This is a genomic window from Enterobacter sp. Crenshaw (genome assembly GCF_024734705.1).
Classification (GTDB): domain Bacteria; phylum Pseudomonadota; class Gammaproteobacteria; order Enterobacterales; family Enterobacteriaceae; genus Enterobacter; species Enterobacter asburiae_B.
In genome coordinates this window covers 1,887,319-2,799,897 of sequence record NZ_CP102932.1, presented here as the reverse complement: position 1 = coordinate 2,799,897, position 912,579 = coordinate 1,887,319, and the positions used below count along the sequence as shown (strand labels likewise).

Genomic DNA, 912,579 nt, shown 5'->3' with positions numbered 1-912,579 from the left:
ACGGGCTACCGTAGTAGTGCGGAATAATCTCTTCGATCCACGGCTTATCCGCCACCATCGATTCGGTAATGCGATGGATAGCCATCGCCTGAGGGCTGATGGGGCGATCGGGACGCACCAGATGGCTCATGGGGTTGACGATTTTACCATCAACCACGTCGACAGAGGCCACTTCCACTATTCCGCCCTGAAGATCGCAAGTTTCGGTATCGATGACGCGCAGCATTGAAAACTCCTGAGCTTAAAACGCCTAGCCTAAAGGAATGATATCGCCTTGCCAACCCTCTCCGCCGAGCGTGCCGGTCACCAGAAGCTCGCCCTTATCCGCGCGCACGATCAGCTGGCCTTTTTCATCCCACAGCGCGCTGCCGCCGCAGGCGTTCGCCATCAGCACCGCAATGGCATATTTATGCGCGAAGCGCTGCAGGTTACTGATGGACTGCCGCCAGCGATTATCCCCCACCGACTGGCAGCTGGTAACAAGCGTTGCCCGGGGATCGAGATTGGGCGAATCGGGATGTGCATCAAGGATGGTAAGGTGTTTATCCCCCGGCACGAGGCTGGCACCGCGCCCTTGCGGATAGCGCAAAATGCGATGGCGAGCGGGCGATAACAGCACAAGGCCTTTCTGGCGCTGGCCATTCTGTTCCAGGGGGAGCCCGGCAATAACGGTAATCTGATGTAGATGTGCCGCGTTGAGCAGCGGCTCCAGCTGCGCGTCATCGGGCGGGGGAGGTAACGTCGGCGAGCCAGAGCCCGTTAATGAGAGTTCAGGGAAAACCAGCAGATCGCACCGCTGCCGTGCTGCTTCGGCGATGAAGCGCAGGTGGTGCTTAACATGGTCATCTACAGTCTGATGCAGCCCGCCATACTGGGCTGCCGCTATATTCCAATGTGACATCGTGACTTCCTTATACACTGAGTCGCAGAGATTTAAGAATACACCTAAAATAATCAGGGTTTTCTTATCCTGCCAGATTCCGCGTAAGGAAATGTAACGACTCGTTAAGCTTATTTAACTTTAGGCTCGTACGGTAAACGGGAGAGGTTGACCGAGGCGAGGCGGTGGGCGATGAGTCTTTCGCGAAACCAGTCGCGCAGATGGGCGGGCTGTTCCCGTTCCACGACTTCAGCCACGACGGGCATGTTGTAACGCTCTTTGAACGCGACGCCAGCGGCAGCGAGATCGACATTCACTTTATCCATCTCGTCCTGCGGAAGGGCGGCCAGATTGATCTTCATTACCTTCTCCTTTTTATGCGGCGGCAACGTTACCGCGATTGCACGACGATGACAAGCGGAGGCAGGATGATCCTCGACTCGTTTATTATACAGCGTTATTCTTTAGCATACAGACATAACAAAAAGGAATGATAGGATGGGTTTCTCCGCTTCCCGCGCGGTCTGCGCACTGGTTTTTGTGGCCTCGACAATGATGACGCCTTCCGTGCTGGCACATGCACATCTTAAACAGCAGATCCCGGCAGCAGACAGCGTGGTGACCGCACCGCAGGCACTTACGCTGAATTTTTCAGAAGGTATCGAACCTGGATTTAGCGGTGTAGTGGTAACGGATGCGCAAAAGCAGATCGTCAAAACGGGAACCGCTACGCGCGACGAAAAGAACAAAGCTCAGCTTACCGTGCCGCTGGAAAAAACGCTGGCATCAGGGACTTACCAGGTGGACTGGCATGTGGTCTCCGTGGACGGCCATAAAACCAAAGGCAGCTATCACTTTAGCGTGAAATAGCATGCTGGCGCTGTGTTATATCGGGCTACGCTTTATCCATTTCGGGGCGCTGATGCTGGTGTTTGGCAATGCGCTTTACAGCGTCTGGTTTGCGCCTTCCTCTCTCCACCGTCTGATGTCCCGGCGATTCCAGTCGCAGCAGAAAGTGGCGGCCTTAGTGAGCCTTGCGGCAGCGGTCCTGATGTTTATGCTGCAGGGCGGGTTGATGGGCAGCGGCTGGGGAGATGTGTTTGCGCCACAGATCTGGTTCAGCGTGATGGGAACCCGGTTTGGCGGTGTCTGGCTGTGGCAAATAATCCTCGCTGCGCTGACGGTCGGTGCGGCATGGCTTGCGCCGCTGAAAGGTTCGCGGCTGCTGCTGCTCGCAATGGGCCAGCTTATCCTGCTGGCTGGGGTAGGGCATGCGGCGATGAACGACGGTCCGACGGGGGCGCTGCAGCGTCTTAATTATGCTTTTCACCTGATATGTGCCGCCACCTGGCTTGGCGGATTACTGCCCCTGCTGTTCTGTATGCGTCTGGCGAAAGGGCACTGGCAGAATGCCGCCATCTTTACCATGATGCGCTTCTCGCGCGTGGGGCATTACGCCGTTGCGGGCGTCCTGCTCTCCGGGGTGATAAATGCGCTCATGATACTGGGCCTCGATATTCCCTGGCAGGCTGGCTACGTGCGGTTTTTGTTGTTCAAATGTGCGCTGGTGGCGTTGATGGTGGTAATTGCGCTGGCAAATCGGTATTTTCTGGTGCCACGGTTTCGTCCGGAGAGCGGGCGAGCACAACAGATTTTTATCAGGATGACACAGGCAGAAGTGGTGCTGGGAGCGCTGGTGCTGGCAACGGTCAGTCTGTTCGCCACCTGGGAACCCTTCTGACAAGGTTAAATATCATATGAAAAAGACAGTACTTTCTCTCTTATTGCTGGCCTGTACGGGGAGCGCGCTTGCCGCACCGCAGGTTATCACCGTGAGTCGTTTTGAAGTGGGTAAGGACAAATGGGCGTTCAATCGCGAAGAGGTGATGCTGACCTGCCGTCCAGGCCATGCGCTGTATGCGATCAACCCGAGTACGCTGGTGCAATACCCGCTGAATGATACCGCAGAGCAGCAGGTAGCCAGCGGCAAGAGCAGCGGCCAGCCGATTAGCATTATTCAGATCGATGACCCGGCGCATCCGGGACAAAAAATGAGTCTGGCGCCGTTTATCGAGCGCGCCGACAAGCTCTGCTAACGTTCGGGTTTCCAATAAAAAACCGCAGATGCTAGCGAAAGCACTGCGGTTTTTCACTTTTAATGATGCTCTGGCGCTTTTTTTCCGACCGCTTTTGCTGTGGACTGGAAAACCTGGCGTCGTCATCTATTCTTAAAAGGCAAGGCGACTTAGCCTGCATTAATGCCAACTTTTAGCGCACGGCTCTCTCCCAAGAGCCATTTCCCTGGACCGAATACAGGAATCGTATTCGGTCTCTTTTTATCTGTATGTTTTTCAAAGCATTGTTCGGTGTTGACTCTAAATCACCCGAAACTTTCTCGAACATTCCATATCCTGTCTAAACCATAACATACTCAGGACCGCGTGCGTCCAGGGTTTTTTGGGATCTTTGTTAAAATTTTGTGGCCGAGCGACCGCTGAGCAAACGCCTTCTGGCGAGCAAAATGGCAGCCCTAAGCTAAATAATGAACGCGCTGAATTTGTCTTTGTGGCGGACAATGTACTCCGGGAAGTTTTCAACCGTTAGCTCTTGCTTGATTAACGTCCTGTCCCGACCCCAGATATCTTCCGCATTTTTAATGACCTTCATGATGTGTTCCGGGTTGTTAAACTCAGGAAGATCGTATTCAGTATGGGATATGGTCGACATTTTTTCTGAGATGCGCTCGGGTGTCATCACCCACGAGAAGTGCCAGCCACCATTGTCAATAATGCTGTTGTTAATCTTGAACCAGTTCCACTTTAGCCAGGACCAGTTTTTAACGCTTCGGGCGCGTTTAAGATTCCTGAATGATTCAGGCTCGCCGCCAAAGAAACTAACAAGATTTTTATATTGTGTGGCTCGCGGTAATTTACATTTTCTTGGCGTGTTGTCAGTATTAAAAACCTGCAGGTTAAACTGATAATTATAGAAATTCTGATAAATAGTGGTGCAGAGCTTTTTGGGATTTATCGATGCTACCACCTGTGGTGAAAATATCTCATCGACATCGGAAACTAAAATCAAATCATCATCGTTGGCATGCGTCAAACCCTGCATGATGGCATTCCTCTGCGCGGCTTCATTTGCCCACGCATCCACCATCATTCCCTCTGGCAGACCCGGAATCACCTCCCGAGCCGGGTGTGATTCTTCAGCGGCTTTCGTAATCGGTTCTTTATCATGAACAACGTAGATAATTTTATCTTTAAACTGGCTGTATTTATTAATGTCAAAATGCAGCGGCCTCTTTTTACCGGTAAAGGTATGGGTTGACTCAACGATAACGAAGCGATCGACAACGTCCGCGAGCGTGTTCAGCCTGATTTCGAGAAGCATATCTTCATCGTAATATAAGAAGCAGTCATAGATCATTACCGAAGTCCCTCATTTTTGCGCCCGCATTGCGCTTTTCCCAACGCATTCGCCGGTTTCATTTCGCGCAATGCTAACTGAGCGCCCTCGCCCTGTGCAATAGTGGGCTGCTTTATCATTCTTTTTTAAACGGAATGCATCCGCTATGCAGTGAGCGAAGACGCCAGCCAGGCTTAAAAGTGGGACTTAACGGACGCCTCTATTTCATCGAGCAGTTCAAAGCGACGGCGGTATTCGGCGCGTTTTTTACTGGCAATTTCTTCAAGGGATTTACGCTCCATCTGCAGCGGCAGTTGCCAGCAGAAGCTTGAAAGTTTTTTACCGTCCAGAGATGCCCAAAATTCATCGTAGCTGGCATGGAAATGGCGGCCTTTGCTCAGGCGATATCGCAACGCGCGGAAAACGTGCCCCTCGTCGCTGACGGCAAAAATCGCCCGGACAGATGACTGTGCAGCCAGCTGAAAAAGAACTTCCATTAACACGCGCTTAGGGAACAGGCCGTGACAGGCGCGGGTGGCCTGCTTAATGACGTCTCGCGATACGCAGCGACGGGGTCCCTGAAGCCCGCCAATGACCATCACTTGCTGACCGTTACTGCGCGCGACGCTAAAGGTCAGGCTGGCCAGCAGCGTATCTTCGTTGTCGCGTAGCCACAGCGTGCTTTCGCCTTCGCGCTCGGCTTTCCCGGCAGAGGAGGCATTGACCGTATAGGTTACACCGTCTTTGGCATGGAACTGCACAACGGTTTGCTCCTGCGGGCTGCTCAGGGCCTGAGCGAGACCGCACTCTTTCAGGCTATCAATCCAGTTGTAGTGGTTGACGATAGCGTCGGCGCGATCGTTAGCCGTCAGGCCGCGCATCAGATACTGTCGGTGGGTCTTGCTGGGCAACGTAATTTGAGAGGCCAGCAGCCTGTCGAAATCGTCGCGACCCGAAAGGGCTTCCAGCATGCGATGGGTAGAAGACCAGAACAGAAGCGAGCGTAAAAGGAACTTCAGGCGATATTCGCGTTTGCGCCAGATTGGACCCGGCACGCGTTTGCCGTTCACCAGCTCGGAAATAATGTTTGTGCGATGCGGATAGAAAACATCGTTATGCAGGTGCGTATTAGACACGTGAAGACCCCTCTTTTTTATACCCTTATTCTAAAGAGCCAATAAAAAGGGATTAATAGTGCGAGGATCTTTATTTCTGTTTGGTTTACCGTTTGTTTCACTTCGTGACGACCGCGCCTGTCTGTTGCCTTTTCTGCGGCGGCTATACTGTTTAAAGGAGGTTCTATGTATCAGCGAATTGAAGGTGGGATGTGGCGTCACGTCTGGGTTGTCAGCGATATACACGGTTGTTACCAATGGCTTATGGATGAGCTTAAACGCCGTCATTTTAACCCATATGAGGATTTACTTATTTCAGTCGGGGATGTGATCGATCGTGGCCCTGATAGCGTTAAATGCCTGCAGTTAATTCATGAAAAATGGTTTCGTGCCGTGCGGGGAAACCATGAGCAAATGGCTCTCGACAGTCTGGATAATAACGATTTTTCTCTCTGGACGATGAATGGTGGAATATGGTTTTCGCATCTTGAAGGCGACCAGCAACAGCTTGCCCTGTCGTTGCTCGACGCCTGTCGCGATTTACCGCATATCATCGAGATAACCTGTGCGAACGGTCTGAATGTGATTGCCCATGCGGATTATCCGGCCGCGGAATACCGATGGCAAAAACCGGTCAGTGCCCAGCGCGTCTTATGGAACCGCGACAGGCTGATGGGATTTATGGTGGGCAAAGGGGAGGGCATCAGTGGCGCGGATCATTTCTGGTTTGGGCATACGCCCCTCGACAGAAGATACGATTTTAATAATCTTCACTACATTGATACGGGTGCTGTTTTCGACGGTTACTTTACGCTGGCGCAGCTGCAGTAATAAATAACCCGCCTTCGGGCGGGTTCTCTTTAGGTCAGGCAAGACGCATGACCCAGGCATCGGTTTTACTATCGTAATGCTCACGGTAAAGGACAGAATGTTCGCCATCAAGTATTGCCGGGACGCTGGTGTCTGCATCCCATGCATCGAGCTGCATGCACAAATCCGGGTCGGATTTGCAGGGAATACTTAACGTTCGATCGCCTTGTGCTTCGCCGCGCAGCTCTGCGTCGTCGATCTCAAAAGCGCCAATACGCACGCTGGTTTTCGTCATAGTGCTCTCCGGGTCGGTTGTCAAAATCTGGTATGACCAGTGCGATCACCCATTTTTGATCGTAGACAAGGAGAGCAAAATCGCCAGTAAAAAAATGCGCTTTTTTTCAGGCTGTGCGATCGTTACCGGTAAACAGACGGCCGTCCCGAACCAGCTCGCGCGGATAGCTGTTTTTCAGCCTTGAGCCGACCTTTTTTGCCAGCCCCAGCGGATATCCCTGATACGTCACTATCACTTCATCGCCTGATGGCGTGCTGTCCGGATAGACATCGCGGCCACGGTACCACTCTTCGGCTTCCTGATGCGTCAGGGCAAAGGTATTCTCGCGTCCGGCAAGGGCGATAACGGCCTCATGCTGCCAGCGATACCCTTTATTATGCACTTCCGCCAGGCGGATCCCGATTCGCGAAAAACGGACCTTTCCGATAAGCGGCTCGATCTGTGCCGGGAACAGCCATATCTCTTTATCACGCATCCAGGGGTGCAGGCTCTCATCCCAGACCAGCCCAACCTTTTTGGCGGCGGCTTCAAGCTGTGCTGCATCGCGGCCTTTAAGAGGGGAAAACGGGAAGTTGCCGACCTTGAATTTAGGTGTGGGCAGGGGAGCAACTGCCTGCGTTTTACGCAAACGCGCCACAAAAAAACCTTCGCAGTCGTAAATCTGCGGGAACACGTGAAGGAAACCCTCCGGCGTGACCGCCTCCTGTGCCGAGGCGAACAGGCCGTTAAGCGGCAGGAACTCAACTGCCTCCGGGTAGTTCGCTTTCAGCCACAGGCAGACGTCTTCGTTTTCATCGCGGTTTAAGGTGCACGTTGAATAGACCAGCGTGCCGCCAGGGCGCAACGCGTGAAATGCGCTGTCGATCAGCTCGCGCTGCGTGGCGGCGATCTCAAGGTTGCTCTCAACTGACCAGTTTTTTAACGCGTCGGGATCTTTACGCACCACCCCTTCGCCGGAGCAGGGCGCGTCCAGCAGAATGGCATCGAAGGCTTCCGGTAAAGCGGCGCCAAACACGCGTCCGTCGAAGTGCGTCAGGGCAACATTATGAATACCGCAGCGGCTGATGTTGGCATGCAGCACCTTCACGCGGCTGGCGGAAAACTCGTTGGCGAGGATCGCCCCGTGGTTACCCATTCGGGCGGCAATTTGCGTGGTTTTTGAGCCAGGAGCGGCGGCAACATCCATCACGCGTTCAGGCGCATTACCATCGGCGAACAGGGCGGCCACCGGCAGCATCGAGCTGGCTTCCTGAATATAGAACAGGCCGCTCAGATGTTCAGCGGTACTGCCCAGCGGCAGCGAGGCTTCGTCATCGCGTTCGATCCAGAACCCCTCGGCGCACCACGGGACCGGCGTAAGCTGCCAGCCGTACGGCGAGACCAGCGCCAGAAAATCCTCGACGCTGATTTTCAGCGTGTTGACGCGAATACTTCGGCGTAACGGACGCTGGCAGGCGGCGATAAAATCATCTAACGACAGGTGAGAAGGAAGCGCCTCGCGCATCTGCGCCAGGAATTGTTCAGGAAGAAATACGGAGTTTTGAGCCACGGGCACACCACAGGGAAAAGTTCAGGTGCGCAGTGTAACATAAAGGCTCCGGTGCGTTGACACCGGAGCCTTTCAGATTAACGCGGCAGGGCGGTTCCCCATTCGCGCCACTCTTTCGGTTCGCTTTCGAGCAGCAGGAAGTGTTTACCCGGCTGCGCTTTCGGCGCCAGCGGCGTGCCCGGCGGCGTGGCAAACGCGATACCGCCGCGAATGAACTGGTTGAAGGTGCCGGTTTTCACCACGCCTCCCGTCAGGCCAAAGTCCAGCGAATAGCCTGATGCCAGCCAGAATACCGAGTTATTACGGACCAGGTGCTGGTAGCGTTCGCTGATGCGTAACGCCACCATTACGCGGTCGGAGAGCGTACCGAGCGTCAGGCCCGTGACCGTACCCACTTCAATGCCGCGGAACAGTACCGGCGTGCCGATGCTCAGCGAGCCCGCTTCCGGCACTTCCACCACGATGCTCAGGCCGCCAAGGTAGCGCGAGTCGGTGATCGTGGCTTCCTGCAGTTCGAAATCACGACGGGCATTGCCCTGGCCCGGCTCAACGTTGATGTACGGCTGCAAAATGGTGTCGAGATGCTCAACGCCCGCGGCCGAGATCTGCGGCGTCACCACCGAGAAGCGCGAACCCGTCCGGGCGAAGGTCTGCACATATTCCGGGTACAGCACGGCGGTGGCCTGCACCTCGTTGCGCGAGGTAATCAGCGTCAGCTTCTGGATTTGTCCAATATCAATGCCCAGATAGCGGATTGGCATGCCTTCCGCCAGCTTGCCGGCATCAAACGCGTGCAGGGTAATCTGTCCACCCACGGCACGCGCGGCGGTTTCGGACGGGAAGAGAATACGCTTATCGCCTTTACGCAGATTCGCCCCCGCGCCGCTGAGATTATCGAAGCTTATCGCGCCGCGCAGCGCGCGTGAGAGCGGGGAGGCCTGCACGGTCAGCCCGTTACCGTTAAGCTGAACTTTCGCGCCGCCTTCGGCCCAGAAGACGCTGTTTGGCGTCAGCAGCTTGCGGTACTCCGGCTTGATATGCAGTTCGATATCAAACGCGTCCGCACGCGGGCGAACGGCGATCACTTCCCCAACTTCAAACTTGCGATACAGCACCACGGATCCTGCCTGTACGTCCGGCAGTGTCTCGGCGCTTAATGTCAGCGTGGTGGTAGGGAGATCGCTCAGGCTGTTTTCAACCGCTTTCTCCAGGTTGGCATACAGCGGATAGCTGTCGCGAACGGGGCCTTTAGCGCCAGGCAGAATGCGGATGCCCCCGTTAACCCATTCGCTGGCGCTGGCGCCGAGGAATTCCACGCCGTCCAGTCCCACCTTCACATCGACGCGACTGTTCACCACGAATTTGCTGTCGCCGTGCACCAGGTCGCTGTACTGCGGATCGATGGCGACCGAGAAGGTCACGCCATTCGCGGAGAGCTTACGCTCCAGCACCTGGCCGACCTGCACGCCGTGTAAAATTAACGGCTGGCCGGCTTCGATTCCGTAACTTTCTGGCGCATTCAGCGTGACGGTTACTACGCCCGGCTTTTGCAGCAGGGATTTATCCGCCGGGGCAATCACGAAGCTATTGCTGGGCTCACCTTCACCGGGGATGAGCTCAAACGTATTGCCGGTCAACAGCGTGCTGAGGCTGGCATCGTTCAGGGAGAGCTTTGGACTGCGCATTTCGATACGCGTTTTCTCGCGCAGGAGGTCGACCACGCTCGGATCGACAGTCATTTCTCCTCTGACCGAGCCGCCCGGGTTGAGCGTCATTTTGGTGAGCTGACCAACCTGCAACCCCTGATACATCAGCGGCGTTGAACCCGCTTTTAGCCCCTTAGCATCGGGCAGAGCGAGTTTGACGATCACGCCGCGCTGGCTGTGCGCCAGATCTGCGTACAATCCAAATGAGTCATCCGCGGTGGCAGGGCTTGAGTTTTCCGGGGAGTCAAAAGCAATGGCACCATTCACCAGCGCGGCCAGACTCTCCAGCTTCACTTTCGCACCGCTCAGGCTGAGGTCCGCATCCACGCCGGAGACGTTCCAGAAGCGGCTGCCTTTTTTCACCAGATTGGTGAAGCGACGCTCGATCAGCACGTCGATGGTGACGCCCTGTTTATTCGGGTTGATCGCGTAATCGTACACGCGGCCAACCGGGATTTTGCGGAAATAGACCAGCGAACCGCTGTTCAGAGAACCGAGATCCGGCGCCTGCAGATGAATCATTAAATCGCCGTTGTTGAGGCGGTACTTGGGCTGTGTATCCAGGGCAACAAAGTGATCCTGCGGCTCTCCTTTACCCGGCATCATGCCGATATAGTTACCGCCCACGAGCGCATCCAGCCCTGACACGCCCGCCAGAGACGCTTTTGGCGTGACCAGCCAGAACTGCGTTTCGCTGCGCAGGGCATCCTGCATGTCAGATTTAATACTGACCCGCACCTGAATCTTGTTCAGCCCTTTTCCAAGGGAGATGTCCTGAACCGTACCCACTTCAACCCCCTGGAAGCGAACGGGCGTTCGCCCGGCGACGATGCCGTCGGCGGTCTGGAAATCAATGGTGACGGTACTCCCGCGATCTTCATAGCTCGTCCAGATCAGCCAGCCTGCAATCATCAGAGCGATGACGGGCAGCAACCAGAATGGCGAAATGCGGCGTTTTGTTTTAATTCTCGCTTCAGTCGGCGAAGCGGGGGTTTCCTGACTCATGTGCATCCCAAAGTAAGCGGCTATCCAGCCATTCCACAGCAAGAATAGTCAATATCACCGCAGAGCCGAAATAAAAAGCCGCGGGTCCCATTGTAAAAGCAAGTAGCTGGTCGCGATTGATGAGCGACATCATCAGCGAAATCACGAACAGATCTAACATTGACCAGCGGCCAATCCAGGTGACGAACCGCAGCAGCAGAATGCGGGTCCGTAAGCCTTGTTCACATTTAAAGTGAATGCTGATGAGCAGGGTAAACATCACCACCACTTTGGTAAAGGGAACCAGGATACTGGCAATAAAAACGATCGCCGCCACCCCGACGTTGCTGTGCGCAAGGGAGATAATCCCGGAGAGGATAGTATCCTCCTGACGCCCGCCATTCACGTAAATGATGGAAATCGGCAGCATATTGGCTGGGATCAGAAACACCAGGGAGGCGATCAGCGCGGCCCAGCATTTTTGCAGGCTGTTGTTGCGCCGCAGTCTCAACGGAATGTGACAACGCGGGCAGCGCCCACGCGCGTCGGGCAAGCCGGTATAGTGGCATCCCAGACAGACGCGCAGATTTTCATCAGGACGCGTGGCGGGGCGCTGAGGGTAAAATCGCTCCCAGAGCTGTTCAACGTTCAGGTGGATCAGCGTCAGGATGCTCAGCAATACCAGGCTGATGAAAGCAAAAAGTCCGATGCCGGGCTGCAAAAAGGCGTAGTCCTGCACCTTTATTGACGCAACGCCCACGCCCACCAGATAAATATCCAGCATCACCCACTCTTTGAGCTTATCCAGCATCAGCAGAACCGGGCGAAGGTTCATGCCGAGAATATTACCAAACCACAGATAGGCAATGGCGGCGACCAGCACCAGCGGCGCACCAACGGTGCAGAAAAGCACCATGGCAGCGGTGATGGGATCGCCCTGACGGGTCATCTGCCAGATACCCTGCAGCACGTTGGCGTCAATGCGTACGCCAAGCAGGTAGAGTTTCAGCAGCGGTTCGCTCCAGGCGAAGGGCATCAGCAGCAGCATGGTGACGGCCATGGCGGCGAGGCGGGTGAGCGACCAGTCGCGGCCGTCGCGAATTTTGGCGTCGCAGCGGGGACAAAAGGCACTTTGGTGCGATTTCATCTTCGGCAACATAAAAAGCGTATCGCACTGGGGGCAACGCTGATAATGTGCACGTGGCAAAGCTTCGCTCACCGTATGGACAGTTATCTTTCTTGTCGGCGTAATTTTGGTTGTTTTTAAGGCCATCAGCTGCGCACAAATAAGTATTGTTGAAAGTTATAATAACTCATGAACGGATTCATCTTGAGCATGAGCGCATTTAATGCTTATTTTAATAGGCTATGCGGTAAATTTGTAAGACAACTAAGTGATTGAATAATGAACAAAACAGAATTCTACGCGGATCTGAACCGCGATTTTAAGGCATTGATGGCGGGTGAGACCAGCTTCTTAGCCACTCTGGCAAATACTAGCGCATTGCTGTTTGAACGTCTCTCTGACGTGAACTGGGCCGGCTTTTACCTCCTGGAAGGTGAAACGCTGGTGCTCGGCCCGTTCCAGGGCAAACTGGCCTGCGTGCGTATTCCGGTAGGGCGTGGCGTATGCGGCACGGCAGTGGCCGAAAATCAGGTCCAGCGTGTGGAAGACGTTCATGCGTTTGACGGGCACATTGCCTGTGATGCCGCCAGTAATTCTGAAATCGTTCTGCCGCTGGTAGTCAAAAATCAGATTATTGGCGTTCTGGATATCGACAGTACGGTCTTCAGTCGCTTTACAATCGAGGACGAACAGGGGCTGCGCGAGCTGGTGGCGAATCTGGAAAACGTACTCGCTGCAACCGATTATCAAAAATTCTTTGCGAGCGTCGCAGGATAATCAACGGATAACGTAGCATTTACTGATAGCGTCATTATAATGACGCCTGTTCATGCCTGCGCTTGTTGGCAACGTCCGTTGTAATCAGGAAATTTCATGGAAAATCAACCTAAGTTGAATAGCAGTAAAGAAGTTATCGCATTTCTGGCCGAGCGTTTCCCGCAGTGCTTCAGCGCGGAAGGTGAAGCTCGTCCCCTGAAAGTCGGTATTTTTCAGGATCTGGTGGCGCGTGTTGAAGGGGAAATGAACCTCAGCAAAACTCAGCTGCGTTCCGCCTTACGTCTTTATACTTCGAGCTGGCGCTACCTGTACGGTATCAAAGCTGGCGCGACCCGCGTGGATCTCGACGGCAACCCGTGTGGTGAGCTGGACGAGCAGCACGTTGAGCACGCGCGTAAGCAGCTTGAAGAAGCCAAAGCACGCGTTCAGGCACAACGTGCAGAACAGCAGGCGAAAAAACGCGAAGCCGCAGCGGCAAACGGCCAGGAAGAAGCGCCTCGTCGTGAGCGTAAACCACGCCCTGCGCCGCGCCGTCACGATAATAACGATCGCAAACCGCGTGCAGACAAACCAGCAGCAAAAGCCCCGCGTGCCCCTCGTGAAGAGCCGCGCCATACGCCGGTTTCTGACATTAACGCCCTGAGCGTAGGTCAGGCGCTGAAGGTAAAAGCGGGTAACAATGCTATGGACGCCACCGTACTGGAAATCACCAAAGATGGCGTTCGTGTACAGCTGACTTCTGGTATGTCAATGATTGTACGCGCAGAACACTTGTTGTTCTGAAACGGAGGCCAAGCCTGGCATGAACACTTTTTTTAAGCTCACCGCGCTGGCGGGCCTGTTTGCCATAACAGGTCACGCTTTTGCAGTGGACGATATTACGCGTGTTGATCAAATTCCGGTTCTCAAGGAAGAGACGCAGCACGCGACGGTGAGCGAGCGCGTGACCTCACGTTTTACCCGCTCGCACTATCGTCAGTTCGATCTCGATCAGGCCTTTTCGGCCAAAATCTTTGACCGCTATCTGAACTTGCTGGATTACAGCCATAACGTTTTGCTCGCCAGCGATGTCGAGCAGTTCGCTAAGCGCAAATCCGAGGTGGGTGACGAGTTGCGTTCTGGCAAGCTGGATCTGTTCTACGATCTCTACAACCTGTCGCAAAAGCGCCGCTTTGAACGCTATCAGTACGCGCTGAAAGTGCTGGAACGTCCGATGGACTTCACCGGTACTGACACCTTTAATCTGGATCGCAGTAAAGCACCCTGGCCGAAAGATGAAGCCGAGTTGAATGCGCTGTGGGACGGTAAAGTTAAATACGACGAACTGAGTCTTAAGCTGACCGGCAAAGACGAAAAAGAGATCCGTGACACGCTGACGCGTCGTTACAAATTCGCCATTCGTCGTCTGGCGCAGACCAACAGTGAGGATGTTTTCTCACTCGCGATGACCGCCTTTGCGCACGAAATCGATCCGCACACCAACTATCTCTCTCCACGCAACACCGAACAGTTCAATACCGAGATGAGCCTGTCTCTGGAAGGTATCGGCGCGGTGCTGCAGATGGATGATGATTACACGGTGATCAATTCCATGGTCGCGGGTGGCCCGGCATCCAAAAGCAAAGCGATTAGCGTAGGCGATCGCATTGTGGGTGTAGGACAAACAGGCCAGAACATGGTCGACGTCATCGGCTGGCGTCTCGATGACGTGGTTGCGCTGATCAAAGGTCCGAAAGGCAGCAAGGTTCGTCTGGAAATTCTGCCTGCCGGTAAAGGCACCAAAACCCGTATCGTTACCCTGACCCGCGAGCGTATCCGTCTGGAAGACCGCGCGGTGAAAATGTCGGTGAAAACCGTGGGTAAAGAGAAGGTGGGTGTTCTGGATATTCCTGGCTTCTACGTGGGCCTGACTGACGATGTGAAGGTTCAGCTGCAGAAGCTTGAAAAGCAGAACGTCAGCAGCATTATCATCGACCTGCGCAGTAACGGCGGCGGGGCGCTGACGGAAGCGGTTTCACTCTCCGGTCTGTTCATTCCATCTGGTCCGGTGGTTCAGGTGCGCGATAACAACGGTAAAGTGCGTGAAGATGCCGACAACGACGGTGTGGTCTACTACAAAGGCCCGCTGGTGGTCCTGGTTGACCGCTTCAGTGCTTCCGCGTCTGAAATCTTTGCCGCTGCAATGCAGGACTATGGCCGCGCGCTGATCGTCGGTGAGCCAACCTTCGGGAAAGGCACCGTTCAGCAGTATCGCTCTCTGAATCGTATTTACGATCAGATGCTGCGTCCGGAATGGCCTGCGCTGGGCTCGGTTCAGTACACCATTCAGAAATTCTACCGCGTGAACGGCGGCAGTACGCAGCGTAAGGGCGTAACGCCGGACATCATGATGCCGACAGGCACGGAAGAGACCGAAACCGGCGAGAAGTTTGAAGATAACGCCTTGCCGTGGGACAGCATCAATGCCGCGACCTACGTGAAAGCGGGTGATATGACGCAATTTGGCCCTGAACTGCTGAAAGCGCATAACGACCGCATCGCGAAAGATCCGGAGTTCCAGTACATCATGAAGGACATTGCACGATTCAATGCCCTGAAAGATAAGCGTAATATCGTTTCTCTGAACTACGCACAGCGTGAGAAAGAGAACAACGAAGACGATGCAACCCGCTTGGCGCGTATCAACGATCGCTTCAAGCGCGAAGGCAAGCCTCTGCTCAAGAAACTGGACGATCTGCCAAAAGATTACCAGGAGCCGGATCCGTATCTGGACGAGACTGTGCATATCGCTCTCGACCTGGCGAATCAGGAAAAAGAGAAACCTGCCGTACAGCCCGCTCCGGCAAAATAACCTCCCAACAGGCACAAGAAATTGTGCCTGTTTCTTTTTGTTCTTCATCCTTCCGTCAGCCAGATTTCCAATTGTGTAAAGTTGTGTCTTTCTGGTGACTTACGCCCGCTGGATGCTTGAAAATAGCCGCAATACCCATACGATGTGGGTAATCGCATAGTGCGTTTTGTTAAACTGAGGTAAAAAGAAAATTATGATGCGAATCGCGCTCTTCCTGCTCACCAACCTGGCGGTCATGGTGGTTTTCGGGCTCGTGCTAAGCCTGACAGGAATTCAGTCGAGCAGCGTTCAGGGTCTGTTGATTATGGCGCTGCTGTTTGGTTTTGGTGGCTCGTTCATCTCCCTGCTGATGTCGAAGTGGATGGCACTGAAATCGGTGGGTGGTGAGGTTATTGAACAGCCGCGTAACGATATGGAACAGTGGCTGATGAATACGGTGGCTCAGCAATCCCGTCAGGCCGGGATCGCCATGCCGCAGGTGGCGATTTACCATGCCCCGGACATCAACGCTTTCGCGACGGGCGCCCGTCGCGATGCGTCACTGGTTGCCGTCAGCACCGGATTGCTGCAGAACATGAGCCGTGACGAAGCCGAAGCGGTTATTGCCCACGAAATCAGCCATATCGCCAACGGTGACATGGTGACCATGACCCTGATTCAGGGCGTGGTGAACACCTTTGTGATCTTCATCTCCCGTATTCTGGCGCAGATCGCGGCAGGCTTTATGGGCGGCAACCGTGACGAAGGTGAAGAGAGCAACGGCAACCCGCTGATCTACTTCGCCGTTTCGATGGTTCTGGAACTGGTATTCGGTATTCTGGCCAGCATCATCACCATGTGGTTCTCCCGCCACCGTGAATTCCACGCGGATGCCGGCTCGGCGAAGCTGGTTGGTCGTGAGAAGATGATTGCCGCGCTGCAGCGTCTGAAAACCAGCTACGAGCCGCAGGAAGCGAACAGCATGATGGCCTTCTGCATTAACGGTAAATCCAAATCGCTCAGCGAGCTGTTTATGTCTCACCCGCCGCTGGATAAACGTATCGAAGCGCTGCGCAGTGGGGAATACCTGAAGTAACGCTAAGAACCCTAATAAGCCGGGCAGGAGAACACTCCGCCCGGCTTTTTTTATGCCTGAACTTTGGGCTGGGTCACCCGCAGGCCGCTGACGACCGCCGCGAGGGAAGCAAGGGCTCCCGCGGTGAGAAGCGCAACGTGGTTGCCGTTTTGTCCGACGAGGTTAAACATCAGGGCGACCAGCGCTGCGCCGCTGCTTTGTCCCAGAAGGCGCGCGGTCCCCAGCATGCCGCTGGCACCACCGCTGCGATGGCGCGGCGCGGAGGTGATAATGGTGTGATTGTTAGGGGACTGGAACAGGCCAAACCCTGCGCCGCACAGGATCATGCGCCAGATGATGTCCAGATCGGTTGGCGAGGACGGTAGCAGAGCCAGCGCGAAAAGGCCTGTCGCCATCACCGCAAGCCCCAATGCTCCCAGTAAACCGGCATGGACGCGTTCAATTAAGTAACCTGCCAGCGGAGCCATCACCATGGTCGCCAGCGGCCAGGGGGTTAACAGCAGGCCGGTCTCCACTTCTGAACGGCCGACCACGCTCTGCAGAAAGAAGGGCAGAGAAACCAGGGCCAGCATTTGGGCGCAGAACGAGCAGACTGACGTGCAAATAGAGAGGGAAAAGAGGGGAATACGCAGCAGATCGACCGGCAGCAAAGGCACGGGGAGAGTGAGCTGGCGGCGAACAAAGAAGAAGCCGATCGCCAGCAGGGCGATGAGCTCCGCGCCGGTAAGCATCAGGGACTGTCCCTGCGCAAAGCCGCTCAGCGCCGTAATCAGCAGGCCAAAGGTCAGGGCATTCATCACCGCACTCGCCACATCGAAGCGCGGCATGGTGCTTTTGGGACCGTTAGCGGGAAGAAAGCGCAGGGCAAAGAAGATGGCGACAATGCCCAGCGGCACGTTAATAGCAAACAGCCATTGCCATGACGCAACGGAAAGGATCGCCGCCGCTATGGTTGGCCCGGCGGCGGAAGAGACGGCGACAATAAACGAGTTTATCCCCATGCCTCGCCCCAGATGACGCTGCGGGTAAATTAAGCGGATCAACGCCGTGTTTACGCTCATGAGCGCCGCGCCGCCAAAACCCTGCGCAATGCGGGCAAGCGTCAGGGTATGCAGTGAATCTGAAAGGGCGCATAGCAAGGACGTGAAGGTGAAAACCACCAGACCGCACTGATACACCCGACGGTAACCGAACATATCGCCCAGGAAAGAGAACGAGAGCAGGGAAACCACAATCGCAATCTGATAGGCGTTAACGATCCATATCGAACTGGCGGGAGAGGCATGCAGGTCGCTGGCGATGGTTGGCAGGGCAACGTTCGCGATTGCGCCGTCAAGGACGGCTATTGAGATACCAATAATGATGGTCGCTATAGCGCCATACCGCTGGGGTAAAGGCAGGCCATCGGAAAGGGTCTTTTCCATTAGGATTAAAAAAGCTCAGCGTGAAATTATTCTCAGGGTAACTATTTTAGCATTGTTACAGCCGCGATATGTCGCAGATTTGTAACGAAGTAAACGCGGATTGATTGCAGGTGACATGACGGGAACTTATAATAAAAACCGGTTCTGATTTTTATAAAACACTCTCTATGAGGTGGTAAATGGCTATTGCGGATTTGGATAAACAGCCAGATTCTGTTTCTTCCGTGCTGAAGGTTTTTGGCATCTTACAGGCGCTGGGGGAAGAGCGTGAAATAGGTATTACAGAGTTGTCGCAGCGCGTGATGATGTCTAAAAGCACCGTATATCGCTTTTTGCAAACCATGAAGTCGCTGGGCTACGTAGCCCAGGAAGGTGAATCTGAAAAATACTCTCTGACGCTGAAGCTGTTTGAGCTGGGCGCCCGTGCGCTACAAAATGTTGACCTGATCCGCAGCGCTGATATCCAGATGCGTGAGATCTCTCGCCTGACCAAAGAGACCATCCATCTCGGCGCGCTGGATGAAGACAGCATTGTTTACATCCATAAAATCGACTCCATGTACAATCTGCGCATGTATTCGCGCATTGGTCGTCGCAACCCGCTCTACAGTACCGCGATTGGTAAGGTTCTGCTGGCGTGGCGCGATCGTGAAGAAGTGAAGCAGATCCTCGAAGGCGTGGAATACAAGCAAAGTACTTCCCGAACCATTACCAGCACGGACGCGCTGTTAACGGTGCTCGATCGCGTACGCGAACAGGGCTATGGCGAAGATAACGAAGAGCAGGAAGAGGGGCTTCGCTGCATCGGCGTTCCGGTATTTGACCGCTTTGGGGTTGTGATCGCGGGCTTGAGTATCTCCTTCCCGACCTTACGCTTCTCCGAAGAGCGCCTGCATGAATATGTGGCTATTCTGCACACTGCCGCACGTAAGATTTCTGAACAGATGGGTTACCACGACTACCCGTTTTAACCTCTGCTCGTATAAAAAAAACGCCGCTCTGTTGCGGCGTTTTTTTTGCCAGACATTTCACCGGCCGATTAGCCATTATCAATCACGACGGATGTCTTACGCAGGACCGGACAGTGGGTCAAGCCAACGATCCCGCTGTCCGTATGAAGATACTGCGCAGTGCTCACGCCCTGTGCTGTTAAATATTTACATTGAATCCCTAACCCGGCTGCGTTCTCGGTGCTTCCCACGAGCACACCGTAACCTGTGAGCAGAAGGCCAATCCAGACGATGGCCAGCGCAATAATTGTTCGAATGATGAAGCGCATCATTAACCTCTTTTGTCGTTGTTATCATAAAGCTAGCGTAAACGGTTTACACGATGAAACAAGTGCAGGATTCTGAAAAAAAGCGCGATGGCGGTACAGTTAGTCCTTGTTTAAGATAAGCGTGATAACCTCGTTACATCAGGTTTTTAGACGGAGTGTGGAGTGAAAAAAATACGCTGGGTAATTCTGATTATCGTGCTGATAGCGTGCGTGGTGTTATGGACGCAGACGATCAATGTGATGTGCGATCAGGATGTACAGTTTTTTAGCGGCGTTTGCGCAATCAATAAGTTTATTCCGTGGTAATACGCATTTTTTCTCAAGGTGATTTCCTTCCTTCGCGCCAGTGGTAAAATAGACGTTTTTATTGAGGTGGTGAAATGGGTGAGTTACTGAATTCAGGGCTGCTGAATATGGCATCCCTGTTGATTTCTTTGGTTGTTCTGCTTGTGGGCCTGGTCATCTGGTTTTTCGTGAACCGCGCCAGTTCCCGTACTAACGAGCAGATTGAACTGCTGGAAGCGCTGCTCGATCAGCAAAAACGTCAGAATGCGCTGCTGCGCCGTCTGTGTGAGGCTAACGAACCGGAAGAGAAAGACGCGCCGAAAGACGCGGTCGCTGAAGATAACAAAGACGAAGACGACTTTATCCGCCTGGTGGCTGAGCGTTAATCTTTTGTCCGGGAGGTGGCTGTGGTCTGGAAAAATCCCTGGTATGACCCCTCCCTGAAACATCACACTCCGAACGGTTTTCGTAATACCGATCCTGTCGGACATCAACCCGGCGACCTTGACCGTTGGCGCAAAGCGCGTAAAGAGGCCGGTTTACCGAAGCCACCCGCGCTGGGTTATGAAGACTTTATCCAACAGTGGTGGCAACCGGTTGAGCTTACGCAACCTCATGAAGATGGGGTATGGTGGCTGGGACACGCCAGCGTGATGCTGCAGCTGGACGGCAATATCATCCTTACTGATCCGGTTTTTTCACGGCGCGCTTCTCCACTCCCTTTCCTGGGACCACAGCGCAAAACGCCTCCCGCTCTGTCAGTCGATCAACTCCATCAGCTTGATGCGGTCGTCATCTCCCATAATCATTACGATCATCTTGATGACGCGACCATTCGCCGTATTCTCAAACGCTTCCCCGAGGTCAGTTTTTTTGTTCCGCTGGGCCTGGCCGCCTGGTTTCGCCGCCGGGGGGGAAAACGCGTGGTTGAGCTCGACTGGTGGCAGAGCTTCACCTGGCAGGGGATGACGCTAACCGCCGTACCGGCACAGCACTGGAGTATGCGCACGCCATGGAACCGCAATCGCTCATTATGGTGCGGCTGGGTTATGGAAGGTCGACATCATCGTTTCTGGTTCAGCGGAGATACGGGGTATTCGCCTGAACTGCTATTGATACCTGAACGCCTTGGCCATATCGATGCTGCCGCGTTACCAATAGGTGCCTATGCTCCACGATGGTTCATGGCTGTCCATCATATGGATCCGCAATCTGCGGTGGCATTGTGGCAGCAGCTGGGCTGCCCTCTGGCGTTTCCCATTCACTGGGGCGTGTTTGAACTGGCAGATGAAGCCCTTGATGAACCTGTGCGGGAGTTAACTGACGCGCTAGATAATTTAGCACCAGTTAATCATTCTTTCAGGATACTGAAAGTTGGTGAATATTTATCCTTATAAACGAAGCGATAACGTAGTGCATATATTCTGTCTGTAAACGCGTTCAGGAATGTTTTATTTTTATCGAAACGTTTTGCTTGCCTTCTTTTGATGCAGAGTCATAAAAATTTCATTATTTTGGTGCATAACACTGTTTATTAGTTGGTGCATTTTAATACAGGTCGGCGCGGGTTATTAACAGTGTTTTTTCTCTGAAACAATTTGGTCGCGTTACAATGATTTAAGCATAAGTTTTCACAAATTGTTCTAACTCAATCAGGACGTAAGATTTCTTTTCCCGTTTGCTGGACGCTTCGTAATCATTGAGCTATGTTAAAAAAGTCTTAGATTACAGCGCTTGTGAAAGCAACGCTGGGTCTTTGTTACGCAGCAGAGCTGTCTGTAAGTGATGCGCATAATTGTGCAAAACCTGACAGGCACTGTTCGAATTTGTGCGGCGGATCGAGACATGTTTAAAAATGGCTTGCCATATTAAACATAGTGTGTGATAACACGTTTTGGGTCAAACGAGGTACAGTTCTGTTTATGTGTGGCATTTTCAGTAAAGAAGTCCTGAGTAAACACGTTGTCGTTGAATACCGCTTCTCTGCCGAACCTTATATTAGTGCCTCATGCAGTAATGTCTCAGTTTTATCTCAGTTAATGCCTGCGGGCTAAGAAAACACTCTAAGGAATTTTGCAAAATGGCAAAGATTAAAGGTCAAGTTAAGTGGTTCAACGAGTCTAAAGGTTTTGGTTTCATTACTCCTGCTGACGGCAGCAAAGACGTGTTCGTACACTTCTCTGCAATCCAGGGTAACGGCTTCAAAACTCTGGCTGAAGGCCAGAACGTTGAGTTCGAAATTCAGGATGGCCAGAAAGGCCCAGCTGCAGTTAACGTAACTGCTATCTGATCGAACCGCTGCTGACTGAAGCGCTTAGCACTTCAATCTCAGACATAAAGCCTCGCATAACGCGGGGCTTTTTTATGTTCCTTATCTTTCAAAATATTACCATTCGCGGTCTTGTTAGTAACTTGTTGCAAAGCTGCGAGGTTAGTAGCACTGTTTTGCCACCTTAACCCCATCTTTTCCCGTTAAATCAGGGCGTTGTTTAACAGTCCTGGGGTTCAGGTGAAGAAGAAAATGATAACGACCGCTGGCAATTTCACGCCGGCGCGTTTTGTGCTGCTCTGTTTAGCTATTTTTTGTAGTCTGGCTTTTTTGCTGGGCCGCGTTGCCTGGCTGCAAATCATCAAGCCTGACAACCTGGTGAAGCAGGAAGATATGCGATCCCTCCGCCAGCTGGCGATTGATGCGCCGCGGGGCATGATAATGGATCGTGAAGGTCGCCCCCTGGCGGTGAGCGTGCCCGTCCGGGCCGTCTGGGCCGACCCTAAAACGGTGCTGGCAAAAGGGGGCGTTGGCATTGACGAACGCTGGCAGGCGTTGGCAAATGCGCTGCATCTCTCCCTGGGCACACTTTCGGCGCGAATCAACGCCAACCCGCAGGGGCGTTTTATTTATCTTGCCCGTCAGGTCGATCCTGCTCAGGCGAAGTGGATCGATAAGCTGAATCTGCCCGGCATCAATTTACGCGATGAATCCCGCCGTTTTTATCCTGCCGGCCATGTGGCAGCGAACCTGATTGGCTTCACCAATATTGACGGGCAGGGCATTGAAGGCGTGGAAAAAAGCTTTAACGCGCAGCTGACCGGCAAGCCGGGTGTGCGGCAGGTAAGGGAAGACCGATACGGTCGCGTGGTTGAAAACCTGACGGAAGTGGCGCCTGCACCGGCGCATAACATCCAGTTAAGTATCGACGAGCGGCTGCAAACCATCACCGAAGATGCGCTCGATAATGCCGTGGCCTGGAACAAGGCCGAGTCTGGTGCATCGGTGCTAATTAATATCCCAACCGGGGAAATACTCGCCATGGCGAGCTATCCGGATTTCAACCCCAATAATCGGGAAGGCGCGACGATAAACGATTTCCGCAATCGCGCCATCAGCGATACGTTCGAGCCCGGTTCGACGGTCAAGCCGCTGGTGCTGATGACGGCCCTGCAGCAGGGCCTGGTCCAGCCGGACAGCGTGATTGACACTCACCCGTATACCCTTGACAGGCATCGTATCCGCGACGTGGGCTATTATCCTGAACTGACGATGACCGGGATCCTGCAAAAATCGAGCGACACCGGCGTGTCACGACTCTCCCTGGCAATGCCTGTCCAGCATCTTATTGATACCTATCGCAACTTTGGATTTGGCACGAATACGGGGCTTGGCTTAACGGGCGAGAGCGCGGGGCTGTTGCCAAATCGTAAATACTGGAGCCAGCTCGATCGTGCGACCTTTGCCTTCGGCTACGGGCTGATGGTGACGCCGCTCCAGCTGGCGCACGTCTACGCCACGATCGGCGGCTTCGGGCTTGAGCGACCTCTCTCGATTACGCGTATCGATCCACCCGTTATCGGGCACCGCGTCATGCCGGAAGAGATCGCGCACGAAGTGGAGCACATGATGGAGAGCGTTGCGCTGCCCGGCGGCGGGGGCGTTAAGGCCGCCGTTCGCGATTACCGGGTGGCGGTGAAAACCGGTACGGCGAAGAAAATTGACGACAGCGGGAAGTACGTCGATAAATACGTTGCGTATACGGCCGGCGTTGCGCCCGCCAGCGATCCGCGCTTTGCCCTGGTGGTGGTGATTAACGATCCGCAAAATGGTGCCTATTACGGCGGTGCCGTTTCCGCACCTGTCTTCAGCGAGATTATGGGCAACGTGCTGCGTCTGGAGAATGTGAAACCTGACGGGTTACCGGCGGGTTCCGATCACCTTATCGTTATGCGTTAACCGGGCGTTTATAACCAGGGCGAATAGCGGTACACTTCGCCCTTTGATTATGCTCCGGAGTCACCATGTCCTTCAGCTGTCCTCTTTGCCACGCCCCCCTGATGCATTCAGATAAAAGCTATACCTGTCCGCAGGGGCATCAGTTTGATATGGCAAAAGAAGGCTACGTGAATCTTCTGCCGGTGCAGCATAAGCGCTCCCGCGATCCAGGCGACAGTGCAGAGATGATGCAGGCGCGTCGTGCGTTTCTGGATGTCGGGCACTATCTGCCGCTGCGGGAGACTGTCGCGCAGATGCTGAATGACATCCTGCCGGGTTCAGCCACCGCCATGCTCGATATCGGCTGCGGGGAAGGGTACTACACCGCACGCTTTGCCCAGATCGCACGTGAGAAGGGCGCGTTGACATTCGGTCTGGACGTGTCGAAAGTGGCCATTCGCGCGGCGGCAAAGCGTTACGCTGACGTGACGTTCTGCGTGGCATCCAGCCACCGGCTGCCGTTTGACGATGCCAGCATGGATGCGGTTATCCGCATTTACGCGCCCTGCAAGGCGGAAGAGCTGTCTCGCGTGGTGAAACCGGGCGGATGGGTAGTCACCGTAACGCCGGGCCCGCGTCATCTGATGGAGCTGAAAGGGCTGATCTACGACGAAGTGCGTCTGCATGCCCCTCATTCTGAACAGCTGTCCGGTTTTACCCTTAAGCAGGAGCAAACCGTGGCGTATGAAATGACGCTGAAAGGCGAAGAGGCCACCGCGCTGCTGCAGATGACGCCGTTCGCATGGCGGGCAAAACCGGAAGTATGGGAAGCGCTAGCTACACACTCTACATTTGACTGCCAGACGGATTTCAGTATCCACGTCTGGCAGCGCGAAGATTAACCTGCGAAGTGTGCCCAGAGGATCTGGGCACCAATGCCAATCAGCACAATTCCACCCAGGATCTCGGCGCGTTTACCCAGCAGCGGGCCGATAAACCGTCCAACCATCATGCCCAGCGTGGACATAATCAGCGTTGCGCAGCCGATGGCCAGCGCGGTGGCGATAATATTGACCTGCAGGAATGCCAGACCGACACCGACGGCCATCGCATCAAGGCTGGTGGCAATCGCCGTGGTGACCAGCAGCCAGAACCCGTGACGGTGCTGCGGCTCTTCGTCTTCATCATCACCGCCGCGAAAACCTTCTATCACCATTCGGCCACCGAGAAACACCAGCAGTACGAAGGCAATCCAGTGGTTCCACTCCAGCACGAACTGGCTGGCGAGCATGCCAAGACCCCAGCCGATAAGCGGCGTCAGCGTTTCGATAGCGCCAAAAATGAGGCCGGTACGCAGGGCTTCTGAGAACTTAGGTTTGTGGAGCGTGGCGCCTTTTCCGATGGAAGCCGCAAAAGCGTCCATGGACATGCCAAAAGCGAGGAGGATCGTAGCGGAGATATTCATAACAGCGTCCAGACCGGGGATATCCATATGACACATCACTGCCCCCAGTGAACAGCAGTTGATGTATCTATGGTCTCGCCTGATCGCACCGCACATAAGATGTGCTGTCAGCGATCCGTACGCGCCACGTTTTTCAACGAGTATGTTGACACGTACATTTCCTGCGAGCAGGAAATCGGCTACTCCCCAACGACGGGCGCAACCTTAACATATTTTGAGAATATAAAACAACAATGGAGAAGCATTATTTAAAATACTTGTTGATAACGATTTTCATTTGTCTTTAAGCGTGAAATTATCGTTAAAAAATAGAGAGCAAATTAACGAAAAGGATATAGCTTAGGCTATATTTCTTGCACAAGATAAACACAGAATATAGCCATTGCTATATATTCAAATCATTGAGTTTTAAGAAGTAAGTTGTATATTTTTTCCAAGTCGTCAATATTCTTCACCCGAATAAGCAGGCGGCGTTGTTCTAATTGCATCACCAGCACACCGTCTTCGGATAAATTCATCTCTTTAATACGGTTATATTCTATCCACACATTGGCGAAGAAAAATCCGCGGGATTTAAAAATGATTTTCGGCGTGCGGATCCAGAACAGATAAACCGCCATTAATGCCAGCGCACATAATAACCATGTGGTTAATATTGCACCATGGCTAGTGACGTTATTGTAAATAAGAATAATGATGAGACCTGCGAAGATAAACGCATCCACGCGCCCGCGTCGCAGAAGGGGAAGGGAGAGCAGCGTCTCGCCGTGGCGGCGTGGCATGATGAACTCGTCATAGATCGCGTAAGCCAGAAGGGCAGCAATAAATAAAACCAGTACGATGTCCGTGACAGTCATTCATCCTCCAGATAAAAAAACCGGGGGCAAGCCCCCGGCCTATAGCATTGAAACTTACAGACCCAGCAGGCCGACAGCGTAGCCCGCGATACCGATGACGAAGAAGCCAACGATAATCCACAGCGGGTTCACTTTCTTACGCAGCAGCCACATGCAGGCGAAGGTCAACAGCAGCGGTACCAGGCCCGGCATCAGCTGGTCCAGAATCGTCTGCACGGTGGTGACGCGCGTCTGACCATCCTGACCGGTGATGGTCGATACCACCAGCGGGATGTTCACGTGCGTCCACTTGTTAACCAGCGCCCCCATGACAAACAGGCCGAGGATTGACGCCCCCTCAGTCAGTTTCTGCAGGAAGCCGCCGCCCATGTCCTTAACGATGTCCACCCCTTTACGGTAGCCGTAGGCCACACCGTAGTAACGGGTCAGCAGGCGCACGGCGTTGAACAGGATGAAGAACAGCAGCGGGCCAAGCAGGCTGCCGCTCATCGCGATACCGGCACCCAGCGCCGCGAAGACCGGACGCACGGTACCCCAGAAGATTGGGTCACCGACACCGGCCAGCGGACCCATCAGGCCGACTTTGATACCGTTGATAGCACCGTCGTCAATCTCTGCGCCGTTCGCACGCTGTTCTTCCATCGCCAGCGTTACGCCCAGAACCGGAGCCGCTACGTAAGGATGGGTGTTAAAGAATTCCAGGTGACGCTTGATCGCCTGACGGCGTGCTTCGTTGTTTTCCGGGTACAGGCGCTTGATCGCCGGCACCATGGAGAAGCAGAAGCCCAGCGCCTGCATACGTTCGAAGTTCCATGAACCCTGAAACAGGTTAGAACGGATGAACACGCCACGAATATCACCCGGAGTGAGTTTTTTCTCGGTGGTAGTTTTTGTCATATCAACCATTTCGCTCACCTGCTAGTCCAGTTCGTTATCGAGATCGTTGTTACCAGCAGCCTGCGCTGGGGCACCCGCGACGCGGTTATATTTCGGGCTGAGCTGGATGTAGAGAATCGCCATTACCGCACCAATCACACCCAGTGCAACCAGGTTGAAGTTGGTGAAGGCAGCGGTCACGAAGCCGAGGTAGAAGAACGGCATCAGATAGCCTGCGCGCATCATGTTGATGACCATCGCATAACCGACGACCACGATCATGCCGCCCGCGATGTTCAGACCGCCGGTGACCACTTCTGGAATGGCGTTCAGCATGCTCTGCACTTCACTGGTACCAACAGAGATCGCCACGATAACCGCCGGGATCGCGATACGCATCGCCTGCAGGAACAGGGATGAAACGTGGATCCACGACAGTGCCGTGAGGTTGCCGTTTTCGGCCGCCTTATCCGCCGCGTGCTGGAAGGCAACGGTGATAGTACGAACGATGATGGTCAGAACCTGGCCTGCTGCAGCCAGCGGTATCGCCAGGGCGATACCGGCACCAATACTCTGGTGACCAGCAATAACCAGAACGGTCGAAATGATAGAGGCCAGCGCCGCATCGGGCGCAACCGCCGCGCCGATGTTCATCCAGCCCAGGGCGATCATTTCCAGGGTACCACCGATGATGATACCGGTTTTCATGTCACCCAGAACGGCCCCAATCAGCGTACAGGCCACCAGAGGGCGGTGGAACTGAAATTCATCAAGTACGGATTCCATACCCGCAATACATGCGACGACGAACACCAGCACAATCTGAAGAGTGGTAATCTCCATTGCACTTCTCCTATTACATAAGCTTTATATGAGAACCGGCGCGGGCTTATTTCCCAACTTTGCCGATCAAATCCATCATTTTCAGTTTTTGATCCGTAGAAACCTTACGGGCTTCCAGTTCAATACCGCGCGCATTCAGCTTGTTGAATGCCTCGATATCTTTCGCATCGACTGAAATGGCGTTGTTGACCTGCGTTTTGCCCTGACGGAATGCCATACCACCAATGTTCACGGAGGTGATTTTCACGCCGCCTTCAACAATGCGCTCAACGTCTGTCGGGTTAGTGAACAGGAGCATCACGCGTTCACCCGCGTATTTCGGGTTGTTGTAAACGCGGATCATCTTGGCGACATCCACGACGTGCGCGGTAACGCCAGGAGGAGCAACCTGAGTCAGAAGGGTTTTACGAACGGTATCGGCGGCAACTTCGTCGCTGACCACGATAATGCGTCGAACGTTGGTCTCTTTGGTCCAGCGCGTGGCCACCTGGCCGTGGATTAAGCGGTCATCAATACGCGCAAGGCCAATGACCATGTAATCGTTCGGACCCATCGGTTTTGCCGGTGCTGCCGCTTTTGGTGCCGCTGCAGGTGCAGGGGCAGGTTTTTCAACCGGCTGCGCCTTCAGAGCTTTTACCCCTTCGCGACCGGTTTCAACGGCCAGCGCCACCAGCTCATCGAACGCCGGATTGTCGTCGCGAGCCATGAAGGTTTCCACCAGCATGGGAATATTCACCCCGGCGACTACTTCATAGTGCTCTTTATCGACGACAATGCGGCTGGCGGCATTGAACGGGCTGCCGCCCCATGTATCAACGAGAAACAGCACGCCTTTGCTGGTATCCAGCTTTGCGAGTTGAGCGTTGTACTTCTCTATCAGCGTCTCGGCGTTTTCACCGGGAACGAAATCGATCCAGCCGACGTTTTCCTGCTCGCCCAACAGCATCTCTGCCGTTTTGAGTAGCTGCTCAGCAGCCCAACCATGTGTGCCTATGACAATAGCAATGGTCACTTGCTACCTCCTTTTATTATCATTAATACGTCTGCCAGGCAGTCGTACTGAGAATCGTATTGGCGAACCGAATCGATTCAGATAAGGGTTAGAGTTCAAAAAAACTAAGACTTCCGCGAATTATTTTAGATAGTGAAAAAATAATTTATGTGATGAAGATCCGTAATTTAGCCACGGGTTACAGATTTATCTGTAGCGTAAAGCCGCTGTGTTACAGAACTTTGCAAAGGAACGTAAATCTTTGCTAAAAACACAGTGTCTCTGATATGTTTAGCCTCCGTTTAATCGTTCAGGAGTATAGGGTTACAGCCCACTATATGGACCGTCACCGACGTCAGTCATCAACCAGGCCATTTCGCGCCTTATTCACCGGCGATCCTCGCCACGTATCGACTCTGTTTACCTCTGTTTTGCCCACGTTGAGTGGGGCACCGTTTCGTCATTCCTTTAGCAGGAGCTTGTCATGGAATTCTTAATGGACCCGTCAATCTGGGTGGGATTGCTCACGCTGGTGGTGCTGGAGATTGTTCTCGGCATTGATAACCTGGTGTTTATCGCCATCCTTGCGGACAAACTGCCGCCAAAACAGCGTGATAAAGCGCGTCTGATTGGTCTCTCACTGGCGCTGGTTATGCGACTGGGGCTGCTCTCCGTCATCTCCTGGATGGTCACGTTGACCAAACCGCTGTTCTCCGTCATGGATTACACCTTCTCCGGGCGTGATTTAATCATGCTGATCGGGGGGATATTCCTGCTTTTCAAAGCGACGACGGAGCTACACGAGCGGCTGGAAAACCGTCAACACGATGATGGGCACGGTAAAGGCTATGCCAGCTTCTGGGTGGTGGTGCTGCAGATTGTGGTGCTTGATGCGGTCTTCTCGCTGGATGCGGTGATCACGGCGGTCGGCATGGTGAATCATCTGCCGGTAATGATGGCGGCTGTCGTTATTGCGATGGCGGTCATGCTGCTGGCCTCGAAGCCGCTGACGCGCTTCGTCAACCAGCATCCGACGGTGGTCGTGCTGTGTCTGAGCTTCCTGCTGATGATTGGTCTGAGCCTGGTGGCGGAAGGTTTTGGCTTCCATATTCCGAAAGGCTACCTGTACGCCGCGATTGGCTTCTCGATTCTGATCGAGCTGTTCAACCAGATTGCGCGCCGTAACTTTATTAAGCAGCAGTCGAATCAGCCGCTGCGCGCCCGTACCGCAGACGCGATTCTGCGCCTGATGGGCGGTCGTCGTCAGGTGAACGTCCAGTCTGATTCCGAAAACCATAACCCGGTTCCGGTCCCGGAAGGGGCGTTTGTGGAACAAGAGCGCTACATGATTAACGGCGTGCTCTCCCTGGCCTCCCGTTCGCTGCGCGGCATCATGACGCCGCGCGGGGAGATCAGCTGGGTTGATGCAAACCTGAGCGTCGATGAAATTCGCCAGCAGCTGCTCTCTTCTCCGCACAGCCTGTTCCCGGTGTGTCGCGGAGAGCTGGATGAGATCATCGGCGTCGTGCGGGCAAAAGAGATGCTGGTGGCCCTGGAAGAGGGCGTGAACGTGGAAGCCGTTGCTGCCGCGTCGCCTGCGATTGTCGTGCCGGAAACGCTGGATCCTATCAACCTGCTCGGGGTGCTGCGCCGCGCTCGCGGTAGCTTTGTTATCGTCACCAACGAGTTTGGCGTGGTGCAGGGGCTGGTCACGCCGCTGGACGTGCTTGAAGCGATTGCCGGTGAATTCCCGGATGCCGACGAAACGCCTGAGATCGTTGCCGACGGTGAAGGCTGGCTGGTTAAAGGTACCACCGACCTGCACGCGCTCTCGCACACGCTGGGGCTGGAAAACGTGATCAACGATGAAGAAGACATCGCGACCGTTGCCGGTCTGGTGATCGCCGTTAACGGGCAAATCCCGCGCGTCGGCGATGTGATCGAGCTGGCGCCGCTGCACATTACGATCGTTGAAGCCAACGACTATCGCGTTGATATGGTTCGCATTGTTAAAGAACAATCAGCCCACGACGAAGATGAGTAAGCCGGCTTAGCGCAGCGGCATTAAGGGCACGATGTGCCCGTTATGATGCGCTGGCGGGGATGAACTTCCCGCCAGCCACTTCGGAAAATCCCGTAGCGGCATGGGCCGCGCATAGAAAAACCCCTGCAGGACAGGCACGCCATGGCGGCGCAAGTAGCGCGCCTGCTCCTCCGTCTCGACCCCTTCAGCAACCAGTTCGATATTCAGCCGCTGACCCAGCGCAATAATCATATCCGTCACCGTCGAGTTCACGGCGTCGGTACCGATGGCGGTGGTAAACGACTGGTCGATTTTCAGCACGTCCGGGTGAAGCTTTTCAAGCCAGGAGAGGGAGCTGTTCCCGGTACCAAAATCGTCGATGGCGAGCTTCACCCCTTTGCGATGCAGTTCGCGCACGATGCGATAATCCGCATCCAGCAGCGCATCCCGTTCCGTGAGTTCAATCACCAGCTGCTGGCGCGGACCGGCGCTGAACCAGAGGCGGTTCAGGTCCTGTATCAATGCCGCGTGACGAAAATGGCTGGCGGCGACGTTAATACCAATGTGAAAACCGGCGCTGGAAGGGAAGTAGCCTATCTGGCGCACCGTTTCGGCGATGACATAGCGGGTCAGGGGGACAATCTGGTTATGTTCTTCTGCCAGAGGGATAAACACCTCCGGGGTGATCCAACCCTGACGTGGGTTATTCCAGCGCAGCAGGATCTCCACGCCGGTGCACGCCTGGGTACGGGCATTCACCAGCGGCTGGCAGAAAAGCTCAAATTCCCGCGCCGCAATGCCCATATCGATCTCCCACGTAAAGCTCATCCGGTTTGCCGTTGCCAGCCAGGCGAGATAGCCCAGCAGCAGGCTGAGCATGAGTCCAAGCGGCAGCTGGGCTGGCAGGCTTTTTAAGGCTAACTCTCCAGGGCCTGGCCCGCTGACCGTAATGGTAAAAGGATTTCGGGTTGACGATTGCTGGAAAAGAGAGCCCTCTTCATCAAACGTCAGGCTGTCGCTGACGCGTTGTCCATAGCGCAGAAAGCGATCGCCTACGGTCAGCGCCACGTCATTGATGAGCGGGCGCTGGGGCTCGAGGATCATTTTGGCGATCAGATCGATATTGATGATTTCGATAACGCCAGCTTCACCATCCTGTGAGACGGGATACCACTGGATCAATATCGGGCTACCCTTAAGCAGCCACTGGTCGCTCGATAAAATCAGCTTCGCCGTGCTGGCTGGGAGTTCTTTCAGGAAGTCGCGAACGGGCACGTTGCGGCTCCCGAAAATACTTGAGCAATACAGGATACCCTCGTTAATCAGGGCGATGGAGCGTACCGTCTGCAAAATGGCGGCCTGCTTTCGCAGCGCCAGGTGCGCCTGCGGGCAGGGCTGCCCTACCAGGGGCTGCAGCACGCTGCGGCGGTTCTCTAAAGAAAGCAGGACGTTATCAAGGGCGCGTACGGTGTGGCTGGTAAAATCGAGGATCCGCTGTTGGTTAACATTGCGCTGTGAAATGAAGCGAATGCCTAACGTCAGGATGAGCGTGAGGAGCGCAACCGTGACACAGACGATAACGCGTTTTCGGCGATAGTTTTTAATGATCGTTTGTGCAGTTTGCATGAACGGTCGCCTGATAAGCCACCAGCCACAAAAGCCGGACGCAACAGTAAAAGTGTAGTGGGGAAAGCAGAAGGAGACGAGAAAGAAGAGGGAAATTCGCCCATCCGTTGCAGATGGGCGAAAGGCAGTATTAGTCGCACTGCACCTTAATGGCCAGGCCACCGCGGGACGTCTCGCGGTATTTCGCGTTCATGTCCTTGCCGGTTTCGTACATGGTTTCAATCACCTTATCCAGCGATACGCGAGGTTCGCTGGTACGGCGCATCGCCATACGTGAGGCGTTGATGGCTTTCACCGAGGCAATCGCGTTACGCTCGATGCACGGCACCTGCACCTGGCCCGCGACCGGGTCACAGGTCAGACCGAGGTTATGTTCCATACCGATTTCCGCCGCCACGCAAACCTGCTCAGGGCTTGCGCCCAGCAGCTCTGCCAGACCTGCCGCCGCCATGGAGCAGGCAACGCCCACTTCACCCTGACAGCCCACTTCCGCACCGGAGATGGAGGCGTTCATTTTGTACAGCGCACCGATGGCACCTGCCGCAAGGAAATAGCGGATGTAGATGTCCGGCGTCACGGGTTCAATAAAGTGATCGTAATACGCCAGCACTGCCGGAACGATACCGCAGGCGCCGTTGGTTGGCGCCGTCACGACGCGTCCACCTGCGGCGTTCTCTTCGTTAACCGCCAGGGCAAACATGTTTACCCAGTCGACCACGTTCATCGGGTCGTTGGAGAACTTGTCCGTGGTCACCAGCATACGGCGCAGGGCAGAGGCACGACGCGGTACGCGCAGTGGACCCGGCAGAACGCCTTCGGTGTTCATCCCGCGGTCGATACAGGCGCGCATGGTTTGCCAGACGTTCGCAAAATAGTCTTCAATCTCTTTTTTGCTGTGCAGGGCCAGTTCGTTCTGCATCACCATGCCGGACAGTGAAAGACCGGTCTCTTTGCAGTAGCCCAGCATCTCGGTAGCCGATTTGAACGGGTACGGTACGCTGACGTCGCCGACGCTGTCTTTGCCAAAATGCTCTTCATCCACGATGAAGCCACCGCCGATGGAGTAGTACGTTTTGCTGTAAATCTCTTTTTCACCGCTGTAAGCGTGAATGGTCATGCCGTTTTCATGCAGCGGCAGGTTGTCGCTACGGAAACGCATGCCGTCATCCTGCGGGAAATCGACTTCCTGCTGGCCGTTTGCCAGCAGCAGGCGGCCGCGTGTTTCCACGTCGCGGATGAATGCCGGGATGGCATCAATATCTACGGTATCCGGCATATTGCCTGCCAGACCCATAATAATGGCGATATCGGTGTGGTGGCCTTTACCCGTTAATGACAGCGAGCCGTAAACATCCACGGCGACACGGGTAACGCTTTCCAGTAATCCTTTTTCGACCAGATCATCGACGAACTGTTTACCGGCCTTCATCGGGCCAACAGTATGGGAAGACGAAGGGCCAATTCCCACTTTGAACATGTCGAATATACTAATCACTTTCACACTCCTGACAGGGTTACCGGGGTTCCAGTAACGATGTTATAACTGCGCATAGTGTAAGAGGGAACACCGACCTCGGCTTAACTATTCACATGAATTAAACTAATGGTTAACGATGGGTTTTGCTAATAGCGCGACGCGGATCGCAAACCTGCGAAAAAGGGTGGAATGTAAAGTATAGTCAAGGTTTCAGGCCGATTTGCAGCGCCAGTTCGCGAATGATGCCCGCCGTCATGCCCCAGACAAAATAATGCTGATACCAGGACAACCAGACCCGATGGTCATGCCCGCGACGATGGATATCCAGCGGATGATAACGGCTTAGCCGAAGCGCCTCTTCAAGCGGCATTTCAAACACCGCGGACACCTCATCGACGCTGGCGTGATACTGCAGGCCGGGCGGGATAATGCCCACCACCGGCGTGACCTGAAAACCGGTGACGCTGTCGACGGGCGGCAGCACGCCGATAACCTCCACCGCCTCCGGCGGAATGGCCACCTCTTCCTGCGCTTCACGAAGCGCGGCGGCAATCAGCGAGGCGTCGGAGCTGTCTACCGCGCCACCCGGAAAGGCGACCTGACCCGCGTGCTTGCGTAAATGGGGAGAACGCTGGGTGAGCAGCAGGCCCGGCTGCGCGCGACGCACGACCGGGATCAGCACGGCCGCCTGACGCTGGTTCAGCGCTTCGCGGTTGACCTGCGGTCGTAATAGCTGAAAGCGAGATAAAAAATCGTCCAGCGTCAGGTTCTCTTTTTCCACCCGTGATTACTCCAGTTGTTTCAGGATACGGTTAACTTTATCAAAGGTTTCCTGATATTCCGCATCGACCTGGCTATCGGCAACAATGCCGCCTCCGGCCGAGCAGTAAAGGTTTCCGTCGCAGGCCGTCAGCGTGCGAATGGTAATGCTGGTATCCATGGTGCCGCACAGACTGATATAGCCGATGCTGCCGCACCAGGCGTTGCGGCGGTGCGGCTCCAGCTCATCAATGATCTCCATCGCCCGTACCTTTGGCGCGCCGGTGATGGAGCCGCCCGGAAACGCCGCGCGCAGAAGATCGCAGGCGGTGCGAGAGGCAGGGAGACGCGCGGTAATGGTGCTGACCAGATGATGCACCGCCGGGAAAGGCTCGACGATAAACAGTTCCGGCACGCGCACGCTGCCCGGTTCAGCGACGCGGCCAATGTCGTTACGCATCAGATCGACAATCATCAGGTTCTCGGCGCGGTCTTTCGGCGAGGCGGCGAGTTTTTCCGCCTGCTGGCGATCGGCGTCGGGAGCGGCAAGACGCGGCAGAGTGCCTTTAATCGGACGGGTTTGAATCATGCCCTCAGCCAGATGAATAAAGCGCTCGGGTGACAGGCTGAGTATGGCCCCCCGTTCCAGACGGACAAACGCGCTGAACGGGGCCTTATTGCTGGCATTAAGACGGGTAAACGCCTGCCACTCGTCTCCACGGTATGTCGCCTGGAAGCGCTGGGCGAGGTTAACCTGGTAGCAGTCACCGCTTTGCAGATACGCCTGAACGCGCGCGAATTTTTCGGCGTACTCCGCCGCGCTCATATTTGAGCGCCAGCCGGAGGTCAACGTAAACGTCTGTGCCGGTGCAGGCTGTTGCGCCTCAAGCCACGCCAGACGCGCCTGCACGTCATGATGGCTCAGCAGGGAAACCGTTTTTTTCTGGTGATCGACTATTAACGCCCAGTCATACAGCCCCACGGCCATGTCTGGCAGGGAAATATCAGCCTGCGCATGCTCCGGCAGCGTTTCGAAACGGCGACCCAGATCGTAACCAAACAGGCCCAGCGCGCCGCCCTGGAAAGGGAGGTCCGGGTTCGGCGCGGCAGATAAGCCCAGCGCGTTAATGGCTTGCTGCAGCTGCTTCAGGGGATCGTCCGTTAACGACAGGTCATCGGTTGTTAGCGTCTTTAGCGGATCGGCCACCAGAATATCGAAGCGGCTATAGGGATGGTCCGCATGGCCGGAATGCAGCAGCATCGCAAACGGAAGATGGCTCAGGCGGGCAAACCAGAATTCAGCGGCGTCTGCACGCCAGGGCAAGGTAATAACAGTGGGGAAGCGCATGTTCATGTGTGGCATACTACCGGGCAGCGTGAAATAATTAGCGCGAATAATTTAGCAGGAGTTGACGATGTTTGCAGGTTTACCTTCTCTGAGCCATGAACAGCAGCAGAAAGCGGTTGAGCGAATTCAGGAACTGATGTCCCAGGGGATGAGCAGCGGACAGGCGATTACGGTTGTCGCAGAGGAGATTCGCGCCAGTCATTCCGGCGAGCGGATCGTGGCGCGTTTCGAAGATGAAGATCCAGAAGAATAATCGGGCTTACACCGCCGCGATAATCTTAATCTCTACCTTATATTCCGGCTTCATCAGCGTGGCCTGTACGGTGCAGCGTACAGGCGCGTGACCCGCCACCACCCATGCATCCCAGGCTTTGTTCATCGCCGCGAAATCCTCTTTGTTTGCCAGGAAAATCGTCGCATCCAGAATGCGGGATTTGTCGCTGCCCTGTTTTTCCAGCACCGCGTCAATCTGTGCCAGGGTGTTAGCCGTCTGCTCGAACGCATCCGCATCCAGGTTAGCCGGTACGCCGGTGTAGTAGAGCGTCTGGTTATGGATCACCACATCAGACCAGCGGGCTTCGGCATCAATGCGCACAATTGTCATAAACGTTTCCTCGTTATTTTTCGTCGTCAGGCGGCAAGACTGCCATATTGTTCTCGTGTCGTCACTATTTGGGGTGGCACAGGAGAGGATGGGCTGACATAATCCCTGTGCAAAAATACAGTGAGAGAGCACCGTGGCAGACGATTTTTCCCCTGAAGGTCAATTAGCGCAGGCTATTCCCGGCTTCAAGCCCCGTGAGCCTCAGCGCCAGATGGCGCACGCCGTTGCACGCGCCATCGATAAGGCTCAGCCGCTGGTGGTCGAAGCCGGAACCGGTACGGGTAAAACGTATGCTTACCTTGCTCCGGCGCTGCGCGCGAAAAAGAAGGTGATTATTTCCACCGGTTCGAAGGCGCTGCAGGATCAGCTCTACAGTCGCGATTTGCCCACGGTGGCGAAAGCGCTGAAATACAAGGGGCGTCTGGCCCTGCTGAAGGGACGCTCCAACTATCTCTGCCTGGAACGTCTTGAGCAGCAGGCGCTGGCGGGCGGCGACCTGCCGGTACAAACCCTCAGCGACGTTATTATCCTTCGCGCCTGGGCGAACCAGACCGAAGAGGGGGATATCAGCACCTGCGCGAGCGTGCCGGAAGATTCCCCGGCCTGGCCGCTGGTGACCAGTACCAACGACAACTGCCTCGGCAGCGACTGTCCGCTTTATAAAGACTGCTTTGTGGTGAAAGCGCGCAAAACGGCGATGGACGCGGACGTGGTGGTGGTGAACCACCATCTGTTCCTCGCGGATATGGTCGTGAAGGACAGCGGTTTTGGCGAGCTGATCCCGGAGGCGGACGTGATGATCTTCGACGAAGCCCATCAGCTTCCGGACATTGCCAGCCAGTACTTCGGCCAGTCGCTTTCCAGCCGCCAGCTGCAGGATCTGGCGAAAGATTTCACCATCGCTTACCGGACCGAACTCAAAGATACCCAGCAGCTGCAGAAGTGCGCCGACCGTCTGGCGCAAAGCGCGCAGGATTTCCGCTTACAGCTTGGTGAGCCGGGCTATCGCGGTAACCTGCGCGAGCTGCTGGCGGACAAAAACATCCAGCGCGCGCTGTTGCTGCTCGATGATGCCCTCGAACTCTGCTACGACGTGGCAAAACTGTCGCTTGGCCGTTCCGCGCTGCTGGACGCGGCCTTCGAACGCGCCACGCTCTATCGCGGGCGACTCAAACGGCTGAAAGAGATTAACCAGCCGGGGTTCAGCTACTGGTATGAGTGCACCTCGCGGCATTTCACCCTGGCGCTCACGCCGCTGACGGTAGCGGATAAGTTTAAAGAGGTGATGGCGCAAAAACCGGGAAGCTGGATCTTCACCTCGGCAACCCTGTCGGTGAATGACGATCTGCATCACTTCACGGAACGTCTTGGCATTGAGGATGCGGAATCGCTGCTCCTGCCCAGCCCGTTCGATTACGAAAAACAGGCGCTGCTCTGCGTGCCTCGTAATCTGCCGCTGCCGAACCAGCCGGGGGCGGCGCGCCACCTGGCCGCGATGTTAAAACCGATGATCGAGGCCAACAACGGCCGCTGCTTTATGCTCTGTACCTCTCACGCCATGATGCGTGATCTAGCCGAGCAGTTCCGCGCCACCATGACGCTGCCGGTGCTGCTGCAAGGTGAAACCAGTAAAGGCCAGCTGTTACAGCAGTTTGTCAGCGCCGGAAATGCCCTGCTGGTAGCAACCAGCAGCTTCTGGGAAGGGGTGGACGTGCGCGGCGATACGCTCTCGCTGGTAATTATTGATAAGCTGCCGTTTACCTCTCCGGACGACCCGCTGCTGAAGGCGCGCATGGAAGACTGCCGTCTGCGCGGGGGCGATCCGTTTGACGAGGTACAGCTGCCGGACGCGGTGATTACCCTCAAGCAGGGGGTAGGGCGATTGATCCGCGACGTTACCGATCGCGGGGTGCTGGTCATTTGCGATAACCGGCTGGTGATGCGCCCTTACGGGGCGACCTTCCTCGCCAGCCTGCCGCCCGCGCCGCGGACGCGGGACATAAAACGCGCGGTGCGTTTCCTGGCAAACCCAACGGCGGAGTAATTTACCCCGGAGTGTGCTAAGATGCGCGCCATTTTGTGACTGACCCTTGCGAGAGCGCGACGACTGATGCGAATTCTGGCTATTGATACCGCGACAGAGGCTTGCTCTGTCGCTCTGTTGAACGACGGTGCTGTTTCTGCTCATTTCGAAGAGTGCCCACGGGAACACACCCAACGCATTCTGCCCCTGGTAAAAGCCATTTTAACCCAGGGCAACACCTCCTTAACCGACCTCGACGCGCTGGCCTTTGGCCGTGGCCCCGGCAGCTTTACGGGCGTACGTATCGGGATTGGCATTGCGCAGGGGCTGGCGCTGGGCGCCGAACTGCCGATGATCGGCGTCTCTACCCTCGCCACTATGGCGCAGGGCGCATGGCGCATGACCGGGGCAACGCGCGTGCTGGCCGCGATTGATGCCCGCATGGGCGAAGTTTACTGGGCCGAATACACCCGCGACGAGCACGGCGTGTGGCACGGCGAAGAGACGGAAGCCGTGCTCAAGCCGGAAGCGGTCACTGAGCGGCTGCAACAGCTCTCCGGTGAGTGGGCAACCGTCGGCACCGGCTGGCCGGCGTGGCCAGACATGGCAAACGACACCGGGGTGACGCTGGTGGACGGCAACATGCTGCTGCCGGCTGCGGAAGATATGCTTCCGATTGCCTGCCAGCTGCTCGCGGCAGGAAAAACCGTTGCCGTTGAACACGCGGAGCCGGTTTATTTGCGAAACACCGTTGCGTGGAAGAAACTTCCGGGCCGCGAGTGAATCTCAGTAACAGGAACTGAGAAAAAGGAGTCGCATCATGGCGGTTCAGACTAAAGTAGTACGCCTTATTATGGCAGGCGCGGTTGCCATAGCACTGAGCGGATGCGTTTCCGTTCCTGATGCGATTAAGGGCAGCAGCCCGACGCCACAGCAGGATCTGGTTCGGGTGATGAATGCGCCTGAGCTGTACGTCGGCCAGGAAGCGCGCTTTGGCGGTAAGGTCATCGACGTACAAAACCAGCAGGGGAAAACCCGCCTGGAGATCGCGACCGTTCCGCTGGACAGCGGCGCGCGGCCGGTACTGGGTGAGGCCTCTCGCGGGCGTATCTATGCGGACGTCAGCGGTTTCCTCGATCCGGTCGATTTTCGCGGACAGCTGGTGACCGTCGTCGGGCCGATTACCGGCGCCGTGCAGGGCAAAATCGGCAGCACGCCGTATAAATTTATGACTATGCAGGTCAACGGGTATAAACGCTGGCGGCTGGCACAGCAGGTGATCATGCCGCCTCAGCCGATGGATCCGTGGATGTGGGGTCCACATCCTTATCGTTACGGCTACCCGGGCTGGGGCTGGTATAACCCGGGTCCTGCACAGGTTCAGACGATCGTTACTGAGTAACTTACTGTTATTGTTAGAAAAGAGACAGCGGCTCAGCCGCTGTCTCTGTTTTTTTACGGATAAAACGAAAAAAAAGAGTGACGCGCTTCGCAACCTTAAATCTGAACAATTAATAAACTGGTACGCTGAGTTAATATAATGTTAACAAACTGTTTATTATCGGGGTTGTGATGACGACGAACACTCATTTCAGAGGTGATGCATTGAAGAAGGTTTGGCTTAACCGTTATCCCGCAGATGTTCCTGCTGAGATCAATCCTGACCGTTATCAATCCCTGGTGGAATTATTTGAACACTCGGTAAGGCGCTACGCGGACCAGCCCGCATTCGTGAATATGGGCGAGGTCATGACGTTCCGTAAGCTTGAGGAGCGTAGCCGCGCGTTTGCGGCGTATCTGCAGGAAGGGCTGGGGCTGCAAAAAGGGGACCGCGTCGCGCTGATGATGCCGAACCTGCTGCAATACCCGGTGGCGTTGTTCGGTATCCTGCGAGCCGGGATGATTGTCGTCAACGTTAACCCCTTGTATACCCCGCGCGAGCTGGAGCATCAGCTGAACGACAGCGGCGCGGCCGCGATTGTCATTGTGTCCAACTTCGCCCATACGCTGGAAAAAGTGGTCGACAAAACCCAGGTTAAACACGTCATCCTGACGCGCATGGGGGATCAACTCTCGACCGCCAAAGGCACGCTGGTTAACTTTGTCGTTAAATACGTCAAGCGCCTGGTGCCAAAATACCACCTGCCGGACGCCATCTCCTTCCGCCGCGCGCTGCATGCGGGCTACCGTATGCAGTATGTGAAACCCGAAGTGGTGGCGGAAGATCTTGCGTTTCTGCAATACACGGGCGGGACCACCGGCGTCGCCAAAGGGGCCATGCTTACCCACCGCAATATGCTGGCAAACCTTGAACAGGTGAACGCCACCTACGGGCCGCTTCTGCATCCGGGCAAAGAAGTGGTGATCACCGCGCTTCCGCTGTATCACATCTTTGCGCTGACCATGAACTGCCTGCTGTTTATTGAACTGGGTGGTCAGAACATCCTCATCACCAACCCGCGCGATATCCCGGGCCTGGTGAAAGAGCTGGCGAAATACCCGTTCACCGCCATGACGGGGGTGAACACCCTGTTTAACGCGCTGCTTAATAACAAAGAGTTCCAGCAGCTGGATTTCTCCACGCTGCATCTCTCTGCGGGCGGCGGCATGCCGGTTCAACAGGCGGTCGCCGAGCGCTGGGTGAAGCTCACCGGTCAGTATTTGCTGGAAGGCTATGGGCTGACGGAATGTGCTCCGCTGGTCAGCGTGAACCCACACGATATCGACTATCACAGTGGAAGCATTGGTCTGCCGGTTCCTTCCACCGAGGCCAAACTGGTCGATGATAACGATAACGAAGTCGCGCCGGGCGAGCCGGGTGAGCTTTGCGTCAGAGGTCCGCAGGTGATGCTGGGTTACTGGCAGCGTCCCGATGCGACCGACGAAATCATCAAAGACGGCTGGCTGCACACCGGTGATATTGCGGTAATGGATGAAGAGGGCTTCCTGCGCATCGTCGATCGCAAGAAAGACATGATCCTGGTCTCCGGCTTCAACGTCTATCCGAATGAGATCGAAGACGTGGTTATGCAGCACAGCGGCGTACTCGAGGTGGCGGCGGTCGGCGTCCCTTCCGGCAGCAGCGGTGAAGCGGTTAAAATATTTGTGGTCAAGAAAGATCCTTCCCTGACGGAGGAGGCGCTGGTAACGTTTTGCCGTCGTCAGCTGACGGGCTACAAGGTGCCGAAGCTGGTTGAATTCCGCGATGAGCTGCCGAAATCCAACGTCGGAAAGATATTACGACGAGAATTACGTGACGAAGCCCGTGGCAAAGTAGACAATAAGGCCTGAGCTTCACGCTAATCGCCCAGACGCCGGTTAAGCCGGCGTTTTTTATGGGCGCAAACAAAAGAGAACCCGTTTTGAATTACCAGATGATCACGACCAACGACGAGCTGGCTTCGCTGTGCGAAGTGACGCGCGACTTTCCTGCCATTGCCCTGGATACCGAGTTTGTCCGTACCCGGACCTATTATCCGCAGCTGGGTTTGATTCAGATGTACGACGGTAAACACGTGTCGCTGATTGACCCTCTCGGCATTACCGACTGGACGCCGATGCGTAACCTGCTGCTCGATACCGCCGTGACGAAATACCTGCACGCAGGCAGTGAGGATCTGGAAGTCTTTCTGAACACCTTTGGCATCATGCCCCAGCCGCTGATTGACACGCAGATCCTCGCGGCATTCAGCAATCGTCCGCTCTCATGGGGCTTTGCTGCCATGGTGGAGGAGTATACGGGCCTGACGCTGGATAAAAGTGAATCCCGTACCGATTGGCTGGCGCGCCCGCTTACCGAGCGTCAGCTGGAGTATGCGGCGGCAGACGTGTTTTACCTGCTGCCGATTGCCGGACAGCTGATGAAAGAGGCAGAAGCCTCCGGCTGGCTCGCTGCTGCGCTGGACGAATGCCGTATGACCCAGCAGCGTCGTCAGGAAGTGGTTGACCCGAAAGAGGCCTGGCGCGATATCAGCAACGCCTGGCAGCTGCGCACGCGTCAGCTGGCATGCCTGCAGCTGCTGGCAGACTGGCGCTTGCGTAAAGCGCGGGAGCGCGATCTGGCCGTTAACTTTGTGGTTCGCGAAGAGCATCTCTGGGCAGTCGCGCGCTATATGCCTGGCAGCCTGGGCGAGCTGGACAGCATTGGGCTTTCGGGCAGCGAGATCCGCTTCCACGGTAAAACCCTGCTGGCGCTGGTCGCCAAAGCGCAGGAGCTGCCGGAAGATGCGCTGCCGGAACCGCTGCTGAACCTGATGGACATGCCGGGCTATCGCAAAGCGTTTAAGGATATCAAAGCGCTGGTGCAGGCGGTTGCAACGGAAAGCAAGCTGAGTGCGGAACTGCTCGCCTCACGTCGTCAGATTAACCAGCTGCTGAACTGGCACTGGAAGCTGAAGCCGCAGAATGGCGTGCCGGAGATGATGGCGGGATGGCGCGGGGAATTGATGGCCGATCGCCTGAATACGCTGCTGGACGGTTACCCGCGATAAAAAAAATATGCCGGGCGATATACCCGGCATATTTCCCCGGTGGCGCTGCGCTTACCGGGGCGGCGAAAACACAAACCTACGGACGCGACTCTTCCGCTTCCGGGAGCGTAACGTTCAGCTCCAGAATCGAAATATCCCCGTCTTTTTGTTCCAGCTGCACCGTGACCATCTCCGGGTCAATCTGCACATACTTACAGATCACTTCCAGGATGTCCTTACGCAGCTGCGGCAGGTAGTGAGGCTCGGCGTCGCTACGACGACGCTCCGCAACGATAATTTGCAGACGTTCTTTTGCGATGTTGGCGGTGTTCTTTTTCCGCGAGAGAAAAAAGTCCAGTAATGCCATAACTTATCCTCCGAACAGGCGTTTGAGGAAACCTTTCTTCTCTTCTTCAATGAAGCGGAAAGGACGTTCTTCTCCCAGCAGACGGTCAACGGTATCGGCGTAAGCTTTACCTGCATCTGCCAATGTATCAAGGATCACTGGCTCGCCCTGGTTAGAGGCGCGTAACACGGACTGATCTTCCGGGATAACGCCCACCAGCTTAATGCGCAGGATCTCCAGCACGTCTTCCATGCTCAGCATGTCACCTTTGTTCACACGGCCCGGATTGTAGCGGGTGAGCAGCAGGTGTTCTTTAATCGGGTCTTCGCCATTTTCCGCACGACGGGATTTAGAGGCGAGGATGCCCAGAATGCGGTCTGAGTCACGCACGGATGAAACTTCAGGGTTGGTGGTGATGATCGCTTCATCAGCGAAGTAGAGCGCCATCAGGGCACCGGTTTCGATGCCCGCAGGGGAGTCGCAGACAATGAAGTCGAAATCCATTTTTTTCAGATCGTCGAGCACCTTTTCCACGCCCTCACGGGTCAGGGCGTCTTTGTCACGCGTCTGAGAAGCCGGGAGAATGTAGAGGTTCTCGGTGCGCTTGTCTTTGATCATCGCCTGGTTAAGCGTGGCATCGCCCTGAATGACGTTTACGAAGTCATACACGACGCGACGCTCACATCCCATGATGAGGTCGAGGTTACGCAGACCGATATCGAAGTCGATAACGATGGTTTTCTTTCCCTTCTGGGCCAAACCAGTAGCGATGGCCGCGCTGGAGGTGGTCTTGCCAACGCCTCCTTTACCCGAAGTAACAACAATAATGCGTGCCATAGAAATTCCTTGTTAAAAAGGGATCAATTCAACGGTTGAACGGTCAACGCGTCGTCTGCCAGAAGCAGGCGAGCCGCTTTGCCATAAAATTCGGCTGGGATCTTGTCGCTCAGCCAATATTCACCTGCGATGGACACCAGTTCCGCCGTCAGGTGAGTACAAAATATTTGCGCATCTCGATCGCCACTTGCACCTGCGAGCGCACGTCCACGCATCATACCGTATACGTGAATATTGCCATCTGCAATCAGCTCAGCGCCAGCACTGACGTGGCTTGTAACAATCAGATCACAGTTTGGTGCATAAATGCGCTGACCGGAACGAACCGGCACATCAATCATTCGCGTTTTTGTGACGGTAGTAACGTTTTGCACCGCAGGAGGGGGCGTTTGCACGGCAACGGGTGCCGCTCGCGAGGCTTTTTCTTTGCCCTCATTCAGAAGGGGCAGCCCCGCACGCTCAATTTCCGCTTTCAGCTCAGTATCTTTGCAGCCGCTGATGCCCACGATACGCAGTCCGGTCGAGGAGACGGCCTGCTGGAGAAGCTTCCAGTTAACCGGAGCCTCAAGACCGCTGACGTTGATAACAACAGGGGCGTGCTTCAGAAAGGCGGGAGCCTGGGCGATTTTGTCTTCTAACGCCTGACGAATAACCTCGGGTTTTGCATCATGCAAATGTACCACTGATAAGGTGAAGCTACTGCCTTTAAGCTCGATGGGCGTGTTTGACATCCTGGCCTTACTCAATTTGCTATTAACCGCAACCACTCGCTGCGATATTCCGAAGAGTATCAGGCATGTTATAGTCAGGAGTATATTGAGGCAAGCAACCACCCATTAATTCAGAGTAAAAACATGTTTTGTGTGATCTACAGAAGTACAAGCCGTGACCAGACCTATCTCTATGTCGAAAAGAAAGACGATTTTTCACGCGTGCCTGAAGAATTAATGAAGAACTTTGGCCGACCACAGCTGGCGATGCTGCTGCCGCTCGATGGTCGTAAGAAACTGATTAATGCCGATCTGGATAAAGTGAAAACGGCCTTAGCCGAGCAAGGCTATTATTTACAGCTTCCACCGCCACCCGAGAATTTATTAAAACAGCATCTTGAGGCGAACGGTAAAAAATAGTCTCAACTGTTTTTGGGCACAACACATCAACCGTTTAGGGGTCGACCATGTATCAACATCATAACTGGCAAGGTGCATTACTGGATTATCCCGTCAGCAAAGTGGTTTGCGTGGGCAGCAACTACGCAAAACATATTCAGGAGATGGGCAGCGCGACGCCAGAAGAACCGGTCCTGTTTATTAAGCCTGAAACGGCGCTGTGCGATATCCGACAGCCGCTGGCGCTGCCGCAGGGGCTGGGCTCGGTGCATCACGAAGTTGAACTTGCCGTGCTGATCGGCGCGACGCTGCGCCAGGCCTCAGAAGAACATGTTAAAAAAGCGATTGCCGGATACGGCGTGGCGCTGGATCTGACCCTGCGTGACGTTCAAGGCAAAATGAAGAAAGCAGGGCAGCCGTGGGAAAAAGCCAAAGGGTTTGATAATTCCTGCCCGATTTCGGCGTTTGTGCCGGTGAGCGAATTTACCGGCGATCCGCAGGACACGCCGCTCAGCCTCAAGGTTAACGGTGAGATCCGCCAGCAGGGCACCACGGCAGACATGATCCATAAGATTGTGCCGCTGATCGCCTACATGAGCCGCTTCTTTACCCTGAAGCCGGGCGATGTGATCCTGACCGGAACCCCAGAAGGCGTTGGCCCGCTACTCAGCGGTGACGAGCTTGAGGTCGGTTTCAACGGCCTGTCGCTGAAAACCCGCGTGCTGTAACCCCATCTTGCCGCCTGAAGAGGGCGGCAAAACTTGCAACAACGTGCCAGACTCGTTATAAGGTGCGCTTTCTTTTGACGTGTGGACATCCTGATGAACGACATCCCTTTCTGGCAAAGCAAAACTCTCGACGACATGACTGACGCGGAATGGGAATCATTGTGCGACGGCTGCGGGCAGTGCTGCCTGCACAAGCTGATGGATGAAGATACGGACGAAATCTACTTCACCAACGTTGCCTGCAAGCAGTTAAACATTAAAACCTGCCAGTGCCGCAACTATGAGCGCCGGTTTGAATTTGAGCCTGACTGCATCAAGTTAACCCGGGATAATCTGCCGACGTTTGAATGGCTGCCGCATACCTGCGCGTATCGCCTGCTGGCGGAAGGGAAAGGTCTGCCTGACTGGCATCCGCTGTTAACCGGTTCAAAAGCGGCGATGCACGGTGAACGTATCTCTGTGCGCCACATTGCGGTGAAAGAGTCCGAGGTGCAGGACTGGGAAGATCACATCATGAACCACCCGACGCGTTGAGATTAAAAAACCCGCCGAGGCGGGTTTTTTTGTGCTTGTGCGGCCTGATGCCCTCACCCCAACCCTCGTCCACGGGAGAGGGCGCAAACGCAAAACGGCAACCTTGGTTGCCGTTTTGCGTTTACCTTCCGAACAAATCGCGTTTCTTCGGTTTGAAAGGCTGGGCAATCAGCACCAGCAGCGCCACGACGAAGTAGGCGGCAAAAATGCCCACCAGCCACTGCGGCATCTCCAGCGTCAGGAATTCCCACTGGCGAACGGAGCAGTCACCGGATGCGACAAACACCTGCGGCAGCCATTTGTCCAGCGGCAGCCAGCTCGGGAAGCGGGCGGCAAAATCACAGGTCATAAACGGTGACGGATGCAATTGCATCATGGTGTGCTGCCAGGAGAGTTCAATTCCTTTCCAGGCGCTGTAGATCCAGATGGCAATACCGGCATAGCGAAGCGGCGATTTTGGGGCAATCGCACCCACCAGGCCCGCACCCATAATGCCGAACAGCGCGCTGCGTTCGTAAATACACAGTACGCAAGGTTTCAGTCCCATTACATGCTGGAACCACAGCGCGACCATTTCCAGCGCAAAGGCGGTCAGGGCCATTAACAACCACGCTCCGCGACCGCGGGAGCACTGGTTTAAAAATCTCAACATAATCATTTCCCTGGAACATGCTTAGAAAGCGCAGTGTAAACGAATTCGTTTTTCGCGCCACCTGTACCTGGCGAAATAAAACGTAATTGGATGTTTATCGTGCGAAAAGGCAAACGGGCAGCGAACTGCCCGAGATGCATAGTTTACTGCGCCGCAAGTATACCCGCTTGTACCAGCCATTGCGTACAGGGAATGAGGGTAATTTTGACGCAAAGCAATCCGACGATCGTGAGCACCAGCGTATAGGGCAGCGCCATCCATACCATCCTGCCATAAGAAAGACGTATGAGCGGCGCGAGGGCGGAGGTCAGCAGGAACAGGAAGGCGGCCTGGCCATTTGGCGTCGCTACCGACGGCAGGTTGGTACCGGTGTTGATCGCCACGGCCAGCAGCTCAAACTGTCCGGCGCTGATAACGCCTTGCTCCATGGCCGCTTTGGCCTCGTTGATGTAGACCGTCCCGACGAAGACGTTATCTGAGATCGACGAGAGCAGGCCGTTAAACAGGTAAAACAGCGAGAGCTGAGCATCCGGTGATGCCTGTAATACAAAGGCAATAATCGGCGCGAACAGGTGCTGGTCGATAATCACCGCCACGACGGCAAAGAACACCGCCAGCAGTGCGGTAAACGGCAGGGCTTCGGTAAACGCCTTGCCGATGGCATGTTCGTCCGTCACGCCGGTAAAGGTGGTGGCGAGAATAATGACTGACAGGCCAATCAGCCCCACTTCGGCAAGATGGAACGCCAGCGCCGCGATAAGCCAGACGCCGATGATCCCCTGAGCAATCAGTCGTAGCGTCTCCTGGCGCGTCCGCTGGCTTCGGTTCTGCACATCGAATTTATGCAGCTCCTGACGAACCGGCTCCGGGAGCTGCGCCCCGTAGCCGAAGAGGCGAAACTTCTCCACCAGCAGACAGGTCGCCAGCCCGCAGATCAGCACCGGTACGCTCACCGGGGCCATTCTCAGGAAGAAATCACCGAAGTGCCAGCCCGCCGCTTTGGCAATGATCAGGTTTTGCGGCTCGCCCACCATGGTCATCACGCCGCCCAGGGCGGTACCGACGCCGGCATGCATCATCAGGCTGCGCAGAAACGCGCGGAACTGTTCCAGCACGTCACGGTTATGCGCCTCGACGTGGCTGTCATCCTGCAGGTCCTCATTTGGGCGAGAGGAGGCCACGCGGTGATAAATTCCGTAAAACCCAACCGCGACGCTGATCACCACCGCGACGACCGTCAGCGCATCAAGGAAGGCCGACAGGAAGGCGGCGGCAAGGCAAAACGCCAGCGAGAGGAACATTTTCGACGGAATGCTGAGCAGCAGGCGCGTGAAGATGAACAGCAGCAGCTGTTTCATAAAGTAGATACCCGCCACCATAAAGATCAGCAGCAGAAGCACTTCGAGATTAGACGCCAGCTCTGCTTTGACATGCCCGGCGCTGGTCATACCGATGACGACGGCTTCAAACGCCAGCAATCCGCCCGGCAGAAGGGGATAACATTTCAGCGCCATGGCCAGGGTGAAGATAAACTCCGCCACCAGCAGCCAGCCGGCGATAAAGGGATTCACGCTAAAAATGATGGGATTAACGACCAGGAAAACCAGCAGTATCAGCTTATACCAGTCAGGAGACTGACCTAAAAAATTGCGCCATAGCGCGCGCCCAAAAGAAATTTCCACAACAGACGTCCTTCCCGTCAAGTAAGACAAAACATCAGTATACGCAAAAATCGCGGCCTGGAGGCGGATAAGGCTGCATTGTAAATTTCACAAAAATGAAACGGCGATCCCTCTTTTCTCTCTTTGCCGCGCTACCTGCCACTGCGTGCCTCTGGTATGATGAGTCCAATTTGCTAAAGCTGTGTAATGGAAATCTCACTATGGTCATTAAGGCGCAGAGCCCGGCGGGTTTCGCGGAAGAGTACATCATTGAAAGCATCTGGAATAATCGTTTCCCTGCGGGGTCCATTCTTCCGGCTGAACGCGAACTCTCTGAACTGATTGGCGTCACTCGCACCACGCTGCGTGAAGTGCTTCAGCGGCTGGCGCGCGATGGCTGGTTGACGATCCAGCACGGTAAGCCTACGAAAGTGAACAACTTCTGGGAAACGTCCGGGCTGAACATTCTTGAAACGCTGGCGCGTCTTGACCATGAAAGCGTGCCGCAGCTCATTGATAATCTGCTCTCCGTTCGCACCAACATCGCGACGATCTTTATTCGTACCGCTTTCCGTCAGCATCCGGAAGACGCCCTTGCGGTGCTGGCCAGCGCGAACGAGGTGGAAGATCACGCCGATGCTTTTGCCACCCTCGATTACAACGTGTTCCGCGGCCTGGCGTTTGCCTCCGGCAACCCGGTGTATGGCCTGATCCTCAACGGTATGAAAGGGCTTTACACCCGCATTGGCCGCCACTACTTTGCCAATCCGGAAGCGCGTAGCCTGGCGCTGGGCTTCTACCACAAGCTGAGCAAGCTCTGTACCGAAGGTCTGCACGATCAGGTTTATGAGACGGTGCGCCGCTACGGTCACGATTCCGGTGAAATCTGGCACCGTATGCAGAAAACGCTGCCGGGTGATTTAGCGATTCAGACCCGCTAAAAGAAAAAACCTCTCATACGAGAGGTTTTTTTTCGCCCGGTGGCGCTTCGCTTACCGGGCCTACAAAACCCGTAGGCCGGGTAAGGCATAGCCGCCACCCGGCAAAAAAACACTACAGCGTATTCAACCGCGCCGGGCAACGTTCCAGCAGCTCGACGCTCCCGTCTTCATTCTGCTGCTCCAGCTGCACGTCAAAGCCCCACAGGCGATGAACGTGCTTCAGCACCTCTTTGCGCCCTTTATCCAGCGGCGCGCGATTGTGGGGGATATAGCGCAGCGTCAGAGAGCGGTCGCCGCGCAAATCGACGTTCCATACCTGAATATTCGGCTCAAGGTTGCTCAGGTTGTACTGGGAAGAGAGGCGAGAGCGGATCTCACGGTATCCCTCTTCGTTGTGGATTGCGGAGATCTCCAGATAGTTGTTGCGGTCGTCGTCCAGCACGGTGAAGAAGCGGAAATCACGCATGATCTTCGGCGACATAAACTGGCTGATGAAGCTCTCATCCTTAAAGTCGCGCATCGCAAAGTGCAGCGTTTCCAGCCAGTCAGAACCGGCGATATCCGGGAACCAGTACTTGTCTTCTTCCGTCGGCGACTGGCAGATGCGCTTGATGTCCTGGAACATGGCGAAGCCAAGCGCATACGGGTTAATCCCACTGTACCACGGGCTGTTGTAGGGCGGCTGGAACACCACGTTGGTATGGCTGTGGAGGAATTCCATCATGAACCGCTCGGTCACTTTTCCCTCGTCGTACAGATGGTTAAGAATGGTGTAGTGCCAGAAGGTCGCCCAGCCTTCGTTCATCACCTGCGTCTGCTTTTGCGGATAAAAATACTGGCTCACCTTGCGCACGATGCGCAGGATCTCACGCTGCCACGGCTCCAGCAGCGGGGCGTTCTTCTCCATAAAATAGAGCAGGTTTTCCTGCGGCTCGGACGGATAGCGACGCGCTTCGGCGATCGTTTTTTCCTCCTCACGCTTCGGCAGGGTTCGCCACAGCATGTTCACCTGGCTTTGCAGGTACTCTTCGCGGCTCTTCTGCCGGGCTTTCTCCTCCTGCAGGGAGATTTTCTGCGGACGTTTGTAGCGGTCCACGCCGTAGTTCATCAGCGCGTGGCAGGAGTCGAGCAGTTTTTCCACTTCGTCCACGCCGTAGCGCTCTTCGCAGTCGGTAATGTATTTACGGGCGAAGATCAGGTAATCGACGATGGAGCTGGCGTCCGTCCAGCTGCGGAACAGGTAGTTATTCTTGAAAAAGGAGTTGTGCCCGTAGCAGGCGTGCGCCATCACCAGCGCCTGCATGGTAATGGTGTTCTCTTCCATTAAATAGGCAATACACGGATTGGAGTTAATCACAATCTCATACGCCAGCCCCTGCTGGCCGTGCTTATATAGCCGCTCCGTTTCAATAAATTTTTTGCCAAACGACCAGTGCGGATAGTTAATCGGCATCCCGACGCTGGAGTAGGCGTCCATCATCTGTTCGGACGTAATGACTTCAATCTGATGGGGATAGGTATCCAGACGATACAGCTTTGCGACCCGGTCGATTTCGGCGAGGTAAACATCCAGCAGCTCGAAGGTCCAGTCGGGTCCATCGCTCAGACGTGTGTTGTCCTTGTTCAGGGAATCAATAGTAGCCATTAGCGCGCCCTCGTTGTGGGTGCTCTCTCTGTCTGGAGAGCCTCCTTTCAAGCATAGATCAACGTGTTAAAAAGCGTGCTGGGGCAGAAATTTTTTCTTTGCGATTTCGCGTTTTTGATACGGCAAAAAAACGGTATGCCTCAGCATATTATGCTGGTTAAAAATAACGCGCAGCAGGAGATCCCAAATTAGCACTATCCCCTGATGCTGGGGGATGTGTGAGGTAAGTCACCATAAAAAAGTCGTATGTTGAATAATATTTTCAACTAGGTTATCAATCTGTAATTAGAAGATTGTTCTTTTGCACATAATGGAGTGGCTATGCGTGTTGTCATACTGGGAAGTGGTGTCGTTGGGGTAACCAGCGCCTGGTATTTAAGTCAGGCGGGACATGACGTAACCGTTATCGATCGTGAATCCGGTCCCGCGCTTGAAACCAGCGCGGCGAACGCCGGGCAAATCTCTCCGGGGTATGCGGCGCCGTGGGCTGCGCCGGGCGTTCCGCTGAAAGCGATTAAATGGATGTTCCAGCGCCATGCGCCGCTGGCCATTAGCCTTGACGGCACGCAGTTCCAGCTGAAGTGGATGTGGCAGATGCTGCGCAACTGCGACACCCGCCACTACATGGAGAACAAAGGGCGTATGGTGCGCCTGGCGGAATACAGCCGCGACTGTCTGAAAGCGCTGCGCGCGTCGACGGGGATTGAGTACGAAGGCCGCCAGGGCGGGACGCTGCAGCTGTTCCGCACCGAGCAACAGTACGAGAATGCCACCCGCGATATCGCCGTGCTGGAAGATGCCGGCGTACCGTACCAGCTGCTGGAAGCCAGCCAGCTTGGTCAGGTTGAACCGGCGCTGGCGGAAGTGGCGCATAAGCTTACGGGCGGCCTGCGCCTGCCGAATGACGAAACCGGCGACTGCCAGCTCTTTACGCAACGTCTGGCGCAAATGTGCGAGCAGGCGGGGGTGAAGTTCCGCTTCAACACCTCCGTCGACAAGCTGCTGTCGGAAGGGGAAAAAATTTACGGCGTGAAGTGCGGCGACGAGGTGATCAAAGCCGATGCCTACGTGATGGCGTTTGGTTCGTACTCCACCGCCATGCTGAAAGGCATTCTCGACATTCCGGTTTATCCGCTGAAGGGCTACTCGCTGACCATCCCGGTGAAAGAAGAGAGCGGCGCCCCGGTGTCGACCATTCTGGACGAAACCTACAAAATCGCCATTACCCGCTTCGACAACCGCATTCGCGTGGGCGGCATGGCGGAGATTGTCGGCTTCAACACCGAACTGCTGCAGCCGCGTCGTGAAACGCTGGAGATGGTCGTGGGCGATCTCTTCCCGCGCGGCGGTTTTGTTGAGCAGGCGACGTTCTGGACCGGCCTGCGTCCGATGACCCCGGACGGCACGCCGATCGTAGGCCGCACGCCGTTCAAAAACCTGTGGACCAATACCGGACACGGCACGCTCGGCTGGACGATGGCCTGCGGATCGGGCCAGCTGCTGAGCGACCTGATTTCCGGGCGCACGCCGGCAATTCCGTTTGACGATTTAAGCGCCGCGCGCTATCAATCGGGGTTTACGCCTTCGCGTCCACAGCACCTGCACGGCGCGCATAGCTAAGGAGTTGTCATGTCCCGTCCTGTTCTGGCCCAGCTGAACCTGCAGGCCCTGAAGGATAATCTGCAAATTGTTCGTCGGGCGGCTCCGGGGTCGCGCGTCTGGTCGGTGGTGAAAGCGAATGCCTACGGCCACGGTATCGACCGTATCTGGAGCGCGCTGAGCGCGACCGACGGTTTTGCGCTCCTGAATCTGGAAGAGGCCATTCTGCTGCGCGAGCGCGGCTGGAAAGGGCCGATTCTACTGCTGGAAGGCTTCTTCCATGCGGACGATCTGCCGCTGCTGGATAAGTACCGGCTGACCACCAGCGTGCACAGCAACTGGCAGATTAAGGCGATCCAGGATGCGAAGCTCCATGCTCCGCTGGATATCTATCTCAAGGTGAACAGCGGCATGAACCGCCTGGGCTTCCAGCCTGAGCGGGTGCATACGGTCTGGCAGCAGCTGCGCGCCATGAAAAACGTGGGCGAAATGACGCTGATGGCGCATTTTGCCGACGCGGAAAAACCTGACGGTATTGCCGATGCCATGGTCCGCATTGAGCAGGCGGCTGAAGGGCTGGATTGCCCGCGCTCGCTGTCGAACTCGGCGGCCACGCTGTGGCATCCCGAGGCGCACTATAACTGGGTGCGTCCGGGGATCGTTCTGTACGGTGCGTCTCCCTCTGGCGAGTGGCAGGATATCGCCAACAGCGGCCTGAAGCCGGTCATGACCCTGCGCAGTGAAATCATTGGCGTGCAGACGCTGAAGGCCGGGGACACGGTGGGCTACGGCAGCCGCTACCGGGCAAAGGGCGAGCAGCGGATTGGCATCGTGGCGGGCGGTTATGCCGACGGCTACCCGCGCATCGCGCCGACCGGCACGCCGGTCTGGGTCGATGGGGTCCGCACGGGAACAGTGGGCACCGTATCTATGGATATGCTGGCCGTTGACCTGACGCCATGCCCGCAGGCGGGCATTGGCTCACCCGTCGAGCTGTGGGGTAACGAAATCAAAATTGATGACGTGGCTGCCGCGGCGGGCACGGTGGGGTATGAATTGATGTGCGCGCTGGCACCAAGAGTACCGGTTGTGACGGTGTAACTTATTTTCGCCGGGTGGCGGTTTCGCCTTACCCGGCCTACAAAACCCTCGAACGCAGGCCGGGTAAGCGTTAGCGCCACCCGGCAAAAAAACTACTCCGCTTCCTCTTCCATCGGCCTTAAACCGACTTTCCGCACCGCGTTATCTTCTTTTTCGGCAACGGTCCAGATCATCCCGGCAAACTCTACCTGATCCCCCACGACCGGGGCAGCGCCAAGCCGCTGCTGGATGATTTCGCCCAGCGTTTGCGGGTTATCACCGTCTTCAGCACCTTCATCCAGACCGTAAATCAGCGCCACATCCGCAAATTTAGCGCTGGCTTCCAGAATAAAATCGCCGAAGAAGCGCTGGTCCAGGGCCACCGGAGGCGACTGGCTGAACAGCTTGCCCAGCGCGGGCAGGTCGCGCTCACGACCTATAACGCAGAGAATATCCCCCTCGCGCAGGCGGGTGCTGCCGGTAGGGTGCAGCAGGACATTATCGCGGAACAGGGCGGCAATGCGCGTTTCGGTCGGCATGTGCAAATCGCGCAGCGAGGCTCCCACGCACCATTTGTCGGCGCTCAGCTGATAGACAAACTGTTCCCACGGGTTCTCCGGATGAATATCGAGCCCCACGCGGGAGACCGGCCAGCCCACGGGCGGGACCACCACTTTGGCTTTTTTCGCCGCCCACCCGAGCGAGGTTCCCTGGAACAGCAGGGAAATGAGCACCACGAAGAACGCCACGTTAAAGAACAGCCGCGCGTTATCCAGACCGGCCATCATCGGGAACACCGCAAGGATAATCGGCACCGCGCCGCGCAGGCCCACCCAGCTGATAAAGACCCGCTCGCGCAGGTTGAAGCCGCGAAACGGCAGTAGGCCGGCAAACACCGACAGCGGACGGGCGAAGAAGATCATCCACGCGGACAGCAGCAGCGCCGGAACGGCGATCGGCAGCAGGTCCGATGGCGTAACCAGCAGGCCCAGAACCAGGAACATGCCGATTTGCGCCAGCCACGCCAGACCGTCGAAGTTCTGCAAAATGGCATGGCGGTTGCGAATAGGGCGGTTGCCCATCAGGAACCCGCAGAGATAGACCGCGAGAATACCGCTGCCGTCCACTGCGGTGGTGACGGCAAAAATAAGAATGCCGCCGCTCAGCGCCAGCAGGGGGTAAAGCCCCGCGGGCAGCGAGATGCGGTTGATCGTCTGCTGTAAGAGGTATCCCCCCGCCAGGCCGATGACAATCCCCAGGCCGAACTGCTGCAGGATATGTAACGCAAACATCCAGCTCAGCCCGCTTTCATGCTGCTGAATCATCTCGATAAGCGTAATGGTGAGAAATACCGCCATCGGATCGTTACTGCCGGATTCAATCTCAAGCGTGGAGCCGACGCGTTCGTTAAGCCCTTTTCCGCCGAGCAGGGAAAACACCGCTGCCGCATCGGTTGAGCCCACGATGGCGCCAATCAGCAAACCTTCCATGATATTGAGATGGAAAAGCCACGCGGCCATCATTCCGGTGAGGCCAGAGGTAATCAACACGCCGACCGTGGCGAGCGACAGCGCAGGCCCTAAGGCCACGCGGAAGGAGCTTGCCTGGGTGCGCATCCCGCCGTCCAGCAGGATCACCGCCAGCGCGAGGTTACTCACCATGTAGGCGAAGGGGTAGTTATCGAATGGGATACCGCCAATGCCATCAATGCCGGCCAGCATGCCGATGGCGAGGAAAATGACAAGAATAGGTATGCCGAGACGCGATGAAAATGAACTTAATAAAATACTGCTGGTTACAAGGACGGAACCCAAAATGAAAAGGCTGATTATCGCTGCGGCATCCAATGTTCTCTTACTCCCACCTCAATGTTAACGCTGTTACTAAAACCCTAACATATTAACAACGGCAACAGCGTTTTATTAAGGGGGTATAACGGCTTTTTTATGCCTTTATGACAGGATGACCGCTGATGGTCAGCCGGCTGCCGGAATCATTGTGGAGCAGGGTGGCGTGTGCCCCCAGCGCCAGGGTCACGGTTTGCTGCTCGTGGCCGAAATCGAGACCGGTGATGACCGGAATATCCAGCCGCGAGCGAACGAAGTCGACCATGGTCTCCAGGGAGTAACCCGCGTCATAGTCATTCGGAGCAAAGCCGCTGAAGCTGCCCAGCACAACCGCGGACTGGCGTTCAAGAATACCGGCATGATAAAGCTGCAAGAGCATGCGTTCGACGCGGAACGGATGTTCGTTGATATCTTCCAGCACCAGAATGCCGTCCTCGATTTGCGGCATCCACGGCGTGCCGATGAGCGAGACCAGCATCGCCAGGTTGCCGCCCCAGAGCTGACCTTCACATTCCCAGTGCGGTCCATTGCCTTGCCACTCCACGCTGTAGGTGGGGTTACGCAGCGCGCGCCAGAAATGTTCCACGGTAAACGCATCCAGCTCCGGTGCGCCGAAGTTGCCGGCCAGCATCGGACCGCTGAAGGTGATGACGTTATGCAGGGCCAGCAGCCCAAGCTGGATGACGGTGAAATCGCTGTGGCCGCAGATCAGCAGCGGATCCTGCTGCTGGCGCAGCGCCAGCCCCTGCCAGTCAATGCTCTCCAGCAGCCGGCTCGCACCATATCCGCCGCGCACCGCAAGCACAATTCGGTTTGCGCCCGTCAGGTTCACCAGGCTATTGATATCATTCAGCCTCTGCGCTTCGGTACCGGCAAAACGCTGCTGGCGGCGGGGGATAATCGTCTGATTTTCTACCTGATGGCCAGATTCCAGCAAACGCTGAACGCCCCGCTGCGCCGCGTCCTGGTTAATGCAGTAGCCCGACGGCGCGATGAGATGAAACTGAGACATGGCAATTCCTTGCTGAATGAGAAACTAATTGTCTATATCATGCCGCTTATACGCTGCCTGCTTCAAGAGGCGGCGCACCGCGATGACCGGCTATAAGGATAGATGACGTGAAATTGAGATGGTTTGCTTTTTTGATTGTGTTGCTTGCTGGCTGTAGTTCAAAACATGATTATCAAAACCCGCCCTGGAACCCGGAAGTGCCGGTGAAACGGGCCATGCAGTGGATGCCGATCAGTGAGCAAGCCGGGAAGGCCTGGGGCGTCAGCCCGCGTCTCATCACGGCGATCATTGCGGTGGAGTCCGGCGGTAATCCCACGCTTGTCAGCAAATCTAACGCGGTGGGGCTGATGCAGCTTAAAGCGTCAACGGCGGGGAGAGAGGTTTACCGCTACATGGGGTGGAACGGCCAGCCGTCGACCAGCGAGCTGAAAAACCCGGAACGTAACATTTCAATGGGCACGGCCTACCTGAGCATCATGGAGCATGGCGTGCTGAAGGGGATTAAGGATCCAGAGGTGATGCAGTACGCGCTGGTGGTGTCTTACGTTAACGGTGCCGGCGCGTTGCTCAGAACCTTCTCCTCTGACCGCAAAGAGGCGATAGAAGAGATTAACGGCATGGACAAAGACGAATTCTTTGAACATGTGGCGAAAAATCACCCGGCACCACAGGCGCCTCGTTATATCTGGAAAGTACAGAAAGCGATGGATGCCATGTAATGCCGCAGACGGGCGGCGGTCACGCTGCCCGATTTCTTCACAGGACCTTATTTGCGCGTTCCCGCGCCTCTCGCTCCAGGGAATAGATAATACGCTGAAGCTCACGCTCCGCGCCGGGCCCGACGTTCAGGAAACGGAAGCTCAGACGCGGCGTGGTAATGGTTTCATTTTTGCTGTCCACGACGGTGCGGTCGCTGATGGCAATCAGCTGTGCATCGAAATAAAAGCGACCCCAGCCCCCCATATCCAGTTCGATTTGCGTAAACCGCATGCCCTCTACCAGCCCGTCCGGTTTCGGCGTGTCCATCAGCGCGCCCATGCCGCCCAGCGACAGATCGAAGAGGCGGAAGCGGATCTCTTTTTTGTCCGGCATTTTGGCCTTACAAAAATAGGCGGGGTGAAGCGGGGCGCTGATGCGGAAATATTCACGACGCTGAACAAACCAGAGATTGGTCGGAAGCGGGGTAACAAAAGCCGGCAGTCCCTGATATTCGCTCAGTTCCAGCCGCGACAGGACAAACTCCACTTTGGCGCCCTGCGTTTCGGCCATCACCGCGATATTCTCCGCTTTCAGCGCCGCGCGGTTTTCATACTCCTGACTGCCTAAATCAATCACCAGCCGATCCTGCGAGGCGTCAAGGATCTTGCTGATGAACTGATTATTCGACCAGCTGATGCGCAGCGGCACTTCACCTTTTTGCAGGTCGCGTAATACCCCTAATACAGCCAGCGGATTTTGCTTGAGGAACTGCTCACTGTAATGACTCACGCCGGATGGCTCCTTGATTGATGACAGACTGTCTTAGCGTTATCGGCAATCTGCAATGAAACTTAATACAAACCGGTGAGTTTTTTTTGCCTGTTTAACCAAAGATAAGTCGGTGAGATGAAAATGGTTTTCCGGCGATGACCTATACTTAAGTTAGCTGTGCAGAAGGTTTTCTGCGCACGCGTTAAACCTGCAAGAGGGCATCGCTATGGGTATCATCGCCTGGATTATCTTTGGTCTTATTGCTGGCGCTATCGCTAAACTGATCATGCCGGGAAATGATGGCGGCGGCTTTATTTTGACCTGTGTACTCGGGGTCGTTGGTGCGGTTGTGGGCGGCTGGCTGGCGACGATGTTTGGCTTTGGAGGCAACATAAGTGGTTTCGACCTGCACAGTTTTCTGGTCGCTGTCGTGGGTGCCATTGTGGTGCTGGGCATATTCAGGTTACTGCGACGAGCATAAATTGACGTAAACGGCTCTCTGCGGAGGGCCGTTTTTTTTGCCTGAGTATTGATTTGTTAATCTAAATGATAATAATTGTCGTTCCGTATTGCATCTAACAACAAGACGACATTATGAATACCTCACGTTTTACGCTTTGCGCTCTGGCAGGGGCCGTCACGCTGGCATTGCAGGTCCCGGCGTTCGCCGAAGAATCCACCATCGTCGTCACGGGCTCAGAGCAGGGCGGCGCGCTGCCTGCCTGGACGAACAGCGCCACGAAATCGGCCGTTGCCGAAAGTAAAACGCCGCAGGTCATCACGACCCTCTCTGCGCCGGAAATTGAAAAGCGTCACGCGAATTCGGTGAATGAAATCCTGCGCTATGCCCCGGGCGTCTCAACCGAGGTGCGGGGGAATACCTCCTACATGAGCGAATATAAAATTCGTGGCTTTACCGTTGACCAGGAGTTTTATAACGGGCTGCAGCTGCCCTATAACGTCACCGGCAATACCAAAGCGCGCATCGATCCGCTGCTGATCGACAGCGTTGATATCCTGAAAGGCCCCTCATCGGTCCTTTACGGCGGCGGTTCGCCGGGCGGGCTGGTGAATATTCAAAGTAAAAAACCGCAGCGGGAAGCCCGAACCGAAATCGGCGTTAACACCGGAAACCGTAATCTGAAAGAGGGCTATCTCGATTCAACCGGGCAGATTGCCGACAGCGACTGGAACTACCGTCTGCTGGGCAAAGCCACGGAAAACGACGATCAGCCGCACACTACCCGGTATGAAAACTACCTGGTTGCGCCGTCCGTCACCTGGCAGCCCGACAGCAAAACCCGCCTCACCCTGGACGCGCTGGCGCAAAACACCCCGAGCCTGACGCCGTCTAATCCGCTGCCGCTCGCCTACCTGCGCTCGAAATATGCGGGCAAGCGCGATTACGCCGGAGATGAGTGGAGCGGGTTTAAGCAGCGTCAGTGGATGCTGGGCTACAGCTTTGAACATGAATTTGACAGCGGCTGGGGCTTTAATCAGAAAGCGCGCTATTTCGATGTCGATACCCACCAGCGCAGCGTCTACGCGACAGGGACGGGAAGCGAGGCGTATCAGCTCAACCGCTTTGCCTACACCACCGATGAAGACCTTAAGAGCTTCAACATCGACAACCAGGTGACCAAAACCGTTGCCCTTGGCGACTGGAAACACCACCTGCTGGCCGGGTTTGACTATCAGAAGCTGAACTCCCATTTCCATTATCGCTACGCGTCGGCGACGCCGGGCATCGATATGCGGCATCCTGACTATTCGCAGGTCCAGGAAAGCGCGCTGGGGCTCTATACCGCCCAGAAAAACCGTCTCAGCTACCAGCAAAACGGCTATTACTTACAGGATCAGGTAGAGTTTGGCGGCCTCAACCTGCTGGGCAGCCTGCGCTACGACGATTACCGCTCCGTTACCACCAACTACCTGCAAAACGGTGATAAAGCCTGGGTATCGCAGGATCGCGTCACCAAACGCCTGGGCGCGCTTTACGCCTTCGATAACGGGATTTCGCCGTTTATCAGCTATTCAGAAGGTTTCGCGCCGGTGTCACCGCAGGGTACGCTCGTGGCGAAAGACGTCAAACCGACTACCAGCAAGCAGGTGGAAGGCGGGGTGAAATATCTGCTGGCCGACTACGCCACCACCTTTACCGCCTCGGTGTTTAACATCCGGCAGAAAAATGTCGTCACCTCCGATCCGGGCTTCCTGAACTATCGTCAGACCGGGGAAGTGGAATCCAAAGGGGCAGAGCTCTCCGCCATCAGCCGTCCGACGGACAACCTGACGCTGATTGCCAACTATGCGTACACCCACGCGATCAACCGGGAAGATGACAAATACAAAGGCAAACGTCCAACGCAGGTACCGGAAAATGCCTTCAACCTCTGGGGGGATTACACCTTTGACAACACGCCGCTGAAAGGACTGATGCTGGGAGCGGGCGCACGCTACACCGGGCCGATGGAAATCTCTCCGGCAAACGATGCGGGTAAACTGGGCGGCACCACGCAGTACGATCTGGCGGCTTCCTACCGGATGGGCGAAATCCTGCCCTCTCTGGCAGGGCTAACGCTTAAGGCCAGCGCGCAGAACATCACCAATAAAGAGACGCTGACCTGCTACGACACGACCAACTGCTGGATTGGGCGTGACAGGACGTATCAGTTAGGGGCGAGTTATAGTTTCTGACGATCGTTTCCCTTTCCCGGTGCTGAGGGATCTCCAGTAAATTTTTAACCAGAAGCGATTCTGTTTTTTAAAGTGAAACGATTTATTCGCAGCGACGCCATGGTCCGGCTGTAAATCGCTGAGGCGTTTCCTGAAGGCCGGGGCGAGGCGCATGGATGCGCCGAGAGGGCGGGCTTTACAGGGACGTTACCTCCGCCCGTCCCCGATAAGCCGGAAGGAATAAGACGAAGGCACCGCGAAGCGGCGATTTACCGCCGGGAGCCCGGGTAGCCAGGGTGGTGGCGATTGAGCCACCCTGGCACGTTCACAGGTCATGTCGTTAAAGAGTAGCAAGGAACATAAAGTGAACGGAATGACCACCGCAGCCGTATGTTCCCCTCACCCTAACCCTCTCCCCAAAGGGGCGAGGGGATTGTTGGCTACTCGCATTAATTTGTGAGGATTAGAGCCAGCACGCGCAGGCCGGGTAAGGCGCAGCCGCCACCCGGCAATACCCTTACTGCGCCGCAGCTTTCACCGGCGCAGCTTCCTCATTCGCCGCAGGCTGATTCTCCGGCACGCTGTCGCACGGTTTTGCTTTCGGACAGACCCGATCCAGCATTTTCAGCGTCACGCCGTTGCTCCAGCCGAAGCCGTCCTGCAGCGGATACTCACCGCCGCCGCCGCCCGTACCGGTTGTCGACACGTCATACTTCTCGACCAGTTTCTTTTCCCTGTCGTAAGTATGCTGAACGTTCTTCAGGAAGCGCCAGGTCACGTCCATAGAGACCTTCTCCTGTCCGTAATTCTGCAGCCCTTCCGCGGCCACCCACTGCAGCGGGGCCCAGCCGTTTGGCGCATCCCACTGCTGGCCGCTATTGACGGTGGTGGTCGCAATACCGCCCGGCTTCAACAGGCGCGACGAGGTTGCCGCGGCGACTTTATCGGCCCGATCCTGCGCGGCCGCCTTCACGTAAAGCGGGAACAGGGCTGCCGCCGTGAGCTGATTGCGTACCTTCTTGCTCTTGAGATCGTAATCCGCGTACCAGCCCTCTTTATCATTCCACAGGTGGCTCTCAATGGCTTTCTGACGCGCCGTTGCCAGCGCCTCGTATTTACTTGCGCTGGCGGCGTCGCCACTCTCCTGGCTTGCCCGCGCCAGCAGTTTTTCCATCTTGAACATCAGGGCGTTCAGGTCCACGGGGACAATGCTGGTGGTTCGGATGGTGCCGAGCTTTTGCGGATCGTCCATCCAGCGCGAGCTAAAGTCCCAGCCCGAGGCCGCAGCGGAACGCAAATCACGGTAGATCTCGGTCGCAGGCCGGTTAGGGTTACTTTTGGCGGTATTCACGTCGTCAAGCCAGGACTCCGGGCGCGGGGTATCGCGGTCGTCCCAGTAGCGGTTGAGGATAGCGCCGTCGTCCAGCTTCACCACGCGTTTGTTAGCCTGCCCCGGCTGAAGGGCGTCGACGCCGTCCATCCAGTAGGCATACTCTTTCTCCATCTGCGGGCGGTACTTCTTCAGCGCATCGCTGTCGTGGGTTGCCAGCAGCTCCACCATCATTGAGAAAAACGGCGGCTGGGAACGGCTCAGGTAATAGCTGCGGTTGCCGTTGGGAATGTGGCCGAAGGTATCAATCTCATACGCAAAGTTATCCACCATGTCGCTGATTTTGTCCCAGTGTTCGCTCTCGGCCAGGCCCAGCATGGTGAAATAGCTGTCCCAGTAGTAGACTTCGCGGAAACGGCCGCCGGGCACAACGTAAGGTTTGGGTAACGGCAGAAGGGAATCCCATTTGTTGCTGGCTTTATCCGTGGTGCGCGTCAGCACGGGCCAGAGATCGTCGATGTGCTCACGTAAACTTTGTCCAGCAGGCGGAACATATTTTTCCCCTTCCGCAGGGAGCGTAAAGTTCATCTCGACAAAGTGGCGTAAGTCAAAGCTGGACTGCGCGTGCTGCATCCGGTAATCCGCCAGAATCATCAGCGGGTCGCTTTTGGGAACGGCATCAGCAAAGGTTTTCTGATCGGGAAACAGTTTGGCGCTTTGCACATCGTTAAACAGCGGGCCCAGCAAAATATCGGGTGAGGCTGTCTGGGCTGCGGGGCTATCGTCGGCATAACCGCAAGTCGTTACGCCGAGCAGCGCGCCTCCTAACGCAAGGGGTAAGAACGCGGGGCGTAGTGTACGAGGTCTTATCATCAGTTCGTCTCCTGTCTTCACTAAACAGCGTGGCCGCTGTTGTCAATCACCTGAAAACCTTAGACGAATATTGCCCGCTTCGCGTTAATAATTGCCTGCCCGTCAGACCTCTTCCGGCGTCTGGCTGGCTTCCCGCAGCGTGCCCGGCGCATGTCCAATGATGCGCTTAAACGCCCGGCTAAATGCCGCCAGAGAGCCGTACCCCAGCCGCAGCGCGACGGTTTCAATCGGCTGATTTTCGTGGCGAATGTACTGGATGGCCAGGCGCATCCTCAGCTCGCTGAGATATTTTGCCGGGGTAGTTCCCGTCGCGGCCAGAAACCGTTCGGCGAACACGGAACGGGACGTGCCCGCTTCTTTTGCCAGATCCGCCACGCTCCAGTTCAGGCCGGGCTGCTGGTGCATGGCGTAAATGGCACGGCTCAGGCGCGGGTCGCGCAGAACCTGCACCCAGCCGGTGGCTTTACCACACCCGCCTTCAACCCAGCCGCGCACGATTAACGCCGCCACCACGTCGGCCAGACGCGCAAGGATCCCGGCGTACCCGGCCTGACGCGACACAGATTCCCGCTCCATCGCCGCCAGCAGCGGGTGGATCTCCGGCCAGGTGGACATCAGCCGGCTGACCATCATCACTTCCGGCATCGCCTTGATCAGCGGCTGCATCCCGCCCAGCTCAAAATCCATGCACCCGCTAAAGATGATGGTGTTCTCGCTTTCCGGGCAGGGCTCGCAGGTGATGGCACACACCGAGCTGCAGATAGGCTCGCTGGGAAAGTCGCTGACCGGGGTAATGGTGGCCCGCTCGTCGGAGAGCAGGGCATGGGAATTACCGCCTGGAATAAAGAGGGCGTCTCCGCTGCTCAGCTGAAAGGCCGCACCGCTCTCCATTCGCAGCAGGGCGCTACCGTGGCTCACAAAATGAAACTGCGCTTTGCCGGGCGCCTGATGGAAGGCGACGCCAAACGGCGCGCTGGCCTGGATCCGCCGGTATTTCACACCTGACAGACGCATGCCGCGTAAAAGTTCGCTGATCAGATCGGGTGACTGTACGGTCATGGCGCAACTCCGGACGAATAATCAATAAGTGGAGATTATATGTCATAGATCGTCCAGGGTGAACCTTCTATGCTTTTGCGACAGTTGTCACATTTTTATAACGGGAGAAAAACAGATGAATTCATGTGTCGCGGCGAGCGAGGCGGTAGCGCCTCCAAAACCCGCCTGGCGGGCCGTCTATTCACTGGGGCTGGGGGTGTTTGGTTTGATTACGGCAGAATTTCTGCCCGCCAGTTTGTTAACGCCGATGGCCGCGAGCCTGGGCGTGAGTGAAGGAATGGCCGGGCAGGCCGTCACCGCCACCGCGCTGGTGGCGCTGGTAACCGGACTGCTGATTACGCCGGCGACCAAAAGCATCGACCGCCGCTGGGTGCTGATGTTTTTCTCGGTGCTGCAAATTATCTCCAGCCTGCTGGTGGCCTTTGCGCCCAACCTGCACGTCCTGCTGATGGGGCGCCTGCTGCTGGGGATAGCCATCGGCGGATTCTGGGCGATGTCGACGGCGACCACGATGCGCCTGGTTCCGGCGGATAAAGTACCGAAGGCGCTGGCGGTGATCTTCTCCAGCGTATCGATAGCCACGGTGGTCGCGGCGCCGCTCGGCAGCTATCTGGGCAGCCTGATCGGCTGGCGCAACGTCTTTGTTCTCTGCATTCTGCCGAGCATGCTGGCTCTGCTGTGGCAGCTCTGGGTCCTGCCGACCATGAAGCCGGAGAGCAGCGGCAGCCTGAGTACGCTGTTCCGCGTGCTGCGTCGTCCGGGGATGATCGGCGGCATGCTGGCGACCATCCTGATTTTCAGCGGCCATTTCGCCTTCTTTACCTACCTGCGCCCGTTCCTGGAAACGGTGGGGCAGGCGAGCGTGGAGACCATTTCGCTGATCCTGCTGGGCTTTGGGCTGGCCAACTTTGTCGGCACCTCGGTTGCCGGGCATCTGCTGGCGCGTAATCTGCGCCTGACGCTGGCGCTGGTGCCGTTCGCGATGGGCGTTCTCGCGCTCACCATGGTGGCGTTTGGTCATCTGGCGATGCTGGACGGGTTCCTGGTCGCGCTGTGGGGCTTTGCATTTGGTCTGGTTCCGGTGGGCTGGTCAACCTGGCTTGCCACTACCGTTCCGGATGAAGCCGAAAGTGCAGGCGGGCTGCTGGTGGCCTCAATTCAGCTGGCGATAAGTGCCGGTGCGGCCGGGGGCGGCGCGGTATTTGACCTCAACGGCGCCAGCGGTGTATTCGCGGGCAGCGGTTTCCTGCTGGTGATGGCGATGGTGATTGTGTTTATGGGAGTAAAGGTGAAGGCGGAGTGAATTATTTGCCGGGTAAGCGCATGCGCCACCCGGCATCACGGTAAGACTTACAGCCCTTTCTTATCCATCCACACCGCCAGATCCACCAGACGGTTTGAGAAGCCCCACTCGTTGTCATACCACGCCAGGATCTTCACCATGTTCCCGCCAATCACCAGCGTGGAAAGCCCGTCGATAATCGAGGAGCGTGGGTCGCCCTGGTAATCGCTGGAGACCAGCGGTTCATCGCTATAGCCCAGAATGCCTTTCAGAGGCCCGCTGGCGGCCGCGTTGCGGAACGCGTCATTCACCTCTTCGGCGGTTACGTTACGGCTCAGCGTTACCGTTAAATCCACAATCGACACCACCGGCACCGGCACGCGCAGGGAGTACCCGGTCAGTTTGCCGTCCAGAGAGGGGATCACTTTCCCCAGCGCTTTTGCCGCGCCGCTGGAGTAAGGCACAATCGACAGCGCCGCCGCGCGCGCGCCGCGCAGATCTTTCTCCGGCTGATCGTGCAGCGCCTGGCTGTTGGTGTAGGCGTGCGTGGTATTCATCAGGCCATGCTCAATCCCGAACTGCTGATGCAGAACCTGAGCGGCCGGCGCCAGGCCGTTCGTGGTGCAGCTCCCGTTACTCACCACCGCGTGACGGGCGGGATCGTACTGCTCGTGATTAACCCCCATCACAATCGTCAGGTCGTCGTTCTTCCCGGGGGCGGAAATGATGACGCGCTTGGCGCCGCCGTGAGTGATATGCACCGCCGCTTTTTCCCGCTCGGTAAAGAAGCCGGTGGCCTCAATCACCACGTCAACGCCGACGTCACGCCACGGGATATTCGCCGGATCGCGTTCGCTAAATACGGCGATCCGCTGCCCGTCTACCTGCAGCGCGCCGTCTGCCGCTTCAACCGGGGCGGGAAGCTTGCCCAGAAGGGAATCATGTTTCAGCAGGTGGGCGAGGGTTTTACTGTCCGTCAGATCGTTAATGGCCACAATCTGCAGATCCGGGTTACCCAGCGCCGCGCGCAGGAAATTACGTCCGATACGGCCGAAACCGTTAATACCGACCTTAACCATGGTGCACTCCTTATCTCTGTTGTCTGGAGTCACTGTAGGCGTCGGGCCGGTTGGCGTAAACGACAAAAAAGGATCAGATTACGCCATCTTGCGGCAGTGGAAGCGCTGGCGGTACTCGCCGGGCGTGAGGTGAAGCTGTTTCTCAAAGATGCGGCGCAGGTTAATGCTGGTGCCAAACCCGCTTTGCTCGGCAACGCGCTCTAGGGAGTCATGGGTCTGCTCAAGCAGCTGGCGGGCCGCGGCCAGACGCGCTTCGGTCACGTAGCGGGCCGGAGAAACTCCCGCGTCGCGGGTAAACACGCGGGTGAAATTACGCGGGCTCATCGCCGCTTTCTCGGCCAGATTTTCCACGCACAGGTCGGCGGTGAGGTTCTGCAGGATCCAGGTTTGCAGTTCGCTTATCGGGCCCGATGTGCCGGGCTGCTGCAGGCTGTAACGGCTGAACTGCAGCTGGCCGCCGGGACGGCGCAGGTACATCACCATATCCTGCGCCACGTCGCGGGCGAGGGTAAATCCGTAATCGTCTTCCACCAGCGCCAGGGTCAGATCGAACCCGGAACTCACGCCGCCGGAGGTCCAGATGGGGCCATCCTGAATATACAGCGGACCGCCTTCGACGTGGATAGCCGGATACTGGGCTTGCATCGTCTCCAGCAGCCGCCAGTGGGTGGTCGCGCGACGACCGTCCAGCAGGCCGGTCTGGGCCAGCAGCATCGCGCCGCCGCAGATAGAGGCTACCCGCCGGGCGTGCGGCGCAGCGAGGTGCAGCCAGTCCACCACCGCCGTGCTCTCCTGCTCGTTCATGCCGCGTCCGGTGATGATAATCGTGTCCAGCGGTTCACGCGGGTCCAGCTCCGGCAGGCGATAGTCCGCCAGCAGATTCAGGCCGGACTGGCCGTGGATCACCTGGTGAGGCTGCGTGGTGGCGATGATAATCCGGTAGCGGGGCTGCGCAAGACCTTCCGGATGCAGCCGGTTGGCCTGCATCAGAATGTCGGCGATACCGGCGGCTTCAAACAGCATGCCGCCGTCGGGAACAATAATCAGGATCTTCTTCATGTCCTGAAAAGTACCTTTATCACAGAATAAGTCAAGCAGCGCGTGCGCCCCACGTTTCTGGCAAAGCAATGCGATTTAAGTTGTTTGTTATTTCAGGCGTTATCCCCGATCGTCAAAGAATTATCTCTGGCGAAACGGCGTCTGAAGGAATGAGTCAACGAAGCTCCCTCTATTTACATCCGCAACAACGCGAACAAATCCGCCATCTTGCATCGGGTTTTTTATGGCGCAGCGAACTGCCCACGTGGCTGTTGATTATCACGATTTATGCAGGCTGGTTTGCCACGCTGGCGTTCTGGCAAACGCTCGGCCTGCTGCCCGCCACGTTGCTGCTGATCGGGTTTACCGCCTGGTATATGTCCCTGCAGCATGAGCTGATCCACGGGCACCCCACGCGTTTTGCCTGGCTCAACCAGCTGTTCGGCACGCTCCCGCTGGCGGTCTGGTATCCGTATGGCCTGTACCGGGACTCCCATCTCGCCCATCATCGGCACCATAGCCTGACCCATCCGGTGGATGATCCGGAGTCGTACTATTTTACCGACGAGAGCTGGGCGCGCTTTTCCCCCTGGCAGAAACGTATGATTCGGGCGCGGAATACCTTCGCCGGGCGGCTGATGCTGGCGCCGCTGCTGGATATCCTTCAGACGCTGGGCAGCGCTGCGGCGGCGTTTCGTCACCTTCAGCCGCGGGCAATGTCAATGTGGCTGGTTCACGTTTTGCTGCTGGTGGCGCTCTTCGCCTGGATGACGCGTACCGGTTTTTCACCCGTCTGGTTTGTGCTGGCCGTCAGCTATCCGGCGCTGGCGCTGACCAAGGTCCGATCGTTTTTCGAACATCGCGCGGCGGACGACCCGCTGGCGCGCTCCGTCATTAACGAGGCCGGGTTATTCTGGCGGGTACTGTTTTTGAATCTCAACTACCATTCAGTGCATCACGATCTGCCGGGCGTTCCCTGGTACGGGCTGAAGGCCATCTACCAGCAAAACCGGGAGGCGTACCAGCAGCGAAACCACGGTTTTCTCGTCAGGGGCTACGGTGAATGGCTGCGTCAGTTCTGGGCCAGACCTGTCGACGTCACGGTTCACCCCGCAAAACAACAGGGGGAAGGGTATGAGTAACCTGCTGGCGTTTCCCATGTATGCCGTGGATCGCGCCGACACCCGCACGCTCTGGCTGGCGGTAAAGGGGCTGCTGGCCGCGCGCGGTGTGTCCGTCGATCGCGATCCCGGCTGGCCGGAGTCTGACCTGCTGAGGCACTGGCAACAGCCTGCGCTTATCCTCAGCCAGACCTGCGGTTATCCGCTGGTCACGCAGCTCCCGGACGTGCAGGTGGTCGGCTGTTTTCACTACGCGGCACCGGGCTGCGAAGGGATCCAGTACCGCAGCTTTCTGACGGTACGCGAGGAGGATCGGCATCTCACGCTGGCGGATTTTCGCGGACGTCGGGCGGTCTGTAACTCCCCGGATTCTCAGTCCGGCTACAATGCGCTGCGAAAAATGGTGGCTCCCCTTGCGAGCGGCGGTCCCTTTTTCGCGCAAACGTCCTTCAGCGGCAGCCATCGCCAGTCGCTGATAGATGTGAAACGCGGGGCAGGGGATATTGCGGCCATCGACTGCGTGACCTGGGCACTGCTGCAGCGCCATGAGCCGGAACGGCTTGCGGGGCTGGCGGTCATTGACCGCACACCGCTGACGCCCGGACTGCCGCTGATTACCTCGCCTAACACCTCACCTGAAACGCTTAACGCTATTCGCGATGCGCTTCACGAGCTGGTGGATGCGCCGGAATACCGGGAGGTGCGCGACGCGGCGCTGATCGACGGTTTTAGCGTGGTGACGCGCGAGGCCTACGCCTCATTGTCCGCGTGATAAATCTCCTGCGCGTCGGTAAAGCAGCGCAGCGCCAGCGAGGAGACGGGCTTCTGCCTGCGCATAATCAGGCCGACGGGAGCCTCAATGTTCGCGTCGGCGATGGGGACAATCCTGAAGTTGCCGTTCAGTGCCTCCAGCCCGTTGTTCAGCGGCATCACGGCGCAGCACACGCCGCTCTGAACCGCCTGAATGATCTGGAACGTTGAGTCGCTTTCGAAAACGGACGTGGGTTCGATGCCTGCAGATTTAAAGCTGGCCTCCATATGCGCCCGGTAGTGCATCCCTTTAGTCAGGAACCCCAGCGGAAAATCCGTCAGGTCGTGCCACGTCAGCGCTGCCTGGCCGAGCTGGAAATGGCGGACGTCGTGCAGCAGGCCCATCTTCGTTTTTGGCAGCTGGATAATGTCAAACAGGCTGGTGTCGATGCTGTTGAGGTAGCAAATTCCCAGCTCAAGCTGATTGCGGCTGACGCCGTCGGCGATCTGCGCTGAGGACATGGAATAGAGGCTGTAGGTCAGCTCCGGGTATTTTTGCGTTAGCTGGCGAATAAAGATCATCGGATCCACGCTCGCCAGCGGCACCATCCCCAGACGTAATTCGCCCACCACCTGGCCTTTGCACAGCGCGGCCTCCGCCTGTAGCCCGTCATGCGCGGCAAGCAGGGCGCGGGCCCACGCGAGGATGCGTTCCCCCTCCGGCGTAAACCCTTCAAAGCGCTGCCCGCGCACGATCAGCACCAGCCCCAGCTCCTCTTCCAGGCTGCGGATGCGCATGGAGAGGGTCGGCTGGGTGACGTTGCACTGCGAGGCCGCTTTACCAAAGTGCCGGGTCTCGTCGAGTGCGATTAAATATTTTAACTGTTTAATATCCATCATTATCTCTGCGCGAGCAGCCTTACAGCATGCGGATCTCTTTCGAGCGCAGGGTGATGCGAACCGGAACGGATTTATACGACGGCGTACCGCTGTCCTTATCCAGATAATCAAGCGGTACCAGCACGTTGGCCTCCGGGTAATAGGCGCCGACGGTGCCCGGCGCGATGCTGTACGCCACCACGGTAATGTCCTTCAGACGCTGGACGCTGCCGGGGAGGGCGGTTTCGATATCCACGCGGTCGCCGTGTTCCAGGCCTGACTGCGCCATATCGTCTTCGTTCATAAACAGCACGTCGCGGCGGCCAAACACGCCGCGGTAGCGGTCGTCCAGCGCGTAAATGGTGGTGTTGTACTGGTCGTGGCTGCGCAGCGTGATTAACCGCAGAACATGCTCACCTTCGCCGCTGACGTTCTCGTGAACGCCGTCGAACACCGAGAACATCGCTTTTCCCGTCGCCGTTGGCCAGATGCGTTGCGTCGGCGGCAGCGGCATACGGAAGCCCCCGGGAACGCGGATCCGCGCGTTGTAGTTCTCAAAGCCCGGAATGGTCTGCTCGATCAGATCGCGGATCCGGTCGTAATCTTCTACCAGCGTCAGCCAGTCCACGCGGGTTTCCGGCAGCGTGGCTTTCGCCATGCCGGCGACGATAGCCGGCTCCGAACGGAGCAACGGCGAGGCGGGCTTCAGCTTGCCGGACGAGGCATGCACCATCGACATGGAGTCTTCGACGGTAATGGACTGACGGCCTGTGGCCTGGAGATCCAGCTCGGTGCGGCCGAGGCACGGAAAGATAAAGGTCTCTTTGCCCACCAGCAGATGGGTACGGTTGAGCTTGGTGCCGACGTGCACGCTCAAATCCAGGTTACCCATCGCCGGAAAACCCCGCTCGTGATCGGGCATCGCGACGGCAAAATTACCCCCGAGGCAGATGAGCGCCTTCGCGCGGCCGTCGATCATCGCCTGCGTGGCCTGCACCGCATCGTGGCCGTGGTGAGACGGCGGCTCAAAGCCGAAAACGTCCTTCAGACGGTTCAGGAAGGCCGGGGTAGGCTTCTCGCTGATCCCGACGGTGCGGTTCCCCTGAACGTTAGAGTGGCCGCGCAGGGGGCAGATACCCGCGCCGGGCTTGCCGATATTCCCGCGCAGCAGCAGCAGGTCGGCAATCAGTCGGACGTTCGCCGTGCCTTTATTGTGCTGGGTAATGCCCATCCCGTAGGTAATGATGGTGGCATTTGATTTCGCATAGGCGTCGGCTACCTTTTTGAGCGCCGTCCGGCTCAGGCCCGACTCGCGCTCGATCTCGTCCCAGCGGGTTTGCGCGATATCGGCGGCGAAGTCCTCAATGCCCTGGGTGTGTTCGGCAATAAACGCGTGGTCGAGCACGTCACCGCGTTCGGCCTCCATTTCCAGCAGATGTTTGGCAATGCCTTTCAGCGCGGCGGCATCGCCCCCGGCCTTCACCTGGAAATAGGTCGAGGCGATATCCGTTGAGCCGTAGGTTGCCATTTCAATCACGCTTTGCGGGTCGGCGAAACGTTCGAGGGCGCGCTCGCGCAGCGGGTTAAAGACGATAATCGGCACGTTGCGACGGGCCAGCTCGTGGAGCGTCCCCATCATTCGCGGATGGTTGGTGCCGGGGTTGTGGCCGATGGAGATCACCAGCTCGGTCTTATCGAAGTCGTCCAGCGAGACGGTGCCTTTCCCGATGCCAATCGAACGCGGCAAACCGACGCTGGTGGCCTCGTGGCACATATTCGAGCAGTCGGGGAAGTTATTGGTGCCGTATTCGCGAGCGAACAGCTGGAACAGATACGCCGCTTCGTTAGAGGCGCGTCCGGAGGTATAGAACTCGACCTGGTCCGGTTCGAGCCCGCGCAATACTTCGCCGATGCGTTGAAACGCCTCGTCCCAGTCGACGGGCCGGAAGGTATCGCTTGCCCGGTCATAGCGCAGGGGATGCGTCAGTCGACCGTAGCCTTCCAGCTCAAAGTCCGATTTTGCCAGCAGCGAGGAGACGCTGTTTTCGGCCAGAAACGCGGGGGTAACGCGTTTGCTGGTCGCTTCCCAGGTCACGGCTTTGGCGCCGTTCTCGCAGAACTGGAACGTCGACTTGTGTTCTTTATCGGGCCACGCGCAGCCCGGGCAGTCGAAACCGTCAGGCTGGTTGGTGCGCAGCAGCGTGGCGGGAGCATCCAGGGTATCCATTTGGGTACGTACCGCGATGGCCGTCGCTTTTAACGCGCCCCAGCCTCCGGCAGGACCGTCATAGTGTCTGATACCCGGCACCGAGCGTCTTTTCTTATTCATACCCACTCCTGATTTCTTCGGTCACACAACGTCTGAACCCATAAAAACGCTGCAAAGGACAATAAGTGAAAGCAATGACGACCGGATGGCTATGCGCATGCGGTGTAGAAAAATGCTTTATCTTAAATTCGTTTTATTACAGCGATTTATCAGATCTGATGTTTAAATATTTAAAGAAATTATAACGAAATTTTATCATTTTAATAATAAATCTTATCTATCATACGGTAGGCAAGATAGATGAGGCGAGCAGGAGAGGATGTAGCAACAATAAAATTTCGAATGAAGGCTGCGGGCGGCAGCAATAAACACGCGTCGCAGCTGGCGGACCATTGCGAGCATTTTTTGGCGGCGATAATGTCAGGATGGTTAACTCAGGCTTAATGATTAAAGGATAAAATTCAGGCCTGGTTGGGTAATTGTCGCAACGCGAAATATAAAGTTATTTTGAGGCGTAAAATTAACGTCGTGCAACATAAGTGAAATAGTCACATTCACGTTAACACGTGCATTCAATATTAAAGTTACCCTGATAGTGCAACAAATAATTCATCTTTCATATATTCTGCTGACCTCACCAATACGCGAATTCTACTAATTATGGTAGTGGCGATAATAGCCGTATTGCGTTAATGAAAGTGGTTCTCTTTTGTGTTTTTAGTATATAAAACATATGCTTGCAATGTTATGTGGCTAAGAAATAAAAGGGCGTAGGTCATATCGGGTTTTTTCATAGGATTAATCCTATAATTTTCCGACTGCTTCATTTAACAACAGTTACGTACCGGTAAATATTGAATTGAGACGAAGCTCATGTAAACTTGTTTACCGTTTGTCAAAATATGTCAGGAAGACACTGGGCCTTATTCTGAAGGGCTCGTGCGGTAGCTATGCCCTTAAAATAGTAACGCCCCGAAAATATCCTGGCTATTTTAACAATAGCACCTAAGTCAAACTTCACTCCCTTATCTTCATCATCGAAATATCGCTACGGAAAAGCATATGAAAATGCGCGTACTGTTTTCACTTCTGTTTGTAATGGCGGTGGCGGGCTGTAAAGCGCCGCAGAAACCTGTGATCAACGACGATACGATCGAGACCAGCCAGGTCAACGGCGTGACCTTAACCCACCGTCACGCTGTGACGCCGCCTGCGGAGTTCAACCCGGTCAACGAACCGTATCGCGCCATGTATCCAGCCTCCCTGATGAGCCGTCCTGACTTCGGCGGCAAAGTTATCCGCACTCTCGACACCGGAAAAACGTACGTGGTGCTGGGTCAGGTTGAACATTACTGGATGGCGCTTGCCGATGAAGGCAACGATCAGCTGATTGGTTACGTCCCGATGCGCGCCGTGATCAAGGCCGACCTGTACGACGCCGCCGTGCGTAAACAGGCCATTCGTCCGAAGGCGCGTAAAAAAGCGACCTGTGTCGACGTCGATGGCAACAGCAAAGCCTGCAAAGACAGCGCTAACGGTACCTGGATCCTGAACTAAACGGCTTGCATGAGCGCATTTTTATGAATAATAAAAATTTTCATAAGCTGTGGTTATTCTTTTACGCGGTGATTTTCGCCCTGGTCAGTGGTTGTACGTCGTCTTCACACAGCGACCCCTCCCGCTACAATCTGCAGTTTCAGGCTCATCCACAAATCAACGAATCTGCGCCGCTTAAGGTCCGGGTGTTGTTGCTGAAATCCGATGCGGATTTCATGTCCAGCGACTTCTACTCCCTGCAGAACAACGCGTCAGCCACGCTAGGCGCGAATCTGCTGAACAGCGACGTGTTCTTCCTGATGCCGGGACAGCTGTCCAAAACCCTCAGCGGGCAAAGCTCTCCGGAGGCCCGCTACATCGGCGTGATGGCGGAGTATCAGGTGCTGGATGGCAAAAAATGGCGCGTTTCACTCCCTCTGCCTGTGCCTGGCGAAAATCATATCTACCAGTTCTGGAAATGGTCCGCGGATGAACTTCAGGCCAACGTTTTTCTCGACGTGAACGGCATTCGGGTCATCAGCCAGTAACGCGCTTCAACACAGGAAACACATCATCATGACGAAAGCAGAAAAGGTCGTCTGGACCGAAGGCATGTTCCTGCGTCCACACCATTTTCAGCGGACTGAAAGCTATCTGCTCAACCATGTTCGTGAATGGGGCGCGCTACAGCGGTCATATCTCTGGGGCTTTCTTGACGTGGAACTGGATGAAGCGATGCTTCGTCAGGGATGCATTGCCCTGAGCTACTGCAGTGGCTTGCTGCCGGATGGCACCTTTTTCCAGGTACGTAACGGGCGCAACGGTCCTGTACCGCTGAAAATTCCTGACAATCTCACCAACGAAAAGGTGGTGCTCGCGCTGCCGGTTCGTCGTGGCGAGAGAGAAGAGGTGATTTTTAGCGAAGAGCCGGCCTCGCTGGCGCGCTTCATCGCTTTCGAGCAAGAGGTGGAAGACGACAACGCCATGTCGGTGGGGGATGCCACCGTCCAGTTTGGCCGCCTGCGTCTGACCCTGATGCTGGAAAAAGACCTCACGGCGGAATGGACCGCTATCGGCGTGGCGTTTGTGACGGAGAAACGTAACGATAACCACGTGCGGCTCGATAACAGCTACATCCCGCCGATGCTCAACGCCAACAACAGCCCGCAGATCTACAGCATGATCAACGATCTGCACGGTCTGCTGGTCCAGCGCAGCCAGCAAATTGGTGGTCGTCTGCGCCAGCCTGGCCGCTTTAACACCTCCGAACTGATTGAGTTCACGCTGCTGTCGCTGGTTAACCGTCATCTGGGCGAGGTTTCTCATTTAAAAACCCTCCCGCTGCTGCATCCGGAAACGCTCTGGCGCAGCTGGCTGCCGTTTGCGACCGAGCTCGCCACCTGGACGTCGCAGCGTACCGCCGAAAGCGTGCTGCCGATTTACGATCATGACGATCTGGCTAACTGCTTCAGCAAACTGATGCTGATGCTGCGTCAGGGGCTGTCGCTGGTGATGGAAGACCACGCGATTCAGCTGCCGCTTAACGAACGCTCTCACGGCCTGAACATCGCCACGGTGCCTGAAACCAGCATGGTGCGCGAGTTCGGCTTCGTGCTGGCGGTAAAAGCCAATGTGCCAGGCGAACACCTGCAAACCCATTTCCCGGCGCAGATGAAGGTCGCGCCGGTCTCGAAAATCCGCGATCTGGTTCAGCTCCAGCTGCCGGGCATTATGCTGCGCGCCATGCCGGTCGCGCCGCCGCAGATCCCGTGGCATGCCGGCTACAGCTACTTTGAACTGGAGAAGGGCAGCGAGCTGTGGCACGAGATGGATAAGTCCGGCGCATTCGCCCTGCATCTTGCAGGGGAGTTCCCGGGGCTGGATATGGAGTTTTGGGCCATCCGTAGCCCGACAGAATAATAAAGCGAGCGCTTAATATGCAGGAACGACAGGACACCGGCAGTGATGCCGCGTTTACCGGAGCCAGTAGCAACAATCAGCTGGTGGCGGCCGCCAATCCGCTGCTCAACGCGATTCCGCAGATCCGTCATTCGGTCTCCCATGACGATCAGGTGGCGTTACGCCAGCGTCTGATCGATGAGATTCGCCGTTTCGAAGTCCGCTGTCAGCAGGCGGGGCTGCCCTACGAAGTGATCGTCGGGGCGCGTTACTGCCTGTGTACGGCGCTCGATGAGGCCGCCGCGCTCACCCCCTGGGGCAGCAGCGGCGTCTGGTCAAGCAACGGTCTGCTGGTGACGTTCCACAACGAAACCTGGGGCGGCGAGAAGTTCTTCCAGCTGCTGGCGCGCCTGTCGCAGAACCCGCGCGAGCATATCCTGCTGCTGGAGATGATCAACTACTGCCTGCTGCTGGGCTTCGAAGGACGCTATCGGGTGCTGGATAATGGCCGCACGCAGCTTGAAACCATCAAGCAGCGGCTGTGGCAGATGATCCGCGGCGTGCGCGGCAGCTATCCGCCGCCGCTTTCTCCCCATCCGGAAGATCGTCCGGTGCTGCGCAAGCTCTGGCGGCCGATGGTTCCCCTGTGGGCCTGCGTGGCGCTGGCCGGGTTTATCGCCTGCCTGTTTTATATCGTGCTTAACTGGCGCCTTGGCGATAACACCAACCCGGTGCTGGCGAAGATTTATCAGTCCCAGCTGCCGGAAACCACTATTCAGCAGCCGGCCCGTCAGCTTCCGGCGGTGCTGAACCTGCGCGGCTTCCTGAAGCCTGAAATCGAGGCGGGCCTGGTCGCGGTGAAAGACGAAGCGGATCGCAGCGTCGTGATCCTGAAGGGCGACGGGCTGTTTGCCTCTGCCTCTACCGTCGTGCGTGACCGCTATGAACCGGTCATCAACCGCATTGCGCAGGCGATGAATAACGTCAGCGGCAAAATTCTGGTGGTGGGCTACAGCGACAACGTGCCGATCCGCAGCGCGCGCTTTGCCTCTAACTATGAACTCTCTCTGGAACGCGCCCGCTCGGTACAGAAAATGCTGCAGGGAAGCCTCTCTCAGCCTGGCCGCGTGAAAGCGGAAGGGCGGGGCGAGATTAACCCGGTGGCGCCGAACACGACGCCTGAAAACCGCGCCCGTAACCGCCGTGTGGAAATTACTCTGCTGGTGTCGCCTGAAAACACTCAGGCTGAGCTGAACGGATTGCCGCAAGGAAACTAAGGATGCTGACTACACTTCTTTCCATCTTGACCAACCGCATTCTGTGGAGCTTCCTCGGCGTAACGGCGCTTGCGGCGGTGATCTGGATGATTGGTCCCCTGTTGTCCATCGTGGACACCCGACCGCTCGAGTCTGAGCAGAACCGCATTATCAGCATTGCCGTGGTCTATCTGCTCTGGGCGCAGGGCCACATTCTGCCGCGCCTGTACAACGCCTGGCTGAACCGCAAGCTGATGGACAAGCTCAAAGAGAACACCGCCAGCCCGGAAGCGGCGGATCCGCAGAAGCGGCTGAACAGCGAGGAGCAGATCCTCGCCAGCCGCTTTGATGAAGCCGCGCAGATGCTGAAAAAAGCCCACTTCAGCAAAGCGGGCCAGGGCGCCCAGTGGACGCAGCGCTTCAGCACGCAATATCTCTATCAGCTGCCGTGGTACGTCATTATTGGCGCGCCGGGATCCGGTAAAACCACGGCGCTGGTTAACTCCGGGCTGCAGTTCCCGCTGGCCGATCGCTTCGGTAAAACCGCGCTGCGGGGCATTGGCGGCACGCGTAACTGCGACTGGTGGTTTACCAATGAAGCGGTGCTGCTGGACACGGCGGGCCGCTACACCACCCAGGAGAGCGAGCAGGTGCAGGATGCCGGCGAATGGCTGGAGTTCATGGGGTTACTTCGCAAGTATCGCCGCCGCCAGCCGATCAACGGCGTTATCATCACCATCAGCATTTCTGACCTGCTCACCCAGTCCGCCGAGGCGTCCCGCCAGCAGGCGGTGAACCTGCGCCAGCGTCTGTCCGAGCTGCATGAACAGCTGGGTATTCGCTTCCCGGTGTATGTGATGGTGACCAAGGCCGACCTGCTTAAAGGCTTCCGCGCCTGGTTTGCCGACTACGACAAAGCGCAGCGCGACCAGATCTGGGGCTTTACGCTGCCGTGGGAGCAAACCAAACACGCCGATTACGACCTGATGGGCAACTTCCAGCAGGAGTTTTCTCTGCTCCAGCAGCGCCTTGATGCCGGGCTGCCGGAAACCATGCTGAAAGAGCATGACGCGAAAACCCGCGCTGAAGCGTATCTCTTCCCGCAGGAGTTCGCCGCGCTGCGTCCGCTGCTGGCGGACTACCTGAGCACGGTCTTCGCCCGCTCCAACTTCGAAACCGAGTTCTCCCCGCGCGGGATCTACTTCGCCAGCGGGACGCAGGAAGGCATGCCGTTCGACCGCGTGATGGGCGAACTGAACCGCGCGCTGTCGCTGCCGGAAGGGGGAGAGGCGGATAACTGGGATTCGGTCAGCAAAGAAGCGCCGATCCCGGGGGCAAAAGGTCAGAGTTTCTTCATTAAGAACCTGCTGCAAAACGTCATCTTCCAGGAAGCCGGGATCGCGGGCGAAAACCGCTGGTGGGAGCTGCGCAACCGGGCGGTGATCTGGTCCGGCTACGCGGCGCTGCTGGCCCTGTTGGTCATCCTCGGCGGTCTGTGGCTGACCAGTTATGCCAAAAACAAGGCCTATCTGGAAGAGGTGGATGCGAAGGTGCCGCTGCTGGACCAGCAGAGCAAAGCGCTGCAGAACCAGACCCAGCGTGACCTGTTCGATCTGCTGCCGCTGCTGAACGGTCTGGTTGACCTGCCGAAAAGCGACGCGTTTGATGTAAACGATCCGCCCCTATCCCGCCGTATGGGGCTCTACCGCGGAGATGACGTCAGCGATGCCTCGCAGTCTCTGTACCAGAAAGCGCTGGATCAGATGCTGTTGCCTGCCGTCGCTATGCACATCACCACCTGGCTGCGCAACGACAACGGCAGCGACGTGGAATACAGCTATGAAGCGCTGAAAGCCTATCAGATGCTGTATCAGCCGAAGCACTACGACGGTAAATTCCTGCATTCGTGGGTGATGCTCAACCTGCAGCGTAATCTGCCGCAGAACGTCACGAAGGCGCAGCTGCAGCAGCTTGAATGGCACCTGACGCAGCTGCTGGAACCGAAAATCCAGGCCTCGCCGTACGCGCAGGATGAATCTCTGGTGGCCCGCGAAAGAGCGATGATCAATCAGCAGCCGCTCTCCACGCGCGTATACGGTCGTCTCAAACGCCTGCTGGAGCATGATGACAACCTCAAGCCGGTCTCCCTTTCCGACCTGGGCGGACCGCAGAGCGAGCTGGTGTTTTCACGCAAAAGCGGCAAGCCGGTGAGCGAAGGCGTGCCGGGTCTGTATACGCCGGACGGCTACTGGAAAAGCTTTAACGGCCAGATTGACAGCGTCACCACCGCCCTGCATGAAGACGACGCCTGGGTGCTGGGGGCCGCGACGGCGCAGGAAGATAAACAGCAGATCGATAACGCCGTGCGCCAGCTCTACATGCGCGATTTTATCGCGAACTGGGATCGCTTCCTCGCCGACATTCAGCTCAATAACAGCGCCGATCTCTCCCAGCGCATCAACACCGCGCGCCTGCTCTCCGGCGCAAACTCGCCTCTGCGCCGTCTGGTGCAGAACCTGAGCCAGGTCCTGACGCTGTCACGCAATGCGCCAGCGCCGGAAGATGCGGATAAAGCGCAGGCGCAGAGCAACCGCGCCACCCGCACGCTGGAAGCGCTGTTCAGCAACAATGACGCTGCGCCGACCCAGGCCGCCGTGGTCACCCAGGCGCCGGAACAGCTGGTCACCGACCACTACGCGCCGATGATTGAGCTGGCGCAGCCGCTGGAAAAGGGCGGGAAGACCATCGTGTTTGATGATTTTCTCAAGCAGGTGGATGAGCTCTATCGCTACCTGACCGCCGTCCAGGACGCGGCCAACAGCGGTATGCCGGCACCGGGCGGCGAGGCGATCAGCCGCCTGCAGGCCAGCGCCGGTCGCCTGCCGGGCGGGCTGCAAACCATGTTCAGCAATATGGCGGTGGGCGCCAGCAGCGATACCCAGCGCCGCGACCTCGAAAACGTGCGGAAGCGGATTAACGTTGAGGTGGGCGGATTCTGCCGTCAGGCAATCGCCGGCCGTTACCCGCTGGTGCACAGCGCCAGCACCGAGGTCACCCCTGACGATCTCGCGCGCATGTTTGCGCCGGGAACCGGGCTGATGGACGCTTTCTTCCGCGACAATCTGACCAATAAAGTGGATACCACCCAGGCAAACTGGCGCTTTATGCCGGGCATCGACGGGAAAACGCTGCCGGGAAGTGAAGGGCTGCTGAGACCGTTCCAGCAGGCCCAGTCGATTCGCGACGCCTTCTTTGCTAATGGCGCCACGACGCCGTCCTTCAAGGTGACGGTTCGCACCGTGCGAATGGATAACTCCATTCTGAACCTGACGCTGGACGTCGACGGCCAGCTGCTGCGCTACAGCCACGGTCCGCAGGCCGTACAGATCATGAACTGGCCGGGGCCTGGCGGCACTAACCAGGTACGCATGCAGCTGGGGCTGGCGAACGGCAGCACGGCGACGCTGGTCACCAACGGTGCCTGGGCGCTCAACCGCTTCTTCGATAAAGCGAGCACCAGCCCGGGCGCGGGTAGCCTGAGCCGTCAGGCTACCTTCAACGTCGACGGACATCAGGTCACGCTGGAGTTTGCGCCAAACAGCATTCGTAACCCGTTCCAGCTTCCCCGTTTCTCATGCCCATAACCGCAAGGACAGCCGTATGACGAATACCCCTGCGATGAACCGCTACAGCTGGTATGGCAAATTACCCAGCGCCGGAGATTTTTTGCAGCGTCGCTTTCCTGACACTTTACAGCGCCAGTGGTCACACTGGTTCCAGGTCGGCCTGCTGGCCTGGCAGCAGGAAGAGCAGCGCAGCGGCGAGCGCCAGTTTCACAAAGCGCCAGTCTGGAATTTTGTGGTGCCGCCTATGCTTGGCAGCCAGATGATCCAGATGGGCTGTCTGCTGCCCGGCCGCGACAGCGTTGGCCGACAGTACCCGGTTTGCCTGCAGCTGAGCTTCGCCCCGTCAGAGTGGTCGACCAGCCTGCTCAGCCAGGCCGAAAGCTGGTACCAGCAGATTGGGCGCCTGGGGCTGCACGCGGTGCGCAACAGTTTTTCCGCCTCGCAGCTGGATGAGATGCTGATGACCATTCCGGCGCCGCAGCCCGTCGAGCCGCAAAAGCGTTCCGACATCCTTGATGTGATTGGCTATGACGAGGACGGGCAGAGCACGCTGGGCTGGCCTCAGGCGGCCGAGTGTTTTGATCCGCTGCGTCAGACCAGCTACTGGTGGACCAATCGCTGCGACGGCTACCCGCTGTACACCCACGTGCACAGCGGTAACTTTACCGGGCAGCTTTTCACCCTGCTGTTCGACCCGGCAGGGGGCGCCCGTCCGGGGCGTCACGGTCTCTATCCGCCCATGTTTGAATAAGCAGGGATCTCATGAATATCGAAGAATTTCTCGCGCCAATCAGTCCCGAAAAAACCTGCGGCGAAAACCTGGAGTACGACGCCGACTTCCAGATCATGAATCAGGCAAGTCTTGGGAAAGCGGAACAGCAGTTTGGCGACACCATTATCCCGGCAGAGCCCGCTGACTGGAACACGGTGGAAAAATACGCCACCAGCCTGCTGACCCGCACCAAAGATCTTCGCGTACTGCTGGCGTTAACCCATGCCTGGACGCGCCGCCGCGGGCTGGCGGGCTACGCGGACGGATTATTGCTGGTGCAGGAGGCGATCGCCCGTTACTGGGAGACGCTCTATCCGCTGCTGGAAGAGTATGGCGAAATCGATCCGTTCTATCGCATTAACGCCCTGGCAGGGCTGAGCGATAAATCCGACCTCACCGTCGCCGTGCGAAACGCCTCGCTTCTGCGTTCAAACGGCGATGAAATTTCGCTCCGGGATGCCCAGGCCCTGCTGGACGGCAGCAAGACGGAATGTCCGGACTATCCCGGCGGCCGTCCACGGCTGATTGACGAGCTGGCCCGCGGCGACCAGCCGGGAACCGCAGCAGTTATCGTCATTAACGAACGTCTGCTGGCGATTCGCGAGCTTCTCACCGGGCATCTCGGTGAAAGCGGCGTGCCCGAGATGGAACAGCTGCTGAAAACCGTCGGGCTGGTCGCCAGCGCGTGTCAGGTAACCGACATCAGCAAGCTGCTGCCGAACCGTGAGGCGCAGGCAGAACCCCAGGCCGAGCAGCAGTCGACGGCAGCGCAGCCCGTTCAGCCGGTCGCCGACTGGCGAAGCGTGCAGATCACCAGCCGCGCCGACGCGCAGCTGATGCTGGAAAAAGCGAAGCAGTATTTTGCGCAGTACGAACCGAGCCACCCCGCACCGCTGATGATTGAACGGGTGCAGCGGCTGTCAGAACTTAACTTTATGGACATTATTCGCGACCTGGCGCCAGACGGCGTTAACCAACTTGAAAACATCTTTGGGCGCCGCGAATAACGCGTCCAGGCATTATGACGACAGGCATGGAGCCTGCCGTTTCACCTTCACCGCGCATCTTTGATGGAGAACATCATGGCAATGAGTAACAGTGGGCAGAAATTCATCGCACGTAACCGTGCCCCCCGCGTGCAGATCGAGTACGACGTAGAGATCTACGGTGCAGAACGTAAAATTCAGCTGCCGTTTGTGATGGGCGTCATGGCCGATCTGGTCGGCAAACCGGTTGAAAATCTGCCGGCCGTCGACGAGCGTAAATTCCTCGAAATCGACATCGACAACTTTGACGAACGCATGAAGGCGCTGAAGCCGCGCGTGGCGTTCCAGGTGGATAACACCCTGACCGGCGAAGGCAAGCTCAACGTGGATCTGACCTTCGACAGCATGGACGACTTCCTGCCGGATGCGGTGGCCCGCAAGGTCGAGCCGCTGAACAAGCTGCTGGAAGCGCGTACCCAGCTCTCCAACCTGCTGACCTATATGGACGGCAAAAACGGTGCGGAAGAGCTGATCGCTAAAATTCTGCAGGATCCGACGCTGCTCAAATCCCTGAGCCAGTTGCCGAAAAATGACGAAAGCGCGAAAGGTAGCGAGGAATAATCGATGAGCAACCAGACTCAACAACACGAGCAGCATGCGGGTCAGGCGTTCAGCCAGGATGAGTTCAGCGCGCTGCTGAACAAAGAGTTCCGCCCGAAAACCGATCAGGCCCGTTCAGCCGTCGAAAGCGCGGTCAAAACCCTGGCGCAGCAGGCGCTGGAAAATACCGTCACTTTCTCCAACGACACCTACCGCACCATTCAGAACCTGATCGCCGGTATCGACGAGCAGCTGTCGCAGCAGGTAAACCAGATCATTCACCACGAAGAGTTTCAGAAGCTGGAGAGCGCCTGGCGCGGTCTGAGCTACCTGGTGAACAACACTGAAACTGACGAGATGCTGAAGATCCGCTTTATGAGCATCTCCAAGCAGGAGCTGGGCCGCACCCTGAAGCGCTTCAAGGGCGTGGGCTGGGACCAGAGCCCGATCTTCAAGAAAATCTACGAGCAGGAGTACGGTCAGTTCGGCGGCGAGCCGTTTGGCTGCATCGTGGGCGACTACTACTTCGACCACAGCCCTCAGGACGTTGAGCTGCTGGGCGAAATGGCGCGCATCGGCTCTGCGGCGCACTGTCCGTTTATCACCGGTACCGCGCCGGGCGTGATGCAGATGGAGTCCTGGCAGGAGCTGGCTAACCCGCGCGACCTGACCAAGATCTTCCAGAACACCGAATACGCGGCCTGGCGTTCGCTGCGTGAATCCGAAGATGCCCGCTATCTGGGCCTGGTGATGCCGCGCTTCCTGTCGCGCCTGCCGTACGGTATTCGCACCAACCCGGTCGACAGCTTTGACTTTGAAGAGCAGACCGACGGCGCGAACCACAACAGCTACTCCTGGGCGAACGCCGCGTATGCGATGGCCGCCAACATCAACCGCTCCTTCAAAGAGTACGGCTGGTGCACCTCGATTCGCGGCGTGGAGTCCGGCGGGGCGGTGGAAAACCTGCCGTGCCATACCTTCCCGAGCGATGACGGCGGCGTGGACATGAAGTGCCCAACCGAGATCGCCATCAGCGATCGTCGTGAAGCTGAGCTGGCGAAAAACGGCTTTATGCCGCTGGTTCACCGCAAAAACTCTGACTTTGCCGCCTTCATCGGTGCGCAGTCGCTGCAGAAACCGGCCGAGTACCACGACCCGGATGCCACCGCCAACGCGCGTCTGGCCTCTCGTCTGCCGTACCTGTTCGCCTGCTGCCGCTTTGCGCACTACCTGAAGTGCATCGTGCGCGACAAAATCGGCTCCTTCCGCGAGCGCGAAGAGATGGAGCGCTGGCTGAACGACTGGGTCATGAACTACGTCGACGGTGACCCGGCGAACTCCTCTCAGGAGACCAAGTCCCGTAAACCGCTGGCGGCTGCGGAAGTGCAGGTGCAGGAGATTGAAGACAACCCGGGCTACTACGCCGCGAAGTTCTTCCTGCGTCCACACTACCAGCTGGAAGGTCTGACCGTTTCCCTGCGTCTGGTATCTAAACTGCCGTCGCTGAAGACGAAAGACGCGTGATGAGTGTAGCCGGCCCATTGGGCCGGCTACTTTTCGGTCAATACGAGATAGCTAATGAATTTGACAGTGAAAGCGTTGATACGAAAATTCATCAGCTATTTAGCCATTTATACGTTGCTAATAATTTCATTCATGCTGTTTGTGACGGTATCCGGCTACTATCTGTTTATCTTTGACTGGCCGGCAGAAGTCCCGCGAATTGCAATGCATGGATTCTTATGCACTGGACTTAATGCATTAGCGATAGGGATATACGTTGTCGCAGAAAAATGGAAAGAGAAAAGTTAGTATTTTACGCGGACTGATGCGCTGTGGGTCTTATGGCAAAGGATATAAGGTGAAACGTTTATGTTTTTTCCTCGTATTTATGACTTTTTATGTGTATTCCGGAAATAACTATCCTGATTTTTATCAGCAGCAAACATACCGGCAGGTTTTAAAAGATTTTGTTCTGGCGCGCTGCCTGGCGCAGGTAGCAGATAAAGGCAGCCAGTTTTCTGCTGATGCTGCCCGCAGTGCGAGTGCATTCATTGAGTGGATTCCTTTTGATGCTGAAAATGGCACTGAGAAAATGGATGCGCTCATTGGAAAATACAAAGATCACATTAACGGCTTTCATGCCGAACGAAAGCCCGATGTAAAAGGCGTTACGTTAAATTGCCTGCGTCTTTATCATAGTGACGAACTTAACAAGCTGGTACCTCAATTAATTATCGGAAATCCTGATCGCACCTGGATTCAGGATAACCCGCAGTAGTAAAAGACTTCACATTCTTTCCGTTCATTCAGGGGGAATGTAAGACTGTCAAATGACACGGGTCATTTGATGTGAGGCAGAGGTAAAATATGGACGGTTTTATTCAGCCCCATGCTTTCCTGTTTGCCATATAAGTGCTTTTTCGAAAGCAATATTGTTCATCCACGAAGAGTAGATATTATGGCTATTGATATGTTTCTGAAGGTCGAGGGTGTTACGGGCGAATCTAAAGATTCTAACCACACCGGCTGGACTGATATTACCTCCTTCTCCTGGGGCGCTTCCCAGCCAGGTAATATGAGCGTTGGCGGTGGCGGCGGTGCCGGTAAAGTTAACTTCAACGACCTGCACGTTAACGCGCTGATCGACAAATCCACCACCGCTATCCTGAAACACTGCGCCAGCGGCAAACACCTGACCAAAGTTGAGCTGTCCGTCTGTAAAGCCGGCGGCCAGCAGGTGGAATACTCCCGCATCACGCTGGAAGATGTGCTGGTCACCTCTGTTCAGTACACCGGTGCTGACAACGGCGATACCGTTGGTGTGACCTATGCATTCCAGGCTGCGAAAGTGAAACAGCAGTACTGGGAGCAGACCACGTCTGGTGGTAAAGGTGCTGAAAGCAGCGCTGGCTGGAACATCAAAGAAAACAAAGAAGCGTAATTGCGTATGTGGCCGGGGAGTTTTCCCCGGTCATTATGATTGCTTCACTATTCGGCGCGTATTTGCGATGGAAAGAGCGTTAACGGTTATACCCATTGTATTATCATGTAGCGCCTGCATATCCCACCCTGCTCAGTTTCAGAGTTTAACTGTTAAGGTGGAAAAAAATGCACCCTGTTTTGGCGTTTCGAATGACACTGAACCAGGTGAGGTTGTGCTAGTTTATGAACCCTCGATATCTCGACGTGCAGGTAACGAATGGGAAAGCATCTTCTCTCCAGGAGCATTTCCTTCCAGCCGCTTTTTGAAATCTGAAGAGTGCCTACGCTGGGATAAAGTAGACTGGCAGTCAGGGGAGTATGATGTGGTATTAGAATCGAGAAATCATAATACTATTGTTCGATATGCTACTCGCTTTATTCTCAGTATAAATTCCAGAGGCGAATTATCGCTGGTTAGAATAGAATAGGAGCGTTTTCAAATGTTGATGTTTTTAAGAAAGTGTCAACCTTTGGATATTAATTCAACTCCGTTTTTATTTAAATGGGTATGCTTATTTGTGAGCGTTTTTGTAAAAATCAAAGGGAATGAATATGGCTAGCCAATCATTAGTTAATCCGGGATATTGTATTGTTCAGCAACCCGGAACCCTGGATTTCCAGACAAGGCTTTTATTCAACGATCCAAATAGTGATGCTGCACGTTATTTCATGCAGGTTAATAGTGATGTGCAGTGGTCAAAACCTGGGCAGATGTTGATTCTTGGTGCACCGGGAAGTAATAATTCTGTGCAGCTTAAGCAATTACAGCTCGCTAAAAAGAAAGTCAACGGTGCTCTGGCCGATCTTAATTCTGGTGAAGCGAATTTCTTTAATCAACATTTTAGTACCATAGCTGCAGTTACTAATTTTATGGATAAGTCCCTTGGTGTCGTTGCTGATGCAGGTGAAAAATATTTTAGTGAAATAGAAAAAAAACTTAAATCCATTGAATTGGCTTACCAGAATCAGTACAGAGCACAAGGGACATTGATAAGCCAACAGTTTTTTGTTGAACGTCAGCGCCTCTTTTCTGAGTTGGATGGTTTATTAAACAAATTGTCCCGACTGACCTTAAAGATGAAGCCCTATAACGAATTGAAGCATGCATTAGGCTTGTCAAGCAGATCCATTGTACATGAATGGAGTACAGCCGGGGTCGCCTCTATTCGTGGTTATTCAACTTATATCGATAATGCCTCTAAGGCCGCTCGTTTTCTTAAAGCGGGAGGGTGGCTTGCAATAGGTTTTGCAGGTGCAAATACCACTAATGAAGTTTACAATGCCTGCACCGTAGGACGAGAGCAGAGTTGTTCTAAAGTCGCTGTGAAAAAATACAGCAGCTTTGGTGCAAGCCTGGCAGGGGGTATTTACGGTGGTAAATACGGAGCAATGGCAGGTGCTGGTGTATGCGTTGCGCTTGGTGTTGCGACGGGGGGCGTAGGACTGCTCGCCTGCTCTATTGTTGGGGCTGCTGCAGGTGGATACGTTGGTGGCGAGATAGCGGGCGGAGCGACTGAGTATATGATGGATAAAATATGGTGAATATAGAGAATTTATCATTATTTCTTATCGTGGTTTTATTGCTGGTTGTTGTAATTATGGATTTGTTCAGTTCTCGTTATTTCAAAAAACACGAGGCTGATTATAATCGGTTACTTTCAGACTATCGGCGCAAGGGATATGATCTGGATCTTGTAACCAACTATGCTTCTTTTTTTGGTTCGCTGGCCAATTATCAAAAAATAATCTGGTTTGTTCGCCTTTATAAAGGCGTTGAAATGAAATTCACGCGTGAAAGGCTTGTTCAGGAAGATGCTTATAAATATGTACAGTCGTTACCTGAAGAAAGAATTGGTTGGATGCTAAAATTACATCGCCGTTATAAGTTACAGGCGTTAATATTCACTCTATGGCTCATTGTTGGATTATATTTTATCACCTTCATTAAATAGTTTTGATATTCAATTTCTCAAACGCCGCCGTTCTCGCCCCGAGAGCGGCAGCGTTTGAGCGCTAATCATACCAGCAGGAATACGCCATGCGATTCACGATTATTTCTACGAAACCCGGTCATCAGCCGCCGCAAAGCAGCTGTGATTTTTACGCCCCGGGCGGCACCATTGGGCGCGGTACGGATAACAATCTGGTGTTGCCGGATAATGACCGCACCATCTCTCGTCTGCAGGCCATTGTTCACGTTGACGCCCAGGGCGAATGCCGCGTGACCAACCGTGGCAGCGTCACCCGCGTGGTATTAAATGACATTCCGCTGGAGCGAGGGCGTCAGGTTGAGCTGCAGGATGGCGACATTCTCGGTATTGATGACTACCGTATCGAAGTGACCGAACTGATCCACGATACGCAACCCGTAAGCCGTATGGCGGCCAGTATGCATCAGCAGGCGCGTCCGGCAGCCGCGTCCGCGCCCGCTGCGCAACCGAAGCCGGCGAGTGCCGCACCGCGCGGGAAGGCCGAGCCAACCGCCGTGCCAACGGAGATCTGGGATAGCCTGATGCAGGAGTTCTCCATCTCCGACAGCATCTCCAGCAACCGTACAAAACCGCAGCCTGCTGCATCGCACGATCCGTTCTCCCAGCCTGCGGCCCCGGAGCGTAACGCGGAAGATCCGCTGGCGATGTTTAACGACAGCGATCCAAAGCTCGAGCGTAAGAATGTCGACCCGGACACGCTGTTCAGCGACGAAGCGTTGTTCAAAAAAGAGAGTATTTTTGACGACGTCACCCCGTCAACGCTGGTGCCGCCGGGCGAGAATAGCCCCGTGAAGCCAGAAGACGAGGCGACGGATGAGCTCGATCCGCTGGCCCTGTTTGGCGGTAAGGCCAGCGCGCCAGCCGCGCGTAATGACGACCCGCTCGGGCTGATGGGCGGCGCGCCATTGACCCATCCGGATGACATTATTGCCGAAAAGCCTGCGCCAGTGCCGGAACCCGAGCAGGAAGAGGACGTGCTGGCCGATTCTCCGCTGTTCGCCCCTGAGCCGCAGGAAGAACCGCGTGCTGAAGAAGAGCCCGCGCGGCCGGATTACGCGGGCTTCACCATGCCAACGCCGCAGGCCGTTGCGCGCAGCAGCGCTCAGGCACCGAAGGGCCGTCTGCGCATTGACCCGGTCAATAACGCCGCCGCCCCAAGCGCTACGGCGAACAGCGGTGAGAAGGGCGAAGTGCTGCAGGGCGAGCTGCTGGAGGCGCTGCTGGAAGGCATGGGCCTGAGCGAAATGCAGCCCGTCCCGCAGTTTGATCGTGAAAATATGCGTCAGCTCGGGCAGATCCTCGGCATGTTCTCTCAGGGAACCGTGGCGCTGCTCTCCTCGCGCTCCATCCTCAAGCGGGGCGTGAAGGCCGATATGACCATGGTTTTGGACGATGCCAACAACCCGTTCAAGCTGCTGCCGACCGGCAAAACCGTGCTGATCCAGATGTTCGGCACCCCGATGCCGGGCTTTATGCCGCCGACCAAATCCGTGCGCGACGCGCTGATCGACCTGCAGGCGCACCAGCTGGGCATGATCTCCGGTATCCGCGCCATCATTGCCGCGATGCTGCAGTCCTTTAACCCGGAACAGCTGGAAGAGCAGGCGAAGCAGAACGGGATGACCTCTCGTCTGGCGCTGCCGGGCAGCCGCAAAGCTGCCCTGTGGGACTATTTTGTGCGCAGCTATGGCGAAACGGCTGGCGAGATTGAGGATGATTTCCACACCCTGTTCGGCGAGGCTTTCCTTCATGCGTACGACATGGAGGTGAATCAGTACAAAGACTCACAGAGCGGATCGGAAGACAAATGAATATCGCAACGGCTTCTCTCTCCCGCCAGGGGACGCGCGCCAGCAACCAGGATCAGACGGGAGAAACCATAGGGGAACGTTCAGCCTGCTTTGTCGTCTGCGACGGCATCGCGGGCCTGCCGGGCGGTGAGGTGGCTGCAGAGCTGGCCCGCAACAGCATTATCTCCCGCTTCGATGGCGACAAACATCTTAATGCGCAGCATATCCGCGACTACGTGCAGACGGCTAACCGCACCATCCTCAGCGAACAGCAGGCCGTTCAGGACTATCGTCGGATGGGCACGACGCTGGTCAGCCTGTTCATTGACCGTGATTACGGCCTGGCCTACTGGGCGCACGCCGGAGACAGCCGCCTGTACCTGTTTCGCCGGGGATGGCTGTGGCATGTGACCACCGACCACAGCCTGGTGCAGCAGATGAAAGACGCCGGGCACCAGACCGACAACCTGAACAGCAACCTGCTCTATCTGGCGCTGGGAATTGAAAACGGCGGGCCGGAAGCGAGCTACAGCGACGTGGTGCAGGTTGAAGACGGCGATGCATTCTTACTCTGCACCGACGGGTTCTGGCACGGCGTTAGCGAAGAGCAAATGAAGCAGTCGCTGCATATGGTCAATACGCCGCAGGAGTGGCTGACCTTAATGAACCAAATCATTCAAAAGAATGGCGAACAGGAGGGGAATGCTCAGGATAACTATACTGCCCTGGCGGTATGGATGGGCAACCCTCAGGACACCACTTTGCTGCACACCCTCTCTGACGCAGCACAATTTCTTCCCTGCGGAACTGATTAGACACACAAGGAACGATATGAAACTTTGGCTATCGGGTTTGGCACTTCTGGCGGTCACCTCCACCGCGCAGGCTGAGAATTTCCGCATCGTGCAGTCGCCTGCGCAGAAGCTGGATATCTGGATCGACAACATTAAAGACAACACGCCGCAGAGCTGGTGTAAGCCTGAGGTGGCGCTGCGCATTGTGGCGAACGGCAAGAAGGACGTCTCCGTGCTGGAGAACTTTGTGCCGCGTCTTGGCTCCCTGCTGGAACACCAGTGCAGCAAATTGAATAAGCTTAGCTGGACGCTAAACGATCCGGCGGGTACCACGCTGGCGCAGGGCACGGCAGGCAAAGCGCAGGACTGGGCGCTGGTGGTGAAACAGGACCAGGCCGCGCCTGCTGCGACCGTCACCGCAACCCCGGCCAGCGGCGCGCTGCTGCCGCCGGACCAGAACGTGGCTTCCCGCACCGTCGCGGCTGACCGCACGCCGTGGCAGGAATTCACCCTGCAGGACGGCTGTCACCTGCGCACCTTCTGGGAAGGGGGCGCTTCCGCTCCGGCGCTCTTTATTCCGGATTCTGACACCACCCGCTGCGGTAACGGCAGCTGGCTGAGCGGACACACCGTGGTTTCACAGTCCCGCAACGGCGGACAGAAAGAGATGGCGGTGACGTATATCCACGGCTTCCCGGTGACGGGTCTGAATCAAAGCGCCGATCCTGAAAACGCGCTGATCACCTCCGTCAACAAAGAGCGCATGGTGTTCAGCACCCCAAACAGCGACCAGAGCTGGATGATCCTGCCTTACGATAGCGCCCTGAACAGCTGGAAAAGCAACGGCACCGTAGCGGTGGAGATTTCCCGTGAAATCGCCAGCGACGATGCAAAACTGCAGGCGCGTATTGCGGCGGTGAAAAAAACCTGGAGCGCCTGGGTCGCACCCGGCACGCCGTTGAATATCGTCCTGATTGACACCCTGCGTCCTCAGCTGCGCGATCCGGCCGTCGGCGCATGGCGCGCGGCGAATTAAGGAGTGGCTATGAATACGCTCTATCAACACCTGGCGGGCGAGTCGCTCAGCGACGCGCTGGCGCGCCTTGAAGCTGAAATCAAAGCCCGTCCGGCGGATGCCGACCTCCGCGCCGCGTTCGTGCAGTTTTTAACCCTCAGCGGCAACTGGACGCGCGCGCTGACCCAGCTGAAAAGCTGGCTGGCGCTGAAGCCTCAGGCGAAGCCCACCGTCACGCTGCTGGAGCAATCCATTCAGGGCGAGCTGCAGCGCGCGCAGGTGATGGCGGGACAGGCGCGTCCGGCCATGCCAGAAACCCAGTGGCCGTGGCTGACGACCCTGGCCGCGGCGCTGAGCGAGGAGGGCGAGCGCGCCCGGGCGCTGCGTCTTGACGGCCTCGATCGGGCTGAAGCCATCCCCGGCCAGATTATCCTCGAAAACGAGGAGACGCAGGCGTTTGACTGGCTGATGGACGGCGACGCCCGTCTCGGCCCGGTCTGCGAAACCATCGTGAACGGCCGCTATTTCTGGCTGCCGTTTAGCGCTATCGCGGAGATCCGTTTCCAGGCACCCGCCAGCGTGACCGATCTGGTCTGGCGTCACGCGCTGGTGCGCCTGACCGACGGTACGGAGCAGGTGTGTCAGATCCCGGCGCGTTACCCGTTTGCTGCCGATGCCACTGATGCGGTCAGGCTGGGCCGCACCACCGAATGGCAGCCGCTCGACGAAGACGGCACTCTTTACGAAGGCAGGGGCCAGAAGGCCTGGCTGAGCGAGCAAAGCGAATACCCGCTGCTGTCCTTAAGCCTCGTGACGCTTGCGACGGATGGAGCCGATGAGTAATCCCGCTGGCGAAGGCGATCTGCTGCGCAGCGGCTGGCAAGCCCGCAGCAAGCAGGAGAAGGTGGGGGCGCGCGACAAAATGCAGCCCTCGCTGCTGGATCGTCTCACCGATAATGAGCCGGAAAAAAAGCGCGAGTCGGCCAACAGCAATCTGATCACCCACGCCGCCCTGCGCCGCAACGTCCTGCGCGATCTGCAGTGGCTGTTTAACACCATCAACCACGATGCCTCCGGCGATTTGAGCGCCTTGCCGCACGTGAAGCGCTCGGTGGTCAACTTCGGCGTCGCGCCGCTGGCCGGGAAAAGAATGTCGGATATCGAATGGCACGACATTCAGCGCAAGCTCACCGAGGCCATCATCAATTTTGAGCCGCGCATTTTACCGCAGGGGTTGCAGGTCCGCTGCGTGTCGGATACCTCCTCGCTGGATCTGCACAACGTGCTCTCCATCGAGATCAAAGGGCGTCTGTGGTGTGTGCCGTACCCGCTGGAGTTTCTGTTTCGTACCGATGTCGATCTGGAAAACGGCCATTTTGAACTGAAAGATGCGGGGTAATCATGGAAAGTAAACTGCTCGAATATTACAACCGCGAGCTGGCCTACCTGCGCGAAATGGGGGCCGAGTTTGCCGAACGCTATCCTAAGGTCGCCGGACGGCTGGGCATGCGCGGCATCGAAGTGGCGGACCCGTATACCGAACGTCTGATGGAGGGCTTCGCCTTCCTGACCTCCCGCGTGCAGATGAAAATGGACGCGGAGTTTCCGCGCTTCTCCCAGCGTCTGCTGGAGATGATTGCGCCTAACTATCTTGCGCCCACGCCGTCGATGGCGATCGCGGAGATTGAGCCCGACAGCAGCCGGGGCGACCTGAGCAAGGGCTTCATTGTGCCGCGCGGTACCATGATGGACAGCCTGGCGCTAAAAAAAACCGGCGTGACCTGCAGCTATACCACGGCGCACGAGGTCAACCTGCTGCCGCTGAAAATCGACAAGGTCGAGCTGGGCGGCGTGCCCGCCGATCTGCCGCTGGCGCAGCTGGGGCTGAGCCAGCGTGGGATCGGCAGCGCCTTGCGGATCCGCATCGCCTGCGACGGCCCGCAAAACCTCAGGCACCTGGATTTCGACCGTCTGGAATTTTTCCTCGGCGGCCCGGACATTGAAGCGCTGAAGCTGCTGGAGCTGGTGATGGAGCATCACGCCGGGATCGTCTGCCAGACGGTCAGCCCGCAGCCGCAGCGACAGCTGCTGGCGTCGGACGCGCTGCGCCAGGAAGGCTTTGAGCCTGACCAGGCCCTGCTTCCGGACGATCTGCGCAACTTTGATGGCTATCGCCTGCTGCAGGAGTATTTCGCCTTTCCGGCCCGTTTCCGCTTCATTAGCCTGAGCGGTCTGGGCAAGCTAATCGAGCGCTGTGAAGGCGAAAAAGCCTTCGACATCTTCATTCTGCTGGATAAGTCGGATGAACAGCTGGAGCGCGTGGTTGATGCCAGCCATCTGGCGCTGCACTGTACGCCGGTCATCAACCTGTTCCCAAAGGTCGCGGCGCGTCAGAAGCTGAATGAAGGCCAGCATGAATACCATCTGGTGGTCGATAATATCCGTCCGCTGGATTATGAAATTTACGCGGTCAAAAAAATCTATGGCAGCGCGGACGGCCAGCGCGATGACCAGACGTTTCGTCCATTCTGGAGCACCTGGAGCGGCGATGCGGGCAACTACGGGGCCTATTTTTCCCTGCGCCGCGAACAGCGCGTGCTGTCCGAGCACGCCCTGCGCTACGGCACGCGCACCGGCTATATCGGCTCGGAGGTGTTTGTTTCGCTGGTGGATGAACAGCACGCGCCGTGGCAGGAAAACCTGCGCTATATCTCTGCCGAGGTGCTCTGCACCAGCCGCGACCTGCCGCTGATGCTGCAGCAGGAGCTCGGGCAGTTCATTATGGCCGACTCCATGCCGGTGAAATCCCTCACCCTGCGTAAAGGCCCGACGCCGCCGCGTCCGGCGCTGGCGGAAGGGTTCAGCACCTGGCGGCTCATCAGCCAGCTGCAGATGAACTACCTCAGCCTGATGGACAGCGAAAACGAAGACGGCGCGGCCGCGCTGCGCCAGCTGTTAGGGCTGTACGCCAACCTGGCAGAAACGCCCGTTGCGCGCCAGGTGGAGGGGGTACGCCACTGCGTGCTGGAGCCGGTTCACCGCCGCGTGCCTGAACCCGGCCCGGTCGTTTTCGCCCGCGGGATCGGCATCACCCTGACGGTCGATGAGCGTGCCTTTTCCGGCGCCAGTCCGTGGCTTTTTGGCAGCGTGATGGAACGTCTCTTTGCCCGACTGGTGTCCATCAACAGCTTTACGGAGTTCACCCTGAAAAGTCAGCAGCGCGGCGAGATTGGCTACTGGGCGCCGCGCATGGGTAAAAGGGCGCTGATATGAGTGACGCTGCCACTGCACCGCTGCGCGTGCATCGCCTGACCCGGCTGCCGGACGCGTTCTGGCAAGGGGTTCGCGAGACGCCCTGGCGCTACGATCTGTTTCAGCTGTTAAGGCGCATTGATGCCCAGGGCGGCGAACGCTACCCGCTGGGACGCGCGCCGTTGCCGAAATTTGAGCCGCTGCGCATCGGCCAGCAGCCGTCGATGAGTTTTGCACCGTCGACCCTGGCTCAGGTCCGCCAGCGGGAGGAAAGCGGGCTGCACGAGGTGTCTATCCTCAGTTTCGGCCTGTTTGGCCCGAACGGCCCGCTGCCGGTCCATATGACCGAATACGCCCGCGAGCGAATTTATCATCATCAGGACACCAGCCTCAGCGCGTTTGCCGACCTGTTCCATCATCGCCTGGCGCTGCTGTTTTACCGCGCCTGGGCGGATGCGCAGCCCACCGTCTCCCTCGATCGCGCTGATAACAGGCGCTTTGAGGGCTACCTGGCGTCGCTGATTGGCATGGGCCAGCCGGGGCAGATGAACAAAGGCAGCCTGAGCTCGCATGCCCGCTTTACCCACGCCGGGCACCTGACCCGTCACGGACGGGATCCGGAGGGGCTGGAGAAGATCCTGCGCAGCTATTTTAACGCGCCGGTTAAGCTGGTCAGCAACGTGCCGCAGTGGATGCCGCTTTCCACGCGCGAGCAGGCGCAGCTGGGAGCAGGACGCCGCATGCCGCGCATGGGGGAATCCGCCTTTCTCGGCGTTGCCGTCCGCGACGTGCAGCATAAGTTTCGCATCGAAATTGGCCCGCTGAGCGCGGAGGAGTACAACCGTTTTCTGCCGGGTGAAGCTTGGGTAACCGAGCTGCGCGACTGGGTGCGTCAGTACGCCGGGGTGGAGTTTGAATGGGAAACGCGGGTGATCCTGCGTGAAGACGCGGTGCAGGGCACCACGCTCGGCAGCAATGGGCGATTAGGCTATAACACCTGGCTGGGCCTTCAGCCGCAGCCTGTCCCGCGTGGCGATCTGGTGTATCGCGCAGAGCGGTAATCCTTCCGTATACCGAATCATTGTTAATGGAAACTAACATGTCAGAAATTAGCCGTGCCGTGCTTTTCGGCAAACTGGATACGCTGTTATTTACCTCTCTGGAAAGCGCCACTGCGTTCTGCAAGCTGCGCGGCAACCCGTACGTTGAGCTGGTGCACTGGCTGCATCAGCTGATGCAGCAGCAGGATGGCGATCTGCAGCAGGTCATCCGCCACTTTGCCCTTGATGAACAGCAGCTGACGCGCGATATCGTGGCCGCGCTGGATGTCCTTCCGCGCGGGGCGAGTTCCGTTTCCGATCTCTCCGAACACATTGACAGCGCCGTGGAGCGCGCCTGGGTCTTCGGCTCGCTGAAGTTTGGCGTCAGCCGTATTCGCGGCGGCCATTTGCTGATCGGCATGCTTAAAACCTGGAACCTGGCCAACGTGCTGAAAAGCATTTCGTCGCAGTTCACCCGCCTTAACGTCGAGGTGCTGATTGAGCAGTTCGACGCGATTTGCGCCAACAGCAAAGAGACGCAGCAGGCCGCTGCCGCCGCAGACGCACCGGCGGGTACGGTACCGGCGGCGCAGGGGACGCTGGCCCAGTACGGCCAGGATCTGACCGCCCGCGCCCGCGAAGGGAAGATTGACCCGGTTGTCGGGCGCGACGAAGAGATCCGCCAGATGGTGGATATCCTGATGCGTCGCCGCCAGAACAACCCGCTGCTGACCGGGGAAGCCGGGGTCGGGAAAACGGCGGTGGTGGAAGGGCTGGCGCTGCGTATCGCCGACGGCGACGTCCCGGAGCCGCTGCAAAATATTCAGCTGTGGCTGCTGGATATCGGCATGCTGCAGGCAGGCGCAGGCATGAAAGGCGAGTTCGAGGCCCGTCTGCAGGCGCTCATTAACGAAGTCCAGTCCAGCGCCACGCCAATCATTCTGTTTATCGATGAGATCCACACCCTGATTGGCGCAGGCGGCCAGCAGGGGACCGGCGATGCGGCGAACCTGCTGAAGCCCGCGCTGGCGCGCGGACAGCTGCGCACCATCGGCGCCACCACCTGGGCGGAATACAAAAAATACATCGAGAAAGACCCGGCGCTGACCCGTCGTTTCCAGACGGTGCAGGTGCACGAGCCGGACGAAGCGAAAGCCATTCTGATGCTGCGCAGCACCGTGTCGCCGCTGGAGACGCACCACCAGGTGCTGCTGCTCGACGAAGCGGTCAGCGCGGCGGTGAAGCTGTCGCATCGTTACATCCCGGCGCGTCAGCTGCCGGATAAAGCCGTTGCGCTGCTCGACACCGCCTGCGCCCGCGTTGCGGTCAGCCAGAGCGCGCCGCCTGCGCAGCTGGAAGACTGCCTGCGCAACCTTGCCGCGCTGGACGTGGAGATTGAGATTGCTGAGCGCGAAGCGCGCGTGGGAGCCGGCGACGCCGAGCGCGTAACCGCTTTACTCGCCGAACGCGACGCGTATGAGACAAAACGCGAAGCCCTGGCCCGGCGCTGGGAAGAAGAACGCAGCCTGGTGCAGGAGATTATCCGCCTGCGGGCGGCGCTGTTCGCGGCGGGCGATGACGATAGCGCCGAGCTGCGCGGCCAGCTGGCGGAACAGCAGCAGGCGCTGAACGCCCTGCAGGGTGATGAACCGCTGCTGTTTGCGGCGGTGGATGAAAACGTGGTTGCCGCGGTGGTCTCTGACTGGACCGGGATCCCGCTGGGCCGGATGGTGAAAAACGAGATCGACGCGGTGCTCAACCTCGCCGACACGCTTAACCAGCGCGTTATCGGCCAGCGTCACGGCCTGGATCTTATTGCCCGCCGCGTGAAAACCTCGCGGGCGAAGCTGGACGATCCCAACAAACCGGTGGGCGTCTTTATGCTGTGCGGCCCGTCCGGGGTCGGTAAAACCGAAACCGCGCTGGCGCTCGCGGAATCCCTCTACGGCGGCGAGCAGAACGTTATCACCATCAACATGAGTGAGTTCCAGGAAGCGCACACCGTTTCCACCTTAAAAGGTGCGCCTCCGGGGTACGTAGGGTATGGTGAAGGCGGCGTGTTGACCGAGGCCGTGCGCCGCCGCCCGTACAGCGTGGTGCTGCTGGACGAAATTGAAAAAGCGCACCCGGACGTCCACGAGATCTTCTTCCAGGTCTTTGATAAAGGCTGGATGGAAGACGGCGAGGGGCGCCACATCGATTTCCGTAACACCATCATTATTCTGACCTCCAACGTCGGCACCGACCTGATTAGCGCCATGTGCGCCGATCCGGAGCTGATGCCGGAGCCTGACGCGTTAAGCGGCGCCCTGCGCCAGCCGCTGCTGGAGGTCTTCCCACCGGCGCTGCTGGGCCGCCTGCTGGTGGTGCCGTACTACCCGCTCAGCGACGAGATGCTGGGGCAGATTGTTCGCCTGCAGCTCAAGCGCATTCAGCGTCGTCTGGAAGAGAATCACAGCATTATTTCTGTGTTTGACGACAGCGTAGTGGAACAGATTGTTCAGCGCTGTACCGAGGTGGAGTCCGGCGGTCGCATGGTGGATGCTATTCTGACCAACACCTTGCTGCCTCAGATGAGCCAGATCTTACTTACCGCCAGCCGCAGCGACGAGCAGTACCGACGTCTGCACGTCACCTGCGAGCAGGGCGAGTTTCACTGTCAGTTTGCCGCGTAATAATCATCAAGAGAACTGTAAAAGATGACGGATAATGATAACAATCGGACTGTCCCAAACGCGCTCCCGGTCGGGTACCGCTTCAACGAGTTTGAAATCAAAGAGGTGATCGGCGGCGGCGGTTTTGGCATCGTCTATCGCGCGTGGGATCACCAGCTCGAACGCACTATCGCTATCAAAGAATTTATGCCTTCCTCACTCGCCGTGCGCGGCGACGACATGACCCTTGTGCTGCGCAGCGAGCGTTTTGGCAAAGCGTTTTCCGCAGGCCTGAACAGCTTTATTCAGGAGGCGCGTCTGCTGGCGCGCTTTAACCACCCGAACCTGCTGCACGTCCTGCGTTTCTGGGTGCAAAACGACACGGCCTACATGGGGACGCTGTTTTACAGCGGGACCACGCTTTCGCGCCTGCGCGAAGAAAAGCCGGAGCTGATCAACGAGGCCTGGATCCGCCGCACGCTGCCGATGCTGTTCGGTGCGATCAAGACCATCCACAACGAAGGCTATCTGCACCGCGACATCTCGCTGGATAACATTCAGATCCAGGATAACGGCCTGCCGGTGCTGCTTGATTTCGGCTCCGCGCGCCGCACCATCGGTAACCTTTCCGACGAAACGGAAACCATGCTGCGCCCGGGCTTTGCGCCGATCGAGCAGTACACCGACGATAACGAAAGCGAGCAGGGTCCGTGGACGGATATTTACGCCCTCGGCGCGGTGCTGCGTACCCTGATTGTGGGTTCTCCGCCGCCGGTCAGCGTGGTGCGCTCGATTCAGGATACCTGCAAACCGCTGGTGGAAATCATGCCGCAGGGCTATTCCATTCCGCTGCTGCAGGCCATCGACCGCGCGCTGGCGCTGCACATGGAGGACCGTCCGCAGTCCATCGACGAGTTCGCCGCGCTGATAGAGATGCCGGTCGCAGGGATCAACGACGTGCTGACGGCGAAAAAGCCCGGCACGATGCTGGTTCCGGTCGAAGACGAAAAACCGGCTTCGCTGCTCGACTGGCGCCGCTACAAGATCCCTGGCATGGTTGCCGCAGGCGTGCTGGTGGGCGTTGTCGCCGGGGCGATGCTGTTCAGCGGCGGTAACGATGCTCCCGAGCAGGCTGCACAGGCACCGGCAGAGACGCGTTCGACTGAGACCGCCGCAAACGCGCCGGACGTGAAGCCGGAAACGGCGAAGGTTAACGAGCAGGCGACGGCCCAGCAGACTCCGCCGCCTGTGGAGAGCCCGGTTGCGCTGGTCTATATCCGCATCCTCGACGGCGAAACGCTGAAAGTGAACGGCGAGCCAAAAGCGCTGCGTCCGGCGACCAACGGCTATGCATCGCTCAAGCTGCCGGCCGGTGAGGTGAAGATTGAACTGCAGGGCAACGGAAGAACGCGTGGCCAGACGCTGGATATCACCAAGCCGGGCACCTGGCTGGTGAACCCTTAGAATTACGCTCAGTCACAGATGCGAACCTCTTTTCTGAATCGCATAAGCTAGATGGAATAAAGATTATGCTCAACCGAATTACCGTTCAGCTCCCGGTGGAGGGGCTTCTGTTCTGGAAACTGACGGGCCGCGAGGCGATGTCCGAGTCGTTCGCGCTGACGCTGACCGTGCTCGGCACGGACGCGCGCATTGACCGCAGCAAGCTGCTGGGCCAGCCGGTCACGGTGACCATCCCGACGCAGAACCTGCTGACGTCCCGCTATGTTAACGGCAAAATTACCCGCGTGGCGGTCAGCGCCGTCGAGCTGACGGGCACCCGCTATGCGGTGTACCAGCTGACGGTTGAGCCGGACCTGTGGCCGATGAAGCGCGACCGTAACCTGCGTATCTTCCAGGGGCAGACGGTGCCGCAGATTGTGAAAACCCTGCTGGGCGAGCATCAGGTTAACGTTGAGGATAAACTCACCGGCAGCTACCGGGTGTGGGACTACTGCGTGCAGTATCAGGAGTCGAGCCTGGACTTCATCAGCCGCCTGATGGAGCTGGAGGGGATTGCCTATCACTTCAGCCACGAGGCGGACAAACACACCCTGGTGCTCACCGACGCCGCCACGCAGCATCAGCCGTTCAGCGGTTATGAGGTCATTCCTTACCACCAGACGCCGTCCGGCGGCAGTACGGACGAAGAGGGCATCAGCCAGTGGGCGCTGGAGGACAGCGTGACGCCGGGGATTTACAGCCTCGACGACTATGACTTCCGCAAGCCGAACGCGTGGCTGTTCCAGGCCCAGCAGAACCCGGCGTCGCCGAAGCCGGGCAGCATCGACGTGTACGACTGGCCGGGTCGCTTTGTGGACAAAGGCCACGGGGAGTTCTATGCCCGCATCCGTCAGGAACGCTGGCAGGTTGAACATCAGCAGATTCAGGCCACCGCCACGGCGGCGGGGATTGTGCCGGGCCACACCTTCACGTTAACCAACGCGCCGTTCTTCAGCGACAACGGCGAGTATCTGGTGACGGCGGCGGGTTACCACTTCGAAGAGAACCGCTACGCGAGCGGCGAGGGTGAAACCATTCACCGCACCGATTTTACGGTCATCCCGTCGGCGGTGGTGTACCGTCCGGCGCAGACCACGGCGTGGCCGCGCACCTACGGCCCGCAGACCGCGAAAGTGGTGGGGCCGAAGGGCGAGAGTATCTGGACGGACAAATACGGCCGCGTGAAGGTGAAGTTCCACTGGGACCGCCTGGCGAAAGGCGATGACACCAGCTCCTGCTGGGTGCGCGTGTCGAGCGCGTGGGCGGGCCAGGGCTACGGCGGGGTGCAGATCCCGCGCGTCGGCGACGAGGTGGTGGTGGACTTTATCAACGGCGATCCGGACCGTCCGATTATTACCGGTCGCGTGTACAACGACGCGAGCATGCCGCCGTGGGCGCTGCCTGCCGCCGCGACGCAGATGGGCTTTATGAGCCGCACGAAAGACGGTTCAGTCGACAATGCCAACGCCCTGCGGTTTGAGGATAAAGCGGGCGCAGAGCAGGTGTGGATCCAGGCCGAGCGCAACATGGACACTAGCGTTAAGAACGATGAAACGCACAGCGTCGGCGGGGCGCGCAGCCATTACGTGAAGAAAAACGAGCTGCACCGCGTGGAAGCGAACCAAACCCAGGCCGTGAAAGGCGGAACCGAGATCCTGACGGGGAAAGGCAAGCTGGATGCGGCGGTGGAGCAGTATGTGATTGCTTCCGGGACGAAGCTGCGGCTGGTCTCCGGTGAGAGCGCCATTGAGCTGAACGCTAACGGCAAGATTAACCTGATCGGCAAAGAGTTTAACTTCTTCGTGGAAGGGGATGGGTATATCACCACGGGCGGTAAGCTGCATCTGAATACCTCTGGCACCAAGCCGGGCACAACGGCACCAGGATCGGGGCATAAAGGGGATATTGATGCGGCGGTGCAGGCGTATTTCTCTCCGGATCAGGCTAAAAAATCTGCCGGTGCGGGAGTTGCCGGAGGATCGGGTAAAGCGGCACCTGCGCAAAACAATTCTGCTGCTACAACGGGCACAGACAAAACCAGTGAATATAATTATTCGTTGCAGGACATGGTGGATAAGCAAAAGAATTTAAAGGCTAAACCTCAAAAGTGGACGCGACGCGGTTTTGTTAACGCCTCTGAAGATGATATTAAGAAATATGCAAACCCGGATAATTACAATACTGGAACTGATAAATATCAGTTCCTTGATCTCTCATCTTCATCAGGTGTTTCTGAAACTGATATGGCTTCCTTCCTGAAAGGTAAAGGCGTACTTGAAGGTCAAGAAAAAACATATCTTGATGCAGCAAAGAAATACAATGTCAGTGAAGTTTACCTGGCCTCACATTCTGCTCTCGAAACAGGTAACGGAGCGAGTGAACTGGCGAAAGGTGTCGAGGTCAATGGTGTAAAAGTTTATAATATGTACGGTATTGGCGCTTTAGATGGCAATGCTGTTAAAACAGGATCCAATTACGCATATAAAATGGGATGGACTTCGCCAGAGAAAGCGATAGATGGTGGTGCGAAATGGATTTCCGAAAAATACATCAATAATGCGGATTATGCCCAAAACAATCTTTATAAGATGCGATGGAACCCAGCTTCGCCAGGAACACATCAGTATGCAACTGATGTTAACTGGGCTGTAGCCCAAACATCAAACATGAAGAAAATGTTTGATAATTTCCCTGGGGCAAACCTATCATATGATATTCCAAAGTTTAAGTAATGGATCAACTTATGAGTAAGAAAATTCTGAGTGTTTTATGTTCGGTTCTGGTGCTCTGCAGCTTGAACAGTAATGCCACGACTGCTCAAATCAATAAAAAAGTTGAAAATTCATCCCATAATCTTTTAGCAAACCCCGACTTTTCTGTACAAATAAACAAACAGTCTGTCGCATTGGGCGACAGGTGGACTAATGACGTTGCACGTAAATTTGAGTTGCCGATTGACGGCCATTTTGTCGGGGAAGTTCCTTTTGACGGAATAAATTATAAATTCTTCCAGCATCAAAAGTCTGGGTTAGAAATATTCACTTCCAATCTTTGGTGGGATAAAGCCGAGAGAAGTGTTGATGATTATATTGTGTCGCAGATTACGCTAACTGCTGCGGATGGCAAAACAGCCCGAGGGATCCATATTGGTTCAACAATAAATGAACTGAATAACGCTTATGGTAGTGGCCAGGTTGAAAATGATTCCGGGGAGCAGTGGATTTCCTATGAATTGGGTAAGAAATTGCTCTCTTTTGAGGTTAAAGACAGTAAGGTTGTGAAAATAACCATGAATTACGAAAATGGTTCTTCAGAGTGATTTATGACCAAAAAATATCTGGCAGCTGTATTGTGCGCGGCTTTATTGGCTGGAGTGGTTGAAGCGTCATCGGCGCTTGAATTATCGCAATACAATAAGCTCGATACGGTTAGCCGCATCGTTAACGACAGAGAAGTAACAGACAGTCTCAGGACGTTGCTTGGAAATCATTACCAGACCTTTATTGATAACTTTGATGTCTTCGGTGAACCGCATACCACCGCAGGTGGCGGATTGTTTGTTGAAGGCTGGCTAAAAGATCTCTATCTGGAGAACGCGTCAGCGCTGGTTATCGATCCTGACGGCAAAATCTTTGCGGCCTGGGTGGTTCCGGAGTCGGACGTTATACAATATCGGTCATCTGATAATAGCCCGGTTATAAATGCCGATATTCAGCAGTGGGCTGCCAGATTCAATGCGATGCATTTTGCAACGAACAACTAATCAAGATTATGCACCTGCGAAATTGGCTGTCAGCAAAGGCAGCCAGGTTTTAGTCGAACAGTCAGGACAATGGCGTAAATAATAAAACAGCCAGCCAGAGGGCCAGCATGGATTGGCCTTTTTGTTTTTCACAATATTAATCATCCCGAGTTCACTTATGAAATACACCCTCCAGGAAGGTTCGTTTTCCCTTTTTCCTGCTGCCTGGCAGGATAACAGCATGAACATTATTCGCGATGACGAAAGCGGGCTGTCCGTGGTGGTCAGCCGCGGCGTTATCCCCGATGGCAGCGACTATGAACAAGAGTTCCACCGCCAGTGGGATGTGCTGCGTCCTCAGATGGGCGAAATTGCCCAGAGCGAATTCCGGAAGGTAAAAGTCGGGCCTGACGGAAAAATTAACGGGCTGGAAGTTGAAACCACCTTTGACCGTAACGGGCAGCGCCTGTGGCAAAAACAGCTGGCCGTGCAGACGCCGGGCAAACCGGTATTGATGATTTTTACCCTCTCGGCACTCAGGGCATTCACCGAAGAGGACGAGGTGCGCTGGAGCGCGCTTAAGCAGAGTCTGACGCTAAACGACAACCGGAATGTGTAAGGCATGAGCGATAACAAGGCGGCCCGTAAGGGCGACGAGATTATTCACTCCAGCATTTTTGCTGACATCACCAGCATTGTGGCGGAGGGTGCCGCCTATGCGGTGATCGGCGCGGCGGTAGGCGCAGCTGCAACCGTCGCGGCGCCATTGCTGGGCGCAGGGGCGGCCGCAGCGGGCGTGGCGGCAATTGGATCCAGCTGTCTGTTAAGCGGAATTATCGGTGGCGTGCTGGCGAACGTCGCGGGGATCACCGACGATATCAGCAACGCCGCGGAGGGGTTAGGTAATGCGCTTTTCCCGCCGTCGCCCGCGGGTAAAATCACTACCGGTTCCAGTAACGTTCTCACCAACGCAATCCCCGCCGCGCGCGCGGCAGGCACGCTGACGCCCGCCGATACACCGTCTCCTGAGCCGCAGTCGCCGGGCAGCTTTGCCGATTACGCGGGCATGCTGCTTTCCGCTGCCGGTCAGTTTGGCAGCGAAATGTGGCAGCCGAGCGTGGCCTCTGCCGCCGCGGGAACCTCGCCGCTGGAAGAAGATAAGGTGGCGTGCGAAAAGCACTCCGGGCCGCAGTATCTGGCGGAAGGCTCTAAAAGCGTCTTCATCAACGGGCAGCCCGCGGTGCGTGCCAAAGATCGTACCACATGCGAAGGCACCGTTTCCGACGACGTCTCCCCGAACGTAATCATCGGCGGGGACACGCTCACGGTTCGCGATATCAAAAGCGGTAAAACGCCGGGTCTGGCGCTGGGGATGATTGCACTCTCCCTGCTGCGCGGGCGTCCGGGTAAGATCCTGAAAAACATGCCCTGCGCGCTGGCGGCGGCCGGCGGCGGGATGCTGGCCGATATGGCGGTGAATGCCGTGTTTGGCTCCTCGCACCCGGTTCACGCCGCCACCGGCGTGAAGGTGCTGAATGACGACGACGAGCTCGATTTCTCGCTGCCGGGGCGCTTTCCGCTTCGCTGGCAGCGCAGCTATAACAGCCTGACCACCCGGGAAGGGCTGTTCGGTCTGGGCTGGGCAACCACCTTTGACAGCTATCTGGCGCTGGAAGACAACAACGCCACCTGGTTCGACGAAACCGGGCGCGAGCTGAGCTTCGAGCTGCCGCCTGTCGACCGCGCGTTTTACAGCATCAGCGAAGGCATCATTATCCGCCGCAATGAGAGCGGCGACGTGGCGATTGCCGACGATGACGGCGCGGTGTGGCGTCTGTATAAACCGACCCGGGCGAATCCATCTATCCTGCGTCTGGCCTCCCTCAGCGACGAATACGGCAACGCGCTGCTGACGGAGTGGGACGAGCACGGCAGGCTGGTCGGCCTTCACGACGAGCCGCGGGCGATAGACGTCACCCTGCGCTATGACGATGAACGTTTCCCGCAGCGTGTTACCGCTGCCAGCCATTTTGACGGCAGCCAGACATGGCCGCTGATGCAGTGGGGCTACGACGCGCGCGGCCAGCTGGCGAGCGCGACGGATGCCTCCGGCGTGGTGACGCGTGAGTACCGCTATAACGAGCACGGGCTGATGGTCTGGCACCGGATGCCGGGCGGTCTGGAGAGCGAATACCGCTGGAAAAAATTCGATCACTGGCGCGTGGTGGAAAACCGCACCAGCACCGGCGACGGCTGCCGCTTTAGCTACGATTTAGCCGTCGGGCTGACGACCGTCGAGCACTACGACGGCCAGACGCGCCGCCACTACTGGAACGCGCAGAATCTGATTGTCCGCTACGTTGACGAGCGCGGTGAAAACTGGCGCTACGAGTGGAACGAGAACGAGCTTCTGACGCGACGCATCGATCCGCTCGGCAATGCCGTTACCTTCGTCTACGACGAAATGGGCAACCGGGTTCAGGAGATCGACGCCGACGGTAATACCCGCACCACCGCCTGGCTGGAGCACCGCGCGCTTCCTGCGGCCATTATCGAAGCCGACGGCAGCGCCACCCGGTTCTGGTACGACGAACATCACGGGCTTAAGCGCGTGGTGGACCCGATGGGGCAGACCACGCAGCTACGCCGGGACGAGTTCGGCCAGGTCGTTGAAGAGGTCGATGCCGCCGGAAACAGCCGCTACCAGGAGTACAATGAGGCCGGGCAGATCGTTCTTTCGACGGACTGTTCCGGGCGTATTACCCGCTACCGCTATCACCCGCTGGGCTGGCTGGTGGCCGAGACTGGCGCCGACGGGGAAGAGACGCGATATCGCTACGACGCCGCAGGGCGTCCGGTGCAGCTCGATCGCCCGGAAGGCTGGACGGAATCGCTCAAATGGAACGAACGCGGCCTGCCGGTGAAGCATGCGGGCGCCGACGGTAAAGAGAGTGAGTTCAGATACGATGAGGCAGGACGCTTAACCGCAACGCGTAATACCCAGGGTGAAGAGGTCCGTCGCCGCTGGGACAGCCGCGGGCGTCTGATTGCCCTGGAAAACGAAAACGGCGAAGCGTATCAGTTCCGCTGGGGCGCGGATTCGCTGCTGCTGGAAGAGGTAGGGCTCGATGGCGTGGCCTCGCAGTATCGCTACGATGCCTGCGGACGCACGCTAGCGCGCACGTTTGCCGCCGGTCATCCTGAGGCCATCACCCACGCCTTCGCCTGGAGCGCGAGCGGCCAGCTGGTCGCCCGCACCACGCCGGAGGGGCAGACACGCTATCACTACACGCCGTCCGGGCTGTTAAGCCGGATTGGGCTGCATCCTGCGCTTGCAGCCGACGCGTGGACCACCGCGGCAGAGCAGGAGCTGGCCTTTGAGTATGACGCGCTCGGTCGCGTGACGCGCGAGGCGGGCGAGCACGGCGAGCTGGCGTGGGAGTATGACGCGCTGGGCAACCGCACCTCCGTCACGCTGCCCGATGGTCGCGAGCTGAAGCAGTTTTACTACGGCAGCGGGCATCTGTTGAGCATTGCTCTCGATAAGCTGTCGGTCTCCGACTTTACCCGCGACGAACTCCACCGGGAGACCAGCCGCACTCAGGGGCTGCTGACCACCCGCAGCGAATACGATCGTCTTGGGCGACTGCATCGCCGGGACGTCTTTACCGGCAATGCGCAGCGCCCGTCGCCGCGCCGCTGGTCCCGCCGCTGGGATTACGACTACCGCAATAACCTGGTGCGGGAAGAGCGGGACGATAACCCGTTCAGCTGGTATCGCTGGCAGTACGACAGCGCCGGGCGTCTGCTCGTTCAGGACGGGACGCTGCCCGGACAGGAGCAGTGGCGCTGGGATGCAGCCGGTAACCCGCTCGAAGGTTCCGCTGAGAAGATCACGCACAACCGCCTGACGCAGCTGAACGGCATTCGCTGGCGTTATGACATCCACGGCCGCACCGTGGAAAAAGATAACGGCCAGACCCGCTGGCACTACCGCTACGACGGTGAGCATCGCCTGACGGAGGTCATCAGCCAGCCGCGGGACCGCAACAAACCGCAGACACAGGTAAGCTTCCGCTACGATCCGCTCGGGCGACGCATCAGCAAAACGCGACGCCAGATACTGGGCGGAAAGCCAACCGGCAAGCCGGTCACGACCCGGTTTGTCTGGGAAGGGTTCCGCCTGCTGCAGGAGGTGCACGGGGATGTGCCGCTCACCTACGTCTACAGCGATCAGGACAGCTACGATCCGCTGGCGCGTATTGACGGCGTGGATGCACCGGAGATTTTCTGGTTCCACTGCCAGCCCAACGGCACACCGGAGCGGATGACGGATATCGAAGGGCAGGTGCGCTGGGAAGGAGTGAACAGCGCCTGGGGCAAGCTGCTGCGGGAAAGCGAGACGCAGGTATCAGGATATTCTCAGAACCTGCGCATGCAGGGGCAATACCTGGACCGTGAGACAGGGCTGCACTACAATCTGTTCCGGTATTACGACCCGGACTGCGGGCGGTTTACGCAGCAGGACCCGATAGGGCTGGCGGGGGGGATAAACCTTTACCAGTATGCGCCGAATGCGCTGGGTTGGGTGGATCCGTGGGGGTTGGCATTAAAGGGAGTTGACTTTACAGGAAGCCCAGATCTTTTCCCTACCAATGGAACGAAACAGAATATTGTATCTATTACAATGCAAGGAACTCGAGATAGAGATTTCACCGAGGCTTTCAAGGCAGCCGGTATTTCTAAAAGCGAAGCAACCGGATATACATGGCATCATGTCGATGACTTTGACCCAGCCACAGGAAGGACAACAATGCAATTAGTAAAAACTTCTGCGCATGAAGCTACTTTCCCACATAAAGGCTCAGTCTCACAATTCGAGAAATATTTTGGCGTAAAATATGGTTCCCAAGAAGCCATTGCTGTTTCTCATTCTAAAGGCTGGTTGAAGGGGCGTGTCCCGAAAAAATTGCGTGCAAACTGTCACCAGTGAGGTATAAATCTATGAATCATTTCAGTAACTGTGAAAAAAAGATTGGACGTGCAGATATTGCTAAAACGGAAGAGAAATTATCTATTACTCTTCCGGATGATTTCGTTTCACATTATCTGCAATTTAATGGTGGCATCCCGGAGAAAAGTTGGTGGGACGGTGATGAAGATTTTGAGCCAATAGAGGTGGCTGCGTTTAAGCCATTTGTATATAATAGTCAGACAAATAATGCCCTTGGATCTTTAATTGACGGTTGCTATATCAGCATGGTGGATAGGGAAGTGATTCCTAAAAACCTGCTTCCTTTCGCAAATGATTGGGGAGGCAATTTCTTCTGCCTGGATTTAGATAATTACTCAATTGTATATTTTGCTACAGATTCTTTTGATGAGGATTTGACTATGCAAGAGAATCACACAAAACTTCAAAGATATCTGACAAATTCATTTGCTAACTTTGTTAACGGATTAGTAGCAGAAGAGGATCTTTCTTAAAGAATACTTAAGAATTTAATCGATTTATTTAATTCGATTGCTGTTATTTTGCTATTCATATTGTTAATAAAACTCTGTGACACAAGTCATAGGGTTTTATTATAAAACACCATGGCGCTTGGTGGTATGAACATCCCTAGGATCCCAGGTGAAATAAATTATATTAAAACATGAAAATATTCCAGTTAGCAACATATATTAAATAATATTAATTGACTTGTTAATCTTGGTATGACAACGGCACTCACTCGTGTTATCTAGGCTCAGTCTCTTAGCTTATTTATAAAATGGCTGAAAACTTATGAATGTGAGAGCACCAACCTGGAAGCAATTAATGAAATAACGGGTTATCTCGCAAAAAAAGAGACTAACAAATATCAATGCTGGAAATCTTTAGTCAAAGAACCTAAGAAAGTTGTGTAGAATAATATTATCCCAAAAATAACCTTCCCGGAGTCTGAGGAAGGCTCAATGACTGAGAACTTAAAATGGAACCTTGTGAATTACTTGCTTGAAGATGCGTATAGTAATTTTCTTCAAGAGCCATTCTTTTTTGACGGATTAATTAATGTTTATGAAGCTGGGCATATGCCCTGTGGGTGGTCAGGTACTTGGCCAGCGGGTAAACTCGTTATCTATTGATAGATCACGCGCAAAAAAAATCCACGCCAAAGCGTGGATTTTTTTCATTCAAAACAACTCAAACGTTAAACAAGAAGTTCATCACATCGCCATCTTTAACGATGTAGTCTTTCCCTTCCGCACGCATCTTGCCTGCTTCTTTCGCGCCTTGCTCACCCTTGTAGGTGATAAAGTCTTCAAACGCGATAGTCTGCGCACGAATAAAGCCTTTCTCGAAGTCGGTGTGGATCTTACCGGCAGCCTGAGGCGCGGTCGCACCTACAGGGATCGTCCACGCACGCACTTCTTTCACGCCAGCGGTGAAGTAGGTCTGCAGGTTCAGCAGCTCATAGCCTGCGCGAATTACGCGGTTCAGGCCCGGCTCTTCCAGACCCAGCTCGGCCATGAATTCTTCACGGTCAGCGTCGTCCAGCTCGGCGATGTCGGATTCAACGGCAGCGCAAACCGCCACAACCACAGAACCTTCAGCCGCTGCGATTTCACGCACTTTGTCGAGGTACGGGTTGTTCTCAAAACCGTCTTCGTTAACGTTGGCGATGTACATGGTTGGCTTCAGGGTCAGGAAGCTCAGGTATTTGATCGCCGCTTTGTCTTCTTCAGTCAGGTTTTTCAGCGCGCGCAGCATGCCCGCATTTTCAAGCTGTGGCAGACATTTTTCCAGCGCAGCCAGTTCCGCTTTCGCGTCCTTGTCGCCGCCTTTGGCTTTCTTCTGCACGCGGTGAATAGCGCGTTCGCAGGTGTCGAGGTCAGAGAGCGCTAGCTCGGTGTTGATGACGTCGATGTCGTCAGCCGGATCCACTTTGTTGTTAACGTGGATGATGTTGTCGTTCTCGAAGCAGCGCACAACGTGGCCGATCGCTTCGGTTTCACGAATGTTGGTCAGGAACTGGTTACCCAGACCTTCACCTTTGGACGCGCCTTTTACCAGGCCCGCGATGTCCACGAATTCCATGGTGGTTGGCAGAATGCGCTGCGGCTTAACGATTTCCGCGAGCTGGTCCAGACGCGGGTCCGGCATTGGCACAACGCCGGTGTTAGGTTCGATGGTACAGAACGGGAAGTTCGCCGCTTCGATACCCGCTTTGGTAAGCGCGTTAAACAGGGTGGATTTGCCCACGTTTGGCAGACCGACGATACCGCATTTGAATCCCATTTCTAAATCACCTTAATATCTTGATAATCAATCCGTTAACGATAACCGATTGATGAAAAGTAAATAACTACGCCTATTATACACGTAACCCGCATGACGCGCGGTAAAAAAGCCGAATCGGGCGGATTATTGCGCTTTGAAAGCGTGTAAGCGGTTTGTCGCTTTGGTTAACCCATCTTTCAGCCAGATTTCAGTGCAGCGCGCCGCTTCGTCTACCGCCTCGTCAATCAGTTTCTGCTCAGAAACCGGGGGCTTACCGAGTACGAAACCGACAACTTTGTTTTTATCGCCCGGATGGCCGATTCCAACGCGCAAACGGTGGAAATTCGGGTTATTGCCCAGCTTGCTGATGATGTCTTTGAGGCCGTTGTGGCCGCCGTGCCCGCCGCCCAGCTTGAATTTTGCCACGCCGGGCGGGAGATCCAGCTCATCGTGTGCGACCAGGATTTCATCCGGATTGATGCGATAAAACGTTGCCATTGCCGCCACAGCTTTACCACTCAGGTTCATAAAGGTGGTGGGCACCAGTAAACGAACATCCGCGCCAGCAAGGTTGATACGTGAGGTATACCCGAAGAATTTAGGTTCTTCACGCAGGGGAGCACGTAACCGCTCGGCCAGCAGATCGACGTACCATGCCCCAGCGTTGTGGCGGGTGGCCGCATACTCTGCGCCGGGGTTGGCGAGGCCGACAATCAGTTTAATCGTCACGATTCAATTCCTAATGGGTTCCAGATCTGGCGCGTAGTTTACTGTCTGTCGTGCCGCTTGACAAAATTCTGCGATCTTCCCAGCGAAATACGAATAATTTCTGATTTGAACCATTAGAATTTCAAGCTGTTCAAAGTGTTATTTGTAAACTTTTGTTTGGGACTTATCTGTAATTGTGATCATTCACGCAACTCATAAAAGGGGCGTTGTCTATACTTTACACACAAGGATTAGGGGCTTTTCCCCTGACAACCCAAAGTTCCGGAGGTGACACATGAAACGCAAAAACGCTTCGTTACTCGGTAACGTACTGATGGGATTGGGGCTGTTCGTGATGGTAGCTGGCGTGGGTTATTCCATTTTAAACCAGTTACCTCAGATTGACCTCCCGCAATACTTCGCGCACGGCGCGATATTGAGCATCTTCGTTGGTGCGGTATTGTGGCTTGCAGGGGCGCGCGTGAGCGGCCATGAGGAAGTCTGCGATAAATACTGGTGGGTGCGCCACTACGACAAACGCTGTCGTCGCGATCAGCATAAGCACAGCTAGTGCTACGATAAAGAACGCCGAAACGGCTCCCGCGGGAGTCGTTTTTTTTGCATCAAGGGTTGACCCTCACGTAACGTAAGGCTCCAGAGTGGCGCCACTGGCAAAGAAAAAGGAGCAATTATGTTGATTCAGGTGGGTGAACTGGCGAAACGCGCCGGGATCACCGTGCGGACATTGCACCACTATGAGCAAACAGGGTTGTTGCTGCCTTCTGCCAGAAGCGCGGCAGGTTACCGGCTTTACAACCTGGCGGATGTCCAGCGTCTGCATATGATCCAGGCGCTGGCAAAAGCGGGGCTGGAACTTGCTGAAATCAGGGATTTCCTGGAACAGGAGTCGCTGTCGTTAACCGAGTTACTCGATGCGCAAATCACGATGCTGGATAAACAGCTGCGCAGCATACATACGCTGCGCGACCGGCTGGTGGAGCTGCGAACCGGGCTTCTCGACGATGCGACGCCGGATCTGGAATCCTGGCTACAGACTCTGGAGTTAATGAATATGTACGATCGCTGGTTTAGCAAAGAAGAGTTACAGCAGCTGCCGTTTGCGGTGCAGAAGGATGCGCTGACGGCTATCTGGTCAGGGCTGGTTGCAGAGGCCAACACGCTGCTGGAGCACCATATACCCGCTACTGACGCCCGGGCGATGGATCTGGCGACGCGCTGGATGGAGCGCCTTGAGCAGGACACGGCGGGCAAGCCGGAGTTTCTCACCCGGCTGAACGAGATGCACAGCGTTGAACCGCAGATGCAGGCGCAGACCGGCATCACGCCGGAGATGACGGATTACATCACGCGCGCGTTTGCTGAGTCTAAGCTCTGCATATGGGAGAAGTATCTCACTGCCGAAGAGATGGCCTTTACCCGGGCACACTACTTTGACCGCATGATGGAGTGGCCGCCGCTGGTGGCAAAACTGCATCAGGCGCAGCGGGAAAATATCGATCCTGCCTGTGAGGAGGCGCAAAAGCTGGCTGAAAACTGGCTGGCATTGTTCCAGTCTTACGCGGGCAAGAACCCGGAAACTCAGCAAAAGTTTCGTACTGCCATGCAGCAGGAGCCGCACCTGATGAAAGGAACCTGGATGACGCCTGCCGTGCTTGCATGGCTCCAGCAGGCGATCGGGGTGATGATGCAGAGACGTTTCTCTGCATCAGGTAACTCACAGATCCGCTAACGCGGCTTCACGGTTAGGGTAGAAGGAGAGTCGGCCAGGGATCGGCTGTACACCCGCGCGCGCCATGGTGCGCAGCGGCTGAAACTCCAGGTTACTCACCCGCAGCTCGCAGCCTTCCGGCAGACGTTTCACAAAGCGCTGGAAGGCATCCAGGCCGCCTGCATCCAGCACCGGTACGGCATCCCATTTCAGCACCACAACCCGTTTGCCCGCGATGCGGGACTCCAGATCGCTGAACAGACCTTCCGCCGCGGCGAAGAACAGCGGGCCAATCACGCGCAGCACCAGCACATCGTCAGGCACCTCGACGTTAACCGGAGAAAGGCGCGTCATCTGCGCGATACGGCGCATAAACAGCAGGGAAGCCAGCACGATCCCGACGCTGATGGCGATAACCATATCGAACAGCACGGTCAGCGACATGCATATCAGCATCACGATGATGTCGTCTTTCGGCGCGCGACGAAGCAGGTTCACCACCTTGTGCGCCTCGCTCATGTTCCAGGCCACCATCAGCAGCAGGGCGGCCATGGCGGAAAGCGGTAGCCAGGAGAGCAGCGGGGCGAGGATCAGCAGGGCGAGGATCACCAGCACGGAGTGGATAACCGCCGAAACCGGTGAGGTTGCCCCCGCGCGCACGTTGGCCGCAGAACGGGCGATGGCTGCCGTTGCGGTAATACCGCCGAAGAACGGCGCGACGAGGTTGCCTAATCCCTGACCGACCAGTTCGCTGTTGGCTTTGTGCTTGGTGCCGGTCATCCCGTCCAGAACGACGGCACAGAGCAGGGATTCAATCGCCCCCAGCATTGCCATAGAGAACGCGGCGGGAAGCAGGGCTCGCAGGGAATCCCAGCTTAGGGTGAAGCTGGAGCCGGGCATGTCCCACGGCAGCACCAGCTGCGGTAGCAGTTGCGGAATGCCGCTACCCTGTGAACCGTCCGCCAGAACATAGTGGAACTGCGAGCCGATAGTCGCGACGTGACCACCGAACATATTGACGAGGGCCATTACCGCGCAGCCCAGCAGCAGCGCGGGCAGATGGCCCGGCAGACGAATACCGAGGCGAGGCCACACGATCAGCGTGCCCAGCGTCACAATCCCGATGGCGGCGTCGCCCAGGTTGGCTGTCGGCAGCGCCATAAACAGCGCCCCCACTTTTTGCAGGTAGTGCTCCGGTACGTGGGGCATCTGCAGGCCGAGGAAATCTTTGATCTGCATGGTTCCGATGGTAATACCAATCCCCGAGGTAAACCCCAGCGTCACGGAAAGGGGAATATATTCAATCAGGCGACCAAAGCGGGCCAGCCCAAACAGAATCAAAAAGACGCCGGACATCAGGGTGGCGACCAGCAGGCCTGCCAGACCAAACTGCTGCGAAACCGGGTAGAGGATCACCACGAAGGCGGCGGTCGGGCCGGAGACGCTGAAGCGCGAGCCGCCCGTCAGGGCAATGACGATCCCGGCAACGGCCGAGGTGTACAGACCGTACTGCGGCGCAACGCCGCTGCCAATTGCCAGCGCCATCGCCAGCGGGATGGCGATAATGCCGACGGTGATCCCGGCAATCAGGTCACGGACAAAGCGTGACGAGGTGTACTTCTCTTTCCAGCAGGCGTCGATGAGGGCGCGAAAGGGCAGAACATGTGAGGAGGCTACGTTTTTCACAATTATCTATCATCCGTATGCGCATCATCTGTCATGTGAATGGCAGGTGAAGGAGGCATTAATCATACAAATAAAACCCGGAGACAAAAAAACCCGCCGCAGCGGGTTTTTCGGCCGTGTTCGATTAGTGTTCGAACATTGCTGAGATGGATTCTTCGTTGCTGATACGACGAATCGCTTCGGCCAGCATCCCGGACAGGGTCAACGTACGCACGTTTGGCAGTGCTTTGATCTCGTCGCTCAGTGGGATGGTATCGCATACCACCACTTCGTCAATGACGGAGTTGCGCAGGTTGTTTACCGCGTTACCGGAGAAGATCGGGTGAGTCGCGTAAGCGAATACGCGCTTGGCACCACGCTCTTTCAGCGCTTCAGCTGCTTTACACAGCGTACCGCCGGTATCGATCATGTCGTCAACCAGCACGCAGTCACGGCCAGCAACGTCACCGATGATGTGCATCACCTGAGAAACGTTAGCGCGCGGACGGCGTTTGTCGATGATCGCCATGTCGGTATCGTTCAGCAGCTTAGCGATAGCGCGGGCACGTACCACGCCGCCGATGTCCGGGGAAACCACGATTGGGTTATCCAGGTTCAGCTGCAGCATGTCTTCCAGCAGGATTGGGCTGCCGAATACGTTATCAACCGGAACGTCGAAGAAGCCCTGGATCTGCTCTGCGTGCAGATCAACGGTCAGAACGCGGTCAACGCCGACGCTGGACAGGAAGTCAGCAACAACTTTAGCGGTGATTGGTACACGCGCGGAACGGACGCGACGGTCCTGACGGGCATAGCCGAAGTAAGGGATTACAGCAGTGATACGGCCTGCTGAAGCGCGACGCAGGGCGTCGACCATAACAACCAATTCCATCAGGTTGTCGTTTGTTGGAGCACAGGTGGACTGGATGATGAAAATATCACCACCGCGTACATTTTCGTTAATTTGTACGCTGACTTCGCCGTCGCTAAAGCGACCTACGGCGGCGTCGCCGAGGGAAGTGTACAGGCGGTTGGCAATACGTTGTGCTAGTTCCGGGGTGGCGTTACCAGCAAAAAGCTTCATATCAGGCACGAGAAGAACCTCAGGCATGCGTCCAGTGGTGGATAGCGTTCGCCGCAAACTGTGCGGGCCAGGCGAAGGCTATCCAGGCGGTGTATTAAAGAGCGCGATGCAACGTCTGGAACAGGGTGACGTTGTCACCGAAACTCAGTCTGCGCCAGAATGGTCTGCTGTAGGGGGGAGGTGTTCATCCCGCGTGCTACAAAACCATGCAGCCAAACCGGCGCTTGCTCAAGCACCTGACGAGCGGCGGATTCGGTGTCAAATTCAGCAAAGACACAGGCTCCTGTACCAGTCAGGCGCGACGGCGCGTATTCTAACAGCCAGGAAAGCACCGCATCAACCTCGCGAAAACGTTTTCTTGCGATATCCTCGCAATCGTTGCTGAATTCACAATTTAATAACGTTTCTATTGACCGAACCGGGGTATTCCTTTTCAGGTCAGGATCTTTAAAGATGACCGGCGTCGGAATGCTCACGCCAGGATGGGCAACCAGATACCACTTCTCCGGCGGTTCAGCCGGGGAGAGGATCTCACCCACGCCTTCAGCAAAGGCAGCATGACCGCGCACAAACACCGGGACATCCGCCCCCAGCGTCAGGCCCAGGGCTGCCAGTTCGTCCTTCGACAGCCCGCAGCCCCAGAGGTGGTTCAGCGCAACCAGCACGGTGGCGGCGTTGGATGAGCCGCCGCCCAGACCGCCGCCCATCGGCAGGCGTTTCTCGATACGGATATCCGCACCGCTTCCCGCAGGCAGACGGCCCGATTCCGCCGCGGCTTTCATCAGCAGACGCGCGGCGCGCACGATTAGGTTGTCCTCATGCGCCACGCCGTCGACCGGCGTTAGCAGGCAAATCTGCCCGTCCTGGCGCAGTTCAATAGAGATCGTGTCGCCATAGTCAATAAACTGAAACAGCGTCTGCAGGGTGTGATAACCGTCAGCACGCTGGCCGGTGATGTATAAAAACAGGTTCAGCTTTGCCGGAGAGGGCCAGTGGGTCATCATTTAACGATCCAGTTGTCCATTTTCAGCTTGATACGCTGGCTGCCCTGGGTCAGCTCCATGTTTGATGGCAGCGACGGTTTACTCTTGCTGTCATAGGCGCTGTACACCACTTTCCAGGTTTTGCCGTTCTGGGTGTAGTTCATCTGGCTCAGACGGTACTGGTCGTCAAGGGTGTAGTCAGTTGCCTCACCCGGCAGGCCAAGGATCCACTGGCGCAGGCTGTTGAGCGGGATAGGCATCCCGGTCAGCTTGCCAATCATCTCTTCGGCATCGGTTGCGGTATAGTGCTGGCCTTTGTTATCGGTGATCTGCGCTTCACCCGGTTTCGCGATAAGCTCCAGCTCGGTGCTGCCCAGCGGGTTCAGCAGCAGCAGGCGGTAGTTGTCCTGCCCCGTCTGCTGCCAGAAGAAGCGGGCATAAACCTTTTGTTCGTCAGAGAGATAAGCGAAAGCGCCGCGGGTCTGGTACTGGTTCAAATTACGGACGTCCTGCTGGTGCTGACGCCACTGCGGTGAATCAGGGCTTTTGCCCGGGCCTTTTGGTTGGGTGACGGTACAGGCGGTCAGAACCAGTGCTGCCAGCGGCAGCAGGCGAATCAGTCGGGTCATAATGAGGACAAATCCTTGAGATACGTTGCAGTTATAACTGTTAATGCTAGCGTCGAAGGGGGCTACCGTCTACGTTCAAATTATCTCAAAGGGTTGTGTAACCTATTACTCCGAAAGGGGGCAGTACCTTTTATTGATCTCGCGCATCCTGTATGATGCGTTCTGCTAACCTTATTAACGCTGGTACTACTCCCGCTCAACATGACCCTATTAGCACTCGGCATCAACCACAAAACGGCTCCGGTTTCGCTGCGAGAACGCGTGACGTTTTCGCCGGATACGCTTGACCTGGCGCTGGACAGCCTGCTTGCACAGCCTATGGTGCAGGGTGGCGTGGTGCTCTCGACGTGCAACCGTACCGAGCTGTATTTAAGCGTGGAAGAGCAGGACAACCTGCACGAAGCGCTGATCCGCTGGCTATGCGACTACCACAATCTCAATGAAGACGAGCTGCGCAACAGCCTGTACTGGCATCAGGACAACGATGCCGTCAGCCATCTGATGCGCGTCGCCAGCGGGCTGGATTCGCTGGTGCTGGGCGAGCCGCAAATTCTGGGTCAGGTGAAAAAAGCCTTTGCGGATTCGCAAAAAGGGCATCTGAAGGCCAGCGAGCTGGAGCGCATGTTCCAGAAGTCGTTCTCCGTGGCGAAGCGTGTGCGAACCGAAACCGACATTGGTGCCAGTGCGGTTTCTGTTGCTTTCGCGGCCTGCACCCTTGCACGCCAAATCTTTGAATCCCTTTCTACCGTCACCGTGATGCTGGTGGGGGCGGGCGAAACCATCGAACTTGTGGCGCGCCATCTTCGCGAGCATAAAGTGAAAAAGATGATTATCGCCAACCGCACCCGCGAACGCGCGCAGGTGCTGGCGGATGAAGTGGGGGCAGAGGTGGTTGCCCTGAGCGACATCGATGAACGCCTGAAAGAGGCGGACATTATTATCAGCTCTACCGCCAGCCCGCTGCCGATTATCGGAAAAGGGATGGTGGAGCGTGCACTGAAGTCCCGCCGTAATCAGCCGATGCTGCTGGTGGATATCGCCGTCCCGCGCGATGTTGAGCCGGAAGTGGGCAAGCTGCCTAACGCCTATCTCTACAGCGTGGATGACCTGCAAAGCATCATTTCGCACAACCTTGCCCAGCGTAAAGCGGCGGCGGTTCAGGCGGAAACCATCGTTGAGCAGGAAACCAGTGAGTTTATGGCCTGGCTGCGCGCGCAAAGCGTCAGCGAGACCATCCGCGAGTACCGCGGGCAGGCGGAGCAGGTGCGTGATGACCTGACTGCCAAAGCGTTAGCAGCCCTTGAACAGGGCGGCGACGCAAATGCGATTATGCAGGATCTGGCGTGGAAACTGACCAACCGCCTGATCCATGCACCAACCAAATCTCTTCAGCAGGCTGCCCGTGACGGGGATGATGAACGCCTGACTATTCTGCGCAACAGCCTCGGGCTGGAATAGCGCCCTATACCCATTTTCTAAGACAAGGTGCACTTACGCCTATGAAGCCTTCTATCGTCGCTAAACTGGAAGCTCTGCACGAGCGCCATGAAGAAGTACAGGCGCTGCTCGGGGATGCCGGGACCATTGCGGACCAGGAACGTTTTCGCGCGCTCTCGCGTGAATACGCGCAGTTAAGTGATGTTTCTAAATGCTTTACCGACTGGCGACAGGTTCAGGAAGATATCGAAACCGCGCAGATGATGCTCGACGATCCTGAAATGCGCGAGATGGCGCAGGAAGAGTTGCAGGATGCGAAAGCGCGTTCTGAAGAGATGGAGCAGCAGCTTCAGGTGCTTCTGCTGCCGAAAGATCCGGACGACGAGCGTAACGCGTTTGTGGAAGTGCGCGCCGGTACCGGCGGTGACGAAGCGGCGCTGTTTGCCGGGGATCTGTTCCGCATGTACAGCCGCTACGCCGAATCGCGTCGCTGGCGCGTGGAGATCATGAGCGCCAACGAAGGCGAACATGGTGGCTACAAAGAGGTTATCGCCAAGATCAGCGGCGACGGCGTGTACGGTCGTCTCAAGTTTGAATCCGGCGGTCACCGCGTGCAGCGCGTGCCGGCCACCGAATCTCAGGGCCGCATTCACACCTCCGCCTGTACGGTTGCGGTGATGCCGGAGCTGCCGGAAGCTGAACTACCGGACATCAATCCTGCAGACCTGCGTATTGATACGTTCCGCTCCTCTGGCGCGGGCGGTCAGCACGTTAACACCACCGATTCCGCCATCCGTATTACCCACCTGCCGACAGGCATCGTCGTTGAATGTCAGGACGAGCGTTCGCAGCACAAAAACAAAGCCAAAGCGTTGTCCGTGCTGGGCGCGCGTATCCACGCTGCCGAAATGGCGAAACGCCAGCAGGCGGAAGCGTCTACGCGCCGTAACCTGCTGGGCAGCGGCGATCGCAGCGACCGTAACCGCACCTATAACTTCCCGCAGGGGCGCGTAACCGATCACCGCATCAACCTGACGCTGTACCGTCTGGACGAGGTAATGGAAGGGAAGCTGGATATGCTGATTGAGCCTATCGTGCAGGAATACCAGGCCGACCAGCTGGCGGCGCTGTCCGAGCAGGAATAATGGATTTTCAGCGCTGGTTACGTGAGGCGGCCGGTGAGCTTTCAGAAAGCGAAAGCCCGAAACGCGACGCCGAGATTTTGCTTGAGCACGTGACGGGTAAAGCCCGCACGTATCTGCTGGCTTTTGGCGAAACCGAACTGACCGCGGAACAGGAAGCGCAGCTCGGCGCGCTGCTTGCCCGCCGTAAAACCGGCGAGCCGGTGGCGCATTTGGTCGGTGAGCGTGAGTTCTGGTCGTTGCCGCTGTACGTCTCGGCGGCGACGCTGATCCCGCGTCCGGACACCGAGTGTCTGGTGGAGCAGGCTCTGGCGCGTTTACCTGCGGCGGCCTGCAGCATTCTCGATCTCGGTACCGGCACCGGGGCTATCGCGCTGGCGCTGGCCACCGAACGGCCCGACTGCGCGGTGACGGCGGTGGATGTGATGACCGACGCGGTGGCGCTGGCGCAGCGTAACGTGGAACGTCTCGGGCTTCGCAACGTGACGGTGCTGCAAAGCAGCTGGTTTGCCGCGCTGGAGAATCGCTCATTTGCGATGATTGTCAGCAATCCTCCCTATATCGACGAATATGACCCGCACCTTGCGCAGGGAGACGTGCGCTTCGAACCGCTTACGGCGCTCGTGGCCGCCAACGCGGGATTAGCCGATCTCGAACACATTGTGACAATGTCACGGAAGCATTTACTTCCCGGCGGCTGGCTGCTGGTGGAGCATGGCTGGACGCAGGGAGAAGCCGTTCGGGCACTGTTTACGCAAGCTGGCTACGCCGCTGTCGAAACCTGCCGCGACTATGGCGGCAACGAACGCCTGACGCTGGGGCAGTGGCTATGAGCCTGTTTACCGTGCTCATTACTGTCCACCTCATTTCCGTTGCGCTGACCATCAGCTTTTTCATCGTCCGTTACTGGTGGCGCTACAGCAACAATCCGCTGATGGATGCCCGCTGGGTGCGTATCGCACCGCACTGCATCGACACGCTATTGCTCCTTTCCGGTGCCGGGCTCATGTGGAAGACCGGCTATCTGCCATTTACTGATAAAGGTGCATGGCTGACTGAAAAGCTGTTTGGCGTTATCATCTACATCGTTTTGGGTTTTATCGCGCTTGGGCGTCGTCGTCCGCGCAGCCAGCAGGTCGGGTTTATCGCCTTTCTGCTGGGTCTGGTGGTGCTGTACATCATCATTAAACTCGCCACCACAAGAATACCGTTACTGGGGTAAGTCATGAGGTCCTTAGCCGATTTCGAATTTAATAAAGTGCCGCTTTGCGATGGCATGATCCTGATTTCTGAGATGATTCGCGACGATTTTACGTCGCAGTTTGTCTACGATGAGCTGGAGAATCTGGTCAGCCTGGCGCGTGAAGAGATTAATCAGGCTCGCCCGCAAGACTGGCAATTAGAGAAGCTGCTGGAGCTTTTCTACGGCGAATGGGGTTTCTGCGACACGCGGGGCGTGTATCGCCTGTCTGACGCGTTATGGCTGGACCAGGTCTTAAAAAATCGTCAGGGCAGCGCCGTGGCGCTGGGCTCTATTTTGCTGTGGGTCGCGCACCGTCTGGATATTCCGCTGGTCCCGGTCATTTTCCCGACGCAGATGATCCTGCGTGCTGAGTGGCTGGACGGCGAAATGTGGCTCATTAATCCTTTCAACGGCGACACGCTGGATGAACATACGCTGGACGTGTGGCTGAAAGGCAATATCAGCCCGGTGGCTGAGCTCTTCAACGAAGATCTCGACGAGGCGGATAACGCAGAAGTGATCCGCAAGCTGCTGGATACGCTGAAGTCTGCGTTAATGGAAGAGCGTCAGATGGAGCTGGCGTTGCGCGCCAGTGAAGTACTGCTGCAGTTCAACCCGGAAGACCCGTACGAAATTCGCGATCGTGGGCTGATCTACGCGCAGCTCGACTGTGAGCACGTGGCGCTGAATGATTTGAATTATTTCGTTGAGCAGTGTCCGGAAGATCCCATTAGCGAAATGATTCGTGCGCAGATCAACGCGATCTCGCACAAACAAATTACACTGCATTAATCTTAATTCCGATTCACACCTGAATAAGGCGATCCTATGAAACAAAAAGTGGTTAGCATTGGTGATATCAAGGTAGCAAACGACCTGCCGTTCGTACTGTTTGGCGGCATGAACGTGCTGGAATCCCGCGATCTCGCCATGCGTATCTGCGAACACTACGTGACCGTGACCCAGAAGCTGGGCATCCCGTACGTGTTTAAGGCCTCTTTTGACAAAGCCAACCGCTCCTCTATCAACTCTTACCGTGGCCCGGGCCTGGAAGAGGGAATGAAAATTTTCCAGGAGCTGAAGCAGACCTTTGGCGTGAAAGTGATCACCGACGTGCATGAAGCCTCACAGGCGCAGCCGGTGGCAGACGTGGTGGACGTGATTCAGCTCCCGGCGTTCCTCGCTCGCCAGACTGACCTGGTTGCGGCGATGGCGAAAACCGGCGCCGTTATCAACGTGAAGAAACCACAGTTCGTCAGCCCTGGTCAGATGGGTAATATCGTCGATAAGTTTATCGAAGGCGGAAACGACAAGGTGATCCTGTGCGACCGCGGCGCAAACTTCGGCTACGACAACCTGGTCGTGGATATGCTGGGCTTCAGCGTGATGAAGAACGTCTCCGGTCAGTCTCCGGTGATTTTCGACGTGACGCACGCTCTGCAGTGCCGCGACCCGTTTGGCGCCGCGTCCGGCGGCCGTCGCGCTCAGGTGACCGAGCTGGCGCGCGCCGGCATGGCGACCGGCCTGGCCGGCCTGTTCATTGAAGCGCACCCGGATCCGGCTAACGCGAAATGCGACGGCCCATCCGCGCTGCCGCTGGACAAGCTGGAGCCGTTCCTGAAGCAGATCAAAGCGATTGACGATCTGGTGAAGAGCTTCGACGAGCTGGATACCAGCAACTAATAAAAAAACCCGCTTCGGCGGGTTTTTTGTTCTCCCTCTCCCTGTGGGAGAGGGTTGGGGTGAGGGCATCAGCCCGCACCGGATAAAATTATGCAAATATCGTCATCAGATACGCAATAAACAAGGCCATATGCGCCGCGCCGTTCAGCACGTTGGTACGCCCGGTTGAGAACGAAATCTGGCACAGCAGCAACGAGGCGACCATCACAATCATCTCCGGCGCGCCCAGCGCAAACTGCAGCTCGTTGCCCGTCATAAAGGCAATCAGCGTCACCACCGGTACGGTAAGTGAAATCGTCGCCAGTACGGAGCCGAAGAACAGGTTCATTGCGCGCTGTACCTGATTATTCAACACCGCTTTCAGCGCGCCCAGCCCTTCAGGGGACAGGATCAGCAGCGCCACCAGGAAGCCGGTAAACGCCACCGGCGCGTTCAGCTCGGTTAACAGCGTCTCCAGCGGGTTAGCGTTCATCTTGGTGACGGCAATCACCGCAATCAGATGCACGATCAGCCAAACCGTATGCCACGCGCTGCTGTGGGCCGACGGCTTGCCGTGGTGCGGGTCATCATCGTCGCCGTCGTCTTCATGCTCGTACACAAAAAGACTCTGGTGCGTTTTGGTCTGAATCAACAGAAACACGCCGTACATGGCGGCGGAAATCAGTGCGACCAGCAGCGCCTGCCCGGTGGAAAAGTTTGCACCCGGCAGCGCCATCGGGAAGACCAGCACGATAATCGCCAGCGGGAAGAGGGCGATAAGATACTGTTTAATGCCGAACAGGTTCATATACTGGGTCGCAAATTTGCGCCCGCCCAGCAGCAGAGAGAAGCCTACCAGGCCGCCCGTTACAATCATAATGATCGAATAGAGCGTGTCGCGCATCAGCGTCGGCGCGGCATCGCCGGTCGCCATAAGCGCGGAAATCAGGCTGACTTCGAGAATAACAACGGAAAGGCTGAGAATTAACGATCCGTACGGCTCGCCCAGACGGTGGGCCAGGACGTCCGCATGGCGAACAACGCTAAATGCGCTGGTTAAGATGCCGACCAGGGCAAGAATATTGATACCAACCACCACTGGCAGTGACTGACTGCTTCCCCAGAAGAGCAGCACAGCCAGTGCCAGAACCGGGAAAATGAGTGACGTCTCCTTGTGGCGGGTCTTTACCGCCTCGTGTGTTGCTGTCATGTGCTTCTCCATCAATGCAGGTGCTTGTAATTATAGATAGATTTTTGAGGTCATTAAATTAACAGATCTCTATTAAATACCCTTTATTTTTTACTTAATTTTACCCTTTGTCATTATTTTCATTGATGATGGGTATAATTCGAGCTCTTTATTGATTACTCATTAAATAACAAGTAATTAAAAATGTAATTTATTCATAAATTATGGCCGGGTGGCACCATGGCGTATCGTCGTCCACACTTATCTCTTTAACCAAAAGAGAGGTTAGTGATGCCCTATAAAGCGAAACGCGAATTACCGGATAACGTGCAAAACGTGCTGCCTGCGCACGCGCAGGATATCTACAAAGAGGCGTTCAACAGCGCCTGGGAACAGTACAAAGATAAGGACGATCGCCGGGATGATGCCAGCCGTGAAGAGACGGCCCACAAAGTCGCCTGGGCCGCAGTAAAACATGAATATGAGAAAGGAGACGACGATAAATGGCATAAAAAGAAATAGCCGTGAAATGATTCGCTGCCTTCATTTTGACTTTTCAGGCGGTTGAACTTCCGTTGTATTGCAACTGGTCCGCTAATTGCTTATCGTTATTCGACTGCTGGCAAAATGACCAGCATAGAATGCCGGGAAGGCGAATTACAGATGTCGCAAGGAAGCATGCAGTGGCGGAGGTGGAAAGTGTTAACGCGTGATTTCTTAATGAAGGCAGATTGTAAGACGGCATTTGGTGCTATTGAGGAATCGCTTCTCTGGTCAGCTGAACAACGTGCGGCGTCACTCGCTGCCACGCTTGCCTGCCGCCCGGATGATGGCCCGGTATGGATTTTTGGCTACGGCTCCCTGATGTGGAACCCGGCTCTGGAATTTGTCGAATCGGCAACGGGAACGCTGCCTGGCTGGCATCGCGCATTTTGCCTGCGCCTGACGGCCGGACGCGGCAGCGCGTGCCAGCCCGGGCGCATGCTTGCACTGAAAGAGGGCGGACGCACCACGGGCGTGGCGTATCGCCTGCCGGATGCCACGCTGGAAGAGGAGCTCACGCTGCTCTGGAAGCGCGAGATGATCACCGGCTGCTATATGCCGAGCTGGTGCAAGCTGGAACTGGACGACGGACGCACCGTCAATGCGCTGGTGTTTATTATGGACCCGCGCCATCCGCTGTATGAAGCGGATACCCGCACGCAGGTGATTGCCCCGTTGATTGCCGCCGCCAGCGGGCCTCTGGGCACCAACGCGCAGTATCTGTTCTCCCTCGATCAGGAGCTGACCCGCCTCGGCATGAAAGACGATTGTCTGAATGAGCTGGTGGTGAAGGTGAAGGCGCTGCTGGAAGGGAACCCGCTCAACAGCACGCTGCGACCGGGTTTTGCCTGACAATACGCCCGACTTGCCGGGCGTTTAAACTTATGCTGCCACGTAGCTGACGGAATGCTCCAGCGACTGGCTGTGGCTATCGATCAGCACATCCCACGTGCCGGTATACGGCACGGTAAGCCAGGCCTTATCGTCCTGTACGGTGAGAATATCCGCCTGGGACTGTTTTTGTGCTTTCGAACTCATCAGATGAATACGACAGCGTTCTGAGCAACGCACCACTACCGTATCCCCGCCAAACAGTTTCAAACTTGTTTTTACCAGTGCCATTTTTTACCCCGTAGTCTTAAACAACGCTCTCCCTGCTGCCATATCCGAGCGTGATGTTGTTCACAATTCACTCATGGCATAACACCAAAGGGGAGGGGGCGGGATGCTGATTTTGATCAAAAAATGGCATAACGATTAAACAAAAATGACAAAATTCCTCAAAATTTACGCTGGCGCGCGTTTTACCCGCTAAACGCGCGCCGGAAGAAGATTAAATGCGGAAATGCCCGGCTGTTTCAGCAAGGTCGCCCGCCTGGCTCTGCAGGGCACCCGCGGCAGCGGCGGATTCCACCACCAGTTCGGCGTTCTGCTGAACCATTCTGTCGAGATGGGTCACCGCGTGGTTGATCTCATGAATCCCTTTCATCTGCTCGCTGGTGGCGATGGAGATTTCGCGCATGATGCCAGAGACGCTGCCGATGCTGGAGCGGATCTCATCCATGCTTTCCCCCGCCAGATGCACGTAGCGGGAGCCGGTTGCCACGCTGTCGGTGGTGGAATCAATCAGCGATTTGATCTCTTTCGCCGCCTGAGCGCTACGGCTCGCCAGGTTACGCACTTCGCCTGCTACGACGGCAAACCCGCGCCCCTGCTCACCCGCACGCGCCGCCTCGACGGAGGCGTTCAGCGCCAGAATGTTGGTCTGGAAAGCAATGCCGTCAATCACGCTGGTGATATCGCCAATTTTTGCCGATGCGACTTCAATGGACTGCATGGTGCTGATCGCCTGCGATACCACCTCGCCGCCGCGCGCCGCGGCCGCTGATGCCTTGCTCGCCTGATCGTTCGCTTCTGCCGCCGATTCGTTCGACTGCGTCACGGAGGCGGTGATCTGCTCCACGGCGCTGGCCGTCTCGCGCAGGCTGGATGCCGCCTGCTCGGTACGTCCGGAGAGATCCTGGTTACCTGCGGCAATCTCCTGCGCCGCGTTTTTCACCGATTCGCTGGCGTCACGGAGCTGCACCATCACTACCGACAGCTTATCGCTGAAGGCGTTAAAGGCCTGGGCAATCTGCGCGACCTCATCCTCGCCGTTATCCGGCAGGCGCTGGGACAGATCGTTAGTGCCGTTAGCAATGTTGTGCATCGCGTCGCGAATGTCGGACAAACGCTTGAGCAGGCGGGCAATCAGGAAATGCACAATCGCCGCGCTCAGGAGTGCGAGGATCACCAGCGAAATCCCCGAGGCTTTAAGCAGGGAACGCATGCCGGAAGTGGCGTCACCGCTGTCGAGCGCGACGACTAAGAGCCAGTTTGTGCCCGGCACGGCTGTCGCCACGAAGGTTTTTTCAGCGTCGTTTAGCGTTCCGTCGACGGGGTTACCGCTTTTCAGCGCAGCAAAATCAATGCCCTTGATCGTCTCACCAAACGGTTTCAGCGTGAGGGCAGGATCGTTAGCGGCAATCACGCTGCCGTCGCTGTTCAGAAGCAACCCGCTGCTGGCCGGGGTTGGATGGATCCCGCGCACGTTAGCCACCACGCTGTCCATCGCCACATCGCCCGCTACGACCGCTTTGAGCGTGCCATTTTCTTTCACCGGCACGGCGAAGGTAACCACCAGCTTACCGGTCCCCGCGTCAACGTAGGGCGCGGTGACAACCGGACCGTCCGTGCTGACCACCTGCTGATACCACGGGCGAATGGTCGGGTCATAGTCCGCCGGAACGCCCGCCGGTTCAGAGAATTTCGCCGTTTTGCTGGCGTAGCCAACATAGACGTTGGTGAATCCACCCGCCTGCGCAAGCTGTTTAAACACCGGAACCGGGTCGTCATTCAGCGCAACGGTCTGCGCGGAGGCGATCACCGTCATCTTGCTTTTTACCCAGTCGGCAATCGCCATGTTATGGCTGGCGCTGGTGCTGGTCAGGATATCGCGCTGGGACTGCTGGTTATCCTGGCGCGTGACCTGGAAGTTAATGACGGTATTAAGGAGAAGGGCGACGACCAGACAGCCTGCCGTCGCCGCGATGATGCGTGCACGAATCGATCTGAACATAAGTGAAATACCTGCTGTGTTGTTTCCATGCCTATCGGCAACCCCGCAGGTAAACTTGATGCTGAAACCGCGTCCATAAGAAAATAATATTTTTACGGGTTTATTATTAAAAAGTTAATACTTTATCGGCGGACAGCGTCCACTCGGCCAGCTCAACCAGCGTACCAATCTCTACGCCATCAATCAGCGGCAGACCGGTAATGCCGCGGCCGTCGGTGCAGGTCTTGCACAGCTTCACCGGCACGTTTTGCGCGGTGAGGATCTCCAGCATCTGCTGAATGTTATAGCCTTCTGCCGGTTTTTGACCCTTCAGCCCCGCGGTGACCGCGTCCGACATTAAAAAGAGTCGTAACGCCAGGTCGCTCTCTTTTTCACGCAGCGCAATCGCCAGGCGCAGGCTGTTAAAAAGGGATTCGCTGCCGTAAGCCGCACCGTTGGCGACGATCACAATCTTCTGCATGTTGACTCCTGTTCTTATAAAGGCACGAATATTGCTTAGCTTTCCCGAGTTTCGCTGTTCTGGAGAGTAAGCATGACATTAATGGCTGGCATTTCGCCAGGCGCTGGCGAATGGCTCGAGCGCGCAAGAATGATGCGCCGGGAGCAGCTCAGCAAGCTGGCACAGCTTGGCGTGCTTGTGCACGGCATTAGCCAACTGGTGCATATGTTACAGTGCGAGCGTGGGGCGTCCAACGTCTGGCTCTGCTCACAGGGTAAGCTCTACGCCCCCGAATGCAAAGCCAGCCGGGCGCTGGTGGATGAAAACCTCGCTGCACTTTATGACATTCTTGAAAAACAGTCGCCGATCCCGGGAAGTACCGTCTGTGAACGTATCGGCGGCGCGCTTCAGTGCCTTGATATGCTTCCCGCGCTGCGCGACGGTGTTATTCAGCAAACGGTAACGGCGCCGCAGGCGATGGAACACTACTCCCGCATGCTCCGCCATCTGCTCAGTATCGTGCCGCAGCTCAATGACAGCATTGACGATCCGCAAATCGCCGGGCGTTTTGTTGCCCTTTATAGCCTGATGCAGGGGAAAGAGCTGGCGGGACAGGAACGGGCCCTGGGGGCGATTGGCTTCACGCAGGGCTTTTTCGATGATGTGACTCGCCAGAGGCTGGTTGACCGCATCGACGGGCAGCAGGCCTGCTTTGAAATTTTTCTCTCACACAGCTCCGCTGACGTCCAGACCACCTTTTCTCTCCACTGCCAGCCCGATCGTGAAACGGAGCAACTCCGGCGCGTAGCCTGTACTCGCCAGCCTGCCGCGGATGATGGCCTTACCGCTCTGGCCTGGTTTGCTCTGCAAACCGCGCGCCTTGAGCATCTGCGCACGCTGGAGGAGACGCTCATCGCCGATCTGATGACGGCGGTGGACGAGCGTATTTACCGTAACGATGAGTACGTGCCTCCCGCCGATGAGCAGGACGACCCGCTGATACAGTATCCGGAAAAACCGTTGCTCACCCTGGTGCGCCAGCAGGCACGCGAGATAGAACAGCTCTCGCGCCAGCTAGCATCGCTGCGCGATACGCTTGAAGAGCGCAAAGTCATTGATAAAGCGAAAAGCGTGCTGATGACCCACCAGAATATGAGTGAGGAACAGGCCTGGACGGCGCTGCGCAAAATGGCGATGGACAAAAACCAAAGGATGGTGGATATCGCCCGCGCGCTGCTAATGGTGAAGAATTTATGGCAGGTAACACCAAAGGAGTAGCTGCACGGTCAGCGGGCATTTTGTGCCTGATTAAGGTGCGTGCAGGCGAGGGGAGTTCGGTTAGCGCCCCGGAAACTGCGGGTTAAAACCTGGCATTCACTTTGCATTATCGGATTAACCATTTTTGACGATGCGCCAACGGCGGCGCATGCGTCTTCGGGATAAAGGCGTCCACTGGTGCTTCGGCATCGTGGGCGCTTTTTTTTGGTTTTTTTTCAGGAGTGGTTGGTCATGGCGGATTTGTCGAGACGGCGTTTTTTGCAGGCCAGCGTGCTGGCGAGTGGCGCAATGCTGTTACCGGGTATCATGCAGGCCGCATGGGCGGCAGGCTCGGATAAACCGGAGCAGGAAACGGTGCGCATCGGGTTTATCCCGCTGACCGACTGCGCCCCGGTGGTTATCGCGGCGCTGAAAGGCTTTGATAAAAAATACGGTATTACCATCGTGCCCACCAAAGAGGCGAGCTGGGCGGCTGTGCGCGACAAGCTGGTGGCGGGCGAACTCGATGCCGCGCACATTCTCTACGGCCTGCTGTACGGCCTGGAGCTGGGCATCGCCGGCAAGCCGCAGCAGATGGCGAACCTGATGACGCTCAATCAGAACGGCCAGGCGATTACGCTTTCCAGCGATCTGGCTGAGAAGGGCGTACGAGACCTTGACGGGCTGAAAAAGCTCATTGGGCAGCAGGCGCCCGGCACCTACACCTTCGCGCACACCTTCCCGACCGGGACGCACGCCATGTGGCTCTACTACTGGCTGGCCAGCGCGGGCATTAACCCCTTTGACGACGTGCGCACGGTGGTGGTGCCGCCGCCGCAGATGGTGATGAACATGCGCATTGGCAACATGGTTGGCTTTTGCGTCGGCGAGCCGTGGAACGCCCGGGCAATCAACGACCGCATCGGTTTTACCGCCGCCACGTCGCAGTCTATCTGGGCCGATCATCCGGAAAAAATCCTCGGTACGCGCCGCGACTGGGTGGCGAAAAACCCGCACACCGCGCGGGCGCTGGTGAGCGCGGTACTGGAGGCGGCGCGCTGGATCGAAGCCTCCCCGGAAAACAAACGCGAGACCGCGCAGATCCTCTCCCGCCGGGCGTGGCTCAACTGCAAAGAACAGTATCTCACCGGACGCATGCTCGGCGAGTACGACAACGGCCTGGGCCAGCGCTGGCAGGACGCGCACCCGATCCGCTTCTTCAACGAGGGGGCCGTCAGCTACCCGTATCTCTCCGACGGCATGTGGTTCATAACCCAGTTCCGCCGCTGGGGCTTGCTCAAATCCGCGCCGGACTACGCGGGCATCGCGCAGCGCATTAACCAGACCGCGGTCTGGCAGGATGCCGCCACGGCGGTGGGGGGCATCAGCACACCGACTTCACCATTACGCAGCAGCACATTGATGGACGGCACCGTCTGGAACGGTACCGACCCGGAAGGATACGCCAGCCGTTTCGCCATTCACCGTAAAGAGGCCTGATTATGCAGCATCTGCAAAAGACGAATTCACACGAGACGCCGGAGAGTGGGGAGGTGATTGTCCTGCCTCCGGTGCAGGTTCGCCGCCGTACGCCGACGTTTGCGCGTCGGATTAACGCGATCCTCCAGCGCATCATCCCGGCGTTTCTCGGTCTGGGACTGCTGGTGGTGCTCTGGCAGCTGGCGGCGATTAACAGCAAAGGTTTCCCGACGCCGCTCAGCACGCTCGATTCCGCCATCACCCTGTTTGCCGATCCGTTTTATCGCGACGGGCCTAACGATATGGGCATCGGCTGGAACGTGCTCGCCTCATTACAGCGCGTGGCGGTGGGCTTTGGCCTGGCCGCGCTCGCCGGGATCCCGCTCGGCTTCCTGATTGGTCGCTTCACCTTTTTCTCTCGCATGTTCGGCCCGCTGATCGCGCTGTTACGCCCGGTTAGCCCGCTGGCCTGGCTGCCCATCGGCCTGCTGCTGTTCCAGAAAGCGGAACCCGCGTCGAGCTGGACCATTTTCATCTGCTCCATCTGGCCGATGGTGATCAACACCGCCGAAGGCGTACGCCGCATTCCGCAGGACTACCTCAACGTGGCCCGGGTGCTGCAGCTTTCCGAGTGGACCATCATGCGCCGCATTCTCTTCCCGGCGGTGCTGCCCGCGGTGCTGACCGGGGTGCGTCTCTCCATCGGCATCGCCTGGCTGGTGATCGTCGCCGCCGAGATGCTCACCGGAGGTTTAGGGATCGGCTTCTGGATCTGGAATGAGTGGAACAACCTCAACGTTGAAAACATTCTCATCGCCATCGTCATCATTGGCGTGGTCGGGCTGCTGCTGGAGCAGGGGCTGATGCTGATCGCCCGTCGCTTTAGCTGGCAGGAAAAATAAGGAGCGAACATGAAACCATTAATTCAGGTCCAGGCCGTGAGCCAGCGTTTTTCCACCGCCAGCGGCGAGTTTCTGGCGCTGCAAAACGTCTCTTTTGATATCCACGAGGGCGAAACCGTCAGCCTGATCGGGCACTCCGGCTGCGGCAAATCGACGCTGCTGAACCTCATCGCCGGTATTACCCTGCCGACGGAAGGCGGGCTGATCTGCGACAACCGTGAAATCGCCGGGCCGGGTCCGGAACGTGCGGTGGTCTTCCAGAACCATTCGCTGCTGCCGTGGCTCACCTGCTTCGACAACGTGGCCCTGGCGGTCGATCACGTGTTTCGCCACAGCATGAGCAAGGCGGAGCGCAGGGAGTGGATCGAGCACAACCTCGACCGCGTGCAGATGGGGCACGCCCTGCATAAGCGACCGGGGGAGATCTCCGGCGGCATGAAGCAGCGCGTCGGTATTGCCCGCGCGCTGGCGATGAAGCCGAAAGTCCTGCTGATGGATGAACCCTTCGGCGCCCTCGATGCGCTGACGCGCGCGCATCTGCAGGACTCGGTGATGCAGATCCAGCAGGCGCTGAACACCACCATCGTGCTCATTACCCACGACGTGGACGAGGCGGTGCTGCTCTCCGATCGCGTGCTGATGATGACCAACGGCCCGGCGGCCACCGTCGGGGAGATCCTGCGCGTGGACCTGCCGCGCCCGCGCAACCGGGTGCAGCTGGCCGACGACAGCCGCTATCACCACATGCGCCAGCAGATCCTCCATTTCCTCTATGAAAAGCAGCCGAAAGCGGCGTAACGAGGGGTTTTGATGCGACTGGTCATTATCGGAAATGGCATGGCGGCCACGCGGCTGATTGCCTCGCTCACCGGGCGTGCTGCCGGTCGTTTCGCTATCACCGTCATCGGTGACGAGCCGGAGCATGCCTATAACCGCATCCAGCTTTCGCCGGTGCTGGGCGGTGAAAAGCAGGCTGCAGACATCTGTTTGCAGGATGACGACTGGTACCAGTCGCGCGGCGTGACGGTGCTGCGGGGTGAAAAGGCGATCGCCGTGAACGTGGACGCGCGGGAAATGCAAACCACCGCCCGCACGCTGGGCTGGGATGCGCTGGTGTTTGCCACCGGATCAACGCCCTTTATTCCGCCAATCCCCGGCTGCGATGCGCCGCATGTGTTCACGTTCCGCACCCTGGAGGATACGCGGGCCATTCGGACGATCGCCGGTCCGGCGGTGGTGCTGGGCGGCGGCGTGCTCGGGGTTGAGACGGCGGCAGCGCTGGCGCGCTCAGGTGACAACGTCATGCTGGTTCATCGCGGTCCGTGGCTGATGGAGCAGCAGCTGGATCGGCAGGCGGGAATGCTGCTGGAAGAGACGCTAGCGGCGCGGGGCGTGCGCTGTGAGCTCGCCTCGGGCATCGCAGCGGTGAGCGGGAATAGCGTGACGCTGCTCAACGGGCGCCGCGTCGTCGCCGCTCGCGTGGTGCTGGCGACCGGCGTGCAGCCCAGCGTCGCGCTGGCGCAGGCCAGCGGCATTCGCTGCGCGCGCGGCATCGTGGTGGATCACCAGATGCAAACCTCCGAACCGAACGTCTACGCCATTGGCGAGTGCTGCGAAATTGACGGGCAGACGTTTGGCCTGGTCGCCCCCTGCCTGGCGCAGGCGGAAATCCTGGCCGCGCGGCTGGCCGGGGACGCTACCGCGCCGTTTACCCTGACCGACAGCGGGATGCGTCTCAAGGTGACGGGCGTGGAGCTGTTCAGCCTCGGCCGTGCGGCGGAGCAGGAGGGCGACGTGGTCTGGAGCGCATGGGATCCGCTGACCCGTCACTATCGTCGTTTATTGATCCATCAGGGGGCGCTGGCTGGCGCGCTGCTGATGGGCGACTGCCGCAGCGCGGCAACGTTTACCGATTTACTGGCAACGGCCACGCCCGCCCACGCGGACTGGCTGTTCGATCGTTTCACTACGCAACCGCAGGTTGCAGGACAGAATGCTATGACAAAACCTACTCTGGTGGTGGTTGGGCACGGTATGGTCGGCCATCATTTCCTCGAAGACTGCATTAAGCGCAATCTGCATCAGCAGTATCAGATCGTCGTCTTTGGCGAGGAGCGCTATGCCGCCTACGACCGCGTGCATTTGTCGGAATATTTTGGCGGCCGCAGCGCGGCGTCGCTCTCGCTGGTGGAGGGGGATTTCTTTGCCGACAGCGGCATTGAGCTGCGCCTGTCGCAGCAGATCGTCGGCATCGACCGCGACGCGCGCGTGGTGCGTACCGCCAGCGGGCATGAGACCCACTGGGACAAGCTGGTGCTGGCGACCGGCTCATACCCGTTCGTTCCGCCCGTGCCGGGCAACGATTTGCCGGGCTGTTTTGTCTACCGCACCCTTGACGACCTGGACAACATTGCTGCACATGCGGCGGGCTCGCGCCGCGGCGTGGTGATTGGCGGCGGCCTGCTCGGACTGGAGGCGGCGAATGCCCTGAAGCAGCTCGGGCTGGAAACCCACGTGGTGGAGTTTGCGCCCAACCTGATGGCGGTCCAGCTCGACAACGACGGCGCGGCGATGCTGCGCAAGAAAATCGAGGCGCTGGGCGTCTGCGTTCACACCAGTAAAGCCACGACGGAGATCGCCACCGCGGACGGCGGGCTGGTGCTGCGCTTTGCCGATGGCGAACAGCTGGAAACGGACATGGTGGTCTTTTCGGCGGGCATCCGTCCGCAGGACGCGCTGGCGCGCAGCAGCGGGCTGGCTATCGGCGAACGCGGCGGGATCTGCATTGACGACGGCTGCCAGACCTCCGATCCGGACGTGCTGGCCATCGGCGAATGCGCCCTGTGGGAGGGGAAAATCTTCGGTCTGGTCGCGCCCGGCTATCAGATGGCGCGCGTGGCCGCCGCCGCGCTGGCGGGAGAGGATAAAACCTTCACCGGCGCGGATATGAGCACTAAGCTCAAGCTGCTCGGCGTGGACGTGGCCTCGTTCGGCGACGCCCACGGGCGCACCCCGGGGGCGCTGAGCTACCAGTGGACGCACGGCCCGCAGCAAATCTACAAGAAAATCGTGGTCAGTCACGACGGCAAAACGCTGCTCGGCGGCGTGCTGGTGGGAGATGCCAGCGAATACGCCACGCTGGTGCAGATGATGCTTAACGACATCAGCCTGCCGAAAGAGCCGGAAACGCTCATTTTACCCGCGTCGTCAGGCAGCGCGCCAAAAGCGCTCGGCGTGGCGGCGCTGCCGGAAAGCGCGCAGATCTGTTCGTGTCATAACGTCAGTAAAGGCGATATTTGCCGGGCGGTGAGCGCGGGCGCGGCGGATATTGGCGCCGTTAAGCAGTGCACCAAAGCGGCGACCGGCTGCGGGGGATGTAGCGCGCTGGTGAAGCAGGTGATGGAGTTCCAGCTTGCGGAGCAGGGCGTGGAGGTGAAAAAGGACATCTGCGAGCACTTCCCGTACTCGCGCCAGGAGATTTACCACCTCGTGCGCGTCAACCATATCCGCACCTTTGACCAGCTTATCAGCCGCTACGGACAGGGGCACGGATGCGAGATCTGCAAGCCGCTGGTGGGATCGGTGCTCGCCTCCTGCTGGAACGAGTATCTGCTGAAACCGGCGCACCTGCCGCTGCAGGATACCAACGACCGCTACTTCGCCAACATCCAAAAGGACGGCACATACTCCATCGTGCCGCGCATGCCCGCAGGGGAAGTGACCGCCGACGGGCTGATTGCCATCGGGCAGATTGCGAAACGCTACAGCCTGTACAGCAAAATTACCGGCGGTCAGCGTATCGACCTGTTTGGGGCCACCCTCGAACAGCTGCCGGCGATCTGGCAGGCGCTGGTGGAGGCCGGGTTTGAAACCGGACACGCCTACGGGAAATCCCTGCGCACGGTGAAATCCTGCGTCGGCTCGACCTGGTGCCGCTACGGCGTGCAGGACTCCACCGGCCTCGCGGTCCGGCTGGAGCACCGCTACAAGGGCCTGCGCGCGCCGCACAAAATCAAAATGGCGGTCTCAGGCTGCACCCGCGAGTGCGCGGAGGCGCAGAGCAAAGACGTAGGGGTGATTGCCACCGATAAGGGCTGGAACCTCTATCTGTGCGGCAACGGCGGGATGAAGCCGCGCCACGCGGATCTCTTCGCCAGCGATCTGGACGACGAAACGCTGATCCGCACCGTCGACCGTTTCCTGATGTTTTACATCCGCACGGCGGATCGCCTGCAGCGCACCAGCACCTGGATGGACAACCTGGAAGGCGGCCTCGACTATCTGCGGGAGGTGATCCTCACCGACAGCCTCGGCATCGCCCACGAGCTGGAGCAGGAGATGGCCCGGGTGGTGGAAGCCTACCAGTGCGAATGGCAAACCACGCTCAGCGATCCCAGCCGCCTGGCGCTGTTCCGCACGACGGTGAACCAGACTGCGCCGGATGAAAGCAAGCGCTGGCAGGAAATTTGCGGCATCGACGATATCCCCGAGCAGGCGGGCATCGGCGCGCGGCTTGGACGTAAGCCGATTGCGCTCTTCCGCTTTGGTAAAACCGTTTACGCCCTCGACGATCGGGAGCCGGGCGGCGATGCGAACGTGCTTTCACGCGGCATTCTTGGCGATGCGGCGGGCGAGCCGGTGGTGATTTCACCGCTCTACAAGCAGCGCATTCGCCTGCGCGACGGCTGTCAGGTAGAGAACGGCGAACCCGCGGTGCGCGCCTGGCCGGTGAAAATTGAAAACGGCAAGGTGTGGGTTGGCAGCGACGCCCTGGTAATGCGTGCGGAGGCCTCATGACGGAAACCCGGACAACGTGCCCCTACTGCGGGGTGGGCTGCGGCGTGATCGTCCGCGTGCAAGGTGAAGCGGTCAGCGTTCGGGGAGATGAAACCCATCCTGCGAACCTGGGTCGCCTGTGCGTGAAAGGATCGGCTCTGGGGGAGACCACGGGCTTACAGGGGCGGCTTTTGCGCCCGGTCGTTGACGGCCTTGAGGTGGACTGGGCGCAGGCGCTGAACGCGGCAGGGGAGCGCCTGCGGGAGATTATCGATAAATGGGGGCCGCAGGCGGTGGCGTTTTACGCCTCCGGCCAGCTGTTGACCGAGGATTACTATGCCGCCAACAAGCTGATGAAAGGATTTATCGGCGCGGCAAACATCGATACCAACTCCCGGCTCTGTATGTCCTCGGCGGTGGTGGGCTACAAGCGCGCCTTTGGCGAAGACGTGGTGCCGTGCGGCTACGAGGATATGGAAAACAGCGATCTGGTGGTGCTGGCTGGCTCGAACGCTGCCTGGACGCATCCGGTGCTCTACCAGCGGCTGGTGCAGGCGAAGCACGACAACCCGCGGATGAAGGTGGTGGTGATCGATCCCCGCAGAACCGCCACCTGTGATATTGCCGATCTGCATCTGGCGCTCGCCCCCGGCAGCGACGCCGGGCTGTTTGTCGGTCTGCTTAATGTGATTCAGGGAACGGATGAGTGGCCCGTTGAGCGCGTGGCGGCGTTTTGCGGCCTCTCGCCGCAGGATATAGGCACCTTTTATGACTGGTTTATGACGGCGCCCCGGGCCATCACGCTCTACACCATGGGGATCAACCAGTCCGCCAGCGGCAGCGACAAGTGTAACGCCATCATTAACGTTCATCTTGCCAGCGGGAAGTTCAACCGTCCGGGCTGCGGCCCGTTTTCGCTGACCGGACAGCCAAACGCGATGGGGGGAAGGGAAGTGGGCGGGCTGGCGAACCAGCTGGCGGCGCACATGAACTTTGAGCCGGACGATCTCTCGCGGGTGGCGCGTTTCTGGGGAACGGAACGGCTGGCGCAAACCCCGGGCCTGATGGCGGTGGAGCTGTTTGACGCCATTGCCCGCGGCGAGGTGAAGGCGGTGTGGATCATGGGCACTAACCCCGCCGTGTCGCTTCCGGACAGCCACGCGGTGTGTCAGGCGCTGGCGAACTGCCCGCTGGTGATGGTTTCTGAGGTGATGAAGGATACCGATACCAGCCGGTTCGCCCATATCCGTTTTCCGGCGCTGGGCTGGGGGGAGAAGGACGGGACGGTGACAAACTCGGAACGCCGCATTTCGCGCCAGCGCGCGTTTCTGCCCGCGCCGGGCGAAGCGAAGCCGGACTGGTGGATCGTCGCGCAGATGGCGAAACGGCTGGGCTACGGCGAGGCCTTTGCCTGGCAACATCCGCACGAGATTTTTTGCGAACATGCGGCGCTGACGGCCTTTGAAAATGACGGCGCGCGGGCATTGAATCTTCATGAACTGGCTGCGCTAACCCGTGAGGAGTGGGATCAGCTTGAGCCTTATCAGTGGCCGACGGGGAGTTTTCCGCGCCGAAACATCGTTCCCGTTATCCCTCTGTCGCACGGCGCGACGGTCAGCGCCTTATACCCGCTGATTCTCAACTCGGGGCGCATCCGCGATCAGTGGCATACCATGACCCGAACGGGATACGTGGCGAGGCTGATGCAGCATATCGCCGAACCGTTTGTTGAGGTTGGCCCGGCAGACGCCGTTCGTTTTTCCCTGTGCGACGGCCAGCTGGCGCGCATCAGCTCGCCGCGCGGCGTGATGGTGGCAAGAGTGCGAATCAGCGACGGGATACGGGAAGGCGAGGCGTTTGCCCCGATGCACTGGAACGCTGGGTTTGCCCGCCAGGGAAAGGTGAATGCGCTGGTGGAAGGGCGCTGCGATCCGGTTTCGGGCCAGCCAGAGAGTAAACAAACCGCCGTCAGGATCCTGCCCTGGCAGCCCGCCTGGCAGGGGGAACTCTATGCCCGGGAATGGCCGGAAATGCCCTCTTCGGCTTACTGGTGGCGCAAAGCCTCACGCCTGACGGTAGCGGGCGATCAACCGCTGCTGCCGTGGGTAATGGAATACGTCAGCGACCGGGGCTGGCAGCTGCAGGTTGCGCAAACCGGTGAACGCAGCAGCGTGCTGGCCTGGCATGAAGGCCAGCTGATGCTGGGCTTCTGGGAGGGCTCCGCGTTACCGGCGCTGGCGCATGCGGTGATTGAAGCCGCTTTTCAATCCCCACCCGTGCTTCTCGCAGAACGCCACGCCTTGTTGAACGGACAGAGCGTCGGGAAGGCGGCGGATCCGGGACGCATCATCTGCAGCTGTTTCAGCGTCGGGGAGAATGCGATACGGGAGGCGATCGTCGGCGGGTGTGATTCCGTCACCGCGCTGGGGGCGACGCTGCGCTGCGGTACGAACTGTGGCTCCTGCGTGCCGGAGCTGAAAGGGCTGTTTCAGGATAATCCTGAAATGTCCGTCAGGACTGCATTTCAAGGCTTATCGCGTTAACATAATAAGAGTTTGTTCATTAACACAGGTTCTTATTTACGACGTTGATGGCTGTATCGTCCCGCATTCGTTTGCTGTTATTACTCTCCCTTGTTACGGTCGGAGCCGTTCACGGTGCGCCGAATTCCTTTATGCATCAGGCGCAAAATCCCTTTGATAATAACGGGGATAGTTTGCCCGACCTCGGCATGGCGGCGCCAACGGGCGAGGGGGAAAAACACCTGGCCGAAATGGCGAAAGCCTTCGGTGAAGCCAGCATGACCGACAACGGTCTGACAACGGGCGAGCAGGCGCGGCAGTTTGCGTTTGGCCAGGTGCGCGACGCGGTGAGCGGCGAAGTGAACCAGCAGATTGAGTCCTGGCTTTCGCCCTGGGGGAACGCCAGCGTGAACTTGCTGGTGGATAACGACGGCAAATTTAACGGCAGCAGCGGGAGCTGGTTTATCCCCTGGAACGATAACAACCGTTACCTGAGCTGGAGCCAGCTTGGCCTGACCCAGCAGACGGATGGCCTGGTCAGTAACGCCGGTATAGGCCAGCGCTGGGTCGCCGGGAAATGGCTGCTGGGTTACAACACGTTTTACGATAACCTGCTGGACGAAAACCTGCAGCGTGCCGGGCTGGGCGCGGAAGCGTGGGGGGAAAATCTGCGCCTGTCAGCCAACTATTATCAGCCCTTTGCTGGCTGGCGCGATCGCTCCGACGTCCAGGAGCAGCGCATGGCGCGCGGCTATGACGTCACCGCTAAAGCCTGGCTGCCGTGGTTCCATCATCTGAATACCAGCGTGAGCTTCGAGCAATACTTCGGCGATAACGTCGATCTCTTCAACAGCGGAACGGGCTATCACAATCCGGTGGCGGTGAATCTGGGGCTTAACTATACCCCCGTGCCGCTGGTCACCCTGACCGCCGCGCACAAGCAGGGCGAAAGTGGCGCGAGCCAGAATAACCTCGGGCTGAAGCTCAACTATCGCTTTGGCGTGCCGCTGGTGAAGCAGCTTTCCGCCGGTGAAGTCGCCGCCACGCGTTCCCTGCGCGGAAGCCGCTACGACTCGCCGGAGCGCAATAGCCTGCCGGTGATGGAGTTCCGCCAGCGTAAAACGCTGTCCGTCTGGCTTGCGACGCCGCCGTGGGATCTCAAAGGGGGCGAGACCGTTATGCTGAAGCTTCAGGTTCGCAGCGCGCACGGCATTCGTGAGATCCACTGGCAGGGGGATACGCAGGCGCTGAGCCTGACGTCGCCGTCCAAAAGCAACAGCAGCGACGGCTGGAGTGTAATTATGCCTGCCTGGGATGACAGTGAAGGGGCGACAAACCGCTGGCACCTGTCGGCGGTAGTGGAAGATGAGAAAGGCCAGCGCGTCTCGTCCAATGAGATCGTGCTGACCGTCGTGCAGCCGCTGGTCGCATTGCCGGACAACGACCCGCGCTGGAAGCTTCTGCCGGAGGAGTAATCCTTAAAAAATGCGTTCCTGATGCACCCACACCGCGGCTTCAACGCGGGATTTGAGCTTCATTTTCTTCAGCATATGCTTCACGTGCACTTTGACCGTGCTTTCGGTAATGTCCAGGCGGCGGGCGATCATTTTGTTCGGCAGCCCCTGGGCAATGAGTTTGAGAATATCGCGCTCGCGCGGGGTTAACTGGCTGACGTCGCGGTCAGAGGTGGCGCGATTGGCGCGCAGGCTGGCGGCCAGGACCGGCGTTAAGGCTTCGCTGAGAACCATCTCGCCCGCCGCGGCCTGCTGCAGCGCCTTAAGCAAGTCTTCCGGCTCCATATCTTTGAGCAGATAACCATCCGCCCCGCGCTTCAGCGCCGTGACCACATCCTCTTCATGATTCGACACGCTAAAGACGACGATGCGCCCGGAAAGCGATTTTTCCCGCAGCTTGTCGAGAGTTTCCAGACCGTTCATGCCGGGCATATTCAGATCCAGCAGGATCAGATCGGGATCGAGGGATTCGGCAAGCTCAATGCCCTGTTCACCGTTGCTGGCTTCGCCAACCACGGTGATATCGGGCGCCATGCTGACCAGCTGTTTCACGCCAGTACGCAGCATCGGATGGTCGTCGATCAACAGGATGGATGCCGGTTCCTGATTAGTCATGGGTTTCTCCTTGAGCAGTTGTAAGCGGTTTCTCGGGAATAAAGGTGACGACAACTTCCGTGCCACCCGTCTCTCTCCGGCGAACCTGGCAATCACCGCGCAGGCTTTGGGCGCGGTCTCGCATAATAATTAAACCATAGTGGTTAGTGCGTTCGGCATTTTCCGGCACGCCGCGGCCGTTGTCGTGAACCGTGAGCTTCACCTGATTATTGTGCTGGCTGACGGTGACCGTTACCGCCGTCGCGCCGGAATGCTTAAGCACGTTGCTCAGCGCTTCACGGGCGATTTGCAGTACATGTATGGCCTGGTGGGAGGGGACAAACCGCGGCGGCAGCTGGTAGTCCAGCTTCACCGGGAACCCCAGTCGGGCGCTAAATTCGTGACAGCTGGCCTCCAGCGCCGGGCGCAGACCCGGCTCGGTCAGCTGCAGACGGAAGGTAGTCAGCAGCTCGCGAAGCTGTATCCAGGAGGTGTTCAGCTCGTTGCGGATCTGGCTGAGCAGCTGCTTGTTGCTTTCGGGCATCTCCGCATCCTGCATCTGCAGGCAGCTCACCTGCATTTTCATACAGGAGAGCGACTGGGCGATAGAGTCGTGAAGCTCGCGGGCGATGGTCGCGCGCTCTTCCATGACGATCAGCTGCTGCTGCTTTTCCTGATGTCTGTCGAGCGCCAGCGTGGCCGTTAGCTGTTCGACCAGCGTATCGACCAGCTGCTGCTGGTCGTGGCTCAGGTGACGCCCGGCTGGCAGCGTTGCCAGCAGAATACCGTACTGGGTGTGGCTGTCGGTCAGGCGCCACTTCAGGGTGGTGCCGCCGGACGTCAGCGGCGGCAGGCCGCGAGGGCAAAGATGGCAACCTTTGTCATCGCAGGACATATCGGACTGGCAGGTAAATTCCTGATGGTTATCTTCGTCTTCCACGTCGTAGACGCGCAGCTCAAGGTCGTGAAGCAGGGTCAGATTTTGCAGGCCGTTCAGCACCGGAGAGAGGCGTTCGCATAGCGGCACCTGCATGTGCAGACGACGGTTGGCCTGCCACAGGAAGGAGAGGATCTCGTTTTTCTGCTCCAGTCCGGCCGTTTTTTCCTGAACGCGCTGTTCCAGCACCGCGTAGCTCTCGGAGAGTTCTGCCGACATGGTGTTGAGCGCCTGGCCGAGCATGGCCATCTCGTTGCGCCCGCTGATGTGCGTGCGCTGGGTAAAATCGCGTGCGGTCACCGCGCGGGCCATTGCCAGCAGCTGTTTCCACGGGTTCAGCAGCCGCGCACGAAGCCAGACGATGGTGAAGATCAGCAGCAGCCCCATAAACAGCGCCATGGCGCGGTGCACCATCACCACCCGGTCGATGCGTAATTCTGTGGTTTGGTCGAAAGAGGAGACCAGCGCATCGATACGTGAGACGAACCCCGCCACGTCCTGCGCAACGGTTTCGGTGCTGCGCGCCTGTTTCAGCCCGGGCTCCAGCTGGGTGTGCCAGTAGCCCTGAAGGGCTTTAAGCTGATATTGCTGACCGGCGCGGATGGCGGCGTTTTCCAGTTCGGGGCTGAAGACCGTGTGCTCCATTTCATCAATCAGGGGCCGATCGTCCAGCGTCAGGGGAACCGACGCCAGCAGGCGATAACTCTGCATGCGTAGCGAGCCTGCCTCGTTGATGGCATGCGCATTACCCTGTACGCCCTGTACCAGCCAGCCGGAGATCGCCATGCCGGTCACGCCGATGGCGGTGGACAGCAAAACAATCAGAGCGAGCTGATTCACGAGCGTCAGCGGAGATAAACATCTTTTTAACATAGAGGTGGCGTGCTCCTGACGTGGCCTGCTTGCAGGAATGGCGCTATTCTGGTGCATACCCTGGAGTATACCCATACCAATAAAGGATTACCCCTAAATTGCCAACGGAGTAGGGGGAAGGAGGTGGGGGTAGCCAGGAACCGTCAGTGCCGTGAAAAACCACGTCTTTTTTACCGAATTAGCCTACTCACTAAGGGTGAGGCCTTATTTTACGCCGCAAATCCTCCCACTTTTCCTTTGATTTATATCAACTTACCGCCGCCCTAAAGCCCTAATGTTTGCAGCATCATTCGAGAATCAGAGGTGTCTATGAGTCACTCATCCGCTCCCGAAAGGGAAAATGGTGCCGTTATTACAGACTGGCGTCCAGAGGATCCGGCGTTCTGGCAACAGCGCGGCCATCGTGTAGCCAGCCGGAATCTATGGATTTCCGTGCCGTGTTTGTTATTAGCGTTTTGCGTATGGATGTTGTTTAGCGCGGTGGCGGTCAATCTGCCGAAAGTTGGGTTTACGTTTACGACCGATCAGCTGTTTATGCTGACCGCGCTGCCGTCGCTGTCAGGCGCGCTGCTGCGTGTGCCTTACGCGTTTATGGTGCCGGTGTTTGGTGGTCGTCGCTGGACGGCGTTCAGTACGGGTATCATGATCGTCCCCTGCGTCTGGCTTGGCTTCGCAGTGCAGGATACCTCTACGCCGTTCAGCGTATTCGTGATTATTTCCCTGCTGTGCGGTTTTGCGGGTGCGAACTTCGCCTCCAGCATGGCGAACATCAGCTTCTTCTTCCCGAAAGCGAAGCAGGGCGGTGCGCTGGGCATTAACGGCGGCCTGGGGAATATGGGCGTCAGCGTGATGCAGTTGATTGCCCCGCTGGCGATCTCTGTTTCTATTTTCGCGGCCTTTGGCGGCGGTGGCGTTGAGCAGGCGGATGGTTCTTCCCTCTATCTGCAGAACGCCGCCTGGATCTGGGTACCTTTCCTGGTGGTCTTCACCCTCGCAGCCTGGTTCTTTATGAATGACCTGTCCGCGTCGAAGGCGTCGCTGAGCGAACAGCTGCCGGTGCTGAAGCGTGGACACCTCTGGGTGATGGCGCTGCTGTATCTGGCCACCTTCGGTTCGTTTATCGGCTTCTCTGCGGGCTTCGCGATGCTGTCGAAAACGCAGTTCCCGGAGATTCAGATCCTGCACTTTGCCTTCTTCGGGCCGTTTATCGGTGCCCTGGCGCGTTCGCTGGGCGGCATGGTCTCTGACCGTCTCGGCGGTACCCGCGTGACGCTGGTGAACTTCGTCGTGATGGCGGTCTTCTGCGCGCTGCTGTTTCTCACTCTGCCCGTCGACGGGCAGGGCGGTAACTTCATCGCCTTCTTCGGCGTGTTTATGGTGCTGTTCCTGACGGCCGGTCTGGGGAGTGCCTCTACCTTCCAGATGATCTCCGTGATCTTCCGTAAGCTGACGATGGATCGGGTGAAGGCGCAGGGCGGGAGCGAAGAGCAGGCCATGCGCGAAGCGGCGACGGATACGGCCGCGGCGCTGGGCTTTATCTCTGCCATCGGCGCGATTGGCGGCTTCTTTATCCCGAAAGCGTTCGGTATCTCTCTGGACCTGACCGGCTCACCGGCCGGTGCCATGAAAGTCTTCCTCGTCTTCTATATCGCCTGCGTTGTGATTACGTGGCTGGTATATGGCCGAAATACCAAGAAAAATAAGTAAGTGTGATTATCCGTTTACGCGGCCTTCGGGCCGCGTTTTTTTTGCCAACATAATAGTTACAACATACTTACGGCTTTTACGGCAGACGCCTGCGGTGACACTGTGATCGCCATCGCTTTGCAGGTGGCTCTACCCCTTAATACCTGAGATGTTAAATGTTGACTGGCTTTTTGTACGATAAAATAAAAATAACTCTATATTTCATGATGATATGAAATTTTTGAAGATACCGCTTTGGTGGTATTTGGTGTAACCCCTCGCCTGAAAGTCCCTCCTCGTCTTGATCGTTATCAATTCTCCCCCTCTTTCAGGGCGTTACCTTCGCTGCAAATCAGCAATGTCGATTTAGAGAGCCACAGGCTCCACACAGGAGATACCCGATGAGCAAATTTTTGGACCGGTTTCGCTACTTCAAACAGAAGGGTGAAACTTTTGCCGATGGGCACGGCCAGGTTCTGGATACCAACCGGGACTGGGAAGACGGTTACCGCCAGCGCTGGCAGCATGACAAAGTCGTCCGTTCGACCCACGGCGTGAACTGTACCGGTTCATGCAGCTGGAAGATTTTCGTTAAAAACGGTCTGGTGACCTGGGAAATGCAGCAGACCGACTATCCGCGCACCCGCCCGGATATGCCAAACCACGAACCGCGCGGCTGCCCGCGTGGTGCCAGCTACTCCTGGTATCTCTACAGCGCCAACCGTCTGAAATACCCGCTGATGCGCAAGCGCCTGATGAAAATGTGGCGTGAGGCGAAAGTACAGCACAGCGATCCGGTGGATGCCTGGGCGTCCATCATCGAAGACGCTGACAAAGCAAAAAGCTTCAAGCAGGCTCGCGGTCGCGGCGGTTTCGTTCGCTCCTCGTGGAAAGAGGTAAACGAGCTGATTGCCGCCTCCAACGTCTACACCGTCAAAACCTACGGTCCTGACCGCGTGGCGGGCTTCTCGCCAATTCCGGCGATGTCGATGGTCTCTTACGCCTCCGGCGCGCGCTATCTGTCGCTGATCGGCGGTACCTGCCTGAGCTTCTACGACTGGTACTGCGACCTGCCGCCTGCGTCTCCGCAGACCTGGGGCGAGCAGACCGACGTGCCGGAGTCCGCGGACTGGTACAACTCCAGCTACATCATCGCCTGGGGCTCTAACGTTCCTCAGACCCGTACGCCGGACGCGCACTTCTTTACCGAAGTCCGTTACAAAGGCACCAAAACCGTGGCGGTCACCCCTGACTACGCGGAAATCGCCAAGCTTTGCGATCTGTGGCTGGCGCCGAAACAGGGTACCGACGCGGCGATGGCGATGGCGATGGGCCACGTCATGCTGCGTGAATTCCATCTTGATAAGCCAAGCCAGTACTTCACCGACTACGTTCGCCGCTACACCGACATGCCGATGCTGGTCATGCTGGAAGAGCGTGAGGGCTACTATGCCGCGGGCCGCACGCTGCGCGCAGCCGATCTGGTGGATTCGCTGGGCCAGGAAAACAACCCTGAGTGGAAAACCGTTGCGTATAACAGCAACGGCGAGCTGGTGGCGCCAAACGGCTCTATCGGCTTCCGCTGGGGCGAGAAGGGCAAGTGGAACCTTGAGCAACGCAACGGCACCACCGGCGAAGAGACGGAGCTGCGCCTGAGCATGCTGGGCAGCCAGGACGAGATCGCCGAGGTCGGGTTCCCGTACTTCGGCGGTGAAGGTTCAGAGCACTTCAACAAGGTTGAACTGAAAAACGTTCTGATGCACAAACTGCCGGTTAAGCGCCTGCAGCTGGCCGACGGTTCTACCGCGCTGGTCACCACCGTTTATGACCTGACCATGGCGAACTACGGTCTGGAGCGCGGTTTGGGCGATGAAAACTGCGCAACCGGCTATGACGACGTGAAGGCCTACACCCCGGCCTGGGCGGAACAGATTACCGGCGTGCCTCGCGCGCACATTACCCGTATCGCACGTGAGTTCGCTGAAAACGCGGACAAAACGCACGGTCGTTCGATGATCATCGTCGGCGCGGGTCTGAACCACTGGTATCACCTCGATATGAACTATCGCGGTCTGATCAACATGCTGATCTTCTGCGGCTGCGTCGGTCAGAGCGGCGGCGGCTGGGCACACTACGTCGGCCAGGAAAAACTGCGTCCGCAGACCGGCTGGCAGCCGCTGGCGTTTGCCCTCGACTGGCAGCGTCCGGCACGCCATATGAACAGTACCTCCTACTTCTATAACCACTCCAGCCAGTGGCGCTACGAAACGGTCACCGCACAGGAGCTGCTGTCGCCGATGGCGGATAAATCCCGCTACAGCGGCCACCTGATCGACTTCAACGTGCGTGCTGAACGCATGGGCTGGCTGCCGTCGGCGCCGCAGCTGGGCACTAACCCGCTGCGCATTGCGGAAGCGGCGAAGCAGGCGGGCATGTCACCGGTGGATTACACCGTGAAATCCCTGAAGGATGGCTCTATCCGCTTTGCGGCAGAACAGCCGGAGAACGGTAAAAACCACCCGCGCAACCTGTTCATCTGGCGCTCCAACCTGCTGGGCTCGTCCGGTAAAGGCCACGAGTACATGCTGAAATACCTGCTCGGTACCGAAAACGGTATCCAGGGGAAAGATCTCGGCAAGCAGGGCGGCGTGAAGCCGGAGGAGGTGGAGTGGAAAGATAACGGTCTCGACGGCAAGCTGGATCTGGTGGTGACGCTCGACTTCCGTCTGTCCAGCACCTGTCTGTACTCCGACATCGTGCTGCCAACCGCCACCTGGTACGAAAAAGACGACATGAATACCTCGGATATGCATCCGTTTATTCATCCGCTGTCTGCGGCCGTTGACCCGGCGTGGGAATCGAAAAGCGACTGGGATATCTACAAAGACATCGCGAAGAAATTCTCCGAAGTCTGCGTAGGGCACCTCGGCAAAGAGACCGACGTGGTGACGCTGCCAATCCAGCACGACTCGGCCGCCGAACTGGCGCAGCCGCTGGACGTGAAGGACTGGAAAAAAGGTGAATGTGACCTGATCCCGGGCGTAACCGCGCCGCACATTATTCCGGTTGAACGCGACTACCCGGCAACCTACGAGCGCTTTACCTCTATCGGCCCGCTGATGGAGAAAATCGGTAATGGCGGGAAGGGGATCGCCTGGAACACCCAGAGCGAAATGGATCTGCTGCGCAAGCTCAACTACACCAAAGCGGACGGCCCGGCGAAAGGCCAGCCCATGCTGAACACGGCGATTGATGCAGCAGAGATGATCCTGACCCTGGCCCCGGAAACCAACGGCCACGTCGCCGTCAAAGCCTGGGCGGCGCTGAGCGAGTTCACCGGTCGCGACCATACGCACCTGGCGACGAATAAAGAGGAAGAGAAAATCCGCTTCCGCGATATTCAGGCGCAGCCGCGCAAGATTATCTCCAGCCCGACCTGGTCTGGCCTGGAGGATGAGCACGTGTCCTATAACGCGGGCTACACCAACGTTCACGAGCTGATCCCATGGCGCACCCTGTCCGGTCGTCAGTCGCTGTATCAGGATCACCAGTGGATGCGCGATTTCGGTGAAAGCCTGCTGGTTTACCGTCCGCCAATCGACACCCGCTCCGTGAAAGCGGTAATGGGCGCGAAATCGAACGGTAACCCAGAGAAGGCGCTGAACTTCCTGACGCCACACCAGAAGTGGGGCATTCACTCCACCTACAGCGACAACCTCCTGATGCTGACCCTGTCTCGCGGCGGTCCGATTGTCTGGATGAGCGAAACGGACGCCAAAGATCTGGGTATCGAAGATAACGACTGGATCGAAGTGTTCAACAGCAACGGTGCCCTGACGGCGCGTGCGGTGGTGAGCCAGCGCGTACCGGCCGGGATGACCATGATGTACCACGCGCAGGAACGTATCGTTAACCTGCCGGGGTCAGAAATTACCGAGCAGCGCGGCGGGATCCACAACTCCGTGACCCGCATTACGCCGAAGCCGACCCACATGATCGGTGGCTATGCGCAGCTGGCCTACGGCTTTAACTACTACGGCACCGTAGGATCGAACCGCGATGAGTTCGTGGTGGTACGTAAGATGAAGAATATTAACTGGTTAGACGGCGAAGGTAATGACCAGGTACAGGAGAGCGTAAAATGAAAATTCGTTCACAAGTCGGCATGGTGCTGAATCTGGATAAATGCATTGGCTGTCATACCTGCTCGGTCACCTGTAAAAACGTCTGGACCAGCCGCGAAGGTATGGAGTACGCCTGGTTCAACAACGTGGAAAGCAAGCCGGGCACCGGCTTCCCGACCGACTGGGAAAACCAGGAGAAGTGGAAGGGCGGCTGGATCCGTAAAATCAACGGCAAGCTGCAGCCGCGCATGGGTAACCGCGCGATGCTGCTGGGTAAAATCTTCGCTAACCCGCACCTGCCGGGCATCGACGATTACTACGAGCCGTTTGACTACGACTACCAGAACCTGCACAACGCGCCGGAAAGCAAACACCAGCCGATCGCCCGTCCGCGCTCGCTGATCACCGGTCAGCGCATGGACAAGATCACCAGCGGTCCAAACTGGGAGGAGATTCTGGGCGGCGAGTTCGAGAAGCGCGCCAAAGACCAGAACTTCGAGAACATGCAGAAGGCGATGTACGGCCAGTTTGAAAATACCTTCATGATGTATCTGCCGCGCCTGTGCGAGCACTGCCTCAACCCGGCGTGCGTGGCGACCTGCCCGAGCGGCGCTATCTACAAGCGTGAAGAAGATGGCATCGTGCTGATCGACCAGGACAAGTGCCGCGGCTGGCGTATGTGCATCACCGGCTGCCCGTACAAAAAAATCTACTTCAACTGGAAGAGCGGTAAATCTGAGAAGTGCATCTTCTGCTACCCGCGTATCGAAGCCGGAATGCCGACCGTCTGCTCTGAAAGCTGCGTAGGCCGTATTCGCTACCTCGGCGTGCTGCTGTATGACGCGGACGCGATTGAAAACGCCGCGAGCACCGAGCACGAGAAAGATCTGTATCAGCGTCAGCTGGACGTGTTCCTCGATCCGAACGATCCGAAGGTGATTGAGCAGGCGCTGAAAGACGGCGTGCCGCAGAGCGTGATTGACGCGGCGCAGCAGTCACCGGTGTACAAAATGGCGATGGACTGGAAGCTGGCCCTGCCGCTGCATCCGGAATACCGCACCCTGCCGATGGTCTGGTACGTGCCGCCGCTGTCGCCGATTCAGTCTGCCGCTGACGCGGGCGAACTGGGCAGCAACGGCATCCTGCCGGACGTGGAAAGCCTGCGTATTCCGGTTCAGTACCTGGCGAACCTGTTGACCGCAGGGGATACCCAGCCGGTACTGCTCGCGCTGAAACGTATGCTGGCGATGCGTCACTTCAAACGCGCGGAAACCGTAGACGGCGTGATCGATACCCGCGCGCTGGAAGAGGTTGGTCTGACCGAAGCGCAGGCGCAGGAGATGTACCGCTATCTGGCGATTGCCAACTACGAAGACCGTTTCGTGGTGCCGAGCAGCCACCGCGAGCTGGCTCGTGAAGCCTTCCCGGAAAAAAATGGCTGTGGCTTTACCTTTGGCGACGGTTGCCACGGGTCAGACAGCAAATTCAACCTGTTCAACAGCCGTCGCATCGATGCCATGGATGTGACCAGCAAAACGGAGCCGCACCAATGATTGAACTCGTCATTGTTTCGCGTCTGCTCGAGTACCCGGATGCTGCGCTTGCGCAGCATCAGCAGGAACTCTTTGATGCACTCGCGTCATCTGAAAACCTGGATAAAGACGATGCCCAGCGGCTTGGCGTTTTCCTCCGCGATCTGTTAGCGCGCGATCTCCTGGACGCGCAGGCGGACTACAGCCAGCTGTTTGACCGTGGTCGTGCGACCTCGCTGCTGCTGTTTGAACACGTTCACGGTGAGTCACGTGACCGCGGTCAGGCGATGGTGGACCTGATGGCCCAGTACGAACAGCATGGCCTGCAGCTCGATAGCCGCGAGCTGCCGGATCATCTGCCGCTGTATCTGGAGTACCTGGCGCAGCTGCCGAAAGAAGAGGCGCTGGGCGGTCTGCAGGATATCGCGCCGATCCTGGCGCTGCTCGGTGCGCGTCTTCAGCAGCGCGAGAGCCGCTATGCTGTTCTGTTCGATCTGCTGGTGAAGCTGGCCAACGCCGCGGTCGACAGTGAAAAAGTGGCGGAGAAAATCGCGGATGAAGCCCGCGACGATACCCCACAGGCGCTGGATGCGGTCTGGGAAGAAGAGCAGGTGAAATTCTTTGCTGACCAGAACTGCGGCGAGTCTGAAATCTCCGCTCACCAGCGTCGCTTTGCCGGCGCGGTTGCCCCGCAATATTTGAATATCTCTAACGGAGGACGGCACTAATGCACTTCCTGAATATGTTCTTCTTCGACATTTACCCGTATATCGCGGGCACCGTGTTCCTGGTGGGAAGCTGGCTGCGTTACGACTACGGCCAGTACACCTGGCGTGCGGCCTCCAGCCAGATGCTGGATCGTAAAGGGATGCATGTGGGCTCTAACCTGTTCCACATCGGTATTCTGGGGATTTTTGCCGGTCACTTCCTCGGGATGCTGACGCCGCACTGGATGTATGAAGCGTGGCTACCGATCGAGGTGAAGCAGAAGATGGCGATGATCGCCGGCGGTGCCTGCGGCGTGATGACTCTGGTGGGTGGCCTGCTGCTGCTGAAACGCCGTCTGTTCAGCCCGCGCGTGCGTGCGACCACGACCGCAGCGGATATTCTGATCCTCTCCCTGCTGATGGTGCAGTGCGCGCTGGGCCTGCTGACCATTCCGTTCTCGGCGCAGCATATGGACGGGAGCGAAATGATGAAGCTGGTCGGCTGGGCGCAGTCCGTGGTGACCTTCCACGGCGGAGCCTCCGCGCACCTGGACGGCGTAGCGTTTATCTTCCGCGTTCACCTGGTGCTGGGGATGACGCTGTTTGTGCTGTTCCCGTTCTCACGTCTGGTGCATATCTGGAGCGCGCCGGTGGAGTACCTGACGCGCAAATACCAGATTGTGCGTGCCCGTCGCTAATTCGCCGTTTTGATACCAACCCCGCACTCGCGGGGTTTTTTTTCGCCCCAGCCCAGATTATTACCCGCGGCAGCAAACAGGATTAGCGCGCCGCCCGCCAGCTGCGTCAGGTTCAGCGAGTGTCCGAACACCAGATTATCGACAACGATCGCCACCACCGGATAGATAAACGACAGGGAGCCGGTAATGGGCGTAGGCAGCTTCTGGATCGCGCTGTAGAGCAGCTGGTACATAATGCCGGTATGGACGATGCCCAGCGTCAGCAGGATCGCCCAGGGGAAATCACCGGAAAATGACGGCATGCTGGCAAACGGCAAAAGCATCACGACGCCCGTCAGCACCTGGATAAAGGCAATATGCTGCGGCGCAACGGATCTGAGCTTGCGGGCAATAATGGCCGTGACCGCATAGAAGAAAGCCGCGGCCATCGCCAGGCCAATTCCGGCGAGCCATTCACTGCCGTGCGCGCCGGTCAGCTCGCTGGAGAGCAAGATCACCACGCCGCCGAAGGCGAGGAACAGCCAGCCCCATTTCACCAGGCTAACGCGCTCACCTAAAAACATCCCCATTAAGACCAGCATAAACGGCTGGGTGTTATAGACCACGGTAGAAAGACCAATCGAGATCCGTTCATAGGCCGCGAAGAGCAGCAGCCAGTTCACCACGAGCGCTACGCCGCCGAGAATGGCCAGCAGCAGCGTGGTGCGGGTGAGGGGACTGAAGGGCTTTTGACTTGCCCGGATAAAAATAAAAAGCGCTATTGCCCCGATAAGACAGCGCCAGAACACCACTTCCGTCACCGGCAGACCGCTGAGTAAAACAAACGCACCGATAGAGCCGGAAATTAACATCGCCAGGCTCATTTGCCAGACGCCTTTATGGAAATCACGCATCATCCACCTCCTGATTGTATGACGCTATTGTCGAAAATCGCTGTCGGGTTTTACAGGGATGAGATAAGGTGAAATGCAGTGATGACTTTTTAAAATTAGGTGAAAACGATGGAATACCTTCTCGATGATATCGACCGTCAAATTTTAGCCTGTCTGGTCGAAGATGCGCGCATGTCTTTGAAGGTGCTCAGCGGACGCATCGGTCTGACTTCCCCCAGCACGGCAGAACGCCTGAAGAGGCTGGAAGAGCGCGGTGTGATTCAGGGGTATGGCGCACGGGTGAATCTGGCGGCGCTGGGGTATACGCTGCAGGCGCTGGTGCGCGTGCGGCCTTTGCCGGGGCTGTTGCATAAGGTTGATAAATACATTCAGGCGATGCCGGAGTGTATCGAGAGCGACAAAGTCACAGGGGAAGATTGCTTTGTAATTAGACTGGTGGTGCGATCGATAGAGCAGCTGGATGAGTTGCTGGACGGCCTGGCGGAGCATGCCCAGTGCAATACGTCGATTGTGAAGAGTTCGCCGGTGAAGCGTCGTTTGCCGCCGATGTAGGCTTCTGGCTTCTGTCGCCAGGTGGCGGCTGCGCCTGCGAAGGCTTCCCCGTTACGGAAATGCATGATGCCTGGTGCAAAAAGGAGGTTTGGAGTTATTTGAAAGTGATGGTGGTGGGGGAAGGATTACTCGGCGCGTTGCGCCTCGCCCTTCGGGTCGTTGCCTGCGGCAACGCTTTCTCGCTACGCTCGAATCGAACCTTAGTCGAAGCTTCTCATCCTTCCCCGTTACGGAAATACATGATGCCTGGTGCAAAAAGGAGGTTTGGAGTTATTTGAAAGTGATGGTGGTGGGGGAAGGATTACTCGGCGCGTTGCGCCTCGCCCTTCGGGTCGTTGCCTGCGGCAACGCTTTCTCGCTACGCTCGAATCGAACCTTAGTCGAAGCTTCTCATCCTTCCCCGTTACGGAAATGCATGATTCCTGGTGCAAAAAGGAGGTTTGGAGTTATTTGAAAGTGATGGTGGTGGGGGAAGGATTCGAACCTTCGAAGTCGATGACGGCAGATTTACAGTCTGCTCCCTTTGGCCGCTCGGGAACCCCACCAGGGGTAATTCAAATTTTGATGTCGTGCTGAGAGATGGTGGTGGGGGAAGGATTCGAACCTTCGAAGTCGATGACGGCAGATTTACAGTCTGCTCCCTTTGGCCGCTCGGGAACCCCACCACGGGGTAATGCTTTTTACTGGCCTGCTTCCTGCTGGAAGCGGGGCGCATCATATCAAATGAGGCGCCCCTGTAAAGCATTCCTTTAGGTAAATGAAGCTGTTTGCCTGCTTTTTATCCGTAAAGGCGCAAAGCTAATCAATTCATTTTCTGAAAGATTAAAGAATGATGGTTCTGTTGCCGTAGACAAAGACACGCTGCGCCAGCACCTGATACAGCGCACGACTGAGCACGTTCTTCTCAACGTCACGCCCTGCACGCATCATGTCCTCGGCCGTGTAGGTGTGGTCCACGTGAATCACGTCCTGCATGATGATTGGACCTTCGTCCAGGTTGTCATTCACATAGTGCGCGGTCGCACCGATGATCTTCACGCCGCGCTCGTAGGCCTGGTGGTAGGGACGCGCACCAATAAAGGCCGGCAGGAACGAGTGGTGAATGTTGATGATCTTGTTCGGGAAACGCGCCACGAAGGATGGCGTTAACACGCGCATGTATTTCGCCAGCACCACGTAGTCCGGGTTATGCGCTTCAATGGCCTGCGCCATCAGATCGTCGTGTTCTTCACGGGTATGGCCTTCGTGGCTCACCAGCTCGAACGGAATATCAAAACGCTCGACCAGCGTGCGCAGCGTCTCATGGTTGCCAATAACGGCAGCTATTTCCACGTCCAGACCGCCGTAGTTTGCTTTCATCAGCAGGTCGCCAAGACAGTGTGCTTCTTTGGTCACCAGGATCACGATGCGGCGTCGACCGGCTGGGGTCAGCTCGCGCACGGAACCTTCCGGAAGCGCGCTGTCGAGATCGGCAAGCAGGGTGGTGTCGTTGAAAATACCTTCGAGTTCGGTACGCATAAAGAAGCGGCCGGTACGGTGGTCAACGAACTCGTTGTTCTGCACGATATTCAGTTCATGTTTGTAGCAAATGTTGGTAATTCGTGCGATCAGTCCTTTTTGATCGGGACAGATGGTGCGCAGAACTTTACGTTGTAATGATTGCATCGCCGGGAAATCCTGTTTGTATTTGCGAAGTCTGGGTTGTCAGGCATTACTGCCCGCAACACTTTTTAAATTTTTTACCTGAACCACACGGGCAGGGATCGTTACGACCAAACTGTGGGCGCGTTCCGTCAATATAATACCACTGCCCGCTTTCCTTTAAGAACCGGGAACGCTCGATAATGGCACCTGGTTTATTATTCTCGGTAAAACGAGCAACAAAGCTGACGTAACCTTCATCCACATGACTGCCCGTTGAGGATTCATAGACGGTGAGGCCGAGCCACTGCGTGTTCGCGAAGCCGGCTTCGATGTCTTGTCTGAATTCGGCAGCATGGCAGGAGGGATGCCAGGTTTTAATCAGGTAGTCTGCGTCTTTGATCACAAAAGCGGTGTAACGTGAACGCATGAGGTGTGACGGGTCTGGTGCAACCTGATCGCCAGACAGATATCGCTGGCAACATAGGCTATACTCCAGAGCGCTACCACAAGGGCAGAGTTGAGACACGATTCTCTTCCTGGAACAAATAATAAAGGCGTAAAACGCTTCGGGTAGCACTATGTTAACTGAGCTGTTGCGTTGACGCTATGTCAGGAATCCAGGGGAAGTAAAACAGGGCTAATGAGAAAGGTTAAAATTGGACTGGCGCTGGGCTCAGGTGCAGCCCGGGGATGGTCACACATCGGCGTGATTAATGCCTTAAACAAGATGGGCATTAACGTAGATATTGTCGCAGGTTGTTCAATAGGATCGCTTGTCGGCTCCGCCTACGCGTGCGGGAAGCTTCCGGAACTCGAGACCTGGGTGCGTTCCTTCAGTTACTGGGACGTCCTGCGTCTGATGGACCTCTCGTGGCAGCGTGGTGGGCTGTTGCGCGGCGAACGCGTCTTTAACCAGTTCCGCCAGGTTATGCCTCTCGAAGACTTCACTGATTGTCAGATGCCCTTTGGCGCCGTCGCGACGAACCTCAGCACGGGACGCGAACTCTGGCTAACCGAAGGGGATATCCATCTTGCCGTGCGCGCCTCCTGCAGCATGCCGGGGCTTATGGCGCCTGTCCCACACAACGGTTACTGGCTTGTCGACGGTGGCGTTGTAAACCCGGTTCCCATCTCTCTGACCCGTGCAATGGGGGCGGATATCGTGATTGCCGTCGACCTGCAGCACGACGCCCACCTGATGCAACAGGACCTCATGCCGGTCAATCTCCAGAGCGAAGATGCCGAGGGCGAGAAACTGGCCTGGCATGAGCGCCTGCGCGGTAGAATCGGGCGTATGGCCGCGCGACGCTCGGTTGCCGCGCCGACGGCGATAGAAATCATGACCACGTCAATCCAGGTACTGGAGAATCGCCTTAAGCGCAATCGTATGGCAGGCGATCCGCCAGATATTCTTATTCAGCCTTACTGTCCGCAAATCTCTACTCTTGATTTCCATCGGGCTGAGGCCGCCATCGCAGCGGGCTCGTTAGCCGTCGAAAAGAAAATGGACGAATTGTTGCCTTTTGTGCAAACAGCACGTTAAGCACCTTTTTTTGACTACTTCAGCAAAATCTGACAGGCGATAGTGCCGATCGCATGCCACTATTTAGTTACTGTCAGCCAGGGGAGGAACCATGACGCAGCCATTGGCCGGAAAACACATTTTGATTGTTGAAGACGAGCCCGTTTTCCGATCGCTACTGGATTCGTGGTTATCCTCGCTGGGAGCAATCACTTCACTGGCTGAAGATGGTATCGACGCCCTGGAAAAAATGATCAGCATTACGCCCGATTTAATGATTTGCGACATTGAGATGCCGCGCATGAATGGGCTGAAGCTGGTTGAACATCTGCGTAACGAAGGCAACCAGACGCCGATTCTGGTGATCTCTGCCACAGAGAATATGGCGGATATCGCCAAAGCATTGCGACTCGGTGTCCAGGATATTCTGCTTAAACCGGTCAAGGATCTGAACCGGCTGCGAGAAACGGTCTTAGCGTGCCTTTATCCGAATATGTTTAATTCCCGGGTAGAGGAAGAGGAGCGTCTTTTCCAGGACTGGGATGCCCTGGTGAGTGATCCTCCTGCTGCGGCGAAACTGTTGCAAGAACTTCAGCCGCCCGTACAGCAAACTATTTCACACTGCCGCGTAAATTATCGCCAGCTGGTGGCGGCTGACCAGCCGGGACTGGTACTGGATATCGCACCATTATCTGATTCCGACCTTGCGTTTTATTCTCTGGATGTCACCCGTGCGGGGGATAATGGCGTATTAGCCGCGTTACTTCTTCGCGCGCTTTTTAATGGTTTGCTGCAGGAACAGTTATCGCATCAGGGACAACGGCTGCCGGAGTTAGGCAGTTTGCTCAAACAGGTAAACCAGCTTTTTCGCCAGGCTAATTTGCCTGGACAGTTCCCGCTGCTGGTCGGCTATTACCACAGCGGTTTAAAGAATCTGATCCTCGTTTCAGCAGGTCTCAACGCTTCACTGAATACCGGTGAACATCATATTCAGGTGAGTAACGGTGTTCCGCTTGGGACATTGGGTACGGCGTATCTGAATCAAATTAGCCACCGCTGTTCCTCCTGGCAGTGCCAAATTTGGGGCACCGGGGGACGGCTACGCTTAATGTTGTCCACGGAATAAGCAATTGGATCTTAATTTTAAGATTGCTTTACCTGTGTTTTACGGGGAGTGCTACTATCGCTGCCCAGATTCATGCGTATTTGTCCTAATTGATCGGCAACGCGTTCTTTTCAGACCCGGACTGCGGGGCGAGGCTGATATACTCAACGCGTTATTTATTGCATAAAAGTTCAAAACTTGAACAGCTCAGGAGAATTTGAATGGCTGCCCTAAATTCGAAAGTCAGAAAGGCCGTCATCCCGGTAGCGGGATTGGGGACCAGGATGTTACCAGCAACTAAGGCAATTCCTAAAGAGATGCTGCCTCTGGTTGATAAGCCATTAATCCAGTATGTCGTTAATGAATGTATCGCAGCCGGCATCACTGAAATTGTGCTGGTTACGCATTCATCAAAAAACTCTATCGAAAACCATTTCGATACAAGCTTTGAACTTGAAGCCATGCTGGAAAAACGTGTTAAGCGTCAGCTGTTAGAAGAAGTTCAGTCTATTTGCCCGCCACACGTTACCATTATGCAGGTTCGTCAGGGCCTGGCTAAAGGTTTGGGCCACGCTGTGATGTGTGCACATCCTGTTGTAGGTGATGAGCCTGTAGCGGTAATTCTGCCTGACGTAATTCTGGACGAATACGAATCCGATCTTTCTCAGGATAACCTGGCAGAGATGATCAAACGTTTCGACGAAACCGGTAGCAGCCAGATTATGGTTGAGCCTGTTGAAGACGTGACGGCATACGGCGTGGTTGACTGCAAAGGCGTTAACCTTGAGCCGGGCGAAAGCGTGCCAATGGTTGGCGTGGTAGAGAAGCCTAAAGCCGACGTAGCGCCTTCAAACCTGGCTGTTGTAGGTCGCTATGTTCTGAGCGCTGAAATCTGGCCTCTGCTGGCGAAAACGCCTCCAGGAGCGGGTGATGAGATTCAGCTGACGGATGCCATTGATATGCTGATCGAGAAAGAGACCGTTGAGGCTTACCATATGAAAGGTAAGAGCCATGACTGTGGTAATAAGCTTGGTTATATGCAGGCGTTCGTTGAATATGGTATTCGCCACAATACTCTTGGTGAAGAATTTAAAACCTGGCTCAAAGAGAGCGTAGGTATTAAGAAATAAGCCACGGTTAGATATGTCCGAAACCGGTGAGGCGCTGCCCACCGGTTTTTTTATGCCCTAAACACTTCCAAAACCTGTCTCAAAGTACAGTTATTAAAATTGCCAAATAATGCTTTATGACAGAGTGTAAGGGGATGTTTGCGACAAATTTAGGTTAAAAAAAATCCCGCATTACGCGGGATTTTTCTGAATACGGCTGGATTAATCCTTGATCAGGAAGTCGTCCAGCTGTTTACCTTGTTCGTCCATGGCTTTCTTGATAACAGCAGGAGTGCGGCCCTGGCCAGTCCAGGTTTTAGTTTCGCCGTTCTCATCAACGTAGCTATATTTAGCAGGACGAGCAGCACGCTTGGCTTTAGTACCGGTTTTAGCTGCAGCCATGCTGTTCAGCAATTCATTTGGATCGATACCATCAGCAATCAGCATTTCACGATATTGCTGCAGTTTACGAGTACGTTCTTCGATTTCAGCGGCAGCTGCGCTTTCTTCTTCACGACGTTCATTAACTACAACTTCTAATTTTTCCAGCATTTCTTCAAGCGTTTCGAGGGTGCATTCTCTTGCCTGCGCACGAAGAGTACGGATGTTGTTCAGAATTTTAAGTGCTTCGCTCATTGTAGTAATCTCAAACTTATAATGGGGGGTGGTTTGTTGACCTAATAATAGAGCCATAAATTCAGTTGTGCAATAGCCAGGAATGTAAGGAATTCAAAAAATACTAAATAATGCCGCTATTATTAATTACGCTAACTTAAATTTCATCACCCAACAGTCTCGTTTGTTATCAGCTAACCCGGCTGGACCCGGTCGATTGCCTCTTTTTTTTGTGACATTTACCGCAGGAATTATAGTTGCGGCGGAGAAATATCAGCCTTTTGTATTAGTTCCCCACCGTGATGTTAAGACTGAAATAGTTAATAAATAGTGAATTTTAATGAACGGCGATTCCACTATAAAATGCAGTGTTATGTTTGGCTAAACATATAACATATTGGCCAGGCTGAAGGAGTTTACTTCATGTTTTAGCGGGTTATTTTCATGAAAAGAAGGTTGTGAACTCCGCGCTGAAACGCTTCCTCTGTGTGCTACATCGCTGATGACCAGACAAATTATGGTACAATGAATCATCGGGAATATTACACATTGATTAGGGTTTTACGGCCAATGGCACAACTTTATTTCTACTATTCGGCAATGAATGCTGGGAAATCCACCGCGTTGCTGCAATCCTCGTACAATTACCAGGAGCGCGGGATGCGTACCGTTGTTTATACGGCTGAAATTGACGATCGCTTTGGCGCAGGGAAGGTGAGCTCCAGAATAGGGCTCTCGTCGCCTGCCAGACTGTTTAACCCTAAAACCGATCTATATGAGGACATTCGTACAGAACATGCTTTGCAGCCCATTCACTGTGTTCTGGTAGATGAGAGCCAGTTTCTGACGCGTGAACAGGTTCATGCCCTTTCAGAGGTGGTCGATGAGCTCGATATTCCCGTGCTGTGTTACGGCCTGCGTACGGATTTCCGCGGTGAGCTCTTTGCCGGTAGCCAGTATTTGCTTGCCTGGTCGGATAAGCTTGTCGAATTGAAAACAATCTGCTTCTGCGGTCGAAAAGCCAGCATGGTGCTTCGTCTTGACCAGGCCGGGAAACCTTATGCAGATGGCGAGCAGGTGGTTATAGGCGGTAATGAACGCTATGTTTCAGTCTGTCGTAAGCATTATAAAGAAGCGTTGTCTGTAGGCTCGCTGACGGCGATTCAACACGACAACAGGAAATAACGCCAGCCTTGTTATACAGACATAAAAAAACCCGCCATAAAGGCGGGTTTTTTCTTCTGCTTTCAATTAAGCGCTTTTCTTCGCTTTCTTGTCAGCTTTGATGACAGGAACTTCTGTTTTCACAGCGGCAACGTCACCTTCTTTGAACTCACGACCGTAGAAGGTATCCAGCAGAATCTGTTTCAGCTCGGAGATCAGTGGGTAGCGCGGGTTGGCACCGGTACACTGGTCATCGAATGCATCTTCAGACAGCTTATCTACGTGAGCGAGGAAGTCAGCTTCCTGAACGCCTGCTTCACGGATAGATTTTGGAATACCCAGCTCAGCTTTCAGGCTTTCCAGCCATGCCAGCAGTTTCTCAATCTTCGCAGCAGTGCGGTCACCCGGTGCGCTCAGACCAAGGTGGTCTGCGATTTCAGCGTAACGACGGCGCGCTTGCGGACGGTCGTACTGGCTGAAAGCAGTCTGCTTGGTTGGGTTGTCGTTAGCGTTATAACGGATAACGTTGCTGATCAACAGGGCGTTCGCCAGACCGTGAGGAATGTGGAACTGAGAACCCAGCTTGTGCGCCATAGAGTGGCAAACACCCAGGAAGGCGTTCGCAAACGCGATACCGGCGATGGTTGCTGCACTGTGAACGCGTTCACGTGCTACTGGGTTTTTAGACCCTTCGTTGTAGGACGCTGGCAGGTTTTCCTTCAGCAGTTTCAGCGCCTGCAGAGCCTGACCGTCAGAGAACTCAGATGCCAGCACAGAAACGTAAGCTTCCAGGGCGTGAGTTACCGCATCCAGACCACCGAACGCACAGAGTGATTTCGGCATCTCCATGACCAGGTTCGCATCAACGATAGCCATGTCTGGGGTCAGTGCATAGTCAGCCAGTGGGTATTTCTGACCTGTTGCATCGTCCGTTACTACTGCGAATGGTGTCACTTCTGAACCGGTACCGGAAGTGGTGGTTACTGCGATCATTTTCGCTTTTACGCCCATTTTCGGGAACTTGTAGATACGTTTACGGATGTCCATAAAGCGCAGCGCCAGTTCTTCGAAGTGGGTTTCAGGATGCTCGTACATGACCCACATGATTTTCGCGGCGTCCATTGGGGAACCGCCACCCAGTGCGATAATCACATCTGGTTTGAAGGAGTTAGCCAGCTCAGCACCTTTACGCACCACGCTCAGGGTAGGGTCAGCTTCAACTTCAAAGAACACTTCAGTTTCAACGCCAGCCGCTTTCAGTACAGAGGTGATCTGGTCAGCGTAGCCGTTGTTGAACAGGAAACGGTCAGTCACGATGAGCGCACGTTTGTGGCCATCAGTAATCACTTCATCCAGCGCGATTGGCAGAGAGCCACGGCGGAAGTAGATAGATTTCGGAAGTTTGTGCCACAACATGTTTTCAGCTCGCTTAGCAACGGTTTTCTTGTTGATCAGGTGTTTTGGACCAACGTTTTCAGAGATGGAGTTACCACCCCAGGAACCACAACCCAGAGTCAGGGAAGGTGCGAGTTTAAAGTTGTACAGGTCACCGATACCACCCTGAGAAGCAGGGGTGTTAATCAGGATACGTGCAGTTTTCATCATCTGACCGAAGTGAGCAACGCGTTCTGGCTGGTTGTCCTGGTCGGTGTACAGACAAGACGTGTGACCGATACCGCCCATGGCAACCAGTTTCTCGGCTTTCTCTACCGCATCTTCGAAATCTTTCGCACGGTACATGGCAAGCGTTGGAGACAGTTTTTCATGTGCGAACGGCTCGCTTTCGTCGACAACTTTCACTTCACCGATCAGGATTTTGGTTGTTGCCGGAACGGTAAAGCCTGCGAGTTCAGCAATTTTGTAAGCCGGCTGACCCACGATAGCAGCGTTCAACGCGCCATTTTTCAGAATAATGTCCTGAACTGCTTTCAGCTCTTTGCCCTGCAGCAGGTAGCCGCCGTGGCTGGCGAAACGTTCACGAACAGCGTCGTACACGGAATCGACAACAACAACAGACTGTTCAGATGCACAGATCACGCCGTTATCGAAGGTTTTAGACATCAGTACAGACGCAACGGCACGTTTGATGTCAGCAGTTTCGTCGATAACAACAGGGGTGTTACCGGCGCCCACACCGATCGCTGGTTTACCGGAGCTGTATGCGGCTTTAACCATGCCAGGACCACCGGTCGCCAGGATCAGGTTAATGTCCGGGTGATGCATCAGCGCATTGGAGAGCTCAACAGAAGGTTGGTCGATCCAGCCGATCAGATCTTTTGGTGCGCCAGCAGCGATCGCCGCCTGCAGGACGATATCCGCAGCTTTGTTGGTCGCGTCTTTCGCACGTGGGTGTGGAGAGAAGATGATTGCGTTACGGGTCTTCAGGCTAATCAGTGATTTGAAGATAGCCGTAGACGTTGGGTTAGTTGTCGGAACAATACCGCAGATGATGCCGATAGGTTCAGCGATGGTGATGGTACCGAAGGTGTCGTCTTCGGACAGCACGCCACAGGTTTTCTCATCTTTATAGGCGTTGTAGATATACTCGGAAGCAAAGTGGTTTTTGATCACTTTATCTTCCACGATACCCATGCCGGATTCGGCAACGGCCATTTTAGCGAGAGGGATTCGAGCATCTGCAGCAGCCAGTGCGGCCGCGCGGAAGATTTTATCAACCTGTTCTTGGGTGAAATTGGCATATTCACGCTGGGCTTTTTTAACGCGCTCGACGAGGGCGTTCAGTTCAGCGATATTAGTAACAGCCATAATGCTCTCCTGATAATGTTTAAACTCTTTTAGTAAACCAGCGCTCGATACGTCACACAGTATAGACAGAGCCGATACGACTTGCGTAACACAAAGTAAAACAAAGAGTTACTTTCTGCGTCAGCACACTAATTTACTAAAAGAGCCTTACCTTAGCATCATCCCTTTTTGTCAGGCGATCTCCCTGGGGGCGTAACCAAGATTACTCACTTCTGAGTACGGAAATCATGATCTGCGTCAATTTTCCCCCAAGCTGATACCTTTCAGCAGGGTTATTTCGTTGAGATTTTTCAAGTGTTAAATAATTACGTAAGTAATGGAAGCGGCGCTGCCATTGATTATACATATATTTAACATCCTGAAATGATAACGTTTTGCCGCAGATTTCGAGTGAAGTATGCTAATAAAAAGGGTATCTTCAGCGCGATTTCTCATGACAAAGTGTCAGTCCCGGGCATGTGTATAAGCGGAGCAAAACGTGATCCAAACGCTCTTTGATTTTCCAACGTATTTTAAATTTTTTATTGGTTTGTTTGCCCTGGTCAACCCGGTGGGGATCATTCCTGTCTTCATTAGTATGACGAGTTATCAGACGGCGGTGGCCAGGAATAAGACCAACCTCACCGCTAACCTGTCAGTAGCTATCATATTGCTCACCTCCCTTTTCCTGGGTGACGCCATTCTCCAGCTCTTCGGGATTTCGATTGACTCGTTCCGCATAGCGGGTGGGATCCTGGTCGTGACCATCGCGATGTCCATGATCAGCGGTAAGCTGGGCGAGGATAAACAGAACAAGCAGGAGAAGTCAGAAACAGCTATCCGCGAAAGTATTGGCGTGGTGCCGCTGGCCTTACCGCTCATGGCTGGCCCTGGCGCCATCAGTTCAACCATTGTCTGGGGCACGCGTTACCATAGCCTGATGCACCTGATTGGCTTTTCCGTTGCCATTGCGCTTTTCGCACTCTGCTGTTGGGGAGTATTCCGCATGGCGCCCTGGCTGGTGCGCCTGCTGGGGCAGACGGGCATTAACGTCATAACGCGTATTATGGGGCTGCTGTTGATGGCGTTAGGGATAGAATTCATCGTTACAGGAATTAAAAGCATTTTCCCCGGTTTGCTGCACTGATATTTCGTATGAAAGAACGGAGCCACGGCTCCGTTTTTTTACGTCATTATCAGTAAATCCTATAACTAAAGTTGAAATGCTCACATATCATAATAAATTCTACTAATAATGTTCATTGCTTGTATTTCAATGAGTTATTAATTCCCGCCAAACCCGCCTGCGCAGAAAACCTTCGATCGATCTGTTATTTTACTCACATGATACTCTGGGGCTTGCTGAGAGATAACCGAAATGATATTAGTAAATTCAACATTCCCCTAGATGAATGTGCTAAATAATAACCAGTTGTTAAATTTTTGTACAAAATCACTCGATGATAGCGCAGCGACGCGCGTGTAGAGAAAATTTTCTCTATCTTATTGAATATCATAATTTTTAAGTGGTATTCGATGTCCGGCAGGGCTGCCCTCAACGATGCGGTACTCACCGTAAAAGAGAATTGCTTAACAAATTTGCAAAATGTATTGGCGCGCGTTTACGCCATTTGATACTTTCCGGCCTAATATTTTGCAGCATAAAACAAGCAGATGAGAATTATTTTCATATAGTTCTCTTCTCAGATATCCAGTGCAGGTCTCAAACAGGGGAGGCCTGTAAAGAATCGACGCAAGACGGCCATACGAGCGGTCAGTAATAAAAAAGTCGGTGATAGCAAGCAGTAAAAGAAGAACCTGACAGCAGCAAAAAAAACTCCTGCGCTGTACAGGCCCCAAAAGGGGATTACACAGCTGGCGAAGGCCAGTCATTATAATGAGTGGAGTACCAACACAATGTCCATCATCACAAAAAAAAATCTGGTAGCGGCGGGGATTTTAACTGCGCTAATCGCGGGCAACGCTGCAATGGCTGCGGACGTTCCTGCAGGTGTTCAACTGGCGGAGAAACAGACGCTGGTGCGTAACAACGGTGCGGAAGTTCAGTCTCTTGACCCGCACAAAATTGAAGGTGTTCCTGAGTCTAACGTTAACCGCGACCTGTTCGAAGGCCTGCTGGTGACAGACGTAGACGGCCACCCGGCGCCGGGTGTTGCAGAAAAATGGGAAAACAAAGATTTCAAAGTCTGGACCTTCCATCTGCGTAAAGATGCGAAATGGTCCGACGGTACACCGGTCACGGCCGAAGATTTCGTTTATAGCTGGCAGCGTCTGGCGAATCCAACCACCGCCTCTCCGTATGCGAGCTACCTGCAATATGGCCACATCGCCAATATTGATGACATCATCGCGGGCAAAAAACCTGTTACCGACCTGGGCGTAAAAGCGATCGATGCCAATACCTTTGAAGTGACGTTGAGCGAACCTGTTCCGTACTTCTATAAGCTGCTGGTTCACCCGTCCGTCTCCCCGGTACCAAAATCCGCCGTGGAAAAATTTGGTGAGAAATGGACGCAGCCTGCCAATATCGTGACCAACGGTGCCTATAAGCTGAAAGACTGGGTGGTCAACGAACGTATGGTGCTTGACCGTAACCCGCAGTATTGGGATAACGCGAAAACCGTTATTGACCAGGTGACCTACCTGCCAATTTCGTCCGAAGTGACTGACGTTAACCGCTATCGCAGCGGTGAAATCGACATGACCTATAACAACATGCCGATTGAACTGTTCCAGAAACTGAAAAAAGAGATCCCTAAAGAAGTTCACGTCGATCCGTACCTGTGCACCTATTACTATGAAATCAACAACCAGAAAGCACCGTTTACCGACGTACGTGTTCGTACCGCGCTGAAGCTGGCACTGGATCGCGATATCATCGTGAACAAAGTGAAAAACCAGGGCGATCTGCCGGCGTACAGCTATACCCCTCCATACACCGATGGCGCAAAACTGACCGAGCCAGAGTGGTTCAAACAGACTCAGGAACAGCGTAACGCAGAAGCGAAGAAACTGCTGGCCGAAGCGGGCTACACCGCAGATAAGCCGCTGACCTTCAGCCTGCTGTACAACACTTCCGATCTGCACAAAAAACTGGCTATCGCCGTTGCCTCAATCTGGAAAAAGAACCTGGGCGCGAACGTGAAGCTGGAGAACCAGGAGTGGAAAACCTTCCTCGACAGCCGTCATCAGGGCACCTTTGATGTGGCTCGTGCTGGCTGGTGTGCGGACTATAACGAACCGACCTCCTTCCTGAACACCATGCTGAGCGACAGCTCGAACAACACCGCTCACTATAAGAGCCCGGCGTTCGACAAGCTGATTGGCGACACGCTGAAAACCACTGACGAAGCACAGCGTAAAGAGCTGTACTCTCAGGCCGAGCAGCAGCTGGATAAAGATTCCGCGATCGTTCCGGTTTACTACTACGTTAACGCCCGTCTGGTGAAACCGTGGGTAGGTGGGTATACCGGTAAAGACCCGATGGATAATATCTACGTTAAAAACTTGTATATTATCAAGCATTAATGGCAATGAGTGGGGCGGGCGTGCTCGCCCCACGGTGTCTAACCAACGTCACATAATATAGGCACACGCCAGAAGGTACGGGCAATGTTGAAATTTATCCTACGTCGCTGTCTTGAAGCGATTCCAACGCTATTTATTCTCATCACGATTTCCTTCTTCATGATGCGCCTTGCGCCGGGAAGTCCATTTACCGGTGAGCGTACGCTGCCGCCTGAAGTCATGGCGAATATCGAAGCGAAATACCACTTGAACGATCCTATCTCCACCCAGTACTTCAATTACCTGAAGCAGCTGGCCCACGGCGATTTTGGACCGTCATTTAAATATAAAGACTATTCCGTTAACGACCTGGTCGCGTCCAGCTTCCCGGTTTCGGCTAAGTTGGGTGCTGCGGCATTCATTCTGGCCATCGTTTTCGGGGTCACCGCGGGCGTTATCGCCGCGCTCAGACAAAATACCAAATGGGATTATGCCGTAATGGGGGTGGCAATGACCGGGGTAGTGATACCCAGCTTCGTTGTCGCGCCATTACTGGTGATGATATTTGCCATCACGCTGAAGTGGCTGCCTGGCGGCGGCTGGAACGGCGGGGCATTGAAGTTCATGATTTTGCCGATGGTGGCATTATCTCTGGCGTACATCGCCAGCATCGCGCGTATCACCCGTGGTTCAATGATCGAAGTGCTGCACTCGAACTTCATTCGTACCGCGCGCGCTAAAGGGCTGCCGATGCGTCGGATTATCTTCCGCCACGCGCTCAAACCGGCGCTGTTGCCCGTGCTCTCCTACATGGGACCGGCATTCGTCGGGATCATCACCGGCTCTATGGTTATCGAAACAATTTACGGCCTGCCTGGCATTGGTCAGCTGTTCGTTAACGGCGCGCTCAACCGCGACTATTCGCTGGTGCTGAGCCTGACCATTCTCGTCGGTGCGCTGACCATTCTCTTTAACGCTATCGTCGATGTGCTGTATGCCGTCATCGATCCGAAAATTCGTTACTAACGCTGGAGCACGCCATGATGTTGAGTAAGAAAAACAGCGAGGCGCTGGAAAACTTCAGTGAAAAACTGGAAGTAGAAGGTCGTAGCCTCTGGCAGGACGCGCGCCGTCGCTTTATGCACAACCGTGCAGCGGTTGCCAGTCTGGTTGTTCTGGTGATCATCGCGCTGTTTGTGACCCTGGCGCCGATGCTGTCGCAATTTACCTATTTCGACACCGACTGGGGCATGATGTCCAGCGCGCCGGATATGGAATCAGGCCACTATTTTGGCACGGACTCCTCGGGACGCGATCTGCTGGTGCGTGTCGCTATCGGTGGCCGTATCTCGCTGATGGTCGGTATTGCTGCCGCGCTGGTGGCGGTGATCGTGGGTACGCTCTACGGTTCACTTTCCGGCTACCTCGGCGGCAAAATAGACTCGGTAATGATGCGTCTGCTGGAAATCCTGAACTCCTTCCCGTTCATGTTCTTCGTCATCCTGCTGGTGACCTTCTTCGGCCAAAATATCCTGCTGATCTTCGTGGCTATCGGGATGGTTTCCTGGCTGGATATGGCGCGTATTGTTCGCGGCCAGACGCTGAGCCTCAAACGCAAAGAGTTTATCGAAGCCGCGCAGGTAGGCGGCGTATCTACCGGGAATATCGTGGTTCGCCATATCGTTCCTAACGTGCTGGGCGTGGTGGTGGTTTATGCCTCACTACTGGTACCAAGCATGATCCTGTTTGAATCTTTCCTGAGCTTCCTGGGTCTGGGTACACAAGAGCCACTGAGCAGCTGGGGCGCGCTGCTGAGCGATGGCGCAAACTCGATGGAAGTTTCACCGTGGCTGCTGCTTTATCCGGCGGGTTTCCTGGTCGTTACCCTGTTTTGTTTTAACTTTATCGGCGATGGCCTGCGTGATGCCCTCGACCCGAAAGACCGTTAAGGAGCGCCGTCATGACAATTATTGAAACGGCCACTGCGCCACAGGCGCAACAGCAGAATAACCTTCTGCTGGATGTGAAAGATCTCCGCGTGACCTTTAAAACGCCGGACGGGGATGTTACCGCCGTCAACGATCTCAACTTCAACCTGCGCGCGGGTGAAACGCTGGGGATCGTGGGGGAATCCGGTTCCGGAAAATCGCAGACCGCTTTTGCGCTGATGGGCCTGCTGGCTGCTAACGGCGTGATTGGCGGCTCCGCTAAATTCAACGGTCGCGAAATCCTCAACCTGCCGGAACACGAGCTGAACAAGCTGCGCGCTGAGCAGATCTCGATGATTTTCCAGGATCCCATGACCTCGCTGAATCCGTATATGCGCGTAGGCGAGCAGCTGATGGAAGTCCTGATGCTGCACAAAGGCCTGGGCAAAGCGGAGGCCTTTGAAGAGTCGGTCAAAATGCTGGATGCGGTGAAAATGCCGGAAGCGCGCAAGCGTATGCGCATGTTCCCGCACGAGTTTTCTGGCGGTATGCGTCAGCGCGTGATGATTGCGATGGCGCTGCTGTGCCGGCCAAAGCTGCTGATTGCCGATGAACCTACCACCGCGCTGGACGTTACCGTTCAGGCGCAGATCATGACCCTGTTGAACGAGCTGAAGCGTGAGTTCAACACGGCGATTATCATGATCACTCACGACCTGGGCGTAGTGGCGGGCATCTGTGACAAAGTCCTGGTGATGTACGCCGGTCGTACCATGGAATACGGCAAAGCGCGCGATGTCTTCTATCAGCCAGCCCATCCGTACTCGATTGGTCTGTTGAACGCGGTGCCGCGTCTTGATGCGGAAGGGGAATCTCTGCTCACCATTCCGGGCAATCCGCCTAACCTGCTGCGACTGCCGAAAGGCTGTCCGTTCCAGCCGCGCTGCCCGCACGCGATGGAAATCTGCAACAGCGCTCCGCCGCTGGAAGAGTTTGCACCAGGCCGTCTGCGCGCCTGCTTTAAGCCGCAGGAGGAGCTGGTATGAACGCATTAGATGAAAAACGCAACGTGCTGCTCGAAATCGCCGATCTTAAAGTGCATTTCGACATCAAAGACGGCAAACAGTGGTTCTGGCAGCCGCCGAAGACCCTGAAAGCGGTGGACGGCGTCACGCTGCGCCTGTACGAAGGGGAAACCCTGGGCGTTGTGGGAGAGTCCGGCTGCGGTAAATCGACCTTTGCGCGAGCCATCATCGGTCTGGTCAAAGCCACCGACGGAAAAGTGGCCTGGCTGGGTAAAGATCTGCTGGGCATGAAACCCGACGAGTGGCGCGAGGTGCGCAGCGATATCCAGATGATTTTCCAGGATCCGCTGGCATCATTAAACCCGCGCATGACTATCGGTGAGATTATTGCCGAGCCGCTGCGTACCTATCATCCGAAGATGTCTCGTCAGGAAGTGCGCGACCGCGTGAAGGCGATGATGATGAAAGTCGGCCTGTTGCCAAACCTCATCAACCGCTATCCGCATGAGTTCTCCGGCGGTCAGTGCCAGCGTATTGGTATTGCCCGTGCGCTGATCCTCGAACCGAAGCTGATTATCTGCGATGAGCCGGTTTCCGCGCTGGATGTCTCCATTCAGGCGCAGGTGGTTAACCTGCTGCAGAAGCTGCAGCGCGAAATGGGGCTGTCGCTGATCTTCATCGCGCATGACCTGGCCGTGGTGAAACACATTTCTGACCGCGTGCTGGTGATGTATCTGGGGCATGCCGTGGAGCTGGGCACCTATGACGAGGTGTACCACAATCCATTGCACCCTTACACCAGAGCGCTAATGTCCGCGGTGCCGATCCCCGATCCCGATCTGGAAAAGAATAAAACGATCCAGCTTCTGGAAGGGGAATTACCCTCACCGATTAACCCACCGTCAGGCTGCGTCTTCCGCACGCGCTGCCCGATGGCCGGGCCGGAATGTGCTAAAACGCGACCGGTTCTGGAAGGCAGTTTCCGACATGCGGTTTCCTGCCTGAAAGTAGACCCGTTATAATCGCAAGGGCTGACATCATGTCAGCCCTTATTTTTTGCGAGGTAACTGTGTCGCGTTTATTCACGTCAGCCCGTCGGCGGCTATATCATTTTTTATTCGATCCTGAAACGGTTTCCGGGCGACGCTTTGAAGGTCTGTGCGGTTTATTTGCGCTCCTCAGCGTGGTAGTCATCTTTATTGAATCGGGTGCCGGGACGCAATATCACCTGACGTTTGACGAATGGCATATTTTTGTCTGGCTTGAGCTGGCGATTACCCTGGTTTTTACCGCTGAATATCTCCTCCGGGTAATAGCCTGGCCCAATCCGGCCAGATATGTTTTCAGCTTCTGGGGATTTATTGATTTAGCCACCATCCTGCCGCTCTATGTCATGTGGCTGTGGCCGGAGATCAGCCTAAGTTATGTCTTTGCCTGGCGCGCGATGCGCGTGATTCGGGTATTACGTATTCTGAAATTGCTGCGTTTTATGCCGTCATTACGCGTGTTCTGGAGTGCGATCGTCAGCGCCCGGCATCAGCTTATTTTGTTCTACTCGTTTATTGCCATCGTCATGATTGTTTTTGGCGCGCTGATGTATTTAATAGAAGGGCCTAAATATGGTTTTACGACGCTCAATGCGTCGGTTTACTGGGCCATTGTGACCGTCACGACCGTGGGCTACGGTGATATCACGCCCCATACGCCACTGGGTCGCATTGTGGCGTCCGTGCTGATTTTGATTGGCTATTCGGTGATTGCGATCCCGACGGGACTTATTACCACACATATGAGCAGCGCCTTCCAGAACCGCAAGCAGCAGCGCAAGTGTCCTCATTGCCAGCAGGGTGAACATGAACACAGCGCGCGGTTTTGTTACCGCTGCGGCAGTGAATTGCCGGAGTAAATAAAAAAGGCTGCAATCGCAGCCTTTTTTATTATTCGCGCCAGAGGATATGGCACAGCTTGTGGTCTTTCTCGCGACAGAGCAGGACGCGCGCGAAAATATCGTTAATTTCGCCGCCGTCTTCATCGGCCAGCCCAATCACCACTTCGGCAAAGAAGTCTGGATTCAGGTCGAAATCCACATGCTCAGCCCAGTCTTCTGAAGGGTCGAACAATTCAGCGCCGCCACGCTCTTCGAACTGCAGATTGAAGAGGATCACGTCTGCGGGATCGAGATTATCAACCGCCAGTTCGAGAAAAATGTCATAGGCCTGCTCGAGCGTTTCGTCTTCGGTCAGGCGATTGTTCAGATCCATTTCCATGATGACTACCTGTTTAACATCGTTGGGCACGTTTTACAGCAACGGACTAAAGAAGTAAAACAGTCGTTCGGCAATTCTCTGCCACATCGGACGTTTTACCCACAGTCTGGCATCCAGCAGCCGCGAGCGGGAGATATAATCATCCTGCACCGCTGCGAGGTCGCCGCCAAAGCCGGCATCATCAATGACCAGCGTGATTTCAAAGTTAAGCCACAGGCTGCGCATATCCAGGTTGACCGTTCCCACCAGGCTCAGCTCACCGTCGACAAGAACGCTCTTGGTGTGGAGCAATCCGCCTTCAAACTGGTAAATTTTTACCCCTGCGGCCAGCAGTTCGCTAAAGAATGCCCGGCTGGCCCAGCCCACCAGTAGGGAGTCATTTTTGCGTGGCAAAATGATGCTCACATCGACACCGCGCTGCGCGGCGGTACAGATCGCGTGCAGGAGGTCGTCGCTGGGGACAAAGTAGGGCGTCGTCATGATCAGATATTCACGCGCCGAGTAGGTTGCCGTCAGCAGCGCCTGATGGATTAAGTCCTCCGGGAAGCCCGGCCCGGAAGCAATGGTATGAATGGTGTGACCGCTGGCCTCTTCAAACGGCATAATATTGCCGTCCGGCGGTGGCGGCAGGATACGCTTGCCGGTTTCTATTTCCCAGTCGCAGGAATAAACGATGCCCATCGAGGTGGCAATCGGCCCCTCCATTCGCGCCATCAAATCAACCCATTGACCTACGCCCGAGTCCTGTTTGAAGAAGCGCGGGTCAACCATATTCATGCTGCCGGTGTAGGCAATATAGTTATCGATCATGATCATTTTGCGATGCTGACGGAGATCCATCCTGCGCAGAAACACGCGCAGGAGATTTACCTTCAGCGCTTCAACCACTTCGATCCCGGCATTACGCATCATGCCCGCCCACGGGCTACGGAAAAATGCCACGCTACCCGCGGAGTCAAGCATCAGGCGGCAATGAATGCCGCGCCGCGCGGCGGCCATCAGCGACTCAGCGACCTGGTCAGCCATCCCGCCGGGCTGCCAGATATAAAAAACCATCTCGATATTATGACGAGCCAGCTGAATATCGCGGATTAACGCCTGCATGACGTCGTCGGACGAGGTCAGCAGCTGCAGTTGATTGCCCTTAACGCCGCCAATCCCCTGACGGCGCTCACACAGCTTAAACAGTGAGGAGGCGACGCTGCTGTTCTCCTCGGCAAAAATATGTTTGCAGGCTTTAAGGTCGTTCAGCCACTTCGCGGTGGAGGGCCACATAGCGCGGGCCCGCTCGGCGCGGCGTTTACCCAGATGAAGCTCACCGAACGAGAGATAGGCAATAATTCCCACCAGCGGGAGGATATAAATGATCAGAAGCCAGGCCATGGCAGAGGGTACGGCTCTGCGCTTCATCAGGATGCGTAATGTCACACCCGCGATTAACAGCCAGTATCCCAAAATGACCAGCCAACTCACCACGGTGTAGAAGGTTGTCATAGGTAAAAAAATCCTTTTGAAAGCGTATTGTTATGAGTGTACGCATCAGGATTCATCTGGCAAATAAAAACGCCAGGTAAAAGCGCTGGTTTGCTGCCGGGTTGGGTTTATAATGGCGACTCTGTAAGTTAAAGAGTTGTAGACATGAAGCGCAGTAGAACAGAAGTAGGGCGCTGGCGCATGTTGCGACAGGTGAGTCGTCGCAAGGCTCGTTGGCTGGAAGCACAATCCCGCCGCAATATGCGTATTCACGCCATCAGAAAATGTGGATTGACCAGGCACCGCAATGCGTTGCTGTTCGCAGTCCAGGATATCTGAAACCATGAGGGCACCGTAACGGGTGCCCGCTGATTTTATAGCGTCTGATTTTTTAGGAATAGCGTATTTGCAGCGATATTCCTGTTGTGTTTAGCAAAAGGAGGGAGAAGTGTTTGCGGAGTTTGGCGTACTGAATTTCTGGACGTATGTTGTCGGCGCGTTTTTTATCGTGCTGGTGCCAGGGCCGAATACCCTGTTTGTGCTCAAAACCGGGATCGGTCACGGCGTTAAAAAAGGGTATCTTGCCGCCACTGGCGTGTTTATCGGCGATGCGGTGCTGATGTTTCTGGCCTGGGCGGGCGTCGCGGCATTAATCCAGACTACGCCGGTACTGTTTAATATCGTGCGCTATCTCGGGGCTTTCTATCTGCTCTGGCTGGGCGGCAAAATGCTCTGGTCAGTGGTGAACCGTCAGAAAAACGCGCATGAGAGCGGCCCCGAACCGGCCAGTATGATCATGAAACGTTCGCTGGTATTAAGCCTGACCAATCCCAAAGCGATTCTGTTCTACGTATCGTTCTTCGTTCAGTTCATTGACGTGAATGCGCAGAGCACCGGCACTTCTTTCCTGATCCTCGCGACGACGCTGGAGTTGATAAGCTTCATGTATATGAGCTTCCTGATCTTCTCAGGCGCGTTTGTCACGCGTTATCTGAAAACGAAGAAGAAACTGGCAAAGCTGGGGAACGGGCTGATAGGGCTGCTGTTTGTCGGGTTTGCGGCGAGGCTGGCGTCGCTGCATTGATGGTTTGAAAGGCTCCTGAGGGAGCCTTTTTTATGTCTGGCGTAGCTGGAAAGCCGCGCCAGACAAGGCTTCACGTTTTACTACTAGCAGCCAAAAGCCATAAAAAGCGGCTAGGGTGTGGACACATTGTGGACACTCTTATCACCATTAGAACCCTTCAGCGGGTTAAGCAAAATGGCGTCCTGCAGGTACTGAGGAGCGAAGTGCGCATAGACCATTGTCTGCGCAATTTTCGTATGACCTAAGATCCTCTGCAGTGTGATGATATTGCCCCCGTTAATCATAAAGTGCGTGGCGAAAGAGTGTCGTAGTGCATGTGTTGCTTGCCCCGCCGGTAAGTCGGGCTTAACTTCTTTGAGGATTCGCCTGAATTCAGCATAACTGGCATCAGGAAACAGAAAGCCTCGTGCTTTGCCGACTACGTAAGCCGCAACGTCATCAGAGATCGGGACCGTGCGCGGTGTGTTGGTTTTCGTCTTAACGAAAGACACCCGGTTATGAATCACGTTCTCCGCTTTCAGCCTTGCAGCCTCACCCCATCTTGCCCCGGTACTCAGACACAAGACGGCAATTTTACGATTATCTCCTGATAGCGCTGCCAGTAAGGCGTCAATTTCCTCAAGAGTGAGATAGCCCGTTTCGGCAGTCTGCTCTTTCAGTTTTTTGAACCCCCTAAACGGATGCTCGCCGTTATACATTTCTGACTCAATCAGGGTAGTAAACATTCCACCTAATGTAATCAGGTCGCGGTTGATGGTAGTTGGCTTAATACCTTCAGCCCGGCGTTGAGCACAATATTGCGTTATCAGGCTCTTGGTGATCTGGAAAGCGCATGGGTTACCGGTCATCGTTTCGAAACGCTCAATTTTCCTGAGATACGATTGACCGTGTTCCTCGTGTTTACCTTTCAGCTTCCACCATAACTCTTTCAGTTCTGACAGTTGGCGTTTGTCCGTGGGTTTTGAAAGCCATTCCTTTGAGTGATGGTTATATTGAGTATGCTTTTCAAAAGCCATCGCCTCGCTTTTCTTGTCGAACTTCCGACGGATGCGTTTTCCGTTACGCCCAGCCGGTCTAATGTCCACTTCATATCGACCATCATCGAGCTTTTTAACAGACATAAAGCCTCCCGATGATGTTACTGCGTACTTCAATTTCCTGATTTAGATAACAAAAATTCACTGTGCATTTTCTGCACAAATAAGCCCCGTAGATGGTTAGCCAGTTTTCTGGTCTGAGTGGGGTGACGTTGTTGTCTGCTGCCCAAAGTGCGCGAGAGCCGGTGCAATTTGCCCAGCTTCAGGTGTTATTTGATCGGCCATGAACCACAACGTGTACTTTGTGAACCGTGGGTGTTGCAGGATTTTCATGATTTGCTCAACTCCGGGCTTTTTGTCTCCGGACTCATAACCAGCAAGAGAGCTATAGGCTATGCCTGTTAACTCACTGAATTGCCTCTTGTTTAATCTCTCTGATTCTCTAATCAGCTTTATCTTCTCAAATACCGGGGTTGACATAGTTACTCCTATGGAAGAATATTGCCCCTATTGGGATGTTTTACTCTTATTGGGTTATCTAGTGAGAGCAATTAAAGCCCATTAAGAGCAATTAATCACACTAAAGGAGAATCGTAGCAGATGAACAACCAGCTTGTAAGTAGAACAGATGCGGTTCCATACCAGGAATTCGCGCGCCTTATTGGTAAAACACCTGCAGCCGTTAAAGGCATGATTGAAAAGGGCAAGCTGCCTGTAGTCGAGATGACAGATCCGCAGTCAACGAGTGGGCGCGCAGGGGAATATTGGGTTTATCTGCCTGCCTGGAACAAGGGTATGAAGATGGCATATGACAGCCGCCCGAAGGAAATTCGTGATGGTTGGCTGATGTGGCTCGGATTAGGGGAGCGAGTATGAATAGTGAACCTCGCTGTATTGCACAGTTGCTTCGAAGAGAAAGTCCTAAACCTACCAACTTCACTATCACTCACGGTCGTGGACGTAAGGGCATCATCATCCGAACCCGAAAGCCGGGTGTTATCGAGAAGCTTCGTCGCCTGGTCAAAAAGAGAGGACTGTGGTTATGACGGTAATGACACTGGACGTGATCCAGAAACAACCAACAGCGCTTCGCGGTCTGGTCTGCAAGTATCTGGCTCAGCCTCGCTGGCAGGACACTTGCGATTTTTACAATCAGATGATGGAACGGGAGCGTCTTACGGTTTGTTTCCACGCTCAATTAAAACAGCGTCACTCTGTCATGCGCTTAGAGGAAATGACCGAAGCCGATCGTGAGCGTCTTGTTTGTGCGCTTGATGAATTGAGAAATGCATTCACCCGGTATCGTCAACTTGGCACGTCAAAAGCAACTTTCATCAGCCGCCTGACCGTCAGCCAAAGGCGTTCATTGTTTCTTCATGCTGGACTGACAGAGCAGGAATTTATGATGCCGCACTGGCGTTTGAATGAAGAGGGCTGTTATTGGCGCGACAAACTTTTCCGCGCGCTGCGAGAGCTGTTTAGCCTTTTTGAGTACGCACCAACCATTTTAACCTCGGTAAAACCTGAGCAGTATTTACATTAATTAATCTGGATTCGATTTATTACGCGCCTTACAGCGTGGGGACTCCTTTTGTCCGGAGATAGGCAAATGCAAAAGCAAAATACAGCGCAGCGGGAGATGTATTCGGCACTTCTGGCGCAGGCAGTAAGCGAGGCACAGCGCGACGCGGCGACCCGTTTCTCTTCTCAGTTTGACGGGCTTATCGCGCACATCAGTAAGTCAGAACTTAATCGCACCGAGATTATCGAGTTATTAGGTCAGGAGTCGGAAAAGTTACACAACGCAATTTTCGGTAGAGCTGGCTAACCACTGTTAACAGGAAGCAAAAAATGAGTATACACATCGAGATTAATAACCAATACGTCATCACCAGTGACCGCTATCAATTCATTTTGCAGGAAAAAAAGACCGCTACATCCGGGAAGAATGAAGGTAAGGAATGGCTGGACGTTGTGGGTTACTACCCAACTATCCCTAAGCTTATCTCAGGCCTGGTATTGCATGATCTTTTGACCAGCGATCTTACTAGCTTCACAGCTCTGGAAGCTCGGATTGAACGCATGGGGAAGCAATGTCTGGACGCCTTTAAATAGTATGTCCATCGAATCTCGGGGGCGTATTGCCCCCTCGCCACCACCACCATTTTTGAAGGGCGCCAGTGATTCATTCGTTGGTGCTTATCCCTGGAATAACGTCACCAAAGAGGCCATTGGCCGCGACAGACCCCTTACACGTGCCGAACTCCGTCAGGTGCAAGGTGTTTTAAACCGGATTGACCGTCTGCCGTTTTTCCTGCAAACGCTGTTTACATCGCGTTATAACTTCATCCGCCGTAAAAAGAGCCCTTTAGGTGGGCTGTATTTCCTTAAAAACACGTTTGAGCGCAAGCTGCTGCCACGTCTTGAGCGTGTTAATGAGCTGTGTGGGATGAATGAAATCGCCTCGATTGGGTTTCTGTCCGAGCGCGACCAGTATGCGCGCTTACCAGATATGAATGACAAAGAGCTCAGGAAATTTGCGGTCAGAATTGCCTCTCAGCTCTGGAGCAAATATGAGGAGTTAAGCGACGCATGGGCGGAGGCTCACGGCGGGAAAGAAACACTTTTCACCGATAAAGCTCAGTCGCACCTATACGGGCAAGTGGCCGGTATTGCTCGCGCATTTAACATCACCCCGATGTACTGGAAAAAATACCGTAAGGGTCAGATGACGATCCGCATGGCATTTTCCGCTATTTCACGACTGATAAAAGACGAGTGGTGGATTAATCAGCTTAAGGCGCAGAGGATGCGCTGGCGCGAGGCGCTGCTCATCGCTGCCGGTGAGGTCAACAAAGACCGTTCACCTTACGCAAGCAAAATGGCGATCCGCAATGTTCACTCGCGCCGCCTGGCTAATCTCGAATACCTGAAATCCTGTGAACTGGAAAACAAAGTCACCGGCGAACGTATCGACCTCATCAGTAAGGTCATGGGGAGTATTTCTAACCCTGAAATACGCCGCATGGAGCTGATGAACACCATCGCCGGGATTGAGCGCTACGCGACCAGCGTTGGTGACGTGGGGATGTTTATCACGCTGACCACGCCATCGAAGTATCACCCGACCCGTCAGGTTGGCAGAGGTGAAAGCAAAACGGTGCAGCTCAATCATGGCTGGAACGATACCGCGTTCACGCCCAAAGACGGCCAGCGCTATCTCTGCCGAATCTGGAGCCTGATGCGCACCGCTTTTAAAGATAACGATTTAGAGGTTTACGGGATGCGTGTTGTTGAACCGCACCACGACGGCACGCCACACTGGCACATGATGCTGTTTTGCAAACCCGGTCAGCGTAAAGCCATTAACGAAATTATGCGTCGTTATGCCCTCAAAGAGGACGGACACGAAAAGGGCGCGGCAAAACAGCGCTTTGAGTCACGCCATCTTAATCAGGGCGGAGCGGCGGGTTATATCGCTAAATACATTGCAAAAAACATCGACGGTTACGCACTTGACGGCCAGCTCGATCACGATACCGGCAAGCCTCTGAAAGATACGGCCGCAGCCGTCACCGCATGGGCGTCTACATGGCGCATCCCGCAGTTTAAACCGATTGGCCTCCCGACGATGGGCGCTTACCGCGAACTGCGCAAGCTGCCGCGTGGGGTAAGTATCGCCAGCGAGTTTGACGACAGGGTAGAGGCCGCGCGAGCTGCTGCAGATGAGGGTGATTTTGAGCGGTACATCATCGCGCAGGGTGGGGCAAACATGCCGCGTGATGCTCAGGCCGTAAGGGTTGCCCGTAAGGTGACGGATGAGGTTAATGAGTACGAGGAAGATATCGAGAGGGTGGTCGGTATTTATGCCCCTCATCTCGGGGCGCACCGGGTCCATGTAACCCGTACAGCCGAATGGCGAATCGTTCCAAAGGTTTTGGCCGTTGAGCCTTTGACCTTAAAAAGCGGCTCTGCCGCGCCTCGGAGTCCTGTCAATAACTGTGGAAAGCTCACCGACGGTGGTGATCCAGTTATGACACCCTCACCGTCTGAGCAAGCCGCAGCGGTGTTAAATCTGATTGAATGCGGGGTTATCAGCTGGAATGAGTCGGACGCTATGAAGGTACTTAACGCCGCGTTAAAAGCTGGTGCATCTCGCAAAAATCGTCAGCAAAGAAACGCAACGCCCCTTAAAGCTGCAGAACAAGCGCCATCAGTCCGGATGACCAAAGCAGAACGCGAGCGCATACCAAAAATTCGTTTAGATTTGGCTCAGGAGGGTATTACCCCGGAACGTTGGGAGCTGGATGTGCTGGCGCGCGAGGGGACGGTGTTTTATGGCGACAAAAAAATTAGATATGTGGCTGCTGAAGAGTGGCCGGGTTTCACATCCTTAGATGTGTGACGCAGCGTAATGTCAGATAGCCATACAAATTGCCCCTGAATTGATAAACTAAATCACTTTTCGAAACTGTCTTTGGCGAACTGCAGGGGTGTTATGAGAATTTACCTTGATCACAATATACTGGATGCTCTCAGCAAGAATCGTATGACATTGCAGGTTCCAAACGATACGGTTTGGGTTTATTCGAATGAAAATTTTAATGAAATCAAACGTTCGAAAAACATGCGATTTTTAGATGTGTTGGCAAATCTTAAGGCAAGAATGTTAGAGCTCGAATTTGATAAGAATTTTATGCTTACCGAGAGAGCATTCCTCTATGAATTTCGTGATCCTCATGAGCTTTACAGCCAATGGCTTGATCATATCAATGAAGTGCCCATCGACGATGTTGTCCAGTTACAAATGCAGTTCTTAGCTCGATTAGCGGGGGCTAATAATCAGGATGAAATGCTATTGCATCCTGTGAGATTAAGGGAATTCCTTTATTCTCTGTTATCACCACATGACCTAATGACGAGTGATATCGAATCTCGTATAGATCAAGTGGTTAAAGATATTGAGGTGCTCACTACAGGGCAATTGCTTGAAATACAGCATTTAGATCACTCAAGAACCAGCATTGGTATTGGTAGGGGCAGGGTTGGTAACCTATCAGTTGATGATAATCCTTTAAAGTTAATATGGGGGGTTGTGCGAAATAAATATCCCGGAATGACAATTGAACAGTTTTATGGCTTTGAACCTATCGATAAACAAGGCTATGAAAAATGGCCTCGATATTTAGGGGTTGTAGGGTGTCATACCGTACTTAATTTCTTAGGGTTTCATCCTGATAAGGGTCTTAACAGTATTAAAAAATTACCGGGGATATTGAGCGATGCCAATCATACGGCAATGGCTACCTATTGCGATGCAGTTATGAGTCAAGATCAACGGTTTTGTGCAAAAGCTCGAGCAATTTATCAGTATTTAGAACTCGATATAGAAGTCATAGAGGCAATACCGAATGTTAATTGATATCGTATCAGCAATAAGTAATTAGTAAAAATCACTGATGCATGCAACATATGCATGAGTTTGCATTCGTTTTTAAATTAAGATTTTGCCAGCGAGCGCCAGTACTGGCGCGGCTCGGGGCTCCTGATGCACCTGCATTAAAAGCGACCCGTTAAGCGGGCAGGCGAGGTGGGGATAGCACTGCGCGCCAGATGTGGTGACAGGATTTATTTTGGGCGTCTGTGCGCGTCGTGGTGGCGCGCTGAGTGATGAGGTCGAATCGTGAGGCTGTGGCGGGATTGCGTGGCGTGTGCGGCGTCTGGTGAGCTCTGAGGATGTGCCGCCCGGAGGCGGCATTTTATGCGGGTCTACTCGGTCTCGATGTTGTAATCCTTAAAGCGGATCACCTCCATCCCGAGCCAGTCGTTTATCTCTTTGAAGCGCTCCTGCAGCGGCGTCAGCTCGTTGCGGACAAACACCTTTGCCACCTTCTCGATATCCCCCATTGAGCCGATATTTTCAGGCTTACCGCCCATGAGCTGAAAAGGCACGCGGTGCGCGTCGAGCAGGTCAGCGGCGCTCACCTTCTTGATGTTAAAAAAATCATCCTTAGTGGCGACTTCACTCAACGGCACGATCTTAATGCCGTCCGGTTTCCCGTTCGGGGCGTAGAAAAACAGGTTTTTAAAATTCCCGAGCCCTTTCGAGTCACGCATCGCGGAGCGCAGCGCCTCAACGTCGGTGCTGCTCTGCGCCGCGTCGGTTACGTACATGATGTAACCCGCGTGCGCGCCGTTCTGGTAATACTTGCGACGAAACAGCGTGGCGGACTCATTCAGCCAGGCGGAATTGAGCGCGCTCAGGTATTCCGGCATCCCGTAGAGCTCCTGATTGATATCAGGCTCAAGCAGGTGAAACACCGAACCGGGGGCGAACTGGTGCGGATGGGTAAAGCTCGACACGTACCAGTAAACGCCATCCTCGACACCACGGCGGGTGTATTTAGCCGGGGAGGTTTCCAGTTTAAAGAGCTGGCCGGTCACGCTCATGCGCTTTTCGAGATAGCCATTTGCAAACACCAGATAATCAAGCACGAGGCGGCTGAAGTCCTGACGCGACAGCAGCGGGTGCGGGATAAAGGTGCTGGACAGAATGTTGCGCTTTACGTAAATCGGGGAGCTGTGGTGTACGGCGGCGCGCAGGCTTTTCGCCAGCCCCGAGAAGTTGACCGGCGGCTCGTACCATTTGCCGTTGTTGATGCACTCGACATAGTCGAGGATATCGCGGCGATCCAGAACGGGCGACGGCTCACCAAAGGTGAATGCCTCCATTTTCTGCGGCGCGCTGGCGGTCATATTGGTCTGTTTCGGCTGTTTCTTTTGGCGTTTTTTCATCTTAGTTAATATCCAGAATTGAACTTGATTGCATTCCGCTACCGGCGGAAAGCGGCTCGTTTAACAGCGCGTGCATGGTCGCCCACGCGATATCCGCGTGGCTGGCTTCCTCGCTGCGGCTGGCTTCGTAGGTGGCGCTGCGGCCACTGCTGGTCATGGTTTTGCGGATTGCCATAAATGACTGCGTGATGTCGGTCGCCCCGGCGTCATATTCCAGACACCCGCGCCTGATGGTGTCTTTCGCTTTCAGCACCATTGCGGTTTTCATTTCCGGCGTGTAGCGGATGGCGCGCGCCGCCGGGAAGAATGAGCGCACGAGCTGGTAAACACCCTGGCCGATGCCGGTCGCATCGATGCCGATATAGTCGACGGTGTATTTCTCGGTCAGCGCCCGGATGGCCTCGGCCTGTGCGGCAAAGTCCATGCCTTTCCACTGGTGACGCTCAAGGATGCGGAACCTGCCACCGGCAACCAGCGGCGGAGCCAGTACCGCGCACCCGGCGCTGTCGCCGGTGTGTGACGGGTCATAGCCAATCCAGACCGGGCGCCAGTTAAACGGACGGTCGGCGAACGGCTCGAAGTCCTCCCATTCTTCCATCGCATCGACCATGCAGCGCTGCAGCTCCTCGAACGGGAATACCGATGCCTTGTCGTCGACGAACTCGCACATAAACAGGTTACGGAAGTCATCCGCGCTGTTTTCTTGCCTGAGCTGGTCGAGGTTAAACAGGGTGCAGCCACCGGCGAGCGCGTCCTCAATGGTGACAATCTGCCGCCACTGGCCGTCTCCGCACAGCACGCCACCGGCGAGCGCCTGATGACTGATATCGATGTCGACACGTTCGCCGCGGTTGCTGCGGCCACGGTTAAACAGCTCGCCTGACCAGAACGGGTAAGCGCCGTGCGCCAGCGTCGACGGGGTCGAAAAATAGGTGGTGCGCAGGTGTGACTGCGAGGCCATGCCCGAGGCGACTTTGCGCAGCTTCTGGAAGTTGGGGATCCAGAAAATTTCGTCGACGTAAAGGTCACCGTTGTGGCTCTGCGCGGTGTTGGAATTGGTCCCGAGAAAAATAAGCTCAGCGCCATTGTTGCCGATGACGATCGGGTCGCCTGACAGGTCGACGTCAACCAGACGGGCAAAGGCGATGATGTACTTACGGAACACGTAAGCCTGCGTTTTACTGGCCGACAAAAATATCTGGTTTTGCCCGGTCTTAAGCGCGCGCAGGAGGGACTCGCGCGCAAAATAGAACGTCGCGCCAATCTGTCGCGATTTCAGGATGTGGCGGATACGGTGCTCTAACCCCGCTTTATGCCAGCGGAGCTGATAGTCAAACGACTGGTCGAAGAAAATCTCTTCCAGTTTTTCTATGGCCTCCTCGCTGAAATAGTTTCGTTTCGGCTTTTTGCGATCCCCTTTGTTACGGCTGGCGATATTGGGGTTTAAATCCACCTCGTTTCCGGTCTGGCCGTAGCGGTTAATGCGCGCGAGCCGCTCCATCTGGCGCGACAAAAAATCCGCGACTTTGAAGTCATGCGCGGTCAGGTCTGGCTTAGCGTAGAGCTGGATAAGCCGCGCCTCTAATGTTGATTCCACGCGGTTAATCGGCGCGGTTTCTTCCCATCCATCCCGCTGTTTCCAGCTCTGCACGGTCGGGCGCTTGAGCTGCAGCATGTTGCAGATTTGCGGCACGGCGAACCCCTGCCAGTACAACAGCCGCGCCTGTCGTCGCGGGTCATTTAACAGAGAAAGGTCAGTTGAAATGGTCATGCTTGCCTCGTTTTTGGTATGACGTGGCAAGGCTAAGGAAATGGGGAACTATTCGCGCTAAGTGCCTGTTGTGTCAGATCTAATCAGATCGTAAGCGGTGGCTGATACGGGTCAGAGTCGGGAAACTAAACCCGACCCGAAAACCCAACATCAGGACACCTGAACAATGGCAAAGAAAGTTTCTAAATGGTTTCGCATCGGCGTCGAGGGTGACACCTGCGATGGCCGCGTCATCAGCGGCGATGACATTCAGGATATGGCCGACACGTTCGACCCCCGCGTCTACGGCTGCCGCATTAACCTCGAACATATCCGGGGGCTGATGCCTGACAGTCCGTTTAAACGCTATGGCGATGTAACCGAGCTTAAGGCGGAGATTATCAGTGATGACTCTGTCCTCAACGGCAAAAAGGCGCTGTTTGCCAAAATTGCCCCGCTTGACGAGCTGGTCAGCATGGTGCGTGCCGGGCAGAAGGTTTACACCTCCATGGAGATCCGCCCGAACTTCTCGAACAGCGGCAAGTGCTACCTCATCGGGCTGGCCGTCACCGATGACCCGGCAAGCCTCGGCACGGAATACCTCGAATTCTGCAGCCGCGCCGCGCAGAACCCGCTCGCCGGTAAAAAAGACCAGCCGGACGACGTTTTCTCTGTGGCCTCGCTGGCTGCGCTGGAGTTTGAGGACGTTCCCGACACCATGTTCAACAACCTGACCGATAAGGTTAAAGCCATTTTTGGCCGTAAGCAGGCCAGCGATGACGCCCGTTTCGCCGATGTGCATGAGGCGGTGACCACCGTTACCGAGCAGGTACAAACCAATCTCAACGCCACCGACCAGCGCGTCACCGAGCTGGAGACCGCTTTTGCGCTGCTTAAGCAGGACGTGAGCAGCAAAGTCGATGAAAACGCGCAGGCGTTTACTTCCCTGAAAAGCTCCCTCGATAACACCGAAAGCCAGAGCCAGCCGCGCCGCGAGCTTTCAAAAGGCGGTACGGGCGACGAGCTGCTGACCAACTGCTGATAACGCGCCGGGCGCGTTGCCCGGCCTGAACCCTTTTACCCGAACAGGAAAAACCATGCGTAAAGATACCCGTTTCAAATTTAATGCCTACCTGTCCCGCGTCGCGGAGCTGAACGGTATTTCCACCGATGACGTGGCGAAGAAATTCACCGTCGAGCCGTCGGTCACGCAAACCCTGATGACCACCCTGCAGATGTCATCCGCGTTTCTGACCAAAATCAACATCGTGCCGGTTGACGAGCTGAAAGGCGAAAAAGTCGGCGTCGGCGTTAACGGTACGATTGCGAGCACCGCCGACACCGCCGGTGATGATGAGCGTAAGACCGCTGACTTTACCGCGCTGGAGTCCAATAAATACGAGTGCGACCAGATTAACTTTGACTTCCATATCCGCTACAAACAGCTCGACCTGTGGGCGCGATTCCAGGACTTCCAGACCCGTATCCGTGACGCCATCATCAAACGTCAGTCCCTCGATTTCATCATGGCCGGTTTCAACGGCATCGAGCGCGCGGCGACCTCCGACCGCAAAAAGAATCCGATGCTGCAGGACGTGGCGACCGGATGGCTGCAGAAGTACCGCAATGAAGCGCCAGCGCGCGTGATGTCCAAAATCACCGACGAAGACGGCTCGGTTATTTCCAATGTGATCCGCGTGGGTAAGAACGGCGACTATGCGAACCTCGACGCGCTGGTCATGGATGCCACCGGCAACCTGATTGACGAGATTTATCAGGATGACCCGGAGCTGGTTGTCATCACTGGCCGTAAGCTGATGGCGGATAAATATTTCCCGATCGTCAACAAAGAGCAGGCAAACACCGAGTCGCTGGCCGCTGACATCATCATCAGCCAGAAGCGAATCGGCAACCTGCCAGCCGTGCGCGTGCCTTACTTCCCGGCAGATGCGCTGATGGTGACGCGTCTCGACAACCTGTCTGTCTACTTCATGGATGACGCGCACCGCCGCAGCATTATCGAAAACCCGAAGAAAGACCGCATCGAAAACTACGAGTCAATGAATGTTGACTATGTGGTCGAGGCTTACGCCGCCGGTTGCCTGATTGAAAACATCAAGCTCGGTGACTTCACCGCACCTGCAGCATCGGAAAGCGGAGAGTAAGCCATGACGAGTCCCGCAGCCCGTCACATGATGCGGGTCTCGGCCTCTGAAACTGCGCAGCGGGCTGCCGTCCCGCTGCGCAATGCAACTGCCTATGAGCAGATGCTCGTTAAGCTGGCCGCAGACAACCGCACACTCAAACAAATCAACTCCAAAGAGCGCAAAGCCGCGAAAAAGCGCGAGCTGTTGCCGTTCTACCTGCCGTGGGTCGCTGGCGTCCTCGAAAACGGCAAAGGCGCACAGGATGACATCGTCATGACGGTGATGCTCTGGCGTCTCGATGCTGACGATATCGCCGGGGCGCTGGAAATTGCCCGTTACGCCATGACCTACGGCCTCACCATGCCGGTCGGTCGCCGTCCGACGCCGTGCCTGCTGGCCGAAGAAGTGGCACTGGCCGCGCAGCGCCTGCTAACGGCAAAACAGCCGGTCAATCTGGCGAATCTGCTCGACACTATCGCGCTGACTGAACGCGCGGATATGCCCGATATCGTGCGCGCGAAGCTTCACAAAATCACCGGCTACGTGCTGCGTGATGCGGAGCAACTGCCGGAGGCACTGGCGCACCTGCAGCGTGCGATCCAGTTAGAAAGCACTATCGGGGTGAAAAAGGATATCGAGCAGTTAGAGCGCCAGCTCAGGCCAAAACCCGAACCGGCACCGAAAACGACTAAACCGCGCACGCCCAAGCCTGCCGCCAAACCAGCGGCACGGCGCGGGCGTCCACCAAAGGCGGCAAAAGCCGCAGGTTAACCGAGCGCTCCCCGAGCCGGGCGGCACGCCGGTCAATGCGGGTATTTATTGCCCTGACTGCGACCGGCGTCCACCGCCCACCCATTACCCGAGGTTGTCATGACGACGCTGATTATTGAGCCAAAAAAAGAGCCGCAGGATGTGCCGGGCGTGGTGATACCGCCGCCGGGCGTGAGCGAGCCGGTAATCAAAAACACCCCGTTTTTTCCTGACGTTGATCCAAAGCGCGTGCGCGAGGAAATGCGTTTAGAGCAGACCGTTTCCCCCGTTCGCCTGCGCCGGGCGATTAAGACCGCAATTGCGGAGACTAACGCGGAGCTGAGCGACTGGCGCGAAAGTCAGCTCGATGCCGGTTACGCCACGCTGGCGGATGTCCCGACCGACAAGCTCGACGGCGAGAGCGTGCGCGTTTTCCACTACTTCAACGCCGTGTGCTCGATGACGACGGCCACGCTTTATGAGCGTTTTCGCGGCGTTGATGCGACCGCCAAAGGCGACAAAAAGGCCGACAGCATCGACAGCACTATCGATGAGATGTGGCGGGATATGCGCTGGTCTGTGGCGCGCATCCAGGACAAAGCGCGCTGCATTGTGGGGCAAATCTGATGAAAGCCTACGCGCTGCAGGGCGACACCCTCGACGCGATTTGCGCCCGGTATTACGGGCGCACTGAGGGCGTGGTCGAAACGGTTTTAGAGGCAAATCCCGGCCTGTCCGAGCTCGGTGTGATCCTGCCGCACGGCACGGCAATTGAGCTGCCCGAGACCGAGAGCGCGGCCAGAACCGAAACGGTGAATCTATGGGACTGAGTATGGAAAAAATCACCACGTTTATCGCCTACTGGCTGGCCGTGGGGCTGGCGTATATCGGGGCAATGTCCCCCGAAAAGATGGCGCTATACGTGGGTGGTGGATGCGCCATTTTTACCGCGCTGACGAACTACTGGTTTAAGCGCAAGACGTACCTCTATCTGACATCGCTCGGACTCGATAAAGGGGCTATTCGTGAAATCAATCGTTAAAAAATGCAGTGTGGCCGCCGTGCTGGCGCTGGCAGCGCTGATGCCTGACTTTCGTCTGCTTAACACCTCGCCCGGGGGGCTGGCGCTGATTGCCGACCTCGAAGGCTGTCGCCTGACGCCTTACCAGTGCAGCGCGGGAGTGTGGACGTCGGGCATCGGCCACACTGCAGGCGTCGTGCCGAAAGGGGAAATCACCGAACGTCAGGCGGCGGAGAACCTCGTCGCGGATGTGCTGAACGTCGAGAAACGTCTGGCCGTATGCGCGCCGGTGAAAATGCCGCAGCACGTTTACGACGCGCTGGTCAGCTTCTCTTTCAACGTGGGAACCGGCGCGGCCTGCCGGTCGACGCTGGTCTCGTTTATTAAGCGCCAGCAATGGCCGCAGGCGTGCGACCAGCTCACCCGCTGGGTTTACGTGAATGGCGAAGTTAACAAAGGGCTGGAAAACCGCCGCGCACGCGAGCGTGCCTACTGCCTCAGGGGGATTCAATGAAAGTGATGTTGTTTTTACTGGCCGCGCTGATTGCTGTTGTGCTCTGGCAGCGTCATGAAAACGGCAACCTGACGCGCTCGTTTGAACGGGCAAACAGGGTCGCTACCGAACAAAAAACCGCGATCGGAATGCTGAAAAATCAGCTTTCCGTTTCGCAGGGAATTGCCAGGCGAAATGAAACCGCGCAGGTCAGTCTACGCGGCGAACTGCTGGCCGCCGGTGCAATGGCCGTGCGACGTGAAGAAACCATTACGAGGCTGATAAATGAGAATGAAACCTTACGCCGCTGGTATAGCGCTGAGCTGCCTGATGTTGTGCGTCGGCTGCACACCCGCGCCGCCTGCGCCTCCGCCGGTCATTGTTTACAGCGCCTGCCCGAAGGTGAGCTATTGCCCGATGCCGGGAAGCGATCCGGCCACTAATGGCGACCTGAGCGCCGACATTCGCAGGCTTGAGCACGCGCTCGCCGCCTGCGCGCTGCAGGTTGAAACTATCAAAGACTGTCAGGATAAACTTGATGAAGAAAGCACGCAGCCTGCGCGAAGCGCTGATTAAAGCCGTTCCGCAGCTTGAAACGAACCCCGAAATGATGCGCATCTTTGCCGATGAGGGCAATATCGATGCACGTCTCGCGGCCTCGCTGTCCCATGAGAAAATTTACACGCTGAATGTGATCGTGTGTGACTTTGTCGGCGACCCTGACCTGATTTTCGTGCCGGTGGCCGCATGGCTCAGGGAAAACCAGCCGGATATCTGCACGCTCGATGACGGCCGCAAAAAGGGCTACCGTTTCCAGATGGATTTGAACGACGGGGACAGTGTCGATATCAGCATCAGCCTGCAGCTCACCGAGCGCACCATTATCAGGGAGGAAAACGGCGCGCTGCATGTGAGCTATGCCCCTGAGCCGCCGCTGCCGGAACCCGTTACCCCACCAAAAGCGCTCTATCTTGACGGAGAGCTGGCGAGTAAATGGGATGAGTGAATTTAAGCCCTTTGACGACAGGCTCAACGGTCTGATTGCTGCTCTGTCACCGGCATCCCGTCGGAAGCTGGCCGGGGAGATAGCAAAGGAGCTGCGCAAGTCCCAACAGCAACGTATCAAGCTGCAGAAAGCCCCTGACGGCTCACCCTATCAGGCGCGAAAGCGTCAGCCGCTCAGGGCAAAAAACGGGCGGATTAAACGGGCGATGTTCCAGAAGCTCCGCACAAGCCGCTACATGAAAGCCACTGGCCGCGAAAACAGCGCCGTGGTGGAATTCACCGGTAAAGTGCAGCGCATTGCGCGCGTCCATCAGTACGGCCTTAAAGATCGGCCAAATGCGCATACTAAGGACGTACAATACGCCGAACGCCGACTAATTGGTTTAAGTCAAAATGATAGGCAGTTAATGGAAAGGTTGATTGTAGAATATATCAAGTGAAGTTAGTGTGGCTTGGTAAATGTGGCTCATGAAAAATTAATGCTCATGACATAATTGAGGTTGCAATGGGGTGGTCTTATTCTTTCATTTGAATAAGACCTTTATTTTTTATATTTATTGGTTGTCTTTTATCGACTTGTATCTATGTTGATAGTCTCTCTCAGCAGCATCCAAAATTCGCTCGATGACAGATACATGCCATACCCTTCCTAAATCTGATTCACTATTTACTCGGCCGCTATAAATTCCAAGAAATTCCCACTTTGGTGCGCCGGATATGACTGGGCTAATTTCATTACCATTAATTGTTCTATATCCTCCAGAGCGATACGCCACTACTGGTGAACCTGACTGGCCCTGTCTTGCTCTGCAGTCAATTAAAAACACGGGGTTGTCTTTTGTCATCAAAAGTAATTCTTGAGCCATAAATCCTGTAGCCCATACAGGGAATTTTCCAAAGCTGCTAATGCCAAACGGGAAACCTATCACACTTACTGTATCTGAGGGGCCAACATATAAGTTATCTCGGTCTAGGGTGGTTTTCATGTAATAAGCTAATTTATTGACGTCACTTCCCCAGTTTAGATTTAAAGCAACAACGTCTGCTTTTGCTCCTAGGAGTGGATCTTCTATCCAGAAAGGTTCGCCATTGTCTCTATATAATGGCAATTTAACTTTATGCCATTCTCCAATTGAACCGCCTTTGTGGAAATAAATTACAATGTTATTGGGCGTGGCACATAATCGGCTAAGACATTCATTTGTGTCTTGATTTCTACCAGTAACGTTATGTCTGTTAGTAATCAAGGCACAGTGAGATTGGGTATCATTTGCTGCCAAAAAAGCTGTGCCTGAGCTAAGTTTTTGTTCATCAAAGAACATCTCGATAAACAGGGATTTCATTGTCAATATTTCTAATAAACTATTGACCCCAGATTCAGCTTTTAGTCTCTTTATGTAAGACACATAATCGATTGATTTCATAAAAATCCTTATTGAATTTCAATTTGTTATTTGGAATTTGTTGGGGTGGCTTTGTTAAATCATCAGTATTTAAAAAGGAATGTCGTCCCATTCAGTTTCTTGCTCGATGTTTCCAGTTGTAAGTTTTTCAACATTGAATTTTTGTAACATTGAATTTAAGTGGTTGAGGAATTCTGTTGAGTCAATTAGTCTTTTATTTTTGGAAACTTGTTGTTTGAGATTTTCTAAAATTTCAACAGGTATTGCTGTAAGGTTGTTGAAAATTTCTATTTTTTCAATTGCATCCTTGGCTGTAATTGCATTCGAGAGCGAGCCAGAAAGTGCAAGGAGGATTTTATTCCTCGTTCTGGGGGATTTTACTAAGGTATTGAAGATGGCTTCTGCAACTTCTCCCGTTTTTTTTCCTTGAGATTGAATGCCTTGGTACTTTCCTATAAAACCATATGGGTCAAGTCCTCTCCTTACTGGTATTATTAAAACATCGCGCCCGACTGCAACCCCGACTTCTTGGTCGCACCATTTACTTTCAGAAAATCCTGGCATCAAGATAGCAACTAAAGCATCCATAGTCTTTAATGCTGCTTCAATTTCGCTTTGCCACTCTCTGGTGGGTTCAATATCTTCATGTGCTACAAAACTACTTATGGCATATTTACGCAGTGCAGATTGGAGATGTGAGGTTTGAACTTTAAATGATGCTAGATGGCTTAAAAATAATTTAAAATAGCCCTGCTGCCAAAAACTTACATTAATATCTTTAATTTCAGTGGTGCTTGCTTCCCCAAGAATGCCAAGTTCATTGGCAATAATGGAAAGCTTGTTTTCGTTAACATTAGCAAGCATATCTTTTGCATAGCTTCTTTTACTGTTATTTGGGTAGTTTTTCTGAATGGGGACCCCATGCCCCTTGAAGTAAATGTCAATATCAGAAAAAGTCATCCTTGATTGTAATTCTGCACCAATTTTTTCTAATAATTCTATTTTTTGTAGAACATTCATTATGGTTTCCTTTGACTACGCACTGTTTCTTTAATGTAGGATTAGTTGAAGTGTGAATCAATAGCAAACGCAACTTTTGGAATTAAATCTTAGCTTGCACAGTTCTTTGCTACTTATAGTTAAGTATGTAAACCATAAGACCAATAGCCAGACTCGACGGAATTGTTGTTTCGTCTCTCATCAAACCTGCCTCAATTGCTGCTGACCTCGTCCGGCGGCATCCTTTCCCCATGAATAATCTTAATTCTCTGCAGGAAATCGCACGCGCGATCCGCAACCTTATCCGCACCGGCATCGTGACCGACGTCGATCACGACGAGGGGCTTTGTCGTGTCCAGACCGGCGGCATGGAAACCACCTGGCTGAACTGGCTTACCAGTCGCGCCGGTGGCTCGCGCGTATGGTGGGCTCCATCCGTTGGCGAGCAGGTGCTTTTACTTGCGATCGGCGGCGAACTCGATACGGCCTTTGTTCTGCCCGGCATTTTCTCTGATGACCATCCCGCGCCGTCTGCCTCTCCTGATGCGCTTCATGTGTCCTTTCCTGACGGGGCGGTTATCGAGTACGAGCCCGAAAGCGGTGCGCTCACCGTGTCAGGCATCAAAACCGCTGACATCACGGCGTCGGATTCCATTACGGCCACCGTGCCGGTGGTGCTGGTGAAAGCGTCGAGCCGCATCACGCTCGATACGCCGGAGGTGGTTTGTACCAATAAACTGACGACCGGCACGCTCGAAGTGAAGAAAGGCGGGACTATGTCCGGGAACATCGAGCACACCGGCGGGACATTGACCTCAAACGGTGTGCAAGTGGATAACCACGACCACGGCGGCGTCGAACGGGGCGGAAGCTGGACGGAGGGCATCAAATGACGGTGCGTTATCTGGGAATGAGCAGCCGGACCGGCCTCAGTATCTCTGAGGTTGAGCATATCCGGCAAAGCGTGCGCGACATTCTGGTCACGCCGGTTGGCTCGCGCGTCATGCGTCGTGAATACGGCTCGCTCCTGTCGCAGATGATTGACCAGCCGCAGACCCCGGCGCTGCGCCTGCAGATTATGGCCGCGTGCTATTCCGCGATCCAGAAGTGGGAGCCACGCGTAGACCTCTCGACCATTACCTTTGAACGGTCGGAGACCGACGGCGGGATGTATGTCGACATCACCGGCACCCGCTCGACCGGCGGCCAGCCATTTTCCATTACCATTCCACTGAGCTAAATCACTATGGCAACCGTTGACCTGAATCAGTTACCCGTTCCCGATGTGGTGGAAGAACTGGACTTTGAAACCATTCTTGCCGAACGCATTGCGACGCTAATTTCGCTTTATCCCGAAAATCAGCAGGAGGCTATCGCCCGGACGCTGGCACTTGAGTCAGAGCCGATTGTGAAACTGCTGCAGGAAAACGCCTACCGGGAAGTTATCTGGCGTCAGCGTGTGAACGAAGCCGCGCAGGCGGTAACGCTGGCCTATTCAACCGGTCACGACCTCGACGTCGTGGCAGGGAACAATAATACAGTACGCCTGACCATTACCCCTGCAGACGAAACCACCATACCGCCAACGCCTGTCGTTATGGAATCAGATGCTGACCTGCGACTGCGCACACAACAAGCTTTTGAAGCATTAAGCGTGGCGGGTCCGGTTGGCGCCTATGAGTATCACGGTCGAAGCGCTGACGGACGGGTCGCCGACGTGTCGGTCGAAAGCCCGTCGCCCGCCTGCGTGACGATTACCGTGTTATCGCGTGAGGGTGACGGCACCGCGAGTCCTGAGTTACTGGCAATCGTTGAAAAAGCACTGAACGCCGAAGATGTGCGACCGGTGGCTGACCGGGTGACCGTCCAGTCGGCGGAGATTGTGCCGTACCAGATTGACGCGACGATCTACGTTTATCCTGGACCCGAGTCTGAGCCCATCAGGCAGGCATCGGAGCAGATGCTTCAGAGCTATATCAGCGCGCAGCACCGCCTCGGGCGTGATATCCGACTGTCAGCCATTTATGCGACGCTGCATGTTGAGGGGGTGCAGCGTGTCGAACTGGCATCACCGCAGGCCGACATTGTGCTGAGTAAGTCGCAGGCGTCGAACTGTACCGAGTACCAGATAACTGTCGGGGGCTCGGATGAGTGACCGGCTGTTACCCGTTGGCTCATCGCCTCTGGAGGTTGCCGCCGCTGCCGCGCTCGCTGACATTGAGCGCGTGCCGGTACCGCTGCGCACTCTGTGGAACTGGCGCACCTGCCCGGTAAACCTGCTGCCGTATCTGGCGTGGGCGCTATCGGTCGACCGGTGGGATGAGAAGTGGTCGGAGGCGACAAAGCGCAGCGTCTGCGCGTCGTCGTTTTTCGTCCATCAACACAAAGGCACCATCAGCGCATTGCGTCGGGTGGTCGAGCCGCTCGGCTTTCTGATTGAGGTGCGCGAGTGGTGGCAGCTCAATGAGGCGCCAGGCACCTTCCGCCTCGTTGTCGGCGTGCTTGACAGTGGCATCACTGACGAAATGTATCAGGAGCTCGAGCGCCTGATTGAAGACGCCAAACCGGCAAGCCGCCACCTGACGGGGCTTGCTATCAGCCTGAGTGCGACCGGTGAGCTGTATGTCGGCGCGGGATGCTACGACGGCGACGCGCTCACCGTTTACCCCTACACCGCCGAGGAAATTGTCGTCGGTGGTGAATATTACCCGGCCTCGGCCATCCATTTGATTGATAACCTGAGAGTGAACGCATGACCGCAAAATATTTTGCCATTCTGACCCATCAGGGCGCGGCGCGGCTGGCGAACGCGGCGGCACTCGGTACCAGACTAAACCTGACGCAGATGGCCGTCGGCGATGCGAATGGTACTTTGCCGACCCCTGACCCGTCGCAGACAAAACTCATTAATCAGAAGCGCATCGCGCGGCTGAACCTGCTGAACGTTGACCCGGCCAATACCAGCCAGATTATCGCGGAACAGATTATTCCCGAGAATGAAGGCGGTTTCTGGATCCGCGAGATTGGCCTCTACGATGATGAGGGGATTCTTATTGCCGTGGCAAACTGCCCGGAGACCTACAAGCCGCAACTTCAGGAGGGAAGCGGCCGCACGCAGACCATTCGCATGATTCTGATTGTGTCGAGCACGTCGGCCATCACCCTGAAAATCGACCCGTCGGTGGTGCTGGCAACGCGGCAGTATGTCGACGATAAGGTTATCGAGGTGAAAGCCTATGCCGCTAGTCTGCTGGCCGCACACCTCGACGCTGCTGACCCGCATCCGCAATACCTTAAAACGGCGGATATTGATAAATATATTCCGGTCGGTTTTCCGCTGCCGTGGCCGCAGGCAACACCGCCTGAGGGCTGGCTTAAATGCAACGGTGCTGTTTTTGACAAGGCGAAATATCCAAAGCTGGCTGTCGCTTATCCATCCGGTAAATTGCCTGACTTGCGCAGTGAGTTTTTGCGAGGGTGGGATGACGGGCGCGGGATAGATAATGGACGAGCGCTATTATCCGCTCAGGTCGGCTCTGGAGTTGGGATGTTCCTCGGTGGTCATTCAGATGGGACCGCATATATCCCATTGACTGATTTCGACAGCGTTGTCGACAACAGCCCGTCATGGTCACATGTAAATACCGCAGGGCTGATTTCTTCAATTGGCGGACAAAGGTCATCATTTGGAGCTCGCCCACGCAACATCGCATTTAACTACATAGTGAGGGCGGCATAATGGCGAAAGCAACACTGAATAAACAGGGCATTACCACAAAAGCCGGTGACATGACGGTTTACAACTACGATGGTGAGACTCGCGAATATCTGGCGTCCTCTGTCGAGTTTCTGGCCGTGGGCGTGGGTATTCCTGCTAATTCCTGCACAGATGCACCGGTCGAAAAAAAGGAGGGTTTCGCGGTGTGCCGCGCGGCCAGCCTTGACGGGTGGGAGTATGTCGCAGACCACCGCGGTGAGACGGTTTATGACACGGAAACCGGTCAGCCAGTCAACATTACCGCGCCCGGTGACTATGCCGTCGGTGTAACTACGATTGCACCGTCGACCACCTATGACCGCTGGAACGGTAGCGAATGGGTCACGGATAAGAACGCGCAGAAAAGCGGTCAGGTTAAGGAGGCAGAACAGAAAAAATCCACTCTGCTGACAGAGACGCAAAGCGCTATCAGCCTTTGGCAAACCGAGCTGCAGCTCGGCATTATCAGCGACGATGACAAGGCCAGCCTGATTATATGGATGAAATACATTCAGGCGCTGAACGCGATCGACACCTCTGCGGCACCGGATATTGAATGGCCGGAAAGACCAGAATAAACGAAGCCCTCCACCCGGAGGGCTTTTTTGTATGTTGTGTTATTCCTACACCAACGGCATTGCATCGCGCCTGCGCGACACACAACAGAAAATAGTCGCACCCCTTAACCACGGAGTTAAACAGATGGGCGACTATCATCACGGCGTCGAGGTCATCGAGATTAATGATGGCACGCGCACCATTTCCACCGTCTCGACGGCCATCATCGGCATGGTCTGCACGGCCAGCGATGCTGACGACAAGACGTTTCCCCTTAATGAGCCGGTGCTGATTACCAGTGTGCAAACGGCTATCGGTAAAGCCGGTAAAAAAGGCACGCTGTCAAAATCCCTGCAGGCCATCGCCGACCAGTGCAAGCCGGTCATTGTGGTGGTGCGCGTTCCCGAAGGTATCGAAGACCCGGAAGACCCGGAAGCGGCGCAGAAAGAAACCATTTCCAACATCATCGGCACGACCGACGAAAACGGCAAATACACCGGGCTGAAAGCGCTGTTAACGGCGAAAACCGTCACCGGCGTTAAGCCGCGCATTCTCGGCGTGCCGGGGCTGGATACGCAGGAAGTGGCGACCGCGCTGGCGTCGACCTGCCAGAGCCTGCGCGCGTTCGGCTATGTGAGCGCGTGGGGCTGCAAGACCATTTCCGACGCCATCAAATACCGTGAGAACTTCAGCCAGCGCGAGCTGATGGTCATTCACCCTGATTTTCTGGCATGGGACACCACGGCGAACGAAACCGACATTGCCTGGGCGACCGCCCGCGCGCTCGGCCTTCGCGCCAGAATCGACCAGGAAACCGGCTGGCACAAAACGCTGTCCAACGTCGGCGTGAATGGCGTCACCGGCGTCAGTGCCTCGGTCTCATGGGATTTGCAGGAGCAGGCCACCGACGCCAACCTGCTGAATCAGGCCGGGGTGACAACGCTCATCCGCAACGACGGCTTTAAGTTCTGGGGTAACCGCACCTGCTCGGACGATCCGTTATTCGTGTTTGAAAACTACACCCGCACGGCGCAGGTGCTGGCCGACACGATGGCAGAGGCGCACGCGTGGGCGATGGATAAGCCCGTTTCCGCAACGCTCATCCGCGACATCGTCGCCGGTATCAATGCCAAATTCCGCGAGCTGAAAAACAACGGCTATATCGTTGACGGCTCCTGCTGGTACGACCCGGAGTCAAACAGCGTGGAAACCCTGAAAGCCGGGAAGCTGTATATCGATTACGACTACACCCCCGTCCCGCCGCTGGAAAATCTGACCCTGCGCCAGCGCATCACCGATACCTATCTGGCAGACCTGTCAGACTCGGTCAACAGCTAAGGAACTCAGAGCATGGCGTTACCACGCAAACTGAAATACCTGAATATGTTTAACGACGGGCTCAGCTACATGGGTGTCGTTGAATCCGTCACCCTGCCAAAGCTGACCCGCAAGCTTGAGAAATATCGCGGCGGCGGGATGCCGGGCTCGGTGTCGGTTGACCTCGGACTCGACGACGACGCGCTGTCGCTTGAGTGGACGCTGGGCGGCCTGCCTGACGTCGCGCTGTGGGCGCAGTACGCGTCACCGGGTGCCGACAGCGTGCCGCTGCGCTTCACCGGCTCATTCCAGCGCGATGACACCGGCGAAATTTCTGCCGTTGAGGTGGTCATGCGTGGCCGTCACAAGGAGTACGACGGCGGCGAAAACAAACAGGGCGAAAGCGGCACGACAAAAATCGCGACCGAGTGCTCGTACTACCAGCTCACGATCGACGGCAAAGAGGTCATCGAGATTGACGTCGTCAACATGGTGATGAAAGTCGACGGCGTCGACCGTCTCGCTGAGCACCGCCGGGCGATTGGCCTGTAACCCGTTTACCGGTCAGCCAGGCTGGCCGGTCTCCTACTCACATTCAAAGAGAGCAACATCATGGAAAACATCAACGAAACCGCCACCGAAACCGAAAACCCAAACATTGTGATCCTCGATAATCCAATCATGCGCGGTGAGCAAAAAATCGAACAGGTGACCGTGTCCAAACCCAACGCCGGAACCCTGCGCGGTGTGAGTCTGGCCTCGCTGGCAAACTCTGACGTCGATGCGCTGATTAAGGTGCTGCCGCGCATGACGTACCCGGCGCTGACCGAGCCCGAGGTCATGCGTCTGGAAGCGTCAGACCTGATTTTGCTCGCAGGTAAGGTGGTTGGTTTTTTGTCGCCATCTTCGGCTCGCTGACCTTCCCGGATAACCTTTCGGTCGATGACCTGATGGCGGATATCGCGGTGATATTTCACTGGCCGCCATCAGAGCTGAATTCTCTGAGCGTGACCGAGCTCATCACATGGCGCGAAAAGGCGCTGCAGCGAAGCGGACACCAACATGAGCAATAACGTCAGACTTGAGGTACTGCTGAACGCAGTCGACCGGGCAAGCCGACCGCTTAAAGCTATCCAGACTGCCAGCAAGACCCTTGCCGGCGATATCCGCACTTCTCAAAACAGCCTGCGCGATCTGAATGCGCAGGCTGGCCGAATTGACGGATTCAGGAAAGCGAGCGCACAGCTTGCCGTGACCGGCCAGTCGCTTAACAAGGCCAAACAGGAAGCCGCCGCGCTGGCTATCCAGTTTAAAAACACGCAGAACCCGACTACCGCGCAGGCGCGCGCGATGGAGGCAGCGAAGAAATCCGCCGCTGACCTGCAGCTCAAATACAACAGCCTCAGGCAGTCGGTGCAGCGCCAGCGCACCGAGCTCGCGCAGGCCGGAATTAATACCCGCACCCTCTCGGCGGATGAGCGCCGACTAAAAACCAGCATCAGTGAGACGACCGCGAAGCTCAACCGGCAGCGTGAGGCACTGGCTCGGGTCAGTCAACAGCAGGCGCGACTGAGTCGGGTAAAAGAGCGTTATCAGGCCGGTAAATCCCTTGCCGGAGGCGCAGCAGCGGCAGGCGCGGCGGGCGTCGGAATCGCCACGGCGGGAACGATGGCCGGAGTCAAATTACTCACGCCCGGTTATGACTTTGCACAGAAAAACTCTGAGCTGCAGGCCGTGCTCGGGGTCGAAAAACAGTCACCCGAAATGGAGGCGCTGCGCAAACAGGCGCGCCAGCTCGGGGACAATACTGCAGCGTCTGCAGATGATGCGGCGAGCGCGCAGATTATCATTGCGAAAAGCGGCGGGGATGCTGCAGCGATTCAGGCGGCGACGCCGGTCACGCTGAATATGGCGCTGTCTAACCGTCGCTCGATGGAAGAAAACGCCGCGCTGCTGACGGGTATGAAATCCGCGTTTCAGATGTCAAACGACCAGATCGCACACATCGGCGACGTGCTGTCGATGACGATGAACAAAACGGCCGCTGACTTTGACGGACTGAGCGACGCCCTGACGTATGCTGCGCCGGTGGCAAAAAATGCCGGGGTCAGTATTGAGCAGACCGCCGCAATGGTCGGCGCGCTCCATGATGCCAAAATCACCGGCTCGATGGCGGGGACGGGCAGCCGTGCCGTCCTGAGTCGCCTGCAGGCTCCGACCGGTAAGGCATACGAGGCCATCAAAGAACTCGGCGTTAAAACGTCTGACAGCAAGGGCAACACGCGCCCGATATTTGCCATTCTGAAAGAAATGCAGCGCAGTTTTGAGAAAAACAATCTCGGAACAAGCCAGCGCGGCGAGTACATGAAAACCATTTTCGGTGAGGAGGCCAGCTCGGCGGCGGCGGTACTGATGACCGCGGCCTCAAGCGGCAAACTCGACCAGCTCACGGCGGCGTTTAAAGCCTCGGACGGGAAAACCGCTGAGCTGGTCAAAATTATGCAGGACAACCTCGGCGGCGACTTCAAAGAATTCCAGTCAGCCTATGAGGCCGTCGGTACTGACCTGTTTGACCAGCAGGAGGGCTCACTGCGTGAGCTCACTAAAACCGCCACGAAATATGTTTTAAAGCTCGATGGCTGGATCACTAATAACAAAACACTTGCGTCAACCATCGGGTTAATTGCAGGTGGTGGGCTGGCGCTGATTGGCGTGCTGGGCGGGATTGGCCTGATAGCGTGGCCGGTGGTAACGGGTTTCAACGTGATTATGGCCGCTGCCGGTGTTCTCGGTGCAAATCTGGCCGCAATGGGGGCGGCCATTGTCTCTGTGCTCGGGGCGCTTACCTGGCCGATTGTGGCTATTGGCGTTGCCATCATCGCCGGTGCGCTGCTCATCCGCAAATACTGGGAGCCAATAAGCGCATTTTTCTCAGGCGTAATGGAGGGGTTAAAGCAGGCTTTTGCCCCTGTAGTGGAACTATTCAAACCGTTAAAGCCGGTTTTTGACTGGCTGGGTGACAAACTTAAAGCGGCGTGGCAGTGGTTTAAAGACCTGATCGCACCGGTTAAGTCGACGCAGGAGACGCTCGACAGCTGCAAAAATGCGGGTGTGATGTTCGGTAAGATGCTGGCCGAAGCGCTGATGTTACCGCTCAAAAGCTTTAATACATTGCGTACCGGCGTTAACTGGCTGCTGGAAAAGCTCGGGGTTATCAATAAAGAATCGAGCGACCTGGACCAGAAGGCCGCAAAAGCCAGTGCCGCCACCGACTCGCAAAAGGGGTCTTATATTCCGGCCACCTCTGCATATGGTGGCTATCAGGCATATCAGCCAGTAACGGCTCCCACCGGAAAGACTTACGTCGACCAGAGCAAGCCCGAATATAACATTAACCTGAATGGTGGTATCGCGCCGGGCAGCGACCTTGACCGCCAGCTCCGCGAGGCTGTCGATAAATTCGACAGGGAAAACCGTGCGCGTCAGCGCTCAAGTATGCGCCATGACTGAGGGGGATAAAGCATGTTAATGGTTTTAGGTTTATTTGTGTTTGAGCGCCGCACGCTGGCCTATCAGTCCATGCAGTATTCGAAGGATTACCGCTGGGCGTCAAACGACCGTATCGGCAAGCCACCGGCTTACCAGTATCTCGGGGAAGGGGAAACCACGCGCACGCTGTCGGGCGTGCTCTATCCAGAAATTACCGGCGGACGTCTGTCACTGACCGCCATCGAGCTGATGGCAGACGAGGGGCGAGCGTGGCCGCTGATTGACGGAACGGGCATGATTCACGGCATGTATGTCATCGACAAAGTGACGCACACGCACACCGAGTTATTCAGCGACGGGGCTGCGAGAAAAATCGAGTTTAGCCTTTCGCTTAAGCGGGTCGATAAATCGCTGGCGGCCATTTATGGCGACCTGAAAACGCAGGCCGACAATCTGGTCACGTCTGCCGGTGACTGGCTGGGAGGGCTGGCAGGATGATTACAGGTATGGATATTCAGGCCGGGGCGAAGATAGCCCCGGCGTTTATGCTCAAGCTGGATAACGAGGATATCACGCAGGATTTTAGTGACCGCCTTATCAGCCTGACCATGACCGACAATCGCGGATTCGAGGCCGACCAGCTCGATATCGAGCTCGATGACACTGACGGCCAGATAGCTTTGCCACCGCGCGGCGCAACGTTGACGCTGTGGTTAGGCTGGCAGGATTCCGCGCTGATAAAAAAAGGGATGTTCACGGTCGACGAAATCGAGCACAGGGGCGCACCTGATACGCTGACCATCCGGGGGCGCAGCGCCGATTTTCGCGGGACGCTGAACTCGCGCCGGGAACAGTCATGGCATGACACCACGCTCGGGCAAATTGTGGAGACGATTGCGGCACGCAATAAGCTGACGGCCAGCGTGGCCGACACGCTGAAAGCCGTCGCCGTGCCTCACATTGACCAGTCGCAGGAATCCGACGCGGTGTTTCTTTCCCGCCTGGCTGACCGGAACGGAGCGTCGGTTTCGGTAAAAGCGGGGAAACTGTTATTCCTGAAAGCGGGGAGCGGTAAGACGGCCAGCGGAAAGCCCATTCCGCAGATGACGCTTGAGCGCGGGGACGGCGATCGTCATCAGTTTGCCATTGCTGACCGGGAAGCCTACACCGGCGTGACGGCAAAGTGGCTGCACACCAAAGACCCAAAGCCGCAAAAGCAAAAGGTGAAGCTCAAGAGAAAGCCCAAAGAGAAGCACCTCCGCGCACTGCAGCACCCGAAAGCGACCAACGCCCCGGCAAAGGCCAAAGCCAAAAAAGAGCAGGAAGCGCGCGAGGGTGAGTATATGGCCGGTGAGGCTGACAACGTGCTGGAGCTGACGACCATTTACGCGACAAAGGCGCAGGCCATGCGCGCCGCTCAGGCTAAGTGGGACAAGCTGCAGCGAGGTGTCGCGGAGTTTTCAATCTCGCTGGCTATTGGCCGCGCCGATTTATTTCCTGAAACGCCAATTGCGGTGAAAGGCTTTAAGCGCGTCATAGACGAGCAGGCTTGGATAATCAGCCGGGTGGTGCATAACCTCAACAGCAACGGCTACACGACGGGCTTAGAGCTTGAGGTTAAGGTTTCGGATGTGGGGTACGAAAGCGAAGAATTAACGCAGTGATTTGTTTTTATGTATTTGTTATATAAGGATAAAGTGAGTAAAATTAGCGCATCGGAAATTAAATGAGGTGCTCGCCATGTTTCACTGCCCAAAATGCCATTTTGCCGCTCACGCCCGCACAAGTCGCTATTTTACCGACACGACCAAAGAGCGGTATCACCAGTGCACAAACATCAACTGCAGCGCGACGTTTGTGACCACCGAAACGGTCGAGCGCTTTATCGTATCGCCGGGGGTAGTAGTACCAGCGGCACCGCACCCGACATCATCAGGCCAGCAACAAATGCACTGGCAGTGACCAAAAGAAAGCCCCGCAAATGCGGGGCTTTTTGTATGCTGACTACTTAAAAAGCCGCGTATGTGAAAGCATGATCCCTTTTGCTTTTACTTCTGCTTCTTTCCCCATTTCATTACAGGTATCGAGCGGGTTTTCCATCACATAACCCTGTGTTTTATGCTTGTTTAGAATGTGCAGCTCTTTGACAGTCTTAATGTAATTAGCCGGAGCATCCTTAGTCCAGATAGCCATGCAGGCACCTGCGCTGATAATTGCATCGTATACAGTAGGGGTGATCTGATTCTCGTTTAATACCACCGTTAAAGTGTCGCCACTTTTTGAGACCTCAATCGGCTGCCACGGCTTAAGCGATTTTTTGAGAGTGGCGATGTCATTTGCCTGCGAGATAAAGGACGTAAGGACGAGGGAGAGTAGGAGTGTAGTTTTCAGAAGTTTCAAAATAATTTCCTTATTAAACAAATGCTTGAAATTAATTGTGTCATTCAAATACTAAAAAAGTAAAGCCCCGCACATGGCAGGGCTTTTTCACGATGTGGTCAATGTGTGGCCGTGACCAGAAATAAATCCTTTTATTTCAGTGCGTTAATTCAAAAAAAAATAAGCCCGCGTAAGAGATACTTTGCTCGCGGCTATGGAAAACCTTAAAATTAAGTAGGCGGCTGCATTGAATGTCATTGATTATAAGGTTTTTTTTCGTGTTTGACGTGATTTTGTAACTTTGTGTTTCATTTATTTGCATTTAAGGATTATTCTTAAGGAAATTTTTAAGGATAAATCACATGACGCTACCAAATGAGATAGATTTTTTGTTACGAGTTGAGTCTGGTAAGAGTTTGGTCGATATGAACTACGCCCTCGACACCATGAAAGGTTTTTCTTCGACTATTAGTGCTGTTTCTGAGGGGGCATTATCAGAACCTGAGGAATTTAAATCTAAAAGTAGTATTGCAGACGATATACGTACCGAGTTGTTAGAGGGTTTTTTAGGTTCGTATGTACAAAAATTTCGCTTGAAAATTAATGACCCTGTCAAAGAATTGAAGCTCAAGAGAATGAGTAATTCTGTATTAGCAGAGTTGATTACATATTATGTAAATGAGGTGCTTTACGCAAAACAACCTGAACTTTCAAAAAAAGCGGATAAGCATATAAAAAAACTTGAGCCTATCGAAAGCAAAATAATTACAAGAATATCTTCTTGGGTAGAAGATATGCATACGCTTTCAATAAGGAAAGACTATTCAGTAAAGTTGTATCGATTGACCGATGCGAAGAAATTTGTTTTATTCGAAGTCAATAAAACAACGTATGGAAATGCTTTTGAATTGACCGAGGATGCTGATATAACAGAAATTGAAGCTGTAATATCACGATTTAATATTTTTACGGGTAATGGAAGATTATTAGTTAATGGGGACAATTCGACAATTCCATTCGGCTTTGCTGGTGCGTATAGTAAAGTAAAAGGTGCTGATAAGCAGAAGATTTCTCGAAACCTGTCAGCAAACACAGCAGTCGCTGATGAAGAACGGGTAAACATAACACTATCGGTAAAACCTAAAAGAAATAAGTCAAATGAAATAGTGAAATATGTGGTGTATGAGGTTGAACCTTCATGAAACGGGGGTTTTGGCTGTACATAATCTTTGTTACTGCAGGTAGTATACTGCTGTTGATTTCGTCATATGTAGGATGGTTCTTTGTTCATTTAAGTAGAAGTCTTTCACCAAGTGGTGAGCAATGGGGGCAGTTTGGGGATTTCTTTGGTGGAGTGCTGAATCCCATCCTTAGTTTCATCACTATTTGTATTTTAATAAAAACTTCAATTTATCAGGAAAAACACAATTCACTTTTGGAGCAAAGAGAAAGAATTAAAAGATTTGAAGATCGATTCTACGGCATGATTGGACAGGTTAAGAATAATTTTGATAAATTAACGATTAACCTGAATGGTGAAGAGAAAATAGACGGAAAAAAAATCCTAAAAGTCATGGAGGATGCAATATTTTCAAATAACCAAACCGAATTTATGAATACTAATGGTTTCAAGGAGAATATATTCCCCGTGGTAAGGCAGTTTTATCTTCTTTTGAAGATGTTAGAAACTGAATATGCAAGGGGCGATATTAGTGATGAGTCCATTTTAGAGTATAATCTATGGTTAATAAACTCCACAGATTATGATATATTGAGGTTTGTAATTTTAAGTTCTTATTATTATGATACTATACAAGCTTCTAAATTTATTGTCGGAAACAAAAGGTTTATTGATGAGGTTAAGAGGTTGGGATTCGAAAAATATATCGAAGCAATCATTAAGTATAAATCTATGTAAAGTTAAAGCTTGTTATGCTCATGCATGTTCCTCCAAATGACAAGTCATTTATACAATATTTACTATATTATATTGTTAATTTTATTGAGTATAAGCGTGACTAAGCAATTTGGTAGCCGCTTAAATAATTCCAAAATAAAAGCCCCTAAATTTAGGGGCTCAAGTTTTGATGTGGTCAATATGTGGACATTTCCTGAAATAAATCCTTTTATTTCATTATGTTGAAGCGTTTGAAAAAGCTCCTGAGGGAGCCTTTTTTATTATGTTTGACAACCCCTCACTATTTAGTTGTATAGTGCAACTAAATGATGAGGGCACAACATGCACAGCGAAACCCCGGTAGTCAGTGTTATTCGACGTTCCTCGCGCCTTATGGTGCGAGAGTTAGGTTTTATGGCCTCGACCCTGGCCTCAACGAATTACTCACCGTCGGCCGTCCATACCCTGGTCGAAATAGCCCTACGCAAAGAGATGACGGCGAGTCAGCTGGTGCAGCTGCTGGGCCTGGATAAATCCAGCGTCAGCCGGATGCTGGCTCGCCTGATTGCCGCGGGCGAACTCGAGGAAGTGACTTCACCTGAAGATGCGAGAGCGAAGAGCCTCAGGCTGACCGCGAAAGGTCATGAGACGGTCAGTAAAATTAATACCTTTAGCAACGAGCGCGTGGTCTCAGCAATAAAGAGTCTTGCTCCTGTCCAGCAGCAGACCATCTCTGAAGGACTCTCCCTTTATGCCAACGCGCTGCTGGCGTGCCGTGAGACGGGCAGCGACAAGCGCCCCGACGAACTCACGATAGTTAAGGGGTATATTTCCGGCATGATTGGTCGTGTCGCGGAGATGCACGGGGTTTATTACGCGCGCGAGCACCATTTTGGCCGCTTTTTTGAGGCTAAAGTGGCTACGGGAGTTGCGGAATTTAGTGACCGCCTGGATAAGCCATGCAACCAGATCTGGCTGGCGGTGATGAACGGCAGGATAGTGGGGTCAGTGGCGATAGACGGCGAGGATTTAGCGCCGGGTGAAGCGCATCTTCGCTGGTTTATTCTCGACGATGGCTGCCGGGGACACGGGGTGGGGAAAAAACTGCTGACCGATGCGATGCGCTTTTGCGACAGCGCTGGTTTCTCTGCTGTGCATCTCTGGACATTCAATAAGCTGACCGCCGCACGGCGTTTATACGAATCGTTTGGATTTACGCTCGTCAAGGAGTGGGAGGGCGATCAGTGGGGAACCCTTATAACGGAGCAGCAGTTTACCCGGCGCAGAGACGCGTAACCTCTACTATAAAAAAGGCTCCTTTCGGAGCCGCTTTGGTATCAGAACACTTTCTTATACGGTCGAACCGTTACTTTCGCATATACACCTGCGGCAACATACGGATCTGCGTCAGCCCATGCCTGAGCGCTTTCCTGAGATTCAAACTCAGCAATCACTGTGGAACCGGCAAAACCGGCGGCGCCAGGATCGTTGCTGTCTACTGCAGGCATTGGGCCGGCGGTCAGTAAACGGCCTTCATCCTGGAGCAGCTGCAAACGTGCCAGATGCGCAGGGCGCACAGACTGGCGTTTTTCGAGCGAATCAGCAACATCTTCAGAGTAAATCACGTAAAACACGGCGAAGCTCCTTAACCGGTAAAAGTGTCAGTTACGTTATGTGAAAGGGCAAACGACTGCAATGTAAAATAAAAACAATGTTAATACCCTGATCTGAATGCGCCTTTTTTGGCCTCTCATGCGCTAAAGTTGCGCCAGAACAAAGTGTCTTATTGAATATGATTGCTATTTGCATTTAAAATCAGTGTTCGGTTTTTTAACGTTGATGATTATGACTTCGATGACCCTTGATTTACCTCGCCGCTTCCCCTGGCCGACGCTGCTTTCTGTCGTGATTCACGGTGCTGTTGTGGCGGGTTTGCTGTATACCTCGGTTCATCAGGTTATTGAAATGCCCGCGCCCGCGCAGCCGATTTCGGTGACGATGGTATCGCCAGCGGATCTCGAACCGCCGCAGGCTGCACCTCAGCCACCGCAGCCGGTGGCTGAACCTGAGCCAGAGCCCGAGCCTGTTCCGCCGCCACCGAAGGAAGCGCCGGTGGTGATCCACAAGCCTGAACCGAAGCCAAAACCTAAGCCGAAGCCAAAACCGGTGAAGAAGGTCGAGGAGCGTCCGAAACGCGAGGAACGTCCGGTTGAACCGCGTGCGACCCAGACGGTCGAGAATGCGGCGCCTTCGCGTCCGGTGATGAATAACACCGCAACCGCGCCTAAGCCGACAGTCAGTGCCCCTGCGGGCCCGCGCGCGCTGAGTCGCAACCAGCCTCAGTATCCGGCGCGGGCGCAGGCCTTACGTATTGAAGGCCGCGTACGGGTTAAATTTGACGTCACTGCCGATGGCCGCGTGGATAACGTGGAAATCTTGTCCGCTCAGCCTTCCAATATGTTTGAGCGCGAAGTGAAATCGGCGATGCGCAGATGGCGCTATGAAGCCGGAAAACCGGGCAGCGGACTGATTGTGAATATTGTTTTCCGCCTGAACGGCGGGGCGCAGATGGAATAAAAAAAGCCTCCTGATGGAGGCTTTTTTTTTGCCTGTCAATCAGGCCTGCGGAAGTTGACGAGGTTTTCCCTCGCTATCCACTGCAACATAAATAAACAGCGCTTCAGTGGCCTTATAACGCTGTCCAATGGGTTCAGAAGAGACTTTCTTAACCCATACTTCGATGTTGATTGAAATAGAGGTGTTGCCGCGTTTGACGCAGCGCGCGTAGCAGCAAACCACATCTCCCACCGCAACCGGGCGCAGGAAGGTCATGCCGTCCACTCGCACAGTCACCACGCGCCCGTGGGCAATCTCTTTTGCCAGAATTGCGCCGCCCATATCCATCTGCGACATCAGCCAGCCGCCAAAAATATCGCCATTGGCATTTGTGTCAGCGGGCATTGCCAGTGTGCGTAAAACCAGTTCGCCCTGCGGGGCGTTAGTTGTTGTCATTGTTTTAACTCGTAACGGAAGACTTCAGGCGGGATGCTACTATGATTTCACAGCGGAGAGAATAGACCAGAACGCCTGTCATAGACGTTCTGGTCAGTCATTAATCAGTGCTTGTCGTCCTGAGGCATGTGGCGATAGATGTATACGCCGCTTAACAGCGTGAAGATAAGCGTCAGCGCGGTCAGGCCGAAGACCTTAAAGTTGACCCAGATATTCTGCGGCAGCCAGAAGGCGATATAGATGTTGGCGAGACCACAGAGAATAAAGAAGACCGCCCAGGCGATATTCAGACGGGACCAGACTTCCTGAGGCAGCGTCAGCTCTTTGCCCAGCATGCGCTGGATCAGCGGCTTTTTCATGACCCACTGGCTAATTAACAATGCGCCCGCAAACAGCGCGTAAATAACGGTCACTTTCCACTTAATAAATTCATCATTGTGGAAGAACAGCGTAAGCCCGCCGAATACGGCGACCAGGACGAACGTTATCAGCGCCATCTTTTCGACTTTGCGATAGCGCACCCAGCTGTAGATGAGTACAACAGCGGTCGCAACGATCAGCGCAGTAGTCGCGGCATAAATATCGTACAGCTTATAAAAAGCAAAAAAGACCACGAGCGGTAAAAAATCAAGAAACTGCTTCATTCTGTGATTCCATCTTCTGAGCGGGGCGGGAGGCAGCGATGCCACCCGCCTCAGGATTACTGACGAATTAACATATACAGGCGGAACAGATAGACCAGCAGTACCGCTGAAATCAGATTGCTCAGCGTATTCGCCACTACCGCGCCAACGTTCGGCGTTAATACCGCAAAATTCGGTGCAAACAACAGCAGGAGCGTTTTGGCGAGCAGCCAGCCGATCACGGCGGGAGCCACCAGACGCATATTAGCCCATGCCAGTCTGATGCTGCTGCGCATCGCGGTAAAAATCCCCATTTTATCCTGCACCACCATCACAGGCGCAAATGAGAGCACGATAGCCAGTAATACGCCCGGCACCACGACCAGCATAATCCCCATTTGCACCAGCATGGTGGTTAAAAAGATCAGAATAAACAGCTTAGGTAAGACTGGCGCACTCGCACCAATCGCCCGTAAGGCGCTGACCCGGTGACCCGCCGATACCAGCTGAATCATCAGCAAAACGCCGCCCGCCAGAACCGCATTACCAATCAGGCCTGAGAACGTGGATGCGGCAGACGCCCGCAGCAGAATTTGCTGCTGCTCCGGCGTCATGTTTTGCACCAGTTCAAACAGCCCCACGCTTCCGGCAAGGTGGTCACCCTGGCTCAGGCTGGCAATCTGTTCTTCACTCGGTGAGAAGGCATGGCCCAGCACCACCGTGATAAAGGCACATAGCAACGCGATCAGTAAAAAGGTTATGAACTGATTGCGGAAAAAGTTTCCCGTGTCACGGTAGACAGACTTCGCCGTGATAGACATGCACTCTCCTTGAGTATTGCAGGTGTTAATTAGCCGGCAATTGTACACCGGATGCACCTGCTGTGGCAGCATCAAGGCTTGTATGGAAAAGCATATCTTTGTAAAGCGGCGGTAATCCAACGCGCGCCCGGGCGCGATTACAGGCTTCGTTGACCTGCCCATCTTCCCCCGACATGGCAAATTCCCGGCACGGGCTGGGCCGATCCTCATAAATGGAACATCGGGTAGAGACCCCTGGCTCACCCTGTAGCGCGACGCAGCGGGCCTGCTTTTGGTTTGTGCCGCTCATGCAGCGCAGAAAGGGCGTTAACGGCTCAGTAAGATGAACCGGAACGGTACCGCCGCCATCGCTGGCTTCGGCCCAGTAGAAAGAGACTCGAAAATACGCACAACAGGCTCCGCACGTCATGCACGGGTTGATATCACTCATGGCACACCTGCAAAAGAAGAACGCATCAAATCAACTTGTTAGAGCGATAAATTATCCAGCCGTCAGAGGAAGAGCAAGAGGGGGAAAAGGGAAAATTTTGTAACCGTGAAATGCCAAAAATTGACATGGAAACAACTTATCGCTTTTGGATGTGTAACAAAAAATTAATCCAGATCAATGAATGTTAAGTTACTGGTTTTAATGTGATCTGTAGCAGATCACTTATTACTCATTTGTGAGTATATTCTCATCCGCGATTAAAACCACAACGATGGAGCGGATATGAAAAAATTAGCGGTGGCAGCCCTTGTATTAAGCAGTCTCTCTGGCGGCGCGTATGCGCATGAAGCAGGCGAATTCTTTATTCGTGCCGGTTCGGCTACGGTTCGCCCGACTGAAGGATCGGATAACGTGCTGGGTATGGGCGGTTTTAACGTCAGTAATAACACCCAGTTAGGGTTAACGTTCACCTATATGGCGACGGAAAACGTTGGTGTTGAGCTTCTGGCTGCAACGCCGTTCCGTCATCGCGTGGGCCTGGGCGCAACCGGTGATATCGCTACGGTTCACCATTTACCGCCAACGCTGATGGCGCAATGGTACTTTGGCGATGCCAGCAGCAAGGTGCGTCCTTATATTGGCGCCGGTGTGAACTACACCACCTTCTTTGACGAGAAGTTTAACGATACCGGTAAAGAGGCCGGTCTGACTGACCTCAGCCTGAAAGATTCATGGGGTATGGCGGGACAGGTCGGTCTGGACTATCTGATTAACCGCGACTGGCTGATTAACGCCTCGGTCTGGTACATGGATATTGATACGGACGTACGCTTCAAGGCGGGCGGTCAGCAGCAAAGTATCAATACTCGCCTGGATCCGTGGGTGTTTATGTTCTCTGCGGGTTATCGTTTCTGATCGCCCGTCAAACTGGCCACAGGGTGGCCAGTTTGCTTTGCTCACTTCAAAACGACGGATAAACCGGCCGCTCATCAAGCTTTACGCAGTGCCTAAGGATCTTTTCCCCATCGTATAAATAGCTGAAAGCGTCGCTGGACAGGGAATGGAAAAGAATATCGCCGTTGGCAAACGGGATAATTTCGGTATCTCCCGCACGTTTATGTCCCGCACCGGTTTCAAAATGACCTTGCCATCGTTCCTGGGTATGGTCATATACGTGCAGAATGATCTCGACAAGTCCTCTTTGCGGACAATTAAGGCGCAGGAAGGTAGAAGAGAAATTCAGGGACAGCGCATGGAAGGGAATCAATAAGGCGAAAACCAGTAAAGCTCGTAAATACATCAAACCGCGAAAACCTCCTTCAAAAGGGAAATGAGATTTTACTTAAGTCAAAAATTGCGTTTTTGCCGTGGATCAAGATGTCCTATAATTCAATAGGATAAAGGCCCCTTACGAGGCCCTTAGCGATCACTTCTGAATCAAATACCGAATGGTCGGGCCATCCTGCTGGATATCCAGCACCGTGTAGCCGTGGTTTTTCGCATCCAGCGGAATGTTGTTGATGGACTGCGGACAGTCGCTGACCACTTCCAGAATTTCCCCTTTTTTGAGCTGCGGTAGGGCTTCAAGCGTGGCAACAGCCGGATAAGGGCAGGGTTCACCAACCATATCCAGACGGTAATCGGGCACGATCTCTTTCATGCAGCATTCTCCTGGGTTTCTGTTTTAACACTCGCGCGACGGAAGAAGCGTTTCTCCTGCGCGACAACCAGTAAAAAAGCGACCAGCAGCAGGGCGTAGGTGACCAGCAGGCCGCCGAGAGGGCCGAAGGTGCTCAGCAGATTGACCTTGTCCCAGCTCGTGGCAAGCGCCGGGGACAGATCGTCCCAGAAGTACGCCAGGATCGTCGAGCCGATAACATTTCCCAGGCCCACCCACCAGTAATGCACCTGACCTTCAACGGCGCGGTACATCCAGCCGGTTTCACACCCGCCAGCCAGCACAATCCCGAAGCCAAACAGCAGGCCGCCAATCACCGCGTTAGGGCCAGCCCACATGATTTTCGGTTCAACGCCCAGCTGAACATAGCTGAAGATACCGATGGCGCTGACCGCCATCCCGGCGATAATCGCCTTTGCCATCATCGTGCGGCCGGTGATCCACATATCGCGAAACGCGGAGGTAAAGCAGATCTGCGCGCGTTCAATGAGCAGACCAAAACCCACGCCGAACAGCATCGCCAGGCCGAGTTTGGGCTGATTCATCGCAGTGCAAAGCGCCCAGGCGACCATAGCCAAAAAGACCAGCATACCGAGGCGGAAACGGCGACGCGCCTGGTCCGGCTTCTGGGTTAACGGAGACGCTGCGCTGACTTTTGTCATTTTCACCGGAATGCGGAACAGCGGCAGCAGGGTAAATTTGGCACCGAAGTAAGAGCCGATGGCCGTGGCGACAGCAAAGAACCAGGCGTGAAGCGAAAACTGAGGAATACCCGTAAAGAAAGCGGCCAGGTTACAGCCCATCGCCAGACGGGCGCCAAACCCGGCAATGATACCGCCGACTACCGCCTGCATTATGCGAATACGGCTTTTGGGCATCCGCAACTTAACGTTGTTTGCCCACAGCGCCGCCGCGAAACAGCCACCGAACATGCCGACGATCATCATCCCGTCGATGCGGGTTAGCGGTGTGCCATCCAGATGGATGAGTTTAAAGTAACCCCACTCTTCGGTATGCACGCCAGCGAGCTGTAGCAATTGACCACCCCAGCGGGTGAACTCGCCGGTCACGGCCCAGAAGGTGCCGGTGATGCCGAAATAGTAGGTAGAGAGAATGCCTGCCGCGATAACGGCCGGAACAGGTGACCAGAACTTAACCAGGTAAGCCTGTTTAAAGGATTGCCATGACATGAATAAGCCTCTGAACTCAGAAGGATTAAAGATAAAAAAGAGTCCAGATCATACGCTTGCACGCCAGAATGGAAAGCCATTCACGCCGAAAATATCGACGGGATCAATTTTGAGGTAATCCGTTGTAGAAGGTGGGGAAGGAAGGGGAACCGTCTGGCAGGAAGCCAGACGGTAGAGAGGTTATGCTTTACGCGTCGCCGCTTTCATTGCGGTCACAAACGCTTTCAGCTCGGCCAGCATCTGCTCTGGCTTGTCCACGTTCTTCTCGATGATCTTCACAATCGCGGAGCCGGAGATGGCACCTGCCGCCTTCGCGTCAATCGCTGCGGTGACCTGATCCGGGGAGGAAATCCCGAATCCCTGCAGCGGAGGCGCGGCATGATACTCGGCCAGCTTCTCCACCAGATGATGCAGAGGCAACGCCGCTTTATTCTCGGCACCGGTCACGCCAGCGCGGGAGAGCAGGTAGGTATACCCGCGTCCGTAAGAGGCAATCTGGCGCAGCAGGGCGTCATCGGCGTTCGGCGGGCAGATGAAAATCGGGGCGACGTTATGGCGCATGGCCGCCTGACGGAATGGCGCAGATTCCTCGACCGGTACGTCTGCCACCAGAACGGAGTCGACGCCCACGCGTGCGCACTCGGCGTAAAACTCATCGATACCGCGGTTGAACACCAGGTTGGCGTACATCAGCAGGCCGATCGGAATGGTCGGGTGCTTCTGGCGAATCGCCGCCAGCATCTCGAAGCACTGGGTCGGCGTCACACCGGAGGCGAATGCGCGCAGCGTCGCGTTCTGGATTGTCGGGCCATCCGCCAGCGGATCGGAGAACGGAATACCCAGCTCCAGCGCGTCAGCACCGGCTTCAATCAGGGTGTCGATAATCTTCAGCGACTGTTCCGGGCCCGGATCGCCCAGGGTGACGAAGGGAACGAACGCGCCTTCCTGGCGGGATTTCAGCTCTGCAAATACGTTATCGTAGCGTTCCATCAGATTTCCCCTCGTGCTTTCAGAATATCGTGAACGGTGAAGATATCTTTGTCACCGCGTCCGGAAAGGTTCACCACCAGCAGCTGCTCTTTTTCCGGGTTTTCTTTCATCATTTTCAGCGCGTGCGCCAGCGCGTGCGAAGACTCCAGCGCCGGGATGATCCCTTCGCTGCGGCACAGCGTTTTAAAGGCTTCCAGCGCTTCGTCATCGGTAATGGAGACATAGTCCGCGCGGCCGGTGCTGTTCAGATACGCATGCTGCGGCCCGACGGACGGGAAGTCGAGGCCGGCAGAAATAGAGTAAGACTCTTCAATCTGGCCCTCATCGGTTTGCATCATCGGGGATTTCATCCCGAAGTAGATCCCCACGCGGCCATGCTTCAGCGGCGCGCCGTGTTCACCCGATTCAATGCCGTGCCCGGCAGGCTCGACGCCAATCAGGCCGACGCTGGTGTCGTCGATAAAGTCTGCGAACATGCCGATGGCGTTAGATCCGCCGCCAACGCAGGCGATCACCGCATCCGGCAGGCGACCCTCTTTATCGAGGATCTGCGCTTTGGTCTCTTCACCGATCATGCGCTGGAATTCGCGCACGATAGTCGGGAACGGGTGCGGGCCCGCCGCGGTACCGAGCATATAGTGCGCGGTTTCATAGCTGCCAGACCAGTCGCGAAGCGCTTCGTTACAGGCATCCTTCAGCGTCGCGGAGCCGCTGTGCACCGGGATCACTTCCGCTCCCATCAGACGCATACGGAAGACGTTCGGAGACTGACGCTCAACGTCTTTCGCTCCCATATAGATGCGGCATTTCAGGCCGAGCAGGGCGCTGGCAAGCGCAGAGGCCACGCCGTGCTGGCCCGCACCGGTTTCGGCGATGATTTCGGTTTTGCCCATACGCTTCGCGAGCAGCGCCTGGCCCAGCACCTGGTTAGTTTTATGCGCGCCGCCGTGCAGCAGGTCTTCACGCTTCAGATACAGCGTGGTTTTGGTGCCTTCCGTCAGGTTGCGGCATTTGGTCAGCGCGGTCGGACGACCGGCGTAATTTTTCAGCAGGTCGGTAAATTCAGCCTGAAACGCCGGATCTTTCTGCGCGCTGACAAACGCTTCTTCCAGCTGGCGCAGCGCGGGCATCAGGATTTGCGGGACGTACATCCCGCCGAACTCACCAAAATACGGGTTAAGTAATGTCGTCATCTTCTCTTCCTTAATATGCACGCAGAGTTTTAAAAACCGAGGCCAGCTTGCTGGCATCTTTGATACCCGGTTGGGACTCTACGCCTGAATTGAAATCGAGGCCTGCGCAGCCGGTTTTAGCGGCTTCTACGCAGTTATCCGGGCTTAATCCGCCCGCCAGCAGGACGTTGTCCAGTTTCTCGCCGTTCAGCAGCGACCAGTCAAAACGCTGGCCGGTACCGCCCTGGCCGTTATCGAGGACGTATTTATCCACGTGGTTCAGGTTACGCGAGGGCAAAGTATCGCCTACGCTTTGCGCTTTCCAGATTTGCACCTGTGGTGCCAGCGCGGCGCGCAGGGCATCGATGTAGCTCTGGTCTTCATCGCCGTGGAGCTGCACCGCGCTGAGGGATAACGCGTCGGCTTTTGCCGCAACGTCTGCAATATCTGCATTGCGGAAAACGCCCACGTAGCTGAGCGGAGCCGCTGCGATGACCTTACGCGCCTGCTCTTCACTGACCGCGCGAGGAGATGAATCCACAAAGATCAGCCCGCCATAAATCGCCCCGGCTTCATACGCGGCCTGGGCATCCTGTTCGCGGGTTAAGCCGCAGACTTTGTTTTCACCCAGCAGCACGCGACGTACCGCCGCATTGAGATCGTCATGTTCCATCATGGCGGAGCCAATCAGGAATCCGTTGGCGAAGTGGCTCAGCTCGCGCACCTGGGCGTAGCTGTTAATGCCGGATTCGCTGATCACCGTAACGCCAGACCCCAGACGCGGCGCCAGCTGGCGGGTACGGTTAAGGTCAATGGACAGGTCACGCAGATCGCGGTTGTTAATGCCGACCACTTTGGCTTCCAGCGCAATCGCGCGCTCCAGCTCCTCTTCGTTGCTCACTTCGGTCAGTACGCCCATGTTCAGGCTGTGCGCCACGGCGGAAAGCTGGCGATACTGCTCGTCGTCGAGCACTGAGAGCATCAGCAGGCAGGCGTCGGCCTGGTAAAAACGCGCCAGCCAGATCTGATACGGGTCGATAATAAAGTCTTTGCACAGGATCGGCTGCGGCGCGATGCCGCTGACGATCGGCAGAAAATCGAAGCTGCCCTGAAAATATTTCTCATCCGTCAGCACGGAGATGGCTGAAGCATGATGCTTATAAATGCCGGCAATACGCGCCGGGTCGAAATCGTCACGAATAACGCCTTTGGACGGGGACGCTTTTTTGCACTCAAGAATAAACGCGGTGCGCGTACCCCGCAGGGCGTCATAGAAACGACGGCTGCTCGGGACGACGTCATTCTGGAAACTGGCAAGCGGCTGCTGTTGCTTGCGGGCTTCCACCCAGATGGCCTTATCGGCAACGATTTTCGCTAAAACGGTCTGCATTCTTTACCCTCTTGCCGCAAGTGCGGTAACGCGATCGTAAGCTGCACCGGAGCGCAGTACATCCAGAACTTTTTGAACGTTGGCCTTCAGGTCTTCCTCACCGTGCAAACGCATCAGCATGGCGACGTTGGCAGCAACGGCGGCCTCATGGGCAACCTCTCCTTTACCTTGTAATAAGCGCGTGAGAATGTCACGGTTTTCTTCCGGCGTACCGCCTGCCAGCGCTTCCTGATGGTATGGCGCGAGGCCGAAGTCGGCAGCGTCCAGCTGATAGCTCAGGATTTCGCCGTCGCGCAGTTCGGCCACCAGCGTTGGCGCATGAAGAGAAACCTCATCCATACCGCCGCTGTGCACCACGGCGGCACGCTGATAACCCAGCACGCGCAGCGTCTCGGCAATCGGCAGAACCAGCTCAGGGCTGTAAACGCCAATCAGCGCCAGCGGCGGATGAGCCGGGTTGATCAGCGGGCCGAGCACGTTAAACAGCGTGCGGGTTTTGAGCTGCTGACGAACCGGCATCGCGTGGCGGAAACCGGTGTGGTACTTCGGCGCAAACAGGAAGCAGACGCCCAGGTCATCCAGCGCTTCACGGGAACGCTCGGCGTTCATATCGAGGTTAATACCGAATGCGGCGAGCAGATCGGAAGAACCTGACCGGCTGGAAACGCTGCGGTTACCGTGCTTCGCGACCTTCAAACCACACGCCGCCGCCACGAAGGCGCTGGCGGTGGAGATATTGATGCTGTTACTGCCGTCACCGCCGGTACCGACGATATCCGCAAACGGATAGTCCGGGCGCGGGAACGGGGCGGCATTTTCCAGCAGTGCCGTGGCGGCACCGGCAATCTCCTGCGGGCTTTCGCCGCGCACCTTCATGCTCACCAGCGCGGCTGCAAGCTGCTCAGGCTTCAGCTCGCCGCGAACCACGGCGGAGAAGAGCTGATGGCTCTCCTGCTGGCTCAGGGTCTGCGCCTGATACAGTTTTTCCAGAATCGGCTGCAGGGTATTGGTCTGCTCCAGCTTCTGTAACGCCCAGTCCAGCGTCTGCTCCAGCAGGCGGGCGCCGTGGGAGGTCAGGATCGATTCCGGGTGGAACTGCAGGCCGCAGACGCGGTCCGCATCGTGGCGCACCGCCATCACCATGCCTTCAAACGAGGCGTTGATCGTCAGCCCGGCGGGAATATTGCTGCCAACCAGCGAGTGATAGCGCGCGACCGGGAGCGGGTTCGGCAGCCCGGCAAACATCGCCTGGCCGTCATGTTCAATGCTGGACGCTTTACCGTGCAGGATCTCACCCGCCTGGCCAACGTAGCCGCCGTAGGCTTCAACAATCGCCTGATGGCCGAGGCAGATGCCGACGATCGGCAGTTTGCCGCGCATACGGGTCAGCAGCTCCGGCATACAGCCCGCTTCGCTCGGCGCGCCTGGCCCCGGGGAGAGCATCAGCACCGGGTTTTGCATGGTGGCCAGACGGTCAATCAGGGTCTGCGCCGGAACGTGGTTGCGGTAGATAACGACGTTGTGGCCATTCGCACGAAGCTGATCTGCCAGGTTATAGGTAAAAGAATCGATATTATCGAGCAGCAGAATGTCAGCCATCAGAAAATCTCCTGTGCATGGTGTGCGGTAGCAATGGCGCGAAGGACCGCACGGGCTTTACTGCGCGTTTCGTCAGCTTCAGACTGCGGAACAGAATCAAGAACAATCCCGGCACCCGCCTGAACGGTGGCAATACCGTCTTCAACGTAGGCGGAGCGGATTACGATGCAGGTATCGAGATCGCCGTGGGCGGTGAAGTAACCCACCGCGCCGCCGTAGCTGCCGCGACGGCGTCCTTCGGCGGCGGCAATCAGCTGCATGGCGCGTACTTTCGGCGCGCCGCTCAGAGTGCCCATGTTCATACAGGCGCGGTAGGCGTGCAGCACGTCGAGGTCATGGCGCAGCTCGCCGACCACGCGGGAGACCAGGTGCATCACGAACGAATAGCGGTCGACTTTGGTCAGGTCCGCCACGTAGCGGCTGCCTGGGGTGCAAATGCGTGCCAGATCGTTACGCGCCAGGTCAACCAGCATCAGGTGCTCGGAGAGTTCTTTGTGGTCGGTACGCATCTCCAGTTCGATGCGGCTGTCCAGATCGCGGTCCAGGGAGCCATCGGCGCGACGTCCGCGCGGACGGGTACCGGCAATCGGGTAGATCTCAATCTGACGGCTGGTGGCGTCGTATTTCAGCGAGCTTTCCGGCGAGGCGCCGAACAGCGTGAATTCGTTGTCCTGCATGAAGAACATGTACGGGCTTGGGTTACTCTTTTTCAGCACGTCGTAGGCTGCGAGCGGCGACGGGCAGGGCAGCGAGAAGCGACGGGACGGCACGACCTGGAAAATTTCCCCGGCGCGAATCGCTTTTTGCATCTGGCGAACCACGGCGCCGTACTGATCGTCAGTCTGGTTAACGTCGCAGGTCATTTTCTCCACGCGCTGCACCGGCAGCGCGGGCGGTGCTTCCGTCATCTGCTGCTGCAGCTGAGCGATGCGGTGTTCGAGACGGTTTTTCTCAGCGGCAGACGGCGTAAACAGGCTTGCCTGGATGCGGGTGTATTGCTTCTGGTGGTCGATCACCAGCAAAGTTTCAGCCAGATAGAAGCAATAGTCCGGGCAGCGATTACCCTGCTCGGTTTCCGGCAAATCTTCAAAACCGGCAACCAGGTCGTAAGCAAACAGCCCGCCGAAGAACATCGCTTCACGCTCGTCTTCCGGCACGGTGACCAGATTCTGCAGCAGGCGGAAGGCATCGAAAACGGACAGGGAGCAGAGGCGCGCGTCTTCGTCCAGCAGCTGGCTCACCGGCGGGAAATGCAGAATGCGCATTTCTGGATGATGTTCGTTTTCAATGCCTGAAGGCAGGGCGGCATCCAGCAGCGGCAGCAGCGATGCGCCATTGTCTGATAATGCCTTGATGGTGACGGTGTCACCTAAAGCGGTAATGCGCAGCGCGCTATCGACCAGCAGCAGGCTTTTGAGATCGTCCTTGCTGTCGATATCCGCCGATTCCAGCAGCAGCGTTGCCGGACGTGCCCCGCACACCTGATGAAACAGCGCGGTCGGGTTGTGGCGATAGGCCGCCTCGCAGGTCAGCAGTTCGAGATGAGGTTTGGCTGTTTGCATGTTGTTGTTCTCATATTTTGTTCAAAAAAAAGCCCGCTGGGTAGCGGGCGGGTATCTGTTTGCATTTCGCAGACGCGTGACACTGCCCGAAGATCAGGAAGTGCGCCACCAGCCGTGCAGAGTGAAATGTGCTGTCATTTTCAGATACCTTTCTCGTGTGAACTTGCGTACTAGTTAACTAGTTCAATGGCGAGTTGTCAACCCTTGATTTCAGAATTTCGCGTTAAGTCGGTATCATGGTGTTTTCGGATGTCTCCAACCTGTTATGGGAAGTGCTTTGAGCGATACCACCTACGCCATTATTTATGATTTACACAGCCATACTCAGGCCTCTGATGGCCTGCTGACACCCGAAGCCCTGGTTCATCGCGCCGTTGAAATGCGTGTCGGCACGCTGGCGATAACCGATCACGATACGACAGATGCCATTCCGGCGGCGCGCGCCGAGATCGCCCGCAGCGGGCTGGCGCTGAATCTGGTGTCCGGCGTCGAGATCTCGACCGTCTGGGAAAACCATGAGATTCATATTGTTGGCCTGAATATCGATATAGACCATCCGGCACTTACGGCATTTTTGCAAGAACAAAAAACGCGCCGCAACCAGCGCGCAGAGATGATCGGCGAGCGTCTGGAAAAGGCGCATATTCCGGGCGCGCTGGAAGGCGCGCAAAAGATGGCGAACGGCGGGGCGGTCACCCGCGGTCATTTCGCCCGTTTTCTGGTCGACGCGGGCAAAGCGACGACCATGGCGGACGTCTTTAAAAAGTATCTGGCGCGCGGTAAAACCGGATACGTTCCGCCACAGTGGTGTACAATAAAACAAGCTATTGATGTGATTCATCATTCTGGCGGTAAGGCCGTGCTGGCCCATCCTGGGCGGTATAATCTTTCTGCTAAATGGCTGAAAAGGCTGCTGGCACACTTTGCCGAATGCGGTGGCGAGGCGATGGAAGTCGCCCAGTGTCAGCAGGCGCCCAACGAGCGCGCGCAGCTCGCGACCTATGCCCGCCAGTTCGGCCTGCTTGGGTCACAGGGCTCTGATTTCCATCAGCCCTGCGCGTGGATCGAACTGGGGCGCAAGCTCTGGTTGCCCGCTGGCGTTGAGCCGGTCTGGCAGCTCTGGGAACAGCCGCAGCAAATTGAAGAGAGGGAAGTATGAGTCAGTTTTTCTATATCCATCCGGATAACCCGCAGCCACGTCTGATCAACCAGGCCGTGGAGATCGTCCGCAAAGGCGGCGTGATTGTCTACCCGACCGATTCAGGCTACGCGCTGGGCTGTAAAATTGAAGATAAAGGGGCAATGGAACGCATTTGCCGTATTCGCCAGCTGCCGGACGGCCATAACTTTACCCTGATGTGCCGCGATCTCTCTGAGCTGTCGACCTATGCGTATGTTGATAACGTGGCGTTTCGCCTGATTAAGAACAACACGCCGGGCAACTACACCTTCATCCTGAAGGGCACGAAGGAAGTACCGCGTCGTCTGCTGCAGGAGAAACGCAAAACCATCGGCATGCGCGTGCCGTCGAACCCGATTGCGCAGGCGCTGCTGGAAACCCTCGGCGAACCGATGCTTTCTACCTCGCTGATGCTGCCCGGAAGCGAGTTTACCGAGTCCGACCCGGAAGAGATCAAAGATCGTCTGGAGAAGGTGGTCGAGCTGATTATTCACGGCGGCTATCTCGGCCAGCAGCCGACCACCGTGGTCGACTTAACCGAAGAAGCACCGGAAGTGATTCGTGAAGGCGTGGGTGACGTAAAGCCTTTCTTGTAAAGGTATAAGCAGATATACTACGCGGCCATCAAAGCAGGGCTCAGCCCTCTTTTGACCTGATTCGACGCCTGTGAAGGCGACACCTGAGGAAGCTCAATGAGCGAGAAGTTACAGAAAGTGCTGGCGCGTGCCGGCCACGGTTCACGCCGTGAAATCGAAGCCATTATTGAAGCGGGCCGCGTGAGTGTGGACGGTAAAATCGCCACGCTGGGTGACCGCGTAGAAATCGTACCGGGGCTGAAGATCCGCATCGACGGTCATCTTATCTCCGTTAAAGAGTCCGCTGAACAGATCTGCCGCGTGCTGGCTTACTACAAGCCGGAAGGCGAGCTGTGCACCCGCAACGACCCGGAAGGTCGTCCGACGGTGTTTGACCGTCTGCCTAAACTGCGTGGCGCTCGCTGGATTGCCGTCGGCCGTCTGGACGTGAACACCTGCGGTCTGCTGCTGTTTACCACCGATGGTGAACTGGCAAACCGTCTGATGCACCCAAGCCGTGAAGTGGAACGTGAATACGCGGTGCGCGTATTTGGCCAGGTTGACGAAAATAAACTGCGCGATCTGTCGCGTGGCGTTCAGCTGGAAGACGGTCCTGCGGCGTTCAAAACCATCAAGTTTACCGGTGGGGAAGGCATTAACCAGTGGTACAACGTGACCCTGACCGAAGGCCGTAACCGCGAAGTTCGTCGTCTCTGGGAAGCGGTAGGCGTGCAGGTTAGCCGCCTGATCCGCGTCCGTTACGGCGACATTCTGCTGCCGAAAGGTCTGCCGCGCGGTGGGTATACCGAACTGGATCTGACCCAAACCAACTACCTGCGCGAGCTGGTCGGCCTGACGCCGGAAACCACCTCAAAAGTGGCGGTGGAAAAAGATCGTCGTCGCATGAAGGCGAATCAGATCCGTCGCGCGGTGAAGCGACACAGCCAGGTGAGCAGCAGCCGCCGTTCCGGCAGCCGTAACAACAACGGTTAATATAAAAGCCCGGTCAACGAACCGGGCTTTTTTCTTTAGTAATCAATTCCAATTTGCGCTTTGATGCCTGCATCAAACGCATGTTTGACCGGACGCAGCTCGCTGACGGTATCGGCCATCTCCAGAATATCCCGATGACATCCGCGCCCCGTGACGATAACCGTCTGGTGTACAGGACGATTCTTCAGCGCATCCAGCACGGCTTCCAGCGGCAGGTAGTCGTAGGCGACCATATAGGTGATCTCATCCAGCAGAACCATATTTAGCGAGGGATCGGCCAGCATTCTCTTTGCATGCTCCCAGACGGCGAGACAGGCTGCAGTATCCGTTTCCCGGTTCTGGGTATCCCACGTAAACCCGGTCGCCATCACCTGAAACTCAACGCCGTGAGGCTCAAGCAAATTCCGCTCACCGTTGGGCCATTCGCCTTTGATAAACTGGATCACGCCCACTTTTTGACCGTGTCCAACGGCGCGTGTCGCCGTGCCGAATGCGGCGGTGGTTTTCCCTTTTCCGTTGCCGGTAAAAACGATGACGATCCCACGTTCGTCCTGGGCTGCCGCGACGCGCGCATCGACCTGTTCTTTCAGACGCTGCTGGCGCTGCTGATGACGTTCTTCACTCATTGCGAAATTCCTGGTTTACGTCCCGGCTGGGCGTCAAAGGTCAACCCGGTTTTGCGGCGGCTGTCGTCGCCCATCAGCCAAAGATAGAGCGGCATAATGTCTGCCGGGGTTTTCAGCTTCTGCGGATCTTCGCTCGGGAACGCGCTGGCGCGCATTTTGGTGCGCGTACCGCCCGGGTTAATGCAGTTTACGCGCAGATGGCGGTTCTGGTACTCCTCCGCCAGCACCTGCATCATGCCTTCGGTCGCGAATTTTGAAACGGCATAGGCTCCCCAGTTTGCGCGTCCTTCACGGCCAACGCTGGACGAGGTAAAGACCAGTGACCCGGACTCGGATTTGAGTAATAAAGGAAGCAATGCCTGTGTGAGGTAAAACGTGCCGTTGACGTTGACCTGCATCACCTGCTGCCAGATATCTGGATCCTGTTCATCCATCGGACGCACTTCACCTAGCAAACCGGCGTTATGCAGCACGCCGTCGAGTCTCGGATAGTGAGCGCTGATGCGCTGGGCTAATTCATGGCACACCGCGGGCGTGCAGGTCAGTAAATCGAGCGTATACCACGGGGCCGGCGTGCCGCACACAGCCTCAATCTCCTGAGCGACGTTTTTCAGTTTTTCTTCGTTGCGCCCGATCAAAATGACGTGCGCGCCATATTCGGCGTATGTCAGGGCTGCCTCGCGGCCAATCCCGTCGCTGGCACCGGTGACAAGAATAATCCGGTTGTGCAGCAGATTTTTTTGCGGTTGATAATGCACGGTGACTCCTCAGGCGACCGGTGACGCAATGGCGCCTTTATGATGACTTTTCGGCTTTATGCCCGAATTAGCCTAATAATTCAATCAGTCTACAGGACGCATTACTGTAAAATTAACAATTTGCAAATATTTAAACTCCAGTCCGGGGATTCCTGAAGGCGGCTCGCAGAGGTAATGTCACGAGCGAGACGCATGGGCAGGGCTGTTGTACACTGCCGTGAAAGATTCGTGGTTAAATCAAGGTGGAACGCGTGGAATTACTTTCTCAATATGGGTTGTTTTTGGCTAAAATCGCGACGGTGGTGGTTGCCATTGCGGTGGTTGCCGTTCTGATTGCCAACCTGACGCAGCGCAAGCGTCAGCGTGGGGAGTTACGCATCACCCGCCTGAGCGAGCAGTATAAAGAGATGCAGGAAGAGATGTCTCTGGCGCTGCTTGATAGTCATCAACAGAAACTCTGGCAGAAAGCGCAGAAGAAAAAGCATAAACAGGAAGCCAAAGCGGCAAAGGCAAAAGCAAAGCTCAATGCGCCGCAGGATAAGGCCACGCCGCGCGTCTATGTGCTCGATTTTAAAGGCAGTATGGATGCGCATGAAGTGTCTTCTCTGCGGGAAGAAGTGACTGCCGTTCTGGCCGTGGCGACACCGCAGGATCAGGTTGTCGTGCGTCTTGAAAGCCCGGGCGGGGTCGTTCACGGTTACGGACTGGCCGCCTCACAGCTGCAGCGCCTGCGTGAAAAACAGATCCCGCTGACCGTTGCCGTGGATAAAGTGGCCGCGAGCGGTGGCTACATGATGGCCTGCGTGGCGGACAAAATTGTTGCCGCGCCGTTCTCCATTATTGGCTCGATCGGCGTGGTCGCGCAAATTCCGAACTTTAACCGCTTCCTGAAAAATAAAGAGATTGATATCGAACTTCACACGGCGGGTCAGTACAAACGTACCCTGACGCTGCTGGGGGAAAACACGGAAGAAGGGCGTCAAAAATTCCGCGAAGATCTCAACGAAACGCATCATCTCTTTAAAGATTTCGTACACCGTATGCGCCCAACGCTCGATATTGAACAGGTCGCGACGGGCGAGCACTGGTACGGCGTCCAGGCGCAGGAGAAAGGGCTGGTGGATGAAGTCGGAACCAGCGACGATCTGCTGCTCAATCTGATGGAAGGCCGGGAACTGGTGGGCGTGCGCTTTACCCAGCGTAAGCGACTCCTTGACCGCTTTACCAACAGTGCGGCAGAAAGCGCGGACCGTCTGCTGCTGCGCTGGCTACAGCGCGGACAAAAACCGCTGCTGTAAACAAAAACGCGAGGCATATGCCTCGCGTTTTGCATTAATCGACCAGGTGATATTTCTCTGAAAGCGTATGCGCCAGGTATTTGAACATGTTAAAAACGGCGGTGCTTTTCGGGGTCGGTAAACCCTGTTCGTCAAGGAAGTATTCGCCGCTGAAAATCAGCACGCCATTACGCTGCTCTACGCCGGTGGCTTCAATGCCCGCCAGCGTATCTTCATGGTCACGGATAAGCTTGTTTGCTTCGATAAGCAGAGAGGCTCGGTCAATAGGTTGGGTCGTATTCTGCATAATCCACTCCTTAAACAGTGACAATAGTCTACGCCGAGGGCGCTTTGGGGGCAAATTTTCCCTGTAATGTGAGGGGATAAGGTGCAGGGTCCCGGCTGGCGGGATCTGCTTTTGCATGCTAATAAAGTTGCGTAACGAATTTTATCAGGTAGAGTGTGCGCTTTCGTCATTCTGGCAACAGAATTGCTTGACATTCAACCGGGAATTCGTCACGAATTACACGAGATGTGAGAAAAATACCCGAAAACTCAATCACCTGGGCGTCTTCTCATTAACGTCCGGTAAGTCAAAGGGGTTGATATCTCCTGACGCAGTCGCAATATCATTGGCTCGTCGTCAGCGGAAGGGAAATCAACGTGCGGCGTATTCCTGGAAGAATTAAATTAGGTAAAGGTGAATATGGGTAAAGCTCTCGTCATCGTTGAGTCCCCGGCAAAAGCCAAAACGATCAATAAGTATCTGGGTAATGACTACGTGGTTAAGTCCAGCGTCGGTCATATCCGCGATTTGCCGACCAGTGGCTCAGCCAGCAAAAAGAGCGCAGACTCTACCTCCACCAAAGGGGCTAAAAAGCCTAAAAAGGATGAACGTAGCGCGCTTGTCAACCGCATGGGTGTTAACCCATGGCATAACTGGGATGCACAATATGAAGTGCTGCCCGGGAAAGAAAAAGTCGTTAACGAGCTGAAGCAGCTTGCTGAAAAAGCAGACCACATCTATCTCGCAACCGACCTTGACCGCGAAGGGGAAGCCATTGCGTGGCACCTGCGGGAAGTGATCGGTGGTGATGACAAACGCTACAGCCGTGTAGTGTTTAACGAAATTACGAAGAATGCGATTCGTCAGGCGTTTGAGAAGCCGGGCGAACTGAATATTGACCGCGTAAACGCACAGCAGGCTCGTCGCTTTATGGACCGCGTTGTGGGCTACATGGTCTCTCCACTGCTGTGGAAGAAGATTGCCCGTGGCCTGTCCGCAGGGCGTGTGCAATCCGTCGCCGTACGTCTGGTCGTTGAGCGTGAGCGCGAAATTAAAGCCTTCGTGCCGGAAGAGTTCTGGGAAGTCGATGCCAATGTGACCACGCCGGGCGGTGACGCTCTGCCGCTGCAGGTGAGCCATCACAACGACAAGCCTTTCCGTCCAGAAAACCGCGACCAGACCATGGCCGCCGTAGCGCTGCTGGAAAAAGCACGCTATCAGGTGCTGGAACGTGAAGACAAACCGACCAGCAGCAAGCCGGGGGCACCGTTTATTACCTCCACGCTGCAACAGGCTGCAAGCACGCGTCTGGGTTATGGCGTGAAGAAGACCATGATGATGGCGCAGCGCCTGTATGAAGCGGGCTACATCACCTACATGCGTACCGACTCAACCAACCTGAGTCAGGACGCGGTCAGCATGGTGCGCGGCTACATCAGTGACAATTTCGGTAAGAAATACCTGCCGGAAAGCGCTAACCAGTTCGCCAGCAAAGAGAACTCTCAGGAAGCACACGAAGCGATTCGTCCTTCTGACGTCTCGGTGTTAGCGGAATCGCTGAAAGATATGGAAGCCGACGCGCAGAAGCTGTATCAGCTGATCTGGCGCCAGTTCGTGGCGTGCCAGATGACGCCAGCGCAGTACGACTCCACCACGCTGACCGTTGGTGCGGGTGAGTTCCGTCTCAAAGCGCGCGGTCGTATCCTGCGTTTCGACGGCTGGACGAAGGTGATGCCAGCGCTGCGTAAAGGTGATGAAGACCGAACGCTGCCGGCGGTAAATAAAGGGGATGAGCTCTCGCTGGTTGACCTCGTGCCAGCCCAGCACTTCACCAAGCCGCCTGCGCGCTTCAGTGAAGCGTCCCTGGTGAAAGAGCTGGAAAAACGCGGTATTGGTCGTCCGTCGACCTACGCGTCCATCATCTCGACGATCCAGGACCGTGGCTACGTACGCGTTGAAAACCGACGTTTCTATGCGGAAAAAATGGGTGAGATCGTCACTGACCGTCTGGAAGCAAACTTCCGCGAGTTGATGAACTACGATTTCACCGCGCAAATGGAAGACAGCCTCGACCAGGTTGCCAGCCATCAGGCGGAATGGAAAAAGGTACTCGACAGCTTCTTCAGCGACTTTACCGACCAGCTTGAAAAAGCGGAGAAAGACCCTGAAGAGGGCGGCATGCTGCCTAACCAGATGGTGCTGACCAGCATCGACTGTCCAACCTGCGGCCGCAAGATGGGGATCCGCACCGCAACCACGGGCGTATTCCTTGGCTGCTCCGGCTATGCGCTGTCACCAAAAGAGCGCTGCAAAACCACCATCAACCTGGTGCCTGAGAACGAAGTTCTCAACGTGCTGGAGGGTGACGATGCGGAAACTAACGCTCTGCGTGCCAAACGCCGCTGCAAGAAATGCGGCACGGCAATGGACAGCTACCTGATCGATCCAAAACGTAAGCTGCACGTCTGCGGTAATAACCCAACGTGTGACGGGTATGAGATCGAAGAGGGCGAGTTCCGCATTAAAGGCTATGACGGCCCGATTGTGGAATGCGAGAAGTGCGGCTCTGAAATGCACCTGAAAATGGGGCGTTTCGGTAAGTACATGGCCTGTACCAACGACGAGTGTAAAAACACGCGCAAAATTCTGCGTAACGGCGAAGTGGCTCCTCCGAAGGAAGATCCGGTTCCGCTGCCAGAACTGCCGTGCGAGAAATCCGACGCGTACTTCGTGCTGCGTGATGGTGCCGCAGGTGTCTTCCTGGCCGCCAACACCTTCCCGAAATCGCGTGAAACGCGCGCGCCGCTGGTGGAAGAGTTGTATCGCTTCCGCGATCGTCTGCCTGAGAAACTGCGTTATCTGGCCGATGCGCCACAGCAGGATCCGGAAGGCAACAAAACCGTGGTACGGTTTAGCCGTAAAACTAAGCAGCAGTATGTTGCGGCCGAGAAAGAGGGTAAAGCGACCGGATGGTCAGCCTTCTTTGTCGATGGCAAATGGGTTGAAGGCAAGAAATAATCTTCACTTACCGTAACTTACCTGTAAAAGGGCCGGATTTCCGGCCCTTTTTTATTGCCTTGTTATTATTTTTTGTTCCGTACTATACAGTCAGGCTATAAATGATATAGTGGTTATAGTTAACCTGTTTCTTATTATTAAATCGTCTTAAGCGATTGACCGCATGCGCTAAATCGGATGGTCTGGCATGAAATTACAGCAGCTTCGTTATATCGTTGAGGTGGTGAATCATAACCTTAACGTCTCTTCTACCGCCGAGGGGTTGTATACCTCGCAACCGGGCATCAGCAAACAAGTTCGTATGCTGGAGGACGAGTTAGGTATCCAGATATTTGCCCGCAGCGGTAAGCATCTCACCCAGGTGACGCCTGCGGGGCAGGAAATCATCCGCATTGCGCGGGAAGTCCTCTCTAAAGTCGATGCGATTAAGTCTGTGGCGGGGGAACACACCTGGCCGGATAAAGGTTCGCTGTATATTGCCACGACGCATACCCAGGCGCGCTATGCGCTACCCGGCGTTATCAAAGGCTTTATCGAGCGTTATCCTCGCGTCTCTTTGCATATGCACCAGGGCTCGCCAACGCAAATTGCTGAAGCCGTTTCCAAGGGGAATGCAGATTTTGCCATCGCCACCGAAGCGCTTCACCTGTATGACGATCTGGTGATGCTTCCATGCTATCACTGGAACCGTTCTATCGTGGTGACCCCCGATCACCCCCTGGCGGGTAAAGGGTCGGTCACTATCGAAGAGCTGGCGCAATATCCGCTGGTAACGTATACGTTTGGCTTTACCGGACGGTCCGAGCTTGATACGGCCTTTAACCGGGCAGGGTTAACGCCGCGCATTGTCTTTACCGCGACGGACGCCGACGTGATTAAAACCTATGTGCGGCTTGGTCTGGGGGTGGGCGTTATTGCCAGCATGGCGGTGGATCCGGAGTCAGACCCTGACCTGGTGCGTCTTGATGCGCATGATGTTTTCAGTCATAGCACCACAAAGATTGGCTTCCGTCGCAGCACCTTCCTGCGCAGCTATATGTATGATTTTATTCAGCGCTTTGCCCCTCATTTAACGCGTGACGTGGTTGATACCGCCGTTGCATTACGCTCAAATGAAGATATTGAAGAGATGTTTAAAGACATCAAACTCCCCGAAAAATAATCACACCCGGTATCTTTCCCTTAGGGAAAGATACCGAAATAACGCCTCAAAGCTAAATTAGAATTATCATCATCTGCGTATCCCCTGTCATATAATGTCATTATCCATTTAATCCGTATGGTTATAATGTCGTGAATTGGCGACAAAAGTAGAAAATAATTTACGCCTTCGCAAATTTTTCTTTTCAATTATTTATTTCTGGTCAAAAGATTGAATATTTCATACCTTCCGGTGCGTAAATTCACTGGCTTTTCGGCTAAAGTTTCTTTAGGATTTATCTCAACAGATGATTAATTGTACCAATTGTTTGGTCCTAAATGATAAGCGATGTCGATTGTATGAGGTTAGCAATGCCTTCAGGAAGTGAAGAACCGCAAAGGGATCCTGCGCTCAAGCGTAAAGCCTGGCTGGCGGTCTTTCTCGTCTCTACCCTGTTTTGGGTGGTGGTTGCTCTCCTGGCCTGGAAATATTGGGGTTAAATATGGCAGTGACGGTACGTACAGAAACGGTAAAACAGATGTGTCAGCATCGTGACAATGGCCACAGAGGGCGTAAAGCACCTGCGACTGTTGTACCCGCGTCCTGGAAACTGACGCCGCAGCAGCAAGCGTTTATTGATGTGTTCGCAGAAGACGAACCCAAAAAACAATAATTTAGTTAATTGCGTAATGATGCAAATAGTCTGAATATCGACTCTGCACTTTCGTACTCTTTAATAAATACACATCAGCAATATAGCACTGAGGACTTACCTCGGAACTTTTAATAAATAATGCCTGGTGTCCCTATGATGAATAACATGACGTCTCACAAATACTGGTCATGGATCGGCGTTTTTACCGTGTCGATTCTGTTCTGGAGTCAGCTCATCTGGTTGGCCCTCCACTAAATTGTAAAACCTCGCTACGGCGGGGTTTTTTGTTTTTCCTTTCTGGACCAATCCTAAATTTATCAATTTGGGTTGTTATCAAAACGTTACGACATCTTTGTGTTATCTTTAATTACGGCCCTGATGATTGTCGGGGCATCTCTGTGATTAAGGAGGAGCTTATGTCGTTAACCCTACGCGAAGCCAGTAAGGATACGTTACAGGCAGAAAATAAAACCTGGCATTACTACAGCCTGCCTCTGGCTGCCAGAACGCTTGGGGACATTTCGCGTTTACCCAAGTCATTGAAAGTTTTACTGGAAAATCTATTGCGCTGGCAGGACGGAGACTCTGTCACCCTCGATGATATCCAGGCGCTGGCAGGGTGGCTGGAAAATGCCCATGCCGACAGAGAAATCGCCTACCGCCCGGCCAGGGTGCTGATGCAGGACTTTACCGGTGTTCCTGCCGTCGTTGATTTAGCCGCGATGCGCGAGGCCGTTAAGCGTCTCGGCGGAGATACGGCAAAAGTGAATCCGCTTTCCCCCGTTGACCTCGTCATTGACCACTCCGTAACCGTTGACCGCTTTGGTGATGACGACGCCTTTGGCGAGAACGTGCGTCTGGAGATGGAGCGCAACCACGAGCGCTACGTATTCCTGAAGTGGGGGCAGCAGGCGTTCAGCCGGTTTAGCGTGGTCCCGCCGGGTACCGGTATTTGTCACCAGGTTAACCTTGAATATCTGGGTAAAGCCGTCTGGAGTGAATTGCAGGATAAAGAGTGGGTCGCCTATCCGGACACGCTGGTGGGCACGGACTCCCATACCACCATGATCAACGGTCTGGGCGTGCTGGGCTGGGGCGTCGGGGGTATCGAAGCGGAAGCGGCCATGCTCGGCCAGCCGGTGTCCATGCTTATCCCTGACGTGGTGGGCTTCAAGCTCACCGGCAAGCTGTCTGAAGGCATTACCGCCACCGATCTGGTGCTCACCGTCACCCAGATGCTGCGTAAGCATGGTGTGGTGGGCAAGTTTGTAGAATTCTACGGGGATGGTCTGGATTCGCTGCCGCTGGCCGACCGCGCCACCATTGCCAATATGGCGCCGGAATACGGTGCAACCTGCGGCTTTTTCCCCATCGATGACGTCACGCTGGAATACATGCGCCTTAGCGGGCGCAGCGAAGAGCAGGTCGCGCTGGTGGAGGCCTATACCAAAGCGCAGGGCATGTGGCGAAACCCGGGCGATGAACCGGTCTTCACCAGCACGCTTGAACTCGATATGGGAAGCGTTGAGGCGAGCCTCGCCGGCCCTAAACGTCCGCAGGATCGGGTTGCGCTGAGTGACGTGCCAAAAGCCTTTGCCGCCAGCAATGCCCTGGAAGTGAACGTGGCGCAGAAAGATCACCGTCCGGTCGACTATGTTCTGAACGGACATCAGTATCAGCTCCCGGATGGCGCGGTTGTGATTGCGGCCATTACCTCCTGCACCAACACCTCGAACCCCAGCGTATTAATGGCGGCCGGTCTGCTGGCGAAAAAGGCGGTAGAGCTTGGGCTAAAACCTCAGCCATGGGTCAAGGCCTCGCTGGCACCGGGTTCCAAAGTGGTATCGGATTACCTGGCGCAGGCCAAACTGACGCCGTACCTTGACGAACTGGGCTTTAACCTCGTGGGCTACGGCTGTACGACCTGTATTGGTAACTCCGGCCCACTGCCTGAACCCATTGAAACGGCGATCAAGCAGGGTGACCTGACGGTAGGCGCGGTCCTGTCCGGTAACCGAAACTTTGAAGGGCGTATTCACCCGCTGGTGAAAACCAACTGGCTCGCCTCACCGCCGCTGGTCGTGGCGTATGCCCTTGCAGGGAACATGAATATCAACCTGGCGACCGATCCGATTGGTCACGATCGCAAGAACGATCCTGTCTACCTGAAAGATATCTGGCCATCTTCGCGTGAAATCGCGCTGGCCGTTGAAAAGGTCTCAACCGAGATGTTCCGCAAAGAGTATGCGGAGGTCTTTGAAGGCACGCCGGAGTGGAAAACCATCAACGTCGTGGGCTCAGATACCTACGACTGGCAGGATGACTCGACCTATATTCGTCTGTCGCCGTTCTTTGATGAGATGCTGGCCGAGCCGGCACCGCTTAAGGATATCCACGGCGCGCGCATACTGGCGATGCTGGGAGATTCCGTCACGACCGACCATATCTCTCCGGCGGGGAGTATCAAAGCCGATAGCCCGGCAGGCCGTTATCTGCAGAGCCGGGGCGTCGAACGCCGCGATTTTAACTCCTACGGTTCGCGTCGCGGCAATCATGAAGTCATGATGCGCGGAACGTTTGCCAACATCCGCATTCGTAACGAAATGGTCCCGGGCGTGGAAGGGGGCATGACGCGCCATCTGCCGGGGACGGAAGTGGTTTCGATTTATGATGCGGCGGTCAAATATCAACAGGAAGGTACGCCGCTGGCGGTGATCGCCGGGAAAGAGTACGGTTCCGGCTCCAGCCGCGACTGGGCGGCGAAAGGTCCGCGCCTGCTTGGCGTTCGCGTGGTCATCGCCGAATCGTTCGAACGTATTCACCGCTCGAATCTGATTGGTATGGGGATCCTGCCGCTTGAGTTTCCGCAGGGCGTGACGCGTAAAACGCTGGGACTGACCGGGGAAGAGCAGATCGAGATTAGCGGTCTGCAAAACCTGCAGCCGGGTAAAACGGTGCCGGTGAAGTTAACGCGGGCAGACGGGAAAATCGAGGTGCTGGATTGCCGGTGCCGTATTGATACGGCAACCGAGCTGACCTATTACCAGAACGACGGCATTTTACATTATGTGATTCGTAAGATGCTGGACTGATGAAACGAGCCCGGCACCCGTGCCGGGCTTTTTAGCCTCACTCTTTCAGCAGATGGCCCATTTTGGCGGCTTTGGTATCCAGGTAGTGGGCGTTTTTCGGGTTTCGGCCGACAATCAGCGGTACGCGCTCGACGATGTTGATCCCCGCTTCGGTCAGGATCTCCACTTTTTTCGGATTATTGGTCAGCAGGCGAACTTCGTCCACGCCCAGCAGCTTGAACATATCGGCGCACAAGGTGAAGTCGCGTTCGTCAGCGGCAAAGCCAAGCTGATGGTTTGCTTCAACCGTATCGTAGCCCTGGTCCTGAAGCGCGTAAGCGCGGATTTTATTCAGCAGACCAATATTACGACCTTCCTGACGGTGATAAAGCAGCACACCGCGACCTTCTTCTGCAATATGAGACAGGGCGGCTTCCAACTGGAAACCACAATCACAGCGCAGGCTGAACAGCGCGTCGCCGGTAAGACACTCTGAATGGACGCGGGACAGAACCGGCGTCTGCCCTGAAATGTCACCATAAACCAGCGCGACATGATCCTGTCCGGTTGCCAGTTCTTCAAAACCCACCATCAGGAAATCGCCCCATGGGGTTGGCAGTTTGGCTTCTGCCACACGTTTAAGCTGCATGTGATTCTCCAGAGTAGGCTGACACGTTTCGTGCCTTTGCCCTGTTTTGCTTTCTGTATCAGTTCATTTTGCCACAAGCTCAGCAGGTTCGCCTAATGGACACCATGCTATATGAACGTTAAACGCACGATCCGACATATCCACCCGGATGATTAATTTCAGTTATGATTGTGACGCTTAGCGAAAAAGGAGAAGACATGCTTTCAATCGCCAGACGTACGGCAGCAGGTGCGGCCATTTTACTGATTATGCCTCTGGCCGTATGGCTTTCAGGCTGGATGTGGCAGCCCGGGCATAATGCCACGTGGCTGAAAACGTTATACTGGATAACGGAAACGGTCACCCAGCCGTGGGGGATTATTACCCACGTACTCCTCTGCGCCTGGTTTCTGTGGTGCCTGCGCTTTCGTCTGCGCGCGGCGCTGATGCTCTTTGCGATCCTCGGGGGCGCTATCCTTGTCGGTCAGGGCGTGAAGTCCTGGGTTAAAGATCGCGTTCAGGAGCCGCGTCCTTTTGTCGTCTGGCTGGAAAAAACGCATCATGTTCCGGTAGATGAGTTCTACAATTTAAAGCGTAAAGATCGCGGCGCGCTGGTGAAAGAACAGCTTGCGGAACAGCAGGATATCCCGAAATTCTTGCGTAAACACTGGCAGAAAGAGACCGGGTTCGCGTTTCCTTCCGGCCACACCATGTTTGCGGCCAGCTGGGCGTTGCTGGGAGTTGGGCTGCTTTGGCCAAGGCGTCGAACGATCACTATCGTGATTTTACTGATCTGGGCGACCGGGGTTATGGGAAGCCGCCTGCTGCTGGGGATGCACTGGCCGCGGGACCTGGTCGTCGCCACGCTCATCTCATGGCTGCTGATTATGATGGCGACCTGGCTCACTGAACGATTCTGCGGCCCGCTAACGCCACCGCCAGAAGAGAAAGAAGAAATAGCCGAAAGGGACCAGACAGACGCCTGACGGTTGATATTCCGTATTTTGCCCATAGATCCATGACCTGCGCGACACTTTTTCCGTTTCGCGCTCGTCGCTAAAATGGTAGTTTATAAGGCTGATTGCGGTGAATTGAACACACTTTATTCGCTTGAACCACATAACGGGAAGTAATGTGAAATATTTACTCATTTTCTTACTGGTATTGGCGATTTTTGTCATTTCAGTCACGTTGGGTGCACAAAACGATCAGCAGGTGACGTTTAACTATCTGCTGGCTCAGGGTGAGTATCGCGTCTCGAGCCTGCTGGCGGTCTTATTTGCTGCCGGCTTTGCCATTGGCTGGCTGGTTTGCGGTCTGTTCTGGCTGAAAGTCCGTGTTTCTCTTGCGCGCGCTGAACGTAAAATTAAGCGACTCGAAAATAACATTGCCCCTGCGTCTGACATTCCGGAAAGCTCTGGTGTGCCGGTCGTGAAGGAATAATCGACTATGCTGGAGTTGTTGTTTCTGCTTTTGCCTGTAGCCGCAGCCTATGGCTGGTATATGGGCCGCAGAAGTGCGCAACAAACAAAACAGGATGAGGCCAACCGGCTCTCCCGCGACTACGTTGCGGGGGTGAACTTCCTCCTGAGCAATCAGCAGGACAAAGCGGTAGATCTGTTCCTCGATATGCTGAAAGAGGATACGGGGACGGTTGAAGCGCATCTCACCCTGGGCAACCTGTTCCGCTCGCGCGGCGAGGTCGATCGCGCCATTCGTATTCACCAGACTCTGATGGAAAGCGCCTCGCTGACCTACGATCAACGTCTCCTTGCGGTGCAACAGCTGGGGCGGGATTACATGGCCGCGGGGTTGTACGATCGCGCTGAAGATATGTTCGCGCAGCTGGTGGATGAAACAGATTTTCGCATCGGGGCATTGCAGCAACTCCTGCAGATTTATCAGGCCACCAGCGACTGGCAGAAAGCCATTGATACCGCTGAACGCCTGGTGAAGCTGGGTAAAGATAAGCAGCGCGTTGAGATCGCCCATTTCTACTGTGAGCTTGCGCTTCAGCAGATGGGCAACGACGACATGGATAAAGCCATGGCGCTGCTGAAGAAAGGCGCCGCGGCGGACCGCAACAGCGCGCGCATCTCCATCATGATGGGGCGCGTCTTTATGGCGAATGGCGACTACGCCAAAGCCGTTGAAAGCCTGCTGCGGGTTATCGACCAGGACAAAGAGCTGGTCAGTGAAACGCTGGAAATGCTGCAAACCTGCTATCAACAGCTCGACAAGCAGGAAGAGTGGGTAGCTTTCCTGCGTCGCTGCGTGGAAGAAAATACCGGCGCCACCGCTGAACTGATGCTCTCTGACGTTGTTGAGCAGTATGAGGGAAGCGACACCGCGCAGGTTTATATTACGCGTCAGCTGCAGCGTCATCCGACCATGCGGGTATTCCACAAGCTGATGGATTACCATCTGAACGACGCTGAAGAAGGGCGCGCCAAAGAGAGCCTGATGGTGCTGCGCGACATGGTTGGCGAACAGGTGCGCAGCAAGCCGCGCTATCGTTGCCAGAAGTGTGGTTTTACCGCGTATACGCTCTACTGGCACTGTCCTTCCTGCCGCGCCTGGTCCACCATCAAGCCAATCCGCGGCCTGGACGGGCAGTAATTTTTTAAAACGCCGCATTTTAGTTACAACATACTAATGGTTTTTCCCGTATCCTGAACTCCGTGCGGTTTGCCGGCCTGGCAGGCGCGTAAATGGATCCTGTCAATTTGCGGCGTCGGCAGGTAGAATGCTGGCCGTTTATCTGTTCCGCGCCGCTGCGCGCCCATAGACGAAAAGGGCTGGTCATGACGTCTGTTACATCCTCCACTTCCCGCGTAATTACGGATTCTCCTGTTGTTGTTGCGCTCGATTACAATAAGCGTGACGCTGCACTGGCGTTTGTCGACGGCATCGACCCTCGCGACTGCCGTCTGAAAGTTGGCAAAGAGATGTTCACGCTGTTTGGACCGCAAATCGTTCGCGATCTGCAGCAGCGCGGCTTTGACGTTTTCCTCGATCTGAAATTCCACGATATCCCGAATACCACGGCGCACGCGGTTGCCGCAGCCGCAGAGCTGGGCGTATGGATGGTCAACGTCCACGCATCGGGTGGGGCAAGAATGATGACGGCCGCCCGTGAGGCGCTCCTGCCGTTCGGTAAAGATGCACCGTTGCTGATTGCGGTCACCGTACTGACCAGTATGGACGAAAACGATCTACGCGACCTGGGCGTGACGTTGTCACCCGCCGAGCATGCCGAACGTCTCGCGCGTCTGACGCAGCATTGCGGCCTGGATGGCGTTGTTTGTTCCGCGCAGGAAGCGGTACGTTTCAAATCAGCGCTGGGCCAGGATTTTAAACTGGTTACGCCCGGTATTCGTCCTGCAGGCAGCGAAGTGGGCGATCAGCGCCGTATTATGACGCCTGAGCAGGCGCTGGCTGCTGGCGTTGACTATATGGTCATCGGGCGTCCGGTGACGCAGTCTGCCAACCCGGCTGAGACGCTTAAGGCTATCAACGCATCGCTGAAAAAGGGGGCCTAATGACCGATTCCAACAGCCGTCTGGTCTATTCAACCGATAGCGGGCGTATAGACGAGCCGAAAGCGAAAGTGGAACGTCCAAAGGGGGACGGCATCGTTCGGATCCAGCGCCAGACCAGTGGACGAAAAGGGAAAGGGGTTTGCCTAATCTCCGGCATTGACCTGGATGATGCTGAACTGGCAAAGCTGGCGGCCGAGTTGAAAAAGAAATGTGGCTGCGGCGGCGCCGTGAAAGACGGCATTATTGAAATCCAGGGAGATAAGCGTGATTTAATAAAATCTCTGCTGGAAGCCAAAGGTATGAAAGTCAAACTGGCAGGCGGTTAGAATAAATGAGCCACGGCAAATGCCGTGGCTCGTGTTATATACGTGCGTATGTCAGACCTGAAATGCGTTCAAATATCGCAATACCGGGGAAGGCTTAGATAATAATTATTTGCCAACCTGGTGACCGATAATACCACCGACAGCAGCGCCACCTAATGTACCCAGCGTACTACCATCCGTTAATACTGCACCACCGAGAGCACCGGCACCGGCACCAATAGCGGTGTTACGGTCACGTTTAGACCAGTTAGAGCACGCGCTCAGGGACATTGCTACAGTGATTGCCAGAACAGCGGCGGCTAATTTTTTGCTGGTTAAGGTCATAATACTTTCTCCTGAATTATCGATTCACGGAAAGATGTACACGTTAAGTATAGACGAATCGAATACTTAATTCTGTTCTCCGTGAAAGCTGGTCGCGCAGGCGTTACGTAATCACGCAGGTGATAGTCACTTCCTGTTATATCGCTAACATTAATTTTACGACTTTAATGCAGGTTAAACAGGTAAAAACTCTTAAAGAAGTACCAGGAATCATCTCAGAGAAAGAAGGGCGTATGCGCCCGAAATTCGGGCGCGGAGAGGACTCAGGCGGTCGTTTTAATAATATTGACGATCAGCCCGTCATCTTCCAGTTTATTACGGTGCGCATCGCTCAACCGTTCATCGGTAATCACGCGGCTAAAGCGTGAAACCGGGCCCATTGTATAAGGGTGAACGGCGCCAAATTTAGAGCTGTCGGTCAGCACAATGGCTTCACACTCTTTTTCCAGCACGGCATTCACCACGTCAGAGCGCATCATATCCCGGCCGGTAAAACCTGTCTCCGGTTGCCAGCCGTCAATCCCGATAAAGGCCTTGCTGAAATGTACCTGCTGGACATACTGACGGGTCAGCGGGCCTACCATGCTTTCACTTTTTTTCTGGTAAATACCGCCGAGCAGAATCACCTCACAGCGCGTCTCTTTGAGCAAGTGCGCGATATAGCTGCTGACGGTGATGATGGTAACGTCTTTTTGATCGGCAAGCGTGCGCGCCAGAAGGGCATTGCTGCTGCCGTTTTCAATAAAGACGGTCTCGCCGTTGTTCACCAGGGACGCGGCAAATTCCGCCAGTTCACGTTTGAGCGCGTAGTTATTCATCATGCGCGTCTCAACGTCGTCACTGTCCAGCGGGACAGCATATCCGTGCGCGCGACGCAGGTAGCTCTGTTTTTCCAGCAGATTAAGATCCTGGCGGATGGTGACTTCAGACACGCCAGTGGTTTTAGCGAGGTCGACTACGCTTACGCGTCCCTGATCGATGACCATCTGCAAAATGAGTTGTTGTCGGGAATTCATAGCATCCATTTAATAAAGCGAAACGAGGTCGGAGACGGTGGGATTAAACTTCCCACGGCGCTTTTGGCTGTCTGTTTTCTGGCGCATTGTCAGCACCATTCTGAGCAAGAAGTTCAGACTTCAGGATCTCGAGATTACGGATAGCAGAGTGATAATCGCCCGCCACCAGGATATCCAGCACGGTATCAATTCGTTGTGCTACAGCTTGTGCGTCAATAGTCGACATAATCTCACCCCAGGCGCGAAAAGTTAATATTTTCAATGATGCAGAAATTAGGTTCAAAAGAGAAGGGAAAAAATGCAATAACTAAATTACATAAACGTAAGTGATAAATTTATTCCCCCTCATGCAGCAGGCTTAATGACTGGATTAGTCTAAAACTGCGCGCAAGGCGCTTTTTTATAAGAGGAATTAGACTATGACAGTTATCAATCAGCCTACCTGCACACTGTTTACCGATACTGAACGGTTCACTCAGCTGTCAGGGTATTACGAGGCGGAGCGTCACACGGTCTGGATGATGCTGCGGGCTCAGCCACGTCCTTGCTTTAACCATGCGTTAATAGAGGAGATCATGAACTTTTCATGGCTGGTTCGCCAGTCTGGGTTTGCGGTTGATTTTTGGGTAACCGGATCGCTGGTTCCCGAGATGTACAATACGGGCGGTGATTTACAGTTCTTCGTCGAGTGCATTCAGAACGGACGTCGGGAAGCGTTACGGGCGTACGCTCGCGCCTGCGTTGATTGCGTCCATGCGGCCTCACGGGGGTTTGATACGGGAGCCATCACTCTGGCAATGGTAGAAGGCAGTGCGTTAGGGGGCGGGTTTGAGGCCGCTCTGGCGCACCATTTCGTCCTGGCTCAGCGCGATGCCCGTTTAGGTTTTCCGGAGATAGCCTTCAACCTGTTTCCGGGTATGGGTGGATATTCCCTCGTTGCACGCCGTGCAGGCATGAAGCTGGCGGAGGAACTTATCTACAAAGGGGAATCCCATACGGCTGAATGGTACGAGCAGCACGGGCTGGTGGATGTCCTGTTTGAACCGGGACAAAGCTATGTCTCTACCCGAACCTTCATCGACACGCTGCGGCCAAAACTGAATGGCGTAAGGGCGATGCTGCGCGCCCGTACGCGCGTTCTGCAATTGCCTCGCAGTGAACTGATGGACATCACGGAAGACTGGGTTGATGCCGCTTTCTGCCTGGAGCCGAAAGATATCGCCTACATGGAGCGTCTGGTCACGCTGCAAAACCGCCATCACGCGGCGGGCCTGCGTAAAGCCAGTTAACGTTGATTTCGCGCTTGATATCGTTTTAGCCATCGCTCGAATGCGGCAGCGGGCATCGGCTTAGCAAACAGAAAACCCTGCCGTTCGTTGACGCCGTTCTTGGTCAGAAAGGCGTCTTCTTTTGCATTCTCCACACCCTCGGCAATCACCTGCAGATTTAACGCCTGCGCCACCGCGACGATAGCGCGCACCAGCGACTGGGAAATAGACTGCTTATGAATATCCCTGACGAAAGATTGATCGAGCTTAATGGCGTCGATAGGGAAGCGGGCCAGCTGAGAAAGGGAAGAGTAGCCGGTGCCAAAATCATCCAGATGAATTTGCGCCCCGAGTCGGCTGAACTGCTGGATCACGGACAGCGCCAGCTCTTCATTTTCGATAAGACAGCTTTCGGTCAACTCAACGTCGACCGGGCAGTATTCAAAATTCAGATCCTTCAGCGCCTGCTTTAAGTCGCTGAAGATGGTCTGGTCGGCCAGCTGGCGTGCAGAGACGTTCACCGCCACGCGCAGGTTTATTCCCTTATCGCGCCATTTTGCCACCTGGCGAACCACATCGAGCATCACCCAGCGGCCCAGCGGCACAATCAACCCCGACTCCTCGGCATAAGAGATAAACTCCAGCGGCGGGATCAGGCCGCGTTCTGGCGATTGCCAGCGGACCAGCGCTTCAAGGCTTCTGACTTCTCCGCGCCAGGTTATTTTCGGCTGATAGTGGATCAGAAGCTGATCGTTATCCAGCGCCTTGCGCAGGTTGGTATCCAGCCAGAGATACTCAAACACGCGCTGGTTCATCTCGGGTGAGAAGACGCAGAACTTGCCCCGGCCGTTCTCTTTGGCGGTGTACATGGCGGTATCGGCGTTGCGAATAACGCTTTCCCGGTCGTTTCCGTGCTGCGGGGCGAGGGCAATACCCAGAGAGCAGCCGGTATAAATCTCAATCAGACCGATTCGGAACGGCTGGCGCAGACGGGTTAAAATGCGCGACGCCATCGCCTCCAGAGAGCCCTGAGAGGTATTGGTGGCCATGACGATAAACTCATCGCCGCCAAGACGCGCCAGCACCTGTTCCTCGTCCAGACAGCTCAAAATGGCGAGGGCGACAGCCTGCAACAGCTGATCGCCAAACATATGCCCGTAAGCGTCGTTGACCTTTTTAAAGTTATCCAGATCGAGATACACCACGCCCACCTGCGTGTCGCCGCGGTTATCGATGGCGTCAGAAATCAGATCGTGGATCGCATTGCGGTTTGGCAGGCCGGTGATGGTATCGGTATTGGCCAGCACGCGCAGCCGCTCCTGAGCGCGGCGCTCCTCGGTAATATCTGTCCCGGAACAGATAAGGAAAATTTCATTTTTACCGCTGCCGCTGTGCACGAATTTGTTTCTGAACAGAAACAGGCGCTGCCCTTTACGCGTTTTGATCCAGCGTTCGACTTCGTAGGAACTGCCGTTGCGAAAAAAACCGGTAATATTGCGCTTTGAGGCTGCCGCTTCGCTGCGGCTCATAAACAGCTTAAATACGTTCTGACCAATGACTTCTTGCTCTTTCAGGCCGGTGTACTCTTCGCTAAGCCGGTTAAAACGCTGAATATTGCCGTGCTGATCGAGAATAACAATGACGGAGTTGGCCTCTGAGACAACCTGTTCCGCGAAAGAGAGCCCCTGAGCCAGATCGCGCGCCACGGAGGGCGTATCGTTCCAGGCGGAAGCGGTGCCTGCCCACTCGTTGCGGGTAATTTTACGGCCCACAAGATGAACCGGGACATCTTCTCCGTACAGGGAGAGCGACATGGAAATACTGGAGGTAATAACGGTTAAATGACGGATGAGATCGGCCTGTTCATCGTCCAGCGCCACGACCTGAGTGACATCGGCATTTTCGCTGGTGGAGAGGTGCAGAGCGTTGCTGTCGGCTGACAGGCGCCACCACGGGCTGTGAGTCCCCATGTAGCGAAACAGCAAATTCTGCTCCAGATCGTCCATCATGTTTTCTCCCGCAGCTGTTCATTAGCGCACAAATTATTCATTTGCTGTCGACTTTTCCGTTGAGAAACAGCGGCAAAACCGAAGTGAACCTGTTGTTTTTCCCTGCTTTCTTATAATAAAACGAGTCAGGTTAAAAAGGATACTGAGCGTATAGAAATTCACGTAACCGAATATAACAACACTCTTTTACTGTAGATAATTATGGCGGTTTTGGGCGAAGGGATGCTGAAAATAGTAAGGAAAAATAATGATTTTGTGGCGGGGATAAAAAGAAAAATTGTCGGCCCTTCCGGAAAGGAAATGGCCGACAATTGAACCGGTTATCAGGCGACAGGGCGCGCGATAATACTGCGGGTTTCCATGCGAACTTCGGCGATAGTAACGTCAATCACGTCGGTGACTTTGTAAACTGTTTCACCTTTAATTTGCACGGTACCGTTTTCCTGGCTACAGACCATTTCGTCACGAACCGCGTGCAGGAACGGCGCAGGAATAAACGCGACAGCACCGTTATCGACCAGACGGACGCGCATGCCCCCGCGGCTGATATCGATGATCTCTGCGGCGAAACGGGTGTCCGTACCGGCTTTATCCTGCAGGAAGCGTGCGTACAGCCAGTCACCAACGTCACGCTCGGCCATGCGGTTCAGACGGCGACGATCGGCCATCTGCAGCGTGGTGTCCTCCTGAGGACGGGCAATGGTTTCACCTTTGATAATCGCTTTCAGCAGGCGGTGGTTAACCATATCGCCATACTTACGGATCGGCGATGTCCAGGTGGCGTAAGCTTCGAGGCCAAGACCAAAGTGCGGGCCAGGTTCGGTGCTGATTTCAGCGAAGGACTGGAAGCGACGAATGCGGCTGTCCAGGAAACCCGACGGCTGCGCGTCCAGCTCGCGGCGAAGCTTGCAGAAGCCCGGCAGCGTCAGCACTTCTTCAGGATCAACGTGCACATCGTGAGTCTTCAGCAGGGCCGCCAGCGCTTCGGTATTCGCCGGATCAAACCCGGTGTGGACGTTGTAAATGCCAAAGCCCAGCCTGTCGCGAAGCACGCGTGCGGCGCAGATGTTGGCGGAAATCATCGCCTCTTCAACGATGCGGTTCGCAATGCGTCGCGGTTCGGCCACGATGTCCAGCACTTCGCCTTTCTCGCCCAGAACAAAGCGATAATCCGGGCGGTCTTTGAACACCAGCGCGTGGGTTTTACGCCACTCGCCGCGGTTCAGGCAGATGCGATGCAGCAGACGGATTTGCGCGGCAATGGCGTCTGATTCAGGTTTCCAGCTACCGGTATTTTCAAGCCAGTCGGAGACGTTATCGTAGGCCAGCTTGGCTTTCGATTCGATGGTAGCGGCAAAGAACTCGATATCGTCTTCAATCGCGCCATCTGCGGCGATAGTCATGCGGCAGGCAAGGACCGGGCGCACTTCATTTGGACGCAGCGAGCAGAGATCGTCTGACAATTCGCGCGGCAGCATCGGAATATTGAAGCCCGGCAGGTAGTTGGTGAAGGCACGGATTTTCGCCGCGTCATCCAGCTTGCTGCCTTCGGCAATCCAGGCGGTTGGATCGGCAATGGCGACGGTCAGATGGAGTTTGCCATCGGCGCCTTCTTCAGCGTACAGCGCATCATCCATATCTTCCGTGCTGGCGCTGTCGATGGTGACAAACTCCAGTGCGGTGAGATCGCGGCGCGTCAGACCTTCGTCCTGCATCTCGGTCGCTACGCCGTTCGGCGCTTCTTTTTCAAGATTGTGGCGTGCCAGCGTGACCCACCATGGCACGAAATGGTCGGCGCCAAAGGTGATGAACTGGGTCAGCTCAGCATAAAAACCGCGATCGCCTTTCAGAGGATGACGGCGCATTTCTGCTACGGCCCAGTCACCTTCTTTAAAATCATGCTCAACGCCACGGGCGGCGCGGCAGGGAATGGCATCTTTCAGCAGGGGATGATCCGGCACGATAGCAAGACGATCGTCTTTTCTCTGCACCTTGCCCACAAAACGGGTCAGGAACGGTTCGATCAGTTCTTCCGGCTCGGCAGACTCGCGGTCCTTCTCGGTATGAATGACGGCCATGACGCGATCGCCATGCATCACTTTCTTCATCTGCGGAGGCGGAATGAAGTAGCTTTTCTGCGCGTCAACCTCAAGGAAGCCAAAGCCCTTTTCCGTGGCTTTTACGACCCCTTCTGCACGCGGCGTCTGGGAATGCAGTTGCTGTTTAAGCTGCGCTAGCAGCGGGTTGTCCTGAAACATAATGTTCTATTTTCGTAGCCATTGAGCGGCTGACAGTTTTACGCGATTCTCACTGTCTCAGCAAGCGCTCTTTGGGTAATTAGTATGGTTATTCCTCTTTACCAAACGCGACTTTCAGACGATTGAGCCAGCCATCAAACGCGCTCCGGGTAAGCAGCGTGATGGCATGTTCGCCGGGGAGTCCCTGATCCGTGAGCGGGGTAAACTGCGCGGCGCTGAAGCGGTCCGGAGAGCGCGTCAGCAGTTCGACCGCCGCCGAAAGTGCGGGGGACGTCAGCGGGATCGCTTCGCGGGTGTTTAACAGGATTTCTCCGGTCAGGTCGAGCAGCGAAGGCTCATGGCAAAGGACCGGCGTCAGCGCCTCCAGCGCGGGTTCTGCCTGCCAGCGGGACAGCGACTCAAGCTGATGCGCACTCGCATAGCGCAGCTCGACGACGGGCAACAGCGGCACCCAGGCGGCGTGGCTCGCGGGCAGCGTGTGCGGCTGAATATGATGGCCTGGCAACCAGCGAACGGGGTGTCCTAACAGGGCCTGAAAAACCGCGACCACGCGCGCCTGAAAACCGATAAAGCCGATAATCTGGTTAATCACCACAATGTCATATATTGACAGGCCAACCTCATCAAGCTGGTTCTGCGCTTTATCATCAATCACATCAGGAGAGCTGGCGAGCTGGCGGGCATACTGCGTAATTTGCGCCAGACGTCGGTTGCTTTCACGCGAGGAGTCGGGGCCGGGAAGCGGGGCGAGGAGGGCGGCGTAATGGTTACAGAGCCGCTGAACGCCACAGGCCTGGGCGACCGTTAGCGCGGTGCTGAGCCGATCGTAGGCGCTGAGCGTATGCAGGCGGTTCACGGGAATCGAGAGCGGAAACAGCTGGTGGCACAAGGCTCTGGCAGGGGTAAGCCAGCCAGAACAGGCGGCGACAATCTCATCAGGCAGGGCTAAATCGAGCAAAAAACGATCGTCGACGTTAGCGGCTTCGGGCACCAGAGGCAGAACATCTGTCTGCGCGTGGTTCGACTGGGTCTCGTGATACCAGTGGCCTTTGCCGGAAAAACGGCGTTGTTCCATGTGCGTTCCTTGATCTCAAAATGGCGATCAATATCCTGGCGTAAGGCAGATAAAGGGAAAAATATTGTTAGGTGATAACAAATAGCAGAACGGAATAACGAAGGGGTGGTGCGGGGGGAAAACTCTCTTCCCGTGCGGGAAGAGAGTCACAGCTTATTTAATTTCCAGCTCGTTCATTGCAGCGATGTTGAAGCCGCCGTCAACGTGAACCACTTCACCGGAGATACCAGCGGAAAGGTCAGAGCACAGGAATGCTGCAGAGTTACCCACATCTTCAATGGTAACGGTACGACGAATTGGGGTAACCGCTTCGCAGTGTGCCAGCATTTTACGGAAATCTTTAATACCGGAAGCTGCCAGGGTGCGGATAGGACCTGCAGAGATGGCGTTAACGCGCACGCCTTCAGGACCCATTGCGTTCGCCATGTAGCGTACGTTGGCTTCCAGAGAGGCTTTCGCCAGGCCCATAACGTTGTAGTTAGGGATAGCACGCTCAGCGCCCAGATAGGACAGGGTCAGCAGGGCTGCGCCCGGGTTCAGCATCGCGCGGCAGGATTTCGCCATCGCAACGAAGCTGTAGGAGCTGATGTCGTGAGCGATTTTGAAGCCATCACGGGTAACCGCGTTCACGTAGTCGCCGTCCAGCTGGTCGCCAGGAGCGAAGCCAATGGAGTGAACGAAACCGTCGAATTTCGGCCATGCTTTTGCCAGTTCAGCAAACATGCCGTCGATGCTTTCGTCTTGTGCAACGTCACATTCCAGAACAATGCTGGAACCCAGCTGCGCGGCAAACTCTTCAACACGGCCTTTCAGCTTGTCGTTCTGGTAGGTGAACGCCAGCTCAGCGCCTTCGCGATGCATTGCCTGTGCGATGCCGTATGCGATGGACAGTTTGCTGGCAACGCCAGTCACCAGAATGCGCTTACCGGAAAGAAAACCCATAGCTTTAATCCTTATATTCATTGCTAATTTTGCCTTGTAATTCATAGCGTTACAGGCAGTATTTCAAAATCATTCGAAATTAGCTCGAAATTATAGCCCACTCACAGCCCCTTGTGTCACGATATTTCTCGCTGTTCTCCGTAGACGCCTGTCCCGAAGAATGCGCCGCGGACTCGCGGGGGCTCAAAATTTCAGCATTCGTCCAGTATATCACCCGGCAACAGGTTCACCTCATCCAACCAGCGAGGAAGCGCGATCCCGCGAGGGTATTCACGCTTTCCTGAGGTTGTCGATGAAGCGCGCGATGACGATAAAGAAAACCGGTACGAAGAAAATGGCGAGAAGCGTACCGCTAATCATGCCGCCAAATACGCCGGTACCGATGGCATGCTGCGTACTGTCGCTCGCACCACGGGCCAGCATCAACGGAACAACCCCTAAGGTGAAGGCTAACGACGTCATCAGAATAGGGCGCAGACGCTGGCCGGCGGCATGAATGGTTGCCGCCAGCAGGGGCTGCCCCTGGCGATGGAGTTGCCTCGCAAATTCAACAATCAGAATGGCGTTCTTGGCCGACAGGCCGATAAGCGTAATCAGGCCGACCTTGAAGAAAACGTCATTCGTCATCCCGGCAACTGACACCCCGATCACCGCGCCAATAAGACCCAGCGGAACGACCAGCATGACCGCAAATGGAATAGACCAGCTCTCATACAGGGCGGCCAGCACCATAAACACGACCAGTATCGACAGGACGATAAGGCCCGGAAGCTGAGATTCCGATTTTCTCTCCTGCAATGAACTGCCGGCCCACTCGCCAGCCATGCCCTGAGGCAGACTCCTGGACACGTCCTCCATAACCTTCATTGCGGTGCCGCTGGACTCTCCCGGCGCCGCATTTCCGGTAATGCGAATAGCCGAATATCCCTGATAACGCGTCAACTGCTGGGGCGCAACGTGCCAGGAAAGCGTGGCAAACGTCGATACCGGCACCATCTGTCCCATCCGGTTTTTCACTGATAATATCAGTATCTGCTCAGGCTGCATTCGGTAGGGCGCATCGGCCTGAATGATCACCTGCTGAACGCGGCCGTTGTTCGTATAGTCGTTGACGTAATTTGAGCCCAGGGTGACGGAGAGCGTCTGGTTGATTTCATCAAATGAGACGCCCATTGCTTCCGCCTTTTCTCTGTCCACCTGGAGCGCAAGGCTTGTTCCTTCCGGCAGACCGTCTATATACACGTCACTCAGTTCAGGACGCTGATTGGCCTGCAGGACCAGAGCGTCGGCAGCGCGCTTTAACGCCTCGTAGCCCAGTCCCGCTCTGTCCTGCACGTACCAGGTGAAGCCCGACGAGGTGCCCATATCCGAAATGGCCGGCGGGAGCAGGCTCATCGTGACGGCATCAGAGACGTTCGCCATGCTGGCCTGTATATGGTCGGCTTCACCCTGAGCCGTCGAACCCTGCCGATTTTTCCAGTCCTTCAGCGTGGTGAAGGCCATAGCCGAGTTTGGTCCTGAACCTGAAAATCCAAACCCCAGGATCATAATGTTGCTTTCAATATCCGGCCGGGCCGCGATTTCCTCTTCAAATTTTTTAACCACGTTGAGGGTACGCTGCATCGTGGCATCAGAAGGCAGCTGGATTGAGGACATAAAGTAGCCCTGATCTTCATCCGGCAGAAAGGACGACGGTAACGAAGACAATCCCAGAAACAGCGCAGCACAAAGCGCAGCGTACAGGAGCAGCATACGCCCGGTTCGCTTCAGAACGGCACCCAGCCCGGCTTCGTAACTGGCGGTGAGCGAACGAAAGCGCGCGTTAAACCCGACCGCGAACCTTCCGCCTCTCTTTCCTGGCTTATGCGGCTTGAGTAACGTTGCGCACAGGGCAGGCGTCAGCGTCAGGGCAAGAAACGCGGACAGCAGTATGGAAACCGCCATGGAAATACAAAATTGTCGGTAGATAATCCCGACGGATCCTTCCGCAAATCCCATGGGGATAAAGACGGCGGTCAGCACCAGCGTGATGCCAATAATCGCCGGGGTGATTTCCTGCATGGCTTGCCGCGTGGCGTCACGCGGGGACAGGCTTTTTTCCTCCATCAGTCGTTCAACGTTCTCCACGACCACGATGGCATCATCAACGATAATCCCTATCGCCAGCACCATGCCGAACATCGTCAGAATATTGATGGAGTAGCCGCTCAATAGCATCACCGTGAAGGTGCCAAGAAGCGCGACGGGAGCAACAATCGCCGGGATAAGCGTACAGCGTATCTTGTGCAGAAACAGCAGCATAACCAGGAAGACGAGGACCATCGCTTCCACAAATGTCTGAACAACCTTCATGATAGAAAGTTTCACGAACGGCGCGGTGTCGAAGGGGATCGTAAACGCCATTCCTTCGGGTAACACCCGGGAAAGCTCGTCGATGCGCGCCCGTACGCCGGAAGCCGTGCTCATCGCATTCGCGCCAGGCGAGAGCTGGATTGCCGCCGCCGTTGCGGGCACGCCATTTTCACGGATACCAAAAGCGTAGCTTTGCAGGCCAGATTCAATCCGCGCAATGTCGGACAATTTCAGGCGGGCACCGGATGCGTCAGATTTCAGGGTGATATTCCTGAACGCCTCTACCGAGGAGAGCTGTCCCTTCACGGTGATGGGATACGTCACCCCTTGTCCTGCAGAGGCTGGCTCATCTCCCGTTTTGCCGGGCGAAACCAGGGCATTTTGCTGGCCAACGGCGGTAAGAACATCGCTCACCGAAAGCCCGTAGCCGTGGAGCTTCATGGGATCCAGCCAGATGCGCAGCGCTTTTTCACCGCCAAACAGCTGAACTTTCCCTACGCCGGGCACGCGACGAAGCTCGTCACTGACGTTTCTGGCAAAATAGTCGCTTAAATCGGCTTCCTCAAATTGACCCGTCGCGGACTTCAGCCCCACCATCATTAAAAAGCCAGAGTTAGCGGCCTCGACGTTGATGCCGTTTTGCCTTACCGCCTGAGGCAGACGAGGCTCGACGATCTTAATCTGATTCTGCAGATCCATCTGCGCCAGCTTGATGTCCGTGCCCGGTTTAAAGGTGACGGTAATCGATGCCGAACCGGTTGTGTCACTGGATGATTCAAAGTAGAGCAAATTATCTACGCCGGAGATTTCGCGCTCGATTAACGATACCACCGACGTGTTCATGATATCGGGGCTGGCCCCCGGGTAACTGACGGAAATAATGATTCCAGGCGGCGCCACCGCCGGATACTGCGCAACCGGTAAACGGGGAATAGACAGGAGCCCTGCCAGGACGATAAAAAGCGCCACTACCCAGGCGAAAACGGGGCGTTCAATAAAAAAATGCGGCATTAAATTAACGACCGGTTACGTGAATTTCATCATCAGTGGATACGCGCTTGCCGATATCCCTGAGCTGCGAAAATTTCTCAAGAAGCTGCGGCGCGTCATCGAGGCTCGTCGCGAACATCCACATGTAGGTCATCACCGAGTAAATATGTCCGGCGGTGATGCCGGTTGAGCGCGTCATCCAGACGATGGTCAGCGTAAAAAGCGCGGCAACAAGCACGCCGACCCACAAATAACCCCACGCCTCGCGGTCAGATAATGCGATACGCAAACGCGCCAGCGTGGAGTAATGGCGGTAAAGGGTAGCCGTGCCCGCCTTATGAACATAATCCACTTCTTTTTCCAGCCGATTATTCAGGCGCATGAACAGCCATTCATTTTTACGGGCATATCCTGAGACAAATCCGAGCAGGATAAATACAATCGCAAAGCACATGACGCCGGCCCAAAATTCAATAAACAGCAACATGATTGCGGCACCAAAAAGTGAGCTCAGCGAGGTAATAAGCAGGGGAAGGTGCATTTCAAAGAAATCCACATATTCGCGCGAGAGCGTTACCCTGGCGGCGATCGCCGAATGGTTAAGCTGGTATTTGCGCTGTGCCAGGACGACGGAAACCGCGAGTCCGGCATAAATACGTGCAAACGTGCGCGTATCTACGCTCCGTCTGGCCGCACCGATGAACCACATGCAAAGCACCATCAGGCCATACAGCGCGGCGTTAAGCGTTTCACCGGCGAGGATGGCATTTATCGCGATGCCAGCCAGAACGGGATAAAGTAAAAACGTCACGTTTTCGGCCACCACCAGGAAAAAAGTGACAACCAGTTTTTTCCGGTGCCGTATCGCGAGTTTTTTTAGCGAGTGCATCACTCCGGCAGGTTCAGAAGAACGAAGATTATTACGGTTCATCATTATGGATAAGTTTTATCAGATTCTTAGGTGAGTTATTTTTGTGCAAAATAGCGTGAGGGAGAGTCTACCGCGCACCTGTTTAGCGGAAATGGGCGGTTTGTGGAGGCTATGTGGAGCAACGGCTCAAATCATTCTCATAATAAGGTACAGCGGGGCTCCACCAAAAAAAATGATCAAATAACATTCGTAGTAAAAGATCAGATCCTCGATATCGGGCATCGCGTTTAACAGCACGGTGAACGTAATAATGAGATAAACAAAAATCACCAACAGCCAGAAGGCGACGACGAGTAGCTCAGTCAACGCGCCGGCTTTATTCTGGACTATCAGAGAGACAACCGACAATGCGATGCAACTATAAATGATGGGTGAAGAGAGCAGCGTAGAGGCGACTTTTTCATCCATTTTGTGTACCAGCATCAGCCAGATATAAAGTAATCCCCAGGACAGCAGCAGGAACAGGGAATATAAGCCCAGTTTTTTAGGAGAGAAATATTTAGAAAGTTCCATGTTCATTATTTCAGCCAACTTCATAAAGTCTTTAAGTAACAGGGATAATGTGCAACGCTAAATGTAAAATGAGTTTTGTCTCAATAGCGATTTTGAACGGGCATTGTCGAGTCATTATTGACGGAATGTGTAGGCTGTATGGAGAAATAACCGGGCAGGTAAATCAGCCGGGAAATTTTCTTAGCTACGGCACTTTTTCCCGTAGGCTGTGTCTTATTGTGCTAAAGATATCTGATAGCGAGCTCAAAGGGATTTCACCCGCGGAGATAAAATGCACAAAAATACGCTGATCCTTGTTGTTGAAGATGAAGACGAAATTGCCGATATACTGATGAGCTACCTGGATCGTTCGGGAATGAAAACGCTCCGAGCCAGGCAGGGCGAACAGGCCATAGCGCTCAATCGCCTCCATAAACCGGATCTCATATTGTTGGACATTCACCTGCCCGTATGTGACGGCTGGAGCGTACTTACCACGCTTCGTCAGGAAAGCGCAGTCCCCGTCATCATGGTTTCCGCTCTCGATCAGGATGTCGATAAGCTCATGGGGCTGAGGCTGGGCGCGGATGATTACGTGATCAAACCCTTCAACCCTTCTGAAGTTGTCGCCCGGGTTGAGGCGGTGCTGCGCAGGACAAAACCCGCGCTTCAGCAGGCGGGTTCCCAGCCGCTCAGAACGCCATTTATTACGGTCTATCCGGATGACTTCTACGTAGAAGTCACCGTGGGCGCAGAGGTTGTCTCCCCGGTATTAACGACGACCGAATTTAAATTGCTCACATACCTTGTGAGATATCCGCGAAAGGTCTGCTCCCGCGAAGAGCTACTCAACGCGTGTCTGCCGGAAGGGGATACGCTCGACAGAACGGTCGACAGCCACATGAGCAAGTTGCGTAAAAAACTGGAGCTTGCCGGCCTCTATGGTGTTCCCGAGAGCATCAGAGGCATGGGCTACCGGCTTGGGGAAAAGAAATGAACAAAGAGTCTGTTCTGAGCCGTCAGATCTTAACGTATATGCTGTTGCTGACGTTTACGATCATTGCCATCGCCATACTCGGCTCCTGGTTTTTTTACTCCTTTATTCTGGATCACCTCCCGGGCGGCCCTGCTGCGGGCGATGACGAGCAGATGACGATGTGGGACTGGGTATGGATTGGGACCGCGACTACGATCAGTATGATTATTGCCCTCTTTTTCACGGTCAAACTGTCATCGCGGATCCTCACCCCGCTAAACGCGGTAGCGTCCAGCCTGAAAAAGATTTCTCAGGGCGATCTGGACGCCCGGGCATTCTGCGCCAGTTCCCGGCTGGGTGAGATCAATCACCTGGTGACGGATTTCAATGAAATGGCGGAAAAACTACAGACGCTGGATATTCAGAGGAAATCCTGGAATGCCGCTATTGCGCATGAGCTGAGAACCCCTGTCACGATCTTACGCGGACGGCTTCAGGGGTTGGTTGACGGCGTTTTTACCCCGGATCCGGTGCTGTTTAATAATCTTCTCAAACAGACGGAAGGGTTAACCCGCCTGATTGAAGATCTCCGGGTTATCAGTTCGGATGGCGGGGCGGGATACACGTTATGCCAGTCAAGAACGGATCTAAAAGGGACAATACAGAACGCACTCGATACGTTCATGCCCGAGTTCAGCCGTAAGGCTTTTACCGTCAATACAGACCTGAGGGAGCAGCAGTGCGTATTCGATCCATTGCGCATCAATCAGTGTTTGACCGTTTTATTTGATAATGCCTTACACTATTCAACCTCGCGCACGCTCATCGTGAAAAATGGCGTTTCTGATAAAGGCAATTTTATCCTTATTCAGGACGGGGGACCGGGCATCCCCAGAGAGTTTCATGATTTCCTGTTTCAGCCCTTTCAGCGCGATAATGGCGCCAGACATGTGAACCCGGAAGGCTGTGGTTTGGGCTTGTCGGTGGTAAAAGCCATCATGCTGGCTCATGGTGGCGATGTTACCTATACCTTATCGACGCAAAACCACTCGATATTTAAACTCACCTGGCCCGACTCGTGAGCTTCAGCGGCAGGTCAAATGTGCCTGCCGGCGACAAATGCCATATTTTTCCTAACTTAGCATCCCATTCCTGCGGGGTTATCGTCAGCTTACCGCGTCTCGGGCTTAAGGTTATTTCGCTGAAATAGATTTCATCTTTTTTTAGCATAAGGTCAATGCGGCAGTAGTCAATTCCATGCGCCAGCTCCTGGGAGGCCAACAGTGCCTGGCGGAACAAAAGCGGTTCGCCAGGCGTTGCTGAAGTATTCGGATATTCCATCCGGAAGGGTTGTAAGTTCCACTGCCTGTCATAAACGTTGATAAACCCTTTGCCGTTATCATCCGTAAAATCCGCTTCTACATAGTGGGCAACGCCGTGAAAACAATGGATCCTCAGCATTTCGGGCGTTGTGTTCCTGTCAGCATCGTCGAAGAGATCGACAAACGGCTCGCAAAGTATACTCGGCGTAATGTTTTTGTACTGCCATTCACGCGTGGTGTAGTAAAGATTTTTCTTTAACGCGAGGCTCAGCTTTTTACACGCTTCTTTTTCATTAAATTGCGTTTTATTTGTACATATTATTGTGCTGCCGCTGTCATGGTTGCACTTAAGGACGAATTTGTCAGGAAGAACTGAAAAATCAATCTGCGACGGCTTGGTGTAAACGCCAATTAATGGCACCGTTTTCACGCGCGTTGTTCTGGAGGAAACGTATGCCCGAACGGCGAGTTTATCGGCAAGCATCGTGTAGAAGTTATTATGGTCATACACCAGGCGATGACATATTTTTTCACTCAACGTCGTGGGCGAGTTAATGTCAGGGGTTTCCCCGGTTGTTTTCTTAAGCCTCACGGTATGAAAATGAAGGTCCGTCATTAAAAATGAGCGGCATTTTCTGATGAGATACTCTGTGTATTTTAAAACGTAAGTGGCGGTGTTCATTTCTTCTCCTCCGTAATGTCCGGATATTCTGGAGAAGAACTGTTGATTGATATTGCTTAAAATATGGAGCAGGGATGGAGACGAAAAATTAAAGGATTAAATAGCGCACGCAGGCTATTTAATCCTTAATTTAGTGGGGCAATTTGTGTTGAGCGTCGCGCTTAGCGGTCCTTTCTCCACGCATCGGCGGTCAATGCTTCACCAAAATGACCGGCAATCAGCCGTTTTGTCAGCTCATGAAGCGGAGAGGCCATCACATCCGCCGTGCTGCCGCGCTCGACCACTTCGCCCTGGTGCATGACCATCACCTGATCGCTGATGTGCTTCATCATTCCCAGATGTTGTGTGACGTAGATATACGAGATCCCCTGTTTTTCCTGCAATTCCAGCATCAGGTTAATCAGCTGCGAGCGCATCGACATATCCAGCGAGGCAAGCGCTTCATCCGCAATGATCACTTTTGGCCGCAAAATCAGTGCACGCGCCAGTCCCAGGCGCTGTTTCTGGCCGGGGGCCAGCATATGCGGGTAGTAGCTTTCGTGATCCGGCAACAGCCCAACCATACGCAGGGTTTCAAATACGCGCTTACGGCGCGCCTCTGGCTCCAGGTCGGTGTTCAGACGCAGCGGAAAATCGAGGATCTGCGAAATGCGCTGGCGCGGGTTTAGCGAGGTAGACGGATCCTGGAAGATCATGCGGATGCGCTGGCTGCGGAAAGAGTAATCCCCGAACGTCAGAGGATGATCGTCAATCAACACTTCGCCTGCAGTGGGTTCAACCATGCCGGCGAGCATTTTCGCCAGGGTGGATTTCCCGGAACCGTTCTCGCCAATGATCGCCAGGGTCTGTTTTTCACGCAGCGTAAAGCTCAGCGGCTTCACCGCGTCGACAGTTTGACGATGAAACAGCCCCGTGCGGTAGCGAAAGGTCTTACTCAGGTTGCGGACTTCCAGTAAGGTTTCGACCATTTCACTCTCTCTCCATGTTCAGCGGGAAATGACAGGCGTACAGATGATTTTTGGCCCCGGTCAGGCGCGGCGTCTCGATACATTTACGCTGAGCATAGGGGCACCGCGGCCCCAGACGACAGCCTATCGGCAGGGATTCCAGCAGCGGAATCGCCCCCGGCAGGGTATTCAGGCGGCTTTTATGCGGCATCGCGCTGCCAAAATCCGGAATGGCGCGGATAAGCGCCTGCGTATACGGATGATGCGGCGCGCCGATCAGATCTTCACTCGGCGCGGTTTCGACCGTTTGCCCGCAGTACATGACGTCAATTTTATCCGCCCATTTGCTGAGCATTTGCAGGTCATGGCTGATCAGCAAAATGGTGGTGTTGTTATTCTGGTTGAGACGCGACAGCAGGCGGAAAATTTGCGCCTGCGTGGTGGGTTCCATCGCGTTGGTGGGCTCATCCGCAATCAGCAAACGCGGCTGATTTGCCAGCGCGATGGCAATCATCACTTTCTGACATTCTCCGTCGGTCAGCTCATAGGGGAAGCTGCGCATCGCATCTTTGTGATCTTTAATCCCAACGCGGTGTAAAAGCTCGATGGCGCGGCGCTTGCGCCAGCCAACGCGTTGCCACCAGCGGCCTTTATAGGTCCAGCCGGGAATGTTCTGCATGAGCTGTTTACCCACGCGTTCGGACGGGTCGAGACAGGACTGCGGCTCCTGGAAAATCATCGAGACGTTATGCCCGACAAGCTTACGCCGCTCGCGGGGGGAGAGGCGCAGCAGATCGATATCGTCAAAACGCATACGGTCTGCCGTCACGCGCCAGTTGTCTTTCGCCACGCCGCAGATAGCCTTGGCAATCAGGCTTTTTCCCGAGCCGGATTCCCCCACCAGCCCGCGTATTTCACCCTCTGCAAGGGTGATGCTGATGCGATCGACGGCTTTAACCCAGCCTTCACCGGTTTTGAATTCGATGGTGAGGTTGCGAATATCAAGAAGCGGCATTATTGCACCCCCGCGTTAATTGCACGGCGAATACCGTCGCCCAGCAGGTTGATAAGCAGCACGCTCACCATAATGGCCGCACCCGGCAGCATGACCGTCCAGGGTGCCACGTAGATCAACTCCAGCGCGTCGCCGAGCATCGCACCCCATTCGGGCGACGGCAGCTGTGCACCGAGGTCGAGAAAGCCGAGCGCCGCGATGTCCAGGATCGCCATCGACAGGGCGCGGGTGATCTCAGTGACCAGCCCGGCGGCGATGTTGGGCAGTACGGCAAACCACAGAATGTTGAAGGTCGTCGCGCCGTCCAGACGCGCGGCAACGACGTACTCTTTTTCCAGCTCATCATGCACCATGCTGTAAACCGAGCGCACGATGCGGGGCAGGATAGCCAGCCAGACGGCGAACATGGCATGCGACAGGTGCGGACCTGCAAAGGCAACAACAATGATTGCCAGCAGCAGGGATGGAATCGACAGCAGCGTATCCAGAATGTGGTTAAGGACCGCCGAACGCAGGCCATGGGTGGATCCCGCAAAAATACCGAGCGCCAGCCCGCAGATCGTAGCCGCGAGCGTCACCACAAATGCGCCGCCCACCGTCGGGGCTGCACCGCTCAACAGGCGGCTCAACACGTCACGTCCGAGGTCGTCCGTTCCCAGGAAGAAAGAGACTTCACCGTAGCGCGACCAGGACGGCGGCAGCAGCTGATAGCCAAGGAACTGCTGGTCGATGCCGTACGGCGCAAACCACGAGCCAAAGACGCAAAGCAACACCAGGCCGGCGCAGCCGTAAAGGCCGATCATCGCCGTGGTGTCACCATAGAATTTACGCCACACGGTACGCAGCACGCCGGGCGTGCGCTTTTCACTGTATACGCTATCGTAAGGCATACCATTCCTTATGCTTCAATGGGTTAGCCATGGCACCCAGAATATCGGACAACACGTTAACAATAATCACCAGCGAACCAATCACCATCACGCCCGCAGAAATAGCGGCGTAGTCCTGCTGGCGGATGGCGTTAATCAGCCATCGCCCCAGGCCTGGCCAGCTAAAGACCATCTCGGTAATCATCGCCAGCGTCAGCATGGTGGAAAACTGTAATCCCAGACGCGGAATAACCGGCGGCAGCGCGTTGTGCAGGACGTTGCGGCGCAGTATGGTCAGGCGGGACAACCCGCGCGTGGCCGCGGCTTTGACGTAGTTCTGGTCAAACACCTCGATAGTGCTCAGGCGCATCAGGCGGATCACTTCGGTTGTTGGCGCAACCGCCAGCGTCAGCACCGGCAATACCATATGGCGCACGGCGCTAACGATCATCTCATGGCGCCACACCGAATCGGACAGCCACGCGTCAATGATGGCAAAACCCGTCACCGTTTTAACCGTATAGAGCAGGTCAAAGCGACCTGAAACCGGCAGCCAGCCCATCGTCAGCGAGAAGAACAGCGTCAGCAGCAGCGCCAGCCAGAATACCGGGATGGAGAAGCCGAACAGGGCGAGGGCGCTGATAAACTTATCCTGCCATTTATTGCGATAGATCCCGGCCAGCATGCCCACGGGAATGCCGACCATCAGGGCAAAGCCGAAGGCCAGAATACACAGCTCCATCGTGGCCGGGAAAACCTCTTTCAGCTGCTGGGAAATCAGCTGTCCGTTAATGCTGGACACGCCGAAATCCCAGTGCAACAGCCCGTTAAACCAGAACAGCCAGGCATCCCACAGCGACGACCCCTGGAGCGGGGCGTGGGGCGTGAAATAGCTCAGGCTGAAGCCGACAAAGTTCAGGAAAAAGAGCGTCACCAGCAGCAAAAGGAGCCGACGTAAGGTAAAAATAATCATGGTTTTTTCACCTCTTGTTCTTTTTCACGCGACACGCCGGCGAACGAGGCGTTGCCGAACGGACTCAGCACCAGGCCTTTAATATCGTAACGATAGGCCTGAAGACGCAGGGAAGAGGCCAGCGGCAGCACCGGCAGTTCCTGGGCAAGGATCTTCTGCGCTTCATCATAGGCGTCGATGCGTGAGGCCAGCTGCTGGGAAGCCAGCGCTTTTTGCAGCACGGCGTCAAACTCCCGGTTACACCAGTGGGCGTAGTTGGTCTGCGAATTTATCGCCGCACAGCTCAGGAGCGGCCGGAAGAAACTGTCCGGATCGTTACTGTCGGTCGCCCAGCCGGTCAGGGTTAAATCATGATTCATGTCCATCAGGCGCGCCTCCTGGAAACGGCCCTCAACCGGTACGATGATCACTTTGACGCCCACCTGCGCCATATCTGCCTGCAGCAGTTCGGCGGTCTTGAGCGGGCTCGGGTTCCACGCCTGGGAGCTGGTTGGCACCCAAAGCTGCAGCGTGAGGTTTTCCGCCCCCAGCGCCTTCAGCTGTTCACGCGCTTTTGCCGGATTGTATTCCGTAATTTTAGCTTCACCGTCATAGGCCCACGAGGCGCGCGGTAAAATTGAGGCGGCGGTTTCCGCCGTGCCGTAGTAGATCGACTGCATCAAACGCTGGTTGTTAATCGCCAGCGCCAGAGCGTGACGTACGGCAGGGTTATTCAACGGGGGCTTATCCGTGTTAAAGGCCAGATAAGCGATATTCATGCCGGGGCGTAACGTCAGGCGCAGGCGCGGATCGTCACGCAAAATGGTGAGCTGGCTGGCCGCGGGCCAGGCGAGCACGTCGCACTCCCCGGTGAGCAGTTTTGACAGACGTCCCGTTCCACCTGAACCGAGATCGACCACCACCTGCGGCATCAGCGGGGTGCCGCGCCAGAAATGCTCATGACGCTGCAGACGAATATATTGTCCGGCGCGGTATTCAGCGAGCTGGAACGGACCGGTGCCGACCGGCTGACGATCGAGCAACTCCTGACGATCTTTTTTCGTCAGGTTCGCCGCGTATTCAGCGGACATGACTGACGCATAGTGGGTCGCCAGATGCCAGAGGAAGGAGGCATCCGGGCGCGTCAGCGTAAATTCAACCGTCCGGTTGTCCAGCTTGCGCACGCTCTTGACGGTATCAGCAAACTGCAGGCTGTCGAAATAGGGGAAATTATCCCCGTTAACGTTATGCCACGGGTGGTTGCGGTTAAAGATGCGCTGGAAGGTAAAGACCACGTCATCTGCGTTCAGCCTGCGCGTGGGGGTAAACCACGGCGTGCGCTGAAACGCGACGTCATCGCGCAGGTGAAAACGGTAGGTTGCGCCGTTATCCAGCACTTCCCAGCTTTCCGCCAGCTCAGGCACCAGACGGTAGGTGTATGGGTCAACATCAAGCAGACGGTCGTAAAGCTGCGCGGCCAGGGTATCCACGATCAGGCCGCTGCCCGCTTTTTGCGGGTTGAAGGTATCCACCTGGCCGCTTACGCAATAGACAAAGCCGCTGTCACGAATGTCAGGCTGGGGAGTTTGCCCGGGCGCGGCAAAGGCCAGGCTGCTAAACAGACCGAGTGCTAAAAAGGACGATAAAACCAGACGCATAATTTTTAAGGTTTTTAGGTTCGATCTGCAAAGTGTATCGCACTTACGCCTGCTTCGTAAAAATGTCTGCAGGTAAGTGCTGATATTGTCAGCGCATTTGATGCTTTTTGAGCAATGCCCTTAACTGATGGTAGGTCAGACCCAGCAGTTCAGCCGCCCGTTTCTGGTTATATTTTGCCGTCTTCAGGCTTTGCTCCAGCAGCTGTTTCTCCTGATCGTTCTGGAACTGGCGTAAATCAAGGGGGAGAGTAGGGAGATCGCCTGAAGGCGCTGGTGCGGACAGTGGCGCTGCGCTGCGCTGAAAAGGATCGATAATGATGTTGTCCAGCTCCGTCTCGCTGCTGCCGTGACGATAGACGGAGCGCTCCACGACGTTTTTCAGTTCGCGGATATTTCCCGGCCAGTGGTAAGCCAGCAGCGTCTCCTGCGCATAATCGCTGAAGCCGGGGAACAGCGGCAGTCCGAGCTCGCGGCACATCTGAATCGCAAACTGGTCTGCCAGCAGCATGATGTCGCTTCTGCGCTCGCGCAGGGGTGGAAGCTGAACGACGTCAAAGGCCAGGCGGTCAAGCAGGTCGGCACGGAATTTCTCCTCCGCCACCATCTCCGGCAGGTTGGCGTTCGTGGCGCACACCAGGCGTACGTTAACCTGCAGCGGCTGGCTGCCGCCGACGCGCTCCAGCTCGCCGTACTCAATCACGCGCAGCAGTTTTTCCTGCACCAGCATGGGCGCGGTGGCCAGCTCATCCAGAAACAGCGTACCGCCGTCGGCGCGCTCAAAGCGTCCGGGATGGCGTTTCTGGGCACCGGTAAACGCCCCCGCTTCATGGCCGAAGAGCTCGGTGTCGAGCAGGTTTTCATTCAGCGCCGCGCAGTTAAGGGAAATGAAGGGGCCATCCCAGCGCCCGGAGAGGTAATGCAGACGGTTGGCTATCAGCTCTTTCCCCGTTCCGCGTTCACCGACGATCAGCACCGGTTTATTGAGCGGCGCCAGGCGAGAGACCTGTTCCAGCACTTCGAGAAAGCTGTTTGCTTCGCCGAGTAAATTGTCTTTGTAACCGGGCATGATGAAATTAACCACTCCTTAGCGATATTCACCAGGGAAGAATAGTCCGTTGCTGCGCAAAAATCAATCAGGCTCTGTAAAATCAATAAGATAAAAACCTGGCATGATGTTTGTATTATCCGTACAGCAGGGCATAGCCCGATAACAGAACTATGAGGATTTGATTATGGGTATTTTTTCTCGTTTTGCCGACATCGTGAACGCCAACATCAACTCACTGCTTGAGAAAGCGGAAGATCCGCAGAAGCTGGTACGTCTGATGATTCAGGAGATGGAAGACACGCTGGTTGAAGTGCGTTCAACCTCTGCCCGCGCGCTGGCGGAGAAAAAACAGCTTACGCGTCGTATTGATCAGGCAACCGCTCAGCTGAACGAATGGCAGGAAAAAGCGGAGCTGGCGCTGCGTAAAGACAAAGAGGATCTGGCCCGTGCGGCGCTGATCGAAAAACAGAAGCTGGCTGATATGGTCGCGACGCTCGAGCATGAAGTCACGCTGGTGGACGACACGCTCACCCGTATGAAGAAAGAGATTGGTGAGCTTGAAAACAAACTGAGCGAAACCCGCGCGCGTCAGCAGGCGCTGACCCTGCGTCACCAGGCGGCAAGCTCTTCCCGCGACGTGCGTCGTCAGCTGGACAGCGGTAAGCTTGATGAAGCGATGGCGCGTTTTGAATCGTTTGAACGTCGTATCGACCACATGGAAGCGGAAGCCGAAAGCCACGGCATCGGCAAGCAGAAGTCGCTGGATCAACAGTTCGCCGATCTGAAGGCTGATGATGAAATCAGCGAGCAGCTGGCGGCACTTAAAGCCAAAATGAAGCAAGACAACCAATAATAATTCCTGCGGCACCTGAGCGTGCCGCCTCATAAGACAAGGAGTACACATGAGCGCGCTTTTTCTGGCCATTCCCCTGACAATTTTCGTGCTGTTCGTTTTGCCGATTTGGCTATGGCTGCACTACAGCAACCGTTCTTCTCGGGGCGAACTCTCCCAGAGTGAACAACAGCGTCTGGTACAGCTCTCCGACGAGGCGAACAAAATGCGCGAACGCATTCAGGCGCTGGAAGCCATCCTGGATGCTGAGCATCCAAACTGGAGGGACCGTTAATGTCTGGACTGAATCTGAACAAAAAGCTGTGGCGTATTCCACAGCAGGGCATGGTGCGCGGCGTTTGTGCCGGGCTGGCTCACTATCTTGATGTCCCGGTCAAGCTGGTCCGCGTGGTCGCGGTGCTATCGATCTTCTTTGGCCTGGCGTTTATTACCCTGGTGGCATACATCGTCCTGTCGTTTGTTCTTGACCCGATGCCGGAAGGAGAACTGGCTGCGGAGGGAGCCCCGACCAGCAGCGATCTTCTCAATGCCGTTGATGAGCAACTCGCCGCCGGTGAGAAGCGGCTACGGGAAATGGAACGCTATGTCACATCGGATACCTTTACGCTGAGAAGTCGCTTTCGTCAGCTTTAAGAGAGAGATGAGATGAAACAACACTGGCAACAGGCCGGTCAGAAGGTAAAACCCGGCCTGAAAATCGCAGGTAAACTGGTCCTGCTGACCGCGTTACGGTTCGGCCCGGCAGGCGTGGCGGGTTGGGCGATCAAATCCGTTGCCCGCAAGCCGGTCAGAATGGTGCTGGCCGTGGCGCTCGAACCACTGCTGCAAAAGGTGGCAAAACGGCTTTCTCGCCGTTACTTATCCCAATAATTCCTGCTGGCGTTAGCCCTTTCCCTGACGGGGGAGGGACTGGCGACGGTTAACCGCATTTCCTCTTTTCCCGGTTCTTTCTTTGCGGCAGCTCACAATATTGCGCTGAGCTGCTTTGCAATCACCTTTTTCTCCTTTCTGGTCCGTTGACAGATATTTTTCATGGGAGTAGATTGCCACTCCGTGGGACCGCTACCATGGAAAATGAAATGAATACAAAAATTAAAGAACTCATTAATCTTGTTTACGGGGAAACGTTTTCTGATGCCCATCTTAATGTGCTGCTGGAAAATATTGGAAATGCCGCTTCTGTTATTACGGAAAAACGTAAAACGGGTTGGGATGAAAAAGACGTTGTCCTGATTACCTATGCCGATCAGTTTTCAGCGAAAGGGGAGAAGGCGCTACCGGTGTTTACACGTTTTTATAACAGGTGGCTTTCTCGTTCTTTTTCTCATGTTCATCTCTTGCCTTTTTATCCATGGTCTTCGGACGACGGTTTTTCTGTTATCGATTATCACGAGGTTGCACCGGAAACCGGAACGTGGCGAGACGTTGCTGAATTAAAACAGTCAGCCAGTTTAATGTTCGATTTCGTATGCAACCATATGTCAGCCAAAAGCAAATGGTTCGCTAATTACCTGAAGCAAATGCCAGGATATGAAGATTTCTTTATTTCTGTCGATCCTGAAACAGACTTATCCGCGGTGACGCGTCCGCGTGCCTTACCGCTTCTTACACCTTTCACGCTGCATGACGGCAGCGTGCGACACCTGTGGACCACCTTCAGCGAGGACCAGGTCGATCTCAATTTCGCCTCTCCGCAGGTGCTGATCGCGATGGTCGACGTGCTGCTGCATTACCTGATTGAAGGGGCGCGATACATTCGTCTGGATGCGGTGGGATTCATGTGGAAAATACCCGGAACAAACTGCATCCACCTTGAGCAAACCCACCAGCTCATCCAGCTTTTCCGCGCGATTACCGAGGCTGTCGCCCCTGGAACGGTGATTATTACCGAGACGAACGTTCCGCATAAAGATAACGTTGCTTACTTCGGTGACGGCGAAAATGAAGCGCAGATGGTTTATCAGTTCTCTTTGCCCCCGCTGGTGCTGCATGCGGTGCATTCTCAGGACGTCGGGACGCTGAGCCAGTGGGCAGCGTCGCTGACGTTGCCTTCCACGAAAACCACCTGGTTTAACTTCCTGGCCTCGCATGACGGGATTGGTCTGAATCCGTTACGCGGAATTTTACCCGAGTCGGAAATCCTCACGCTTGTGGAAAAACTTCAGGCTGAAGGGGCGTTGGTTAACTGGAAAAATAACCCGGATGGTACACGCAGTCCTTATGAAATTAATGTGACCTATCTGGATGCTTTAAGTACGCGTGACAGTCTTGATAGCCAACGGATTGCCCGGTTTAATCTGGCGCATGCCGTCCTTTTAAGCTTCCCCGGCGTGCCTGCGGTTTATATCCAGAGCATTCTCGGTTCCTGTAATGATTATGCAGGTGTTGAACGCCTGGGATATAACCGTGCGATTAATCGTGAGAAATACACGGCAGGAAAAATTGATGGCCTGCTTGAAGATAAAAATAGCCTGCGCTCTCAGGTCTATCTCTCGTTAAGCCAGTTAATCGCACTGCGTCGGGCGGAGAAAGCATTCCATCCTGACAGTGAAGCTTATTTCAGTGCGTCAGGTAAACATGTTTTAAAAATCGTTCGCGTGGCGGGTTGTGGTGAGAAAGTAACGGCGCTGTTTAATTTCAGTGACGGCATTCAAACGGTGGAATCCGATATTCATTCCGGAACGGAGTTGATTTCCGGGAAAGATATTACAGATAAAACGCTGACCCTATATCCATGGCAGGTGTTGTGGATTAAAGAAAACTAAAAAGGACCTTAAAAATGAAAATGCCCAGAATTGTGCTGATTTCAGCACTGGTTTCGTGCGCCTTGTTATCAGGATGCAAGGACGACAAAAAGTCTGCTGTCACCATTGAGTTTATGCACTCGTCAGTCGAGCAGGAGCGCCAGGCGGTTATCACGAAGCTTATCGAAAAGTTCGAGAAAGAGAACCCCGGCATCACGGTGAAACAGGTGCCGGTCGAAGAGGATGCCTACAACACCAAGGTTATTACGCTCGCCAGAACGGGCGCGCTGCCAGAGGTGATTGAAGTCAGCCATGACTACGCGAAAGTCATGGACAAGGAACAGCTGCTGGATCGCAAAGCTATCGGCGAAGCCATTAAAGCGGTAGGCGAGGACACCTTCTATGACGGCATCTTGCGTGTTGTTCGTACGGAAGACGGTTCTGCCTGGACGGGTGTGCCAGTCAGCGCCTGGCTATCCGGCGTCTGGTATCACAAAGATGCGCTGGCTGCGGCGGGTATCCAGGAGCCGCATAACTGGGCGCAGCTGCTGAAAGCCAGCCAGAGCCTTAACGACCCGGCCAAAAAACATTACGGCATTGCACTGCCCACCGCGGAAAGCGTGATGACGGAGCAGGCATTCTCCCAGTTTGCGCTTTCTGGCGGCGCGAACGTTTTTGATGCCAAAGGGAACGTTAACATCGATACCCCTGAAATGGCAAAAGCCCTGGCGTTTTATAAAGATCTGGCCGCGACCACCATGCCGGGTTCAAACGACGTCATGGAGATCAAAGATGCCTTCATGAACGGTTCTGCGCCGATGGCGGTTTACTCCACCTACATCCTTCCGGCGGTATTCCAGGACGGAAACCCTGCCAACCTGGGCTTCGTCGTCCCAACAGAAACCTCTTCTGCCGTTTACGGCATGGTCACGTCGCTGACGATTACCACCGGTCAAACCGAAGATGAGACCCAGGCGGCTGAAAAGTTTGTGACCTGGATGGAGCAGGCTCAAAACGCAACCGACTGGGTCATGATGTCGCCCGGCGCGGCACTGCCGGTGAACAAGCTGGTGGTGGGCACCGATACCTGGAAAAACAACGATGTGATTAAAGCGTTTGGGCAATTGCCTTACGAACTGATTGCGCAGTTCCCTAATGTGCAGGTGTTTGGCGCCGTGGGCGACAAAAACTTCACTCGCATGGGCGACGTTACCGGGTCCGGCATCATCAGTTCCATGGTGCATAACGTCACGGTGGGGAAAAAAGATCTCAGCAACACGCTTAGTGACAGCCAGAAGCGTTTGACCGATCTGATTTCACAACGATAGGAGCGCTCTGCGGAAGGAAATTATGAAGACGTTGTTTTCTGGTCGTTCAGATATGCCTTTCGCCATGCTGCTGTTGGCCCCCAGCCTGATTTTGCTGGGGGGCCTGGTGGCCTGGCCAATGATTTCCAATATTGAAATCAGTTTCTTACGTCTGCCGCTTAACCCGCGCATTAGCGCTGTGTTTGTCGGGCTGGATAATTACATTCGCATTCTCAGTGATGCAGCATTCTGGCACTCGCTGTGGATGACGTTCTGGTACACCGCACTGGTGGTGATCGGCAGCACGGGGTTGGGGCTGGCGGTGGCGATCTTCTTTAACCGTGAATTCCGTCTGCGGAAAACGGCACGTTCACTGGTGATTTTGTCCTACGTCACCCCGTCCATTTCGCTGGTTTTTGCATGGAAATACATGTTCAACAACGGCTACGGCATTGTGAACTATCTGGGCGTTGACCTGCTGCATCTGTATGACCAGGCGCCGCTGTGGTTCGACAATCCTGGCAGCAGCTTTGTACTGGTGGTGCTGTTCGCCATCTGGCGCTACTTCCCGTACGCGTTCATTTCGTTCCTCGCGATTTTGCAGACCATTGATAAGTCGCTGTATGAAGCGGCGGAAATGGACGGCGCGAATGCCTGGCAGCGTTTCCGAATCGTTACGCTGCCCGCGATTATGCCGGTGCTGGCAACGGTGGTGACGCTCCGCACTATCTGGATGTTCTACATGTTTGCGGATGTCTACCTGTTGACGACCAAGGTCGATATTTTGGGCGTCTACCTCTACAAAACCGCATTCGCTTTCAATGATTTGGGTAAGGCTGCGGCGATCTCCGTCGTGCTGTTCGTGATCATCTTCGCGGTGATTCTGCTGACCAGAAAAAGGGTAAACCTCAATGGCAACAAATAAACGCGTACTGAGCCGTATTGGTTTTTATCTCGGGCTGGCGGTGTTTCTGGTCATCACGCTGTTCCCGTTCTTCGTGATGCTGATGACGTCGTTTAAGAGTGCGAAAGAGGCGATATCGCTTAACCCGACCATTTTGCCGCAGGCGTGGACGCTACAGCATTACGTCGACATCTTTAACCCTCTGATTTTCCCGTTCGTGGACTATTTCAAAAACAGCATGGTGGTGTCGCTGACCTCCTCGGTGATTGCCGTATTTCTCGGCACGCTGGGGGCTTACGCCTTGTCCAAACTGCGTTTTAAGGGCCGCACGACGATCAATGCGAGTTTCTACACCGTCTACATGTTCTCCGGAATATTGCTGGTGGTGCCGCTGTTCAAAATCATCACTGCTCTTGGGATCTACGACACCGAGCTGGCGCTGATTATCACCATGGTGACCCAAACGTTACCGACAGCGGTGTTCATGCTGCGCAGCTATTTCGACACCATCCCGGACGAAATCGAAGAAGCCGCGATGATGGACGGCCTGAACCGCCTGCAAATCATCTTTCGCATCACCGTGCCGCTGGCGATTTCCGGGCTTGTATCGGTGTTTGTCTACTGCTTCATGGTGGCGTGGAACGACTATCTGTTTGCGTCCATTTTCCTGTCCAGCGCCAGCCATTTCACCTTGCCGGTCGGGCTGAACACGCTCTTTAGCACGCCAGATTATATCTGGGGTCGCATGATGGCGGCATCGCTGGTGACGGCGCTTCCGGTGGTCATCATGTACGCCCTGTCTGAACGTTTTATTAAAAGTGGTTTGACCGCCGGTGGCGTGAAGGGCTGAGGCGGCCAATTTTAACAAGGAGTCAGTCATGAAAAAATTAGTTGCGACAGCGCCTCGTGTAGCGGCGCTGGTGGAATATGAAGATCGTCCGGTTGCCGTCCATGAAGTGAAAATTCGCGCCCGCTTTGGCGCGCCGAAACACGGTACCGAAGTGGTGGATTTCCGCGCGGCAAGCCCGTTTATTGACGAAGAGTTCAACGCGGAGTGGCAGATGTTTACCCCGCGCGAAGAGGGTACGGCCCGCGGGATCGAATTCGGTAAGTTCCAGCTGGGCAATATGATTGTTGGCGAGATTATCGAATGCGGTGCTGACGTCACGGAATACCAGATCGGCGACAGCGTCTGCTGCTACGCACCGCTGCAGGAAACGGTGATCGTTAACGCGGTGAATAACTATAAGCTGCGCAAAATGCCGCAGGGCGCCTCCTGGAAAAACGCCGTTTGCTACGATCCGGCGCAGTTCGCCATGAGCGGCGTGCGTGATGCCAACGTTCGCGTGGGCGACTTTGTTGTCGTGGTCGGTCTGGGAGCCATTGGGCAAATTGCGATCCAGCTGGCCAAAAAAGCCGGTGCGTCAATCGTCATCGGCGTCGACCCTATCGAACACCGCTGTGAGATTGCCCGCCGTCATGGGGCTGACCACTGTCTGAACCCAATAGGCACCGATGTCGGTCTGGAAATCAAGAAGCTGACCGGGAAGCAGGGCGCGGACGTGATCATCGAAACCAGCGGCTTTGCAGATGCGCTGCAGTCCGCGCTGCGCGGGCTCGCCTATGGCGGCACTATCTCCTACGTAGCCTTCGCGAAACCGTTCGCGGAAGGCTTTAACCTCGGCCGCGAAGCGCATTTCAATAACGCGAAGATTGTCTTCTCCCGCGCCTGCAGCGAACCCAACCCGGATTACCCGCGCTGGAACCGTAAACGTATTGAAGAGACCTGCTGGGAACTGCTGATGAACGGCTATCTAAATTGTGAAGATCTCATCGACCCGGTCGTCACCTTCACCACCAGCCCGGAAAGCTACATGAAGTATGTCGATCAGCACCCGGAACTGAGCATCAAAATGGGCGTCACTTTTTAAGCTAAGGAAAGCAAAACATGAAAATCGCGACACAAAATCAGGCCTTTTTCCCGGTCAATATCAAGGAGAAATTCGAGTACATCAAAGCGATGGGTTTTGATGGCTACGAAATTGACGGCAAGCTGCTGGTGGAAAACCTCGCCGAGGTAAAAGCGGCGATTAAAGCCACCGGTCTGCCGGTGACGACGGCCTGCGGCGGATACGATGGCTGGATAGGCGACTTCATCGAAGAACGTCGTCTGAACGGGTTAAAGCAGATTGAACGTATCCTGGAAGCGCTGGCTGAAGTGGGCGGCAAGGGCATAATCGTGCCTGCTGCCTGGGGAATGTTTACCTTCCGCCTGCCGCCAATGACCTCCCCACGCAGCCTGGACGGTGACCGCAAAGCCGTAAGCGCCTCCCTGCGCTGGCTGGATGAGGTAGCGGCGCGCACCGGAACAACCGTCTACCTGGAGCCGCTGAACCGCTATCAGGATCACATGATCAACACCCTGGCTGATGCGCGTCGCTATATCGAAGAGAACGGCCTGAAGCACGTGCAGATCATCGGCGATTTCTATCATATGAACATCGAAGAAGACTCGCTGACGGATGCGCTGCATCAGCACCGCGATCTGCTGGGCCATGTGCACATCGCAGATAACCACCGCTACCAGCCGGGCAGCGGCAGCCTCGATTTTGCCAGCCTATTCGATCGGCTGCGTGCGGATAACTACCGGGGTTACGTGGTGTATGAATGCCGTGTTCGCGCCGAGGATCCGGCTCAGGCATACCGGGACTCGCTCACTTACTTGCGTAAATGCTAAGGATGACGAGCGTGATGAGTGCTTCTACACCTTCGCCTCTGCGCGTCGCCATCATTGGTGCCGGACAGGTCGCGGATAAAGTGCATGCCTCGTATTACGCCACGCGCAGTGATGTTCAGATGGTGGCTGTCATGGACAGCCATCCTGAACAGGCTCGGGCGTTTGCGGAACGTCATGGTATTTCCTCGGCATGGCAGGATGCGCGAGAGATGCTCGAGGCGGTTAAGCCGGATGTGGTGAGCGTCTGTTCGCCTAACCGGTTCCATTTCGGGCACGTCATGGCAGCGCTGGAAGCAGGCTGCCACGTGATGTGTGAAAAACCGCCTGCTATGACGCCGCAGGAGGCCGATCGGATGCGCATGGCCGCGCGCAAGGCGGGAAAAGTGCTGGCGTATGATTTTCACCATCGTTTTGCTCTCGATACGCAACTGCTGCGTGAAGCTGTGATAAAGGGGGAACTGGGCGAAATTTATTACACTACGGCGCAGGCGCTACGCCGCTGCGGGGTTCCCGGCTGGGGCGTCTTTACCAACAAAACGCTTCAGGGCGGTGGGCCGCTGATTGATATCGGCATCCATATGCTCGATGCCGCGATGTACGTGCTGGGGTTCCCGGCGGTAAAAAAGGTGACGGCACACAGCTTCCAGAGGCTGGGAAATCGTAAAAGCAGCGGCCAGTTTGGCGAGTGGGATCCCACGCAGTTTACCGTTGAAGATGCCCTGTTTGGCACCATTGAATTTTGCAACGGCGGCATTCTGCGTCTGGACACGTCGTTTGCGCTCAATATCCGTGAACAATCCATCATGAACGTCGCATTCTGCGGCGAAAAGGCTGGCGCCATGCTGTTCCCGGCGCACATCTACAACGACGAAGCCGGTACTTTAGTCACCCTCACGCAGCGTGAAGAGGCTGACGATCGGCGTCATATGCGCAGTATGGATGCCTTCGTACGGCATGTGCAGGGAGAACCCGTCATGATCGCTGATGCGGAGCAGGGGCTGGTTATCCAGCAGCTCGTCGCCGCGCTGTATGAATCAGCAGAAACAGGGGAAAGCGTGACGTTATGCTAAACGTGTCTGTATTAACCGACCCGGGCTTTTGTCCACACAGCCTGAATAAATACGCCTCCATCATGGCCTGCGGTAATGGCTACATGGGGATCCGCGCTGCGCACGAAGAAGATTACACCCAGCAAACCAGAGGCATGTATCTTGCGGGCCTCTATCATCGTGCTGGTCGCAACGAGACCACTGAGCTGATCAATCTGCCGGATATCATCGGTATCGATGTTGAGCTGGATGGCGTCAATTTCACGCTCCTGTCAGGCGAAATCCTCGAGTGGCAGCGCGAGCTGGCGTTTGCTAATGGCGAGCTTCGTCGCTGCGTCGTCTGGCGCTCGCCTGACGGGAAACGCTATCGTCTGGAGAGCCGTCGTTTTGTGTCGCTAGACCAGTTGCCCTTAGTGGCCATGCAGCTTTCGATTACACCGCTCGATGCCGCCACGCAGGCCGTGCTGCAAACCGGCATTGACGCAACGCAAACGAACAGCGGCAGACAGCATCTGGATGAAATGTCGGTCAGAGTGTTCGACCAGCAATATATGCAGGGCGTGTATGAAACGCAGGACCGCGCGTCTGAGATTGTTGTTTCAGCGTATTGTCAGCTCTCCGCGAAGAGCGACAGCTGTTTCACCGCCAAAAATCGTCGTCTCAGCGTTCATCATTCGCTGACGATTGCTAAGGGTGACACTGTCACGCTTGAAAAAATCGTCTGGGTGGCACATCGCAGTGATAAAGCACTGTCGCAGGCCTCGTTCGCCCGAAACGCGCTGGCCGATCTTAAGGTCTGTGCGGCAAGAGGCTACGACGCGTTGCTTGAGAGTTCGGCGTGTGCCTGGCAAGAGGTCTGGCGTAACGCTCGGGTGGAGGTGGACTCTACGGAACATCAGGATCAGATGGCGCTGGATTACGCCGTCTGGCATTTGACGACCATGACGCCAGCCCATGATGAGCGAAGCAGTATCGCCGCCAAAGGGCTGACGGGTGAGGGGTATAAAGGCCACGTCTTCTGGGATACCGAAATTTTCCTGCTGCCTTTCCATCTCTTCACCCGGCCCCAAATCGCCCGTAGCCTGCTGCGCTATCGTTGGCTCAACCTGGCCGGGGCGCGGGAAAAAGCCCGTCGCAACGGCTGGCCCGGCGCGTTGTTCCCATGGGAAAGCGCCGCCAGCGGGCTGGAAGAGACGCCGGAGTTCGCGGCTATCAACATCCGAACCGGTACGCGTCAGAAGGTGGCCTCCGCGCTGGCGGAACACCACATCGTGGCGGACATTGCCTGGGCCGTCGTCGCTTACTGGCAGGCGACGCACGATGATGCCTTTATGCGAAACGAAGGCCTGACGCTGCTGATGGAAACCGCCGCGTTCTGGATGGGCCGCGCGACGGAAATTAATGGTCGTCTCGAAATCCATGACGTTATCGGACCGGACGAATACACCGAGCATGTGAACAACAACGCGTATACCAACTATCTGGCCTGGCACAACGTCGCCTGCGCTCGCCAGTTTATGGCGATGTTTGGGCGCGAGGATGAAGGTTTTACGCAGAAAGCGACACGGTTCCTGACGTGCTTATGGCTGCCGGAGGCCAATTCAGACGGTGTGATCCCGCAGGATGATACCTTCATGGTCAAACCGGCCATTGATCTCAGCCGCTACAAAGCCAAAGCGGGTAAGCAGACCATTCTGCTCGATTATTCCCGCGCGGAAGTCAACGACATGCAGATCCTTAAGCAGGCTGATGTGGTGATGCTTACCTACCTGTTGCCGGAGCGGTTTACCCCGCAGCAGTGTGCCGCCAATCTGGCGTTCTATGAGCCCCGCACGATCCATGACTCTTCGCTGAGCAAGGCCATTCACGGCATTGTGACTGCCCGCTGTGGTGACGTCGAAGGTGCCTACGCCTTCTGGCGCGATGGCGTCGCCATCGATCTTGGGGACGACCCGCACAGCTGCGATGACGGAATTCACGCCGCTGCGACCGGCGCTATCTGGTCCGGCGTCATTCAGGGCTTTGCCGGTATGCAGATAGTGGATGGGGAGCTGCATCTTTCGCCCAGGTTGCCGGCCCACTGGCGAAGACTGGCATTCCCGCTGCGATGGCGGAATGCAACGCTGCACTTCACCTGTGAAAACGAGGTGTTAACCATTGAAGCTTCGGCACCTTCCATGCTGACGCTGTGGGGCAAGACGCTACACGTATCGGGGCGGACAGTTTGCGCTTATAAGGATTTTCTTGCACCTGTTAATGGGACCGCTACCACGGAGAGGCGCCATGACGCTTAAGGCGGTTGTATTCGATCTGGACGGTGTAATCACCGATACCGCACACCTCCATTTTCTGGCCTGGCGTGCAGTGGCGGATGAAATCGGCATCACCTTCGACGAAGTATTTAACGAACAGCTGAAGGGCATTAGCCGCATGGATTCCCTGCAGCGCATCCTGAAGCATGGCGGGAAAGAGGGAATGTTCAGCCATGAGCAGTGCCTCGCGCTGGCGACGAAAAAGAACGCGCTCTATGTCCAGTCTCTGGCGTCGCTGACGGAGGATTCACTGCTTCCGGGTATTCGCGACGTGCTGGCGGATATCCGTGCGGCGAAGGTCAAAATTGGGCTCGCCTCCGTATCCCTGAATGCCCCGGGGATCCTGCACGCGCTGGGCATTCATCAGGCCTTCGATTTTTGCGCCGATGCTTCCCGTATTCGCCGCTCAAAGCCAGACCCGGAGATCTTCCTTGCTGCCTGTGCAGGCCTGAATGTGCGTCCTGACGAGGCTATAGGTATCGAAGATGCACCTGCAGGCGTTGAGGCGATCAACGCGGCGGGAATGCTATCGGTTGGGATTGGATCTGGCCTGAACCATGCGGGTTTACAACTTCATTCAACGCGGGAACTGACCTGGAAATGCCTGACCGAGTTTTGGGCATCCCGGACGTATTGATAAGGAATTAACAATGGCTCAACTGTCCCTGAAACACATTCAGAAAATCTATGATAACCAGGTCCACGTGGTTAAGGATTTCAGTCTCGAAATCGAAGACAAGGAGTTCATCGTCTTCGTCGGGCCTTCGGGCTGCGGTAAATCCACGACGCTGCGCATGATTGCCGGTCTGGAGGAGATCAGCGCGGGTGAACTGATTATTGACGGGGTGTGCATGAATGACGTGCCCGCCAAGTCACGCGATATCGCGATGGTGTTCCAGAACTATGCGCTTTATCCGCATATGACGGTCTACGACAACATGGCGTTCGGCCTCAAGATGCAAAAAATTGCGCCTGTGGTTATCGACGAGCGCGTTAACTGGGCGGCACAGATCCTCGGATTACGCGAGTACCTCAAGCGTAAACCGGGCGCGCTGTCCGGCGGTCAGCGACAGCGCGTGGCGTTGGGCAGGGCGATCGTGCGCGAAGCGGGTGTGTTCCTGATGGATGAACCGCTTTCCAACCTTGATGCCAAGCTTCGCGTACAGATGCGCGCTGAAATCAGCAAGCTGCACCAGAAGCTCAACACCACGATGATTTACGTGACCCACGACCAGACGGAAGCCATGACGATGGCGACCCGCATCGTGATCTTAAAAGACGGCATTATTCAGCAGGTCGGCGCTCCGAAGCAGGTATACAACGAACCGGCAAATATGTTTGTTGCTGGGTTTATTGGATCGCCAGCCATGAACTTTATTCGCGGTGCTATCGACGATCGCTATTTCGTCACGGAAACGCTGCGTCTGGCGATCCCGGAAGACAAGCTCGCTTCACTGAATGCCGCAGGGTATCAGCGCAAAGCGGTGGTATTTGGGATCCGCCCGGAAGATATTCTCACTTTGCAGAGCAGTGGTAATAATATCGCGGCGAAAGTCAGCGTAGCCGAACTGACCGGCGCGGAATTCATGCTTTACGCCACCGTTGGCGGTCATGAGCTGGTGGTTCGCGCTGGCGCGGCGAATGATTATGCCGCAGGGGATAATATCAATATCCAGTTCGATATGAATAAGTGCCATTTCTTCGACGCTGAAACCGAAGCGGCTATTAGATAAGAAAGGTGTTCGCCGGAAATGCAAATTTCCGGTTTTTTTGTTTGTTACTTATAAAGGGAAAATTAAATGAGTACTCTACTAAGAAGTGCTGCGCTCGTTCTGTGCGCAGGAGTTAGCTGTGCACAAGCATCAGAAGCAGCTAAACAGTGGGAATTTAATATTGGCGCAATGTATGAAATCGAAAACGTCGAGGGGCAGGGCGACGATAAAGATGGATTATATGAACCTTCCTTGTGGTTTAATGCAACCTGGGATGCGTGGACTATTTCGCTGGCGATGTATCAGGAGGGGCCGGTTGATTACAGCAGTATGACCCGTGGAACCTATTTCGATCGTCCTGAATTTCAATTACGCTATCGCTTTATCGGAACCGATAATTTCACCTTCGGTCTGACCGGCGGTTTCCGTAATTATGGTTATCACTTTAAAGATGAGCACGGTGCCAAAGACGGCAGCGCTAATATGCAGCGCTACAAAGTTCAGCCTGACTGGGATATTAAATTAACCGACGACTGGCGTTTTGGCGGCTGGTTTGCCATGTATCAGTTTGCGAACGATCTGCAAAAAACCGGCTATGCTGACAGCCGCGTTGAAACCGAAACGGGCTTTACCTGGACCATTAACGAAACCTTTGCTGCTAAAGTGAATTATTATTTAGAGCGCGGCTTCAATATGGACAGTTCCCGTAATAACGGCGAGTTTTCTACTCAGGAAATTCGTGCCTATCTGCCCATTTCGTTAGGCCAGACCACCTTAACGCCTTATACCCGTCTGGGGCTCGATCGCTGGTCGAACTGGGACTGGCAGGACGATCCTGAGCGTGAAGGACACGATTTCAACCGACTCGGTCTCCTCTACGCTTACGATTTCAATAATGGTTTATCCATGACGCTGGAATACGCCTATGAGTGGGAAAACCACGATGAAGGCGAGAGCGACCGCTTCCACTATGCGGGGGTTGGCGTAAACTACGCGTTCTGACCGACTGCACGCCAGGGGCACTTCGCCCCTGGTTTTAGCGAAGGGAAGCAGCCAACAAAAAGTGGGTATCAACCAGCACTTTTTGCGGGGCGGGATGACCCGCAATACGCCTGAAAAGAAGATCGCAGCTCTCTTCCCCCAGTTTTCGGGTGGGGATATCATAGCCGCCAGGCGAGGGAGTTAAAATGAGAGACAGCATCGGGTCACTGTATCCGGCTATCACCACCTGCTCCGGGATCATCAGGTTCAACTCATCCGCCGCGCGATAGAGGCTAAGTAACTTCATGCTGTCGGTAGCGAATACCGCATCAGGCGGCGTGGGTGAAGACAACAATTCCAGCGCTGCCGTAAGCGCACTCTCATGGGTATAACCGCCATCCCTGATCCAGTCCGGGTTAAGGGCAATATGGTGCTTTTCCAGACTGGCTTTATAGCCCGCAAGGCGATCGATCGAAACATGATAATCAAGCGGGGCATGCAGACAGGCAATTTTACGGCGTCCGTTTTTAATAAAGGTTTCGGTCAGCGTGGCGCTGTCATGGAAATTATCCGTGTCGACGGAATAGATATTTTGATACTCACCTTCCACTTTACCGATAACCACTACCGGTACGCCATACGCATCCAGCGTGGTGAAAAAGGATTCATTTGCCGGTGAGCTCAGCATAATGATCCCTTTGATCATCTTCTGTTTTATTTTACTCACGCATTTCAGCAAATCATCTTCGCTGCTTTTTGACGTTTGTAAAATAACGTCAAATCCTTCTTCTTCCGCTTTTGCCGTAATGGCATGCAGGACATCGGAAAAAAAAGGATTACCGGCAGTGGTTTTGGTTGAACGAGTCGAAATAACCATAATGGCATCGAAGCCTGAAGAGGTCAGGGCGCGGGCCAGTTTGTTGGGCTGATAATTTAATTCGTCAATCGCCTTCAGCACTTTTTCACGCGCTTCGGGAGAAATATTCGTTTGTTTATTCAGAACGCGGGAAACGGTTGATTTCGATACGCCCGCAACCCGTGCGATATCATAGATGGTGGGTGACATACACCTTACTCACTCCGGAATGACAGCAATACCGTTCATCTTACTGGAGAGAAAACGGCAATAGCAATAAATAAGAATTGATAATCAACGATCTGCCCCCATTTATTGTATTCTGAAGCCATGCATTCAAGGCTTCCAGGCAACGAAGGACGGCGATGAAGCGACTTAAAAACGAAATCAATTCACTGGTGAACCGCGGCGTTGACCGTCATCTGCGTCTGGCCGTGACGGGGCTGAGCCGCAGCGGTAAGACGGCGTTTATCACCGCGATGGTGAACCAGCTCCTGAACCTGCACGCCGGGGCGCGTCTGCCGCTGCTCAGCGCGGTGCGGGAAGAACGCCTGCTGGGCGTGAAGCGCGTTCCTCAGCGTGATTTTGGGATTCCACGTTTTACCTATGACGAAGGGCTGGCGCAGCTCTATGGCGATCCGCCCATGTGGCCGACGCCGACGCGAGGGGTGAGTGAAATTCGCCTCGCGCTCCGCTTTCGCTCCAATGAATCCCTGATGCGCCACTTCAAGGATACTTCTACGCTGTACCTTGAAATCGTCGATTACCCCGGTGAATGGTTGCTCGACCTGCCGATGCTGGCGCAGGATTACCTCAGCTGGTCCCGCCAGATGACGGGCTTGTTACAGGGGCAGCGCGCCGGGTGGTCGGCCAAATGGCGACAGCTGTGCGAAGGCCTGGACCCGCTTGCGCCGGCCGATGAAAACCGTCTGGCGGCCATTGCCGAATCCTGGACGGCGTATCTGCACCAGTGCAAACAGGAAGGGTTGCACTTCATTCAGCCGGGTCGCTTTGTCCTGCCGGGTGATTTAGCGGGCGCGCCTGCGCTTCAGTTCTTCCCCTGGCCGGACGTGGATGGGGTGGGCGAGTCGAAGCTGGCGCAGGCCGACAGGCACACTAACGCCGGGATGCTGCGCGAGCGTTACAATTATTACTGTGAAAAAGTGGTCAAGGGATTCTATAAAAACCATTTCTTGCGATTTGACCGTCAGATTGTGCTGGTGGATTGTCTGCAGCCGCTCAACAGCGGGCCGCAGGCCTTCAACGATATGCGCCTGGCGCTGACGCAGCTGATGCAAAGTTTTCACTACGGGCAGCGGACGCTGTTTCGCCGTCTGTTCTCACCGGTGATCGATAAACTGCTCTTTGCGGCCACCAAGGCCGATCACGTCACGGTCGACCAGCATGCCAATATGGTATCGCTGCTGCAGCAGCTGGTGCAGGACGCCTGGCAAAACGCCGCCTTCGAAGGGATCGGCATGGATTGCCTTGGGCTTGCGTCCGTGCAGGCAACGCAAAGCGGGCTGATTGATCTTAACGGCGAGAAAATACCGGCATTACGCGGGAACCGGCTCAGCGACGGTGAACCGCTTACCGTCTATCCGGGCGAAGTGCCTGCGCGGCTGCCGGGTCAGGCCTTCTGGCAGAATCAGGGTTTCCAGTTTGAAGCCTTCCGCCCGCAGGCAATGAGCGTCGATAGGCCATTACCACACATCCGTCTGGATGCGGCGCTGGAGTTTTTGATTGGAGATAAATTGCGATGACGGAACCGTTAAAACCGCGCATAGACTTTACCGGAACGCTTGAGCAGGATCCTCAGGAGGCGTTCAAAACCGCGCAGACGTTCAGCGGCACGCAGGCTGATAACTTTGCTCCGGCCCTGACAGAGGAGCCCGGCGTCGAGGAAGGTCCGGCAGAGGCGGTTGTGGAAGCCGCCCTGCGTCCAAAACGCAGCCTGTGGCGCAGGATGGTCACCGCCGGTCTGGCGCTGTTTGGCGTAAGCGTGGTTGGGCAGGGCGTGCAGTGGACGATGAATGCCTGGCAAACTCAGGACTGGGTCGCGCTGGGCGGATGTGCCGCGGGCGCGCTGATTGTAGGGGCGGGTATCGGGTCGGTTGCCACCGAGTGGCGGCGGCTCTGGCGTTTGCGCCAGCGAGCACACGAGCGTGATGAAGCGCGGGATCTGCTCCACAGTCACGGCACCGGCAAAGGCCGCGCGTTCTGTGAAAAGCTGGCCAGCCAGGCCGGAATCGATCAGTCGCATCCGGCGCTTCAGCGCTGGTATGCCGCCATCCATGAAACCCAGAATGACCGGGAAGTGGTGACGCTCTATTCCCATATAGTTCAGCCGGTGCTGGATGCCCAGGCGCGACGCGAGATCAGCCGCTCTGCGGCGGAATCCACCCTGATGATTGCCGTCAGCCCGCTGGCGCTGGTCGATATGGCCTTTATCGCCTGGCGTAACCTGCGCCTGATCAACCGTATCGCGAACCTTTACGGCATAGAGCTGGGTTACTACAGTCGACTCCGGCTGTTCAAGCTGGTCCTGCTCAATATCGCGTTTGCCGGGGCGAGTGAACTGGTGCGCGAAGTCGGAATGGACTGGATGTCGCAGGATCTGGCGGCGCGTCTTTCCGCTCGTGCCGCCCAGGGTATCGGCGCGGGATTATTGACCGCGCGTTTGGGGATTAAAGCGATGGAAGTCTGCCGTCCGCTGCCGTGGATTGATGGCGATAAGCCCCGGCTGGGGGATTTCAGGCGCGAGCTGATCGGCCAGCTTAAAGAGACGCTCAATAAAAAACCGGCTCCGTGAGGTTTTGTTCACTTATCGTGCTGGCTGTCAATATTTGTTGACAGCCATCTTCCCGATCACCGTGTTCTGGCATATCATTTTACTGTTATTGGCTTAAAACGGTGAATTTCCCATGCGTCTTGAAGTCTTCTGTGAAGACCGTCTCGGTCTGACCCGCGAGTTACTCGATCTTCTTGTTTTACGTAGCATTGATTTACGTGGCATTGAGATCGATCCTGTCGGGCGAATTTACCTCAATTTTGCCGAAATTGAATTTAATACCTTCAGCAGCCTGATGGCGGAAATCCGCCGTATCGCTGGCGTTACGGATGTACGCACCATTCCCTGGATGCCCTCTGAGCGTGAGCATCTGGCGCTGAGCGCGCTGCTGGAAGCGATGCCTGAGCCGTTCCTCTCCCTGGATTTGAAAAGCAAAGTTGAGCGCGTTAACCACGCGAGCTGCCAGCTTTTCGCGCAGAGCCAGGAGAAGCTCAGCAATCATAACGCCGCGCAGCTGATCCCCGGCTTTAACTTCCAGCGCTGGCTGGACAGCAATCCGCAGAACACGCTTAGCGAGCATGTGGTGATTAACGGGCAAAATTTCCTGATGGAGATCACGCCGGTCTATCTGAAAGGGGAAGGGAATACCCGCGTGTTGACCGGGGCGGTGATTATGCTGCGCTCAACGTTACGCATGGGGCGCCAGCTGCAAAACCTCTCCAGTCAGGATGTCGGCGCGTTCAGCCAGATTATTGCCGTCAGCCCGAAAATGCGTCATGTGGTTGACCAGGCGCGCAAGCTCGCAAGCCTGACCGCGCCGCTGCTGATTACCGGGGATACCGGCACCGGGAAAGACCTGCTGGCTCACGCCGTGCATCTGGCGAGCCCGCGTGCGGCTAAGCCTTATCTGGCACTTAACTGCGCCTCTATTCCGGAAGATGCCGTTGAAAGCGAGCTGTTTGGTCACGCGCCGGAAGGCAAGAAAGGGTTCTTCGAGCAGGCTAACGGTGGCTCCGTGCTGCTGGACGAAATCGGCGAAATGTCGCCGCGCATGCAGGCTAAGCTTCTGCGTTTCCTGAACGACGGAACCTTCCGCCGCGTCGGTGAGGATCACGAAGTGCATGTGGACGTGCGCGTCATTTGCGCCACCCAGAAAAACCTGGTGGAACTGGTGCAAAAGGGGATCTTCCGCGAAGATCTCTATTACCGTCTCAACGTCCTGACGCTGAATATTCCCCCGCTTCGCGATTGCCCGCAGGACATCATGCCGCTCACGGAGCTGTTCGTCGCCCGCTTTGCCGACGAGCAGGGGGTGCCGCGTCCGAAGCTGTCTGCCGATCTCGGCACGGTGCTCATGCGCTACGGCTGGCCGGGCAACATTCGCCAGCTTAAAAACGCCGTTTATCGTGCGCTGACCCAGCTGGAAGGCTATGAACTGCGTCCGCAGGATATTCTGTTGCCTGATTACGACGCGGGGACGGTATCGGTCGGCGAAGAGGCGATGGAAGGTTCGCTGGACGATATCACCAGCCGTTTTGAGCGTTCAGTGCTGACGCAGCTGTACCGCAGCTATCCCAGCACCCGCAAGCTGGCAAAACGCCTTGGCGTCTCGCATACCGCGATCGCGAACAAGCTGCGTGAGTATGGGTTGAATCATAAGAAAGGCGACGAATAACAAAAAGCCTCTGTAAAGAGGCTTTTTACTTTATGGTTATTCCTTCGCCATAGGCGTGTTAACGATGTCTGTTTTTGTCTCTCCCTGAATCGATGCAATCCTGTTTTCGACCTCTTTCACCTGCTGCGGGCTGTGCAGCAGGGTATAGGTCAGGTCAAACTGCGCGCTGGCACCGGGCTGCAGCTGCTTAACCCGCTTCTGCTCGCGTTCAATCGTAACGGGGTAGGCGTAGCTGGTGCCTGGCTCAATGCCCGTGACGTAGCCCTGCTTCAGCGTGTCGGTGTTCTTCCATAAGGTCAGCACGGGCAGCTGGCGGGTATCAAACTGGATTGACGCGCCTTTATCTCCGGCTTTATTGACCACCGCCGCAAGCGTTTCGTGGTTATTGTCCGCGAGCGGTTTAATGTTAAAGACCATCTCATCAAAGCCTTTTGTCGGCCCGGCATAGGTTTGCCAGTCGTTAACGCCCGCCTTGGCGTAGTCATTGAACGGGCTCACGCTCGCCGCCGGCGCAAGGAAGCGGGCGCCTTCTTCGAGGATCGGCGTGCCGAAGTTGCTGTGATAGATGATTTGGTAATCATGAGGGTAATCCGCATGGTTGGTCAGAACATCATGCAGACTGAACTGGTTGGTTCCGGGAACGTAGCGCAGTTCGGTCATGGTTTGCAGATCCGATTTTTTAAACGTGCTCTCTTTGATCAAACCCCGAACGCGGATCTCATGCGGGGCGGCATCGGCGATTTCAACCTCGACCTGCGAAACGGGGGTATTACCGGCCCTGCCGTGCAGGGTGTAAATTTGCCCGTCAGCGGTGACCGGATGTCCTGTCCACTCATAGCCACAGCGCACCATCATCTCGTTGAAACCATCCAGCCAGCCGAGACCGTTGCGGCTCTCAAGATTGATATATGCCGGATTAACGACCTCTTTAACGGGCGAATTCCACCCCAGTCGGGTACCAAAGCCTTCTACATGCAGAAGGTTCATCCCGCGGGTCGGGCTCAGGGTAATTGTCAGGCCGTCTTTACTGCTGATTATGATGACTTTGCTGCCTTCCTGTTTACCACCGTGCAAGACTTTTTGCTCAATGCTGAACGTTTGGTCTTTAACTTTCAGCTCATCACTGGAAATCTTCCAGTTTCCTTTCTCTACGCTGCTTTCAGCGCTTGTCAGCACCCAGGTTTTGGCCGCTGCATGGCCAGAAATCAGTACCGCAAGGAGCGTAAAAGCGAATTTAATTTTCATATTTTATCCTTTTTGCTGAAACGATTATTTTCTTTCGTAAGCAAATCTAATGTTTAGGCAAAAAGGGAAATGTGATGTGCTTCACTGCGGTCGAAAATAGAGAATTTTAACGATTATTATGCGTTATTGATCACGTTAATGTTACGCGTCGACGTTTTTATTGCATGACTAATGTGATTTGTGAGCATTTATGCTTTAACGATTCAGCTTTATTATAATAAAAAACCCCGCCGCGGCGAGGTTGAGAATAAGTTGTATAGAATGCTAAGTACTTATTATGCTTTCAGCACGTCCAGCGCGGCAGTGTAATCCGGCTCGGTGGTGATTTCGTTAACCAGTTCGCTGAAGACAACGGTGTCGTTTTCATCCAGAACCAGTACGGCACGTGCCGCCAGACCTTTCAGTGGGCCTTCCGCGATGCTGACGCCGTATTTCTCGAGGAAATCTGCGCTGCGCAGGGTGGAGAGGGTGATAACGTTGCTCAGGCCTTCAGCACCGCAGAAACGGGACTGGGCAAACGGCAGGTCAGCGGAAATGCACAGCACAACGGTGTTGTCCATTTCAGTCGCCAGCTGGTTGAATTTACGCACGGACGCGGCACAAACGCCGGTATCAATGCTTGGGAAAATGTTCAGTACTTTGCGTTTACCCGCAAACTGAGCCAGTGTGACGTCAGACAGATCTTTAGCCACCAGAGTAAAAGCCTGCGCTTTGCTGCCAGCCTGCGGAATGGAACCTGCAACAGCAACCGGGTTGCCCTGGAAATGAACGAGTTGTGACATAGATATCTTCCTGTTTACATATAGTTAACGTCGGGGCTAGTGTATGCCATCAGCGGATAACACGGCAAACCAAATTTTTCGCCTTTCCGGGCCGCAAGGAGTCAGTGATGAGAAGCGTTAAGGTCTATGAAGAAGCCTGGCCATTGCATACCCCGTTTGTGATCTCCCGCGGCAGTCGAAGTGAAGCCAGCGTGGTCGTGGTTGAAATTGAAGAAGAGGGGGTTAAAGGCGTTGGGGAATGTACGCCTTACCCGCGCTATGGAGAAAGTCCTGCGTCGGTGATGGCGCATATCATGACCCTGGTGCCTGACCTGCAAAAAGGGCTCACGCGCGAGGCGTTACAGCAGCGTTTACCCGCCGGGGCTGCGCGCAACGCCATCGACTGTGCGCTCTGGAGCCTTGAGGCCGCCAGGCAGCAACAATCGCTGACGTCCTTGCTGGGGGTATCGCTGCCGGAGTCCGTCGTGACGGCGCAAACGGTCGTGATTGGTGAGCCGGAGCAGATGGCTGCCAGCGCAAAAGCGCTCTATGACGCAGGGGCCACGCTGTTAAAAGTGAAGCTCGACGATCGCCTGATCAGCGAGCGGATGGTCGCCATTCGCTCGGCGGTTCCCTCGGCCACGCTGATTGTTGACGCCAACGAGTCGTGGCATCCCGAGGGGCTTGCCGCGCGATGCCAGCTGCTGGCTGACCTGGGCGTGGCGATGCTGGAACAGCCTCTGCCAGCGAAGGATGATGCGGCGCTGAAGAATTTTATCCATCCGCTGCCCGTCTGTGCGGATGAAAGCTGTCATACCCGCGAGAATTTGAGCGCGCTTAAGGGCAGCTATGAGATGGTCAATATCAAGCTCGACAAGACCGGCGGGCTGACAGAAGCGCTGGCCCTGGCGGCGGAAGCGCAGGCGCAGGGCTTTTCCCTGATGCTGGGATGCATGCTCTGCACATCCCGGGCGATCGGCGCGGCGCTACCGCTGGTCAATCAGATCCGTTTCGCCGATCTGGATGGCCCGACGTGGCTGGCGGTCGACGTTTCACCGGCGCTTAATTTTACCAGCGGCGTGCTTCATCTTTGAGGCTGCCAGCGCAGTAGCTCCATCATCGCGTTTAAGTATTTTTCGCTGGCTTCGTCGGAGGAAATCCGCGGGAATTCAGCGGTGATGCAGGGCAGGCTCAAATCGGCGCACCAGCTTCCGAACGATCCGGGTGTTTCATAGCCCACGCTGGTGACGAGCGGCAGGGCGAAAGCCTGCGCCAGCCACGCGCCCAGTTCGGAGTGACGCGGATCTTCAATGCAGGCCAGCGGATCGTGGAAGGAGACAACCCAGGCGGGGTGGATCTTATGGATAAGCTGGCACAGCGCCTGCGTTTCCGGCTCCGAGCCGGGCTTGTCTCCCGTCAGCAGCACCACGTCCCGCTCCTCGGCGGAGCTGTTCCAGCGATAAACCGTTTCTCCGGCGCGCCAGTTTGCCGCCGGGAAATTACGGTTCAGGTCAACGCCCCTCGCATTCGCCCGTAATCCAAGCTGACAGCCGTCCGGATTGACGGCAAGAATCACGTGGTGACGGCGCAATGAAGGCGTCAGCGTCCGCAGCGCGCAGGAAAGCGTGACGATGGACGAGTTCTCATCTCCGTGCGTGCCGGCAATGATCAAACCGCTGCTGCGATCGGCATCGGGCGCCGGGAACCAGATCAGCGATGCGCCTAAAAATGAGCGGCCATATTGCTCAGCGCCCGGCGGAAAGGCCCCACGCTCCGCTCGTGGTCGGGTGATTGCCATACGAAATCCTGATAAAGAAGTCTCTACTGGCAGTGTTGTGCAAAACCCGCTGTTAATCAAATAGTTTCCGTAACGCTTGAGAATTGCCTTAAATCACTATTCAGGCGTAAGGTATTTGCATTTCTCTGTTTCGAAACAAATAATTACGCATCTGCTTGTTACCTGAATTCATCAAAGGGGATCTTATGAAGCATCCTGTTTCGCGTCTCTGCGCTGCACTGTACCTGTGCGGACTCTCTACACTCTCGTACGCTGCTGATGTGCCTCAGGGCACGGTACTGGCGCAAAAACAGGAGCTGGTCAGGCATATTAAAGACGAGCCGGCTTCGCTCGATCCGGCAAAAGCGGTGGGATTACCCGAGATTCAGGTGATTCGCGATCTTTTCGAAGGGCTGGTGAATCAGAACGAGAAAGGGGAACTGACCCCCGGCGTGGCGACGCGCTGGCAGAGCAACGATAACCGTATCTGGACGTTTACCCTGCGCGATAACGCGAAATGGTCTGACGGTACGCCCGTTACCGCGCAGGATTTTGTCTACAGCTGGCAGCGTCTGGTTGACCCGAAAACCACCTCTCCGTTTGCCTGGTTTGCGGCGCTGGCAGGCATCAACAACGCGCAGGCCATTATCGATGGCAAAGCGGCGCCAGATACCCTGGGCGTGACGGCGGTGGATGCCAGAACCTTACGCGTCCAGCTGGACAAACCGCTTCCCTGGTTTAGCAACCTGACGGCGAACTTTGCCTTCTATCCGGTGCAAAAAGCGAACGTTGAAAGCGGGAAAGAGTGGACGCGTCCGGGCGCCCTGGTGGGTAACGGCGCGTACGTCCTGAACGACCGGGTGGTGAATGAAAAACTGGTTGTCGTGCCGAATACGCACTACTGGGACAACGCGAAAACTGTCCTGCAAAAAGTGACCTTCATTCCGATTAATCAGGAATCGTCCGCCACTAAGCGCTATCTGGCGGGGGATATTGATATCACCGAATCGTTCCCGAAAAACATGTATCAGAAGCTCCTGAAGGACATTCCGGGACAGGTGTATACGCCGCCTCAGCTCGGGACATATTACTATGCGTTTAACACGCAAAAGGGCCCGACGGCCGATGCCCGGGTGCGTCTTGCGCTGAGCATGACTATCGATCGCCGCATTATGGCGGAAAAGGTATTAGGTACAGGCGAGAAGCCGGCCTGGCATTTCACCCCTGACGTGACGGCGGGCTTCACCCCTGAGCCTTCACCGTTCGAGCAGATGTCCCAGCAGGAGCTGAACGCTCAGGCGAAAACCTTGCTCCAGGCCGCAGGTTACGGCCCGCAGCGTCCGCTGAAGTTGACCCTTCTGTACAACACCTCGGAAAACCATCAGAAAATCGCCATTGCGGTGGCGTCCATGTGGAAGAAAAATCTCGGTGTGGACGTCAAACTGCAAAACCAGGAGTGGAAAACCTATATCGACAGCCGTAATACCGGCAATTTTGATGTGATCCGCGCGTCATGGGTAGGCGATTACAATGAGCCGTCGACCTTCCTGTCCCTGCTGACCTCCACCCACAGCGGCAATATCTCGCGTTTCAATGAGCCGGCCTACGATAAAATTATCCACCAGGCGACGCTGGAAACCACGGCGAAAGCGCGGAATACGGACTACAACATGGCGGAGAAAATCCTCATGGAGAAAGCGCCCATCGCGCCCATTTACCAGTACACCAATGGTCGCCTGATTAAGCCCTGGGTGAAAGGCTACCCCATCAATAACCCGGAAGACGTGGCGTATAGCCGGACGATGTTTATCGAGAAGCACTGATGTTTTATGAGGCCTGGCGCATTACTCGCGCCAGGTCTGCAAAACGCGGTACCGCTTCATTCGCTATGCGTGGCCCGATGCCGGGTCTCTGTTATTCTAACAGCGCATTAAACTTCGCCAGCCACTGCGGATGCGCGGGCCAGGCGGGAGCCGTCACCAGGTTACCGTCTACATGGGCCTGATCGATGCCGATAGCGGCGTAGTGTCCGCCGCTGAGACGGACTTCAGGCGCGCAGGCCGGGTAGGCGCTACAGGTTCGTCCTTTCAGAATCCCCGCGGCAGCAAGCAGCTGTGGTCCGTGGCACACTGCGGCAATCGGCTTACGCGCGGCGTCAAATGCCTGTACCAGCTTTAAGACGTCCTCATTTAACCGCAGATACTCGGGGGCTCTCCCGCCGGGGATGAGCAGCGCGTCGTAGTCCTGCTCCTTTACGGCTGAAAAATCGGCGTTGAGGGTAAAGCGGTGACCGGGCTTTTCGCTGTAGGTCTGAGCGCCGTCAAAGTCATGGATTGCCGTCATGATGTAATCGCCCTTCGGTTTGTCGGGGCAGACCGCATCCACCTGATGACCAATCATCTGCAACGCCTGAAAAGGCACCATGGTTTCGTAATCTTCGGCGTAATCGCCAACCAGCATCAGGATCTTCTTGCTCATCTTTCCTCACCTCTATCAATAAAGATGATTAAGATATAGCCTGGCGTGGCTGAATTGCCGGAAATAAAAAAGCCCGTCAGAGCACGGGCAACATAAGCAAATGAATAAGTGATTCGTTATCAACGTTGTTGGAGGATAACGCCGCGTATTTTACGCGGCTGTAAGGGAAGCAGATACCTGACATATTCGGTAGGTGAAACAAGCGATTAAACGTGCGTTACGGTGCGTCGAAGGTCGGGTAAAGGCTATTTTCCAGAAACTCGACGAGATACCAGATCTCACCGCTAAAAATAAACCAGAAGCCAAATATAATAAGGAGTAAAATAATTAAGGTGAGTATTATTTCTGTTTTTCCCATTGCGGCTTTTACCCACCTGACGCTAATTGTTTCGAGGTGGGCATTGTAGCGGGGCTTTTCCGGATACTCCAGTTTCATGCCGCAAGGACTTTATTGCGTCCGTCATTTTTAGCGCGATACAGCGCATCGTCCACACGCTTAAACAGCTCGTCAATACTCTCTCCCTGATTGTGCCGCGCTACGCCGATGCTGACGGTAAACCGCGGCAAGCCTGGAATCGTAATGCGGGCAACGGCTGCACGGACTGACTCGGCAATCTGCATCGCAGTGTCGAGAGAGGTGCGCGGCAGCAGGATAACGAACTCTTCGCCACCCCAGCGGAACACCATATCGCCCTCCCGACTACAGGCTTCCAGCGTCCGGGAAAGGGCGATAAGTACCTCATCGCCTTTCAGATGGCCGAACAGGTCATTAATGTTTTTGAAATGGTCGGTATCCACCAGCAGCAGGCTAAATTGCTGCTGCGCTGGAAGTTTATTCAGATTGCTTTGATCGGTAATCGCGTAGAACTGGCGCCGGTTGAGTAACCCCGTCATGGAGTCACGTAACGCCGCATGTTCCAACTCCTGCTCCAGCCTTTTTTGCTCGGTGATATCGTGGATGATGCACAGCATCAGCTTGTCACCGTAGATCTCAATGGGCCCGGCATACGTCTGAACGTGGCGGGTGGATCCATCGGCAAGGCGGTGAACAAAATTGAGCGGCTTGTGACCACCGGGCAGCGCGGCAATCGCAGTCATAATGGGCATCACATCTCGCCCCAGCGTATTAATTTCCCAGGTATGCTTACTGCACATGTCATCATGTGAATAACCATAAAAATTGAGTGCGGCCAGATTTGCATCGACGATTTGGCCGTCGCGGGCCGGATCGATTAACAGCATCGGGGCGCTGTTGGTCAGAAAAAAGCGCGCATAAAAACCCTGTTTTTTCCGCCGGTAGGTAGCGGAACGGCTGGCCTTCAATCCTGAGAGTATTTGTTGGGAGATGCCCTCGAAAACAATCACATCGCCCCAGGGCGCGTAGTGGGCAAGCGAGAGGCGACAGCTTAACGGCGTATCCTGTCCATCCCGGCTTGTTGTCCAGATTTCGACGATCTCCTGCTCTGTTTTCAGTTCAGATACATACATCGACAGGACGGTTTGCGCACTGGCTGAATAGATCCCTTTGCGCAGGTCATCGAGCGTTTTATCCCCCATGATCTGCGTTGCGGCCACATTCGCAAAAATGATCTTTTCCAACACGGGTGAAACGAGCCACACGGGTGTTTTAATTACATTCAACGCATCAAAACAAGGTTGCGACATAGGCGTTTCCTGTTCATCGACAACATGTGCCTGACAATCATGACAGAATTGACTCGCGTGTACTCCCTTGAAACATACTCCACTTAACCCCGTCAGGCATGATTTTTTTGAGAAATAAATGCGGGGTCCGTTTGAATTTTATTAATGGGTATAATCTGTTTGTCTGAGTTTATCTGCAGCAGTAGCCACGGTACCTGTTCGGCAGGTAAGGGGCGGGAGAAAAGATATCCCTGCAGGTAATCGCAGCCGAGTCGGGTGAGAACCGCCTGCTGTTCTTCCGTCTCGATCCCTTCTGCCACCACATTCATCTCCATGGTCCGGGCGATACTGATAATGGTTTCAACCAGCTTGTAGCTTTTTTCATTTTCCAGCATCGACGTGACAAAGCTTCTGTCGATCTTGAGCTCTTTTGCTGGCAGCACGCTCAGCATCAGAAGGTTGGAATAGCCCGTCCCAAAATCATCAATCGAGACAACGATCCCCGCGTGATTAAACGCATTGAGCAACTCAATGCTGCGGTCCAGATTTTTAAGCGCGGTGCTTTCCGTTACCTCCAGAATCAGCCGGGACGGAGACAAGTTATATTTTTCCAGCATCGACGAGACGATCTGGAAAATATCAGGCTGTTCAAACTGGATGGGGGATAGGTTGAGAGACAGCGTCCACTGGCTGAAGCCTTGCTCAGTCCAGAAATGAAGCTGTCGGCATGCCGCTTCAATGGCCCAGTTACCTACCGGAATAATTAAGCCCGTTTGTTCCAGGGAAGGGATAAACAGATTAGGCAGCACAACCCCTTGCTCAGGATGCCGCCAGCGCAGAAGGGCTTCAAAACCGTGAATGGTTTTCTCTCCCGCATGCCAGGTTGGCTGGTACCACAGTTCAAACTGATCGCGCTCAAGCGCCTGAGAAAGCTCCTGCAGGAAACCGGGTTTCGCCGGGATCGCTGTTGACATCTCGGTCCGGTAAATCGCCCAGCCGTTGCGGCCATCTTCCTTGACGCGATGTAGGGCTGCATCCGCCTTTAGCTTCAGCTCGTGCAGCGTTTCGCCGTCCTGAGGATAGAGGCTGACGCCCGCGCTGATCGTCGTGCTTAACGTATGTCCGCAGACGGACAGAGGGCGTCGCACGTCTTCAAGCAGCGCGGTGACCAGGGCGTTGAGTCTGTCGTCGTCACATTCCGGCACCAGCAGGATAAAGGCGTCGCCTCCCAGCCTTGCCAGGGTCATCTCGCGCGTGAGCCGGGCCGTGATGCGCTGCGCGACCGTGATCAATACCTCATCACCGACGCTGTGACCCCACGTATCGTTAACGCGTTTGAAGTGATCGACGTTCAGGAAAATAACCGCAAATGGCTTCTTGCTCAGCAGCGCGCTGCGCAGACAATCCTGCATGCGGAGATCCATCTGGTGGCGGTTTGCGAGCCCGGTGAGCGCGTCAAAACGCGCCTGTAGCTCAAGCTGGCGGTTGAGCTGATGCAGATTATCCGTCAGCCGGTTGGTGCGCCGGTGGGAATCGATCAGTGAAATGATTAACATCACGCCGAGCAGGCAGAGCGTGGTGACCGAAACCCAGATGGATAACCCCAGCTCGCCGATCCCGCCCGGGAGGGTATGCGCCATTTCCTGAAACTGCGCGGCACTCATGCCGGTATAGTGCATCGCACAAATGGCGGCACCCATGATGAAGGCCGCGAGAATGCGATTGATAAAGACGCCTTTGTGTTTATCCCGCAGGCGGAAAGCCAGCCACAGCGCCGTGCCGGAGGCAACAACCGCAATAACCACGGACAACCCCACGAGGCGGCGATCCCAGATGATGCTGCCATCCAGCATCAGGGCCGCCATTCCGATGTAGTGCATCGACACCACGCCAGCGCTCAGGATTGCCGTGGCAAAGATCAGTCGAAAGGGAGAAAGTTTTTTGCCCGCGACGGCAATATTAAGTGCCGTGGCTGATGCAACCACCGCGACGCCCAGTGACGCAAGGGTTAACCAGAGGTCGTAGCTCATCATCATGGGCATTTGCATCGACAGCATGCCTATAAAGTGCATCGACCAAATGCCAATGCCCAGCGTGACCCCACCGGCAATGCGCCAGAACAGGGCAGCCTTTCGGCTGGAGAGGGGGATCTTTCCGGCGCTGTCCAGCGCCACAAAGGAGGCGATAAACGCCACCAGATAAGAGATAGCGATTAACACAGGGTCCCACGATATATTGAGCATTATGCAATCCCACGCCTGAGAGGGTTACCGATTTCGCCTGCCGGATACATCTTTATCGGGCAACGAACATGCGCATTCAAACCATATTAGTTATTTATCGTGAAAAATGACCAGTCATATTAATACTCTAAAACTTATTAAGAATATAAAATATATTCTCTCGTTAATATATTAAGCATTGCTAAACAAGAACGAATAACAGTAGCAAAGCTCCTTAAATATGAGGGCGATCGTGTCGTCTCACCGCGGGCGATACTATCGCTTAACATGGCGGGAGACCAGTATCACAGCATGCTGAGCAGAACATTTTCACTAATACGCTCTTTTTATCTGACTTAACGTAAATCTCAGGATGCTAACGGCGAAACAAAAAACAAGCGTCGTTTGCGATGAAAAACTTCCGGGCCAATGCTATAAGTCTAAGTGCCGACCAAAATATAAATCGTGGGTATTATCATGCTAAAAAATATTAGTGTAAGGACCTTTATTATCGGGTTCCTTTTCTCTCTTTTTTTGGTGAGTGCAGGTGTCGTTGTTCTATTTTCCAGCAATACATCTCTCTTTATTTCGCTTAATGTCATCAATTTCGTTGCGCTATTTTTGCTCTGGGTCTATATGACGAAATATCTTGTGACGCCGATCAATACGGTGAAGAGAAGTATTGAGGAGGTGACCGCAGGTAACCTTGGCGTATCTATCCCTGAATTCGGCAATAACTGCGCGGGCCGGCTCATCCCCGGCATTAACAGCCTTTCAGGCAATATTGCGACGCTGGTGCGTGAGATCAGGGCGTCATCGCAAACCGCCATGACCTTATCGGATCAACTTTCGGCACGTAGCGCTCAGCTATCGGTGAAAACCGAGCAGCAGTCAGCGTCTTTGGTGCAAACCGCAGCCAGCATGGAGCAAATGGCCGCGAGCACCAAAAACAATGCCGATAACACCCGCCTGGCGAGCGAGCAGGCAAATGTGGCGACGTTACAGGCGCGCAAGGGCGGCGAGCTGATGGGGCAGGTCGCCAGCAATATGCAGTCCATTACCGAATGCGCGCAGCAGATGACGGAGATTATTTCGCTCATTGACGGCATTGCATTCCAGACAAATATCCTGGCGCTCAACGCGGCCGTGGAGGCGGCAAGGGCGGGCGATCATGGCAAGGGTTTTTCTGTCGTCGCGGAAGAGGTAAGAAACCTGGCACACCGCAGCGCGGAGGCCGCGAAGAATATCAAAACGCTGATTGAAGTCACCAGCAGTAACGTCACGCAGGGAGCCAGCGTTGTGTCACAGGCAGAGAAAAACATGCATGAAATCGTGACCGGCTCGGGAAATGTAAGCCGCTTAATGGACGACATTTCCGCGTCAACCTCAGAGCAGGAGAAAGGCATTTCTCAGATTACCCTGGCGCTATCGGAGCTGGAGCGGGTCACACAAAGTAACGTGGCAATGGCAGAGGAACTCAACGGTTCGTCTGATGTACTGCGTAATCAGGTGATTGAGCTGCAAACCCGGACGCGTAATTTCAGGCTCGATCAGTCATCCTTATCCTCATCACCTGGCGGTTCGCCATCCTTCCTCCAGCGGCCAGAGCACTCTCTCTGACAGCACCTCAAAGCCTGGCATGCCAGGCTTTTTTCATGCCTCCGCCTGGTATGTACAATTCCTGAGCGATTTCAGCGCGATGGGATACATAGTTGTTGCTTAACCCCTGATGAAAGCTAGACTGACACCGAAGAGCTAAAAAGGCGGAGGCGCTGTGGAAAGCATTAAAGGATCTGAACTAAACGTTCCAGACGCAGTTTTTGCGTGGGTGCTGGATGGTCGCGGCGGTGCGCGACCGCTGGAAGATAATGATGTGATCGATAGTGCGCATCCCTGCTGGCTACATCTGAACTACACCCATCCGGACAGCGCTGACTGGCTGGCCTCGACGCCGCTCTTGCCCAATAACGTGCGCGATGCGCTGGCGGGTGAAAGCCTGCGGCCCCGCGTGAGCCGAATGGGTGACGGGACGCTGATCACCCTGCGCTGCATTAACGGCAGCACGGATGAACGCCCGGATCAGCTGGTTGCGATGCGTGTCTACATGGACGACGGGCTCATTGTGTCGACCCGCCAGCGAAAAGTTCTGGCGCTGGACGATATCGTCAACGATCTGAAAGAGGGCACCGGGCCGGTCGACTGCGGCAGCTGGCTGGTGGACGTCTGCGACGCCCTTACCGATCATGCGAGTGAATTTATTGAAGAGCTGCACGACAAAATCATCGACCTGGAAGATAACCTGCTCGATCAGCAGATCCCGCCGCGCGGTTTTCTGGCCTTATTGCGTAAGCAGTTGATTGTGATGCGCCGCTACATGACGCCGCAGCGCGACGTGTATGCGCGTCTTGCCAGCGAAAGGCTCACCTGGATGAATGACGATCAGCGACGCAGAATGCAGGATATTGCCGACAGGCTGGGGCGCGGGCTGGACGAGATTGATTCCTGTATTGCCAGAACGGCGGTGATGGCGGACGAAATCGCGCAGGTGATGCAGGAGTCGCTGTCGAGAAGAACCTATACGATGTCCCTGATGGCGATGGTGTTTTTACCCAGCACGTTTCTTACCGGGCTGTTTGGCGTGAATCTGGGTGGAATTCCGGGTGGCGCCTATCGCTACGGCTTTACCGCCTTTTGCGTGATGTTAGTTGTTTTGATTGGTGGTGTTGCATGGTGGTTGCATCGTAGTAAATGGCTGTAAATTTACGCTTTTTTCAGCTTTTCACGGGATCAAAACGCTCTTTTAATTGAGCGAAGTCAATAAACATCTACCCCGTAAGGTGCAATATTACTCCCGCAGGTGAATGCAACGTCAAGCGATGGGCGTTGCGCTCCATATTGTCTTACTTCCTTTTTTGAATTACTGCATAGCACAATTGATTCGTACGACGCCGACTTCATAGTCGGCTTTTTTTTGCCTCCTGATTCTCAGCGTCTACCCTAAAAGGGACGACAGCAAATTCTGGAGGGAATGATGAGCATCCTGAACGCTCTGCTACTGCAACAATCGCGTCAATCCGATCCCGTCCCCACCGATCCGGTGCCAATGCCCGATCCCATCCCGCGTCCGCAGCCGATGCCCGACCCGCCGCCAGATCAAGAACCGATTAAATTGTCGCATCGAATCGCGAGATCTGCGAGGATACGCGCCATCTGACCGCAAAGATGACCACGAGAGACTACTGTGACCGCTTTTTCTACCCTGAATGTTCTGCCCGCCGCCCAACTCGATAACCTCAACGAGTTGGGTTACCTCACGATGACGCCTGTTCAGGCGGCCGCGTTGCCCGCCATCCTCGAGGGCCGTGACGTGCGCGTGCAGGCGAAAACGGGCAGCGGGAAAACGGCGGCATTTGGCCTTGGCCTGTTGCAGCATATCGATGCGGCGCTTTTTCAGACCCAGTCTCTGGTGCTGTGCCCGACCCGCGAACTGGCAGACCAGGTCGCGGGGGAACTGCGTCGCCTGGCGCGTTTCCTGCCAAACACCAAGATTTTAACCCTCTGCGGCGGACAGCCGTTCGGCGCGCAGCGTGATTCACTTCAGCATGCGCCGCACATTATTGTCGCAACGCCCGGCCGCCTGCTGGATCACCTGCAAAAAGGCACCGTCTCGCTGGATGCGTTACAAACGCTGGTGATGGATGAGGCAGACAGGATGCTGGATATGGGCTTCAGCGATGCAATTGACGAGGTGATCCGTTTCGCCCCGGCCGATCGTCAGACGCTGCTGTTCTCCGCGACCTGGCCGGAGGCCATCGCCGCCATCAGCGGGCGCGTGCAGAAAAATCCGCTCACCATTGAAATCGACAGCGTAGATGCGCTGCCCGCTATCGAGCAGCAGTTCTTTGAAACCTCACAGCAGGGGAAAATTTCGCTCCTGCAGAAATTGCTTAGCCAGCATCAGCCTGCGTCCTGCGTGGTGTTCTGTAATACCAAAAAAGACTGTCAGTCGGTCTGTGATGCCCTGAATGCCGCCGGCCAGAGCGCATTGTCTCTGCATGGCGATCTGGAGCAGCGCGATCGCGATCAGACGCTGGTCCGCTTCGCTAACGGCAGCGCCCGCGTTCTTGTTGCAACCGACGTCGCTGCGCGCGGTCTGGATATTAAATCCCTTGAGCTGGTGGTGAACTTTGAGCTGGCGTGGGATCCTGAAGTGCACGTGCACCGTATTGGCCGTACCGCGCGCGCGGGAAACAGCGGTCTGGCGATCAGCTTCTGCGCACCGGAAGAGGCGCAGCGCGCCAATATTCTCTCTGAGATGCTGCAGATTAAGCTGAACTGGATGAATGCACCGGCCAGCGCCAGCATTGTGCCGCTGGAGGCTGAAATGGCGACGCTGTGCATTGATGGCGGTAAAAAAGCCAAGATGCGTCCAGGTGACGTATTAGGGGCGCTGACCGGGGATGTGGGTCTGGACGGGGCGGATATCGGCAAGATTGCGGTCCATCCGGCGCATGTCTACGTAGCGGTTCGCCAGGCGGTTGCCCATAAGGCATGGAAGCAGCTGCAAAACGGGAAAATTAAGGGTAAAACCTGTCGCGTACGTCTGCTGAAATAAAGAATGAAGCGTCTCAGAAGGTGTTTCTGAGACGCTAATCGCTTACTTCACTTCAAGCACGTTGAGACGCAGCTCTTCAAACTGATTGTCATCTTCTTCCGGCTGCCAGCCCGCTGGCTGCATGGGAATATCTTCCCGATCAAACGCCAGGTCCCCGCCGTTCACAACTTCTGACTCGTGGTTGATGCCTTTAAAGTCGAACAGCTCCACATCCGCGAGATGGGAAGGGACGACGTTCTGCATCGCGCTGAACATGGTTTCGATACGCCCTGGATAACGCTTATCCCAGTCGCGCAGCATGTCTCCAATCACCTGACGTTGCAGGTTCGGCTGAGAGCCGCACAGGTTACATGGAATGATCGGGAAACCTTTAGCCTGAGAAAAACGCTCAATGTCTTTTTCGCGGCAGTAGGCGAGAGGGCGGATCACAATGTGCTTGCCGTCATCGCTCATCAGCTTAGGCGGCATGCCTTTCATCTTGCCGCCGTAGAACATATTGAGGAACAGCGTTTGCAGGATATCGTCGCGGTGATGGCCCAGCGCAATTTTGGTCGCGCCCAGCTCCGTCGCGGTACGATACAGAATGCCGCGGCGCAGACGAGAGCAGAGTGAGCAGGTGGTTTTCCCCTCCGGGATTTTCTCTTTCACAATGCCGTAGGTGTTTTCTTCGACGATTTTGTACTCAACGCCCAGCTTCTCGAGGTATTCCGGCAGAATGTGCTCCGGGAAGCCCGGCTGTTTCTGATCAAGGTTGACCGCCACCAGGGAAAATTTCACCGGTGCGCTTTGCTGAAGATTACGCAGGATCTCCAGCATGGTATAGCTGTCTTTACCCCCTGACAGGCAAACCATGATGCGGTCACCTTCTTCAATCATGTTGAAGTCTGCAATGGCTTCGCCCACGTTACGGCGCAGTCGCTTTTGCAGTTTATTCAGGTTGTATTGCTCTTTTTTGTTAATTTCTTGATTCTGTTGCATTTAGTACTACCTTCGGAGCCAGCAGGGGCAAACATTGTATGCCGCGTATGGTACGGATTCCGGCGGCGAATACCAGCACGTTTTACAGCTGCGTTAAATCTGGAGCCCTATAATGATTCACATCATGCAGGCTTAAGGGTAATGGCTAGTGATGCCGGGGTGATGCGTTATATCGACAAGGGTAGCTTTAAAAAGCCTGACAAACCTGGGAGGGCATCAGAAGGGTGCAGGCTCGCTGGGATAAGTATCACTTTTATCTCAGCTTACAGCACCTCAACCAAATCAAATTCTTCCGCGATCAGTTCCATATCTTCAGAAAAATGGCCTTCGCGGAAGAAAAATCGCTGATGCTCTTTCTGCCAGTATTCAAGGCTTAAATCGCCTTCACCCTCTTTGCGAGCGAATTCTTCATTTACATCGCAAAAACGCACCAGCCGCATTGAAACCAGCCGGATCACACAGACCGGGACATTCTGGCCATCAAGAATTATGTTGTAGCTCCCCATCCGCGGAGCAGACACATCCTGCGCGTACGAGGCAAAAGATCCGCAGGTGGCCGTTTTGATTCCTTTTTTAATAAGGTCCGCAAGCACGCTCGCCATTTCCGGGCCGTCACCCATTTGCCAGGCCACTGCGCCTGGGTACTTCATTTTTAATTCTTCAACCTGAACCATTCAAATCCCTTCTTAACTCTTAACCAAAAGAATCGGAATAGCGGTTTTAGCATAAACCCCCTCGACTGTAGAAGCATAGTCGCCTTTCCTTGCATTTTTAGTTCAGGTGGGAAGGAAAACAAAGCGTTGCGCGTATTGCCCTGGTAAATATATCCTTACGAGGTTATCTGTGTGGTGAATCTGCTGTCTGCAGCCAGGCGCGTGGCTTTGAATATCAGTAACGAGTCACCTGGATGCAACCAGCACCACGCTTTTTCTTAAAATTTTATCCCATTGGAAGGGTTTAACGTGTTCAAGCTTATTTCATCTCTACTGGCAATTTTCCAGCTGTCAGGCTGTAGCTCCGATCTGGTTCTCAGTCCACCTAAGCAACCCGAATACAAGTCAATGCCTGAAATAACCCAGTCTGTGACGCCAACGCAACAGCGTGCCATCATGGCCGGCGAGCGGCCAGACTGGTCAGAAAGAACCCCGATCAATACAATAAAGCGATATTAATAGACACTTATCCACCAGGGCTGCCGTTCGGCGGCCTTTTGTTTCCCCTGAATCTGGTTTACGAGAACTTTTCTGACGCCTGGCATTTATTACGTTATCGACCATGCTTAAGACAATGACAATTCAATCACTTCAGCATCGTTGAAGCGGCTACTTCATTTAAATCGAGAACCCTAAATGCGCCATGCATCTATCCCCGTAGCTGCAGCCACGACAATGTTTTTGCTCGGCGTTTTTATCATCAATTTACAGGTCTGGTATTCTGCACGGGCTGATAGCCTGGCAGAGGCGCACTACGTCGTGCGGAACATGAATGTTATTCTTAAAGAAGCTCGTCATGCGACTGAGATGGCAAAGCAACTTGCCGAGAATGAGTGTGATGCTGAAGGGCAATATCGGCTGGGCACCGAGGCGGCATTACAGCCTCACCTGAGAACGATCGTTATTCTGAAAAATGATGCGGTCTGGTGCTCCTCGTTACCGGGAAACCGCGTATTGTTGGTCAACAGCTCAGTGCTGCCTGAGTCATCATTGCTCCTCGTCCCTTCGGCCAGTACCGTCAACGGTCTTCCGGTTCTCTTATACCAGACAATTCACGCCGGAAGCCGAATCATCGTTAGCATCAGCGATAGCCATATCCGGGATGCGCTGGATATGCCATTAAATGGCGTAGAATATTCCCTGAGAGTAGGCAATAGCCTTTTAGGTCTGACAGGCGATGTGACGGCGGCAGACCCTACGAAGAAAGAGGTATTAACGGTAAAAGCCTCTAATTATCCTTTCTCGGTACAATTCAACTCTCCACCTCTTTTTAGTCTTAAGAGATTATTCAATCGAGCCGGAGGCGTGGTGTTATTCCTGCTGATAATATCGTCTCTCTCTGCTTATATTCTTCAACGCTATATTTCTAAGGATGTTTCACCCGAAGAGTCACTGCGCATCGCCATTTACAGAAATGAAATTATTCCGTATTACCAACCCGTTGTGAGCGGCAAAGAGGGAACCTTGCGGGGTGTGGAGGTGCTGGCCAGATGGAAACATCCTCAATCAGGGTTTATTTCTCCCGCATCCTTCATTCCTCTTGCTGAGAAATCCGGTTTAATTATTCCTTTGACTCAAAGCTTAATGAGGCAAGTTGCAATACACATGAATGCTATTGCGACATTGCTGCCAGAAGGCTTTCACGTAGGGATTAACTTCAGCGCTTCTCATATCGTTGCGCCCACCTTTGTTGAAGAGTGTCTCCACTACAAGCGCAGCTTCACTCAACAGGATCTCAACCTCGTCGTTGAGGTGACGGAGCGTGAACCACTCGACATTGATGAACATCTCGTTAATACATTGAATGAGTTACATAGCAACGGATTTGCCATTGCGCTGGATGACTTTGGTACGGGTTATTCCTGTCTGTCCTATCTGCAGGATCTGCATATTGACTACATTAAAATCGACCAGAGCTTTGTTGCCAGGGTTAATGCGAATGAGGACTCAACGCGAATCCTTGATTCGGTACTGGAGTTGGCCAAAAAACTCTCAATTAGCATCGTGGCGGAAGGCGTTGAAACAGAAGAGCAACTTGATTACCTCACACGCAATCATATCCGGTTTTTACAGGGTTTTTTCTTTTACAAACCTCTTCCTTTCATGGAACTGGTTAAAGTTCTCTTGTCGAAGCCAAAAGTTAAGATCAGGGTGGAATAATGTTTATTCGGTTGTTTCTGGGGAAATAAAGAGGGGGGACATCATCCCCCAAAAATGCAGACCATTATTGTTTTAACCACGGTAATATTTTGTTATGCATTGACCGGATGGTCAAATTAATTGTTTTCAACATTCTCTTTGGGATTCTTAAGCAAATGGGTGATTTGGAATATTAGCTGCCTAACGTTTAATTTGACTTTAATCAAAATTGTCGCATCCTCTTAAGATTGATGGATGCAATGATTATTGTTTTGTTAAAACAATGCGCTTACGCTGTGTTTTCGACGTAAGTTGCTTCAGGTTAATTTTTTAAGAAAAAAATGCTAGCGGCCATAGCATAATGAAATAATGCTTACTTATTACCGTAGTTTAAATATTAACCAGTAAAGGCCGGGGCGCAGTTTGCATTTAGAATAGCTGTCTCATTCTGAGATTTTCGTCAGTTAGCGTATAATGCGTCATCCAAAACCGCTAAACACTCCGTGACTCGTGCTATGACCCTTAATCGCTTTTGTTATTTACTCCTGATTATCGCTGCGATCGGCAGCCTTCTTGCTACCCATCCTCTGGTCATGTGGTTTCTGGCGATCAACGTGATGACGTTGGTCATGTATGGCGCCGATAAAATGGCGGCGCGGAAGGGGATGCGCAGGGTTCCGGAAGCGACATTGCTGGTATTTGGCGTGACAGGTGGCTGGCCTGGCGCCATTGTGGGCCAACAACTCTTTCGCCATAAAACCCAAAAGCAGCCCTTTAAAAGCTACTTTTTCATCAGCGTCGTCGTCAGCATCGCCATGATGGCTGCGGTTTACCATTTTTCTTCTTATTCTCTTTTATGAGCGTTGGCTGGGACTGCTGACGGTAAGGCATATCTTTAGTTCATTCCTCCGTCACTGCCAATAGTAGTAGGACTATTCTTAAGTGGTTGCTGTTTTTTGCACAATCTGAATAATACGTGCAACAACACGGACGACAACATCCCATGAAAATAGAATCTCTTATCCTGGCAGTGCTGGTGCTCTTTTCTGCGCCTTCCTGGTCTGCTTTTCAGGAGCGGGAATATAATACCTGGTATATAAAAAATGCGGTTCTTTATGATATGACACAGACCTCGGAAGGTTTCCCGGTCATGGTGAGTGTCTCCCAGCCAGGAAGAAAATCCGCTAATTTACTGGTGTCCTATATTACTGAAGGCCGTTGCGGTGAGAAAAACCTGCCGCTAAATGTGAATGGTAAAGTACTGCCCGCCAAATATTATTGTGTTCAGGTAGGACAAAACAGAATTGAACATTTTTCAGTGGTTGATGCGGACAGCGTCAATAGCATGGTGACGCATTTAAAATCCGATTTCACGATCCTCCTGCAAAACGATATCAAGATTTGGGCTGCAAACATCAAAACGCCAAAGTTTGGACTGACGCCGAGATTTTAAATATGAAATGTCATTTCTCATGGCAGGCATTTTTCTCATCAAAGCAATTAATTACACAATAATAGTGTCACTATGTTACTAATCAAAATAAAGAGTAAGTGGCCCTGTTTTTTTACATATTTAAAGAGATTGTATGCTAAACGGTACGAAACCTCATAAATAATCCTTTCTGACGTTATGGATAAAGCTCATTACCAGACTTACGCTTGCTAGCGGCGTTTTAGTTGTTCAACACATCTTTACTGGTAAGGAGCAGAAAATGTCGCAACGTAATAGTCTGGATTTACTAAGCCGTAAAGAAGGAATGTGTCTGTTAGAGCAAAGCATGGGTTTTGTCTGGCAGGCAGCGCTTCGGGCGGTCGCGGTCTTAGGCGTCGCAGATCGTCTGGTTGAAGGAAAAAAATCCGTCAAACAACTGGCGAAAGAGTTGAATGTCGACGCTGAATATCTTCATCGAATCATGCGCTTAGTGTCTTCTCGTGGAGTTTTCAACGAATTATCCGAAGCTGAATACAGTCTTAGCCATTCAGCACAATTCCTCTGTTCTGAGCATGAATTTTCCTTGCGTGCGGCGGTGCTCATGCTGACTGACCAAACATTCTGGCAGCCAGCGGCTAAAATGGATGAGATATTGCAAGGTAAATCTGTTTTTAATGAATTGTTTGGTAAGCCTTTTTACGACTACTGGCAGCATGACGATAGGGGATCTGAAAGCAACGTTTTTCATGCCGGTATGGCCTCTATGTCATCCGTAGAGAATGAGGTCATTGCAGATAGCTATTCGTTCCCTCAAAACGCTGTCGTTGCCGATATCGCCGGTGGGTTGGGTAACTTATTGCTGACCGTTTTACGTCGAAATCCGACCTTAACGGGGATCCTTTTCGATCAAAAAGACGTGCTTGAGCGAAATCGACTGCACCTGTTAAAGGATAATCGTCGATGGGAGACCATTGAGGGCAGCTTTTTTGAAGCCTGTCCTGTAGCGGACATTTACCTGCTTAAATACATTTTGATGGACTGGCCTGATGAGAAGGCCATTCAGATCCTTCAATGCTGCAGAACGGCTATGAAAGAAAACGCCCGACTATTAATTTTTGAGCCGCTTATTAAAAAAGAAAATAATGAGCTGGGACGATTTGAAATTGACCTTCTTCTGTTAACAAGCTTTGATGGCGGACGTACACGAACAGAGTCTGAGTATCAGCACTTGTTTGAGCAGACCAATCTGAAGTTGAACAAAATAATAGACACCCGTTCGTATCTGTCGATTTTAGAAGTCGTACCTGTCTGAACTGTTTAAATAACATTCACAGAGCATGCGTCCCGCATTCCGTTTTACCGTATTCCTGCTACGCTTGTTTGTTGTACCAGGAGCATGAATATGAAAAACAAAGATGAACAAACCGGATTAGTGGGGCTGGCGATTGGGGCCGCCGTTATTGGACTGGTTTCAGCGCAGAAACCGATCCATCGCAACAGCATTGTTGATGAACTGGTCAGGCTCGGCAGGCAAAAAGGCGATGGCGTAGAAGATGAGGTTTTCGTTAAGGCCGCCGAGCTGGTGAGAAAAGGGGTATAGCTCATGGCTGAAAGACGAAACGCGAAGTGCCATTGCGGCGCGGTGGCGTTCACCGTTGAGCTCACTAATGGTCTGAATACCGCGCGGCGCTGCAGCTGTTCCTTTTGTCGCATGCGGGGCGCGGTCGTCGTCTCTGCGCCGCTGTCAGGCATTAAGGTAACCAAAGGTGAAGATAAGCTCACCGAGTACCGCTTTAACACGGGAACGGCACGGCATTTCTTCTGCTCGGTGTGCGGGATTTACACGTTCCATCAGCGGCGTTCTAACCCAAACGAATATGGCGTTAATGTCGCCTGTTTTGAAAACGTTTCACCTTTTGATTTTCCAGAGGTGAAGGTGATGGACGGCGTTAACCATCCCATGGATGGGGAAAGTGGGGTATTTGGTTATCTCTCTTTTCGCGAGAAAGGGGAAAAGGAGGCATGATTGCCGCCTGGCCACTCTTTTACTCCTCCGGCTATAGTAGGCAGTGGGTAACTGAAACAGGAGAAACTATGCTCTGTGTTGAAAAAGACGATCCGCGTGAGGCCCCTGAATCAGGTGATAAAAAGCCTCAACCTGTGAAAAAATAACGCGACATACGCGTTTACCCGCCACCGGCACCGCTGGTGGCTTTTTATTTCCAGGGACAATAGTTAACTGCCATCCAGATGGTTTAATAGCGCGCCGAGATGCCCGACGATATCACCAAAATCAAAAATTAACGCCATCCACAGCAATGCTAAAAGGGTAAGTAAGGCAAGGGATACACGACCAAACAACGCTGTTATCCTTAGTGACGAAAGGGCTATCACCGCAGTTTAACCAGCTTACTTTCAACTTTCCCTCAACCAACCCCTTTCTTAAACTGTCTTTTGTGACGAACTTCAAAAAACAAGTGAGCCCGCATGATTATGCGGGCTCTGACAATCAGAACTGGTAAACCAGGCCTAACGCTACAACATCATCGGTGCTGATGCCGTTGTCTTTGTAGAAGTTGTCGTCTTCATCCAGCAGGTTGATTTTGTAATCAACGTAGGTGGACATGTTTTTGTTGAAGTAATAGGTGACCCCTACGTCAGCGTATTTAACCAGATCCTGGTCGCCCTGGCCGTTGCCCAGATCCTTACCTTTCGACTGCAGGTAGGAAAGGGACGGACGCAGGCCGAAGTCGAACTGGTACTGCGCGGTCACTTCGAAGTTCTGGGTTTTGTTCGCCACGGCGTCGGTATTATCACCATATGGGGTCATATTGCGGGTTTCAGAATACATTGCCGCCAGATAGATGTTATTGGCGTCATACTTCAGGCCCGCCGTCCAGGCATCCGCTTTGTCTCCACCCGCAGTGGTATTCATGACCTGCTCGTTGGTGCGGTCAGAAGAGGTATACGCGGCCCCCGCAGTAATCCCCATGCCGAAGTCATAGGTAGTAGAAATACCGAAGCCGTCACCGTTCTCGTGACGCGTGTCGCGACCGTTGTTGGTGCCTTCCTGGTTGTTGCTGGCGTCTTCATTTTTGCCCTGATACTGCAGCGCAAAGTTCAGGCCCTGCACCAGACCGTAGAAGTCGGTGTTACGGTAGGTTGCCACGCCGTTTGCGCGGCCGGTCATGAAGTTGTCGGCTTTGGTGTAGGAGTCGCCACCGAACTCAGGCAGCATATCGGTCCAGCCTTCCACGTCGTACAGGACACCGTAGTTACGACCGTAATCGAAGGAGCCGTAGTCACCCACTTTTACACCGGCGAAGGCCAGACGCGTCCAGGACTGATTATCAGACCCTTCCGTGTTATTGGCCTGAATGTTGTATTCCCACTGCGCATAGCCGGTCATCGTGTTGTTAATCTGGGTTTCACCCTTGAAACCCAGACGCATATAGGTTTGATCGCCGTCAGCACCTTTGTTATCTGAAAAGTAGTGCAGACCATCTACTTTTCCGTACAGATCTAATTTGTTACCGTCTTTATTATAAATTTCTGCTGCTTGAGCAGAACCAGCTATTAACAGAGCCGGAATCATCAGAGCCAGTACTTTTCTTTGCATTGTGATATTCCTTTGCAGTTGTTTTTATTTAATTACCTGTTGAACTTTCAGAATGAGAAAGTTGTCTCATGCTAAATCACTCCTGTGTAAGAGTAATAAAATATAATTGTTACGAACTAAGTAAAATCTAAACCGAATAAATCGGCGGAAATGATCATTGGTTTGATGAATGATTTAAAAGTAACTATATTAAATTGAAATTATTAATCAGGCGTTAATTAAGGTAATCTGCCCGGCGTTATATGCCTGTAAGATGATTCATCCATAATTAACGTGAATGCTATTAAGGAAACTAAATAGATATTCAATGATTATCTGGATTCGCCCGGTGTGAATACGCCGGGCTTTTTTTTATGGCAAAAAAATGCCCGGACAAGCCGGGCAGGGGAACTAGTCGCTGGTTGGTTTTTCGGCTTTACCCGCCATCTGCGCCAGGAAGTCATAGCGTTTTTGCAGGTCAGCAGCGGCATCTTTCCAGAGCTGTTCGGCCACTTCCGGCTGCTGGGCGTTAAGGCGACGGAATCGCTGTTCCTGCATTAACGTCTCGGCCAGGGCATCCGACGGCGGACGCGAATCCAGCGCCAGCGGTAATTTACCCTCGTCTGCACGACGCGGGTCGAACCGGTACAGCGGCCAGAAGCCGGTCGCGGTCAGCTGACGCATCTGGTCATGGCTGAGGGCCAGATCGTAGCCATGCTCTTCGCAAGGGCTGTAGGCAATGATCAGCGACGGGCCAGGATACGCTTCCGCTTCCTGAATCGCTTTCACCGTCTGGTTAAGTTGGGCACCCAGCGAGATTTGCGCGACGTAAACGTGACCGTACATCATCATGCTCACGCCGAGATCTTTGCGCGCCTTGCGTTTACCGTGTTCGCCGAATTTCGTTACCGCGCCTAACGGTGTCGCTTTCGACGCCTGGCCGCCGGTATTGGAATAACACTGCGTATCCAGAACCAGGATGTTGACGTTCTCGGTCAGGCTCAACACGTGATCCAGCCCGCCAAAGCCGATATCGTAAGCCCAGCCGTCACCGCCAATCAGCCAGATTGATTTTTCGACCAGAGCGTCAGCGTCGGTCAGCAGCTGTTCAGCCCCCGCAACGCCCTGAAGCGCGCGGCGCAGCTCAGCAACCTGCTCACGACGTTCTTCTGGCGTCGCGTCCGCATGAAGCGCGTCATTGAGCTCTGCGGGGATCTGCCCGGCAAACTGCTCCAGCAGGCGCATCACGCGCGCGCGGTGCTGGTCGACGGTCAGGCGGAAGCCCAGGCCGAATTCGGCGTTGTCCTCGAATAGCGAGTTTGCCCACGCCGGACCGCGCCCATTCGCGTCGGTGGTGTACGGCGTAGAAGGCAAATTGCCCCCGTAGATGGATGAACAGCCGGTTGCGTTGGCAATCAACATCCGGTCACCGTACAGCTGGGTAAGCAGCTTGATATACGGCGTTTCACCGCAGCCGGAGCAGGCGCCAGAGTACTCAAACAGCGGCGTAATCAGCTGTGAGGTACGAATATCAATACGTTCCAGTTTGCTGCGATCGATTTCCGGAAGATTCAGGAAGAAGTCATAGTTGACCTTCTCCTCTTCAACGTGCTCCAGACGCGACATCATATTGATGGCTTTGATCTCCGGATCCTGCCTGTCTTTCGCCGGACAGACCTCGACGCACAGGTTACAGCCGGTGCAATCTTCCGGCGCGACCTGCAGAACGTACTTCTGTCCGCGCATATCGCGAGATTTCACATCCAGCGAATGCAGGCTGGCAGGCGCGGCTTCCATCTCTTCCGGTGAAACCACTTTGGCACGAATAGCAGAGTGCGGGCAGGCCGCAACGCAGTGGTTGCACTGGGTACACAGCTCTTCTTTCCAGATGGGGATCGCTTCGGCAATGTTACGTTTTTCCCAGCGCGTGGTGCCCATCGGCCAGGTGCCATCCGGCGGTAGCGCGGAGACGGGCAGGGCATCGCCCAGGCCGGCCAGCATCGCCGCCGTCACGGTCTTAACGAAATCGGGCGCCGCATCGGACACCACCGGAGGGCGGTTCGGGCTTGCGGCATTCACCGGCTGCAGCGGTACCTCAAACAGCGATTCGCGTGCCAGCGCCAGCGCCTGCCAGTTTCGTTCGACCAGCTCCTGGCCCTTACTGCTGTAGCTTTTGGCAATCGCACCCTGCAGTTCCACCAGCGCGCTGTCGCCCGGCAGAATATTGGTCAGGTGGAAGAAGGCCATCTGCATAACAGTATTAATACGCGCAGCCAGGCCACATTCGCGGGCAATTTTCGCGGCGTTGACCACGTAGAAACGGGCTTTTTTCTGGTTCAGCACCGCCTGAACTTCCTGCGGCAGCCGCGCCCAGACTTCGTCCGCGCTGTACGGCGTATTGAGGAGGAAAATGCCGCCGGGCTTGAGGCGCTCGGCCATCTGGTATTTATCGATAAACTGCAGCTGGTGGCAGCCAACAAAATCAGCCTGAGAAATAAGATACGCAGAGCGGATGGGCTGTTCGCTCACGCGCAGGTGGGAAACGGTCAGGCCGCCTGCTTTTTTGGAGTCGTAGACGAAGTACCCCTGGGCGTACCACGGCGTGGAGTTGCCGATAATTTTGATGTTGTTTTTTGTCGCGGAGACGCTGCCGTCGCTGCCCAGACCATAGAACAGCGCCTCAAGTTTGGCGGTCGAGGGCAGGGTGTTTTCCGGCAATGACAGGGAAAGGTTCGTCACATCATCATAAATGCCGACGGTAAAGCGCGGTTTGGGTTTCGCTTCGCTTAACTCGTTGAATACCGCCAGCACGCAGTCCGGCCCAAACTCTTTGGAGGACAAGCCATAGCGACCCCCGATTACGCGCGGCAGCGTTTCACGTTCGCCCTGATTAAAGGCTTCTGCCAGGGCGGTCATCACGTCCAGATAGAGCGGTTCCGCCTGCGCGCCCGGCTCTTTGGTACGATCGAGCACCGCCACAGCGCGGGCGCTTTCAGGCAGAGCTGAGAGCAGATGTTTGGCCGAGAACGGGCGATAGAGACGCACCTTAAGCACGCCAACTTTTTCGCCGCGCGTCAGCAGCTCGTCAACCACCTCTTCACAGGTCCCAATGGCTGAGCCCATCAGCACGATCACCCGTTCCGCCTGCGGATGTCCGTAGTACTCAAACGGTTTGTACTCCCGGCCGGTTGCGGCGGCAAAGTCATTCATTGCCTGCTCAACATGATCGTAAACCGCGTTGTACCAGGGGTTCGTGGCCTCGCGGGACTGGAAATAGGTATCCGGGTTCGCCGATGTCCCGCGAATAACCGGGTGTTCAGGATTAAGAGCCCGGGCGCGATGCGCGTCGATTTCCGCCTGCGGCAGCAGATTCAGAATAGTATCGTCGGCCAGCGGGACGATTTTATTAATTTCGTGAGAGGTGCGGAAACCATCAAAGAAGTGAATAAACGGCACGCGGCTTTTAAGCGTGGCGATATGCGAAATTAAGGCAAAGTCCTGCGCTTCCTGAACGCTGCTGGCGCACAGCATCGCGCAGCCGGTCTGGCGCACGGCCATCACGTCAGAGTGATCGCCAAAGATAGAGAGCGCGTGGGTAGCAACGGTACGCGCGGCAACGTGCAGAACGAAGGGCGTCAGCTGACCGGCGAGTTTGTAAAGCGTAGGGATCATTAACAGCAATCCCTGTGAGGAGGTAAACGACGTGGAAAGCGCGCCGGTCTGAAGCGCGCCGTGAACCGTGGCAATCGCACCGGCTTCAGACTGCATTTCAACCACTCTCGGGACATCGCCCCAGACGTTTTTTAACCCGTTACCCGCCCAGGCATCCGCCTGCTCGGCCATGGTAGAACTTGGCGTAATCGGGTAGATGGCGATAACTTCACTGGTGCGAAACGCGACTGAGGCAACTGCACCATTACCGTCAATAGTTTGCATAGGACAACACCCTTACATTGCGCAAAAAATAGGGGTCTGTATTACGGCAACAAACCCTGAATATTATCTGTGTATTCTAGCAAACGGGGGATTTTACGATTTTCGCTTTTGTGTCCTTGGTATTCCTGCCATCAATGAGTAGATCAAACTTTTGGCGAAAAAATTGCGAGAAATTGTTTCTGAAGCGCATAAATACGCACTTCCGCTCTCGACGACACGGGATGTGATGCCTATTATGCATAGGTTTCGCATTATTCATGGGGGAGAGAGCATGCGTTCAGCATTTTGGGTAGGGTGTGCCGCGTTATTGTTGTCGGCATGTAGCAGTGAGCCAGTCCAGCAGGCAACGGCAGCCCACGTGGCGCCGGGAATGAAAGCGGCAATGTCCAGTTCAGGTCAGGCCAACTGCGCTATGATTGGCGGTTCGCTGTCTGTCGCCCGCCAGCTTGATGGTTCAGCTATTGGGATGTGCGCCTTGCCAAACGGCAAACGCTGTAGCGAACAGTCGCTTGCCGTTGGAAGCTGCGGTAACTACTGATTATTCTACACGCTTAAACATCAGCGTTTTATCGGCTGTTGCCAGCGTTAACTGGTCCTCAGTCAGGTCGACCTGCGCCCCTTTGCGCAGCATGTCGCCGATGGTCTGATCCAGCTCATTCAGCTGCGGCTCAGTACAGAGCTTGCGCGTCATGGCCAGCGTTTTAACCTTAAGCTCACCTTCGGACAATTTCCCCTGTCCGTTGAAGCGGTTACACATCTGGCCAGAAATGCTGATGTTATTAACCAGGCTGATATCTGGCAGCGCGCTAAAACCGATCTCAGGTTGCGTTGTCGCGGTCTTCACGGCCTTACCGTTTACGTTTTCCAGCACAAAGCGGTGGTTTTTAAGTTGCTCCGGCTGTACGGAGGCTTTACCCGGATTAACACACCCGGTAAGGACAAGACTAATAACGCTTAACGCAATGAGCTTTTTCAATTTTCTTCTCAAACTATAAATACCGTGAATCTTTTTCCAGTGTAACGATACTCTGCCGTGCGTTAATGGGGTTTATCTGAAAGTGCGGAGGGAAGTACCGGGCAACGCAGCGGTTGCCCGGAATAACGTTAATGAGATTTAAATCCTGCCGCCGTCATCAGCATGCGGAAGAGCATACTGACAGCAGCCAGCGCCAGTACGCTGCCGCCCCAGATAATGGCCAGCCACAGCAATCTTTTCCAGACCGGTTGTTGCATCAGTGATAACCCTCCCCATGCTGAACTTTGCCGCGAAACACGTAGTAGCTCCAGAAGGTGTAGACCAGAATAACGGGAATGATCAACAGCGCGCCCACCAGCATAAAGCCCTGGCTTTGCGTCGGGGCGGCGGCCTGCCACAGGGTGATCGAAGGTGGAATAATATGCGGCCAGATGCTGATCCCAAGCCCGCTAAAGCCGAGGAATATCAGCCCCAGCGTCAGAATAAACGGACGGCTATGGCTGGCGGGATTATTCAGGCAGCGCCACTGGGACAGGCTAAAGATCACCACCAGAGCAGGGACAGGCAGCAGATAAAACAGATTCGGTAGCGTAAACCAGCGCGCAGCGATGGCCGGTTGCGCCAGCGGCGTCCAGAGGCTGATCGCCGCAATAAACGCCAGAAGGACGATTAACAGCGTTTTCGACACCTCACGCATCCGCTCCTGCAGCGCGTCTTCGCTTTTCATCACCAGCCAGGTAGAGCCTAACAGCGCATAAGCCACCACCAGCCCCGCGCCGCAAAACAGGTTAAACGCGGTAAACCAGTCAAAGGGGCCGCCGGTATAGGCCCGGCCGGTGACGGTAAAGCCGTTAATGACGGCGCCTACCGTCACGCCCTGGGTGAACGTTGCCAGAATTGAACCGCCAATAAACGCCTTATCCCAGAAGGGGCGGTGGGCCGGCGTGGCTTTAAAGCGAAACTCAAATGCCACCCCGCGGAAAATAAGTCCGATCAGCATTAATGTTAGCGGAATGGTCAGGGCATCAACGATCACCGCATAGGCCAGCGGGAATGCGCCGAACAGGGCGGCACCGCCAAGCACCAGCCAGGTTTCGTTTCCGTCCCAGACCGGCGCGACGCTGTTGACCATCACGTCGCGATCGTCGGCGTTCTGCGTGGCCGGGAACAGAATGCCAATCCCCAGATCAAAACCGTCCATCACGATATACATCAGCGTGGCGAAGACGATAATCACAAACCAGATAATGGAAAGATCGATACCCATTATGGCTGCTCCTTATGTTCAGTTGTGACGGCAGAAAGCGGGCGCGCCGGACGTCCGTCGGACTCGGTAGCGAAAGTTTCATGCGGCTGCGGGCCTTTTCGGATGAGGCGCACCATATAGCTGTAACCCACGCCGAATACCGAGGTATAGACGACGAAGAAGGCCAGCAGGCTCACGCTCATATGCAGATCACCGTGGGCAGACACCGCATCCTTCGTTCGCTGGAGTCCGTAGACCACCCACGGCTGGCGGCCCACTTCGGTGGTGATCCACCCGGCCAGGATGGCAATCAGCCCGGTTGGCCCCATCAGCAGCGCAAACCACAGGAAAGGGCGCGACGAATACACGCGTTTTTTGTAGCGCAGCCAGAGTGCCATCACCCCGAGCAGCAGCATCAGCATGCCCAGGCCCGCCATGATGCGGAATGACCAGAACACGATGGTGGAATTCGGACGGTCTTCCTTCGGGAACTCTTTGAGGGCCGGAACCTGTTTATCCAGGCTGTGCGTCAGGATAAGACTCCCCAGCGCCGGGATCTCCAGCCCAAAGCGGGTGCGCTCCTGCTCCATATCCGGCCAGCCAAACAGCAGCAGCGGGGTAGGCTCACCCGGCGGATTTTCCCAGTGGCCTTCAATGGCGGCAATCTTGGCGGGCTGGTGCTTTAAGGTGTTCAGACCGTGCATATCGCCAACCATGGCCTGGATGGGGGCGACAATCAGCGTCATCCACAGCGCCATCGAAAACATTGCCCGTATGGCAGGGGTATTATTGCCGCGCAGTAGATGCCATGCCGCGGATGCGGCCACAAACAGGGCGCTGCTCAGGAATGCGGCTATCGACATATGCAGCAGGCGGTAAGGGAAGGAGGGGTTAAACACCACGGCGAACCAGTCCACCGGCACGACCTGACCGTTGACGATCTCATAGCCCTGCGGGGTCTGCATCCAGCTGTTCGACGAGAGGATCCAGAAGGTAGAAATAATAGTGCCCAACGCCACCATGCAGGTGGCGAAGAAGTGCAGACCCGGCCCGACTTTGTTCCAGCCGAACAGCATCACGCCGAGGAACCCGGCTTCGAGGAAGAAGGCGGTCAGCACTTCATAGGTCAGCAGCGGGCCGGTAATGCTGCCCGCAAACTGTGAAAATCCGCTCCAGTTGGTGCCGAACTGGTAGGCCATCACCAGCCCGGAGACCACGCCCATGCCAAAGTTGACGGCAAAAATCTTCGACCAGAAATGGTACAGCGAGCGCCAGACCGGATTTTTGGTTTTCAGCCACAGTCCTTCGAGTACGGCAAGATAGCTTGCCAGGCCGATGGTGATCGCCGGGAAAATAATGTGAAAGGATACGGTAAAGGCAAACTGTATCCGTGCAAGGTGAAAAGCATCTAAACCAAACATGCACAGCCTCAATGTCAAACGGTGTGCTGTTATGGTATAGGGGCAAGGTTCGGACTATCAGACGCAGAAAAGTGATTTTTAACCATAACAGTTGGCTTAAAACTCATGCTTTAGCCATCTGATATACCTCGCCTGAGGAATAAAAATCGTCTTTTTATGAATTTTACGCATAAAACTGCTTGCCTTGTCGTCTGCGCCGTGCGTTAATGACCCTCTGGTTTTGAGTCCAAATAAATATCTGACGTAGTTTTATAAAGCAGTTCTCATCACGTTGTGCCTCTCCGCAGCCTCTCTTGGGTCTTTATCTACTTTCCGATTCGTTTTGTTTAAAACCATTATTGCCCAATCGGCCCATTAGTAATTTACGTTTTTACGTTCACAGGAGAATCCTATGACTTCTTATATTCATTTCCGCTGCCCATGCTGTCATGGCTCGCAGTACCGTACCTCAGTCTTTGATATGTCTGAGAAAAACCCACTCGGCGCGAAATGCATCTTTTGCAAATCGTCGATGATTACGCTCGATCACCTGGCCGCCGCGCGTCAGGCGCAAAGCCACGTTACCGAGTACCGTAAGTAATTCGTTTCCCGAACCATAACAGTTAGCTAAATCTTCTCTTTTTCTCCTGCTGATATACACTGTCGGTCACAAGGAGAATTTGATGAAAAAATACCAGCGTCTGGCGCAACAAATTATCTCGCAGATTGAGCTTGGCGTATGGCTGCCGGGCGATAAGCTGCCTTCGCTGCGAGAGCAGGTGGCGAGCAGCGGCATGAGTTTTATGACCGTTGGCCACGCGTATCAGATGCTGGAAAGTCAGGGGCGCATTGTCGCCAGACCGCAGTCGGGCTATTACGTTGCCTCGCGCCCGACCGCACATCAGCCTGCTCCACCTGCCCAGGTGATGCGTGACGAAGTGGTGGATATTAATACCTACATCTTCGACGTCTTACAGGCCAGCCGCGACCCGTCCGTTGTTCCTTTTGCCTCCGCGTTTCCCGATCCCCGACTTTTCCCGCTGCAGCAGCTCAACCGCTCGCTGGCGAACGTCAGCAAAACCGCGACGGCGATGAGCGTGATTGAGAACCTGCCGCCGGGTAACGTCGATCTCCGCCACGCCATTGCCCGTCGCTACGCGCAGCAGGGGATGAACATCTCCCCGGAAGAGATTGTGATCACCGCAGGCGCGCTTGAAGCGCTCAATCTCAGCCTGCAGGCGGTAACCGAGCCGGGCGACTGGGTGATAGTCGAAAACCCGTGTTTCTACGGCGCGCTGCAGGCGCTGGAACGCCTGAAGCTCAAAGCGTTGTCGATTGCGACGGATGTCCGCGAGGGGATTGATCTGAATGCCCTTGAACAGGCGCTGAAGGAGTACCCGGTTAAAGCCTGCTGGATCATGACCAACAGTCAGAACCCGCTTGGCTTCACGCTGAGCGCGGAGAAAAAAGCGCAGCTTGTCGCGCTGTTAACGCAGCACAACGTCCCCCTGATTGAAGACGATGTCTACAGCGAACTCTATTTTGGCCGCGAAAAGCCGCTCCCGGCGAAAGCATGGGATCGCCAGGACATGACGCTTCACTGCTCGTCCTTTTCAAAATGCCTGGTGGCCGGTTTTCGCATCGGCTGGGTTGCGGCAGGAAAACACGCGAGACGCATTCAGCAGCTGCAGCTGATGAGCACGCTCTCCACCAGCTCACCCGTGCAGCTGGCGCTGGTGGATTACCTGGCGACGAAACGCTACGACGCCCATCTGCGCCGGCTGCGGCGTACCCTCGCCGAGCGAAAGCAGCAGGCCTGGCAGTCTCTTTTGCGCCATATGCCTGCCGGCGTCAAAATTCACCATAACGACAGCGGCTACTTTTTGTGGCTGGAGCTTCCGGCGCAGCTGGATGCAGGGCTGCTCAGCGAAAAAGCCTTAACGCACCACATCAGCATTGCGCCCGGAAAGATGTTTTCCACCTCCGACGCGTGGACACCGTTCTTCCGGTTTAATACCTCCTGGGCCTGGGGAGAGCGAGAAGAGCAGGCGGTCATTCAGTTAGGAAAATTAATTAGCGCGATGCTGGAATAAACTTTTCTCCGTAATTTAAATAATCAATTCTTATCCTGATGACGGCACGGCGAATATTTCGCGGTGCCCGGTCATAGGAAATCTGCATACCGTCTCTCGCGGCTAACTCCTTGTCTATAATCCAGTTAACGGGGAATGCGCCCTCGGTCACACCTTGATGAAATTTCCTGAAGCCGTACGGTGCGGCGCATTTGCGCGGTCTACGTTTAATAAGGGAGATATTTTTACGGCACGGCTGCCGCTAAATTTCATTGCGACAGGAGTAACTCTTATGAGCAAACATTTTGCCCGCAGCAGCCTGTGCGCGCTCGGCATGACTATCATGACAGCGCAAGCCGCAGAACCACCAAAGGCCATCGGCGACGGGGAAGGTCGGCTGGATATTATCGCCTGGCCGGGATACATCGAACGCGGACAGACGGATAAAAATTATGACTGGGTCACCCAGTTTGAAAAAGAGACCGGGTGTGCAGTCAACGTCAAGACGGCGGCCACGTCGGATGAAATGGTCAGCCTGATGGCGAAAGGGGGCTATGACCTGGTCACCGCCTCGGGTGACGCCTCCCTGCGCCTGATCATGGGGAAACGCGTTCAGCCCATTAACCCCGACCTCATCCCCAACTGGAAAACGCTCGACGCGCGGATTGTAAAAGGGGAATGGTTTAACGTCGGCGGGAAAGTCTACGGCACGCCGTATCAGTGGGGGCCAAACCTGCTGATGTACAACACCAAAACCTTCCCGACGCCGCCGGACAGCTGGAGCGTGGTCTTTACCAAACAGGATCTGCCGGACGGTAAAACCAATCAGGGACGCGTGCAGGCGTATGACGGCCCGATTTATATCGCCGATGCCGCGCTGTTCGTCAAAGCCACTCAACCGCAGCTGGGTATCAAAGACCCGTACCAGCTCACCGAAAAACAGTATGCCGCCGTGCTCAAGGTGCTTCGCGACCAGCACGCGCTGATCCACCGTTACTGGCATGACACCACCGTTCAGATGAGCGACTTTAAAAATGAAGGCGTCGTGGCCTCCAGCGCCTGGCCGTATCAGGCGAATGCGCTGAAGGCTGAGAACCAGCCCGTTGCCACCGTCTTCCCGAAAGAGGGGGTGACCGGCTGGGCGGATACCACCATGCTGCACGCGCAGGCAAAACACCCGATGTGCGCCTACAAATGGATGAACTGGTCGCTGACGCCGAAAGTTCAGGGCGATCTGGCGGCCTGGTTTGGCTCCCTGCCCGTGGTTGCAGAAGGGTGTAAGGCCAGCACGCTGCTGGGTGATAAAGGCTGCGAAACAAACGGTTATAACGAGTTCGACAAAATCATGTTCTGGAAAACCCCCATCGCAGAAGGCGGCAAATTTGTCCCTTACAGCCGCTGGACGCAGGATTACATCGCCATCATGGGCGGTCGTTAATTGCCCGGGAGCAGAACATGACGTACGCGGTAGAGTTTAACAACGTTTCCCGTCTGTACGGCGACGTACGGGCGGTGGATGGGGTCACCATTGCTATTCGTGACGGAGAGTTTTTCTCCATGCTGGGGCCTTCGGGCTCCGGCAAAACCACCTGCCTGCGTCTGATCGCGGGTTTTGAACAGCTGTCAGGCGGCACGATTTCTATCTTCGGCAAAGAGGCGAGCGAACTGCCTCCCTGGGAGCGGGATGTGAACACCGTCTTTCAGGACTACGCGCTGTTCCCGCATATGTCGATTCTCGACAATGTTGCCTACGGGCTGATGGTCAAAGGCATCGACAGGAAAAAACGCCATGCGCAGGCCCGTGATGCCCTGGAAAAAGTGGGCCTGAGCTTTGCCGTTGCCCGCAAACCCTCGCAACTTTCCGGCGGCCAGCGGCAGCGTGTCGCCATCGCCCGGGCGCTGGTCAATGAGCCGCGCGTCCTGCTGCTGGATGAGCCCTTAGGTGCGCTCGATCTCAAACTGCGTGAACAGATGCAGTTCGAGCTGAAGAAGCTTCAGCAGGAACTCGGCATCACCTTTATTTTTGTCACCCACGATCAGGGCGAGGCCCTTTCCATGTCAGACCGGGTGGCGGTGTTCAATAACGGGCGCATCGAGCAGGTGGATACCCCGCGCGATCTCTACATGCGTCCGCGCACGCCGTTTGTCGCCGGTTTTGTCGGCACGTCCAACGTCTTTGATGCGGGCCTTGCGCAGAAAATTTGCGGTATGGAAGGCAGCTATTCCCTGCGCCCGGAACATATTCGCCTTAATGAGGGCGGAGACGTTCAGGTTCAGGGCATCGTGCAGGCCGTTCAGTATCAGGGAGCGGCCACGCGTCTGGAGCTGAAGCTCGCAGATGGCGCCAAGCTGCTGGTGAGCCAGGCCAATCTCAGTGAAACCTCGTCGCTGAGCGGCATTGCGCCGGGGCAGGCGGTGATGGCGTCGTGGTCACGCGAGGCGATGATTCGCCTGCACGAGGAGAGGTGAAATGTCTATGAGCGTTGCGCATCCTCCCGCCTCGCATGGGCGCTTAAGCCGCATGACGGCGCTGTTCTGGCGTAAACCGTCGCTCGGCCTGTTCCTGCTTCTGCTCGCGCCGCTCATGTGGTTTGGCATCGTCTATTTAGGATCGCTTCTGACCCTGCTGTGGCAAGGTTTTTACACCTTTGACGATTTCACCATGGCCGTCACGCCGGATCTGACCCTGGCGAACATTCACGCGCTTTTCAACCCGGCAAACTACGACATCATCCTGCGCACGTTAACCATGGCGATTGCGGTGACGATAGCCAGCGCCATCCTGGCATTCCCGATGGCCTGGTACATGGCGCGATACACCCGCGGCAAGTGGAAAGCGTTTTTCTATATCGCCGTGATGCTGCCAATGTGGGCGAGCTACATCGTCAAAGCCTACGCCTGGACGCTGCTGCTGGCGAAGGACGGGGTGGCGCAGTGGTTTCTCAACCATATGGGGCTGGAGCCGATCCTGACCTCACTCCTTACGCTCCCGGCGATTGGCGGCAACACCTTGTCCACCTCCGGGCTGGGACGGTTTCTGGTCTTCGTCTACATCTGGCTGCCGTTTATGATCCTGCCCGTCCAGGCGGCGCTGGAACGCCTGCCTGCCTCGCTACTGCAGGCCTCAGCCGACCTCGGCGCGCGCCCTCGTCAGACCTTTCGCTACGTCGTTCTGCCGCTGGCGATCCCGGGTATTGCCGCGGGCTCAATATTCACCTTTTCCCTGACGCTGGGGGATTTCATCGTTCCACAGCTGGTGGGGCCGCCGGGCTACTTCATCGGTAATATGGTCTACTCGCAGCAGGGTGCCATTGGCAATATGCCCATGGCCGCCGCGTTCACGCTGGTGCCCATCGTGCTGATTTCACTCTATCTGGCGTTCGTGAAACGTCTGGGAGCATTCGATGCACTCTGAACGCGCACCGCTGTTCCTGAAAGTGGCAGCGTGGGGAGGCGTCATCTTCCTGCACTTCCCGCTGCTGATTATCGCGACCTATGCCTTTAATACCGAAGACGCGGCCTTCAGCTTTCCGCCGCAGGGGCTGACGCTGAAGTGGTTCAGCGTGGCGGCGGGGCGCGGCGATATTATTGAATCCGTGACGTTGTCACTTCAGATTGCCGCGCTCTCCACCGCGATTGCCCTTGTGCTTGGCACGCTTGCTGCAGCGGCGCTGTGGCGAAGCGAGTTTTTTGGCAAGAATGCGATCTCGCTGTTGCTGCTGTTGCCGATTGCGTTACCGGGGATCATCACCGGTCTGGCGCTGCTGACGGCATTCAAAACGATTGACCTTGAGCCGGGTTTTTTCACCATCGTGGTGGGACACGCCACCTTTTGCGTGGTGGTGGTGTTTAACAACGTGATTGCCCGGTTCAGACGCACCTCCTGGAGCCTGGTGGAAGCGTCGATGGATCTCGGGGCCGACGGATGGCAAACCTTCCGCTATGTGGTGCTGCCCAATCTGGGTTCCGCGCTGCTGGCCGGGGGAATGCTGGCGTTTGCCCTGTCGTTTGACGAGATAATCGTCACAACGTTTACGGCGGGACACGAGCGCACGTTACCGCTGTGGTTGCTCAATCAGCTCGGTCGTCCGCGCGACGTGCCGGTCACCAACGTCGTAGCACTGCTGGTGATGCTGGTGACAACTATCCCCATTCTGGGAGCCTGGTGGCTAACCCGCGACGGCGAGAATATCGCCGGCAGCGGGAAATAACAGTGAATTCAACAGGAAAATGCTATGCAAACACAACTGCTGATAGAGGGAAAACTGGTAACCGGAGAGGGAGAAAAACAGCCGGTCTATAACCCGGCCACTGGAGAACTCCTGCTGGAGATTGCCGAGGCGTCAGCGACTCAGATCGACGCGGCGGTTCAGGCGGCCGACCGTGCTTTTGCGGAGTGGGGGCTAACCACGCCGAAAACCCGCGCCGAGTGCCTGCTGAAGCTGGCGGATGCGATTGAAGCGCATGGGGAGGACTTTGCCCGGCTCGAATCCCTCAACTGCGGCAAGCCGCTGCACTGCGCTCTGGGAGATGAAATTCCGGCGGTGGTCGACGTTTTCCGTTTCTTCGCCGGGGCCGCCCGCTGTCTTAACGGGCTGGCCGCCGGGGAGTACCTTGACGGCCACACGTCGATGATCCGCCGCGATCCGGTGGGCGTGGTTGCCTCTATTGCCCCCTGGAACTATCCGCTGATGATGGCGGCCTGGAAGCTGGCACCCGCGCTGGCGGCTGGGAACTGCGTGGTGATTAAGCCCTCAGAGATCACGCCCCTGACCGCGCTGAAGCTGGGGGAGCTGGCAAAAGATATCTTCCCGGCAGGCGTCCTGAACGTGCTGTTTGGCCGGGGAAAAACGGTCGGTGACCCGCTTACCGGGCATGAAAAAGTCCGTATGGTCTCGCTGACCGGTTCGATTGCTACCGGGGAACATATCATCGGCCATACCGCGTCCTCCATTAAACGCACCCACATGGAGCTGGGCGGTAAAGCGCCGGTTATCGTCTTTGATGATGCCGACCTGGATGCGGTTGTCGAAGGGGTGCGGACGTTTGGTTTCTACAATGCCGGACAGGACTGTACGGCGGCCTGCCGGATTTATGCCCAGAAGGGCATTTATGCCGCGCTGGTGGAAAAGCTGGGCGCAGCGGTCGCCAGCCTTAATATTGGTGCGCCGGAGGATGCCTCGACCGAACTGGGCCCGCTCAGCTCGGCCGCCCATCTTTCACGCGTCTGTCAGGCCGTCGATGAGGCGAAAGCGCTCGGTCATATCCGCGTTGTCACCGGCGGGAGCAAAAAAGAGGGGGCAGGCTACTACTTCCAGCCAACCCTGCTGGCGGGGGCAAAACAGGACGACGCCATCGTTCAGCGGGAGGTGTTTGGCCCGGTGGTGAGCGTCACCGAATTTGACGACGAGGCGCAGGTGCTGGCCTGGGCGAATGATTCGCAGTATGGCCTGGCGTCATCGGTCTGGACCAAAGACGTGGGCCGCGCCCATCGCCTGAGCGCGCGCCTGCAGTACGGCTGCACCTGGGTGAATACCCATTTTATGCTGGTGAGCGAAATGCCGCACGGCGGCATGAAATTATCCGGCTACGGCAAAGATATGTCGGTCTACGGGCTTGAGGATTATACGGTCGTGCGGCATGTGATGATCAAACACTAAGCCCGCCATGCCTGGCCGCATGCGCGGCCAGGCGTTCCCCGCGCCCGCCATGAGTGTTACGCAAGATACTCAGTTGTTATTATCCGTAATCTTTAAGTGGTTATTCTGTAACGAAAAAACTTGATCTGTATCAACATATGACGCATATTGCGTGCGGTTATTTTTTCGGCTCTGGTATACAGAATGACGTTGTATCAAAAGATGTTGGTTTTTTACGCAATCATGGCTTCCATCTGCGCATTAATTACCTGGTTCCTCTCTAAAGACCGCAAACGTATCCGCCTGCTCAGCGCTTTTCTGGTGGGGTCAACCTGGCCAATGAGCTTTCCCGTTGCGCTGCTGGTCTCGCTTTTCTGAAGCACGCTTCCATTTTTAAAAGATGAATATGGCATTCCAGATACGGTAACTGTATAAATACACAGTGCATCGTAAAAGGAGTGCTTATGAACAGTTTTTACTCGCAGCAGGCCGGCTGTACCGTGCGCTGGCATGACCTGCCCGGCACCGGCGATCCCGTGGTGTTCATTCACGGGCTGGGCTGCGCCTCTTCCTATGAATATCCCCGCGTCGTTCATGACCCGCTGTTTGGCGCGCGCAGAGCGATCCTTATCGACTTGCCCGGCAGCGGCTACAGCGACAAGCCTGAACGCTACAGCTATAAAACCACCGACCAGGCGCACGTTGTGGCGGAGCTGATTGACCACCTTAAGCTGGATGCCTTCTGGTTATACGGCCACAGCATGGGCGGCAGCATTGCTATCGAAACGGCGGGGCTGCTTGCAACGCGCGTGAAGGGGCTGATGGTGTCAGAGCCCAATTTTCATGCGGGTGGGGGGATGTTCAGCCGGTCTATTGCAGCGCAAACCGAGCAGCAGTTTCTGACGCAGGGCTATGACGCCATGCTCAGCGCAGAAAAAACGGCGTGGGCAGGGTGTCTGCAGAGCAATGCGCCGTATGCCGTCTGGCGGGGCGCATCGAGCCTGGTGGCGGGCGTTGAGCCCGAATGGGAAGCGCAGTTCCTGTCACTTCCTTGCCCGGTAACGTTGATTTTCGGCGAGCTGTCTCTGCCGGATGACGATGTGGACAATCTGAAGCAAAAGGGCGTTGAGGTAAAAATTATCCCTGCGGCGGGGCATTCGATGTCGTGGGAGAATCCGTCTGCGCTGGCACAGACGTTAGCCGGGTGTATGACGATGTGATTATTGTGCAATTTATCATCGTTGCGAAATGTAGGCCGGGTAAGCGCAGCGCCACCCGGCAACAAAGGCGGCTACTTTATCAAAGCCCGTAGTGCCTGACGTGCGTCAGGCTGAACATCATGCGGATGCTGGTAATCAATGTTCTCTATCGCGCGGCTATAGAGTGCGACCAGCCAGTCGTAAACGTACGCGGTGGCCGCATGCACAGGCTGTTCCCCCAGGCGCGTCAATCGAGGCTCCGCGCTGCTGACCACCGGCGTAACGAAGATTGCCTGCCCCTTGCGGATGCGGCTTGCCGGACGTGTTGCCACGGGCGTCTGGTCATAACCCAGCCAGCCAATGAAATTGCCCATCACGGCATGTAGCTGTGCCGCGCTGCTTTTATCCGCTTCGACAATGCGCTGAAGCTGTTGTGGCAGATTAAGCCGGTAGCTGGTGACCACCAGCACATCCGCGATTTGCTGTAATACCGAAGGCTCCAGCCCGAGGCGCGCGGCCGTGGCCTCATTGCGGCTCCACTGACGCAGATGATTTATCCAGACTCTGTGCGCCAGACGCGCTTTGTCTTTTGTCTGGAACAGGCCGGTGCTTTCCTGCGCATTCTCGGCAAACAGGTCAATAGTGTCCGTAAACAGCCCGTTCACCTGCTCCTCGCGCGGCTGCTGAACGGCGAGCAGCGTTTCAAAGGCTTTCAGCGGCGGCAGCAGGCCTTCAAGCAGTTCGCCGTGGCGGGCGGCGCTGCTTTGCAGCGTGCGCACCATGCTTTCGGCCTGAGCGCGTCTTTTCCCCGGCTCTTCAACCAGCGGCGCCAGATAGCTTTGCATCAGCGATGAGAGCTCCTGTCGCAGCAAGCCTTTCAGCGTGCCGAGACGCTTCTGTCGCTGGGCGGGCAGCGTGGCCTGAGACAGCCATTCGATGACGCGCTGCATGCTGTGGCTGTCCAGCGCCTGCAGCGTGCCCCAGCGTAAACCCGGCTTTCCGAGCAGATGCTGTACGGCTTCATCGAGATTCTGTCGGGTGGTAAAGCGGGCGTCGTGTGGCGTAATCGCCCATACCAGCCCCGGCAGGGCAGATTCTTCAGCAGGCTGCGTCTCCTTGACCCAGTTCATCAGCACTTTTGCTTTTTTTGCCGTCTGCTCGTGCTGCGCCGTCGCATTGCAAATCACCAGCACATCCGGCTGAAGCTGTTGACGGTAATGCTCGAGCAGCCACTGGGACTTCGCCTGGCGTAGCGGGTCGGCACGGTTATCTTCAAAAACAGGAATATCAATAATATCGACGTTATCCAGTGCGCCGTTCTCAACCGGCAGCACCAGCTCGCGGGTCAGGAAGGCCAGCACGTCGACGGGGATGCTGATGGCGTTAAGCATTTCACCGCTATTTAGCGGATGAAGCAGCGTCTCCTGCGCGTCCTGAAGATCTAACGTGCCGTCGTGCGTCAGGAACCCTTCACCCGGCAGGCCAAAGCTGTCCACCAGCAGGCTAAGCGGGGCAGCAAGCTCGCCGGCATGGCTGGTCTGGTGCAGCACATGGGCCAGTTTTAACCACTGCTGGGTCAACTCCTGCTGCTCGCCCCACAGCAGCGACCAGACGCTGGCCCGCGTGCTGAGATCGAGAGAAGGCACCAGCCGGGCGAACTCATGCCACAGAGCATCATCGATTTGCTGCTTAGCGGCGGGTACGGTGCTTTGCCAGAAGCGGGCAATCGCACCCACTTCCTGAGCCGTTATGCCGGGCACGCCCTGCGGCTGGCGCAGCCCGCGCCATTTCTCCAGACGTGTCTCAATGACCGCCTTATCCACCGCGCGCATCTGCGGATGCAGCGTCGTGCGGGCAATAAACAGCTGTACCAGCTCGGCCTCGGTGACCAGGCTCAGACGCAGCGGGAACGCCTCATCCGCCACCTCCGGGCTTTCCGGCGTGAAGCGGACGGCCATGTTGGTCAGGGCATGTCCCGGATTGATATGCGAAAAATAGTCAAAGGTGCGCTGGCCCGGCGTCACGTTCAGGCGTCCATTACCGCTGCCGCACAGGGATAACAGCAGATGGGATTTCGCGCTCTGTGAATGACCGTAAAGCCCAATGCTGCTCTGGCGGGTCATGGCGCGTTCAATGGCCTGCTCCCGCGCCTGCGCCGCGTTGATGCGAGCAAGCAGGGCGTCAGCATCGTTATCCAGCACAGGGGCGTTCAGGCGCGTCTCATTAATCCACCCGATTAAGGCCTGAGTGGTGGTCGTCGTCGCTGTCATTTCAGGTATACGCTCCCGCTGTCGATCCAGTAGTGGCTACCGCTGTGTCGGCGATCGGCCAGGGTATTCAGTTTGAAGGTTAATGCGTCAGGGGCAACCGGCGTGCCGTCCTGCAGCCAGGCATCGCTCAGCTCGAAGGCCTCAGGACCTTCCTGCTTGCTGCCGCCGCAGAGCTTCAGCCGCACGTTCAGCACGCCGTCACCGGCAATGGCTTTCGCCAGTTCAGCCGAGTTGATGCTGAGCGTGTAGAGCGGCGTTGCGGGCCAGCGTGCGTTCGCCAGCTGGCGGAAGCCGAGGGTAACGTTACCGCGCAGCGGGAAGTGCAGACGCGCGTCGAGCTTCGCGCCCGGCTTATCAAGATCGATATCCTGATACCAGACGTTTTCCTCGCGCAGGGTATTAACGGTGTTATCCAGCACGCCGAGATACCGCACGGTTGAATACGCGCCAATGTCCGCGGCTTTAAAGTTGAAGCGCGGCAGACGCAGGTCGAGCGCCAGGCTGCAGAGCATGGCCCCCACCGCGGCCGTTGATTTCGGGTTGCCAATGCGCCCCTGCTGGCTGAACGGATACCACTCGTGCACCTGGTATTTATCCAGCCAGACGATACGGTTGACCGGCACCGGCTGCAGATGACGAATCAGCGCCTGAACGCCCGGCAGGCAGCCGGGGCGTCCGGTGATCAGCAGAATATCGCAGCTGTAATGGGATATCGCCTCGCACACCGCGTGGAGCGGCGAGGCCAGCGTAAACTGCCCGGCCAGCATCGCATCCTGCATTTCGCGGAAGTTCACGTGCAGCGGCACGGCGAACAGGTCAAACGCGTCTGAACCCGCAGGCAGGGCATGATCGATCGCCTGCTGCAGGTAATTCATGACGTTGCGGGTCGGTTTCTGCGGCAGGAGATCGCCAAAGGTGGCATGCAGACCGGCCAGCGGATCGTCAACGTCGCTCGATTCCCACGCGGCAAGAATAGCGTGGCCAATCGGCATAAAAAGCTGAAGCGCCGTTTGCTGGCGGAGTACGGCCTGGGTGTCAATACGCCCGGAGTCGCCGAAGAGTGACGCCATCAGCAGCGAGGCGTCCGCGATACCGGATTTCTGCAGCTGCGTTTGCAGGGCAGGCAACACGTAGCGCTGAATCACGTCCAGAAGCGTATCGTCGCCCGCGACCTTAAAGCCTTCACGGAACAGCAGCTGCGGGGTGATCTTGACGTTATTGCCGGAACCGTCATCCAGCTGATAATGGGTGATCGCCATATCCGTTGTGCCGCCGCCGATGTCGATGGACGCGACGCGCAGCGCGCGGCCCGGCTGGCTACCCGGCTCAGGCTCACGGTCCGGGCGGGCCAGGGAGGCGAAGAAGGCTTCGGTCTGACCGCCAAAGCGGGAGATCGCTTCGTTATACAGCCAGACCAGCTGACCGCAGCTGGCTTCATCCCACTCCATCTGGATTTCAGGAACCGGCACCACGCTTTTATCCTGCTGTTTGCGGGTGACAAAATCCTCATCCTGCGGGTGCCAGCCCATCGCTTTCCAGACGATGGCGATGGCTTCAAACATGCGGCGACGGAAAATCTCGCGCTCCTGCTTTGGCATGGCCGAGGGCAGGGTCAGGATCAGGGTGCGCAGCTGGCGCGGCGATGCCGGGAAGCCCAGACGCAGGCGCGTGGCGACGCTGTTGATCTGCCCCAGCGCCTGCGCCAGCAGCTCGCACAGCATGTGCGTCATCAGCGTACTGCGGCTGTACTGCGGCGAGAAGACCGGCAGCCGCTCGTCCTGCGGCAGCGTGAAGAGCGGTTCGCCGTCATCGTTCATCAGGTTCATCAGCGGAAACGCGGTGGCAAGCGGCTCACGCTGGGTTTTGCTGTTCATCTGGCTAAAGCGCCAGTCCTGCACGACCGGCGTTTCATCCCACAGGTAGCGGCGCGGGCTGGAGATGCCGCTGTTGCCTTCGGTCCCCAGACGCTGCATCGCCAGCTTGCGGGCTTCATCGCCCACGCGAACAATCGACGGCCAGACAAAGGCATCTTCGCGACCGCTCTCTACCGAGAAGTGCTGCTTGCCAAAACGCGCTTCCGAAAACTCGAGACGGCTGGTGAACAGCGGCGCATTCAGGAACTGCGGCTCGCTTAATGAGCGTACCTGCAGCTCGGCGGTCTGGCGCAGGCCATCGTTCGCATCGCCGTGGTCTTCGATAATGACGCCGCAGGTGTGGGTATTGCCCACGTCGAGGATCAGGTCGACCGGAATGGCAGGCGTGCTGAGCGTATGGGTAACAAATTTCACTTCCGGCACGGTAAGCTGTTCACCGAGCATGGTCAGCAGGTTAAGCCAGTGGGCCTGATATTCAAACCCGCGCATCGCCTGCTGGAGATCGCGTTCTGAGCGGTTTTCAACGCCGTCGGCATACTGGGTAAATGCCTCGCGCAGCCAGCCATCAATCCAGGTCTGGTCGAGGAAACTTTCGACCTCATTGTCTCGCCAGGCCAGCGCGAAACGGGTCCCGTTCAGAATATCGTTTTCAACCGGAGACAGGGCGGACGTGGCGTGTTCAGCAATCTGGCTGTCAAGAGCGAGAGTAACGCGGTGCGTATTGCCTGCCGTGTCGGGTGTATCCAGCCTGCGCACCTGAACGCGGGCCCAGTTATCCGGCCCCTCAACAAAGGTTCGCGGCGGATTGAAACGCAGGAATGGAACCGGAAGCCAGACGCCGTCCAGCACCGCCAGGGACTGATGCAGCGGGATGGTGGTTTCCGGTTTGACCACTTCAGGCTGCCCGCCGTTCGTTCCCGGCACGGTATAGCGCCCGTTAACCAGGTCGAAATCGAGCCGCAGCAGCGGGCCGTTCGCGGTTTTACGTACGAAGCGCCCGTTGCTGGCGGTGTCCTGCGGCGTCAGACCGAAATCAAGGAACTGCACGCCGCTGTTGGCAATAAGCGTGACGCTTTGTTTATAGTCGCAAAGATTTACCAGCATAGGATCAGGCACCTGCTTTCTTGAACGTCAGGGGAACGACGGTATTGGCATCATAACGGGCGCGACATTCCGCGATATCGCTGGCGCCTGCTTTACAGGCAACCTCCGGCATCGGGTAGCGGGAGCCGTCGGTGCAGCGGGCAGTACCGCGACTTTTAATCATCAGCTCGCCGTTGCTGTGCAGGCCGGAGAACACCTCCGCGCGGCAGACAACGTTGTCGCCATGGACAACCCGGGCGAAGCCTTTATTGTTCTGGATCTGATAGCGCATTGACGGCGGCTTGCCGGTGACCGGATCTTTCACGTCGAGAACCGCACGCCAGGTGCCGTTCAGGAAACGCGTCGATCCCGCTTTCACCTGATTCGCTTCCATTACCATGGCATCTTTCGGGATGGCGACAATCACCACCGGGGCAGGCTCTGGCGCAGGCGCCAGAGCAGGCTCTTTTTCTTTGCTTGCCAGGACCTCTGCCTGATGCAGCGGTAATTTCATGGCCAGCGGCTCAACCGCTTTGATCGGCTTAGGCGCAATCTCTACGGGCTGAGGTGCTGGCGCCGGTGCGGGCTCAGCGGAAGGGGACTGTTTTGGCCACAGCAGCGGTGCGGCAACGGCGGCAACGATCGCGACGGCAACCGGCAGGGTCCACAGGGGAACGCGGCGCTTTTTCGCGACGATCGGCACAGCCGGTTCCTGAACGGGTTGCGCAACGGCCGGGGCCGGCTCTGGCTCATACAGCTCTTCCGGCGTGATGCGCACCACCGTGGAAGGGGCGATCAGCGGCTCGTCGGCGTGTTCAAAGGCTACAACCGGTTCTGGCTCAGGCTCGGGTTCAGGATCTTCAATGACAACGGGGGCGGGCTCAGGGACCAGCGATTCACGCAGGCAGTCGAGGACATCGTCGCGCGCATTTTCGTTGAGGTTTACAAACCCCCAGAAGCTGATGACCGGCTTTCCGTCCACCAGGAAGAGGAAGTTTTCACCCGGGAACTGAAACGCCTTCGACAGCAGAGAACCAAAAAGCTGCTGCGCGGTTTTGGGAGACTGGAGGCATTTCTTGCTTAATGACTCAACGCTGGCCAGCGTGTTTTCCAGATAGCGCAGGGCGCGATAGCGGTCATCCTCATCGGCCGCTTTCCAGCTGGTTACGCTCCCTTCAACGGGGGAATACCAGTCCACGCGGTCACCGCTGTCGTTGACCTGAGGAATCGCCAGACAGTCGACGATGGCCTGTTGTTTGCGCAACCGGAGCGCTTCCCGGATTTGTAACGCTGATTCAAAAACGGCTTGTCCGCCGCCGCCAACGGCCTGAAAGTCATCCAGGTTACCGCTGCGTAAAAGAGTTTTTGCCACGATTTGATCCCATATACTTCTTCACACCGTTACTTTAACGAAACGAGGAAGCAACCAAACGGGGGAAGAGACGCTAAAAGGACCGATTTCTTGCGGCATAGAAAGTGACGGTTGTGCTTGACGAATAATGGGCCTTAAGGCAAATCACCTTTTCGGGCGCTGGCTGTTAAAACAGCAAAAAACGCGGCTTTAGAATAACCTGATAGTGTTTCGTTATTTGCCAGGTCATATCGCCTGTGCTGTTATTACTGTCTTATATAATAAAACTGTCAGGGTTATAACCATGTCTACAGGGAAAACACTGCTCGCCCTTGCGCTGAGCGCGCTGTTACCAGCAGGTGCCGCATGGGCGGCAAACAACGACACCCTTATTTACTGTTCTGAAGCGTCCCCCGAGTCCTTCAACCCGCAAATCGCCAGCTCTGGCCCGTCTTTTGTGGCCAGCTCTCAGGTGCTGTACAACCGCCTGATCAATTTTGACCCGGTGAAAAACACCCCGGTCCCGTCGCTGGCGGAGTCCTGGACGATTTCGCCGGACGGTAAGACGTATACCTTTGCCCTGCGCAAAGGGGTGAAGTTCAACAGCAATAAATACTTCAAACCGACGCGCGACTTTAACGCCGATGACGTTATTTTCTCGGTTCTGCGTCAGAAAGACCCAAAACACCCGTATCACAACGTGTCGCAGGGCAACTACGAATACTTTAACGACGTCGGGCTCGATAAGCTGATTCAGGACGTGAAAAAGGTCGACGACTATCACGTTCAGTTCACCCTCAGCGAGCCTAACGCCGCGTTTCTGGCCGACTGGGGGATGGATTTCGCCTCCATTCTTTCCGCCGAATACGCCGACGCGATGCTGAAAAAAGGCACGCCTGAAAACGTGGACACCTGGCCGATTGGCACCGGGCCTTATGTCCTGCAGCAGTACAAGGTGGATTCGCTGATTCGCTACGTTGCTAACCCGAACTACTGGGAAGGCGAGGTGCCGACGAAGCATCTCATCTTCTCCATCACGCCAAACGTGGAAACCCGTCTGGCGAAGCTGCAGACCAACGAGTGCCAGATCATTCCTGCACCGTCCCCGGTTCAGTTTGACGCCATCAAGAACAGCAAAGACCTGACGCTGCACTCGGTCGATGCGCTAAACGTCGGCTATCTGGCGTTTAACACCGAGAAAAAACCGTTTGATAACGTGCTGGTGCGCCAGGCGCTTAACTACGCGACCGACAAGAAGGCTATCGTCAATGCGGTCTTTATGGGGTCCGGTACGGTGGCAAAATCGCCGATCCCGCCAAATATGATGGGCTTTAATAAAGACCTGAAGGACTACAGCTACGATCCTGAAAAAGCGAAAGCGCTGCTGAAGCAGGCGGGGCTGGAGAAGGGGGCGGAAGTCACGCTGTGGTCAATGCCGGTTCAGCGTCCGTATAACCCGAACTCGCGCCGTATCGCAGAGATGATCCAGAGCGACTGGGCGAAAGTCGGCGTGAAGGCCAAAATTGTCTCTTACGAGTGGGGGGAATATCTCTCCGGAATGCGTAAAGGCGAACATGACTCCGCGCTGTTTGGCTGGATGTCCGATAACGGCGACCCGGACAACTTTGCCGACGTGCTGCTGGGCTGCAACAGCATTAAAACCGGATCCAACGCCGCGCGCTGGTGCGATAAGGGTTATGATGATCTGGTGCAAAAAGCGAAGCTGACCAGCAGCCCGGCCGAGCGCGCGAAACTCTACGGCCAGGCGCAGGAGATTTTCTACCAGCAGGCGCCGTGGATCGCGCTGGCAAACGGGAAAACGTTCTATGCAACCCGCAGCAACGTGACCGGATACAGCGTGAGCCTGATGGGCAGCGATTTCTCTAAGGCGAAGCTGAACTAAGCGTTTTATCGCCGGGTGGCGGCTACGCCTTACCCGGCCTACATCTGGCACCCGTAGGCCCGGTAAGCGTAGCGCCACCGGGCACATAACAAGGAGTGACAATGTCACATTTAAGCGAAGTTACCGCCCGTGTCGATGCCGCTATTGAAGAGGGCGTCATCACCCATATGAATGAACTGCTGATCGAATTAAGCGATGACGCAGATCTCAGCCGTGAAGAACGCTACACCCAGCAGCAGCGTCTGCGTACCGCGATTTCGCACCACGGTAAGCAGCATAAAGAGGAGTTGGACGCGCGTGAGGAACAGCTGACCAAAGGCGGCACCATACTGTAACGTTCAAAACTGGCGTCGCGCCACCAGCCAGGCCCCGACGACCAGCATCACCGCGCCGCATACCGGGCCAATCAGGGCGCGCAGCGGAACGCCGTTGCTCCTCAGCACGTCCATCACCAGCCCGCCAATCAGCTGGCTTGCTACCAGCACGGCGATAGTCGTCGCCGCGCCAACGTTCTGATACCCGCTAATGCTGGCAAACACAAAAAACGACCCCAGCAGCCCAGGGATTAGCGTCCACCAGCGTACCGTTGCGGCCAGCTCGCTGAATCCGGCTGCGCCCTGTTTCAGCAGCAGAATGCTGACAAACAGCACAATGCCGACCAGGGAGTTCAGCAGCATCGCGATAAGGATCGTGGAGGAGGACTGGGTGATACGCACCATTAAGGTATTTTGCACCACCAGACCAATTCCCGCCGCCACCAGAAACGCCAGCGTCAGTGATTGATTCATGGGATGGCGTCCGGATCGCTGCGCTCGTCCAGCTGCAGCTGCATAAAGGTTAAGTCCAGCCAGCGGCCAAACTTGGTTCCCACCTGCGGCATCTGCCCCGTGGTGACAAAACCAAGCGTTTCGTGAAGGTGAATCGAGGCATGGTTTTGCGCTTCAATACCGGCCACCATCACGTGTTTGCCGATGGCGCGGGCCTCGTTAATCAGCGCGATCATCAGCGTGCGGCCAATGCCTTTTCCCTGATGGTCCGGGTGGACGTAGACCGAATGCTCAACCGTATGACGGAAACCGTCGAAGGCGCGCCAGTCACCGAAAGAGGCGTAACCGGTGATAACGCCGTTTTCTTCACTCACCAGAACCGGGTAACCCGCGAGCGTGCGCGCCTCAAACCAGGCGATTCGGTTATCGGTATCGACGGTTTTATCGTTCCAGATCGCGGCAGTATGCAGCACCGCGTGGTTGTAGATTTCGCCTATCGCAACGCAGTCTTCCTTGCAGGCATGACGAACGATCATGATTAACCCTCTGTGTGTTGTTCACTATAGTATTACGTTATTCCTACGATATTACACAATCGTATCGCCCGATCGCTACGGCATAAGCCATATTTTTTTGTTATCAAAAGCCCATTGAAATGCCGTTCATACACTATAGTATGACGTCATGAACACCATAACAGACACAATGAATCAACGGATTAGCGCAAGAATTCGCCTTGAACGCGAGTCTCGCGGATGGTCCCTGAGCGAGCTTGCTGACCGGGCCGGGGTCTCGCGCGCGATGATCCATAAGATAGAGCGCGGAGACAGTAGCCCGACAGCCACCTTGCTGGCCCGTCTGTCCGGCGCGTTTGGCATCAGCATGTCCACGCTCATTGCCCGGGCCGAAATGCAGGAGGGCAAGCTGCTGCGCCTTGCAAACCAGCCCGTCTGGCGCGACCCACAGACGCACTACCTCCGCCGCCATGTTTCTCCCCGCACCGATCTGCCCATCGACCTTGTTCAGGTTGAACTGCCCGCGGGCAGCGATGTTCCGATGCCTGCATCTTCTTACGCGCTGGCACGTCAGCTTATCTGGCTTCAGTCCGGCGAGCTGGTGTTTCAGGAGGGCGATACGCGCCACGAAATGCACGCCGGAGACTGTCTCGAGCTGGGGCCGCCAAATGATTGCCGGTTCATCAACGAAACGAATGAAACCTGCATCTATCTGGTTGTACGGCTTAACCAGTCTGCCTCGTAATGCTAATGCGATAACGCCGATCGTGAGCCAGGCTGTAATGACATTTGCACCAGAAGGAGATCCCGATGAATCAACCTGTTTCGCAAAATCGCCGCTGGGTACTGGCCTCCCGTCCTCAGGGTGCGCCGGTCGCGGAAAATTTTCGTCTCGAAACGCAGCCTGTTCCCGCCCCGGCTGAAGGGCAGCTTTTGCTGCGCACCGTCTGGCTGTCGCTGGACCCGTACATGCGGGGGCGCATGAGCGATGCGCCATCCTATTCACCACCGGTTGAGCTGGGCGCTGTGATGGTGGGGGGAACGGTCAGCCGCGTTGAGCAGTCGAATCATCCCGATTTCAAACCGGGTGAGTGGGTGCTGGGCTACAGCGGCTGGCAGGAATATGAACTCTCAGACGGCAGCGGCCTGGTGAAGCTGGGCGAAAATCCGTCTCATCCTTCCTGGTCACTGGGTATTCTGGGCATGCCGGGCTTTACCGCCTATATGGGATTGCTGGATATCGGGCAGCCAAAAGCGGGCGAAACGCTGGTGGTCGCCGCGGCGACAGGCCCGGTTGGCGCGACCGTCGGGCAGATCGGTAAAATCAAAGGTTGCCGGGTGGTCGGGGTCGCCGGTGGGGCTGAAAAATGCCGCCATGCCGTTGAGGTCCTCGGGTTTGACCTGTGTCTGGATCACCACGCGGCCGACTTTGCCGAACAGCTGAAACGCGCCTGCCCGAACGGGATTGACGTCTATTATGAAAACGTCGGCGGGAAAGTATTTGACGCGGTGCTGCCGTTACTGAATACCTCCGCGCGCGTGCCGGTGTGCGGCCTGGTGAGCGGCTACAATGCGACGGGCCTGCCCGAGGGGCCGGATCGCCTGCCGCTCCTGATGGCGACCATCCTGAAGAAACGCATTCGTATGCAGGGCTTTATCATCGGCCAGGATTACGGTCACCGCATTAAGGAGTTCCAGGAAGCGATGGGACGCTGGGTGCAGGAGGGCAAAATTCACTATCGCGAACAGATAACGGACGGGCTGGAGAACGCGCCCGAGGCGCTGATTGGTCTGCTTGAAGGGCGTAACTTCGGTAAAGTCGTGATTCGCGTCGCGAGTGACAATAAATAAACAGCACTATGGCGGGGTTTCCCGCCATATTTATTTGTGAAGATACGATATATTGTCTTTAATTAATGAACATGGCATTTCGCGCCCGCTTCCCGGATGGGCCCGAAACCAATAAAAAAACAAACTTTGCTTTTTTGATGTTTTTACGTACTTCCCACCACCAGGCATGACGATACAGGATATATCGGACCAGCGTCGTTTTATTAAAACTGGCGTTTAAAAATAGCATTAAGTTTTAGCTACAGGAATTGAACATGCTTGATTTGGACCACTTAGAAAAAGCCCAAAGGGTCAGTCTTACCATGCAAGTTGAACACAGTTTGAAAGGAGCGTTAATTACAGGCTCACTCAAACCTGGGGCACGACTGATTACGAAAGAGATTGCCGATAAATTAGGAACCAGTATTACCCCTGTTCGCGAGGCGCTGTTGCGGCTGGTGTCATCAGGGGCGTTGCACGCCACGCCGGCGCAGGCATTTCTGGTTCCGGAGGTCACGCTGGAGCGCTATAACGAGATTAACGCTATCCGCAAGCAGCTTGAGCCGATGGCGGTCGCCGCGGCCTGTCAGAATATGTCTGATAGCAAACTGGAGGCGTTGCGCAAATTGTCGGATGCCTTTCATGAGGCCATGCGCAACGGGAACGTCCAGCAGGCATTGCATGCGAATCGCGTCTTCCGATTTACGCTTTATCAGTATGCGGAAATGCCTACGCTTAATGCATTAATTGAGCAGCTCTGGGTGCGCATCGGGCCCTGTATGAACTATCTACATCAGGAGCTTAACGACATCAAAGCCTCGACATATCACTATGACGAACTGCTTTCTGCCCTGGAGCGAAGAGATGTTGTTGCCTGCCAGAAGGCGATTGATAAGGTGATTGATGAAGCGAATTTGCTTTTACAGCGACAATATTTTAACTAAGAGATTATTTAGCAGAGCGACTATATTTCGCCCCTAATTATTTATCTGGTGAATAACTCCTGATGGTTTATTGCCATCAGGAGCGTTATTTCATTAATTAAATAAACTTTTCTTATCGCTTACTCGAAGCGATAAGAGACCGACAGCCCGACCCCGTAGTTACGGCCTGGTGCAGGCTCGTAATAACGACCGTTAGACTCGTTGACAATAACCGAGCCCGCGTACTCTTTATCGAACAGGTTATCGACGCGGCCAAAGACGTCCATGCCCCAACTGCCGTAGTTGAATTTATACCCGGTGTTCAGCCCGACCACCGTATAGGACGGCGCTTTCGCCGTATTCTCGTCGTCGGCCATGATATCGCTCATGTAGCGCACGTCTGAACCCGCGTACCAGCCTTCATCCGGCTGCCAGCCAAACGAGGCGTAACCCATGTTGCGGGCAATGCCCGGCATCCGGTTACCGTTACAGTCTGCGTCGCTGCAGACGTTAGTCCGGTAGGTGGCATCCAGGTAAGTCCACGCCATCTTCAGCTTCCAGTTCTCGGCAAACTGCTGGTCGAGGGAGACTTCCACCCCCTGACGACGGGTTTTACCGGCATTTTTAAAGCTGGTACGCCCGCCAGAGCTGGCATCCACCACGATCTCATCATCCGTATCGGTGCGGAACAGCGCCGCGGTCAGCAGGCCATTGCCGATGCGGGTTTTGCTGCCCACTTCATACGTGTTGTTGGTGGACGGCTGCAGGCCGATGTTCAGGCCGCCCTGGTTATCGGCGCGATAGGAGAGCTCGTTGATGGTTGGCGTTTCGAATCCACGCCCTGCGGCAGCGTAGAGGTTCCATGCGTCCGTCACCGCATACTTCACGGAACCGGCCGGGAGCCACTTGTGATAGCTCGCGTCACCGCTGTCATCGCCGTTGCCCGGCGTAACATAATGGTCGTTGGAATCAAACCAGACCGAGCTGTAGCGCACTCCCGCATCCACCGACAGTTTCTGCGTCAGCTGCCAGCTGGTTTGCAGGTAAGGGTCAACGTTCCACATCAGGTTACGTTCGTTTCGACGCTTATCACCCTTCACGCCGTAATCCGGCACGCCGTTGTTCATCACGAAGTTCTCGTATCCGCGACGATCTTCGCTCAGGTTTTCGTAGTTCAGGCCGGTAGTAAACGTCACCGGCACCAGCAGCTCGCCGCGGTGCGTCCAGCGGGTATCCACGCCCTGATAGTGTCGCTGCATATCGATCACACCGCCGGAGTGGGAGGCTTTCAGCTGCGGCTGATACGGAATCGACTGGTACTGCGTCATTTCACGCTCGCCGGCGTACATCATCACGCTGAGATCGTCCTGGGTGCTGAGCTGACGATCGTAGCGCAGACCGGCCTGGGTCTGCTTGATGGTCTTGCGGGTGTTGTACTGATCGCCGCGCGGAGACTGACGCGGATTGTTCTGCCACTCCTGATAGCTTAGCCCGCCCGGATCGTTGGCTTTCATGTCCACGCTGTTGAAAATCAGCGTCAGCTTGCTGACGTCGTCAATGCGCACGCCCAGTTTGGCGTTAGCGAGGTTTTTGCGCGCGCCGCTGTGGTCGCGGTAGCCTTTGGTGGTGAAGCGGGTGGTGGAAACGGTGTAATCCACATCGCCCGCGTGGGTGCCGTCACCCATCGTGCCGGTGGCTTTCATGCCGTAGCGCCAGGTACCGTAGCTGCCGTAATAGCTGCTGGCTTCAATGGTTGGCGGCTGCTGACCGGTCTGGGTGTTGATGTTAATCACGCCGCCGGAGGCGTTGCCGTACAGGGCAGAGAAGGGGCCGCGCAGCACTTCAACGCTCTCCACGCTGGAGAGATCGATGTTGGACGTCTGGCCCTGTCCGTCCGGCATGGTGGCAGGGATACCGTCGACATACATACGGATACCGCGCACGCCAAACGTTGAGCGGGCACCAAACCCACGCATTGAAAGCTGGAGATCCTGGGCATAGTTCTGGCGGTTCTGAATTTGCAGTCCCGGGACGCTGCCAAGAGATTCAGACAGGTTGATGCGCGGCGCGGCGTGGCGCATGTCATCGCCATTGACGACGCTGACCGCGGCCGGGGTATCCAGTTCCGATACGGTTTGCGGCGTGGCGCTGACGATCATGGTCTGTTCCTCCGCGCTCATTGCGGTTAGCGGCGCGAAAATAACGGGAACCAGCAGCAGCGGGAGAGAAGCCTTACGGGCAGAAATGATTTTCATGAATAAAACCGGTTGTGGTGTATAAACGAACCAAATGGAACATGTCCATACATGTTAAAGGTTTTGTAAATGTTTTGAAAACTATAACCGCACATTGCGTTAATGAAAGGCGAAGCGCGAAAGAAAAACTCCACATTCAGTTCATTAATGATTACCATTCTCATTATCAAAAGGCAATGCCATGACGTTGCCAGCCGGAAGTGATGTCAGCCCAACCCCCTCTTTTCAAAAAAGGAATTGTTATGTCTTTACGTCATCTGTGCTCGCCGCGTCTGAGCCTGTCACTGCTGTCTGCCACTTTACTGCTTGCCGGGACGTTCCAGGTGCATGCCGCCGAAGAGGTGCTGCGTAAAGCGGTGGGCAAAGGGGCGTATGAAATGGCGGTCAGCCAGCAGGAGAATGCGCTGTGGGTGGCGACCTCGCAAAGCCGCAAAACCGATAAGGGCGGAGTTATCTATCGACTTGACCCGGTCACGCTGGACGTGACGCAGGCGATTCATAGCGATCTCAAACCCTTTGGCGCCACGCTCGACGGCGCGACGCAAACCCTGTGGTTTGGCAACACCATCAACGGCGCGGTGACGGCCATCGATGCGAAAACGGGCGACGTGAAAGGGCGTCTGGTGCTTGATAAACGCCAGCGCAGTGAAACCGTCAAACCGCTCCAGCCGCGCCAGCTGGTGGCGGATGACGCGAGCAACACGATTTACATCACCGGCGTCGGCAAAGAGAGCGTGATTTGGGTGGTGGATGGCGCAACGCTGAAGCTGAAAGAGACCATTGCCAATACCGGTACGTACAGCACCGGCCTGGCGCTGGATGCGCAGGCAAAACGTCTGTACACCACGAATGCGGACGGCGAGCTGGTAACCATTGATACGGCCACCAATAAAATCCTGAGCCGCAAAAAGGTGCAGGATGACGGTAAAGAGCACTTCTACCTGAACCTCAGCCTCGATACCGCCGGCCAGCGCGCGTTCCTGACCGATTCAAAACAGCCGGAAGTGCTGGTGGTGAGCCTGAAAGACGGCAGCGTGATCGAGAAAATCGCCGCGCCGGAGTCACTGGCGGTCCTGTTTAACCCGGCCCGCAATGAAGCCTATGTGACGCACCGTGAAGCCGGTAAGGTGAGCGTGATTGACGCGAAAACGTATAAGGTCACAAAAACCTTCGACACGCCGGTCTACCCGAACAGCCTGGCGCTCTCTGCGGATGGCAAAACCCTGTACGTGACGGTGAAACAAAAATCCACTCGCCAGCAGGAAGCCACCCAGCCTGACGACGTCATTCGTATCGCGCTGTAAATAAAAAAGGGAAGGCATTTGCCTTCCCTTTTTGATGCTTACGGACGCTTAACGCGAGGTTTCTTCCACCAGCGGTGCGTCGTGTTTTTGATCGTCGTGATGAACCGGCGCGGTGCTGTGAATTTCGTGAACGCGCTTACGCACGCCAAACCAGCCGGCAATCAGCAGTACCGCCAGCAGCGGAATGGTCGCAATGGTGTAAGTACCGTTCGGGTAGTCAAACGCCATCAGCACCAGCACGCTGAACAGGAACAGCAGGGTGAGCCAGGAGGTCACCGGTGCGCCCGGCATCTTGAAGCTCACATCAGCCGCTTTGCCTTCTTTGATCGCTTTGCGCAGACGCATCTGGCAGACCACAATGAAGGCCCAGGAAGCGATAATCCCCAGTGCAGCCACGTTCAGAACGATCTCAAATACGCGGGACGGCACCAGATAGTTCAGGAACACGCCAAAAACGTAAACCACCAGCGTTGCCAGAATCCCCGCATAGGGAACCTGCTGCTTGCTCATCTTTGACATGAACTTCGGCGCAGAACCGCCCATCGACATGGAGCGCAGGATACGACCGGTAGAGTAAAGACCGGAGTTCAGGCTGGAGAGCGCCGCCGTCAGGACCACGATGTTCATGATGCTGCCAACGTAAGGCACGCCGAGCTTAGAGAAGAAGGTCACAAACGGACTCTGACCTGCCTGATAGGCAGTCCACGGGAGCAGCAGAACCAGCAGCACCACGGAACCGACGTAGAACAGACCGATACGCCAGATCACGCTGTTAATGGCTTTTGGCACCATGGTCTGCGGATCTTTACATTCACCTGCTGCGGTGCCCACCAGTTCGATAGAGGCGAAGGCGAACACCACGCCCTGAACCAGGACCAGCGCAGGCAGCAGACCGTGCGGGAAGAATCCGCCGTTATCGGTTATCAGATGGAAGCCGGTGGCATTGCCGTCCAGCGGCTTGCCGCTGCCGAGGAAGACGGTACCCACGACCAGGAACACCACGATGGCCAGCACTTTTACCAGCGCAAACCAGAACTCCATCTCCGCGAACCACTTCACGCCGATCATGTTCATGGTGCCGACAATCGCCAGCGCGCCAAGCGCAAAGACCCACTGCGGCACATCGCCAAACGCGCCCCAGTAGTGCATATACAGCGCAACGGCGGTGATATCGACAATACCGGTCATCGCCCAGTTGACGAAGTACATCCAGCCCGCAACGTAGGCCGCTTTTTCACCGAGGAATTCACGGGCGTAAGAGACGAAGCTTCCGCTGGAAGGGCGATGCAGTACCAGTTCGCCCAGCGCACGAAGAATGAAGAAAGAGAAGATCCCGCACACCAGATAGACCAGGGCGAGAGCCGGGCCAGCCATTTGCAGACGCGCACCCGCACCTAAAAACAGACCCGTTCCGATAGCGCCGCCGATGGCGATCATTTGAACCTGACGGTTGCCCATCGCTTTGTGGTAGCCCTCTTCGTGGGAGTTCAACCAGCGACGTTTAGCAGCATGATGATCGGCTGCGCTTTTATTGCTTGTTTTCATTGAGTTACCTGTTTGCCTGTCTGAACCATTATCGTGATAGTCCTGCCTGGCAGAGCGCAATACAAACGATTGCTTCTGCGCAAACACATGTCGCCTTCCCAGTCATTCTGCGTATGGATAAGGCGAAACATGGCGAGGCATCCTACCTGCAATTCATAAGCGACGCAAAATATAACCGTGCCGAAAGTGATGCACGTCGAAGGAAATCGTGTGGTCAGAGCAGACGGCGATCACAACACGCTGAATCGTGATGAGTTTTTAGACAAAACATTTGGCGGGTTGATTATTTAATCATCAGAATTTCTTAATTATTACCAAGTGGTCAAGATTTTGACTGCTGGAGAGCATCTAACAGTAACCTGAAAGCGGTAGTGTGCTGGCGACGGCTCGGATAATAAAGGTGATACCCCTCGAAAGTAGGGCACCACGATTCAAGGACCCTGACGAGCCGTCCGTGATTAAGCGCCCCCAGAACCGACGCCTCCGGCACGTAGGCTAATCCGAGGCCATTCTCAGCGGCGTCGATGCGCTGCGACAGGCTGCTCAGCGTAAGCTGCCCATCAACCCGAACGCGAAGCTCGCGCCCGTCGCGTTCAAATTCCCAGTGATACAGTCCGCCGCGCGTGGGCAGGCGCATGTTGATGCAGCGGTGTTCAGCAAGCTGCTCCGGCGTCTGCGGCACGCCAAAGCGAGCCAGATAATCCCTGGAACCGACCACGGCCATGCGCATATCCGGCGCTATCCGTACCGCAATCATATCTTTTGCCACCTGTTCACCCAGGCGTACTCCCGCGTCGAAACGGCCATCCACGATATCCGTCAGGCCGTTATCTACCGTCACTTCGACGTTAATCTCAGGATACTGCACCATAAACGCCTTCAGTACCGGCCAGAGCACGGCGTCCATCGCATGCTCGCCGGCGACGATGCGAACAGAACCTGCGGGTTTGTTGCGTGCGCTGCGAAGCGTCGTGAGCTCCTGCTCAATCTCCATCAAATGCGGGCTTAAGCGCGTAAAGAGCTGCTCACCCGCCTGGGTGGGAACAACGCTGCGGGTTGTGCGGGTTAAAAGGCGAACGTCGAGCCGCGCTTCAAGCTTGCGCATGGCATGACTCAGCGCCGATTGCGAGACGCCCAGCTGCGCCGCCGCGCGCGTAAAGCTGCGCTCGCGGGCGACTACCATAAAAGAGAGCAGGTCGTTGAAATTATTTTTTAGCATCGCGATTGCCTCTATTTATGAATTTCAATCATATTTCCTATCTGATTATGCACACTAATGCTCCGGATTGCTTTGCGCTACTGTTAACGCAACAGTAAACGAGGAGCATAAGATGAAAATTATCCGCAGCGGATCATTACCTTCAGCAAAAGGACCGGAAGCCTGGTTCACCGGCACCGTCCGTATTGACGCACCATTTCAGGCGAGCGAACCTGCCAGCGTCGGCGGGGCAACCGTGACCTTTGAGCCGGGCGCGCGCACCGCGTGGCATACGCATCCCCTTGGGCAAACGCTGATTGTGACGCAGGGTCGCGGCTGGTTACAGGAGTGGGGCAAAGCGGCGGAAATATTGAATCAGGGCGATATCGCCTGGATCCCACCCGGCGTAAAGCACTGGCACGGCGCAAGCGCGCATACGGCGATGACGCATATTGCCATCGCCGAATCCGTTAACGGCAGCCCGGTTGCATGGCTGGAAAAAGTCACCGACGAGCAGTATCCGAACGGCTAACCGCCAAAAACGGCAATCGCTTGCTGCAGGCGCGTGGTGCGCTGCGTCAGGTGATTCGCCGCGTGAGTGACGTTATCCACCATCCCCGTATTGTTGTGGGTCATTGCGCCGATACGGGAGATGGATGCGTTGATGAGCGTCAGCGCCTGGGTTTGCTCCTGAGTGGCGTGGCCGATCTCCTTAATCAGGGAGGAGACCCGCATCACGTTGTCGATCATAACCGTCAGCTGCGTTTCGGTTTGTTCTACCTTCTCTACGCCTGCGTTGACGCTGGCGACGTTTTTCTCAATCAGCGCTTTGATCTCTTTCGCCGCCGTCGCGGAGTGCTGCGCAAGGTTGCGCACCTCGGCCGCCACCACGGCAAATCCGCGCCCGGCTTCACCTGCGCGCGCCGCTTCCACGGCCGCATTCAGCGCAAGAATATTGGTCTGGAAGGCGATACGATCGATAACGCTGATAATATCGACGATCTGGCTGTTATCCTGCGACACGGATTGCATCATACCGATGGTCTCTTTCATCATCGCTTCACCGCGGTGGGCGCTGTCGCGGGTGCGATCCGCCATCTCAGTGGCTTCTTTCGCTGTTTCTGCCGTCTGCTCCACCGCGCTGGCGATCTCTTCCACCGCGGACGCGGTTTGCTGCAGAAAGTCTGCGGTCTCTTCTGAACGCGTCTGCAGCGCCGCACCTTCTTTCGCGACCTGCTGGCTGATGGTGCCAATCCCGCTGATTTGCGCCCCGACATCGTCAACCAGCGAATTCAGATTCAAACCTGATTGATTCACCAGGCGCATCATCAGCCCGATGTCGTCGATCCTGTCAAAATGGTAATAGTCCGTTTTACGTCCTGAAACCACGCGCTGCATCTGTTGCACAATAGATTTTACCGGACGGGCGATCTGCGCATGAAGATAATAGGTCAGGGCAATAAACAGCAGCGCCAGACTTCCCGACTGCACAAGTTTATCAGGGAATAAATACACCGCCAGGCAGGAGAGTAACGCCGTCGTCGCAATACCCAGATGGATACGTTTACTGGTGCTGAGACATTTAAAGAGCGACATAAACGAAAATAAACCGCGCCGAACCAGTAACCCTTTATAAAAGCGGTAATGTTTTAATTCGTTATTACGCACTTTTGCATACAGTTTTTCACTGGCCGCAATCTCTTCCCGTGCGGGTATATTTCGCACGGAAATATACCCCGTCAGGGATCCACCCTGCCAGACAGGCGTTACGTTTGCCCGCACCCAGTAGTGGTCGCCATTATGACGACGGTTCTTCACCAGCCCCGTCCAGGTCTCACCCTGCTGCAGGGTATACCACATGTCGCCAAACGCTTCGGCAGGCATGTCGGGATGGCGGATGAGGTTATGCGGCTCACCCAGAAGATGTTCTTCTTTATATCCGCTGGCTTCAATAAAAGCGGAATTAGCATAGGTAATATGGCTTTTGGTATCGGTGGTCGACATTAACGTCGAACCATCGTTAAGTAAATACTCGTTTTGTGTAACGGGACTGTTACGCCTCATGAGTAACTCCATGATGATGTGCAAGAATAAAAAATGCCCGGAAAATGCTCCGGCAAGAGTAATGTGTTTATTTTTATATAACGCTCTGCTGCATATTCTCTCTGAAATTATGACTGCCTGAAATACCCATTGTTCATTATTTTTAATCTGCTAATGTTCTCGAATGTAATAAAAATGAAAATATTTTCAGGGGCATATTCTGGAGTCGCTGCAAATAAATGACATAACCCAAACTGAAAGAGGGAGATCGTCTCTCTGGAAAAATTGCCATGCTGAAATAGCGTTTCGTTAACAGGATGAAAACGCTATCATTTGGTCAGTTTTCGATAACACAGTGAGGCTGAGGTGAAAATTAACGTCATCGGGACCAGCGGGAGCGGAAAAAGCACGCTGGCGAAGCAGATTGCGACCGAACTGGCTATTCCCTATATCGAGATGGACAGACTCTACTGGCGACCTGACTGGCAGGGAACGCCGGACGATGTGTTTCAGGAAAAGCTGGAGCAGGCGCTACAGGCTTCGCCAGACTGGGTGCTTGACGGCAACTATAACCGCACGCGGCCGGTGAAATGGCGTAATGTCGACGTTGTGGTGTGGGTGGATTATGGCTTTGCCCGCACCCTCTGGCAGGCGGTCACCAGGGCAGTCAAACGCGCCTGGCATAAGCGCGAGCTCTGGCCCGGCACCGGGAACAAAGAGAGTTTCCGGCGCGCGTTCTTCAGCAGAGAGTCCATTCTCATCTGGACGATGAAAACCTGGCGTAACAACCGCACGCGTTATGAAGCCGATCTGCAAAACCCGCAGTATGGGCATATTCGCTTCGTCCGCATTACCCGGCGCGAGCAGGGAAAAACGCTGATTGCCGACTTAAAGTCTTATTCTTAGCGTGGTTTTATATATCTGATTTCCGGCAAACTAAATGTAAATTAATTGTTTCTCAGTGGTGAAATGCGCCTTTAATAATGTCGACATGTTAAGTCAAACGAGAACGCAACATGTCATGGCGAATCAGCATTCTGGATAAAAGCCCCATCGCTGAAAACGAAACGGCTGCCGATGCACTGGCGCGTACGCTGGCGCTGGCGCAGCAGGCAGAAAATCTGGGCTATCACCGCTTCTGGATTGCCGAACACCACAACACTCCCCACCTTGCCAGCCCCTCGCCGGAGCTGCTGATTGCCTGGATCCTCGGGCAAACCACGCGCATCCGCGTCGGATCCGGCGGCGTGATGCTTCAGCACTACAGCCCTTATAAAGTCGCCGAGAATTTCAACGTGCTGGCCGCGCTGGCGCCCGGCCGCGTGGATCTCGGCGTCGGAAAAGCCCCCGGCGGGCTGCCGCTCTCAACCCGCGCGCTGCAGCAGGGGCTGAATCAACAGGAAAAGGGCAGCTTCGCCGAACAGCTGGTCCAGCTCGATCGCTGGATCCGTCCTGAGCATCAGTCTCATGAAGAGGCCGTTCGCGCCACGCCGCTGCCGCCGCTGCCTGCCGAGGGTTTCCTGCTGGGCGCGAGTATCGATAGCGCGCTGCTGGCCGCCGGGCTCGGCTGGCACTTTGTCTTTGCCGCGCATCTGAACGGTGACCCGGACCTGCTGCGCGAGGTGGTTTCGACCTGGCGTAAGAACAGCGCGCGGGACGTGATTGTGGCGGTACAGGCGATCGTTGCGCCGACGCAGGCCGAGGCGGATGCCCTGGCGCAGAAGGTCGAAGTGTGGGGCGTTGAGCTGGCAAACGGCCAGCGTGTCACCGTGGCCAGCGAAGAGCAGGCCTACGCCTTTGCGCGCCAGGCGGGCAGCGAGCCGGTGCGCATTGCACGTCGGGCGCAGTCGCTGCTGGCGGGTACGGCTGAGTCGGTGCTCGAACAGCTTAACGCCCTGCATGAAAAGTGGGGCATTGACGAATTTATCATCGACACGCCGGTCGCGGAGGGGGCAACGCGCGTCGCGTCGCTGCGCCTGCTTGCCGAGGCGCGTCTTAACAAGGAGGTCACCGTATGAGCTTTGGCGAACAGCTGATTGCCTGGCGTCGCGAGCTGCACCAGAACCCGGAGCTCTCCGGCCAGGAAGTGGAAACCACAACGCGTCTGCGCCAGTGGCTGACGAATGCCGGGATCACCCCGCAGCCTTACGACCTGTCGACCGGGCTGGTGGCGGAAATCGGCTCGGGCAACAAACTGATTGCGCTGCGCGCAGATATTGATGCCCTGCCGATTGAAGAGCGCAGCGGCGTGCCGTTTAGCTCCCAGCGTGCAGGCGTAATGCATGCCTGCGGACACGATATCCACACCAGCGTGATCCTCGGCGCCGCGTTAAAGCTGAAAGAGCGGGAAGCGTCGCTTAACGGCCGGGTGCGGATCCTGTTTCAGCCTGCCGAAGAGAACTTTGGCGGTGCGAAGAGCATGGTGCGGGCCGGCGCCCTGCGCGACGTCAGCGCCATCTTCGGCATGCATAACGAGCCCGGCCTGCCGGTCGGTGAGTTCGCTACCCGAGGCGGGCCGTTTTATGCCAACGTCGATCGCTTCGTGATCCGCATTACCGGTAAGGGCGCGCACGCCGCACGTCCGCACGAAGGCAACGACGCCATCGTGCTGGCGAGCCAGCTGGTGACGGCGCTGCAAAGCGTCGCCAGCCGCAACGTCAATACGCTGGATTCGGTGGTGCTGAGCGTGACGCGCATTGCAGGCGGTAACACCTGGAACGTGCTGCCGGAAAGCGTCGAGCTGGAAGGCACGCTGCGCACCCACCGCACGGAAGTGCAGCAGAACGTGAAAGCCCGCGTGGGCGAAATCGCCGCCGGGTTTGCCAGCGCCTTTAGCGCGCAGATTGATATCACCTGGTATGCCGGGCCCACCGCGCTGGTGAACGACGAGCGCTGGGCCGATTTCGCCACCTCGGTCGCCAGAGAAGCAGGCTACGAAACCCGGCACGCCGAGCTGCATATGGGCGGGGAAGATTTTGCGGTCTATCTGCAGCAGATCCCGGGGGCGTTTGTCAGCATCGGCAGCAACAGCCCGTACGGTTTACACCATCCGGCATTCAATCCGGATGAGGCATTAATTGAGCCCGCTGCCCGCTATTTTGCACAGCTTGCGGAAAAAGCCCTGCAACACGTTTAATTCTGGAGAGGTGAATATGTCTGCACATCGTCAACTGCGGCTCGGGACCATTTTGCATGGTGCATCCGGAAATATGTCCGCCTGGCGTCACCCTGAGGCCGTCGCCGATGCCAGCATCAATTTTGATTTCGTCAAAGCGACGGCGTTAAAGGCGGAGGAGGGCAAACTCGATTTTTTATTCGTTGCCGACGGTCTCTATATCAACGAGAAATCGATCCCGCATTTTTTAAATCGCTTTGAACCGCTGACGGTGTTATCCGCTCTCGCCAGCATCACCTCGCGCCTGGGGCTGGTGGGAACCTTATCCACCTCCTACAGCGAGCCCTTCACCACGGCGCGCCAGTTCGCCAGCCTCGACCACCTCAGCAACGGTCGCGCGGGCTGGAACGTGGTGACTTCGCCGCTGGAAGGGTCAGCGAAGAACTTTTCCCGTGAAAAACATCCCGAGCACGCGCTGCGCTATCGCATTGCGGATGAATATCTCGACGTGGTGAAAGGGCTGTGGGATTCCTGGGAAGGCGACGCCTTTGTGCGCAACAAAGAGAGCGGTCAGTTTTTTGACCCGGCAAAATTGCATACCCTGGACCACCACGGTGATTTCTTCCAGGTCGCCGGTCCTCTGAATATTGGTCGAACGCCGCAGGGGCGGCCGATTGTCTTTCAGGCGGGCGCGTCGGACGACGGGAAAAAGCTGGCGGCGAAACATGCCGATGCCATTTTTACCCATCACGAGACCCTCGATGAGGCAAAAGCGTTTTATCGCGACGTGAAGCAGCAGCTGGAAAGTAACGGACGCCGCGCGTCAGATTTACATATTTTCCAGGGCGTCAGCGTGATTGTGGGTAAAGACGCCGATGACGTGGAAAACCAGTATCAAACCACGGCGGCGCTGGTGTCGATTAACGATGCCCTCAACTACCTCGGACGCTATTTCGAACATCACGATTTCAGCCAGTACCCGCTCGACGAGCCGTTCCCGGATATCGGCGACTTAGGCAAAAACAGCTTCCGCAGCACCACTGATGAAATTAAGCGTAACGCCCGCGAGCGCAGCTTAACCCTGCGTCAGGTGGCGCTGGAAGCCGCCTCGCCGCGCCCGCGCTTTTCCGGTACGCCGGAAGAGGTGGCCGACGGCCTGCAGGCCTGGTTTGAAGGCTATGCCGCAGACGGCCTCATCATTCAGGGCGGCACGCCGGACACCTTCCCGCGCTTTGTTGACCAGGTGGTGCCCGTTTTACAGGCGCGCGGCCTGTTCCGTACCGACTACCCGGGTACCACGCTGCGCGAAAGCCTCGGCTTAGACGAACCTAAAAACCAATACACACAACAATAAAAGAGAACCCCGCTATGCAGAAAACAACGCTTATTCTGGCGCTCGCGCTGGCCTTTACCCCTGCCGTCTGGGCAGAGAATGTGAATATTAACGGCACCGGCGTGAGCATCGAGGCCAATAAAACGCCGGTTAATACCGTCAAAAACAGCGAGGCGGTGGCACAGCTGCCGAAAGATTATCGCTTTGCCGTGCCGGGGAAATTTACCGTGGCGGTGGCGGGCCTCAATCAACCGCCGCTGACGGTGTTTTCCGACGACAACAAAACGCTGCTGGGAAGCGAGGTTGACGTCGCCCGTCTGGTCGCTGACAGCCTCGGGCTGGAGCTAAACGTGGTGCCAACCTCCTGGGAAGACTGGCCGCTGGGCGTGGCTTCCGGGAAATATGATGCCGCCATCAGCAACATCACCGTCACCAAAGAGCGTAAAGAGAAGTTTGATTTCGCCACCTACCGCAAAGATTCCCTCGGGTTCTACGTGAAATCAACCAGCCCGATCAAGTCGCTGCAGAAGGCGGAAGACATCGCCGGGCTGCGGATTATCGTCGGCTCCGGCACCAACCAGGAGGCCATCCTGCTGGCCTGGAATGCCGAAAACCTCAAGAAAGGTCTGAAGCCCTTTACCCCGATATACACCAAAGACGATGCGGCACAAACGCTGGCCCTGCAGTCCGGACGCGCGGATGCCTACTTTGGCCCGAACGTGATTGGCGCCTGGAAAGCGGCGCTGAACGGGAAAACCAAACTGGTGGGTAGCGTCGACGGCGGCTGGCCGAAGGCGGCGCACATCGCGGTCACGCTGAAGAAAGGCAGCGGGCTGGTTGAGCCGGTGCAAACCGCGCTGAACGGCGTGATCAAAAACGGCGACTACGACAAAGTGCTGAACCGCTGGGGGGAAGGCGTTGAGCGTATTCCTCAGTCAGAAGTGAACCCGGCTGGCCTGGGCGATTAAGGAGGCGTGATGAGCGAACGATTTCGTGATGTTTCACCGGAAGACGCCGAGCTTCAGCCCATTATCGAGGGGCTGTTCGGTGAATATGCCGCCCGCTACGGGGACTACTTCTCCAAAGACGCGGAAGTTGAGCTTACAGAGTGGTATTTAGCGCCGCAGGGGCTGTTTATTGTACTTGAGCGCGACGGGAAGATTATCGCCACCGGCGCGTACAAACCTTTCGACGAACGCACCGCGGAAATCAAACGCATCTGGACGGACAAAACCCTGCGTCAGCAGGGGCTTGCCGGGCGCGTGGTGCAGGAGCTTGAGCGCAGGGCGGTGCTGGCAGGGTACAGCCAAATATACCTGACAACCGGCTTTCGCCAGCCGGAAGCGGTACGGCTCTATCTCAGCCAGGGCTATCAGGCGCAGTTCGATCTGAACCGCGATCCGGAAGAGTACAGCCAGCCGCCGTTTGACGGTCGGCTGCGCTTCACCAAAACGCTGGTACGCGAAGCGTTCAGTAAAACCGCATGAGGAACGACGATGAGCAACGTTGAAACCATTAAGGTGGTCCCGGCGCGTTATCCGCTGCGGGCCGTCGGCGCCGCGGTGGCGCTGTTTGTCCTGGCGGTCGTGATTCAGTCCGTGGCCTTTAACCCGCGCTGGGAGTGGGCGGTGTTTGCCCGCTGGTTCTTTGACCCAGTGATCCTCGAAGGTGTCGGGCAGACCCTGCTGCTGACGCTGATCGGCACCGCGCTGAGCGTGGTGCTTGGCGGCATGCTGGCGCTGGCGAGACTCTCTTCATCCTGGCTGCTGAGCAGCCTGGCGTGGGCCTACATCTGGCTGTTCCGGTCGCTGCCGCTGATCGTGGTGCTGATCATTCTCTACAACTTTTCCTATCTCTACGACACGCTTTCGCTCGGCGTGCCGTTCACCGGCATCACCTGGGGCAGCTTTGAAACCATCAACGTGCTGGGTCAGTTTTCTACCGCCGTGGTGGGGCTCACCCTGGTGCAGAGCGCCTATACCGCCGAGATCGTTCGCGGCGGATTCCTCGGGGTCGATCACGGCCAGTATGAGGCCGCCGCCGCGCTCGGTCTGCCGGCCTGGCGACGCACGGTGCGCATCATTTTGCCTCAGGCGCTGCGCACCATTCTGCCGTCGGGGTTCAATGAAATCATCAGCCTCGCCAAGGGCACGGCGATGGTGTACGTCCTGGCGATGCCGGAGCTGTTCTATACCATCCAGATGATCTACAACCGCACGCAGGAGGTGATCCCGCTGCTGATGGTCGGTGCCGCGTGGTATCTGGCGATCACCACCGTCCTGTCCGCTATCCAGTATGGCGTCGAGCGCGCGCTTGCCCGCAGCGAACGCCGCTCTGCCGTTAACCAGAACCGTGCCGTCCATCGCACCCGTTCTGTCACCACCACGCCAGCACAGGAGCCCGTCCATGCAAGCCTCTCCTGAAGGACATATTTCGATTACCGGCGTCAGCAAGTATTTCGGTCGCCATAAGGCGCTCGACAACGTTTCGCTGGAGATCCCGCCCGGGTCCGTGACGGTGATCCTCGGACCGTCCGGCTCCGGCAAATCGACGCTGCTGCGCACCATTAACCACCTGGAGCGCGTTGATGAAGGTTTTATTCAGATCGACGGAGACTACATCGGCTATCGCCGTCAGGGCGACAGGCTCTATGAGCTGAAGGAGAAGGAGATCCTCAAGCAGCGCGTCAACGTGGGCTACGTGTTTCAGAACTTCAATCTCTTTCCGCACCTCACGGTGCTGGAAAACCTGATTGAGGCGCCCATCGCGCATAAAAAGCTCAGCAAAAAAGAGGCGGTGGAAAGGGCGTACAGCCTGCTGGACGTGGTCGGGCTGCGGGATAAAGCCGATGCCTGGTCTCGTCATCTCTCCGGCGGGCAGCAGCAGCGTATTGCCATTGCCCGCGCGCTGGCGCTGCGTCCCCGCGTGATGCTGTTTGATGAGCCCACCTCGGCGCTGGACCCGGAGCTGGTGGGGGAAGTGTTAGACGTGATCAAAAAGCTGGCCCGGTCCGGCACCACGCTGGTGGTAGTGACCCACGAGATCGGCTTTGCCCGTGAAGTGGCGGATCAGGTGGTGTTTATGGTCGACGGAAAAATCGTCGAGCAGGGAAGCAGTGACGAGGTATTAAACCGTCCGTCACATGCGCGAACGCGCCAGTTTCTCTCCAAAGTCTTGTAAGGAGCGCCAATGAAATATGGACTTCTGGCGGGGCTGGTCTTCACGACGGCGAGCCACGCCAGCATTGATTTGAAAGCCAACGAGCAGCCGCTGCCGGTGACGGTGGATCGTCAGGCCGTGGGGAAGATCCCCGCCAATTACAAATTCGTTGTGCCGGGTACGCTGACGGTCGCCGTTTCGGCGCTGAATTCTCCGCCGCTGGCGCTGCTGGCCAGCGATAACCGCACGCGCATCGGCAGCGACCCGGATATCGCCCGCCTGCTGGCGGGCAGCCTGGGGCTAAAGCTGAAGCTGGTGCCGACGGCGTGGGAAGACTGGCCGCTCGGGATCGCCTCCGGGCGCTACGACGTGGCGCTGGTGAACATTGCGGTGACCGAACAGCGTAAAGAGAAATTTGATTTTGCGACCTACCGCGTCGATTCGCTGGCGTTTTCGGTGAAATCCACCAGCGAGATTCAGTCAATCAAAAGCGCGGAAGATCTGGCCGGGAAAAAGGTGATCGTCGGCTCTGGTACGAATCAGGAACGCATCCTGCTGGGCTGGAACGAAGAGAACAAAAAGGCGGGAAGGGCGCCTGCGCTGCCGGTCTATCTCCACGACGATGCCTCGGGCAATCTCTATATTCAGTCCGGCAGGGCTGACGTGTTCTTCGGCCCGCAGTCGGTATCGGCCTATAAGGCTGCGCTCACGGGCAAAACCCGCGTCGTCGGTTTAGGGCCGAAAAAAGCCTATGTCGCCACCACCACCAAAAAGGGCAATGAGCTGGTGTACGCGCTGCAGGCCGTGCTGGACGGCGCGATTAAGCGGGGTGATTACCAGAAGGTGCTGGCGCGCTGGGGCGAGCAGGGCGAAGCGGTGGCGCAGTCGGAGGTCAACCCGCCTGGGATAACCTACTAATGGTGCTCTATACCCAAAATAATTCGAGTTGCAGGACAAAACGGCTTGCCGTTTTGAACAGCGCTTGCGCTGGCCCCGAAGGGGCGAGGCTACAGGCCGAGTAACGCGGCAAGGGAACGAATCCCCGGGAGCGTACACAAGTACGTGACTGGGGTGAGTGAGTGCAGCCAACGCACCTGCAACTTGAAGTATGACGGGTATACACTTAGGGTTTTCATCCCTGCGGAGGCAACATGATTAAACTCTATGGCGTACCCGGCTGGGGCTCGGCGATCGGTGAAGTGATGCTAACCCTGGCCGATATCCCCTATCAATTTATCAACGTGGACGGGTTTGACCAGCCCGGCCCGCAGCGCGAGCTGCTGCAAAAGCTCAACCCGCTGTGTCAGGTGCCCACGCTGGAGCTGGAAAATGGCGCCATCATGACCGAAACGGCGGCGATTGCCCTGATGGTGCTCGACAGATGCCCCGATCTCGCGCCGCCCGTGGGGCAGGCCGAACGCCAGCAGTTTCAGCGCTTGCTGATCTGGTTTGTGGCCAACGTCTATCCCACGTTTACGTATGCGGACTATCCCGAACGCTGGGCGCCGGATGCGCCTGAACAGCTGCAGAAAAACTGCATCGAATACCGGAAGTCCCTCTATTTGTGGTTCGAAACTCAGCTCAAGGCCGCCCCGTTTGCGCTGGGTGAACGGCTGACGCTGCTGGATGCGTATATCGCGGTGGCGCGAACCTGGGGACCTCGCCATGACTGGTTTGCGACCAATACGCCGAGGTTTACGTCTATTGCGGACACCGTATGCCAGCTGCCGGAACTGCACAAGGTGTTAAAGGCCAACGGTATTATCTGATAACGTGGAGCCCTGACTCACAACTGGAAGCCTGCATATGCCACACGTAGATATCAAATGTTTTCCCCGTGATTTGAACGACGAACAAAAAACCGCACTGGCCGAGGATATTGCTGAGGTCATTATTCGCCATTTCAACAGCAAAGACAGCTCGGTGTCCGTTGCGTTGAATCAGGTGAACCAGGAGGACTGGAAAGCGCAGGTCTGGGATACCGAAATAGGACCGAAGCTGGACGAATTAATCAAAAAGCCAGGCTATTCAATGTAAGCGCAATTGCCGGGGGGGAACTCTTCTCCCCGGTTTTTCCCCGCCTCGTCTTCCCGCTTTTTCGCAAAAATCGATAAAAATGCGTTTTATCTTATCCGTTACACTTTACGTTTCTGGCTGACAGCCCATCAATCCTTAGGAAAGATCTCAAACAGAATCAGTTAAGGACAGACACGCTAAAGGATAATTTTCTCATGACAAAATTACCCCGTTATTCACTCGCCTTTCTTCACCCTCGTTACTGGCTAAGCTGGGCTGGCATCACCGCGCTGTGGCTCATCATGCTGCTCCCTTATCCGCTGCTGTTCCGAATCGGCCACAGTCTTGGACGGCTGGCGATGCGCCTGCTTCCGCGCCGCGTTGAGATTGCCCGCCGCAACCTGGAACTCTGTTTTCCGGAGATGAAAAAGGCGGAGCGAGAGTCACTGCTGCAGCGTAATTTTGAATCGGTAGGAATGGGGGTAATCGAAACCGGGATGGCATGGTTCTGGCCCGCGTGGCGGGTGAAGAAATGCTTTACCGTGACGGGTTATGAGCACATGGAAAAGGCGCGGGCAAAGGGAAATGGCGTGGTGCTCGTTGGCATGCATTTTCTCACCCTTGAGCTGGGCGCGCGGATCTTTGGCATGCTCAACCCCGGCATTGGGGTGTATCGTCCGAATAATAACGCGCTGCTGGACTGGCTTCAGACGCGCGGGCGCCTGCGCTCCAATAAAACCATGCTCGATCGTCATGATTTAAAGGGCATGATCCGCTCGCTGAAGCAGAATGAAATTTTGTGGTACGCCCCGGACCATGACTATGGCAAAACCAATAGCGTCTTTGTGCCGTTCTTTGCGGTTGCGGATGCCGCCACGACCGCTGGAAGCTATATGCTGGTCAAAAGCGCTAAGCCAGCCGTCATTCCCTTTGTGCCGCGCCGCAGGGCGGACGGTACCGGCTACGAACTGATTATTCTGGAGGATATCAGCGAGGCGCTGCAGGGGGGCGATAAAGAATCTGTTGCGACGCAGATGAACAGGGCGATTGAGCAGGCGGTACGGATGGCGCCAGAACAGTATATGTGGCTGCACCGGCGCTTCAAAACGCGTCCTGAAGGTCAGCCTGACCGGTATGCCCGCCGCAAGAGCGTGGCACCACGGGCTGATATCCTGTCCGCCGCCGATCTTTCTGACCGATCGGGCGTCCAGCACTGAGGCAGCAATCCAGCCCTCACCGTGCAGCGAGGGCTGGATCGAGGCTTACAGCGCAGACCTGCGGTACGGCGCATAGTCCGCCTGCCACCAGGTCTTCTCAATACGCGCCATCAGCGTCTCATCATCTATCGCCGGAGCCACGCCCTGTTCAATCGCGGCCCGGGCGACGGCAACGGCAATCTGGCGTGAAACCGTTTCAATCTGATCTACCGGCGGCAGCAATCCGCCTTTTTCCGTGGTGATCAGCGGAGACTGCGCGGCCAGGCTGCGGCTTGCTGCCATCAGCATCTCTTCCGTCACCCGGCGCGCGTTGCAGGCCAGTACGCCCAGCCCCAGGCCCGGAAAAATATAGGCGTTGTTACACTGGGCGATCTCGTAGTGTTCATTCTCCCAGAATACCGGGGCGAACGGGCTGCCGGTGGCCACCAGTGCCGCCCCCTGGGTCCAGGCGATAAGATCCTGCGGCTGGGCTTCCGCCCGCGAGGTCGGGTTCGAGAGCGGCATGATGATCGGGCGCGGACAGTGGCGATGCATCTCTTTGACAATCTCTTCGCTGAACAGCCCCGGCTGGCCCGAAACGCCGATCATCACCGTGGGATGCGCGTTCTTCACCACGTCCAGCAGGGAAATGTTCTTCGCGTCAACCTGCCAGCTGCATACGGCGTCGCGCGCGGTAAGCAGGTTTTTCTGGAAATCGAGCAGGTTGGTCATGTCGTCGGTCAGCAGGCCGAAGCGATCGACCATAAAGATCCGGCTGCGCGCTTCCGGCTCGGCCAGGCCGTCATCCACCATTAGCGCCACAATTTTTTCAGCTATTCCGCATCCGGCAGAGCCGCTGCCCAGGAAGACCACGCGCTGGTCGCGAATGCGCGTGCCCGCGGCATGGGCCGCCGCCATCAGCGTACCGGCGGTCACGGCGGCCGTGCCCTGGATATCATCATTGAAGCAGCACAGCTGGTCGCGGTAGCGCTGAAGCAGCCTGGTGGCGTTTTTCTGCGCAAAGTCCTCAAATTGCAGGAGCACATTGGGCCAGCGCGCTTTAACGGTGCTGACAAACATATCCATAAACTCAGCGTACTGATCGTCGCTGATGCGCGGGTGGCGCCAGCCCATGTACATCGGGTCGTCGAGGTGTTGCTGATTATTGGTGCCGACATCCAGCATTATCGGCAGGGTAGAGGCCGGATGGATCCCGCCGCAGGCGGTATACAGCGACAGCTTGCCAATTGGGATACCCATTCCGCCGATACCCTGATCGCCAAGCCCTAAAATACGTTCCCCGTCCGTCACCACAATCACGCGAACGTCGTTGCGCGAAAAGCTTTGCAGCATCTCATCAATACGATGGCGGTTAGGCCATGAAATAAACAGGCCGCGCGCGCGTCGATAAATCGTGGAGAAATGCTCGCAGGCTTCACCGACCGTCGGGGTATAGATAATCGGTAACGTCTCTTTCAGATGCGAACGCAGGAGGTTATAAAAGAGCGTTTCATTGGTGTCCTGAATATTTCGCAGGTAAACATGACGCGAAATATCGCTTTTAAAATGACAAAATTGCACCCAGGCGCGCTCGGTTTGTTCTTCAATGGTTTCAACGTTGTGCGGCAATAACCCGTGCAGATTAAAATTGTCACGCTCTTCTTTAATGAATGCGAGTCCTTTATTTAGCAGCGGATTTTCCAGCAATACGGCCCCGTTATAGGGGGTGTAGAGAACTTCTTTCCGGGACATGGTTAACTCCTGAATTTTTTATTTAAAGCAGATTAAGAGATGAAATAGATCATAATGCCTTCGGTCACGACCCCGACGGCAGTGCCAATTAATATGGAAGAGGATGCGGTATCAATATAGGTATCGCTGCGTAAGGCAAACATCCCTGCGGCAATCGCGGAAGGCGTTGCGCCAATAATGACGACCTGCTGCAGTAAGGTGTGGCTCAGGCCAAAGGCGATCCCCGCGGCGGCCATCATTGCCGGCTGAATAAGGTTTTTAATACTGATGTTGGTAAACGTCTGCACGTTCAGTTTTGGACGCTCACCGTAAAACAGCAGGCCGAGGGCAAACAGGGACAGTCCGCCTGAAACCTTGCCAACCATTTCGATGGGCATGCTGAGAATGGAAGGAATTTGCACGCCTGCCAGACTGAGCAATACGCCGGAGACCGGGATCCAGACGATAGGATTGCGCGCCGCCTTGATGAGGTTTTGCACGATCATCGCGCCCGGGTGCAGTGCCTCCAGGCCATCTTGACCGTTTTTATCACCCATACGAATCAGGACGATAGTCAGAGGGATCATGATAACGCTGGTAATAATATTGCCAATCAGCACGCCGATAAATCCTTCCGGCCCAATCAATACCGCCAGGACCGGTGCGCCAAAGTAGGCCATATCCGGAAAGGCGCAAACCAGAGACTGAATGGCGCTGGTTTTGATATCGTGGCGGAAAACGTAGCGCGAAATAAATAGCGTCAGTAAATACGACCCCATTAAACCGACAACTAAAACGGCCATAAAGGTCAGGTTCTTAATTTTATTCGGGTCGGTATGCAGTGCACCGATAAAAAGATGGAAAGGAAGGGCGAAACGAATCACCACGGTTGCCATGACGTTTGCATCTTCTCGCCGGGAATATCCCAGCTTTCCACTTAGCCATCCAAGTAACATTATAAAGACGAGCGGAAACAGTGACTGTAATAGTAATGAAGGCATAGTATTTCCTGTAGGGTATTTTATGTGTTTTATTGCAGCGCTAATCTAGCGCTTAGAAAGCAGGGCAGGAGTGACAAGGGTCACACTCTCTCTGGTTTTATTAATTTCAAAAGGATTGCATTAGTTGGATAACTAATACTTTCGTCAAATATTGATAAGACGCAAGAAAGCGACAATGGGTGCCATAAATAACTTTAGTTACTTAATGCTGAATTAAGTTATTTAAACGCAAAGAGCCGAATTGTTCACATTTATTCCGGCAGGCCCGTGCTAATTTCATGTTGAGCCTGTTTTTAGAAAAGGCCATCTAAGTCTTTATTTATATTTAAGAACATTTATTCGTATCAGGAATAGTTTCAGTTATTCCTTTCTCTGTTTATCCGAACACAAATTCAGGTGATTATATGAAAGATAATCCTGTACCGACTTCTGAACTGTCGACCTCGCGTTTTGCCTTTGGGCTCAACAATACCGAGGTGGGCACGGTCCCGTTGATGCTGTTCGTCGGGATCGCCGCGATTGTGGCGACGTCCGCCTGGGCAGGGCTGCTGCCAAAAAATATGATTGGTGGACTCGCGGTCATCATGACCCTCGGCTTCGCGTTTGCCAAAGTAGGGCGTCAAATCCCGGTGCTGAAAGATATCGGCGGCCCGGCGATCCTGTGCCTGATGGTCCCCTCCGTGCTGGTCTATTTTGGCGTATTCGGGAAACATACCCTTGATACCGTGCATCTGCTGATGAAAGAGGCGAATCTGCTCTATTTCGTCATCGCCTGCCTGGTGGTCGGCAGCATTCTGGGGATGAACCGGGTGCTGCTGATCCAGGGGATGATGCGCATGTTTGTTCCGCTGGTGGCCGGAACATGCATGGCCGTGCTGAGCGGCCTCATTGTGGGCTCACTGTTTGGTTATACGCCTTACCACACCTTCTTCTTCATCATTGTGCCCATCATCGGCGGCGGGATTGGCGAGGGGATTTTGCCGCTGTCCCTGGCCTATTCGGCAATACTGGGGCAGACGCCGGACGTCTACGTTGCGCAGCTGGCACCCGCTGCGGTCGTCGGGAATATCTTCGCCATTATTTGTGCGGGATCGCTGGCGCGTCTCGGCGCGAAACGTCCTGCGCTTTCGGGAAATGGCATGCTTACGCGGAGTAAAGACGACGCCAGCCTGTTTGCCGGGGCGCAAAGCACGCAACAGACGGATTTTCATCTGATGGGGGGTGGATTGCTGATGGTGTGCGCGTTTTTCATCGTCGGCGGATTGTTTGAAAAACTGGTACACATTCCCGGCCCGGTGCTGATGATCCTGATTGCCGTTCTGTGTAAATACTTCAGGGTGATCCCGGCCTCAATGGAGCAGGGCGCGCACAGCTGCTATAAATTCGTCTCGGCTGCGCTGGTCTGGCCGCTGATGATCGGCCTCGGAATGTTATACGTGCCGCTTGAGAGCGTGGTGTCGGTCTTCTCGGTGGGATACGTGGTGGTATGCGGTTCGGTCGTGATTGCGATGGCGCTGAGCGGCTACTTTATCGCGTCGCGTCTGAATATGTATCCTGTGGAAGCGGCCATTGTGACCTGCTGCCACAGCGGGCTGGGCGGAACGGGGGACGTGGCCATTTTGTCCGCGTCTAACCGGATGTCGCTGATGCCGTTCGCGCAGATCGCCACCCGCATCGGCGGCGCGTCGACGGTGATTTTCGCCACGCTGCTGATGGGCTGGATAATGGCGCACTGATCCGAAACGTCAGGATGCTGAATCGCAACGACATTTTCAGGGTGCCGCTGCGGTTCAGTCCTTTATAAAACTCACCGCGCTGTATAGAATTACCGCACCCACAGCGACGGGATACCACACGATGACCGGAAGAGTTGATTATCAAATTGAAAAATATCTCCTTACCGAAGCCGCCGAGCCGGAGCGCCTGACGCGCCAGTGGGCAGAGGTGATGGAGGAGTGTCGTGAGCAACAGTCCGGTGCAGAGGAGCGGCTGCGTCTCGCGTTGCTTAATGTGGATTACGTCACCAGCTTCGAGCTGCCCTTCAGGCTGCTCCTTACCCGTGCGCCCCAGCTGATAGACATTGTCAGAAAAGAGCTTCAGCTCAGTCAGAAAAATGTTCTGTTTAACGGCAAGCGCTTTGGCTGCGTCTATAGCCTGAAAAGGGATCTCGACGGAATACCTGACGAATTTACCTATCAGCTGAAAACGCGTATCCAGCGCAGTGACGCGACAGGATGCAATGAACTGCCTTACCGGCAAATTGCCCAGCAGGTTAAAGCCCCGAAGGAACGCCTCAGGCTGGCGCTGGAAAACGGGCTGTCGGTGACGGCACTCGACGGGCTTTTCTGGTTTGGCATTCAGCGCATCGCGGCCGATGTGCAGAGATTACGCAAAACGGGGATGAGGATCGCGACGTCCGACGCCGAGGTGTTTGATACGCTCACCAAAACAACCCGGCGGATCCCTGTTTATAGCCTTGCTCGCCCGGAATGAGTATTCGCCGCTGACCGGTCGACGGCATCAAACATGACGGAAAATTGCGGCCAGTTTTTTTACAGCATCTTCTATTTCCCTTTCCGTGTAAGCAGCAAATCCCATCAAAAAACCGGTGGACGCGGGGGGACCTGCATATAAATTGGTAAGACCAAGTATATCAACACCCGCGCGTCGGGCGGCGGTGGCTATTTCTTTCTCGGATATGCCGTGCTTCAGGTGACAAGGCATTTGCATTCCCCCCGCAGGCGTTTCACAGGTAACATATTCGGAGAGATATTCGTCCATCATGCTTGCCAGCGTGTCGCGACGAGCAACATAAATACTCCGCATCTTACGAACATAGGCGCCAAAATGACCTCCCTCCAGAAATTTAGCCAGAGTCAGCTGGGTTATTGAGGCGGTGTGACCATCCATTAATGTCCTCGCCATGGTAAAGGGCTCTGTCAATTCTGAGGGAACGATCATGTAGGCAATTCGCAGCCCAGGGAACAGAGACTTGGTGAACGTGCCGATATAAATTGTCCGGTTATACGTATCAAGCCCCTGAAGACTAGCCATAGGCTTACCTTCGTAGTGAAACTCGCTGTCATAGTCATCCTCAATAATCCAGGCTCCGTAACGGTTTGCCCATTTAACAACTGCCAGTCGTCGGTCAAGAGAGAGCGTCACCCCGGTGGGGTACTGATGAGAAGGCGTAAGGTAGATCGCCCTGGCAGGCTCGGTCAGAGAATTAAGCCCGTCAACCGAGATGCCTTTTTCATCAAGAGGAACCGGAATACAGAGAAGCCCTGCAGCGCTGAACGCTTTGTGTGCCCCTTGATAGGAGGGATCTTCAATGACAATGCCATCCCCGGCGTCCATCAGCACGTGGGAACAGAGCGCAAGCGCCTGTTGAGAACTTGTCAGAACGATGACCTGTTCTGCCCTCGCACGCGTTCCGCGCTCAAGGTTGACATATTCCGCAATTGCCCGTCGCAGGCGTTCTATACCCTGGGGTGGACTTTGCTCTAACGCCTGGTGCTGAAACTCCTTCAGTACCTGTCGCTGAAGACGCTCCCAGATAGGAAGGGGAAACATGCGGGTTTCAGGAATGCCGGGCGCAAGGGGGCGAGGTGAAGAAAACTCGCGGATCCCGCCGCTTTCATAAACGATCTTTCCTCGGACGCTGAGTTTTGCTTTTCGTATCTCAGCGGTTGGCTGATGCTGTCGAGGACGGGGTTTTAAAAAACGCGCGCTGGAAGAGACGAAGCTCCCTCTGCCTGTTTGTCTCTCAATAAAACCTTCGGCATGCAGGCTGGAGTAGGCCGCTTCAATGGTGTCCCGGGAAACGCTGAGAGAAGCCGCCAGCGCGCGTGAAGCAGGAAGGGCCTTACCGTGAGATAATATCCCTTCCAGTATCAGCATTCGTATTGCTCTCTGGATCCTTTCATGAAGCGGTAGCGATCCGTTAGCGGGGTCGTTAATCCATGCCTTAACCGTTTCTAGCTGCGCGTGCTTAAACATTACGTTGTCCACTTTCCCTCTGTATCTCTTGATTCTAAAGCAATATTGCACGCAGCAGGATGAAAAATTGGTCTGCCTTGATGGCGAGAATTGGCGGGGCAAAACGTGCCGTTCAGCTAATACACTCTTCCTGAAACGAATAAACGGGTGAGCAAAGAGGCAATATGAATAATACGAGCGTGATAATTGAGGCAGTTAAAGAACGTGATTTTGAAAGCTGGATGCCACTATGGGGAAAATATCAGGCGTTTTACAACGTCGATCTGTCCGGGACCATTACTGAACGAACCTGGCAACGATTTTTCAGCCCCGTTGAGCCTCTATTCTGCGTGGTGGCACGATGTAATGGAGACGTAGTGGGTTTTGCGCATTATCTTTTTCACCGTTCGACATGGGCTGAGAGCGATTACTGCTACCTCGAAGATTTATATGTCTGTGATGCGCTCAGGGGCAAACACATTGGCAAACAGTTAATAGAATATGTTCAGAGAGAAGCGAGAAAACATCATGCCAGTCACCTTTACTGGCATACGCATGAAGCCAATTATCGCGGGCAACGATTGTACGACTGGATTGCGAAGAAAAGTGGAATGATTGAATATCGTATGCACGTAAGATAAATCCCTCTGCTGACATTATGCCCCTTACATCTTTACGGGGCATTTTTCAGGGGATAACAGGTATATCCTTATGATTTAGCTTGTAAAAGTATCTCCATCAGCCCTGGAAAACGGGCATCCAGATCCTCTCTTCGCAACGAAATCATGTTCTCCCGCCCCTGCGGGCGCTGCCAGATAACGCCGCTGTCGCGCAGTACGCGCCAGTGGTGGGTCATTGTCGATTTCACTACATCCTCCGGGCGCAGCGCGTTACAGCTGAGTTCGCTACCATCGGCCAGACGGCGAATGATCGCAAGCCGGAGCGGATTGCCGAGGGCAAACAGCACATTTTCCAGCAGTATTTGTTCAGTTTCAGGGTGGTTTGGGATCATCGTTTTCCTGCGTTTGGCGTCAGATTGAGCTATATCAACAATAGGTCAACCGTTAAAAAATAGTTCGATAATACTCGTACAATAGGACTATTATAGCAAACGAACGAATGCACGACCATCCTGGTCGTCACAGACAAGTCATAGTGACTAAGGAAATATCATGCCCCGACCCATCCCTCTCGAACGTTATCGCAACATCGGTATCTCCGCGCATATCGATGCCGGTAAAACCACCACCACTGAGCGCATCCTGTTTTACACCGGGATGAGCCACAAGCTGGGTGAAGTACACGATGGCGCGGCAACCACTGACTGGATGGCGCAGGAGCAAGAGCGCGGGATCACGATTACCTCCGCGGCCGTCAGCTGCTTCTGGCCGGGTATGGACAGAGGCTATGAGCCGCACCGGATCAACATCATCGACACCCCGGGCCACGTGGATTTCACCATTGAGGTGGAACGTTCCATGCGCGTGCTCGACGGCGCTGTGATGGTGTATGACTCCGTGGGCGGCGTGCAGCCCCAGTCGGAAACCGTCTGGCGTCAGGCCAATAAATATCACGTTCCGCGTCTGGCCTTCGTCAACAAAATGGACCGTCCGGGTGCCGATTTCTTCCGCGTCGTGCGGATGATGCAGGAGCGCCTGAAGGCCAATCCGGTGCCGATTGTCATCCCGGTGGGCGCAGAAGATCATTTCACCGGCGTGGTGGATCTCATCAAGATGCGCACCATTCTGTGGGACGACGCGACGCAGGGCATGGTGTTTACCTATGCGCCCGTGCCGGACGATTTGGTCAGTACCGCCCAGGAATGGCGGGAAAAAATGGTCTCTGCGGCGGCGGAAGCCAGCGATGAACTGATGGACAAATACCTGGAAACCGGCGACCTGACGGAAGCGGAAATTATCAAAGGGCTGCGTATTCGCACCATCTCGGGTGAAATTCAGCCGATGCTGTGCGGCAGCGCGTTCAAAAATAAAGGTGTGCAGCGCATGCTCGATGCGGTCATTGAGCTCATGCCATCGCCGCTGGACGTGCCTGCCATTGATGGCGTGGATGAAAAAGGGCAGCACGCGGAGCGTCATCCAAGCGATGATGAGCCGTTCTCGGCCCTGGCATTCAAGCTGATGAGCGACCCGTACGTCGGTCAACTGACCTTTATCCGCGTGTACTCTGGCGTGCTGCGCAAAGGCGACGCGGTGTACAACCCGGTTAAAGGGAAGAAAGAGCGCATCGGGCGTATCGTGCTGATGCATGCCAACGATCGCCACGAGGTGGACGAACTGCGCGCCGGAGACATTGCGGCCTGCGTTGGGCTGAAGGATGTGACTACCGGCGACACGCTCACCGATCCGAATGCCGTGATCACGCTTGAACGCATGGAGTTCCCGGATCCGGTTATCTCGCTGGCGATCGAGCCGAAAACCAAAGGCGATCAGGAGAAAATGGGGATCGCGCTGCAGCGTCTGGCGGCGGAAGATCCGTCTTTCCGCTTGCATACCGACGAAGAGTCCGGCCAGACCATTATCTCCGGGATGGGTGAGCTACACCTTGAGATCATCGTCGACCGAATGAAGCGCGAGTTTGGCGTCGAGGCGAACATTGGCCGCCCACAGGTAACCTACCGTGAAACCCTGCGTAAAACGGTGAAGGATATCGAAGGTAAATTTGTTCGTCAGTCCGGCGGTAAAGGGCAGTACGGCCATGTGGTGCTGAGCCTGGAGCCGCTGGAGCCCGGAAGTGGCTTTAAATTTGAAGATGCCACCAAGGGCGGCGTGGTGCCGCGCGAGTATATCCCGTCCGTTGAGAAAGGGCTGCGGGAAGCGATGAACAGCGGCGTTCTGGCGGGCTATCCGGTCGTTGATGTCAAAGCGACGCTGACGTTTGGCTCGTATCACGACGTCGACTCGTCTGAGATGGCGTTCCGCATGGCGGCGATCCTCGGCTTCAAAGAGGGCGCCCGCAGGGCGGATCCGGTGATTCTCGAGCCGATCATGCACGTGGAGGTGGAAACGCCGGAGGAGTACGCCGGTAACATTATGGGCGATCTTTCTTCCCGCCGCGGCATGGTGCAGGGGATGGCAGAGCAGTACGGAAGTCAGATTATTCGCGCTGACGTGCCGCTGGCAGAGATGTTTGGTTATGCCACGACATTGCGCTCAATGTCCCAGGGACGCGCGACGTATACGATGGAGTTCCATCATTTTGCGGAAGCCCCGCGGAATGTTGCGGATGAGATTATTTCACGACGTGCGAAGTAGTAAGGTCACCCTCTCCCAATAGGGGGAGGGTTTTCTCAATCCAGCGCCTTCACCATCTTCCCGCTCGCGACAAACGTCCCGGCACCAAGATGATGCAGCGTATTCAGCTTATCCCCGTCAAACTGCCAGCGCCCGGCGATAAACGCGCGTTCATCGGCTGCCGCTGAAACCACTTCACCAAACAGGGTATCGTATTTTTCTGCCGCGGAGGTGACGGGTAATAACCGACACTCCATCCACGCCAGGCATTTCTCTTCAATTACCGGCAGGCCAAGTTCAGGACCGTTCACGACCGGGATCCCGTAGCAGTTGAATTTGTCCTCATCGCGCCCGCTGACGCTACCGACCGCGTATGTCCAGTTGGCCGCCGCCACGCCGGGGATGACGATGCCAAACTTCCCGCTGCGCTCAATCAGCTCGCGCGACCATGTGCTTTTATCCACGACTATTGCGATGCGCGGCGGTTCAAACTCAACGGGCATTGACCATGCGGCGGCCATCACGTTGCGTCTGTCGAGGCTTTCATCCCGACTGGTGATAAGCACAGTTGGGCCGTGGTTCAGCAGACGGCTGGCATGACGTAATTCAACGGGGCGAAAGTGGCTCATAGGATCTCCTCATCTACACCGATGTAGTATGACGAAAAAGCACGTAAATCAAAGTGGATGCGTAAAATTAGTTTATAAACAGAACATCTCAATCAAAGGAAACTGATGCATGTCCCCATTTCTGACCGCCTATTTTGCCCGCATCGGCTGGGCGCAACCGACGCGGGTGGATATCGATACCCTGCGCGCGCTGCATTTACATCACAACTGTGCCATCCCTTTTGAGAATATTGATGTCGTTCTGCCACGCGAAATCCAGCTTGACGATCGGTGTCTGGTCGACAAGCTGGTCACCGCACGTCGCGGAGGGTACTGCTTTGAGCAAAACGGTCTGTTCGAGCGCGTCCTGCGTGAAGTCGGGTTTACGGTGCGTAGCGTGCTGGGGCGCGTGGTATTAGCGAATCCGCCGCAAATGCCTCCGCGCACGCACCGTCTGCTGCTGGTTGAGCTTAACGGTGAGCGCTGGATTGCCGATGTGGGGTTTGGCGGCCAGACGCTGACGGCGCCGATTCGACTGCTCGCTAATGAAGAACAGGAGACGCCGCACGGGCTGTATCGTCTGCTGAGCGAGGGGAACGACTGGGTGCTGCAGTTCCGTCACCACGAGCACTGGCAGTCGATGTACCAGTTTGACCTGACGACGCAGTATTTCAGCGATTACGTGATGGGGAATTTCTGGTCGGCGCACTGGCCGCAGTCGCATTTCCGTCATCATCTGTTGATGTGTCGCCATCTGCCGGACGGCGGCAAGCTGACGCTAACCAACTTCAACTTTACCCACTGGCAGAACGGTCACGTAGAAGAGCAGATCCATTTGCCGGATGCTGAGGCGCTTTACCAGCTGATGCAGGAACGCTTTGGGCTGGGCGTTGACGATGCAAAACACGGATTTTCACTGGCGGAGCTGACGGCGGTAATGGCGGGCTTTGATACACATCCTCAGGCCGGGAAATAATGCGCAAAGGGGTCGGCCCCTTTGCCGTACCGTAAGCCGGGCAGGGCGTAGCCGCACCCGGCAACATCACTGCTGAGACGAGCTAGAAAACAACTCGAGCGTGATTAATTTATCAAGATGGTTGTTAAAGGCGGCTTCGTCCATTTCGGGCATGTTTAAGATATACATTCCGTCAAGACCGCACACCAGACCAATCAAGCGCCAGGCAATATTTTCCGCTCGATCGCCCGGATTTAATGCCCCGGCCTCCGTTCCCGCTTTGATAAGCGCCACCGTTTCCTGGTGCCACATCTCCATGGTCATCACATAGGCACCTTTGATGTCGGCATCGCGGCTGGCCAGGATCTGCGCTTCACGCCACAGGCGAATATAGGGCTCAAACCTCCCGTCATCGCTGCCGAGCATGGCATGAAGCTGTTCCCGCCAGCCGGCCTGTTTACCCGCGACATCCGCATCCAGCAGCTCGCGAATTAGCCGTACGAAGGCCAGCGATTTTAGCTCGCCGCCGGACGTAAAATGATGATGCACCTGGCCGGTGGCGACTCCGGCCTCGGCAGCAATACGGCGTACCGTCATTGCCGCCAGTCCTTCAGCCAGCGCCACGCGCATGGCGGCCTGTAAGATGGCTTCCCGCCGTTCATCCTTGCTCAGATATCGCATGTTTACTCACTCTCAATGGGAATGAAACGAGTGTAACAAAAAGCTGGACATGCGTTCAACTTTACGTAGGATCGCATCCTGGACATGTGTCCATGTTTTAAAAGAAAAGGAAATTTATGTTTCGTCAGTGGTTAGCGTTAGTGATTATCGTGCTGGTGTATATCCCGGTGGCGATCGACGCGACGGTGCTGCACGTGGCGGCGCCGACATTGAGCATGACGCTGGGCGCCAGCGGCAATGAATTGCTGTGGATCATCGATATTTACTCGCTGGTCATGGCGGGAATGGTGCTGCCGATGGGCGCCCTGGGTGACCGCATTGGTTTTAAACGACTGCTCATGATTGGCAGCACGCTGTTTGGCCTGTCGTCGCTGGCGGCAGCGTTTGCCCCGTCAGCAGGGTGGCTGATTGCGGCGCGCGCCTCGCTGGCAATCGGCGCGGCGATGATTATTCCGGCTACGCTGGCTGGGATCCGCACGCTGTTTATCAACGCGCGGGATCGTAATATTGCGCTCGGCGTCTGGGCCGCGGTGGGGTCCGGTGGCGCGGCGTTTGGCCCGCTGATTGGCGGTATGCTGCTCGAGCATTTCTACTGGGGCTCGGTGTTTTTAATCAACGTGCCGATCGTGCTGGTGGTGGTTTCGCTGGCCGCGCGTTTTGTGCCTCCTCAGCAGGGACGCCCGGAGCAGCCGCTGAATATCAGCCATGCCATTATGCTGATAGTGGCGATTTTGCTGCTGGTCTACAGCGCAAAAACAGCCCTCAAAGGCGCACTGTCGCCGTGGGTGGTCGCGTCCGCGCTGGTTACCGGCTCGGTGCTGCTGTTTATCTTCGTGCGTATTCAGCTCCGCGCCCGCGTGCCGATGATCGACATGCGTCTGTTCTGCCATCGCATCATTTTGAGCGGCGTGGTGATGGCGATGACCGCCATGATTGCCCTGGTCGGGTTTGAGCTGCTGATGGCCCAGGAGCTGCAGTTTGTTCATGGCTTTACGCCGTTTGAAGCGGGAATGTTCATGCTGCCGCTGATGGTGGCGAGCGGGTTTAGCGGTCCGATCGCGGGCGTGCTGGTCGGGCGATTAGGGCTACGCATCGTCGCGGCTGGCGGAATGGGGCTCAGCGCCGTCAGCTTTATCGGCCTGTCGATGCTTGATTTCAGCACGCAGCAGCTGCTGGCTTCTGCCCTGATGGTGCTGCTCGGCTTTAGCGCCGCCAGCGCGCTGCTGGCCTCGACATCGGCGATTATGGCCGCTGCGCCGAAAGAGAAAGCCGCCGCCGCGGGGGCCATTGAAACCATGTCCTATGAACTGGGCGCCGGGCTGGGGATCGCCATCTTTGGCCTGCTGTTGACCCGCAGCTTCTCGGCGTCGATTGACCTGCCGCAGGGGCTGAACGCCTCGCTCGTCGATAAAGCCTCGTCATCCATTGGCGAGGCGATGAAGGTGGCGCAGGATCTGACCCCGACGCTGGCGGAGTCGGTGATTGACGCGGCGAAAAGCGCGTTTATCACCTCGCACAGCGTGGCGCTGGGCAGCGCGGGCGGCATGCTGCTGCTGTTGGCAGTGGGGATCTGGTTCAGCCTGGCGAAGGCCAGGCCGCAGTAATACAGGGCGCGCGGTTGGCGCGGGTGGGGCAGATGGGCTATGTTTTTTAAAGGATTATCTGACTCTTGCTGGAAAATATGAGCCCTCGCCACAGCAGTGAACCGTCCCAACCGTTCTCCCGGTTAACCCTGCTTGCAGGGGGTGCGCTGGGCGTCGTTTTTGGTGATATCGGCACCAGCCCGCTCTATACCTTCCGCACGGTGCTGTCGCTCTCTGAGCATGACCCTACGCCCGGCGTCATACTGGGCCTGCTCTCCCTGATTACCTGGACACTCATCCTAGTAACGTCCATAAAATATGCCGCCTTTGCCATGCGAATTGATAATCATGGCGAGGGGGGCATCATGGCCTTAATGTCGCTTCTGGTGGAGAAAGGCAAAGGCGGGCGCTGGGTTATTTTTTCCGCCCTGATCGGTGCCGCTTTAATTTACGGTGACGGCGCGATAACCCCGGCAATCTCCGTGCTTTCTGCCCTTGAAGGGCTGGAGATGGTCATTCCTGAATCTCAGCCGTACATATTGCCCCTGACGGTGGCGGTTCTGCTGGCGCTGTTTCTTCTTCAGCCTTTTGGGACTGCGCGAATAGGGAAAATATTTGGCCCGGTTATGGCGGTTTGGTTTTTGGCGATTGCTGCCCTGGGCGTGCGGGGGATCGTTCAACACCCCTCGGTATTGCTGGCCCTCAACCCTGCGTACGGCATCGCGTTTTTGTTTTCGAACGGGTACACCAGTTTCCTGGTCCTGGGCGGCGTTTTTCTCTGCGTGACGGGGGCCGAGGCCCTGTATGCAGACATGGGGCATTTTGGCAAAAAGCCCATCTGGCTTGCCTGGTACGGCATCGTCTTTCCTTCGCTGCTGCTCAACTATGCCGGCCAGTCAGCGCTGATTCTGGCCGGTGCCGACAGCAAACAAAACCTTTTCTATACGCTCTGTCCGCCGGTGCTGCAGGTTCCGCTCATCATTCTTGCCGCACTGGCGACGATCATTGCCAGCCAGGCGATTATCACCGGCGCTTTTTCCATGACGCGCCAGGCCATACAGCTTGGCTGGTTACCCCGATTGCGCATCAAGCAGACGGCGGCGGAAAGCTACGGCCAGATTTATATCGGGATAATCAACTGGCTGCTGATGGGGGTGACCATCGGGCTGGTGGTGTTCTTTAAATCTTCCGATAAGCTCGCCGCCGCGTACGGCATTGCCGTGTCGTTAACCATGCTGATGACCACGGGGCTGCTGTTTGTGGCAATGCGCGAAGTGTGGCGCTGGAGCCTGGCCAGCAGCGCGGTGATTGCCCTCTGCTTCCTGGTGATTGATGCCACCTTCTTGTTTGCCAATCTGATTAAGGTCCTGGAGGGCGGCTATATTCCGCTGCTGATGGCCGCAGCGATTTGTACGGTGATGCTGATCTGGCACCGCGGCGTTAAGGCGGTATCCGCATCGGTGGGCGAGAAGGGCGTCAGCGTGGATGCGTTCTTTGCCCAGCTTCAGCAAAAAACGGTGCCCAGGGTGGCGGGCTCCGCCGTCTTTTTGACCCGGACACAGAACAATATCCCGCCGGTCATGCGCTGGCACGTCGCGCGAAACCGGGCGCTACAGCAGGATGTGTTGTCGCTTACCATTGATATTCTGAATGTGCCCTACGTGGGGGAAGAACAACGGATCAGGGTAGAGCAGCGCGCGCCGGGCTACTGGCACGGCGTGGCGCAATATGGCTTTATGGAACACCCGGACATCCCGCGTTTGCTGCAGGGTGTCAGCGAGATTAACGCGCTTTTTGCCACGGATGACGCCACCTGGTATGTCGGGCATGAAACCATTGTGGCAGGCGAGGGTGAGGCAGGTATGGCGGCCTGGCAACGGCACATCTATGCGTTCATGAAGCGCAACTGCACGCACGTCATCAACCACTATCACCTTCCCAGCGATCGGGTTGTCGAAATCAGCCGACGCGTTGCCGTGTAGACTCTGGCGAAAGCAGAGGTCCTCTGCTTTCGCACCGTTCTATCTCTCAAGGGACGCGGACAGGACGCTATGCAATAACACGTTCGCCCCTTTCTCCGCCCACTCTGACAGGATCCTTTCCGCTTCGTTATGGCTGATGCCTTTCACGCAGGGGATAAAGATCATGCTGGCGGGCGCCATTTTGCTGACATAGCAGGCGTCATGTCCCGCACCGGAGACCATCGGTTTCGACGAATAGCCCAGTTCCGCCACGGCCTTCTCCGAACGCGCCAGGCATTCGGCGTCAAACGCGATGGGCGCGTAGTCGAAAATACGCTCAACGGCAGCCGCGACGCCGCGCAGGCTGAGGCTTTCAGCCACCTTATGCAGCGCCGCTTCCATGGTTTCCAGCGCCTGCTGCATAGGATGGCGAAACTCAACGCTGCATTCCACGCGAGACGGCACGACGTTGCGCGAGTTTGGCGTAACCTTCGCCATACCGATCGTTGCGCGTCCGTCCGGCGCATGCCGGTAGCCAATCTCTTCCACCTTCAGCGCCAGCTCTGCGAAGGCGGTCAGCGCGTCGCGGCGGCTGTGCATCGGCGTCGTGCCCGCGTGGGCGGCGAATCCGTCCAGCGTCAGGGTAAACCAGCGCTGGCCCATTGCCGCGCGGACTAACCCGATATCAATGGCTTCATCTTCCAGGATCGGGCCCTGTTCGATGTGCAGTTCGTAGCAGGCGTGAACCTGAAACGCGCGGGCAGGGGCTTCACCCCGGTAGCCAATGCTATCCAGCGCTTCGCCCACGGTGATACCATCGTTATCCGCGCGGGCATGGGCGTACGCTTCGCTAAACTGTCCCGTCCAGACCCCTGAAGCGAGCATGGCTGGCGCAAAGCGCGCGCCCTCTTCGTTAGTCCAGTTCACCAGCACAACGTCACGTTCAGTCTCAACGTTATGGTCGTTAAGGGTTCGCAGCAGCTCCAGCCCGGCCAGCACGCCGTAAACCCCGTCGTAGTTACCGCCCAGCGGCTGGGTATCCACATGTGAACCCGTCATGACCGGGGCAAGCTGCGGGTTTTTCCCCGCGCGACGGATAAACATATTGCCCATGCTGTCGACCTCGCAGCTGAAACCCGCGTCCAGCGCCCAGTCGCGCAGCAGGTTACGCGCAATACGATCCTCCTCGCTCAGCGCCAGACGAGTCACGCCGCCGGCGGGCGTGCCGCCGATCTGCGCCATCATCTCAAGCGTTGACCACAGCCGTTCGGCGTTGACGCGGATCATGTCTTGTCCTTACTGCTGCGGTAGCGGAAATCACAGCACGAACCGCCCTGCATAATGGTGGTCGTGCGGGTCAGCTTCACGTCAGGCGCATAGCCAACGATGAATTTTTCATCGCGCGCGCAGGAGAGCAGATGACCAATCTCGCCCAGCCCCATTTCGTGATACATCTCCGCGTAGCGACAGCGGGTTACGTTGTAGTTGTACTGCTGGTCGTCGGCGTCGATCACCTTCACGTCCAGGGCGTTATCTTTCTCCCACAGATACTGCAGGGCGATGAAACTCCTGACGTCCGCGCCGTTGGGTTCTTTGCTGGCAAACGCTTTGCCAGCGTCAATCGCGGCCTGCTCAATGGCCTCGCCAATGACCGCCTGGGCGCGGGATTTCCCTATCTCGCGCACCAGGATTTCATAAATTGGCTTAATAATTTCTGCTTCAATTTTGCGGCGGGCGAGAATGCCCAGCTCGTTATTATCACTCATCACATTGCCCTCGCTACGTTACTTCGCTTTTGCGCCACCCAGCACGGTCTGCGGCTGCCATTTGCCGTCGACAACTTTGTAAACGGTGAACGACGGCGATTTCAGGTTACCTTCTTTATCAAATGCGATCTGGCCGGTGACGCCGGAGTAGCTGATGGCGCGCAGGGCGGGCAGATAGTCGGACGGCTCAACGGAGTCTGCTTTTTCCATCGCCGCAACCAGCACGCGGGTGGCGTCATAGGCGAACGGGGCGTGCAGTTCGATATGGGTGTGGTAGCGGGCCTGATAGGCCTGTTCGAATGACTTTCCACCCGGCATCTGGTCAACGGGCAGACCCGGCTCCAGCGCCACCACGCCTTCGCCTTCTTTCTGCGCCAGCTGCAGGAACGTCTGGCTGACAAATCCGCCTGCGCCCATCAGGGTGGCGTTCATGCCCAGCTGTTTGATACGACGCGCCAGCGGTGCGGCCTGGCTGTCGACGCCGCCGAAGAAGATCAGATCGGCGTTTTTACTCCGGATGGCGGTCAGCACGGCGCTGAAGTCCACCGTTTTGTCATCAACGTACTGACGATCGACAACCTTCACGCCCTGCGCTTCAAGGGATTTAATAAACTGGTCCGCCAGTCCCTGACCAAAGGCGGTACGGTCGTCGATCACCGCAATGCGTTTGGCTTTCAGCGTATTGACCGCGTACTGACCGGCTAGCTGACCGCCGTCGTCGTCGTGGCCCATCACGCGGAAGCTGGTATCAAAACCCTGCCTGGTATAGGCGTGACCGGTCGCGACCGGTGCCACCTGTGCGATGCCCGCATCGTGATAGATACGTGCGGCAGGAATGCTGGTACCGGTGTTCCAGTGACCGACAACGCCCGCCACGCCGCTATCCACCAGACGCTGCGCCACGGCCACGGCGGTGCGCGGGTCGGACTGATCGTCTTCGGACTGCAGCTTGAAGGTCACCGCTTTGCCACCGATGGTCGGGTGCTGCTTGTTAATGTCGTCAATGGCCAGCTGCGCGCCGTTCTCCAGATCCTTACCGATACGGGCAGACGGGCCGGTGAGCGGGCCTGCCAGACCGATAACCACGGTTTCGCCATCGGCGGCCCAGGCTCCGGTAGAGGCAAAGCTGCCGAGGAGGATAGCGGCGCTAAGCGCACTGATTTTTACTGTTTTCATTGTATTTCCCTGATGTTGGCTGGTGTTGTTAAACGGGCATTTCGCCCAAATAAATCTGTGCAATCTGGTCGTCATTGAGCAGCGCTTTCGATTCGCCATGATGAACAATGCTGCCGCTGTCCATCACCCACGCGCTGTCGGTCACTTCCAGCGCGAGACGGGCGTTTTGTTCGATGAGCAGCAGGGCAACGCCGCGCTCGCGCAGGCCGGCAATGACGGCAAAAATGTTCTCGACCATCTTCGGGGCAAGGCCCATCGAGGGTTCGTCGAGGATCAGCAGGCGCGGGCGGCTGAGCAGCGCGCGGTTAAGGGCCAGCAGCTGTTGCTCACCGCCGGACAGCAGGCCGGCGAGCTGATGCTGGCGTTCGCCCAGGCGCGGGAAGCGCTCGAAGATCTCGTTCATCTCGCGATTAACGGTGACAGTGTCACGCCTGAGCCAGGCGCCCATCTGCAGGTTTTCCAGCACCGTCATTCGGGAGAAGATCCCCCGGCCTTCCGTAACCATCACCAGACCGTCACGGAGCAGGGTTTCGGGCCTGTGCTTACGCACCGCTTTACCGTTGAATTCAATACGGCCGCTAAAGCTTTCCAGCCCGGTAATGGCGCGCACGGTGGAGCTTTTCCCCGCGCCGTTAGCACCGATCAGCGTAGCCTGTTCGCCCTCGCGCAGGGTAAAAGAGACATCGCGTACGGCCTGAATGCCGCCGTAATGCACGTCCACGCGTTCCACCTTCAGTAATTCAGACATGGGCGTTGCCTCCAAGCCAGGCGGCGATCACTGCCGGGTCGCGACGCACGCTCTCCGGCGTGCCGCTGGCGAGCGTTTTGCCGTAATCAAGCACCGTCAGGCGATCGCAGATGCCCATCACCAGCTTGACGTCATGTTCGATCATCAGCAGGGTTTTGCCGTCATCGCGAAGGCGGATAAGCAGCTCGCCGAGCGCCACTTTTTCAGCAGCGTTCATCCCGGCGGCGGGTTCGTCCAGCGCCAGCAGCAGCGGATCCGTTGCCAGCGCGCGGGCAATCTCCAGACGGCGCTGATGGCCATACGCCAGATCGCAGGCGCGGTAGTGGGCGAACTTCGCAATGCCGGTGTACTCCAGCCAGTGCCAGGCCAGCTCCCGGGTCTGTTTCTCTTCTTCGCGAGCGCGTTTGTGGCGGCTCAGCGCGGCCCACAGGCCGTTGCGGGTGCGCACGTGGCGGCCCACCATCACGTTTTCCAGCACCGACATGTCGTTAAAGAGGCGCACGTTCTGGAAGGTACGCGCGATCCCGGCGGCGGTGACTTTCTCAATGTGCTTTGGGAAATAGGGCTTATCGGCAATGGAAAATTCACCGCTGTCCGCCGGATAAAGCCCGGTGATCAGGTTAAAACAGGTGGTTTTTCCCGCCCCGTTAGGACCAATCAGGCCGTAGATCTCGCCCTTGTTCACGGCGATCGAAACGTCATCCACGGCGGTAAGCCCGCCGAAGCGTTTGGACATGTTGCGTACGGTTAACAGACTCATGTATTCACCTCCTTGTGGCGTACCGGCCAGATCCCGGCAGGACGCACCAGCATGACCAGCACCAGCGCCAGGCCGTAGAACAGCTGACGCAGCACTTCCGGGTCAATCAGTACCGTACCGAACAGCGCCTGCTGAACCGGGGCTGCCTGACTGCGCAACAATTCCGGCAGGGCGGTAAGCAGTATCGCGCCGAGGATCACGCCCGGAATGTGTCCCATCCCGCCCAGCACCACCATCGCCAGTACGGCAATGGATTCCTGTAACGTGAAGGATTCCGGGGAGACAAAGCCCTGGAACGCGCCGAACAGGGCACCCGCCACGCCGCCAAAAGAGGCACCCATCGCAAAGGCCAGCAGCTTATAGTTACGCACGTTGATGCCCATCGCGCGGGCCACATCCTCATCTTCACGGATGGCGTGCCAGGCGCGACCAATACGGGAATGCTGCAGGCGCAGGCAGACAAAAATAATCGCCACAATCACCAGCATCAGCAGGTAGTACCACAGCCACAGCGCGGGCACTTTGAAACCTAACCAGTGGTATACGCCGCTGAACTTCAGGCCAAACAGATTCAGCGTATCCACCCCGGTAATGCCCTTCGCACCGTTGGTGATGTTCACCGGACGGTCGAGGTTGCGCATCAGGATGCGGATGATTTCGCCAAAGCCGAGGGTCACTATCGCCAGGTAGTCCCCGCGCAGCTTCAGCGTGGGAGCACCCAGTAAAAAGCCGCAGACCGCAGCGACGAGCGCCGCCAGCGGAATAATCAGCAGATATGAGGTGTGCAGCCCGTCCGGGAACCAGACGTTGAGGATCGGGAAAACCTCCAGCAGGTGTGGCGAGGCCATCAGTGCTGCGAGATAGGCGCCGACCGCGTAAAAGGCGATAAACCCCATATCCAGCAGGCCGGTATAGCCCACCACAATATTGAGCCCCAGCGCCAGCATGATGTAGAGCAGGGCGAAGTCGATAACGCGCACCCAGTAGTTGCCGCCAAGCTGCGTGGCCACCACGGGAGCAACCAGCAGCGCGAGGCAGAACAGAATCATGCCTGACCAGAATTTGCGCGTCGCCGCCGGGGTTTGTAGTTGAAGCGTTGTCATTGTTTCCCTCACGCCCTGTGCGCTACGCGCTCGCCCAGCAGGCCTGCCGGACGGAAGACCAGCACCAGAATCAGGACCATGAAGGCAAAGACGTCCTGATAGTTACTGCCGAAGACGCCGTGGGTCAGTTCACCCAGGTAACCTGCGCCCAGCGCTTCGATAATGCCGAGCAGGATCCCGCCAATCATTGCGCCACGAATGTTGCCAATGCCTCCCAGCACGGCGGCGGTAAAGGCTTTGATCCCGGGCAAAAAGCCCATCGAGAAGCTGGCGTTGCCGTAGTTGCTGGCCATCATGACGCCTGCCAGCGCGGCAAATACGCCGCCGATGGCGAACGTCAGGGTAATAATGGCATTGGGGTTAACCCCCATCAGCGTGGCAACGCGCGGGTTTTCCGCCACGGCGCGCATGCCGCGGCCCAGGCGGGTGTATTCCACCAGTAGCCATAGCCCCGTCATCACCGCAAGCGCCAGCGCTACGGTAACAATGCCGGTGACGGTCAAAATGGCGGGGGGATGTTGTTCACTTCCTGACGTCACGGCGATCGGTTCCATGGGCAGGATCTGTGGGAACATCAGCGGATTGCGCGTCCAGATAATCATCGCCACGGTTTGCAGCAGGACCGAGACGCCGATACCCGAAATAAGCGGTGCCAGGCGCGGGGCGTTGCGCAGTCGACGGTAGGCAAAGCGCTCCACGGCCATTGCCAGCAGGGCGCAAACGGCCATGGCAATCGCCAGGGCAACGCCAAGCTGCAACAGCAGCGGCATGTGAGGAAAGGTGGCGTTCAGGGCGTTAATGGCGGAAAGGGTGGTGAGCGCACCGACCATCAGAATATCGCCGTGAGCAAAGTTAATAATGCGCAAGATGCCATACACCATGGTATAGCCCAGCGCGATCAGCGCGTAAATGCTGCCCAGCATCACACCGTTGATCAGTTGTTGTATGAGTGTATCCAACGTCTGTTCCCGCAAAGTCTTCTTTCTGCGGCTACCATCCGATAAATGAATTTAATTGTAAAATACACATATATTATTTCTTATGATAAACCGCTATTGTTTTATCTTAATGATTTATATAAAGATAATGCAATCGCGTTCTCTGGTGAAAAGCCTAAAGAAATCAACATATGAATAAAACAGAACAATCGGCGAGTTTGCCTGCGTATGCAGACAGCCGTCTGGCAAACGATCCGCCGCTTCGGGCCGTCCGTGCCTTTGAGGCCATCGCCCGGCTGGGCAGCGTTACGCTGGCCGCGCAGGAGCTGGATATCTCACCGTCGGCGGTCAGCCATCAGCTCAAGGTGCTCGAAGGGTATCTGCAAATGCCGCTAACGGAGCGTCAGGGGCGCAGGCTGGTGCTGAGCCAGCACGGACGGGAATATTACCGTTCGATCCGTGCGGCGTTTAACGTGCTGCGCCAGGCAACGGAGCATCTGGCCGGGCAGGCGCAAACGCGTCAGGTCACCATCAGCCTGATCCCGCTTTTTGGCATGGGGTGGTTTATCCCGCGTCTGCCTGATTTTATGCGTGCCAATCCGCAGACCGAGATCAACGTAGTGTATGCCAACCACCGTAACTATCTGAGCGATGCGTCGGATATGTCGATTCGTTTTGGTAACGGCCAGTGGGCGGGCTATCAGAGCGAAAAGCTGATTTCCGGACAGATGGTGCCGGTGTGCAGCCGCGCGTTTTTGCGCATTCATGGCCATATCGACACGCCTGAGCAACTGCTGCAAATGCCGCTGCTGCATGATGAGGAGCGCACCACGTGGCCGCAGTGGTTTCTGCTGCAGGGGGTAAAACGTCCTCTTCGGCGCAGCGGCCCCCTGTTTGAAGACGGGCTGTTAACGCTGGCGGGCGTGCAGGCCGGGCTGGGCTGCGCGCTGATGCGCGAGCCGCTGATCGCGCCTTATCTTGAGAGCGGCGAGCTGGTGAAGATATTTGACTTACCCATTGATGACGGGCGCGACTATCACCTCTGCGTGCGTTCGGATTCAGAGATGACCGAGGACGGTAAGCTGCTGCAAAACTGGCTGCGCCGGGCGGCGAGCGGGGAGCCGTCAGCCGGGTAAAAGTGACGGATAAAAAAAAGCCAGCTTGTTCAGCTGGCTTTTGTACAGACAAGATTTAGAACTGGTAGGTCAGACCCAGCGCAACGATGTTGTCGGTACCGATGCCTGCCTGGCGAGTGAACTGGTTGTCGTCGAGCAGGTTGATTTTGTAATCCACGTAGGTGGACATGTTTTTGTTAAAATAGTAGGTCGTGCCAACATCGATGTATTTAACCAGATCCTGGTCGCCGAAGTTTTCGATGTCTTTACCTTTGGACTGCAGGTAAGCAATGGATGGACGCAGGCCAAAGTCGAACTGATACTGAGCCACAACTTCGAAGTTTTGCGCCTTGTTTGCAAAGCCGTAGATGTCGCTGCGGTTACCGTTAGAGGTACCGAAGCGGGTTGCGTTATAGGTCTGAGAATACTGTGCAGCAAGGTAAATGTTGTTCGCGTCGTATTTCACGCCACCGCTGTAGACTTCAGCGCGGTCGCCTTCACCGTATACGCCAGCCGCATTCTGGTCAGCGGTACGACGTGAAGAGGACATTGCGCCACCCACGCTGAAGCCTTCACCCAGATCGTAAGTCAGGGACGCGCCGTAGCCGTCGCCGTTCTGGTTCAGCAGGCTGCGACCGCTGGTGTTTTCACCGCTTACGCTGCCGTTTTTACCCTGATACTGCAGAGCAAAGTTCAGGCCGTCAACCAGACCAAAGAAGTCCTGGTTACGGTAGGTCGCAACGCCGTTTGCACGAGACTGCAGGAAGTTGTCGGCACCGTAGGTGTCGCCGCCGAATTCTGGCAGAACGTCGGTCCAGGAGGTCACGTCGTAAATTACGCCGTAGTTACGACCGTAATCAAAGGAGCCTGCTTCCGCAAACTTCAGACCGGCAAACGCCACACGGGTCCAGGACTGGTTGTCGCCTTCGTCTTTGTTACCCTGAATCTGATATTCCCACTGGCCGTAGCCGGACAGCTGGTCGTTAACCTGGGTTTCGCCCTTGAAGCCGATACGCATGTAGGTTTTATCGCCATCTGCGCCAGCGTCATCAGAGAAATAGTGCAGACCTGTTACTTTACCGTACAGATCCAGCTTGTTACCGTCTTTGTTGTAAATTTCGGCAGCGTTAACAACGCCTGCTGCCAGCATGGAAGTGACTGCCACTGCAACTAATTTAAGTTTCATCTTAAATGTTCCTTATAATTTTTTTGAGTATTTCCTGAACCACTGTGAACGATTTCTAAACGAGGCTGCTCGTCAATGGCATGCTATTTTTAAAAATCTCGTAGTCTTATTTCAATAATAAGTTTCAAAATATTAGAGATAATTTCAATTAGTGTGATCTCGATCGTGCAAAAAGGCGATTATTCAAACAATGCGACCGAATTTCATACGATTAATAATTATGTGTTCTGCGGGACTATTGCTATCGCTATAATTTCTGCGTGTTTTAGTCTATTACGTTAGATTTCGGTATTATCGATGCTTTGAGGGGGTTGTTATTACTGTTTTGACTTAATAACAGTAGGTTAGGGGTAAATCACAACGTATATTGCGAATATTGCCATGAACACGTCAGAAATGAATTATTGCACTCAATGCTATCCATGGCGTTAATATTCGCAGTTAATTAATTCCATAGTGTTGTCAGTTTGTGTCAATTATCTTTTCTGCCGCTTACAGAAGGCGGCAAATATAAATCGAATTTAAACGGAAATGCGATAATTATGATAAATATTCTGAGGAGCGATCACACTTTAAATTTATGTTAATTATGTTGCCGGACTGAAATTCGCCCGGCCGTTAGAGAAGCATTATTTTCTTGTTGCGTACCAGCAGAGCAACGACCCGGCGCAGACCATCAGCGCGCCTTGCCAGAACGAGAATGAGAGGGGCGAACTCAGCACTGCGGCGGCAAGCGCGGCGGAGAGGACAGGGGTAAAATAGGATACGGCAGCGAGTACCGTGACGTTACCGTGAAGGATGCCAATATTCCATGCGGCGTATCCAAACCCAAGCGCGATACCGCACATGACGAGTTTCACGACCACCGGAAGCGTGAACACCATCTCGGGCTGATCGCTCAGGAAATATTTCACCCACAGGCTCAGCGCGGTCAGCAAAACAAACAAGGTAATGCCGTTTTGTCCTTTCGCAAATTTGCTGGTGACCGTGCAGTAGGCGGCCCAGATAAAGGCGCCGGCAAACGCCAGCGCGTAGCTCAGCGGGCTGGAAACGATATTGCGGGTTATTTCATCAAGATGTAAACCCTGTTCTCCGCCCAATACCCAGCAGACGCCCAGCAATGAGACGGCTAAGCCGGGGATCACCCACAGGGTCGATTTCTGCCCGTTGAACAAGATGGCAAACACAATGGTCAGGCTTGGCCAAAGGTAATTGACCATGCCCACTTCAATAGCCTGCGATCGCGTGGCGGCATAACCCAGCGACAGCGCCAGGCATATTTCGTAGCTGACAAATAAAACGCTGCCGGCAATAAGATAGCGGGGTGAAAACCGCCTGATATCAGGAAATCCTACCGTCACCAGACACAGTAATCCGCTCAGCGTGTAGATCATTGCCGCACCGCCTACCGGGCCCAGTCCCTCACTCACGCTGCGAATAAGGCCGACCATGGTGCTCCATAACAGTATTGCCGCCAGCCCAATAAGCGTTGCTCTCTTTCTGTCCATTACTTCGCCATTGCAATAAAAATCAGAGGAAAAATGTATCGCATTCATCCTGACGCTGTCGCCAATTATTCTCTTAAACCGTTAATCAAAAAGGAGTATTTAAAGGTTCCGGGGGTGACTATTAAGGGGGTGAAGGCAGATGACCTTGATTTGACGCAAAAAAATCAGGGGCTTTGCTGTTAGTTTGCGGCGCGAAGTCTTATATGAAAACGAGGACAACAATGGACGTCAGCCGCAGACAATTTTTTAAAATCTGCGCGGGCGGTATGGCCGGAACAACGGCAGCCATGCTGGGATTTGCTCCCAAAATGGCGCTGGCTCAGGCACGCAACTATAAGCTGCTGCGCGCAAAAGAGATCCGTAACACCTGCACATACTGCTCCGTAGGTTGTGGGCTTTTAATGTATAGCCTGGGCGATGGCGCGAAGAACGCCAGAGAAGCGATTTACCATATTGAAGGGGATCCGGATCATCCGGTGAGCCGCGGAGCGCTTTGCCCGAAAGGGGCGGGGCTGCTGGACTACGTTCACAGCGAAAACCGCCTGCGCTACCCGGAATACCGCGCGCCGGGTTCCGACAAGTGGCAGCGTATCTCCTGGGATGAGGCCTTCTCCCGTATTGCCAAATTAATGAAAGCCGACCGCGACGCCAACTTTATTGAAAAGAACGCCCAGGGCGTAACGGTTAACCGCTGGCTTTCCACCGGGATGCTGTGCGCGTCTGCGGCGAGTAATGAAACCGGCATGCTGACGCAAAAATTTGTGCGCTCTCTCGGCATGCTGGCGGTAGACAACCAGGCGCGCGTCTGACACGGACCAACGGTAGCAAGTCTTGCTCCAACATTTGGTCGCGGTGCGATGACCAACCACTGGGTTGATATCAAAAACGCTAACGTCGTGGTGGTGATGGGCGGTAACGCCGCGGAAGCCCATCCGGTGGGGTTCCGCTGGGCGATGGAAGCGAAAAACAACAACGATGCGACGCTTATCGTCGTCGATCCGCGCTTTACGCGTACGGCATCGGTGGCCGATATCTATGCGCCAATCCGCTCCGGTACGGACATTACGTTCCTGTCCGGCGTGCTGCTGTACCTGATCGAAAACAACAAAATTAACGCGGAATACGTTAAGCACTACACCAACGCGAACCTGCTGGTGCGGGATGATTTTGCCTTCGATGACGGGTTGTTTAGCGGCTATGACGCCGAAAAACGCCAGTACGATAAAACGTCCTGGAACTATCAGTTCGATGAAAACGGCTATGCGCTGCGTGATGAAACACTGACGCACCCGCGCTGCGTGTGGAACCTGCTTAAGCAGCACGTTTCCCGCTACACGCCGGAGGTGGTGGAGAACATCTGCGGTACGCCGAAAGCGGACTTCCTGAAGGTGTGTGAAGTGCTTGCTTCCACCAGCGCCGCCGACAGAACCACCACGTTCCTCTACGCGCTGGGCTGGACGCAGCACACCGTCGGCGCGCAAAACATCCGCACCATGGCGATGATCCAGCTGCTGCTCGGCAACATGGGGATGGCGGGGGGCGGCGTAAACGCGCTGCGCGGGCACTCCAACATTCAGGGGCTTACCGACCTCGGTCTGCTTTCCACCAGCCTGCCGGGCTACCTGACGCTGCCGTCGGAAAAGCAGGCGGATCTGCAAACGTATCTTGAGGCCAATACGCCGAAAGCAACGCGGCCGGATCAGGTGAACTACTGGAGCAACTATCCGAAGTTCTACGTCAGCCTGATGAAATCCTTCTACGGCGACGCGGCGCAGAAGGAGAACGACTGGGGCTTTGAGTGGCTGCCGAAGTGGGACCAGGCTTACGACGTCATCAAGTATTTCAACATGATGGATAAGGGCGACGTCACGGGGTATATCTGCCAGGGCTTTAACCCGGTGGCCTCCTTCCCGGACAAGAACAAAGTCGTTCGCAGCCTGAGCAAGCTGAAGTACATGGTGGTTATCGATCCGCTGGTGACCGAAACGTCCACCTTCTGGCAGAACCACGGGGAATCGAACGATGTCGATCCGGCGTCGATTCAGACCGAAGTGTTCCGCCTGCCGTCCACCTGCTTTGCGGAAGAGGACGGTTCAATCGCTAACTCTGGCCGCTGGCTGCAGTGGCACTGGAAAGGCCAGGATGCGCCGGGCGAAGCGCGTAACGACGGCGAAATCCTGGCCGGGATTTACCATCGCCTGCGCGAAATGTACCGCACCGAAGGCGGCAAGGGCGCTGAGCCGCTGCTGAAGATGGGCTGGAGCTACAGGCAGCCTGACCATCCTGAGTCAGAGGAAGTCGCCAAAGAGAACAACGGCGTGGCGCTGGCGGATCTCTATGACGCCAGCGGCAACCTGGTGGCGAAGAAAGGCCAGCTGCTGAACAGCTTCGCGCTGCTGCGCGATGACGGCACGACGGCGTCGTCCTGCTGGATCTACACCGGCAGCTGGACGGAGCAGGGCAACCAGATGGCCAACCGCGACAACGCCGACCCGTCAGGGCTGGGCAATACGCTGGGCTGGGCATGGGCGTGGCCGCTGAACCGTCGCGTGCTGTACAACCGCGCGTCTGCAGACGTAAACGGCAGGCCGTGGGATCCGAAACGTATGCTGATCCAGTGGAACGGGGCGAAGTGGGCGGGGAACGATATCCCGGACTACAACAACGCCGCGCCGGGCAGCAACACCGGGCCATTCATCATGCAGCCGGAAGGGTTGGGACGCCTGTTTGCCCTCAACAAGCTGGCAGAAGGGCCGTTCCCGGAACACTACGAGCCGATGGAAACGCCGCTCGGCACCAACCCGCTGCATCCGAACGTGGTCTCCAGCCCGGTGGTGCGTATCTACGAAGAGGACGTCCTGCGCTTAGGCAAAAAGGACAAGTTCCCGTACGTAGGGACGACCTATCGCCTGACCGAGCATTTCCACACCTGGACCAAGCACGCGCGGCTTAACGCTATCGTGCAGCCGGAACAGTTTGTGGAGATCAGCGAGACGCTGGCGAAGGCGAAAGGCATCGCCAACGGCGACCGCGTGAAGGTAAGCAGCAAGCGCGGCTTTATTCGCGCGGTGGCGGTGGTGACGCGTCGTCTCCAAAGCCTGAACGTGCACGGCCAGCAGGTGGAAACCGTCGGGATCCCGCTGCACTGGGGCTTTGAGGGCGTGGCGCAGAAAGGCTACATCGCCAATACCCTGACGCCAAACGTCGGCGATTCCAACTCGCAAACGCCGGAGTACAAGGCGTTTCTGGTCAACATCGAGAAAGCGTAAGGAGCGATTCAATGGCGATGGAAACACAAGACGTTATCAAACGCTCCGCGACCAACCCGATTACCCCCGCGCCCCGCGCGCGGGACTATAAGGCAGAGGTTGCCAAGCTTATCGACGTCTCCTCCTGCGTGGGCTGTAAGGCCTGCCAGGTGGCCTGCTCGGAGTGGAACGATATCCGCGACGAGGTGGGGCACTGCGTGGGGGTCTACGACAATCCGGCGGATCTGAGCGCCAAATCCTGGACGGTGATGCGCTTTAGCGAAACCGACCAGAACGGCAGGCTGGAATGGCTCATCCGTAAAGACGGCTGTATGCACTGTGAAGATCCGGGCTGCCTGAAGGCGTGCCCGTCTGCCGGCGCGATTATTCAGTACGCCAACGGTATCGTCGACTTCCAGCAGGACAACTGCATCGGCTGCGGGTACTGCATCGCGGGCTGTCCGTTTAATATCCCGCGCCTCAATAAAGAGGATAACCGGGTATACAAATGCACCCTGTGCGTGGACCGCGTCAGCGTCGGGCAGGAGCCTGCGTGTGTGAAAACCTGCCCGACAGGGGCGATCCACTTCGGCACTAAAAAAGAGATGCTGGACGTGGCGCAGGCGCGAGTGGACAAGCTGAAAGCGCGCGGCTACGAGAATGCGGGCATTTATAACCCGCAGGGCGTGGGCGGTACGCACGTGATGTATGTGCTGCACCATAACGACCAGCCGGAGCTGTACCACAACCTGCCGAAGGATCCGGCGATCGATACCTCCATCAACCTCTGGAAAGGGGCGCTTAAGCCGCTTTCGGCGGCGGGCTTTATCGCCACCTTTGCCGGGCTGATTTATCACTACATCGGTATCGGGCCAAACAAAGAGGCGGATGAGGACGAGGAGGAGCATCATGAGTAAGTCGAAAACGATCGTGCGCACGAAGTTTGTTGACCGCGCCTGTCACTGGACGGTCGTGATTTGCTTCTTCCTGGTGGCGGTATCGGGGATTTCGTTCTTCTTCCCGACGCTGCAGTGGCTGACCGAAACCTTCGGCACGCCGCAGATGGGGCGCATTCTGCACCCGTTCTTCGGCGTGCTGATTTTCGTGGTGCTGATGTTTATGTTCGTGCGCTTTGTCCACCACAACATCCCGGACAGGCAGGATATCCCGTGGGTGAAAGGGATCGTCGAAGTCCTGAAGGGCAACGAGCATAAGGTCGCGAAGGTGGGGAAATACAACGCCGGGCAGAAGATGATGTTCTGGACCATCATGAGCATGATTTTTGTGCTTCTGGTGACCGGCGTGATTATCTGGCGTCCGTATTTTGCGCACTATTTTCCGATTCAGGTGATTCGCTACGCGCTGCTGATCCACGCCACCTCGGCCATCATTCTGATCCACGCCATCCTGATCCATATGTATATGGCGTTCTGGGTAAAGGGATCGATTAAAGGGATGATTGAAGGGAAGGTGAGCCGCCGCTGGGCGCAGAAACACCACCCGCGCTGGTATCGTGAAGTGGAACGACTGGAAGCGAAACGGGAAAGCACGGAAGGAATGAAGTAAGACCTGCGCCGTCGGCTTTGCCCGGCGGCGCTGCGCTTGCGCGGGCCTACGTTATGTATTGGTCACTAACGCATCTATCGCCGCGATAACAGTACTTCTCGCGCTGCGAAGATTACATACATAATCTTTATTATTTAGTTTCTATTTTTCCACGTGTGTTATGCCAGCGGTGTTAAGGAAATATCGCTCGAAATCAATATTCACTAAAGGCATCGCGGCATTGATATGTCCACGTAGATAGCTATGGTAGCTCAATGGAATAATCAGTCTTGTTGATAAATCATCATAATAGTCATGTTGAATTATCATAAAATAAGGCTGGTAGTCCCGTGTTCTTTCTGAAGGGTTACGGTAAATGTCAAACTGAAAGCACATTAAATCCCTCCAAAGAAAGGATCGTCTGATAATAATCCCGCTTTAGCCGTAAATTCATTTATGGCTTTTATGAATTTTTTATCTTGCTGACGATCTCGTCTTCGAGCCTCTGGTGTCCGAGCTTCACGGGAGACTCCACTCGCTATGCTCTCCCTTTTGCCATAGTCTTTGCTTCGGTTTGGCTTCATTTTCAGCTCCTTTGTTGGTGCGGTCATTATCAACCGCAGCCAACAAAAAACAATACCGTATCCCCTGGTAATCTACATTCTGCGAGGCGTATTCCAGTAATTTTAGAACCGCTCTTCCACATACCGGAACGGATATTTTGTGGGTTTGACTTTGCCGATTTTACGCTTCGGTAAATCCACCTTTTCGACATGAATTTCTTTATAGGGAATTTGGGTGAGCAGGTGAGAAATAATATTCAGGCGCACGCGTTTTTTATCTTCTGAACGCGCTACAAACCACGGCGCCCAGGCGGTATCTGTCGCTTCAAACATGGCGTCGCGCGCGAGGGTATACTCGTCCCACAGGTTAAAGGACTTAATATCCATCGGCGATAGCTTCCATATTTTACGACCATCGTTAATACGGTCGCGCAGGCGGCGCTCCTGCTCTTTAGGCGTGACCTCCAGCCAGTACTTCAGCAGGATAATCCCGGCATCCACCATCGCTTTTTCCATCACCGGCGCACCATCAAGAAACTTCTCAACCTGCTCGGGGGTGCAGAATCCCATTACCCGCTCGACACCCGCGCGGTTGTACCAGCTGCGGTCGAAAATGACGATCTCCCCGGCGGCAGGCAGATGGGGAACATAACGCTGAAAATAGAGCTGGGTTTTCTCTTTCTCGGTGGGTGCAGGGAGGGCAACAACGCGAAACACGCGAGGGCTGACGCGCTCGGTGATCGCTTTAATGGTGCCGCCTTTACCCGCTCCGTCGCGTCCTTCAAAAACAATACACACCTTTAGCCCTTTGGCGACGACCCACTGCTGGAGCTTAACCAGTTCAACGTGGAGGCGACGTAGCTCTTGTTCGTACTCTTTGGTCTTTAACGGAGCATTCTTTACGACATCAACAGCGACACTGGTTTTCTTTTTGCTTCCCATGATGGTCATCCTCAGATTGTCCGGCGCGGAAAAAAGCGAGGCCGCACTATGAAGTGTAATCCACCTGATATTATACGTATTGTTTTTAGGTAATTAATTTAACAACACTTTTTCAAGCAGTTACTTAGGTATTCACGAAGGTGCTTAGCACCCGTTCCCCTTTTAGAACGTCACGGATGCGAAAAATCAGCACGTTTAATCCCACACGCTAAATGTGGTTAGCGTGATAATTTCGGTCTTATTTACTTAAAGGAACTAAGAATGAGTTGGAATAAAGAAGCTGCTGTTTCACACCTCCGATCACGCGCTCTCGGTCGTTCACATAACGAATGTGCAACGTTTACCAGGGAAGCAATAAAAGCAGGTGGCGTCAGGCTGGAGAGAACGCTAAACGCAAAAGATTACGGGCCATCATTACTGCGAGCGGGATTTCATGAAGTTCCGCCGGGTTCTACATTATTAAGTGGCGATGTTGCTGTCATTCAACCCTATCCGGGCGGAAACTCAAGCGGACATATGACAATGTATGACGGCACACAGTGGATTTCCGATTTCCGACAACACGGCATGTACCCTGGACCGGGGTATCGCGCGGCTCAACCGTCTTTCAAAATTTACAGGAAGAATTGATGCGAGCTGCAATGGTGTTGTTTGCGTGTCTGCTTTCCGCATGTACTTTTAAGCCCGATATCAGCGCTTCAGACCGCGTCCGAGCTTTCTACGCAGCATATCTACCGACCCTTACCAGTAGTGACAGAGAATTCCCACTATCGGAAATGAGCGAATATGTCTCTGCAGACACGCTCAAGAGACTGGACGATATAGAGTCGATACCCGAACAAGATTTACTTGGCTCTGATTACTTCGCTTACGCGCAGGATTATGACCCGTCGTGGATATCGGCGCTCACTGTCGGTACCTCGAAACCCCTTTTGGGTGGTGAGGTAATGCCAGTTTGGATTGGTAAGGAAAACGGCGGGAAGTTAGAACTGGAAGTTTTCGTTCGGCGTGAGGCTGATAAATGGAAGATATACAGGGTCCGTGATGTAAGCGATAACTATGAACATCCAATATTTAACTCGGGTGCAATAACTCGCGTGAAGTCTGCTGCTGAAAGCGGCCTGTAAAGAATAAACCTCACAAGCCCTGGCACCTGCCGGGGCTTTTTATTGCGCGCGTACCAGGTGTACGGAGCGCGCCCGGTCGTGCTTTCGGCACATCCAGTTAAGGCCCACCATTAGCAATTTAAACAAGCAGATAGAGAGATGTCTCATGTAATAAAATAGCGGTGTATTAAATGTAAAAGGACGAGTTTTTCTTACGAATCCCCTCGTCCCTTTGCTTCAATTAAGCTTTACTTTGCTTCACTTGGGAAAAAACTGCTCCAACATTTTCGCTAGATCTGGCTTTCCTAACGAATTTAACTCGCTAAGTAAGTTATCGCGGCAATCTTGGGTGAGTTTTGTAGCAATCAAGCCAATAAGTAATTTGATTGCAGTAATTTCTCCGTTAACGTCGTCAAAGGTTTTAGTGCTTGTGTTTAGCTTAATATTCACATCATGATGCGGCATAAAAAAATTCCTTATCAAGAGGTTATCAGCCATTCCTCTTTGCTGATTGCACCCATGTTGCTGCATGGGTGAGCTGAGGCTTGATGGTAACTAAGCACGCTAATAATAACCTTGATCATAATGCGGATTTTCAATGTAAGTGACCTTATAGTGCGTCCTACGGGACGCATTCATTAAGACCGCTGACAGGTTTTTTGCTTAACGAACAATCACGAGCACCCAATTTTCAATGCTGGCGCTATTACACGCGCTAAATCAGCGGCAGAAAGCGAACTGTAAAAGCTAAACCTTAAAACCTTTGAAGCCCTGACACCAGTCGGGGCTTTTTGTTTACCATTCCCGCCGCGTAGCAATGGGAGAAAACTCCTGAATTAATGGATTAACCTGCCAGCCAACGGATTTGAGCTGGCTCACCATACAAGATTATCCAATAATGCCCGTCGCGAGTGATTAATCAGTGGTTGAGGTATGAAAAAGACAATTTTTTCGTTGGCGCTTGGCACATTTGGCCTGGGAATGGCCGAATTTGGCATTATGGGCGTGTTAACCGAGCTGGCACATGACACCGGTATTTCGATTCCCTCCGCCGGGAATATGATCTCGTTTTATGCGTTCGGCGTGGTGATTGGCGCCCCGATTGTGGCGCTGTTCTCAGGCAAGTTTTCGTTAAAAACCACGCTGCTGTTTCTGGTGGCGATGTCCGCTGTCGGCAATGCCCTGTTCACGTTTTCCACGTCCTATTTCTGGCTGGCGGTGGGGCGGCTGATTTCCGGCTTTCCGCACGGGGCTATTTTTGGCGTCGGGGCGATTATCCTGTCTAAAATTGCGCCTCCGGGTAAGGTGACGGTCGCGGTGGCTGGGATGATCGCCGGCATGACCGTGGCGAATCTGGTGGGCGTTCCGCTGGGGACCTGGCTCGGGCACCAGTTTAGCTGGCGCTATACCTTTTTTCTGATTGCCGTGTTCGATGCGCTGGTGATCCTTTCGGTTCTGCTCTGGGTGCCGGACATCCGCGACACATCAGAAATCAAATTAACCGAGCAGTTCCACTTTCTGAAAAAACCAGAACCCTGGCTGATCTTTGCCGCCACCATGTTTGGCAACGCCGGGGTGTTCGCGTGGTTCAGCTTCGTTAAGCCGTTTATGGTCAACGTCTCCGGTTATTCAGAAGGGATGATGACGGCCATCATGATGCTGATGGGGCTTGGCATGGTGTTGGGCAATCTGTTGAGCGGTAAGCTCTCGGGGCGTTTTAGCCCGCTGCGCATTGCGGCCACCACCGACATGGTGATTGTCGCCTCGCTGCTGCTGCTTTTCGCCTTTGGTGAACTGAAAACGGCCTCGCTGATCATGGGCTTTATCTGCTGTGCCGGGCTGTTCGCGCTCTCTGCGCCGCTACAAATTCTGCTTCTGCAAAATGCGAAGGGCGGTGAGATGCTGGGTGCGGCAGGGGGACAGATGGCGTTTAATCTCGGCAGTGCGATTGGCGCGTACTTTGGCGGAATGATGATTGTCCTCGGCTTTAGCTGGCGTTACGTCACGCTGCCGGCGGCAATACTTTCTTTCTCGGCCATGAGTGCACTGCTGATCTATGGTCACCTGCGGGCCAGACGGGCTCAGGCTAACGCTCGCGCGCTAGCCTGACAGGCTTCAGGCAAGCCAGGGCTCACCCAGGGTCAGCATCAGGCGGTTGGCCCAGGCGAAGAACGCGGCGGATTGCACCAGATCGAGCTGCGCTAAGGTATCCAGCGCCTCTTTTTCCAGCGCGGCAAGGTGCAGCGGCGAGGCGGCAGGCGGCGTGACCGACAGCGCCGCCGCAAAATCGATTTCCGCCTGCCAGCGTGCGGATTGCCCCTCGCTCAGGGACCGCCCCGGCCGCACGGCCAGCAGGGCTTCTACCGCCGCGTCATCCTTTGACAGCTGGCTGGCTTTACGCGCATGGACAGATGCGCAGTAAATGCAGCCGTTGATTTTACTGGCGACCGTTGCGGCCAGCTCGCGCTCGGCGCGCGGCAATCCCCCCGATGTATAAAAAATGCCTTTATCCGTTAACGTGCGCTGTTCAAGCACCGGCAGGTTGCGCGCCAGCAGGCGGAAGTACTCGGAATCGGTATGGCCAAATTTCGCCAGGATGGCAACCTCATCGTCACTGAAATCCGCCAGCGGTTTGGCCGCTATCCACGGTTCCCATCCCAGCTCCTGCTGGGTGAACGCGACGGGGGCCGCCTTTCCGGTGACCGTTGTTGCGGTCGTGTGCCAGATGCCTGCCGCCACCGGCGCATCGCTTTTGGCGACGGGCCTGTCATTCAGCAGCCGCAGCCCGGTGATGAGTCGGCTCTGGAAGCTCACAAACGCAATAAGCTGCGCCAGGGTAACAATGCCTTCCTTGCTCCATCCCGCCTGGGTCAGCGCCCTTAACGCTGCGGGCGTCGCTTCGACGGGGGAGAACGTCAGCAGCCGCGCGAAATTCAGCGCCGGGGTCAGGCGTTCTGAGGTGGGGTCGGCCAGGCCAAACCCCGCATAGTGCGCGGCCAGCGCCTCAGCGCTGTGCCACCTGGCGACTTTTGCCGCCACGGCGAAGCGCTCGTCGAGTGCAAAATCAGCATTCTGCTGGCTAAAGAGAATTTCGTAGCTGCCCTGCGCGTGGCGCGTGGCGGCATCACGCGTGGCGCGCGCCTCTGCCAGAGGGGAACCGGGTTTAATTTCCGCCAGCTCGGCGAGAATGTCCTGACTTAACGACATAGGTGTCTCCTCAAAGGATGTGGGGGGCAATACGTTCGGCGATCAGTTCGATGGACCGCAGCGTGTCGCGATGCGTGGGTTCGACGGAATGGACCTGGAATGAGATATCCGTGGCGCGCCTGAGAATGGAGTCAGCATTCAGCGAATGCAGCACCGTGTCGGGCGAACCAATATGCGCGTCAAACTGGCGGCGATAATCAGTGACGTTGTCACCTTTAACCACGTGCCCGGCAGCGCGATGCTGCTGGGCCTGTTTCGTGAGGCCCGGCGTTGCGACCCTGAGCGCATAGTCGTCGCTGTCGGCGACGAACGCCGTACGGGAGGCCAGAATGCGCGGTGCGATGCCCGCAGGCAGCGCCTCAAGGTAGGCATCCACAATCGGGTTCTGGATCTCGTCGAGCGTTAAATCCAGCCGATCTGCCGGGCGCGGCTGCGTGCGGGAGAGCATTAAACCGTGTCCGGCCCGGGCGGCGCGAACGGCTCCGTCAACAGAGAAGGTGGCAATCCAGATACGGTCGGCCAGCTGTGGCGCAGGCGGGTAAAGGTGGTTATCCGGATGGGTAAGCGAATCCCCGCGCCAGGCGCTCTGGATCACATGCAAATGGTCAGCAAAGGCCGCGCCGCGCTCCTCGAACGTCAGGCCGAACGGCAGAAATGAGGTCGGTGTGCCGCCCGAACCAAAACCGACCTCAAGACGACCATCGGCGAGTAAATCGAGCACGGCGGCATCTTCCGCGACGCGCAGCGGGTTTTCCATCGGCAGGGTAATGATGGCCGTGCCCAGACGGATGGTTTCGGTATGCGCGGCGACGTGCGCCAGAAACAGCAGCGGCGACGGCAGGCCGCCTTCACTTTCGTGGAAGTGGTGCTGGGCAATCCAGGCGCTGTCAAAACCGTGGCGTTCGGCGTGGCGGATCTGTTCAGTTGCCAGACGATAGCGCTCCTTCGGCGCAGCGTCGTCAAGCAGGCGGGTGAAAAATCCCAGGCGTTTTCGCGTCATGCGAACTCCTCCGTAGCGGGTGAAAAATGGGGAATGGCGTCAATCAGCTCGCGGGTATAGTCGTTCTGCGGCGACGCGAATAAGGTTCCGACGTCGCCCTGTTCGACCACCTGACCGCCGCGCAGCACCGTGACGCTGTGGGCGATCCGGCGGACGGTTGACAGATCGTGCGTGATAAAGAGGTAGGTCAATCCCAGCTGCTGCTGCAGCTGCTGAAGCAGAGCCAGGATCTGCGCCTGCACGGTGACGTCCAGCGCGGAGGTGGCTTCGTCCAGCACCAGAATGGTCGGCTCCAGGATCAGCGCCCGGGCGATGGCAACGCGCTGGCGCTGTCCGCCTGAAAGCTCCCGGGCGGTGCGGGTCAGGAATTCGACGGGCAGGGCAACCCGCTGCGCCACCGTCTCCACCCGGAGCTTTCGCTGCGCCTTACTGAGGCGAGAAAAGTTCTTCAGGGGCTCCTCGATGATCTCGAACAGCGTCTGACGCGGGTCGAGAGAGGCAAACGGGTTCTGGTAGACAAACTGGATCTTCTGGCGCAGCTGACGTCGGGCCTCGCGGCTGAGCGCGGTGGCATCAATATCATCAATGATGACCTGCCCGCTGTCCGCCTGTTCAAAACCCAGCAAAATACGGGCGAGGGTGGTTTTCCCGGAGCCGGATTCACCGACCAGCGCATGCGTGCTGCCGCGCCTGACGTCAAACGTCACCCGATCCAGCGCCTGAAGCTGATGACCTTTGCCCAGGGAGAATTGCTTGCTGATGGCGCGGGCGCGAATGGCCGGCGACGCGAGCGGGAGACCGGCTACCGGGGCGATGGTCAGGCGCTGGCCCTGGAGATCGCTCAACAGCTGGCGGGTGTAGGCGTGCTGCGGCGTGCGGACGATATCGGCGGTGTTGCCCTGTTCCTGAACCTCGCCATCGCGAAACACCAGCAGCCTGTCCGCGCGCTGTGCGGCCAGCGCCAGATCGTGGGTGACAAACAGAACGGCGGTACCCGACTCCCGGCGCAGGATATCCAGCAGATCGAGAATACGTTTTTGCACCGTCACATCCAGCGCGCTGGTGGGCTCATCGGCAACGATCACGTCCGGGCGCAGCGCTATCGCGATGGCAATCAGCACGCGCTGTTTCATCCCGCCGGAGAGCTGATGGGGATACTGCGTCATGCGCTGTTCGGGGTGGCTCAGGCCGACCTTTGTCAGCAGGGCGAGCACCTGCTCGTCGCGCTCGGCGCGGGTCACCTTCTGGTGGAGCTGAACGATCTCTCCGACCTGCGCCCCGATGGTCTTCACCGGGTTGAGCGAATTACCCGGATCCTGCGGTACCAGGCTAATTCGCGCGCCGCGAAGGGTATCGAGGCGCTTCGCGGACCATCGGCTAATCTCCTCGCCGTTGAGCGATATTTTTCCCGCATCGCGCCGGGCGTTATCGGCCAGCAGGCCAATGATCGCCTGCGCCGTGGTCGTCTTGCCGGATCCGGATTCGCCGACGAACGCCAGCATTTCCCCTCGTCCGAGCGTGAAGCTGACGTTATGCACCACCTCTCGCCACTGGCGAGCGGAACGGTAGCTAATCGTCAAATTTTCCACTGAGAGAACGGTCATTAGCGACCTCCGCTGAACTGTTGGCTGATACGGTTGGTGGCCAGCACCACGGCGATGACGACCACGCCGGGGAAGGTGGTGAGCCACCAGGCGGTAGAGAGATAGTTACGACCTTCGGCGATCAGTAAGCCCCATTCCGGCACCGGCGGCGGGGTGCCGTAGCCGAGAAAGCTCAGCGTGGAGAGCGCCAGGATGGCCTGACCAAACTGCAGCGTGGCAAAGGCGAGGACGGCGGTTAACGCGTTGGGCAGGATGTGTCGCCACAGCACGGCGAAAAACGTCCCGCCGCTGCCAAACGCCGCTTCGACATAATCCGTATGGCGGATACGCACCACTTCACCGCGCGCGAGGCGGGCGAAGCTGGCAATGGAGGCAACGCCGACGGCAATCGCGGCGTTAACGGTGCCAAACCCGAGCAGAATAATCACCGTCAGCGAGAGCAGCAGAGACGGGATGGAGAGCAACACGTCGACGAAGCGCATCAGCAGAGACTCGACGCGCCCGGCGAACGCCCCGGCGATCACCCCTAAGCCGGTGCCGACCACCAGCCCCATCGTCACGGCGGCCAGCGCCGCGCTCAGGGAATGGGAGGCGCCATATACGATACGCGTGTAAACATCGCGGCCAAGCTGATCGGTGCCGAGCCAGTGACCGGCCTGCGGTGCCAGGCGCTGCGCCCCGGCGATGCCCTCAATCGGGCTGTAGTGGGTTAACTGGCCGGGCGCCACGGCAGCAAAAGCGGCGAGAATAATCACCGCCCATGCCAGCCACAGTCCCGGCTGCCATTCCACTCCCTGCCAGGCTGGAACGCGTTTTCGCGCGGCGGCCGCGTAATCGACCAGACTCATGATGCACCTCCGGTAACGGTTTGCAGACGGGGATCCAGCAGCGGCATCAGCAGATCCACCAGCAGATTGATCAGGACAAAACCGAGGGCGGAAATCATGACCACCGCCTGAAGCACGGCGATGTCCTGATTATTCACCGCCTGCTGGGTCAGCTGCCCGAGCCCGCTGCGGCCAAAAACGGTTTCGGTGATCAGTGCCCCGGCAATCAGCTCGCCCAACAGCAGCCCGGCAATGTTCAGGACCGGCAGCAGGGCGTTGCCGGTCACGTGATGCCACAGGACGGCGGTTTCACTCAGCCCTTTGGCACGGGCGACGGCGACAAACGGCTGCGTCGCCACCTGGTCCAGACTACGCATCAGAATTTGCGCCAGCGGGGCGGAGATCGGGATCGCGACGGTCACGATCGGCAGGATCAGCCCCTGCAACGGCGTCGGGTTAATCACCGGGATCAGCCGCAGCTGAAAAGAAAAAAGCTGGATGAGGGCAATCCCCAGCCAGAACGTCGGTAAGGAGATAAAAAGGACCGGCAGAGACTGAAGGGTATTGCTCAGCCAGCGCAGACCCGGCAGACGGGATGCAAAGGCCAGCGCAAAGGCCAGCAGGACCGCGAGCACAAACGCGGGCAGGGCGAGGCTCAGGGTATCCGGCAGATTGCTGGCAATCAGCTCGCTGACCGGCACGCCTGCCTGTAGCGAATAGCCGAAATCCCCGCGCAGCATCGCCAGCAGCGTGTGACCGTATTGCTGCCACAGCGGGCTGTCCGCGCCGTAGGCCACGCGCATCTCCTCGATTTGCGCCGGGCTTAAGCCCAGGTCCGGGTTCTGAAATTTAATCAGCACCGCGTCGCCCGGCAGCACCTGGAGCAACACGAACGAGAGGGTAAAGGCGGCCCACAGTACCAGCAGCCCGTGCCCAAAGCGTTGAAGAAGTGCGTGGCGCATCGTCAGCTCCTCAGTGTTTCTCAATCCAGGCGCCGTAGAACGACGGGCGGCCTACCGCTTCAAAATTGACGCCTTTCAGCCACGGCGCGCCGGCAAAGACCTGCGGCTCCTCGAAAATCGGAATGACGTAGGCGTTATCCAGCAGGTAGCGCTGGGCGTCCCCCGCCAGCTGCAGGCGTTTTTGCGGGTCGACCTCTGCCGAAATGTTCACCAGCAGTTCATTCAGCCTGTCGTCACGGAAGTTTTTGACCTTGTCGCTGGATCCGCCTTTTTGCAGCAGCGCGTCGCGGTTAGCCGGGTAGAACATGCTTTTCACCACGTCCGGATCGGCGCGGCCCACTTCGGAGACGGTTAACGGGGTTTTCAGCGGGTCAAGGTTATCCAGCGTGCGGCTGCCTGCGTCTCCGGCTTTGACGCTCAGCGCCACGCCCACCTGGCGCCACTGCTGGGCAACCAGCTGCAGCACCTCTTTGTTTTGTGGCTGCGGCAGGGATTCATACACCGTCAGCGCCAGACGTTGGCCGTCTTTGGCGCGGATCCCGTCGCCGCCTGCTTTCCAGCCCGCCTCGTCCAGCAGCTGGTTGGCTTTTGCCGGGTCAAAGGTCAATTTGTCGCTGAGATCGACAAAGCCTGCGGCGGAACCGGCAATCACGGACTTCGCCTGCGGATAGTTGGCCGAGAAGAGGGTTTCGACCACCTGTTTTGCATTGGTGGCATGCAGCAGCGCCTGGCGAACGCGAATATCGGAGACCAGCGGGTTATCCGGGCGGAAGCTGATGCTGTCGTTCACCCCGCGCGTCGGGGCGGCGTAGATCTTATAGCCCCGATCGGTCGCCTGCTTTTCATCATACGCCTGCACCTGGCGAATAAAGTCTGCCTGACCCGCCAGCAGGGCGCCCACGCGCACGCTGTCTTCCTGGGTCACGATAAACTTGATGCCGTCGAGATTGGCTGGCCCCTGCTGCGCCAGATTTTTCGGCCCCCACTGGTAGTCTTTGCGCGCTTCGAGCGTCACTTCACGACCCAGCTTCTCGTCCTTCACCACAAACGGGCCGGAACCAATGATGTGGCGGGCATCTCCCAGCTCTTCGAAGTTGCGCTTCAGCGTGCTGAGCGAGACCAGCCCCGAGCCAATGGTGGCGGTGCCCTGCAGGAACCCCGGCGACGGTTTTTTGAAGTAGAACTTCACGGTCAGCGGGTCGATGACTTCGCTGCGATCGTAGTTATTGATCACTTCTGACACCGGCAGGCGCTGCGCCTTGTTGCCTGAACCGTAGGTATCAAAGTTTTTCGCCACGGCGTTGGCGTCCAGCGGCGTGCCGTCGGAGAAGGTGATGCCGGGACGAAGCTTAAAGGTGTATTCGGTTTTATCGGCGTTGGTGGTCCAGCTTTCGGCCACCCAGGGTTCCACCTGCAGCGTTTTTGGGTTCTGCCACGTCAGTTTGTCGGTGATTTGATTCAGAATGCCGCCGTTCGGGTAAAAGCCACCGGCAGGCGGATAGAGGTTGGTGTGCGCCTGTTGCTCCAGATAAATCAGCGTGCCGCCTTTGACGGGCGCATCTGCTGCCCAGGCTGCGGTTGTCGCCAGAATCAGCGCCGTCAGCAGCGGCAGACGAAATGGGGTTTGCATGGTGAATTCCTTTGTTATCTTCTTGTTAGCGTCGGATTCATCATCGGGCGCGGGGGAAAACAAGGGAACCAAGGAATTAAGATAAGGATTGCCGGAAAATGGCTATAAAAAAACCGCCCCAGCGAGGAGCGGTGATGAAAGATGAACGATTATGAACGTAGGTCGATCACCATACGGCCGCGGATCTGGCCCTGTTCCATCTCTTTAAAAATGGCGTTGATGTCCTCAATTGGACGCATCGTGACTTTCGGCACCACCTTACCTTCAGCGGCGAACTGGAAGGCTTCCTGCAGATCCTGACGGGTGCCGACCAGCGAACCCACCACCTGGATGCCGTCCAGCACCAGACGCGGAATGTCGAGGCTCATCGCTTCCGGCGGCAGGCCAACCGCGACCACGCGGCCACCGGCACGCACGGCGTCAACGGCGGAGTTAAAGGCCGCTTTTGCGACGGCAGTGACGACTGCGGCATGCGCGCCGCCGGTTTTCTCCTGCACAATTTTCGCGGCGTCTTCGCTGCGGGAGTTGATGGTTAAATCCGCACCCATGCTGGCCGCCAGCTTCAGCTGTTCGTCGTTAACGTCGAGAGCGATGACTTTGGCGTTAAAGACGTTTTTGGCGTACTGCAGCGCAAGGTTGCCCAGACCGCCCAGACCATAAATTGCAATCCACTGGCCCGGTTTGATACCCGAGACCTTCACCGCTTTGTAGGTAGTGACGCCAGCGCAGGTGATGCTGCTGGCCGCAGCGGATTCCAGACCATCCGGCACTTTTACGGCGTAGTCAGCGGTGACGATGCACTCTTCCGCCATGCCGCCGTCAACGGAGTAACCGGCATTTTTCACGTCGCGGCACAGGGTTTCGTTGCCGGTATTACAGTATTCGCAGTGGCCACAGCCTTCAAAAAACCAGGCCACGCTTGCGCGGTCGCCCACTTTCAGCGACTTCACGCCGGGGCCGACTTCTTTTACGATACCAATCCCTTCGTGGCCCAGGATAACCCCGGTTTTATCGCCGAAATCACCGTTCTTCACGTGGAGATCGGTATGGCATACGCCACAGCATTCCATCTTCAGCAGGGCTTCCCCGTGCTTTAGCGGGCGTAAGGTTTTTTCGGTGATATTGACCTGATGATCCTGAGTGACAACAGCAGCCTTCATGTGTATCTCCTTGTTCATGATGAGTATCTGCATAGCAGGTGTAATACTCCTCAAGGATTAGTGGTTTGGCGCTGTAATGCAAGGCAACGGCAACATAATGTCATTATTTAATCCATTTTCAGAATAAGAATACGGCGTTCCTCTAATAATTTAGGGGGAAAATACTGGCCCGACGAGAGACTCGCCGGGCGCAGACTTACAGCTGTGCCTCTATCTCCTCAATCTCTTTACGCCATTGCGCCTGCAGCTGCGGCTTTTGATGCTTCGGCTTACGCGCCAGATCGTCTTCCAGCAGCGCTTCCAGCGCGACCAGCCGTTCGAGCAGATCGTCATACGGCGAGGGTTGAACCGTCGCCGCGTCGATGGCGGGCGCGGTGGATGTCGCCAGCCCCGCGCTTTCACGCAGGCGCTCAAACACCGCTTCTGCATCGTGCCACTCGCTCAGCTTTCCCTCTTCAATCAGCCAGAAACGGTTGCAGCTTTGGCTAATTAACTGACGGTCGTGGCTGACCAGCAGAACGCCGCCTTCAAACTGCTGAAGGGTTTGCGCCAGCGCCTCTTTGCCTTCCATGTCGAGGTGGTTGGTCGGCTCATCCAGCATCAGCAGGCTGTAGCGGGCAAGCGTCAGGCCAACGAACAGCAGGCGCGAGCGCTCGCCGCCGCTGAGCGTGCTGACCGTTTGCCCGTGACGCGACCACGGGAAACCCGCGCTTATCAGCGCCATTTTGCGGTTCTGCGGATCCGGTGCGAAAGGCTCCAGCGCGTCGAGCAGCGTGGCGTTGTCCGCAAGCTGGTGAAGCGTCTGGTCGTAATAGCCTGGCGACACGCGCGGATGGATTTTCAACCCGCTGTTTGCGGACTCATCGGCAAACTGTTGCCAGATAAGCCTCATCAGCGACGATTTGCCGCAGCCGTTACGACCGACAATCGCCACGCGATCGCCGCTTTTTAGCCGCGCCATTTCGATGCTGAATAACGCCGGCAGGCCAGGTGCAGGAGGAACGTCGAGATTCTCCATTTCCAGCAAACGGTCGGCCCGCAGCGCGTCGCCGCGCAGGGTTAACGTCCACGGGCTGCCTGCCGTGAGCGCCGTCTGGCTCTCCTTCAGCCGTTCGACCTGTTTTTCCATCTGTTTGGCTTTGCGGGCAAGATCTTCGTTGTCGTAAACCTTGCCCCAGGTCGCCAGCCGCTTCGCGCTGGCGGACACGCGGTCGATCTCCTTTTGCTCCGCCTTGTGGCGCTGCGCGTCGCTTTCATCCTTTGCTTCAAGCGCCTTGCGGGCGGCCGTGCAGGGAAGGGCGAAGTAGTGCAGCGTTTTATCGCGCAGGATCCAGCTGCCGTTAGTGACGGCATCCAGCAGCTGTCGGTCGTGCGAGACCAGCACGAAGCTGCCTGACCAGTTCTGCAGAAAGTGTTCCAGCCAGAGCATGGTCGGCAAATCAAGGTGGTTGCTGGGTTCATCGAGCAGGAGCAGATCCGGCTCGTGAATCAGGGCCCGCGCCAGCAGCAGGCGCGTGTGCTGCCCGCCGCTCAGCGTGGCGGATTGCAGCGCCATATCCTGCGGCGTGAAGCCCATGCCTGCCAGCAGCGTTTCGGCTTTCCAGCGCAGGCTATCGCGCTCGGCAAAAGGCAGCTGTGCGAGTACGGCATCCAGCATGGTCAGCGGGAAAATGGCGTCCGGAAGATGTTGCTCCACGCGCGCCATCAGGCAGTGTCCGGCCAGCGCTACCGTTCCGGCGGCGGGGGAGTCAGTGCCGTCCAGCACCTTCAGCAGCGTACTTTTGCCGCAGCCGTTGTCGCCCAGCAGGCCAATGCGGTCGCCTTTTTTCAGCGTAAAGGAGAGTGAGTCGAAGAGCGTGCCAAACGCCGTATCAACGCGTAAAGATTGTGCAGTGAGTAAAGTGCTCATTGTTGCTTACCCAAGAGTTACAGGCATGTTTATGCCTCGTCAAACATCGCTGACGATAACTCAGTAAGCCCGAGAGAAGGGATTTCAGGGGTTGGTGTCTTCGCTCAAGCAGAAGTTATCGCAGCACGATACCGATAACGCTTGAGCTGGTGCGATCACCAAATGTATGTGAAACATTGAAAATTTCACAGTACAGCATAATTGGCCTCCTTATATATTCAGTAGGTTAATGGATGAAGGGAGTGTAGCGGGGGAAAGGGGGTTTGGCTAGTGGGTATTCAATGGTGCGTTCTGATGCCCTCACCCTAACCCTCTCCCACAGGGAGAGGGAAAACACCCCGCCCGTAGGCCCGGTAAGCGAAGCGCCACCGGGCGATTGGGCCGCACTGCGTCTCCCTGTGGAAAAGGGAACGGTCAAAGCGAATTAAATCGAGGTACGACGATAGCTGCGGTATTCAGGTTTCCAGAAGTTGTCGTCGATGGCCTGCTGCAGCGCGTCGGCAGAGGTTTTCACCGCCACGCCCTGCTGCTGCGCCATTTTACCTACCGCAAACGCGATAGCGCGCGACACCTTGTGAATGTCTTTCAGCTCCGGCAGCACCAGCCCTTCACCGTTGTTGACCAGCGGCGAGTAGCCCGCGAGGGTTTCGCTCGCCGACATCAGCATTTCGTCGGTAATGCGGGACGCGCCGGACGCGATCACGCCCAGCCCAATGCCCGGGAAGATGTAAGAGTTGTTGCACTGGGCGATCGGATAGGTTTTATCCTTCCACACCACCGGGTCGAACGGGCTGCCGGTCGCGACCAGCGCGTTACCTTCGGTCCAGGCGATGATGTCCTGCGGCGTCGCCTCCACGCGGGAGGTCGGGTTGGAAAGCGGCATCACGATAGGGCGTTCGCAGTGCTTGTGCATCTCGCGAATGATCTCTTCGGTGAAGAGACCGGTTTGCCCGGAAACGCCGATCAGAATATCCGGCTTCACGTTGCGCACCACGTCCAGCAGGGAAAGGACTTCGTTGTCGGTATCCCAGTTTTTCAGGTTATCGCGCTTCTGCACCAGCTTGTTCTGGAACGGCAGCAGGTTCGGCATAGCGTCGGTCAGCAGGCCGAAACGGTCAACCATAAAGACGCGGGAGCGGGCCAGCTCTTCGCTTAAGCCTTCGCGCTGCGTCTGGGCGATGATCTGCTCGGCGATACCACAGCCCGCAGAGCCTGCGCCCAGGAAGACGATTTTCTGGTAGCTCAGCTGGCTGCCGGCTGCGCGGCTGGCGGCGATAAGCGTACCCACGGTCACGGCTGCGGTACCCTGGATGTCGTCGTTAAAGGAGCAGATTTCATCGCGATAGCGGTTCAGCAGCGGCATCGCGTTTTTCTGCGCGAAGTCTTCAAACTGCAGCAGAACGTCCGGCCAGCGGTGCTTCACGGCCTGGATGAAGTCGTCGACAAACTGATAGTACTCGTCGTCGGTAATGCGCGGATGGCGCCAGCCCATATAGAGCGGATCGTTGAGCAACTGCTGGTTATTGGTCCCGACGTCCAGCACCACCGGCAGAGTATACGCCGGGCTGATGCCGCCGCAGGCGGTGTAGAGAGAGAGTTTACCGATTGGGATCCCCATCCCGCCAATGCCCTGGTCGCCGAGGCCGAGAATACGTTCGCCGTCGGTCACCACAATCACTTTGATATTGTGGTTTGGCACGTTCTGCAGAATATCGTCCATGTTGTGACGGTTCTGATAGGAGATGAAAACCCCGCGTGAACGACGGTAGATCTCTGAGAAACGCTCGCAGGCCGCACCCACCGTCGGGGTGTAGATCACCGGCATCATCTCTTCGAGATGGTTCTGCACCAGGCGATAGAAGAGGGTTTCATTGGTGTCCTGAATGTTGCGCAGGTAGATGTGCTTGTCGATTTCGGTTTTGAAACCCTGATACTGGATCCACGCGCGCTCCGCCTGTTCTTCAATGGTTTCAACCACTTCGGGCAGTAAACCCAGCAGGTTAAAGCTGCTGCGCTCTTCCATGCTGAAGGCGCTGCCTTTGTTGAGCAGGGGGAATTCGAGTAAAACCGGTCCGGCGTATGGGATGTATAAGGAACGATGTTTTTTCAGTTTGTTGTCCATGTCACTCACTCTTTTTATGAAGATCCGTCCCTGACACTGCTGTTTGTCATCTTTCTGGCCTGTGCGATGGGGTGCGGTCAGGCGGTATTATAAAGGAGCTAAATATTAATTACCGCAACACATAAACAAAAACACCATCGGGATTACCGATGGTGTTCTGGATCTCAGTCTGGAACTTACTTGCCGGCGTGGCGTTTTCTGCCGGTGGCGTGGGTGACCTGCGTTTCGTGGTCGCCTTCAATCACCACTTTACGCTGATTTGAAAGCTTGTAGTTCAGTCCCAGAATATGGCGTGCCTGACGGTTCGATTTCATGTTAACTCCTCAATCCTGTTGATAGTTTTAAGGACCAGTTTGCTTACGCAAACGAAATGTAACCCCTTAGGTTGCAGATCCAGCTTAGCAGGTTTTTACAAGGGTGCGTTTTGCCCGCTAACGACGTAGTTAATGGTCTGCTGGTAGATGTCACTGAGGATGTCATTATCCGTGGATTCCACCCATTTGGTCAGTTCCATCAAAATGTCATCTTCAGTCACAGCACCGTGCTCGGCGTGAAGACCCTGCGCAATCGCGTTAACGAGTTCAGGTTGTGCTGCTGCAGTATTAGCCGGGTAATAAGTAAACATGCTGCCTCCGTGTCGTTGTCTGTTTAATGGTACGGCTCGCAAAAAATTTAATTCATAAACAGAATGGCAAATATTTTCCCGGTTGTGGTTCAGATTCATCTTAGAAATAAAAATGACATAAGTGCATGCTTTTATGCGCTTTTAAAAGGTGTGGCTATATCGGCGGGTAACGGCGGGGATATTTTGGCGGTGCTCCTGCTATCGCGGAAATATAGCAGGAGCCGTTTTTAAATTACCACTTCATTTCGCCAGTATTCACTTTGGCGCTTAATTCCAGCGAGCTTTCATCAGCCAGGCCTGGATACTGTTTTTTCAGGGTGCTAATGACGCCTGCGGAATCTTTATGCGCGGCTAAAGCCTTTTCAAAGCGCTGCAGATAGTCGCGGGTAAACTCAATCGCGCCAGTGCCCGCTGGAGGAGTGCCCAGGTAGTGGCCCGGGATCACGCGTTCAGGTTTGTGCGCGGCCATATTCTCCAGCGTTTCCTGCCACTGCTTGCGGCTTTCCGGCGTCTGGGTGTCTGCCGTCCAGACGTGAATACCCCAGGCTACCCCGGTGCCGCCGAGGATCGTTTTTGCCGACGGGATCCACACATAGGCCGCATAGCTGTCTGGCTGTTCGATATCGATCTTTTCCCCGTCAACCATGAACGTGGTGGAGGCAAGCACCTGCGGGACGACCAGCTCCGTTGGCGCGCCGTCCTTCATCTGTGGCCCCCAGAAGGCGAGCTTGGCGTCTTTGGTGGCTTTAATATGGTCAACCACATGCTGCGTGGCCACCACTTTGGCATTCGGGAAGGCTTTGACCAGCGGCTGCAGGCCAAAATAGAAATCCGGATCGCCGGAGGTGATCACAATCTTGTTCAGGGTTTTACCGCTGCGGCGAATTTTCTCTACCAGCGCTTCGCCATCCTTCACGCTGAACTGCGCGTCAAACAGCACCGCCTCTTTCGGGCCTGAAACCAGCGTGGAGGAGACCGGGAAAATGCCTTTTTCCTGCGGGTTATAAGTATCAATGGTTAACGGCGCGGCAAAAACCGCAGGAGTGAAAAGGGTGGAAAGCAGGGCAAGGTGAGTGAATTTCATGCTGTTGTCTCTGTTGTTCAGGAATGTGTCTATTGTACGGATATTCTCATTTGCCAGAATTCCTGAAACAAGACATGCTTAGTTTCATAAATCGAGCAAATGGAGCTTATATGGATCGCGTTATCGCCGCTCAGGTCTACAACCGGATATGCGAGCTGGGCAGTTTGAGCGCGGCGGCCCGCGCGTTGGGCATTTCCCGACCGATGGTGAGCCGCTACCTTGAACAAATGGAGAAGTGGGCGGGAACGCGGCTGGTAAACCGCTCCACGCGCAAGCTGACGCTGACCGCGGCAGGGGAAAAGGTGCTGCAAAAAACGCGGACGCTCTCGCAGATTTCGCAGGAAATCGAGGGGCAGTCGGAGAAAGATCTGCCGTCCGGCACGCTGCGGGTGGCCTGCGCCCATTTTACCGCCATGCACCTGATTGCGCCGGTCCTGCCTGAGCTGCTCTCGCGCTACCCGCAGCTGCGCATCGAGCTGGACGTGAATAACCACCCGGTCAGCCTGGTGGGAGAGCGCATTGATGTCGCCGTGCGCATTACCGACAACCCCGAACCCGGCATGATTGCCCGCCGGCTGGGGGAGTGTCGCTCGGTGCTTTGCGCCTCGCCGGAGTACCTGGCACAGCACGGTATCCCCGTCAGCCCTGAAGAATTAGCGCAGCACAACTGTCTGCACTACAGCTTTTTTGCCGGGCAATCCTGGCACTTCGTGACGCCGGAAGGGGAAAGCCTGAGCGTGGCCGTCAGCGGCAACCTGAGCGCCAGCATCTCTTCGCTGTTGATGGACGCGGCGATTAAGCACTGCGGTATCGCCATGCTGCCGGAGCGCGAAGCGTCTGCCGCGCTGGAACAGGGATTACTGGTGCCGGTGCTGGAGGCGCTTGAGCCGAAACCGCTTGCCATCCATGGCATTTATCAGTCCCGGGAATACCAGCCTGCCGCGCTGCGCGTGTTCCTTGACGAACTGTCGCGCTACCTGGCATAAGAAAGGATTACTTCGCCTTTAGCCAGGGAGACGTCGTGCTCCAGAAAATAATATCGGCACCGAGATAACTTTCGCCGAAGCGGACAAATTCCGCTTTGGTGAACGGTTTTCCGGTCTGAGGATCCTTATAGGTCAGGGTCGGCTCCTGAACCGCCATGGCGATGAGCGGCAGCGTCTGTTTATTTTTATGGAAGAAGGGATAGGCATTCTTCATGTGGGCCTTGCGGTTGGGAACAATGTCCGGCCCACCCAGGCCGATATTGTTAGCGCTGGCGTACGCAAACAGACGCCCCATGTAGTTGTGGTCGTTATCCCATTCGCACGGCCAGAAGTTCACGTACTGCACCACGTGTGATTTCTGAAAAACCTTTCGCGCAAAGGCCAGGTTTTCCATTTCACCCGCGAAATAGCCGTCGCAGGTAAATCCGGCGGGCGGATTTTTTTCGTCGAGATCAATGGCGGTTTCGGGCAGGTTTACCCCATACACCTCGCCATCAAAGCGTTTCGCGAGGGCGGCAAGCAGTGCCTGGTAGCGCTGGCGCACGGCGGGATCCCACTGACGCGCCACCCATCCTGAACCGACCGGCTTGCCTTCGCCGGGGTTATCGAACTGCGGCGCAATCCCGCCACCGTACTGCGTGTCGCGCATCAGATAGTCCGGAACGTAGCGGGCGTCCGGCTCAAAGAAACGATCCTGGATTTGAATAAATAGCTTTTTTCCGGCGGCCTTAACGCGCGCCAGATCCTGTTCAATCCGCGAGAAGTCATAGCTGTTCTTCTCGGGTTCCAGCAGGCGCCAGTTGTAAACGATCTGCACGCCGCCGATATCGCTTCGCGCAACGAGGGGAAACGCCGCGTCGAGATCGCCCGAGCTGGTATAGATAAAATTCTCCGGCGTTTTTGCCAGTGAAGACAGCGATAAAGCCAGCGTGGTTACGGCAACGGCCATCCTGATTTTTAGCGCCATATCATTATCCTTTTTGTTGGTACAGCAGGTGAAAGTCCTGGAATTGTCTGTGTTCCAGGGTGGGGCAGATGCGTAGTCTATACTTAACCCTTTGTAAGCCAAAAGGAGAGCAAGAATGACTATTCATAAGCACGGTTCGGCACACTGGTCTGGCGACATTAAGCGCGGAAAAGGAACGGTTTCCACCGAGAGCGGCGTTCTCAATCAACAGCCTTATGGTTTCAATACCCGCTTTGAGGGTGAAAAGGGGACCAACCCCGAAGAGCTGATTGGCGCGGCACATGCGGCCTGCTTCTCAATGGCGCTGTCGCTGATGCTCGGGGAAGCGGGCTATACTGCCGATTCCATTGATACTACGGCGGACGTCTCGCTGGATAAAACCGACGGCGGCTTTGCCATCACTAAGGTTGCCCTGAAAAGCAAGGTGACCGTTCCAGGCATTGCCCCGCAGCAGTTCGACGGCATTATTCAGAAAGCAAAAGCGGGCTGTCCGGTCTCGCAGCTTCTGAAAGCCGAGATTACTCTGGACTATAAGCTTAACTAAGCCCCAGCCGGGTTCGCGCCCGGCTATCCCTTCAGCGCGGCAGGGAACACCTCCGCCAGCCAGGCAATAAACACCTTCAGGCGGTGCGTCAAATGCCGGTTCTGCGGGTAAACCACATGAAACGGATATGCGGCAGGACGCCAGTCGCCCAGAATCGCCGTCAGCGTCCCCGCCTGCAAATCCCCCTTTGCCGAATACTCAAACGTTTGAACGATTCCCAGCCCCGCCGCGGCAGCCGCCAGATGGGCATTACTTTCATTGACGCCGAGATAGTGCGGAATGTTGATTTCCAGCGCCTCGCCGTTCTGCCGGAAGCGAAACGGAAAGGGCCGTCCGGTGACGGGCGAGAGATAGCTAATCAGCTTGTGGCCGTTGCGCAGCTCCTGCGGATAGGCCGGGACGCCATGATTTCTCAGGTAACCCGGCGTCGCGCAGGTGACCATTTCCGCGTTTCCGAGATGACGGGCAATGAGGGTCGAGTCGTCCAGCGGACCGCCGCGGATCACGCAGTCTACGTTACCGCTGATGAGATCGACCGGCCGGTCGGCCACGCCAAGGTCGATGCGGATCTCCGGGTAGCGCTGCATAAATTCCGGAAGCAGAGGGATGAGCACGTCCCGTGCGGTGGAGCCGCCCACGTCAACCCGCAAATGCCCTTTTGGCGTCGCGCGGGAAATGCGAAACGAGGTGTCGATATCTTCGATATCAATCAGCACCCTGAGCGCTTTTTCATAGTATTCCATCCCTTCAGGCGTCGCGACCACCCGGCGAGTGGTGCGGTGCAGAAGGCGTATCTCAAGGTGCGCCTCAAGCGATTTGACCAGCTTGCTCAGCGTGGCGATCGGCATATTCAGCGAGTCCGCCGCGCGGGTAAAGCTGCCGGATTCCACGACCCGCGTAAAGGCGCGCATCGCCATGAGCTGGTCCATGATGACCTCGGATTATTTCTGTTTGTGAATAGTCATTTTCATTTTTGCCCGTTTTTCACTAATGCCGCAAGGGCTAAAGTTTGTCCAACGCAAACCCAACAAAAGGTGAATGACATGAACACGACTCTCTCAGGAAAAATCTCACTGGTCACCGGCGGCAGCACCGGCATTGGTCTTGCCACGGCGCAGGAGCTGGCGGCGCAGGGCGCGAAGGTGTACATCACCGGTCGTCGCCAGGCCGAGCTGGACGCGGCGGTAGCAGAGATTGCTTCTGACGCAGTGGGCATTCGCGCGGACGTCTCAAAGCTTGCCGATCTGGATGAGGTTTATGCCCGGATAGCCAAAGAAGAAGGCCGTCTTGATATCCTGTTCGCCAATGCCGGTGGCGGCGATATGCTGCCGCTGGGCGCGATCACCGAAGAGCAGTTTGACCGGATTTTCGGCACCAACGTGCGCGGAGTGCTGTTTACGGTGCAGAAGGCGCTGCCGCTGTTATCCGCCGGATCGTCGATTATTCTGACCGGCTCGACGGTGTCCATTAAAGGGACGGCAAACTTCAGCGTCTACAGCGCCAGCAAGGCCGCCGTGCGCAACTTTGCCCGCTCCTGGGCGCTGGATTTGCAGGGCCGCGGGATCCGCGTCAACGTGGTGAGCCCGGGCCCGATCAAAACGCCAGGTCTCGGCGATCTGGTGCCGGAAGAACACCGTCAGGGGCTGTACGACGCGCTGGCCGCGCAGGTACCGCTGGGGCGTTTAGGCGCGCCGGGTGAGGTGGGGAAAGCGGTGGCGTTTCTGGCCTCCGACGCGGCCAGCTTTATTAACGCCACCGAGCTGTTTGTGGACGGCGGGATGGCGCAAATCTAACCCAGACTGCGCCAGCAACGCACGTTACAGCCCTCGCGTGAGGGCTGTAGCGGCTGCGGCTGTTCACACCCCTGCGCTGCTATCGGACAACGGTCGCGGAAAAAACAGCCTTCGGGCAGATGACGATTGCCGGGAAGCTCCGTTTTGCGCAACGCCAGATTTTCATCCAGCGGTTCACCGGTGCGGGGAACCGAGTCGAGCAACAGACGGGTATAGGGATGGCGCGGCTCGCCAAGCACCTGCGCGGCGCTGCCCAGCTCCACAATCTGCCCGAGGTACATCACCGCCACCCGGTCGCTCATGTGTCTGACCACCGAAACGTTATGCGAAATTAACACGTAGGTCAGATTACGCTGCTGCTGCAGGTTCACCAGCAGGTTGAGGATTTGCGCCTGCACGGAGATATCCAGCGCGCTGGTGGGTTCATCAAGCACGATAATATCGGGGTTGGAGGAGAGCGCCCGGGCGATGGCGATGCGCTGGCGCTGCCCGCCGGAGAAGGCGTGCGGAAGCCTGTCGAGATATTCCGGGCGAATGCCCACCTGCAGCGCCAGGTTTTCTGCCAGCTGGCGGCGTTCGCGCTCGCTGCTGCGTTTTTGCACCCACACCGGCTCGGTGATGATGCGCCAGACCGGCAATCGCGGGTCGAGGGAGGAGAGCGGATCCTGAAACACCATCTGCATGCCGCCCGCGTGGTGCGCCCGCTGACACGCGCCGGTGCTGGGCTTAAGCATGCCCATCAGCAGCTGGGCCAGCGTGCTTTTCCCGCAGCCGGATTCCCCGACAATGCCCAGCGTTTCCCCCCGACGGATCTGAAGATCGAGCCCGTTGAGGGCATGTACCTGTTCCGTTACGCGCCCCAGCCAGTTTTTGCGCGCCGCAAAGTTCACGTGCACGCTATCCAGTTCCAGCAGTACATCAGACATGGTGTTTCTCCCGTTGTGGATACCAGCAGGCAGCCTGTTGGCCTTCTGCGCCATTGGGCTGTAAGCGCGGCGTTTCGCTGCATTTCGCCCCAGCGGCAAAGCAGCGCTCGCGGAAGGCGCAACCCTGCGGAAGCTGGCTGAGGTTGGGCACCGTGCCGGGAATGGCGGGAAGCAGGTCGCGCGGCTGGCCGTTTTCCGGGGCGCACCGCAGCAGGCCGATGGAATAGGGATGCACGGGGCGGTGGATCAGCGTTTGCGTGGCACCGCTCTCGATCACGCTGCCCGCATACATCACGTACATTCTGTCGCAAAGCTGCGACACCACGGCCATATCATGGCTGATAAACAACACCGAGGTACCGCTGGCCCGCGCCTTATGCTTCAGCAATCGCAGCACCTGGAGCTGGACGGTAACGTCCAGCGCGGTGGTCGGTTCGTCGGCGATGATCAGCTCCGGCTCGCAGGAGAAGGCAAGGGCGATCATCACCCGCTGACGCATGCCGCCGGAGAGTTCAAACGGATAACGCTCCATGACCTGCTTCGCGTCCGGGATTTGCATCTCTTCCAGCAGGGTAATCGCCTTCTGCTGCGCCTCGCGCCGCGAAAGCGGCTGATGCTGGCGGATCACCTCCACCATCTGTTTGCCAATCCGCCGCGTCGGGTTGAGGGCGGTCATGGGCTCCTGAAAAATCATCGCCACTCGTGCACCGCGCCACTGGCGAAGCTGCTTCTCGGACGCCGTCAGGACGTTTTCGCCGAGTAACTTCACCTGACCGTGATGAATGCGGTAGCTTCCTTCCGGCAGCAGCCGCATGGCGAGCATGGCGGTCACGGATTTGCCCGAACCCGACTCGCCCACCACGCCGACAATTTCGCCCCTGCCGATCTCCAGCGAGACGTGGTTCAGCGCGTGGACCTCTCCGCGAAAAATCGGGAAGCTCAGGTGCAGGTCCTCAATACGTAATACCGGTTCGGTCATTACTGTTTTCCTCCCGATTTCGGATCCAGCAGATCGCGGATACCGTCGCCAAACAGGTTAAAGCCCACGGCGGTAATCAAAATCGCCGCACCGGGAAAGGCGCAGTACCACCACTGGTCCAGCACGTAGTTACGGCCAACGGCCACCATCGCCCCCCATTCGGCGGTGGGCTGCTGCGCGCCCAGGCCGATAAACCCCAGCGTGGCGGCCATCAGAATGGCGCTGCCGATGTCCAGCGAAGCCTGCACAATCAGCGGCGGCAGGGCGTTGCGCAGGATATGCCAGCGGATCAAATGCCAGCGGGACGCGCCAAACGTGCGGGCGGCCTGAACGTAGGTAAACTGGCGCACCACCAGGGTTTGCCCGCGCGCCAGGCGGACGTAAAACGGGATGCGGACAATCGCAATCGCCAGCATGGCGTTGAACAGGCTCGGACCGAGCGCGGCGGCCAGCGCCATGGTCAGCACCAGGGAAGGAATGGAGAGCATGATGTCCATCACCCGCATGATGATGGCGTCGCCGCGCCCGCCCAGTACGCCGGACAAACAGCCCAGCAGCGAGCCAATACCGCCCGCAATCACCACGACCGCCAGCCCGGCGGTAATCGACTGCTGGCTGCCCGTCAGCACGCGGCTAAACAGGTCGCGTCCCACCTCATCGGTACCAAACCAGTGTTGCGCAGACGGCGCCAGCAGGCGTGCGGTCAAATCCAGCGCGTTCGGGTCATGCGGCACAATCCACGGCGAAGCCACCATCAGGAAGAGCATCGCAATCATAATGACGCCGCCAACGATCGTGAGCGGGCTTTGACGCAGCATCCAGAACAGCTTTGCCCAGTTGATGCGTTGTCCGGCGGTTTTAGCCGGGACGGGCGTTTCCTGCGTTAACATCATTCGGCACCTCCGCGCCCGATTCGCGGGTCAATCCACAGGTAAAGCAGATCGACCACCAGATTAACCAGCACGTAGGCCAGCGAAACGACGACGGCAAAGCCCATCACGGCAGGGAAATCGAGCGCCTGAATGGACGTCACCACCCACGCGCCCATGCCCGGCCAGGCAAAGACGGTTTCGGTCAGCACGGCGCCGTAGAGCAGATCGCCCAGCGCCAGCCCGAGCACGGTAATGGACGGGATCATCGCATTCGGCAGGGCGTAGCGCAGGACGATGTACCAGCCGGGCAGGCCGCTGGCGCGCGCGGTGCGGATGTAATCCTCGCTAAGCTGCTCCAGCATCGCCGAGCGAACCTGGCGCGCCACGATCCCCAGGTGAACAAACGCCAGCGTCAGCGAGGGTAAAATCAGGTGCTGAAGCGCGTTGAAGAACACCTCACCGTTGCCCTCCAGCAGCGCGTCCAGCAGATAAAATCCGGTGACGTGCGTCGGGGGATCGAGCCAGTCGTCCAGCCTGCCGCCGCCCGGCAGGATCTGCAGGTGCCCGTAGAACAGCACGATGACGCCCAGCCCGAGCCAGAAGGCCGGCGTGGAGATCCCGGTCATCGCCATTAAACGCACCAGGTGATCCAGCCAGCGGTTGCGGTACACCGCCGATAAAATCCCCAGCGGCACGCCGATGACCAGCGCCAGCAGCAGAGAACAAAAGGCCAGCTCCAGCGTGGCGGGGAAAAAGGCCTTCAGGTCTTCCGCGACCGGGCGTCCGGTGCGGATGGACGTGCCTAAATCACCGTGCGCCAGAGCGTCCACGTAGCGGCCAAACTGCACATACAGGGGCTGGTCCAGCCCTAGCTGCTGGCGGATGTTCTGCACGATTTCGTCGCTGGCGCGGTCGCCGGCCAGCAGACGGGCCGGATCGCCGGGGATCAGGTGTGAAATAATAAAGGTGATAATACAGACACCGGCCACCACCAGGATTAACCCCCAGCAGCGCTGGCGCACTATGCTCCAGAACGTCATACGCTTTCCCCCGGCGAGAACCGTTATTTGCTCATGGTGGCGATGTTGAACACCTGCTCGAGCATCGGATTAAAGGTGAAGCCTTTGACCTCTTTGTTCATCGCCAGCTGGTAGTTTTTCTGGAACAGATAAACGTAGGCCGCCTCGTCGATAACCACCTTTTGCGCCTGCTGGTAATCTTTGGTGCGTTCCGCCTGGTCAGTGGTTTTCAGCGCGGCCTGCAGGAGCGAATCAACCTCTTTGTTCTCATAGAACGAACGGTTGCCCGGCAGCCCTTTTTTGTCCGATTCGAACCAGTAGTTCATGAACATGTACGGGTCGGCAAAGTCCGGGCTCCAGTTGCCGATGGCAATGTCGTAATCGCCTTTTCCGACGCGGTCGCGCATGGTGGCGTTGGCCAGTTTTTCCAGCTTGACGCTAATGCCGATCTTGCCGAGGCTGGCCTGAGTGGAGAGGGCGATAGGCTCCCAGTTCGGATCGTTGTCCGAGTAGAGGAAGGTCAGGCTGGCGGGTTTGTCTTTGACCTTCTCCAGCGCCGCTTTGGCTTTGCCCTCGTCAAAGCTGTACTGCATTGCCGTGGCGTCAAAGCCCCACATGCCTTCCGGGATCGGGCCGCGCATCTGCTTGCCGTTGCCGCTCAGAATGCCCTTCACCATGCCCTGGTAATCCGTCGCCCAGGAGATGGCCCGGCGTAAATCCACCTGATTGAGCGGCGCTTTGCTGTTGTTGAGATAGAGGTAAGTCACGCGCAGGGACGGGTATTCCGCGACGGCGACTTTACCTTCCTGCTTCAGGGCCGCAAGCTGATCGACCGGCAGGGAGTCGGCAATGTCCAGATCGCCGCGGGAAAGCTGCAGTCGGCGCGAAGCGCTCTCACCGATAATTTTCACCGATACGCGCTTAAAGTGCGGCTTCTCGCCCTGCCAGTGGGGGTTAGGCACCAGGATCAGCTGCTGGCCTTTCTGCCAGCTTTTCAGCATAAACGGCCCGGAACCGGCGGTGTTTTGCGCCAGAAAACCGCGAGCATCGTCTGCCGCGTTGGCCTTCAGCACCGCCGGGTTAATGATGGACGCCCCGTCGTTTGCCAGCGTGTAGAGGAACGGCGCGAACGGCTGGCTGAGGGTGAACTTCACCGTATGGTCATCGACGGCATCAATTTTCAGGTCTTTCGGGAAGGCTTCAGACGGCCCCTGGCCGAGCTTCAGCAGGCGCTCAAAGGAGAGCTTTACCGCCTCGGCGGTGACCGGCGTGCCGTCGGAAAATTTCGCGTTATCCGCCAGGGTAAAGGTCCACTCTTTCTGGTCTTCAGACGCCTTCCAGCCCGTCGACAGATCGCCTTCCACCTCGGTAGAGCCTGGCTTGTACTTGACCAGACGCTGGTAGGACGGATAGGTGACGGTCCAGTCGTTGTTATCAATGGTGATGGCAGGATCGAGCGTTTGCGGGTCGGCGGCTTTACCGATCGCCAGCATGTCTTTCGGGACCGCAGCCAGCGCCAGCGGTGCGCTCAGGGCCAGCGTGGCGGCGATCAGCGTCGAGAGAAGCGATGTTTTCATGGCAGTGCTCCAGGTTTAGAGAGAAGTGTGCGTCAGGGGAAAACAGGCAAAACGGTCGTCAAGCAGCGGGTAGCTGGCGGCGTTCGGCAGTTCGAAGTGCCACCATTCGCTGCTGATACCCACAAAACCACCGCCGAACATGATGGCGTTCAACAGCAGACGGTTGCGCTGGGCGTGCGGCGGCACGGAGGGGTGATACGGATGCGAGCGGTCGTGCATTTCGTCAAAACCGGCCCCCATATCCAGCACGGCGTTATGTTCATCCATCAGGGTGACGTCGATGGCCGTACCGCGGCTGTGATTGGAGCCAATCGCGACGTCGACCACGTATTCCGGGTTAGGGCAGGCATCCCACAGCTGAGCCTGCGCCTGCTGCGGCCGATAGGCGTCGTACACCACCAGCTTCAGCCCGGCCAGCGAGGCAATGCTGATGGCTTTTGCCAGCGCGGTGGCCGCGTCGGTATGCAGCAGGCACAGCGCCTCCTGATAGATCGGATGGCCGGTGATGTTGTCGGCGGTGGCGTACTTCAGATCGATATGCAGCGTGGGAAACGTCTTCGCCACATCAATCAGTTCACTCTCTTCGGGCATAGCTCCGCTCCTTTAGCGTTCGAATTGACCAAACTCTTGTTGTAATTGCCGGTTTACCGCCAGACGCGCCGGGAGCGCCTCACCCAGCGCCTCCACCACGCCCGACAGCAGCAGGTTGAACAGACAGCTCACGGGGGCAAGTGAATCCCAGAAGTGACCGGTATCGGTTTTCACCTGCAGTAAATCCATCGGGTAATCCCGCGCCCACGGGCACCAGATATCGGTGATTAAGGCCAGCGGAATGCCTTTCTCGCTGGCGACGCGGCAGTACTGGCGGGCCATCGCGGAGTAGGTGCGCGTATCGGTCAGCACGACGTACGGGTGCGAAAACCCCGAGTTGAGGGATTCCACCCAGCTGCCGGAAGCGCCCTCTGAATAGCTCACGCGCGGGCGGAGGTACTCGAGGTGGCTGAAGAAGGCGTTGGCAATCCCGCGCGTGGACTGGATCCCCAGCACAAACACCGCGTCGGCGTGGGCGAGGTTGTGCACCACCTGACGGAAGGCGTCCGTTTGCGCCAGCTGGTACACCTGCGTGATGGCATCCACTTCCAGCGACAGGGCGTGCTGAAGGCGGCTGGAAAGGGGGCGCTGCTGCTGCCAGGAGTCCAGCCGCTCGTTCATGCCCCAGGGCTGATACGGATCGCGTAGGTTCTTTTTGGCATCTTCCAGGTTGCGATACCCCAGCTTGCGCAGGAAGCGTCCGACGGTAATTCCGCTGGTCCCGCTCGCCTGACCGATGCTCTCCGCCGTTTCAAACGGGATTTGCGCGGCGTGCGCCAGCAGCCAGCTTCCGACCCGCTTTTCGCTGGGCGTGAGCTGGCTGAACGTCGCTTCGATACGGCTCAATATCTCAGGTTTCGTCGTCATACCGCCTCGCTGTTAACAGGCTGTCAATGGCCGATTTTTTGTTACCTGGTTAACAATGCATGACGCGTGCCATGTTCACAGGGCGGGTGAAACCCGCTGTGCAGTAAACTTCATGCAATATTTGCTTAACCAATGATCAACATTTGTGCAGCGTAGTTCACTTTTGGTGCACTGTCTGACGCGGCAGGTATGAATTTGGTGAATACGTCAGTCCGTTCACATTTTTGATAAGATAGATGTACTGTGAATATAAAAGGGATCCCGGCATGGCAAATCTGCCCTGGCGAGTCAGCGTGCGCCTGATGGCGCTTGCAAAGAAAATAGGGATGGTCGTCGGGATCGTACTGGTCGTCCTGCTGGCGGTTCGGGTCTATCTCTCGCAGCAGGGACCGGAACTGCACCTGTGGCATACCTGGCGGGCCGATGAGATGTCCGTGCGCGAGATGGATAACGCCGATTTTGCCCGGTATATCGCCCGGGAAAACGCTATTTTCGCCGATCTTTATAATGCGGTGACGGCGAAAACAGAGGGCGAGGAACGTACGCCGTTAAACCGCTATTATCGCCAGAGCCTGGTGTGGCCGGGACAGTTTACGCCCGATGCCAACCGCTCCTTTGTGCTGATGCCTGCCGGAAAGCCGCGCGGCGCGGTGGTGCTGCTGCACGGTCTGACGGACTCGCCTTACAGCGTCCGGCGGCTTGCCGTGAACTATCAACAGCACGGCTTTGTGGCCGTGGTCCCGCGTCTGCCCGGGCACGGTACCGCGCCCGGCGCGCTGACGGACGTCGACTGGGAGATGTGGCTCGCGGCGACGCGTCTTGCGGTGCGGGAAGCCACGCGTCTGGCGGGCGAGGCTGCGCCTTTGCATCTGGTGGGTTACTCCAACGGCGGGGCGCTGGCGATGAAATATGCCCTCGATGCGCTGGACGCGCCTTCGCTGCGTAAACCGCAGCAGGTGATACTGCTCTCACCTATGATCGGCGTGACGGCCTTTGCGCGCTTTGCCGGTTTCGCCGGGTTACCGGCGCTGCTGCCGGCGTTTGCTAAAGCGGCGTGGCTGAATATCTCTCCGGAATATAACCCGTACAAATATAACTCGTTCCCGGTGAACGCCGCCCGCCAGTCATGGCTTTTGACGAAGGCCCTGCAGGAGCAAATTGGCCGCGAGGCGCGGGAGAACAGGCTGGCGAATTTGCCGCCGATTCTGGCGTTCCAGTCGGTCATGGATTCCACGGTCAGCACCCGCGCGGTGGTGACCGGCCTGTTTGACCAGCTTTCGGCAAACGGCAGCGAGCTGGTGGTGTTTGACATCAACCAGGCGGCGAGCTTCCGCCCGCTGTTCAAACCGTCGTCGTGGACGGCAACCTCGGCGCTGCTGCCGGTTGCGCAGAGGCGTTACGGTGTCACGATTATTACCAATGCGGACGCACACAGTTTCTCGACGGTGGCGAAAATCACTCCGGCAGGCAGCACCCGGGAGACGGTCGTGCCGCTCGCGCAGGCCTGGCCGCAGGATGTCTATTCCCTGTCGCACGTTGCGGTGCCGTTCCCGCCGGATGACGATCTCTATGGTCGTGAACCACGCTTGAAAAACCGCTACGGCATCAGCCTGGGGACGATTGCGCTCTGGGGCGAAACGTCCGTATTAAGCGTCGGAAAAGAGGCGCTGATGCGGGTCACCTCGAACCCGTTCTACGACTATATGCAGGGGCGGATAGACAGCCGAATTGGCAGCGGGGAAAAGTAACGTTCCCCTGCGGTGTGAATATGTTAGGTCGCATTGATTAAGTATGTTAAATAGTAGCTTCAAGGCACCTCTCTTTCTCATCGGAACCCATTTTTGTGCTGACGACTCTGATCTACCGAAGCCAGTTGAATTTGTCCTGTCAGTCCTCCGCGCTGAGGGAGCTGGTGGAGCGCGCCCGGATCCGCAATGCCAGTCTGAATATCACCGGGGTTCTGCTTGCAAAAGGCAGTGACGTGCTGCAAATACTCGAAGGGTCGGAAGAGAGCGTGCTTAAGCTGTTCCATAAAATCCGTGACGACAAGCGTCACAGTGGAGTGGTAGAGCTGATGCGGGACTATGGCCCGCGCAGACGCTTCGAAAACGTCGGTATGCTGCTGTTCGATCTGAAGACGCAGTCACCGAAAGAGGTGCTGCAGTCGGTTCTGAATTACAGCAAGCTGGACAGCTATCTCACATCCGATGACCGGGTGTTCAAATTTATCCAGACGTTTATCACTGGTAAACGTCCGGCCCTGTCGGGCGCACGCTACGTACCTGAAAAATGGACGCTTTCACCCGAGGCGTTGCCCTTTGGCGAACACCTGGGGCTGATGGCCAACCAAACCTGTCAGTTTGCGCTCCAGCCCATCGTTGAGCCCTCGGAAGGGAAGATCAGTTCGCTTGAAGCCCTTATCCGCGGCAACGACGGCGGCAGCCCGGAGCATTTCTTCAGCACCCTCGACCCGGACAAAATCTACGAAGTCGATCTCCAGACGAAAGCGTATGCCTTTGCGCTGGCGGAAAAACTGGGGATTGGCAGCCATAAGATTGCGGTAAACCTGCTGCCGATGTCGCTGGTGAATGTTCCCAACGCCGTGGAATTCCTGGTCAGCGAGATAAAAAAACATGGGCTGCAGCCGGAGCAGGTAGTCATTGAAGTGACGGAAAACGAGATGATTTCCGGCTTCAACCAGTTCAATAGCGCCATCAAGCAGCTTCGCGGTGAGGGGATTGGCCTGGCGATCGATGATTTCGGTTCCGGCTATGCCGGTCTTTCGCTGCTGACCCGCTTTCAGCCGGACAAAATTAAGATCGACCGGGAGATAGTCAGCGATATCCACCTCAGCGGCCCGAAGCAGGCGATTGTGCGCTCCATCGTCAGCTGTTGCTCCGATCTCGAAATTACCCTGGTGGCCGAAGGGATCGAGAAGATAGAGGAGTGGTGCTGGCTCGAGTCTGCCGGGATCCGGCGTTTCCAGGGCTTTCTGTTTGCCCGCCCGCAGCTTAATGGCGTCGGTGATATTCACTGGCCGCATCTGGTGCGTTAGCCAATTTTCCTCCCGCGTTATTTCCCCTTCGTCCTGCCTGTGCTTAAATAGCTAAAACGGTTTAACATGGTTTAGCTAAGAGGATCACATGAAAAAAATCTGGGTACTTGGCGATGCGGTGGTGGATTTGCTGCCCGATGGAGAAGGCAGATTGCTGCAGTGTCCCGGCGGCGCACCGGCAAACGTTGCGGTCGGTATTGCCCGGCTGGGCGGCCAGAGCGCCTTTATCGGCAGGGTTGGCGACGATCCCTTCGGGCGCTTTATGGCGAAAACTCTCGCTGACGAAAAGGTTGACGTGAAGTCTATGCGCCTTGACCCGGCGCACCGCACCTCAACGGTGGTGGTCGATCTGGATGACCAGGGCGAACGCTCGTTTACCTTTATGGTGCGCCCGAGCGCCGATCTGTTTCTCGAATCCGCCGATCTGCCGACGTTCAGCGCCGGGGAGTGGCTGCACGTCTGTTCCATCGCATTAAGCGCAGAGCCGAGCCGTTCTGCGACGTTTGAGGCGATGGCCGCCATTCGTGAGGCGGGCGGTTACGTCAGCTTCGACCCCAATATTCGCCCGGATCTCTGGCCGGATGAGAACGCGCTGCGCCGCTGCCTGGAGCAGGCCCTGCAGAGCGCCGACGTGGTGAAACTCTCCGTCGAAGAGCTGGCGTTTCTAACCGGAGATGTCGAGGTAAACGTCGGTCTGGACGCGCTGATGGCGCGCTGCCCGGCGCGTCTGGTGCTGGTCACCCAGGGAAAAGAGGGGGTGATCGCCTGGCATGATGCCACCGTAAAACACTATCCTGCAACGCCCGTCGAGTGTGTCGATACCACCGGCGCGGGCGATGCCTTCGTGGCGGGGCTGCTCTACGGACTGGCCGCCGGGCAGGACCTGACGCCGGTCATCGCCTTAGCCCAGCGCTGCGGCGCATTAGCCACCACGGCCAAAGGGGCAATGACCGCATTGCCCTGGCAGCACGATCTGTAATTCCCTCCTTCACTGGCCGCCATCCGGCGGCCTGAATTGTCGCCTCGATCACACTTACTAAAACGGTTTAGCAAAAAAGATTGCCGATCCAAAATTCAGAGGTTTAGTATCAACAACCTAAACCGGTTTAGCAATTTAGCACGTTTAATGACTTCTTTTAGGGATGCGACAAAATGTATAAAAAACGCAGACTTGCCGTGATGATAGGCATGCTGGCCGGAAGTACCTCTGTTTTTGCCCAGACGGATATGACAAGTATCGAAGCGCGTCTTGCCGCGATGGAGCAGCGCCTCCAGGCGGCGGAAACGCGTGCGCAGGTGGCTGAGAAACGCGCCACGGATGCGGAACAAAAAACGCAGCAGCTGGTGGCCGCGCAGCAGCAGACGCAAACGACAACCCAGGCGGTGGCGCAGCGCACCACCGCGCTGGAGAAGAAGGCGGATCAAAGCAGCGGGTTTGAGTTCCACGGCTACGCGCGTTCGGGCCTGCTGATGAACGATGCGGCCTCCAGCAGCAAAAGCGGTCCTTATCTGACCCCGGCCGGCGAAACCGGCGGCGCGGTAGGGCGTCTGGGTAATGAAGCCGACACCTACGTCGAACTGAACCTGGAGCACAAGCAAACTCTGGATAACGGCGCCACCACGCGCTTCAAAGCGATGCTGGCCGACGGTCAGAGAACCTATAACGACTGGTCAGCCGATACCAGCGATCTCAATATTCGCCAGGCCTTCGTGGAGCTGGGCAACCTGCCTGATTTTACCGGCGCGCTGAAGGGCAGCACCTTCTGGGCGGGTAAACGCTTCGACCGCGACAACTTTGATATTCACTGGCTGGACTCCGACGTGGTGTTCCTGGCCGGTACCGGCGGCGGCGTCTATGACGTGAAATGGAACGAGTCGCTGCGCAGCAACTTCTCCATCTACGGCCGTAACTTCGGCAGCGTGGAGCAGACCGACAATAACGTTCAGAACTATATCCTCAGCATGAACCACTTCGCCGGACCGTTCCAGCTGATGGTGAGCGGCCTGCGGGCGAAGGATAACGACGACCGTAAAGACACCAACGGCGATCTCATCAAAACTGACGCCGCCAATACCGGCGTTCATGCCCTGGTCGGGTTGCATAACGAGAGCTTCTACGGCCTGCGGGAAGGGACAGCCAAAACGGCGCTGCTGTACGGTCACGGGCTGGGTGCGGAAGTAAAAAGCATCGGTTCCGACGGCGCGCTGCTGTCTGAGGCGGATACCTGGCGCTTCGCAAGTTACGGTGTCACGCCAGTCGGCGGCTGCTGGAGCGTTGCGCCCGCCGTACTGGCGCAGAGCAGTAAAGATCGCTACGTGAAGGGCGATAGCTATGAGTGGGTGACGCTCAACACCCGCCTGATTAAAGAGGTGACGCAGAACTTCGCCCTGGCGTTTGAGGGAAGCTATCAGTACATGGATTTAAATCCGGAAGGCTATAAGGACCGCAACGCCGTCAACGGCAGTTTCTACAAGCTGACCTTTGCGCCGACGTTAAAAGCGAGCAAAATCGGCGATTTCTTCAGCCGTCCGGAGCTGCGCCTGTTTGCCACCTGGATGGACTGGAGCAGCAAACTGGATCATTACGCCAGCGATGATGCCTTTGGCAGCAGCGGCTTCAACGCCGGCGGGGAATGGAACTTTGGGGTCCAGATGGAAACCTGGTTTTAACCCATCACGCTCCCGCCCGGCGGGAGCGTTTCGCACATCATAAAAAGAAGTCAGGCAGAGGTATCTATGGATTTTAATCAAATCGCCCGCGAGCTTATCCCGCTGCTCGGTGGCAAGGAAAATATCGCCAGCGCGGCGCACTGCGCAACGCGTCTTCGTCTGGTGCTGGTCGATGACGCGCTTGCGGATCAGCAGGCGATCGGCAAGGTCGACGGCGTAAAAGGCTGTTTTCGTAACGCCGGGCAGATGCAGGTGATTTTTGGCACGGGCGTGGTCAACAAGGTCTACGCCGTGTTTATTCAGGCGGCGGGGATTAGCGAATCCAGTAAATCTGAGGCTGCGGATCTGGCGGCGCGCAAGCTGAACCCGTTCCAGCGCATTGCCCGTCTGCTCTCCAACATCTTTGTGCCGATCATTCCCGCGATTGTGGCATCCGGCCTGCTGATGGGCCTGCTCGGCATGGTGAAAACCTACGGCTGGGTCAATGCGGATAACGCTCTCTACATCATGCTGGACATGTGCAGCTCCGCGGCGTTTATCATTCTGCCTATTCTGATCGGCTTTACCGCCGCGCGGGAATTTGGCGGTAACCCGTATCTCGGCGCGACGCTGGGCGGCATTCTGACGCACCCGGCGCTGACCAACGCCTGGGGCGTGGCCTCCGGCTTCCACACCATGAACTTCTTCGGCCTTGAGATTGCGATGATTGGCTATCAGGGCACGGTGTTCCCGGTGCTGCTGGCGGTCTGGTTTATGAGCATCGTGGAGAAAAACCTGCGCCGCGCGATCCCGGACGCGTTAGACCTGATCCTGACGCCGTTCCTTACCGTCGTTATCTCCGGCTTTATCGCCTTGCTGATTATCGGCCCGGCGGGGCGCGCGCTGGGCGACGGCATCTCCTTTATCCTGAGCACGTTAATTGAACACGCGGGCTGGCTGGCCGGGCTGCTGTTCGGCGGGCTTTACTCGGTGATTGTGATCACCGGTATTCACCACAGCTTCCACGCGATCGAAGCCGGGCTGCTGGGCAACCCGTCGATTGGCGTTAACTTCCTGCTGCCGATTTGGGCCATGGCGAACGTGGCGCAGGGCGGCGCCTGTCTGGCGGTGTGGTTCAAAACCAAAGATGCCAAAATCAAAGCCATTACCTTGCCGTCGGCGTTCTCTGCGATGCTGGGCATCACCGAAGCGGCCATTTTTGGTATCAACCTGCGCTTTGTTAAGCCGTTTATCGCCGCGCTGATCGGCGGCGCTGTGGGCGGGGCCTGGGTGGTCTCAGTCCATGTGTACATGACCGCCGTTGGTTTGACCGCTATTCCGGGCATGGCCATCGTGCAGGCCAGCTCGCTGCTCAACTATATTATCGGTATGGTGATTGCCTTCGGCGTGGCGTTTACCGTCTCACTGCTGCTGAAATATAAAACGGACTCTGAATAATGACGTTACCTTCCCGCTGGCCTGCGATCCTGCAGGCCGTTATGAAAGGTCAGCCGCGGGCGCTGGCGGATAGCCACTATCCGCAGTGGCACCCCGCGCCGGTGACGGGGCTGATGAACGATCCCAACGGGTTTATCTGGTTTGCCGGCCGCTACCACCTGTTCTATCAGTGGAACCCGCTGGACTGCGAGCATCGGTTTAAATGCTGGGGGCACTGGAGCTCTGCGGACCTGGTGCACTGGCAGCACGAGCCGCTGGCGCTGATGCCGGATGAAGCGTATGACCGCAACGGCTGCTACTCCGGTAGCGCCGTGGATAACGATGGCGTTTTAACACTGTGCTATACCGGCAACGTCAAGTTCGATGACGGCAGCCGCACCGCCTGGCAGTGCCTCGCAGTGGAACAGCCGGACGGGACCTTTACGAAGCTGGGGCCGGTGCTGGCGCTGCCGGAAGGCTACACTGGCCACGTGCGCGACCCGAAGGTGTGGCAGCACGACGGGATGTGGTACATGGTGCTCGGCGCGCAGGATCTGCAAAAGCGCGGCAAGGTGCTGCTGTTTAAATCAGCCGATTTGCACGCCTGGGCGTCCTGCGGGGAAATCGCCGGTCACGGGGTTAACGGCCTGACGGACGCGGGGTATATGTGGGAGTGTCCGGACCTGTTCGCCCTCGACGGAACGCACATCTTAATCAGCTGTCCGCAGGGGCTGGCGCGCGAGCAGCATCGCTATCTCAATACCTATCCGGCGACCTGGACGAGCGGGGCGTTTGACTATTCGAATGCCGCGTTCGATCACGGCGACCTGCACGAGCTGGACGCGGGCTTTGAGTTTTACGCTCCGCAAACGACGCTGGCGGAAGACGGCCGACGCATTCTGATCGGCTGGATGGGCGTACCGGACGGGGAAGAGATGCTTCAGCCAACCCGGGCGCACGGCTGGATGCACCAGATGACCTGCCCGCGCGAATTACGCTATCGCGACGGCAGGCTCTGGCAGACCCCGGCGCGCGAGCTGGCGGCGCTGCGTGAAGATGAGCAGCGCTGGCAGGGGCGCGCCAGCGAGGCGCCGGACCTGGACGCGACGTGCCTGGAGTTTGAGCTGAGCGCATCGCAGGTGAATGTCGATTTTGGCGGCGCGCTGCGCCTTACGGTCGATGAGCGGGGCATACGTCTTGAACGCGCGAGCCTGAAAACCGGTGAAACGCTGACCCGCTACTGGCGGGGCGACGTCAGCCATTTGCGTATTCTCTGCGACCGCTCCAGCGTTGAAATTTTCATCAATCACGGTGAAGGGGTGATGAGCAGCCGCTATTTTCCTGACCATCCGGCCCGGGTGCGATTCGAAGGTGCGTCCGATATCACATTACGCTACTGGTCGCTGCGCGCCTGCATGATAGAATGAGGGTTTTGGCAGCCGGATCTAAGTCGTTGTGAGAAAAACAAAACGCGTCACCATTAAAGACATCGCGGAGCTGGCGGGTGTGTCAAAAGCCACCGCCAGCCTGGTCCTGAACGGGCGCAGCAAAGAGCTTCGCGTGGCGGAAGAGACGCGCGAGCGCGTGCTGGCGATTGCAAAAGAGCACCACTATCAGCCCAGCATTCACGCCCGGTCGCTGCGCGATAACCGCAGCCACACCGTTGGTCTGGTAGTTCCGGAGATCACCAACTACGGTTTTGCCGTGTTTTCTCACGAGCTGGAAACGCTGTGCCGCGAGGCGGGCGTTCAGCTGCTGATCTCCTGCAGCGATGAAAACCCGGGGCAGGAGACGGTGGTGGTGAACAACATGGTGGCGCGTCAGGTGGATGGGCTGATTGTGGCCTCCAGCATGCTTAACGATGCGGACTACCACAAGCTGAGCGAGCAGCTGCCCGTTGTCCTGTTTGACCGCCACATCAACGACAGCGCGCTGCCGCTGGTGATCACCGACTCCATTACCCCGACGGCGGAACTGGTGGCCGACATTGCGCGCCAGCATCCTGATGAATTCTACTTCCTCGGCGGCCAGCCGCGCCTTTCTCCGACGCGCGACCGCCTGGAAGGGTTTAAGCAAGGTCTGCGAGAGGCGGGCGTGGAGCTGCGCCCCGAGTGGATCATTCACGGCAACTATCACCCGAGCTCCGGTTACGAGATGTTTGCTGAACTCTGCGCCCGTCTGGGGCGTCCGCCGAAAGCGCTGTTCGCCGCCGCCTGCGGGCTGCTGGAAGGGGTGCTGCGCTATATGGGCCAGCACAACCTGTTGCAAAGTGATATCAGGTTAGCCAGTTTTGACGATCATTATCTCTACGATTCGCTGACGATCCCGGTGGATACCATTCGTCAGGATAACCGCCAGCTGGCGTGGCACTGCTTTGATTTGATTAGCAAATTGATCGAAGGGGAGACGCCGCAGCCGTTGCAGCGCAAGCTCAATGCCACCCTGCAGCGACGCTATAAGCCAGCGAAATAGCCCGGTTCGATACTTCAATAACTTTAATTAATTTAAGTTTTGGAATGGCCGATAACCATAAGGAATAATTCTCCTTGAGGTATTGGTTTATGTCGTTGAAAAAGTCGTCCCTGATCGTCCTGTTCTCGCTGCTTTTCTTCTTTGTTGTCAGCACTGTCACCAGCGTTGGCCTCATCATAAAAAGTAATAATTCCCTGGATAACGTCAACAAAGAGATCCAGGTTGTGCTGTCCATTATTGACCCCATCAACCATAGCCGTACGCTGCGCGTGCGGGTGATGGAGTATGTGAAGATGGTGGAAGCGGGCAATTCGGCAGACGGAGCTGCAAAGCTAACCGCCGTGAAAGAGGCGCTGACCAAAGCGGACCACGCCTTTGCGGCCTTTATGGCTTCGCCGCGTCTGACGGATGAAGCGCCGCTGGTGACTGCCTATCAGGACGCCTGGCAAAACTACCGCAACCAGGGGCTGGCGCCGCTGATCGATGCCGCCGAGGCGCACGATGTGGCCAAATTTAACGCCCTGATCCCGGAAGTCTCCCGCCTCGACCGCCAGTACGAGATCGTTCTCGACCAGGTCCTTTCCGTCCACCAGAAATATGCCAAAAGCCTGAACGAGAATGCGAGCAGCAATTTCGTCTCTGGCCTGGCGATCATTGCCGCTATTGCCAGCCTGTTTGTGGTGGTGATTGTCGCCGTCAGCCTGCTGATGAAGCGCTTTGTTTTTGCGCCGGTCAACCTGGCGCGCGAGCACTGCAGCCAGATTGCGGCGGGCAAGCTGGACGTTCCGGTGCCGGTCAAGGGGAGCGCACATAACGAAATCGATCATCTTATGAGTTCTATGGAGCAGATGCGTCAGGCGCTGCTGGCGACCATCGCCCAGGTGCGCGACGCGAGCCATACCGTAACGCACGCGGCGCAGGAGATTGCCTCCGGGAATATCGACCTGGCGTCACGTACCGAACAGCAGGCTTCCGCGTTGACCCAGACGGCAGCAAGCATGGAAGAGCTGAGCGCGACGGTGGCGAACAATACCGACAACGTTTATCAGGCCGGAAAACTGGTGCAGGACGCGGTGAAAAATGCCCACACCGGTGAAGCGGTGACCCGCGAAGTGATCGACACGATGAATACCATCGCGGCGAACTCGAAGCGCATCGAAGACATTACCAGCGTAATTAACAGCATCGCCTTCCAGACCAACATTCTGGCGCTGAACGCGGCGGTTGAAGCGGCGCGCGCGGGAACGCAGGGCCGCGGCTTTGCGGTCGTGGCCAGCGAAGTGCGCACCCTGGCGCAGAAAAGCGCGGTGGCGGCTAAGGACATCGAGAACCTGATTGCGCAGTCGGTCTCGAGCGTGAAAAACGGCGCGGAGCTGGTCAGCCGCTCGGGCGAGGTGATTCACTCGATTATTTCGTCGGTGAATAAAGTAAATACGCTGATGGAGCAGATCTCCGTCGCCTCTGAAGAGCAGAGCCGCGGGATCAGCCAGGTCGGCCAGGCGGTGACCGAGATGGATGGCGTGACCCAGCAGAACGCCGCGCTGGTGCAGCAGTCCGCTGCGGCAGCGGCATCGCTGGAAGAGCAGGCGCAGCAGCTTTCACGGAGTATTTCGAGTTTTAGTTTGCCGGTGCAGGCTTGATTGTATGAGGGGGGCTCCGCAGGGAGCCTTTTTTGTATCTGGTGTAACCGTTTCTGTATAATTCAGGACGTCTCTATAGGCAGCACAAATCTAATATTAATTATCACCAGGGAAAATTATGTTAATTATTTTTAGTGGGCTACCCGGCAGTGGTAAAAGCACCGTTGCAAAAATAGTTACTCAAAGGCTGGGGGCGGTCTATCTGCGGGTTGATACTGTTGAGCAGGCCATTCGTTCAGTCTATGAACCGGGTGAGGAAACGGGGCCGGAGGGCTATTTTGCCATCTATGGTTTAGCAAGTGAGAATCTTAAGCTCGGCTCCACCGTTGTGACCGATTCCGTTAATGATATTAACCTTGTGCGAGATGCTTTCCGCAATATTGCTCTGTCGTTGAATGTCCCTTTCCTGGAAGTTGAAATTGTCTGCTCAGACGAAAAAGAACATCGTTATCGCGTAGAGAACAGAGTATCTGATATCCCGGGACTCACGCCTCCTGACTGGGAACGGGTAAAAAACCGTGAGTATGAACCCTGGGAGAGAGAACATCTCATATTGGACACCGCCCTGTTATCAGCGGCAGAGTGTGCAGATAAAATCCTGGAAATTAAGAACGCTCTAAACCGGCCTTAAACGGTGAACAAGCGCCAGCAATGGCTTTCACGGGGCGTGTGAAAATACGCTCTCCGCAAAATTATTCATTCACCCCAGCAATATTTCCCTCCCTCATCCGTCTACCTCATCACAAGCCATAATCAGTTACTGTAAACGAGGTAAACACCATGAGAGATTTTGATATGCACGACAGAGGTCACGGGCGCGGATTCGGTCGTCACCGTATGGGCAAGGGCTTAGTCATCGGCGCGGTGATTTTCATCGTGCTCGGCCTGGTGGTGATGACCCTGTGGAACGCCTTGCTCCCGGCGATTCTCGGCGTGAAGGCCATTGGCTTCTGGCAGGCGCTGGGCATTCTGGTGCTGAGCCGCATTCTGTTTGGCGGATTAGGTTTCCGTCCGGGGATGTTTGGTGCGCACCGCCGGATGCACGAGCGCTGGATGAACATGACGCCCGAACAGCGCGAGGCGTTTATTCAGCAGCGCCGCGAAGGGTTTGGTCGCCACGGTCGCGGCCACTGCGGCTGGCACGGTCATCGTGACGATAAGCGCGACGACGCCACGCCAAAAGCGCCGGAAGCAGAGTGAGCGAAATGAAAGCCGGGGAGGCGGGCGGATCCATGCTAATGTCGGCGCTCAATGCCTGCCGCGCCCGGCTGACAGCCTTCATTCGCGGACGGACGTCCGTCCGCGATGATGCCGACGATATTTTGCAGGAAGTGACGTATCAGCTGATGAAAGTGGAGCAGCCGGTCGAAAACGTCGCCGCCTGGCTGTTCCGCGCGGCGCGTAACGAGATGACCGACCGGGCGCGTAAAAAGCGCGAAGTGTCGCTCTCCGGCTATTTTACGGGCGAAGACGAAGAGGGTTTCCCCGAGGACGAGCTGGCCGAAACCCTGTTCGGCGTGCCGCACACGCCGGAAGAGGAGTACCTCAAAACGCTGCTGTGGGAAGAGCTGGGGCAGGCGCTGTCTGAACTGCCACCGCCGCAGCGCGAGGTGTTTGAAAAGACCGAACTGCACGGCTACAGCATTAAAATGCTGGCAGAGGAGACCGACGCCAGCGAACAGGCTCTGTTATCCCGCAAGCACAAGGCGGTGCTGTTTCTGCGCACGCGGCTGCGCGACGTCTATGACGCGCTGACGGGCGAATAGCGGCGACAGACAAAACCTTACACTTCCGGCACTTGTAGATTCATCACTATCGTTTATGATCGGGGCGTCTCGTCACTCTGGAATGTTATGCGCAACCGTCAGCTCCTCGGAAAATGGCTTTTGATCGTCACCTGTCTCGCGATGGCGCTTTGCCTCGTGCAGCGTGCGGTGATGCTCAACCATTTTTTACAGGGACTGGATCCGCAAATTTCTCTGAGTGCAGATGCCCCGGGTCAAAGCAGCACCACTGAACAGCCCGGCCCGTCGCCCTGCCAGCTGGGCGCACACTCGCTGCTTTGCGCGCCGCCGCTGTTCTTCGACGGCGCGCTACCGGCCATTATCATCTTCCTCGCGCTGCTGCAGCTGCTTACGCAGGGGCGGGCATTGGCTCCCGCGGAACAGCCCGTTCAGGCACCGCCTCCCCGAATACACCTTAAAAACTGCGTTTTCCGTGAATGAAAATCATCGTCCTCTCACGATAATTTTCACTGTTCACGGAGTAAAACATGGTTAACCTCTTCAGGAGATTCGTCTTCCTGTGGCTGTCCTGCATCGGCATTGTCCATGCGGCAGACACCGGCTGGCTGGTTTCCCCCCAAAACGATCACGCCCGCATCCGCTTTCAGGCGGAGAGGGAGCAAACGCACGTTAAAGGCCTGCTCACCGTTGAGCTGAAGCCCGGCTGGAAAACCTACTGGCGATCGCCGGGCGAGGGCGGCGTCGCGCCAAAAATCAGCTGGCCGGAAGGCGTGACGGATAGCTGGTCCTGGCCGGTCCCGTCGCGCTTCGATATCTCCGGCATGACGACGCAGGGCTATCACGATAAGGTCACGATCCCGATTACGCTCAACGGAGTGAAGGGCGACACGCTCGACGGGACGCTCACGCTTTCCACGTGCAGTAACGTCTGTCTGCTGACGGACTACCCTTTGCACCTCGATTTTACCCAGCCGGTAGATGAGGGCTTCAGCAGCGAGTTCGAGCAGGCGATGCGCGCCGTGCCCGGTACGTCAGGCGTATCCAGGGATCTCTCCGCCTGGCTCGCTGGCGACAAGCTGGTGATTACCGGCACGACGGACGGGAAGTGGGATAATCCGGGGATCTACTTTGACCCGCTGGAGGGTGACATTCTTCCCGGCGAGCCGGTCATCAAACACGACGGCAATACGCTTCGGGTGACGGTACCCGTGACCGACGAATGGGGCGATAAACCCGCCTCGCTGGAGGGCAAGAGGCTGTCGTTTGTGCTGACCAGCGGCGGCAATGCGCAGCAAACCACCATGACCGTTGGCGCGACGCCTGCTGCACCTTCTGCGCCTGAAGGGACGGGCAAAATGGTGCTCTTTGCGCTGCTGGGCGGGCTTATCCTCAACCTGATGCCCTGCGTGCTGCCGGTCATGGGCATGAAGCTTAACAGCATCCTGCAGGCGGGATCGGACAGGCGCGCCATCAGGCTGCGCTTTCTGGCCACAAGCGCCGGGATCCTCACCTCCTTTATGCTGCTGGCGGGGATGGTGACCGCACTGAAGCTGGCCGGGGCGTCGCTGGGGTGGGGCATTCAGTTCCAGAACCCGTGGTTTATCGGCCTGATGGTCGCCGTCACCTTCCTGTTTGCGCTGAACCTGTTTGGCGCGTTTGAGATGCTGCTGCCTTCCGCCGCCACGGGACGGCTGGCGACGGCAGGGGGATCGGGGATTGGCGGCAGCTTCTGCGAAGGGATGTTCGCCACGCTGCTTGCCACGCCATGCTCCGCGCCGTTCCTCGGTACGGCGGTCGCCTTTGCCCTTGGCGCGCCGCTACACTCCCTGTGGCTGATCTTCCTGATGCTCGGCGTGGGCATGAGCCTGCCGTGGCTGTTTGTCGCCCTGGTGCCGAAAACGGCCATGCTGCTGCCGAAACCCGGCCGCTGGATGAACACGCTAAAAGTCGTTCTGGGCCTGATGATGCTCGCCTCCAGCCTCTGGCTGGCAACATTGTTGAGCGTGCATCTGGGCGAGGCGGTCAGCCAGATTGTGATGCTGGTGCTGACTGCCGTCGCGCTGGCGCTGTTCGCGCTGAAGGGGCAAAAATCCTCACCGCTGTTCTGGCTCGTGGTGATCGCACTGTCGGCGTTTGGTGGGTATCAGGCGCGCGGGTTGCTTAACGCGCCGCCTGCCGCTCCGGCACAAAATGCTGCGCAGACCATCCCGTGGCAGCCGCTCAGCGAGGAGGCCATCCAGCAGGCGCTGGTGCAGGGAAAACGGGTGTTTGTGGATATCTCGGCGGACTGGTGCGTGACCTGCAAAGTTAACGAGCATCGGGTGCTGAATCAGCCGGACGTTATTGCCGCGCTGCGCCAGCCGGACGTGGTGGCCCTGCGCGGAGACTGGAGCCAGCCGTCCGCGTTTATCGCCGATTTTCTGGCGAAGCGAAACCGTTACGCCATTCCGTTTAACGCAGCGTATGGCCCCGGTCTGCCTGAGGGGGAAATCCTCTCGCCGCTGCTGGACAAGCGCACTCTGATCGCCACCCTGAACAACGCAAAAGGCTAACTGTGTTATGAAAAAATTCCTTATTACGCTTCTGCTCCTGCTGGCGCCGGTTCAGGTGTTCGCTGCCCAGCCGCTGACGCCGGACCAGGAGCAGCGGGCGCAGAAGATGGTGTATGATTTTCTGTTTAACGATCCAAACTCTCCGCGCATCGGCGCGAAAAACCCAAAGCTCACCCTGGTGGTGTTTACCGACTACAACTGTCCGTACTGTAAAAAATTCGATCCGTATCTGGAGAAGATCGTCGAAAAACACCCGGACGTGGCGGTAGTCTTTAAGTTTTTACCTTTCCGCTCGGAAAGTTCGCTGACCGCCGCGCGCGATGCGTTAACGCTCTGGCGTCAGGAGCCCCGGCAGTTTATGAAGCTTAACCACATTCTGATGGCGAAGAAGGGCTACCACGATGACGCCAGCATTCAGGAGGCGCAGAAGCGGGCGGGCGTGAGCGTCGCGACGCCGGATGAGGAGAGCCTGATGACGATCAAGCGCAGCCTGATCGTCGCGGAAAAAATGGGGATCCAGGGCACGCCCGCCACGCTCATCGGCGAGGGACTGCTGCCCGGCTGGGTGCCGTTTGAACAGTTCGACGAAATGGTCAGTGACGCACTGAAAAACCGCTAACCTGAAGGGGGCGGAATGCCCCCGACAAACCGGAGAGGGAAATGAAAAAATTACTGTTACTTTCAGCGCTGACGGCGTCAGGGCTGGCGCAGGCGGCTGAAGCCATACCGGACATGGTGAAGCACTTCAGCGAGCAGCAGAACATTAAAATTATCAAGAAGCTGGATGCGCCCGGCGGCGCGCCCGCCTGGCTGGGGCAGTATCAGGACATGGGCGTGACGCTGTTTTTAACGCCGGACGGCAAGCACGTCATCTCAGGCTATCTGTACGATGACAAAGGAAAAAACCTCAGCGAGGGCTATTTCCAGAAAGAGATCTACGCCCCGATGGGACGCGAGATGTGGAAGAACCTCAACGCGGCGCATCCTCTGAAGGAAGGGGCGGATAACGCCCCGCGTAAGGTCTTTGTCTTCGCCGATCCGTTCTGTCCGTACTGCAAGCAGTTCTGGGCCGAAGCGCAGCCGTGGGTGAAGGCGGGCAAGGTGCAGCTCAACACGCTGCTGGTGGCGTTTCTCAACCCCAACAGCGGACGTAACGCCTCGGCGATTCTGAATGCGAAAGATCCGGTTTCGGCCTGGCGCGAATACGAGCTTTCAGGTGGCAAAAAATTACCGAAGCCAGAGGGCGAGGCTTCCCGCGAAACGGTAGCGATCCTGCAGAAGCACCAGACGCTGATGGACAGCCTGGGCGCTAACGCCACGCCGGCCATTTACTATCTGAATGCGGAAAATGAGCTGCAGCAGGTGGTCGGTATGCCGGATGCGCAGCAGCTTGAGGCGATGTTCGGGCCGAAGCCGTAAAAAAACAGGCAGAAACGGGGCGTTTCTGCCTGATGGCATTTAGCTTCCCCAGCGTCCTTTCAGGTAGTTCACCGCCTGCTGGGTCTGCGGCTGGTTCAGGTAATCTTCCCGGAACAGGATGGTGCCGTTGACGTTGGGCAGCGAATCGTTGAGATCGAGCTGCTTTTTCAGCTCCGGCACGCCGCCCTGAACCGTCCAGTCCGGCTCGTTTCTCGACGGCTCGCCCACCTTGTAGAACGCAATGCCGATATACAGGCGAGTGTGGGTCGGCTTCACGACGTCGGCCCACCATTTGGTCAGCACGTCGTAGCGCGCGGCGTTCCGGGAGAAGGGCCAGTAAATCTGCGGGGCGATGTAGTCGAGCAGGCCCTGCTGAACCCACTGCCGCGTATCGGCGTAGGATTCATCGTAGGCCGCGGCGCCGCGGGTGTCCGAGCCTGCCGGGTCAAACGAACGGTTACGCCACACGCCCGCCGGGCTGACGCCAAACTCAACGTCGGGCCTGGTCTGCTTAATCGCGCGGGAAACCTGGACGATCAGCTGCTGCGTGTTGTGTCTACGCCAGTCAGCCTTTGAGGCAAATCCCTGACCGTACTGCCGCCAGGTCTGTGCGTCATTGAGCGCTGAACCAGGCGTTTCGGTATAGAAGTAATCGTCAAACTGCACGCCGTCTACCGCGTAGTTCGCCACCACTTCGGTCACTACCCGTGTGATCCAGTCGCGCACTTCCGGAATGCCGGGGTCGAGAACAAAGCGGTCGCCCGAGATGCGCACCCACTCAGGGTGCTGGACATAGACGCTGGACGGGGTCTGATAGGCGGTCCGGTTCAGGGCGGCGATGGTTGACGGCTTAGTGTTGGTCGACACGCGGTACGGGTTGAACCAGGCATGCACCTTCATGCCGCGCTTGTGCGCTTCATCCAGCATAAACTGCAGCGGATCGTATCCCGGATACTCGCCGATGTTGCCCGTCAGCATATCCGACCACGGCAAAATTTTTGATGACCAGAGGGCCGTGCTGTCCGGCTTCACCTGGAAAAACACCGTGTTAATGCCGAGGCGCTTAAGGTTGTCGAGCTTGCTTGTCAGCGCCTGCTTTTGCATCGCGATGCGCTGGTCCGCGCTGCGGCCGTTCACCGAGGCTACCGGCGGCCAGTCGAGACGAGAGACGGTTGCCAGCCAGATCCCGCGCATCGGCTCGTTTGCCTGCTGCGTCGGTTTGCTCGCGGTGGGAAGAGGGGTAACCAGTGATTTCGGCGGTTTGGAGGAGCAGCTCACAAGTAAAAGCGCGCAGGCAGCCAGCGCACCAATCCGTTTTACGTGTCGCGTCATTTGCGTATTAGCTCTTGATAATCCGACTGTTAGCCCAGGGATTAAAGGCGGGCGCCGCCTGTTCTGTGCTTACCTCATCGTTGAGGGAGTCCAGATACAGGGCTTCGACTTCCGCGCGCGCCCACGGGGTGCGGCGCAGAAATTTCAGGCTCGATTTAACGCTGGGATCTTTTCTGAAACAGTTAATTTTGATTCGGTCGCCCAGCTCGCTCCAGCCATATTTCACCACCAGGGCGTTGACCATCATCTCCAGCGTTACGCCATGCAAAGGATCTTTGGAAATATGTGCAGTCATAGGTGTCCGGATGTCTCAATGTTTGTGGGGGCAGGGTTTCCGGTGAAAGGGTACAAGAAAGCAGGGGAAGCGGCAATAATATCAAGATCCCCCTTTTTTTGGGCATTAGTTCTCTTCTAACTATTTGTATAATCAATAGAGTAACAATGAAAAACAGGTATACCGATGACGCATAATCAGGTGCTGGGAATCGATCTCGGGACAACGAACAGCGCGGTCAGCGTTTGGCTTGAGGGGCGGCCAGTGCTGGTTACGAATAAATTTGGTGAGGTTCTGACCCCTTCAGTCGTGGGTCTTGATGATGACGGCAATATCCTGACAGGCCGTCCTGCCCGGGATCGTTTACAAACTCACCCGCATCTCACGCAGGCGAGCTTTAAGCGTTTCATGGGGACAGACATCCAGCTTCCGCTTGGGCTAAGGCAATTTCGTGCGGAGGAGTTATCTGCTCTGCTGCTTCGCCAGTTAAAAGAGGATGCTGAAGCCTGGCTTGGCCAGGCTATATCCGATGCGATCATCACCGTTCCGGCTTATTTTAATGATGTACAACGACGGGCGGTAAAAAATGCTGCCAGCCTGGCCGGCCTGAATGCCATTCGCCTTTTAAACGAACCTACCGCAGCTTCTCTTGCTTTTGGGTTACTGGAAAACAGAGAACAAAAATATCTCACTTTCGATCTTGGCGGTGGGACATTCGATGTATCCATTATTGATATGTTTGAGGGCGTGGTGGAAGTCCGTGCCAGCAGCGGAGACGTACGCTTAGGTGGAGATGATTTCTCGGATGCCATTCTGCACTGGATGTTGCAACAACACCCGGCTCTAAAAGCAGCCCCCGATACGGTGAGGGCCGAGCTGCTGGCGAAAGCCGAAAGCATGAAACTGACGCTTAGCCAGCATGCACAGGCCGAGGTCACTCTATGCTGGAATGATACGGAGTGGCGATGGTTAATGAATGAAGAGCAATTTGCCCACTGCTGCAAACCGCTTTTAAATCGGCTTCAACATCCTGTTCAGCAGGCGCTCAATGATGCGCGTTTCTCAGTGCGCGATCTGGACCATATCCTTCTGGTGGGAGGGGCGACGCGCATGCCACTCGTCCGCCAGACTGTCGCGCGACTTTTTGGTCGCTTCCCACGTCACGATCTTCATCCCGACGAAGCCGTAGCCCTTGGTGCTGGCGTTCAGGCCGGTATGGTCATGTCTGATGTCGCCGTGGAGGATATCATTCTCACGGACGTGATGCCTTTTTCTCTGGGTGTTGAAGTTGCCAGGCGGAGTTCGGAGCGTCTTGAGACGGGATTTTTCCTGCCACTCATCGAACGAAATACCTTTCTACCCGTGAGTAAGATGGAGACAGTCAATACCGTTGAAGATAATCAACGCACTGTATTGCTGAAGATCTACCAGGGGGAGGCGCGCAAAGTTCGCGATAATATTTTTCTGGGTGAAATGATTATTGATGTCCCACCTGCACCGGCGGGAGAGGTCTCTCTGGATGTCCGCTTTACCTATACCCTCGATGGTTTGCTGGAAGTCGAATGTCAGTGTCAGGGAAACCCCGCCATCTCAAGACGGATTATTGAAAAAGTGCCGGGGCAGATGAGCGATGAACAAATTGCCGAGAGTCTGCAAAAGCTCGCCGCACTCAAAACCCACCCTCGCGATCGTAAGGAAAACGTCGCGCTGTTGGCTCGCTGTTCGCGACTCTATGAACGGCTGCTGGGGGACGAGCGAGCCTGCATTGACCGGCTTACAACAGAATTTGAGTGGGCTCTTGAGAGTCAGGAGCCGCAGCGGATTGAACGTTCTGCACGAGAGGTTGAACTTTTTCTCAATAGCTACGAAGGGGTCAGGTAGATGAGCATCTGGCAAACTCTTGATATTGCTCCTACAGAGGATGAATCGGAAATTCGGCGAGCCTACGCACGCCAGTTAAAAAAGAATCGTCCTGATACCGACCCCACTGGTTACCAACGCCTACGGGAAGCCTTTGACGATGCAAAACGCTTAGCAAAGGAAGGCAAAGAGAAGGACCCACAACGTGTTTTAGTCGATGAACCAGCGGCAATGGTTGATCGTCAGGAAGAAACTGATGAACGCGTGACCGTTTTCTTACCAGAGCGCGAAGCGTTATATACGGAACAGGAAATATCTGCTCTGGCTTATAAGCTCGTCAACGAAGAAATATCCGGCATTGCTTCTCTCAAGCATCTCTCCGCCCGCATTAACGGGCGAGGAAGTCTTGAACAACAACGGCTTTTCAGTCAACGTCTTGCCGCTGCACTGGCTGAACAGGCTGGATTAACTGAAGCGCAACTTGATATCGTGGCGGAAATGCTGAACTGGCGGATACATGATTACGACTTTAGCCATATCATCCCGCGTTACCTTCAACACGCCATTAATCATCAGATCCGCCAAACTGAAATCCTCCGAGCCTGGCAGAAAATGGAGGCGGAAGGGAAGCAGGGATCATGGCGGGAGAGGCTGGCTATTAAGCTGCTCAGAAGTGAACGGCCGAACGTACCTTTTTGGATACGATTATTGCCGGGTTTGATTGAAACTATGGCAACACGATATCAATACGTACTGCAATCTTTTCCGGAAATCCTCCCCCGGTTCAATCCTTTTATTCTGCAGTTCCTGCAGAGAGCACGATTAGGCCTCACATCGGCGGGTCTTTTCTTATTGGCATTTTGGGGTTTTCTTTTCAGCGCTATTTTACCCTCCACTGGGGGTATTACCCTCGTCAGTACCATTACAATTGCAACGCTTATTTTCTACCTTTACGTCAGCGATATGGTGTTGATAAGCGCCCATTCCAGACCCAGATTGCTCAGCGCTTTTTTAGGCATTGAGTTCCTGCTTTCACTCATTATTATTCAGTGGTTCTTTGGCGGACTCTATTTTTCTGCTCTTTCGGCCATTACTACACCCGGTCTGGGGCCACCACTCCTGATGACGGCGATCTTTTTGCTGCTGTCGGCGATAGCCGTATGGGCAGTGTGGCCGAATCGAAAAGTACCGGCGATCCGCTTGCCCGGAATTATCATGAGCAGGCTCTTTTCCAGTCCATGGCGGATCCTTAAGGTGATGAATTTCGCCTGGTATAGCTTTATCTGGCTTTTCATTCATTACTTTATTTGTGCTGCGGTTATGGCGGCGCTGATTAATCAGTTTAGTGAGAGATGAATTAAATATGGCGCTCTAATAATAAAAGGTCACCCGGCTTAAGCCAGAGTGACCTTATTAAATTTTTCAGCTATTTATTTCTTATCAGCGAACAGCTCCGGCGCCCACGGACGCGGATTCACCTCCATAAACGGCGCGCGCTCGAAGCGGTCCTTCAGCGCCCACGGCACCGTGCAGTCGAAGATGGTCTTGCAGGAGATGCCGTTTCCGCGAATCGAGTTGCTGTAATCCGGCGACTGGGACGGATCCAGCTGGTGGCCGCGGATCCCCGGAATATTGGTGATGCTGACATCACCCTGCATGCGGGTGGTCATCGCCCACAGGATGTCGTCGCTGTCGAAAATATCCACGTCTTCGTCGACAAGAATGATGTTCTTGAGCTCCGAGTAAGTGGCTAAGGCAATGAGCGCCGCCTGGCCCTGACGGCCTTCGTCTGACGGCTGGCGTTTTTTCACCTGCAGGATCCCGAGGAATTTACCGCCGCCCGCAGTATGCGCATAGACGTTTTGCAGGAAGCCCGGAATCGCCTCTTCAACGGCATTGCGGATGCTGGCTTCCGTCGGTAAACCGGCCAGGGTGGTATGCTCTTCTCCCGGTCCCACCAGCGTTTGCAGGATCGCGTGGTTTCGCATGGTCACGGCTTTCACTTTGATCACCGGCAGGGACGGGTTTGCCTCGCCGCAGTAGCCCGGGAACTCCGGCATCGCGTGGCCGGTATTGGTGTGCTGATCTTCTCTTACCCGCACGCCCGGAAGCAGTTCGCCCTCGATGATGATTTCCGCCCGCGCGATCGCTTTCTCTTTTACCGCCACGCCCTGCACCAGCTCGACCGGCTGCTGGCGCAGCGCCCCGGCGACGCCCAGCTCGTTGTAGCCAAACGGCGTGGTGGGCGCCTCAAAGCACGCGCCGATATAGATGGCGGGGTCGAGCCCCATATTGATCGTCACCGGCAGCGGTTTTCCGGCTTCTTCCGCCTTTTTGCGGAAGACTTCGATATGCCGACCGGCGGCAAGGAACATGGAAAGCTCGTCGCGCTCCTGGACGCAGAGGCGGTGGATGGTGACATCCGTCAGCGAACTGTCTTCCGGATCGCTCGCCAGCACCAGCCCCAGACAGAAGAACGGGCCCGCATCAATCGGCGTGTTTGTGGGGGCCGGAAGAAGCTTGCGCAGGTCGAAGTCGGGGTCGTCAGCGTAGAAAACCTGTTCCTGGCAGGGCGCCTGCGAGGCCGGAACGACAACCGGCGCAACCGGCTTTTTCACCGCCTGGCCGACGTGTTTTGCGAGTTCAGAGGGCTCGCAGCCCAGAAGGAGCGCCGCACGCTCGCGGCTGGCGTGCATGCCCACCAGGATGCGGGAGCCCGGATAGCCCTTCACGCTGTTGAACATCATGGCCGGGCCTTTACGCGTTGGACGTTTTACCGTGCCTCCCGCGCCGATATGGCGGTAGACCCCCGCCAGCTCCGCGTTGGGATCGACCGGATAATCGGTTTCAAGATACTGCCCTTCGTGGCGCTGAAGCAGGGCGATGGCGCTGCGGAGATCGTTGATCGGGTTTTCCATATTTTCCTCCCTCGTTTGAATACCTCCATTTTTATGGCAATGACCAATAGCATCAATTGCATCATTACTGCTAAATTGATAAGTAAATTCATATCAAAAGGAGGCGTTCCGTGCAGTTTCGTCAGATGCGCCATTTCATCGTCGTGGCCGAAGAGCTCCACATGCACCGGGCCGCTGAGCGTCTGAACATGGCGCAACCGGCCCTGAGCCAGCAGATAAAGGCGCTGGAAGAACGTTTAGGCGTCACGCTCTTTAGCCGGGCGAACCGCCGCTTAACCCTGACGCCCGCGGGTGAAGCATTTCTGGTGAAAGCCAGGCTCGCCATTTCCCTCACCGAGCAGGCGGTTCTGGACGCCAGGCAAACGGCAAGGGGCGAGCAGGGGGTATTAAACCTGGGGTGCGTGTCGAGCGCGATGTTTGACGGCAGGCTGCCCGCCGCGCTGCGCCAGATGCACACGCGCTGGCCGGCCATTACCATGTCGCTGGTGACGGGAAACGTGCAGACGCTCTACGCGGCCGTGCAGAGCAACCAGCTCGATGTGGCTATTATCCGGGCGCCGCTGCCGTCGCTGCCTGACGATCTGCAAAGCCGCCCGTTCACGTCAGAGAAAACGGTACTTGCGCTGTATCGTCAGCATCCGCTGGCGGGATCTTCCGCGCTGACGCTTTCGTCGGTGAAGGACGAAAAATGGATCTCCCTGCGCGACCCGGAGGGAATGGGGCTGGAACAGTACTTTTATGACGCCTGCAGCGGGGCGGGCTTTCAGCCGGACGTGGTGCAAAACGCGACCGACGTGCCCACCGTGATAAGCCTGGTCTCGGCGGGGTTTGGGCTGGCGCTGCTGCCCGCCTCGGCAAAGGCGGTGAGCGTTGAGAACGTGGTGTACGTGGACATCCTCGACCGGCTCCGGGAAAGCGAGCTGACGCTGGTTTGCCACCGGATTATTCGCTCAGAAGTGCTTAAAAAATTCCTGATTACCCTCGATCATACCTGACGCCCGGCGGCCTGCAGCAGCTGCTCGCGCAGCCAGGCATTTGCCGGATCCTGGCTGTTTTTCGGGTGCCAGTACATGTAGATGGTAATCGGCTGGAGCGGCAGCGGCGGCGCAAAGAGATCCAGCGTGCCGGCAAACTGTTTCAGCATCCGTTCCGGCAGGGTGCACACCAGGTCGGTACCGGCAACAAGCGCAGGCGCCATGGCGTAGCTCTGCGTGGACATCGCGACGTGCCGCTGGTAGCCCAGCCCGGCCAGGGTTTGATCGACAAAGCCGGTAAACGGATCTCCCGCCGATGACACCACCAGATGAGAAAGCGCGCAGTAGCTTTCCAGGTCTAACGCTCCGGTCCCGCGCGGATGGCCTTTGCGCTGGGCGGTGGCAAACGTATCGTCGAGCAGTTTGCGCCTCACCCAGCCGTCATGGGTGCCCGCGCTTACGCCGATGTAGATATCCACATCTCCGTTTTCCAGCTGCTGCGCCAGTTCGGACATCTGTGGCAGGGCGAAGCGCAGGCGAATACCTGGAGCTTCGGTACCCACCTGGTTAAGCAACCCGGTGCCCAGCATCAGCGCCGGGTTTTCGTGCAGGGCGATGACAAAGGTCCGGGTACTGGTCTGCGCATCAAACGTGGTGGGAGAAAACATCGCGCTGATGCCGCGCAGCACGCTCTCCACCTGCGGCTTAAGCGCTTCCGCTCGCGGCGTCGGTAGCACCCCACGTCCATGTGGGGAGGGAATAAACAGCGGTTCGCCAAACAGCGTTCGTAGACGCGCCAGACGAGCGGACAGCGCGGGCTGGCTGATGCCCAGCCGCGCGGCCGCATGGGTGATATTCCTGTCCTGAAGCAGGGCGTCCAGGGTCAGGATCAGGTCTATGTCCATGTCAGAGCTGGGCGTCATCTTATTTCGCGCTGCCGGCGTCCCGGTTGGTATAGGTCACAGGAACCCAGGCATAGCCGCCGTTTTCGCCTTTGGTGACGTACCCGATACCCGGGAACGGCAGATGGGGCGCGGCAACCAGGTCTTTATGTTTCACAAAGTCCGCAAACGCGTGTTCGCGCACGCTTGCCGCTTTGTTCTGATCTTCATCGTAGGTAATGGTTACGTCAGGCTGCGGGAACTGTACCGCCGCGGCATGGATGATGTCGCCGACAAAGGTGATCTTCTCGCCGTTGCTCGTCAGCGTGTAGAAGGCTGAACCCGGCGTATGGCCGGGATGAACCGTGCCGGTCAGCCCCGGGAGAATCTCCGAAGTGCCGCTAAACGGCACCACTTTACCGGCGTCAAGATAGGGTTTTAAGGTCTTCTGCGCGACGTCAAAGTAGTTCTTGCCGTAGCCGGTTTTTTTCTGATTCTCGTCGTTAAAGAAAAAGTCGACGTCCGGTTTGCCAACGAAAACGCGCGCGTTGCTGAACACCACCTTGCCGTCTTTTACCAGGCCGCCCGCGTGATCGGAGTGGGCGTGGGTCAGCAGGACTTCAGTAATGTCCTCGGGTTTAATCCCCTGGGTGGCGAGGCTCTCAATCAGACGTCCGCCGTTGCCGGGGCCAAAGAGCTGGCCTGAGCCCGTATCCACCAGAATTTTATGTCCGGGCATCGCAATCAGGAACGCGTTAATGGATACCTCAGGCGGGTTGGTCTGGAAATTTTTCGCGAGCAGCGCATCGATTTTTTGTGGCGTTGTCCGGCGCAGCAGCTTGTGCAGATCCTGCGCGACGGTCCCGTCGGTAAACGAGGTCACCAGAACGTCGCCGACCTGGACGCTGTATCCGCCCGCCGGTTGTTTAACGACGTGCTGGGGCGTCTCTGCCGACGCCTGCAGCGCAGGGTAGAAAAGCAATGAACTGGAAATCAGCGTAGAAAGAGCAAGTTTTTTCACGGTAAGCATACGAGTCTCCTTTGAAAGCGCTCATCTTACTTCTTCGTAAAATTATAAGAACCTGCCCAGAAATGATAGGACCTATAAACGCAGTGGATAGCACAGCGCAGAGGCCGGGTGGCGGTGAAGCCTTTCCCGGCCCGTAAAACGTTATTTTTTCAGCGGCGCGTTCCAGCCGTCCAGCGTGGCTTTGGACCAGGAGCCATAAGCGGCATTAGGCAGCACAATCCAGTCATTTCCGAAGTGTTCCGCGCTGGCCTCAACCAGCTCACGCTGCTGCTCGCTCGGCTTTTTGTTTTTAAACTGCACGGCGAAATCCGGCAGGCTGTCGCCAAACAGCATCACGATCTGCTGTTTTTTGAGGATGCTCTGGCGACGCTCTTCCTTGCTGACCGTGTCCAGAAGCACGCTTTCATCGGACACCTGCGGAAGTCCCAGAGCTTTTAACGTCCTGAGCGTATCGGCTTTATTTTCCTGCATGCGGTCCGAAACATAATAGATACGGACCTTGCTTTGATTCACATGGTCAAGAAACGCCTTCGCGCCCGGAATTAAGCCGGGTTTTCCCTGTTTTTCCCAGTCGCTCCAGGTGTCCCATTTTGTATAGTCGTGACACTGCTCGGTGTCGCGCACCAGCAAAGGGGTGTTATCCAGCACCGTTTCATCCAGGTCCATTACCACGGCGTAATTTTCAGGCGTTTTCAGCTCTTTTAACTTTTCGTTGAAACGCTCGGTGGCAAACCGATACGTCTGCAGCTGAAGAGCCACGATCTCTGCCGATTTCTGCTGATAGCGCAGCGCCATTTCGTACGCTTTGGGTTCACACAGCTCGCCCCCGGCGGCCGTCGCCGCTGCCGTTGCACTCAAAACAGGTAATGCCAGCAGTAATGCCTTAGCCATTGAATTCACACTTTTTTCCTCAACACCCTGGTTAAAATCCCGAAAGCGTAATGAAATTCAATGACAGAAATATGAAGGCCGCGCCGTTAGACCAGCATGTAATACCAGAACAGGGCGACTTCGTCCTTTTCCGGTAAGGCGTTGTAGAGATAACGATCGTATCCGCCCAGGGTAAACCCGTAGTTGCGGTAAAACAGACAGGCAGAGACGTTCACATTTTGTGTTTCAAGCCGTAATCCCGGCGCGTTTACGCTGCGGGCCCAGACGTGCGCGGCGGCCATTAATTTTTGCGCGGCGCCGGTTCTGCGTTTCGTGCGCTCCACGGCAATGTAATCCACCGAGATAAACTTATTCCAGCCGATTGACGCGGTAATAAATCCCGCAATTTCACCGTCATCCGTTTCGGCAATAAGAAATATGGCGTCCGGATTAACGCAGTGGTTTTCAAGGGTTTGGATGTCGAGCTCGTAGGTTTTAATCCAGGGCTCGGCGACGGCTTCGATATGCAAATCGCAGTGGATAAAGGGCTCTCGCGCAATGTGGCTAATGGTGAAAGAAAAGTCACAGCATTCAAGGCGAGCGAGGTCGGTATTGAGTCCTTTTCGAATCTGCATAGTCTTCCCGGTAGTGAGTTATTTCATAAAGAATAGACGAAGCGGTTAAATTCGCTGGCCTAACACACTTTTAATCCTGAACTAAGCTTGTACTTCGTTCCGCGTAAAATGTGGGTCATTCGAGGACAATGAATGGAATTCAGGACATTTCAAAAGCAGTGGGGTGCTGAGTTTATTTCCGATGACGTTGTACGTTTTCGCGTCTGGGCAGAAGGACAGAAAGAACTTACGCTACGTCTGGCCGCCGCCGACGTGCCGATGACGGCAGCTGGCGACGGCTGGTTTCAGGCAGACGTATCCGGCGTCACGCAGGGTGCAGAATATCAATTTGTTCTGCAGGACGGCATGACGGTGCCCGATCCCGCCTCGCGCGCGCAAAGAGGCGACGTTAACGGCCCCTCCATCGTTATCGATCCCCAACGCTACCAGCCGCTCAACCAGAACTGGGCAGGGCGGCCGTGGGAAGACACGGTTATCTACGAGCTGCACATCGGCACGTTTACCCCGGAGGGCACCTTCCGGGCCGCCATCGACAAGCTACCGTATCTGGCAGAGCTTGGTATTACCCAGCTTGAAGTGATGCCCGTCTCTCAGTTTGGCGGAACACGCGGCTGGGGGTATGACGGCGTGCTGCTGTACGCCCCGCACTCAGCCTACGGTACGCCGGAGGATTTCCACGCGTTTATCGACGCCGCGCACGGGCTGGGACTCTCCGTGGTGCTGGATATCGTGCTCAACCACTTCGGCCCGGAGGGGAACTATCTGCCGCTGCTGTCGCCCGCGTTTTTTTATGCACAGCGGATGACGCCGTGGGGCAACGGCATCGCTTACGAACGCGAGCCGGTAAGACAGTACATTACCGATGCGCCGCTCTACTGGCTGACGGAGTACCGTCTGGACGGCCTGCGCTTTGATGCCATCGACCAGATTAAAGACACCTCGGAGACGCACATTCTGGAGGAGATTGCCGCAAAAATCCGCGAGGCGATCCCGCACCGCCACGTTCACCTGACCACGGAAGACAGCCGCAACGTGATTTTCCTGCATCCGCGCGATGAACAGGGCAACACGCCGCTGTTCACCGCCGAGTGGAATGATGACTTCCACAACGCCGCCCACGTGTTTGCCACCGGCGAGACGCATGCGTACTACCAGGATTTTGCCTTTGAGCCGGAGAAAAAGTTCGCCCGGGCGCTGGCGGAAGGCTTTGTCTACCAGGGCGAGATTTCGCTGCAAACCGGCGAATCCCGCGGGGTGGAGTGCCAGACGCAGCCGCCGCAGTACTTCGTCGATTTTATTCAAAACCACGATCAGACCGGGAATCGTGCCCAGGGCGAGCGGCTGATCGCCCTGGCGGGGGCCGACAAGACGCGGGTGCTGCTTGCCGCGCTGCTGCTTTCCCCCCATATCCCGCTGCTGTTTATGGGCGAGGAGTTTGGTGAAACGCACCCGTTCCTGTTTTTCACCGATTTTCACGGCGATCTGGCAAAGGCGGTGCGGGAAGGGCGCGCAAAAGAGTTTACCGGCCATGCCGGGCACAATGAAACCGTCCCGGATCCGAACGACCTGAGCACGTTTATCCGTTCAAAACTCGACTGGAATAAGATTGCCACCGACGAAGGCAAAACGTGGCTGCGCTTCACGCGCCACCTGCTGACGCTGCGTCATCGCCATATCGTTCCGCTTCTGCGTCATGGCGGCGCCGTTGAGGGCAAAGTAATCAAGACCGCGCCCGGCATGGTGGCGGTGAGCTGGCATTTCCCGTCGGGGACGCTCTCTCTGGCGCTGAATATCGGTAGTAAGCCCGTCGTGCTGCCCGATCTCGCGGGTGAGACGCGCTTTGCCTGGCCGGAAGTCGCTGACGTTTTACCGCCGAACGGTATTGTCGTTCGCTTTGCTGATGGAGAAGCATCGTTATGATCCCTTCCGCCACGTACCGTATTCAGTTCCGTAATGGCATGACCTTCGACCGCGTTGCGGCGCTGGTGCCTTACCTGAAAGATCTCGGCATCAGCCATCTCTACGCATCGCCCGTATTTACCGCCACAGCGGGTTCCACCCACGGCTATGACGTGACCAACCCGAATGAAATTGACCCCGCGATCGGCGGACGAGACGGTTTCGACCGCATGGCGGCGGCGCTTAAGCAGGCCGGCATGGGGCTGATTCTGGATATTGTCCCGAACCATATGTCCACCTCGCTGGAAAATGCCTGGTGGCGGGACGTGATTGAATACGGCCAGCAGAGCCGCTATTTCCGCTATTTCGATATCGACGGGTCGCGCCCGCTAACGCTACCGTTCCTCGGTGACACCTTTGAGGCGGAGCTGGAGAAGGGTGCGATCGCCCTTAAACGTGACCCTGTCACGAACAAGGCCGCGCTGGTTTACTATGACGCCGAGTATCCGCTCAACCCAGGCACGTGCAGTGAGGAGAAAAGTATTGCTGAGCTACATGAAGCGCAAAGCTGGCGGCTGATGTCCTGGCGGGAAGCGCCGAAGCAGCTCTCGTGGCGGCGCTTCTTTGAGATCACCGGTCTGGTGGGCGTCCGGGTTGAAGACGACGCGGTCTTCGACGATACGCACCGGCTGATCCTGGAGCTGGTTCACGCGGGCGTGGTGGACGGCCTGCGCATCGACCACGTCGACGGCCTGGCCGATCCGCTGGGGTATCTGCAGCGCCTGCGGGAGAAAACCGGGCCCGACTGCTACATCACGGTTGAAAAAATCCTCGCGAAGGGAGAACAGCTCCCCGCCGACTGGCCGGTATCCGGCACCACCGGCTACGAGTTTATCGCCTCGCTGGCGGAAGTGCTGGTCGACGACGATAACCTGTCGCGCCTGGAGACCATCCACGACGAAACGCTGGGGATAACGGTCGATCGCCACGCGGAACTGCGCGATGCCAAGGGCCTGATGACCGATCGCAATTTTGAGGGTGAATTCACCACGCTGCTTAACCTTGCTGACGATCTGGCCGGCCGTAATGAGGTTGCGCTACCGCGCGAGGAGATCCGCCACGCGCTGCGCGAGCTGCTTATCGCCTTTCCGGTCTACCGCACCTACGGCACCCGGGAGGGATTAACCCCGCCTGACGTGGCGCTGCTTAACCGCGTGGTCGCCAGCGTGGAGACGTCTGAAGCGGCGCTGAGCCTGCTTGTGCGCATTCTTACCGGCGACCTTCCGGAAGATTGCCGCGAGTCCGCCGCGCTGTTCAGAACCCGCTTCCAGCAGCTTACCGGGCCGCTGATGGCGAAGTCCGTTGAAGACACGCTGTTCTTTCGCCACAACCTCGAGCTGGCGCTCAATGAAGTGGGCGCCGACCCGACGCCGCGCGCGTTTTCATTATCCCGCTTCCACCAGGAGATGCGCATTCGTCTCGCCCGACAGCCCGACGCGCTGCTGGGCACCTCCACGCACGATACCAAGCGCGGGGAAGACGCCCGGGCGCGTCTCTACACCCTGACGGAAGCGCCGGAACGCTGGGGGGAAAATCTGGCCCGCTGGCGACAGATGAACCAGACTCAGGTGCGTTTTCTCAATGACGGTACCGCGCCGAACGCTGCCGATACCTGGATGATCTATCAGGCGCTGGCGGGCGTCTGGCCCGCCACGCAGTCACCGGAAGACGCCGAAGGGCTTAAAGCACTCGACGCGCGATTCATCGGCTTCCTCGAGAAAGCGCTGCGCGAGGCAAAACAGCGCACCGACTGGATCGACAGCAACGAGAGCTATGAGAGCGTGGTGCTGAGCTACGCGCGGCACCTGCTTTCGCCGGACAACGCGCTGTTCCTGCAGGATTTTAGCGAGGCGATGCAGCCCTTTATCCGCGCCGGGCTGATGAACAGCCTCAGCCAGACGGTAATCAAGCTGACGGCTCCCGGCGTGCCGGATATCTATCAGGGCAGCGAGGCGCTTAACTTTAGCCTCGTCGACCCGGATAACCGACGGGAGCCGGACTTCAACGCGCTGGTGCTCAACCTCAGCGCGGCGGATGCCACGGTGTTTGATAACCCGGCCTGCTGGCGAGACGGGCGCGTTAAGCAGTTCGTCACCGCCACGCTGCTGCGGCTGCGTCCACATTACGACGCGCTTTTCCGCTACGGCGACTGGCTGCCGCTTAAGGTCTCCGGCGAGCGCGAGGAGAACCTGATTGTCTATGCCCGCGTTAAGGACGAGGAGGCGCTGATTGTCGCCGTGCCGCGTCTGGTTTTTGATGTCACCGATAATCATCAGCTGTGGGTCAATACCACGGTGGCGATACCCGAGGAGCTGACGGGGAAACGCTATCGGGATCTGTTCAGCGGTGAGAGCCGCATTCTGCAAGAGACGCTGGATTTAACGTCAGAAAAGGGATGTGTACTGGTTCTGCTTACCTGCGAATAATCGTGGAGAACGAAAATGGCAAAGGATACTACGTTTGAAATTCGGGCCGGTCATGGCCAGCAGTTGGGGGCGAATTATGACGGGAAGGGCGTCAACTTCGCGCTGTTCTCCGCTCACGCCGAGCGGGTGGAACTCTGTCTGTTTGACCCGTCCGGGAAAAACGAAATCGCCCGGCTGGAGCTGCCGGAATATACCCATGAGGTCTGGCACGGCTATGTGCCGGACCTGAAGCCCGGCGCGCTGTACGGCTATCGCGTCTACGGCCCTTACGATCCGGAAAACGGCCACCGCTTTAACCCGCACAAGCTGCTTATCGACCCTTACGCCCGAGAACTGGTGGGCGATATCGACTGGAACGATGCCCATTTCGGCTATGAGCTGGGGCATGACGAGTTAGATTTAAGCTTTGACACGCGCGACAGCGCGCCGTTCACGCCGAAGTGCAAGGTCATCGACCCGAACGCCTTTGACTGGCAGGACAACAGCCGGCCAAACGTGCCCTGGCCGCATACCGTCGTCTATGAGAGCCACGTGAAGGGCTTTACCCAGATGAACCCGGCCATCCCGCAGGAGCTGCGCGGCACGTTTGAGGGGATGGGACACAAAGCCTCGGTCGACTACATCAAGAGTCTTGGCATCACCTCGGTGGAGCTTCTGCCGGTTCACTGGTTCCCGGACGACCAGCATCTGCTCGATCGCGGCCTGAAGAACTTCTGGGGCTATAACACCCTCGGCTTTTTTGCTCCGGCGTCGCGCTACTACGGCCCGGCGGGGATCCAGGGCTTTCGCGACATGGTGCGCGCGTATCACGATGCGGGCATCGAGGTGATTCTGGACGTGGTGTACAACCATACTGCGGAAGGAAATGAGCTTGGCCCTACGCTCTCGTTTAAGGGGATTGATAACTACAGCTATTACCGCACCCTGCCGGACCAGCACCGGTACTACATCAACGACACCGGGACGGGAAATACGGTCAACACCTCGCACCCGCGCGTGCTGCAGATGGTGATGGACTCCCTGCGCTACTGGGCGGAGTCGATGCATATTGACGGTTTTCGTTTCGACCTGGGGACGATACTGGGCCGCGAGCCTGAAGGGTTTGACCCGCGCGGCGGTTTCTTCGACGCCATGACTCAGGATCCGGTGTTATCAAGACTTAAGCTGATTGGTGAACCCTGGGACATCGGTCCCGGCGGGTATCAGGTTGGCGGTTTCCCGCCGGGCTGGGGTGAGTGGAACGACAAATACCGCGATACCGTACGCGAGTACTGGAAGGGCGATAACGTCTCCAACGACTTTGCCGCACGGCTGCTGGGATCCGGGGATCTGTACGATCTGCGCGGGCGTCGTCCGTGGGCCAGCGTCAACTTCATCACCGCTCACGACGGCTTTACGCTGAATGACCTGGTGTCGTACAACGAGAAGCACAACGCCGACAACGGCGAGGACAATAACGACGGGCATAACGATAATCGCTCGTACAACTATGGCGAAGAAGGGCCGACGGAGAACCCGGATATTATTGCTACCCGCGAACGGCAGAAGCGTAATTTCCTGACCACGCTGCTGTTTTCCCACGGCACGCCGATGCTGCTGGCGGGGGACGAGTTTGGCCGCACGCAGAAGGGCAATAACAACGGCTACTGCCAGGACAGCGAGATCTCGTGGATCGACTGGAACGGGATAACCGAAAACGACGCTGCGCTGCGCGAGTTTACCCGACGGCTCATTGATCTTCGCGCGCAACAGCCGCTGCTGCGCCGTGAAAGCTGGCGCGACGGGCTGGAGATCCGCTGGTTCAATGCCGGCGGCGGCCCGCAGCAGGCCGAGCAGTGGGATGAAGGCTCGACGCTCGGCGTCTCCATCAGCAGGCCTGATCTCAGGCATGAGGACGGCATCTGGCACGACGTGCTGATGCTGTTCAACCCGTTTGAAGGCACCGTGCCGTTCCAGATCCCGCAGTTTGGCGAAGGGGGATGGGTGCTGGAGCTGTCTACGGCAGAGGACGCTGCCACCGGGACAGCGTTCACCGAAACCGTAGAGTACGAACTGGCCGGACGCAGTATTGCTCTCTTCAGACGTCCTTAGCCCTAGAGTGATGCCGCCGCGCGGGCGGCGGTGTCATACAGGGAGGAGATCGTGCGTAACAGCTGCGCGGTTTCGCCAATCGACTTCCCGGCAATGCCGCTCTCCGCGTGGATTGCGATCAGACACGCCTCCCGCACGTCCCGGTACTTCATGCACAACGCTTTTCCTTCCTCGGTAGTCGAGAAAAAGAGCTCTTTGCCCGCTTTCTCGCTCGTCACGTAGCCCGCTTTGACCAGCTTTTTCAGGGCGTAGGTCACCACGTGGGTATCTTCCACGTTAAGAACGAAACAGATATCGGCCAGCTTTTTCTTGCGGTCGCGGTGGTTCACATGATGCAGCAGCGAGACGTCAAATGCGCCCATATCGGGCTCGCCGGCTGCGGTCATGCAGCGCACCATCCATTTATTGAACGCGTTGCTGGTCATGATCAGCGCGTACTCCAGCTCTGACAGTTCCGCGCAGCGCTCGGACACCAGGTGGCGGGACGAGACGATCCGGCCGTCGTTGATATCGTCGTGAGGGGGTGTAGCACTCTTTTCCGAGGTCATAACGTTCCTTAGCCAGAAATGTAAACTCATCGATAAAATAAGAACATTTTATTGATAATTTGTTTACATGTTTTTGAGGTTCAGATATAGCTTTTTAGCGCAGGTTTTCCGAAACCTGTCGAAAAACACAACATCGCTCGCCGCAAAATAAAAAAATAGCCGTCGGCGCGCAACGCTCACTTTGGATAGGGTAAACGTTATGGACGGTACTACGCTGTTGCCGCTGATCGGGATACCGATCGTGGTTATTGGTTTTGCACTGCGCTTCAACCCGCTGCTGGTGGTCGTAGTGGCGGGGCTGGCGACGGGTCTGCTGGTCGGTATGGATTTCGGGATGCTGCTGGAGACCTTTGGCGAAAAGTTCGTGAATAGCCGCTCGCTGGCGACCTTCATTCTGATCCTGCCGGTGATTGGCCTGCTGGAATATTACGGGCTCAAGGAGCGCGCCCAGGCCTGGGTGGCGAAGATCGCCAGCGCGACCTCGGCGCGTATTCTGATGCTCTATTTTGTCGCCCGTGAAGGCACCGCCGCGCTGGGGCTGATGTCGCTGGGCGGTCATGCCCAGACGGTGCGTCCGCTGCTGGCGCCGATGGCCGAAGGGGCGGCGCTAAACGAATACGGCGAGCTGCCGCAGCACATCCGCGACAAAATCAAAGCCCATGCCGCCGCGTGTGACAACATTGCGGTCTTCTTTGGGGAAGATATCTTCATTGCCTTTGGCGCGGTGCTGCTGATCGACGCGTTCCTGAAAGAGAACGGTATTGCGGGCATCGAACCGCTCCATATCGGCCTGTGGGCCATCCCAACGGCCATTGCGGCATTAATTATTCATATGACGCGCCTGCTGCGTCTGGACGCCAGCATCCGTCGCGACGTCATGGCCTGGCGTGCAGAGCAGAGCACGCAGGAGGCCGCGCAATGATGTCGCTTATCACCATTAACCGTGTGTACTACCTGATCGGCTTCGTCGTGATGCTGCTGGTTGTGATGACCCTGCGCGATCGCGCCAATCCGAAGCGTTTTACCACGGCGCTGTTCTGGTTTTTATTCGGCGGGATCTTCCTGTTCGGTGACCTGATGGTGCAGGAGCTGGGGAAATCGCTGGCGTACCGAATAATCGGCGGGGGCGTTATCGCTATCGCGCTGCTGGCGGGTTTTGGTCTTGTCGGGAAAGGGCACTATAAAATGTCCACCGAAGACGAACGTCTCGCCTCGTCAAACCGCCTTAAAAACTGGCTATTCCTGCCCGCGCTGATGATCCCGGTGGTGACGGTTATCGGGACGCTGTTCCTGAAGGGCGTGTCGGTTGGCGGCGTGTTCCTGCTCGATCAGAAACAGCTTACCCTGGCGGCGCTGTGCGTGGCCTGCGTCGCGGCGATCCTCACCGGATGGTGGCTGACCAAAGGCACGCCGCTGCACGCCATTCGCCAGTCTCGCCGTCTTGTCGACACCATCGGCTGGGCGGTGATCCTGCCGCAGATGCTGGCCATGCTCGGCGGCGTGTTCGTGGCGGCCAATACCGGTGACTCGGTGCAGAAGGTGGTGAGCCTGTTCGTTAATCCGGATAACCGCTTTATGCTGGTGGTGATTTACTGCGTGGGGATGGCGCTGTTTACCATGATCATGGGGAATGCGTTTGCGGCCTTCCCGGTGCTGAGCGCGGGGATCGCGTTGCCGTTTCTGATCAACGTGCATCACGGCAACCCGGCGCCGCTGCTGGCGATTGGCATGTACGCGGGCTACTGCGGCACGCTGATGACGCCGATGGCCGCGAATTTCAATATTGTTCCCGCCGCGCTGCTGGAGCTGAAAGATAAGTATCAGGTGATCAAGATCCAGATCCCGACCGCGTTAACCCTGCTGGTGGTGAACGTGTTCCTCATGTATTTCCTCGTGTTTCGCTAAGGAGCTGTTATGGAATTAACGCAACATCAGGCTGACGCGTTTGCCCGCATGCCTTTGACCTATTTGCGCCAGGAATACCCGAACCACATCATGCACCTGCTGAATGATGATGGTGACGTTCTGCCGCCGCGCGAACTGCACCCCATTTTCTACGGCTGTTTCGACTGGCACTCGGCGGTGCACGGCTACTGGCTGCTGCTGCGCTGCGTGCGCCTCTACCCGGAGCTGCCGAGCCGGGACGCGATCGTCGCGCTTGTCGACGAGCACCTGACGGAAGAGAACGTGGCGAAGGAGCTGGCCTATTTCACCGCGCCGTTCCGCGCCTCGTTTGAGCGCCCGTATGGTTACGGCTGGCTGCTGGCGCTGGCCCAGGAGCTAAAGCAGTCGTCGCTGCCGCAGGCCGAAGGCTGGTACCGGACGCTTGAGCCGTTAACCCAGGATATTCGTAACCGCCTGGTGGATTACCTCAGCAAGCTCACCTATCCGATCCGCGTCGGGACGCACTACAACACGGCGTTTGCCCTCGCGCTGGCGCTCGATTACGCGCGAGCCGTGGAGGATAGCGCGCTTGAGCAGGCGATTGTCACGGCGGCTGAGCGGTTTTATCTCGCCGACACGCGCTATCCGGCCCACTACGAGCCCGGCGGTGATGAGTATATTTCCGGCGCGCTGACGGAAGCGCTGCTGATGAGCAAGGTGCAGAAAGACTTCCCGGCCTGGTTTGACGCATTTCTCCCGGAGGTGGGCACCATTGCGGCGCTGATGAACCCGGCGGAAGTGAGCGATCGTACCGACCCGAAAATTGCCCATCTCGACGGGTTAAACCTCAGCCGGGCCTGGTGCATGAAGCACATTGCTAAAGCGCTTCCCGCAAACCATCCGGCGCAGCAGCCGCTGCGCGAGGCGGTGACGAAACACCTGTCGGCAAGCGTTGAGCATGTTGTCGGCAGCCACTACAGCGGCGGGCACTGGCTGGCGAGCTTTGCGCTGCTGGCGCTGGAGTAAACGAACGCGCTGCGCCGCAAGGCGCAGTCTGCCCAGACTAAATTTCTTAGATTTTTAATGTGTTAAATACCTTAGAACGATGCTTTTTCCGTCTTTTCTCTGGAAACAGATATTTTTTTATTATCGCAAAAGTGTACGATAAGCGACCCAATACCCACTTAAAGTAAATGGTTAACATGGCTGTTATACCTTTGTTACCAAAAGAAGGAATCGCGCTTGCATTGGCAAACATGAGGATTGCAAGAGCGCATGGTATGAGTAGAAATATGGCTATCCCTACAACCTATCTTTGGTTTTATCAAAAAGTAAGAAATAAGGGGCCATGGGATTACAAGCAGGGACACCCTGAGTTAGCGAACTTTGGTAACTTCAATTATGGTTCGGCTGGCTATGCTGCCGGGATACCATCAGAAACGTTATTGATGGGGGCAGGATGGGCGCAGGAAAGAGCTAAAACCTCCAAAAAGAAATGGGGGCACTGGTATCAAAAACCGCCATATGGGGATGATCCTCACGATCAGTTTTGGATAAGTCAAGGGATTGAATATGCAAAGAAACACGGTTATTAAACGGCTTCATTATTTACTCACAACGATTTTATTGATCATTGTTTGCGGGTTTCTGACATATCAATATTATTTTAATGCACCTCCTCACGATAGCTTTGTCAGCAAACAGAAACTATCTGATACCGTCACACTGTACATAACAAAGTATGATGACGGAGGAGCTACGGTGTCGGATGTTTACCGCTTCTATTTAGATAAAGACAGCAGCGGGAACATTATGAAGGCCCTTAAAGAACGCTCGCCGTTCCTTGAAGCCAATACAAGCAATGTTACAGCTTCTGCTTATGGGAACACGGTAAATATAAAAATCACAGGTAAGGTTTATTCATTCACTAATTCGGATCTGTTCTATGCAGATGGTGTAGCGATCATGCCTGTAATTAACCTCATAGCAAATGGAATAAGAGATTAATTAGCATAAGGAGTTTTAGAAATGGCTGTACCAGTACACCTCTTTTTGAAAGACGATGGTGGAACAATGATCCGTGGCGGTTCTGATGTTGCAGACCGTGAAGGAAGCATAGAGCTTAGAGATCTGATCCATAACCTGAGCATTCCAACAGATGAGGCAACAGGTAAACTTACAGGTACAAGGCAACACTCAGCTTTCAGTTTAACAAAAGCAATTGATTCATCTTCACCCTATCTATACAAAGCAGTGGCTACAGGTCAAACGCTTCAAAGTGCTGAATTAAAGTTCTATCACATCAATGATGCTGGTCAGGAAGTGGAATACTTCAATATTCTTATGGAAGGTGTGAAAGTCATTTCAATAACTCCAGTTATGCATGATACAAGAGATTGTCCCGGTACTGGTCACCTGGAAAATGTATCTTTGCGATACGCAAAAATCACATGGAAAATCCTGGACGGAAATATTCAATACACTGATGCGTGGAATGAACGCCTTACAGCGTAGGCGTTATAAACGAGCAGCGCCGAAAGGCGCTGCAACAGTTTACGCTGATGCCCGAACTGCAGGGCGCAGCCGACTCACGCTAAACAACACCGATCCCGTTGAGGCGATGACGGCTATCCACAGCGCAAAATGCACGGCCCGGTCATGGTCTGATTCGGTCGTCGCCAGCAGCACGCCCACCGCGGCGGCACCGAGACACTGGCCGAATGTCCTTACAATCGACAACACGCCGGAGGCATAGCTGGCATATTCCCGCGCCACGTTAGAGAGCATCTCCCGGTTATTGGGGCTCTGGAAGCAGCCAAACCCAATCCCGCAAACCAGACTGCGCAGGCTGATATTCCATGCGGAAGGATTTTCCGGCAACGTCGCCAGCAGGACCAGCCCACAGACAAAAATCATCAGCCCGATTGTCGAGATCAGCGGCGCGGGAATCGTATCTGCCCAGCGTCCCGCGTGCGGCGCGATCAGCACGATGCCAATCGGCCACGGGGTGAACAGCAGCGCGGAGACCACCGGGCTGTAGCCATACACGCTCTGAAACAGAAACGGCAGCGCGACAAAGGTGATGCCCTGACTGACAAACGAGGCCAGCGAGGTCAGGGCGGCGAGGGTAAAGCGTCCGTTTTTAAACATGACGGGCGGCAGGATGGGGCTTCGCGCGCGCCGAATCCGCCAGATAAAGGCGAGGGCGCTGACCAGCGCGAGCAGCCCCCAGCCTGTGGCCGTCTGGTTGATGTTTTGCGTCACGTGCTGAAGGCTGTCGGCCAGCATGATTGCTGAACCTAACAGCACGGCGGAGAGCACGGCGCCCGGCGCGTCAAAGGGCGAGCGGTCAACGGCCGTTTCCCGCGGCAAGGCCCGCCATGCCAGCAGCAGGGCGACGCTGCCCGGAACAATGTTAATGGCGAACAGCCACTGCCAGCTCAGCGCGTCCAGTATGGTTCCGCCCAGCACGGGGGCAATCGCCGTGCTGGAGGCGATAAGCAGGGCGTGCAGCCCCAGAATACGCCCAAGCAGTCGACCCGGAAAAACGGATCGCAGGATTGCCGGGGCGATACTCAGGGTGGCCGCACCGCCGATGCCCTGCAGAATACGCATGCCGGTTAACATTTCCGGCGTCGCTGCCAGCGCGCAGCCGAGTGAGGTGAGCGTAAAGGTGGCAAGCCCAACAAGAAACACCGGGCGATAGCCCACGCGCGCCGCCAGCGCCGCGAAGATGGCTAACGTCATTGCCGCTGAAAGCAGGTAACCGTTGGAGAACCAGACCGCAACGTTTGCGGGTACCTGCATCGCCCTTGCCATGGAGGGCAGCGCGATGTTGATCATGGTGCCGTCAAAGACGCCCATCAGCGTGGTGGTCATGACGGCGGCCATGACCCGGGCGCGTTCATGACCGGGTAAGCCTTCATCGCCGGGCAGGTTTGAAAAAAGCGTCATCGTCGTTACTCCGCATAAGAATAGTGATGACGAAACTATAAGCATGCGGTATACAGGGCGGAAGACGCATCAGCTGCACTTAATCGTTGCATATAACGCCTTATCTTAGGAGTCACCGTGTCCGATCCTGACTTTAACCTTCTGGTTGCGCTCGACGTTCTGCTGGCCGAAGCCAGCGTGGCGGGCGCGGCGCGACGTTTGAATCTCAGCACCTCCGCCATGAGCCGCACCCTGAGCAGGCTGCGGGAGGTGACCGGCGATCCTATTCTTGTGCGGGCCGGTCGCCATATGGTGCTGACGCCCTGGGCCGAAGCCACGCGGGACCGCGCCAGAACTGCCGTGCATGAGGCGAGGGCAGTGCTACAGCCCTCCACCGACGCGCTGAAGGTGGAAAGTCTCGAGCGGCTGTTCACCATCAGAGCCAACGACGGTTTTGTGGTGGCGTTTGGGCCACTGCTGATTGCGGCGGTGGCGAGCGTTGCCCCCGGGGTGTGCATCCGCTTCTCGCCAAAACCTGAAAAAACGTCGCGCTATTTGCGCGAAGGGCTGGTCGACCTGGAGATCGGCGTGCAGAGCAATATGGGGCCTGAAATACGGCTGCAACGGCTCTTTGAGGATCGGTTTGTTGGCGCGGTGCGTAAGGGACATACGCTGTCATTACGGCCTGACGTCAGCCTTGACGATTATGTCGCGTGGGGCCACGTGGTGGCCTCGCAGGACGGATCGCTACACGGGTTTGTCGATGACGCGCTGGCGGAACGGGGGATGAAGCGCAAGGTCGCCAGCGTGGTGCCCGGATTTCCAACGGCGCTATCCGTGGCGCTGGCGTCCGATCTGATTGCCATGGTGCCGGCGCTGTACCTGCTCAATCAGCCGATGAACGAGCGCGTACACGTCTTTGAACTACCGTTTAAAACCCGGACCATTACGGTGTCACAGATGTGGCATCCGCGCATGGAAAGGGACCCGGGACATCGATGGCTCAGGGAAAAGGTACTGGAAGTGTGTCGGGCCGTGCGCTGACGCTCAGGCCACTTTTCCCGGCACGGAGAGGATGAAGCGCGTCGATGCCGCATCCGATTCCACGCGGACTTTTCCGTGGTGCGCGGAGACGATGGACTTCACGATGGCAAGCCCGATCCCGCTGCCTTCGCCTTTGCGCTGCCTTGACGGATCGACGCGATAGAAACGGTCAAACAGCTTTGGCAGATGCTCTTGCGGGATCGGCGTACCGGGATTTTCTATCATCAGTTCAACGTCGTTATCCTGTTCTCTGATGGAGACCGTCACCGCTTTCCCGGCTGGCGTATAGCGCAGGGCATTGGAGAGCAGATTATTCACTGCTCTTCTGAACATCTGCGGATCGCCTTCTATCAGGCAGGGCATCCCGTTAAATTTCAGCGTAACGTTGCGTTCTTCCGCCCAGGCTTCAAAGAAATCGAAGACTTTCATGACCTCCGCACTTAAATCAAACACCACCCGGTCAGGGACGAGCTGGTTATTATCCGCCTGCGCCAGGAAAAGCATGTCGCTGACCATGCGGGTCATCCGGTTGTACTCTTCAAGGCTGGAGTACAGAACGTCTTCCAGCTCTTTCTGCGAGCGGTCCTGGCTCAGCGCGATTTCCGTTTGCGTCACCAGGTTGGTGATGGGGGTTCTGATTTCATGCGCGATATCGGCGGAAAAATTCGCCTGGCGGGTAAAGACATCTTCAATCTTTTCGATCATATGGTTGAAGGAGATGACCAGCTGTTCCAGCTCAACGGGCACGCGGGACGGCTCCAGCCGCGCGTCGAGGTTTTCTGAAGTGATATTTTTAATGGCGTTGCTGACGTTACGCAGGGGCAAATGTCCCTGACGAACCGCGATGCGAATGACAAGAATAATCAGCAGGCTGATCGCCGCGGCAATCGCCAGGAGATTCTTTTTCAGCGCCTCAAGGTAGTGCAGATGAAAATTGATGGAGAGCCCGATCAGCATCACGTAGCCCTGCGTTTTGCCCTGCAGCGTCGCCGTGCCTGAAGAGGCGATAATCCGGTACGTTTCCATTTTCATGTCGGACCCGGCGTGCATGTTTGCGGCAGGGTCTTCAACCGTCCAGAGAAACACATCCTGCGCGCGGCGGTGTTCGCTGAAGTCCGCCGCGTTCATCGCAGGGCGCAGTGCTGCCCCCTGCGCCGAGCTGAACAGGATATTGCCCTGCGGATCCAGGAGCAGGACGGCCACATTGCGGTAGCTGGCGATAGACTCTTTGATTTTACTGATTTTCTTTTGGTCAGGATCGACCGGAGACTGCAGGATGCGGTGCATCGCGGTGCTGATTTGCTGCAGGTCGCTGACATCCTGCTCGGCGAAGTGCTTTTCAACGGAATGCAGCATAAACCAGGTAAAGGCGAAAAAGGCCAGTATCGTGGAGAGACTGATAAAAAAGGTCAGCCGCAGGGCAAGCGAAAAAGGGCGCCCGGGAAGCTTAACGCGCATCCGGCACCTCCAGCATATAGCCTACGCCGCGCACCGTCTGGATCAGCTTCGGTTCAAAATCGTTATCGATTTTCGCCCGAAGCCGCTTTACCGCCACGTCAATCGCGTTTGTGTCGCTGTCAAAATTCATGTCCCACACCTGGGAGGCAATCAGGGAGCGGGGTAGCACCTCTCCCTGATGACGCAGGAAAAACTCCAGCAGGCTGAACTCTTTGCTGGTTAACGAGATGCGGCTTCCGGCCCGGCTTACCTTTCTCGACACGAGGTCAACCGTCAGGTCCGCCACCTGAAGCTGGCTTTCCGCGATCACCGTATTTCCGCGTCTCAACAGCGTCCTCACCCGGGCGAGCAGCTCGGCAAAAGCGAATGGCTTAATCAGATAGTCATCCGCGCCCAGCTCAAGCCCTTTAACCCGGTGTTCAATCGTGCCGAGAGCCGTGAGTAACAGGATGGGCATCCCTTTGCCGGCAGAGCGGAGCATGCGGACAATGTCCCAGCCGTTCACATCGGGCAGCATGATATCCAGAATCAGCAGATCGTATTCAGCGGTCATGGCGAGATGGTAGCCGTTCAGTCCATTATCCGCGTGGTCCACCACAAACCCTGCTTCAGTCAGCCCCTTACTCAGGTACTCACCGGTTTTCATTTCGTCTTCGACGATCAGTATTTTCATCGTGCTCCCCTGACTGGCTGCTGATGACATTCTAGTGAGCGTACCGCCGTTAACAATGACTTACGCTAAAAATGACAACATTGTCATTATCCTGTCACCCGTCAAACAGGATGCGTTGCGTAGAGTAGCCCTAAAACTACTCTGGACTTTATTTGAACCGTTATGTTCCTGTTAAAACGACTAAGCATCAGTACGGTATTTATTCTGGCAGGCTGCGTCTCGCTGGCCCCGGAGTACCAGCGGCCGGAAGCACCTGTCCCCCGGCAGTTTTCGCTCTCCCGTAACGGCCTGACGCCCGCGGAGGCGGGGTATCAGGACACCGGCTGGCGCAACTTTTTCGTCGATCCTCAGGTTGCCGGGCTGATTACGGAGGCCCTGAAGAACAATCGCGATCTGAAAATGGCCGCCCTGAAGGTCGAAGAGGCCCGGGCGCAGTTCAACGTGACGGATGCGGATCGTTATCCTCAGCTGAATGCCTCCTCGGGCATCACGTACAGCGGTGGGCTGAAAAGTGACAAACCCACCTCGCGGCAGTACGACGCGGGCCTTGCGCTTAGCTATGAACTCGACTTCTTCGGCAAGCTGAAGAACATGAGCGAGGCCGACCGACAAAACTTTTTCGCGAGCGAAGAGGCCCGTCGCGCGGTGCATATCCTGCTCGTCTCTAACGTTTCCCAGAGCTATTTCAACCAGCAGCTGGCGTATAAACAGCTAAGCATTGCGCAGGATACGCTGAAAAATTACCAGCAGTCTTATGCGTTCGTTGAGCAGCAACTGGTGACGGGCAGTACGAACGTCCTGGCGCTGGAACAGGCCCGGGGACAGATCGAAAGCACGCGGGCAGATATAGCCAAAAGAGAGGGGGAGCTGGCGCAGGCCAATAATGCCCTGCAGCTGGTCCTCGGCACGTATCGCGCGCTGCCGGGCGACGGCGGCATGAGCGCCAGCGACGTTGCGCCGGTAAAACTGCCTCCTCATCTTTCCTCCGCGATACTGCTGCAGCGCCCGGATATTATGGAGGCGGAGTATCAGCTTAAAGCGGCCGATGCGAATATCGGCGCGGCGCGCGCCGCCTTTTTCCCGTCGATTTCCCTGACCAGCGGGCTTTCAGCGGGCAGCACGGAGTTGTCCAGCCTGTTCACGTCAGGGAGCGGGATGTGGAATTTTATTCCTAAAATAGAAATTCCCATTTTTAATGCGGGCAGAAATAAGGCCAACCTGAAGCTGGCCGAAATTCGCCAGCAGCAGTCGGTGGTTAATTACGAGCAAAAAATTCAGTCCGCCTTTAAACAGGTTGCCGACGCGCTCGCGCTGCGGGACAGCATTAACCAGCAGCTTGCTGCACAACAGCGGTATCTGGATTCGCTCCGCATCACGCTTCAACGTGCCAGAGGGTTATATTCCAGCGGCGCGGTCAGCTATATCGAAGTGCTTGACGCGGAGCGTTCTCTTTTCTCTACCCAGCAAAATATTCTCGACCTTATTTATGCCCGGCAGGTTAATGAAATTAATCTCTTCACCGCGCTCGGCGGCGGTTGGGTCGAATAATCTTATTTAATTAAACAGGAAAATAACCATGCGCAATTCACTTAAGGCCGTTGTATTTGGTGCAATCTCCATTGTGTTTTCTGCCGGCCTCCAGGCTGAGGTTCATCAGCACGAGATGATGAGTGCTGCCAGCGAAGGGGCCTCAGAGCAGGTCATCACGGGAACCGGCATCGTGAAGGACATTGATCTCACGAATAAAAAAGTCACGATTTCCCATGAAGCGATCCCGGAAATTGGCTGGCCCGCGATGACCATGCGTTTTACCTTTATTCAGGCTGACGAGAGTATTAATGCCTTAAAAATCGGTAACCACGTGAATTTCTCGTTTGTTCAGCAGGGCAATCTCTCTTTACTCAAGAGCATTAAATAGCGAGACGCGGCATGGCCTCAGTAAAAATAAAATATGCCGCCGTGATAGTCAGCAGCCTTATTGCGGGAGGGCTGATATCGGTGACGGCATGGCAGGCGCTTCATTCATCTGAAAAAACAGAAAATAGCGCCTCTGAAAGAAAGGTGCTTTTCTGGTATGACCCGATGAAGCCCGACGTTAAATTCGATAAGCCCGGCAAATCGCCGTTTATGGATATGGATCTGGTACCGAAATATGCGGATGAAAACGCCAATAAAAGCAGTGCCGGTATCCGTATTGACCCGACGCAAGTTCAGAACCTGGGATTAAAAACGCAAAAGGTGACGCGCGGAACGCTGAATTATGCCCAGACGATCCCGGCCAACGTCAGCTATAACGACTATCAGTTTGTCATTGTGCAGGCGCGCGCGGAAGGCTTTGTGGAAAAAGTGTACCCGCTGACGACGGGCGATAAGGTGAAGAAAGGCACGCCGCTCGTTGATATAACCATTCCTGACTGGGTCGAGGCGCAGAGCGAGTTTCTGCTGTTATCCGGTACCGGCGGTACGCCGACGCAAATCAAAGGGGTTCTCGAACGGCTGCGGCTGGCGGGTATGCCGGATGAGGATATTCAGAGGCTGCGTGCGACCCGCACTATTCAGACCCGGTTTACCATCAGGGCGCCGATCGACGGAGCGATCACGGCCTTTGATCTGCGTACCGGCATGAATATTTCCAAAGATAAGGTGGTAGCGCAAATTCAGGGGATGGATCCGGTCTGGATCGGCGCGGCAGTGCCTGAATCCATTGCTTATCTGCTGAAAGAGACCTCGCAGTTTGCGGTTTCGATACCGGCTTATCCGGATAAATCCTTCCCGGTTGAAAAATGGAGTCTTCTGCCGAGCGCGGATCAAACCACCCGTACGCTTCAGGTGCGCCTGCAGGTCTCTAACAGGGATGAGCTGCTGAAACCGGGCATGAACGCGTACCTGAAGCTGAATACTCAAAGCCAGGAAATGCTGCTGATCCCTTCCCAGGCCGTTATCGATACCGGTAAAGAACAGCGCGTGATTACCGTCGATGCGGACGGGAATTTTGTACCGAAAAGGATCCACGTTCTGCATGAATCTCAGCAGCAGTCCGGCATTGGTAGCGGACTGGAAGAAGGGGAGTCGGTAGTGGTCAGCGGTCTGTTCCTGATTGACTCGGAGGCCAATATTACCGGCGCGCTGGAGCGCATGCGTCACGCTGAAGCCGCTGACGACGCGCATTCTGGCCATTAAGGAGACGATGATGATTGAATGGATTATCCGGCGGTCGGTCGCCAACCGTTTCCTGGTCATGATGGGGGCGCTGTTCCTCAGCGTCTGGGGCACATGGACGATTATTAACACGCCAGTCGATGCCTTGCCCGACCTCTCTGACGTTCAGGTGATTATCAAAACCAGTTACCCCGGCCAGGCCCCGCAGATTGTCGAAAACCAGGTGACCTATCCACTGACTACCACCATGCTGTCGGTTCCCGGCGCAAAGACCGTGCGCGGTTTTTCGCAGTTTGGCGATTCGTACGTGTACGTCATTTTTGAAGATGGCACCGATTTGTACTGGGCGCGTTCGCGCGTGCTGGAGTATCTGAACCAGGTTCAGGGCAAGCTGCCTGCCGGCGTGAGCTCCGAAATCGGTCCTGATGCCACGGGCGTGGGCTGGATATTTGAGTACGCGCTGGTGGATCGCAGCGGAAAACACGCTCTCGCCGAGTTGCGATCGCTGCAGGACTGGTTCCTGAAATTTGAGCTGAAAACTATCCCGAACGTGGCCGAAGTGGCCTCCGTCGGCGGCGTGGTGAAGCAGTATCAGATCCAGGTCAATCCGTTAAAGCTGGCTCAGTACGGCATCAGCCTGCCGGAGGTTAAGCAGGCCCTTGAGTCGTCTAACCAGGAGGCGGGGGGATCGTCAGTTGAAATGGCGGAAGCGGAGTATATGGTCCGGGCCAGCGGCTATCTGCAGACGATGGATGATTTCAATAACATCGTCCTGAAAGCCGGAGAGAACGGGGTACCTATTTACCTTCGGGATGTTGCCCGCGTACAAACGGGTCCGGAAATGCGCCGCGGTATTGCCGAATTAAACGGGCAGGGGGAAGTTGCGGGCGGCGTGGTGATCCTGCGTTCGGGAAAAAATGCGCGTGAAGTCATCACGGCGGTGAAAGATAAGCTGGAGACGCTGAAGGCCAGCCTGCCGGAAGGCGTTGAGATTGTGACCACCTACGATCGCAGCCAGCTCATCGATCGGGCAATCGACAACCTGAGTTCCAAGCTGCTCGAAGAGTTTATCGTGGTGGCCATCGTCTGCGCACTGTTCCTGTGGCACGTCCGCTCTGCGCTGGTCGCGATTATCTCTCTGCCGCTTGGCCTGTGTATTGCCTTTATCGTCATGCATTTCCAGGGGCTGAACGCCAACATTATGTCGCTGGGAGGCATCGCCATTGCCGTCGGGGCGATGGTGGATGCCGCCATCGTCATGATTGAAAACGCACACAAACGGCTGGAGGAGTGGGATCTCCAGCATCCGGGAGAGCAGATTGATAACGCCACCCGCTGGAAGGTGATCACCAACGCCTCTGTTGAGGTTGGCCCCGCGCTGTTTATCAGCCTGCTGATTATCACTCTGTCCTTCATTCCCATCTTTACTCTTGAGGGGCAGGAAGGGCGGCTGTTTGGTCCGCTGGCGTTCACGAAAACCTATTCCATGGCGGGCGCGGCCGCGCTGGCTATAATCGTTATCCCCATCCTGATGGGGTTCTGGATCCGGGGTAAAATTCCCGCTGAGACCAGTAACCCACTGAACAGGCTGCTGATTAAAGCCTACCATCCGCTACTGATTAAGGTGCTCCACTGGCCAAAAACAACCCTGCTGGTTGCGGCTTTGTCCATCTTCACGGTGATCTGGCCCCTGAGCCGGGTGGGCGGCGAGTTTTTACCGAAGATCAACGAAGGCGATCTGCTGTATATGCCGTCAACGTTGCCGGGCGTCTCTCCGGCAGAAGCGGCCGCACTGTTGCAGACCACGGACAAGTTAATCAAAACCGTGCCAGAAGTGGCCTCCGTTTTTGGTAAAACGGGTAAGGCTGAGACCGCAACGGATTCCGCTCCGCTCGAAATGGTGGAAACCACCATCCAGCTCAAACCTGAGAATGAGTGGCGGCCCGGCATGACGATTGACAAGATTATTGACGAACTCGACAAGACCGTTCGGTTGCCCGGCCTGGCGAATCTCTGGGTTCCGCCCATTCGTAACCGCATCGATATGCTTTCAACCGGGATCAAAAGCCCGATTGGTATCAAGGTGTCGGGTACCGTTCTGTCGGATATCGACGCCACGGCGCAGAGCATCGAGGCGGTAGCCAAAACGGTGCCGGGCGTGGTGTCTGCCCTGGCTGAACGTCTGGAGGGCGGGCGCTACATTGACGTTGATATCAAGCGGGAAAAAGCCTCGCGCTACGGGATGACGGTGGGCGACGTGCAGCTGTTCGTCTCCTCGGCCATCGGCGGGGCGACGGTGGGGGAAACGGTGGAAGGCGTCGCCCGGTACCCGATTAATATCCGCTATCCCCAGGACTACCGAAACAGCCCGAACGCCTTGAAGCAAATGCCGATCCTGACGCCGATGAAACAGCAGATCACGCTGGGCGATGTGGCGGATATCAACGTGGTTTCCGGCCCCACGATGCTGAAAACGGAGAATGCCCGGCCTGCGAGCTGGATTTATATTGATGCCCGCGGCAGGGATATGGTGTCGGTGGTGAACGACATTAAGACGGCCATCAGTCAGAACGTAAAGCTGAGGCCGGGTACCAGCGTGTCATTCTCCGGGCAGTTTGAGCTGCTCGAACACGCCAACAAGAAACTGAAGCTGATGGTGCCGATGACGGTGATGATCATCTTCATTCTGCTTTATCTGGCGTTCCGCCGCGTGGATGAAGCGCTGCTGATCCTGATGAGCCTGCCGTTCGCCCTGGTCGGGGGAATATGGTTCCTCTACTGGCAGGGCTTCCATATGTCTGTGGCAACCGGCACCGGCTTTATCGCCCTGGCCGGGGTGGCGGCAGAATTTGGCGTAGTCATGCTGATGTATTTGCGTCATGCCGTTGAGGCTCAGCCGGCGTTGTCCCATCGGGACACGTTCACTGAACAGGGGCTTGATGACGCCCTTTACCATGGCGCCGTGCTGCGCGTGCGGCCAAAGGCCATGACTGTCGCGGTGATTATTGCCGGCCTGCTGCCCATTCTTTGGGGAACAGGGGCAGGGTCAGAGGTCATGAGTCGGATAGCGGCGCCGATGATTGGCGGGATGATCACGGCGCCGCTGTTATCGCTGTTTATTATTCCTGCGGCATACAAGTTAATCTGGCTGCGCAGGCATAAAAAGCCATAAAAAAACCCGCCAGCGATGGCGGGTTTTTTACGGGATGAACCCTTAGCGCGCTGTTTTAGCACGCGTCTGGCTGAGAAGCTTGCGCCAGGCACGATTATGCAGAGTAAACAGCAGCATCTTATAGAAGGCGGTGGAAAGGATACAGCTGCCGCTAAGCAGTAGCATGCCGATACTCACTAGCGCCGCGGTCAGACTGACGCCCGGAGCTGCGCTACCGCTCAGCGCGACCAGCATATAGGCTGCTGTTAATACCAGGCTTATCACCGCCAGCGTAAGGTGTAACCTCACGGCGCGCATGCTGCCTTTGCCAATCATAAACATCGTCACGCCGTTAAGGCCAGCGAATAGAAGGGCGATCAGGACAACCCAGACGAATACGTGTTCCGCTGACTGGTCGAGTCCTGCGAGTACGCCATACCCCAGCCACAGCTGAGGAATAGCGAAACTGACAATCACCCCGAGGGTACTGATCGCCGCCGGAATCCCCATGGTGTGTAGACCCACAGGTTTACCCATTTCTTCAGCCAACTGAGTCTTTAGCTGTTGCAGCTGTGTCGGGGAGGCATTGCTTATGCTGGTAGCCACCTCGTTACAGTGTTGCAGGCGGCGGAGAAAAACTTTAACCATTTGAATACTCAGCGTTTAGTTAGGCGAAAATGACTGTAACAGACCGACTACATAGCGCCCGGACTGGACGGTGTTTTGAGGATTGCGGATCGTCCCCGTGAGTGAACTGCCCACAAAGGCCGATGCGTTGTTCACGGCACTCATCAGCTCACGTTGCAGTGATTTTTGTAATGATTCACTGGGGAAACGTTTCGGGTAGACGCCTGCGCGGATCGCTGCCTTCACGCCGGCGCTGGAAATACCTGGATTCTGCGCTTTAATGATCTCTTCCGTGATGCGCTTACGCTCAGCACGGCTCAGGCTTTGGAACCAGGCGGTAACTTTACTTGAGGATGCCGCTTTCATCAGCTTGTACGTTTCTAAAGTACCTCGCAGCGCCGTTCCTGCCGCAGCCAGCGAAATGACATCCAGAACCGTCGTGGTAGCTACATACCAGTCCTGGCTGTCGAGCCAGGCAACATCGGAACCATGATCGTTATGGATAGCCAGCAGACGGCCCGCGCCAATCATGCATTGTGCGCCAGTTGCCAGCGTACCGGACAGGCTAATCGCGGCAATCACACCGGACCCGCCAGCGGTAAAAGGCACTGCCGCACCGGCACCAAACGCCATAACAAGCGTAACAATCATCGCGCCACAGGCAAAACCGGTTGAGGTAATTTCCGTAGCAAGTGAGGGAGTCGTTAGCGTCGCCACCACAGCTTTTTCTGCACTGATTTCCTTAGCATCCGGAATTTTACTGATTATCACATGGCTGACGGTGCTCTGATTCACATCTGCAATGCGGCGTGAAGGGCGTACCAGCCAGCGTTGTTTGCCATCATCAAAAATGATGCCGACATTGTAAAAATTACGCGTGCAGTCGAGTTGGGCGGCTAGCTTTTTAAAATCGATATCAGTACCCGCCTGAAGGCCTAAGCTGCGCGAGAGGTCATAACCGGGGAGGGTGGTGTCAGGCGACTGTTGACCGGGTAAGTTCATCAGAGAGCTCCTTCATTCCGTGAGGACAATTAGACAGCAAGGTAATTAATAAAAAGAATTTATGATTCGAACATTAAGACTTAGATAATAGCAGCGTTAACTCAGCGATCAAATCATAAAGATGTTCCTTAAAGGTCCAAGTCAGAGAGGGGTATCGACCCGTTACTAGTATTGTTAACGGAGCATGGTGCCAGACATCTCATCAACGAAATTGGTCATTTGATGGAGCATGTTGATGACGGGATGGTAGTCTGTATACACCTTCATTGAGTTTCGATGTCCATAACCAACTCCGATGTCCTTCATGAATTTCCCGCTGATGACTTACATTAAGGAAATTTCTCCGCGTCCAATCCTGTTCATTCATGGCGAAAAACCGCATTCGCTTTACTTCTTCAGAACGGCTTATGAAGCGGCAAATCAGCCAAAAGAGCTTCTGGTTGTTAAAGATGCCACGCATGTCGATTTATATGATCGTATGGATAAGATCCCGTTCGATAACATCACGGCATTCTTCAATAAATATCTGAATAAAAGATAACTTCCTCAGTAACCAATGCAGTGACCTTTGGGTCACTGCATTGGTGTGAGAGGGAAGGCAACTATGAGGGTTTTGACTGAACGGTTTATGGCTTATTCTCTGATGTCCATATCGCATTTAACATAATATACATTATGCGCACCAATATGGAATCAGAAGAAATCGGGCATCTTATGGGCACGTTGGGCCTGGATGCTGATGACCTTTGAATGTGTCTTCTCACGTGCTGCTATAGTCATGATCGCCTCACAGTGCATGGCTTACCGTTTTGCTCTGTTGATATAAGCCTGTAAACCCTCAGCAAGAAAATCAAACACCGTTTTGCAGGCCTGACTGTGGCGTAAATCCTCATGCATCACCAGCCAGGTGTCCAGATGAAACGCAAAGTAATCAGGCATTATCCTCTGCAACGGCGGAGAAAAATCTGCCAGTTGAACCTGACACATACCGATACCGGCCCCTGCGCGTATAAGGTTTAATTGGGCAATATCACTGTCGGTCCGTACGGTAAACAGATCGCGGTTTAGCTGTGGGTATTGTTTAAGTGCCTGTAAAATAAAGGGTGTCAAATTATCGAAACCGACAAGCGTATGGGTGAATAATTCATCAATACTTTCCGGAGCACCACGTCGTGACAGATAGGCTGGCGCGGCATGCAGACCTATTTCAACCCTGCCCATCCGACGGGCAATCAGTTGCTCCTGCACCGGCGTGGCCATGCGTACGGCAATATCCGCCTCCCGATTCAGTAAATCCTGAACTCGATTAGACAGAACCAGTTCAACGGATATTTGCGGATATGCATCCTTTATCTGTGCAATCACGGGAGGCAGAACCTCCGTGCCGATGATTTCACTGGCGGCGACGCGCACCACGCCCCGCAACCCGGTAGCGCCGGAGCTGAAACTCGCAGCCGACCGCTCAATCATCATGGCCGTATTTTCCATCGCCTGCGCATGGCCCTTCAGCTCAACGGCTGCATCCGTGGCCTGCAATCCTGTCTGCGAACGGGTGAATAAAACAAGGCCCAGGGCTGATTCCAGTGCGGCAATATGTCGTCCGGCGGTTGGCTGGGTAATGGCAAGCCTGCGTGCGGCCCCTGACAGAGACCCTTCTTTCATCACGGCCAAAAAGGTGCGATACCATTCCCACGGGATATTTAGCTTCATACAAAAATGCATACCTGTTGGCTTATATTATGCAATTACATTTAGCTCGTGCGGCCCTTAATATGTCAAGCAGATATCCAATAAGGGCCAGACGATGAAAAGCACAAATAAGGTACTGATACTGGGCGCAACCGGTGGAATCGGTGGCGAAATTGCCCGTAAATTGATCCGAGACGAATGGGATGTTCGGGCATTGCGCCGCAGCGCCCCTCAACATGACGATCGGAACGAAAGCATGACCTGGATAAGCGGCGATGCGCAGAATGCTGAACGGGTTGAGGCAGCGGCGTCAGATTGCAGCGTGATTGTCCATGCCGTTAACCCGCCGGGTTATCGAAACTGGGAACAGCTGGTTTTACCCATGCTGCATAACACCATCAACGCAGCGGAGCGAAACGGTGCATTAATCGTTCTGCCGGGCACGATTTATAACTACGGTCCGGATGCTTTTCCCCTCTTACGCGAGGATTCCCCTCAGGATCCGGTTACCCGAAAAGGAGCCATACGCGTGCAAATGGAGAAGGCGCTCTCAGCCTATGCTCAGCGTGGCGGAAAGGTGCTCATTTTGCGGGCGGGTGACTTTTTTGGTCCCCTCGCAGGCAACAACTGGTTTTCACAGGGACTGGTAAAATCAGGGCATCCACCCAAGGTTATTAAAAATCCCGGGCAACCCGGCGCAGGACATCAGTGGGCTTATCTGCCGGATGTCGCCGAAACCGTTGCGGCATTGCTGGCGCGGCGGGATGAGCTCGAACCGTTTGCCAGTTTCCATATGCGTGGGCATTGGGATCCTGATGGGACAGCGATGACCACAGCCATAAAGTACGTCGCGGAGCATGCCGGTATTAAGGCAAAGGTGAAGTCATTTCCATGGTGGCTGGTCTCTGCAATGAGTCCGTTTAACACCACGCTGCGTGAAATGCGGGAGATGCGCTATCTCTGGGAGCAGACAATAGAGATGGATAATTCAAAACTGATCGCCTTTTTAGGCCATGAACCTCAGACCCCTCTTGCCGAGGCAGTGCGTTCTACACTAGCGGGCCTGGGCTGTATTTAACATAACCTGCACGTTTAGAAAGGGTTGAAAAATGTCTGATATACTTCAGCTTTTGAAAACGCTGTCGTAAGCAAATGGAAATTGAATTAAATAAAAGTTTTAAAGAGAGAGTTTTCCATGCTGTCATTTTTGAAGTGACGGCCAACGTTATCATCGCGCTGTCACTCGCCTGGCTGATGAACGTGTCGGTACTTCAGTCAGGTTCGTTGTCCGTGATATCTGCACTTACCGCAACGGTCTGGAATTTTATTTTTAATAAGCTCTTTGATTCCCTGCAGAAAAAACATCAGTTTCAACGCACATTTCTCGTTCGCGCAATCCATGCGGTTGGTTTTGAAACGGGACTTATCATCTCCTTAATCCCTGTGGCAATGGTTATGCTGAACCTGACCGTGACGGAGGCATTTTTTGTTGAGATTGGCCTGGTGCTGTTTTTCCTGCCCTATACGATGCTGTTTAACTGGCTTTACGACTACCTGCGCTGGACGTTCGTTGGACGGAAACGTTCGGCGTTATAGCTAAGTGAATCAATGTAAAAAATGAAGAGGAAGAAAAATGCGAAGTCTCCTGACTAAAGGAATTTGTCTTGCGTTAGCGCTGTCGGCCGCCGGGACGGCTCAGGCCGCTAAGAAAGAGATCCATGACGACAAGCTCACCGGGATAACCATTTTCGCTCAAAAAGAGTCTCAGGGAAGCCAATGGGACAGTACAACGGGCGAAGCAAAATATATGGTTAGCTACAAGGTTACGCTTGATAACGCGTCGGGTAAAAGTATTGAGCCGGGCAAAGATAATAAAATGTGTTTCTTCCTGTTTGATAAAAACGGGAAAACATTTATGAGCACCGGCATTGAGCTTGAAATGTTGAAAAAATACAACCCGCGGGACAACAGAACCGGATTGGTCTATTTTTCCAGCTCAAACCCTGACGTTTTAAATATGCCATTTGTCCGCTTCGGCATCGGAAAAGACTGCATAAATTGATGACTGTCACATTGACACGTTATTTCGTATGGTCGCCCCACTCTCCTTCTATACTGGTTATTTCTCCATCTCATAAAGGAAGGAACCATGTTCGATCATGTGAAATTCGGCGTCAGTGATTATGAAAAAAGTAAAACCTTCTTCCTCCATGCGCTTAAGCCGCTTGGTGTAGAACTCATCGATGAGGGCACGCCAGACTACGGTGTCGAAATGAGTTCAGGCGATGTTTCGCTCTGTCTTTTTCAGACAAATGAAAAACCTGCCCTTTTGCATCTGGCGTTTGTAGCCAACACGCGCCAGCAGGTCGATGAATTTTACCATGCCGCCCTGCGCGCCGGCGGACGTGATAACGGCGGGCCGGGGTTGAGGTCATACGGTGAAAATTACTATGCCGCGTTTGTCATCTCGCCCGATGGCCACAATATCGAGGCAGTGTGCCATGCGCCGGAAAGTCAGTAGCTCAGCCCTTCTGTCAGAAGCGATTAAATGATCTGTAATGCATCTTTTTGCACGATAATGCGCGAAAGTATTTCATAACGCGGCCACAATCCCGTATGGTATCGGCAGTAAACGTGCAACTTCATGCAATAACACTGGCAGAGGTACCTATGACACAACAGCTGATTTTAATTGCTGGCCCCTATCGCAGCGGAACCGAAGGCGTTCAGGCACGCATTGATGAGAATCTGGCGCGTCTCGAAAGCGCAGCACTAGCCGTTTACCAGCGGGGTCACATCCCGGTCATTGGCGAATGGATGGCTTTGCCGTTGGCAAAAGCCGCAGGATCGAAAGCGGTTGGTGATGAAATCAGTGAAGCGATGCTGTACCCCGTTGCTCACCGGCTCATAGCTAAATGTGATGCCATTTATCGTATTGCCGGTGCGTCTAAAGGTGCCGATATGGACATTGAGGTCGCCCGCAAATATGGCCTGAAGGTTTATACCGCACTTGAGAATATTCCTGAGGCTTAAGGCAGTCCGCCAGCCAGCCTGTGAGCACAGGCTGGCTATCAGAGAGTGTCACTCTCTGAGGTCAACACGACGGATACCCCCTTTTCCGATACCGCGCGGATCCAGTCCCGATCGGTATTGTCTTCAACGACGATGGTGTTCACCGATGACACATCGCCAATCACAAACGAAGACGCTGTGTTGACCTTTTCCGGAGAAGCCAGGACGACCGTCTCCGCGGCTCTGCCGGAAAATGCACGTTTGATGCACGCTTCTTCGAAATCGCCGGTTGTCAGCCCCGCCTCAGGATGGATCCCGGTCACGCCCATAAAGAACAGATCTGCATGAATATTTTCGATGCCTTCGATCGCCGCAGCGCCAACCGCAACAATGGAGTGTTTATACAAGCGACCGCCGATCAGAATCACCTCGATGGACGGATGATCCACTAGCCGCAGTGCGATGCTCGGGCTGTGCGTAACCACCGTGATGCGCAGGTCAGGAGGGAAAAACGTAATCAGCTCCGATGTTGTCGTGCCACCGTCAACGATCACCACCTGCCCTGATGAAATCAGCTGTGCCCCTTTCCGGGCGACCCTCTTTTTTGCATCCATCTTCACGGATTGCCGTTCGGCATAGGGAGCAATAGCAGAAGATGACGGCAGCGCGCCGCCGTGAACCCGCTGTAAACGCCCTTCTGCCGCCAGCTCGCGTAAATCACGCCGAATGGTGTCTTCAGAAACGTCAAAGAGCATGCTGAGTGCTTTTGACTGGACCTGACCTTCGGCGCCGAGCTTTTCGAGGATCAATTTTTTTCGCTGACTGGTGAGCATCATGAATTCCTGATGTTGCATGTTTTATCTTGAAGGTGCACGATAATGCTGTTTATGATAACTACTCTACGTAAGGAGTAACAAACGTGCAATCAAAACGTGCAGATGTGCGCATCATTGACAGTGAAACCCTGTCAGATAACTGGTACAACCTTAAAAAATACACCTTCGACCTGCAGCGCCGTGACGGCGAATGGCAAAGACAGCAACGGGAGGTTTACGACCGTGGCAACGGCGCGACTATTCTTCTCTACAACCGTGAGAAAAAAACGGTGATCCTGACACGCCAGTTCCGCTTTCCCGTCTTTATCAACGGCCATGAGGACGATTTAATTGAAGCCGCGGCGGGACTGCTGGACAACATGGATCCCGAAAGCCGCATAAAAGCAGAAGCGGAAGAAGAGACAGGGTTTCAGGTTTCGAGCTTGCAGAAAATCTTTGAAGCCTATATGAGCCCGGGCTCCGTCACGGAAAAACTCTATTTTTATCTTGCCGAGTATCAGCCGAAAGACAGAACCGGCGCAGGCGGCGGGATCAAGGCTGAGGGAGAAGATATCGACGTGCTGGAAATGACGCTTGAAGAGGCATTACGCGGCATAGAAACAGGCAAGATTGTCGACGGTAAAACCATCATGCTGCTTTATCATATTGCTCTTAAAGGCATTATGTAGACTGCTGGTTAAAATCCTGATTTTGAATCTGGGTCGGTACGCTTATCCATTACTCAAATGTAAAGCGGAAAACCTCCTAAATTTTGCAGCCTACTATATTTAGTGAACTATTTCGGGATTTGACAAAATCTTCAAAAATTCGCAGAGTCATCTGCATTTACCATTAGAAATGCCACACGTTGACCAGGCTACCAGTTGAGGTAGCCTGTCTTATCTGTTGACTGGATTAAAATGCGACTCGCTACAGATAACGAAGCATATTATACTTGCTCCTCCACTCGAACAGGAGGCAAGCAACTCACGTGAAGGATACATATTACAACGACATAGCGATCAATACGCTAATTCAGAGTGAGCTGGACGCGTTTTTTGAGGATTTCAAAGGGATCGTCTTCGCCTACGCCATTATGAACAAGAAAGATCCTTCCCAGATGCGGATAATCAATAACAGCCCCGAGTGGTTTGATATCTACCTCGACAGGAAATATCAGTTCATTGACCCTGTTATCATTCGGGCTTTGCGCTGTGTTGAAGATTTTTTCTGGGAAAGTGATGTCATCCTGTCGGATGGTTATAACCTGACACGCATTTTCAACGAAAGCGTCCAGTATGATATCTACCAGGGACAGACTTTTCCTCTGCATGACTATCTGAATAATCTTGTCGTCTTATCCGTCATCAGTCCTAAGCACTCTGGTATTGATATAGAAAAATATCGGCCACAATTTCTAAGCTTCCTTGTTCAACTGCATCAGAAGACACTCAACCTGTATAGCCAGCATCAACAGAAAAAGAATGTTTTTCTGTCACCACGTGAGCGACAAATCCTTAAATGGGTCAGCGCCGGGAAAACCTACGCAGAAATTTCTGTTATTTTGTCTATTGCTGAACGCACCGTTAAGTTCCATATGGGAAATGTAATGAAAAAGCTCGGTGTGAATAATGCCAGACACGCAATAAAGCTTGGAACAGAACTACGCTTACTGGACGACTGAGCCTCAGCCACTGGTTATAAGTGGCGTAAATGCTCCAGCATTTCGCGAAGCCAGTGACTGGATTTGTCTTTGCTAATAATGTCTTCAATAATGCTGGTGCTGGCAGGCATATAAATATAGTAAATAACCTCCCCTTTTTCAGAAACACCGCGTTGAATAACTTCAACTTTCCAGTTCGCATGGCGAAATATGGCATACATACCGCGACTGGCTACTGCGTACATTCCATGGTATTTTTGCTTTATGCAATACATATTCATCGCAAGAAACAATGCCTTACTGGCGGGCACGCCCTGCAGACTTGAGGAGTCTCGTATTTCTTTATCTAAAAATAAACGGCTAATTTCACAGCAGGGAACATCTGCCGGGAAAATAATGGCTTCGTCAAAATAATTGTGAAAGATTTCGCTTATCATCGTCGGATGCGTCGAGTTAATGAATCGCGCGCCGCATAACAACTGTCCCTCATACATACCCAGCAAGTATGTCGTGTTTGGGTTGTCAAACTGATCCTTTTCCATATCTTCAACGCATTCAACTTTCCAGTCGAGTCGGTCCCGAAAGGTTTTTCTCCTGAGTCGGAAAAGTTCGCGGGCTAATGCTGACGGTAAATCATCGTAATCATGCAAAAAAAACTCAATAACAGAATTCATTGCTCTTATTCCTGATAATAACACCTGAAACTATTATCCCCTGTCTTTTAGGACAGCTTTCATTGTGCATGGTATTCCTTATACTTAAAAAGTACCCGGCCACTAAGTCCTCGTGAAACTCAGTGGCCAGGAGGTCAAAGACCTACGAAACACCAGGGATATATCCATTCATGATTATCTAATATTTATAGTTTCGGGTACAGAGCGTAAGAAGCACTTAGCCGATAAAATATTAAAAAACGATAATCATAAAATAATTACAATTAAAGTATTGCCCCTTAAGAACTTAAGGGGTAATATTTCCTTTTTCTATTTTTTCCCCTATTATCTCTGTTCTTAATGCTGTGCTACTCTTGCAGAAGCATGCTAAACGGAGAACCAAAATGGCCGACTGGAATCCCTCTCTTTATCTGCAGTACGGCGCGGAAAGAACGCGTCCTGCCGCTGAACTGCTCGCCAGAATTCCTCTGGATGAGGTCTCCACCATCGCTGATTTAGGCTGCGGGCCGGGAAACAGCACCGCGCTGTTGAAGCATCGCTGGCCTTCGGCGCACATTACCGGGGTCGACAACTCCCCTGCAATGCTTGAGGAAGCAAGAGCCGCATTGCCTGACTGCCATTTTGTTGAGGCCGATATCCGCCAGTACAAGCCTGGCCAGCCGCTGAACCTGATTTATGCCAACGCTTCGCTGCAATGGGTTCCTGACCATTACGATCTCCTGCCTCATCTCGTTTCTTTACTCACGCTTAACGGCGTATTAGCAATCCAGATGCCTGACAACTGGCTTGAACCTACTCATGTGGCGATGCGTGAAGTGGCGCTGGAACAAGACTATCCTGACCGCGGCCGCGAACCTCTCCCGGGTGTGCATGCCTACTACGATATCTTGTCGGAGGCCGGCTGTGACGTGGATATCTGGCGGACAACCTATTTCCATAAAATGAGCTCGCACCAGGCCATTATTGACTGGGTAAGCGCCACCGGCTTGCGCCCGTGGCTCCAGGAACTGAACGAGAGCGAGCAGAAACGTTTCCTGAAACGCTACCATGAACTGCTGGAAGAGCAGTATCCGCTCCAGGAAAATGGGCAGATACTGCTCGCTTTTCCGCGGCTGTTTATCGTGGCGCAACGCCAGCCCTGACGGGTTATGACCGGGCTTCTTTCAGCAGCTGCTGAATGACCTTTTCCTGTTGCGCATAATCTCCTTCGCCAAAGGCGGTATAGCGTAGCTGGCCTTTGGCATCGAAATAGTAATGCGCTGGCCAGTACTGGTTCCCGAAAGCGTTCCAGATTTGATAGTTGTTATCCGTCACCACCCGGTACGGCAGCTGCCATTTATTTACCGCGTATTTCACCGAGGCGAGCGGTTTTTCCCAGGGATATTCCGGCGTGTGAACCCCAATCACGACCAGCCCCTGCGACTGATACTTCGTGGCCCAGTCCCGGACGTGCGGGAGCGTATGCTGACAGTTAATGCAATCCCAGGTCCAGAAATCAATCAACACCACCTTCCCTCGCAGGGATTCAGACGTGACAGGGTCACCGTTAATCCACCCTGTCCCCCCACTTAATGAAGGCAGCTGGCTGCTGGGCTCTGTCATCACGACCGGCTGGAGCTTCACCGGCGCGGCTGTGGGTTTAGCCAGCGTCAGGAGTGTTGTCTCCAGACGGTCCGCAACGCCGTTTGCTCCTTTCAGAAGCGAAGTCATTCCCGTCGCGTTGAATACGACAGCCGCCAGCATCGCCACGCCCGCCCCCTGCCGCAGCCTTTCCATCAGCGCCGATTTTGCTCTTAACGGCGCCATCAGCCTGCGGCCTCCTGAAACGAGCAGGCTCAGCATTAGCGCGCATCCGCTGCCGTAGGCCGCCAGCAGCGCGCCCGTCGTAATGGCCGAATGGCCCGCGATATTAATGCTGAAAATGGCGCCCAGTATAGGACCGGCGCAGGGAGACCAGAGCAGCCCCACCGCGAGCCCGGCCAGAAAAGCCGATGCCAGACCGCGCGTTTGCCCGCTTCGGGTGTTCAGGACATTTCCCGCGCTGACGGCCGGACCCGCAATACGCTGGGCGAATGACGGAAAAATTAAGGCCAGCGCGGCCGCGGCCAGAATAACGAGAGCGATCCAGCGCCCGACGATGGTCGCCTCTGCTATCCACTCGCTGGCGACGGTGACGGCCATCGCCACCAGGGTGAACATCACGATCATCCCCGCCAGCAGGGCCAGAATATGTCGTCGCTGTCCCTGAAAACCGGCGAAAAGGAGTGGAATAACCGGGAGCGTACATGGACTGAGCAGGCTTATCATCCCGCCCAGAAAAGCGATTACCAGAAACATAGACACCTCACAATACAAGTCCTGCGACGCTGCAGTGAGGCTATTTCATCGTGCGGATGTGTTCAGGATATGTGTAAAAACGCAGGTTTTGTCTGGCTCTGTATCACCCGGACCGGGAGATACAAAGCCGTACAATTAACGGCGCGGTAGCGTAATGGAGACATCCAGTCCGCCTCCGGCCCGGTTCGTCAGGTTGAGCTTTCCTTCCAGCTGAGCGGTGAGCTGCGCGGCAATCGCCAGTCCGAGTCCTGTTCCGCCGGTATCGCGGTTGCGCGATGTTTCCACCCGGTAAAACGGCTGTAATACTGCCTCAAGCTCGTCATCGGGTATTCCCGGTCCGCCGTCAGTGATATGAATCACCACCTCTTCGGAAGACGAATTATCAATGGCAATAACGGCATACTCACCGAACTTAAGAGCGTTATCCAGCAGGTTGGTCATCACCCGACGAAGCGCCTGCGGACGCGTAACGATCGGCAAGCGGGTATCGTTTGCCTGAAGCTGCACGTTTTTACCGATGTCCTGGTAATCGCAGGCGATGCTGTTGACCCAGGCGTTCAGCTCCAGCTTCAGCGGGGTCTCTTCCAGCGATTCTGATGACCGGGCATACGCAATACCTTCGCGAACAAGACGCGTCATGCTATCGAGATCGTTCAGGAGCTTGTCGCGAAGCTCAGGTTCCCCTGCCATCTCGACGCGCAGCTTCATGCGGGTAATCGGCGTCTGAAGATCGTGAGAAATGGACGCCAGGATCTGCGCGCGCTCCCGGAGATAAGACTGAATGCGCGTCTGCATCGCGTTGAAGGCATGCGCTGCACGCTGCACCTCCAGCGGCCCTTTCTCCGTCATTGGCGTGCTGGCCGCCGGATCCAGCGAATCCACCGCGCGGGTAAATTGTGAAAAAGGCCGCACCACCTGCCGTACGGCAATCCAGGCGCACGCAGCCAGCAACAGCAGCTGCAGGATCAGCACTACGGGTAGCCAGCTGGCGACCGGCGGCATGCGTGGGATCAGGTCAATGGTCAGCGGCGCGCCGTCGCGTAACGTCAGATGCGCCTGGATGTGTGAAACGGCACCGGGAACGGCGGTGAAGCTGAGTGGGTACTGTGTCGCAAGCGTCGCTTTTAAGGTTCGGATGGCGTCCTGCGAACGCTTATCCGTCGGCGCGTTGCCGGGCTCTCCCGGTCCCAGGATATAGCGGTAATTGCCCCGTTCGAGGCGCGAAAGCCAGGCCGCGCGTTCGCTGGCCGGTAAGCGGTCTAAAATGGCGACGCTGGTTGCGACGTCGTTTTCCAGATTACCGAGCATCACCGTTCTGGCGCTGTGCATTCGTTCAATCATGACCAGCGTCAGGCTCAGGGCGTTGGCCAGCAGCAGGCCGGACAGCACGACGAGCAGCAAGCGGGCCAGCAGCGAGCGTGGCCAGAGCGTCATTCGTTAGCCTCTTTGATGGTGACCGGCATAGTAAAAACGTAGCCCTCGCTGCGCACGGTCTTGATATAGGCGGGCGTGCGGGCATCTTCATTCAGGCGCTGGCGGACCCGGCTAACCAGCAGATCGATAGAACGTTCAAACAGCTCGGCGTCTCGCCCCTGCGTCAGGTTGAGCAGCTGATCGCGGGTCAGCACCCGCTGAGGATGGTCAAGGAACACGCGCAGCAGGCGATACTCCGCCCCGCTGAGCGCGACGATCACCCCTTCCGGATCGATTAAGTGACGGGCAACGGTATCGAGCTGCCATTCACCGAACATCACCAGCCGCCCGGCTTCTGTCACCTGCAAATTGGGCGGCATCGTGCGAAAACGTCGTAAAATCGCTTTGATACGCGCCAGCAGTTCGCGGGCGACAAACGGCTTCACCACGTAGTCATCCGCGCCCATCTCCAGACCCAGGATCCTGTCCGTCTCCTCGTTGCGGGCAGTCAGCATCAGAATGGGCAGATCTTTGTATTTCCCGACGCGTAGCTCTCGACATAACGTAAGCCCGTCGTCGCCGGGCATCATGACATCCAGCACAACCAGGTCGATATGCTGTTTATCCAGCACGACGCGCATCTCTTTGCCGTTGGCCGCGCCCGTCGCGCGATAGCCAGACTTAACGAGATAATCGACAATCAGTTCACGAATATCCCTGTCGTCATCGACGACAAGGATATGATCAATATTCTCCACCGAAATCTCCAGACCGAAGGGTAACGTACTGAAAATAGCACATTTCAGAGCTTGTCCGCGTCAACGACGGCCTTGACGAAATCCTGCGGATCTTCCTGAGGCGGATTGTGCCCCACGGTTGCCCCGAAGGTGCGGTGCTCATATTTACCGGTAAATTTACCCGCGTAGGCCTGCGGAGCCGGATGCGGCGCACCGTTGTTCCCGCCTTCGATGGTGATCGTTGGAACGGTGATATTCGGCAGCGTAGCGAGTTTTTGCTCGTAGCTGTCATATTTGCGCTCGCCTTTTTCCAGCCCTAAACGCCAGCGATAGTTGCTGAGCGTCACCGCGACGTGATCCGGGTTATCGAGGGATTTTGCGCTGGCGTTGAAGACAGCATCACTAAATTTCCAGTCAGGCGAGGCCTGAGACCAGATCAAACGGGCGAAGTCATGCGTGTTTTTGGCATAGCCATCAGCACCGCGCGCGGTAGCGAAATAGAACTGATACCACCACTGCTGTTCCGCTTTTGGCGGCAGCGGCTGTTTGCCAATCTGCTGGCTGCTGATGAGATACCCGCTCACCGACACCAGTGACTTAACGCGCTCTGGCCACAGCGCCGCAACGATATCCGCCGTACGAGCGCCCCAGTCATATCCTGCAAATACCGCCTGCTTAATATTCAGGGCATCCATCAGGTTCACAATGTCCTTCGCCATGGCTGAAGGCTGGCCGTTGCGCGGCGTTTTGGCAGACAGGAAGCGCGTGGTGCCGTAGCCGCGCAGAGAAGGCACAATCACCCGATAGCCTTTTGCCGCCAGCGCGGGGGCGACGTCGGCATAGCTGTGAATATCGTAAGGCCAGCCGTGCAGTAAAATAACCGGCTGGCCGTTTTTCGGGCCGATGTCGACATAACCGACATTCAGATCGCCGGCGTTAATTTGCTGCGGATGATCAAAGGCTGCCGCGAAATTTGTGCCGGTGACTTCAGCCTGACAGGACATCACGGTGCCAAGAGAAACGGTCAGTGCGAGAGTTGAGTACGCGAGTTTGCTAAACATGTTGGTATCTCCGGTTGAGTACAGTTCACGGGGATATAACAACACGGCAATGTATAGCGGATATGTGCGAAAGCGGGTTTATTGCAAGCCTGTGTATGTATCAGCGACGCAGATACAGTGTGATACAAACCCAGGCGTTGTCGCCTTAAAGGGAGAGGCGATAGCGGACGTAGTCGTCAGCCTCACCATATTTGTCATAAAGTTTTCGCGCCGGGTTATTCTCCCGGGTGACCCAGTACAGTTTTGACCACCCTTCGCGCTTGCCTTCCTCAATCAGAGCATCAATGAGCGCCTTACCGGCTCCCGCCCCGCGTTCGTCGGCATCAACAAACAGATCTTCCAGGTAGCAAACGGGGGCCGTTGACCAGGTTCCTTCGTGCAGAATGCACATCGCGAAACCGATGACCTTTTCATCCTTCTCTACCACGCGGCAGAACATCGTGGAATGCGCTGAGAGCGCCCTTTCCCATGTCGATGCGGTGACGGATTCCTCGAGGTAACAATCATAAAAATGGGTATAGCCATCCCACAGCGGTCGCCATTGGGAATAATCGTCTTCACGTAGAGATCTTACCGTGACAGCCATGTGTTCCTCACATTACAAGTCGATCGCCATTTCAAAACAGCGTAAATCAGCCCCTGCCATACGCGAGTGATGATAGTTTTCGCGCAGCGTGACAAACCCCAATTTCTGATAAAACGACTGGGCGTTAGGGGTTGCATCCAGCCTCAGGCGGGTTATCCCCCGGCTACGGGCTTCATTTTTGAGCGCCTCGATAATTCGGGTCGCCATGCCTTTACCGAAGGCCGCGGGCAAGGTGAATATCGCCTCCAGACAGTGGGTATCCAGATCCAGATAGCCGGTCGCCGCAACGTCGCCCGTTTCATCTTCCACCACGTAAAAAGGGTATTCAATGACCATCTGCCGATAGCGTTCGGGCATGAGATCCGGCGTCCAGCGCGCAATGACGTCAGCGTCGTAGCTGGTTTTACAGCCGTGACGAATCGCCTGATTGCGAATATTCCAGAGTATTTCGGCTTCCTGTGGGTTGGCCCGTCTTAATGCCATGCTGACCTCTGCAATTGTTAGTAGTATGGGAAAAGTGCTCGCTGGGATAGAGTGCCGTAAAGATGAAAATACCAGAACGCAAACAAAAGCATAACGCTTAAATATGGAGATCCGCGGATGACGATACCGACGCTCACGACAGAACGCTTATTGCTAAAACCGCTGGTTGCCGAAGATGCGGCCCAGATACAAAAGCGTTATCCGCGCTGGGAGATCGTCCGCTATATGGTCTCTTCCGTGCCCTGGCCCTACCCGGATAACGGCGCGGAAAACTATGTCAACAACGTGGCGCTGCCGGATATGGCAAAAGGGATCGCCTGGTTCTGGAGCATCCGCCGTCGCGAGGTGCCGGATGAGTTGATGGGTATTATCTGTTTGTATGACGTCGAAGATAACAACCGTGGATTCTGGTTGGCCCCGGAGTTTCAGGGCCAGGGATACATGCGCGAGGCCAGCATTGCCGCGACGGATTACTGGTTCAATACGCTAAACAAACCCGTATTACGCGCCCCGAAAGCCGCCGCCAACAGCCGCTCCCGGCGTATTTCAGACAGTAGCGGTATGCGGCTTATCAGGACGGAAAAGAAAGCCTACGTCAGCGGCATGCTGGATTCCGAACTGTGGGAGATCACCCGCGACGAGTGGAACGCCCGTCAGGTCAGCTGATAATACTTATCCGGCATCAGCCTTTCCGGAATGTTCTCTTCACCGTTCATCTGCAGCAGATCGCGTTCCATCATGTTGCAGATGGCGTCCAGCGGCAGATCGTTATCTTCTGTACCGAACGGGTCTTCCAGCTCTTCCGCCAGGGTGTCCAGCGAGATAAAGGTGTAGGAGATCAGCGCCGAGACAAACGGCGTCATGTAGTGCAGATCTACAACCAGCGCGAACGGCAGCATGATGCAGAACAGATACACAGTGCGGTGCAAAATCAGCGTATAGGCAAACGGCACCGGCGTAGTCGCAATGCGCTCGCAGCCGGAGAGGACGATGGACATATCGTTCAGACGGTTGTTCAGGCTGTGGAACAGGATGTCTGAAAGCTGCCCGTTACGCCGCCGCACGGCCAGCCACTCCCCCATGATCAGTAAAATGCGGTTCGCCGGCGAGTTGGCGCTCATCACGTGACGTAAATCGTCCGGAGCAAGATAGCGAGAGAGCTGTTCGGCGTTCAGGTCCCGGCGCAGGGTCATGCGCAGGCAGTTGGCAAAAGCTATCTGCAGGCGGACAAATTCCCCCAGGTGCTTATCGTCAGGCAAGGTGTTTTTCACCTCGCGAAATAGCGAGCGTGCCGCTATCATCAACTGCCCCCACAGCAGGCGAGCCTCAACATAGCGTGAATAACAGGCGTTGTTTCTGAAACCGAGAAAGATAGCGATCGCCACGCCGAGAATGCTAAATGGCGCCACGGTAAATTTGATGCCCAGCGAGGTATACCACGGCAGCATCAGGATAACGGCGATTGAAAGCAGGAAGTTCAGCAGCAGTCGGGTGTAAATTTTGGGAAGTACCGAGCCGTGCCAGACAAAAATCAGTTGTAGCCAGTGCTGTTTAGGACGAACAATCATAGTGAGTTTCAGGAAGGAAAAGAGCGTGGCTATTAAACGTGATCTCCCTTACGGTTGCAAGCATGTTAACGGGACATTGAATTTTATGACCTGCTTAGCGATAACCGCACGGAGCTGCATGCGGTTTTAAAGAAAGAGCACATAGTATGTTGTAACTAAAATGAGATGTAATTAAACCCGGCCGAAGCCGGGTAACGTCATTAGCAAAGGGGGTTCACCGCTGCGTGCATTCCCTTCAGGAGAATGGCGTCAAGATCCAAAGTCACCTGGTCGACAAGCCCGGTGACCTGCGTGAGATCCTGTTCCCAGTGCTCGCTCACGCTCAGTACGGACTGCACCAGCTCACGGGTGCTCAACTGCTGGTCGCGATGCTGCGCCCACAGCTGTTGATAACGTTCCAGCCAGAATGCATCATCCTGCACCGGGTAGTTCTCCCCGTTACGTTCCGCGCGGTAAAACGCTATTAATGCAGCCAGCGCGAACGTCAGACGTGCAGGCAATTGTCCGCTTGCGTTCTGCCCTGCCAGCAGCTGCGGCAGGATGCGGGTGCGGTATTTGGTCATGCCGTTAAGCGCAATGGAAAGCAGCTGGTGTCTGATGTAAGGGTTGCGAAAACGCCCTGTTACCGCGCTGGCGAATGATTCCAGCTCGTCACGCGGCAGATCGAGGACCGGAATAATCTCCTGATAAATCGCTTTTTCGACAAACGCGCAGATCTCGGCATCATTCATCGCCTCGCCCACCGTATCCAGCCCGGCCTGGAATGCCACCGGCACCAGCGCAGTGTGTGCGCCGTTCAGGATAGCGACTTTGCGCTCTTTGTAGGGCCTGATGTCGTCGACAATCAGCACATTCAACGGGTATTTATCCAGACGAAGTTCCTGAGCAAGGGATGCCGGCCCCTGGATAACGAACAGATAGAAATGTTCAGCCGTATCCAGGAAACCATCGTGATAACCCAGCTCAGCCTCCAGCGTGGCCGCCTCGTCGCGCGGATAACCGGTCACGATACGGTCAACCAGCGTCGAGCAGAAGCTGTTTGCCTCGTTAAGCCACTGGATAAAGGCGGCAGGCAGCGCCCACTCCCGGGCATAGCGCAGGACGAGTTCACGCAGCGCGTCACCGTTGTAGTCAATCAGCTCGCACGGAATGATGATCCAGCCTTTATCCGCTGCACCGTTGAAGTGGCTAAAGCGCTCAAACAGCAGTCGCGTCAGCTTCGCCGGGTAGCTCACCGCAGGGGCATCGGCGAATCGGTCACCCGCGTGGTAGCTGATACCCGCTTCGGTGGTGTTCGAGAAAACAAAGCGCATGTCCGGATTGTGCGCCAGTTTCAGGAACGCATCATACTGGCCGTAGACGTCGATCTCCCGGTTAACCGAGCGGATAAGACGGCTCTCACTCACCGCTTCACCCTGCCCGTTCAGGCCGCGAATGATAGTGGTATAGAGACCATCCTGAGTGTTCAGCGACGGCGGGAAGTCGCTCTGAATAGGACGGACGATAACCACACCGGCGTTAAGATCGGTATGTTCATTTAGCAGGTCAATTTGCCAGTCGACAAAAGCACGCAGGAAGTTGCCTTCGCCAAACTGAATAATGCGTTCCGGGTATTGAGCACCGGGAAAATCACGACGGTTGAGCGTGTTCACAAGAGGGTTCCTTTTATGATTAGTCATACAGCCTGATAAGATTGGTACGATAACTTATCAAAACTTAACGACCAATAACCCTGTTTTGATCAATCCACGGCGTAGTTGTACAAAATAATCATAAGAACTTATAGAACACGGACGTGGCCGTCATGGCGCCGTCCGGCATCAGGGCATAGCGCGGGATCTCCCCCACCTTTTGCCAGCCGGCACGCTGGTAGAACGTCTCGGCGCCGCTGCCGGTGGAGGTATCGAGCACCAGAACCGAAATATCTCTGGCCCGGGCCTCCGCTTCAAGCGCTTCCATCAAGGCCATCGCGGCACCTTTCCGGCGCGCTTTCTCGTGAACCAGCAGCTTCGCCACATCGGCGCGATGCGGCTGGTTTTCCGGCTGGTCGACGATCAGTTGCACCGTACCGATGACGCCGTCCTGCGGGTCGACACAGGCCAGCACCAGACGCTCGTTGCGCCCTACGCTTTCAGCGATTCCGCGCCAGAACGAACGAGCCTTATCCAGACTAAAGGGAAGCACAAAGCTGACGGATGCCCCGCCGTTCACACAGTTTTCGAGGATCCCGGCCAGCGCATCAAGATGGGTGAGAATGTCGTCTCGGGTGAGGTTTTTGATTTGCAGTGAGGTATTCATTGTTTTTTCCTTACGTTGAATACCGTCACTGTGCATTTAACATCTTCTTAACGCAAACGGATCGGACATACGCTTTTGTTATGTTACCGGGAGCGCTGTCGCTGCTGTTTCATGGCATACATCTTTTCATCGGCCTCTTTTAACCACTGCTGCAGGTCGTTGCCGTTATGATCGAATTCACTGAGCCCCCACGAGAAATGGAGCGACCAGGGATGTAGCTTGCGGGCGTTATAGTTTTCTACCTGCTCGGCAAGATACTGCATGGCAATCCAGGCGCCCTGCTCATCCGTATCCGCGAACAGCACGGCGAACTCGTCCCCGCCAAAACGCACCAGCAGATCCGCTTCGCGGAAAGAGGCGCGCATCAGCTGCGCCATCGCTTTCAGCGCCTTATCCCCCTCTTCATGCCCGAAGCGATCGTTAATTTCCTTAAAGCGATCCAAATCCAGCCAGCCGAGCGTGAGCGGCTCAGCGCGACGCCGGGCAACGGAAAGCGTGAACCGCACGAGCTGATTAAAGCCCCGACGGTTGAATAACCCGGTTAATTCATCCGTGGTCGCCGCGCTGATGGCAGCAAATTCATCTTCCGCCAGCGCGCCAAGGTCACCCAGCACGGCGAGGTCGGCGGCAGAAAACTCGCGGGGAGCGTAATCAATCAGGCACAGCGAGCCAACGCTTGCGCCGTCGCGCAGGCGCAGCGGGAAACCCGCGTAAAAACGCACGCGAGGCTCACCGGCCACCAGCGGGTTATCCGCAAAGCGATCGTCCTGAAGCATATCCCCCACCACCAGCGGCGCTTCGGTGAGGATCGTATGCCCGCAAAATGAGATATTGCGCGGAACGCTGCCGGGCGCCTGACCGTCAGCCGACTTCACGATTAGCGAATGCTCATCAATGAGATTGACCATCGCCAGCGGCACCTGGAAGAATCGTTTTGCCAGACGCGTTAAGCGGTCAAACGCCGGGGAACTGTCGATCTCAAGCAGGCCTGATTCTCGTAGCGAGTTGAGTCTGTCTGTTTCATTTTCAGGGGTTGCAGGTGCTTTCATAATGTCTCCTGACGTAAAGCGTTACTAAAAGCGTAGCTTAAACAGAGACATTGTCAGTGTTCTGACATCCTGTTAAGCCGCTTACTATTCACGTCAATGCCTTATGACGATTAACGCAGCTATGTTTCACTCCCGGAGGGCGCGGCAATCTGCTCGTCCGCCACCCGGGCGCTGGTACGGTTTCGACCCGCTTTTTTTGAACGATAGAGATGATCGTCCGCTTCGGCCATGAGCTTGTTGAAGACCTCGGTCAGCTGCCAGGACTCAGCCTTTCCGCTGCCGAGGCCAATGCTGACCGTCAGATAGAGCGTCTGGTGACGCCATGTAAAAGGATGGCCGGCAACGGTGGATCGGATACGTTCAGCCAGTTCAAAACCGTGCTGCGCGTCGCCTGAATTGACCACCACGGCGAACTCTTCCCCGCCCATGCGCGCCACCATGCCGTCTTCGCCGACGACCTGCTGAACCTGTCGGGCAAACGACGCCAGCACGCGGTCTCCGCACTCGTGGCCGTAGTTATCATTAATGCTTTTGAAATAATCAATATCCAGCAGCATGACGGTCAGAAAACGCGTGTGCCGGTACGTCTCTTCATGCTTTAACGCCTCATAAAGCCCGGAACGCGAGTAGACGTGCGTTAAAAAGTCATAATCCGCCCTCAGTGAAACCTGGCGGATCAGGGAATTAATCGCCGCCATGCTGACGGATACCATCACCGGACAGATCGCCATCGTGGCGATCCCCAGCCGGGCTGAAAACATCATTGGCGTCGTAAACGGCGTCGCCACGGCGATATTAATAATCGAGTTGGCGACCAGAATAATTTCAGTGGCGCCCGTGATAAACGTCAGCAGACAGGTGGCGGGCAGCGAGTAGCGAACCGCACACCAGATAAGCGCAGGCAGAGGAAAGGAGAGGCTCCCCGCTCCGCCAATCACCACCGACGCGATCACCGAGACGATCAGCGCAATTACCGGCAGCAGCTGCTCCAGACGTAGCCTGAGCTCACGCCCTGGCATGCGTAACGTGAGCATACAGGGCACAACAAGCACGCCGGTTGAGAACTGCTCGCTAAACCAGTCGGCAAATAGCGGCCAGAAGGTATGACTGTCAATCCCGACCGACCCTACCGCGCCGAGCAAGGCGCAAAGCAGCGCGGCAATCAGACAGTAGTTAAACAGGCGTAATGCGTTAAGCGGATCGGGGGTTTTCTTCATCAGCCGCTTGTCGCGCTGAACCAGCACGGCGACGACGACGATAAAGATCATGTTTGACAGGTTGATCACCACGGAGGCCATACCCCAGTTGGTCGTTACCGCGTCGTACAACAGCATCGCGACATAACATACCGCGTAGTAATGCAGGCGATTCAGGTAAACATAGCGGGCGAAGATCCCTGCCATGACGCCATTCAGCGGCCAGAACAGCGACAGGGCTTCAACGAGCCGTAATTCCGCGCCCACAAAATAGAATAAGGTTGTAAGGATGAAGATCGTCGCTGCATTTCGCAGCGGCGTGTCAACCTGGAACGGCCTGAAAGCGGTAAGAGCAGAACGCATTAAATATCATTCCATATGAAAGCTTATGGCAATTATTGCGGTCGTCAGCATGATCGGGACTAACTTGGGATGCATCTATAACACAAATACCACGGGAGCATAACTCGTCAAATTTAGGCGTTCATCTGCAGCACCAGCCAGTGATGGATGACGCTGACGATATAATTTTGTTGCTGCGCCGTGAGCGTTACGCCCTGTGGAATGTTATGCCATTTTGCCAGACAGCCCCGACAACAGGTAGCGGTGGCATGCTGGGCGATAAACACCGGGTGACCGCGCATGGGCGTCTGTTTACCGTCGTTGGCGGGGTGCGCGGGCGCAAGGCGCTTTTCGACAAAATCCGCGGCGTGCCGATCAATGGTTTCGGGGCCTTTGTCCCAGCAGTACTGTCGTTCCTTATCGCCCAGGCGAAAGCGCGAGCGAAATGTCGATCGCGCCAAGCGGGAAAAGAGAGGATCCAGATCGGACATTAGTATACGGAACGTCCCAGGCGCTGGGTAAGTTTCTCCAGAACCGCCACGCCGGCAAGGGAATTTCCCGTTTCATCCAGTTCCGGGCTCCAGACGGCTATCGCCATTTCATGCGGCACAATCGCCACGACCCCGCCGCCAACGCCCGATTTAGCCGGAAGGCCAACGCGCCAGGCGAACTCGCCGGCGTTTTGATACATCCCGCTGGTGGCCATCAGCGCGTTAACCTGCCGGGCCTGAAGCGGAGAAACCACCTCCTGATCGAGATGCGGCGCGTGCCCCTGGTGCGCAAGGAACAGGAACGTCTGGGCCAGCTCAACGCAGCTCATTTTCAGGGCGCAGTAATGGAAGTAGTTTTGCAGCACGGTCGCCACGTCGTTGTGGAAATTACCGAAGGATTTCATCAGCCACGCGATAGCCGCGTTACGGGCGGAGTGTTCAAACTCCGAGCGTGCCACCACCGCATCATAGGCAATATCGTCAACGCCCGAGAGCTGGCGAACAATCTCCAGCATTCGCTGGCGCGGTGCGCTGAGGCGACTTTGCAGCATATCGCAGACCACCAGCGCCCCGGCATTAATAAAGGGATTTCGCGGTTTACCCTGTTCAATCTCGAGCTGAAGCAGCGAGTTAAAAGGCTGGCCGGAAGGATCTTTACCGACACGCTGCCAGATCTCTTCTTCTTCATACTGGCGCATCGCCGCAACCAGACTCAGCACTTTCGAAATGGACTGAATGGAAAAACGCTCAGTCGCATCGCCTGCCTGGTATCGCTGTCCGTCAATGGTACAGATAGCAATCCCCAGCTTGTTCCCGCTCACCGAGGCAAGGGCCGGAATATAGTCGGCAACCTTCCCCTTTCCAATTAACGGACGAACCTGCGCCAGAATCTCGTCCAACATCTCATTATGGATGACCGCAGCCACACTTTGCTCCTTGCCCTCAGGCTAAAACGGGCTGCGAGTATAACAGAGGCTTATGTATTGCGTCAGGCGCTAAGACGAAAACGCGAAACGGCCTGCAATAAAAGATCGGATTGCTTTTGCAGCCGCTCAGAGGCATCCGAGGCGTCTGAGACCAGCAGGTCCGTCTGACGGGAGACCTGATTCAGCACCTGAAGCTGGCGCGTCATCTGGTGAATACTGTCTCCCTGGCTGAGCGTGGCGGTTGAGATCTCATTAAGCAAACTGCTTAAATTGCCCACCAGGCCGGTGACCTGCTGCAGATTCTCTTCCATCAGGTTAACGGCGCGGGAACCGTCTTCAATGCCCTGCAGCGAGCGGTTGATCAGCTCCTGAATGGTCTGCGTCGAGTGGCTGCTTTTTCTGGCCAAAAGCCCGACTTCCCGGGCGACGACGGCAAAGCCGCGCCCCTGGTTTCCGGCATGGGCCGCCTCGATGGCGGCATTCAGCGCCAGGATGTTGGTCTGAAACGCCACGCTGTCGATCATCGCCACGATCCCGCGCATCTCAGAAGATCGGTCGACGATCGCCTGCATAGACGCATTCACGGTAGACATCATCCGGTCGCCGCCCACGGCCGCCTGCCGCGCTTCATCGGCCCGCGAGCTGGCGAGCCTGGCATAGCCGGTATTCCCTTCCACATGGCTTTCCAGCGCCGCGATATGCGCCGTCACATCCTCAAGCTCTTTCGCCTGGCGCGCTGACTGCTGATACAGCTTCTGGTTACCCTGCGCAAGGGAGTCAATGTTCTCCACCATCGTTGCGGTGGCATGGCTGACCTGCGTCACCAGCTGCTGCAGACCGTGCTGCATCGTCGCAATACTGTCGCTAAGCTGACCTATCTCCCGGTTAAAGCGCATGACGGTCGGCGGCGTGCCGGAGAGATCCCCTGCCGCCAGCCGGTTAATATGCGCAATCAACCGACGCAGCGGCGTAATCACCCATCTGGACATGCCGAACCAGACGACAACCGCGATGGCAAGCAGCAGCACCGGCGCAAACAGGAACAACGTTTGCAGGCCGGAGAGCTGTGCCATTAGGCTCTGGCGCCCCTGCATGGCCTGCTTCTCGCTTGCCTGCTGATAACGCGCATAGTTGTCGTTAAAATCAGACTGAAACGCCTGAGCCGGTACGGCAAAAAACGCGTCGATGGTGTTGGTCTTAATCAGACCTTCAGCCTGCTCGTTTATCGCGCCGTAAAAAAGCTGATAACTGTTCACCAGGGCATCGTCTTTCGGCGGATTCAGCGCCAGCCAGGCCTTCCACGCCTGCTGAGAAACCGCCAGCGCCTTTTGCGCATCATCCATCAGGCTGTGCCAGCTCCCGTCGGAGCCGGTCTCTTTATCCTGCATAAACCAGACGCCGGAGCGGTTAAGCAGGTCGCTTGCCGCCAGCAGGGAAACGCGGGCCAGATCCAGCTTGCTCTGCTGCTGCCAGGCCAGCAGGTTTTGCTGCTCGTTGCGCTGGGCGTCGTTCAGGGAGGCGTTAAGCAGAAATGAGGAGGAGAGCTGCAGCGCGGAGAAAAGGCCAATAATGCAAAAGATACCCGTCAGCAGGCCAAAGTGACGAGGGGTGAGACGCTGCGCAATACGGCGAAAAATTTGCGTTAGGTTCATAATTATCTTCATTAACAATGCGTTAGACGCGAGCGAGTCTACGAAATGAAAATGACAGAACCATTGCAGATAAATGACAACGGCCCTCGTGATGAGGGCCGTAATCACAGGCGGGCAATAAATTACACGCGATCCTTCCACACCGTCTGCACGTTGCAGAACTCGTGCAAACCAAAGTGGGAAAGCTCGCGGCCAAAGCCGCTTTTCTTCACGCCGCCGAAGGCCACGCGCGCGTCGCTGGCGCTAAAGCCGTTGATAAACACGCCGCCGCACTCCAGTTCGCGGGAGAATTTATCCGCAAGCGCCGCGTCAGCGGTAAAGACGGTGGCGGACAGGCCAAAGTCGCTGTCGTTGGCAAGCGCCAGAGCGTGCTCCGCGTCTTTTGCGACAGTCACGGCCGCGACCGGACCAAACAGTTCCTGGCGAAACGCCATCATCGACGGGGTAACGTTGGCCAGCACGGTTGGCGCGTAGTAATTGCCCTCTCCGCTGATTTTCTCTCCGCCCAGCAGCAGCGTTGCCCCTTCGGCCAGGGTGGCCTGCACCTGCTGATGCAGCTCATCGCGCAGGTCATAACGCGCCATCGGGCCCAGGTAGTTCTCTTCTGCTTCCGGCGCGCCCATCTTTAACGCGGCGACGGCGTCGACGAAGCGGCGGGTAAAGGTATCCGCAATCCCCTCTTCCACAATGAAGCGTTTGGCCGCCGCGCACACCTGTCCGGTATTCTGATAGCGACCCGCCACCGCCGCCTTCACGGCTAGATCCAGGTCGGCATCGTTAAGGACGATAAACGGGTCGGAGCCGCCCAGCTCAAGAACGCATTTTTTCAGCGCGGCTCCTGCCTGCGCGCCAATAGCCGCACCGGCACGCACGCTGCCGGTGACGGTCACCGCCGCAATACGGCGATCGTTAATCGCCTGGCTTACGCCGTCATTGGTGGCGTTCACCCAGCCGAATACGCCTTCAGGGAAACCGGCATCCGCAAAGATCTGCCCAATAAGATCCGCAGAACCTAGCACGTTTGGCGCATGTTTCAGCAGATAGCTGTTACCTGCCAGCAGGATCGGCACCGCGCCGCGCAGCACCTGCCAGAGCGGGAAATTCCAGGGCATTACCGCGAGAATCGGGCCCAGAGGACGGTATTCAATAACCGCGTTGTGGTTTTCCACCAGCGTAGGCTCCTCACGCAGCATCGCCGGGCCGTGCCCGGCATACCAGTCGCACAGAGCTGCGGATTTTGCCACTTCCGCCCGCGCCTGCAGGATGGGTTTCCCCATTTCACGGGAGATCGTCTGCGCCATCTCTTCCGCGCGGTTTCGCAGCGCGGCGCCGAGATCCAGGAGCTTCTGCGCCCGGTGGGACACGCTTTCGCGTCGCCACTGGCGATACCCCGCGTCAGACTGAGCAATCGCGCGTTCAACCTCTTCCGGTGTCGCCCAGGGATACGCAGCGAGGGTTTCTCCCGTTGCCGGGTTAACGGACAGGGCATGTGTAGCAGATGAATATTTCATGATGTTCTCCACGCATTTCGGTTGATTCATTGTGGCTCACTCTGCTATTTCTTAAAAATGAATAATACTAACCACCTTATTCACGAAACGAGAATGCTATGGACCTAACCCAGCTTGAAATGTTTAACGCCGTTGCGCTGACGGGCAGCATCACCCAGGCGGCGCAGAAGGTGCATCGCGTGCCGTCTAACCTGACGACCCGCATCCGCCAGCTGGAAGCCGATCTTGGCGTTGAGCTGTTTATTCGTGAGAACCAGCGTTTGCGCTTATCCCCCGCCGGACATAACTTCCTGCGCTACAGCAGGCAGATCCTCGCCCTGGTGGATGAGGCGCGCATGGTCGTCGCGGGTGATGAGCCGCAGGGGCTATTTGCCCTCGGCGCGCTGGAAAGCACCGCCGCGGTGCGCATTCCCGAAACGCTGGCGCAGTTTAACCAGCGCTATCCGCGCATCCAGTTTGCCCTTTCTACCGGGCCATCTGGGACGATGATTGATGGCGTACTGGAGGGAACCCTCAGCGCCGCCTTTGTCGACGGGCCGCTGTTGCACCCGGAGCTGGAGGGCATGCCGGTCTACCGGGAAGAGATGATGCTGGTCACGCCTTCCGGGCACGCGGAGGTCGCCCGCGCCGCGCAGGTCAGCGGCAGCGACGTTTACGCCTTTCGCGCGAACTGCTCGTACCGTCGACATCTGGAAAGCTGGTTTCATGCGGACAGAGCCACGCCCGGCCGCATTCATGAGATGGAGTCCTATCACGGCATGCTCGCCTGCGTCATTGCGGGCGCGGGCATCGCGCTGATGCCGCGCTCGATGCTGGAGAGTATGCCGGGACATCATCAGGTTGAAGCCTGGCCGCTGGCGGAAAACTGGCGCTGGCTTACAACCTGGCTGGTGTGGCGGCGCGGAGCGATGACCCGCCAGCTGGAAGCTTTTATAGCGCTGCTAAACGAACGTCTTCAACCAGCGCCTTCTCCATAAACAGGCTGAGCGGATCGTCAGCGTACGGGGCAAACGCCGGACGCAAATCGTACCCGCACTGCTCGTACAGGCGAACCGCAGCGCGCTGTTTGATGCCCGTCTCCAGCCTTACCGTGTGGCAATGGCGGCTCAGGGCCTCATCTTCCAGAGCGGCCAGCAGCGTCTCGCCGAGATGCTGCCCGCGATGGGCCGGATCGATATAGACCCGCTTCATCTCTCCCGTTCCGTCGCCGTTGAGCACGATGGCTCCGCAGCCTACGGCGTGCAGCTGCTGGTCACGAATGACCATCAGGATCAGCGAGGCTTCCGGCAGCGCGGACAGGTCGAGCAGATGGTTGCTTTCGGCGGGATAGAGTTCGCTCTGGTAGCGGTCAAGCGCCGCGATCAGGTTGAGAATGTCCGGGTGACGTGCAGATTCAGAGGTAATGGAATACATGGCAGGCTCCTTGCTGTTTTTATATCAACATAGCTCAGGCCTGCCGGGGTGGTTCATAGTATTAACTTATAGCGCGTCACTCAGCTAGCGCAGGAAGATTCGCCCTTTCAGGTACAGCGTAGCCTGGCCGCCAATCAGCACGCGGTCGCCCTTCAGCTCGCAGCGCAGATCCCCGCCACGGTATGACACCTGGCGGGCATTGAGTGACGTTTTGCCCAGCTTTTCGCTCCAGTAAGGGATCAGCATGCTGTGGGCGGATCCGGTAACCGGATCTTCCGGCACCCCTTCGCCAGGGCAGAAGAAGCGGCTGACGAAGTCATATTCTTCTCCCGGCGCCGTCACGCAGACCATTTTATCCAGCGGAAGCATGGCCCCAATATCCGGCGTTAACGCTTCAACCTGCTGCTGGCTCTCCAGCACCACCATGAAATCGCGTCCGACGCGCACCTCTTTTGCCACCGTGATGCCCAGCGCGCTAAACAGCAGCTCAGGTGGGTTTTCGACGATTTCCGTCGACCACGCGGGGAAGTTCAGCGTCAGCCAGTCGCCGCTGCGCTTGACGGTCAGCTCGCCCACGAAGCGCGTGGTGAAGGTGATTTCGGTATGCGGATAATCAAGGTATTCGAAAATGACGTGCGATGCGGCAAGCGTAGCGTGACCGCACAGGTTAATTTCATCCAGCGTGGTGAACCAGCGCAGCTCAAACCCGCCGTCGGTGCGCACGAAAAAGGCGGTCTCAGACTGGTTATGCTGTTGCGCCATTTTGAGCAGCGTTTCGTCCGGCAGCCATTCTTCCAGAGGACATACCGCTGCGGCGTTGCCGCCAAAGGTTTTATCGCTGAAGGCATCCACCAGATAAAAATCAATTTCCTGCATTGTCTCTTCCTCTCTTGTTATGGGTTTTTAGCGCAGAAAAACTGTGCCTTTCAGATAAAGCGTGGCCTGCCCGCTCATCAGCACGCGCGAACCTTTCAGCTCACAGCGCACATCGCCGCCGCGCGCTGAAACCTGACGGGCAAACATCGTGGTTTTGCCCAGCTTTTCGCTCCAGTAAGGGATCAGCATGGTGTGCGCGGAGCCGGTGACCGGGTCTTCCGGGACGGAAACGCCCGGTGAGAAAAAGCGGCTGACAAAATCATATTCCCCCTCACCGCGCGCCGTAACGCTCACCTTATGCTCGCCCGGCGTCATCACCGAGAAGCGCGGCGCAAGCGCTTCAACCTGCTGGCGATTTTCCAGAACGATCAGCCATGCGCGGCCTTTACGGGCTTCAACGTAGCGGCTGATACCCAGCGCCGAGAGCATCTCCGGCGGGGGTGTCTCTTCATGGGTTGGGCATGCAGGGAAGTCCAGCGTCATCCACTCCCCCTCCCGGCTGACGGTGAGTCGGCCAGAGGCGGTATCAAAGTGGATCCGCGAATCCGGGTAATCCAGCTCGGTAAACAGCACGTGCGCGGCCGCAAGCGTAGCGTGGCCGCAGAGATTGACTTCGGTAAGCGTGGTAAACCAGCGTAGCTCAATGCCCCCTTTACTGCAGACGAAAAAAGCCGTTTCCGACTGATTATGCTGCTGCGCCATTTTCAGCAAGGTCTCATCGGGTAACCATTCCTTGAGCGGGCAAACGGCGGCCGGATTGCCGCCAAACGAGGTGTCGCTGAACGCATCTACCAGATAAAAATCAATCTCCTGCATTGTCTTACCGCCTGTTTTTATTGTGTTGTTCTTTTATATTCAATGAAAACGGCGTTCCCGGCTACCGCTTTCATAAGGTAAATATTGAGATCTGCGTCACATAATGGTTGAGTTTTCGCCGTTCGACGTTTTAAGATCGTCTCCTCTTCTTTTCAGCAACGAATCTCCGACATCCCTATGACAACGAACACAGTTTCCCGCAGGGTTGCGTGGCTACGCGTGGTCACGCTGGCCATTGCCGCGTTTATTTTTAACACCACAGAATTTGTTCCGGTTGGGCTGTTGTCTGACATCGCTGAAAGTTTCCAGATGGAAACGGCGCAGGTGGGCATTATGTTGACCATCTACGCCTGGGTTGTGGCGCTGATGTCCTTGCCGTTTATGCTGCTGACCAGCCAGATGGAGCGGCGCAGGCTGCTGATCGGCCTGTTTGTGCTGTTCATCGCCAGCCATGTTCTGTCGTTTATGGCGTGGAATTTTACGGTGCTGGTCATCAGCCGAATCGGCATTGCCTTTGCCCATGCGGTGTTCTGGTCGATCACCGCGTCGCTGGCTATTCGACTCGCGCCAGCGGGTAAACGCGCCCAAGCGCTGAGCCTGATTGCCACCGGTACCGCACTGGCGATGGTGCTGGGTCTGCCGATTGGCCGCATCGTAGGGCAATACTTCGGCTGGCGTACGACGTTCTTCGCCATTGGTATGGGCGCGCTGGTTACGCTGGTATGCCTGATTAAGCTGCTCCCCGCGCTGCCGAGCGAGCATTCCGGCTCGCTGAAAAGCCTGCCGCTGCTGATGCGTCGCCCGGCGCTGCTGGGTATCTACCTGCTTACCGTCATTGTGGTGACGGCCCATTACACGGCATACAGCTACATTGAACCCTTTGTGCAGGTGGTGGCGGGCTTTAGCGCCAACTTTGCCACCGTCCTGCTGTTGATCCTCGGCGGAGCGGGCATTATTGGCAGCGTGCTGTTCGGTAAGCTGGGTAACCGGCACGCCTCGACGCTGGTGAGCTGCGCTATCGGTCTGCTGCTGGCCTGCCTGCTGCTGCTGATGCCTGCCGCAGGCAGTGAAAGCCATCTGGCGATCCTCAGCCTGTTCTGGGGCGTGGCGATCATGATTATTGGTCTGGGCATGCAGGTGAAGGTCCTGGCCCTGGCGCCGGATGCAACGGACGTCGCCATGTCGCTGTTCTCAGGGATTTTCAATCTGGGGATTGGCGCGGGCGCGCTGGTGGGAAATCAGGTAATACTGCACGTATCGATGTCGGCGATTGGCTATCTGGGCGCCATTCCGGCCCTGGTGGCGCTGGTCTGGTCAGTGCTCATCTTCCGTAAATGGCCGGTGGCGCTGGAGGAACAGGGTCAGCACGGGTGAGCCTTCTTGCCGGGTGGCGGCTTCGCCTTACCCGGCAATCACATCAATGATAGGTCTTAATAATTTCCAGCACGCCGTTAATAATAAACTGCACGCCCATACAGACCAGCAGGAAGCCCATCAGACGGGAGATCGCCTCGATACCGCCCTTGCCTACCCAGCGCATAATGGCCCCAGAACTGCGCAGCGACGCCCACACGATAACCCCGATAATCGCAAAAATCAGCGGTGGCGCAACCGTCAGCACCCAGTCCGGGAAGGTTGCGCTGTCGCGCACCGTTGATGCGGAGCTGATGATCATCGCGATGGTACCCGGCCCCGCCGTGCTCGGCATGGCAATCGGCACAAAGGCGATATTCGCACTCGGCTCGGTTTCCAGCTCTTCCGATTTACTGGTCGCTTCCGGTGACTCATGCGCTTTTTGCGCCGGGAACAGCATGCGGAAACCGATAAAGGCCACAATCAGCCCCCCGGCGATACGCAGGCCGGGGATGGAAATCCCGAAGGTGTTCATCACCACCTGTCCGGCATAGTAAGCCACCATCATGATGGCAAACACATACACCGAGGCCATCATCGACTGATGGTTGCGCTCGGCGCTGTTCATATTCCCTGCCAGCCCGAGGAACAGCGCCACCGTCGTTAACGGGTTAGCCAACGGCAGCAAGACCACCAGCCCAAGGCTGATTGCTTTTATTAAATCCAACATAGTGCGTTGTTGTCCTTATCCATATTTAACACAGCAATTATAGGGTGAAAGTGTGACATTGAGCCATGGGTGCAACGCAACGATTATTTCCGTCCTGGAAAGATAACTGACAGTTATCTATATGATTTGAAAGACCTCAAAAAAAGTTCATGAAACGTTTTAGCAATTCGTGGCATCGGCTGACTCATTCAGTTGACTTATACTTGCCTGAGCAATAATATCTGCCGTGACTAACTACTTGCCAGGGCAACCATTGTGAAAAGCACCAGTGATATCTTTAACGACGTTGTTCCGCTGGGTCGTCTTATTCATATGGTAAATCAGAAAAAAGATCGCCTGCTCAATGACTATCTGTCACCGCTGGATATCACCGCAACACAGTTCAAAGTGCTGTGTTCCATTCGCTGCGAAGTGTGTATCACACCGGTTGAGCTGAAAAAGGTGCTCTCTGTCGATCTGGGCGCGTTAACCCGCATGCTGGATCGTCTCGTCTGCAAAGGATGGATAGAACGAAGCCCTAACCCGAATGACAAACGCGGCGTACTGGTGAAGCTGACCAGCGATGGCGCGGCCATGTGCGAGCAATGTCATCAATTAGTAGGACAAACACTGCATCAGGAACTAACAAAAAACTTAACGGCAGATGAAGTGGCAACCCTTGAGCTTCTGCTCAAAAAAATACTGCCGTAAACAGAAAAAGAGGTATGACGATGTCCAGACGCAATACTGACGCTATCACCATTCATAGCATTTTGGACTGGATCGAAGATAACCTGGAATCGCCGCTCTCCCTTGAAAAAGTGTCAGAGCGTTCAGGTTACTCCAAATGGCACCTGCAACGGATGTTCAAAAAAGAGACCGGTCATTCATTAGGTCAATACATTCGCAGCCGCAAGCTGACGGAAATTGCCCAGAAACTGAAAGAAAGCAATGAGCCGATCCTTTATCTGGCGGAGCGTTACGGATTTGAATCGCAACAGACCCTGACGCGTACGTTCAAGAACTATTTTGACGTGCCGCCTCATAAGTACCGAATCACCAGCGTGCCGGGCGAATCCCGATACCTGTATCCGTTAAAACACTGTAGTTAATCATCGCCTGTAAAGACGTAACCGAGGAAATCATGAAAGTTACCGCCTCCGCCTCCCTCGCCTTGCTGGTGCTGTTCTCCAGCCAGACCTTCGCGGAGCAAACCCCTCGTGCAACGCAGCAAAATAATCCTGATACGATGATTTTGCCGTCCGCACATGACCAGTCGCCTTATGATTTCAACCATATGGGTGCTGGTAGCGACAAATCCGACGAATTAGGCGTGCCTTATTATAATCAGCACGGCCTCTGATTCGTTTTTGCCCCGCAGACGCGGGGCTTTTTTTATGCCTTTTCGCTTACCCGCGTCGCCCGACGAACCCGTAGACCAAACACGTTAATGTACAGCCCGGCCATGATCAGCACGGCGCCAAACAGCTGCAGCGCGCTCAGCGTTTCATCCAGCAAGAGTGCCGCACTGGCAAGCCCCACCACCGGCACCAGCAGGGATAACGGCGCCACGCGCCAGGTTTCATAACGCCCCAGCAGCGATCCCCAGATCCCGTAGCCCACAATGGTGGCGACAAAGGCCAGATAGACAAGAGAAAGGATTGTGGTCAGATCGATTTCGACCAGACTGTTCAGCATTACATCCGGACCATCCAGAATAAACGACGCCGCCAGAAACGGGATTATCGGGATCAGCGCGCTCCAGACAACCAGGGACATCACCGCCGGGCGGGCCTCGTGCTGCATAATCAGCTTGTTGAAAATATTCCCGCAGGCCCAGCTCAGCCCCGCCGCCAGCGTCAGCATAAAGCCGAGCAGCGCCACATCCTGGCCGTTCAGGCTGGCTTCAATAAGCACCAGCACGCCAAACACCGCCAGCGTAATGCCTGCCAGCTGTTTTCCCTGTAAACGTTCGCTAAACACGAAGGCGCCGAGAATGATGGTAAAGAACGCCTGCGCCTGCAGCACCAGCGAGGCCAGACCGGCCGGCATCCCGAACTTGATGGCGCAGAAGAGAAACGCGAACTGGCCAAAGCTGATGGTCAGGCCATAGCCCAGCAGCAGCTTTAACGGGATCTTCGGACGGGCGACGAAAAAGAGCGCCGGGAACGCGACCAGCAAAAAACGTAAACCGGCCAGCATCAGCGGCGGCATGTTGTGCAACCCCAGCTTGATGACCACAAAATTGAGCCCCCATACTACGACCACCAGCAACGCCAGCAGCCCGTCTTTACGCGTCATACCCTGCCCCTGAATTATTAATTATTTGTTAACAGTTCAAGGTAACAGAAAAAAGCGCGCGGCGAGAAGATCATTAATTATGGCAGTCAGGCGAAGCACTTACGGATAAATTAGGTGCTATACAAGCCCCTTATGTCATGGTAATCCTGTTAACACACGTCTAAAAAAAGCATAAGCAACTGTCGGGCAGGAATATGAAACCATCTCTCAGGCGCTCAACCGCAGCGCTGCTGGCGTCGTCATTGTTATTAACCATCGGTCGGGGAGCAACGCTGCCGTTCATGACCATTTATCTCACGCGCGTCTACAGCATGAGCGTCGAGAATATTGGTTATGCCCTGACGATTGCGCTGACAATCGGCGTGGTGTTCAGCCTGGGATTTGGCATTCTGGCCGATAAGTTTGATAAAAAGCGCTACATGCTGATTGCGATCGTGGCTTTTATCGCGGGGTTTGTCGCGATCCCGCTGGTCGATAACGTCACGCTGGTGGTGCTGTTCTTCGCGCTGATCAACTGCGCCTATTCCGTCTTTTCAACGGTGCTGAAGGCCTGGTTCTCCGACGTGCTCACCGCAAGCCAGAAAGCGCGCGTCTTCTCGCTTAACTACAGCTTTCTGAACATTGGCTGGACGATCGGGCCGCCGATTGGCACCCTGCTGGTGATGTACAGCCTGCAGCTGCCGTTCTGGCTGGCGGCCTTCTGCGCGGCGCTGCCGCTCGGATTCATCCATTTCTTCGTGCAGAGAAGCGTTACGCTGGATACCGCCGAGGAGAAAATGCCCTGGCAGCCGTCGGTACTGCTGAAAGACCGCGCGCTGTTCTGGTATACGCTCTCTGGCCTGCTGGCGTCATACGTCGGCGGATCGTTCGCGACCTGCATTTCGCAATACGTTCTGGCCGCGCATGCAGACAGTAATTTCGCCGAAAAGGTGGTCGCCGTGGTATTGCCCGTCAACGCCGCCGTGGTGGTGACGCTGCAATATGCGCTGGGCCGCAAGATCTCTGCCAGCAATATTCGCCCGCTGATGACCCTCGCCACCCTGTTTTTTATCGTGGGGCTGGGTGGCTTTATGCTCTCCGGGGAAAACCTGGTTTACTGGGGCATCGCTGCCGCCATCTTTACCCTGGGTGAGATTATCTATGCACCGGGCGAATACATGCTGATCGACAACATTGCCCCGCCCGGGATGAAGGCGAGCTATTTTTCCGCGCAGGCGCTGGGCTGGCTCGGCGCGGCGGCAAACCCGATGATCACCGGTATTATCCTGACCAACCTGCCGCACTGGTCGCTATTTGTCATCATGATGGTTGCCATCGTCATGGCGTGGCTGATGATTTTGCGTGGGATGAGCGTGAAGGCGTGGTGTGAAACGCCCAACGTGGCGTAGCGCTTCCAGGCCGGGTGAGGCGTAGCCTCCACCCGGCAATAAAGCATCAGTGGTGCAGCATTTCCTCTACCACCTGCTCTTTGTACATCTCATTCGGATAATAGGTCGGCCAGTTATCCATCTCTTTCAGCAGCGCCTCGTGGGAGGTGTTGCCCATGAAAATGTGGAAGTGCGAAGAGGCCTTCGGGGCGATGGTGTGGTCGCTGAACTGAACAAACTTCGGTGCCTTGCTGCCGGCATCCTTACACTCAAACAGGTAGCGAACGCCTTTTTTGCCCGATGCGTAGGCCAGTATTTTGTAGCCGCTGTAATCATACTGACAGCGGCTGACCGCTTTGCCCTTATGAAATTCCATCACGTTGTTTTCGATGCCGATAGCATCCACGTCCGTCGCATAGCCCTTGCGGTAGTACGCTTTCACCTCGTCAAAGGTTTTGCTTTTGTCTTTCTGCGCTTTCTGTTTAAACACCGGATCCAGCGAACCGTCCAGCAGGAACGGATAGACCGACTGCCACGTCCCGTCCCAGTCTGACAGCGCTCTGTCCTTCACGTCCTTATCCTCAAACACGCCGTTCGCCGCCCTCTGTTCCGCTTCGGTCATCTGATGGCCGTGCGAGTGAGCAAACAGCTGGCCGCTGACCAGCAGCGCCCCCAGAGTCATGGCAAATTTCCCAAAATGTGCAGCCAACATAACACCCTCATTCCGTTTTATAAGAATGCAAATGTTATATTATAACATTTTAAATCGCAACCAGCCCGCGAACGCCCTCCTGCTCCATGTTTTCACCCCGGCCGCGCTGGATAATCGTGCCGCGCGACATCAGCAGATAGCTGTCGGCCAGCTCGGCGGCAAAGTCGTAAAACTGTTCGACAAGCAGTATCGCCATGTCGCCTCGGTTCGCCAGGGTGCGGATCACCTGTCCAATCTCTTTAATCACCGATGGCTGTATGCCTTCGGTCGGCTCGTCCAGAATCAACAGCTGCGGACGGCTCGCCAGCGCGCGACCAATCGCCAGCTGCTGCTGCTGTCCACCGGAGAGATCGCCCCCGCGACGATGCCTCATCTCTTTAAGCACCGGAAACAGCTGCCAGATCTCATCCGGAACCTGCTTCGCCTCGCGGGCGGAAAAACGCGACAGCCCGAGCAGAAGATTCTCTTCCACGGTCAGGCGCGGGAAAATCTCGCGGCCCTGCGGGACGTACGCCACTCCAGAGTGCACCCGCTGGTGCGGCTTGCTGTGGGTGATCTTTTTACCCTGCCAGATGACCTCCCCGGTTTTCGCCGGGATCAGCCCCATCAGACACTTCAGCAGCGTGGTTTTCCCGACGCCGTTGCGCCCCAGCAGGCAGGTGACTTCTCCGGTGACGGCTTCAAAACTCACGCCGCGCAGGATATGGCTGCCGCCGTAATACTGATTCAGTTCGTTAACCTGTAACATCATCGCTCCTTAGCGCCCCAGATAGACCTCAATCACCTGCTCGTTAGCCTGCACCTCGCGAAGCGAACCTTCCGCCAGCACGCGTCCCTGATGCAGCACCGTGACGTGGTCGGCGATAGTCTCAACAAAGCCCATATCGTGCTCCACCACCATCAGGGAGTGCTTACCCGCCAGCGTTTTGAACAGCTCGGCGGTGTATTCGGTTTCCGCGTCGGTCATCCCGGCGGCCGGTTCATCCAGCAGCAGCAGGTGCGGGTCCTGAACCAGCAGCATACCGATCTCCAGAAACTGTTTTTGCCCGTGCGAAAGCAGCCCGGCGCGGCGGTCGCGCTCGCTGCTAAGGCGCAGCAAAACCAGCATCTCATCGATGCGGTCGCGCTGTTCACCGTTGAGTTTTGCCCGCAGGCTCGCCCAGACGGATTTATCGGTTTTCATGGCGATCTCCAGGTTTTCCCACACCGTCAGCGCTTCAAAAACCGTGGGCTTCTGGAATTTACGCCCGATCCCCTGGCGGGCAATGGCCGCAGGCTCCAGCGCGGTCAGGTCGATAGACTGATCGTAAATCGCCCTCCCGCTCTTTGGCCGAGTTTTGCCGGTGATAACGTCCATCAGCGTGGTTTTACCGGCGCCGTTAGGGCCAATCACGCAGCGCAGCTCGCCCACGCCGATATTCAGCGACAGATCGGTCAGGGCCTGAAAACCATCAAAATTGACGTTAATGGCCTCAAGCTGCAGCACCGGGTCGGTTTGTTCCCGATAACGATCGCCGGGCAACTGGCGGGTGAATAACCCTTCGGCTGGCTGCATTATTTCTCTCCCTTTCGAAACAGACCGTAGACGCCGCGCGGTAAAAACAGCGTGACGGCGATGAAAATCAGCCCCAGAAACAGCTGCCAGTATTCCGGCATCGCGACGGTGAAGAAGCTCTTGGCGCCGTTCACCAGCGCCGCGCCAATCACCGGACCGACCAGCGTGCCGCGCCCGCCCAGCGCCACCCAGATTGCCGCTTCTATTGAGTTCGTCGGCGACATTTCACCGGGGTTGATAATGCCCACCTGCGGGACGTACAGCGCCCCCGCCAGGCCGCACAGCACGGCGGAGAGCGTCCATACCAGCAGCTTGAACCCGCGCGGATCGTAGCCGCAAAACGTCAGGCGGTTTTCGGCGTCGCGAACGGCGGTCAGGATGCGGCCAAACTTGCTCTTCGCCAGCGCAAATCCGGTGCCCAACGCCAGAAGCAGCAACAGCACGGTCGCCAGAAACAGCGCGATGCGGGTGGTCGTTTCCGTTACCGAAAACCCGAGCAGCGTGGTGAAGCCGGTAAAGCCGTTATTGCCGCCAAAACCGGTTTCGTTGCGAAAGAACAGCAGCATCCCGGCATAGGTCAGCGCCTGGGTCATAATCGAGAAGTAGACCCCTTTTATATTGGAGCGGAAGGCGAACCAGCCGAACACCAGCGCCAGCAGGCCCGGCACCATCACAATCAGCACCAGCGCCCAGGCAAAATGCTGGGTTCCCCACCAGAACCACGGCAGTTCGCTCCAGGAGAGAAACGACATAAACGCAGGAAGACCGTCACCCGCAGCCTGGCGCATCAGGTACATGCCCATCGCGTAGCCGCCCAGAGCGAAGAAGATACCGTGCCCAAGAGAGAGCATCCCGGCGTAGCCCCACACCAGATCCAGCGCCACCGCAACGATGGCATAGCAGAGGATCTTGCCAATCAGCGTCAGCACCCAGGTCGACAGCGCCAGCGGATGCGTCGCAGGCAGTAAGGCGAAAAACGGTAATATCAGCAGACACACCACCAGCAGGCTGCCTGCAAGTTGCGTTGTGCGCGGCGCTTTGCGCGCCAGCGTTAAGGTCAGCGGCTGGCTCATCAGTCAATCACCCTCCCTTTCAGCGCAAACAGCCCCTGAGGGCGTTTTTGAATAAACAGCACGATCGCCACCAGAATCACGATCTTGCCCAGCACCGCCCCCATCTGCGGTTCAAGAATTTTATTGAAAATACCCAGACCAAACGCCGCGGCCACGCTGCCTGCCAGCTGGCCTACGCCACCGAGAACGACCACGAGGAAAGAGTCGATGATGTAGCCCTGACCCAGCTCCGGCCCGACGTTACCGAGCTGCGATAGCGCCACGCCGCCTAACCCCGCAATTCCTGAGCCAAGCCCAAACGCCAGCATATCGACACGGCCTGTCGGTACCCCGCAGCAGGCGGCCATGCTGCGGTTCTGCGTCACCGCACGCACGTTGAGCCCCAGACGGGTTTTATTCAGAATGAGCCAGGTAAAGAACAGCACCAGCAGCACGAAGCCCAGCACCACGATGCGGTTCCACGGCAGCGTCAGGTTGGCAAAAACCTGCACTCCGCCGGACAGCCATGCCGGGTTGGCCACCTCCAGGTTCTGGGCGCCAAAGGTCATGCGCACCAGCTGGATGAGCATCAGGCTGATCCCCCACGTTGCCAGCAGCGTTTCCAGCGGACGACCGTACAGATGGCGGATCACGGTGCGCTCCAGCACCATCCCGATGCCCGCCGTCAGGCAGAACGCGACCGGAAGCGCGATAACGGGATAGAGCGCCAGCCACTGTGGCGCAAGCCCGGCCATCGCCTGCTGCACCATCCAGGTGGCATACGCCCCCAGCATCAGCATCTCACCGTGCGCCATATTGATGACGCCCAGCAGGCCGTAGGTGATGGCAAGCCCCAGCGCCGCCAGCAGCAGCACCGACCCCAGAGAGAGCCCCATGAACGCCTGGCCCAGCAGATCGCCCCACATCAGTCGATGCTGGATCTGGCTCAGGCTCTCCTGCGCGGCGGCGCGCACCCCGGCATCCGGCTCTGTCTGTGCCTGGGTAAACGGGGTAAGTCTGGACTGCACGTCCGGATCGTCAGACTGCCCTAATAACTCGACGGCCTTGCGGCGCACCTCTGCCTGCGGGCTGGCTAGCTGGAGATTCGCCACCGCCAGTAAAAGCGCCTGACGTGCCACCGCGTCCGTTTCATCGTTTACCCGCTTTTCCAGAAAAGCGAGCATTCCAGGCTGGGCATCCCGCTGAAGCTGACGGGCCGCCGCCCGCCTTTCTGTGACACTGTCACTCACCAGCTGATGCGTAGCGATGGCCGTGGCGGCCAGCACGCGCAGCCGGTTGGTCAGACGAACGGCTTTGGCTGGCCCTTCGGTCGACTTAGCGTCACCGAGCGAGACCATTTGACCGCTGCGCTGCGCAAAGGCGTGCTTTTGGCTGTCGGTATAGAGGTTTTCTTTTTGCAGTGCCTGCAGCAGCGGCAGCCTCGCGGCGTCCGGCGCTTCGGCCCACTGCGTCAGCAACTCCGCCTGCTGGCTGCGGCTGGCGGCAACAAAACGATCGGCATCCGATGCCTGCGCCATCCCTGGCAGCAGTCCGGAAAGCCATACAAGAGCGATGAACATGCGCATGGCGTTCATGACGTTTCTCCCTGGTGATGGCTTAGTTGCTGGCGGTTTTCATCGGCTGGTCGGGCTTTTTATCGTTACCGGCGATGAACGGGCTCCACGGCTGGGCGCGTACCGGCTGTTCCGTCTGCCACACCACGTTGAACTGACCGTTGCCTTCGATTTCACCGATCATGACCGGCTTATGCAGATGGTGGTTGGTGGCATCCATGGTGAGCGTAAAGCCTGACGGCGCCTTAAAGGACTGGCCGGCCATCGCCGCACGCACTTTATCCACGTCGGTTGTGCCCGCTTTTTCCACCGCCTGCGCCCACATATGGATCCCCACGTAGGTCGCTTCCATCGGGTCGTTGGTCACCACGGTATCGGCGTTCGGCAGCTTGTGCGCCTTCGCATAGGCTTTGTAATCCGCCACGAAGGCCTGGTTGGTCGGGTTATCCACGGATTCAAAGTAGTTCCACGCCGCGAGGTTGCCGACCAGCGGTTTGGTGTCGATCCCGCGCAGCTCTTCTTCTCCTACGGAGAACGCCACCACCGGCACGTCGGTCGCCTTCAGCCCCTGGTTAGCCAGCTCTTTGTAGAACGGAACGTTGGAATCGCCGTTGATGGTCGACACCACGGCGGTTTTGCCGCCCGCGGAGAATTTCTTGATGTTAGCGACAATGGTCTGGTAGTCGCTATGGCCGAACGGGGTGTAAACCTCCTCGATGTCCTTATCCTCCACCCCTTTCGAATGCAGGAACGCGCGCAGGATCTTGTTGGTGGTGCGCGGATAAACATAGTCCGTACCCAGCAGGAAGAAGCGCTTCGCCGCGCCGCCGTCTTCGCTCATCAGGTATTCCACCGCGGGGATGGCCTGCTGGTTCGGCGCCGCGCCGGTATAGAAGACGTTTGGCGACATCTCTTCGCCTTCATACTGCACCGGATAAAACAGCAGACCGTTCAGCTCCTCGAAGACCGGCAGCACGGATTTGCGCGATACCGACGTCCAGCAGCCGAATACCACCGCCACTTTATCCTGACTTAACAGCTGGCGCGCCTTCTCGGCAAACAGCGGCCAGTTTGAGGCGGGATCCACCACCACCGGCTCCAGTTTTTTACCCAGTACGCCGCCTTTCGCGTTGATCTCGTCGATGGTCATCAGCGCGACGTCTTTCAGCGGCGTTTCGGAGATGGCCATGGTGCCGGAAAGAGAATGCATGATCCCCACTTTGATGGTATCGGCCGCCTGCACGCCAAAACTCATTCCCATCGTCACGACGGACGCGGATAACGCAAAGGCTTTTAATAAGGTACGACGCTGCATATTTTCACTCCTGAAAAAGAACGCTGTGCGAAAACGTCCGTTACGGCGTGGACGCGGAAAAAAATGTGTCAGCGAAGCAGGAGCAAAAAGGATGCCAGAATGGAGGAAGCGCTATTTCAGGAGGGGGAACGCAGGATGTAAAGAGAACGTCTCAGAATGGCACAGCGCTGCACTTTTATAATGCAGCGCTGTGGATGAGTCTTTACCAGACTTCGCTGGCGATCTGCGTGACCAGACGGACTTTGTCCCACTGCTGGGATTCGCTCAGGCTGTTGCCCTCTTCGGTAGAGGCAAAGCCGCACTGCGGGCTGAGGCAAATTTGCTCTTTTGCCACGTATTTCGCCGCCTCTTCCAGACGGGCTTTAATCCCCTCCGGGTTCTCCAGCTCGCCGTTTTTCGTGGTGATCAGGCCCAGCACCACCTGCTGCTTGCCCGGGCGAATGAAGCGCAATGGCGCGAAATCCCCGCTGCGGTCGTTGTCGTATTCAAGGAAGAACGCGTCAACGTTGACCGTCCCGAACAGCACTTCCGCCACCGGCTCATAGCCGCCTTCGGAAATCCAGGTTGAACGGAAGTTACCGCGGCAGACGTGCAGGCCGATGGTCAGATCGTTCGGCTTGCCTTCCAGAGCCTTGTTCAGAACGCGGGCATAGATGCGTGCCAGCTCATCGGCATCGTCACCGCGCTCGCGGATCTGACGGCGCTGATCGTCCGAACAGAGATAGGCCCAGACGGTATCGTCCAGCTGCAGGTAACGGCAGCCCGCGTCGTAAAATGCGCGGATGGCGTCGCGCCAGGTGGTCGCCAGATCGTCGAAATAGTCATTCAGATCCGGGTAGACCGTCGCATCGATGTCTTTACGGCCGCCGCGGAAATGGAGCACGCTCGGGCTGGGAATGGTCATCTTTGGCTGAGCATTGCCGCTGATGCTTTTCAGGTAGCGGAAATCTTCGAGCATCGGATGGGCGCCAAAGCCCAGCTTGCCGGTGACGCGCACGCCGTGGGCTTTGGTTTGTACCCCGTTGAACTGGATCCCCTGCTGTGAATCGTAACGCTCAACGCCCTGCAGACCGTCAAAGAAGTCGAAGTGCCACCAGGCACGGCGGAATTCACCGTCGGTGACCACATGCAGGCCGCACGCACACTGCTGCTCAACGACGTGGCGAATGGCATCATCCTCTACCGCGCGAAGCTGTCCGGCGTCAATTTCGCCGCTGGCGAACTTCAGGCGAGCCTCTTTGATGGCATCCGGGCGTAAAAAACTGCCGACTACATCGGCGCGGTACGGGGCGTGCTGTCGTTGCATGGAAATCTCCTCAGTCTGCCGGCGATAATTGCCAGCAGTGATAATTCATCATTTGAAGATTTAGACTTCTGGATGTCTAAATGTCCAAAAAAGATGTCATACCTGTCCTGTTCCGGCAAACGAGAAAATTTCACGGGTGTTGAAAAAAATTCATCTTCACAGGGCGACGGCGGTTTCGCTGCTGGCAAAGGCGAACTTTTCATCCTCCCAGCCGGTGATTCCCCCGAGCATGATTTTGACCGGCAGCCCGAGGCGCGCCAGCTTCAGCGCGGCTCTGTCCGCGCCGTTACAGTGCGGCCCTGCGCAGTAAACGACGAACAGCGTGCCTTCAGGCCATTGGGCCATGCGCTCGGCGGTCATCTGGCTCCGCGGCAGGTGCAGTGCGCCGGGCACGTGACGGCGGGCAAACTGCTCCGGGCTTCCCACCACGTGCAGCAGCACGAAGTCCTGCTCATTATTGGCGATGGCGTGATGCACATCCGCGCAGTCGGTTTCAACGCTCAGGCGGCGCAGAAAATGGGTAACGGCTTCCTGCGGCTCGGCAGCCGGAAATTCAGTAACATAGCTCATGATTCTTCCTCATCTTTGGCGTTTGTGTTAACACTACTCTATCCACAAATTCAGCCCATGAATGCGTTCGCTTATGCCAGAAAACAGCAAAAAGATGACAAACTTAAGACAAATTGCCCGCCCGCAGGTAGTCGTGCTGGCGTATGACGGTCTGTGTACCTTTGAGTTTGGCGTAGCGGTGGAGATCTTCGGCCTGCCGCGTCCCGAGCTTGGCGATGAATGGTATCGTTTTGCGGTGGCGAGCGTGGACAGCGGTGAACTTCGGGCAACTGGCGGGATCCGCATCGTTACCGATGGTGATTTAAGCCTGCTTGCGTCTGCGGACCTGATTGTGGTTCCCGGCTGGCGGGGGCTGGATTCAACGGTTCCGGACGCGCTCTGCGAGGCACTACGCCAGGCCAGCGCGCGAGGATGCCGGCTGCTCTCCATCTGTTCGGGGGTGTTTGTGCTGGCCGCTACGGGGCTGCTGAACGGCCGCAAAGCCACAACCCACTGGCGCTACATTGACGCGCTTAAAGCCCGCTACCCTGACATCGACGTGGTTGAGGATGTGCTCTACCAGGACGAAGGCGATATTCTGACGTCTGCGGGCAGCGCGGCGGGAATCGATCTCTGTCTGCACGTTGTGCGGCGGGATTATGGCATGGAAACCGCCAACAGCGTGGCGCGTCGGCTGGTCATTCCCCCTCACCGGGATGGTTCACAGCCACAACAGCTGAGCCGCCCGGTAGCCCAGCTGCGGGAAAGCCAGCGTCTCGGCCAGCTGTTTGATTTTCTGCACACGCATCTTATCGAGGCGCACAGCGTCGACTCCCTGGCGCGTCGGGTCGGAATGAGCCAGCGCACCTTCCTTCGTCGCTTCGAGGCGGCAACGGGGACGACGCCCGCACGCTGGTTAATCAATGAACGCCTGCTGAGAGCAAAAGATTATCTGGAAAGCAGCCGGTTGAGCATCGACAGCATCGCTGAACAGACCGGGTTTGGTCAGGCATCAACACTGCGTCATCATTTTCGCCAGCAGTTCGCGCTTTCCCCGGCTCAGTATCGCAAACAATTTTCACGTCCGGGTACTGCCCGCTGAGGCGTTATTTTTATGGCTACACTGGCACACGGAGCACCTGATGGTCACTACACACGTTTTTATCGCGGTTAGTCTTGATGGCTACATCGCCCGACAGAATGACGATATCGACTGGCTGCTGCAGCGCGACGATCCCACAGAAGATCATGGCTATGAGGCGTTCATCGCGGACAAAGAGTGGATCGTGATGGGCCGGGGTAGCTATGAGAAGGTACTGACCTTTGACGCATGGCCTTATGAGCGGCCCGTGCTGGTACTCTCCCGACAGCTGGCCGGTACGCCCGTGCCGGAGGCGCTGAAGGGAAAAGTGCAGTTCTCTTGCCGCACGCCAAAGGAGGTGCTGGACGATCTCGCTGCGCAGAACGTTCATCGGGTCTATCTCGATGGCGGAAAGGTGATCCAGTCATTCCTGCGCGAAGGGCTGGTGGCCGATATGGTGATCACGACCGTTCCTGTCCTGCTCGGAGCGGGAAAACCGCTGTTCGGAACCCTTCCTCAGGATATCGATTTAACGCTTGTATCAAGCCGCAGTTTCCCTTCGGGTCTGGTGCAGTCACATTATCGGCTGATGCCATAAAACCATCGCGACGGCCTGCGCAAAAAAAAAACCGCCAATAACTGGCGGTAAATGCTTGCATGGATAGATTTGTGTTTTGGTCTCTACGTCCCGACACTCCGTGGCCGGGCTGCGGATCCCTTACAACCTAACACCTGTTGTCTTAACGAACGCTAAACAACCTTATTAACCTGCATGGGTATTGATCTGCAAATAACGCATAAGCCCCTGCTCAGCGCTCTGTTTTGCGTCGTCATTAAGGGCTTCAAGATAAAAGGAACGGGCGACACCATAAGGTGCTTTTTCAGAGGGATACACCGCAAACTGGAATGTTTTTCCTCTTGCCTGATGAGTACAATCTAATTCCCAGCGCCGATCGTTTATTTTTTTGCTGGAGCAGGCAACGCCACCATAATCGCTGGTTAAATAGGAACCCACGCGAATTTCCGCAGAACGAATATATTCTGGTTCGTCATTAGCTGCATAACGAATCCCCGCAGCGGCCACAACAGCAACCGCCAGAAGCGCAAGCGCTATTATTTTTTTCATTTAGAAATGACCTGTTCCTTAGCCAGAGACTTACTATTATATAAGGTTTATCCTTAATGCAAATATCTAATTGAGGTCCAGAAATGGTACTTTACAAAGCGTCATGGTTTTTTTAGGAAATATCTTAACCGTAATTCCGAACCCACATTATTTGACATTTTCTTTTCGCTAATTTTAATTTTTGAATAATAACCCTAAAAAATAATCGACATGATTATCCCGCATTCTTTTTCAGCGGTGAATCCATGATTAAAAAAGGGTTATCTTTCGTCATGCTTATCTGTGCGCTGTTTTCCGGCCAGCTTATGGCCGGGCACAAAGGACACGAGTATTTGTGGGTCAAGAATGTGGCGCATCAGCTTCGTCATGAAGCCGACAGCGATGAGTTGCGAAGCGCTGCGGAAGAGTCGGCGGAGGGTTTGCGCGAGCACCACCTGTGGCAGAAGTCGCGCAAACCGGACACGCACGTTCGGTAATTAGCTGCCCTTGCGTTTCGGCAGCGTTTTCATCAGATCGTCCGGACTGACGGACGCCACGATACTGCCGGGCTGCGGCATTTTGAAGATGTGGTTTTTCATCTTACCAATCACATGCATTTCACAAGGACGGCAGTCGAACTTGAGGGTCAGAACCTCATCGCCGTTTACCAGCTGCATGGGGGTGGCCTTCCAGCTCTTAATGTTCCCTTTCGCCTGCTTAGGACACAGGTTAAACGCAAAGCGCAGGCAGTGCTTGGTGATCATCACCGGCACATCGCCCTTCTCTTCATGCGCTTCATAGGCTGCGTCGATCAGCTGCACGCCGTGGCGATGATAGAATTCACGCGCTTTATGGTTGTAGACGTTGGCGAGGAAGGATAAATGGGTGTCCGGGTAGACTGGCGCAGGTACGGTTTCCGCTTTACGGCTTCCGCGCGGATACTGCGCCAGGCGCGCGGCATCCAGCATCTCTGCCGTTTCACGGCGGAACTGGTTAAGCAGGCTGTTTGGCACGAACAGCGCGTCCGGCAGCGCCACGCCGATCGCACGCGCGTAATAAATCGTCTGGCCCAGCTTCGCCACGCCATCCTTCAGGCTGTTAAGCGCTTTTTCGGCGTTGTTTGCCACCTCGAAATGACCATCGAGCGTATGCGTCACGCTGATGCCGTCTTCGCAGGTCATGGTCAGAATCAGCTGCTCTTCCCAGCCGCCCAGCTCAATGTCCACGGCGATACGACGTTCGCTGGAGGTTTTCAGCAGCGCCTGCTGCCAGTTATGATCGAGATTACGGTTAAGGGCCGCGTTCGGCCGCGCCTTGTAGAGATCGGCAGGCATTTCATTCGGCCAGACGCGGTAGCGGTTCTCGCCGGTTTTCTCGACCGTATTGGCACGGAAGCCTACGACCTCACGCTTAATCATCACGTTAAGGCCATCTCCGTTCGCCAGCGGTTCCGTCACTTCGACATCAAGGTGATCTTTCGCCACTTTCAGCACTTCGCCCACCGGTAAACCGATAAACTTCGGTGAGTCAAACGCGCCGATATCCCCTTTACGGGCATTCACAAAATAGTCCGTGCTGCCGCGGTGGAACGTTTTGTCCGTCGACGGAATAAAGAAATGTTCGGTGCGCCCGGCCGACGCGCGCGCCAGGTCGCCGCGATCGTCGATGATGGCGTCCAGCATCTGGCGATAGTGCGCGGTGATGTTCTTCACGTAGCTCATATCTTTGTAGCGCCCTTCAATCTTGAAGGAACGCACGCCCGCGTCGATCAGCGCGCCCAGGTTGGCCGTCTGATCGTTATCCTTCATGGAGAGCAGGTGTTTTTCGAACGCCACGACGCGGCCCCGATCGTCTTTCAGGGTATACGGCAGGCGGCAGGCCTGAGAACAGTCGCCGCGGTTGGCGCTGCGGCCCGTCTGCGCGTGGGAAATATTGCACTGACCGGAGTAAGCCACGCACAGCGCGCCGTGGATAAAGAATTCGATCGTCGCGTCTGTCGCCTGGTGAATATCGCGGATCTGATTCAGGTTCAGCTCGCGCGCCAGAACGATCTGCGAAAAGCCGACGTCGGAGAGAAACTTCGCCTTCTCGACCGTGCGGATATCGCACTGGGTACTGGCATGCAGTTCAATGGGCGGAATATCCAGCTCAAGCACGCCCATATCCTGGACGATCAGGGCATCAATGCCGGCCTGGTAGAGATCGGTAATCAGACGTTGCGCAGGCTCCAGCTCATCATCATGAAGAATGGTGTTCAGGGTCACGAACACTTTCGCCCCGAAGCGGTGGGCGAACGGCACCAGTTCAGCAATATCGCTCAGGCTGTTGCTGGCGTTATGGCGGGCACCGAAGCCCGGGCCGCCAATGTAGACGGCATCAGCGCCGTGAAGGATCGCTTCACGGGCAATGGCGGCGTCGCGGGCCGGGCTTAAAAGTTCAAGATGATGGGATTGCAGGCGCATACTTCGTCGTTATCCGTTATGGTCAAAATGGCGGCTATTGTAGTCAGAAGTATGCGTCAGCGAAACAGTTTTGCGTAGCGTCAGCGGGGATAATGAATCAGAGAGTGAAAATGCACCGTCCGGTCGCTGCTGTTGCGGTAGGCGTGCGGTTTATCGCCGGCGAAACGGACGCCCGAATCGGCAGAAATCGTCTGCCACGTGCCGTCAAGCTTCATCTCCAGCTCGCCGCTGACCACCACCACATGTTCAATCACCCCGGCCTCATGCGGCGTGGATTCACTCAGCGCGCCGGGTGCCAGCGTGATGGAGAAATAATCAAACCCGAGCGTCTCGTCCCACGGAAAAAGCGGTTTGACCACCATCGCCTGCTGCTGCGGGTCAAACACCGCCTGCCGGTCCGCCGCTGGCGTGATGAACGCGGAAAACGGCACGTTCAGCCCGGTGGCAATTTTCCACAGCGTCGACACCGTCGGGCTGGATTCATTGCGCTCGATTTGCCCCAGCATCGCTTTTGACACGCCGGTCTCGTCCGCGAGCTTCGATAAACTCCAGCCGCGCGTCTGGCGCAGCGTTTTCAGCGTTGTTGCAAGGTGTAGTGTGATGTCCATAGTCCCTCCTGATGGCGATCAGCATACCACTTGTACGCTATAGCGCACAGTGTTACCTTATATCGGACGTTATAACGCACAACGGAGTTTTCATGCGCCCTTCCTCTCACCTTGTTCCAGTCGCCCTGGCTGGTTTTGTCGCCGTGCTGGTCGGTTACGCCAGCTCGGCCGCCATCATCTGGCAGGCCGCCGCGGCGGCTGGTGCCAGCGCACAGCAGATCGCAGGCTGGATGACCGCGCTGGGGATTGGGATGGGCGTCAGCACGCTGGCGCTTTCCTGGTGGTACAAAGCGCCGGTGCTGACCGCCTGGTCAACGCCCGGCGCGGCGCTGCTCGCCACCAGCCTGCACGGCGTAACGCTGCCGGAAACGATCGGCGTGTTCATCTTTGCTAACGCGCTCATTTTACTTTGCGGCATCACCGGGCTCTTCGCCCGTCTGATGAGGCTGATCCCCCATTCGCTTGCTGCCGCCATGCTGGCAGGCGTGTTGCTGCAGTTTGGCCTGCACGCGTTTGCGCATCTTGAGGGGCACTTTCTGCTGTGCGGCAGCATGATTGCCGCGTGGCTGATCGCAAAAGCGCTGGCACCGCGCTACGCCATCGTGGTCACGCTGCTGGTCGGCGGTATCGTGGCATGGGCGGGCGGTGACGTTGTCACAGATAAGCTCACGCTCTCGCTTGTGATGCCTGAATTTATCGCCCCCACGTTCACCTTCACCAGCCTGGTGAGTATTGGCGTGCCCTTCTTCCTGGTAACCATGGCCTCACAAAACGCGCCGGGGTTCGCCACGATGAAAGCCTCCGGTTACCCGCTGGCGGTCTCGCCGCTTATCATCTTTACGGGAGCGCTGGCGCTGCTGTTTTCCCCTTTTGGTGTCTTTTCTATCTGTATCGCGGCCATTACTGCCGCCATTTGCCAAAGCCCGGATGCGCATCCGGATGCCGGTAAACGCTGGCTGGCGGCCATCGCAGCAGGAGGATTTTATCTGCTGGCGGGGATTTTCGGCGGCTCGATTACCGGGCTGATGGCCGCTCTGCCGCTCAGCTGGATCCAGACGCTCGCCGGTCTGGCGCTGCTGGGCACCATTAGCGGGAGTTTATATCAGGCACTGAGCCACGAGGCGGAGCGCGACGCGGCCATCGTCACGTTCCTGATGACCGCGAGCGGCGTCACGATCCTCGGCATCGGTTCGGCATTCTGGGGGCTGGTGCTGGGCGGCGTGTGCTATGCCCTGTTTTCACGCGCTCGCCGCGCGTAGCTGCGAAGGCGTCATGCCCGTCGCGCTGCGAAAGCGGTTGCTGAAGTGGCTGGCGGAGTTAAACCCGCAGGCAAGCGCGATGTCCGTTAGCGGCGTCGCCGTGTTCTGCACAAGGGCCTTCGCTTTTTCCATTCGCCTCTGCATCACGTACTGATGCGGCGCCAGCCCCGTCGACTGGCGGAACATGCGGGCAAAATGGTATTCGCTAAGGGCGGCCTGCGCCGCCAGTTCAGCCAGCGTCAGGGGTTGCCCGAGGTTCTCTTCGATAAAGGCCAGCACGTTACGCAGTACGAATGGCGATAGCCCGCCGGTGACGACCGGCAGCTTCCACTGAACGTTAGAGTAGTTTTGCAGCAGATGGGTCAGGAGCAGCGTAGAGGCCGTACTCAGGGTGAGCTGGTTGGCGTGCTGCTGCCAGTCGCAGCCGAGCAAAAACTGGCGATACAGCGCGGTGATCTTCGGATCGCTACCAAAAATGCGCTCGTCGAGCGTCAGCGAAAGCGGGCGCTTGTCCCAGATCTTTTCCCCCACGTCGCGCAGGTGTTCATCGGTGCAGTAGAGATGCACAAACGACAGGTCATCTCGGATATCCCACGTCGATTCGCTCTCTTTTGGCATCAAGCAGAAGCGGTCCGGCCCCCCGCCGTTCTTCCAGCCGCCCGGCGTTTTTTGGTAGCTTTCGTAGCCGTCCGCCACGTACAGGCTCAGAGTATGATGGTTACTTTTTACCGTTATCGTATCGTGCTTGTTGTACCACGCTGCCAGCTGAATGCCCGAATTCAGCGAGACGGTTTCCCGCAGGACCGCATTCTGTTGGCAAAGCGTTTCAAAGGTATCGTAAGCGTGAGACATGACCGTAAGCGCGTGATTGACTGGAATATCAGTCTAAGAAGAGTTGTCTCCCGTTGCCAGCCCCCGGGAAAGAAAAAAGCGCAAGATTTTGCAAGTCGACCGCAAGCCGGTGAAAGCCCCTGACCGATCTCAGCGGCATACTGCGGGCTTCCGTGGTTTGAGAAGAGAAAAATATGAACGCATTATTATACGGACTGGTGGTGGTCATCTGGGGAACCACCTGGATTGCGATTTTCCTGCAGCAGGGGCCCGTAGCGGCGCCCGTCTCGATTTTCTGGCGTTTCGCCGTCGCCAGCCTCACGATGATGGTGGTGTTAATCGCCCTGCGCCGCCTGCGCAAGCTGGCGCTGCGGGATCACCTTTTTTGTATGCTCCAGGGATGCTGCGTTTTCTGCTTTAACTTCTGGTGTTTTTACGCCGCAGCCTCGCACATCAACACCGGGCTGGAATCGGTGATCTTCTCCATGGCCGTACTCTATAACGCCATTAACAGCTTTATCTTCTTCGGGCAGCGCCCGCCCGCGCGTTTCTGGACGGCGGCGGCACTGGGCCTGACTGGGATCGTCACCCTCTTCTGGGACGATCTGCTGGCCAGCGGCTGGAGCGCGTCGCTCCTGACCGGAATTGGTCTTTCCGCGCTCGGCACCTACGGCTTCTCGCTGGGCAATATGATCAGCATGCGTCACCAGCGCAGAGGCCTTGAAACCATGACCACCAACGCCTGGGCGATGCTCTACGGCACGCTGGTGATGGGCTGCATTGCCCTGTTCAGAGGCGACAGCTTCGCGCCTGAGTGGACCATCAGCTACATTGGCGCGCTGCTCTATCTGGCCGTGTTTGGTTCGGTGATTGCCTTTGGCGCCTATTTCACGCTGGTGGGACGCATCGGTCCGGGCAAAGCGGCCTACAGTACGCTGCTCTTCCCGCTGGTGGCGCTGTCCATATCCACGGTGTATGAAGGCTACGTCTGGCATATCAACGGTATCGTGGGATTATTGCTGATTCTGGGGGGAAATATGGTGATGTTTACCAAACCAGAAACCTGGTTCAGACGCTTACGAATGGCGTAAATAAAAAGGCCTGCATTACGCAGGCCGTTTTATTTTATTTCGCGGTCTTTTTCACATCAAACATGGTGGCGTCCGTCGCCATGTCATCAACAACCTGCTTCAGCGTCGCAAAGGTCATCGGCGTACTTTCGTTGTTCAGATCTTTACCTTCGCCTTTACGCACCACCTTCATGACCGGTTTGTTGGTGGCCGCATCGATCAGTTCGCCTTCAAAGAAGAGATGCGTATCCATGGTACGATGCCCGGTTGCCATCTGCGTACCTGCTACCACCAGCGCGACCGGCACCACTTCATAGAACTGCAGACCTTCTTTCTGCGAACTCACCCCGGTAATTGCACCGCGGAAAATCAGGCTGTGTTTACCCGGCGTGGTCACAACTGGCTTACGGGTACCAATAGCGGTTTTCATTTTGTTATTGGTGTAATTCAACAGCTCATCAAGCGTTTTTTGACCAATTTGAGTGGTCGGTTTAGGCGCAGGATAATACGTAATCGGCGTCCAGAGAATACTGTCGTAATTAGCTTCGTTATAAGAAGGATCAACCCAACGCAGCGTTGGTTTACCCGTCGCAGACGTCGTCTGCTGCAAGCCTGAATAGTCTTTTAAAAAGCCAGAATATTGTTCGGGAGCCGCGACTTTTGAAGAACAGCCCGCCAACGCCAACAGACCAGTAAGCACTGCAACTTTAAAAAAAGTTTGAGTACGCATGATAGTTTTCCATGTTATCTGCAAGTATGCATTTGAAGTTATAGCAAAAGACCGGCGGGTTTGTTGTGACAAAAAATGATGCGGAGAGCACAAATTGCGAAAAGACTGCCCGCAAGCGTGCCGGGCAGTGAAAAATTACTGATTTATATCCAGTTGCCAGAACAGATGTTTGCCAAACGGGTCAATTTCATAGCCCGTCACCTCCTTGCGCACCGGTTCGAAAATGGTTGAATGCGCAATCATCACCGCCGGCATTTGATCATGCATCATTTGCTGAGCCTCTTTATACAACGCCACGCGTTTATCGCGATCGGTGGTTGATTTTGCTTCCGCAATAATTTTATCGAAGGGCTTATAGCACCATTTCGCCGAATTTGAGCCACCGTTTGCCGAGGTACAGGTAAATAGCGGACCAAAGAAGTTGTCGGGATCGCCCGTTGCGGTCGTCCAGCCCATCAGCGCGGCCTGATGTTCCCCGCCCTTCACGCGCTTAAGGTATTCGCCCCACTCGTAGGTGACGATTTTGGTCTGAACCCCGATTTTCGCCCAGTCGGCCTGAATCATCTCCGCCATGCGTTTCGCATTCGGATTATACGGACGCTGCACCGGCATCGCCCACAGGTCGACGCTCACGCCGTTGGCAAAACCGGCCTCTTTCAGCAGCGCTTTTGCCTTTTCAGGATCGTAATCGTAATCCTTAAGCTCGCTGTCTGCGCTCCAGACGCCCGGCGGCAGCAGGTTCTTCGCCGCAGTGCCGGTGCCGTGGAAAACCGCATCAATAATGGCCGGTTTATTGATGGCCATCGCCAGCGCCTGACGGACTTTTACGTTATCCAGCGGCGGCTTTTGGGTATTGAACGCCAGAAAGCCGGTATTCAGTCCGGCTTTGCTCACCAGGTTGATGTCTTTGTTCGCCTTCATGCGCGGCAGGTCTGCCGGGTTCGGGAACGGCATAACCTGACATTCGTTCTTCTCAATTTTGGCAAAACGCACGGAGGCATCCGGCGTGATGCTAAACACCAGCCGATCCAGCTTCGATTTCCCCTGCCAGTAGTCGTCGAACGCCGTAAACAGGATCCGCGAATCTTTCTGATACTGCGCCAGCTTAAACGGCCCGGTGCCTATAGGCTCCATATCCACCTTCTCCGGCGTGCCCGCTTTGAGCATCGCGTCGGCATATTCCGCGGACAGGATCGAGGCAAAATACCATGCCAGATCGGCGACAAACGGCGCTTCCGGGTGCGCCAGGGTAAAGCGCACGGTGTGGTCATCAACTTTATCAATGCCGGTAATCAGGCTGCCGAACTCCAGACTTTCGAAGTTGGAGTAGCTGCCGTTAGAGACGTTGTGATACGGATGATTCACGTCTTTCTGGCGCATAAACGAGAAAATCACGTCTTCGGCGTTAAACTCGCGGGTCGGCGTGAAGGATTTATTACTCTGGAATTTGACGCCCTTACGCAGATGGAAGGTATAAACCTTGCCGTCGTCGCTCACCTCCCAGCGCTCCGCCAGGCTTGGCACCAGCTCCGTGGTGCCGGGTTTGAAATCGACCAGACGGTTATAGACCGGCACGGCGCTGGCGTCCACGCTGGTTCCCGAGGTGTATAGCTGAGGATTAAAGTTTTCCGGCGATCCTTCGGAGCAATACACCAGCGTTTTCGCGGCAACGGTGGAACTGACCGTGAGTGAAGCAAGCGCCAGCGCTAAAGTTGTGAGTTTGCTTTTCATCATTTATTCCTGTCTTTTTAATTCGACGGCTAATTAATTCTTTTGCCATTTCATAAATAACATTAAAGTGATGTGGCAAACACCTGAAAAATAAATAAGGAACAAATCACTATGGGCTCGCCGCTTTCCAGACAATTAACGCACCGTTTTTTCCGCTATCTCTCGATCACCAGCCAGAGCGATCCCAAAGTCAAAACCCTGCCCTCAACGCCGGGCCAGCACGACATGGCGCGGGAGCTGGCGCAGGAGCTGGCACAGCTGGGTTTAGACGACATTGTGATTGATGAATTTGCTACGGTAACGGCGGTAAAAAAAGGCAACGTGCCCGGCGCGCCTCGCATCGGCTTTATTACCCATATTGATACCGTGGACGTGGGTTTATCACCGGATATTCATCCACAAATATTAACGTTTACCGGTGAAGATCTCTGTCTGAATAAAGAGAAAGACATCTGGCTGCGGGTTAAAGAGCATCCTGAAATTCTGGCTTATCCGAATGAGGAGATTATTTTCAGCGACGGAACCAGCGTATTGGGCGCGGATAATAAATCGGCGGTCACGGTGGTCATGACGGTGCTGGAAAACCTGACGGCGGAACATCAGCACGGGGATATCGTCGTGGCGTTTGTGCCTGACGAAGAGATCGGCCTGAACGGTGCAAAAGCGCTGGACCTTAAGCGCTTTGACGTCGACTTCGCCTGGACCATCGACTGCTGCGAGCTGGGAGAAATTGTCTACGAGAACTTTAATGCGGCAGCCGCTGAAATCCGCTTTACCGGCGTAACGGCGCACCCGATGTCCGCCAAAGGCGTGCTGGTGAATCCCCTGCTGATGGCGACTGACTACATCAACCATTTTGACCGCCAGCAAACGCCGGAGTGCACCGAGGGACGTGAGGGCTATATCTGGTTTAACGGCATTCAGGCCGGGCAAAGCGAGGCTATTCTTAAGGCCAATATCCGCGACTTTGACAAGGACAACTTTGCCGCCCGCAAGCAGCAGATTGCCGACGTAGCCGCGCTGATTGCCGCCCAACATCCAACGGCCAGGGTGGACTATCGCATTGAAGATACCTACAGCAATATCAGCAATGCGATTGGTGAGGACAGACGCGCCATCGATCTGATGTTCGAGGCGATGGAATCGCTCGGCATCACGCCAAAACCAACGCCCATGCGCGGCGGTACCGACGGCGCGGCGCTCTCTGCAAAAGGGCTGCTCACGCCGAACTTCTTCACCGGCGCGCATAACTTCCACTCGAAGTTTGAATTCCTGCCGCTGTCGTCGTTCGAGGCGTCTTACAACACCGCCCTGCAGATCTGCCTGCTGGCCGCCCGCTAAGCGGGCTTGCGCGCCAGCATAGTGGCAAAGCGCAGCTTGATGCGGTTGCCGTTTTCATCGGTGCGGTGCAGTTCGCCAACGTCTTCGTTGTATTTGAGCAACTCCCAGCCTTCGTAGTAGTTGCTCAGCTCACCGCTTTTGAACGCAAACGGGAAGCCGACGGTGCACGGGTAATCCGCCGTGTCCATCGCGGCAACAATCAGGTTGTAGCCGCCGGACTTGGTGCAGCGCTGCATGTTGGCGATAAGTCCCGGGATGGTTTTTGACTCCAGGAACATCAGCACCACGGTGGAGAGAATAAAATCGTACTCGCCGTCAAAACTCAGGTTGTTGAGATCTTTAATCGCCGTGTGAAGATTATCGATCCCTTCTTCCGCCTTGATGCGCTCGATATTCTCGATGCTCATCGGGTTCTTGTCCCACGCGGTCACCTCGTAACCGTTGGCCGCCAGATAAAGGCTGTTGCGGCCATTGCCGCAGCCCAGATCCAGCGTTTTACCCGGTTTAATCTGTGCCGCACTGAACAGCACCTCTGAATGGGTACGTGTTAAGCCATATTTCTCTGTGAAGTAATTCTCGTCGACGGTCATTATTTTTTCCTGAGCCTGCATAATCTGAAAGTGCATCCTGGATGCCATTTTAAGGCGTTTACCGTCTGGTTGCCAGCCGTTCGAAAACCGAAAAATTTGCTACGTTTAGTTAAGACGCTTATCAGAGACCTAAAGATGAACAAATATCGCCTTAGCGACGAAACACGCCTCTGGCAATGGAACAACGGCGACTCTACCCGCTCCGTCACGCTGCGGCAGATTATCGCCATGGTGGATTTTAACGACGTGACGGCCGGTACCAAAGGCGGCTGGGTTGACGATGAGCGTGCACTCGCCCAGGACGGCGACTGTTGGATCTATGACGAAAACAGCGTGGTGTTCGCCGGTGCAACCGTGTCCGGCAACGCGCGTCTTACCCTGCCGTGCATCGTTAGCCACGATGCGCATATCAGCGGCAGCTGCTGGCTGGATGCGGCAGAGGTCAGCCACGGGGCACAAATAAGTGACAACGTCACCATTCAAAACTCCTGCGTGCGGGGCGAATGCCATCTCTACGACGACGCCCGCATTCTGCACAACAGCGTTATCATCGCCGCCAAAGGTCTGACGCCGGACCATGACCAGATCCTGCAAATCTACGATAAGGCGACCGTCAGCCAGTCGCGAATTGTGCACCAGGCGCAAATATACGGCGAGGCGATGGTGAATTTTGCCTTTGTTGAGCACCGCGCCGAAGTATTCGACAACGCCATCCTCGAAGGTAACGACTTAAATAACGTCTGGGTCTGCGACTGCGCAAAGGTCTATGGCAATGCCCGCGTGATTGCCGGTTATGACGAGGATGCTATTCCGACGGTGCGCTACAGCTCTCAGATTGCGGAGAATGCCGTGGTGGAGGGAAACTGCGTCATCAAGCACCACGTTCTGATTGGCGGTCAGGCATGGCTGCGCGGCGGGCCGATCATGCTGGACGATAAGGTGGTGATCCAAGGACGCGCGAGGATCAGCGGAGATGTGCTCATTGAGCACCGGGTTGAATTCACCGATGATGCGGTCATCGAAGCGTTTAACGGGGAGAGCATTCACCTGCGCGGCGAAAAGGTGATTAACGGCGACCAGCGCATCACCCGCACCCCGCTGCTGGGAGCGTTATAGGGCGTAGATCTTCCCGTAGATATTCACATCGTCAAAGCGGCCATTCAGGTATTCCGCTTCCCGCAGGCACCCTTCCAGCGTAAAACCGTTACGCACGGCAACGCTGTTGCTGTGCTGATTCGCCACCCGACATTTGATCACAAAACGGCGGATCTCCCCGCGTTCGACGTAGTAGCGCATAAACGCCTGCAGTGACCGGGAGAGAATGCCCTGCCCCTGGTGGGATTCATCCAGCCAGTAGCCGATGTACCCGGCCTTGTTGGCTGGTTCAATCGTATTGAACGACAGCACGCCGACCAGTTCATCACTCTTGAATATCAAAAACATTTTGGCGTAGCCGCGCTGGTGCAGCATCTGGTTACTTTGCACGTTGCGGCGGGTATCGTCCTCGCTGCCCACGTGCTGCGCCCAGTCAAAGGCGGTTTGCAAAAAGGTTTTGTTTTTGACGACGAGATTATGCAGATCGGCGGCGTAGCGCTCTTCGACGGCGCGAAGCTCGAGAGCGTCAGATACCGGGATAATTTCGGATTTTGCTGCGGTCATTGCCCCTCACCCTAACCCTCTCCCGGAGGGAGAGGGAATCGATCGTTAACGCATTACCCGGTCGTCAACATACTGACGTTTATCCGGCGCAGGCGGGAAATACTGGTACAGCCAGGTTTCACTGATGGCATCGCCCTGGCAGCGCAGGAACAGGCGCATATCCACCGGCTCCGTCGAATCCGAGGTTGGGTACCAGTCAAACAGGATGCGATAGCCGTCAAACGGCTCAACGTAGAGGATCTCAACCTGCTTCGCTTCACCGCTGGAGAGCGTAATCACCGGCTCGATGCCTTTTGGCGCAGCGGCCTTGAGGTCGCCACCGACGAAGTCGATAGCAAAGCGACGGGCCCACACTTTCGGGTAATTTTCGCCCGGTGCCCAGCCTTCCGGGAAGCCGCCCATGCCGGTACGGGTGGCGAAGACGTTGGCCAGCGGAGAACGCACCGGCGGCATTGCGCTCCAGTACAGACGATATTTAAAGTCCAGCTCGTCGCCCGCCTTCACCGCTTTTTCCGGCTGCCAGAAGCAGACCACGTTATCCAGCGTTTCGCCGGTGGTCGGGATCTCCATCAGGCCAACCGCGCCTTTACCCCAGTCGTTACGCGGTTCAACCCACAGGCTCGGGCGTTTGTTATACCAGCCCATCACGTCCTGATAGTGCGAGAAATCGCGGTCGAGCTGCAGCAGGCCGAACCCTTTCGGGTTTTTGTCCATATAGGCGTTAAACTGCAGCTTCTGCGGGTTGTTCAGCGGACGACAGATCCACTCCCCGTTGCCGCGCCACATTGCCAGGCGGTCGGAGTCATGAATTTGCGGGTGAATGGTGTCACACATGCGGCGTTCGTTATTGCCGCAGCTGAACATGCTGGTCATCGGCGCGATGCCGAGCTGCTTGATGTCCTTCCGCGCATAGAGATGGTTTTCCACCTCCATAATCACCTGGCTCTTCTCGCAGTGGATCACGAATTTATAGGCACCGGTGATGCTCGGGCTGTCCAGCAGCGTGTAGACGGTAAAAGTCGTGTCGCCGGGCTTGACGGTTTCAAACCAGAAGGCGGTAAAGTCCGGGAACTCTTCCGGCGTGTCGGTAAAGGTATCTACCGCCAGACCGCGCGCGGAAAGGCCGTACTGGTAGGTGTCATCTACCGCGCGGAAATAGCTCGCGCCCAGGAAAGAGACAATATCGCGACGCGCCAGCTCAGGCGCCTTAAAGGCGCGGAAGCCCGCAAAGCCGAGATCGCTTTGCCCTTCCAGCTGTTTGGTATCCACACCCGTTTCACCGTAGCTGAACAGCTCCGGACGGAAGTGGATCTCGCGCGCCATAGAGGTCGACTGGTCCAGCGAGAACATCCGCACGCGGCGACGGAACCCCATCCCCATATGGAAGAACTGCACGTCCAGCTGACGCCCTTCAATGTTGTTCCACAGTGACTGTTTTTCATCGTAGCGGATGGCGTTGTACGCCTGCGGCGTCATGGTTGCCAGCGTGTCCGGCAGCGGACGCGGCGCGCCACCCCACGGGGTTTTCGCCAGGTCATGCGCCATGGATTGCAGTACGGAGAAGTCGAAACGACGGCTCTGTCCGTCAGCAATGTCAGAGTCGGCAGCGTATGCCGCTTTGGAAAACAGGGAAGCAAGGCCAGATGTGCCGCTCAGGGCTGCCACTGCCAGCGAGCCTTTTAGAAAACGTCTGCGATTCATGCCTGGAAAAACGTCCTTATGGTCGTGTGAATGTGTTTCGCGCTCGGCGAAATGACGGCAAGAAAGAACGCACAGCCTAAACAAAAATGGTTAAGAATCCAATTGTTGGCCGGTGATTATATGAACAAAGTGAGAAATATTTTCTGTCGACCAGAACGGCCCGAAAGTGGTGTAAAAAACAGTAAATACACAAAATCATTCATGCTGGATCAAGGCGGCAAGTCTGAGAATCCCCAGGAGCTTACTTAAGTAAGTGACTGGGGTGAACAGACGTAGCCAACGCAGAGGCAGCTTGAAGGATGAAGTGTATTAAAAATGCCCCGGCGCGACATCGTTCGCCGGGGCTAATGAGGCGGTTATTTTACGCTGACATCGATACCCGGGAAGTACTTATCAGCGAGTTTAGCGATCGTGCCGTCGGCACGTACTTTATCGATCGCGGCATCAAGCTGCTTTTTGGTGGCCTCGTCGCCCTTACGCAACCCAAAACCGATCCCACTGCCGAGGATAGTGTCGTCAGACACCGGTTTGCCGATGAAGCCAAACCCTTTCCCCTGCGGCTTGCTGAGGAAACCTGCCTGCCCGGCCGCGGACATGACCAGCGAGGCGTCGATACGGCCATTCAGCAGATCGCCCCAGGCCATATTCTGATCTTTATAAGACACCACGGTGACACCCTGCTTTTCCCAGTGCTCTTTGGCATAGGTTTCCTGGATGGATCCCTGCAGCACGCCGATGGTTTTCCCCTTCAGCCCTTCTGGGGTTGCCTCAACCGCCGTACCTGCCTTGCCGACCAGCTGCGACGGAATACGGTAGATCGGTTGGGTAAAATCAATGCTCTTGCGGCGCTGCTCGGTGATGTTCATCGCCGAGTTGATGGCGTCAAATTTCTTCGCCACCAGGCCCGGGATCAGCGCATCAAAGGAGGTTTCAACCCAGCTGCACTTCAGCGCTGCCGCTTTGCAGATGGCATTCCCCAGCTCAACGTCAAACCCTTCCAGTTCGCCCGCCGCATTGCGGCTCTCAAACGGCGGATATTCCGCTTCCAGACCGTAACGCAGCTCGGTGGCCGCGAAGGAAGAAAAAGTACACAGCAATCCCATGCCGACAACTAACGCGCGTAATTTCATCTCATACTCCTCAGCGTGGTTTAACCCGACACAGGGCCTGGGCACCTGCCCGTAACGTCGCCTCATCTTTCGCAAAAGATAGACGAATCAATTTATTATCCGTACCGTCCGCATAAAACGCCGACAGCGGAATGGTGGCAACGCCGTACTCAACGATCAGCCGTTTCACCAGCTCGCTGTCGCGCTCGTCGCTGAACTGGCTGTAGTCCGCCAGCATGAAGAACGATCCGGCGCTCGGCAGCAGCGTAAACGGCGAATCGGCCAGCAGGCTGTGCAGGAGATCGCGCTTGCGCTGGTAAAACGCCGACAGCGACAGCCAGGTTTGCGGGTCGACCATGTGCTCAGCAAACGCGTGCTGCATTGGCGTATCGGCAGAAAACATTAAAAATTGATGCACTTTACAAATCTCGTCCATCAGTACCGCCGGTGCAACACAGTAACCCACGCGCCACCCGGTGACGTGATAGGTTTTTCCGAAAGAGGAAATAATCACGCTGCGCTCCGCCAGCTGCGGGTGCGTGGCCATCCCGTGGTGCGGCTCGCCGTCAAAAACGACGTGTTCGTACACTTCGTCAGACAAAATAATGATGTCGGTATTGCGCGTCAGCGCCGCCAGCTGCTGCAGGTCACTGGCGGAGAAGACCTGACCGCTCGGGTTGTGCGGCGTGTTGATGATGATCATGCGCGTGCGCGGGGTGATCGCCGCGCGAACCTCATCCCAGTTGACGGTAAAATCCGGCACGGTGAGCTTGATGGCAATCGGGGTTGCCCCCTGCAGACGGACAATCGGCGCGTAGCTGTCAAAGGACGGCTCAAAGTAGATCACCTCATCGCCCGGATGCACCAGCCCGCTAATCGCCGAATAGAGCCCTTCGCTGGCGCTGGCGGTCACCAGCACCTCGCTGGCAGGGTCGTACTGCGTGCCGTAGAGCGTGGCAATTTTATCGGCAATACGTTCTCTGAGCGGCTGCAGACCGGTCATCGACGCGTACTGGTTATGCCCCGCCTCCATTGCGCGGGTGACGCCCGCAATCAGCTTCGGGTCGCAGGAAAAATTCGGTGCGCCCTGAGAAAGGTTAATCGCGTTATGCTGCGCCGAGAGCTGGCCGATAACGGTAAAAATGGTGGTTCCCACATCCGGCAGTTTGGAGCGCGTTTGCACAGGCGTTCGTAAAGTCATCCTCTTTCCCTTCTCATGGACATTGCATAACTATTCAAACAACATCTGTACTGTCGGGACAATCGAATTGTTGTCATAATAGCCATGAGAAAAATGCATAGCTGAGGTGTTTTCTATGTCACGCCGTTCGCTCCCCCTTAATGCCATCGACGCATTTTTAGTCACCGCGCGTCACCTCAATCTTACCCATGCCGCGGCGGAACTGTGTCTGACGCAGGGGGCCGTGAGCCGTAAGATTGCCTCCCTTGAGGCGTGGTTTGGCTTTCCGCTTTTTGAACGCCACGCGCGCGGGCTGCGCCTCTCACCGCAGGGCAGCGCCCTGCTTCCAGAGCTACAGTCCGCTTTCGAGCAGCTGCTGTCCGTGGCCGACCAGGCCCGCAGCCAGCACACCGTGATCCGGCTGAAGGCCCCCACCTGCGCCATGCGCTGGCTTGTACCACGCCTGCTGGAGGTGGAGCGCGAGCATCCGGATCTGCAGATCGCGCTGACCACCACCACCGATCACAACGTCAATTTCAAAACTGAGTCTTACGACGCGGCCATTGTGTTCGGCACGCACATGAGCGCAGGCGATCTGCTGTTCGAAGAGGCGCTCACCCCGGTGATAAGCCCGGTGCGGGCGGGTGCTGCGCTGGGTTCGCTGACGTTTCTGCACCCGACAAGGGATAAGACAGACTGGTCGCTGTGGCTGACGAAACAGGAAGGTCCGGGCTTTGCCATGCATAAAAATCAACACTTCGATACGATGGATCTCGCCATTACGGCCGCCATTCAGGGGCTCGGCGTCGCCATCGCCGACGAAACGCTGGTGGCAGAAGATATTCACGCGGGAAGGCTGGTACGGCCCTATGAGACAAGCATAAAAACCGGCGCAAGCTACCGGCTGGTGCTGCGCGAAACGCCAGGCGAGGAAAATGGACTGGCGGCGTTTCGCGCCTGTTTGCTTAATCGAGGCTGACGTGGTGCTTCATCACCCGTTTGAAGAGGCTCATGCGGGCGCGCATAAAGCGGTTTTCAAGCCTGAAAGCTGCATGTTTATTCACGCCAATGCGTAACAGAACGTCCCGCCCTTTACGGCACGCGGGCCAGTGCGTCGGCCCGGGCAGGATGTCGCGACGGCCCGCGTCACGCGCAAAGCTCACCCAGTAATCCGCCACATGGGCAGCAAACTGCAGATCTCGCTCATTGACGTACTGTCGTGAAGGCTCCACCTGACCGAGCGTATCGAAGACGTAGGGAACTTCGTTGCCGTGCCAGGCACCGTTGATGTACGTGGCATGTTCCGCCTCTGCGACATAGTCAAACCAGTAACGCCAGCACAACCCACCGACGCGCTGCTGGGCCTGCATCACCACGTAGCCCATCGTGGTAAACGCCATGTCGCGACACACCTGCCTGCCCAGCTCTTCATCGCCCTTCACGCCCGGGTAGAGCAGCTTAATCAGCCCCAGCCCGAAGCGGCGCTCCCGGCGAAGCTTCTGAATTTGTCCGGCGAGATCGATGCCAAACACCGCCATCACGCTGGCTTCATCGCTGTTGGAGCCAATCATCACCGGCACCGGATGCTGACGGGCGGCGAAAAAGACGTCGAGCATGGCTTCCGGCAGAACACAGTCTCCTGCGATAGGCGCCGGGGCGACGTTCAGCGGCGCGGTGAGCGGCCAGAACGCCTCGGGCGGAATGGCGCGCAGCTGCCCGGCAGTCGCATTTTCCAGCCCGAAATGGGCGGCCAGCGCTTCCCCTTTTTGCAGCGCCTGCTCGCGCGGCGTGTCCGGTAAGGTGTATCCGCTTTGCACAATCGCCTTGTGGAACAATCCTGCTGCCAGCGGAGAGGCCAGCAGCGAGAGCACGCTCCGCGCGCCAGCGGATTCGCCAAACAGGGTCACATTGGCGGGATCGCCGCCAAACCCGGCGATGTTATCCCGCACCCATTCGAGCGCGGCGATCTGATCCAGCAGTGCAAAATTATGCACCACGCGCCCTTCCTCGCCTTCCAGCGCGGGATGGGCGAAAAAGCCAAGATGGCCGAGACGGTAGTTAATCGTGACCACAACCACGCCGCGCGCGGCCAGCGCTTTGCCGTTATACGGCGGCAGGCCGCCGGCACCAATCGTAAACCCGCCTCCGTGCAGCCAGACCATAACCGGCAGCGCCTTGGCCCGCTCTGCGGGAGACCAGACGTTAAGGTAGAGGCAATCTTCGGAAAACTGGCCCGGATCGCCGCCGCCGAGCTCCTGACAATACTCGCTGCTTTGCCAGCTTGAGGCGGAGAATGCCGTGGCCTCACGCAGGCCATCCCAGCGCTCAGGCGGCCGGGGCGAGCGCCAGCGCCACTCCCCCACGGGCGGCGCGGCGTAGGGAATACCGCACCAGACGTGGACGTTTTCATCGGTTAAACCAGACAGTGCGCCCTGGCGCGTTTCAACCACAGGGGCGGAAGGATTTTGCATAACGACCTTAATTTTTCCATCACACCCCAGCAGAGTAACGATTTCAGAGCAAACCGCAACGCTGTTTGCTGCGCGTTTCAGCCTGCTGGTAGAGCGTAAACTCGTCATACACCGGGCATCCCAGCGCGTCTTCAAACGCATCGCGGCTGGCGTTACCGTGGCTGCGGGCCTGGGTTTCGTTCCCGAGATTGGACTGGAAAATCCCCGCGGCGCTGACCGGGAGGAAATCTTCGTAGGTGATCGGCTGGGCAACAACCCATCCGCGCTCGATCAGCGGCTGCGGATCGTCTCCGGGACGAAACGCATGCCGATGGGCTTCCCCGGCTGGCGTCAGGCGGTAGCGGAAATAGGCCAGCTCCTGACGGCGCATGAGCATTTCGCTGTCCGGGAAGGCGCTAAAGATCTCCCGCAGATGCAGCTGATGGGTCAGGTTATCTTTACCGGTACCGGCCTGGGCGAGGAGGCTATCGTACAGTTCACGGCCTTTCGGGGTCAGCGCCACGCCGCGCTGTTCAATCTCACCGAAGCGCGCGGTGTGGGTGCCTTTATGTTCACCGGCAAACAGCACCGGCTCTTCCAGCGCCTTGAAGCTGGTTTGACGCAATAAGACGGGCACCTCGCGACGCGGCGGCCCTTCGATCAGAATTTTTGGCTCGATACCGTACTTCGGCATCAGTTCCTGCACCCGGTCAATGTCCAGCGTGCGCGGCGTGAGGTGGTTAATATGGCAGCCCGGGAAGCAGACCACGTCGGCAATCAGACGGTGCTCGTTGTGCAGCGCCAGATAGGTTTCCTGATCGACCGTCGCATGGCGGTGCCAGCGGAAGGTTTCTAACGCTTCCTGCACAAACTCATGGGCCTGTGCGTCAGTAAACTGCCCTTCCGACTCGTGGAGGTCGATCAGTTCCAGGCAGCGCGGGGTGAAGATGTTGCGCTGAGACAGGATCTCCGCGGCCCGCTCGCGCAGCGCGACGTTTTCAATCAGCTCAAGACGGAGCAGCGAGGTAAAGATACGAAACGGATTCCGGCACAGCGCCGCATCCTCTATCGGACGAAACGCCGTTGAGTGGACGGGCACCCCCGCCTGAGAGAGATCGTAATAGCTGACCGGGTACATACCCATAATGGCAAACATACGGCGCAGGGTTGAAAGTTCCTGTGCCGTGCCGACGCGGATCGCCCCGTGACGCTCCACGTTCAGGCGCGCAAGCTCATCGGCGTTAGCCAGTTGTTCATGTAATAGTGGATTATTTTCCAGAACCGCCAGGTTTACGTCCGCAACCAGTTCAAGCAAGGTGCCGTACTGCGGAACTTCCTGCTGGTACATCGCCGACATAGCCTGCGAAAAGTGTTCCCGAATGTCATCAGCCGTGATGGTGTTCGCCATGATGTCATGCCTCCAGTGAATATTACCTGGAGTGTAGAGAAACCCGTTCCTTCCGGGGGGAAGAATTTCTGAATTGTGATCTTAAGACGACAGTGGTCAAACCGTGTGCTATCAGGCCCCTGAACAGCGCCGAACGGAACCGCCCTTTCAGCCTGAACGCTTTTATCCAGGATTTTCCTTATAATTATTTAGGGTTCCGCTTTCTATCTATAAAGGAGTATTTTTTGGCTCTCTTCTGAGTGCAAATTAACCAATTCGAGTACGCCATTATTTTTATCCTCTTCTTTCAAATTTTTAGCTCGAAGTTAGGATTAATCTGAATGGTTGTTTACAAGTCCTTCCTGTCTATCCATATTTCCTTTTTAAGCGAAGCGCAAATTTACAAATATTTAAAAATAACGCAACCGCAAATAGCAAAACGCATTTGACGGATGACGCACAGCGACTAGAGTTATTACTCGAACGACGAGTGATACGGAATATTTTCGTATCGTACTGACATAACCAATATATGACTATGAGGTTTAATATGGCAGAGCATCGTGGTGGTTCCGGTAATTTCGCTGAAGACCGTGAAAAAGCATCAGAAGCTGGACGTAAAGGTGGCCAGCATAGCGGTGGGAACTTTAAAAACGATCCGCAACGCGCTTCTGAAGCGGGTAAGAAAGGAGGACAGAACAGTCACGGCGGAGGCCGTAAATCTGATAACTCCTGATCTTATTTAATACTCTTTTAATAAAACCAGAGAGCATGCTGCGGGCTGAAAAGCTCGCAGTACCCTTTCTTTATTTTACCGGAGCGTAATTATTATGAATATGAAAAGCGTCGAGGATGTCTTTATTCATCTTCTGTCGGATACCTACAGCGCAGAAAAGCAGCTTACCCGAGCGTTAAGCAAGCTTGCCCGCGCCGCCTCCAGCGAGAAGCTGAGCGCCGCCTTTACCGCACACCTTGAGGAGACGCAGGGTCAGATCGAACGTATCGACCAGATCGTCGAGCAGGAAGACGGTATCAAGCTTAAGCGCATGAAGTGCGTGGCGATGGAGGGCTTAATTGAAGAAGCCAACGAAGTCATCGAAAGTACGGAAAAAAATGAAGTACGTGATGCCGCACTTATTGCTGCCGCGCAAAAAGTCGAGCATTACGAAATTGCCAGCTACGGTACCCTTGCCACATTAGCAGAACAACTGGGCTATAAAAAAGCTGTTAAGCTTCTTGCCGAAACGCTGGAAGAAGAAAAAGAGACCGACCTTAAACTCACCGACCTGGCCGTAGGAAATATTAACCAAAAAGCGCAGAAATGACGCAATAATACAGGTTAAATAAAATGAGCATCAGTCCCATGACAATTAAACGGTGCCATTTAGCGGCAGCCATAATATGGTTCATTCTCGCTATCCCTTCCGTAATATGGTGGAAGAACAGCGTGCTATGGGTCATTATCATCAGTATTTACGCCAATATTGTCGGCCATTTATCTGGCTACAGTGCCGCGCGTGCCGATCAGGCTGCTGAAAGTGAGACCAAATAAGCGAACCCCTAATGAGGATACAATGATGAATCACGTAGAACACTACCATGACTGGCTACGCGATGCCCATGCGATGGAAAAGCAAGCCGAATCTATGCTGGAATCCATGGCCAGCCGTATCGATAATTATCCTGATGTTCGCGCCAGAATTGAGCAGCATATTAATGAGACAAAACGGCAAATTACATTGCTGGAAGAAATCCTCGACCGTAATGATATTTCTCGTTCGGTTTTAAAAGATTCGATGAGCAAAATGGCGGCGCTCGGGCAGTCCATTGGCGGCATGTTCCCATCTGATGAGATCGTGAAGGGTTCAATCAGCGGCTATGTTTTCGAACAGTTTGAAATAGCCTGTTATACCTCCCTTCTCGCGGCGGCTAAGAAGGCCGGCGACACGGCCTCGGTACCTGCCATTGAGACGATTCTGGCCGAAGAACGCGAAATGGCCGACTGGCTGATTCGCCATATTCCGCAGACCACGGAACAGTTCCTGCTGCGTTCAGACGCATCGGGCGTCGAAGCAAAAAAATAATCAGGGAGAATAAACATGTTCCGACACGTTAAACAGCTGCAATACACGGTTCGCGTTGCCGAACCGAATCCAGGCCTCGCCAATCTTTTACTGGAACAGTTCGGTGGGCCACAGGGCGAACTGGCTGCCGCCTGCCGGTACTTTACGCAAGGATTGAGCGATGACGATCCGGGCCGTAAAGATATGCTGATGGATATCGCGACCGAGGAGCTAAGCCACCTCGAAATCATCGGTACTCTGGTCGGCATGCTGAATAAAGGTGCCAAAGGCGCGCTGGCGGAAGGGGTAGAAAACGAGGCTGAGCTGTATCGCTCCATGACCGAAAACGGCAATGACAGCCACATCACCTCCCTGCTCTACGGTGGCGGCACCCCGCTCACAAACTCGGCGGGCGTGCGCTGGACGGCGGCCTACGTCGATACCATCGGCGAGCCAACGGCGGACCTGCGCTCAAACGTGGCAGCAGAGGCCAGAGCGAAAATCATCTATGAACGGCTGATCAACGTGACCGACGATCCCGGCGTAAAGGATGCGCTGGCGTTTCTGATGACGCGCGAGGCGGCGCATCAGCTCTCCTTTGAGAAGGCGCTGCAGTCCATCCGTAATAATTTCCCACCGGGAAAATTGCCGCCAATCGAGGAATTCACCAACAAGTACTACAATATGTCTGAAGGTGGAGAGGTTCGCGGAAGCTGGAACAGCGATAAACATTTCGATTACGTTGAGTCCCCCCAGCCTGCGGTTGACGGCGGCGATGGCAGCGCAAGCGTCACGCTCACGACCGAACAGGCAACCCTGGTCAAGGCGATGTCTGCCCGCACGAAGTCCGATCCACATTCTGACCCGCTGACCGGTGCCGAGCTGGGTGCCGGTAAGACTAAACCGTAATCGGTTTTGCCGGGCCGCCATAAACTGCCCGGCAATTCTCGTGCCCCATCGTTTCAGAGGTACGGACCATGTTCGAACTCGACGCGTTCCATTTGGCCAGAATTCAGTTCGCTTTTACCGTCTCGTTTCATATCCTTTTTCCTGCGATCACCATCGGCCTCGCCAGCTATCTGGTGGTGCTGGAGGGCATGTGGCTGCGTACAAAAAACGACGTCTGGCGATCGTTGTACCATTTCTGGCTCAAGATATTTGCCGTTAACTTCGGGATGGGTGTCGTTTCCGGCCTGGTCATGGCGTACCAGTTTGGCACCAACTGGAGCGGGTTCTCACAGTTCGCGGGCAGTATTACCGGCCCTCTTCTGACCTATGAAGTCTTAACCGCCTTCTTCCTTGAAGCCGGTTTCCTTGGCGTCATGATGTTCGGCTGGAATAAGGTCGGCCCGGGCCTGCACTTCTTTTCAACCTGCATGGTGGCGCTCGGCACGCTGATGTCGACCTTCTGGATCCTCGCGTCCAACAGCTGGATGCATACGCCGCAGGGCTTCACTATCGAGAACGGACAGGTTATCCCGCAGGACTGGCTGGCGATCGTCTTTAATCCCTCTTTCCCTTATCGCCTTATTCATATGGCTATCGCCGCGTTTCTGAGCAGCGCGCTGTTTGTTGGCGCGTCGGGCGCATGGCACCTGCTGCGCGGTAACGATACCCCCGCCGTCCGCACCATGTTTTCCATGGCGATGTGGATGGCGCTGCTGGTCGCCCCCATCCAGGCGGTCGTGGGCGATATGCACGGCCTGAACACGCTTGAGCATCAGCCTGCCAAAATTGCCGCCATTGAGGGACACTGGGAAAATCCGCCGGGCGAGGCCACCCCGCTGCTGCTGTTTGGCCTGCCGGATATGGACGAGGAGCGCACCAAATACGGTCTGGAGATCCCCGCGCTCGGCAGCCTTATCCTGACGCACAGCCTGGATAAGCAGGTCCCGGCGCTGAAGGATTTTCCGAAAGAAGATCGCCCTAATTCGACCATCGTCTTCTGGTCGTTCCGCGTCATGGTCGGGATGGGGCTGCTGATGATTACCCTCGGGCTGATTAGCGTCTGGCTGCGCTATCGTCATCGGCTATACCACTCTCGCCCGTTCCACTGGTTTGCCCTCTGCATGGGGCCTGCCGGGCTGCTGGCGCTGCTCGCCGGCTGGGTCACCACCGAGGTGGGCCGTCAGCCGTGGGTGGTCTACGGCTATCTGCGCACCATCGACGCGGTATCGCTGCACAGCACCCTGCAGATGAGCATCAGCCTGCTGGCGTTCTTCGTCGTCTACTCGTCGGTGTTTGGGGTGGGCTATGTTTACCTCATCCGGCTGATTAAGAAAGGACCGCAGCCTGTCGATACGCTGACGTCAAACACCTCGGGCACACCCGCCCGTCCGCTGTCTGCCGCTGAGTCTGTTCCTGAACAGGAGAGAAACTGATGGGCGTCGATATCTCAGTTATCTGGTTTGCCATCATCGTCTTTGCCACGCTGATGTACATCATCATGGATGGCTTTGATTTGGGCATCGGCCTGCTGTTTAACTTCGTGGGCGATGCGAAGGAGCGCGATGTGATGGTCAACAGCGTGGCGCCGGTCTGGGACGGCAACGAGACCTGGCTGGTGCTCGGCGGCGCGGGCCTTTTCGGCGCGTTTCCGCTGGCCTATGCGGTGATTATTGATGCGCTCACCATTCCTCTCACCGCGATGCTGATCGGCCTCATCTTCCGCGGCGTCGCCTTTGAGTTCCGCTTCAAAGCCACGCCGTCGCACCGCAAATTCTGGGATTACTCCTTTGCCGGCGGCTCTCTGCTCGCCACCTTCAGCCAGGGCGTGGTGGTGGGCGCCGTGATTAACGGCTTCGACGTTGAGGGGCGGCGTTTCGTCGGCTCCGCGCTTGACTGGCTCACCCCCTTTAACCTCTTCTGCGGTATCGGGCTGGTTGTGGCCTACACGCTGCTGGGCACTACCTGGCTCATTATGAAAAGCGAAGGCGCGCTGCAGGCCCGCATGCGCGAGCTGACCCGCCACGTGCTGCTGGCGCTGATGGTCGTCATCGCCGTGGTGAGCATCTGGACGCCGCTCGGCTGGCAGTACGTGGCCGACCGCTGGTTTACCCTGCCCAACTTCTTCTGGTTCCTGCCGGTGCCTCTGCTGGTTGCGCTTTTCAGCGTGCTGATCTGGCGCCTGACCCGCAACCCGGCCAGCCACGCTCGCCCCTTCCTGCTGACGCTGGGGCTTATTTTCATCGGGTTTAGCGGGCTCGGCATCAGCCTCTGGCCGAACATTATTCCGCCGCGCATCACCCTGTGGGAAGCCGCGGCCCCGCCTGCCAGCCAGCTGTTTATGCTGGTAGGCACGTTGCTGATTATCCCGGTGATCCTGGTGTACACCGCCTGGAGCTACTACGTCTTCCGGGGCAAAGTGTCGGATACTGAAGGCTATCACTGAGGAACGCTATGACCGACTGGCATACACGAGCCATTATTTATCAGATTGATACCGCGCTATTTTATGATTTGAACGGCGATGGCTGCGGGGACATCGCCGGGATCGCGGCCAAGCTGCGCTATATACGCCGCATGGGGGCGACGGTCATCTGGATCACCCCGTTTTACCTCACGCCCTTTCTCGATGAAGGCTACGACGTCAGCGACCACCTCCAGGTGGATCCCCGCTTCGGAAAGCTGGCCGATATCATCGCCTTTATCGAGCAGGCCCGCGAGCTGGGCATGCAAGTCATTATCGAGCTGCTGATCCAGCACACGTCGGACGCGCATCCCTGGTTCCAGCAGGCCCGCCGCAACCCGGCGTCACCCTATCGTGATTACTACCTCTGGTCGGATAACGACGAGGACGATACGCCCCCCATGTTTCCCGGCGTGGAAAAGAGCATCTGGACCTGGGACGACGAGGCGGGACAATACTACCGGCACATGTTCTATCGCCACGAGCCGGATCTGAACCTTACCTCGCCCGCGGTGCTTAAAGAGATTGAAAACATCATCCTCTTCTGGCTCAAGCTGGGCGTGTCGGGATTTCGCCTCGACGCCGCATCCCACCTCACCACGCAGGCGGGAAACGGCGATGAAAAAAAGGGTCTGTGGATCCTCGAACATATGCGGCGTCTTATCGAAGAGCGCAATCCGGACGCGATCCTGCTGGGCGAAGTTGACGTAGACGTTGAGGCCTATAAAGACTACTTCGGCAATAACGACCGTCTGAATCTGGTGCTCAATTTCTGGCTCAACAAGTATTTCTACGTCAGCCTGGCCCGCAAAAGCGCCCGCCCGCTGCGCAATGCGGTGAAGAAGATGATCGTCCCGCCTGACTCCTGCTGTTTTGCCAACTGGCTGCGCAATCACGACGAGCTGGATCTGGAAGGCATCAGTCAGAAAGACAAACAGTTTGTCCTCGATACCTTCGCCCCTGATGAGGAGATGAACGTCTATCAGCGCGGGATCCGCCGCCGCCTGGCGCCGATGCTCAACGGCGATCGGAAGCGGCTGGCGTTCTGCCACGCGGTGCTGTTTTCCCTGCCGGGTGTCCCGGTGATGCGCTACGGCGACGAGATAGGCATGGGTGACGACCTGGATCTGGAGGAGCGCTACGCCGTCCGCACCCCGATGCAGTGGGCAGGATCGCAAGGAGGTGGTTTCTCTGCAGCTGACCCGGAAAAGTTTATCGCGCCGATTATCGACCATGGCCCTTACCGCTATCAGAAAGTCAACGTCGCCGATTCGCTGCTTCACCACAACTCGCTCCTGCACCGGATCATCGATATTGCCACTACCCGCTCGGAGTTCCCCGAAATTGCCGTTGCGCCCTTTCGCCTGATCGCAATCGATGATGACGCGGTGCTGGGGCTTTATTACGAGACCGACGAGCGCAGCATCCTGACCTTCGTCAACTTCAGCGACCAGCCGGTGCAGTTCACCGCCAAAGGGATCCGCAACGCCACCTGGACCGCCTGTCTCGAGGACAAGCGCTACGATGACGCGCTGATTTGCGGTAAAACCGTTCAGCTCAGCCTTGGCGGCTACGGCTATCGCTGGTTCTGGACGCACCGTAGCGCGCTGCGCTGACTACGGTTTCCGGCGAGTTATCAGACGCGTCAGCACTATTCCCGCCACCGCGAGGGCACCAAGGGCCACTTTCCCCGGCATGCCGGAGGTGACGGACGGCGCGCGGGTTTTCGCCTCGTCAGTAAAACGGCCATGGATTTTATGCAGATCGTTAACCGGCTGGTCGAGGTAGTCCCGGCGATCCGGCGCGTTGAGATCGTCGGTCATCTGGCCTTCCCACGCCTTTTTAACCATCAGCCGGTCAAGAAAACCGGGGAAGAAAAATTGCCCGACGATTGACTGGATGGTGCTGCTGCCAACCCACAGCTCGCGCACCGGCTTTTGCGCCACCCTGAAGATGGCGCTGGCGGCCACCTCAGGCTCAAAGACCGGCGGCACCGGGCGCATCGCCCAGGCGAACTTGTTCCTCGCCCATTCGAACTGCGGGGTATTGAGCCCCGGCATCTGGACCATCGAAAGCTGAACCCGGCTGTTCTCATGTATCAGCTCGGTACGCACCGCATCGGTGAACCCACGGATCGCCGCTTTTGCCCCGCAGTAGGCTGACTGCAGCGGAATGGAACGGTAGGCCAGCGCGGAGCCCACCTGGATAATCACCCCCCTGTCGCGCGGAACCATAAGTTCGAGCGCGGCGCGAGTGCCGTTCACGTAGCCGAGGTACGTCACCTCAGTCACGCGGCGGAACTCGTCCGGCGTGAGGGTACGAAACGGCGCCAGAATGGCCCCCATGGCGTTGTTCACCCAGACATCAATCGCGCCGAGGCGATACTCAATTTCGTTAGCGGCATCCACCACCGCCTGGCTGTCGGCGACGTCCGCCTGCACGGCGTGGGCATTAACGCCAAAGCGCCGTAGCTCCTCCTGGGTAGAGTGCAGGCTGGCTTCATCGCGGGCGATGAGCCCCACGTCGTAACCCGCCTTTGCAAAATGCAGCGCCGTGGCTTTTCCCACGCCCGCCGTCCCGCCGGTAATCACTATGACAGCCATAGAACCTCCACCTGAGTTTATCCGTTATTCCCGTCCGACAAGGTTGTCACCAGTTCAGCCAGCGAGTAATGCACCGCTTTTTCGACCACATCCTGACAGTCACCGGAGAAAAGCACGGTGCGGGTCTTCGTCTCGCCGCGTATGTTCCACGCGAAGCAGACCGTCCCCGCCGCCGTGCCGTCGTCGCCCCCTTCCGGACCCGCGTAGCCGCTGATGGCGATGCTGATATCGGCCTGGGCGATGTCGCGGATGCTGGCGGCCATCTCGGTTACCGTCTGCTCGCTCACGGCCGTAAACCGCTCAAGCGTCTCAGGGCGCACGCCGAGGATCCGCGCTTTGGCTTCATCGCTGAACACAACCAGCCCAACATCATAAAATTCGGCGGTGTTTTCCTCTGCGCAAAGCGCCACCGAGAGCTTTCCGCCCGTGCAGGATTCCGCGGTGGTTAAGCGAAGCCCGAGATCGGTTAATTTGCTCGCCAGCTTTTTCGTCAGTTCACCCACGGTATTATTGCTGTCGTGAAAAAGATTGCTCATCTTGCCGCCTCTTATTTCTCGAAAGGAATGATTGAAATATGCCCATTGCGCTCAAGTATGGCATATTTAATGTCGCTTATTTCCGTAATGCCATTATTTTGACGCGCTGACACCAGAATATCATCACAGGACACGTCAACTTTTTTCAGTTTATCGGCTAACGGCACGCCGTTCTCAACAAGAATAACAGGAGTGCCATCCAGAATATTCTCCACCGGCGAGAAATATTTCTTCATCAACCCGAATATAATATCGACCACCACCAGCGTGGTAATGGTAATCATCGCACCGGTAACGGAAAAATCCTGTCCGAGAAGCGCCTGCTGCGTGGCTTCACTAATTATCAGAAGCAGAATGAGATCGAAGCTGGTCATCTGCAGCAGCGCGCGACGCCCGGCCACTTTAAATACCACCACCAGAAACAGATAAATAGCCAGCGCGCGAAAGACCATATCCATATCAGCCTCCTAGGGGTAAATAAATTGCCAGATGTTAATTTCCGGCTCGCTGTTGACGCGGATGACGGTGTTCCATTTACCGGCTCTGGAAGGTGTCGTGAAGAGTAACACGGAGAAGCTGTCTGTTTTTTTCAGGTTGTTATAGACAAAATAGAGAGTCTTCCCGCGGCTGAACATAGCGTCCGGCTGCGGCCAGACGCTGCCTGGCTCATACGCATCGCTGCTCTCGCTGGTCATGCTGAGGACATACTTCCCCTCGTCCTGCACCGGAAACGCGAGCGCCATCCGCGTCTCTGTCTCCCGTCGTCCAAAGCGTTCATAGTCTATGGTCAATGATTTAGCGGAATTCGTTTTGACCGTGTCGCTGACCATTCCGCTGGAAAACAGACCGGCAATCGCCGCGACGATAATACCTAGCAGAACAATAAAACCCACCTGACGAAACGCGTATTCAAACGTCAGCAAACGATAACTCTCATCTATCCCGGGTAACTTTTCATTTTCACGCTTCATGGCCATCGTCACCGTTTCGCTTATTATCCGATAATTTTGATTTCTAACGCGAATGTTTTTAGGACTTATCACATTTGCCACATAAAGGAATAGCAACAATACTTAATAAGTCAAGACACGCAAAATGAAGGATATCGGATGAAATTATCACTTATTTCCGCTTTATTGTTATTTCTGGCTCCGGCCGCATGGGCAGATAATAACGGGGGTTTACAAAAAGGCGAAGCGCCACCGCCTCCCCACGCGCTTGATAGCGGATATCGCGGAACCGACGACGCGCGTATTATGACCATCAGGCAGGCAAAAGAATTGCACGATGGTGCGACAATTTCATTACGCGGTAATCTTATTGACGGTAGCGGCGATAAGTTTGTATTTCAGGATAAAACCGGAAAAATCGACGTTATTATTCCCCAGGCAGTCTTCGACGGCAGAATGGTAAAACCCGACCAGATGATCAGTATCAACGGTTCGCTTGATAAAAAATCATCTCCTGCCGTCGTCCGTGTTGATCGTTTGCAGAAATAATTCAGCGAAGCGTTAACGCTGCAGTTATCCATCAAATCTCACCCCTTGGCTTAAGGAGTCAGCTATGAGTGATACTAAACAACGTACGAACGCTTACCCGCAGCCCCCGTTCCCGGAACAGCCTCAGACGCCGCCGGGACTGGCATCCGAAATGCAGCCTGTACCCGACCACGGGGAAACAAGCTACAAAGGACATGGCCGCCTGGCCGGCAAAAAAGCGCTGATTACCGGCGGTGACTCCGGTATTGGTCGCGCGGTCGCTATCGCCTATGCGCGTGAAGGCGCTGACGTTGCCATTAACTACCTGCCTGAAGAGGAAAAAGACGCCGCTGAGGTCATCGACCTGATTGAAGCCGAAGGCCGCAAGGCCATCGCGCTGCCGGGAGACGTCCGGGACGAAACGTTCTGTCAGAATCTGGTCGAAGAAGCCGTGTCGAAACTGGGCGGGCTGGACATTCTGGTCAACAACGCCGGCCGTCAGCAGTTCCGTGAATCGCTTGAGGAACTGACCACGGAAGATTTTGACGCAACGTTTAAAACCAACGTTTACGCTCCGTTCTGGATCACCAAGGCGGCGCTGCGCCACCTGAAAGCGTCGTCCGTTATCATTAATACCTCCTCCGTCCAGGCGGTGAAGCCCAGCCCCGTGTTGCTGGACTATGCCCAGACGAAAGCCTGTCTGGCGGTATTCACCAAATCCTTAGCCAAACAGCTGGGTCCGAAAGGCATTCGCGTCAACGCGGTTGCTCCTGGCCCTTACTGGACGGTTCTGCAGTCCAGCGGCGGGCAGCCGATGGAAAAAGTGAAGGAGTTCGGTGGCGACACCCCGCTGGGACGTCCGGGCCAGCCCGTCGAGATTGCCCCGCTGTACGTCACGCTGGCCTCGGATGAATGTTCATTTACGTCCGGCCAGGTGTGGTGCTCCGATGGCGGCGACGGCGTGATCTAAACCGGTAGACGATACCCCTCCGCAGTGAGCAATAAACGAACAAGGATGTTCGCTTTTATTCCCCCGCCAAAAAACATGTTGTAACTCAAACAGATCAAATGTTAAAAATATTTTGCTATCAGGTTATCAAAATTAAACAACTTAACTTGTCACCCGCATCGCTCTGTTTTTAACATCGCCTATGGAAAAAAATGGTCTGTTCAGTCAGCGCATACGCTTGCGCCATTTGCATACATTTGTGGCCGTCGCTCAACAGGGAACGCTGGGGCGTGCGGCTGAAACTCTCAACCTGAGCCAGCCTGCGCTCTCAAAAACCCTCAACGAGCTGGAACAGCTGACCGGTGCCCGTCTTTTTGACCGCGGCCGGCTGGGGGCGCAGCTTACCATCGTGGGCGAACAGTTCCTCACGCACGCCGTTAAAGTGCTGGATGCGCTCAATACCGCTGGCCAGTCCCTGCACCGAAAAGAAGAGCAATCCAGTGAGGTGGTGCGCGTGGGCGCTCTGCCTACCGCGGCGCTGGGCATTCTTCCGCCCGTTATCGGCCAGTTCCATAAGCAGCAGCGGCATACCACGATTCAGGTCGCCACCATGAATAACACCATGCTGCTCGCGGGGCTGAAATCCGGCGAACTGGATCTCGGAATCGGCCGCATGTCCGACCCTGAGCTGATGGGCGGCCTCAACTATGAACTGCTGTTCCTGGAGTCTCTGAAGCTGGTGGTTCGTCCCGATCACCCCCTGCTGCAGGACACGGTAACGTTAAGCCGCGTGATGGAGTGGCCGGTAGTGGTCTGCCCAAAAGGGACCGTTCCCCGCCAGACCGCCGAAACCTTGCTGCAAATGCAGGGGTGTACGCTGCCCTCAGGGTGTATCGAAACGCTATCGGCCTCGCTTTCACGGCAGCTTACGCTGGATTATGACTACGTCTGGTTCGTCCCCTCCGGTGCGGTGAAAGATGATTTACGTCAGGGAACGCTGATCGCCCTGCCGATTACCTCCCCCGGCCCCGGTGAACCTATCGGCATTTTGACCCGCGTAGACACGCCGCTTTCAACGGGCGCGCAGACGCTGCTGAGCGCTATTCGTAAATCAATGCCGGTCTGACAACTTTCGCCCTCCTCATCCTAACCCTCTCCCCAACGGGGCGAGGGTTCACCAGCCATTTTTCCACCCGAAGCGATAAATATTGCCTCAGGAAAATGAAGAACTTACAGCGACGCTCTGGTCCGGCTGTAAATCGCCGAAGCGTTTCCGCAAGGCCGGGGCGAGGCGCAGGGATGCGCCGAGAGGGCGTGGCCTGCAGGGATGCAGGCTCATGCCCGACCCGATAGCCTGAAGGAATAAGCTGAGGACAAAATTGCCGGGAGCAATTTTGGACAGCGCCTGCGCTGGCCCTGAAAGGGTGAGCCCCAAGGATGGGGCGAGCAATCCGCGAAGCGGCGATTTACCGCCGGGAGCCCGGGTTGCCAGGGCGGTGGCGATTGAGCCGCCCTGGCACGTTCACAGGCCATGTCGTTACAGAGTAGCAAGAAACATAAAGTGAACGGAATGACCACCACAGCCGTATGTTCCCCCTCACCCCAGCCCTCTCCCTCAAGGGAGAGGGGCCGTCTTGCGCGCTAATCAATTAATGCGAAATCATTCATTAACAATTGCGTAAAACAATTTAACAGTTTTATCATAGCGACGAATTCACCAAATGGTTCGTAAAAAATTTTACAACCCCGAATTCACCCGTATTAATCATTCTTTCCTCCGCATTTATTACCCAACTGGTACACACCCAGCACGACGGGGGGATCTTAAGGAGACAGAAATGGCATTTGGCAGCGCGCCACGTGGGATACCGCGTATCCTGCAGTGGCTCCTTGCCGGACTGATGTTGCTCATCGGTCTGGCAGTCGGCGGGCTGGGCTTTAAGCTCGTCACCGTAGGCGGAAGCGGATACTTCCTGATAATGGGCGTGGTGATGGTGATTGCCGCGATCCTGATTTTCCTCAATCGCAGCAGCGGGATCGTACTTTACGCCATCGCCTTTATTGCCTCGCTGTTCTGGGCGGTAGGCGATGCGGGCTGGGATTTCTGGCCGCTCTTCTCTCGCCTGTTTACCTTTGCCGTACTGGCCTTCCTGTGCGCCATCGTCTGGCCTTTCCTGCGCGCGGCAAACCACAGCGTTGCGAACAAGGCGCCCGCTTTTGGCGTCGCGGCCGTGCTCGCGGTGGCGATGCTGGTCAGCCTGGGCTGGATGTTTAAGCCGCAGACCCTCGTGGCAGCGAACGAGCCCGTTCCGGTGAAACCCGTCGCCCCCGGCGAGCAGCAAAAGAACTGGGCGCACTGGGGTAATACCACCCACGGCGACCGTTTCGCCGCGCTGGACCAGATTAACAAGCAAAACGTCCGCGATCTGAAAGTCGCCTGGGTTGCGCACACCGGCGATATTCCGCAGAGCAACGGCTCCGGCGCGGAAGATCAGAACACGCCATTGCAGATTGGCGACACGCTGTACGTCTGTACCCCGTACAGTAAAGTGCTGGCGCTGGACGTGGATTCCGGCAAAGAAAAATGGCGCTACGATTCCAAAGCCACGGCGCCTAACTGGCAGCGCTGCCGCGGTCTGGGCTATTTTGAAGACCACTCCAGCGTGACAACGTCACAGGCAGAGACACAGCCTGCGGCATGCCCTCGCCGCCTGTTCCTGCCGACCACCGACGCCCGCCTGATTGCCATCAACGCGGATGACGGCAAGGTCTGCGAAGACTTCGGCGACCATGGCACCGTGGATCTGAGCGTCGGCATGGGCGAAATTAAGCCCGGCTATTATCAGCAGACCTCCACGCCGCTGGTCGCCGGGAATGTCGTTGTCGTCGGCGGTCGCGTCGCGGATAACTTCTCCACCGGCGAACCGCCGGGCGTGGTGCGCGCCTACGACGTGCACACCGGTAAGCTGGCGTGGGCGTGGGATCCGGGTAATCCGAACCTGACCGGCCTACCGCCGGAAGGCCAGACCTACACGCGCGGCACGCCGAACGTCTGGTCAGCAATGTCTTACGACGCTAAGCTGAACCTGATCTACCTGCCAACCGGCAACGCCACCCCGGACTTCTGGGCGGGCGAACGTACCGCGCTGGACGATAAGTACAGTTCCTCCATCGTCGCCGTCGACGCAACCACCGGTCAGGTGCGCTGGCATTTCCAGACGACCCACCACGACCTGTGGGACTTTGACCTGCCTTCCCAGCCGCTGCTGTACGATCTGCCCGACGGTAAGGGCGGCACCACGCCCGTGCTGGTGCAGACCAGCAAGCAGGGCATGATCTTCATGCTTAACCGAGAAACCGGCAAGCCGGTGGCGAAGGTAGAAGAACGTCCTGTCCCGGCAGGTAACGTTGAGGGTGAACGCTACTCGCCGACCCAGCCGTATTCCGTTGGCATGCCGATGATTGGCAACCAGACGCTGACCGAATCCGACATGTGGGGGGCGACGCCTGTCGACCTGCTGCTGTGCCGTATTCAGTTTAAAGAGATGCGTCATCAGGGCGTCTTCACCCCGCCGGGTCTCGACCGTTCCCTGCAGTTCCCTGGCTCACTCGGCGGGATGAACTGGGGTAGCGTCTCCGTTGACCCGAACAACAGCCTGATGTTCGTCAACGATATGCGCCTGGGCCTGGCAAACTACATGGTGCCGCGCGCTAACGTGGCGAAAAACGCCAGCGGCATCGAGATGGGCATCGTACCGATGGACGGCACGCCGTTCGGCGCGATGCGCGAACGCTTCCTGTCGCCGCTGGGCATTCCGTGCCAGAAGCCGCCGTTTGGCACCATGTCGGCCGTTGACCTGAAAACCGGCAAGCTGGTGTGGCAGGTGCCTGTCGGCACGGTGGAAGATACCGGGCCGCTGGGCATTCGTATGCACATGCCAATCCCAATCGGCATGCCGACGCTGGGCGCATCACTCTCTACCCAGTCCGGCCTGCTGTTCTTCGCCGGCACGCAGGATTTCTACCTGCGCGCGTTTGATACCGCCACCGGGAAAGAGATCTGGAAAGACCGTCTGCCGGTCGGCAGCCAGTCCGGCCCGATGACCTACGTGTCGCCGAAAACCGGTAAGCAGTACATCATCATCAACGCCGGGGGCGCCCGACAGTCGCCGGATCGCGGGGATTACGTTATCGCGTACGCGTTACCCGATAAGCAATAAGATGTGAAAAAGGGACCGAAAGGTCCCTTTTTTTTGCCCGGTGGCGACTCAGAACGTTTCCCAGTTATCCCCGGAAACCGTCGCCGCCGGACGCAACGGCGCGTTCTTCGCCACTGGCGCAGACGTCACCACGCGGCCTGGCTTTGTACTGCTCAGACGAAACGCGCCGACCGCCTCGGTCAAACGCGCGCCCTGTTCTTCCAGAGACGCGGCGGCCGCAGAGGCTTCTTCCACCAGCGAGGCGTTCTGCTGGGTCACTTTATCCATCTCAGAAATCGCCTGGCTCACCTGCACGATACCGCGGCTCTGCTCATCGGACGCGGCGGCAATCTCCAGCATGATGTCGGTCACGCGTTTAACCGCTTCGACGATTTCATTCATGGTGTTACCGGCAGCCACAACCTCACCGGAGCCCTGGTCGATCAGCGAGACCGATTCGTTAATCAGGCTTTCGATCTCTTTTGCGGCATTCGCACTGCGGCTTGCAAGGGTTCGGACTTCGCTTGCCACCACGGCAAACCCGCGCCCCTGCTCGCCCGCCCGCGCCGCTTCTACCGCCGCGTTAAGCGCCAGGATATTGGTCTGGAACGCAATGCTGTTGATGACGGCGGTGATCTCGGAGATTTTTTTCGAACTGGTGGAGATATTGCCCATGGTTTTGACCACGCCGGAGACCATCTGGCCGCCGCGGCTGGCTTTCCCGGAGGCATCTTCCGCCAGCTTGCTGGCATGATGGGCGTTATCGGCGTTCTGTTTCACCGTCGCGGTAAGCTGTTCCATGCTTGCGGCGGTTTGCTCAATGGCCGCAGCCTGCTGTTCGGTACGCGAAGAGAGATCGGTGTTACCGGCGGAAATCTCGCTGGTGCCGCGGTAGATCTCTTCCGCCCCCTGACGTACGGTGCCCACCGTGTTTTCAAGCGAGTGCTGCATGGTTTGCAGATCGCGCGTCAGGAGGCCAATTTCGCTGCGCCCGGCCACGTCGTCCGGCATCGTCAGGTCGCCTTTGGCGATATTCTCGATACGTTTCGCTGCACGCTGCAAAGGATTGATTACCGTGCGGCGCAGCACGACAAAGGTCATCGCCGTAAGCACCAGCGCCAGCGCAAACGCGCCCACCATAAACATCAGGCCCAGCTGCGTGCGGCTGTGCGCCTGGGCCGTCAGCGCATTGGCACGCTCGGTACGGATCTTAATCGCCTTCAGCAGCACGGCGTTGTAAGCGTCATCCAGCGGACGCGCCGTTTCGTTTTCGTGGTTGATAATCGCTTCGAACATGCCGTTTTTGGCGAATTTCACCATCGGCTGCATGCCCGCGATATAGGCGTCGTACCGCGCCTTGAGATCCTCATCCAGCGCTGCACCCTCAGCGGTACGCACGGCACGATTCATATAGGCGGTAAAGCTCTCCTGGGACTGCTTAATGCGCGTTTCTGCCTCGCTGATGTTCTGCTTCATCGCATCCATCTCCGCGATGCGGCTTGCAGCACCGGCGTGGATCAGATTGATACGCGCGGTACGCAGATGGTTTGAGCTGTTCGACAGCCCCATACGCACCTGAATTTCGGATGTGACATCCTGCTGATCGTTATCGGCCTGCAGCAGGAAATACCCCGCCAGACCCGAGCTCAAGGCGAACAGAAGAATAATGCCACCGAGAATGGAGGAAAACAGCGGAACCAGCCTGATGTGATGCAAGAAGCCCAGCTTGCGCTGCGCCTGCATCGAAGTAGTGTTGTCCATGACCGTCGACTCTCTTGTAGGTAAGATGCGTAAAAACACGCCTGTTAAATAGTCATCGGCACGGCAGAGATTTAGATTACGGCTAAAAACGCCGCACTGGTCACACTTTAGAGAAGATTATTAAAGAAACGCCAGCGGCGAAAAACCGCTGGCAGAAGAGTTACTTGTCGCCGAAATGAATGACGGTACGGATGGATTTTCCTTCGTGCATCAGATCGAACGCGTCGTTGATCTGCTCCAGCGGCAAACGGTGGGTAATGAACGGGTCGAGCTGAATCTTGCCGACCATAGCATCTTCAACCATACCCGGAAGCTGGGTACGGCCCTTCACGCCGCCAAACGCGGAACCGCGCCATACGCGACCGGTGACCAGCTGGAACGGACGGGTTTTAATCTCCTGGCCCGCTCCGGCCACGCCAATGATGATGCTCTCGCCCCAGCCTTTGTGGCAGCATTCGAGTGCGGAACGCATCACGTTCACGTTGCCGATACATTCGAAGCTGAAGTCAACGCCGCCGTCGGTCATCTCAACGATGACGTCCTGAATCGGTTTTTCGTGATCTTTCGGGTTCACGAAATCGGTCGCGCCCATTTCACCCGCCAGCCTGAATTTCTCCGGGTTGGTGTCGACCGCGATGATACGCCCGGCCTTCGCCTGCACCGCGCCCTGAATCACCGCCAGACCAATGCCGCCGAGACCGAACACCGCCACGGTGTCGCCCTCTTTGACTTTTGCCGTGTTATGCACCGCGCCAATACCGGTGGTCACGCCGCAGCCCAGCAGGCAGACTTTATCCAGCGGCGCCTGCGGGTTCACCTTCGCCAGGGAAATTTCCGCGCAAACGGTGTACTCGCTGAAGGTGCTGGTGCCCATGTAGTGGTAAACAGGCTCGCCGTTATAGGAGAAACGGGTGGTACCGTCCGGCATCAGCCCTTTCCCCTGAGTGGCGCGAACCGCCTGGCAGAGGTTGGTTTTACCGGATTTACAGAACTTACACTCGCCGCATTCCGCGGTGTACAGCGGGATAACGTGATCGCCAGGCTTCAGGCTGGTCACGCCCTCGCCCACTTCCACCACAATCCCGCCGCCTTCATGACCCAGCACCGCCGGGAAGACGCCTTCCGGATCGTCACCGGAGAGCGTAAACGCATCGGTATGGCACACGCCGGTATGGGTGATTTTGATCAGCACTTCGCCTTTCTTCGGCGGTGCCACGTCGATTTCAACGATTTTCAGCGGCTGGCCGGGACCAAATGCAACTGCAGCGCGAGATTTCATCATGTCTTCTCTTTTTGTCAGGTGTGTGGGTTTATTTTAGATAAGAGCGCAGCAAATGGCCGACTTCCGCCATGCGTACGGCTCGCTGATCCGGCGTGGTTTCCCCCGTCACCAGCTCATCTTTGAGGTGAATTTCAACCATTTCGCCCATCAGGCCATTGGCAGCCCCGCGCACGGCGGCGATTTGCTGCAGAATGGCCAGACAGGGGTCGCCCGACTCAAGCGCGCGTTCAAGGGCATCAACCTGGCCCCGAATGCGGCGGACGCGAGTAAGAATACGTTTTTTATCTTCGGGTGAATGCGGCATACGCCCTCCTGATACTATAGGGGGGTATGGTATTTTACTTACCTGGCGATGTAAACCTTCCATTTCAGCTTGCAACAACAGCGCATCTACTGCAGCTCATCAACCAGGAAAATTAAATGTAGCAATAAATAACTTACTGAAATATATAATTATTTAATAACATTATTTGCCTAACCAAAATGAAGCTCTCGTTGTTTAGTGGCGTTTTAATATCCAACAGGAGTTAATACATGGCATGGAACAAATACGCTGCGGCCCTGCATGCACGCCAGAGTGCCGGCATTTCATCGCAAAAACGCTGTGGTGAATTTACTCGCAGGGCAATACGAGCAGGTGGCGCGGATATTGGAAATGCACCCAATGCAAAAAACTATGGCAGGGAGAAAATCCGGCAGGTCACATGGCGATTTATGACGGTACAACCTGGTACTCTGATTTCAGACAAAGAGATATGTGGGGTGGTCCGGGATATCGCTCCGCACGCCCTGCTTACAAAATTTACAGGAAAAGCTGATGCGTAACGTTCTTTTGATGTGCCTGTTACTGACAGGATGTGCAACACAGATGGATACGCCGGAAAAACGCACTCATGACTTTTATACGTTTTACCTCACGGCTTTCGTTACAGACAGCAAAGAAGATAATCTCGATTCCCCAAAAATGCGTGAGTATATCGCGCGAGACACGCTCTTCCGACTGCAGAGAATTTTCTCTCTCTATGAGCAGGAAATTATCGGTTCCGACTATTTTACCTATACGCAAGACTATGCCGCGGAGTGGATCCCTGACCTAAGCGTAAGCAACGCGATAAACTCTGCGTCCGGAAAACTTGTTAACGTCGAGCTGGGTGTGGGTCATGAGCAGAAGCTGCAGTTAAACGTGTATCTGCGCAATGAAGACGGTAAGTGGAAAATATATCGCGTCACCGATGCGAGCCATCATTTTGAACAGTATATTTTTGACGACAGGGCGATTGCTGCCGCACAACGATATGCCGCAAGTATAACGTCCCCCTAATCTCTCTTTTCTTGTGTCATGCCAGGACATATGTCCTGGCATTTGTGTTTTCATAATTTACCCGGCATTGACGAGCCCTTGTTCACAACGAATGTCATCAATCATTTATCGTCCTGTCGCGACGGTGTTCCTGCGAACTACACGTTTAATCATAGAGTTACGATATTGTACTTTCCTCCCCGGCCGCATCTCTTTTTATCGTGAGCGCTTGAACAACCCTACCAACTTTAGTGTAAAACAATAAATGTTTATTGTTTTACGATAATCTCCAGGCTAGCCTGCACGCACTTCAACTTACCCTTTGCCAGGAGAGGCATCGAATGAAAAGAAGTCTGCTGTATGGCGTTTCGCTCGCGGGGATCGCGCTTTGCGCCCCCGCACGCAGTGCGGATCTGTCCGGTTACGCGGGACTGGGCGTCGCGGTCAGCCCCGTTTATTCGGGATCGCAGCATTACGCGCCCGGGCCGCTACTTAAAGGCGGCCTGAGTCTGAAGAGTAAAGACTATGGGCAGTGGGATCTCTCTACGGAAGGTCTTGCATGGACATATAGCCCCGACGCCCCGTTTGCCGTGAGCCTGCTGCTGGCCTCTGATGAGGGGCGAAAAGAGACAGTTAACTATCCCTTCTCCGCCCGAAAAAACCGCGACCTGCAGGGAATGGGCGATATGTCCGACATGCTGATGGCTGGCGCGGAGATGCGTTATCACCGCGAGGACTGGACGATATGGCTGCGGGCGTTAAGCGCTACGCAAAAACACCGGTACGGTGGCGAGACGCAGCCGCAGGCGAGGACCGTGAACAGCGGCGTAAAGTCCACCCTCTGGCGCGGGCAGGACGTCGAGTTTTCGGTCGCAGGTGACATCACCTGGGCGAACGGCGGCTATCAGCAGCGCCATTATGGCGTCACCGCGAACCAGTCTCAGCGCACTGGGTTTGAGGCATATTCACCCTCATCGGGTTTGCAGGAAGCTGGGGTCGATAGCGAACTGGTCTGGCACATCAGCGAAAATCTGGCGGCTGGGGTGGCCGGCCGCGCAGCCTGTCTGATTGATGAAGCGGGTCAGAGCCCGCTGGTGAAAAGCCGCATACAGTACACCCTGTCATCCATGATCCAGTACGAGTTCTGAGGCGAAAACCATGAATAAACGGTATGTGTACAGCCGCAGGCGACTCTTAGCCGCAGGGGTGGTTTTTGTGTCGCTGATTGCTGCAGGCATCTACCTGCAGCCGGGCGTCAGCACTCCGTCCCCGCGCCAGACGGGAGATGCAACCATAGTCTCGTTCCTGACGCCATTACTCAGCGGTGCGCGAGGCAGCGTTGCCGTCGCATTCATTACGCCGAAAGGCGTGCAGTACGCTCTGTGGGACAGCGATTTTACGAAACAGTATGAAATCGCCAGCCTGACCAAAACCATGACCAGCAGCCTGCTGATTGAGGCGCAGCGACGCGGCGAAGCGGCGCCACAAACCCGCGTCGGTGAACTTATTCCGGAGATAGCGGGCCTGGCGAGCGATATTACCCTGGCGCAGCTGGCTTCGCACCGCTCCGGCCTGCCGCCGCTGGCGACGTCGTTACCCGAGAAAGTTCAGGTCATTAAAAGCATCATCCTGCGTGACAATATCTGGAACTTCGATGAGGAGACATTAATAGAGATGGTGAATAAAGCCAGCGTCGAACGCCCGGCTGAATTTGACTATTCCAACACCGGCTACGCGCTGCTGGGACTGGCGCTGGCGCGTGCATCGCATCAATCCTTTGCTCATCTCCTGCAAACGCGAATTTTCGCTCAGGCGCATATGACAGACTCCGTCGTCGCCAGCGATACGATGCCCGCCTCTTTCGCATTCAGCCGCGGTCGGTCCGCTTCCGGCCTGAGCGAAGCGCCGTGGGTCATGCACGCGTTTGCCCCTGCCGCAGGCGTGCGCTCAACCATTGTCGACATGGCCCATTACGCGCAGTCGCTGCTGGAAGGAAAGCTCGCATGGAGCGACGCAATGACGCCACAGTTTGCGACTGACGATCCCGATTCACGCGTAGGCTATGGCTGGTTCACCACGCGCATTCAGGGGCGCGATATCACCTGGCATGATGGTGAATCGTCAGGGTTTGCTTCCGCTATTGCCTTCGACCGACAGCGTAAAAGCGCCGTGGTGATCCTTTCCGACACCGCGTGGCCGGTGGTTGTCCCGGCCATACGGCTGCTGTTAGCCCAGCCATATCAGGCAGCAGAGGCGCATCATGAACTGGATTGATATTCTCTGGGCGATACTGACCTTCGTCTCGGCCCTGCTGTTTACGTGCGGAGCCTGGGCCGCGCGGTATAAACTTCGGCTGGTGAACACAATGCTGACCGTCGGAATCATTCTCTATAGCATGGAGATGATGCAGACCATCACCCATCTGAACAGTTCAGGTTACTTTTTCAGAATGCTCACCTGGGTGATTCAGGCCTCTTATCTCGCCATTAGCGTGTATCACGTGTGGCCAAAACCGTGGATGAAACGCGGCGCTAACTGTCTGAACGGTGGCAAGATTGCCATCGCGCTGATGCTTATGTCATGCTTGAGCATGCTGGTCTTAAAATAATATGAAATATTCAGGAAGGTTCGACGTGAATGGTGCGAGGGATAAACTCAGTCTGGTGCTCATCGCAGGGGTGCTGCCGCTATTTCTCATCCTGGTTTTAATCACCCCTTTGTGGATTTATTTCACCGGCGAGTCGTTTTTCATTTCCACTCTGCTAAAGCTCGCTGAGGTTCAGAATGACGATCTGGCGGTTTCGACGGTTTCGCCGCTACGCCAGATACTCCTGCTGGCGATCCTTTATCTCCCGGCGGGGCTGTTTGCCTTCGCTATCTGGCAGGGAATGAGCGTCACGCGACAGGTTCGTCAAAAGCAGATCCTCTCCCGGGCCCTGGCGAACAGCGTTCGCAACATTGCAATCGCAATGCTAAGCCTTGGGATCGCGCTGCCGGTCTGTCGCTTTTTGATCCCTCTCACGATCGCGTGGCCGGGACATTACTACCAGGTCACCCTTTTGCTTGGGGATTTTGTTCTGTTATTAACCGGCGGTTTGCTGCTGGTAACGTTTCACTCCCTGGTCGAAGGGATCAAAGCGGAAGAAGAAAATAAGGAGTTCATCTGATTATGGCTGTCGTGGTTCATCTGGACAAAATGCTGGTAGAAAAGAAAATGACGTCCAGAGCCCTGGCTGCCTTTGTGGGGATCACGGAGCAAAACCTGTCGCTGCTCAAGTCCGGCAAGGTTAAAGGGATACGTTTTGATACGCTGGCGAAAATTTGCGAAGCGCTGCAGTGTCAACCCGGCGACATCCTTTCCTGGGAGCCGGACAGCCCGGAATGAAGCGCCTGTGCCAGCGTTTGCAGCTCCTCCTTAAGCCAGCGGGTCGCCCCCCGCTGGCCGCTGCGTTTATGCGAGTAAATTTTCACTTCAAACGTGCGTATCGAAAACGGTAAAGGAAAAATCCTCAGGTCCGCTGCCGCAGCCAGCTTCTCAGCGGCAAAACGGGGGATTGCCATCAGCAGGTCGCTTTCGGCAACGATAAACGGCGCGCTCAACATCGACGGCGTTTTGATCGCGATTTGTCGTGTATATCCCAGCTGTTCGAGCCGCACGTCCAGAACGCCCTGCTTTTCATTCCATGGCGTCACCACCAGGTGTCGGGCCGCGAGATACTCCTCCAGCGTCAGACGCGTCCGGCGCGCGTTGCTAATAACCACATACTCATCTTCAAACCAGGCGATCTCTTCCAGTTCCGGGAGCCGGATATCATCCTGAGTGCTGAACCCCAGCGCGAGATCCACTTCGCCCGCCAGCAGTTCCGTCAGCGCCGGGCTGTGCGGGAGATAGCGCAATTCGAAACGCAAGCCCGGGGCCGCAAGCTGCAGTTTGTGCATCAGCGCCGGGAAAATGCACAGCGCGGTAAAGTCCGTAATCCCAATTTGTAAGCTTTCGGTACTGCTGGCCGGGTCAAACTCCGGCTGCGGGGTCAGCTCATGATTGAGGAACGACAATGCGGAAGCAATGGAAGGCGCCAGCTGAGAGGCATACACGCTGGGGGACATGCGATGCCCTTCGCGAAAAAAGAGCGGGTCATTAAGGGTGATGCGCAAACGCGACAGCGCATGGCTCAGTGCCGATGTGCTCATCGCCAGCTCGTCAGCGGCCAGCCGAACGGAACGATGGCGGTAAATCGCGTCGAAAACGGGCAGCAGGTTTAAATCAAGACGCCTCAGTACCGGATGCATAATATTCATCTTTTGTTGATTTCATTGCACTTAATTCTTCGGACAATACTCCGTATGCTTAACGCCATCAATCGAAACACAGGCTAAAACACAGGGAAAATAATGAGCATCACCATTCGTCAGGCCCGCCCCGAAGATGCGGCGGCGATATACGCCATGATCTACGAGCTGGCGGTGTATGAAAAAGCGCCGGAAGAAGTGGTTACCACGCCGGAGGAGATCCGCGAAACGCTCTTTGGCGCAGGCACAAAAACCGAAGCGTTGATCGCTGAGTGTGAAGGCAAGACTGCCGGCTATGCCGTGTTCTTCACCAGCTATTCGACCTGGCTCGGACGCAACGGGATTTACATGGAAGACCTGTACGTATCCCCGGAGTATCGCGGTAAAGGCGCGGGAAGAGCGCTGCTGAAACATATCGCGCAGCTCGCGGTAAAACGTCAGTGCGGCCGCCTTGAATGGAGCGTGCTGGACTGGAACCAGCCCGCGATTGATTTTTACCTGAGCATAGGCGCGCTGCCGCAGTCCGAATGGGTTCGCTATCGTCTTGATGGCGACGCGCTGCTGAAATTTGCCGAATAACGACACGTGGTACCCGAGATGATCCCGCCCCGCGGGGTCGCTCTGTCCTGCCTTGATCCCGTCTCAACAGATGATGAATTTATGCTACCCTTCCATAAATTTCATAAACATATTGCAGAACGCCATGACGACAGCCCCTTTTATCCGACCACAACTTTCCCTGCCAGACGGTGCCGACAGGCTGCTGTTGCACTCCTGCTGCGCCCCCTGCTCGGGTGAAGTGATGGAGGCTATCCAGGCTTCGGGGATTGACTACACGATTTTCTTCTACAACCCCAATATCCATCCACAAAAGGAATACCTCATTCGTAAGGAGGAGAATATTCGCTTTGCGGAAAAACACGGCGTGCCGTTTGTTGATGCCGATTACGATACCGATAACTGGTTTGAGCGCGCGAAAGGCATGGAATGGGAACCCGAGCGCGGCGTCCGCTGCACCATGTGCTTCGATATGCGTTTCGAGCGTACGGCGCTCTATGCGGCAGAAAATGGATTCCGCGTCATCAGCAGCTCGCTGGGGATCTCACGCTGGAAAAACATGCAGCAGATAAATGACTGCGGCCAGCGTGCTGCCGCGCGCTATCCGGGTATGGTTTACTGGGACTATAACTGGCGTAAACAGGGCGGCTCCTCTCGCATGATTGAGATCAGCAAGCGGGAGCAGTTTTACCAGCAGGAATACTGCGGGTGCGTTTATTCGCTCAGGGACAGTAACCTGCATCGTAAGTCTCAGGGCCGCCCGCTGATTCGCATAGGGAAACTGTATTACGGTCAGGATGACAATGAAAAATAACGGGCTCCCGGTATAGAGATATATCCGAAAACAGCCCTGACGTGTACCGAATTTAGCCTAACGTCTCCCACATCCACAAAGAGCGGCTATCCTTTAATAATCAACAAAAGGAGGCAAAAATGTCTGATTTCGGTACTGATAAAAACACCCAGTTTGCTGAAGATAAAGCTAAAAATAAATTTGACGAGCTTACAGGTTCAGCGCAGCAGCAGTTTGGTGAATTCGTTGATTCACCAAAGCATCAGGTAAAAGGTGCGGCCAGAAAATATGCCGCGCAGGCCAGCGATGCCGTTTCCGACGTCACTGAAGCTGTCAGAAATAACCCCCTCACCGGCCTCGTCGCAGCGGGTGCGGTCGGTATTGTTCTCGGCCTTCTGCTGGGTCGAAAATAATAAAAGGCCCTTCGGGGCTTTATTTTTCTTAGCTAAACATTCTGACCATGCGGTCTAACTCCTCCTCTTTCACGGCACGCGATAAATAATACCCCTGAAAGTTTTTGACGCCCAGCGCGACTAATTTTTCAAACTTTTCTTCACTATCAACCCCCTCGGCAATACAGTCCGTACCGGTCATGTCGCTATAAATCTGTATCGCTTTAATCAGGTTATAGTCATTGTCGTTTGCCACAAAATGCTCAACGATGTCGCGATCCAGCTTGAGTCCATCAAAATGCACCTGCCGCACCGGGAACATGGTTTGATGGTTAGAGAAGCAGTCATCCAGAAACAATCGACACCCCGTATTACGCAAATGCCGCATGGTTTCTGGGATCCTTTTGTCCTTCGTCACGTCAATATCTTCAGCAAATTCAAAGACCAGCTTCTCGGCCCACTGCGGCTTGAGCAGCATGTCGATAGCTTTCTTTGCCATATCAGGCAATGCATTTCCGGAAGCCAGACGAGGCGGAATATTCACAGAAAAATAGTATTTTCCATTATACTTATTAATCCCTGACACGGCGGCATGGATGACTAACGCCGTTATTTTCAACCATATTTCATGATTTGAAATATCCGTGAGAAAACTGGCCGGCTTGACAATTTTACCGTTTTTATTCCAGCGGATCAGTATCTCAAAGCCTACGCCCTTTTTGTCACGATCGGTAATGATCTGATAAGCGGGGAAGATCTCTTTTTTATATAATGCATTAAAAATTTCTGATTCTTTATCCGTAAAATCCGTATGTTGGCTCCGCCGCTTGATACGTCTTTCCGCGCTGAAATTGTGCGAATCGTGTAACCACCGCTTAATTAAGCGTAATTTCAGCACGCCTTCCTTACGGTGGGTATAAACCGTTTTATTAGAAAGCCCCATTTCGTCGCACATTTCTTTTACGGACATGCCGCGGTAGAAATTTAATAAAACGTCAATTTCTCTTTTTGTTAGCCACTTTACGGTTTCTTGCGAAGAATTATCCTTGTAGCGATCGCGTAATACGTACGAACGATCTTTAAAAACATGATGGTGTGTATGAATACAGGTTATGACATCTGAAACGCGGGCCAGTCGAATCAATGATAATTGATAGCTATTATTTAAAAGCGTGCCCAGGGTGCGATATAGCCAGCCATCCGGCAGGTCGCCATACAGGGTGACGCGTCGAATAACGGGAAGTGCATTGAGTACGGACGCCAGTCTCTTCAGGCTCTCCAGGAGACTGACGATACCTTTTCCGAGAAACACCACAATATGAGCACTCTGATTTATAAGGATATTTTCAAGATCCTGTTGGGATACCTCATCCCCGTCAAAGTGAATATGCGAAGCCTGTATTCCGTACTGGTTAAGGATCAGACGATATCCCTGGAACGTAAAACCGCAGGCGGAGATGACAAATTTATGTTCATCGCACGCCTCATTTCTGAGAGAAATTGTGTGGGTCATAAACTGCTCCTGGGCACTGAGGCACCATTTCCATTTGTGAATACGTAAAATTTAACGCACCTGTTATAAACATTAATTTTACAGTACAGCCTCAGGGTAAGAAACAGTTATCCGCAGAACTCACAGGAACATCTTTGCGTTAATCACCGTCGTTTAAATATACTTTTCTTTGCAAATAACAACGGCAAATATCTTATTCTCAGGGTATAATGAAAATTCCGAAAAAGAAGAGTGGACACTTCATCTATCGGCTCATTCAAATACGAGAAAAATGCTATGGATAATCACATCTCATCCAGGGCCTTGCTACATCGAAGGGATGTTATAAAGAACAATCCGCGATTCGGTGAGGCAATATTAGAGCACTACACAATTAATGACACCATCTACAAAAAACAACCTTTGTTCTACAAGACAATGCTGCAGGAATCACGGTTTAACATTATCCTCTCCATGTGTTGTTTTATTTTTGGAAATCAGGCCGAGTCAGTTTCAGAGATTAAAGAGTTATGCTCTCGCTATAAAATAGCCAGCCCCAACAGCGTGATTGCGATCATTACGATACTGAGAACCACCGGGCGCATCAGGACCTGGCGCTGCACGGATGACCGACGCAAAACGAGAATCGCGCCAACCGAAAAAGGACTCAATGAACTTAAGCGCTATATGTCCGGCGCTTTTTTGCCCGTCAGCATTCTTTATCCGGCATTTAATATTAATGTTAACCTGCTGGATAATGATATTTTGAGAAACAACTTTTTCCGCCGCGCGGCTGAATATCTTTTTCGGGGATTAACGTTCAGAAAGGTGTTGCCTGAGGTGGGGTTATTTATCGATAAAGATGGCGGCCGTATGATTATGCTTTATATCTATCTGCAGGCCATGAAAAATAAATCCGCTCACGGTGCGGTCATTGACTATTCAGCCAGCACGCTCGCAAAGGAATTTTTTGTTTCGCGCATCCACGTCAACCGAATTATCAAATCGGCACAAGAGGCGGGTTATCTTAAAGATCGTGGTGATGGTCGGATGTCGATATACCCGGCGTTTATCGACCTTGTCGAAAATTATGCCGGTTTATATTTTGCGTATGTTACGCATTACATCAACGTTGTGCCTAAAGAGCGACGCCACGCTCACAACGTGACGTCAACCGTATAATCCAGCAGGCGTTCGGAGTTCCGAACGCCATTCCCCTATCGTTCCCGCAGCGCCTCTTTCGCCTTGTTCAGCGGTTTCAACAGATAATCCAGAATGGTTTTGCTGCCGGTTTTAATATCAACGGTGGCAATCATGCCCGGAAAGACCGGAAATTCCTGACCCTGCTTATTGGTCAGATGGTTACTGTCGGTACGGATATAGACGCGATAGTAGTAGACATCCCTTTTCACCTCATCCTGCAGGGTGTCCGGCGAAATCATGGTCACTTCCCCTTCCAGCCCGCCGTAAATGGAGTAGTCATAGGCCGTAATTTTCACCAGCGCTTTCTGGCCGGGATGGATAAACGCCACATCGCGCGGCGAGATTTTCGCTTCGACCACCATCTGATCGTCAAGCGGGACAAGGCTCATCAGCTTGCCGTTCGGCGGAATAACGCCTCCCACGGTCGTGACGTCAATATCCTTCACGATCCCGCGAACCGGGGCATTGAAGGTCAGCCGGGTCAGGGAGTCCTCACGCCCTTTCATCACCGAACGCTGGGCCTCAATCTCCGCATTGGCTTTTGCCAGCTCTTCACGGGCGCGAACGTAATACTGGTTTTTCATCTCGGTGATTTTGTTCTCAAGCTCATTTTTTTGACGCTCAAGACGTAACACCTCAACCTTGCTGGCCGCCCCCTGGGTCACCAGAGGACGAGTTAACGACAGCTCGCGCTGCACCAGCTCGGCGCCCTGACGCAACCCGGCCAGCCCTTTTTCGAGGCTTTCACGACGGGACTGGTAGAGCGCCGTTTCCTGTTTGACCAGCTCAACGTCGTCATCCAGCTCGTCCGGGAACGCGAGCTCCGTGTCGTTCACCTCGGCCTTCAGGCGCGCAGCGGTTGCCAGCGCCGCATTCAGGCGAGACTCGCTCTCCAGCACGCTCGACTCGGTTTTTGTCCGGTCAAGCTGCGCGAGCTGCTGCCCGCGTTCCACGATGTCGCCTTCACGCACCATCAGGCTGTGAATGATGCCGCCTTCCAGGGACTGGATGACCTGCTCATGCGAAGACGGTATGACCTTGCCGCTGCCGGTCGTCACTTCATCCAGATGGAACAGGCTTGCCCAGGCGATAAACACCGCCAGCAGGGCGAACAGGGACCATGCCACCAGCGACGAGCGCGGCAGGCGTGGCTCCTTCAGTCGGCTATTGAAACGAGAGAAATCATTCATGCCGCGCCCTCCTCTGCAACCGCCGCCGGCTTCATGGTCACGGTGCGCTGCGCGGCTTTCTGCGGCGCCATGCCGTGCTGATGCAGGATCGCATCGCGCGGGCCGTCCATCACCACCTTACCGTTTTCCAGCACGATGATGCGGTCGACCAGGTCCAGGATCGGCAGGCGATGCGTCGCCACGACCAGCGTCCGGCGTTTACCCAGCCATTTGTGAAGATGCTGAATAAACTGCTTCTCGCTCATTTCGTCCAGCCAGGCGGTAGGCTCATCCAGCAGCAGGATAGTCGGCGAGGTAATCAGGGCTCGCGCCAGCAGCAGCGCCTGACGCTGTCCGCCGGAGAGGCCAGCCCCGCCCTCGTTGATGATGTAGTTCAGCCCCATTTTCTGCTTGCGCACAAACTCCAGCGCGCCGCTGTTAACCAGCGCCTGATGAATCTCATCGTCGGTGGCTAACGGGTTCCCCATCAGGATGTTGTCCCGCACGGAGCCAAAGAACAGCCGGGCCTGCTGGCTGAGCAGCTGCATGTCGCGACGCACGTCTGCCGGGTCCAGATGATTGAGGGCAATATCGTCGAGCAGGATGCTGCCCTGCTGCGGCTCCTGCATGCCCGCCAGCAGCTGCAGCAGCGTGCTTTTACCGGAGCCGTTGCGCCCGAGCACCGCCACACGCTCTCCGGCGCGGATCTGCAGCTTGCTGATGTTGAGCACGGTGAGTTTTTCTTCCTCGTCGTAATAAAACCCGACGTCCTCAAGCGCATAGTCGCCGCGCAGGTGGGCTTTGTGCACCTTCTTGCCGTGCTGCGGATCGTCAATCGGGCGCTGCATGAGGTCGTCCAGCCCCTTGCGGGCCACCTTTGCCGACTGCCAGCGCGAAAGCACGCCTGAGATCTGCGACAGCGGCGCGATGGTGCGCGACGCCAGAATCGAGGTTCCCACCAGCGCACCGGTAGTCATGTCGCCGCTGATGACCAGGTAACAGCCCACCAGCAGTACAACCGCGTAGACGATGGACTGCACCTCCTGCGTCCAGGTGAGCAGCAGGCCCGTCAGCCAGCGCTGCTTCATGCCGACGCTGGCGGCGACGTCGTTGGTATTATTCCACTGGTTCTGGAAACGCTGCTCGGCGCGCATCAGCTTGATGTCTTCAATGCCCTGCACCGCTTCCACCAGGGTGGCGTTACGGATGGCGGATTCACGCATCCCTTCGCTGGAGAGTTTCCCCAGCGGGCGCTGCACCAGCAGGCCGGGGATGAGCAGCAGCGGCACGGCGAGCAGGACCACCAGCACCAGCGGCCCGCCAATCATCCACAGAATAAAGACGAACAGCAGGAAGAACGGCAGATCGGAAATCGCCGCAATGGTGGTCGAGGTAATGAGCTCGCGCACCGACTCCAGCTCGCGGATCTGGGCGATAAAGGATCCGGTGGATTTGGAGCGTGCGCCGTTTTTAATCCGCAGCGCGTGGGCAAACACGCGTTCAGAGATACGCAGGTCGGCGCGCTTCCCCACCACGTCAGAAATATGCACGCGCAGCATGCGCATGATGAATTCGAACACGATGGCAATCATCACGCCGCCAAACAGGACCCACAGCGTGGCTTCCGACTGCGACGGTACCACCCTGTCGTACACCTGCATGGAGAAGACCATGCCGGAGAGCGCCAGCACGTTGGCAACCAGCGCCACCAGCATAATGTCGCTGTAGCGTCGCCAGTCCTTCAGCGCCAGCTGCCAGAACCAGTTTTTCTCATAGGGTTTGATGTAGTCGTCCACGCGGGCATCCGGCGTGGATTCGAGCGGGCGCAACACCATCAGCCCTTTTAACCGCGCCCCGAGTTCGTCACGCGTCAGCGTCGTCTCCAGCCCCGCGTCGCCGCTAAACTGCAGGCTGACATTGCCTTCGCTGTCCATGCGGTTAATGACCGCGATTTGTCCACCGGTGAATTCCGCCAGCAGCGGCAGGCGCCACGGATCGAGGGATACCGCTTCAGCCGCCACCATACGCATCCCCAGACCAAGCTGGCGCGCCATCTCCTCCAGCACCAGCTGGCGCGGAGACTGGCTTTCATGGTTAATCGTGACCCGAACATGCTCCGCTGAGAAATCCAGCCGGTAGTGCTTCGCGATGATGAGCATGCCCTGCAGCCAGGGTTCGTACTGTGGATGTGTCTTCATAATGCTACGTCCTGTCCAGAGCGGTAATTTCGCACTGAAATGATACCTTTACGGAATGATTAAAAATCGAACACTTTCTAAACGAGCCCGCAAAATAATCATGTGAAATATAGGGTTATGGCTATTCATGTAAAGAAACGCAAAAGGCCGCGGGGATCGCTCCCCGCGGCGTTGGTTTACGCAATTAACAGCTGATGGTTCGCCAGCAGCGTCGCCAGATCCGTCTGCACGCCGTTCAGGGTCACCAGCGTGGTTGGCGAGAACTGACCTCCCGTGCCGTCCAGGTCAACCTGGATCTCGGTATTGCTGCCGTTCTGCACCACGCGGATGTAATCGCTGATATTGCCCGCGCCGCTGTCCAGGGTGGCGACGCCGTTCACGTAGCTCGCCGAGCCCGTGCCGGTATAGCCGCTGCCGGAGAGCAGATCGCGCAGATCAATGCGATCCGTGTCCGCGGTCCCTTCCCAGGTGCCGACCGTAAAGCCGTTCACCACGTCGTGGCCGTTACCGCCCGTTGCATCCGAGGCGTTGATCAGCTTGTAGAGCAACGTATCGTGACCGCCGCTGCCGATGTTGAAGGTGTCGTTCCCGCCGCGGCCTTCGAACCGGTTATCACCGCTGTTGCCGGTAATGACGTCGTCGAAGTTCGAGCCGTTGATCCCCTCAATGTTGAGCAGTCGTGACGTTCCGAACCCGGTGTCCTGCGCTGTAGAAAGGCGCAAATCAACGGTCACGCCGGAGGTCGCATTGCGGTAATCCACCACGTCCATCCCGCCGGTGTTGCTCCAGGTGTCGTAGTCGGAATGGGTATTCCAGCCGCCGGAGCCGTTGTAGGTATAGGTGCCGTTCTCTGCGATAAAGGTGTCGTTATACCCGGTCCCGGTGATGGTCCCGCTGTGGCCGCCGGTGGCCGCTTCGGCCGTCAGGACGTAGCCCTCTTTGCCGTTGCCCGCCTCCAGACCGCTCCAGGTGACGTTATCCGACACGCCGTTGGTGATCTTCAGGATCTCGGCCGAATAGGTTTCATTCGGATCCAGACCGTAGAAGCTCACCAGCGCAGAGGTATCGTTCGACCCGATACCGGACTGGGCGTTGATGATCTGCGAGGCCACCAGCACGCCCGCGGCGTTGTACAGATTGACCGTATTGCCGTAGTAGGCGTTGATGCCCTCGCTGTCGACAATGTGCAGGTGCATCGCGGTGCCGTCAGCAATGGTTTTGCTGTTTTGCACCAGCACCACCTTGCCGTTCTGCTGAGAGACCAGCAGATCCTGCGCGCCGTCCCAGTTGTAGTCCACCGCCGCCACGCCGGTCGCGTAGGCAATACCGGACGCCAGCTGGCTGGAGGTCCAGGTGGAACCGTAACCGTTGTTGGTGAACAGCGTTGCCGTCTGCGAACCGCCGTAGGTGCTGAGCTTGATGATGTCCATCTGCCCGTCACCGTTCCAGTCCACCGCCACCGACAGATACCCCGCCGTGGCGTTAGAGGCTTCCACCGCGCTCTTGGTGGCAGAGAGCTTCCCGGTACCGTCGTTGTAGTAGATCACCCCGCCGTTGTTGTTGTAGCTGCTGCCCAGGTACAGATCCATGTAGCCATCGCCGTTGAAGTCCGCCCACGTCATGGACGCCGCCGTGGTGGTATTCGAGGCGTTTGCCACAAACACGTTGGTCAGGTTCTGACCGATAGAGAGCGTGCCGTTACCGTTGTTGTTGATCACGGTTAACGAGTACGCGCCGCTACGGTTGGTGTGCTGAACGATATCCACCGTGCCGTCGTTGTTCAGGTCGACGCCGGAGATTTCACGCCCGGAATCGAACTGGCCGTAGAAACCGCCTTCGCCACCGGTGCCGTCCGGCGACAGAACGCCGTTGTTGTTCACCAGGTAGGTCAGTGAGTCCATGCCGGCATCGCCGTACGCCAGATCCAGATAGCCATCGCCGGTTTTATCGTACGCAATCACGCCGCCGTACCAGATAGTGGTGCCCATCGCCAGCTGGCTGGCGTTATAGGTGCTGCCATCGTAGGTCCACATCACCTGCGTTGACCCGGCGTAGGTATTTTCCGTCGCGAAGATATCCTGCGTGCCGTTACGGTCAAAGTCGGCGGCGGTCTGGCTCACCACGTAATAGCCGCGGGTATTGGTCAGCGCATTTCCGGCATAGGTCGAGCTATCGCTGCTGGAGTAGGACTGGCCGTTAGCAATGATATTCCACAGACCGCTGCTGTTCATGCCGAGGGTCATGGTGGAGTTGTTGCTGTTCCCCGCCGTGGTTGCCCAGTCGGTATTCACCGAGGTGGTATCAATCACCAGGCTGCCGGTCGCCGTACCGGTGGTATTACCGTTCCCCGCGCTGCTCTTCACCTGCGCCGTCACGCTGTAGCTCGACACGCTCAGCGCATCGCCGTCCGGGATCTGCAGATACCAGGTGTTATGATCCGGATCGACCACCACTGCGCCGCCGGTCTGGGAGGTGTAGGTTTTTCCGTTCACCGTTACCACCAGGTATTCACCGTTCACCAGGTCAGCGGAGACGGTACCGCTGACAATCGGCGTGGTGTCCGACGTGGTCTGCGCGGTAATCGCCGCCGTGGTGGTCGGGATGCTGGTATCAACGTTCAGCACAAAACCGTCGGATTCCGTGTAGTTACCTGCCCTGTCGGTGACGCGCACAATGTAGGTGTGGTTGCCGTCGCTCAGGCCGTTGTCCTGGAAGGACCAGCTTGCGCTGCCGTTCATGGTCACCTGGCCGAGCAGGACCCCGTCACGGTAGAGCTGCACAATTTCACCGTCGTCCGGGGCGCGGTTAAGCGTACCGTTGATCAGCGGCGAGTTATCGTCCGTTGCCACCGCGCTGCCAAAGGTCCCCTGACGCTCGCCTTCGCCGTCGGTATAGCTCGCTACGGTTCCCACCGTGGTTGGCGGCGTGGTGTCTACCGTCACCACCTGAGAGGCGGTAGAGCCAACGTTGCCCGCCTGGTCGATAATCCGCACCTGGTAGGTGTAGTCCCCGTCAGGCAGATCGCGGGTATCGGTGTAGCTCCAGCGCTGGTTGGTGACCGTGGCGTCTGACCAGGTGTTCCCGCCGTCCAGGCTGATCTGTACGCGCTCGTCGTTTGCCAGCGCGCTGCCCAGCGAACCGTTGATGGTCAGCGTGGTGTCCATGGTGATGAAATCACTCCCGGACTGGCCGGTATCTTCGCTGATGCTGTCGATGGTGACGCCGTACTGCGGCGCCTGCGTATCCACCGTCACCGCCTGCGAGGTGGTTGCCCCGACATTCCCCGCCTGGTCGACGACCCGCACCTGGTAGTTATGGCTGCCGTCGGTCAGGGTACGCGTGTCGCTGTAGCTCCACTGCGTACCGCTGACGGTGGCGTACACCCAGGTGCTGCCGCCGTCCATGCTCACCTGCACGAATTCACCCGCGCCAAGCTCTGCGCCGAGCGTTCCGTGCAGCGTGTACGAGGTCGAACTGGTCAGGAAGTCGTTATTGTCGAAGCCGGTATCCACGGTAATGTTATCCACGGTTACCGTAATCGCCGCATCCGGGGCGACCGTATCGACGGTCACCTGCTGATGGGCGCTGGCCCCCACGTTGCCCGCCGCATCCACCACGCGAACGTAGTAGTCATAGGTCTGGTTACCCAGCGTGCGGCTATCGACGTAGTACCAGCTGTTGCCGGTGACAATCACGTTCTGCCAGGTGATGCCGCCGTCGATGCTGATCTGGGCATATTCGCCGTCGGCCAGCGTCGCGCCGAGCGAGCCGTGCAGCGTCAGGGACGTATCGTTGGTGATAAAGTCGCTGCTGCTCAGGCCGGTATCGTCGCTGATGCTGTCGATGGCGATGGTTTTGCTGGCGTCCGGCGCAACCGTATCAATGGTCACCACCTGGCTGGCGGTGGCGCTGATATTGCCCGCGTCGTCAATCACGCGCAGCTGGTAGTTGTAATCCCCGTCGGCCAGCGTGCGGCCATCGACATAGGTCCAGCTCAGGCCGCTGACGCTGACGTCTGTCCAGGTAACGCCGCCGTCGAGGCTGATCTGCGCGTGGTCGCCGCTGCCCAGCGCCGCGCCGAGCGTCCCTTTCAGGCTGATCTGGCTGTCGCTGGTGATAAAGTCGCTGCCGGACAGACCCGTATCCTGGGTGATGGAATCCACAGTAATGGTCGTCGCCGCAGGCTTCGTCTGATCGATCACCACGTCCTGGCTGTCCGTCGCCCCCACGTTGCCCGCGTTATCGATAACGCGCACCTGATACTGATACGTACCGTCCGTCAGGGTGCGGCCATCGGTGTAGCGCCAGGTGGTGCCGGTCACGGTCAGGTCAATCCAGGTGGTGCCGCCGTCAAGGCTGATCTGCGCCTTCTCGTTATTGCCGAGCTGCGCGGTCAGCGAGCCGTTGACCACCACCTGGCTATCGTTGGTGATGAAATCACTCGCGCTCAGGCCGGTGTCGTTTTGCAGCGAATCAATGCTGATGCCCATCGACGGCGCGGTGAGATCCACGGTGACGCTGTGGTTATCGCTGCCGCTGTTGCCGATGGTGTTGCTGACCTGCGCGTTAATGACGTACGAACCGCCGTCCGCCAGCGCGGCCACGTCTGCGCTGCCCACCGTATAGCTCCAGCTGCCGTCATTCTGGACGGTCGCCGTGTAGGTTTTACCGTTCAGCGTGATGGTCACCGTCTGGCCCGCCGGGGCGTCGGTGGTGCCGCTGACGACCAGCGGCGTGCCGTGCTCGGCGGCGTTGACGATATCGTCCTGCGCAAAGGTGTTGATGGTGATGGTTGGGACATCGCCGTTCAGCGTCACGTCGTGCGTCGCGCTGCCCGGGTTGCCCGCCCTGTCGCTTACCGAAGCGGTGATGGTGTAATCCCCGTCGCTCAGGCCAAGGAAATCACGGCCCGGCACGAAGACCGACCACGAACCGTCCGCCCCGACGGTCGCCTGATAGCTGTGCCCGTTGAAGGAGACGGTCACCGTCTGGCCCTGTTCCGCCGTGGTGGTGCCGCTGATGGTCTGGCCCGCCAGCTGCTCCGCGTTGTTGACGATATCGTCATCGGCCACGGTGCTGATGGTCACGGTTGGCGCGACGGTATCGACCGTTAAGGTGTGCGTGGTCTGGCCGTTATTACCCGCTTTATCGTTGACCGAGGCGGTCACCGTCAGCGCGCCCTGGCTCAGCGCGGCCAAATCGGCTGCAGGAACATCCAGCGTCCACGTCCCGTCGTTCGCGACGGTGGCAGTGTAGGTTTTGCCGCCCAGCGTCACGGTGACGGTCTGGCCCGCTTCCGCGCTTGAAGAGCCGTGCACGGTCAGCGGCTGCTGCGCTTCAAGCGCGTTCAGCATGTCGTCACCCGACAGCGTCGCAATGCTCACGACCGGCGCAGTGGTTTCCACGCTGATGCCGTGGGTCGCCGACGCGCTGTTGCCCGCGCTGTCCTGCGCCGAGACGGACACCTGGTAGCTCGCGCCATCGGCCAGGGCGCCCACGTCGGCGGCAGGTACGGTGGTCGTCCAGCTACCGTCGCTCTGGATGGTGGCCGTATAGCTCTTGCCGTTCAGCGTCACGGTGACCTGCGTCCCGCTGGCGAACTGGGCGCTGGAGCCGTTAATCACCAGTGGCGAACCGGCTTCAGCCGCGTTGATGACGTCATCGCCGCTGAGGGTATTGATGGTCAGCGCCACGGAGGCCGTGTTCACTACCACGTCGTGGGTCTGGGTGCTGCTGTTGCCCGCGCTGTCGGTAATCGTCGCGCTGAGGGTCACGGTGCCGTCGGTCAGCGCGGAAATCACGCTGGCCGGCACGCCCACGCTCCAGTTACCGCTGGCGTCAACGGTGGTGGTGTACTGGTTCGAACCGATGGTGATGACCAGCTTATCGCCGACGCTCGCGCCGGTTGCCGTGCCGCTGACGATCTGCGCCTGCCCGTGCTCCACGCTGTTGATGACGTCATCGCCCGCGACGGCGTTAAAGCTGACGGTCGGTGGCGTGGTATCAAGCGTAATCGCTTTACCCGCGCTGCCCGGGTTACCCGCGGCGTCGCTCACGCTGACCTGCACGGTGTAGCCGTTATCCGCCAGCGCGGACAGGTCGGAGCCAGGCACGTTCACGCTCCAGATGCCGCCCTGCTGCACCTGCGCGGTATAGCTCTTACCGCCCAGCGTCACGGTGATCGTCTGACCGACTTCCGCCGTGGTGGTGCCGGAAATGGCCACGCCCGCAGCCGCTTCGCTGGCGTTAATCACGTTATCGCCTGCGACCGTATCGATGGTCACGGTTGGCGCGGTGGCGTCCACGCTGTACTCGCGGCCAGCCGAGGCGCTGTTGCCGTGCGCGCTGGTGACGCTCACCTGCACGCTGGCATCACCGTCCTTCAGGCCCGCGAGATCGGCGGAAGGCACGGTGGCCGTCCAGTTACCGTCGGCATCGACTTTCGCGGTGTACGTCTTGCCGCCGAAGGTGATGGTAACGGTCTGGTTTTCCTCCACGTTCGAGGTGCTGCCGGACAGCACCAGATCCGCGCCTTTCTCCGCCGCGTTAATCACGTCGTCGGTGGCAATCGCATCGATGCTGATAGCCACCGCTGACAGATCGACGGTCACGTCATGGCTGATGGTCACCGGGTTGCCCGCCGCGCTCTGGCCTGCAACGGTCACGGTGACCGTGCCCGCATTCAGCGCGCTAACGTCCGCCGCCGGGATCGCCGCGCTCCAGGTGCCGTCTGCCAGCACGGAGGCCGCATAGGTTTTGCCATTGACGGTCACGGTGAGCGTGGTGCCTGCCGCCAGCCCGTCGCTGGAGCCGGTAACGATCAGGTTCTGCCCGTGCTCGATGCTGTTGATCACATCGTCGCCCGCCACGGTATCAATGCGCAGTCCCGGCAGGCTGGCGTCGATAGTGATTTCGCGCTCGCCCACGCCGGTATTGCCGTGGCCGTTGGTGACGGATGCTGACACCGTCAGGTCACCGTTGCCCAGCGCCGTCAGGACGGATTCCGGCACGTTCACGGACCAGGTCAGATCGCTCTGCACCGTTGCGGTGTAGCTGTTGCCGCCAATGGTGACGGTGACGGTATTGCCCGCTTCCGCGTTCGCTACCTTACCGCTGATGGTCTGACCCGCGGCCACTTCCGCCGCGTTGATGACGTTATCGCCCGCCACGGTATTGATGGTGACGGTCGGCAGCGCGGTGTCCACCAGCAGGGTCGCCGTATTACTGACGCTGTTGCCCACGCCGTTGGTGGTGGTCGCGTTCAGGGTGTAATTGGCCTGGCCGAGACCGGCCAGATCCGCTGCCGAAACGGTCAGGCTCCAGGTGCCGTCCGCCGCCGTCGTTGCAGTGTAGTTTTTGCCGTTGAGGGTCACGGTCACCACGGTGCCTTCCGCCAGGTTGGCGCTGGTGCCGCTGACGCTCAGGTCCTGACCTTTCTCCACCGCGTTCAGCACGTTATCGCCGCTGATGGCGTTGAACGCCACGGACGGCAGGCCGGTATCGACGGTCACGTTATGGCTGCCGGTGCCGGTGTTGCCCGCCGCGTCGGTGACTGACGCAGTCACGGTCACGGTGCCGTCGCTGAGGCCGGAAATCACGCTGGCCGGTACGCCCACGCTCCAGTTCCCCGCCGCGTCCAGCACGGTGGTGTAGGTCTGCCCGCCGATGGTGACGGTGACCTTATCGCCCGCTGCCGCGCCGGTGGCGGTGCCGCTGATGATGTGCGCCTGGCTGTGTTCTGCGAGGTTAATGACGTCATCGCCCGCCACGGTGTTGATGGTCACCGCAGGAACGGTCACGTCCACCGTCAGATTGCGATCCGCCGACGCCGGGTTGCCCGCCTTGTCGCTGACGCTCGCCGTCACGGTGACGCTGCCGTCGCCGAGCGATGCCAGATCCGCCGCCGGAACGTTCAGCGTCCAGCTGCCGTCCGCGCCTGCGGTTGTGGTGTAGTCTTTGCCATTCAGCGTCACGGTCACGGTCTGGCCCGCTTCGGCGCTGGTGGTGCCGGATACGGTCAGATCGGACTGCGCTTCTGCGGCATTCAGAATATCGTCAGCCGCCAGGGTATGAATGGTCACGGACGGCTCGGTCGCATCGACGCTGTACTCGCGGCCCGCCGAGGCGCTGTTGCCGTTGACGTTGGTGACGCTCACCTGCACGCTGGCGTCACCGTCCCTGAGGTGTACCAGGTCCGCAGACGGTACGGTGTAGGTCCAGTTACCGCTGTCGTCCACGGTAGTTGTGTAGATTTTGCCGTTCAGGCTGATGGTCACGGTCTGCCCGGCTTCCACGTTGGTGGTCGCACCGGACAGCACCAGATCCGCGCCCTTCTCCGCCGCGTTAATCACGTCGTCGGTGGCGATGGCGTTGATGCTGATGGCAACGGTCGCCAGATCTACCGTCACGTCGTGAGTGATGGTGATCGGGTTGCCCGCAGAGCTGTCGCCGGTCACGCTGATTTTGACGGTGCCTTCCGGCCACGCGCTCACGTCGGTGGACGGGATCGCCGCGCTCCAGGTGCCGTCCGCCAGCACCGTGGCCGCATAGTCTTTACCGTTGACGGTGACGGTCAGCGCCGTGCCTGCCGCCAGCCCGTCGCTGGAGCCGGTGACGATCAGGTTCTGCGCGTGTTCGATGGTGTTGACCACGTCATCACCCGCGACGGTGTCGACGCGCAGGCCCGGCAGGTTAGCGTCGATAGCGATTTCGCGCTCGCCGGTGCCGGTGTTGCCGTGGCCGTTGGTGACGGTCGCCGTTACGCTCAGGCTGCCGTTGCCCAGCGCGGTCAGCACGTCAGACGGCACGTTCACGGACCAGGTGAGGTCGTTCTGCACCGTTGCGGTGTAGCTGTTGCCGCCGATAGTCACGGTTACCGTGTTGCCCGCTTCGGCATTCGCCACGGTACCGCTCAGGGTCTGGCCTGCCGCCACTTCCGCCGCGTTGATGACGTTGTCGCCCGCCACGGTGTTGATGGTGACGGTCGGCAGCGCGGTATCGACCAGCAGGTTCGCGGTGTTGCTCACGCTGTTGCCCACGCCGTTGGTGGCGGTCGCGTTCAGGATATAGTTGGCCTGGCCGAGACCGGCCAGATCCGCTGCCGGGACGGTCAGGCTCCAGGTGCCGTCCGCCGCCGTCGTGGCCGTATAGTTTTTGCCGTTGAGGGTCACGGTCACTACGGTGCCTTCCGCCAGGTTGGCGCTGGTGCCGCTGACGCTCAGATCCTGACCGTTTTCAACGGCGTTCAGTACGTTGTCATCGCTGATGGCGTTGAAGGCCACCGATGGCAGACCGGTATCGACGGTCACGTTATGCGTGCCGGTGCCGGTGTTGCCCGCCGCGTCGGTGACTGACGCCGTTACGGTTACGGTGCCGTCGCTGAGGCCGGAAATCACGCTCGCCGGTACGCCCACGCTCCAGTTCCCCGCCGCGTCCAGCACGGTGGTGTAGGTCTGGCCGCCGATGGTGACGGTGACCTTATCGCCCGCTGCCGCGCCGGTGGCGGTGCCGCTGATGATGTGCGCCTGGCTGTGTTCTGCGAGGTTAATGACGTCATCGCCCGCCACGGTGTTGATGGTCACCGCAGGAACGGTCACGTCCACCGTCAGATTGCGATCCGCCGACGCCGGGTTGCCCGCCTTGTCGCTGACGCTCGCCGTCACGGTGACGCTGCCGTCGCCGAGCGATGCCAGATCCGCCGCCGGGACGTTCAGCGTCCAGCTGCCGTCTGCGCTGACGGTTGTGGTGTAGTCTTTGCCGTTCAGCGATACAGTCACGGTCTGGCCCGCTTCGGCGGTGGTGGTGCCGGATACGGTCAGATCGGACTGCGCTTCAGCGGCGTTCAGAATATCGTCGGTCGCCAGGGTATTAATGGTCACGGACGGCGCGGTCGCATCCACGCTGTACTCGCGGCCCGCCGAGGCGCTGTTGCCGTTAACGTTGGTGACGCTCACCTGCACGCTGGCGTCGCCGTCTTTCAGGCCCGCCAGATCCGCAGACGGCACGGTAGCTGTCCATTTGCCGTCGGCGTCCACCGTGGCGGTGTAGCTCTTGCCGCCAAAGGTAATGGTAACGGTCTGGTTTGCTTCCACGTTCGAGGTGGTGCCGGAGAGCACCAGATCCGCGCCCTTCTCGGCCGCGTTAATCACGTCGTCGGTGGCGATGGCATCAATGCTAATGGCAACGCTCGCCAGATCCACCGTCACATCGTGGCTGATGGAGACCGGGTTACCGGCGCTGCTCTGGCCCGATACGGTCACGGTAACCGTGCCTGCGGCCAGCGCACCCACGTCCGCCGCCGGGATCGCCGCGCTCCAGGTGCCGTCCGCCAGCACGGTTGCCGGATAGGTTTTGCCGTTTACGGTCACGGTCAGCGCCGCGCCAGCCGCCAGCCCGTCGCTGGAGCCGGTGATAATCAGGTTTTGAGTACGTTCGATGCTGTTGATCACGTCGTCACCCGCCACGGTGTCGACGCGCAGGCCCGGCAGGTTAGCGTCTATCACGATTTCGCGCTCGCCCGTTCCGCTATTGCCCACGCCGTTCGTGACGCTGGCTGACACGGTCAAATCACCGTTGCCCAGCGCGGTCAGCACGGATTCCGGCACGTTCACGGACCAGGTGAGATCGCTCTGCACCGTGGCGGTGTAGCTGTTACCGCCAATGGTCACGGTCACGGTGTTGCCCGCTTCGGCATTCACCACCTTACCGCTGATGGTCTGCCCGGCTGCCAGTTCCGCCGCGTTAATGACGTCGTCACCCGCAATGGTGTTGACGATCACGCCCGGCAGAACGGATTCCACGTTCACGGTGTGCGACGTGCTGGTATTGTTGCCGACGCTGTCCGTTGCTGAGGCGGTGACGGTATAAAGCGCCTCGCCCAGCTGACCAACCTCGTTCGCCGGAACGGTGGTCGTCCATTTTCCGTTATCGTCCACCTGCGCGCTGTACGCTTTGCCGTTCAGCATCACGGTCACCACCGCGCCTGCCGACAGGCCGGAAGCCGTACCGGAGATCGTCAGATCCTGGGTTTTCTCGGCGTTGTTGATCGCATCGTCACCGGAAACGGTGTCAATGGTCAGCACCGGCGCGGTCAGGTTAACCTCCACGCCGTGCGTGGCGCTGTTGCTGTTGCCCGCTTTATCGGTCAGCGCCGCGGTGATGGTGTGATCCCCGGCGGCCAGGGCGGTAACGTCCGCCGCAGGCACGCCCACGCTCCAGTTGCCTGAGGCATCCAGGGTGGCGGTGTACGATTTGCCGTTGAGGGTGACGGTGACCACATCGCCCGCCGCCGCACCGGTCACAGAACCCGTGACAATCAGTGCCTGCGCATGCTCGGCGCTGTTGATCACGTCGTCGTCGGAAACGGTGTGGATGGTCAGCTGCGGAACGGTGGTATCGACCAGCACGTCGCGATCCGCTGAGGCCGGGTTGCCCGCCTTATCAGACACGGCGGCGCTGATGGTGTAGTTGCCGTCGGTAATGCCGCTCAGATCCGCGGACGGCACGGTCACGCTCCAGCTGCCGTTTGCCTGCACGGTGGTGGTGTAGTCCACGCCGTTCAGCGTCACGGTGACGGTCTGGCCCGCTTCGGCGTTGGTTACGCCGTTAACGACCAGATCCTGCTGCGCTTCGGCGGCGTTGATGATGTTGTTGTCGCTGACGATCTCAATAGATACCGTCGGCGCGGTCGCGTCCACGCTGTACTCGCGGCCCGCGGAGGCGCTGTTGCCGTTCACGTTGGTAACGCTCACCTGCACGCTGGCATCGCCGTCTTTCAGGCTGCCCAAATCGTCGGACGGTACGGTCGCCGTCCAGTTGCCGCTGGCATCGACCGTCGCGGTGTACGACTTGCCGCCGAAGGTAATGGTGACGGTCTGGTTTTCTTCCACGTTGGTGGTTGAGCCGGACAGCACCAGGTCCGCGCCTTTCTCAGCCGCGTTGATTACGTCGTCCGAGGCAATCGGGTTAATGCTGATGGCGACTGCCGCCAGATCCACCTTCACGTCGTGGCTGATGGAAACCGGATTGCCCGCCGCGCTCTGGCCTTCCACGGTCACGGCAATCGTGCCCGCATTCAGCGCGCTGACGTCTGCCGCCGGAATGGCCGCCGTCCAGGTGCCGTCTGCAAGCACGGTTGCGGCGTAGGTTTTGCCGTTGACGGTCACCGTTAACGCCGCGCCCGTTGCCAGGCCTTCGCTGGAGCCGGTGATAATCAGGTTCTGAGCGTGCTCAATGCTGTTGATGACATCGTCGCCCGCCACGGTGTCGACCCGCAGGCCAGGCAGGTTAGCGTCTATTACGATTTCGCGCTCGCCGGTGCCGGTGTTGCCGTGGCCGTTGGTGACGCTGGCTGACACGGTCAGATCGCCGTTCCCGATGGCGGTTAAGACCGTGGACGGCACGTTGACCGACCAGCTCAGATCGTCCTGAACCGTCGCGGTCCAGGTATTGCCGCCGATTGAAATCGTGACAGTGTCACCGCTCGCCGCGCCGCTCACTTTCCCGCTAAGGGTCTGCCCGGCAGCCACTTCCGCTGCGTTAATGACATCGTCCGTGGCGACAGGGTTGATAGTGACCTGCGGCAGCGCGCTGTCAACCAGCACGCTGTGGCCGGTGCTCGCGCTGTTGCCCGCTGTGTCGGTTACGCTCGCCGTCACCACGTAGCTCGCTTCGCCCAGCGCGGAGACGTTTGCCGCCGGAACGGTGATGCTCCAGTTCCCGCTGGCGTCGGTGGTGGCCGTATAGCTGATACCGTTCAGGGTCACCGTAATGGTGGTTCCGTCCGGCTGGTTGCTGGTGCCGGACACCAGCAGATCCTGGCCTTTCTCGGTCGCGTTGATCACGTCGTCAGCCGCCAGGGTATTGATGGCAACCACCGGCGCGATCAGGGAAACGTCAAACTCGTGCGTCGCGGTGGTGCTGTTACCGGCTTTATCGGTAAGTGTCGCGGAGATGGTCTGTTCGCCGTTAATCAGCGCGCCCACGTCCGCAGCCGGAACGCCCACGCTCCAGCTGCCTGACGCGTCCAGCATGGCGGTGTAGTCTTTGCCGTTCAGGGTCACGGTAATCACGTCACCCGCCTGCGCGCCCGTGACCTTACCGGAGACGATCAGCGCCTGGCCGTGCTCGGCAATATTCACTACGTCGTCGCCCGCGACGATGTTGAACGAAATCTGCGGTACAGTGGTGTCGACCAGCACCGCGGAGCCCGCGCTGGCGGGGTTGCCTGCTTTGTCGGACACGGTCGCCGTCACCGCCGCGCTGCCGTCGGCGATGCCTGCCATATCCGCCGCCGGAACGTCGAGCGTCCAGCTGCCGTCCGCCTGCACCTGCGCGGTGTACTGATTGCCGTTGAAGGTCACGGTGACCGTCTGGCCTGCTTCGGCAGTAGAGGTGCCGCTCAGGGTCAGATCCTGCGCCGCCTCTGCCGCGTTCAGCATATTGTCATGGCTGATGGTGTTGATGGTCACCGTCGGCGCGGTAGTGTCGACGCTGAATTCCTGCGCCGAAGACGCCGCGTTGCCGTTCACGTTGGTGACGGTTACCTGCACGCTGGCGTCACCGTCTTTCAGGCCGCTCAAATCGGCTGCCGGAACGGTCCAGGTCCAGTTGCCGTTAGCATCCACCGTCGTGGTATAGGTTTTACCCGCAAAGGTGATGGTTACGGTCTGACCCGCTTCCACGTTGGAAGTCGTGCCGGAAAGCAGCAGGTCCTGGCCTTTTTCCGCCGCGTTGAGCACGTTATCGTCGGTCACGCTGCTGATGGTGATGGCGACAGGCGCGAGATCGACGTCCACAACGGTGCCGATAGTCACCGGGTTGCCGGAAGCATCCTGCGCGCTTGCCTTGATATCCAGCGAACCGTCCGCCCACTGGGAGACATCGGCCGCCGGTACCGCCGCCTGCCAGGTGCCGTCCGCCAGTACCGTTGCGGAATAATCTTTGCCGTTGATGGTCACGGTCACGGTGCTGCCCGCCACCAGATCGGTGCTGGTACCGGATAAAATCAGGTTCTGAGCGTGTTCAATCACGTTGATCACGTCGTCACCCGCCACGGTATCAATACGCAGTCCCGGGAGCTGGGCGTCGATGGTGAAGTCGTGAGAAGAAGAGCCGGTATTGCCGTGCGCGTTGGTCACGCTGGCGGATACGGTGAGGTCGCCGTTACCGAGCGCGGTTAACTGGCTCTCGCTTAACGGCAGGCTCCAGGTCAGATCGTCCTGCACGGTAGCCGTGTACGTCTGGCCGCCAAGGATAATAGTGACAGTGTCACCTGAAGCCGCGTTCGTCACTTTACCGGTCAGGGTTTGCCCTGCCGCCACTTCCGCTGCGTTAACGATATTGTCGCCCGCCAGGGTGTCGATCGTTACTACCGGCAGCGAGCTGTCCACCAGCACGTCATGCGAGGTTGAGGCGCTGTTGCCTGCGCTATCCGTGACGCTCGCCGTCACGGTGTAATGGGCTTCTCCCAGCGCGCTTACGGCCGAGGCCGGTACGGTCACGCTCCAGTTTCCGCTGGCGTCAGCGGTGGCGGTGTACTGAATGCCGTTCAGGGTCACCGTAATGGTCGTGCCTTCCGGCTGGTTGCTGGTGCCGGAGAGCAGCAGATCTTCGCCCTTCTCGGTCGCGTTGATCACGTCGTCCGCCGCCAGCGTGTTGATACCGATGACAGGCGTCACGGTATTCACCACCACATCCAGCGAACTGCTTCCGGTGTTGCCGGATCGGTCGGTCACGGAGACGTCGATGGTCCAGGTGCCGTCAGTCAGCCCCTGCACGACGGACGCCGGCAGGCCAAGGCTCCAGTTCCCCGCCGCATCCACCACGGTGGTGTAATCAACGCTGTTAATGGTGATAGTGACCAGGTCGCCCGCTGCCGCACCGGTGACGGAGCCGCTCAGGATCTGCGCCTGTGAATGGGCGAGCTGGTTAACGGTGTTGGTGTCGGTGACAAAGTCGTTGATGGTCACCTGCGGTACGGTTGCGTCCACCAGACCCACGCGATCGGCGCTGCTGGCGTTGCCCGCCACGTCGCTGACGGTGGCCGTCACGGTCACAATGCCGTCGTTAAGGTCACCGACGTCTGCCGCCGGGACGCTCAGCTGCCAGGTACCGTCCGTCTGGACCGTGGTCTGATACGTTTTGCCGTTCAGCGTCACGGTGACCGTCTGGCCCGGTTCCGCACTGCTGCTGCCGCTTAACAGTAAATCCTGCTGCGCTTCAGCGGCATTGATGATGTTGTCGGCGGTCAGGTTATCGAGCGTAATCGCCGGAGGCTGCGTATCCACCGTGACCACGCGCGCGGCGTCGGCGCTGTTGCCGCTGACGTTAGTGACGCTGACGCTCACCTGCGCGCGCCCATCGATCAGGGTTTCCATGGCGCTGGAGGGTACGGTCAGGCTCCAGGAGCCATCCTGCTGCACCAGCGCGGTGAAGGTCTGGTCGGCGAATTTCACCACCACGGTCTGCCCCGCCTCCACGCCCTGCGTCTGGCCGGAAAGAGTTAAATCACTGCCTTTTTCTGCCGCATTCAGCAGGTCATCGCCGGAGACGGTATCAATGGTGACCGCCACGGCGTTCAGATCGAGTTCAATCGGGTGTTCAGCCGCAACGGGATTGCCCCAGGCATCTACCGCGCTGACGCTCACCGTCATGCCGCCCGCCGTCCAGGCCTGCAGGTCCGCCGCCGGAACGCCGATCTGCCAGCTGCCGCTGGCGTTAACCGCGGTGACGTACTCCACATTGTTGATGGTGACGACAATCTGCGTGCCCGCGGCCAGATGGGTGCTGGAGCCGGTGACGCTCAGATCCTGCTGCTGTTCGATGGCGTTGATCACGTCATCGCCGGAAATGGTGTTCACGCGCAGGCCCGGCAGCTCCGCGTTGATGTTGATATCACGCTCGCCGGTGCCGGTATTGCCGTGCCCGTTGGTGACGGACGCGGTGAAGGTTAAATCCCCGTCGCCGAACGCCTGAAGATCCGCTGACGGGATTTTCACGCTCCAGGTCAGGTCGCTGCCAACCGTTGCGGTGTAGCTCTTGCCGCCTGCGGTGATGGAGACGGTATCGCCCGCCGCCGCGCCGGTAACGCGACCGCTGAGGGTTTGATCGGCGCCCGCTTCGGCGTTATTGACCAGGTTGTCGCCCGCAAACGTATTGATAATGACCTGCGGAAGGACGGTATCCACCAGCAGATTAGCCTCGGCAGAACCGCTGTTACCCACGCTGTCGGTCCCGCTGACGCTGACGCCATAAAGCGTGTTCGCCAGATTCAGGACGTCGGAAACCGGCACCTGGACCGCCCAGATACCGTTTTCGACGGTGGCCTGATAGCTGACGTTGTTCAGCGTCACGGTAACGGCGGTGCCGTCCGGCAGGTTGCTGGTGCCGGTCAGGCTCAGCGGCTGCATCGCCTCCTGGGCATTCAGGACGTTATCCTGGCTGATGGCGTCAATCGTAAATTCCGGCGGGTGTCCGCTCAGCGTAATGCCGTGCGTGGCGCTGCCGGTGTTACCTGCCGCGTCAGTGACGGAAACCGAAAGCGTGTGGTTGCCTTCACCCAGCGCGCCCAGCACGGACGCCGGAACGCCCACGCTCCAGCTGCCGTCCGCCAGCACCACGCCGGTGAAGGTCTGGCCGCCAAGCGTCACGGTGACCACATCGCCCGCGGCGGCACCGCTCGCCAGGCCGGAAATAATGTGCGCCTGGCCCTGCTCGCTGATATTGAGGATATCGTCGCCCGCCACGGTATGGATGGTGACGACCGGCGCGGCGGTATCCACCGTGAATTCTGCCGTCACGGACGAACCGTTGCCCGCTTTGTCGCTCACGTTAACCGTCAGGGTGTGATTACCCTCACTCAGCGCCTGCACGTCGTTCACATCAAGCGTGACGGACCAGGTGCCGTCGCTGCCCACCGTGGCGTTATAGTTTTTACCGTTCAGGGTGACCGTGACGATCTGACCGGCTTCCGCATTCGTTTTACCGGTCAGGGTCAGCGGCTGATTGTGCTCAGCCGCATTAATGATGTTGTCCTGCGCGAGAGTATCGACAGAGAGGGTTGGCGCGGTGGTATCCACCCCAATCGTCTGGCTTCCGCTAACGGTGTTACCCGCCACGTCTTTACCGCTCACGTTGACCGTCCAGGTACCGTCGCCCAGCGCCTGCGCGTCCGCCGCAGGCACGTTAACACTCCACGCGCCGTCTGCCCCGACTTCAGCCGCGTAGGTTTTGCCGTTCAGCGTCACGGTGAGTGCGGTACCCTGCGCCAGGTTTTTGCTGGTACCGGAAAGCGTAAAGCCCGCGGATTGCTCGCTGGCGTTCAGCACGTTATCGCCCGCCGTGGTGGCCAGCGTAATGGCGGCATCGGCGGTAGAGACCGTCACGGTGATACTGCCCGCAGAGGTGGTTTTACTGCCGTCGATCTGCACGACGGACCAGGTGTGCTCCCCGTCCGTCTGGGTCGGTAATATTACCGTCCAGGTGCCGTCTTTACCGACCATGGCGCTGGCAATGGTGCTGCCGCTGCTGTCTTTGATCTGGATGGTCGCGCCCGGCTGGCCGGTACCGCTAAAGGTCGGGTTGCTGTCGTCCGTGATCTCGTTTGCGCTCAGCACGCCCTGCTTGTCACCCGCTTTATCCGACAGCAAGAAGGTCGGCGTGGCGCTTTCAACTTCTTTTGTATTATCAATGACTTTTGTTTTAGTTTCGCCGTCACCGCCGTTTGCCAGCAGTGCCCCGATGGCACCACCGCCTAACGCAGCCCCCGCAATCCAGCCCCACGGCGCGTCGCTTAAAACACTTTCCTGCTCGAGGAAAGGTTGAATGCTGCTAATCGGTGTGGCCTGCGCGGTTAACTCGGTCACCGCAGCGCCTGACGCTTCCCCGGCATCGGCAAAAGAAATATGTGTCAGTTCCTGACGGTCGTTGAACACCAGCTCTGACTGATTATGCGTTTCAGGATCTTCGACAAAATAGTTATTGCAGCGAATAACGCTGCCATCTTTCATATAAATGAGGAGGTCTTTCCCCTGGCGGACATAACGCGCCACATCCTGAGCAGAGCCCTGGATTTCAATCACGCTCGGCGATGAAATAGAGACCGACAGATTTCCTTCGCCGGTTAATTTCGTTTTCTCCGCCGTTTTGCGAATGATGACATCAACAACTTTCATGTTACTCATATTCTTCTCCTTGCAGGTGTACGGATTCCTGTGGATATGTCCACCAGACGGATGTAGCTATCCCTGGGAAAAAACACCCATTATTTTCAGTCTTACTTTGCGCAACACTGCGCGTCTTTTATTAACTCAAGTCAGGTAATTTTGCGGCAGCGTTTTTCTCTATTCCAATAAGCGGCATTAAATTATCAACCGCGGAAGCATAATTAATTGCCGAACTCCAGCCGTCATACTCGGCGATTATTTTCGCTGAGGTGGCCTGCCAGACATCCTGCTCAACGCTGAGCAGATCGTTAATGCTCCGCTTGCTCAGGGTGTATTCATTTTTATAAACATCCCGGGCGCGAAGCGCATTTTCCAGCTGCTGCTTCCCCGCCTCCATTCTTCCCCGCGCGCCGGTCCAGTCAGCCTGCGCGACGGAGGCTTTTTGCAGAACATCGAAACGCGTCTGATCGACCTGAGAGGAGGCCATGGCCCGTGCGCCTTCCGCCTGCCGAACGCGCGCGGAAACCGCGCCCCCCTGATACAGCGGCGCGTCGATATTGAGCTGTATCTGGTCGTCCCAGTAGGAACGGTTGTCCGATTCATAACGGGTGCGCCCCCCCTTCAGGCTTAACGTCGGCCAGTGCTGGGACTTCGCCGTTTCCACGCCATACTGAGCCGAACGTTCCATGTTCTGCGCGGCCATCACCGCCGGTATCAGGGAATAATCGATGCGGTTGAGCGAGTCCGGCTCCACGGCAAGATTCGCGGGCACCGGCGAATAGGCCTCTGCCTGCATGCCGGTTAATACCGCAAGCCTGGCGCACGCGCTGTTTAAGGCGGCGCGATACTGCGCGACCGTCGCCTGCATGCCGGCAATGCGCGTGCGGGTCTGAAGCTCATCGGAGGTCGAACTCACGCCCGCGTCTGCGCGAAGCTTTGCCAGCTGCTCGACGTTCTTGAGCGCCTGCACGTTATCTATTGCCGCCTGCAGCAGATCGGAATAGCGTTTGACCTCGACGTAGCTCAGCGCCGTTTTTTCCGCCACGTCAGAAAGCGTGCCCATCAGCTGATAGCGGTAGCTATCGCGCTGGGCGGAGGACTGGCTGATGCTGTTATTGGTCTTGCCAAAATCGTACAGCAACTGCGTCAGGCTCAGCCCCCAGGCGGCTGAATTCTTCAGCGACCCGCTGGAATCGGTGGTCTGGCTGTGTCCCGTACTTCCGTTCAACGATATTTGCGGCATCCAGCCGCTGCGCGCTTCATCTATTTGTGCCTGGCCAATACCTAATTGCGCGGCCTGCTGGCTAATTGACGGATCGCGATCGATTGCAAAAAGAATACTTTCTTTTAAGGTTGTGGTTGCCACCGGGGCAATACCCACCTGATTACTATTGGCGAAAGCCGTATTTATGGCTAATGAAATGAATGCCAGTGCTGCTGTAAATCGGCGTAACATAGGCTTTCGTAATATCGTCATGTTATCTCCCTGACTCTGAGTGATACTCAAGCAAATACCCAAAAAGAGGTACAGATAATTAGACAAATATCTTATTTAGCTACCTTGCTGAATTTCAGGTAATACTCCCCATACCCATTTCCATCGGAGATGAGATCTGCCCGCATCTTATTTCAATTAAGAATTTACTTATTTCTTAAACTGGTTAGCAGCATAACAAAATGTGTTATACCCCACTACAGCCACAATGTTAATGTGGTGTTACAAGCAAGAAAAAATATGGGGTTTCTGGACAAAACTCTAAAAGTATCCTTTCAGATGAAACATATAAACTCTCTGTTATCTAAGGAAAATTCTTAATTCCCTCCGTGCACATTTTTGCGTTAATTTCAGAGCGAGTCAGACACAAAGATTTTCAAAGAAGTGTCAGTTTACGTAGCCAAAGGGATATATTTAAAATTAAAAACTCTTAAAAAACTAATTAAAGCAATTAAACCCTGAATAATTTCTATTAAACAGCATTTAACACCACACAATGGCGTTACGTTGGTTACATAACCCAAATCGTTAAATAAAACATAACAATAACATTGTGATTAACATTCAAAACGGCTTCCTTATACCCGCTTAATAAAATTTTAATAATCACCTATCTGAATTATCACGCCGCCGCACATCGTCCTGAGGACATTCCCCTTCTCTCTGCGTCAAAATGCTGTATTATGCAAACTATTGCGACATTTTGCAGGAATGTACCCCATGCACAAAACCGCTCGTCAACGCTACGTCCTGGATATCCTCAGCGAGCAAGGTCAGGCCAGCATCACCGACCTGGCTGAAAAGCTGCAGGTTTCGGCGGATACCATCCGTCGGGATCTGACCGACCTGGAAAACCAGGGCCTTGCGCAGAAGAACCACGGCGGCGCCATCGCGCTCAACCTCTCCGCCATGAACCGTCAGGGCCGCAATACGCTGCTGCCGGAGACCAAACAGCGCCTGGGTAAACAGGTCGCACAGCAGGTTCCACCGGGCTCCACCCTGTTTCTGGATGCCGGAAGCACGGTGATGGCCGTCGCCACCTTTCTTCAGGGGCCGCTCACCGTTATTACCCCCTCGCTGGATATCGCCCAGCATTTTAGCGACCGGGAAGACGTTGAGCTGATCCTGCTCGGCGGGAAATGGGACCACAAGCAGCGACTGTTTGCCGGCAGCGCCACGCTGTCTTTGCTGTCCCGTTATCGGGCAGATATCGCCATTCTTGGGGCGTGCGCCATTCATGCCGAACTCGGTTTGAGCGCCGGTAAAGAAGCGGATGCCGAGGTGAAACGCGCGATGCTGGACGCAAGCCATGCGCACTGGATTGTCGCCGACCATCTGAAAATTAACCGCTGCGAGCCGTATCTGGTGTCCGGGTTATCCCGCATTCAACAACTCTTTTTAGATCGTCCCTGGCCTGAGCTTGGGGACCATAGCGCACTGCAGGTTACGGTGTGCGCGAATTAACGTGGAGAAGGTCATGAGTAAAGTTCAAACAATCAACATTGCGCTGATCGGGTATGGATTTGTCGGTAAAACCTTCCATGCCCCGCTGATCCAGTCGGTGGACGGGATTAAGCTGGCCGTGGTCTCTTCTCGTGATGAAGAGAAGGTTAAACGCGATCTGCCGGACGTACAGGTAGTGGCGACACCGGAAGAAGCTATTCAGCATCCTGATATCGATCTGGTGGTGATTGCCTCCCCCAACGCCACGCACGCCCCGCTGGCGACGCTGGCCCTGAACTCGGGTAAACACGTGGTCGTCGATAAGCCTTTTACCCTCGACATGCAGGAAGCCCGCGACCTGATTGCGCTGGCGGATGAAAAGCAGCTGCTGCTCTCCGTCTTCCACAACCGCCGCTGGGACAGCGATTTCCTCGGCATTAAGCAGATTATCGAGCAAGGCACGCTCGGCAAGGTTAAACACCTGGAATCGCACATCGACCGCTTCCGCCCGGAAGTGCGCGTGCGCTGGCGCGAGCAGAACGTCCCCGGGAGTGGTCTGTGGTTTGATCTGGGCCCTCACCTGATTGACCAGACGCTACAGCTCTTTGGACTGCCGAAGTCGGTTCAGGGGAATATCGCGACGCTGCGCGACGGCGCAGAAATTAACGACTGGGCGCACGTGGTCTTAAACTACCCGGAGCATAAGGTCATTCTGCACGCCAGCATGCTGGTTGCTGGCGGTACGGCGCGCTTTACCGTCCACGGGGACAAGGGCAGCGTGGTGAAAGCCAGAATCGACCAGCAGGAAGCGCAGCTGCTCGCAGGGGTGATCCCCGGCAGTGAAACCTGGGGCGAAGACGACGACAGCATGGTGTTCTTTGGGGCCGACGGCGCACCGCAGACGATCCCTACCCCGAAAGGCGATCAGCGCCAGTATTACGTCAACGTACGTGATGCGCTGCTCGGGAAAATCACCAACCCTGTCCACCCTGTTGAGGCTCTGGCGGTCATGGCCGTGCTGGAAGCGGCGGTGAAGTCGTCGGAGACGGGATCAACGCAGGCGCTGGCGTTAACTGCCGAAGAGCGTGCGCTGCTGGGTTAAAAAACAAGCCGGGTGGCGCTGCGCCACCCGGCAAGCGTTAAAGACTACGAACGCTTTTTCGGCATCATGCGCAGAAGAGTATTATCTTTCCAGAAATAGTGATGCATCAGCGCCGCCGCCGCGTGCAGGCCAATCACAAAATAGCCCAGGTTCGCCAGCGTCTCGTGCCACTCTTTCAACATATCAACCAGGTCGAAATTGGACTCCGCCGCATGCGGCATCGCCAGGCCAAACGCAAACCAGTCGCTGCCACGGTTATACATCATCACAATGCCAATCAGCGGCAGCGCAATAAACAGCAGATACACCACCAGGTGCCCCAGATGGGACATCCCCGTCACCATCGCTTTTGGCTTTGGCTGAATCGGCGGCGCGCGGAATTTCAGGCGAACCAGCAGACGCGTCACCATCAGCACCAGGATACTGATACCGCACGAGACGTGGATCATATTGATTACTGGACGCGCGGTGCGCGGGAAGAAACCTTTGAACTCCATGGCGCAGTAGGCGACGATGATTAACAGAAACACCAGCCAGTGGATGCCGATTTGCAGGCTTGTATATTTAGTGCGCATGTGATTTCCCGATTAAAAACAGTTACCGCGCCAACATAATCTCCTTTCCTTAAAAATTCATTAACTTTTCTGTATGGTTTTTCAAATACTTCCTCCCGCATGAAGCATCTTCAATTGCCGCCCTGCCCGTGATGGTCTAAGCCTGGATGAGTTCAAACTGTCGCATCGACACGTTTACAGGAGAACACCATGAGTAAAATTGGCATTAACGGCTTTGGACGCATTGGGCGCCTTGTACTGCGTCGCCTTCTTGAAACCCAGGACAGCAATACCGTCGTCGCCATCAACGACCTCACCTCACCGAAAGTGCTGGCCTACCTGCTCAGGCATGATTCCAACTACGGTGGCTTCCCGTGGAGCGTCGATTTCACCGAGGATGCGCTGATTGTCGACGGTAAAACCATTGCGGTGTACGCCGAAAAAGAGGCGAAGCACATTCCGTGGAAAGCCGCAGGCGTGGATATCGTCGTGGAGTGCACCGGCTTTTATACCTCTGAAGAGAAATCACGGGCGCACCTGGACGCCGGCGCGAAGAAAGTGCTGATCTCTGCGCCTGCGGGCGAGATGAAAACCATCGTCTACAGCGTGAATGACGACACCATTGACGCCAGTGACACCATTATTTCCGTCGCATCCTGCACCACCAACTGCCTCGCCCCGCTGGCGAAAGCCCTGAACGATGCGTTTGAAATAAAAGTGGGCACCATGACCACCATCCATGCCTATACCGGTACGCAGGCGCTGGTGGATGGCCCGCGCGGGAAAGACCTTCGCGCCTCGCGGGCGGCGGCAGAGAATATCATTCCCCACACCACCGGTGCGGCAAAGGCCATCGGTCTGGTGATCCCTGCGCTCAGCGGCAAGCTGAAGGGCCACGCGCAGCGCGTGCCGGTAAAGACGGGTTCAGTAACCGAGCTGGTGGCGATTCTGGGCAAGAAAGTGACCGTTGAGGAGATCAACGCCGCGCTGAAAAAGGCGACGCAGGGCAATAAATCGTTCGGGTATACCGACGAAGAGATTGTGTCGTCCGATGTGATTGGCTCGCATTATGGTTCGGTGTTTGACGCCACGCAGACGGAGGTGTCAGAAGCGGGAGAGCTGCAGCTGGTGAAAGCGGTAGCCTGGTATGACAACGAGTACGGTTTCGTGACGCAGCTGGTGCGGACGCTGGATAAGTTTGCGGCGCTGTAATTCTATGCCTTTATTCAGGGCTAATATGAGCAGTGAAGCATCCCCTCTCCCTGTGGGAGAGGGTTAGGGTGAGGGGAACATACAGGTGTGGTGGTCATTCCGTTCACTTTATGTTCCTTGCTACTCTTTAACGACATAACCGGTGAACGTGCCAGGGTGGCTCAATCGCCACCACCCTGGCAACCCGGGCTCCCGGCGGTAAATCGCCGCTTCGCGGTCCCCTCAGCTTATTCCTTCAGCCTATCGGGTCGGGCATGAGCCTGCATCCCTTCAGGCCACGCCCTCTCGGCGCATCCCTGCGCCTCGCCCCGGCCTTACGGAAACGCTTCGGCGATATACAGCCGGACCAGGACATTGCTGTAAGCCAAAGGTTATTCTGAAGCGGTTGTTATCGCTTCTGATTACACCCTTAAATCGTGCGCCTGGACAACGCATCCGCGAGAACCGGATCCTGCTGCAGCTGTTTCCATGCGGCAATCACAGCACCAGGGAATTCAACGTGCGCGATAAAATCCCGCCCGGCCGGACCATAGCCGTTAACGTCATCGTACAAACGCGGCAGTTCCCCCAGGACCAGTGACAGGTAGCGCTCAACGGGCCACAGTCCGCTATTGCCCGCGCTAAACTCCGCGCCCTCTTTGCCATTCTGCAGCGTTGGCGTAAACCCGGGATGGCTTATCCACTGCGGTGACACGGGCTCATCCCGACACACGCGGGCAAACGTTGCCATCGTACGGCGCTGCATCGTCGGGTCCTGCACCACCAGCACCCGCCCGGTTGCGCGCTGATGCTGTTTCAGCATGTTCCAGCTAAAGAGCGCGTTCTCACCGCAGTTGGTGGATTGATCCTCAATCCACAGGCGCGTCTCGGGGATCTGCCAGAACTCCCGCGCAATGTCGGCAAGAATGCTCGCTTCCGCCCGCCCTTCGACGGGCAAGGTGTGATAACGCGGATGACTGCCGATAGCTGAATATAAAAACGCGGTTGAATGACCAATACCGCCGCTAATCAGGAGCGGGATGTCTCTCTGCGCGGCAATACGGCAGGCCGCCTCAATGGTCGGGATCACCGCGTTTCCTGCCAGGATCACCGCATCGACGTCCGGGGGCTGGCGGCTGTCGCTCAGGTCGTCCTGCGCCAGCCATTCACCGACAGTATTGATGGCCGCCAGCGTGGCATCCGGCAGGATGGGAAAATGGGGCTGAACCATGGTGAACTCCTCATTTATGTCTCTTCAGGGTAGCGGCTTCTTACCGATAACGCAGAGGCGGGCTCTGAAACCAGACGTTGTTTTACCGCCCAAATTGTCATTTTTCTGAAATAACCAGAAACATCCAAAAACAATCGGGTTGCACCTGCATATTATGCTTTTGGTTTTCCATCATACAAAACATCCCGTTGCACATGCCCTCTGCAAAAGCACCCAACGCTGCTTATTTCACCGTGATCTGACCAGTTTCATCCCCCGTTAGCTTGCCAAATACAACATCCAACCCTAAGTTGCTTAACAATTTCACAACCTTTTTCATCATCACAGGTTGCACCTGAAGCGCGCCAGGTGACACCTCATACACCATCAACGTGGCGGGGTTTCAGGTCATGACAGAACATGAAAGTACGACGACGGTATTACGAAAAAATAAGAAGGTATTAATCGCCAGCCTTACCGGGAGCGCCATTGAATGGTTTGACTATTTTCTCTACGGCACGGCGGCCGCGCTGGTCTTCAATAAGATCTTTTTCCCGATGGTCGACCCGGTGATCGGGCTCATTCTCTCTTATCTCTCTTTCTCATTAACCTTTTTCATTCGCCCCATTGGCGGGGTACTTTTCGCCCATATCGGTGACCGCATCGGACGTAAAAAAACCCTCGTTCTTACCCTCTCTCTGATGGGAGGTGCAACCGTCATGATCGGTCTGCTACCCACGTATGAAATGATTGGCCTGTGGGCGCCCGCTCTGCTGATCCTGATGCGTATCATTCAGGGGATGGGCATAGGCGGTGAATGGGGCGGCGCGCTGCTGCTGGCCTACGAATACGCGCCCGAAAAACGTAAAGGCTTCTTCGGCAGTATTCCGCAGGCGGGCGTAACCATCGGCATGCTGATGGCGACCTTCATCGTCTCGCTGATGACCCTGTTCAGCGAGGAAGATTTCCTCTCCTGGGGCTGGCGCATCCCGTTCCTGCTGAGTTCGGTTCTGGTGTTGCTCGGCCTGTGGATCCGTAAGGACATCGACGAGACGCCTGATTTCAGGAAGGTAAAACAATCGGGCCAGGTGGCGAAAGCGCCTCTGCGCGATACTCTGAAACACCACTGGCGCGAAGTGCTGATTGCCGCCGGTCTGAAGGTGGTTGAAACCGCGCCGTTCTACATCTTCTCGACGTTTGTCGTGAGCTATGCCACCACGACGCTGACGTATCAAAAGTCTCAGGCGCTGGAAGCCGTGACGCTGGGAGCCCTGGTGGCCACGGTGATGATCCCATTAATGGGGCTACTCTCGGATAAAATTGGCCGTCAACGCATGTATGCCGCGAGCGTCTTCATCCTGGGGTTGTTTATCGTGCCGTGGTTTATGCTGCTCAATACCGGTACAACCTGGGGCATTGTGCTCGCGACGGTCATCGCCTTTGGCGTGCTGTGGGCACCGGTAACAGCGGTACTCGGCACGCTGTGCTCTGAAATTTTTAGTGCAAACGTACGCTACACCGGCATTACGCTCGGTTATCAGCTGGGTGCCGCGCTGGCAGGCGGTACCGCGCCGCTGATTGCCACCGGACTGCTGGCGAAATATGACGGCGACTGGGTTCCAGTGGCCTGGTATCTTGCCGTCACGGTAGCCATTTCCCTAATCGCGATTTTCTGCGCCAGCCGCGTTAAGCGAACATCCCCTCTGCAGGCACAGCCCGAACAGCTCTGATCGTTGTCGGCCCGACTTTCGGGCCGCTCTTTTTCCTTAAACTTCCCTTCTACATTTGATTAACATGCGTAAATCATATTCACTTGAATTATCATTTGCGGCAGACGTAGAATCGCTAGCCCGCTAATTATTCAATTATTTCTAAGGTAAACGACGTTATGCGCCTGCCCGAACGCGACCCTTATGCTCCTCGCGAGTGGCAGCCACATGAGAAACCCGCCCTGCTGGGTTCGCCTTCCACACCCGAGCACAGTACGCCAAAACGCATTGCCTACGGCGTCGTTGGCCTGCTGGTGTGCCTGACGGGAGCGCTGGGAAATGCGGTGGTGACCGCCAACCTGCAAAACCTGCAGGGAACCTTCGGGGCCTGGTCGACCGAAATCGCCTGGCTTCCCGCGGTCTACGTCATGACCAACATCTCCATCAACCTGCTGCTGGTCAAGTTCCGCCAGCAGTACGGTCTGCGCGCCTTCACGGAAGGTTTTCTGGTGCTGTACGTGCTGGTGACCTTTTTCCACCTGTTCGTTAACGATCTCAGCTCGGCGCTGATGGTGCGCGCCGCGCACGGGATGGTGGCCGCCGCGCTCAGCTCGCTGGGGATTTACTATCAGATCCAGGCCTGGCCTGCAAAGCACCGCCTGAAGGCGCTCACCATCGGGATTACCGGGTCGTCGCTCGCCATTCCTCTGGCCCGCCTGTTTTCCACCGAACTGCTGCAGCTGGACGAGTGGCGCGGGCTCTATTTCTTCGAGCTGGGGCTGGCGCTGATCTCCCTGGCCTGCGTGATAGCCTTAAAACTGCCCCCGGGCGACAGGCGCAAGGTTTTTGAGAAAAAAGACTTCATCACCTTCTTTTTAATGGCCCCCGGAATGGCCCTGCTCTGCGCCGTGCTCTCGTTGGGCCGCCTTGACTGGTGGTTCGAGGCGCCGTGGATCGGCTGGTCGCTGGCGCTATCGCTGGTGCTGATTGTGGCCGCCATCGTCTTTGAACATAACCGCGCCAACCCGCTGCTGAACACCCGCTGGCTGTCGAGCGGCAGCATCGTCCGTCTGGGGCTCATCATGCTGCTGATCCGTATCGTGCTGGCAGAGCAAAACACCGGGGTCATCGGCTGGCTGCAGTACGTGGGGTTACAGAACGAGCAGATGACCCACCTGGCGTGGTCCATTTTCGCCGGGATCGTCTGCGGGATTGTCACCAGTTGCCTCACGATTAAGCCGACCAAACTGGCGTGGCCAATCATCACCTCCCTGGCGCTGATGATTGTTGCCTCGCTGCTGGACAGCCAGTCCAACAACCTGACCCGGCCGGATCAGCTGATGCTGAGCCAGTTTCTGCTGGGCTTCGGCAGCGCCTTCTTCCTGGCGCCCGCCATGCTGGCCGCCATTGGCGGGGTGATCGCCGACCCGCGCAACCTGGTCAGCTTCTCGGTGATGTTCGGCATGAGTCAGAACCTCGGCGGCCTGCTGGGTTCCGCGATCCTCGGAACCTTCCAGACCTGGCGCGAGAAGTACCACTCCAGCCTGCTGGCGGACCAGCTCACCACGCTCAATCCGCTGGTCAACGAGCGTATCCAGCTTTACACCCAGATGTACCGGAGCCTGATTGGCGACAGTTCGCTGCTGGGAACGCAGGCGATCACGCAGCTGCAAACGGTGACGACGCTTGAGGCGAATATTCTGGCTTACAACGATACTTATCTGCTGACGGCGGGCATCGCTGCCGCCACGCTGGTCTGGATTTTATGGCGCTTGCTGCGCCTGCGCATCACTGCCCGTATGGCGCTTAAGAACGCCACCGGCAATAAATAATTGAAATATTTCTGGAGAGTTTATGAGTCAGCAGGATGCCGCTAAAGAGCAGGCCAACACCCGCAAAAATGTGCGCATTGTTTCCGTTTTCACCGCCGCTGCCATCGGTATTGTCGGCGTGCTGGTGATCCTTTATGCGTGGCAGCTGCCGCCGTTCACCCGCCACGCGCAGTTTACCGACAACGCCTACGTGCGCGGTCAGACGACGTTCATCAGCCCCCAGGTGAATGGCTATATCACCGAGGTGAAGGTTCAGGACTTTGTGCAGGTTAAAAAAGGCGACCTGCTGCTGCAGATTGATGACCGTATCTATCGTCAGCGCGTGCATCAGGCCGAGGCACAGCTGGCGATGAAAATTGCCGCGCTCAATAACAACCTGCAGCAGCGTAAAAGCGCCGAAGCGACGATCGCCAAAAACGACGCGGCGCTGAAAAATGCCCGCGCCCAGAGCCTGAAAACCCAGGCGGATTTAAAGCGCGTGAAGGATTTGACGGCGGACGGCTCGCTTTCCATTCGCGAGCGCGACGCGGCGCTGGCCAGCGCGGCCCAGGGCAGCGCCGACATCGAGCAGGCCAAAGCCTTGCTTGAGATGTCGCGTCAGGATCTGCAGACGGTAATTGTGAACCGCGGCGCGCTGGAGGCGGATGTCGAAAATGCGAAAGCGGCGCTGGAGCTGGCGCAGATAGACCTGCAAAACACCCGCATAATCGCCCCGCGCGACGGCCAGCTCGGCCAGATTGCCGTGCGTCTCGGGGCGTACGTGACCGCCGGGACCCACCTCACCACGCTGGTTCCGCCGCAGCACTGGGTGATCGCCAATATTAAAGAGACCCAGCTCGCGGAGCTGCGCGTCGGCCAGCCTGTCAAATTCACCGTCGATGCCCTGAACAACAAAGCCTATCAGGGCCGCGTGGAGAGCATCTCGCCGGCAACCGGAGTTGAATTCAGCGCCATCACGCCGGACAACGCCACCGGCAACTTTGTCAAAATCGCCCAGCGTATTCCGGTGCGCATCGAGGTGCTCGGCAAGCCTGAGGAGTCCGCTCTGCTGCGTCCGGGCATGTCGGTGCAGGTGACCATTGATACGCGGGAGGGCAAACAATGACCCTTCGCCCGATAGCCGGTCTGGTGCTGGCGGTAATGCTCACCGGATGCCAGTCCGTCGACGTAAAACCGGCGCAGCCAACGCTGCAAATCCCCGCCCAGTGGCGTGCTGACGCCGGTCCTGCCAGCCCGGCGGAGCAGCTCTGGTGGCGCAATTTTCATGACAACAACCTCAACCGCTACGTGGATCGGGCGCTAAAGAACAACAGCGACGTGCTGATCGCCCGCGAACGGATTAACGAGTATCAGGCGCGGGTCTTTGCGGCCGACGGCAGCCTGTTTCCGTCACTTGACGCGGGCGTAACGGGGACGCGCGCCCGTTCGCAATCCGCCGCGACCGGGCTGCCGGTCTACGGCACGCTGTACAGAGGTAGCCTGACGGCGAGCTATGACGTAGATATCTGGGGCGTCAACCGCAGCACAGCCAGTGCCGCCGAAGCCTCGCTGGAGGCGCAAAAAGCCGCCGCCGCCGCCGCGGATTTGACCGTCGCGTCTTCCGTTGCGTCCGGGTATGTCACCCTGCTCTCGCTTGACGAACAGCTGCGCGTGACCGAATCCACGCTGAAATCACGCGAAGAGGCATTTAACCTCGCGAAACGTCAGTTTGAGACGGGCTACAGCTCGCGTCTGGAGCTGATGCAGTCGGATTCCGAGCTCCGCTCAACGCGAGCGCAGGTTCCCGTGCTGCAGCATCAGATTGCACAGCAGGAGAACGCCCTCAGCCTGCTGCTGGGAAGCAATCCCGGCGCGGTAGCGCGCAGCGAAAGCTTTGAGGCGCTAACGCCGCTGACGCTGCCGTCACAGCTGCCTTCTACGCTCCTGAACCGTCGGCCGGATATCGTTCAGGCCGAACGCCAGCTGGTTGCGGCAGACGCCTCGCTTGCCGCGTCGCGCGCGAGCCTGCTGCCGTCGATCAACCTGACCGCGACAGGATCGATACAGGATCGCTCCCTGTCCGGTCTGCTGGACAACCCGCTACAGCTCTGGAGCGTCGGGGGCAGTATTCTCGCCCCGCTGCTGAACCGCCAGGCGCTGAATGCGCAGGTGGATATTTCCCAGTCCCAGCGTAACCAGGCGCTGTACGCCTATGAAAAAACCGTGCGTAACGCGTTTGCTGAAGTGAACAACAGCCTTGATGCTATTACGCGCTATCAGGAACAGCTGACGGAGCTGCTTGCCCAGCAGGAGGTGGCGCAGGAGACGCTGCGCATTGCGCAGAACCGCAATCGCAACGGCTACTCCTCCTATCTGGACGTGCTGGACGCGCAGCGCACGCTGTACTCGGTGCAGACCAGCGTGGTGCAGGTAAAAAATAATCTGCTGCTGGCGCAGATCGATTTGTACAGGGCGCTGGGCGGCGGCTGGAAGAACGCATGAACCACCTTGCGCGCTGATGCCCTCACCCCGACCCTCTCCCACAGGGAGAGGGAGAAAAATCCAGGGAGTCAATCTATGCAACAACAATGGTCTGCAGTAGATAATTACATGATTTCTTCGCTTATCCCTGATGATGACGTACTTGATCAGGTACTGGAAAACAACAAGCGCGCCGGGCTACCCGAACACGATGTTGCGGCCAATCAGGGGCAGCTGCTGGCGCTGTTCGTGCGCATGACCCAGGCAAGACGCATTCTTGAGATCGGTACGCTGGGCGCCTTTAGCTCAATCTGGATGGCGCGCGCCCTGCCGCCGGACGGAAAGCTGATTACGCTCGAGGCGGACCCGACGCATGCCGGTGTGGCCCGCCAGAATATTCACCTCGCGGGGCTAAACGATCGCATTGAACTGATTGAAGGCCCGGCGCTGAGCTCGCTGGAGAATTTCGGTGACGTTCCGCCGTTCGACCTGATCTTTATTGATGCCGATAAGCCAAACAATCCCGGCTATCTGGAGTGGGCGCTGCACTATTCACGTCCCGGCACGATAATCATTGGCGATAACGTGGTGCGCGATGGCGAAGTGATTAACGGGCAAAGCGACGACGCGCGCGTGCTGGGGGTGCGGCGTTTTATCGAAATGATTGGGGATAACCCGCGCCTAACCGCCACCGCGCTGCAAACGGTGGGGGTTAAGGGATGGGATGGGTTTACGCTGGCAATAGTGAACGGGTGAAAATTGTGCGGCCTGATGCCCTCACCCCGACCCTCTCCCACAGGGAGAGGGAGAAAACCGGGTTTTAAGCGGAAATCTGCTCCATCGCCTGCAGGATACGCTTATCCGAAATCGGATACGGCGTACCGAGCTGCTGGGCAAAGAAGCTGACGCGCAGCTCCTCGATCATCCAGCGGATCGCCTGCACGTCTTCATCGTCGCGGCGCGCCGGCGGCAGCTTGTTTAACCACTGCTGCCACGCCTGCTGCACGCTCTCCACTTTCAGCATCTGCGCGCGATCGCGGTGCGGGTCGATAGCCATTTTTTCCAGACGTTTTTCAATCGCCTGCAGATAACGCAGCGTATCGCCCAGACGCTTAAAGCCGTTGCCGGTGACAAAGCCGCGATAGACCAGCCCCGCCATCTGCGCCTTCACGTCCGACAGCCCCAGCGCCATGGTCATATCCACGCGCCCCTTCAGGCGCTTGTTGATATTGAACACGGCGGTGAGGATCTGCTCGACCTGTTTGGCTATCTCCACCACGGTGTCGTTCAGCTCTGCGCGCACCTTTTCATGAAGCTGAGCAAAGCCCTCTTCCGTCCAGACCGGACCGCCCGCCTCGTGGATCAGCTTGTCCACGCCGCAGGAGATGCAGTCGTCAATCAGATCCAGCACCTTGCCGTACGGGTTAAAGTACAGCCCGAGCTTGGCTTTGTTCGGCAGCTTCTCGTGCAGATACTTAATCGGCGACGGGATGTTGAGCAGCAGCAGGCGACGCAGCCCGCGCCACATCATCTGCTGCTGTTCCTGCGGATTATCAAACAGCTTGATCGCCACGCTGTCGCGCTCGTCCACCAGCGCCGGCCAGGCTTTGACCTTATAGTTACCGCGCTTCTGCTCGTAGCTTTCCGGAAGCTGACCGAAGCTCCAGATATGCAGCCCGCTCTGCTCGATACCGTCGTCCGCCACCGCAGACAGCGTTTCCTGAACTTTGCCTTTCAGCGCCTCTTTCAGCTCGCTCAGGGAGCGCCCTTCCAGCAGCTTTTTGTTTTTATCATCCACCACGCGGAAGCTGATTTTCAGGTGATCGGGCACCTGATCCCAGTTCCAGTCTTCGCGGTCGATGGTGGTGCCGGTCATGCGGCGGAATTCACGCTCCAGCGCGTCCAGCAGCGGCAGCTCCAGCGGCGTGACGCGGCCTAAAAACGCTTCCGCATAGTTTGGCGCAGGCACAAAGTTACGGCGCACCGGTTTCGGCAGGGATTTGATCAGCGCAATCACCAGCTCGCGGCGCAGGCCGGGGATTTGCCACTCAAACCCGCCCTCATCGACCTGGTTTAACAGCGGCAGCGGAATATGAACTGTCACGCCGTCCGCGTCGGCACCCGGTTCAAACTGATACGTCAGACGCAGCTTGAGGTTGCCCTGATGCCAGAAGTTCGGGTAGTCGAGCTTGCTGACCGACTCCGCCCCCTCTTTAATCAGCATGCTCTTTTCGAAGTTGAGCAGGTCAGGCGTCTCTTTGCTGGCTTTCTTCCACCAGCTGTCAAAATGGCGAGCGGAAATAACCTCGTGGCTGATACGCTGGTCGTAAAACTCAAACAGCGCCTCGTCGTCCACCAGAATGTCGCGGCGGCGGGACTTGTGCTCAAGCTCCTCCACTTCCGCGCGCAGCTTCAGGTTTTCGCGGAAGAAGGCGTGGCGCGTCTGCCAGTCACCCTCCACCAGCGCGTGACGGATAAACAGCTCGCGGCTGAGCGCCGGGTCAATCTGGCTGTAGTTGACCTTACGCGCGGCGACCACCGGCAGGCCGTAAACGGTCACTTTTTCGGTCGCCATTACCGCTCCCTGCGCGCGCTCCCAGTGCGGTTCGCTGTACGATCGTTTCAGCAGGTGCTGAGCCACCGGCTCCACCCATTCCGGATCGATACGCGCGGCAATGCGTCCCCACAGGCGGCTGGTTTCCACCAGCTCCGCGACCATGGTCCACTTCGGCGGCTTCTTGAACAGGCCGGAACCGGGGAAGATGGAGAAACGGGCGTTACGCGCGCCGGTATACTCCTGCTTTTCAGCATCCTTCATCCCAATGTGGGACAGCAGGCCGGTCAGCAGCGCGATATGAATTTCGCGGTACTCCGCCGGCTCGCTGTTAACCGGAATGCCCAGCTCTTTTACCACCTGGCGCAGCTGGGTGTAGATATCCTGCCACTCGCGCACGCGCAGGTAGTTGAGGAAATCCACGCGGCACTGGCGGCGGAACTGGTTCGAGGAGAGCGCTTTCTGCTGCTCGCCGAGATAGTTCCACAGGTTTACGAAGGCGAGGAAGTCGGACTCTTTGTCGTGGAAGCGACGGTGCTTTTCGTCAGACGCCTGCTGTTTGTCCATCGGACGCTCGCGCGGGTCCTGAATGGAGAGCGCCGAGGTAATGATCATCGCCTCGCGCACGCAGCCGTGCTTCTGCGCTTCCAGCACCATACGGGCCAGACGCGGATCCACCGGCAGCTGGCTTAGCTGGCGGCCCAGCGGCGTCAGCTTGTAGACCGTCGCCTGCTCGTCGGTGGTAATGGCGCCGAGTTCTTCCAGCAGACGCACGCCGTCCTGAATGTTGCGTTTGTCCGGCGCTTCGACGAACGGGAACGCCGCGATGTCGCCCAGCCCCAGCGCGGTCATCTGCAGGATAACGGACGCCAGGTTGGTGCGCAGAATTTCCGGGTCGGTAAACTCCGGACGCGACAGGAAATCATCTTCCGAATAGAGACGAATACAGATCCCTTCCGACACGCGGCCGCAGCGGCCCTTACGCTGGTTCGCGGACGCCTGGGAGACGGGCTCAATCGGCAGCCGCTGGACCTTCGTGCGGTAGCTGTAGCGGCTGATGCGCGCCGTGCCCGGGTCGATCACGTATTTGATCCCCGGCACGGTCAGCGAGGTTTCCGCCACGTTGGTCGCCAGCACGATGCGTCGCCCGCCGTGCGGCTGGAATACGCGGTTCTGCTCGCTGTTTGACAGGCGCGCGTAAAGCGGCAGGATCTCCGTATGGCGCAGGTCGCGCTTGCTGAGCGCATCGGCGGTATCGCGGATTTCGCGCTCGCCGCTCATGAAGATCAGGATGTCGCCCGCGCTTTCGTTGCCCAGCTCGTCAACGGCGTCGAAGATAGCCTGCAGCTGGTCGCGCTCGGTATCGTCCGCCTCTTCCACAATCGGGCGATAGCGCACTTCAACCGGATACGTGCGTCCTGACACCTCGATAATCGGCGCATTGTTGAAATGCTTCGAGAAGCGCTCAGGGTCGATGGTCGCGGAGGTGATGATGATTTTCAGATCCGGGCGACGCGGCAGCAGCTCTTTCAGATAGCCGAGCAGGAAGTCGATGTTCAGGCTGCGCTCGTGCGCTTCGTCAATGATGATGGTGTCGTACTGCATCAGCAGACGATCCTGCTGGATTTCCGCCAGCAGAATACCGTCGGTCATCAGCTTGACCATGGTGTTATCGCTAACGTGGTCGCTGAATCGCACCTTGTAACCGATGCAGCCGCCCGGCTCCGTCTGCAGCTCTTCGGCAATACGGTTCGCCACGGTGCGCGCCGCCAGTCGACGCGGCTGGGTGTGGCCAATAAGCCCTTTTAGCCCGCGCCCCAGCTCCATACAGATTTTCGGCAGCTGGGTGGTTTTCCCCGAGCCGGTTTCCCCCGCGACAATCACCACCTGGTGGTCGCGGACGGCCTCAAGGATGTCCTGTTTTTTCTGGCTGACGGGCAGGTTTTCCGGGTAGGTAATTGCCGGACGCGCGGCTTCGCGCAGCACAACTTTCCCTGCCGCCTGTTCAATCTCTTTCGCCATCTCCTGGTAAATGGCCTGTTGTGCATCAGGATTTTTAACCTTCTTCACACCGTGCAGACGGCGGGCAAAGCGCTGTTTATCGCGCAGCATCAGAGAATCAAGCTGTTGCAGGAGCATCGGGAAGGTTAATTTTTGTTGTTCTGTCATAGCGTTAAAGGGCAGTACACGCCCTGATAAACTCTCTTTTTAATGATTGCTATAGAGTACCACATTGACGTCTTTCGCGCCTTATTCAAAAAATTCGAACATAGGCTTCGATATATTGCGCTATCTCTGTGGCAGGATTGTGAATAGAGTGTCAACAAGCAACGGGGCAACCCCCTTCAATCAAATGCAACAACAGGAATCACCCATGAGCAAAGTATTAGTTTTGAAATCCAGTATTCTGGCAGGGTACTCTCAGTCTGGTCAGCTGTCTGATTACTTCGTTGAACAGTGGCGTGAACAGCATTCCGCTGACGAAATCACCGTGCGTGACCTGGCTGCAAACCCAATTCCTGTGCTGGACGGCGAGCTGGTTGGCGCGCTGCGCCCAAGCGATGCACCGCTGTCTCCACGTCAGCAGGAAGCCCTGGCCCTGTCCGACGAGCTGATTGCTGAGCTGCAGGCGCACGACGTTATCGTCATCAACGCCCCAATGTACAACTTCAACATCCCTACCCAGCTGAAGAACTACTTCGACCTGGTGGCGCGCGCTGGCGTAACCTTCCGTTACACCGAGAACGGCCCTGAAGGTCTGGTGAAAGGTAAACGTGCGATCGTCCTGACCAGCCGTGGCGGTATCCATAAAGACACCCCAACCGACCTGGTTGCGCCGTACCTGAGCCTGTTCCTGGGCTTCATCGGCATCACTGACGTGAACTTCGTGTTCGCTGAAGGTATCGCTTACGGTCCGGAAGTGGCAACCAAAGCGCAGACCGATGCGAAAGCCGCCATCGACAGCCTGGTAGCAGCCTAAGATTTTGCCCTCTCACCGCCTGGTGGGAGGGTTTTTCTTTTCCCCGCATTTCGTTATCATCCGCTCCCACTCTCAAGCCGGGCGGCCTGATGTCTGCGATTATTGATTCTTTTATTGCCCCACCGTGTCACGACGACATTCAGATCCTCTGGCAGGATGAACATCTGCTGCTGATCGATAAGCCTTCCGGTCTGCTCAGCCTCTCGGGCAAAAATCCGCAAAACCTTGATTCCGTCCATTATCGTCTGGTCCAGACGTACCCCGGCTGCACGCTGGTACACCGTCTGGATTTCGGCACGTCCGGGCTGATGGTGGTTGCGCGCAATAAGGCCATCAACGCGGCGCTGTGCCAGCAGTTCAGCCAGCGCAGCGTGGAGAAGATCTACAGCGCCCTGCTTTGCGGCCATGTGGAAAACGACGAGGGAATAATAGACGCGCCAATTGCCAAAGACCCGGCGCTGTTCCCGCTGATGTCGATTTGCGCCATCAACGGAAAACCCGCCCGCTCCCGCTATCGGGTGGTGGAACGGTTTTATCAGGGTACGGGACTGCCGTTAACGCGGGTGATACTTACGCCGGAGACCGGGCGAACCCATCAGCTGCGTATTCACTGTCAGCAGCTGGGGCACCCGATTCTGGGCTGCGATCTGTATGGCGGTCTTGAAGCGCCGGGGGCGGAGAAAACGCCCCGGCTGATGCTGCATGCAAGCGAACTGAATTTTATTCATCCCGTGAGCGGAGAGCCGGTTAACGCCCGTCACGCCGCCCCGTTCTGAATGCGGTTTACCACATCAAATCGTCAGGGATTTTGAAGTCCGCGTACGGATCGTCTTCGTCCTGCTCTTCCTGGCTGAGCGCGCTGTTTAACACGATGCTCTCGGCATCGCGCTGGGCAATTTTATCGGCCACCACCGCCGGAATAATCGCGTATTCACAGTCGCCGCTGGCGTTGATGACCAGACGGGCAATCGCCAGACGGCCGTTAATCAGCTGAGCCTGGGTTTGCTTGTCGACGTCGATTTTTTTGATCAGATTGCCGTCGGTGAAGTTAAAGGTGATGTTGCCTTTCGCCACGGTGATGCGGTTCATCTCAATCAGCTGCTTCACCTGCGCTTTAAACTCTTTCGCCAGCACGGCCTGCTTCTGCTGCTCGCTCAGCAGCTTGTCGCGCTCGATCTGCGCTTTCTTGTTCTCTTCTACCGCTTCCCGAGCCTCGCGCGCCTGAACGCGTGATTTCTTTGCCGTGCGCTGCACTTTTGCCGCTTTTTTGCTGCTGACCAGGCCCGCTTTCAGCATCTGCTCTTGTAAGGTGAGTTTTGTCATGATTGTTTCTAAACCGGTTGGAAATTTTGGGGATTATAGCGGGAATTACGGAGAGTGTGCCAGAGAAGTAGGCATGGCGCTTTGTTGCATGGGGCTTGTTTATTATTTATTCAGCGTTTACTAACGTTACAGCCGCAAGAGTGATTAAAAATTGTCAGGTCATTTTCTTAAAAAAAATCAGCAACTCATAAATATGATGTGAGTTGAATATCTGTACCGGCTTCAGGCGTAGGCTGCTTTTCTCTTATTAAAAGAGTAAGGAGAAAATATGGCCTTAAAAGGAACAATGCTGCTTAACGATGCTGACTATGCGCCTTTTAACCTGCACGGCGTTGGTGTGTTTATGGCCCATTCCGGGCAGGGAATTTACAGAAACAATGGATTATGTGGTGCTGTTAAAGGCTCAGGTCCAATTCCCCCTGGGAAATACTGGATTGTTGACAGAGGGACTGGAGGTTTCTTTTCAGGTTTAAAAGCGAAGGTTCAGGATCGGTGGAACAAGGTTAGATCCGGGGCAGAATTTGGCCGCGATGAGTGGTTTGCTTTATACAAGGATGACTGGGGTATCGATGATGGCACCTGGATTGATAACGTCTATCGGGGTTTGTTTCGGCTGCATCCGGGTACGCTATCTGAGGGATGTATCACGATTGCCCATGATTCTGATTACGCATTGATCCGCAATGCTCTGATGAGTACGGAACTTATTCAGGTTCCCTGTATGCGTTCACTGATGGCACGCGGCTGGGTTGAGGTGATTGAAAGTGGCTACACCAACACTTGTCCGTAAATGGGGCATCAGGCTATTCAAAACGGTTTGGTTTCTATGCATCAGCATTATAGTAGGCCGCATATTGGGACCCGCTGAACGCTATCTTGATCATGATGTGGCCTCATCTATATGTGATTTTATTTATGGCGACGTGAATGCTGAAACAATATATGACACATATACCAATATCGATATTTTAATCGTACTGACCCTCGCCACGGTTATTTATCGCTTAACAACACTGCTACTCAAGAAAATAAGGAAATAAAGAATGCCAATTCCTCCCTACATGTGGCTAAAAGACGATGGTGGAGCAGATATTAAAGGTTCCGTTGATGTTCAGGACCGTGAAGGTAGCATTGAAATCATAGGGCTGAGTCATGGCCTTAACCTACCGGTAGACAGCGCTAACGGCAAGATCACCGGCACGCGTCAACACTCATCCATGCGGATTGAAAAGGAAGTTGATAGCTCCACGCCGTATCTCTATAAAGCAGCCTCTACCGGTCAGGCGCTTAAAAGCGCTGAAATCAAGTTCTATCATATCAATGATGCCGGACAGGAAGTCTGTTATTACACCGTCTTGATGGAGAACGTAAAGGTTACGGGTGTTAACTGCAGCGTGCCGAACGTGAAGATCGCTGCCAACAATAAAATGAACCATGTTGAAAGCGTAAGTCTGCAGTACGAAAAAATCACCTGGCGCATTGTCGACGGCAACATCATGCACAGTGACGCCTGGAACGAACGTCCTACAGCATAACGCTACGGGGCGCGATGCCCCTTACTCTTCCTATCCCAGCATGTGCGCGCAACACTGTTCATGAACTTCGCTCATGTTGCATTGAAATTAAGTCACTTCCCCTGCGCCGCGGGCTCAGGCATAAATTATGCATCGGTAACTTCTTAGCAACATGAACTTAGGATGCATAACCACAATGAGCAAAGCTTTCACATATACCCTTAAGCGCAGTTGCTTCGATGAGAATTACAACCCGTCAGAAAATACGCGTACGACCACCAACTTTGCCAACCTGGCGCGCGGGGAAAAACGTCAGGAAAACTTGCGCAATACGCTGGTGATGATCAACAACCGCTTTAACGCCCTGGCGCGCTGGGATAACCCAAACGCCGATCGCTACGCGGTTGAGCTGGAAATCATCTCTGTCGACTTGAACATTGGCGCGGAAAAACCGTTCCCGGCCATTGAGATATTGCAAACCACGATTGTCGACAAAAAAAATAACCTGCGTATCCCTGGCATCGTCGGAAATAACTTCTCTTCTTACGTGCGGGATTATGATTTCAGCGTGCGCCTGCTGGAACACAACAAGAACCAGCAGCACTTCAGCATTCCGGAAAAGTTTGGCGAACTGCACGGCAATATTTTCCGCCACTTTGTGAGCTCGCCGGAATACAAAGAGAACTTCAGCAAGGGTCCGGTGATCTGCCTGAGCGTCTCCAGCAAAGACACCTATCGCCGCAACGGTAACCAGCACCCGGTACTGGGCATTGAATATCAGCCGGATGGCGAGTCGCTGACGGAACAGTACTTCGCGAAGATGGGCCTGCAGGTTCGCTATTTCATGCCGGAAAACAGCGTGGCGCCTTTCGCGTTCTTCTTTACAGGGGATTTGCTGAGTGACTACACCGATCTGGAGCTGATTGCCACCATCAGCACGATGGAGACGTTCCAGAAAATCTATCGCCCGGAAATTTATAACGCAAACTCGGCGGCGGGACTGTGCTACCGACCGGATCTGAACCAGCAGGATCACTCCTTAACCAAAATTGTTTATGACCGGGAAGAGCGAAGCCGACTGGCGATTGAACAGGGTCGCTTTACCGAAGCGTACTTTATTAAGCCTTACCAACACATTCTTGAGCAGTGGTCTGATAACTACACGCTTTAATTCATCAAAAAAGGTCTTTTATTATGAAAACATTGCTCCCGACTTCTACGGCTGGCAGCCTGCCTAAGCCGACCTGGCTTGCACAACCTGAAACGCTGTGGTCACCCTGGAAATTACAGGATCAGGAACTCCTGGCGGGTAAACAGGACGCGCTGCGCCTGTCTCTGGATGAGCAGATCCGCGCGGGTATCGATATCGTCAGCGACGGAGAACAGACCCGCCAGCACTTCGTCACCACCTTTATTGAACACCTGAGCGGCGTGGATTTTGAAAATCGCCAGACGGTGCGCATTCGTAACCGCTACGACGCCAGCGTGCCGACCGTGGTTTCAGCCGTTGCGCGTCAGAAACCGGTATTCGTGGACGATGCGAAATACCTGCGTCAGCTCACGGACAAGCCGATCAAATGGGCCCTGCCCGGGCCGATGACCATGATCGACACCCTTTACGACGCGCACTATAAAAGCCGCGAAAAGCTGGCCTGGGAATTCGCCAAAATCCTCAATCAGGAAGCGCGTGAGTTAGAGGCCGCGGGCGTGGATATTATCCAGTTTGATGAACCGGCATTTAACGTCTTTTTTGACGAGGTGAACGACTGGGGTATCGCCGCGCTGGAGCGCGCCATTGAAGGGCTGAAGTGCGAAACCGCGGTACACATCTGCTACGGCTACGGCATCAAAGCCAATACCGACTGGAAAAAGACGCTCGGCTCAGAGTGGCGCCAGTACGAAGAGGCCTTCCCTAAGCTGCAGACCTCTAATATCGACATTATCTCCCTGGAGTGCCACAACTCCCGCGTGCCGATGGATCTGCTGGAGCTGATCCGCGGTAAAAAGGTGATGGTCGGCGCGATTGATGTGGCAACCAACGCCGTTGAAACGCCGGAGGAAGTCGCCGATACGCTGCGTAAAGCGCTTCAGTTCGTCGATGCCGACAAGCTTTACCCGTCAACCAACTGCGGCATGGCTCCGCTTTCACGTCAGGTGGCTAACGGCAAGCTGAAAGCGCTCAGCGCCGGCGCAGAGATTATCCGCAAGGAGCTCGGCGCGTAATCCCTTACGTTTGCCAGTAGAGCGGCGTACCGAAAAACGCCACGTAATAATCAATCACCGCCCTGACGTTCAGGGGCGGATGACGTGCGTTAGGATAGATCGCCGCAATATTGAGTTGCTCCGTGTTGATGGCGCACGCCATTTCCGGCAAAAGGGCGACCAGCTCCCCCCGCTTCAGCCTGTCGCCAATCAGCCAGTCCGGAAACAGGACGATCCCCATCCCACCCAGCGCGGCAATAAGCAGCGACTCCGCATTATTGGACGTCATCAGCGGCGCGACGGGATAATGCACCCAATTCTCCCCTTTGCGCCGCACGAGCCAGCGGTTAGGCCCGGACGAACCGCGATAGACCAGACATTTGTGCTGGCTCAGTTCGGTCGGGTCGGCCGGGACGCCGTGCTGACGCAGATACGCGGGCGACGCGGCGAGGTGGTAGCGCTGCTGCCCAAAAACACGGGCGTGGAACGTCGAATCCGTCAGCGTGCCGATGCGGAAGATGAGATCGGCGGCATCCCGGTGCGGGTCGATAAAGTCATCGGTCAGCGTCAGCTCAATGGTTAACCGTGGATAACGCTCGGCCAGACCTGCCAGTCCGGGCGCAACGTGTCTCTGTCCAAAAAATACCGGCCCATTTATGCGGACCGTGCCGGAGGGTTCGGTCGAACGTTCATCCAGCTCACGACGCGCCTCTTCGAAGTTATCGACCATCGCCCGGGCATAGCGGATAAACAGATGCCCGCTTTCCGTGGGGATCACTGCCCGGGTATTGCGATAGAACAGCTGCTGGCCGAGCGCGTCCTCAAGCTGATGAACAATGCGCGACACCTGCGAGGCAGAGATTCCCTCTCGTCGCGCGACGACGGAAAAGTTCTGCGTTTCATAGACGGCAATAAACAGCAGCAGTGAGCGAAGGTTCATGCTTCCGGCATCTGACATTAATGCATTTCCTGCAAAGGTGTTTCCTGCATTATGGCATTTTTCTCACTGGTCTACCGACGTAATCTTCTTCGCCTGAAAACGGAGGAAGCGTAATGCAGTTTGTTTTGATTTTACTGGTGATTGCCGGCGGGATGGGCCTCTCCGTCGAGGCGGGGCTACTGGGGCCATTAGGGGGAGAAGTGGGCGATTTATGGGCGACGTTCAGCATTTTTGGCGTCGGCGCCGCGCTGACGTTTCTGCTGATGCTGTTTTTCAGCCCGCGTAACAGCCCGTCGTTTTTCGCCCAGCCCGGCTGGCAGCTGCTCGGCGGCGTGCTTGGCCCTGTTTACGTGGTCATTCTGACGATCGCCACGCCGACCATCGGCATCGCTCTGACGATGATTGGCATTCTGGCTGGTCAGGTTTTTAAAAGCCTGATCATTGACCACTTTGGCCTGCTGGGTACGCCGCACAGGAAGATAAACGCAAAACGTATCGTGGCGCTGGTTTTTATTATTGCGGCACTGGTACTGGTCGCGCAGAGGTGATGATATGACGCTGATAATGATTCTTCTGGCCGTCTGCGGCGGCGCAACGCTGAGCATTCAGGCCGCGATTAACGGGCAGCTCGGCAGCAATGTCGGGGTATTTAAAAGCGCGTTTCTGACGTTTTCCGTCGGCGCGCTGATAACCGCCCTGCTCATTTTCTTCTTTGAACCGAAGCAGGCGGTCACGCTGCTGGACGTGCCGAAATGGCAGCTCCTCGGGGCGATGTTCGGCGTGCCTTACATTGTGATCATGGTCGTGGCGGTGCAGCGCATCGGCACCGCCGTCGCCACGGTGGCGGTGATATTCGGCCAGCTCGCCATGAGTATGTTGATTGATAACTTTGGCTGGCTGGGCAATCCCGCCATTCCGTTTTCACCGAGCCGTCTGAGCGCGGTGGTGTGCCTGGGGATTGCCCTGGCCTTTATATACTCGGGAAGCAAATCCCGCGCCGAAAGCTAAAAAATATTGAGGAACATAGAGTGTACCGAATGACCACAGCCGCCCTATGTTCCCCTCACCCTAACCCTCTCCCCATAGGGGCGAGGGGATAGTTCACTGCTCGCATCATCACTCTTTACGGGTAAAGAACAGCGTCACCGTGGCGACGGTGACGCCAAATTTCTTCATCTCAGTTTTGTTAAACAGATGCGTCTCATCCTGCAAATACATCCAGTCGTCGAAGTTCAGTAGCCAGGTGCTGCCGTTGGCCTTCACGTTCATGCTGTAATGCCAGTTAAAGGCGTTGCCTGCAGCCTGCCCCGTGGCAACCCCTTCAATGTCCCCTGCCGTTCCCTCGTAGCGATCGTGCCCCACGCGGCGTATATGCCAGACCCGCTGCTGTTTCTCGCCATCGTCGTAGACGAAGTGCTCGTTGAGCGTCAGCGTATCGCCGATAACATCCCCGGCAATCTCAACGTGGAAACGGCGGATCTGCTTGCCGCTGCGATCCTGCACCATCCCCCACGCTTCGGTTTTGCCCTGGAAGTAGTGAAAGATATCAAGCCGCGGCTGCTGCTGGCGATACTCGGCCACCTCAGTGCTACAGCCCGCCAGCAGCATCGTGAATGCCAGCGCCATCATCAGGATACGTTTCATTTTTGGCCTCCGATTAACTGCTGACGCAGCTCAGGATATTGCGTGCGGGGATCGAGCCAGATGGCCAGAAAACGGGTGCTGAACGCTTCCGACTGGCGCGCTCCGAGTGGAATAAAGGATGTTTGCGCCGCTGACGCGCGATACCAGAACTGCCCCTGCTTATCGTTGAGAACAAACGCCAGCTGTGAGCCCGGGCGGACATCCGGCCAAAGGGACTGGAGCATCCGCAGCCAGGCTTCGCTTTGCGGCTCCTGGGCCAGGATCCCCTGCGCCTGCCACTGGTCGCGGGTCGCCTCAACCAGTTCATCGCGATCGATGTCGCGCGCATAGGTAATAATGAGCGCCTGATCCTGATCCCGGCTGTAACGGCCGTCCGGGGTGCGCAGCTGGGAGGTGTAGACGGTGAAAGGTCCCCAGGTGAGCGTGGCGTCACCCACCTTCCGCCAGGCAAGCCAGTCGGCGGCCTGGGCAACCGGAACAACCAGCGTCAGCCAAAGCAGCAAAACCACAGATCTCATTTTTGTCTCCCCATCAGCAGGTGGAAAAACAGCATCAGTACCAGCCAGCCCGGCGCCATCCAGCTCACGACGATAAAGGTCGGCTCCAGAAACGTGATGCCCCCCAGCCGCTCGCCGAACAGGTAGGCCACCGGCCCGCCCACGGCGGCCAGCAGGGTCAGCAGCCAGCCGGGTAGCGTGGTGGTGCGCGTCAGCTGCGTCCAGACCGTGGCGAACATCAGCCACAGTGCCACCATCCATAACGGCATCAGGGACTCGCCCGTAAAGGCAATCAGCCCGGTCAGGGCCCAGAGTGCATCCAGCAAACTGCCCGCCGCGGCCAGCCCAATGGCGTAAAAACGGTAAGCAGGCGGCAAGAGCAGGCACGCCAGGATCGCCAGCGCAAGCCAGATAATCAGGCCCTGTTCGCGAAAGAGCACCACCAGCGCCCAGTAGAGATCGAACGCGACGGCGAGCAGGAAGACCTGAAGGTAACGTCTCATACGCGCTCGGCGGTCAGCTGCACCACGCTGATGGTGCGAGCGTTAAACCCGGCCTCACAGTAGCCAAAGTAGTACAGCCACATGCGGCGGAACCGCTCATCGAAGCCGAGCTTTTCAATCTCCTGCCAGGCGTGGACAAAGCGCTGCCGCCAGTGGGCCAGCGTGCGGGCGTAGTCGGGGCCCATGTCGAAAAGATTGCGCACCACGAAATCGGTGTGGCGCGTCATCAGCTCGTTCATCGCGGTGATGCTCGGCAGGAAGCCGCCGGGAAAAATGTAGCGCTGGATAAAATCGACGCTTTTGCTGTAGTCGCGATAGCGCTGGTCCTGAATGGTAATGGCCTGAATCGCCATCCGTCCTCCCGGGCGCAGCCGCGCCTGGCAGGTGCGGAAGAACGTGGGCAGATAGCGTTGCCCGACGGCTTCAATCATCTCGATTGAGACCAGCTTGTCGTACTGTCCGGTGAGGTCGCGATAGTCGCAGAGCAGTACCTCAACGCGATCCTGCAACCCCGCGCGGGCGATCCGCTCTGTCGCCCAGCTATATTGCTCCTGCGACAGCGTGGTGGTCGTCACCCGACAGCCGTAATGACGCGCCGCGTATTCCGCCATCGCGCCCCAGCCGGTGCCAATTTCCAGCAGGTGGTCACCCGGGCTTAGCGCCAGCTGGTCACACAGGCGCGCCATTTTGGCCTGCTGGGCCGCCGTCAGATCCTGCTCGTCAGCGGTAAATAGCGCGCTGGAATAGAGCAGCTCTTGATCCAGAAAATGGGCGTAAAAGGTATTGCCCAGATCGTAATGGGCGGCAATATTTTCGCGCGCCTGCATGCGGGAGTTACGCCGCGTCCAGTGGCGTATCCGCTCCAGCGGCCTGCCGAGCAGACGGAACCCGTTTTCCAGACGGCCAAGCACCTCGCCGTTTATCGCGAGCAGCTCCAGAAGCGGCGTAAGGTGCGCAGTTTCCCATTCGCCGTCCATCCAGGCTTCTGCTGCAGCAAGGCTCCCGCCTGTTAACACGCGCCAGTAGACGCCGGGCGTGAGGATCTGCACGTCGGCGTGCAGCGCGGAGGATGTCTCGCCAAAATGAAAGGTCTGCGCCCCTTCACGCAGCGTGAGCGAGCCGCCGCGGATACCGCTTAACAGACGAAACAGCAGCCATCGCGCGATGCGGACGTTGCGCGGAATATCGGGTTCTAACGCAAAGACGGGATCGGTCATGAGCGTTCACTCCTGCTGACGGGATGGTTATACAGCGGCACGCGCTTGAGCCACAGGCGCAGCGCCTGCCAGTAAATGGCAAAAACGGTTTTCAGGGTCATGAGCGGAATGCGCAGCAACAGCGAGCGCAGCGCGGAGCGCGTCAAAGGCTCCCGGCGCAGCGCCAGCGTGGCGTCAAAAACCTTCGCTTCCTGATGATTTTCAATGTGCATATGCAGCGTGTTATCCGGGTCGTTAAAGCGCCAGTGGTAGATCATGTCCATCGGGTTGAAGGGGGAAACGTGAAACGCTTTTTCCGTCGGCTGCGCATCCTGTCCGTTGACGGCATAGTAATGACGTTCATTCCACGGCGTGTTGCGGACCTCCGCCAGAACCCAGCGCAGCGTTCCCTTCCCGTCGTAGCAGTAGTAAAAGTTGACCGGATTGAAATGAAAGCCGAAATAGCGCAGCTGCGTCAGGAGCATCACCCGCCCGTCCGGACGTTCCCCGGTCAGGCTCTCCAGCCTGCTGAGCACGTTCTCTTTAAGCGGCGTGCCGAGCGGATAGTCAGCGTCGTGGAACGATGCGCCGGCAAAGCGATTGCGCCGCACGCCGACTGACGGCAGCAGCGGCAGTTCATCGAGATCCAGCCAGGCCATAAAGACGCTGTAGCTGAATTCATGGGTTTTCGGCTGAAGGCGGCGGTGGCGTAATACGCCGTGGTAGAGGCAGCTGTTCATCTCAGTTCCCCTCTCCGGCCGCTATCGCGTTGACCACGTCCAGCGCGCTGCGCACGCCATCTTCATGAAAGCCGTTGTACCACCAGGCACCGCAGTACCAGCTCCGGTTATGACCGTTGATCTCGCCGCGCCGCGCCTGCGCCCGCCAGCTTTGCGGGTTAAACAGCGGATGTTCATAGACAAAGCGTTGCAGAACGAAGCGTTCATCCACCGGCGCGTCCGGGTTGAGGGTAACGCAGAATAGCGGACTGCCCGCAGGGAGCCCCTGCAGGATGTTCATGTTGTAGGTGACGCAGGCGCTGGCCTGCTCGTGAGCGCTCAGGCGGTAGTTCCAGCTGGCCCACGCGCGCCGCCGCTCCGGCAGCCAGCGCGGATCGCTGTGTAAAACGACCTCGTTGCGCTGCCAGCCGATATCGCCGAGCACCTCGCGCTCTGCGGGCGTCGGGTCATCAAGCATCGCCAGAGCGCTGGCGGAGTGGCAGGCAAAAATCACCCGATCGAAGGTATGGCTGCCGTTTTCAAGCTGAAGCGTAACCCCGTGCTCGTGGCGGCTCACCCGCTGCACCGGAGAATTGAGATGCAGATTCAGACGGTCGCCCAGCTTGTCGAGCATGGCGCGGATATACTCCCGCGAGCCGCCCGGCACCACGTACCACTGCGGGCGCTGGGTGATATCCAGCAGCCCGTGGTTCTGGAAGAAACGTAAGAAAAGCGGCAGCGGGAAACGCTTCATCTCCTGCAGCGACGAGGACCAGATGGCGGCCCCCATCGGCAGAATGTAGTGGCGCGCAAAAAACGGCGTGAAGCCGTGCTGTTCCAGAAACGTTTGCAGCGTGGCGTTCGGGTCCACCTCCCCGTCCAGCGCCTGTTTCGCCAGACGATTGAAGCGGACGATCTCCCCGAGCAGCCGCCAGAATGCCGGATTCACCAGGTTTCGGCGCTGGGCAAACAGCGACGTCAGGGTGTGTCCGTTGTACTCCAGCCCCGTCGCCGGGTTGTGCACCGAAAAGCTCATCTGCGTTTTTTGTCCGCTGATGCCCAGCTCGCTGAGGAGGCCCATAAAGCGCGGATAGGTGCGATCGTTGTAAACGATAAACCCGGTATCGATCGCGTAGGTACCCTGTGGCGTCGGGACGTCAACCGTTGCGGTATGGCCGCCGGGCGTGGCGCCCGCTTCAAACAGGGTCACCTGATGGTGCCCGGCCAGGCGCCAGGCGCAGGTCAGCCCGGCGATGCCGCTGCCGATAATCGCAATGTTCATGAACGCACCATCCTGCGCAGCAGCGCGCGCTGAAGAAACGCAGGCAGCCCGGAGAGCAACCGCAAAATAAAGCCAAACCCGTCAGGAAACGCGATATGCATTTTCCCTGCCGCCAGCCCGGTACGGATCGCCTTGACCGCCTCGTCGACGCTCACCCTGCCCGGCATGGCAAAGTCGTTTTTGCGCGTCAGCGGCGTATCAACAAAGCCCGGGGAGACCACCGTGACGGCAATTCCTTTTGGCTCCCAGTCCAGGCGCAAACTCTCGGCAAACCAGCTCAGGGCCGCTTTGGACGCGCCGTAGGCCTCTGCCCGTGGGAAAGGCAGCCAGTGGGCCATGGAACTCACCAGCACCACGCGGTTGCCAGCCGTCAGCTGGGGCTGCAGCGCGTCAAGACAGTTCACCGGGCCGAGGAAATTTGTCGCCATAACCCGCTCCACCAGCGCCGCATCCACCACGCCTCCATCGAGATATTCGCAGGTACCGGCGCAGAGAATAATCAGATCGGCGTAGCTGCCGGTCAGCGCCTGGCGACAGGCATCCCTGTCTGTCATATCGAACAGGCGAACGGTGAGATTGGGGCAGGTCTGATGCAGCGCTTCGAGGCGCGCCGGATCGCGTCCGCAGGCAATCACGTGGTAGCCGTCTGCGGCAAAGGATTTCGCCAGCCCGGCGCCAATGCCTGAGCTTGCACCGGTGATCAGCACCGTTTTCATGATTTGACCCTCCGCTTCACGCCGCGTACCGCCCAGCCCAGCAGAGGAAGATGTTCGTAGATCATCTCTCCCGCATCGTAGTAGTCGCGCTGGTGCGTGATGAGATCGTTTTCCGTGTTCACCACCGAACACCCCGGCAGTTCGAGCGGCTCTCCACCGGCAATGCGCGGATGCGACCAGTGCATTACCCAGGTCACAGCAAACCGGTTTCCGCTGCACAGCGGCGTATCGATGGTAAAACGGCAATGCTCGACGTTGGCCAGCAGATGGGTGAAATAGCGCTGAAGCGCGAAAATCCCGTCATGCTCGCCAAACGGATCGATAAGCGTGGCATTCGAATGGTAAAGCCCCACCAGCGCGGACGGCGGCTGGCTATCCAGTGCGGCGTAGTACTCAACAAACCGACTCACGACAGAGGGCAAAGTGCTCATGGGTCACATCCTGGCTGTAAACAACGTGGCGTAATCGCATACTTAAAACTTACACAATTAACGTTATTTGTCCAAGTTTGTGAGGATTTATTTTTTATTTTAACTATATATCAATAACTTAATAACATTAAAAAAGTGAGTTTTGTAGACCGGGTAAGGAGTGGCCGCCACCCGACTTTAACTTTCAGGATTTCCTTAAGGCAAACTCGCCGGTCTTCTTCCAGGCTTATCCTTTTTATTCATAAGGATGCCTGACATGAAACGTTTCTTTCTCTCCCTTTTCTCCAGCCCGGAATCCTTACTGCAGGTGATGAGCCAGCAGGAAATCATAGAAGCCGTCGAAGATGGCGATCGCATCATTATCGACCAGGACGGGAACGCCTCGGTGAACTACAAAAGCAACGAGGTGCGGCAGGATTTTCTGCGTCACGTCAACATGCTAAAGAGGGCCTGATATGGGAACGGCGATATTTATGGTGCTGATGGTATGCGGGTACTGGTACACCAGCCGCGATCTGTCGACCCGCTTTAAAATCAAGCGCTCCTTTGGCTGGGACGTCTATTTTCTTGTGGCGCTGTACGGCTGTATTTTCGTTCTGCAGGGCGTGATTGCCACCGGTCTGCTCTGGCTGCTCCTGCTCGCTCTTTCTGCAGCCAACAACGCTTTTCACTTTGCCTCGCCGAAATATACCGACTGGCAAATCGACTTTATGAACTGGAGCTTTTTAGGCATTCAGGCGCCGGTGGTCGTGATGCTGGGGTTTGCCATCCTGTTTTGCCTCTACCGCTCTAACTGGGCAGGCAGCGCCAGGCTGGACGGCGAAAGCCGGAAAAAGCTCTATAAACGTCTGGCGCAGTCGAGCGGTATTGAACAGCTGCTGTATCAGTGTATGGAGCAAGGGGAACTGGCGCAGGTCACGCTGCGGTCGAGGCGGATTTACGTCGGCATGATCCACACCGCGACGCTGGAATATGAAAAAACGGCCAATATCGTGCTGATCCCGATGTTAAGCGGGTACAGAGATGCGAAGACGATGAACTTTCGCATCGAGAATAACTACAGCAAGTGGTATGCGGAGCATGACATCACGCTCGACTCCGAGCCCCGCAGCGCCATGTCATTCCGGAAGGTGATTTTACTCAATCAGATTGAGAGCCTCTCGCTGTTCGATCCCGCCAGCGCCAGCGCGCTATCGCTGGCACAGCGCGACGAGAGCTCTCGCTCTAAAGAGACATCCCCATAATTCTGAGAATGCTCTGCTGTGAAGCGGTTTCGAAAAGGACGTTCTTAACGCAGAGCATGCCCTGCTTCTGGTAGAACCGGTACGCTCCCGCGTTCTGCTCAAGCACTTCCAGCCAGAGATAGTCTTTTCCCCTGCTCCGGGCCATGTCGGTGATGCTGTTGAACATCACCTGGCCATAGTTCTTGCCGGTCTCGGCGGGATCGAGGTAGAGCTTGTTGAGGAGAACGCCCTTCTTGTCCGTTTCCGGGAGCAGGGCTTCCCAGGTCACTTTCATGAACCCCACGGGCCGATCGGTCTCGGCAACATGCCAGGAAATAGCGTTCTCTTTCAGGCTCTGTTCCAGTACGGAAAGCGCGTACTCGCCGTCAAGAAAATCCTTCATCTCTGCGTCTGACACCCACAGATGCTGAAAATGGGCGGGATAGATTCGGTATCCCAGCTCGCTTAAGAGCGCGGCATCGGCACGGGTGGCCTGTCGAATTCGAAGCGTCATGGAAAATCTCCCTGGTAATCACCCGCGTTGGGCATTTTGGTAGAGATCCCAGCGGTTGCCGTAAATATCTTCAAACACCACTACCGTACCGTAATCTTCCTCACGAGGTTCTTCGCAGAAATGGACGCCCTTGTCTTTCATGGCACGGTAATCGCGCCAAAAATCGTCCGTCTGAAGGAAGAGGAAAACTCTGCCGCCGCATTGATTGCCGATAAAGCTTTCCTGCCGCTCGTTAGAAGCGCGAGCCAGCAAAATGTTGCAGTCACTTTCCGGGTTGGGTGAGACGACCACCCAGCGTTTACCCGGTTGAGGCGTATCCTCTACGAGGGTAAACCCCAGCTTTTCGGTGTAGTATTCAATGGCGCGATCGTAGTCATCAACCACAATAGCCACGCAGCCAAGGCATCGCTTCTGTGTTCTCATTTTTCGTTTCCTTTGCATAAATGGGTTACGGGCAACGCTATCCCATTGCAGCGTGCTGGCCGCCGGGTTTACTGGCTTGCGTAAGCCTCGCGCTTTTCTGCCCATTTCAGCATGGCATCAAGCGCCGGACATAATGCCTGCCCCCAATCGGTGAGGCGATACTCCACTTTCGGTGGCACTTGCGGGTAGACCATCCGCGAAACGATACCATCGGATTCAAGTTGCCTGAGCTGCTGCGCCAGCATCTTCTGGGAAATACCGGGGATCAGTTTTTCGAAATCTGAGTAGCGCTGCACTTTTCCGTCGAAAAGATGAAAAAGAATAATTAATTTCCAGCGGCCTTCCAGCAGCCGTAACACTTGCTCCACGCCGCTCGCGGCAGATTCCGGACTATATAACTTACTCATAATTCAGTAGCTCACTTTTTCGTGCGTACTTGTCAATTTCTCAGTCTATGTTGAATATACCTGTACTGTAAATAACGGGAGTGCAAGGTCATGTCATTAGATATTGATTTTAAAGGCAAACGCGTGCTTGTTACCGCGGGCACGAAAGGGCTCGGAAAAGCGGTCGTCGGGCTTTTAAAACAGCTCGGTGCAACGGTATTCACCACTGCGCGCCACGAGCCGGACGTAGATGTCGCAGATACTTTCGTCGCCGCTGACCTTACGACGGTCGCTGGATGTGCCGCTGTCGCATCTGCAGTTCAGGAGCAGATGGGAGGCGTCGACGTGATTATCCATGTTGCGGGCGGTTCAACCTCACCCGGTGGCGGTTTTGCTGCGCTTGGCGAAGAAGAGTGGCAGCAGGAGCTCAATCTTAATTTGCTGCCTGCAGTACGCTTAGATCGCGCCCTGCTTCCCGGAATGCTCGCGCAGGGAAATGGGGTGATTATTCACGTGACGTCTATTCAGCGCGAGCTGCCGTTACCGGAATCAACAACGGGTTATGCGGCGGCTAAAGCAGCCCTCTCAACCTACAGTAAAAGCCTTTCAAAGGAAGTCTCACCGAAGGGCGTTCGGGTGGTGCGCGTTGCGCCCGGCTGGATCGAAACTGAAGCGGCGGTTGCACTGGCGGAGAGGCTGGCAAAGCAGGCAGGTACAGACTACGAAGGCGGCAAGCAGATTATTATGAAGGCGTTAGGTGGAATACCGCTCGGACGCCCTGCCAGACCGATTGAGGTGGCCAACCTCATCGTCTTTCTTGCTTCATCGCATGCTGCGAGTATCACCGGTACTGAATTTGTGATTGATGGCGGCACCATTCCGACAGCGTAACGCGGGTGCTTAATCGGCTCGGTGCGAGAGTTGATTAAGCACCGGGGAATATCACCGATCGGACAGTTTCTCCAGGCCCTTTTTTAACACATGTCTTACCGTTTCTGAATCCATACCCATCTGTGCATGAATAATTGCGCCGTCAATGAGCAGCATGATTTCATTGACGACGCGCTCATCAGCACTCTTCGTCAGCAAGGCAATAATTTTCTTTGTTTCTGATTTATGACTGCGGCATATCTCTTTTATTTCGTTTTCAATATCTTCCGATTTCGCCTCTGCGCTGGCGTTAATAAACGCGCAGCCGTGGAACTCGGGCGAAATAAACCATTCGTAAAGCGTTGCGGATATCGCATCAGCAGGTATTTCGCCTTGATCGAGATGTCGACGCAGCGTGGTCTCAAACCAGTTAATCCATATTTCATGCCGGTAGTTCAAATAGGCAAGAATAAGCAAGCTCTTACTCGGGAAATGGCGATAGAAAGTCACCTTGGTCACTTTAGACGCTTTAATCAGCGTATCCACCCCCGTCGCCCTGAAGCCCGTGGAATAAAACAGATCGTGCGCCGTGAGTAATATCTTATCTCTGACGCTAATTTTAGTATCGTTGTCTGCGGGTTCTGTTTTCACTTTTTGGTAGCCTCTAAAATAATGTTGACAGCGTTATTTTACAGGCATAGATTACCGCAAGTAGACAGACCTGTCTACATAATATAACACTGAGGTAATCGCCATGAACACACGTCCTCCTTTACCGCCCTTCACTCGTGAAAGCGCCATCGAAAAAGTCAGACTGGCAGAAGATGGCTGGAACAGCCGCGACCCGGCGAAAGTCGCGCTTGCCTATACGCTGGATACCCAATGGCGTAACCGCGCAGAGTTCGCCACCAACCGTGAAGAAGCCCAGGCGTTTCTGGAGCGGAAATGGAAAAAAGAGCTGGACTATCGTCTGATTAAAGAGCTCTGGGCATTTACGGAGAACCGGATCGCGGTGCGCTATGCCTATGAATGGCATGATGATTCCGGCAACTGGTTCCGCTCTTACGGCAATGAAAACTGGGAGTTTGAGCCGGACGGACTGATGAAGCGCCGCTTTGCCTGCGTAAACGATATGCCAATCAAAGCCTCTGAGCGTCTGTTCCACTGGCCGCTGGGCAGACGCCCGGACGATCACCCTTCGCTGAGCGATCTTGGCTTATAGGATTTTTGCATCACTCCGGGCCGCCCCGGAGTGATGAACTTACAGCGCGCCCAGCTGTTTCATCAGCGTCAGGTTGTCCTCAATATGCCAGTTAGCCACGATCTTACCGTCACCAATCTCATAAATATCCGTGGCGATAAAATCTATTTTCTGCCCCTTTCCTTTCAGCTTGCCAAATGTTCCGGTGAACGTGCCGTGAAAATGTAAATGCGAAACCACGCGATCGCCTGAAATAATCATTTGCTCAACGTCACAGCGCAAATCAGGCACGGCTGCACGAAACGCGCGGGACGCTAAAATAGCGCCTTCCGGCCCCTGCCTACGCCCTTCCGGAGGCGTTTTATCAATAAAACCTGCCGCCAGGGCATCACGCGCCAGGTTTTCATTACCCGTGTTCCAGAATGAAGCATATTCTCTGGCGACGGCTTCATTCGCCTTTAATTTCGCCTGCGGCAGGCTGTTGTCTGCAATAAGCTGTTTTGGCTTTACCCATTCTGCCTGTGCCGAATACGCGGTGCCCGTCAGACCAATAAAAACAAGCGCCGCTAGAGCGGGGCGTAAATATGTCGACCCGATGCCGGAAGCGCCGCCGATGATTAAGGTTTTACGGGTCATAGCGTTTTCTCCTGCAGGGTGTAAATGGGGTAATCGGTATATCCCGTCGCGGTGCCGCCAAACAGCGTGGCGGGATCGCGCACCTGGGCCAGAGGCAGCTGGTGCGCCAGACGGTGGGGTAAATCCGGGTTGGCAATAAACGGCCGTCCGAAGGCAATCAAATCGGCATAGCCGGCAGCAAGGATCTTTTCCGCTTTTTGAAGGTCATAGTTCCCCGCGACGATAAGGGTTCCGCTAAACGTCTCGCGAAGCGATTGTCGGAACTGCTCAGGCACCTGCGGCGCATCGTCCCAGTCGGCTTCCGCCAGGTGAATGAACGCAATCCCTTCTTGTTCACACCAGGCCGCGAGAGCGAGTATGGCTTCCGTCACCTGCGGATCGTTCATCCCGCGCTGGGTAATAAACGGGGAAAGGCGAATGCCCGTACGCTCGCGGCCAATGGCCTCGGCAATGGCGCTTAGCACCTCCTGAGCAAAGCGGATCCGGTTCGCCAGCGTGCCGCCGTACTCGTCCGTGCGTTTGTTGGAGGTTTGACGAAGAAACTGGTCGATCAGATAGCCGTTTCCGCCGTGAACCTCCACGCCGTCAAACCCGGCCTGAACGGCATTCAGTGCCGCCTGACGATAGTCCGCGATGATGCTGTGGATGTCCTTGCGCGAGAGGGTTCTAGGCTGCGGGCAGTCAACCATTTGGCCTTCCCCCTTTTCATTCACCACCCACACCTGTGCGTCCGGCGCCAGTGCTGACGGGGCGACGGGCTGACCATCCTGATGAAAGCTGGCGTGCGACATCCGCCCGACGTGCCAGAGCTGCGAAAAAATCACCCCTCCCGCCTGATGCACGGCGCCCGTGGTGAGCTGCCATCCTGAAACCTGCTCAGGCGAATGGATGCCGGGCGTCCAGGAGTATCCCTGGCCCTGAGGCGAAATCTGGGTGGCTTCCGTGATGATTAATCCGGCGCTGGCCCGCTGCCGGTAATACTCCGCCATCAGCGCCGAGGGAATATTTCCCGGCTGAAGGGAGCGCGCGCGGGTCATCGGCGCCATGACGATACGGTTCTTCAGGTCTTGCTGACCCAGCCTGTAACGTTGAAAAAGTGAGGTACGTTGCATGTTTTCATCCCTTATGGTTTGGATGAAATCACTTTACAGTCGGCATCTGATTTTGATAATTACGCTAAAATCAGATTCACTTTTCGGAATATATGAATAATGGGTAAACTCGAAGACATGGCGTTACTGGTGGAAGTTGCCGAGGCTGGCGGTCTTTCTGCCGCCGGGCGGCGCCTGTCGCTTTCCCCTGCCACCATGACGGCCAGGCTGAAGGCGATTGAGGAGCGTTACCAGACGCGCCTGTTTCACCGCTCAACGCGATCCATCACGCTGACACGCGCCGGGGAAGAGTTTTACCATGCCGCGCTGCGCGTGCTGGAAGAGGTGCATCACGCCGAGTCGTTACTGACGCAAAAGGAAGGCGTGCTCAGCGGCAACATTCGCCTTTCTGCGCCCTCGGACTTTGGCAGACAGTATCTTAGCCCCGCCGTCGTGGAATTCTCCCGACGCCATCCCGACGTTAAATTTTTCATCTCGTTAAGAGAACACGTTGAGGACCTGGTCGCTAACCGGCTGGATATGAGCGTGCGTTTTGGCAACCTGCCGGACAGCAGCCTTGTCGTCAGAAACATCCGCCCGAACCATCGGGTGCTGGTCGCCTCCGGGGAGTATCTTAACGAACGCGGCATCCCCGCCACGTTTGCCGATTTAGCTCAGCACCGGTGCCTGGCGCTTGAGTCTCAGGGCGTGGTGATGAACGAATGGCGCTTTGAAAAAGATGGCGATGAAAGCGTCGTTCGCGTAGAGCCAGCCATGGTGTGCGACGACGGGGCTTTGCTTCGTCAGTGGGCACTCAGCGGGGCTGGCATTGCGGGGAAATCGTGGTGGGACGTCAAAGACGATGTTGAAACCGGAAGGCTCACGGTACTGTTTGCCGACAGCTTCACCGGCTTTAGCCGATACGATCGCAAAGATGTCGGCCTGCAGCTTGTTTACCCCCAGCGCAAACTGCAGCCGCTTCAGGTCACGGCGTTTAGCCAGTTTTTTCTCGACTGGCTAAAAAAGCAGTAAAATTAAATCGCGTCAGGCATCTGCGGTTAATTTCTCGCCAAAATAAGAGATGGCGCGCATTTCGGTGACAACCTCAGGACTACTCTGTGTGCGGTTTTCAGGAGGTACAAAATATGAAAAAGCTTCTGATCTGTTGTTTGTTTGGTAATACCGCAAACTCTCTCGCCAAAAAAATGCAGTCTCTGGCAGAACGCGAAGGCTATCCGCTGATGATTAGCGCTGTTGGGCTGGATAACTTCGCCAGCGTCGCTCCCGCTTTCGATGGTTTCCTCATCGCGCCGCACATTCAGTACAAACTCGATGAGATAAAAGAAACGGTGGGCAATACGCGTTCAATCGCCATTATTGAGAGCCTGCCCTATGCCTCTCTCGACGCGAGGAACGTATTGAATTTCGTGAAGGAACAGATGCCTGAACTGGCTGCCTGACAGATAAGGCCGCATCGGTTTTGCGGCCTCCTCTCACCCGGCGATCAAAACGTGTCGACACAAGGCTGACCGACCTTATTAAGGGCGTTTTTCAACCTGGCTCTGAGTTCAATTAACGCCGCTTCTTTCTCTTCAAGCTGCTGCAGCTTGCGGCGCAGAGACGCCTGTTTTTGCTCAGCGGTAAATTTGTCGTCAACCCAGACAGCCAAAACCTCTGAAATTTCAGCTAAGGTAAAACCCAGCATTTTGGCATGCTTGATCATGTTTAAACGCTGTAAATCGACGGCGGAATAGACTTTGTAGTTATTGCTGCGATTGGGTTGCGGGATATTCTCTAATAGCCCCTGTCGCTCATAGTAACGCACCGTCTCTTTCGACAATCCCGTTTTCGCACACAGTTCACCAATTCGCATCGCGTCGCCCTCACCTTGTAAAAATCACGCTTGACCGTGTACCTAAGTGCACGGTTTATGCTGTGCAGCATACATTAGGGAAACGGGATTAAAGATATGAATTCTTTTGATTATACCGGAAAAACAGCGCTGATTACCGGAGCGTCGTCGGGCATAGGCCGTGATTTTGCCCGGCAGCTCGCCGCCCGCGGCGTGGCCTTGATCCTGGTCGCCCGCTCCGAGCCAAGGCTGCAGGCGCTTGCCGTAGAGTTAGTCAGAAAGCACGGCGTCTCCATCACGATTATCGTGCAGGATTTAGTGAAGCTGGAAGCCATTCCCCACATTGTGGAACGGCTTGAAACCTTAAGACGCGTCCCCGACATTCTGATCAATTGCGCCGGCTTCGCCACCTACGGGCCATTCGAAAAGCTGTCGATCGACAGGCAGCGTGATGAGGTAAACGTAAACTGCATGGCCCCCGTAGAGCTGACTCACGCCTTGCTGCCGGGAATGCTGCAGCAGGGCTCCGGGGTAATTATTAACGTTGCCTCAACCGCCGCGATGCAGCCGGATCCCTATATGGCGATTTATGGCGCAACCAAAGCATTTCTGCTCTCGTTTTCGAACGCGCTGTGGGGAGAGTATCGCTCCAGGGGCATCCGCGTCCTGGCGCTTTGCCCCGGCGCAACGGATACGGCCTTTTTTGATGTGGTGAATGCAGAGGAGGCCTCGGTAGGGAAAAGAATGCCCGCGCACAAGGTGGTCACCCTGGCGTTGAAGGCCGTGGAGAGTAACCGTAACTACCTGATTACCGGATGCGGTAACTGGCTTCTGGGGCAGCTACACCGGTTCGTGACGCGCAGGCGTCTGGTGCTTATTGTTGAAAAAATATTGCGCCCGCGCTCGGCTTAAGCAAAAACAGCTCTGTTCAGCGCAAGGGAGTTGCGCTGAAACCCATGCTTATCGCAGACAGATAGATGCCATAGTGCACGAAAAACAGTGATACACTTACCGCATCTGGTTGATCGTCCCGTCTGAACGGCTCATGATGAATGACGGTAACCAAATCTCAAAATGGTCACTCGTTGTTAATCGTAGCCCGTCACGCTAAGCTTAAATAATGACTAAAAATATGAATCCCCCATCATCACGTGGTCCCCTTGATCACGCTGTCAGAGAGCAAATCGTCGAAGCGGCTTTTGAGCACTTCGGCCACTACGGCTATGAAAAAACCACCGTCGCCGAACTGGCTAAATCCATTGGTTTTTCAAAGTCCTACATTTATAAATTTTTCGATTCCAAACAGGCTATCGGCGAGGTGATCTGCGCTAACCGCCTGGAGCTGATCATGGCGGCAGTGCTTTCCGCCATCGAGGATGCGCCGTCGGCAAGCGAAAAATTACGCCGCCTTTTCAAAGCGCTCACCGAGGCGGGAAGCGAGCTGTTTTTCCACGACCGTAAGCTATACGACATCGCCGCCGTCGCCGCGCAGGAGCAGTGGCCTTCCACGCAAAAGTACAGTGAAAGTCTGATGAAGCTGATCGAGAGCATCATTATCGAAGGCAGGCAGGCCGGCGAGTTTGAAAGAAAAACGCCGCTGGATGAGGTCACATTTGCCGTCTACATGGTGATGTGCCCTTACATTAACCCCGTTCAGCTGCAGTACAACCTCGAAATGGCCCCCACCGCGGCGGTGCTACTCTCTTCACTGATTTTAAGAAGCCTGGCCCCCTAATTTGTGACCATTGACAATTTTGGTCACTAGTCAGAGAATGCGGATACCGTCCTGTTACGTCAAAAAGGTTTCCCATGCTCAGGCTCACTTCAGCCCGCGTTGCCGTTTGTCTCCTGCCGTTTGCCCTGGTGGCGTGCGGCGATATTTCCGCGAGTGACGATCCGCGCACAAAGCCACCGCTCGTCAGATCCGCCTCCGTCGAGCTAGCGAACAATAGCGCCCGCGCCTTCACGGGCGTGGTGGTCGCAAGAACGCAAAGCGATTTAGGTTTCAGGGTTCAGGGAAAAATCCTTGAGCGGCTGGTCGATACGGGGCAGACCGTCAAACAGGGCCAGCCCCTGCTGCGCCTGGATCCGCTTGACCTGAAGTTACAGGCTCAGGCGCAGCAGCGCGCGGTGGATGCGGCCCAGGCGCGCGCGCGCAAAGCCACCAGCGATGAGGCGCGCTATCGCGGTCTTGTGGCGTCCGGCGCGGTGTCTGCCTCGGAGTATGACCAGATCAAAGCGGCGGCCGATACGGCCAGGGCCGATCTCAGCGCCGCCCGGGCGCAGGCCAGCGTGGCGCAAAACGCCACGGGCTATGCCGTGCTGCTGGCGGATTCAGACGGCGTGGTCATGGAGACGCTCGCCGAGCCGGGTCAGGTCGTCAGTGCCGGACAGGTGGCGATCAGGCTCGCCAGAGCGGGACAGCGTGAAGCGCTCGTCCAGCTTCCGGAAACGCTGCGCCCTGCCGTCGGCAGCGAAGCGCAGGCCACGCTGTATGGCAATGAAAAACATCCGGTCACCGCAACGCTGCGCCTGCTGTCTGATTCGGCCGATGCCGCGACCCGCACGTATGAAGCCCGCTACGTGCTGGATGGCCTGCTGGCGAACGCGCCGCTGGGGGCGACCGTCACGCTGAACGTTCAGGACAACAAAGCGGAAGGTCAGGTCATGCAGGTCCCGCTGGCTTCACTCTATGATGCAGGAAAAGGTCCCGGCGTCTGGCGTATTTCCGCCCAGCCGGCAAAGGTCGCATGGACGCCCGTCAGGGTGCTGAGTGTGGGTGAAGATGCGGCGCAGGTCACGGGCGGCGTGAAGCCCGGTGAGAAGATTGTTGCGTTAGGCGCCCATCTTCTGCACGAAGGTGAGGTCATCAGGCTTGCTAAGCAGCGCAATGCCGCCCTGGCGGAGAACACGCCATGAGCGGAAGCCGCTTCAACCTGTCGGCGCTGGCCGTCCGCGAACGTTCCATCACGCTGTTTCTGATCGTTCTGGTCACGATTGCCGGAATTTACGCCTTCTTTGGGCTCGGGCGCGCGGAAGATCCGCCCTTCACGGTAAAGCAAATGACGGTGATAACCGTCTGGCCGGGCGCGACCGCGCAGGAAATTCAGGATCAGGTCGCCGAGCCGCTGGAAAAGCGCCTGCAGGAACTCAAATGGTATGACCGTACCGAAACCTATACCCGTCCCGGCATGGCGTTTATCACGTTGTCATTGCAGGACAAGACCCCGCCAGCCGAAGTGCAGGAGGAGTTCTATCAGGCGCGTAAGAAGCTTGGAGATGAATCTCAGCGTCTTCCGGCGGGCGTCATCGGCCCGATGATCAATGACGAATTCTCGGATGTCACCTTTGCCCTCTTTGCCCTGAAAGCGAAAGGCGAACCGCAGCGGCTGCTGGTACGCGATGCCGAAGGCCTGCGCCAGCAGCTTCTGCACGTTCCCGGCGTGAAGAAAGTGAACATTATCGGCGAACAGGCCGAGCGGATATACATCTCCTTCTCCCACGACCGTCTGGCGACGATAGGACTCTCACCCCAGGATATTTTCAACGCCCTCAACAGCCAGAACGCGTTAGCCGCGGCGGGCTCCATTGAGACCCGAGGCGCGCAGATTTTTATCCGCCTGGACGGCGCGTTCGATGAACTGCAGAAAATCCGCGATACGCCTTTTGTGGCTCAGGGCAAAACGCTCAAGCTGTCCGATGTGGCAACGGTTGAGCGAGGCTACGAAGATCCCCCGACGATGCTGATACGCAATCAGCATGAGCCCGCCCTTCTGCTGGGCATTGTGATGCGTGAAGGCTGGAACGGTCTGGCGCTGGGGAAAGCGCTGGATGCGGAAACGGCGAAAATAAATGATAGCCTGCCGCTGGGCATGTCCCTGACCAAAGTCACCGACCAGTCCGTGAATATTCGCTCGTCGGTCGATGAGTTCATGATCAAATTCTTCGTCGCCCTGCTTGTGGTCATGGTGGTGTGTTTTGTCAGCATGGGCTGGCGCGTGGGTGTTGTCGTTGCGGCGGCGGTACCGCTTACGCTGGCGGTCGTTTTCGTGGTGATGGAAGCCGCGGGGATAAACTTTGACCGCGTTACGCTGGGCTCCCTGATCCTCGCCCTCGGCCTGCTGGTTGATGATGCCATCATCGCCATCGAAATGATGGTGGTCAAAATGGAGGAAGGTTACGACAGAATCAAAGCCTCGGCCTTCGCCTGGAGCCATACCGCCGCGCCCATGCTGGCCGGTACCCTGGTGACGGCCATTGGATTTATGCCGAATGGTTTTGCCCAGTCGACCGCAGGGGAATACACCAGCAATATGTTCTGGATCGTCGGCCTCGCCCTGATTGCCTCGTGGTTTGTCGCGGTGGTGTTCACGCCCTATCTTGGGGTGAAGATCCTGCCGGCGATCCCGAAAGTAGAAGGGGGTCATGCCGCCATCTATAACACGCCTCGCTATAACCGTTTTCGCCAGCTGCTTGCCCGCGTTATCGCCAGAAAATGGCGGGTGGCCGGCTCGGTGGTCGCCATTTTCATCGTGGCCGTGCTCGGCATGGGCCTGGTAAAAAAACAATTTTTCCCAACCTCCGACCGCCCGGAAGTACTGGTTGAGGTGCAGATGCCCTACGGTACCTCGATTGAGCAAACCAGCGCCGCCACCGCAAAAATCGAAGCGTGGCTGGGCCAGCAGCCCGAAGCCAAAATTGTCACGGCCTATATTGGTCAGGGTTCGCCCCGCTTTTATCTGGCGATGGCGCCTGAACTGCCCGATCCGTCTTTTGCGAAAATCGTGATCCTGACGGACAGCGAGACGTCACGCGAGGCGCTCAAGCTCCGGCTGAGAGAAGCTGTCGCCAACGGCCTTGCCCCCGAAGCGCGCGTCCGGGTAACGCAGCTGGTGTTTGGCCCGTACTCGCCCTTCCCGGTTGCCTGGCGCGTGTCGGGGCCGGATGTCGAACAGGTGCATGACATCGCTGACAGGGTGAAAGCCGTGCTCCAGGCGAGCCCGATGATGAGAACTGTCAACACCGACTGGGGGTCGCGCGTTCCCGTATTGCATTTCACCCTCGATCAAAACCGCCTGCAGGCGACCGGCTTAACCTCCAGTGCCGTTGCCGATCAGCTTCAGTTTCTGCTCTCAGGCGTGCCTGTCACCTCCGTGCGGGAAGATATTCGCTCGGTTGAGGTCATTGGCCGCGCGGCGGGAGATATCCGTCTTGACCCGGCCAAAATCGAGGGCTTCACCCTTGTCGGCAATGCGGGACAGCGCGTTCCGCTGTCTCAAATCGGCAAGATTGAGATCGGTATGGAAGATCCGATCCTGCGCCGTCGCGATCGCACCCCGACGATTACCGTGCGGGGCGATATCGCTAACCATCTTCAGCCACCGGATGTGTCGGTCGCCGTCATGAAGCAGCTCCAGCCGATTGTTGACGCGCTGCCGGCCGGATACCGTATCGACATGGCGGGTTCGATTGAGGAATCGGGCAAAGCCACGCAGGCAATGATCCCGCTGTTCCCGATCATGATTGCCCTGACGCTGCTGATCATCATTTTGCAGGTGCGCTCAATCTCGGCGATGGTGATGGTGTTCTTAACCGCGCCGCTGGGGCTGATTGGCGTGGTGCCCGTGCTGTTGATTTTCAATCAGCCGTTTGGCATCAACGCGCTGGTCGGCTTGATCGCCCTTTCCGGCATTCTGATGCGCAATACGCTGATCCTGATCGGTCAAATCGATCATAACCAGAAGCAGGGCCTCGAGCCGTTCCAGGCGGTGGTTGAAGCGACGGTCCAGCGCGCACGCCCGGTCCTTCTGACCGCCATGGCCGCCGTGCTGGCGTTTATTCCCCTGACGCATTCGGTGTTCTGGGGCACGCTGGCCTACACGCTGATAGGCGGAACGCTGGGCGGGACGATCGTCACGCTCGTCTTCCTGCCCGCGATGTATGCGATCTGGTTCCGGATCCGACCATCGGAACAACGCGTGCAGCACCGAACAGAAAACGTGTAAACTACCATGAGTAGATAACACTTCAGAGGAAAGCATGGTTGTTAAGCGCTTAAGAAAAGAGGACCGCCGCGTGCAGCTGCTGGAGGTTGCGCGCGGAATCGTTCGTCAACAAGGCACGGAGGCCCTAACTCTTGGCTACCTGGCCGAACGAGCCAACGTGACCAAGCCTATCCCCTACGATCACTTTGGCGATCGTGAAGGGCTGCTGATGGCGCTGTACCGGGACTATAGCGATCGGCAGCTGGCGAAATTCCGCGAGACGCTGGCGGTCGACAGCAAAACGCTGGAGAAGACGATCCGCTTTTTCAGCGCCGCCTATATCGACTGCGCCATTAGTGCCGGACCTGAAACCGGGCCAATTGCCGCAGCGCTGTCCGGATCCCACGCGCTGCAGACGTTTCGTGAGGCATGCGTGGCCGACTGCGCCGACTGCCTGCGTACCGCGCTTTCCCCGTTCGTCGCGCTGAAAGGCGTTCAGGGAGAAGCGGTACTGACGGCCATCATTGGCGCGGCGGACGCGCTCAGCACCGCCGCGGGCAACGGCGTGCTCGCCCGGAACGTGGCGGAAGATACGCTCAGCGGCGCCATGACCGGCGTGCTGGAGACCTACGTGAATAGCACAAAATGATCGCTGGGGGCGGATTGACACCTAAGTTACCAATAGTAATATAGGCGTCAGTTCTCACCCATTCGAGGTCGCTATGTCTGCTACAAATGCCATTAATAACGCACTGATCGTGACGGCTCATCCTGTCGACAATTCGTTATCCCATTCGCTGGCAGCCCGTATTGCCGGAAAATTACGCGAGCAAGGTACGCAGGTTGAGATTGCCGATCTGCATGCTGAAGGGTTTAATCCGGCGATGACCCGCGCCGATCTCGATTTGTATCACGGCGATCCGAGCGCCCTTCCCGACGATATTCTGCGCGAGCAGCAGCGCGTCGAGCGAGCGGATATGCTGGTGTTTGTCTTCCCCGTGTACTGGTGGTCGGTCCCCGCGCTGTTGAAAGGCTGGTTCGATCGCGTATTAACCCTGAACTGGGCGTATAAGGTGGCCGACGATGGCCGGATTGTGGGCAGCTTACGCGACGTTCCCGTCCGCCTGATTGCCACAGGCGGCAGCGATCTCACCGGATTCGACAAACACGGCTATTCGACGGCGATTCAGACGCAGATAATCGAAGGCGTGTTTGGCTTCTGCGGGTTGAAGAACGTTAAGCTCGATATCCTTTACCAGGCAGACACGGCGACGCCTGAGCAGGTTGAGGAGTTCCTGAAGGGGCTCGAGGGCCTTAAATAATCCCGGCTATCCAGTCACAGCAAAGGCGCGCCTCCTTCGCCAGAAGGAAGCGCGTGTCTCGTTATCACCTACCACCGTCAGGGGCGATCTTTTAATCCTGCTGGCTAACCGGAACTCTCTTTCCAGCGATTATTCAAAAAATAACGAGAAAAGGCCAATCGCCATCACTACGCTCATAATCACCTGAATCAGAATAATAAAAAAAGCGACCCCACCCAAGACTGTGATTTTTCGACGCAGAATGAAAGTAATGCCGGAAAGTACAGCACAGAACAGAATGGCTTTAAGGATATAGGAAAGCGGAACCATTGCCGGGTGACCGGTATGCACTCCAGCAAGCCCAATGAGACCCAGCAGAAAACCTCCGCAGAATCCCCATCCCCAGAAAGTCATCGGTAAGCTCATCTGCCCCGCGACTAATCTTTTCAACATACGCACATCCTTTTTGTGATTATTTTTATCAAAATTCACCGGTTTACAGGGTAAAACCCCCGTCACCCACCTGCGCCTGGGCGTACCATTTCATCAGCTCCGCGCAACCGGGCGCGTTCTCAGCCGGTGACCATTGGGCGGTATCGTGCTCCGGAACAGGCTGATAGCCGCCGTGTTTTACCTCGAAAATGACGCCGCCTTTATCCAGCGACAGCACGGCATGCCAGGTACCGGCATCCATCTCCAGCACTTTGCAGTCTTCACCTAACACCACGCGCTGGGTCACGTTACCGCCGTCATCAAAATTCAACACCAGAAAGCGACCGCTCAAAGCCGTCAGCAGTTCAAACGTGTGCGGGTGGCGATGAGGGCGAACATAGGTACCAGGCTCCATCGCGATAGCCAGGCGCTGTACCGGGTCGCTCAGCTCGGGATGTAAATTGCGGTGCGCGCGTAAGCGAGGAGAATTGGCAGCCTGCTCGCTTTGTTGCTGCAGGTCACTGAACGTAATTTGTTTCATATACACCTTTGTGAATGGAGTCAGCGGACGGCAACCCTTTAGCCGCACGACGTTATACCATTCTGGACGGTCGATGAGCGATGGCATTTGTGAAACAAATCGCTGCAGCGTGAGGATGCGCGCGATCGCCCCCAAAGCGCAACGTTGAGTAAAACTCACATTGATTCCCACTATTTATCGTTTTTAAAAAGTGACGCACCTGAAATACCATCCATTCACCCCTGGGATAGAAAAATAAATAATACTAAGCCTGTATGGAGCACCTATGACACTCGATGTTTTATTCCCTGTATTGAATATTATCTCGCCTCATAAATATAGACCTGATGCAAATGTGCATGAGCTGATAACGTTACTTTCAGCAGAAAAGGAAAGCTCAGAAGCGCTATCGCCTTTCATACATCGACTGCATCTTTTGGCTTTCGCCCAAAGCAATCCGGGTAACGCCGAAGAGTTGCTCTCAGCGCATTTACCAAAAGAGGATGGGATCCTTCCGCTGCTGGACTTTGCGGACTGGCCAAAGGTGCGTTACGCCGCGTCAGGCGAAGCTCAGACGCGTGAATCGCAGGAGTATTTCCGTGATATGACCTCGGCTGCCAATCTGTTACGCACTGCGCTGATCGACGCCGAGCGAGCAAAGGGAACGCCTGCGCTTTATATTCTGGATAAATTACTCAACCTGAACAGCGCCCTGCCGGAGCGATATAAACAGATGGCGAATATTCCCTACGCATAAATATGTTCTATATGCGGAATATCCTTCACTAAATATTCCGCTATTTATTAAACCCGATTTTCATTGTAATCAAGACAGACGATATCCAACGAAGGCAGCACCGGCGCATTAAGGTTAAGCCACGCCAGCAACCGTTCAATACTCTGTCTTCTGAGCGAATTTTTCGGCCAGACGAGGTAGTAGCCATCGCCGGTTGCGATAGCTTCCCTGAAGGGCAGCGCGAGCAGGCCGCTTTTCAGCGCGTCGAGCGTGAGGCGGAGGTCGGCCATCGCCACACCGTGACCGTGCATGGCGGCCAGGCTTCCCTGCTCCAGGGTGTCGAACACGATTCCACGACTCACGTCGAGCCCTGGGAATGACCCGGTTCTTTTCAGCCATCGCTTCCAGTCCCGTCTGTCCGGAGAGGGATGGATAATATCGCACTGCGCAAGCTGATGCCGGGCTGAATCAAGCAAAGACGGGGTACAAACCGGAATGAGCCATTCACTGAAGAGCAGCCTGCTTTCCGTAGACTCGCCGAAATAGCCATTACCGAGCAGGATCGCACAATCGTAGGGCTCACGGCTGAAGTCAACGGTGTCGAAGTCCATCCAGACGCTGGCAATTTCAATTTTTGGCTTAGCGTGGTTCTCGCGAAAGGATTTAAGCACATTCAGCAGCCACCGCATCGTCAGGGTGCTGGGGGCTTTGAGGCGCAGAAGGTGGTTTTCGCTTCTGAATGCGCGACAGGCCCACTCAATATTCGAGAAACTTTCGCTGAGCTGTCCGGCCAGAATACGTCCGGCATCACTGACCTCCACTCTCGGCCCCTGGCGTTTAAAGAGCTCACAGTCGAACCACTGCTCGAGCGTCCGGACATGCCTGCTGACCGCGCCCGGCGTGATATTCAGTGCTTCAGCCGCTTTGCTGAAGGAGTTCAGCCGCGCGGCAACTTCAAAAGCGCGCAGCGCATACAGTGGTGGTAAAGACATACATTCCCTTTCTGTGAGGTTTAGCTATGCAGTTTTTGTATTATCGGCACTCATTGACTTGTCGCTCAGGTCCTCAGACGGGAACGTCATAAGCAGCTCCCTGAGCAGGGACTCAAGCTGCGCGCGCTGCGCGTCAGACAAGTTGCTCAGCAGCGCATTTTGCGTTTGTGTATGCACGATCAGCGCCTGTTCGATGCGCTCCTGCCCGTGCGGCGTCAGGCTTACGAGGGTGCTGCGCTTGTCATCCGGATCGGCAATTCGCCTGATAAGCCCAAGCTGTTCGAGATGGCTGAGCCGGTTCGTCATCGCCCCTGAGGTTACCAACAGCGATTTATAGAGCTGCGTGGGGGAAAGGCAGTACGGCTCACCGGCGCGACGCAGCGTGGCGAGCACGTCAAACTCGCCCTCGCGAAAACCAAACTGCGCCATCGCCTGCGCCCATTCTTTTCCCAGATGCTTCATCAGCCGGAGCATTCGGCCAAAAATTTTCATCGACGAGGCGTCCAGCTCCGGCATGGCGCGGCTCCACTGGCCGACAACGAAGTCTACGTGGTCTTGCATTTTCACCCCTGAGGCATACGAATTTATCCTGTTGTGCGGTACATCTTACGCAAAAATGCATTTTATCTTAACGTTAAGATAAATGCTCGTGCGATTTGCCCGGGCCATTCACAACCGAAAAGGACTCCATGTTGAAACGCACGTCGCCTTTACTCTTCGCCGTTATCGCTTTTATCGTCGGGCTGAACCTGCGCCCCATTCTGGCTTCTGTCGGACCGCTGTTTTCCGTGCTGCAGCGCGAAGCGGGGCTGACCGCTACGCAATTCAGCCTGCTGACCACCCTGCCGGTCGCGATGATGGGGCTTGCCGCCCTGTGTGGCCCCTGGCTTTTAGCCCGAGTCGGCGCCGTACGGGGAATTATGTTTGGGCTCTTTATCCTGCTTGCGGCCTGTTTGCTGCGCGGTTTTAGCGCCTCACCGGAGAGTCTTATGGGCACCGCGCTACTGGGCGGGGCCAGCATAGGCACGATCCAGGCGTTAATGCCTGCCCTGATTAAAAAGGAATATACGCAAACGTCCAGCACGGTAATGTCGCTTTTCAGCACGGGCATTATGGCCGGTGCGGCAGTCGCCGCCGCCAGCGCCGAGCCGTTATTTTCATGGCTGACGCTGAAGCCCGCGCTGGCAATGGCCGGGCTGTTAGCGCTGCTGGCGCTGATACTGTGGTTAACCCTGGTTAAGCATCCTCAAGGGGAAAAAACAGCACGCGAAACCGTTACGCTCTCGTCCTCCCGGACAGCGTTACTGCTGCTCTTTTTCGGCGTGGGAACGGGCGCCTACACGCTGGTATTGGCCTGGCTTCCCCCGCTCTATATTCAGGCGGGATGGTCCGCACGCAGCAGCGGCTACATGCTGGCCTGGCTGACGTTAACCGAGGTTGTCGCCGGGTTTGCCGTCTCCGCGCTGATCGGTAAATTCCCCGACCGCCGCGTGCCGCTGATCGCCGTATTGCTGTTGCTGCTGGCAGGATTACTGTGTCTGGTCTTTGCGCCGGGTACGACGCCTGTATTATCCACGTTGCTGCTTGGCACCGGGATCGGCGCCCTCTTCCCGCTGTCGCTCATCGTCACGTTCGATCATGCGCGAACGCCCGCGCAGGCCGGGAAGTTGCTGTCTAAAGTTCAGGGTGGCGGATACACGATCGCCGCGCTTATGCCGTTAATTGCGGGGATCGTTCGCGACAGTTCGGTCTCGCTGACCAGCGCATGGCTGATCATGAGTGCGGGAGTCGTGCTGCTGATCGTTATCGCGCTGAATTTTAAACCCGTCGTGGACGTGCAGGCACGGTGAACGCGATACCAGTTTTGAGAGTCGTATTTCCGCCGATCGTAAGATAAATTCAGGGTGAATTTCACCTCATTCAGGAGTGGATATGCCGCAGACGTTACCGGAAATTGATGTCTTGTTCGTCGCCGGGTTCGGGCCCATTTCGCGGGATACGGAGTCCAGCACCGCGTTTTATGTTCAGACACTCGGCCTTCCGCTGAAGCCGATGGAGGGAAACATCGATTATCTGCTCACTGAGGAGGATCAGCTGGAAGGCGTGAAGCATTTCGCCGTCTGGCCGCTCGCACAGGCGGCAGCATCCTGTTTTGGAGAGGAACAGTGGCCAGTTGAGCACCCGATACCGCAGGGATGGGTTGAGTATGAGGTTCAGGATCTGGACTCGGCTACCCGCGTTCTAAGTGAAAAAGGCTATCGGCTGCTGGTAGCTAACCGTTTGGAACCGTGGGGGCAAACCGTCACTCGCCTGCTCAGCCCGGAAGGCTTGCTTACCGGGCTGACCATTACGCCGTGGCTGCGGGGGTAATGGGGTTATGGAAAGCAGCCTGGTAGTGGGAAGCGCCTGCTTTGAGCGAACAGTGGGCGTACCCTTATGCTATTTACACCAACGGTGTGAGTCTTTTTCTGTTAAGTTGAATGACGATGAAAACACACTCAGTCCTAACCTATTCAATGATTATTATCACCTGTCTGACTCAGGTGGGATAACGTTTGCCATTTTCCCGCCGGTAAGGCGGGCCTTACCGGTAACAATCCAGTGAGGTAAGAATGGACACAAATGCAGTAACGACGCCTGAAAAACCTGTCTTGCACTTGTTATGTGGAAAAATTGCATCAGGAAAATCCACATTGTCAGCAAAATTAGGATCATCACCTGGGACTGTAATTGTCAGCGAGGATCGCTGGCTGGCTGCCCTCTTTACCAATGAAATGCAATCCATATCTGATTATGTGCAGTATTCATTAAGACTAAGAAATGCCATGAAGCCTCATCTGGTTTCACTACTCAAAGCTGGTTTATCAGTGGTTCTTGATTTCCCGGCAAACACACAAACAAATCGTGAATGGATGATGAGCATTATTAAGGAGTCAGGTGCCAGTAATCAGCTGCACTATCTGAAAGTTTCTGATGAAGTATGTAAATCCCGCTTGCGCGCCCGTAATGCAGAAGGCGTGCATGAATTTTCTGCCTCAGACCAACAATTTGACATCATAACGCGCTATTTCGAAGAGCCAACGGCTGATGAAGGGTTTGATATTACCGAATACAGCTAAATTTACCTTCCTGCACAAAAGCCGCCAGTTGGCGGCTTCATTATTTTCCATCTCATACGGTTATAAACGGTACTACAGCGAACTAAAAGTCCGCTCCTGGCACAAAGCGGACATCGGGTATTCCGGAAGTGCCCGACTCATGGTTAATTCCATTCACCAAAACTCTCACCTCCCCAAAGCCTCCACAATCGCCCTCTCCATTTTCTCTGGCGTGGTCATCGGTGCAAAACGCTTGAGTGGTTTACCGTCGCGGCCGATCAGAAACTTAGTAAAGTTCCACTTGATCCGCCCTCCCAGCACGCCGGGCAATTCGTTTTTCAGATAACGAAACAGCGGGTGCGCTGCGTTACCGTTAACTTCTACCTTCTCAAACATCGGGAAGCTCACGCCGTAGTTGATGTAACAGGTTTTCGAGATTTCGTCGGCGCCGCCGGGTTCCTGTTTACCGAACTGGTTGCAGGGGAAGCCCAGCACCACTAGTCCTCGATCGGCGTATTTCTTGTATAGCGCTTCAAGGCCCACATATTGCGGCGTAAAGCCACACTGGCTGGCGGTATTGACGACCAAAACCACCTTTCCCGCATAGTCGGCCATTGAGATAAGGCGGCCATCCAGGCGGGTGGCGGTAAGTTGATAAAAGCGAGTCATACTGAAATCCCTCAAGGCTGGCCGAAAAGTCACGGTGACCTTCAACAGGGCCGCCGCCGTTTAGAAAGTTTACATTCAGGCAGGCTATTTGTGATACATTCCTGGCGCGCCAATGACCACCACACTCGCTATCAGGTATGCAGAACATAACAAAAAAAATTCGCTGGCTTCTGCTTACTCTCCCACTCCTCAGCGGCTGTGGCACGCTTTCACAGATGTCCTCCCCGGAAGGTACTCAGGAACTTCTCACCCATGATTCGCTGGATGGCGACGTTGACAGCGTGGTGCGTCACTATATGGCGCAAAAATCCGTTCCCGGGATGACGGTCGCGGTGATCCATAATCACGGCTCGCCGCAGTTTTACACCTGGGGCGTAACCGATGCGGTCAATCGCTATCCGGTCAGGCCCGACACCCTGTTTGCGCTCGGCTCGCTCAGTAAAGGGATCACGGCGGAAGTGGTGGCTTGTCTGGTGAATGAAGGGCAACTGAACTGGAACGATAACCTGGCGACATTGCTACCGCCGGGGACGCCGCTTAGCGCGGATGCACAAAAAATCACCCTGCTTGAACTGGTAACCCACACCTCCGGCCTGCCGCGTCAGAATATGGATGTTCCGATGCTTGGGAAATTCATCGGCTATTTAAGCACGGGCGAAAATTTCTATAGCGAGCTGGACAGCGATAACGTGCTGCGCTACCTCGCCGACTGGCGGGCGCCAAAGAATAAAGTGCCGCAATATTCCAATACCGGCTACGCCCTGATCGGCTATATCCTGAAGCACAAGACCGGCGAAGATATCCAGAGTTTAGCCTCGCGCTATATTTTCCGTCCGCTGCAAATGGCTAACAGCAGCTTTATACCCCAGCAGCTCAAAGGCTACCCGCAGCGGGCGCTCGGCCACGCGGGCGATCAGCCGAAATTTATCCCGCGCGGGCAGCTCACCCCGGACTGGCATTTTTCCAACAACATGGTGGCGGCAGCGAGCTTGTACAGCAACGCCGAAGATCTGGCGGCCTATGCCCGCTATCACGTATCGACGACCCACAGTCCCCTGCTGGACAATGTCTTTGCCGAAGTGAGAAATACCGATATTCAACGCCCTGACGGAGTGCAGGGTATTGCCTGGACCACCGACTTTATCGGTCTGGAAAAAATCACCTATCAGGTCGGCTATATCGGCGGCTACTCCAGCTTTATCGGCTATGACAAAGAAAAAGGCAATGCGGTGGTGGTGCTGCAAAATACCTTTAACTGGAGTAATTACATCGGCATCGCGCTGTTGATGGATATGGCGAAAAAAGACGGTCTGAGCCCTACACCGCCGACTTCGGCCTTAAGTTCTCATCAAACGCCAGTCGTTTCCGGTCAGGCTCAACGTCTCGCAGCGGCTCCACCTGGTGCATAGTTAGCTTGCAGCGCTCCACCAGCACCTGATACTCCCGCGTGCCCTGCTGCTTCCACGCCAGCTCCTGCTCGCTCAGCTCGCGAATCGCTTTGGCCGGGCTGCCGATGATCAAATGGTTAGCGGGCATCTCCGCTTTCGCCTTCACGAACGCCGCCGCGCCGACGATGCTGTTTTCACCGATGACCGCGCCGTCCATCACCACCGCGTTCATGCCCACCAGCGCATTGCGGCGGATCACGCAGCCGTGGAGAATGGCGCTGTGGCCGATATGCCCGTCCTCTTCCACCACCGTGTCCTGCTCCGGGAAGCCGTGCATCACGCAGTTATCCTGAATGTTGGCACCGTCTTTCACCACGATACGGCCAAAATCACCGCGCAGGCTGGCGTTAGGACCGACGTAAACGCCTTTGCCCAGAATCACGTCGCCAATCAGCACCGCCGTCGGGTGAACATAGCTCTCGTCCGGTACGACCGGCGTCAGACCGTCAATTTGATAAACTGGCATCTTCGCTCCTTATGCGCTTGTAAGACCACCAAAGCGTTGATAGTAGAGCGTGCCGGGCACGGGCAGTTCGCCCACGGAGGTTTCGCCCTTCTCGCTGACAAACGCCAGCGCCCCCGGCGCGACACGCTGATAGATGTTAATGCAGAGCTGTCGGGCGCTTTGCCCCGCCCAGTGCGCGGGCAGCAACTCTTCCGGCAGCAGCGGATCTTTCAGCACCACGCGACGATAAAAGTGAATCAGCAGCAGCTGGATCTGGAAACAGCGTTCCGGCGTCAGCTCCTCCGGCGCGGCCTCTTTCAACAGCGGCAGCAGCGGACGGAATGAATCGATGAACGTCTCGTACATCGCGTTTTGCTCGGTTAACTGCCAGCACTCCTCCACCCGCGAACGCAGCGCGGCACGGGAGAGCGCCAGCGGCGAGTGGGCTTCAAAGAAAATTACGTTTTCCGCCACGCCGGCATCGTGAAGCAGAGACTGCACGTCCGCCAGATGCTGCGACGGCGAGGCCATCAGGCTCGGCGCCAGCGTGCCAAACCCCTGCCAGATCAGCTGTTTTTTGACGTCGGCAAGGGTGGTTTTATCCAGACCTTCGGAGAGCAGCAACAGCCATTTGCCGTCCCATGCGGGCAATTCCGCACGGTAAATCTTATTCTCCGCGCGACGCGTCAGGCGAAGCCCCTTATCGCTCAGGCGGTAAAAGCTGCGACGTCCGATGCGGGAAACGTCCAGCCAGCCCTCTTTGTTGAGGCGAAACAGCGCGGTGCGCACGAAGCGCTCGCCAAACCCCATGCCTTCCAGCAGGGCGGCCAGGCTACCGAGCCAAATCTCACCGCCGCGATGGGAAAGCGCGTCACCGTATAACGAGGAGATAAGCGAGGTCCCGCTGACGGGAACGGAGCTGACCGCGTGCTGGATAAAGGCGTCGAGTTTATTCATGTGATTCATTCTGTTGTTATTTTTGTCCTGGATGAATCATAGCATAGGATTTTGGGGTTTCCCCCTCACCCTAACCCTCTCCCAAAGGGAGAGGGAACTGTTTACACCCTCTCCCTTTGGGAGAGGGCCGGGGTGAGGGAAAACTTAGCCGTTGGCCGCAGCTTTACGCAAGTCAAACACCCGGCAGGCTTTGCCCTCCGAGCGCGGGATGCTGCCGCAGTTAACAATCATTACGTCGGTGGAAATCCCCACCATCGACTTAATGCGGTGGCGAAGCTGGTGGCACACCTGGCAACGCTGCTCATGGGTCAGCGTGAGGCTACTCTCTTTCAGCTCGACCTTCACGGAAAGTGAATCAAGATGCCCGCGACGGTTCACCTCCAGCTGATAGTGCGGAGAAAGGTGTTCGAACTTGACGATCTCCTCTTCCAGCTGCGACGGGAAGACGTTGACGCCGCGGATGATCAGCATATCGTCACTGCGCCCGCTGATGCGGTCCATGCGGCGCATGCTGCGCGCGGTTGCCGGGAGCAGACGCGTTAGATCGCGGGTGCGGTAGCGGATTACCGGCAGCGCCTCTTTGGTCAGCGTGGTGAACAGCAGTTCGCCATGCTGTCCGTCATCCAGCGGCGTGCCGTCGTTCGGGTTGACGATCTCCGGGTAGAAGTGATCTTCCCAGATGGTCGGGCCGTCGACGGTTTCGATACACTCCATCGCCACGCCCGGCCCCATCACCTCGGAGAGGCCATAAATGTCCAGCGCCGTAATGCCCAAGCGTTTTTCAATTTCGCGCCGCATGGCCTGCGTCCACGGCTCGGCGCCGAAGACGCCCACGCGCAGGGAACAGCCGCTGGCATCGCCGCCCATCTGGCGCTCCAGCTCCTCAATCAGGTTGAGGCAGTAGGACGGCGTCACCATGATCATATCCGGCTGGAAATCACGGATCAGCTGCGCCTGTTTCTCCGTCTGGCCGCCGGACATCGGGATCACCGTCGCGCCTAAACGCTCGGCGCCATAGTGCGCCCCCAGCCCGCCGGTAAACAGGCCGTAGCCATACGCCACGTGAATTTTGTCCTTCGCGCTACCGCCCGCGGCGCGCAGGGAGCGGGCCACCAGATTGGCCCAGTTGTCGATGTCGCCCTGCGTATAGCCGACAACGGTCGGTTTGCCGGTGGTGCCGGATGAGGCGTGAATACGCACCACCTGCTCCATCGGCACGGCAAAGGTATCGAACGGATAGTTATCCCGCAGGTCCTGCTTGGTGGTGCACGGGAATTTACGGATATCCGCCAGCTCGTTGAAATCGTCAGGGTGAACGCCCGCCGCGTCAAACTTGCGTTTGTACATCGGCACGTTGTTGTAGGCGTGATGCAGCGTCCATTTCAGACGCTCGGTCTGCAGCGCCTGTAGCTCGTCAAGGGAGGCCGTTTCAATCGGATCAAGCTTTGTTGTATTTGTCATTGTAGGGTACTCACATTGTTTTTATGCTCAAACACGCTCAAGGATCATGGCAATGCCCTGACCCACACCGATGCACATCGTACACAGCGCGTAGCGCCCGCCGCGTCGGTGCAGTTCATTGCTCGCGGCCAGCGCCAGCCTGGCACCGCTCATCCCCAGCGGGTGGCCCAGCGCAATCGCGCCACCGTTCGGGTTAACGTGCGCGGCATCATCCGGCAGGCCCAGCTGACGCAGCACGCCCAGCGCCTGCGAGGCGAAAGCTTCGTTAAGCTCGACAATGTCCATATCGTTAATGCTGAGTCCTGCGCGTTCCAGCACCTTGCGGGTCGCCGGGACCGGGCCGAGCCCCATCAGACGTGGCTCCACGCCTGCCGTCGCCATCGCCACGATCCGCGTGCGCGGGACCAATCCCTGCGCCAGCGCCATCTTCTCGCTGGCGACGATCAGCGCCGCAGCGCCGTCGTTGACGCCGGAGGCATTCCCCGCAGTGACCACCCCGTTCTTACGGAACGGCGTTTTTAGCCCGGCGAGCTGTTCGAGCGTGGTGTCCGCGCGCGGATGTTCATCCACGCTGAACTCAGTGACCGTCCCTTTTTTTCCCGGCACCGGTACCGACACAATCTCCTGCGCCAGAATGCCGTTCTGCTGAGCCTGCGCGGTACGCTGCTGGCTGCGCAGCGCGAACGCGTCCTGATCGGCACGGCTGATATTTAACAATTCAGCTACATTCTCTGCCGTTTCCGGCATACTGTCAGTTCCGAATTGCTGATGCATGAGCGGATTCACAAATCGCCAGCCGATAGTGGTATCAAAGATTTCCGCCTGACGCTGAAACGCGGCGGTGGCTTTGCCCATCACAAACGGCGCGCGCGACATCGACTCCACGCCGCCCGCAATCAGCAGCTCGCCATCGCCCGCCTTAATGGCGCGGGCAGCAAAACCAATCGCGTCCAGCCCCGATCCGCACAGGCGGTTAATGGTGGTTCCGGACACCGTCTGCGGCAGCCCGGCCAGCAGGGACGACATGCGCGCTACGTTGCGGTTATCTTCCCCCGCCTGGTTAGCGCAGCCGAAAATCACATCGTCGATCCGCTCGAGGTCGAGTTGGGGATAGCGGGCCAGCAGCGCGCGCAGCGGCACGGCACCGAGATCGTCGGTCCGGACTGCGGCAAGCGCGCCGCCGTAGCGACCCACCGGGGTTCGAACGCCATCACAAATAAATGCGTCACGCATCAGGCCTCTCCTGTCACGCTGCCGCCGATGCGGTGAGATTTCCCGCGAAAAAGGGCGACGGTTTTCTGTTGTTGGTTCTGGATTTCAATGTCATACACGCCGGTCAGCTTGCCCTGATGCATCACCCGCGCGGTGGCGGTGAGCGTGTCCCCGGCAAAGCCCGGACGCAGAAAATCAATCGAGCAGCCTGAAGCTACCGCCGCCAGCCCCTGGCTGTTGCAGGCGTAGGCAAAGGCGGTGTCTGCCAGCGAAAAAAGCTGTCCGCCGTGGCAGGTTTCATGGCCGTTCAGCATCTGCGGGGTGATGGTCATGGTCACCACCGCGTAGCCCTCGTCCATGTCGACAATTTCCATTCCCATCGCCTGCGCGCAGGCGTCCCGTTCGTACATCGCGCGGGCGTTATGCCAGGCGTTATGACTCATAGCTACTCTCCAGAAGCGCACGCTGGCGCAGCAGTGAACAGGGGCGATAGCGCTCCTCGCCGTAATGACGCTGCAGGTTCTCCAGCAGCGTCAGCAGGCGCTGCCAGCCCAGCCGCTCGCCCCAGGCGATCGGCCCGCTAGGGTAGTTCACGCCCAGGCGCATGGCGGTATCGATGTCCTTCTCGCTGGCGACCCCTTTTTGCAAGGCATCCAGCGCTTCGTTGGCAATCATTGCCAGCGTGCGCCAGACCAGCAGGCCGGGATAATCGGCAATTTGCACCACCCGGTTACCCTGCTGCTGCAGGTAGCGGATGGCCTTTTGCGTCGCGGTGTACGGGTTGCTGGCGGCCGCCGCAATCACCGCCACGTCGCGCTCAATGCGGTCCACCACCACCACCGGGCCGTTGAGCCGCAGCGCCAGCGCCTGAGCGGTTTCGCCCTGCGTTTCAATCAGGTACACATCATCAATTTCGGTGACACCGTCACGTATTCTTTCCACGCGCATCGGGCTGTAGCTGTCGTTCACGGCCTGCACCCACTGCACGGCGGGTTTGTCACCCTGCCAGTCGTAGACGCCCTTCCCGCTCTTTTTGCCCAGCCTTCCCGCCAGCACCAGCTCCTGCTGCACCAGCGAAGGCAGAAAACGACGCTCCTGCCAGAAGGCGTTAAATACCGAGCAGGTCACCGCGAAATTCACGTCCTGACCAATCATGTCGGTCAGCTCCAGCGGCCCCATCGGGAAACCGCCGCCGTCGCGCAGGGCGGCATCAATCACCTCCGGCGGCGCGACCTGTTCTTCCAGCGCGCGCCAGGCTTCGGAATAAAACGGACGCGCGACGCGGTTGACGATGAACCCCGGCGTTGACTGGCAGCGAACGGGCTGTTTGCCCCAGTTCAGCGCCAGCTCGCACAGCGCGTCGGCCACTTCCGGAGAGGTCGCCAGCCCGCTGACCACCTCCACCAGCTTCATCACCGGCGCCGGGTTGAAGAAATGCAGTCCGGCGACCCGCTCCGGGTGGTGGACGTCCGCCGCAATCGCCGTAACGGAGATGGAAGAGGTATTGCTGGTCAGCACTGTCTGCGGCGGGCAGATCTCAGCCAGCTGTGCAAACAGCGCCTTTTTCACCTCCAGACGCTCGGAGGCCGCTTCTATGACCAGATCGGCCGCGGCGAGCGCCTCGATATCGGTGACCGGAAGCAGCCGGGCGAGGATCTGGCTCCCGGCATCGGCGGAGAGTTTTCCGCGCGTCACCCGGGAGGCCAGACGCTGGCGGATCCCGTCGATGGCGCGCGATATCGCATCGCTGGAGATGTCGTAGATCAGCACCTGATGCCCATGGCTGGCCGCGACTTCGGCAATCCCTGCGCCCATCGTGCCGCTGCCAATCACGGCGACAGTCCGTATGTTCAGCATCTTATTTCCCCGTAAAGTTCGGCGCGCGCTTCGCCAGGAAGGCGCTGACGCCCTCGCGGTAGTCGTCGCTGCGCCCGGCCAGGCGCTGGTAGTCGCGCTCCAGATCGAGCTGGGCGTCCAGGGTGTTGGTTTCCGCGGCATTGATCGCCTGCTTGATCAGCCCCAGCCCGAAGGTCGGTTGAGACGCAAAGTGCAGCGCCATCTGCTGCGCCGTAGCGGAGAGCTGTTCGTCATCCACCACCTGCCAGATCATTCCCCACGCCTGCGCCTGTTCGGCGCTGAGCTTGTCGCCGAGCAGCGCCAGCCCCATAGCGCGGGCGCGTCCGGCCACGCGCGGCAGCAGCCAGGTGCCGCCGCAGTCCGGCACCAGGCCGAGCTTGCTGAAAGCCATCACGAAGTTGGCGGAACGGGCGGCAATGACCATATCGCACCCCAGCGCCAGCGTGGCACCCGCGCCGGCCGCCACGCCGTTAACGGCACAAATGACCGGTTTCGGCAGCTTTGCCAGGCGGCGCACCAGCGGGTTATAGAAGGTTTCAACGGACATCCCCAGATCCGGCGCCGGACCGTTGGGGTCGACGTTGCGGTCGTTCAGATCCTGACCGGCGCAAAACCCGCGTCCCGCCCCGGTGATCAGCAGACAGCGAACGGTGTCATCACGCTCGGCCTGTTTCAGGCACTCGGCAAGCTGCTGGTGCATCACGTCGTTAAAGCTGTTCAGACGCTCCGGACGGTTCAGCGTAATGGTCATTACGCCCTGCTCAACATGACTGAGAATAAATTCCACAATTAGCGTCCTTTAAAGTCGGGGGTGCGTTTTTGTAAGAAGGCGTCGATGCCTTCCCGGCGGTCTTCGGTGGCAGAAAGCAGCGTAAACAGCTGGCGCTCCTGGGCCAGACCGGCCTGGAGCGGCACCTCCTGAGACTGGCGCAGCGCCTGTTTCGCCGCCTGCAGCGCCAGCGGAGAGTGGCGCGCCATCAGCGCCGCCTGCTTCAGGGCATACTCCAGCGTCAGCGCTGGTGGGAAGACGTCGCTCACCAGCCCGGCGCTCAGCGCCTGCTGCGCGGAGATACTCTCTCCGGTCAGCACCATTTTGCTGGCGAGCGATTTACCAACGCTGCGGATAAGACGCTGGGTGCCGCCCGCGCCGGGCATAATGCCCAGCGTAATTTCCGGCAGGCCGAAACGGGCGTTATCGCCAGCAACGATCGCGTCGCACAGCAGCGCCAGCTCGCAGCCTGCGCCCAGCGCGAAGCCGTTCACGGCAGCGATCAGCGGTTTAGGAAAAGCGTTAATCCGCGCCCACAGCTGCGGGCGGATATCGTTCAGCGTGGCGGGCAGGTCTTTCTCCGCCATTTCGTTGAGATCGGCCCCGGCGGCAAAGCAGCGCTCGCTGCCGTAAATCACGCAGACGGCGATGTCGGCATCTGCTGCGGCGTCCTCAAGCTGCTCGGCAATCTGGGTTAACAGCGCGTTATTGAGGGCGTTGCGCGCCGCCGGACGGTTTAGCGTCAGCTGCAGCACGCGGCCATGACGGGTAACAATCAGTTCGCTCATGCCATCCCCTTCGCGTCGAAGTCGACAATCACGTCGGCGGTTAACGGCAGCGACTGGCAGCTCAGCACGTATCCGGCGGCCAGCTCGTCCGGCTCCAGGCTGTAGTTGGTCGCCATGTCCACCTTCCCACGCAGCACTTTGCATTTACAGGTGGCGCACACGCCGCCCTTGCAGGCATACGGGAGATCCGCCCCCTGACGCAGGGCGGCATCCAGGATGCTTTCATCGTCCGCCGTCAGGGTGATTTCTCGGTCGCGCCCGTCCTGGCGCACGGTCACTTTCTGTCCTTCCGCCTGGACATGCACCGCGCGTTTAGCGGTGGTTCCCGGGGTGTTAAAGCGCTCGAGGTGAATGGATTTGTCCGGCATCCCCAGCGCCTTCAGCGTCGCTTCGGCGTCGTCCATCATCGCCGACGGGCCGCAGATAAACGCCTCGTCGTACTGGCGGAAGTTAATCAGGGTTTTCGCCAGCGCCTGCAGCTTTTCCCCGTCGATGCGGCCATAAAGCAGATCGCTGTCCAGCCGCTCCTGGCTGAAGATGGAGACCAGCTGCAGCCGCTGCGTGTACTTGTCCTTCAGGTCCGCCAGCGCCCGGCGGAACATCATGCTCTGGCTGCTGCGGTTGCCGTAGATCAGGGTGAAGTGGCTCTTGGGTTCGGTCGCAAGCGTCGCGGAGATAATCGCCAGCATCGGGGTGATCCCGGAGCCTGCCGCAATCGCCAGATAGTGGCCTTCGCGTTCAGCCCGCGGCTGGTAGCCAAACTGCCCCTGAGGCACCATCACCTCCAGCGCCATACCCGCTTTGATCTCATCCCGGGCATAGCGGGAAAAGCGCCCGCCGTCGATGGCTTTGACCGCCACGCTGATTTCGCCCGGGGCGGTACTCCGGCAGATGGAGTAGCAGCGGCGCAGCTCGTCCCCGCCAAGCTTCGTTTTTAACGTCAGGTGCTGGCCGGGGCGGAAGCGGTAGGCGTCCTGCAAATCGTTTGGCACGGCGAAGGTAATGGTCACCGCGTCGCGGGTTTCGGGTTCCACTTTTGCCACTGTTAATGAATGAAACGTTGTCATGGCAGCCTCAAATGCATTTGAAATAGTCGAAGGGCTCGCGGCAGGTGTTGCAGCGGTAGAGCGCTTTGCAGGCCGTCGAGCCAAATTCACTGATAAGCGAGGTGTCGGTGCTGGCGCAGCGCGGGCAGGTCACCTCCACAGGCGCGTGCGCGTGGCAGCTATGCCCCACGGGCGGGCTGATGCCGTACGCCCGCAGGCGCTCGCGCGCGTCGGCGGTCATCCAGTCGGTGGTCCAGGCGGGCTCAAGCTGGAGCACAATGTGTACCGGGGTAAAGCCGTTCGCGGTCATCGCGTCGCGGATCGCCCCCAGCAGGTGCTCCGTTGCCGGGCAGCCCGAGTAGGTTGGCGTGAAGCCAATGACCCAGCCTTCCCCCTGCGCCTTCACGCTGCGCACCATGCCTAAATCGGTGATGGTTAATACCGGCACTTCCGGATCGGGGATCTGGCTTAACAGCGACCAGATCTGCGGAATTTGCGCAGGCGCAATGTCGACGAGGCGTTGCATAGCGTTCTCCTTTACCACTGCTGACCGGGATACGCGCGCTGGAGGTACTGCATTTCCGCCAGCATCGGGCCCAGATGTTCGGTATGCAGCCCCCTCTTGCCCCCGGTGCGGTACGCCACCTCTGCGGGAACCTGCAGGCAGCCTTCATTGAGACCGGCAAAGACTTCGCTTTCCCACGGCTGGCGCAGGACGCGCGGGTCAACCGCCACGCCGGAGTCAATCAGGGCCAGCTCGACGTCATCGGCTTCAAACAGCTCCGCCGTAAAACGCCACAGGTTGTCGATAGCCTGCTGCATTTTTTGCGCGGACGTTTCGGTCCCGTCGCCCAGACGCACCAGCCAGCCGCGGCTGAAGCGCAGGTGGTAGCGCGCCTCTTTAATCGCTTTGGCGGCGATGGCCGCAAGCTGGCCGTCGCTGCTTTGAGTCAGCCGTTCGTACAGCGCCACGTTCCAGGCATCCATCAGGTACTGGCGGGCAATGGTGTCGGCGAAGCTGCCGTTCGGCTGCTCCACCAGCAGGACGTTGCGGAACTGGCGCTCGTCGCGGCCAAACGCCAGCGTGTCTTCATCGCCCCGGCCTTCCCGCTCCGCGGCATAGGTCAGGAAATTGCGCGCCTGGCCCAGCAGGTCGAGACCGATATTGGCGAGCGCGAGGTCGATTTCCAGCTCTGGCGCGTGGCCGCACCAGGCGCCGAGACGCTGGGAAAGCACCAGACCGTTGTCGCCCAGACGCAGGGCATAGGCAGTCACTGAATTCATTCTTTGCCTCACATATGCTCGATGCCGTCGGGGATGGTGTAGAACGTCGGATGACGGTAAACCTTGCTTTCCGCCGGGTCGAAGAACTCACCGCTCTCTTCCGGCTGGGAGGCGACAATCTCGCTCGCCTTAACCACCCAGACAGAACACCCTTCGCTGCGCCGGGTGTAGGCGTCGCGCGCATTTTCCAGCGCCATGCGATCGTCGGCGGCATGCAGACTGCCCACGTGACGGTGGGATAACCCTTGTTTGCTGCGTACGAACACTTCGTACAGCGGCCAGTAGACGTTGCTCATCGTGATTCCTCTTAAGCCACTTTGCGGGCATGTTGTTTTTCCGCGTGCGCCAGTGCGGCTTCGCGCACCCACGCCCCCTCTTCCCAGGCTTTACGTTTGGCGGCCAGGCGCTCGTAGTTGCAGATGCCGCGCCCGCTAATGACCTCGTCAAACTCATGCCAGTCGATCTCGCCGAAGCGATAATGACCGCTCTCTTCATCAAATCGCAGGTCGGGATCCGGCACCGTCATGCCCAGCATCTCCACCTGCGGCACCGTGTTGTCGACAAAGCGCTGGCGAAGTTCGTCATTGCCGAAGCGTTTGATTTTCCAGGCCAGGCTGCGGGCGCTGTTCGGCGAGTTGTCGTCGTTCGGCCCGAACATCATCAGCGCTGGCCACCAGAAGCGGTTGATGGCGTCCTGCAGCATCTGGCGCTGGGCCTCGCTGCCCTGCGCCAGCGCCATGCAGGCCTCAAAGCCCTGGCGCTGGTGGAAGCTCTCTTCTTTACAGATTTTCACCATCGCGCGGGCATACGGACCGTAGGAGGTCCGGCACAGCGCCACCTGGTTGACGATAGCGGCACCGTCCACCAGCCAGCCGATCACGCCGATATCGGCCCAGCTCAGGGTCGGATAGTTGAAGATGGAGGAGTATTTCATCCTGCCGTCGAGCATTTTCTGGTAGATGTCTTCCCGCGCGCAGCCCAGCGTTTCCGCCGCGCTGTAGAGATAGAGCCCGTGCCCGGCTTCGTCCTGAACTTTCGCCAGCAGGATCGCTTTTCGGCGCAGCGTCGGCGCGCGGGCGATCCAGTTCCCTTCCGGCAGCATGCCGACAATTTCGGAGTGCGCATGCTGACCAATCTGGCGGATCAACGTCTTACGGTAGGCGTCAGGCATCCAGTCCTGAGGCTCAATCGCCGTCTCCTGCGCTATGCGCTGCTCAAACCGTTGTTCTTGCGTCACGTCATCACCTTTATGATTCGTTAGTTTGCAAATTAAGGCGTAATGTTGAATCACTTTGTTTTTTAAAAGTTACACATAGGTTAAATATAACCCCAAGAATTGTTTCCTGGTTTTGTGATGCTGCTCGCAAGGCTTTTGCATCAGGCCTTTCAGAAAGCATCTCCAAGCGATGAGATTCATCCAGCCAGATCACAACGTTAACAATTCATTAAAAACTCAGCTTGATTTTTATGATTCACGATCAAACTATTAATGAGTAAATTACGTAACATTTGGAGATAAGCGATGCAGCAGTTAGCCAGCTTCTTATCCGGTACCTGGCAGTCTGGCCGGGGCCGCGAGCGCACTATTCATCACGCCATCAGTGGCGAAGCCCTGTGGAGCGTGACCAGCGAAGGGCTGGACATGGCGGCCGCCCGTCGCTATGCGATTGAGCGCGGCGGGGAAGCGCTTCACGAGATGACCTTTATCGAACGTGCTGCCATGCTGAAGGCGGTGGCAAAGCACCTGCTGAGCGAGAAAGAGACGTTTTATGCCCTGTCGGCCCAGACCGGGGCGACGAAGGCGGACAGCTGGGTGGATATTGAAGGCGGCATCGGCACCCTCTTCACTTACGCCAGCCTGGGCAGCCGCGAGCTGCCGGATGACACCCTGTGGCCGGAAGACGAGTTAATCCCCCTGTCGAAAGAAGGCGGCTTTGCGGCGCGCCACGTCCTCACCTCCAAATCCGGCGTGGCGGTGCACATCAACGCCTTTAACTTCCCCTGCTGGGGGATGCTGGAAAAGCTGGCGCCGACCTGGCTTGCCGGGATGCCCGCCATCATCAAACCCGCTACCGCTACCGCACAGGTGACGCAGGCGATGGTGAAATCCATCGTCGACAGCGGGCTGGTGCCGGACGGCGCCATCAGCCTGATCTGCGGCGGCGCGGGGGATCTGCTCGACCAGCTCGACAGCCAGGACGTCGTGACCTTTACCGGCTCCGCCAGCACCGGGCAAAGCCTGCGCGTGCACCCGAATATCGTGGCGAATTCGATTCCGTTCACCATGGAGGCCGACTCCCTGAACTGCTGCGTGCTGGGGGAAGACGTTACGCCAGACCAGCCGGAGTTTGCGCTGTTCGTCCGGGAAGTCGTCCGCGAGATGACCGCTAAGGCCGGGCAAAAATGTACGGCCATTCGCCGGATTATCGTCCCGCAAAACCAGATTGACGCGGTGAGCCAGGCGCTGATTGCCCGCCTGGAAAAAGTGGTGGTGGGCGACCCGGCGCAGGAAGGGGTGAAGATGGGGGCGCTGGTCAACGCCGAACAGCGCGCGGACGTGCAGGAGAAGGTGGAGCAACTGATCGCCGCAGGCTGCCAGATCCGTCTGGGCGGCAAAGCGGATTTGCAGGCCGCGGGCGCGTTCTTCCCGCCGACCCTGCTGTTCTGCCCGCAGCCGGATGAAACCCCGGCGGTGCACTCAACCGAAGCCTTCGGCCCGGTTGCGACGCTGATGCCGTATCGCAACGCCCGCCACGCGATGCAGCTTGCCCGCGCGGGCGGCGGCAGCCTGGCCGGTACGCTGGTTACCGCCGATTCGGCCATTGCCCGCCAGTTTATTGCCGGCGCGGCGCGCGCCCACGGGCGCATTCAGATCCTTAACGAGGAATCATCCAAAGAGTCTACCGGCCACGGCTCCCCGCTGCCTCAGCTGGTGCACGGCGGCCCGGGCCGCGCGGGCGGCGGCGAAGAGCTGGGCGGCCTGCGCGCGGTGAAGCACTACCTGCAGCGCACGGCGATTCAGGGCAGCCCGACGATGCTGGCGGCCATTGGCAAACAGTGGGTGCGTGGCGCAGCGGTGCAGGAAGATCGCGTGCATCCGTTCCGCAAATACTTCGAGGAGCTGCAGCCGGGCGACAGCCTGCTGACGCCGCGCCGCACCCTCACGGAAGCCGACATCGTGAACTTTGCCTGCCTGAGCGGGGACCACTTCTACGCCCATATGGACAAGATCGGCGCAGCGGAGTCGATCTTTGGCGAGCGCGTGGTGCACGGCTACTTCCTAATCTCCGCCGCTGCGGGACTGTTTGTTGATGCGGGCATCGGGCCGGTTATTGCCAACTACGGCATGGAAAATCTGCGCTTTATCGAGCCGGTTAAGCCTGGCGATACCATTCAGGTGCGTCTGACCTGCAAACGTAAAACGCTGAAGAAACAGCGTACCGCCGAGGAAAAACCAACCGGCGTGGTGGAGTGGGCGGTTGAGATCTTCAACCAGCACCAGCAGGCCGTGGCGCTCTACTCCATCCTGACGCTGGTGGCGCGCCAGCAGGGCGATTTCAGCTAACGTCCCTCACCCTGACCCTCTCCCCAAAGGGGAGAGGGGATTGTTCTGCACGCGCATGTGATGTATCCCTGCTCTTTTTTTAACCTGGCAAGGCTGACAAATAATCTGGCAGATGCAGGCAAACGCTTTTCTCAGGCGCCTGTCAGGATAAGGCTGTCACAACACAATATCCCCTAAATAATTCGAGTTGCAGGAAGGCGGCAAGGGAACGAATCCCCGAGAGCGTACATAAGTACGTGACTGGGGTGAGTGAGTGCAGCCAACGCACCTGCAACTTGAAGTATGACGGGTATAAACACAACAAGATGAGGTCTACGATGGGAAGCAATTCTTCTTTTTCTGCCCGTAGAACGGCGCTGGCCATGGCCGTTGCGCTGTGTTGCGCGTGGCAATCCCCTGTTTTCGCCCACGGCAGTGAGGCGCATATGGTCCCGATGGACAAAACGCTGCAGGACTTTGGCGCGGACGTTCAGTGGGATGATTACGCACAGATGTTCACCATTGCGAAAGACGGTGCCTTTGTGAAGGTCAAACCGGGCGCAAAAACCGCCATCGTCAACGGTAAAACCCTCAGGCTTGAAGTGCCGGTGGTGATGAAAGGCAAGAAAGCCTTTATTTCCGATACCTTCATCAACGACGTTTTCCAGTCCGGCCTTGACCAGACCTTCCAGGTTGAAAAACGCCCTCACCCGTTAAACGCGCTAACGGCGGACGAAATTAAGCAGGCCGTTGAGATTGTGAAAGCCTCGGCGGACTTTAAGCCGAATACCCGCTTTACCCAGATCGCCCTGGAAGAGCCTGAGAAAGCCAAAGTGTGGGACTTTGTGCTTAACGGTACGGCAGTGGATGCCCCGCGTCAGGCGAAGATCGTCATGCTTGATGGCAAGCACGTTATCGAAAGCGTAGTGGACCTGAAGGATAAAAAAATTCTGCGCTGGGAACCGGTAAAAGACGCGCACGGCATGGTGCTGCTGGATGATTTCACCGCGGTTCAGCAGATCATCAACGAAAGTACCGAGTTCGCCGAGGTGCTTAAAAAACACGGCATCACCGACCCGAAAAAAGTGATTACCACGCCGCTGACCGTCGGCTATTTCGACGGTAAAGACGGCCTGAAGCAGGAAGATCGCCTGCTGAAGGTGGTGAGCTATCTGGACGTGGGCGACGGCAATTATTGGGCGCACCCGATTGAAAACCTGGTCGCGGTTGTCGATCTTGAGCAGAAAAAGATCCAGAAGATTGAAGAAGGTGCCGTTGTTCCGGTTCCCATGACCCCGCGTCCCTATGATGGCCGCGACCGCGTTGAAACGCCGAAAAAACCGCTCAACATCACTGAGCCGGAAGGCAAGAACTACACCATCACCGGCGATATGGTGCACTGGCAGAACTGGGATTTCCATCTGAGCCTGGACTCCCGCGTCGGTCCGATGATTTCAACCGTCACCTATAACGACAACGGCAAAAAGCGCCAGGTGATGTATCAGGGGTCACTCGGCGGCATGATCGTCCCTTATGGCGATCCGGACGTGGGCTGGTACTTTAAAGCCTACCTCGACTCCGGCGACTACGGTATGGGCACCCTGACCTCACCGCTGGTGCGCGGTAAAGACGTGCCGTCCAACGCCGTGATGCTCAATGAAACTATCCCGGATTACACCGGCGCGCCGATGGAGATCCCGCGCGCGATCGCCATTTTCGAACGCTACGCCGGGCCGGAATACAAACATCAGGAGATGGGCCAGCCGAACGTCAGCACCGAGCGCCGCGAGCTGGTGGTGCGCTGGGTGAGTACCGTGGGCAACTACGATTACATCTTCGACTGGGTATTCCATGAAAATGGCACCATCGGCATTGATGCCGGCGCGACGGGTATCGAAGCGGTGAAAGGCGTTCAGGCGAAAACCATGCACGACGCCACCGCCAAAGACGACACCAAATACGGCACGCTGATCGACCATAACATCGTCGGCACCACGCACCAGCACATCTACAACTTCCGTCTTGATATGGACGTGGACGGCATCAACAACAAGCTGGTGGCGATGGATCCAGAAGTGAAGCCGAATACCGCCGGGGGCCCGCGGACCAGCACCATGCAGATCAATCAGTATGATATTGATACCGAGCAGCAGGCGGCGCAGAAGTTCGATCCGGGCACCATTCGACTGCTGAGCAACACCAGTAAAGAGAACCGCATGGGCAACCCGGTCTCGTACCAGATTATCCCTTACGCGGGCGGTACGCACCCGGTGGCGACCGGCGCGAAATTTGCCCCGGACGAGTGGATTTACCATCGCCTGAGCTTTATGGACAAACAGCTGTGGGTAACCCGTTACCATCCGGATGAGCTCTACCCGGAAGGGAAATTCCCGAACCGCTCCGTACACGACACGGGCCTGGGGCAGTACAGCAAGGATAACGAGTCGCTCAACGATCGGGATGACGTGGTCTGGATGACCACCGGCACCACCCACGTCGCCCGCGCGGAGGAGTGGCCGATTATGCCGACGGAATGGGTGCATACCCTGCTTAAACCGTGGAACTTCTTCGACGAGACGCCAACGCTCGGGAAAAAGAAAGACGAAAAGAAATAAATAACGTACCGGGCGCAATGCCCGGTTTTTCATCCATTTACTTGCTGAATACCACTCCCCGATTATAGTTATTTCTACCTCATATATTTCCATTGCATTTCTTGAATCACTTTTAGCCAGGACGCGAATTTTCCACAAGCGACGTAATACATCACTGAGAGGTTTAGGATGAAATTCAATTTGATCGTCAGGAGTCTTGCTCTGGCTGGACTTGTTATTTCCGCCAGTTCCGCGTATGCCGCAGACGCCCCGAAGGATGCCACGACTGCAACGCAACAAGCCAATAACGCCCTGTTTAATCAGCTTCCTTTCTCCGACAACACCGATTTTACGAACGCCCATAAAGGCTTTATTGCACCGATTCCTCAGGAAATTATCAAAGGGGAACAAGGGAATGTCATCTGGGATCCACAGCAATATTCATTTATTAAAGAAGGCGATAAAGCACCGGACTCCGTTAATCCCAGCTTATGGCGTCAATCTCAGCTGATTAATATCAGCGGCCTGTTTGAAGTGACCGATGGCGTATATCAGATCCGAAATCTTGACCTGTCAAATATGACCATCATTGAAGGGAAAGAGGGTGTTACCGTGGTTGACCCGCTGGTGTCGGCAGAAACGGCGAAGGTCGGGATGGATCTCTATTTTAAAAATCGCGGCAAGAAGCCTGTCGTCGCCGTTATTTATACCCACAGCCACGTTGACCACTATGGCGGCGTGCGCGGCGTGGTGGATGAAGCCGACGTGAAATCCGGCAAAGTGAAGGTCTACGCGCCAGCCGGGTTTATGGAAGCGGCCGTTGCCGAGAATATCATGGCGGGCAACGTGATGAGCCGCCGCGCCAGCTATATGTATGGCAACCTGCTGAAGCCCGATGCCAAAGGCCAGGTGGGCGCGGGCCTGGGTACGACCACCTCCGCCGGAACGGTGACGCTGATTGCCCCGACCAATATCATTGAGAAAGACGGGCAAAAAGAGGTTATCGACGGCCTGACCTATGATTTTATGCTCGCACCGGGATCCGAAGCGCCATCGGAAATGCTCTGGTATATCGAAGAGAAAAAACTGATTGAATCCGCTGAGGACGTGACCCATACCCTGCACAACACCTACTCGCTGCGCGGGGCCAAAATCCGCGAGCCGCTGCCGTGGTCGAAGTACATCAACCAGGCGATTGTGCGCTGGGGTGACAAAGCTGAAATCATCATGGCGCAGCACCACTGGCCGACCTGGGGCAACGAAAACGTCGTCAAGCTGCTGAAAAGCCAGCGCGATCTCTATCGTTACATCAACGACCAGACGCTGCGTATGGCGAACGAAGGGCTGACGCGCGACGAAATCGCAGCGAACTTCAAGCTCCCGGATTCACTGGCGCATACCTGGGCCAACCGCGGCTATTACGGTTCGGTGAGCCATGACGTAAAAGCCACCTATGTGCTGTATCTGGGCTGGTTTGACGGCAACCCGGCGACGCTGGATGAACTGCCGCCTGAAGAAGGCGCGAAGAAATTCGTGGAGTATATGGGCGGCGCGGATGCCATCCTGAGCAAGGCGAAAACCGACTTCGACCAGGGGAACTACCGCTGGGTGGCTCAGGTGGTGAGCAAAGTGGTCTTTGCCGATCCGAACAACCAGGCGGCACGCAACCTGGAAGCGGATGCGCTGGAACAGCTTGGCTACCAGGCTGAATCCGGTCCGTGGCGTAACTTCTACCTGACCGGTGCGCAGGAGCTGCGTAACGGCGTGGTGAAAGGGCCAACGCCGAATACCGCCAGCCCGGATACGGTGCGCGCAATGACGCCAGAGATGTTCTTTGACTATCTGGCTGTCCATATCAACGGACAAAAAGCGGGTGACGCCAAATCGGTGTTTAACATCGATCTGGGCAGCGATGGCGGGAAGTACAAACTCGAGCTGGAAAACGGCGTGCTGAACCACACGGCGAACGCGGAAGCAAAAGAGGCGGACGCGACGCTGACGCTTAACCGTGACACCCTGAATAAAATCATCCTCAAGGAGGTGACGCTGAAACAGGCCCAGGACAGCGGAAATATTAAAATTACTGGCGACAGCGCGAAACTTGATGCCATGCTTAGCTATATGGACAAGTTTGATTTCTGGTTTAACATTGTGACACCGTAACGGTGCACGCAAAAGGGCGGTTCGTCCGCCCTTTCCTGCTTCACGTGTTAGCCAGAAAGGGTAAAAAGCGTCAATGGAAAAAAGAAAAAAACCGACACTTGAACGGGCAACCTGGCCAACGCGCCATGCTATGGTTATGCACGGGCTGGCGATGAACCTGCCGTGGCTGGCCTTCGTGAATATCAGCTTCGCGGTGATGATTCTGCTGCGACACGTTTTGCTTAATACCAGTGATCCCCTGTATCCCCATTCGCCGCAGCTGACGAGAATAGTTGATGCCTCCATGCTCGGCATTATCATCCTCTCCGCTGCGCTGATCCTGATGGCCTGGCGGCGCATCGCCGGCATCAGCGTGGTATTGTTTATCTGCAGCTCCATCTGGTCGGTCTCCTGCTTCTGGTTTATCACCCAGCTGCTGCTCCCGCACGTCTGGCCGCTGTGCGTCATTTTATTACTCGCCGGCTTAACGGCGCTCTATTTTTATCCTGAAGGGCTACTCGCCTTTGTGCTCCCGCTCTGGATCACCCTGCCGGTAGCAAGCTGGATACGGAACGATGGCCTCAACCTTCACTTCATTGTTATCTGGAGCGTCTTTACGCTGATTCTGATTTGCGGACGTTTCATCCTGCTGAGCTGGTTTGACGAGGCCTGGCGACGTAACCAGCAAAATCAGCTATTGATCTCCAGGCTGGATGCGCTGGCGCATCAGGATCCGTTAACCAAAACCGCCAATCGCCGGAAAATGGAAGTGGTGCTGGAGAACGCGGTTGAGCAGAAAAAAACCTTCTCGGTGATTATGCTGGATATCGACTATTTCAAACGCTACAACGACACCTACGGGCACCAGGCGGGTGACGACTGCCTGACCCGCGTGGCGCGGGTGCTGAAGCAGTCGGTGCGCACGCCTGACGATGTGGTGTCACGGTACGGCGGCGAGGAGTTTGTGGTGATCCTGTTTAACTGTCCGGAAAACATTGCGGAAAAGGTGGCCTTACGCATTCAGGACGGCCTGCGTACAGAAGCTATACCGCACAGTGCGTCAACCGTTAGCGATCGTGTCACCGTGAGCATGGGGATTGCGAGCATGGCGGAGGGGTTAGCAGGCACCGAGATCATCGCCCGCGCCGATGCGGCGCTGTATCGGGCGAAGGAGGCCGGGCGGGATCGGTGGTCGCTGTAAACATGTCGGGTGGCGGCTACGCCTTACCCGGCCTACAAAATTCGCCCGGTGCAGCCTGATGCCCTCACCCTGACCCTCTCCCACGGGAGAGGGAATAAACACTAAAAAGGCAACCTCCAGGTTGCCTTTTGCTTTTACTAGTAGCGCACGCACACCGATTTGGTTTCACACCAGCCGTCCAGCCAGTCCGGACCAAAGTCACGTCCGGTGCCGGACTGCTTCATGCCGCCGAACGGCAGGTTGGCGTCAATCAGCGTATGGCTGTTCACCCAGACGGTGCCCGCCTGCAGCCGGTCGGTATATTCCAGCGCCTTGCTGATATTCTGCGTCCAGACGCTGGCCGTCAGGCCATACTCGCTGTCGTTTGCCAGCTGGAGCGCCTCTTCCCCGTCGGCGACGCGTACCAGATTGACCACCGGGCCAAACACCTCTTCGCGGGTCAGGCGCAGTGAGGCATCCGGGTTCACCACCAGCGTAGGCGAAACGTAATAGCCTTTGCCTTCCGGCCCCCGGTTACCGACGATCAGCTCCGCGTTGCGCGACTTCGCTTCATCAAGGAAGGTCTGCACCTTGTCGCAGTGCGCGCGCGACACCAGCGGGTTGATAAACGCTTCCGGCGACATGCCCGGCCCGACGCTGAGGGATTTCACCGCCTGCTCAAACCCGCTGACCAGCGTGTCAAACAGCGGCGCTTCAATATAGATGCGCGAGCTCGCCGCGCACACCTGCCCCTGGTTCAGGAAGCTGCCGGTCATCAGGCCTTCGATCACCCACGCCGGGTCCGCGTCTTTCAGTACGATAGCCGGGTTTTTCCCGCCCAGTTCCAGAGTCACCCCGGTTAGCGTATCCGCCGCCGCGCGGGCAATTTGCTTACCCGTCGCCGTTGAGCCGGTAAAGCTCACCTTTGCAATATGCGGATGCGAGGTCAGCGCTGCGCCGCACACCGCGCCGCTCCCGGTCACCACGTTGAACACCCCGTCCGGAATGCCCGCTTCACTGGCCAGTTCCGCCACGCGCAGCATGGTCAGCGGCGTGGTCTCTGACGGCTTGATGACAATAGAGCAGCCCGCGGCAAGCGCAGGCATCACTTTCCACATCCCGATCATCAGCGGGAAGTTCCAGGGCACAATCCCGGCCACCACGCCAACCGGCTCCTTACGCGTCCACGCCTGATAGCGGGCGCCCTGCGGCAGCGGGATGGAAAGGTCGAGAGTCTTACCCGAAATTTTGGTGGTCAGCCCGGCGGTATAGCGCATCCAGTTCAGGGTGCAGCCGACTTCAAACATGCGGGAAATGTTGATGGATTTGCCCTGCTCCAGCGTTTCAAGCTGGGCCAGCTCCTCGCTGTGCTGTTCGACCAGATCGGCGAAATGAAGCAGGATCCGCTCGCGCTCCGCCGGCAGTTTTCCGGCCCAGCTGCGGGCGACAAACGCGCGCCAGCCGGACATGACGGCACGATCAACGTCATCGACGCTGGCATCGGCAGTCGAGGCAATGACCTCGCCCGTGGCCGGGTTGAAGACGTTCAGCCGTTTTTCACTGTCCGACGCGGCCTGACGCCCTTCAATCCACAGGCCATGCTGTCGGTCTAAAAATTGTTGTACGGCAGGCTGAATGGCCACCTGTGATTCAGACATAGGATACTCCTTCGTTATTCTTCGCAGGGTGTCCATCCAGTCTAAGTGGGGTTTTGCGTTCTCGCTTTTGTCTCTGTGACATTCGCTTTGCCACCTGTGACAGGCTCCGCAAATCGCGATAATTGCCGCTTATATCGCTGTTACCGGTGAGTGTTCTTTCCTATAGTCAGCCTCATAGCTCTGACAAAATGCAACATAAATGCAACAATGCGAAAACGTTGACGGTGCAGTGAGAGAAACGATGGCGTGTGCAAGCGAGCAGGAACAGTATCAGCAGTGGCTGGCGCAAATTAACCAGGTTTGCGGGCGTTTTAACGCGCAGCCCACCGGGGGGAAATTCTTCGGCGAGCTGGAGACCAGCTATGCGCGCAGCCTGAAGCTCAGCACCGTGACCGCAGGCGGCGTCAACCTGTTCCGCTCCCGTCAGGAGATCGCTCAGAGTAATGATGCCTGGTTCTATACCGTGTTCCAGCTCGAAGGCAGCGCGGAAATTGAGCAGGATGACCGTCGCGCGCTGCTCAGAACCGGTGATATCACGCTGATTGACGCGTCGCGTCCCTGCTCGATCAACTGGCGGGAAAAATCCCGCCAGATTTCGCTGCTGGTTCCCCGTCAGATTATTGAGCAGCAGTGTCGCTTCCAGGAAATAAGCTGCGCGACCGCCCTTTCCCGCACCTTGCCCACGGTACAGCTGAGCCATCGCCTGCTGATGGAGAGCATGAGCAATGCAGACCTGAGTGACCGTGAAAGCGAAGCGGCGCTCGAGGCGATGATCTGCCTGCTGCGCCCCGCTTTCCAGCAGCGTGAAATCATTCAGCCGCGTAAGGAGCGCCAGTTCCAGCATGTGGTGGCGCTGATTGACGACCATATTCAGTCGGAATCGCTGCGCCCGGAATGGATTGCCGCCGAGAGCGGCATGTCCGTGCGCAGCCTTTACCGCATGTTTGCCGAGAAGGGGTTGGTGGTGGCGCAGTACATCAAAAACCGTCGTCTGGATCTCTGCGCGCAGGCACTGCAATCTACCGGTGATGATGAAAAGCTGGCGGGCATTGGCTACAGCTGGGGTTTTACCGACCATAGCCATTTTTCAACGGCGTTTAAGCAGCGTTTTGGCGTCTCGCCAGGTGAATACCGCAGGCGCTACCGCTAACTACTTTTTGAGCCATTTTCCGTTAATGCCCTTCACGTACTCGCCCGGCTGCGCGCGGGCAACCAGTTTCTGACCGGCCATTTTAGCCACTTCATCGACCGGCAAATTATTGCTGTCGGCCAGCTTCTGGTAGTTTTCCGCGCGCGCCGCATTGATACGATTGACCAGCGCCAGCGTTTCCGCGTCCTGTTGAATCGGGGCAAGATAGCCGCTGAGGGTTTCCCCCACGCGCCCCTGCGCCCGGGCATCGTTTAATGTCAGCGCAGCCGCCTGCACGTTCATCCCCAGCGCCAGTAAAATCAGAGCTAATCGTTTCATGGCATCCTCAGAACAGATCGCTGCGCGATTTCAGCAGGGTTTCAACGTCTTTATCGACCTTAATGTGGATCTCATGTTCGATTTTGACATTCATATTGATGGTAATCGGCTCCTTTGGCGCAGCGACTTCAATGCGCGGCGTACAGCCGGTCAGTAGCGCGGCAACGGCAACGGTGAGCACACCAGCCATCTTTTTCATTGTTGTTCCTCACTTTCCTTGCCAGTCAAACTGCGGGGAGCAGGTATCGCCGCATGTTGCTCAAACCAGGTTTGCAGGTTGTCCCCAAAGCGCAGGCTGCGCCAGAGGGTAAAGACATTCTCATCATGGGTATAGTTCAGGTTGACGGAGCTGCTTTTGCCATCTACCCGGCTGGTCCCCTTGATGGTCGCCTGCATGGTTAATTCACCCAGATTATCTAAATTGATTCTCGTCCACGAACGCGAAATTTCCATATAGCGGAGCCAGTTAATCGCGGCGCCCGCCACCATATTATCTTTCACGATGGCGTCTGCCGTATCTTTGTCGATGCGCAGCGTCATTGGCCCCGGGTTGGTCAGCCAGCCATCTTTAATGATCCATTTTTCATTGTCCAGCCAGAACGGCAGCGCCCCGCTCACCGGCCCTGACATGGCAAACTGTTTCGGATTAACGGCGCTAATCAGCTCGCTCGAAGAGATATTGTCCACGCGCAGCAGGGCCGGATCGTGCTGCGGCATCCGCAGCTGCTGCATGGTGATTTTCCCGCCGAGGGTTTCCACCTTCACGTTGGTGAGGAGCAGCGGATTGTCCTCCGTCCAGGGATAATCCCCCTGTAGATCGGCGGTAATGTTGCGCGCGGTCACCAGGTTTTCCACTTCGCCTATGCGCAACGTGACCGGACCGCGCGTGCCGAGAGACCAGGTACCCTCGCTGAAGCGGAACGGCAGCACAAAATCGACGCCATTAATCTGGTTATCCGGCATCCAGGCGCTGCCGGATTTCAGCACGCCGTGCCCACCGGCCTCAAAGCCCTGATCGGCCGCCGCCGAGAAGGCGACCTGCGCGTAAAGCTCCCCGTCGCGCAGCGTCATTTTCCAGTCCGGCGGGATCAGCGGCTGGAAGACGGTGAGCGACTGTTTTGGCCACCAGGCCTGCCCGCGAAGGCGCACGCCGTCCCAGCGTCCGTTCACCTGTACCGGACCGATTTTGTCCGCATGGAGGTCGCCCTTGAACTGAAAAATGGTCGGGTCGGTGCCGTCGACGCTGAAGGTCAGGACCGAGGGCGGCAACGAGCTGCCGCCGGAGAAACGGGTTTGCCCGGCGTTGAGCGACAGCGCGCCGCTGAAGGCCGGTTTTTCGGGGTCACGCAGCCAACGCACCGGTTGATCCAGCACCAGACGCGGCTTGCTGACCTCCATCGTGCCGTACTGGAGTTTGTCAAAACCGGTGGAGAGCGCCGTCAGCTCAATAAGATTGTCGCGCCACTCGCCTTTCCCGGCGACATCCCAGCGGGCATGCATCGGCGTGAAACCGCCTTTCCCCCAGTAGCGCCACTGCCACAGGCCGTTATCAGGTAAAAAGTCGTTGGCCTGACCGTCCAGATGGAGTTCAAAATCGCCCATCTCGTTTTCATGAGCGCGCAGAATCGCCTGTAAACGACCGTCCACGCCCTTCTGCGTCAGCTTCACGCCCGCCAGCGGCCAGCGGATTTCATCGATATCGAGTGAGTCAATGATGCGCCCGCGCGAGCGGAGCAGCGCGCCCGGCTCAAAGGCCAGCTGCGGTTCATACAGGCTGCCGGTCAGCGTGGCGGGCAATTTTGCGTAAAGAATGAGATCGTTTTGCTTCGCTTCACCGCTCAGATGCAGGGGCATGTCGCTGTTTTCCATGCTGAGCCTGCCGGGCCCAATGTTCAGTACCGCGTTGCCTTTCCCCGCGTCACCCTGGGTAAGCACATTCAGCCGTCCGGTCAGGGTGGTGTTATCCAGCCCCTGCTGCCAGTTGTCGGCGCGAAGGGATACCCGCCCGCTCAGCGGCATACCCGAGAGATCCCAGTTCCAGCGCCCGTCGCTGATGTTCAGCTGCTCCGCGGTGATCTGCCACGGCAGGTCAAGCAGCGGATCGGGGTTGTCCCGCGCCATCACCACCAGCTGTCCCTGATTGTCTTCCCAGTCCAGATCGGCATCGACCAGAGACGTCAACTGTGGCACGTTAAAGGTCGCGACCGCGTGGCCCTTCACCGGCACGCCATCCGGTACCAGCGGCAAGGTAAACTCGCCCACCAGCTTAATCGGCTGCGGCTGGTCCGGGAGCTGGACATCGAACTGGCTGACCGAGAGCGTCTGACCGCGAAGCGTGCCTTTAATGCTGACCTGCTCGCCTTTATAGGCGATCTCCTGAATGGACGGCGTCAGCGACGCATGCAGCTCGCCCTGCCACTGCTGCCAGGGCGACAGCGTCAGACGGTGAACCGTGATCCAGGTATTAGGTAATACCGCCTGCCACTGTGCCAGCGTTTTGGGGGCGACCGTTGAGGGCGCAGACTGGGGAATTTTGCTCAGACAGACGGAGTTAAGATCCAGCGCACCGATATCCAGCTTCCAGCGGCTCGGGTGTGACAGCGTCACGTTATCGATGCGGGCAATTTCGCAGTCTTCAACCAGATAGCGAAGATCGGGGATCACCAGCGCGTGGCGGGTAAGTTTCGGACTCTCTTCGAAAGCGATGCGCGTCCCGACGGGCAGCCAAATCCCGGCGAGCGTCGGTACCCACTGGGCGAGCGTCATCAGCAGCGTCAGCGGCAACAATATGAACAGCAGTAAAAGCGCAAGAGCGGCTTTGTATTTACCCTTCATGGGCAGTTAATATCCTGATTTAGCGAAAGATTTAAGCCGGCAGTGCCGATCATTGTCGCATGTTTAGCCAGTCAGTTGAAGGGAATGCCATTTTTAAGGATAGATGCTCTAGAATAATTGATAGAACTTATTGAATTCAATAATATTTTATAAATTGTAAGATAATTTTAATCATGCTAACGTGAATGCAAAATCACTGGAGAAAGTCTTATGAAACTCGCGGTATATAGCACAAAGCAGTACGACAAAAAGTATCTGCAACATGTTAACGAGGCTTACGGGTTTGAGCTTGAATTTTTCGACTTTCTGCTGTCCGAAAAAACCGCCAAAACGGCGCACGGCTGTGAAGGCGTCTGCATTTTTGTTAACGACGACGGCAGTCGTCCGGTGCTGGAAGAGTTGAAAAAACAGGGCGTGAAATATATCGCCCTGCGCTGCGCGGGCTTTAATAACGTGGACCTCGACGCGGCGAAAGAGCTGGGTCTGAGGGTGGTGCGCGTCCCGGCGTACTCCCCGGAAGCGGTCGCGGAACATGCAATTGGCATGATGATGTCGCTCAACCGTCGTATTCACCGCGCTTATCAGCGCACCCGTGATGCCAACTTCTCTCTGGAAGGGCTGACCGGCTTTACCATGTACGGCAAAACCGCGGGCGTGATCGGCACCGGTAAAATCGGCGTCGCAGCGCTGCGCATTCTGAAAGGCTTCGGCATGCGTCTGCTGGCGTTCGATCCGTACCCGAGCGCCGCTGCGCTGGAGCTGGGCGTGGAATACGTCGACCTGCAGACCCTGTTCTCCCAGTCTGACGTGATCTCCCTGCACTGCCCGCTGACGCCGGAGAACTACCACCTGCTTAACCAGGCGGCGTTTGACCAGATGAAAGATGGCGTGATGATCATCAACACCAGCCGCGGCGGGCTGGTTGACTCTCAGGCCGCTATCGAAGCGCTGAAAACCCAGAAAATTGGCGCGCTGGGAATGGACGTGTACGAGAACGAACGCGATCTGTTCTTTGAAGACAAGTCGAATGATGTGATTCAGGACGACGTGTTCCGCCGCCTGTCAGCCTGTCATAACGTGCTGTTTACCGGACACCAGGCGTTTCTGACTGCCGAAGCGCTGATCAGCATTTCAGAAACCACGCTGGGTAACCTGCAGCAGCTGGAAAAGGGCGAAGCGTGCCCTAACGAACTGGCGTAAGCGTGACGCCGGGTGGCGGCTATGCCCCATCCGGCGTACTGTCTGTTTCCCAGGTCCGGTGCGCAAAGCACCACCACAGCAGAACGGCCACCAGCGCAATCGCGCTCAGGACGCTGAATGCCGTGGCAAATGAGTAATGACCGGCAATCGTGCCGGTTAACGCCGGGCTCATGGATGCCCCTACCCCCTGCATCACCATCACCACACTCTGCCCCGCATTGACGTGCCCGCTCCCGCGCAACAGCACCACGATAAACGACGGTACCGCGACGCCCAGGATCCCTGCGGCGAGCCCGTCGAGAATTTGTACCGGGACCATCATGAGCGGCGCGTCCGTCGACGCCGCCAGCGCGGCGCGCACCGGCATCACCAGCAGCGCCAGCATAATTAAGCGCCAGTAGCCGTAGCGGTCTATTCGGTGGGCGACCCAGATGGCGACGGGGATCATCACGGCCTGAGAGATGATAACGGTGCCCGCCGCGTACAAACCGGGGTTGATCGAGGCAGGCGCGGCGGCCACCCTCATGCTCAGCATCGGCAACAGCGCGGCGTTCGCCAGGTGAAACAGCAGCAGCGTCAGTCCGGTCACAAACAGCGCCCGGTTTTTAATCAGCACGGCAAAGCCGGGAACCGGCAGGCTCGCTGAAGAAGAGAGCCCCCTCGCCGCGTCGTTATCGATATCCCCGTTGCGAATGGCAAGCAGCGCACAGAGCGTTAACAGCGTGGTACAGGTCATCAGCAGGAAAATCCCGCCGACGCCCCAGTACCACGCAATGCCCCCTGCAATCAGTGCGGTAACAAAGTTACCGCCGTGATTGAACGCCTCATTTTTGCCCATCTGCGCGCTGAACCCGCTCTGGCCGGTCAGCCCCAGGGTAATCCCGGCGATCAGCGGCCCGACAAACGCCGCGCAGATACCGGAGACAATTTGCGAAACGGCGACAACAGCGCTCTGCTGGCTAAACCAGAGCAGGAGCGTGCTAAGAGTGATGAGCAGGCACACTAGCGCCAGCACGGTCCGCTTGCTGCGGGAGGTGTCGGTGATGAATCCCGCCGGCAGCGTGGCCAGTAATCCCGCCAGCCCACCGGCCGTCATCAGGATGCCGATATCATCGGGAGCCCAGTGGCGTTCGGTCAGAAAAATACCGAGAAAAGGACCGAGGCCATCGCGGACATCCGCGATGAAAAAACTTGTCAGGCATAATGCCCGCAGCGAACGAAGAGACATACTTCCTGCCTTTGTCTGTTATCGCCTGTAAAAAAGGAAATGTAGTATAGCGGGTATTTTTTAAAATCAGATGACGTCTTAAAAAATATGCCTTGCGAACTTAAACAATTCATAACGGAGGCTGTTTTTTCGCTTTACTCATTATCGACCCTGACTATACTGGCAATAAATTTTCACAGGAGTCCTTCGTTGGAAAGTTATTTTATTGTTGATACGAAGGTAAGCTAGCGCGATTTCCTCGCTGCTTACCTGAAACGGTGGGCAGCAATCCTCTTTAAGCGATTGTATCCCGAAATAGTAAAACCACTCAATTTGTGGGGCATCGCATGTTCATGTTTACACATTCACTCTTTCCGCCACCGTCGTCCTGACACGTTTAGCATTTAAACGGCGTTATGATGTGCTTAGCAAAGCACTGACGCTTATTATTTAATAACGTTAACAGGCGACAGGCTGATGTTCCCTTATATCTCTCATCTGCTCGCAGCGATGCTGCTGGGCGCAATTATTGGCGCGGAAAGACAGTGGCGCCAGCGTATGGCCGGACTTCGTACTAATGCACTGGTTGCCACGGGTGCGGCAGTGTTCATTTTAAGTTCGGTATCGACTTCTCCTGATAGCCCGGGGCGTATCGCAGCGCAGATCGTCTCCGGAATCGGCTTTCTTGGCGCTGGCGTCATTATGCGTGAAGGAATGAATATTCGTGGTTTGAACACCGCCGCAACGCTGTGGTGCTCGGCCGGAATTGGCGTACTGTGCGGATTAGGCCAGTTCTGGAATGCCGCCATGGCCAGCCTAATTATTCTCTGCGCTAACATATTGCTTCGCGAAGCCGCGCAGCGAATTAATCAACTGCCCGTGCTCCATGAAGGCGAAAAATGCTATGTACTTAAAATCACCTGCAATGATGAGCATGAAGATGCGGTGCGGCAGAGCGTCGTAAATATGGCGAAAGAGTTGACGTTAAGTCTGAAAGCGATTTATTCCGCTACGGCGCAAGCAGAAGGTAAAACTGAAATTCGGGCGGAAGTGATGACCCGGGAGGAATACCGAAAATTACTCGATCTGATAATGGGGAATATGGGCGGGAATAAAATTATCGCGTCCGTCAGCTGTCACGCAATATGAACAAGGTACCGGGCCTTGCGCCCGGTTTAGGCTTTGGCGTTTTGCAGAAAACGGACCGTGACGCGGAGAGATTCATCCCCGAATGCCCCTGTTCGTTGTCACGCCACGTTGACGAGATCACGGGCAGGTTCGACTGTACGCCTATCACATAACCGAAATTTGTCCCCGTTATGACAGCTTGCTCTCTGTTTTCCTGAAATTAACGGTCTACCCTGAATTGTGTGAAAAACACTCAGGAGGGACAAATGTATAACTCAATTTTGGTTCCAATTGACATTTCAGAGGATAGCCTGACGCACATGGTTATCCCCTTCGTTCAGGCACATACAGCACTTAACACAGCTAAAGTTCACTTTCTTACCGTCATTCCATCGCTTCCGTATTATTCATCATTAGGCCTGGCCTATTCGGTAGAAATGCCGAAGCTGAAAGAGTTCCAGCACGCAGCCTTAGCGAAGCTGGATGAAATTGTTAAGCAATTCAAAATTCCTCCAGACAAGATACAGACTCACGCCGTGACGGGATCTCCAAAGGATCAAATCCTTAAGCTCGCTGACACGATCGATGCCGACCTGATTATCATCGCTTCCCACAAACCTGACATATCGACGTATCTGTTGGGTTCGAACGCTGCGGCAGTGGTTCGGCATGCGAAATGCCCTGTCCTGGTCGTAAGATAGAAAGCGGCGTTTACGATCGTGGATACGAACGGAGAGCGGATAACAAAAACCGGGCGAGAAGCCCGGTTTTTCATTTACGCTTTCCTGAGTGAAAGCGCGATTTAGAGATTTACTCTGTTGGCGTTTAAATTTAAGTCCGTAATGGCGGCCGGTTTTCCAAGCAGGTAGCCCTGAACTTCATCACATTTATTTTTTTTCAGAAAAGACAGCTGTTCGACGGTCTCCACCCCTTCTGCGGTTACCGCCATGGAATAGGCTTTCCCCAGGTCGATAATTTTCTCCACGACTGACTGGTTCTGCGGCGAGTCACCGAGGGTAAAAATAAAGCTCTTGTCGAGCTTAAGCCCGTCAAACTGAAACTTCCGCAGATAGCTCAGGGAGGCATAGCCGGTACCGAAATCGTCAATCAGAATGCGGACGCCCATTCTTTTGAGAGACTTCATGGTCTGCAAGGTTTTTTCCGGATCGGAAAGCGTAACGTTTTCAGTGACTTCAATTTCCAGCCGGTTGGGTTCAAGCCCCGTTTCGTGAAGGATCTCTTTTATTCTTTCGGCAAGATCGCTTGCCTGGAATTCGATAGCAGAAATATTGACGGAGACCGATAATCCCGGCAATTTGTCTTTCGTCTCCGTACAGGCTTTGCGTATGACCCAGTTGCTCAGGCTAATAATCAGCCCGGTTTCTTCTGCCAGCGGGATAAACTGATCGGGCATTATGGTCCCCCGAGCCGGGTGCTGCCAGCGTACCAGCGCTTCGACGGCCTCAATTTTAGAATACCGGAGGTTATAACGCGGCTGGTAAACCAGGTAGAGCTGTTCTTCGCGAATCGCGGTCTTGAGTTCTAATTCCAGTTTCCTGCGTTCGGTCAACTTTTCCGACATATCCGGGCGATAATAGACCCATCGGTTTCTGCCGGATTGTTTCGCCTGATACAGCGCAATATCCGCGTAGCGTAGAAGATCGTTTGCGCTGCTGCTATCCCGGGGAGCCAGCGCAATGCCCATGCTTACGCCTATCGCCACATCATTGCCCTCAATGGCGAAAGGACGGTTAAGTTCTTGCACGATACGACGACACACCTCCTCAATCTGGTCTTGCTGGCTGGTGTTGCCGAGGAGAAGCATAAATTCATCCCCTCCCTGCCGTGCGACAAAATCACCCCGACGAACGCAATTTTTAAGACGTGAAGCGACCTCGCCAAGCAGGGCATCGCCGGTGGAGTGCCCGAAAATATCATTGACGGGTTTAAACTTGTCTAAATCAAGGCAAATCATGGCAAACGGATAACGGTTAAGGTCTTCTTTCGCCAACTGGCCAGCCAGAAATTCCTTAATATGATACCGGTTCGGCAGACCGGTTAATTCATCATGGCGTGACAAGAACTCCACGCGTTTTGTTGCTTCTACTTCCTGAGAGACGTCGGTTGCCGCGCCTCGCAACACCACCGTTCCATCAGGCTGAGCAGAAAACTTTGCCAGAAGCGTGCAATATGACGTGGTTTTTTGCGCGTGAGTATAAGGACAGTTTTTAAATTCAAAGCGTTCGTTTAAATCCCGCTGCCCGGCGCAGTCATGTGATAATCCGCCTGTCGACGGAAAGAGTTCATCCAACCTGCGGCCTATCCATTTGCTATTTTCATATCCCGTTATTGTAGAAAAACGACCCGATAGCCACGTTATCCTTAACGATAAATCTGTTTCCCAGAACCAGTCGCTGGTTGTTTCACTGACGTCCCGGAATCTTTTTTCACTCGTAATAAGATTCAACCGCGCCTGCTCGAGGAGAAACGTATTTTCGTCAAGCATTCTCGCCTTGTGCATAATATGGCGCATCAATATAACCGTCATCGATACCGTCAGAACGACGGAAAGAATGAGCAATGGCAAAAAATAAATTATTAACGCCTGGCCGGGATTTTCACCGTCCCAGATAATTTTCACATCTCCATTCTGTGTGCTTAAGGTAAATTCCGTCTGATTATTTATTTGAGAAGTGGCTGTATCAGGTGAAGTACGAACGTTCTGGATGCCGTCATCCTGCCCAATCGTGAGGAGTTTTTTAGCCGTTAACTTGTCTATAAACACCATTGTCGACGGTTTTCCGGGCATGGTTTGCACGCTCGTATCATCGCCCGTCGTTATCCATTGCGCAGAAACAATGGCCGGCACGGAATCGATAAGCGCTAGCACAGAAACCGGCACTCCCTTTTTTATACTCAACTCATGGAGTAAACGGTCTTTGGTTGATTTGTCTAACCAGCGCTCCAGCTCCTGCAGCTTCAGTTTCCCGTCAACGACGCTGTATCGCGTACTCCCTTCCGGAGAGAGAACAAACACCCCTTCGTAGCCAAAGTTGTCATACAGGGACTTACCCAGGTTCTGCTTATCCCATGCCCAGTGAACGTCATTGTTCAGATGAAGATGTTTGTAGGCATCTCCCCACTCGGCATTGTCTTTCAAATGACTTCGCATGATCTCCTGGCGGGTCTCCAGGGCTTTCCTTAACAAAAATTCATCGTGCTTGTCGCTGATTTCATTCACATTATCTTTTATTATTAGCAGGGAAATTATTGCCGCAATAAAAATACTTATCAACAACGTTACAATATAAGTAAAGGTTTTATTTATCAGGCCTTTAGAAGGCTCGGTATCCGTGAAGCTCGGATTGTTCAGAGGTAGAGTCATCTTTCGCCTTCTTAACTGCTACTACGTCGATTTTTATGCCACTTTCATTTATCGGCACAAAATAACAAAAATTTATAGCTAAAAATCCGAAGCTAAAGGTTTTTATTTTTACAATCCAGAACAAACTATTAACCATTAATTCATTTAAATCCTAACCTCGGTTAATTAAATATACTGGTCAAAGTAAGTATTAATCTCACCTGTTTTATTTATAAAGAACGCATATTAAAACTTTTTTTTTGCAGAAGACGTTACAAGCACGTTGGAGCCTATAAAAAAACCGGGCGTAAAGCCCGGTTCTTTTTTCTGACGAGACTGGCTCTATTCGCTCAACCCGCGATTTTCCAGCATCGGTTCAATCTTGGGATCGTGCCCGCGCCAGTTGCGATACAGTTCAGCCAGATCCGTGCTGTTACCACGGGACAAAATCGCCTCGCGGAATTTTTGTCCGTTTTCACGAGTCAGACCGCCCTGTTCGACAAACCACTGATAGCCATCGTCCGCCAGCATTTGCGTCCACAGGTAGGCGTAATATCCCGCCGCGTAGCCGCCGCCGAAAATATGGGCAAAATAGCTGCTGCGATAGCGCGGCGGTACGGCGGGCAGATCCAGCCCCTCTTTTTTCAGTGCTGCCGCTTCAAACGCGTCTACGCTCGAAACGGCTTCGCTAATCCCGTGCCAGTTCATGTCCAGCAGCGCGGCAGCCAGCAGCTCCGTCATGTCATAACCCTTGTTGAAATGGGTCGCGTTGAGCATGCTTTCCCGCAGCGCGTCCGGCATCGGTTCACCGGTTTCGTAATGACGGGCGTAGTGGGTAAATACCTGTGGATGGCTGGCCCAGTGTTCGTTGATCTGCGACGGGAATTCAACGAAATCGCGCGGCGTATTGGTCCCGGAGAGCGTGGCGAAACGCTGGCTGGCAAACAGACCGTGCAGCGTATGGCCAAACTCGTGGAACAGGGTGATCACGTCATCCCAGGAGAGAAGCGCGACGCCGCCGTTAGCCGGTTTTTGGTAATTACAGACGTTGTAGATCACCGGACGGGCGGCAAGCTCGAAGGATTGCTCGACGAAATTCCCCATCCAGGCCCCGCCCTGCTTGGAATCGCGGGCAAAAAAGTCGCCGTAAAACAGCGCCATGCCCTCACCGGTGTGGTCGAAAATTTCCCAGACGCGGACGTCCGGGTGATACACCGGAATATCGAAGCGCTCCACAAAGCGGATGCCAAACAGCTGGCTTGCGGCCCAGAATACGCCATCGTGCAATACGGTATTGAGCGCAAAATAGGGTTTGATTTGCGATTCATCGAGGGCATATTTTGCCTGACGCACGCGCTCGGCATAAAAGGCCCAGTCCCAGGCCTGTACGGTGAAACCGCCCTGCTCGTCATCAATCACTTTCTGAATATCGGCCTGCTCGCGCTCTGCCCGGGCGCGGGCGGCGGGCACAATGCCGCGCATAAATTCCAGCGCGGCGTCCGGGCTTTTCGCCATCTGGTCGGCGATGCTCCAGCTGGCGTAATCGTCAAAGCCCAGCAGGCGGGCCTGCCGGGCGCGCAACGCCGTAAGGCGGAGGATCAGCTCGCGAGTGTCATTTTCATCCCCTTTCTGGGTGCGCGTCCAGCCTGCGTTGAACAGGTTTTCGCGGGTCTGGCGATTGCGCAGTACGGAAAGCGCGGGCTGCTGAGTCGTGTTTAGAAGCGGGATCAGCCAGCGATCGTTTAGCCCTCGCTCCGCGGCAGCCTGCGCCGCGTCGGCAATCTCGCTGGCGCTGAGCCCGTCAAGCTGGTATGCGTAATCTACCACCAGCCCACCCGTCTTATCGGCAGCCAGCAGACGCTGGTTGAACTGGCTGGTCAGGGTCGCCGCCTCGGTATTCAGCGCTTTCAGCTCGGCTTTTTCCGTTTCATTGAGACGCGCGCCGGCCAGGATAAACCGCTGATACGTCTCCTCGACAAGCCGACGGGATTCGGCGTCCAGCGCGGCACGGTCCTGCCAGACGCTCTCCACGCGGGCGAAAAGCACGTCATTCAGCCAGATGTCGTTTGCCAGCGCGGCAAGCTCGGTGGAGAACTGCTCCTCAAGCTCCTGCAGGTACGCATTGGTGTGTGCGGAGGTCATAGCGAAGAACACGCTGCTGACGCGCGAGAGCAAAGCGCCGCTTTTCTCCAGCGCCAGCACGGTGTTGGTGAAGTCCGGCGCAGCGGTTTGGGACACAATGGCGTCTAAGTCCGTCCGCTTCTGGCGAAGCGCTTCATCAAAGGCCGGGCGATAGTGATCGTCGGTGATTTCATCAAAATGGGGGGCCTGGTAAGGCAGCAGGCTGATGTCAAAAAAGGGATTCGTGGCCGTCATCTTTCGCTCCTGAGTACGGGTATCCTCCCAGAGTAGGCCAGGCCGCCATCCCCTGCAACGCCGTCATACAAATGTTGCCTTAACGCACCCTCTGCGGCCGTGCTATGTTAGTACAACACAAAAAGCGTTGAGGAACAGTGAGATGATTATTTTAGTTACCGGGGCAACGGCAGGTTTTGGCGAAAGCATCACGCGTCGCTTCGTCGCCAACGGGCACAAGGTTATTGCCACGGGCCGTCGTCAGGAGCGCCTGCAGGAGCTGAAGGACGAATTAGGCGACAGCATCCTGACCGCGCAGCTGGACGTGCGTAACCGCGCGTCCATTGAAGAGATGATTGCCAACCTGCCCGCCGAGTGGCGCGCCATCGACGTTCTGGTCAACAATGCCGGTCTGGCGCTGGGCATGGAGCCCGCCCACAAAGCCAGCGTTGAAGACTGGGAAAACATGATCGACACCAACAACAAAGGGCTGGTCTATATGACCCGCGCGGTGCTGCCGGGCATGGTCGAGCGCAACCGCGGCCACATTATCAACATCGGCTCCACCGCAGGAAGCTGGCCTTACGCGGGCGGCAACGTCTATGGCGCAACGAAGGCGTTTGTGCGCCAGTTCAGCCTTAACCTGCGTACCGACCTGCACGGCACCGCCATTCGCGTTACCGATATCGAGCCGGGCCTGGTGGGCGGCACCGAGTTTTCCAACGTGCGTTTCAAAGGCGATGACGCGAAAGCGGGCAAAACCTACGAAAATGCGAACGCGCTGACGCCGGAAGATGTGACCGAAACGGTCTGGTGGGTGGCAACGCTGCCAAAACACGTCAACATCAACACCGTGGAAATGATGCCCGTCAGCCAGAGTTTTGCCGGACTAAGCGTTCATCGTGGCTAAATCTGCCCTTCCCGGCCTGCGGGCCGGGTCTGTTTCGGGTTATAAAAGAATGGTAGTATGTTCAGGCTAACTCTCTGAGAAATGACAACTCATGGCCGCTGAATCGCAACTCAATCCCACCCAGCCCGTTAACCAGCAAATCTATCGCATTTTGCGACGTGATATTGTCCATTGCCTGATCCCACCGGGAACGCCGCTTTCTGAAAAAGAGGTCTCCGTGCGATTTGACGTTTCCCGTCAGCCGGTGCGCGAAGCGTTTATTAAGCTTGCTGAAAACGGACTGATTCAGATCCGCCCGCAGCGCGGCAGCTACGTGAACAAAATTTCACTCTCTCAGGTACGCAACGGCTGTTTCGTTCGCCAGGCCATTGAATGCGCGGTGGCGCGCCGCGCCGCAACGCTTATCAACGACAACCAGTGTTACCAGCTGGAGCAGAACCTGCACCAGCAGCGTATTGCGATTGACCGTAAGCAGCTCAATGATTTCTTCCAGCTTGACGATGAATTCCACCAGAAGCTGGCGCAAATCGCGGATTGTCAGCTGGCCTGGGACACCATCGAGAACATCAAGGCCACCATTGACCGCGTGCGCTATATGAGCCTCGATCACGTCTCCCCGCCGGAAATGCTGCTCCGACAGCATCATGATATTTTCAGCGCGCTGGAAAAACGCGACCCGGACGGTGTGGAAAAAGCGATGACGCTGCATCTGCAGGAAATTAGCGAATCCGTGCAGCTTATTCGTCAGGAAAATAGCGAGTGGTTTAGCGAAGAGTAATATTCGCCGCCCCTTTCGGGTGCGGCGAGGTGATTAGCGAACGACTAACACCGGGATCGTGGCGTAGCGCAGAATAGATTCCGCATTTGAACCCAGCAGATGAGTGGTGATGCTCGGGTTTTTCGACCTGATGACAATTGCATCATATTTCCCCTCCTTGCTCAGCTTGATAATTTCATCCCGGACGTTGCCAAAACGCACCATGCTGTGAATATTCTCAGGGGCAATATCGAACAGTCTTTTTAACTCGTTCATTTTCTTCCCGGATTCTGCGGTCATATACTCTTCAAACTTTTTAATATCGGCGTTGAAACCGCGAAGCAGAGACCGGCTGCTGGCAGGCAGAATATTGACCAGGGTAATCGACGCGCCCTCAGCCTTCGCAAGGCTTGCCGCGTGGCGAACCGCTTTGTCGCTCAAATCCATTTCAAACACGTCTACAGGCATCAAAATGTTCTTATACATAAGCCTGACTCCTTATTCCGATGAAAGGGTTATTTCCTGCACACAGGATGACATCAGGAATATAAACCAACCCTCAACGCTTCCCTGTCGAAACTATCAATTAATGAAAATAACGGTCCACTTTGTAAATTACCGTCCTGAACCGTCAGCGCCCGACGAAATAAAGAAAAAAGTGTGAGTTTGATCAAAAACAAAAACATGAAGCGCGGACAGGCGTATTTATATGCCCCGTGAACGGCATAACCCGAAATAGCGCCGTAACGAACAGGTTAGAGAGGAGAAAATACCATGATGACATACGACCGTAACCGCAATGCAATCACCACCGGCAGCCGCGTCATGATTAGCGGCACGGGCAAAACTGGCGTGATTAAAGCGATCCACAGCGACGGGCTGGATGCCGCGCAGGTGCGCCGCAGCAAAACGGTTGAAGTGGAAGGATGCGAAGGTAAGTTCGAACCGATTGAGCTGATTCGCCTGGGGATGCACTAAGCTGTGCGCAGCCATGCCGCCGCGCGCGGCGGCATGTGCTGAACTACCGTTGAGACGCGTACTGCGCGACGGTCGCTTTCGCGCCTTTTTGCAGCAACGACCGGTACGCGGCCATCACCGCAGCCACAAAGCGCGGCTCCTTCGGTAACTCGTTACCAAAGATGGCCTCAATGCCGAGCAGCGCGTTAACCCGACTTTCCCCTTCCGCACTTCCCTTCACCGCCGCCTGAATCACCGCCAGCTGCGGATCGCTCACGTCAATGGCGTTACCCTGCTCATCCACGCCGCCGACATAACGCATCCACCCAGCCACACCCAGCGCCAGCAGTGGGAAAGGTTTCTGGTGCACCAGGTGCCAGCGCACGGAGTCCAGCATACGCTGCGGGAGCTTCTGGCTGCCGTCCATCGCGATTTGCCATGTCCGATGGCGCAGGGCCGGGTTGCTGTAGCGGGCAATCAGGAGATCGGCATAGCGGCCTAAATCAACGCCCTTCACTTTCAGCGTGGGCGCCTGCTCGTTAAGCATCAGCGCGTGCGCGGCGAGGCGGTAGTTCTCATCTTCCATACAGTCGTTGATATGCGGGTATCCGGCCAGGTAGCCCAGGTACGCCAGGAACGAGTGGCTGCCGTTGAGCATGCGCAGCTTCATCTCTTCAAACGGGATCACGTCTGACACCAGCTCGGCTCCGGCCTTTTCCCACTCTGGACGTCCTGCCACAAAGTTATCCTCGATCACCCACTGGCGGAACGGTTCACAGGCGACTGCCGCCGGGTCACGCACGCCGGTCAGCTGCTCAATTTTATCCAGCGTATCGGGCGTGACCGCCGGCACGATACGATCCACCATGGTTGACGGGAAGGTGACGTTAGCCTCGATCCAGTCCGCCAGCTCGCCGTCTACGGCCCGGGCGTACGCGCAGGTCACATTGCGCATCACGTGTCCGTTCTCCGGCATGTTGTCGCAGGACATCACGCTAAACGCGGGCAGACCCGCCGCTTTGCGACGCGCCAGCGCTTCCACCACCACGCCCGACGCGGATTTCGGCTGGTGCGGGTTTTGCAGGTCGGCGACGATAAACGGGTGATCGAGCATCAGTTGTCCTGTCGCCGGTGAATGGCAGTACCCTTTCTCGGTGATGGTCAGCGAGACAATCGCCACCTGCGGTTCGCACATCGCCGCCAGCACGCTTTCCAGCCCGTCAACCTGCGCATGCAGCGCTTTTTTAACCACGCCAACCACGCGGGATGTCCATGCGTCGGCAGACATCTCCGCCACGGTATAAAGATTATCCTGCGCGTTCAGATCGGCAATCTGCTGCTCGCCGCCAATCAGGTTAACCTCACAGTAGCCCCAGTCGCTGCCGTGCTCAGCCGCGAGAATGTCGGCGTACACCGCCTGATGCGCCCGGTGAAAGGCGCCAAAACCCAGATGAACAATGCGTGGTTGAAGGCTGTCGCGATCGTACTGAGGCAGCGTCGCGTTGGCCTGTAATAAGGTGTTTTCCATGATTAAGACTCGTTAATTAGAAAGTCGTGGACCGCTGCCGCTCCTCTGAAGCGGCGGCGCCTGCTGACTACACCAACTAGAATGGCAGTTGGGGTAAAAAAATAACTGCCATCAACCATACTGATACTGCCGTTTGAGATTTTGATTTATATTAACTTTTGCTCATGTGGTGTGACATAAAGTCAGAGTTGTGTGACAGGTCACGTAAGTTATGAACCACTAGCGCCGCGAGGAGACCGCGCCGTAACCCACACTCTCTTCTGGTGCGGACTCCGCTGCGTCGTGCGCCGCGCTCAAATCACGGTCGCGCACTTCCGGCATCAGGATCGCCGAGACCAGCCCAATCACGGAATAGGCCACCAGCATGGCGACAATCGGCCACCAGGAGCCGGTCATGTTGCAGAAGATCCCCGCCAGCACCGGACCAAAGCCCACCGCCACCAGACCGCCCGCCTCTTTCGAGATAGCCATGCGGGTAAAGCGATTTCGCGAGCCAAACATCTCCGCCATGGTGATATTTTCCAGCGCAAACAGCCCCAGCACGGCGAAGTTATGGATAACGATGATAGAGAGCATGATTGTCCCCGGCGCATAGCTCTTATCGACGATGATCGACAGCATCGGGTAGGCGAGAAGAATGGCGGAGACATTGAGGATAATGTACGGCAGACGGCGCCCTACTTTATCGGAAAGCCAGCCCAGCAGCGGAATGGAGATAAACCCGAGAATGGAGCTGATCATCAGCGCATCGGTCGGGATGGCTTTATCGAACAGCAGCGTCTGGACCAGATATCCGGCGAGGAACGTCTGGATCAGGCCCGAGTTGCCCGCCTGACCGAAACGCAGGCCGGTCGCCAGCCAGAAGGATTTACTTTTCACCATTGAACCGAGCGAGGTGTCCGGCTGTACGGTTTGGGCATCGTTCACTTTCTCAAAGACCGGGCTCTCTTTCAGGTTCATTCGCAGCCAGATGGCGAAAATCATCACCACGACGCTGGCGAGGAACGGCACGCGCCAGCCCCAGGCAATTAGCTCTTCACGGTCGAGGGCAAAGAACATCACCGCCCAGATCGCCGTTGCGCTCAGCGTCCCGCAGTTAGTGCCCATCGCCACCAGCGAGGAGATAATGCCGCGTTTGCCTTTCGGCGCGTACTCCGCCAGCATGGTCCCGGCCCCGGAGATCTCAGCCCCGGCCCCCAGGCCCTGGATGATACGCAGCGTCACCAGCAGAACGGGAGCAAAAATCCCAATCTGCGCGTAGGTCGGCAGGACGCCAATCAGCGTGGTGCAGATCCCCATCATGGTGATGGTGATAAACAGCACCTTCTTACGACCAATGCTGTCGCCCATTCTGCCAAAGATAAAGGCGCCGACAATGCGTGCGATATAGCCTGCGCCGTAGGTTCCCATCGCGAGGATCAGCGCCATCGCGGCTGACTGTTCCGGGAAAAAAATCTCGTGAAAGACCAGGGCTGCCCCCAGCGAGTAAAGCTGAAAGTCCATAAACTCCAGGGCGGTGCCCAGCCAGCCGGAAACGGCGGCTTTCACCAGATCGGAGGTAGTTCTTTGAGGTTGTGCTTGCGTCATAATGGCTATCTCTGAAGGGTAAGATGCGTACCACATAGAGCCTGTCTGCGCAGGCTCTTAACCGCGTATAGGATTATTGCCCGAACGTGAGCAAGACTTTGCAGCACTGCCGCTGGTCTTTCTCAAACAGTTCAATGGCGTCTGTTACATGGTGATAGTCAAAGGCATGAGTGATCAGTTTTTCCGGGTCGATCAGCCCTTTTTTCAGCCAGTCGATGACGACCGGGAATTTGTTGGCATTGAGGCGCGAGGAGAAGATCGCCAGCTCTTTGCCGGTGATGCCCTGCTGGACAATCTGGCTCGGCTCGCTGGAGAACCCCATCAGCACGATACGCGCCGCCGGAGAGGCCAGGGTAATCGCCTCCTGCAATATCGACGGATGACAGGCGGCATCAATGATTAACGTTGGTTTGATGCCCCGTTCGTCCAGCGCGGCCTGCAGCGACTGCTCGCCGTTATTCAACACCCAGTCCGCGCCGCTGCGCTGGGCCATTTTCAGGCGTTCGTCTATGCGATCAACCACGATAACCTGCTTCACCTTATAGACGCCTTTCAGCGCCTGCACGGTGACCAGCCCCATCGGCCCAGCGCCGTAAATCAGTGCAACGTCCTGCTCGGTGGGGTTGGCCTGCCCCGTCACGTTGGCAGCGATGGTGAAAGGCTCCACCATGACGGCGTGTTTATCAGGAATGTCATCCGGAATAGGCCAGGCATTTTTAGCGGGTACCGCCGCGTATTCACTGAAGCCCCCGTCGCGGTGGACGCCCAGCACCACCAGAGAGGTGCAGACGTTCGGCTTTCCGACGGAACACGGGTAGCAGTGTCCGCAGCTGATCACCGGATCGACCGAGACTCGCTGGCCCAGACGGGCACTGTCGACACCCTCGCCTACGGCGTCAATCACGCCAAAGAACTCGTGGCCGATCGTGCGTGGATATTTCGCAAACGGGTTATGGCCGCGATAGATGTGGCTATCCGAACCGCAGATCCCCGCCAGCGTGATTTTGACGCGAACTTCACCTGCACCTGGCGCCGGAAGTGGCCGCTCTTCAATCACCAGTTCGTTCGGCTGTTGAATCACTACGCTTTTCATCGTTCGCTCCTCGTTTACCAGTTCCACAGCGTGCCGTCCTCAAGACGGGCCACCGGCAGATAGGCCGGATCGTAGGGGTATTTCGCCGCCAGCTTTTCATCAAACTCGATGCCCAGCCCCGGCCTGTCGCCCGGATGCATATAGCCGTTATCAAAGCGCCAGCTGTGCGGGAAGACTTCCAGCATCTGTTCGGAATAGCCCATATATTCCTGGACGCCAAAGTTCGGCACCCACAGGTCGAAATGCAGCGCGGCGGCGTGGCATACCGGCGAGAGATCCGACGGGCCGTGCGAGCCGGTGCGCACCTGGTAGAGCGAGGCGAAGTCCGCGATGCGACGCATCCCGGTGATCCCGCCCGCGTGGGTAATGGTGGTGCGGATATAGTCGATGAGCTGCTCTTCGATGAGCTGCTTGCAGTCCCAGATGCTGTTAAACACTTCCCCCACCGCAATTGGCGTGACGGTGTGCTGGCGGATCAGGCGGAAGCAGGCCTGGTTTTCCGCAGGCGTTGGATCTTCCATCCAGAACATGCGGAATTCCTCGATGCTCTTGCCGAATCGCGCCGCTTCGATTGGCGTCAGGCGGTGGTGCATGTCATGCAGAAGATGTTCATTGAAGCCGAATTTACTGCGCACCGCGTCGAACAGCTTCGGTGTGAAATCGAGGTATTTTTCGGTGGACCAGAGCTGCTCTTCCGGCCAGTCGCCTTTGGTCGCAGGCTCGTAGGCAAGCCCCTTCCCTTTGGCCATGCCGTAGGTGGTTTTCATACCCGGCACCCCGCACTGCACGCGGATCGCTTTAAAGCCCATCTCTTTATGGCGGGCGTAGTCTTCCAGCACGTCGTCAATCGTGTGGCCGGTCGTGTGGCAATACACCATCACCCCTTCGCGGGATGCGCCGCCCAGCAGCTGGTAGAGCGGCATGTTGGCCGCTTTGGCTTTGATGTCCCACAGCGCCATGTCCACGGCGGAGATAGCCGACATAGTGACCGGGCCGCGACGCCAGTAGGCGCCTTTATAGAAGAACTGCCAGATGTCTTCGATGCGGTGCGCATCGCGGCCAATCAGCTGGGGGCAGAGGTGGTCTTTCAGGTAGGAAGCCACGGAGAGTTCACGCCCGTTTAGCGTAGCGTCACCGAGGCCGACAATCCCCTCGTCGGTGGTGATTTTAAGGGTGACAAAGTTCCGCCCCGGGCAGGTAACAAACACGTCAGCCGCGACAATCTTCATAATTCCTTTCCTTACATCATTCGTTGTGATGCTGGAAACTTACCCACTAACCAGACTACCATACAAGTATAATGATCATAAAATCCGCTAACGATCACAAAACCGGGGGCTCAGGCCCGCCCCCATCCCGCCACAATAATCAGCATGCCGCACAGGGCAATCAGCGCGCCGGCCCAGTCGTACGCGCTGAGCCTGACGCCGTCCACCACGCGTAACCACATCAGCGCGGTACAGACATAGACACCACCGTAAGCGGCGTAGACGCGGCCGCTGGCGGCCGGATGCAGCGTTAACAGCCAGACAAACAGGGCCAGCGCGACGCTTGCCGGGATGAGAAGCAATACGGATCCCCCCTTCTTCAGCCAGAGCCAGGGCAGGAAGCAGCCGATGATTTCGCATAGCGCGGTGGCAAAAAAAAGCAGCGTCGTTTTGAGCATTTTTCACGTCAGGTGAGGATTTATTTAGACATCATACCTGATGATATCCTTTACTTTTCCATACTTGCACCGCGGGTATGACGTCTTTTCGCTTTGGTGTAGAATCTGTTCGGGGTAACTTGATTATCTGCACCCGTTTAAAAGGAAACGCTATGACCACATTAAGCAAACGCCTTTGTCTGACAGCCCTGCTGGCGCTGTCATCGTTCGCCTTTGCCGCCTCTGCGACAGCGGAAACCAGCAAGCTCATTATCGAGTCTGGTGACAGCGCGCAAAGCCGCCAGAACGCCGCCATGGACAAAGAACAATGGAATGACACCCGCAGCCTTCGCCACAAGGTCAACAAACGTGCTGAAAAAGAGTGGGATAAAGAAGATGTCGCTTTTGACGCGCGCGATAAGTGTCAGCAAAGTGCAAACGTCAACGCCTACTGGGAGCCAAACACCCTGCGCTGCCTGGATCGCCGCACTGGCCGCACGGTAGCCCCGTAATGTCGGCGCCCTGCGACGTTAAGCTTCGCCCGCTGGAGCGTGAAGACCTGCGCTTCGTCCACCAGCTCGACAATAACGCCAGCGTGATGCGCTACTGGTTCGAAGAGCCGTACGAGGCTTTTGTTGAGCTGTCCGATCTCTACGATAAGCACATTCACGATCAGAGTGAACGTCGTTTTGTGGTGGAGTGTGAAGGCGAAAAAGCCGGTCTTGTGGAGCTGGTTGAAATCAACCATGTTCACCGTCGGGCGGAGTTTCAGATCATTATTTCCCCTGAGCATCAGGGAAAAGGCCTTGCCTCACGGGCAGCGAAGCTGGCAATGGATTACGGATTCAACGTTCTGAATCTCTACAAGCTTTACCTGATTGTGGATAAAGAGAACGAGAAAGCGATCCATATCTACCGCAAGCTGGGCTTTATGGTGGAAGGCGAGCTGATTCACGAGTTCTTTATCAACGGCGAATACCGCAATACCATTCGCATGTGCATCTTCCAGCATCAGCATCTTGCCGGACACAAGCCGTCAGGCGCCAGCCTGCTGAAACCGACCGCGCAGTAACCTGCGCGGTTTTACTCTCAGTAGTATTCAATCGTGTTTTTGATGGTGTATTTGTGCTCAACGGCAGGTTTGACGCTATCGTCCGTGATCGTCAGGTCGCAGCTCACCGGATTGTTGTGTCGATCGTAGTCGCAGCTCTGCTTCACGTTGCCCAGCGGCTTATCATTCAACATGCTCACTGCCGAGTAATCCATTCTTTTGCGAACGTCTTTAGACGGCGTCGACTGCACGGACAGGTGCTGATCCCCCGAGACGGTGGTTTTGCCCAGCGGGTAGCCATCCGCATCGTAACGATACTTCACTTCCATCTCTTTGCCGTGCGCCGCCACCACAAAACCGTTGTCGTCGGTATCCCACGTTATCCCGGCTGACGGCAGTTCGGCCAGCTGGCATTTCCCCTGCAGCTTCACTTTTCGCTGCTGGGTTTCCGCATCAAGGTAGTAATTGGCATCCAGCACCAGCGCCACGCCGGTATTGGCCTCCAGGTCGTGCAGTTCCAGGGTATCGAAACACCCTTCCGCCGACACGGTGCCGGTCACCCGTTTGGACACTTCGCCCTTCTCGTTGAGCAGCGTCTGGGTGAAGTCTTTCACCGGGCCGCGCAGCGGATCAAAATCAAATTCGTTCGAGAAACTCGCCATCTCGGGCGTAAACGACAGCGGCGCGGAGCTGTTATCGCACCCCACCAGTGTTGCTGCCAGTAGCGTTATCGCTGCGTATTTCTTCACATTTATTACCGTACAGGGAGATTATTCCCAATCATATTAGCAAATACAGTTGTTTACACGAAGCCTGCTAAAATTAATCTCTACACAGAGAAAAGGAGCTAGAGATGAAACGGTTACCCTGGATTACCGCCCTGCTGTTAATGAGTGCCTCAACGGCCGCGCTGGCGGCACCGGATTCCTGCGAGCGCGTGAAAAGCGACATTCAGCAGAAAATTATCAACAACGGCGTGCCTGAATCAGGTTTTACGCTGAGCATTGTGCCGAACGATCAGGCTGACCAGGCGGGCACTCAGGTGGTAGGCCACTGCGCCAACGACACCTTTAAAATTTTGTATACCCGCACAGGCAACGGGGCTGCTGAAGCGCAGTAATTTACCCTCAATCCCCTTTGATTTGATGAGGATTAAGATTTAATACCCCCAAATCAGTAACACTCACCCCATCATTAGCCCGGTTATCATTTCGGGAAAAATAATACGTAATTATAATGATGGGGTGAGCCATGTCCGATACTGAACATCACGGCGGAATTAGCCGTCGAACTCTCGTGAAATCCACGGCAATAGGTTCTCTGGCGCTGGCCGCCGGCGGGATCTCGCTTCCTTTCGGCTTAAAAAGCGCCGCCGCGGCGGTGAAGAACGCCGTCCAGCCTGCTGAAGATAAAGTGGTGTGGGGCGCCTGCTCGGTCAACTGCGGCAGCCGCTGCGCGCTGCGTCTGCACGTCCGTGACAACGAAGTGTATTGGGTCGAAACGGATAACACCGGCGAGGATATTTACGGTAACCATCAGGTGCGCGCCTGCCTGCGCGGACGTTCTATTCGCCGTCGGATCAATCATCCTGACCGTCTCAACTACCCGATGAAACGCGTGGGCAAACGCGGTGAAGGCAAGTTCGAGCGCATCACATGGGATGAAGCGCTGGACGCCATCACCGCCAGCCTTAAAAACGTGGTCAGCAAATACGGCAACGAAGCAGTTTACATCAACTACTCTTCCGGCATCGTCGGCGGCAATATCACCCGCTCCTCCCCTTACGCTTCGCTGGTGGCGCGCCTGATGAACTGCTACGGCGGTTTCCTGAGCCACTACGGCACCTACAGCACGGCGCAAATCGCCTGCGCGATGCCCTACACCTACGGCAGCAACGATGGCAACAGCACCTCGGATATTGAAAACAGCAAACTGGTGGTGATGTTCGGCAATAACCCGGCGGAAACCCGCATGAGCGGCGGAGGGATTACCTATTATCTGGAGCAGGCCCGCGAGCGGTCCAACGCGCGAATGATCGTTATCGACCCGCGCTATACCGATACGGCAGCCGGACGCGAAGATGAATGGATCCCGATCCGTCCGGGTACCGATGCCGCGCTGGTGGCGGGAATCGCGTGGGTATTGATCGACGAAAACCTGGTCGACCAGCCGTTTCTGGATAAATACTGCGTGGGCTATGACGAAAAAACGCTGCCGGAAGGCGCGCCCGCTAACGGCCACTACAAAGCATACATTCTCGGCCAGGGCGATGACAACACGGCGAAAACGCCGGAGTGGGCCTCACGCATCACCGGCATTCCCGCGGATCGCATCATCAAACTTGCTCGTGAAATCGGCTCCGCGAAACCGGCCTATATCTGCCAGGGCTGGGGACCACAGCGCCAGGCGAACGGCGAGCTGACGTCTCGCGCCATCGCCATGCTGCCAATCCTCACCGGAAACGTCGGCATCAACGGCGGTAACAGCGGCGCGCGCGAGTCGACCTACACCATTACCATCGAGCGTATGCCGATACCGGATAACCCGGTCAAAACGCAAATCTCCTGCTTCAGCTGGACGGACGCCATCGCCCGCGGACCGGAGATGACCGCCCTGCGCGACGGCGTGCGCGGGAAAGATAAGCTGGACGTGCCGATTAAGTTCATCTGGAACTACGCGGGCAATACCATCATCAACCAGCACTCCGATATCAATAAAACCCACGAGATCCTGCAGGACGAAAGTAAATGCGAAATGATTGTCGTCATCGACAACTTCATGACCTCGTCAGCGAAGTACGCCGATATCGTGTTGCCGGACCTGATGACCGTCGAGCAGGAAGATATCATTCCTAACGATTACGCCGGTAATATGGGCTACCTGATTTTCCTCCAGCCCGTGACCGCGCCGAAGTTCGAGCGTAAGCCGATCTACTGGATCATGAGCGAAGTGGCGAAACGCCTCGGGCCGGATATCCATCAGAAATTCACCGAAGGACGCACGCAGGAACAGTGGTTGCAGTTCCTGTATGCCAAAATGCTCGAGAAAGACCCTAAGCTTCCGTCCTATGACGAGCTGAAAAAAATGGGCATTTATAAGCGTAAAGATCCGAACGGACACTTTGTGGCCTATAAAAATTTCCGCGAGAACCCGGAAGCCCATCCGCTGAAAACGCCATCGGGCAAGATTGAGATTTACTCCAGCAAGCTGGCGGAGATTGCGGCTACCTGGGAGCTGGAAAAAGATGAGACCATCAGCCCTCTGCCCGTCTACGCGTCGACCTTTGACGGCTGGGATGCGCCCGAGCGCGCGCAGTTCCCGCTGCAGCTGTTCGGCTTCCACTTCAAGGCCCGTACCCACTCGAGCTACGGTAACGTCGACGTGCTGAAAGCGGCCTGTCGCCAGGAGGTGTGGCTTAATCCTGTCGATGCAGCAAAACGCGGCATCAAGAACGGCGATACGGTGCGCGTATTTAACGATCGCGGCGAGGTGCGAATTGAAGCGAAGGTCACGCCACGGATCATGCCCGGCGTGAGCGCCATGGGCCAGGGAGCGTGGCATGATGCCAATATGAATGGCGATCGTATCGATCACGGCTCATGCATCAACACGCTGACGACCCATCGACCTTCTCCGCTGGCAAAAGGCAACCCGCAGCACACCAATCTGGTGCAGATTGAGAAGGTGTAGAGGGTGAAACGCGAGACCCTGGTTTATTCTGTGGTCAGTATTATCGGTTAACACAGTCGCGCGGGCGTCATCCGCGCGAGCAAGGAAAGTTTAATGAAAGACGTCTCACATCGTGAATCGTTCGCGTTCAGCGCCCGGGTGCTGGGCGCGCTGTTTTATTTCGCTCCCGACAGCGAGCAGGCCGCGCCGCTGGTGAAAGCGCTCACCGCTGGCGAATGGGTTCAGGACTGGCCCCTGCCTTCGGAAACGCTGCAGCCCGTTGCCGATACGTTTGCCTCATCTTCCGATGAACCGCTGGCGGACGCCTGGCAACGGCTGTTTATTGGTCCGTATGCCCTGCCCGCTCCGCCGTGGGGTTCCGTCTGGCTGGACCGTGAATCCGTATTGTTTGGCGACTCGACCCTCGCGCTGCGCCAGTGGATGCGGGAGAACAATATCGCGTTTGAGATGCAGCAGAATGAGCCGGAAGATCATTTCGGTACGTTGCTGCTGCTGGCGGCGTGGCTGGCCGAGAATGACCGCGAGCCGGAGTGCAATCAGCTTCTGGCGTGGCACCTGCTGCCGTGGAGCACCCGCTTCCTGTCGGTGTTTGTCGACAACGCCGGGCATCCGTTTTATGCCGCGCTGGGCAGGCTTGCGCAGCTGACGCTCGCGGACTGGCGATCCGGGCTGCTTATTCCGGTTGCGGAAAAAACGCTGTATCGCTAAGGGTGTGGCTTGCTCGCGGTTGGCGGGCAAGCCTTTAGCTTATACCTCGCCACCTGATTCACTCGCACTCTCTTTGCTTTGAATGAACCGAAGTGCCAGATAGAGGTCTGGCGCCAGAATCATGTCATCATCATTCATCGTTGGCCGGCTATCTTTAAACCAGCGCGTTAATTCCGTTTTTCTGCCCGCAAGGATTAACGTAATCTCTCGACCTTTCAGATCGCGCTTTAACTCATTTATGGTTGCCAGAACGCTGATATCTGAATAGGTGAAGCATGCAACGGCATCAATGACCACCCATTTAGGCTGTACTGCTGCACCATCAACCAGGTTCAATACACGACGTTTAAAATAAGCCACGTTAAAATAGGTCAACGGTGAGTTAAATCGATACATCAGCACGCCCGGGACCATTTTAATATCGGTTGTATTCCCTAACGAGTGAATCATTCCATCTTCGTCGGTTCCCAGTAAGTGCTCGGAGGGACGAAACACCGTACGCAGGAACTGTAACAGGCCAAGCAACACCGCAAGGCCGATCCCCTGGATGACGCCGATAATTAACACACAGCCAAACGTGAAGAAGGCCAGGCGAAATGCCTGTTTATTTCTTCGCCTCAGATTCCATAACCCGCGCAGATCAATTAATGACCAGGATGCGTACATCAAAACAATACCTAATGCAGATACCGGAATAAATTGTAATGGCTGAGTGAAAAACACCACCACGATACCGATGAGTAAGGCTGCGACGATGGAAACAAGCTGGCTTTTCCCACCCACTGAATCATTAACCGCTGTCCGGGAATCGGCTCCACTGATAGCAAACCCCTGACATAACCCAGACATAATGTTCGCAATACCCAGCGCTCTGAACTCTGCATCAGCATTAATTTCATAGCCATTTTTCGCGGCGAAACTGCGGGCGGTCAGCATCAGGCTGACAAAACTGACCAACGCCAGGTTCAGTGCCGGGATCACTAAATCACGCATCGGACCGGGCTGGAACGCGCCCCAGTCAACGACGGGTAAACCAGGCTGGAAGCCTTCACCCCCAATAGTGGCAATACCGTACTGTTGCGCAGATGTCGCCCATACCAGTAGCGTTGTCATCACAATGGCAATCAACGGTGCTGGCCAGTGGCTGCGATACGTTTTGATCGCCATTAAAATAATTAACGTTAAAAGCGATATGCCAACGGTTAATAAATGGCTTTCTGAAAGACGGCCTGGCAAGGCCATTATTTTCTCAATAACCTGCGCTTCGTCGAGTTTTATCCCCAACACCTTGCCTAATTGCCCGACAATAATCGTTACGGCAACGCCATTAAGCAAACCCGTAAGGATGGGATGAGAAAGTAAATCGGCAAGTGCGCCCAGACGAAATTTACTGGCAAGCAGGCACCACCCGCCCATCATCAACGTCATGATAATGGTCAGCTGCCAGTGCAGTTCGGAATTACCTGCAGAAAGCGGAAACACGACGGCCGCAATCACCGCGCAGGTCGTGGCATCAGGGCCCACAATAAGCTGACGTGAAGAACCAAAGAGTGCATACGCTATCATCGGTAAAACGCAGGAATAGAGCCCCACTATTGCCCCAACACCCGCCAATTCAGCATAAGCAATAGCCACGGGTAGTGCGACAGCCGCAACGGATAACCCGGCTTTAATATCATGTTTTAGCCAGCTTTTATCGTAGGCTAACAAAGTTTGTAAACCTGGCATGAAGTTTAGCAATTGTTTTCCGAACACATTGTTCTCCGGATAGGGATATTAGCCACGTCATACTGGCACACTTCTCAGTGAGGTTCTGGCTTTCAAATGCTCCGGATTAAGGCGCCACTGTTCAGAATCTAATAACAGTTCAACTATTTATTATTCTGACTGGTGTTAAACATAGTTCAAAAACGACCGCTTGTGACTATTCTTCGTCTGGGAACGTATCTGCTTCAGGAGAATAATGCTGACAAACGCATGCCAGCTTATGCCCGTCAGGATCGCGCAGATAGGCAACATAAAAATCAGGGCCGTACGCGGTTCGTGTCCCTGGCATGCCTTCACTCTTCCCTCCCGCAAGAAGGCCTGCTGCATGGAAACGTCTGACAAGCTCCGCGTTAGCTGCACGGAATGCGAACATTGTCCCGTTTCCCGCCGTTGCGGGTTGCCGGTCAAACGGAGGACAAATGCAGAAGCTAAACCCTTCATCTGGATTATTTTCATCTCCCCACATTGCCCAGTCCTCGGTCCAGGCAGGCAAACGTGAATAGCCAAGCACGTTAAAAATCGCGTCATAAAACGTCGCGGCGCGCTGAAGATCCTTTGTACCTATAGTGATATAAGTCAGCATCTTGTCATATCCTCTTTGCCGTTTTCTGAATAGCGATTATACCTCTGAGGTTATGATTTTAGCGGCGGTAAAAGGCTGATTTTCACTCCTGTAAGCGCGTGGGGTAAGGGTTCGCAGAACATGTCCTATCGTAATTTCAGCCCCCAATCCGTGACGTGAATATCTCGAGTTTTGGTATGTATGCTAAAATTTATCCAGCTGAAGACCGAAAACAGTCCTTATAATTTCAGTACGTTAGCCAAAGTGAGCGAATATGGATAATATTCCACATAAGCAGACAGATCGGAAAAGATGCCCCACATGGCTGTCGTGCGGAAGTTTTTATCTTTTCACGTTGCATTGCTCTGCAGATGAAATAAATCTGTATTCAATAAACACCGGCTCATACGTTTATCATCTGACGCATAATCGAGGACAATACACGGAGAACTTTGAAAATAAGTTCATATCCGTGGAGAGGAAATTCTCGGATACGTCGAAATACAGTCTTGTGCTAGGGACAATGAAAAACAGCTTTAATGACAGATGCCTCGCTGCCGGCGTAAGAAGAGACTGGGCTGGATGGGATAACGGTTGGGTTTTTAAAGGAATCTATGGATATGTAGGTGAATTTTTCTTTGATACTTTCGATGATTGTGGTGACCATGGTTCATACCATGATTTTAAAAAAGCAACAGGGATAGGATTTTCGCCCTATATATATCATGGGCTCCAGTATAATTTTACGTCTTATTTTGGAATGGATGTGGGCATTATCATACCTTCCGTGTTTGTCATTACGGCACAATGGAGCTTTAGATAAATCCGTCAACCTCGTGTGCAGTGCTGTAATTGTCTGCAAAGGGAACCGCCCCGCCATCTCAACCGGAGCGGCTTTAATTACCGCAAGTGCCTACTCAAAACGTTAAGCCACCGCAGCCAACATCAAAAACTGTACGTCACCTTCAAACTCCCCGTGGGCGATGTTTTGCGTTGCACAATGGGGCTATCACCCGCATCCCCCGTCAGCTGCGTAACGCCCGCTGAGGCAAGGACGCTCCAGCGCGAGGTGAGCCTGTGGGTCCAGTCAAGATTCATCGTCCAGGCATAAATACCGGCCCCGGCGTCATGTCGGGCAAAGCCCGATGCGCTCGACTGAGCGGCGCTGACCCCGTAGTAGGTCTGCATGTACTTGTCGGATCCCCAGCTGCCGATCAGCGCCAGCGTCACCTCATTTTTGGGTGAGGTATAGAACGGGCTGGAAATGCCGAAATGAACCGCTTCACCGTTGTCCCTCTCAGAAACCGGAACCTCTGCCTGCAGCTGCAGGTGAAGCCAGTCGGTCACCCTGTACTCAAGCCCTGGCACAACGATTGCCGAGCCTTTTATCTCGCCCATTCCTCGCAGCTCGTCGCTGCCGGAGCTGATCGAATCGCTGCTCACGTCTTTATCTTTACGCCCAACTCGATAGCTCAGCGCGGCGCTGTAATCCAGGTTGCCAACGTTGTTGCCGTAACCGATCCCTCTCGTGGTGCCGATAAAAAAGCCGTTTGCCATGGCGTACTCCACCACCTGAGCCGCACTGACGCGGGTTTTATCAGAACCCGAGTAGCGCGACGCGACGTCCACGCCGCCCCCCAGGGTTAAGACGTTACCCTGGCTCTGTTCTGCCGCCAGTACGGGCGTAGCCAGTAACGCCAGAACGACGCCCGGCACGATGTTTTTCAGGCTGCGGCCCGGAAGTAAATGGGGGAACGTATGACGCAGTTCGATGTTTCTCATTAAAGAAGCCCTTCTGGATTCAAATGATGACGATGCATGCGGTTAACCGCCAGAACGCCCATTTTGAATACCGACCCTAAGGTTCTTATGAGCCGAACATGAAGAAACACTGAAGCGCGAGCAGACGCTGTAAACCGGGCAGGTTTCCTGATACCGTTTTTTTCTTAAGAAGTTCTTCATTCACGGTTGATACAGTTACCAGTGTGAAAATTCTACTAATCGAAGACGACCTGGATCTCGGCAACGGCGTACGTATCGCCCTCTCCGATCAAGGGTTTGACGTCATATGGGTTCGCCGCAAAGAGGATGCGCTGCATCAGCTGGACGTCTGCGTGCCGGAACTTATTTTGCTCGACCTGGGGCTGCCCGACGGCGACGGCATGAGCCTGATGGCGCGTTTGCGTCAGCAGCTCAAGGGGATCCCGGTCATCATTCTGACGGCGCGAGGTACGCTGCAGGACCGGCTGTGCGGGCTGGATGCCGGTGCGGACGACTATCTCGTCAAGCCATTTATTCTCGCCGAGCTGCTGGCGCGGGTGAGAGCCCTGGCGCGGCGCAGCTACGGTTTCGAGAATGAGGCGATAGAAATTCGAGGCCTATCGCTTCATGTTCCGACGCGCCGCGTGACGGTGAGCGCGCGCCACGTAGACCTGACGGCGAGTGAATATGCGCTGCTGGAAACGCTGATGCTGCGCGCTGACCGCGTGATTACGCGACGGTTTCTGGAAGAACGGATATTCGGCAACAAAGAGAACCTCAGCAATGCGCTCGACGTGCATATGGGAAATTTGCGGCGAAAAATCGGCGATGGCTATGTGCGAACGGTGCGGGGCGTCGGGTATGTCATTGATACCGTTTCAGTCCAGAAGGTGACAGGGTAATGCAAAACGTCTGGTACCACCTGAGACGCCCAACGCTGGTACGGCGAATTATTATCGCCCAGTTGCTGCTGCTTACCCTGCTGTGGTGTCTATTTTTAACCTTTATTCTGTGGGAGGACCTGCGCAGCCCTCCCATCCTTACGGGCAGTCATACCTACGACACCCTTTTTACCCTGGTCGAGCGGATGGACGAACACCCGCAGGATCGCACCGCGGTGCTGGAAGCCTTTAGCAAGGCGCTCCGTGAGGGCTATGGCGGCGGCGAAGATCCCGCGCTGTCAATCAACTTCATCGTGCGCAAAAATAACGCGATTATTTTTTCATCGCCTGATGCGCCAACGGGGGTAACCAACACCCGGTTTGGGGAAATGCAGCGTGTTCAGAGCGATGGTCGTACCTGGACCAGCCGAACCCTTAAATCCGCTCATTCCGACGTGGAGGTTACCCTTTTCACCCCGGCCGGCGGCTGGAACTTCTTTATCTACCTGAACTCGCGCGGCTACTACATCATGCCGCTGCTGGTCTGCTTCCCTTTTCTTCTGTTTCCCGCGTGGCTGTCAATCCGCATTGCGATGCGCCCCTGGAACAAGGTGGTCAATGAAATTACGTTACGCACGCCTGACGATCTCTCCCCTTTAAAAGCCGTTCCCGGACACAGGGAGCTGCGCCAGATGGTGGATGCGATCAATGACTTCCTTGCCAGGGTGCGTGAAAGCGCGGAAAGGGAACGGGTTTTCATTGCGGATGCCGCGCACGAGCTGCGTACGCCCCTCGCGGCGATGCGCATCAACGTGGAAGCGCTGCAGTCCTGGGTCATCAGTGAGAGTCAGCAGGAGCTGCTTGCGGGGGTGATTCGCAGCAACAGCCGGGCAGCGCGTCTCGTCAACCAGCTGCTGCTGATGATGCACAGCGAAGCACGCATTGATACGGAAATGGAGACCGTGCCGCTGACGACGCTCATCCAGGAGCGAATGGCCGAACTGGAACCGCTGGCGTCTGCGCGCAGGATTGAGCTGGAGTTCTTCGCCGAGGATGACATCTGGATCCCCGGCGTCAGGGAACGCCTGGTGTCGCTTATTGATAACCTCATTGAGAACGCTGTGAAGTACAGTCCCGAGCGCGGGCGGATTCAGGTCGATGTCTGCATAGCAGATGGCTTCGCGCGGCTTCGCGTTTCAGATGCAGGGCCCGGTATTCCGGTTGAACTGCGCGAGCGCGTGTTCGACCGGTTTTTCCGTGACCCCAATCAGGTGCAAAGCGGGAGCGGGCTGGGGCTTGCCATCGTCAAAGCGGTGGCGCAGCAACATAACAGCAGCGTAAACCTGAGTACTTCCGCTGAAGGTGGCCTGATGGTGACGGTTGACTTCCCGAACCGCACGTTTTGCTAAATCAGAACAGGGAGTTCGATCGCAAATGCCGCAGATTGCTTCAAAATAATTACCGTATTTGTTATATTGTTGTTTATTGCTTATTCACCTCTGCGGTGCCAAAAAGAACAAGATTCACCGCAACCCAGGACAGAAAAATGTTAGATTACCGCTTCCCGACAGCTTTGCAGATGGTTCTCAGCGTAGCGATGGCGGAGCAATTGGGTGAACGTTCCACGAGTGCGATTCTGGCCTACGGCCTGGAAGCGAACCCGAGCTTCATCCGCAAATTGATGGTTCCGCTGACGCGTGACGGCATTATCGTCTCAACGCTTGGCCGTAACGGCTCAATTCATCTTGGTCGCCCGCCGGAAGAGATCACCCTGCGCGACATTTACCTTTCGGTCATCGAAGATAAAAAGCTGTGGGCCTCGCGCCCTGACGTGCCGGCCCGCTGCGTGGTCAGCGCTAACGCCTGCTGGTACTTCAAATCGATATCCGAAGAAGCCGAGGAGGCTTCGTTAGCGGTACTGGCCCGCCATACCGTGGCCAGCGCCCTGGAAGCGGTTAAAAATGCCGATAGCAGCGGATGGGATCCGCTCCCGGACCTTATTGCCCAGTATCAAAAAACGTCTTAGCGAACTTGCCGGGTGGCGCTGCGCTAACCCGGCCTACATTCAGATGTAAAAAAACCGCCTTCACAATGAAGGCGGTTTTTTATTATCTGCAACGTCCCTATGCGGGCAGAACGTCCCTTTCCTCTTTTTTCCCGCGCGTCACGAACTTACGCAGCGTCACGTAAAACACCGGCGTCAGGAATAGACCAAACAGCGTCACGCCCAGCATCCCGGAGAAGACCGTGATCCCGGTGACGCCGCGCACTTCTGCGCCCGCGCCGTGGCCGAGGATCAGCGGAATAGTCCCGGCAATAAAGGCGATGGAGGTCATCACAATCGGACGTAAACGCAGGCGGCACGCCTCCAGCGCGGCTTCCATAATGCCTTTGCCCTGAATTTCCAGCTCGCGGGCAAACTCCACGATAAGAATCGCGTTTTTACACGCCAGCCCCATCAACACCACCAGCCCCACCTGCACGAAGACGTTGTTATCGCCACCGGTCAGCCAGACGCCAAACAGCGCGGAGAGCATGGTCATCGGCACGATGAGGATCACCGCCAGCGGCAGCGTCCAGCTTTCATACAGCGCCGCCAGGACCAGGAAGGCCAGCAGCACCGCGACCGGGAAGACGATCAGCGCCGTGTTGCCCTGCGTCGCCTGCTGGAAGCTCAGGTCCGTCCATTCAATGTTCATCCCGTTTGGCAGGATCTGCTTAGACATGGCGTCCAGCTGCGTCATCGCCTGCGAGGACGAGAGCACGCGCGGGTCGGCATCGCCAATCAGATCCGCCGCCGGGTAGCCATTGTAGCGGATCACCGGATCCGGCCCGTAGGTGGTCTTGATTTTCACCATACTGCCAATCGGCACCATTTCGCCCTGACTATTACGGGTGCGCAGATTCGCAATATCTTCAACGCTGTCGCGGAACTGCCCGTCGGCCTGAGCCATCACGCGCCAGGTACGGCCGAACTGGTTGAAGTCATTCACGTACGACGAGCCCAGATAGGTTTGCAGCGTACCGAAAAGATCGGTCAGCGACACGCCCTGCGCTTTCGCCTTGTCACGGTCGACCTGCACGTCCAGCTGCGGAACGTTAGCCTGGTAGGTTGAGATCGGGAAGTGCATTCCCGGGGTCTGCATAATCGCGCCGGACATAGTGTTCACCGCGTTTTGCAGTGCGCCATACCCCAGACCGCCTCGGTCCTGAATGTACAGAGAATAGCCCGACCCCTGACCCAGCCCTAAAATCGGCGGAGGCAGGATGGAGAAGCCAAAGCCTTCCTGAATTTGCGCGATTTTCGCGTTAATCTCCGCGTTTATTTCCGCCGCAGTATGTTTGCGCTGGTCGAACGGCTTCAGGCCAAAGAAGACCGTCCCGGTATTCGGCGTATTGGTGAACTGCAGCGCGTTCAGCCCCGGGAACGCGACCGCGTAGTCCACGCCTTCGGTATTCATCCCGATTTCGCTCATTTTGCGGATCACCGCGTCGGTGCGCGCCAGCGAAGAACCTTCCGGCATTTTCACGCCGCCAATCAGGTACAGCTTATCCTGCGTCGGAATAAACCCGCCGGGCACCGCTTTAAACATCACGCCAGCGGCACAGAGCAGCAGCAGATACACCACAAATACCGAGCCGCGCCGTCCCAGCGTTTTGCCCACCAGCCCCTGATAGCCGTTCGAGCTGCGGTGGAAAAAGCGGTTAAACGGACGGAAAATCCAGCCGAACAGACGATCGATAAGCCGGGTCGGGAAATCTTTCGGCGCGCCGTGCGGTTTTAACAGCAGTGCCGCCAGCGCCGGAGAGAGCGTCAGCGAGTTAATGGCGGAGATGACCGTGGAAATCGCGATCGTCACCGCAAACTGCTTGTAGAACTGCCCGGTAACGCCCGAGAGAAACGCCATCGGCACAAACACCGCGCACAGCACCAGCGCAATCGCGATGATCGGCCCCGAGACTTCGCGCATCGCCTGATGCGCCGCCGCAAGCGGAGCAAGCCCCTCTTCAATATTTCGCTCGACGTTTTCCACCACCACGATGGCGTCGTCCACCACGATGCCGATGGCCAGCACCAGCCCGAACAAACTCAGGGTGTTCAGCGAGAAGCCGAGCAGGTAGAGAATGCTGAAGGTACCCACCACCGAAACCGGCACCGCGATCAGCGGAATGATCGACGCGCGCCAGGTTTGCAGGAACAGGATCACCACCAGCACCACCAGCACCACCGCTTCCAGCAGCGTTTGCACCACCGCACGGATCGAATCGCGCACGAAAACGGTCGGATCGTAAGGTGCCGCCCACTTCATGTCAGCCGGGAAGCGCGTGGACAGTTCGTCCATTTTCGCGCGCACCGCGTTAGACAAATCAATGGCGTTCGCCCCCGGCGACTGGAAGATACCAATCCCGACCGCGTCTTTATTGTTCAGCTGGGAACGCAGCGCATAGCTGCCGGACCCCATTTCGATACGCGCCACGTCGCGCAGGCGGACCACCGTACCGTCCTGCGTCGTTTTCAGGACAATATTGCCGAACTCTTCTTCGGTATGCAGACGGCCCTGGGCGTTAATGGAGATCAGGAAATCGCTCTCTTTCGGCAGCGGCTCGGCGCCAAGCTGCCCGGCGGACACCTGTACGTTCTGCTCCTGCATCGCCGTGACCACGTCCGACGCGGTCAGCCCGCGGGCCGCCACCTTGTTAGGATCCAGCCAGACGCGCATCGCGTATTCACCCGAGCCGAAAATCTGGATCTGGCCGACGCCGGGCAGGCGCGCCAGCTCGTCCTTCACCTTCAGCGTGGCGTAGTTACGCATATACAGGGAGTCGTACTTGCCGTTGGGCGAAAACAGATGCACCACCAGCGTCAGCGTCGGGGACTGTTTCTGGGTGGTAATGCCCAGGCGCCGGACGTCTTCCGGCAGACGCGCTTCGGCCTGCGCGACGCGGTTTTGCACCTGCACCTGCGCCTGATCCGGGTCGGTTCCCGGCCGGAAGGTGACGGTGGTGACCAGCACGCCGTCGGAGCCCGCAACGGACTTCATGTACATCATGTTCTCAACGCCGTTGATCGCCTCTTCCAGCGGCGTCGCCACCGTCTCGGCAATCACTTTAGGGTTGGCGCCCGGGTACTCCGCGCGCACCTGCACGCTTGGCGGCACGACGTCAGGATATTCGCTCACCGGCAGCAGCGGGATGGCGATTAACCCTGTGATAAAAATCAGAATCGACAGTACCGCGGCAAAGATCGGCCTGTCGATGAAAAAGCGGGAAAAGTCCATGGATGGATTCTCAGGTCAAGGGATCAGTTGAGGGCGCTGGTGGCGGTCATGGCAACGGTTTTCGCGTTAACCGGCATCCCCGGCATAAACACTTTCTGTAAACCCTCGACGATGACTTTATCGCCAGGATTCAGCCCCTGCCGCACGATGCGTAAACCGTCTGCCAGACGGCCCGGCGTAATGTCACGGCGCTGCGCTTTCCCCTCTTTATCGACGATATAAACGTACTTACGATCCTGATCGGTCAGCACCGCTTTGTCGTCGATAAGCGTGGCTTTGAACTCCGCGCTGCCCGGCAGGCGGACGCGGGCAAATAGTCCCGGCGTGAACTGACGCTGGGCGTTATCCAGCAGCGCGCGCATGCGGATGGTGCCGGTACTCGGCGTCAGCTGATTATCAAGGAAGTCCACTTTGCCCTGGTGGGGATAGCCCTCCTCGCCCGTCAGGCCAATCTCAACCGGAAGCGCCGTGTGATTGCTGGACGCCCCCTGCCCGCTGCGGGCCAGATTCTGGTAGTGAAGGTAGGTCGACTCGTCCACGTCAAAGTAGACGTAAACCGTCTTCTGCGAGACCAGCGTGGTAAGAACGCTGGCGGTGTCGCCCGCAGTCACCAGGTTGCCGCTGGTGATCAGCGCCCGGCTGGCGCGACCGTCGATAGGCGCGGTGACTTTGGTGAAGTCCAGGTTGAGCTGCGCGGCGTCAACTGCCGCCTGCGCGGCGCGAATATCGGCCTGCGCCTGAGTGGCGGCCGAACGACGCTGCTCCCACTCTTCACGGGAGACAACGTTGGTATTGACCAGCTTATCGGTACGGTTAGCCTCACTTTGCGCCAGGCTGGCCTGCGTTTTAGCTCTCGCCAGGTTCGCCTGCGCCTGTTCCAGCGCCGCGCGATAGGTTCGGTCATCAATCGTGAACAGCACCTCGCCCTTCTTCACTTCCTGGCCGTCGGTGTAATTCACTTTATCAATGTAGCCGGAAACGCGCGGACGGAGCTGAACGCTCTCCACCGCTTCAATCCGGCCATTAAAGCTATCCCACTGGCTAATGGATTTCACCACCACGTCAGCAGCGCTGACGGCGGGCGCAGGCGGCGCGGCGTTTTGCGCGACGCTGTTGTCGCATCCGACGAGCAGCACGGAGAGCAACATGACCCCCAGCGCGTTCAGATGAAAGTTACCCCAGGTTTTTTGCAGGCTCATTATTTTTATTCCGGTAATTGTCGCCGCCGGGCAAGACGCAGCAGGAGGCACTGCGCCACTTCCTTTGTCCGGTGGCTGTCTTAAGGCCATTTGTGTCGTTCATCGCCACAAAACTGTAACAGTTGCGAATACACTATCGCGGCGATTGTAGGAAGGCGCTTAACTAAGTGCAAGAATAATTGTTGCACTTTATGTGCTATTTGAGCGGATGTGAAAAGACCCGTTACGGTCAGGGATTTAAATGCAACAATAAAACTTGCAATTAATACAAAAACGCGCCACCTTTTAATGCAACAGACAAAGATACTTTTTAACAGGCAGCGTGGGAGTAACCCGATGAACACTGGCGCATTTATGCATGATTTACTCGACTGGATCGACAACAACCTGGATAGCCGTCTGGACATTGAGTCCGTTGCCAGGCGATCCGGCTACTCAAAATGGCACCTCCAGCGCCTGTTCAAAGAGCATACGGGCTATCCCCTCGCCGGGTATATTCGCGCGCAAAAGCTGCAAAAATCGGTTGAGCGCCTAACCCGCAGCGATGAACCGATTCTGAACGTGGCTATCGCGCTGGGCTTCGACTCCCAGCAGTCCTTCAACCGCAGCTTTAAGCGTCAGTATGGTCAGGCACCCGGGGCGTGGCGGCGGAGTGTGGGTGGCCCGGAATCGCAGCAGCTTTGCCAGTAATGCATATTTTGCTGCAACTTCTATCGGGAGCCGCTATACTGTATATAAATACAGTATAACGAGGTGCACGATGGCTGTTGAAACAAAATTTGTTGTCGTTAGAAAAGGTGAAGAGAAAATGACATTTGCCAGTAAGAAAGAGGCTGACGCTCACGACAAGCTGCTCGATATGGCAGACGCGTTCACCGACTGGCTGTTGCAAAGCGGAATGCAAATGGATGAAACGCAGGCTGAAAATCTTGGCCTGTATCTCGCCGAGCAGAAAGAGACCGTACAGCATATTCTGCGTACCAGCAAGATTCCCGATCTCAATGCTCAAGCAGCAACGGATAAAACAGAATCCGATGCGGCTGACACGAAAAAAATCAGGGCCGTGAAAGCGGCCTAATTGCCAGAAAAATCATTACAGATCCCGGCGCCGTAAGCAGATAACTGCTTACGGCTTTTTTGCTGTCTGTTGGGATCCACTGCCGGTTGATGGTAACGATGTCGTTGTTTCAGATTCAGAATATAAATAAGGAGATGACGTGCGCCAGGAAATGAAGGCGAAAATCATCAGGATCTGTGATTCAAAAATTGCCTCTAAGGGAAGCCACGTTGGGCTCTCGTTTTATGCTTTTTTTGCTAATAAAAATGACGATCCAGAACTGCTTATGGAAGTTGCGCACTGGTGGATTATGGAAATGAAACTCGATCATTTTGAAAAGGCAGAAAAGATCAGAAACCTCGTCTCAGCCCTGTAACACGCTAAAGCGGGATGGCGGGTGAGGACAAAACCGGAAGATGAATCCCCACCCGCTCGGTCAGGGCGGGAATACTCCTGCCACAGGCCATGACGACGCGCTCTGCATCCCGTTTCTCCCGAAAGGACAGGACGCCAGCTTACACGCCAACTTCTCGTTCAAAGCTGATTTTTTTCTGCTGATGTGCGCTTTGCACTGTGTGTTGAATAGCTTAATGAGATCGTCCGGCGTTTAGCACGTTCGGTGTCAAATCAGCTTTATCGCACCTTTCCGTGTTAATACTAAGTCCTGTAATGCGCTCCGTAATAATAGATGCCGCATTACTGCGGCGGCTGGAGCTTCTGTATCACTTTGCGCAGTTCCAGATCATTCTTGACCCCCAGCTTAAACATAATCTTTCGCTTATGGGTACTGATCGTTTTCTGACTTCGAAACATTTCGCGTGATAATTCAATCCCGGTTTTACCGCTTTTCAGGCCAATAAGTACTTTTTTTTCTGCATCGGTAAAAATCATTCCGTCGGTTATATTATTCTCCTGCTCCTGCAGTCGCAGGAAGTGAGCACTGATATAACGTTGTTTTTTCATACTGTGTTTTATTAGCTCACGCAGTTCAAGCAGACGTTCATCCACACAAAGCAGTGAACAACGGTATGACCTCATGAGCTGATGCGCCAGCTTCTCCTGACATGCAGAGAGCATAACCAGAGCAGTTCCTTCACCTGGCCGGCAGAGACTTTCGTACTCCGCGGCGGAGATATCAGTAAGCGTGTCATATGCAGAGAAATCAAGCAAAGTCAGATGTGCATTGTCATGCCGTATAACTTCATAATTCCATTCGGGATTTTGTTCGCAAAAAGCCTTCAGGCTGGATAGAAACCCATTCAGTAAAGTCGGATGAACCACACGGGAAAAAACAGTAAAAGTAAACATAGTTCTCCAGATGTTCAGACTGAATAGATCTGATCCAAACGATTAAGCAGATCCAGCCAACTGGCTGACTTTTGCAGCCCCAGACGCAACCGGATGTTATGTTTATGGGTGAAGACCGTTTTATATCCCATATGGCGCAGACTGGCGATTTCATAGGCACTCAGACCTCGGGCGAAGTCGATAAGAATATTAAGCTCAGAGGGTGAGAGCCTATTTTTTTTATTCATATTATTTATTAGCATGGGGCGTGAAGGCAAATATCCTGATCTGAAATTTTTGGATAACATGCGCTGAGAGAGTTCTTCTTCCAAATAATTCTCACAGAGTAGCGTCTGTACACCAAGCTCGTACATCAGTCTAATAAGAAGGACATCTCGTTTTGCAAGCCATACGATAATTTCTTTTCCCTGCATTATCAGATGATGAATTATCCGTAATAGAGAATATATTTCTTCACCGGCACCACTAACGCCTGCAGCGAATAAAGACGTTTGATCAGTAAAGAGGGTTACCTCCTCTATCAGCTCGTCTGGTTCAATCACCAGCAGGGAGCTATTGGCGACCTGGATGCTGTTTTTAGCCGCATTGCGAAACAGTGGCCGGGGTTCATAAAGTATAATTTCTGTTATTTTTGGCTGTAACATCGTATCATTTATAAATATAAGTCAATACTAATAATATTAGAGAAACATGTTGAAATATTGGAGTGGTTTTGTGTCCAATAAAGGATGTCAATTGCATATAATTATTTTCCAGGGGATTCCCGGGGCGGAATTTATTTTTTCGGCAGGAAAACGGTGGTCGCTGGCTTTGTACCATCGACAACTCCTGCGGTACGAGCGCGGGGCAGTTGTCAGCGACGGCAAAAAGATCGGCATCCGCCGGAAGTGGTCGATTGGGCAAGACAGTACATCCCACTAAATTTTGCCCCAACCTTCCCCGCGCAACTGGTGTATTGTTTTTAGACAATTCATTCCTCTAAAGGACACCTGCGCAATGATCACCATCCTCGGCAAAACCACCTCCATTAACGTTCGTAAAGTGCTCTGGACCTGCGAAGAAGCAGGCCTCGAATATCTACAGGAAGATTACGGCAGCGGTTTTGCATCAACGGAAACGGAGGCCTTCCGAGCGCTGAATCCCAACGCCATGGTGCCGGTGCTGATCGATGACGACTTCGTGCTGTGGGAATCCAACGCCATCTGCCGATACCTGGCGCGCAAGGCCGGACGTCACGATCTGCTGCCCGCAGAACCGCAGGCCTGCGCCAACGTTGAGCGCTGGATGGACTGGCAGGCAACCGAATTTAACAACGCCTGGCGCTATGTCTTCCCGGCGCTGGGGCGTAAAAACCCGGACTTTAACGACCCTGAACGGATTGCGGCGGGAATAAAAGAGTGGAACCACTGCATCACCATTCTGGAAAACCAGCTGCAGCGCACCGGGGCCTTTGCGGCGGGCGAGACGTTTACCCTTGCGGATGTCGTGCTTGGGCTGTCGGTGAATCGCTGGAAAATGACGCCGTTTGATAAGCCCGACGTGCCCGCGATCGAGGCCTGGTTTGAACGCCTTAACCAGCGACCGGCGTTTTTGCGTCACGGAAATAACGGCATGATTTAAAGTATTATCGACCCCATTTTGAGTAAGGAGATTTTAATTAATTACTAAACCCTGAAAGTCATCAGAGGGAATAATAATTAAGCCATATCCTGGACAGCCCGTTGCGCCGCTTTGCTAGCCTGAATATTCAGGCAAAGCTCAATCTGGAGGTATTCTTGCTGATTAGACTCAAGAAAGAACGAACGCATAAGGAGGATCGCCGGCTTGCTCTCTGGCTGGCGACCTCGGCAGGTTTGCTGAATGCCATCGCTCTCGGGGCATTTGGTTTTTTCCCCTCACACATGACCGGCAACACCTCACAGTTATCGAGCGAAGTCTCTTCCACCGATCTGAGCGATATGATTTTCTTCGGCTCGATTATTCTCTCTTTTGTCGCAGGCGCCATTATTGCGCGCATGATTGTGATATGGGGCATTACTCATAACGTCAGGCTGGTTTTTTGCCAGATCCTGTTTGTCGAAGGGTTATTACTGACCGGCGTCTCCTTCTACGAGATGTATTTTCATGCCCTCATCAGCAACCGCGTGATTATTCTTTTTCTGTGCGGACTAATGGGCATTCATAACTCCACCTCCACGCAGCTTTCCGGCGGGCGGGTGAGATCAACGCACATTACCGGCACGCTGACGGACGCGGGGATATCCCTGGCCTCGGTACTGGTGGCGATGCTGCGCAGGGATTACTCCAAAGATACGGCGGCGCAAAAAAGCCAGCTGACAACCCACTTAACCACCCTTTTCTCGTTTATTTCGGGCGGTATCGCGGGGCTGCTGCTGTTCAGATGGATCGGGTTTAACGCCATGCTGGCGCTCGGGTTGATGCTCGCGGTGGTCGCTATCGTTTCAATTATCACCGTCTCGACGCGGGTTCGACGGGTTCGTGCCTCTCTCTGAAGTTAATGACCGATATCCGGCGTATGAGCTCCTTATATGTGACACTGTCACATCTAAAAATTCGCTTTAGGACTATTCTGCCTGACCATCAATCAGCCCTTATGCCATAAGGCTTAACCCAAGGTTGTCACTGTTTTCATAGGGTTACTGATTATACCCCTTCGCTGGAACCCTTCCCAAACGCTTGCTATAGGTGAAATACCCCTGCCGAAACATGGCATAACAACAGGCAACCGGTGGTTGCTATAACGCATGCGCACAGGGAGACACACCGCAATGCACCCATTACTCAAACGTTCGCTGCTGTTTGTCGGCGCTATTATCGTGGTCCTCGCCCTCCTCGTCTGGGGCATCGGGCTGGAGACGATAAGGGCGCGCCAGGTTGACCTGGTTTATCTCGGGCAACAGCACATGATTCTGGTTTTCTCATCGATGTTTTTTGCCCTGCTGGTCGGTATTCCGGCCGGTATTCTGCTGAGCCGCCCGGCCGCGCGGGGTATCGCCGAATATGTGATGCAAATTTTTAACGTCGGCAACACGCTCCCGCCGCTGGCCGTACTGGCGCTGGCGATGGTGGTGATTGGCATCGGCGATACGCCCGCCATCATCGCCCTGTTCCTCGCCTCGCTGCTGCCGATCGTGCGCAATACCTACGCCGGGCTGTGCTCGGTACCGCCGTCGCTGCTGGAAGCGGCAAACGGCATCGGGATGACCAAATGGCAGCGTCTGCGTCAGGTTGAGCTGCCAGCCGCCTGGCCGGTCATGCTCTCGGGGATCCGCATCGCCACCGCCATTAACGTCGGTACCGCGCCGCTGGCGTTCCTGATTGGCGCCAGCAGCTACGGCGAGCTGATTTTCCCCGGTATCTACCTGAACGATTTCCCGACCCTGATCCTCGGCGCGACGGCCACCGCCCTGTTCGCCCTGATCCTCGATACCCTGCTGGCGGCGCTGGGTCGCGTAATGAGTCCCCATCTCGCTCGATAACTATAACAAGGAGCTTTTATGAGACTGTTTTCCGGCCTGACGGCGCTGTGTGCCGCGGCGCTGTTCACCAGCCAGGCGATGGCGGCCCCGCTGATTCTGGCGACCAAGAGCTTTACCGAGCAGCACATTCTCTCGGCGATGACCGTGCAGTACCTGCAAAAGAAAGGTTTTGAGGTGCAGCCGCAAACCAACATTGCCACGGTCATCTCCCGTAACGCGATGATAAACAAGCAGATTGACATGACCTGGGAGTACACCGGCACGTCGCTGATCATCTTTAACCACATCAACAAGCGCATGTCGCCGCAGGAGTCTTACGAGACGGTGAAACGCCTGGACGCGAAGCACGGTCTGGTCTGGCTCAATCCCGCCGACATGAACAACACCTACGCTTTCGCCATGCAGCGCAAGCGCGCCGAGGCGGAACACATCAACACCATGTCGGAGATGGTGGCGAAGATTGAGCAGATCCGTAAAACCAACCCGGACAAAAACTGGCTGCTGGGATTAGACCTGGAATTTGCCGGGCGCAGCGACGGCATGAAGCCGCTGCAGGCGGCCTACAAGATGGATCTGGACCGCCCGCAAATCCGTCAGATGGACCCCGGTCTGGTCTATAACGCGGTGCGCGACGGCTTCGTCGACGCCGGCCTGATTTACACCACCGACGGGCGCGTAAAAGGCTTCGACCTCAAGGTGCTGGAAGACGATAAAGGCTTCTTCCCGAGCTACGCGGTGACGCCGGTGGTGCGTAAGGACACGCTGGAGGCCAACCCCGGTCTGGAAGAGGCGCTCAACACCCTCTCGGCGCAGCTCAACAACGACGTTATCACCGAGCTGAACAAAAAGGTGGATATCGACCATCAGTCACCGCAGCAGGTCGCCCGCGATTTCCTGCGTAGCAAACAGCTGCTGTAGGAGGCGCTATGGAGACGATTCACTACATTCTGGACAACTGGGATTACCTCTTAACCCTCACCCTTCAGCACCTGTGGCTGGTGGCGCTGGCCGTAGGTTTAGCCATCATCATCGGCGTACCGCTGGGCATTCTGATTGTCCGCCATAAGTGGCTGGCAACGCCGGTGCTGGGGATTGCAACCATCGTGCTGACCATTCCGTCCATCGCCCTGTTTGGCCTGATGATCCCGCTGTTTTCGCTGATCGGTCAGGGTATTGGCGCCCTGCCCGCAATTACGGCGGTGTTTCTCTACTCGCTGCTGCCGATTGTGCGTAATACCCATACGGCGCTCGACAGCCTGCCGCCGGGCCTGCGCGAGGCCGGACGCGGCATCGGCATGACCTTCTGGCAGCGTCTGCGCTGGGTCGAGATCCCGATGGCGCTGCCGGTGATTTTCGGCGGGATCCGCACCGCCGTGGTGATGAATATCGGCGTGATGGCGATTGCCGCCGTGATCGGCGCGGGCGGTCTGGGCCTGCTGCTGCTCAACGGCATTGGCGGAAGCGATATTCGCATGTTGATTGCGGGCGCGCTGATGATTTGTCTTTTAGCGATTGTGCTCGACTGGCTGCTGCACCGTCTGCAGGTGGTTCTGACTCCAAAGGGGATTCGATAATGATAAAACTGGAAAACCTCACCAAACAATTTTCACAGAAGCACTGCCAGACCCTTAAGGCCGTCGACAACGTCAACCTGACCGTGCCCGAAGGGGAAATGTGCGTCCTGCTCGGCCCGTCCGGCTGCGGGAAGACCACCACCCTGAAGATGATTAACCGCCTCATTACCCCGAGCAGCGGGACGATCCTGATCAACGGTGAAGACACCAGCGGGATGGACACCGTCACCCTGCGCCGCAACATTGGCTACGTTATCCAGCAGATTGGCCTGTTCCCGAACATGACCATCGAAGAGAACATCACCGTCGTGCCGCGCATGCTGGGCTGGGATAAAGCGCGCTGCAAAACCCGCGCCGAAGAGCTGATGGAAATGGTGGCGATGGATCCGCATAAGTTCCTCAACCGCTACCCGCGCGAGATGTCCGGCGGCCAGCAGCAGCGTATCGGCGTCATCCGCGCCCTGGCGGCGGATCCTCCGGTACTGCTGATGGATGAACCCTTCGGCGCGGTGGACCCGATCAACCGCGAGGTGATCCAGAACCAGTTCCTGGAGATGCAGCGCAAGCTGAAAAAAACCGTCATGCTGGTCAGCCACGATATCGACGAAGCCCTGAAGCTCGGCGACCGTATTGCGGTGTTCCGTCAGGGAAAAATCGTGCAGTGCGCCAGCCCGGATGAACTGCTGGCGAAACCGGCGAACGAGTTTGTCGGCTCGTTTGTCGGTCAGGACCGCACCCTGAAGCGTCTGCTGCTGGTATCGGCGGGCGACGTCACCGACCAGCAGCCGACCATTACGGTGCGGGGCTCTACTCCGCTTCCCGACGCCTTTGCGACCATGGATGATAATGACATTCGGGCCGTTACGGTGGTTGACGAGCACGGCAAACCGCTGGGCTTTGTGAAGCGTCGCGAAGCGCGTAACGCCAGCGGTACCTGCGCCGACATCCTGCATCCGTTCCGCATGACCGGCAAGGCGGAAGACAACCTGCGCGTGGTGCTTTCACGTCTGTATGAGAGTAATACCAGCTGGATGCCGATCGTGGATGAGGACGGTCGTTACAACGGCGAGATTTCGCAGGACTATATTGCCGAGTACCTGAGCTCCGGGCGCACGCGTCGGGCGCTGAATATTCATAGCGACAGCTAACCTTTCTGGCCGGGCATCGCCCGGCCTTTTCGCACGCAGACCTTTTGCTAACCCCGCGATTTCCCGCCACAATATCGTATCGTCCCCGTTAAAACGCGACCCATGCAACGTCTTCATACCTACCCCGATATCCGCGCGATGTTTCGTCGCCTGCTGATTGCCACTGTCACCGGCGTGCTGGCCGCGCTCGCCGTTGCGGTATTCCGCCACAGCATGTACCTGCTGGAGTGGCTGCTTCTCAGCAACGACAGCGGCAGCCTGGTGAATGCGGCCGCGTCGCTCTCGCCCTGGCGACGCGCATTGACGCCAGCGCTGGGTGGGTTGGCTGCCGGACTGCTGCTCTGGGGATGGCAGCGTCTGACCGCGCAGCGGCCTCATGCCCCCACCGATTACATGGAAGCGCTGGAGACCGGAGACGGCCAGTTTGACTACGGCGCCAGCCTTGTGAAATCCCTTGCCTCGCTGCTGGTCGTGGCCAGCGGAAGCGCCATCGGGCGTGAAGGGGCGATGATCCTGCTCGCCGCCCTCGCCGCCTCCCTTTTCGCCCGGCGCTTTACGCCCAAATCCGAATGGAAATTATGGATAGCCTGCGGTGCCGCCGCCGGGATGGCCAGCGCCTATCACGCGCCCTTAGCAGGAAGCCTGTTCATCGCGGAAATTCTGTTTGGCACGCTGATGCTGGCCTCGCTCGGCCCCGTGGTGATTGCGGCGGTGGTGGCGCTTCTTACGACGCAGCTCCTGGCACCGGGCGCGGGTACGCTCTACGCGGTCCATCTGAGCGGCATCCTCACCGCGGCCGATTATGCTCTTCTCGTCGCGATGGGCCTGCTGGCGGGCCTCTGCGGACCGCTGCTGATGTGGCTGATGGACGTCAGCCACGGGCTTTTCCTGCGCCTCAACCTTTCGCCGCCGTGGCAGCTGGCGCTGGGCGGTGCGATCGTCGGGCTGCTGTCTCTTCTCACGCCGAAGGTGTGGGGGAATGGCTACAGCGTGGTTCAGGCTTTTCTGCTCGCCCCGCCGCTGCTGTCGGTGATTGCCGGGGTGTTCATCTGTAAACTGCTGGCGGTACTGGCGAGCAGCGGATCGGGCGCGCCCGGTGGGGTGTTTACACCTACGCTGTTTGTCGGTATGGCAACAGGAATGCTGTTCGCGCAGCTTTTCGCGCTGTGGCTGCCGGGCTCTGAGACGGCGATTTTGCTGGGGCTGGCGGGGATGGCAACGCTACTTGCCGCGACCACGCATGCGCCCATTATGTCAGCGCTGATGGTCTGTGAAATGACCGGGCAGTATTTTTTACTGCCCGGCTTGCTGGTCGCCTGCGTGGTGGCGTCCGTGCTGTCGCGGACGTTACGCCACGACTCGGTCTACGGTCAACACGCCACCGAGGGCAGAGAGATCGATGTACTGCGCTAGCTCGCGCTGCTCGGCGCGGGGCAGATAAGGCAGTTCACCCACCAGCGGCCCGGGCAGCTTTTTGCTCAGCACGTCGATGATCTCGGCGTAGTGCGCCAGGCCCGGGTTGATGCGGTTTGCCACCCAGCCAATCAGCGGCAGGCCGTCATTGGCAATCGCCTGAGCCGTCAGCAGCGCGTGGTTGATGCACCCTTCCTGGATACCCACCACCATTACCACCGGAAGCTGTTCCTGCACGACCCATTCAGACAGCGGGCGCAAATCATTCATCAGGCTGCGCCAGCCGCCCGTCCCTTCCACCACCACGTGGTCAACCTTCTCGCTCAGGTTCGCCAGGCCGTCGGACAACAGGGGATAATTAATCAGGCCGCTGTGCGCTACGCTGCTCTCCTCTTCGCTTAACGCAATGGGATTGACCGCGTGATAAGGCAGTTCCAGCGACGAGACGCTTTGCAGCACCAGGGCGTCTTTATTACGCAATCCCTCTGGCGTCTCTTTACTGCCTTTTGCGACCGGTTTGTACCCTGCCACGCGTTTACCGCTTGCTGCCAGCGCCTGCAGCAATGCGCGGGATACGACGGTCTTGCCGACAGAGGTATCTGTACCAGTAACAAAGAAACGCTTAAGCATGACTCACTCCACCTCTTGGGTATGCTTCGAAAATATAAACCAGGTAAATAATTCAGTGGAGGAAGTCTACGGGATGCGTGCGCTACCCGGCTTGAGATAGCGCAATTTTTCTTACATCTGCGGAAAAGAGTTAACCCTGCAGCAGGCGGATCAACAGCGAGCCGTTATACATGGCATCTTTGACCAGCGCCGCGCCGGCCATGGTTCCCTGGTTGGAAAACTGGGTGCTTTCTACCGCAATATTTTTGCTGTAGGCGGGAAGCGACTGCTGATGGATGCAGGCCGAAATCGCCGGGAAGAGGATCTCCGCCGCCTGGCTCAGCGGTGAGCCAATAAGGATTTTTTGCGGGTTGAAGAGGTTCACCATAATGGCCAGAATGCGGCCAACGTTATTCCCCACGCCGGTAATAATGTCCTTCGCCAGCAGATCGCCCTGGCGCGCGGCGGCGCAGAGGGAATCCACCGTCAGGGGTTGTCCGTGCAGCGAGGAGCTCATGGACTGGCTGAGCCGGACCTGCGCCAGCTCCAGCACGCTTTCCACGCTGGCAATGGTCTCCAGACAGCCGTGGTTTCCGCAGTAGCAGCGCTTGCCGTACGGATCGACCTGGGTGTGGCCAATTTCCACCAGGCTACTGCTTCCGGCGTGGAGAAGACGTCCGTCGGTAATCACGCCCGCCCCGACGTTATGGTCGATGACCACCTGAATCACATCCCGCGCACCGCGCGACGCGCCAAACAGCGCCTCCGCCATCGTCCAGGCGCTGATGTCATGCTGAATATAGACCGGCACGCCGGTATGATTTTTCAGCACCTCGCCAAGCGGCATCTCTTTGACATCGTCGTAAAAAGGCATGCGGTGAACAATACCGTTTTCGGTATCAATAATGCCCGGCATGGTGATGGCAATCGCCGTTAAGCGTTCAAGCCGCTGCTGATGGCGGATAAAGAAGTGATCGATATGCGAGACAATCGCGTCGAGGAGCGGTTCCTCAGCGTTGAGCGGCAGTTCAAGCCGGTCTTCCACCACCAGCTTGCTGCTCAGGTCGCGCAGCGCAAGGAAGATCTCCCCCCGGCTGATGCGCAGTGACAGGTAGTGCCACGCTTCCGTTTCAACCACCAGCCCGACTGCCGGACGACCGCGGCTGCCCGGCTCCTGAATTTCCGTCTCCTGAACCAGGTGCGCTTCCAGCATCTCGCGGACAATCTTGGTGATACTGGCAGGTGCCAGTTGTGCCAGGCGCGAAAGATCGATACGCGAAACCGGACCAAGCTGATCAATCAGGCGATACACCGCGCCAGCGTTGGTCTGCTTAATCTGATCGATATGCCCTGGCTGACTATCAGCAACCACCTCGTACTCCCTTATTTTCGAGCTTCGAAATAAACTGTTTGCTATGGTGAAGCACTTGCATGGCCGTCGTCAAATATTTACTTAGCCATGTGATTTACCGCACATTTTTACCCTCTTTTGCGTGAAAATGCCGCCCGGCAGAGGCGCTCATTAGCTGCTGTTTGAAGCGCTGTGCGGCATGGCTCTGTTCACGGTGTTTTGACCACACCAGCCACATTTCGGAAACGGCATCCTCTTCGGCGATGGTCACCCAGCGTATTTCGCGCAGCTGCACCCGCTTAAAGGAGGCCGGAAGAATAGATACGCCCAGACCGGCCGCGACCAGGCCGATAATGGTCATCGCTTCCCCTACCTCCTGAGTGATGACCGGGGCAAGATCGTAGCGGCGCATCAGCCCCAGGATATCGTCATACAGACCCGTCCCGACCTGCGGGTCAAAAAAGACAAAGGGCTCTTTTGCCAGCTCTGCCAGCGACACCTCCGGACGCGACGCCAGCGGGTGATCGTGCGGGATCATAGCCATCAGCGGTTCGCGCAGGATAACCTCCCACGCCAGCGTGTCCGGCAGCTGGGTGTTACGCATCAGCCCCAGATCCAGCGCTCCCTCATTCAGCGGTGCAATCTGCTCGCGGGTGTTGATTTCGCGCGTCTGAATGTGAACATCCGGAAAGTGGCGACGAAATGACGATAGGGTCTCCGAGACGGCGCTGATAAACGGCGCGGACGAGGTAAACCCGATCCGAAGCTCTCCGGCTTCCCCGAGATAGAGCCGCTCTGCACGGGCGGCGGCGTCATCAACCATGCTCAGAATTTGTCGGCTGTCGATCAGGAACTGTTTACCCGCCGCCGTCAGGCTCACGCTGCGGTTGGTGCGGGCCAGAAGGCGCGCCCCGACCTGCTGCTCCAGGATTTGAATCTGCTGGCTTAACGGTGGCTGAGAGATATTCAGGCGTGCCGCCGCGCGGCCAAAATGCAGCTCCTCGGCGACGGCGACAAAGTAGCGAAGATGACGCAGCTCGATATTCATATTTTTAAAGTATCATTTGAGATTATTAATATATTAGACAGAATATTTACATTTTCCTACCCTGAACAGGTGGTCATACCCGTCACCAGAAATCACGGGGATGTTTAAGCAAGGAAACAGTGTGAGCCGTACAACGACTATTGATATCGATCCGGCCAGCGATATCAATGATTTACCCGCAGCACCGCAGCCGGTCCAGTTCATTAAACGTGGTACCCCCCAATTTATGCGCGTCACGCTGGCGCTCTTTTCCGCCGGTCTGGCGACCTTCGCCCTGCTCTATTGCGTTCAGCCGATCCTGCCCGTTCTCTCTCATGAGTTTGGCGTATCGCCTGCCAGCAGCAGCGTTTCGCTCTCTGTTTCTACCGGCATGCTGGCGATTGGGCTGCTCTTTACCGGGCCGCTGTCCGACGCCATTGGCCGTAAACCGGTGATGGTAACCGCGCTGATGCTGGCGTCGGTCTGTACGTTACTCTCGACCATGATGACCAGCTGGCACGGTATTCTGGTGATGCGCGCGCTGATTGGGCTCTCGCTCAGCGGCGTGGCGGCGGTCGGGATGACCTACCTCAGCGAGGAGATCCACCCGAGCTTTGTTGCTTTCTCTATGGGGCTTTACATCAGCGGGAACTCGATTGGCGGAATGAGCGGACGCCTGCTGAGCGGGGTGTTTACGGACTTCTTTAACTGGCGTATTGCGCTGGCGGTAATCGGGTGTTTTGCGCTGGCATCAGCGCTGATGTTCTGGAAAATCCTACCGGAATCACGTCATTTCCGCCCGACATCGCTGCGCCCGAAAACCCTGTTTATCAACTTACGCCTGCACTGGCGCGATAAAGGTTTGCCGCGCCTGTTTCTGATGGGATTCCTGCTGATGGGCGCCTTCGTCACGCTGTTTAACTATATTGGCTACCGCCTGATGCTCTCGCCGTGGCATCTGAATCAGGCCGTTGTCGGTTTGCTTTCTGTGGCCTATCTCACCGGCACGTGGAGCTCGCCGAAAGCCGGGGCGATGACCGCACGCTATGGACGCGGGCCGGTACTGCTGGTCTTCACGGGCGTGATGTTACTCGGCCTGCTGCTGACGCTCTTTTCCTCGCTGTGGTTCATCTTTGCCGGGATGCTGCTCTTCTCCGCCGGGTTCTTCGCCGCCCACTCTGTCGCCAGCAGCTGGATTGGCCCGCGCGCGCGTCGCGCCAAAGGCCAGGCATCATCGCTGTATCTGTTCAGCTATTACCTGGGTTCCAGCATCGCCGGGACCCTCGGCGGCGTGTTCTGGCATAACTACGGCTGGAACGGCGTGGGCGGGTTTATCGCGCTGATGCTGTGCGCGGCGCTGCTGGTGGGCACCAGTTTGCATAAACGTCTGCATTAACATTCCAGCGCCTTCGTGTTTAAATCAAGCCGATGCTAATTTTTGTCATCGGCTGATTCAGACACGAGGACTTCATGAAAAACAATAACTACCAACAACTCACCCGCACCTTCCAGCGTCTCTCCCGCTTCTCCCACCTCTCCTCCATCGCCAGCTGGGACATGTTCACGATGATGCCGCCGGGGGGCAGCGCCGCGCGCGGTGAAGCACTCGCGGAGATGAGCGTCCTGCAACATCAGATCCTGACCGATAAAAAAGTCGGCGACCTGTTAGCGGCGGCGGCAGGTGAAGATCTGAATGATGTCGAACAAGCCAACCTGCGCGAAATGACGCGCCACTACCAGCAGGCCACTCTGCTGCCGGAATCGCTGGTGGAAGCCAAATCCCTGGCGGGCAGCAAATGTGAACACGCCTGGCGTACTCAGCGCCCCGCTAACGACTGGCAGGGTTTTTCCGCCAACCTAAAAGAGGTGGTCAAACTCAGCCGCGAAGAGGCTCGCCTGCGGGCCGAAGCCAAAGGCTGTACGCCGTACGACGCGCTGCTGGACATTTTTGAACCCGACATGACCAGCGCGCGTCTGGACGTTCTGTTCGGCGATATGAAATCCTGGCTCCCGGACCTGCTGGCAAACGTGGTGGAAAAGCAGGCTCAACGGTCGTTTATTCCGCCGCAAGGCCCCTTCCCGACGGCAACACAGCGTGAGCTGGGCCTTGAAGCCATGAAGATGCTTGGCTTCGATTTTAACGGCGGTCGCCTGGACGTGAGCGCGCACCCGTTCTGCGGCGGCGTTCCGGAAGACGTGCGCATCACCACGCGCTATGACGAAGATGAGCTGCTCAGCGCGCTGTTTGGCGTGATCCACGAAACCGGACACGCCCGCTACGAACAAAACCTGCCGCGCGCGTGGGCAGGGCAGCCGATTGCCCTGGCGCGCTCAACCGCGATCCATGAGTCACAGAGCCTGTTCTTTGAAATGCAGCTGGGGCGCAGTGAAGCCTTCCTCAGGCATCTTCTCCCTGCGGTACACGCCCGCTTTGGCAGCCAGGCGGCGTTCAGCGAAGAGAACTTTATTGCCTGGAACCAGCGCGTAAAACCAGGCTACATCCGCGTCGATGCGGACGAAGTGAGCTACCCGGCACACGTGGTGCTGCGCTATGAGATTGAGCGTGCGCTGATCAACGGCGAGATCGAGGTGGACGATATTCCCGCCCTGTGGGACGAGAAAATGCAGGCCTGGCTCGGATTATCCACCAAAGACAACTACCGCAACGGCTGTATGCAGGACATCCACTGGACCGATGGCGGTTTTGGTTACTTCCCGTCATACACGCTTGGCGCTATGTACGCCGCGCAGCTGTTCCATGCCGCCCGAACCGCACTGCCGGGTCTGCAGGCCTCCATCGCTGAGGGCGATTTTTCCGCACTCTTTGAGTGGCTGCGTCAGAACATCTGGCAGCACGGCAGCCGCTTCAGCACGTCGCAATTAATCACCCAGGCGACGGGTGAAGATCTGAATATCCGTTACTTCCGCGAACATCTGACCTCCCGTTATCTTTAATCCCTCTGCCGGAGCCTGCTCCGGCACTCTTCTCACCCTTTTCAATAAGAATATGATTTAGCACATGTTGTCATGATTGTGTCGGGTGTATGAATGCGTGTCCTTCCGACACAATTAGACTGCCATCTGGTCAGGATTAAAAAAATAAAGGGATGAATGATGAAAGGCATAATGAAAACGATGTTAGCCATTCTGTGTGCGACAAGTTTAAGTACTTTCGCAGCCACGGATAATACCCCGCTAGACGCGTTCAACGATGTTACCCGCTCTCTTGCAGACCTCCAGCCCATCACGTTTCAGGCTCCTGCTGAAAAATATAAGCTGCTGGTGTTTATTGATAACCAGTGCATTTACTGCAGCAACGTAGTGAAAAGCGTTAAGCAATATACGGATGCCGGTTTGACGATGTCGTTTCTGACCGTTGCGCCCAACGCCATTCGCGATTCGGTGATTGAAGATATGGGGCGCGTCTGGTGTTCAACCGATAAGGTCAAAAGCCTGCAACAAGCGATGGCGGGATTTTTACCGGATAACGACACCACCACAGCCTGCTCCGATCTGATCGCGCGGCAATCTGCCCTGGCAGAACGTTTGGGCATTAGCATCACCCCGGTAATGGTGGTGATCGAGCCTGAATCACGGACGATTATAGGCAGTCAGTCTCCGGCGGCTATTCTGGCCACACTGAACAAATAACAGAGGCCCGTACGAGCAGCGGCGTTTGGCCTGTTCGTACACTTTCCTCCCCTCTGTACATTCCGTTACACGCCGATACCAATCACTCACGGAAACCTCGAATTTACAGGGATATAGTTATTTCAACGGCCCCGCAGTGGGGTTAAATGAAAAACCAAATTCGAGGGTATGAGAATGAATAAAGTATTAGCTCTGGTTGTTGCCGCTGCTATGGGTCTGTCTTCTGCTGCATTTGCTGCTGACACTACCGCAACTGCTGCACCGGCTGCCGCGCCTGCTGCAACCACCACCGCTGCGCCAGCAAAAGCGGTTCACCATAAGAAACATCACAAAGCTGCAGCGAAAAAAGAAGCCGCTGCACCAGCAACCGCAGCACCAACCGAGCAGAAAGCTCAGGCTGCTAAAAAGCACCACAAGAAAGCCGCTAAACCGGCTGTAGAACAGAAAGCGCAGGCTGCCAAAAAGCACCACAAAAAAGCCGCTAAACCGGCTGTAGAGCAGAAAGCGCAGGCTGCTAAAAAGCACCACAAAAAAGCGACCAAACCGGCTGTAGAACAGAAAGCTCAGGCTGCTAAAAAGCATCACAAAAAAGCAGTAAAACACGAAGCTGCTAAACCAGCTGCACAGCCAGCTGCGTAAGAGTACAAGCTTAACCGTGCCCTTCGGGGCACGTTGGTAAACCGGCGCTGAACCGGAACAGGTTCCGCGCCGTTTTTTTATTTCCGGAGGGCGTATGCTGCGACGCTATCGGTTTGAGCTGATTCTTATCCTGCTTATTTTATGCGCGCTCATCGCCAGCCATTTTTATCTTTCCTGATTGTAGCACGCTGATTTTACTCCCACTTTAGCGCTGTCCCGTCTATAGTATTTTCATAGGGTTCACTTTTAATAATCATAATTACCCCCACCAGAGTGTGATATGCGTAAATCTGTTGTGTTGTTACTGGGAACGTTTGGTGTTTTTTCTGGATTCTCACATGCGGATGATGGCGGTGATGACACCATTAGCGCGAAAGAGCTAAAGACGCTTTTTTTCGGTCATGACGATCGTACGCGCGTCGCCGATCCCACCCAGGCCCCCTGGGATGCTATAGGTCAACTGGAAACCGCCAGCGGTAACTTATGCACCGCGACGCTGATCACCCCGCAGCTTGCCCTGACGGCAGGCCACTGCCTGTTAACGCCGCCAAACGGCAAGCCGGATAAAGCGGTTGCCTTGCGGTTTGTGTCGCAAAAAGGGACCTGGCGCTATGAAATCCACGGCATTGAAGGCCGGGTCGATCCGTCTCTCGGCAAACGCCTGAAGCCGGATGGCGACGGCTGGATAGTGCCACCGGCGGCCGCCTCATGGGACTTTGGCCTGATCGTTTTACGCTACCCGCCTTCGGGCATTACGCCGCTGCCGTTATTTGACGGCGACAAGGCCGCCCTCACCGCCGCGCTGAAAGCCGCCGACCGAAAGGTGACGCAGTCAGGCTATCCTGTCGATCATCTGGATACGCTTTATACGCACAGCGACTGTATTGTGACGGGCTGGGCGCAAACCAGCGTGCTTTCGCATCAGTGCGATACGTTGCCGGGTGACAGTGGTTCACCGCTGATGCTGAAAACCGACAATGGCTGGCAGTTGATTGGTGTCCAGAGCTCTGCGCCGGCGGCAAAAGACCGGTGGCGCGCCGATAACCGCGCCTTGTCCGTTACCGGTTTCCGTGACCAGCTGGAAGCGCTGGTGCAGCAGTAAATCAGCAGCGTCTGACCTTACGTAACGCTTTGATTGACTCAATTGGCATCGGCTGGCTGAACCAAAATCCCTGCAGTTGATCGCAGCCAGCCAGCCGCAGCAGTTTCATTTGCTTCTCGGTTTCCACCCCTTCTGCCACCACCGCCATGCCCAGCGCATTGGCGATCCGCACCGTACCGCTCACCAGCGCGGCCGCCTGTTCATCGTTATCCACCAGCCCGGCCAGGGATTTATCGATCTTGATGGTGTCGAAGTTAAAACGCCGCAAATAGCCAATGCTGGAATAGCCGGTGCCAAAGTCATCCAGCGCCACCGCCGTACCCAGCGCTTTAAGATTCGCTATCGCCATGCGGGCTCGCTCCGGATTTTCCAGTACATACGACTCCGTAACCTCAAGCTGCAGCCGGTTGGCCGGGAAACGGGTGCTCTCCAGCACGCTGGCCACTTTTTCTTCGAAGGCAGGATCGCGAAATTGCGCGGGGGAGATATTCACGGAGAGCTTTAATTCACCGTACGGCTGTAGATCCTCACAGGCCCGCTGCAACACAAACTGACCCAGCTTATATATCAGACCGCTGGTCTCCGCAATGGCGATAAAGGTATCCGGACCCAGCGGCCCCTCCGGGCGACGTGGCCAGCGGACCAGCGCTTCGACGCTGCTCATTGTCTGACTGCGGGCGTCAACGATCGGCTGATACCAGACCTCAAACTCATCGCGCTCCAGACCGCTGCGGATCTGATTTTCAATCGCCAGCTTGCGTTCCCGGACGCTGTTCAGCTCCGCGTCGTAGTGGGTAATACGCCCTTTCCCGCTCATTTTGGCGTGATACATGGCAATATCGGCACGGCGAAACAGTTCGGAACTGTTGCATTCCGTCAGAGTTCCGCTGGCAATGCCGATGCTGGCACCGATATGGATGGTGCGTTCCCCCAGCTGAACCGGGGTGGTGAGAAAATCCAGCACGGAAACGGCAAAGGCGGTAGCCTGCGCCTCTGCATCATCTCCACCGATGGTCATGGCAAACTCATCCCCGCCCATGCGCGCCAGCATCCCGCCCGGCGGCACGCGTTCATTCAGCGTTTTCGCTATCGCCACGATGAGGTCGTCCCCCACGCTGTGGCCGTAGATGTCATTCACATCTTTAAAACCGTCCAGATCGATAAACACCACGCTTTTGACGTCGGTATCGCCGCGTAAACGCACCCGATCAAGCGTCTCGATAAGCGCGCGCCGGTTCGGCAGATGGCTTAGCCAGTCCGTTCTTGCGACCAGACGCGCCTGGCTTTCGCCGCGCGCGAGTTTGTACAGCCCCACGCTGCTCACCAGAATGAAGAGCAGAATCAGCCCCGACACCAGCACCACAATCTGCCTGATATCAGACGATGCCGCCCGGGCGGCCTGTGCGCCCGGGAGCCGCGCCTGCCAGTTCAGATATCCGACTAACTCCCCTGCCGCACTGTGCAGCGGCATACTGCGATCGTTGATTTTGCCTGGGGTAAAATGGAGGTTATCGATCTGAAAGGTGCCGCCCAGGTCGGATAATATTCTGGCGTTCAGATGGCGGGTAATCACCAGATAGCGGCGCGTTCCGTCGTGGACCTGTAAGCTGCCGACCATCGGGCGAATCAGTCCAATGCCGACAAAGGCCACGCCGTTGCGCGTCTGGCTGATCCCCGCATAGATATTTTTTTCGCCCGCAAGCTCGCGCCCGTGCTGGTCGATAAGCGCTTTGAGGCCTTTACCAAAGAAGTCGAGGTTTTTTTCGTTAAAGGGCCGGCTTTGAAACGATCCCCAGAGGACGTTGAAATGCTCATCCAGCACGAAGGTGCCGTCATAGAGGTTGTTGATTTTAAAGCCAGTACCCCAGGTGTTGTACAGCCAGTCGGTATCGAGCGTGGGACGGTAGGCCTCCCGCACCGCATCGTCCCAGACGGCGTTATCAAGCACCAGAGAGGAGACGCGGTTAACCGATGTCTGAATAGACCCCTGCACGGAAAGCGCCGTGCGGTGTTCATCAATTTCGTTGGTTTTGGTGCTGATAAGATGCAGGGATAGATAGAGCAGTGCGACGATGGAGATGATTAAGCCGATGCCCGCCATGAAGACCAGGGCAAACAACGTTCTCGCATTGGGAATATTGCGCCAGCTTAATGTGCGATACATCAGCCATCCTCTTCATGTTTTGCTTTTCTAAGCGTAATACAGGCAGCGAATTTCGCTGCCTGTAAATCATGGCGAGAGGTCTGTCAGGCGAGTTTTATCATGATCATGCCGGCAAGCAGCAAGATGAGCCCCATCCAGCCCTTGTTGTTTAAGCGCTGGCCGAAGAGCACCCAGCCAGCGGCCAGGGTAGCGGCGATACCAAAACCGCCCCACAGCGCATAGGCCACCGAAAGATCGATCCCTTTTACCGCCTGAGACAGCGCGCTGAACGCCCCCAGAACCGCGGCAATCGACATCAGGCCGTAGAGTTTACGGCGAAAACCATCCGAGAATTTCAGCAGAACGTTCGCCAGGATTTCCAGCACGATGGCGAGCCCCAGCCAGGCAGCATGAACCCACTCAAACTGTTGCATGGTTCTGCTCCTTCTGCTGTTTGCCAGGCTTACGGGTACCTGATTTAATCAGCACAATACCCGCAACCAGCGTCGTTAATCCGGCGACCTTCATTGTTGTTAATGTTTCGTCAAATATCAGCACGCTGAACAGCGTAATCAACAAAATACCGATCCCTTCCCACAGTGCATACGCGACGCCCAGCGCAATTTTTTTCACCGCAAACGAGAGGAAAATATAGGAAAGCGAAATCATCACCAGCATCAAAATAAAACCGGTATTGCCATCGCTGACGCTTGCCCATTTCATAGACAGCGTGCCGGTAATTTCAGCGATGATAGCCAGCGCTAATAGGATCCAGTAAAACATGTTTTTCTCCTGCTTGAGAATATAATCCATCGTGGCTCGCTGCGTGCAGCAAACCAAAAAAATACGAATTGAAATCAGATAGCTAAGCGCTTAGCGCCAGCTCAGGCAGAAGACGTGACTATAGTGCGGTGCGCCAGTGTTGCTCACCAGAAAGCAGGCAGAAGGAGGTGGAGTATACAGCGGTATTGTTTGAAGAGTACGTCCTGAACATATTGTCCATAAAATTACAATTATCCGCGTTGTTGCTTCTCGTCTTTGCGGATGAAAATTGTCCTCGGTAGTTAAACACACCAGATTTGTACCATAAGCCAGGATTTTACTCAAAGTCTTTGCAATTCTTTACCCATACCGTTTGATTTTGGTTAGTTTATTGCAACGCCTTTCACCTTTATTATAAATATAAAGAAAAATTCGGAGTCACCATGGCTAAACCCATTATTACCCTGAACGGGTTAAAAATTGTCATCATGCTGGGCATGCTGGTGATCATACTGACGGGCGTTCGTTTTGCCGCCGACATTATTGTGCCTTTTATTCTGGCCCTGTTTGTTGCGGTGATCCTTAACCCGCTGGTGCAGCGCATGACGCGGCTACGCATCCCGCGCGTGCTGGCGATAACGCTGCTTATCAGCATCATCATTGTAGCGATGGTCTTGCTGGTGGCGTATCTGGGGACCTCGCTCAATGAACTGGCGCGAACGCTGCCGAAGTACCGCTCTTCGCTGGCGATACCGCTGCTGCAGCTGGAACCCTGGCTGCAGCGCGCGGGTATCGAAGTCTCGGTTGAGGAACTCCTGAAATATATCGACCCCAACGCAGCCATGACGATCGTCACCAGCCTGCTGGCGCAGCTTTCCAATGCCATGACCTCCATTTTCCTGCTGTTTTTAACGGTGGTGTTCATGCTGCTGGAGGTGCCGCAGCTGCCGGCAAAGCTGCAGCAGATGATGGTCCGTCCGGTTGAAGGAATGGGAGCGATCCAACGCGCGCTGGACAGCGTCTCCCGCTATCTGGTGCTGAAAACGGCGATTAGCATGGTCACGGGCGGTGTTGTCTGGGGAATGCTTCTTGCGCTGGACGTTCGCTTTGCGTTTGTCTGGGGGTTACTGGCGTTTGCGCTTAACTACATTCCCAACATCGGCTCCGTGCTGGCGGCGATCCCCCCTATCCTTCAGGTGCTGGTTTTCAGCGGGCTTTATGACGCGCTGATCCTGCTGGCCGGATACCTGGTCATCAACCTGGTATTCGGTAATATTCTTGAGCCACGCATGATGGGACGAGGGCTGGGACTCTCCACGCTGGTGGTCTTTTTGTCCCTGATATTCTGGGGCTGGCTGCTCGGGCCCGTTGGGATGCTGCTCTCCGTCCCGCTGACCATTATCGTCAAGATTGCCCTGGAACAGACGGCGGGCGGGCAGACTATCGCCGTGCTGCTGAGCGATATGAGCCATAAATAGCGCTGACAGGAGGGACGTATTGCCCCTCCTGTCTTCGCGATAAGCGCCCGGATAGTTACAGATTGAGAATCACGCCACGCGTTATCCCTGCGTGCCAACTACTCGCGCCAGCCCATTGCCGGTGCGACGTGTTTGAGAATGGATTCAATCACGTGCGCATTGTAATCCACACCGAGCTGGTTCGGCACGGTCAGTAATAACGTATCGGCTTCGGCAATCGCGTCGTCCTTTTTCAGCTGTTCAATCAGCTTGTCCGGCTCCGCCGCATAGCTGCGCCCGAAGATCGCGCGCGTTTTCTCATCAAGGTAGCCCACGCTATCGCTGTCGTTGCGGCTGGCACCGAAATACATCCGGTCGCGGTCGTCCATTAGCGCAAAAATGCTGCGACTGACCGACACCCGCGGCTGGCGCGTATGCCCTGCCTCTTTCCAGGCCTGACGGTACGCGCGGATCTGTTTTGCCTGCTGAATATGGAACGGCTCGCCGGTCTCATCGTCCTTCAGGGTTGAACTTTGCAGGTTCATTCCCAGCTTTGCGGCCCATACGGCCGTCGCATTGGAACCGGCGCCCCACCAGATACGCTCGCGTAGCCCTTCAGAATACGGCTCCAGACGCAGCAGCCCCGGCGGATTCGGGAACATAGGCTGCGGATTGGGTTTGGCAAACCCTTCACCGCGCAGCACCTCAAGCAGCACCTCGGTATGACGGCGCGCCATGTCCGATTCGTTTTCCCCTTCCTGCGGGACATAGCCGAAATGACGCCAGCCATCAATGACCTGCTCCGGCGAACCGCGGCTGATGCCAAGCTGCAAACGACCGCCGGAAATCAGATCCGCCGCACCCGCGTCTTCGGCCATGTACATCGGATTTTCATAGCGCATGTCAATCACGCCGGTACCGATTTCGATGGTTTTCGTTTTTGCGCCAATGGCCGCCAGCAGAGGAAACGGCGAGCTCAGCTGTCGGGCAAAGTGGTGCACGCGGAAATAGGCGCCGTCTGCCCCCAGCTCTTCAGCCGCCACGGCTAAATCAATGGACTGCAGCAGCGTGTCTGCCGCCGAGCGCGTGCCGGACTGCGGTGAAGGCGTCCAGTGACCAAAGGATAAAAACCCGATCTTTTTCATAACCATGTGTCCTGATAATGCTTTGCGTTCTATACACTTTACGCATTACCCGGTAAGAATAAATGCCGTTTATTTAACGGAAAGCATCAAATAAATTGACTGAATAGCGGGGTTCGTCATTCCGCTCCATAATGCGATATAATCTTCCCCTCTCTTTTCATGGCAGGTAAAACCGGCAATGGCTTTGATCCCCAAAAACTACGCGCGGCTGGAAAGCGGCTATCGCGAAAAAGCATTAAAAATCTATCCATGGGTGTGTGGACGCTGCTCGCGCGAGTTTGTCTATTCCAATCTGCGCGAACTCACGGTGCACCATATCGATCACGACCATACCAACAACCCGGAAGATGGCAGCAACTGGGAGCTGTTGTGCCTGTTTTGCCACGATCACGAGCATTCTAAATACACCGAGGCGGATCAGTACGGCACCACCGTGGTTGCAGGGGAAGACGCGCAAAAAGACGTGGGCGTCGCCACGTTTAACCCGTTTGCCGATTTAAAAGCGATGATGGATAAGAAGAAATAATCCTCTCGTCCCCTCGTGCTTCTCGAATTTAAAATGTCCAGGTGATAGCGGCGGTTGCAGCCCCCTCATTGCGCCGCATCACGATCGGGCTGTTATTCGCACGATCGCCCAGCCAGGTATAGTCCGCGCTCAGCACCGTCCCCCAGTGGGCATCGAACTGATGGCTCCAGGTCAGGCTGGTGTCGACGCCATAGAATCCACCCGGCGCAGCATAGCGGCGATAGCCGGTGCGGCGGCTCTGCTGCTCGCTGACCCCATACCAGGTATTCAGATAACGGCCGTCGCCGAACAGGGCCGCAGACTGAAAGGCAACCGTATCCTGGTTATTTTGCACGGGGATCAGCGTCACGGAGGCCTGATAGCTTGCCCCCTGGCTGTCCGTTAACGGCAGCGTCGCTTTGCCTTCCATACTCAGCCATGGCGTGGCCTGCCAGCCGACGGCAAGGCCGGTATTCAGGGTGGCATCAATGTCCCCCATCCCTTTCAGATTGTTTGCGCCCTCACGCCAGCCAGAATTTTTATCAGCCCTTCCGAAGTCGTAGCCCAGCGTGTGTTCGAAATACCAGCCGCTGTCGTTTTGCAGGTCATATCCCACCCCTTTTTGCGCATCAATAAAGAAAGCGCCTTTACGACCCTGCAGCACCGGAACCACCTGCCACACCTGCTTGTCTGAGCCTGAGTAACGCGGCGCATACTGCCCCCCAAGCCCGACGGTTAAGGAATCGGACGCGGTGCCATCATCCGCCTGCGCGCCGGAAGCCACGGCCATCAGAAGCGGGACGGACATATACAGGACTTTTTTTATCGCTATCATACTGCTCTCCATACGGACGCTGGCGCCTCCTGATACGGGGGCGGCCACACAACGTTGGCGCAGTATGATTTGGCTGAATCAATGAATCGTCGGGATAGTGTTAAGAAATGGTCAAGGTGAACGGATGTTGTCCAGAAGAGTGCTGATTATTGAAGATGACGCCGATGCGGCCGGCGTGCTCGAGGCCTATTTACGGCGGGAAAATTACGACGTGACCATTACCGGAGACGGTCATTCCGGACTGGATATGGCGCAGCGGTGGAAGCCCGACCTCATTCTGCTGGACGTGATGCTGCCGGGGCTTAACGGCACCGAGGTGCTGGCTGGCCTGCGTCGTAAAAGCGATGTGCCGGTGATCATGGTCACGGCCATGGGGGATACCCCCGACCGTATTGGTGCCCTGCGGTACGGTGCCGATGATTACGTTGTGAAGCCTTATCATCCGGGCGAAGTGGTGGCTCGGGTGCAGGCGGTGCTGCGGCGCAGCAGTAAAAAAGAGACGGACGAAGCGATCCTTCGCTGGCAAACGCTGGAGGTGGACGTGGCCGCCATTGTGGCGAGCGTGGATAACGGCGGCGACGCGCCCGTGATGCTCGATCTTACGCCAACGGAATTCTCGCTTCTGGCAACGCTGCTGCGTTCTCCGGCGCACCCGTTCTCCCGCCAGTATTTACTGGAGCACTGTTTGCCGGAAAGCGAGGCGCTGGAGCGCGTGGTGGACACCCATATTTATAACCTGCGTAAAAAACTCGAAGCGGCGGGGATCTCCGGCGTGCTGATCAACGTTCGCGGCGTGGGTTACAGGTTCAGACAGCCATGATTAAAAATCAGCACTCCTCTCTGTGGCGCTGGATTTGCGCGCGCATCCTGGCGCTGGCTATCGGCAGCGTGATCGTCATTGCCACCTGCATGTGGCTGCGCTATGCGGTTCAGAACTACTGGATAATGGGCAAAATGCCAGCGGCGGTCCGCCAGGAGTTTCTGACGCTCAGCCAGAACCCGCAGGCCAATCCGGCCCGCTTCCACTCGATTGTGGACACCTGGTGGGGCCTGAGCTATTCCACGCCGTCTATCGCCTCAGCCGACTGGGCCACGGTGGCCCTGCTGGTGCTGGTGATGATCCCGTTTATCGTGGTGATGGGGCTCAAACACGCCCGGCCGCTGGCGCTGCAGTTCAGCCGCCTTCGCGATGCGGCAAAGGATGTCGCCGACGGGGAGTTTGGCCGCCAGGCGGAACTTATCAAGGATGCGCCGGCTGAAATGGTCAGCTTTGCGACCGACTTTAACTCCATGACGGGACAGCTCGCCCGCTATGAAAAAGAGCTCCGCGCCTCGCACGTCGCGATGGCGCACGAGCTGCGCTCGCCCCTGACGGCCGCCATCGGGCGTCTGCAGGGCATGTTAGACGGCGTGTTTGACGCCAGCCCGGCGCAGCTCGGCATGGTGATGAAACAGCTCCAGCACCTCAACCGCCTCACCGATGAGCTTCACCTTCTCTCGCTCGCCGACGCGGGTAACCTCGTGCTGGAGGACCAGCCGTTTTGTCTGGATGAGCTGATTCAGGAGCGGGCTGCCTGGATCATGCCCCAGGCTGACGCGCATCATTTCCGGATAACGCTTCGCAACCCGCGCACCAGCCCCTTCAGAGGCGATGCGTTCCGTCTTGGACAGGTCGTTACCATCCTCATGGAAAATGCGCTACGTTACGGGCGCGATGGCGGCCATCTCGAGGTGGCGCTGCACTACGCCAGCGGGCGCTACACCCTCGAATTCACCGATGACGGGCCGGGGGTCTCGCCCCAGTTTTTACCGGAAATGTTTAAACGCTTTAGCCGCGAGGAGCAGTCCCGCGCGCGGCATTCCGGCGGCAGCGGCCTCGGTTTATCCATCGCCCGGGCGATTTGCGAGGCGCATGGGGGTGAGATTAGCGCGTCATTACCGGAAACCGGCGGCCTCGCTGTGCGCATTTTATTGCCCTGGCATCCGTCCGGTAATGAAAATCTTCACTCTTGATAAAGCCTTGACAGAACATCGAATCTTTCTCGACGTAGCGCGCATTTAATAACGCCATTCCCTTTATGGAGCGGCGTTATGTCAGACGAATTTTTTCTCTCCCTCCGCCACTGCCTGCATCATTTGTACGGCGTGGCGCGCACCCTTTCCTGGCTGCATTTTCTTCCCCTGGCCCTGCTTGCGCTGGCGATTTTTCCGCTGACCGGCTGCGGTGATAAACACGAAAATAAGCCCGACCCTGCGCGAGCGGTACGCTACGTCGTCGTTGGCACCGCCCAAACCCTTCCCGCGCTGGAAAGAACCGGTGAGATCCGTGCCCGCGATGAAACGACCCTGAGCTTTCGGACCGGGGGCCGGATACTGACGCGCAGCGTTGATATTGGCGACCGGGTCACTGCCGGACAGCTGCTGGCCACGCTTGACAACACGACCGGGCAAAACCAGCTCGACAGCGCGGCGGCCGACTATGAAGGTGCTAAAGCCTCGGCGCAGGTCGCCGCGCTTAACGTCAGTCGAATGCAAAAGCTCATGCCAACGGGCGCGATAGCCCGCACGCAGCTCGACAGCGCCCGTGCGGACTGGCTTGTCGCCCGCGCGCGCTTAAAAAGCAGCGAGGCCGCGTGGCGAAATGCCCGCGAAAGCCTCGGCTGGACGCGCCTGATCGCGCCGCAGGCGGGCGTCATCACCGCCGTGAACGCTTCTGCGGGGCAGGTTGTCAGCGACGGTCAGTCCGTGCTGACGCTGGCAACGGGTGAAGCCCGCGACGTGGCGTTTGATATTGCCACTCCGGATGCGATCCCGCCTCTGGATAAGGCGGAATTGCGGGTTTCCCTCCTCAGCGACCCGTCGGTGCAGGCGTCTGCCGCGCTGCGGGATATCACCCCGCAGGCCGATCCTCAAACCCGCACCTGGCGCGTCAGGGCCACCCTGCAAAACCCGCCCGCGGCCATGGCGCTGGGCGCCAGCGTTACCGTCACGTTGCCATCGTCTGCCCCGCGCGGCTACACCCTCCCCGCGTCGGCACTGACCCGCATCGGCGACAAACCGGCCGTTTTTGTGATTACCCCGCAGTCGCGGGCGCAGCTGCGCGCGGTGGTGCCCGCGAGCTATACGGCCACCTCTGTCATGATTGCCTCCGGCCTTGAGCCGGGCGACCGGGTGATTACGGCGGGCGTGAGCACATTACGATCCGGCGAGCCGGTGATGGCCGGAGAGGTTCAGCCATGAACACAGTACCGGAAGCCAAATTTAACCTCTCAGCCTGGGCGCTGAAGAACCAGCAGATGGTCAGCTTTTTCATGCTGCTGGTGATTGCGATGGGCGTGTTCTGCTATGAGAAGCTGCCGCGTAACGAAGATCCGGCTTTTACCATTAAAACGGCCGTCGTCTCCGCGCAGTGGCCGGGAGCAACCGTGGCGGATACCACTCGCCTGCTGACCGATACGCTTGAAAAAAAGCTGGAGGAAACGCCCTGGCTGGACTATCTCGAAAGTGAAACCCGGGCCGGACGCACCGTTATCCACGTCAACCTCCGTGACGATACGCCCCCGCAACGCGTGCCGGATATCTGGTATCAGGTTCGCAAAAAAATGCAGGACATCGCGCCGTCCCTGCCCGAAGGGGTGCAGGGCCCTGCCGTGGACGACGAGTTTGACGACACGTTCGGCACAATTTACGCCTTTATTCCCGAAGGTTTCACCCTGCGCGAGGTGCGGGATCGCGCAGAGACAATACGGCGTGAACTGATGTCCCTGCCGGATATAGGCAAAACCACCCTGCTGGGCGAACAGCAGGAGCAGTGGGTTCTCGCTTTTTCTCCGGCGCGCCTGGCCGGGATGGGGCTCGATATTCAGGAGGTTGCCGACGCCCTCCGGTCGCAAAACGCCGTTGTCCCGGCAGGAACGATGCGTACCGAAAAAGAGAACATGGCGATCAAGGTCAGCGGGGCGCTCACGACCGAAGAGAGCTTACGCGCCGTCACGCTGCACGTGAACAATCGCTATATTCCGCTGACCGACATTGCCACCGTCACCCGGGAAATCGCCGAGCCACCGGCCCCGGCCTACCGGGTGAACGGCAAGCCGGCTATCGGGCTGGCGGTGTCGATGGCGCCAACGGGCAACATGCTGCGTTTCGGCGCTGCGCTGAATGCCAGAATGGCGGCCCTCAGCGCCGGGCTGCCGCACGGTATCGAGATGGTGAAAGTTGCCGATCAGTCAGCGGTGGTCAGTGACGCGGTAAGCGGGTTTCTCCGGGTGCTTATCGAAGCCGTTGTTATCGTGCTGGCGGTTTCATTTGTCTCGCTGGGGTTACGGGCCGGACTGGTGGTGGCGACGGCCATTCCGCTGGTGCTCGCCATGACGTTTGCCGGCATGATGCTCGCAGATATTGGCCTTCAGCGTATCTCGCTCGGGGCGCTGATCATTGCCCTGGGCCTGCTGGTGGATGACGCGATGATCGCCGTCGAAACGATGGTCTCCCGGCTGGAAGCGGGGGATTCCCGTCGGCACGCGGCCACCCATGCATTCAAAACGACGGCCTTCCCGATGCTCACCGGTACTCTGGTGATGGTTGCCGGCTTTATTCCCGTTGGCTTTGCGGCCTCCAGCGCCGGTGAATACTGTTTTTCCCTGTTTGCGGTGGTGCTCATTGCCCTGCTCTGCTCCTGGGCCGTCGCGATCCTGTTTTCGCCGCTGACGGGTACGTGGCTGCTGCCGGAAAAAGTCAGACATCACGCGGCGGGACCCGGCAGGATCGCGCGCGGGTACGGACGGCTTTTACGCCTGGCACTGCGCCACCGGCTCGCTACCGTGCTGATTGCGCTTGCCGCGCTGGGGCTGTCAGCGTACGGCACGACGTTTATGCAGGGCGAGTTTTTCCCCGCCTCGGACCGGCCAGAGCTGCTGGTCAGCCTGACGCTTCCGGCCAACGCGTCGCAGCCGGAAACGCTAAGAGAGGTGGAAAAGCTGGAAAAGGCGCTGGCCGGCAACGGCAACATCAAACGCTATTCGACGTACGTCGGGTCCGGCGCCATCCGTTTTTACCTGCCGATGGACGTGCTGCTGGAAAATGAGAATATCGCCCAGATGGTCGTGGTGGCTAAAGATCTTGAAGCGCGGGATCGTCTGCATGCTCAGCTGAACAGGATCCTGGCGACGCAGTTTAGCGACATCATCACGCGCGTGTCGCCCCTTGAGCTGGGGCCGCCCGTCGGCTGGCCCATCAAATACCGGGTGAGCGGGCCAGACTATCTGCAGGTCCGGGCGTTGGCGAACCGTCTCACGGACGCGATTGGCCGGTCTCCGTTCTCACGCGACGTCAACCAGACGGCCGGAGAGCCGGAGAGGGTCATCACCCTTAAGGTGAATCAGACGGCGGCCAGGGCGGCGGGAATATCGTCGGAAAGCCTCGCCCGCACGCTGAACACCGTCTGGTCCGGCAGCGTTGTTACCTCCATCAGGGATAACGACCGCCTTGTCGACGTGGTGCTGCGGGCCACGGACGATGCACGTCACAGCACCGCCACCCTCTCCTCGCTCACGATTCAGGGGAACGACGGTAAAAAAATTCCGCTCAGCGCCGTCGCGACGCCGGTCTGGGGCGTGGACGATCCGGTCATCTGGCGTCGCCAGCGCGTGCCCTTTATCACGGTGCAAACGGATCTTGCCCCGGGGCTGAAGGCTGAAGCGGTATCCGCGGCGCTGCGTCCGGCGGTCGACAAGCTGCGCGCGAGCCTGCCCGCAGGTTACAGCATTGAAGAAGGCGGCGCGGTTGCCGAATCGGACAAGGGGAACAGCTCCGTCTTTACCGTTCTTCCGGTAACGCTGGTCATCATGCTGTTGCTGCTGATGCTTCAGCTGCGGCGTTATTCCCGGATGCTGCTGGCCCTCCTGATGGCCCCGTTTGGCCTGCCGGGGATCGTGCTGGCTATGCTGCCCGGCGGCACGCCGATGGGGTTTGTCGCGCTGCTGGGCGTCATCGCTCTGGCGGGAATGATCGTGCGCAACGCGGTGATACTGATTAGCGAGGTTGACAGCAATCTTGCTCAGGGAATGGCAAACGATGCCGCGATTATGGCGGCCGCGGAGCACCGGGCCAGACCCATCTGTCTGACCGCCTGCGCCGCCATTCTGGGCATGATCCCGATCTCTCATCAGGTCTTCTGGGGGCCAATGGCCTATGCGATTATCGGCGGGCTGCTGGTCGCGACGCTGGTGACGCTGACCGTATTACCCGCGTCGTTTAGCCTGCTGTTACAGTGGGGAGCTCAGCGCAACGCCACAGAAGACGGACTGCGCTGAGGCTCCACCGTTTCCCGGCAGATTACGCGGCGGTCAGCGCAAAACGGTCTTTCAGGACATGGCGGATTTCATCCTCCGCCAGTTTCCGCGTTTCAGTGCCGTTCGCCGTGATGGTTTTCAGCATATCGCCCAGCAAAATCTGGCGTCCCTCCGGGCTGTGTTGCACCACCACCCGCTTCTGCACAAAGATGGCATCCGGGTGCGTGGAGTTAAGGTAGTTGGCCGGAACGAAGTCAATCCATTCCTGAGGGGTGAGATCAAAGCCGTACTGCCGGGCCCATTCACCCTCAACCTTCGCCTCAAGCAGATACTCACCCTCCGCGCCGCGGCTTAGCCGAAACGTGTCGAAATCCTGCGTGATATCCACATCAAGCGTGTCCAGCGCCATCGGCGCACGAATGCCGTAGCTGCCGAACCCGAGGTCGCAAAGCCACTGTCGGCTATCTACCTCAGCGACGATCGCCATGTGGGTTTTCGGCCGCCGCGCGGGGTAGAACATCGGGCGCGCCGCCACGAAGCGGTAAGGGATCCCTAACGCCGCCAGCGCCATGGCAAAAAGCCCGTTTACCTCATAGCAGTAGCCGCCGCGCCCCTGCGTTAACACCTTATCGGCGATATCGTCTGGCGCCAGCGAGACAACTTTGCCCGCCTGCACGTCCAGATTTTCAAAGGGAACGGAAAAGAGCTGATGACGCATCAGCGCATGCAGGGTGGCCGTATCGGCACCCGCCGGTCCGGTGTAGTTTATGCGTTTGAAATAGGTGGAAATGTTGAAGTTATCGCTGTGCATAATGCCTCCTTGTCCTGAACATGCCGGACACTATAGATGGCGCGCATCAATGGCTGTATAGTCAGTTTTATCGAAAATTAGCCTGAACAGTTACCCATGTCTGCCCCGTCCCAGTCCTCTCCTCACTATCGCCGTATTGCGGATATGCTGCGTCTTACCATTACGTCCGGCGCGCTGCGTGCCGGCGACAGGATGATCTCCGCGCGCAAACTGGCCGAACGCGAGCGCGTTAGCCTTCCGACGGCACTGGAGGCCCTTCGCTGCCTTGAGGCTGAAGGGCTGATCGTTGCGCGCCCGCGTTCAGGCTATTACATCCGCCAGACCAGCCAGCCTGCGCGCGCGGAGCCCGTGCGCTCCACGCCGGGCCCGGTCCCCGTCACCCTGTCCGCCGTGGCCCGGTCGCTGTTCAGCAGTGCAGAAGCCCGGCTGATCCCGCTGGGCGCCGCCCTGCCCGATCCCGCGTGGCTGCCGGGAGATGCCCTGCAGCGGGCGTTGCACTCTGCGGGCCGTCGTCTGGACGCGCATGGACAGAGCTACAGCCTGCCTCCGGGAAGGCGGGATTTGCGAAGCAAGATTGCCGCGCGCTCTGCCCAGTGGGGAGCCCGTTTCGGCGCGGACGATCTCATTATTACCGCAGGCGCGACGCAGGCGCTGCGCCTGGCCCTTCGGGCCGTGTGCCAGCCGGGCGATGTCGTGGCGATTGAGCAGCCCGCCTACTTTGGCACGCTCCTGCTGCTGGAGGATTTAGGCCTGAAGGCTTTAGCGATCCCCACCGACCCTGTGGAAGGCCTGCTGCTGGAACCGCTGGCGGACGCCATTCGCTGCCACCGCCCTGCGGCCGTTCTGGCCTCGCCCACCGTGCAAAACCCTTTGGGTGCCAGCATGCCCGTCCCGCGCAAGCAGGAACTGGTTGCCCTGCTTGAAGAGGCTGAAATTCCTTTAATTGAGGACGATGTTTACGGTGACCTGGTCGGCGAGGGGCAACGCCCTCCGGCCTGCAAGGCGTTCGACCAGAGCGGGAATGTGATTTACTGCAGTTCCCTATCTAAAACGCTTGCGCCCGGATGGCGAATCGGCTGGATCGCCGCCGGACGCTACTCCCCGCAGGTCTTACAGGCCCGCATGGCCGGAGAATGGGCTGGCGCCCCGCTGCTGGAAGCGGCGACGAGCGACGTTCTGGCGAGCGGCGACTACGATCGCCATCTGCGGCGGCTGAAGCGCCGGATCGCAGAGGGCGTTCACGCCGTCGTGGCGCAGGTCAAGGCGAGCTTTCCGCCCGGTACGCGCGTTAACGTACCCACTGCCGGTTTCCTGCTGTGGGTTGAACTGCCTCAGCGGGTCAACGCGCTGGAGGTGCACCGTCGCGCGCTGGCGCTGGGTATTGGCGTCAGCCCTGGCCCCCTGTTTTCACCTGCCGCAGAGTTAACGCACTTTCTGCGGCTGAACTGCGCAAACGAACCCACGCCCCGCCTGCTGAACGCCGTAGAACAGATTGGCGCGCTGTGTCACGAGCTGGCCGCTTTCACACCAGACTCTCCAGCCACTCGGTAAAGACCCGCACCTTGCGGGAGAGGTGGCGATGTGGATAGAGCAGTGACAGCTTGCGGTCCGGCGAGCGATAGTCCGGCAGGACTTCAACCAGAAGACCGCGGTCAATGTAAGGCTGGAGAAAGAGATTCATCCCCTGCATTAACCCCAGCCCGGCAAGGCCTGCCGCGATGTAGGCCTCTGAGTTATCCACGACAAGCTTACCGGGAAGGGTAATTTCCGCGATGCCTTCCGGGGTGGTAAACGTCCACGGATGAATTTGTCTGCTGCGGTTATTAATCCAGTTGATGGCCTGATGCTTGCGTAAATCATCCGGCGTTTCTGGCGTACCGTGTTTTGCCAGCCAGGCCGGGCTGGCACAGGTCGTGATTTTGATGTTCCCGATTTTACGTGCGATATACTCGCCGTCGTCCAGCTCCCCCACCCGCAGCACGCAGTCCAGGCCATCCCGCAGCATATCCCGACGGCGGTCAGAGCTGCTCAGAATGATGTCGATCTCAGGATGCTGACGATAAAAATCAGGCAGATTAGGTATCACCCGCAGCGTGGCAAAAGAGACCGGCATATCCACACGCAGCTGACCGCGTATTGCCCGGTCCGTACCAAACGACTCCAGCAATTCGTCCGCCTGCGCCAGCAGGGGTTTACTCCGGCGATAAAAGGCTTCCCCATCCGGGGTCAGGCTAATCCGACGCGTTGTGCGCTGCAGTAGCCGGGTGCCGCTGTGCTGCTCCAGAAGCTGTAACGCTTTGGTGACCGCCGGACGATGGATCTGCAGATTCTCAGCCGCCTGGCTAAGACTGCCTGACTCAACAATTTCAATAAAAATTCGAATAGATTCAAAGAGGTTTATTTGCATAAGGAATGCTTTTGCCGCGAGCAGAATAATATGATTGTTATTAATTTTATAACAGTGATGAATCTTTTTGGCTATTTTTCCTAACAATCCTGCGCCCTACACTCTTCCCCATTCAAACGTAAGGGAGAGTCTGCTATGAAAAATAACCGTATTTGTCAGATCCTGGGCATCGAAAAACCTGTTATTCAGGGCCCGTTATCCTGGCTCACGGATTCCCGTTTAGTTGCTGCGGTCAGCAATGCCGGAGGGCTCGGCGTGCTGGGGCCCAATGCCGGTTTAACCGCCGACACCGCGGTCTCCACGCCGGAAGAAACCGCCGAAAAAATGCGCGAAGAAATTCGTAAAACCAAACGGCTGACCGAGAAACCCTTTGGCGTGAACCTGATCCCCACGGCCGTTAATGACGTCTGGACTGGGCCTATTCTTCAGGTGGTGAAAGACGAAGGCGTCAGGGCCGTGGTGTATACGGGCTACGGGGAAGGCAGCATTATTCCCGCGCTGTTCCGCGAGTTAAAAGAGGCGGGTATCGCCATTATCTACCGCGATATCAACCCAACGCCTGAGAACACCCGCCTCGCAGAAGAAATGGGGGCTGACATTATCGTCGCCACCGGTTTTGATGAGGGCGGGACGTTACCCGCAACGGTGCTTGGCACCTTTTCCATCGTGCCGCTGATTGCCGATGCCGTGAAGCACATTCCGGTGATGGCCGCGGGCGGCATTACCGACAATCGCACCGCCAGAGCGGCCCATGCATTGGGCGCGGAAGGCGTGTTTGCCGGGTCGGTCTTTATCAGCACGGAAGAAAGCCGCGTGCCGCAGGGGGTCAAAGAGAAAATCGTTGCCGCCAACGGTCTCGATTTGCTGCTTTTCCGCACCGTGCCCCATTATTACCGCGCTCTTCCCGGCAAGCTGGCGGAAAAACTGGCGGCGATGGATAAAGCTGGCGCAAGCAACGACGCGCTGGGCAAGGCGATGGGAGGATTACGGGGCCTGCGCCTGGGCATGCTGGAAGATAATACCGATGAAGGCTATATCGCGCTCGGCACGGGGATTGGGAACATCCGCAGCGTGAAAAGCGTGTCCGAAGTTGTGAATGCGTTAACGGTTGAGTAAGCACCCGACGTCCTGGCCTGCACCAGGACGCCCAGGTTCATCAGGGAATAATCCGCGCGGCTCTCAGCTGCGCGAACAGGCTGAAAAACATCTCATCGGTCGCCTGCATTTGCGTAAAGCCCGCCCTGCGCAGCTTGCTCCCGTCACCAAACATGTCGTAATTCCAGCCAAAGACAAAATCGGCAAAATGCCCGTCGCTCAGCTGCAAAATATCCGCTTCCACCAGCCGTTCTTCGGCAAGCTCGCGCCATACGCCGCGATAGTCGTTAAACAGCTGATGAAATGACAGCCTCACCGGCGGCGCAGAGTCCAGTTCAAACCAGCGTGCGATGCGCGGCCACAGCTCGCTCCAGCGCCAGATATCGCCATTGTTCACGTTGAACGCCTGATTCTGTGCCGCAGGTGACGCAGCGGCCCACAGCGTTGCCTCTGCCAGCAGCCCGGCGTCGGTATGGTCAACGATGCTGTGCCAGGCCTGTTCCGAACCGGGGAAACGCAGCGGTAAACCCTGCGCCCTGCACAGGGAGGCGTACAGGGCGATGCTCAGCGCAAGGTTCATGGCATTGCCCGGTACCGGGCTCCCCACCACGCCCGGCCTGATGGCATTCCAGTGCCAGTCTTTCCCCCGCTGAAACTGGCTGAGCCACGCGAGCTGCGCGGCGTTAAATTCGGCACCCGGCACGCCGGGATCGCTTTCCCGCGCCGGGGTTTTAAACGGCCCCAGATGCGCACCATAGACTTTGTATCCCTGCATCAGGCTTACCGTCTGCAAAGGTGCCGTTTTTTCGAGGGTGCTGACCAGATTGCGCAGCATGGTGACGTTCGGCTCAACCATGTCCGTCCAGTTCGCCGCGTTCGCCCAGGCGCTGTAAAAGATGTGGGTAACACCGTTCAGGGCGTGCAGCGCCCTTGCGGTGTCCTGCGCATCCAGTAAATCGACGTTCACCATGGAAATGCCGTCCGGATGGGTTACCTCGCGGCGACTGAGGCCAATCACTTCCCACTGATGGTGCAGGAGCGTGTTGACCAGCTGTCTGCCGACAATGCCGCTGGCCCCCGCGACCAGGGCGACGTTGTGTTGCTGCATCTTATTCATGGTGTTTCTCCGCAAAGGGTGACAGACGCAGTGTGATCTATTATTTTTTCTGGAGATACCCCCTGAAACCGATGGCACTTATAAGCAGAATCATTAAATGAATAATAAGCTCACCGCCATTTCTACCTTTCTACGCGTCGCTGAAGCGGGCTCGTTTTCGGCGGCCGCCCGTCAGACCGGCATTAAGCAGTCAGCCGTCAGTCAACAGATCGCGGCACTTGAGGATGAGCTTGGCGTGGTGCTGCTGCACCGTACGACGCGTACGATGAAGCTGACCGAACAGGGTGAACGTTACCGGCGTGATATGCAGCTTGTGCTGGACGCCATGGGGGAAGCGGAGAGGCGTTTACATCCTGCCGACCATCGCGTTCAGGGACGCGTCCATGTCCAGTTGCCGAGCGGCCTGGGGCAGATCATTTTGCCGCATCTGCTGGCGCTGCAGCACCTGCATCCCGAACTGCAGCTGATGATTTCCCTGGATGACCGCCTTGCCGATCTGGTGACGGAGGGCGTGGATGTCGCGATACGGCTGGGCAGTGAGCCTCCGCAAGCGCACGCGGCTCGCGTGCTGGCGCGTATTGAAGCCGCGCTGTTTGCCGCTCCCGGTTTTCAGGCGGTACACGCCGTCAGCGAACTGACGTCGCTGCCACACGTACGGTTCAGCGGTGTTCCGCTGGATGCCCCTCTGCGCCTGATTTCCGACGAGGAAACGGTCGAGATCAACGTGAATACCGTTTTCCGTGCCAACACCAGCGACGCGCTGCTGCAGGCGCTGGAATCCGGCATGGGTATCGGCGGCATGCAGCGACCGCTCGTGGCCAGGGCGCTGCAGGCGGGCACGCTGGTACCGGTGCTGCCCGACTGGCGGTTACCCGATCGCTTCCTCTATGCCGTCTATCCTGACGCCCGCTTTATTCCGCAGCGCGTCAGAAAGGTCGTCAGCGTGATTGAGCAATTACTGCCTGAAATACTCAAGAAAAACTGATTGTTTCCGCCGTAAACCACGTGCATTTTTTAACCGCAAGGAATAGAGTGTTTTTACCGTATCCCTCTTTCTGGAGCACTTATGCCGGATTACTGTTTTTTCCAAAAAGGCCCGAACCTCATTGCGATCGAGAGCGCAAACACCGATGCGGCCGCTCAGCTCATCGCTCAGGGGTTTGAAAAACAGTTTGAGGAGATTGGCGCCGCGGATGAAAAAGAGGCGCTTACCCGCCTTGCCGATATCCGTAAAAATAACGAGATCGATCGCCATAACTTCCTGGCCGGTGCGGGCGAAATGCCGCTGATCGGCGCGCTGGCGGCTGCGGCAACCTGGTTAGTGCAAAAGAAATAACGCAACCATCCTCTACTTCGCCACCGGCAAATCGGCGTACCGCGTCGTATAGGCCGGTGACAGCATCTCACGCTTCATTGCCCAGGATTTCTCAATACCCTGCCCGGCGAACCATATCTTCCCTTTACCGGAATGATTTACGCTGTCCATCATCTCCATCAGCGCCGCGCTGTTGGCGCGCAGACGATTATCGTCAAACAAGTTAAGCTGGGCGACGCCGCTGCTGAAAAAGTCCGCCAGCATGACCCCGGCTTTCATATAGCGATAGCCGTCGAGCCATATACGCCCCAGCGCCTCCGTGGCGGCGCGGATGATATCGCGCGAGTCATTGGTGGGCGTCATCAGGGTGACGGAAGCCTGATTGCCGTAATAAATTTCGTTGTCCGCGTGCGGGCTGGTGCGCACAAATACGCTGATAAAACGACAGTACTGATGCTCGCCGCGCAGTTTTTCCGCAGCGCGTTCCGCGTAGGCGCAAATGGCCTGGTGCATCTCTTCATATTGGGTAATACGGTGTCCAAACGAACGGCTACAGATGATTTGCTGCTTGGTGGGGGTGAACTCCTCCAGATCAAGACAGGGCTCACCGCGCAGCTCGCGGGCCGTACGTTCCAGTACCACGTTGAAATGTTTGCGGATGACCCAGGATGACGCTTCCGCCAGCTCCAGCGCCGTGGTGATCCCCATAGCGTTGAGCTTTTTCGTGATGCGCCGCCCTACCCCCCACACCTCCTCTACCGGAACCTTTTCCAGCAGCTTACGCTGCCGCTCTCGGCCTGAGAGATCGACCACGCCGCCCGTGCTGGCCCAGCGTTTCGCCGCATAGTTGGCCAGCTTTGCCAGCGTTTTGGTCGGGGCAATACCGACGCCAACGGTTAGGCCCGTATTTTTAAAGACCTCTGTGCGCATCTGGTGACCGAACGCTTCCAGTGACAGGCAGTGGCTGACCCCTGAAACGTTCACGAACGCCTCATCGATGGAGTAAATCTCTATTTCCGGGGCGAGATCGGTCAGCGTCTGCATGACCCGACTGCTAAGATCGGCATACAGCGCATAGTTCGAGCTAAAGACGTAAACTTTTGACGGATATAGCTTTTCTTTGAATTTAAAATACGGCTCACCCATTTTTATGCCGAACTGCTTTGCCTCCCGCGACAGCGAAATAATGCAGCCGTCGTTATTGGACACCACCACGATGGGTTTCCCCTGCAGATCGGGGCGGAAGACCCGCTCGCAGGAGGCGTAAAAGCTATTCACATCAACCAGCGCGAACATGTTTATGCGTTTTGAGCGTGTGGGTGACGACGCCGAAGATCTGCAGCTCCTCTTCGGACTGAAAGGTAATCGGCTGATAGCGGGCATTATGCGGCAGAAGTCTCAGAACCGGACGGGTCTGTAGCTCTTTCACCGTAAACTCACCGGCGACCGACGCCACGACGATATCACCGTGTTCGGCATTTAACGAACGATCGACCACCAGCAGATCGCCATCGCCGATCCCCGCCCCAATCATGGAGTCTCCGCTCACCTTGATAAAATAGGTCGCACTGGGGTGTCTGACTGCCAGCCGGTTAAGATCGAGACGATCCTCCACATAATCCTGCGCCGGGCTGGGGAAACCACAGGCAACGCGTTCTAAAAACAAAGGTAATTCAATGTCTTGTTTTGGGTGATAAGAAAAGAGAGTGTCCATAATGCCTTTCTCGCCAGATACTGTATATAAATACAGTATTACGGATTATGGACAAGGATCAAGGTCATTTCCAAAGGCGAACCCAAACGCGTTGAAGTTTGAGCGGTTTTAATTTAGCAACGTTGCCCGCCGTTAACAGGCCTGACAGCACAAGTCATATAAAAGTCATCTGGTTTATGACTTATAAAAAATAACATCACTATGAAATAACTACACATTGACTTTTAAGTCAGATAAAAGCATATTTTACCGAACGAATTAACAAGACTTACTGGAGAATATTTTCCATGCCCGCCCGTGACTATCCAGACAAGCGTGTTGCACGCGGTCTGGCAAAGGAGGCCGATCTCAGGATGTTGAGCGCCCGCATCGATCCCGATCTGATGGAGTACATCAGAACCACCGCCTTTGAGACGCGTAAGAGCAAGCAGGAGATTGTGGCGGAAGCGTTAGCGCTTCACAGGCAGAAAAGTCAGACAGGAGCCTAAGCGCGCAAAGCCGGAAGCACCCTCCAGGCTTTGCGCGTGTCACTTTTAATCCCTCAGCGAATTCAGCGTTTCCAGTGCTTCAGGCGGCAAACGCAGCTCCCCCGCCGCGAGGTTTTGCCGCAGATGCGCTACGGAAGAGGTGCCTGGGATCAGCAGAATATTCGGGGAACGCTGCAGCAGCCATGCCAGCGCAACCTGCATTGGCGTTGCGCCCAGTGAATCCGCGACGGCCTTCAGCCCGGAAGATTGCAGTGGCGTAAAGCCTCCCAATGGGAAGAACGGCACATACGCGATCCCCTGCTGCGCCAGCAGATCCACCAGCGCGTCGTCACCCCGGTTCACAATGTTGTACATGTTCTGCACGCACACCACCGGAACCATTTTCTGGGCTTCCGCAACCTGGGTGGCCGTGACGTTGCTCAGGCCAATATGACGCACCAGCCCCTGCTGCTGTAATTCGGCCAGGGTGGAGAGCGGTTCAGCAATTGACCCTTCCGCCGGCCCGTGTGCGCTAAACATGATCCGCAGATTCACCACGTCCAGCACGTCCAGCTGCAGATTACGCAGGTTGTCATGCACCGCCTGGGTCAGTTCCTGCGCGGAAAAGGCCGGCAGCCAGGCACCTTTGTCGTTGCGACGGGCGCCAATCTTGGTGACGAGCGTTAGATCGTCCCGATAAGGGTGAAGCGCCTCGCGGATCAGCTGGTTAGTGACATGAGGACCATAAAAATCACTGGTATCAATGTGGTTCACCCCCGCCGCCACCGCTTCGCGCAGCACGTCCAGCGCGGCCTGCTTATCCTTCGGTGGACCAAAGACGCCCGGCCCGGCGAGCTGCATCGCACCGTAGCCCAGTCGTTTTACCGTCCGCGTCCCGAGCGCGTACGTCCCGCTTTTATCAATGCTGCTCATGTTAACCTTCCTCATAAAAATGATCCGGATTTACAACAGGTTCCCTCAAAGAACCTTTAGTTAAGCGCGAGTTAATTAAAGTTTAAATTCTCTACGACGATAGTAATGAAGTAACCCTGCATCTTCTCTAACGGACGACCGCTATGCTGAAAAACCTGCACGTGATTACCGGTATTATCTTTGCCCTCACCATATTCTGTCTGCTGCAAGTTGTCACGGGAGGGTTGTTCTACTCTGCCGTCAGCAACGATCGCCATAACTTCCAGAATTCCGGCGTGCTCAATGCCCAGCAGGAAAGCCTGAGCGACAGCGTGAACACGCTGGTGAAAACGCGCGTCACCGTCACCCGCGTGGCGATCCGCTACCTGAAAAACCAGCGCGACCCGGCTTCCCTTGCGGCGATCAATAAGCTGCTTGGCACCGCAGCCGACTCGCTGGCAAAAGCCGAAGCCTATAACAAAGAGTGGCAGAAGCTGCCGCAGGTTAACGGCCAGGAGGCAACATTAACCGACGAGATGCAGAAGTCCTGGAACCAGATGCACGAAGTGATGCGCTTATCGATTGAGTATCTGCGTGCCGACAACTACCAGGCCTATGGCGATCTGGATGCCCAGCAGGCGCAGGACGAGATGGAAGCGGTCTATAACCGCTGGCGCGCCGAAAACAACACCCTGCTGAAGGCCGCAACCGAAGAGAACCAGAGCAGCTTCACGCAGATGCAGTGGACGCTGGCAACGATTCTGCTGGCCGTTATCGCGGTTCTGGTGGTCATCTGGCAGGGTTTACAGCACCTGCTGTTAAAACCCCTCCACTCCATTATGAACCATATTCGCGCCATTGCAGGGGGCGACCTGACGCAGGAGATCGCTATCTCCGGTCGCAATGAGATGGGCCAGCTGGCCGCGGGCCTGCATGAGATGCAACAGTCGCTGGTGACCACCGTCAGCGCCGTACGGGGAAGTACGGATTCCATCTACACCGGCGCAGGCGAAATTGCCGCAGGGAGCAACGATCTTTCCGCCCGCACCGAGCAGCAGGCCGCCTCGCTCGAAGAGACCGCCGCCAGCATGGAAGAGCTGACCGCGACGGTTAAGCAGAACTCCGATAACGCCCGTCAGGCCACGCTGCTGGCGAAAAACGCCTCTGAAACGGCCGCGCGCGGCGGTCACGTCGTGGATAACGTGGTTCGCACCATGAACGAAATCGCCGACAGTTCGCAGCAAATTGCGCATATTACCGGCGTGATCGACAGCATCGCGTTCCAGACCAACATTCTGGCGCTTAACGCCGCGGTGGAAGCGGCACGCGCCGGGGAACAGGGCCGTGGTTTTGCGGTTGTTGCAGGTGAAGTCCGTACGCTGGCGAGCCGCAGCGCGCAGGCGGCGAAAGAGATCAAAGGGCTTATCGAGAACTCCGTCAGCCGGGTGAATACCGGTTCTGAGCAGGTTAGCGAGGCTGGCACCACCATGAAGGAAATTGTCGCCGCCGTCACCCGCGTGACTGATATCATGGGTGAGATTTCATCAGCCTCTGACGAGCAGAGCCGCGGTATTGAGCAGGTGAGCCTGGCCGTTTCGCAGATGGACAGCGTGACGCAGCAAAACGCCGCGCTGGTGCAGGAGTCCGCCACGGCGGCTGCGGCACTGGAAGATCAGTCCGAGCAGCTGCGCCAGGCGGTAGCGGCGTTTCGTCTGAACGGCAAAGAAAAAGCGGTCGCCCCACGCCCCGCCAGTCTGAAAACGCCACAGCTGCTGCGTCCGGCAACGACAACCGCCTCCACCGACAGCAACTGGGAAACGTTCTAAGTCTCAGGCGGGCGAGAAGATCGCCCGCTAGCGGCTGCGCTTGGCGTGCCGCTCCCAGTTATCCCGTTTTGCCTCATCTGATTTTCGCAGTGAAACATAACATGCCCCGCTGCCGCCGTGATGCGGCAGCGCCACGCAGAAGGCCTGCACTTCCTCGAACTCCGTTAACCAGCGCGCCAGATAGCTGCGCACCACGTTGGGATGCGAGTTCTGCTCGCGCCCTTTCCCGTGAATGATGATCAGATTGCGTAACCCGTCGCGTCCGGCCTGGCGAATAAAAGAATAGAGCATCTGACGGCAGCGTTCGGCGGGCTGACGCAGGAGGTTTAAGCTGGCCTGGCGGGCATATTTCCCCGAGCGCAGCTTATCGATAACGCCCTGCTGTACCCCTTCGCGCTGGAACGCCAGCGGTTCTTCCAGGGGAAGCATGTCAAGAAAATCCAGCGTCAGGAAGTTATCCAGCTGTTCGCTATCCACCTCCTCGCGCGTCCGCGTATTGCGGCTGGGCTGCCAGTGAATATCCGCGCAGCGCTTCAGGGGCTGGACATCTTCCATGGCGTCAAGAAAAAATGATTTGTCGTCAGGGTTCATGGACATCCTCCGGCTGCATCTGAGGACTGTACTATACCTGCGCCAGAGACCGGCCTCAATCACCGTTACGGGGCAATGCGCGGCAATAATATTAACCTGATGAATATATATAGTAATTATTAAATAGATTTAAATAAGACTTAACTAAAATTTCAGCAAAGGTAAAATACGTGATTTATGTTAAAATTTCGTGAAATCAATCACTCGCCAGCCTTTCATTTTTCGGGAAAGGTGTTATACCTAAATATACCTGCCTCATGGAAATAATACCCAGGATTGGCGAAAGGACGCACTGCTGTGTGTACTATAGGGTCTGTCTGATGTCGGGCAGATCCTGTTTTTTTAATCTGCATTTCACGCGACGATTATTTTTCTCGCTTCCCTTCTGAACTGCGTAATTAATGACTCAGCAAGGGGCGTCTGACGTGAATCACGGCGCTGAATTAAATAATATGTTGCTTTAGGAAGCGATTCTACAACCGGCAGCATGACCAGACGGTGCGCCAGCAGCGGGTCACAGCCCAGCTCCTGCGGCAATATGCTTAAAAAATCACTTTGCGCGACCAGGCTAATACAGGAAGAAAATGTTTCGCAAACCACACCAATTCGCGGTATTTGCGAACGATCGCTAAATACCTCTTCTAATTGCTTATAATAACTTCCCCGCGGCGTCGGCATTGTCCAGTTATAATGCAGGAGTTCATTAATTGACGTTGCCCCCATTGCCGGATGCCCCTCCCGACAAAATACCGCAAACGGTTTTTCGAAGAGCTTTTCAAACGTAAATTCCTGGTCGTAAGGCCCCTGATAATAGGTGTTGATGGTGAAGTCCAGTTCGCCCTGGCGTAATTCATTGATCATCGACACCAGCTGCCCTTCCATAATCCTCACCTTGACCTGCGGATGCTGCGCATGAAAGCGGGTAATAACGGCGGGCATCAACGTGCGTGAAACGCTGGCCCCCATTCCGATGTTGATCTGCCCGGCCAGTTCCCCCTGCCGCTGACGGATGTCATCCTGCGCCGCGCGCAGCTCTTCCAGAATCAACCTGGCGCGCTGGTAAAAACCCTCACCGCATTCGGTCAACGCGACGCCTTTACTCCTGCGCACGAAAAGCTGCGCCGCCATGCCCTCCTCCAGCTCTTTGATGGATTTGGTCAGCGCCGGCTGGGAAAGATTCAGCGTCCTGCTGGCACCGCGAATGCTGCCCTGACGCGCAACCTCAACAAACGCCCGGATTTGATGAAATTTAATCTGGAATGTCATAGCCCGACCGATAACCGTTGTTTATCAGAGTAAAGAAACTGTCATCTACTTTAATGGAAAGGGATGTGCGAGGGTAATTACTGAACGGTTAAAACTGTGAAAAATCGGTTAGTGATAAGTAAAAACTATCACAGCGTGAAGCAGTTCACATATTTTAATGATGACAGGAACAGATATGGACACACTGGCGCAGTACATCCAGACATTATCCCCGCAGCTGAGCGCATGGCGTCGCGATTTTCACCATTTTGCGGAATCCGGCTGGGTAGAGTTTCGAACGGCCGCGAAAGTCGCGGAAATCCTCGATTCGCTGGGTTACGAACTGGCAATGGGCCGCGACGTCGTCGATGCCGAAAGCCGGATGGGGCTGCCCGATGCCGCTACCCTGGCGCAGGAGTTTGCCCGCGCGCGGGCGCAGGGCGCGCCTGAGAAATGGCTGGCGCCGTTTGAAGGCGGGTTTACCGGCATTGTGGCGACCCTCAATACCGGCCGCCCTGGACCGACCCTGGCGTTTCGCGTCGACATGGATGCCCTTGATTTAAGCGAAGCGCTGGATGAAAGCCATCGCCCGTTCCGCGACGGGTTTGCCTCCTGCAACGCGGGCATGATGCACGCCTGCGCGCACGACGGCCACACCGCTATTGGTCTGGGGCTGGCGCAGGTGCTTAAGCAGAATGACGCACAGCTCAACGGCACCATCAAGCTGATCTTCCAGCCAGCCGAAGAAGGCACCCGCGGCGCGCGCGCCATGGTTGCCGCCGGGGCGCTGGACGACGTGGACTATTTTACGGCCATCCATATTGGTACCGGCGTCCCTGCCGGAACGGTGATTTGCGGCAGCGATAACTTTATGGCCACCACCAAGTTCGACGTGAACTTTACCGGCGTTGCCGCACACGCGGGCGGTAAGCCGGAGGACGGACGTAACGCCCTGCTCGCCGCCGCGCAGGCCGCCCTCGCCCTGCACAGCATCGCCCCGCACAGCGACGGCGCCTCCCGGGTAAACGTCGGGGTGATGCAGGCGGGCAGCGGACGCAACGTAGTGCCCGCCAATGCCCTGATAAAGGTTGAAACCCGCGGTGAAAGCGAAGCGATTAATCAGTACGTCTTTGAACGCGCGCAGGCGGTTATTACCGGCGCAGCGGCGCTCTACGGCGTGAGCGCCGAGATGCGCCTGATGGGTGCCGCGACGTCCAGCGCGCCGACACCGGCGTGGGTTGATTACCTGCGCGAACAGGCGAGCCAGGTTTCCGGGGTTATTCACGCCATCGACAAGGTGAAAGCGCCAGCGGGTTCCGAAGACGCCACGCTGATGATGGCCCGCGTGCAGGAGAACGGCGGCATGGCGTCCTATATGGTGTTCGGCACGGATTTGAGCGCCGGACATCACAACGAAAAATTCGACTTCGATGAGCAGGTCATGGCGATTGCCATTGAAACGCTGGCGCGAACTGCGCTCAATTTCCCGTGGACGCGAGGTGTGTAATGCAGGAGAACTACGCTTTTATTGCCGATGCGATCGACATGCGATGTCGGACGTTAACCGATATTGCCGACGCGATCTGGGATCGTCCTGAAACCCGCTTTGAAGAGTTCTGGTCCGCCGAGCGGCTCGCCAGCGAGCTTGAGGCCGAGGGCTTCACGCTGACGCGCGAGGCCGGCGGTATTCCAAATGCCTTTATCGCCAGCTTCGGCAGCGGGAAACCGGTCATCGCCCTGCTGGGCGAATACGACGCGCTGGCCGGGCTAAGCCAGCAGGCGCACTGCGCGACGGCGCAATCCGCCACGCCGGGAGCCAACGGCCACGGCTGCGGGCATAACCTCTTAGGCACCGCGGCGCTTGCGGGCGCGGTGGCGGTGAAAAGCTGGCTGGAGCAGCACGGCGGCAGCGGAACGGTGCGTTTTTATGGCTGTCCCGGCGAGGAAGGTGGCTCCGGGAAAACCTTTATGGTGCGCGAAGGCCTGTTTGATGACGTCGATGCCGCCGTCACCTGGCACCCGGAAGCCTACGCCGGGATGTTTAACGTCAGCACGCTGGCAAATATTCAGGCCGCCTGGCGTTTTCACGGCGTGGCGGCACACGCGGCCAACTCCCCCCATCTGGGACGCAGCGCGCTCGACGCCGTGACGCTGATGACCACCGGCACCAACTTCCTTAACGAACACATCATTGAGAAAGCGCGCGTCCATTATGCCATTACCGATACCGGCGGGATTTCGCCCAACGTGGTGCAGGCGCAGGCGGAGGTGCTGTACCTGATCCGCGCCCCGGAGATGGCCGATGCGCAGCAGATCTACGAACGCATCGAGAAAATCGCCCAGGGCGCAGCGATGATGACCGAAACCACCGTCGAGTGCCGCTTTGATAAAGCCTGCTCCAGCTACCTGCCGAACCGCACGCTTGAAGCAGCGATGTATCGCGCGTTGCAGCACTACGGCACGCCGCTCTGGACGGAGGAAGAATGCGCCTTCGCCCGCGAGATCCGCGCCACCCTGACGCCCAACGATCTGCAAAACAGCCTGAAAAATATTGCCGCAACGGGGGGAGACGCGGGTAAAGCCTTTGCCCGGCGCCATCAGGAGACGCTGCTGGTGGATGAAGTCGCGCCCTATGCCATCACCGACAATGTGCTGGCGGGTTCAACCGACGTGGGCGACGTCAGCTGGAAAATGCCGGTCGCCCAGTGCTTCAGCCCCTGCTTTACCGTCGGCACGCCGCTGCACACCTGGCAACTGGTGGCGCAGGGCCGTACCTCCATTGCCCACAAAGGCATGCTGCTGGCCGGAAAAGTGATGGGCGCAACCGCGCTCAATCTGCTGCAGGACGCGGCGCTGCTGAAAAAATGCCGTGAAGAGTTCGAACAACAAATACAAGAAAAACCGTACGTGTGTCCGATCCCACAGGGCGTGACACCGTCACCTTTAAAATAAAAAAACACAACACAACAACACAACACTCCCGAGGAACGCCCATGAGTATGTCATCCATACCTTCGCATTCCCCATCCGGTAAGCTCTATGGCTGGGTTGAAAGGATCGGCAATAAAGTACCGCACCCTTTCCTGCTGTTTATCTATCTGATTGTGATTTTAATGGTCGCCACCGCCGTGCTCTCCGCCTTTGACGTGAGCGTGCGCAGCCCGGCTGACGGCAGCCTGGTGGCGGTAAAAAACCTGCTCAGCGTTGACGGGCTGCACTGGTTTTTACCCAACGTCATCAAAAACTTCAGCGGCTTCGCCCCGCTGGGCGCCATTCTGGCGCTGGTGCTGGGCGCCGGGCTGGCTGAACGCGTGGGCTTGCTGCCCGCATTAATGGTGAAGATGGCTTCTCACGTCAGCGCGCGTTACGCCAGCTATATGGTGCTGTTTATCGCCTTCTTCAGCCATATCTCCTCAGACGCCGCGCTGGTGATCATGCCGCCGATGGGCGCGCTGATTTTCCTCGCCGTCGGGCGTCATCCCGTGGCGGGCCTGCTGTCGGCGATTGCGGGCGTGGGCTGCGGATTTACCGCTAACCTGCTGATCGTCACCACCGACGTGCTGCTCTCTGGCATCAGCACGGAGGCGGCGAAGACCATTGATACGGCAATGCACGTCAGCGTGATCGACAACTGGTACTTTATGGCGAGCTCAGTGATTGTCCTGACGATTGTCGGCGGGCTGATTACCGATAAAATCATCGAGCCGCGGCTGGGTAAATGGGAAGGCCGTAGCGATGAAAAGCTGGAAACCCTGAGCAAAGAGCAGCGCTTCGGCCTGCGCGTGGCGGGCGTTGTCTCGCTGGCCTTTATCGCGCTGGTGGCGCTGATGGTGGTGCCGGAAAACGGCATCTTGCGCGATCCGGTTAAACATACCGTCCTGCCGTCGCCGTTTATTCAGGGCATCGTGCCGCTGATTATCCTCTTCTTCTTTGTCGTTTCGCTCGCCTACGGTATCGCGACCGGTAAGATCCGCCGTCAGGGCGATCTGCCGCAGCTGATGATCGAGCCGATGAAAGAGATGGCGGGATTTATCGTGATGGTGTTCCCGCTGGCGCAGTTTGTGGCGATGTTTAACTGGAGCAACATGGGCAAGTTTATGGCCGTGGGCCTGACCGACGCGCTGGAGGCGGCCGGGCTAAGCGGCGTACCGGCGTTTGTCGGCCTGGCGCTGCTGTCATCCCTGCTGTGCATGTTTATCGCCAGCGGCTCCGCCATCTGGTCGATTCTGGCCCCGATCTTCGTACCGATGTTTATGATGCTGGGTTTTCATCCTGCGTTTGCCCAGATCCTGTTCCGCATCGCGGACTCCTCGGTGATTCCGCTGGCGCCGGTTTCGCCGTTTGTTCCGCTGTTTTTAGGCTTCCTGCAGCGCTATAAACCCGAGGCCAAACTGGGTACCTACTATTCGCTGGTTCTACCCTACCCGCTTATCTTTTTAGGGGTATGGCTGGTGATGCTGGTGGCATGGTATCTTGTCGGCCTGCCGATTGGGCCGGGGATTTACCCGAGGCTGAACTAAAGGAATGAGGATGCTGAGATTACTCGAAGATAAGATTGCGACGCCGCTCGGGCCGCTGTGGGTGATCGCGGACGAGCAGTTCTGCCTGCGCGCCGTCGAATGGGAAGAGCACAGCGACCGGATGGAAGAACTGCTCAATGTTCACTACCGCTCGCAGGGGTATGAACGTATCCGCGCCACCAACCCGGGCGGGCTGAGCGACAAGCTTGCCGCCTACTTCGAAGGCGATCTCAGCATCATTGATACTCTGCCAACCGCCACGGCAGGCACGCCTTTTCAGCGCGAAGTGTGGCAGGCGCTGCGGTCCATTCCCTGCGGACAGGTCATGCATTACGGCCAGCTCGCGGAACAGCTAGGCCGCGCAGGCGCCGCACGCGCGGTGGGTGCCGCCAACGGCTCTAACCCGGTCAGCATCGTGGTGCCGTGCCATCGCGTCATTGGCCGCAACGGCACCATGACAGGCTATGCCGGCGGCGTGCAGCGAAAAGAGTGGTTGCTGCGTCACGAAGGGTATCTCCTGCTCTAGCTCCCAGGCTTTTTGTGCTTAATTTTCTACCGGTTAGGCTAAAAATCCATAATCAAGCTGTGGAATTTCAAGAAGATGGCGACACGTTGCCGTCTCTTGTCCTTATTGAGGGTTTGTCAGGCTTACGTACTTACCAAAAAGATGTTAAAATTGACCAATATCAATTAAGGCTTGAGCAAACCTATGATCCCGGAAAAGCGAATTATACGACGCATTCAGTCTGGCGGTTGTGCTATCCATTGCCAGGATTGCAGCATCAGCCAGCTCTGTATCCCGTTTACCCTGAATGAGCATGAACTCGATCAGCTTGATAATATCATCGAGCGCAAAAAGCCTATTCAGAAAGGGCAGACGCTGTTTAAAGCGGGAGACGAACTGAAATCGCTCTATGCTATCCGTTCTGGCACCATCAAGAGCTACACCATCACCGAACAAGGTGATGAGCAGATCACCGGCTTCCATCTGGCGGGCGACCTGGTGGGCTTTGATGCCATCGGCACGGGCCATCACCCGAGCTTTGCTCAGGCACTCGAAACCTCAATGGTTTGCGAAATCCCGTTTGAAACCCTGGACGATCTGTCCGGTAAGATGCCTAACCTGCGTCAGCAGATGATGCGTCTGATGAGCGGTGAGATCAAAGGCGATCAGGACATGATTCTGCTGCTTTCTAAAAAGAACGCTGAAGAGCGCCTGGCCGCGTTTATCTACAACCTCTCCCGCCGCTTCGCCGAGCGTGGCTTCTCGCCGCGTGAATTCCGTCTGACGATGACGCGTGGCGATATCGGCAACTACCTGGGTCTGACCGTGGAAACCATCAGCCGTCTGCTGGGCCGTTTCCAGAAAAGCGGGATGCTGGCCGTTAAAGGTAAATACATCACTATCGAAAACGGTGAAGCGCTTGCCGTTCTTGCCGGGCACGCCCGCAACGTGGCGTAACTCTCCGCATGTTGATGACCAGACCATAAATTCTTGTGATTTATTGGTCTGGTATAATCACTTCTGTTTCAAGAAATTTTCACCGTAGCACGTCCCCACACAGCGCCCGAAAGGTTCTCGTTGAGGTTATGAATTGAGAGAAAGTTTGTTTTTCGTTTCAGTCGTGATTGCCTCTGTGACCTTTATCTTCATCTGGATCATGCTTGTCGGCCCGATGAAGGGGGAAGAAAAAACCTACGTCCAGGATTCCACGACCTTTGCGATAGCGGTGATGGTGCTGCTGTTTATTGCGTTTATCGCGGTGACGACGACGGTACTTTTCCTCTGATAAATTTTCATGAAATATTGATCTGGCAAAACCTCCCCTCTGTTTCATTCAGGATATATAGGTTACTCTTTTAATTACAGACTGTGGTGACAGTAGTAAGGAGACCTGTATGGCCAAGTATCAAAACATGCTGGTAGCTATCGATCCGAATCAGGACGATCAGCCGGCATTACGACGTGCTGTGTATTTACATCAACGGATTGGTGGCAAAATCAAAGCGTTTTTGCCGATCTATGACTTCTCGTATGAGATGACCACCCTTCTGTCGCCTGACGAGCGCACCGCTATGCGTCAGGGCGTCATCAGCCAGCGTACCGCGTGGATCCGTGAACAGGCGAAGTATTACCTGGAAGCGGGCGTGCCCATTGATATTAAAGTGGTCTGGCATAACCGACCTTTCGAAGCCATCATCCAGGAAATTGTCGCCGGTGGGCACGACCTGCTGCTGAAGATGGCGCACCAGCACGACAAGCTGGAATCCGTGATCTTCACTCCGACCGACTGGCACTTGCTGCGCAAATGCCCTTGCCCGGTCTGGATGGTGAAAGACCAGCCATGGCCTGAAGGCGGGAAAGCCGTTGTGGCGGTAAACCTCGCGAGCGAAGAGGATTACCACAATTCGCTGAACGAGAAGCTGGTGAAGGAGACCATCCAGCTTGCTGACCAGGTGAATCATACCGAAGTGCATCTGGTGGGCGCCTATCCGGTCACCCCGATTAACATTGCCATTGAGCTGCCTGAATTTGACCCGAGCGTGTACAACGACGCGATCCGCGGTCAGCATCTGCTGGCCATGAAAGCGCTGCGCCAGAAATTCAGCATCGATGAGAAAATGACCCACGTGGAAAAAGGCCTGCCTGAAGAGGTGATCCCGGACCTGGCGGAACACCTGCAGGCGGGGATTGTGGTGCTGGGCACCATTGGCCGAACCGGTATTTCTGCCGCCTTCCTCGGCAATACCGCAGAACAGGTGATCGACCATCTGCGCTGCGACCTGCTGGTCATTAAGCCGGATGAGTATCAGACGCCGGTTGAGCTGGACGATCCTGAAGACGATTAACGCCTGACGCCCGGCGGCGCAGGCTTGCCGGGCCTACAAAACCGTAGGCCGGGTAAGCGTCAGCGCCACCCGGCAATAAAAAAACCGCCGAATTCGGCGGTTTTTTCGTTTCAACGCAACTTACAGTGATTTCAGAATCGCATCCACGCTGGCTTTAGCATCGCCGAACAGCATGTGGGTGTTCTCTTTGAAGAACAGCGGGTTCTGAACCCCGGCATAGCCGGTATTCATGGAGCGTTTGAAGACGATCACGTTCTGCGCCTTCCACACTTCCAGAACAGGCATACCGGCGATTGGGCTACCCGGGTCGTCCTGTGCAGCAGGGTTAACGGTATCGTTGGCGCCAATGACCAGCACGGTGTCGGTGTCGGCGAAATCATCGTTGATCTCATCCATTTCCAGCACGATGTCGTATGGCACTTTCGCTTCCGCCAGCAGTACGTTCATGTGGCCTGGCAGACGCCCTGCCACAGGGTGAATACCAAAGCGAACCTTGATGCCCCGCGCGCGCAGCTTCTCGGTGATTTCCGCAACCGGATACTGCGCCTGCGCCACCGCCATGCCGTAGCCCGGAGTGATGATCACGGAGTGCGAGTTTTTCAGCATGTCTGCGGTATCTTCCGCTGAAATTTCACGGTGCTCCCCCACTTCTTCATCCGCACTGGAAGAAGACCCATCGGTCCCGAAACCACCGGCGATAACGCTGATGAACGAGCGGTTCATCGCCTTACACATGATGTAAGACAGGATCGCACCGGAAGAACCCACCAGCGCACCGGTGACGATCAGCAGGTCGTTGCTCAGCATAAAGCCTGCCGCCGCTGCCGCCCAACCCGAGTAGGAGTTCAGCATCGAGACAACCACCGGCATATCCGCACCGCCGATGGACGCCACAAGGTGCCAGCCGAACGCCAGCGCGATGATGGTCATCACCAGCAACGCCAGTACCTGCAGACCGACGCTTTCGGTACGCACGAAGACCACCAGCAGTACAAACGACACCACCAGCGCCGCCAGATTCAGCTTATGACGGTTTGGCAGCATCAGCGGTTTAGAGGAGATCTTCCCGCGCAGCTTGCCGAACGCCACAATAGAGCCGGTGAAGGTCACCGCACCGATGAAGATACCGAGGAACACTTCCGTCAGGTGGATGTTAACCAGAATCGGTTCCAGACCCGGTTCGTGATACAGGTAGCTGTTGAAGCCCACCAGCACTGCAGCCAGACCCACGAAGCTGTGCAGAATGGCAACCAGCTCCGGCATCTCGGTCATTTCAACGCGTTTTGCCAGGCGAATACCAATCGCGCCGCCGATGATCATCGCTACCAGGATCCACGCCACGTTGCCGGTATCCGGCCCGAAGATGGTGGCAATCAGCGCAATCGCCATCCCGGCGATACCAAAGTTATTACCCTGCTGAGACGTTTCGTGTTTGGAAAGCCCCGCCAGACTGAAAATAAACAGGATTGCAGCAACAATATATGCAGCTGTCACTAATCCTCCAGACATATGCTACCCCTTAGCCTTTACGAAACATTTTCAGCATGCGCTGAGTCACGGTGAAACCACCGAAAATATTGATACTGGCGATCAGCACCGCGATAAAGCTCAGGAGGCTGATCCAGCCGCCGTGACCAATCTGCAGTAACGCCCCGACCACGATGATCCCGGAGATGGCGTTAGTTACCGACATCAGCGGCGTATGCAGCGCATGGGAGACGTTCCACACCACGTAGTAGCCCACGACGCAGGAGAGCGCGAAGACGGTAAAGTGGCCGAGGAACTCTTTTGGTGCGACGTCAGCCAGCCAGCCGAACAGAATAATCACCAGCGCCATGATCGCGTATTTGCGCCACGGAGAAGCCGGTTTGGCGGGTTCTTTTGGCTCAGGCGCCGCTTTCGTTGCCGCCTGAGGCTGAGCAGAAACCTGAATAGGCGGCGCAGGCCAGGTAATTTCACCTTCACGGACCACCGTGACGCCGCGCACAACAACATCGTCGAAATCAACGGTGACGTTGCCGTCTTTCTCTTTGCAAAGCAGCTTCAGCAGGTTGACGAGGTTGGTGCCGTAGAGCTGAGAAGACTGCGTAGGCAGACGGCCCGGCAGATCGGTATAACCGATCACCTTCACGCCGTTAGCGGTTGTGGTTACCTGATTTGGAACGGTATATTCACAGTTACCGCCGTTTTGGGCGGCCAGGTCGACAATCACGCTGCCCGGCTTCATGGAGTCAACCATCTCACGGGTGATCAGCTTCGGCGCCGGTTTACCCGGGATAAGCGCAGTGGTGACAATAATGTCGACATCTTTCGCCTGAGCGGCGAAGAGTTCCATTTCGGCTTTGATAAAGGCTTCGGACATTACCTTCGCGTAACCATCGCCGCTGCCTGCTTCTTCCTTGAAGTCCAGTTCAAGGAATTCGGCGCCCATACTCTGGACCTGTTCTTTTACTTCAGGACGGGTGTCAAAGGCGCGTACGATAGCGCCCAGGCTGTTTGCCGCACCGATTGCGGCAAGGCCCGCCACGCCTGCGCCAATCACCATCACTTTCGCCGGAGGGACTTTACCCGCGGCGGTGATTTGACCGGTAAAGAAGCGACCAAACTCGTGGGCTGCTTCAACAATGGCGCGGTAGCCGGCAATGTTTGCCATGGAGCTTAAGGCATCCAGCGACTGCGCGCGCGAAATGCGCGGCACGGAGTCCATTGCCATCACGGTCACGCCGCGGGCCGCCAGCTTCTCCATCAGCTCCGGGTTTTGCGCAGGCCAGATGAAGCTCACCAGGGTCGTTCCCGGATTCAGCAGCGCAATCTCATTCTCTTCCGGTGCGTTGACCTTCAGAATCACCGGCGACTGCCAGACGTCAGCACCGTCGACCACTTCCGCGCCAGCCTGGATAAAGGCCTCGTCATCGAAACTCGCCAGTTTGCCCGCGCCGCTTTCAACCGCGACCGTAAAACCCAGTTTAAGCAGTTGCTCCACCGTTTTCGGTGTTGCCGCTACGCGGGTTTCATTGGCTAACCGTTCTTTTGGTACCCCAATACGCATAGTTTTCCCTTCCATCGGTTTTTGATGATGGTTTATCGATAAATGCCCGCGGTTTGTATCAATTTTCGCCATCGCGCGAGCGACGAGAGATGATTAACCCCGGAAAATAAAACAGTAACAAACTGTCTATAACCTACTGAAAATAGCGCCCGTGATCTACCGCCAGAAAACACTATTTCTTACTTTATCTGTGAAAAATAAGCGATCGGCGTCACTGACAGTGATATTTACCTTAAATTCACTGCCAGAACCGATAAATCGCGCAAGCGAAGCGGTAAAAACATGATATAGCGCCATAAGAGAACAACTTGTTAACATTAAATTAACTTGTAAAAGTCATATGCTTTATCAGTTTTACTTGTCAAACGCGTGTTTTTTCAACATATCACTAAATGTTATCGAATTCGGTGATTCAGTAAGCACAGGCAGTGAAAAATGGCGCAGACAGCGACGGGTTTTAAATGCAATAATCGGGACCGTCTCAAATTAACAACAATACCAGTACATGGTTTGCGCAAGGCGAAGGATCATTTTTATGAAGCTTAAGAACACACTCCTGGCGTCCGCACTTCTTTCCGCGACCGCCCTGTCTGCGAATGCCGCAACAGAGTTAACGCCGGAGCAAGCGGCAGCGTTAAAACCTTTTGACCATACGGTCATTGTGGGTCGTTATAATTCTATTGGCGACGCCGTCGCCGCTGCATCAAAAGCCGCTGACAAAAACGGGGCGGCCTCGTTTTATGTCGTTGACCAGTCCGATTACGGCAACAGCGGTAACCTGCGCGTAACTATCGCGCTGTTCAAAGACAATGCGCCAAAAGCTGACGCACCGAAAAACCGCGTGATCAACGGTGTTGTTGAACTGCCGAAAGATCAGGCGATTGAGCTGGAACCTTACGACACCGTCACCGTTCAGGGCTTCTATCGCAGCCAGCCTGAAGTGAACGATGCCATCACCAAAGCCGCGAAAGAGAAAGGGGCCTACTCTTTCTTCATCGTGCGTCAGGTCGATGCTAACCAGGGTGGCAACCAGCGTATTACCGCGTTCATCTATAAAAAAGATGCGAAAAAACGTGTTCTGCAGAGCCCGGATGCCATCCCGGCAAATTCAGAAGCAGGTCGCGCGGCGATAGCGAAAGGCGGCGAAGCAGCGAAGAAAGTTGAAATTCCAGGCGTAGCAACGACGGCTGCCCCAAGCGCTGAAGTGGGACGTTTCTTCGAAACGCAGTCCACGAAAGGTGGCCGTTACTCCGTTACGCTGCCTGACGGTACCAAAATTGAAGAGCTGAACAACGCCACTGCAGCGCAGATGGTGCCGTTCGACAGCATCAAGTTTACCGGCAACTACGGCAACATGACGGAAGTCTCTTACCAGGTCGCGAAGCGTGCGGCGAAGAAAGGGGCGAAGTACTACCACATCACCCGCCAGTGGCAGGAACGTGGTAACAACGTGACCATCAGCGCCGATCTGTACAAGTAACAAAATCGTTGACGAAAGGCGGCGCAATGCCGCCTTTTTTTGTTACTTTTTTTGAATTTCTGCCTCACGTCATTGCATGCATTCGTTACACTCCGTAAAATCCCGCGCCTTAGTGTGATCCACCATTTTTATGCGCCTGAGCGAAATAATTATTCTGGATTTTGACCTTTCATAACAGGAAGCCAATGGAAAAGAAACTTGGCCTGAGTGCTCTGACTGCACTCGTTTTAAGCTCAATGCTGGGTGCGGGTGTATTCAGTTTGCCGCAAAATATGGCGGCCGTTGCCAGCCCTTCCGCGCTCATCATTGGCTGGGGCATTACGGGTGTCGGCATACTGCTGCTGGCCTTCGCGATGCTGCTGCTCACCCGCATTCGCCCGGATCTGGACGGCGGCATTTTCACCTATGCGCGTGAAGGTTTCGGCGAGCTGATTGGCTTCTGTTCCGCGTGGGGATACTGGCTATGTGCCGTTATCGCCAACGTCTCCTACCTGGTGATCGTCTTCTCAGCGCTCAGTTTCTTTACCGATACGCCTGAGCTGCGCCTCTTTGGCGATGGAAATACCTGGCAGTCTATTGTGGGCGCCTCGGTGTTGCTGTGGTTCGTCCACTGGCTGGTGTTGCGTGGCGTACAAACGGCCGCCAGCATCAACCTGGTGGCGACGCTGGCGAAACTGGTTCCGCTCGGCCTGTTTATCGTTCTGGCCTTTATTGCGTTCCGTATGGACATCTTTAAGCTCGATTTCACCGGTATCGCGCTGGGCGTGCCCGTCTGGGAGCAGGTGAAAAACACGATGCTGATTACCCTGTGGGTGTTCATCGGCGTTGAAGGCGCGGTCGTGGTTTCTGCCCGGGCCAGGAATAAACGCGATGTGGGCCGCGCCACGCTGCTGGCAGTTCTGGCCGCGCTGGGGGTCTATCTGCTGGTCACGCTGCTGTCGCTGGGCGTGGTGGCGCGTCCTGAACTGGCTGAAATGCGTAACCCGTCAATGGCGGGCCTGATGGTGAAAATGCTCGGCCCCTGGGGCGACGTGGTGATTGCCGCAGGGCTGATCGTCTCCGTCTGCGGCGCTTACCTTAGCTGGACCATCATGGCGGCTGAAGTGCCGTTCCTGGCCGCAACGCACAAGGCGTTTCCACGACTGTTCGCCCGTCAAAACCAAAACAGCGCGCCGTCGGCATCGCTCTGGCTGACCAACATCAGCGTTCAGGTCTGTCTGGTGCTGATCTGGCTCACAGGTTCAGACTATAACACCCTGCTGACCATCGCCTCGGAGATGATTCTGGTACCCTATTTCCTAGTGGGTGCGTATCTGTTAAAAATTGCCACACGCCCGGCGCATTATGTCGTGGGTGTTGGAGCCTGTATTTACGGCCTGTGGTTGTTGTATGCTTCCGGGCCTATGCATCTGCTGCTGTCGGTAGTGCTGTACGCACCGGGTCTGCTGGTCTTTATCTACGCCCGCCGCACGCATCAGCTGGAGAACGCGCTGAAGCGCCGTGAGATGGCATTAATTGGACTGTTACTGGTTGCTGCCCTACCGGCAACCTGGATGTTAATGGGATAGCATCGCCTTTCCCATTGTTGAACTGTAAAGGAGAATACGATGGGAAATGCACCGCTTCGCCCAATACTGATTACCGGTGGAGGCCGCCGTATCGGCCTCGCCCTCGCCCATCACTTTCTCAACCTTCGCCATCCGGTCATTGTCAGCTACCGTACGGAATACCCGTCGATTGAAGGGTTACGCAAAGCCGGGGCGGTCTGCATTCAGGCTGATTTTTCGACCGATGAAGGCATTCTGGCTTTCGCGGAAAAGGTAAAAGCCACCACGACGGGACTGCGCGCCGTGATCCATAACGCCAGCGCATGGCGTGCCGAAAAACCCGGTACGTCACTCAGCGAAACGCTCTCCGCCATGCTGCAGATCCACGTCAATGCGCCTTATCTGCTTAACCACGCTCTGCAGGATCTGCTGCGCGGCCATGGGCACGCGGCGGGCGACATTATTCACTTCACCGATTATGTGGTGGAGCGCGGCAGCGACAAGCACATCGCCTACGCGGCCAGTAAAGCCGCACTGGATAATATGACGCGCTCGTTCGCTCGCAAGCTCGCGCCCGAGGTGAAGGTAAACGCCATCGCTCCGGCGATGATTTTGTTTAACGAAAACGATGATGCGGAGTATCGCCAGCAGGCGCTGAATAAGTCGCTCATGAAAATCGCGCCGGGCGAGAAAGAGGTGATCGACCTTGTGGATTACCTGCTCACCAGCTGCTACGTGACGGGCAGAACCTTTGCCGTGGACGGCGGACGCCCGCTGCGCTAGTGAAAGCGGCTCCAGAAGAAAATTAACACCCAGGCGCTGAGTCCCCAGCAGACCACCGCCCCGCTCAGCGCCAGGGGAAGACGCAGAAAACCGGTGAAATACCACAGCGAAAGCAGGTAGAGAAAATACGGAATGATAGACCACATGCCAAACACGATAGTCGTGCGTAACGCTTCCGTGCCCCGCTCAGAAGCCACGATATAGTGGGCAATTAGCGCAAAGGTCGGGAACAGCGGGATTAGCCCGGCAATATAGTAGTTTTTCGTTTTTGCCAGAATGCCAATCAGTAACACCACCAGCGCGCCCAGTGCGGCTTTGATCACCAGCCCCATACTTTTCCCTATAACAATCAAATAACAATAAGAGCCAGAATAACGGAACCGGCGTTAATTTTGAAAGATTAATGGAAGGTTAAGGTTCCGCGGTGTATGTTGGCTTTTTTTACGAAAACAGACGCTGTATGAATAAGATTGTTTATGTTGAAGACGAACCCGAGGTCGGGCAACTGATCGCCGCCTATCTGGGTAAACATGATATGGACGTCATTGTTGAACCTCGCGGCGATCGTGCCGAAGAGGTGGTCGTCCGTGAAAACCCGGATCTGGTACTGCTGGATATTATGTTGCCAGGCAAAGACGGCATGACGCTCTGCCGTGACCTGCGCGCCCGTTGGGAGGGCCCTATCGTCCTGCTCACCTCACTGGACAGCGATATGAACCACATTTTGTCGCTGGAGATGGGCGCCAATGACTACATTCTGAAAACCACACCGCCTGCCGTCCTGCTTGCCCGCCTGCGCCTGCATTTGCGCCAGCACGCCAGCATCGAACGCGAAGCGCCCGCGCCCTCTCTGACGCCGCACAAAGCGATGCGCTTCGGTACGCTGTCTATTGACCCCATTAACCGCCAGGTGCTGCTCTCCGGCGAGCTTATCGCCCTCTCCACCGCAGACTTTGACCTGCTGTGGGAGCTGGCAACGCACGCCGGGCAAATCATGGACCGCGACGCGCTGCTGAAAAACCTGCGTGGCGTGAGCTATGACGGAATGGACCGCAGCGTTGACGTGGCGATTTCGCGCCTGCGCAAAAAGCTGCAGGATAACGCTACCGAGCCCTACCGCATTAAAACCGTGCGTAACAAGGGTTATCTGTTTGCTCCGCACGCCTGGGAAACCTGATTCCGTTACCTGGCTAGTATAACGTGCGCGAAATGAAGGTATTACGCAGCAATGCCCTCTCTTTCGCGCGTTTATTTTTACGTTTGCGCAACAATTAACTTGCTAAGCACGCGAACTATCCCATACTTAAATCTTCATCCATCCTTTCTACAGCCAGCACTGCCCCGGCGACATGCAGACTCTTTTTTCACCGTGAAGCTCTCACGATACCTCTCCCATAAAATCTTGAAATGAGGATTTAAGCCCATGAAATATGTATAGCTACAGTCAGGTAGAAGCCATCAAAACCAATCTGGAATGGATTGCTAATCAGGCCGCGCTTAACCATCCTTCTCCCTCGCGCCCCGATCAAAAAGCGCTCTTTGATATCCTTGAGCTCATCCAGACTTACGAAATACTTCTGGATTTAATTAACGAATTCGGTACCGATGTGATTGATATGCACATTGCGGAAGGACTGGCCGTAACGGAAACACTCATCGCCAAGTTAAAAAACAGCGCGATTGCCATGTAACACGTTTCACAGACATGAAAATATCGACGGGTTTTTATGTATATTCTGCATGTAGCGTTTTTTTGGTGAGATTCAATGAAAAGCTGTTTGTGCAGTTTTAGTGTGCAGAAAAACCCCAACTCATTGAAATGGACATACTTATTATGTTTTCAATAAGTTAGCCCGAAACGTTTAACGGACATCTACGGACATTCACGGTCTTTTTTGTGCCCCTTTTGGTGTCCCTCCTTCAAAATGCCCCCAAATTTGCCCCCAAAATCCCCCTATTTTGCATAGCTCCTTCCAGTTTCGTAACACACCGCTGTACGAACTCCATTCTCTTCAGGAGAATCGCCCCGAATACGTTTGTAAGACTTAACCAGCGCGCTACTTTTTCTCCCTGCCCTATTGACTAACTGGAGGTTTCTATGTGTGGACGTTTTGCACAAGCACAAACACGTGAAGAATATCTGGCTTACCTGGCCGACGAAGCCGATCGTGACATTGCCTATGACCCGGAACCTATTGGCCGGTACAACGTGGCGCCAGGTACTAAAGTCCTGCTGCTGAGCGAACGCGACGAGCAATTACACCTCGATCCGGTATTCTGGGGCTATGCGCCCGGGTGGTGGGATAAGCCCGCGCGCGTCGAAACTGCGGCCACAAGTCGAATGCTTAAACTTTTGTGGGAACATGGCCGAGCGATCTGCTTTGCCGATGGGTGGTTTGAATGGAAGAAAGAAGGCGACAAGAAACAGCCCTACTTCATTCACCGGGCAGACGGTCAGCCTATTTTCATGGCTGCAATCGGCAGCACGCCGTTCGAGCGCGGCGATGAATCGGAAGGTTTCCTGATAGTGACATCTGCAGCTGACAAAGACCTGGTGGATATTCATGACCGCCGGCCACTGGTTTTGTCAGCAGTAGCAGCAAGGGAATGGATGCGTCAGGACGCTGGAGGGAAAGAAGCTCAAGAGATAGCGGCCGACGGCGCTGTACCAACCGACAAGTTTATCTGGCATGCTGTGGCCCGTGATGTTGGAAATGGAAAAAATCAGGGGAGAAAATTGATAGAACAAACAGATATATAATCTGCAGTGCTTTTGATGCGCACTTTATATTTGGTTCAATATTATCTTACTTTAAGAAAGAAATATATTTGCAGCCATCGGACCACTAAGTCCATTTATACGATAAAATTCAACACGAACACCTGGCTTTAACGTTTGGCTTTCACTATTACTTAATGCAGAAACATGCAAAAAAACATCTTTTCTGCCATCTGATGGGATAATCAATCCCTTTCCGCTCTTGAAGTCAAAACTTTTGACAATTCCTGTCATTTTACGAGACAAATATTTTCCTAATGGTAATCCAGATTTCACTATACAGGATCAGTTAATAATAGCTAACACTATTTTAACGGCCTTCTAGAAGGCTAAGATAAAATTTGCTTAATCATTCAACACGTGCCTTAATGGTTTGGCTGATTCGGTGCGATGATGAATCTAACTTTTCCAAAAGCCGTTCTCATAACTAGGTGTTATCTCTGATATCCCTCCTCTTGAGTCCATACATATACCAGCATACGTTTCTTATCATGAGCTTGCTTGTCAGTTTGAAATGTTCAAACGGAGTTTGTATGTCATCTAAAATCATAGGTCTTGTTAAGTGGTTTAACGAAGATAAGGGGTTTGGCTTTATCTCCCCACTCGATGGAAGTAAAGATGTTCTTGTTCACACTTCTTCCCTGCTGGGAGAAACATTTAATACTCTTTTTGAAGGACAAAAAGTCAAATTCGCTATCATAGCTGGAACTAAAGGTCCAATCGCTGCCAATGTAACACTTTGCGATAGATAATTTTTAGATGGTTTGCTTAAGCCAGCATGACTTTATCAGTGAAAGGTGATGTTCGGTTACTCACATCATTACAACAGGCCAGCATATTTACTTACCATCAAGTTTGCTGACCGATGTGATGAAATGCAGGACTGCTGCATGAACAGTCTCAAAGCAGAAGCTAACTGCTTATAAAATACTAAAGTGCGTAAGAGGTTAGGCAGCCTCCAAAAGCATCACTTCTTATTTTTTTAATAATTTTTTTAGAAGCGCTGGGAAGATTTGAACAAAGCACAGCAGTATGGGCACACCAACTGAGCCCCCTTTTGTACACGATTGTAACTATGTTCGGAATCTTTTGAGCAGTTTGGACAAGGACATTTTACTAAATAATTTCGGCGGAATTGAGTGTTTTTACGTGCAGACATAGACTTCTCCAGTTCAAATGGACCGTTACAGTACACGTTAAGAAAGTATAATGCTTGTTTTAATTTCGAAAGAGGCAAAAAAAATGAACAAACAGAACCCTTTCGACCACCTGCAGGGGCTAGAAACCCGCAAAATACATGGTGATATATGAAAAAAGTAATCATTTTTTTTAATGGTAAGCCAAGTAAAGTTATCACTGTGCTTAAAGGTGTGACATCAATACGCGAAGAATATCCTAATGGAGAAGTGATAAACCTTCAGATAATGTCAGCAGGTTTTCCCTCTTTAACAGGTGACCATGAAGTGGTCCATGTGGCATCAGATCGAGAACTTACCTCTCAGGAAATATTAGATGCGGCGCAGAAGTATCTTTGACGCTAGGGATTCAACGCCGACATTCATGAAATCATTATTATAACTACGTTTAATTATTATAGCCTGCTTAACGCAGGTTTTTTTACCCCCACACAAAAATTTATAATTAAGACATGTACATCCAACACCATGGCAATATGACTTTATTGCTGAGGCAACCATAAGGCTTCCATGAAAATCCTGCATTACACAGTATTAATAGTTCTTGAAGCCCCATTCTCAGATAATAATATCAACCCTCTTATCTTGGGTCTCTTACATGACCGGAACTATTCAAGTAAGTCAAACCGAGGTGTCAAACTTCCATCCCATGCATTCATTGGTTCAGAGGGTCAGGCAGTTTTAGAGTGGGAGTCTGAAAAAGATGGAGCAGAAAAACTAAAAAAAAGACTCTACCAGATGCTGCATGGAATTACACGTTTAGAAAAATCTCCCACAGCAATTTTTCTAATGATTTGCCCAGAAGATAAAACCTTAACCTTTGTCTCAAGACTTAAAGTAAAAAAATGAACATCGATATTTTAACCTTCACCATCTGAAAATTCCGTGACCGTGAAAACCGCGAAAGAAAATCATGAGGCACATCAGTAAATATTGTATCATTTGCTAAGCATTGCTGTTACATTCGGTTTAATGATGAATCCTCCTCAGCGGCAGGGCTAATTAACCTGATGATTTGTATATCCAGCGGCTCATCGTGAATTTCTGAAGCAGCGAGTCACGAGTGGTTAGTTCAATGACTCACCGGGAGGCACCCTGCATCATACCCATAAGCCCCTGTATAATTGCAGGGGCTTATTTACATTACAAAAGCATAGTAGTAGGCATATTAATCTTAATACTCATAGCCGATAATTAGGTTCGAATGAATATACCGTTTAAAGGATCATCTAACTTTTATTAGGTCTGAATACCTCGTAGTATATCGTGGAGATAACATATCCCGTTTCATCTGCCACTGCTGCTGTATGCCCTGCCCGGCAAAATAAAGCGTTCCCTTTCCATCTTTCCCGTTCAGATAATCCAGAACTTCCATCAGCCTCTCGCTACCAGCACGCGGCGCGTTCTCATCGAACAGGTTGAGCTGGGCCACGCCTTGGCTGAAAAAATCCCCAAGCATGATCCCTGCCTTCTGGTACCGGTGGCCATCCTTCCAGATTTTGTCCAGGCACTTTACAGCGGCGTTGATGATGTCGCGTGAATCCTGAGTGGGGGTAAGAAGCTTCATGGACGCACTGTTACCGTAATACGGCTCGTTAAACGCAAAGGGAGAGGTTTTCACGAACGCAGAGATAAAGCGGCAGTACTGATGTTCACCCCGCAGTTTTTCAGCACCACGGGCAGCATAGCTGCAGATAGCCTGGCGCATCTGTTCATACTCAGTAACGCGTTCGCCGAATGACCAGCTGCAGACGATTTCCTGCTTAGCTGGTGCAAACTCCTCCAGATCCAGACATGGTTCGCCGCGCAGCTCCCGGACAGTTCGCTCCAGGACGACATTGAAGTGCTTTCGAATAATCCACGTACTCTGCTCTGAGAGGTCGAGAGCCGTTTTGATGCCCATGACGTTCAGCTTCTTACTGATGCGCCTGCCGACGCCCCAGACGTCCTCCACCGGAACCAGAGCAAGCAGTCGGCGCTGGCGATCGATATTGGACAGGTCCACTACCCCGCCCGTCTGGCGTTGCCATTTCTTGGCAGCGTGGTTTGCGAGCTTGGCCAGTGTCTTTGTCTGGGCAATGCCAACCCCGACAGTCAGGTGTGTACGCTTAAGAACTGTTGCGCGGATCTCTTTCCCGAAGTCAGTCAGGTCCCGGCAGTTGCGAACGCCAGTCAGGTCGCAAAAAGCTTCGTCGATGCTGTAAATTTCGACTCTGGGACTCATCTCCTCCAGCGTCGTCATTACCCGGTTCGACATGTCAGCGTAGAGCTCGTAGTTACTGCTGAAACAAACAACACCAGCGCGCCGGAATAGCTCTTTTTGCTTGAAGAATGGCTCACCCATGGTAATTCCAGCGACCTTAGCCTCGGCACTGCGCGCGATTACGCAGCCATCATTATTCGAGAGCACGACCACCGGCCGCCCCCTCAAATCAGGTCGAAACACCGTCTCGCATGATGCGTAGAACGAATTCACATCACAGAGAGCAAACATATTCAGCTCGCAGCTTTAACGATGAAAGTCACGACGCCGAATACATCGAGCGTGTCTTCGCTTCCGACTATGATCGGAGAGTAAGCGCTGTTCATCGGCATGAGCTGGACGGTCGGGCGCAGCTGCAATCGCTTAACAGTGAACTCCCCTTCCACCGCGGCAATGACAATATCACCGTGCTCAGCAGTGCGTGAGCTGTCCACCACCAGCAGATCACCGTCGCTGATCCCGGCTTCGATCATTGAATCACCCGCGGCTTTAACGAAGTATGTGGAGCTCGGGTGAGCGACAAGTAACTCATTGAGATCGATACGCTGTTCAACGTAATCAGCAGCGGGGCTTGGGAAACCACACTGTACTAAGTCACTGAAAAGCGGAAGAGCGATAATTTCTCGCAGTTCTGTTGGCCTGATGAGTTCCATTGCACACACCTCAAATACTGTTTTTATATACAGTAGTTTTATTTGTAAGTGTCCGCAAGATGGAGACCCTACCGTCTCTGCTTAAAGCTTCGCCGTTTCGTTTCTAAGTTTCTCACGCGCTTCGAATTATGCCGTTTGTAAATTTTTCAACTTAAGTCGGGGCTGTCTCAGCAACTTTATTTTTTTGGTTGAATAAACAATCAGTCGGCATTTCTACCCGAACGCAGACGAACTGATCAGCAGGGATATCAACAGGATCTCCATCGTTTATACCGTCCTGTTCGTTCCTGGCGAATGCTGGTGCATCAGAGTGTGTACGATGATAGGTTTTGACCAACACAGAACCATCGGCATTAACCTCATAATCCAGCCAAATCAGCGGTTGTTTATTCCGGTCTGTGGGAATCTCAAACCCTCCGTCGATACCGCCCCAGGCAGCGTCTGAATTGAGTGATTCACACCCATCAATGAGATATTGGCCTACATCCAGACGAGTGACCGTAACGCCTTCTGATTCATCGTTAGTTTCATATCGTCCGTCACCGTAAATCTTCACAATTGGTGACGCGATTTTGATAAACCCGTTGCTATCTACGGTTGTGTTGCTTGTATCACGCACTACGGCGAGATTGTACCAGGACTGAGAGTTGGGGTTATAAACCTTATAACCGAACCCACGTTTACCATTATTGTCGCCATAAAAACCTATTAGTTGCATTCGGGCGGCTTCATCGGCAGAAGTAATATCAATCCATGCCCCTACGGCTCCACCTTCAACCTGGCCAGTAATAAAACCGGTACTGTTTTTCCAGTAAATGTTCGTCGGTGTATCACCAGGCGCAAACCGTGCTGTCTTTTGTCTTATGGCTCCAATATTAGTACAGGCTCCCCAGTAATCTCCGGTGGTTGCACCCGTTCCACCATAACGGGTTCCGAGTGGTACCGGATTACCATTATCCGAAACAACGACGCCCCATTCGTCTTTTCGTACGACAAGCGCATGATCCTGCGACGGGCCATAGACGATGCTCTGATCTTCCTGGGTAACGAATGTGCCTAAACCGAGGTTCGTGCGAGCGCCTGATGCGGTTGTCGATCCGGTACCGCCCTGATTAACTGGTACAGCCCCGCCGCTCTTAGTCGCCATATTTTCTGACAGATACTTCCATGATGGGCCGGTGAAGATAGTACCGTCTGGCAGCTTCACTGTGATATTTCCAGCGGCGCTGTAAACCTGCTGCCAGTTCTGTTTGTCGTAATTCAGTCCACGCAGCGCTTCAGCACTTTGCGCCACCAGCGCAGCAGTTACCATGTTCAGCGCCACGCGCGGGACCGCTGACCAGGCAGCGCCGGATTGCGTTGGCCCGGTGAAGTTGCTGACAAGCGTGAGCTGCGTGCCACTGTCGACTGTTTTCACTGGCAGCGTATAGGGCACACCGCTCACAGTTGAGACAATGAAGTCACCTGCGGCAAGTTCGGTAGTAAAAGAGGTTCCGGAACCGCCAACAATAGCGGAACCATTTGTCAGAGTTATTGTTCCTTCCGACATATAGGACTCCTTAATTCAGAAAATAAAAAACCCGCCGAAGCGGGTTTTCGTGTTGTTCATTTTGAACAGGTCGACCTGGTGAAGTTGTTTTTGCTTACCCATCGCCAGTTGAAGGGGTAGCCTGCCCTATATTCTGTCTGATTAGCTACTTTACGCACGCCGTAAATCTGCACCGACTCTTCATTTCCCCCGATCAATGCGGTGGCTTCGCAAACGGGAGTTTGTTTCTCGATAAGGGGTGACGAGCAAGCGGAAAGGAGACAGAATAGAAGTGCACAGCCAATTAAAGGTTTCATCATTCATCCCTGAGAAAAATAAACGCTCTAAAACGTTAACTTAGAGGAAGAAACAATGAAAATAGATTTTATAGGTCAATATCTTTAGATTGATCGTTTTGAACGATCGTTTAATCGTAAGCGGTTGTATTGATGGCGGTTAAAGACATCCCCGTATTGGTACCACCGCCTGGTGAGCCTGTCCCGGTAGATGTCCCACCTGCGTTTATTCTTGTACTGCCTCCGTTAAATCTGCACGATGAATACGCGTTGATCGTATAAATGGTCGGAGGCTTGGTCGCGTTATTTGTGATAATTGTCTGACCAAGCTGTGCAGGAGCTACAGCCCAAGATCCAGACAATGTCTGGTCTATGTTTATGCCTCCGTTTGCACCTGCAGTGCCCACTGTTTGCAGATCAGAAAGAACCCTTGATTCGTTTGTCAGAACAAGTTTTCCCGTAGCATCCCAGATTGCAAATCCCCACGCTGGTAGTGTTTGCGGGAATATTGCGAAGACGTATGCAGTAAGCGTAAAGCTCTGGTTATACGGGTTCACACCACCAATATATACATTTCCTCCGAGTCGATATGACATGACTGGTGTCGGCTGCGCCGTATCAGTAGTTTTGATAAACACCATTACCGGATAATCTGCGGGTATAGAAAGATATTGCGTCACCTGCTGTGAACTGCCGTTAGGTGAGGAGCTAAAGGTGTATTTACCGTAGAGGCAGAATGGAGTTGATTGCGGCGTAACGAAGGGATTTCCATTATCCATCAATATCATCGCACCATAATCAGCCATTATGCTTTCTCCATAAAAATAATCAGCTCGCATTTAGATGCCGGATAATTGCCCAAGCCCGTTTCTGATGCGGGTGTCACAGCAATGGTGTTCCCGCTCGCTACAATTCTGCGTCCGACACTGTTTCCCCCCTCGTCAAGAGAAACAACAAACCCCACTTTAAACCCCTGAGGTAGGCTAAAGCTCCATGCCCCTGAGTTCTGCCCTGCCGCTAGTGGAATACGTCCAACAACCGAAACTGGCTTAATGCCATAGTTGTTTGGCCTTCCACTGGCATCCCATGTTTGTATACCCCATGACATCAGAACACTCCTGTCAGTTTGCCAATCTGTACGCGGAGGACACCGTTCGCATCCCTGATGCTGTCAGTAACGTTCGTGGTCTTTCTTGCACCCTGACCGTCACTACCGTAGTTTTCCCAGCTACCACCTTTATCCAGTTTCCATCCGGATTGTCCGGCAACGTAATTATTGGACTGGATGAAATTGCCAATTTTGGCATTGGTGATCGTGCCATCCTGAATAAACGCTGAACTCATAAATACCTGACCATTAACCACCGCGAACGGTGAATACTGGGCGTCACCACTGCCACTCATCAATACAAACTGATTAGCGTTGAACCCAATACGGGTAACTACCGGTTTCCCGTCCTCAGCAAGCACAGCAATCGACATCCCGGCGTTGTACATCACCCCGTTTATCCTCACGCCTGTTTTGAGGGTGTAGATTGCCGAAGCACCTGAGGCATCGACGACGGCTGTGAGCTTGTCTTCCAGGGAAGCGGTGACGTTGTCGATCTGCGCCTGCACCTGTGTCGACATTTCGGCCATTGCCCTATCCACCTCAGCAATAGTCGTTTTCACAACGAGGATATCGGCGCGTACCTCTCCGTATTGCGCCCATTGATGTTCAACTGTTCCATGGTTGGCCAGCGCGTTCTGCATTGCAGCTTCGAGATTGGTATCAATATCGCTGGTCAGACGGTCGCCGTCGGCCGAGGTAAGGTAATCGTCTGCGATTTCACCAAGATAATCATCAGCATTATCGTTAGACATTCCCCTGATCCAGTCGGTATAGCCGGACTCGTTACCCGTTCTGTCAACCAGCTGCGCGCGATACCAGAATTCCTGCCCGGCTTTCAGCCCGAGCTGGGTATATTCAGCAGATGGATAAGGTACGTCCGATAGCAGCAACGGATCGGAAAAGTCACTGTTAGCGGAGTACTGAATTTCCGTTTTAAGCGTATCGCCGGTGTTTGCCGGGAAGCCCCAGTTCAGACGAATACCCCAGTTGATGGCCGTAGCCATAAAGCCCACTGGCTTGGGCGGATTGCCCACTTTGCCGGTCAACGTCTTCTCTTCTGAATATCCCCACCCGGAAGAAATTTCCGCTGCGTTGATAGCACGCACGCGCACCAGGTACCGTCCGGCGTAAATCCCCGGGACGTCGAATGACGTGGTGGAGCTGCGCGGCACGTTAACCCAGTTCCCGTCATTGCGGCGCCATTGTGCCTCATAGGCGATGGCATTTTGTGCCTGGTCCCAGCTCACTCTCATGGTTTCGACGCTGATATTCTGCTGAACCACCGAAAACGAGCCGATCACGATATTGGCTGGCTGCAATTGGTTACCTGGAGGAATGACACTCACCGGCCGTTGATCAATGATGGCACCCGTATCGATTCGGGCATATTTATCCGGATCGTGATTTGCTCCAGTGATGGTATATGTCCCGTCATTGTTATCAGTGACACTAATTACCCTGTACTGCTGTGCATAGAGTTCATCAGATTCAATAACCCATACAGCCTCGGCCTGTGGAAGCTCGCTAAAGGCGGTTGTCACGGTAACCATTCCACCTGACAGGGACTGAATCGTACGGGATTGGGTAATACCCGACGGCAGGTTTACCATTATCCTGTCACCGGCCTTAGCACTTGGTACCCGGTCAAGTTTGAGTACACGACCATTAACCGCGGATAATCGACCGCCTAAATCTCTCCCTGAAAGATTTCGGTCAGAAACAGCAATTATGTAGCCCGGCTGAGGAATATTGCCGTCCAGACCAACGTCAAACGTTACAACCCTGTCTTTATTGTTGGTCAGGATCCCCCAGCGCCCTTTCCTGTTTGCCTCAGACTGTCGGGTGCACCCGATGGCGGTGATCTCAAGCTGGTTGAAACCATAGCGCGCCACCAGCGCCTGCTCGAAGACGGGCTCCATTGCATCAGCATAGCCATTTGCCGGATCAGACCAAGATACAAGAGCGTTTGTATAGCGACTTTTGGTTGTGCTGCTGGCATACACAAATTTGCCGTCGACGACATTAGCGTGCGTGTAGGTAAAATCGACATCTCTGGGCATGTCTGCAAGGGCAACAATCTGGTCGTCTCCCCAGTAGGTCATGCCTCGAAAAATGGCGGCAAAATCTCGCAGGACGGTGTAAGCGTCATTTCGATCCTGAATGTATACGTTGCAGGTGTAACGAGGTTCAGTTCCGCTGCCGCCCTTACCATCCGGTACCGGTTGATCACAATATTGAGCGACCTGATAAAGCGTCCATTTGTCGATATTAGCTGCCGTTAGCCGATTACCAAGGCCGAACCGGTCAGTGACCACCAGATCGTAAAATATCCACGCAGGGTTATCCGTCCATGCCCACTTAAATGCGCCCGTCCAAGTGCCGCTGTACGTTCGTGTCTCGGGTTCATAGCTATCGGGCACACGAATAACACGCCCGCGAGGCTCGCAGGATATTTGCGGTATTGAGCCATTGAACTGGCTCGAATCAAATTCGATGTACAATAGCGCAGTGTTCGGATATCGCAGTTTGGCGTCGATTACTTCTGTGAAGCTTTGCAGCGTCATCGTGTCGCCTATCTTCGCGCTATTGGCATCGGCTGTAATTTTGCGCAACCTGATGGTCCAGGTGCTGCCCGCCTGAGGTAAATCAATACGGTGGCTGCGTTCATAACCAGAGGTGGTTTTCCCGATCACGCTGGTATTTAGCACCGTCTGCCAGGTGCCGCCATCTGTCTGCAGGTCAATTGCGTAGTTGACCGAATAGCCAACCAGATCGCCATCATCCTCCTGTTTGAAGAGAGAAGGCCATTTTAGACGCAGGCGAACAGCTGATAGCTGCGTATTGGTGAACGTGCGCGTCCATGCTGTTGAGCTGGAAACTTCGGAACCTACATTGATTTCATTTTCGGTACCCGGGATCCCTTGAATGTATTTTTGCGCCTGAGTTCCAGAACGAAACTCCCACGCTACACCGCTGAAGTTCTGTGAACCATCTGGGTTCTCAAGTGCGGTGCCATCAAGATAAATATCGCGCGCAGTAAGGCCACCAGCAAACTCCCCCTCTCCCAGCGCGAGAAGGATTTTTGCCTTGGCTACTGACTGCAGATCGTCTGGCTGTTCTGTAGGAGTTCTTGAGCTTGAACTGCCGCCCTTGCGGCCTTTAATAGCGGTTGCTATAGCCATATTTCGCCCATAAAAAAAGCCACCCGGAGGTGGCTTATTGAAATGTGTTTAATCTAGTAGAATTCAACTTTCGTATTCGCTGTCATTAGTACTGGCTTCGGCACAGGATTCCCTGCGCTCTGCATTGTTACTTTACATATTTCAGGAACAAGCTTTTCGCTATAATGACAAGTATTCGTTGCTGTATAACCTTCCGAGTAAACTGATGTGTTTATAATTTTATAATCAAGAGGCTTCCTGTCTTTATCAACATAAGATATTTCGTTTTTAGAGAGGACCTTTCCAGAACCATAAAACTCAGAACGTATCAAATTAGAATTATCATCATAAAAATGCTCAGATATTTTCTTACCTAAATAATAGGTATTTTTAATTAAGCCATTCGAGTAAAGACTATATCGCAACTCGTCACCATTTTCATTTTTACTCAAAATATTACATTTTTCATCGAGCTGTATAGAGAAAGGCTTACCATCTCTCTGGCCAACAAGACTTCCATTGCTATTTTTTAGATTTGTTTCATGACCAGACGAAACGTTATCAAGATCTAAGCTTTCGACACAACCATTCTTAGCTAGTCTGATGGCGATTTTATAAGTGACCTTACCATTTTCTTCAACATCAGTATCTAATGATTTGACAGCTCCTTTAACTGGATTGAAATCAAACATAGTAGATAAATTATAGAGGAGAGGTATGTAATGGTTATCAGCTAAAGCCATGCCTGAAAATAAGGAAGTACAAAGGAAAAGAGTAGATATTTTTTTCATTTTTGAATCTAAGCTCAAGTTACCCCATATTAAGTAAGCCCATTACAGCATGCTTACTGCTGATCTTCAACATAGATACCGGCGGAGATGATCGCTCCACCGATGCGGCGTTTGCCGTAAAGGAGCGGCACAGGATTACCCTGGGCTGTCGTATTGGTTACTCCACCAAATGCGTAGCTGGCCTTATTGTCTGCCGATTGCTTGCTGGCTAGTCCTGTTGTCTGTGGAGAAAGCATTTGAACGACACCGCCAAGGGCCATCGCAGCGCCAAATTGCATTAGAGGAACGCCGACAGCACCACCGCCAAAGTATGACGCCACAGCACCAACTGCGACCAAAGCCACGCCTAAGATGGTCTGGAATACTCCACCACGTTTACTCCCGAGGATAACCGGCGCAATACGGATATCAGCACTACTCTGATCCATAGAGAGTTCGTCATCGTTCAGGTTACGCTTTCCACTGAATACAGCGTAAGTAAGCCCACGCTGCTTGCTGGTATTCAAAAACCGCTCGAAGCCTGGCACGATAACGCACAATGCGCGGATGGCTTCTTTTGGTGAGGCAACCGAAAGTTGGAATTCGCGGCCAAACGTAGTACCCAAAACACCATATAGGCGAACAGTACGGACGGATTCGCACATTATCCCTCCTGCATGATTAGGCTTTTATGCCTGACAATTTTCATGGTTCTCTCCATCCAGTAACCTCCATATGGCACACGTTGACTGAGGTGACCATAAAGATGATGGAGAAGCATGTTCCCCTCCAGTAAAATCCCTGAATGGTTCCACTTATTCGATTCCACCTGCATGATGATTAAATCGCCCGGCATTGGTGATCCACTGAATTCTCGGAACCCACATTCGTACCAGCAATCCTGATAGAAATTATCCGGATAGGAGTCCTCCCACCACGGATAATCAACACGGTAATCCTGAAGTTCGACATCATGCTCCTGCCGGAAATAGCTCATCACCAGCCCCCAACAGTCGTAGTGTCCGAGCACAAACGGGCGCCCGAGCAGCGGCAATTCTCCGCGGGGAGTAATGGTACGAAAGTCTCCTTCCGGCCAACTGACAATATGCCAGGGCAGCAACGTTGCATCGCATTGAGCCTTGTCCAGTTCGCTTGGTTGGGTCGTCGCGTCAGGGTGACTATGTACGATTCCCGTTATCGTCCCCCAGTCTTCAGCAGCGGCGTAATCCTCTGGTGAAAGGTGAAACTGTTCCGTTGGTTCAGCAGCCAGATTACGGCATGGGAAATAGCGTTCCACCCGGCTTTTCTGCGCTATCACGCCGCAGCATTCGTGGGGATAGTCTTTCGCAGCATGCGCCAGGATGTCCTGAATTGTTTTCTGACGCATGTTAACTCCTGATCAAAGATGTTCCTGGAAAACCACCGAAAGGAAGTTCATTGTGTTCACCAAACCGAAGCTTGCAGGCGGTGAGCGTGCCGCTGCATTCATCCAATGAGGGATCGCTTACCGGATTGTTGTTTCTGTCGAAGTAAAGCGTGCCGGCATAATCGCACCCATCGCCGGTGCGGTACCTATTCCGGATGCACCATGTGCAAAGGGAATGCAGCTGTCTGGTCGGAATCATCAATCCCTGCAGATCCATCGGGCTGGTAAGAACAAACTCGATACTTTCACCGGGAAGCTCGCTATTTTTACCGTCGATAAAGAAAACCCGCTTCCTCACCTGCAAGGGATCTGCTGTTGGATTTCCATCAGGAAAATTACGCGCATCCAGGTAATGCGCAAAAGTGTCATGAATCGTAACTTTGGCCTGCAGCATATCGTCATAGGCCAGACAGAGCGCAGTGATAGAGCTGTCAATGTTGGCAACAGTGAGCGTCGGCTGGGCGCTACTGCCATCGGTTGACGCTTCCAGTCCCTCGAGCTTATATGGCCAGGCACCATACTCTTCGCCCTGCCACCAGATACTCTTCGCCTTTAACTTTGATTCGTCGCCACCAGCAGCCGCAATCTCTTCTTCAGTATGCGGGAGGTTATAAGCGTGAAAGCGCAGAACGTCGTCCAGACCAAACACAGAACCGTCTACCTCAAGAAGACGTATTTTTTCACCAGGTTCGAGGCGTTGATAATCTTCAGTAATCATGGTGCGTATGCCTGTTTGAAGGTTGCTTTTATGGTCATCACTTTGCTGGATAGCGGCTGGGCTTTAATGGAATCAGCTTCAATCCGGTATAAACCGGTTTCGCCAACAGGAGACGTCCAGATAAAGGATTTTGTGATGTGCTTGCGGCAAAAACTCAGCGCATCGAGCATCTCTGCCTTTTTTCCCGTTAAGGTCATCGGCCATGACTGTTTTCCAGGATTGATGCCTTCACCGACGATCTGTTCAAAGCCGTCTCCGAAGGATGCAGAGCGTGTTGCGTAAGTGAACTCCCCTTCCATTCCCGCTTGAATCTGGGTTCGCCAGGTAAATGTTTCGATCGCCACCTTTCCTCCGGGCATAAAAAAACCCAGCGAAGGCTGGGTTAATCACGTGAGATCCTATTTATTATTAAAACGATTCCACAGTCGAAATTCGGTAGACATAAGGCCCACGTTGCGATCCGTTCTCGTCAATTTCGTTGTATGTAATGATGCCGTCAACATTTAGAGGGACATCCAATACATCAATTGTGGCTATGTTTTTGTGGATTGTTGACCCCCAATCAAGAAGGGCTAAACCTTTCCCAAATTCTTCCATTACAAATGGGTATCGTTCGACTCCCCATGCCTCGTAGTTTTCTACAACGCCAAAACCGAAGGAAGCATTGTCATAATTGAGTTTTTTGTCATTCAGAACTGGAGAAACGAATGAAATACTCGATTTTTCATCCCCGACCCATAGAGCCGTCACCTTAACTGAAGCCATTTCGTGTCCCTTAAGCCATTAATTTCAGTGACATAATCATACCAGTCAAAATGCCCGGATGGTGGTTATTTATGGCACGATTACCAAAAAGGGATATAACAAATAACGGTCACTATTCATCATCTCGATCTCGTCGCATTCCAGATTAGACCACCAGGCTGAAGCTGTTTGGCAATTCCAGTACGAACAGACTGATCGATGGTCTGTTTGTAAGCCCGAGAAATAGCATCGTTATTGCCGGAAGTCTGCTGGTGAGTGTTCTGGTTTTGAACGACCACGGAAGTTTGAACGGTTACGCCGCCAGCTGCATTCGATTGCAGCCCATACATTGGGGCTGTGCCAACATAACCACCGTTTGCATACCCCTGAGCTCCACGCATAAGCGCATAGAGATTGCCAACACCTAATGCACTTGTCGCTTCCTTCGTAAACACAAACTCACCGCCGTGTACAACGCCTTTCGGTTGGTATTTACCGCCATCTCCCGTGTAGCCGCCTCCATCAAAACCGGGGACCAAACCACCACCTGAGAAACCAAAGAACGCGCCGATACCGGTTCCACCAAACGCTGACTTCATTCCATTAACCAGAGCCAGTTGGGTCAGCATCTGGGCGATGCCCTTGAGGAAAGTGGAAAGGAAATCTGAGAAGTTAGATTTACCTGTTGTGAAGAAATCAGTCAGGGTGCTGGCCATGCCGGTGAATGCGTTGCTGGTAACCGTCTGCACCTGGGAGTAGACATTGGTCGCGCTGTCTTCGAAATCAGCCCAGCCCTTTTTCGCGCCGGTCAACCAGTCGCCACGCAACCTGTCCTCTGCATCATAGTAATCATTCGCCGCTTTAAGCTGCTTCTTATATCCGCCATCATCCAGCGAACCACCTGAATTTTTCCAGCCGGCGGCGAGCTGGCTCTTTGCCAGCTCTCGCTGCGCCTGGCGGTCACTCATCCCCGCGCCACCCAGTAATGCGGCCTGTTTCTCAGCCATCTGCGTGACGTATTTCTGCGAGGTATCCATGCGCTTGTTCAGCAGTTCCTGCGCGGAAATCTGATCACCCAACAGGGCTTTCTGCCGCGCTAACTGCAGCGCCTGGTCTTTACTCGCCAGCAGGGATTGTTCCTGCTTTGTCAGTGAACGTGAACGCAAGGCCTCCTCCAGCACCTGAAATTTCGCTTCAGTCGTCCACAGATCTTTGCGCTGCTGGCTGATGGTGTCGTTCAACCCTTTATGCTGCTGCAGCGCGCGTAACTGTGCCTGAAGCGCCAGTAACTCGGCCTGAACAGCATCCGTGCTGCGATCGCCAGCCGATATAGTGCCCTGCTTTCCGGTTTTCGACTTTTTGCCAAAAGCAGCGACTTCTTCTCGATCCTTCTGTGTGGTCGCGGTTTTTATCTTGCGGGTGGTATCAAGGTATTTACTTGCACTAATGTCTGCGGCATCCCAGTCTTTTTTCAGCTGAGAAACGCTGTCGCCATAAGCACCGGCCATTTGTTCGTTATAGTCCTGCCATCCCTGCAGAGTATCTGTTTTCGCCCAGTCAGGAACGAGATTAATCGCGGCAGCGATAGAGGAAGAAATGATCTGGTTCAGTTTCTGGAAAACTATCGCAACGCTGTAATAAATTGCGTTGAATTCCTTCAGTGTGTTTGATGCCAGCTCAGCTACCCACTGACCGATATTCTGCATGGCCTCAGACGCCCAGTCTTTGATATCCAGCCACAGGCGACCAAACGGTGTCAGCGAGTCGTAAGCCTGCTCTCCACGTTCTGCCATCGTATCGCCAAACAGGTCCATAGCCTGTGTAACGGCCGCGGTCTGGTCCTTCTGTTTCACCAGCTCATCAATGTGCTTAAGCTGCGAAACAGTCAGGAAATTGTATTGTTCGTTTAGACTCTGAAGGGCTTTAACCGGATCCTTTTCTATATCCTGATATGCCTTGGTGATGTCCTGCGCCGAAACAATACCGGTTTGAACTGCTAGTGCCGTAGAGCCTGCCACTTTTTCAAGCTGCTGCTGTGTAAGCGATCCCATGCTAATCAGTTCAGTCATCAGACTTTGAACGGTTTCTACAGTAGCGCCAGTAGAGGCAGCAATCGACTGGGAGGAAGCCATTATCTGGAGCGCTGACGTGCCTGCAATGTTGCCAGTCCTGATAATGGCCTTGTTAATTTCGTCGTAGGCTGTGAAGTAGTCCGCTCCCGCTTTTGCAGCAATCAGAACAGCACCGGCCAGGCCACCAATGGCCACTCGGGCAGGAGTCACCATCGATAACATCGCTTTCAGAGCATTGCCTACACCGCCAAACGAATCGCGCAGCTGGCCACCCTGCTGAATGGCTACCATATAAACCGGCATACCGGACGCCAATGAAGTTACGATGTCGGTCATTTGCATTGGTAGATAACGCATCGCGTTGCGGTATTGCCCCGCGCTGATCGCTCCTGACTTCCACGCTTCCTCCTGCTCTTTCAGTCGGGCGATCATCGGTGCAGCACGATCGGACACGCCAAGTTGGGCTGCTTTTAGCTCTAACAGTTCTGCGCGCGTTTTTCCGATTGCTGTGACCTGCTCTTCCAGCGAATCGATAAAGGTTTTGCCCGCCGCCGCTGCACGCTGCGCTGCCTGTGCCTGTTCAATGCGAGCCCGCCCCTCTGCGGTCTCAGACTCCATGACCTGCGCCAGTTTAGCTCGGGTCGTCTCAAGCACGCTGTTGTAGCGAGTAAAGTCCTCGTCTCCCACCAGCCCTTTACCGCGAAACTTCGCCAGGCTCTCCTGGATCGTGTCCAGTTCATCCAGCGCCTTGTTGACCGGGCTGATTTTATTCAACAGGTTCTGCAGCTCCTGGCGCTGTTGCTTCAGGCTTTCGCTGTTCTTCTTCTGGTTGTCGATACCGGTGCGGAACGTACTGTTCAGGTCATCCGCTTTACCTGCCGCGGCGGACGCGGTCTCCTGAAAGCGATCCAGTGCCTGATTACCGCGCTCCAGCTCACTGGTATTTACACGCAGGGAAATCGTGGCGATATCGTTACTCATTACGCCCTCTCTTTATGCATAATTTTTAGCGCAGCACTTTCCATCACCCGGATGTCCGAAAGCGCGGTTGCCTCGTCGTCGACGTTGTGCAGACGCATTACCCAAGGCAAAACGTTATAGTCGAGCCCGGACGCGCCGCCCATTCCCGTTCGCCATTGCGTGCTGACAGCCTGAAATACAAGGAATGAAGGCCAGATATCGGGCCAGACATCTACGAAATTATCGTCATAGTCATCCGGCGTAAGCCCGTAAGGCGCCAGGTCTGCCGCTGTGGGTTCAGGCGTATAAAACGCAGAGGCAACCGCTATCAGTTTTTTTCACGCTGCCCCATGAGCTCGCGGTAGTAGGTTTCCGGGATGGCCTTCATCGCCGCCGGATAGTTTTCCAGCAGCACCGACAGGTTTTCCGCGTTGAATGCATCAGGAAGTGCCCAGCCTGAAATGATTTCCATCAGAAAATCAGTGGCGGTTTTGCCTTCGAGTTTTTCCAGGTCAGCCAGTTCCTTAAGTGGCTTGTGATTAAACGTGAACGTCAGCACGCCATCCTCATCGCCGGCTCGGGGGATCGAGACATTGGCCTTGAATGTAGGTTTGGGCTGAAGGGTGAATTTGGTCGCCATCGATACCTCTTAACGAAAAAAAAAGCCTCCGTTATGGGAGGCATGGAATAGTGAGAGCGCTGACGGGTCAGGCTGCAGCGTCAGTCACCTTGTAGAACGTCATCGCCGGTGACTGCAGGTTCAGCACCACACTCACTGTCTCTACCTCGTTAACCGCAGTAGTCGGCGTATCGTCAAAGGACGCCGTGGCCGCCCAGTAACGGTTTTCCTTCGCCTTCGGCACGTACATGTAAGCCGCAACCGTTTCTTCGTCTTCATCCAACTGGCGAAGCAGCGGATATACGGGGAGAGTGGAGTCATGCGCGATCGAGTAGGTCTGGGAGACTGCAGACTTATAGGTGTTCAGGTTTCGCTGGCGGTCGTCGCTCAGGAACTGAATCTGTGTGGTGTTCTGATCGCCACCAGATTTCGACACCTCAGTAATTTGCGGCAGCTCGGTCCATTCAAGCACCTTGCGGATCGAACCGGTACCGCCACCAGCGGCATATTTGTTTTTGTTGGTGGTATTGATGTTGCGAAGAGTTACGGCGCTTTCGGCAATCGCATCAATTTTTGCAATGACGTTATCAACACCGGACCAGTTGCAGTTCACATGAACAATATCACCCACCTTGAGTGCATCAGCTTCACTCACGGTGATCACCATGTTTTCGGCGTTTGTCGCCCCGGTGAAAGGAATGGCTGGGCCATAACCCGATGCCAGATAGACGTGAGCGCCGTTAGGCAATGCAAAGCCCATATTGGTTACTCCTTTAGAAACGGGAAAACCGGCAAAGAGCCGGTCAGGTTTAGAAGGTTGTGAGGATTAGCTGGAGATATCGGCTCGATAATTGAGACTAACGGGAACGGTATAAGAGACAGATGTAGTGATACCGCGGAAAACACCAGGCGTTTGATCTATCCAGCATGTAAAACCCCTGCCTTCAATCTCCTGCCCCTCGGGGAACAATTCAGCCACGCAGTCAGCCAGAGCCACTACATCGGTACGGCCAGTGCCTGCTGGGGCCACAACATTAATCTGGTATACACCTGAATAAATGCGGCAGCGCAATCCAAGGTCTACCGTACGCGGCGTGGCGGGCATGTCATGGACAGCAAGATAGAGCCCATCAGATGGCGGTGTGAAAGGCACGTTTTCCCAGGCAACTGGGATCCCTTCAGCATCAGCCCACTCGCCGAGCCTGGCGGCCAGCGCCGCCGCGATATCGGGAATCATTTAGTCACCTCCCTTACTGCTTCCTCAAAAAAGCGCTGAAACTCAGCAGCAGTGATGCGTACCATCCCTCCCGGAGCCTGGGAAGAGTGCCCCATCTCCAGTCGATACGCGTAAGGGACGTTGTTGCAGAAATAAATAGCCTTCATCCCGACTTTGAACAGAGACAGCGTGTAATTCCCTGCGGCTTTTGTCAGATTTCCGGTTTTATCTATACGGCCCGTTTCATCTGTGGTCGGTGCATCAAAAGACAACTGCCAGTTGCCCCGAAACCGTCCACCGGTATATCCGGGTGGCGCTTTGATATCCATCCCATCCACCAGTCGAGCTTTCTTCTTAAGCCGTCCGGTTTTAGTCAGGTTGGCAGGGTCCGATTTTTGCGCTTCGTTATGGTCGTATACCGCCTGATTGTAAGATGCTGCCGTCTGGTTGATGCCCCAGAGTTCCGGGTTGCCGACAGGTGACATCATCACCAGTTGATTAAGGATCCGAATGCCGACAGCACGTACGACCGCTTCCTGATTCGATTTGGCTTTGTCCACGAACGTGGTGATGGCAGCCGTGAACGCCTTATTATCGCTCATGCTATGTCTTCAACTGAGATTTGTAGCAGAGCACCACAGCCCCCGGTTTCACGGGGTTAGGTTTAACTACGCGGTGGCTTACGCCGTCCACGACGATCAGATCGCCGGTTTTAATTTCCTTCTCAGCGGTAAAGACAATCCGAATATCGCCGTTTTCAATAACGGTTCCATCAATTTCGCCTGGCGCGTAATCCGTCTTAACTCCTGTGGCGGTGAATTGGATATCCTCGGAACGATGCTCCACACCACCGATGACGATTAACGTGCCCTTACGCGTGACGTTGTATTCAATGCCGTTCTGCTTGAGCATACGAGTCGTTGTCGCCTGCATTCGCTGATAGTTTATGGCCATTACGCGCGCTCCGCGAAAGCATTGATTGCATAACCACGCCCACCAGCCAGGTCGCCAAGAATAGCCATTACCGCCGGGTAAGTTGGCGTAAACACCTCACCGTCGGCAACCGCATAAGTCATGGTTACGGCGCCTTCGACACGTTCGGTTTTCACAGCGGCTTCGCGTACGCTGGAGAGTAAATCGCCGTCGATTGCCTCTACCGCCAGCATGCACTGCGCGGTTATAACCTGCCGTGGTACTTCATCCGGTGGGAAATCATGTTCATCCAGAACGACATTCACGCGTGGCCATGCCAGCGGCTGTCGAGGGTTTGCTTTGGAACCTACCCAATCAAGCCCTTCCAGGTAGTCCATCGCCTTAATCAGTAACGGTGCGAGCGTTTCAGGCAGCTCAATCCCTCTCAGCGCGGCAAATGACGCCAGTTCATCTTCGCTGGCGTAACTGTTAACGTCAGCGGCGGTGATATCAGTATTAATCATCTGAGCATCCGGTGAATGGGGCTTACGCCCCATCGGTTAGCCTGCAGCAGGTGCGGTGAAGGTGATTTGCTGACTCGAGTTAGCAATACCATCAACAGTACCAGTGACTGTGAAAGTACCTGCCGTATCAGAGGTAAGTTTGACCGTCGCCCCACCAGCAGAGCCGGTCTGAGAACTGGCCGTGCTAAGCGCGCCGCCCGTTGAACTCCAGACAACGGTTTTGCCGGAAACACCTGCGCCGTTTAGCATGTACTTCAGAGAAATGGTGACCGCATCGGTGCTGTCAGCGGTTGCGGAGGTTTTATCCGCTGACAGCGTTACTCCCCCGCTGCGGATCCCAGCTTAATCAGCACGCCAGCCGTGGATTTGTTACTGGTGAAGTGCTTCTTCCAGTTACCTGCAGTGCCGATTTTGGTCAGGTCCGGGTTATCACCTTTGGAGGTATCCCAGCTGTAGCCCAGCAGGTCGACATTCACCACGCCTTCAGCACGATACCCGATCGCCAGGTTTTCCTGATCGTTGATGTCGTAGGAACGGAACCCCGGAGCCTGAGACTCAGTAACAGTCACCGCCCCGGTCACCAGCCCGAGAATCGCATCAGCGTCCATGGTGTCGGTCACCAGAACAGGTTTACCCAACGTGCCCGGCTGCCCGCCGTAAACCACCACGCCCGCTTCTTCGTAGATTTTGTTGGCGATCGCCTCATCCACGATGTCGAAGTAAGTGGCGGAGTGCATAACGAAGAGCACAACACGGTTGAACTTGTCGCCATACTTACGCAGGCCGCGCGTCAGGGTCTTCTTGCCGTCTGTTTCGATATCGGCGGTGACCACCATATCCGCGTTGGCGCCAATAGCAGCCGTCAACGCCTTCAGGCCGTATTTCACGTAGCCTTCCAGCGTCGCGTCAGCCACATCAGTGCCGATCACTTCGGAGAACTCGTCAACCGAGCGGCCGCGGCGTTTGAACGCTTCTTCAGTAGTTTCGTATGGACCGTATTTCCACGGCGCTTTAACGGAGACGGCTTCACCAGCGCCAATCTTCTTACCAGTTACTTTTTCGGTGGAGTTAACATCACGCGATTCGATAGAGCCGCCCACCTTGTAGAACGCACGCTTGCGGAAATCGCCTTCAATCAGTTCGTTATCCAGCAGGATCGCTCCGTTGGAAGAGGCGTTGAAGATTGCGAGGTTATCCTGTCGTCGCTCAAGGAAAGCGGTTTGCGCCAGGTCGTCATAAATGATCAGGTCACTATTAACAGTGGTAGACATGGGTTAATCCCTTATTTTGGAAGTTTGAGGAAGGCCTGTTGGCCATGCTTGCGGATGTAGTCCGCTTTGTCGCTGGCGCTCATTTCGGAACGTTTCAGGCTGCCACCACCGTTTGACTTGTGCCCACCCGCGCCAGTGCCTTCTGCGCGTGGGAACAGATGCGGAGCCGTCTCCTTAAGAGACTCCACCCACTCAAGCGGGCTTAGTGGAGTTTTGCCGTCTTTACCGAACAGAACGTCGCCATTTGCATCAACTGCTACGGCCTCGCCTTCGTCGTTGAGCTGGAATGTGCCTTTGGCACGCAGAATCAGATCGTCGGATGCTTCAGGCAGCGCACCAGCTTTTGACGCTGCTGCACGGATTGCATCGCCCAGAACTCGATCCCGGAATTTATTGGAGAACGCTTCGGCTTTGTCCGCGCGCTCGTTTGCGGCTTTGATTTGCTTATCGACGTCAGCACGCAGACGCTCGGTGCGCTTATCGAGCACCTCATCGATTTTCCCTGCGGCAATCAGCTTTGCCTCTTCGTCGTCGGAAAAACGCTGGAGAATGCCGCGTACAGCGTCTGGATCGATACCTTCAAAGCGGGACAGGTTTTCTTTCTGCTGCTTTATGGTGCCCAGCAGTTCGCTATTTTTCGTTTTGAGGCCAGTGACTTCGCTGGTCACGCGCTCATCAATCAGCTTCTGGATTTCAGGAGTGATTTCGATACCCCCGCCACCGCTGCCCTCTCCGCCGCTTTCAGGTGCGTAAAATTTCAGAAGCATGTTTCGAATTAACATAAGTTCCCCTCGGGATTTTGCCGGGCCTCGCCCATAAAAAAGCCCCGGCGGATGCCGGGGCGTGAAGTAAGATGTGGTTGTTAGTTGTCTGTGCCTGAGAGCTTCTTCAGACGTTCCAGGCTGATCCATTCGCCTTTGTCAGTAAACATATCAGCCAGGTTGATTTCACCCGCGCGGAACAAACGGCCACGCTCGGCACCCAGAACCTGATCCTGGCGTTGTGCTGGCTGACGCGCGAGCCATTCCAGATACGTGGTTTTAGCTGGTACCTGTCCATCCATGCTGGCACGAGTGCCTTCGTCCATTTCGTCGATATCGATGTCAAGTTCTCGCCATGACTTGAGAATCAGGGTTTCAGTAGAACGGCAGCAGAAATGAATCTTCCCGGGTCCCTGTAGGTAAGGCACCTTATGCCCGACCGGTTTGTTATCCAGGGTGTAACGCAGCAGGTCACGAATAATGCAGTCGTGGCTGGTTTTATTGTCCAGCGTAGACAGCCACTGCTTACCTTTCACGATATCGCTGTTGGCGCTGGTGAAGCAGTTGCGTGCAGTGGCAGCCAGATGATTAACGGCTGTTTTAGCGATGCTGGCGGCGTTTGCCCTGCTCATCTGCAGCGCGCCGTCGCGATAGTCTTTGTTGGCGTGGCCACGAACATTGCGGGCTATAGTTTCAACCGTGTCGCCGGCAAGATAACCCCTGCGGACGGCGTTCACGATACGCGCCAGCCTGTCCGATTCCAGATTATCCGCCCACTCACTCAGCAGCCGCCCCTGAAAGGGCTGCGCCATCGCCGCGGCATACACCATATCGGCTGTAATGCCCTGCAGCGGATAGTGAGACAGGACCTGTGATGGCAGAAGGGAGTCGAACAGGCTCAGCTGATAACTGGCTTCGTTCTTTGCCAGTGCCACCAGCTCATTTTCGAGCCCTGCCTGCATGGACGCTACGGCTTGATGGTTAAGTTCGCGCACGCTGCCCAGTAAACTCTCCAGACGATTAACGGTGAAGCTCTCAGGAGGCAATCTGTCCAGCGCATCGAGCAGGCGGGCTGACAGATCCGCGTCCGTCTCGTTAAGCAACTTCACCATCCGGTTTGCCACACCAGTGGCGTAGCGACTTAACCAGACGGAATGTGCGATCGACTCATCGCGCAGGCTTTCGTTAATGGTGGCCATATCAGCCTCCGGTCAACGTGGGTGCCTGATTGCGAAGCGCATCAATAACCTCGTCCGGGCTGTCTGCCGGGTCAATGAGATCGAGCTTCTGCAGCGCGCGAATCATATCGCTATCGCGCAGCGCACCGGACTGCCAGGCGTTGACGATTGCCGTTACCATGCCAGACTCCGCGACCTTCGCTATGAACTCCTGGTTGATGGTGTAACTCGTCGATTCTCCCTTAATGCCTAGGTATTTCGCACACCAGCCAAGCGCCAGCGTATAGGCTTCAGAAACGTTTGAAACGCAGATACCGAGCACCGATGTTGAGGATGTTTGCTCACCGCTCGCTTGGGTTGCCGTCTTTGCCGTGGCGTTCTGCTCAATCAGCCGGGCGCCAAGCTGCACCATGTAATCGCGCTTGCTATCCATGGCCTCTTTAGCCAGCATGTTCGGCTGCGCCTGGGCATAACCAAACGAACCCTCCTTGGGAAGCAAAAGAGGTGATCGGGAACCAATTTTCACGCCCTTCTTCTCGAGGTGATCGCGCCAGTTGGTATCAAGCCCGGTCATATACGGCTGTACCTGGCCACAGAACCATACGCTGTCTTCATAGTCAGCACTGTTGCGGTAATGTCCGTGGTTTATTTCCACCAGCGCGGCCAGCGGCGAATCATCGATAGTAGGATCATTGTTTTGGGCACCGACAAAGGTGAACGGGATTTCATCCCAGTAGTCCTTTCCTTTCGGCTTAGGGTGGTACTCACTGTCAACGGTGTAGGTTCCGCTTACGGTGCCACCAGCCCGGCGCCATACACGGCATATGAACCGCCCTTCTTCTAGCGCCAGCTCGCGATACTGGATTTCATCCTTGTAAGCATAACCATCCGGCTCTTCTACGCATTCCCGCAGCACCACCAGCACCAGCTGATCGCGCCCGTTAATACGCTTTGTTCGCCAGTTAATGATGTTCTCTGCCGGATAGCGGAGGATGATTGCTTCGTCGGACTCTTCAGCGTAATCGACGTAAATGCCCTCTCGCGCAACCTCCAGCACGTTCTCTGCCACCAGTTGCGACTGCTGATAGATGCTGGTACCGGCTCCGTCCGCATTGTCCAACAGGTACTTCAGCTTCTCCGGACCGTTAAACGTGGGGTCCTTGCGATACGCCATCCCAAGCATGCCGATCTTCGTATTACCGGCAATCGCATAGAACACCGCGCGGCTCAGATAGTCCTCATTGCGCTTGCGATTGCGTGTGGATTTATCGGTTGGGTCGAGATACGGCAGATACTTATTACCCGCCGCTTTTACGGCCTCAGCTCCTTTGCAGAAGTCCCTGTATTTCCTCCAGGCAGCAGAAGCCGCCCGGTGTTCTGGTCGAACCCAGGTGATGTCGTCGTTTGCCATATCAGAAAGTGGTATCCATGGTGATTGAGTATGCCGGTTTCACGATGGGGTAATCCTTCACGATGAAGTACCCACCAGCATCATTGGGGTGATCGTTATCAGCTGATTTGTCTGGTTCGCCATTAGCCGCCCAGATTTGCTGCTCGAGGCTCTCGGTGTAAACCGGGCAGTTCTGAACGTTCACCAGATAGCGGCGTTCTCCGTTGGCGTTGCAGAACATGGCGTTCATTGAGTTGATGCGGTCTTTAACCGGCGGGTTGGCATCATCAACAATGACGCTGAACCCGGCATCATTAAGCTGGGCAATATCGGTCTTGCTGGCGTTCTGCGATTTGCGTGAGTCGCCAGAGGCATCTGGATAGATGTAAATCTCCCGGCTCTTCACGTAGCGTCCATCCTCGTAGCGCCAGAACTCTTCCTGAATGCGCTTAATCATCGCCGGCGTGTCGTAGACTTTCACCAGCTCACGAACCGCACGCGGCAGGCCATTACGCTTAACATGAACAATCGCGGCCATTTTTCCAACGTTGAAGTCCATGCCGATAAATAGCGGATCACCATCCTGAATCTCGTCAGAACAGTTATTCAGCTTACGGTTGAACGTGTGGTAAATGGTCCCGCTGTTGAGGTTGGTGAACTTCCCTCGCAGGTATGCCTGAATCAGTTCGTCAGGGTAAGAGCTCAGCAGCGACGTGATGTAATCCGCGGGCAGATTCTTCGCATTGTCGAACGTGCTGGCCTGAATCAGTCCGTATAGAGCCGCAAGCTCTGGCTTTTCACGTACCGCCTTCACGAACTGCTGGTAGACGAACTTGAACCCTTCCGGCGTTGTCGTTACGTCAATTCCATTCCTCAGGCCCGGGGTGTTGTAACGCATACGAGCGATGATTTTTCGCCAGGCTTGTTGCGCTTTGGCAGCCGCCATGACGTCAAGCTCATCCACCATCGCGTTACCGATTTTGAAACCAACTATCGAGCCGGGCTTCTCCATAGAGCGGCAGATTGTGGTCCCGCGGTACCTTCGCCCCTCGTAGAAGTGGACCTCTTTGTTCCCCTCGTTGATTTTGACGGTTAACCCCCAGTTGAAGGCCACCTCTTCAATCGTCGGGTAAAAGATGTCACGAATTTGCGGGTACGTCGGCGCGAAATAGCCCTGGTTAATCTTCGGGTGCTCCCACATCCCTTTGCAGATGCCGCCACAACCCACCCACGTTTTACCCGAACCGAACCCGGCAACGTAGGCCTTGAATTTGTGCTGCATCGCGAGGAAGCGCGCCTGAGGAATGTTAAGTGTCGGGCTGTTCCCCATCGTCCGCCCTCGCGTCCACTACGTTGATATTGATCTGCACTGGGGTTGGTTCATCGTCGTCACCATCACCCGCAAGCTCTTTACGGAGTTTCTCAACCTCCAGCTGCCGGCGTTCGATTTCTATCTGCTGCAGGCGCTGCGCGAACTCGCTATCGGCCAGGCCCAGGCGCTTCATTACCGCCTCGAACATGCGCTCACGGCTGATAGCAGTGATTTCAACGCCATTCTTGCCGACCTTCACACCTGAATAAGCGAGCCGAGAAGCTGCCGGGAGTTTGCGCGTATCGGGGAAATAAGGCTGACCGATGCCCTCACCATTGCAGCGTGGGCATTCAGGGTTTGGCTCTCGGGTGTGGTCGTAGCCATAGCCGCCTGTGTCATCTGGTTGCCTGGCTCCTTCCCTTCCCTCAGCCTTTGCTGTTTCCTCTTCAAACTCAACTGCATCGCGCCACTGGTAGTGATGACCGAAGCCCCAGCAGTAACGACACGCGCCGCGACGATACTGTGAAAGCTGGTTTGCATCGAAGGTGGCGAGCTGCCACATCTGAGCGAGGATTTCATCGGCACTCCCGATAGTGCGCACAATGGACGCTTTTTGCTGCTGCGCAATAGCCTGCGCAACTGAAGTTTTCTGAAGGAGTTGATAGCCGATTTGTTCAGCTGATTTTTTACTGTAGCCAGCCCGGATAGCAGCCCGAGTGGCGTTGTTGTCCTTCAGGTACTCCGCGACAAATAAGCGCTGCTGAGCAGTAAGTCCATCATCATCCACCAGTTCATTTGCGCTCTTATCTTTCTGCGCAGTGCGCACTATCTTTCGCGGGTAAATTTTTGTATTTTGCGCAGCAGTTTTCTTGATATAGCGGCGAGCAGTTACATAATTAAGGTTATGTGCCTCGCACCATTCCTTAGGGGATATGCCAGTAGCAGCGTGATCAGACAGGAACCGCTTCTGCAGCTCGCCCCAATCCGGCTTAGCCATTGTTACCTCTAAACTGAATGAACTTTAGACGTCACTCACAGCTTCAGTATTTGAAGCAATGGAGTATTTTTTCTCAAAGAAATCTTGAAATGAGGATTTAAGCTTATGAAATAAGTATAACTACGATGACGTACAGAAAATCAAGGCCAATCTCGAGTGGATAGTGCATCAAGCCTCTGCCCGGTCTCATTTGCGCACTGAGCATGATCAATTAGTGATTTCCGATCTAATGGAACTCATCCAGACATATGAAACGCTTCTGGACCTTGTAAGCCAATTTGGTGCTTCCGTCTTAAATTCGGAAATCATAGCGGGTCTATCAATCACAGAGGAATTCATTGCTAAAGTTAAGAGGAATGAGGGTGCGATGTGAGCGACAAACACACTGTGAGACGATTGATTTGTGTATTGAAGCTTCAAACTGGTGGATTACAGTTTGTAAGCTTGGGTTATTTAATTGCCGTACAGTCGATTGAAAAGCGCATTTTTCATCGCATTAGAATCAATCGGATCCACGTTTAACCAGGTCAATGTCTCACGATTCTTTTCTGCATTGAAATCAGAAAACACACCATGAATATCACCGCTATCAGGTGAGTAGAGAACAGCAATATTCTGTTCTGGACAACTGTGTGGTTTACACCCTGACAGTGCAATATACTTTTTGCCCGCAACTGTTACTTCGGTTGATGGCGTGCTCGTGCCACCACTTTTTACCCATGCAGGTAGTTTGTTTTTACTAATCAGCTGGGAGTAGCTTTTAGACGTGCTTTTTGCACTGGCGAAATCAGAAAGATACTGCCCCTCGTCGGCAAGAGCACTGAAAGATACAAAAGCCATAGCAGCGATAAACACTTTACCTTTCATATTAATCCTCATTCCATAAAGACATCTCAACACTATACCTTAGCGGCTACTATGTCAGCCCTACAGTTAGCTAGAGGATTCCATATTACTGCCTATCCCAAGTGATTAACTCAGAATCATCCTAATAGCTACCGCTTATGCTTGTTGATTACGGACTGCTTGCCAGACTATTCAAGACTCTGATGAGGAGTTTGCCAACTCCAGGGAAACATCCATAAAAAGAGCAAGTGAAACTGAGACTCTGGTAGCCCTCCTTGTGAGGGCATTTTTTTACAATGCTGCGCTTCGCTTGTTAAATATTGAGTCTTTTCTACAATTTAATAGTGCTTTGCTATGTCAGGTAAAGCCGTCGTTCAGGAATACCCGTGTGCTCAAGGACGAGCCATCCCTAATTCTTTCTTTCCAACTCGATCTGCCTTATGCCAGCGAAATTATTGTTGCCCTTTTCAATTACAGCCAGTAGCGGCTTAATCCACAATACTACCTGGCAGTACGTCATGGAGTTGGTGGCAACGGCACGATCATCGGCTGTGTAAGGTCCGTTGGAATCGGTGTGCATGGCGCTGGCACGTAAACGGTGCGCGTATTTGAGCAGCCCACCAGCAATGTCAGCAGGAACAGGCAGATCACAGGTTTTTTCACGGCGGAGAATCTCCCGGTATTCGATTACGGTTTCTTCGGTGCTGGTGTCAATCAGGGAGTTGAGCCTATTGGCATGTTCTGCAACCTGATTGAATCGATTGAAGTTGAATGTCTGGGTAGCGATAACCTGCCCTTGCAGAGAATTGTCACTTCGCAGAACGTCGTTTTCACTTTGAAGATTACTGGCCTCCAAACAGCTCTTAACGAGGGCGACCGAAAGGCCAGCAATAATGACAACGCCGATAATACCCGGATTAATTTTCACTGGTCTATCCCCCAGCACGCCAGCGCACTTTCCTGGTCTCGCCGTTCTACCTGACCGTAGCAGCCGTTCTTCTGACCTTTAGTCATGCTGCAATCGCGACCACCGTCTTTAATCCACCAGCGGATTGCCTCGCATGCCCCGCGGCGGTCACCGGCATTAATGCGCTTATAGAACGTGGACGGGAAGCACTTACCTGGCCCGATGTTGTACGGGCAGAAAGAAGCTATCCCAGCTTTCTGAGGTTCGGTAAGCGGTACCGTAATATTGCGATCAACCCACGCCAGAGCCTTATTGCGTTCGATGGCGTTCACCTGATTGCATTTGGCCTGAGTCAATTTCATGCCCTGCACAACCGGTTTACCATCAACCATCGTTGCGCCGCGGCAAATAGTCCAGATACCGCCGCCATCCTTGTAGGCCGTGAGGCTGTTACCCTCTTTCTCATTTAGAAACTGATCGAGAATGACGGATGCAGGAGCACCAGCCAGTACCAGCCCCAGAACTGCAGTACTCAACTTTGCTCTGGATCCCATCACTCACCTTCCTTTTGTAATGCCTCAACGACCACGCTTGCAGCGGCAGGACGCTCTTGAAGGGGTTTATCACCAACGCCTTTCAGGTAGTCATTGACCATTTTTGTTCGCTTCTCATCCTCTCTACGCCTGCGGTTTGCATCTACCCGCCCGTTAATGTACGAGGCTAGCGAGATAAGCAGACCAGCAGCGCCAAAGAACATGAACACCAGATCCTGAGTGGTAAATCCAATGGCTGACGCCAGAGCTGCTACCCACGCGAAGAACTGCGTGAAGATGTTCCCTGAATCATTCATTTTCATGGTCTCTCACCTCGCTAAGTGCGGGTGCTGTTGATAAAAATAAAAAAGGCTGCCATACGGCAGCCTGATGATGATTGATACTCTTCGGCGCTTCTTTCTCCCTTAGGAAAGCAATAGATTAAACAATCCTTAAGGAGAGTCATTTAAACAAAAAAATAATTAACTGCTCACATAGTTTAAAGCTGTTATTATTTACATTAACTCATAACTTTAGCTTTTGTGGATAAAAGAAAGACAATCGGGCAGAAGATGGAATTATTATTGCGGAGAGGAGTGATGTCGTTCTCCGCGCTTTTTTGTCTCAGACGAGCTTGTAATGTTTCGAGGATCGTTTTGCTAAAACACGTACTGAGGTTTAGCACCCTTTCTTAGCTCTGAGGTCTCTTACAAAACACAAGGGAGAAATAAAAAAAAACCTGCTCGGACAAGCAGGCATAAATAGCTAAGTTGGCAATAACTGAGGGAGTGGTGCCGGGTGCCTCCCGGTGGAAATGATCACAGCATTCATTTCCGCGCGCTGGTTGGACACTCTGGAGAAATGTCCTGCTGAACCGCCCCTCCGCTTAGGGGGATCCACCACAAAAACGCTTTCAGAAACATCCATTCCGCAGGATGCTTAAGAAGCATATGTGCAGTATGAAGAATCTGCCGCATAATCAGATGAATATATTCATCTAAATGGTAGAGGGAGAGGGCCTTCAATCACCTCAGCTTCTCCGTTGTCGCAGATGTCGTCACCCTGTGTCAGATGCCAAATACCATTAAAAGTAAGTCCCGTCTCAAGGTCTTCAGTAACGCCATTGCTGAAGTAAGCAACCTGAATCCTACCGTTGTGCTGAATCCAGTAGAAACCTTCTTCCATATTCCCTCCTGCGTTGTTGGGGAAATTATAAGTCACCGCAGGGTTGAATGGTTTTAGATATTCTTAAGTCGCTATTAAGCAAAAAGCCCCACGGAGTTAACCGCAGGGCTTTAAACGAAGGCAATAACCCATCGTTAGAGGAAAATTACCACAGATTCGGGAAAAGTAAATAGCTCACGATAAAATAACGCCCTATTTTGTTATCTGCTTCAGCTGCGCATCAGCCCAGGCCTCTTCGATGTCAAACTTGGTGATTAGCTGATCGTAGAATGGCTTAACAGACTTCTTCCAGGTGTCGAGGCTGATTGCATCCGTTATCTGGCACACCGCGGCGTAAGCCTCAGTTGATGGAATTCGCTCAAACCCTCGCCCACTGCAGCGCTTGCAATCAGCCAGTACCGGAACGCCCTGCTGCTCTGTAAGAGTCTGATTAACAGCTTTCCCGCGGCCATGACAATCTTTACAGGCACAGCTTACTACCTTCTTCCCCTTACACCGAGGGCAAAGAACGCGCGCTACCTCCCTGACCTGTCTATGCACCTCATACTCAGAAGGACGAATATTCTCCGCGCCCATGTGCAAAGACATCTTCACGAACTTCTTCTCTTTTGCCGGAGTATGAGACTTCATGCTGAAAACCTCAGCGTCGATAAACCCTTCCCCATTGCAGCCATCGCACTGCTTCACGCTGGCGGCGCTGCGGGAATAGTCCTCGAACGCGAAGGTGGCCAGCTGATGCATCACCAGTGGCTTAACCCCGGCACCCAGTTTGCGCAGTGCAGCAACCCGATCGCACCTGGTCAGCGCATACTGGGCCAGCAATTCGATCGCCCTCTCCCGGTCATTCTTGCTGATACCCATCTTCCCGAGAAAAGCGCTGTAACCCAATGCTGCCCGTTCCTGCGTCATGCCCATCGCAGCCATGATATCCGTTCCGGTTAATAAGTCTGACGCCGAAGCGCGCGGAGAGTCGCTAATCATTGTCGATTTGGCAAAGTGATATTTGAGGGTGTTTTCAAGGTTCATGCGGTCTCCAGCTCAGTAATGGTGAGTTCTAATTTTCCGCCCTTAACGACAGGCATTTTCACAACGCGATAGTCAATAACCTGGCAGTCGTCCAGCCATAACCCCGCCTTGGTTAAAGCGTCGAATGCAGCCTTCTGCAGGTTATCCAGATCGCGGCGCCGGCGGTCAGGCATGTGACATTCAATACGTATTTTGAGTGGAGCGGCCGTGCGGATATTAAGCCGGGCGCTTCGAATGACACTTGCGACCGCATAACGGTACGCAACGCCATCAGCGCTAATGTGTGTACGCCCGCGGTTGTGCCGATAATACCGGTTGTTGCTCGGCGGCCAGGGCAAAGTGAGTTGATATGTCTTCACGTTCACTCCCACATCCGGTTTCGCCAGCGGCTATCCGGGCGCGCTGGAGTATTTGAGGTCGGAAGGAAAGCACTGACAGTCCAGGTCACATAATCCGGGTTAAGGCTGCGCTCAACCCGGACGCCACGAGCTTTGTAACGCTTAACCAGCTCGTCGGCCTGTTCGGTGCTGCAATCGGTATGATGGAACCAGGTCTTCTTCATCCCCATCCCCCCGCGAAGCCAAGCAGCCGCGCGGCGACATTTTCGGCCTCATCACGACTGCGGAATGAACGGGACAGGACCCAGCGCCAGAGGACATCGAGCGCAGCTTTATAGAGCTGCTGAAACTCGAGTTCATCCATGTTGGCAAACGAGATGCTTCGAGGATGTTTTTTGAGTGTTCCGTCTGGCAGCTGAATGGCATCAAAGTGCCCTGCTTCGACGATCACCCAGGAGCGGTAAGCGTCAAAGGATTTGCACAGGCTAATGCCATTTGTGACCCGGCGGTATGCAACCTGCTCAAGATAATGCTCAGCAGCATCGATCAGCGCGCCCTCATTGCCGGCATACGAAGCCAGGAACTTGGCGTAGCCAGTAATCAGCTTCCTCTCGTTACTCGAGATAGCCCCGCCGGTTGGTTCCCAGTATTCAAATCCGAGATTAAGAAGCGCGAAAAAGCGCCGGTGGAATGCCGGGTTTCGTACCCGCCTGAATTCGGCAACAAGAACATCGCCGAGCCGGGTTTTGGATTGCAGGATATCGCTGGTCTCGGGTGTGGCCGGGATCAGTATTCCTGAATGGTGTTTGATAAGTTGTAATTCTAGCGCCATGGTTCTCTCCGTGGCGCATCAGGTATAGGTTGTTCAGGCCTATGAAAGAATAATATCAGACGGTGATGTAACTCGGTACCCCAGTCGTTTTGCAAATTGCATGAACCCGTTAAGAGTGAAGATCTCTTCATCCTCAAGTAACGGTCGTAATGAAACTATTCCATTTACTCGATAAACCAGATATCTCCCTTCCGCCGGGAAGCTATAGATAACTGCTTTATCGGCCCTTCTGACCACGTCGTACCATTGATCATCTGCATTAAAGGCACCTGCACTACACACTATTTCCCCCAGAGCGACTTATTGACGCGGTAAACAGTAATCGGGAACAGCCAGGGGAACGCAAACAGCGATACTCTTTGAAACTGCTCCAGTGAGATTCACGCGATTAATAAAACCACTCGTCCGCGCTTTTCCAGGTCTCCTGCTGGATATGTTCGACCTCCTTCTTGTCGCCTCCGAAAACAGTCAACCCATCATTGCCGCCACGCTTAATCGTAAGCTGGTAATCATCAAACTGTTTACTGAGTTTTTTGACGAGTTCTGACTCTAGCGCAGGTATAGCTCCATCAGGAAGTTTCTTCATGCGATCAATGGTTAACTCGATTGTCATTTTTCCCTCCACAATGAATTACTGTATGCATATACAGTATATTTATAAACTTATCTTACGGATTTTGCAACGCTTTCAGAACATCGAATGTGAATCAACCGATTTTTCTTGTAGAAAAAAATCAAGCGTTCAATCCAGGCGGTAACCTAGATAAAACTCATCTTGCGTTGCAAAATAGCATAAGGATTTTAAAAGGTTGGAATTCATTCGCTTCAAAAACGGACATGAAAGCGATGAGTTAGAAAAGAGAAGAAAACCTCACTTATGTTAAAAAATTGGGGGATTATTAAATTGGTTTAATTTTAGCCAAATGTGATAGAGTGAAATACATTCATTGAGAGGCTAATAATCATGTCCGTTATCGATTACACAATGAAACTTTTTGGAAGCGTATTAACCACAACTGTCACCTGCCCTGTTTGCGGCTTAAAATCCGCTCAGCCTTCCTCTAAACTGCGTCTAAAAAGCCCCATGCTTTGTCCGGGGTGTAAAGCACTTTTTATCTCTCCGCGCTAGCTTCACAGCCGATGTTCTACACTTAATATAATATCAGCAGTTGTCAAATCCCCGATGCCTTACGCCCATCCTGAGAGAACGTTTCTGAACTGATTTCGCATCTGCTCCTGCGCGTTAACGTAGCAAAAGAGCAACCCAATGAAAATGAAACCTATTGCGTGGTTTAAGCGTTCTCGTATTCTGCCCGAAGGCAGCGCACACATATCAGCCCCAGCCAACGATTCGGGAGGAGAAAACTATTTACGTTCGGAACTGTTTTCTACCCCTCAGTTGGAACGCTTTGGAAGAAAACTGGCTCGTACGCACAAATTGTCTCCGGAAATACTCCCGTACTACCTTCTTAAACGACTAACTGACAATGAAACGATAATTACGCGATGTTGCTATCTACTCAATGCAGGAAAAAAAACGAGTATCATGCCCGCAGGTGAGTGGCTGCTGGACAACTATTACCTGATTGAAGAGCAGATTCGCATGGTACGCCAGCACTTACCGAAAAGCTTTGGTAAGGGTCTTCCGGTACTAGCCTATCCACATAGATGTCCCAGAATTTATGACTTAGCCTCAGAGGCCATAGCGCATGGCGACGGACGCTGGGACAGCAGCAGCCTTACCAGTTATATTTCCGCCTATCAAGAGGTGACACCTCTGACGTTGGGGGAGATATGGGCTTTGCCAGGAATGCTGCGTCTAGCGCTGATAGAAAACCTGCGTCGTGTGAGCGACGAAGTGACCCAGGCCCAGCAGGAGCGAAATCTTGCAGATATGTGGATAATGCGGATTTTTGATTGTGCAGAGAATGCTCCCGCCGACCTAATTTTGATTGTTGCCGATATGGCGCGTAATCATCCTCCACTGAGCAGTGCCTTTGTCGCTGAAATGGTTCGTCGTCTGCAGGGACATGGCAATGCTCTTGCACTCCCTCTGAATTGGATTGAACAACGTCTTGCAGAGCAAGGTGTTACAACTGAGATCCTGATTCATCGCTTCAATCAGCAGCTTGCCGCCAGCCAGCTTTCCGTCAGTAACAGTATTTCGGGTTTACGTCTGCTGAGTGAAACGAACTGGTCTGATTTTGCAGAGACCATCAGCGTAGTCGAGCAAACTTTACGCCTTGACCCAGCTGGTATATATCCTCGCATGCACTTCGACACCCGAGATCATTATCGCCATGTGATTGAAACGCTTGCCAGGGATGCGAGCTTGAGTGAACCGGAAGTTGCAAACCGCGTGTTGGCAATGTCTTGCGAACCGAGTCTAGATCCTGAGCACCGACATATCGGTTATTTTCTGCTTGGGGGTGGAAGGCCACAACTCGAACAACTGTTGTCAGTTGAAAGGTCTCTATTGAAATGGCTGCGGCAGAGTATGAATAAATCGCCCCTTCTGTCATGGCTTGGTAGCCTGAGTCTCTTGACCACGGCCGCTACGGCTACCATATTGTATGAAACTGCACTACAGGGTATATTCTGGTTGCTCATCCCCCTAGCACTCCCCCTTATTGTTGCCATTAGTCAACTCGCCAGCGATATGCTTAGCGAAGCAACGACACGCTTTCGTATTCCCAGACCTCTGCCGCGGATGGACTTTTCAAGTGGGATACCAGTTGAATATGCCACAATGGTTGCGATCCCTTGCATGCTGACAAGCTATGAAAGCCTCAGCAAACTTCTCTCTCGTTTGGAAGTCTGCAGCCTTGGCAATCAAGATGAAAATCTCTGCTTTGCACTTCTTACCGATTTTCCGGATTCATTAACTGAGGATACCGAGGAAAACACTGTCCTTTTAAGGCAAGCGATTGCTGAGACGCAGAGACTTAATCGGCGCAACCCTAGCGGCCGATCTCGATTTTATCTACTGCACCGCCAGCCGGTGTGGAACGATTCGCAGAGAATCTGGATGGGATATGAACGCAAGCGGGGCAAACTAGCTCTTCTTAACAGCTGGTTACGCCAACCGGGAACCCAGTTTTCGAGCGTTGCAGGCTTTCCCTCGCAGGCTTTGCCCGGACGGATTAAATACGTCATCACTCTTGACAGTGATACGCTCCTTCCTCGCGATACCGCCCATAAACTGGTGGCCACAATGGCGCATCCGCTGAATAAACCAGAATATGATCCAACGTTCCAACGAGTCGTTAAAGGGTACGGAATTTTACAGCCAGGCTTAGCAGAGGAAATGCCTTTTTACGGTCAGGGGCACTACGCCGCCATGCGCAGCAGCATCCCGGGTAATAATCCCTATTCGATGATGTCTTCAGATATATATCAGGATCTTTTTGGCGAGGGATCGTTCGTAGGCAAAGGTATCTATGATGTAGATATTTTTGTCCAGTCCACTGCCAACGTCTGTCCGGAAAATCTCGTACTCAGTCACGACCTGCTCGAAGGATGTTACGCCCGCTCTGGTCTGCTGAGCGACGTTTTACTTTACGAACAATATCCAACTAATTATATCTCAGACGTCGCACGTCGTACGCGCTGGATCCGCGGAGATTGGCAACTGCTCAATTGGTTAAGGGTTCGGGTCAGAAAAGCTGACGGAAGCAGGGAAAAAAATCCATTGTCCATTCTTTCTCGTTGGAAATTATTGGATAATCTCCGACGCAGCCTGGTAGCGCCGTCGATCATGCTGCTTGTATTGAGCACGCTGCTCTGGCTCCCCAACCCTTTATACTGGTTTAGCGTGCTTACGCTAATATGGTTTCTTCCTGCGGCGCTTAGCATAGCATGGGATCTCGTTCATAAACCGCACCGTCGTCCCCTTAAACAACATCTGCAACTGGTCTCAGCTGGAGCCTTGAAGCGCATTTCACGTATCGGTCTCACGATTATGATACTACCCCACGAGGCCGGTTACTCATTATACGCTATTGGAGTTACGCTTTGGCGACTTGGTGTAAGCCAGCGTAACCTCAACCAATGGGTAAGCTATAACCCAGATAACTACCAATCCAGTGTCTCTGTTTTAGGTTTTTATCGGGAAATGTGGCTGAATGTTGCCTGCGGTCTGAGTCTCACATCACTAGCATTGGTGTTTGATCCGCTGATGCTGTTCATCGCATTGCCCATTAGCTTCGGGTGGTGCATAGCTCCCATTATTATGGCTTGGCTGAGCCGCCAACCCGCTCGTAAGCCCTTTTTGCCAGATCATAAGCAGAAACTTCTGCTGAGACAGACAAGCCGAGAAATATGGTCTTTTTTTGAGACCTTCGCCACAGCGAAAGAAAATTGGCTCCCCCCCGATAATTATCAGGAAATACCGCAGCCGACGATCGCGCACCGTACATCCCCTACCAACATTGGGTTATCACTACTGGCTAACCTTACTGCCTGGGATTTTGGCTATTTGCCAGGCGGCAGCGTCTTACAACGCATAACGCTCACGCTCGACTCTCTTGATAATATGGAACATTTTCGTGGTCATTTATATAACTGGTATGACACTCGAACACTTGCGCCGCTCAGTCCGCGTTACGTATCAAGCGTGGATAGCGGTAATATGGCTGGACATCTATTGACTCTGCGTGAAGGGTTATTAGCCATGCGAAACCAGCCGATTTTGAATGGCGAAAGAATACTTGCAGGGTTAAACGATACATTATTACTTCTTGAAAAACACTGGGGGCCGGGGGCACCGGATACACTTAAAGAGCTTCAAAAGCAGTGTTTCAGCTCAGTGGAACTTCCTTCGGGAGCTCTTTATAGCGAACTTAAAAAAATGCGTACTCAGTGCAAATATCTTACCGCTGCGAGTCAGCAGGAAGGTGATCTTGTGGTGCGCTGGGCCGAGCATCTGGAGCATCAGTTGGTTGAATTATGCCACGAATGGTCACATCTGCTCGCGTGGTTACCCCCTACATACCCAAGCGAGACATTGCCAACACTAAGCTGGTTGGCGCAGAGTACCGATACCGGAGAAGGAACGCCTCCTGCATCAGTTATTACTCACGCCCGTTTGCGGCTGGATATCATCAGCGAACTTGAAAAGAGGTTAAATGACCATGCGCGAATGGATTTTGCCTTTCTCTACAGCGAAGCTACCAGCCTGCTCAGTGTCGGATATAACTGCGACACAAATACCGCCGATAAAAGCCACTATGACCTTCTGCCCTCTGAAATCAGGCTGACAAGTTATCTCGCTATCGCGACAAATCAGCTTCCGATGAAAAGCTGGTATGCGTTGGGAAGGTTGTTCACCAATATCGACAATGAGACCTCGTTAATGTCATGGAGCGGCTCGATGTTTGAATACCTGATGCCGAATCTTGTGATGCCAAACTGGCGCGGCAGTTTGCTTGATGAAATGGGCAAATCCGCGGTGACACGTCAGATTAACTGGGGCAAGGAACGTGGCGTACCATGGGGCGTTTCTGAGTCCGGCTATCATGCATTTGATGTCCAGCGTAATTATCAGTATCAGGCATTTGGGGTACCTGGACTCGGTCTTCGCCGAGGACTTGCGGACGATATGGTAGTCGCGCCGTATGCAACACTACTGGCTCTGCTCGTTTACCCCCAGAAGGCCTGCGAAAACTTACTTAGACTGGAGCAGAGCGGTGCACATGGCGAATACGGGTTTTATGAAGCGCTGGACTACACGCCATCACGGCTTGCTACCGGGCAACTGTACGCGGTTGTACAGTCCTGGATGGCACACCACCAAGGGATGGGATTCCAGGCGCTAGCGCATATCCTGCTTGATGCCCCGATGATCGAGCGATTTATGGCAAGCCCCACCTTTATGTCGGCGAATCTTCTATTGCAGGAACGCGTCCCGGATGCAGTCGATCTTTACAGCCCTCGCCGTCATTTTGAATCCCATGAAGGAAGGGTTAAACCGGTGCGATATGAACCGAGAGTTTTCAGTCATGTAGACAGCCCCACTCCAGAAATACAGCTGCTCTCAAATGGGCATTACCACTTGATGCTGACGCCAGGTGGTGGAGGATACAGCCGCTGGAATTCGATTTCAGTTACCCGCTGGCGCAGCGATACAACCCGTGATAACTGGGGATCGTTCTGTTATATCCGCGATCCGCATACGAATGAGGTATGGAGCAATACTTGGCAGCCCATGGGCGGAAATGCGAATAGCAGCGATGAGATAATCTTCACCGACGCAGGCGCAGAATTCAGGCGTACCTTCGGAGCCCTTAGCGTTAGGACACAGGTTGTGGTTTCCCCGGAGGATGATATAGAGCTGCGGCGTGTCACCCTGGTACACCATGGCCGTCTACCGCGAACGCTCGAGCTAACAACGTATGCTGAAGTGGTGATTGCTCCAGAAACCAGTGATTTAGCGCATCCGGCATTCAGTAATTTGTTCATCGAAACTGAGATTGATCACAGTCGGGAAGCTATTCTTTGCCATCGACGACCGCGTTCTCCAGATGAAACGAGCCCATTTCTGTTTCACATGATGGTGGTGCATAGCAATGATCATAATGAAGCCTCGTTTGAAACAGACCGAGCTAAGTTTATTGGAAGGGGCAGAAGTCCGGCTGATGCCGCTGCTATCTATGCTAACGGGCCGCTCAGCAATACTTCCGGTGCCGTGCTGGATCCTGTCCTAGCGATCCGACAAGTTGTGAGACTCATGCCAGGCATTCCGATAACGATTGATATCGTTTATGGCATCAGTGAGAGCCGTCAGCAAAGCAAGGCATTATTGGAAAAATACCGTGATTACCCAATCGCTGAGCGTGTTTTTGAGCTTGCTTGGTCGCACAGTCTGGTAGTGCTAAGGCAGATAAATGCCAGCGAAGATGACGCAACGCTGTTTAACCGACTCGCTAGTGCTGTGCTCTATCCCTGTCACGAATTACGCGCCGACGATCAAGTCATAAGCCGTAACCGCCGCGGTCAGTCCGGACTGTGGGGCTGGGGTATTTCAGGTGATTTACCGATTGTACTGCATAGCGTGACCAGCGATGAGAGTATGACCTCTATCACTACACTGATTCAGGCTCATCGTTACTGGCGACTAAAAGGGCTTGAAGTGGATCTTGTTATCCTCAATAACAGCGCAGGTGGCTATCAGCAGGCCCTTCAAACACTGATTATGGATTTAATCTATGCCGGTTCAGAAGCCAGCCTGCTGGATAAACCGGGCGGCATTTTTGTCCGTAACGGGGAGCATTTGTCTTCTGAAGATAAGCAATTGCTGATGAGCGTTGCATGTATGTATCTTGACGATCGCGCCGGCGGGCTAAACGAGCAACTTAATCAGCGGCTCCACTCGCCAATTAAACCGCAAAGGCCATTTGTATCTTTTGTCACTGAGGGAAGCAATCGACAGGAAGACTGGACGCCGCATATAGAACATCTGTTCAACTTCAATGGGCATGGAGGGTTTTCAGAGGATGGACGGGAGTATCAGATTATCCTGAAGGAAAATGTTCCAACGCCGGCCCCTTGGTCAAATGTGCTGGCAAACTCCTGTTTTGGTAGCGTCATTTCAGAAGCCGGACAGGCTTACAGTTGGTATGAGAACGCTCATGAATATCGTTTAACCCCCTGGGAAAACGATCCAGTAAGCGACCGTAGCGGTGAGGCTTTTTATATTCGTGATGAAGAGAGCGGAACGGTATGGTCACCCACGACGTTACCTGTTCGTGGCCGCGGGGATTATTTAACCCGTCATGGTTTTGGCTACAGCGTATTCGCGCACCGCGATAGTGGTATAGATAGCGAGTTGACAATACTGGTTGGCGAACACGATCCTGTTAAGTTGGCACTTCTGACGCTTAGTAACAATTCGGGCCGCACGCGCAAATTATCGGTCACAGGGTACGTAGAGTGGACGCTTGGGGAATCACGCTCGCGTTCTGCTCCCCATATCGTTACACATACGGTGGTCGTGCCGGGTGGTAGTGGAGTTACAGCAAATAACTTTTACGGAGCTAACGGCGAAGGACGCATTGCATTTTTCGCTGTCAACGATCCTAATTGTTCGTTGACAGGTGATCGCCGAGAGTTTATTGGCCGCAATGGCTCTTTGCAAAAACCGGCCGCATTGAAGCTTCGCAGTTTATCGGGAAATACAGGCGCTGGTTTGGATCCATGCGGTGCAGTTCAGTCTGTTACCACCCTAATTGACGGTGATCAGAAAACCTTCATTTTTGTACTCGGCAGCGAGGAAAACTCCGCCCGGGCTCAGACTATACTCGATCATTATTTGGATGAAAATATCGTTCGACAGGAGTTGGACAATGTCCATCGTCACTGGCACCGCATGCTGGATAAGATAGTGGTCAAAACACCAGACCATTCAGTTGATAAGCTAGTTAACGGTTGGCTTCTATATCAGACAATGGCCTGTCGTCTCATGGCGCGCAGTGGCTATTATCAATCGGGTGGCGCATTTGGTTTTCGCGATCAACTCCAGGATACATTAGCACTGACCCACGCTGCACCGGAACGCCTGCGCGACCAAATAGTACTATGTGCGTCAAGACAGTTTATTGAAGGCGATGTGCAGCACTGGTGGCATCCACCTCACGGTAGCGGCGTACGCACGCGATGTTCAGATGATTTTCTCTGGCTCCCGCTCGCCGTCTGTCACTACGTCGACACTTCTGGGGATATCGGAATACTAGAGCAGATGATTCCTTATCTGGAAGGGCGTCAGCTCCAGCCTGGAGAAGAGTCCGTTTACGATACACCACTAATCAGCCACACCGAAGAGACGCTATGGCAACACTGCGTTAAAGCCATTAAGCATGGGCTTCGTTTTGGACAACATGGTCTGCCGCTAATGGGTGCTGGCGACTGGAACGATGGGATGAACCGGGTCGGCATCGAAGGAAAAGGTGAAAGCGTTTGGCTCGGGTTCTTCCTGTTCGATATTTTAAAGCGTTTCGCGACGCACGCTGAGCGTCAGCAAGATAAGCTTGTAGCATCGCTGTGTCGCACGGAGGCGGAACACTTGCAAAAAAATCTGAATGCGACAGCCTGGGACGGGGAATGGTTTCGGCGTGGATATTTTGACGATGGAACGCCTTTAGGATCCAAAAGTTCTCAAGACTGCCGGATTGATGCAATAGCTCAAAGTTGGTCCGTTTTATCCGGTGCGACAGACTGTGGACGTGCCGGTAAATCAATGCAGGCTCTGGACAAGCATTTGGTAAACTCCGAATCCAGGTTGATAAAGCTACTTTCGCCTCCATTCGATGGACACGGACCAAATCCCGGTTACATTCAGGGTTATGTGCCTGGTGTGCGTGAAAATGGCGGGCAATATACTCATGGTGCTATCTGGGCCGTGATGGCATTTGCCCGAATGGGAAATGCAGAGCGTGCGTGGCAACTCTGGTCACTGATCAATCCAATAAACCACGCGTCTACTTACGAAGAAGTTGCGATTTACAGAGCAGAACCATACGTAATGAGTGCAGATGTTTACAGCATCGCGCCACATACTGGACGTGCAGGTTGGAGTTGGTACACCGGATCAGCGGGTTGGGCCTATCGTCTTCTTACAGAAGAATTGATGGGCATAAAACGTTCCGGTGATGTCTTGACCATACATGCCCTGTTACCAGCAGAGTGGGAGTCTTTTTCTCTGACATATCAACATGACGAAAGTTATTACGAGATTACCATTACACGTGGCAACGGGGAGTATCAGGTTATACTAGATGGTATCGAACTGTCTGATGACCGAATACCTTTAAAGCAGGATGGTCAAAGACACATAGTAGAGATCACTCAGAACTAAGGGATCTTAAGAGCGCATTAACGCCTACCGTTAATGCGCTGATTGTCTCTAAGCACTTCAATCGCAGTCTGCATAGCAACTTGATCATCACGTCTTTTTTGCTTACCTTGCATGACTTGAAGATACTCGAGCAAGGTCCGTGTATTAATCGGCCTTCCCTGTTTACCCACAGCAAGCACTGCTTCACCTAAAATAATTTTTACTGGCGGCAACTGCGCTGGGTACCAGTCAAGAGTGTCTTCTGATTTCATCATAAATTTCTCATGGAAGGATATTGTAACATAAATCAAACTGTTGTTTTCTAAAAGCTCATATTTTATTCAGCAATAAATATTCATAATTTAACCCGATAATTTATATTTTAAAGCGTATAATAAATATTATATTTTTCAGAGGTTATTTTATGTCATTTACAGAGGGACTTAGACATTTTAAAGAAAGACCGGTCCATGTTGCTTGCCCGGTATGCGCATACAGAGCCAATCAGAAAGCAGGTAAACTAAGAAAAAATGCTGTTCTGGAATGTCCTGCCTGCGGACTGTTGTTCAGGCCATCAGAATGCTGGTGCATCGGCGGCTGAACAGTTCCTGCAACTTAACTGATATCTGTAAATGCCAACATTCCTTTTATAGTATAGTGGTAGAGGGCATTATGATGAAAGATAAAAAATCTGTTTTTATTGAAGGAGATATACTTTCGAACAGCTGTCATGGACAGATCGGTCAACATTTCTATATCCACAGAGTGAAATTTAGCAATGGTAAATATGCAATTGTTCGGGAAGCATCAGGGATATGTTTCAAGCCAGGCGAAGTTATTCAACGAAATGATTGCTATTGGTTTTATAACTTAATCCCAATTCGTCTTCTATCTTTTGAGTATGTCGGGGAGGATGAATCCAGAAGGCAATTCCTCGAATATCGTTAATAACCCATTGAGTCTTATAGAAAAAGAATTTTTTCGCCTCACTAAACCATTTAGTGAGCATCCACTCCCACACGCAATCTGTCCCCCTGAATTCAGAAAAAAACTCAATTATCTAAATGAAACGTTCCGCTGAAAAACAAATTCTTCAAATTATCCATGTGCATTACAACCTTCATTAGCTTAGGGAAATTTATGTCACAGCTCTTTACATACAAATTACTTCATCCCCGCCACTGGTTTTCCTGGGCAGGCTTGGCACTTCTGTGGGTTATAGTCCAACTTCCTTATCCGGTTTTATATACTCTTGGTTCCGGTCTTGGAAAAATCTCCAGGCCCTTTTTAAAACGTAGAGAAAGTATAGCGGTTAGGAATATTGAACTCTGTTTTCCCGATATGACTCCGATTGCCCGAAGCCAGATGATAAATAATAACTTTGTTTCTCTCGGGCTGGGACTGATGGAAACTGGCATGGCCTGGTTCTGGAGCGATGCGAGAGTCAAAAAGTGGTTTGACGTAGAAGGGATTGAAAACTTGGCTAACGCAACCGGAGGGGTAATGGTTGTCGGGATTCATTTCATGTCGCTTGAACTATGCGGAAGAGTAATGGGGTTATGCCATCCAATGATGGCAACATATCGGCCGCACAACAATCCATTGATGGAATGGGTTCAGACAAAAGGACGTATGCGTTCAAATAAAGCTATGATTGATCGACGTAATCTATCTCGCTTAGTTCATGCACTCAAGGCCGGTGAAGCTGTGTGGTTTGCACCAGATCAGGATTACGGGCCTAAGGGGAGCGTTTTCGCACCCTTTTTCTCGGTAAAAAAAGCAGCCACAACGAACGGAACGTACGCACTTTCAAAACTCGCTGGAGCAAATTTGATCACACTTAGCATGATTCGACGGAGCGATAAAAAAGGTTATCATATGTATATCAGTAATCCATTGTTAGGATATCCGGAGGACGATAATATCGCTGCAGCTGCTTATATGAATAAAATCATCGAGCGTGAAATCCTCCGCGCCCCTGAGCAATACCTGTGGATGCATCGAAGGTTCAAAACGCGCCCAGAAGGAGAAGACTCTTTATACAAATGAATTTTTCACAGAATTATTCAAATGATTGTCCAGTGGACCTTTCTCAACACCACTCGCACCTCATGCTAGCTTTCATCCGTTCATATTCCGTCCTTAGCAGTTCAGAGGTGTAGGATCCAATAGAGCGGCCAAAGCTAGGATTTCGTACTGCCTAATCCTCAAGATAAAAAAGGTACCATGGGAAAAGTGATTAATATGATTGAGTTATTAGACAACTATTTCTCCGCGCATCACTCAGTCAGCATCAGTCACTTCAGCTACGCTTTATGTGTTCAGCAATGAGCATGTGGTATAAAAAATCTCTTTCGGCTCAATAGCAGTAGCGCTCACGCTTGCATCCCCTTTCCCCTTGCCAGGTTGATTCTGTCAACGCATTCCCTCAATGCTTTGACTTTCTCCGAAGAGAGTTCAGTTTCATCAATTGTGGCCAGAAGCGCGTTGAGGGAGCGCTCAATATCGTTTTTAGTGAACCGTAAACAGATAACCTTAACCCAACGTGGCGAGAACTTGCTGAGGCCGATTGCTCTTGTGATTCGTAATTTCATGCCATGCCTCTTTGTCGCCAGAGGAGGCGACTTGTAACTTGTTTATAACACGTTGTGGAAACAAAGCCTTCTACTCATTCGCTGTATGGTACGAATCTGAAGAATCTTTGCTCGCACAGTTAAACTCTCCCTTCATTTTTTAGGCGCGCGTATTTAGCCTTCAGAAGTTCAGCTGGCGTTGGCCCCCTCAGAGCCACTGGTGCTGCCAACGCACGACGAACAGGCGGGATTGGTTTCCCGGCTAGCACCCGCTTTTCCCACATACCCAGAAGATCACCGGCCTCGCGCTCGAGTTCTTTGTGACACAGCTGGCCATCGGTTCCGCGGCGACGCAGCTCCAGACAGATGTGATAATAAACCGGCTTAGGCCACGGATACTGCTCGCTGCTCGGGTACCGGAATACCAGCTTGCGCCACTTCCAATATTCAGCCATTACGTCAGCGGTGGTGATCCCCAGCACGCTGCGCCCTTCCCTGCACCACTTGATGAACTGGCCTGGCGAAGGCAGGAATGGACGCTCCTGACGACGCACCATGCGCATGCCCGCTTCAACCTGCTCCATTGTGGTGATCCCGTTTTCTTTGAAGGCCAGCACCCACTGACGGCGGATCTCGTTCACGTCTTCCTGGCTGCGATTAACCAGGCTTGCCGGGAACGCGGCCGCCAGCTGTACGAACAGCCCGTTGATAATCTGCGCCACCTGCTGCGTTTGTTCGCGCTCGGTGTACTGCTCTGGCATATTGTGCGCCACGCGGCGAGCCTGTTCCCGGTCAAAATTGCGAATGCTCTCGGCTAGGTTTTTCATTCCAGCACCCCATCAATCCAGTCGGTGTTATGCAGGTCAATGCCGCCCCGGTATGGCTTTGCCGTTCCGGTTACACGCAGCCGCTTCGTGGTGAGCAGATCCCACTGCTTGCGCAGACTTGAAGGGCTCAGGATGTTGTCTTTCCAGAATTCGTCCCGGTTGGCCCACTGGAACAGGTCACAGATTTCGTAGTGAGTACGCTTGTCCTGGACACGCATCAGCCTGATGGTGTTTGCCCATTCAGCCCAGTTGGGTTCAGATAGCGATGCGTTGACGGTGAGAAGCCTGTCGTAAATCCAGCGCGCGGCCTTGAGGTCGTCAGCGGATCCCCATGATTTACCTGCCGGGGTGTATATCCCGGCGGCAGCTTCTGGATGACGTGAGAGAAATTTTTGAGTTTTCTGGTTTCGGGATTCGTCAGAATTCCGAGACGAGGATATTTTAATATTGTTCTTGTTATAGTCTTGGGTGTCTACCGTTTCCGGGAAGGTTTTTCCCGTTTTCGGTAACACTTTTCCCGATTTCGGGAAGGTTTTTCCCGTTTTCGGTTTGTCTAAAATCCAGGCAGAAAGGTCAGTATTTATACCGACGATTTTCATCACGCCCTGCTTCTGACTGAAGATAATTTTGCGTTCTGCGAGCGATTTGAGCGCATCAGAGACATGCGAATCACTCAGCCCTGTAAGCTCAGCGATCACCGTGTTCGTAACGCGGTCTTGTTTCTTGTTCCAGCCGTAGGTAAGCCAGATCACCGCCTCAAAACACTGCCACTCCCGGCCTGACATTCTCAGACGAGGCTTGAGCTGTTGGATCTCGTTAGCAACCTTGGTATACCCGTTCGACAGGTCGGCCATACGACCTCCCGGTTGTTCGGTTCTGTGGGGGAAATTGATAATTTCAGCTGTGTTTGACATACTTAGCTCCGCAATTACACTCCGTTTTTGCACCTGAAAGTCGGTTCTGTTCGCGCAGACCGGCTTTCGCCTTTTCTGAAGTCTTCATATCGCCCCCAGCATGGTTGTGACCATCGCCAGCAGCGGCGCTGTAAGATCCGGATCGACTCTGAACATTTCGAAAATCCCCTCGCCTAACTCCTTAAGCTTTTCCTTCTTCGGTGCATCGAGCATCAGAGCTTGCTTCGCCTCACTTACCTCTTTTTCTAATCTGGCCATGCGATGTGCAAAGGAGTCGTTCTTTACGACACGGTCGCGGTATCGAAGCGGTAATACAGACATGATCGCGGGCACCAGCTGTTCGACGTTCTTTCGGTACGATGCGGAGTCTTCTTTGTTGTCGAGCCAGCGGAACAGCTTCACGTTCCAGACATCGGCCTGGCCTGAGAAATCCACTCCATCAAGTTGAAATTCTTCTGCCGCGTCTTGAATTTGAAGCGCAACAGCTACGCGCCCTTCTACCGCTGCCCACGCCCGGACTGCAGAACAAATATCTCGATGATCAACATCCTGCGCTGCCGATTCGCTTTGATGACACGGGAATATCATTGGATTAGAGGAAGCTCTGCTACTCTGTTGAAATGAAACAGTTTGCATTGTTAAGGCTCCTGTTTAGGTAAACCATCAGTTGGGTTTGGATAGAGGTCGGGGCGCAGCTCGTGGGGAGTTACGCCTGTCATTTTGAAAATCGGGAAGATATAACTTGGCGGGACGATCCCTTGGTCACGATTCTTCCAATGACTTACAGACATACTCGTCACACCAAGCGCGATGCTGAGCTTTCTGGCTGAGCCAGCGGCTTTAATTGCTTTATCGAGTGCGGACATGTGCTTCTCCTGCTTATTGATAGCAGAAGTAAACCACAGATTTACACATCATGCAAACTATGGATTTATTGTGTGTATAAACCAAATATTTACAATGACCCTATGAGAAAAGAAGAACCCAACCTCGTTCTGGTAGAGCGCTTAACTGAGATCACTGATCGCGGCGTTACAAAAGCAGACATGGCACGAATAGCTGGAGTCACTCCTCAGGCCGTAAACGGCTGGTTCAAAAAAGGCGTGATTAGTAAGAAATCGGCACTGGCCATAGCCGACGCTGTAGGCATTTCTGTCGCCTGGCTACTCGGTGAGGACGTTGGTGAAAAAGACGGGCTTAAGCCGGACGAACAGCGCCTGCTTGAGTTCTATCGCCAGTTGCCTGAAGAAGAGCAACAGAACATGCTCCGCATTTTTGCGCTTCGCCTGAAGGAGCTGGATGAACTGTATGAGAAGTACATGAAGGGCCGGATCCGGTCGCAGGAAGATTGAGTTGTTCTGAGTGGCTTATGGCTGATAACTAACGAATGATTCATGCATTTCGACCACCACTTTAATTACTTATTATTCAGAGGGATACGATGAAAAATGAACTAATGCCCCACCAAGAAGAAATGGCATTATTCCCAGTAAAAGAGGTCGAAGTGAATGGCGTTCAAATGGGTGTTCTTAATGATGGCACGCCATTTCTCAGTCTTCGCGGCTTAGCTCGTCTCTGTGGTGTAGACCACACCACCCTTCTCCCGTTAACCACTAATTGGCTAATCGAAAGGAATAAGCCAAGGGGTAAGAGAATTGCCGAACTTCTCCTTGAGAATGGATTTGAAGGTAACGAGCTTTACTCCGTTGTCAATGGTGGCGCATTCGGTGATAGCCATGCTTATCCTGATGCCGTCTGCATGTCTATCCTTGAATATTACGCATTCGACGCCTCTCAAGTTGATAGCTCAACTGCGAGAAAGAACTACCGTCTTCTGGCAAGGCAAACTCTCAAAGAATACATTTATCGCAGTGTAGGAATCGATCCAAGAAATCCAATAACGGGCGCATGGAAATGCTTTCAAGAAAGGATTTTGCTGAACGATAAAATTCCTGCTGGTTTCTTTAGCGTATTTCGGGAAATGGTGGATATTACCGTCCCATTAATTAATGCTGGTTTTGAGTTAGGTCCCAGAACCGTTCCAGATATTAGCGTTGGAAGTAGGTGGTCAAATCACTGGAAGCGTAACAATTTGAGCGAAAAATATGGGGATATACAGAAACATCCTCACGTTTATCCTGATTGGTTCCCACAGAGTAAAGCCGGCAATCTGCCAGCAAATATTTATCCCGAAGAAGCGTTAGGAGAGTTTCGCAGATGGCTTAGGGAGGAGTATGTTCCAAAAGGCTTTAAGGAATATCTCGCAGATAAGGTTCAACAGAAAGTTATCGAAAATGCTAAAGCGATTGAGGTCCTGGAAAATCTACAAAGGCCCGAACTGCCAAACACGAAACACTAACCAGCACCCGGCCGCCGAGCCGGGTTTTTTATCCTAACGCACCAGCTCTATAGCAAAACTACCAGTCAGGCCTCCCGATCCCGACCTTAGCGTCGGGATTTTTTTGCCTGCGATTCGGCAGGCATGTCACAAAAACCAGCAATATAAACCTCAGATTTACAATTAATATTAACCATGAGTTGACATGAATATAAACCAGTGATTTAATCTAACTCACCAAGACGCACTACGAACCACCAAGGCAGGATGCCCACGAAGTAGCCGCCGACGGCATATGAAGAGTCGGATGAGGTGGAGAGATTAACGCGCATCAGGTTTAAACGTTCCGCTGGCCGGCGTTACAGGCGCATATAGGGGGAAAAATTGTGGATGACACGGTCATAAGAAAGAGTGAGCTTTATGCACATTGCAACAGCTCACTCTGGAGAAATAGGTCTAGCTGGGGAAGCATATAACCCTATTTCCATTCGTCTTCTGAGAGTTTCTGGTCAAGAAAGACTTCGAATTTTGCATAGATTTTTTCTATCTCTTCCACCGGATCGTGGGGGTCAGAAAGATTCCGGCCAGAAGAGATTTGAGCAGAACGGTAAGAGTTATATGTATCAACCGCTAAGCGAGTTAAATACAAGACTTTCTCTTCTTTTTCCACAGTTAATTCCCTCATTAGGGTGCGGGAATAACCACAATAGCACTGAAGTTAGGACCGCGATACGACAGTCAGAATTAAAAGGAAAGATAAATGATCGACTTTGCACGAACACCTTCAAGACAACAAGCTATCCGCCTCAGTGCGGCGGAAGTATGGATTCGCAAGCTTTGCTACTTACTGGCGCAAAAAGGCAATCCAGAGCTAAAAGCATGAGCTCGTTCTTTGCCCTGATCGTTACCGTCTGCGCCCTCACCGGGGAATGCTCAGACATCATGCTCGGTGTTTATCAGACCGAATCTGGTTGTGATGCAGCTGCCAAAGAGCAGCACATTAAAGGAGAATGTTACCCATATAAACCGGCTGAAGACCAACAGCCTGCTTTCTAATTTTAATCGAGTTATGCCCAATGGCTGCTACCAGCCCTTAAAAGCACAAAACCCGCGCAAGGCGGGTTAAGTACCCGGTCAGCCGACCAAAGCTTTCCGGAATCGAGTTTTGACCAATGACCACTACCCAAGGCGGCAATCATTAGCTGCGGGTATCTTACAATCAAAATTAAGGACCCGATATGGAATTCTTTCATTTAATCAAGGCAACGCAGAAATCCGGCAAAGAAGATGCCGTTATCTGGTTCACGGCTAAATCAGAAGCACGAGCCAACTTGCAGCTGGATGTAGAGCTGGAAGATGCTGGCATCGAAACCGGCCGGGGGAAGGATTATAGCAAGCCTGTCCGTACCGATTTCCCTGTTTACAACGACCTGCCAGAAGAAAGCACAGTGGATTACACCTGGTGCAAACGCTACGAACTGGACGAAGACCAGCGTACGTGGAAAGTGAAGTTACAGCATGAAGTTTCATACCAGAACTCTTCTGAGCAGTCGACTTGCAGTAATACTGATACCAAAGACACAAAGATGCCTGAGCTGATCACGGTTGCTACGCTCCCACTGCGTCAGCGCATTCTGGCTCAGTTCATTTCTGACGAGTACGCCTATCACATCGACACTGAGCAGAAGAATGAAATTCAACAGCTCGAGATGGATGTCGATAACAGCTACGTTCAAAACATGCTGCTCGCTGCAGAGAACGTCGATGCGTTCAAAAAAGCGACTGAATTCGAAATTGCCAGGGTTGTTGAGGCTCTGAAGACTGTCTTCCCGTTAGACGGGAAGCGGACAGAGCTGTCTCTTGTCATTCATTTCTTTAAGACCTGGTTCAACACCGAGCATATCGATCGCGACATTCTCGTTCGCGAATGGACTGCCGGAAACCGAATTAGCAGCGTGCAGCGTACTGACGTCGGCACAAATGCAGGTGGCGGAAATGAGACAGATCGTAATTCAGGCTACACACATACGCTCGATACACTCGACAGTGAAATAGCTCTGGCCACCCTACCTGATGATTTCAATATCTACGATATCCCCGGATCTGTTTACCGTAGGGCGAAAGAAATCGTCGCAGCTAAAGAAAGCCCATTCAAGGAGTGGTCTGCCGCTCTTCGCAATACCCCTGGCATTCTCGACTATTCACGCGCATCAATCTTCGCGCTTATCAGAAGCGCACACCCGGAATATTACAAAAACCCGGGGCGCCTCAGCGGATACATCAGTGCCAATCTGACTGAAAGCGATCATGGAAAACCAACAGCCGAAACGCTGGCTGCAGCGCGGCACAATCCAGAGGTGAGCTGGGAAAGTGAAGTTAACGAGCAGATTGAAGCGGAAAAAGCATCGTTAGCAACGCAGCCGCAGGTCACGAACCTTGGCGATGGCATGTTCACTATCGATAACCTGATGAACGAAAAACAAACACAGAACGATGACCGTTCACCGGTTACAGCGGAGACCACCAGCGATGTGCAGATGGAAACGACTCAGCCAGAGAAAGTCGAAAATACTGATCCGGTACAACCAGGCGAAGGCGCTGATGCAGCTAATACGCAAGCAGTTACCGTAGCGCCGGAAGAGCAGCTGTCAGAGCCAGTAATCGAATACCCGGCTTACTTCGAGCCTGGCCGCTACGAAGGTCTGCCGAATGATGTTTATCACGCAGCAAACGGCATTAGCTCAACCCAGGTGAAAGATGCCCGCGTCAGCCTGATGTACTTTAACGCGCGCCATGTGGCTAAAACCATCCCGCGAACAGCATCCAAAGTGCTCGACATGGGAAACCTGGTGCATGCTTTAGCACTGCAGCCTGAAAATCTCGAAGCAGAGTTCAGCGTAGAACCTGAGATCCCGGAGGGAGCTTTCACCACCACCGCAACTCTGCGCGAGTTCATCTACGCGTACAACGCCAGCCTGCCGGCGCTGCTAAACGCTGACGAGATTAAAGCGTTGCTTGAAGAACATAACGCGTCCCTTCCCGCTCCAGTGCCGCTTGGCGCCAGCCTGGAAGAAACGGCTCAAAGCTATATGGCTCTCCCTGCTGAGTACCAGCGTATTGAAGAAGGCCAGAAGCAAACGGCAACGGCAATGAAGGCATGTATCAAAGAGTACAACGCCACTCTGCCGTCGCCGGTTAAAACCAGCGGCAGCCGTGATGCGCTACTCGAGCAATTAGCGATCATCAATCCTGATCTGGTGGCGCAAGAAGCGCAGAAACCGACACCGCTGAAAGTGTCCGGTACCAAAGCAGACATGATCCAGATAGTTAAATTAGTTAAGCCCGATGCCATATTCGCCGACGAACTGTTGGATGCCTGGCGCGACAACCCTGGCGAAAAGATTCTGGTTACCCGCCAGCAGCTGGCCACAGCGCGGGCAATTCAGTCCGCACTACTGGCGCACCCGACCGCGGGCATGCTGCTGACACATCCAAGCCGCGCCGTTGAAGTGAGCTATTTCGGTTTCGACGACGAAACCGGATTAGAAGTGCGTGTACGCCCTGACCTCGAGATTGAACTGGACGGCGTGCGCATCGGCGCTGACCTGAAAACCATCAGCATGTGGAATGTGAAGCAAGAAAGCCTACGCGCCAGGCTGCACCGGGAAATCATAGACCGAGACTATCACCTCAGCGCGGCTATGTATTGCGAGACCGCTGCGCTGGACCAGTTCTTCTGGGTTTTCGTCAACAAAGACGAGAACTACCACTGGATCGCCATAATCGAGGCGTCAACCGAACTGCTGGAACTGGGCATGCTCGAGTACCGCAAAACGATGCGTGCCATCGCAACCGGATTCGACACAGGCGAATGGCCAGCGCCGATCACTACCGATTACACAGATGAACTAAACGATTTCGACCTGCGCCGCCTCGAAGCGCTGCGCGCTCAGGCTTAAGGGGGATTTATGCATAACACAAACGTTACCGTTGCTGACCAGAACACCGTTATTAACTCCAACGTGGCTTTGTTCGATTCCCAGTATCTGAACGCCATCAGCACGTTCGCGCAGATTATGGCCCAGGGCACCGCTACTGTACCTAAGCACCTGCAGGGCAATCAGGCCGATTGCATGGCTGTAGCGATGCAAGCGGCACAGTGGCAGATGAATCCCTTTGCCGTGGCCCAAAAAACGCACCTGATTAATGGTGTACTCGGGTATGAAGCGCAGCTGGTTAATGCCGTGATTTCGCGCAGCGGCGTGCTGGCAAGTCGTTTTGAATATGAGTGGTACGGGCCATGGGAAAAGGTCGTTGGGAAATTCCATATCCGTAAAGGAGACAAAGGCGAGTACCGCGTCCCGGGCTGGACCCTGGCTGACGAAGCCGGGATCGGCATCATTATCCGCGCAACGCTTAAAGGCGAAGATCAGCCAAGAGAACTCGATTTGCTGCTGGCTCAGGCCCGTACCCGAAACTCTACCCTTTGGGCTGACGACCCTCGCCAGCAGCTGGCGTACCTGGCCGTCAAACGTTGGGCGAGACTGTTCTGCCCGGATGTGATTCTGGGCGTTTATACCCCTGATGAACTCGATGATCGTCGTGAAGAACGAGAGGTAAACCCGGCACCGGCGCAGCACGTTAGCCTTGCAGACATTTCAGGTGACAACGTAACTACTACTCAAACGGCTCAGGAATCAGCTCAAAACATCGATGCACTTGCTGATGATTTCCGTGACCGCATCGAGGCGGCTCAGGATGTGGATAGCGCTAAAGCTCTGCGAGCAGATATTGAAACCGTGAAAGCAACGCTGGGTTCTGCCCTATTCACTGAGCTGAAAAACAAGGCCGTGAAGCGTTATTACCTTGTTGATGCCCGGAACAAAGTCGAAGCAGCCATCAATTCCTTGCCACCTTCAGATGAGCCCGATGCAGCTGCGCGGTTCGCAGAAGTAGAGCGCGTTCTTGCATCGTCTAAACGCCATCTGGGCGACGAATTGCATGGTCAGTTCAGCATCACCCTGGCGGATATGAAACCGGAATACGTGGACTAACGAGATCGGGAGGGGAAACCCTCCCTCAAGGAGAAGAAATGCGACTGATTAATCGAGGCAGTAAGCAATCCCCTTTAGCTCGCCAGGCATGTGAAATCGCACTCGCAGCCCACCAGCAAAGATATGGTGACTATGGGCGCAGCAAGATGAAAGAGACCTATACGGTGAAAGTGGAAGGCGTGAAGGTCTGGGTTGAAGTGGTCAACTGCAAGGCAAGCTACGTGGCCACAGCAATGACCGGCATGCGCCGACTGCGTTCCCTGCCCGGCCAGGCAAACTGAAACTGAAATATCAACGACTAAAGACCGGCATATCTATACTCATGCCGGTTACCTGAGGTGAACCATGTCGCAGGTAATTTACGATTCAGAATGGGGCGTTGCTTCAAAACTAAAAGAGAAGACAGGCCTTACAGATCGTCAGATTAAAAGCTATCGCCAAACCTCATGGGTAGAAGGTGTTCATTTTAAGAGAATCCCATTGGATGGAAGCAGCTCCGAAGAGCGAGGACTTGTCTGGTACAACATCCCAAACATTAACAGGTTTGTGAAGGAGGCATAATGGCTGCAATGCCAACGGGTGTTGAGATCCACAACAATAAGATACGAATAAGTTTCAAGTTTCAGGGCGTTAGATGTCGAGAAACATTGAAAGGATGGATCGTGAATGCTTCGAATCTCAAAAAAGCCGGGAATCTAAGGGCCAAAATTGTAAGCGAGATTCAGCTGGGCACTTTTGACTACCGGGGCGTGTTTCCGGAGTCAAAGGTAGCAGCAAAGTTTTATGCATCTAAAAATATTACGACGTTCGCCGAACTTGCATCAACCTGGTATGAAAACCATAAAATCGATCTCTCCCCCAATGCCACAAGAAGCTATGGGATAGCTGTAAGAACGTTAACAAAACTAATCGGCCCTGAAACGCTGGTTGCATCCATCACCAACAGCGACATTCTGGGCTGGAGAAAGGAATTACTGACTGGCGAGACTAACTATGCTCCCGAAAAGAGGAGAAATAAAACCGGCCGCGCCGTTAGAACAGTAGATTATTATCTGGCCATCCTGCGACAAATCCTCGACTATGCGGTTAAAAATAAAGTCATTTCATATCAACCATATGTCGGGATAAAAAGGCTTCGCAAAGGGCAAACAAAACCAGATCCGCTTCTTAGACATGAGTTTGAGCAGTTGAAAGAGACGGCTCCGGCTCAGCAGAAAAACATGTGGCAATTTTTCGCTTATACCGGCGTTCGGCCCGGGGAGCTTTGCGCTCTTGCCTGGGAGGATATCGATCTTAATTCCGGCGAAGCTACGATTGCACGCAATCTAACTCAGGAAGGTTTGTTTGGACCACCCAAAACCGAAGCTGGATACCGGACGATAAAGTTACTGGAGCCGGCTCTGGAGGCTTTGCGAGCTCAAAAGGAGCTAACGGGAAGTGCCCCTAAGGTACCAATCACTTTTCACCACCGGGAGTTCGGTAAAACGGAAACGCAAAAGCTGCACTTTGTGTTTATGCCTCGACCTCAGAAAGGCAAGCAAGCTGCGTACTATTCAGTCAGCTCAATTGTGTCACTATGGAACATTACAGTAAGACGATCGGGCATTCGTCGCAGACGCCCCTATCAGTTGCGTCATACATATGCGTGCTGGATGTTGTCGGCAGGTGCTAATCCTGCTTTTATAGCGAATCAGATGGGTCATGAGAATGCAGAGATGGTCTTCCATGTATACTCTGCGTGGATAAATGCTCTCGATAGCGATCAGGTATCATTTTTGAATCAGCGCTTTGGCGGATATGCAAATGCCCCTATAGTGCCCCTGAAGGTAAAAACAAAGTAGTTAATTACTTGATTTCCCGGTGATATTTAATGAAAAAGCTGTTTGTGCAGTTTTATCTTTTGCTGTTTGTCTGCTTCCTGGTCATGACCATGCTGGTCGGGCTGGTCTATAAATTCACCGCCGAACGTGCGGGCAGGCAGTCGCTGGACGATCTGATGAAAAGCTCGCTCTATCTGATGCGCAGCGAGCTGAGAGAGATCCCGCCGCACGACTGGGCGAAAACCCTCAAAGAGCTCGATCTGAACCTGTCGTTCGATTTACGCATCGAGCCGTTAAAAGATTTTGAGCTGGACCCGCCCGCCATGCAGCGTCTGCGCGACGGGGACATCGTCGCGCTGGATGAGAAATACACCTTTATCCAGCGTATTCCGCGCAGCCATTACGTACTGGCCGTCGGGCCGGTGCCCTATCTCTACTATCTGCACCAGATGCGTCTGCTGGACATGGCGCTGATGGCCTTTATCGCCATTTCGCTCGCGTTTCCGGTCTTTATCTGGATGCGCCCGCACTGGCAGGACATGCTGAAGCTGGAATCCGCCGCGCAGCGTTTTGGCGAAGGGCATTTTACCGAACGCATTCACTTCGACAGCGGTTCCAGCTTTGAACGTCTGGGGGTGGCCTTTAACCAGATGGCCGATAACATCAATGCCCTGATCGCCAGTAAAAAGCAGCTGATCGACGGGATTGCCCACGAGCTGCGCACGCCGCTGGTTCGCCTGCGCTATCGCCTGGAGATGAGCGAGAATCTGACGGAAGCGGAGTCTCAGGCGCTTAACCGCGACATCGGCCAGCTTGAGGCGCTGATTGAGGAGCTGCTGACCTACGCGCGCCTCGATCGTCCGCAAAACGAACTGAACCTCAGCACGCCGGACCTGCCTGCCTGGCTGCAAACCCACATCGATGACGTTCAGAGCGTGAACCCGCAGCGCACGCTGTTAACGCGCGTCACGCCGGGTGATTACGGCGCGCTCGATATGCGCCTGATGGAGCGCGTGCTGGACAATCTGATGAACAACGCCATGCGCTACAGCGAAAGCACGCTACAGATTGGGCTGGATTTGCAGGGCAATCAGGCCAGTCTGACGGTGGAGGATGACGGTCCGGGGATTGCCCCGGAAGCGCGAGAAACCGTGTTTGAACCGTTTGTCCGACTCGACCCCAGTCGCGATCGCGCCACCGGCGGATGCGGCCTGGGGCTGGCGATTGTTTACTCTATCGCGCAGGCGATGGGCGGCACGGTGCATTGCGAAGAGAGCGAGCTCGGCGGCGCGCGCTTCTGCTTTAGCTGGCCGGTATACCATAACATCGCCCTTCCCGTCCCTGCCTGACTTCAACAGCACGCTGGCCTGACCCGGCGTGCTGTGCTATATGATAAGTATGTTGTAACTAACGAGAGTGCTTATGGCGACCTACGATCTCCTCGAACGGCTGAACAGCACGTTTCGGGAAATAGAACACGAGCTCCTGACCCTGACAGAACGTTTGCAGAGCTGCCGTCTGCTGGCCGCGCGCGTCTTTACCCTGCCCGAGGTTGCCAAAGGGGCCGAGCACGACCCGCTGGACACCATCGCGGTTGAACAGCACATCGGCAGCGCCGCCCTTGAGCTGACGCTGAAGCACTATCGCCGCCTGTTTATCCAGCAGCAGTCAGAAAACCGCAGCAGTAAGGCCGCCGTGCGTCTGCCTGGCGTGATCTGCCTGCAAACCGATGCGACAACGCGCGACGCGCTGGAAAGCCAGATTACCCACATCAACACCCTGAAAGCGGCCTTTGAAAAGATCGTTACCGAAGAGTCCGGCCTCGCCCCTGCCGCCCGGTTTGAATGGGTGCACCGTCAGCTTCCGGGGCTGATTACCCTGAACGCCTATCGCACGCTGACGGTACTGCGCCACCCCGCCACGCTGCGCTTCGGCTGGGCGAATAAGCACATCATTAAAAACTTCACCCGGGATGAGATTCTGGCGCAGCTGGAAAAAAGCCTGAGGACGCCGCGCACCGTCGCGCCGTGGTCGCGCGAGCAGTGGATTGAGCGCCTGGAGCAGGAGTACCACAGCATCGCCTCACTCCCGGCGGACGCGCGCCTCAAGATAAAGCGTCCGGTGAAGGTACAGCCTATCGCCCGCGTCTGGTATTCCGGCCAGCAAAAACAGGTTCAGTATGCCTGCCCTACGCCGCTGATTGCGCTCTATGATGCCGATCGGGGGGCCATCGTGCCGGATATTGGTGAGCTTTTGAATTACGATGCGGACAATGTCCAGCACCGTTACAGACCTCAGGCGCAGCCGCTGCAGCTGATTATTCCGCGGCTGCACCTGTACGTGGCGGGATGACTATTTCAGGCTGCCGACCATCGCTTCCGGGCGAACCCAGGCGTCGAACTCCGCCTCCGTCAGATAGCCCAGCGCCAGGGCGGAGGCTTTCAGCGTCAGCCCCTCTTTGTGCGCTTTTTTAGCGATCTCGGCGGCCTTGTCGTAGCCGATATGGGTATTCAGCGCCGTCACCAGCATCAGGGATTCATTGAGCAACTGGCTGATACGTTCGCGATTCGGCTCAATCCCTACCGCGCAGTGCTCGTTAAAGCTCTCCATTCCGTCCGCCAACAGACGAATCGATTGCAGAACGTTGTGGATCACCATCGGGCGATAGACGTTCAGCTCGAAGTTGCCGGACGCACCGCCCAGGTTGACGGCTACGTCGTTGCCCAACACCTGACAGCAGAGCATGGTCATGGCTTCGCACTGGGTCGGGTTCACTTTACCCGGCATGATGGAGCTGCCCGGCTCGTTTTCCGGAATACTGATTTCACCGATGCCGCAGCGCGGACCCGAGGCCAGCCAGCGCACGTCGTTGGCGATTTTCATCAGCGAGGCCGCCAGCCCTTTCAGCGCGCCGTGGGTGTGGACCAGCGCATCGCAGGTCGCCAGCGCTTCGAACTTGTTGGGCGCCGTGACGAACGGCTGCCCGGTGATGTTTGCCAGCTCCTCCGCCACGCGCACCGCGTATTCTGGATGGGTGTTTAACCCGGTCCCGACCGCCGTCCCGCCGAGCGCCAGCTCCGCCAGGTGCGGCAGGCTGTACTCAATATGCTTCAGGTTATGTTCCAGCATCGCCACCCAGCCGGAAATCTCCTGGCCGAGCGTCAGCGGCGTGGCGTCCTGCAGGTGCGTACGGCCAATTTTGACGATGTCGCGGAAGGCCTGCGCTTTCTCGTTGAGCGTGGATTTCAGCACGTTGAGCTGCGGGATAAGCTGCTCGCGGATAGCGATGACCGCCGCCACGTGCATCGCCGTCGGGAAGACGTCGTTAGAACTCTGGCTTTTGTTGACGTCATCGTTCGGATGGACCTTACGCTCCATGCCGCGCACGCCGCCCAGCAGTTCGCTGGCCCGGTTCGCCAGCACTTCATTCATGTTCATGTTGCTCTGGGTGCCGGAACCGGTCTGCCAGATGGCGAGGGGGAATTCGTCGGGATGCTTGCCCGCCAGCACTTCGTCGGCGGCGTTGATGATGGCGGTCGCTTTGTCTGCCGTCAGCAGGCCTAAATCCTGGTTCACTTTCGCGGCGGCGCGTTTGGTGAGCGCCAGCGCCTGAATCAGCGAGACGGGCATTTTTTCGGTCGAAATACGGAAGTGCTCCAGCGAACGCTGGGTTTGCGCGCCCCAAAGCTTGTCGGCCGGGACGTCGATGGCGCCCATCGAATCTTTCTCATGGCGTACCGTGGTCATTACTTTCTCCTTGATAACAAAAGAGGGATTGCTCACATGCTTAAGGGATAAGTATTGATGACTTCTGAGAAACGATATGGCGCTTTGTGCGCTCTTTTTGGTGTCGGGTTTCGGCTGCGCCTTACCCGAGCTACGAGAATATAGGCCGGGTAAGCGTCAGCGCCACCCGGCAATTTACAGAATTACTTCACGCACGCCGAACACTGGGACGACTGGATCTGCTTGAAGAAGTCGTTGCCTTTGTCATCCACGAGGATAAACGCCGGGAAATCTTCCACTTCAATTTTCCAGATCGCTTCCATACCCAGTTCCGGGTATTCCACGCACTCCAGGCTCTTGATGCTGCCCTGCGCCAGAACCGCAGCCGGGCCGCCGATGCTGCCGAGGTAGAAGCCGCCGTGCTTGTGGCAGGCGTCCGTCACCTGCTGGCTGCGGTTGCCTTTCGCCAGCATGATCATGCTGCCGCCGTTGGCCTGCAGCTGGTCAACGTACGAGTCCATACGCCCTGCCGTGGTTGGGCCTAACGAGCCGGACGCGTAGCCTTCAGGCGTTTTTGCCGGGCCTGCGTAGTAGATCGGATGATCTTTAATGTACTGCGGCAGACCTTCGCCGTTGTCCAGACGCTCTTTCAGCTTCGCGTGCGCGATGTCGCGGCCCACGATGATCGTGCCGTTCAGCGAGAGACGGGTCGAGACCGGATACTGCGAAAGCTGCGCCAGAATCTCTTTCATCGGACGGTTCAGGTCGACGCGAACCGCTTCCCCCTCGCCCGCTTTGCGCAGCTCTTCCGGGATGTATTTGCCCGGATTGTTTTCCAGTTTTTCGATCCACACGCCTTCGCGGTTGATCTTCGCCTTGATGTTGCGATCCGCGGAGCAGGACACGCCCATCCCGACCGGACAGGAGGCACCGTGACGCGGCAGACGGATCACGCGCACGTCGTGGGCAAAGTATTTGCCGCCAAACTGCGCGCCGAGGCCCAGGTTACGCGCTTCTTCCAGCAGTTCCTGCTCAAGCTGCACGTCGCGGAACGCCTGGCCGTGCTCGTTACCTTCGGTAGGCAGGCCGTCGTAGTATTTGGTTGAGGCCAGCTTGACGGTTTTCAGCGTGCTTTCAGCCGACGTACCGCCAATCACAAACGCGATATGGTACGGCGGGCACGCTGCGGTGCCGAGGGTGCGCATCTTCTCAACCAGGTAGTTCTTCAGCTTGCCCGGGGTGAGCAGCGCCTTGGTTTCCTGGTAGAGATAGGTTTTGTTGGCTGAACCGCCGCCCTTGGCGATACAGAGGAATTTGTACTCGTCACCGTCGACGCTGTAGAGATCGATCTGTGCCGGCAGGTTGGTGCCTGTGTTGACCTCTTTGTACATATCCAGCGCCGCGTTTTGCGAGTAGCGCAGGTTATCTTCGGTGTAGGTGTTGTAGACGCCGTGCGCCAGGGCCGCTTCGTCACCGCCGCCAGTCCAGACGCGCTGGCCTTTTTTACCGACGATGATCGCCGTGCCGGTGTCCTGACAGGTAGGCAGAACACCTTTCGCGGCGATGTCTGAGTTACGCAGGAACTGCAGGGCAACGTATTTATCGTTTTCGCTGGCCTGCGGGTCGCTGAGAATATCGGCAACCTGCTGCTGGTGCGCTGGGCGGAGCATAAACGAGGCGTCGTGGAAAGCGTGCTGCGCCAGCAGCGTCAGCGCCTGCGGATCCACCTTGAGGATCTCTTGTCCTTCAAACTCAGAGACGGAGACGTGATCGCGGGTTAACAGGTAATACTCGGTCCGATCCTTACTGAGGGGGAAAGGATCCTGATAATGGAAGGGTTTATTCGACATTGGTCTCTCACTTACTGCTTCGGTCTGTTTATTCAGGGCAGATGTTCCGCTGCCCGGCTTAAAAGCGAGTCAGCTTATCCTACACAATTTTTTAACAAAAACTGAGACTAGTACGACTTTTTACATCCACAGGTTACTTCCATGAGGTTTATTGCTTTAATACCTGGAGTTAATTCCACAATTGAATCAGGGCTTGATAATGCAAAAACTCATTAACTCAGTGCAAAACTACGCCTGGGGAAGTAAAACTGCGTTAACGGATCTCTACGGTATCGCGAACCCGAACAACCTGCCGATGGCAGAACTGTGGATGGGGGCGCACCCGAAGAGCAGCTCAAAAATTGAAGACGCCAGCGGCCAGGTTCGCAGCCTGCGTGACGTGATTGACGCCGATAAAGCCGCGCTGCTGGGCGACAAGGTGGCTCAGCGCTTCGGCGAACTGCCGTTCCTGTTCAAGGTGCTGTGCGCCGACCAGCCGCTCTCCATCCAGGTTCACCCGAACAAGAAAGCCTCTGAAATCGGCTTTGCCAAAGAGAACGCGGCGGGAATTCCTTTAGACGCCGCCGAGCGTAACTACAAAGATCCTAACCACAAGCCGGAGCTGGTCTTTGCGCTGACCCCGTTCCTCGCGATGAACGCGTTCCGCGAGTTTTCAGAGATCGTTTCCCTGCTGCAACCGGTCGCGGGTGCCCACAAGTCTATCGCCCACTTCCTTGAAAACCCGAACGCGGACGCGCTGAGCCAGCTGTTTGCCAGCCTGCTGAATATGCAGAGTGAAGAGAAATCTCACGCGCTGGCGGTGCTGAAAGCGGCTCTGGGCAGCCAGCAGGGTGAACCGTGGGAGACTATCCGCCTGATCTCCGAATTCTACCCGGACGACAGCGGCCTGTTCTCCCCTCTGCTGCTGAACGTGGTGAAGCTCAACCCGGGCGAAGCGATGTTCCTGTTCGCTGAAACCCCGCACGCCTACCTTCAGGGCGTGGCGCTGGAGGTGATGGCCAATTCCGATAACGTGCTGCGCGCGGGCCTGACGCCGAAATACATCGATATTCCTGAACTGGTTGCCAACGTGAAGTTTGTGGCGAAACCTGCCGCGGAGCTGCTGACTCAGCCGGTGAAAAACGGCGCAGAGCTGGACTTCCCAATTCCGGTTGAGGATTTTGCTTTTTCCCTGCACGACCTGAGCCAGGCCGAAACCGCCATCGCGCAGGAAAGCGCGGCGATTCTGTTCTGCGCCGAGGGCGAAGCGACGCTGCGCAAAGGCGAACAGCGTCTGGTGCTTAAGCCCGGTGAGTCAGCATTCGTTGCAGCCAATGAATCTCCGGTCAGCGTAAGCGGCGCCGGTCGCCTGGCGCGCGTTTTCAATAAGCTTTAAGCACTTACTGAATTTTTTAACAACTCTTGCTAAGCTAGTTGCAGGCTTAATATCTCCAGGCGGTTTTTACCGCCTGGTTTCATTTTAGGGATAGTCGCAATGAAAAAATCGGTCGTAGCGGTTGGAGTGATTGTAGCGTTAGGCGTGGTCTGGACGGGGGCCTCCTGGTTTACCGGGAAACAGCTGGAAGGCCGTCTGGCTGAGATGGTGGCGCAGGCTAACGGAGAGATTAAGCGCAGCGCGCCGGAGGCGGGCCTGGAGCTGAGCTACCAGAATTATCATCGCGGCGTGTTTACCAGCCGTATGCAGCTGGTGGTAAAGCCAGTGGCCGGTGCTGAAAACGGCTGGCTGAAACCGGGTCAGAGCGTGGTGCTGGACGAGGTGGTGAGCCACGGTCCGCTGCCGCTGGCGCAGCTGAAGTCCTTTAACCTGATCCCGTCGATGGCGTCCGTTCATACCGTGCTGGTGAATAACGACGTCACCAAACCGCTGTTTGACCTGGCAAAGAATGAATCGCCATTCGACATTAATACCCGCATCAGCTATGCCGGTGACACGAGCTCCGATATTGCTCTGAAAGCGCTGAACTACGAGAAAGAGAATGAGAAAGTCGCCTTCAGCGGCGGTCACTTCAAACTTGACGCTGACCGCGACGGAAACGTGTTCTCCCTGACGGGTGAAGCGGAAAGCGGCCTGGTCAATGCCGTGAACGAATATAACCAAAAGGTTCAGCTCACCTTCAGCAACCTGAAAGCCGACGGCAACAGCCGAATGACCGATTTCCAGGAGCGTATCGGCGATCAAAAACTGTCTCTCGACAAGGTTGCCATTGCGGTTGAAGGAAAAGAGATGGCCGTGCTGGAAGGTATGGACGTCAACGGCAAATCCGACGTTTCCAAAGACGGTAAAAGCATCAACACGCAGCTGGATTACACGCTGAAGAGCCTGAAAGTGCAGAATCAGGATCTGGGCACCGGCAAGCTGTCGCTGAAGATCGGCAATATCGACGGCCAGGCGTGGCACGAGTTTAGCCAGAAATACAGCAAAGAGAGCCAGGCGCTGCTGACCGATGCCGCACTCCAGCAGAACCCTGAAGTGTACCAGCAGCAGGCGATGGCGGTGCTGTTCAACAACCTGCCTGTCCTGCTGAAAGGCGAGCCGGTGATCACCGTTGCGCCACTGAGCTGGAAAAACAGCAAAGGCGAAACCAGCTTTAACCTGTCTCTGTTCCTGAAAGATCCGGCAACCGCAACGGGCGAGCCGCAGACGCTGGCCCAGGAAGTGGATCGCAGCGTGAAGTCGCTCGACAGCAAGCTGACCATCCCGATGGATATGGCGACCGAGTTTATGACCCAGATTGCGAAGCTGGAAGGCTACGGCGATGAAGACGCTGGCAAGCTGGCGAACCAGCAGGTGAAAGGTCTGGCGGCCATGGGCCAGATGTTCCGCATCACCAAAGTGGAAAACAACACGATTTCCACCAGCCTGCAGTATGCCAACGGCCAGGTAACGCTCAACGGCGACAAGATGCCGCTGGAAGACTTCGTCGGCATGTTTGGTATGCCGACGCTGGGGATGCCGGAACCGGCTGAACCGGCTGAACCCGCAGCGCCAGCCGAACCGGCGGCACCGCAGCAGTAAACGTCAAAACCCCTCGCATGAGGGGTTTTTTATTGCCGGGTGGCGCTGACGCTTACCCGGCCTACGATCCCGAGCCGTTGTTGGCCCGTGCAAGCGCAGCGCCGCCGGGCGATGTGCAGCGGAGATTATTTCACCGTCACCAGCCGCGCCGCCACAATCTGGTGTCCGGCCTGAACGTCCGTGTTGTCGATGCGCTGCATGATCCTGTCCGCCAGCGTGTAGCCCATCTCTCGCGCAGGGGTGGTAGCCCAGACGATCGGCAGATCGTCGAGCGCGTTTTCACCGACATCGGCGAACGCTCCCAGCGCCACCTGATGGCCGAAGAAGGTTTCCACCCCGCCCTCGCCGCTCTGACGCCCGGCGCGGATCAGGCCAAACCAGGCGCCCATAGCAATCACGTCGTTGTAGCAAATCACGGCGCTGATCGTCGGACTGCTGCGCAGCAGCGCGCCTATCGCTTCCGCCGCTTTCTTCTGGCTGGATTCACATTCCACGACCCATTCGCTGTGGAACGGCAGGCCGTATTTTATTAGCGTCGCGCAGTAGCCGCCGACCCGTTCGGCGCGCGTCAGGGACGAGCTTTTCCCACCCAGCCAGGCAATGCGCTGATGCCCGCGACGAATAAGATGCTCGGTCAACATTTGCGCGGCCTGCATGTTATCCGGTCGCAGCGTATCGGCCTCGTCCAGATAGCTGGCACGCGAAGCAAACACCAGCGGCACGCCTTTTTCGGCGGCGCGCTCGCACAGCTCGCTGCCCACGCCCGACGCTCCGGCGACGATTACCCCGTCAACACCCTGATTCAGCAGCATATCGAGCCGGGAGAGAAGCTGATCGGCCTCGCGACCGCCGTGCAGAAGAAAGACCATCCGCCCCTGCGCTTCAAGCGCTTCGGTTAACCCGGCGGTCAGCTCCGCATAGAAAGGTGACGTCAGGTCGCGGACAATCAGGCCAATCACCCCGCTTTGCCCGCCGCGCAGCGCCGACGCCTGACGGTTACGGACAAAACCCAGCTGCTCAACCGCCTCGTTCACCCGCTGACCGGTCGCAGGAGAGATGCGCCCTTTTCCGCTTAGCACCAGAGAAACGGTGCTGACGGAAACGCCCGCCGCCAGCGCGACATCGTTGATGGTGATTTTTTTCGCTACAGCCATGTGTTGGCGTGACTCCCTGAAATGAGATCGGTAAAACGTTTTATCAATACGTTATCTTTATACTACCAGTCAAAGCCTGAGAATGTGATTTAGCGCGCACTAAACTTTGATAAAACGTTTTATCTTCTCGCAGCATTGAAGCAGGCAAACTGATTTTAACAATAAAGGAGTCGTTTTATGACGGCGAAAGCAGCACAAAAAATATCGCTGTGGGAATTTTTCCAGCAACTGGGCAAAACCTTTATGCTGCCCGTGGCACTCCTCTCGTTCTGCGGGATTATGCTCGGGATCGGCAGCTCGCTGAGCAGTAAAGACGTCATCACGCTGATCCCGTTCCTCGGTGCCCCGGTGCTGCAGGCGATCTTCATCTGGATGAGTAAAGTCGGCTCCTTTGCGTTTAGCTTCCTGCCCGTCATGTTCTGTATCGCTATCCCGCTGGGCCTGGCGCGCGAGAACAAAGGCGTCGCGGCGTTTGCCGGGTTTGTGGGCTACGCCGTGATGAACCTGGCGGTTAACTTCTGGCTGACCGCGAAAGGCATTTTGCCGACCACCGACGCTGCCGTACTTAAAGCCAACAACATTCAGAGCGTGATCGGTATCCAGTCTATTGATACCGGGATCCTCGGGGCGGTGATCGCGGGTGTGATTATCTGGATGCTGCACGAGCGCTTCCACAATATCCGGCTGCCGGATGCCCTGGCCTTCTTCGGCGGTACCCGCTTTGTACCGATTGTTACCCTGGTAGTGATGGGTCTGTTCGGTTTAATCATTCCGCTGATCTGGCCGGTCTTTGCGATGGGCATCAACGGTATTGGCCGCATCATCAACGGCGCGGGAGATTTCGGTCCGATGATCTTCGGCACCGGCGAGCGTCTGCTCCTGCCGTTTGGCCTGCAGCATATCCTGGTGGCCCTGATTCGCTTCACCGAAGCGGGCGGTACGATGGAGGTGTGCGGTCACGACGTGAGCGGCGCGCTGACCATCTTCCAGGCGCAGCTGAGCTGCCCGACCACACACGGCTTCTCCGAAAGCGCCACCCGCTTCCTGTCTCAGGGTAAAATGCCTGCCTTCCTCGGCGGCCTGCCGGGTGCCGCGCTGGCGATGTACCACTGCGCGCGCCCGGAAAACCGTCATAAAATTAAAGGTCTGCTGATTTCCGGCGTGATCGCCTGCGTCGTGGGCGGTACCACCGAACCAATCGAATTCCTGTTCCTGTTCGTCGCACCGGTGCTGTACCTCATCCACGCGGTGCTGACCGGTCTGGGCTTTACCGTGATGGCGGTGCTGGGCGTGACCATCGGCAACACCGACGGCAACGTGATCGACTTCGTGGTGTTCGGGATCCTGCACGGCCTGTCCACCAAGTGGTACCTGGTGCCGGTCGTGGCGGCTATCTGGTTTGCGGTTTACTACGGCATCTTCCGCTTCGCCATCACCCGCTTTAACCTGAAAACGCCTGGACGCGATACCGATACGGCGAGCAGCGTTGAACAGGCGGTTGCCGGGACCGTGGGCAAATCCGGCTATAACACACCGGCCATTCTGGCGGCGCTGGGCGGCGCGGATAACATCACCTCGCTGGATAACTGCATCACCCGCCTGCGTCTGTCGGTGGCGGATATGTCAAAAGTGGATACCAACGCCCTGAAAGCCAACCGGGCCATCGGCGTGGTACAGTTAAATCAGCACAATTTGCAGGTGGTTATCGGCCCGCAGGTCCAGTCGGTGAAGGATGAGCTGGCAACCCTGATGCGAACAGTTGAAGCCTGATGCCTCAGCCCCCTCTCATGAGGGGGTTTTACTTTAAGGACTCACGTCATGTTTGATTTTTCTACCGTCGTGGATCGACACGGCACCTGGTGTACGCAGTGGGACTACGTCGCCGACCGCTTTGGCGCGGCCGATTTGCTGCCTTTCACCATCTCGGATATGGATTTCGCCACCGCGCCCTGCATTACCGACGCGCTGCATCAGCGCATCAATCACGGCGTGCTGGGCTACAGCCGCTGGAAGAACGATGAGTTTCTCGCCGCCGTCGCGCACTGGTTCCAGCAGCGCTTTAACAGCCAGATTGATACGGAAACCGTCGTTTATGGTCCTTCCGTTATCTACATGGTGTCAGAGCTGATTCGTCTCTGGTCACACCCCGGCGACGGCGTAGTGGTGCACACCCCGGCATACGACGCGTTTTACAAAGCTATTGAAGGGAATGCGCGTCATGTGGTGCCCGTGGAGATGGAAAAGCACGCAGCAGGCTGGCAGGGAAATATGGCGGCGCTGGAAGCGGCCCTGGCGAAACCTGAAAACAAAATTTTACTGCTTTGCAGCCCGCAAAACCCAACCGGCAAGGTCTGGACGCGGGACGAGCTGACGCACATGGCTGGACTGTGCGCACGCTATGACGTGGCGGTTATCAGCGATGAAATTCATATGGATATGTTGTGGGGAGAGCATCGTCACACGCCGTGGAGCGCGGTGGCGCGCGGCAAATGGGCGCTTCTCACCTCCGGCTCGAAAAGCTTTAATATTCCGGCGCTGACGGGCGCTTACGGACTGATTGGCGATGAACAGAGCCGTAACGGTTATCTCAGCGCGCTAAAAGGCCGGGACGGACTCTCTTCCCCTTCCGTGCTGGCGCTGACGGCGCATATCGCCGCCTATCAGCAGGGAGCGCCGTGGCTGGATGCCCTGCGGGGCTATCTGGAAGAGAATCTGATGTATATCGCGCAGGAAGTAAACCGCGCCTTTCCGAAGCTGAACTGGCAGCCGCCCGAAGCAACCTATCTGGCCTGGATTGACCTGCGTCCGCTGAATATTGACGATCGGGCGCTGCAAAAAGTACTGATCGAGCAGCAAAAAGTCGCCATCATGCCGGGATATACCTACGGCAAAGAGGGAAATGGCTTTGTTCGCCTGAACGCTGGCTGTCCGCGCAGCAAGCTTGAACAGGGGGTGCAACGCCTCATTGCCGGAATTAACGCACTCCTCTAATCAATTTGCGCAACGGAATATTCCCTTGCGCAAATAGCTTTTTACCCCGTTTTGTTTTTATAATATGGCGCACTTTAACCAGAAAAGAGTGCGACCATGATTGATACACGCCTGCCTTTAACTGATATTCATCGTCACCTTGACGGTAACATTCGTGCCCAAACCATCCTCGATCTTGGCCGCCAGTTCAATTTAACGCTTCCTGCTCAGACGCTTGAGTCGCTGATCCCTCACGTACAGGTAACTTCCAATGAACCGGACCTGGTCAGCTTCCTGAGCAAACTCGACTGGGGCGTGAAGATGCTGGCCTCGCTGGATGCCTGTCGCCGCGTGGCGTTTGAGAACATTGAAGATGCGGCCCGTAACGGCCTGCATTACGTCGAGCTGCGCTTCTCGCCGGGCTATATGGCGATGACCCACAGCCTGCCCGTTGCAGGCGTGGTGGAAGCCGTGATTGAAGGCGTGCGCGAAGGGTGTAAAACCTTCGACGTTCAGGCCCGTCTGATTGGCATTATGAGCCGTACGTTCGGCGAAGCCGCCTGCCTGCAGGAGCTTGAAGCATTGCTGGCCCATCGCGATGCCATCACCGCCGTCGATCTGGCCGGTGACGAGCTGGGCTTCCCGGGCAGTCTGTTCCTCTCCCACTTCAACCGCGCGCGCGATGCCGGCTGGCACATTACCGTACATGCGGGTGAAGCGGCTGGCCCGGAAAGCATCTGGCAGGCCATCCGCGAGCTGGGCGCCGAGCGTATCGGTCACGGCGTGAAGGCGGTAGAAGATCGCGCCCTGATGGATTTCCTGGCGGAGCAGCGTATCGGGATTGAGTCGTGCCTGACGTCTAACATTCAGACCAGCACCGTGGCAACGCTGGCGCATCATCCGCTGAAAACGTTCCTTGAGCACGGCGTGCTGGCCTCGCTGAACACTGACGACCCTGCGGTTCAGGGCGTGGATATCATCCACGAATACAACATCGCCGCACCGCAGGCGGGTCTGAGCCGTGAGCAGATCCGTCAGGCGCAGATCAACGGGCTGGAGATCGCCTTCCTGACGCCCGAAGAGAAGCAGGCACTTAAAGATAAAGTGGCTCGCGGTTGAGCATTTGCCGGGTAGCGGCTACGCCTTACCCGGCCTACAACAGCCCTTATTGCTTATGCCAGACAGAGCGTGGCGCGATGTTTGGCAGATTCAATACCCAGCTCAATCAGTTCCATAATCTGAATCGCCTGGCTGGCCGAAACCGGATTTTCGCCCGTGCCGTTCAGCGCATCGCGAATGCCCGCATAATAGGCCGGATAGTTGCCCGGGATCGTCAGCAAGGTCTCCTCTACTAGTTCCTCACCTTCCACCCGCGTGACCACGCCGTCGCGCATATCATAGCCCCAGTCTTCCTGCGGCAAACGTTCACCGCTTTTCAGCCGGTCCTCCTGCGGATCGAGGCCAAACTTCACGTAGCTCCCGCGCGTGCCGTGAATGATGTAGCGGGCAGATTCCGCGGCCGCGACCATCGTGCCGTTCAGCACAATCCGCCGCTGCGGGTAGCTGAGCACCGCGTGGAAGTAATCGGTCGTCTGCGCTCCGGGCCGGAGCTGGGCCAGATCGACCGTCATGCTCACCGGCAGACCAAAAAGATTGACGGCCTGATCCAGCAGATGCGGGGCTAAATCGTACCAGATGCCGCTGCCCGGACCGGCCTGCTCGCGCCAGCGGTTTCGTACCTGCGGACGGAAGCGGTCAAAGTGCGATTCAAAAAAGAGGATCTCCCCTAGCGAGCCTTCACTGAGAAGCCTTTTTACCGTCAGAAAGTCGCTGTCCCAGCGGCGGTTATGGAATACCGACAGCAGCCTGCCCAGACTTTTTGCCAGCGCATCCAGCTCGCGAGCCTGAGACAACGTGACGGTAAAGGGCTTATCGACTACCACGTGCTTACCGGCTTCAAGCGCGGCCTTTGCCAGCGGGAAGTGGGTGTCGTTCGGGGTGGGGATAACGATTAAATCAATATTTGGATCGTTGAAAAGGTGTTTTGGCTCAGAGACAACCGGCACGGAAGGCCAGTCGGCATGGACTTTAGCGGCATCGCTGCTGGATACCGCAGCCAGGGTCATCCCCGGCGTCCCGGCTATCAGAGGCGCATGAAACGTTTTGCTTGCATACCCGTAGCCGATAAGCCCAACGCGGATATTATCACTCATAGTGCCGTCCTCTTTTATGACGTTCTTATTTCACACTGGCTAGTCTGGCATTACCACAGATTAATAATGTGCCATATGACTTAAAATAGCAGGTCGTAGGGGTTGTTTTTGTTACATAGTATTAACCCACTGATTTTGTTTAAGGGAACCGTTCCCAAAGCACTTGCCGTCGGGGAAACGTCGCTGTAACATTTGCGACCTGTATTTATGGATAAAGTACAACTACGAATCATGACGTCAATTATTAATCGAATCATTGAATTAGCGGGATGGATTGTCCTTGGGGTTTCGGTCATTTTGCTGGGCGTTGCCAGCCATATCGATAACTACCAGCCGCCGGAGCCTGTCACAGTCGCCCAACCTAAGTAACCGGTTACTGCAATAAAGAGTGACATAATATGTCAGTTACTTATTGCCAGCCCTGGTGAACACGGTTAACCTTCTCTTCCAGGCATCGTCTGATGCCTGAATTTCAGCAAAGAAAACTCCTAATTTCGTCGCGTTACCTGAGTGGGCTGTTTACGTCTTTATTAATCCGTTTATTATTCGAACGAATTACCTTAACTGGTATTACTCACTTTTATATGGAAACTTATTAATATGACAGTTCAGGACTATTTATTAAAATTTCGCAAGATCAATTCGCTTGAGAGCCTGGAAAAACTGTTTGACCATCTGAACTACACCCTGTCGGATAATCAGGACATCATTAATATGTATCGCGCCGCTGACCATCGCCGTGCGGAGCTGGTTTCCGGAGGTCGTTTGTTCAACGTGGGTGAAGTGCCTAAGTCCGTATGGCGTTACGTTTTATAAGAAAGTAGCCATCCGCGCGAAATGTTATATACTCTCCGCCCTGCAAACTGGCTATACAACATTTCGCGCAGATTATGGGAGAGTTCATGACCGCAACGCCTGGAGATCGCATTGGAGGCTGGTTAATCGCCCCACTGGCATGGCTGCTGGTTGCCTTATTAAGCGCTTCACTTGCGCTGCTGCTGTATACCACCGCACTGATTACCCCTCACGCCATCCAGACCCTGATGTCGCAAAGCGTGCTGAATATTGCGATGTGGTTTGTGTCGTTCGTTTTCGCGATTGGTATGTGGTACTACACCCTGTGGTTGACCATCGCCTTCTTTAAGCGCCGCAAAAGTGTACCTAAACACTACATTATCTGGCTGCTGATTTCGGTTCTGCTGGCGGTGAAAGCCTTTGCTTTTTCGCCCGTATCAGACGCTCTGGCCGTTCGTCAGCTGCTTTTCCCATTGCTGGCGGCCGCGCTGCTGGTCCCCTATTTCAAGCGTTCGACGCGGGTAAAAAACACCTTCGTGAACCCGTAATAACCTTACAGATAACCTGTTGTCGCCTGCGTGAGTTTGTCCGATAATAGGCGGCTTTTTTATTTCAGGCTAAATAATGACCGATTACTTACTGCTCTTTGTCGGCACCGTGCTGGTTAACAACTTCGTTCTGGTGAAGTTCCTTGGCCTGTGCCCGTTTATGGGCGTGTCCAAAAAGCTGGAAACGGCGATGGGCATGGGGCTGGCGACAACCTTCGTCATGACGATGGCGTCCATCTGCGCGTGGTTGATTGATACCTGGATCCTCATCCCGCTGGGGTTAATCTATCTTCGTACGCTGGCTTTTATTCTGGTCATTGCGGTTGTTGTGCAATTTACTGAAATGGTGGTGCGTAAAACCAGCCCGGCCCTCTATCGCCTGCTGGGTATCTTCCTGCCGCTGATCACCACCAACTGCGCCGTTCTCGGCGTTGCGCTGCTGAACATCAACCTTGGCCATAACTTTATGCAGTCGGCGCTGTACGGTTTTTCCGCCGCCGTCGGTTTCTCATTTGTTATGGTCCTGTTCGCGTCGATTCGCGAGCGTCTGGCGGCAGCGGATATCCCTGCGCCCTTCCGCGGTAACGCGATTGCGCTGGTGACCGCGGGTTTAATGTCTCTGGCCTTTATGGGCTTTAGTGGTCTGGTGAAGTTGTAATGAATGCTATCTGGATTGCCATCGCCTCTATCAGCGTCCTGGGGTTGGTGTTTGGCCTTATCCTGGGTTACGCCTCCCGCCGTTTCGCGGTAGAGGACGATCCCGTTGTTGAAAAAATTGATGAGCTTTTGCCGCAAAGCCAGTGCGGGCAGTGCGGCTACCCGGGCTGCCGCCCCTATGCCGAAGCGGTAGGCATTCAGGGTGAAAAAATTAACCGCTGCGCCCCCGGCGGCGAAGCGGTGATGCTGAAAATCGCGGCCCTGCTTAACGTCGATCCGCAGCCCGTTGATGGCGATGCGGAGGTGCAGGAGCCGGTTCGCGCCCTCGCCGTGATCGACGAGGCAAACTGCATCGGCTGCACCAAATGTATTCAGGCCTGCCCGGTTGACGCCATTGTCGGCGCCACCCGCGCCATGCACACCGTCGTGGCGGATCTGTGCACCGGCTGTAACCTCTGCGTGGCCCCCTGCCCGACGCAATGTATCGAGCTGCGCCCGGTTGAAACGACTACCGAAAGCTGGAAGTGGGATCTTCAAACCATTCCGGTTCGCATCATTCCTGTGGAACAACATGCTTAAGTTATTTTCTGCTTTCAGAAAAGAGAAGATTTGGGACTTTGACGGCGGTATCCATCCGCCAGAGATGAAAACCCAGTCCAACGGCACGCCGCTGCGTCAAATTCCGCTGGCGACGCGTTACGTCATGCCGCTCAAACAGCATATTGGTGCTGAGGGCGAGCTGTGCGTGAAAGAAGGCGATACGGTTCTTCGCGGTCAGCCGCTGACCTTTGGCCGTGGACGTATGCTGCCGGTGCACGCCCCTACCTCCGGTAAAGTGGTGGCGATTGCCCCTCATACGGTGGCTCATCCGTCCGCGCTGTCGGAGCTGAGCGTGATCATTGAAGCCGACGGCGAAGACCGATGGATCGATCGTGACGGCTGGAGCGACTACCGCTCCCACAGCCGCGAAGCCCTTATCGAGCGAATTCATCAGTTCGGCGTCGCCGGGCTGGGCGGCGCGGGCTTCCCGACTGGCGTTAAGCTGCGCGGCGGTGGCGATAACATTCAGACGTTGATTATCAACGCCGCCGAGTGCGAGCCGTATATCACCGCCGACGATCGTCTGATGCAGGACTGTGCCGCTCAGGTAGTGGAAGGCATCCGCATCCTGGCGCACATTCTGAAGCCGCGGGAAGTGCTGATTGGTATCGAAGACAATAAACCACAGGCCATCTCGATGCTGCGCGCCGTGCTGGCGGGCAGTCATGATATTAGCCTGCGCGTTATCCCGACCAAGTACCCTTCTGGCGGCGCAAAACAGCTGACGCAAATTCTCACCGGCAAGCAGGTCCCGCACGGCGGACGCTCTTCGGATATCGGCGTGCTGATGCAAAACGTCGGCACCGCCTATGCGGTGAAGCGCGCGGTGATTGACGGCGAGCCGTTGACCGAGCGCGTGGTGACGCTGACCGGGGAATCGATTTCTCGTCCGGGCAACGTCTGGGCGCGTCTGGGTACGCCGGTGCGCCATCTGCTGGAACAGGCTGAATTTTGCCCGGCCAGCGACCAGATGGTGATCATGGGTGGCCCGCTGATGGGCTTTACGCTGCCGTGGCTGGACGTTCCGGTAGTGAAAATCACTAACTGTCTGCTCGCTCCTTCCCCCACCGAAATGGGTGAAGAGCAGGAAGAGAAAGGTTGCATCCGCTGCAGCGCCTGTGCCGATGCCTGTCCGGCGGATCTGCTCCCGCAGCAGCTGTACTGGTACAGCAAAGGCCAGCTGCACGACAAGGCAAAATCCCATAACCTGGCCGACTGCATTGAATGCGGCGCCTGCGCCTGGGTCTGCCCAAGCAACATTCCGCTGGTGCAATACTTCCGTCAGGAGAAGGCCGAGATTTATGCCATCTCCATGGAAGAAAAACGCGCCGCAGAAGCCAAGGCACGTTTCGAAGCGCGTCAGGCGCGACTGGAGCGCGAAAAAATCGCCCGTCAGGAACGCCATAAGCAGGCCGCCGTTCAGCCTGCCGGGAAAGATCAGGATGCGATCAACGCCGCACTGGCGCGCGTTCGCGAGAAAAAAGCCGATGCCGCCCAGACGGTGGTGATCCAGGCCGGGGAAAAACCGGATAACAGCGAAGCGATTGCCGCCCGCGAAGCGCGAAAGGCTGCGGCTCGCGCGCGTCAGGCGGAAAAAGCGCAAACGGTTCAGGCAGATACTGAGATCGACCCGCGTAAAGCGGCCGTTGAAGCGGCGCTAGCCCGGGCCAAGGCCCGCAAAGCTGGAGAGCAGCAGGTAGTCGTCGAGCAAGAAGCGGTCGACCCACGTAAAGCCGCCGTCGAAGCAGCGATTGCCCGCGCCAAAGCCCGCAAGGCTGCGCAGCAGGCGCCAGAGGCAGTATCAGAAGCACCACCGGTCGACCCGCGTAAAGCCGCCGTCGAAGCAGCGATTGCCCGCGCCAAAGCCCGTAAGGCTGCGCAGCAGGAAGAGCAGCCGCAGGCCGCCAACGATGACCCGCGCAAGGCCGCCGTCGCCGCCGCCATTGCGCGCGTTCAGGCGAAGAAAGCCGCACAGCAAGCCGTAAACGAGGATTAAATGGTTTTCAGAATCGCAAGTTCCCCTTACACCCACAACCAGCGTCAGACATCGCGCATTATGATGCTGGTCTGCCTGGCCGCGCTGCCGGGCATTGCCGTTCAGTGCTGGTTTTTCGGCTGGGGAACCCTGTTCCAGATAGCCCTGGGCTGCGCCAGCGCCGTCGCGGCGGAAGCACTCGTCCTGAAGCTGCGTAAGATGGCTGTGTCACGCATTCTGGCTGACAACTCCGCGCTGCTGACCGGCCTGCTGCTCGCCATCAGTATTCCGCCGTTTGCCCCGTGGTGGATGGTCGTGCTCGGTACCGTGTTTGCCGTGATCATTGCCAAACAGCTGTACGGCGGGCTCGGCCATAACCCGTTTAACCCGGCGATGATTGGCTACGTGGTGCTGCTAATCTCCTTCCCGGTGCAGATGACCAGCTGGCTGCCGCCGCACGAGATTGCGGCCACGGTTCCGGGCTTTATGGATGCCCTGCACGTTATCTTTACCGGCCATACGGCGCTCGGGGCTGATATGAACGCCCTGCGCATGGGCGTGGACGGCATCAGCCAGGCGACGCCTCTCGATACCTTTAAAACGTCCCTGCATGCCGGGCACAGCGTTGATCAGATCATGAAATCCGCGATTTACAGCGGCATGCTGGCAGGTGCAGGCTGGCAGTGGGTCAACCTGGCGTATCTGCTGGGCGGCCTGTTCCTGCTGCAGCAAAAAGCCATTCGCTGGCATATTCCGGTCAGCTTCCTCGTGACGCTGACGGTTTGCGCGACGCTGGGATGGGTCTTCTCTCCTGAATCACTCGCCAGCCCGCAGATGCATTTGCTCTCCGGTGCGACCATGCTAGGTGCCTTCTTTATCCTGACGGATCCGGTCACGGCGTCAACGACTAACCGCGGCCGCCTGATCTTCGGCGCGCTGGCGGGCCTGCTGGTATGGCTCATCCGCAGCTTTGGCGGTTACCCGGACGGCGTCGCGTTTGCCGTCCTGCTTGCCAACATTACCGTTCCGCTCATCGACTATTACACGCGTCCGCGCGTGTACGGCCATCGCTAAGGGTTTCGCCATGTTAAAAACGATGCAAAAGCACGGCGTCACGCTGGCTGTCTTCGCCGCGGTTCTCACCGGGCTGACGGCCCTGGTTAACACGTTAACCAAAACGACCATCGAAGAGCAGGCTTCAAAGCAGCAAAAGGCGCTGTTCGATCAGGTGATCCCGTCAGATTTCTACGATAATGACCTGCAAAAGAGCTGCTTTGTGGTAGACGCGCCGCAGCTTGGGAAAGGCCCACACCGCCTCTTTATTGCCCGCAAAGGGGATAAACCGGTAGGCGCGGTGATGGAAGCGACGGCGCCCGACGGCTATTCCGGCGCCATTCAGCTGCTTGTTGGCAGCGATTTCTCCGGCACTATTCTGGGTACTCGCGTGACGGAACATCATGAAACGCCGGGCCTGGGCGATAAAATTGAAACCCGTCTGAGCGACTGGATTTTGCACTTCGCCGGTAAAGTTATCCATGGCGAAGGGGATACCGCGTTTGCGGTGAAGAAAGATGGCGGCGAGTTCGACCAGTTCACCGGCGCGACCATCACGCCGCGCGCCGTGGTGAACGCCGTAAAACGAGCCGGGCTGTATGCTGAAACGCTGCCCGCGCAAATCAACAATCTTCCGGCCTGTGAGGAGTAATCATGAGCCAGGTTAAAGAGGTTATTGTACAGGGGTTGTGGAAAAACAACTCCGCGCTGGTCCAGCTTCTGGGGATGTGTCCCCTGCTGGCGGTAACGTCCACCGCCACCAACGCGCTCGGTCTGGGTCTGGCAACCACGCTGGTGCTGACCCTGACCAACCTCTCCATCTCCGCCCTGCGCCGCTGGACGCCGTCGGAAATTCGTATTCCGATTTATGTCATGATCATTGCGTCGGTGGTCAGTATCGTCCAGATGCTGATTAACGCCTACGCGTTCGGCCTGTACCAGTCGCTCGGGATCTTTATTCCCCTTATCGTCACCAACTGTATCGTCGTTGGCCGTGCGGAAGCGTTCGCGGTGAAAAACAGCCCCGCCATGTCGGCGCTGGATGGTTTTTCCATTGGAATGGGCGCCACCTGCGCCATGTTCGTGCTGGGCTCGCTGCGCGAGATCCTCGGTAACGGTACGCTGTTTGACGGCGCAGATGCGCTGCTGGGCGGCTGGGCCAAAGCGCTGCGCGTTGAAGTGTTCCACACCGATACGCCATTCCTGCTGGCAATGCTGCCCCCTGGCGCGTTTATTGGCCTTGGCATGATGCTGGCGATAAAATACCTGATTGATGAGAAACGTAAGCGCCGCGCGGCTGAGCGTAGCGTTCTGGAAGGGACACCCGAGAAGGCTTCATGAATAAAGAAAAGCGCATTGCGATCCTGACCCGTCTGCGGGACGAGAACCCGCACCCGACGACGGAGCTGAATTTTACCTCCCCGTTTGAGCTGCTGATCGCGGTGTTGCTCTCTGCACAGGCGACCGATGTGAGCGTCAATAAAGCCACTGCCCTGCTCTATCCGGTCGCCAATACGCCGAAAGCAGTGCTGGAGCTAGGCGTGGAAGGCGTGAAGTCCTATATCAAAACCATCGGCCTGTTTAACAGCAAAGCCGAAAATGTGATTAAGACCTGCCGGATCCTGCTGGAACAGCACGGAGGCGAAGTACCGGAAGATCGCGCCGCGCTGGAAGCCTTACCGGGCGTGGGGCGTAAGACTGCGAACGTGGTGCTCAACACCGCGTTTGGCTGGCCGACCATCGCCGTGGATACGCATATTTTCCGCGTGTCTAACCGGACTAACTTCGCGCCGGGGAAAAATGTTGAGCAGGTCGAAGAGAAGCTGTTAAAGGTGGTTCCGGCCGAATTTAAGGTTGATTGCCATCACTGGCTGATTCTGCACGGTCGCTATACCTGTATTGCCCGTAAGCCTCGCTGCGGCTCCTGCATTATTGAAGATCTCTGCGAATACAAAGAAAAAGTGTATCCCTGATCGTCACAATCCCTTACCAAAAGAAGGGCTACCAGGCACCCTTCTTTTGGCCGTTATTTGTCCGTCTTTCATTCCCCCTGACCTGTCACTTGTTCGGTTGTTTAACGCTCAAACAGGTTAATACTTTTTTCATAGCCAAAAATTTCTATATGTCTGTGATCGCGATCACCCTGATAACTTCATGTTGAATTTTTGTTGTCAAAATCCTCCTAAACCCTTTGTCTGACAAGATACTCTCCTTCCATCACCGAAGATAAGACCAGCTATTTTTCAGAATATGGCCCATATCACTGCATTAAGCGGCAAATAGCAGAACATATCGCCAAAAGCCGGTCGGGGTGGGTTATTGCCAGTCGAAAAAACTACCTTTACTCATCGTATGAAATTTAACGCTGAATAACATTTATATGAACCGACGATTATACCACTTCAGATATATGTAACAGATTATTACAAACGTATTGCCAGATGGGGCAGGATAGTGAACATTACCCGCCGTTTCTCCTCCCAATATAACTATAAGGCGTATGGACTACGGCCATCACGCTATGAACACCCCCGTTAATATGGGATGTAAAAAAAGAGGTATATGTGTCTACTGCAAACAATAAACCAACAGATGAAAGCGTGAGTCTTAACGCTTTTAAACAGCCTAAAGCGTTCTATCTCATCTTCTCTATCGAGTTATGGGAGCGTTTTGGTTATTACGGCCTGCAAGGGATCATGGCGGTTTACCTGGTAAAACAGCTGGGTATGTCCGAAGCCGATTCCATCACGCTGTTCTCTTCCTTTAGTGCTCTGGTGTACGGTCTGGTCGCTATTGGCGGCTGGCTGGGTGATAAAGTCCTCGGGACTAAACGCGTCATCATGCTGGGCGCCATTGTCCTGGCGATTGGCTATGGTCTGGTTGCATGGTCAGGGCATGATGCCGCTGTCGTGTATATGGGTATGGCGACGATTGCCGTCGGTAACGGTCTGTTCAAAGCGAACCCGTCCTCCCTGCTTTCTACCTGCTATAACAAAGACGATCCGCGCCTGGACGGTGCATTTACCATGTACTACATGTCCATCAACATCGGTTCGTTCTTCTCGATGCTGGCAACCCCATGGCTTGCGGCGAAGTTCGGCTGGAGCGTGGCGTTTGCGCTGAGCTTCGTGGGCATGCTGATCACCGTGGTCAACTTCCTGTTCTGCCGCAGCTGGGTTAAAGACTACGGTTCAAAACCTGACTTCGAGCCTGTGCATATGGGCAAACTGCTGGCCACCATCGTGGGCGTTGTTGTCCTCGCGGCAATCGCCACCTGGCTGCTGCACAACCAGGGTATCGCCCGTGCCGTTCTGGGCGTGGTCGCGCTGGGTATCGTGGTTATCTTTGCGAAAGAAGCGTTCGCCATGCAGGGTGCTGCCCGTCGCAAGATGATTGTGGCGTTCATTCTGATGCTGGAAGCGATTATCTTCTTCGTGCTGTACAGCCAGATGCCAACCTCACTGAACTTCTTCGCCATTCGTAACGTTGAGCACTCAATTCTGGGCATCGCGTTCGAGCCGGAACAGTATCAGGCGCTGAACCCGTTCTGGATCATGATTGGTAGCCCGATTCTGGCCGCTATCTATAACAAGATGGGCGACCGTCTGCCAATGCCGCACAAGTTTGCGATCGGTATGGTGCTGTGCTCCGGCGCGTTCCTGGTGCTGCCGCTGGGTACCAAATTTGCCACCGACGCGGGTATCGTGTCCGTTAACTGGCTGATCCTGAGCTACGCGCTGCAGTCTATCGGTGAACTGATGATCTCCGGTCTGGGTCTGGCGATGGTTGCACAGCTGGTGCCGCAGCGTCTGATGGGCTTCATTATGGGTAGCTGGTTCCTGACCACTGCCGGTGCGGCAATCATTGCGGGTAAAATTGCGAACCTGATGGCTGTGCCGGAAAACGTCACTGACCCACTGGTCTCCCTGAACGTCTACGGTACCGTGTTCATGCAGATTGGTATCGCTACTGCGGTTATTGCAGTTCTGATGCTGCTGACCGCGCCGAAACTGAATCGTATGACTCAGGACGACGACAAGACGGCTGAAGCGACCAAAACCGCTACCGCGTAAGATTATTGAGAAACGACAGAACAGAAGCCGCTAATGTATTAGCGGCTTTTTTTTTGTCCGTTGGCGCACTAACATAGCTGAAACCTCAGCAAAAAGGAGTTACCGATGAAACTGTTCTACAAACCGGGCGCGTGCTCTCTTGCTTCCCATATCACCCTGCGCGAGAGCGGCAAAGATTTCACGCTGGACGGCGTTGATCTGATGAAAAAGCGTCTGGAAAATGGCGATGATTTTCTTGCCATTAACCCCAAGGGACAAGTTCCGGCGCTCTTGCTGGATGACGGTACTCTGCTGACCGAAGGCGTCGCGATTATGCAGTTCCTGGCCGATAGCGTACCCGATCGCCAGCTGCTGGCTCCGGTCAGTACCATTTCTCGCTATAAGACGCTGGAATGGCTGAACTACATTGCAACCGAGCTGCACAAAGGTTTTACGCCGTTGTTCCGCCCGGATACGCCAGAGGAGTTCAAACCGACCCTGCGTGCGCTTCTTGAGAAAAAGCTGCAGTACGTTAACGAATCGCTGAGAGACGAACAGTGGATTTGTGGTTCGCGCTTCACGATTGCCGATGCGTATCTGTTTACCGTGCTGCGCTGGGCGCGCGCGGTTAAGCTGAACCTGGAAGGGTTAGACCATATCGCATCGTATATGAAACGCGTGGCGGAGCGTCCTGCAGTGGCTGCGGCGCTGAAAGCGGAAGGGTTGAACTAACCGAGCGGCCTGTGTTGCCGGGTGGCGCTAACGCTTACCCGGCCTACACGTTTTGGCTGGCTATAACCGGGTTGCGCTGAAATAGTGCTCCGGCTTCGCGATACGATCCTGTGCCGCAACCACCTGCAGTTCATATTCCTGCATCTCTTTCGTCGCAATCATGATTTCGTACACCGCCGCGGTAACGTGTTCCAGCGCGTCACGTATCGTCGCCCCCTGCAGTAATTTCACCAGCAGCAGACCACTCGTAACATCTCCGACCCCAACCGGCTGGCGCAGGCCGAAATCCACCAGCGGACGGCTAATATGCCAGGCGTCATCTTTCGTCACCAGAAGCATCTCAAAACGGTCCTGACTCAGCCCTGCGCGGGCGAGATGTTTTACCAGCACCACCTCAGGCCCCTGAGCGATCAGTTCGCGAGACGCGCTTACCGCCTCTTTTACGCTGTTAACCGGACGCTCGCAGAGAATTTCGAGCTCGACCAGGTTTGGCGCAATGATATCGCTGGCGGGCAGCGCGTGGCGGACGTGAAACTCTGCGACGCCTGGCGCCACGATACAGCCTTTCTCCGGATGGCCCATGACGGGGTCGCAGAAGTATTTTGCCGCCGGGTTTGCGGCTTTCACCTGACGTACGATGCCGAGGATATGCTCCCCCTGCTCCGCTGAGCCGAGGTAGCCGCTCAGCACGGCGTCACAGCGTCTGAGCTGGTCGATATCGGCAATCCCCTGCACAACCTCGGTGAGGTGCGAAGGCGGCATTACGCAGCCGGTCCATTTGCCGTATTGCGTGTGGTTAGAGAACTGCACGGTATTAAGGGGCCAGACGTTGACGCCGAGGCGACGCATCGGGAATTCCGCGGCGCTATTGCCAGCGTGTCCAAAAACAACGTGGGACTGAATGGCGAGGATGTTCTTCATTTTTTTCTTACCAAACCCTGAAAACACAAAAGGGGCGTGGTTTCCCACGCCCCTGGAGACTGTTAATTATTTCCAGCAGACAAGGCAGTAGTTTTTCTTACCGCGACGCAGCAGCGTGTAGCGACCATACAGACGGTCACCGTCAACGAAGGTGTATTCCGGATCAGCCTGTTTCTCGCCGTTGATGGTAATAGCGTTAGACGCGATGGTTTTACGCGCCTGACCGCGCGAAGGCTGGAGCTCAGAGTCCACCAGCGCCTGCATCAGGTCAGCCCCTTTTTCCATCTCAACCATTGGCACGCCGTCCTGCGCCAGCTGTTCGAAGTCCGCTTCGCTCAGATCGCTCAGGGTACCGTTGAACAGGCTTGCGGTAATACGTTTTGCCGCGGCCAGACCTTCTTCACCGTGAACCAGTTTGGTGACTTCGTCCGCCAGCACGTACTGGGCACGCGGTGCTTTACCGCTGTTTTTGTCTTCTTCTTCCAGCGCGTTGATGTCTTCGATGTCCATAAAGGTGAAGAACTTCAGGAAGCGGTAAACATCGGCATCCGCCGTGTTGATCCAGAACTGGTAGAATTTGTACGGGCTGGTTTTCTTCGGATCGAGCCATACCGCGCCGCCTTCGGTTTTCCCAAATTTGGTGCCGTCTGCCTTGGTGATCAGCGGAACGGTCAGACCGAAGACCTGGTTCTGGTGCAGACGACGGGTCAGGTCGATACCGGAGGTGATGTTACCCCACTGATCGGAACCGCCAATCTGCAGGGAAACGCCGTGCAGCTTGTTCAGGCAGGCAAAGTCATAACCCTGCAGCAGGTTGTAGGAGAACTCGGTAAAGGAGATACCCTGGTCGTCACGGTTCAGACGCTGCTTCACGGCCTCTTTGTTAATCATCTGGTTAACAGAGAAGTGCTTGCCGATGTCGCGCAGGAAGGTCAGCACGTTCATGCTGCCAAACCAGTCGTAGTTGTTCGCGGCAATGGCAGAGTTTTCACCACAGTTGAAGTCGAGGAATGGTGCAACCTGTTTGCGGATCTTATCCACCCACTCCTGCACGGTATCTTCGGTGTTCAGTTTACGCTCAGCGGCTTTAAAGCTTGGGTCACCAATCAGGCCGGTCGCGCCGCCCACCAGCGCAACAGGCTTATGGCCCGCCATCTGGAAGCGTTTCAGGCATAACAATGGAACAAGATGCCCCAAATGCAAGCTGTCAGCGGTGGGATCGAAGCCGCAATAGAGCGCGATCGGGCCTTGCGCCAGTCGCTCTGCTAACGCTTCCTCGTCCGTCACCTGGGCCACGAGGCCCCGCTCTTGCAATTGTTTAATCAAGTTACTGCTTGCCATCAAATTCTCCATGTATAAACGACTGCACCTTTGCCGGTACACGACTTTTCGCCTGATGCGAAAGGACAATAGAATAAAGCGCAAGCGCGGTGTGCGCTAGCGCTTAAATCAACAAATTTCGGGGATTACGGTGCCAGTCTGTCGATTTTCCAGCCGCCATTCTCGCGCTGGTATAAAAAGCGGTCGTGCAGGCGATGTTCGCCCCCCTGCCAGAACTCCATCTGCTCAATCGGGATGCGGAAACCGCCCCAGAAGCTTGGCAAAGGAATTTCACCCTGCTGGAACTTCTGTTTCAGCTCCAGGAATTTACTTTCCAGCACGCCGCGGGCGGAAATTCGGCTGGACTGTTTTGATACCCAGGCGCCAATCTGGCTGTCGCGCGGGCGGCTGTGGAAATACTTCACCACTTCCAGCGTCGAGAGACGTTCCGCCTTGCCGGTGACCATTACCTGACGTTCCAGCATGTGCCAGGGAAACAGCAGGCTGATACGCGGATTGTTTTCTAAATGGTGCGCCTTACGGCTACCGAGGTTGGTATAGAACACCAGCCCTTTCTCGTCATAATGCTTGAGCAATACGATGCGCTGATAAGGTTGGCCGTTTTCATCCACCGTCGCGACAACCATGGCGGTTGGGTCGGCGAGTTTCGCTTCGCAGGCCTGTTTCAGCCAGCGTTCAAAAAGCACGAGGGGCTCAGCGGGAAGATCCTGGCGACGCAGGCCGCCTTTAGTGTATTCACGGCGCAGATGCGCAATTTGCTGCAGTTCGTCGTTATCTGACATGGCGTTAGCTGACATTGAGAGTGGGTGGCGCTATTGTGCGCCGCCCCTGTAAAAATCTCAACGCTTCGGATTTTCGAGCTGGCAATTGTTCAGCACAATGCGGTCGCGTTTGTAGACCGTGGCGCTGTCGCCTTTCGACCAGAAGACGTAGATACCGTCGGAATAACGTGCGCCGGAGGCTGACATCCCCTGCTTCAGCGTCAGCAATTTATTGTCATAAACAAAACTGGCTTCCTGACGTGGGTTATTCAGCTTGACGGTCAGCGGTTTTTCATCGCAGCGATACTCCAGCGTATCAGTCTGCATGCGCTCAAGAAGCTGGTTATAGACGCTGCATCCTGACAGCAATAAAGGCGCGGCAATAAGAAGAAGTTTTTTCATGGGCGTATTCCGAAGACTTTCCTGGTCCTGGAGGGCATGGCTGCCCTCCTGTTTCGTTCCATTCTAACGATGACGCGCCGCGCTGAATTTCAGTTAACTCTGATTATGACGAGGATTTGCCGGGAAAATCGCCCCGAGGACGCTCGCCTCACGCGCGCCGGTCACCGACGGCAAGTTGCCCGGCAGTCCGGCAATGGTGCGCCAGGCGAGCCAGGCGAAGGCCAGCGCTTCCATATCATCCCCGCTGATGCCGGCCTCATCGGTCGTGGTCACTTCGGTACCCGACAGTAGCCCCGCAAGACGCGCCATCACCAGCGGGTTGCGGCTTCCTCCGCCGCACACCAGCAGGCGTTCACATCCGCCGCTGAGCAGAACCTGTTCGGAGATCGACACGGCCGTCAGCTCGGCAAGCGTCGCCTGGACATCCTGCGGCGCGAGCGCCGGGAATGGCGCCAGCTGACGCTCAAGCCAGCCCAGGTTGAAGTATTCACGCCCCGTGCTCTTAGGGGCCGGCAGGGCAAAATAAGGATCGCTCAGCATCGACTGCAGCAGCGGAATAATCACTTTTCCCCCGCTCGCCCACTCCGCGTTTTTATCATACGGTTTTCCGCACTGCCGCCAGATCCAGGCATCCATTAACATATTGCCCGGGCCGGTATCGTAGCCGCGGACGGGCTGTCCCGGGATGAGCATTGACAGGTTGGCAATCCCGCCAATATTGAGCACCATGCGACGTTCTGTAGGGTGCGCCAGTAACGCCTGATGGAACGCGGGTACCAGCGGCGCGCCCTGCCCGCCAAGGGCGATATCGCGACGACGGAAATCGCCTACCACAGTCACGCCCGTTTTCGCCACAATCTGGTTGTTATCGCCGATTTGCAGAGTATGCGGGGCATCTCCGCCGGGCTCATGCCAGACCGTTTGTCCGTGACAGCCGATGGCCACCACATCCTGCGGGCGAAGATGTTCTTTTTGCATCAAAGCCTGCACTGCATCCGCAAATAGCGCCCCCAGGCAAACATCAAGCTGTCCAAGCTGGGAGAGGGTCAGCTGCTGCCCCTGACAGATACTCAGAATATCCTCTTTCAGTGAAATGGGGATTGGCCAGGTCAGGCTCGCCTGCTGCGCCACCATGTTTTCGTCAATGGCGGCCAGAACGACATCTACCCCATCCAGACTGGTGCCTGACATCACACCAATGTAGCGACCCGATTTCATGCGCTTTCCTTACGTTGCGTGGGCTAAGGATATCCACTCAACCATAAACGGCGCAGCTTTGCCATCCGGCGATAATATTTTTTAACAATGTCAGACGGGTAACACGGGCGGATCCTGTTTATGTCTCGTTAAGTCAAATTCAAGTACAATTTTCTTATTGTTAGTGCAAAGATATGAACTATGGCCCCTTATGCCATATAATTTAGCCATAACGGATGCCCCCAATCGGGCGTTTTTGGTGAACAGGAGATTCAAATGATTTTACGTGTACTGGGCGTTTCGCTGATTGGTTTAACTCTGGCTGGCTGTGTGAATGACAGTTCACTTTCTGGCGACGTTTACAGCGCTTCTGAAGCGAAACAGGTTCAGAACGTGACTTACGGTACCGTTGTTAACGCACGCCCTGTACAGATCCAGGGTGGTGATGAAAGCAACGTGATGGGCGCAATCGGCGGTGCCGTGCTGGGTGGTTTCCTCGGTAATACCGTCGGCGGCGGCACTGGCCGTTCTCTGGCAACGGCCGCAGGCGCCGTTGCGGGTGGCGTAGCCGGCCAGGGCGTTCAGGGTGCGATGAACAAAACCCAGGGCGTAGAGCTGGAAATTCGTAAAGACGACGGCAGCACGATCATGGTTGTTCAGAAACAAGGCAGCACTCGCTTCTCTGCAGGCCAGCGCGTTGTTCTGGCAAGCAACGGAAGTCAGGTGACCGTTTCACCACGTTAATTAAAAATGGATGTGGCCATCAGGCCACATCCATTTACATTATTTATCACTCCCACAAATATATTTACAAAATACATTCACCCTACCCATTATTAACCACGCCATATATTGTTTCTGCGCAAAGTATTTAGCGTGCTAATTGATTACACTCTCCGCAATACCCTCCCCTTAATTCATTATAAAGTCATTAAAACCATATATGTTTGCGAATCGCCGTTCTTTAAAGGGCCGTTATATCTCGTTCTGTCTAGGTTGTATTGCTGTTATCGGCATATTACACGCCCTGTTTTCAAAAATTGCCGAATGGGTTCCTACCTTTTCGTCTCACTTGTTCCCTACGCTCACCATTTTTTTACTGGTGTTTGATCTGTTTATTGCCTGTTTTATGGCAATGAAATACTGGTGTGACCGAAAACGGTTGTATCTGGTATCGCTCGCTTTTGCCTTTGCCGGGTCGGCATCGCTGATGGTCGGAACGCTGTGCAGCTTTCCCGCCTGGCTGGACCTCTATCAGTTCAACGCGGTGAACTACAACGATGCGATGATTTTCTATATGTTCCGCCATCTCTTAATGGCGGTGCTAATAATCGTTTCGTCAATACTCTATACCACGCGCAATTGTCCCCTTTCGCGGCTGGCACATATCGCTATTGTGAGCGGCGAGTTTCTGTTTACCGTCTTTGCAGTAGGTTTGGCCTGGATGTATTCCAGTCATTCTTCCTTTTTATCCATTGATCTTGTTGATAATGAAACCCGTGAGTTTATGGTTCTCTGGAGCCACTTTATTAATATTGCATTGATTGCACTCTGGGTGGTCACATTAGCCACGCTGATGTTTATTACGCGTATACGCAACTTATTCTGGGTGGGCGGTAATTTTCTGTGCGTCTGCTATATCGTCACGCTCTCAATGCTGTTAGTGGGTGGACATGTTGAAGATGTCTCCTGGTATCGCGCTCGCTTATTTGAAACCGTCGCCACGCTGATGATCATTTTTGTTCTGCTCTACGATGTTTTCAGGCTGTATCGCGACTCGCACGTTAAGTATCAGCAGTCTTACCAGAACTCCATTCGCGACCCGCTGACGCGCCTGTATAACCGCAGTTATTTTTATGAAACATTAAAGCAGGCGCTGGATATCGCCAAACCCAGCCGTCCGGTTTCCGTCATCGTCAGCGATCTCGATCGCTTCAAGCGTATCAACGACACCTACGGGCATCTTCAGGGCGACAAGGTCCTGCAGTTTGTTGCTAATCTGCTGATGGATTCCGTGCGCCCCCAGGACATCGCGGCCCGTATCGGTGGTGAGGAGTTTGTTCTGATGCTGGCCAACACCTCATCAGACGCGGCGTATCAGGTGGCGGAACGCATACGGTTAAATCTGAGCAGCTTCGATAACGCCAGCAGCGGCGGTCAACTACCGGAGCCAATCACCATCAGCATGGGGGTATTTACGGCAACGTCACCCGCAATAGCCGCAGAAACGTGCGTGGAAAATGCCGACAAAGCGATGTATGAAGCGAAGGAGACGGGCCGTAACCGCGTGGTCGCCTTTAAGTAAAAAAAGGCCTTGCTGCTGCAAGGCCTTGTTGTTTGTCAGTCGCGCGACTGTAGCTCATGGATGTTTTGCTCAAGGCGCCCAATGAGGCTGATGAGCATTTCCAGCTCCGCCGGTGAAACGCCTGACAGGATTTCACCGCGCGTCTTAGTGATCACGGCTTCCATTTCCGTGATGATAGGCGCCGCTTTCTCGGTGAGTTTAATCCGCTTGGCGCGACGATCGCTGGCGCAGGTTTGCCGCGAGATCAACCCCTTCTCTTCTAGCTGGTCAAGCGTGCGCACCAGCGACGGTTGCTCAATCCCTATCGCTTTTGCCAGTTGAATTTGCGACTGTTCGGGCGGCAGCTGATGAATGTTGTGCAGCGTGACCCAATGCGTCTGTGTGAGTTCCAGAGGTTTCAGGCGATGGTCAATCAGAGCACGCCAGACGCGTACCAACCTTGCCAGATCAGAACCTAATGGCGATTCCAATTTCATCTCCTTATAATTAGCTTGCTAAGTTATTATACTGATTTTAGAATAGTGTGCAGCATTTGTATTGCCAAAACAAATGCAATACTGCATTCATCGAACTTAAAAGTATGACTTACACTGAATTGTGATGCTTCATCATACTAAGACAAGCCAACGCGGCATTCTGTTCACTGCAAAGGATTTCTGCCCGTGACGTTTTTTCATCGCTCAGAGGGTTTACCCCTTCAGGACCTGATCTTCGGTGCGTCAGTCTACTTTCCTCCCCTGTTTAAGGCCGTTCTGGTGGGCTTTATCCTCTGGCTCATCGCGCATCGTCTGCTTCGCGACTGGATGTACTCCGGCGAAATCTGGCATCCCATGCTGATGGATCTTTCCCTGTTTGCCCTTTCCGTATGCCTGGGCCTTGCCGTTTTGACTGTGTGGTGAATATGTCCCTTAAAACGCTAAAGTACTTTTCCACCCTGTTAGTCCTTGCCCTCGCGCTGGTTGCGGGCTGGTGGATGTGGAATTTTTATATGCAGTCGCCCTGGACGCGTGATGGCAAAGTCCGCGCCGAGCAGGTCAGCATTACCCCTCAGGTGTCGGGAAGTATTACGACGCTGTTGGTTAAGGATAACCAGTTCGTCAAAAAGGGAGACATTTTATTCCGCATCGACGACACCCCGTACCACATTGCGATCCTGAACGCCCAGGCGCAGCTGGCTAAAGCCCAGTCGGATCTGGCAAAGGCCAACAACGAGGCCAACCGCCGCCGCCACCTGTCGCAAAACTACATCTCAGCGGAAGATTTAGACACCGCCAATATCAACGTTAAGGCGATGCAGGCTAGCGTCAACGTGGCGGAGGCGACGCTGAAGCAAGCGCAGTGGCAACTGACCCAAACCGTGATTACGGCACCTGTTGATGGATGGGTGACCAACCTCTCGGCCCGCGTGGGGAATTATGCCACCACGGGACAACCGATATTCGCCCTCGTCGACAGCCACTCCTTCTACGTCGTGGGCTATTTCGAAGAGACCAAGCTTCGGCATATTCGCGAGGGTTCGCCAGCCGCAATAACGCTTTACAGCGGCCCTCAAAAGTTACAGGGTCACGTGTCCAGCATTGGCCGCGCTATTTACGATCAAAGTGTTGAAACGGATTCAGGCCTGGTGCCGGACATAAAGCCGAACGTTCCCTGGGTGCGTCTGGCCCAGCGCGTTCCGGTTCGCGTGGAGTTTGACCGCTTGCCGGAGGACATTACCCTGGTATCCGGCACCACCTGCACTGTCTCCATCGGAAACCGGTGATGAAGCTGCAGGGTATCTCCTGGCAAAACACGCCGTGGATGAAAGCAACGCGTCCCCAGTGGCGCTACGCGCTGCGTAACGGCATTGCCATGTGTCTTGCGTTGACTGTGGCTTATTACCTTAACCTGGATGAGCCCTACTGGGCGATGACGTCTGCGGCGGTGGTCAGTTTTCCGACGGTAGGCGGAGTGATCAGTAAAAGCCTTGGCCGCATCGCGGGCAGCCTGCTGGGCGCCACCGCGGCGTTAATTATCGCGGGCCATACGCTGAACGATCCGTGGCTGTTCATGCTGAGCATGGCGGCATGGCTGGGGTGCTGTACCTGGGCCTGCGCCCATTTTACCAATAACGTCGCCTACGCGTTTCAGCTGGCGGGCTATACCGCCGCCATCATCGCCTTTCCGGTGGTTAACGTGCTCGACACCACCGAGCTGTGGGATATTGCCCAGGCGCGCGTCTGTGAAGTGATTGTCGGGATCCTCAGCGGCGGCTTTATGATGATGATCCTCCCCAGCACATCCGACGGCACCGCGCTCATCACCGCGCTAAAAACCATGCATACCCGATTACTGGAACACGCGAGCCTGCTGTGGCAACCGGATTCCAGCGACGATATCCGCCTCGCGCATGAAAAGGTTATCGGACAGATCCTGACGATGAATCTGTTGCGCATTCAGGCGTTCTGGAGCCACTACCGCTTTCGCCGCCAGAACACACTTCTTAACTATCTGCTGCACCAGCAGCTGCGCATGACCAGCGCCATCTCCAGCCTGCGCCGGATGCTGCTCAACTGGCCGACGCCGCCTGAAAATACCCGGGCCGTGATTGAAACGCTGCTCGCGGCCCTTGCGCGCCCGGATGCGGACATTTACACCGTAGCGCGGATTATCGCCCCGCTCGCCCCGGTTGATGAGTACGACTACCGCCATCGCGCCTTCTGGCAGCGCCTGAATTACTTTTGTCGGCTGTACCTGCGCAGCAGCCGCTGGATTACGGCCGTCGAAAACGCGACCCCGTTGACGGAGTTCAACGTCCCCGGCAGCCCGGCACTTGCGCGCCATACCGACTATCTGGAAGCGCTGTGGAGCGGTTTTCGCACCTTCTGTGCGCTGATGCTGGTGGGGGCGTGGAGCATTACCACGCAGTGGGAGTCCGGTACGGCGGCCCTTACGCTTGCCGCGATCAGCTGCGTGCTTTACTCCGTGGCGGCCTCGCCGTTCAACTCGCTTACGCTGCTGCTGCGCACGCTGGTGCTGCTGTCGCTGTTCAGCTTCGTGGTGAAGTTTGGCCTGATGGTGCAGATAAGCGATCTGTGGCAGTTCCTGCTTTTCCTGTTTCCCCTGTTAACCACCATGCAGCTTCTGAAGCTGCAAATGCCTAAGCTGGCGGGCCTCTGGGGACAGCTGATTGTCTTTATGGGCTCGTTTATCTCCGTGACGAATCCACCGGTTTATGATTACGCCGATTTTCTCAATGACAACCTGGCGAAGATCCTTGGCGTGGGGCTGGCGTGGCTGGCTTTCGCGGTGTTACGTCCCGGCTCCGATGCACGCAAGAGCCGCAGGCATATCCGGGAGCTACGCAGAGGGTTTGTCGACCAGCTCAGCCGTAAACCGCATCTGAGCGAAAACGAATATGAATCGCTGGTCTATCATCACGTCAGCCAGCTGAATAACAGCCAGGACGCGCTGTCCCGGCGCTGGCTGCTGCGCTGGGGCGTGGTGCTGTTGAACTGCTCGCACGTGGTCTGGCAGCTGCGCGCGTGGGAAACGCGTTCCGATCCGCTGTCGCAGGTTCGTGATGTTTGCATCTCCCTGCTGCGCGATGTAATGAGCGAGCGCGGTGTCCAGCAGCGGCCGCTGGAAGCCACGCTGAATGAACTGCAGCGGATCTGCGATACGCTGGCACAGCATCATCTGCCCGCAGCCCGTGATTTGGCCTCAATAATCTGGCGCCTGCACTGCTCGCTGTCGCAGCTGGAACAGGCACCGCCACCGGGAACGATTGGGGATCAGATCACGCCGCACGCATAGCGTGCTCCGCCGCCGCCAAGCGGTTTAGGCCGATCGGACATATTGTCGCCGCCGACATGGATCATCAGCGCCTTGCCTTTCACCTCATCCAGCTTTTTCAGTCGCGGCGCGACAACAGGATCGGTGGCTTTACCGTCGTTATTCACCACCAGCACAGGCAGATCGCCTAAATGCCCCATTCCTTCAGGGCCTTCATGCTTGCCGGAATGCTGCGGATCGAGGTGCCCTCCTGCCGCTTCCGCCGCAGACGGTTTACCTTCTTTTAAAGCGGGCTGACAGCTGCCTTTGGCATGAACATGGAAACCATGTTCACCGGGAGGGAGGGCTTTGAGGTTGGGGGCGAACTCCAGCCCTTTATCGGTTTCAGTGATTTTCACCGTTCCGATGGACTGACCCACACCCTGTGGGGTGACGAGATTCATTTCCACTTCGTCACTGGCTGCCTGCGCCCCTGCGCAAACAACCAGCGTGACCAGTGCCAGAGCAAAACGCTTCATAGTGACCTCCGCGGGTTATTTTTTGCCCCTTAAGTGTATACCAGAGGCAAAGATTTCACCGGAAAGCCACTTTCAGGCGGTTTATGGTACGTCGTAACCCAGCGCGGCCTTACGGATGCGGAACCACTGCTGACGGGTCATCTGCAGCTCTTCAGCGGCCAGTGCAGAACGCACGCGTTCTATTTTGCCGGAGCCGATAATGGGCAGCGGTTTTGACGGCAGGCGCAGGATCCATGCGTAAACCACCTGTTCGATGCTCTCCGCGTTCAGTTCGCGGGCGATGGTTTCAAGCTCGTTGCGCAGCGGCTGGAATTCATCATCATTAAACAGACGACCGCCCCCCAGACACGACCAGGCCATTGGGCGAATGCGCAGCTGCTGCAGCTGATCGAGGGTACCATCCAGCAGCAGCGGCTGGTGTACCGGGGAGATCTCAACCTGGTTGGTGGCGAGGGTGAACGGCAGACGAGACTGAAGCAGCGCAAACTGTGCCGGGGTAAAGTTAGACACGCCGAAGTGACGCACTTTTCCACTCTGATGCAGGTTCAGGAAGGCTTCCGCTACCTCATCGGCATCCATCAGCGGGTCGGGGCGGTGGATTAACAGCAGGTCGATACGATCGGTCGCCAGATTGACCAGCGACTGCTCGGCGCTCTTGATGATATGCGCGCTGTCGGTGATGTAATGACCGAGGGCATGTTCAGGTTTTGCCGTGGTGGCAATCCCACACTTCGTGACGATCTCCATGCGGTCGCGCAGGGCCGGAACCAGCTTAAGCGCCTCGCCGAACGCGGCCTCGCACTGGTAGCCACCGTAAATATCCGCATGATCAACCGTGGTGATGCCTAAATCGAGGTGCTCTTCAATAAAGCTCGCCAGCTGGAGCGGGGACATATTCCAGTCCATCAGACGCCAGTAGCCCATCACAAAACGGGAGAATTCTGGCCCCTGGGGGGCAAGGGTAATTCGCTGAACCATAACATTTTCCTCAAGGACGTAATGTCATAAGTATACGCAATTACCGTGTTAAAAAAGTGAAGGTTGCTGGGGTTCTTCGGTCTCACCCGCTTTGTTTGCGCGTATTTTGCGCAGAAGACGCTGTCGGCAAAGGCGTAACACCTCCTGCTTTTGCGTGTCGCTAAAGTTTTGCCAGTTAAAACGCTCATCGCGGGTACGCATGCACCCGCGGCAATATCCGCGTTCATCGACCTGACAAATACCCCGGCACGGGCTCTGGATGGGGAAAAACTCCAGCTGCTCTGCCACACTCACCTCCCGATAGCTACTCTCACCTACAGTGAAGACGTTAATCGCGCCGCGTGCAAGGCCGTATCACAGATTTGTGGCATTAAGGTTTCACTAATCTTCCCTCTCTATACTCGGCCCATCATGACAATAACGGGTTTACCGATCGATGTGGTTAATCAGAAAGTTACAATGTAACGACATTAAATTTACTCTGGGCTGTGCACTCTTTTTTACTCTGCTGAACGGGCTGTTTATCCAGCGCAGCTGGGCCATTATCGGCCCAGTGCATCTGCACGACTTCCTCTTTGCCGCCTCCGTCCCGCTGGTGCTGTTTTGCGGCTGGGTGATTGTCTTTAGCCTGCTTAACATCCCGTATCTCCGCAAGCCGCTGCTGATTGTATTGACGATCGGATGCGCCGCGGCGACCTATTTCATGTATACCTACGGCGCGGTGATCGATCAGAACATGATTGTGAACGTGTTCGAAACCAACTCTCAGGAAGCGACTGCCCTGGTGACCCCGCAGATGATTCTGTGGATTGTCATAGCCGGCCTCGTTCCCTCCGTGGTGCTGGCATTGACCCGGATTCGTACCGGAAAATGGTGGTACGCGCTGCTGACGCGCGTTGCCGCGATGCTCGGCGCCCTGCTGGTGATTATCCTGATTGCCGCGCTGTTTTATAAAGACTACGCGTCGCTGTTCCGCAATAACAAAAGCATCGTCAAAATGGTCACCCCGGCGAACTATGTCAGCGCCGTGGTGAAGTACAGCAAGATGCGCTGGTTCGCCGGCGATCAAACGCTGGTGCGCATTGGTGAAGATGCCCACAAAGGGTCACTGATTACCGGCCAACAAAAGAAAACCGTTCTGGTGCTTGTCGTCGGCGAAGCCTCTCGCGCGGCAAACTACTCCCTGAACGGTTACGAACGCGAAACCAACCCGGAGCTGAAAAAGCAGGACGTGATTAACTTCCCGCAGGCCTCCTCGTGTGGTACCGAAACCGCGGTTTCCGTTCCGTGCATGTTCTCCGGCATGACGCGCAGCAAATACGATGCCGACCTGGCTCACCATCGCGAGGGACTGCTCGACGTGCTTAAGCATGCGGGTATCAACCTGCTGTGGCGCGACAACGACGGCGGCTGTAAAGGTGCCTGCGATCGCGTGCCCCATACCGACATGACGCAGTGGCAGCTGGATCAGTTCTGCAAAGACAAATCCTGTATTGACGATGTGAACTTCTATCGTCTGGACAACGTGCTGGATGGCGTGAAGCAAGATACGGTGCTGGTTATCCACCTGATGGGGAGCCACGGTCCGGCATACTATCGCCGTTACCCGGACAACTTCCGTAAATTCACCCCAATCTGCGATACCAATGAAATTCAGGATTGCGACCATCAGGCGCTGATCAATACCTATGATAACACTATCCTCTATACCGACAGCATGGTCAGCAAAACCATTGATGCGCTGAAAGCGCGCCAGTCGAGCATGAACACCGCACTGATTTATCTCTCAGATCACGGTGAATCGCTGGGCGAAAGCGGTATTTATCTGCACGGCACGCCGTACATGCTGGCGCCGGAGCAGCAAACGCATATTCCGTTTATGTTCTGGCTGTCACCGGATTACGCGAAAAACTTTGGCGTCAACGAACAGTGTTTGCGCGACAATGCAGCAAAAAATGCGGTTTCCCAGGACAATTTATTCTCAACCGTATTGGGTATGATGGACGTGAAATCAACGGTTTATCAACCGCAGCTGGATATACTGAGCGCATGTCGTCAGTAAACTCGCTTGCATTAGACCGAACGGTCTATTAGAGTGCGGCCATGAGCAGAAATACTGAACACGATACCCGCGAACATTTACTGGCAACCGGCGAGCGACTTTGCATGCATCGCGGGTTTACCGGTATGGGGTTGAGCGAGCTATTAAAAACCGCTGAGGTACCGAAGGGGTCGTTTTATCACTACTTCCGGTCCAAAGAGGCTTTTGGCGTAGCGATGCTGGAGCGTCATTATGCTGGCTACCACCAGCGTCTGGCGACCCACTTTGCGTCGGGTGAAGGTAACTACCGGGATCGTGTTCTGAACTACTATCAGGAAACGCTGAACCAGTTCTGTCAGCAGGGCATTATCAGCGGATGCCTGACCGTTAAGCTGTCTGCAGAAGTGTGCGATCTTTCTGAAGATATGCGCACGGCGATGGATAAAGGTGCCCGCGGCGTTATCGCCCTGCTGGCCCAGGCGCTGGAGAAAGGCCGCGATGAAAAAACGCTGGCCTTTTCCGGCGAGCCGTTAACCCAAGCGCAGGTGTTATATGCGCTCTGGCTAGGCGCTAACCTGCAGGCAAAAATTTCGCGCAGTGCCGTGCCGCTGGAAAGCGCGCTGGCACATGTGAAAAACAGCATTACTGCGCCTGGCGTATAGCAGGCGTTTTTATTTACCCAACTACTAGTCGACTGGTCTACTCAGGAGTCTTTATGTCAGCTGAAAAATTATTTACCCCCTTAAAAGTGGGTGCCGTTACTGCGCCAAACCGCGTGTTTATGGCTCCGCTTACCCGCCTGCGCAGCATTGAGCCGGGCGACATCCCAACCCCACTGATGGGTGAATACTATCGTCAGCGCGCAAGCTCTGGCCTGATCATCACGGAAGCCACGCAGATTTCCGCTCAGGCTAAAGGGTATGCGGGTGCGCCGGGTCTTCACAGCCCGGAGCAGATCGCCGCATGGCAGAAAATCACCGCGGGCGTTCACGCTGAAGAGGGTCGCATTGCGGTCCAGCTGTGGCATACCGGTCGTATCTCTCACAGCAGCATTCAGCCTGGCGGCCAGGCTCCGGTCTCCGCTTCGGCCCTGAGTGCAAATACCCGTACGTCCCTGCGTGATGAAAACGGCAATGCGATCCGCGTGGATACCTCTATGCCGCGCGCGCTTGAGCTGGATGAAATTCCGGGTATCGTGAACGACTTCCGCCAGGCCGTGGCCAACGCTCGTGAAGCCGGTTTTGACCTGATTGAGCTGCACTCCGCGCACGGCTACCTGCTGCACCAGTTCCTGTCACCGTCTTCTAACCACCGCACCGACCAGTACGGCGGCAGCGTCGAAAACCGCGCTCGCCTGGTGCTGGAAGTGGTTGACGCCGTATGCCAGGAGTGGAGCTCGGATCGTATAGGGATCCGCGTCTCCCCAATCGGTTCTTTCCAGAACGTCGACAACGGTCCGAACGAAGAAGCCGATGCCCTGTATCTGATCGAAGAACTGGCTAAGCGTGGCATCGCCTATCTGCACATGTCCGAACCGGACTGGGCTGGCGGTAAGCCTTACACGGACGCTTTCCGTCAGAAAGTGCGCGAGCGTTTCCACGGGGTGATCATCGGTGCGGGAGCTTATACCCCGGAGAAAGCCGAAGACCTGATCGGCAAAGGGCTGATCGATGCCGTCGCGTTTGGCCGCGACTACATCGCCAACCCGGATCTGGTTGCCCGCCTGCAGAAAAAAGCGGCCCTGAATCCGCAGCGCCCGGAAAGCTTCTACGGCGGCGGCGCGGAAGGCTACACCGACTACCCTTCTCTGTAATCTCGCCATTGTTCATTGATAGCGGCGATACTTCGCCGCTATACTAAAACATCGTTTCTGTTCAAAAAGACAGTCTATTCCATTGGTTAATGAGGAAATTATGCGCCTACTTCACACCATGCTGCGCGTTGGCGACCTGCAACGTTCCATTGATTTCTACACTAACGTCCTGGGCATGAAGCTGCTGCGCACCAGCGAAAACCCGGAATACAAATACTCGCTGGCGTTCGTGGGTTACGGCCCGGAAACGGATGAAGCGGTGATCGAGCTGACCTACAACTGGGGCGTAGACAGCTATGAGCTGGGTACCGCCTACGGCCACATCGCGCTGGAAGTGGACAACGCGGCCGAAGCGTGTGAACGCATTCGCAGCAACGGCGGTAACGTTACGCGCGAAGCGGGTCCGGTAAAAGGTGGCACCACCGTGATTGCGTTCGTGGAAGATCCCGACGGTTACAAAATCGAACTGATTGAAGCCAAAGACGCGGGTCGCGGTCTGGGCAACTGATCCCTCAGGGCGCAACATGCGCCCGTAGTTTTACTGCATCACCCTGCAAAATTTGCCATAATGCGCTCTGCTTTTTCCCCTTGTAAGAGACCCTGATGTCCGATAACGCTCAATTTAGCGGTCTGTGCGACCGTTTTCGTGGTTTTTATCCCGTTGTCATTGATGTAGAAACAGCCGGATTTAACGCTAAAACCGATGCGCTGCTCGAAATTGCCGCCATCACGCTGAAGATGGATGAACAGGGCTGGCTTACACCGGACACCACGCTGCATTTCCATGTTGAAGCTTTCGAAGGGGCAAACTTACAGCCGGAAGCGCTGGCGTTTAACGGTATCGACCCGCACAACCCGCTGCGTGGCGCAGTCAGTGAATATGATGCGCTGCACGCCATTTTTAAAATGGTGCGTAAAGGCATGAAAGAGAGTAACTGCAGCCGCGCCATCATGGTGGCCCATAACGCCACCTTCGATCACAGCTTTACCATGGCCGCCGCGGAGCGCGCCGCGCTCAAACGCAACCCCTTCCATCCTTTTGTGACCTTCGACACCGCCGCGCTGAGCGGCCTGGCTCTGGGACAAACGGTGTTATCAAAGGCCTGCATCACGGCGGGTATACCTTTTGACGGCACGCAGGCGCATTCCGCTTTATACGACACGGAGCGCACCGCAGAGCTGTTCTGTGAGATCGTCAACCGCTGGAAGCGTCTTGGCGGCTGGCCGCTGCCGATGGGCGACAGCGAAGAATAAAAAAAAGCGACCTTATCAGGTCGCTTTTTTATTTGCGCAGAAAATTACTCTGCGTCCGGCTCTTCAGTTTTGTACTTCGCCGCCGTCTCTTTGATCAGCTGCTGCAGTTCGCCGCGCTGATACATTTCAATCAGGATATCGCAGCCGCCAACCAGCTCACCGTCTACCCACAGCTGTGGGAAAGTCGGCCAGTTAGCGTACTTAGGCAGCTCAGCGCGGATGTCCGGGTTCTGCAGGATATCAACGTAAGCAAAACGCTCACCACAGGCTGACAGCGCCTGAACCGCTTGTGCGGAGAAGCCGCAGCTTGGCAGCTTCGGAGAACCTTTCATATACAGCAGAATCGGGTTTTCAGCGATCTGGCGCTGGATTTTTTCAATAGTGGTGCTCATGTCTTGCTTCCTTTAACTTCTGTTACGGCATTCGTCTGACATTGTAGCGGTTCAGACTGGCATCGGAAAATAACATTTTTGTCACGTTTATACATTCTACCCCGAGTCACGAAAAGTTGCATTGCAAATGGTGTTTACCCCTGCGGCGGTCAGGGTTTTGCTTAGGGAGTGGGCAAATGTGCGACAGAACGATGAATTTTTTTGCACTTGCTAACGAAACACGATTGTAGATTGAAAAATGCTATTAACTTTCTGGGTTTTTATAGATTAGAATCGACGGGCTTTGTAAATCACACGCGGGTATTATTGATGACCTGCATTTATCAGGGGACTGCCCAGTGGCGCGGATAAATAAAATCTCGATCACGCTCTGTGCTTTACTGTTTACTTCACTCACTTTCACGCCAGTGGCAAACGCCTCTCAGCAGGCGCGGCATTCTGCTGTACAAAAAAACCATCTGGTGAAAGCCACAGAACGTAAGAAAAAAACCACCGCTAAGAACGACAAGAAAAAAACACCGGCTCAGACGAAACAGACCGCTTCCAGCAAGACGAAAACAAAACCTTCCCGCACTGCCCGCTCCGCTAAAAGTAAAGCTTCGCAAACCGCCGCTAACCTCGTTACTGAAAAATGCATCACGCGTAAAGGCCACAAGGCGAAATGCACGAAGGTCACGAAAATAGCGGAAGTGCATAAAGTGCGCGTACAGAAAGCGCAAAAAACCGCGATGAACAAACTGATGGGGCAGATTGGCAAACCTTATCACTGGGGTGGCAGCTCGCCGCGTACCGGGTTTGACTGCAGCGGCCTCGTCTATTACGCCTATAAAGATCTGGTCAAATTCCGCATTCCTCGTACCGCCAATGAGATGTACCACCTGCGCGATGCCTCACCGGTTGACCGCGGTGAGCTGGAAAACGGCGACCTGGTGTTCTTCCGCACCCAGGGTCGCGGCACGGCTGACCACGTCGGCGTGTATGTCGGCAACGGGAAATTCATCCAGTCTCCACGTAGCGGACAGGATATTCAGATCACCTCTCTCAGTGAAGACTACTGGGTACGCCACTACGTCGGCGCGCGTCGCGTGATGACGCCAAAAACCATTCGCTAACCCCTGCCCTGCCGCATCAGTGGCAGGGTAAGTTCCTCTTTTGCATACCCTTTCAATTTGCTATCCTGTCCATGTTGTCTGTGTGGTTATTGGCAACACAAAATACAATAAGGAGAGAAGCAATGTCGTTCGAATTACCTGCACTACCGTATGCAAAAGACGCCCTGGCACCGCACATTTCTGCGGAAACCCTGGAATATCATTACGGCAAGCATCACCAGACGTACGTCACCAACCTGAACAATCTGATCAAGGGCACCGATTTTGAAGGCAAAACGCTGGAAGAGATCGTCCGCAGCTCAGAGGGTGGCGTATTTAACAACGCGGCTCAGGTGTGGAACCACACCTTCTACTGGCATTGCCTGGCGCCGAATGCCGGCGGTGAACCTGTCGGTGAACTGGCTACCGCTATCAACGCCGCATTTGGCAGCTTCGCGGATTTCAAAGCGAAATTTACCGATGCAGCCATCAAGAACTTCGGTTCTGGCTGGACGTGGCTGGTTAAAGAGGCGGATGGCAAACTGGCTATCGTGTCCACCTCTAACGCGGGCACCCCGCTGACCACCAGCGCTAAGCCGCTGATGACCGTGGACGTGTGGGAACACGCTTACTACATTGACTACCGCAACGCGCGTCCGAACTACCTGGAGCACTTCTGGGCACTGGTTAACTGGGACTTTGTCGCGAAGAACTTCGCCGCGTAAGAGACACGCAGAAGGGTTCGCCCTTCTGCGTTTTTGGTTTATTCCGCAGCGCAGGCTGCTTCAGGCTGTTTACGACCCGACATCATTACCAGCAGCAGGCCGAGCGCGGCAATAATCGCCCCCATCACCGGCACAAAGCCGTATCCCAGACCACCTGAAATCACGGCCCCACCGGCCGCGGCGCCCAGGGCATTACCCAGGTTAAACGCACCGATATTCACGGAAGATGAAAGTCCCGGCGCCTCGTGCGCGACACGCATCACGCGCATCTGCAGCGGCGGCACCACGGCGAAAGTGGCGGCTCCCCAGACGACCATCGCAATCGCGGCCCCGAACTCATTACGCGCCAGCCACGGAATGGCAACCATGATGACAATCAGCAGGGTTAAGAAGCCCTTAAGCGTCCCGCTCACGGAACGGTCGGCAAATTTCCCGCCGAGATAGTTGCCGATCGAGAAGCCCACGCCAATCAGCACCAGCATCGCGGTAACGAAGAGAGGCGTTGCGTGGGTGATATCATGCAGTACCGGTGAAATATAGGTGTAGAGGGTAAACATCGCCCCTGCCCCCAGCACGGTGGTGAGCAGCGCGGAGAGCACCTGCGGGCGCATCAGCACCGCCAGCTCTTTACGCACTTCCGGACGTTCTCCGGCATTGCCTTTCGGCAGGGAGAAGAACAGCGCCACCATCGCAACCACGCCCAGCCCAGCCGTTGCCAGGAAAGACATACGCCAGCCGATCGCTTCGCCCAGCCAGGTTGCCGCAGGCACCCCGCCGATGTTGGCAATCGTCAGCCCCATAAACATGGTTGCCACGGCGCTCGCCTGCTTGTGTTTTGGCACCACGCTGGCAGCCACAACCGATCCCAGCCCAAAGAACGCGCCGTGGTTAAGGCTGGTCAGAATGCGCGACAGCATCAATGTGGTGTAGTCCGGCGAAATGGCCGAAAGCACGTTGCCCAGGGTGAAAATCGCCATCAGGAAAATCAGCGCATTGCGGCGCGCGCGGTGCGAAAGCAGAAGCGTCATCAGCGGCGCCCCGACCATCACGCCGATAGCGTAGGCGCTGATTAACATCCCTGCCGCAGGGATAGAGACATCTACGCCCCGGGCAATAACAGGAAGTAACCCCATTGGGGAGAATTCAGTGGTGCCAATCCCAAAAGCGCCAATCGCCAGGGCCAGCAGGGGAAAATTGATTTTCATGCGTCAACTCCGGATGCCGTGTCATGTGGTGACACAGAACAAAGAAGCAGAAAGCATGACATCAATCACAAAAAATGAGAAGTTAACAAAAGGGCAAAAGATTTTTGCCAGAGAAGTAACAATCCGGGGAGTCGGGAGGGAGAAGGCTCTCCCTCCGCGTAAATCAGTGCAGCGCAGCCGTCAGACCGGCCGCAACAATCAGAGCCAGCACAACAATGGTGGTGAACAGCGAAAACTTAAGATCGGAACTCATCAATTTTTCTCCTTTTAATCCCCACACGAAAAGTGAGCTTGCTCATTTTTGCACAGATTACGTCAAAAATCTTCCTGGATTTATACTGATAACCACTTTACCTCTTCCCCTTTTCATCAAGATAGGACAAAATTCCACGCTAAATTTATTAGCGTACCGGCCATTGACCCCCTCCTGACGTCCCGTGTCGTTTTCCCGGCGTGCCGCAATTCAAGATTGCGAGATAAGGGTGAGAGAAGGCAAACGTTTACCTTCAAGTTTTTCAGGAGCTTAGGATATGGTCTGGAGTGACATTTAATGGCAACAATTAAAGACGTAGCAAAACGCGCAAACGTTTCCACTACAACCGTATCACATGTAATTAACAAAACCCGCTTTGTGGCGGAAGAGACGCGCAACGCCGTCTGGGCAGCGATCAAAGAGCTGCACTATTCGCCAAGTGCGGTTGCGCGTAGCCTCAAGGTTAATCACACCAAGTCCATTGGATTGCTGGCGACCAGCAGTGAAGCGGCCTATTTTGCCGAGATCATTGAAGCGGTCGAAAAGAACTGCTTCCAGAAAGGCTATACCCTGATTCTGGGCAACGCGTGGAACAGCATTGAAAAACAGCGCGCCTACCTGTCGATGATGGCGCAAAAGCGCGTTGATGGCCTGCTGGTGATGTGTTCCGAGTACCCGGAATCCGTGCTGTCGATGCTGGAAGAGTATCGCCATATTCCGATGGTGGTGATGGACTGGGGCGAAGCGCGCGCGGACTTTACCGATTCCGTTATCGATAACGCCTTTGAAGGCGGCTATATGGCCGGCCGTTATCTGATCGAACGCGGTCACCGCGAGATTGGCGTGATCCCCGGTCCGCTGGAGCGCAACACCGGCGCGGGCCGTCTGGCCGGTTTTATGAAAGCGATGGAAGAAGCGTTGATCAACGTGCCGGAAAACTGGATTGTGCAGGGCGACTTTGAGCCGGAATCGGGCTACCGCGCGATGCAGCAGATCGTCTCCCAGCCGCACCGTCCGACCGCCGTGTTCTGCGGGGGCGACATCATGGCCATGGGCGCGCTCTGCGCTGCCGACGAGCTGGGCCTGCGCGTACCGCAGGATATTTCCGTGATCGGCTATGACAACGTGCGTAACGCGCGTTTCTTCACTCCGGCGCTGACCACCATTCACCAGCCGAAAGATTCGCTGGGCGAAACGGCCTTCAATATGCTGATGGACAGGATCGTCAACAAGCGCGAAGAGTCGCAGTCTATTGAAGTTCACCCGCGTCTTATCGAACGCCGTTCCGTTGCGGATGGTCCGTTCCGCGACTACCGTCGTTAATCGCTTTACGGGGCCAGCTATGCTGGCTCCCGTAACCATTCCCGGTTCAGCGTTTCGCTGTCTCCCAGATAATCCAGCAGCCAGGCCATCGCAGGCGAGACGTCATTTTGCTGCCAGGTGAGGCAGCAGGCCGCATCCGGGAACGGATTCTCCAGCGTCAGCTCAACCCACTCTCCGGTATCGATGCGCGGACGCGCGAAATGAACGGGCACCATCGCGACGCACAGCCCGGCGCTGAGGCACGTCGCCGACGATTCCCAGTCAGGGGCCACCACCCGCCGCTGGTTGTCCAGAAGCCAGGTAATACGCTTGGGCAATGAACGGGACGTATCCTCCAGCACCAGCGACGGCCAGTTGCGCAGCGTGTCATCGCTGAGCGGCCCTTCCATCGCCGCCAGCGGATGATCGCTTGCCACCACGCATTTCCAGCTCAGCATCCCCATATCGCGAAAGGCGTAACGTCCCCCGACCGGGATCGCCTGCGTGGCCCCAATCGCCATCTCTGCCCTACCGTCCGCCAGCGCATCCCAGACGCCGTTAAACACCTCTTGCGAGACCCGCAGCTCGACGTCAGAGAAATGACGGTAGAAATCGACGATCATCTGCCGGGTGCGTTCCGGCTTAACGATGTTATCCACCGCGATGGAAAGGTGCCCCCGCCAGCCGTTAGCGATCTGCTGACACTGTTCGCGGGTGATCTGCATTTTTTTGATAACAGAACGCCCTTCCTTCAAAAACCACGCGCCTGCGGGCGTTAATTCCACATCACGATGCCGCCGTTCAAACAGCGGAACCGCCAGCCACTCCTCCAGCTGGCGCACCGTGTAGCTGATTGCCGAAGGGACGCGGTGCAGCTCCTGCGCCGCACCGCTGAAGCTGCCGTTACGTGCAACAGCATCGACCACTTCAAGAGAATAATCTGACCACATTTTCTGCCTGCAAATTTTTTGAATGCACCAGCCAAATATTAGCGTTTCACAAGCGGCTTTGCACTCCCTACACTCAGCGCCAATGTATACCTGCCTCCTCAGGAGAATAAAATAATGCAACCCAGGAACGGTTTTTTAGTCTGGCTCGGCGGCTTAAGCGTGCTGGGCTTTTTGGCCACCGATATGTACCTGCCGGCGTTTGCCGCCATGCAGGAAGATTTGCAAACGCCTGCTGCCGCCATCAGCGCCAGCCTGAGCTTATTCCTCGCCGGTTTTGCCTTCGCACAGCTGCTCTGGGGACCGCTCTCGGATCGCTTTGGTCGTAAACCGGTGCTGTTGCTGGGCCTGGCCATTTTTGCCGTGGGCTGCCTGGGAATGTTATGGGTTCGCGATGCCACCTGGCTGCTGGTGCTGCGTTTTATTCAGGCCGTGGGCGTCTGTGCCGCGGCCGTGACCTGGCAGGCGCTGGTCACCGACTATTACCCTGCTAACCGCACAAACCGTATCTTCGCCACCATTATGCCGCTGGTGGGCCTCTCACCTGCCCTCGCTCCCCTGCTGGGCAGCTGGATCCTCGCGCATTTCGACTGGCAGGCCATTTTCGCCACGCTGTTTGCCATTACCCTGGTCCTGATGCTGCCGGCGTTCGCCCTTAAGCCAGCGCATAAAAAAGAAGCGCATGCAGACGCGAAGCCGATTACCTTCACTTCCCTGCTCAGCGCCAAAGCGTATCGCGGGAATGTCCTGATCTATGCCGCCTGCTCGGCAAGCTTCTTCGCGTGGCTCACCGGCTCGCCGTTCATTCTGCACGATATGGGCTACAGCCCGGCAGCCATCGGCCTGAGCTATGTTCCGCAGACCATCGCGTTCCTGGTAGGCGGGTACGGCTGTCGCGCGGCGCTGCAAAAGTGGGAAGGTCAGCAGATGCTGCCGTGGCTGCTGGTGCTGTATGCGCTGAGCGTTATCGGGACCTGGGCCGTTGGCTTTATTCCGGGTGCCGGTCTGGCCGAAATTTTGATCCCATTCTGCGTGATGGCCGTTGCGAACGGGGCGATTTACCCTATCGTTGTAGCCCAGGCGCTGCGTCCCTTCCCGCAGGCAACAGGCCGCGCCGCCGCGCTGCAGAACACGCTGCAGCTGGGGCTGTGCTTCCTGGCAAGCCTGGTGGTCTCCGCGCTGATTGCCACGCCGCTCCTGACCACCACCAGCGTGATGCTGGTGACCGTTGCGCTGGCGGTGTTGGGCTATCGCATGCAGGCCTCCGCGCAGCGTGAGCAGGAAAAGAGTGCTCAGGTTGAAACGTCACATGCCTGATTGCGCCAGAAATCATGTTAATTTTCAGTGATTAGGTTGCTAAGAATTTTCTATTGAATCACCAAATTTTGAGGCCTATACTAAATTTGGTTCGATTAAATACGATAAATATTAAGTGTTAACGGGAGCCGGAGTGCTCCCGTTTTACCATGGAAGGCATTTCGGCAAGGGTTATCTCCCTTCCTCTGTTCTACGTCGGATATTAGCCTCGCGGTATTTACCGTGAGATTTCTCACAAACCAAAAAAAGCGTCTACGCTGTTTTAAGGTTCTGATCACAGTAGGGTGATGGAGAAGCTATGAGTTCATCGTGTATAGAAGAAGTCAGCGTTCCGGACGACAACTGGTCCCGGATCGTCAGTGAACTGTTAAGTCGAGCAGGCATCACTATCAATGGATCATCGCCATCCGATCCTCAGGTTAAACATCCCGACTTTTTTAAACGCGTGCTGCGAGAGGGATCGTTAGGCCTGGGAGAAAGCTACATGGACGGCTGGTGGGAGTGCGAACGTCTGGATACCTTTTTCGCCAGCGTGCTGCGTGCCGGTCTTGAAAATCAACTCCCTCGCAATCTGAAAGACACCCTGCGCGTCGCCTCTGCCCGACTGTTCAATCTGCAAAGTAAAAAACGCGCATGGATCGTAGGCAAAGAGCACTACGATCTTGGCAACGACCTGTTCAGCCGTATGCTGGACCCTTTCATGCAGTACTCCTGCGCCTACTGGAAAGAGGCGTCGACGCTTGAAGAGGCCCAGCAGGCCAAGCTGCGTCTGATTAGCGAGAAGCTGCAGCTCCAGCCGGGTATGCGCGTGCTGGATATCGGCTGCGGCTGGGGCGGGCTGGCGTATTTTATGGCGAAACACTATGGCGTCAGCGTCGTCGGCGTCACGATTTCAGCGGAACAGCAAAAAATGGCGCGGGAACGCTGCCAGGGCCTCGATGTGGATATCCGGCTGCAGGATTACCGTGACTTGAACGAACAGTTTGACCGGATCGTTTCCGTCGGCATGTTCGAGCACGTCGGGCCGAAAAACTACGCTACCTATTTTGAGGTGGTGGATCGGAATCTGAAGCCGGACGGCATCTTCCTGCTGCACACCATCGGCTCTAAGCGAACCGACAATAACGTCGACCCGTGGATCAACAAATACATCTTTCCGAATGGCTGTTTACCGTCAGTCCGCCAGATTGCCAACGCCAGTGAACCCCATTTTGTAATGGAAGACTGGCATAACTTTGGCGCGGATTACGACACAACGTTGATGGCATGGCATGCGCGTTTTCAGGAGACCTGGCCAGAAATTGCGGACAACTATTCTGAACGATTCAGGCGGATGTTTAGCTATTATCTGAATGCCTGCGCGGGGGCGTTTCGCGCACGGGATATTCAGCTCTGGCAGGTGGTATTCAGCCGTGGGATTGAACACGGATTACGTGTCGCACGCTAAAAAAATAACCCCGGATGCCCGGGGTTATTTTTTATTCTTCTTCTGCGGTGGTCTTTATTATTGCCGCTTCTTTTGCTGCCAGCACACGCTCAACCGTATCCACCACCGCCTGGGTTTGCGGATCGATTTCAATATTCACGCGATGCCCCAGTTTTTTGGCGCCCAGCGTGGTGCGCTGCAGCGTTTCAGGAATTAAATGCACGCAAAAACGCGTTGGCGTTACTTCACCCACCGTCAGGCTAATCCCGTCAATGCCAATAAATCCTTTATAGAGGATGTATTTCATTAATGAAGGATCCTGCATTTTAAACCAGATTTGACGGTTATTTTCCGAGGTCACGATTTTTGCCACTTCAGCGGTGGTCATGATGTGACCGGACATCAGGTGGCCGCCAATCTCATCGCTGAACTTTGCCGCCCGCTCAACGTTGACGGTATCTCCCACCGCCAGCTCGCCAAGGTTGGTGATGCGCAGCGTCTCTTTCATCAAATCAAAGCTAATCTGGTTGCCGTTAATTTCGGTAACGGTCAGGCAGCAGCCGTTATGAGCAATCGACGCGCCTGTTTCAATGCCCTCAAGCATATATTCCGGCAGCTCAACAACATGAGTACGGAAATTAGGTTTTTCATCAATGGACACCACTTTGGCGGTGCCCTGCACAATACCAGTAAACATGCTTACAACTCCTGTTTTTTCCGGACGGTGGTGACACCGTTTAATCCCACCACAATAACAGTTGGAAAAAGAGGTTGCCAGCGGAGCGCATTTTCTGGCGATTTTTTCACTAGATAAATAGCTAAAGCCCGCTACAATAGCTGGCACCCCCCTGCATTTTCTTCTTGCTGCCCGTTTCGGCGGCTTTTTTAGTCTCTCAAATAACAACAAAATAAAGGTGTTCACGTGCAGAAGTACATGAATGAAGCGCGCCAGCTATTGGCACTGGCTATACCAGTGATCGTCGCGCAAGTGGCCCAGACCGCAATGGGATTTGTGGATACGGTAATGGCAGGTGGCTATAGCGCCACCGATATGGCGGCCGTTGCTATCGGCACGTCAATCTGGCTTCCGGCCATCCTGTTCGGCCACGGTCTGCTGCTCGCGCTCACGCCGGTTATCGCTCAGCTCAATGGCTCGGGTCGTCGCGAGCGCATTGCCCATCAGGTTCGTCAGGGTTTCTGGCTGGCAGGGTTTGTTTCCGTGCTGATCATGGTCGTGCTCTGGAACGCGGGCCACATCATTCGCGCTATGCATAACATTGACCCGGCACTGGCTGATAAAGCCGTGGGCTATCTGCGCGCCCTGCTCTGGGGTGCGCCCGGCTACCTCTTTTTCCAGGTGGCACGTAACCAGTGTGAAGGCCTGGCGAAAACCAAGCCCGGGATGGTGATGGGCTTTATCGGTTTGCTGGTCAACATTCCGGTGAACTATGTCTTTATTTATGGTCATTTCGGGATGCCGGAGCTCGGCGGCGTCGGCTGCGGCGTGGCGACGGCAGCCGTTTACTGGGTGATGTTCTTCTCCATGATCGCCTTTGTAAAACGCGCCCGTTCCATGCGCGATATTCGCAACGAGAAAAAATTTAGCACGCCGGACTGGAACATCATGACGCGTCTGGTGCAGTTAGGGTTGCCGATCGCCCTCGCACTGTTCTTTGAAGTGACCCTGTTTGCCGTGGTCGCCCTGCTGGTCTCCCCGCTGGGCATCGTGAACGTGGCCGGGCACCAGATTGCGCTGAACTTCAGCTCCCTGATGTTCGTCCTGCCGATGTCGCTGGCGGCGGCGGTGACGATTCGCGTCGGCTTCCGCCTGGGCCAGGGCTCAACGCTGGATGCGCAAACGGCCGCCCGGACCGGGCTGGGCGTCGGCGTCTGCATGGCTGTCTGTACGGCGCTCTTTACCGTTGCATTACGCGAGCAGATTGCCCTGCTCTATAACGACAACCCGGAAGTGGTCACGCTGGCATCGCACCTGATGCTGCTGGCCGCGATTTACCAGATCTCTGACTCCATCCAGGTGATTGGCAGCGGCGTGCTGCGCGGATATAAAGACACGCGCTCCATCTTCTTTATCACCTTCATCGCCTACTGGGTGCTGGGTCTGCCGTGTGGCTATATCCTGGCGCTTACCGATCTGGTGGTGGATCGCATGGGTCCGGCAGGGTTCTGGATGGGCTTTATCATCGGCCTGACGTCGGCTGCGATTATGATGATGATGCGAATGCGCTTCCTGCAGCGCCAGCCATCAACGATCATTTTGCAGCGCGCGGCACGTTAACGACGCGGTAGCCGCCGCCCGGCGGCTACTTTCTCTTCACTTTGCGCGGTAATGAAGCAATCGCGTGAAATCAGAGAGAAAAATGCATTTTCCCTCTTGCCACCTCGATGCTGTGCCGCTAATATTCGTCCCCGTTGTCAGCGACAACACGTTGCGTTCATAGCTCAGTTGGTTAGAGCACCACCTTGACATGGTGGGGGTCGTTGGTTCGAGTCCAATTGAACGCACCATTCTGCGTCCGTAGCTCAGTTGGTTAGAGCACCACCTTGACATGGTGGGGGTCGGTGGTTCGAGTCCACTCGGACGCACCATTTCAGTCCTGAGATGGTGCAAATCCTCTTCTGATATCCTGAATTTTCCTAATCCCTTATTTTCATCATTGTTCTCCTGCTACGCTTTTCTTATGGAAAAAAAACAGGAAGACCGTCGATGAAGAAAATCGCGATTATCGGCTCCGGCCCCACAGGGATTTATACTTTTTATCATCTCCTTAAAAACAGTAAGCCGTTCTCCGTTTCCGTTTTCGAACAGGCCGATGAAGCTGGCGTGGGTATGCCCTATAACGACGACGATAACTCCCGGCTGATGCTGGCGAACATTGCGAGCATTGAAATCCCTCCCATTTTTATGACCTACCTCGACTGGCTGAAGGATCAGAGCGAAGCTCATCTGGCGCGCTTTAAGGTCGATACAACCCGCCTGCATGACCGGCAGTTCCTGCCCCGGCTTCTGCTGGGCGAGTATTTTCGCGACAGCTTTCGTTCAATCGTGAAAGAGGCCAGAAAGCTGGGGGTTCAGGTTGATGTCCATGAATCCGCCCGGGTCACCGATATCGTGTCCACGAAAGAAGGGGTCACGCTTTCCGTCAACGACAGCGCCTTTCCTGAACGCTTCGACCTTGCGGTTATCGCCACCGGCCACGTCTGGCCAGACGAGGATGAAGCTACGCGCACGTTCTTCCCAAGCCCGTGGTCCGGTCTGATGGACGCCAGTATTCCTCCCTGCCGCGTCGGTATTATGGGGACATCGTTAAGCGGTCTCGACGCGGCCATGGCGGTAGTGATGCAGCACGGTGAATTTCGCGATGATAAATTCGTGCTGGATAAAGGCAGCGACGCGTTGAAGATTGTCCTGATGTCCCGAACGGGTATTCTGCCGGAAGCCGATTTTTACTGCCCTATTCCTTATGAACCGCTGTCGGTCTTAACCGAATTTGTGGTTGAAAACGAGATCGCCAAAGGATCGAATGGCCTGCTCGACCGTATATTTACCCTGATGGTGAAAGAGCTTCAGCTCGCTGACCCGACGTGGTGTGAGAAAATATCCCTGCATAAGCAGAATGCGGACAGCATTCGTGAGGCCTGGTTTGAGGATCGTAAACGGCATGGCCCGTTTACCTGGGCGGAAGAGAATCTCAACGAGGTGGAGCGGAACAAACGCGAGCGGCGCACCGTAGCCTGGCGCTATACCGTGCTTCGGCTACATGAAGTGGTTCAGGAGATTGTTCCCCACCTCAGCGAACGGGACAGAGAGCGCTTTAAGCAAGGCCTGGCCCGCGTATTTATCGACAACTATGCGGCCATTCCTCCGCAGTCTATCCGCAGGCTGCTCGCGCTTCGCGAAGCCGGCATCATAAGCGTGGCAGCGCTCGGTGACGATTACACGCTGGACGTTGGCAGCGATCGAACGGTAATCACCACACAAGAGACCGTTTACCGTTTCGACGTGTTTATTGATGCGCGCGGGCAAAAGCCGCTCAAAACGAAAGATCTGCCCTTTCCGACGCTGCGCAAACAGCTGGAAGCCACGGGTGAAGAGATACCGGACGTCGGTGAGGATTACACCTTAAATGCGCCTGACGCCGTTCGCGGGCGCATTGCCTTCGGCGCGATACCGTGGCTGATGCACGATCGTCCCTTCGTTCAGGGGCTGGCGGAGTGTGCAGAGATTGCAGAAGCAATGGCGAAGGCGGCGGAAAAACCCGCGTCGGGATCGCGGCGCAGATTACCGTATATCGAGAACTGACAGGGCTTCCATGCCCTGCTGTCGCGGTTTACTCGAAGAAGACTTCCGGGTTTTCAGACAGCGAAACGAAGGTTTTCGTCTCTTTATCCAGAGCAAGAATTTTGCCGCTTTCAATGTCGTACACCCAGCCGTGCAGTCGGATGGAGTTATTACGCAGGCCCACCGCGACGGACGGGTGGGTCTTAATGTTGCTCAGCTGCGCAAAGACGTTCTCCTGCACCATCGCATTGACTTTATCGATCGGCTTATCCCAGGTTTTCTTCTCAACCACGGCTTTCGCCGCATCAGAATAGCGCAGCCAGTGTGACACAGCAGGCATCGGCTCCAGGTTCGCGTTATCGGCAATCGCCTTCATCGCGCCACAGTTGGAGTGACCGCAAATCACGATATCCGTAACGCCCAGCGCCACCACGGCGTATTCGATAGTGGCGGACACGCCGCCAGGCTCCGGCCCGAAAGGCGGCACGATGTTGCCAGCATTACGAATGACAAAGAGTTGTCCTGGCTCTTGCTGGGTGACCAGTTCCGGGACCAGACGGCTGTCGGAGCATGAGATGAACAGCGCTTTGGGATTCTGGCTGGACGCTAAACTGCGGAAGAGTTCTTTACGTTGCGGGAAAATCTCTTTTTGAAAGCTGAGAAAACCTTCAATGATATGTTGCATAGCAATGTCTCTTTTATCTGTTTTAGTTTAGGCATGATCGAGATCACACTCGTAAAGTTTACCCATCGTGGTTTACTTCAGACAAGCAATATATTTCTGGCCCGACCGCTGCACAATCTCGTCCGCGAAGGCCTCGATGTTCTGCCCTTCGAACGCGCCGTAAAGACGTTCAAAGGTTTTGCCTTCGAGATGACTCACCACCGACGCCACGGTGCGGGCCGGTAGCGGAAGATAATTCGGATAGCTCCACATAAACGAGACGGCGTCTTTACCCGGCGTGACCTGCAGAATATCGCCCACCAGCAACACCCCATCCCCCTCCTGCCAGTGCAGCACCGTTCCACCGGCAAAATGCCCGCCCAGACGCAGCAAGGAGACCGACGGGAAAATCTCCAGCGCATCCCCCTCCCAGAAATGAATGGCCGGGCTGTCGCGCATGACCCACTCTCTGTCGCTGGCGTGCAGGTACACCGACGCATCAAACGCCGCAGCCCACTCCTGCACCGTGGTGTAATAGTGCGGATGTGAAATCGCTATCGCGCTGATGCCGCCGAGGGCGGTAATGAGCGCTTTGGTTGCGGGGTCGAGGTTGGCGATGCAGTCCCAGAGAATATTGCCGTGGGGCGTTTGCAGGAACAGCGCCCGCTGGTTGATCGCAAACGCGGGCACCGTTTTGATCCCAAACAGCCGCGGCTCCAGCAGCTGCCATTTGTTGCTGTGGGTAGCGGTGACGGTGTCGAAATCGGTCCATGCCTGGCCCGTGGCGGGCACGTACTGGCGTTCATCCTCGCAAATTGGGCATCTTTCCGGCTGCGTATCGTAGGCGGTTCCACAGGTTTTACAGAGTGTAATCATGTGCTCTCCTCAGCGATAAAGCACTGAGTATGGCAGGGATTATCCTTATGTGCTGCGAGGTACATTGCTGGCTTTTTTTGCCCTATACTGTGCCAGTATCAAAAACTGAACAGAGCAGGTGCCACATGGAAATTGATCTCGATAACTTAGTCTTTAACGGTCTGGATGAAGCCGAAGAGCGTAATGCCGAACGTCTGGACGATGCAGACAAAAAAGCGCAGGCGATTGTCGCCGACGACGACTGCGGCGACGCCTGCAAGATCTAATAAAAAAGCACCGGGAAACCGGTGCTTTTTTATTTCACTCGTTAAACGTCACGCACACCTCGTTCCAGTACGTTTCGCGCGTGCGGCGCAGTTCAGCGTGACGTTTTATCATGGAACCACTCCGGGTCAATGTTGGCAACGTCGACGCCATACAGGCTGGCGACAGGCAGGATTGACTCAAGAACACGTTGCGCGCTGTTCTCCGCATTCACTGGTCGGGTCGCAAAAAACCGCCGTAACGTGCTGATCCATTTTTTCATCGTCTTACCCTCTCTCGCCGTGTCTGAGCTCAGTTAAGCACTCAAATGCCGCGCGGGGGAAATACCAAAATCCACTGTCGATGTGCAGGATCTGCAAATAGCATCCCGTTCTTTTCACTCTTCATTAACACGTTGTTCACTAATGCTTTTTTGCTCATAGCAAAGAACGATTTCTTATTTGGCGATAGCTTTCGCTTATGGGAGCGTAGCGGGGTAAAACAAAAACAACGGGATGGCGAATGACTATGGCAGCAAATATGAAAGGGTATACCAAACGGACACTGGTTCTGGGATTACTGGCGGCGGGCAGCCTGCTTTCAGCGCAGGCACAGGCCGATCAGCTGGCGGATATTAAGGCCGCAGGGGTGGTGAAAGTGGCCACGTTTGACGCCAACCCGCCGTTTGGCTCTATTGATGCCAAAACGCACGAGATCGTGGGTTACGACGTGGACTTCGCCAAAGCGCTGGCAAAATCGCTCGGCGTGAAGCTTGAACTGGTTGCCACCAATCCGGCTAACCGTATTCCGCTGCTGCAGTCCGGAAAAGCCGATCTGATCGTGGCGGATATCACCATCACCCCGGAACGCGCGCAGGTGATTGATTTCTCGACGCCTTACTTTGTCACCGGCCAGCAGTTCCTGGTGCCGGCTAAATCACCGGACAAGCTTGATGGCTACAGCCGGGCGCGTATTGGCGCGGTCAAAGGAACGACGGGCGAGCAGGCGCTGCACCAGCGTTTCCCGCAGTCACGCGTGCTCTCGTATGACGATATTCCGCTGGCGCTGACGGCACTGCGCAACGGTAACGTACAGGCCATCACCCAGGACAGCACCATTCTGGCCGGTCTGCTGGCGCAGGCGCCGGATAAAGCGAACTTTAAAATTTTGCCCGACCTGCTCAGCAAAGAAGAGATTGGCGTTGGGGTGAAAAAAGGTGAAACGGCGCTGCTGAAGGCCGTTAACGACGAGCTGGTTAACCTCGAGAAGAACGGTCAGGCAGCAAAAATCTACGATGTCTGGTTTGGCCCAAACACGCCTTCCCCACAGCCTCGCGCCTTTAAAATAGAAGCCAGATAATTATGCTCTCAGGTTTATTTTCACACTCCGCGGCCGGTGCCGCGGATTTTTCGCATCTGGAACAGGCCAGCGTCGAGTTTCGTCATGTGGACAAACGCTACGGTGACCATCAGGTTTTAAACGACATTAACCTCACCATCACGCCCGGTGAAGTGGTCGCCATCCTCGGCCCTTCGGGTTCCGGTAAATCCACCCTGATCCGTCTTATCAATCAGCTTGAAACCCTGAGCGGCGGGGAGATTCTGGTCGATAACAAGCCTACCGGAAAGCTCTCCGGTAGCGGGCTGCGCCAGCTGCGCAGCCGCGTGGGGTTTGTGTTCCAGCAGTTCAATCTTTACGCCCACCTCACCGCCAGCCAGAACATCACCCTGGCGCTGGAGCACGTTCACGGCTGGAAGCCGCAGCCCGCACAGGAGCGCGCGCTGGCCCTGCTGGAGAAGGTCGGGATGCTGGAAAAAGCCCACCATTTACCGGCAGAGCTTTCCGGTGGACAGCAGCAGCGCGTCGCGATTGCCCGCGCCCTCGCCTCTTCACCGCAAATCATTCTGTTCGATGAACCCACCTCCGCGCTGGATCCGGAGATGATTGGTGAAGTGCTGTACGTGATGAAAGCCCTCGCCCACAGCGGGATCACGATGATCGTGGTGACCCACGAGATGCAGTTTGCCCGGGAAATTGCCGACCGGATTGTCTTTATCGACGGCGGGCAAATTCTGGAAACGGCGCCGCCGGCACAATTTTTCAGCCAGCCGTCGCATCCGCGCGCGCAGCGGTTCCTGCAAAAGGTGCTCAACCCGCTGCATCAGGAGCATCTGTAATGCCCGCTCTCGACTGGCAGGGGGTACTGACCGGACAGCCTCTGCAGTGGATACTCTCCGGATTCCTCACCACCCTGTGGGTCACGCTTGCCGGGATGCTGCTGGCCAGCCTGCTCGCACTGCTCTTTATGCTCCTGCGCCTTTCCGGCGGACGCCCCGGGAACGCGGTCGTCAGCAGCTGGGTGTCGCTGTTTCGCAATACGCCGCTGCTGGTGCAGCTGCTGTTCTGGTATTTTGCCGCCTGGAACGGGCTACCGCAGGCGTTCCGCGACGCGGTGAACGCGGATCACAGCTGGTCAATTCTGCCCGGCGACGTCTGGTGGTTTACGCCCGAATTTTTATGTTCTGCCTGGGGGTTGGGCGTCTTTACCTCGGCGTTTTTAATCGAAGAGGTGGAGTCGGGCTTACGTTCCGTACCTGCCGGACAGCGGGAGGCGGCGCTCGCGCAGGGATTCTCCGCGTGGCGTCTGTTTCGTTACATCCTTCTGCCGCAGGGCCTGGCCAACGCCTGGCAGCCGGTTGTGGGCCAGTACCTTAATCTGATGAAGCTCTCCTCGCTCGCGAGCGGGATTGGCTTTGCCGAGCTGACCTATCAGGTCAGGCAGATCGAGAGCTATAACGCGCACGCGCTGGAGGCGTTTACCCTCGGAACCGCACTCTATCTGCTGACCGGCCTGGTCATGGGGCTGGTGCTGGTTCGCATCGGGCCTGACGCGAAACGTAAACGCCCAGGCGTCGCCACCACAGGGAGTGAAAAACATGATTGCCGGACTTAACGTCATCACCGATAACCTCGACTATCTGCTGTGGGGACGCGCGGCGACGGGTGAACCGGGGGGCGTATTGCTGTCGTTGATGATGGCGGCCGGGGCCGCCGTCATCGCTCTGCCCGGTGGGATAGTGCTCGCGTGTCTGGCCTGGCGCTTTACCGGGCTCGTGCGAAAGGCCCTCTTTTTATGGGCAGAGCTGATCCGCGGCATCCCGCTCATCTTCGTGATTTTCTGGATGTGGTATCTGCTGCCGCTTATGACCGGGGGCGATCTGCCGGGAGCGCTGACCGTCACGCTGGCTCTGGCCTGGTTTACCGCGGCAACGGTGATGCACTCGGTGCTGGCCGGGCTTAACGCGCTACCGTCAGGACAATACGAGGCCGCACTGTCTCAGGGATTCAGAACGCAGCAAACCCTCCTGCGCGTGCTGCTGCCGCAGGCGCTGAGGAATATTCTGCCGTCGCTGGTGGGGATTTTTATCAGCCTGCTGAAGGATACGTCGCTGGCGTTTATCGTGAACGTACCGGAACTGACCACGGTGGCGGGACAGGTCAACAACCGGGTGCAAATCTACCCGGCGGCCATTTTTATCTTTACGGGCGTGGTCTACTACCTGCTCTGCTGCTCGCTCGAACAGCTTGCGAAACGCTGGCGCATTACCCGGCCAGCGCTTTAACCACCGTTTCCATAGCTTCGGTTGTCAGTTCACTGCGCTTAACGCGCTGGTTCGCCAGCGCGGTACGCAGGACTCCGGCAATGACAATATGCTTTGGCTCCTGCCCTAAATCACGCATCTCAAGCACCACCTTTCCGACCACCCGGCACATCTCCTGGTACAGCGCTTCATCTTTGGTCACGTTACCCATCGTCATCACTCCATTGCCTTTTAAACGTTGAGCTTAAATGATTCTCCTGCCGGATACAAAAAAGAAGCCCGGCGAGAGACTCGCCGGGCTTCATCTGTAAAATCAGTAAATTAGTTGTTTACTGGGATGACCGCGCCTTTGTACTTGGTGCGGATCCAGTCCTGAATCTCTTTCGAGTGCAGCACGTTCACCAGCGCAACGATATCTTTCTTCTTCTCGTCACCGCGATGCACGGTAATGATGTTGGCGTACGGGTTATTTTCACCGCTCTCTACCGCAATCGGGTCGTGAACCGGATCCAGACCGGCGTCAATCGCGTAGTTGGCATTAATCACCACCGCATCGCCTTCGTTGTTGTTGTACATCTGCGGCAGCAGAGAGGCTTCCACGTTCGGCGTGAACTTCAGCTTTTTCGGGTTCTCAACGATGTCGCTGATGCGCGCGGTCACTTTATCGATGCCCGGCTTCAGCTTGATCACGCCCTCTTTCTCGAAGATGGAAAGAATACGCCCCTCTTCAGAAACCGCGTCACGCATGATGATCTTGCCGCCTTCCGGCAGGTCTTTCAGCGACTTGTATTTTTTGGAGTAGATGCCGATTGGCTCAATGTGGATCGCGCCCGCACTGACGAAATCGTAGTCTTTATCGCCCGCATGATCCTTAAGCACGCTGTTCAGGTAAGGAATGTGCTGGAAATAGTTCGCGTCGATGTCATGACCCGCTAGCGCGGTGTTCGGCAGAATGTAGTCCTGGAACGGTTTAATCTCCAGGTCGATACCCTGCTTCGCCAGAATCGGCTTAGCCTGCTCCAGAATTTCGGCGTGCGGCGTGTTGGATGCGCCCACGGTCAGGGTGTCGGCCCAGGAGGCGAAGCTCAGGGCACTCAGGGTTGCGGCGGCGATCAGTGTCAGTGTTTTTTTCATGATGTGGTTCCTGTATGTATTTATTAGCGTTTATCTAACAGTGAAGTAATGACATCGCCGCAGAACTGGATAATGAAAACGATGATCAGAATGGTCACCGTTGCCACCAGCGTGACGTCACCATGGTTGCGCTGGAATCCTTCCAGATAAGCCAGATTTCCCAAACCGCCGGCGCCAATCACCCCCGCCATTGCGCTGTAGCTCACCAGCGCAATGAGCGTCACCGTAATACCCGATACCAGTGCGGGTGATGATTCCGGCAGTAAAACCCGAAACACTAACGTGCTCAGTCGTGCGCCCATCGAGCGCGTTGCTTCGATGACGCCTTTATCCACTTCACGCAGGGCGATCTCCACCAGGCGTGCGTAGAACGGTGCCGCGCCCACAATCAGCGCCGGCAGCGCCGCGTTGGCGCCGAGAATGGTGCCGACGACGGTCTTGGTGAACGGGATCAGCAGGACAATCAAAATGATGAACGGAATAGAGCGGAATACGTTCACCACAATCGAAATCACGCTGTAGACCGTGCGGTTGTGGAACAGCCCGCCGCGCGCGGTTAAAAACAGCGCCAGCCCCAGCACGATGCCCAGCACAAACGTCGCCACGCCGGACAGCGCGGTCATGTATAGCGTCTCCAGCGTCGCCGCCCAGAGCTGATCCCACTTGAGATGCGGAAAGAGATTCTCAGCCATGTTTAATCACCTCGCCTTCAATATCGCTGTGCTGCAGGTCGGCGAGGATATTGTTCAGTTGTTCATCGGATGCCACGACATGCACCCAGAGCTGACCAAACACACCGTGGGCGGTTTGCGTCATTTTCCCGTGCAGGATATTAAACGGCAGGCCGTAGCGCAGGGTCAGTTCACCCACGATCGGCTTATGAGTGCTGTGCCCGGTAAAGGTCAGCCTGATGACCGTGCCTTCCAGATCGTTTGCCAGTTCGGTATTGAAGGTTTCCTCCTCGGCATACTGGCTCACCTGGCGGACAAACTGCTGCGTAATCGGCTGCTGCGGATGGGTAAAGACGCTCAGCACGTCGCCCTCTTCCACCACTTTACCGTTCTCCATCACCGCCACGCGGTCGCAGATTTTGCGCACCACGTGCATCTCGTGGGTGATCAGCACGATGGTCAGCCTGAAGCGGCGGTTAATATCCAGCAGCAGATCGAGGATCTGATCGGTGGTCTGCGGGTCGAGCGCCGAGGTGGCTTCATCGCAGAGCAGCACGTCAGGGCTGTTAGCCAAAGCGCGCGCAATACCCACGCGCTGCTTTTGCCCGCCGCTCAGCTGGGACGGGTACGCATTCTCGCGCCCCTTCAGGCCGACCAGATCCACCAGCTCGGCGACGCGCGCCTTGATGCTGGCTTTTGGCACACCGGCGATTTGCATCGAGAAAGCGATATTCTCGCTCACCGTGCGCGACCACAGCAGGTTGAAGTGCTGGAACACCATGCTGATTTTCAGGCGCGTCTGGCGCAGCGCTTCACCCTTTGCCGCAGAGATATTCTGTCCGTTAATGGTCACGCTTCCGGCGCTGGGTTTTTCCAGGCCGTTCAGCAGACGAATCAGCGTGCTTTTCCCGGCTCCGCTGTAGCCGATAATTCCGTAAATCTGTCCCTGCTCTATCGTCAAATTGACGTTATCAACGGCAGTCAGCGCGACCTTTCCGTTGTCAAAAACCTTCGAAATATTCCTGAGTACAATCATTCTTATTCTTTATCCGTTTCGCGCATGGCTGTTTAGCAGTATGGATGTCCAAACGATAGTAAACAGGCGTTATCAGCTTTCAAATGAACAAAAAAGAATTTGTTATAACTTTCGGAAATAAACAGCGGATTTACAGGGTGGGAAGCATTTAGACCAATTTCAGCAATGATTATCTGCCGGATGCATATCTGCTGGCAGATGCCCGCGTAAAACGCTCATTTTTGCAGCATTTCATGCCGGTATAGCCATCCTCACATCCAGACAACTTTACGTCTTGCTGTCCTGACATCCAAAAATGGCATTTATATTCTTTTCTGTTCTAAAGAGCAGTGAATGGTTCTTTATTGCGAAAATTTCGCCGCTCTATCATCCCGTCATGACATCCAGAAAGGAAAACATCATGACGATTTATCACTCCGTCACTGAACTGATTGGTCGTACCCCGCTTATCCAACTGCACAAGCTTGATACCGGTCCCTGCTCGCTGTTCCTGAAGCTGGAAAACCAGAATCCGGGCGGCTCTATTAAGGATCGCGTTGCGCTGTCGATGATTAACGAAGCGGAGCGTACCGGCCAGCTGCAGCCGGGCGGCACGATTATTGAGGCGACGGCGGGGAATACCGGTCTCGGCCTGGCCCTGATCGCCGCCCAGAAAGGCTACTCGCTGATCCTGGTGGTGCCGGACAAAATGAGCCGCGAGAAGATTTTCCACCTGCGCGCGCTGGGTGCCCAGGTGGTGCTGACCCGCTCCGACGTTAACAAGGGCCACCCCGCCTATTACCAGGATTACGCCCAGCGCCTGGCCAACGAGCTGCCCGGCGCGTTTTACATCGACCAGTTCAATAACGAGGCCAACCCGCTGGCGCACCGCACCACCACGGCACCGGAACTGTACGAGCAGCTTGACGGGCGGATCGACGCCATCGTGGTGGGCGTCGGCTCAGGCGGTACGCTGGGCGGCCTGCAGGCGTGGTTCGCCGAGCACTCTCCGCACACGGAGTTTGTCCTGGCAGATCCGGCCGGATCGGTTCTCGCCGACCAGGTGGAAACCGGACGCTATCACGACGCGGGCTCCTGGCTGGTTGAAGGTATTGGCGAAGACTTTATTCCGCCGCTGGCCCACATTGAAGGGGTGAATCGCGCCTGGCGCATTACCGACCGCGAGGCCTTCACCACCGCGCGCGATCTGCTGAAAACGGAAGGCATTCTGGCGGGCTCCTCCAGCGGCACGCTGCTGGCGGCCGCGCTGAAATATTGCCAGGCGCAGACCGCGCCGAAGCGCGTGGTGACCTTCGCCTGCGACAGCGGCAATAAGTATCTCTCGAAGATGTTCAACGATGACTGGATGCGTCAGCAAGGGCTCATCACGCGCCCTCAGGCCGGCGATCTCTCCGACTATATCGCCCTGCGCCACGATGAAGGCGCCACCGTTACCGCCGCCCCGGACGACACGCTTTCCACCGTACTGGCACGCATGCGCCTGTATGACATCTCCCAGCTGCCGGTGCTGGAGAACGGCAAGGTGGTGGGCATTATCGACGAGTGGGATCTCCTGCGGCACATCGGCGGCGACGGCGACCGCTTCGCGCTTCCGGTGACGGCAGCCATGACGCGTCAGGTGGAGTTTCTTGATAAACACGCCCCGGAAAGCGCCCTGAACGCCATCTTCGACCGCGGTCTGGTGGCCGTGATTAATGACAACGACCGTTTTCTCGGTCTGATTACGCGCAGCGACGTTCTGACCGCCTGGCGCAACCGTCTTCAGCAATAAAGGAATCAATGATGAAAAATCTGGCCACCCTCAGCGTACACAGCGGCGAGTTCAACGACCAGCACGGCGCCGTCATGCCGCCGATATACGCCACCTCAACGTTTGCGCAACCGTCACCCGGCGAGCATACCGGCTATGAGTATTCCCGCAGCGGCAACCCTACCCGCCATGCGCTGGAAACCGCCATCGCCGAACTGGAAGGCGGCACGCGCGGCTACGCCTTCGCCTCCGGTCTGGCGGCCATCTCCACGGTGCTCGAACTGCTGGATAAAGACAGCCATATTGTCGCCATTGATGACGTTTATGGCGGGACGTATCGCCTGATTGAAAACGTGCGCAAGCGCAGCACCGGCCTGCAGGTCAGCTGGGTTAAACCGGACGACTTAGCCGGTCTCGAGGCCGCCATTCGCCCGGATACCCGCATGGTGTGGGTCGAAACGCCAACCAACCCGCTGCTGAAGCTGGCGGATCTGGCGGCCATTGCGGCGATCGCCCGCCGTCATAACGTCATCAGCGTGGCGGATAACACCTTCGCGTCACCGGTGATCCACCGTCCGCTGGAGTCAGGTTTCGATATCGTGGTGCACTCCGCCACCAAATACCTGAACGGCCACTCTGACGTGGTGGCCGGGCTGGCGATTGTCGGGGACAACAGGGAACTGGCGGATAAGCTGGGCTATCTGCAAAACGCGGTAGGCGGCGTATTGGATCCATTCAGCAGCTTCCTGACGCTGCGCGGTATTCGCACGCTTGCTTTGAGGGTAGAAAAGCACAGCACCAACGCGCTGGCGATTGCGCAATGGCTGGAGCAGCATCCTCTGGTCGAAAAGGTGTTCTATCCCGGCCTGGAATCGCATCCGCAATATCAGCTTGCCCGCACGCAGATGGCCCTGCCCGGCGGGATGATTTCCGTGGTGGTAAAAGGCGATGCGCAACGCGCCACCGAGGTGATTCGCAACCTGAAGCTGTTCACCCTCGCGGAAAGCCTCGGCGGTGTGGAAAGTCTCGTGAGCCAGCCTTACAGCATGACGCACGCCTCGATTCCGCTGGAGCAACGCCTGGCAAACGGCATTGTGCCGCAGCTGATCCGTCTCTCAGTCGGGATTGAAGATCCGAAAGACCTGATTGCCGACCTCAGCCAGGCGCTGCAAAAATAAGCAAAACGCGGCAGGTCAATCACCTGCCGCCATAAGTTGTCATCATGGCTTAACGCCTTGATAACAATATTATGTGAAACTGCACAGATTATTTCTGAAACACCGTTTCCATTTTCCTTTTATCTTAAAATCAGCGTATAATGCGCGCCTAATCCCTGGTGAATGGTTTCAGCGCTTGGAATACGAAAAACAACGTACAACTTCTCCTCTCCTTCGTTGGGCTGTCACTCAGGCACACTTTCTTCTGCACGCTCATTTGATGTCTCCTATCCTTAGTGCGTGTCATATACTCTTTTGCAACACAGGTTTGACTCCGCGGCGGTGCGCCCCCGGAGCGAGATTTCCATATCCTTCCCAACTTAAAGACTAAGACTGTCATGAAAAAGACGAAAATTGTTTGTACTATCGGCCCGAAAACCGAATCTGAAGAGATGCTGACCAAAATGCTGGACGCCGGCATGAACGTGATGCGTCTGAACTTCTCCCACGGTGATTACGCAGAACACGGTCAGCGTATCAAGAACTTGCGCAACGTAATGAGCAAGACCGGTAAAAAAGCTGCGATCCTGCTGGATACCAAAGGTCCAGAAATCCGCACCATCAAACTGGAAGGCGGTAACGACGTCTCTCTGAAAGCGGGCCAGACCTTCACCTTCACCACCGACAAATCCGTTGTCGGCAACAGCGAAATCGTTGCAGTGACCTACGAAGGATTCACCAACGACCTGTCCGTCGGTAACACCGTGCTCGTAGACGATGGTCTGATCGGTATGGAAGTGACCGCCATCGAAGGCAACAAGGTTATCTGTAAAGTGCTGAACAACGGCGACCTGGGCGAAAACAAAGGCGTTAACCTGCCGGGCGTCTCTATCGCACTGCCAGCACTGGCCGAAAAAGACAAACAGGACCTGATCTTCGGTTGCGAACAAGGCGTTGACTTTGTTGCGGCCTCCTTCATCCGTAAGCGTTCAGACGTGGTTGAAATTCGTGAGCACCTGAAAGCGCACGGCGGCGAGAAGATCCAGATCATCTCCAAAATTGAAAACCAGGAAGGCCTGAACAACTTCGACGAAATCCTCGAAGCGTCTGACGGCATCATGGTTGCACGTGGCGACCTGGGCGTAGAAATCCCGGTTGAAGAAGTGATCTTCGCGCAGAAGATGATGATCGAGAAATGTGTTCGCGCGCGCAAAGTGGTTATCACCGCAACGCAGATGCTGGACTCCATGATCAAAAACCCACGCCCAACCCGCGCAGAAGCAGGCGACGTGGCTAACGCCATCCTCGACGGTACTGATGCCGTTATGCTGTCAGGCGAATCCGCAAAAGGTAAATATCCGCTGGAAGCGGTGTCCATCATGGCCACCATCTGCGAACGTACCGACCGCGTAATGAAAAGCCGTCTGGACTACAACAACGACAGCCGCAAGCTGCGCATCACCGAAGCGGTATGCCGTGGTGCAGTAGAAACAGCTGAGAAACTGGAAGCACCGCTGATCGTGGTTGCGACCCAGGGCGGTAAATCTGCTCGCGCGGTGCGTAAATACTTCCCGGATGCGACTATCCTGGCGCTGACCACCAACGAAACCACGGCTCGTCAGCTGGTGCTGAGCAAAGGCGTGATCCCTCACCTGGTGAAAGAGATCGCGTCTACGGATGATTTCTACCGTCTGGGTAAAGAAGTGGCTCTGGAGCTGGTTGATCGTGGTCTGGCACAGAAAGGTGACGTTGTGGTCATGGTTTCTGGCGCGCTGGTGCCAAGCGGAACCACCAATACCGCATCTGTTCACGTGCTGTAATAATTCCCGAACGAATTAATTTTGATAAAAAGCGCCCTCCGGGCGCTTTTTTTATTCCTGGCATTAGCTAAAGTCATTCAAATTGCAAATCGGGTTTTTCTATTTAATTGCGAATTATCTAAGATGAATCCGATGATAAATGCCTTTTTTTACATAGATTTTTGCTCAAAAAGGGCCGATTCGATGCTTCTTTGAGCGAACGATCAAAAATAGGTGTATTCCCATCAAAAAAATATTCTCAACCCAAAAAACTTTGTGTAATACTTGTAACGCTACATGGAGATTAACTCAATCTAGAGGGTATTAATAATGAATCGTACTAAACTGGTACTGGGCGCGGTAATCCTGGGTTCTACTCTGCTGGCTGGTTGCTCCAGCAACGCTAAAATCGATCAGCTGTCTTCTGACGTTCAGACTCTGAACGCTAAAGTTGACCAGCTGAGCAACGACGTGAACGCAATCCGTTCCGACGTTCAGGCTGCTAAAGACGACGCAGCTCGCGCTAACCAGCGTCTGGACAACCAGGCTACTAAATACCGTAAGTAATAGTACCTGTTAATAAAATGGCGCACATTGTGCGCCATTTTTTTTGCCTGCGTCAAACGGCTACTGCGTCACCTTCTCCCCTTCATCTTCCGCTACCGCAGCGGACACCCGACTGTTCTGCACCGATAACACGCTATTGCTGGCCGACGGGCCGCTCTCTGACGACACGATAACCGGGATCCCGGCGCGGCGCGACAGGGCTTTCTCGATCAGCGCCTTATCGCTTCCCGCCTGAGAAACAAAGGTCGCAAAGTCGGCGGAGTGGGTAATGGGCGAGACCTGCGGGTTTTCTCCCTCAGCCTGCGCCAGCGGGCGGTGGACTTCAATATAGCGTTTACCATCCGGCTCCACGGAGAACTTCACGGGTTCATTGATAATCTGTACCCGCGTGCCAACCCGCACCTGTTCAAACAGGGCTTTAATGTCCGGGGCGTTCATCCGCATACAACCTGAGCTGACGCGCAGACCAACGCTGTCCGGCGCGCTGGTGCCGTGGATGAGATATTCCCCGTTGCCCACGCCTAAACGCAGTGCGAAGCGTCCCAGCGGGTTATTTGGCCCGGCAGGTACCACCGGCGGTAATTTGATTCCCTGCTCCAGAGAGCGGGCTCTGATGCCCGGCGTGGGCGTCCAGGTGGGATTCGGGATTTTCTGGCTTACGCGCGTGGTCGTGACCGGTGTTTCCAGCCCCAGCTGTCCGATGCCGAGCGGGAAGACCTGAACGATATTTTCTCCCGGCGGGAAGTAGTAGAGCCGCAGCTCAGCGAGGTTCACCACAATCCCCTCGCGCGGCGTGTCCGGCAGCAGCATCTGCGACGGGATGGTAATGACGGTTCCCGGCGCCGGGTTGACTGGCGCAATGGTATTGTTCGTTTCCAGAATCACCTGCGCCGCGGTATTAAACCGGCGGGCGATGGTCTGCAGCTTATTATCCCCTTCCTGTATCGTGTAGGTTTGATTTTGCCCAATCAGGCGACTGCCTGCGGGCGGCAACGGATAGTCCATCGCGCGGGCCGAATTAAGTGCGCCGAGCGAACTGAGGAGTAATAGAGTTATGAGAGACGCGCGCTTCATGCTGAGATTCCTTATTCACTGGCAGGACGCCAGAAAGCTGAAAAACCAGCGAGGCGGGAACCACCTCGCGAAACAGAATGAATGCTGTTCTGTAAGTCTAGCTAAGGATTGCAGCTTTGGCGCGAATCGCGCGAATCATCGCTTCGAGTCCCTGGGAACGAGACGGGGTGAGGTGTTGGGTCAGGGCCATTTTTTCAAACCACGGACGGACATCAAACGCGACAATATCCTGCGCCGACATCCGGTGGTAAAGAATAAAGACGACCGCAATAAGCCCTTTCACAATGGCCGCATCGCTGTCGCCGTGCAGTGCTATCGTGCCGTCGTCAGACTGTTCCATCACAATCCACACCTGGCTCTGACAGCCCTGAATAATATTTTCCGGGTTATGCGCCTCTTCACCGAGCGGCGGCAGACGCTGCCCCAGCTCGATGATATACAGGTACTTCTCTTCCCAGTTTGCGCAACGCCCAAAGTTGCGCAGCAATTTGTCTCTGTCCGGCAGTTCTGCCATCTTTTGCCTCTCCGTTAGCCCAGCAGCTGGTGAATACGCTTAAGCCCCGCCACCAGCCTGTCGACCTCTTCCGTTGTGTTGTACATCACCAGCGACGCGCGGCACATTGCCGGCACCTGGTAAAACGCCATCAGCGGCATGGCGCAGTGGTGCCCGGTACGGACCGCCACGCCGTAGTTATCGAGGAAACTGCCCACGTCATAGGCGTGATGTTTCCCGAGATTGAACGCAATCACCCCTTGCCGGTCGGCAGGCCCGTAGAGGGTCAGATCCGGCACGCTGGCAAGCTCGGCAAGCGCATAGTGCATCAGCAGCTGTTCGTACTCCTGAATGCTTTCAAGGCCGATTGCGGAGACGTAGGAGACCGCCGCCCCCAGCCCGATAATCCCGCCGGTATTGGGCGTGCCCGCCTCAAAACGCCACGGCGCGCGCGCATAGGTGGTGCCTTCCGTCAGGCTAACGGTGGCGATCATCGATCCGCCCCCTTCCCACGGCGGCATCGCCTGCAGGATATCTTCTTTCACGTACAGTACGCCAATCCCGGTCGGCCCATAGAGCTTGTGGCCTGAAAAGACGTAGAAATCACAGTCCAGCGCCTGAACGTCAACCGCGTGGTGCATCACCGCCTGAGCGCCGTCAATCAGCACCTTCGCGCTGGCCTGGTGGGCTTTTTCGATAATCTCTGCCACCGGGTTTTCCGTCCCGAGCACGTTAGAGACCTGGGTGACCGCCACCAGCCGCGTTTTATCATCCAGCAGTGCGTCGAGCTGCTCAAGCTGCAGCGTCCCGTCAAGGTTAAGCGGAATGACCCGCAGCTGCGCGCCAACGCGCTCACAGAGCATCTGCCACGGCACGATATTGGCGTGGTGCTCCATCTGGGTGATGATGATGTTATCCCCCGCGTGGACCTGCGCGTTGCCCCAGCTGTTAGCGACTAGGTTGATCCCTTCGGTGGTTCCGCGCACGAAGACCAGCTCCTCGGGCGATTTCGCATTGAGGAAGGCGGCAATTTGCGTGCGCACGTTTTCCATACGCTGGGTCGCCTCGGCGCTCAGGGTATGAATACCGCGATGCACGGCGGCGTAGCCGTGGCGATAAAACTCGGCTTCCGCATCCACTACCGGGTTAGGCTTCTGCGCGCTGGCCGCGCTGTCCAGATAGGCCAGAGGAAGACCGTTTACTTCACGGGTCAGAACCGGAAAATCTGCCCGTACTTTCTCGACGGGAAAACTCATGCTTCGCCTCCAGGCAGACGCTGACCGATACGCGCCAGCACCTGCTGTTTCAACTGACCATCGTTCAGCGCTTCCGTCAGTTCGGCGGCAAACGCATAGATAATCATTTTCTGCGCCGCCTGCTGGTCGATACCGCGGGAACGCAGGTAGAACATCTGCTCGTCGTCGATGCGCCCGACCGTCGCACCGTGGCTGCACTTCACGTCGTCGGCGTAGATCTCCAGCTGCGGTTTGGTGTCCACTTCCGCCAGGCGACCTAACAGCAGATTGTTGTTGGTCATCTGACCGTCGGTTTTAATGGCGTGCTGCGCCACGTTAATCAGTCCGTTAAACACCGCGCGCCCTTTATCACTCACGATAGTTTTGTGCAGCTGGCGGCTGTTGCAGTAGCCTTTGTTGTGCTCAAGCCAGGTGCGCGTGTCGCACACTTCAGATTTAACCGGCATCGCCAGGCTGTTGATGCGCAGCGTGGTGTTTTCACCGTTAAGCTGCGTGCTGGTGTTGTGGCGCAATACCGACCCGCCGAGCAGGAAGCTGTGGCTGTACGCCGCGGCATCCTGACCCAGCACAATGTCGTTATGGGCAAAGTGGTGGCTCTGCGCATTCTCAAACGCCAGCTTGACGTGGTGAAGCTGGGCATTGGCGGCAACGTTCATCGTCAGACGCGATCCGGTAAAGTGCCGGATATCGTTGAGGCTGACGTAATGTTCGATTACCCTGGCCTCCGCCCCCTCCGCCAGCTCAAGATGGTGGCGATAGTGCGCGGTGTTGATTTCGTCGCCGTCCAGACCCTGGGTGATGTGCATCAGCAGCAGCGGTTTTGCCGGACGCTGGTTACGCTTCACGCGGATATGCGTCACGCTGCGGGCCAGGCTCTCGGTTAGGTGCAGGAAAACCTCAGGCTGAACCGGGGCGCTCAGGGGCTGGCGATCGTCGTTTATCTCAATCTCAAATCCGCTCCCCTGAAGGGCGTCGCTCAGCTCCGGACGGAACTCACCGTCGACAAACACCAGGCGCACGGCGTCCACGGTTACGGCCAGCGCGTCACGCTGCGCCGGGGTGAGATCCGCCAGACGGGTCACGAACTCGGCGTTCAGCAGGCCGTCAAGCGGGGTGTATTTCCAGTTCTCATGCTTACGCGTCGGCAGGCCGAGACGCAGCATCTGCTGCAGATGCTGCTGCGCCTGCTCAGAGCGCGTGCCGCCCTGGGCTTCAAACAGCCGGTGCCACTGCTGGAGCGCATTACTGCTGTTCGGTAAGCCAGCCATAGCCCTGCTCCTCCAGTTGTTTAACCAGCGTGAAATCACCGGATTTCACAATACGCCCCTGGTAAAGCACGTGAACGTAATCCGGCTTAATGTAGTCCAGAATGCGCTGGTAGTGGGTGACGATAATGAACGAACGCTTGCCGTCGCGCAGGGAATTCACGCCGTCAGCGACAATCTTCAGGGCGTCGATATCCAGACCGGAGTCGGTCTCATCCAGAATGCACAGCTCGGGCTCCAGCACCGCCATCTGCAGAATGTCGTTACGCTTTTTCTCGCCGCCGGAAAAGCCAACGTTCACCGAACGGGTCAGCAGATCTTCCGGCATCTTCAGCAGCTTGATCTTCTCTTCCATCAGGTCCTGGAAGTCAAAGCGATCCAGCGCCTCCAGGCCGCGATACTTGCGCACCGCATTCAGCGCCGTCTGCAGGAAGAACTGGTTGCTGACGCCCGGAATTTCGACCGGGTACTGGAAGGCCATGAAGATGCCCTCTCCCGCGCGGTCTTCGGGCGACATCTCAAGCAGATCTTTGCCGTTAAACTCCACCGAGCCGTGGGTTACCTCATAATCTTCGCGCCCCGCCAGCGTCGCAGACAGCGTACTTTTTCCGGAGCCGTTCGGCCCCATGATGGCGTGAACTTCGCCCGGCCTGACGTCAAAATTGAGGCCACGCAGGATGGCTTTGTCTTCTACGCTAACCTGTAAATCTTTAATGCTTAACATGTGCTTTCCTTAACCGACGCTGTGTTCAAGACTAATGGCGAGGAGTTTCTGGGCTTCAACGGCAAATTCCAGCGGCAGTTCAGAGAACACGTCCTTACAGAAGCCGTTAACGATCATCGAGATGGCGTCTTCTTCACTGATCCCGCGCTGCAGGCAGTAGAAAAGCTGATCTTCCCCAATCCGCGACGTCGTCGCCTCGTGCTCAAGCTGGGCCGTGTTGTTACGGCACTCGACGTACGGGAAGGTATGCGCCCCGCAGTCTGCGCCAATCAGCATCGAGTCACACTGGGTAAAGTTTCGCGCATTGGTGGCCGTCGGCATGATTTTCACCAGCCCGCGATAGCTGTTCTGGCTATGCCCGGCAGAGATCCCTTTCGAGATGATGGTTGATTTGGTGTTTTTACCGATGTGGATCATCTTGGTGCCGGTATCGGCCTGCTGATGGCCGCTGGTCAGCGCCACTGAGTAAAACTCGCCGATGGAGTTATCCCCGCGCAGAATGCAGCTCGGGTATTTCCAGGTGATGGCAGAGCCGGTTTCTGACTGGGTCCACGACATCTTGCTGTTTTCGCCTTCGCACAGCGCGCGCTTGGTGACGAAGTTCAGGATACCGCCGGTATTGCCGTCGCCCGGGAACCAGTTTTGCACCGTGGAGTATTTCACCTCGGCATCTTTGTGGATGATGACCTCCACCACCGCCGCGTGCAGCTGGTAGCTGTCGCGGACCGGGGCGGAGCACCCTTCGATATAGCTGACGTAGCTGCCTTCATCCGCAACCAGAATCGTGCGTTCGAACTGGCCGGTTTTTTCGGCGTTGATACGGAAATACGTCGACAGCTCCATCGGGCAGCGCACGCCTTTCGGCACATAGATAAAGGTGCCGTCAGAGGCTACCGCCGCGTTGAGCGCCGCAAAGAAGTTGTCGTTAGAGGGCACCACGGTCCCAATGTATTTTTTCACCAGTTCCGGATGATCGTGAATCGCTTCGCCGAAGGAGCAGAAAATGATCCCCTGCTCTGCCAGCTTCTCGCGGTAGGTGGTTGCCACCGAGACGGAGTCGAAAATGGCGTCCACCGCCACCTCTTTCCCCTCACGCACGGGCACGCCAAGCTGGTTAAAGGCTTCTTCCACCTCTTTGCTGAGGAAACTGTTCTCCGCACCGGTTTGCTGCACCGCGCCGGGCTGCGAGGCGCAGGTATCGTCACAGCTGCCGCAGGAGGGCGCAGAATAGTAGCTGTAGTCCTGATAGTTCAGCTTGTCGTAGTGCGCTTTCAGCCAGTGCGGTTCTTCCATCTCCAGCCAGGCGCGGAAGGCGCTCAGGCGGAACTCCAGCATCCACTCGGGCTCGTTGCGTTTCGCCGAGATCGCCCGGACGACATCTTCGTTGATGCCTTTCGCCAGCTCATCGGTCTGCAGCTGGGTGAAGAACCCCTCTTTATAATTGAGGTGCCCACCGCCCCAGGTATTTACATCACTCGTTGCTTCAGTATTACGAGACATAGTACCGCCTATACCCCAAAGCTTTCGCCGCAGCCGCATTCGTTCTGGGCTTTCGGGTTATGAAATTTGAATAACTGGTTTAAGCCTTCGCGGACGTAGTCCACTTCGGTGCCGTCAATAAACGGCATGGCCTGCAGCGCGACGTACAGCTTCGCGCCGTCAGTCTCGAACACCAGGTCATCTTTCTCGGGTTCGGTGACGGTATCGAGCACGTAGCCGAAACCCGCGCAGCCGGTCTGTTTGACGCCTAAACGCACGCCAAGGATCTCGGGCTTTTTCGCCACCAGATCGTGAATATGTGCCGCCGCCGCTGGCGTGAGCGTTAAGCCGCGCCAGGCAAAATCGGCAGGATTAAAGGTTTCTGAATGCAGTTCCATAGGTCCACCTCATCTGATAAGCCATCAGGGCATAACACCATGTTAGTGATAACGATTATCACTTCAACCCTCTGTCAGCAGGGGCATTCGGCTAAACCGCCCTTTTTGCCTACTTTTATTAAGCATAGACCCTGTGAGAGGATGCAGTCAGGATGGATGTATTTGTTCAATGCATTGATTAATAATGCATTTCGTCGCGGCATTTATGACAGGGAAGAGAAAAGTAAAATATGCATCGGAAATGCCTATTTTTGAGATAGCTTTTGCTCAGAAAATGACAAAAACAAAAAAAGGCCCTCAAGGCCTCTGTTAATCAGTGATGAAATGAGACAGCAAACCCCTGTTCACGCCAGTGGTCGAGCTGTTCCTGCTGGCGAGGCGTTGGGGATTTCCCCGTCCAGACGAAGATTTTTTGCCCAGGGAACAGTTCAGGACGCGGCGAATCAATAGGTTCCGCCAGGACGTCAATGTGCCAGCCCTTCTGCGATAAGCGCGCGGCTTCCAGCCACAGGTGGGTGCGGTCATCGCATTCCCAGCCAATCAGGAGGGCGTCTTTACCAGCTTTTTTGCGGGATTCCGCCAGGCTTGCAATCGCGAATTCGATCAGGACGCCGTCAAACAGGCTCGCCATGTGGCGCACGGTGTTTTGATCCTGATTCATGCGCTGACGAACGGGAGAAATAATATTGTCAATCAGCGCATCTATCGCGTGATCGCGGCGGAATTCGCCCATTTTGGCGCGCAGCTTTGCCGGGCTGGCGTAACGCAGAACGGTCATCATCTCTTCCTGGAACGAGACCCAGTTGCCCTGAGTCAATACTTCTTTGTTTTCCAGCAAGGCTTTGACTTTTCCGACCGAGACGCCGCTTTTCATCAGGCGCTTGATCTCTTCTATGCGGAGGATATCTTCATCGTCAAACTGACGATGACCCCCTTCACTGCGCTGCGGCTTCAACAATCCATAACGGCGCTGCCAGGCACGCAGCGTAACGGGGTTGATACCGCATCGTTCGGCCACTTCGCCGATACTGTAATAGGCCATTAACTCCCTCACGCTCAGAACTTCCATACCTAACTGCACCAACCTTATCAGATTGTACACACCATTTGTATAACTAAGACCGCATTTTGCTCAGGTGAATGGGCTACTCCTCCCTTCACCTGTTAATACATTGTTGTATAAAAATTACCATTCGTACAGTTAACTCTGCCGTAATGTGTACAGCTTTATCAGAAGTCGAACTTTTTCTCCGGCCACGCAATCGCGGGAATACCGCCGTGTCGCGGGCTGGCAAAAAGATGTCCCTGGAACTGGGAAATCCCGGCGGATTCCAGCCACATCCACTCTTCAGCCTTCTCTACTCCTACCGCGCAGAACTGGATCTCAAGCGAGGAGCAGCATTTAATAATCGCCTGAATAATGGCCTGTCGGGGGCCACTTTTATGCACGTTCGCGACCAGATCGCGATTAATCTTAATTCTGTCCGGCTGGAACTGCGCCAGCAGCTGCAGCCCGGCAAAACCGGCGCCAAAGTGATCGATCGTCACGCTGATACCCGCGCTTTTTAACTGCCTGACCGAATCCGTGAATTCATCAAAACGGGAAATGGCTTCGCTCTCGGTGAACTCCACCACAATTTGCTCGGGTACAAACCCATTGGCTTCAATCGCGGTGAGCAGGAAATCCACGGCGTTGGGAATGTTGACCAGCGTCATGGGCCGCAGGTTGAGGGATAACGTCTGGTCCTGTAGCCCCAGCGCGCTGGCCATGGAGAGCGCCACCTGCTTGCTGTGTAAATCAGAGGCGTACACCTCGTCACGCGGCAGATTGGCAAAGTAATCTCCCGGTGCGCCGCCGTCAGGCGTGCGGAGAAGCGCCTCCCAGGAGACGACCTGCTGCATAAACGGATCGACTATCGGCTGGAACGCAAAGCTGCAATCCGCCCCTTTCGCGACCACTTCGGGCTGCGCGGACAGGCGCGTTTCTTCGCGAACGAACTCCCAGGAATCCGCAGGCGGCAGTTCAAAATAGTTCGCTTTTTCCGTGGCCTCGACAAAGGTGCGGAAAAACTGCAGCGGGCGGTCGTTATACGTCAGCTGATAGCGTGTGGTCCCCCTGTTGAGCACCTGCTGCAGCACTTCTTCCCTGTCGAAGTGGCGCAAATCAAAAAGCTCCATGCCCACGTTGCCAAAACGCCGGACAGGTCCGTGATCGCGCATCAGCTCCACCACGTTATGGTGGCGCGGGTCGTTGCAGATCTGCTCATAGATAGCAGAGACGTGTTCCACTGGCCCTTCAAGCAGCTGAAAAAAATGTGTGCCGTTAAACAGCAGGATCCCCGTGACATTGGATTGCCGGTTTTTACTATTTGCTGCAGCGACCATGGCTTCCAGCGCTTTCACTGGAACGTCCTCGCAGATATGGCTGCGGTAAATGATGGTTGTGAGCATGCGATTCCTGGGGTTAGGGTTTTGGCCACAAAAAGGTGGATAAGTATCATTTATAGCACATTCATTGCCTGACAAATAATTTACATCTCAATCATTTACGGCAGTTAATGAAACATTTTTCTGCGCTGTACAACTTACCAGTGCCAGACCTTTTTGTACAATATATCCTGTAACATTACCGGTTCATACCAACTAATTAACCATCTGAAAATAAAGCAATTTATAAAATATATCATAAAAATATTAAAAATCTGTACATTTTAAGTGTACAGATTTAAGAATTGTGTATACCTTAATTGTAACGTTAGTGATTACAAAATTTTACAGGAGCGAAACATGCAGCAGAAAGGTTACGCCACAGATTCCGCAGCAGCGATCGCACAGTACTTCGAAAAGGCGGCGCTTCCTACTCAGCAGGAGACGCTGGGCCAGGTGGTTGTCGAAATCCTCAGCGACGGGCGAAACCTGAATCGCAAATCGCTCTGTACCAAACTGCTCAGCCGCCTCGAAAGGGCCGATGGTCCGGAAGAGGAAGAGCACTACCACATGCTGCTTGGTCTGCTCTTCGAACGGTAACGTGATGAATAGCAGTGACGCAGACCGACTGATCGACACGCTTATCGGTGAAGCCGTTCTCTCTCTTCTGAAAGAGCGGGGGCCAGTGACAACCGAAGGATTGCTGCAGCGTCTGCGGGTAATGAAAGAACATGAAAAGGATCCCCGGCGGCGGGAGACACTTGCGGTGGTGATTGCCGAGATCGGCTCAAACAGCATCGCCTTTACACGTCGCAGAACCGCGCAAGGACGAACGAACAGAGAGGGACCTCTCAACGATAACAGAGACAATGTAGTGCCGTTATTTGGAAGTGGAAAACCGTCCGACCCCAAAAAAATACATTGACTGCAATTTAACAGCTACGGTGAGAACAAATGAGACAAAATATTCAGCTTCAACCCGAATACCACTCTGCTTTTTTAGACAGTGCGCTGGCGGAATATTTCCGTCATGCAGGCGATCGTTTTGCTGAAGAGTCCGCTATTTTTTCTACTGCAGTACGCTGTGTTCTGGCCTCCGAAGGCCATCTGTCCAACAAAGCGATCATCCTCTGGCTCATTCAGACGCTGGAAGCGACCCGTGACGTTGTCCAGGCGGATGTGATTCGCAAGACGCTGGAAATTGTCGTGGGCCACACCATGGACGACCTGTAATTTCACGGCTCCTCATCCTGCTTTCGTGTCATCGTCAAAACTGACGAACAGCCTGACGATGACACGCGCCTTCCCCGCTTAACACCCTGTAAAACCAGCAAAGCCAATCTGGCACGGTTCCTGCTTACCTCCGTGTACGGGACTGGATTTTCCAGTCAACTTTGCTTCATTTCTTAACAGGTCTGTTATTGATGAAAAAGATCGCCAGCGTCTGCCCCTACTGCGGTGCAGGCTGTAAATTAAACCTTGTCGTTGAAAATAACCGTATCATCCGTGCCGAAGCCGCAGAAGGCGTCACAAACCAGGGCACCCTGTGTCTGAAAGGCTTTTACGGCTGGGACTTCCTCAACGATACCCGTCTGCTCACCCCGCGCCTGACCCAGCCGATGATCCGCTACCATAAAGGCGAGGCATTCACTCCCGTTACCTGGGAAGAGGCTATCCGCTACACCGCGCACAAACTCAGCAGCATTAAAGCGCAGCACGGGCCGCGGTCGATCATGACCACCGGATCCTCTCGCGGAACCGGCAATGAAACAAACTATGTGATGCAAAAATTTGCCCGCGCGGTGCTGAACACCAACAACGTGGACTGCTGCGCGCGCGTCTGTCACGGCCCTTCCGTGGCCGGTTTACAGGAAACGCTCGGCAACGGCGCGATGAGCAACTCAATCAGCGATATTGAAAACTCAAAATGCCTGCTGGTGTTTGGCTATAACTGCGCGGACTCCCACCCTATCGTCGCCCGACGCGTGCTGAAAGCGCGGGAAAACGGCGCAAAAATCATCGTCTGCGATCCGCGACGCATTGAAACGGCGCGCATCGCCGACCAGCATCTGCAGCTGAAAAACGGCAGCAACATGGCGCTGGTAAACGCCTTTGGCTACGTGCTGCTGGAAGAGGAGCTCTACGACAAAAGCTACGTGGCGCGCTTTACCGAGGGGCTTGAGGCCTATCGCCAGACGGTGAAAGACTATGCGCCGGAGAAGGTTGAGCATCTTACCGGTATTCCCGCCCGCGACGTTCGCCAGGCGATGCGCACCTTCGCGGCGGCCCCTTCCGCCACCGTGATGTGGGGGATGGGCGTGACCCAGTTTGGTCAGGCCGTGGATGTGGTCAAAGGGCTTTCCAGCCTGGCGCTGCTGACCGGCAACCTCGGGCGCCCTGCCGTCGGCGTCGGTCCCGTGCGCGGGCAAAACAACGTTCAGGGCGCCTGCGATATGGGCGTTCTGCCGAATATGTTCCCGGGCTATCAGGATGTGACCGATCCGGCGGTCAGGCAGAAGTTTGCCGATGCCTGGGGAATTGACGCCACTAAAATGGACGATCGGGTCGGGACGCGCATTACCGAGGTGCCCCATCTGGCGCTGGAAGGCAAGGTCAAGGCCTACTACATCATGGGGGAAGATCCGCTTCAGACCGAAGCCGATCTCGGTCTCGTTCGCAGCGGTTTTGAGGCGCTCGACTTTGTGGTGGTTCAGGACATCTTTATGACCAAAACGGCAGAAGTGGCGGACGTTCTGCTTCCTGCCACCTCCTGGGGTGAACACGGCGGCGTCTTTACCTGTGCCGATCGCGGATTCCAGCGTTTTGGCAAAGCCATTGAGGCCAGCGGCAACGTGAAGCGCGACTGGGAGATTATCAGCCTGCTCGCCACCGAGATGGGCTACCCGATGCATTATGACTCCAACCAGCAGATCTGGGACGAGATGCGCGAGCTGTGCCCTCTCTTCTATGGCGTGACGTATGAAAAAATGGGCGAGATGGGCCACGTGCAGTGGCCGTGCCCGACGCTGGATCATCCGGGAACGCCGTACCTGTACAAAGACAATCAGTTCGACACCCCAACCGGTAAAGGGCAGCTCTTTGCCGCACCGTGGCGCGCGCCGGCGGAAACCCCGGACGCGGATTTCCCGCTGGTGCTGTGCACGGTGCGTGAAGTGGGGCACTACTCCTGCCGCTCGATGACCGGGAACTGCGCCGCGCTGCAAAGCCTGGCCGATGAGCCGGGCCGGGTGCAAATGAACCCAGCCGATGCGCAAAGGCTGGGCATCGCGGAGGGCCAGCTGGTCTGGGTGCGCTCGCGTCGCGGCAAAGTGATTACCCGCGCCAGCATCAGCGAGCGTATCAACGCCGGGGCGGTCTACATGACCTATCAGTGGTGGATTGGCGCCTGCAACGAGCTGACCCAGGATAATCTCGATCCCATCTCCAAAACGCCGGAAACGAAGTACTGCGCGGTGCAGCTGGAGGCGATTGAGGACCAGCGCTGGGCGGAGGATTTTGCGGCGTCGGCGTATCAGTCCATGAAGTCGCGGCTGATCAACGCCGTCAATGTCTGAGGAAAATATCGGGTGGCGTCACCGCCACCCGATACTGAATTGCAGACACAAAAAAGGCCGCACTCGCGGCCCTTTTATTCTCATGTACTCAATGGACGTGAACGCCCAACCGCCAGGCAAAATAGATCTCTTCTTTCAGTTCATTCGAAGAGAGCGCCAGCAAATCTGTAAATTCCAGCTCAAGCTGTTTCAGCTTTTTCAGGTACTGCGCCGGAGACAGGTTGCTCTTATCGCGACGTAAATATTCAATTGCCAGCTGTGTTGGGGTTATTTCAGTATCCATGATGTCCTCGCTTATGTACAAAACCTGACCAGTATATCACAACGGACTGGCTAGTTTTTGACCAAAGGCAAAACATCTGAAAACTTTACACAACCGCCGTGGTCAGCCGCGACGAGCAGCACAGGCGATCCTGCTCATCGAGAATATCTATCTGCCATACCTGATGGCGGCTTCCGGCGTGCAGCGCGCGGCAAACACCGCGCACGCGCCCGCTGCGCACCGAGCGAATGTGGTTAGCATTCACCTCGAGTCCGACAACCTTCTGCTCCCCGTCGGTGCAGAGATAGCCCGCCACCGAGCCCAGCGTTTCGGCCAGCACGACGGAGGCCCCGCCGTGCAATAAACCAAACGGCTGGTGGGTGCGACTATCGACGGGCATGGTGGCCTCAATCTCATCGTCGCCAATGCGGATAAACTGGATATCCAGCAGCCCCACCATATTCCCCTCGCCCATGGCGTTCAGCGCCTGCAGCGTCACGGCACGTTTCCAGATCATCCAATTATCTCCAGTAAAGCCTGCAATGGGTGACGCACACCGTTACCTTCTACCCGTTTTACCTGGCTGCGGCAGGAGTAGCCCGTCGCCAGACAGCGGTTTCGCGGCAAACGCTGCATCGCCTGATGCCAGGACAGCTCATAGATGCCGAGCGAGTTGGCGTGGTTTTTCACTTCGTGTCCGTAGGTTCCGGCCATCCCGCAGCAGCCTACGTTGACGCTCTCCAGCTTCGCACCGAAGCGGGCAAAAACGGACGCCCACTGCGCGGGGGCACCCGGCAGCGCGGTCACTTCCGTGCAGTGGCCGAAGAGATACCACGGTTCACCGCTGACGTCCTGAACGGCCTTATCTGCCAGCGCCACCGGAAGCCACTCATGCACCAGCATGACGTTGAAATCACCGCGCTTATCGCCCAGCGTCTGCTTGTATTCATCGCGATAGCAAAGCACCAGCGCCGGATCGACGCCAACCATCGGTATCCCGAGTTGCGCCACGCGGTTTAAGAAGTCAGACGTTTTCTGCGCGGTCTTCGCAAAACGGTTCAGGAAACCTTTAATGTGCTGCGCCTTGCCGTTGGGAGAGAACGGCAGCACAACCGGCTGGTAACCCACCTTCTCCGCCAGACGGACGAAATCGGCCACGACCTGCGCATCGTAGTAGCTGGTGAACGGATCCTGCACCACCAGCACCATATTGCCTTTTTGCTCCGGAGTGAGCGCCTCCAGCTGTTCCAGAGTCATGTTCGCCGAACGGTGACCGACGAGCTGGCGCTGCAGAGACGGGACCGACAGCAGCGGCAGATCGACCATGCCGATGTGTTTTTCGGAGAGCTTGCGCACCAGCGGCTGGTTGATAAAGAAGTTGAAGGTCTTTGGCGCACGCGCCATCAGCGGCGCGTAGCTTTCCACCGTCGCCACCAGATGGTCGCGCACCGGGCGGAGGTATCGGGTGTGGTAAAGCTGCAGGAAACGCGAGCGGAACTCCGGCACGTCGATTTTAATCGGGCACTGGGTGGAGCAGGCTTTACAGGCCAGACAGCCGGACATCGCCTCTTTCACCTCGTGGGAGAAATCATACTCGCCCTTGTTGGCATGCCAGCTGTTGCGGGTGCGCTCAATCAGCGAGCGCAGGCTGGCCCGTTTTTCCGGCAGCTCCTGCTCCAGCTTGAGCGGATCCACCCCGCGGTCGGCCAGCAAACGCAGCCACTCGCGCACCAGCGTCGCCCGCCCTTTCGGCGAGTGAATACGGTTGCTGGTGATTTTCATCGACGGGCACATCGGGCTTTTCACATCAAAGTTAAAGCACAGGCCATTGCCGTTGCACTCCATCGCGCCGCGCCAGGACGAGCGCACCGCAATAGGGATCTGCCTGTCGTAGGTGCCGCGCTTGACGGCATCCACCTGCAGCATCGGGGCATCAACACCCTCAGGCGGGCAGATTTTACCCGGGTTGAGGCGGTTATGCGGGTCGAACGCCGCTTTCACCTTACGCAATTCCGCGTAGAGCTGTTCGCCGAAGAATGCCGGGCTGTATTCCGCGCGGAACCCTTTCCCGTGCTCCCCCCACAGCAGACCGCCGTATTTGGCGGTTAAGGCCACCACGTCGTCGGAGATCTGCTTCATCAGGATCTCCTGCTGCGGGTCGCACATGTCCAGCGCCGGACGCACGTGCAGTACCCCGGCGTCGACGTGGCCGAACATGCCATAGCTCAGGCCGTGGCTGTCCAGCAGGGCGCGAAACTCCACGATGTAATCCGCCAGATGCTCGGGCGGCACGCAGGTATCTTCGGCAAAGGGAATGGGCTTCGCCGCCCCTTTCGCATTGCCGAGCAGGCCCACGGCTTTTTTACGCATCGCATAGATACGCTCAATCCCGGCCAGATCGTTACAGAGCTGCCAGCCGATCACGCCGCCTTCACTCTGCGCTATCAGCTCGTCCAGCCGCTGGCAGAGCGTGGTGACCTGACGCTCAATCAGCTCCGCATCATCGCCGGCAAATTCCACGATATTAAGACCGAGCATCTCTTTATCCGGCACGTCGGTAATGAGGTCGCTTACGGAGTGCCAGACAATATCTTCCCGGGCCAGATTGAGCACCTTAGAGTCGACGGTCTCCACCGACAGCGCCTGCGCTTGCACCATAAACGGCGCATTGCGCAGCGCGGAGTCGAAGGAGTCATATTTGACGTTCACCAGACGGCGCACTTTCGGCAACCGGGTGATATCCAGCCGCGCTTCGGTAATAAATGCCAGCGTTCCTTCGGAGCCGGTCAGCACGCGGGTTAAATCAAACTGGGTCAGGTCATCGTTGAAGACGTGACGCAGATCGTAACCGGTCAGGAAGCGGTTCAGCTTGGGGAATTTATCGAGAATAAGCTGGCGGTTGTCGCGGCAGCGTTCCAGCACGGTACGATAGATGCGCCCGCTGGCGGTGTTGTCTTTGCCCAGCGTTTCCGCCAGTTCAACCGGCATCGGCTGGGTATCGAGGATATCGCCGCCCAGCAGCACCGCACGCACGCCCAGCACGTGATCGGAGGTTTTACCGTAGACCAGCGAGCCCTGTCCGGAGGCATCCGTGTTAATCATCCCGCCAAGGGTCGCGCGGTTGCTGGTGGAGAGCTCAGGGGCAAAAAAGTAGCCGTACGGCTTGAGATACTGATTAAGCTGATCTTTGATGACGCCCGCTTCGACCCGCACCCACCCCTCTTCCGGGTTGATCTCAATGATGCGGTTCATATAGCGCGACATATCAACAATGATGCCCTGGTTTAGCGCCTGACCGTTGGTCCCGGTGCCGCCACCGCGCGGCGTAAAGACCAGCGAGGCAAACCGCTCCTGCGTGGCCAGCCGGGCGATAAGCGCGACGTCGGCCGTTGAACGAGGGAAAACCACGGCATCGGGAAGAAGCTGGTAGATACTGTTATCGGTCGCCATCGTCAGCCTGTCGGCATAGTTCGTGGCGGTATCACCTGTAAAACCCTGTTGCTCCAGTGCTTGCAAAAAATTAAGCACCAGCTGAACGACGCCAGGTGCCTGAGAAATCTGTGGGATCATGACTGTCGACCCTAATTAGAGTTGTATGAAATCGTTTGCGTGTATCTTAAAAGTTTTATCACATTTTTTTCTTATAATCTCTGCTGAATTACAGGCAGAATTCGCCTGTTAAAAACCGCTGAGATCATTAATGATTAAAGAGACGCGGTTTTCCGTTCCCGCCAGTTGTACTGGCGTTCTTTTAAGGAAAGTTTCATTTATGGTCAATCTTCGCCAGCCCAGGGATGTTGCGCAAATTTTGCTGTCGGTGCTGTTTCTGGCCCTCATGATTATTGCGTGTCTGTGGATTGTTCAACCCTTTATTCTCGGCTTTGCGTGGGCTGCGACCGTTGTCGTGGCCACGTGGCCTTTGCTGCTGCGCTTGCAGAAGCTGCTGTTCGGCCGTCGCGGGCTCGCCGTGCTGGTCATGACGCTCCTGCTGTTCCTGCTGTTTATCATTCCGATTGCCCTGCTGGTAAATAGCCTGGTGGATTCCAGTGGCCCGGTTATTCGCGCCATTAGCAGCGGCGACCTGACGCTGCCGGATCTCGCCTGGCTGAACAGCATTCCGCTGGTGGGCGCCAAACTCTACAGCGGCTGGCATAGCCTGCTGGAGATGGGCGGCAGCGCGCTGATGGCAAAAGTCCGCCCGTATATTGGCACCACCACCACCTGGTTTGTCGGGCAGGCGGCGCATATCGGCCGCTTTATGATGCACTGTACCCTGATGCTGCTCTTCAGCGCCCTGCTCTACTGGCGCGGCGAGCAGGTGGCTTTAGGCGTTCGTCACTTTGCCACCCGCCTGGCGGGCAAACGCGGTGACGCCGCGGTGCTGCTGGCCGCGCAGGCCGTGCGCGCGGTTGCGCTGGGCGTGGTGGTCACCGCGCTGGTGCAGGCGGTGCTGGGCGGGATCGGTCTGGCGATTTCCGGCGTACCGTACGCCACCGTGTTCACCGTGGTCATGCTGATGACCTGTCTTGCACAGCTGGGACCGCTGCTGGTGCTGGTTCCCAGCATTATCTGGCTCTACTGGACGGGCGATACCACGTGGGGAACGGTGCTGCTGGTCTGGAGCTGCGTGGTCGGCACCATGGATAACGTGATTCGTCCGATCCTCATTCGCATGGGTGCAGACCTGCCGCTGATCCTGATCCTCTCCGGGGTCATTGGCGGATTGATTGCCTTTGGCATGATTGGCCTGTTTATTGGCCCGGTGCTGCTCGCCGTCACCTGGCGTCTGTTCTCTGCCTGGGTGCATGAAATTCCGCCGCCGGGAACTGACCCGGACGTGATTTTGAGCGAACTGGAAGAGCTGGAAGAGAAGAACACGCATTAAGGTATGCTGCCGGGTGGCGTTAACGCTCACCCGGCCTACACTCTCTCGCATGATACTTAAACACTGCTAAAGTATTTATTCATTGCTCACTGGTCAGACCCGCCTTTTCTGCAGTAAGTCTGCTAATAACCTCAAGAATTCTTTACGTCTCTTTAACTATTGAGACGAATCCGATCGACGCTAAATAACACAATGCCTACTATTAGCACACGGTTATAAATCAACACCTTGATTTATAAGCATGGAAATCCCCTGAGTGAAACAACGAATTGCTGTGTGTAGTCTTTGCCCATCTCCCACGATGGGCTTTTTTTTATCCTGACTACGCGCGTCTGACCTCACAGGTACTGAGCATCCGCCACTCAGCAGGCAGCACCCGCGTTTCCCCTGTCGCATTGACCGTCACCGCCTCGCGAATATCCGCCGACGATGCGCCAACCTGCAGCTCAAACTCGCCCGGCTCAACGATGCGTTTTCCGTCGCGACGGGTGAAGTTGAACATCTCAACCGGCAGCGTAAAGGTGAGCGTGGCGGTTTCTCCCGGCGAGAGCGTGACGCGCTGGAAGGCCTTCAGCTCCTGAAGCGGCCGCACCTGCGTGGCGACCTTATCCCTGACGTAAACCTGCACCACCTCGCTGCCGCTGCGCTCTCCGGTATTGGTGATATCCACGCTCAGCCTCACCTCGCCGTCAACCGGCACGCTGCTTTTGGCGACGCGGACAGCGCCCCAGCTAAACGTCGTCCAGCCGAGGCCGAAGCCAAACGGGTAACGTGAGCCGAAATGGAACGCAAACGGTGTACCGCCGCTTTTGAGCTTGTGATTGTAGTAATACGGCATCGCACCGGCGCTTTTCGGTACGCTCACCACCAGACGACCCTGCGGCTCCGCACGCCCGGTTAACACGTCCGCAATTGCCCAGCCCCCTTCCTGCCCCGGCGCCCAGGCCATCATCAGCGCCGCGACCTTATCTTCCAGACCCTGCAGGTTATATGGACGCCCCCCGGTCATGACCACAATCACCGGTTTACCGGTGGCGACCAGGGCTTCCAGCAGCTGTTGCTGCACGCCCGGCAGGTTCAGGGAATCGGTATCGGAACCTTCCCCCACGGTACCGCTCTGGAACAGCCCGGCGAGATCGCCCACGCAGGCCACCACCACGTCACTCTCCTGCGCGGCGTTCACGGCCTCGGGGATCGGGGCGGTACTTAGTGAAACCGGCGACTGCTGCATCGGTTTGCCGCCGCTGTCGCCAGGGAAGACCGGCGCGCCCGCCATCCGTTTTTCGATGATGTGGCACCCTTTGGCATAGCGGACGTTCGATGCACCGAGATACTGCTCCAGCGCCGCGCGCGGGGTCGTGACCTGCGAGGTCTCTTCCACCATATCGCTGATGATCAAATGCACCGGGAAGCTGTAGCCGCTGAGTAACGCCAGCGGATCGTCTGCCGTCGGCCCCACTACCGCCACGCGGGGTTTGCCCCCGAGCGGTAAAATACCGTTGTTTTCCAGCAGCGTGATCGATTTCGTCGCCACCTCCCGCGCGGCCTGTCGGGTGATAGTATTTTGCAGGTCGATACCGTTTTCATCCGCGTACGGCTTTTCAAACAGGCCAAGGCGGAATTTTTCCGTCAGCGTACGCGCCACAATCTCGTCGACCTTCGCCATAGAGATCAGCCCGCGCTCTATCGCTTCCGCCAGATGCCGCGCGCAGTCGTCTTTCGGCAGCTCGACGTCAAGCCCGGCGTTGAACGCCAGCGCGGCAGATTCGGCCGCGTCGTGGGAAATCCCGTGGTGCTGGTGCAGCAGGCTTACACCGCCGTAGTCCGCGACAATAATCCCGTCGAACCCCCACTGCTCGCGCAGGACGGTGGTCAGCAGGAAGCTGTCGCTGTGCCCCGGCTGGTTATCAATATCGTGGTACGCGGGCATCACCGAACCGGCGTTTGCCAGCTTGACCGCCATTTCGAACGGCAGCAGGAAGGTGTCGTTCAGCTCGCTGAACCCCAGGTGGACCGGCGCATGGTTGCGCGCTCCCTCGCTGAACGAATGACCCACGTAATGTTTCAGGGTTGCCAGCAGGTCGCGCTGATCGCCCTGTAAGCCCTTCACGTAGGCGGTCGCCATTACGCCCACCAGCCAGGGATCCTCCCCGAAGGTCTCTTCCGTTCGCCCCCAGCGCACGTCGCGGGATACGTCCAGCACCGGTGCCAGCCCCTGCTGGCAGCCGACGGAGCGCGCCTCTTTGCCAATCTGCTCTGCCGCCCGCTGCACCAGCTCCGGATCCCAGGTCGAACCGTAGTTCAATGACGACGGGAACAGGGTGGCGTCTTTGCACAGCAGCCCCACCAGACACTCCTCGTGGAATAGCGCCGGAATGCCGAGCCGCGTCTCTTCCATCATCATGCGCTGCAGGCGGTTCGCGGCGCGCACGCCGGTCTTCGCGTCAACGATGTGGGTGCCCAGCGGCCGCGTGATCTGCCCGACGCCGAGCTTCAGCCGCTCGCTGAGCGCAGCCTGCTCGCTCACGCCGGCGAATTCGTCACTCAGATCGCTGCGCTCGCGATGGTTACCGTTTTCATCGAGAATCAGCCAGTACGCGTGCATCTGGGCGAACTTCTCTTCCGGGGTCATGCGCGCCAGTAAATCGGCGACGCGCTCGTGCACGGGACGTCCCGCGTCCTTATAGATAGTCGTCATGTTTTACTCCTGTAGTGCGGAAGGGGTTGCCGGGCTGAGCTGCCCCGCTTCGGGTCTGACTTCACGCTTGCTGGCCAGCTCCAGGGCGATGGAATCCACCAGCCGGCTGTTGAGCTTGTAGATGGCAAGCAGCGCGACCATGCAGAGGAACAGCGCGCAAGGGATAAGGGTGAACAGCGCGCTAATGGTCGAGAGAACGCCTGGCGCCTGGGTTGCCTGGCCCGGGGCGTAATCCACCATGCCAAGCACCCAGCCGACGACCGCCCCGCCCAGCGCCAGGCCAAACTTGATGGCAAACAGCGCGGTGGAGAAGACCAGCCCGTCCAGACGACGGCCGCTGCGGTGCTCTTCGTAGTCGACCACATCGGAGAACATGGTCCACTGGAGCGGCGTGGTGAGGTTTTGAATAAAGCTAAAGACGATGTTAAGGCCAAAGATTAGCCACACCTGTGAAGGAGGCAGGAAGAAAATCAGCGCGCCGAAGATAACGAAGGAGATAATCGTCCACTGGTAGGCGCGCACGCGGTCAAATTTCCCCAGCAGCCGTTCAGATAATAATGCGCCGCTTAAGGAGGCCACCATGCCGGAAACAATAAAGGCAAAAACCAGATCCGGGCGCAGCAGCACATAGTTCACGTAATACATGGTGGCGGAACCGCGCGTCACCACCGCCGTTAACAGCAAAATATTAAACAGAAACACAATCCGCCACTGGCTGTTCCCGGCCAGCAGTTTTAAATCGGTGAGCATGGAGCCGGAGGTATCATTGCGCGGAGAATAACGCTCGCGGGTCATCAGGAAACAGCAGAAGAACAGCACAATTCCCAGCAGACCCATCAGGCTCATGGCATAGAAATAGCCTTTCTGCACGTTGCCCTGGCCTAACAGTGAGACCAGCGGCAGGGCAATAACCGTCACGATCAGCCCGCCGATAAACGACAGGCCAAAGCGCCACGACTGCAGAGAATGACGCTCGCGCGGGTCCAGCGTCAGCGCGCCGGGCATAGCGCAGTAAGGCACGTTAATCGCGGAGTAAATCAGGCTTAAAATCGCGTAGGTCACGCAGGCGTAAACGATTTTCGCCGTCGGCCCAACGTCCGGCACATAGAAGGTAATGAGGCAGCTCACGCCAAACGGGATAGCAAACCACAGCAGCCAGGGACGGAAACGTCCGTGACGCGTCCGGGTGCGGTCAACCAGTGCGCCAATGCACGGATCGACAAACGCATCGACCACGCGCACCACTAAAAACATGGTGCCCATAATCGCGGCGGGCAGCCCAAATACGTCTGTATAAAAATAAGCGAGAAATAAGGTTGCCGTTTGCCAGACCAGCGCGCTGGCCATATCGCCTAAGCCATAACCTATTTTATCTTTGGTACGCAATACAGAGGAGAGTGTCATTGTTATTTGCCTTTTTATCAGGTTAAAACGTATTTCAACCAGTTGCGCATCTTCTTAAGGGAAATGCGCAGTAAGGCTCAAGTATTAGCAACGGTTTGCGCGCTAACAATTGTCTAAATTGACAGACAAATTATGATATTTGGTTTTTTACTTTATTTGTGATGGGGAGCAAATAAGAAATGAAATAAAAAAGGCGAGGAATAATATCCTCGCCTTTTCGGGTCAGCGTGGCGTTACTTGTTCAGTTCCGCCAGGCTCAGCCAGGTTTGCACCACGGTGTCCGGGTTCAGGGACAGGCTATCGATCCCCTCTTCCATCAGCCATGCGGCAAAGTCTTCATGGTCGGATGGGCCCTGACCGCAGATCCCGACGTATTTACCCTGCTTCTTCGCCGCGCGGATGGACATGGAGAGCAGCGCTTTCACCGCCTCGTTGCGCTCGTCGAACAGCTCGGAGACCACGCCGGAGTCGCGGTCCAGACCCAGCGTCAGCTGCGTCATGTCGTTCGAGCCGATAGAGAAGCCGTCGAAGTGCTCCAGGAACTGCTCGGCCAGCAGGGCGTTGGACGGGATTTCGCACATCATGATGATCTTCAGCCCGTTCTCGCCGCGCTTCAGACCCTGACGCGCCAGCTCGTCCACCACCGCTTTCGCCTGATCCACGGTACGCACGAACGGGATCATGATTTCGACGTTGGTCAGCCCCATGTCGTTGCGCACGCGTTTCACCGCCTCACACTCCAGCGCGAAGCAGTCGCGGAAGCTGTCGGACACGTAGCGTCCGGCCCCGCGGAAGCCCAGCATCGGGTTCTCTTCTTCCGGCTCGTAGCGCTCGCCGCCTACCAGGTTGGCGTATTCGTTAGACTTAAAGTCAGACAGACGCACGATCACGCGTTTCGGATAGAAGGCGGCGCCCAGCGTCGCGATCCCTTCGGTCAGACGGCCGACGTAGAACTCTTTTGGTGAGTCGTAGCCTTTCATCATCTCGCGGATTTCGTTCTGCAGCTTCGGATCCTGGTCGTCAAACTCCAGCAGCGCGCGCGGGTGAACGCCGATCATACGGTTGATGATAAATTCCAGACGCGCCAGGCCAACGCCTTCGTTCGGCAGGCAGGCGAAGTCAAACGCGCGGTCCGGGTTGCCGACGTTCATCATGATCTTCAGCGGCAGGTCCGGCATGGTATCCACGCTGGAGCTCTTCACGCTGAAGTCGAGGATATCGGCGTAGACGTAGCCGGTATCGCCTTCGGCACAGGAGACGGTCACGTTCTGCCCGTCCTTCATGCGTTCGGTGGCGTCACCGCAGCCGACAACCGCGGGAATGCCCAGCTCGCGGGCAATGATCGCCGCGTGGCAGGTACGACCGCCGCGGTTGGTGACGATAGCCGCCGCTTTCTTCATGATCGGTTCCCAGTCCGGGTCGGTCATGTCGGTCACCAGCACGTCGCCTGGCTCAATACGGTTCATCTCGCTGATGTCGTGGATCACTTTGACCGGACCGGCACCGATGCGGTGACCGATGGCGCGGCCTTCCGCCACGATTTTACCCTGCGCGTGCAGCGTATAACGCTCCATCACCTGACCGCGCGAGCGGACGGTTTCCGGACGCGCCTGCACGATAAACAGCTTGCCGGTGTTACCGTCTTTTGCCCATTCGATGTCCATCGGACGGCCGTAGTGTTTTTCGATCTGCACCGCCTGCTTCGCCAGTTCCTGCACTTCGGCGTCGGTCAGGGAGAAGCGGTCGCGCTGCTCCTGCGGTACATCTTCAATTTTAACCTGCTTGCCATGCTCCTGGGTCGGGGCATAGATCATGCGGATTTTTTTCGAGCCCATGGTGCGGCGCACCACCGCCGGACGGCCAGCGGCCAGCGTTGGCTTGTGGACGTAAAATTCGTCAGGGTTTACCGCGCCCTGCACCACCATCTCACCCAGACCCCACGCGGAGGTGATAAACACCACCTGGTCGAAGCCGGATTCGGTATCAATGGAGAACATCACGCCGGATGAGCCCACGTCCGAGCGCACCATGCGCTGCACGCCAGCGGAGAGCGCCACACCGCGATGGTCGTAGCCCTGGTGCACGCGATAGGAGATGGCGCGATCGTTGAACAGGGAAGCAAACACGTGCTTCACCGCCACCAGCACCGCATCGTAACCCTGGACGTTCAGGAAGGTTTCCTGCTGCCCGGCAAACGAGGCGTCCGGCATATCTTCTGCGGTCGCAGAGGAACGTACGGCAAAGGAGGCCTGCGCATCGTCAGCTGAGAGCTGGTTGTACGCGTCGTGAATGGCTTTTTCCAGTTCCGGCTGGAAAGGTGTGTCGATGATCCACTGGCGGATCTGCGCCCCGGCTTTGGCAAGCTCGGTAACGTCATCAATATCCGTTTTATCCAGCAGGTCGTAAATGCGCTGGTTAACACCGCTCTGGTCTAAAAACAGGTTAAAGGCATCGGCGGTGGTGGCAAACCCGTTCGGTACGGAGACACCCATACCCGACAGATTTGTAATCATTTCACCCAGGGAGGCATTTTTGCCCCCAACTCTGTCTACATCATTCATGCCGAGTTGGTTATACCAAAGCACCAGCGGTGACGAGCCATTGTTGGACATCGAAACAATCCTTTTGTGATATTTGATCGGAGTAAGTAACACCTGACTACGTATTTATACTGGCATATTTATTTCCGCTAAAAAAACGGTGAATCGTGTAAGCAATTTAAAATTTCAACTTTTCGGATACTTTCCCATCAACGATTAACCCGATGATTCCTCTATATTCAGCCAGAAACCCCAAAAATAAAGTCGCTATTTGAAAAATGAAATCCACTTTTCAGGAAAATCAAAAACAGCGTTTCATTCATAATTAGGATAAGTTCTTTGCTGTGTAATTTACTTTTTTAATTTATGCTTTCAGACAATTAGGTCTGATATTCAGGGTGAGTAAAATGGATAGTGCTGTCGATCGCCACGTTTTTTATATTTCTGATGGTACGGCGATCACCGCCGAGGTCCTGGGCCACGCGGTGATGTCGCAGTTTCCCGTTTCGATTAACAGCATCACGCTGCCGTTTGTTGAAAACGAGAGCCGCGCTAAAGCGGTGAAGGACCAGATTGACGCCATCTACCAGCAGACCGGCGTCCGCCCGCTGGTGTTCTACTCTATCGTGATCCCGGAGATTCGCTCCATCATTCTGCAAAGTGAAGGCTTCTGTCAGGATATCGTGCAGGCGCTGGTGGCTCCGCTGCAGAGCGAGCTGAAGCTCGACCCGACCCCCATTGCCCACCGTACCCACGGGCTGAACCCCGGCAACCTGACCAAGTACGACGCGCGTATCGCCGCTATCGACTACACCCTGGCCCACGACGACGGTATTTCGCTGCGAAATCTCGACCAGGCGCAGGTGATCCTGCTTGGCGTGTCGCGCTGCGGCAAAACCCCAACCAGCCTTTATCTGGCGATGCAGTTTGGCATTCGCGCCGCAAACTACCCGTTTATCGCCGACGACATGGATAACCTGGTGCTGCCCGCCGCCCTTAAGCCGCTGCAGCACAAGCTGTTCGGCCTGACGATCAACCCTGAACGCCTTGCGGCCATCCGCGAAGAGCGCCGCGAGAACAGCCGCTACGCCTCCATGCGCCAGTGCCGGATGGAGGTCTCGGAAGTGGAAGCGCTGTACCGCAAAAACCAGATCCCGTGGCTGAACAGCACCAACTATTCGGTTGAAGAAATTGCCACCAAAATTCTCGACATCATGGGGCTTAATCGCCGCATGTACTAATATGCTAGTACATTGGCTCGGATTCAGGTATCATCATCTGCAACCACGGGGCGGTGTCGCCCCGAACTTGAAATCAGCAGGGATTGGTTTAAGGTGATGCCCATCACTTCCCGGTAGTCTGCCGATGAAGCAAAAATTTTCTGAGACATTCCATGAATAAAACCGATGAACTCCGCACTGCGCGCATTGACAGCCTGGTCACGCCGGCTGAACTGGCACAGCGGCATCCCGTTTCCGCCGCCGTCGCGGAACATGTGACGGCCTCCCGCCGCCGCATTGAAAAAATCCTGAACGGTGAAGACAAACGTCTTCTGGTGGTGATTGGGCCTTGCTCCATCCACGATCTGGATGCCGCGATGGATTATGCAAAACGACTTCAGGGACTGCGGGATAAGTACCAGCATCGCCTTGAGATCGTGATGCGCACCTACTTTGAAAAACCGCGCACCGTAGTGGGCTGGAAAGGCCTGATTTCCGACCCTGACCTCAACGGCAGCTATCGCGTTAACCACGGTATCGAGCTGGCGCGGAAGCTGCTTTTACAGGTCAACGAGCTGGGCGTTCCGACGGCGACCGAGTTTCTCGATATGGTGACCGGGCAGTTTATCGCCGATCTGATCAGCTGGGGCGCGATTGGCGCGCGCACCACCGAAAGCCAGATCCACCGTGAGATGGCCTCTGCCCTCTCCTGCCCGGTCGGCTTCAAAAACGGGACCGATGGCAACACCCGTATCGCGGTTGATGCCATCCGCGCTGCCCGTGCCAGCCACATGTTCCTTTCGCCGGACAAGAGCGGTCATATGACCATCTACCAGACCAGCGGTAACCCTTACGGGCATATCATTATGCGCGGCGGGAAGAAACCCAATTACCATGCTCAAGATATTGCGGCGGCCTGTGAAACGCTGGCCGAATTTGACCTGCCGGAACATCTGGTGGTGGATTTCAGCCACGGCAACTGCCAGAAGCAGCATCGCCGCCAGCTGGACGTCTGCGATGAGATCTGCCAGCAGATCCGCAGCGGCTCGACCGCCGTTGCAGGGATTATGGCTGAGAGCTTTATCAAAGAAGGCACGCAGAAAATCGTTGCCGGACAGCAGATGGTTTACGGCCAGTCGATCACCGACCCGTGCCTGAGCTGGGAAGACAGCGAACTGCTGCTGGAAAAGCTGGCAGCTGCGGTTGATTCTCGCTTCTGATGTTATTGTCGGGTGGCGCTGCGCTTACCCGACCTACGATTGTGCCCTTCTCCCTCTCCCTGTGGGAGAGGGTCGGGGTGAGGGCATCAGACCGCACCTCCCCCCCAAATTTGATCCCCTCATCCTTTTTTCACAAAAACGCTTGCCGTCAATTTGCACTTTATTGATAATGATTATCATTGTTACATTGATTGCCATTTATAAACATTATGTCACTTACGGATAACAGCGCGGCAACGCAAGAAAAAACACACACAGCGCCAGCCCCCGCCGAGCGTCGCATTGACAGCAAAACCCTCCTCGGCGATGAGGGACGGGTCATTATCGAGCATGACGGACAGCGCTATCTTCTGCGCCAGACCCATGCCGGAAAACTGATCCTCACAAAATAAACAACACCTAAAAATACGCCAGCCACCCAGGTTATCCCCAGGCAGCCAGCGCTTTTCACTTCTTATGGAGAGTTGCTATGCCACACCTGCCTTCCGCATCTTTACGTCCGTCACTTCTGGCGCTGGCGATTGCCAGTACCCTACCGGGCGTCGCGTTCGCCGCCACAGACGACATTACCGTCACCGCCACGGGCAACGCCCGCAGCACCTTTGAAGCGCCCATGATGGTAAGCGTAATTGACGCCAGCGCGCCGGAGAAACAAACCGCAAGCTCGGCGGCCGACCTGCTGCGTAACGTCCCCGGTCTGACGCTGGACGGCACTGGGCGCACTAACGGGCAGGACGTCAACCTGCGCGGCTATGACCGTCGCGGCGTGCTGGTGCTGGTTGACGGCGTGCGTCAGGGCACCGACACCGGTCACCTGAACAGCACCTTTCTCGATCCCGCGCTAATCAAACGTATCGAGGTGGTCCGCGGCCCGTCGGCCCTGCTGTACGGCAGCGGCGCGCTGGGCGGCGTGATCTCCTATGACACCGCCGATGCCAACGATCTGCTCGAACCGGGTAAAAACAGCGGCTACCGCGTGTTTGGAACGGGCGCAACGGGCGATCATAGCCTCGGGATGGGGGCCAGCGCCTACGGCCGCACCGATACGCTTGACGGTCTGGTCTCCTGGTCCAGCCGGGATCGCGGTGATGTCCGCCAGAGCGACGGTGCAACCGCGCCTAACGACGAATCCATCAACAACATGCTGGCGAAAGGCAGCTGGAAAATCGACCCCGCCCAGACCCTGAGCGGCTCCCTGCGCTACTACAACAACGCCGCTCAGGAGCCGAAAAACCCGCAAACCACCGGGGCGGACAGCAGTAACCCGATGACCGACCGCTCCACCATCCAGCGCGATGCGCAGGTTGGCTACCACATTTCACCGGAAGGGTACGACTGGCTGGACGCCGACGCGAAGGTCTACTGGTCCGAAGCGCGCATTAATGCCCAGAACATCGACGGTAGCGGTGAGTTCCGCAAGCAGACCACCAAAGGCGGCAAGGTGGAAAACCGCACCCGTCTGTTCAGAGACACCTTTGCAGCACACCTTCTGACCTACGGCGGGGAATACTATCGTCAGGAGCAGCATCCGGGCGGGGCAACCACCGGCTTCCCGGACGCGAAAATCGACTTCAGCTCCGGCTGGCTGCAGGATGAGATCACCCTGCGCGATCTGCCTGTTACCCTTCTGGGCGGCACGCGCTATGACAGCTACCGCGGCAGCAGCGACGGCTACAAAGATGTGGATGCAGACAAGTGGTCATCCCGCGCCGGGTTAACCATCAGCCCAACCGACTGGCTGATGCTGTTTGGCTCTTACGCGCAGGCCTTCCGCGCGCCGACCATGGGCGAAATGTATAACGACGCCAAACACTTCTCCATTGGCCGCTTCTATACCAACTACTGGGTGCCAAACCCGAACCTGCGCCCGGAAACCAACGAAACGCAGGAGTTTGGTTTTGGCCTGCGCTTTGACGATCTGATGCTTGCCAACGATGCGCTGGAGTTTAAAGCCAGCTATTTCGACACCAAAGCCAAAGACTATATCTCCACCACCGTCGATTTTGCCGCCGCGACCACCATGTCGTACAACGTTCCGAACGCCAAAATCTGGGGTTGGGATATGATGGCAAAATACTCGGCCGATCTCTTCAGCCTCGATCTGGCCTACAACCGCACGCGCGGGAAAGACACCGATACGGGCGAGTACATCTCCAGCATTAACCCGGACACCGTCACCAGCAAGCTGGATATCCCGGTGGCGCAAAGCGGGTTCTCCGTCGGCTGGATCGGTACTTTTGTCGATCGCTCAACGCATATCAGCGGCAGCTACAGCAAGCAGCCGGGCTATGCGGTCAACGATTTCTACGTGAGCTACAAAGGCCAGGAGCGGCTCAAAGGCGTGACCACTACGCTGGTGCTGGGCAACGCCTTTGACAAAGCGTACTGGTCACCTCAGGGCATTCCGCAGGACGGTCGTAACGGCAAGATTTTCGTAAGCTATCAGTGGTAATTCCCTTCGGGGCAACTATTCAGAAGGAAGAGACAATGAATCACTACACGCGCTGGCTTGAGCTAAAAGAAGCCAATCCGGGTATGTACGCGCGCGACGTCGCGGGGTTAATGAACATCAGTGAAGCAGAGCTGACCTTTGCCCGCGTAGGTCACGACGCCTGGCGACTGCGCGGTGAAATCCGCGAGATCCTGGGCGCGCTGGAGGCGGTGGGCGAAACCAAATGTATCTGCCGCAACGAATACGCCGTACACGAGCAGGTCGGGAGATTTACCAACCAGCACCTGAACGGCCACGCCGGGCTGGTGCTGAACCCGCGCGCGCTGGATCTGCGCCTGTTCCTCAACCAGTGGTCGAGCGTGTTTCACATCAGTGAAGCCACCGCACGCGGCGAGCGGCAGAGCATTCAGTTCTTCGATCACCAGGGCGATGCCCTGCTGAAGGTCTACGCCACGGACAACACCGACGTTTCCGCCTGGGGCGACGTGCTGACCCGCTTTATCTTTGCCGACAACCCGCCGCTGGCGTTGAGGATAGCCGATGCTCCGGCTCATGCAGAAAACGCAAATGCTGCTCTCGTGGATAACGAGTGGCGCGCCATGACCGACGTTCATCAGTTCTTCAGCCTGCTCAAGCGCCATAACCTCAGCCGCCAGCAGGCGTTTCGCCTGGTGGGTGA

868 protein-coding genes, 4 tRNA genes, 3 other RNA genes, 5 pseudogenes, 1 riboswitch and 1 other annotated feature (2 of these 882 cut by a window edge) are annotated in these 912,579 nt (G+C 55.9%); of the genes and pseudogenes, 477 read left to right on the top strand and 403 right to left on the bottom strand.

Annotated features, from left to right (window positions below; all coding sequences use genetic code 11):
• From exoX to NWV12_RS13415, 3 genes are all read right to left on the bottom strand, one after another.
• A protein-coding gene (exoX, locus tag NWV12_RS13425; protein ID WP_010432611.1) for an exodeoxyribonuclease X crosses the window boundary here: on the bottom strand, positions 1-226 show its 5' end (the start). 437 nt of this gene lie to the left of the window's left edge; 226 of the gene's 663 nt are visible here — the first part of the coding sequence; its start codon is at positions 224-226; the stop codon falls past the left edge of the window.
• Between the two features lie 24 nt (positions 227-250).
• Entirely contained in the window at positions 251-901 is a 651-nt protein-coding gene (locus tag NWV12_RS13420; RefSeq protein WP_048979922.1) for a carbon-nitrogen hydrolase family protein, read from the bottom strand.
• A 110-nt stretch (positions 902-1,011) separates the two neighbouring features.
• Positions 1,012-1,242 (bottom strand): DNA polymerase III subunit theta, encoded by a 231-nt coding sequence (locus NWV12_RS13415; RefSeq protein WP_008500465.1) that lies wholly within the window; start codon positions 1,240-1,242, stop codon positions 1,012-1,014.
• 136 nt (positions 1,243-1,378) lie between these two features.
• Between NWV12_RS13415 and yobA the strand changes: the two genes are divergently transcribed.
• Genes yobA through NWV12_RS13400 form a run of 3 tightly spaced genes read left to right on the top strand, consistent with a single transcriptional unit; the run spans position 1,379 to position 2,976 of the window.
• Entirely contained in the window at positions 1,379-1,750 is a 372-nt protein-coding gene (gene yobA / locus NWV12_RS13410; RefSeq protein ID WP_048979919.1) for a CopC domain-containing protein YobA, read from the top strand.
• 1 nt (position 1,751) lies between these two features.
• On the top strand, positions 1,752-2,621 hold the full coding sequence (copD, locus tag NWV12_RS13405) for a copper homeostasis membrane protein CopD (RefSeq protein WP_048979917.1): 870 nt from the start codon (positions 1,752-1,754) through the stop codon (positions 2,619-2,621).
• 16 nt (positions 2,622-2,637) lie between these two features.
• Positions 2,638-2,976, top strand: a complete 339-nt coding sequence (locus NWV12_RS13400; RefSeq protein ID WP_033145840.1) for a YebY family protein — start codon at positions 2,638-2,640, stop codon at positions 2,974-2,976.
• A 439-nt stretch (positions 2,977-3,415) separates the two neighbouring features.
• On the opposite strand, the gene NWV12_RS13395 is transcribed toward NWV12_RS13400, so the two are convergent.
• Both NWV12_RS13395 and NWV12_RS13390 read right to left on the bottom strand, forming a co-directional pair.
• Complete coding sequence (locus tag NWV12_RS13395) at positions 3,416-4,312, bottom strand: benzoate transporter (RefSeq protein WP_048979915.1); 897 nt, start codon at positions 4,310-4,312, stop codon at positions 3,416-3,418.
• 173 nt (positions 4,313-4,485) lie between these two features.
• Entirely contained in the window at positions 4,486-5,427 is a 942-nt protein-coding gene (locus NWV12_RS13390) for a VirK/YbjX family protein (protein WP_048979909.1), read from the bottom strand.
• 165 nt (positions 5,428-5,592) lie between these two features.
• Between NWV12_RS13390 and pphA the strand changes: the two genes are divergently transcribed.
• The gene (gene pphA / locus NWV12_RS13385) at positions 5,593-6,237 is read left to right on the top strand and encodes a protein-serine/threonine phosphatase (protein ID WP_048979907.1); all 645 of its coding nucleotides are present in this window, start codon (positions 5,593-5,595) and stop codon (positions 6,235-6,237) included.
• A gap of 34 nt (positions 6,238-6,271) precedes the next feature.
• Here pphA and NWV12_RS13380 read toward each other — a convergent pair whose 3' ends face one another.
• The 4 genes from NWV12_RS13380 to yebS all read right to left on the bottom strand — a co-directional run bounded on the left by NWV12_RS13380 (position 6,272) and on the right by yebS (position 12,023).
• Entirely contained in the window at positions 6,272-6,511 is a 240-nt protein-coding gene (locus NWV12_RS13380; protein WP_008500472.1) for a YebV family protein, read from the bottom strand.
• A gap of 106 nt (positions 6,512-6,617) precedes the next feature.
• Positions 6,618-8,015, bottom strand: a complete 1,398-nt coding sequence (gene rsmF / locus NWV12_RS13375) for a 16S rRNA (cytosine(1407)-C(5))-methyltransferase RsmF (protein WP_249425954.1) — start codon at positions 8,013-8,015, stop codon at positions 6,618-6,620.
• A 122-nt stretch (positions 8,016-8,137) separates the two neighbouring features.
• Positions 8,138-10,771 (bottom strand): PqiB family protein, encoded by a 2,634-nt coding sequence (locus NWV12_RS13370; protein WP_158641726.1) that lies wholly within the window; start codon positions 10,769-10,771, stop codon positions 8,138-8,140.
• Positions 10,740-12,023 (bottom strand): membrane integrity lipid transport subunit YebS, encoded by a 1,284-nt coding sequence (gene yebS / locus NWV12_RS13365; RefSeq protein WP_023312213.1) that lies wholly within the window; start codon positions 12,021-12,023, stop codon positions 10,740-10,742. The genes NWV12_RS13370 and yebS overlap by 32 nt, the downstream gene beginning before the upstream one ends.
• A 132-nt stretch (positions 12,024-12,155) precedes the next feature.
• Here yebS and NWV12_RS13360 point away from each other — a divergent pair, with 132 nt between their 5' ends.
• The 4 genes from NWV12_RS13360 (at position 12,156) to htpX (ending at position 16,579) form a co-directional block, all read left to right on the top strand.
• On the top strand, positions 12,156-12,653 hold the full coding sequence (locus tag NWV12_RS13360) for a GAF domain-containing protein (RefSeq protein ID WP_013096117.1): 498 nt from the start codon (positions 12,156-12,158) through the stop codon (positions 12,651-12,653).
• A gap of 96 nt (positions 12,654-12,749) precedes the next feature.
• Positions 12,750-13,436 carry an RNA chaperone ProQ gene (gene proQ / locus NWV12_RS13355; RefSeq protein WP_023336085.1) on the top strand — a complete coding sequence of 229 codons (687 nt, stop codon included), beginning with the start codon at positions 12,750-12,752 and terminating at the stop codon, positions 13,434-13,436.
• A 19-nt stretch (positions 13,437-13,455) separates the two neighbouring features.
• Positions 13,456-15,504: a carboxy terminal-processing peptidase gene (prc, locus tag NWV12_RS13350; protein WP_029741991.1), complete on the top strand. Its 2,049-nt coding sequence runs from the start codon at positions 13,456-13,458 to the stop codon at positions 15,502-15,504.
• 193 nt (positions 15,505-15,697) lie between these two features.
• The gene (gene htpX, locus NWV12_RS13345; protein WP_014884290.1) at positions 15,698-16,579 is read left to right on the top strand and encodes a protease HtpX; all 882 of its coding nucleotides are present in this window, start codon (positions 15,698-15,700) and stop codon (positions 16,577-16,579) included.
• Between the two features lie 50 nt (positions 16,580-16,629).
• On the opposite strand, the gene NWV12_RS13340 is transcribed toward htpX, so the two are convergent.
• The gene (locus NWV12_RS13340) at positions 16,630-18,003 is read right to left on the bottom strand and encodes an MFS transporter (protein ID WP_048979900.1); all 1,374 of its coding nucleotides are present in this window, start codon (positions 18,001-18,003) and stop codon (positions 16,630-16,632) included.
• 179 nt (positions 18,004-18,182) lie between these two features.
• On the opposite strand from NWV12_RS13340, the gene kdgR reads away from it, so the two are divergent.
• A complete protein-coding gene (gene kdgR, locus NWV12_RS13335; protein WP_023312208.1) occupies positions 18,183-18,974 on the top strand; it encodes a DNA-binding transcriptional regulator KdgR in 792 nt (263 codons plus the stop codon).
• A 68-nt stretch (positions 18,975-19,042) separates the two neighbouring features.
• Here kdgR and NWV12_RS13330 read toward each other — a convergent pair whose 3' ends face one another.
• Positions 19,043-19,282 (bottom strand): YobH family protein, encoded by a 240-nt coding sequence (locus NWV12_RS13330; RefSeq protein WP_033145832.1) that lies wholly within the window; start codon positions 19,280-19,282, stop codon positions 19,043-19,045.
• A 162-nt stretch (positions 19,283-19,444) separates the two neighbouring features.
• Here NWV12_RS13330 and mgrB point away from each other — a divergent pair, with 162 nt between their 5' ends.
• The 7 genes and pseudogenes from mgrB to rlmA all read left to right on the top strand — a co-directional run bounded on the left by mgrB (position 19,445) and on the right by rlmA (position 24,676).
• Positions 19,445-19,588, top strand: a complete 144-nt coding sequence (gene mgrB, locus NWV12_RS13325; protein ID WP_006175995.1) for a PhoP/PhoQ regulator MgrB — start codon at positions 19,445-19,447, stop codon at positions 19,586-19,588.
• 74 nt (positions 19,589-19,662) lie between these two features.
• Positions 19,663-19,953, top strand: a complete 291-nt coding sequence (locus NWV12_RS13320; protein WP_048979899.1) for a YebO family protein — start codon at positions 19,663-19,665, stop codon at positions 19,951-19,953.
• A gap of 21 nt (positions 19,954-19,974) precedes the next feature.
• Positions 19,975-20,964 (top strand): MBL fold hydrolase, encoded by a 990-nt coding sequence (locus NWV12_RS13315; protein WP_048979897.1) that lies wholly within the window; start codon positions 19,975-19,977, stop codon positions 20,962-20,964.
• Positions 20,965-21,489: 525 nt separating this feature from the next.
• Positions 21,490-21,634, top strand: a pseudogene (locus NWV12_RS13310) (DUF2627 domain-containing protein).
• 13 nt (positions 21,635-21,647) lie between these two features.
• The gene (cspE, locus tag NWV12_RS13305) at positions 21,648-21,857 is read left to right on the top strand and encodes a transcription antiterminator/RNA stability regulator CspE (RefSeq protein WP_001062678.1); all 210 of its coding nucleotides are present in this window, start codon (positions 21,648-21,650) and stop codon (positions 21,855-21,857) included.
• 231 nt (positions 21,858-22,088) lie between these two features.
• The gene (gene ftsI, locus NWV12_RS13300; protein WP_075204799.1) at positions 22,089-23,795 is read left to right on the top strand and encodes a peptidoglycan glycosyltransferase FtsI; all 1,707 of its coding nucleotides are present in this window, start codon (positions 22,089-22,091) and stop codon (positions 23,793-23,795) included.
• A 65-nt stretch (positions 23,796-23,860) separates the two neighbouring features.
• On the top strand, positions 23,861-24,676 hold the full coding sequence (gene rlmA, locus NWV12_RS13295) for a 23S rRNA (guanine(745)-N(1))-methyltransferase (protein ID WP_048979894.1): 816 nt from the start codon (positions 23,861-23,863) through the stop codon (positions 24,674-24,676).
• On the opposite strand, the gene mntP is transcribed toward rlmA, so the two are convergent.
• From mntP to manX, 5 genes are all read right to left on the bottom strand, one after another.
• Positions 24,673-25,239 (bottom strand): manganese efflux pump MntP, encoded by a 567-nt coding sequence (mntP, locus tag NWV12_RS13290; protein WP_029741998.1) that lies wholly within the window; start codon positions 25,237-25,239, stop codon positions 24,673-24,675. The genes rlmA and mntP overlap by 4 nt on opposite strands.
• Positions 25,240-25,249: 10 nt before the next feature.
• A riboswitch (yybP-ykoY riboswitch) is annotated at positions 25,250-25,439 on the bottom strand.
• Positions 25,440-25,637: 198 nt separating this feature from the next.
• Positions 25,638-26,096 (bottom strand): DUF986 family protein, encoded by a 459-nt coding sequence (locus tag NWV12_RS13285; protein ID WP_045887985.1) that lies wholly within the window; start codon positions 26,094-26,096, stop codon positions 25,638-25,640.
• A gap of 54 nt (positions 26,097-26,150) precedes the next feature.
• Entirely contained in the window at positions 26,151-27,002 is an 852-nt protein-coding gene (locus NWV12_RS13280) for a PTS mannose transporter subunit IID (protein ID WP_006810994.1), read from the bottom strand.
• A gap of 12 nt (positions 27,003-27,014) precedes the next feature.
• Entirely contained in the window at positions 27,015-27,815 is an 801-nt protein-coding gene (gene manY, locus NWV12_RS13275; RefSeq protein WP_008500490.1) for a PTS mannose transporter subunit IIC, read from the bottom strand.
• Between the two features lie 46 nt (positions 27,816-27,861).
• Positions 27,862-28,827 (bottom strand): PTS mannose transporter subunit IIAB, encoded by a 966-nt coding sequence (gene manX, locus NWV12_RS13270; RefSeq protein WP_032658500.1) that lies wholly within the window; start codon positions 28,825-28,827, stop codon positions 27,862-27,864.
• A 266-nt stretch (positions 28,828-29,093) separates the two neighbouring features.
• Between manX and NWV12_RS22125 the strand changes: the two genes are divergently transcribed.
• Together NWV12_RS22125 and yoaE are read left to right on the top strand one after the other, a co-directional pair.
• Entirely contained in the window at positions 29,094-29,303 is a 210-nt protein-coding gene (locus NWV12_RS22125) for a hypothetical protein (protein ID WP_372584218.1), read from the top strand.
• Positions 29,291-30,850: a CNNM family cation transport protein YoaE gene (gene yoaE, locus NWV12_RS13265; protein ID WP_033145827.1), complete on the top strand. Its 1,560-nt coding sequence runs from the start codon at positions 29,291-29,293 to the stop codon at positions 30,848-30,850. The genes NWV12_RS22125 and yoaE overlap by 13 nt, the downstream gene beginning before the upstream one ends.
• 6 nt (positions 30,851-30,856) lie before the next feature.
• Here the strand turns inward: yoaE and NWV12_RS13260 are convergent, their stop codons facing one another.
• The 4 genes from NWV12_RS13260 to pabB form a co-directional block, all read right to left on the bottom strand.
• The gene (locus NWV12_RS13260) at positions 30,857-32,455 is read right to left on the bottom strand and encodes a cyclic diguanylate phosphodiesterase (protein ID WP_048979890.1); all 1,599 of its coding nucleotides are present in this window, start codon (positions 32,453-32,455) and stop codon (positions 30,857-30,859) included.
• 130 nt (positions 32,456-32,585) lie between these two features.
• Entirely contained in the window at positions 32,586-33,950 is a 1,365-nt protein-coding gene (gene sdaA, locus NWV12_RS13255; RefSeq protein ID WP_023312197.1) for an L-serine ammonia-lyase, read from the bottom strand.
• A gap of 184 nt (positions 33,951-34,134) precedes the next feature.
• Positions 34,135-34,713 (bottom strand): CoA pyrophosphatase, encoded by a 579-nt coding sequence (locus tag NWV12_RS13250; protein ID WP_023312196.1) that lies wholly within the window; start codon positions 34,711-34,713, stop codon positions 34,135-34,137.
• A 6-nt stretch (positions 34,714-34,719) separates the two neighbouring features.
• Positions 34,720-36,045 carry an aminodeoxychorismate synthase component 1 gene (pabB, locus tag NWV12_RS13245; protein ID WP_048979889.1) on the bottom strand — a complete coding sequence of 442 codons (1,326 nt, stop codon included), beginning with the start codon at positions 36,043-36,045 and terminating at the stop codon, positions 34,720-34,722.
• 61 nt (positions 36,046-36,106) lie between these two features.
• Here pabB and NWV12_RS13240 point away from each other — a divergent pair, with 61 nt between their 5' ends.
• Positions 36,107-36,292, top strand: a complete 186-nt coding sequence (locus tag NWV12_RS13240) for a YoaH family protein (RefSeq protein WP_048979887.1) — start codon at positions 36,107-36,109, stop codon at positions 36,290-36,292.
• 6 nt (positions 36,293-36,298) lie between these two features.
• Here NWV12_RS13240 and NWV12_RS13235 read toward each other — a convergent pair whose 3' ends face one another.
• Positions 36,299-36,643, bottom strand: a complete 345-nt coding sequence (locus NWV12_RS13235) for a RidA family protein (protein ID WP_023312193.1) — start codon at positions 36,641-36,643, stop codon at positions 36,299-36,301.
• Between the two features lie 133 nt (positions 36,644-36,776).
• On the opposite strand from NWV12_RS13235, the gene NWV12_RS13230 reads away from it, so the two are divergent.
• From NWV12_RS13230 to rnd, 5 genes are all read left to right on the top strand, one after another.
• On the top strand, positions 36,777-38,687 hold the full coding sequence (locus tag NWV12_RS13230) for an ATP-dependent DNA helicase (protein WP_039263631.1): 1,911 nt from the start codon (positions 36,777-36,779) through the stop codon (positions 38,685-38,687).
• A 66-nt stretch (positions 38,688-38,753) separates the two neighbouring features.
• Positions 38,754-39,449 carry a tRNA (adenosine(37)-N6)-threonylcarbamoyltransferase complex dimerization subunit type 1 TsaB gene (gene tsaB / locus NWV12_RS13225; protein WP_048979885.1) on the top strand — a complete coding sequence of 232 codons (696 nt, stop codon included), beginning with the start codon at positions 38,754-38,756 and terminating at the stop codon, positions 39,447-39,449.
• A 37-nt stretch (positions 39,450-39,486) separates the two neighbouring features.
• Positions 39,487-40,068 carry a Slp family lipoprotein gene (locus tag NWV12_RS13220; protein ID WP_032658483.1) on the top strand — a complete coding sequence of 194 codons (582 nt, stop codon included), beginning with the start codon at positions 39,487-39,489 and terminating at the stop codon, positions 40,066-40,068.
• 203 nt (positions 40,069-40,271) lie between these two features.
• Positions 40,272-41,957 carry a long-chain-fatty-acid--CoA ligase FadD gene (gene fadD, locus NWV12_RS13215; RefSeq protein ID WP_075204798.1) on the top strand — a complete coding sequence of 562 codons (1,686 nt, stop codon included), beginning with the start codon at positions 40,272-40,274 and terminating at the stop codon, positions 41,955-41,957.
• Between the two features lie 71 nt (positions 41,958-42,028).
• Entirely contained in the window at positions 42,029-43,156 is a 1,128-nt protein-coding gene (gene rnd / locus NWV12_RS13210) for a ribonuclease D (RefSeq protein ID WP_087822872.1), read from the top strand.
• A 76-nt stretch (positions 43,157-43,232) separates the two neighbouring features.
• Here rnd and minE read toward each other — a convergent pair whose 3' ends face one another.
• The 3 genes from minE to minC are packed head-to-tail and all read right to left on the bottom strand — an operon-like array spanning position 43,233 to position 45,049.
• The gene (gene minE / locus NWV12_RS13205; RefSeq protein WP_008500504.1) at positions 43,233-43,502 is read right to left on the bottom strand and encodes a cell division topological specificity factor MinE; all 270 of its coding nucleotides are present in this window, start codon (positions 43,500-43,502) and stop codon (positions 43,233-43,235) included.
• A gap of 3 nt (positions 43,503-43,505) precedes the next feature.
• A complete protein-coding gene (minD, locus tag NWV12_RS13200; RefSeq protein WP_029742160.1) occupies positions 43,506-44,318 on the bottom strand; it encodes a septum site-determining protein MinD in 813 nt (270 codons plus the stop codon).
• Positions 44,319-44,341: 23 nt separating this feature from the next.
• Positions 44,342-45,049, bottom strand: coding sequence for a septum site-determining protein MinC (minC, locus tag NWV12_RS13195; RefSeq protein ID WP_023312186.1), 708 nt, complete (start codon positions 45,047-45,049; stop codon positions 44,342-44,344).
• A 123-nt stretch (positions 45,050-45,172) separates the two neighbouring features.
• Here minC and NWV12_RS13190 point away from each other — a divergent pair, with 123 nt between their 5' ends.
• The 3 genes from NWV12_RS13190 to NWV12_RS13180 all read left to right on the top strand — a co-directional run bounded on the left by NWV12_RS13190 (position 45,173) and on the right by NWV12_RS13180 (position 46,689).
• A complete protein-coding gene (locus NWV12_RS13190) occupies positions 45,173-45,448 on the top strand; it encodes a YcgL domain-containing protein (RefSeq protein WP_029742143.1) in 276 nt (91 codons plus the stop codon).
• Between the two features lie 47 nt (positions 45,449-45,495).
• Complete coding sequence (locus NWV12_RS13185) at positions 45,496-46,155, top strand: fumarylacetoacetate hydrolase family protein (RefSeq protein WP_029742142.1); 660 nt, start codon at positions 45,496-45,498, stop codon at positions 46,153-46,155.
• A gap of 93 nt (positions 46,156-46,248) precedes the next feature.
• Positions 46,249-46,689, top strand: coding sequence for a YcgN family cysteine cluster protein (locus NWV12_RS13180; RefSeq protein ID WP_033145818.1), 441 nt, complete (start codon positions 46,249-46,251; stop codon positions 46,687-46,689).
• 121 nt (positions 46,690-46,810) lie between these two features.
• Here the strand turns inward: NWV12_RS13180 and dsbB are convergent, their stop codons facing one another.
• Both dsbB and nhaB read right to left on the bottom strand, forming a co-directional pair.
• A complete protein-coding gene (gene dsbB, locus NWV12_RS13175; RefSeq protein WP_023312182.1) occupies positions 46,811-47,341 on the bottom strand; it encodes a disulfide bond formation protein DsbB in 531 nt (176 codons plus the stop codon).
• A 143-nt stretch (positions 47,342-47,484) separates the two neighbouring features.
• Positions 47,485-49,023, bottom strand: coding sequence for a Na(+)/H(+) antiporter NhaB (nhaB, locus tag NWV12_RS13170; protein ID WP_048979882.1), 1,539 nt, complete (start codon positions 49,021-49,023; stop codon positions 47,485-47,487).
• A gap of 200 nt (positions 49,024-49,223) precedes the next feature.
• Between nhaB and fadR the strand changes: the two genes are divergently transcribed.
• Positions 49,224-49,943 carry a fatty acid metabolism transcriptional regulator FadR gene (gene fadR, locus NWV12_RS13165; protein WP_023336056.1) on the top strand — a complete coding sequence of 240 codons (720 nt, stop codon included), beginning with the start codon at positions 49,224-49,226 and terminating at the stop codon, positions 49,941-49,943.
• Positions 49,944-50,055: 112 nt separating this feature from the next.
• On the opposite strand, the gene NWV12_RS13160 is transcribed toward fadR, so the two are convergent.
• Positions 50,056-51,588, bottom strand: coding sequence for a SpoVR family protein (locus NWV12_RS13160; protein WP_023293929.1), 1,533 nt, complete (start codon positions 51,586-51,588; stop codon positions 50,056-50,058).
• A gap of 321 nt (positions 51,589-51,909) precedes the next feature.
• Between NWV12_RS13160 and NWV12_RS13155 the strand changes: the two genes are divergently transcribed.
• Together NWV12_RS13155 and dadX are read left to right on the top strand one after the other, a co-directional pair.
• Positions 51,910-53,208: a D-amino acid dehydrogenase gene (locus NWV12_RS13155; RefSeq protein ID WP_032658462.1), complete on the top strand. Its 1,299-nt coding sequence runs from the start codon at positions 51,910-51,912 to the stop codon at positions 53,206-53,208.
• Between the two features lie 9 nt (positions 53,209-53,217).
• Positions 53,218-54,288, top strand: coding sequence for a catabolic alanine racemase DadX (gene dadX, locus NWV12_RS13150; RefSeq protein ID WP_048979608.1), 1,071 nt, complete (start codon positions 53,218-53,220; stop codon positions 54,286-54,288).
• Between the two features lie 92 nt (positions 54,289-54,380).
• Here dadX and NWV12_RS13145 read toward each other — a convergent pair whose 3' ends face one another.
• Together NWV12_RS13145 and ldcA are read right to left on the bottom strand one after the other, a co-directional pair.
• Positions 54,381-56,114 carry a potassium/proton antiporter gene (locus NWV12_RS13145; RefSeq protein ID WP_023312177.1) on the bottom strand — a complete coding sequence of 578 codons (1,734 nt, stop codon included), beginning with the start codon at positions 56,112-56,114 and terminating at the stop codon, positions 54,381-54,383.
• 97 nt (positions 56,115-56,211) lie between these two features.
• Positions 56,212-57,126: a muramoyltetrapeptide carboxypeptidase gene (gene ldcA / locus NWV12_RS13140; protein ID WP_048979609.1), complete on the bottom strand. Its 915-nt coding sequence runs from the start codon at positions 57,124-57,126 to the stop codon at positions 56,212-56,214.
• Between the two features lie 107 nt (positions 57,127-57,233).
• Here ldcA and emtA point away from each other — a divergent pair, with 107 nt between their 5' ends.
• On the top strand, positions 57,234-57,845 hold the full coding sequence (gene emtA / locus NWV12_RS13135; protein WP_048979610.1) for a membrane-bound lytic murein transglycosylase EmtA: 612 nt from the start codon (positions 57,234-57,236) through the stop codon (positions 57,843-57,845).
• 37 nt (positions 57,846-57,882) lie between these two features.
• On the opposite strand, the gene NWV12_RS13130 is transcribed toward emtA, so the two are convergent.
• Positions 57,883-58,614, bottom strand: a complete 732-nt coding sequence (locus NWV12_RS13130) for a flagellar brake protein (protein ID WP_023312174.1) — start codon at positions 58,612-58,614, stop codon at positions 57,883-57,885.
• A 208-nt stretch (positions 58,615-58,822) separates the two neighbouring features.
• Here NWV12_RS13130 and NWV12_RS13125 point away from each other — a divergent pair, with 208 nt between their 5' ends.
• Positions 58,823-59,077: a GlsB/YeaQ/YmgE family stress response membrane protein gene (locus tag NWV12_RS13125; RefSeq protein ID WP_008502662.1), complete on the top strand. Its 255-nt coding sequence runs from the start codon at positions 58,823-58,825 to the stop codon at positions 59,075-59,077.
• 113 nt (positions 59,078-59,190) lie between these two features.
• Positions 59,191-61,293 (top strand): TonB-dependent siderophore receptor, encoded by a 2,103-nt coding sequence (locus tag NWV12_RS13120; protein ID WP_048979612.1) that lies wholly within the window; start codon positions 59,191-59,193, stop codon positions 61,291-61,293.
• A 496-nt stretch (positions 61,294-61,789) separates the two neighbouring features.
• On the opposite strand, the gene NWV12_RS13115 is transcribed toward NWV12_RS13120, so the two are convergent.
• Together NWV12_RS13115 and NWV12_RS13110 are read right to left on the bottom strand one after the other, a co-directional pair.
• A complete protein-coding gene (locus tag NWV12_RS13115) occupies positions 61,790-63,475 on the bottom strand; it encodes an alpha,alpha-trehalase (RefSeq protein ID WP_048980948.1) in 1,686 nt (561 codons plus the stop codon).
• Between the two features lie 102 nt (positions 63,476-63,577).
• Entirely contained in the window at positions 63,578-64,534 is a 957-nt protein-coding gene (locus NWV12_RS13110) for an AraC family transcriptional regulator (RefSeq protein WP_048980946.1), read from the bottom strand.
• Positions 64,535-64,649: 115 nt separating this feature from the next.
• Between NWV12_RS13110 and NWV12_RS13105 the strand changes: the two genes are divergently transcribed.
• Positions 64,650-65,837 (top strand): MFS transporter, encoded by a 1,188-nt coding sequence (locus NWV12_RS13105; protein ID WP_048980944.1) that lies wholly within the window; start codon positions 64,650-64,652, stop codon positions 65,835-65,837.
• 47 nt (positions 65,838-65,884) lie between these two features.
• On the opposite strand, the gene gap (NWV12_RS13100) is transcribed toward NWV12_RS13105, so the two are convergent.
• Both gap (NWV12_RS13100) and NWV12_RS13095 read right to left on the bottom strand, forming a co-directional pair.
• Positions 65,885-66,895: a type I glyceraldehyde-3-phosphate dehydrogenase gene (gap, locus tag NWV12_RS13100; RefSeq protein WP_048980942.1), complete on the bottom strand. Its 1,011-nt coding sequence runs from the start codon at positions 66,893-66,895 to the stop codon at positions 65,885-65,887.
• Positions 66,896-66,973: 78 nt separating this feature from the next.
• A complete protein-coding gene (locus NWV12_RS13095; protein WP_039263613.1) occupies positions 66,974-67,954 on the bottom strand; it encodes a GlxA family transcriptional regulator in 981 nt (326 codons plus the stop codon).
• Between the two features lie 149 nt (positions 67,955-68,103).
• On the opposite strand from NWV12_RS13095, the gene NWV12_RS13090 reads away from it, so the two are divergent.
• Positions 68,104-69,075 carry a fatty acid desaturase gene (locus NWV12_RS13090; protein ID WP_101744716.1) on the top strand — a complete coding sequence of 324 codons (972 nt, stop codon included), beginning with the start codon at positions 68,104-68,106 and terminating at the stop codon, positions 69,073-69,075.
• Positions 69,068-69,826 (top strand): phosphate/phosphite/phosphonate ABC transporter substrate-binding protein, encoded by a 759-nt coding sequence (locus tag NWV12_RS13085; protein ID WP_048980941.1) that lies wholly within the window; start codon positions 69,068-69,070, stop codon positions 69,824-69,826. The genes NWV12_RS13090 and NWV12_RS13085 overlap by 8 nt, the downstream gene beginning before the upstream one ends.
• Here the strand turns inward: NWV12_RS13085 and NWV12_RS13080 are convergent.
• Both NWV12_RS13080 and NWV12_RS13075 read right to left on the bottom strand, forming a co-directional pair.
• Positions 69,805-70,701: a LysR family transcriptional regulator gene (locus NWV12_RS13080; RefSeq protein ID WP_048980939.1), complete on the bottom strand. Its 897-nt coding sequence runs from the start codon at positions 70,699-70,701 to the stop codon at positions 69,805-69,807. The two genes, NWV12_RS13085 and NWV12_RS13080, sit on opposite strands and share 22 nt — an antisense overlap.
• 22 nt (positions 70,702-70,723) lie before the next feature.
• Entirely contained in the window at positions 70,724-73,012 is a 2,289-nt protein-coding gene (locus tag NWV12_RS13075; RefSeq protein ID WP_048980938.1) for an FdhF/YdeP family oxidoreductase, read from the bottom strand.
• Positions 73,013-74,014: 1,002 nt separating this feature from the next.
• Between NWV12_RS13075 and NWV12_RS13070 the strand changes: the two genes are divergently transcribed.
• The 29 genes from NWV12_RS13070 to NWV12_RS12930 all read left to right on the top strand — a co-directional run bounded on the left by NWV12_RS13070 (position 74,015) and on the right by NWV12_RS12930 (position 110,522).
• The gene (locus NWV12_RS13070; RefSeq protein WP_033145802.1) at positions 74,015-74,509 is read left to right on the top strand and encodes a hypothetical protein; all 495 of its coding nucleotides are present in this window, start codon (positions 74,015-74,017) and stop codon (positions 74,507-74,509) included.
• Positions 74,510-74,532: 23 nt separating this feature from the next.
• Positions 74,533-75,036 carry a type VI secretion system lipoprotein TssJ gene (gene tssJ, locus NWV12_RS13065; protein ID WP_047652274.1) on the top strand — a complete coding sequence of 168 codons (504 nt, stop codon included), beginning with the start codon at positions 74,533-74,535 and terminating at the stop codon, positions 75,034-75,036.
• Positions 75,037-75,064: 28 nt separating this feature from the next.
• On the top strand, positions 75,065-76,408 hold the full coding sequence (gene tssK, locus NWV12_RS13060) for a type VI secretion system baseplate subunit TssK (RefSeq protein ID WP_029740099.1): 1,344 nt from the start codon (positions 75,065-75,067) through the stop codon (positions 76,406-76,408).
• A 17-nt stretch (positions 76,409-76,425) separates the two neighbouring features.
• Positions 76,426-77,664, top strand: coding sequence for a DotU family type VI secretion system protein (locus NWV12_RS13055; RefSeq protein ID WP_033145801.1), 1,239 nt, complete (start codon positions 76,426-76,428; stop codon positions 77,662-77,664).
• Positions 77,665-77,666: 2 nt separating this feature from the next.
• A complete protein-coding gene (gene tssM / locus NWV12_RS13050) occupies positions 77,667-81,287 on the top strand; it encodes a type VI secretion system membrane subunit TssM (RefSeq protein ID WP_101744593.1) in 3,621 nt (1,206 codons plus the stop codon).
• 16 nt (positions 81,288-81,303) lie between these two features.
• The gene (tagF, locus tag NWV12_RS13045; protein WP_023312158.1) at positions 81,304-82,020 is read left to right on the top strand and encodes a type VI secretion system-associated protein TagF; all 717 of its coding nucleotides are present in this window, start codon (positions 81,304-81,306) and stop codon (positions 82,018-82,020) included.
• 11 nt (positions 82,021-82,031) lie between these two features.
• Positions 82,032-83,048 carry a type VI secretion system protein TssA gene (tssA, locus tag NWV12_RS13040; RefSeq protein ID WP_048980933.1) on the top strand — a complete coding sequence of 339 codons (1,017 nt, stop codon included), beginning with the start codon at positions 82,032-82,034 and terminating at the stop codon, positions 83,046-83,048.
• Positions 83,049-83,123: 75 nt separating this feature from the next.
• Positions 83,124-83,648 carry a type VI secretion system contractile sheath small subunit gene (gene tssB / locus NWV12_RS13035; RefSeq protein ID WP_008502644.1) on the top strand — a complete coding sequence of 175 codons (525 nt, stop codon included), beginning with the start codon at positions 83,124-83,126 and terminating at the stop codon, positions 83,646-83,648.
• A 3-nt stretch (positions 83,649-83,651) separates the two neighbouring features.
• Entirely contained in the window at positions 83,652-85,151 is a 1,500-nt protein-coding gene (gene tssC, locus NWV12_RS13030) for a type VI secretion system contractile sheath large subunit (RefSeq protein ID WP_048980932.1), read from the top strand.
• A 367-nt stretch (positions 85,152-85,518) separates the two neighbouring features.
• Positions 85,519-85,908, top strand: a complete 390-nt coding sequence (locus NWV12_RS13025; RefSeq protein WP_048980953.1) for a T6SS amidase immunity protein Tai4 family protein — start codon at positions 85,519-85,521, stop codon at positions 85,906-85,908.
• Positions 85,909-86,088: 180 nt separating this feature from the next.
• On the top strand, positions 86,089-86,571 hold the full coding sequence (locus NWV12_RS13020; RefSeq protein ID WP_008502640.1) for a type VI secretion system tube protein Hcp: 483 nt from the start codon (positions 86,089-86,091) through the stop codon (positions 86,569-86,571).
• Between the two features lie 593 nt (positions 86,572-87,164).
• Positions 87,165-88,154, top strand: coding sequence for a hypothetical protein (locus NWV12_RS13015; protein WP_058841364.1), 990 nt, complete (start codon positions 87,165-87,167; stop codon positions 88,152-88,154).
• Complete coding sequence (locus tag NWV12_RS13010) at positions 88,148-88,564, top strand: hypothetical protein (protein ID WP_033145793.1); 417 nt, start codon at positions 88,148-88,150, stop codon at positions 88,562-88,564. Before NWV12_RS13015 ends, NWV12_RS13010 begins: the two co-directional genes overlap by 7 nt.
• A gap of 86 nt (positions 88,565-88,650) precedes the next feature.
• Positions 88,651-90,414, top strand: coding sequence for a type VI secretion system-associated FHA domain protein TagH (tagH, locus tag NWV12_RS13005; RefSeq protein WP_048980928.1), 1,764 nt, complete (start codon positions 88,651-88,653; stop codon positions 90,412-90,414).
• On the top strand, positions 90,411-91,208 hold the full coding sequence (locus tag NWV12_RS13000) for a PP2C family serine/threonine-protein phosphatase (protein WP_014884226.1): 798 nt from the start codon (positions 90,411-90,413) through the stop codon (positions 91,206-91,208). The genes tagH and NWV12_RS13000 overlap by 4 nt, the downstream gene beginning before the upstream one ends.
• Before the next feature lie 16 nt (positions 91,209-91,224).
• Positions 91,225-92,223, top strand: a complete 999-nt coding sequence (locus tag NWV12_RS12995; protein ID WP_048980926.1) for a hypothetical protein — start codon at positions 91,225-91,227, stop codon at positions 92,221-92,223.
• A gap of 9 nt (positions 92,224-92,232) precedes the next feature.
• A complete protein-coding gene (locus NWV12_RS12990) occupies positions 92,233-93,045 on the top strand; it encodes a type VI secretion system accessory protein TagJ (RefSeq protein WP_048980925.1) in 813 nt (270 codons plus the stop codon).
• Positions 93,038-93,601 carry a type VI secretion system baseplate subunit TssE gene (gene tssE / locus NWV12_RS12985; protein ID WP_033145789.1) on the top strand — a complete coding sequence of 188 codons (564 nt, stop codon included), beginning with the start codon at positions 93,038-93,040 and terminating at the stop codon, positions 93,599-93,601. The genes NWV12_RS12990 and tssE overlap by 8 nt, the downstream gene beginning before the upstream one ends.
• 2 nt (positions 93,602-93,603) lie before the next feature.
• Entirely contained in the window at positions 93,604-95,475 is a 1,872-nt protein-coding gene (tssF, locus tag NWV12_RS12980) for a type VI secretion system baseplate subunit TssF (protein ID WP_101744592.1), read from the top strand.
• Positions 95,472-96,515 carry a type VI secretion system baseplate subunit TssG gene (gene tssG, locus NWV12_RS12975; protein ID WP_048980921.1) on the top strand — a complete coding sequence of 348 codons (1,044 nt, stop codon included), beginning with the start codon at positions 95,472-95,474 and terminating at the stop codon, positions 96,513-96,515. Before tssF ends, tssG begins: the two co-directional genes overlap by 4 nt.
• Positions 96,516-96,553: 38 nt before the next feature.
• Positions 96,554-99,169: a type VI secretion system ATPase TssH gene (gene tssH, locus NWV12_RS12970; RefSeq protein WP_048980919.1), complete on the top strand. Its 2,616-nt coding sequence runs from the start codon at positions 96,554-96,556 to the stop codon at positions 99,167-99,169.
• A 24-nt stretch (positions 99,170-99,193) separates the two neighbouring features.
• A complete protein-coding gene (locus tag NWV12_RS12965) occupies positions 99,194-100,612 on the top strand; it encodes a serine/threonine-protein kinase (protein ID WP_048980918.1) in 1,419 nt (472 codons plus the stop codon).
• Between the two features lie 65 nt (positions 100,613-100,677).
• Complete coding sequence (gene tssI / locus NWV12_RS12960) at positions 100,678-103,383, top strand: type VI secretion system tip protein TssI/VgrG (protein ID WP_048980916.1); 2,706 nt, start codon at positions 100,678-100,680, stop codon at positions 103,381-103,383.
• Between the two features lie 11 nt (positions 103,384-103,394).
• Entirely contained in the window at positions 103,395-103,970 is a 576-nt protein-coding gene (locus NWV12_RS12955; protein ID WP_232056974.1) for a hypothetical protein, read from the top strand.
• Positions 103,971-103,973: 3 nt separating this feature from the next.
• A complete protein-coding gene (locus NWV12_RS12950) occupies positions 103,974-104,414 on the top strand; it encodes a hypothetical protein (RefSeq protein WP_048980952.1) in 441 nt (146 codons plus the stop codon).
• 157 nt (positions 104,415-104,571) lie between these two features.
• Positions 104,572-105,012, top strand: a complete 441-nt coding sequence (locus NWV12_RS12945; RefSeq protein WP_048980913.1) for a DcrB-related protein — start codon at positions 104,572-104,574, stop codon at positions 105,010-105,012.
• Between the two features lie 3 nt (positions 105,013-105,015).
• A complete protein-coding gene (locus tag NWV12_RS12940) occupies positions 105,016-109,386 on the top strand; it encodes an RHS repeat-associated core domain-containing protein (RefSeq protein ID WP_048980912.1) in 4,371 nt (1,456 codons plus the stop codon).
• Between the two features lie 11 nt (positions 109,387-109,397).
• Entirely contained in the window at positions 109,398-109,880 is a 483-nt protein-coding gene (locus NWV12_RS12935; RefSeq protein ID WP_048980911.1) for an SMI1/KNR4 family protein, read from the top strand.
• A 471-nt stretch (positions 109,881-110,351) separates the two neighbouring features.
• Positions 110,352-110,522, top strand: coding sequence for a hypothetical protein (locus NWV12_RS12930; protein WP_223997960.1), 171 nt, complete (start codon positions 110,352-110,354; stop codon positions 110,520-110,522).
• Positions 110,523-110,580: 58 nt separating this feature from the next.
• On the opposite strand, the gene ychF is transcribed toward NWV12_RS12930, so the two are convergent.
• Both ychF and pth read right to left on the bottom strand, forming a co-directional pair.
• Positions 110,581-111,675: a redox-regulated ATPase YchF gene (gene ychF / locus NWV12_RS12925; RefSeq protein WP_010432886.1), complete on the bottom strand. Its 1,095-nt coding sequence runs from the start codon at positions 111,673-111,675 to the stop codon at positions 110,581-110,583.
• A gap of 126 nt (positions 111,676-111,801) precedes the next feature.
• Positions 111,802-112,386: an aminoacyl-tRNA hydrolase gene (pth, locus tag NWV12_RS12920; protein WP_023336005.1), complete on the bottom strand. Its 585-nt coding sequence runs from the start codon at positions 112,384-112,386 to the stop codon at positions 111,802-111,804.
• Positions 112,387-112,660: 274 nt separating this feature from the next.
• Here pth and ychH point away from each other — a divergent pair, with 274 nt between their 5' ends.
• The gene (gene ychH / locus NWV12_RS12915; RefSeq protein ID WP_023312132.1) at positions 112,661-112,936 is read left to right on the top strand and encodes a stress-induced protein YchH; all 276 of its coding nucleotides are present in this window, start codon (positions 112,661-112,663) and stop codon (positions 112,934-112,936) included.
• A gap of 120 nt (positions 112,937-113,056) precedes the next feature.
• The gene (locus tag NWV12_RS12910; RefSeq protein ID WP_048980910.1) at positions 113,057-114,115 is read left to right on the top strand and encodes a MerR family transcriptional regulator; all 1,059 of its coding nucleotides are present in this window, start codon (positions 113,057-113,059) and stop codon (positions 114,113-114,115) included.
• On the opposite strand, the gene dauA is transcribed toward NWV12_RS12910, so the two are convergent.
• From dauA to lolB, 4 genes are all read right to left on the bottom strand, one after another.
• The gene (gene dauA / locus NWV12_RS12905) at positions 114,101-115,780 is read right to left on the bottom strand and encodes a C4-dicarboxylic acid transporter DauA (RefSeq protein WP_048980908.1); all 1,680 of its coding nucleotides are present in this window, start codon (positions 115,778-115,780) and stop codon (positions 114,101-114,103) included. The two genes, NWV12_RS12910 and dauA, sit on opposite strands and share 15 nt — an antisense overlap.
• 124 nt (positions 115,781-115,904) lie before the next feature.
• Positions 115,905-116,852: a ribose-phosphate diphosphokinase gene (prs, locus tag NWV12_RS12900; RefSeq protein ID WP_003856663.1), complete on the bottom strand. Its 948-nt coding sequence runs from the start codon at positions 116,850-116,852 to the stop codon at positions 115,905-115,907.
• 125 nt (positions 116,853-116,977) lie between these two features.
• Positions 116,978-117,847, bottom strand: coding sequence for a 4-(cytidine 5'-diphospho)-2-C-methyl-D-erythritol kinase (gene ispE / locus NWV12_RS12895; protein ID WP_048980907.1), 870 nt, complete (start codon positions 117,845-117,847; stop codon positions 116,978-116,980).
• A complete protein-coding gene (gene lolB / locus NWV12_RS12890) occupies positions 117,844-118,455 on the bottom strand; it encodes a lipoprotein insertase outer membrane protein LolB (RefSeq protein WP_048980906.1) in 612 nt (203 codons plus the stop codon). The genes ispE and lolB overlap by 4 nt, the downstream gene beginning before the upstream one ends.
• A 201-nt stretch (positions 118,456-118,656) precedes the next feature.
• On the opposite strand from lolB, the gene hemA reads away from it, so the two are divergent.
• The 6 genes from hemA to kdsA are packed head-to-tail and all read left to right on the top strand — an operon-like array spanning position 118,657 to position 123,960.
• Positions 118,657-119,913 (top strand): glutamyl-tRNA reductase, encoded by a 1,257-nt coding sequence (gene hemA / locus NWV12_RS12885; RefSeq protein ID WP_023335999.1) that lies wholly within the window; start codon positions 118,657-118,659, stop codon positions 119,911-119,913.
• Between the two features lie 41 nt (positions 119,914-119,954).
• Positions 119,955-121,037 (top strand): peptide chain release factor 1, encoded by a 1,083-nt coding sequence (gene prfA / locus NWV12_RS12880; protein WP_021240360.1) that lies wholly within the window; start codon positions 119,955-119,957, stop codon positions 121,035-121,037.
• Positions 121,037-121,867, top strand: a complete 831-nt coding sequence (gene prmC, locus NWV12_RS12875) for a peptide chain release factor N(5)-glutamine methyltransferase (RefSeq protein ID WP_048980904.1) — start codon at positions 121,037-121,039, stop codon at positions 121,865-121,867. Before prfA ends, prmC begins: the two co-directional genes overlap by 1 nt.
• Positions 121,864-122,256, top strand: a complete 393-nt coding sequence (gene sirB2 / locus NWV12_RS12870) for an invasion regulator SirB2 (protein WP_032656670.1) — start codon at positions 121,864-121,866, stop codon at positions 122,254-122,256. The genes prmC and sirB2 overlap by 4 nt, the downstream gene beginning before the upstream one ends.
• A 3-nt stretch (positions 122,257-122,259) precedes the next feature.
• Entirely contained in the window at positions 122,260-123,069 is an 810-nt protein-coding gene (gene sirB1, locus NWV12_RS12865; protein WP_023312124.1) for an invasion regulator SirB1, read from the top strand.
• A gap of 36 nt (positions 123,070-123,105) precedes the next feature.
• On the top strand, positions 123,106-123,960 hold the full coding sequence (gene kdsA, locus NWV12_RS12860; protein WP_029741601.1) for a 3-deoxy-8-phosphooctulonate synthase: 855 nt from the start codon (positions 123,106-123,108) through the stop codon (positions 123,958-123,960).
• Positions 123,961-124,048: 88 nt separating this feature from the next.
• Here kdsA and chaA read toward each other — a convergent pair whose 3' ends face one another.
• Positions 124,049-125,149, bottom strand: coding sequence for a sodium-potassium/proton antiporter ChaA (gene chaA / locus NWV12_RS12855; protein WP_023312122.1), 1,101 nt, complete (start codon positions 125,147-125,149; stop codon positions 124,049-124,051).
• Positions 125,150-125,419: 270 nt separating this feature from the next.
• Here chaA and chaB point away from each other — a divergent pair, with 270 nt between their 5' ends.
• Positions 125,420-125,650, top strand: a complete 231-nt coding sequence (gene chaB, locus NWV12_RS12850; protein ID WP_045888013.1) for a putative cation transport regulator ChaB — start codon at positions 125,420-125,422, stop codon at positions 125,648-125,650.
• Positions 125,651-125,827: 177 nt separating this feature from the next.
• Positions 125,828-126,523, top strand: a complete 696-nt coding sequence (locus tag NWV12_RS12845) for a gamma-glutamylcyclotransferase (RefSeq protein WP_023327651.1) — start codon at positions 125,828-125,830, stop codon at positions 126,521-126,523.
• 30 nt (positions 126,524-126,553) lie between these two features.
• Here the strand turns inward: NWV12_RS12845 and NWV12_RS12840 are convergent, their stop codons facing one another.
• The 3 genes from NWV12_RS12840 to NWV12_RS12830 all read right to left on the bottom strand — a co-directional run bounded on the left by NWV12_RS12840 (position 126,554) and on the right by NWV12_RS12830 (position 129,249).
• A complete protein-coding gene (locus NWV12_RS12840; protein ID WP_010432930.1) occupies positions 126,554-126,793 on the bottom strand; it encodes a DUF1883 domain-containing protein in 240 nt (79 codons plus the stop codon).
• 211 nt (positions 126,794-127,004) lie between these two features.
• Positions 127,005-128,789, bottom strand: a complete 1,785-nt coding sequence (locus tag NWV12_RS12835) for a methyl-accepting chemotaxis protein (protein WP_048980902.1) — start codon at positions 128,787-128,789, stop codon at positions 127,005-127,007.
• 106 nt (positions 128,790-128,895) lie between these two features.
• The gene (locus tag NWV12_RS12830) at positions 128,896-129,249 is read right to left on the bottom strand and encodes a DsrE/DsrF/TusD sulfur relay family protein (RefSeq protein ID WP_008499522.1); all 354 of its coding nucleotides are present in this window, start codon (positions 129,247-129,249) and stop codon (positions 128,896-128,898) included.
• A gap of 72 nt (positions 129,250-129,321) precedes the next feature.
• On the opposite strand from NWV12_RS12830, the gene nasR reads away from it, so the two are divergent.
• From nasR to NWV12_RS12795, 7 genes are all read left to right on the top strand, one after another.
• Positions 129,322-130,506 carry a nitrate regulatory protein NasR gene (nasR, locus tag NWV12_RS12825; RefSeq protein WP_033145772.1) on the top strand — a complete coding sequence of 395 codons (1,185 nt, stop codon included), beginning with the start codon at positions 129,322-129,324 and terminating at the stop codon, positions 130,504-130,506.
• 231 nt (positions 130,507-130,737) lie between these two features.
• Positions 130,738-131,985 (top strand): CmpA/NrtA family ABC transporter substrate-binding protein, encoded by a 1,248-nt coding sequence (locus NWV12_RS12820; protein WP_048980900.1) that lies wholly within the window; start codon positions 130,738-130,740, stop codon positions 131,983-131,985.
• A 2-nt stretch (positions 131,986-131,987) separates the two neighbouring features.
• Positions 131,988-132,866, top strand: a complete 879-nt coding sequence (gene ntrB, locus NWV12_RS12815; protein WP_033145770.1) for a nitrate ABC transporter permease — start codon at positions 131,988-131,990, stop codon at positions 132,864-132,866.
• 9 nt (positions 132,867-132,875) lie between these two features.
• Positions 132,876-133,664, top strand: a complete 789-nt coding sequence (locus NWV12_RS12810) for an ABC transporter ATP-binding protein (protein WP_033145769.1) — start codon at positions 132,876-132,878, stop codon at positions 133,662-133,664.
• 12 nt (positions 133,665-133,676) lie between these two features.
• Positions 133,677-137,663 (top strand): nitrite reductase large subunit NirB, encoded by a 3,987-nt coding sequence (gene nirB / locus NWV12_RS12805; RefSeq protein WP_075204779.1) that lies wholly within the window; start codon positions 133,677-133,679, stop codon positions 137,661-137,663.
• On the top strand, positions 137,660-140,185 hold the full coding sequence (locus NWV12_RS12800) for a nitrate reductase (RefSeq protein WP_048980898.1): 2,526 nt from the start codon (positions 137,660-137,662) through the stop codon (positions 140,183-140,185). Before nirB ends, NWV12_RS12800 begins: the two co-directional genes overlap by 4 nt.
• 47 nt (positions 140,186-140,232) lie before the next feature.
• Entirely contained in the window at positions 140,233-141,639 is a 1,407-nt protein-coding gene (locus NWV12_RS12795) for a YchO/YchP family invasin (RefSeq protein ID WP_048980897.1), read from the top strand.
• 3 nt (positions 141,640-141,642) lie between these two features.
• Here NWV12_RS12795 and narL read toward each other — a convergent pair whose 3' ends face one another.
• A complete protein-coding gene (gene narL, locus NWV12_RS12790; RefSeq protein ID WP_008499531.1) occupies positions 141,643-142,293 on the bottom strand; it encodes a two-component system response regulator NarL in 651 nt (216 codons plus the stop codon).
• The gene (gene narX / locus NWV12_RS12785; protein ID WP_048980895.1) at positions 142,286-144,082 is read right to left on the bottom strand and encodes a nitrate/nitrite two-component system sensor histidine kinase NarX; all 1,797 of its coding nucleotides are present in this window, start codon (positions 144,080-144,082) and stop codon (positions 142,286-142,288) included. Before narX ends, narL begins: the two co-directional genes overlap by 8 nt.
• A gap of 309 nt (positions 144,083-144,391) precedes the next feature.
• On the opposite strand from narX, the gene NWV12_RS12780 reads away from it, so the two are divergent.
• The 5 genes from NWV12_RS12780 to narI all read left to right on the top strand — a co-directional run bounded on the left by NWV12_RS12780 (position 144,392) and on the right by narI (position 152,829).
• Complete coding sequence (locus NWV12_RS12780; protein WP_033145765.1) at positions 144,392-145,789, top strand: NarK family nitrate/nitrite MFS transporter; 1,398 nt, start codon at positions 144,392-144,394, stop codon at positions 145,787-145,789.
• Positions 145,790-146,169: 380 nt separating this feature from the next.
• On the top strand, positions 146,170-149,913 hold the full coding sequence (locus NWV12_RS12775) for a nitrate reductase subunit alpha (RefSeq protein WP_039263581.1): 3,744 nt from the start codon (positions 146,170-146,172) through the stop codon (positions 149,911-149,913).
• Positions 149,910-151,445 (top strand): nitrate reductase subunit beta, encoded by a 1,536-nt coding sequence (gene narH, locus NWV12_RS12770; protein WP_039263580.1) that lies wholly within the window; start codon positions 149,910-149,912, stop codon positions 151,443-151,445. Before NWV12_RS12775 ends, narH begins: the two co-directional genes overlap by 4 nt.
• Positions 151,442-152,152, top strand: coding sequence for a nitrate reductase molybdenum cofactor assembly chaperone (gene narJ, locus NWV12_RS12765; protein ID WP_045888023.1), 711 nt, complete (start codon positions 151,442-151,444; stop codon positions 152,150-152,152). The genes narH and narJ overlap by 4 nt, the downstream gene beginning before the upstream one ends.
• Positions 152,152-152,829 (top strand): respiratory nitrate reductase subunit gamma, encoded by a 678-nt coding sequence (narI, locus tag NWV12_RS12760; protein ID WP_023312107.1) that lies wholly within the window; start codon positions 152,152-152,154, stop codon positions 152,827-152,829. Before narJ ends, narI begins: the two co-directional genes overlap by 1 nt.
• Here narI and NWV12_RS12755 read toward each other — a convergent pair.
• A complete protein-coding gene (locus NWV12_RS12755; RefSeq protein ID WP_048980894.1) occupies positions 152,826-153,722 on the bottom strand; it encodes a DMT family transporter in 897 nt (298 codons plus the stop codon). The genes narI and NWV12_RS12755 overlap by 4 nt on opposite strands.
• Before the next feature lie 108 nt (positions 153,723-153,830).
• On the opposite strand from NWV12_RS12755, the gene NWV12_RS12750 reads away from it, so the two are divergent.
• Positions 153,831-154,274, top strand: coding sequence for an Lrp/AsnC family transcriptional regulator (locus NWV12_RS12750; RefSeq protein WP_033146544.1), 444 nt, complete (start codon positions 153,831-153,833; stop codon positions 154,272-154,274).
• 108 nt (positions 154,275-154,382) lie between these two features.
• Here the strand turns inward: NWV12_RS12750 and NWV12_RS12745 are convergent.
• The 6 genes from NWV12_RS12745 to NWV12_RS12720 all read right to left on the bottom strand — a co-directional run bounded on the left by NWV12_RS12745 (position 154,383) and on the right by NWV12_RS12720 (position 156,444).
• Positions 154,383-154,513, bottom strand: a non-coding RNA gene (locus NWV12_RS12745) — RtT sRNA.
• A 45-nt stretch (positions 154,514-154,558) separates the two neighbouring features.
• A non-coding RNA gene (locus NWV12_RS12740) (RtT sRNA) lies at positions 154,559-154,689 on the bottom strand.
• A 45-nt stretch (positions 154,690-154,734) separates the two neighbouring features.
• Positions 154,735-154,819 (bottom strand) — tRNA-Tyr (locus tag NWV12_RS12735).
• Positions 154,820-154,854: 35 nt separating this feature from the next.
• Positions 154,855-154,939 (bottom strand) — tRNA-Tyr (locus NWV12_RS12730).
• Between the two features lie 157 nt (positions 154,940-155,096).
• On the bottom strand, positions 155,097-155,939 hold the full coding sequence (gene purU, locus NWV12_RS12725) for a formyltetrahydrofolate deformylase (protein ID WP_023312104.1): 843 nt from the start codon (positions 155,937-155,939) through the stop codon (positions 155,097-155,099).
• 46 nt (positions 155,940-155,985) lie between these two features.
• Positions 155,986-156,444: a YchJ family protein gene (locus NWV12_RS12720; RefSeq protein ID WP_045888025.1), complete on the bottom strand. Its 459-nt coding sequence runs from the start codon at positions 156,442-156,444 to the stop codon at positions 155,986-155,988.
• A 114-nt stretch (positions 156,445-156,558) separates the two neighbouring features.
• Between NWV12_RS12720 and rssA the strand changes: the two genes are divergently transcribed.
• The 3 genes from rssA to galU all read left to right on the top strand — a co-directional run bounded on the left by rssA (position 156,559) and on the right by galU (position 159,675).
• Positions 156,559-157,461, top strand: coding sequence for a patatin-like phospholipase RssA (rssA, locus tag NWV12_RS12715; RefSeq protein WP_023312102.1), 903 nt, complete (start codon positions 156,559-156,561; stop codon positions 157,459-157,461).
• Between the two features lie 91 nt (positions 157,462-157,552).
• Positions 157,553-158,566 carry a two-component system response regulator RssB gene (rssB, locus tag NWV12_RS12710; protein WP_048980116.1) on the top strand — a complete coding sequence of 338 codons (1,014 nt, stop codon included), beginning with the start codon at positions 157,553-157,555 and terminating at the stop codon, positions 158,564-158,566.
• Positions 158,567-158,766: 200 nt separating this feature from the next.
• On the top strand, positions 158,767-159,675 hold the full coding sequence (gene galU, locus NWV12_RS12705) for a UTP--glucose-1-phosphate uridylyltransferase GalU (protein ID WP_008502780.1): 909 nt from the start codon (positions 158,767-158,769) through the stop codon (positions 159,673-159,675).
• Positions 159,676-159,876: 201 nt separating this feature from the next.
• On the opposite strand, the gene hns is transcribed toward galU, so the two are convergent.
• Positions 159,877-160,290, bottom strand: a complete 414-nt coding sequence (gene hns, locus NWV12_RS12700; protein ID WP_008502781.1) for a histone-like nucleoid-structuring protein H-NS — start codon at positions 160,288-160,290, stop codon at positions 159,877-159,879.
• 549 nt (positions 160,291-160,839) lie between these two features.
• On the opposite strand from hns, the gene tdk reads away from it, so the two are divergent.
• Positions 160,840-161,454 carry a thymidine kinase gene (gene tdk / locus NWV12_RS12695; RefSeq protein WP_033145758.1) on the top strand — a complete coding sequence of 205 codons (615 nt, stop codon included), beginning with the start codon at positions 160,840-160,842 and terminating at the stop codon, positions 161,452-161,454.
• Positions 161,455-161,520: 66 nt separating this feature from the next.
• Here tdk and adhE read toward each other — a convergent pair whose 3' ends face one another.
• The gene (gene adhE / locus NWV12_RS12690) at positions 161,521-164,199 is read right to left on the bottom strand and encodes a bifunctional acetaldehyde-CoA/alcohol dehydrogenase (RefSeq protein ID WP_023312099.1); all 2,679 of its coding nucleotides are present in this window, start codon (positions 164,197-164,199) and stop codon (positions 161,521-161,523) included.
• A gap of 478 nt (positions 164,200-164,677) precedes the next feature.
• Between adhE and NWV12_RS12685 the strand changes: the two genes are divergently transcribed.
• From NWV12_RS12685 to NWV12_RS12655, 7 genes are all read left to right on the top strand, one after another.
• Positions 164,678-165,325, top strand: a complete 648-nt coding sequence (locus NWV12_RS12685; RefSeq protein ID WP_048980114.1) for a YchE family NAAT transporter — start codon at positions 164,678-164,680, stop codon at positions 165,323-165,325.
• Between the two features lie 770 nt (positions 165,326-166,095).
• Positions 166,096-167,727 (top strand): oligopeptide ABC transporter substrate-binding protein OppA, encoded by a 1,632-nt coding sequence (gene oppA, locus NWV12_RS12680; protein ID WP_038417461.1) that lies wholly within the window; start codon positions 166,096-166,098, stop codon positions 167,725-167,727.
• Positions 167,728-167,811: 84 nt separating this feature from the next.
• The gene (oppB, locus tag NWV12_RS12675) at positions 167,812-168,732 is read left to right on the top strand and encodes an oligopeptide ABC transporter permease OppB (RefSeq protein WP_008502786.1); all 921 of its coding nucleotides are present in this window, start codon (positions 167,812-167,814) and stop codon (positions 168,730-168,732) included.
• 14 nt (positions 168,733-168,746) lie between these two features.
• Complete coding sequence (oppC, locus tag NWV12_RS12670) at positions 168,747-169,655, top strand: oligopeptide ABC transporter permease OppC (RefSeq protein WP_023312096.1); 909 nt, start codon at positions 168,747-168,749, stop codon at positions 169,653-169,655.
• Between the two features lie 11 nt (positions 169,656-169,666).
• Positions 169,667-170,680, top strand: coding sequence for an ABC transporter ATP-binding protein (locus NWV12_RS12665; RefSeq protein WP_023312095.1), 1,014 nt, complete (start codon positions 169,667-169,669; stop codon positions 170,678-170,680).
• Complete coding sequence (gene oppF, locus NWV12_RS12660) at positions 170,677-171,681, top strand: murein tripeptide/oligopeptide ABC transporter ATP-binding protein OppF (protein WP_023312094.1); 1,005 nt, start codon at positions 170,677-170,679, stop codon at positions 171,679-171,681. Before NWV12_RS12665 ends, oppF begins: the two co-directional genes overlap by 4 nt.
• Positions 171,682-171,728: 47 nt before the next feature.
• Positions 171,729-172,565: an ion transporter gene (locus NWV12_RS12655; RefSeq protein WP_048980119.1), complete on the top strand. Its 837-nt coding sequence runs from the start codon at positions 171,729-171,731 to the stop codon at positions 172,563-172,565.
• Between the two features lie 31 nt (positions 172,566-172,596).
• Here NWV12_RS12655 and NWV12_RS12650 read toward each other — a convergent pair whose 3' ends face one another.
• Both NWV12_RS12650 and cls read right to left on the bottom strand, forming a co-directional pair.
• Positions 172,597-172,926 (bottom strand): HI1450 family dsDNA-mimic protein, encoded by a 330-nt coding sequence (locus NWV12_RS12650; RefSeq protein WP_006810881.1) that lies wholly within the window; start codon positions 172,924-172,926, stop codon positions 172,597-172,599.
• 33 nt (positions 172,927-172,959) lie between these two features.
• Positions 172,960-174,420: a cardiolipin synthase gene (gene cls, locus NWV12_RS12645; RefSeq protein ID WP_029741729.1), complete on the bottom strand. Its 1,461-nt coding sequence runs from the start codon at positions 174,418-174,420 to the stop codon at positions 172,960-172,962.
• 144 nt (positions 174,421-174,564) lie between these two features.
• Here cls and NWV12_RS12640 point away from each other — a divergent pair, with 144 nt between their 5' ends.
• Together NWV12_RS12640 and leuE are read left to right on the top strand one after the other, a co-directional pair.
• Positions 174,565-174,738, top strand: coding sequence for a YciY family protein (locus tag NWV12_RS12640; RefSeq protein ID WP_086379783.1), 174 nt, complete (start codon positions 174,565-174,567; stop codon positions 174,736-174,738).
• A gap of 109 nt (positions 174,739-174,847) precedes the next feature.
• Complete coding sequence (gene leuE / locus NWV12_RS12635) at positions 174,848-175,483, top strand: leucine efflux protein LeuE (RefSeq protein WP_023312092.1); 636 nt, start codon at positions 174,848-174,850, stop codon at positions 175,481-175,483.
• A gap of 110 nt (positions 175,484-175,593) precedes the next feature.
• On the opposite strand, the gene NWV12_RS12630 is transcribed toward leuE, so the two are convergent.
• Complete coding sequence (locus NWV12_RS12630) at positions 175,594-176,604, bottom strand: tyrosine-type recombinase/integrase (protein ID WP_101744591.1); 1,011 nt, start codon at positions 176,602-176,604, stop codon at positions 175,594-175,596.
• Between the two features lie 96 nt (positions 176,605-176,700).
• The gene (locus tag NWV12_RS12625) at positions 176,701-177,000 is read right to left on the bottom strand and encodes a helix-turn-helix transcriptional regulator (RefSeq protein WP_032667448.1); all 300 of its coding nucleotides are present in this window, start codon (positions 176,998-177,000) and stop codon (positions 176,701-176,703) included.
• Positions 177,001-177,120: 120 nt separating this feature from the next.
• Here NWV12_RS12625 and NWV12_RS12620 point away from each other — a divergent pair, with 120 nt between their 5' ends.
• The 6 genes from NWV12_RS12620 (at position 177,121) to NWV12_RS12595 (ending at position 181,942) form a co-directional block, all read left to right on the top strand.
• Entirely contained in the window at positions 177,121-177,396 is a 276-nt protein-coding gene (locus NWV12_RS12620) for a regulatory phage cox family protein (RefSeq protein WP_069302954.1), read from the top strand.
• A 166-nt stretch (positions 177,397-177,562) separates the two neighbouring features.
• Positions 177,563-178,063, top strand: coding sequence for a replication protein B (locus NWV12_RS12615; protein WP_069302953.1), 501 nt, complete (start codon positions 177,563-177,565; stop codon positions 178,061-178,063).
• Positions 178,064-178,129: 66 nt separating this feature from the next.
• Entirely contained in the window at positions 178,130-178,348 is a 219-nt protein-coding gene (locus tag NWV12_RS12610) for a DUF2732 family protein (RefSeq protein ID WP_101744590.1), read from the top strand.
• A gap of 23 nt (positions 178,349-178,371) precedes the next feature.
• On the top strand, positions 178,372-178,635 hold the full coding sequence (locus tag NWV12_RS12605) for a DUF5405 family protein (protein ID WP_069302951.1): 264 nt from the start codon (positions 178,372-178,374) through the stop codon (positions 178,633-178,635).
• A 1-nt stretch (position 178,636) separates the two neighbouring features.
• Positions 178,637-180,925 (top strand): replication endonuclease, encoded by a 2,289-nt coding sequence (locus NWV12_RS12600; RefSeq protein WP_101744589.1) that lies wholly within the window; start codon positions 178,637-178,639, stop codon positions 180,923-180,925.
• Positions 180,926-181,018: 93 nt separating this feature from the next.
• A complete protein-coding gene (locus NWV12_RS12595) occupies positions 181,019-181,942 on the top strand; it encodes a hypothetical protein (RefSeq protein ID WP_088126647.1) in 924 nt (307 codons plus the stop codon).
• A 347-nt stretch (positions 181,943-182,289) separates the two neighbouring features.
• Here NWV12_RS12595 and NWV12_RS12590 read toward each other — a convergent pair whose 3' ends face one another.
• Complete coding sequence (locus NWV12_RS12590; RefSeq protein WP_101744588.1) at positions 182,290-183,315, bottom strand: phage portal protein; 1,026 nt, start codon at positions 183,313-183,315, stop codon at positions 182,290-182,292.
• A gap of 1 nt (position 183,316) precedes the next feature.
• Entirely contained in the window at positions 183,317-185,086 is a 1,770-nt protein-coding gene (locus NWV12_RS12585) for a terminase ATPase subunit family protein (protein ID WP_101744587.1), read from the bottom strand.
• A gap of 166 nt (positions 185,087-185,252) precedes the next feature.
• Between NWV12_RS12585 and NWV12_RS12580 the strand changes: the two genes are divergently transcribed.
• The 11 genes from NWV12_RS12580 to NWV12_RS12530 all read left to right on the top strand — a co-directional run bounded on the left by NWV12_RS12580 (position 185,253) and on the right by NWV12_RS12530 (position 190,921).
• Positions 185,253-186,107 carry a GPO family capsid scaffolding protein gene (locus tag NWV12_RS12580; RefSeq protein ID WP_101744586.1) on the top strand — a complete coding sequence of 285 codons (855 nt, stop codon included), beginning with the start codon at positions 185,253-185,255 and terminating at the stop codon, positions 186,105-186,107.
• Positions 186,108-186,162: 55 nt separating this feature from the next.
• Positions 186,163-187,230, top strand: a complete 1,068-nt coding sequence (locus tag NWV12_RS12575; RefSeq protein WP_101744585.1) for a phage major capsid protein, P2 family — start codon at positions 186,163-186,165, stop codon at positions 187,228-187,230.
• Between the two features lie 3 nt (positions 187,231-187,233).
• Positions 187,234-187,983 (top strand): terminase endonuclease subunit, encoded by a 750-nt coding sequence (locus NWV12_RS12570; protein ID WP_101744584.1) that lies wholly within the window; start codon positions 187,234-187,236, stop codon positions 187,981-187,983.
• A 99-nt stretch (positions 187,984-188,082) separates the two neighbouring features.
• Positions 188,083-188,589, top strand: coding sequence for a head completion/stabilization protein (locus NWV12_RS12565; protein ID WP_048979843.1), 507 nt, complete (start codon positions 188,083-188,085; stop codon positions 188,587-188,589).
• Positions 188,589-188,792: a tail protein X gene (locus NWV12_RS12560; protein WP_023209074.1), complete on the top strand. Its 204-nt coding sequence runs from the start codon at positions 188,589-188,591 to the stop codon at positions 188,790-188,792. Before NWV12_RS12565 ends, NWV12_RS12560 begins: the two co-directional genes overlap by 1 nt.
• Positions 188,783-189,004, top strand: coding sequence for a hypothetical protein (locus tag NWV12_RS12555; protein WP_047749175.1), 222 nt, complete (start codon positions 188,783-188,785; stop codon positions 189,002-189,004). The genes NWV12_RS12560 and NWV12_RS12555 overlap by 10 nt, the downstream gene beginning before the upstream one ends.
• Positions 188,988-189,497, top strand: coding sequence for a lysozyme (locus NWV12_RS12550; RefSeq protein WP_101744583.1), 510 nt, complete (start codon positions 188,988-188,990; stop codon positions 189,495-189,497). The genes NWV12_RS12555 and NWV12_RS12550 overlap by 17 nt, the downstream gene beginning before the upstream one ends.
• Positions 189,494-189,919 carry an Rz-like lysis system protein LysB gene (lysB, locus tag NWV12_RS12545; protein ID WP_101744582.1) on the top strand — a complete coding sequence of 142 codons (426 nt, stop codon included), beginning with the start codon at positions 189,494-189,496 and terminating at the stop codon, positions 189,917-189,919. Before NWV12_RS12550 ends, lysB begins: the two co-directional genes overlap by 4 nt.
• The gene (gene lysC, locus NWV12_RS12540; RefSeq protein ID WP_080297781.1) at positions 189,807-190,052 is read left to right on the top strand and encodes an Rz1-like lysis system protein LysC; all 246 of its coding nucleotides are present in this window, start codon (positions 189,807-189,809) and stop codon (positions 190,050-190,052) included. Before lysB ends, lysC begins: the two co-directional genes overlap by 113 nt.
• Complete coding sequence (locus tag NWV12_RS12535) at positions 190,015-190,482, top strand: phage tail protein (RefSeq protein ID WP_101744581.1); 468 nt, start codon at positions 190,015-190,017, stop codon at positions 190,480-190,482. Before lysC ends, NWV12_RS12535 begins: the two co-directional genes overlap by 38 nt.
• Positions 190,475-190,921 carry a phage virion morphogenesis protein gene (locus NWV12_RS12530; protein WP_101744580.1) on the top strand — a complete coding sequence of 149 codons (447 nt, stop codon included), beginning with the start codon at positions 190,475-190,477 and terminating at the stop codon, positions 190,919-190,921. Before NWV12_RS12535 ends, NWV12_RS12530 begins: the two co-directional genes overlap by 8 nt.
• Positions 190,922-191,035: 114 nt before the next feature.
• Here the strand turns inward: NWV12_RS12530 and NWV12_RS12525 are convergent, their stop codons facing one another.
• Complete coding sequence (locus NWV12_RS12525; protein ID WP_199767211.1) at positions 191,036-191,905, bottom strand: hypothetical protein; 870 nt, start codon at positions 191,903-191,905, stop codon at positions 191,036-191,038.
• A gap of 69 nt (positions 191,906-191,974) precedes the next feature.
• Positions 191,975-192,904, bottom strand: a complete 930-nt coding sequence (locus tag NWV12_RS12520; RefSeq protein ID WP_101744579.1) for a toll/interleukin-1 receptor domain-containing protein — start codon at positions 192,902-192,904, stop codon at positions 191,975-191,977.
• A 230-nt stretch (positions 192,905-193,134) separates the two neighbouring features.
• Here NWV12_RS12520 and NWV12_RS12515 point away from each other — a divergent pair, with 230 nt between their 5' ends.
• The 14 genes from NWV12_RS12515 to NWV12_RS12450 all read left to right on the top strand — a co-directional run bounded on the left by NWV12_RS12515 (position 193,135) and on the right by NWV12_RS12450 (position 203,966).
• Positions 193,135-193,776, top strand: a complete 642-nt coding sequence (locus tag NWV12_RS12515; protein WP_101744578.1) for a phage baseplate assembly protein V — start codon at positions 193,135-193,137, stop codon at positions 193,774-193,776.
• On the top strand, positions 193,773-194,123 hold the full coding sequence (locus NWV12_RS12510) for a GPW/gp25 family protein (RefSeq protein WP_101744577.1): 351 nt from the start codon (positions 193,773-193,775) through the stop codon (positions 194,121-194,123). Before NWV12_RS12515 ends, NWV12_RS12510 begins: the two co-directional genes overlap by 4 nt.
• Positions 194,124-194,129: 6 nt before the next feature.
• Positions 194,130-195,038 (top strand): baseplate assembly protein, encoded by a 909-nt coding sequence (locus tag NWV12_RS12505; RefSeq protein WP_101744576.1) that lies wholly within the window; start codon positions 194,130-194,132, stop codon positions 195,036-195,038.
• On the top strand, positions 195,031-195,639 hold the full coding sequence (locus NWV12_RS12500; protein ID WP_101744575.1) for a phage tail protein I: 609 nt from the start codon (positions 195,031-195,033) through the stop codon (positions 195,637-195,639). The genes NWV12_RS12505 and NWV12_RS12500 overlap by 8 nt, the downstream gene beginning before the upstream one ends.
• A complete protein-coding gene (locus NWV12_RS12495; RefSeq protein ID WP_101744574.1) occupies positions 195,636-196,622 on the top strand; it encodes a phage tail protein in 987 nt (328 codons plus the stop codon). The genes NWV12_RS12500 and NWV12_RS12495 overlap by 4 nt, the downstream gene beginning before the upstream one ends.
• On the top strand, positions 196,622-197,218 hold the full coding sequence (locus NWV12_RS12490) for a tail fiber assembly protein (protein ID WP_101744573.1): 597 nt from the start codon (positions 196,622-196,624) through the stop codon (positions 197,216-197,218). Before NWV12_RS12495 ends, NWV12_RS12490 begins: the two co-directional genes overlap by 1 nt.
• 124 nt (positions 197,219-197,342) lie before the next feature.
• A complete protein-coding gene (locus NWV12_RS12485; protein WP_101744572.1) occupies positions 197,343-198,536 on the top strand; it encodes a phage tail sheath protein in 1,194 nt (397 codons plus the stop codon).
• Positions 198,537-198,548: 12 nt separating this feature from the next.
• On the top strand, positions 198,549-199,067 hold the full coding sequence (locus tag NWV12_RS12480) for a phage major tail tube protein (RefSeq protein WP_032678189.1): 519 nt from the start codon (positions 198,549-198,551) through the stop codon (positions 199,065-199,067).
• Between the two features lie 60 nt (positions 199,068-199,127).
• Positions 199,128-199,433, top strand: coding sequence for a phage tail assembly protein (locus NWV12_RS12475; RefSeq protein WP_101744571.1), 306 nt, complete (start codon positions 199,128-199,130; stop codon positions 199,431-199,433).
• A gap of 32 nt (positions 199,434-199,465) precedes the next feature.
• Positions 199,466-199,588 carry a GpE family phage tail protein gene (locus NWV12_RS12470; protein WP_063437433.1) on the top strand — a complete coding sequence of 41 codons (123 nt, stop codon included), beginning with the start codon at positions 199,466-199,468 and terminating at the stop codon, positions 199,586-199,588.
• Positions 199,578-202,025 (top strand): phage tail tape measure protein, encoded by a 2,448-nt coding sequence (locus NWV12_RS12465; RefSeq protein WP_101744570.1) that lies wholly within the window; start codon positions 199,578-199,580, stop codon positions 202,023-202,025. Before NWV12_RS12470 ends, NWV12_RS12465 begins: the two co-directional genes overlap by 11 nt.
• Positions 202,026-202,037: 12 nt before the next feature.
• Complete coding sequence (locus tag NWV12_RS12460) at positions 202,038-202,502, top strand: phage tail protein (RefSeq protein ID WP_101744569.1); 465 nt, start codon at positions 202,038-202,040, stop codon at positions 202,500-202,502.
• Positions 202,499-203,668 carry a phage late control D family protein gene (locus tag NWV12_RS12455; protein WP_101744568.1) on the top strand — a complete coding sequence of 390 codons (1,170 nt, stop codon included), beginning with the start codon at positions 202,499-202,501 and terminating at the stop codon, positions 203,666-203,668. Before NWV12_RS12460 ends, NWV12_RS12455 begins: the two co-directional genes overlap by 4 nt.
• 76 nt (positions 203,669-203,744) lie before the next feature.
• Complete coding sequence (locus tag NWV12_RS12450; RefSeq protein ID WP_032665565.1) at positions 203,745-203,966, top strand: DNA-binding transcriptional regulator; 222 nt, start codon at positions 203,745-203,747, stop codon at positions 203,964-203,966.
• Positions 203,967-204,008: 42 nt separating this feature from the next.
• Here NWV12_RS12450 and NWV12_RS12445 read toward each other — a convergent pair whose 3' ends face one another.
• Positions 204,009-204,404, bottom strand: coding sequence for a hypothetical protein (locus tag NWV12_RS12445; RefSeq protein WP_233788476.1), 396 nt, complete (start codon positions 204,402-204,404; stop codon positions 204,009-204,011).
• A gap of 341 nt (positions 204,405-204,745) precedes the next feature.
• On the opposite strand from NWV12_RS12445, the gene NWV12_RS12440 reads away from it, so the two are divergent.
• The 3 genes from NWV12_RS12440 to NWV12_RS12430 all read left to right on the top strand — a co-directional run bounded on the left by NWV12_RS12440 (position 204,746) and on the right by NWV12_RS12430 (position 207,576).
• Positions 204,746-205,585, top strand: a complete 840-nt coding sequence (locus tag NWV12_RS12440) for a hypothetical protein (protein ID WP_032678185.1) — start codon at positions 204,746-204,748, stop codon at positions 205,583-205,585.
• Entirely contained in the window at positions 205,582-206,301 is a 720-nt protein-coding gene (locus NWV12_RS12435) for a hypothetical protein (RefSeq protein ID WP_101744567.1), read from the top strand. The genes NWV12_RS12440 and NWV12_RS12435 overlap by 4 nt, the downstream gene beginning before the upstream one ends.
• A gap of 321 nt (positions 206,302-206,622) precedes the next feature.
• A complete protein-coding gene (locus NWV12_RS12430) occupies positions 206,623-207,576 on the top strand; it encodes a helix-turn-helix domain-containing GNAT family N-acetyltransferase (protein ID WP_048979136.1) in 954 nt (317 codons plus the stop codon).
• A 41-nt stretch (positions 207,577-207,617) separates the two neighbouring features.
• Here the strand turns inward: NWV12_RS12430 and NWV12_RS12425 are convergent, their stop codons facing one another.
• Complete coding sequence (locus tag NWV12_RS12425; RefSeq protein WP_023312090.1) at positions 207,618-207,914, bottom strand: YciI family protein; 297 nt, start codon at positions 207,912-207,914, stop codon at positions 207,618-207,620.
• 220 nt (positions 207,915-208,134) lie between these two features.
• Between NWV12_RS12425 and tonB the strand changes: the two genes are divergently transcribed.
• Positions 208,135-208,857: a TonB system transport protein TonB gene (gene tonB, locus NWV12_RS12420; RefSeq protein ID WP_048979137.1), complete on the top strand. Its 723-nt coding sequence runs from the start codon at positions 208,135-208,137 to the stop codon at positions 208,855-208,857.
• 39 nt (positions 208,858-208,896) lie between these two features.
• Here the strand turns inward: tonB and yciA are convergent, their stop codons facing one another.
• The 4 genes from yciA to NWV12_RS12400 all read right to left on the bottom strand — a co-directional run bounded on the left by yciA (position 208,897) and on the right by NWV12_RS12400 (position 211,166).
• Entirely contained in the window at positions 208,897-209,292 is a 396-nt protein-coding gene (gene yciA, locus NWV12_RS12415) for an acyl-CoA thioester hydrolase YciA (RefSeq protein WP_008502796.1), read from the bottom strand.
• 104 nt (positions 209,293-209,396) lie between these two features.
• On the bottom strand, positions 209,397-209,936 hold the full coding sequence (locus tag NWV12_RS12410) for a septation protein A (RefSeq protein WP_023312088.1): 540 nt from the start codon (positions 209,934-209,936) through the stop codon (positions 209,397-209,399).
• A gap of 56 nt (positions 209,937-209,992) precedes the next feature.
• On the bottom strand, positions 209,993-210,736 hold the full coding sequence (locus tag NWV12_RS12405) for a YciC family protein (protein WP_032656704.1): 744 nt from the start codon (positions 210,734-210,736) through the stop codon (positions 209,993-209,995).
• A 25-nt stretch (positions 210,737-210,761) separates the two neighbouring features.
• The gene (locus tag NWV12_RS12400; RefSeq protein WP_021240310.1) at positions 210,762-211,166 is read right to left on the bottom strand and encodes a YkgJ family cysteine cluster protein; all 405 of its coding nucleotides are present in this window, start codon (positions 211,164-211,166) and stop codon (positions 210,762-210,764) included.
• A 282-nt stretch (positions 211,167-211,448) separates the two neighbouring features.
• Here NWV12_RS12400 and ompW point away from each other — a divergent pair, with 282 nt between their 5' ends.
• Positions 211,449-212,081 carry an outer membrane protein OmpW gene (gene ompW / locus NWV12_RS12395; protein WP_023312086.1) on the top strand — a complete coding sequence of 211 codons (633 nt, stop codon included), beginning with the start codon at positions 211,449-211,451 and terminating at the stop codon, positions 212,079-212,081.
• 46 nt (positions 212,082-212,127) lie between these two features.
• On the opposite strand, the gene NWV12_RS12390 is transcribed toward ompW, so the two are convergent.
• The 9 genes from NWV12_RS12390 to trpL form a co-directional block, all read right to left on the bottom strand.
• On the bottom strand, positions 212,128-212,466 hold the full coding sequence (locus NWV12_RS12390; RefSeq protein WP_033145750.1) for a hypothetical protein: 339 nt from the start codon (positions 212,464-212,466) through the stop codon (positions 212,128-212,130).
• Positions 212,467-212,592: 126 nt separating this feature from the next.
• The gene (gene yedF, locus NWV12_RS12385) at positions 212,593-212,826 is read right to left on the bottom strand and encodes a sulfurtransferase-like selenium metabolism protein YedF (RefSeq protein ID WP_003856774.1); all 234 of its coding nucleotides are present in this window, start codon (positions 212,824-212,826) and stop codon (positions 212,593-212,595) included.
• Entirely contained in the window at positions 212,823-214,034 is a 1,212-nt protein-coding gene (gene yedE / locus NWV12_RS12380) for a selenium metabolism membrane protein YedE/FdhT (RefSeq protein ID WP_048979139.1), read from the bottom strand. Before yedE ends, yedF begins: the two co-directional genes overlap by 4 nt.
• 180 nt (positions 214,035-214,214) lie before the next feature.
• Entirely contained in the window at positions 214,215-215,024 is an 810-nt protein-coding gene (gene trpA / locus NWV12_RS12375) for a tryptophan synthase subunit alpha (protein WP_029740534.1), read from the bottom strand.
• Complete coding sequence (trpB, locus tag NWV12_RS12370) at positions 215,024-216,217, bottom strand: tryptophan synthase subunit beta (RefSeq protein ID WP_048979140.1); 1,194 nt, start codon at positions 216,215-216,217, stop codon at positions 215,024-215,026. The genes trpA and trpB overlap by 1 nt, the downstream gene beginning before the upstream one ends.
• 10 nt (positions 216,218-216,227) lie before the next feature.
• Positions 216,228-217,586, bottom strand: a complete 1,359-nt coding sequence (gene trpCF, locus NWV12_RS12365) for a bifunctional indole-3-glycerol-phosphate synthase TrpC/phosphoribosylanthranilate isomerase TrpF (RefSeq protein ID WP_048979141.1) — start codon at positions 217,584-217,586, stop codon at positions 216,228-216,230.
• Positions 217,587-217,589: 3 nt separating this feature from the next.
• On the bottom strand, positions 217,590-219,185 hold the full coding sequence (gene trpD, locus NWV12_RS12360; protein ID WP_048979142.1) for a bifunctional anthranilate synthase glutamate amidotransferase component TrpG/anthranilate phosphoribosyltransferase TrpD: 1,596 nt from the start codon (positions 219,183-219,185) through the stop codon (positions 217,590-217,592).
• Entirely contained in the window at positions 219,185-220,747 is a 1,563-nt protein-coding gene (locus tag NWV12_RS12355) for an anthranilate synthase component 1 (RefSeq protein ID WP_048979143.1), read from the bottom strand. The genes trpD and NWV12_RS12355 overlap by 1 nt, the downstream gene beginning before the upstream one ends.
• Before the next feature lie 23 nt (positions 220,748-220,770).
• Positions 220,771-220,864 (bottom strand) — a sequence feature (Trp leader region).
• Positions 220,841-220,885, bottom strand: a complete 45-nt coding sequence (gene trpL / locus NWV12_RS22120) for a trp operon leader peptide (protein ID WP_106993556.1) — start codon at positions 220,883-220,885, stop codon at positions 220,841-220,843. (Overlaps the previous feature by 24 nt.)
• A 139-nt stretch (positions 220,886-221,024) precedes the next feature.
• On the opposite strand from trpL, the gene rnm reads away from it, so the two are divergent.
• The 3 genes from rnm to rluB all read left to right on the top strand — a co-directional run bounded on the left by rnm (position 221,025) and on the right by rluB (position 223,495).
• The gene (rnm, locus tag NWV12_RS12350) at positions 221,025-221,906 is read left to right on the top strand and encodes an RNase AM (protein WP_032656720.1); all 882 of its coding nucleotides are present in this window, start codon (positions 221,025-221,027) and stop codon (positions 221,904-221,906) included.
• Positions 221,903-222,523 carry an L-threonylcarbamoyladenylate synthase gene (locus NWV12_RS12345; protein ID WP_048979144.1) on the top strand — a complete coding sequence of 207 codons (621 nt, stop codon included), beginning with the start codon at positions 221,903-221,905 and terminating at the stop codon, positions 222,521-222,523. Before rnm ends, NWV12_RS12345 begins: the two co-directional genes overlap by 4 nt.
• Before the next feature lie 96 nt (positions 222,524-222,619).
• Complete coding sequence (gene rluB, locus NWV12_RS12340) at positions 222,620-223,495, top strand: 23S rRNA pseudouridine(2605) synthase RluB (RefSeq protein ID WP_023312076.1); 876 nt, start codon at positions 222,620-222,622, stop codon at positions 223,493-223,495.
• Between the two features lie 35 nt (positions 223,496-223,530).
• Here rluB and cobO read toward each other — a convergent pair whose 3' ends face one another.
• Positions 223,531-224,121, bottom strand: coding sequence for a cob(I)yrinic acid a,c-diamide adenosyltransferase (gene cobO / locus NWV12_RS12335; RefSeq protein WP_023312075.1), 591 nt, complete (start codon positions 224,119-224,121; stop codon positions 223,531-223,533).
• Entirely contained in the window at positions 224,118-224,879 is a 762-nt protein-coding gene (locus tag NWV12_RS12330) for a YciK family oxidoreductase (RefSeq protein ID WP_048979145.1), read from the bottom strand. The genes cobO and NWV12_RS12330 overlap by 4 nt, the downstream gene beginning before the upstream one ends.
• A 251-nt stretch (positions 224,880-225,130) precedes the next feature.
• Between NWV12_RS12330 and sohB the strand changes: the two genes are divergently transcribed.
• On the top strand, positions 225,131-226,177 hold the full coding sequence (gene sohB / locus NWV12_RS12325; RefSeq protein WP_048975113.1) for a protease SohB: 1,047 nt from the start codon (positions 225,131-225,133) through the stop codon (positions 226,175-226,177).
• A gap of 34 nt (positions 226,178-226,211) precedes the next feature.
• On the opposite strand, the gene NWV12_RS12320 is transcribed toward sohB, so the two are convergent.
• Entirely contained in the window at positions 226,212-226,463 is a 252-nt protein-coding gene (locus NWV12_RS12320) for a YciN family protein (protein ID WP_023312072.1), read from the bottom strand.
• Positions 226,464-226,862: 399 nt separating this feature from the next.
• Here NWV12_RS12320 and topA point away from each other — a divergent pair, with 399 nt between their 5' ends.
• From topA to acnA, 5 genes are all read left to right on the top strand, one after another.
• The gene (topA, locus tag NWV12_RS12315; RefSeq protein ID WP_048979146.1) at positions 226,863-229,460 is read left to right on the top strand and encodes a type I DNA topoisomerase; all 2,598 of its coding nucleotides are present in this window, start codon (positions 226,863-226,865) and stop codon (positions 229,458-229,460) included.
• A gap of 187 nt (positions 229,461-229,647) precedes the next feature.
• Positions 229,648-230,622, top strand: a complete 975-nt coding sequence (gene cysB / locus NWV12_RS12310; RefSeq protein ID WP_101744566.1) for an HTH-type transcriptional regulator CysB — start codon at positions 229,648-229,650, stop codon at positions 230,620-230,622.
• A 338-nt stretch (positions 230,623-230,960) separates the two neighbouring features.
• Positions 230,961-231,101, top strand: coding sequence for a YmiA family putative membrane protein (locus NWV12_RS12305; RefSeq protein WP_213327741.1), 141 nt, complete (start codon positions 230,961-230,963; stop codon positions 231,099-231,101).
• Positions 231,102-231,412: 311 nt separating this feature from the next.
• The gene (gene ymiC / locus NWV12_RS12295; protein ID WP_032623144.1) at positions 231,413-231,511 is read left to right on the top strand and encodes a small membrane protein YmiC; all 99 of its coding nucleotides are present in this window, start codon (positions 231,413-231,415) and stop codon (positions 231,509-231,511) included.
• A 161-nt stretch (positions 231,512-231,672) separates the two neighbouring features.
• Complete coding sequence (acnA, locus tag NWV12_RS12290) at positions 231,673-234,348, top strand: aconitate hydratase AcnA (protein ID WP_048979148.1); 2,676 nt, start codon at positions 231,673-231,675, stop codon at positions 234,346-234,348.
• Positions 234,349-234,385: 37 nt separating this feature from the next.
• Here the strand turns inward: acnA and ribA are convergent, their stop codons facing one another.
• Positions 234,386-234,976 (bottom strand): GTP cyclohydrolase II, encoded by a 591-nt coding sequence (ribA, locus tag NWV12_RS12285; RefSeq protein WP_008501210.1) that lies wholly within the window; start codon positions 234,974-234,976, stop codon positions 234,386-234,388.
• Positions 234,977-235,173: 197 nt separating this feature from the next.
• On the opposite strand from ribA, the gene pgpB reads away from it, so the two are divergent.
• The 5 genes from pgpB (at position 235,174) to yciH (ending at position 238,823) form a co-directional block, all read left to right on the top strand.
• Complete coding sequence (gene pgpB / locus NWV12_RS12280; RefSeq protein ID WP_048979149.1) at positions 235,174-235,941, top strand: phosphatidylglycerophosphatase B; 768 nt, start codon at positions 235,174-235,176, stop codon at positions 235,939-235,941.
• A gap of 148 nt (positions 235,942-236,089) precedes the next feature.
• Positions 236,090-236,398 (top strand): LapA family protein, encoded by a 309-nt coding sequence (locus NWV12_RS12275; RefSeq protein ID WP_023312067.1) that lies wholly within the window; start codon positions 236,090-236,092, stop codon positions 236,396-236,398.
• A 6-nt stretch (positions 236,399-236,404) separates the two neighbouring features.
• Entirely contained in the window at positions 236,405-237,574 is a 1,170-nt protein-coding gene (lapB, locus tag NWV12_RS12270; protein ID WP_023335944.1) for a lipopolysaccharide assembly protein LapB, read from the top strand.
• 185 nt (positions 237,575-237,759) lie between these two features.
• The gene (pyrF, locus tag NWV12_RS12265; protein ID WP_045355906.1) at positions 237,760-238,497 is read left to right on the top strand and encodes an orotidine-5'-phosphate decarboxylase; all 738 of its coding nucleotides are present in this window, start codon (positions 237,760-237,762) and stop codon (positions 238,495-238,497) included.
• Positions 238,497-238,823 (top strand): stress response translation initiation inhibitor YciH, encoded by a 327-nt coding sequence (gene yciH, locus NWV12_RS12260; RefSeq protein WP_023312064.1) that lies wholly within the window; start codon positions 238,497-238,499, stop codon positions 238,821-238,823. Before pyrF ends, yciH begins: the two co-directional genes overlap by 1 nt.
• Positions 238,824-238,928: 105 nt before the next feature.
• Here the strand turns inward: yciH and osmB are convergent, their stop codons facing one another.
• From osmB to NWV12_RS12245, 3 genes are all read right to left on the bottom strand, one after another.
• The gene (gene osmB / locus NWV12_RS12255) at positions 238,929-239,147 is read right to left on the bottom strand and encodes an osmotically-inducible lipoprotein OsmB (RefSeq protein WP_008501216.1); all 219 of its coding nucleotides are present in this window, start codon (positions 239,145-239,147) and stop codon (positions 238,929-238,931) included.
• A 263-nt stretch (positions 239,148-239,410) separates the two neighbouring features.
• Complete coding sequence (locus NWV12_RS12250) at positions 239,411-240,163, bottom strand: DNA-binding transcriptional regulator YciT (RefSeq protein WP_023312063.1); 753 nt, start codon at positions 240,161-240,163, stop codon at positions 239,411-239,413.
• A 43-nt stretch (positions 240,164-240,206) separates the two neighbouring features.
• Positions 240,207-240,389: a hypothetical protein gene (locus NWV12_RS12245; protein ID WP_024907126.1), complete on the bottom strand. Its 183-nt coding sequence runs from the start codon at positions 240,387-240,389 to the stop codon at positions 240,207-240,209.
• 193 nt (positions 240,390-240,582) lie between these two features.
• Between NWV12_RS12245 and NWV12_RS12240 the strand changes: the two genes are divergently transcribed.
• Positions 240,583-241,452 (top strand): crotonase/enoyl-CoA hydratase family protein, encoded by an 870-nt coding sequence (locus NWV12_RS12240; protein ID WP_039263551.1) that lies wholly within the window; start codon positions 240,583-240,585, stop codon positions 241,450-241,452.
• Here NWV12_RS12240 and pdeR read toward each other — a convergent pair.
• The 7 genes from pdeR to NWV12_RS12205 form a co-directional block, all read right to left on the bottom strand.
• A complete protein-coding gene (pdeR, locus tag NWV12_RS12235) occupies positions 241,449-243,440 on the bottom strand; it encodes a cyclic di-GMP phosphodiesterase (RefSeq protein WP_029740520.1) in 1,992 nt (663 codons plus the stop codon). The two genes, NWV12_RS12240 and pdeR, sit on opposite strands and share 4 nt — an antisense overlap.
• A 323-nt stretch (positions 243,441-243,763) precedes the next feature.
• Positions 243,764-245,698 carry an exoribonuclease II gene (locus NWV12_RS12230; protein WP_032656735.1) on the bottom strand — a complete coding sequence of 645 codons (1,935 nt, stop codon included), beginning with the start codon at positions 245,696-245,698 and terminating at the stop codon, positions 243,764-243,766.
• Positions 245,699-245,786: 88 nt separating this feature from the next.
• Positions 245,787-246,773 carry a CMD domain-containing protein gene (locus NWV12_RS12225; protein WP_045143074.1) on the bottom strand — a complete coding sequence of 329 codons (987 nt, stop codon included), beginning with the start codon at positions 246,771-246,773 and terminating at the stop codon, positions 245,787-245,789.
• A gap of 153 nt (positions 246,774-246,926) precedes the next feature.
• Positions 246,927-247,715, bottom strand: coding sequence for an enoyl-ACP reductase FabI (fabI, locus tag NWV12_RS12220; RefSeq protein WP_003856831.1), 789 nt, complete (start codon positions 247,713-247,715; stop codon positions 246,927-246,929).
• A 270-nt stretch (positions 247,716-247,985) separates the two neighbouring features.
• A complete protein-coding gene (locus NWV12_RS12215; RefSeq protein WP_048979150.1) occupies positions 247,986-251,078 on the bottom strand; it encodes a multidrug efflux RND transporter permease subunit in 3,093 nt (1,030 codons plus the stop codon).
• 4 nt (positions 251,079-251,082) lie between these two features.
• The gene (locus tag NWV12_RS12210) at positions 251,083-251,991 is read right to left on the bottom strand and encodes an ABC transporter six-transmembrane domain-containing protein (RefSeq protein ID WP_065419803.1); all 909 of its coding nucleotides are present in this window, start codon (positions 251,989-251,991) and stop codon (positions 251,083-251,085) included.
• A gap of 123 nt (positions 251,992-252,114) precedes the next feature.
• Positions 252,115-252,501, bottom strand: a complete 387-nt coding sequence (locus tag NWV12_RS12205; RefSeq protein ID WP_048979151.1) for a hypothetical protein — start codon at positions 252,499-252,501, stop codon at positions 252,115-252,117.
• Between the two features lie 271 nt (positions 252,502-252,772).
• Between NWV12_RS12205 and NWV12_RS12200 the strand changes: the two genes are divergently transcribed.
• Positions 252,773-253,477, top strand: a complete 705-nt coding sequence (locus NWV12_RS12200) for a response regulator (RefSeq protein ID WP_039262917.1) — start codon at positions 252,773-252,775, stop codon at positions 253,475-253,477.
• Positions 253,474-254,538 carry an ATP-binding protein gene (locus tag NWV12_RS12195; protein ID WP_033145734.1) on the top strand — a complete coding sequence of 355 codons (1,065 nt, stop codon included), beginning with the start codon at positions 253,474-253,476 and terminating at the stop codon, positions 254,536-254,538. Before NWV12_RS12200 ends, NWV12_RS12195 begins: the two co-directional genes overlap by 4 nt.
• Here the strand turns inward: NWV12_RS12195 and NWV12_RS12190 are convergent.
• The 7 genes from NWV12_RS12190 to pspF all read right to left on the bottom strand — a co-directional run bounded on the left by NWV12_RS12190 (position 254,519) and on the right by pspF (position 261,967).
• Complete coding sequence (locus NWV12_RS12190; protein ID WP_048979152.1) at positions 254,519-255,460, bottom strand: ATP-grasp fold amidoligase family protein; 942 nt, start codon at positions 255,458-255,460, stop codon at positions 254,519-254,521. The two genes, NWV12_RS12195 and NWV12_RS12190, sit on opposite strands and share 20 nt — an antisense overlap.
• 161 nt (positions 255,461-255,621) lie before the next feature.
• Positions 255,622-256,428 (bottom strand): putrescine export ABC transporter ATP-binding protein SapF, encoded by an 807-nt coding sequence (gene sapF / locus NWV12_RS12185; protein WP_023312051.1) that lies wholly within the window; start codon positions 256,426-256,428, stop codon positions 255,622-255,624.
• A gap of 1 nt (position 256,429) precedes the next feature.
• Positions 256,430-257,422, bottom strand: a complete 993-nt coding sequence (sapD, locus tag NWV12_RS12180) for a putrescine export ABC transporter ATP-binding protein SapD (RefSeq protein WP_033145732.1) — start codon at positions 257,420-257,422, stop codon at positions 256,430-256,432.
• A complete protein-coding gene (gene sapC / locus NWV12_RS12175) occupies positions 257,422-258,312 on the bottom strand; it encodes a putrescine export ABC transporter permease SapC (protein ID WP_032656751.1) in 891 nt (296 codons plus the stop codon). The genes sapD and sapC overlap by 1 nt, the downstream gene beginning before the upstream one ends.
• A complete protein-coding gene (gene sapB / locus NWV12_RS12170; RefSeq protein WP_023312049.1) occupies positions 258,299-259,264 on the bottom strand; it encodes a putrescine export ABC transporter permease SapB in 966 nt (321 codons plus the stop codon). The genes sapC and sapB overlap by 14 nt, the downstream gene beginning before the upstream one ends.
• Positions 259,261-260,901: an ABC transporter substrate-binding protein SapA gene (gene sapA / locus NWV12_RS12165; protein ID WP_033145731.1), complete on the bottom strand. Its 1,641-nt coding sequence runs from the start codon at positions 260,899-260,901 to the stop codon at positions 259,261-259,263. Before sapA ends, sapB begins: the two co-directional genes overlap by 4 nt.
• An 88-nt stretch (positions 260,902-260,989) precedes the next feature.
• Positions 260,990-261,967, bottom strand: a complete 978-nt coding sequence (gene pspF / locus NWV12_RS12160; RefSeq protein ID WP_045889391.1) for a phage shock protein operon transcriptional activator — start codon at positions 261,965-261,967, stop codon at positions 260,990-260,992.
• Positions 261,968-262,133: 166 nt separating this feature from the next.
• Between pspF and pspA the strand changes: the two genes are divergently transcribed.
• The 15 genes from pspA (at position 262,134) to NWV12_RS12085 (ending at position 276,569) form a co-directional block, all read left to right on the top strand.
• Entirely contained in the window at positions 262,134-262,802 is a 669-nt protein-coding gene (gene pspA / locus NWV12_RS12155; protein WP_048976565.1) for a phage shock protein PspA, read from the top strand.
• Between the two features lie 49 nt (positions 262,803-262,851).
• On the top strand, positions 262,852-263,076 hold the full coding sequence (gene pspB, locus NWV12_RS12150) for an envelope stress response membrane protein PspB (protein WP_023312045.1): 225 nt from the start codon (positions 262,852-262,854) through the stop codon (positions 263,074-263,076).
• Positions 263,076-263,435, top strand: coding sequence for an envelope stress response membrane protein PspC (gene pspC, locus NWV12_RS12145; RefSeq protein WP_023312044.1), 360 nt, complete (start codon positions 263,076-263,078; stop codon positions 263,433-263,435). The genes pspB and pspC overlap by 1 nt, the downstream gene beginning before the upstream one ends.
• A 12-nt stretch (positions 263,436-263,447) precedes the next feature.
• Positions 263,448-263,672: a phage shock protein PspD gene (pspD, locus tag NWV12_RS12140; RefSeq protein ID WP_023312043.1), complete on the top strand. Its 225-nt coding sequence runs from the start codon at positions 263,448-263,450 to the stop codon at positions 263,670-263,672.
• Positions 263,673-263,869: 197 nt separating this feature from the next.
• Positions 263,870-265,567 carry a sugar phosphorylase gene (locus tag NWV12_RS12135; RefSeq protein ID WP_048979153.1) on the top strand — a complete coding sequence of 566 codons (1,698 nt, stop codon included), beginning with the start codon at positions 263,870-263,872 and terminating at the stop codon, positions 265,565-265,567.
• A 14-nt stretch (positions 265,568-265,581) separates the two neighbouring features.
• Positions 265,582-266,874, top strand: a complete 1,293-nt coding sequence (locus NWV12_RS12130; RefSeq protein ID WP_039262909.1) for an ABC transporter substrate-binding protein — start codon at positions 265,582-265,584, stop codon at positions 266,872-266,874.
• 22 nt (positions 266,875-266,896) lie between these two features.
• Positions 266,897-267,778, top strand: coding sequence for a carbohydrate ABC transporter permease (locus NWV12_RS12125; RefSeq protein ID WP_023312040.1), 882 nt, complete (start codon positions 266,897-266,899; stop codon positions 267,776-267,778).
• On the top strand, positions 267,765-268,607 hold the full coding sequence (locus NWV12_RS12120; RefSeq protein WP_033145725.1) for a carbohydrate ABC transporter permease: 843 nt from the start codon (positions 267,765-267,767) through the stop codon (positions 268,605-268,607). The genes NWV12_RS12125 and NWV12_RS12120 overlap by 14 nt, the downstream gene beginning before the upstream one ends.
• Positions 268,608-268,635: 28 nt before the next feature.
• Positions 268,636-269,688: a zinc-binding alcohol dehydrogenase gene (locus tag NWV12_RS12115; RefSeq protein WP_048979154.1), complete on the top strand. Its 1,053-nt coding sequence runs from the start codon at positions 268,636-268,638 to the stop codon at positions 269,686-269,688.
• A gap of 17 nt (positions 269,689-269,705) precedes the next feature.
• Positions 269,706-270,494 (top strand): sugar phosphate isomerase/epimerase, encoded by a 789-nt coding sequence (locus NWV12_RS12110; RefSeq protein ID WP_048979155.1) that lies wholly within the window; start codon positions 269,706-269,708, stop codon positions 270,492-270,494.
• 11 nt (positions 270,495-270,505) lie between these two features.
• Positions 270,506-271,564, top strand: a complete 1,059-nt coding sequence (locus NWV12_RS12105) for a Gfo/Idh/MocA family protein (RefSeq protein WP_101744713.1) — start codon at positions 270,506-270,508, stop codon at positions 271,562-271,564.
• Positions 271,558-273,837, top strand: a complete 2,280-nt coding sequence (locus tag NWV12_RS12100; RefSeq protein ID WP_101744564.1) for a glycoside hydrolase family 65 protein — start codon at positions 271,558-271,560, stop codon at positions 273,835-273,837. Before NWV12_RS12105 ends, NWV12_RS12100 begins: the two co-directional genes overlap by 7 nt.
• Positions 273,827-274,492 carry a beta-phosphoglucomutase gene (pgmB, locus tag NWV12_RS12095; RefSeq protein ID WP_047061000.1) on the top strand — a complete coding sequence of 222 codons (666 nt, stop codon included), beginning with the start codon at positions 273,827-273,829 and terminating at the stop codon, positions 274,490-274,492. The genes NWV12_RS12100 and pgmB overlap by 11 nt, the downstream gene beginning before the upstream one ends.
• A gap of 13 nt (positions 274,493-274,505) precedes the next feature.
• A complete protein-coding gene (locus NWV12_RS12090) occupies positions 274,506-275,588 on the top strand; it encodes an ABC transporter ATP-binding protein (RefSeq protein WP_048979157.1) in 1,083 nt (360 codons plus the stop codon).
• Positions 275,589-275,654: 66 nt separating this feature from the next.
• Positions 275,655-276,569: an OmpG family monomeric porin gene (locus NWV12_RS12085; protein WP_048979158.1), complete on the top strand. Its 915-nt coding sequence runs from the start codon at positions 275,655-275,657 to the stop codon at positions 276,567-276,569.
• Positions 276,570-276,603: 34 nt separating this feature from the next.
• Here NWV12_RS12085 and NWV12_RS12080 read toward each other — a convergent pair whose 3' ends face one another.
• Entirely contained in the window at positions 276,604-277,614 is a 1,011-nt protein-coding gene (locus NWV12_RS12080) for a LacI family DNA-binding transcriptional regulator (protein ID WP_048979159.1), read from the bottom strand.
• Between the two features lie 155 nt (positions 277,615-277,769).
• Here NWV12_RS12080 and NWV12_RS12075 point away from each other — a divergent pair, with 155 nt between their 5' ends.
• The 3 genes from NWV12_RS12075 (at position 277,770) to tyrR (ending at position 281,870) form a co-directional block, all read left to right on the top strand.
• The gene (locus NWV12_RS12075; protein ID WP_048976573.1) at positions 277,770-279,167 is read left to right on the top strand and encodes a YcjX family protein; all 1,398 of its coding nucleotides are present in this window, start codon (positions 277,770-277,772) and stop codon (positions 279,165-279,167) included.
• Positions 279,164-280,216: a YcjF family protein gene (locus NWV12_RS12070; protein WP_047651086.1), complete on the top strand. Its 1,053-nt coding sequence runs from the start codon at positions 279,164-279,166 to the stop codon at positions 280,214-280,216. The genes NWV12_RS12075 and NWV12_RS12070 overlap by 4 nt, the downstream gene beginning before the upstream one ends.
• Positions 280,217-280,328: 112 nt before the next feature.
• Complete coding sequence (gene tyrR, locus NWV12_RS12065) at positions 280,329-281,870, top strand: transcriptional regulator TyrR (RefSeq protein ID WP_023312028.1); 1,542 nt, start codon at positions 280,329-280,331, stop codon at positions 281,868-281,870.
• A gap of 36 nt (positions 281,871-281,906) precedes the next feature.
• Here tyrR and NWV12_RS12060 read toward each other — a convergent pair whose 3' ends face one another.
• Together NWV12_RS12060 and tpx are read right to left on the bottom strand one after the other, a co-directional pair.
• Positions 281,907-283,115: an aldose 1-epimerase family protein gene (locus NWV12_RS12060; RefSeq protein ID WP_048979160.1), complete on the bottom strand. Its 1,209-nt coding sequence runs from the start codon at positions 283,113-283,115 to the stop codon at positions 281,907-281,909.
• Between the two features lie 275 nt (positions 283,116-283,390).
• The gene (gene tpx, locus NWV12_RS12055; protein WP_023335907.1) at positions 283,391-283,897 is read right to left on the bottom strand and encodes a thiol peroxidase; all 507 of its coding nucleotides are present in this window, start codon (positions 283,895-283,897) and stop codon (positions 283,391-283,393) included.
• 107 nt (positions 283,898-284,004) lie between these two features.
• Between tpx and ycjG the strand changes: the two genes are divergently transcribed.
• Complete coding sequence (ycjG, locus tag NWV12_RS12050) at positions 284,005-284,970, top strand: L-Ala-D/L-Glu epimerase (protein ID WP_048979161.1); 966 nt, start codon at positions 284,005-284,007, stop codon at positions 284,968-284,970.
• Here ycjG and mpaA read toward each other — a convergent pair.
• A complete protein-coding gene (gene mpaA, locus NWV12_RS12045; RefSeq protein WP_048979162.1) occupies positions 284,961-285,674 on the bottom strand; it encodes a murein tripeptide amidase MpaA in 714 nt (237 codons plus the stop codon). The two genes, ycjG and mpaA, sit on opposite strands and share 10 nt — an antisense overlap.
• A gap of 185 nt (positions 285,675-285,859) precedes the next feature.
• Here mpaA and NWV12_RS12040 point away from each other — a divergent pair, with 185 nt between their 5' ends.
• Positions 285,860-287,476 carry an ABC transporter substrate-binding protein gene (locus NWV12_RS12040; RefSeq protein ID WP_048976577.1) on the top strand — a complete coding sequence of 539 codons (1,617 nt, stop codon included), beginning with the start codon at positions 285,860-285,862 and terminating at the stop codon, positions 287,474-287,476.
• A 91-nt stretch (positions 287,477-287,567) separates the two neighbouring features.
• Here the strand turns inward: NWV12_RS12040 and NWV12_RS12035 are convergent, their stop codons facing one another.
• The 4 genes from NWV12_RS12035 to NWV12_RS12020 all read right to left on the bottom strand — a co-directional run bounded on the left by NWV12_RS12035 (position 287,568) and on the right by NWV12_RS12020 (position 292,018).
• On the bottom strand, positions 287,568-288,131 hold the full coding sequence (locus NWV12_RS12035; protein WP_033145709.1) for a DJ-1/PfpI family protein: 564 nt from the start codon (positions 288,129-288,131) through the stop codon (positions 287,568-287,570).
• Positions 288,132-288,348: 217 nt separating this feature from the next.
• Positions 288,349-288,489: an Ecr family regulatory small membrane protein gene (locus tag NWV12_RS12030; RefSeq protein WP_021240268.1), complete on the bottom strand. Its 141-nt coding sequence runs from the start codon at positions 288,487-288,489 to the stop codon at positions 288,349-288,351.
• A gap of 74 nt (positions 288,490-288,563) precedes the next feature.
• Complete coding sequence (locus NWV12_RS12025) at positions 288,564-289,796, bottom strand: sensor domain-containing diguanylate cyclase (protein WP_048979163.1); 1,233 nt, start codon at positions 289,794-289,796, stop codon at positions 288,564-288,566.
• A 92-nt stretch (positions 289,797-289,888) separates the two neighbouring features.
• Positions 289,889-292,018 carry a bifunctional diguanylate cyclase/phosphodiesterase gene (locus tag NWV12_RS12020; protein ID WP_048979164.1) on the bottom strand — a complete coding sequence of 710 codons (2,130 nt, stop codon included), beginning with the start codon at positions 292,016-292,018 and terminating at the stop codon, positions 289,889-289,891.
• Between the two features lie 456 nt (positions 292,019-292,474).
• Between NWV12_RS12020 and NWV12_RS12015 the strand changes: the two genes are divergently transcribed.
• The 4 genes from NWV12_RS12015 to dbpA all read left to right on the top strand — a co-directional run bounded on the left by NWV12_RS12015 (position 292,475) and on the right by dbpA (position 296,612).
• Positions 292,475-293,617, top strand: coding sequence for a methyl-accepting chemotaxis protein (locus NWV12_RS12015; RefSeq protein WP_059346848.1), 1,143 nt, complete (start codon positions 292,475-292,477; stop codon positions 293,615-293,617).
• Positions 293,618-293,771: 154 nt separating this feature from the next.
• A complete protein-coding gene (gene zntB / locus NWV12_RS12010; RefSeq protein WP_048979165.1) occupies positions 293,772-294,755 on the top strand; it encodes a zinc transporter ZntB in 984 nt (327 codons plus the stop codon).
• 282 nt (positions 294,756-295,037) lie between these two features.
• On the top strand, positions 295,038-295,211 hold the full coding sequence (locus NWV12_RS22085) for a hypothetical protein (protein ID WP_305144443.1): 174 nt from the start codon (positions 295,038-295,040) through the stop codon (positions 295,209-295,211).
• Positions 295,212-295,238: 27 nt separating this feature from the next.
• Entirely contained in the window at positions 295,239-296,612 is a 1,374-nt protein-coding gene (gene dbpA, locus NWV12_RS12005) for an ATP-dependent RNA helicase DbpA (protein ID WP_033145704.1), read from the top strand.
• Between the two features lie 42 nt (positions 296,613-296,654).
• Here the strand turns inward: dbpA and ttcA are convergent, their stop codons facing one another.
• The 3 genes and pseudogenes from ttcA to NWV12_RS11990 all read right to left on the bottom strand — a co-directional run bounded on the left by ttcA (position 296,655) and on the right by NWV12_RS11990 (position 298,264).
• Positions 296,655-297,590, bottom strand: a complete 936-nt coding sequence (gene ttcA / locus NWV12_RS12000) for a tRNA 2-thiocytidine(32) synthetase TtcA (protein WP_033145703.1) — start codon at positions 297,588-297,590, stop codon at positions 296,655-296,657.
• A 35-nt stretch (positions 297,591-297,625) separates the two neighbouring features.
• Positions 297,626-297,697, bottom strand: a pseudogene (locus tag NWV12_RS11995) (hypothetical protein); the annotation flags it as partial.
• Between the two features lie 156 nt (positions 297,698-297,853).
• Positions 297,854-298,264: an ASCH domain-containing protein gene (locus tag NWV12_RS11990; protein ID WP_033145702.1), complete on the bottom strand. Its 411-nt coding sequence runs from the start codon at positions 298,262-298,264 to the stop codon at positions 297,854-297,856.
• Between the two features lie 675 nt (positions 298,265-298,939).
• Between NWV12_RS11990 and NWV12_RS11985 the strand changes: the two genes are divergently transcribed.
• The 7 genes from NWV12_RS11985 (at position 298,940) to NWV12_RS11955 (ending at position 304,046) form a co-directional block, all read left to right on the top strand.
• Positions 298,940-300,463, top strand: a complete 1,524-nt coding sequence (locus NWV12_RS11985) for a cyclic diguanylate phosphodiesterase (RefSeq protein WP_101744563.1) — start codon at positions 298,940-298,942, stop codon at positions 300,461-300,463.
• 494 nt (positions 300,464-300,957) lie between these two features.
• The gene (locus NWV12_RS11980; RefSeq protein WP_048979167.1) at positions 300,958-301,302 is read left to right on the top strand and encodes a DUF1294 domain-containing protein; all 345 of its coding nucleotides are present in this window, start codon (positions 300,958-300,960) and stop codon (positions 301,300-301,302) included.
• Between the two features lie 143 nt (positions 301,303-301,445).
• Positions 301,446-301,895: a hypothetical protein gene (locus tag NWV12_RS11975; RefSeq protein ID WP_033145699.1), complete on the top strand. Its 450-nt coding sequence runs from the start codon at positions 301,446-301,448 to the stop codon at positions 301,893-301,895.
• Between the two features lie 259 nt (positions 301,896-302,154).
• Positions 302,155-303,186, top strand: coding sequence for a methyltransferase (locus tag NWV12_RS11970; protein ID WP_101744562.1), 1,032 nt, complete (start codon positions 302,155-302,157; stop codon positions 303,184-303,186).
• A 90-nt stretch (positions 303,187-303,276) separates the two neighbouring features.
• Positions 303,277-303,474: a hypothetical protein gene (locus NWV12_RS11965; protein ID WP_023312007.1), complete on the top strand. Its 198-nt coding sequence runs from the start codon at positions 303,277-303,279 to the stop codon at positions 303,472-303,474.
• A gap of 3 nt (positions 303,475-303,477) precedes the next feature.
• The gene (locus tag NWV12_RS11960) at positions 303,478-303,900 is read left to right on the top strand and encodes a GFA family protein (protein WP_048979169.1); all 423 of its coding nucleotides are present in this window, start codon (positions 303,478-303,480) and stop codon (positions 303,898-303,900) included.
• Positions 303,901-303,968: 68 nt separating this feature from the next.
• A complete protein-coding gene (locus tag NWV12_RS11955; protein WP_223239581.1) occupies positions 303,969-304,046 on the top strand; it encodes a hypothetical protein in 78 nt (25 codons plus the stop codon).
• Between the two features lie 63 nt (positions 304,047-304,109).
• Here the strand turns inward: NWV12_RS11955 and NWV12_RS11950 are convergent, their stop codons facing one another.
• From NWV12_RS11950 to nifJ, 3 genes are all read right to left on the bottom strand, one after another.
• A complete protein-coding gene (locus NWV12_RS11950; protein ID WP_255519867.1) occupies positions 304,110-304,235 on the bottom strand; it encodes a hypothetical protein in 126 nt (41 codons plus the stop codon).
• Between the two features lie 148 nt (positions 304,236-304,383).
• A complete protein-coding gene (gene ompC / locus NWV12_RS11945; protein WP_047060983.1) occupies positions 304,384-305,493 on the bottom strand; it encodes a porin OmpC in 1,110 nt (369 codons plus the stop codon).
• 390 nt (positions 305,494-305,883) lie between these two features.
• Positions 305,884-309,408, bottom strand: a complete 3,525-nt coding sequence (nifJ, locus tag NWV12_RS11940) for a pyruvate:ferredoxin (flavodoxin) oxidoreductase (protein ID WP_048979170.1) — start codon at positions 309,406-309,408, stop codon at positions 305,884-305,886.
• A gap of 271 nt (positions 309,409-309,679) precedes the next feature.
• On the opposite strand from nifJ, the gene NWV12_RS11935 reads away from it, so the two are divergent.
• On the top strand, positions 309,680-309,946 hold the full coding sequence (locus tag NWV12_RS11935; protein WP_023312003.1) for a DUF333 domain-containing protein: 267 nt from the start codon (positions 309,680-309,682) through the stop codon (positions 309,944-309,946).
• On the opposite strand, the gene hslJ is transcribed toward NWV12_RS11935, so the two are convergent.
• The 4 genes from hslJ to NWV12_RS11915 all read right to left on the bottom strand — a co-directional run bounded on the left by hslJ (position 309,947) and on the right by NWV12_RS11915 (position 313,051).
• Positions 309,947-310,384, bottom strand: a complete 438-nt coding sequence (gene hslJ, locus NWV12_RS11930; RefSeq protein ID WP_048979171.1) for a heat shock protein HslJ — start codon at positions 310,382-310,384, stop codon at positions 309,947-309,949.
• A gap of 128 nt (positions 310,385-310,512) precedes the next feature.
• Complete coding sequence (locus tag NWV12_RS11925) at positions 310,513-310,641, bottom strand: DUF2474 domain-containing protein (RefSeq protein ID WP_008501283.1); 129 nt, start codon at positions 310,639-310,641, stop codon at positions 310,513-310,515.
• On the bottom strand, positions 310,641-311,651 hold the full coding sequence (cydB, locus tag NWV12_RS11920) for a cytochrome d ubiquinol oxidase subunit II (RefSeq protein ID WP_048979172.1): 1,011 nt from the start codon (positions 311,649-311,651) through the stop codon (positions 310,641-310,643). The genes NWV12_RS11925 and cydB (NWV12_RS11920) overlap by 1 nt, the downstream gene beginning before the upstream one ends.
• On the bottom strand, positions 311,651-313,051 hold the full coding sequence (locus tag NWV12_RS11915; RefSeq protein ID WP_048977292.1) for a cytochrome ubiquinol oxidase subunit I: 1,401 nt from the start codon (positions 313,049-313,051) through the stop codon (positions 311,651-311,653). Before NWV12_RS11915 ends, cydB (NWV12_RS11920) begins: the two co-directional genes overlap by 1 nt.
• Before the next feature lie 391 nt (positions 313,052-313,442).
• Here NWV12_RS11915 and NWV12_RS11910 point away from each other — a divergent pair, with 391 nt between their 5' ends.
• From NWV12_RS11910 to NWV12_RS11870, 9 genes are all read left to right on the top strand, one after another.
• Positions 313,443-313,631 carry a hypothetical protein gene (locus NWV12_RS11910; RefSeq protein ID WP_023335881.1) on the top strand — a complete coding sequence of 63 codons (189 nt, stop codon included), beginning with the start codon at positions 313,443-313,445 and terminating at the stop codon, positions 313,629-313,631.
• An 82-nt stretch (positions 313,632-313,713) separates the two neighbouring features.
• Positions 313,714-315,123 carry a PLP-dependent aminotransferase family protein gene (locus NWV12_RS11905; protein WP_048977289.1) on the top strand — a complete coding sequence of 470 codons (1,410 nt, stop codon included), beginning with the start codon at positions 313,714-313,716 and terminating at the stop codon, positions 315,121-315,123.
• Between the two features lie 271 nt (positions 315,124-315,394).
• Positions 315,395-316,540, top strand: coding sequence for a putative ABC transporter substrate-binding protein YdcS (gene ydcS / locus NWV12_RS11900; RefSeq protein ID WP_029741508.1), 1,146 nt, complete (start codon positions 315,395-315,397; stop codon positions 316,538-316,540).
• A gap of 17 nt (positions 316,541-316,557) precedes the next feature.
• Positions 316,558-317,571, top strand: a complete 1,014-nt coding sequence (locus NWV12_RS11895) for an ABC transporter ATP-binding protein (RefSeq protein ID WP_048979173.1) — start codon at positions 316,558-316,560, stop codon at positions 317,569-317,571.
• Position 317,572: 1 nt separating this feature from the next.
• Complete coding sequence (locus tag NWV12_RS11890) at positions 317,573-318,517, top strand: ABC transporter permease (protein WP_048979174.1); 945 nt, start codon at positions 317,573-317,575, stop codon at positions 318,515-318,517.
• Positions 318,507-319,313, top strand: a complete 807-nt coding sequence (locus NWV12_RS11885) for an ABC transporter permease (protein ID WP_029741505.1) — start codon at positions 318,507-318,509, stop codon at positions 319,311-319,313. Before NWV12_RS11890 ends, NWV12_RS11885 begins: the two co-directional genes overlap by 11 nt.
• A 24-nt stretch (positions 319,314-319,337) precedes the next feature.
• Positions 319,338-320,762, top strand: a complete 1,425-nt coding sequence (patD, locus tag NWV12_RS11880) for an aminobutyraldehyde dehydrogenase (protein ID WP_048979175.1) — start codon at positions 319,338-319,340, stop codon at positions 320,760-320,762.
• A gap of 183 nt (positions 320,763-320,945) precedes the next feature.
• Positions 320,946-321,119, top strand: a complete 174-nt coding sequence (locus NWV12_RS11875) for a GhoT/OrtT family toxin (RefSeq protein ID WP_013096478.1) — start codon at positions 320,946-320,948, stop codon at positions 321,117-321,119.
• An 86-nt stretch (positions 321,120-321,205) separates the two neighbouring features.
• The gene (locus tag NWV12_RS11870; protein WP_048979176.1) at positions 321,206-321,961 is read left to right on the top strand and encodes an alpha/beta fold hydrolase; all 756 of its coding nucleotides are present in this window, start codon (positions 321,206-321,208) and stop codon (positions 321,959-321,961) included.
• Between the two features lie 71 nt (positions 321,962-322,032).
• Here the strand turns inward: NWV12_RS11870 and NWV12_RS11865 are convergent, their stop codons facing one another.
• The 3 genes from NWV12_RS11865 to NWV12_RS11855 are packed head-to-tail and all read right to left on the bottom strand — an operon-like array spanning position 322,033 to position 328,539.
• The gene (locus NWV12_RS11865) at positions 322,033-324,210 is read right to left on the bottom strand and encodes a virulence factor SrfC family protein (protein WP_048979177.1); all 2,178 of its coding nucleotides are present in this window, start codon (positions 324,208-324,210) and stop codon (positions 322,033-322,035) included.
• Positions 324,207-327,188: a virulence factor SrfB gene (locus NWV12_RS11860; protein ID WP_048977278.1), complete on the bottom strand. Its 2,982-nt coding sequence runs from the start codon at positions 327,186-327,188 to the stop codon at positions 324,207-324,209. Before NWV12_RS11860 ends, NWV12_RS11865 begins: the two co-directional genes overlap by 4 nt.
• 4 nt (positions 327,189-327,192) lie before the next feature.
• Positions 327,193-328,539, bottom strand: coding sequence for an SrfA family protein (locus NWV12_RS11855; protein ID WP_048979178.1), 1,347 nt, complete (start codon positions 328,537-328,539; stop codon positions 327,193-327,195).
• Between the two features lie 283 nt (positions 328,540-328,822).
• On the opposite strand from NWV12_RS11855, the gene NWV12_RS11850 reads away from it, so the two are divergent.
• Entirely contained in the window at positions 328,823-330,421 is a 1,599-nt protein-coding gene (locus NWV12_RS11850; protein WP_048979179.1) for an ABC transporter substrate-binding protein, read from the top strand.
• 101 nt (positions 330,422-330,522) lie between these two features.
• A complete protein-coding gene (locus NWV12_RS11845) occupies positions 330,523-330,756 on the top strand; it encodes a YdcY family protein (RefSeq protein ID WP_048979180.1) in 234 nt (77 codons plus the stop codon).
• 3 nt (positions 330,757-330,759) lie between these two features.
• Here the strand turns inward: NWV12_RS11845 and NWV12_RS11840 are convergent, their stop codons facing one another.
• Positions 330,760-331,209, bottom strand: coding sequence for a DMT family transporter (locus tag NWV12_RS11840; RefSeq protein ID WP_048979181.1), 450 nt, complete (start codon positions 331,207-331,209; stop codon positions 330,760-330,762).
• Positions 331,206-331,724 carry a GNAT family N-acetyltransferase gene (locus NWV12_RS11835; RefSeq protein WP_048979182.1) on the bottom strand — a complete coding sequence of 173 codons (519 nt, stop codon included), beginning with the start codon at positions 331,722-331,724 and terminating at the stop codon, positions 331,206-331,208. Before NWV12_RS11835 ends, NWV12_RS11840 begins: the two co-directional genes overlap by 4 nt.
• 148 nt (positions 331,725-331,872) lie before the next feature.
• On the opposite strand from NWV12_RS11835, the gene NWV12_RS11830 reads away from it, so the two are divergent.
• The 3 genes from NWV12_RS11830 (at position 331,873) to NWV12_RS11820 (ending at position 334,477) form a co-directional block, all read left to right on the top strand.
• Positions 331,873-332,448, top strand: a complete 576-nt coding sequence (locus NWV12_RS11830; RefSeq protein ID WP_023311983.1) for a helix-turn-helix domain-containing protein — start codon at positions 331,873-331,875, stop codon at positions 332,446-332,448.
• A 65-nt stretch (positions 332,449-332,513) separates the two neighbouring features.
• Positions 332,514-333,554, top strand: a complete 1,041-nt coding sequence (locus tag NWV12_RS11825; RefSeq protein ID WP_048979183.1) for an NADP-dependent oxidoreductase — start codon at positions 332,514-332,516, stop codon at positions 333,552-333,554.
• Between the two features lie 254 nt (positions 333,555-333,808).
• The gene (locus tag NWV12_RS11820; RefSeq protein WP_023311981.1) at positions 333,809-334,477 is read left to right on the top strand and encodes a GntR family transcriptional regulator; all 669 of its coding nucleotides are present in this window, start codon (positions 333,809-333,811) and stop codon (positions 334,475-334,477) included.
• Positions 334,478-334,596: 119 nt separating this feature from the next.
• Here the strand turns inward: NWV12_RS11820 and pqqU are convergent, their stop codons facing one another.
• Positions 334,597-336,711 carry a TonB-dependent receptor PqqU gene (gene pqqU / locus NWV12_RS11815; RefSeq protein WP_101744561.1) on the bottom strand — a complete coding sequence of 705 codons (2,115 nt, stop codon included), beginning with the start codon at positions 336,709-336,711 and terminating at the stop codon, positions 334,597-334,599.
• A gap of 242 nt (positions 336,712-336,953) precedes the next feature.
• Here pqqU and NWV12_RS11810 point away from each other — a divergent pair, with 242 nt between their 5' ends.
• Positions 336,954-338,015: a YncE family protein gene (locus NWV12_RS11810; RefSeq protein ID WP_048979185.1), complete on the top strand. Its 1,062-nt coding sequence runs from the start codon at positions 336,954-336,956 to the stop codon at positions 338,013-338,015.
• Positions 338,016-338,063: 48 nt separating this feature from the next.
• Here NWV12_RS11810 and ansP read toward each other — a convergent pair whose 3' ends face one another.
• Together ansP and NWV12_RS11800 are read right to left on the bottom strand one after the other, a co-directional pair.
• On the bottom strand, positions 338,064-339,560 hold the full coding sequence (gene ansP / locus NWV12_RS11805) for an L-asparagine permease (protein WP_048979186.1): 1,497 nt from the start codon (positions 339,558-339,560) through the stop codon (positions 338,064-338,066).
• Positions 339,561-339,882: 322 nt separating this feature from the next.
• Positions 339,883-340,779: a LysR family transcriptional regulator gene (locus NWV12_RS11800; RefSeq protein WP_048979187.1), complete on the bottom strand. Its 897-nt coding sequence runs from the start codon at positions 340,777-340,779 to the stop codon at positions 339,883-339,885.
• Positions 340,780-340,891: 112 nt separating this feature from the next.
• Here NWV12_RS11800 and NWV12_RS11795 point away from each other — a divergent pair, with 112 nt between their 5' ends.
• Positions 340,892-341,290 carry a cupin domain-containing protein gene (locus tag NWV12_RS11795; RefSeq protein ID WP_048979188.1) on the top strand — a complete coding sequence of 133 codons (399 nt, stop codon included), beginning with the start codon at positions 340,892-340,894 and terminating at the stop codon, positions 341,288-341,290.
• Here NWV12_RS11795 and NWV12_RS11790 read toward each other — a convergent pair.
• Positions 341,287-342,822, bottom strand: coding sequence for a methyl-accepting chemotaxis protein (locus tag NWV12_RS11790; protein ID WP_048979189.1), 1,536 nt, complete (start codon positions 342,820-342,822; stop codon positions 341,287-341,289). The genes NWV12_RS11795 and NWV12_RS11790 overlap by 4 nt on opposite strands.
• A gap of 345 nt (positions 342,823-343,167) precedes the next feature.
• Between NWV12_RS11790 and NWV12_RS11785 the strand changes: the two genes are divergently transcribed.
• From NWV12_RS11785 to NWV12_RS11735, 11 genes and pseudogenes are all read left to right on the top strand, one after another.
• Positions 343,168-343,707: an AAA family ATPase gene (locus tag NWV12_RS11785; RefSeq protein ID WP_048979190.1), complete on the top strand. Its 540-nt coding sequence runs from the start codon at positions 343,168-343,170 to the stop codon at positions 343,705-343,707.
• A gap of 110 nt (positions 343,708-343,817) precedes the next feature.
• Positions 343,818-344,819 carry an LLM class flavin-dependent oxidoreductase gene (locus NWV12_RS11780; protein ID WP_048979191.1) on the top strand — a complete coding sequence of 334 codons (1,002 nt, stop codon included), beginning with the start codon at positions 343,818-343,820 and terminating at the stop codon, positions 344,817-344,819.
• Positions 344,816-345,937, top strand: a complete 1,122-nt coding sequence (locus NWV12_RS11775) for a M20 peptidase aminoacylase family protein (RefSeq protein WP_039262859.1) — start codon at positions 344,816-344,818, stop codon at positions 345,935-345,937. Before NWV12_RS11780 ends, NWV12_RS11775 begins: the two co-directional genes overlap by 4 nt.
• Before the next feature lie 16 nt (positions 345,938-345,953).
• Positions 345,954-348,217, top strand: a pseudogene (locus tag NWV12_RS11770) (NtaA/DmoA family FMN-dependent monooxygenase).
• A 9-nt stretch (positions 348,218-348,226) separates the two neighbouring features.
• Positions 348,227-348,736: a GNAT family N-acetyltransferase gene (locus NWV12_RS11765; protein WP_032656866.1), complete on the top strand. Its 510-nt coding sequence runs from the start codon at positions 348,227-348,229 to the stop codon at positions 348,734-348,736.
• 9 nt (positions 348,737-348,745) lie between these two features.
• Positions 348,746-349,672, top strand: a complete 927-nt coding sequence (locus NWV12_RS11760) for an amino acid ABC transporter permease (protein WP_048979193.1) — start codon at positions 348,746-348,748, stop codon at positions 349,670-349,672.
• The gene (locus tag NWV12_RS11755; protein WP_047060962.1) at positions 349,656-350,429 is read left to right on the top strand and encodes an amino acid ABC transporter ATP-binding protein; all 774 of its coding nucleotides are present in this window, start codon (positions 349,656-349,658) and stop codon (positions 350,427-350,429) included. The genes NWV12_RS11760 and NWV12_RS11755 overlap by 17 nt, the downstream gene beginning before the upstream one ends.
• 9 nt (positions 350,430-350,438) lie before the next feature.
• The gene (locus NWV12_RS11750) at positions 350,439-351,326 is read left to right on the top strand and encodes a transporter substrate-binding domain-containing protein (RefSeq protein ID WP_048979194.1); all 888 of its coding nucleotides are present in this window, start codon (positions 350,439-350,441) and stop codon (positions 351,324-351,326) included.
• A gap of 233 nt (positions 351,327-351,559) precedes the next feature.
• Positions 351,560-352,177 (top strand): glutathione S-transferase family protein, encoded by a 618-nt coding sequence (locus NWV12_RS11745; protein ID WP_048978820.1) that lies wholly within the window; start codon positions 351,560-351,562, stop codon positions 352,175-352,177.
• 37 nt (positions 352,178-352,214) lie between these two features.
• The gene (pptA, locus tag NWV12_RS11740) at positions 352,215-352,445 is read left to right on the top strand and encodes a tautomerase PptA (RefSeq protein ID WP_023335848.1); all 231 of its coding nucleotides are present in this window, start codon (positions 352,215-352,217) and stop codon (positions 352,443-352,445) included.
• 194 nt (positions 352,446-352,639) lie between these two features.
• Complete coding sequence (locus NWV12_RS11735; RefSeq protein ID WP_048978821.1) at positions 352,640-353,641, top strand: Kdo(2)-lipid IV(A) acyltransferase; 1,002 nt, start codon at positions 352,640-352,642, stop codon at positions 353,639-353,641.
• A 45-nt stretch (positions 353,642-353,686) separates the two neighbouring features.
• Here the strand turns inward: NWV12_RS11735 and NWV12_RS11730 are convergent, their stop codons facing one another.
• Both NWV12_RS11730 and NWV12_RS11725 read right to left on the bottom strand, forming a co-directional pair.
• Positions 353,687-355,372 carry an NAD-dependent malic enzyme gene (locus NWV12_RS11730; protein ID WP_048978822.1) on the bottom strand — a complete coding sequence of 562 codons (1,686 nt, stop codon included), beginning with the start codon at positions 355,370-355,372 and terminating at the stop codon, positions 353,687-353,689.
• Between the two features lie 32 nt (positions 355,373-355,404).
• Entirely contained in the window at positions 355,405-356,352 is a 948-nt protein-coding gene (locus tag NWV12_RS11725; RefSeq protein ID WP_023311961.1) for an AEC family transporter, read from the bottom strand.
• Positions 356,353-356,756: 404 nt separating this feature from the next.
• Here NWV12_RS11725 and NWV12_RS11720 point away from each other — a divergent pair, with 404 nt between their 5' ends.
• Complete coding sequence (locus NWV12_RS11720; protein WP_033145663.1) at positions 356,757-358,088, top strand: 2-hydroxycarboxylate transporter family protein; 1,332 nt, start codon at positions 356,757-356,759, stop codon at positions 358,086-358,088.
• Between the two features lie 121 nt (positions 358,089-358,209).
• Entirely contained in the window at positions 358,210-358,845 is a 636-nt protein-coding gene (locus NWV12_RS11715; RefSeq protein WP_048978823.1) for a helix-turn-helix domain-containing protein, read from the top strand.
• A gap of 27 nt (positions 358,846-358,872) precedes the next feature.
• Here the strand turns inward: NWV12_RS11715 and NWV12_RS11710 are convergent, their stop codons facing one another.
• Complete coding sequence (locus NWV12_RS11710) at positions 358,873-360,351, bottom strand: PLP-dependent aminotransferase family protein (RefSeq protein ID WP_048978824.1); 1,479 nt, start codon at positions 360,349-360,351, stop codon at positions 358,873-358,875.
• A 164-nt stretch (positions 360,352-360,515) separates the two neighbouring features.
• On the opposite strand from NWV12_RS11710, the gene NWV12_RS11705 reads away from it, so the two are divergent.
• Positions 360,516-360,971, top strand: a complete 456-nt coding sequence (locus NWV12_RS11705) for a GNAT family N-acetyltransferase (protein ID WP_048978825.1) — start codon at positions 360,516-360,518, stop codon at positions 360,969-360,971.
• 68 nt (positions 360,972-361,039) lie between these two features.
• Here NWV12_RS11705 and NWV12_RS11700 read toward each other — a convergent pair whose 3' ends face one another.
• The gene (locus NWV12_RS11700; protein WP_033145659.1) at positions 361,040-361,342 is read right to left on the bottom strand and encodes a helix-turn-helix transcriptional regulator; all 303 of its coding nucleotides are present in this window, start codon (positions 361,340-361,342) and stop codon (positions 361,040-361,042) included.
• A 160-nt stretch (positions 361,343-361,502) separates the two neighbouring features.
• Between NWV12_RS11700 and fusA the strand changes: the two genes are divergently transcribed.
• Positions 361,503-363,602: an elongation factor G gene (gene fusA, locus NWV12_RS11695; protein WP_039262847.1), complete on the top strand. Its 2,100-nt coding sequence runs from the start codon at positions 361,503-361,505 to the stop codon at positions 363,600-363,602.
• 35 nt (positions 363,603-363,637) lie between these two features.
• Here the strand turns inward: fusA and NWV12_RS11690 are convergent, their stop codons facing one another.
• Positions 363,638-364,210 (bottom strand): flavin reductase family protein, encoded by a 573-nt coding sequence (locus tag NWV12_RS11690; RefSeq protein WP_033145657.1) that lies wholly within the window; start codon positions 364,208-364,210, stop codon positions 363,638-363,640.
• Between the two features lie 109 nt (positions 364,211-364,319).
• On the opposite strand from NWV12_RS11690, the gene nhoA reads away from it, so the two are divergent.
• Complete coding sequence (gene nhoA / locus NWV12_RS11685) at positions 364,320-365,165, top strand: N-hydroxyarylamine O-acetyltransferase (protein ID WP_048978826.1); 846 nt, start codon at positions 364,320-364,322, stop codon at positions 365,163-365,165.
• A 66-nt stretch (positions 365,166-365,231) separates the two neighbouring features.
• Here the strand turns inward: nhoA and NWV12_RS11680 are convergent, their stop codons facing one another.
• The gene (locus tag NWV12_RS11680; RefSeq protein ID WP_048978827.1) at positions 365,232-365,825 is read right to left on the bottom strand and encodes a TetR family transcriptional regulator; all 594 of its coding nucleotides are present in this window, start codon (positions 365,823-365,825) and stop codon (positions 365,232-365,234) included.
• Positions 365,826-365,941: 116 nt separating this feature from the next.
• Between NWV12_RS11680 and NWV12_RS11675 the strand changes: the two genes are divergently transcribed.
• Both NWV12_RS11675 and NWV12_RS11670 read left to right on the top strand, forming a co-directional pair.
• On the top strand, positions 365,942-367,429 hold the full coding sequence (locus tag NWV12_RS11675) for an MFS transporter (protein ID WP_048983637.1): 1,488 nt from the start codon (positions 365,942-365,944) through the stop codon (positions 367,427-367,429).
• A 77-nt stretch (positions 367,430-367,506) separates the two neighbouring features.
• A complete protein-coding gene (locus NWV12_RS11670; RefSeq protein ID WP_048981389.1) occupies positions 367,507-369,390 on the top strand; it encodes a potassium transporter Kup in 1,884 nt (627 codons plus the stop codon).
• A gap of 39 nt (positions 369,391-369,429) precedes the next feature.
• Here the strand turns inward: NWV12_RS11670 and NWV12_RS11665 are convergent, their stop codons facing one another.
• Genes NWV12_RS11665 through NWV12_RS11635 form a run of 7 tightly spaced genes read right to left on the bottom strand, consistent with a single transcriptional unit; the run spans position 369,430 to position 375,881 of the window.
• The gene (locus tag NWV12_RS11665) at positions 369,430-370,656 is read right to left on the bottom strand and encodes a Zn-dependent hydrolase (RefSeq protein ID WP_048981254.1); all 1,227 of its coding nucleotides are present in this window, start codon (positions 370,654-370,656) and stop codon (positions 369,430-369,432) included.
• Positions 370,653-371,135 (bottom strand): L-2-amino-thiazoline-4-carboxylic acid hydrolase, encoded by a 483-nt coding sequence (locus tag NWV12_RS11660; RefSeq protein ID WP_048977579.1) that lies wholly within the window; start codon positions 371,133-371,135, stop codon positions 370,653-370,655. The genes NWV12_RS11665 and NWV12_RS11660 overlap by 4 nt, the downstream gene beginning before the upstream one ends.
• 18 nt (positions 371,136-371,153) lie before the next feature.
• A complete protein-coding gene (locus NWV12_RS11655) occupies positions 371,154-372,311 on the bottom strand; it encodes a branched-chain amino acid ABC transporter substrate-binding protein (protein WP_048981256.1) in 1,158 nt (385 codons plus the stop codon).
• A gap of 28 nt (positions 372,312-372,339) precedes the next feature.
• A complete protein-coding gene (locus tag NWV12_RS11650; protein WP_101744560.1) occupies positions 372,340-373,059 on the bottom strand; it encodes an ABC transporter ATP-binding protein in 720 nt (239 codons plus the stop codon).
• Entirely contained in the window at positions 373,052-373,819 is a 768-nt protein-coding gene (locus NWV12_RS11645; protein ID WP_039262838.1) for an ABC transporter ATP-binding protein, read from the bottom strand. The genes NWV12_RS11650 and NWV12_RS11645 overlap by 8 nt, the downstream gene beginning before the upstream one ends.
• Positions 373,816-374,922 (bottom strand): branched-chain amino acid ABC transporter permease, encoded by a 1,107-nt coding sequence (locus NWV12_RS11640; protein ID WP_048981260.1) that lies wholly within the window; start codon positions 374,920-374,922, stop codon positions 373,816-373,818. The genes NWV12_RS11645 and NWV12_RS11640 overlap by 4 nt, the downstream gene beginning before the upstream one ends.
• An 8-nt stretch (positions 374,923-374,930) precedes the next feature.
• The gene (locus tag NWV12_RS11635) at positions 374,931-375,881 is read right to left on the bottom strand and encodes a branched-chain amino acid ABC transporter permease (protein WP_101744559.1); all 951 of its coding nucleotides are present in this window, start codon (positions 375,879-375,881) and stop codon (positions 374,931-374,933) included.
• A gap of 170 nt (positions 375,882-376,051) precedes the next feature.
• On the opposite strand from NWV12_RS11635, the gene NWV12_RS11630 reads away from it, so the two are divergent.
• Positions 376,052-376,996, top strand: a complete 945-nt coding sequence (locus NWV12_RS11630; RefSeq protein WP_048981262.1) for a LysR substrate-binding domain-containing protein — start codon at positions 376,052-376,054, stop codon at positions 376,994-376,996.
• 55 nt (positions 376,997-377,051) lie between these two features.
• Here the strand turns inward: NWV12_RS11630 and NWV12_RS11625 are convergent, their stop codons facing one another.
• Positions 377,052-378,161 (bottom strand): porin OmpC, encoded by a 1,110-nt coding sequence (locus NWV12_RS11625; protein ID WP_033145646.1) that lies wholly within the window; start codon positions 378,159-378,161, stop codon positions 377,052-377,054.
• 629 nt (positions 378,162-378,790) lie between these two features.
• A complete protein-coding gene (gene yddG / locus NWV12_RS11620; RefSeq protein ID WP_033145645.1) occupies positions 378,791-379,669 on the bottom strand; it encodes an aromatic amino acid DMT transporter YddG in 879 nt (292 codons plus the stop codon).
• A gap of 221 nt (positions 379,670-379,890) precedes the next feature.
• Between yddG and fdnG the strand changes: the two genes are divergently transcribed.
• The 3 genes from fdnG to fdnI are packed head-to-tail and all read left to right on the top strand — an operon-like array spanning position 379,891 to position 384,483.
• Entirely contained in the window at positions 379,891-382,938 is a 3,048-nt protein-coding gene (fdnG, locus tag NWV12_RS11615) for a formate dehydrogenase-N subunit alpha (RefSeq protein WP_101744558.1), read from the top strand.
• A gap of 11 nt (positions 382,939-382,949) precedes the next feature.
• Positions 382,950-383,834: a formate dehydrogenase subunit beta gene (gene fdxH / locus NWV12_RS11610; RefSeq protein ID WP_048981264.1), complete on the top strand. Its 885-nt coding sequence runs from the start codon at positions 382,950-382,952 to the stop codon at positions 383,832-383,834.
• Positions 383,827-384,483 carry a formate dehydrogenase-N subunit gamma gene (gene fdnI, locus NWV12_RS11605; protein WP_047060941.1) on the top strand — a complete coding sequence of 219 codons (657 nt, stop codon included), beginning with the start codon at positions 383,827-383,829 and terminating at the stop codon, positions 384,481-384,483. The genes fdxH and fdnI overlap by 8 nt, the downstream gene beginning before the upstream one ends.
• Before the next feature lie 141 nt (positions 384,484-384,624).
• On the opposite strand, the gene NWV12_RS11600 is transcribed toward fdnI, so the two are convergent.
• From NWV12_RS11600 to ppk2, 3 genes are all read right to left on the bottom strand, one after another.
• Positions 384,625-384,858, bottom strand: coding sequence for a CcdB family protein (locus NWV12_RS11600; protein ID WP_258321455.1), 234 nt, complete (start codon positions 384,856-384,858; stop codon positions 384,625-384,627).
• Positions 384,858-385,046, bottom strand: coding sequence for a type II toxin-antitoxin system CcdA family antitoxin (locus NWV12_RS11595; protein ID WP_048981265.1), 189 nt, complete (start codon positions 385,044-385,046; stop codon positions 384,858-384,860). The genes NWV12_RS11600 and NWV12_RS11595 overlap by 1 nt, the downstream gene beginning before the upstream one ends.
• A 102-nt stretch (positions 385,047-385,148) precedes the next feature.
• A complete protein-coding gene (gene ppk2 / locus NWV12_RS11590) occupies positions 385,149-385,967 on the bottom strand; it encodes a polyphosphate kinase 2 (protein ID WP_033145639.1) in 819 nt (272 codons plus the stop codon).
• Between the two features lie 261 nt (positions 385,968-386,228).
• Here ppk2 and NWV12_RS11585 point away from each other — a divergent pair, with 261 nt between their 5' ends.
• The gene (locus tag NWV12_RS11585) at positions 386,229-386,597 is read left to right on the top strand and encodes a hypothetical protein (protein WP_075204853.1); all 369 of its coding nucleotides are present in this window, start codon (positions 386,229-386,231) and stop codon (positions 386,595-386,597) included.
• Entirely contained in the window at positions 386,597-387,094 is a 498-nt protein-coding gene (locus NWV12_RS11580; RefSeq protein WP_101744557.1) for a YbjP/YqhG family protein, read from the top strand. The genes NWV12_RS11585 and NWV12_RS11580 overlap by 1 nt, the downstream gene beginning before the upstream one ends.
• Positions 387,095-387,331: 237 nt before the next feature.
• Here NWV12_RS11580 and NWV12_RS11575 read toward each other — a convergent pair whose 3' ends face one another.
• Complete coding sequence (locus NWV12_RS11575) at positions 387,332-387,571, bottom strand: hypothetical protein (RefSeq protein WP_048983639.1); 240 nt, start codon at positions 387,569-387,571, stop codon at positions 387,332-387,334.
• A gap of 435 nt (positions 387,572-388,006) precedes the next feature.
• Here NWV12_RS11575 and araJ point away from each other — a divergent pair, with 435 nt between their 5' ends.
• Entirely contained in the window at positions 388,007-389,182 is a 1,176-nt protein-coding gene (araJ, locus tag NWV12_RS11570; protein ID WP_048981269.1) for an MFS transporter AraJ, read from the top strand.
• Positions 389,183-389,188: 6 nt separating this feature from the next.
• Here araJ and NWV12_RS11565 read toward each other — a convergent pair whose 3' ends face one another.
• The 12 genes from NWV12_RS11565 to NWV12_RS11510 all read right to left on the bottom strand — a co-directional run bounded on the left by NWV12_RS11565 (position 389,189) and on the right by NWV12_RS11510 (position 403,203).
• A complete protein-coding gene (locus NWV12_RS11565) occupies positions 389,189-390,280 on the bottom strand; it encodes an alkylhydroperoxidase domain protein (protein ID WP_048981270.1) in 1,092 nt (363 codons plus the stop codon).
• 10 nt (positions 390,281-390,290) lie between these two features.
• Positions 390,291-391,280, bottom strand: coding sequence for a putative FMN-dependent luciferase-like monooxygenase (locus tag NWV12_RS11560; RefSeq protein ID WP_033145634.1), 990 nt, complete (start codon positions 391,278-391,280; stop codon positions 390,291-390,293).
• A complete protein-coding gene (locus tag NWV12_RS11555; protein WP_048981271.1) occupies positions 391,277-392,884 on the bottom strand; it encodes an ABC transporter ATP-binding protein in 1,608 nt (535 codons plus the stop codon). The genes NWV12_RS11560 and NWV12_RS11555 overlap by 4 nt, the downstream gene beginning before the upstream one ends.
• Positions 392,884-393,732 (bottom strand): ABC transporter permease, encoded by an 849-nt coding sequence (locus NWV12_RS11550; protein WP_048981272.1) that lies wholly within the window; start codon positions 393,730-393,732, stop codon positions 392,884-392,886. The genes NWV12_RS11555 and NWV12_RS11550 overlap by 1 nt, the downstream gene beginning before the upstream one ends.
• Positions 393,729-394,673, bottom strand: a complete 945-nt coding sequence (locus NWV12_RS11545; protein ID WP_048981273.1) for an ABC transporter permease — start codon at positions 394,671-394,673, stop codon at positions 393,729-393,731. Before NWV12_RS11545 ends, NWV12_RS11550 begins: the two co-directional genes overlap by 4 nt.
• Before the next feature lie 10 nt (positions 394,674-394,683).
• Complete coding sequence (locus tag NWV12_RS11540) at positions 394,684-396,303, bottom strand: TIGR04028 family ABC transporter substrate-binding protein (protein WP_048981275.1); 1,620 nt, start codon at positions 396,301-396,303, stop codon at positions 394,684-394,686.
• A 149-nt stretch (positions 396,304-396,452) separates the two neighbouring features.
• On the bottom strand, positions 396,453-397,463 hold the full coding sequence (adhP, locus tag NWV12_RS11535) for an alcohol dehydrogenase AdhP (protein ID WP_033145630.1): 1,011 nt from the start codon (positions 397,461-397,463) through the stop codon (positions 396,453-396,455).
• Positions 397,464-397,659: 196 nt separating this feature from the next.
• A complete protein-coding gene (locus tag NWV12_RS11530) occupies positions 397,660-399,372 on the bottom strand; it encodes an ABC-F family ATP-binding cassette domain-containing protein (protein WP_048981276.1) in 1,713 nt (570 codons plus the stop codon).
• Positions 399,373-399,796: 424 nt separating this feature from the next.
• Positions 399,797-401,494 (bottom strand): NAD-dependent malic enzyme, encoded by a 1,698-nt coding sequence (locus NWV12_RS11525; protein WP_039262819.1) that lies wholly within the window; start codon positions 401,492-401,494, stop codon positions 399,797-399,799.
• A gap of 176 nt (positions 401,495-401,670) precedes the next feature.
• Positions 401,671-401,808, bottom strand: a complete 138-nt coding sequence (gene sra / locus NWV12_RS11520; protein ID WP_008501714.1) for a stationary-phase-induced ribosome-associated protein — start codon at positions 401,806-401,808, stop codon at positions 401,671-401,673.
• Between the two features lie 95 nt (positions 401,809-401,903).
• Complete coding sequence (gene bdm, locus NWV12_RS11515) at positions 401,904-402,119, bottom strand: biofilm-dependent modulation protein (protein ID WP_013096534.1); 216 nt, start codon at positions 402,117-402,119, stop codon at positions 401,904-401,906.
• 232 nt (positions 402,120-402,351) lie between these two features.
• The gene (locus tag NWV12_RS11510; RefSeq protein ID WP_048981277.1) at positions 402,352-403,203 is read right to left on the bottom strand and encodes a Vmh family MBL fold metallo-hydrolase; all 852 of its coding nucleotides are present in this window, start codon (positions 403,201-403,203) and stop codon (positions 402,352-402,354) included.
• 110 nt (positions 403,204-403,313) lie between these two features.
• Here NWV12_RS11510 and NWV12_RS11505 point away from each other — a divergent pair, with 110 nt between their 5' ends.
• Positions 403,314-404,189: a LysR family transcriptional regulator gene (locus tag NWV12_RS11505; protein WP_048981279.1), complete on the top strand. Its 876-nt coding sequence runs from the start codon at positions 403,314-403,316 to the stop codon at positions 404,187-404,189.
• A gap of 7 nt (positions 404,190-404,196) precedes the next feature.
• Here the strand turns inward: NWV12_RS11505 and NWV12_RS11500 are convergent, their stop codons facing one another.
• On the bottom strand, positions 404,197-405,156 hold the full coding sequence (locus tag NWV12_RS11500; protein WP_048981280.1) for a hypothetical protein: 960 nt from the start codon (positions 405,154-405,156) through the stop codon (positions 404,197-404,199).
• Between the two features lie 115 nt (positions 405,157-405,271).
• Between NWV12_RS11500 and NWV12_RS11495 the strand changes: the two genes are divergently transcribed.
• A complete protein-coding gene (locus NWV12_RS11495) occupies positions 405,272-405,700 on the top strand; it encodes an OsmC family protein (protein ID WP_023311893.1) in 429 nt (142 codons plus the stop codon).
• Between the two features lie 23 nt (positions 405,701-405,723).
• On the opposite strand, the gene NWV12_RS11490 is transcribed toward NWV12_RS11495, so the two are convergent.
• Positions 405,724-406,629: a LysR family transcriptional regulator gene (locus tag NWV12_RS11490; RefSeq protein WP_048981282.1), complete on the bottom strand. Its 906-nt coding sequence runs from the start codon at positions 406,627-406,629 to the stop codon at positions 405,724-405,726.
• A 114-nt stretch (positions 406,630-406,743) separates the two neighbouring features.
• Here NWV12_RS11490 and NWV12_RS11485 point away from each other — a divergent pair, with 114 nt between their 5' ends.
• Positions 406,744-407,493, top strand: a complete 750-nt coding sequence (locus tag NWV12_RS11485; protein ID WP_048981284.1) for an SDR family NAD(P)-dependent oxidoreductase — start codon at positions 406,744-406,746, stop codon at positions 407,491-407,493.
• On the opposite strand, the gene NWV12_RS11480 is transcribed toward NWV12_RS11485, so the two are convergent.
• The 7 genes from NWV12_RS11480 to NWV12_RS11450 are packed head-to-tail and all read right to left on the bottom strand — an operon-like array spanning position 407,490 to position 414,324.
• Complete coding sequence (locus NWV12_RS11480) at positions 407,490-408,419, bottom strand: ABC transporter ATP-binding protein (RefSeq protein ID WP_048981285.1); 930 nt, start codon at positions 408,417-408,419, stop codon at positions 407,490-407,492. The genes NWV12_RS11485 and NWV12_RS11480 overlap by 4 nt on opposite strands.
• Positions 408,412-409,398: an ABC transporter ATP-binding protein gene (locus NWV12_RS11475; RefSeq protein WP_033145622.1), complete on the bottom strand. Its 987-nt coding sequence runs from the start codon at positions 409,396-409,398 to the stop codon at positions 408,412-408,414. The genes NWV12_RS11480 and NWV12_RS11475 overlap by 8 nt, the downstream gene beginning before the upstream one ends.
• Positions 409,398-410,291 (bottom strand): D,D-dipeptide ABC transporter permease, encoded by an 894-nt coding sequence (gene ddpC / locus NWV12_RS11470; RefSeq protein ID WP_048981287.1) that lies wholly within the window; start codon positions 410,289-410,291, stop codon positions 409,398-409,400. Before ddpC ends, NWV12_RS11475 begins: the two co-directional genes overlap by 1 nt.
• Entirely contained in the window at positions 410,288-411,310 is a 1,023-nt protein-coding gene (locus NWV12_RS11465; protein WP_033145620.1) for an ABC transporter permease, read from the bottom strand. The genes ddpC and NWV12_RS11465 overlap by 4 nt, the downstream gene beginning before the upstream one ends.
• Positions 411,311-411,333: 23 nt before the next feature.
• Positions 411,334-412,866 carry an ABC transporter substrate-binding protein gene (locus NWV12_RS11460; RefSeq protein ID WP_048981293.1) on the bottom strand — a complete coding sequence of 511 codons (1,533 nt, stop codon included), beginning with the start codon at positions 412,864-412,866 and terminating at the stop codon, positions 411,334-411,336.
• A gap of 15 nt (positions 412,867-412,881) precedes the next feature.
• Positions 412,882-413,457 carry a D-alanyl-D-alanine dipeptidase gene (ddpX, locus tag NWV12_RS11455; RefSeq protein WP_048981295.1) on the bottom strand — a complete coding sequence of 192 codons (576 nt, stop codon included), beginning with the start codon at positions 413,455-413,457 and terminating at the stop codon, positions 412,882-412,884.
• Positions 413,458-413,469: 12 nt separating this feature from the next.
• On the bottom strand, positions 413,470-414,324 hold the full coding sequence (locus NWV12_RS11450; RefSeq protein WP_101744556.1) for a MurR/RpiR family transcriptional regulator: 855 nt from the start codon (positions 414,322-414,324) through the stop codon (positions 413,470-413,472).
• A 266-nt stretch (positions 414,325-414,590) separates the two neighbouring features.
• On the opposite strand from NWV12_RS11450, the gene NWV12_RS11445 reads away from it, so the two are divergent.
• The 15 genes from NWV12_RS11445 to dsbG all read left to right on the top strand — a co-directional run bounded on the left by NWV12_RS11445 (position 414,591) and on the right by dsbG (position 431,293).
• On the top strand, positions 414,591-416,072 hold the full coding sequence (locus NWV12_RS11445; protein WP_048981298.1) for a carboxylesterase: 1,482 nt from the start codon (positions 414,591-414,593) through the stop codon (positions 416,070-416,072).
• A 95-nt stretch (positions 416,073-416,167) separates the two neighbouring features.
• A complete protein-coding gene (locus NWV12_RS11440) occupies positions 416,168-417,379 on the top strand; it encodes a diguanylate phosphodiesterase (RefSeq protein WP_048981300.1) in 1,212 nt (403 codons plus the stop codon).
• An 88-nt stretch (positions 417,380-417,467) separates the two neighbouring features.
• Positions 417,468-418,358 carry an aminoimidazole riboside kinase gene (locus tag NWV12_RS11435; RefSeq protein ID WP_048981302.1) on the top strand — a complete coding sequence of 297 codons (891 nt, stop codon included), beginning with the start codon at positions 417,468-417,470 and terminating at the stop codon, positions 418,356-418,358.
• A 173-nt stretch (positions 418,359-418,531) separates the two neighbouring features.
• The gene (locus tag NWV12_RS11430; RefSeq protein WP_048981305.1) at positions 418,532-420,049 is read left to right on the top strand and encodes a carbohydrate porin; all 1,518 of its coding nucleotides are present in this window, start codon (positions 418,532-418,534) and stop codon (positions 420,047-420,049) included.
• Between the two features lie 66 nt (positions 420,050-420,115).
• Positions 420,116-421,486 carry a sucrose-specific PTS transporter subunit IIBC gene (locus NWV12_RS11425; protein WP_048981306.1) on the top strand — a complete coding sequence of 457 codons (1,371 nt, stop codon included), beginning with the start codon at positions 420,116-420,118 and terminating at the stop codon, positions 421,484-421,486.
• Positions 421,486-422,892, top strand: coding sequence for a sucrose-6-phosphate hydrolase (locus NWV12_RS11420; protein ID WP_048981307.1), 1,407 nt, complete (start codon positions 421,486-421,488; stop codon positions 422,890-422,892). The genes NWV12_RS11425 and NWV12_RS11420 overlap by 1 nt, the downstream gene beginning before the upstream one ends.
• Before the next feature lie 28 nt (positions 422,893-422,920).
• A complete protein-coding gene (locus tag NWV12_RS11415; protein ID WP_029741322.1) occupies positions 422,921-423,937 on the top strand; it encodes a LacI family DNA-binding transcriptional regulator in 1,017 nt (338 codons plus the stop codon).
• Positions 423,938-424,026: 89 nt separating this feature from the next.
• Entirely contained in the window at positions 424,027-425,577 is a 1,551-nt protein-coding gene (locus NWV12_RS11410; protein ID WP_048981309.1) for a methyl-accepting chemotaxis protein, read from the top strand.
• Positions 425,578-425,695: 118 nt separating this feature from the next.
• Positions 425,696-426,208, top strand: coding sequence for an AAA family ATPase (locus tag NWV12_RS11405; protein WP_048981312.1), 513 nt, complete (start codon positions 425,696-425,698; stop codon positions 426,206-426,208).
• A 149-nt stretch (positions 426,209-426,357) separates the two neighbouring features.
• The gene (locus tag NWV12_RS11400; RefSeq protein ID WP_029741320.1) at positions 426,358-426,777 is read left to right on the top strand and encodes a hypothetical protein; all 420 of its coding nucleotides are present in this window, start codon (positions 426,358-426,360) and stop codon (positions 426,775-426,777) included.
• 5 nt (positions 426,778-426,782) lie between these two features.
• A complete protein-coding gene (locus NWV12_RS11395) occupies positions 426,783-427,343 on the top strand; it encodes an RNA polymerase sigma factor (RefSeq protein ID WP_080973637.1) in 561 nt (186 codons plus the stop codon).
• Positions 427,344-427,430: 87 nt separating this feature from the next.
• The gene (locus NWV12_RS11390) at positions 427,431-427,802 is read left to right on the top strand and encodes a hypothetical protein (protein WP_048981315.1); all 372 of its coding nucleotides are present in this window, start codon (positions 427,431-427,433) and stop codon (positions 427,800-427,802) included.
• A 47-nt stretch (positions 427,803-427,849) separates the two neighbouring features.
• Entirely contained in the window at positions 427,850-429,874 is a 2,025-nt protein-coding gene (locus NWV12_RS11385) for a protein-disulfide reductase DsbD (protein WP_048981316.1), read from the top strand.
• 7 nt (positions 429,875-429,881) lie between these two features.
• Entirely contained in the window at positions 429,882-430,493 is a 612-nt protein-coding gene (locus NWV12_RS11380) for a DsbA family protein (RefSeq protein WP_048981317.1), read from the top strand.
• A 41-nt stretch (positions 430,494-430,534) separates the two neighbouring features.
• Entirely contained in the window at positions 430,535-431,293 is a 759-nt protein-coding gene (dsbG, locus tag NWV12_RS11375; RefSeq protein WP_048981318.1) for a thiol:disulfide interchange protein DsbG, read from the top strand.
• Positions 431,294-431,332: 39 nt separating this feature from the next.
• On the opposite strand, the gene NWV12_RS11370 is transcribed toward dsbG, so the two are convergent.
• Both NWV12_RS11370 and NWV12_RS11365 read right to left on the bottom strand, forming a co-directional pair.
• Positions 431,333-432,625 (bottom strand): glycoside hydrolase family 10 protein, encoded by a 1,293-nt coding sequence (locus NWV12_RS11370; RefSeq protein ID WP_048981319.1) that lies wholly within the window; start codon positions 432,623-432,625, stop codon positions 431,333-431,335.
• 7 nt (positions 432,626-432,632) lie between these two features.
• A complete protein-coding gene (locus NWV12_RS11365; protein WP_048981321.1) occupies positions 432,633-432,920 on the bottom strand; it encodes a VF530 family DNA-binding protein in 288 nt (95 codons plus the stop codon).
• Between the two features lie 165 nt (positions 432,921-433,085).
• Between NWV12_RS11365 and NWV12_RS11360 the strand changes: the two genes are divergently transcribed.
• Both NWV12_RS11360 and NWV12_RS11355 read left to right on the top strand, forming a co-directional pair.
• Positions 433,086-434,780 carry an Hsp70 family protein gene (locus NWV12_RS11360; RefSeq protein ID WP_048981322.1) on the top strand — a complete coding sequence of 565 codons (1,695 nt, stop codon included), beginning with the start codon at positions 433,086-433,088 and terminating at the stop codon, positions 434,778-434,780.
• Positions 434,781-436,115 carry a J domain-containing protein gene (locus NWV12_RS11355; RefSeq protein WP_048981323.1) on the top strand — a complete coding sequence of 445 codons (1,335 nt, stop codon included), beginning with the start codon at positions 434,781-434,783 and terminating at the stop codon, positions 436,113-436,115.
• 74 nt (positions 436,116-436,189) lie between these two features.
• On the opposite strand, the gene NWV12_RS11350 is transcribed toward NWV12_RS11355, so the two are convergent.
• Positions 436,190-437,677, bottom strand: coding sequence for a UbiD family decarboxylase (locus NWV12_RS11350; protein WP_048981324.1), 1,488 nt, complete (start codon positions 437,675-437,677; stop codon positions 436,190-436,192).
• A 110-nt stretch (positions 437,678-437,787) separates the two neighbouring features.
• Here NWV12_RS11350 and NWV12_RS11345 point away from each other — a divergent pair, with 110 nt between their 5' ends.
• Positions 437,788-438,672, top strand: coding sequence for a LysR substrate-binding domain-containing protein (locus NWV12_RS11345; protein ID WP_033145589.1), 885 nt, complete (start codon positions 437,788-437,790; stop codon positions 438,670-438,672).
• Here NWV12_RS11345 and NWV12_RS11340 read toward each other — a convergent pair.
• From NWV12_RS11340 to NWV12_RS11325, 4 genes are all read right to left on the bottom strand, one after another.
• A complete protein-coding gene (locus tag NWV12_RS11340; RefSeq protein WP_048981325.1) occupies positions 438,663-439,574 on the bottom strand; it encodes a LysR family transcriptional regulator in 912 nt (303 codons plus the stop codon). The genes NWV12_RS11345 and NWV12_RS11340 overlap by 10 nt on opposite strands.
• A 1-nt stretch (position 439,575) precedes the next feature.
• The gene (locus NWV12_RS11335; protein WP_048981326.1) at positions 439,576-440,562 is read right to left on the bottom strand and encodes an MBL fold metallo-hydrolase; all 987 of its coding nucleotides are present in this window, start codon (positions 440,560-440,562) and stop codon (positions 439,576-439,578) included.
• A gap of 141 nt (positions 440,563-440,703) precedes the next feature.
• Positions 440,704-441,453, bottom strand: coding sequence for a 5'-nucleotidase, lipoprotein e(P4) family (locus NWV12_RS11330; RefSeq protein ID WP_249425913.1), 750 nt, complete (start codon positions 441,451-441,453; stop codon positions 440,704-440,706).
• An 86-nt stretch (positions 441,454-441,539) separates the two neighbouring features.
• On the bottom strand, positions 441,540-442,067 hold the full coding sequence (locus tag NWV12_RS11325) for a GNAT family N-acetyltransferase (RefSeq protein ID WP_039262423.1): 528 nt from the start codon (positions 442,065-442,067) through the stop codon (positions 441,540-441,542).
• 132 nt (positions 442,068-442,199) lie between these two features.
• Between NWV12_RS11325 and treZ the strand changes: the two genes are divergently transcribed.
• Genes treZ through glgX form a run of 3 tightly spaced genes read left to right on the top strand, consistent with a single transcriptional unit; the run spans position 442,200 to position 448,543 of the window.
• On the top strand, positions 442,200-443,987 hold the full coding sequence (gene treZ, locus NWV12_RS11320; RefSeq protein ID WP_048981328.1) for a malto-oligosyltrehalose trehalohydrolase: 1,788 nt from the start codon (positions 442,200-442,202) through the stop codon (positions 443,985-443,987).
• Positions 443,984-446,452, top strand: coding sequence for a malto-oligosyltrehalose synthase (gene treY / locus NWV12_RS11315; RefSeq protein ID WP_048981329.1), 2,469 nt, complete (start codon positions 443,984-443,986; stop codon positions 446,450-446,452). Before treZ ends, treY begins: the two co-directional genes overlap by 4 nt.
• A gap of 15 nt (positions 446,453-446,467) precedes the next feature.
• The gene (gene glgX, locus NWV12_RS11310; RefSeq protein ID WP_048981330.1) at positions 446,468-448,543 is read left to right on the top strand and encodes a glycogen debranching protein GlgX; all 2,076 of its coding nucleotides are present in this window, start codon (positions 446,468-446,470) and stop codon (positions 448,541-448,543) included.
• Between the two features lie 2 nt (positions 448,544-448,545).
• Here the strand turns inward: glgX and NWV12_RS11305 are convergent, their stop codons facing one another.
• Positions 448,546-449,091 carry a winged helix DNA-binding protein gene (locus NWV12_RS11305; RefSeq protein WP_039262429.1) on the bottom strand — a complete coding sequence of 182 codons (546 nt, stop codon included), beginning with the start codon at positions 449,089-449,091 and terminating at the stop codon, positions 448,546-448,548.
• Positions 449,092-449,290: 199 nt separating this feature from the next.
• Here NWV12_RS11305 and NWV12_RS11300 point away from each other — a divergent pair, with 199 nt between their 5' ends.
• The 6 genes from NWV12_RS11300 (at position 449,291) to NWV12_RS11275 (ending at position 453,489) form a co-directional block, all read left to right on the top strand.
• The gene (locus tag NWV12_RS11300) at positions 449,291-450,013 is read left to right on the top strand and encodes a DUF969 domain-containing protein (protein WP_045356195.1); all 723 of its coding nucleotides are present in this window, start codon (positions 449,291-449,293) and stop codon (positions 450,011-450,013) included.
• Positions 450,010-450,996 (top strand): DUF979 domain-containing protein, encoded by a 987-nt coding sequence (locus NWV12_RS11295; RefSeq protein WP_048981331.1) that lies wholly within the window; start codon positions 450,010-450,012, stop codon positions 450,994-450,996. Before NWV12_RS11300 ends, NWV12_RS11295 begins: the two co-directional genes overlap by 4 nt.
• Before the next feature lie 9 nt (positions 450,997-451,005).
• The gene (locus NWV12_RS11290; RefSeq protein WP_048981332.1) at positions 451,006-452,001 is read left to right on the top strand and encodes a DUF2891 domain-containing protein; all 996 of its coding nucleotides are present in this window, start codon (positions 451,006-451,008) and stop codon (positions 451,999-452,001) included.
• 176 nt (positions 452,002-452,177) lie between these two features.
• The gene (locus NWV12_RS11285; protein ID WP_032668456.1) at positions 452,178-452,570 is read left to right on the top strand and encodes a polymorphic toxin type 44 domain-containing protein; all 393 of its coding nucleotides are present in this window, start codon (positions 452,178-452,180) and stop codon (positions 452,568-452,570) included.
• A complete protein-coding gene (locus tag NWV12_RS11280) occupies positions 452,548-452,982 on the top strand; it encodes a hypothetical protein (RefSeq protein WP_047060899.1) in 435 nt (144 codons plus the stop codon). Before NWV12_RS11285 ends, NWV12_RS11280 begins: the two co-directional genes overlap by 23 nt.
• A gap of 21 nt (positions 452,983-453,003) precedes the next feature.
• Complete coding sequence (locus NWV12_RS11275; protein ID WP_048981333.1) at positions 453,004-453,489, top strand: type VI secretion system tube protein TssD; 486 nt, start codon at positions 453,004-453,006, stop codon at positions 453,487-453,489.
• Between the two features lie 39 nt (positions 453,490-453,528).
• On the opposite strand, the gene NWV12_RS11270 is transcribed toward NWV12_RS11275, so the two are convergent.
• Positions 453,529-454,929: an MFS transporter gene (locus NWV12_RS11270; RefSeq protein ID WP_048981334.1), complete on the bottom strand. Its 1,401-nt coding sequence runs from the start codon at positions 454,927-454,929 to the stop codon at positions 453,529-453,531.
• A gap of 117 nt (positions 454,930-455,046) precedes the next feature.
• On the opposite strand from NWV12_RS11270, the gene NWV12_RS11265 reads away from it, so the two are divergent.
• Entirely contained in the window at positions 455,047-455,952 is a 906-nt protein-coding gene (locus NWV12_RS11265) for a LysR family transcriptional regulator (protein WP_048981335.1), read from the top strand.
• 3 nt (positions 455,953-455,955) lie between these two features.
• Here the strand turns inward: NWV12_RS11265 and NWV12_RS11260 are convergent, their stop codons facing one another.
• Both NWV12_RS11260 and NWV12_RS11255 read right to left on the bottom strand, forming a co-directional pair.
• Positions 455,956-457,410 carry a Cu(+)/Ag(+) sensor histidine kinase gene (locus NWV12_RS11260; protein WP_048981336.1) on the bottom strand — a complete coding sequence of 485 codons (1,455 nt, stop codon included), beginning with the start codon at positions 457,408-457,410 and terminating at the stop codon, positions 455,956-455,958.
• On the bottom strand, positions 457,400-458,083 hold the full coding sequence (locus NWV12_RS11255) for a copper/silver response regulator transcription factor (protein WP_039262437.1): 684 nt from the start codon (positions 458,081-458,083) through the stop codon (positions 457,400-457,402). The genes NWV12_RS11260 and NWV12_RS11255 overlap by 11 nt, the downstream gene beginning before the upstream one ends.
• 162 nt (positions 458,084-458,245) lie before the next feature.
• On the opposite strand from NWV12_RS11255, the gene NWV12_RS11250 reads away from it, so the two are divergent.
• From NWV12_RS11250 to silA, 4 genes are read left to right on the top strand one after another with little or no spacing between them, the layout of a single operon-like run.
• On the top strand, positions 458,246-459,631 hold the full coding sequence (locus tag NWV12_RS11250; protein ID WP_101744555.1) for an efflux transporter outer membrane subunit: 1,386 nt from the start codon (positions 458,246-458,248) through the stop codon (positions 459,629-459,631).
• A gap of 28 nt (positions 459,632-459,659) precedes the next feature.
• A complete protein-coding gene (gene cusF / locus NWV12_RS11245; RefSeq protein ID WP_048981338.1) occupies positions 459,660-460,001 on the top strand; it encodes a cation efflux system protein CusF in 342 nt (113 codons plus the stop codon).
• An 11-nt stretch (positions 460,002-460,012) separates the two neighbouring features.
• Complete coding sequence (locus NWV12_RS11240) at positions 460,013-461,263, top strand: efflux RND transporter periplasmic adaptor subunit (RefSeq protein ID WP_048981339.1); 1,251 nt, start codon at positions 460,013-460,015, stop codon at positions 461,261-461,263.
• 10 nt (positions 461,264-461,273) lie between these two features.
• The gene (gene silA / locus NWV12_RS11235) at positions 461,274-464,414 is read left to right on the top strand and encodes a Cu(+)/Ag(+) efflux RND transporter permease subunit SilA (RefSeq protein ID WP_048981340.1); all 3,141 of its coding nucleotides are present in this window, start codon (positions 461,274-461,276) and stop codon (positions 464,412-464,414) included.
• Between the two features lie 42 nt (positions 464,415-464,456).
• Here the strand turns inward: silA and NWV12_RS11230 are convergent, their stop codons facing one another.
• Together NWV12_RS11230 and NWV12_RS11225 are read right to left on the bottom strand one after the other, a co-directional pair.
• Positions 464,457-464,918 (bottom strand): hypothetical protein, encoded by a 462-nt coding sequence (locus tag NWV12_RS11230; RefSeq protein WP_232056993.1) that lies wholly within the window; start codon positions 464,916-464,918, stop codon positions 464,457-464,459.
• Positions 464,919-465,056: 138 nt separating this feature from the next.
• Positions 465,057-466,022 carry a hypothetical protein gene (locus NWV12_RS11225; protein WP_048981342.1) on the bottom strand — a complete coding sequence of 322 codons (966 nt, stop codon included), beginning with the start codon at positions 466,020-466,022 and terminating at the stop codon, positions 465,057-465,059.
• Positions 466,023-466,311: 289 nt separating this feature from the next.
• Between NWV12_RS11225 and NWV12_RS11220 the strand changes: the two are divergent.
• A pseudogene (locus tag NWV12_RS11220) lies at positions 466,312-466,563 on the top strand (alpha/beta hydrolase); the annotation flags it as partial.
• Between the two features lie 260 nt (positions 466,564-466,823).
• Here the strand turns inward: NWV12_RS11220 and NWV12_RS11215 are convergent.
• Positions 466,824-467,732: a LysR family transcriptional regulator gene (locus NWV12_RS11215; RefSeq protein ID WP_048981344.1), complete on the bottom strand. Its 909-nt coding sequence runs from the start codon at positions 467,730-467,732 to the stop codon at positions 466,824-466,826.
• 94 nt (positions 467,733-467,826) lie between these two features.
• Between NWV12_RS11215 and NWV12_RS11210 the strand changes: the two genes are divergently transcribed.
• The 5 genes from NWV12_RS11210 (at position 467,827) to NWV12_RS11190 (ending at position 470,744) form a co-directional block, all read left to right on the top strand.
• A complete protein-coding gene (locus tag NWV12_RS11210) occupies positions 467,827-468,789 on the top strand; it encodes an NAD-dependent epimerase/dehydratase family protein (protein ID WP_047060889.1) in 963 nt (320 codons plus the stop codon).
• Between the two features lie 74 nt (positions 468,790-468,863).
• The gene (locus tag NWV12_RS11205) at positions 468,864-469,307 is read left to right on the top strand and encodes a PACE efflux transporter (protein ID WP_033145563.1); all 444 of its coding nucleotides are present in this window, start codon (positions 468,864-468,866) and stop codon (positions 469,305-469,307) included.
• A gap of 37 nt (positions 469,308-469,344) precedes the next feature.
• Positions 469,345-469,773, top strand: a complete 429-nt coding sequence (locus tag NWV12_RS11200) for a DUF4354 family protein (RefSeq protein ID WP_048981345.1) — start codon at positions 469,345-469,347, stop codon at positions 469,771-469,773.
• 87 nt (positions 469,774-469,860) lie between these two features.
• Positions 469,861-470,232 (top strand): VOC family protein, encoded by a 372-nt coding sequence (locus NWV12_RS11195; protein WP_048981346.1) that lies wholly within the window; start codon positions 469,861-469,863, stop codon positions 470,230-470,232.
• Positions 470,233-470,381: 149 nt separating this feature from the next.
• Positions 470,382-470,744 (top strand): DUF4406 domain-containing protein, encoded by a 363-nt coding sequence (locus NWV12_RS11190; RefSeq protein WP_048981347.1) that lies wholly within the window; start codon positions 470,382-470,384, stop codon positions 470,742-470,744.
• 38 nt (positions 470,745-470,782) lie between these two features.
• Here NWV12_RS11190 and NWV12_RS11185 read toward each other — a convergent pair whose 3' ends face one another.
• Positions 470,783-471,556: a DeoR/GlpR family DNA-binding transcription regulator gene (locus NWV12_RS11185; protein WP_048981348.1), complete on the bottom strand. Its 774-nt coding sequence runs from the start codon at positions 471,554-471,556 to the stop codon at positions 470,783-470,785.
• Positions 471,557-471,642: 86 nt separating this feature from the next.
• Here NWV12_RS11185 and NWV12_RS11180 point away from each other — a divergent pair, with 86 nt between their 5' ends.
• Positions 471,643-472,227 carry an NUDIX domain-containing protein gene (locus NWV12_RS11180; RefSeq protein WP_048981349.1) on the top strand — a complete coding sequence of 195 codons (585 nt, stop codon included), beginning with the start codon at positions 471,643-471,645 and terminating at the stop codon, positions 472,225-472,227.
• A 302-nt stretch (positions 472,228-472,529) separates the two neighbouring features.
• Positions 472,530-473,222 (top strand): LuxR family transcriptional regulator, encoded by a 693-nt coding sequence (locus tag NWV12_RS11175; RefSeq protein WP_023311808.1) that lies wholly within the window; start codon positions 472,530-472,532, stop codon positions 473,220-473,222.
• A gap of 14 nt (positions 473,223-473,236) precedes the next feature.
• On the opposite strand, the gene NWV12_RS11170 is transcribed toward NWV12_RS11175, so the two are convergent.
• Positions 473,237-473,875, bottom strand: coding sequence for an acyl-homoserine-lactone synthase (locus tag NWV12_RS11170; RefSeq protein WP_048981350.1), 639 nt, complete (start codon positions 473,873-473,875; stop codon positions 473,237-473,239).
• Positions 473,876-474,258: 383 nt separating this feature from the next.
• Between NWV12_RS11170 and tam the strand changes: the two genes are divergently transcribed.
• On the top strand, positions 474,259-475,017 hold the full coding sequence (gene tam, locus NWV12_RS11165) for a trans-aconitate 2-methyltransferase (protein WP_048981351.1): 759 nt from the start codon (positions 474,259-474,261) through the stop codon (positions 475,015-475,017).
• Positions 475,018-475,021: 4 nt separating this feature from the next.
• On the opposite strand, the gene NWV12_RS11160 is transcribed toward tam, so the two are convergent.
• The 6 genes from NWV12_RS11160 to NWV12_RS11135 all read right to left on the bottom strand — a co-directional run bounded on the left by NWV12_RS11160 (position 475,022) and on the right by NWV12_RS11135 (position 480,492).
• Complete coding sequence (locus tag NWV12_RS11160; protein WP_101744554.1) at positions 475,022-476,212, bottom strand: cytochrome c biogenesis protein/redoxin; 1,191 nt, start codon at positions 476,210-476,212, stop codon at positions 475,022-475,024.
• Positions 476,213-476,347: 135 nt separating this feature from the next.
• Entirely contained in the window at positions 476,348-477,646 is a 1,299-nt protein-coding gene (locus NWV12_RS11155) for an ATP-binding protein (protein WP_048981352.1), read from the bottom strand.
• The gene (locus tag NWV12_RS11150; RefSeq protein WP_048981353.1) at positions 477,643-478,383 is read right to left on the bottom strand and encodes a response regulator; all 741 of its coding nucleotides are present in this window, start codon (positions 478,381-478,383) and stop codon (positions 477,643-477,645) included. The genes NWV12_RS11155 and NWV12_RS11150 overlap by 4 nt, the downstream gene beginning before the upstream one ends.
• 44 nt (positions 478,384-478,427) lie before the next feature.
• A complete protein-coding gene (locus NWV12_RS11145; RefSeq protein ID WP_048981354.1) occupies positions 478,428-479,423 on the bottom strand; it encodes an alpha/beta fold hydrolase in 996 nt (331 codons plus the stop codon).
• A 145-nt stretch (positions 479,424-479,568) separates the two neighbouring features.
• Positions 479,569-480,009, bottom strand: coding sequence for a GNAT family N-acetyltransferase (locus NWV12_RS11140; RefSeq protein WP_047653305.1), 441 nt, complete (start codon positions 480,007-480,009; stop codon positions 479,569-479,571).
• A 12-nt stretch (positions 480,010-480,021) separates the two neighbouring features.
• Positions 480,022-480,492, bottom strand: a complete 471-nt coding sequence (locus NWV12_RS11135) for a GNAT family N-acetyltransferase (RefSeq protein WP_048981355.1) — start codon at positions 480,490-480,492, stop codon at positions 480,022-480,024.
• Positions 480,493-480,609: 117 nt separating this feature from the next.
• On the opposite strand from NWV12_RS11135, the gene NWV12_RS11130 reads away from it, so the two are divergent.
• The gene (locus NWV12_RS11130; RefSeq protein ID WP_039262465.1) at positions 480,610-481,158 is read left to right on the top strand and encodes a GNAT family N-acetyltransferase; all 549 of its coding nucleotides are present in this window, start codon (positions 480,610-480,612) and stop codon (positions 481,156-481,158) included.
• Here NWV12_RS11130 and NWV12_RS11125 read toward each other — a convergent pair.
• The 9 genes from NWV12_RS11125 to sad form a co-directional block, all read right to left on the bottom strand.
• The gene (locus tag NWV12_RS11125; protein ID WP_048981356.1) at positions 481,146-482,060 is read right to left on the bottom strand and encodes a bestrophin family protein; all 915 of its coding nucleotides are present in this window, start codon (positions 482,058-482,060) and stop codon (positions 481,146-481,148) included. The genes NWV12_RS11130 and NWV12_RS11125 overlap by 13 nt on opposite strands.
• A 200-nt stretch (positions 482,061-482,260) precedes the next feature.
• Positions 482,261-483,712 carry a tagaturonate reductase gene (locus NWV12_RS11120; protein WP_048981357.1) on the bottom strand — a complete coding sequence of 484 codons (1,452 nt, stop codon included), beginning with the start codon at positions 483,710-483,712 and terminating at the stop codon, positions 482,261-482,263.
• Positions 483,713-483,830: 118 nt separating this feature from the next.
• The gene (locus NWV12_RS11115) at positions 483,831-484,358 is read right to left on the bottom strand and encodes a GNAT family N-acetyltransferase (protein WP_029741258.1); all 528 of its coding nucleotides are present in this window, start codon (positions 484,356-484,358) and stop codon (positions 483,831-483,833) included.
• 83 nt (positions 484,359-484,441) lie between these two features.
• Entirely contained in the window at positions 484,442-485,407 is a 966-nt protein-coding gene (locus tag NWV12_RS11110; RefSeq protein WP_039262472.1) for a sensor domain-containing diguanylate cyclase, read from the bottom strand.
• 119 nt (positions 485,408-485,526) lie between these two features.
• On the bottom strand, positions 485,527-486,966 hold the full coding sequence (locus tag NWV12_RS11105; RefSeq protein WP_045888374.1) for a GGDEF domain-containing protein: 1,440 nt from the start codon (positions 486,964-486,966) through the stop codon (positions 485,527-485,529).
• 113 nt (positions 486,967-487,079) lie between these two features.
• On the bottom strand, positions 487,080-487,436 hold the full coding sequence (locus NWV12_RS11100; RefSeq protein WP_045354969.1) for a DUF4186 domain-containing protein: 357 nt from the start codon (positions 487,434-487,436) through the stop codon (positions 487,080-487,082).
• Positions 487,436-488,338, bottom strand: a complete 903-nt coding sequence (gene glsB / locus NWV12_RS11095; protein ID WP_196238747.1) for a glutaminase B — start codon at positions 488,336-488,338, stop codon at positions 487,436-487,438. The genes NWV12_RS11100 and glsB overlap by 1 nt, the downstream gene beginning before the upstream one ends.
• A gap of 86 nt (positions 488,339-488,424) precedes the next feature.
• On the bottom strand, positions 488,425-490,014 hold the full coding sequence (locus NWV12_RS11090) for a methyl-accepting chemotaxis protein (protein ID WP_048981358.1): 1,590 nt from the start codon (positions 490,012-490,014) through the stop codon (positions 488,425-488,427).
• Positions 490,015-490,136: 122 nt separating this feature from the next.
• Positions 490,137-491,525 carry a succinate-semialdehyde dehydrogenase gene (gene sad / locus NWV12_RS11085; RefSeq protein ID WP_048981359.1) on the bottom strand — a complete coding sequence of 463 codons (1,389 nt, stop codon included), beginning with the start codon at positions 491,523-491,525 and terminating at the stop codon, positions 490,137-490,139.
• Between the two features lie 98 nt (positions 491,526-491,623).
• On the opposite strand from sad, the gene NWV12_RS11080 reads away from it, so the two are divergent.
• Positions 491,624-492,502, top strand: a complete 879-nt coding sequence (locus NWV12_RS11080; protein WP_048981360.1) for a LysR substrate-binding domain-containing protein — start codon at positions 491,624-491,626, stop codon at positions 492,500-492,502.
• On the opposite strand, the gene NWV12_RS11075 is transcribed toward NWV12_RS11080, so the two are convergent.
• From NWV12_RS11075 to NWV12_RS11065, 3 genes are all read right to left on the bottom strand, one after another.
• Entirely contained in the window at positions 492,456-492,938 is a 483-nt protein-coding gene (locus tag NWV12_RS11075) for a GNAT family N-acetyltransferase (RefSeq protein ID WP_029741250.1), read from the bottom strand. The genes NWV12_RS11080 and NWV12_RS11075 overlap by 47 nt on opposite strands.
• 84 nt (positions 492,939-493,022) lie before the next feature.
• The gene (locus NWV12_RS11070; protein WP_048981361.1) at positions 493,023-493,814 is read right to left on the bottom strand and encodes a PhzF family phenazine biosynthesis protein; all 792 of its coding nucleotides are present in this window, start codon (positions 493,812-493,814) and stop codon (positions 493,023-493,025) included.
• Positions 493,815-493,841: 27 nt separating this feature from the next.
• Positions 493,842-494,630, bottom strand: a complete 789-nt coding sequence (locus NWV12_RS11065; RefSeq protein WP_048981362.1) for a PhzF family phenazine biosynthesis protein — start codon at positions 494,628-494,630, stop codon at positions 493,842-493,844.
• 177 nt (positions 494,631-494,807) lie between these two features.
• On the opposite strand from NWV12_RS11065, the gene NWV12_RS11060 reads away from it, so the two are divergent.
• On the top strand, positions 494,808-496,004 hold the full coding sequence (locus NWV12_RS11060; protein ID WP_033145533.1) for a sugar transporter: 1,197 nt from the start codon (positions 494,808-494,810) through the stop codon (positions 496,002-496,004).
• A 43-nt stretch (positions 496,005-496,047) separates the two neighbouring features.
• On the opposite strand, the gene NWV12_RS11055 is transcribed toward NWV12_RS11060, so the two are convergent.
• A complete protein-coding gene (locus NWV12_RS11055) occupies positions 496,048-496,713 on the bottom strand; it encodes a MarC family NAAT transporter (RefSeq protein WP_023335699.1) in 666 nt (221 codons plus the stop codon).
• Positions 496,714-496,968: 255 nt separating this feature from the next.
• Here NWV12_RS11055 and marR point away from each other — a divergent pair, with 255 nt between their 5' ends.
• From marR to marB, 3 genes are read left to right on the top strand one after another with little or no spacing between them, the layout of a single operon-like run.
• Positions 496,969-497,403: a multiple antibiotic resistance transcriptional regulator MarR gene (gene marR / locus NWV12_RS11050; protein ID WP_008502236.1), complete on the top strand. Its 435-nt coding sequence runs from the start codon at positions 496,969-496,971 to the stop codon at positions 497,401-497,403.
• Between the two features lie 20 nt (positions 497,404-497,423).
• On the top strand, positions 497,424-497,804 hold the full coding sequence (gene marA, locus NWV12_RS11045) for an MDR efflux pump AcrAB transcriptional activator MarA (protein WP_008502237.1): 381 nt from the start codon (positions 497,424-497,426) through the stop codon (positions 497,802-497,804).
• A 32-nt stretch (positions 497,805-497,836) separates the two neighbouring features.
• Positions 497,837-498,055, top strand: coding sequence for a multiple antibiotic resistance protein MarB (marB, locus tag NWV12_RS11040; protein WP_048981363.1), 219 nt, complete (start codon positions 497,837-497,839; stop codon positions 498,053-498,055).
• A 32-nt stretch (positions 498,056-498,087) separates the two neighbouring features.
• On the opposite strand, the gene eamA is transcribed toward marB, so the two are convergent.
• Complete coding sequence (gene eamA / locus NWV12_RS11035) at positions 498,088-498,993, bottom strand: O-acetylserine/cysteine exporter (protein ID WP_048981364.1); 906 nt, start codon at positions 498,991-498,993, stop codon at positions 498,088-498,090.
• A gap of 194 nt (positions 498,994-499,187) precedes the next feature.
• Here eamA and ydeE point away from each other — a divergent pair, with 194 nt between their 5' ends.
• Positions 499,188-500,381 carry an efflux MFS transporter YdeE gene (gene ydeE / locus NWV12_RS11030; protein WP_048981365.1) on the top strand — a complete coding sequence of 398 codons (1,194 nt, stop codon included), beginning with the start codon at positions 499,188-499,190 and terminating at the stop codon, positions 500,379-500,381.
• A 46-nt stretch (positions 500,382-500,427) separates the two neighbouring features.
• Here ydeE and zinT read toward each other — a convergent pair whose 3' ends face one another.
• From zinT to NWV12_RS10990, 8 genes are all read right to left on the bottom strand, one after another.
• Positions 500,428-501,069 carry a metal-binding protein ZinT gene (zinT, locus tag NWV12_RS11025; RefSeq protein WP_048981391.1) on the bottom strand — a complete coding sequence of 214 codons (642 nt, stop codon included), beginning with the start codon at positions 501,067-501,069 and terminating at the stop codon, positions 500,428-500,430.
• 52 nt (positions 501,070-501,121) lie between these two features.
• Positions 501,122-501,820 carry an urea ABC transporter ATP-binding subunit UrtE gene (gene urtE / locus NWV12_RS11020; RefSeq protein ID WP_048981366.1) on the bottom strand — a complete coding sequence of 233 codons (699 nt, stop codon included), beginning with the start codon at positions 501,818-501,820 and terminating at the stop codon, positions 501,122-501,124.
• Between the two features lie 9 nt (positions 501,821-501,829).
• A complete protein-coding gene (urtD, locus tag NWV12_RS11015; RefSeq protein WP_023311769.1) occupies positions 501,830-502,627 on the bottom strand; it encodes an urea ABC transporter ATP-binding protein UrtD in 798 nt (265 codons plus the stop codon).
• The gene (gene urtC / locus NWV12_RS11010; RefSeq protein WP_048981367.1) at positions 502,627-503,700 is read right to left on the bottom strand and encodes an urea ABC transporter permease subunit UrtC; all 1,074 of its coding nucleotides are present in this window, start codon (positions 503,698-503,700) and stop codon (positions 502,627-502,629) included. Before urtC ends, urtD begins: the two co-directional genes overlap by 1 nt.
• Positions 503,700-505,274, bottom strand: a complete 1,575-nt coding sequence (gene urtB, locus NWV12_RS11005; RefSeq protein ID WP_048981368.1) for an urea ABC transporter permease subunit UrtB — start codon at positions 505,272-505,274, stop codon at positions 503,700-503,702. The genes urtC and urtB overlap by 1 nt, the downstream gene beginning before the upstream one ends.
• A gap of 22 nt (positions 505,275-505,296) precedes the next feature.
• On the bottom strand, positions 505,297-506,568 hold the full coding sequence (gene urtA / locus NWV12_RS11000; RefSeq protein WP_033145526.1) for an urea ABC transporter substrate-binding protein: 1,272 nt from the start codon (positions 506,566-506,568) through the stop codon (positions 505,297-505,299).
• A 202-nt stretch (positions 506,569-506,770) separates the two neighbouring features.
• Positions 506,771-507,874, bottom strand: a complete 1,104-nt coding sequence (locus NWV12_RS10995; protein ID WP_048981369.1) for a cobalamin-independent methionine synthase II family protein — start codon at positions 507,872-507,874, stop codon at positions 506,771-506,773.
• A 156-nt stretch (positions 507,875-508,030) separates the two neighbouring features.
• Entirely contained in the window at positions 508,031-508,444 is a 414-nt protein-coding gene (locus tag NWV12_RS10990; RefSeq protein WP_047060853.1) for a rhodanese-like domain-containing protein, read from the bottom strand.
• A 73-nt stretch (positions 508,445-508,517) separates the two neighbouring features.
• On the opposite strand from NWV12_RS10990, the gene ftrA reads away from it, so the two are divergent.
• Entirely contained in the window at positions 508,518-509,525 is a 1,008-nt protein-coding gene (gene ftrA / locus NWV12_RS10985) for a transcriptional regulator FtrA (protein ID WP_048981370.1), read from the top strand.
• Between the two features lie 40 nt (positions 509,526-509,565).
• Complete coding sequence (locus NWV12_RS10980; RefSeq protein WP_048981371.1) at positions 509,566-510,102, top strand: dihydrofolate reductase family protein; 537 nt, start codon at positions 509,566-509,568, stop codon at positions 510,100-510,102.
• Between the two features lie 165 nt (positions 510,103-510,267).
• Here NWV12_RS10980 and NWV12_RS10975 read toward each other — a convergent pair whose 3' ends face one another.
• Positions 510,268-510,630 (bottom strand): hypothetical protein, encoded by a 363-nt coding sequence (locus tag NWV12_RS10975; RefSeq protein WP_039262500.1) that lies wholly within the window; start codon positions 510,628-510,630, stop codon positions 510,268-510,270.
• A gap of 245 nt (positions 510,631-510,875) precedes the next feature.
• Here NWV12_RS10975 and NWV12_RS10970 point away from each other — a divergent pair, with 245 nt between their 5' ends.
• A complete protein-coding gene (locus NWV12_RS10970; RefSeq protein WP_039262502.1) occupies positions 510,876-511,106 on the top strand; it encodes a DUF2554 family protein in 231 nt (76 codons plus the stop codon).
• On the opposite strand, the gene NWV12_RS10965 is transcribed toward NWV12_RS10970, so the two are convergent.
• Positions 511,107-513,071, bottom strand: coding sequence for a U32 family peptidase (locus NWV12_RS10965; protein WP_048981372.1), 1,965 nt, complete (start codon positions 513,069-513,071; stop codon positions 511,107-511,109).
• Positions 513,072-513,151: 80 nt separating this feature from the next.
• Positions 513,152-513,679, bottom strand: a complete 528-nt coding sequence (locus NWV12_RS10960) for a helix-turn-helix domain-containing protein (protein ID WP_048981373.1) — start codon at positions 513,677-513,679, stop codon at positions 513,152-513,154.
• A gap of 92 nt (positions 513,680-513,771) precedes the next feature.
• Here NWV12_RS10960 and NWV12_RS10955 point away from each other — a divergent pair, with 92 nt between their 5' ends.
• Positions 513,772-514,938, top strand: a complete 1,167-nt coding sequence (locus tag NWV12_RS10955; protein WP_048981374.1) for a benzoate/H(+) symporter BenE family transporter — start codon at positions 513,772-513,774, stop codon at positions 514,936-514,938.
• On the opposite strand, the gene NWV12_RS10950 is transcribed toward NWV12_RS10955, so the two are convergent.
• Positions 514,918-515,790, bottom strand: coding sequence for a helix-turn-helix transcriptional regulator (locus tag NWV12_RS10950; RefSeq protein ID WP_032657103.1), 873 nt, complete (start codon positions 515,788-515,790; stop codon positions 514,918-514,920). The two genes, NWV12_RS10955 and NWV12_RS10950, sit on opposite strands and share 21 nt — an antisense overlap.
• Positions 515,791-515,963: 173 nt before the next feature.
• On the opposite strand from NWV12_RS10950, the gene NWV12_RS10945 reads away from it, so the two are divergent.
• Entirely contained in the window at positions 515,964-516,860 is an 897-nt protein-coding gene (locus NWV12_RS10945) for a DMT family transporter (RefSeq protein WP_048981375.1), read from the top strand.
• 34 nt (positions 516,861-516,894) lie between these two features.
• Here NWV12_RS10945 and NWV12_RS10940 read toward each other — a convergent pair whose 3' ends face one another.
• Together NWV12_RS10940 and NWV12_RS10935 are read right to left on the bottom strand one after the other, a co-directional pair.
• Positions 516,895-517,569, bottom strand: a complete 675-nt coding sequence (locus tag NWV12_RS10940; protein ID WP_033145514.1) for a DUF3313 domain-containing protein — start codon at positions 517,567-517,569, stop codon at positions 516,895-516,897.
• Between the two features lie 135 nt (positions 517,570-517,704).
• The gene (locus NWV12_RS10935; RefSeq protein ID WP_048981376.1) at positions 517,705-519,300 is read right to left on the bottom strand and encodes an ABC transporter substrate-binding protein; all 1,596 of its coding nucleotides are present in this window, start codon (positions 519,298-519,300) and stop codon (positions 517,705-517,707) included.
• 111 nt (positions 519,301-519,411) lie between these two features.
• Here NWV12_RS10935 and pepT point away from each other — a divergent pair, with 111 nt between their 5' ends.
• Complete coding sequence (pepT, locus tag NWV12_RS10930) at positions 519,412-520,641, top strand: peptidase T (protein ID WP_048981377.1); 1,230 nt, start codon at positions 519,412-519,414, stop codon at positions 520,639-520,641.
• Here the strand turns inward: pepT and tehB are convergent.
• Positions 520,638-521,234, bottom strand: a complete 597-nt coding sequence (gene tehB / locus NWV12_RS10925) for a tellurite resistance methyltransferase TehB (RefSeq protein ID WP_101744711.1) — start codon at positions 521,232-521,234, stop codon at positions 520,638-520,640. The two genes, pepT and tehB, sit on opposite strands and share 4 nt — an antisense overlap.
• Positions 521,235-521,366: 132 nt before the next feature.
• On the opposite strand from tehB, the gene ydcK reads away from it, so the two are divergent.
• Positions 521,367-522,347 carry a YdcK family protein gene (gene ydcK / locus NWV12_RS10920; RefSeq protein WP_101744553.1) on the top strand — a complete coding sequence of 327 codons (981 nt, stop codon included), beginning with the start codon at positions 521,367-521,369 and terminating at the stop codon, positions 522,345-522,347.
• Here ydcK and rimL read toward each other — a convergent pair.
• The 4 genes from rimL to NWV12_RS10900 form a co-directional block, all read right to left on the bottom strand.
• Positions 522,342-522,890: a 50S ribosomal protein L7/L12-serine acetyltransferase gene (rimL, locus tag NWV12_RS10915; protein WP_033145509.1), complete on the bottom strand. Its 549-nt coding sequence runs from the start codon at positions 522,888-522,890 to the stop codon at positions 522,342-522,344. The genes ydcK and rimL overlap by 6 nt on opposite strands.
• A gap of 45 nt (positions 522,891-522,935) precedes the next feature.
• Complete coding sequence (locus NWV12_RS10910; protein ID WP_048981379.1) at positions 522,936-524,591, bottom strand: glucan biosynthesis protein D; 1,656 nt, start codon at positions 524,589-524,591, stop codon at positions 522,936-522,938.
• Between the two features lie 356 nt (positions 524,592-524,947).
• Positions 524,948-525,721, bottom strand: a complete 774-nt coding sequence (locus NWV12_RS10905; RefSeq protein ID WP_025756391.1) for a transporter substrate-binding domain-containing protein — start codon at positions 525,719-525,721, stop codon at positions 524,948-524,950.
• 10 nt (positions 525,722-525,731) lie between these two features.
• Entirely contained in the window at positions 525,732-526,901 is a 1,170-nt protein-coding gene (locus NWV12_RS10900; protein ID WP_039262516.1) for a pyridoxal phosphate-dependent aminotransferase, read from the bottom strand.
• Between the two features lie 115 nt (positions 526,902-527,016).
• Here NWV12_RS10900 and NWV12_RS10895 point away from each other — a divergent pair, with 115 nt between their 5' ends.
• Complete coding sequence (locus NWV12_RS10895) at positions 527,017-527,859, top strand: LysR family transcriptional regulator (RefSeq protein ID WP_039262517.1); 843 nt, start codon at positions 527,017-527,019, stop codon at positions 527,857-527,859.
• On the opposite strand, the gene NWV12_RS10890 is transcribed toward NWV12_RS10895, so the two are convergent.
• The gene (locus NWV12_RS10890; protein ID WP_048981380.1) at positions 527,846-529,351 is read right to left on the bottom strand and encodes a carboxylesterase/lipase family protein; all 1,506 of its coding nucleotides are present in this window, start codon (positions 529,349-529,351) and stop codon (positions 527,846-527,848) included. The genes NWV12_RS10895 and NWV12_RS10890 overlap by 14 nt on opposite strands.
• A gap of 43 nt (positions 529,352-529,394) precedes the next feature.
• A complete protein-coding gene (locus NWV12_RS10885) occupies positions 529,395-530,738 on the bottom strand; it encodes a VOC family protein (RefSeq protein WP_048981381.1) in 1,344 nt (447 codons plus the stop codon).
• Between the two features lie 529 nt (positions 530,739-531,267).
• Here NWV12_RS10885 and NWV12_RS10880 point away from each other — a divergent pair.
• The 8 genes from NWV12_RS10880 (at position 531,268) to NWV12_RS10845 (ending at position 537,805) form a co-directional block, all read left to right on the top strand.
• A complete protein-coding gene (locus tag NWV12_RS10880) occupies positions 531,268-531,453 on the top strand; it encodes a general stress protein (protein ID WP_004150795.1) in 186 nt (61 codons plus the stop codon).
• A gap of 94 nt (positions 531,454-531,547) precedes the next feature.
• Positions 531,548-532,042: a ferritin-like domain-containing protein gene (locus NWV12_RS10875; protein ID WP_008502272.1), complete on the top strand. Its 495-nt coding sequence runs from the start codon at positions 531,548-531,550 to the stop codon at positions 532,040-532,042.
• Between the two features lie 23 nt (positions 532,043-532,065).
• Complete coding sequence (locus NWV12_RS10870) at positions 532,066-532,269, top strand: hypothetical protein (protein ID WP_048981382.1); 204 nt, start codon at positions 532,066-532,068, stop codon at positions 532,267-532,269.
• 25 nt (positions 532,270-532,294) lie between these two features.
• Positions 532,295-532,801 (top strand): ferritin-like domain-containing protein, encoded by a 507-nt coding sequence (locus NWV12_RS10865; RefSeq protein ID WP_014831871.1) that lies wholly within the window; start codon positions 532,295-532,297, stop codon positions 532,799-532,801.
• A 15-nt stretch (positions 532,802-532,816) separates the two neighbouring features.
• Entirely contained in the window at positions 532,817-533,689 is an 873-nt protein-coding gene (locus NWV12_RS10860) for a manganese catalase family protein (protein WP_101744552.1), read from the top strand.
• Positions 533,690-533,757: 68 nt separating this feature from the next.
• A complete protein-coding gene (locus NWV12_RS10855; RefSeq protein ID WP_048981384.1) occupies positions 533,758-535,161 on the top strand; it encodes a cytochrome ubiquinol oxidase subunit I in 1,404 nt (467 codons plus the stop codon).
• Positions 535,161-536,171: a cytochrome d ubiquinol oxidase subunit II gene (gene cydB / locus NWV12_RS10850; RefSeq protein ID WP_048981385.1), complete on the top strand. Its 1,011-nt coding sequence runs from the start codon at positions 535,161-535,163 to the stop codon at positions 536,169-536,171. Before NWV12_RS10855 ends, cydB (NWV12_RS10850) begins: the two co-directional genes overlap by 1 nt.
• A gap of 8 nt (positions 536,172-536,179) precedes the next feature.
• Positions 536,180-537,805, top strand: a complete 1,626-nt coding sequence (locus tag NWV12_RS10845; protein WP_101744551.1) for an alpha-amylase family protein — start codon at positions 536,180-536,182, stop codon at positions 537,803-537,805.
• Here the strand turns inward: NWV12_RS10845 and NWV12_RS10840 are convergent, their stop codons facing one another.
• From NWV12_RS10840 to NWV12_RS10825, 4 genes are read right to left on the bottom strand one after another with little or no spacing between them, the layout of a single operon-like run.
• Positions 537,806-538,792, bottom strand: a complete 987-nt coding sequence (locus NWV12_RS10840; protein ID WP_048981387.1) for an SDR family oxidoreductase — start codon at positions 538,790-538,792, stop codon at positions 537,806-537,808.
• 17 nt (positions 538,793-538,809) lie between these two features.
• Positions 538,810-539,328: a 2-oxo-tetronate isomerase gene (locus tag NWV12_RS10835; RefSeq protein ID WP_032657136.1), complete on the bottom strand. Its 519-nt coding sequence runs from the start codon at positions 539,326-539,328 to the stop codon at positions 538,810-538,812.
• An 11-nt stretch (positions 539,329-539,339) separates the two neighbouring features.
• Entirely contained in the window at positions 539,340-539,786 is a 447-nt protein-coding gene (locus NWV12_RS10830; RefSeq protein WP_023311671.1) for a DUF421 domain-containing protein, read from the bottom strand.
• A 9-nt stretch (positions 539,787-539,795) separates the two neighbouring features.
• Positions 539,796-540,299 (bottom strand): hypothetical protein, encoded by a 504-nt coding sequence (locus NWV12_RS10825; protein WP_047061163.1) that lies wholly within the window; start codon positions 540,297-540,299, stop codon positions 539,796-539,798.
• Positions 540,300-540,437: 138 nt separating this feature from the next.
• On the opposite strand from NWV12_RS10825, the gene NWV12_RS10820 reads away from it, so the two are divergent.
• The 4 genes from NWV12_RS10820 to NWV12_RS10805 all read left to right on the top strand — a co-directional run bounded on the left by NWV12_RS10820 (position 540,438) and on the right by NWV12_RS10805 (position 545,975).
• Positions 540,438-540,827 carry a YdeI family stress tolerance OB fold protein gene (locus NWV12_RS10820; protein ID WP_048981388.1) on the top strand — a complete coding sequence of 130 codons (390 nt, stop codon included), beginning with the start codon at positions 540,438-540,440 and terminating at the stop codon, positions 540,825-540,827.
• A 64-nt stretch (positions 540,828-540,891) separates the two neighbouring features.
• Positions 540,892-541,776: an SDR family oxidoreductase gene (locus NWV12_RS10815; RefSeq protein ID WP_023311668.1), complete on the top strand. Its 885-nt coding sequence runs from the start codon at positions 540,892-540,894 to the stop codon at positions 541,774-541,776.
• Between the two features lie 181 nt (positions 541,777-541,957).
• A complete protein-coding gene (locus tag NWV12_RS10810) occupies positions 541,958-542,881 on the top strand; it encodes a LysR substrate-binding domain-containing protein (protein WP_033145495.1) in 924 nt (307 codons plus the stop codon).
• 712 nt (positions 542,882-543,593) lie between these two features.
• The gene (locus NWV12_RS10805; protein WP_048978809.1) at positions 543,594-545,975 is read left to right on the top strand and encodes a glucose/quinate/shikimate family membrane-bound PQQ-dependent dehydrogenase; all 2,382 of its coding nucleotides are present in this window, start codon (positions 543,594-543,596) and stop codon (positions 545,973-545,975) included.
• Positions 545,976-546,023: 48 nt separating this feature from the next.
• On the opposite strand, the gene NWV12_RS10800 is transcribed toward NWV12_RS10805, so the two are convergent.
• The 3 genes from NWV12_RS10800 to NWV12_RS10790 form a co-directional block, all read right to left on the bottom strand.
• Complete coding sequence (locus tag NWV12_RS10800) at positions 546,024-547,715, bottom strand: methyl-accepting chemotaxis protein (protein ID WP_048978810.1); 1,692 nt, start codon at positions 547,713-547,715, stop codon at positions 546,024-546,026.
• A 160-nt stretch (positions 547,716-547,875) separates the two neighbouring features.
• On the bottom strand, positions 547,876-548,994 hold the full coding sequence (locus NWV12_RS10795; RefSeq protein ID WP_033146534.1) for an S-(hydroxymethyl)glutathione dehydrogenase/class III alcohol dehydrogenase: 1,119 nt from the start codon (positions 548,992-548,994) through the stop codon (positions 547,876-547,878).
• Positions 548,995-549,025: 31 nt separating this feature from the next.
• Positions 549,026-549,301, bottom strand: a complete 276-nt coding sequence (locus NWV12_RS10790; protein ID WP_003857256.1) for a metal/formaldehyde-sensitive transcriptional repressor — start codon at positions 549,299-549,301, stop codon at positions 549,026-549,028.
• Positions 549,302-549,531: 230 nt separating this feature from the next.
• On the opposite strand from NWV12_RS10790, the pseudogene NWV12_RS10785 reads away from it, so the two are divergent.
• From NWV12_RS10785 to NWV12_RS10755, 7 genes and pseudogenes are all read left to right on the top strand, one after another.
• Positions 549,532-549,815: pseudogene (locus NWV12_RS10785) on the top strand (hypothetical protein).
• A complete protein-coding gene (locus tag NWV12_RS10780; RefSeq protein ID WP_047061850.1) occupies positions 549,815-550,318 on the top strand; it encodes a YbjP/YqhG family protein in 504 nt (167 codons plus the stop codon). Before NWV12_RS10785 ends, NWV12_RS10780 begins: the two are co-directional and overlap by 1 nt.
• A gap of 320 nt (positions 550,319-550,638) precedes the next feature.
• Positions 550,639-551,445 (top strand): MipA/OmpV family protein, encoded by an 807-nt coding sequence (locus tag NWV12_RS10775; RefSeq protein ID WP_048978812.1) that lies wholly within the window; start codon positions 550,639-550,641, stop codon positions 551,443-551,445.
• A gap of 10 nt (positions 551,446-551,455) precedes the next feature.
• Positions 551,456-552,571, top strand: coding sequence for a serine hydrolase (locus tag NWV12_RS10770; RefSeq protein WP_048978813.1), 1,116 nt, complete (start codon positions 551,456-551,458; stop codon positions 552,569-552,571).
• The gene (locus NWV12_RS10765) at positions 552,558-552,905 is read left to right on the top strand and encodes a hypothetical protein (RefSeq protein ID WP_048978814.1); all 348 of its coding nucleotides are present in this window, start codon (positions 552,558-552,560) and stop codon (positions 552,903-552,905) included. The genes NWV12_RS10770 and NWV12_RS10765 overlap by 14 nt, the downstream gene beginning before the upstream one ends.
• Positions 552,906-552,930: 25 nt before the next feature.
• Entirely contained in the window at positions 552,931-553,464 is a 534-nt protein-coding gene (locus tag NWV12_RS10760) for a DUF2975 domain-containing protein (RefSeq protein WP_096149881.1), read from the top strand.
• Between the two features lie 2 nt (positions 553,465-553,466).
• Positions 553,467-553,682, top strand: coding sequence for a helix-turn-helix transcriptional regulator (locus NWV12_RS10755; RefSeq protein WP_024908393.1), 216 nt, complete (start codon positions 553,467-553,469; stop codon positions 553,680-553,682).
• Here NWV12_RS10755 and NWV12_RS10750 read toward each other — a convergent pair.
• Positions 553,637-554,596 carry a LysR family transcriptional regulator gene (locus NWV12_RS10750; RefSeq protein ID WP_048978816.1) on the bottom strand — a complete coding sequence of 320 codons (960 nt, stop codon included), beginning with the start codon at positions 554,594-554,596 and terminating at the stop codon, positions 553,637-553,639. The genes NWV12_RS10755 and NWV12_RS10750 overlap by 46 nt on opposite strands.
• A gap of 93 nt (positions 554,597-554,689) precedes the next feature.
• On the opposite strand from NWV12_RS10750, the gene NWV12_RS10745 reads away from it, so the two are divergent.
• The 3 genes from NWV12_RS10745 (at position 554,690) to NWV12_RS10735 (ending at position 556,351) form a co-directional block, all read left to right on the top strand.
• Positions 554,690-555,166, top strand: a complete 477-nt coding sequence (locus NWV12_RS10745) for a GNAT family N-acetyltransferase (protein ID WP_033145486.1) — start codon at positions 554,690-554,692, stop codon at positions 555,164-555,166.
• A 124-nt stretch (positions 555,167-555,290) separates the two neighbouring features.
• Positions 555,291-555,959 (top strand): epoxyqueuosine reductase QueH, encoded by a 669-nt coding sequence (locus tag NWV12_RS10740; RefSeq protein WP_045142955.1) that lies wholly within the window; start codon positions 555,291-555,293, stop codon positions 555,957-555,959.
• Between the two features lie 119 nt (positions 555,960-556,078).
• Positions 556,079-556,351, top strand: a complete 273-nt coding sequence (locus NWV12_RS10735) for a YqjD family protein (RefSeq protein ID WP_033145484.1) — start codon at positions 556,079-556,081, stop codon at positions 556,349-556,351.
• 28 nt (positions 556,352-556,379) lie between these two features.
• Here NWV12_RS10735 and NWV12_RS10730 read toward each other — a convergent pair whose 3' ends face one another.
• Complete coding sequence (locus NWV12_RS10730) at positions 556,380-557,843, bottom strand: EAL domain-containing protein (protein ID WP_048978817.1); 1,464 nt, start codon at positions 557,841-557,843, stop codon at positions 556,380-556,382.
• A 276-nt stretch (positions 557,844-558,119) separates the two neighbouring features.
• Between NWV12_RS10730 and NWV12_RS10725 the strand changes: the two genes are divergently transcribed.
• Entirely contained in the window at positions 558,120-559,004 is an 885-nt protein-coding gene (locus tag NWV12_RS10725; protein ID WP_032668361.1) for a hypothetical protein, read from the top strand.
• Positions 559,005-559,039: 35 nt separating this feature from the next.
• Here NWV12_RS10725 and NWV12_RS10720 read toward each other — a convergent pair whose 3' ends face one another.
• The 4 genes from NWV12_RS10720 to NWV12_RS10705 form a co-directional block, all read right to left on the bottom strand.
• Complete coding sequence (locus tag NWV12_RS10720) at positions 559,040-560,215, bottom strand: HlyD family type I secretion periplasmic adaptor subunit (protein ID WP_048978818.1); 1,176 nt, start codon at positions 560,213-560,215, stop codon at positions 559,040-559,042.
• Positions 560,212-562,392 (bottom strand): type I secretion system permease/ATPase, encoded by a 2,181-nt coding sequence (locus tag NWV12_RS10715; protein ID WP_023311647.1) that lies wholly within the window; start codon positions 562,390-562,392, stop codon positions 560,212-560,214. The genes NWV12_RS10720 and NWV12_RS10715 overlap by 4 nt, the downstream gene beginning before the upstream one ends.
• 176 nt (positions 562,393-562,568) lie before the next feature.
• Positions 562,569-580,574, bottom strand: coding sequence for an Ig-like domain-containing protein (locus NWV12_RS10710; protein WP_101744550.1), 18,006 nt, complete (start codon positions 580,572-580,574; stop codon positions 562,569-562,571).
• A gap of 121 nt (positions 580,575-580,695) precedes the next feature.
• Positions 580,696-582,033: a TolC family outer membrane protein gene (locus NWV12_RS10705; RefSeq protein WP_048981071.1), complete on the bottom strand. Its 1,338-nt coding sequence runs from the start codon at positions 582,031-582,033 to the stop codon at positions 580,696-580,698.
• A 738-nt stretch (positions 582,034-582,771) separates the two neighbouring features.
• Between NWV12_RS10705 and NWV12_RS10700 the strand changes: the two genes are divergently transcribed.
• Together NWV12_RS10700 and NWV12_RS10695 are read left to right on the top strand one after the other, a co-directional pair.
• A complete protein-coding gene (locus tag NWV12_RS10700) occupies positions 582,772-583,515 on the top strand; it encodes a DeoR/GlpR family DNA-binding transcription regulator (RefSeq protein ID WP_048981073.1) in 744 nt (247 codons plus the stop codon).
• A gap of 13 nt (positions 583,516-583,528) precedes the next feature.
• Positions 583,529-584,596, top strand: a complete 1,068-nt coding sequence (locus NWV12_RS10695; protein ID WP_048981074.1) for an oxidoreductase — start codon at positions 583,529-583,531, stop codon at positions 584,594-584,596.
• A 44-nt stretch (positions 584,597-584,640) separates the two neighbouring features.
• Here NWV12_RS10695 and cybB read toward each other — a convergent pair whose 3' ends face one another.
• Positions 584,641-585,171, bottom strand: coding sequence for a cytochrome b561 (cybB, locus tag NWV12_RS10690; RefSeq protein ID WP_047061828.1), 531 nt, complete (start codon positions 585,169-585,171; stop codon positions 584,641-584,643).
• 189 nt (positions 585,172-585,360) lie between these two features.
• On the opposite strand from cybB, the gene gap (NWV12_RS10685) reads away from it, so the two are divergent.
• Positions 585,361-586,362 carry a type I glyceraldehyde-3-phosphate dehydrogenase gene (gene gap, locus NWV12_RS10685; protein WP_029740556.1) on the top strand — a complete coding sequence of 334 codons (1,002 nt, stop codon included), beginning with the start codon at positions 585,361-585,363 and terminating at the stop codon, positions 586,360-586,362.
• 409 nt (positions 586,363-586,771) lie between these two features.
• Here the strand turns inward: gap (NWV12_RS10685) and NWV12_RS10680 are convergent, their stop codons facing one another.
• Positions 586,772-587,572: a YdcF family protein gene (locus NWV12_RS10680; RefSeq protein ID WP_048981075.1), complete on the bottom strand. Its 801-nt coding sequence runs from the start codon at positions 587,570-587,572 to the stop codon at positions 586,772-586,774.
• 389 nt (positions 587,573-587,961) lie between these two features.
• On the opposite strand from NWV12_RS10680, the gene NWV12_RS10675 reads away from it, so the two are divergent.
• From NWV12_RS10675 to NWV12_RS10655, 5 genes are all read left to right on the top strand, one after another.
• Entirely contained in the window at positions 587,962-589,281 is a 1,320-nt protein-coding gene (locus NWV12_RS10675; RefSeq protein ID WP_048981126.1) for an MFS transporter, read from the top strand.
• A gap of 158 nt (positions 589,282-589,439) precedes the next feature.
• Positions 589,440-591,092, top strand: a complete 1,653-nt coding sequence (locus NWV12_RS10670) for an MFS transporter (protein ID WP_039262556.1) — start codon at positions 589,440-589,442, stop codon at positions 591,090-591,092.
• A 22-nt stretch (positions 591,093-591,114) separates the two neighbouring features.
• Positions 591,115-592,197, top strand: coding sequence for an HlyD family secretion protein (locus tag NWV12_RS10665; RefSeq protein WP_039262559.1), 1,083 nt, complete (start codon positions 591,115-591,117; stop codon positions 592,195-592,197).
• Complete coding sequence (locus NWV12_RS10660) at positions 592,194-593,573, top strand: efflux transporter outer membrane subunit (RefSeq protein ID WP_048981077.1); 1,380 nt, start codon at positions 592,194-592,196, stop codon at positions 593,571-593,573. Before NWV12_RS10665 ends, NWV12_RS10660 begins: the two co-directional genes overlap by 4 nt.
• 75 nt (positions 593,574-593,648) lie before the next feature.
• Positions 593,649-594,308: an O-methyltransferase gene (locus NWV12_RS10655; RefSeq protein WP_048981078.1), complete on the top strand. Its 660-nt coding sequence runs from the start codon at positions 593,649-593,651 to the stop codon at positions 594,306-594,308.
• A 64-nt stretch (positions 594,309-594,372) separates the two neighbouring features.
• On the opposite strand, the gene hrpA is transcribed toward NWV12_RS10655, so the two are convergent.
• Positions 594,373-598,275, bottom strand: coding sequence for an ATP-dependent RNA helicase HrpA (gene hrpA / locus NWV12_RS10650; protein WP_048981080.1), 3,903 nt, complete (start codon positions 598,273-598,275; stop codon positions 594,373-594,375).
• 205 nt (positions 598,276-598,480) lie between these two features.
• On the opposite strand from hrpA, the gene azoR reads away from it, so the two are divergent.
• Both azoR and NWV12_RS10640 read left to right on the top strand, forming a co-directional pair.
• Positions 598,481-599,086: an FMN-dependent NADH-azoreductase gene (azoR, locus tag NWV12_RS10645; protein WP_008502313.1), complete on the top strand. Its 606-nt coding sequence runs from the start codon at positions 598,481-598,483 to the stop codon at positions 599,084-599,086.
• 89 nt (positions 599,087-599,175) lie between these two features.
• Positions 599,176-599,862, top strand: a complete 687-nt coding sequence (locus tag NWV12_RS10640; protein WP_048981082.1) for an RluA family pseudouridine synthase — start codon at positions 599,176-599,178, stop codon at positions 599,860-599,862.
• 7 nt (positions 599,863-599,869) lie between these two features.
• On the opposite strand, the gene NWV12_RS10635 is transcribed toward NWV12_RS10640, so the two are convergent.
• Positions 599,870-600,409, bottom strand: a complete 540-nt coding sequence (locus NWV12_RS10635) for a DUF2058 domain-containing protein (RefSeq protein ID WP_048981084.1) — start codon at positions 600,407-600,409, stop codon at positions 599,870-599,872.
• A gap of 268 nt (positions 600,410-600,677) precedes the next feature.
• On the opposite strand from NWV12_RS10635, the gene NWV12_RS10630 reads away from it, so the two are divergent.
• From NWV12_RS10630 to NWV12_RS10610, 5 genes are all read left to right on the top strand, one after another.
• Entirely contained in the window at positions 600,678-601,199 is a 522-nt protein-coding gene (locus NWV12_RS10630) for a DUF2778 domain-containing protein (protein ID WP_033145468.1), read from the top strand.
• Entirely contained in the window at positions 601,174-601,449 is a 276-nt protein-coding gene (locus tag NWV12_RS10625) for a hypothetical protein (RefSeq protein WP_072196664.1), read from the top strand. Before NWV12_RS10630 ends, NWV12_RS10625 begins: the two co-directional genes overlap by 26 nt.
• A gap of 3 nt (positions 601,450-601,452) precedes the next feature.
• Positions 601,453-601,944, top strand: a complete 492-nt coding sequence (locus NWV12_RS10620) for a type VI secretion system tube protein TssD (RefSeq protein ID WP_023311629.1) — start codon at positions 601,453-601,455, stop codon at positions 601,942-601,944.
• A gap of 175 nt (positions 601,945-602,119) precedes the next feature.
• Entirely contained in the window at positions 602,120-603,094 is a 975-nt protein-coding gene (locus tag NWV12_RS10615; RefSeq protein ID WP_048981085.1) for a DUF1852 domain-containing protein, read from the top strand.
• Between the two features lie 23 nt (positions 603,095-603,117).
• Positions 603,118-604,146 (top strand): methionine synthase, encoded by a 1,029-nt coding sequence (locus NWV12_RS10610; RefSeq protein ID WP_023311627.1) that lies wholly within the window; start codon positions 603,118-603,120, stop codon positions 604,144-604,146.
• Positions 604,147-604,150: 4 nt separating this feature from the next.
• Here NWV12_RS10610 and NWV12_RS10605 read toward each other — a convergent pair whose 3' ends face one another.
• Positions 604,151-605,083 (bottom strand): LysR family transcriptional regulator, encoded by a 933-nt coding sequence (locus NWV12_RS10605; protein WP_048981087.1) that lies wholly within the window; start codon positions 605,081-605,083, stop codon positions 604,151-604,153.
• Between the two features lie 95 nt (positions 605,084-605,178).
• On the opposite strand from NWV12_RS10605, the gene NWV12_RS10600 reads away from it, so the two are divergent.
• A complete protein-coding gene (locus tag NWV12_RS10600; RefSeq protein WP_048981088.1) occupies positions 605,179-605,613 on the top strand; it encodes a DMT family transporter in 435 nt (144 codons plus the stop codon).
• A 4-nt stretch (positions 605,614-605,617) separates the two neighbouring features.
• Positions 605,618-606,073 (top strand): DMT family transporter, encoded by a 456-nt coding sequence (locus NWV12_RS10595; protein WP_048981089.1) that lies wholly within the window; start codon positions 605,618-605,620, stop codon positions 606,071-606,073.
• Positions 606,074-606,181: 108 nt separating this feature from the next.
• On the opposite strand, the gene NWV12_RS10590 is transcribed toward NWV12_RS10595, so the two are convergent.
• The 8 genes from NWV12_RS10590 to NWV12_RS10555 are packed head-to-tail and all read right to left on the bottom strand — an operon-like array spanning position 606,182 to position 612,053.
• Positions 606,182-606,709 carry a DUF3833 domain-containing protein gene (locus NWV12_RS10590; RefSeq protein WP_048981090.1) on the bottom strand — a complete coding sequence of 176 codons (528 nt, stop codon included), beginning with the start codon at positions 606,707-606,709 and terminating at the stop codon, positions 606,182-606,184.
• A complete protein-coding gene (locus tag NWV12_RS10585; protein ID WP_047061806.1) occupies positions 606,706-607,227 on the bottom strand; it encodes a hypothetical protein in 522 nt (173 codons plus the stop codon). Before NWV12_RS10585 ends, NWV12_RS10590 begins: the two co-directional genes overlap by 4 nt.
• Positions 607,224-607,709: a DUF2878 domain-containing protein gene (locus tag NWV12_RS10580; protein WP_032657304.1), complete on the bottom strand. Its 486-nt coding sequence runs from the start codon at positions 607,707-607,709 to the stop codon at positions 607,224-607,226. The genes NWV12_RS10585 and NWV12_RS10580 overlap by 4 nt, the downstream gene beginning before the upstream one ends.
• Complete coding sequence (locus tag NWV12_RS10575; protein WP_039262577.1) at positions 607,706-608,926, bottom strand: cyclopropane-fatty-acyl-phospholipid synthase family protein; 1,221 nt, start codon at positions 608,924-608,926, stop codon at positions 607,706-607,708. The genes NWV12_RS10580 and NWV12_RS10575 overlap by 4 nt, the downstream gene beginning before the upstream one ends.
• The gene (locus tag NWV12_RS10570) at positions 608,923-609,645 is read right to left on the bottom strand and encodes a DUF1365 domain-containing protein (RefSeq protein WP_048981092.1); all 723 of its coding nucleotides are present in this window, start codon (positions 609,643-609,645) and stop codon (positions 608,923-608,925) included. Before NWV12_RS10570 ends, NWV12_RS10575 begins: the two co-directional genes overlap by 4 nt.
• Position 609,646: 1 nt before the next feature.
• The gene (locus NWV12_RS10565) at positions 609,647-610,906 is read right to left on the bottom strand and encodes an NAD(P)/FAD-dependent oxidoreductase (protein WP_048981093.1); all 1,260 of its coding nucleotides are present in this window, start codon (positions 610,904-610,906) and stop codon (positions 609,647-609,649) included.
• Positions 610,903-611,622: an SDR family NAD(P)-dependent oxidoreductase gene (locus NWV12_RS10560; RefSeq protein WP_032657315.1), complete on the bottom strand. Its 720-nt coding sequence runs from the start codon at positions 611,620-611,622 to the stop codon at positions 610,903-610,905. Before NWV12_RS10560 ends, NWV12_RS10565 begins: the two co-directional genes overlap by 4 nt.
• Positions 611,619-612,053, bottom strand: coding sequence for a nuclear transport factor 2 family protein (locus NWV12_RS10555; RefSeq protein WP_048981095.1), 435 nt, complete (start codon positions 612,051-612,053; stop codon positions 611,619-611,621). The genes NWV12_RS10560 and NWV12_RS10555 overlap by 4 nt, the downstream gene beginning before the upstream one ends.
• Positions 612,054-612,309: 256 nt before the next feature.
• Between NWV12_RS10555 and NWV12_RS10550 the strand changes: the two genes are divergently transcribed.
• Positions 612,310-612,507, top strand: coding sequence for a hypothetical protein (locus NWV12_RS10550; RefSeq protein ID WP_023311615.1), 198 nt, complete (start codon positions 612,310-612,312; stop codon positions 612,505-612,507).
• A gap of 1 nt (position 612,508) precedes the next feature.
• Entirely contained in the window at positions 612,509-613,297 is a 789-nt protein-coding gene (locus NWV12_RS10545) for a hypothetical protein (protein WP_048981097.1), read from the top strand.
• On the opposite strand, the gene NWV12_RS10540 is transcribed toward NWV12_RS10545, so the two are convergent.
• From NWV12_RS10540 to NWV12_RS10530, 3 genes are all read right to left on the bottom strand, one after another.
• The gene (locus NWV12_RS10540) at positions 613,278-613,790 is read right to left on the bottom strand and encodes a GNAT family N-acetyltransferase (protein ID WP_101744549.1); all 513 of its coding nucleotides are present in this window, start codon (positions 613,788-613,790) and stop codon (positions 613,278-613,280) included. The two genes, NWV12_RS10545 and NWV12_RS10540, sit on opposite strands and share 20 nt — an antisense overlap.
• An 18-nt stretch (positions 613,791-613,808) precedes the next feature.
• Positions 613,809-614,213 carry a VOC family protein gene (locus NWV12_RS10535; RefSeq protein ID WP_048981100.1) on the bottom strand — a complete coding sequence of 135 codons (405 nt, stop codon included), beginning with the start codon at positions 614,211-614,213 and terminating at the stop codon, positions 613,809-613,811.
• Between the two features lie 68 nt (positions 614,214-614,281).
• Complete coding sequence (locus NWV12_RS10530; RefSeq protein ID WP_023311611.1) at positions 614,282-614,620, bottom strand: helix-turn-helix domain-containing protein; 339 nt, start codon at positions 614,618-614,620, stop codon at positions 614,282-614,284.
• Between the two features lie 90 nt (positions 614,621-614,710).
• On the opposite strand from NWV12_RS10530, the gene NWV12_RS10525 reads away from it, so the two are divergent.
• The gene (locus NWV12_RS10525) at positions 614,711-615,490 is read left to right on the top strand and encodes an SDR family oxidoreductase (RefSeq protein WP_048981103.1); all 780 of its coding nucleotides are present in this window, start codon (positions 614,711-614,713) and stop codon (positions 615,488-615,490) included.
• A 51-nt stretch (positions 615,491-615,541) separates the two neighbouring features.
• On the opposite strand, the gene NWV12_RS10520 is transcribed toward NWV12_RS10525, so the two are convergent.
• On the bottom strand, positions 615,542-616,120 hold the full coding sequence (locus NWV12_RS10520; RefSeq protein WP_048981104.1) for a TetR/AcrR family transcriptional regulator: 579 nt from the start codon (positions 616,118-616,120) through the stop codon (positions 615,542-615,544).
• 103 nt (positions 616,121-616,223) lie between these two features.
• On the opposite strand from NWV12_RS10520, the gene NWV12_RS10515 reads away from it, so the two are divergent.
• Positions 616,224-616,691 carry a DUF1348 family protein gene (locus NWV12_RS10515; protein ID WP_023311608.1) on the top strand — a complete coding sequence of 156 codons (468 nt, stop codon included), beginning with the start codon at positions 616,224-616,226 and terminating at the stop codon, positions 616,689-616,691.
• A 39-nt stretch (positions 616,692-616,730) separates the two neighbouring features.
• Here the strand turns inward: NWV12_RS10515 and NWV12_RS10510 are convergent, their stop codons facing one another.
• Together NWV12_RS10510 and NWV12_RS10505 are read right to left on the bottom strand one after the other, a co-directional pair.
• Entirely contained in the window at positions 616,731-617,306 is a 576-nt protein-coding gene (locus tag NWV12_RS10510) for an ester cyclase (RefSeq protein WP_080973627.1), read from the bottom strand.
• Positions 617,303-618,418, bottom strand: coding sequence for an alkene reductase (locus tag NWV12_RS10505; RefSeq protein ID WP_048981106.1), 1,116 nt, complete (start codon positions 618,416-618,418; stop codon positions 617,303-617,305). Before NWV12_RS10505 ends, NWV12_RS10510 begins: the two co-directional genes overlap by 4 nt.
• Positions 618,419-618,517: 99 nt before the next feature.
• On the opposite strand from NWV12_RS10505, the gene NWV12_RS10500 reads away from it, so the two are divergent.
• Together NWV12_RS10500 and NWV12_RS10495 are read left to right on the top strand one after the other, a co-directional pair.
• A complete protein-coding gene (locus NWV12_RS10500) occupies positions 618,518-619,429 on the top strand; it encodes a LysR family transcriptional regulator (protein ID WP_048977860.1) in 912 nt (303 codons plus the stop codon).
• Positions 619,430-619,542: 113 nt separating this feature from the next.
• Entirely contained in the window at positions 619,543-619,857 is a 315-nt protein-coding gene (locus NWV12_RS10495; protein ID WP_032639262.1) for a PTS sugar transporter subunit IIB, read from the top strand.
• A 44-nt stretch (positions 619,858-619,901) separates the two neighbouring features.
• Here the strand turns inward: NWV12_RS10495 and NWV12_RS10490 are convergent, their stop codons facing one another.
• On the bottom strand, positions 619,902-620,270 hold the full coding sequence (locus NWV12_RS10490) for a MerR family transcriptional regulator (protein ID WP_048981118.1): 369 nt from the start codon (positions 620,268-620,270) through the stop codon (positions 619,902-619,904).
• A gap of 96 nt (positions 620,271-620,366) precedes the next feature.
• On the opposite strand from NWV12_RS10490, the gene NWV12_RS10485 reads away from it, so the two are divergent.
• The 6 genes from NWV12_RS10485 (at position 620,367) to NWV12_RS10460 (ending at position 627,555) form a co-directional block, all read left to right on the top strand.
• Complete coding sequence (locus NWV12_RS10485) at positions 620,367-621,161, top strand: SDR family oxidoreductase (RefSeq protein WP_048981120.1); 795 nt, start codon at positions 620,367-620,369, stop codon at positions 621,159-621,161.
• Positions 621,162-621,369: 208 nt separating this feature from the next.
• Entirely contained in the window at positions 621,370-621,984 is a 615-nt protein-coding gene (locus NWV12_RS10480; protein ID WP_032657353.1) for a TetR/AcrR family transcriptional regulator, read from the top strand.
• Positions 621,985-622,058: 74 nt separating this feature from the next.
• Entirely contained in the window at positions 622,059-623,168 is a 1,110-nt protein-coding gene (locus tag NWV12_RS10475) for an efflux RND transporter periplasmic adaptor subunit (RefSeq protein WP_048981122.1), read from the top strand.
• Positions 623,165-626,254 (top strand): efflux RND transporter permease subunit, encoded by a 3,090-nt coding sequence (locus NWV12_RS10470; protein WP_048983626.1) that lies wholly within the window; start codon positions 623,165-623,167, stop codon positions 626,252-626,254. Before NWV12_RS10475 ends, NWV12_RS10470 begins: the two co-directional genes overlap by 4 nt.
• A 34-nt stretch (positions 626,255-626,288) precedes the next feature.
• Positions 626,289-626,882, top strand: a complete 594-nt coding sequence (locus tag NWV12_RS10465; protein WP_048980819.1) for a TetR/AcrR family transcriptional regulator — start codon at positions 626,289-626,291, stop codon at positions 626,880-626,882.
• Between the two features lie 73 nt (positions 626,883-626,955).
• Positions 626,956-627,555 (top strand): NAD(P)H-dependent oxidoreductase, encoded by a 600-nt coding sequence (locus NWV12_RS10460; RefSeq protein ID WP_048980817.1) that lies wholly within the window; start codon positions 626,956-626,958, stop codon positions 627,553-627,555.
• A gap of 129 nt (positions 627,556-627,684) precedes the next feature.
• Here the strand turns inward: NWV12_RS10460 and NWV12_RS10455 are convergent, their stop codons facing one another.
• Positions 627,685-627,987 (bottom strand): hypothetical protein, encoded by a 303-nt coding sequence (locus NWV12_RS10455; protein ID WP_048980816.1) that lies wholly within the window; start codon positions 627,985-627,987, stop codon positions 627,685-627,687.
• 43 nt (positions 627,988-628,030) lie between these two features.
• Complete coding sequence (locus NWV12_RS10450; protein WP_033145441.1) at positions 628,031-628,507, bottom strand: WbuC family cupin fold metalloprotein; 477 nt, start codon at positions 628,505-628,507, stop codon at positions 628,031-628,033.
• 265 nt (positions 628,508-628,772) lie between these two features.
• Here NWV12_RS10450 and NWV12_RS10445 point away from each other — a divergent pair, with 265 nt between their 5' ends.
• The gene (locus tag NWV12_RS10445) at positions 628,773-629,243 is read left to right on the top strand and encodes a hypothetical protein (RefSeq protein ID WP_048980814.1); all 471 of its coding nucleotides are present in this window, start codon (positions 628,773-628,775) and stop codon (positions 629,241-629,243) included.
• Positions 629,244-629,290: 47 nt separating this feature from the next.
• On the opposite strand, the gene NWV12_RS10440 is transcribed toward NWV12_RS10445, so the two are convergent.
• Positions 629,291-630,214 (bottom strand): LysR substrate-binding domain-containing protein, encoded by a 924-nt coding sequence (locus NWV12_RS10440; RefSeq protein WP_048980812.1) that lies wholly within the window; start codon positions 630,212-630,214, stop codon positions 629,291-629,293.
• Between the two features lie 24 nt (positions 630,215-630,238).
• A complete protein-coding gene (locus NWV12_RS10435) occupies positions 630,239-630,775 on the bottom strand; it encodes a MarR family winged helix-turn-helix transcriptional regulator (RefSeq protein ID WP_101744548.1) in 537 nt (178 codons plus the stop codon).
• Between the two features lie 128 nt (positions 630,776-630,903).
• On the opposite strand from NWV12_RS10435, the gene NWV12_RS10430 reads away from it, so the two are divergent.
• The 3 genes from NWV12_RS10430 to NWV12_RS10420 all read left to right on the top strand — a co-directional run bounded on the left by NWV12_RS10430 (position 630,904) and on the right by NWV12_RS10420 (position 633,333).
• Entirely contained in the window at positions 630,904-632,064 is a 1,161-nt protein-coding gene (locus NWV12_RS10430) for an MFS transporter (RefSeq protein WP_048980808.1), read from the top strand.
• A gap of 82 nt (positions 632,065-632,146) precedes the next feature.
• Positions 632,147-632,584, top strand: coding sequence for a VOC family protein (locus NWV12_RS10425; protein WP_048980807.1), 438 nt, complete (start codon positions 632,147-632,149; stop codon positions 632,582-632,584).
• Positions 632,585-632,826: 242 nt separating this feature from the next.
• Positions 632,827-633,333, top strand: a complete 507-nt coding sequence (locus NWV12_RS10420) for an ATP-binding protein (RefSeq protein ID WP_047061757.1) — start codon at positions 632,827-632,829, stop codon at positions 633,331-633,333.
• A gap of 165 nt (positions 633,334-633,498) precedes the next feature.
• Here NWV12_RS10420 and NWV12_RS10415 read toward each other — a convergent pair whose 3' ends face one another.
• Complete coding sequence (locus NWV12_RS10415; protein ID WP_048980805.1) at positions 633,499-633,981, bottom strand: glutathione peroxidase; 483 nt, start codon at positions 633,979-633,981, stop codon at positions 633,499-633,501.
• A 137-nt stretch (positions 633,982-634,118) separates the two neighbouring features.
• Here NWV12_RS10415 and NWV12_RS10410 point away from each other — a divergent pair, with 137 nt between their 5' ends.
• A complete protein-coding gene (locus NWV12_RS10410) occupies positions 634,119-635,390 on the top strand; it encodes a serine hydrolase (RefSeq protein WP_048980803.1) in 1,272 nt (423 codons plus the stop codon).
• On the opposite strand, the gene paaY is transcribed toward NWV12_RS10410, so the two are convergent.
• The 13 genes from paaY to paaA all read right to left on the bottom strand — a co-directional run bounded on the left by paaY (position 635,299) and on the right by paaA (position 646,485).
• Entirely contained in the window at positions 635,299-635,895 is a 597-nt protein-coding gene (gene paaY / locus NWV12_RS10405) for a phenylacetic acid degradation protein PaaY (RefSeq protein WP_045888537.1), read from the bottom strand. The genes NWV12_RS10410 and paaY overlap by 92 nt on opposite strands.
• A 9-nt stretch (positions 635,896-635,904) precedes the next feature.
• Positions 635,905-636,840, bottom strand: a complete 936-nt coding sequence (gene paaX, locus NWV12_RS10400) for a phenylacetic acid degradation operon negative regulatory protein PaaX (RefSeq protein WP_033145431.1) — start codon at positions 636,838-636,840, stop codon at positions 635,905-635,907.
• 135 nt (positions 636,841-636,975) lie between these two features.
• The gene (gene paaK, locus NWV12_RS10395) at positions 636,976-638,292 is read right to left on the bottom strand and encodes a phenylacetate--CoA ligase PaaK (protein ID WP_048980800.1); all 1,317 of its coding nucleotides are present in this window, start codon (positions 638,290-638,292) and stop codon (positions 636,976-636,978) included.
• Between the two features lie 27 nt (positions 638,293-638,319).
• The gene (gene pcaF / locus NWV12_RS10390) at positions 638,320-639,525 is read right to left on the bottom strand and encodes a 3-oxoadipyl-CoA thiolase (RefSeq protein WP_048980799.1); all 1,206 of its coding nucleotides are present in this window, start codon (positions 639,523-639,525) and stop codon (positions 638,320-638,322) included.
• Complete coding sequence (gene paaI, locus NWV12_RS10385) at positions 639,525-639,947, bottom strand: hydroxyphenylacetyl-CoA thioesterase PaaI (RefSeq protein WP_048980798.1); 423 nt, start codon at positions 639,945-639,947, stop codon at positions 639,525-639,527. Before paaI ends, pcaF begins: the two co-directional genes overlap by 1 nt.
• On the bottom strand, positions 639,937-641,361 hold the full coding sequence (paaH, locus tag NWV12_RS10380) for a 3-hydroxyacyl-CoA dehydrogenase PaaH (RefSeq protein WP_048980797.1): 1,425 nt from the start codon (positions 641,359-641,361) through the stop codon (positions 639,937-639,939). The genes paaI and paaH overlap by 11 nt, the downstream gene beginning before the upstream one ends.
• Before the next feature lies 1 nt (position 641,362).
• Positions 641,363-642,151, bottom strand: coding sequence for a 2-(1,2-epoxy-1,2-dihydrophenyl)acetyl-CoA isomerase PaaG (gene paaG, locus NWV12_RS10375; protein WP_094935220.1), 789 nt, complete (start codon positions 642,149-642,151; stop codon positions 641,363-641,365).
• A complete protein-coding gene (gene paaF, locus NWV12_RS10370; protein ID WP_039262616.1) occupies positions 642,151-642,918 on the bottom strand; it encodes a 2,3-dehydroadipyl-CoA hydratase PaaF in 768 nt (255 codons plus the stop codon). Before paaF ends, paaG begins: the two co-directional genes overlap by 1 nt.
• Entirely contained in the window at positions 642,915-643,985 is a 1,071-nt protein-coding gene (paaE, locus tag NWV12_RS10365; RefSeq protein ID WP_101744547.1) for a 1,2-phenylacetyl-CoA epoxidase subunit PaaE, read from the bottom strand. Before paaE ends, paaF begins: the two co-directional genes overlap by 4 nt.
• Before the next feature lie 7 nt (positions 643,986-643,992).
• A complete protein-coding gene (gene paaD / locus NWV12_RS10360; RefSeq protein WP_048980795.1) occupies positions 643,993-644,490 on the bottom strand; it encodes a 1,2-phenylacetyl-CoA epoxidase subunit PaaD in 498 nt (165 codons plus the stop codon).
• An 11-nt stretch (positions 644,491-644,501) separates the two neighbouring features.
• Positions 644,502-645,248, bottom strand: a complete 747-nt coding sequence (gene paaC, locus NWV12_RS10355) for a 1,2-phenylacetyl-CoA epoxidase subunit PaaC (RefSeq protein ID WP_048980794.1) — start codon at positions 645,246-645,248, stop codon at positions 644,502-644,504.
• Positions 645,249-645,256: 8 nt separating this feature from the next.
• Positions 645,257-645,544, bottom strand: coding sequence for a 1,2-phenylacetyl-CoA epoxidase subunit PaaB (gene paaB / locus NWV12_RS10350; protein WP_033145422.1), 288 nt, complete (start codon positions 645,542-645,544; stop codon positions 645,257-645,259).
• Positions 645,545-645,555: 11 nt separating this feature from the next.
• Positions 645,556-646,485 (bottom strand): 1,2-phenylacetyl-CoA epoxidase subunit PaaA, encoded by a 930-nt coding sequence (paaA, locus tag NWV12_RS10345; RefSeq protein WP_048980793.1) that lies wholly within the window; start codon positions 646,483-646,485, stop codon positions 645,556-645,558.
• A gap of 285 nt (positions 646,486-646,770) precedes the next feature.
• On the opposite strand from paaA, the gene paaZ reads away from it, so the two are divergent.
• From paaZ to NWV12_RS10325, 4 genes are all read left to right on the top strand, one after another.
• Positions 646,771-648,813: a phenylacetic acid degradation bifunctional protein PaaZ gene (gene paaZ, locus NWV12_RS10340; RefSeq protein WP_048980792.1), complete on the top strand. Its 2,043-nt coding sequence runs from the start codon at positions 646,771-646,773 to the stop codon at positions 648,811-648,813.
• A gap of 317 nt (positions 648,814-649,130) precedes the next feature.
• A complete protein-coding gene (gene tynA, locus NWV12_RS10335) occupies positions 649,131-651,407 on the top strand; it encodes a primary-amine oxidase (protein WP_048980536.1) in 2,277 nt (758 codons plus the stop codon).
• Positions 651,408-651,575: 168 nt separating this feature from the next.
• Positions 651,576-653,549 carry an alkyl/aryl-sulfatase gene (locus tag NWV12_RS10330; RefSeq protein ID WP_048980533.1) on the top strand — a complete coding sequence of 658 codons (1,974 nt, stop codon included), beginning with the start codon at positions 651,576-651,578 and terminating at the stop codon, positions 653,547-653,549.
• A 73-nt stretch (positions 653,550-653,622) separates the two neighbouring features.
• Positions 653,623-654,729, top strand: coding sequence for a GGDEF domain-containing protein (locus NWV12_RS10325; RefSeq protein ID WP_048980532.1), 1,107 nt, complete (start codon positions 653,623-653,625; stop codon positions 654,727-654,729).
• 137 nt (positions 654,730-654,866) lie between these two features.
• On the opposite strand, the gene NWV12_RS10320 is transcribed toward NWV12_RS10325, so the two are convergent.
• Complete coding sequence (locus NWV12_RS10320) at positions 654,867-656,366, bottom strand: aldehyde dehydrogenase family protein (RefSeq protein WP_033145416.1); 1,500 nt, start codon at positions 656,364-656,366, stop codon at positions 654,867-654,869.
• Between the two features lie 241 nt (positions 656,367-656,607).
• Between NWV12_RS10320 and feaR the strand changes: the two genes are divergently transcribed.
• Positions 656,608-657,516, top strand: coding sequence for a transcriptional regulator FeaR (gene feaR, locus NWV12_RS10315; protein ID WP_033145415.1), 909 nt, complete (start codon positions 656,608-656,610; stop codon positions 657,514-657,516).
• Here the strand turns inward: feaR and NWV12_RS10310 are convergent, their stop codons facing one another.
• From NWV12_RS10310 to NWV12_RS10300, 3 genes are read right to left on the bottom strand one after another with little or no spacing between them, the layout of a single operon-like run.
• Positions 657,517-657,834, bottom strand: coding sequence for a YdbL family protein (locus NWV12_RS10310; protein ID WP_023311566.1), 318 nt, complete (start codon positions 657,832-657,834; stop codon positions 657,517-657,519).
• A 7-nt stretch (positions 657,835-657,841) separates the two neighbouring features.
• The gene (locus NWV12_RS10305) at positions 657,842-658,033 is read right to left on the bottom strand and encodes a YnbE family lipoprotein (protein WP_014169918.1); all 192 of its coding nucleotides are present in this window, start codon (positions 658,031-658,033) and stop codon (positions 657,842-657,844) included.
• Entirely contained in the window at positions 658,030-660,669 is a 2,640-nt protein-coding gene (locus tag NWV12_RS10300; protein WP_048980528.1) for a YdbH family protein, read from the bottom strand. Before NWV12_RS10300 ends, NWV12_RS10305 begins: the two co-directional genes overlap by 4 nt.
• A gap of 210 nt (positions 660,670-660,879) precedes the next feature.
• Here NWV12_RS10300 and NWV12_RS10295 point away from each other — a divergent pair, with 210 nt between their 5' ends.
• Positions 660,880-661,869 carry a 2-hydroxyacid dehydrogenase gene (locus NWV12_RS10295; protein ID WP_033145411.1) on the top strand — a complete coding sequence of 330 codons (990 nt, stop codon included), beginning with the start codon at positions 660,880-660,882 and terminating at the stop codon, positions 661,867-661,869.
• A 19-nt stretch (positions 661,870-661,888) separates the two neighbouring features.
• On the opposite strand, the gene NWV12_RS10290 is transcribed toward NWV12_RS10295, so the two are convergent.
• On the bottom strand, positions 661,889-663,097 hold the full coding sequence (locus NWV12_RS10290; RefSeq protein WP_048980527.1) for an MFS transporter: 1,209 nt from the start codon (positions 663,095-663,097) through the stop codon (positions 661,889-661,891).
• A gap of 456 nt (positions 663,098-663,553) precedes the next feature.
• Here NWV12_RS10290 and NWV12_RS10285 point away from each other — a divergent pair, with 456 nt between their 5' ends.
• Both NWV12_RS10285 and uspF read left to right on the top strand, forming a co-directional pair.
• Complete coding sequence (locus NWV12_RS10285; protein ID WP_033145409.1) at positions 663,554-664,225, top strand: MgtC family protein; 672 nt, start codon at positions 663,554-663,556, stop codon at positions 664,223-664,225.
• Positions 664,226-664,470: 245 nt separating this feature from the next.
• The gene (gene uspF / locus NWV12_RS10280) at positions 664,471-664,905 is read left to right on the top strand and encodes a universal stress protein UspF (protein ID WP_023292544.1); all 435 of its coding nucleotides are present in this window, start codon (positions 664,471-664,473) and stop codon (positions 664,903-664,905) included.
• Between the two features lie 101 nt (positions 664,906-665,006).
• Here uspF and NWV12_RS10275 read toward each other — a convergent pair whose 3' ends face one another.
• A complete protein-coding gene (locus NWV12_RS10275) occupies positions 665,007-667,589 on the bottom strand; it encodes an EAL domain-containing protein (RefSeq protein WP_048980526.1) in 2,583 nt (860 codons plus the stop codon).
• A 321-nt stretch (positions 667,590-667,910) separates the two neighbouring features.
• Positions 667,911-669,944, bottom strand: a complete 2,034-nt coding sequence (gene dcp, locus NWV12_RS10270) for a peptidyl-dipeptidase Dcp (protein WP_048980524.1) — start codon at positions 669,942-669,944, stop codon at positions 667,911-667,913.
• 142 nt (positions 669,945-670,086) lie between these two features.
• Here dcp and ydfG point away from each other — a divergent pair, with 142 nt between their 5' ends.
• Positions 670,087-670,833 carry a bifunctional NADP-dependent 3-hydroxy acid dehydrogenase/3-hydroxypropionate dehydrogenase YdfG gene (gene ydfG, locus NWV12_RS10265; protein ID WP_048980522.1) on the top strand — a complete coding sequence of 249 codons (747 nt, stop codon included), beginning with the start codon at positions 670,087-670,089 and terminating at the stop codon, positions 670,831-670,833.
• Between the two features lie 91 nt (positions 670,834-670,924).
• Positions 670,925-671,611: a GntR family transcriptional regulator gene (locus NWV12_RS10260; RefSeq protein WP_023311557.1), complete on the top strand. Its 687-nt coding sequence runs from the start codon at positions 670,925-670,927 to the stop codon at positions 671,609-671,611.
• 33 nt (positions 671,612-671,644) lie between these two features.
• Here NWV12_RS10260 and NWV12_RS10255 read toward each other — a convergent pair whose 3' ends face one another.
• Positions 671,645-672,076: a universal stress protein gene (locus NWV12_RS10255; protein WP_101744546.1), complete on the bottom strand. Its 432-nt coding sequence runs from the start codon at positions 672,074-672,076 to the stop codon at positions 671,645-671,647.
• Between the two features lie 288 nt (positions 672,077-672,364).
• Here NWV12_RS10255 and ydfZ point away from each other — a divergent pair, with 288 nt between their 5' ends.
• Positions 672,365-672,568, top strand: coding sequence for a putative selenium delivery protein YdfZ (ydfZ, locus tag NWV12_RS10250; protein ID WP_014883679.1), 204 nt, complete (start codon positions 672,365-672,367; stop codon positions 672,566-672,568).
• 43 nt (positions 672,569-672,611) lie between these two features.
• Here the strand turns inward: ydfZ and NWV12_RS10245 are convergent, their stop codons facing one another.
• The 5 genes from NWV12_RS10245 to NWV12_RS10225 form a co-directional block, all read right to left on the bottom strand.
• The gene (locus tag NWV12_RS10245) at positions 672,612-674,075 is read right to left on the bottom strand and encodes a mannitol dehydrogenase family protein (RefSeq protein ID WP_048980518.1); all 1,464 of its coding nucleotides are present in this window, start codon (positions 674,073-674,075) and stop codon (positions 672,612-672,614) included.
• Positions 674,076-674,294: 219 nt separating this feature from the next.
• Positions 674,295-675,662: an MFS transporter gene (locus NWV12_RS10240; RefSeq protein ID WP_048980516.1), complete on the bottom strand. Its 1,368-nt coding sequence runs from the start codon at positions 675,660-675,662 to the stop codon at positions 674,295-674,297.
• 73 nt (positions 675,663-675,735) lie between these two features.
• The gene (locus NWV12_RS10235; RefSeq protein WP_048980514.1) at positions 675,736-676,755 is read right to left on the bottom strand and encodes a Zn-dependent oxidoreductase; all 1,020 of its coding nucleotides are present in this window, start codon (positions 676,753-676,755) and stop codon (positions 675,736-675,738) included.
• A 14-nt stretch (positions 676,756-676,769) separates the two neighbouring features.
• On the bottom strand, positions 676,770-677,984 hold the full coding sequence (gene manD, locus NWV12_RS10230) for a D-mannonate dehydratase ManD (protein ID WP_032657497.1): 1,215 nt from the start codon (positions 677,982-677,984) through the stop codon (positions 676,770-676,772).
• Between the two features lie 110 nt (positions 677,985-678,094).
• Complete coding sequence (locus tag NWV12_RS10225) at positions 678,095-678,421, bottom strand: YnfA family protein (RefSeq protein WP_048980512.1); 327 nt, start codon at positions 678,419-678,421, stop codon at positions 678,095-678,097.
• Positions 678,422-678,573: 152 nt separating this feature from the next.
• Between NWV12_RS10225 and NWV12_RS10220 the strand changes: the two genes are divergently transcribed.
• Positions 678,574-678,912 carry a DUF1283 family protein gene (locus NWV12_RS10220; protein WP_023311550.1) on the top strand — a complete coding sequence of 113 codons (339 nt, stop codon included), beginning with the start codon at positions 678,574-678,576 and terminating at the stop codon, positions 678,910-678,912.
• Positions 678,912-679,472, top strand: coding sequence for a spermidine N1-acetyltransferase (gene speG / locus NWV12_RS10215; RefSeq protein ID WP_023311549.1), 561 nt, complete (start codon positions 678,912-678,914; stop codon positions 679,470-679,472). Before NWV12_RS10220 ends, speG begins: the two co-directional genes overlap by 1 nt.
• 17 nt (positions 679,473-679,489) lie before the next feature.
• On the opposite strand, the gene NWV12_RS10210 is transcribed toward speG, so the two are convergent.
• Positions 679,490-680,200, bottom strand: a complete 711-nt coding sequence (locus NWV12_RS10210) for a YnfC family lipoprotein (protein ID WP_033145401.1) — start codon at positions 680,198-680,200, stop codon at positions 679,490-679,492.
• Positions 680,201-680,304: 104 nt separating this feature from the next.
• On the opposite strand from NWV12_RS10210, the gene NWV12_RS10205 reads away from it, so the two are divergent.
• From NWV12_RS10205 to dmsD, 3 genes are all read left to right on the top strand, one after another.
• Positions 680,305-680,571: a DUF1161 domain-containing protein gene (locus tag NWV12_RS10205; protein WP_029739394.1), complete on the top strand. Its 267-nt coding sequence runs from the start codon at positions 680,305-680,307 to the stop codon at positions 680,569-680,571.
• 131 nt (positions 680,572-680,702) lie between these two features.
• On the top strand, positions 680,703-683,141 hold the full coding sequence (gene ynfE / locus NWV12_RS10200) for a selenate/tellurate reductase subunit YnfE (RefSeq protein WP_048980510.1): 2,439 nt from the start codon (positions 680,703-680,705) through the stop codon (positions 683,139-683,141).
• 93 nt (positions 683,142-683,234) lie between these two features.
• Complete coding sequence (gene dmsD / locus NWV12_RS10195; RefSeq protein WP_048980509.1) at positions 683,235-683,849, top strand: Tat proofreading chaperone DmsD; 615 nt, start codon at positions 683,235-683,237, stop codon at positions 683,847-683,849.
• A gap of 39 nt (positions 683,850-683,888) precedes the next feature.
• Here the strand turns inward: dmsD and NWV12_RS10190 are convergent, their stop codons facing one another.
• The gene (locus NWV12_RS10190; RefSeq protein ID WP_048980507.1) at positions 683,889-685,604 is read right to left on the bottom strand and encodes a SulP family inorganic anion transporter; all 1,716 of its coding nucleotides are present in this window, start codon (positions 685,602-685,604) and stop codon (positions 683,889-683,891) included.
• Positions 685,605-685,773: 169 nt separating this feature from the next.
• Positions 685,774-686,199, bottom strand: a complete 426-nt coding sequence (locus NWV12_RS10185; RefSeq protein ID WP_048980506.1) for a VOC family protein — start codon at positions 686,197-686,199, stop codon at positions 685,774-685,776.
• Positions 686,200-686,452: 253 nt separating this feature from the next.
• Here NWV12_RS10185 and NWV12_RS10180 point away from each other — a divergent pair, with 253 nt between their 5' ends.
• Entirely contained in the window at positions 686,453-687,001 is a 549-nt protein-coding gene (locus NWV12_RS10180; RefSeq protein WP_232056992.1) for a hypothetical protein, read from the top strand.
• A 122-nt stretch (positions 687,002-687,123) separates the two neighbouring features.
• On the opposite strand, the gene NWV12_RS10175 is transcribed toward NWV12_RS10180, so the two are convergent.
• Complete coding sequence (locus NWV12_RS10175; protein WP_048980504.1) at positions 687,124-687,960, bottom strand: MipA/OmpV family protein; 837 nt, start codon at positions 687,958-687,960, stop codon at positions 687,124-687,126.
• Positions 687,961-688,163: 203 nt separating this feature from the next.
• Here NWV12_RS10175 and NWV12_RS10170 point away from each other — a divergent pair, with 203 nt between their 5' ends.
• The 3 genes from NWV12_RS10170 to NWV12_RS10160 all read left to right on the top strand — a co-directional run bounded on the left by NWV12_RS10170 (position 688,164) and on the right by NWV12_RS10160 (position 690,846).
• Positions 688,164-688,841, top strand: coding sequence for a response regulator transcription factor (locus NWV12_RS10170; protein WP_048980503.1), 678 nt, complete (start codon positions 688,164-688,166; stop codon positions 688,839-688,841).
• Positions 688,841-690,229, top strand: coding sequence for a HAMP domain-containing sensor histidine kinase (locus NWV12_RS10165; RefSeq protein ID WP_048980501.1), 1,389 nt, complete (start codon positions 688,841-688,843; stop codon positions 690,227-690,229). Before NWV12_RS10170 ends, NWV12_RS10165 begins: the two co-directional genes overlap by 1 nt.
• Before the next feature lie 137 nt (positions 690,230-690,366).
• Complete coding sequence (locus tag NWV12_RS10160; RefSeq protein WP_029739386.1) at positions 690,367-690,846, top strand: Rrf2 family transcriptional regulator; 480 nt, start codon at positions 690,367-690,369, stop codon at positions 690,844-690,846.
• Positions 690,847-690,943: 97 nt separating this feature from the next.
• Here the strand turns inward: NWV12_RS10160 and oqxB are convergent, their stop codons facing one another.
• Both oqxB and NWV12_RS10150 read right to left on the bottom strand, forming a co-directional pair.
• On the bottom strand, positions 690,944-694,099 hold the full coding sequence (gene oqxB, locus NWV12_RS10155) for a multidrug efflux RND transporter permease subunit OqxB (protein ID WP_048980498.1): 3,156 nt from the start codon (positions 694,097-694,099) through the stop codon (positions 690,944-690,946).
• 23 nt (positions 694,100-694,122) lie between these two features.
• Positions 694,123-695,298, bottom strand: coding sequence for an efflux RND transporter periplasmic adaptor subunit (locus NWV12_RS10150; RefSeq protein WP_023335530.1), 1,176 nt, complete (start codon positions 695,296-695,298; stop codon positions 694,123-694,125).
• A gap of 336 nt (positions 695,299-695,634) precedes the next feature.
• Here NWV12_RS10150 and NWV12_RS10145 point away from each other — a divergent pair, with 336 nt between their 5' ends.
• The 3 genes from NWV12_RS10145 to NWV12_RS10135 all read left to right on the top strand — a co-directional run bounded on the left by NWV12_RS10145 (position 695,635) and on the right by NWV12_RS10135 (position 696,731).
• Complete coding sequence (locus NWV12_RS10145) at positions 695,635-695,988, top strand: helix-turn-helix domain-containing protein (RefSeq protein ID WP_033145391.1); 354 nt, start codon at positions 695,635-695,637, stop codon at positions 695,986-695,988.
• 70 nt (positions 695,989-696,058) lie between these two features.
• Entirely contained in the window at positions 696,059-696,376 is a 318-nt protein-coding gene (locus NWV12_RS10140; protein WP_048980494.1) for a YebG family protein, read from the top strand.
• Between the two features lie 139 nt (positions 696,377-696,515).
• Positions 696,516-696,731 (top strand): DUF6500 family protein, encoded by a 216-nt coding sequence (locus NWV12_RS10135; protein WP_039262681.1) that lies wholly within the window; start codon positions 696,516-696,518, stop codon positions 696,729-696,731.
• 320 nt (positions 696,732-697,051) lie between these two features.
• Here the strand turns inward: NWV12_RS10135 and NWV12_RS10130 are convergent, their stop codons facing one another.
• On the bottom strand, positions 697,052-697,663 hold the full coding sequence (locus NWV12_RS10130) for a LuxR C-terminal-related transcriptional regulator (protein ID WP_080934407.1): 612 nt from the start codon (positions 697,661-697,663) through the stop codon (positions 697,052-697,054).
• Positions 697,664-697,677: 14 nt separating this feature from the next.
• A complete protein-coding gene (locus tag NWV12_RS10125) occupies positions 697,678-698,307 on the bottom strand; it encodes a LuxR C-terminal-related transcriptional regulator (protein ID WP_048980490.1) in 630 nt (209 codons plus the stop codon).
• A gap of 352 nt (positions 698,308-698,659) precedes the next feature.
• On the opposite strand from NWV12_RS10125, the gene NWV12_RS10120 reads away from it, so the two are divergent.
• The 7 genes from NWV12_RS10120 (at position 698,660) to clcB (ending at position 705,298) form a co-directional block, all read left to right on the top strand.
• On the top strand, positions 698,660-699,283 hold the full coding sequence (locus NWV12_RS10120; protein WP_033145385.1) for a glutathione S-transferase family protein: 624 nt from the start codon (positions 698,660-698,662) through the stop codon (positions 699,281-699,283).
• 155 nt (positions 699,284-699,438) lie between these two features.
• Entirely contained in the window at positions 699,439-700,176 is a 738-nt protein-coding gene (locus NWV12_RS10115; protein ID WP_048980542.1) for a YoaK family protein, read from the top strand.
• A gap of 276 nt (positions 700,177-700,452) precedes the next feature.
• Positions 700,453-701,163, top strand: coding sequence for an osmoprotectant ABC transporter permease OsmY (gene osmY, locus NWV12_RS10110; protein WP_048980486.1), 711 nt, complete (start codon positions 700,453-700,455; stop codon positions 701,161-701,163).
• An 18-nt stretch (positions 701,164-701,181) separates the two neighbouring features.
• Positions 701,182-702,081, top strand: a complete 900-nt coding sequence (gene osmX, locus NWV12_RS10105) for an osmoprotectant ABC transporter substrate-binding protein OsmX (RefSeq protein WP_048980485.1) — start codon at positions 701,182-701,184, stop codon at positions 702,079-702,081.
• A gap of 8 nt (positions 702,082-702,089) precedes the next feature.
• Positions 702,090-702,737, top strand: a complete 648-nt coding sequence (gene osmW / locus NWV12_RS10100) for an osmoprotectant ABC transporter permease OsmW (RefSeq protein WP_006808875.1) — start codon at positions 702,090-702,092, stop codon at positions 702,735-702,737.
• Positions 702,737-703,885 carry an osmoprotectant ABC transporter ATP-binding protein OsmV gene (osmV, locus tag NWV12_RS10095; RefSeq protein ID WP_048980484.1) on the top strand — a complete coding sequence of 383 codons (1,149 nt, stop codon included), beginning with the start codon at positions 702,737-702,739 and terminating at the stop codon, positions 703,883-703,885. Before osmW ends, osmV begins: the two co-directional genes overlap by 1 nt.
• Positions 703,886-703,987: 102 nt before the next feature.
• Positions 703,988-705,298 carry a voltage-gated ClC-type chloride channel ClcB gene (gene clcB, locus NWV12_RS10090; RefSeq protein ID WP_048980482.1) on the top strand — a complete coding sequence of 437 codons (1,311 nt, stop codon included), beginning with the start codon at positions 703,988-703,990 and terminating at the stop codon, positions 705,296-705,298.
• Here the strand turns inward: clcB and bioD are convergent.
• The 3 genes from bioD to NWV12_RS10075 all read right to left on the bottom strand — a co-directional run bounded on the left by bioD (position 705,233) and on the right by NWV12_RS10075 (position 708,306).
• Complete coding sequence (gene bioD / locus NWV12_RS10085; RefSeq protein ID WP_023311511.1) at positions 705,233-705,928, bottom strand: dethiobiotin synthase; 696 nt, start codon at positions 705,926-705,928, stop codon at positions 705,233-705,235. The two genes, clcB and bioD, sit on opposite strands and share 66 nt — an antisense overlap.
• Positions 705,929-706,058: 130 nt before the next feature.
• Positions 706,059-707,279 (bottom strand): sugar metabolism global transcriptional regulator Mlc, encoded by a 1,221-nt coding sequence (mlc, locus tag NWV12_RS10080; protein ID WP_023311510.1) that lies wholly within the window; start codon positions 707,277-707,279, stop codon positions 706,059-706,061.
• Positions 707,280-707,373: 94 nt separating this feature from the next.
• Positions 707,374-708,306: a LysR family transcriptional regulator gene (locus NWV12_RS10075; protein ID WP_101744545.1), complete on the bottom strand. Its 933-nt coding sequence runs from the start codon at positions 708,304-708,306 to the stop codon at positions 707,374-707,376.
• Positions 708,307-708,427: 121 nt separating this feature from the next.
• Between NWV12_RS10075 and NWV12_RS10070 the strand changes: the two genes are divergently transcribed.
• The 5 genes from NWV12_RS10070 (at position 708,428) to NWV12_RS10050 (ending at position 713,677) form a co-directional block, all read left to right on the top strand.
• Complete coding sequence (locus tag NWV12_RS10070) at positions 708,428-709,681, top strand: MFS transporter (RefSeq protein WP_048980478.1); 1,254 nt, start codon at positions 708,428-708,430, stop codon at positions 709,679-709,681.
• A gap of 74 nt (positions 709,682-709,755) precedes the next feature.
• The gene (locus NWV12_RS10065; RefSeq protein ID WP_048980475.1) at positions 709,756-711,240 is read left to right on the top strand and encodes a carboxypeptidase M32; all 1,485 of its coding nucleotides are present in this window, start codon (positions 709,756-709,758) and stop codon (positions 711,238-711,240) included.
• 171 nt (positions 711,241-711,411) lie between these two features.
• A complete protein-coding gene (locus NWV12_RS10060; RefSeq protein ID WP_375379098.1) occupies positions 711,412-711,936 on the top strand; it encodes a thioredoxin fold domain-containing protein in 525 nt (174 codons plus the stop codon).
• Between the two features lie 174 nt (positions 711,937-712,110).
• On the top strand, positions 712,111-712,575 hold the full coding sequence (gene asr, locus NWV12_RS10055) for an acid resistance repetitive basic protein Asr (protein ID WP_048980469.1): 465 nt from the start codon (positions 712,111-712,113) through the stop codon (positions 712,573-712,575).
• Positions 712,576-712,855: 280 nt separating this feature from the next.
• Positions 712,856-713,677, top strand: coding sequence for a serine protease (locus NWV12_RS10050; protein WP_048980468.1), 822 nt, complete (start codon positions 712,856-712,858; stop codon positions 713,675-713,677).
• A gap of 1 nt (position 713,678) precedes the next feature.
• Here NWV12_RS10050 and NWV12_RS10045 read toward each other — a convergent pair whose 3' ends face one another.
• From NWV12_RS10045 to mdtJ, 3 genes are all read right to left on the bottom strand, one after another.
• Positions 713,679-715,841: a bifunctional diguanylate cyclase/phosphodiesterase gene (locus tag NWV12_RS10045; protein WP_039262697.1), complete on the bottom strand. Its 2,163-nt coding sequence runs from the start codon at positions 715,839-715,841 to the stop codon at positions 713,679-713,681.
• Between the two features lie 83 nt (positions 715,842-715,924).
• Entirely contained in the window at positions 715,925-716,254 is a 330-nt protein-coding gene (mdtI, locus tag NWV12_RS10040; protein WP_024909144.1) for a multidrug/spermidine efflux SMR transporter subunit MdtI, read from the bottom strand.
• Positions 716,241-716,603 (bottom strand): multidrug/spermidine efflux SMR transporter subunit MdtJ, encoded by a 363-nt coding sequence (gene mdtJ, locus NWV12_RS10035; RefSeq protein ID WP_029739354.1) that lies wholly within the window; start codon positions 716,601-716,603, stop codon positions 716,241-716,243. Before mdtJ ends, mdtI begins: the two co-directional genes overlap by 14 nt.
• 422 nt (positions 716,604-717,025) lie before the next feature.
• On the opposite strand from mdtJ, the gene NWV12_RS10030 reads away from it, so the two are divergent.
• The gene (locus NWV12_RS10030; RefSeq protein WP_048980465.1) at positions 717,026-718,060 is read left to right on the top strand and encodes an AI-2E family transporter; all 1,035 of its coding nucleotides are present in this window, start codon (positions 717,026-717,028) and stop codon (positions 718,058-718,060) included.
• Between the two features lie 98 nt (positions 718,061-718,158).
• On the opposite strand, the gene NWV12_RS10025 is transcribed toward NWV12_RS10030, so the two are convergent.
• The gene (locus tag NWV12_RS10025) at positions 718,159-719,184 is read right to left on the bottom strand and encodes an LLM class flavin-dependent oxidoreductase (RefSeq protein WP_048980463.1); all 1,026 of its coding nucleotides are present in this window, start codon (positions 719,182-719,184) and stop codon (positions 718,159-718,161) included.
• A 178-nt stretch (positions 719,185-719,362) separates the two neighbouring features.
• On the opposite strand from NWV12_RS10025, the gene yajD reads away from it, so the two are divergent.
• The gene (gene yajD / locus NWV12_RS10020) at positions 719,363-719,710 is read left to right on the top strand and encodes an HNH nuclease YajD (RefSeq protein WP_003857471.1); all 348 of its coding nucleotides are present in this window, start codon (positions 719,363-719,365) and stop codon (positions 719,708-719,710) included.
• A gap of 28 nt (positions 719,711-719,738) precedes the next feature.
• On the opposite strand, the gene NWV12_RS10015 is transcribed toward yajD, so the two are convergent.
• On the bottom strand, positions 719,739-720,524 hold the full coding sequence (locus NWV12_RS10015) for a MipA/OmpV family protein (protein WP_048980460.1): 786 nt from the start codon (positions 720,522-720,524) through the stop codon (positions 719,739-719,741).
• A gap of 124 nt (positions 720,525-720,648) precedes the next feature.
• On the opposite strand from NWV12_RS10015, the gene NWV12_RS10010 reads away from it, so the two are divergent.
• The 4 genes from NWV12_RS10010 to NWV12_RS09995 all read left to right on the top strand — a co-directional run bounded on the left by NWV12_RS10010 (position 720,649) and on the right by NWV12_RS09995 (position 726,838).
• Entirely contained in the window at positions 720,649-721,344 is a 696-nt protein-coding gene (locus NWV12_RS10010; protein WP_029739347.1) for a response regulator, read from the top strand.
• Complete coding sequence (locus NWV12_RS10005) at positions 721,341-722,537, top strand: cell wall metabolism sensor histidine kinase WalK (RefSeq protein WP_048980459.1); 1,197 nt, start codon at positions 721,341-721,343, stop codon at positions 722,535-722,537. The genes NWV12_RS10010 and NWV12_RS10005 overlap by 4 nt, the downstream gene beginning before the upstream one ends.
• 78 nt (positions 722,538-722,615) lie before the next feature.
• Complete coding sequence (locus NWV12_RS10000) at positions 722,616-723,764, top strand: efflux RND transporter periplasmic adaptor subunit (RefSeq protein WP_048980457.1); 1,149 nt, start codon at positions 722,616-722,618, stop codon at positions 723,762-723,764.
• Positions 723,761-726,838 carry an efflux RND transporter permease subunit gene (locus tag NWV12_RS09995; RefSeq protein ID WP_048980455.1) on the top strand — a complete coding sequence of 1,026 codons (3,078 nt, stop codon included), beginning with the start codon at positions 723,761-723,763 and terminating at the stop codon, positions 726,836-726,838. The genes NWV12_RS10000 and NWV12_RS09995 overlap by 4 nt, the downstream gene beginning before the upstream one ends.
• 22 nt (positions 726,839-726,860) lie before the next feature.
• Here NWV12_RS09995 and NWV12_RS09990 read toward each other — a convergent pair whose 3' ends face one another.
• On the bottom strand, positions 726,861-727,628 hold the full coding sequence (locus NWV12_RS09990) for an arylamine N-acetyltransferase (RefSeq protein WP_048980453.1): 768 nt from the start codon (positions 727,626-727,628) through the stop codon (positions 726,861-726,863).
• A gap of 96 nt (positions 727,629-727,724) precedes the next feature.
• Here NWV12_RS09990 and NWV12_RS09985 point away from each other — a divergent pair, with 96 nt between their 5' ends.
• The gene (locus NWV12_RS09985; RefSeq protein ID WP_048980452.1) at positions 727,725-729,179 is read left to right on the top strand and encodes a PLP-dependent aminotransferase family protein; all 1,455 of its coding nucleotides are present in this window, start codon (positions 727,725-727,727) and stop codon (positions 729,177-729,179) included.
• On the opposite strand, the gene NWV12_RS09980 is transcribed toward NWV12_RS09985, so the two are convergent.
• On the bottom strand, positions 729,151-730,035 hold the full coding sequence (locus NWV12_RS09980; RefSeq protein ID WP_048980540.1) for a LysR family transcriptional regulator: 885 nt from the start codon (positions 730,033-730,035) through the stop codon (positions 729,151-729,153). The genes NWV12_RS09985 and NWV12_RS09980 overlap by 29 nt on opposite strands.
• 135 nt (positions 730,036-730,170) lie before the next feature.
• On the opposite strand from NWV12_RS09980, the gene NWV12_RS09975 reads away from it, so the two are divergent.
• Positions 730,171-731,151: a nitronate monooxygenase family protein gene (locus tag NWV12_RS09975; protein ID WP_048980451.1), complete on the top strand. Its 981-nt coding sequence runs from the start codon at positions 730,171-730,173 to the stop codon at positions 731,149-731,151.
• 40 nt (positions 731,152-731,191) lie between these two features.
• Here NWV12_RS09975 and NWV12_RS09970 read toward each other — a convergent pair whose 3' ends face one another.
• Positions 731,192-732,247, bottom strand: a complete 1,056-nt coding sequence (locus NWV12_RS09970) for an SDR family oxidoreductase (protein ID WP_048980449.1) — start codon at positions 732,245-732,247, stop codon at positions 731,192-731,194.
• Between the two features lie 97 nt (positions 732,248-732,344).
• Here NWV12_RS09970 and NWV12_RS09965 point away from each other — a divergent pair, with 97 nt between their 5' ends.
• Together NWV12_RS09965 and NWV12_RS09960 are read left to right on the top strand one after the other, a co-directional pair.
• Entirely contained in the window at positions 732,345-733,232 is an 888-nt protein-coding gene (locus tag NWV12_RS09965; RefSeq protein WP_048980447.1) for a LysR family transcriptional regulator, read from the top strand.
• An 81-nt stretch (positions 733,233-733,313) separates the two neighbouring features.
• On the top strand, positions 733,314-733,583 hold the full coding sequence (locus NWV12_RS09960; protein WP_048980445.1) for a hypothetical protein: 270 nt from the start codon (positions 733,314-733,316) through the stop codon (positions 733,581-733,583).
• 12 nt (positions 733,584-733,595) lie between these two features.
• Here NWV12_RS09960 and umuC read toward each other — a convergent pair whose 3' ends face one another.
• Complete coding sequence (gene umuC / locus NWV12_RS09955) at positions 733,596-734,858, bottom strand: translesion error-prone DNA polymerase V subunit UmuC (protein ID WP_048980443.1); 1,263 nt, start codon at positions 734,856-734,858, stop codon at positions 733,596-733,598.
• Positions 734,842-735,276 carry a translesion error-prone DNA polymerase V autoproteolytic subunit gene (gene umuD / locus NWV12_RS09950; protein WP_029740280.1) on the bottom strand — a complete coding sequence of 145 codons (435 nt, stop codon included), beginning with the start codon at positions 735,274-735,276 and terminating at the stop codon, positions 734,842-734,844. Before umuD ends, umuC begins: the two co-directional genes overlap by 17 nt.
• Positions 735,277-735,563: 287 nt before the next feature.
• On the opposite strand from umuD, the gene NWV12_RS09945 reads away from it, so the two are divergent.
• A complete protein-coding gene (locus tag NWV12_RS09945; RefSeq protein WP_023311485.1) occupies positions 735,564-735,764 on the top strand; it encodes a hypothetical protein in 201 nt (66 codons plus the stop codon).
• A 45-nt stretch (positions 735,765-735,809) separates the two neighbouring features.
• Here NWV12_RS09945 and NWV12_RS09940 read toward each other — a convergent pair whose 3' ends face one another.
• Entirely contained in the window at positions 735,810-736,676 is an 867-nt protein-coding gene (locus tag NWV12_RS09940) for an aldo/keto reductase family oxidoreductase (RefSeq protein ID WP_048976938.1), read from the bottom strand.
• Between the two features lie 143 nt (positions 736,677-736,819).
• Here NWV12_RS09940 and NWV12_RS09935 point away from each other — a divergent pair, with 143 nt between their 5' ends.
• Positions 736,820-738,481 carry a methyl-accepting chemotaxis protein gene (locus NWV12_RS09935; protein ID WP_048980435.1) on the top strand — a complete coding sequence of 554 codons (1,662 nt, stop codon included), beginning with the start codon at positions 736,820-736,822 and terminating at the stop codon, positions 738,479-738,481.
• A 27-nt stretch (positions 738,482-738,508) separates the two neighbouring features.
• Here the strand turns inward: NWV12_RS09935 and smrA are convergent, their stop codons facing one another.
• Positions 738,509-739,072, bottom strand: a complete 564-nt coding sequence (gene smrA, locus NWV12_RS09930; RefSeq protein WP_047061681.1) for a DNA endonuclease SmrA — start codon at positions 739,070-739,072, stop codon at positions 738,509-738,511.
• 354 nt (positions 739,073-739,426) lie between these two features.
• Positions 739,427-740,338, bottom strand: a complete 912-nt coding sequence (locus NWV12_RS09925; protein WP_048980433.1) for a LysR family transcriptional regulator — start codon at positions 740,336-740,338, stop codon at positions 739,427-739,429.
• Positions 740,339-740,513: 175 nt separating this feature from the next.
• Here NWV12_RS09925 and NWV12_RS09920 point away from each other — a divergent pair, with 175 nt between their 5' ends.
• The 7 genes from NWV12_RS09920 (at position 740,514) to uspE (ending at position 747,687) form a co-directional block, all read left to right on the top strand.
• On the top strand, positions 740,514-741,824 hold the full coding sequence (locus NWV12_RS09920; RefSeq protein WP_048980417.1) for a M20 family metallo-hydrolase: 1,311 nt from the start codon (positions 740,514-740,516) through the stop codon (positions 741,822-741,824).
• Positions 741,824-743,269 carry a M20 family metallopeptidase gene (locus NWV12_RS09915; protein WP_048980416.1) on the top strand — a complete coding sequence of 482 codons (1,446 nt, stop codon included), beginning with the start codon at positions 741,824-741,826 and terminating at the stop codon, positions 743,267-743,269. The genes NWV12_RS09920 and NWV12_RS09915 overlap by 1 nt, the downstream gene beginning before the upstream one ends.
• Positions 743,270-743,310: 41 nt before the next feature.
• The gene (abgT, locus tag NWV12_RS09910) at positions 743,311-744,837 is read left to right on the top strand and encodes a p-aminobenzoyl-glutamate transporter (RefSeq protein ID WP_048980415.1); all 1,527 of its coding nucleotides are present in this window, start codon (positions 743,311-743,313) and stop codon (positions 744,835-744,837) included.
• A 10-nt stretch (positions 744,838-744,847) separates the two neighbouring features.
• The gene (ogt, locus tag NWV12_RS09905; RefSeq protein WP_039262722.1) at positions 744,848-745,363 is read left to right on the top strand and encodes a methylated-DNA--[protein]-cysteine S-methyltransferase; all 516 of its coding nucleotides are present in this window, start codon (positions 744,848-744,850) and stop codon (positions 745,361-745,363) included.
• A gap of 183 nt (positions 745,364-745,546) precedes the next feature.
• Entirely contained in the window at positions 745,547-746,299 is a 753-nt protein-coding gene (gene fnr / locus NWV12_RS09900; protein ID WP_006174991.1) for a fumarate/nitrate reduction transcriptional regulator Fnr, read from the top strand.
• A 145-nt stretch (positions 746,300-746,444) separates the two neighbouring features.
• Positions 746,445-746,627: a hypothetical protein gene (locus tag NWV12_RS09895; RefSeq protein WP_014883604.1), complete on the top strand. Its 183-nt coding sequence runs from the start codon at positions 746,445-746,447 to the stop codon at positions 746,625-746,627.
• A 109-nt stretch (positions 746,628-746,736) separates the two neighbouring features.
• Positions 746,737-747,687, top strand: a complete 951-nt coding sequence (gene uspE, locus NWV12_RS09890; RefSeq protein WP_023335478.1) for a universal stress protein UspE — start codon at positions 746,737-746,739, stop codon at positions 747,685-747,687.
• Between the two features lie 120 nt (positions 747,688-747,807).
• Here the strand turns inward: uspE and pntB are convergent, their stop codons facing one another.
• A complete protein-coding gene (gene pntB, locus NWV12_RS09885) occupies positions 747,808-749,196 on the bottom strand; it encodes a Re/Si-specific NAD(P)(+) transhydrogenase subunit beta (RefSeq protein WP_024909329.1) in 1,389 nt (462 codons plus the stop codon).
• Positions 749,197-749,206: 10 nt separating this feature from the next.
• A complete protein-coding gene (gene pntA / locus NWV12_RS09880) occupies positions 749,207-750,736 on the bottom strand; it encodes a Re/Si-specific NAD(P)(+) transhydrogenase subunit alpha (protein WP_048980411.1) in 1,530 nt (509 codons plus the stop codon).
• A gap of 535 nt (positions 750,737-751,271) precedes the next feature.
• Here pntA and ydgH point away from each other — a divergent pair.
• The 3 genes from ydgH (at position 751,272) to folM (ending at position 754,546) form a co-directional block, all read left to right on the top strand.
• Positions 751,272-752,216 (top strand): DUF1471 family protein YdgH, encoded by a 945-nt coding sequence (ydgH, locus tag NWV12_RS09875; RefSeq protein ID WP_033145347.1) that lies wholly within the window; start codon positions 751,272-751,274, stop codon positions 752,214-752,216.
• A 185-nt stretch (positions 752,217-752,401) separates the two neighbouring features.
• On the top strand, positions 752,402-753,784 hold the full coding sequence (locus tag NWV12_RS09870; RefSeq protein WP_048980409.1) for an amino acid permease: 1,383 nt from the start codon (positions 752,402-752,404) through the stop codon (positions 753,782-753,784).
• Positions 753,785-753,823: 39 nt separating this feature from the next.
• Positions 753,824-754,546: a dihydromonapterin reductase gene (gene folM, locus NWV12_RS09865; protein WP_033145346.1), complete on the top strand. Its 723-nt coding sequence runs from the start codon at positions 753,824-753,826 to the stop codon at positions 754,544-754,546.
• Here the strand turns inward: folM and NWV12_RS09860 are convergent.
• Complete coding sequence (locus NWV12_RS09860) at positions 754,543-754,878, bottom strand: GlpM family protein (RefSeq protein ID WP_028017326.1); 336 nt, start codon at positions 754,876-754,878, stop codon at positions 754,543-754,545. The two genes, folM and NWV12_RS09860, sit on opposite strands and share 4 nt — an antisense overlap.
• Before the next feature lie 128 nt (positions 754,879-755,006).
• On the opposite strand from NWV12_RS09860, the gene rstA reads away from it, so the two are divergent.
• From rstA to NWV12_RS09845, 3 genes are all read left to right on the top strand, one after another.
• The gene (rstA, locus tag NWV12_RS09855; RefSeq protein ID WP_021241154.1) at positions 755,007-755,723 is read left to right on the top strand and encodes a two-component system response regulator RstA; all 717 of its coding nucleotides are present in this window, start codon (positions 755,007-755,009) and stop codon (positions 755,721-755,723) included.
• Positions 755,724-755,976: 253 nt separating this feature from the next.
• The gene (locus NWV12_RS09850; protein WP_048980408.1) at positions 755,977-756,237 is read left to right on the top strand and encodes a hypothetical protein; all 261 of its coding nucleotides are present in this window, start codon (positions 755,977-755,979) and stop codon (positions 756,235-756,237) included.
• 407 nt (positions 756,238-756,644) lie between these two features.
• Positions 756,645-757,307, top strand: coding sequence for an SOS response-associated peptidase (locus NWV12_RS09845; RefSeq protein WP_048980406.1), 663 nt, complete (start codon positions 756,645-756,647; stop codon positions 757,305-757,307).
• Between the two features lie 51 nt (positions 757,308-757,358).
• Here NWV12_RS09845 and cspF read toward each other — a convergent pair whose 3' ends face one another.
• Entirely contained in the window at positions 757,359-757,571 is a 213-nt protein-coding gene (gene cspF / locus NWV12_RS09840; protein WP_072058474.1) for a cold shock-like protein CspF, read from the bottom strand.
• Positions 757,572-757,858: 287 nt separating this feature from the next.
• Between cspF and NWV12_RS09835 the strand changes: the two genes are divergently transcribed.
• Positions 757,859-758,077 (top strand): cold shock domain-containing protein, encoded by a 219-nt coding sequence (locus tag NWV12_RS09835; RefSeq protein WP_042719078.1) that lies wholly within the window; start codon positions 757,859-757,861, stop codon positions 758,075-758,077.
• A gap of 242 nt (positions 758,078-758,319) precedes the next feature.
• Here NWV12_RS09835 and NWV12_RS09830 read toward each other — a convergent pair whose 3' ends face one another.
• Positions 758,320-758,484 (bottom strand): YnfU family zinc-binding protein, encoded by a 165-nt coding sequence (locus NWV12_RS09830; protein ID WP_213729873.1) that lies wholly within the window; start codon positions 758,482-758,484, stop codon positions 758,320-758,322.
• A gap of 148 nt (positions 758,485-758,632) precedes the next feature.
• Between NWV12_RS09830 and NWV12_RS09825 the strand changes: the two genes are divergently transcribed.
• On the top strand, positions 758,633-758,860 hold the full coding sequence (locus NWV12_RS09825; RefSeq protein WP_047652164.1) for a phage protein: 228 nt from the start codon (positions 758,633-758,635) through the stop codon (positions 758,858-758,860).
• A gap of 171 nt (positions 758,861-759,031) precedes the next feature.
• Positions 759,032-759,370: a hypothetical protein gene (locus NWV12_RS09820; protein WP_126327659.1), complete on the top strand. Its 339-nt coding sequence runs from the start codon at positions 759,032-759,034 to the stop codon at positions 759,368-759,370.
• A gap of 376 nt (positions 759,371-759,746) precedes the next feature.
• Here NWV12_RS09820 and NWV12_RS09815 read toward each other — a convergent pair whose 3' ends face one another.
• The 38 genes from NWV12_RS09815 to NWV12_RS09630 form a co-directional block, all read right to left on the bottom strand.
• Positions 759,747-761,015 (bottom strand): Y-family DNA polymerase, encoded by a 1,269-nt coding sequence (locus NWV12_RS09815; protein WP_048980398.1) that lies wholly within the window; start codon positions 761,013-761,015, stop codon positions 759,747-759,749.
• A 2-nt stretch (positions 761,016-761,017) separates the two neighbouring features.
• Positions 761,018-761,437, bottom strand: coding sequence for a translesion error-prone DNA polymerase V autoproteolytic subunit (locus NWV12_RS09810; protein WP_048980395.1), 420 nt, complete (start codon positions 761,435-761,437; stop codon positions 761,018-761,020).
• Positions 761,438-761,588: 151 nt separating this feature from the next.
• On the bottom strand, positions 761,589-762,986 hold the full coding sequence (locus tag NWV12_RS09805; RefSeq protein ID WP_096151461.1) for a phage tail protein: 1,398 nt from the start codon (positions 762,984-762,986) through the stop codon (positions 761,589-761,591).
• A gap of 56 nt (positions 762,987-763,042) precedes the next feature.
• Entirely contained in the window at positions 763,043-763,282 is a 240-nt protein-coding gene (locus NWV12_RS09800; RefSeq protein WP_101744544.1) for a cor protein, read from the bottom strand.
• A gap of 110 nt (positions 763,283-763,392) precedes the next feature.
• Positions 763,393-764,067, bottom strand: coding sequence for a hypothetical protein (locus NWV12_RS09795; protein WP_096151463.1), 675 nt, complete (start codon positions 764,065-764,067; stop codon positions 763,393-763,395).
• A complete protein-coding gene (locus tag NWV12_RS09790; protein ID WP_101744543.1) occupies positions 764,067-764,369 on the bottom strand; it encodes a hypothetical protein in 303 nt (100 codons plus the stop codon). Before NWV12_RS09790 ends, NWV12_RS09795 begins: the two co-directional genes overlap by 1 nt.
• Positions 764,369-767,554: a host specificity protein J gene (locus NWV12_RS09785; RefSeq protein ID WP_101744542.1), complete on the bottom strand. Its 3,186-nt coding sequence runs from the start codon at positions 767,552-767,554 to the stop codon at positions 764,369-764,371. The genes NWV12_RS09790 and NWV12_RS09785 overlap by 1 nt, the downstream gene beginning before the upstream one ends.
• Before the next feature lie 53 nt (positions 767,555-767,607).
• Positions 767,608-768,342, bottom strand: a complete 735-nt coding sequence (locus tag NWV12_RS09780) for a YnfC family lipoprotein (RefSeq protein ID WP_233788484.1) — start codon at positions 768,340-768,342, stop codon at positions 767,608-767,610.
• A gap of 35 nt (positions 768,343-768,377) precedes the next feature.
• Positions 768,378-768,968: a tail assembly protein gene (locus tag NWV12_RS09775; RefSeq protein ID WP_047652157.1), complete on the bottom strand. Its 591-nt coding sequence runs from the start codon at positions 768,966-768,968 to the stop codon at positions 768,378-768,380.
• On the bottom strand, positions 768,968-769,690 hold the full coding sequence (locus tag NWV12_RS09770) for a C40 family peptidase (protein ID WP_047652156.1): 723 nt from the start codon (positions 769,688-769,690) through the stop codon (positions 768,968-768,970). Before NWV12_RS09770 ends, NWV12_RS09775 begins: the two co-directional genes overlap by 1 nt.
• A 1-nt stretch (position 769,691) precedes the next feature.
• Positions 769,692-770,447, bottom strand: coding sequence for a phage minor tail protein L (locus NWV12_RS09765; RefSeq protein WP_101744540.1), 756 nt, complete (start codon positions 770,445-770,447; stop codon positions 769,692-769,694).
• Positions 770,444-770,791 carry a phage tail protein gene (locus tag NWV12_RS09760; protein WP_101744539.1) on the bottom strand — a complete coding sequence of 116 codons (348 nt, stop codon included), beginning with the start codon at positions 770,789-770,791 and terminating at the stop codon, positions 770,444-770,446. Before NWV12_RS09760 ends, NWV12_RS09765 begins: the two co-directional genes overlap by 4 nt.
• A 64-nt stretch (positions 770,792-770,855) precedes the next feature.
• Positions 770,856-771,212, bottom strand: a complete 357-nt coding sequence (locus NWV12_RS09755) for a hypothetical protein (RefSeq protein WP_047652153.1) — start codon at positions 771,210-771,212, stop codon at positions 770,856-770,858.
• 119 nt (positions 771,213-771,331) lie between these two features.
• On the bottom strand, positions 771,332-774,244 hold the full coding sequence (locus NWV12_RS09750; protein ID WP_101744538.1) for a phage tail tape measure protein: 2,913 nt from the start codon (positions 774,242-774,244) through the stop codon (positions 771,332-771,334).
• Positions 774,244-774,504 carry a DUF1799 domain-containing protein gene (locus tag NWV12_RS09745; protein ID WP_069719119.1) on the bottom strand — a complete coding sequence of 87 codons (261 nt, stop codon included), beginning with the start codon at positions 774,502-774,504 and terminating at the stop codon, positions 774,244-774,246. The genes NWV12_RS09750 and NWV12_RS09745 overlap by 1 nt, the downstream gene beginning before the upstream one ends.
• Positions 774,505-774,551: 47 nt before the next feature.
• Positions 774,552-774,863, bottom strand: a complete 312-nt coding sequence (locus tag NWV12_RS09740) for a phage tail assembly chaperone (RefSeq protein WP_023344275.1) — start codon at positions 774,861-774,863, stop codon at positions 774,552-774,554.
• A gap of 67 nt (positions 774,864-774,930) precedes the next feature.
• A complete protein-coding gene (locus NWV12_RS09735; protein ID WP_101744536.1) occupies positions 774,931-775,602 on the bottom strand; it encodes a phage tail protein in 672 nt (223 codons plus the stop codon).
• Between the two features lie 66 nt (positions 775,603-775,668).
• The gene (locus NWV12_RS09730) at positions 775,669-776,079 is read right to left on the bottom strand and encodes a DUF4128 domain-containing protein (protein ID WP_101744535.1); all 411 of its coding nucleotides are present in this window, start codon (positions 776,077-776,079) and stop codon (positions 775,669-775,671) included.
• Entirely contained in the window at positions 776,076-776,660 is a 585-nt protein-coding gene (locus tag NWV12_RS09725; protein WP_101744534.1) for a hypothetical protein, read from the bottom strand. Before NWV12_RS09725 ends, NWV12_RS09730 begins: the two co-directional genes overlap by 4 nt.
• Position 776,661: 1 nt before the next feature.
• On the bottom strand, positions 776,662-777,012 hold the full coding sequence (locus NWV12_RS09720; RefSeq protein ID WP_101744533.1) for a hypothetical protein: 351 nt from the start codon (positions 777,010-777,012) through the stop codon (positions 776,662-776,664).
• Positions 777,012-777,494, bottom strand: a complete 483-nt coding sequence (locus NWV12_RS09715) for a DnaT-like ssDNA-binding protein (protein ID WP_101744532.1) — start codon at positions 777,492-777,494, stop codon at positions 777,012-777,014. The genes NWV12_RS09720 and NWV12_RS09715 overlap by 1 nt, the downstream gene beginning before the upstream one ends.
• A 36-nt stretch (positions 777,495-777,530) precedes the next feature.
• Positions 777,531-777,758 carry an Ig-like domain-containing protein gene (locus tag NWV12_RS22115; RefSeq protein ID WP_375379101.1) on the bottom strand — a complete coding sequence of 76 codons (228 nt, stop codon included), beginning with the start codon at positions 777,756-777,758 and terminating at the stop codon, positions 777,531-777,533.
• A 53-nt stretch (positions 777,759-777,811) separates the two neighbouring features.
• Positions 777,812-778,765: a major capsid protein gene (locus tag NWV12_RS09710; protein ID WP_023344281.1), complete on the bottom strand. Its 954-nt coding sequence runs from the start codon at positions 778,763-778,765 to the stop codon at positions 777,812-777,814.
• A gap of 11 nt (positions 778,766-778,776) precedes the next feature.
• Entirely contained in the window at positions 778,777-779,547 is a 771-nt protein-coding gene (locus NWV12_RS09705) for a hypothetical protein (RefSeq protein WP_101744531.1), read from the bottom strand.
• Between the two features lie 80 nt (positions 779,548-779,627).
• Positions 779,628-780,725: a phage minor head protein gene (locus tag NWV12_RS09700; protein ID WP_047652142.1), complete on the bottom strand. Its 1,098-nt coding sequence runs from the start codon at positions 780,723-780,725 to the stop codon at positions 779,628-779,630.
• 1 nt (position 780,726) lies between these two features.
• On the bottom strand, positions 780,727-782,115 hold the full coding sequence (locus tag NWV12_RS09695; protein ID WP_101744530.1) for a DUF4055 domain-containing protein: 1,389 nt from the start codon (positions 782,113-782,115) through the stop codon (positions 780,727-780,729).
• Between the two features lies 1 nt (position 782,116).
• Positions 782,117-783,424 (bottom strand): terminase large subunit domain-containing protein, encoded by a 1,308-nt coding sequence (locus NWV12_RS09690; RefSeq protein WP_101744529.1) that lies wholly within the window; start codon positions 783,422-783,424, stop codon positions 782,117-782,119.
• Entirely contained in the window at positions 783,402-784,403 is a 1,002-nt protein-coding gene (locus NWV12_RS09685; protein ID WP_101744528.1) for a terminase small subunit, read from the bottom strand. The genes NWV12_RS09690 and NWV12_RS09685 overlap by 23 nt, the downstream gene beginning before the upstream one ends.
• A 453-nt stretch (positions 784,404-784,856) precedes the next feature.
• On the bottom strand, positions 784,857-785,270 hold the full coding sequence (locus NWV12_RS09680) for an Ivy family c-type lysozyme inhibitor (RefSeq protein ID WP_045371016.1): 414 nt from the start codon (positions 785,268-785,270) through the stop codon (positions 784,857-784,859).
• A 388-nt stretch (positions 785,271-785,658) separates the two neighbouring features.
• The gene (locus NWV12_RS09675) at positions 785,659-786,177 is read right to left on the bottom strand and encodes a hypothetical protein (protein ID WP_101744526.1); all 519 of its coding nucleotides are present in this window, start codon (positions 786,175-786,177) and stop codon (positions 785,659-785,661) included.
• Positions 786,174-786,710, bottom strand: a complete 537-nt coding sequence (locus tag NWV12_RS09670; protein WP_045143003.1) for a lysozyme — start codon at positions 786,708-786,710, stop codon at positions 786,174-786,176. Before NWV12_RS09670 ends, NWV12_RS09675 begins: the two co-directional genes overlap by 4 nt.
• Positions 786,710-787,012, bottom strand: a complete 303-nt coding sequence (locus NWV12_RS09665) for a hypothetical protein (protein WP_028013330.1) — start codon at positions 787,010-787,012, stop codon at positions 786,710-786,712. The genes NWV12_RS09670 and NWV12_RS09665 overlap by 1 nt, the downstream gene beginning before the upstream one ends.
• Before the next feature lie 670 nt (positions 787,013-787,682).
• The gene (locus NWV12_RS09660) at positions 787,683-787,874 is read right to left on the bottom strand and encodes a hypothetical protein (protein WP_047958756.1); all 192 of its coding nucleotides are present in this window, start codon (positions 787,872-787,874) and stop codon (positions 787,683-787,685) included.
• Between the two features lie 192 nt (positions 787,875-788,066).
• The gene (locus NWV12_RS09655; protein ID WP_101744525.1) at positions 788,067-788,900 is read right to left on the bottom strand and encodes an antitermination protein; all 834 of its coding nucleotides are present in this window, start codon (positions 788,898-788,900) and stop codon (positions 788,067-788,069) included.
• Positions 788,897-789,259 carry a crossover junction endodeoxyribonuclease RusA gene (gene rusA / locus NWV12_RS09650; RefSeq protein ID WP_048979564.1) on the bottom strand — a complete coding sequence of 121 codons (363 nt, stop codon included), beginning with the start codon at positions 789,257-789,259 and terminating at the stop codon, positions 788,897-788,899. The genes NWV12_RS09655 and rusA overlap by 4 nt, the downstream gene beginning before the upstream one ends.
• Before the next feature lie 2 nt (positions 789,260-789,261).
• The gene (locus tag NWV12_RS09645; RefSeq protein WP_075204790.1) at positions 789,262-789,468 is read right to left on the bottom strand and encodes a hypothetical protein; all 207 of its coding nucleotides are present in this window, start codon (positions 789,466-789,468) and stop codon (positions 789,262-789,264) included.
• Positions 789,459-790,070, bottom strand: a complete 612-nt coding sequence (locus NWV12_RS09640; protein ID WP_101744524.1) for a DUF1367 family protein — start codon at positions 790,068-790,070, stop codon at positions 789,459-789,461. The genes NWV12_RS09645 and NWV12_RS09640 overlap by 10 nt, the downstream gene beginning before the upstream one ends.
• Positions 790,071-790,458: 388 nt before the next feature.
• Entirely contained in the window at positions 790,459-790,683 is a 225-nt protein-coding gene (locus NWV12_RS09630) for a DinI-like family protein (protein ID WP_048979547.1), read from the bottom strand.
• A 351-nt stretch (positions 790,684-791,034) separates the two neighbouring features.
• On the opposite strand from NWV12_RS09630, the gene NWV12_RS09625 reads away from it, so the two are divergent.
• Positions 791,035-791,199, top strand: a complete 165-nt coding sequence (locus NWV12_RS09625; RefSeq protein WP_214551156.1) for a YnfU family zinc-binding protein — start codon at positions 791,035-791,037, stop codon at positions 791,197-791,199.
• A 138-nt stretch (positions 791,200-791,337) separates the two neighbouring features.
• Positions 791,338-799,920: a GH36-type glycosyl hydrolase domain-containing protein gene (locus tag NWV12_RS09620; RefSeq protein ID WP_101744523.1), complete on the top strand. Its 8,583-nt coding sequence runs from the start codon at positions 791,338-791,340 to the stop codon at positions 799,918-799,920.
• Positions 799,921-799,937: 17 nt separating this feature from the next.
• Here NWV12_RS09620 and NWV12_RS09615 read toward each other — a convergent pair whose 3' ends face one another.
• Entirely contained in the window at positions 799,938-800,171 is a 234-nt protein-coding gene (locus NWV12_RS09615) for a hypothetical protein (protein ID WP_048979563.1), read from the bottom strand.
• A gap of 152 nt (positions 800,172-800,323) precedes the next feature.
• Here NWV12_RS09615 and NWV12_RS22110 point away from each other — a divergent pair, with 152 nt between their 5' ends.
• Positions 800,324-800,500, top strand: coding sequence for a YnfU family zinc-binding protein (locus tag NWV12_RS22110; RefSeq protein WP_213730113.1), 177 nt, complete (start codon positions 800,324-800,326; stop codon positions 800,498-800,500).
• 539 nt (positions 800,501-801,039) lie between these two features.
• A complete protein-coding gene (lpxP, locus tag NWV12_RS09610) occupies positions 801,040-801,948 on the top strand; it encodes a kdo(2)-lipid IV(A) palmitoleoyltransferase (RefSeq protein WP_047647981.1) in 909 nt (302 codons plus the stop codon).
• Positions 801,949-802,274: 326 nt separating this feature from the next.
• Here the strand turns inward: lpxP and NWV12_RS09605 are convergent, their stop codons facing one another.
• The 5 genes from NWV12_RS09605 to NWV12_RS09585 form a co-directional block, all read right to left on the bottom strand.
• Complete coding sequence (locus NWV12_RS09605) at positions 802,275-802,493, bottom strand: hypothetical protein (protein ID WP_101744522.1); 219 nt, start codon at positions 802,491-802,493, stop codon at positions 802,275-802,277.
• 119 nt (positions 802,494-802,612) lie between these two features.
• Positions 802,613-803,299 (bottom strand): replication protein P, encoded by a 687-nt coding sequence (locus NWV12_RS09600; RefSeq protein WP_101744521.1) that lies wholly within the window; start codon positions 803,297-803,299, stop codon positions 802,613-802,615.
• On the bottom strand, positions 803,296-804,213 hold the full coding sequence (locus NWV12_RS09595; RefSeq protein ID WP_199767214.1) for a replication protein: 918 nt from the start codon (positions 804,211-804,213) through the stop codon (positions 803,296-803,298). The genes NWV12_RS09600 and NWV12_RS09595 overlap by 4 nt, the downstream gene beginning before the upstream one ends.
• 84 nt (positions 804,214-804,297) lie before the next feature.
• A complete protein-coding gene (locus tag NWV12_RS09590; RefSeq protein WP_101744519.1) occupies positions 804,298-804,849 on the bottom strand; it encodes a toxin YdaT family protein in 552 nt (183 codons plus the stop codon).
• 2 nt (positions 804,850-804,851) lie between these two features.
• The gene (locus NWV12_RS09585; protein WP_029882071.1) at positions 804,852-805,079 is read right to left on the bottom strand and encodes a YdaS family helix-turn-helix protein; all 228 of its coding nucleotides are present in this window, start codon (positions 805,077-805,079) and stop codon (positions 804,852-804,854) included.
• A 72-nt stretch (positions 805,080-805,151) separates the two neighbouring features.
• Here NWV12_RS09585 and NWV12_RS09580 point away from each other — a divergent pair, with 72 nt between their 5' ends.
• Both NWV12_RS09580 and NWV12_RS09575 read left to right on the top strand, forming a co-directional pair.
• Positions 805,152-805,565: a helix-turn-helix domain-containing protein gene (locus NWV12_RS09580; protein WP_101744518.1), complete on the top strand. Its 414-nt coding sequence runs from the start codon at positions 805,152-805,154 to the stop codon at positions 805,563-805,565.
• A gap of 89 nt (positions 805,566-805,654) precedes the next feature.
• Positions 805,655-806,572 (top strand): hypothetical protein, encoded by a 918-nt coding sequence (locus NWV12_RS09575; protein ID WP_101744517.1) that lies wholly within the window; start codon positions 805,655-805,657, stop codon positions 806,570-806,572.
• 457 nt (positions 806,573-807,029) lie between these two features.
• Here the strand turns inward: NWV12_RS09575 and NWV12_RS09570 are convergent, their stop codons facing one another.
• The gene (locus NWV12_RS09570; protein WP_059311999.1) at positions 807,030-807,221 is read right to left on the bottom strand and encodes a hypothetical protein; all 192 of its coding nucleotides are present in this window, start codon (positions 807,219-807,221) and stop codon (positions 807,030-807,032) included.
• A gap of 90 nt (positions 807,222-807,311) precedes the next feature.
• Between NWV12_RS09570 and NWV12_RS09565 the strand changes: the two genes are divergently transcribed.
• From NWV12_RS09565 to tus, 9 genes are all read left to right on the top strand, one after another.
• Positions 807,312-807,434: a hypothetical protein gene (locus NWV12_RS09565; RefSeq protein ID WP_258321457.1), complete on the top strand. Its 123-nt coding sequence runs from the start codon at positions 807,312-807,314 to the stop codon at positions 807,432-807,434.
• A complete protein-coding gene (locus tag NWV12_RS09560; RefSeq protein ID WP_101744516.1) occupies positions 807,431-807,607 on the top strand; it encodes a DUF1482 family protein in 177 nt (58 codons plus the stop codon). Before NWV12_RS09565 ends, NWV12_RS09560 begins: the two co-directional genes overlap by 4 nt.
• 182 nt (positions 807,608-807,789) lie before the next feature.
• The gene (locus NWV12_RS09555; RefSeq protein ID WP_101744515.1) at positions 807,790-810,510 is read left to right on the top strand and encodes a RecE family exodeoxyribonuclease; all 2,721 of its coding nucleotides are present in this window, start codon (positions 807,790-807,792) and stop codon (positions 810,508-810,510) included.
• Between the two features lie 9 nt (positions 810,511-810,519).
• Complete coding sequence (locus NWV12_RS09550; RefSeq protein WP_047647991.1) at positions 810,520-811,605, top strand: RecT family recombinase; 1,086 nt, start codon at positions 810,520-810,522, stop codon at positions 811,603-811,605.
• 38 nt (positions 811,606-811,643) lie between these two features.
• On the top strand, positions 811,644-811,886 hold the full coding sequence (locus NWV12_RS09545; protein ID WP_048979543.1) for a DUF4060 family protein: 243 nt from the start codon (positions 811,644-811,646) through the stop codon (positions 811,884-811,886).
• 64 nt (positions 811,887-811,950) lie between these two features.
• Positions 811,951-812,166 carry an excisionase family protein gene (gene xisR, locus NWV12_RS09540; protein ID WP_047647992.1) on the top strand — a complete coding sequence of 72 codons (216 nt, stop codon included), beginning with the start codon at positions 811,951-811,953 and terminating at the stop codon, positions 812,164-812,166.
• Positions 812,166-813,446, top strand: a complete 1,281-nt coding sequence (locus tag NWV12_RS09535; RefSeq protein WP_048979541.1) for a site-specific integrase — start codon at positions 812,166-812,168, stop codon at positions 813,444-813,446. The genes xisR and NWV12_RS09535 overlap by 1 nt, the downstream gene beginning before the upstream one ends.
• A 29-nt stretch (positions 813,447-813,475) precedes the next feature.
• Positions 813,476-814,774 carry a two-component system sensor histidine kinase RstB gene (gene rstB / locus NWV12_RS09530; protein ID WP_033145344.1) on the top strand — a complete coding sequence of 433 codons (1,299 nt, stop codon included), beginning with the start codon at positions 813,476-813,478 and terminating at the stop codon, positions 814,772-814,774.
• A 73-nt stretch (positions 814,775-814,847) separates the two neighbouring features.
• Complete coding sequence (tus, locus tag NWV12_RS09525; RefSeq protein WP_048979540.1) at positions 814,848-815,777, top strand: DNA replication terminus site-binding protein; 930 nt, start codon at positions 814,848-814,850, stop codon at positions 815,775-815,777.
• On the opposite strand, the gene fumC is transcribed toward tus, so the two are convergent.
• Together fumC and fumA are read right to left on the bottom strand one after the other, a co-directional pair.
• Positions 815,778-817,172, bottom strand: a complete 1,395-nt coding sequence (fumC, locus tag NWV12_RS09520; protein ID WP_029740298.1) for a class II fumarate hydratase — start codon at positions 817,170-817,172, stop codon at positions 815,778-815,780.
• A gap of 182 nt (positions 817,173-817,354) precedes the next feature.
• Positions 817,355-819,001, bottom strand: a complete 1,647-nt coding sequence (fumA, locus tag NWV12_RS09515) for a class I fumarate hydratase FumA (RefSeq protein ID WP_029740299.1) — start codon at positions 818,999-819,001, stop codon at positions 817,355-817,357.
• A gap of 199 nt (positions 819,002-819,200) precedes the next feature.
• On the opposite strand from fumA, the gene manA reads away from it, so the two are divergent.
• On the top strand, positions 819,201-820,376 hold the full coding sequence (gene manA, locus NWV12_RS09510; protein WP_048979539.1) for a mannose-6-phosphate isomerase: 1,176 nt from the start codon (positions 819,201-819,203) through the stop codon (positions 820,374-820,376).
• 99 nt (positions 820,377-820,475) lie between these two features.
• Complete coding sequence (locus tag NWV12_RS09505; protein WP_048979538.1) at positions 820,476-822,017, top strand: YdgA family protein; 1,542 nt, start codon at positions 820,476-820,478, stop codon at positions 822,015-822,017.
• Positions 822,018-822,142: 125 nt separating this feature from the next.
• Here NWV12_RS09505 and NWV12_RS09500 read toward each other — a convergent pair whose 3' ends face one another.
• A complete protein-coding gene (locus tag NWV12_RS09500; RefSeq protein ID WP_023311457.1) occupies positions 822,143-823,171 on the bottom strand; it encodes a Mal regulon transcriptional regulator MalI in 1,029 nt (342 codons plus the stop codon).
• A gap of 177 nt (positions 823,172-823,348) precedes the next feature.
• On the opposite strand from NWV12_RS09500, the gene malX reads away from it, so the two are divergent.
• From malX to add, 3 genes are all read left to right on the top strand, one after another.
• On the top strand, positions 823,349-824,941 hold the full coding sequence (malX, locus tag NWV12_RS09495) for a maltose/glucose-specific PTS transporter subunit IIBC (RefSeq protein WP_048979536.1): 1,593 nt from the start codon (positions 823,349-823,351) through the stop codon (positions 824,939-824,941).
• Between the two features lie 48 nt (positions 824,942-824,989).
• Positions 824,990-826,162 (top strand): MalY/PatB family protein, encoded by a 1,173-nt coding sequence (locus tag NWV12_RS09490; protein WP_048979535.1) that lies wholly within the window; start codon positions 824,990-824,992, stop codon positions 826,160-826,162.
• 96 nt (positions 826,163-826,258) lie between these two features.
• Positions 826,259-827,260 (top strand): adenosine deaminase, encoded by a 1,002-nt coding sequence (gene add / locus NWV12_RS09485; protein WP_033145337.1) that lies wholly within the window; start codon positions 826,259-826,261, stop codon positions 827,258-827,260.
• 53 nt (positions 827,261-827,313) lie between these two features.
• Here the strand turns inward: add and NWV12_RS09480 are convergent, their stop codons facing one another.
• A complete protein-coding gene (locus NWV12_RS09480) occupies positions 827,314-828,354 on the bottom strand; it encodes an oxidoreductase (RefSeq protein WP_101744514.1) in 1,041 nt (346 codons plus the stop codon).
• A 243-nt stretch (positions 828,355-828,597) separates the two neighbouring features.
• Here NWV12_RS09480 and blr point away from each other — a divergent pair, with 243 nt between their 5' ends.
• The 12 genes from blr (at position 828,598) to gstA (ending at position 838,766) form a co-directional block, all read left to right on the top strand.
• Positions 828,598-828,723: a division septum protein Blr gene (blr, locus tag NWV12_RS09475; protein ID WP_168112406.1), complete on the top strand. Its 126-nt coding sequence runs from the start codon at positions 828,598-828,600 to the stop codon at positions 828,721-828,723.
• Between the two features lie 231 nt (positions 828,724-828,954).
• Positions 828,955-829,170, top strand: coding sequence for a transcription modulator YdgT (gene ydgT / locus NWV12_RS09470; RefSeq protein ID WP_013096896.1), 216 nt, complete (start codon positions 828,955-828,957; stop codon positions 829,168-829,170).
• Positions 829,171-829,256: 86 nt separating this feature from the next.
• Entirely contained in the window at positions 829,257-829,697 is a 441-nt protein-coding gene (locus NWV12_RS09465) for a DUF2569 domain-containing protein (protein ID WP_029740310.1), read from the top strand.
• A 76-nt stretch (positions 829,698-829,773) separates the two neighbouring features.
• Positions 829,774-830,355 carry an electron transport complex subunit RsxA gene (gene rsxA / locus NWV12_RS09460; RefSeq protein ID WP_014883581.1) on the top strand — a complete coding sequence of 194 codons (582 nt, stop codon included), beginning with the start codon at positions 829,774-829,776 and terminating at the stop codon, positions 830,353-830,355.
• Positions 830,355-830,933 (top strand): electron transport complex subunit RsxB, encoded by a 579-nt coding sequence (gene rsxB, locus NWV12_RS09455; RefSeq protein ID WP_023311378.1) that lies wholly within the window; start codon positions 830,355-830,357, stop codon positions 830,931-830,933. Before rsxA ends, rsxB begins: the two co-directional genes overlap by 1 nt.
• A complete protein-coding gene (gene rsxC, locus NWV12_RS09450; protein ID WP_048979531.1) occupies positions 830,926-832,950 on the top strand; it encodes an electron transport complex subunit RsxC in 2,025 nt (674 codons plus the stop codon). The genes rsxB and rsxC overlap by 8 nt, the downstream gene beginning before the upstream one ends.
• Positions 832,951-834,003, top strand: a complete 1,053-nt coding sequence (gene rsxD, locus NWV12_RS09445; protein ID WP_048979528.1) for an electron transport complex subunit RsxD — start codon at positions 832,951-832,953, stop codon at positions 834,001-834,003.
• 10 nt (positions 834,004-834,013) lie between these two features.
• The gene (gene rsxG, locus NWV12_RS09440; RefSeq protein WP_048979524.1) at positions 834,014-834,634 is read left to right on the top strand and encodes an electron transport complex subunit RsxG; all 621 of its coding nucleotides are present in this window, start codon (positions 834,014-834,016) and stop codon (positions 834,632-834,634) included.
• Between the two features lie 2 nt (positions 834,635-834,636).
• Positions 834,637-835,323 carry an electron transport complex subunit E gene (locus NWV12_RS09435; protein WP_023617347.1) on the top strand — a complete coding sequence of 229 codons (687 nt, stop codon included), beginning with the start codon at positions 834,637-834,639 and terminating at the stop codon, positions 835,321-835,323.
• Positions 835,320-835,955 (top strand): endonuclease III, encoded by a 636-nt coding sequence (nth, locus tag NWV12_RS09430; RefSeq protein WP_048979523.1) that lies wholly within the window; start codon positions 835,320-835,322, stop codon positions 835,953-835,955. The genes NWV12_RS09435 and nth overlap by 4 nt, the downstream gene beginning before the upstream one ends.
• A gap of 591 nt (positions 835,956-836,546) precedes the next feature.
• Entirely contained in the window at positions 836,547-838,055 is a 1,509-nt protein-coding gene (dtpA, locus tag NWV12_RS09425) for a dipeptide/tripeptide permease DtpA (RefSeq protein ID WP_033145330.1), read from the top strand.
• A gap of 105 nt (positions 838,056-838,160) precedes the next feature.
• Positions 838,161-838,766: a glutathione transferase GstA gene (gstA, locus tag NWV12_RS09420; RefSeq protein WP_048979515.1), complete on the top strand. Its 606-nt coding sequence runs from the start codon at positions 838,161-838,163 to the stop codon at positions 838,764-838,766.
• 60 nt (positions 838,767-838,826) lie between these two features.
• Here gstA and pdxY read toward each other — a convergent pair whose 3' ends face one another.
• The 5 genes from pdxY to anmK form a co-directional block, all read right to left on the bottom strand.
• The gene (gene pdxY / locus NWV12_RS09415; protein ID WP_048979560.1) at positions 838,827-839,687 is read right to left on the bottom strand and encodes a pyridoxal kinase PdxY; all 861 of its coding nucleotides are present in this window, start codon (positions 839,685-839,687) and stop codon (positions 838,827-838,829) included.
• A gap of 66 nt (positions 839,688-839,753) precedes the next feature.
• Positions 839,754-841,028: a tyrosine--tRNA ligase gene (tyrS, locus tag NWV12_RS09410; protein WP_033145328.1), complete on the bottom strand. Its 1,275-nt coding sequence runs from the start codon at positions 841,026-841,028 to the stop codon at positions 839,754-839,756.
• Between the two features lie 125 nt (positions 841,029-841,153).
• On the bottom strand, positions 841,154-841,810 hold the full coding sequence (gene pdxH, locus NWV12_RS09405) for a pyridoxamine 5'-phosphate oxidase (RefSeq protein WP_024909355.1): 657 nt from the start codon (positions 841,808-841,810) through the stop codon (positions 841,154-841,156).
• A 57-nt stretch (positions 841,811-841,867) separates the two neighbouring features.
• On the bottom strand, positions 841,868-842,191 hold the full coding sequence (gene mliC, locus NWV12_RS09400; protein ID WP_023311369.1) for a C-type lysozyme inhibitor: 324 nt from the start codon (positions 842,189-842,191) through the stop codon (positions 841,868-841,870).
• 93 nt (positions 842,192-842,284) lie between these two features.
• On the bottom strand, positions 842,285-843,409 hold the full coding sequence (anmK, locus tag NWV12_RS09395; RefSeq protein ID WP_048979505.1) for an anhydro-N-acetylmuramic acid kinase: 1,125 nt from the start codon (positions 843,407-843,409) through the stop codon (positions 842,285-842,287).
• Positions 843,410-843,664: 255 nt separating this feature from the next.
• Here anmK and slyB point away from each other — a divergent pair, with 255 nt between their 5' ends.
• Both slyB and NWV12_RS09385 read left to right on the top strand, forming a co-directional pair.
• Entirely contained in the window at positions 843,665-844,132 is a 468-nt protein-coding gene (slyB, locus tag NWV12_RS09390; RefSeq protein ID WP_023311367.1) for an outer membrane lipoprotein SlyB, read from the top strand.
• A 199-nt stretch (positions 844,133-844,331) separates the two neighbouring features.
• The gene (locus NWV12_RS09385) at positions 844,332-845,693 is read left to right on the top strand and encodes a GGDEF domain-containing protein (RefSeq protein ID WP_048979501.1); all 1,362 of its coding nucleotides are present in this window, start codon (positions 844,332-844,334) and stop codon (positions 845,691-845,693) included.
• A gap of 35 nt (positions 845,694-845,728) precedes the next feature.
• Here the strand turns inward: NWV12_RS09385 and slyA are convergent, their stop codons facing one another.
• Positions 845,729-846,169, bottom strand: a complete 441-nt coding sequence (slyA, locus tag NWV12_RS09380; RefSeq protein ID WP_033145325.1) for a transcriptional regulator SlyA — start codon at positions 846,167-846,169, stop codon at positions 845,729-845,731.
• 186 nt (positions 846,170-846,355) lie between these two features.
• Here slyA and NWV12_RS09375 point away from each other — a divergent pair, with 186 nt between their 5' ends.
• From NWV12_RS09375 to NWV12_RS09365, 3 genes are read left to right on the top strand one after another with little or no spacing between them, the layout of a single operon-like run.
• Entirely contained in the window at positions 846,356-846,592 is a 237-nt protein-coding gene (locus NWV12_RS09375) for a DUF1656 domain-containing protein (protein ID WP_032657739.1), read from the top strand.
• A 2-nt stretch (positions 846,593-846,594) separates the two neighbouring features.
• Positions 846,595-847,455, top strand: coding sequence for an HlyD family secretion protein (locus NWV12_RS09370; protein WP_048979497.1), 861 nt, complete (start codon positions 846,595-846,597; stop codon positions 847,453-847,455).
• Positions 847,455-849,488: an FUSC family protein gene (locus NWV12_RS09365; RefSeq protein ID WP_048979496.1), complete on the top strand. Its 2,034-nt coding sequence runs from the start codon at positions 847,455-847,457 to the stop codon at positions 849,486-849,488. Before NWV12_RS09370 ends, NWV12_RS09365 begins: the two co-directional genes overlap by 1 nt.
• Here NWV12_RS09365 and sodC read toward each other — a convergent pair.
• The 3 genes from sodC to NWV12_RS09350 form a co-directional block, all read right to left on the bottom strand.
• Positions 849,467-849,985, bottom strand: a complete 519-nt coding sequence (sodC, locus tag NWV12_RS09360) for a superoxide dismutase [Cu-Zn] SodC (RefSeq protein ID WP_047061660.1) — start codon at positions 849,983-849,985, stop codon at positions 849,467-849,469. The two genes, NWV12_RS09365 and sodC, sit on opposite strands and share 22 nt — an antisense overlap.
• Positions 849,986-850,066: 81 nt before the next feature.
• Positions 850,067-850,963, bottom strand: coding sequence for an aldo/keto reductase family oxidoreductase (locus NWV12_RS09355; protein WP_032638255.1), 897 nt, complete (start codon positions 850,961-850,963; stop codon positions 850,067-850,069).
• A gap of 48 nt (positions 850,964-851,011) precedes the next feature.
• Positions 851,012-851,251 carry a DUF1289 domain-containing protein gene (locus tag NWV12_RS09350; RefSeq protein WP_008500587.1) on the bottom strand — a complete coding sequence of 80 codons (240 nt, stop codon included), beginning with the start codon at positions 851,249-851,251 and terminating at the stop codon, positions 851,012-851,014.
• Between the two features lie 148 nt (positions 851,252-851,399).
• Between NWV12_RS09350 and eptA the strand changes: the two genes are divergently transcribed.
• The 5 genes from eptA (at position 851,400) to rnt (ending at position 856,071) form a co-directional block, all read left to right on the top strand.
• A complete protein-coding gene (gene eptA / locus NWV12_RS09345; RefSeq protein ID WP_048979495.1) occupies positions 851,400-853,025 on the top strand; it encodes a phosphoethanolamine transferase EptA in 1,626 nt (541 codons plus the stop codon).
• 41 nt (positions 853,026-853,066) lie between these two features.
• The gene (locus tag NWV12_RS09340; protein ID WP_048977453.1) at positions 853,067-853,666 is read left to right on the top strand and encodes a TetR/AcrR family transcriptional regulator; all 600 of its coding nucleotides are present in this window, start codon (positions 853,067-853,069) and stop codon (positions 853,664-853,666) included.
• A gap of 53 nt (positions 853,667-853,719) precedes the next feature.
• Positions 853,720-854,817 carry an alkene reductase gene (locus NWV12_RS09335; RefSeq protein ID WP_039262333.1) on the top strand — a complete coding sequence of 366 codons (1,098 nt, stop codon included), beginning with the start codon at positions 853,720-853,722 and terminating at the stop codon, positions 854,815-854,817.
• 100 nt (positions 854,818-854,917) lie between these two features.
• Positions 854,918-855,325, top strand: coding sequence for a lactoylglutathione lyase (gloA, locus tag NWV12_RS09330; protein ID WP_013096923.1), 408 nt, complete (start codon positions 854,918-854,920; stop codon positions 855,323-855,325).
• A 95-nt stretch (positions 855,326-855,420) separates the two neighbouring features.
• Complete coding sequence (rnt, locus tag NWV12_RS09325; protein WP_048979494.1) at positions 855,421-856,071, top strand: ribonuclease T; 651 nt, start codon at positions 855,421-855,423, stop codon at positions 856,069-856,071.
• 44 nt (positions 856,072-856,115) lie between these two features.
• Here rnt and grxD read toward each other — a convergent pair whose 3' ends face one another.
• Complete coding sequence (gene grxD, locus NWV12_RS09320; protein ID WP_003832760.1) at positions 856,116-856,463, bottom strand: monothiol glutaredoxin 4; 348 nt, start codon at positions 856,461-856,463, stop codon at positions 856,116-856,118.
• Between the two features lie 338 nt (positions 856,464-856,801).
• Between grxD and NWV12_RS09315 the strand changes: the two genes are divergently transcribed.
• Complete coding sequence (locus NWV12_RS09315; RefSeq protein ID WP_048977452.1) at positions 856,802-857,575, top strand: C40 family peptidase; 774 nt, start codon at positions 856,802-856,804, stop codon at positions 857,573-857,575.
• 122 nt (positions 857,576-857,697) lie between these two features.
• Entirely contained in the window at positions 857,698-858,279 is a 582-nt protein-coding gene (gene sodB / locus NWV12_RS09310) for a superoxide dismutase [Fe] (protein WP_029739795.1), read from the top strand.
• Positions 858,280-858,317: 38 nt separating this feature from the next.
• On the opposite strand, the gene NWV12_RS09305 is transcribed toward sodB, so the two are convergent.
• A complete protein-coding gene (locus NWV12_RS09305; RefSeq protein WP_048979493.1) occupies positions 858,318-859,484 on the bottom strand; it encodes an MFS transporter in 1,167 nt (388 codons plus the stop codon).
• Positions 859,485-859,647: 163 nt separating this feature from the next.
• Positions 859,648-859,737: a YnhF family membrane protein gene (locus tag NWV12_RS09300; protein ID WP_014883553.1), complete on the bottom strand. Its 90-nt coding sequence runs from the start codon at positions 859,735-859,737 to the stop codon at positions 859,648-859,650.
• Positions 859,738-860,034: 297 nt separating this feature from the next.
• On the opposite strand from NWV12_RS09300, the gene purR reads away from it, so the two are divergent.
• On the top strand, positions 860,035-861,060 hold the full coding sequence (gene purR / locus NWV12_RS09295; RefSeq protein ID WP_023335431.1) for an HTH-type transcriptional repressor PurR: 1,026 nt from the start codon (positions 860,035-860,037) through the stop codon (positions 861,058-861,060).
• Positions 861,061-861,077: 17 nt separating this feature from the next.
• On the opposite strand, the gene punR is transcribed toward purR, so the two are convergent.
• Positions 861,078-861,989 carry a DNA-binding transcriptional activator PunR gene (gene punR / locus NWV12_RS09290; protein ID WP_023311350.1) on the bottom strand — a complete coding sequence of 304 codons (912 nt, stop codon included), beginning with the start codon at positions 861,987-861,989 and terminating at the stop codon, positions 861,078-861,080.
• Positions 861,990-862,103: 114 nt separating this feature from the next.
• On the opposite strand from punR, the gene punC reads away from it, so the two are divergent.
• Both punC and cfa read left to right on the top strand, forming a co-directional pair.
• On the top strand, positions 862,104-863,303 hold the full coding sequence (gene punC, locus NWV12_RS09285) for a purine nucleoside transporter PunC (RefSeq protein WP_048979492.1): 1,200 nt from the start codon (positions 862,104-862,106) through the stop codon (positions 863,301-863,303).
• A 298-nt stretch (positions 863,304-863,601) separates the two neighbouring features.
• Positions 863,602-864,750, top strand: a complete 1,149-nt coding sequence (cfa, locus tag NWV12_RS09280; protein WP_048979491.1) for a cyclopropane fatty acyl phospholipid synthase — start codon at positions 863,602-863,604, stop codon at positions 864,748-864,750.
• Positions 864,751-864,781: 31 nt separating this feature from the next.
• On the opposite strand, the gene NWV12_RS09275 is transcribed toward cfa, so the two are convergent.
• Positions 864,782-865,426 carry a riboflavin synthase subunit alpha gene (locus NWV12_RS09275; RefSeq protein WP_048977446.1) on the bottom strand — a complete coding sequence of 215 codons (645 nt, stop codon included), beginning with the start codon at positions 865,424-865,426 and terminating at the stop codon, positions 864,782-864,784.
• 225 nt (positions 865,427-865,651) lie between these two features.
• On the opposite strand from NWV12_RS09275, the gene mdtK reads away from it, so the two are divergent.
• From mdtK to NWV12_RS09255, 4 genes are all read left to right on the top strand, one after another.
• Positions 865,652-867,025: an MdtK family multidrug efflux MATE transporter gene (mdtK, locus tag NWV12_RS09270; protein WP_048979490.1), complete on the top strand. Its 1,374-nt coding sequence runs from the start codon at positions 865,652-865,654 to the stop codon at positions 867,023-867,025.
• A 153-nt stretch (positions 867,026-867,178) separates the two neighbouring features.
• Positions 867,179-867,255: transfer RNA gene (locus tag NWV12_RS09265), tRNA-Val, on the top strand.
• Between the two features lie 4 nt (positions 867,256-867,259).
• Positions 867,260-867,336: transfer RNA gene (locus NWV12_RS09260), tRNA-Val, on the top strand.
• Between the two features lie 118 nt (positions 867,337-867,454).
• The gene (locus NWV12_RS09255; RefSeq protein WP_048979489.1) at positions 867,455-869,050 is read left to right on the top strand and encodes an FAD-NAD(P)-binding protein; all 1,596 of its coding nucleotides are present in this window, start codon (positions 867,455-867,457) and stop codon (positions 869,048-869,050) included.
• Between the two features lie 28 nt (positions 869,051-869,078).
• Here NWV12_RS09255 and NWV12_RS09250 read toward each other — a convergent pair whose 3' ends face one another.
• Together NWV12_RS09250 and NWV12_RS09245 are read right to left on the bottom strand one after the other, a co-directional pair.
• The gene (locus NWV12_RS09250) at positions 869,079-869,714 is read right to left on the bottom strand and encodes a carbonic anhydrase (RefSeq protein ID WP_023335425.1); all 636 of its coding nucleotides are present in this window, start codon (positions 869,712-869,714) and stop codon (positions 869,079-869,081) included.
• Positions 869,715-869,786: 72 nt separating this feature from the next.
• Entirely contained in the window at positions 869,787-870,569 is a 783-nt protein-coding gene (locus tag NWV12_RS09245; RefSeq protein ID WP_048979488.1) for an MBL fold metallo-hydrolase, read from the bottom strand.
• Positions 870,570-870,694: 125 nt separating this feature from the next.
• On the opposite strand from NWV12_RS09245, the gene NWV12_RS09240 reads away from it, so the two are divergent.
• Positions 870,695-870,835 carry a hypothetical protein gene (locus NWV12_RS09240; RefSeq protein ID WP_003857665.1) on the top strand — a complete coding sequence of 47 codons (141 nt, stop codon included), beginning with the start codon at positions 870,695-870,697 and terminating at the stop codon, positions 870,833-870,835.
• Positions 870,836-870,927: 92 nt separating this feature from the next.
• Here NWV12_RS09240 and NWV12_RS09235 read toward each other — a convergent pair whose 3' ends face one another.
• A complete protein-coding gene (locus NWV12_RS09235; protein ID WP_014831607.1) occupies positions 870,928-871,095 on the bottom strand; it encodes a hypothetical protein in 168 nt (55 codons plus the stop codon).
• A 245-nt stretch (positions 871,096-871,340) separates the two neighbouring features.
• Between NWV12_RS09235 and NWV12_RS09230 the strand changes: the two genes are divergently transcribed.
• From NWV12_RS09230 to NWV12_RS09215, 4 genes are read left to right on the top strand one after another with little or no spacing between them, the layout of a single operon-like run.
• Complete coding sequence (locus NWV12_RS09230) at positions 871,341-872,171, top strand: ABC transporter substrate-binding protein (RefSeq protein WP_161798503.1); 831 nt, start codon at positions 871,341-871,343, stop codon at positions 872,169-872,171.
• 2 nt (positions 872,172-872,173) lie between these two features.
• The gene (locus NWV12_RS09225; protein ID WP_048977439.1) at positions 872,174-872,989 is read left to right on the top strand and encodes an amino acid ABC transporter ATP-binding protein; all 816 of its coding nucleotides are present in this window, start codon (positions 872,174-872,176) and stop codon (positions 872,987-872,989) included.
• Complete coding sequence (locus NWV12_RS09220; RefSeq protein WP_039262345.1) at positions 872,989-873,765, top strand: amino acid ABC transporter permease; 777 nt, start codon at positions 872,989-872,991, stop codon at positions 873,763-873,765. The genes NWV12_RS09225 and NWV12_RS09220 overlap by 1 nt, the downstream gene beginning before the upstream one ends.
• Positions 873,749-874,435, top strand: coding sequence for an amino acid ABC transporter permease (locus tag NWV12_RS09215; protein ID WP_048979487.1), 687 nt, complete (start codon positions 873,749-873,751; stop codon positions 874,433-874,435). The genes NWV12_RS09220 and NWV12_RS09215 overlap by 17 nt, the downstream gene beginning before the upstream one ends.
• On the opposite strand, the gene fumD is transcribed toward NWV12_RS09215, so the two are convergent.
• From fumD to NWV12_RS09195, 4 genes are all read right to left on the bottom strand, one after another.
• Positions 874,416-874,625 carry a fumarate hydratase FumD gene (gene fumD, locus NWV12_RS09210; protein ID WP_008500615.1) on the bottom strand — a complete coding sequence of 70 codons (210 nt, stop codon included), beginning with the start codon at positions 874,623-874,625 and terminating at the stop codon, positions 874,416-874,418. The two genes, NWV12_RS09215 and fumD, sit on opposite strands and share 20 nt — an antisense overlap.
• 110 nt (positions 874,626-874,735) lie before the next feature.
• Complete coding sequence (locus NWV12_RS09205; protein ID WP_008500616.1) at positions 874,736-875,548, bottom strand: MetQ/NlpA family ABC transporter substrate-binding protein; 813 nt, start codon at positions 875,546-875,548, stop codon at positions 874,736-874,738.
• 23 nt (positions 875,549-875,571) lie between these two features.
• Positions 875,572-876,240: a methionine ABC transporter permease gene (locus NWV12_RS09200; protein WP_008500617.1), complete on the bottom strand. Its 669-nt coding sequence runs from the start codon at positions 876,238-876,240 to the stop codon at positions 875,572-875,574.
• On the bottom strand, positions 876,233-877,255 hold the full coding sequence (locus NWV12_RS09195) for a methionine ABC transporter ATP-binding protein (protein WP_048979486.1): 1,023 nt from the start codon (positions 877,253-877,255) through the stop codon (positions 876,233-876,235). Before NWV12_RS09195 ends, NWV12_RS09200 begins: the two co-directional genes overlap by 8 nt.
• Before the next feature lie 400 nt (positions 877,256-877,655).
• Between NWV12_RS09195 and NWV12_RS09190 the strand changes: the two genes are divergently transcribed.
• The 4 genes from NWV12_RS09190 to lpp all read left to right on the top strand — a co-directional run bounded on the left by NWV12_RS09190 (position 877,656) and on the right by lpp (position 882,528).
• Positions 877,656-879,026, top strand: a complete 1,371-nt coding sequence (locus tag NWV12_RS09190; protein ID WP_032657782.1) for a cystathionine beta-synthase — start codon at positions 877,656-877,658, stop codon at positions 879,024-879,026.
• 11 nt (positions 879,027-879,037) lie between these two features.
• Positions 879,038-880,183: a PLP-dependent aspartate aminotransferase family protein gene (locus NWV12_RS09185; RefSeq protein WP_045887795.1), complete on the top strand. Its 1,146-nt coding sequence runs from the start codon at positions 879,038-879,040 to the stop codon at positions 880,181-880,183.
• A 377-nt stretch (positions 880,184-880,560) separates the two neighbouring features.
• Positions 880,561-881,982, top strand: a complete 1,422-nt coding sequence (gene pykF / locus NWV12_RS09180) for a pyruvate kinase PykF (RefSeq protein ID WP_101744513.1) — start codon at positions 880,561-880,563, stop codon at positions 881,980-881,982.
• Positions 881,983-882,291: 309 nt separating this feature from the next.
• Positions 882,292-882,528 (top strand): murein lipoprotein Lpp, encoded by a 237-nt coding sequence (gene lpp / locus NWV12_RS09175; RefSeq protein WP_010430241.1) that lies wholly within the window; start codon positions 882,292-882,294, stop codon positions 882,526-882,528.
• Positions 882,529-882,588: 60 nt separating this feature from the next.
• Here lpp and NWV12_RS09170 read toward each other — a convergent pair whose 3' ends face one another.
• The 9 genes from NWV12_RS09170 to NWV12_RS09130 all read right to left on the bottom strand — a co-directional run bounded on the left by NWV12_RS09170 (position 882,589) and on the right by NWV12_RS09130 (position 891,668).
• Complete coding sequence (locus NWV12_RS09170; protein WP_039262109.1) at positions 882,589-883,602, bottom strand: L,D-transpeptidase family protein; 1,014 nt, start codon at positions 883,600-883,602, stop codon at positions 882,589-882,591.
• A 97-nt stretch (positions 883,603-883,699) separates the two neighbouring features.
• On the bottom strand, positions 883,700-884,116 hold the full coding sequence (gene sufE, locus NWV12_RS09165; protein ID WP_028012869.1) for a cysteine desulfuration protein SufE: 417 nt from the start codon (positions 884,114-884,116) through the stop codon (positions 883,700-883,702).
• A 14-nt stretch (positions 884,117-884,130) separates the two neighbouring features.
• Positions 884,131-885,351 (bottom strand): cysteine desulfurase SufS, encoded by a 1,221-nt coding sequence (gene sufS / locus NWV12_RS09160; RefSeq protein WP_101744512.1) that lies wholly within the window; start codon positions 885,349-885,351, stop codon positions 884,131-884,133.
• On the bottom strand, positions 885,348-886,619 hold the full coding sequence (gene sufD / locus NWV12_RS09155; RefSeq protein WP_048979484.1) for a Fe-S cluster assembly protein SufD: 1,272 nt from the start codon (positions 886,617-886,619) through the stop codon (positions 885,348-885,350). The genes sufS and sufD overlap by 4 nt, the downstream gene beginning before the upstream one ends.
• Positions 886,594-887,340, bottom strand: a complete 747-nt coding sequence (gene sufC, locus NWV12_RS09150) for a Fe-S cluster assembly ATPase SufC (protein WP_033145303.1) — start codon at positions 887,338-887,340, stop codon at positions 886,594-886,596. The genes sufD and sufC overlap by 26 nt, the downstream gene beginning before the upstream one ends.
• A gap of 9 nt (positions 887,341-887,349) precedes the next feature.
• Entirely contained in the window at positions 887,350-888,840 is a 1,491-nt protein-coding gene (gene sufB / locus NWV12_RS09145; RefSeq protein ID WP_039262105.1) for a Fe-S cluster assembly protein SufB, read from the bottom strand.
• An 8-nt stretch (positions 888,841-888,848) separates the two neighbouring features.
• Positions 888,849-889,217 (bottom strand): Fe-S cluster assembly scaffold SufA, encoded by a 369-nt coding sequence (gene sufA, locus NWV12_RS09140; RefSeq protein ID WP_033145301.1) that lies wholly within the window; start codon positions 889,215-889,217, stop codon positions 888,849-888,851.
• A gap of 313 nt (positions 889,218-889,530) precedes the next feature.
• Positions 889,531-890,259, bottom strand: coding sequence for a MerR family transcriptional regulator (locus tag NWV12_RS09135; protein WP_033145300.1), 729 nt, complete (start codon positions 890,257-890,259; stop codon positions 889,531-889,533).
• 188 nt (positions 890,260-890,447) lie between these two features.
• Positions 890,448-891,668: a diguanylate phosphodiesterase gene (locus tag NWV12_RS09130; protein WP_039262103.1), complete on the bottom strand. Its 1,221-nt coding sequence runs from the start codon at positions 891,666-891,668 to the stop codon at positions 890,448-890,450.
• Between the two features lie 336 nt (positions 891,669-892,004).
• On the opposite strand from NWV12_RS09130, the gene ycgZ reads away from it, so the two are divergent.
• The 4 genes from ycgZ to fdhF all read left to right on the top strand — a co-directional run bounded on the left by ycgZ (position 892,005) and on the right by fdhF (position 895,219).
• On the top strand, positions 892,005-892,244 hold the full coding sequence (ycgZ, locus tag NWV12_RS09125) for a regulatory protein YcgZ (protein ID WP_029739771.1): 240 nt from the start codon (positions 892,005-892,007) through the stop codon (positions 892,242-892,244).
• Positions 892,245-892,248: 4 nt separating this feature from the next.
• Positions 892,249-892,569 carry a hypothetical protein gene (locus NWV12_RS09120; protein WP_033145299.1) on the top strand — a complete coding sequence of 107 codons (321 nt, stop codon included), beginning with the start codon at positions 892,249-892,251 and terminating at the stop codon, positions 892,567-892,569.
• 29 nt (positions 892,570-892,598) lie between these two features.
• Positions 892,599-892,877: a biofilm development regulator YmgB/AriR family protein gene (locus NWV12_RS09115; RefSeq protein WP_039262102.1), complete on the top strand. Its 279-nt coding sequence runs from the start codon at positions 892,599-892,601 to the stop codon at positions 892,875-892,877.
• A gap of 191 nt (positions 892,878-893,068) precedes the next feature.
• Positions 893,069-895,219: a formate dehydrogenase subunit alpha gene (gene fdhF, locus NWV12_RS09110; RefSeq protein ID WP_048979482.1), complete on the top strand. Its 2,151-nt coding sequence runs from the start codon at positions 893,069-893,071 to the stop codon at positions 895,217-895,219.
• 88 nt (positions 895,220-895,307) lie between these two features.
• Here fdhF and NWV12_RS09105 read toward each other — a convergent pair whose 3' ends face one another.
• The 3 genes from NWV12_RS09105 to NWV12_RS09095 all read right to left on the bottom strand — a co-directional run bounded on the left by NWV12_RS09105 (position 895,308) and on the right by NWV12_RS09095 (position 899,051).
• On the bottom strand, positions 895,308-895,502 hold the full coding sequence (locus tag NWV12_RS09105) for a YdiH family protein (protein WP_003857766.1): 195 nt from the start codon (positions 895,500-895,502) through the stop codon (positions 895,308-895,310).
• Between the two features lie 85 nt (positions 895,503-895,587).
• Positions 895,588-895,998 carry a 1,4-dihydroxy-2-naphthoyl-CoA hydrolase gene (menI, locus tag NWV12_RS09100; RefSeq protein WP_048979481.1) on the bottom strand — a complete coding sequence of 137 codons (411 nt, stop codon included), beginning with the start codon at positions 895,996-895,998 and terminating at the stop codon, positions 895,588-895,590.
• Positions 895,995-899,051 carry an FAD-binding and (Fe-S)-binding domain-containing protein gene (locus NWV12_RS09095; RefSeq protein WP_048979480.1) on the bottom strand — a complete coding sequence of 1,019 codons (3,057 nt, stop codon included), beginning with the start codon at positions 899,049-899,051 and terminating at the stop codon, positions 895,995-895,997. The genes menI and NWV12_RS09095 overlap by 4 nt, the downstream gene beginning before the upstream one ends.
• Before the next feature lie 199 nt (positions 899,052-899,250).
• On the opposite strand from NWV12_RS09095, the gene ydiK reads away from it, so the two are divergent.
• Both ydiK and rprA read left to right on the top strand, forming a co-directional pair.
• Positions 899,251-900,366, top strand: coding sequence for an AI-2E family transporter YdiK (gene ydiK, locus NWV12_RS09090; RefSeq protein ID WP_033145295.1), 1,116 nt, complete (start codon positions 899,251-899,253; stop codon positions 900,364-900,366).
• Positions 900,367-900,575: 209 nt separating this feature from the next.
• An RNA gene (gene rprA, locus NWV12_RS09085) (antisense sRNA RprA) lies at positions 900,576-900,683 on the top strand.
• Between the two features lie 5 nt (positions 900,684-900,688).
• On the opposite strand, the gene NWV12_RS09080 is transcribed toward rprA, so the two are convergent.
• The 3 genes from NWV12_RS09080 to ppsA all read right to left on the bottom strand — a co-directional run bounded on the left by NWV12_RS09080 (position 900,689) and on the right by ppsA (position 907,080).
• Entirely contained in the window at positions 900,689-903,064 is a 2,376-nt protein-coding gene (locus NWV12_RS09080; protein ID WP_048979478.1) for a glycoside hydrolase family 3 N-terminal domain-containing protein, read from the bottom strand.
• A 3-nt stretch (positions 903,065-903,067) separates the two neighbouring features.
• Positions 903,068-904,468: an MFS transporter gene (locus NWV12_RS09075; protein ID WP_048979477.1), complete on the bottom strand. Its 1,401-nt coding sequence runs from the start codon at positions 904,466-904,468 to the stop codon at positions 903,068-903,070.
• A 233-nt stretch (positions 904,469-904,701) separates the two neighbouring features.
• Positions 904,702-907,080 carry a phosphoenolpyruvate synthase gene (gene ppsA, locus NWV12_RS09070; RefSeq protein WP_023311316.1) on the bottom strand — a complete coding sequence of 793 codons (2,379 nt, stop codon included), beginning with the start codon at positions 907,078-907,080 and terminating at the stop codon, positions 904,702-904,704.
• A gap of 335 nt (positions 907,081-907,415) precedes the next feature.
• Between ppsA and NWV12_RS09065 the strand changes: the two genes are divergently transcribed.
• From NWV12_RS09065 to chuS, 5 genes are all read left to right on the top strand, one after another.
• A complete protein-coding gene (locus NWV12_RS09065) occupies positions 907,416-908,249 on the top strand; it encodes a pyruvate, water dikinase regulatory protein (protein WP_023311315.1) in 834 nt (277 codons plus the stop codon).
• A 152-nt stretch (positions 908,250-908,401) separates the two neighbouring features.
• Positions 908,402-909,448 carry a 3-deoxy-7-phosphoheptulonate synthase AroH gene (gene aroH, locus NWV12_RS09060; protein ID WP_033145292.1) on the top strand — a complete coding sequence of 349 codons (1,047 nt, stop codon included), beginning with the start codon at positions 908,402-908,404 and terminating at the stop codon, positions 909,446-909,448.
• Positions 909,449-909,657: 209 nt separating this feature from the next.
• Entirely contained in the window at positions 909,658-909,840 is a 183-nt protein-coding gene (hemP, locus tag NWV12_RS09055) for a hemin uptake protein HemP (RefSeq protein WP_048979475.1), read from the top strand.
• A 77-nt stretch (positions 909,841-909,917) separates the two neighbouring features.
• The gene (locus NWV12_RS09050; RefSeq protein WP_048977416.1) at positions 909,918-911,900 is read left to right on the top strand and encodes a TonB-dependent hemoglobin/transferrin/lactoferrin family receptor; all 1,983 of its coding nucleotides are present in this window, start codon (positions 909,918-909,920) and stop codon (positions 911,898-911,900) included.
• Positions 911,901-911,935: 35 nt separating this feature from the next.
• Positions 911,936-912,579, top strand: the 5' portion of a protein-coding gene (gene chuS, locus NWV12_RS09045; protein WP_039262091.1) for a hematinate-forming heme oxygenase ChuS. Its footprint extends 385 nt past the window's final position; the window shows 644 of its 1,029 coding nt (coding positions 1-644); the start codon lies at positions 911,936-911,938; the stop codon falls past the right edge of the window.

What these genes read in the sequence shown, in the direction of transcription:
- NWV12_RS11550 (WP_048981272.1), bottom strand. Translation starts at nt 393,732, where the DNA reads ATGAGTCTGGTCGATTACGCGGCCGCCGCGCGAAAACGCGTTCCAGCC.
- NWV12_RS10285 (WP_033145409.1), top strand. Translation starts at nt 663,554, where the DNA reads ATGTTCCCTTATATCTCTCATCTGCTCGCAGCGATGCTGCTGGGCGCA.
- NWV12_RS13090 (WP_101744716.1), top strand. Translation starts at nt 68,104, where the DNA reads ATGAGTCAACGAAGCTCCCTCTATTTACATCCGCAACAACGCGAACAA.
- NWV12_RS10890 (WP_048981380.1), bottom strand. Translation starts at nt 529,351, where the DNA reads ATGCAAAATCCTTCCGCCCCTGTGGTTGAAACGCGCCAGGGCGCACTG.
- NWV12_RS09220 (WP_039262345.1), top strand. Translation starts at nt 872,989, where the DNA reads ATGCCCGCTCTCGACTGGCAGGGGGTACTGACCGGACAGCCTCTGCAG.
- NWV12_RS12195 (WP_033145734.1), top strand. Translation starts at nt 253,474, where the DNA reads ATGAACAAAGAGTCTGTTCTGAGCCGTCAGATCTTAACGTATATGCTG.
- paaI (WP_048980798.1), bottom strand. Translation starts at nt 639,947, where the DNA reads ATGAGTCATAACGCCTGGCATAACGCCCGCGCGATGTACGAACGGGAC.
- NWV12_RS10810 (WP_033145495.1), top strand. Translation starts at nt 541,958, where the DNA reads ATGGAAAAAAATGGTCTGTTCAGTCAGCGCATACGCTTGCGCCATTTG.
- NWV12_RS09305 (WP_048979493.1), bottom strand. Translation starts at nt 859,484, where the DNA reads ATGAAAATCAATTTTCCCCTGCTGGCCCTGGCGATTGGCGCTTTTGGG.
- NWV12_RS11750 (WP_048979194.1), top strand. Translation starts at nt 350,439, where the DNA reads ATGAAATATGGACTTCTGGCGGGGCTGGTCTTCACGACGGCGAGCCAC.
- NWV12_RS11100 (WP_045354969.1), bottom strand. Translation starts at nt 487,436, where the DNA reads ATGTCCGATCTGGATCCTCTCTTTTCCCGCTTGGCGCGATCGACATTT.
- NWV12_RS09565 (WP_258321457.1), top strand. Translation starts at nt 807,312, where the DNA reads ATGATCGACTTTGCACGAACACCTTCAAGACAACAAGCTATCCGCCTC.
- NWV12_RS10535 (WP_048981100.1), bottom strand. Translation starts at nt 614,213, where the DNA reads ATGAGAACACAGAAGCGATGCCTTGGCTGCGTGGCTATTGTGGTTGAT.
- NWV12_RS13420 (WP_048979922.1), bottom strand. Translation starts at nt 901, where the DNA reads ATGTCACATTGGAATATAGCGGCAGCCCAGTATGGCGGGCTGCATCAG.
- NWV12_RS12450 (WP_032665565.1), top strand. Translation starts at nt 203,745, where the DNA reads ATGTTTCACTGCCCAAAATGCCATTTTGCCGCTCACGCCCGCACAAGT.
- NWV12_RS10140 (WP_048980494.1), top strand. Translation starts at nt 696,059, where the DNA reads ATGGCTGTTGAAACAAAATTTGTTGTCGTTAGAAAAGGTGAAGAGAAA.
- cysB (WP_101744566.1), top strand. Translation starts at nt 229,648, where the DNA reads ATGAAATTACAGCAGCTTCGTTATATCGTTGAGGTGGTGAATCATAAC.
- paaY (WP_045888537.1), bottom strand. Translation starts at nt 635,895, where the DNA reads ATGCCAGTTTATCAAATTGACGGTCTGACGCCGGTCGTACCGGACGAG.
- NWV12_RS10495 (WP_032639262.1), top strand. Translation starts at nt 619,543, where the DNA reads ATGAAAAAGCTTCTGATCTGTTGTTTGTTTGGTAATACCGCAAACTCT.
- NWV12_RS12935 (WP_048980911.1), top strand. Translation starts at nt 109,398, where the DNA reads ATGAATCATTTCAGTAACTGTGAAAAAAAGATTGGACGTGCAGATATT.
- NWV12_RS12515 (WP_101744578.1), top strand. Translation starts at nt 193,135, where the DNA reads ATGAATAATCTTAATTCTCTGCAGGAAATCGCACGCGCGATCCGCAAC.
- ychH (WP_023312132.1), top strand. Translation starts at nt 112,661, where the DNA reads ATGAAACGCAAAAACGCTTCGTTACTCGGTAACGTACTGATGGGATTG.
- ispE (WP_048980907.1), bottom strand. Translation starts at nt 117,847, where the DNA reads ATGATGACCCACTGGCCCTCTCCGGCAAAGCTGAACCTGTTTTTATAC.
- NWV12_RS09665 (WP_028013330.1), bottom strand. Translation starts at nt 787,012, where the DNA reads ATGAAAATGAATGATTCAGGGAACATCTTCACGCAGTTCTTCGCGTGG.
- NWV12_RS13015 (WP_058841364.1), top strand. Translation starts at nt 87,165, where the DNA reads ATGGCTAGCCAATCATTAGTTAATCCGGGATATTGTATTGTTCAGCAA.
- NWV12_RS10260 (WP_023311557.1), top strand. Translation starts at nt 670,925, where the DNA reads ATGGCCGCTGAATCGCAACTCAATCCCACCCAGCCCGTTAACCAGCAA.
- NWV12_RS11790 (WP_048979189.1), bottom strand. Translation starts at nt 342,822, where the DNA reads ATGAGGCGTAACAGTCCCGTTACACAAAACGAGTATTTACTTAACGAT.
- rsmF (WP_249425954.1), bottom strand. Translation starts at nt 8,015, where the DNA reads ATGCGCGAGGCGCTTCCTTCTCACCTGTCGTTAGATGATTTTATCGCC.
- NWV12_RS13220 (WP_032658483.1), top strand. Translation starts at nt 39,487, where the DNA reads ATGGCGGTTCAGACTAAAGTAGTACGCCTTATTATGGCAGGCGCGGTT.
- NWV12_RS11665 (WP_048981254.1), bottom strand. Translation starts at nt 370,656, where the DNA reads ATGATCCGCGTCAACGCCGAACGGCTGTGGTCAACGCTTGAGATGATG.
- NWV12_RS11110 (WP_039262472.1), bottom strand. Translation starts at nt 485,407, where the DNA reads ATGAAAGCACCTGCAACCCCTGAAAATGAAACAGACAGACTCAACTCG.
- NWV12_RS11505 (WP_048981279.1), top strand. Translation starts at nt 403,314, where the DNA reads ATGGATCGCGTTATCGCCGCTCAGGTCTACAACCGGATATGCGAGCTG.
- tagH (WP_048980928.1), top strand. Translation starts at nt 88,651, where the DNA reads ATGCGATTCACGATTATTTCTACGAAACCCGGTCATCAGCCGCCGCAA.
- NWV12_RS11710 (WP_048978824.1), bottom strand. Translation starts at nt 360,351, where the DNA reads ATGTTTAAGCACGCGCAGCTAGAAACGGTTAAGGCATGGATTAACGAC.
- NWV12_RS12485 (WP_101744572.1), top strand. Translation starts at nt 197,343, where the DNA reads ATGGGCGACTATCATCACGGCGTCGAGGTCATCGAGATTAATGATGGC.
- pntB (WP_024909329.1), bottom strand. Translation starts at nt 749,196, where the DNA reads ATGTCTGGAGGATTAGTGACAGCTGCATATATTGTTGCTGCAATCCTG.
- NWV12_RS11485 (WP_048981284.1), top strand. Translation starts at nt 406,744, where the DNA reads ATGAACACGACTCTCTCAGGAAAAATCTCACTGGTCACCGGCGGCAGC.
- NWV12_RS12400 (WP_021240310.1), bottom strand. Translation starts at nt 211,166, where the DNA reads ATGAGTGATATCAACCCGTGCATGACGTGCGGAGCCTGTTGTGCGTAT.
- NWV12_RS10030 (WP_048980465.1), top strand. Translation starts at nt 717,026, where the DNA reads ATGGCTAAACCCATTATTACCCTGAACGGGTTAAAAATTGTCATCATG.
- NWV12_RS11055 (WP_023335699.1), bottom strand. Translation starts at nt 496,713, where the DNA reads ATGTTGGATTTAATAAAAGCAATCAGCCTTGGGCTGGTGGTCTTGCTG.
- NWV12_RS10025 (WP_048980463.1), bottom strand. Translation starts at nt 719,184, where the DNA reads ATGAAAAAGATCGGGTTTTTATCCTTTGGTCACTGGACGCCTTCACCG.
- NWV12_RS11410 (WP_048981309.1), top strand. Translation starts at nt 424,027, where the DNA reads ATGTCGTTGAAAAAGTCGTCCCTGATCGTCCTGTTCTCGCTGCTTTTC.
- NWV12_RS10790 (WP_003857256.1), bottom strand. Translation starts at nt 549,301, where the DNA reads ATGCCGCATTCACCCGAAGATAAAAAACGTATTCTTACTCGCGTCCGC.
- sra (WP_008501714.1), bottom strand. Translation starts at nt 401,808, where the DNA reads ATGAAATCGAACCGTCAGGCACGCCATATTCTGGGACTGAACTACAAG.
- NWV12_RS11380 (WP_048981317.1), top strand. Translation starts at nt 429,882, where the DNA reads ATGAAAAAATTCCTTATTACGCTTCTGCTCCTGCTGGCGCCGGTTCAG.
- urtB (WP_048981368.1), bottom strand. Translation starts at nt 505,274, where the DNA reads ATGAACGCCATGCGCATGTTCATCGCTCTTGTATGGCTTTCCGGACTG.
- pepT (WP_048981377.1), top strand. Translation starts at nt 519,412, where the DNA reads ATGGGCTCGCCGCTTTCCAGACAATTAACGCACCGTTTTTTCCGCTAT.
- NWV12_RS11360 (WP_048981322.1), top strand. Translation starts at nt 433,086, where the DNA reads ATGACGCATAATCAGGTGCTGGGAATCGATCTCGGGACAACGAACAGC.
- NWV12_RS10500 (WP_048977860.1), top strand. Translation starts at nt 618,518, where the DNA reads ATGGGTAAACTCGAAGACATGGCGTTACTGGTGGAAGTTGCCGAGGCT.
- NWV12_RS10445 (WP_048980814.1), top strand. Translation starts at nt 628,773, where the DNA reads ATGACACTCGATGTTTTATTCCCTGTATTGAATATTATCTCGCCTCAT.
- NWV12_RS10505 (WP_048981106.1), bottom strand. Translation starts at nt 618,418, where the DNA reads ATGCAACGTACCTCACTTTTTCAACGTTACAGGCTGGGTCAGCAAGAC.
- NWV12_RS10840 (WP_048981387.1), bottom strand. Translation starts at nt 538,792, where the DNA reads ATGGCTGTCATAGTGATTACCGGCGGGACGGCGGGCGTGGGAAAAGCC.
- NWV12_RS12080 (WP_048979159.1), bottom strand. Translation starts at nt 277,614, where the DNA reads ATGTCACCCACCATCTATGATATCGCACGGGTTGCGGGCGTATCGAAA.
- NWV12_RS11185 (WP_048981348.1), bottom strand. Translation starts at nt 471,556, where the DNA reads ATGCTCACCAGTCAGCGAAAAAAATTGATCCTCGAAAAGCTCGGCGCC.
- NWV12_RS09600 (WP_101744521.1), bottom strand. Translation starts at nt 803,299, where the DNA reads ATGAAAAACCTAGCCGAGAGCATTCGCAATTTTGACCGGGAACAGGCT.
- NWV12_RS11425 (WP_048981306.1), top strand. Translation starts at nt 420,116, where the DNA reads ATGGATTTTAATCAAATCGCCCGCGAGCTTATCCCGCTGCTCGGTGGC.
- NWV12_RS11325 (WP_039262423.1), bottom strand. Translation starts at nt 442,067, where the DNA reads ATGCAGATTCGAAAAGGACTCAATACCGACCTCGCTCGCCTTGAATGC.
- NWV12_RS11160 (WP_101744554.1), bottom strand. Translation starts at nt 476,212, where the DNA reads ATGTTTCTGGTAATCGCTTTTCTGGGCGGGATGATAAGCCTGCTCAGT.
- NWV12_RS11735 (WP_048978821.1), top strand. Translation starts at nt 352,640, where the DNA reads ATGACAAAATTACCCCGTTATTCACTCGCCTTTCTTCACCCTCGTTAC.
- azoR (WP_008502313.1), top strand. Translation starts at nt 598,481, where the DNA reads ATGAGCAAAGTATTAGTTTTGAAATCCAGTATTCTGGCAGGGTACTCT.
- yajD (WP_003857471.1), top strand. Translation starts at nt 719,363, where the DNA reads ATGGCTTTGATCCCCAAAAACTACGCGCGGCTGGAAAGCGGCTATCGC.
- NWV12_RS12590 (WP_101744588.1), bottom strand. Translation starts at nt 183,315, where the DNA reads ATGAAAAAACGCCAAAAGAAACAGCCGAAACAGACCAATATGACCGCC.
- NWV12_RS11625 (WP_033145646.1), bottom strand. Translation starts at nt 378,161, where the DNA reads ATGAAACTTAAATTAGTTGCAGTGGCAGTCACTTCCATGCTGGCAGCA.
- NWV12_RS11725 (WP_023311961.1), bottom strand. Translation starts at nt 356,352, where the DNA reads ATGCCTTCATTACTATTACAGTCACTGTTTCCGCTCGTCTTTATAATG.
- ymiC (WP_032623144.1), top strand. Translation starts at nt 231,413, where the DNA reads ATGAATAACATGACGTCTCACAAATACTGGTCATGGATCGGCGTTTTT.
- cls (WP_029741729.1), bottom strand. Translation starts at nt 174,420, where the DNA reads ATGACAACCTTCTACACCGTGGTGAGTTGGCTGGTCATTTTGGGATAC.
- NWV12_RS09365 (WP_048979496.1), top strand. Translation starts at nt 847,455, where the DNA reads ATGAAGCTGCAGGGTATCTCCTGGCAAAACACGCCGTGGATGAAAGCA.
- NWV12_RS13280 (WP_006810994.1), bottom strand. Translation starts at nt 27,002, where the DNA reads ATGGTTGATATGACAAAAACTACCACCGAGAAAAAACTCACTCCGGGT.
- mpaA (WP_048979162.1), bottom strand. Translation starts at nt 285,674, where the DNA reads ATGGCAATCACCCGACCACGAGCGGAGCGTGGGGCCTTTCCGCCGGGC.
- NWV12_RS11140 (WP_047653305.1), bottom strand. Translation starts at nt 480,009, where the DNA reads ATGGCTGTCACGGTAAGATCTCTACGTGAAGACGATTATTCCCAATGG.
- NWV12_RS11305 (WP_039262429.1), bottom strand. Translation starts at nt 449,091, where the DNA reads ATGACCTCGGAAAAGAGTGCTACACCCCCTCACGACGATATCAACGAC.
- NWV12_RS12565 (WP_048979843.1), top strand. Translation starts at nt 188,083, where the DNA reads ATGACGACGCTGATTATTGAGCCAAAAAAAGAGCCGCAGGATGTGCCG.
- gap (WP_029740556.1), top strand. Translation starts at nt 585,361, where the DNA reads ATGAGTAAAATTGGCATTAACGGCTTTGGACGCATTGGGCGCCTTGTA.
- NWV12_RS11700 (WP_033145659.1), bottom strand. Translation starts at nt 361,342, where the DNA reads ATGATCCCAAACCACCCTGAAACTGAACAAATACTGCTGGAAAATGTG.
- NWV12_RS10490 (WP_048981118.1), bottom strand. Translation starts at nt 620,270, where the DNA reads ATGCGAATTGGTGAACTGTGTGCGAAAACGGGATTGTCGAAAGAGACG.
- pphA (WP_048979907.1), top strand. Translation starts at nt 5,593, where the DNA reads ATGTATCAGCGAATTGAAGGTGGGATGTGGCGTCACGTCTGGGTTGTC.
- NWV12_RS11530 (WP_048981276.1), bottom strand. Translation starts at nt 399,372, where the DNA reads ATGAGCACTTTACTCACTGCACAATCTTTACGCGTTGATACGGCGTTT.
- manY (WP_008500490.1), bottom strand. Translation starts at nt 27,815, where the DNA reads ATGGAGATTACCACTCTTCAGATTGTGCTGGTGTTCGTCGTCGCATGT.
- NWV12_RS11765 (WP_032656866.1), top strand. Translation starts at nt 348,227, where the DNA reads ATGAGCGAACGATTTCGTGATGTTTCACCGGAAGACGCCGAGCTTCAG.
- NWV12_RS13025 (WP_048980953.1), top strand. Translation starts at nt 85,519, where the DNA reads ATGACTTTTTATGTGTATTCCGGAAATAACTATCCTGATTTTTATCAG.
- NWV12_RS09505 (WP_048979538.1), top strand. Translation starts at nt 820,476, where the DNA reads ATGAAAAAATCGGTCGTAGCGGTTGGAGTGATTGTAGCGTTAGGCGTG.
- eptA (WP_048979495.1), top strand. Translation starts at nt 851,400, where the DNA reads ATGTGGTTAATCAGAAAGTTACAATGTAACGACATTAAATTTACTCTG.
- NWV12_RS12505 (WP_101744576.1), top strand. Translation starts at nt 194,130, where the DNA reads ATGGCAACCGTTGACCTGAATCAGTTACCCGTTCCCGATGTGGTGGAA.
- NWV12_RS11810 (WP_048979185.1), top strand. Translation starts at nt 336,954, where the DNA reads ATGTCTTTACGTCATCTGTGCTCGCCGCGTCTGAGCCTGTCACTGCTG.
- NWV12_RS13285 (WP_045887985.1), bottom strand. Translation starts at nt 26,096, where the DNA reads ATGACTGTCACGGACATCGTACTGGTTTTATTTATTGCTGCCCTTCTG.
- NWV12_RS10860 (WP_101744552.1), top strand. Translation starts at nt 532,817, where the DNA reads ATGTTCCGACACGTTAAACAGCTGCAATACACGGTTCGCGTTGCCGAA.
- tssH (WP_048980919.1), top strand. Translation starts at nt 96,554, where the DNA reads ATGTCAGAAATTAGCCGTGCCGTGCTTTTCGGCAAACTGGATACGCTG.
- NWV12_RS10485 (WP_048981120.1), top strand. Translation starts at nt 620,367, where the DNA reads ATGAATTCTTTTGATTATACCGGAAAAACAGCGCTGATTACCGGAGCG.
- ycgZ (WP_029739771.1), top strand. Translation starts at nt 892,005, where the DNA reads ATGCAGCAGAAAGGTTACGCCACAGATTCCGCAGCAGCGATCGCACAG.
- yciA (WP_008502796.1), bottom strand. Translation starts at nt 209,292, where the DNA reads ATGACAACAACTAACGCCCCGCAGGGCGAACTGGTTTTACGCACACTG.
- NWV12_RS10940 (WP_033145514.1), bottom strand. Translation starts at nt 517,569, where the DNA reads ATGCGTACTCAAACTTTTTTTAAAGTTGCAGTGCTTACTGGTCTGTTG.
- speG (WP_023311549.1), top strand. Translation starts at nt 678,912, where the DNA reads ATGTCGGCGCCCTGCGACGTTAAGCTTCGCCCGCTGGAGCGTGAAGAC.
- NWV12_RS13110 (WP_048980946.1), bottom strand. Translation starts at nt 64,534, where the DNA reads ATGACCGTACAGTCACCCGATCTGATCAGCGAACTTTTACGCGGCATG.
- oppA (WP_038417461.1), top strand. Translation starts at nt 166,096, where the DNA reads ATGTCCATCATCACAAAAAAAAATCTGGTAGCGGCGGGGATTTTAACT.
- NWV12_RS11250 (WP_101744555.1), top strand. Translation starts at nt 458,246, where the DNA reads ATGTTCCTGTTAAAACGACTAAGCATCAGTACGGTATTTATTCTGGCA.
- tssB (WP_008502644.1), top strand. Translation starts at nt 83,124, where the DNA reads ATGGCAATGAGTAACAGTGGGCAGAAATTCATCGCACGTAACCGTGCC.
- NWV12_RS10235 (WP_048980514.1), bottom strand. Translation starts at nt 676,755, where the DNA reads ATGAAAAGCGTAGTGATTCAACAGCCGAACGAACTGGTGATTGAAGAG.
- sapD (WP_033145732.1), bottom strand. Translation starts at nt 257,422, where the DNA reads ATGCCGCTTCTTGATATTCGCAACCTCACCATCGAATTCAAAACCGGT.
- NWV12_RS09660 (WP_047958756.1), bottom strand. Translation starts at nt 787,874, where the DNA reads ATGGAAGAAGGTTTCTACTGGATTCAGCACAACGGTAGGATTCAGGTT.
- NWV12_RS11860 (WP_048977278.1), bottom strand. Translation starts at nt 327,188, where the DNA reads ATGCTGGTAAATCTTTGCGACTATAAACAAAGCGTCACGCTTATTGCC.
- purU (WP_023312104.1), bottom strand. Translation starts at nt 155,939, where the DNA reads ATGCAATCATTACAACGTAAAGTTCTGCGCACCATCTGTCCCGATCAA.
- NWV12_RS11595 (WP_048981265.1), bottom strand. Translation starts at nt 385,046, where the DNA reads ATGAAGCCAAACCGAAGCAAAGACTATGGCAAAAGGGAGAGCATAGCG.
- NWV12_RS09205 (WP_008500616.1), bottom strand. Translation starts at nt 875,548, where the DNA reads ATGAAAAAAACACTGACACTGATCGCCGCCGCAACCCTGAGTGCCCTG.
- narI (WP_023312107.1), top strand. Translation starts at nt 152,152, where the DNA reads ATGCACTTCCTGAATATGTTCTTCTTCGACATTTACCCGTATATCGCG.
- NWV12_RS12070 (WP_047651086.1), top strand. Translation starts at nt 279,164, where the DNA reads ATGACGGAACCGTTAAAACCGCGCATAGACTTTACCGGAACGCTTGAG.
- topA (WP_048979146.1), top strand. Translation starts at nt 226,863, where the DNA reads ATGGGTAAAGCTCTCGTCATCGTTGAGTCCCCGGCAAAAGCCAAAACG.
- ftrA (WP_048981370.1), top strand. Translation starts at nt 508,518, where the DNA reads ATGCCAGAAAACAGCAAAAAGATGACAAACTTAAGACAAATTGCCCGC.
- fdhF (WP_048979482.1), top strand. Translation starts at nt 893,069, where the DNA reads ATGAAAAAGATCGCCAGCGTCTGCCCCTACTGCGGTGCAGGCTGTAAA.
- NWV12_RS12470 (WP_063437433.1), top strand. Translation starts at nt 199,466, where the DNA reads ATGGCGGATATCGCGGTGATATTTCACTGGCCGCCATCAGAGCTGAAT.
- paaB (WP_033145422.1), bottom strand. Translation starts at nt 645,544, where the DNA reads ATGAGCAACGTCTACTGGCCGCTGTACGAAGTGTTCGTACGCAGCAAA.
- NWV12_RS09080 (WP_048979478.1), bottom strand. Translation starts at nt 903,064, where the DNA reads ATGACGACTATCTATAAGGACGCGGGACGTCCCGTGCACGAGCGCGTC.
- NWV12_RS12205 (WP_048979151.1), bottom strand. Translation starts at nt 252,501, where the DNA reads ATGGAACTTTCTAAATATTTCTCTCCTAAAAAACTGGGCTTATATTCC.
- NWV12_RS12775 (WP_039263581.1), top strand. Translation starts at nt 146,170, where the DNA reads ATGAGCAAATTTTTGGACCGGTTTCGCTACTTCAAACAGAAGGGTGAA.
- copD (WP_048979917.1), top strand. Translation starts at nt 1,752, where the DNA reads ATGCTGGCGCTGTGTTATATCGGGCTACGCTTTATCCATTTCGGGGCG.
- NWV12_RS10125 (WP_048980490.1), bottom strand. Translation starts at nt 698,307, where the DNA reads ATGTTACAGCCAAAAATAACAGAAATTATACTTTATGAACCCCGGCCA.
- NWV12_RS11295 (WP_048981331.1), top strand. Translation starts at nt 450,010, where the DNA reads ATGATGTCGCTTATCACCATTAACCGTGTGTACTACCTGATCGGCTTC.
- NWV12_RS12575 (WP_101744585.1), top strand. Translation starts at nt 186,163, where the DNA reads ATGCGTAAAGATACCCGTTTCAAATTTAATGCCTACCTGTCCCGCGTC.
- NWV12_RS12075 (WP_048976573.1), top strand. Translation starts at nt 277,770, where the DNA reads ATGAAGCGACTTAAAAACGAAATCAATTCACTGGTGAACCGCGGCGTT.
- ompW (WP_023312086.1), top strand. Translation starts at nt 211,449, where the DNA reads ATGAAAAAATTAGCGGTGGCAGCCCTTGTATTAAGCAGTCTCTCTGGC.
- NWV12_RS09985 (WP_048980452.1), top strand. Translation starts at nt 727,725, where the DNA reads ATGTCTGCCCCGTCCCAGTCCTCTCCTCACTATCGCCGTATTGCGGAT.
- NWV12_RS13010 (WP_033145793.1), top strand. Translation starts at nt 88,148, where the DNA reads ATGGTGAATATAGAGAATTTATCATTATTTCTTATCGTGGTTTTATTG.
- NWV12_RS10640 (WP_048981082.1), top strand. Translation starts at nt 599,176, where the DNA reads ATGTCTGCGATTATTGATTCTTTTATTGCCCCACCGTGTCACGACGAC.
- mntP (WP_029741998.1), bottom strand. Translation starts at nt 25,239, where the DNA reads ATGAATATCTCCGCTACGATCCTCCTCGCTTTTGGCATGTCCATGGAC.
- NWV12_RS11135 (WP_048981355.1), bottom strand. Translation starts at nt 480,492, where the DNA reads ATGGCATTAAGACGGGCCAACCCACAGGAAGCCGAAATACTCTGGAAT.
- NWV12_RS10585 (WP_047061806.1), bottom strand. Translation starts at nt 607,227, where the DNA reads ATGAGATCTGTGGTTTTGCTGCTTTGGCTGACGCTGGTTGTTCCGGTT.
- NWV12_RS11670 (WP_048981389.1), top strand. Translation starts at nt 367,507, where the DNA reads ATGAGCCCTCGCCACAGCAGTGAACCGTCCCAACCGTTCTCCCGGTTA.
- rstA (WP_021241154.1), top strand. Translation starts at nt 755,007, where the DNA reads ATGAATAAGATTGTTTATGTTGAAGACGAACCCGAGGTCGGGCAACTG.
- NWV12_RS10995 (WP_048981369.1), bottom strand. Translation starts at nt 507,874, where the DNA reads ATGCAACGACAGCACGCCCCGTACCGCGCCGATGTAGTCGGCAGTTTT.
- NWV12_RS10630 (WP_033145468.1), top strand. Translation starts at nt 600,678, where the DNA reads ATGGCCTTAAAAGGAACAATGCTGCTTAACGATGCTGACTATGCGCCT.
- NWV12_RS10900 (WP_039262516.1), bottom strand. Translation starts at nt 526,901, where the DNA reads ATGACTTTACGAACGCCTGTGCAAACGCGCTCCAAACTGCCGGATGTG.
- NWV12_RS12250 (WP_023312063.1), bottom strand. Translation starts at nt 240,163, where the DNA reads ATGAATTCCCGACAACAACTCATTTTGCAGATGGTCATCGATCAGGGA.
- NWV12_RS11675 (WP_048983637.1), top strand. Translation starts at nt 365,942, where the DNA reads ATGTTTCGTCAGTGGTTAGCGTTAGTGATTATCGTGCTGGTGTATATC.
- NWV12_RS11275 (WP_048981333.1), top strand. Translation starts at nt 453,004, where the DNA reads ATGGCTGTACCAGTACACCTCTTTTTGAAAGACGATGGTGGAACAATG.
- NWV12_RS11115 (WP_029741258.1), bottom strand. Translation starts at nt 484,358, where the DNA reads ATGAATACCTCACTGCAAATCAAAAACCTCACCCGAGACGACATTCTC.
- NWV12_RS09970 (WP_048980449.1), bottom strand. Translation starts at nt 732,247, where the DNA reads ATGAATAAGATGCAGCAACACAACGTCGCCCTGGTCGCGGGGGCCAGC.
- NWV12_RS13115 (WP_048980948.1), bottom strand. Translation starts at nt 63,475, where the DNA reads ATGATAAGACCTCGTACACTACGCCCCGCGTTCTTACCCCTTGCGTTA.
- NWV12_RS11650 (WP_101744560.1), bottom strand. Translation starts at nt 373,059, where the DNA reads ATGTCTGAATTACTGAAGGTGGAACGCGTGGACGTGCATTACGGCGGC.
- NWV12_RS13340 (WP_048979900.1), bottom strand. Translation starts at nt 18,003, where the DNA reads ATGGAAAAGACCCTTTCCGATGGCCTGCCTTTACCCCAGCGGTATGGC.
- silA (WP_048981340.1), top strand. Translation starts at nt 461,274, where the DNA reads ATGATTGAATGGATTATCCGGCGGTCGGTCGCCAACCGTTTCCTGGTC.
- rsxB (WP_023311378.1), top strand. Translation starts at nt 830,355, where the DNA reads ATGAATGCTATCTGGATTGCCATCGCCTCTATCAGCGTCCTGGGGTTG.
- NWV12_RS11840 (WP_048979181.1), bottom strand. Translation starts at nt 331,209, where the DNA reads ATGAATCAATCACTGACGCTGGCGTTTCTGGTGGCGGCGGGAATTGGT.
- purR (WP_023335431.1), top strand. Translation starts at nt 860,035, where the DNA reads ATGGCAACAATTAAAGACGTAGCAAAACGCGCAAACGTTTCCACTACA.
- NWV12_RS11865 (WP_048979177.1), bottom strand. Translation starts at nt 324,210, where the DNA reads ATGACAGCGACGACGACCACCACTCAGGCCTTAATCGGGTGGATTAAT.
- sirB1 (WP_023312124.1), top strand. Translation starts at nt 122,260, where the DNA reads ATGAGGTCCTTAGCCGATTTCGAATTTAATAAAGTGCCGCTTTGCGAT.
- NWV12_RS12605 (WP_069302951.1), top strand. Translation starts at nt 178,372, where the DNA reads ATGAGTATACACATCGAGATTAATAACCAATACGTCATCACCAGTGAC.
- NWV12_RS10855 (WP_048981384.1), top strand. Translation starts at nt 533,758, where the DNA reads ATGTTCGAACTCGACGCGTTCCATTTGGCCAGAATTCAGTTCGCTTTT.
- NWV12_RS10655 (WP_048981078.1), top strand. Translation starts at nt 593,649, where the DNA reads ATGCAACAACAATGGTCTGCAGTAGATAATTACATGATTTCTTCGCTT.
- NWV12_RS09195 (WP_048979486.1), bottom strand. Translation starts at nt 877,255, where the DNA reads ATGATTGTACTCAGGAATATTTCGAAGGTTTTTGACAACGGAAAGGTC.
- NWV12_RS12665 (WP_023312095.1), top strand. Translation starts at nt 169,667, where the DNA reads ATGACAATTATTGAAACGGCCACTGCGCCACAGGCGCAACAGCAGAAT.
- NWV12_RS12570 (WP_101744584.1), top strand. Translation starts at nt 187,234, where the DNA reads ATGACGAGTCCCGCAGCCCGTCACATGATGCGGGTCTCGGCCTCTGAA.
- prfA (WP_021240360.1), top strand. Translation starts at nt 119,955, where the DNA reads ATGAAGCCTTCTATCGTCGCTAAACTGGAAGCTCTGCACGAGCGCCAT.
- NWV12_RS10205 (WP_029739394.1), top strand. Translation starts at nt 680,305, where the DNA reads ATGAAACGGTTACCCTGGATTACCGCCCTGCTGTTAATGAGTGCCTCA.
- adhP (WP_033145630.1), bottom strand. Translation starts at nt 397,463, where the DNA reads ATGAAGGCTGCTGTTGTCACTCAGGATCATCAGGTCAATATCACCGAA.
- ppsA (WP_023311316.1), bottom strand. Translation starts at nt 907,080, where the DNA reads ATGTCCAACAATGGCTCGTCACCGCTGGTGCTTTGGTATAACCAACTC.
- tsaB (WP_048979885.1), top strand. Translation starts at nt 38,754, where the DNA reads ATGCGAATTCTGGCTATTGATACCGCGACAGAGGCTTGCTCTGTCGCT.
- NWV12_RS11580 (WP_101744557.1), top strand. Translation starts at nt 386,597, where the DNA reads ATGCGAGCTGCAATGGTGTTGTTTGCGTGTCTGCTTTCCGCATGTACT.
- lpxP (WP_047647981.1), top strand. Translation starts at nt 801,040, where the DNA reads ATGTCACAGCTCTTTACATACAAATTACTTCATCCCCGCCACTGGTTT.
- NWV12_RS09105 (WP_003857766.1), bottom strand. Translation starts at nt 895,502, where the DNA reads ATGGATACTGAAATAACCCCAACACAGCTGGCAATTGAATATTTACGT.
- NWV12_RS12585 (WP_101744587.1), bottom strand. Translation starts at nt 185,086, where the DNA reads ATGACCATTTCAACTGACCTTTCTCTGTTAAATGACCCGCGACGACAG.
- dsbG (WP_048981318.1), top strand. Translation starts at nt 430,535, where the DNA reads ATGAAAAAATTACTGTTACTTTCAGCGCTGACGGCGTCAGGGCTGGCG.
- NWV12_RS11080 (WP_048981360.1), top strand. Translation starts at nt 491,624, where the DNA reads ATGGACCTAACCCAGCTTGAAATGTTTAACGCCGTTGCGCTGACGGGC.
- paaD (WP_048980795.1), bottom strand. Translation starts at nt 644,490, where the DNA reads ATGCAACGCCTCGTCGACATTGCGCCTGCGCAAATTCCGCAGATCTGG.
- NWV12_RS11215 (WP_048981344.1), bottom strand. Translation starts at nt 467,732, where the DNA reads ATGAAGCTAAATATCCCGTGGGAATGGTATCGCACCTTTTTGGCCGTG.
- minD (WP_029742160.1), bottom strand. Translation starts at nt 44,318, where the DNA reads ATGGCACGCATTATTGTTGTTACTTCGGGTAAAGGAGGCGTTGGCAAG.
- NWV12_RS10510 (WP_080973627.1), bottom strand. Translation starts at nt 617,306, where the DNA reads ATGACCCGTAAAACCTTAATCATCGGCGGCGCTTCCGGCATCGGGTCG.
- NWV12_RS09740 (WP_023344275.1), bottom strand. Translation starts at nt 774,863, where the DNA reads ATGGCGACCAAATTCACCCTTCAGCCCAAACCTACATTCAAGGCCAAT.
- NWV12_RS11495 (WP_023311893.1), top strand. Translation starts at nt 405,272, where the DNA reads ATGACTATTCATAAGCACGGTTCGGCACACTGGTCTGGCGACATTAAG.
- aroH (WP_033145292.1), top strand. Translation starts at nt 908,402, where the DNA reads ATGAATAAAACCGATGAACTCCGCACTGCGCGCATTGACAGCCTGGTC.
- NWV12_RS11340 (WP_048981325.1), bottom strand. Translation starts at nt 439,574, where the DNA reads ATGACGCCCAGCTCTGACATGGACATAGACCTGATCCTGACCCTGGAC.
- NWV12_RS10555 (WP_048981095.1), bottom strand. Translation starts at nt 612,053, where the DNA reads ATGAGCACTTTGCCCTCTGTCGTGAGTCGGTTTGTTGAGTACTACGCC.
- NWV12_RS10590 (WP_048981090.1), bottom strand. Translation starts at nt 606,709, where the DNA reads ATGAAACGTATCCTGATGATGGCGCTGGCATTCACGATGCTGCTGGCG.
- NWV12_RS09680 (WP_045371016.1), bottom strand. Translation starts at nt 785,270, where the DNA reads ATGAAAGGTAAAGTGTTTATCGCTGCTATGGCTTTTGTATCTTTCAGT.
- rsxD (WP_048979528.1), top strand. Translation starts at nt 832,951, where the DNA reads ATGGTTTTCAGAATCGCAAGTTCCCCTTACACCCACAACCAGCGTCAG.
- pspC (WP_023312044.1), top strand. Translation starts at nt 263,076, where the DNA reads ATGTCTGGACTGAATCTGAACAAAAAGCTGTGGCGTATTCCACAGCAG.
- NWV12_RS10225 (WP_048980512.1), bottom strand. Translation starts at nt 678,421, where the DNA reads ATGCTCAAAACGACGCTGCTTTTTTTTGCCACCGCGCTATGCGAAATC.
- NWV12_RS09625 (WP_214551156.1), top strand. Translation starts at nt 791,035, where the DNA reads ATGTCCGTTATCGATTACACAATGAAACTTTTTGGAAGCGTATTAACC.
- NWV12_RS10430 (WP_048980808.1), top strand. Translation starts at nt 630,904, where the DNA reads ATGTTGAAACGCACGTCGCCTTTACTCTTCGCCGTTATCGCTTTTATC.
- NWV12_RS11510 (WP_048981277.1), bottom strand. Translation starts at nt 403,203, where the DNA reads ATGAAATTCACTCACCTTGCCCTGCTTTCCACCCTTTTCACTCCTGCG.
- NWV12_RS09230 (WP_161798503.1), top strand. Translation starts at nt 871,341, where the DNA reads ATGGCAGCAAATATGAAAGGGTATACCAAACGGACACTGGTTCTGGGA.
- NWV12_RS09655 (WP_101744525.1), bottom strand. Translation starts at nt 788,900, where the DNA reads ATGAACCTTGAAAACACCCTCAAATATCACTTTGCCAAATCGACAATG.
- NWV12_RS12500 (WP_101744575.1), top strand. Translation starts at nt 195,031, where the DNA reads ATGAGTGACCGGCTGTTACCCGTTGGCTCATCGCCTCTGGAGGTTGCC.
- NWV12_RS12305 (WP_213327741.1), top strand. Translation starts at nt 230,961, where the DNA reads ATGAGGTTAGCAATGCCTTCAGGAAGTGAAGAACCGCAAAGGGATCCT.
- bioD (WP_023311511.1), bottom strand. Translation starts at nt 705,928, where the DNA reads ATGCTTAAGCGTTTCTTTGTTACTGGTACAGATACCTCTGTCGGCAAG.
- pyrF (WP_045355906.1), top strand. Translation starts at nt 237,760, where the DNA reads ATGACGTCTGTTACATCCTCCACTTCCCGCGTAATTACGGATTCTCCT.
- NWV12_RS11795 (WP_048979188.1), top strand. Translation starts at nt 340,892, where the DNA reads ATGAAAATTATCCGCAGCGGATCATTACCTTCAGCAAAAGGACCGGAA.
- NWV12_RS13125 (WP_008502662.1), top strand. Translation starts at nt 58,823, where the DNA reads ATGGGTATCATCGCCTGGATTATCTTTGGTCTTATTGCTGGCGCTATC.
- NWV12_RS10710 (WP_101744550.1), bottom strand. Translation starts at nt 580,574, where the DNA reads ATGAGTAACATGAAAGTTGTTGATGTCATCATTCGCAAAACGGCGGAG.
- NWV12_RS10065 (WP_048980475.1), top strand. Translation starts at nt 709,756, where the DNA reads ATGAAAAACAATAACTACCAACAACTCACCCGCACCTTCCAGCGTCTC.
- NWV12_RS12755 (WP_048980894.1), bottom strand. Translation starts at nt 153,722, where the DNA reads ATGCGTGATTTCCATAAAGGCGTCTGGCAAATGAGCCTGGCGATGTTA.
- NWV12_RS12830 (WP_008499522.1), bottom strand. Translation starts at nt 129,249, where the DNA reads ATGCAGAAGATTGTGATCGTCGCCAACGGTGCGGCTTACGGCAGCGAA.
- fumA (WP_029740299.1), bottom strand. Translation starts at nt 819,001, where the DNA reads ATGTCGAATAAACCCTTCCATTATCAGGATCCTTTCCCCCTCAGTAAG.
- NWV12_RS12615 (WP_069302953.1), top strand. Translation starts at nt 177,563, where the DNA reads ATGACGGTAATGACACTGGACGTGATCCAGAAACAACCAACAGCGCTT.
- NWV12_RS11630 (WP_048981262.1), top strand. Translation starts at nt 376,052, where the DNA reads ATGAATAAAACAGAACAATCGGCGAGTTTGCCTGCGTATGCAGACAGC.
- marA (WP_008502237.1), top strand. Translation starts at nt 497,424, where the DNA reads ATGTCCAGACGCAATACTGACGCTATCACCATTCATAGCATTTTGGAC.
- NWV12_RS11105 (WP_045888374.1), bottom strand. Translation starts at nt 486,966, where the DNA reads ATGCGTTCTGCTCTTACCGCTTTCAGGCCGTTCCAGGTTGACACGCCG.
- oppB (WP_008502786.1), top strand. Translation starts at nt 167,812, where the DNA reads ATGTTGAAATTTATCCTACGTCGCTGTCTTGAAGCGATTCCAACGCTA.
- NWV12_RS10180 (WP_232056992.1), top strand. Translation starts at nt 686,453, where the DNA reads ATGGATAATATTCCACATAAGCAGACAGATCGGAAAAGATGCCCCACA.
- NWV12_RS11335 (WP_048981326.1), bottom strand. Translation starts at nt 440,562, where the DNA reads ATGCTTACCGTGAAAAAACTTGCTCTTTCTACGCTGATTTCCAGTTCA.
- NWV12_RS10295 (WP_033145411.1), top strand. Translation starts at nt 660,880, where the DNA reads ATGAAACTCGCGGTATATAGCACAAAGCAGTACGACAAAAAGTATCTG.
- pdeR (WP_029740520.1), bottom strand. Translation starts at nt 243,440, where the DNA reads ATGATGGACGATCTGGAGCAGAATTTGCTGTTTCGCTACATGGGGACT.
- NWV12_RS12120 (WP_033145725.1), top strand. Translation starts at nt 267,765, where the DNA reads ATGGCAACAAATAAACGCGTACTGAGCCGTATTGGTTTTTATCTCGGG.
- minE (WP_008500504.1), bottom strand. Translation starts at nt 43,502, where the DNA reads ATGGCATTACTGGACTTTTTTCTCTCGCGGAAAAAGAACACCGCCAAC.
- NWV12_RS11585 (WP_075204853.1), top strand. Translation starts at nt 386,229, where the DNA reads ATGAGTTGGAATAAAGAAGCTGCTGTTTCACACCTCCGATCACGCGCT.
- NWV12_RS09715 (WP_101744532.1), bottom strand. Translation starts at nt 777,494, where the DNA reads ATGATTAATACTGATATCACCGCCGCTGACGTTAACAGTTACGCCAGC.
- paaC (WP_048980794.1), bottom strand. Translation starts at nt 645,248, where the DNA reads ATGAATTCAGTGACTGCCTATGCCCTGCGTCTGGGCGACAACGGTCTG.
- NWV12_RS10805 (WP_048978809.1), top strand. Translation starts at nt 543,594, where the DNA reads ATGGCATTTGGCAGCGCGCCACGTGGGATACCGCGTATCCTGCAGTGG.
- ydgH (WP_033145347.1), top strand. Translation starts at nt 751,272, where the DNA reads ATGAAGCTTAAGAACACACTCCTGGCGTCCGCACTTCTTTCCGCGACC.
- cydB (WP_048981385.1), top strand. Translation starts at nt 535,161, where the DNA reads ATGGGCGTCGATATCTCAGTTATCTGGTTTGCCATCATCGTCTTTGCC.
- NWV12_RS12525 (WP_199767211.1), bottom strand. Translation starts at nt 191,905, where the DNA reads ATGAAATCAATCGATTATGTGTCTTACATAAAGAGACTAAAAGCTGAA.
- NWV12_RS10935 (WP_048981376.1), bottom strand. Translation starts at nt 519,300, where the DNA reads ATGAAAAGCAAACTCACAACTTTAGCGCTGGCGCTTGCTTCACTCACG.
- NWV12_RS11445 (WP_048981298.1), top strand. Translation starts at nt 414,591, where the DNA reads ATGGCAAATCTGCCCTGGCGAGTCAGCGTGCGCCTGATGGCGCTTGCA.
- punC (WP_048979492.1), top strand. Translation starts at nt 862,104, where the DNA reads ATGCAACCCAGGAACGGTTTTTTAGTCTGGCTCGGCGGCTTAAGCGTG.
- NWV12_RS12820 (WP_048980900.1), top strand. Translation starts at nt 130,738, where the DNA reads ATGGCGGATTTGTCGAGACGGCGTTTTTTGCAGGCCAGCGTGCTGGCG.
- NWV12_RS09620 (WP_101744523.1), top strand. Translation starts at nt 791,338, where the DNA reads ATGAAAATGAAACCTATTGCGTGGTTTAAGCGTTCTCGTATTCTGCCC.
- NWV12_RS11820 (WP_023311981.1), top strand. Translation starts at nt 333,809, where the DNA reads ATGCTTGATTTGGACCACTTAGAAAAAGCCCAAAGGGTCAGTCTTACC.
- pqqU (WP_101744561.1), bottom strand. Translation starts at nt 336,711, where the DNA reads ATGAAAATCATTTCTGCCCGTAAGGCTTCTCTCCCGCTGCTGCTGGTT.
- malX (WP_048979536.1), top strand. Translation starts at nt 823,349, where the DNA reads ATGACGGCGAAAGCAGCACAAAAAATATCGCTGTGGGAATTTTTCCAG.
- tssC (WP_048980932.1), top strand. Translation starts at nt 83,652, where the DNA reads ATGAGCAACCAGACTCAACAACACGAGCAGCATGCGGGTCAGGCGTTC.
- NWV12_RS10970 (WP_039262502.1), top strand. Translation starts at nt 510,876, where the DNA reads ATGATTAAAAAAGGGTTATCTTTCGTCATGCTTATCTGTGCGCTGTTT.
- mdtI (WP_024909144.1), bottom strand. Translation starts at nt 716,254, where the DNA reads ATGCAACAGTTTGAGTGGGTTCATGCTGCCTGGCTGGGGCTCGCCATC.
- NWV12_RS12610 (WP_101744590.1), top strand. Translation starts at nt 178,130, where the DNA reads ATGCAAAAGCAAAATACAGCGCAGCGGGAGATGTATTCGGCACTTCTG.
- NWV12_RS09370 (WP_048979497.1), top strand. Translation starts at nt 846,595, where the DNA reads ATGTCCCTTAAAACGCTAAAGTACTTTTCCACCCTGTTAGTCCTTGCC.
- slyA (WP_033145325.1), bottom strand. Translation starts at nt 846,169, where the DNA reads ATGAAATTGGAATCGCCATTAGGTTCTGATCTGGCAAGGTTGGTACGC.
- NWV12_RS09490 (WP_048979535.1), top strand. Translation starts at nt 824,990, where the DNA reads ATGTTTGATTTTTCTACCGTCGTGGATCGACACGGCACCTGGTGTACG.
- narX (WP_048980895.1), bottom strand. Translation starts at nt 144,082, where the DNA reads ATGTTAAAAAGATGTTTATCTCCGCTGACGCTCGTGAATCAGCTCGCT.
- tyrS (WP_033145328.1), bottom strand. Translation starts at nt 841,028, where the DNA reads ATGGCAAGCAGTAACTTGATTAAACAATTGCAAGAGCGGGGCCTCGTG.
- paaF (WP_039262616.1), bottom strand. Translation starts at nt 642,918, where the DNA reads ATGAGCGAACTGATTGTTACCCGTCATGGCCGCGTGCTGCAGCTGACG.
- NWV12_RS11365 (WP_048981321.1), bottom strand. Translation starts at nt 432,920, where the DNA reads ATGACTGCACATATTTCCAAAGATCCTTTGCATGGCGTAACGCTGGAG.
- NWV12_RS09120 (WP_033145299.1), top strand. Translation starts at nt 892,249, where the DNA reads ATGAATAGCAGTGACGCAGACCGACTGATCGACACGCTTATCGGTGAA.
- NWV12_RS10305 (WP_014169918.1), bottom strand. Translation starts at nt 658,033, where the DNA reads ATGAAAAAGATGGCTGGTGTGCTCACCGTTGCCGTTGCCGCGCTACTG.
- NWV12_RS22125 (WP_372584218.1), top strand. Translation starts at nt 29,094, where the DNA reads ATGTTTAGCCTCCGTTTAATCGTTCAGGAGTATAGGGTTACAGCCCAC.
- nifJ (WP_048979170.1), bottom strand. Translation starts at nt 309,408, where the DNA reads ATGCAAACTATTGACGGTAATGGTGCAGTTGCCTCAGTCGCGTTTCGC.
- NWV12_RS10245 (WP_048980518.1), bottom strand. Translation starts at nt 674,075, where the DNA reads ATGGAAAACACCTTATTACAGGCCAACGCGACGCTGCCTCAGTACGAT.
- prmC (WP_048980904.1), top strand. Translation starts at nt 121,037, where the DNA reads ATGGATTTTCAGCGCTGGTTACGTGAGGCGGCCGGTGAGCTTTCAGAA.
- NWV12_RS10160 (WP_029739386.1), top strand. Translation starts at nt 690,367, where the DNA reads ATGTTAGATTACCGCTTCCCGACAGCTTTGCAGATGGTTCTCAGCGTA.
- NWV12_RS12320 (WP_023312072.1), bottom strand. Translation starts at nt 226,463, where the DNA reads ATGCAGAATACGACCCAACCTATTGACCGAGCCTCTCTGCTTATCGAA.
- ydeE (WP_048981365.1), top strand. Translation starts at nt 499,188, where the DNA reads ATGAAACCATCTCTCAGGCGCTCAACCGCAGCGCTGCTGGCGTCGTCA.
- NWV12_RS11060 (WP_033145533.1), top strand. Translation starts at nt 494,808, where the DNA reads ATGACAACGAACACAGTTTCCCGCAGGGTTGCGTGGCTACGCGTGGTC.
- paaK (WP_048980800.1), bottom strand. Translation starts at nt 638,292, where the DNA reads ATGACAAATACAACAAAGCTTGATCCGATTGAAACGGCCTCCCTTGAC.
- nirB (WP_075204779.1), top strand. Translation starts at nt 133,677, where the DNA reads ATGCGACTGGTCATTATCGGAAATGGCATGGCGGCCACGCGGCTGATT.
- NWV12_RS09730 (WP_101744535.1), bottom strand. Translation starts at nt 776,079, where the DNA reads ATGATTCCCGATATCGCGGCGGCGCTGGCCGCCAGGCTCGGCGAGTGG.
- grxD (WP_003832760.1), bottom strand. Translation starts at nt 856,463, where the DNA reads ATGAGCACCACTATTGAAAAAATCCAGCGCCAGATCGCTGAAAACCCG.
- NWV12_RS11290 (WP_048981332.1), top strand. Translation starts at nt 451,006, where the DNA reads ATGGAATTAACGCAACATCAGGCTGACGCGTTTGCCCGCATGCCTTTG.
- urtA (WP_033145526.1), bottom strand. Translation starts at nt 506,568, where the DNA reads ATGCAGCGTCGTACCTTATTAAAAGCCTTTGCGTTATCCGCGTCCGTC.
- NWV12_RS09435 (WP_023617347.1), top strand. Translation starts at nt 834,637, where the DNA reads ATGAGCCAGGTTAAAGAGGTTATTGTACAGGGGTTGTGGAAAAACAAC.
- NWV12_RS10620 (WP_023311629.1), top strand. Translation starts at nt 601,453, where the DNA reads ATGCCAATTCCTCCCTACATGTGGCTAAAAGACGATGGTGGAGCAGAT.
- fdnI (WP_047060941.1), top strand. Translation starts at nt 383,827, where the DNA reads ATGAGTAAGTCGAAAACGATCGTGCGCACGAAGTTTGTTGACCGCGCC.
- NWV12_RS11435 (WP_048981302.1), top strand. Translation starts at nt 417,468, where the DNA reads ATGAAAAAAATCTGGGTACTTGGCGATGCGGTGGTGGATTTGCTGCCC.
- NWV12_RS11260 (WP_048981336.1), bottom strand. Translation starts at nt 457,410, where the DNA reads ATGCGCGTTAAGCTTCCCGGGCGCCCTTTTTCGCTTGCCCTGCGGCTG.
- NWV12_RS11475 (WP_033145622.1), bottom strand. Translation starts at nt 409,398, where the DNA reads ATGACCGAACCGGTATTACGTATTGAGGACCTGCACCTGAGCTTCCCG.
- NWV12_RS09640 (WP_101744524.1), bottom strand. Translation starts at nt 790,070, where the DNA reads ATGGCGCTAGAATTACAACTTATCAAACACCATTCAGGAATACTGATC.
- NWV12_RS09215 (WP_048979487.1), top strand. Translation starts at nt 873,749, where the DNA reads ATGATTGCCGGACTTAACGTCATCACCGATAACCTCGACTATCTGCTG.
- NWV12_RS10960 (WP_048981373.1), bottom strand. Translation starts at nt 513,679, where the DNA reads ATGGACATCACACTACACCTTGCAACAACGCTGAAAACGCTGCGCCAG.
- NWV12_RS13120 (WP_048979612.1), top strand. Translation starts at nt 59,191, where the DNA reads ATGAATACCTCACGTTTTACGCTTTGCGCTCTGGCAGGGGCCGTCACG.
- NWV12_RS10470 (WP_048983626.1), top strand. Translation starts at nt 623,165, where the DNA reads ATGAGCGGAAGCCGCTTCAACCTGTCGGCGCTGGCCGTCCGCGAACGT.
- ftsI (WP_075204799.1), top strand. Translation starts at nt 22,089, where the DNA reads ATGATAACGACCGCTGGCAATTTCACGCCGGCGCGTTTTGTGCTGCTC.
- NWV12_RS12030 (WP_021240268.1), bottom strand. Translation starts at nt 288,489, where the DNA reads ATGGGAAAAACAGAAATAATACTCACCTTAATTATTTTACTCCTTATT.
- NWV12_RS09555 (WP_101744515.1), top strand. Translation starts at nt 807,790, where the DNA reads ATGGAATTCTTTCATTTAATCAAGGCAACGCAGAAATCCGGCAAAGAA.
- NWV12_RS12835 (WP_048980902.1), bottom strand. Translation starts at nt 128,789, where the DNA reads ATGTTCAGATCGATTCGTGCACGCATCATCGCGGCGACGGCAGGCTGT.
- NWV12_RS12600 (WP_101744589.1), top strand. Translation starts at nt 178,637, where the DNA reads ATGTCCATCGAATCTCGGGGGCGTATTGCCCCCTCGCCACCACCACCA.
- NWV12_RS09755 (WP_047652153.1), bottom strand. Translation starts at nt 771,212, where the DNA reads ATGGCTTCAGTTAAGGTGACGGCTCTATGGGTCGGGGATGAAAAATCG.
- NWV12_RS13260 (WP_048979890.1), bottom strand. Translation starts at nt 32,455, where the DNA reads ATGCAAACTGCACAAACGATCATTAAAAACTATCGCCGAAAACGCGTT.
- NWV12_RS10615 (WP_048981085.1), top strand. Translation starts at nt 602,120, where the DNA reads ATGAGCAAAGCTTTCACATATACCCTTAAGCGCAGTTGCTTCGATGAG.
- NWV12_RS12465 (WP_101744570.1), top strand. Translation starts at nt 199,578, where the DNA reads ATGAGCAATAACGTCAGACTTGAGGTACTGCTGAACGCAGTCGACCGG.
- NWV12_RS10670 (WP_039262556.1), top strand. Translation starts at nt 589,440, where the DNA reads ATGCGCCTGCCCGAACGCGACCCTTATGCTCCTCGCGAGTGGCAGCCA.
- tus (WP_048979540.1), top strand. Translation starts at nt 814,848, where the DNA reads ATGGCGACCTACGATCTCCTCGAACGGCTGAACAGCACGTTTCGGGAA.
- rimL (WP_033145509.1), bottom strand. Translation starts at nt 522,890, where the DNA reads ATGACCGCAGCAAAATCCGAAATTATCCCGGTATCTGACGCTCTCGAG.
- NWV12_RS09235 (WP_014831607.1), bottom strand. Translation starts at nt 871,095, where the DNA reads ATGAAAAAATGGATCAGCACGTTACGGCGGTTTTTTGCGACCCGACCA.
- NWV12_RS11980 (WP_048979167.1), top strand. Translation starts at nt 300,958, where the DNA reads ATGACCCTTAATCGCTTTTGTTATTTACTCCTGATTATCGCTGCGATC.
- NWV12_RS12520 (WP_101744579.1), bottom strand. Translation starts at nt 192,904, where the DNA reads ATGAATGTTCTACAAAAAATAGAATTATTAGAAAAAATTGGTGCAGAA.
- paaE (WP_101744547.1), bottom strand. Translation starts at nt 643,985, where the DNA reads ATGACAACGTTTCATTCATTAACAGTGGCAAAAGTGGAACCCGAAACC.
- NWV12_RS12210 (WP_065419803.1), bottom strand. Translation starts at nt 251,991, where the DNA reads ATGATGAACCGTAATAATCTTCGTTCTTCTGAACCTGCCGGAGTGATG.
- manA (WP_048979539.1), top strand. Translation starts at nt 819,201, where the DNA reads ATGCAAAAACTCATTAACTCAGTGCAAAACTACGCCTGGGGAAGTAAA.
- NWV12_RS12230 (WP_032656735.1), bottom strand. Translation starts at nt 245,698, where the DNA reads ATGTTTCAGGACAACCCGCTGCTAGCGCAGCTTAAACAGCAACTGCAT.
- NWV12_RS11545 (WP_048981273.1), bottom strand. Translation starts at nt 394,673, where the DNA reads ATGCGCCACGCACTTCTTCAACGCTTTGGGCACGGGCTGCTGGTACTG.
- umuD (WP_029740280.1), bottom strand. Translation starts at nt 735,276, where the DNA reads ATGGACACTCTCTTTTCTTATCACCCAAAACAAGACATTGAATTACCT.
- NWV12_RS09500 (WP_023311457.1), bottom strand. Translation starts at nt 823,171, where the DNA reads ATGGCTGTAGCGAAAAAAATCACCATCAACGATGTCGCGCTGGCGGCG.
- NWV12_RS09605 (WP_101744522.1), bottom strand. Translation starts at nt 802,493, where the DNA reads ATGAAATTACGAATCACAAGAGCAATCGGCCTCAGCAAGTTCTCGCCA.
- NWV12_RS10440 (WP_048980812.1), bottom strand. Translation starts at nt 630,214, where the DNA reads ATGTCTTTACCACCACTGTATGCGCTGCGCGCTTTTGAAGTTGCCGCG.
- NWV12_RS11145 (WP_048981354.1), bottom strand. Translation starts at nt 479,423, where the DNA reads ATGTTTAGCAAACTCGCGTACTCAACTCTCGCACTGACCGTTTCTCTT.
- NWV12_RS11660 (WP_048977579.1), bottom strand. Translation starts at nt 371,135, where the DNA reads ATGAGTGATAATAACGAGCTGGGCATTCTCGCCCGCCGCAAAATTGAA.
- fadR (WP_023336056.1), top strand. Translation starts at nt 49,224, where the DNA reads ATGGTCATTAAGGCGCAGAGCCCGGCGGGTTTCGCGGAAGAGTACATC.
- NWV12_RS12085 (WP_048979158.1), top strand. Translation starts at nt 275,655, where the DNA reads ATGAGTACTCTACTAAGAAGTGCTGCGCTCGTTCTGTGCGCAGGAGTT.
- NWV12_RS12940 (WP_048980912.1), top strand. Translation starts at nt 105,016, where the DNA reads ATGAGCGATAACAAGGCGGCCCGTAAGGGCGACGAGATTATTCACTCC.
- NWV12_RS11640 (WP_048981260.1), bottom strand. Translation starts at nt 374,922, where the DNA reads ATGACAACGCTTCAACTACAAACCCCGGCGGCGACGCGCAAATTCTGG.
- ydfZ (WP_014883679.1), top strand. Translation starts at nt 672,365, where the DNA reads ATGATGACATACGACCGTAACCGCAATGCAATCACCACCGGCAGCCGC.
- NWV12_RS13055 (WP_033145801.1), top strand. Translation starts at nt 76,426, where the DNA reads ATGCAGGAACGACAGGACACCGGCAGTGATGCCGCGTTTACCGGAGCC.
- NWV12_RS12595 (WP_088126647.1), top strand. Translation starts at nt 181,019, where the DNA reads ATGAGAATTTACCTTGATCACAATATACTGGATGCTCTCAGCAAGAAT.
- NWV12_RS09940 (WP_048976938.1), bottom strand. Translation starts at nt 736,676, where the DNA reads ATGAGCAGCATTGATAAAAGCGGGACGTACGCGCTCGGGACGCGGACG.
- NWV12_RS10825 (WP_047061163.1), bottom strand. Translation starts at nt 540,299, where the DNA reads ATGAAGCGTGAAAATGAAAAGTTACCCGGGATAGATGAGAGTTATCGT.
- NWV12_RS10275 (WP_048980526.1), bottom strand. Translation starts at nt 667,589, where the DNA reads ATGACTCTACCTCTGAACAATCCGAGCTTCACGGATACCGAGCCTTCT.
- NWV12_RS11905 (WP_048977289.1), top strand. Translation starts at nt 313,714, where the DNA reads ATGAAAAAATACCAGCGTCTGGCGCAACAAATTATCTCGCAGATTGAG.
- smrA (WP_047061681.1), bottom strand. Translation starts at nt 739,072, where the DNA reads ATGAACCCTGACGACAAATCATTTTTTCTTGACGCCATGGAAGATGTC.
- gstA (WP_048979515.1), top strand. Translation starts at nt 838,161, where the DNA reads ATGAAACTGTTCTACAAACCGGGCGCGTGCTCTCTTGCTTCCCATATC.
- NWV12_RS13105 (WP_048980944.1), top strand. Translation starts at nt 64,650, where the DNA reads ATGAATTCATGTGTCGCGGCGAGCGAGGCGGTAGCGCCTCCAAAACCC.
- NWV12_RS10830 (WP_023311671.1), bottom strand. Translation starts at nt 539,786, where the DNA reads ATGGATATGGTCTTTCGCGCGCTGGCTATTTATCTGTTTCTGGTGGTG.
- NWV12_RS11975 (WP_033145699.1), top strand. Translation starts at nt 301,446, where the DNA reads ATGAAAATAGAATCTCTTATCCTGGCAGTGCTGGTGCTCTTTTCTGCG.
- NWV12_RS10310 (WP_023311566.1), bottom strand. Translation starts at nt 657,834, where the DNA reads ATGAAACGATTAGCTCTGATTTTACTGGCGCTGGGGATGAACGTGCAG.
- NWV12_RS11090 (WP_048981358.1), bottom strand. Translation starts at nt 490,014, where the DNA reads ATGAACCTAACGCAAATTTTTCGCCGTATTGCGCAGCGTCTCACCCCT.
- NWV12_RS11125 (WP_048981356.1), bottom strand. Translation starts at nt 482,060, where the DNA reads ATGATTGTTCGTCCTAAACAGCACTGGCTACAACTGATTTTTGTCTGG.
- rluB (WP_023312076.1), top strand. Translation starts at nt 222,620, where the DNA reads ATGAGCGAGAAGTTACAGAAAGTGCTGGCGCGTGCCGGCCACGGTTCA.
- NWV12_RS10660 (WP_048981077.1), top strand. Translation starts at nt 592,194, where the DNA reads ATGACCCTTCGCCCGATAGCCGGTCTGGTGCTGGCGGTAATGCTCACC.
- NWV12_RS11850 (WP_048979179.1), top strand. Translation starts at nt 328,823, where the DNA reads ATGTCTACAGGGAAAACACTGCTCGCCCTTGCGCTGAGCGCGCTGTTA.
- cfa (WP_048979491.1), top strand. Translation starts at nt 863,602, where the DNA reads ATGAGTTCATCGTGTATAGAAGAAGTCAGCGTTCCGGACGACAACTGG.
- NWV12_RS13330 (WP_033145832.1), bottom strand. Translation starts at nt 19,282, where the DNA reads ATGCGCTTCATCATTCGAACAATTATTGCGCTGGCCATCGTCTGGATT.
- ompC (WP_047060983.1), bottom strand. Translation starts at nt 305,493, where the DNA reads ATGCAAAGAAAAGTACTGGCTCTGATGATTCCGGCTCTGTTAATAGCT.
- fumC (WP_029740298.1), bottom strand. Translation starts at nt 817,172, where the DNA reads ATGACCACGGTACGCCATGAGAAAGATTCGATGGGCGCCATCGACGTC.
- NWV12_RS10870 (WP_048981382.1), top strand. Translation starts at nt 532,066, where the DNA reads ATGAGCATCAGTCCCATGACAATTAAACGGTGCCATTTAGCGGCAGCC.
- NWV12_RS10820 (WP_048981388.1), top strand. Translation starts at nt 540,438, where the DNA reads ATGAAATTATCACTTATTTCCGCTTTATTGTTATTTCTGGCTCCGGCC.
- NWV12_RS12910 (WP_048980910.1), top strand. Translation starts at nt 113,057, where the DNA reads ATGTTGATTCAGGTGGGTGAACTGGCGAAACGCGCCGGGATCACCGTG.
- NWV12_RS09095 (WP_048979480.1), bottom strand. Translation starts at nt 899,051, where the DNA reads ATGATCCCACAGATTTCTCAGGCACCTGGCGTCGTTCAGCTGGTGCTT.
- NWV12_RS11890 (WP_048979174.1), top strand. Translation starts at nt 317,573, where the DNA reads ATGTCTATGAGCGTTGCGCATCCTCCCGCCTCGCATGGGCGCTTAAGC.
- NWV12_RS10165 (WP_048980501.1), top strand. Translation starts at nt 688,841, where the DNA reads ATGCAAAACGTCTGGTACCACCTGAGACGCCCAACGCTGGTACGGCGA.
- NWV12_RS12475 (WP_101744571.1), top strand. Translation starts at nt 199,128, where the DNA reads ATGGAAAACATCAACGAAACCGCCACCGAAACCGAAAACCCAAACATT.
- NWV12_RS11385 (WP_048981316.1), top strand. Translation starts at nt 427,850, where the DNA reads ATGGTTAACCTCTTCAGGAGATTCGTCTTCCTGTGGCTGTCCTGCATC.
- NWV12_RS11720 (WP_033145663.1), top strand. Translation starts at nt 356,757, where the DNA reads ATGAAAGATAATCCTGTACCGACTTCTGAACTGTCGACCTCGCGTTTT.
- NWV12_RS12225 (WP_045143074.1), bottom strand. Translation starts at nt 246,773, where the DNA reads ATGGAACAACGCCGTTTTTCCGGCAAAGGCCACTGGTATCACGAGACC.
- NWV12_RS12580 (WP_101744586.1), top strand. Translation starts at nt 185,253, where the DNA reads ATGGCAAAGAAAGTTTCTAAATGGTTTCGCATCGGCGTCGAGGGTGAC.
- NWV12_RS12535 (WP_101744581.1), top strand. Translation starts at nt 190,015, where the DNA reads ATGAAGAAAGCACGCAGCCTGCGCGAAGCGCTGATTAAAGCCGTTCCG.
- pdxH (WP_024909355.1), bottom strand. Translation starts at nt 841,810, where the DNA reads ATGTCAGATAACGACGAACTGCAGCAAATTGCGCATCTGCGCCGTGAA.
- NWV12_RS10550 (WP_023311615.1), top strand. Translation starts at nt 612,310, where the DNA reads ATGAAACGTTTCTTTCTCTCCCTTTTCTCCAGCCCGGAATCCTTACTG.
- NWV12_RS10750 (WP_048978816.1), bottom strand. Translation starts at nt 554,596, where the DNA reads ATGAATATTATGCATCCGGTACTGAGGCGTCTTGATTTAAACCTGCTG.
- NWV12_RS12125 (WP_023312040.1), top strand. Translation starts at nt 266,897, where the DNA reads ATGAAGACGTTGTTTTCTGGTCGTTCAGATATGCCTTTCGCCATGCTG.
- NWV12_RS13080 (WP_048980939.1), bottom strand. Translation starts at nt 70,701, where the DNA reads ATGGATATTAAACAGTTAAAATATTTAATCGCACTCGACGAGACCCGG.
- NWV12_RS11205 (WP_033145563.1), top strand. Translation starts at nt 468,864, where the DNA reads ATGGAAATTGAATTAAATAAAAGTTTTAAAGAGAGAGTTTTCCATGCT.
- NWV12_RS10545 (WP_048981097.1), top strand. Translation starts at nt 612,509, where the DNA reads ATGGGAACGGCGATATTTATGGTGCTGATGGTATGCGGGTACTGGTAC.
- yedF (WP_003856774.1), bottom strand. Translation starts at nt 212,826, where the DNA reads ATGAAAGAGATCGTGCCCGATTACCGTCTGGATATGGTTGGTGAACCC.
- NWV12_RS12090 (WP_048979157.1), top strand. Translation starts at nt 274,506, where the DNA reads ATGGCTCAACTGTCCCTGAAACACATTCAGAAAATCTATGATAACCAG.
- NWV12_RS10765 (WP_048978814.1), top strand. Translation starts at nt 552,558, where the DNA reads ATGAACTGGATTGATATTCTCTGGGCGATACTGACCTTCGTCTCGGCC.
- NWV12_RS09255 (WP_048979489.1), top strand. Translation starts at nt 867,455, where the DNA reads ATGAAGAAAATCGCGATTATCGGCTCCGGCCCCACAGGGATTTATACT.
- asr (WP_048980469.1), top strand. Translation starts at nt 712,111, where the DNA reads ATGAATAAAGTATTAGCTCTGGTTGTTGCCGCTGCTATGGGTCTGTCT.
- NWV12_RS09065 (WP_023311315.1), top strand. Translation starts at nt 907,416, where the DNA reads ATGGATAGTGCTGTCGATCGCCACGTTTTTTATATTTCTGATGGTACG.
- NWV12_RS12390 (WP_033145750.1), bottom strand. Translation starts at nt 212,466, where the DNA reads ATGTATTTACGAGCTTTACTGGTTTTCGCCTTATTGATTCCCTTCCAT.
- NWV12_RS11270 (WP_048981334.1), bottom strand. Translation starts at nt 454,929, where the DNA reads ATGACGCTTTTTTCAAACCTGCCCGGCGATGAAGGCTTACCCGGTCAT.
- fdxH (WP_048981264.1), top strand. Translation starts at nt 382,950, where the DNA reads ATGGCGATGGAAACACAAGACGTTATCAAACGCTCCGCGACCAACCCG.
- mliC (WP_023311369.1), bottom strand. Translation starts at nt 842,191, where the DNA reads ATGAAAAAACTTCTTCTTATTGCCGCGCCTTTATTGCTGTCAGGATGC.
- NWV12_RS11830 (WP_023311983.1), top strand. Translation starts at nt 331,873, where the DNA reads ATGAACACCATAACAGACACAATGAATCAACGGATTAGCGCAAGAATT.
- NWV12_RS09700 (WP_047652142.1), bottom strand. Translation starts at nt 780,725, where the DNA reads ATGGCCACCATTAACGAAAGCCTGCGCGATGAGTCGATCGCACATTCC.
- NWV12_RS11395 (WP_080973637.1), top strand. Translation starts at nt 426,783, where the DNA reads ATGAAAGCCGGGGAGGCGGGCGGATCCATGCTAATGTCGGCGCTCAAT.
- trpD (WP_048979142.1), bottom strand. Translation starts at nt 219,185, where the DNA reads ATGGCTGACATTCTGCTGCTCGATAATATCGATTCTTTTACCTATAAC.
- NWV12_RS09975 (WP_048980451.1), top strand. Translation starts at nt 730,171, where the DNA reads ATGAAAAATAACCGTATTTGTCAGATCCTGGGCATCGAAAAACCTGTT.
- cydB (WP_048979172.1), bottom strand. Translation starts at nt 311,651, where the DNA reads ATGGGTATCGATCTTTCCATTATCTGGTTTGTGATTATCGTCTTCGCC.
- bdm (WP_013096534.1), bottom strand. Translation starts at nt 402,119, where the DNA reads ATGTTTACTTATTACCCGGCTAATACTGCAGCAGCACAACCTGAACTC.
- rsxG (WP_048979524.1), top strand. Translation starts at nt 834,014, where the DNA reads ATGTTAAAAACGATGCAAAAGCACGGCGTCACGCTGGCTGTCTTCGCC.
- NWV12_RS12040 (WP_048976577.1), top strand. Translation starts at nt 285,860, where the DNA reads ATGAAGCATCCTGTTTCGCGTCTCTGCGCTGCACTGTACCTGTGCGGA.
- galU (WP_008502780.1), top strand. Translation starts at nt 158,767, where the DNA reads ATGGCTGCCCTAAATTCGAAAGTCAGAAAGGCCGTCATCCCGGTAGCG.
- NWV12_RS10730 (WP_048978817.1), bottom strand. Translation starts at nt 557,843, where the DNA reads ATGACCCACACAATTTCTCTCAGAAATGAGGCGTGCGATGAACATAAA.
- fumD (WP_008500615.1), bottom strand. Translation starts at nt 874,625, where the DNA reads ATGGGTAACGTGACCAAAGATGAAGCGCTGTACCAGGAGATGTGCCGG.
- pdxY (WP_048979560.1), bottom strand. Translation starts at nt 839,687, where the DNA reads ATGAAGAACATCCTCGCCATTCAGTCCCACGTTGTTTTTGGACACGCT.
- NWV12_RS09630 (WP_048979547.1), bottom strand. Translation starts at nt 790,683, where the DNA reads ATGACAATCGAGTTAACCATTGATCGCATGAAGAAACTTCCTGATGGA.
- narJ (WP_045888023.1), top strand. Translation starts at nt 151,442, where the DNA reads ATGATTGAACTCGTCATTGTTTCGCGTCTGCTCGAGTACCCGGATGCT.
- treZ (WP_048981328.1), top strand. Translation starts at nt 442,200, where the DNA reads ATGGAATTCAGGACATTTCAAAAGCAGTGGGGTGCTGAGTTTATTTCC.
- NWV12_RS11845 (WP_048979180.1), top strand. Translation starts at nt 330,523, where the DNA reads ATGTCACATTTAAGCGAAGTTACCGCCCGTGTCGATGCCGCTATTGAA.
- trpA (WP_029740534.1), bottom strand. Translation starts at nt 215,024, where the DNA reads ATGGAACGCTACGATAACGTATTTGCAGAGCTGAAATCCCGCCAGGAA.
- lapB (WP_023335944.1), top strand. Translation starts at nt 236,405, where the DNA reads ATGCTGGAGTTGTTGTTTCTGCTTTTGCCTGTAGCCGCAGCCTATGGC.
- NWV12_RS12435 (WP_101744567.1), top strand. Translation starts at nt 205,582, where the DNA reads ATGAAACGGGGGTTTTGGCTGTACATAATCTTTGTTACTGCAGGTAGT.
- NWV12_RS11755 (WP_047060962.1), top strand. Translation starts at nt 349,656, where the DNA reads ATGCAAGCCTCTCCTGAAGGACATATTTCGATTACCGGCGTCAGCAAG.
- NWV12_RS09710 (WP_023344281.1), bottom strand. Translation starts at nt 778,765, where the DNA reads ATGTCTACCACTGTTAATAGTGACCTGATCATTTATGACGACCTGGCG.
- NWV12_RS11655 (WP_048981256.1), bottom strand. Translation starts at nt 372,311, where the DNA reads ATGAAAACAGTAAAAATCAGTGCGCTTAGCGCCGCTATCCTCCTCGGC.
- ddpX (WP_048981295.1), bottom strand. Translation starts at nt 413,457, where the DNA reads ATGCCCGAAGAGAGTGAACTGATTGATGTGGCGAAGACGTTTCCCACG.
- NWV12_RS11555 (WP_048981271.1), bottom strand. Translation starts at nt 392,884, where the DNA reads ATGACCGTTCTCTCAGTGGAAAATTTGACGATTAGCTACCGTTCCGCT.
- tssF (WP_101744592.1), top strand. Translation starts at nt 93,604, where the DNA reads ATGGAAAGTAAACTGCTCGAATATTACAACCGCGAGCTGGCCTACCTG.
- tyrR (WP_023312028.1), top strand. Translation starts at nt 280,329, where the DNA reads ATGCGTCTTGAAGTCTTCTGTGAAGACCGTCTCGGTCTGACCCGCGAG.
- folM (WP_033145346.1), top strand. Translation starts at nt 753,824, where the DNA reads ATGGGAAATGCACCGCTTCGCCCAATACTGATTACCGGTGGAGGCCGC.
- NWV12_RS09990 (WP_048980453.1), bottom strand. Translation starts at nt 727,628, where the DNA reads ATGCACAGCGATAACTTCAACATTTCCACCTATTTCAAACGCATAAAC.
- pspB (WP_023312045.1), top strand. Translation starts at nt 262,852, where the DNA reads ATGAGCGCGCTTTTTCTGGCCATTCCCCTGACAATTTTCGTGCTGTTC.
- NWV12_RS12560 (WP_023209074.1), top strand. Translation starts at nt 188,589, where the DNA reads ATGAAAGCCTACGCGCTGCAGGGCGACACCCTCGACGCGATTTGCGCC.
- pptA (WP_023335848.1), top strand. Translation starts at nt 352,215, where the DNA reads ATGCCACACGTAGATATCAAATGTTTTCCCCGTGATTTGAACGACGAA.
- NWV12_RS09945 (WP_023311485.1), top strand. Translation starts at nt 735,564, where the DNA reads ATGCCCGCCCGTGACTATCCAGACAAGCGTGTTGCACGCGGTCTGGCA.
- NWV12_RS22110 (WP_213730113.1), top strand. Translation starts at nt 800,324, where the DNA reads ATGTCATTTACAGAGGGACTTAGACATTTTAAAGAAAGACCGGTCCAT.
- NWV12_RS11910 (WP_023335881.1), top strand. Translation starts at nt 313,443, where the DNA reads ATGACTTCTTATATTCATTTCCGCTGCCCATGCTGTCATGGCTCGCAG.
- dcp (WP_048980524.1), bottom strand. Translation starts at nt 669,944, where the DNA reads ATGACGGCCACGAATCCCTTTTTTGACATCAGCCTGCTGCCTTACCAG.
- NWV12_RS12135 (WP_048979153.1), top strand. Translation starts at nt 263,870, where the DNA reads ATGGAAAATGAAATGAATACAAAAATTAAAGAACTCATTAATCTTGTT.
- narL (WP_008499531.1), bottom strand. Translation starts at nt 142,293, where the DNA reads ATGACTAATCAGGAACCGGCATCCATCCTGTTGATCGACGACCATCCG.
- NWV12_RS09595 (WP_199767214.1), bottom strand. Translation starts at nt 804,213, where the DNA reads ATGTCAAACACAGCTGAAATTATCAATTTCCCCCACAGAACCGAACAA.
- NWV12_RS10460 (WP_048980817.1), top strand. Translation starts at nt 626,956, where the DNA reads ATGTCTGCTACAAATGCCATTAATAACGCACTGATCGTGACGGCTCAT.
- NWV12_RS11460 (WP_048981293.1), bottom strand. Translation starts at nt 412,866, where the DNA reads ATGAAAACATCGCTTCTCTCGACGCTGATCGCCGCCACGCTGGCCCTG.
- NWV12_RS09815 (WP_048980398.1), bottom strand. Translation starts at nt 761,015, where the DNA reads ATGTTTGCTCTCTGTGATGTGAATTCGTTCTACGCATCATGCGAGACG.
- NWV12_RS11390 (WP_048981315.1), top strand. Translation starts at nt 427,431, where the DNA reads ATGCGCAACCGTCAGCTCCTCGGAAAATGGCTTTTGATCGTCACCTGT.
- NWV12_RS09135 (WP_033145300.1), bottom strand. Translation starts at nt 890,259, where the DNA reads ATGGCCTATTACAGTATCGGCGAAGTGGCCGAACGATGCGGTATCAAC.
- sapC (WP_032656751.1), bottom strand. Translation starts at nt 258,312, where the DNA reads ATGCCTTACGATAGCGTATACAGTGAAAAGCGCACGCCCGGCGTGCTG.
- NWV12_RS13085 (WP_048980941.1), top strand. Translation starts at nt 69,068, where the DNA reads ATGAGTAACCTGCTGGCGTTTCCCATGTATGCCGTGGATCGCGCCGAC.
- NWV12_RS10565 (WP_048981093.1), bottom strand. Translation starts at nt 610,906, where the DNA reads ATGAACATTGCGATTATCGGCAGCGGCATCGCCGGGCTGACCTGCGCC.
- paaX (WP_033145431.1), bottom strand. Translation starts at nt 636,840, where the DNA reads ATGAATCACATGAATAAACTCGACGCCTTTATCCAGCACGCGGTCAGC.
- ppk2 (WP_033145639.1), bottom strand. Translation starts at nt 385,967, where the DNA reads ATGGGAAGCAAAAAGAAAACCAGTGTCGCTGTTGATGTCGTAAAGAAT.
- anmK (WP_048979505.1), bottom strand. Translation starts at nt 843,409, where the DNA reads ATGAAATCGGGTCGCTACATTGGTGTGATGTCAGGCACCAGTCTGGAT.
- NWV12_RS11825 (WP_048979183.1), top strand. Translation starts at nt 332,514, where the DNA reads ATGAATCAACCTGTTTCGCAAAATCGCCGCTGGGTACTGGCCTCCCGT.
- NWV12_RS12025 (WP_048979163.1), bottom strand. Translation starts at nt 289,796, where the DNA reads ATGTCGCAACCTTGTTTTGATGCGTTGAATGTAATTAAAACACCCGTG.
- tssG (WP_048980921.1), top strand. Translation starts at nt 95,472, where the DNA reads ATGAGTGACGCTGCCACTGCACCGCTGCGCGTGCATCGCCTGACCCGG.
- NWV12_RS09845 (WP_048980406.1), top strand. Translation starts at nt 756,645, where the DNA reads ATGTGTGGACGTTTTGCACAAGCACAAACACGTGAAGAATATCTGGCT.
- NWV12_RS10005 (WP_048980459.1), top strand. Translation starts at nt 721,341, where the DNA reads ATGATTAAAAATCAGCACTCCTCTCTGTGGCGCTGGATTTGCGCGCGC.
- NWV12_RS12950 (WP_048980952.1), top strand. Translation starts at nt 103,974, where the DNA reads ATGACCAAAAAATATCTGGCAGCTGTATTGTGCGCGGCTTTATTGGCT.
- fabI (WP_003856831.1), bottom strand. Translation starts at nt 247,715, where the DNA reads ATGGGTTTTCTTTCCGGTAAGCGCATTCTGGTGACTGGCGTTGCCAGC.
- NWV12_RS09920 (WP_048980417.1), top strand. Translation starts at nt 740,514, where the DNA reads ATGGACACACTGGCGCAGTACATCCAGACATTATCCCCGCAGCTGAGC.
- NWV12_RS09690 (WP_101744529.1), bottom strand. Translation starts at nt 783,424, where the DNA reads ATGGGGAACAGCCCGACACTTAACATTCCTCAGGCGCGCTTCCTCGCG.
- sufC (WP_033145303.1), bottom strand. Translation starts at nt 887,340, where the DNA reads ATGTTAAGCATTAAAGATTTACAGGTTAGCGTAGAAGACAAAGCCATC.
- NWV12_RS13020 (WP_008502640.1), top strand. Translation starts at nt 86,089, where the DNA reads ATGGCTATTGATATGTTTCTGAAGGTCGAGGGTGTTACGGGCGAATCT.
- NWV12_RS13415 (WP_008500465.1), bottom strand. Translation starts at nt 1,242, where the DNA reads ATGAAGATCAATCTGGCCGCCCTTCCGCAGGACGAGATGGATAAAGTG.
- NWV12_RS10320 (WP_033145416.1), bottom strand. Translation starts at nt 656,366, where the DNA reads ATGTCTGAATCACAGGTGGCCATTCAGCCTGCCGTACAACAATTTTTA.
- NWV12_RS09980 (WP_048980540.1), bottom strand. Translation starts at nt 730,035, where the DNA reads ATGCAAATAAACCTCTTTGAATCTATTCGAATTTTTATTGAAATTGTT.
- NWV12_RS11450 (WP_101744556.1), bottom strand. Translation starts at nt 414,324, where the DNA reads ATGACGACGAAACCTGAGATATTGAGCCGTATCGAAGCGACGTTCAGC.
- NWV12_RS13190 (WP_029742143.1), top strand. Translation starts at nt 45,173, where the DNA reads ATGTTTTGTGTGATCTACAGAAGTACAAGCCGTGACCAGACCTATCTC.
- NWV12_RS11915 (WP_048977292.1), bottom strand. Translation starts at nt 313,051, where the DNA reads ATGTTTGGTTTAGATGCTTTTCACCTTGCACGGATACAGTTTGCCTTT.
- NWV12_RS09465 (WP_029740310.1), top strand. Translation starts at nt 829,257, where the DNA reads ATGACCGCAACGCCTGGAGATCGCATTGGAGGCTGGTTAATCGCCCCA.
- cspE (WP_001062678.1), top strand. Translation starts at nt 21,648, where the DNA reads ATGGCAAAGATTAAAGGTCAAGTTAAGTGGTTCAACGAGTCTAAAGGT.
- NWV12_RS09275 (WP_048977446.1), bottom strand. Translation starts at nt 865,426, where the DNA reads ATGTTTACTGGTATTGTGCAGGGCACCGCCAAAGTGGTGTCCATTGAT.
- NWV12_RS10465 (WP_048980819.1), top strand. Translation starts at nt 626,289, where the DNA reads ATGGTTGTTAAGCGCTTAAGAAAAGAGGACCGCCGCGTGCAGCTGCTG.
- paaH (WP_048980797.1), bottom strand. Translation starts at nt 641,361, where the DNA reads ATGCTGAACATACGGACTGTCGCCGTGATTGGCAGCGGCACGATGGGC.
- NWV12_RS09995 (WP_048980455.1), top strand. Translation starts at nt 723,761, where the DNA reads ATGAACACAGTACCGGAAGCCAAATTTAACCTCTCAGCCTGGGCGCTG.
- NWV12_RS09810 (WP_048980395.1), bottom strand. Translation starts at nt 761,437, where the DNA reads ATGGAACTCATCAGGCCAACAGAACTGCGAGAAATTATCGCTCTTCCG.
- NWV12_RS13240 (WP_048979887.1), top strand. Translation starts at nt 36,107, where the DNA reads ATGTTTGCAGGTTTACCTTCTCTGAGCCATGAACAGCAGCAGAAAGCG.
- NWV12_RS10885 (WP_048981381.1), bottom strand. Translation starts at nt 530,738, where the DNA reads ATGGCGAACACCATCACGGCTGATGACATTCGGGAACACTTTTCGCAG.
- NWV12_RS10000 (WP_048980457.1), top strand. Translation starts at nt 722,616, where the DNA reads ATGTCAGACGAATTTTTTCTCTCCCTCCGCCACTGCCTGCATCATTTG.
- NWV12_RS09725 (WP_101744534.1), bottom strand. Translation starts at nt 776,660, where the DNA reads ATGAGCGATAATAAGGCGTTCACGGCTGCCATCACCACGTTCGTGGAC.
- NWV12_RS10575 (WP_039262577.1), bottom strand. Translation starts at nt 608,926, where the DNA reads ATGACCGATCCCGTCTTTGCGTTAGAACCCGATATTCCGCGCAACGTC.
- NWV12_RS11800 (WP_048979187.1), bottom strand. Translation starts at nt 340,779, where the DNA reads ATGCTAAAAAATAATTTCAACGACCTGCTCTCTTTTATGGTAGTCGCC.
- NWV12_RS12625 (WP_032667448.1), bottom strand. Translation starts at nt 177,000, where the DNA reads ATGTCAACCCCGGTATTTGAGAAGATAAAGCTGATTAGAGAATCAGAG.
- NWV12_RS10905 (WP_025756391.1), bottom strand. Translation starts at nt 525,721, where the DNA reads ATGAAATTACGCGCGTTAGTTGTCGGCATGGGATTGCTGTGTACTTTT.
- NWV12_RS11680 (WP_048978827.1), bottom strand. Translation starts at nt 365,825, where the DNA reads ATGCGATATCTGAGCAAGGATGAACGGCGGGAAGCCATCTTACAGGCC.
- dsbB (WP_023312182.1), bottom strand. Translation starts at nt 47,341, where the DNA reads ATGTTGAGATTTTTAAACCAGTGCTCCCGCGGTCGCGGAGCGTGGTTG.
- uspE (WP_023335478.1), top strand. Translation starts at nt 746,737, where the DNA reads ATGGCCAAGTATCAAAACATGCTGGTAGCTATCGATCCGAATCAGGAC.
- NWV12_RS09685 (WP_101744528.1), bottom strand. Translation starts at nt 784,403, where the DNA reads ATGGCTAAGCCGGATTGGGGCGAGCTGCAGAAGCGGTTCCTGTCTGAT.
- glgX (WP_048981330.1), top strand. Translation starts at nt 446,468, where the DNA reads ATGGCAAAGGATACTACGTTTGAAATTCGGGCCGGTCATGGCCAGCAG.
- NWV12_RS10735 (WP_033145484.1), top strand. Translation starts at nt 556,079, where the DNA reads ATGTCTGATTTCGGTACTGATAAAAACACCCAGTTTGCTGAAGATAAA.
- tssM (WP_101744593.1), top strand. Translation starts at nt 77,667, where the DNA reads ATGCTGACTACACTTCTTTCCATCTTGACCAACCGCATTCTGTGGAGC.
- NWV12_RS12190 (WP_048979152.1), bottom strand. Translation starts at nt 255,460, where the DNA reads ATGAACACCGCCACTTACGTTTTAAAATACACAGAGTATCTCATCAGA.
- NWV12_RS11255 (WP_039262437.1), bottom strand. Translation starts at nt 458,083, where the DNA reads ATGAAAATACTGATCGTCGAAGACGAAATGAAAACCGGTGAGTACCTG.
- NWV12_RS10770 (WP_048978813.1), top strand. Translation starts at nt 551,456, where the DNA reads ATGAATAAACGGTATGTGTACAGCCGCAGGCGACTCTTAGCCGCAGGG.
- abgT (WP_048980415.1), top strand. Translation starts at nt 743,311, where the DNA reads ATGAGTATGTCATCCATACCTTCGCATTCCCCATCCGGTAAGCTCTAT.
- pspD (WP_023312043.1), top strand. Translation starts at nt 263,448, where the DNA reads ATGAAACAACACTGGCAACAGGCCGGTCAGAAGGTAAAACCCGGCCTG.
- NWV12_RS09385 (WP_048979501.1), top strand. Translation starts at nt 844,332, where the DNA reads ATGTTTGCGAATCGCCGTTCTTTAAAGGGCCGTTATATCTCGTTCTGT.
- NWV12_RS10705 (WP_048981071.1), bottom strand. Translation starts at nt 582,033, where the DNA reads ATGACGATATTACGAAAGCCTATGTTACGCCGATTTACAGCAGCACTG.
- sodC (WP_047061660.1), bottom strand. Translation starts at nt 849,985, where the DNA reads ATGAAGCGTTTTGCTCTGGCACTGGTCACGCTGGTTGTTTGCGCAGGG.
- NWV12_RS11575 (WP_048983639.1), bottom strand. Translation starts at nt 387,571, where the DNA reads ATGGCTGATAACCTCTTGATAAGGAATTTTTTTATGCCGCATCATGAT.
- NWV12_RS11075 (WP_029741250.1), bottom strand. Translation starts at nt 492,938, where the DNA reads ATGTATTCCATTACCTCTGAATCTGCACGTCACCCGGACATTCTCAAC.
- add (WP_033145337.1), top strand. Translation starts at nt 826,259, where the DNA reads ATGATTGATACACGCCTGCCTTTAACTGATATTCATCGTCACCTTGAC.
- ycjG (WP_048979161.1), top strand. Translation starts at nt 284,005, where the DNA reads ATGAGAAGCGTTAAGGTCTATGAAGAAGCCTGGCCATTGCATACCCCG.
- osmB (WP_008501216.1), bottom strand. Translation starts at nt 239,147, where the DNA reads ATGACCTTAACCAGCAAAAAATTAGCCGCCGCTGTTCTGGCAATCACT.
- sapB (WP_023312049.1), bottom strand. Translation starts at nt 259,264, where the DNA reads ATGATTATTTTTACCTTACGTCGGCTCCTTTTGCTGCTGGTGACGCTC.
- NWV12_RS11885 (WP_029741505.1), top strand. Translation starts at nt 318,507, where the DNA reads ATGCACTCTGAACGCGCACCGCTGTTCCTGAAAGTGGCAGCGTGGGGA.
- NWV12_RS11690 (WP_033145657.1), bottom strand. Translation starts at nt 364,210, where the DNA reads ATGAGCCACTTTCGCCCCGTTGAATTACGTCATGCCAGCCGTCTGCTG.
- NWV12_RS11745 (WP_048978820.1), top strand. Translation starts at nt 351,560, where the DNA reads ATGATTAAACTCTATGGCGTACCCGGCTGGGGCTCGGCGATCGGTGAA.
- NWV12_RS09190 (WP_032657782.1), top strand. Translation starts at nt 877,656, where the DNA reads ATGACGATTTATCACTCCGTCACTGAACTGATTGGTCGTACCCCGCTT.
- NWV12_RS12510 (WP_101744577.1), top strand. Translation starts at nt 193,773, where the DNA reads ATGACGGTGCGTTATCTGGGAATGAGCAGCCGGACCGGCCTCAGTATC.
- clcB (WP_048980482.1), top strand. Translation starts at nt 703,988, where the DNA reads ATGCAACGTCTTCATACCTACCCCGATATCCGCGCGATGTTTCGTCGC.
- NWV12_RS13395 (WP_048979915.1), bottom strand. Translation starts at nt 4,312, where the DNA reads ATGATCTATGACTGCTTCTTATATTACGATGAAGATATGCTTCTCGAA.
- NWV12_RS12460 (WP_101744569.1), top strand. Translation starts at nt 202,038, where the DNA reads ATGTTAATGGTTTTAGGTTTATTTGTGTTTGAGCGCCGCACGCTGGCC.
- NWV12_RS10780 (WP_047061850.1), top strand. Translation starts at nt 549,815, where the DNA reads ATGCGTAACGTTCTTTTGATGTGCCTGTTACTGACAGGATGTGCAACA.
- NWV12_RS13370 (WP_158641726.1), bottom strand. Translation starts at nt 10,771, where the DNA reads ATGAGTCAGGAAACCCCCGCTTCGCCGACTGAAGCGAGAATTAAAACA.
- umuC (WP_048980443.1), bottom strand. Translation starts at nt 734,858, where the DNA reads ATGTTCGCGCTGGTTGATGTGAATAGCTTTTACGCCTCCTGCGAGCGG.
- NWV12_RS09115 (WP_039262102.1), top strand. Translation starts at nt 892,599, where the DNA reads ATGAGACAAAATATTCAGCTTCAACCCGAATACCACTCTGCTTTTTTA.
- NWV12_RS10895 (WP_039262517.1), top strand. Translation starts at nt 527,017, where the DNA reads ATGTCACGCCGTTCGCTCCCCCTTAATGCCATCGACGCATTTTTAGTC.
- NWV12_RS10560 (WP_032657315.1), bottom strand. Translation starts at nt 611,622, where the DNA reads ATGAAAACGGTGCTGATCACCGGTGCAAGCTCAGGCATTGGCGCCGGG.
- NWV12_RS12495 (WP_101744574.1), top strand. Translation starts at nt 195,636, where the DNA reads ATGACCGCAAAATATTTTGCCATTCTGACCCATCAGGGCGCGGCGCGG.
- sufE (WP_028012869.1), bottom strand. Translation starts at nt 884,116, where the DNA reads ATGGCAGAACTGCCGGACAGAGACAAATTGCTGCGCAACTTTGGGCGT.
- yddG (WP_033145645.1), bottom strand. Translation starts at nt 379,669, where the DNA reads ATGGACAGAAAGAGAGCAACGCTTATTGGGCTGGCGGCAATACTGTTA.
- pgpB (WP_048979149.1), top strand. Translation starts at nt 235,174, where the DNA reads ATGCTTTCAATCGCCAGACGTACGGCAGCAGGTGCGGCCATTTTACTG.
- sad (WP_048981359.1), bottom strand. Translation starts at nt 491,525, where the DNA reads ATGAAATATTCATCTGCTACACATGCCCTGTCCGTTAACCCGGCAACG.
- NWV12_RS12810 (WP_033145769.1), top strand. Translation starts at nt 132,876, where the DNA reads ATGAAACCATTAATTCAGGTCCAGGCCGTGAGCCAGCGTTTTTCCACC.
- oppF (WP_023312094.1), top strand. Translation starts at nt 170,677, where the DNA reads ATGAACGCATTAGATGAAAAACGCAACGTGCTGCTCGAAATCGCCGAT.
- rsxA (WP_014883581.1), top strand. Translation starts at nt 829,774, where the DNA reads ATGACCGATTACTTACTGCTCTTTGTCGGCACCGTGCTGGTTAACAAC.
- pykF (WP_101744513.1), top strand. Translation starts at nt 880,561, where the DNA reads ATGAAAAAGACGAAAATTGTTTGTACTATCGGCCCGAAAACCGAATCT.
- lpp (WP_010430241.1), top strand. Translation starts at nt 882,292, where the DNA reads ATGAATCGTACTAAACTGGTACTGGGCGCGGTAATCCTGGGTTCTACT.
- rsxC (WP_048979531.1), top strand. Translation starts at nt 830,926, where the DNA reads ATGCTTAAGTTATTTTCTGCTTTCAGAAAAGAGAAGATTTGGGACTTT.
- NWV12_RS11225 (WP_048981342.1), bottom strand. Translation starts at nt 466,022, where the DNA reads ATGAACTTACCCGGTCAACAGTCGCCTGACACCACCCTCCCCGGTTAT.
- NWV12_RS09560 (WP_101744516.1), top strand. Translation starts at nt 807,431, where the DNA reads ATGAGCTCGTTCTTTGCCCTGATCGTTACCGTCTGCGCCCTCACCGGG.
- urtD (WP_023311769.1), bottom strand. Translation starts at nt 502,627, where the DNA reads ATGCAGCCAGCCGAAGGGTTATTCACCCGCCAGTTGCCCGGCGATCGT.
- tssK (WP_029740099.1), top strand. Translation starts at nt 75,065, where the DNA reads ATGACGAAAGCAGAAAAGGTCGTCTGGACCGAAGGCATGTTCCTGCGT.
- NWV12_RS09830 (WP_213729873.1), bottom strand. Translation starts at nt 758,484, where the DNA reads ATGTCTGCACGTAAAAACACTCAATTCCGCCGAAATTATTTAGTAAAA.
- NWV12_RS09805 (WP_096151461.1), bottom strand. Translation starts at nt 762,986, where the DNA reads ATGTCGGAAGGAACAATAACTCTGACAAATGGTTCCGCTATTGTTGGC.
- NWV12_RS10475 (WP_048981122.1), top strand. Translation starts at nt 622,059, where the DNA reads ATGCTCAGGCTCACTTCAGCCCGCGTTGCCGTTTGTCTCCTGCCGTTT.
- kdgR (WP_023312208.1), top strand. Translation starts at nt 18,183, where the DNA reads ATGGCTATTGCGGATTTGGATAAACAGCCAGATTCTGTTTCTTCCGTG.
- NWV12_RS11760 (WP_048979193.1), top strand. Translation starts at nt 348,746, where the DNA reads ATGAGCAACGTTGAAACCATTAAGGTGGTCCCGGCGCGTTATCCGCTG.
- patD (WP_048979175.1), top strand. Translation starts at nt 319,338, where the DNA reads ATGCAAACACAACTGCTGATAGAGGGAAAACTGGTAACCGGAGAGGGA.
- NWV12_RS11715 (WP_048978823.1), top strand. Translation starts at nt 358,210, where the DNA reads ATGACCGGAAGAGTTGATTATCAAATTGAAAAATATCTCCTTACCGAA.
- yoaE (WP_033145827.1), top strand. Translation starts at nt 29,291, where the DNA reads ATGGAATTCTTAATGGACCCGTCAATCTGGGTGGGATTGCTCACGCTG.
- nasR (WP_033145772.1), top strand. Translation starts at nt 129,322, where the DNA reads ATGACATTAATGGCTGGCATTTCGCCAGGCGCTGGCGAATGGCTCGAG.
- NWV12_RS09785 (WP_101744542.1), bottom strand. Translation starts at nt 767,554, where the DNA reads ATGGCTATAGCAACCGCTATTAAAGGCCGCAAGGGCGGCAGTTCAAGC.
- proQ (WP_023336085.1), top strand. Translation starts at nt 12,750, where the DNA reads ATGGAAAATCAACCTAAGTTGAATAGCAGTAAAGAAGTTATCGCATTT.
- marB (WP_048981363.1), top strand. Translation starts at nt 497,837, where the DNA reads ATGAAAGTTACCGCCTCCGCCTCCCTCGCCTTGCTGGTGCTGTTCTCC.
- NWV12_RS12100 (WP_101744564.1), top strand. Translation starts at nt 271,558, where the DNA reads ATGCTAAACGTGTCTGTATTAACCGACCCGGGCTTTTGTCCACACAGC.
- NWV12_RS13000 (WP_014884226.1), top strand. Translation starts at nt 90,411, where the DNA reads ATGAATATCGCAACGGCTTCTCTCTCCCGCCAGGGGACGCGCGCCAGC.
- NWV12_RS11525 (WP_039262819.1), bottom strand. Translation starts at nt 401,494, where the DNA reads ATGGACAACAAACTGAAAAAACATCGTTCCTTATACATCCCATACGCC.
- osmV (WP_048980484.1), top strand. Translation starts at nt 702,737, where the DNA reads ATGATAAAACTGGAAAACCTCACCAAACAATTTTCACAGAAGCACTGC.
- NWV12_RS09240 (WP_003857665.1), top strand. Translation starts at nt 870,695, where the DNA reads ATGGAAATTGATCTCGATAACTTAGTCTTTAACGGTCTGGATGAAGCC.
- ychF (WP_010432886.1), bottom strand. Translation starts at nt 111,675, where the DNA reads ATGGGATTCAAATGCGGTATCGTCGGTCTGCCAAACGTGGGCAAATCC.
- NWV12_RS09860 (WP_028017326.1), bottom strand. Translation starts at nt 754,878, where the DNA reads ATGGGGCTGGTGATCAAAGCCGCACTGGGCGCGCTGGTGGTGTTACTG.
- NWV12_RS10480 (WP_032657353.1), top strand. Translation starts at nt 621,370, where the DNA reads ATGACTAAAAATATGAATCCCCCATCATCACGTGGTCCCCTTGATCAC.
- NWV12_RS09720 (WP_101744533.1), bottom strand. Translation starts at nt 777,012, where the DNA reads ATGGCCATAAACTATCAGCGAATGCAGGCGACAACGACTCGTATGCTC.
- gap (WP_048980942.1), bottom strand. Translation starts at nt 66,895, where the DNA reads ATGGTTAAGGTCGGTATTAACGGTTTCGGCCGTATCGGACGTAATTTC.
- NWV12_RS09705 (WP_101744531.1), bottom strand. Translation starts at nt 779,547, where the DNA reads ATGTTAATTCGAAACATGCTTCTGAAATTTTACGCACCTGAAAGCGGC.
- NWV12_RS10600 (WP_048981088.1), top strand. Translation starts at nt 605,179, where the DNA reads ATGCAGTTTGTTTTGATTTTACTGGTGATTGCCGGCGGGATGGGCCTC.
- NWV12_RS11430 (WP_048981305.1), top strand. Translation starts at nt 418,532, where the DNA reads ATGTATAAAAAACGCAGACTTGCCGTGATGATAGGCATGCTGGCCGGA.
- NWV12_RS11775 (WP_039262859.1), top strand. Translation starts at nt 344,816, where the DNA reads ATGAGCTTTGGCGAACAGCTGATTGCCTGGCGTCGCGAGCTGCACCAG.
- glsB (WP_196238747.1), bottom strand. Translation starts at nt 488,338, where the DNA reads ATGTTGGACGAGATTCTGGCGCAGGTTCGTCCGTTAATTGGAAAGGGG.
- NWV12_RS09645 (WP_075204790.1), bottom strand. Translation starts at nt 789,468, where the DNA reads ATGGGGATGAAGAAGACCTGGTTCCATCATACCGATTGCAGCACCGAA.
- NWV12_RS10580 (WP_032657304.1), bottom strand. Translation starts at nt 607,709, where the DNA reads ATGAGACGTTACCTTCAGGTCTTCCTGCTCGCCGTCGCGTTCGATCTC.
- sodB (WP_029739795.1), top strand. Translation starts at nt 857,698, where the DNA reads ATGTCGTTCGAATTACCTGCACTACCGTATGCAAAAGACGCCCTGGCA.
- NWV12_RS13095 (WP_039263613.1), bottom strand. Translation starts at nt 67,954, where the DNA reads ATGAAGAAGATCCTGATTATTGTTCCCGACGGCGGCATGCTGTTTGAA.
- NWV12_RS12630 (WP_101744591.1), bottom strand. Translation starts at nt 176,604, where the DNA reads ATGTCTGTTAAAAAGCTCGATGATGGTCGATATGAAGTGGACATTAGA.
- NWV12_RS12990 (WP_048980925.1), top strand. Translation starts at nt 92,233, where the DNA reads ATGAATACGCTCTATCAACACCTGGCGGGCGAGTCGCTCAGCGACGCG.
- NWV12_RS10595 (WP_048981089.1), top strand. Translation starts at nt 605,618, where the DNA reads ATGACGCTGATAATGATTCTTCTGGCCGTCTGCGGCGGCGCAACGCTG.
- feaR (WP_033145415.1), top strand. Translation starts at nt 656,608, where the DNA reads ATGGCGTGTGCAAGCGAGCAGGAACAGTATCAGCAGTGGCTGGCGCAA.
- NWV12_RS13320 (WP_048979899.1), top strand. Translation starts at nt 19,663, where the DNA reads ATGGGTGAGTTACTGAATTCAGGGCTGCTGAATATGGCATCCCTGTTG.
- NWV12_RS11925 (WP_008501283.1), bottom strand. Translation starts at nt 310,641, where the DNA reads ATGCAACAACCGGTCTGGAAAAGATTGCTGTGGCTGGCCATTATCTGG.
- NWV12_RS09170 (WP_039262109.1), bottom strand. Translation starts at nt 883,602, where the DNA reads ATGAAGCGCGCGTCTCTCATAACTCTATTACTCCTCAGTTCGCTCGGC.
- NWV12_RS09850 (WP_048980408.1), top strand. Translation starts at nt 755,977, where the DNA reads ATGTATAGCTACAGTCAGGTAGAAGCCATCAAAACCAATCTGGAATGG.
- ntrB (WP_033145770.1), top strand. Translation starts at nt 131,988, where the DNA reads ATGCAGCATCTGCAAAAGACGAATTCACACGAGACGCCGGAGAGTGGG.
- chaA (WP_023312122.1), bottom strand. Translation starts at nt 125,149, where the DNA reads ATGACAGCAACACACGAGGCGGTAAAGACCCGCCACAAGGAGACGTCA.
- NWV12_RS09130 (WP_039262103.1), bottom strand. Translation starts at nt 891,668, where the DNA reads ATGCTCACAACCATCATTTACCGCAGCCATATCTGCGAGGACGTTCCA.
- htpX (WP_014884290.1), top strand. Translation starts at nt 15,698, where the DNA reads ATGATGCGAATCGCGCTCTTCCTGCTCACCAACCTGGCGGTCATGGTG.
- NWV12_RS09075 (WP_048979477.1), bottom strand. Translation starts at nt 904,468, where the DNA reads ATGACACTCTCCTCTGTATTGCGTACCAAAGATAAAATAGGTTATGGC.
- NWV12_RS11070 (WP_048981361.1), bottom strand. Translation starts at nt 493,814, where the DNA reads ATGCAGGAAATTGATTTTTATCTGGTGGATGCCTTCAGCGATAAAACC.
- tssE (WP_033145789.1), top strand. Translation starts at nt 93,038, where the DNA reads ATGAGTAATCCCGCTGGCGAAGGCGATCTGCTGCGCAGCGGCTGGCAA.
- lolB (WP_048980906.1), bottom strand. Translation starts at nt 118,455, where the DNA reads ATGACCCGACTGATTCGCCTGCTGCCGCTGGCAGCACTGGTTCTGACC.
- NWV12_RS09915 (WP_048980416.1), top strand. Translation starts at nt 741,824, where the DNA reads ATGCAGGAGAACTACGCTTTTATTGCCGATGCGATCGACATGCGATGT.
- NWV12_RS11490 (WP_048981282.1), bottom strand. Translation starts at nt 406,629, where the DNA reads ATGGACCAGCTCATGGCGATGCGCGCCTTTACGCGGGTCGTGGAATCC.
- NWV12_RS12430 (WP_048979136.1), top strand. Translation starts at nt 206,623, where the DNA reads ATGCACAGCGAAACCCCGGTAGTCAGTGTTATTCGACGTTCCTCGCGC.
- NWV12_RS12995 (WP_048980926.1), top strand. Translation starts at nt 91,225, where the DNA reads ATGAAACTTTGGCTATCGGGTTTGGCACTTCTGGCGGTCACCTCCACC.
- NWV12_RS10800 (WP_048978810.1), bottom strand. Translation starts at nt 547,715, where the DNA reads ATGGACAACACTACTTCGATGCAGGCGCAGCGCAAGCTGGGCTTCTTG.
- pspF (WP_045889391.1), bottom strand. Translation starts at nt 261,967, where the DNA reads ATGCCCGGTTACAAAGACAATTTACTCGGCGAAGCAAACAGCTTTCTC.
- NWV12_RS10740 (WP_045142955.1), top strand. Translation starts at nt 555,291, where the DNA reads ATGACGACAGCCCCTTTTATCCGACCACAACTTTCCCTGCCAGACGGT.
- tonB (WP_048979137.1), top strand. Translation starts at nt 208,135, where the DNA reads ATGACCCTTGATTTACCTCGCCGCTTCCCCTGGCCGACGCTGCTTTCT.
- nhoA (WP_048978826.1), top strand. Translation starts at nt 364,320, where the DNA reads ATGTCCCCATTTCTGACCGCCTATTTTGCCCGCATCGGCTGGGCGCAA.
- NWV12_RS10945 (WP_048981375.1), top strand. Translation starts at nt 515,964, where the DNA reads ATGAACGCATTATTATACGGACTGGTGGTGGTCATCTGGGGAACCACC.
- NWV12_RS10835 (WP_032657136.1), bottom strand. Translation starts at nt 539,328, where the DNA reads ATGAGCAATCTTTTTCACGACAGCAATAATACCGTGGGTGAACTGACG.
- yedE (WP_048979139.1), bottom strand. Translation starts at nt 214,034, where the DNA reads ATGTCATGGCAATCCTTTAAACAGGCTTACCTGGTTAAGTTCTGGTCA.
- NWV12_RS09795 (WP_096151463.1), bottom strand. Translation starts at nt 764,067, where the DNA reads ATGGCTGATTATGGTGCGATGATATTGATGGATAATGGAAATCCCTTC.
- NWV12_RS12750 (WP_033146544.1), top strand. Translation starts at nt 153,831, where the DNA reads ATGGAATACCTTCTCGATGATATCGACCGTCAAATTTTAGCCTGTCTG.
- NWV12_RS09870 (WP_048980409.1), top strand. Translation starts at nt 752,402, where the DNA reads ATGGAAAAGAAACTTGGCCTGAGTGCTCTGACTGCACTCGTTTTAAGC.
- rssA (WP_023312102.1), top strand. Translation starts at nt 156,559, where the DNA reads ATGAGAAAGGTTAAAATTGGACTGGCGCTGGGCTCAGGTGCAGCCCGG.
- NWV12_RS09550 (WP_047647991.1), top strand. Translation starts at nt 810,520, where the DNA reads ATGCATAACACAAACGTTACCGTTGCTGACCAGAACACCGTTATTAAC.
- trpCF (WP_048979141.1), bottom strand. Translation starts at nt 217,586, where the DNA reads ATGCAGACCGTTTTAGCGAAAATCGTTGCCGATAAGGCCATCTGGGTG.
- NWV12_RS11835 (WP_048979182.1), bottom strand. Translation starts at nt 331,724, where the DNA reads ATGATCGTTCGTCATGCCTGCAAGGAAGACTGCGTTGCGATAGGCGAA.
- NWV12_RS12440 (WP_032678185.1), top strand. Translation starts at nt 204,746, where the DNA reads ATGACGCTACCAAATGAGATAGATTTTTTGTTACGAGTTGAGTCTGGT.
- NWV12_RS12945 (WP_048980913.1), top strand. Translation starts at nt 104,572, where the DNA reads ATGAAATACACCCTCCAGGAAGGTTCGTTTTCCCTTTTTCCTGCTGCC.
- NWV12_RS13400 (WP_033145840.1), top strand. Translation starts at nt 2,638, where the DNA reads ATGAAAAAGACAGTACTTTCTCTCTTATTGCTGGCCTGTACGGGGAGC.
- ydiK (WP_033145295.1), top strand. Translation starts at nt 899,251, where the DNA reads ATGGTCAATCTTCGCCAGCCCAGGGATGTTGCGCAAATTTTGCTGTCG.
- ydfG (WP_048980522.1), top strand. Translation starts at nt 670,087, where the DNA reads ATGATTATTTTAGTTACCGGGGCAACGGCAGGTTTTGGCGAAAGCATC.
- NWV12_RS09820 (WP_126327659.1), top strand. Translation starts at nt 759,032, where the DNA reads ATGAAAATCCTGCATTACACAGTATTAATAGTTCTTGAAGCCCCATTC.
- pgmB (WP_047061000.1), top strand. Translation starts at nt 273,827, where the DNA reads ATGACGCTTAAGGCGGTTGTATTCGATCTGGACGGTGTAATCACCGAT.
- adhE (WP_023312099.1), bottom strand. Translation starts at nt 164,199, where the DNA reads ATGGCTGTTACTAATATCGCTGAACTGAACGCCCTCGTCGAGCGCGTT.
- yciH (WP_023312064.1), top strand. Translation starts at nt 238,497, where the DNA reads ATGACCGATTCCAACAGCCGTCTGGTCTATTCAACCGATAGCGGGCGT.
- tynA (WP_048980536.1), top strand. Translation starts at nt 649,131, where the DNA reads ATGGGAAGCAATTCTTCTTTTTCTGCCCGTAGAACGGCGCTGGCCATG.
- NWV12_RS10525 (WP_048981103.1), top strand. Translation starts at nt 614,711, where the DNA reads ATGTCATTAGATATTGATTTTAAAGGCAAACGCGTGCTTGTTACCGCG.
- NWV12_RS10435 (WP_101744548.1), bottom strand. Translation starts at nt 630,775, where the DNA reads ATGCAAGACCACGTAGACTTCGTTGTCGGCCAGTGGAGCCGCGCCATG.
- NWV12_RS12780 (WP_033145765.1), top strand. Translation starts at nt 144,392, where the DNA reads ATGAGTCACTCATCCGCTCCCGAAAGGGAAAATGGTGCCGTTATTACA.
- NWV12_RS10570 (WP_048981092.1), bottom strand. Translation starts at nt 609,645, where the DNA reads ATGAACAGCTGCCTCTACCACGGCGTATTACGCCACCGCCGCCTTCAG.
- NWV12_RS12555 (WP_047749175.1), top strand. Translation starts at nt 188,783, where the DNA reads ATGGGACTGAGTATGGAAAAAATCACCACGTTTATCGCCTACTGGCTG.
- prc (WP_029741991.1), top strand. Translation starts at nt 13,456, where the DNA reads ATGAACACTTTTTTTAAGCTCACCGCGCTGGCGGGCCTGTTTGCCATA.
- NWV12_RS10415 (WP_048980805.1), bottom strand. Translation starts at nt 633,981, where the DNA reads ATGACTCGCTTTTATCAACTTACCGCCACCCGCCTGGATGGCCGCCTT.
- NWV12_RS10815 (WP_023311668.1), top strand. Translation starts at nt 540,892, where the DNA reads ATGAGTGATACTAAACAACGTACGAACGCTTACCCGCAGCCCCCGTTC.
- NWV12_RS10220 (WP_023311550.1), top strand. Translation starts at nt 678,574, where the DNA reads ATGACCACATTAAGCAAACGCCTTTGTCTGACAGCCCTGCTGGCGCTG.
- NWV12_RS11190 (WP_048981347.1), top strand. Translation starts at nt 470,382, where the DNA reads ATGACACAACAGCTGATTTTAATTGCTGGCCCCTATCGCAGCGGAACC.
- NWV12_RS10150 (WP_023335530.1), bottom strand. Translation starts at nt 695,298, where the DNA reads ATGAGCCTGCAAAAAACCTGGGGTAACTTTCATCTGAACGCGCTGGGG.
- hns (WP_008502781.1), bottom strand. Translation starts at nt 160,290, where the DNA reads ATGAGCGAAGCACTTAAAATTCTGAACAACATCCGTACTCTTCGTGCG.
- hemA (WP_023335999.1), top strand. Translation starts at nt 118,657, where the DNA reads ATGACCCTATTAGCACTCGGCATCAACCACAAAACGGCTCCGGTTTCG.
- NWV12_RS10700 (WP_048981073.1), top strand. Translation starts at nt 582,772, where the DNA reads ATGCACAAAACCGCTCGTCAACGCTACGTCCTGGATATCCTCAGCGAG.
- tam (WP_048981351.1), top strand. Translation starts at nt 474,259, where the DNA reads ATGGCCGACTGGAATCCCTCTCTTTATCTGCAGTACGGCGCGGAAAGA.
- NWV12_RS11990 (WP_033145702.1), bottom strand. Translation starts at nt 298,264, where the DNA reads ATGGTTCAGGTTGAAGAATTAAAAATGAAGTACCCAGGCGCAGTGGCC.
- NWV12_RS12530 (WP_101744580.1), top strand. Translation starts at nt 190,475, where the DNA reads ATGAGTGAATTTAAGCCCTTTGACGACAGGCTCAACGGTCTGATTGCT.
- fnr (WP_006174991.1), top strand. Translation starts at nt 745,547, where the DNA reads ATGATCCCGGAAAAGCGAATTATACGACGCATTCAGTCTGGCGGTTGT.
- NWV12_RS10955 (WP_048981374.1), top strand. Translation starts at nt 513,772, where the DNA reads ATGCGCCCTTCCTCTCACCTTGTTCCAGTCGCCCTGGCTGGTTTTGTC.
- NWV12_RS12115 (WP_048979154.1), top strand. Translation starts at nt 268,636, where the DNA reads ATGAAAAAATTAGTTGCGACAGCGCCTCGTGTAGCGGCGCTGGTGGAA.
- NWV12_RS10120 (WP_033145385.1), top strand. Translation starts at nt 698,660, where the DNA reads ATGATCACCATCCTCGGCAAAACCACCTCCATTAACGTTCGTAAAGTG.
- ynfE (WP_048980510.1), top strand. Translation starts at nt 680,703, where the DNA reads ATGTCCGATACTGAACATCACGGCGGAATTAGCCGTCGAACTCTCGTG.
- NWV12_RS12035 (WP_033145709.1), bottom strand. Translation starts at nt 288,131, where the DNA reads ATGAGCAAGAAGATCCTGATGCTGGTTGGCGATTACGCCGAAGATTAC.
- NWV12_RS10715 (WP_023311647.1), bottom strand. Translation starts at nt 562,392, where the DNA reads ATGAAGACACATCCACAGTACGAACCCTGGCTGCAGGGCATGCTCATC.
- pabB (WP_048979889.1), bottom strand. Translation starts at nt 36,045, where the DNA reads ATGAACATGCGCTTCCCCACTGTTATTACCTTGCCCTGGCGTGCAGAC.
- NWV12_RS13185 (WP_029742142.1), top strand. Translation starts at nt 45,496, where the DNA reads ATGTATCAACATCATAACTGGCAAGGTGCATTACTGGATTATCCCGTC.
- NWV12_RS11195 (WP_048981346.1), top strand. Translation starts at nt 469,861, where the DNA reads ATGTTCGATCATGTGAAATTCGGCGTCAGTGATTATGAAAAAAGTAAA.
- pcaF (WP_048980799.1), bottom strand. Translation starts at nt 639,525, where the DNA reads ATGCGTGACGCATTTATTTGTGATGGCGTTCGAACCCCGGTGGGTCGC.
- NWV12_RS10875 (WP_008502272.1), top strand. Translation starts at nt 531,548, where the DNA reads ATGAATATGAAAAGCGTCGAGGATGTCTTTATTCATCTTCTGTCGGAT.
- oqxB (WP_048980498.1), bottom strand. Translation starts at nt 694,099, where the DNA reads ATGGACTTTTCCCGCTTTTTCATCGACAGGCCGATCTTTGCCGCGGTA.
- NWV12_RS11875 (WP_013096478.1), top strand. Translation starts at nt 320,946, where the DNA reads ATGACGTTGTATCAAAAGATGTTGGTTTTTTACGCAATCATGGCTTCC.
- NWV12_RS11870 (WP_048979176.1), top strand. Translation starts at nt 321,206, where the DNA reads ATGAACAGTTTTTACTCGCAGCAGGCCGGCTGTACCGTGCGCTGGCAT.
- lysC (WP_080297781.1), top strand. Translation starts at nt 189,807, where the DNA reads ATGTTGTGCGTCGGCTGCACACCCGCGCCGCCTGCGCCTCCGCCGGTC.
- NWV12_RS09480 (WP_101744514.1), bottom strand. Translation starts at nt 828,354, where the DNA reads ATGAGTGATAATATCCGCGTTGGGCTTATCGGCTACGGGTATGCAAGC.
- NWV12_RS12800 (WP_048980898.1), top strand. Translation starts at nt 137,660, where the DNA reads ATGACGGAAACCCGGACAACGTGCCCCTACTGCGGGGTGGGCTGCGGC.
- NWV12_RS09960 (WP_048980445.1), top strand. Translation starts at nt 733,314, where the DNA reads ATGCCGGATTACTGTTTTTTCCAAAAAGGCCCGAACCTCATTGCGATC.
- dadX (WP_048979608.1), top strand. Translation starts at nt 53,218, where the DNA reads ATGTCCCGTCCTGTTCTGGCCCAGCTGAACCTGCAGGCCCTGAAGGAT.
- NWV12_RS09835 (WP_042719078.1), top strand. Translation starts at nt 757,859, where the DNA reads ATGTCATCTAAAATCATAGGTCTTGTTAAGTGGTTTAACGAAGATAAG.
- NWV12_RS10720 (WP_048978818.1), bottom strand. Translation starts at nt 560,215, where the DNA reads ATGAATGATTTCTCTCGTTTCAATAGCCGACTGAAGGAGCCACGCCTG.
- ydcS (WP_029741508.1), top strand. Translation starts at nt 315,395, where the DNA reads ATGAGCAAACATTTTGCCCGCAGCAGCCTGTGCGCGCTCGGCATGACT.
- NWV12_RS10795 (WP_033146534.1), bottom strand. Translation starts at nt 548,994, where the DNA reads ATGAAATCTCGCGCTGCAGTTGCATTTGGTCCCGGCCAGCCGCTGAAA.
- cusF (WP_048981338.1), top strand. Translation starts at nt 459,660, where the DNA reads ATGCGCAATTCACTTAAGGCCGTTGTATTTGGTGCAATCTCCATTGTG.
- NWV12_RS09300 (WP_014883553.1), bottom strand. Translation starts at nt 859,737, where the DNA reads ATGAGTTCCGATCTTAAGTTTTCGCTGTTCACCACCATTGTTGTGCTG.
- NWV12_RS10755 (WP_024908393.1), top strand. Translation starts at nt 553,467, where the DNA reads ATGGCTGTCGTGGTTCATCTGGACAAAATGCTGGTAGAAAAGAAAATG.
- NWV12_RS10865 (WP_014831871.1), top strand. Translation starts at nt 532,295, where the DNA reads ATGAATCACGTAGAACACTACCATGACTGGCTACGCGATGCCCATGCG.
- dmsD (WP_048980509.1), top strand. Translation starts at nt 683,235, where the DNA reads ATGAAAGACGTCTCACATCGTGAATCGTTCGCGTTCAGCGCCCGGGTG.
- NWV12_RS10015 (WP_048980460.1), bottom strand. Translation starts at nt 720,524, where the DNA reads ATGATAGCGATAAAAAAAGTCCTGTATATGTCCGTCCCGCTTCTGATG.
- sufA (WP_033145301.1), bottom strand. Translation starts at nt 889,217, where the DNA reads ATGGAACTGCATTCAGAAACCTTTAATCCTGCCGATTTTGCCTGGCGC.
- NWV12_RS12110 (WP_048979155.1), top strand. Translation starts at nt 269,706, where the DNA reads ATGAAAATCGCGACACAAAATCAGGCCTTTTTCCCGGTCAATATCAAG.
- NWV12_RS10130 (WP_080934407.1), bottom strand. Translation starts at nt 697,663, where the DNA reads ATGTTTACTTTTACTGTTTTTTCCCGTGTGGTTCATCCGACTTTACTG.
- NWV12_RS11480 (WP_048981285.1), bottom strand. Translation starts at nt 408,419, where the DNA reads ATGTCTGATGTACTGCTGGAACTGGATAGCGTGCACGTGAACTTTGCG.
- NWV12_RS09355 (WP_032638255.1), bottom strand. Translation starts at nt 850,963, where the DNA reads ATGGTTCAGCGAATTACCCTTGCCCCCCAGGGGCCAGAATTCTCCCGT.
- NWV12_RS09765 (WP_101744540.1), bottom strand. Translation starts at nt 770,447, where the DNA reads ATGATTACTGAAGATTATCAACGCCTCGAACCTGGTGAAAAAATACGT.
- NWV12_RS10515 (WP_023311608.1), top strand. Translation starts at nt 616,224, where the DNA reads ATGAACACACGTCCTCCTTTACCGCCCTTCACTCGTGAAAGCGCCATC.
- sufS (WP_101744512.1), bottom strand. Translation starts at nt 885,351, where the DNA reads ATGAGTTTTCCCGTCGAGAAAGTACGGGCAGATTTTCCGGTTCTGACC.
- NWV12_RS10455 (WP_048980816.1), bottom strand. Translation starts at nt 627,987, where the DNA reads ATGTTGAAAAGATTAGTCGCGGGGCAGATGAGCTTACCGATGACTTTC.
- NWV12_RS11355 (WP_048981323.1), top strand. Translation starts at nt 434,781, where the DNA reads ATGAGCATCTGGCAAACTCTTGATATTGCTCCTACAGAGGATGAATCG.
- pspA (WP_048976565.1), top strand. Translation starts at nt 262,134, where the DNA reads ATGGGTATTTTTTCTCGTTTTGCCGACATCGTGAACGCCAACATCAAC.
- NWV12_RS09250 (WP_023335425.1), bottom strand. Translation starts at nt 869,714, where the DNA reads ATGCAACATATCATTGAAGGTTTTCTCAGCTTTCAAAAAGAGATTTTC.
- NWV12_RS12060 (WP_048979160.1), bottom strand. Translation starts at nt 283,115, where the DNA reads ATGAAAATTAAATTCGCTTTTACGCTCCTTGCGGTACTGATTTCTGGC.
- NWV12_RS11955 (WP_223239581.1), top strand. Translation starts at nt 303,969, where the DNA reads ATGCTCTGTGTTGAAAAAGACGATCCGCGTGAGGCCCCTGAATCAGGT.
- trpB (WP_048979140.1), bottom strand. Translation starts at nt 216,217, where the DNA reads ATGACGACATTACTTAACCCGTATTTTGGTGAGTTCGGCGGGATGTAC.
- NWV12_RS09825 (WP_047652164.1), top strand. Translation starts at nt 758,633, where the DNA reads ATGAAAAAAGTAATCATTTTTTTTAATGGTAAGCCAAGTAAAGTTATC.
- NWV12_RS10300 (WP_048980528.1), bottom strand. Translation starts at nt 660,669, where the DNA reads ATGAAGGGTAAATACAAAGCCGCTCTTGCGCTTTTACTGCTGTTCATA.
- NWV12_RS12640 (WP_086379783.1), top strand. Translation starts at nt 174,565, where the DNA reads ATGAAGCGCAGTAGAACAGAAGTAGGGCGCTGGCGCATGTTGCGACAG.
- NWV12_RS10910 (WP_048981379.1), bottom strand. Translation starts at nt 524,591, where the DNA reads ATGAATCGCAGACGTTTTCTAAAAGGCTCGCTGGCAGTGGCAGCCCTG.
- NWV12_RS09585 (WP_029882071.1), bottom strand. Translation starts at nt 805,079, where the DNA reads ATGTCCGCACTCGATAAAGCAATTAAAGCCGCTGGCTCAGCCAGAAAG.
- NWV12_RS10665 (WP_039262559.1), top strand. Translation starts at nt 591,115, where the DNA reads ATGAGTCAGCAGGATGCCGCTAAAGAGCAGGCCAACACCCGCAAAAAT.
- rstB (WP_033145344.1), top strand. Translation starts at nt 813,476, where the DNA reads ATGAAAAAGCTGTTTGTGCAGTTTTATCTTTTGCTGTTTGTCTGCTTC.
- NWV12_RS12955 (WP_232056974.1), top strand. Translation starts at nt 103,395, where the DNA reads ATGAGTAAGAAAATTCTGAGTGTTTTATGTTCGGTTCTGGTGCTCTGC.
- NWV12_RS10325 (WP_048980532.1), top strand. Translation starts at nt 653,623, where the DNA reads ATGGAAAAAAGAAAAAAACCGACACTTGAACGGGCAACCTGGCCAACG.
- NWV12_RS11970 (WP_101744562.1), top strand. Translation starts at nt 302,155, where the DNA reads ATGTCGCAACGTAATAGTCTGGATTTACTAAGCCGTAAAGAAGGAATG.
- NWV12_RS12020 (WP_048979164.1), bottom strand. Translation starts at nt 292,018, where the DNA reads ATGCTCAATATATCGTGGGACCCTGTGTTAATCGCTATCTCTTATCTG.
- NWV12_RS11420 (WP_048981307.1), top strand. Translation starts at nt 421,486, where the DNA reads ATGACGTTACCTTCCCGCTGGCCTGCGATCCTGCAGGCCGTTATGAAA.
- NWV12_RS10725 (WP_032668361.1), top strand. Translation starts at nt 558,120, where the DNA reads ATGGATAATCACATCTCATCCAGGGCCTTGCTACATCGAAGGGATGTT.
- NWV12_RS10775 (WP_048978812.1), top strand. Translation starts at nt 550,639, where the DNA reads ATGAAAAGAAGTCTGCTGTATGGCGTTTCGCTCGCGGGGATCGCGCTT.
- lysB (WP_101744582.1), top strand. Translation starts at nt 189,494, where the DNA reads ATGAAAGTGATGTTGTTTTTACTGGCCGCGCTGATTGCTGTTGTGCTC.
- NWV12_RS10745 (WP_033145486.1), top strand. Translation starts at nt 554,690, where the DNA reads ATGAGCATCACCATTCGTCAGGCCCGCCCCGAAGATGCGGCGGCGATA.
- osmW (WP_006808875.1), top strand. Translation starts at nt 702,090, where the DNA reads ATGGAGACGATTCACTACATTCTGGACAACTGGGATTACCTCTTAACC.
- NWV12_RS09340 (WP_048977453.1), top strand. Translation starts at nt 853,067, where the DNA reads ATGAGCAGAAATACTGAACACGATACCCGCGAACATTTACTGGCAACC.
- urtC (WP_048981367.1), bottom strand. Translation starts at nt 503,700, where the DNA reads ATGAGCCAGCCGCTGACCTTAACGCTGGCGCGCAAAGCGCCGCGCACA.
- NWV12_RS11540 (WP_048981275.1), bottom strand. Translation starts at nt 396,303, where the DNA reads ATGCAAACCCCATTTCGTCTGCCGCTGCTGACGGCGCTGATTCTGGCG.
- NWV12_RS10240 (WP_048980516.1), bottom strand. Translation starts at nt 675,662, where the DNA reads ATGACGCAAGCACAACCTCAAAGAACTACCTCCGATCTGGTGAAAGCC.
- NWV12_RS10420 (WP_047061757.1), top strand. Translation starts at nt 632,827, where the DNA reads ATGGACACAAATGCAGTAACGACGCCTGAAAAACCTGTCTTGCACTTG.
- NWV12_RS11645 (WP_039262838.1), bottom strand. Translation starts at nt 373,819, where the DNA reads ATGAGTCTGTTAACCGTACGCAACATGTCCAAACGCTTCGGCGGGCTT.
- NWV12_RS13180 (WP_033145818.1), top strand. Translation starts at nt 46,249, where the DNA reads ATGAACGACATCCCTTTCTGGCAAAGCAAAACTCTCGACGACATGACT.
- NWV12_RS13070 (WP_033145802.1), top strand. Translation starts at nt 74,015, where the DNA reads ATGAAAATGCGCGTACTGTTTTCACTTCTGTTTGTAATGGCGGTGGCG.
- NWV12_RS11330 (WP_249425913.1), bottom strand. Translation starts at nt 441,453, where the DNA reads ATGGCTAAGGCATTACTGCTGGCATTACCTGTTTTGAGTGCAACGGCA.
- sapF (WP_023312051.1), bottom strand. Translation starts at nt 256,428, where the DNA reads ATGGTCGAAACCTTACTGGAAGTCCGCAACCTGAGTAAGACCTTTCGC.
- tagF (WP_023312158.1), top strand. Translation starts at nt 81,304, where the DNA reads ATGACGAATACCCCTGCGATGAACCGCTACAGCTGGTATGGCAAATTA.
- minC (WP_023312186.1), bottom strand. Translation starts at nt 45,049, where the DNA reads ATGTCAAACACGCCCATCGAGCTTAAAGGCAGTAGCTTCACCTTATCA.
- NWV12_RS11240 (WP_048981339.1), top strand. Translation starts at nt 460,013, where the DNA reads ATGGCCTCAGTAAAAATAAAATATGCCGCCGTGATAGTCAGCAGCCTT.
- NWV12_RS11965 (WP_023312007.1), top strand. Translation starts at nt 303,277, where the DNA reads ATGAAAAACAAAGATGAACAAACCGGATTAGTGGGGCTGGCGATTGGG.
- NWV12_RS10050 (WP_048980468.1), top strand. Translation starts at nt 712,856, where the DNA reads ATGCGTAAATCTGTTGTGTTGTTACTGGGAACGTTTGGTGTTTTTTCT.
- NWV12_RS10075 (WP_101744545.1), bottom strand. Translation starts at nt 708,306, where the DNA reads ATGAATATCGAGCTGCGTCATCTTCGCTACTTTGTCGCCGTCGCCGAG.
- NWV12_RS11560 (WP_033145634.1), bottom strand. Translation starts at nt 391,280, where the DNA reads ATGACGCGAAAACGCCTGGGATTTTTCACCCGCCTGCTTGACGACGCT.
- NWV12_RS09965 (WP_048980447.1), top strand. Translation starts at nt 732,345, where the DNA reads ATGAATAATAAGCTCACCGCCATTTCTACCTTTCTACGCGTCGCTGAA.
- uspF (WP_023292544.1), top strand. Translation starts at nt 664,471, where the DNA reads ATGTATAACTCAATTTTGGTTCCAATTGACATTTCAGAGGATAGCCTG.
- NWV12_RS12965 (WP_048980918.1), top strand. Translation starts at nt 99,194, where the DNA reads ATGACGGATAATGATAACAATCGGACTGTCCCAAACGCGCTCCCGGTC.
- ogt (WP_039262722.1), top strand. Translation starts at nt 744,848, where the DNA reads ATGCTGAGATTACTCGAAGATAAGATTGCGACGCCGCTCGGGCCGCTG.
- NWV12_RS12405 (WP_032656704.1), bottom strand. Translation starts at nt 210,736, where the DNA reads ATGTCTATCACGGCGAAGTCTGTCTACCGTGACACGGGAAACTTTTTC.
- hemP (WP_048979475.1), top strand. Translation starts at nt 909,658, where the DNA reads ATGTCACTTACGGATAACAGCGCGGCAACGCAAGAAAAAACACACACA.
- NWV12_RS11895 (WP_048979173.1), top strand. Translation starts at nt 316,558, where the DNA reads ATGACGTACGCGGTAGAGTTTAACAACGTTTCCCGTCTGTACGGCGAC.
- ttcA (WP_033145703.1), bottom strand. Translation starts at nt 297,590, where the DNA reads ATGCAACAGAATCAAGAAATTAACAAAAAAGAGCAATACAACCTGAAT.
- NWV12_RS10045 (WP_039262697.1), bottom strand. Translation starts at nt 715,841, where the DNA reads ATGTATCGCACATTAAGCTGGCGCAATATTCCCAATGCGAGAACGTTG.
- NWV12_RS10060 (WP_375379098.1), top strand. Translation starts at nt 711,412, where the DNA reads ATGAAAACGATGTTAGCCATTCTGTGTGCGACAAGTTTAAGTACTTTC.
- NWV12_RS10255 (WP_101744546.1), bottom strand. Translation starts at nt 672,076, where the DNA reads ATGTATAAGAACATTTTGATGCCTGTAGACGTGTTTGAAATGGATTTG.
- NWV12_RS10610 (WP_023311627.1), top strand. Translation starts at nt 603,118, where the DNA reads ATGAAAACATTGCTCCCGACTTCTACGGCTGGCAGCCTGCCTAAGCCG.
- NWV12_RS10965 (WP_048981372.1), bottom strand. Translation starts at nt 513,071, where the DNA reads ATGCGCCTGCAATCCCATCATCTTGAACTTTTAAGCCCGGCCCGCGAC.
- pntA (WP_048980411.1), bottom strand. Translation starts at nt 750,736, where the DNA reads ATGCGTATTGGGGTACCAAAAGAACGGTTAGCCAATGAAACCCGCGTA.
- NWV12_RS09775 (WP_047652157.1), bottom strand. Translation starts at nt 768,968, where the DNA reads ATGTGCGAATCCGTCCGTACTGTTCGCCTATATGGTGTTTTGGGTACT.
- NWV12_RS12620 (WP_069302954.1), top strand. Translation starts at nt 177,121, where the DNA reads ATGAACAACCAGCTTGTAAGTAGAACAGATGCGGTTCCATACCAGGAA.
- ydgT (WP_013096896.1), top strand. Translation starts at nt 828,955, where the DNA reads ATGACAGTTCAGGACTATTTATTAAAATTTCGCAAGATCAATTCGCTT.
- NWV12_RS10410 (WP_048980803.1), top strand. Translation starts at nt 634,119, where the DNA reads ATGCAGAACATAACAAAAAAAATTCGCTGGCTTCTGCTTACTCTCCCA.
- osmY (WP_048980486.1), top strand. Translation starts at nt 700,453, where the DNA reads ATGCACCCATTACTCAAACGTTCGCTGCTGTTTGTCGGCGCTATTATC.
- slyB (WP_023311367.1), top strand. Translation starts at nt 843,665, where the DNA reads ATGATTTTACGTGTACTGGGCGTTTCGCTGATTGGTTTAACTCTGGCT.
- NWV12_RS10975 (WP_039262500.1), bottom strand. Translation starts at nt 510,630, where the DNA reads ATGAAAAAAATAATAGCGCTTGCGCTTCTGGCGGTTGCTGTTGTGGCC.
- sufB (WP_039262105.1), bottom strand. Translation starts at nt 888,840, where the DNA reads ATGTCTCGTAATACTGAAGCAACGAGTGATGTAAATACCTGGGGCGGT.
- NWV12_RS10950 (WP_032657103.1), bottom strand. Translation starts at nt 515,790, where the DNA reads ATGTCTCACGCTTACGATACCTTTGAAACGCTTTGCCAACAGAATGCG.
- NWV12_RS10175 (WP_048980504.1), bottom strand. Translation starts at nt 687,960, where the DNA reads ATGAGAAACATCGAACTGCGTCATACGTTCCCCCATTTACTTCCGGGC.
- NWV12_RS13380 (WP_008500472.1), bottom strand. Translation starts at nt 6,511, where the DNA reads ATGACGAAAACCAGCGTGCGTATTGGCGCTTTTGAGATCGACGACGCA.
- punR (WP_023311350.1), bottom strand. Translation starts at nt 861,989, where the DNA reads ATGTGGTCAGATTATTCTCTTGAAGTGGTCGATGCTGTTGCACGTAAC.
- NWV12_RS10695 (WP_048981074.1), top strand. Translation starts at nt 583,529, where the DNA reads ATGAGTAAAGTTCAAACAATCAACATTGCGCTGATCGGGTATGGATTT.
- NWV12_RS09545 (WP_048979543.1), top strand. Translation starts at nt 811,644, where the DNA reads ATGCGACTGATTAATCGAGGCAGTAAGCAATCCCCTTTAGCTCGCCAG.
- ansP (WP_048979186.1), bottom strand. Translation starts at nt 339,560, where the DNA reads ATGAAAACAAGCAATAAAAGCGCAGCCGATCATCATGCTGCTAAACGT.
- NWV12_RS10635 (WP_048981084.1), bottom strand. Translation starts at nt 600,409, where the DNA reads ATGACAAAACTCACCTTACAAGAGCAGATGCTGAAAGCGGGCCTGGTC.
- NWV12_RS11565 (WP_048981270.1), bottom strand. Translation starts at nt 390,280, where the DNA reads ATGTCGTTAAGTCAGGACATTCTCGCCGAGCTGGCGGAAATTAAACCC.
- kdsA (WP_029741601.1), top strand. Translation starts at nt 123,106, where the DNA reads ATGAAACAAAAAGTGGTTAGCATTGGTGATATCAAGGTAGCAAACGAC.
- tssA (WP_048980933.1), top strand. Translation starts at nt 82,032, where the DNA reads ATGAATATCGAAGAATTTCTCGCGCCAATCAGTCCCGAAAAAACCTGC.
- tssJ (WP_047652274.1), top strand. Translation starts at nt 74,533, where the DNA reads ATGAATAATAAAAATTTTCATAAGCTGTGGTTATTCTTTTACGCGGTG.
- NWV12_RS09050 (WP_048977416.1), top strand. Translation starts at nt 909,918, where the DNA reads ATGCCACACCTGCCTTCCGCATCTTTACGTCCGTCACTTCTGGCGCTG.
- NWV12_RS11065 (WP_048981362.1), bottom strand. Translation starts at nt 494,630, where the DNA reads ATGCAGGAGATTGATTTTTATCTGGTAGATGCGTTCAGCGACACCTCG.
- NWV12_RS11370 (WP_048981319.1), bottom strand. Translation starts at nt 432,625, where the DNA reads ATGACGCGACACGTAAAACGGATTGGTGCGCTGGCTGCCTGCGCGCTT.
- NWV12_RS09790 (WP_101744543.1), bottom strand. Translation starts at nt 764,369, where the DNA reads ATGTCATGGGGTATACAAACATGGGATGCCAGTGGAAGGCCAAACAAC.
- NWV12_RS09770 (WP_047652156.1), bottom strand. Translation starts at nt 769,690, where the DNA reads ATGCGTCAGAAAACAATTCAGGACATCCTGGCGCATGCTGCGAAAGAC.
- NWV12_RS11405 (WP_048981312.1), top strand. Translation starts at nt 425,696, where the DNA reads ATGTTAATTATTTTTAGTGGGCTACCCGGCAGTGGTAAAAGCACCGTT.
- NWV12_RS12650 (WP_006810881.1), bottom strand. Translation starts at nt 172,926, where the DNA reads ATGGAAATGGATCTGAACAATCGCCTGACCGAAGACGAAACGCTCGAG.
- NWV12_RS11350 (WP_048981324.1), bottom strand. Translation starts at nt 437,677, where the DNA reads ATGGAAAACCCGATCAACGATCTCCGCAGCGCCATCGCCCTGCTTCAG.
- tssI (WP_048980916.1), top strand. Translation starts at nt 100,678, where the DNA reads ATGCTCAACCGAATTACCGTTCAGCTCCCGGTGGAGGGGCTTCTGTTC.
- NWV12_RS09185 (WP_045887795.1), top strand. Translation starts at nt 879,038, where the DNA reads ATGAAAAATCTGGCCACCCTCAGCGTACACAGCGGCGAGTTCAACGAC.
- NWV12_RS11285 (WP_032668456.1), top strand. Translation starts at nt 452,178, where the DNA reads ATGGCTGTTATACCTTTGTTACCAAAAGAAGGAATCGCGCTTGCATTG.
- NWV12_RS11465 (WP_033145620.1), bottom strand. Translation starts at nt 411,310, where the DNA reads ATGACGTTCTGGAGCATAGTGCGCCAGCGCTGCTGGGGGTTAATCCTG.
- NWV12_RS12245 (WP_024907126.1), bottom strand. Translation starts at nt 240,389, where the DNA reads ATGTCGACTATTGACGCACAAGCTGTAGCACAACGAATTGATACCGTG.
- NWV12_RS12840 (WP_010432930.1), bottom strand. Translation starts at nt 126,793, where the DNA reads ATGGCACTGGTAAAAACAAGTTTGAAACTGTTTGGCGGGGATACGGTA.
- ldcA (WP_048979609.1), bottom strand. Translation starts at nt 57,126, where the DNA reads ATGTCTCAGTTTCATCTCATCGCGCCGTCGGGCTACTGCATTAACCAG.
- NWV12_RS09335 (WP_039262333.1), top strand. Translation starts at nt 853,720, where the DNA reads ATGTCAGCTGAAAAATTATTTACCCCCTTAAAAGTGGGTGCCGTTACT.
- NWV12_RS10845 (WP_101744551.1), top strand. Translation starts at nt 536,180, where the DNA reads ATGACCGACTGGCATACACGAGCCATTATTTATCAGATTGATACCGCG.
- chaB (WP_045888013.1), top strand. Translation starts at nt 125,420, where the DNA reads ATGCCCTATAAAGCGAAACGCGAATTACCGGATAACGTGCAAAACGTG.
- NWV12_RS13360 (WP_013096117.1), top strand. Translation starts at nt 12,156, where the DNA reads ATGAACAAAACAGAATTCTACGCGGATCTGAACCGCGATTTTAAGGCA.
- NWV12_RS12455 (WP_101744568.1), top strand. Translation starts at nt 202,499, where the DNA reads ATGATTACAGGTATGGATATTCAGGCCGGGGCGAAGATAGCCCCGGCG.
- NWV12_RS13160 (WP_023293929.1), bottom strand. Translation starts at nt 51,588, where the DNA reads ATGGCTACTATTGATTCCCTGAACAAGGACAACACACGTCTGAGCGAT.
- NWV12_RS11960 (WP_048979169.1), top strand. Translation starts at nt 303,478, where the DNA reads ATGGCTGAAAGACGAAACGCGAAGTGCCATTGCGGCGCGGTGGCGTTC.
- NWV12_RS10540 (WP_101744549.1), bottom strand. Translation starts at nt 613,790, where the DNA reads ATGACGCTTCGAATTCGACAGGCCACCCGTGCCGATGCCGCGCTCTTA.
- treY (WP_048981329.1), top strand. Translation starts at nt 443,984, where the DNA reads ATGATCCCTTCCGCCACGTACCGTATTCAGTTCCGTAATGGCATGACC.
- NWV12_RS09935 (WP_048980435.1), top strand. Translation starts at nt 736,820, where the DNA reads ATGCTGAAAAACCTGCACGTGATTACCGGTATTATCTTTGCCCTCACC.
- NWV12_RS12490 (WP_101744573.1), top strand. Translation starts at nt 196,622, where the DNA reads ATGGCGAAAGCAACACTGAATAAACAGGGCATTACCACAAAAGCCGGT.
- NWV12_RS10675 (WP_048981126.1), top strand. Translation starts at nt 587,962, where the DNA reads ATGACAGAACATGAAAGTACGACGACGGTATTACGAAAAAATAAGAAG.
- ribA (WP_008501210.1), bottom strand. Translation starts at nt 234,976, where the DNA reads ATGCAGCTTAAACGTGTGGCAGAAGCCAAACTGCCAACCCCATGGGGC.
- NWV12_RS09925 (WP_048980433.1), bottom strand. Translation starts at nt 740,338, where the DNA reads ATGACATTCCAGATTAAATTTCATCAAATCCGGGCGTTTGTTGAGGTT.
- NWV12_RS09750 (WP_101744538.1), bottom strand. Translation starts at nt 774,244, where the DNA reads ATGAGTAACGATATCGCCACGATTTCCCTGCGTGTAAATACCAGTGAG.
- narH (WP_039263580.1), top strand. Translation starts at nt 149,910, where the DNA reads ATGAAAATTCGTTCACAAGTCGGCATGGTGCTGAATCTGGATAAATGC.
- oppC (WP_023312096.1), top strand. Translation starts at nt 168,747, where the DNA reads ATGATGTTGAGTAAGAAAAACAGCGAGGCGCTGGAAAACTTCAGTGAA.
- NWV12_RS12355 (WP_048979143.1), bottom strand. Translation starts at nt 220,747, where the DNA reads ATGCAAACAGCCAAACCTCATCTCGAACTGCTGACCTGCGAGGCGGCC.
- NWV12_RS11200 (WP_048981345.1), top strand. Translation starts at nt 469,345, where the DNA reads ATGCGAAGTCTCCTGACTAAAGGAATTTGTCTTGCGTTAGCGCTGTCG.
- sirB2 (WP_032656670.1), top strand. Translation starts at nt 121,864, where the DNA reads ATGAGCCTGTTTACCGTGCTCATTACTGTCCACCTCATTTCCGTTGCG.
- mdtJ (WP_029739354.1), bottom strand. Translation starts at nt 716,603, where the DNA reads ATGTTTTACTGGATCCTATTAGCGCTGGCTATCATCGCTGAAATTACC.
- NWV12_RS10425 (WP_048980807.1), top strand. Translation starts at nt 632,147, where the DNA reads ATGCCGCAGACGTTACCGGAAATTGATGTCTTGTTCGTCGCCGGGTTC.
- hrpA (WP_048981080.1), bottom strand. Translation starts at nt 598,275, where the DNA reads ATGACAGAACAACAAAAATTAACCTTCCCGATGCTCCTGCAACAGCTT.
- NWV12_RS11780 (WP_048979191.1), top strand. Translation starts at nt 343,818, where the DNA reads ATGTCATGGCGAATCAGCATTCTGGATAAAAGCCCCATCGCTGAAAAC.
- NWV12_RS10450 (WP_033145441.1), bottom strand. Translation starts at nt 628,507, where the DNA reads ATGAAACAAATTACGTTCAGTGACCTGCAGCAACAAAGCGAGCAGGCT.
- NWV12_RS13235 (WP_023312193.1), bottom strand. Translation starts at nt 36,643, where the DNA reads ATGACAATTGTGCGCATTGATGCCGAAGCCCGCTGGTCTGATGTGGTG.
- NWV12_RS10010 (WP_029739347.1), top strand. Translation starts at nt 720,649, where the DNA reads ATGTTGTCCAGAAGAGTGCTGATTATTGAAGATGACGCCGATGCGGCC.
- NWV12_RS11170 (WP_048981350.1), bottom strand. Translation starts at nt 473,875, where the DNA reads ATGAATTCTGTTATTGAGTTTTTTTTGCATGATTACGATGATTTACCG.
- NWV12_RS11300 (WP_045356195.1), top strand. Translation starts at nt 449,291, where the DNA reads ATGGACGGTACTACGCTGTTGCCGCTGATCGGGATACCGATCGTGGTT.
- NWV12_RS11155 (WP_048981352.1), bottom strand. Translation starts at nt 477,646, where the DNA reads ATGACGCTCTGGCCACGCTCGCTGCTGGCCCGCTTGCTGCTCGTCGTG.
- manD (WP_032657497.1), bottom strand. Translation starts at nt 677,984, where the DNA reads ATGAAGATTGTCGCGGCTGACGTGTTTGTTACCTGCCCGGGGCGGAAC.
- NWV12_RS09670 (WP_045143003.1), bottom strand. Translation starts at nt 786,710, where the DNA reads ATGGGATCCAGAGCAAAGTTGAGTACTGCAGTTCTGGGGCTGGTACTG.
- NWV12_RS09575 (WP_101744517.1), top strand. Translation starts at nt 805,655, where the DNA reads ATGAAAAATGAACTAATGCCCCACCAAGAAGAAATGGCATTATTCCCA.
- NWV12_RS11600 (WP_258321455.1), bottom strand. Translation starts at nt 384,858, where the DNA reads ATGTGCTTTCAGTTTGACATTTACCGTAACCCTTCAGAAAGAACACGG.
- NWV12_RS13155 (WP_032658462.1), top strand. Translation starts at nt 51,910, where the DNA reads ATGCGTGTTGTCATACTGGGAAGTGGTGTCGTTGGGGTAACCAGCGCC.
- sapA (WP_033145731.1), bottom strand. Translation starts at nt 260,901, where the DNA reads ATGCGTCTGGTTTTATCGTCCTTTTTAGCACTCGGTCTGTTTAGCAGC.
- NWV12_RS10680 (WP_048981075.1), bottom strand. Translation starts at nt 587,572, where the DNA reads ATGGTTCAGCCCCATTTTCCCATCCTGCCGGATGCCACGCTGGCGGCC.
- rnt (WP_048979494.1), top strand. Translation starts at nt 855,421, where the DNA reads ATGTCCGATAACGCTCAATTTAGCGGTCTGTGCGACCGTTTTCGTGGT.
- NWV12_RS11500 (WP_048981280.1), bottom strand. Translation starts at nt 405,156, where the DNA reads ATGGCGCTAAAAATCAGGATGGCCGTTGCCGTAACCACGCTGGCTTTA.
- NWV12_RS09735 (WP_101744536.1), bottom strand. Translation starts at nt 775,602, where the DNA reads ATGGGCTTTGCATTGCCTAACGGCGCTCACGTCTATCTGGCATCGGGT.
- paaZ (WP_048980792.1), top strand. Translation starts at nt 646,771, where the DNA reads ATGCAGCAGTTAGCCAGCTTCTTATCCGGTACCTGGCAGTCTGGCCGG.
- rssB (WP_048980116.1), top strand. Translation starts at nt 157,553, where the DNA reads ATGACGCAGCCATTGGCCGGAAAACACATTTTGATTGTTGAAGACGAG.
- fusA (WP_039262847.1), top strand. Translation starts at nt 361,503, where the DNA reads ATGCCCCGACCCATCCCTCTCGAACGTTATCGCAACATCGGTATCTCC.
- acnA (WP_048979148.1), top strand. Translation starts at nt 231,673, where the DNA reads ATGTCGTTAACCCTACGCGAAGCCAGTAAGGATACGTTACAGGCAGAA.
- NWV12_RS09200 (WP_008500617.1), bottom strand. Translation starts at nt 876,240, where the DNA reads ATGGCTGAGAATCTCTTTCCGCATCTCAAGTGGGATCAGCTCTGGGCG.
- yebS (WP_023312213.1), bottom strand. Translation starts at nt 12,023, where the DNA reads ATGGCCTTAAAAACAACCAAAATTACGCCGACAAGAAAGATAACTGTC.
- nth (WP_048979523.1), top strand. Translation starts at nt 835,320, where the DNA reads ATGAATAAAGAAAAGCGCATTGCGATCCTGACCCGTCTGCGGGACGAG.
- NWV12_RS12240 (WP_039263551.1), top strand. Translation starts at nt 240,583, where the DNA reads ATGACAGTTATCAATCAGCCTACCTGCACACTGTTTACCGATACTGAA.
- tpx (WP_023335907.1), bottom strand. Translation starts at nt 283,897, where the DNA reads ATGTCACAACTCGTTCATTTCCAGGGCAACCCGGTTGCTGTTGCAGGT.
- NWV12_RS09615 (WP_048979563.1), bottom strand. Translation starts at nt 800,171, where the DNA reads ATGAAATCAGAAGACACTCTTGACTGGTACCCAGCGCAGTTGCCGCCA.
- NWV12_RS09245 (WP_048979488.1), bottom strand. Translation starts at nt 870,569, where the DNA reads ATGATTACACTCTGTAAAACCTGTGGAACCGCCTACGATACGCAGCCG.
- NWV12_RS12130 (WP_039262909.1), top strand. Translation starts at nt 265,582, where the DNA reads ATGAAAATGCCCAGAATTGTGCTGATTTCAGCACTGGTTTCGTGCGCC.
- araJ (WP_048981269.1), top strand. Translation starts at nt 388,007, where the DNA reads ATGAAAAAGACAATTTTTTCGTTGGCGCTTGGCACATTTGGCCTGGGA.
- osmX (WP_048980485.1), top strand. Translation starts at nt 701,182, where the DNA reads ATGAGACTGTTTTCCGGCCTGACGGCGCTGTGTGCCGCGGCGCTGTTC.
- tdk (WP_033145758.1), top strand. Translation starts at nt 160,840, where the DNA reads ATGGCACAACTTTATTTCTACTATTCGGCAATGAATGCTGGGAAATCC.
- NWV12_RS11985 (WP_101744563.1), top strand. Translation starts at nt 298,940, where the DNA reads ATGCGCCATGCATCTATCCCCGTAGCTGCAGCCACGACAATGTTTTTG.
- NWV12_RS12410 (WP_023312088.1), bottom strand. Translation starts at nt 209,936, where the DNA reads ATGAAGCAGTTTCTTGATTTTTTACCGCTCGTGGTCTTTTTTGCTTTT.
- NWV12_RS10290 (WP_048980527.1), bottom strand. Translation starts at nt 663,097, where the DNA reads ATGTCTCTTCGTTCGCTGCGGGCATTATGCCTGACAAGTTTTTTCATC.
- NWV12_RS10880 (WP_004150795.1), top strand. Translation starts at nt 531,268, where the DNA reads ATGGCAGAGCATCGTGGTGGTTCCGGTAATTTCGCTGAAGACCGTGAA.
- NWV12_RS10605 (WP_048981087.1), bottom strand. Translation starts at nt 605,083, where the DNA reads ATGTCAGATGCCGGAAGCATGAACCTTCGCTCACTGCTGCTGTTTATT.
- NWV12_RS12015 (WP_059346848.1), top strand. Translation starts at nt 292,475, where the DNA reads ATGCTAAAAAATATTAGTGTAAGGACCTTTATTATCGGGTTCCTTTTC.
- NWV12_RS09695 (WP_101744530.1), bottom strand. Translation starts at nt 782,115, where the DNA reads ATGGCAAACGACGACATCACCTGGGTTCGACCAGAACACCGGGCGGCT.
- ddpC (WP_048981287.1), bottom strand. Translation starts at nt 410,291, where the DNA reads ATGATGTTAACGCAGGAAACGCCCGTCCCGGCTAAAACCGCCGGACAA.
- rlmA (WP_048979894.1), top strand. Translation starts at nt 23,861, where the DNA reads ATGTCCTTCAGCTGTCCTCTTTGCCACGCCCCCCTGATGCATTCAGAT.
- gloA (WP_013096923.1), top strand. Translation starts at nt 854,918, where the DNA reads ATGCGCCTACTTCACACCATGCTGCGCGTTGGCGACCTGCAACGTTCC.
- NWV12_RS11400 (WP_029741320.1), top strand. Translation starts at nt 426,358, where the DNA reads ATGAGAGATTTTGATATGCACGACAGAGGTCACGGGCGCGGATTCGGT.
- xisR (WP_047647992.1), top strand. Translation starts at nt 811,951, where the DNA reads ATGTCGCAGGTAATTTACGATTCAGAATGGGGCGTTGCTTCAAAACTA.
- NWV12_RS13075 (WP_048980938.1), bottom strand. Translation starts at nt 73,012, where the DNA reads ATGAATAAGAAAAGACGCTCGGTGCCGGGTATCAGACACTATGACGGT.
- NWV12_RS12480 (WP_032678189.1), top strand. Translation starts at nt 198,549, where the DNA reads ATGGCGTTACCACGCAAACTGAAATACCTGAATATGTTTAACGACGGG.
- NWV12_RS09225 (WP_048977439.1), top strand. Translation starts at nt 872,174, where the DNA reads ATGCTCTCAGGTTTATTTTCACACTCCGCGGCCGGTGCCGCGGATTTT.
- NWV12_RS11730 (WP_048978822.1), bottom strand. Translation starts at nt 355,372, where the DNA reads ATGTCCCGGAAAGAAGTTCTCTACACCCCCTATAACGGGGCCGTATTG.
- sufD (WP_048979484.1), bottom strand. Translation starts at nt 886,619, where the DNA reads ATGGCTGGCTTACCGAACAGCAGTAATGCGCTCCAGCAGTGGCACCGG.
- NWV12_RS10530 (WP_023311611.1), bottom strand. Translation starts at nt 614,620, where the DNA reads ATGAGTAAGTTATATAGTCCGGAATCTGCCGCGAGCGGCGTGGAGCAA.
- NWV12_RS09535 (WP_048979541.1), top strand. Translation starts at nt 812,166, where the DNA reads ATGGCTGCAATGCCAACGGGTGTTGAGATCCACAACAATAAGATACGA.
- NWV12_RS12215 (WP_048979150.1), bottom strand. Translation starts at nt 251,078, where the DNA reads ATGCCGCATTTTTTTATTGAACGCCCCGTTTTCGCCTGGGTAGTGGCG.
- NWV12_RS12200 (WP_039262917.1), top strand. Translation starts at nt 252,773, where the DNA reads ATGCACAAAAATACGCTGATCCTTGTTGTTGAAGATGAAGACGAAATT.
- cybB (WP_047061828.1), bottom strand. Translation starts at nt 585,171, where the DNA reads ATGCGCACTAAATATACAAGCCTGCAAATCGGCATCCACTGGCTGGTG.
- NWV12_RS12930 (WP_223997960.1), top strand. Translation starts at nt 110,352, where the DNA reads ATGACTGAGAACTTAAAATGGAACCTTGTGAATTACTTGCTTGAAGAT.
- NWV12_RS10330 (WP_048980533.1), top strand. Translation starts at nt 651,576, where the DNA reads ATGAAATTCAATTTGATCGTCAGGAGTCTTGCTCTGGCTGGACTTGTT.
- eamA (WP_048981364.1), bottom strand. Translation starts at nt 498,993, where the DNA reads ATGACGCGTAAAGACGGGCTGCTGGCGTTGCTGGTGGTCGTAGTATGG.
- NWV12_RS11130 (WP_039262465.1), top strand. Translation starts at nt 480,610, where the DNA reads ATGACGATACCGACGCTCACGACAGAACGCTTATTGCTAAAACCGCTG.
- NWV12_RS09800 (WP_101744544.1), bottom strand. Translation starts at nt 763,282, where the DNA reads ATGAAACCTTTAATTGGCTGTGCACTTCTATTCTGTCTCCTTTCCGCT.
- ydcK (WP_101744553.1), top strand. Translation starts at nt 521,367, where the DNA reads ATGAACAAATATCGCCTTAGCGACGAAACACGCCTCTGGCAATGGAAC.
- urtE (WP_048981366.1), bottom strand. Translation starts at nt 501,820, where the DNA reads ATGTTACAGGTTAACGAACTGAATCAGTATTACGGCGGCAGCCATATC.
- NWV12_RS12345 (WP_048979144.1), top strand. Translation starts at nt 221,903, where the DNA reads ATGAGTCAGTTTTTCTATATCCATCCGGATAACCCGCAGCCACGTCTG.
- NWV12_RS10980 (WP_048981371.1), top strand. Translation starts at nt 509,566, where the DNA reads ATGGTCACTACACACGTTTTTATCGCGGTTAGTCTTGATGGCTACATC.
- NWV12_RS11210 (WP_047060889.1), top strand. Translation starts at nt 467,827, where the DNA reads ATGAAAAGCACAAATAAGGTACTGATACTGGGCGCAACCGGTGGAATC.
- NWV12_RS11280 (WP_047060899.1), top strand. Translation starts at nt 452,548, where the DNA reads ATGCAAAGAAACACGGTTATTAAACGGCTTCATTATTTACTCACAACG.
- NWV12_RS10990 (WP_047060853.1), bottom strand. Translation starts at nt 508,444, where the DNA reads ATGAGCTATGTTACTGAATTTCCGGCTGCCGAGCCGCAGGAAGCCGTT.
- NWV12_RS12795 (WP_048980897.1), top strand. Translation starts at nt 140,233, where the DNA reads ATGGCTGTATCGTCCCGCATTCGTTTGCTGTTATTACTCTCCCTTGTT.
- menI (WP_048979481.1), bottom strand. Translation starts at nt 895,998, where the DNA reads ATGATCTGGAAACGTGCCGTGACGCTGCAGGCGCTGAACGCCATGGGC.
- cobO (WP_023312075.1), bottom strand. Translation starts at nt 224,121, where the DNA reads ATGAGTGAAGAACGTCATCAGCAGCGCCAGCAGCGTCTGAAAGAACAG.
- NWV12_RS10185 (WP_048980506.1), bottom strand. Translation starts at nt 686,199, where the DNA reads ATGCTGACTTATATCACTATAGGTACAAAGGATCTTCAGCGCGCCGCG.
- NWV12_RS09590 (WP_101744519.1), bottom strand. Translation starts at nt 804,849, where the DNA reads ATGCAAACTGTTTCATTTCAACAGAGTAGCAGAGCTTCCTCTAATCCA.
- NWV12_RS10145 (WP_033145391.1), top strand. Translation starts at nt 695,635, where the DNA reads ATGAACACTGGCGCATTTATGCATGATTTACTCGACTGGATCGACAAC.
- NWV12_RS11705 (WP_048978825.1), top strand. Translation starts at nt 360,516, where the DNA reads ATGAATAATACGAGCGTGATAATTGAGGCAGTTAAAGAACGTGATTTT.
- yobA (WP_048979919.1), top strand. Translation starts at nt 1,379, where the DNA reads ATGGGTTTCTCCGCTTCCCGCGCGGTCTGCGCACTGGTTTTTGTGGCC.
- NWV12_RS11935 (WP_023312003.1), top strand. Translation starts at nt 309,680, where the DNA reads ATGCGTTCAGCATTTTGGGTAGGGTGTGCCGCGTTATTGTTGTCGGCA.